Below are 922,746 nucleotides of genomic sequence, written 5' to 3'. Positions count from 1 at the left end.
CTTCTTTATTTATATACACACTGCAAATTTAGTGAGAAAATGTGATTATTATGTATATTTGAAATATTTACAAAACTAATGATCAAAACAGAACGGTTAATATTAAAAGAAATCAACGAAAGCCATGTTGAAGATATCCTGAAGATTAGAAGCAATGAAGTAATTAATCAGTTTGTGAAAAGGAACTCTCCGAAAAACAATTATGATGCTTTACAATTTATTTTAACCATTAAAGGAAATATTCAAAATAAGCAAACCGTTTATTTTGGAATTTCTCAAAAAGATCAGTCGAATCTTATCGGAACCATCTGTCTCTGGAATTTTTCTGAAGATAGAAAAACAGCAGAAGTTGGTTATGAATTACTGCCAGACTATCACAGAAAAGGAATCATGTCTGAAGCTTTGAAAAGCAGTTTTAAATTATGGATTTAAGGATTTGAATCTGCAGGAAATTGTAGCAATGACCAATAAGTTTAATGAAAACTCGAAAGGGCTTCTTTTAAAGCATGATTTTGTTTTAGAAGAGGGGAGAGAAGATGAAGGTTTTCCTGATAATTTGGTTTTTAGTTTGAAAAAATAGAGTACTGGTCTTATACTCACTGTCAATAGAAACTTGACATTGCAGATATTTAATTTTATATTTGAATTTTATCAAAATATTCCATGAAAAAAGTTTTAATAGGTATCATCGGTCTGGCCGTTGCATTTTTTATTATTCTTCAAATCTTCACCTGGTATAATGCAAACCATATTCTGAGCAACCAGACTGTTTTGAAAATTTATATGGATGTAAAAGCTGAAGATATGGATGAATATTTTGGTTTGGAAAAAGGAACTTATGATAAAAACAATCACATGATTGTGTGTAACCTTCCCGTGCAGCCGGCCCCATTTAAGCAATATCAGCAGGTAATTGATTTTGACCTTAACAGTATAAAATGTGATGAAAAGTACACGAAGGGAGATTATATAAAATACGATGAAACCGAACTGAATGATGATCAGAATGCTACACTTTTGATCATCAATAAAAGTTATTCCCAGCCGGTAGGTCCGATAGATAGCCAGCTGCAGGGAGAAAGTAAAAATATTGTTGCGTCAAGACAAGTACATCTTGATTACCAGATGGCAACCATCAATCATATTGTTTTGGCCAAAGATAAAGTGTACGAATATTGTAATAAATAAATTTAAAAAATGACCTGGACAGAAGTTTTAGCCCCAATAAAAAACACCCCCTATTTTACCACCCTTTGGGAAAAAGTAAAGCAGGAATATGCAACCACTAAAGTATTTCCACCTAAAAGTCAAATATTCAGAGCATTGGAAATTACTCCTTTTGAAGAGGTTAAAGTGGTGATTCTCGGACAGGACCCTTACCATAACGACTATCAGGCAAATGGATTGTGCTTTTCTGTTTCTGAAAAGGTGACAGCACCACCTTCGCTTAAAAATATTTTCACAGAACTAAAAGATGATATTGGTGTTGAAAGAACTTCTAAAGAACTCGACGACTGGGGCAAACAGGGCGTTTTATTACTGAATGCCACTTTAACCGTTCGTGCACATTCTCCAAATTCCCACAAAGATTTGGGCTGGGAAAAGTTTACAGATTTTATTATCAAAGAAATTTCGGATAAAAAAGAAAATGTAGTTTTTGTACTTTGGGGAGCTTTTGCACAGAAAAAAGCCGAACTCATTGATCCGGCCAAGCATTTTATCTTAAAATCGGCGCACCCTTCGCCGTTTTCTGTGTACAGAGGGTTTTATGGGAGTAAGCCTTTTTCCAAGATCAATGAATATCTGGTTTCAAAAGGAAAAAAGCCTATTTCCTGGTAGGTTCCGGAGAATCTCCAACTTTATGGATCTTAATACCGATCTTATATTTCCCTTCCAGAGCTTTTGCTCCGCCATCAGATTTAGGAAAAGGACTCACTTCTTCCAGCGAAATGGTATATCCGTTGAATAATTCTAAAGATTGATGGTAATTTCGTCCGGCATTTTCCATAGTGGCAAGTTCTAAAACCATTGGTCTGGTCGTAGTTCCCATTACTTCAATCTGTGCAATGGCAACACCTGCCCAGATGCAGTTTACGCCTTCAGGACAGCGGCTGTCTTCAGAAATACCTTTGAAGGTTACATTCATATCATATTCTTTCAGGAATTTATTTTCGCCCTGATTGAAATAAATGATACCTCCCTCTTGTTTTGGATTTTTAGTTTGTGTCATGTGAGAGTTCGCTACAGAAGTTGATTCCGAAGCTTTTGTCTTCTTTTGGGCATTACATCCCGCTAAGGTCAGTAATCCCAGGCTTAATAGGATGGTTTTATGGAACATATTTTTCTTTTTTTAAATAATATTAAGCATATCTAAAACTACTACCAAAAACATTGCCACACCTACCACAAGACTGAAACCTGTTCCGTAAATGAAGCCGATAAACGCCCCTTTGGTAGATTGCAAAGCTTTATTCATATCCTTACTGTCATGAAGAAGCTCACCAATAAATACACCTGCAAACATCCCAATAAGAAATCCTAAAGGAATAGGAATAAATATCCCAACAATAGTTCCAATGACAGATCCGATGCTTCCCCAGCGGGTTCCACCGTATTTTTGGTTGGTTTTTGCCGGAATCACATAACTCAAAACCACAGAAATAACCGTAAGGATCCCGAAAGCCCAGATATAAATCATCGGCAGATCGGTATCTGTCCCGAATTTATAGATCAGAAGTCCGCAGATACTTAGTAAAAGTCCCGGAAGCACAGGCAGAAAGGTTCCAAGCATTCCAAGAAACAATAAAATAAGGCAGAGAATATTTATTAAGGCTGTATCCATTCTTTAAAAATTATTAATGCAAGATAAGAAAAAGAAGATTTACAGAAGTGTTTAAATATTTGGGCTGAAAATTGATGGTGAATAGTGATACATCATCATTCTTAATTTTATAAATTTGCTGTAATGAAAGACGAGATACAGGACACTAAAAACTTTTTACAGGAAATAAGTGAACAGCTTTATATCTATATTAGCGAGGTAACGCCCGGTGGTATGGGTTGGGTGGTTCATATTATTATCAAACTGGCACTGCTGTGTGCCGTATTCCTGGTGTTGGATTTTGTTTTCAAATTTGCTATCAATTTTATTTTCAGGTTCTTTAAGAATGATGAAAAATATCCAATCATACGATCAATTTATCAGTCTAAAATCAGCAATTCTGTTGCTCATTTTGCCGCACTTATCGTAGTAGGGGCTGTTCATCCTTCCATATTTCCTGCAACGGCACTGCCAAAAACGAATATATTTATCAACAGATCTATCAATTTGGGGCTTGTGCTTATTCTTGCCGGTATGTTGTATAGGTCATTGACGGGTTTCAGGTATTATTTCACCATAAAACAGGACTTCTACAAGATCATGGCTTTGAATGCCATTTCAGAAACGGTAAAGATTTTGGGGATTTTTGTCTTTTCTGTAGTGGGACTCTGTGTCATATTCGGGATAAAAGGCACAACGATTGTCGGGAGTTTAGGAGCGATTACCGCTGTGCTGGTGCTTGTTTTCAGAGATACTATTTTAGGTTTTGTCACTGGGATACATGTTGCCACTTCTAAAAATCTGAAAGTAGGAGACTGGGTAAGCATTCCGAAATACAGTATTGAAGGAAATATTACCGATATAAGCCTGCTTACCACCAAGATCACCAATTTTGATAAAACTGTTTCCACAATTCCTACCTATGACCTTCTTACGACAGAGATCAAAAATCTTCAGATCATGTCCGAATCCAATACAAGAAGGATTAAAAAATCCATTTATTTTAATATCAATTCCTTTAAATTCCTGAATGAAGAGGATATTGAACGTTTAAAAGAAATCAACCTGATTTCAGATTATCTGGCTCATAAAACATTAGAAATAAAAGAAGAAAAATTAAGTCTGCAGCATAATGATAAAACGATCAATGGAAGGCAGCTTACCAATATCGGGGTTTTCAGATATTATGCGCAGAAATATATAGAAAATGATCCTGATGTGGAAAAAAACGGAACCAGAATGGTGCGTCAGCTGGATATTACCCCTCAGGGACTTCCTCTTGAGATCTATTGTTTTGCAAATGATTCCAAATGGGAGCATTTTGAACAGATCCAGGCCGATATATTTGACCACTTACTGGTTGCTTCAAAGGAATTTGATCTTCAGGTAATGCAGATAAGTGTTAAAGTTTAAAATACAGAAATTAGAACTGGATAGTAGAAATTAGACCGATTGAGTGTTTAATTTTATCTTGATTTCTTTATAAATAATAATTAAAATCTAATTAAATAAGAGAGTAGAAGTAGACTCAAAAACTAATTTATAATCTCTCACCTCTAGAAAATGACAAAACTAAGCGTAAACATCAATAAAATTGCGACCATAAGAAATGCAAGAGGAGGCGAAACGCCAAGCGTAACTGAAGCAGCAGTGAAGATCCAGGAATTTGGAGGACAGGGCATCACCATTCATCCGAGACCCGATGAAAGACACATTACCAGAAAAGATGTCTATGATCTGAAACCTTTGGTGACTACTGAATTCAACATTGAAGGAAATCCTCACCGCTCTTTTATTGATATGGTGCTTGAAGTAAAACCGGAGCAGGTAACGCTGGTTCCCGATGCAGATGATGCCATTACTTCCAATGCCGGATGGGATACCAAAAAGCATTTCGATTTCCTGACAGAAATTATTGCAGAATTTAAAAATGCAGGAATTCGCACTTCTGTTTTTCTTGATCCCTTGCCTGAATTGGTTGAATATGCTGCAAAAACAGGGGCCGACAGAATTGAACTGTATACTGAAGCTTACGCTAAAAATTATCTTACCAATAAAGAACAGGCTATAAAACCATATTACGATACAGCAGTTGCCGCTACTGAATTTGGATTAGGAATCAATGCAGGCCATGACCTGAGCCTGGAAAATTTAAAATATTTTGCAGATCATATTCCAAATCTTCTTGAAGTTTCCATAGGGCATGCTTTAATTTCTGAAGCACTTTATATGGGACTTGAAAATACAGTGCAGGCTTATCTGAAACGACTGGCTGTTTGGGGATAAAAAATAGAAAAAACTTGAAGATGGATAAGATGCAAGTTATCCGTATGTAGATTACTTTCAACCACCATCTGCTAATTTCTAACTTTTAACCTCTAATTTCTAAATTTAAAACAATGGAAATCTTAAATTCAAAAATATTCGGCGAAAATCTTACAGTTACGCCACTTCTTGTCTTCCACGGACTGTTTGGAATGCTTGATAACTGGGGAAGTTTCGGAAAAGACCTGGGAGAATATCTTCCCGTACATTTAATTGATCTGAGAAATCATGGAAGAAGTTTTCATTCAGAAAGTATGTCTCATGATGATCTGGCGGATGATATTGCCCGTTATATGGATCATTACGGAATTCAGAAAGCTCATGTTTTAGGACATTCTTTAGGTGGAAAAGCGGTCATGCAGTTTGCTTTAAAATATCCTGAAAAAGTAGAAAAGCTCATTGTGGTTGATATTTCGCCCAAAGCTTATCCTCCGCATCACCAGGGAATTATCAAGGCTCTTGAAACAGTAGATTTTGATGCGGTACATTCACGAGGTGAGGTTGAAACTGTTTTGAGTCAATATATTCCGGAAAAGTCTACCATTCAGTTTTTAGCAAAAAATCTGTACTGGGATGATAATAAAAAGCTGAATTGGAGGTTTAATCTTAAAACTTTATCTGAAAAATATAACGAGTTTGTTTCCAATGCAGTGAAATTTGGTGTTTTTGAAGGGGATTCCTTATTTATAGCTGGCCAGAAATCAAATTATATCCTTCCTCAGGATGAATACGGTATCAAACAGCAGTTTCCCAAAGCTAAAATTGTAACGGTGAAAAATGCAGGACATTGGGTTCAGGCTGAAAATCCTGTGGATTTCGCGGTTGTTGTTAAGGAATTTTTAGGTTTGGACTAATTTAATTCTTTCATTTTAATGATTTAGTTGAAATTTTATATAAAAAATAAAATTATATTTCCCTACATGTTGAAATTTTTTGTACTTTAGTTTTTCATAAAAAACTAAAAATATTTTAACTTATGGAAAAGAAAAACTCAAAAAAACCGTTTTTTGCTTCGTTTTTGGAAAAACAAATTCAGGATCCGGAGGCTATTCAGGGGGGAGGGATTACTACCCCTACTACTGATATTCTTACAATACCAGAAAGAGACACTGTAACTACATCTCCGTTTCTTGACAACGCAACATCTGTTCTGAAAGATCAGGCTGTAACGATGAAATATCCGTCTGACAGTGATGAATCGGGGGAATTAGAAATCTGATAAAACTAATAACTCAATTATGAAAGACGAAAATTCAAAAAAGAAGCCTTTTTTTGCTTCATTTCTAGAGAAGCAGATCAAAGATCCTGAAACTATTCAGGGAGGTGCGGGAATTATTACAAATACTGATAATGATATCATCACTGCTCCTTCAGTTGATAATGTGACTGCGCAGGTTTTTGATCACGTTACAATGCCAAGTAAGGATCTCATGGTTACCATGAAATATCCTTCTGACGGTGATGATGATGTTGTTTAGATTCCCGTAAATAGGAAAGTACAATCATATTTTTAACCAAACTAAATTATTATGAAAGACAAAAATTCACAAAAGAAGCCTTTTTTTGCATCATTCTTAGAAAAGCAGCTTAAAGATCCTGAAACTGTAAAAGGTGGAGGGGATATCACAATTCCTGAAAGAGATGCGATCACAAAACCAGCGATTGACAATGTAACTTCTCCTCAGGATGATCTAATGCATACCATGAAGTATCCATCTGATGGGGATGACGATTCACCAACAGTTCCATTAGACTAAGAAATTAATCATTAATCGTATTAATACAATCACTTCAAAGGAAACTTACCATTAAGTTTCCTTTTTCAATAAAAACCGGCAAATGATTCTCTGCATTACTCATTCACAGGATTTTTACAATATTGATATTTTTTTCGAATATCTTACTTCTAAAAATATTCCTTTTTTCAGATTGAATTCAGACCGTATGAATCATCTTCAGAAAATCAGTGTGAATGAAAACTCTTTTGAGCTGACTGATGAAGCAGGAAACAGCATTCATTCCAGAGATATTAAAGCAGTCTGGCACAGAAAAGCCTGGGCAATAAGCACTCCTGAAGAACTGGATGAAGATTATAAGAAAATATTCCTGAGCGGATATGCAAGTCTCCGCTATAACCTGATCACTGTTTTAGAAAATGTTCCCTGGATCAATCCTTATGAAAATGAAAGAAAGATTGACGGAAATAAAATGCTTCAGCTGAAAATAGCAAAAGCTCATCATTTAACTATTCCCAAAACGATATTTTCAAACGACGAAGAACAGATCACAGCCTTTTTCCACAAACATTGCAACGGAAAAGCTGTGGCTAAACTTCACAGCCTCACTGCAAAAACCATGAGTGGTGAAAACCTTATTTCCACGATGGTCATTGAAGAAGATACCCTTGAGAATATTTCAGATATCACTTATTGTCCGATGATTTTCCAGCCTTATGTTGAAAAAGCATATGAACTGAGAATTGTCTATATAGCAGGGGATTTTTTTACAGGAAAGATCAACAACAGTGACCATGTAGACTGGAGATCAGCTCAGGGAGATTATTTTTGGTCAGCCTATGAGCTGCCACCAGATGTAAAAACAGGTCTTGCTTCCATGATGGAAGAAATGGGACTCTACATCGGTGCCATTGACATGATCAGAGGAAAAGACGGAAAATATTATTTCCTTGAAGTAAATCCTCAGGGAGAATGGGGAATGCTTCAGAAAGAACTGGGTTTTCCCATCGCAGAAAGAATTGCCGATAACCTTATAAAAAGAATCAATATCCATGAATAAAATATTAATCATTACACATACTCAAGATAATTTTTCAATTGAAAAAGTAACAGAATATATAGAAAAGAACGGCTGTGAGGTCATTCGTTTTGATGTAGACCTGTATCCTATACAAAACAAACTCTCTACTATTTTCCAGGATGGAGAGTGGATAAGTATCCTTGAAACCAAAGACGCTCAGTATCGTCTTGATGATATTGCTGCCGTTTGGTACAGAAGAGCTTATAATATAGGAAACGGAGTGAAGGAAGAAATGGATAAGAAATTCTATGGTGCTGCAATGGGAGAGATCCGCAATACACTTTTCGGGTTTATAGAATCTGTAGATGCTTATGCACTGGGGAAACCTGGGATTTACAGAAGACTGGACAGTAAAGAAGAACAGTTAAAAGTTGCTGTTAAGTTAGGCCTTAAAATTCCCGAAACCTGTCTCACCAACAACCCTGAAGAAGCCAGAAAATTCATTCTTAAGCACAAGGATGTTATCGCTAAAATGCAGACTGGTTTTGCCATTTACGAAGACGGTGTGGAAAGCGTAGTTTTTACCAATGTAGTTAATGAAGACAAGCTTGAAGAGCTGGATACATTAGTATACTGCCCGATGCAGTTTCAGAAAAAAATTGAAAAGAAAAAAGAGCTCCGTGTTACCATTGTAGGACAGGATGTATATGCTTTTGAAATAGATTCCCAACAATCAGAAGATGCCAAAGTGGATTGGAGAAAGGACGGAGTAAATCTTTTAACCAAATGGGTGAGAACAGAACTTCCGGCAGATGTAGAAGCAAAACTCCTTGAACTTTTAGACGTTTATAATGTGGATTATGGTGCTATAGACATCATTGTTTCCCCTGAAGACGAGTATTATTTCATTGAGATTAATGCGGCAGGTGAATTTTTCTGGCTGGATAATCTGACTGAAGAAAACCTTATTTCCAAAAGTATTGCAGATGTTCTTTGCGATAAAGCTCCGAGGAGAAATAATATGGTAATGGCTTGAAAATAAAATTATTATTTTTAGTCAAAAGTCACAGAAATTTTAAATTTCTGTGACTTTTTTTAATTAAGGTTGTATATGGAACCACCCCGTCAAAAATTCTTTGAATTTTCGCCACCCCCTCCAAAGGAGGGGAATGTCTGATCCGACAATTTTTTTGTCATTACGAAAACCCATGATTTTCAATGAACTTAATTGGTCTTCTTCTTTTAGCGTATTTAAGCTCAAAACAACTAAAGTGTAAAACTTTTGCTCCTTTTGTGGTTAGGAATATTCACATGGTATTTCAGAATACAAAGAAAGCCCAGCAAAATGATAATATTGGTTAAATTAAGTGGAATTCTGCTTTAAAAATTGCAAATTTGCACAAGCAGTTTTTCATAAGATCTTGAAGAATTGCCGGATAGAAAATATTGTTATATTTTAGTCAGCAATCAAGTAAATAATTAATGATTTTTGTAACGGGTGCAACAGGAATTCTGGGAAGAGTAGTTGTGTTGGAACTTCTTAAAAAAGGGAAAAACGTGCGTGCTTCCAAAAGACCAGGTAGCAATTTAAACGATGTAAGACATTCTTACAGCTTCTATACAGAGAATCCTGATGATTTTTTTAATAGGATCGAATGGGTAGATGTAGATTTTGATGATATAGTGTCTCTGCAGGATGCATTAATAGGAGTAGATGAAGTCTATCACTGTGCTGCCAAAGTAAGCTTCCATCCTCATGATGAAAAAGAAATGTACCATACTAATGTAAAAGGTACAGAAAATCTGCTGTTTGCATGCGAAGGCTCAGAGGTGAAAAAATTCCTTCACGTGAGTACCATTGCTGTACTGGATATTTTTAATGAGAAGGGAGAGCTAGACGAAAGTTCTGAATTTAATCCTAAAGAAGAACACTCCGCCTACGCCATTTCTAAGCACCTTGCTGAAATGGAGGTCTGGAGGGCTTCTGCCGAAGGTTTGAATACCATTATTGTAAATCCGGGAATGATTATCGGAAGCGGAAACTGGGGACAGAGCAGCGGTGATATTTTCCCGACTTTTGAAAAAAATAGCTTCACCTTTTCCGGCGGAACCAGTTACATAGACGTAAAAGATGCTGCTGAAATATCCATTCAGCTGATGGATAAAAATGTTTTTGGGGAACGTTTCATTCTGATTTCTGAAAACAAAAAATACGAAGATCTTGGAAAACAGATCAGGTCGAAATTAGGTCTTAAAAAGGCAAAGATCCTTACAAAATCTCAGTTAAATTTAGGAAGGCTGTCCAATATCCTCTTCGGATGGCTGATTCCGAAGCTGAGAATCATTACAAAGTCTAATATTGAATCTATATCCTCACTCAATATCATTTCCAACCAAAAAATAAAAAAAGAGATTGATTATCAGTTTATTCCCGTGACAGAAAGCATCGATTTTCATCTTAACAATTATATTAACGACAAAAAGCTGAATTCATGAATCTTGCCGCAGCAATTATCCTTAAAAATGTAGAAAAACATCCTGTAAAATCAGCAATTGGCTTTAAAAAGAAAGGAGAATCCTGGAAAGAGCTGAGCTGGAAAAAATTCGGCGAGATCGTTTTTAAAACGGCCAATGCACTCAAAAATGCAGGAATTCAGGAAAATGATAAAGTAGCCATCTATTCAGACAACTCATCAGAATGGATGATCTTTGATCTCGCTTCCATGGCGATTGGTGCGATCACTGTTCCTATTTACTCTACAAACAATGCAGAACAGGCAGAATATATTCTCAATGATTCTTCGGCAAAAGCCGTTCTTGTTGGAAGCCAAGAGCAGTATGATGCCTGTCTGGAATTTTTACATAAAGAAGGCAATCAGCTGGAAACCATTATTGTTTCTAAAAAATCCGTTTGGATCAAAAAAGAATTCAACAGTTTCTATCTTGAAGATTTCATTTCAAAATCCTCTCCTAAGCTGGAAATCTGTAAAAAAGAGGACGATGATACTGCCACATTGATCTACACATCCGGAACTACCGGCACTCCGAAGGGTGTTATGCTTACCCACGGAAATTTTATCAAAGCTTTTGATTCCCACTTTGAGTTTTTTAAATTCAAAAATTTTGAAGAAGAACTTTCACTGGCATTTCTGCCTTTGACTCACGTTTTCGAAAGAAGCTGGAGCTTACTTTGCCTTTACGGCGGAGCAAGAGTCTATTTCCTGGAAGATCCGAAAAATATTGCCACAGCTTTAGAAGAAGTAAAACCTACTATGATGTGTGCCGTACCGAGATTTTTCCAGAAGGTATATGCAGGAGTTTTAGAAAAAGCTGAAGAAGGTTCATCCATTAAGAAAAAAATATTCGACTGGGCGCTGGCAACAGGATGGCAGACTTCTGAATTGAGAAGGAACGAACAGTCCATTCCTTTTGGATTAAAGCTAAAAGAATCTCTTGCAGAACGGCTTGTTTTCAGTAAAATTAAAGAAAAAATGGGCGGTAGGCTATGGTTTCTACCTTGCGGTGGAGCCTCTCTGTCGCCGGAAGTCACAAAATTCTTCGATTCTGTAGGGATTCATGTGACTGTAGGTTACGGGCTGACAGAAACTACTGCTACACTCACACTTTTCCCATTGACCCATTTTGAGCATGGAACCAGTGGAAAACCTTTGCCAGGCTTAGAAATTCGTATTGGTGAGAGCGATGAGATCCAGGCCAGAGGAAACGGTATCATGAAAGGCTATTACAATAAGCCGGAAGAGACCCAGAAAGTTTTCACTCAAGATGGATGGTTCAAAACAGGTGATGCCGGAAAATTTGATGATAAAGGAAACCTGATCATCACCGACAGAATCAAAGATTTGATGAAAACCTCCAACGGAAAATATGTGGCGCCACAGCAGATTGAAAACCTGCTTACCAACAATAATTTTATCCAGCAGATCATGCTGGTAGCAGAAGGAAGACAGTTTGTTTCGGCACTTATTGTTCCGAATTTTGAATTTTTTGCAGGATTTTATCAAGAAAAATAATATCCCTTTTACCAATTGGGAGAAAGCTGTGAAAGACGAAAAAATCGTTACTTTATATAAAGAGAAAATTAAAGAATTACAGAGTCATCTGCCAGACTATGAGAAAGTGAAAAAATTCACCCTCATGCCTGCTGAATTTGATATCAATACCGGGGAAATCACGCCAACATTGAAGGTCAAAAGAAACGTAGTTCTAAAAAAGTATGCGGATATTATTGAAAAAATGTATTAAAAAATAAAGCTTTATAAACCAAAAGGTACAAAAGTTTTATCATTTTATATCAGACTATGACAACACAAGAATTTAAAGGAAAACAAAATTTTACTACTCATACACAGGTCGTTTCAGAAAGCTGTCCATCCAATATTGCCTTGATTAAATACTGGGGGAAATATGATCATCAGATTCCGGCAAATCCCAGCATTAGCTATACTTTGAACCACTGCAGAACCAATACTTCTATGGAGTTTCTTGCGGACGAGTCTTTCTCAGTACAGACGTTTCTTGCAGGAAGTGAAGAAGTGAAATTTGCAGAAAAAATAGAAAAATATTTCAGAAATATAGAACAGTATCTTCCATGGATATTGAGGGGGAAATATATTATCAGAACAGAGAATACTTTTCCGCACAGTTCCGGTATTGCCAGTTCTGCTTCAGGCTTCGGCGCAATAGCGAAATGCCTGATGAAGCTGGATGAGGCTTTTTCTGAAAAAACGTCTGAAGAAGAATCTTTAAGAAAGGCTTCTTTTTTAGCTAGATTAGGAAGTGGTAGCGCCTGCAGAAGCTTGTACAACGGACTGGTCGTTTGGGGAACATCAGATGAGGTGGAAGGAAGTTCAGATTTATTTGCTGTAAAATATCCGGATGCTGAGATTCACGATATATTCAAAAATTTCAACGACTGGGTTTTATTGATCCATGAAGGTCAGAAGAGTGTTTCTTCAACAGTAGGACATGGTTTAATGAATACGAATCCCTACGCTGAAAGAAGATTCCAGGAAGCAAGAGAGAACTTTGTTCCGATGAAAGACATCTTAAAGAGTGGTGATATGGAACGCTTCATCAAACTGGTGGAGCATGAAGCTCTTACGCTGCATGCCATGATGATGATGAGCGATCCGGCCTTTATTCTGATGAAAACCGGGACAATGGAGGTGATTAACAAGACCTGGGATTTCAGAAGAGAAACCGGTCTGCCGCTATTCTTCACATTGGATGCCGGGGCTAACGTACACCTGCTTTTTCCGAACGACGGCTCAGAAGAAAAGATTAAAATATTTATTGAAACTGAATTGCTGCAGCATACCCAGAATAACGGAGTAGTAAAAGATGTAATGAAATTTTAAGCAAATATAATACCTGTGAAATCTGTGGGATTTTGCTCTCGCAGATTCACAGAGTAAGCTATAATCTTGTTTGAAATCAAATCAATTACAAATCTAATGAAATAGGGGTGTTCAGGAAGTCATTGAAAGGCTTCATGATTTTAAAGATTTTCGTCATATTTTTTATAGCATTTTTATCTAAAACTTCTTCATCTTTTAAATGGTAAATCACAATAAAGTTTTTTAATTTTAAATATTCTCCCATTGGATCTTCCTTTTCAAATCCTTGAGGAATTTTTTTCAGTCTGTCATCCTGGTCAAGTTCGGGGAAATGTTTTTTAAAGTCTTTCTGGTTGATAATCTTTAGGAAATCTTCACCATACAACGAAATTTCCTTTCTTACCTTTTTCAGTACAGAAGATTCCGGCATGTAAATACCTCCTGCCAGGAAAGATTTTTCAGGTTCCAAATGAAGATAGTATCCTCCTTTCTGGCTGCCTTTTCCCATTCCTAAAGACGCCCCGAAATTCGTTTTGTAAGGTATTTTATCTTTCGAAAATCTTGTGTCACGGTAAATTCTGAACAATGCTTTTTTACCATCAATTTTTCCCAGCTCTTCATCAAACTCTGCCATTTCTTTAATCAGTTCGTCCAGAAAAGCAATGACATTTTCCTGCGATTCTGTATAAAGGCTTTTATTTTCTGTAAACCATTCGCGGTTATTGTTTTTGGTTAATTTTTTTAAGAAATCAAATGTTTTTAAAGAAATCGTGGCCGACATATTTTTATTTTATGGGTTATGGGTCGTTGATTGGTTGTGAGTTGTTGGCTAAGTTTGGAGTGTTTAATAACAATAATCGACGATATATTTTATTTTCCTAAACCTATCAACAAATCAGACGATAATCACTCAAAGTTACATAAAACTATTCAGATCTGAAAAAGCGTAATTAGTTAAAGTTTTCCAGTGTTCATCTTGAAGGATAGAGGGTTATCTGTGCCAATATTTTAAAAATGATAATCAGAATATTAAAAAAGAAAAATATATGTTTAGTAGTCCTTTTTTTTAAATTTATAAATATTAAAGAAAAAATCAATTCATTTTAATAAAAAAAAACAATATTTAGTATGTTTTTAACAGAAGGTATGTTTTTTTGGCTTTAATTTTTTAAAATGTAAAAAAATATTAAAGGATTCTGAATTAAAGTTTACATATTTCAAACTTTATTCAAAAACAAGTCAAATATTTGTTGTATCTTTGCAAAAATTTTAAAATATTTAATGAATTTATTTACGGAGACCAATTTAAGTCCTGACATCCTTAAGGCTATTGGCGAACTGGGTTACGAAAGCCCGACAGAAATCCAAAAACAGACTATCCCTTTCATTCTTTCAGATATTCGCGATTTGATCGCACTTGCGCAGACAGGGACAGGCAAAACAGCAGCGTTTTCGCTTCCGATTTTGGATATGATTGACGAAACGAGTCGCAAAATCCAATTTTTGGTGCTTTGTCCGACACGGGAATTATGTCTTCAGATTTCTAAAGACATAAAAAATTACTCCAAGTACATGAAAGACATCAAAACCACAGCGGTTTACGGTGGAAGCAGTATTATGGATCAGATTCGTTCTTTAAAGGACAAGCCGCAGATTATTGTGGGTACTCCTGGAAGAGTAATTGACCTTATCAACAGAAAAGCACTTGACTTTTCGGCTATTCATTGGTTAGTTTTAGATGAAGCTGATGAAATGCTTTCTATGGGTTTCAAAGATGAGTTGGAAACAATTTTAAGAGAAACACCGGATACAAAGCAGACTTTCTTATTCTCGGCAACGATGAATAAAGAAGTGGAGAGAATTTCTAAAAATTATCTTACCAATCCACACCGTATTTCTGTAGGTTCTATTAACGAGGTTAAAAAGAACATTAAGCATGAATACTATGTGGTAGGATACCGCCAGAAAAAAGAAGCTCTTAAGCGATTGATTGACGCCAACCCGAACCAGTATTCTATTCTTTTCTGTAGAACAAGAATGGAGACTCAGGAGGTTGCTGATTTCTTAATGCAGAATGGCTATGCAGCTGATGCACTTCACGGGGATCTTTCCCAGGCGCAAAGAGATACGGTAATGAAGAAATTCAGACTGAAAAACATTGATATCCTTGTAGCGACTGACGTTGCCGCAAGAGGTTTGGATGTAAACTCTTTAACGCACGTTATCCATTATTCATTACCTGATGATCCGGAAGTATTCGTTCACAGAAGTGGAAGAACTGGTAGAGCAGGAAAAGATGGTATTTCAATGGCTTTAATCAAGCCTGAAGAAAGCAGAAAGCTAAAACAGATTAAATCTACAACGAAAATTGATATCGTTGAGAAATTTATACCAACAGGAGAAGAAATTATCAAAGCTCAGGTTGGAGGTGTTTTTGAAAAACTATTTACGGAACATTCGGAAGATATTTTTGAATTTAATGACAGCCTGATTCCGGATCTGAGTGCATTTACAAAAGAAGAATTGGTGCACAAGCTATTACAGTTCCAGTTAAAAGACCTTGCCCTTTATTACAAAGATAAGCATGATCTTACTGAGCAGAAACTGAGCAGCAGAGATGATGATTTTTCAAGAAGAGACAGAGGACGCGACAGAGACAGAGATAGAGGAAGAGATCGTGACCGTGGAGACCGTGACGTAAGAGGCAGCAGAGATGGTGGAAGAGAACGTGGCGGAAAACCTAGAAGAAAGAATGAAAACATGGTAAGATTCTTCTTCAACTTAGGGAAAAAAGATCAGTTGAAAAAACTTGATGTTTTAGATATTATCAATAAAGCTACTTCACCAGCAGGGGGAAGCAAAAAAAGAGCAGAAATTGGAGATATTGAAATTTTAGAGAAATTCTCTTTCTTTGAAATTGAAAAATCATTCAAAGGAGAGCTTTTGAATAATATTTCATCAATGAAATTCAAAGGAAAAGATATGAGAGCTGAAGAAGCAAATTAATACTCATTCTAGACTATATAAACCGGCTTTGAGCCGGTTTTTTTATTTGATTATCAGGCGTTAATCGAATGTTAACAAAACTTAATGTTATATAGTTTCAGGGCAACTCCTTTTTTAGGAAATTTGCACTCAAATTATAAATACATAAAAATGGGAATTGGTAATATTTTCCACGCTTTTCAACCGAAGGATAAAATTTTCTTTGTACTTTTTGAAAAAGTAACTGAAAACTTAGTTGCAATGTCTGAAGACTTTAACAACGGTATCAAGGATTTCGATCTTAACGATGATACAATGTTAAAAAGAATGAGTGACTATGAGCACAAAAATGATGAACTGACGCATGAGATCTTCATTGAATTAGGAAAAAACTTCATTACACCGTTCGACCGTGAAGATATCCACACACTGGCTACTGGCCTGGACGATATCGCAGATTATATCTACGCTTCCACAAAATACATTTTCTTATACAAATCGCCTGAAATGAAGGCTTATTCTGATTTCTCACTTCTGATCCACAAAGCATGTCTTGAGATCCAAAATGCGATGAAAAATCTTAAAGGCTTCAAGAATATGGATCAGGTGAAAGAAGCTTGTATTAAAGTAAACTCTATTGAAAACATTGCAGATGACCTGCTTTCCAATTCAATGGTAGATCTTTTTGAAACCAATGATGCTATTAATATCATCAAAGTTTCATCTGTACTTAATTATCTTGAAATAGTAACTGACAAAGCAGAAGATGTTGCCAACACGATTGAGAACATCATGATTAAATACGCTTAAACAATTATAACTAACAAAAATGGAATTTCCGATTTTACTTACGGTTATTATTGCTTTGGCTTTAATTTTCGATTATATTAATGGTTTTCATGATGCGGCCAACTCTATTGCGACGATTGTTTCTACAAAAGTTTTAACACCTTTCCAGGCCGTACTTTGGGCTGCTCTCTGGAATTTTGCTGCGTTCTTTTTAGCCGCCTATGTGATAGGTGAATTCAGGATAGGAAATACTATTGCTAAAACAGTTAATGAAAATTTTATTACCCTTGAGGTTATATTTTCAGGACTTCTGGCAGCAATTGCCTGGAACCTTTTAACTTGGTGGTTTGGTATTCCGTCTTCATCTTCTCATACCCTGATTGGAGGGTTTTTAGGAGCTGCTCTGATGCATGCTTTTATGCTGGATTACCATGATGTAGTGGCAGCACAGCCGGATTTGGGATTATTTGACACATTAAAACAGGCTTTTCTTCAACTCACGACTCAAAGTGTAGTGAAATTTGATAAAGTAATTCCTATTTTCCTGTTCATTTTTATGGCCCCGATCATAGGAATGGTTATATCTATCATTATTACATTAATAATTGTTCACATCTATAAAAGATCAAACCCGTACAAAGCAGACAAATCTTTTAAAAGATTACAGCTTGTATCTTCAGCACTTTTCAGTGTAGGACACGGTCTGAATGATGCTCAGAAAGTAATGGGGATTATTGGTGCGGCCCTGATCTATTATCATGTGGAAATGCTGCATGATCCTGTGTACCTAAATATACCTTCAGCAGGCCGTTTTGACTACTTCGCACAGCATTATCTTTGGGTTCCTCTAGTATCATTCCTTGCAATTGGTTTAGGAACTATGAGTGGTGGTTGGAAGATCATCAAAACCATGGGGACAAAGATTACAAAAGTAACTCCGTTAGAAGGAGTAAGTGCTGAAACAGCAGGAGCGATCACGCTTTTCATTACAGACCAGCTTAGTATTCCTGTATCTACAACCCATACGATTACAGGTTCTATCATTGGGGTAGGATTAACGAAAAGAATTTCCGCCGTGAGATGGGGAATTACTGTAAGTCTTCTTTGGGCTTGGGTATTAACGATTCCTATTTCAGCAATTGTTGCGGCTATTACTTATCTGGCAGTAACATTTCTAACTTAAGATAAAACTTAAAATTATAATATAAACTTTGTCCTTCCGGGCAAAGTTTTTTGTTTTATAAAGCCTCGAAAAATTGTATTTTTGTTCAAATTATAAGATTTTATGGAATTTTTAGACAGATACCAGCAGATCGTTGCTGACGCCATCAATAAGTATACTTTTAAAGACAAACCGGCAGAACTCTATGACCCGATGAATTATATCATTTCTCATGGTGGGAAACGTCTTCGTCCTATTATGGTGCTGATGGCCTGTGACCTGTTTGGCGGAGATCTTAAGCAGGCTATAAAACCTGCTCTGGCGATCGAATTTTTCCACAATTTTACCCTTATCCATGATGATATTATGGATGAAGCACCTTTGAGAAGAAATAAGCCTACTATCCATACCCTTCACGGGATCAATGTTGGTATCCTTTCCGGAGACGGACTGATGCTGAAAGCGTATAAGTTTTTTGAAGACCTGGAGCCTGAAATTTTCAAGGCTTGTATCAGGATATTTACCCATACCGGACTGCTTCTGTGTGAAGGACAACAGTACGATATCAATTTTGAAACTCAGGAAGATGTGACCTATGATGACTATATCAGAATGATTACTTATAAAACGGGTGTTCTGAGCGCATCTTCATTTGAAATAGGAGCGTTGATTGCAAGAGCCAATTTTAAAGATGCCAAAGCTATTTTCAATTTCGGAAAACATATCGGTATTGCTTTCCAGATCATGGATGATTACCTGGATGTATTCGGAGATCAGGCACAATTCGGGAAAAAGCATGCCGGAGATATTTATGAAAACAAAAAAACCATTCTTTATCTTTTAGCGAGAGAACATGCTACGGACGAAGAAAGAAGAGAACTGGACCACTGGTACGGTAAAAAGACCGATAATATTGATAAAGTATACGGTGTTGAAAAGATCTTCAGAAGAACAAAAGTTGATGAGAAAGCATTACGTCTGATCCAAAAACACAATGAGATCGGACAGAGCTATCTTGAAAAGATCAATATCCCGGAAGATAAGAAAAAACCTTTCGCTGAACTGGCAAATTATCTGTTAAGAAGAGAAAGCTAAATAAGGTTACAGATTTTGGCCTGCTGCCTATTATCTGCTACCTGTTACTTTAAAAAATGAAATTCAGAACTGAAGTAGACATTCCAATATCGGAAAAAAAGATCAATATTGAAGATAAAATATTTTCAATAGGATCTTGTTTTGCTTCGGAAATGACCGATCTGCTGGGTCTGGGACAGCTGCAGACGGTGAATAATCCTTTCGGAACTATTTTTAATCCTTTTTCGATCAGCAATGCCGTTAAAAGACTTCATGATTCTGAGTTTTACACAGAAGATGAACTGATCACTTTTAATGAGGAATTTATCTCGCTGGATCATCACAGCAGCTTTGACAGGAGGTTTATCCATCAAGCTCTGAATAAGATCAATGCCGGAATAGAAGAAGGAAACAGGTTCCTGCAGGAGACTAACTGGGTGATTATTACCTATGGAACTTCTTTTATTTATGAATTTATTCCAAAGAAAAAACTGGCTGCGAACTGCCATAAAATCCCGCAGAAGTTTTTTGAAAAAAGACTGCTCTCCCACCAGGAGCTTACAGACTCTATTTACAATACGGTTTTGAACCTGAAAGATATCTGTCGTGATGATGTACAGATCCTGTTTACTGTTTCTCCGGTACGTCATACGAAGGATGGAATGATAGAAAATCAACTGAGCAAATCCAAACTGATCACAGCCGTGCATGAAGCTCTTTTACAGCTGGAAAACTGTTATTATCTGCCTGTTTATGAAATCCTGATGGATGATCTCCGTGATTACCGTTTTTATAAAGAAGATATGATACATCCGACTTCACAGGCTGTCAGTTATATTTTTGATAAGTTCGGGGAGGCCTATTTTTCAGATGAGACAAAAAGTTTCATCAAAGAAAATTTCAAGATCAATAAAGCACTGGAACATAGAACGGAAGACGAAAAAGATCCAAAGTATATTGAGTTTAGACAAAAATTAAACGAAAGAATTGAACTTCAAAGGGAAAAAGTGAGGCATAAAATATTCTTAAATGATTGATTTCACAAAACTTGATTATTTGAAATCCGGCAATGAAAGGCAGAAAAGAGCATATGAAGTTCTTCAGAAATACCAGGTCTTTGAAAAACTAAAGTCCTATTCTCCGGTTTTGGCAGGAACTATTCCTCTTGAAATTGATATTGAAGGCAGCGATCTGGATATTATCTGTGAAGTGGATCTGGAATTTAGAGAAGATTTTCTGGATGATATTAGCTTTAGCCGTTTGATACCTTCAGATGTTGACGTAAAAGTTGAGAATGTCATCATTAACGAAGAAAAAAGTATCGTTCTAAATTTTATGCTGGAAGAATTCCCCATAGAGATTTTCGGACAGAATAGGTCACCAGTTCAACAGAATGCTTACCGACATATGATGGCAGAGTACAGAATATTACAGGAAAAAGGAGAAGATTTTAAACATAGAATAATAGAACTGAAAAGACAGGGAATCAAAACAGAACCGGCTTTCGGATTGCTGATGGAACTGAAAAATCCTTATGAAGACCTATTAAAATTTTAAGAAAATGATTGATACACATACCCATTTATACGCAGAAGAGTTTGATGAAGACCGAAAAGAGGCGATACAAAGAGCAGTTGATAAAGGAATTACAAAATTTTATCTTCCTGCCATAGATTCAGAATCCCACGGCAAAATGCTTCAGCTGGAGGCAGAATATCCCGGACAAATTATTTCTATGATGGGACTTCATCCATGCTACGTAAAACCTGAATCCTGGGAAAAAGAACTTGAAATCGTGAAAAATTATCTCGATGAAAGAGATTTCCCTGCGATAGGAGAGATCGGGATTGATCTTTACTGGGATAAAACGACATTAGATATTCAGGTAAAAGCTTTTGAACAGCAGATCGACTGGGCTATCGAAAAAGATCTTCCTATTGTTATTCATACAAGAGAAAGCTTTGATGAAACATTTGAAGTTCTGGAAAGAAAAAAACACCCCAAACTTCGCGGTATTTTCCATTGTTTTTCCGGAGATCTGGAACAGGCTAAACATGCGATTGATCTCAATTTTTTATTGGGAATTGGAGGTGTGGTAACGTTTAAAAATGGGAAAATAGACCAGTTTCTGCACGAAATTCCGTTGGATAAGATTGTTCTGGAAACGGATTCTCCTTACCTGGCTCCGGTTCCTCACAGAGGTAAAAGAAATGAAAGCTCATATCTGGACCTGGTAGCGGGGAAACTAGTGAATATCTTTGGAAAAGACTTTTCTGAAATTGACAGGATTACTACGGAAAATGCAATGAGGATTTTTGGAAAATAAGCCTTTCAGATGAATAAGATTTTAAATTATATCAAAAGCGGACGGGCAAACAGTTTAATACTCTTTGCTGTTTATTTTGTGATTAATTTCTTGTTCCTTACAAAATATGGAATCAGACAATCAGTTATTCCGATCAGTATCTTAATAATAGCATTTATCGCTTTACATGGTTTCATATTTTTTCTGAGAAAGAATCAAATATTGCAAAAGAAAATAAATATAATATTTGTATACTCTTTGATCGGTGTTCTGACAGTTGGTTATACTGCTTTGTGCCATATCTTAAAAGATCCGTACCAATTGAATATAGATCGTTGGCAGACATTGAATTTTTCGTCGGAGTACTGGATCCACGGAAAGTACATTTATGATACCCGTAATTTTATGGGAAACTTATCTTCATATTTTCCCGGTCAGTTACTGCTTGCTTTGCCTTTTTATCTTTTAGGTAATGTAGGTTACCTTCAGGTAGCAGCTTTTTTACTTTTTTCCTACACTGTTCTGCTTGAATTTAAAAGTAATTTGATAAGGTTCATGGCAATAGCAATGTTTGGGATATCCCTATCTTATATTTATGAAACTGTGTGCAAGAGTGATTTTATTTCATCTTTTATTTTTGTAGCTGCATTTATCCTATTCTGGCATAGTAAATTTAAAAATAATTACTTTCAAAGACCAATATTGTTAGGGATATGTCTGGGAATTTTATGCCTCACCCGAAGTGTTGCCGTAATCCCACTGATTATTTTTTTACTGAAACCCTTTTTAGCCACAAGTGCAGACCGTAAAATAAAAACGGTAATTACCTTTATAATAACAGTATGTATATTGCTTATAACTGTTCTTTTACCAGCCAAGAATTTAGAATACATTGTGCAATATAATCCGTTGAATCTTCAGGGACAAAGCAATAAGTTCGTCATGTTATTTTTTGCAGCTGCAGCTGTATTTATATCTTTTTATGTCAAAAAAATAAGCGATGTGTTTACTTTTTCAACCTTTATTGTTTTCCTTGTTATGTTAAGCTTTGTACTGGAAAAATATCTCCTTTTCGGATATGGTTTTCAGCATAATCTTTTTTCAACGACTTATTTGGCTGCTTGCCTGCCTTTCAGTATCATTGCCTATTGCTTCTCTGTTCGTAAAGAATCAGAGAAAGTATAATATATATTTTAAATTAGATAATATAGGAAGTGATATGATAAGAATATTTAAAGAAATGAAATTTTATGGCTTTGTAGGATTTCTTCTAATCATTTTACTGTATATAATTGCCCAGTTCTATATTAAATCCCATCTTCCGGAGCTAGGCTGGACGGTATCAGATTGGCTCATCAATTATGAGGACGGGGGATTTAAAAGAAGAGGTTTATCCGGAAGCTTTTTGTTTTTTATACAGGACTATCTGAAGATCCAGCTTAACACACAGGTTTTTATTATACAGTCATTTTTCTTTCTGCTTATTTTCTATTTTTTATTCCGTTTACTGAAATCTAAAAAACTCAATTGGGACATTTTAATATTATTATGTTCGCCACTTTGTCTTTTGTTTATTCCTGTTAATATTTTTAATTCAGGGAGAAAAGAAATTATTTTAATGGCTTTGGTCTTATTTTTTGTTTGCGGAAAACAGAGTGAATTAAAAAAGTACATCCTTTTCATCGGTTTCATTATTGGACTGTTTATCCATGAAATGTTTTATTTTTATTTGCCCTTTGTAATGAGCGCTTATATTTTAAAGACAAAAAACACGGATTTAAAATATTTGGGAAGTTTATTTGCCACCTCTACATTGGTTATTTTAATATTGTTCTTTTGTGGTGGGGAAATTAACCAGGGACATTCATTGGAGATTTTAAAAAACAGAGGGATAGAATTTACCAGACTGAATATTTTTAGCTATGATTTTGTCAAGGAAAGAAAGGAAATGATCAGTGCTTATCAGTCCTATATCTTATTTGGTCTGGAATTGCTGTTCATGATATTTTTATCCTTTCTCTTTGTAAAAAAGTTCCTGCCTTCTAAAACAAAAAAGTTTAAAATTTTCATTCTGGTTTCTTTGGTATGGGTTAGTCCGCTTTATTTTTTAGGAGCCGACTGGTTCCGTTGGAATCATATTTATGCATTGCTGCTGATCATTTTAATCATTACTGCTTTGCCGGATAATTATAAAAAGACACCTTGTATTGAGGGGAAATTTAATATTCCATTATTGATCATAACTATCCTTTTCTTCCTTGTTTTTTACCTCCACATACAGTATGACAGTTCAGGAAATTCAAAAGAATATATGCTGCATTATTTTGAAAAAGTTTTTGCTTTTAAGTTTTGATACAATATAAAAAAGCTTCTCAATACTGAGAAGCTTTTTCTTTATTTTTTCCTTGTGAAATTTTTATTCTTAGGCTTTTTGAATCCCGTAGGAGTACTGCCTGCAGGCTTACTGCCGTTACCCTGAGGTTTTGGAGATCTTGCAGGTCTCCTGTCGCCACCTCCCGAAGCAGGTTTATTGTTAGAATCCCTTTTCTGGGCAACCAGATTATCTGTATGGAAAGGGTGGTCCTTTATAATAGGAATTTTCTTTCCAATGAGCTTCTCCGTATTTCTTAAGTTTAAAAGATCAAGTCCGTCTACAAAAGAGATAGATGATCCTTCAGCTCCTGCTCTTCCTGTTCTTCCGATTCTGTGAACGTAGGTTTCCGAAACGTCAGAAAGCTCGAAATTGATCACATACTTCAATTCATCAATATCAATACCTCTTGCAGCGATGTCTGTAGCAACCAGAATCCTTGTTTTTCCGGACTTAAAATTATTTAATGCATTCTGTCTTGCATTTTGAGATTTATTTCCGTGAATGGCTTCTGCTGAAATATTATCTTTCTGTAGTTTTCTTGCAATCTTATCAGCACCGTGTTTCGTTCTGGAAAATACCAGTACAGAATCAGCGATATCATTCTCTAAAATATGAGAAAGAAGATCCAGTTTATTTTCTTTGTCTACAAAATAAACCGACTGCTTGATCGTTTCTGCTGTGGAAGAAACCGGAGTAACTTCTACCTTTACAGGATTATTTAATATAGAATCTGCCAGTTTCTGGATTTCAGAAGGCATGGTTGCTGAAAAGAACAGCGTCTGTCTTCTCGGTGGAAGAAGTTTAATCACTCTTTTTACATCATGCACAAAGCCCATGTCAAGCATTCTGTCTGCTTCGTCAAGAACAAAGATTTCAATGTTTTTTAGGCTGATAATACCCTGAGCGATAAAATCCAGAAGTCTTCCAGGAGTTGCTACCAGGATATCAATACCTCTTCTTAAGGCGTTCTCCTGATTTCCCTGCTTTACTCCTCCGAAAATAACGAGTTGTTTTAATGGAAGATATTTTCCGTATGCGTTGATATTTTCCTCGATCTGAATGGCAAGTTCTCTTGTCGGCGTTAAGATCAGGGCTTTTATATGATTATTTTTGGTCTTTGTTTTTGATAAATTCTGAAGGATAGGAATAGCAAACGCCGCTGTTTTTCCTGTTCCTGTCTGTGCGCATCCTAAAAAGTCGCTTCCTTTTAAGATTTCAGGGATAGATCTCTCCTGAATGGGCGTGGGATTTGTATAACCCTGTTCCTCAATTGCTTTTGCAATAGGTTCTATTAAGTTTAGGTCTGTAAAATTCAAATGAACTGTTTTTTTAAATTTAAAATAAAATCCCCTCAATGTGAAGGAATTATATGGTGCAAAGGTAGTCTAAATATTTTTAAGCAGATTATTTTACTTTTGTCCACTCCTGATTATGTCTCAGGTCTTCAATGAACAGGTAAACTTCCCTTAGTTTTTCACTTCCTCTCTTGCCATAATCCTCTACATTTTTAGAAGTTCCGTCTGTGAAATTAATTCTCAGATAAGACGTTGAAAGATCTGTGATATTCCTTGTACCGTACTTGTCTTTCAGGTTTTTAACATCAAGGCCGTTCAAAAGCATGATTAGTTTATTATAATCCGATTCTTTAATAGTGGCTTTAAAAGTTCCCTCACGAGGCTGCGAAAATTCACCTTTGGAAAAATTCTTTGAAAAATTGAAATGCTCAGCTTCCAGAACAGCAGTTCTGTCCGGATTGATGGTCATTGTGAAAATAGGGCAGGATCCAAAACATGCACCGGCCTGGTATTCAATTTTAGTATATTTTGAAGCAACTTTTTGTGTAGTGCATGAAAATAAGAATATAAATGCACAAAGACTTAGTATAAATTTCATAGTGGATGGTTTTCCTGTTTCTTTCAATAATTATTCCAATACAGATAGTTTAAGCATTGCAGCTATTCCAGAGAAGAGACGCAACAGCCTTTAGTAAATGATAATCTTAAAATAACAGGGTTGGAATCCATTGATTCATAATGCTTTGTTCTCTTTTCTGCAGAACTGTAATAAGAATAGCTTTTTATTTCGCCTTTATCAAATAGGATCTTATTTTTGAAGAACAGAGGCTCCATATCATAAAGAATATTGTTATTGAAACCATTATCACTGTTGGTAATATCCAGTTCAATAACCCCTAAATTTGTCCTTCCTTTATCATTGCGGACCAGATTGTACTTATAATGAGTCAGATCATTTTCCGCTTTCTTCTCGACCAGTTCTAAGATCTGATCGGTTTTTATTTTCTTTCTTTTCTTGATATCGGTAATTTCAGATTCCAAAGAAATGTCACCTTTAAAATAGTCAAAATTCCCAGGTTTGATATCCTTATTCTCATCCTTAATCAAAACGGGAAGAACAGGGTTGGTGTCTTTATTTAAATTATAAATGATCCCATTTCTGCTGTTATTAAAATACAGAACGGAAGGATCTGTTTCACTGGTATAATATTCTACAACTTCATTCACCTCATTACTTATACCCTTATCAGATACTGTATCGTAGATCAATTTATATGTTAACCTTTTATTGAATTCAAACCTGAAAAATGCCTTATCACTGAAAGGTGCCGGTTCATCCAATTTAGTTAGTTCCACGAACGAATCACCACTCTGAGCATATGCTGAGAAAGGTAGAAGAAATGAAACAAAAATAACAGCGGGTGCTGTTATTTTTTTTAATGAGTGTGTCATCTTTTATCCGTGAAGTTTTTTCCAGATTGCATCTTTCAGTTCTACCAGGCCTTCTCCAGTAACTCCGGAGAAAAATAATGGCTGTCTGTTTTCAGGGAACTCAGCAGAGATCTCTTTCTTTAGCTCATCATCCAAAAGGTCAGATTTTGAAACCGAAACGATAAAATCTTTATCCAATAGTTCAGGATTGTATTCCGTTAATTCATTTTCAAGAATTTTAAACTCCTGGAAATGATCTTCAGAATCGGCCGGAATTAAGAATAAAAGGATGGAATTTCTTTCAATATGTCTTAAGAATCTATGTCCTAAACCTTTTCCTTCCGCTGCACCTTCAATGATGCCGGGGATATCAGCCATTACAAATGATTTGTAATTTCTGTAATCTACGATACCCAAGTTAGGAGTCAAAGTCGTAAATGCATAATTGGCAATCTTAGGTTTTGCAGCAGATACGGAAGCTAGAAGGGTGGATTTTCCGGCATTTGGAAAACCAACCAAACCGACATCGGCCAAAATTTTAAGTTCAAAAACAACAAAGCCTTCCTCACCGTCCATTCCTGGCTGTGCATATCTAGGAGTCTGATTGGTAGAAGATTTGAAATGCTCATTTCCTTTTCCTCCCTTTCCTCCTTGCATCAGAGTGATTTCCTGCTTGTCTTCAAGAATTTCACCGATAATTTCTCCCTCTTCATTTTTAGCAATAGTTCCAATTGGAACATCGATATAAATATCAGCACCGTCAGCACCGGTCAGCTGGCTTTTTGCTCCGTTTTCACCACGCTCTGCTTTTATGTGACGGGTATATCGAAGGGGTAGTAAAGTCCATTCCTGGGCATTTCCTCTCATGATGACGTGCCCTCCTCGGCCTCCGTCACCTCCGTCAGGACCCCCTTTAGGAATATATTTTTCACGGCGAAGGTGGGCAGAACCTGCACCTCCGTGTCCGCTTTTACAATGGATCTTTACGTAATCTACAAAGTTAGACATATAGTTTGTGTTGCGAGTTGCGGATGACGGGATTCGAATTTTCCAATCCCGTCCCCGTATCCCGATTATTTTATTTTTTCTACTTCAGCGAAAAGGTTTTGAGAAATTTCATCAATTTCTCCCACACCGTTTACTTCAACATATTTTCCCTGCTGCTTGTACAATTCGGCTACTTCTGCTGTTTTAGTATAATATTCTTTAATTCTGTTTTCGATGATCTCTACATTGCTGTCATCAGATCTTCCGCTGGTTTCACCTCTTTTCAGAAGTCTTTCAATCAAAATTTTATCTTCTACGATTAATGATAGGCAGATGTCTATCTTATCATTCAGCTCTTCTTTTACGATTCTTTCCAAAGCTTCCGTCTGTGCGGTAGTTCTTGGGTAGCCGTCAAAGATAAATCCGTTGGTATCGGTAGGCTTTCTCAGTTCGTCGGTAAGCATATCTGTTGTTACCTGATCCGGAACCAATTCTCCTTTATCAATATAAGACTTAGCCAATTTTCCAAGCTCAGTGTCATTTTTCATATTGTATCTGAAAAGATCACCTGTTGAAATCTGTTTTAAATTGAATTTTTCGATCAGGTTTTGAGCTTGTGTTCCTTTTCCACTTCCTGGAGGGCCGAACAGAACAATGTTTATCATAATGTTGATTCGCTTTTGGCTTTCAGCAGTACACTTCTGGCCTCTAGCTTTTTTAGTTAATATTTACTTTATTTCGATTTAATATTTAAAGCTAAAGGCTAATAGCCAAAAGCTAGTAGCAGTATTAGTGGTTGATCTGTCCCTCTTCCAACTGATAAAGATTGGCAAGGTTTCTTCCTATTTCATCATAATCAAGTCCATAACCAAGGACAAACTTATTCGGAATCTCTTTTCCGATATAGTCCAGCTTGAAATCTTTTTTGTAAACATCAGGCTTTAATAAGAATGAAGCCAGTTTTACAGATTTCGGACGCTGGGTTTCTGTGAAATATTTGAATAGACTTTCAACTGTATTCCCTGTATCCACGATGTCTTCCACAAGAATGATGTGACGGTCTTTTACGTCTTTAGTCAGTTCCATTTTCTGGTAAACAATCCCTGTAGATTCAGTTCCTGCATAAGAACTCATTTGGATGAAAGCAATTTCGCACTCACCCGGATAGTATTTCAGAAGATCTGAGAAGAACATGATCACTCCGTTCAGAACACCGATGAAAACCGGAACCTCGTCCTTATAGTCTTCATAAATCTTTAAAGCTGTTTCTTTTACAATTTCCTGAATTTCGGCGTCCTTCAGATAAGGAACGAAAGTTTTGTCGTGAACTTTAATGCTTTCCATAAAAAATTTTAGTAGTTTGCAAAGTTACGATTTTTTGATCAGAATCTTTTGCACTTTTCGCCAGGATTTTACAAACGGCCGTTTGAAAAGGATGTACTGGAAATAATATGGCATTAAATTTATAGTTTTAGTGAAGCGCCCAGTTAAATCTTCGATTGGCCAACTCTATAGTCACAGAGTTATTCTGACCAGAAATTTTAAATCCAGAATATATGACTTTCTATTTCTCTATTAATAATTTATTATCTTTGCAGTACTAAAACCAATCATATATACATGTAGGATTCAATTTCTTTCAGATCTAATAAGCAATAACCATTCGGATTATTGAAGTTTAACCTTAATTAGGAAAGAAATTATGCTTTTTCTACAACATATTACTTTTGGGTTTCCAGCAGGAAACCTGCTATTTAATTCTATCAACTTAACGATACCATCTCACGCCAAATCAGCTTTAGTGGGAAACAATGGTACTGGAAAATCCACACTGCTGAAGCTCATTGCCGGGGAAATAAAACCCTTGGAAGGAAATATTACCGTCAAAGGTGATCTATATTATGTTCCCCAGATGTTTGGCAACTTTGATCACTGTACGATTGCAGAATGTCTCAAGGTAGATCAAAAACTGAATGCGCTTCAAAAGATCACCAATGGAGAAGTAAACGAAGAGTATTTTGAAGTTTTAAATGATGACTGGGAGATTGAAGAACGCTGCCAGAATGCTTTACAGTACTGGAAACTTGACAATGTAGACCTTAATCAAAAACTGGAAAGTTTAAGCGGGGGGCAAAAAACAAAAGTTTTTCTGGCTGGAATTCAGATCAATGGGCCTGAAATTATTTTACTGGACGAGCCTACGAATCATCTAGATCTGGAAGGAAGAAACCTTTTATATGATCTTATTGAAAAAACAAATGCAACCGTTGTCATCGTCAGCCACGACAGAAGTCTGCTGAATATTGTAGATACAATATTTGAACTCAGTAACCAGGGAATTTCTACTTACGGCGGAAATTATGATTTCTATTCTGAGCAGAAAGCAATTGAAAATGAAGCTCTCAGCAACGATATTCATTCTAAAGAACGTGCATTGAAAAAGGCAAAGGAAAAAGAGCGGGAAACATTAGAAAGAAAACAAAAACTGGACGCAAGAGGAAAGCAGAAGCAGGAAAAGTCCGGTGTGGCGAGGATTATGATGAACACACTCAGAAATAATGCCGAGAAAAATACATCGAAGCTGAAAGGGATTCATGAAGAAAAAATCAGTGGTATTTCCGGTGATCTTCGGGATCTACGCTCTTCTTTGAAAAATTCAGAGCAGATGAAGGTAAATTTCAATGATTCGAATCTGCATTCAGGAAAGATCCTGATCTCTGCTGAGGAAATTAATTTCAAATACGGAAGTGAAAACCTGTGGGATAAAAATATCAGCCTGGAGATCCTGAGTGGAGAAAGAATTTCACTTAAAGGCTCTAACGGTTCCGGAAAGACAACGCTGATACAACTCTTATTAGGAAATTTAAATCCGTCTGAAGGAAAGATTACGAAAGCAGAATTTAATACGATCTACTTGGATCAGGAATATTCTCTGATCGGTCAGGAAGTGACTGTCTATGATTTTGCCCAGCAGTTCAATGACAGTGCGATGCCGGAATCTGAAGTCAAAACTTTACTGGCCAGATTTCTATTCGGAAAAGAAACGTGGGATAAAAAATGTAGTGTATTAAGCGGAGGAGAACGATTGAGACTGCTTTTGTGCGGACTTTCTATAAGCAATAAAGCTCCTGATATGATTATCCTGGATGAGCCGACGAATAATTTAGATCTGCAGAATGTAGAAATTCTTACCAATTCTATTAGGGATTATCATGGAACTCTGGTCGTGATTTCCCATGATGAAAGTTTTCTTCAAGAAGTTAAAGCGAAGAGGGAGATTGTTTTGGATTAGTATGGTTATTTGATTTTGCTGATTTTATTGCTCACGCAGATTTTGCTGATTACACAGATGTTTGTGTTGTATTTTATTGGATTTAGAAGTGAGGTATGTCCATATTTGTCATTGTGAGGAACGTAGCGACGGAGCAATCTCTTTATTTATGTTAGATTGCTTCACCTGCGGTTCTCAATGACAGATTTCGTGCTCTTGCAACAAAGGAGCAGGTTTTCAGATACGACAGAATGTTTGTTATAAATGCTTTGAGATCCATTGAAATATTTCATTGAAGATCTCTTCTTTAATTTCCTCGTTTAATATTTCGTGGCGCATTTCGGGATAAATTTTGACATTGATATCTTTAAATCCATCCTGTTTTAAATAATCAACGGTCTTCATAACCCCTTTACTAAAATCTCCGATCGGATCATTCTGTCCGCTGACAAATAAGAGGGGGAAGGACTTTGAGATAGGAGCCGCCCAGTTTCTTGCAGTAGCTTTTTTATAAATACTGAATAACGCGTAAAAAGCATTATTGGTAAAAGGAATCCCGCAGATCTCATCTTCAATAAAAGCTTTTCTGTTGGCTGGATTTAGGCTAAGCCAGCTTGTATCACTGAAATCTTTGTCTTTCTTAAAGTGTTTGTTATTAACCGTATTAAAAAGAGTGTTGAGATATGTCGGATAATGAGGTGCTATTTTGTTAGCTAATGAGAGATAACCTTTGATAAAACTAATACCCGCCAAAGGTCCGCCGGTTCCAACAATAACAGCGCCGGTAAATTTGCTGCTTGATCTTTGGAGCAAACACCGGGTAACAAATGATCCCATGGAATGTCCAAGAGCGAAATGAGGAACATCCGGATATTGTTCATGGAGATATTCACTCATGGCTTCAGCATCTGAAATAAGCTTTTCATCCGGTTGATCCAGCTGGAAAAATCCGATGTCTTTTTTGTCCTTTACAGATTTTCCGTGACCCAAATGATCGTAGGTGAGTACAGCGAATCCACGATCTGCGAAATAACCGGCGATTTCAGCATATCTTCCGCTGTGTTCCTGCATGCCGTGGATGATGAGTAGCGTAGCTTTTACGGGAACATCATCAGGAGTGAACAGGGTGTTGAAGAGTTTTGTTTCGCTAGTGGGGGATGGGGGAAAGTAGGATGATTTTTGTGATGATGTCATGGGTGATGGTCTTAGTTATTTCGAAATATAATTTAAGGTACTGAATTGAAGCTCAATTATAAACTATGACAGCTTTTCTTATTCAGAATTAGTGATTTATTTATCTAATCTCGTTGTAATATCCATTTGCTGATGAAGAATTCTGATGATTTCAATTTCTTCATCTTTCAAGTTGATTTTATAGAATATAAAATGAGATTTAACTCTTGAACGAAAATATCCCTTTCTGATTTCACTGTAATCTTTTCCAGATTTTGGATTTACAGATAGGTATTCAATTTCATTCATAAGCAGCTCAAAATAATGGTCTGCCTGTTTTAGTGACCAGTTTTCAAAAGTATAAAGCCAGATTTTTTCTAAATCATTGGTTGCTTCTTTGCTTATTCTGTAATTCATGAATTAGCAGAATGTTTTTTATGAAGATTCTTTAGAAATTCTTTGCGATCAAAATCCTCTGCAAAACCAGACTTTTCACCCTTTTTTAATTCATTAATTAGTTCTGTCTTCTTGGCTTCTTCATATTCAAATAATCTGAGAGCATTTCTTATTACCTCACTTGCGGAGGAATATTTTCCGGATTTTATTTGCTCACTAATAAAATTATCAAAATAATCTCCTAATAATATGGATGTGTTTTTTGCCATTTATTTTAATTTATTTCAAATATACCAATTGTTGGTATTTATTCAAAATAAAATGGTTTATAAAGTGTTAAAATTAGAATGAAAAATTTATCTATCATAACCTATTCAATATTCCAGAGTTTTTTGTAATCAAGCGCATACATTAATGATAAAAATATTTTCTCAAATAATCTTATGATTTCCAACCCTTCCAAAAATAAAATCCTTCCATAATTTGCCCAGCCTATTTTTAAAAAGTAATTTTGCATGAATCTAAAATAAAAGTAAAATATGTCAACTTACGTAGTTGTAGGTCTTCAGTATGGAGATGAAGGTAAAGGAAAAATCACGGATGTTTTATCGGCTAAATCAGATTATGTAGTTCGTTTCCAGGGAGGAGACAACGCTGGTCACACGGTTTATGTAGGTGAAGAGAAATTTGTTTTGCACCTTCTTCCTTCAGGAGTTCTGCAGTGCAAAGGGAAGTGTATCATTGCGAACGGAGTAGTGGTAAACCCAAAATCTTTCATTAGAGAGGTTGGCCAGATCGAGAGCAAAGGCTTGAGAACTGACCACATTTTTATCAGCAGAAGAGCGCATGTGATCATGCCTTACCACATTCTTTTGGATACTTACCGTGAAGAAGAACACGGAGGAACTCAGATAGGAACCACTAAAAAAGGAATCGGGCCTTGCTATGAAGATAAAATTGCAAGAGTCGGGATCAGAATGATCGACCTTTTAAATCCTGAGATTTTAAGAGAGAAAATTGAGAAAAATCTTAAGATTAAAAATTCTCTTTTTGAAAAATATTACGGAAAGCCAACGTTAGACGTTGAAGAAATTTACAACGAATTTTTAGAAATAGGAAAACAACTTCAGGACAGAATCGTAGATACAGAAGTTGAACTGAACGAAGCGATCAGAGACGGTAAGAATGTTTTATTTGAAGGAGCTCAGGCTTTAATGCTTGATATCGACTTCGGAACCTATCCTTATGTGACTTCATCTTCTCCATCTACAGGAGGAGTTTGTACAGGAGCAGGAGTGCCGCCAACATCCCTTCAAAACCTGATTGGTGTTGCCAAAGCATACTGTACAAGAGTAGGAAACGGACCTTTCCCTTCTGAGCTGGATAATGAACTTGGAGAAAGCATCAGACAGATTGGGGGTGAATTCGGAGCAACTACAGGAAGACCAAGAAGAACAGGTTGGTTGGACCTTGTTTCTCTGAAGCATGCCTGTATGATCAACGGAATCAACAACCTTGTGATCACAAAGCTTGATGTTCTTACAGGAATCGAAAACCTGAAGATCGTTACCCATTATAAAACTGAAGACGATAAAATTATCGATTATTTCACTTCTTCAACAGAGAAATTATACAACTACGAGCCAATCTATCAGGATTTACCGGGTTGGAAAGAAGATCTTACCAAAGTAAGAAGCTATGATGAGCTTCCTGACAACGCTCAGAAATATATTGAATTCATCGAGAATTACCTTGGAATCAACGTATACTTGGTTTCTGTAGGTCCTGAAAGAAGTCAGAACATTATCAGAAAAGAATTATTCTAAATTTTTAGAACATAAAAATAAAAAAGAGACTGTCGTTGTGATAGTCTCTTTTTTTATGCTGTAAATTAATCTTCAGTAACTACTGCATCCCTTTCTCCATCCTCTTCTTTTCCTTCCTGAATCATTTCTTCTGCTTCCGCTTTTTCTTCCGAAGTGGCTTCTTCTATTTTCTCTTCCTGTTCATCATTATGATGGTCGATGAAAAATTCACAATACACCGGAAGATGATCCGAGCCAAAATTTTCCAGGGTTTTAAGCTCTTTAATGAAAATGTCTTCACTATGAAACATCAGGTCGATGGGAAATCTCAGCAGACGGTATTTCGCATGAAAGGTAGACACGAAAGAACGCCCGATTCTGGGATCAATCAGATGGCTTGTTTTTCTGAATAATACAGACGATTTTGACCATGCTACATTATTGAAATCTCCCACAACAATTACAGGCTCCTTAATGTCTTTGACCCGTTTTGCTGTACTTAAAAGATCACCGTCCCGTTCTTTAGATGTTTCCTCTTCCGTAGGACTTGGCGGAGGCGGATGCACCCCGAAGAATACAAATGAGAAACCGTCCTTTGTCTTTAAATGAACCTCAATACTCGGGATATCATCAGCCACGAAATAATGGGTCTGTGCACTTTTGATCTCAAGCTGGGAATAAAAATGCATTCCGTAGGTGTTTTCCAGGGTTACTTTATGCTGGAACGGATAATCCTTCTCGAGAACCCTCATAGCCTGTTCCCAATCGCTATTGCTTTCCATTGTCAGAAAGACTTCAGGTTTATGTTTCTCAATAAGACTGATGAAACGGTTATATTCCTTATTAAACTGATAAACATTAGCGGAAACAAAATGAATTTTTTGTGAAGACTGATGCTGCTGTTTATGCTTTTTTACCGGGTAAAGCGGTGTGTATTTTACCAGGGTTACTCCATGATGGATAAACAGTATAGCCAAAAGTCCCTGCGAATAAACAAAACTCTGCTCATCTTTGATCAGGAAGCCAAAAATGAACGTAAAAAAAATAATATAAAAGATCTGGATTTTACCAAATTCAGGAACCCGGAATATCCAATGAGAGTTCTGAATTTTAGGCAGTACCGTAAACAAGACCAACAACGCGGTCAAAAACAAATAAATTCCCCACATAATTTTAAATAAACGGATAAAAATAACCTATTTTCAATTAATTTAAAACAATTCACCTTTTTAAACTTTCTTAATTTTAATGATTCATATTATTTTTCTACTTTTATTCAGTCAGATTAATTGATATCAATATGAATAAACTTATTGCAGCAGCCTTAGTTTTCAGTTCTTTATGCTTTGGACAGGAGAATCAGGAGATAGAAAAACCTATTCGTAATTTATTTTCAGGAATGAAAAATGCTGATCCTGAAATGGTGAAATCTGCTTTTGCAGAAGGGGCAATTCTTCAGACTCTTGCAAAGGACGGAACTGTGAAAAATGAAAACGTACAGGAGTTTATTGCTTCTTTTTCTAAGTTTTCAAAAGACGATCTGGATGAAAGAATTACTATTGAGGCTATTCACACAGATGGCGGGCTTGCCAGTGTTTTTACCCCTTATTCTTTCTTTTTTAAAGGTAAATTCTCCCATTGCGGTGCCAACAGTTTTCAGTTGGTAAAACAGCAGAACGACTGGAAAATTCAGTACATTATTGATACCAGAAGAAAGGAAAACTGTAAAGAGATAAAATAGAAGAAAAGATTCAGTTCCGGGAACAAAAAATTTAAAAAATTCTAAAATGAAGATTCATCACATCGCTATTATATGCTCAGATTATGAGATTTCAAAGAAATTCTATACTGAAGTTTTAGGTTTAAACATCATTCGTGAAGTGTACCGTGAAGAAAGAAAATCCTATAAACTTGATCTGGCTATCGGGGAGCATTACGTAATCGAGCTGTTTTCATTTCCCGATCCTCCGGAAAGACCATCCAGACCAGAATCTTGCGGTTTAAGACATCTTGCATTTTCAGTAGAAGATGTTAAAATCAAAAGGGAAGAGCTTATCGCAAAAGGCCTTATCTGCGAAGACATCCGCATTGATGAATACACTGGAAAAGAGTTTTTCTTTACCCGGGATCCGGATCGGCTTCCGCTGGAATTTTATGAAATGTAAAAAATTAGTGAGCGTATCCTGTAAAAAAACTGATCGCCATAATGACAAGAACAATAGAGGAAATGACTACATAAACGTAGTCTTTTTCTTTTAAATACCCGATCAGGGCAAAAATAATTCTTACCAGAGGAGTAAAGATCAGCAATAAGATTCCCAGCTGGATAATGGCCATTCCTTCTCCTTTGCAGAGAGAATTCCAGAACATACTCCATACCTTTTCGGAAGAAGTACCCATATTCAGGGAAGAATATTTCTTAGGCATTTCAAAACCTTCCAAAAAAAGCTTGATAAAACCGATCAGGGATGTTATCACAGATAAAATAACGCCCAGTCTCAGAAGATTTCCTACCGAGCGGTTCAGATCCACATCTGTAAAATTCTTTCTCATTATCTGAAACTTTTATTGATACCGTTATACATCATATATACTGAAAGGATCGTAATTACAATGGCAAAAAATACTTTTAACTTCTTTGTTTTTGATACCATCAGGGTTTTTGAACCAATAAAGCTTCCTACTACCACACCGATAAGTACCGGAGCTACGATCACTGGAATAATCTCCCCTCTCTGGAAATAAATCAGGGCACTGGCTACTGCTGTTACACCGATCATAAAATTACTTGTCGTTGTAGAAACTTTAAACGGCAGTTTCATCATATTGTCCATTGCCAGAACTTTAAGTGCACCGGAACCTATCCCTAAAAGTCCGGACATGGCACCGGCAAACATCATCATTAAGAATCCCGGAACTGTGTTTCTTGCAGCATAACTTTTTAAAACCCCCTTATCAGGAAAAGTTCCGTACAACTTCAGCTTTTCCTCAAGACTTCCCTTAATGAGTGGTTCCTGATGATCAGGTTTTCCTTTAAGGTTTAGAATAACGGTCAACAGAAGAATACTCGCAAAGATGATCCCGATAGTATTCGGATTAAGCATTCCGGAAACCAAAGCTCCCATAATAGCTCCTGCAGTAGTACCTATTTCCAGGAACATACCGATCCGCATATTGGTAAAACCTTCTTTTACGAAAGCTACCGCAGCACCGGAAGAAGTACCGATCACGGAGATTAAAGAAGCACCGATTGCGTAATGCATAGGAACGCCGAAACCCAGCGTCAATAAAGGAATAATGATAACTCCTCCTCCTAAACCCGTAAGTGAACCTAAAAGACCGGCTGAAATCGCGCCGAGAAAGAGAATGATGATTTCTGACATGGTACAAATATAAAACTATTGCCGAATTCTGCCAAACGTTTAAAAAAGATAAATTTGACGTATTTTTGCAGAAATGAAAAGTGAAATGAAATTATTTTATATCATCCTTGGCGCCACACCCAAAGGAAGGAATATTGAGCAGCATGATGTTTTTTTCGGAATCGCAGAAAACCTTAAAGATCTCGTTCCCGATATAAAGGATTTCTGGAAAGAAGCAGAAGGAAAGATCCATTTGGACTGTTATCAGGAAGTGAAATTTGCGGATGGATATGAACTGAAGATTGTAGAGAAGACAGATCAGCCATCCGAAGAACAGCTGTATTTCCTGAATTTAGGAGGTTACAAAAGAGGGTTTTTTGAAGAATTTCATGAGCAGCATCTCATGGTAGGAAAATCAATGGGGGAGATCATTAAAAGAGCAAAAGCTACGGAATTTTATAAAACGATGGGTTTTGAAGGTGCCGTAAGCCATGTTGATGATAAGCACGGAGTTGATATTGATGATATTTTTAATGTGAATGACATCCTGCCTGAAAAAATGAAAGAAAAATATTCGATCTTACTGACGAAATCTGATGCAGAGGAACAGGAAAACATGATGGGGCTGGGATATTTAAAGATTGATAAGATCCAGTAAAACTTTCATTGAAGAAATCTAACAGAAAAAAAAGTAAGAATGAAAATAGGAATTTTAGGAGGCGGACAGCTGGGAAGAATGCTGATACAGAGCGCACTGAAATATGATGACCAATTTTATACGCTGGATCCGGCTTCTGATGCACCGTGCAACACCATTTCCCATTTTACGCAGGGAAACTTCAATGATTATGAAACCGTTCTGAATTTCGGAAAAGATAAAGAGGTGGTAACCATTGAAATTGAACATGTAAATGCAGATGCGCTGGCTGAGCTTGAAAGACAGGGGGTGAAAGTGGTTCCCAATGCAGCCATCATCAAAACCATCCAACAGAAGATTCTTCAGAAACAATTTTATAAAGTTCACGATATTCCAAGCCCGGAATTTGAAGTAATGGACGGAAGTTCTGATGAAATTAAAATGCCATTACCATTTGTACAAAAAATGAATACGGGAGGCTATGACGGAAAAGGAGTTCAGGTAATTCGTACAGCAGAAGATATGAGAAATCTTTGGATACAGGATTCTGTCATAGAAAAACTGGTAGATATTGACAAAGAACTATCTGTAATTGTAGCCAGAAATGAAAGTGGGGAAACGAATATTTTCCCGGTAACAGAAATGGTTGCTGATCCAAAACTCAATCTTTTGGACTTCAATGTCTGTCCTGTTCTTCTTACTGAAGACGTTCAGCAGCAAATTGACGTAATTACAGAAAAATTCCTGAACGCTGTCAATTCACCAGGTCTTTTTGCCATTGAATTATTCCTTGATAAAGAAGGAAAAGTCTGGGTCAACGAAACTGCTCCAAGACTTCACAACTCCGGCCATCAGAGCCAGGAAGGAAATACGAATTCCCAGTTTGAACAGATGTACCGTGTGGTGAAAAACCTGCCATTGGCTGATACAGACGCTATAACCTACAGCGGAATGCTGAATCTTGTAGGCGCAGAAGGCTTTGCAGGAAAGGTAATCTATGAAGGAATGGAAGATGTTCTAAAGCTCCCGGAAACTTACATTCACCTGTACGGAAAAACGGAAACCAAACCCGGAAGAAAAATGGGCCACATTAATGTACTGGCTGATTCCAGAGAAGAATTAATGGAAAAGCTGATACAAGTGAAAGGAATGGTGAAAGTGATTGCCGAAAAAAAGATTTAAGATATAAAAGAGCTGTAATGAGGATTGCAGCTCTTTTTTATGATTAGATTCTTCCGAAAATCAATATTACATAGGAGTATCCTGAAAAGGAAGACTATTATCCTTGTCAAGGTTTTAAACCTTAACAAGGATTTTTTCACTGATAGGGCTATTTAAAGCCGTTCTACTTAATATCCTTTTCTTCCACCTTTTCAAAAGCCTTCTTTTCTTCATTCCAGACAAAGGCATGGTAATAAACGCTTTCATTATCAGGTGATTCTTTACAGATACTGGCTATAAAAAGTCTGCTATCCAGGTTAAAGATTGCCCGGTCTTCTGCGAACATACAGGAAGTTTCCTCTCCAAGAGGGAGACTGTAAATTTTTCCGTCGCGTACATCCATCATTAATCCCATAATGCAGCTTGCTCCACAACCGAAAATCACAGTGATGTAGTAGCTGGCAAAATCCGGTGTTCCCGATGCATACGCTTCGTTAATTCTCGTTCTGAAATTGTAAGCACCTTCATCGCTGGAGAAATCCAGTTTTGCTTTTGTCATGAATTTATAATTTTTTGAAGGAAATTTATTGAAAGCAAAATCGTAGGTAGCGGGTGTTGTTTCCGTTTGTTCTTCAGATTTGATATTTTCAGGTTCCTTTAAAACGGCTGTATCTGCCCTGATTTGCTCAGGAGGTGCTACAATTACGGTGTCTGCTGCAGAAGACTGCGAAACTTCATTTTTGAAGGGTTCCTTTTTTTTCTTGCATGAGAATAAAGTAAAAGCCATCAGAAGTATTAGTAGTAGATTGATTTTCATGTATGTTTTTTAACTGTACTCTGTCAGAAAGGGATGATCAGTGTTTTTCCTTTATATATTCCTTTTTCAATTTTAAAAAGAACGGCATATCCTCCGGCTCCGTCAGAATTGACCATATTGATGTATAATGTTTCCTCTTCAGAATCAAAATAACAGCTGGCCGATTCATTATTGATATTGAACAGATTTTCAATTTCTTTTGGGGGAATTTGAACTGTTTTTCCATTAATTTTTACAGAGATAAATTTATAGTGAGTCTGTGGAACAGTTCCGTCCGTACCCCAAATATGTTGTCCTTTAAACTTATCTTCCACTTTATGGCTATTGTAATCGGTGGTAGAAAAATATCTTTTATTTTCCTTATAATTAAATGGCTCAGATTCAATATCTACCCGGATATTTTTTGAATTAAAAACAATCTTGTTTTCACTGACGGAAGTTGACGGAATTGATTCATAAGATTCTATATATTTAACCCTTGAACTGTGAATATACCCTGAAATATCTTTTCCATTTTTATCAGTGTAATCAGCATTAAGCCAGTTTTTATTTCCATCATCAGCATCAAAAATATAGACCATCTCGTCCGAACTGATCTTTCCGACAACCGTGCTTTTCGCATCAGCATTTTTTCTCATATTCACGAAACCGTCTTTGTCAACGATCTTGGCAAATTGGGCAAAAGACCATTGCAAGCTTAAAATGGCAGCCAGCAGTATTATTTTATTTGTTTTCAATATAATTACAGATTCTCGTATTAATTTATTTAAAAATCTTCTGGATCACATTTCCAATCTCCACAAAATCACCATGGTTGCCTACAGAACGTATTTCCGGGCTATTTTCATCAAATTCAGAGAACGGAAAGATCAGCAGGTAATTATTATCTTTTAAATATCGGTTTAGTAATTCAGGAATAAGTCGCATCCTTGGAATGTAAGACTGCATACCACGTTTGGCCATAAATATGATCAACGCTTCATCTTCCTTCAGCTTTGCAGCGGTCTTTTCACCATCCTGCCAGGTGCTCATGATGATGAATTCGGCTTCAATATTAGCTTTTTTAATGATCTTTTGAAGAATGTCTAAAATATTTTCCGGAGCATAGAAAACGACTGTGGCACCGGAATTTCTGGCGATATTCCATACCCTTAGAAGAGAATGAAAGAATCCTGCTTCTTTATGAGCATTTTCAGGGATCATCACCGCATATTTTTTAATAGTTGAAAGAGGTTGCGCTGCATGATAAACCAATACATTCACATCATCATTCTGAAGATACCCGTTGTACAGATTATACACAAAAGAAGGGGAGAAGCCTTTCTCGTCTTCCAGTCCGATGATCAGATCTGTGATTTTCTGTTCTTTGATGACATTTTTAACGCCGTTGATGACATCATTGTCATATCTTTTCATCGTCTGCATCTTGACATCAGCAGCGGCAGCAGCATCAGCAGCCTGATGAAGAAGTTTCTCCGCATTTTTTACAGAAGATTCATTTTTATCTTCATTGATCACATTAAGGGCAAACAAGTCTTCTGTATTTGAATGGGCTTTGATCAGAATTCCCAGATTTACCATTCTTTCTACTGTTTCCTCATGGTTAATCGCCAAAAGGATATTTTCTTCTTCATGGCTGTTGCCGGAAACTGTGTCTTCATTGTCGCTTTCCGCAATCTTTTGGGCACTTGCCATTGAAATAAATGAGGAGATGGTACAGGAAATCAGGATCAGAAGGATACTTCCATTCAGGACATGTTCATTTAGCAATCTTACCGGCTCACCCGTCTCTGTTTCGGAAAGGATAATATTGTATCCTACCATCACAGAAGCTAATGTGGCAGCCGCTGAGGCAGAACTCAGCCCGAAAATAAGTTTCCCTTCCTCTTTGGAGAGTTTGAATGTTTTTTGGGTCATCACTGCAGAAATATATTTTCCTCCGATGGATGCCACGAGCATAATTCCGGCCACTTCCAGTGTTTCCCAGCTTTTAAAGAAAACCTTAAAATCGATAAGCATTCCCACACTGATCAGAAAGAACGGGATAAATATGGCATTTCCTACAAATTCTACCCTGTTCATCAATGATGAGGTATGCGGAATGAGTCTGTTTAAAGCCAACCCTGCAAAGAATGCCCCAATAATGGCTTCTACACCTGCTAATTCTGCGAGCATGGCTGCGAGATAGATCATCACAAGGACAAAAATATACTGTGAGATCTTGTCGTCCACTCTTTTAAAGAACCATCGTCCGATAATAGGAAATACAATTAAAACAATAAGGGCAAACAGAATAAAGGAAACGGAAAGTTTAACCCAGAATTCTGTGCCTACATCACCCTGCGACATTCCTACAATAACAGCAAGCACCAAAAGAGCAAGAATATCCGTAATCATGGTACCGCCTACCGTAATATTGACTGCCTTGTTCTTTGCAATTCCCAATTTGCTGATCAGTGGATAGGCAATAAGTGTGTGGGAAGAGAAAAGACTGGCGAAAAGAATGGAGGTAAGCATTGAAAATCCTAAAAGGTAATAACCGCCTAAATATCCAAGGACAAATGGAACGGTAAAAGTATAAATTCCGAATGTAAGACTTTTCCATTTATTCTTTTTAAAGTCGCCCATATCAATCTCCAGGCCTGCCAGGAACATGATATAGAGAAGCCCTGTAGTTCCGGTAACGACAATGCTGCTGTCCCGTGAAAGAATATTAAAACCGTTCGGTCCAATAACAGCCCCGGCAATGATCAGTCCCAGAAGATGCGGAACTTTAATTTTGTTTAATAAAAGGGGAGCGGCAAGGATGATGACCAGTACCAACAGGAATTTTAATACCGGATCTTCTATAGGAAAACTCAGATTATGTATACTCAGTAAAATCATGGGTGCTTTTATTTGGTGGAACGTACTAATTCAACGGAAAACTTGGCTGTACAACCGTTGTCGGCAGTAATGGTCCGTGTGCCTTTCAGCTTGGTATCAGAAATGTCATTAAGCAGAACGTTCATTTCAACTTTTTTCTGTGAAGTGGAATCTGTTCTGAAATTCAGCCTGATCTCATTATTCTCAAATTTCCCGGAATATACTCTCACCAGATTGTTGTTGTTGATAATTTTAGCCGAAAGATGAATGGAATCACTGTCGAATTCCCAGGTATCTGTACGCTGATCGCCCACTACATAATCGCTGCAGTTGGATTCTGTACAGATAACTTTTCCGCTCCATGGTCCTGCAATTTCAGCTGGCCATAAAGCTATTTTAACGGAATCTTTTTTTGAAAAAATACTGTCTCTCATTTTTAAAAGAGATTGGTATTCAGATTCTTTTTTTGCGAATATTTTTTCTTTTTCGAGTAACTGTTTCTCTCTTTCCATGAGGTTTTTCTCTTTTTCCTTATAATCACAGCTGATTAATAGGAAAGAACCTGCAAAAAGTATAAAAAATGTGTTTTTTAGCATATTGTTAATGTTGGTGTAAACAATATAAGAAAAAATAGGGAAATATAAAATCCTTTTCCTTTATTCCGGCTTGATATAAGGTTTTTGATTGAATCTTAAGGTCTATTTCTAAGACTGATATTTAATAGGGCTTGTTGTTGTGTGAATTTTAAACCACCCCGTCAAAAATTCTTTGAATTTTCGCCACCCCCTCAATAGGATGGGAATTTTGATCCAGCAAGTTTTTGTCGTGAAGAAGATTTTAGATTTATCCAGCCCTATGCTTTTTGAACATTTCAGGTTTATAATTAATGATAAAGACCCCACAGATAATAAAAATGGCAGCAAATATAAATTTAAAAGAGATTTTCTCATCCATGATCAGCCAGCCTAAAAATATAGCAATAACAGTATTGATGTAAGCAAGTATGGAAACCTGAACCGGTGAGATTTTGGTTAAAGCATAATGAAAGGCAAAGAATGCAGCTACAGAACCAAAAACAGCCAGATAAACCATTGCAGAGATACTTTTCAGGGTCCAGTTTCCGAAGTTATAGTTTTCTGAAAACAGGAAGGCAAAAATAACCTGTATAATGCCGGCAAACAGGAACTGGTAAAAAAGATTCAACGTGATATTTCCGCTCTGGATATTCAGTTTTTTTGTGAAAATAGTTCCCGAAGCCCATCCTGCAATAGCACAGAAAAGAAAGATCATACCCATTTTGTAGTCAGGGTTGGCCAAGTCCTGCAAGCCGTCCCAGAAAATAAAAAGAATTCCGCTGAAACATAGCAGAACGCCGGCAAGAGCCTTGAAGCTGAATTTCTGCAGACCAATAGCCACGCTTCCCAGAAATACGAGAATAGGGGAGCAGGCACTAATAAGAGAAGCCAGGCTACTGGATACGGTTTCCTCGGCAACGGTGGTCATTCCGTTTGCCACAACCAGCATCAGTGAAGCGAAAATAACCTGATAGCCCAGGTTTTTCCAACCTATCCATTTAAATTCTTTTCTTGAAAGAAGGACCAGCAGCATAATTATTGCCGCCAGAAACTGACGGATCCCGGCTACAAACCATGCCGGAATAGTTTCCACTGCTACCCGGATAGCTAAAAAAGTAGTTCCCCAAACAACTGCAACGGTGAGAACGGCAAAAATAAGTTTATAATCTTTCAATGTGAATTTTAAGTATAACAGACAAATTTACCTGTTATGGAATGAAAAGGACGGGTACAGTTGTTGCTATTTTTAAAGATACAGAAGAACAGAATAAATAATATTGATAAAAGAAGGAGCACATTTTTTAATGTACTCCTTTCATTTCTTAAGGTTGGAATCCTCCGCAGGTATCAAAAGGAACACATGTCCATTTGCCGTTTCTAAAGCAAAGTTGGAATTTGCAGGCCTCCATACCTCCTAAAACTTTTTTTAATTCTTCTTTTTTAAGCTTCTTTAAATTTTTCATTTTGTAAAATTTTTATGTTGTTGGTAAAACAAATATTGTAAAAAAATGACAATAGCGGATTAAAATTAACAGAATTTAACTTCTTGGATTTGATTCTATTCTATAAAATGTTGCTAAGAATTGATGTGTTAAAAAAGGTTATATTTTTTTATCTTTGATGATCTAATAAAATTGAAGATGGTAGGAATTATTATGGGCAGCCAGAGCGATCTGCCGATCATGGAACAAGCTGCAAATTTTTTGAAAAGTCTTGATATTCCATATGAATTGACAGTGGTTTCTGCACACAGAACACCGGAGAGAATGTTTGATTATGCAAAAACGGCAAAGGAAAGAGGTCTTAAAGTGATCATTGCTGGAGCTGGTGGTGCAGCACATCTTCCTGGAATGGTAGCAAGCTGTACAACTTTGCCTGTGATCGGAGTTCCGATTTTATCAAGTAATTCTATCGATGGCTGGGATTCTGTATTGTCTATTCTTCAGATGCCGGGTGGAATTCCAGTTGCAACAGTAGCTTTAAACGGAGCTTTGAATGCAGGGATTTTAGCGGTTAAGATTTTAGGAAGCGCTGATGATGCGGTGGCTGAAAATCTTCAGAAATATCAGGATTCTCTGAAAGATAAGGTGTTGGGAACAGTAGATGACATTAAGGCGCAGCATCCTAATCACTACGACATATAGTATTTAATGTGAATGGTGAATAGTCAATAACGAGTGGTCAATTGGCTGTCTTAAAGTGAATGACTGTTTATTCGGCCGACAAAATGAATAAATAAAAAAAGTAAACCGCTCCAGTATTGGAGCGGTTTTTTATTAATCCTGGATCATATTGTCCCTTGTATTTTTCTGCACGGAGATAGCTCCGAAAAGTGCGAGAAGGAATGCAAATGCATAAAATCCTTTCTCACTCGGAAGAATAGTAGCATTCCAAAGTCCGATTGCAAGAAGTATAATGGAAGAAAGGGTGGCAAACCAGCAGATCCCATAATAGATATCGGTTACCGGAATATTCTCTAATCGGTCCCGGACTGCTTTCTGCAGGGAAACTACGGCAAAAAGACCATATAAAAGAATGGTGAAATAATATCCTTTTTCATTCAGCAGCATTTCAGCTCTGGCCAGACCTACGATAAAACCTATCATTCCTGCTCCCAATGCGACCCAAGATGCAGCTACGAATGCATTTGATACTCTCTGTTTTTTCATGAATTAAATGTTTTGTTTAAGGGGCTAAATATATTCATTTTTTCTATACTTAGTGATATTGGCAGGGAAATATGGGTAAAATACGGAAACACAGAAGAGGCCGGTGCTTTACTAGCCCCGATAGAAGCGGTTACCCCACAGCAGGGGAGGCTTAAGCCTGGTGCGAGGAGTAGAAGCGGATAGCGGGAAACAGCTCCTGAAAACAAAAAAATCTCCTCAATGGAAAGTTTTTAATTTAAATAAGGACTAAAGACTGATATATTCCTACTTATATTTCACGTAATTATCGCCGTTGGCTTCTTTTCCTATCACTTAAACAGGGAGATTAGCACTGTTGTACTTGAGCCTATCAAACTCAGGTAGAAATATTTCTTCATTGTAAATTTCCCCAAAAATAAGGAATACCTGCAGAGTTTAAAAAATATTATGCATAAAAAATCCCACTATATTGAATAATGGGATTGATTATATATAGATTTTTATTTAAATCTTAGTATCTGTAATACTCAGGCTTGAATGGCCCTTTTACATCTACACCAATGTATTCAGCTTGTTCCGGAGAAAGAGTTTCCAGTTCAACGCTTAATTTTTTAAGGTGTAAAGCCGCTACTTTTTCATCTAAATGCTTTGGAAGCATATAAACCTCATTTTTGTAAGCAGCAGAATTAGTCCATAATTCAATCTGAGCCAAAGTCTGGTTAGAGAAAGAGTTAGACATTACGAAACTTGGGTGTCCTGTTGCACAACCTAAGTTTACCAATCTACCTTCTGCAAGGATGATGACTTCTTTACCTTCAATTGTATAGATATCTACCTGAGGCTTCACTTCAGATTTTGTAGCACCGTAGTTTTTGTTTAACCAAGCCATATCGATTTCATTATCGAAGTGACCAATGTTACAAACGACTGCTTTATCTTTCATTTTAAGGAAATGCTCACCTCTTACGATGTTGAAGTTACCTGTCGTAGTAATGATAATATCAGCATTATCTACCACAGTATCTAATCTTTTTACTTCGTAACCATCCATTGCAGCCTGAAGCGCACAGATTGGGTCAATTTCAGTAACTGTAACGATAGAACCAGCTCCTCTGAAAGAAGCAGCAGTACCTTTCCCTACGTCTCCGTATCCGCAAACTACCACTCTTTTTCCGGCAAGCATTAGATCTGTCGCTCTTCTTACAGCATCTACTGCAGATTCCTTACATCCGTATTTGTTGTCGAATTTAGATTTAGTTACCGAATCGTTTACGTTGATTGCTGGCATTACTAAAGTTCCGTTCTTCATTCTTTCGTACAGTCTGTGTACCCCTGTAGTGGTTTCTTCAGAAAGCCCTTTGATATCTTTTGTGAATTCAGGGTATTTATCGAAAACCATATTCGTTAAATCTCCACCATCATCAAGGATCATGTTCAATGGCTTTCTGTCTTCGCCGAAGAATAAAGTCTGCTCAATACACCAGTCAAATTCCTCTTCGTTTAGACCTTTCCAAGCATACACCGGAATTCCAGCAGCAGCAATAGCAGCAGCAGCGTGATCCTGTGTAGAGAAAATATTACAAGAAGACCAAGTAACTTCAGCTCCTAAAGCTACCAAAGTCTCGATAAGCACAGCAGTCTGGATCGTCATGTGAAGACATCCTGCAATTCTTGCTCCTTTAAGTGGCTGAGACGGTCCATACTCTTCACGGATAGACATCAGACCTGGCATTTCTGCTTCAGCAAGGGTAATTTCTTTTCTTCCCCATTCTGCTAGGGATATGTCCTTCACTTTGTAAGGAACGTATTGTGTTGTAGTACTCATATGTAATGAATAATTTTTAAATTCAGTTGATAACGAAATGCAAAATTACAATTAATAATTAAGATAAAAAAACGGGGCAGGATGTTCAGTTTATGAGATTACACAGGATTTAAAATTATTTAGTCTTAATCTAAATAGCTATTTTTGTTCATATAAATTTATACTATGAATCATACAAATACACAGGAAGAAGCCAACAGGAAGGCAAAACCGCTAACTCCAAAAGTAAGGGAGCTGATAGATCGCCACAAAAGTGTGATTCTTGCTTCCGTAGATGCAGAAGGAATTCCCAATTCAAGCTATGCCCCTTTCGTACAGGTAGATAATACGTTATATATCCTGGTTTCTTTTATGGCAAAGCATACCAAAAACCTGGCTGAAGGAAGAAGAACTTCTGTAATGTTCATTGAAGATGAATCTGCTACAAAACAGATCTATGCGCGTGAACGTTTAACTATTGAGGCAGCACCTTCCCAGATTGAAAGAGATTCTGATCTCTGGAATACGGTAGTAACCAAGTTAAAAGAAACACACGGAAAAGTAGTGGATGTGATTGCTGATATGCAGGATTTTATCCTTATTGCTTTAAAGTCGCTGAAAGGTTCATATGTAAACGGTTTCGGATGCGCTTATTTTGTGGATGAAAATCTTGAAATTATTGAGCATAGAAATGATGTGAATCATCAGGCAAAATAATAATTAAGGAAGAGGGAAGAAGGGAGATGGAAGTTAATTATGGTTAAATAAGATATCTGTATTGACTAGATCTTTTCTACTATTGCTAAAAGGAATAGTAGTTTTTAAGACTGAAGTAACTTCCAGCTTCCTGATCCCATCTCCCATTCTCATAATTTCCGTCTTCCACATCTTTTTACTACTTTTATCAAATAAAAAAAGATGCCCCTTTACCGAGATTTTTCAGATGACAATGCCACAATCCTTGTATGGAAATATGATGAAAGCGAAGAACTTGATATCCATGAGCTTCTGGAACCTGAAAATGCTGAAAAGGTAAAAGACTATCATCCTAAAAAGCTGCAGGAAGTACTGATGGTACGAAAGCTTTTAAAAAGTTTAAAACCTCATTCCAAAATATTGTATAAAGAAAGGGAACCCTTCCTTTCACCCAAAGATGCGGAAATTTCTATCACGCACTCGTTTCCCTTTGCTGCCATTGCCATTTCCAAAAACAAAATAGGCATCGATATTGAAAAATTTAATCCTAAAATTCTAAGGGTTATTGATAAGTTTACCTATGAAGATGAAAGGGGATTTATTCCTAAAGATAATGAAGCTGCCTTCTATACGATTATTTGGAGCGTGAAGGAAAGCATGTACAAGATTCATCATTCAAAGCACTGGTCTCTGAAAAAACATTACGAGGTAAAACCTTTTGAGCTGAAACATCTTCACAAGATAAGCTGCAGGGTGTATGACGAACAGATTTCAGACGAGTTCAAAGCAAGAGTCGAATTTTTTGATGATTACTGCTTTACGATTGTGGAAGAGTAGAATCGGATTCGTTTTTATATTTTTCAATTACCTTTCTTTGTTCCTTGGCAACATCATAGATCAGCTCCAGGATATCATGGATATTTTTAAGCTCTGTTAAATGTGAAATTTTATCAGGATCTCTTCTGTCGGTGACATCATTTTCCTCAATCTCTGTTTTCCTTTTGATAAGCATATCTTCAATGGAGGAATCCTCAGGTTCCAGGCGGCTTTCCATTTTCAAGGTTTCTGTGATCTCATTTCCCTGTAGCAAAGAAGCGGTCTGCTGCATTTCAGCTTCTATTTTTCTACTCCAGCTTTCAGCATCTATTTCGGGATACTTTTCATCATTTTTAGAGTATTGTGAAAGCGAAGCGGTATAAGCGGTGATAAGATGTGAAGTAGCCACAAACTGATGCACTACTTCCAGTTTTTTTTGCTGATTTTTAGGCTCAGAGATCATCCGTTGAAAGTTGTCAGAAAGGTTGGCCAGTGAAATGATGGCATTTTTTCTTTTTACCTTATAGTCTTCAATATCAAAATCTCCCTGCAGGAATTTTGAAATGACACTTTGAAAATAGATCAGATTATCTGCTGCTGATTTTTTCATCAGATCAAGGTTCTGAGTATGTTCCCATACCGGCAAGACAATATAGGACACTGCAAATGCAATCGCTCCGGCAATAATGGTATCCAGGATCCTGTCTTTAAATATAACGTTTACATTTCCGGGACTCAGAAAATTAAAACTCATAAAAACATACATGGTCATGAAAAGGACTGCCCAAAAATAGCGGCCTTTCAGAAAGCTGAAGCACATAATCATGCTTAAAAGCAGAATGGTAAATAAAATACCGTTAATATGTACAAAATGCAGGATGATGTAAGCAATAGATGCGCCTGCTATAGTTCCGTAGAGACGCAGTAGATTTCGTTTCTTGGTAATGGAATAGGCCGGTTTCAGGATTGCCGTAATCGTGATCAATATCCAGTACGTATGTCCAAGGCCTAAAAAGTCAAACATAGAAAAAAGATATCCTACCAGCAAGGCTGTAGTGATCCGTATCGCATGTCTGAAATGAGATGAGGAAAGTGAAATATTATTTCTTAAAACTTTAAAATTCAGTTTCTCTTCATTGGGCATGAATTTTTTCAGATCCAGACCTGTGGAAAGACTTTTTGCCAGCTTTACATCTTGGGAAAATACTTTATAGATTTCACTGATCTCTTTTGTGATCTCGTTGATACGCATCAGGATCTGGCGGAGGATCATAAAATTCTCAAAATTATCTGAATTTAGCTGCCTGTTGCGGAGCTCAAAATAATGAGAATTAAGATTTTTAAGTTCGTGTTCAAGATCAAATATAGATTTTGCCCGCGTTCCAATCTGAAGCGATATTCCAATATTGGTAATTTCTTCGGCAAGCAGATTAAGATAATCGTGGATGTTCACCAGGATCATGCTGTCCTCAAAACTTTGCTGGAGCTTCTGATAATCACTTTCAGATGTCATCAGTTTTTCATGAAGATCCATTGAATTCAGGAACATCAGCATCAGCAAACGGCTGGTGGTAGTAGATTCATTTACGATTGTTCTCGTCTTGAAAACGGTTTCTCTGGTTTCTTCCTGAAGGTTTTTGATTCCTATCTGCTTGGCAATAACCTGAGTAGTCAGTTTATTAAAGTCAGGATTTTTCTGGTAATAATTAGCTTTGATCTTTAAAAATTCGGCCAGCTGGATATAATTTTCCCCTATCATCTGGCTGGCCAGTTTATAAGGCTGAATAGTAGTGACCACAAGGAAGATCATCAGAAACCAGATACATCCGGATGCAAATATAAGGAGACTTCTGAAAATATTGTCTCCGGTAAGATGCCCATCGATGAAGATCGCCAAGACAACAAGTGACAGAGATCCTACGGCAGCAAGCCTCTGCCCGTAAACCCCAATCAATGAAAAAAACATTCCGAATACAATGATCTCCAGCAATACCAGAACTTTAAAGTTCATCACAAGGCTGGCAATAAGGGCTACAAAAACAAAACAGAAAATAGCAAATGTAAGTGCATTTCTTCTTCTGATGAAAGGTCCCGGCTGATCACAAAGCGCTACAAAACTGGTTCCAAGAGGGAAGAGGAAGTATTCTCTCAGGATCCCGAAGTGAGCAAGAACCAGACAGGGCAGAACAGTTGCCAGCGTAATTCTGATTGCAGAATACACGTATTGGCTGGTAACGAATTTTTTGAGCTCTGCTGAATAGTTCATGCTACAAAAATAATTATTGAAAACAACAAAAGCCTTATAAATATGAGACTTTTGCAAACTTAAATATTATATTTCTGTAATAAATTGTCAATTGGTAATTTGAATGGAAGTTGTTTGGGGAAATTTAAAGATTGAAGGAATATTTGATGTTGAAATGTGAATGGTGAATTTTGCTTCGCAAGTGAATGGTGAATTTGTAGTGGTTAGGAAGAAAATTCACGGCGAAGCCAATTGACAGCAAAGCTAATTGCCAGTTTAACTGATCGGCTCGCTGTTTCAAGTGAGTCGTCCTAAAATAGATTGACAATAATTAAACAATATTTAACTAAATCCGGAGGAATATTTTTCTTCGGATTTTTTATGCACTTGCTCCGGTGTTTGCATCTTTAGGCTTAAGTGAGGTCTTTTATTGTTATAAAGATAAATACTTTCTTTTATCAATTCATTAAGATCATCTTTATTTTTAGCTTTATTAAATAGAAATTCCTGCTTCAATATTCCATTAATTCTTTCTGCCAATGCATTTTGATAACAATCATATCCATCCGTCATGGAAGGTTGAATTTGATATTGATTAAGTACCTTTTGATAATATCCCGAACAATATTGCAATCCTCTATCCGAATGATGAATAAGAGAATTATGGGTAATTCTGTTCTTCACTGCCATTTTCAATGCTTTTGCAACGTTTTCAGAATTCATATTTGTGCTCACCGAGAACCCCATAATCTTTCTGCTGTAAGCATCCGTCACTAAAGATAAATAGCATACCGATTCCCTTGTTTTCAGATAAGTGATATCGCTTACAAAAACTTGTTCTGGCCGTTCTGCTTTAATATTTTTTAATAAATTAGGATGCTTTCTGAGCCAATGTTTTGAAAAAGTGGTCTTTATATATTTCTTTTTAGGATAAATTAATAAATTTTCTCTTTTTAAATATTGAAATAAAGCATCTCTGCCTATTTTAATATCTTCTTTATCAAAACATTCTTTCAGCAAATAGTAAAGCTTTCGGGTTCCCAGCCTGGGAAGCTCCATTCGTATTGCTTTAACCATTTCCTTGATTCTCAAAAGTTCATCTTCCCGCTTGATATACCGCTTTTGAGTCTGATAAATATTTTGGCGGCTTATCCCAAACAATCTACATATTTTGGAGAGGCTTAATCCCTCTTTTTGGAGTCTGAGGATTGTTGGGATAAATACTTTTTTCTGATCTGAGTGCCATATTGCCCATCTGAAATCTCAATCATTGTATTGAGTACTTTATTTTTCAGCTTTTCATCGGAAAGTTCTTTCTCCAGACGTTTAATTTTCTGGGCCGGGGTTTCTTTGGATCTTGACATGGTATGGATACTTGGTTTTATCCAATCTAAGTTACCATATCTTCTCAACCAGACCAAAACCGTACTTCTTCCCTGAATTCCATAGTGTTTTTGAGCTTGTTTATAAGTAAGTTCGCCTTTTTCTACTTGAGAAACAACGCTCAATTTAAAGCACAATGTATAATCTTTTTGACTGCGCTTTTTTCTAGATAATTCTTCGTCTTCCATAAATAAATCGATTTTAGGTCAACCTATTTTAGGACGGGACAAAGTCACAAAAAAAAGCCCCATAAGAAATGAGGCTTTTTTAAGTATGGTGTAAATATCTTAATTATCTACGTTAGATGTTTCATCACCAATGTTCCAGGTAAGGCCGAAACGAAGCGTGTTATCCAAAGCAGTATTTACTTTTGACATATTGATCAGATAAGAAATATCAAGTCCGAAAGAACGGTACTTCAATCCGATACCTGCTGTAGCGAACTGTCTTGCTCCCTGCTCTTCGCTCTCGTGGAAGTAACCTGTTCTTACTGCAAATGCATTATCATAAGAGTACTCTAAAGCACCACTCATCATGATACTATTTTTATTTTTGAAAGATTTTCCAATTCCGGCAATAGGGCCTACGTTTGGAATTTCATATCTTGGCTGTCTTGTATTAGGATCTATTCCTACATATTCTGAACCAGGAACTAAAATTTTTGAACCTTCAAAGCTCAACCCGATCTTGTTCATATCATCCAAATACATATCGTATCCAAGTCCCAGTCTTGCCATAGTAGGAAGATAAGATCTTGATTCTTCATTTCCTGTATAGTCTAATTTCGGACCTAGGTTCTGAACAGCGAAACCTGCGTTTATTTTACCGTCATAACCTCCGAAACTTGAAAATCTTGGAGAAGTATAGTATCCTGAAACGTCTACCGCAAATGAGTTGGCGGCTTTAAGTGTCGTATCTGTGTTGAAACCTCCGGCTAAATCTGAGCGGATGAATCTACCGGTAACGGCCATAGAGTAAGAGTCAGAAAGTTTCAGACCGTAAGCTACATCGATGGAGAATTCATTAGGTTTTGATGTTCCCATAGATGCTACTTCTGAACCTACTAACTGAGTAAGGTCTACTTCGCCCATGTTGAAATAATAGATACTCGCAGAGATGGTAGATCTTTCTTCCTGTCCTAAGAATTTATGGAATGCACCATATAGTAAAAATACGTCATTGGTAAGTTTCCCCATGTAAGGCGTATAGTTAAGACCAATGGAAGAACTTGTTCTGCTAAAAGGATATTTTGCAGCATTCCAGAATTGTGAAAATGCATCCGGTGAAGTTACCACCCCTTGGTCCCCCATACCTCCAGCTCTTGCATCTGGTGCAATTCTTAGAAAAGGAGCTCCGGTTAAAACTGGGTTGATCTTACTTAGATCTTGCGAATAGCCTAAAAAACCAGCACTTAAACCAAATCCCAAAAGCAGTTTAGTAGTTAAATTCATATGTTGTCTTTTATATATTATCAGTTTTTTATAAATATTGTTGTCTATGTATTATTTAATTTATTTCAAAAGTACCATTTTTTCTACAGCTGTGGCACTTCCTTTGCATTTTTCTTGGTTTTGACTTTTTGCAAATATCTTAAAAATATACGTACCTTTTGCAACAGTTGCCCCAAAATCATCTCTTCCGTCCCATTCTATTGCCTGGCGTGGTGTTCTAAAGCCCTGTAGGAACGGTTCTGCGACTACCGGCTGAGATAATGTTTTTACTAATTTTCCTGTTATGGTGTAAATTTGAACGTTTACATCCAGAATATCATCACAGTTATGTTCAAACTGGATGTAGGTTTTATTGGTAAAAGGATTCGGCCAGTTCAGCGGGCGGTTGATCACCAGGTGCTGATCAGATTCATCTTTAACTTCAAAGTTTAACGTAGCACTTGTTGAATTATTGTTTATGTCCCAAACTTTAAATGTTAATTGGTGTTGTCCAATCGCAAGATTTCTGAAAGGATAGGTTACATTCCCTTTTTGATAGTCCGCAAGACTAGGATTCAGACATCCGTTTCCTTCTCCTGAGGCAAAGAAATCATTCAGAACAACAGTATTGATGATCTGGCCATCAAGATACACCGTGATGTCATGTCCTACGCCGGATCCGGTAGAGTTGATTCCTGTATCATCTGTAACACAAGCCAGAAGCATTGGATTTTGGTTGGTAATACCACCGTCAGCAAAGTTTGTATTATTCATATACAGTTTTACTTTTGGAGGTTCATTATCATTAATTCCGTTCGGGTTAATGTCACCTACCTGTACAGCCTGATTATTAAATACGTCAGTTACTTTATTGTCTGCATATCCTAATATTCTTCCTTGTCCTACAGCATAGTTAATGTCCTTTGGAACATAGAATTCTACAGTAAATACTCCGTTTACGGCAGTTCCTGAAGCTTTAACAATTGCACTTCCTTCTTCAGTGTATTCCATTACAGGAGCTAATACTCCGTCGTTATTAAGCGTTTTTTTGTTTAATCTCTTATCAAAAATATGGATAGATACCCTTCCGTTAAAAGTCGTGTTAACAGTTCCGTTTGCATTATTAATATGACCCTTTACTTTAATAAAATCCAGTCCTCTGATCAGTCCCGGAACCGGAGATTCTATGCCATCGATGATAAGCTGTCTTTGGGGTCTGCTCAGTTTCATAGCCGGATCACCAAGGAAGTTAACCTTCAGGTGGTCAATATTGGCTGCTTTTTGTTTTTTAGCATTTAAATGGGCATATCCTAAAGTTTCAAACTCATCATTGGTTAATGCGAAAATGTTCTTTGTATAAAGATCCGTAAAATTACGTCCGTAATCTACCCCAATTGCACGGCTGGATGTAATCATAGCAGCAGCGCCTCCCTGCTTCAGCTTAATGAACTGTTCTCCTGCAGAAGAAGTACTCGGCTCATCCCATAAAGTAAATTCACAGGTAATGGTAGATACAAATGGGAATCTGCTGTATACATTAGAGAAATTATTGGAATTCTGGATCTCTGTACTGGTTAGTACCCTTTCCTGTGCCCATCCGTTGATACCTCCATGTCCGAAGTAGAAAAGATAAAGACTGTTTCCAATATCATTCGATATAGCCTGGGTCACCTGAGGGAATCTCTGGCCTGCTGCAGTACTTTGTGCTGGAAAAGCATCCAGATATAACTTTCTTACATTATATTCTTTCAGTTGCTGCTGACCCGGTTGTTCAAAAATACTGGACAGCGTACTATTCATTACTTCATGGAAAGGACTTCCACCATCCTTATCATCATCCACAACAAAGTCAAGCTTCATACGCCATTCTCCGAAAGGAGTAGATTGTCCCGGAAGAGCATTATAATAAGCCAGTGTTTTGCTGATCATATCTCCCGCTTCTGTCACATTGGCCGCCGGGATTCTACCGACAGGAATATCAGGAAGGTTATTTTCAATAGTAGATGCTGTTTGAGGCTGCGTCATTACAATATAATCATCTGTTACAAATGAGCCTACGAAATCTGCAGAATTTTCACCTTCATAGCTGGAAACAACATTGGAATTGCCGGAGATCCTGTTTTTGTAATCATAAGAAGCATCTCCTAAAATAAATACATACTTAAGTCTTCCGCCGGTATTTAGTTTTGTAACAAAATCTCTGATCGCTGTAAGATCCCTGCTACCGCTTCCAAATTCATTATAGATCTTGGTGGCATCTACCACTTCTACGGTATAATTGTTTTTGGTTTGATGATAATTGGCAAGCCTCTGAGCCTGTCCCATCATTTCAGGAACAGTGATGATCAGATAATCTATATTTTGAAGTCCGGAAAGATTCTGATTGCCGATTCTTTCTACAAACTGAGGGTTGTAAGCCGCATCAGCACGGAAAGCTACAAATTCATTGTTGAAATTAGGATCAGAAGCAAGATAACCGAAATTAAAGCTTCCTGCCCCCGCTTTATTTACCCTTCTGTTCGCATTTGTAATATCCGTCACATCCCAAACCTGCTCCATAGTGGTCGTGTTTGAAATACCAAATCCGTAATTTGTATTTGATCCGCTGGCAATAGAAAAATCTCTAAAGTTCATTTGCGAACCGTTGAAGGTGAGATTTTCCTTATACTGTACTTCAGCGTAATCAAAATGGAAAGCTCCGTTAGGATTTACAGAAATATTGGGTGAATAATTAATTGTAATTTGGTTTCCGCTAAGGTTGGATATAGTTCCTTCATATTTCAGCTGATAAAAATCAAATCCATAATTAGGAGTATTGGGAGGGACATTCTGTGTAACTGGATTCAGATTGTTGATTTTAAACTCAACCGTGTTCTGTTGTGCTTTATTACCAACCACCTGAGTTTTGAATCTTATCACATCATTAGCCTGAATCGGAGAGTTGGTTGTAAAAGTAACTGTCTTATCCGTATTAAACGGAGCATCTTCTACCCAGATCCTGCCTATTTTTAATATATTTTTTTGATCATTGTTGATTACCTGATAATTGTCATATCGGGTAATTAACGGAGTTGCTGGAAGATTGGCATCTACAGGCTGTACTCTTTTTCCTGCACCCTTATCAAAATTAATAAAGTAGTATGAGAAATCTTCATAGATGTTTTTAAGGCCATTTGTTCTGTCCGTTCTGGTATCCACTCTTTTGAAGCCATTTCCGTTTGATGTATCATAAAGATTGTATCCGTTTGGCCCCTGAGCATAAAATAATGCATAATCCCCGTCATTCCATACTCCGTCTTCTTCACCTACTACCTGGATGGCATTTTCCTGAAGTGCACTGTACTTTGTATCCTGATTGTACTCCGGAAGCATTATCCCCCCGTTTCCATAGATTCTGAAATTTTTCGGATTTACGGAAGCAGGATTGATCCCGTTATCTTTTAAAAACTGTGTTGTAATTTTAAAAATTCCTGACTTGTCTACCTTGATTTTATAAAATCCACCGCTTGAAAGGGGATTGGCAGTACTTCCTACTTTGTTGGCAGTTCCTGATCTGAAATTATTAGATGCTGAGGTTTCAGAAATATTGAATGAAGAAAGTCTTTGTACACGTCCTTTTACATTCTTAAATAAAGACACACTGATGCTTGCATACCGTTCTCCCTGTACTGTATAATAGGTAATGTCCGTTACATCATAATCCGGGAGCCTGCCTTTATCAAGATCATATAAATCCTTAGTGGAAATATTTTCCCAGGCCAGATCAGAAACTTTAAGCTGGTTTTCTCCGATTTTTTGTTTGGTGATGATAAAAACATTATTTTGGCCAAACGAAAAACCTTCATTTTTGAAGTTTGGAAGATTTAATTTTGTGTCACCAAAATCTTGGATTTTAGAGCCTTCCCATTCTATGGCTTTTCTCTGGGCCCAAAGTGTTGATACAAAAGAGAATAGTAATAAAAAGGTGATTTTTTGTTTCATGTTTGTTATTGAAATTTCCGAATTACAAATAAAATGAAAATTTTAGAATTAAATTGTGATACAATAAAATTAATTTGTTAACGTTTTTCAAAAAAATCAAATGTTTACTTGATTTATTGAATAATTTATTTTTTCTTTGTACTTTGAAAATATTTATATCGACTATGAAAAAACTACAGTTGTTTTCATTAATAGCATTAAGTTCTACACTTGCATTAACCAGCTGCGGCGGATCAGGTACAAGCAAAGGAGGCGGTACTAAAAAATTTGTCAGCAAGACGGGTTGGAAACCAAACGAAAAACAAGGTTGGTTTTTTGCAGGAAAGCAACAAAAGCAGAAGGGGTGGCCAGGAATGGTATATGTAGAAGGTGGAACTTTTACAATGGGATTAGTGAAAGATGATGTTATGCATGATTGGAATAACACACCTCGCAGAATGCAGGTAAGTTCATTCTTCATCGGAGAAACAGAAATTACTAACTATGAATACCGCGAATACCTTACATGGTTGAAGTATGTATTCCCTCCAAGTGATCCTAGCTTTAAAGAGATTTATAACGGCGCTTTGCCAGATACTCTTTTATGGGATAACAAATTATCTAGAAACGATTATAATGAAACTTATCTGCGTTCTCCAGAATTCGATTACTACCCGGTAGTAGGAGTTTCCTGGACCCAGGCAAACAGATATTGTGAGTGGCTTACAGATAGAGCAAATGAAAAAGCTTTGATGCAGTCCGGAGTTATTGCTAAAGATTTGTATATCAACGAATCCAATAACCAAGGTGGTACAGCATTTAACATGGATAAATTCAAATCGAATGATCCGGAAATGCAGGGCTATATCAACGAAAAAAGAATGCAGCAGAAATCTGGTATGAAAACAACCAACCAGAGGCTTCTTTCTGCAAACAGAGCTCCAAACTCTTCAATGGTTCAGAAGTTCAGACTTCCTACTGAAGTAGAATGGGAATATGCAGCTCTTGGTATGGCTAAGAACAGAGAATATAACCAATACCTGGGTAAAAAACCTGAAATTGAAAGATTAAAAGGGACTAAAGGAAGAGATAAAGGAATGTTCCTTGAAAACTTCAAAATGGGGAAAGGTGACTATTCTGGTATTGCAGGATGGAAAAATGACGGAGCAGCACAAACTGCAGACGTAAGACAATATCCATCTAATGATCTTGGAATCTACGGTATGTATGGTAACGTTTCCGAATGGACGGCTGATGTATACAGACCTATCATTGATGAAGATTTCAATGACTTCAATTATTACAGAGGAAATATGCCTCAGGCTGTTGTAAGAAACGGTGATGGAACTTACAAAATGATCGACGAAGGAACTATCAAGTATGATACGTTAGCCGACGGAAGATTAGTATATAAAGGACTTCCTGGACAGTTTGAAAGAGAAACTATCGCTGATTACAGAAACTACAGAGATGGGGACAGACAGTCTTCTTTAGAATATTACAGAGCTTCAGACTCAGCTTCTTCTTATAATATGTACAACTCTCCTCAGAAAAGATTTGTAGTAGATGCGGGAGGAAGAGTGAAAATGATGAAAGACACTAAAGACAGAACTTCAGCAATGTCTAATGATGTAAGAGTTGTAAAAGGTGGTTCTTGGCAGGATACAGCATATTGGTTGGATCCGGGACAAAGAAGATACAAAAACCAGGGCAAAGCTTACGGATGGATTGGCTTCCGTGTTGCACAGGATGCTAGAGTTAGCGACAAGAACAGAACTAGAAGATAATATTTATCAAAAAATACTTACAAAAAACCTTCCGGATTTCCGGAAGGTTTTTTTATTTTTGAACTATGAATACAGAACAGTTTTATCCTTTGTTTTTAAAGTCAGATAAAGTAACAATCGACAGCAGGAAAGTTGGCAGAAATGATATTTTCTTTGCTTTTTCCGGTGAAAATTTCAATGCTGCTGCTTTAGCAGAAAAAGCAGTTGACGATGGTGCTTTGGCGGTGATTGTGGAACAGCCGGAATTTGAAAATAAGGACAGAAACATATTCTGTGTTCCGTCTACATTGGAATTTCTGCAACAGCTTGCAGTGCATCATAGAAACCAGCTGGGTATCCCTGTTATAGGCCTTACCGGAAGTAACGGAAAGACTACCACCAAAGAAATCATCCATGCCGTGCTTGCTGAAAAATTTAATGTACAGTATACCTCCGGAAATTTGAATAACCATATCGGGGTACCGTTAACCATTCTTTCCATTAAAACGGAACATGAAATGGCTGTGGTAGAAATGGGAGCCAATCACCAGAAAGAAATAGAACTTTTATGTAGGATTTCACAACCCGATTTTGGATATATTACCAATTTTGGGAAAGCCCACCTGGAAGGTTTTGGTGGATTTGAAGGGGTTATCAAAGGTAAGTCTGAACTGTATGATTATCTGAAAAGTCATCACAAGACCATTGTTGTAAATGAGAACGATCCTATTCAAACGGAAAAAACCGAAAACTACACTCCTAAGATTACGTTTGGAAAAGAGAGTTCCGATTACGATTTCGGGCTGTTCTCAGAAGAACATTTTGTAGGGCTTAATTTTAAAGGTGAAAAAGCCGTTTCAAAACTGACCGGAGAATATAATTTTACCAATCTGTGTGCAGCAGCCAGTCTTGGACTGCATTTTGGGATCAGCTTTGATAAAATAAAGCAGGCGATAGAAAATTATACGCCAACCAACATGCGCTCGCAGGTTGTGACAAAGGAAGGAAGAACATTAGTGCTTGATACCTATAATGCCAATCCCAGCTCAATGACTGCTTCCCTGCAGAATTTCGCCACTTTTGAAGGGGCAAAAACAGTCATTATCGGAGATATGCTTGAGTTAGGTGATGAAAGTGAGAAAGAACATGTATCTATCCTAAAACTTGCCCATGAGCTTGCTTTTGACCAGGTCATCACGGTAGGAAAGCATTTTAAAAATGTTAATCCTTCACCATTATCTTTTGAAAATACGGCAGAACTTATAGAATACCTTCAGCACAATACAATCCAGTCTGAAAATATTTTGTTAAAAGGATCGCGGGGAATTGCACTGGAAAAAGCGATAGAATTTATCTAGTCTTTAAATTCCAGAACTCTTTTACAATCAGTTTGATATTTTTGAATGTGCTTGGGAAAACTTCATCCTCGATCTGGGTGGTGTTTTTCCAGGCTACTTCAGTGATTCCTTCTTCAATCTGAGGCTTAGAAGTATCTTCACCATTGAAATTCATTTCAAACCAGTGTGTACATTTAAGGATCTTTTCACCGTTTCTTTCGATATAGATATGGTAAGTCGTATTAATGAAATCTACAAGCTCGACATCTTTCAGCCCGGTTTCTTCTTCAATCTCCCTTACTGCAGATTCTTCACGGGATTCTCCCTTCTCCATCTTACCTTTAGGAAGATCCCATTTGCCCAGCCTTTTGATGAAAAGGAGTTCGCCTTGAGAATTGCTGACAAGTCCTCCGGCAGCTTCTATAATTCTGAAAAGCGTTTGAAACTCCTTCCAGATTTCGTCAATATTCTCACCGTAAACATTCAATTCCCTTATAGATGTATTTTCCAGAAGATCGAGAGCGATTTCCAGGCTTGTGACGTTTTCATATCCAAGCGTTTTTTCTAAGTTTTCAGATTGCTTAGACAGTAATAATTTTTTTTCGTTCACAAAAACTTTATACATATATTTGTAATAATTAAGAATTTAAATACAAAAATAAAAAATGAATTTAGAAGGACGAAAAATTATTGTTAATAAATCATCTAAAGATCTATCTGAATTATTGAAATCACCTGAAAACTATAAAGATTTTATGCCGGACGGTCTTCAGAAATTTGAAACAAGAGACAACGGATTCAAATTCGGATTACAGGGAATGCCGGAAATCGCTTTGAAAATAGATGAAGTGGATGAGCAGAAAGCTGTTTTGAAATCAGCAAGCTCAAGTCTGGATTTTACATTAACAGCTACTTTGAATCCTGTAAGTGAAAATCAGACAGAAGTTCAGATGCTTTTTGAAGGTAAATTCAATCCTTTCATCAAAATGATGGTAGAAAAACCGCTTCAGAACTTTATCAATACTTTGACAGATAAGATCGAAGCTTACAAATAAAAATCAGACCTTCAGTAATGAAGGTTTTTTTATGCAACGATTCCTGAGCTGTGATCTTTGGAACTGCCGGTTGCAGATGAAAGAACATTGATCTCATTATTCATCCTTAAAACACCCATAAAAGCAAAGATCAGGGCTTCTTTGTAATTGATGATCTCATTTTCAGGGATCATGATTTTGGATCCGGTTTTTTCTTTGATCTTTTCGGTCAGAAAAGTATTATATGTGCCTCCGCCTGTGCAAAGAACATTCTGCAAATTGTTTTTATTGATGACATCAGAAATCTGCAGGGCAATATGTTCTGTAAAAGTAGCCATGACATTTCCTGTTTCAATGTTTTCTAAAAGCGGAAAAATAGACTCTGTGCACCATTCGATGCCTAAAGATTTAGGGTGCGGCTGGCTGTAGAATTTCAATGTATTAAGTTTCTCTAAAAGATCTTCGTTTATATTACCTTTTCTTGCCAGATCGCCATTTTCATCAAAACTTTTATTAAATTTCTGTGCTAATCTGTTCAGTACAATATTCACCGGGGCAATATCAAAGGCGATTCTTTGATTGTTCTGTCTTAAAGAGATATTGGAAAACCCGCCCAGATTGAGGCATGCATCATATCCGGAAAAAAGCAGCTCATCACCAATGGGTACCAAAGGAGCGCCGTTTCCACCCATCAGAACATCCTGGCTTCTGAAATCATAAACAACAGGAAGGCCCGTAGCTATTTTAACAGCTCTGCCATCCCCGATCTGCAGTGTAAATTTTTTATGAGGCTGGTGAAAAACCGTATGACCGTGAGACGCGATCAGATCTATGTTTTCAAGATCGTTCTTTGTAATAAATTCCTGAACTTTTTGTCCCAGATAAAAACCGTATTCTGAATGAAGTTTCAGTAATTCTTCTGGAGATAAATGGATGGAATTTCTAAGCTTTTCCTCCCATTTTTGAGGATAGGGAAGGGTTTCTGCCTGCAGGATCTGAAAATTCCAGCGTTCCTTTTTTTCGAAGGCTGCAAAACAGATATCCAGGCCGTCCAGACTGGTTCCCGGACATGAGCCCAATAGCCTGAAATCTCATATTACTGCGGTGTTTTTTTTTCTTCGAGTCTTTTGGTACTGAAATCACCTGAGCTATTAAAGAAGGTGTATTCAGAGAAATCATCTTTGGCCGTCATACCGTTGGCCCCCACAAGGGTAGAGCCGTCTTCCATCGTAACGTATACCGTATCTTTGGTGTAGATCCTATTTTTCTTCTGATCCCAGTAGATGGTTTCCATAGCAAAACGCTGTCCCTCATTGGTAGTAATCCTTACATCACCTTTTGCTTCGTAGAATTTTTTATATTCAAAAATACGGGCATATTTAGCGGTAATCTTACCGGGCACTTTAGGTTTCTTTTTATCAAAGAACTCTATATTAATCCCTTTTCTTGCTACAACATAGGGACTGTCGATCAGTTCGTATTTTTCAATAATAGGTGCTTTAGCTTTTAAAGATATAAAGCCCGAATCCCGCTGTATGATATTGGCATTGTTAATAATCTGTGATGGGAAGTTCTTACTTTTGTTGCCATTGGCTTTGGTAAGATCCTCTTCACAGGATGTCAATATAAAAAATATAGCACAACTAAAAAGGCATGCTATATTTTTATATGATATTTTTTTTGAAAAATTCATTTTAGTTGTACAGATTCTTTCTGAACCATCTGTCAGCAAAGTTGAAGCCGACCCTTAGGTTAATAAAGTTCTGATTGATCAGGTTATTTTTAAGAGTTCCTCTTTTTCCTATTTCCAAACCAAGTTCAAGACCACTCATTCTGGTGATACTACTTGTTTTGAATGGAAGCATTACACCTCCTGAGATCCCGAACTTATTGATGCTGTTACCGTTTATTTTAAGGTTTCCTCTTTCATAGAAGGCTCCGTATCTGTAAACTACCCTTGAGAAATAGCTTCTGAAGTTATTGTAGTTTGGTAAATACCAACCTCCGGCAGAAATTCTGTATGTATCCTGGAAATCAAAAGATTTTCCGAAATATGAAATATCTTCACCTTTTTTATAATCAAGCTGCCCTGAAACAAACCAGTGATTTTCACTTCCATAACCAACACCTAAAGATGCCTGTAGCGGAAGAAGGTTTTTAGAGCTTGTACTTTTCTGATCGATGATCGTTTCCAAAGCTTTTACCGAATTGGCTGCATCAGAATACACATAGGTACTGTTGACATAATCAGTAGTCATATTGCTTGTGTTTCCAAACGTAGCAGTAGCTCCAATGGTCAGTTTTCTATCAGTACGCGTATTCAGGCTCTGATAGCTACCCCCAAGCGTGAAGTTGAAGTTTTTGATGCTGTTTTTGGTTTCATAACCGTTAATAAATTCAGAAACATTCCCATCTTTATCAGCAGTTCTAAGCTCATTCAAATCATAAAGATTTCCAAAGTATAGGTTGGCTCTCAAACCTACAGCAAAATTCTGATCGATCTTATAAGATACAGCTGCCTGGGCAGTATTCAGCGTTCCACTTCCACTAAAACGATTGGAGAATAAATTTCCCTCCTTATCAGAACTCATATTTACAATATCATAGCTTTTGGAGCTGTAAGGCTGATAGGAAAGTCCCAGCTTAACCTTTGGAGACAAAGGAAAGGCTAATGCTATATTAGAAAGATAAGTAGAATGTTTGGTAGACTTCGTATCGTTATAATTTGTTTTGAAGTAATTGTTTTCGTTGGTAGCTTCCAGTTTAATACTTGTAAGCTCGAAATTAGAGTTATTCGCAGGGTTTGCGAAATTGAAGTTGCTCGTGAAATCACTGATATAAGCAGTAGATATACCACCCATAGAGGCAGTTTCAATCGTATTATCATATTTTACATCTCCAATTCCATAAGTTGCATACGGAGAGTTACTAATACTCTGTGCATTTAGGAAGTATCCAACTGATATGAATGATACCGCAAAGATTTTTTTCATTCTTTATTTTTAAAACAATGCGCAAATATCTTAAATATTAATGAATTGTAAAAATTATATGTGGTTAAAGTTTGTTAAGGACAGAATTGATGGGCTTTTTTGTCGATTTATTAATGAAGCGGAAATAGAAATTGTTAAAAGTGAATTCTTTTGGCAGCCAAATAGGTGAATAGTGAACAGTAAATTTGCTTCACAGTGAATTTAATTGCAGGCTTTCCAGTTATAGTAAGTATAATGTATGTAGATATGAAACATGATATCGAAAATTTCATCAACCCAAAATTAATATCTGATCTCTAACCTCGAAACACGCATCACACTACGCACCAAAATTGACCATTGACTTACGAAGCAAAAACTCACCATTCACATTTAACACTATTCTAAAATTTAACCTCAAATTCTTCCCCAGTTTTTTTATCTTTGGGACATGAATTGGGAGAACATTGCCGGACAGGAAAATCTGAAAAAACTTCTTCGGGAAAGCATTGCTGAAAACCGGGTGAGCCATGCCCAGCTTTTTATTGGAAAAGAAGGCTATGGAACACTTCCTATGGTATTGGCTTATGCCAAAGAGGTTTTTAGTCAGGAAAATGAACATGCCGCTTCTAAAGTTGAGCATTTGAATCACCTTGATCTGCATTTCAGCTTCCCGGTTTTTACGGATAACAAAAATTCTTTAAGCAAAAATAAATTTGAAGAATTCAGGGAAATGATCATGGCATCTCCTTATTCGAGTTATGATGACTGGACTGCCTTCCTGGAATCTGAAAACAAGCAGCTCTTTATTTCTGCAGATGAAATAGATGACCAGAATCAGAAATTTGCTTTAAAAAGTTTTGAAGGGGGAACTAAAATTCTGATCGTTTGGAGAGCTGATAAAATGAATGTTGCTGCCGCCAACAAATTCCTGAAATTTCTGGAAGAGCCGCCGACAAAGACCCTTATCCTTCTTACCGCCGAAACTACCAACGATATTCTTCCCACCATTCTTTCCAGGACACAGATTGTAGAAGTACCCAGGATCAATGATGAAGATCTGGAAAATTATCTTAAAAAAAACTTTTCTGTTTCTGCTGAAAAAGCAGGGGAGATTATCCATGAGGCGCAGGGGAATCTTAATGATGCTATAAAGATTTTAAATTCCGGGCACAAAAGTGATGAATTCGAAAAGCTTTTTATACAGTGGGTGAGGGATGCATTTATGGTAAAGAAGAAGCCACAATTCCTTAAAAGTATTATCTTCTGGGCCAGAGAAATTGCAGGATGGAACAGGGAAAAACAGAAAAATTTTCTGAACTACTGCTCGGAGATCTTCAGGCTTGCTTTGCTTCAGAACTATCAGTCCGAAAATCTTGTCTATAAAAAGATTGATGCAGAGGGCTTCAACTGGACAGGTTTTTCAAAATTTATAAGCGGGGCGAATATCGAAAGCATTTTAGAAGAAATCAATACTGCTGATCTTCATCTTACCCGAAACGGAAATCCTAAAATTGTCTGGACAGATTTGGGTATAAAATTATCACGTTACATTCATAAAAATTCATAATTCAGCTACATATTTCTCTGCTGAATTTTTAAAATATAAGTCTGGATATCATCCGGACTTTTTTTGTATTTCTGACGGACAGATTATCGTTGATTTTTACTCCATTTTTTTCCAATTTATTTTTCCTTTCTATTATAATTTCCCATTTTTTAAAGTTTTCTGTTCAAAGATGAAGTGAAATTAACGGAATATTAACATCAATATCTTTTTTTTGATTATGATTGTTAGGTTTTATATAATTTAAACGGTCTAATTACCAGAACTTTATATTGGCAAATATTAAATATACATTAAAAAATCAATCAATCGTTTGATTTTGTTAAAATCTTGTTTAAATTTGCACCCTGAAAAATAGATAAGCTATGGTTTCAAAAGAAGAGAATATATTGTTTGCCGCAGAGAAGCTTTTTGCTGAAAAAGGTTTTGAAGGAACCTCCACCAGAGAGATTTCAAAGGCAGCGAATGTAAATATATCTATGATCTCATACTATTTCGGATCTAAAGAAAAACTGTATGAAAAATTAGTTGAATACAGAATGAGTGAAGGTCAGTTCTTTGCTAAAGATATTCTTGAGAGAACGGATATCAATGAGTGGCAGAAGATAGAAAAGATCGTAGATCAGTTTTCAGATAGAGTAAGGCATCATAAATGCTTTTACAGAATCATGCAGAGGGAGCAGCTGTATACAGAAAATACACAAATCGTGGAATTTCTGAAACAGACCAAGATGGGCTTTATTTCCATGTATTCACAGGTGCTGGAAAGTGGACTTAAAAAAGGAATATTTACCAAGAATCCACCTATTTATCTGCTTCATGCTACAGTAAGCGGGACTTTATTTTATGCATCCAATGCGAAAGAAATGTATCAGGAATTCCTTAATGATACACAGGAAGAGGAAGTCTTCGACGAAAACTACTACACAGAACTTAATAAACATATAAAATATTTACTAAAAGACCTTCTAGGTTATGAAGAGAATAAATAACTCGGTGTTGGCATTATCCCTTTTCATGGGAATTGCAGCCATAAATGCTCAGGAGAAAAAACAGCTCACTCTCGATGAAGCAGTGCAGCTGGGAATCCAGAACAGTAAAAACCTTAAGATTGACGCCGCTAAGATTGAAGAAGCTACGGCAGATCTTTTGGAAGCTAAAAACAGACAGCTTCCTGAACTGAAAGTTTCGGGCAGCTATATGTATCTTCCTATTAAACCAACGATTGATCTAAAGCTTTCCAGCGCTTCAGGGGCAGCAGCAGGAGGTCCGGAAGTACATCAGGTAGCCTACGGATCCGTGAATCTTAGTGTTCCGATCTACAGCGGGGGAAGAATAAAATATGGTATCCAATCTGCTAAATATTTGGTGGAAGCATCAAAATTAAGCACGGAAAATGATAAAATAGCGATTGCTTATAATGTAGCCCAGGCTTACAATAATTTGTTTAAAGCTCATCAGTCCATTAAAGTTTTAGAAGAAAACCTTACGGCTTCTCAAAAGAGAGACGAAACTTTTCTGAAGCTTGAAAATAACGGTGTTATTGCAAGGAATGACCGTTTAAAAGCAAACCTTCAGACTTCAAATATTGAACTGCAATTACTGGAAGCAAAAAACAACTATAATATTGCCAATATCAATATGGATCTGTTATTAGGTATTCCGGAAACTACAGAAATTGAGGTGGATCAGAATTATATCGATGAAGGCTCAGAAGTAAAGGCGGTTGATTATTATATAAATGAGGCAAGAGAAAACCGTAAAGATTTACAGGCTTTGGCTCAGCAAAGAAAAGCTGCAGAACTGGGATCGAAATCGGCTAAGGCTGAAAACCTTCCTTCCATAGCATTTACCGGAGGATATGTAGCGGCGGATATTCCGAAATTCCTTACCCTTTACAACGCTGTGAATGTTGGAGTTGGTATTTCTTATAATTTATCCAACCTCTGGAAAGAAAACTCTTCCCTAAAACAGTCTCAGGCAAGAGAAAAGCAGCTGGCGGCTACTGACGAATTACTGAATGATAATATAAAGCTTGATGTCAACAGAGAATATCAGAATACAGATTATTCTAAAAAAAGAATATCGGTGTATGAAAAAGCTGCTGAACAGGCCAATGAAAATTACAGGATTACAAAAAATAAATACGATAACGGTTTGGCAACAATGACCGAACTTTTGGATGCTGATGCAGCTCAGATCTCATCAAATGTAGGAGTGATCAATGCAAAAGCAGACGCAGCACTGGCTTATAGAAAACTATTACAAACTACAGGAACTTTAACAATTAAATAAGACTAGGACCAAAAATGGAAAATAATAATACACCAGCAGTAGAAACTAAAAAGAAAAAAAGTTTAGTTTTCCCGATAATTTTAGCGGTTGTCGTTGTGGTAGGAGGGATTTACGGTTATAGAACATATTCTTATGGGCAGAGCCACGAAGAAACTGACGATGCTCAGATTGCTTCCAATATGAGCCCTGTAATTTCTAAGATTTCAGGATATGTAACGCAAATAAAAGTAAAAGACAATCAATTTGTAAAGAAAGGAGATACTTTGGTTATCCTGGACAACAGGGATCAGAAAATGGCCTTGGTACAGGCGGAAGCGGCTTTATCAACTGCGAAAAGCAATATTTCCAATGCACAGGCTACAACTACAGCTACTTCTAAAAACATTACATCTTCTCAGGCTGCTGTTACAACAGCCAATGCACAAATAGAAGCGGCTAAAGTGAATGTTTGGAAAACCGGTCAGGATCTGAAAAGATATTCTGTCCTGGTAAAAGACCATTCCATTACAGAACAGCAATATGAGCAGGCTTTGGCAGCAAAACAATCTGCGGACAGACAGCTTCAGGTATTAGTGGATCAGAGAAATCAGATTGCTCAGCAAACGAACATTGCTTCTTCTCAGACCGCTGCAAGTTCTCAGCAGATCAGCGTGGCAGGTTCAGTTGCTAAACAGAGAGAGGTAGATGTAGAAAATGCAAAACTAAACCTTTCCTATACAATTATCCTGGCTCCTGAAGACGGATTTGTTGGAAAAGTTCCGATTCAGGCAGGACAGTATTTACAGGCGGGATCTCAGTTATTCAGCTTAGTTAAAAATGATCAAAAATGGGTTATTGCTAACTTTAAAGAAACTCAGGTGGATAAAATGGTAGAAGGCCAGAAGGTAAAAATCGAGATTGATGCTTTTCCTGATACAGAATTTGACGGAGTGGTAAGCTCATTCTCTCCGGCTACAGGTTCTACATTCTCTATTCTTCCTCCGGATAACGCAAGTGGTAACTTCGTGAAAGTGGTACAGAGACTTCCTGTGAAGATAGACTTTGTAAAACTGGACCCGAATATTGCTAAAAAATTAAGAACAGGAATGAATGTGAAAGCTGAAGTTTCTTTAAAATAATATTTAAATAAGTGAATTGTCAATTTTGCTGAAGCATGTCAAATGACGAATGTAATAGGGAGTAGTAAGATTGATGATGAAGGTTGATGCCGGCCCTGTGTAAGAATTCAGTGATGAAGAAGGAAATGAGGCAATGAAGATGATGATGCAGATGAAATTCAATGGAGAGGTATAATGAAGCAGAAAACTGACAAAGAAGTTGATACCGGTTTTGTAGATGAAAATCAATGATGAGGTAGAAATGAAGTAGTAAAATTGACCATGGAGTTGATTGATAATTGACAATTCACTTTTAAAAAATAATTAAAAATAGTAAGGAATTAAGGGATTTAGAAATTAATGTTGGGCTTAAACCAGAATCTGAAAAGCCCGACAATCCAATAGAAAATTAATAAAGGACAAAGTTAGTTCGTAAAAAAACTTGTTCCGTTTCTTAAAATTTCTAAATCTCATAATCTCTTGATTTTTTAATACCTATAAAAAAACTATGCAAGATTCATTAGTAGAATATGGAGCCCGGAGGGTGATCATTACGATCACAGCAATCCTCTGTGCTTTGCTTGAAATTGTGGATTCCACGATTGTGAACGTTGCCCTGAACGAGATGAAAGGTAACCTGGGGTCTACACTTTCTGAAGTAGGCTGGGTAATTACGGCTTATGCAATTGGTAACGTAATTATTGTACCTATGACCAGTTGGCTATCCCAGCAGTTCGGACGAAGAAATTACTTTGCAGCCTCTATTATCATTTTTACCGTGTTCTCATTCTTATGTGGTAATGCAGATAATATTTGGGAATTGGTATTCTTCAGATTATGCCAGGGAATCGGAGGGGGAGCCTTATTGGTAACTTCACAAACCATTATTACAGAATCATATCCTATTGAAAAAAGAAGTATGGCTCAGGCTATTTATGGTTTGGGAGTAATTATTGGCCCAACATTAGGTCCGCCGTTAGGAGGGTATATTGTTGATAATTTTAGCTGGCCATATATTTTCTATATTAATATTCCAATTGGTATTGCGGCAACTTTAATGACCTTACAGTTTATAAAAAGTCCGAAATATGCCGAAAAACGTAAAGCTTCAGATGTAGACTGGTTAGGAATTGCTCTATTGGCAGTTACCGTAGGTTCATTACAGTATATCTTAGAAAGAGGACATGAAGAAGACTGGTTTGCAAGTGAGTGGATTGTGATATTTACCGTATCAGCAGTTTTAGGATTTATATTATTCCTCTGGCGGGAACTTACCTTCAAATATCCGATTGTAGAACTGAGGGTTTTGAAAAACAGTAACTTAAGGATTGGAACCGTTATGTCCTTTGTATTAGGATTTGGTTTGTATGGGTCTACGTTCATCGTTCCGCTGTATACCCAGAGTATTTTGGGGTGGACGGCCTTAGAATCCGGAGCATTGATGATTCCGGCAGCATTAACAACTGCTTTCATGATGCCTATTATTGGTAAATTACTTTCAAAAGGGGTAAAACAACAAATCCTGGTTTCCTTAGGATTATTTACCTTCTTTGTGTACAGTTTCTGGGGATATAAAATCTTGACTCCAGACACCGGTAAAGATGCATTCTTCTGGATGCTGATGGTAAGAGGAGCAGGATTAGGACTATTATTTATTCCGATCACTTCCTTATCATTAAGTACTCTGAAAGGTCAGGAAATTGGTCAGGGAGCAGCATTTACAGGGATGATGAGACAGTTGGGAGGATCTTTCGGGATTGCAGCCATCACCACATTTATTGCGAATGCCAGTCAGAAATACAGAGTCAATTTGGTTTCTCATTTAGATTCCAATGATTTTGATGTCCAGCAAAGATTAGCAGGATTAAAGGCAAGCTTTATGGCGAAAGGGATGACTCCCGATGCAGCAATGAATGCGGCTTATAAAATGCTTGATCTTACAGTCACCAAACAGGCTACGGTATTGTCTTATATGGACGTTTTCCTTTATTTAGGAATTGCCTTCCTGATTTGTATTCCGTTTATCTTATTAGTAAAAGAACGAAAAAGCAAAGAAAAAATAGATTTGAGTGGTGTACACTAAATTTTATTTGAATAAATACAAAGCCTCCGGAATTAATCCGGAGGCTTTTTTATGGAATGATTCAATAGTTTTAAATTCTTATTAATTTAAATGAAAAACTCTGATTTTTATTCAATCTTCGCTGTCCATTCAATCCCGCTGATGTCAATCAACTTTATCATATGAATATTTTCTGGTGAAATGTCAGCCAGATCTACCTTAATATCAGCTTTTGAACCCAGTGGAATAATCAGGCTGTGCTTCCCCGGTTTTACCTTTGCTACATAATGATTTTTGATGTTTTCTTTCGGAAATTTTGAAAGCTCTTTATGATTAAGTTCCTTTACCATATGTCCATCCTTATCCAGGATATGGATTCCGATCAGAAAAGAACCGTAGACATCTACTCCTTCCGTTCTGTAAACTTCAAATACCAGATCAGAATTCCTGATAGAAATATTAGAAATCTCAATCTTCGGTTTTATTGACTTATTATGGAGCGTCCCCCAGACACCGCCATGGAAATATTGGTTGGTCAATAGCGTAAGCCCGAAAATAAAAACTGAACCTGCCACTACAAGCGTTTTAGGTTTTGCCAGTGGCAGAACGCCGGATCCCAACCATAGAAACCATTTTTTATGAGTAAATCTTTTATTGTTCTTAATAAAATAATGATCCAGGGAAAAAGGACCGCTTCCGGTAAGAAACAGAACAAATCCGCCTGCAATACCTAAAACACCGATTTGCCATTCATCCAGACAGGTTGTTCCTATCCAGCCGGAACCCAGAAGAATTCCCATCGCAAGACCGAAGATCCCAATACTCATTAACCTTGTAAAAAGCCCCAGGATAATGAAAAGTCCTACCACTGCCTCAATAATGGTAAAAGCCATCATTGACCTTTGCAGGGCATCGGGATGGGTCACCAGATATTCTATGATTGTTTTTATTCCTAAGGCATTAGGCAAGAAATGATTGAATTTTCCTCCGATATATCCTGCTTCATCAGGGATTAATTTGTTTTCAAGAATAAGCCTGCGCCAAAATGCTGAAAAATAAGTCCACCCGATAACAAGGCGGAAAGATAATGTATAAAGTCCGGCCAGGTCATAAGACCGGCTGTCTGATAGATGTTTCATTAAAATTGTATTGTATTAAAAAACTGTTTATTGTAAAATTGATTTAGACAAAAGTCTAAGCCATATGTAATTTCAGTCTTTTAAATAAGATATATTTCGGCGGGCTGTTTCCGGAAGTTGTACCGGAATATTGGTTGAAAGTGATTTTTACATTCCCTGAATTATAAAACACATCTGAACTTAAAAAAGAGATTTTGTTTTTAAGCTGGAGCCGTTTTTTTGAAAAAGCTTTTAAAGATGATGATCTCTCAGCTGACGCATCGCAAAACGATACTACTGTACCGGCTGTTGTTTTAACTTTATTTAAACCGCTGAAATACTGAATGTCAAAAACACTGAGAACATCTCTTTTTACGGAGCACGGGGATAATGAAAATGCCAGTACAAGCATCATGATGAATGCTTTATAATTTCTCATATGGGTTTCTATGGCAGGCATTTTTACAAAACTACATTTTATTTTAGATGTAGGCTCATGAATTGCAGAAATTCATCCTGCTGATCTACAAATAAATAATGTGAGCAGTTCTCAATGATTTTAAAATGATTTTTTCCGACAATGTTTTTCATATCGTTAAGCTGCTTCTCAGAAAATATTCCGTCATCTTTTCCGTAAACTGCAAAAATGGGAACACCTGCTTTTTTAATTTCTTTTAAAACAGAAGTATTATCCAGATTGTTTCGGGATTCGTTTTTATAAAATTTCAAAGGTGATTCAGGGTTTCTGAAATTAACGGCATAAAATTCACCAGACTCATATTCATCCCTTAGCTGCTGGCTTTCAGGAGTCGGCGAGGACATTGTGAAAAATTTCATTTTACCTGCAATTTCATAACATCTTTTCCTGTAAGCAGCCGAGTTTTTGCTTAAACTTTCAATTTCAGCGATCTCTTTAAGCTGAACAGAATCGTTTTTGAATTGATTTTTAGCCTCTTTTAAGATGTGATCATAAGTTTCCTGCTGGGTAAAAAGAGCTCCTGCAAGAGTAAGTGAACTTACTTTTTCAGGAAACTGCCTGGTAAAAAGAGTTCCTATGATTCCTCCGAAGCTGTGGGCAAGGATATTTGCTTTCCGGATACCGTACTTTTTGTAGATTTGATTGAGATCTTCAAAACTCTCTTTAAAGGTCATTGAAGCATTCTCATCTTTTGATCTGCCTTCCCCGCGTCGGTCATAGACAATCACATAAAATCCTTTTTCTGCAAACTTTTGAGCTGTACTTCCTTCAAATAATGTTGAATTTCCACTCGGTCCGCCATGAATGAAAATGACAGGCATATCTTTTGGGTTACCATAAGCTTTAGAATAGATTTGCTGGGCATTAAAGGAAATAGAAATCAAGGCAAAAAGAAAAGACAGAAGGACTCTCATACATTATTTTTTGAAGTCTCTAATGTATGATGTTTCTTTACAATTCCCCAGCATAATTTAAAATTAAAAATGCTGCTGACTAACAGTTGTCACAAAACTGCCTTAACTTTATCATCAGAAATATGTAATTAAAAGAAACCTATTAAATGAGTTATTGTTTAGCCATAGAAGGAATGAAGCCTGAAAGCAGAAAAGAACTTCATAAGAACTACCATGACAACCATTACGGATTTCCCATTCACGATGATAATGAACTGTTTGGAAGGCTGATTCTGGAAATCAATCAGGCAGGTCTGAGTTGGGAGACTGTATTGAAAAAAGAAGAAAGCTTCAGGAAGGCATACCATAATTTTGATATTCATGCTATTGCAGCATATACAGAAGAAGATCGGGAAAGGCTTATGAATGATCCGGGAATTATCCGCAACCGGCTGAAAATAAATGCGGCCATTGAAAATGCTAAAACCATTACAGAACTGCAGCGAGAATTCGGATCTTTTGAAAAATGGCTGGAGCATCATCATCCCAAAACCCTTCAGGAGTGGATGAAGCTTTTCAAAAAGACATTTAAATTTACCGGCGGAGAAATCGTAAACGAATTTTTAATGAGCACGGGATACCTCAAAGGTGCCCATGCAGAGAGCTGTCCTGTTTATAAGCATGTGCTGGAACAGAAACCGCTTTGGAAGGAGTAGAGTGTTTGGGCTTTAGAGTTTGAGAGTTTTTAATGAAATCTGAAATCAATATTTTTAGATTATTTATGGAAAATTCTGAATTCACTTCTTAATAAATTCAGCAATTCTGTAAAAGAAATTAGCTCATCAACATTAGGATAAATTTTTAAATACGATTCCGGATTATCATATTCAAATTCATTTTCATTTTTATCAGTTTTTACCTTTAGATAATACGTAAAACCATCTAATATAGCCGACTTAGATACTGAAGATACAATTTCATCATCTTCTGTAAAATAATCTTTATTTTTCTTTTCTAATTTATATTGAATGTTTTCCCACGGTGGGAGATGTAATAGATCCGTATCAAGAATTTTTGCCCAAACCAATTTTATATTTTTAGGTAAATTGAGATCTGTTTTTTTGATATTTATTTGTTGATTTGCTGTTGCTTCCGTTGTATAAAGTTCTCCGATCCACTTTTCTGTATTATCCTGATATAACCTAAACATTTCTAATCCTGTAGAAATTGTATATTTCTTGTAAACCCTCATTTCATAATTGTTGAATGGTAAGTTTTCTATCTTTAAAATTCTGTTATACTTATTAATATTCTGTGAAAATAGAATAGTAAAATTTAAAAATATAAAAAGGATTACTAAAATTTTATGCATGAAAAGTGATAGTTTTTATATTATGTAAATAAACCTTTGGATGAATTAGAATTATATTGATGACATCTGTTTTATCAATAGGAGCGGGCTTTAGCCCGTTCAATGAATAAAATAAATCAATTGGCTTTAGCCAAATATGTATTCAACGATTTTATATGTTTTCAGGTTCAGAAGCTGAATGTTTATTACGCATAATCTCCTTATGTTCCGTACCCCATTTTTCAAATTCCAGGATAATGGGTTTCAGCTTATAGCCAATTTCTGTGAGTTCATATTCGACCCGTGGAGGGACTTCAGCGTAAACAGTTCTGGTGATAATCCTGTCTGCTTCTAACCTGCGGAGCTGCAGAGTGAGCATCCGTTCTGTAATATTGTTTAAGCGTTTTCTCAGCTCACCAAATCTCAGTTTACCGTTGATCAGATAACAGCAGATGGCTAATGCCCATTGTCCACCGATCGTATTGGAAGCATAGATCTCCGGACATTCATCTGCAAGCGCTTTTTTATTGGCAAAATTGGTTGATGTTTCCTTTATTTTAGTCATTACTTACATTTTTTATAGTACCGTACAATTGGTCACTAATGTTTAAAATGTAAGTTACGTATATTATTTTTGCTGAAGAAATTCAAACGAAAAATGAAAATATTAATAATACTGATTCACCCTGATATAGAAAAATCAGTGATCAATAAAAGATGGATGGAAGAATTGAAAAAATATCCTGAAAAATATACTGTACATTCCTTATATGATGCATATCCAGATGAAAAGATAGACGCTGCAAAAGAGCAACAGTTGATAGAGTCTTATGACAGAATCATCTTCCAGTTTCCATTTTATTGGTTCAGCAGTCCCCCGCTTTTGAAAAAATGGTTCGATGAGGTCCTGCTTTACGGCTGGGCATATGGAAGCAAAAGCGGTTATAGAGTTGGAGGAAAGAAGATCACACTGGCTGTTACGGCAGGAATTGATGAAGAAGGCTATAGCGCATCCGGAAAATATAAATATACCATGAATGAGCTTTTCCGTCCCTATGAACTCACTTTTGACTATATCAAAGCAGATTACCCTGAACCTTTTGTTTACTACGGAATAGAAAATGATCCTTCACAAGAATGGGTTGAGAGGAGTGTCCCGTTGTATCTGGATTTTTTAGATTCCTTATAGATTAATCTTCCGGAAAGGTTGTATTGTCAATTTGATAATACGGCCTTCCCTGATTTTATGATTACTCTTTATAATCTACATCTTCAATCCTCCAGCTGATCAATGTCGAATCAGTTTATAAATTAGATGCAGATGAATAAAGCCATTGGGATCAAGATGATTTATTTTTTCTTCGACATAATAAATTTCTCTTCGCCGCAGCATTCACAGATGTATTTCATAGCAGATTATTTGAGGCCTAAAATACTCAAAATTCCTTATCCCACAGTAGGTGTATCCTCTTCCTTCAATATTTTATTCTCCTTCATAGAAAGCATCATTCGTTCATACTTATATTTTTCCCAGTCGAACTGGTTCAGAAAATCCAGGGCAGCTTGAAAGCCTCTGTTGAAAAGATCTTCTTTTTCCTCTCTTTTCATAAAGAAATTCAGCCAGCTGCTCGTTCCACAATTAACGCTTTGAATACTGAAAAGACGGTAGAAACTGTGTTTTGTAAGAAAAGATTTATCATTGAAACCTTTTAAAGTGCTGATGATGTTTCTCGCATAAGAAAAAGGTGTTTTCATAATCTGTTCGCTGGTTTTTCCTTTTTCCGAAAGAATATCCGAGTCGCTGGTCAGCTGTACCCCGAAAAGTGGCATTCTCGGATAAAATACGTCACTGGCATGAAAAATATCGATCGGGAAATTGGAAATACTTCCGCCATCGATAAAAATTCCGACCGGGTAGATGTCTTCCGGTTTTGTATTCATCCAGAATTTCCAGGCGTATTTCACTGAGCTGTCATCCCTGTTGATCCTTTTCTGAAAGGGCTCAAAAAAGAACGGTACAGACATGGAAGCTCTCACAAACTCAGCCGGGCTGATGTGCTTCAGCTCTTCCTCAGACCAGTATAAATTGGCCATCGTAGGAAGTTCTACCTTAATCTTTGCATTAATATCAGTAGTAATCACTACGTATTCTGAGCGAAGCTGGTAAAAAGGATTGTTCTTATAGTAATCATTGTTCACGGCGCTTTCATAAAATATTCTGTAGCGTGTTTCATCAATATGCTCAATGTTTTTTGCCTTGATCGCTTCAATACTTTTTAAAGCAATTGTATAATATTCCTGGGTGTTTCCGTAACGGTAATTAAGATTGAGACCATATTCTTTCTGAATAAATTTTTCATTGAGATCAGCTACTGTTTTAATTCCGAAACCATCCAGTACATTCTGCATGGTGCTTAAAAAAGTGTTGCCGGGATTGAACCCACTGTTTTGCTTCCTGAAATCACTGTAAAACTTTCTCATACAGAAAAAAGCGATAATGACCGGAATTAAGGGAATCAGAAAAAGAAGTTTTGCACTTAAAGTTGTCTCAGGCTGTGCGGCGAAAGGAATAATAATAAGAATGATCATGATGATCGCCAGAATAATAGCATTGATCTTAAAAAAATCTTTATTGTTCAGGATGGCATGAATTGTTGTTTTCACATAGGTTTTTCCATCCATAAAATCAGCGAAATTCCAGCTGAAAAGTATATCCTTGATCACTTCACTTTTTGCTTCTTCTTTGGTTTTGCATGCAGCAATAAGCATGGTATTAATAGCTCCCGCACTTGTTCCTGCTACTTTCAAAAAACGGATACCGAAGATTTCCAGACCATAAAGATAACCTACCAGCGCACTTCCCCAGACGCCGCCACCTTCCTGCACAAATTCCACATATTGGTTTTTCTGTGCATCCAGCAGATCAGAAAATTCTTTTGCAGAAATATTCTTATGCAGTACAGAGAGCTTTTCTTTAGATTTCTGGGAAAGTACATCTTCTGAAAGAATTTTATCCAATATTTCTGTTTTCATGGATTAGAGTTTTATTGAATATTCTAAGATATAAGCCAATAAAAGATTCTGTTAAGTTTTAAGATATCAACAAAATATTCTGTCGTTGATGTCTTTTCTCAAAAAAATTACCACTGCTTCCGTCTGGCATATATAAACGTGCAGATCACTACCAAAGCCATAACCCCTATTGTAATAAAATAACCGTATTTGTGATGAAGTTCAGGCATATTGTCAAAATTCATCCCATAAACACCTGCAATAAAGGTAATGGGAAGAAAATACACAGAATAAATAGCCAAAACTTTCATCACCTGGTTGGCCTTCTGATCTGAAAGTGCCAGAAACATGGAAATAAGGTTGGTGATCTGGATATTCAGATGATCAAAATCTGCTACTACATCTTTATGCTTGTCTTTTAAATCTACGATCTCCGAATCCTGAAGATTCAATAATTTAAATTTATCTACTGCATCTGTGGAAATCGTCAATACCCTGGAATTCAGTCCTGATTTTCGCTTCAGCTTATACAATCTTCTGATCTGATTGGTATGGTTTGTATTTTTAAGGAAAATTTCATTTTCAATATTATCCATCGTTTCCAGAAGGCTTAAAGATTCATCATCAAAACTTTTCATAATCAACAGGGCGATCATTAAAGCAATTTTTTGAGGTGGAACTTCTGTCTGCATAGCTGAAACCTGTTTCTTCGTCTCCGAAATGCTTTTTGCCTTCATCCTGTGAATCGTGATGATGGTGTTGTCTACCAGAAAAATCCCGATTTTCGTACTGATATCGCTGATGGTATTGAGGTTTTTCCGTTCCAGTTCCGTGCTTTCCCGGAGAAGAAAGAACTTTACATTGCCATCTTCTTCATATTTTGGAAGGTGGTTCGGATCCATTGTATCTTCCAGAAGAAGATTGTTGATCTCATATCTTTCGTGAAGAAATTTCAGGTCCTCCGGTGTGGGAGCCTCTACATCCACCCATTCACATTGGGAATCTCTGTATATCGTGTCAATTGGCATAGAATAAAAATACTAATATTTTGAAAAACTATGTGTTAAATAATTTTATCTTTGCCAAAATTAAACAAACTATATGATTAAAAGTACAATAAAAGGGATCGGATTTTATGTTCCAGATAATGTTGTTACGAATGATGATTTAGCTAAACTGATGACCACCAATGATGACTGGATTACAGAAAGAACGGGAATCAAAGAAAGAAGACACAGAAAAAACAGAAATGACTCTCAGGAAACCACGGCTTATCTGGCATTTAAAGCCTCTGAAAAAGCACTTGAAAAAGCAGGACTGACGGCTCAGGATATAGATTATATTGTTTTTGCGACACTTTCTCCGGATTATTATTTCCCGGGTTGCGGTGTATTGCTTCAGGATATGTTGGGATGTGATACCATTGGAGCTCTTGATGTAAGAAATCAATGTTCAGGATTCGTATATGCCGTGAGTGTTGCCAACGCTTTTATTAAGTCGGGAACCTATAAAAATATATTGGTAGTAGGTGCAGAGATCCATTCTTTCGGACTGGATTTTTCTGATGAAGGAAGAGGAGTTTCTGTGATCTTCGGAGATGGGGCAGGAGCAATTATACTTTCGGCGACGGAAGATGAAAATGCAGGAGATATTTTAGCGGTCAATATGCATTCTGAAGGGAAATATGCCGATGAGCTGTGTACACAGTTCCCGGGTTCAAAATTCGGATGGAGCGACAGAATGAGAAAAGAACCGGAAAATGTAACGGATAAGGAAGTTTACCCGATCATGAACGGCAATTTTGTATTCAAACATGCGGTGACAAGATTTCCTGAAACCATGCAGGAAGCTTTAGACAAAGCCGGTAAAACTATCGAAGATCTGGATATGTTCATTCCTCACCAGGCCAACCTTAGAATTGCCCAGTTTGTACAGCAGAAGTTTGGACTTCCGGATGAGAAAGTCCACAACAATATTCAGAAATACGGAAATACAACTGCGGCTTCTATTCCAATTGCTTTAAGTGAAGCTATTGAGGAAGGAAAGATCAAAAGAGGAGATCTGGTACTTCTTTCAGCATTCGGAAGCGGATTTACTTGGGGAAGTGTCCTGTTTGAATATTAAGCTAAAAGATTAGTAGCTAAAGTTAAAGGCAAAGAAAATACAACCAACTGATAATTCCCATCCATTGGAGGGGGGCAAAAATTTTTAAAATTTTTGACGGGGTGGTTTACGTACATAAAAAAACCGCAGAGCAAAGCTCTGCGGTTTTTCATTTATAATCTTCTATTAAAGACTTTTCAATAATTTCTCAGTATCCGTAGAATCCTGTCCCGTGCTTTTAGCCAACCCGATTGACTTTTCAGCCCACATTTTTGCGTTCTTTTTGTCTCCTATTTTATTATAGAGATTAGCTAAAGTGTCTGTATTGGCATAATTTTCATCCTTTTTTACAGATTCTTGTGCCCAGGCAACCGCTTTTTCCAGCGAAGCTTTATTGCTTACATTTTCAAAAAAATTCCAGGCCAGAGAATTTAACTCTTCTGAACTTGCTGCAGAAGAATCTTTATAAAGCTCCAGTGTCAGCTTCTCATAAGTCGGGATATCTTTATCTTTCAAAGCCCTGTTTGCTTTTGCTCTTTTTAGGATCTTTTCAGATTCGTCTTTTGTTAAAAATTTCTGGCTTTCCGTTAAAAAGTAACTGTCATTCCACGATTTTTTATCAGCGTTGTACGACTTTTTAAGAACAGTGTTTAGCTTTATATTTTTATCGAATTTCTCATATTTATCTTTCGGAAAAATTTTGATGATCTCCGCTTTTTTAGTCTGAAAAATTTTATACAGAGGACTTTCTGTACTTGAAGTACCGGACAGGAGCATTTGTACATCTTCCTGATCGAAGCTGGTTTTCTGCTGGAAATAACGGTCCAGTACTTTTCCTGCAAATTCAGAATCATTATAGATAGTTAATCCCGCAAGATTTTTTAAGAATTCAGGATCTTTTTCTCCATTTTCAAATTTTTGCTTTAATGCAGTAAGTCTTTTATTAGGGTCTTCTGCATCTTTAGCAAACTGGATGAAATCTTTTTCCTCCACATAGCCTAAGGTTCTGTGTACTTCCTCTCCGTCGCCATTAATGAAAAGATAAGTAGGAAATGCCTTTACGTTATATTTTTTTGCAAGACCAACTCCTTCTCCCTTTTCCATGTCTATTTTAGCAATTGATGAAATGAGAGTTGTAAAAATCTCCAACCGTCTGAAGCGGAAAAATATTTTTCACCATCAGTTTACAAGGTCCGCACCATGAGGCATAAGCGTCTATAAATATAAGTTTGTTCTCTTTTTTTGCTTTCGCCAGAATAGTAGCGAAATTGCTGTCTTCAAATTTAATTCCCTGTGCCCATGCTAGTGCAGCTATAAATAATGAAGAAAATATTGCTAATTTTTTCATAAAACTTTTTATTGATTACAAATGTAATAATTATGTGAACATATAAGTTGATGCATATTAAAAATAATTTCAAATATTTTATTTTTCATACATGTGTGATTTGGTTAATGATTTGAATAGTTATTATTAATTTTTAATGATTAAAATTTATATTAATAAGTTTTTAGGGTAAAAAAATTAAATAATTGAAGAATATTTTATTAAAAAATAAAATATTAGTAACTTTGTAAAAAACAAAAAGATACCCCATGAAAATGATGAATTATTATAAAATCCAGATAATAATTTATTTTTTTATGTCGAGGCATCTGCTGAAACTTTTGTTTTTATTCATTACTGCTGGTCCTGTCCTGGGTCAGACAAATTTTAGCTTTGATCAGGTATGTGAAGGAACATCCGTTCAGGTGATGCGAAAAGACATTCCCAAATCTCTAAAAATAGCAGATTCACTGTATATGTCTGCACAGAAACCTTTAGAGAAAGTCAAAAGCCTCATACTTTCTGCCCAGCTTTATCATTATGCAGGTGAGTTCAAAAAATCTATATGCTATGGCGAAAATGCCCATTCTCTTCTGATTCAGGCCAATGATGCGGAATGGTCTGCCCGTGTCAACGAATTTCTTGCTAAAGAATACCGCCTGGTGGGGCTCTACCAAAGATCAAAAAAATATACCCGGGAGGGTCTGGAAGCTGCAAAGAATATCAGTAATTCTCAAAAGAAAGGTCACGTACTGGGACTGCTGAATCAGGAAATGGCTTATTATGAAATGGAGCAGGGAGGGTATCAGAATGCAATAAAATATATTGAAGTTTCATTAGATTCATTTGGCAAGAATGATCTTCAAAATAATGGACGACTTGTTGCCGCTTCCTACCAAATGCTTGGTGAGATTTATTTTAAGCTTAAAGATTATGAGGTTTCAGAAAATTATTACCACAAAGCAGAAACACTGATCAAAGAAAAATGCTGTATTCTGGGCCTTGTTTATAACGGTTTGGGCGGTATCCGTATGAAGCAGGAAAACTGGAAAGAAGCTGAAATCTATTTAAAAAAAGCAGAAAATATAGCAGATAGCTCTAAGAGTTTTAAGCTGAAAAAAGCAGTCTATTCCAATATCAATGATTATTATGAAGGAACAGGTGATAATTTCAAAGCCTCCCTTTATGCTGTAAAGTATGTAAGAGCTTATGACAGTCTCGCAGCCAAGAGCCGTGAAGTTTCACTTAAAAACCCTGATGTTTTAGTGAAACATAATAAAAAAACGACTCAGATCAGCATCGTGAAAAATATGGCGATTATTGTTCTTCTGGTTTCCCTTATTGCAATCATTGTTTTCTTCAAAGTAAAACAGAAAAAACAACGCTCTAAATTCAGAAATATTATAAGAACCCAGCTTCAGATGATCAATGTGAGGAGTGAGCCTTTATCCAGGAAACAAAAAGGAGATTCTGATTTTTCAAATATTTCAGTGGAAGAAGTAGATGACAGGGAAAAAGTTGCAGACAAACGGAGAAATGACTCTTTAATGACTTCCGAAACAGAATCCAAACTGCTGGAACTTCTCGATGAATTTGAAAAAGGAGAGCTGTATAACAACAAAAATATGTCCTTGTCATTCCTGGCTGCCGAACTTAATACCAATACAAAATATCTGTCCTATGTGATCAATCAGCATAAAAATACAGATTTCAAAACATACGTAAACCGTTTAAGGATTAATTATATTGTAGATAAACTTATCAATGATGAGAAATACAGGCAGTATAAGATCAGCATCCTTGCAGAGGAATGCGGCTTTTCTTCACACAGCAAATTCGCATCTGTTTTTAAAGCAGTGACAGATTTTTCCCCTTCTTCCTATATTAAATATCTGGATGCCGAAAAATTAAACGGATAAACATGTTCATTTTCCTGAAAACAATTAATAAACAGTCTGTTTTTTCATTGTGTCTTTTCATTTTCATGAAAACAGATAACCTATTGTTTTAGGTAAAGCCTTCACTTATATATCTTTGCGCAAGCTTTAAAGGAACCCGTAACACTCAATTTTTAATCTGTTTTTAATCCTTAAGCAGAAAAGCGTTCAAATAAAACACTATACTGAAATGACCAGCTGATATAAGTATTTGCCCAGTATTTATATTAAAGCATCTAAAAGCTTTAAGCTGGACATTGAAGTGGATGAAACAACCTAAATACCCATTTATTTTTGACATCTGTATAATCAAATGCTGCTTAGGCAGACAGAATTATCTGTGCCAATATAATCAGGAATCGTTACATCAAAATCTAGCGATCCAAGCTGAGGGGATGGGCGCCCCAAGGCTTTCTGAAGATATAACGGATGATTTTTACTAGTATTAGAAGATTGTTTGAGATTAAGCCACGGGTAAATCTATTATTAGGCAATGAATATTATATTGGTCCGGAATATACGACCAATCAATAATTGATCATACAATCGGGGTTGATTGCCCGGTTTTTTTCAGTCAAGTTTTTTTAAGTACAAATCCGCAACAATGTTGCGGATTTGTTTTTTATTTTGTCTTCAGACTGTCGGTTTTTACTTTGATGGTATCCTGAGAAGTGGAAGCCGGTTCAGAATTGGCAACAGCGGAATCTCCCATTTTATTTCTCAGAGAATCTTTATTATGCTCATCTTTGAATTCTTCTCTTTTCTCTTTATTCTGTGCGCAGCTTCCCAAAACCAGCAAACCCAGAACAGCTCCAATCCATAATTTTTTCATAATAGTTAATTTTGATGTTTAATACCTTCAAATATAAAGAAAATTGATAGCTTTATGAAAATGAAGGTTAGAATAAAAAGAAAAATTATTTTTAAAGTAATAAGGAGGTTGAAGATTTATTTTAACTGAAATTTCTAAGTTTTTAGTTTTTATCCTTAATTATCATATAAAAAAAATCTGCAGAGCTTTCATCTGCAGATTTTCCATTTTTAATTAAACTTTGTGTGTATCTATTTAGCCGGAGCTGTTACTGCCGTTGAATCTGTCTTGATCTTTACGGTATCAGGATTCATTCTTTGGGATACTGTATCCGTTACCGCTGGTTGTACCGATTGTGTATTCACTGCTGTCGAATCCGAGCTCTTAGACGACATGGTAGATTCTTTGGTTCCGCAACTCACAACTACTAATCCTAAACCTATGGCTGCTAACAATAACTTTTTCATAATATTTTATTTTAATGTATTATTGAAAGTTCAATAATTATTCCTAAAAGGTTATTTAAAATATTAAAACATAGATAAATTTTGTTAAAAAATGTTAGGGAGGAAATAAATAAAATGAATTATGACTTGCAAGCTATTAAAATCATTCATAAAAAGACCCCGGAAAAAATTCCAGGGTCTTATTATTTATTAAAGATTATACAATCATTAATAATAGTATTTTATCTTATCCTAAGTAAGGATATTTGTAGTCTTTTGGAGAAACAAAAGTTTCTTTTACGCTTCTTACAGATGTCCATCTTAGTAAGTTCATTTTTGAACCAGCTTTGTCATTAGTTCCTGAAGCTCTACCACCACCGAAAGGCTGTTGCCCAACTACGGCACCTGTTGGTTTATCATTGATATAGAAGTTTCCTGAAGCATTTTCTAAAGCTTTGAAAGCCTCATTGATTGCATAACGGTCTTGAGCGAAAACAGATCCCGTCAATGAATATGGAGAAGTGGAATCTACTAATTTTAAAGTTTCTTTCCAGTCCTGATCTTCATATACATAAACAGATAAGATAGGTCCGAAGATCTCTTCTACCATACTTTCGTAATGAGGATTTGTGGTTTCAATTACCGTAGGGTATACAAACCATCCTTTAGAATCATCAACTTTTCCACCGATAGCTATTTCAGCTTCACCGGAATCCGTTGCTCTGTTGATATACCCTTTACATTTTTCAAAAGAGTTTTTATCAATTACTGCGTTAACGAAGTTAGATGGATCTTCAGGAGAACCTACTTTAATAGAATTGATTTGCGTTTCCATTACTTTTTTCACGTCAGCCCAAATAGATTTAGGAATGTAAGCTCTTGAAGCAGCAGAACATTTCTGTCCCTGGTATTCAAAAGAACCTCTTACCAAAGCAGTAGCTACCGCTTCTACATTAGAAGAAGGGTGAGCGATCACGAAATCTTTTCCACCTGTTTCTCCAACGATTCTTGGATAAGTTCTGTAATTATGAATATTATCACCGATCATTTTCCACATTCCCTGGAATACTTTCGTAGAACCAGTGAAGTGAAGACCTGCAAAATCAGGATGTGACATTACTTTCTCAGCAGTCTCTTTTCCATCTGTGAATACCATGTTGATGACCCCGGCAGGAAGACCAGCCTCAATCAATACATCCATGATCACTTTTGCAGAATAAACCTGCTTGTCAGAAGGTTTCCAAACCACTACATTTCCAAGCATAGCCATACAAGTAGGTAAGTTTCCGGAAATCGCTGTAAAGTTGAATGGTGTTACTGCAAAACAGAATCCTTCCAACGGCCTGTACTCTACACGGTTCCAGATTCCAGCGTCAGAAACTGGCTGCTCAGAATACATTTCAGTCATGAATTCTACGTTGAATCTTAAGAAATCAATAAACTCACACGCAGCATCAATCTCAGCTTGGTGCACGTTCTTAGATTGCCCAATCATTGTAGCTGCATTGATCACATCTCTGTAAGGTCCTGCCAAAAGATCAGCAGCCTTCAAGAAAATAGCTGCACGGTGTTCCCAGCCAAGTTCGTTCCATTCTTTTTTAGCTGCCAGTGCCGCATTGATAGCGTCATCTACATGCTGCATGGTACCTTTATAGTAAAATCCGAAATCATGAGCATGATCCTGAGGAGACTGAAGCTGCACTTTCTCGTCAGTTTTCACCTCTTTTCCATTGATAAACATTGGAATTTCTGTCTTCTCAGCCCACATTTTTTTGTAAGTGGCGATAAGGCTTTTAACTTCTGGAGATCCCGGTGCGTAAGAATTTACCGGCTCGTTTACTGCAAATGGTACTTGCGAAATTGCTTTTGACATATTATGTTGTATTATTTTAAATTGATAAATATGTTGGTATACAAATTTACAATAATTAACGCAAACAAAAAAAATCGCTCTTCCTTATAAAATGAAATTTATCACTGTTTTATATTTAAGAAATTCCCAAATGTGGAAATAAGGAATAAGGGCTTTATGTGTTTTTTTATTCAATCTTTAAAAAATTTACTTGCACTAGAAAAATTTAGAATATTTACATTATTTAAAACACTGAATTACTTGTTGTAGTTGAGTGGTTTCTCTAAATGCTTATAACATGGGAGTTTACGGGAGAATGATAAATGGGGAGAAACTGCATTTGTCTCGATTTTGAACATTTTAAATGACATTTTTGATAGCTTCGGGATATGGGATTGTCTAATTTTACACCATCAATGACTGATATGAAAACCAGAATCCTATTATTCTCTTTCGTACTATTTTTTTCCGCTTTATGTGCAGGCTTTTTTGCAGGTAAAGGGAAAGCTCAGTCAATACCTGATACATTCTCAAAATCATACCTTACTAAACATGCAGACCAGCAGGGTCAGCCGGAGATTTACAGTGTTTCGGATCAGGATGCACAGGACTCAGGTAATCCTGAAAAAATAAAATTCGATTATTCCGTAATCACCCAGCAATGGATGAACTTTTTCTTTCCAGATTATCCTCACAATACAAAAGCTGCACCTGTTCAAAACTTTGCATACATTACGGCACCAAGATACATCCTGTATCATTCTCTGCAGATTGCACACTGCTAATATATTTTCCAATTCATAACACAATTCACAGGATTTGTATATAAATACAGATTCCTAAAATTCAATTTCCTGTTTTTAATAGGTTTAAAACCATCTATTTGTCTTTTTTGAAAGACGGACAGGATTTCCCTATATCCAATTTAAAATACAATACAATGCACTTAACACCGAGAGAAACGGAAAAGCTTATGCTGTTCCTTGCAGGCGAGCTTGCTCTAAAAAGAAAGGCCAGAGGTCTTAAACTAAACTATCCAGAATCAATAGCACTTATCAGTCACTTTCTTCTTGAGGGAGCCAGAGACGGAAAAAGAGTTGCTGAACTGATGCAGGAAGGAGCGAATCTTTTAACCAAAGATGATGTCATGCCAGGAGTTTCAGACATGATTCACGATGTACAGATCGAAGCCACTTTTCCCGACGGAACCAAACTGGTTACCGTACACAACCCAATCCGTTAATACCTATTCCATTATGATACCAGGAGAAATATTTGTAAAAGAAGGGACTATTATCTGCAATGAAGGCAGAGAAACAGTTAAAATAAAAGTAGTCAACACAGGAGATCGCCCTATTCAGGTAGGTTCGCATTTCCATTTCTTTGAAGTGAATAAAGCCATGAGCTTCAGCCGCGAAAAAGCTTTTGGAAAAAGACTGAATATTGTGGCAAGTACCGCTGTACGTTTTGAACCGGGAGAAGAAAAAGAAGTTGAATTGGTAGAAATAGGCGGTATCAAAAAAGCAATGGGCTTTAACAATCTTGTTGACGGACAGGTTGATTCCGAAGATCAGAAAAAAGCCAGCCTTGCCAAAGCTGAAGATTTAAACTTTAAAAATCAATAAACATGAGCTTATCCATAGACAGAAAACAATATGCCAATATATTAGGTCCTACAGCTGGCGATAAGATCAGACTGGGAGATACTGAAATTATCATTGAAATAGAAAAAGATTTCACCCATTACGGAGACGAAGCTGTTTTCGGAGGTGGAAAAACCGTTCGTGACGGAATGGGACAAAACGTGACTGCCAAAAGAGATGAAGGTGTTCTGGATCTTTGTATCACCGGAGCGGTAATCATTGATCACTGGGGAATTGTAAAAGCAGATATCGGGATCAAAGACGGTAAAATTATAGGCATCGGAAAAGCCGGAAATCCAGATACCATGGATGGAGTTTCTCCAAACATGATCATCGGAGCTTCAACAGAAGTGCATGGTGGGAAAGGGTATATTGTGACAGCGGGAGGAATTGACACTCACATCCATTACATCTGTCCACAGCAGATCGAAACCTCTTTATACAGCGGAATCACTACAATGATCGGCGGAGGAACGGGACCAAACGACGGGACCAATGCGACTACCGTTACCCCGGGGAAATTCAATATGCAGAAAATGCTCGAAGCCGCTGAAGAATATCCTATGAACCTTGGCTTCTTCGGGAAAGGAAACTGCTCTGCGGAAGAACCTATTGAAGAACAGGTAGAAGCAGGCGCTTTGGGTGTGAAAATTCATGAAGACTGGGGGGCAACACCAGCAACCATCGATGCCGCATTGAAAGTTGCTGATAAATATGACGTTCAGGTGGCTATCCACACCGATACCCTGAATGAAGGAGGTTTCCTTGAAGATACCATGAGAGCCATCAACGGAAGGGTAATCCATACCTTTCACACAGAAGGTGCCGGAGGAGGTCATGCTCCGGATATCATCAAAGCAGCCATGTATCCCAATGTATTGCCAGCTTCTACAAATCCTACACGTCCTTATACGATAAACACCATTGATGAGCATCTTGATATGCTGATGGTATGTCATCATTTAAGCAAAAATATCCCTGAAGATGTAGCCTTTGCTGATTCACGTATTCGCCCTGAAACCATTGCAGCTGAAGATATTCTTCATGACATGGGAGTTTTCAGCATCATGAGTTCAGATTCACAGGCGATGGGAAGACCAGGTGAAGTGATTACAAGAACCTGGCAGACAGCAAGCAAAATGAAAGAGCAGAGAGGGAATTTGGAAGAAGATAAAGACGCTGAAAATGATAACTACAGAGCCAAAAGATATGTGGCAAAATATACCATCAACCCAGCAATCGCACATGGTATTTCAGAATATGTGGGATCCCTTGAAGAAGGGAAACTAGCCGATCTTGTGATCTGGAAGCCTGCATTATTTGGAGTAAAGCCGGAAATGATCGTAAAAGGAGGCTTTGTAATTGCTGCTAAAATGGGTGATCCAAATGCCTCTATCCCTACACCACAGCCCGTTATTTACAGGAATATGTTCGGGGCTCATGGAAAAGCAAAATTCGGAATTTGTGCCAATTTCGTTTCACAGATCTCTATCGACAACGGAACAATTGCATCCTATAAACTGGAAAAAATGATCCTTCCGGTGAAAAACTGTAGAAACATTTCTAAAAAGGATTTGATCCACAACGATAAAACACCTGTAATTGAAGTTAATCCTGAAAACTATAAAGTTACGGTAGACGGTGAGTACATTACTTGCGAGCCGGCGGAAAAACTTCCTTTAACACAGCTGTATTACTTGTTTTAATCTTGAGTTTTTAAGGCTCAGTGAAGGCCGGGCCTTTTCAAAATTGAATGATAACTAACATTGAACAGATTAAAATGAAAAACTTAAATAAAACTGTGTTTTCCCTTGCCGTAGCCGGAATGTCTATGTTTTCCGGGCAGGCGAAAGCCCAATTTCTGGGAGGAAGAAGACTGAAAAGTGACGAAGAAGGACCAAAAGGACAATTTATGGTTTACGGGTCATTAGATTATTCAAAAATCACGACACCTTCCAGTACCAGTAGTACTGTTTCAAGTGCACCAATTGGACTGGGCTATTTTATTAATAATAATGATGTTATTGGAATAAATTACGCTTACTCGCAGAATGCTGTTGACCACACTGTTGTATATAAACAAAATGAAGCTGGAATTTGGTACAGTCCGTCATTAGCGCTTGGAAAATATTTCTTGCTGATTGCTCAGGTGGACGCTCATTATGTATGGGGACAACAGGTTTCAGGAGCAGCAGCATCAATGGAAAACTTTAATGGCTACCGTCTTCGCGCCTATCCTTTGATTGGTATTGTTCTGGGTGGAGGCTGGGCTCTGAAATTTAAATTTGCAGAACTTTCAATGCTTCAGACCAAAACAAAAGAAGGCTGGACGAAGACTTCTGTCGCCGGAATCAGCGGTTCAACATTCGGAGTAGGAATTTCCAAAAACCTTGACTTCAGAAAAAAATCAAAAAAAGATGATAATTAACGAAACAATAGGTAACCTCTCCCAAAACCCGACTGCAAAACCCGTTGATTTTATTGATCTGGAATGGTTTGAAACCACGAAAAGAATTCAGCGTAAAAAAACCAGAATGGGAACAGATATCGCCATTAAGTTCCTCCGTGAAGGACAACGTTTGCGTGAAGGAGATATTCTTTTTGAAGATGATCAAAAAATCATTGCCGTCAATGTTCTCGAAACAGAAGCCATTGTTATGTCACCGGCTTCTCTGCTCGAAATGGGAACTGTTTGCTATGAGATTGGAAACAAGCATATTCCGCTTTTTATTCAGGATAATCAGGTATTGCTCCCTTTTGAAATGCCGATGTTCAGATGGCTGGAAGCAAGTGGATTTAAACCGGAAAAAAAGACGGTTAAGCTGCTGAACCTTCTCAAATCTAATGTAGAACCTCACGGACACGGGAATCTTGGGTCTTCAATTTTTACTAAAATCTTAAAAATGGCGGCTCCAAAAGATGAATAATATAAACCTAAACTTTCTTTCAGGACTGCTTCATTTGTCAGATCCTACACTTCCGATCGGTGGTTACAGCCATTCCAACGGGCTTGAAACTTACGTACAGGAAAGAATTGTCAGCAACCTGCAGACTGCAAAGGAATTTGTTGAAAATATGCTTCGGTATAACCTTAAATATAATGACGGAGCTTTTGTAAAACTGGCGTATCAGGCTGCAGAAGACAATGATCTGGAATTGCTTTTAAGCCTTGATAATGAATGTAATGCCATAAAATGTCCAAGAGAAATCCGCCAGGCCAGCCAGAAACTAGGATTAAGGTTGATCAAGATCTTTAAAAGAAGAGAACATTTCCCCTTTATGGAAGCCTTTGAAAAAGCAGTTCAAAACCGGGAAGCCAATTCGCATTACTGTATTGTATTCGGAGTTTATGCTTATTTAATGAAAATTCCCTTATACGAAGCATTGCTTGGATTTTATCACACTTCGGTAGCCGGAATGATCACCAATGCTGTAAAATTGGTTCCACTGGGACAATTGGACGGTCAGGATATTCTTTTCTCTTTGTATCCTGTGATGGAAAAAACAGCCAACGAAACCATAGAATTGGATAGAGATATGGTAGGACTCTGCAATACAGCCTTTGATATCAGATGCATGCAGCATGAGAGGCTCTATTCAAGACTTTATATGTCTTAGAAAATAAATATTTACGATTAATTAAAACAGAAAAATGAACAATAGAAAATATATAAAAGTAGGGGTGGCTGGACCTGTAGGTTCAGGAAAAACAGCATTGCTGGAACGTTTAAGCCGAAAAATGTTCGGAAAATATGACCTTGGGGTGATTACCAATGATATTTATACCAAAGAAGATGCTGAATTTATGGCTAAAAACAGCCTTCTGCCACACGAAAGAATCATTGGTGTAGAAACAGGAGGATGTCCACACACCGCCATCCGTGAAGATGCAAGTATGAATCTGGAAGCTGTAGATGAGCTTGCCGCCCGTTTTCCGGATATCGAGCTGGTATTAATTGAAAGCGGAGGTGATAATCTATCAGCTACATTCAGTCCTGATCTTGCCGATGTCATGATCTTCATTATTGATGTAGCTGAAGGAGAAAAAATTCCAAGAAAAGGAGGTCCCGGCATTACCAGATCAGACTTACTGATCATTAATAAAATAGATCTTGCTCCGCACGTAGGGGCAAGCCTTGAAGTAATGGAAAGAGATGCCAGAAGAATGAGAAACGGAAATCCTTTTGTTTTCACCAATCTTAAAACAGATGAAGGCCTGGAAAAAGTGATCGGATGGATCAAAAAGTATGCGCTTCTGGAGGAATGTGAAGAACCGAATCTGGTAAGATAAATGGACAGCCGTTTACATATCATTGCAGGATTCAAGGAGGGAGAGTCTTATGTGAAAGATCTCTATGTTTCACTTCCGTTCAGGGTAGTTTCCGTAGGACAGCGGAAAAGCGACAATAAGCTATATCAGATGGTAATGAGCTCCTCTCCCGGAATTCTGGACGGAGACCGCTATCATCTGAACGTTGAACTTGAAAAAGGAGCTTCACTCCAATTGCAGTCGCAGTCGTATCAGCGGCTGTTCAATATGAAGGATAAGGCGGTTCAGGAGCTCAATGTAAAAATGGAAGAAAATACCTCTTTTGCTTACGTTCCGCATCCTGTAGTTCCACACGAAGACTCTAACTTTGAAAGTAGGGCCAATATCCATGTCGGAAAAAATAGTCAGATTATCATCAGTGAGATCATTACCTGTGGAAGAAAACATTATGGTGAGGTGTTTAAACTAAAACGTTTTCAGAATCTGATGCAGATCTATCATAAAAATAAGCTGGTGATTAAAGACAATGTTGTTATTCAGCCCGACCTGTTCCCAATTAACTGCATTGGAAACCTCGAACAGTATACGCATCAGGGAAACCTTATTTTCTACAGTACAAAAGAAAATGTTGATAAAAATAGTCTGATTGAAACGATTGTAGAACTGGCAACAGAACACAGGGACGAAATGGAAGCCGGCGTTTCTGCTATTGAAGAGAATGGTTTTGTTGTAAGAGCTTTAGGACATGGGGGAGAATTGATGTACAATTTTTTCCTTCGGGTTCAGGAAATCCTTTGGTCATTGGAATAAATAATTGATGACTATTATTTTGAATTAAAACCAAACAATTATTCAATGAATGGGAGCGGGCTTTAGCCCGGTCCTGGCCAAAGATCAGATCATTTTGAACAAGAGCAATTAAGAGATTTCAATTAAATCAAAAGACCTCATTATTCAATAGGATCGGGCTTTAGCCCGATCAAAAATAAAAACATCAACCAAGGCTTTAGCCAAAACCTAAATAACTGGAAAAAACAAAAACAAAAAATGGACACTACAGTTTGGGCACTTCTCATAAGTGCCATCTCAATAAGCTTTATACACACCGCCTCAGGACCGGATCATTATCTGCCGTTCATTGTCATTTCAAAATCTAAAAAATGGAGCGGAATGAAAACCGCAGTTTTAACCGTTGTCTGTGGATTCGGACACGTGTTGAGCTCCTTGATTTTGGGGTTCATCGGAGTGTTTTTGGGCTGGCAGCTCAATAAGATCTCATGGTTTCAGGATCTCAGAGGTAATTTTTCAGGATGGGCTTTGCTGATATTTGGAGGCGTTTACTTGATCTATGGATTGATCCAGGCTATCAGAAATAAACCTCACAAACATTTTGATGTCATGGGTGACGATGTTTACGTTTATGAACATAATCACACGGAAATGGTAATGCCGCAAAAAAGAATAAAAGTAACCCCTTTAGTGCTTTTCATGATCTTCGTAATGGGGCCTAGCGAGCCACTAATTCCACTACTATTCTATTCCGGCGTAAAACATTCCATGTCTGAAATAGCGGTTTTGGTCACTTCATTTACCATAACAACCGTTCTAACAATGCTGGGAATGGTTCTTTTAGGGCGTTATGGCTACTCAACCTTATTCAATACAGAAAAACTGGAAAGGTATATGGGCATGGTGAGCGGTGCTGTTGTAACAGTCTGCGGAATAGGGATGGTGTTTCTGGGATGGTGACGTGATGCGGGTTTCGGGTTTCGAAGTTGGAGAATTTCAGGGGTTGAGAGTGAATGAGTTTTAGTTGTCAGTTGCTGGTTACTAGTAATTAAGTTAATGACTTACGGTCTGATGTCTTGTGTCTGAAATCTGACGTCTAAAATCTTGATTCTTGGCTCTTGTTTCTTGACTCTTAAACTCTTATTAATAAATACTATATGACTAAAAAAACTATGGACGAATTTTTCAAAAAACAACCTTTTATCGACAATATTCTAAAAGGAATCGGGCAGATTATGCTTCAGGAAAACAGATGGACAGGACTCTTATTCCTCATCGGCATTTTTATAGGAAGTTGGGAAGGCGGTGTTGCTGTTCTTCTTTCAACCGCAGCCGGAACACTCACTGCAATGAAGCTTAAATATGATCTGTCAGAGATCAATGCCGGATTATATGGTTTTAGTGCGGCTTTAGTGGGGGTGGCGCTCTCCTTCATCTTTCAGACAACATTACTTATTTGGATAATTATCATATTGGGTGGCGCTTTGGCGGCAGTAATTCAGCATTTTTTCATTCAGAAAAAAATTCCCGTATTCACGTTTCCTTTCATTATCATTACGTGGGTCTGTGTATTTGTATTGCATCATTTTACACAAATTCCACCTTCAGAAATGATCTCCGCAACAGCAGAGCCGGCAGATTACGATGATTTCCTTACTTGTACCAATGCATTTGGAGAAGTGATATTTCAGGGAGGAATACTTTCCGGGATTATTTTCTTCGTAGCGGTTTTTATCAGTTCGCCTGCTGCTGCATTGTATGGTTTTGCAGGTGCTGTTTTAGGAGCTTACCTTTCTCATATGAATGGTGAACCCATTGAGAAGATCCACATGGGACTTTTCGGATTCAACGCGGTGCTTTCAGCGATCGTTTTTTCAGGATTTAAAAAGAAAAACGGACTCTGGGTGCTGATAGCTGTGGCCATTACAGTTGCGATTGACGACCTGCTGGTAGATCATAATACCTTGAACGAAGTAGGCGGTGTCCTGACTTTTCCATTTGTTCTGGGCACGTGTATCACCCTTTTAATACAGAAATTATTTAAAAAAAGAAGAACTGAGTAGATAGTTTCGGTGATTGATAGTAAGAAAGATTGGAGTAAGCAGCAATATACAGTACAATATTGATATCAGGTTCCAATTCATACTAAAAATCTAAAATCTAAAATCTAAAATCTAAAATCTCAAGTCTGATGTCTGGCATATGCAGTCTTGCTTCTTGGCTCTTGATTCTAGACTCTAAAAAATATTTAAAAAAAATGAAGATAACTAAAATAGCAGCTGTATTTCTGGCATTGGCTTTTAACGGAAAAATATCTGCCCAGGAAACAGAAAAAAAACTGGCTATAAAGGATGCAGATGACCAATTTCCCATTGCGGATGTCCTTATAAAATACAACCACGGAAACACCCATACCCATTCGGGAAGCGACGGGACTTTTACGCTTCCTGTTGCCAGCCTTCCGGACACATTAGTCATCGGTCGTCAGGGATATGATGAGGTAACGTGGGTGGTGAACAATGATCATGATCAAAATAAGGTTATTTTTTTACAGCATAAGCCCTATCAGATCTCTGAAGTGGCTATTAATCATAGTTCGTTTTTATCAGCTATTACAAAAGTTGATTTAAACAAATTTCCCGTTAATTCTGCACAGGATCTGTTGAGAAAAGTTCCGGGATTGTTCATTGCACAGCATGCAGGAGGTGGAAAGGCGGAGCAGCTTTTCCTAAGAGGTTTTGATGCAGATCATGGTACAGATGTTAGTGTGAATGTAGACGGAATGCCTGTTAATATTGTTTCCCATGCCCATGGACAGGGTTATTCGGATCTGCATTTTGTGATTCCTGAAACCGTCAACAACATTGATTTTGGAAAAGGAGCATATTATATGGATCGTGGAGATTTTAATACAGCTGGATACGTTGATTTTCAAACCTATAATGGGTTGAAAAACAGTATGGTCAAATTGGAAGGGGGCTCATTCAATTCAAAAAGGATTCTCGGAATGTTCAACATTCTGCATGATGATACGGGAAGAAAAAATGCTTATCTGGCAGCAGAATACAACTATACTGACGGGCCTTTTGATGTAAAGCAGAATTTTAACAGGGTCAATATTTTCGGAAAATACAATCAGTGGATCACCGATAAGGATTATTTCAATATCCAGTTCTCAACATTTAATTCTTCCTGGAATGCGTCCGGACAGATTCCTGAACGTGCCGTAGATGAAGGAATGATTGGTCGGTGGGGAAGCATTGATTCTACAGAAGGCGGAAAAACGTCAAGAACCAATCTTCAGATGAATTTTAAACATATTATTTCAGATTCCGAACAGATTGATGCAATGGCATTTTATTCAAAGTATAATTTTAATCTGTATTCTGATTTTACTTTTTATTTAAAAGATAAAGACCATGGTGATGAGATTCAACAGACAGATGGCAGAAATATTTACGGAGCTGAGGTGAAATATACCAAAAGCTTTACTCTTGGAAACAGCTCATTGAATTGGATTTCTGGAGTAGGTTTAAGAAATGATGATATTAATACTTTGCAGCTCAATCATGTCTATCACAGAGATCTTCTCCTGGACAGAAAAGCCGACGTAAACGGAACTGAAACGAACCTTCATGTCTATTCCGGATTGATATGGAAGACGGGAAAATGGACCGTCAATCCAGCCTTAAGAGTGGATCATTTTATGTTTAATATGCATAATCTGCTGGATACTGAACAACTTCCTTCCGGACAGTCAAAAGAAGCAACAAGATTAAGCCCGAAACTTAATTTCTCTTATGCTCAGAGTGATAACGTCATGTGGTTTTTGAAGACCGGAATGGGATTTCATTCCAATGACCTGAGAGTAGTCGTTCCGAATCCTGATCAGAAAACACTTCCGTATTCTATCGGCGGAGATCTTGGAGCGAGACTCCATCCTTTCAAATCACTGATTATTACACCTGCTTTATGGTATATGTATCTGCAGCAGGAATTCGTATATGTTGGTGATGATGCTGTAGTAGAGCCATCCGGAAAATCACAGCGTTTCGGGGCAGATTTGGGAATCCGTTTCCAGCCACTTGAAAATTTCTATCTAAATGCAGATCTTAATTATTCTCATGCCAGATTTATTGAAGAAGAAAAAGGACAGGATTATGTTCCATTAGCTCCGGTAGTAACCAGCACAGGCTCCGTCAACTGGGATTTTCTTCATGGCTTTTCATTGGGACTTCAGTACAGGTATCTTGGCTCAAGGCCGGCTGTAGAGGATAACAGCATCAAAACAAAAGCGTATTTCGTCAACGATCTGATGCTTTCTTACAACCGTCAGAAATGGGGAGCAAATATCCAGGTAAACAACCTCTTCAACGTCCGATGGAACGAAGCTCAGTTTGCGACAGAAACCCAATTAAAAGGCGAAGCAGAACCTATCACAGACCTTACTTATACTCCGGGAAGTCCGTTTGGAGTAAGAATGGGAGTGTATTATAAATTTTAACTTAAGTGTATTCATGTAAAATGTATTTGTGTATTCATGAATGAGAATACTATTTTAAGATGTATTTTAACTATTAAGAAAAAATTATCCAATCTTAAAATAAAACTCATTTTACTGTTTCTAAAACTTATAAACCTTAAGATTCAGATTTAAACATTATTGTAAACACTGTCCTATCAAATCATTAATACATTTTACCTGAATACATAAATACAAAATAATTCAGCATCAAATTTGCATCAATAATTAATCATGGAAATACTATCCAATTTTCAGTATAAAAAGCTTTTTCTTCCGAATATTACGGAGAAAATACTGGCTAATAATGCAGACATACAGCTATACCGCATCGAAAACTACCTTAAAGGGATTTTAATGCCGGTGATCCCGTACCGTACCACTTTTAACTTTATTATTTTTGTGACAAAGGGACATATAAAGCAGTATCTGGAAAACAAAGAATATAATGCTGAAAAAGGCGGTGTGATCTTTATCAAACAGGGAACAATCACGGCTACCGTAGAACTCTCAGACGATATTGAGGGATTTTTCCTGGCTTATGAAAACAATATTCTTTCCGAACAGGAATTACCCAAGCACAAAAGCAGCATTTTTTTCATGACCCCATTCCTGAATCTGGACAGTCTTACCTACGGAACCATCACCCAGTTGCTTCCGATCCTGGAACAGGAACTTTGGCTGAATAACCTGAACATTAATGAAGTGGTGGTCACAATGCTTCATTTGATTCTTATCAAAATGCTGAGCACAGATTCAGATAGTCATCACAAATCGGCATCACGCCCAATGGAACTTTCGCTTCAGTTCCGTGATCTTTTGTTTAAATACCACGTAGCGGAAAAACGGGTGGCCTTTTATGCTGATAAACTGTCGGTAACGGAGAGCTACCTTAATAAATGTGTGAAAAATGTAACCCAAAAATCACCGAAGCAATGGATTAATGAGATTGATATTAATTACAGTAAAGCCTTGCTCCATTCAAGTAAGGACATCGCAGAAATAGCTTATGAACTCAACTTTCATACCGCATCACACTTTACTCAGCTTTTCAAGAAAATTGCAGGAATTACCCCTAAAGATTACAGAACACATTTTTTGAAGAACAGAGTTTCGGTATAAAATGGAAGCCGGAAGAGTGAGGAAAGAAATTCTGATTGTCCGAAATTGCTTTATGCCTTTTAAATAGATATTAAGAGGTCATTATAGATGAATAAAAACTTAAAAACTGATATTGGAATTTCAATACTTCCATCTTCACTCTTTCATCTTTCACCCTTCCTACATTTTTTCGTTTTCAAGAATCTTCAGCACTAGTTTTTCCTCTTGTGTCAGGCCGGCCTTTCCATCGTTTTCTTCGATTTGTTCCAATTCATCAAGGTACTTTTTGATTGTATTATTTTCGTAAAGATTGATCACCAAAGGATGTACATAATATTTTCTGCAAACCGTACTGGTATTTCCAAGATGTTCAGCCACGATTTCCAGAGCTTCTTTCACTTTCTTTTTATACTGCGTGTTATTTTCAGCGTAGCCAATCTCTTTAAAAGCGATTAAGGCACTCACCGTTCCGGACCAGGTCCTGAAATCCTTTGCAGTGAAATCTTCCCCGCTTATTTCTTTAATATAATCATTCACCATCCCGGAGTCAATAGAATGGCGGTTTCCTTCATCATCAAAATACTGGAAAAGTTCCCTTCCCGGAATATCCTTGCATTTTTGTACTAACCTGGAAAGTCTCTTGCTTTTCAGATTGATATTGTGCATAACACCTTTCTTTCCTTTAAATGAGAACGAAATCTTTTGCCCGTTAATTTTTACATGCTTATCCTTTAAAGTAGTCAAACCAAAGGAACCATACAGCTTTTCGTAGGCATTATTACCGATACGGATATTCGTACGCTGCATTAAACTTACAATTAAGGCCAGTATTTTTCTCTTCTCGAAATTTCTTAAAGCAAGATCCTGTTCCACATGAAGCCGTATATCCGGAAGCGCATACCCGAACTGAAGCATTCTGTAAAATTTGGTATGATTTCTTAAAGCACTCCACAAAGGATGATAGCGGTACTGCTTTCTCTTTTTTACATCAAAGCCGGTGGCCTGAAGATGACCGTTATCCAGGGCACAGATCCAGACATTTTCCCATGCGGGAGGAATAACCAGACTGTTGATCCTGTTGATCTCATTCTTGTCTTTAAGCTTTTCACCGTCCTTGTAATAAGCATACTTCTTCCCGTTCTTTTTACGGGTAATCCCTGCCGTTTCCGCATCGGTGGTATATACAAGATGTACCGCCTTTGCGGAGGCCTCGGGATCCTTCATGATCTTGACAATTTTTGAAGGCTTTAGGTGAGAAATAATTTCCAGATCCGTATTCTTCTCCATAAAAAATGGTTAAGAGTTCTTACCCCTCGAAAAGATCAGAAAAAGGACAACTACAACTGCAACGACTAGAATAATTCCCCACCACATTCCAGCCTTAAAAATAGTTTCTATTGCCTCACAGCTGGTTAGTGTAAGCAATACAAATATGGTCATACTGTATAAAGTCAATTTTCTCATGATATAAATATTTTGGTGTTATTATATTCTTTGATGGTCAGCTTTCCAGTTTTTGATAGAACGTTTAATCTCGTCGCCGGAGATATTTTCAGTGATGGCTTTGTTCAGAAGCTCCCGGAATTCGTCATCGTAAGCAAACCTTAATGCGGCAATCTGATCAAATCGTAGCTTTTCTGCCACTTCATCAGACCTTTTTCCGAAAATTTCGAAATACCGCTGTTTAAATTCAAGGATTACCATACGGTTTTGCAGTCCCAAAGCATAATGCTGCCTCGTCATAAAAGCCAGGTAGAAGAGGAGAAATATCACAATTGAAAATAAAATCCATGTCAGTTCGTTTTCTCTGTTATCCCAAATTTTATAAATTCCATAAATTTCCAGTACGATCAATATCGGAAGATAAATGAAATGATGGGGAGGATAAAACTTCCTGTGATTTTTATAATTCTGCTCTTTCATACGATGAATAGTAGCAATAATCTTTCCAAAACTTTATATGTTTAATAATAATTGCGTTTTTGTGGTACTTGAGCACCTGTTTAAATGAATATTGTTAATTATTTTCAACTAATTATAAATATGTTAGTATTTATTTAATGAATTGTAGACTTTAGAATAAATAACTTAGCTTAAAAGAGTAGTTATTGGGGTTGAATAGGAGTATCATTTACCCTTTAAAGAAAAATTTTAAATTTATTAGGCCAGCTTATAAAGTGAATTTCTTTCTTTTCACATTTAAAATTCAACTTACACTGAAACTTCAATCCACTTGGTCTGCAATGAAAAAATAACAAATCATTAACGAAATTACAGCTCTTATTTCATTATCAAACCTCAATTTTTTCGTAACTTTCGGTGTTTAAAAAGAAAAAAGAATGACTTCAAAGGAAAAAGTTGTTGCACTTCGGGAGGAGATGCAGAAAAATAATGTTGATGCATTTATAGTATATTCTGCAGATCCGCACATGAGCGAGTATTTGCCTGAAGAATGGCAGGAGAGAGCATGGCTTTCAGGATTTTTAGGTTCCGCAGGTTTTGTGGTGATCACCAAAGACAAAGCAGGTCTTTGGACGGATGGCCGATACTTTACCCAGGCAGCCCTTGAGCTTGAAAATTCAGGAATCGATCTTTTCAAAGACGGAATGGAAGGAACTCCCAATTATATAGACTGGATCATTTCTGAGATTCCTTCAGGTGGAAAAGTAGCCGTGAATGCTTTGGCCACTTCAAATGCCAACTGGGAACTGCTTTCACAAAAACTGCAGTCAAAAAATATTACATTAACAGATCTTCCATTACTAAAAGAGATATGGAAAGAAAGAGGAACGCCTTCTAAAAATCCAATTTTCATACATCCAGTAGAAAGAGCCGGAAAATCGGTTACCGATAAGATCAATGCTATCCGCCAGAAAATGGAAGATCAGGAAGCTACCGTTCATATTATTTCCAGCTTGGATGATGTAGCCTGGACACTGAATTTAAGAGGAAGCGATGTAGAAAGCAACCCTGTATTTTTAGGATATACAGTTATCACTAAAAATGATGCAGTTTTGTTCACAGACCTTGAAAAGCTGGAAGTAGAGGCAAGAAAACAGATGGATGAGTCTTTTGTGAAAATGATGCCTTACGAAGAATTTTACAATTATCTGAAAGCATTTAAAAATGAAAAGGTATTGGTTTCTCCGAACAGCAACCAGATGATCTATGAAACTTTAAAGGCTGATAACCAATTTATAAAAGCTCCTGTTCCCGGTAACCTGATGAAAGCCCAGAAAAATGAAACTGAGCTGGAAGGATTCAGAACAGTGATGGTAAGAGACGGTGTGGCTATGGTGAAATTCCTTTACTGGCTGACTCATAATGCGGGAAAAGAAGCAATGACTGAATATTCTATTGGTAAAAAACTGGGCGGTTTCCGTGCAGAAGGCAAAAACTTTGTAGGAGAAAGCTTTGGAAGCATTGTAGGTTATAAAGATAACGGTGCTATCATGCACTATTCTGCAAAAAGTGAAGGAAGTAAAGAAGTGACCAATGATGCCAGCATTCTGGTAGATTCAGGAGGACAATATCTTGAAGGAACTACCGATATCACAAGAACCTTGGCTTTAGGAGCGGTTTCTGATGATTTTAAAAGGAATTCCACTTTAGTGCTTCAGGGATTGATCCGTTTGTCCATGGTGAAATTCCCGAAAGGAACAAAAGGTGTTCATCTTGATGCCATTGCAAGGCTTCCGCTATGGATGGAAGGAAAAGATTTCAACCACGGAACCGGTCATGGAGTTGGAAGCTTTATGAATGTTCATGAAGGTCCACAGAATATCAGAAAAGATATGAATCCTCAGGATCTTCTTCCGGGAATGGTTTGTTCCAATGAACCGGGATACTATCTTGAAGGAGAATACGGAATCCGGCACGAAAACCTGATCGCCGTAAAAGAAGCAGAAAAAACAATTCACGGAACATTCTATGAATTTGAAACCCTGACGTTCTGTCCGTTCTTTAAGGATACCATTGTAAAAGAAATCCTTTCAGAAAAAGAAATTATCTGGCTGAATGATTACCACAGAACTTGTGAAGAAAAACTGGGTCCTTATCTTGAAGGAGAGATTAAAGATTGGTTCCTTGAATTGGTGAGCCCGCTTTAACAGTGCAAATGATAAAGATGGGTAATTGTAAATGATCAATGGTCAGTTTTGGATAGCTAAAATATTGAGCCTTACCTTTAAACATCAAATTTTATTCTTTGAACATTAATATTGTTAGATATATTTTTGAAGCCCCGTGGATTCCTCTGCGGGGCTTTTTCGTATTCATACAACCGTATTTTCACGGATATAATTATAGGGTTTCCCCTGACAGAAGGGATTATCAAGGATTCTATCTTTGTATCAATAAAAAAGACCAATCATTCATATCTTCATATATTACTAAACAATAAAACCATTTCGTCCTGAAATGGTTTTATTTTTATTATCAAACAAATCAGAGTTGATATAAATTCGACAGCTTAAAAGTGTTCAAGAAAGCTCTGAATATTTGCAGTGACTTCAGGATTTGTTTAATTTCGCCAAAAAACTAAAGAATGCTACAGGATTCTAAGTATAATTTGAAAACATGATAGAAGACTATTTTCGCAGCTTTGATATATTCTCAGACAGTGAAATCAGAGATTTTGCCCAACTCTTTGAAGCCAGAAAAATGTATAAAAATGAATTTTTTATACAGGAAGGTAGTCATTGTAAAGAAATAGCATTTATAGTATCCGGAATTTTCCGTTCCTATTATATTTCAGATGAAGGAAAAGATATGACCTACTGTTTTAGGTTCCCCAATCAGCTGATGGCCAGTTATTCATCATTTATCTCAGACTGTCCCAGCAGCGAAAATATGCAGGCTATCACCGATACTGAGCTGATGGTTCTGAAAAAAGATGCTGTAGATGATCTGGTAAAAGATGATCTCAACTGGACCAAGTTTTTAAAAATGATCGCAGAGCAGGAATATCTTGAACTTGAAAAAAGATTTTTCCAGCTTCAAAGAGACAGTGCAGCAAAGCGGTATGAGACTCTCCTTGGCAACCAGCCGGATTATGTTCAGAAAATTCCGCTGCAGTATCTGGCTTCTTATCTGGGAATTACACAAAGACATCTTAGCAGGATCAGAAAAGAAATTACGATATAAAAGGAAAGGCGATATTAGCTTAATAAAAACGATTGTTTTACTAATCAGAGAAATAAGCTAGAGAATTTCGGTTTTAGACATTTGTCCTACAGTACAGTATTGCAGCTCTATAATTTTGTAAAAAAAAATATATGGAGCACAATATTCTGGTCGTTGGAGGAAACGGCCTTGTAGGTAAAACAATTATCCGGATTTTAAAATCAAGAAATCCCCATCTGAATATTTTCGTGGGAGGGAGAAAAGGAGGTCAAACTGAGAAAGAACTCAAAATTGATGTCACTAACCCCGGAACATTCTCAGTGATTATAGATAAGAAAATTGACCTGATCATTCTTTCCGTTAATGATAAGGAAGATCATATTCTCCGGTTTGCCATTGAAAATAAAATAGATTATCTTGATATCACTAAACCAACTCCTGACCTTGTAAAAGCATATTCGGTTGCTAAAAACAGGAATATACAGAGCCGGATTGTATTCAGCTCAGGATGGATGGGTGGTATTGTCAATGGGCTTGTGAAAACACTTTCAGAAAAGACTACAGACATCCAGGAAGTGGAACTCTTTGTTTATTATTCTGTAAAAGACCTTGCCGGGGAAAGTTCTGCTCATTTCATGGCCGAAAATGTAGCAAAACCTTTTATCAGGTATGAAAATAACCGACAGGTTCCGATAAAACATTTCTTAGATTCCGAAAATTATAATTTTTCCTTTGGAATTGGTACAAGAGAGGTCTATAATTTTGATGTTCCGGATTTATATATTTTAAATCAGATTGAAAAAGTACCCAGCGTCAGCGTTAAAATGACTTACAATTCTAAATTTATCACCTGGCTTTTAGGTGCATTTCAAAAAATGAGAATTTTTAATATTCTGTCTTTAAAAGAAAGAAGAATGATCTTCGGATCAAGTGGAAAAGGAGATCAGAGTGTATTTGAAATCGTTGTAAGAACCAATGGTAAAATTAAAAAGTTAAGTCTGCAGAGTACAAAAGGGCAGGCTGAACTGACGGCTTTGTCTGCAGTATTGCATACGGAAGAACTGCTGAATAATTCCCATGAAAATAATGTCTATTTCAGTCACCAGCTGCATCAGCCATCATTATTGCTGGAAAAGCTCAAATCCTATGGAACAATCAATATATCATGAAGAAAATAGCCATTATCAACGGTCATCCCAATAAAGATTCATTTAATTTTGGAATTGTAAAAGCTTACCGGGAAGGAGCCCTTACATCAGGAGCGGAAGTGAGAGAAATTACAATTGCCGAATTGAAATTTGATCCCGTTCTCCATTTCGGATACCAGAAAAGAATGGAACTGGAGCGGGATCTCCTGAAAGCATGGGAGATCATACTGTGGGCAGACCATATGGTTTGGATCCATCCGGTCTGGTGGGGAGGTATGCCTGCAATGATGAAAGGTTTTATTGATCGGTTGTTCTTGCCGGGGTTCGCTTATAAATACAGAGAAAATTCAGTTTGGTGGGATAAGCTGCTAAAAGGAAAAACAGCACACATCATCACAACGCTCGATCAGCCGGGTTGGTACTATTGGCTTCTGTATGGTAAGCCAAGTATTAATCAGCTGAAAAAGTCAACCTTGGAATTCTGTGGTGTAAAACCTATTAAAGTAACTTATATAGGTATTATAAGAAATTCTACTGAGATGCAGCGTACAAAATGGCTTTATAAAGTAAGAGAATTGGGAAGAAAGCAAAAATAAAACCGTCATTGCGAGGAACAAGTGACGAACAATCTCATTTACTGATCATATATGCTAAATATTGGGGGTCGTGTTAAATATTTTATCAGTTCTACAAAACAAACATAGATTTAACTACAAACATTAATTTAAATAAGATTGCTTCGTCGCTTTGTTCCTCGCAATGACTTAAACTATCAAAAATCCAAAAACTTCAATCAAAACAATAGACAATCTGTATAAAATAGCTCATCATAAATTAGCCTGAAAAAGCGTAAATTTGCATCATGAATAACGATACGATTTGCGCACTGGCTACGGCCAATGGAGTAGGAGCTTTAGGCATTATCAGAGTTTCAGGAAACAATGCTTTACCGGTGGTTCAGAAAAGTTTTCCGGGCAAAAAACTTGAAAAGCAAAAATCCCATACCATTCATTACGGTTATTTTATGGATGGGGAGGAAGCTATTGATGAGGTAATGCTTTCTATTTTTCTAGCTCCGAAAAGTTTCACTACAGAAAATTCTGTGGAAATTGCTTTTCACGGTTCACCGCATATCGGAAAACGTATTCTTGAAACCCTCATCAAAAACGGGGCTAGAATGGCCAAGGCAGGAGAGTTTACTCTTCGTGCGTTCATTAACGGAAGGATAGATCTTTCGCAGGCGGAAGCGATTGCAGATGTAATCGCCTCTGAAAATGAAGCTTCCAGAAAAGTAGCCATCAATCAACTTAAAGGAGGAATAACCAACGAAATATCAATATTAAGAACCGATCTTTTGAATTTTGTTTCCTTGATCGAACTTGAATTGGATTTTGCAGAGGAAGATGTAGAGTTTGCAGACCGGTCTGCCCTTAATGGACTTTTGGATAAAATTGAGTTGAAATTAAATTCTCTTATTGAAAGTTTCCAGTACGGAAATGCCATCAAAAACGGAACGGCGGTTGCCATCATCGGAAAGCCGAATGCTGGGAAATCTACGCTTTTAAATGCTTTATTAAAAGAGGAAAGAGCAATCGTCAGTAATATTGCAGGAACAACCAGAGATACGATTGAAGAAATTTTGCATATTAAAGGTCATGCATTCCGTCTTATTGATACAGCCGGTCTTCGTGATACTATTGATGAAATTGAAGCTATAGGCGTTAAAAAGGCTAAGGAAAAAGTGGAGAATGCCAATATTCTTGTATACCTTGCAGATGCTGCCACAGAAGATTACTCGGAAGATATTGAAATGATCAAATCTCTTCAGAGAGAAGATTTAAAGCTGATCATCTGTGCTACAAAAATCGACGAAGTACTGCCTCCGAAATATGAAGCGGTAGAAGCGATTTTTAGAAATGAAATTGCCCAGGATTTTGATTTTATCAGAATATCAGCCGTAGAAAACCAAAATATCCAGGATCTGAAAAATGAATTGTCTTCCTACGTTGAACAACTAAAATCACAGGAAAATAATGTAGTCATTACCAATCAAAGACACTTTGAAGCCCTTCGTAAATCTCTTGATGCTACTCATAAAGTGAAAGAAGCCATTTCATTCCAAATCTCTACAGAATTACTCGCCTATGAATTAAGAAATGCTTTAGAACATCTTGGCGAAATTTCCGGGGAGGTAACAAATGATGAGGTGCTGGGGAATATTTTTTCTAAGTTTTGTATCGGAAAGTAGCAAATGTTTTAGATTGTATATAGATTGCAATTAATAATAATGAACTCCCTTTAAATGTAATGTTTAAAGGGAGTTTTATTTGTCTTTTTTGCAGATTGTATGAGAATAATTTCCCCTATTTTCAATTGATATGAAAACCGCTACTATATGAAAAAAAGTAAGATAAGGCTATACTGAATTTTGAAAATCTCGATATAAAAAGCAAAGCTATTATTTAACTACATTTTTAGCAAGGGTTTTAAACTTAACCCCATTCTCCTGAGTCACAGTGATGGTCATATGACCGGTTTTACTGGTATGCATATCACTTACTATTCCTGATTTTCCGGTGTGTGTACCGGCTATAACCTTGCAAAGATCACCATTAGTTAATTTTTCGGAGTTGCCTGTTTTCATTTTAAAATATATTTTGGACATATGGTAAATATAAGCTTTTGATAATATTTTCCTGTTGTTACAATAAAAATTGGTTCCGTGGTGGATCAGCAGCGGTTTATCTTTCTTCAGCCTGCAATGAATATGTATACCGTTATTTTGTCATACGAGATAAAGTGTACAATTTTAAAGTAAAAGCTGTATGTCCGGGATTTACCAAGGATTTCAACGGTCATAGAGGAACTGGAACTTTAGAAGCTGCCGGAAAACGAACTATAAAGTATACTTTGATTGATAAGGGCGGACCGACCGGAAAATTTTAGTGAGAAAAATAATACTGAAACGGGAGAAGTATCTTGGTGATTTGATAATAATCATATCGTATTTAAATGTCAACTTGTTTATGATTGAAGAATAAAATGAGAGTAGAAAAGGTTTTGCACCATTCGGATCAAAGTACAAATTTGATCATATACATTTGGCTTGTTTTATGCTATATTTATCAAATTAATTTTAAAAATGACAATATGAAAAAGAAATTATTGACATTATTAGCTTTTGGTTTATTTTCAATAGCTATTAATGCCCAGGAAACTGTAAAACAAGAAGCGAAAAATGTTGGCAATGCCATTGAAAAAGGAGCAAAAGCAACAGGAAAAGGAGTAAAAGATGGTGCAGAATGGGTAGGAGATAAAGCTCAAAAAGGTGCAAAAGCGACCAAAAAAGGAGTTAAAAAAAGCACCAAATGGGTTGCCAAAACCACTACCAAAGGCGCGAAAAATGTTAAAAAAACTGCTGTAAAAAGTGCAGATGCAATCTCAGATGGTTATAAAGATGTAAAAGCAGATTTAAAGAAATAATTTTTCAGAAAACTTTTAAAAAGCGACTTCTATAATTGAAGTCGTTTTTTTTATGCGATATTTAAAAAATTCGACTTCATTTGTAAAAGATGATAATATCTTCCTTTTTTCTAATTGATTTTAGCGTTATTTGGAAAAATCAGACATGGTTCCATACCCACCTGCTAATACAAGACCACATTCTATGTGGAAAACATCAGATAGTCCCTTGCTATTTCTCAGCATTTCAGAAAGCTGCTTCACTTCAGTATTTTTCAGATATTTTGTCAAGTGTGAAATATTTGAGACTTTTCCGGATCTGATTGAAAATCAGTTACTTTTAAATTAGTAATAATTGTTTCATAGTCTTTCTCATTTGTTACACGATAAACAGGCCAGTTCCTAGCCATAAACCGGCCTGCAGCTTACCATTTGTATACAGCCAAACATGGGTTGCAATAATTATAATTCACCGTTCTCATATTATTTTTTTAGCATAGCTAACTTTATAAGAAAAGAAATTGCCTTTATCTTAGGGAGTATTTGTTAGTTTATACAATTGAAATTTATACAACAATAATCCGGAATCAGCAGTGTATAATTTTTGATGTTAAATTCAGTCTTTTGTAATTTTCAATCGGTAGAGTACTAAATATGGTAAGAAAAAACAGATATTGATGTATGTTTTAATAATAAAAAGTGTGTTTTTTACATTTTTTTTGTATTCAAAATGAAAAAAAAGTAAACTATTCTTATCATAATATTTATTCAAAAGATATATTTTTTTTCCTGATGAGATTTTTATTGTAATTAATTGTAAACTCATGGTTTATAAAATTACTAAGTGTAAAAAATATGATAACCTTATCATAATAATAATGTATATGATATCATAAAAAATCGATATGTAATAGGTTGATATGCAGTATATAATGGAAGATTTATTTTTTTTATTCAGATGAATTTTTATATTTGTAATGTTACCAAAATGTTAACAAACTAATGAATCAGAACTTTATTCATACCTACGTCTCTGTGGACTGTGTTGTTTTCGGATTTGACCATGAAAACCGACTGAATATATTATTAGTACAACGCTATGTTGAGGATATTCCGTTGGAAAAACAAAGAAAACTGCCGGGCAGCCTGATCTTCAGCGATGAAGATGTGGATGATGCGGCACAAAGGGTACTTCATGAGCTTACAGGGATTAAAAAAATGGTGCTTAAGCAGTTCAGGTGTTTTGCTGACCCTATGAGGGCAAGTAATGTACATGATATAAAATGGATGGATAAGGAATACAACCACCATATAGACAGAATTATTACAGTAGCCTATCTTTCTCTTTGTAAAATAGATCATAAGATCAACAGCACAAAATATGATACTGTAGACTGGTATCCTATTGATGAGGTTCCGGTATTGCCTTTTGATCATAACAGAATTATAGATGAGTCTTTGGTGGAGATCAGAAAATGGATTGAATCAGATTTCTCCATTATTTTTGAGCTGCTTCCAAAAAGATTTACCATAAGACAGCTTTATCAGTTATACAGTGCTTTAAGTGAAAAAAATATTGATATTAAAAATTTTCATAAAAAAATATCTTCATTTTCCTACATTGTCCCTTTGAATGAAATTCAAAAAGATGTATCACACCGTGCAGCAAGATATTACAGATTCGATGCTAAGATCTTCAAGAAAACTAATACAAAACTTATAAAATAACCCTTTTTTAAAATTATGTACTTATTAGGCTATGACATTGGCAGTTCTTCTGTGAAAGTGTGTCTCATTGAGGCATCCAGTGGAAAAGTGATTGCTTCGGAATTTTCTCCCAAAAAAGAAATGAAAATCACGGCTCTAAATCCGGGGTGGGCAGAGCAAAACCCGGGAGACTGGTGGACCAATCTGAAACTGGCCCACGAAGTTGTCATGCATGAATCTGGTGTACATGCAGAAGATATTAAAGGAATTGGGATTACCTGGCAGATGCATGGTTTGATATTGGTAGACAAAGACCAAAATCTCTTAAGATCGTCTATTATCTGGTGCGACAGCCGTGCTGTTCCTTATGGTGAAAAAGCGTTCAAAGAAATAGGAGAGGAAAAATGCCTGTCGCACCTCTTAAATTCACCGGGAAATTTTACAGCATCAAAGCTTGCTTGGGTAAAAGAAAACGAGCCTGAAATTTTTGAAAAAATAGATAAAATCATGCTTCCGGGAGATTATATCGCGATGAGACTCTCAGGGCAGATCGGAATGACGATCGAAGGATTATCAGAAGGAATCTTCTGGGATTTCAAAAACAATTGCATCTCGGAAGATATCATCAACCATTATGGTATTCCAAAAAGCTTTTTCCCGGAAATTGTGCCCACATTTGGAATCCAGGCAACCGTTTCTAAACCAGCAGCTGAGGAATTAGGCTTAAAAGAAGGAACGCCTATTTCATACAGGGCAGGAGACCAGCCCAACAATGCACTTTCACTGAATGTTTTTAATCCGGGAGAAATTGCTTCCACCGCTGGAACTTCCGGAGTAGTATACGGAGTTCTGGATCAACTGGAATACGATAAGTTATCAAGAGTCAATACATTTGCCCATGTCAATTATACTCCTGAACAGACCAGACTGGGGGTTTTGCTTTGTATCAACGGGACAGGAATTTTAAATTCCTGGTTAAAACATAATTTCGCGACCTCACTTTCGTCTTACGGTGATATGAATGATATGGCTTCACTTTCACCGATAGGCTCAAAAGGATTGAGTATTATTCCCTTTGGAAACGGAGCTGAAAGAGTACTTGAAAATAAAAATACAAGCTGCTCGATGCACGGAATTAATTTCAACATCCATACAAAGGGAGACATTCTCCGTGCGGCGCAGGAAGGTATCGTATTCTCTTATGAGTACGGAATGGATATCATGAGGAATATCGGAATGGATATTCAGGTGATTCGTGCAGGAAATGCCAACATGTTTTTAAGTTCAATTTTTCGCCAGTCGCTAGCCAGTGTCAGCAATGCCGTTATTGAACTTTATGATACTGATGGAGCAGTAGGAGCCGCAAGGGCCGCTGGAATGGGAATAGGATTTTATTCAGATTCCGGAGAAGCATTTTCTTCACTTGAAAAAATAGCGGTAATAGAGCCTGAACATGAAAAACGAGAACAATATTTAGAAGCCTATGCCAGATGGAAACATCATCTTAACGAAATAATCTAGACAAACTACAACAGAATTTTCATCCGCTTACTGACCCTTAAAAATCAGTGGGAAGGAGATTTCTACGCAAAAAATTAAAAAACAAATTAAAAATAATCAGATAAATATGAACACTTTAACAGGAACAAAAGAGTTTTTTACGGGTATTGAAAAAATAAAGTTTGAGGGAAAGGAAAGCAAAAATCCATTGGCATTCCGCTACTATGATGCAGAAAAGATAGTGATGGGAAAACCTATGAAAGACTGGACAAGATTTGCTATGGCATGGTGGCACACCCTATGTGCAAATGGAAGTGATCCTTTCGGGGGACCTACCATTCACCACCCTTGGGATATTGGAAATGATGCGGTGACAAGAGCCATGCACAAAATGGATGCAGGTTTTGAATTTATGTCTAAAATGGGCTTCACGTACTACTGTTTTCACGATATCGATTTGGTAGACCCTGCCAATAACTGGAAGGACTATGAGAAAAACCTCCAGACTATTGTAGAATATGCAAAACAAAAGCAACAGGAAACAGGAATTAAGCTTTTATGGGGAACAGCCAATGTTTTTACACATGAAAGATATATGAACGGTGCGTCTACCAACCCTAATTTTGATGTCGTAGCCTGCGCAGGAACCCAGGTGAAGAATTCAATAGATGCGACGATAGCACTTGGAGGCGAAAATTATGTTTTCTGGGGGGGAAGAGAAGGATATATGAGTCTTTTAAATACTGAAATGAAACGCGAAAAGGATCATCTGGCCCGTTTCCTTTCCATGTCAAGAGATTATGCCCGCCAGCAAGGGTTCAAAGGAACTTTCCTGATCGAACCTAAACCGATGGAACCTACAAAACACCAATACGATTACGATTCTGAAACCGTAATAGGATTCCTAAGACATTATGGACTGGACAAAGACTTTAAGTTGAATATTGAAGTAAATCACGCTACTTTGGCAGGTCATACATTTGAGCACGAACTTCAGGTTGCTGTAGATGCCGGGCTTTTAGGAAGTATTGATGCCAACAGGGGAGATTATCAGAACGGATGGGATACGGATCAGTTCCCGATCGATTATTATGATATGGTTCAGGCATGGCTTGTACTGCTTCCGGCAGGAGGCCTGGGAACCGGAGGAGTAAACTTTGATGCCAAAATCAGAAGAAATTCTATTGATGCTGAAGATTTATTCATTTCCCATATTTCTGGAATGGATGTCTTTGCAAAAGGCCTTCTTGCAGCAGCAGATATCCTTGAAAATTCGGATTATAAAAGACTGAGAACAGACCGATATGCTTCTTTTGATAACGGAAATGGAAAAGCATTCGAGAATGGTACGCTTACCTTGGAAGATCTTCAGAGAATAGCTCACGAAATCGGAGAACCACAACCAAAAAGCGGCAAACAGGAATTGTTTGAAGCCATCGTGAATATGTATATATAATAAGAAGATAAAAGGCTCTTAACACTAAGGATTTTAGAAATTATAATTATTAAAACAGCCTTTTATTCAATAACTAATACTAAAAAATAATAATTATGAACCGATTGTATTTTAATAAAAGCAATAGAGCAGCATTATTTTTTGCAATGACTTTATTGCCTTCCGGTATAGCATATTCACAGGTTAAGAAAGATACAGTAGCTAAAGAAAATAAAATAGATGAAGTTGTAGTCATCGGATATGGTACGCAGAAAAAAGAAGCTGTTACCGGATCTGTTGCTTCTTTAAGTGGTAATGCCATAAAAGAAGTGCCTTCCGCAAACATTACAGAAGCCATTCAGGGCCGTCTTCCCGGCGTTGATATTGGAAGGACTTCAACAAAACCGGGTGCCGTACAGCAGATCCGTATCAGAGGTGAACGTTCTTTAACGGGATCCAATGATCCTTTGATCGTATTAGACGGTATTCCGTTCGTTGGATCTTTGGGAGATATAAGTCCGTCAGATATCAAAACTCTGGATGTTCTTAAAGATGCTTCCGCTACGGCTATTTATGGTTCCCGTGGTGCCAACGGAGTGATCATCATAACCACCAACAGAGGAGGGAAAGGACAAAGAGCGAGATTTTCATATAATGCCTATACCGGATTTCAGACTCTGTTTTCTAAATATCCGATGATGGATGGTCCTAAACTCGAAAAATTAAGAGCTGACGCCGGCCTCTTTACAAACGGTCCGGATGAGATTAACGGGACCAATACAGATTGGCAGGATCAATATTATGGGGTAGGATTGATGATGAATCATGATGTTGCAGTTACAGGAGGAACAGAAAAAGGAGGATACAATTTCGGAGTTGCCTATTTTCAGCAGGACGGAGTAGTACCATTGCAAAAATATAAAAGACTTTCCATTAGAGGAGCTCTGGATCAGGAAATTAATTCCTGGTTAAAGGTTGGATTTTCAACGAATTCTAATTTCTCTGTGAATGATTTTAATGGAATAAGCGGAGCACCTGTTTTAGGGTATTCCCCATTGGTAAGTCCCTATCTTGCAGACGGATCGCCAAGATTAAGAACGACATTTGCAAATGTTGACCAAACCGCTTTGCAAACGAGATCAATTCTGGAAGGGCTGGGTGACGCTTATGCAGACCGAACGAATGCTTTCAGTTCTTATAATAATTTGTATGGAGAAATTAAAATTCCAGGGGTTGAAGGGCTTAAATACAGATTAAACGTTGGATTAACCTACAGAAACTCAAACAGTGGCTATTATCTGGGAACAGGTGCACTCAATTATCAACCAGCTACTTTATCTTCAGCAAACATAGGCAATTCTCTGACTACACAATGGGTGTTGGAAAACCTGATAACCTACGACAGAAGTTTTGGCAAGCATAAAATTAATGCAACAGCTTTATATTCAGCTGAGCAGACAAGATTTAACAGCTCGTTGATTGCTGCACGTGATGTGCCTATTGATGCTTTTCAGTATTTCAATTTAGGTCATGCACAAGGTGAAGTAACCATAGATCCTAACAACCAGGGATATTGGAGAAGAGGGCTGATGTCTTTCATGGGAAGAGCAATGTATCAGTATGATAACCGTTACATGTTGACAGCAACAGTAAGATCAGACGGAGCTTCAGTATTGGCTAAAGGGCACCAGTGGCATACTTACCCGGCAATTTCAGTAGGTTGGAATGTCGCCAATGAAAGTTTCCTCCGAAATTCGAAATACATCAATATGCTGAAGTTACGGGCTGGTTATGGGCAAACATCCAACCAGGCAGTTGCTCCATACACAACCTTCGGTAGCTTAAGTACTACACCTTATAATTTTGGAGGGACTAATGTGATAGGTAATTATGTGAGTTCAGCGCCTAATGCATCTTTAGGATGGGAATTTTCGAAAACCTGGAATTACGGTGTTGATTTTTCGATTCTTAACAGAAGAATAACAGGTACTGTAGAATATTATGTTACCAATACTGAAAAATTATTGCTGAGCAAAGGCTTACCTGCATCCAGTGGATTGGGTTCAGTTACCGAGAATGTTGGGGCATCTCAGAATAAGGGTGTAGAGATATCGCTTAATGCAGTGATCTTTGATAATCCTGATGGCTTCAGCTGGGAAGTAGGAGGTAATTTATCTGCGAACAGAAATAAGATTACAGCGCTTGCATCCGGAATGGATAGAAATGTAAACAATTTATGGTTTGTAGGTTATAATATTAATGCCCTGTACGATTATCAATATATGGGCCTCTGGCAGCAGGGAGATCCGTATTTGAATATTCTGGAGCCACAGGTTGGCGCAGCACCGGGAATGATCAAAGTATTATATACCGGAGAATACAATGCTGATGGTACACCAAAGAGAGCAATTAATGAAGCTGATAGACAGATTATTAACACCAATCCCGATTTCATCGGTGGTTTTAATACGAGACTTGCTTATAAAAATATAGATTTAAGCATTGTAGGAGCTTTCCAGAAAGGAGGCGTACTGATCAGTTCTATTTATGGTTCCGCTGGCTACCTTAACAGACTAACAGGTAGAGGAAATAATGTTGATGTAGATTACTGGACCGAAGAAAATCCTGATGTAAGATATCCAAAACCAGGTGGATTGTTAAGTGGTGATAACCCTAAATATGGTTCTACACTCGCTCTGTTTGATGCATCTTTTGTGAAAATCAGAACGATTACCGTAGGATATAATTTTAATAAAAACGCCCTGAACAGTTTAGGCGTTAGTAATCTTCGTCTGTATGTTACGGTACAGAATCCATTTGTATTTGGTTCTCCTTATTATAGATATTCTGGTATGGATCCGGAACCGAACTCAAGAGGTAATGAAAATCAGGCTGTAAACTCATATAAAGCCAATCAGCTTATTATAGGTACAAATAATCCATCTACGAGAAATTATATGATGGGGCTAAATCTAACCTTTTAAAAATCAGAAATCATGATCAATCTAAATAAAAAATTCATTGCTGCTTTATTCCTGGCTTCAGTAGCATTTACAACTACAGGTTGTAATGAGATATTGGATGAACAACCAAGAGGGATTTATACTCCGGAAGACTTTACAACGGAAAGAGGGATATCACAAGGTGTTACCTCTTTATACAGACAGTTGAGATTGCTTTACGGAAACGGTTATTGGTTAAATGCTAATATGACCGGTACAGATGAAGCCACATGGGGACAGAGCGCAGACGGTAATTTTAAAGATCTTGATATGACAGGGGGTGCAGGAAGTATCAATTCCAATACCTTTCCTACAAGTATGGTATGGGGATCCGTATTTCCGTCAATTAATACTGCAAATGGAATTATTCAGAACGGATCCGGAGCTGGTATAGCAGAATCACTGATTTCCGAAGCAAGATTTTTCCGCTCGTTCTATTATTTCCTGTTAGTGCAGACCTATGGAGGTGTACCTCTTGATCTGGGATCGGGAGAACTCGCTTTTAATATCAATCCAAAAACAACTTCAGTTAGAAATACAGTTACGGAAGTATACACTAAGGTAATCTTCCCGGATTTAATTAAAGCTGTGGAAAATCTTCCTTCTGACCCGCGGGCAAAAGGGGGAGTAACCAAAAATGTAGCCCGTTTATATTTGGCAAAAGCCTACTTAACGTATGGATGGTGGCTGCAAAATCCTAACAGCATTCCGACATACCCCGAAACTCCTCGCACAGATCCTGACGGCCACAACGCACAATGGTATTTTCAGCAGGCTTATGACGTTGCTTTAGCCGCCATTAATAATCCCGGACCTTATGCGTTGCAGCCAACTTACTATGACGTTAATGTAGGATCAAATGATCGTAATAGTGAATGTATGCTGTATGCAGATCATACAGAAACCAGTGCCTATTTCAACGAAGGGGTAATTCAGGCAAGCTATGGCGATGGATGGTCACCGAATAATTTCGCATCCTGGATGATGACTTGGAACTATACCAATCTTAAAAGCAGTACCTCCCCAACAACATGGACACCGGCAAGCTCTGTACAACGGGCAGCTTTCCAGCCGCTGGGAAGGCCTTGGGTGAGAATGGCTCCTACCATCGAAGTCATTAAAAATACATTCGCAGATAAAACCAATGATTCAAGATATGATGGAACATTTACAACTGTATACCGTGGTAACTGGAATAAAGAAGGAACTGGGCTTACCAATGTAGGAACACTGTATAATGCCAATAATCTTCCGATACAGCCCAATGCTCCGGTTCTGAGCTTTTTAAATGATGACTCCCAAACCCCGGCATATCCAACCAACGCAGGCCAAAACGGAATAGGTGCCGGCACATTGCCGGGAAGAGCTGATTGGGTGGTTGCCCCTAGCGGAATCAGCAGAATTGTGTATCCGGGGATCTGGAAAATTGGTCCTTACAGAACTGATAACGGAAATGGTTTAGGATATCCGAATCCAAGTCATACACGTCCTTTCTATGCAGCAAAATTTTCCGAGCTCTATTTTATTGCAGCAGAAGCAGCTGTAAAAGGAGCATCCGGCGCAGTATCTGCCAGAGATTTAATTAATGTGATCCGTGCAAGAGCAGGAAAATGGCGTTGGGATAATAATGGAAATGTAACAAAGATACAGGATAACAGTGCTGCTATGATTGCTGCAACACCATCAACTATAACAGTAGATTACATCTTATCAGAAAGATCCAGAGAATATTTTGGTGAAGGCTACAGATGGTATGATTTGGTAAGAACCCAAACCTGGACAGATAAGGCTGCATCATATTCTATTAGTGGAGCGAACTATGGAAATCATACGCCACAAACTGTAACAAGAACGATACAGCCTTTCCATTATCTCAGACCTATTCCTCAGGGACAGTTGGATGCTATGGAAGTATCGGCAGATATTAAAGCAAAATACCAGAATCCTGGATATTAATTACATTTTATTCTACATTCATATCAGCAACAGAGTAGGTGTGAAAGCACCTGCTTTGTTTACCTGAATTAAAATTAAAGATTATGGAAAAAACATGGCGCTGGTTTGGTAAAAAAGACAAAATAGAACTCAACACGCTTCGTCAGATCGGAGTGGACGGAATTGTTTCTGCACTGCATGAGATCCCAAACGGAGAAATCTGGAATTTAGAGGCCATTATTGATTATAAAAATTATATAGAAAGTCACGGACTTCGCTGGTCTGTTGTGGAAAGTCTTCCCGTGAGCGAAGCCATCAAATACGGAGGTGAAGACCGTGACTCTTTAATAGAAAATTATATCATAAGCCTTGAAAACCTGGGTAAAGCAGGGATTACAACAGTGTGCTACAACTTTATGCCTGTCCTCGACTGGGCAAGAACCGATCTCTTTCATGAATGGGAAGACGGTTCGTCATCACTTTATTTTGACAAAGCCAAGTTTGCGTACTTCGAAATTCATATTCTCAAAAGAGAAGGAGCAGAAAATGATTATTCCTCAGAAATTCTTCAAAAGGTAGAAGAGTTAAAAAGCACTTTAACGGAAAAAGATAACAATGATCTGATAGACTCAGTCATTGTAAAAACACAAGGATTTGTTAACGGAAACATCAAAGAAGGAGATAATAATCCAGTCGCTATTTTCAAAAATTTACTGGCCTTGTATGATGGAATAGATAAAAATCAGCTTCGCGAGAATATCAAATATTTCCTTGGAAAAATAATGTCTGTCTGCGAAAAATGGAATATCCAAATGTGCGTACACCCTGATGATCCACCGTTTTCCTTACTGGGTTTACCAAGAATAGTGACTAACGAAGAAGATATTGACTGGCTTCTGAAAGCAGTTGATAATCCTCACAACGGTTTAACGTTCTGTGCCGGATCTTTAAGTGCAAACCTTCAGAATGATGTTCCGCAACTGGCTCAGAAATTTGCCCACCGGACTAAATTCGTTCACCTGAGAAGTACAAATGTCTTTGAGAATGGCGATTTTATCGAGGCTCATCATTTGGGAGGAAGAGGAAAGCTTATTGAAGTGATCCGTGTTTTCGAAAAGGAAAATCCTGATCTTCCGATGAGAATTGACCACGGAAGGCTTTTAACTGAAGACGTTGACAAAGGATATAATCCCGGTTATTCATTTTTAGGAAGAATGCTGGCATTGGGCCAGATCGAAGGAGTAATGGCAGCAGTTCAGTCAGAATTACAGAAAAATTAATCTGCGTTTGTAATAAAATAGTAAAAAGTAAATGAAAGACCTGTTTAGTATTAAAAACAAAGTAGCAGTCATCACAGGGGCTTCAGGCGTTTTGGGAGGCAGTCTTGCTAAAAGTTTTATAGAGGCCGGAGCAAAAGTTGTGGCATTGGGAAGAAACCAGGAAACACTGGATTCCCGTGTAAAAGAGCTTGTAGATTTAGGAGGTAATGCATTTGCCGTAGAAGCCAATGTGATGAATATTGAAAGCCTTGAAACCGCTGCAGAGAAAATCACAGAAAAATATGGCAAAATTGATATTCTGCTTAACATTGCCGGAGGAAATATTCTCTTCAGCAACTTTGGCGCCCGAACAGTCATTTTTTGATATGAATATGAAAGGATGGGATGAGGTTACCGATCTTAATATCAACGGAACTGTTTATCCGAGCTATGTTTTCGGAAAAGTAATGGCTGAGCAGGGTAGCGGGAGTATTATTAATATTTCTTCCATGGCCGCTTATTCAGCTATTACAAGAGTGGCCGGATATTCTGCCGCCAAATCGGCGATCACCAATTTTACCCAATGGCTGGCCTCTGATCTCGCATTGAAATTCGGAGACAAAATACGTGTTAATGCCGTTGCACCGGGATTTTTCATTGGTGATCAGAATCGCGCTATTCTCCTGAATCCGGACGGAAGCTTAACCGAAAGAAGTAAAAAAGTAATTGCCAAAACACCCATGCAGAGATTTGGAGAAGTAGAAGAACTGAATGGTGTAGTACAGTTTCTATGTTCAGATTCGGCAAGTTTCATCACAGGAGCACTGATTCCTGTGGACGGAGGTTTCAGCGCGTTCAGTGGAGTATAAAAATTAATTTCTTCATATGCAGTGAACAGGGCCTTAATGGTTTCATTCTGGCCCTGTTTTTTAATGCAGACTTCATACATCAGAACACTTAAAAGAAAATTAAAATCAAGGATTTTAACAATAAATAATGAGTAATTCCATTACAAATAAAGAAGTTTTCGGAGAATTGTTTCTGCTGGAATCAGCAAAGGCAGAGAATCTGTATTTCGGTTATGCCAAAAACATGCCGGTGATCGATTACCACAATCACCTTGAGCCGGATGTTATTTCTGCCAATCAGAATTTCCGTTCTCCAACGGCTATCTGGCTGGATGGTGACCATTACAAATGGAGAGCCATGAGAAACTTTGGTATTGATGAACACTTTATTTCCGGAAAAGCTTCAGACCACGAAAAATTCATGAAATGGGCGGAAGTGGTGCCTTATACACTTCGTAATCCATTATTTCACTGGACCCATCTTGAACTCAAAAATCCTTTTGGGATCAATGAATATTTATCACCCAAAAACGCAGATACCGTATATCATCAGATGAATGAAAGTCTGCAGACATTCGAATTTTTACCACAATCCATTATTCAGAATTTTAAGGTAGAAGCCTTATGTACTACGGATGATCCCGCCGATGATCTGGCTCATCATCAAGCTTTAAAAAGCAGTGGATTTAAAACAGCTGTTCTTCCGGCTTTCCGCCCTGATTCCTATATTAATATGATTAATCCCGAACAATATCTTTCAGGAATTAAAAAGCTTGAAAAAGTCTGTGGATTGTCAATCACCTCTGTCTCTGATCTGTTGAATGCACTTCAGTCGAGGATCAATTATTTTGTGGAAGCGGGAGCAAAAGTCGCCGATCATGGGTTTGAATATTTTCCTGATACCACAAAATGGAATACTGCTCTGGAAAAAGAGTTTTCTGAATTCCTGAAAGGCAATCTTTCATCATTTTCCGATCCGGAAGCGCTATGTGGTTACCTGCTCAAGGAGCTTTGCAAAATGTACGCGGAAAAAGGCTGGGTACAGCAGTTTCATGTAGGAGCAACCAGAAATAACAATTCTGAAATGCTTATGAAAATCGGAATTAATGCAGGTTATGATGCTATCGGGGAACAATATTATGCACAGCGGTTGAGCATTTTACTTGATGAACTGAATACAGCAGGAAAACTCGCTAAAACCATTATTTATAATCTGAATCCCACATTCAACGAGGTCCTGGCGTCACTTGCCGGAAACTTTAATGAAGGTGGAATTAAGTCTAAAGTACAATTTGGGGCAGCCTGGTGGTTTCTCGATCAGCTTGATGGGATGGCAAAACAGATGAACACGTTTTCCAATATTGGGCTGATCAGCAATTTTGTCGGCATGCTTACCGATTCCCGAAGCCTGCTGTCGTTCTCAAGACACGATTATTTCAGAAGGCTTTTATGCAATCTGTTCGGAAATGAGATGGAAAGAGGCCTTCTTCCCGATGATGAAAAATGGATAGGAAAGATCATTCAGGATATCTGTTATTATAACACCAAAAATTATTTTGAAATCTAATACCATGCAGGATTCAGCTAAAATACTATGTTTCGGGGAACTGCTTCTCCACTTTGCCCCGGATTCCGAAGGAAACTGGCTTAATGAGCAGTCTCTGAAAATCTACATTGGCGGAGCAGAATACAATGTAGCGGCAGCACTTTCCCAGTGGAAGAATGCTGTGAAACTGCTATCAGCTTTACCGGAGAGTTTTGTGGGAGACCAGCTAGAATTTCAGCTTAAAAACAAAGGAATAAAAATCCTTGCAGAAAAGAATAAAGGGAGAATAGGAACATTTTATCTTTCTTCTGATGGAGATATGCAGAATGCTTCTGTAGTGTATGACCGTTTTCCGTCTGTTTTTACCCAATCGGATTTTGAAAATTTCCGTGATGATGAAATATTTTCAGAAGTACAATGGCTGCATATCAGTACGATTACCCCGGCTTTGAGTAACAATGCGTTCCGGAAATGTCTGCATCTCATGAAAGAAGCCAGAACCAGAAATATTACAGTTTCTCTCGACCTGAATTACAGAGCATTCCTTTGGCAAAACCAGAATCCACATAAAATTAAAGAGCTGATGCCTTTTGTGAATGTTCTCATGGGAAATATCTGGTCTGTTGAGCAGTTCCTGGATATTCCCATTGAATATAAGCTTAATGGAAATTTTGACGATGAAAACCTTCTGAAACAGGCCGGAAAAACAGCTTTGGAAATCAGGAAACAATTCCCGGATGTAGAAAAGATTGCCAATACGTTCCGCTTTACAAACGGAGAGAAGGTCAATTATTTTGCCACCTTATTTACTGATGAACAGCTTTTGATTTCAGAAAAATATGATGCAGACAAAATTGAAGAAAGGGTAGGAAGCGGTGATTCTTTTATGGCTGCTTTGATTCATGGAATTTTAAAAGGAAATCCTGAACAGCAGATCCTGGAGGATGCCACAAAAGTTGCTTTTAAAAAACTTTTTGTAAAGGGAGATACCATTGATGAAAGCATTAATATCGAAAAATTATGAACGAAATACTACAAAAAATACAAGACCAGAAAATAGTTCCGTTGTTTTATAACGAATCGTTTGAAGTCTCAAAAAATATCATAAAAGCTTTATACGAAGCAGGAATCCGTGTGATAGAATATACCAACCGCGGTCATCAGGCATTGGAAAATTTTACAGGGCTGAAAGCAATTTCCCATACCGAATTTCCCGGTCTTTTGTTAGGAATTGGAACGGTAAAAAACATAGAGGAAATGGATGATTTTGCCAATGCAAAGGCAGATTTTATCATTACACCGGTTATCAGTGAAGCATTGGTGAAATATTCTTTCGAAAGAAATATCCTGCTGATTCCGGGCTGCTTTACCCCTTCTGATATCAATATCGCGTATCAGAACGGTTTAAGACTGGTTAAAATATTTCCGGCAGACGCTTTAGGAAAGAATTACATCAAATCTGTGAAACCTGTTTTTCCGGGAATGAATTTTATGCCAACCGGAGGAATCCATGCTGATTATAAAGATATCACGGAATGGCTCAATGGTGGTGCCATAGCAGTAGGACTGGGCAGTTCGCTCATCGGAAAAGATTTTAATGAAGAAGAGCTGACTCTCAAAACAAAAAAATTACTACAACAACTTAATCATAACTAAATGCAGGCTCCTCACAACCGCAACATAAGATGGTGGATGCTGTCGCTTGTCTTTCTCGCCACTACGATCAATTATCTTGACCGTCAGGTAATGGGTTTGCTAAAACCTGTTCTGGAAAAAGAATTCAGCTGGGACGAAAAAGATTACAGCTATATCGTTATGGCCTTTACCACTACCTATGCTATCGGCTATATGGCCATGGGAAGGTTTATAGACCGGGTGGGAACCAAAATCGGGTATGTAGTTTCCCTTATTGTATGGAGTCTTGCCTCTATTGGTCATGGTTTTGTAAAAAGTACCATCGGATTTATTATAGCAAGAAGCACTTTGGGAATCAGTGAGGCCGGAAACTTTCCTGCTGCCATCAAATCAGTGGCTGAATGGTTTCCTAAAAAAGAAAGAGCATTGGCTACAGGAGTTTTTAATTCCGGAGCAACAGTAGGAGCCATTTTAGCACCGTTGCTTGTTCCGTTCATCCTGGGACATTATGGCTGGAGACAGACTTTTGTATGGATTGGTGCCTTAGGCATGGTTTGGATTATCCTTTGGTGGAAATTCTATGCCGTCCCGGAAAAAACCAAAAATATCACCAAGGAAGAACTGGAATACATAAAAAGTGATCGGGATGAAAAAACAGAGGAAAAAACCAAAATCCCTTTATCGCAATTACTCAAATATAAAGTAACATGGTCATTTGCTATTGGTAAAATATTAACTGATCCTATCTGGTATTTCTTTATGTTCTGGCTGCCGGCATATTTTTCAGATGTATTCAAAATGGATTTAACAAAACCATCTCTTCCGTTGATCATTATTTACAGCGGAACGACGATCGGAAGTATTGGTGGCGGCTATCTCTCATCATTTCTGATCAAAAAAGGCTGGGCGATCGGAAGGGCCAGAAGCGTTACGATGTTGCTGTTCGCTCTGATGGTTGTTCCGGTCATGTTCTCAAAATATGTAGATAATATGTGGATGATTACTCTGATTATCGCCCTTGCTACGGCTGCACATCAGGGCTGGGGAGCCAATCTTATGACTACGGTCGGCGATCACCTTCCCAATCATTATGTAAGCTCTGTGATAGGATTTGGCGGTATGCTCGGTTCGGCAGCAGGAATCATTTTTCCGCTTTTTATCGGAATCGTTCTCGATGCTTTTAAAAAATCAGGAAATATCAACGGCGGCTATAATATCATATTTTTCATAGCCGGAATATCGTATGTTACAGCCTGGGGATTGATTAAAATTATCAACCGCAAGAAAACCGTTTAGCTTGAAGGTAAAAATTGTAAAACATTAAAAAACTATAAAAAGAATAACAATGAAACAGAATACAATGGACTTAATCTTTTTCAGGAATAAAACCCACGTCCTTGCGGCAGCGGCTTTGCTTTCAGTAACTACTATTTCTGCACAGACTTTTTCAGATTTCAACTACCATGGAAACGATAAAATATATAATGACAACCCTCTTAAGCCGGACGAATTTTATTCCCCGGTTTTACAGGGCTGTTATCCTGACCCAAGCATCACCAAAAAAGGCGAAGATTATTACTTGGTAAACTCTTCTTTTTCAATGTTTCCGGGCGTTCCGATTTTCACTTCCAAAGATTTGGTCAATTGGAAACAGGTTGGGCACGTTCTCGACAGACCTTCTCAGCTTAAGGTGGAAAAAGGAGGTGTTTCACAGGGAATTTATGCTCCCGATATAAAATACAATAAGCACAACGATACTTTTTATATGATCACGACCCAGATTGCAGGTGGTATTGGAAATATGGTCGTAAAAACAAAAGATCCGGCGAAAGGATGGAGTGAAGTTCAGAAACTGAATTTTGATGGTATTGATCCTGCTATTTTCTTTGATGATGATGGAAAAGCTTACATTGTTCATAACGATGCGCCACCAAAAGGGACCGAACAATACAACGGTCACCGTGTTATTAAAATGTGGGATTACGATCTGGAAAAAGATCAGGTTGTCGCAGGTTCAGACAGAATTATCGTAAACGGTGGAGTCGATCTTTCCCAAAAACCCATTTGGATTGAAGGTCCGCATTTGTACAAATACAAAGGGAAGTATTACCTGATGTGTGCAGAAGGCGGAACCGGAGGCAACCATAGCGAAGTGATTTTTATGGCAGATTCTCCGAAAGGACCGTTTGTTCCCGCTAAAAATAATCCAATTCTTACGCAAAGATATTTTCCGAGAGACAGAAAGGAAAAAGTGGATTGGGCAGGTCACGCAGATTTGGTAGAAGGTCCGAACGGACAATGGTATGGCGTGTTTTTAGCAATTCGTCCGAATGTAAACAACCGTGTTACCAAAGGCCGTGAAACTTTTATTCTTCCTGTAGACTGGAGCGGAACGTATCCTGTGTTCCAAAATGGCTTGGTTCCGATGAAACCAAAATTGAAAATGCCACAAGGCGTTCAGAATCAAACCGGGCAAAACGGATTTTTTCCGAACGGAAACTTTACCTATAACGATAAATTAACGGATAAAAATCTTGATTTCCGATGGATTGCAATGCGCGGACCGCGTGAGAATTTCATTACTGCCACGAAAAATGGCGTAAAAGTAAATCCTATGGAGACTAATATCAAATCGTTGGCTCCGGTTTCAGCATTATTCCACAGATTGCAGCACGAAGATTTTGAAACGTCGGTAACACTTGACTTCAAACCTAAATCCGAAAAAGAGCTGGCAGGGATTACCTCTTATCAAAGTGAAAAATTCAATTACGTTTTCGGAATCACAAAAAAAGATAAAGATTTCTACATCGTACTGGAAAGAACTGAAAAAGGAGAATCAAAGCTGATCGCCAGTGAAAAGATTTCATTATCAAGACCTGTTAAATTGCAGGTTGTTGCTGATAAAGATGAGCATAGCTTCAATTATTCGCTGGATGGTAAGAACTATAAAAATCTTGGAGGCCCTGTTTCAGGAGATATCCTTTCTACTGATGTAGCAGGAGGTTTTACAGGAAGTCTGATTGGTCTGTACAGTACCTCTTCCAATGACATTATACCAGAATAGAAGGTCTGCGAAAACAGAAAAAACATTTAGTAAGAACCATCATTTGCTGCATAAAATGTTTTAAAATAAAAAAACTGAGAGTAAAACCAAGCATCACAGTACATTTTGAAAATCAAAAAATCTTATATAGTTTCTTTATTGGGGTTTATCGGGCTGAATCTTCTTTCAGCCCAGGTAAATCCAGCCTTGAAGAAGCAGGTAACAGAGTTTACCAACCCCGTTATTTGGGCAGATGCCCCGGATTTATCCATTACCAGAAATGGAAATGATTTCTATCTGATCAGTACCACTATGCATTTAATGCCCGGAGCACCGGTAATGCATTCAAGAGATCTGGTTAATTGGGAAATGTCCGGATATGTTTTTGATACGCTGAATGATAATTCAAAATATGATCTATTGAACGGAACCGTTTACGGCAGAGGACAATGGGCTTCTTCAATCCGCTATCACAAAGGAAAATACTATGTTTTGTTTTCTCCGAATGATGAACCTTTCAGATCTTATTTCTATGTGACCGACAATCCTGAAAAAGGAAAATGGAAGCTCATCACGAGAGCACGCCATTTCCACGATGCCTCATTGTTTTTTGATGATGATGACAGGATCTACGTTTTCACTTCCAACAAAGTTTTTGAACTGAGTTCTGATTTTAAAGAAGTGACTGGAAACTCAGATGGAACTGAAGTATTTCAGAAAGACACTTCGGAAACAGGACTTCTGGAAGGAAATCAGGTCATTAAAAGAAACGGAAAATATTATATAATGATGATATCCTGGCCCAAAAACGGGAAACGCCGCCAGGTAGTTTACAGAGCCGATAAAGTGACAGGCCCTTACGAGAAAAAAGTAGTGTTGGAAGACAATTTTTTAGGATTTTCTTATGCAGGTCAGGGCGCTTTGATAGATGATAAAAATGGGAACTGGTATTCCCTTATTTTCCAGGACAGAAACGGAGTGGGACGTGTTCCGCTGCTGCTTCCCGTACAATGGGAAAACGATTGGCCGGTATTGGGAGATGATGGAAAAGTTCCTCTGAAAGGAGAAATTCCTCTTCCGCCATTTAAAGCTAAAAATCATTTGGTGGAAAGCGATGAGTTCTCTGATAAAAAAATGAAAATCCAGTGGCAGTGGAATCATAATCCGGTGAATGAAGCGTGGTCTTTATCCGAAAGAAAAGGATTTCTCAGACTGAAGACCAGCAGAGTGGTAGACAATCTATATGCTGCACCCAATACGCTGACTCAGAGAATGGAAGGCCCGATCTCTTCAGCAGTTGTTGCAATGGATCTCAAAGGAATGAAAGACGGAGATGTTATCGGTTTCAGCGCTTTCAACGGTGATTCCGGGATCTTGTCAATAGTGAAAGAAGGTAATGAAAAATTCATTGTTTTTTCAACCAATGAAGTGAGTCTGGATAACAAAACAAAAGCCATTACAGAGGTTAAAAAAGAAGAGAAAAAACGGATTCCTCTCAATTCGGATAAGGTTTTTCTTCGTATCGATGCCAATTTTAACCTCGGGAAAGATCTTGCAGACTTTTATTACAGCACCGATCAGAAAAACTGGACAGCAATGGCAAAAGACTATAAAATGATCTTTGATTACCGTAGATTTTTTATGGGATCAAAGTTTGCGGTTTTTAATTATGCCACTAAAAATACCGGAGGTTTTGTAGATGTGGATTTTTTCAGAGTCAATGAAGCTGGAAAATAGAAGTACTAATAAAATCAGAAAAGCAGGGAGAATTCTGCTGTAAATATCTAAATAAAATAATACACTATTATTTTTTTATCCGAAATAATAAGTGTTTAAACTACAAATAAAAAAGTCATGAATAAATCAGTTGTATTGGCATTAGGTTTCATGCTGTCAGGATTTTTTGTTTCTGCACAGGTTTTGGAGAAAAAACGACCACAGGATTTTGACACAGAGAAAAAAGAAATTCCGCACGGAAAAATTGACACGATACAGTATTCTTCGACAACGGTTGGGACTACACGCAAAGCGTTGGTTTATACTCCTCCCGGATTTAAAAAAGGAATTAAATACCCTGTTTTATATCTGCTTCACGGTATTGGCGGGGATGAAAAAGAATGGTTCAGAAACGGAGCTCCCCATATTATTTTAGATAATCTGTATTCCAAAGGAAAACTGAGTCCAATGATCGTTGTATTGCCCAACGGGCGGGCAATGAAAGATGACAGAGCTACAGGAGATATCATGGCAAAAGATAAAGTGAAGGCTTTTGCAACCTTTGAAAAAGACCTGCTGAATGATCTGATTCCATTTATTGAAAAAAAATATCCGGTTAAAAAAGATAGAAATGACAGAGCCATTGCCGGGCTTTCCATGGGAGGCGGGCAGACCCTGAATTTTGGGTTGGGAAATATCGATAGGTTCGCATGGGTAGGTGCCTTTTCCGCCGCTCCCAATACCAAAGAGGCTCAACAGCTTCTCCCGGATCCTTCCAAAGCTAAAGAATTAAACCTTCTCTGGATCTCATGCGGAGATCAGGACAGACTAATGCCTTTCAGCAAAAGAACAAGCGACTATCTTACAGAAAATAAAGTTCCTCATATTTTTTATGTAGAACCGGGTGCTCATGATTTCAAAGTCTGGAAAAATGATCTGTATCTGTTCTCGCAACTGCTTTTCAAACCTGTAAACCAGGAAGATGTTAACCTTATTCTGAATGCAGAATAAAATATCTGGTTAAATCTAAATTTTTAATTCTATGAATATCCGTAAAATACATATCAGTTTAATTGCACTTATAGGATTTTTCTCAATAGGGTTTTCCCAGAATCCTATCATCCAGACCAGTTATACTGCTGATCCTGCCCCAATGGTGTATAATGACAGGTTATATGTTTATACCACCCATGACGAAGATGATTCTACGTGGTTTACCATGAACGACTGGAAAGTATATTCCACCAATGATATGGTGAACTGGACAGATCATGGAACAGTTCTTTCCTATAAAGATTTCGATTGGGCAAAACGTGACGCCTGGGCCGCCCAATGTATAGAAAGGAATGGAAAGTTTTTTATATATGTTCCGATGTGGTCAAAAACCAACAATAAGGGCGCTATCGGTGTTGCTGTGGGTGACAGTCCGTTTGGCCCTTTCCATGATCCATTAGGAAAACCACTGGTACAAAGTGAATGGGGTGATATCGATCCTACGGTTTTTATTGACGATGACGGACAGGCCCATATGTACTGGGGAAACCCTAAGCTTAAATATGTAAAACTGAATGAAGATATGATTTCCTATTCCGGGAATATTGTAGAAGTTCCAATGACTGAAGAATCATTTGGTAAAAGAGATGGAAAACCCAATCAGGAAAGACCCACAAAATACGAAGAAGGGCCATGGCTGTACAAAAGAAAAAATCTGTATTATCTTTTTTGGCCGGGCGGTCCGCTTCCTGAATTCCTAGGGTATTCTACAGGAAAAACGCCACAGGGACCCTGGAAATATGGAGGAATTGTGATGCCTGCTGAAGGAAAATCATTCACCAATCATCCCGGTGTCATTGATTTTCGCGGAAAAACTTACTTCTTTTATCACAATGGTGCATTGCCGGGCGGAAGCGGGTTTACAAGATCCGTAAGTCTGGAAGAGCTTACATTCAATAAAGACGGCTCTATTTCACCATTTAAAATGACCAGCGGAATTACAAAAGCTATTGCAACCGTTAATCCTTACTCATTCAATCAGGCAGAAATGATGGCATGGTCAGAAAATGTTAAATCTTATCAGAATAAAGAGGCTGGTGTTTTTATCAAAGCAAAGAAAAATGGCGCTTATACCAGTGTGAAGAATGTGGATTTTGGTAAAAAAGGCCCCAACTCGTTTTCCACAAGAGTAGGAACCACCCATAACAGTGACGTAACAATGACCATTCATTTGGACGCTGTTAACGGTCCGGTTGCCGCAACGGTAAAGGTTCCGCTGACCGGTGGAGATGACCGTTGGGAAATGGTAAAAGTACAGATTGCTGAAAAAATTACCGGTATTCATGACCTGTATTTTGTATTCAATGGAAAAGCCTCAACTGATATTATGTATTTCGACTACTGGACGTTTCTTGAAAATAATGAGTTATGAGAGAAAAAGTTTTATATATCGTTTTCAGCTTGTTTCTGATCAGCAAAAGCTTTGCACAGGTAGCAGAAATTTCAAGTCCTGACGGACATCTGAAGCTTCATGTTTTTTCAGAAGAGGGAAAAGCCTTGTACAATGTGATCTTTCAGGGAAAGATAATGCTTGAAAAATCTCCGTTGGGCCTGATAACCAATGAATCCGATTTTTCAAAGAATCTGAAATTTATTAACAGTCAAAAAGATGTAGTTTCTAAAAAGTATACAAACGGAAAAATTAAAAAGTCTGAGATTGATTACGAGGCTAATTCTTTAACGGTTAATTTCGTCAATGTAGATCAATATCAAATAGATGTTGAATTTCAGGTGAGTAATAATAATATTGCTTTCCGCTATAATATTCCACCCATGAAAGAACGGTTGAGTGCTGTTGTACAGTCTGAAGCTACCGGTTACAGGTTTCCGTCACAGACCACTACTTTTCTTTCACCCATGATGAAACCAATGACAGGTTTTGCCCGCACGGCACCAAGCTATGAAAGTGGTTATAAAGCCGATGCTGAATTGGGAATACCATCTGATTACGGCTATGTTTTTCCTGGTCTGTTTCATATCGGAAATGAAGGTTGGATATTACTTTCTGAGACAGGAGTGAACAGCATGTACTGCGCTTCCCATTTGGAAACCACAACAGAGAAAAGTCTTTATAAAGTAGCGTATCCGAACATTGCTGAAAATAATGGCTTCGGAAGTACCGGAGCAGCAGTTTCTCTTCCCGGGAAAACGCCGTGGAGAACAATTACGGTGGGCAGTTCTCTGAAACCTATCGTGGAAACCACCATTCCTTTTGATGTAGTAGATCCGATGTACGAGCCTTCACAGGAGTATCAGTTCGGGAAATCTACCTGGAGCTGGATTCTATGGCAGGACAAAAGTATGAACTATGATGATCAGGTGAAATTCATAGACCTTGCTGCTGCGTTGCAATATCAGTTTATTCTCATCGATGCGCTTTGGGATAAAAATATAGGCAAAGACCTTATGAAAGAACTTATTCAGTATGCAAAATCCAGAAATGTAGGAGTGTTACTCTGGTATAATTCCAACGGAGCATCCAATGATGCGCCCATGGGGCCCAGAAATAAAATGAGCTCATCCGTTGAACGTAAAAAGGAAATGAAATGGCTGAAAGAAGCAGGAGTAAAAGGATTGAAAGTGGATTTCTTCGGAGGAGACAAACAGGAAACCATGCGTCTTTACGAAGACATTCTATCCGATGCCAATGATTACGGATTAACCATTATTTTCCATGGAGCGACCGTACCGAGAGGCTGGGAAGTAATGTACCCGAATTATGCAGGAAGCGAAGCTGTTCTTGCTTCAGAAATGCTTTATTTTTCAGAAGATGTACGTAAACAGGAAGCTTTTTTTGCCACACTTCATCCTTTCATCAGAAATACAGTGGGAAGTATGGAATTCGGAGGGACTTTCCTCAATAAATATTTAACGGAATCCAATAAGGATAAAAATAAAAGACATACCACAGGCGGCTTTCAGCTGGCTACAGCAGTTCTTTTTCAGAATCCGGTTCAGATGTTTGCTGTAATGCCGAATAATCTTACGGATGCACCAGAATTTCAGCTTGACTTTATGAAAGAAGTTCCGACCCTTTGGGATGAGACAATCTTTGTAGACGGCTATCCAGGAAAATATGCTGTGGTTGCGAGAAGACATGCGGATCATTGGTATGTGGCTGGCGTGAATGCTGAAAAACAAACCAAAAAACTGAAAATAAAGCTTCCGATGTTCGCTGGGAAGATCCTGAAATTTATCAATGATGATGCAAAAGGAAACATATCTGAGAAAGAAGTAAAAACAAATGCTAAAGGAGATTTCACCACTGAAATGCAGCCGCAGGGAGGTTTTGTACTGAGAAATTAACAAGTAAACCAATAAGGTTTGAATTGAGTAAAAAGAATACAAAGTTTTTGAAATTTAAAAAAAACTGATTATGAATCATCTGAAAATATTTGTCCTTGCTGTGCTGTTTGGATTTTGCTTGAAAATCCATGCTGCAGAACCGTTTGTCAGTGCTGAGAAAAGTCCCGAAAGCATCATTTTAAAAGAAAAGACGCTCAATCTTTCGATTTTTACCAGCTCTGGGATGGATCAGGGGATTATGAGAGCTGTGAAAAATCTGCAGACTGACTTTCAGAAAGTGACAGGAGAACAGCCAGTTATTCTTAACCAGATTTCAGGATTGCAGTCTCCTTTACTTATTATTGGAACTGTTGGGACAAAATCAGCTATTGATGATCTGATCAGGCAAAAAAAACTTGATGGGAGAGTATTAATCGGAAAAAGGGAAAAATATATCATTCAGAATGTGAGCAATCCTTTTCCGGGAGTTTCTGAAGCCATTGTGATTGCAGGAAGTGATAAAAGGGGAACCATTTATGGAATTTATGAAATGTCCCAGCAGATAGGCGTTTCACCATGGTATTATTGGGCAGATGTTCCGGTTCCGGTAAAAGAAAATTTATATTTCAAAAAAGGAAGGTATACCGATGGCGAGCCTGCTGTAGAATATCGCGGAATCTTCCTTAACGATGAGGAACCTTCACTCGGAGGATGGGCAAGAGCAACATTTGGTGGAGTAAACAGTAAATTCTACGAAAAAGTTTTTGAGCTGATCCTGCGCCTGAAAGGAAATTATATATGGCCGGCAATGTGGGGAAAAGCATTTTATGACGATGATTCTCTGAGCGGACCATTGGCTGACGAAATGGGCATTGTTATGGGAACTTCCCACCATGAGCCTATGGCTTTGGCACAAACCGACTGGCACAGGTATATCAAGAAAAATAACCTCCCGAATACCTGGGATTACGCTAAAAATGCAGACGTTTTACAGAAATTCTGGAAATCCGGACTCGCGAGAAGCAAAAACTGGGAAAAGCTCGTTACAGTAGGAATGCGTGGCGATGGTGATGAAGCGATGGGAGAGGGAACCAATATTTCCCTGCTGGAGAAAATTGTAAAAGACCAGCGTAAGATCATTGCTGAGGTTACTGGAAAAAAGGCTGAAAAAACACCTCAGGTCTGGGCATTGTATAAAGAAGTTCAGGATTATTATGATAAAGGAATGAGAGTTCCTGATGATGTTATCCTGTTGTTCTGTGATGATAACTGGGGAAATGTAAGAAAGCTTCCCGACCTTTCAAAACCTTTGCATAAAGGCGGATATGGAATGTATTACCATTTCGATTATGTGGGAGGGCCGAGAAATTCTAAATGGATTAATATCAGTCCCATCCAGAGAGTCTGGGAACAGATGAACCTTTCTTATGAACACAAGGTAGATAAGCTTTGGGTCGTTAATGTGGGTGATTTAAAACCAATGGAATTTCCAATCAGTTTTTTCATGGAAATGGCCTGGGATCCAAAGCAGTTTAATGCTAAAAATCTTTTCGAATATACTGAAAAATGGGCTGCTCAGCAGTTTGGAAAAAAACATGCGAGAGAAATTGCCGACATGATTAATCTTTATGCCAAATACAACAGAAGAGTGACGCCTGAAACCCTTGACAGCAAAACATACAGCCTTCAGAATTATAATGAATTTGAAGCTGTTTTAAATGATTACAGAGCATTGGCCGTAGAAGCTTTACGCTTAAAAGAACAGATTCCAGCCGAATATCAGGACGCCTATTACCAGTTGGTTCTGTATCCAATTGATGCCTGCAGCAACTTATACGAAATGTACTATGCTGTAGCAAAAAACAGGGAATTGGCGGCTCAATATGATTTAAAAGCAAATTATTACGCTGACAAGGTGAAAGAATGTTTTGAGAGAAATGCTTATTTGGATCATAAATACAATAATGAGATTGCCGGCGGAAAGTGGCAGCATATGATGGACCAAATGAGAATAGGATACAAAACCTGGGCAGACGGAAAAGAAAACATAATGCCTGAAGTTACTTATGTGTATGATGATAATGCTTCGAAAGAGAAAGTATTTCAGGAGAAAAACGGATATGTTTCCATTGAGGCAGAAAATTTTGCAAGAATGAGCAATTCAGACCGAATCCATTGGGAAATGATTCCTGATTTCGGAAAAACAAAATCCGGAGTGACAACATTTCCGCAGAATGCCTATCCAAAAAAAGATGAAAATATCTGGCTGGAATACGATATTAATTTTGAATCCAAAGGAGAATTTGAGGTTGAACTTCTTTTAGCACCTACTTTAAATTTCAATCATAATAAAGGACTCCGGTACGAAATTTCGTTTGATGATCAGCCTGCACAGGTCGTTAACTTCAACGGCCATTACAAAGGAGAATTGGGAAGATGGCAGTCCGAACATATCATTAAATCCCCTACAAAACATGCAATTCAGCAATCAGGAAAACATAGGTTACGTTTCAGAGTGCTTGAACCCGGCATTGTTCTGGAAAAAATACTGATCAACACCGGAGGTTTAAAACCTTCTTACCTGGGAGCTCCCGAAAGTGAAATGCTTCACTGAAAGACAAAATACTGATAATAAACAACACTTTAATCATGAAACAGTACTCTTAATTCACATTCCAATCTAAAATACAGTTCCCTGACAGAAAATGAAGAGAAAAGAACAGCGAATGATTCTGTAAACAACTTTATTTAACAGATCACTGCCTGATATTACTCAGGATATTTACCTGATGGTTTTTGAAAATTAACTGTCTTGAAAGGGAGTTTATTGCCCTTATCTCAATTATGTACACTCAAAACCAAAAATATTTAACCAAAACAATATGAAAAAACTTTTAAGTCTTGTTACCATTCATTCCCTATGTCTTTTTTTTAGCTGCTTCCTGTCTGGACAGCTTACCACGGTAAAAATTGACAAGAATATTCCTTATCAGAAAATAAAAGGATTCGGAGGATTTGTCTGCAGTCCCCAGTTTGCCTATAATCATATGACAACATCGGAGATTCAGAATCTTTGGGGAGCATCCAGTGAAGGCGGATATAATATTATGAGATTATATATTCCTGAAAACAGCAGCAACTGGAGTTCCGTACTGGCTACGGCACAGCTCGCAAAATCGATGGGGCTTACCATTTTTGCCACTCCGTGGACCATGCCTGCAGCCTGGAAAACCAACAGCCATGTGAATGCCGTCTATACCGATGCCAATGGAGTACAGCAGATAGGATATCTGAAGACCGAAAATTATCAGGATTATGCCCTTTATCTCAACAGCTTTGTTACCTACCTTCAGAACAACGGGGTAGATCTTGATTATATTTCCATTCAGAATGAACCGGATGAAATGGCCCAGTATCAGGGATGTATCTGGACACCTTCACAAATTACCAATTTTATCAAGAATTACGGGCAGCTCATCAACTGTAAAGTGATTGCCCCGGAAAGCGTTGGATTTACAGATAATTTTGCCAGTGCTTTGCTGGATCCTGCAGCAATGGTCAATTTTGAAGTGTATGGAGGACATCAGTATGGACTCATCCAGTCTACATACAAGCAATTTCAGAATTATAATAAAGAAATATGGCAGACTGAATATCTGATCAACTGGAACTCTTCATCCACCCAACCGGCACGGGATTTTAGCTGGAATACTGACGCCTTTACCTTTGCCAGCAGTGTCAATAATGCATTATTAGGAAATATAAATGCCTGGATCCATTACTCTGCCAAACGATATTATGGTTTAATGGGTGACGGAACTTACGGGACTACCGCAGGCGTAATGACCAAAAGAGGCTATATCCTTTCACATTATGCCAAATACACAACAGGAAAAACAAGGATAGATGCGAAATGGAATGACAATACAGGAGTTTTACAAGGCTCTTCCTATATTTCCCAGGATGGGAATCAGGTTGTTCTTATGGTCATTAATCCTTCTCAGAATGCTTATAGTTTGAAAGTTGATCTGCCCTTTTACACGACTTCAGGAACAAAAGTGCTTACCAATACGCAATCCAATATGGTGAGCACGCCTCTTTCAATGAGTACACCGACATTCCGTCCCAATGCTGAGATCAGCCCTTCCAGTGTCATGACTTTTGTTTTTAATAAAAGCGGCGACAGACCAGCTTCTCTGATGACGGGTGGTGATATTCATTATAATAAAATTGAAACACAAACTGCCACCAATGCAGCTTTTGGTACAGGATTCAATATCAGCAATACAACGGTGACATTCTCCAATCCAAGCCCTCTGATCAGTAATAATATGACTGCCACTAACGGATATCTTCAGCTGAATGACAGGTACAATAAACTGGTATTTCATGTAAACAGCTATACAACAGCGGGACAAAGCTATTCGGACAATACAACTTTATACTATATCAACAGCCAGGGCGTGACGAAATCCTATAATTACGGAAAGATTAATTTTCCGCAGGGAGGAAATTTCGATATCACATTCGATATTTCAAGACAGGTGCTTACAGACGGATGCAAAGGAATTTTAGGATTGAGAAATTCCAATTACAGCTCTGTGCTTACGATTAATCTGGGAGATGTTTATTTCAATGTGGGAAATGAAAATGCTTCAAAATTTGCAGACACCTATTCCGGCAGTGACAGCAGTCTGATGGATGCCTTGGAAAACGGGTACTATACTTCGGTGGATTTTAGAAATGCAGCAGGGATTAATTCCTCTAATAACTGGCAGCCTATGAGTGCCAACACCAACAGTATCTATTATGTGAATTCAAATGTAAGCTCATCTGTCAATAATGTGATTTCAGGTACTGCCTGTTCAAATCTTGTCCTTTCCGGTCAGGGTATGGATTTTCAGGTGCCTTTTAATTTCACAGCGACTACAGCTTCTTACAACCGTACATTTAATGGTTATGACATGCTGATCTTGCCATTTCAGGCTAATATACCTTCAGGAGTTACTGCTTATATGATGTCACCCGGAGCAAACAATATCACCTGTACCGCAATCTCAAACGGGACCATTCTTGCGAATACTCCGGTAATCATTAATGCGACAGGAAATATTACTTTCAACGGCTCAGGAAATGTTTCCACACCTAAGGCAATCACTGTCAGCCAGATGAACGGAGTTTATCAGAGCATCAAAGTTCCGGCCAATGCCTATGTTCTGAAAACAGAAAATGGAGTAACAGGATTTTATAAAGTTGCAGCAGGAAGCGAACCTTTAATAGGCTCTTTCAAAGCCTATCTTACAGAAGAAAATACATATTCTGCCAACATTCTTCCTTTGAATTTTGGAGTGTTAAGTGTCAGTAATCTTCTTGCTGAGGCAAAAAAAGAGCAGGTTAAAATATATCCGAATCCTGTAAAAGCAGATCTTTTTATTAATTCTGATTTTTCAGAAGCTACCACAACAATTTTTGATGGAAGAGGAAGCGTCATCAGATCCGGATTGAAAATAAATTCAGGGAAAAACCAAATCAATGTGGCAGATATGCCTGCCGGTATTTATTTTATTGAGGTTACTCATAAAAATAATGTGGTGGTAAAACAAAAAATTGTCAAAGAGTAATTGAATCCAAAGCCATCATACAATATGGTTGTGATGGCTTTGTTTATATGCATCATAATTTTACAAAATAAATTTTAATGGCTACAAAAAACAAAATATTTTCCATCGCAATTTCCCTAAGTGCTACTTTTTTTTCGGCTCAAAATAATAAAGTCCGTACCTATAACCTGGATTTAAAAGAACCTCCTGCAAATATTAAAATACAGCCTACCATGTACGGTGTTTTCTTTGAAGACATCAATTTTGCAGCAGACGGAGGAATATACGCTGAACTGATTAAAAACCGCAGTTTTGAATTTGATGAACCCCTTACAGGATGGAAACAACCTAATACAAAAACGCTTTCTCCTAACCTGGATTCCGGCTTTCTGACCATTTATTCCGATCATACCAAAGCCAATAGAAATTATGTGAGAATTACCGTTCTGAATGATAAAAATTATCTTCTGGAAAATGAAGGTTTCAGAGGAATAGGCCTTCATCAGGAAGAACAATATGATTTCAGTTTTGATCTGGAGAATGTTTCAGGAACTATTTCTGCGGTCAATGCAAGCCTTGTTGATGAAAACGGTAAAGAAATTTCTTCTGCCTCTACCCTTGTAAGAGGAAAGGGATGGCAGAAATATACAGCGGTTTTAAAATCACTGCAAACCGTTGAAAAAGCAAAACTGCGGATCACATTTACCGGAAACGGCATTGTGAATATGGATATGATCTCACTTTTTCCTCAGGATACCTGGAAAGGCCGAAAAGGAGGTTTACGAAAAGATCTCGTTCAGAAACTATATGATTTGCAACCCGGATTTTTACGGTTTCCCGGAGGTTGTATTGTAGAAGGAAGAACCTTGGCAGAACGGTATCAGTGGAAAAAAACAGTAGGAAATGTGGCAGACCGGGAATATCTTATCAACAAATGGAGTACAGGATTTCCGCATCGTCTTACACCGGATTACGGACAGTCTTTCGGGTTAGGATTTTTTGAATACTTTCAGCTTTCCGAAGATCTTGGTGCAGAACCCGTTCCTATTCTGAGCTGCGGAATGGCTTGCCAGTTCAATACCGCAGAGCTGGTGAAAATGGAAGATCTGGATCCATATGTTCAGGATGCTCTGGACCTGATTGAATTTGCCAACGGAGATCCCAAAACAACAAAATGGGGGAAACTCCGTGCTGAAATGGGGCATTCACAGTCTTTTAATTTAAAATTTATCGGAGTAGGGAACGAACAGTGGGGAGCGGACTATATCGAACGTTATAAAGTATTTGAAAAAGCCATTCATACAAAATATCCCGACATTAAAATTATCTCAGGAAGCGGACCATCACCTGACGGAGAATTCTTTGAATATGGCTGGAAAGAATTGAAACAGCTTAATGCACAGATTGTCGATGAGCATTATTACAACTCACCCGAATGGTTCATGAAAAACGCCGGGAGATATGATGATTATGACCGTTCCGGACCTAAAGTTTTTGCAGGAGAATATGCAGCCCAGTCTGTTGGCGTGGTAAAACCTGATAATAAGAACAACTGGCTGACAGCCCTTTCAGAAGCTGCTTTTATGACCGGTCTTGAAAGAAATGCAGATGTGGTCCATATGACTTCCTATGCACCGCTTTTTGCCCATGCTGATGGCTGGCAGTGGACCCCTGACCTGATTTGGTTCAACAACCTGAAATCCTATGCTACTCCGAATTATTATGTTCAGAAATTATTTTCCAATAACAAAGGAACTGATTTACTTAAAATTGAAAGTAGCGGGAAAGCTTTATCAGGGCAGGAAAAGTTATATGCTACAGCAGTGAAGGATGCAAAAACAAATGAGATCATTATTAAAATAGTTAATACTGATACTCAGGCTAAAATCATCCATATCAATATCGGAACTCTGAAAATCGGCAAAAAACTAACCAAAATATTTCTGACTGCATCACAGCTTTCCAGTGAAAATAGTTTTGATACTGAACCTATAAAACCTAAAGAAGAGATTTCTGAAGCAAAAAATGACGAAATCTCAACAGAAATTCCTGCCAATTCTTTAGTGGTTTTAAAAGCAAAAATAATTTAATGAATTGATAATTAATTTACTACAAAAAATAAGTGTGTTTTTTACATTTATTTAAAATAGAATCTTATATTTGTTTTTATCTCATCATCAGAATTAAAATCTCAATCATCAAAAACGTTTCACCACCATGAAAAAATATGTTATCGGGCTGGACTATGGTACAGATTCCGTGCGTGCCGTCCTTATTGACACAGAAAACGGAGCAGAAGTAGCTTCCTCAGTTAGTTATTACCAGCGATGGAAAGCGGGTAAATTTTGCAATCCATCGGAAAACAGTTTCAGACAGCATCCTTCAGATCATATAGAAGGTCTGGAGAAAACTATTTCAGAAGTAGTAAAAGAAAGCGGAATACAGCCTGAGCAGATCGTTAGTATTTGTATTGATACTACAGGCTCTTCACCACTTCCTGTAACAAGTGATGGAACATCTCTGGCACTGGTTCCTGGATTTGAAGAGAACCCCAATGCCATGATGATTCTCTGGAAAGACCATACCGCTATCCGGGAAGCCGAAGAGATTAATACCCTTGCCAGGACATGGGGTGGGGAAGATTACACAAAGTTTGAAGGAGGAATCTATTCTTCGGAATGGTTTTGGGCCAAAATATTACACATCAGCAGAGTGGATGCAGAGGTAAAAAATGCGGCTTACAGCTGGATGGAACACTGTGATTACATGACATTTCTTTTATCAGATCATAAAGACCTTGCAACTTTCAAAAGAAGCCGTTGTGCAGCAGGTCATAAAGCCATGTGGCATGAATCATGGGACGGTTTGCCTTCTGAAGAATTTCTCAACAGGCTTGATCCCTCTCTGGGAAAGCTGAGGGAAAGATTATACCGGGAAACGTATACTTCAGATGAGATTGCCGGCCACCTGAATGAAAAATGGGCTGAAAAAACAGGACTAACAACCAATACCATTATCACTGTTGGAACTTTCGATGCCCATGCAGGAGCAGTGGGGGCTAAAGTTGAAGAAAATACACTGATCAGGATTATGGGAACCTCTACCTGTGATATCATGGTGGCTTCAGGAGGGGCCATCGGGAATACAACAGTAAAAGGAATCTGCGGACAGGTTGATGGCTCCGTAATTCCCGGATTGATAGGGCTGGAAGCAGGGCAGTCTGCATTTGGAGATGTACTGGCATGGTATAAAGATATTCTGATGTGGCCGGTTCACAAGATTATAATGCATTCCGAGAGTATTTCAGAAGAACAGAAGGCAAATCTTCTGGATGAAATGGAGCATGAGCTTATCAGAAAATTAACCCTTGAAGCAGAAAAAATTTCTCTTTCAGATACTGTTCCCGTGGCATTGGACTGGGTAAACGGAAGAAGAACACCGGATGCAGACCAGGAACTTAAAGCAGCTATCAGCCAGCTTTCTCTGGGAACAAAGGCGCCCCATATCTTCAAAGCTCTGGTCAATGCCATTTGCTTCGGAGCTAAAAAGATCGTTGACCGTTTTGAAGAAGAAGGTCTGAAAATCAATAAAGTGATCGGTATCGGGGGAGTAGCAAGAAAATTCACCGTTTATCATGCAGACATTGGCCAATGTTCTGGATATGCCAATTGCTGTTGCCGCTTCAGACCAGACTCCCGCTTTGGGGGCCGCTGTTTATGCTGCCGTATCGGCAGGGATTTATCCGACGGTTCAGGAAGCCAGCATGAAAATGGGCTCCGGATTTGAGGCGGAATATCAACCGAAAGCTGAGGAAGTACAGCAATACAGAGACTTAATGCAGCAATACCAGAAGCTCGCTGATTTTGTAGAATATAATACCAAATTAAAAAATAGCAGGAAAGAACTTCAAAACTCCTGATTCTCGAATATTAACCTTTTGAATTACGCTCAAATGAACATGTATAAAGAACTCCAAAGAGAATGTTATGAAGCCAATATGCAGCTGGATGCACTGAAACTGGTGGTCTATACATTTGGAAATGTAAGTGCTGTAGACCGCGACAAGGGCATTTTTGCCATTAAGCCAAGCGGCGTTCCCTATGATGTTTTAAAGCCGGAAGATATGGTGATTTTGGACTTTGATGCCAATGTCATTGAAGGCAGGCTCAGACCCTCTTCCGATACAAAAACACATGCTTACCTGTACAAAAACTGGGAAAATATCGGTGGGATTTCGCATACTCATGCGATCTATTCCGTAGCATGGGCACAGGCACAAATGGATATTCCTGTTTTCGGAACCACCCATGCAGACCATCTCACGACAGATATTCCATGTGCACCACCGATGCGTGATGATCTGATCGAAGGGAATTATGAATACAATACAGGAATACAGATCCTGGAATGCTTTAAAGAAAAGCAGCTCTCCCAGGAAGAAGTAGAAATGGTTCTGATTGGAAACCATGGACCTTTCACCTGGGGTAAAAATGCAGAGAAGGCAGTCTACAATAGCAAAGTGCTGGAGACCATTGCCGAGATGGCTTATCTCACCAGGCAGATAAATCCTGATGCAGAACGTTTGAAAGACGCACTTATCAAAAAACACTATGAACGTAAACACGGCAAGAATGCTTATTACGGACAGTAATTTATACACTAAACGCCTCAACAAAAACAACTATTAACTCAACGATCAATAAAATTATGTTAACACCTCTCAATACCAAGGAAATCTGGTTCATCACAGGAAGTCAGCATTTATACGGACCTGAAACACTGGCACAGGTAGCAGACCATTCAAGGAAAATTGTAGAAGAGCTCGAAAAATCCTCTTTCATCCCGGTAAAAGTTATGCTAAAGCCAACGGTAAAAACTACCGAAGAGATATTTGAAACCATTGCAGCAGCCAATCATGCAGAAAACTGTATAGGAGTAATCACATGGATGCATACCTTTTCACCCGCTAAAATGTGGATCAGGGGACTGAAAATCTTACAGAAACCCCTTCTGCACCTGCATACCCAATTCAACAGAGATATTCCGTGGTCTACGATGGATATGGATTTTATGAATCTTAACCAGGCCGCTCACGGGGACCGCGAATTTGGTTTTATGGTAAGCAGGCTCCGAAAGAACAGAAAAGTAGTGGTGGGGCATTGGTCCGAAGAAAGAGTTCAGAAGCAGATTGGTGACTGGAGTCGTGTTGCTGCAGGCTGGGATGACTGGCAGGGAGCTAAATTTGCCCGTTTCGGGGATAATATGAGATTTGTAGCCGTGACTGATGGTGACAAAGTGGAAGCAGAAACAAAGTTCGGTTTTTCAGTCAATACCTGGGGAATCGGAGATCTTGTCGGAGTGATTAATTCCGTAGGTGAAGGCGAAATAAAAAGTCTGATGGAAGAATATGAAACTTCTTATCACATGGCAGCATCTCTTTTGGAAGGAGGTGCCAACAGAAGTTCGCTGTACACCGCTGCAAAAATTGAATTAGGTCTTGAAAAATTTTTAAAAGAAGGAGGATTTAAAGGATTTTCAGATACTTTTGAAGATCTTCACGGGTTGGAACAGCTGCCGGGAATTGCCGTGCAGCGCCTGATGCAGAAAGGATACGGATTCGCAGGAGAAGGAGACTGGAAAACGGCGGCATTGGTACGGGCCATGAAGACAATGGGGCAGGGGCTTGAAGGCGGAAATGCTTTTATGGAAGATTACACTTATCATTTAGACCCTTCCAATCCTTCCATTCTTGGTTCCCATATGCTGGAAGTAGATCCTGTACTGGCAAACGGAAAACCTTCATGTGAGATCCATCCTTTGGGAATCGGGGGAAAAGCAGATCCGGTTCGCCTTGTCTTCAATTCCAGAGGAAATATCGATTCTCTGAACGCAGCTTTAATGGACTTTGGAAATCATTTCAGGCTCTTAATCAATAAAACAAGAGCGTTAGAAATTACAGAAGATATGCCAAAACTTCCGGTAGCAAGGGTTCTGTGGAAACCTCTTCCTGATTTATATACGGCAGCAGAAGCATGGATACTGGCAGGAGGTGCGCATCACACTTGCTACAGTGAGAATATTTCGGCAGAACAACTGGAAGATTTTGCGGAAATAGCAGGTATTGAATCATTAATCATTGATGAAGATACCAAAATACGTGATTTCAAAAATACACTTCGATGGAACGAAATGTATTATCGTTAACTAATTTTAAAATATATGTAAATAATTATGAGAAAAACAATATATAATGGCATTTTTATTTTATTATTTTTAATTATTTTCGGCTGTCAAAAAGAAAATAGCAAACAGGATATTTCAAAAAAAATGGATAATATTCACACTTCAGATTATGGAGTTTCGCCAAAAGGTGATTCCATTAAAAAATACACTTTAACCAATAAAAACGGGATGAAAGTTGAGGTTATCAACTTCGGTGGAATTATCACTTCTTTAACAGCACCTGATAAGAATGGAAAATACGAGGATGTTGTATTGGGCTTTACAAAACCTGAAGGATATTTCAATGGTAACCCCTATTATTTCGGTGCTTTAATTGGAAGATACGGGAACAGGATTGCCAATGCAAAATTCACGCTGGATGGTAAAACCTATGAAATTGATAAAAATGATGGCTCCAATAGCCTTCACGGAGGAAAAGAAGGATTTCATACCAGATTCTGGAATATTGAACCGGTAAAAGACGCAAAATTCCCAACGTTGAAATTAACCTATATCAGCGCAGATGGGGAAGAAGGATATCCGGGAAAATTAACAACAACCGTTTTTTACACCCTTACAGACGACAATGCTCTGGAAATTTCTTATGAGGCAGAAACTGATAAGCCTACCGTGGTGAACCTTACCCAGCATTCTTACTTTAACCTGTCAGGAAATTTTACAAAACCGATTACCGATCATGAACTGCAGATTAATGCTGATCAATTCCTTCCGGTCAATGAAACATTGATTCCTACCGGTGAGCAGAAAGCAGTAAAAGGAACTTCCTTTGACTTCACGGTTTCCAAAGCCATCGGAAAAGATGTCAATGCAGACGACGATCAGCTGAAAAAAGGAAAAGGATATGACCATAACTGGATTCTGAATGGAAAAGGCATGAGAAGTATCGCCAAAGTGTATCACCAGGGAACGGGAAGATTGATGGAGGTACTCACAGATGAACCCGGTGTGCAGTTTTATTCCGGAAATTTTCTTGATGGAAAATTTGATACCAAAACCGGTGGTAAAAATGAATTCAGAACAGGATTCTGCTTAGAGACTCAGCATTTCCCGGATTCACCTAACCAGGCTTCTTTTCCTTCCACAGAACTGAAACCCAGACAGAAATACCATTCTAAAACCATTTATAAATTCTCTGTTAAAAAGTAAACTATGGGAAAATTAGCAACTATTGATATCATCATATTCCTGATCTATTTTGTAGTGGTAGCTTCCTACGGATTATGGATCTATAAAAAGAAAAAGTCAGAATCTACAGGAAGTAAAGATTATTTCCTTGCGGAAGGATCTTTAACCTGGTGGGCTATCGGAGCCAGTTTAATAGCGTCCAATATCTCTGCTGAACAGTTCATCGGGATGAGCGGCGAAGGTTTTTTTGTAGGAATTGCCGTTGCTGCCTATGAATGGATTGCTGCCGTTGCATTGATCATTATTGCCGTCTGGTTCATGCCTATCTATCTTAAAAATAAGATTTATACCATGCCCCAGTTTCTGGAGAGAAGATATAATAAATCTGTTTCACTGATCATGGCGGTATTCTGGCTGTTTCTGTATGTTATCGTGAATCTCACCTCCATCCTTTACCTGGGAGCCCTCGCTATTGATACCTTACTGGGAGGAGAGCATCTGCACGGTATTATGATCGCCCTTCTACTTATGGCGCTTCTTATTGGCCTTGGAGGGATGAAAGTGATAGGATATACAGACGTTATACAGGTGGCTGTCCTTATTATCGGAGGTTTTGCAACCGTTTATATGGCTTTGCAGATTGTTGATCAAAGAATTAACGGGGCTGCGGTAGGAAATGCTTTGGCCGGATTTAATACCCTGATCAATGAAGCTCCTCAGCATTTTAAGCTGATTCTTGAAAAGCCAAAAACCACCACCACTACTTTGGCAATGCCTCAGAATCTGGAAGTGCAGAAATATGTTGTTTTACCAGGCTTGGCCATGTACTTTGCGGGACAGTGGATTGTGAATCTGAATTACTGGGGATGCAATCAGTATATTACGCAGAGGGCTTTGGGAGCAGATCTGAAAACGGCAAGGACAGGAATTTTATTTGCAGGTTTTCTGAAACTATTCATGCCTGTGATTGTGATGCTTCCCGGGATCGCTGCTTATGTATTATATTCTAAAGGACATCTTCCGGGATTCAACGGAGTAAAAGACGGAGCATACTCTGCAATACTGGGATTTTTGCCTGTAGGGCTTAAAGGATTGGCAATTGCAGCGTTGACAGCCGCGATTGTAGCTTCTCTGGCTGGAAAAGTAAACAGTATTTCCACCATATTTACACTCGATATCTATAAGAAATACCTTAAAGCAGATGCCACAGAAATCCAGATGGTGAGAACAGGCCGCTGGGTAATTATTATTGCAATGATGGCGGCATTGGCCTTTACCTGGACAGATGTTTTGGGAATAGGTGGCGAAGGAGGCTTTACATTTATTCAAAAATATACAGGCTTTATCAGCCCTGGAGTTTTTGCCATGTTTCTCCTGGGAATGTTCTGGAAAAGGACAACCGGAACAGCCGCTCTGGTAGGCGTAATTTTAGGGTTTGTCCTTGCCATTTTTTTCAACAGCTTTGCAGTAGGTATTTTTGGAAAAGAAACCTTAATGTATACAGCATTTACTTATGAAAAACTGGAGAATGGGGTGGTACATACCATTACCGAAATTCCTTTCCTGATCAATATGGGATGGTCCTTTTTTATCACGATTGTGGTAATGATTCTGATCAGCCTTGCAGGGCCAAAGGTCAATCCTAAAGCCTTTGCCATTGATGCAACTATGTTTAAAGTGGATAATAGAACGTTAGTTTTGATAGTACTGACGCTGCTTTTACTGACCGCATTATATGTAAGGTTTTGGTAGACATTGAACCCATAAAAAAGTGAATGATTAATAGTGAATTCGTTTCACTTGTCAATTTTAGAAATTCATCATTGACTTGCGAAAGCAAAAATTGACTTTTCACATAAGAGATAAATTTAATACATAACAAAAATGAATGATCAATAGTGAATTCGTTTCACTTGTCAATTTTTAGAAATTCACTATTGACTTGCGAAGCAAATTGACTTTTCACATAAAAGATAAATTTAGTGCATAGAAAAAGTGAATGATCAATAGAGAATTCGTTTCACTTGTCAATTTTTAGAAATTCACTATTGACTTGCGAAGCAAAATTGACTTTTCACAAATAATAAAAAATAGGATGCTAAAAAGGCATCCTATTTTTTATTGGTTTCAGTTCATCGCTATAAATTTGAACTTGAACAATTGACATGAGGTACCGTAATAATCCCAAAGGCGTAAGTTTGAATTGCCGTCCATGGTACAGTTGGGGATATCCCAGCCACGGGTGGCATCCACCTTGGATAGGATTTTGTAATAACCATTGGAAGCGGCGACTACCTGCCAGGTCTGTGCATCATTACCATAATTCTGCCAAAGCCGGATTGCAGTTCCCAATGTGTTGCTGTTACTGGCCAGATCAATGCAGCGATTGGTTGCACTGGCTTTAGACACAAACCGCCAGTAGCCATTGCCCGCGTCAATAGCAACCCATCGTTGTGCGGCAGCACCATTCCTCGTCCATGGTCTTAACACTGCACCATTGGCGTCCTCTCCGGATTTCAGATCAAGTACTTTGTTGGCATCGGTCTGAAATTCGATCTCGTAAATGCCATTATTGACCAGACTGCTGGTTGTGTTACAGTTGGCAACGGGATAGTTGGAGGCTGCATATTGCTGAAACCATTGTTTGCTTGGGGCGGCGCAGGCTTCCCAATCGTTGTTGTAGGCTGTTCCTGCATTAGGATCGCCCTTGTGGAGGAGATTATCCGGGGCAAGAACATTCCAGCTTACATTTCCTGACTGATCCACAATGTATTTTAAATTGGCGCCAAATCCGCTTCCGCCTGCCGTACCGGTATTACCAATGCCGAAGGTTCCATATCCTTGTGGAGCCCAGTCGGTCTCGGTAATGGCGATCGGTGCAATGTCTGCAACCGGTTTAACATTGATGTTCCATGCATTTTGAAAAGATTGATAGTTGTTGACACCGCCCCAGTAACCCGGATAGATGTGAACAGCATAGCCAATATTACCACCCGTGATCGGATTATTGACATAGCCCTGATAATGCGATTGCCAGCCCGTACCCGGTATCCAGCAAACATTATTGGCTCCATTGTTGCGAATGATGTTGACCAATGGCTGGAAAAAGTTTTTAAGCGCTGCAAAATGTTCGTTTCCTGTAGTACCCCATGTACCGTTTGTCCCTAGGATTTCAACAGGTTCGTTGGCTAATTCAAACATCACGTTGTCCGCATTCTTCAATCCGGGGTGTTGTGAAAGAAAGGTCCATACGGTTTTAAGGTAACTATGATAGGCGTCGTTTACAGCAATACGATTCGGACATACGCCTGGTGGGCGTAGAATGACATACATTCCTCGGCTTCGGGCATGATTAATCAGTGGGATGATTACTTGGTCAGTATAAGTTACCAGGCGGTTATAATTGAATCTTGAGATATCGTTCTCTGGAATAGCTGGGCCAGGATCATTGGTCCAATAAGGATCGATGTGAAGGCGAATGTAATTGAGATACCAGCCATCAGCGGTGCTGCTGAGTTTGCTTATAACTGCTTTGTTATAGTTCAACGCTCCCTGTACATTGTAATTGTCCCAGGTACAGTAGCCGGAATTGGCGCCATATTGACAGCCATTGAACCATGGGCTGGGTGTTATGGCAACCCCATGTAAGACAACGTTATTGCCACAGGGATCTTTGAGGTATTTGCCGCCCACATGCAAGGGCGGTATTATTTCCAATGAAGATGCCTCTGCTTTGGCACTTAGATTTTTTTCAGATTCTTCTAGTAAAATTTTTTCTTCCATCCGGGAGCAGCTGGAAAGAATGGTTAATAGAAATGCTAGAAGTAACCACATTTTGTTTGTTCTCATAATTTATATATTAATATTAAGGGTGATTATTAATTTTATTTTTTAGCCATCAATGCTTCGGTTTCCATCTTCTTGTGGAAATAATAATAGTTTCGGTTGTATTTATATAAAAAGTACAATCGTTTGGTAAGATTCTTCAGGAACAGTTGTAAGTAAAAGATTGAATAATTATTTTCCGAGCAGACCTACTTAAATGAAAGCAAGCAGGGTATTATGAAAATATTAAATCTTATTAATTTTTGTTATTGTATATTTATAAAAGTACTAATATTATTAAATATAAAACAATATTTTATTGAAAATTAACGTAAAATTTAATATCATAAATAGAGCAATTGTTAGATAGTCATAATGTATATAAATAGGGCGAAATAAAAAACCTTATCATAAATTTTCATTAACATACACATCAAAAAAGACGGAATTACTATTTATCTTGCTTCAAAGTTGTTCATATTAGCAAAAAAAATCTCGCAAAACGAGATTTTATACTATTTATCTTAGTGTAGTATAAGGTAGGCGAAGGGGTAAAAGTTTAGAGATTAAATTAATAAATAATTCTGGAAACTCTCGTATCCGAAAAATTAAACAGGTTTTAAGTATCAGATTTTAAACATAAATCCCTGCGAAATTTTTTTCTTGTATTTTTTTTCGTCAAAGCGATAAAGAAAAGATCCTTTTCTGGAAGAGGTCATGTCCTTCTTATTGGTATTCACAAGAATATCCATACTGTTGATCTTGCTGGTAAAATTACGTTTGTCGAATTTCTCACTCAGAATGGCTTCATAAAGGTTCTGGAGATCCTTCATCGTGAATTTTTCGGGAAGAAGCTCAAAGCCTATAGGCCCGGTGGATGCTCTTCTTCTCAATCTGGCTGCAGCATCCCGTACCATATCATTATGATCAAAAATAAGGCTGGGGGCATTTTGGAATTCAAACCATTGTGCACTGTATTGATCATTGATCTGAATGTCTTTTTCAATATTGATCAACGCATAATAGGAAATTGACATAATTCTGGCTGTAGGTTCACGTTTAATTTCCGTATAGCACTTCAGCTGCTCAAGATAAATATTTTCAAGACCCGTCAAAGTATGCAGAACCCTGGTTGCTGCTTCGTCAGAAGTCTCATCATTACCGATAAAGCCACCCATCAGAGACCATTCGCCCATCTGTGGTTCAAAATTTCTCTTTACTAAAAGGATTTTAAGATTTTCACCGTCAAAACCGAAAATAATACAGTCAACAGCAACAAGGTGTTTGGGATATTGGGAGTAATCCTCAGTCATCTTTTATATTTTATACAAAGGTAAATTTTTTATAGGTATAATTTTATTTAATTGTGATTTATACACTTTTTAATAGATCATTTATTATTAATAAAACAATGGGTGGTACCTGTTTTTGGGAGCTAAAATTGTTGTTAAAAAGGACCAATACATACCAAATCAGATTAAATAGATATGAACTCAATGTTAAAGTTATGTTAAAATTAAGGTTGGTGTAAATAATAAATAAGTAAAAAGGCTTAACGTTAAAAATACGATAAGGTATTTGTGATATTATTGAAAATTTTATTAAAACACATTCTGAATTCATTTTTATAAGGAATCTCTATCATTCAGGAGTCCTGTTTTTCTGTAAAATGGTAATCTTATTTTTGATGATAAGGGGTGGTGTTTTTTATTGTTTTTAGGGCTTTATCAGAGATTTTAAATGGATAACCAATTGAAGCGGACGGTAAAAATGTTTCGTATGTAGATTCTTTCCATTATTTTAGAAATGTTGAATTAACATTTATTAATGAGCCGAAAACTTTCAATTGTTTTATTATGTTTTGCTTCATTTACCTCCGCACAGGTAAAGAAGAAAATTCGTTATTTCCCTTTGGAAACGGTAAAGTTATCGGAGAGTGTTTTCAATAGAGCAATGACGGCAGACCGTAAGTATATCATGGCTATGGAGCCGGACAGGCTGCTGGCACCTTATCTTAAAGAAGCGGGGCTGAAACCAAAAGCAGAAAATTATCCTAACTGGGAAAGTACAGGACTGGATGGTCATATAGGAGGACATTATATTTCGGCATTGGCTTTAATGTATGCCTCTACAGGAGATCTCAATATAAAGCAGAGACTCGATTATATGACCAGTGAGCTGGAACGCTGCCAGAATATATCATCCGATGGATACATTTCAGGAATTCCTGACGGGAAAAAAATCTGGAAAGAGATTGAACAGGGAAATATACGGGCCTCAAGCTTTGGTTTGAATGACCGATGGGTACCTTTGTATAATATTCACAAACTGTATGCAGGGCTGCGTGATGCCTATTGGTATGCAAAAAGCGAAAAAGCAAAGAAGATACTCATAAGACTTACAGATTGGATGGTGAACGAAGTTTCAGGACTTTCTGATGAACAGATACAGGAAATGCTACGCAGTGAACATGGCGGGCTGAATGAAGTTTTTGCAGATCTTTATGATATCACTCACGATAAAAGATATCTGCAGCTGGCTCACCGGTTTTCAGATCAGGCGATCCTTACTCCGCTTTTGTCCGGAGAAGATAAGCTTACGGGTCTTCATGCCAATACACAGATTCCAAAAGTGATAGGTTACAAACGCATTGCCGATCTTGAAAACAATACGCCCTGGAATAATGCTGCTGATTTTTTCTGGCACAATATTACAGAGAAAAGGTCCTCCATTATCGGAGGAAACAGCGTAAGTGAGCATTTTAATCCCGTCAATGATTTCAGCAGTATGATAAAAAGTATTGAAGGTCCGGAAACCTGCAATACCTACAATATGCTCAAGCTGACCAAAGAATTGTTTGCAACGATGCCTGCATCATATTATATGGATTATTATGAAAAGGCATTGTATAATCATATCCTTTCTACAGAAAATCATAATGATGGTGGTTTTGTGTATTTCACTCCAATGCGTCCCGGCCATTACAGGGTTTATTCACAACCTCAGACCAGTTTTTGGTGTTGTGTGGGATCCGGAATGGAAAATCACGCTAAATATGGAGAAATGATTTATGCCCGGTCGGATAAGGATTTATATGTGAACCTGTTTATTCCTTCCATACTCACATGGAAACAGCAAAAAGTAGTACTTCGTCAGGTCAATAGCTTTCCGGAAGTTCCTGAAACAACATTGATCTTTGATGCTGCAGAAAAGTCAGAATTTGATCTAAAACTGAGATGCCCGGAATGGACATCTCCTTCGGAAGTAAAAATTCTGATCAACGGAAAACAGGAGAAAGTACAGCGTGGTTCCGACGGTTATTTTACACTGACTAAAAAATGGCAGAAAGGAGATGTCGTGAAAATGAATTTACCCATGCATCTTTTCGCGGAACAATTACCTGATCACTCCAATTATTATGCATTTAAATACGGACCTGTAGTACTTGCCGCAAAATACGGAACCGAAAACCAGCAGGGACTTCTTGCGGATGACAGCAGAGGCGGTCATATTGCTCACGGCCCCCAGATTCCCTTAAACGAAATTCCTGTTATCCTTGGAAATCCTTCCGAGATTGTCAGCCATGTTACACCTTTGAACAATACACCGCTAAATTTTGTTGTTAAAGGTCTTTATCCATCTGAGAAATTCGGAGAAGGAATCAGTCTTGTGCCGTTTTACAGCGTTCAGGAAGAAAGATATATCCTGTACTGGCCGCAAGCTGACAAAAACGGGATAGAAAATATACTGAAACAGAGAGCAAAAGAAGAACAGGAAATCATAAAGCTGGATATGATCACCACAGATAAGATCCAGCTGGGAGAACAGCAACCGGAATCAGATCATTTTATAGAAAGCAAAGATTCCGGGACAGGCTATATGGAAGACCGGCATTTCCGTGAGGCCAAAGGCTGGTTCAGTTACCAGATGAAAAATAGTGAAAAAAATGCTTCCTATCTTTACCTGCTATATTTTGATGCCAATACCAACCGTATGCTGAATGTTGAGATCAATGGTAAAAAAATCATTGCTCAGAATCTGGAAGGAAAGTCTGGAAGCTCCCCTCAATATATTGTCGTTCCGATACCGGATTCAGAGAAGAATAAAGAAAATCTTACTGTAAAATTTCTGGCAGAAGAAAAACGAATGACCGCTAAAGTCATAGAAGTCCGTTTACTGAAAGGAAATTACGAAAAGAAATAAAGCTGAAACAAAACTAAAAAACAGATTTTTCCATGAAAAACAGAACCCTAAACTTATTATTTTTTCTGGCAGCAATTTGCAGTTTTCATGCAAAAGTAAGGCTGCCTGCCTTGGTTTCAGACGGAATGGTCCTCCAGAGAAATCAGGATCTGAAGCTCTGGGGATCTGCAGATGCAGGAGAAAAAATTACGATTAAGTTTATCAATAAGACCTATAATGCCACAGCTGACCAAAATGGCAACTGGAATCTTATGCTTCCAAAATTTAATGCCGGCGGCCCCTATATCATGACAATTAATGAGATCACCCTTAAAGATATTCTTATTGGTGATGTCTGGGTAGCTTCAGGACAATCCAATATGGAACTTCCGATGCGCAGGCTGAAACCTCTTTACGAAAATGAAATTAAAAATGCCAATAATCACGATATAAGATTCTTCACAGTTCCGCAGAAATACAATTTTAAAGCTCCGCAAAATGATCTTGACGGAGGAAAGTGGGAAAGTACAGACCCTCAGACCATTCTTAATTTTTCAGGGGTTGCTTATTTCTTTGCCAAAGAACTTAACGGAAAAAATAAAGTTCCTGTAGGAATCATTCATACCAGTCTGGGAGGTTCTCCCGTTCAGGCCTGGATGGATGAAAAATCACTGAACAAATATCCGGAATATCTGGCTGAAGCAGAAAAATGGAAAAATGATGCCCTGATACAGTCTACGGAATCCCAGGAACAGTCAGTAAGCAAAGCATGGTATGCAGAGCTTGATCAGAGTGACATCGGGCTGAATCAGCATTGGGAAAAAGATGATGTAAATGCTTCCGACTGGAAAACAATGACGGTTCCGGGATCGTGGGAGGATCAGGAAGGTCCGTTTGACGGTTCGGTATGGTTCCGTAAAGAAATTATCCTGCCCAAAGGTGCAGACCAGAAAACTGCATTTTTAAATCTGGGAAGGATAAAAGATGCTGATGTTACTTATATCAATGGAATCAAGGTAGGAAATGTAACCTATGAATATCCGCCACGCTGGTACGATATTCCGAAAGGTGTTTTAAAAGAAGGAAAGAATATCATTACGGTAAGAGTCATCAATGGCAGCGGAAAAGGACAGTTTATTGCCGATAAGCCCTATTATCTGGAAATTGACGGACAAAAAACAGATCTGAAAGGTGAATGGAAATATAAAATAGGAGCTAAAATGGACAAAATGGCTCCCGGACAAACGTTTATCCGCTGGAAACCGGTAGGACTTTATAATGCTATGATTAATCCGCTGATCAATTATAAAATCAAAGGATTTATCTGGTATCAGGGGGAAAGTAATACAGGGAAATCAAAAGAATACGAAGACTTGCTGTCCACAATGATCTCAGACTGGCGTTCAAAATGGAATAAAAGTGATCTGCCATTCTTTATTGTACAGCTTGCCAATTTCATGGAAAAAAAAGATGTTCCTGTGGAGAGCAACTGGGCGGAGCTGAGAGAGCAGCAGAGACAGGTTTCTCTCAATGTTCCTTATACAGGGCTGGCAGTAACCATTGATTTGGGAGAATGGAACGATATTCATCCGCTCAATAAAAAAACAGTGGGTGACAGACTGGCTTTACAGGCTCTGAAAATCGGGGACGGGAAAAAAATAATTGCCGACGGACCTGTTTACCAGTCTATGAAAATACAGGGAAATAAAATTATTCTTTCCTTTAAGCCGGGAACAGATGACCTGGTGCAGGGAAACCTCAAAGGTTTTGCCATAAAGCAGAAAGATGGAAACTACCAATGGGCAAATGCAAAAACAGAAGGTAATAAAGTCATTGTATGGGATGATCAGGTAAAAAGTCCTGTTGCTGTACGCTACGATTGGGCAGATAACCCTGATGGCAATCTTAAAAACAAAAGCGGACTTCCTGCTTCACCTTTTACAACAGAAAAAAAATAATTTAACATAGAAAATCATATCAAATTCAATGGATAATCAGCCACAAAAAATATCGGTAATGGAGAAAGTGGGGTACAGCCTGGGAGACCTGGCAGCCAACCTTGTTTTTCAGACCTTAGTGACCTATCTGACCTATTTTTACACAGATATTTACGGACTCAAAGCAGAAGATGCTTCTTTGATCACTCTTACTGTAGGTTTAATTGCTGGGTTTGGCTTTAATCCGTTTATAGGAGCACTGGCAGACCGTACACGTTCACGATGGGGGAAATTCCGTCCATGGATTTTATTTACCGCTATACCGCTTGGTATTGCAGCACTGTTAGCTTTCAGCACCCCTCACTTTTCCTATCAGGGTAAAATGATCTATGCTGCGGTTACCTATTCATTATTACTTTTATTGTACGCATCCAATAACTTACCTTATGCTGCTTTGAGCGGTGTTATTACAGGAGATATGAGCGAAAGGAACAGTATTTCTTCGTATCGTTTTGTAGCCGTAATGTTTGCCCAGTTTTTTGTACAGGTATTTATGCTTCCTATCATCTTATACGTGGGTCACGGAGATAAGGCACAGGGAATTGAAACTGTTATGACATGGCTGGCTGTAATCGGATCAGTAATGTTGTTAATCACCTTTTTTACAACCAAAGAAAGAATCATTCCCAAGCCGGAACAGAAATCAAGCCTGAAAGAGGATTTAAAAGATTTATTTCAAAACAGGCCATGGATCATTATGCTTACTGTAACAGCATTTATCTTTATTACACTGGCGATGAAAGGAGGGTCTTATGTGTATTATTTTAACAATTATGTGGATGAAAATGCATTGAAAAGTTTTATTTCACCTATTACGTCATTTTTTAATTCTGCTGGAATGAACTTCTTCGGAGAAGACCCAAAGTCTGCAGGATTCGGATTGTTTAATGCAGGAGGAATTGTGATGATGATCGTAGGGATCACCTTCTCTAAAAAGCTTGCAGATAAATTTGGAAAACGAGATACTTTTATTGCCTCATTATTCATTTCTACCTTGTTTATCCTTTCTTTTATATTCTATCCTCCGAAAGCAGTAGGAATTATGTTTTTGTCACAGATTGTACACGGATTCTTTTACGGAATCAGCACTCCGCTTTTGTGGGCTATGATTGCTGATGTTGCCGACTATTCAGAATGGAAGAACAACCGCAGGGCAACGGCTATTATTTTCTCTGCGATGATGGTAGGACTGAAAGTAGGTCTCAGTATAGGAAGTTCTCTGGTCGCTTTAATCATAGGGAAATACGGATACATTTCGGTACATGGTAACGAACAGATTATCCAGCCTGAAACAGTGGCGGCAGGAGCCAAAATGCTGGTGAGCATATTTCCGTCCATCCCGTTTTTCATTGCCTGCGGCCTGCTTTTATTGTATAAGATCAACAAAAAAATGGAAGTTCAGATTGAAAAGGATCTGGCTGATAGAAGAAAATAAAAATAATCACTATGAAACGTATTTTAATTGGTTTGGCAGCTCTTACCGCTTCCGGGATGTCAGCACAGCAATCTGAAAGTTCTTTAAAAAAAGCATTTCAGGATAAATTCTATATAGGAACAGCCATGAGCCTTCCTCAGATTGAGGGAAAAGATCAGAAAGCAGTAGCTATTATCAAAAAACAATTCAGTTCTATCGTTGCCGAAAATTGTATGAAATCTATGTTTGTGCAGCCTCAGGAAGGAAAATTCTTTTTTGATGATGCCGATAAATTTGTTGATTTTGGACTAAAAAATAATATGTTCATCATTGGGCATACTTTAATCTGGCATTCACAGCTTCCAAAGTGGTTTTTTTCAGATAAAAATGGAAAGGATGTTTCTCCGGAAATATTAAAACAACGCATGAAAAACCACATTACAACGGTAGTTTCTCGTTACAAAGGTAAAGTAAAAGGTTGGGATGTAGTGAACGAAGCCATTCTTGAAGACGGATCGTACAGAAAAAGTAAATTTTACGAAATCCTGGGGGAAGATTTTATTCCTTTAGCATTTCAATATGCGCAGGAAGCAGATCCCAATGCGGAATTATACTACAACGATTATAATGAATGGTACCCTGAAAAGGTAAAAACAGTCATCAAAATGGTTGAAAAGCTTAAATCAAGAGGGATCCGTATTGATGGTGTTGGAATGCAGGCCCATGTCGGAATGGATACTCCTTCCATGGATGAATATGAAAAAGCTATTCTGGCTTATTCCAACGCGGGGGTTAAGGTTAATATTACAGAATTGGAAATTAGTGCATTACCTTCACCATGGGGAAGTTCCGCCAATGTTTCGGATAAAGTTGCTTATCAGAAAGAAATGAATCCCTACACAAAAGGTCTTCCAGCAGATGTAGAAATGAAATGGGAAAAACGGTATCTTGATTTCTTCAGTTTATTTTTAAAACATCAAGATAAAATACGAAGAGTAACATTATGGGGGGTCACAGATAAACAATCCTGGAAAAATGACTTTCCGGTGAAAGGAAGAACAGACTACCCATTACTTTTTGACAGAAAAGACCAGGAAAAACCTCTTGTAGGGAAAATAATAAAGCTTGCAGAGAAAAATTAAAATCAAAAGAATTTTTACTTAATGAAAAAATCAAAATATTTATTCCCGGGAGACTATATGGCAGATCCTTCCGTTCATGTTTTTGAAGATAAAATCTATATCTATCCTTCTCACGACCGTGAAAGCGGAATAGAAGAAAACGATAACGGCGACCATTTCGATATGAATGATTATCATGTCTTCTCAATGGATGATGTGGACGGCGGAGAAATCAAAGATTATGGCGCAGTCCTTTCGGTAAAAGATATTCCATGGGCAGGGAGACAGCTCTGGGACTGTGATGTAGCCTTTAAAGACGGGAAATATTATATGTATTTTCCCCTGAAAGATCAAAATGATATTTTCAGAATCGGCGTTGCAGTAAGTGATAAACCTTATGGTCCTTTTATTCCTGAAAAACATCCGATGATGGGAAGCTACAGCATCGATCCCTGCATTTTTGAAGATAACGGAAAATATTATATGTACTTCGGAGGAATTTGGGGAGGCCAATTGCAGCGCTACAGAGATAATAAAGCACTTGAATCCGCTGTAATTCCTGAGAATGATGAGCCTGCGATCCACTCAAAGGTCGCTCTGCTGAGCGATGATATGCTTGAATTTGCCGAAGCGCCTAAAGACGTTATCATCATCGGTGAAAACGGGAAACCTCTGCTTCATGGTGATAAACACCGCTTTTTTGAAGCCTCATGGATGCATCAGTACAACGGTAAATATTATTTTTCTTATTCTACGGGAGATACCCACCTGATCTGCTATGCAACCGGGGATAATCCTTACGGTCCGTTTACTTTTCAGGGTGAAATTCTTACTCCGGTGGTAGGGTGGACTACCCATCACAGCATTGTGGAATTCAAAGGAAAATGGTATTTATTTTTCCATGATTCTGTTCCTAGTGGTGGGAAAACATGGTTGAGAAGTATGAAAGTTGTTGAACTGGAATACGATCATGAAGGCAAAATCAAAACTATTGAAGGTCTGGAAGGCGGACAATAGGAATTTTTAATTATTTAATATTTTTCAATGCAATATCTGAGACTCTACACCGTGTTTTTTCTGATGATTCCATTACTGATTTTCGCGGAGGACGGAAGTCAGCTCTGGCTTCGGTTTCCTGCAAAAAAAGGAATATCGGCAGATAAAATTATTTCTAAAGGCAGCAGTCCAACCCTTAATATTGCCAGAAAAGAGCTAACAAGCCACTGGCAAGGGCAAGCGGTAGAACTTCGTACGGAAAATAAAGACAAAAATCTGAAAGACGGCTACAGAATTGTTTCCACGCCTGAAAAAATTGTTATTTCTGCAGGCAAAGAAATAGGACTTTTGTATGGCGTCTATCATATTTTACGCTTACAGCAGACAAAAGCCGATTTGTCTCACTTAAACAGCATTGAAAAATCTTCATATGATGTTAGGATTCTAAACCATTGGGATAATCTGGACGGAAGTATTGAAAGAGGCTACGCCGGAAGATCACTTTGGAAATGGGAAGATCTACCCGGAAAAATTTCTCCACGTTACGAAGAATATGCAAGAGCTAATGCTTCTGTAGGAATCAATTCCGTTGTTTTGAATAATGTGAATGCATCTCCCAATATGCTTCGGGAAGATTATCTTAAAAAAGTCAGGGTTCTGGCCGATATTTTCAGACCTTATGGGATAAAGGTATATCTTTCCGTGAATTTTTCTTCACCCAAAGTTCTGGGCGGATTACAAAATTCAGACCCATTGAATAAAGGCGTACAAAAGTGGTGGAAAGATAAAACTGCTGAAATTTATAAATTGATTCCTGATTTCGGCGGATTTTTGGTGAAAGCCAATTCAGAAGGGCAGCCGGGACCTCAGGATTACGGAAGAACCCACGCAGACGGAGCCAATATGATGGCCGATGCATTGAAACCTTATAATGGAATCGTCATGTGGAGAGCATTTGTTTACAGTCCGAGTAAAGACGACAGGGCAAAGCAGGCTTATCTCGAATTTGTTCCTCAGGACGGTAAATTCAGGGATAATGTCATTATTCAGATCAAAAACGGTCCAGTTGATTTCCAGCCCCGGGAAGCTTTTAATCCTCTTTTCGGTGCTTTGAAAAAAACTTCTGAAATGGTAGAGTTTCAGATCACACAGGAATATCTGGGCTTTTCAAACCATCTTGTTTTTCTGGCTCCTTTATTCAAAGAAACGCTGGAAAGCGATACCTATTCTGACGGTCAGGGATCTACGATTGCGAAAATTACAGACGGTACATTAAGGCCTGCAAAAATCACAGCCATCTCAGCCGTTGCCAATATCGGGGAAGATACCAGCTGGACGGGCCATCATTTTGCACAGGCTAACTGGTATGCATTTGGTAGACTGGCATGGAACCATCAGCTGAGTTCTGAGCAGATTGCCGATGAATGGATTAAAATGACCTTTACCGATGACCAAAACTTTCTGGCTTCGGTAAAAGAAATGATGCTCTCATCCAGGGAAACTGCTGTAGATTATATGATGCCTTTAGGCCTTCACCATATCTTTGCGGGAGGCCATCATTACGGCCCTGAACCGTGGGGAGATTATAAAGGCGGAAGACCGGACTGGTCACCTGTCTATTATCATCAGGCTGATGCTCAGGGAGTGGGTTTCGACAGAACAAAAACAGGAAGTAATGCTGTTTCACAGTATTTTCAACCACTTAATGAAAGGTACGGAAATATCTCAACCTGCCAGGAAAATCTTATTCTATGGTTTCATCATGTTCCGTGGGACTATACAATGAAAGACGGAAAAACATTATGGGACCAATTGTGCTATACCTATGATTCGGGGGTGAAAAAGGTAAGGGATTATCAGAAAATATGGGATAGAATGGAACCTTATATAGATGAACAGCGGTTTGCTGATGTTCAGTCAAAACTCAGAATTCAGTCCAGGGATGCAGTATGGTGGAAAGATGCCTGCCTTCTTTATTTCCAGACTTTTTCTAAAAGGCCGATTCCTTATGACATTGAACGTCCTGTTCATGAACTCGAAGATCTGAAAAAGATTAAGCTTGATATGACTCATCACAATTAAAAATGAGGTAGCTCTTTTTCCCGATTAGAAATTAGAGCTACCTCAAAGAATAGATTGTAAGTAAAATTTAATCCAATATAATTTGGAATGATCTAAAGATCGTATGGAAATAATCCGGTTTATCGAAGAGAAATCATTTTATTAAAAACATTCCCGTTTTCTTCAACCCTGATTATATATTGGTCTGCTGTTTTAGGGTCAAGGTCAAAAGTAATATCGACTTTGCCGTCAGAATATTGTTTGCTGGAGGTGTAATAAGTTGTATTGGAAAGGTCATACACTGAAATGCTTACTGGCCCTTTCACATCAGACATATAAAGTTTTGCCATATGCCCTGAAATTGTATATTTTGGTTTATTTACAGCGCTTATGGGTGTTTTTTCCACTTCCATTACATTCTCAGCACTTATTTTTATCTTGTATTTCTCTATTTTCATTTCTGATTCTGCCACCAGATAATACGTTCCCGGAACAAAACTCTGAAAATCATAAGTCTTAGTTATATGATCTTCATTCGCCAGATTTTCGGAATATAATTCATCATTTGCACTGTTGTATACAAAAACAGATACATTCCTGGCGTTTGAAAGCTCAAAATTTAAGGTTTTGGCCTGTACGTTTCCAAAAGAAAGGGAAAAGTCCCTGTCCTTACTCATTAAACTTGCTGAAAACAATAAAGATCCTGCAAGAAATACCGATTTTAAAAATGTGCTCATAGGTTAAGGCTTTTAGTGATCATTGATAATGCAAATCTAAAGCAGTAATACTGATCAGGCTACAATGTAATTTTCACATATATGTCTTATATTAACCTTGTTTTTATTTTATTAGTATATTTGTTGTTAATTTTGTGTATGAAATTATTATTTCAAATCTATGAAACATCTACATCCATCCTTTGAGGCCATACAGCCTACCATCGGAAGCTGTTTTACAAGCCTGAAATTTCTCACCAATGAGAATATAAAATCTCATGTCTGGCACTACCATCCTGAGATTGAACTGATTTTTGTCTGTAAAGGCTCGGGAAAAAGACAGATCGGAAGCAGTATTTCCTATTTTTCGGATGGTGACCTTGTACTGATAGGAAGCAATCTTCCCCATTGTGGGCTTACCAATGAAAATACGCATAATGATTATGAAATGGTCATACAGTTTAAACCGGATTTTTTAGGAGAGAATATCTGGAATATACCTGAAATGCATAGAATAACAGCGTTGATTGAGAAATCCAAGGCAGGAATAGTATTTGGTGAGCTGGTGAAAAAGTCTATAGGTAAGGATATTGTTGAGATGCATGAAGCTTCCCCGTTGGATAAATTGTGCAGGTTTCTGAAAATATTGGAAGAATTGGCTGTTACTCAGGATTACCGGATTTTAAATGCTGGAAAATACTACCTTCAGACACAGATTGAAGACAATGAAAGAATCAATATTATATTTAATTATGTAAAAGACCATTTCAGAGAAGCAATTACCCTGGAAGAAGTTGCCGATCTTGCCCATATGAAAGTGCCGTCTTTTTGCCGGTATTTTAAAAAAATTACCAACAAGACCTTTACCCGGTTTGTTAACGAATACAGGATTACCCATGCTTTGAAACTGCTTGCAGAACAGCCTTTAAGCATAACAGAAGTATGCTTTGAATCCGGGTTTAACAATTTCAGCTACTTTAATAAAACCTTTAAAGAATACATCCAGAAAAGTCCCTCTCAATACAGGAAAGAATTTAATTATTTCATGGAATAGTTTTTCTGGAAATTAATAAATTTTAACCGCAGATTATGATTTATTAAAATATAAGTGTAAATTTAACACTTATAATAATATTATAATCTATGAAGTTTTTTATTGACACTGCCAACCTGGCGATGATAGAGGAAGCCAATGGCCTCGGAGTTCTGGACGGAGTAACCACCAATCCTTCGCTGATGGCGAAAGAAGGCATTTCCGGAAAACAAAACATCCATCACCACTACCTTGAAATCTGCAAAATTGTTGATGGAGATGTAAGTGCTGAAGTATTAGGAGTTACTTTTGAAAAAATGGTTCAGGAAGGAGAGGAGCTTGCTGCATTAGATCCCCGGATTGTGGTAAAGGTTCCTATGACTAAAGATGGAGTGAAGGCCATCAGATATTTTTCTGAAAAAGGGATAAGAACAAACTGCACACTCGTTTTCTCGTCAGGTCAGGCTCTGTTGGCTGCCAAAGCGGGAGCAACCTATGTTTCTCCATTTCTGGGAAGGCTGGATGATGTTTCGACGGACGGTTTACATCTGATCTCGGAAATCAGAACTATTTATGATAACTATGCCTTCCAGACCCAGATTCTTGCTGCTTCAGTCCGTCACAGTATGCATATTATTAATTGTGCTAAGATTGGAGCTGATGTAGTGACCTGTCCACTGGATCCGATACTTTCCCTTCTCAAGCACCCTCTTACAGATTCAGGCCTGGACCAGTTTATCAAAGATTCACAAAAAATGAAATAAGATCCGGGTAAAGAAATATAACCTCTGTTATAAGTTTAGTCGTTTTATACTTTTGAATTACCCACAAATCTTTTTTATCAGAGACAATTCATATGCATGAACAGTTAATCAACCCAACCATCCAAAAGTTTAAAGCGGAGTTCAACGCAGAGCCGGAACACATTTTCCTTTCTCCCGGGAGAATTAATATTATCGGTGAGCATGTAGACTATAGTGACGGTTTTGTACTTCCTGCCGCTATAGACAAATACATCTGTTTTGCGGTCCGTAAACTTTCTCAGACTAACCTGTGTACCATTGTAGCCAAAGATCTGGAAGAAGAATACACATTTGATGTTACCGGTGAGGTAAAGCCTGTTAAGCAGATGTGGATGAACTATATTCTGGGTGTTTTCAGCCAGTTACAGAAGCCGGAAAGTTTTTTTTGCGGAATGGAGATTGTTTTCAGCAGCACTATTCCGATGGGAGCAGGACTTTCTTCATCAGCAGCCCTCGAATGCGGTTTTGCCTATATCCTCAACGAACTTTTCGATCTTCGGATATCAAAAAAAGATATTGCCGTGATCGGGCAAAATGCAGAACATTCTTTTGCCGGAGTTCAGTGCGGAATTATGGATCAGTTTGCCTCTGTTTTCGGAAAAGAAAATAAAGTGATCATGCTCGACTGTAATTCTCTGGAACATCTGTATTTTGATGCAGACCTTCAAGGATACAGCTTGTTGCTTTTTGATAGCTGTGTAAAGCATAGCCATCTGACATCCGGCTATAATGAACGGCGTAAAGATGTGGAACAGGGCAAAAAAGCTTTATGGAAAAACTTCCCGGAAATAGAAAAATTCAGGGATTTTACAGTGCCTATGCTTGATACCACAAAAGAAGAAATGGGAAGTATTTCGTACAAAAGATGTCTCTATCTCCTGAAAGAAATTCAGCGAGTAGAACTGGCAGCTAAGGCACTTTCAGAAGGAAACATTCAATATCTTGGGGCCCTTCTGACAGAAACCCATGCCGGACTTTCTACTGAGTTTGAGGTCAGCTGCAATGAACTTGATTTTTTAGTGGAAAAAACAGTACAGCAGAAGGGGGTGCTGGGAGCAAGAATAATGGGCGGAGGCTTTGGAGGCTGCAGCATTAACCTTATTCAGGAAGATAGGGCTGAAGAAGTGATCCGGACCATAAGTGAAAAATATCTGAAAGAATTCAATATTCAGATGAAAGTTTATCATGTTAAAATTTCCGATGGGATAAAAGAATATACCAATGAATACATCGTTTGACCGTAAAAAGCATCCTCACAGAAGATATAACCCTCTTTTGAATGAATGGATTCTGGTTTCCCCACAGCGGGCTAACCGTCCATGGCAGGGACAGGAAGAAGAAATCACAGAAGAAAACCGGTCTGTATACCATTCGGCCTGCTATCTCTGTTCCGGAAACAGGCGAGCTAATGGATCTCAAAATCCTGTGTACAGGGGAGTTTATGTCTTTGACAATGATTTCGGAGCATTGCTGAATGAAGAAGTTGATTTTTCCGGTGAACATTCCGGATTTTTTACCCTTCTTCCGGAACGTGGAATCAACAGGGTGGTTTGCTTTTCCGAAGATCACAGTCTTACCTTACCGGAAATGTCCGTGGAACAGATCAAAGATGTGGTAGAAGTCTGGCAGAATCAGTTTAATGAATTGGCTGCTTTGGATCATATCAATTATGTGCAGATTTTTGAAAATAAAGGAAGCATTATGGGCTGCAGCAATCCTCATCCGCATGGCCAGATATGGGCGCAGTCATCAATTCCGGCGATGGTTCAGAAAACCCAGGAAAATTTGAAATCCTATTTTGAAAAAAATGGAAGAACGTTACTGGAGGATTATCTTAATCAGGAGATCATAGCTGCTGAACGTATGATCACAGAAAATGATCATTTTGCAGCATTGGTACCGTTTTGGGCGTCATGGCCTTACGAAACGATGATTGTCAGTAAACAGAAAAGAGAAAATATTGCTGCATTTTCTGAAAAGGAAAAAGAATCTCTTGCAGCCATTATCAAGGATCTGACCACGATATACGACAATATTTTTGAAACGTCATTTCCTTATTCTGCAGGTATTCACCAATCTCCTACAGATGGTGAAGAGCATCCTGAATGGCATTTTCATATGCATTTTTATCCACCACTGCTCCGGAGTGCAGAAATTAAAAAATTTATGGTAGGATATGAAATGCTGGCAGAGCCTCAGCGGGATATTACCCCGGAGCAGAGTGCAGAAATATTAAGAAGTCTGCCAACTATTCATTATAAGAAGAAATAATAAAATCAATATCTTTGGAAAGAATAAGCAAATTGTGATGCTGATACATGCAGAATATTGCTTTTCCCAATAAAATTATGGAGCAGATTAAATTAATTGTGACGGACATGGATGGGACATTTCTCAATTCCAGCCATGAAATGAGCCCTGAGTTTTCAGATGTTTATAAAGAACTGAAAAAAAGAAACATTGTATTCGTACCCGCAAGCGGAAGACAGATGCCAGGTATTACCCATTATTTCGGAGATATAGAAAGTGAGATCGGTTTTATTGCTGAAAATGGCGGCTATGTGGTTTATAAAGACCAGGAACTTTTTGCCGATACTTTGGAATATAAATATATTGTGGAGATCATAAAGGCTGTTCGTGAAATAACGGGCGCCAAAGCAGTATTGTCAGCTAAAAAAATGGCTTATTATGAAACTGATGATCAGCAGTTTGTAGATTTTTTTTCGAAGTATTATACCGAAAATATGAAAAAAGACGACCTTACGGAAAAAATTGATGATACAGCCTTTAAAATTGCTGTTTATCACCCGGATGGTGCTGAAAAATACCTTTACCCTGTCCTTAAAAGATTTGAAGACTTTGGTCTGGAAGTAGTCATTTCCGGAGAATATTGGCTCGATGTCATGAATAAAGATATCAATAAAGGGAATGCTCTGAAAATACTCCAAAAGTCTCTTGGGATTTCTGCTGAACATACCATGGCTTTTGGAGATTATATGAACGATATAGAAATGCTGAAGAATGCCAAATACTCGTACGCTATGAAAAATGCCCATCCGAATGTGAAGCAGGTAGCCAGCTTTGAAGCCTGCACTAATGACAGCTTTGGAGTATTGAAAACCATTAAGGATTACCTGCACTTGAATTTGATTTGTCAGGCAGGATTGTAATGTTTACTAGAGATCTGAATCATTAACTTAAAACCAGAAAATGAGCAAATCAAACGACAGAAAACCAGCCAAAATCTGCTATGAGCATATTGGTGGAAAACTAGGACAGCTTCTTTTAGAGCAATTCGTTGATAAAGGCTGGATTGCAAAGGATAGCCCTGCAGACCGAAATTATTATATTACCGAAAAAGGGCAGATAGAATTTACAAAACTGGGACTTGATCTTTCGCTCATAAAGCCTGAATAATAATTACCAGCTGCATTTCTATTCTATTCTAGTACTTCAATAGTTTTATTTCAAAAGCTGCTAGTTTGCTATATGTTCAGATGACGGATTGTTAGTAGTAATCACAAACATGATTAAAGGCTCATCACCAGTGTTTTCTATAGAATGATAACCAATGGAACTAATGGCTGTGATGTCTCCTTTTTGAAGCTTCTTTTTACGTATTGGTCCTTCTATTCCGGTTCTTTCACGATATTCTCCGGTTCCATGCACTACGACATACAGTTCTTCCTCATTCCTTTCATTGTGGGTGTGAAACCCGGATTCATCGCCTGTATTCAATAAAACCATATAAGCAGCCAGACGATTATTCGCCAGTTCCTTCTGATCGAACATTTGGATCATGTATACAATTCCTTTTCCGCCATACATATTTTCACGTTTATCTATACGGATAATGGTACGCTCGCTTTTTTCAAATGCCATGACATACAGGTGGATGTGTTTTGAAACTTCCTGTATAACGTGATCAAATTCTGCTCCTTCAGATAATATAACTGTATCAGCCATATTCGTTAAATATTAATTTTATAACAACGGAGATCAATGTACCAAAAATTATAAAAAGGCGCAAGCAAAATAGATTTCATTAAAGAACCGTTCTATTCAGAATAATAAAAAGTTTAATGTATCAGATCATCATTTAACAAATCAGAAGCAATCGATATTCACCATCGCTTTCAACAGGAGCCCGGTGTATACAGGGTAAAACTTGCTGGGTCGGATGATCTACCGCTAGACGCCAGAGGTGTCCTGACTCTAAATTGATTGGTTCTGCGTTGGGCTTAGCTTGATAATGCAGATCGAAAAAATAGTCTTTCAGGAAAGTTTCAAATTCCGTATCCGGACCGTCATGCAATTCTTTAAGCTTTTCCCGGATTTCCGGAATCAGAATTTTTTGTTCAGCCTGATGATTGGGTAGAATGTCACTTGCAGCACCATGATAGGTACACAAAAAAGTATCTGTTCCGATGGGGGAGCGGTCGACATGAAAAGAATATACATCTGTAGAAATGAAATCAAGCTCATTATCCCGTTCGTAATTTTTAAGTAAATTAAGAGAAGGTAATGCTCCGAAATCAGTTAATAACTGTAGATCATTTAAGATGATTTCCCTGGCCAGATTCCCTTTTTCCGATAGTTGGAGCGCTAAAAGATCTTCAGGAGAAACTTCTGTAATGTTATCTTTTAGCTGAAGCTGAGACACAATTTCTTTAAAATCACCGTCTAATTTTCTATGCCAGCAAATAGCATTCATAACTCCCTGAAAATGGGTGTTGACAAGTTCAGAAAAAGTAGAAACCACTCCAATTTGTTGGTGGTCAGAAAATGTATTGTTCATGTTTTGGAAGAAACAATTGATACCGCTTGATTCTATGCAAAAATAAGATTTTTAAATTCGTTAATAAGGGTGTTTTTTTTTAATATGCTTCTAATATTATATTTTGACAGGTCAATCAGGAGTTCTTTTTAACAACATTAATCATATGATCGATATCAAATGGCTTTTCAATATAGTCGTCAGCTTTGCATTCCTTTGCTTTTTCAGCAAGGTCATAGGATGTAGAAGTAAGTACAGCAGAAACGTCTTCCGTTTCAGGGTCTGTCTTTAATTCTTCAATCACTTTTGATCCCTTTTTATTTCCCCTGATGTGATCATCTACAATAACAACATCCGGTTCGATCTCGTCGATTTTTTCAATAGGTTCGGTTGTTAATGATGCAGTAACATCAAATCCTTCGTCCTCTAATACCTGATCCATTATTTCCAGAATATCTTCATTATCCTGAATAAGGACAACTTTTTTCTTCATTTGCTTTTTTTTAGTAATATAAATATAAGAAAAGTTTAACATTTGAACTACTTAAAAATTTTGAAAACAAACCTTATACTATTCCTGCACAAAATGGAAATAACCAGAAAGCAAATCATCTGATTCATGAACATATAAAAAATCAAAACAGTGATGATATAAGCGAAAGGGACTTTAACAGATTGGGTTTATCAGTTTCTCAGAAATCAAAAATGTGAAAATTCCTTACATACATTTAACGCTGCGGAATGAGTGATGACAATTTGTTCCGCAATAAGTTCTTTTACAATACCTGCAGTTAGTGATCAATGAAGAGGCTGTCTTGATGACAGCCTCCACTCAACAAACAAATAATTAAAGTATTGTATATTTTTACTACTTATGTTTTCCGTATCTATTTCCTGTTTTTGCATTTTTGTAAGTACCTCCTTTATGAGAACTTCCTCTATGACTGGAAGAATGCCTTTTTCCTGAATACCTTTTCTGGGCATCTAAATTTTGAAAAGAAATTACAAATAGTATTACTGCAATGAATGAGATCAGTTTTTTCATAGTATTAAAGTTTATATTGAAGCTATTTTATTTCTCACCGGGTTTGTGAATATGAGGTTTAAGATCGGTGTTTAGGTTTCGTTTCAGGGGTAACCCTTCTTCTCCTGTCCGGTGTTCCGTCAGATTTATCAGGTTTAGGGCCTGGTTTAATAGATTTTACTTTAGTCATTTTATTATTTTTTGGTTAACTTAAGTAAAGGTAAATTACTTCAAACAAGGCACCTTACGGGTTTCCACATCTTATTATATTTTTAAATTTAAAACCGCCTCATACCTAAAATGAGGCGGTTTAATTATTTTAATTTAATTCAGAATAAGACTCTGATAATGAGCTAGGTAAGCTTAAAACTGAGGAAAGGGATTGAAATTTAAAAAAACGAATACAATTCCACTATTAACTTCCAGCCCATCCGCCCCTGCATTTAATGCGCTTTACACATAGCGTCCCACGTTGTCCAAAAATGAGCATTAATAGCACCTGGAAACGGATTCGTACTGTCGGCAACGATCCCTACCATAGAGGCACAGTTGGAATTACAGCCAATTTCGTTATGGCTTCCCTGCTGAGGTGGAATCTGGCGCCAAGTACCGGTTGAACCGCTTAGAAGCTCCACTTTAATGTCAAAAATTCCTGAAAGGTTAGGAGTTTGGATCTGTTTCGTAGGATTCTCGCTCGAAATCGATTCGCTCCAGTTGCCTTGTGAAAATGTCACACGCCATGTTGAGATCATTTTGGCGGTATTATTCTGAGGTGAAAGATACACCCAGAATTGAGCTCCGTTCCCTAATTGAAGCTGACCGGATGAATTTACGTTTACATTTGCTGTTTCCATGATGAATAATTTTGGTTGATTAGTTTCTGATAATGGATTTCTGAGTAAATCCGTATTTCAAAGTAACAAAGAAGACCGGATCTGTATTAGAGTACAAATGACCAATTATAATTTTGGGTAGAAATACTTAATCTTGTCGAAATCATTACCAGTACTTGGATTTTTTGATATTTGCTGGCAAAGCATGAAATACTTTATCTTTGTTTTTCAGGGCTGATGATAAAATATTGGCCAAAAATACCTTTATGAACAAAAACAGCTTTTTATTTTCTGCAAAAGGAATATGTATTGCAGCTTTTCTTACTTTAAACACAGTAATTTACGCTCAGAAAACAGCAGATATTACAACCATTTCGGAAAAATCATTAAGCAGTATTCTGGAAAAAAACAGAACCTATTATACTCAGGGTAAAGTAGCAGATTATATTCCCGAGCTGGGAAAGATAGATGCCAGAGCCATTGCCTTTTCGGTAGTAGAAAAAAATGGGAAAATATTTAATGTCGGGGATGTTCATAAGAAATTTACCATGCAGAGTATCTCCAAAATCATTGCATTGATGATCGCTGTGAGTGAAAAAGGCGAAGCCAATATCTTTGATAAAATGGGCTATTTCGGAACCGATAAACCGTTCAATTATTTTTCAAATCTTGAAACCACAGGAAAGCCATTGAACCCGATGATGAATGCCGGAGCCATTCTTACCACTTCCTTAATTTCAGGAGAAGGCGAAAAACCATTTCTGAAAATTTTGGATATGGTGCGATACATCACCAAAAATCAGACAATTGATTATAATACATCCGTTTATCAATCTGAAAAATCTACCGGACACCGTAACCGTGGTATGTTTTACCTGATGAAAAACAACGGACTGATTTCCGGAAATGAAGACCAGCTGGATAATTATTTCAAACAGTGCTCTATTGAGCTGACGGCGGAAGATTTGGCTAAAATAGGTTATTTCTTTGCCAATCAATGCGTTCGGTTCGATGGAGATTCAGCATACAAAAATGCAGAAATGGCAAAGCTGGTAGAATCCCAGATGCTGACTGCCGGAATGTATGAGTTCAGTGGAGAGTATTCACGAACAGTAGGATTGCCGAGCAAGTCCGGAGTTGGAGGCGGAATTACCGTAAGTGTTCCCGGAAAAATGGGGATCGGTGTTTTCAGCCCTGCGTTAGATCAGCATGGAAATTCTGCAGCGGGCTATCATATGATTTTAGATCTTGTGAAACAGTACGACCTGAGTTTATTTTAAAGAAGTCGCCTTCGTTGTAAAATTCAGGGACTCAGCAAAACGTTTTTAAAAGATAAAGCAACCCTGATGTTCGATGTCAGTAACCTTTTTGGAATACGAAAGTCAAACAGCAGAACCGTAGGAACAGATTATGAAATCAGCCAGACCAATATTCCTAATGCCGCGCGGTATCGGTTAACGCTGGTTTATTAGATTTAATCAAAAAGACAATCAGGCGGTACGGCAAGCCAAAAGCGGGAACAGGGATTGATCCAAACAACCTGATAATGCTTTAAATACAATATAAACCTCTGCCTGATCAGCAAAATCTGCGAGCTTAAAATAGGTCTCACCAATTTTGCAGATCATGCAGATTCTTTTACCGTTCTGGTGTAATTTTTTTGACTTAAATTTGGTCATTCGTCTTCTATGACGGAAAAAAATACTGACAGATGGCAGATGAAATACAGATTTTAAAAGATTTCGTGGAAGGTAAGCTTTCCGATCAGGATTTTGAGCAGCAGCTTTATAACAATCAGGATTTGGAAAAACAGCTTTCAGATCCGGCAATAGATTGGCAGGGAACTTATTTACAAAACACCACTGCTTACTTTTATCTGGTTGAGCAGGATTATAAAAATGCTGAAGGAAGGCTCAACGCTCACGGAACGGTTCAACTGTTTTTAAGCAAAATTGGAGTAGAGATCACAGCTTCCCCACAAAAGTCTGATGAGTATGAATTCATTTTGAATACCAGCCCCAAATATATAGACGCTGATGCAGGATTTATTGAGCAGCATATTCTGCCAAAAGACAAAACACTTTCAAAATCTGAACAGAAACAATACATAAAACAGCGCTATAGGGAACTTTTTAAATACCAGACTAAACCACCCAAGTGGTTACAGAATCCGGAATGGCCTGTTAAAAACAATCAACCTCTGTTCTTTTTAGGACAGATTGAAATAAAAAAAAGTGATTTTTTCCATGATGAGGGAAATATGTATCTCTTTATGGATCCTGAAACTGAAATTATTGATATCGTAAAGCAATTTTACTGATCATTGTCAAAACAACTTAAAATGAACATAATCCTGTTTTAGTCATTAAAATCCCTCTCAAGAAATGGGATAATTTTCCCAATCGAACAATAAAAGAGGTTTTATAATCTTCTTATTCTCATAACGTTGCTTCCCGGTAACGTTATTTTTTTGTCATTGTTTTTTCAAACTCCTGAATTTTATGATTTTTTTTAACAAATCATCAAGCTCAGTTTTTCCAGAATTCATACACTTTTGTAGGCGTATTATATTTTTGTAATATTGGAAAAATAATTCTCTTATTTTTGATTTATTTTATTTTTTATTTCTATATTTGACTTATATTATTAGTTATAAATCTTTATAATTGAATAGTATAGACTGTACCGTTGTATTTCTGACAATAAAAACATAAACTACTTTTTTTAATGATATTTAAATTTATAATAATTTATTATTAATAATTTGTTATTAAATTTTATTTATGATTAAAAATTTAGTATAAATTTATTACTTTTATTCCGTCGTAATAATAATGCTCTTATCCCGAAAGGGTGAGCTTTAATTATGAAGTTTCCCAATTATCACCTCAATACCATAAATGCAATGAAAAACTTAACCATTCTTGGATTAACGCCTTTTGAAAAGCCGGATGTCAGTCTTATGCCTAAATTGCACCAGGCGGGTGCATTTCCCATCTTAAGCTTAGGCCATAATGCGGCGGCCGCTCAGGAAGCACTGAATCAACTTGATCAGACCGATGTACCTTCTTATGGTATCTATCTACCGAACGACAAATTTATATCCCTGCAGATCCCGAAAAAAGTACGATTTGCGATCCTTCCGTCCGGAGTTTCAATGAATATTGTACCGGATCTGCCTGTTATCTATCAGGTAACCAGTTTAGATGAAGCCAGGCTGGCCGAACAGTCGGGTGCAGAAGGGATTATTATAAAAGGAAATGAGGCAGGAGGCCTGGTAGGCTATGAGTCAACTTTTGTACTGTTTCAGCGTGTCACTAAAGAAATTCAGACCATCCCTGTTTGGGTACAGGGAGGAATAGGACTGCACACAGCTGCCGCAGTAAAATCATTAGGAGCTGCCGGAATTGTACTCGACAGTCAATTGGCGCTGTTCCCGGAGAGTTCCGTTCCTCAGGAAATCAAAGACCTGTCCTCAAAACTCAATGGTGCAGAAACTAAAATTATAGCCAACCATCGGGTGCTGGTGAGACCGAACTCACCTGCATTACCTGAAAATGTCACGGCCGAAGAGCTGAGACAATATTTTACTGATCTTGACCCAAGCAAGAGCTATATTCCTATGGGTCAGGATATTTCATTGGCGGTAGATCTGTATGAAGATTTCAAAAGCCTAAAAAAAATGGTTTTCGGGTTCAAGGAAGCTATGTATGGTCACCTGAAGCAGGCTAAAGCACTTGAGGTGATCAGTGAAAATAATATAATGGCCCAGAAACTGGGATTACGTTATCCTATCGCACAGGGACCAATGACCCGTGTCAGTGATGTTCCGTTGTTTGCTAATGCAGTAGCGGATGCAGGAGCTTTGCCTTTTGTTGCTTTGTCATTATTAAAAGGTGAACAGGCCAAAGCTTTGGTGATGGAAACGAAAAAACTGGCAGGTGAAAAAACATGGGGCGTAGGTATTCTTGGATTTGCCCCTCAGGAATTGAGAGAAGAACAGACCTCCTATATATTGGAAGCAAAGCCTTCCGTAGTCCTTATTGCCGGAGGAAGACCTGCACAGGCTAAGGTATTTGAAAAAGCGGGAATTACAACCTTCCTTCACGTTCCTTCTCCTGCATTACTAGATATTTTCCTAAAAGAAGGCGCTACCAATTTCATCTTTGAAGGCCGTGAGTGCGGCGGTCACGTGGGCCCGCTTTCAAGCATGGTGCTTTGGGAAAAACAAATTGAACGTATTTTAAAAGAAGAACATCCTGAAAATATCAGCGTATTTTTTGCAGGGGGAATTCACAATGCATTTTCAACAGCATTTGTTTCTATCATGGCGGCTCCTTTAGCAGCCAGAGGCGTAAAAGTTGGCGTATTGATCGGAACTGCTTATTTATATACGGAAGAAGCTGTACGTACCGGAGCTATTCAGGAAGAATTCCAGGTACAGGCGATGCAGGCAAAAGACACGGTCTTACTGGAAACGGCACCGGGACACGAGACACGTTGTTTAAATACAGCTTTTGCTAAACATTTCAGTACTGAGAAGATCAAACTTCTGGCCGCCGGAATGGATAAAAAAGAAGTTTGGGAGCAGCTTGAAAAACTCAATGTGGGCCGACTTAGGATTGCCGCAAAAGGAATCGATCGTCAGGGAGACAAGTTGGTTAATGTTCCTAAAAACGAGCAGCTGGATCTTGGAATGTACATGATCGGTCAGGTGGCTACGATGCAAAACCGCGTGATTTCCCTTGCATCCCTTCATCAGAACGTAAGTATTGATAACTATAAATATATTGAAGAGGCGGCTTTACCGGAACTGCCGGTATCCACAGAAAAACCTCTGGATGTAGCGATTGTCGGGATGGAATGTATTTTCCCGGGCGCTAAAAACCTTGAAGAATACTGGCGAAATATCATTTTGGGACGAGACAGTGTCACAGAAGTTCCTGATGAGCGCTGGAACAAAGAACTCTACTACCATCCGGATTCAGACGGGCCGGATGTATCTCACTCCAAGTGGGGCGGGTTTATTCCAAAAATTGATTTCGATCCATTGGCCTTCGGAATTCCTCCTCAATCTCTTGCTGCCATTGAACCAACACAACTGTTGACTTTATTGGTTGCCAAGCGTGCGATGGAAGATGCAGGCTATGGAGAAAAACACATCAACAGAGAAAATATTTCTGTTATTATAGGAGCTGAAGGCGGTAATGATCTGGCCAACAGCTATAGTTTCAGAGGATACTATAAACAGGTTTTCGGAGAACTTCATGAAGAAGTAAAACAGGCATTTCCACATACGACGGAAGATTCATTCCCGGGTATTTTGGCGAATGTGATCGCAGGTAGGATTACAAACCGTCTGGATCTTGGCGGAAGAAATTTCACCGTAGATGCGGCGTGTGCTTCTTCTTTAGCAGCTATCGATCTGGCCTGTCAGGAACTGATATTAGGAAAATCCGATATGGTTCTTGCCGGAGGAGCGGATTTACATAACGGAATCAATGATTACCTGATGTTTTCCAGCACGCACGCCCTTTCGAGAAAAGGAAGATGTGCAACATTTGACGGAGAAGCCGATGGTATTGCCCTTGGAGAAGGTGTGGCAATCCTTGTCTTAAAAAGATATGAAGATGCAGTTCGTGATGGTGACCGTATTTATTCTGTCATTAAAGGAGTGGGAGGATCAAGTGACGGAAAGGCACTGGGTCTTACAGCACCTAGAAAAATAGGACAGGTACGCGCATTGGAGCGTGCATACGCTCAGGCGGGTATCAGTCCTGCATCAGTTGGTTTAGTGGAAGCTCACGGAACCGGAACTGTAGTGGGAGATAAAACCGAACTGAGTGCACTGACGAATTTATTCAGCCGCTCAGGAGCGATACCAGGACAGACTCACTTAGGTTCCGTAAAAACGCAGATCGGGCATACCAAATGTGCCGCAGGGTTAGCCGGACTGATCAAAGCTTCACTGGCAGTATATCATGGCGTAAAACCACCGACACTTCACTTACAGCAGCCTAATGCTTATTATAATGCCCAAACCAGTCCTTTTGCTTTTTATGCAGAAAGTGGATTGTGGGGCGAGAAAAACCGTTATGCCGGAATCAGTGCTTTCGGATTCGGGGGAACCAATTTCCATACGGTTATTGCCAACCATCCGAAGGAAGATGATTCTGCTGTATTGCAATCGTGGCCGTCAGAATTGTTTGTATTCCGTGGGGATACGTATGAGGATGCGAAAATTCCATTGTCACAGATCAAATCTTTATTAGAGGTTAATGGTGATATTCCTTTAAAAGATATGGCTTACAGCTTAGCAGTAGGTTCAGAAAAACCAATTCAGTTAACCATCGTTGCTGACACTGCCGAACATTTGATGATGAACATCGAACTGGCATTATCCGGCATTGAAAGTAAAGATACTTTCACGGTGAATAAACGTGATGGTAAAGTAGCCTTCCTGTTCCCGGGACAGGGCAGTCAGAGAATCAATATGGCCCGCGATCTGTTCGTAGCTTTTCCGGCCATGCGTAACCTGATCGAAGGATATCCTGAACTGGAGAAAGTAGTTTTCCCTTCAACAACGTTTGATGAAGCTGCTTTAAAACAACAGAAAGAAACCATTAAAGATACCCGCCTGGCCCAACCTATCTTAGGAATTGTTGACCTGGCTTTGGCTAAATTCCTGAAATCACTGGACATCGTTCCGGATATGGTGGCAGGCCACAGCTATGGTGAATTACCGGCTTTATGTTTTGCCGGTGTTTTTGAAGAAGAAAAACTGGTTGATTTGAGTATTCAAAGAGCTCACGCCATTTTAGATTCAGTAGAAGGCGGTGATCCGGGAACTATGATTGCGGTAAGCGCAACAAGAGAACAGTTGCACCCGGTACTAGACAAAACAGAAGGTTGTTATCCGGTTAATTATAATGCCCCGACCCAATGTGTAGTGGCAGGAAGTATGCCGGCTATCAATAAATTAATGGAGATCCTTAAACAGGAACGTATCTCTGCAAAGAAATTAGAAGTTGCGTGTGCATTCCACAGCCCGTTATTGGCTAAGTCCAAAGGCTTATATAATGAAGTCTTGAAAGAGGTTCCGTTCCAGGAAATGCAGATCCCGGTTTGGTCGAATACAACAGCTGAAACCTATCCTGCAACGCCTTCAGAAATCAAGGAAAGACTGACGGATCATTTGGTACAGCCCGTGAGATTTGTAGAAGAACTTCAGGCGATGTATGAAGACGGAGCCAGAATATTCATCGAAGTAGGACCTGGAAAAGTCCTTTCCGGACTGACTAAATCCTGCTTAGAAAAAGATCAGCTGGTCCTGTATGTAGAAGACAGCAACCGAAATAAACTGAGCCATCTTCTTTCCATGCTAGCACAATATCTGGGAACTGGCCGAAGCTTCAGCATTGAAAAACTTTTCGATGGCCGTAATGCCAGATTGATTCAAATTGACCAGCCTGAACTGTATAAGAAAAATCCAGCCATCTGGCGTGTGAACGGACAAATGGCGCATCCAACCACAGGTAATCTGCCGGCTAACGGTGCATTACCGATATTAAATCCTATTCCCATGAACAATTTTACGAATAACCAACGAGCCCCTGTAGCCGAATCTCAGCCTGCCGCTGAACGTATGCTTCAGGAATATTTAAATACCATGAAACAGCTGATTCAGGCACAGCGTGATGTGATGCTTTCCTTCCTGGGACAGAATCCACAAGTCAGCCCTGCACCTGTTTATGCTGCGCCGGTACAAGCACCTGTGAACGATCGTTTGGTGACGATTCCTGCACAGCCGGTCCATATAGAAAAGCCTGCTGCCGTTTCGGTAAAACAGGCTCCGGTAAAAGATATTAAAACCCTGTTGCTACAGGTGGTCAGCGATAAAACAGGATACCCTCATGAAATGCTCGGCATGGAAATGGACCTTGAAGCTGATTTGAGTATTGACTCTATCAAAAGGGTAGAAATCATCGGAACACTTCGCAGTGAACTGGGGGCGCTTACATCAGGTAATGCTGATGAAGATACGATCATGGAAAAATTAGCATCGATAAAAACTCTAAGTGGTCTGGTTTCCTGGTTGACAGAATTGACAGGAACTCCAACAGCAGCTCCTGAAAAAAACGGAACTACAGTAACACCGGCAGCAGAAGTAGAAAGCAAATCTGCATTCTCTCTTGAAGAACTTCAAAATATAATTCTGGATATCGTCAGTGAAAAAACAGGGTATCCGAAAGAAATGTTGGGATTGGATCTTGACCTTGAAGCAGACCTGAGCATTGACTCTATTAAAAGAATGGAAATTATCGGAGACCTTAAAACCAAAATAGGTTTCGGTCAGGATATGGACCAGGCGGATGATCTGATGGAAAAACTGGCTGCTATTAAAACATTAAAAGGACTGGCCTTATGGATCAGCGAAATGAGTGGAAACACCGATACTGATGCTGAACCTGTTCAGAATTTATTGTCACGTCTCCGTTTTGACCTGACGCCAACCGATGTTTCTACAGAGCAGAATACAGAAATCATAAAGGGGAAACGTTTTGCCATCACTCAGGACAACAGTCCGCAGACGATGGCAATCAAAAATACCCTTGAAAAATATGGAGCTATCGCAGAATTGGTGGATACGGAAAGAGATCTTAAAGATTTTGACGGACTGATAATTCTGGATCTCTTCTCCTCAACCGTAAAACACAGCATCATTGATCACGTAGATCAGATCAAGAAACTGGATCTTGATAAAGCCAAATGGGTGTATCTGATTTCAGACATTCCGGCTCATATTCAGGAACTGACTGATACCCGTCTTTTACGTCATTACAAAGGCTATCCTGGACTTTTCAAAAGTTTAGCGAGAGAATTTGAACAAACCTCTTGCAGGCTGATTAGTCTGAGCACACCACAGGAAGTTGATCAGATTACAGAGATCGCTTTAAAAGAAATATTAAACCACAGATAAACCTTCCGAAGTCGTTTACAAACACGACCAAAGACATAAAATAGATATCATCCCTTCCCCATTGTCAACAAGCCTTGAAGAAGCGCATATCCAGCTGGATCAGGAATCTGTTGTCTTAGTGCTTGGAGGCGGACAGGGAATCACTTCTGAGTTGGTGAAGCATATGTCCGGAGCGTATCCTTGCACCTATATTCTGGTAGGAAGATCGGCAGATCCTAGAGATGTCATAGCAGACCTTAAAGAAGTGGAAGCCATGAAAACCAAGGAAGAAATAAGAAGCTATCTTATTAAAACCGGAACATTCACTTCTCCTTCCGAAATAGAAAAAGAGACTGTAAGAATTTTCAAAAACAATCAGATACTGCGTACCATCCGTGATATGGAACAGCTGGGAAGTACAGTGGTCTATCAATCCTTAGATCTTTGTGACGAAGAGGGATTATCAGATTTGATCAAAAATATTTATGATAAATACGCCCGTTTAGACGGAGTTATTCACGGAGCAGGTCTTTTGGAAGACAAACTGTTCAGACAGAAAACCTCCAGTTCATTTGAGCGCGTATTCGATACCAAAGTAAAACCGCTTCGTGTATTGGCAGAACAGCTTCGTGCCGACTGTCAGTTCGTAGTGCTCTTCTCAAGCATTGCTTCGGTATATGGAAATAAAGGTCAGACAGATTACGCTGCGGCCAACTCCGTACTGGATGATTATGCGAAAGCTTTAAACAAAAAATTAAAAGGAAAAGTAATCTCCATCAACTGGGGCCCATGGAAAGGAGCCGGAATGGTTTCATCGACTCTGGAAACAGAATATGAACGTCGCGGTATTTCTTTAATTCCATTGAACCAGGGGAAAGAAATTTTCCTTAATGAGATCAAATACGGAACTGAAAGTCAGGTATTGATCATGTCTGGAAACAACTGGTAAACCTCTGTATACGATAACTATGAAAAAAACAGATGTTGCTGTTATTGGCTTATCCTGTGTCTTTCCCGGGGCACAGGATGCCCATACTTTTTGGCAGAATATTGTCAACAAGGTAGATTCTACCCAATCGGCTCCGGCTGATCGGATTGATCCTGTACACTTTAGTGATGCTACCAGTCCTGTCGACAGATTTTACTGTCAGCGCGGTGGATTTATTTCAGATTATGAATTTGATCCGACAGCTTTTGGAATTCTTCCGTTAGCAGTAGAAGGCACCGAGCCGGATCATTTATTAACCCTTGATTTGGTGCAGAAAGCCCTCGAAGATGCCGGCGTATTTCAAAAAGGAATATCTCTTGAGAAAACGGGTATCATTATCGGTAAAGGAAACTATACCGGTCCCGGAGCGACGCGTGCCATTGAAATCGTGCGTACCGGAGAGCAGATTTCTTCGCTGTTGCAGGAATTGCTGCCTCAGGTATCTTCAGCAGATATTGAAAAGGTGAAGCATGCTTTCCAGGAGCGGAAAGGCCGTTTCGCGGCAGATACCGCCATGGGATTAATTCCCAATCTGGTTGCCTCTTTAGTGGCGAACAGGTTCAATCTGGGAGGCGCTGCATTCACAGTAGATGCGGCCTGTGCCAGTGCTTTAATTGCAGTAGATCACGCTGTTCAGGAACTCAACCGTGGCCGTTGTGATATGGTCATCGCGGGCGGTGTGCATACCGGACAGAATGCTGCTTTCTGGAGTATTTTTGCCCAGTTGGGAGCTCTGTCTCATCAACAGCAGATCAAGCCGTTCAGTATGGACGCAGACGGATTATTAATTGGTGAGGGCTGTGGTTTCGTTGTGTTAAAACGATTGGAAGATGCAGTCCGCGATCAGGATAAAATCTACGCTGTGATCAAAGGTGTTGGAGTAAGCAGCGATGGGAATGGAACCAGCGTGATGAGCCCGTCCGTTAAAGGTCAGCTTAAAGCTTTACAACAGGCCTGGATCAATGCAGATCTGGATGAAAAACAAATCGGTTATCTTGAAGCCCATGGGACGGGAACACCGCTTGGAGACAAAACAGAACTTCAGACCCTGGCTCAGTTTTTTACAAAAGAAGAAACAACGCAGGCTGCAGGAATCGGATCTGTTAAATCCAATATCGGACATGCCATGCCGGCTGCCGGAATCGCAGGTTTAATCAAGACCTGTCTGGCGCTTCATCATGATACGTTACCGCCTACATTATATTGTGAAAATCCAATTGCAGATATGGAGCAGACCCGTTTTGCTCCGGTACAGGACCCGAAAAGCTGGTCAAAAACAGGCTTGCCGAAAGTAGCGGCAGTCAATGCCTTCGGATTTGGAGGGATCAATGCACACGTTGTTTTGGAAGGCTATGATATGCCGAAAAAAGACCGCGTTTTAGTATTGGCAAGACCTACCCATGAAGAATTACTTTCAGCTTTAAAAAACAACGACAACACAGTAGGAGAAGGGGATTACAGGATTGCTTTATTCGACCCGACTCCTGAAAGAATAGAAAAAGCGACTAAAATTGTTGCTAAAGATAATCCATGGCGCAATAAACAGGATATCTGGTACACCAACACACCTTTACTGAAAGATGGAGGTAAAATTGCCTTTGTATTTCCGGGGCTGGATGGCCTTGCGAAAGGAGAGGTGGAGAGTGTGAGCCGTTATTTTGGATTAACCGAACCTATCGAAACAGAAGGGGAAGGTTTATTAAGCGATGCGTTAGGGATTTTCAACAAATGTAGTATTCTCGACAATGCATTGAAAAAGCTGGGAATTGTTCCGGATATGAATGCCGGACACAGCCTGGGAGAATGGCTGGCAGGATATTCCTCAGAGCTGGCAGAAGTGAATTCTGTGAAAGCTTTGATTGATGTTCTGAATCCGGAAACCTTTGAATTAAAAGATTCCAGATTCATTGCAATCGGAGCAGGGATTGATGCGGTGAAGCCTTTTATCGATATCATTCCCAATCTTTATATTTCCAATGACAACTGTCCCAATCAGGTGATCCTTTGTGGCAGTAATGCTGCTCTGGATGAGCTGGTTCCATTATTAAAATCAAAACAGATTTTTCATCAGATTCTGCCGTTTCAGTCCGGTTTTCACTCACCTTTTATTGCTGATAAACTGGATGTGATCTTGGCTGGAATGGAAAAAGCACAGTTTCAACAGACGAAAATCCCGTTGTGGTCTGCAACGACTTTAGAACCGTATCCTGCCGATCAGGATGCGATCAGAAAACTAAGTGCCGAGCATTTGGTTCAGCCGGTCCGTTTCCGTGAACTGACGGATAAATTGTATGAAGAAGAAGCGAGATTCTTTATCCAGATGGGTACCGGAGGATTAATTGGATTTATCGATGATACCTTAAAAGGAAAAGCATTCAGTACGATTGCTTCCAGTGTTGCTACAAGATCTGCACTGGCTCAGCTGCAGCGTGTGGTAGCCGCATTATTTGTGGAAGGTAAAACCGTAGCATTGGACTTTTTAGAAGTACAAAGCCAATCTAAAAAATCATCAGGAAAGGGAATCAAGTTACAGCTGGGATCGCCGATTATCCGTGATTTTAAAGAAATTCAAAATCTGGCTCAGTCTTTTGAGATGCCAAAACAAAATACGGTTTCAGCGACGGTCGCTAAGACAGGTCATCCTTTGGTTCAGGCTTTCCAGGTAAATATCACAGATATGATCCGGATGCAGGAAGAGGTATTGACATTGTTTCAAAACCGTCCGGAAATTACAATCCCAAGACCTGTGGTTTCTAAAGTACCTGCCAGCAAAAATTTCTCGAAACTTCTGTATGTTACTTTAGATACGCATCCTTACCTCATCGATCACAGTTTACTGAGACAGCCGAAAGGATGGACCAATGTCTCTGATATGGAGCCGGTGATCCCGATGACCATGATTTTTGAGCAGTTGGCAGAAATAGCACAGGCCGAAATATCGGGAACCCGCGTTCATAAAATCATGAATGTAAGTGTGTTTCAATGGATGAATGTGGCCAAACCTTTTGAAAAAACAGTCAAAGGAGAATGGCGTTCGAATAACCATGCTTACCTTGATATAGAGAACTTTGCCAATGCAGAAGTCTTACTGGCTTCATCTGCACCTGTTGTTCCTGCCTTTAACCTGGCAATCGGGGACCTTCTGCCTATTGAAAGAACACCTGAAGAGATCTATGATAAACATATGTTCCATGGAGAACTCTACCAGGGAATTACAGAGATTTCTGCAGTAGGAACGAAAGGAATTGTAGGGAAAATTAAAGGAAACGGAGGAAAAGGTTCTTTGCTTGATAATGCAGGACAGTTATTCGGATTGTGGCTGCAGCTTACCCTGACCAAAGACCGTATTGCTTTCCCCGTGAAAATCAGAGATATCGAATTCTTCGGAGATATGGAGGATCAGGACGGCATTTTTGAATGTATCTGCATCCTCACAGAACTCAATGAAGAATTTGCCATCGCCGATATCATCCTTAAAAGAGACGGAAAAGTATGGTGCGCGATTACAGGCTGGCAAAACCGCCGACTGGAAATCGATGAACCGCTTTGGAATGTTTCCATGTCGCCTTTGCATAATCGTCTTTCGGAGGAAATAGCTCCTGAAGTATTTTTCTTTCATCAGGCGTATACCAGAGTGGCTTCGTGGGATTTTATCCTCAAAAGATATTTCAACCAGACGGAAAAACAGTATCATCAGCAATTGTTTCCCAACAAGCGGAAAGAATGGATGGTGAGCCGCGTAGCGGTGAAAGATGCTGTTCGGAATCTTCTTCGTGAACATAAAAATCACCCTTGTTTTCCGATCACTTTTGAAATCGGGAAGGATGAGGTCGGAAAACCTTATCTGATAGGCGATGTCACAGAAGATATCCATATTTCTTTAGCCCATAAAGAAAAGGATGCGGTAGGTATTGCACGCCAGGGCAGCCCTGTGGGAATCGATATGGAGATCATGGAAGAACGCAGCTCTGGATTTTACGACCTGGTATTTACCGATCACGAATTAACCTTATTAAAAGACAGAGATCAGGCGGAATGGACCACCAGATTCTGGGTAGCCAAAGAAGCGTACGGAAAGTTTCTGGGAACCGGACTGAAAGGAAACCCAAAAGCCTTTGAAATCACCCATATTGAGGGGGATCATTTATGGATCAACCAAACTGAAATAAAAACTATTAAACATAAAAAATATATTATCGGATGGACACTATAAACAACACATTAAAATTGAATCACGAAGAATTGTTCACACTTTTAAAAGGTTTTATTACGGAAGTGATAGGCGCTGAATTTGTAGAGGAAATGGACATCACTCCGGAAAGTTCATTCACAAAAGACCTGGAAATGGACAGCATAGAAATCGTTTCTTTTTCCGAGAAGATCAAAGCGCATTTCGGGGATCAGATTGACTTCACGGGATGGCTGTCTTCTATGGACTTAGACGAACTGATCAACCTTGACCTCCGTATGATCATCAATTATATCTACGAATGCCAATAATCAATATAAACCATAAACAGGTTCATATTCAGGAACTCAACAAAGGGGCTGAACAGACGGTGGTGCTTATCCATGGGATGTTCAGCAACCTCTCCATTTATTATTTTAATATTGCCCCGATTCTGGCGAAGCATTTCCACGTGGTGATGTATGATCTGAAAAGTCACGGCATGAGTGAGCGTTTTACAGACGGCTACGATCTGGAAAGTATGTCATCTGATTTACTGGCTCTGATGGATGTTTTAAATCTTAAGAAAGTACATCTGGCCGGATACAGTTTCGGAGGATTGATTGCTTTGAAAACAGCATTGAAAGCACCGGAACGTGTCAGTCAGCTGGTCGTTATAGAAGCCCCGGATCCTCAGGATGAAAAGGCCCGTAACATCATCGATGAATACAGTAAAGAATTCCTTGAGCATTACGTGGCCAATTTTACGGACACCACCAAAGTGCAGATGGGCAAGAGGCAGATGGAGAAAAACCACCGGATGTATGAATTCCTGTTTGAAAAGACCAGCATCAAAGCAGATATGATCAGGGAAAAACATTTTCTGGGAGAAGCGAATTTCTCAGAACTGGATACACCCACACTTTTGCTTTACGGATCTGAATCGAACTGTAAACCTACAGGGGAATGGCTGAAAACGCAAATCATTTCATCTGAACTTGAACTGATTCCCGGTGATCACAATGTCCCGATACAGGAACCTGTTCAGATTGCAGAATCGATGGTTTATTTTTTATCTCAATCATTATCTAACACATTAACACAAAATCATGGCTAAATTTGTATTTGTTGTTCCACCATTGACAGGCCATGTCAATCCAACCTTAAGCATCGGTGCAGAATTACTGCAAAGAGGACATGAAGTGGCCTGGATCAGTCTTGACAAAAATTTAAGTACAAAACTTCCTGTCGGGGGAGAACTGTTGCTCATTCAGTATGATCAGACCGACGAGGAAAAAAGAGAAAGTGAAAGCTATCTCGATATTATTTCTAAAAAAGTAGTCTACGGTATCGACAGTATTAAGTTTCTTTACGATGACGTACTGATTCCCTTAAACAGACATTGCTACAATGGAATTGTTACCCTGTTGAAACAGTATCAACCCGATCTGGTGATTGGAGATCATCAGTTATTTGCTGCCGCTATTGCTGCCAAAAAACTGAATCTTCCTTACAGCACATCCGTTACCGCTCCGGCTGCCATTAAAATGATGGACGAGCTGCCTAAAGTACACGAATGGGAAGTCAATAAAATCATTGAACTGCAGAAAGAACTTGGGGTAACGGAAAACCGTTCATTGGCTTCTTCCGATCTGTTGACGCTTGTTTTAACTTCAAAATATTTCTTTGGTGAAATGGATCTTCCGGAGAATTATCAGTTCACGGGACCTGTTCTTATGGAACGCCGTATCTCCTGTGAATTTGATTGGGACAGATTCAATAGGACAATCAACAAAAAGATCTTAGTCAGTATCGGAACGACTTTCGATCATGATCATAAAAAAGCGTTCTTCCAAAAAGTGGTGGATGCCTTTAAAGATGAAGATCTGACCGTTGTATTAGTCTCTGATCCACAGCTTTTTGACAGCTGGCCGGAGAACTTTATGGTGTATAATCAGGTTCCTCAATTGGATCTGCTGCCTTATCTGGATGGAGTCGTTTGTCACGGCGGTCACAATACCGTTTCTGAAGCCCTTTCCAATGGTCTTCCGTTGGTTGTGATCCCGATTGCGTATGATCAGTCTCATGTAGCAGGACGCGTCGTGCGTACCGGAGCAGGAGAACGTCTTAATTTTAACAGATTTAAATCCCATCACTTAAACAAAGCCGTGAAAAATATATTAAATCATTCAGAATATAAAGAAGCTGCTGAAAAGGTTCGTGAATCTTTCACCGAAGCCGGAGGTACAGCCACCGCAGCCAATTTGCTTGAAAAAGCATTAATCCCTGCTGATGAAACCATAAAGCCGGGGTCTAAATTTTTATTTGTGATCCCACCGTTTTTTGGCCATATCAGCCCGACCTTAAGTGTGGGAGCCAGTCTGATCGCCCGTGGACACGAAGTGAAATGGTTTGGAATTACTCCATTGGATTGCAAACATATTCCGGAAGGAGGAAGTTATTTTTATCCTGAAGAAGATTTGAGTCCGTTTCAGGAAGATATTCTGCGTATTTTAAAGCGGCAGGATGACGGGCCGGCGTGTTCAGGCCCTGAAGTGATGAAACTTGCCCTGGAAGAAACCTATGTTCCGTTTGCTAAAATGATGATGCCCGGATTGGAGCGTCTGATGGAAAGCTGGAAACCGGATGTTCTGGTGAATGATTGCATCACTTTCGGAGGAGCTCTTTTTGCCCACAAACACCATATTCCGTGTGTAACGACTACGCCTGTACCCCCTGATGTAATGGGCGATACGGCGAATAATGCCCCAAAAATATTCGAATGGCAGCAAAACCTGATCAAGGATCTTCAAAAAGAAGTGGGGATCAATGATGAGGGTATTTTTATCCATTCCAATAAGCTGAATCTGGTCTTCACATCACAGACTTTTGCAGATTTTGAAACAGTACCATCCCATATGAGATTTGTAGGTCCGGTGAAAGGACGTCCGAATCCTGCTCCTTTCGACTGGGAAAAACTGGAAGCCTCTACAACACCGAAAATATTTGTATCACTAGGAACCCTTTTGGTAGATATTCGGAAAGCCTTTTTTGAAAAGGTGATTGCTGCATTTGCAGACCAGCCTGTAACGGTTATTGCAGCCACTCCGCCGGACATATTTGATGAATGGCCTTCTAATTTCATCGTGAATGGTTTTGTACCGCAATCTGCATTAATGCCTCATATGGATGCGGTGATCTGTCACGGAGGTTTTAATACCGTTAATGATACCTTCACCAATGGATTACCGATGTTGATTACGCCTATTGCCTACGATCATTTTCACATTGCCAAATTAATTGAAAAAGCAGGCTGTGGAATCAGCATCCGATACAAACGATTGCGTGTTGAGGCTCTTCGTGAAACTGTTTTTGAATTGCTGGAAAACCCTGCCTACAGAAACGCAGCGAAAGAGGTTCAGACGAACTTACTGAATGCCGGCGGCAATGACCGTGCGGTAGAGCTTCTGGAAGATTTTGTACAGCAACATCGTTCAACATTAGTTAAGGTATAGCCTATGCGACGAAAATTGTTATTTGGTGAGCGTATGCTGCTGGGTGACGGAACAGAGCCCTTCAATGCGGTGATTCCGTTCCGGTTGCGCGGAACCTTTAAAGAGGAAAATATTCAACATGCCCTGAATCAGATTCAGGGCAAACATCCATGGTTGAGAGCACTCATCAGTCATGATGAAAACAATATCCCGTGGTTTGAAGTTCCGGAAAGACGTCTGCCCATCCCGATACGGATCGTGGCCCGAAAAGGAGAGGACGACTGGAAAGAGGAATCCGCAAGAGAGTGGAAAACCTTGTTCAATTACGGAGAATTGCCATTGATCCGGTTTGTATGGATCAAAGGGGAAGAGGTTTCAGATATGCTTTTTTCTTTTCATCACTGTTTGTGTGATGGCGGTTCTGCAATGGCTTTTCTGTATGAATTTTTACAGCTGCTGGATCGTCCTTCTGCAGAAATCGGGGTGGAAAATCCCATACTCGGAATTCATGATGTGGTTCCTGCTGAGATTTTAACGAACCGCAAACAAAAACTGAAAGCGAAAGTGATCGGAAGATTGGCAGCAACAGCCATCAAATGTATTCCTGTCAACAAAAAAGCCATTGACCGGCAAAACGATTATCTAATCCACTGGAAATTTAACAAAGAAATGAGCCAGGAACTGATTGCTTACTGCAAATCACAGGAGGTTACGGTGAATACGTTCCTGAGCGCGGCAGTCCTTCAGGCATTTAAAAAAGTGAGAGGGGCAGCGGCTTTCAATAAGGTGTCGTGTCCGGTAGATATCAGACGTTTTGCAAAGCAGATCAAAGAGGATCATATTTTTGCTTTCGGGCTGATGATCGTGGTTTCAGCGAATCAAAAAATAAGTTTTTCGGAAAATTTAAGACTGATGCAGGAATCTGTAGAACGAAAAACCTCCAAACTAAATCCTTACATTACCATGATGGTGATGGAGTCTGCTCATGATGCCGTGAAAAATTTCACCAAGCTCCTTAAACATGGGAAATCTTCCAATGATTGTATGTTTTCCAACTTAGGCCGTATCCAGATTCCCCATCAATACAAGGATTTTACACTGGAGACCATTTTCAGTCCTTCTGTGATTGGTCCTTTGGGAAATACCACAACGATGGTAACGTCAACATTCAGGGGAGAAATGGATTTTTCATTTGTAGGAAGCGAAGGATATTTACCGTATGCTGAAGCCTTAGCCATTCGTGATGAGGTGATTAAGACGGTAAAATTACAATTAGACCCTATAGCAATATTATGATCAGGCGAAATTTAATGATGGTGGAACGAATCATGTATGTGGATCCCGAAACCCCTGTCAATTGTGTATTTACGGCAAAAATCAAAGGGAATATCCCTGAGGAAAATTTTAAGGCTGCTTTAGAAAAAATCCAGCAAAAACATCCGTTGCTAAGAACGAGGATTGATAACAGCAGTGAAAAGTATCCGTTTTTTATAGAAGAAAAAGAAATGGAACCTATTCCACTTCGCATTGTTGAGCGGAAAACAGATGAAGACTGGCTGCAGGAATCCGAAAGTGAATGGTTCCGGCTGTTTAAAGATGATAAAAAACCACTGGCTCAATTGGTCTGGATTAAAGGAAATGATGTGTCCGAAATTCTTTGGGTACTGCCTCACTGTATCTGCGACGGAACTTCCCTTGTCACCATGATGACGGAGCTTCTTACTTTGCTGGATGATCCTGCTGTGGAGCTGCAGCCTTATGAGGTATTCAGTTCTGTAGATGATTTTCTGCCTTTGGATTTCAATATGAAAAAAAAGAAGCGCAAAGCCCGTTTTTACCTGGTGATGGCCCGACTCTTTTTTCTTATGCAGCGAAAAAGTAAGATAAGAAACCTCGGAAAAAATTACGTGGTCCATTGGAAGTTGAATTCAGATACAACTGCGCAAATCACTGAAAAGTCCAAAGCTCATGGTGTTTCTGTACATGCTTTGTTCTGTTCCTCATTTATGCAGGCTTTTCAGGAGATTCAGGGAAAGCAGGCAAAAGGTAAGGTGATCAGTCCTGTAGATGTCCGTCATTTTATTCCGGAGATCAGGCAGGATCATGTATTTGCTTTTGCGCCGACCGTTGAATTGTCATTAAAAAAAGGAAGTACAGATCTACTGGATAATGCCAGACAGATCAAAAAAGATCTTGTTGGAAAAATAGAAAAAATGGAGGCGAGAGAGCTTCTGTGGATGGGTGAGCAGATGCATCCCGTTGCCGAACGTATGATTTCCATGATGAAATCCAGTAAAGGTGGGCATGATGTAACGCTTTCCAATATGGGAAGGATCAATATCCCAAGCGATTATAAAAATTTTAAAGTGGAAACCGTCATCAGTCCGACTGTTGCTTTTCCATGGCTGAATTCGAATACTTTGGTCGCCACAACGTATAATCAGCAAATGGATTTTACGTTTATGTCTAATGAGCATTTTCTGCCTAAAGAAGAAGCTGTTAAAATTAAAGATAAAGCCATTGAACTCCTGACCTCGTCGCTATGAAATTTAAATTGAAACCGCCACCCCCTAAAAAACTCAAGAAAACCACGCTGAAACGCTTTTTAATCAAGCGTACGATTTATTATGTTCTTCCGAATGTATTCTTCAATTTTATTATCGCTTATGCCAGCTTTCAGGAATTGGGATACACCCACTTCTTTTCCGGAACCCAAAATCTGGCCCGGTTGACCCTGCCCATGGCCATATTCTTACCGGTAGTTCTTACCATCGATATCATCAACAGAGTAATCATAGCTTCCGAGCAGGGCGCGATTGAGTTTACCGTAGATGATCAGCTCAATAAGAAGAAACTAATGGCTAAGCTTAGCATTATACACGGACTCACTACTGGATTATTGGTCCTGTCTGTATTGCTTTTTGCACAGTATGGATTTTCAGAATATTATAAGCTGGACGCTACGGCGATGGCGGTGCTTGTTGGAATACTTGCAGGAATCCTGTCTGTCATTTTTGTGTATGTGCCTGTCTGGAGATTAAGAAAATGGATGTATAAGCCTGAAATGGCTAACTACTAACTTTAATTTTAATATCAAAAAACTATTAACCATGGAAATTAACAAGATTAAAGATCACATTGCAGAAAAATTCAGCAATGATTATAACATCTGGAATGATGTGTTAAACAATACACAGCCGGAAAATTATGCCTGCAAAAATTGGCAGGTAGAGATCAGTCAGGAGGATATTTTTGTTGATACGCCTTCAAAAACATTTTCAGTTAACGAAGGTTTTTTTGCGTGCAACTTAACATGGCCATCAGGCAATACAGGCGATGATATAACTTACAATAAATCTTTTTCAGCAAAAGGGACATTTCAGTTAGATACCATAAACCGTATAGAAATAGGAGATATAGACATTGCTATTGAAATTGATATTTTTTAGTTATTGTGCATTGATTATGACCAAAGGATGTGTAGAATAATTCTTAGGAGATTTGATGATGTTATGATCTTCAGAGCTTTTTTTGTTAATAAATAGGGAATGAAAAAATAGGTAAATGATAAAAAAATCAGGTTGAAATCTATATTTAACTTATTCTTTTTTAATCTTAAAAGCCTGTTAATGCTATAATTTCAGAATGTTATGATGTTTTTTTTATCAATACTATGTGAAATAAATTTGATTTCTATTATATTTTTTATTATTTTCATTGTTATAAACTAATGCCGTAAAAATATTAATCATCAAATTAAAATTTATGAAAATTATTCTTGCAATAAAGTTTGGGAAGTGATCTGTTCCTTATTCTAATACTTACACAATCCCATTACAAAAGTATAATCTTAATATGGATTTGCTATTTGATATCAACCTCTTATTTGACCCGGATTACAAATGATTCTGACTAGGCTGGGATTTGGTGATGTTAAATTTTCTCTATTTATCAGTGACTCATTTTTGGACTAACTGTACCTATAAAACATTATCCTTATGTGAAAAAACAGTAAAATATAAAACCATGAACACACTTGAACTATTAAACAAACAATTTAATTATCCGTTCCCGACATTAAAGAATCCTCATGCAGACCAGCTGCAGGAAATTACCGAAAACCAATGGATAGACGGAGAATATCTCTGGCTTTATCAACAGAACCCCGAACTCCGCAAAAAATATAAGAAAACTAAAACGGCACATATTGCCGCACAATGGTTTCCCACAGCATCGCTTGAACGGTTCAAACCTATCTGCAGACTGATGTTGTGGACACTGTACAATGACGACCTTTATGAGGAAAGTGCATCCGGAGATATTAAAAAAATACACACCCAGTCCGTTGCAGTTCTCAATGGTGATATCAGCGCTGAAGAATCAACAATACCATTGGGATCTATGCTCGCTTCATTAAGGCAGGAGCTGTTGCAGTTTATCCCTCAGGAATCAATAATCCGGTTTACAAAGATGATCAGCAGGTACTTTACCGGACTGGAAACCGAGCTCATATATAAGGAGAAAAAAATGTTCCCAACCATAGAAGAATGTATCGCGTTAAGGGAAGATTCTATCTGCCTGTATCCTTTTTTGCAGCTTACAGAAGTAGAAACAGGAATTATTCTGCCACAGGAAATACATGAACATCCGGTCATTCGTCGTCTGCAGACCCTGGCCTGTCATCTGGTGACCTATTTCAACGAAGTACAGTCTGTAGTGAAAGATGAGGCCACCGACAGTATCTATTACAATATTGTTAAAGTCATCCAGCACGAACGCCAGATCTCACTGGAGGATGCATGTCTGGAAGATCTGCGTCTTCATAATGAAGATCTAAAAGAATTTGTAAATCTTCAATCCTCGCTGCCTGACTTTGGTGTCTGGCAGGATGCTGTAGTAAACTGGGTACATTATATGAGCATGGTCCTGAGCGGCTGGAAAAATATTTCTACAAAGCTGGGCCGCTACAATGCCATGGAGTTTCCGGAAGCCAGAGAGCTGAAAGAAAGACTAAACCAAATATAGTATCAAAATAACTTTTCATTTAAAATAAATCATGAGAGAAGAATTAATTGTTCCCAAATGCCATTACCCTTGGCCTACTGTTACCAGCCCAATTGCCAATGCCTTTGACGATGAAGAAAAGGAGTGGTATGACAATGATTATACTTTTATTTCCGAAGAAGGAATAAAAAGATGTAAACCCCAGTTCCTGTCCCGCGTAGCTACTTATATGAACCCTACCTGCGACAGTATAGAACGGATGCGCCCCTGTGCCAGGCTGATGATCTATATCACTCTGTTTGATGACTATTTCGGAATGACGCCGGCAAAAGAACTGAAAGCAATGGCAGAACGGGTATATGAGGTCATGATGGGCGATGATCCCGAGCCGGATGAAATTGGTATTCTGCGGCAGATGGCACAGGCAAGGAAAGAATGGGAAACATTTATGCCCCGTTTTTGGATAGATCGTGTAGCCATTAATTTTTATGAATTTATCATCTATGGAATGGTGGAGGAAATCCCTTTCAAACAGGCTGAAAAAAGAACTTATCCGTTACTTCCGCATTATCTCAGCTTCAGAAAATATTCAATTGGGATGTGGCCTTATGGAGACCTGATAGATCCTGCTACGAATTCCCCGCTGCCGGTTTTTATCTATAATCATCCTGTTGTACAGCGTTGTCGGGAGTTGCTTTCCCTGATTATTGTAATCCAGAATGATTTTGCCTCTCTGAAAAAAGAGCTTGAAATAGAAAGTGAAAGCCTGAACATTATCTTCATTCTGAGCCACCAGTACAATCTTACCTATCAGGAAGCCTGTACAGAAGCCATGAGACTGCATGATGCCTATGGCCAGGAGCTTGATGATCTCCACAAGTCCCTGCCGGATTTTGGGGCTTTCCAACAACAGGCATACGATCATATTTACCATATTAAACTCCAGATAAGCGGATGTGCCAACTGGTATTATAATTCCGGAACCAACCGGTATGAGCCGAAAGGATTTATTGTACCACAATATGGAAGGGAGGGAGATGACATTCTTATTCCACACAGTATTTTTGTACAGAAATAACTGCGAACGCAATACTGTTGAAACAATAAAAAAAACAGCAAAGATGTAGGTTTTTGCTGTTTTTTTATTTTTAAAAATATACTTTTTTAAAAGCAATAAAACACTGAGCTGAAAATCTATACTGGAGGAATGTATATAATATTTTTTGAAATTTACCTTCGTATCCTAATAAACTTGATGATATGGAAAAAAATAATATACCTCTATTCAGCTGCTTTTATCCTGAATTCCTGAAAATTTTGCTCCTGGTTTAAAAAATGATACTAGAAGAATAATATATAGGCTTGATTGTCTAATTTCTCTCCCTCAAAAATCAAAGATCCTTTATTGACTTTTTAATATGGAGAGAGATGTGATTTAGTTGTATAATATTCCCTTTTATGAGAAATATTATGTTAAATGTGAAAAATAAATAATGAATTAGCTGTTTTTTATATAAAATTGTTTATAATTTAATATGTTGTATATCAGGGTTTTAATTGTTAATTTTTTAAATAAAAAATAAAAATGTTTATTTTTATTAAAAAAATTAGGTTAATTGATGAAAAATTATTTCCTTTGGAGAGGAATTATTAACCATTATATGAGTGTCAGCAAATTTATTTCTCTACTGTTAGTTTTTAAACTTTTTAACTGTGGAGTAATATATGCACAAGAATTCTCAATTAAAGGGCAAATAGTAGATAATAGTAAACAACCCATTGCATTCAGTACTGTCAGATTACAAAATGTTGATAAAAGTTTGATCATAAATGGCCTAACAGATAGTTTAGGTATTTTTTCTACTAAAAAGTGAAAAAGGAGATTATAATTTGCTATTTGAACACTCTGGTAAAAATTCTTTTGATAAGAAGATAAGCCTTAATACAGATATAGATTTAGGCAAAATTGAAATTGAAGATAAATCGGTAAAAATAGAATCGGTAAATCTGACAGCTTCAAAAAAACTCATTGAACGAAAGGTTGATCGTCTGGTTTTTAATGTTGAAAATTCCATAGCATCTCAGGGAATGAATGGTTTAGATGCTTTACGAAATACACCCTTAATAAGAATTCAGAATGAAAATGTATCCATCGTAGGAAAGGGAAATGTTGTTGTTATGGTAAATGATAGAATCCTTAATCTCTCTCAAAGTGAGTTGACGGGGTATCTGCAGTCACTACGCTCAGATGATATTGCTAAAATTGAGGTAATCACGACTCCTCCATCTAAATATGAAGCGCAGGGTAACAGCGGAATGATTAATATCATCTTTAAGAAAAATCCAAATTTAGGTTGGAGCGGTAATGTGAATGGATCTTATCAAAAAACAAGTTATTATGGATTTGGATCCGGGATTACTATTAATTTTCAATCGAAAAAGCTTAGTACATCACTTAAAATCCGGCAATATAATAATTCTACTCGGCCCAAGGGAACCCGTAGTCTGATAGGGCCGGACAACAGCATATACACCAGTGAAACAAGGAAGGATGCAGTAAAAATATTAGGTTTTAATTATAGTATAGATTATAAGATTAATACCAAACAAAATATAGGTATTATTTACGACTTTAACAGGCAACATAGCAGTATGGATGCAAATGGATCTAGCAGATATGAACATCCGGGAATTATTGATTCAACATTTTCAACGATCCAAAATCAATCCTGGAAAACGCCAACCCATATTGTTAATGCTTATTATGATCTTAAATTGGATACCTTAGGGAAAAAGCTAAGTATAACTGCAAATTATCTGAGTAATGCCCCTGATAAAGTAAATGATTTTAATACCCTGAATAATTTTACACAAGCTAATACAGTGGTACAAAATAATAGCAATATGGATTATAGTATTTATTCAGGCCAGGCAGATCTTATACTTCCTTATAAATGGGGAAATATTGAAACTGGTGTGAAATACACTGCTTTTGATAACAAGTCTAATGTTGAGTATTTTAGTAGGGTAGGTGCTGATTACATACGAGTTCCTGCTAATAGTAATATTTTTCATTATAAAGAATATAATTATGCTGCATACTTAAGTTTTCAAAAAGATTTTAGTGAGAAGTGGTCCGCAAAAGCAGGCTTACGATATGAGTATACTAAGTTTAATGGCACTACACCAGGCTCAGAAAAAGATATTGCTGAAGGTGAATATGGCAGGCTGTTTCCTACTGCTTATTTAAGGTATAAACCAAATGACAACCATACGGTTACCGTTAGCTATTCAAAGAGGATAGAACGTCCAGGTTTTCAGGTTCTTAATCCTTTCAGATGGTACACGAATCCGTATATGTATTTTACAGGAACTCCAACCTTGTCCCCTTCTTTTAATGATAATGTTGAGCTGACGTATACGTTTAAAAATAAATTGAGTGCAACCTTGTATGGCCAGTACAATAAAAATGGATTGTCTAATATTGCGCGTCTTATAGATGGTATTTATACTAATGTAATTGAAAACGCATATAATGAGAATAAAGCAGGGCTCCAATTAAGTTATAATGAAACTTTTTTTAAAATATGGGAAACATCATTAAGTACCACAGGAACCTACACATCAACCAGACCTATTATACCGGAGGCGGAAAAAATTGAAATGTTTTCATTTTCATATACCATAAATAATACAATTAGCTTAAACAAAGCGAAAACATGGTCTTTACTATTGAATTTCTGGCATGACCTGCCTTATGTTTATTCTAATGTGAAAATTAAAACCCAAATGAATTTTTCACCTGGAATTAAGGCCTCATTTTTTGATAGGAAACTAAATGTTAGTGCTACGGTAAGCGATCTGTTTAAGACATTGACGAGTGAAGGATATTCCTATAATGCAGGTTATCGTAATGAGTTTTACAACTATTTTGACCAAAGGAGATTTAATCTTAGTGTGAACTATTCTTTTGGAAATAATAAAGTAAAAGGTACCGGAAAGAACATAAAATTTGAAGAAAAATCAAGAGCAAATTAATTTTTAAAAATACACGCGTGCAGGAGAAACTCGAAAATCCTTTAAGAGAGTAGAGACCAAAATTATAAAATTTTAATATCATGGACAAAAAATTCAGCAAACTGCAATTAAACAAGAAAACAATTGCAAAATTAAATGAAGGACAGCTAAGTACTGTAAAAGGAGGTAACAAATCAATAGCACCAGTAAGAGATGGTGATTGTACAACTACTTCAGTAACGAATAATTGCACCACTACTTCAATAACTGGTTCAACTAACTAATTTCTTACGAAACCTTCTCAATTGAAAGATTGGGAGGGTTTCTATTTTTTTTCTAAAGCTACAGCGCCCTATATTTTACTTTCTTAAAAACTATTACTCATTTATAAAATAAGAAATTGAAAGCAAACTTCATTATTCCTACAAAATTTTTTGTGGTCAGAATATCGACCCTTCCGTTAGCTAACATGAGATCTCTAAATGACTCAATGATGGCAGAAGATATTTATTGCGTCAAAAAATATTTTAGTGAAACGATCTTTCTCAATGCCTTATATCTTGCTTCAAGAACCTTTTATTTTACAGCATTAGATTGGCTGGGAAATAATGAAATCATTTTTGATCCTTCCGATCGAATTTTACAAAGTTTATATAAATACTATTCCAGAATGTGTACCAGATGTACACCCTATGGATTATTTGCAGGTTTTGCATCAGGCAAAATGCATCAGGGAGAAACAAACATTCTCTTAGAAAATGATAGCCTTGCCCTGAAAGTGCGTACAGATGTACTTTTCTTAAGAAAATTAAAAGATATTATTATTGCTGAAAATAATGAAAATATTCCTTATTTTATAAATAATACCTTATATACAAGTGGAGATCAATGGCGATATATCAGCTGGAGTCCACGTTATGATTATGAACTAGCTGAAGTTCCTAAAGACTCTATATTAAATTCTATTATCAATTTATCTGAAAATGGTGTTAAAGTCTCAGAAATTAAAAATTTGATTCTGAAACTAATCCCGGACGTTGATGATGATGAGGCTATGGAATATATCAATTCCCTCATAGAAAGCAAAATATTAGTTGATAAACTTCCTCCTTATATGACGAGTTTAGATGATCCTTTATCTGAATTGGAAAAATATTTGGCTCAATATGGCTGCAAGTCAGATGTTTTACGGTCCATCAATACTATTCAGGATTATAAATATGATGTTTTTAATTCGAATACCATTGTTGAAGAAATTGAAAAAAAAGCATCTGAATTTAAAGAAATAATTAATGAGAACAGACAGATTGTTCAAGTTGATTCACTAGTGAAATTGTCTAGTAAATATGTCAATCAAAATGTAACTTCTTTATTATCTAAAAGAATTGAAGAGTTAATCCCATTAGTGAAAAGTAAACCTAATCATAGAATTGCTACTTTCACTAAGAGATTCCAAAAGAAATTTGAAACAATGGAAGTTCCGCTTGTTAAGGCCCTTGATCCGGATTTTGGAGTGGGTTATGACTTTCACATAAGTGGTAACCTTGAGAACACACCATTGCTGGAAAATATATATTTCACTTTCGAAGATAAAGACGATCATGATAATATTTCCCCTATAGTCAAGCTGGTTCTGGATAAATACGTTCATTGTTTTTCTCCCAGCGTCTTTACTCCAATTATCTTGACTGAACAAGATATAAAGCAAGTAAGCAAAAAACAAGATCCACCACTTTCTTTTGGACACAACAACCATATATTCGGATCATTTATCAGTAAATCTCAAGAAGATGTTGATGCAGGAAATTTTAAATTTCTTCCGGTATCACCTATTCCCACTCCACTAGCTACAATTTTATTATCAAGATTTGCCTATCATGATGCAGCATTAGCTGAGGATTTAAAAACAATAACTGAAAAAGACACTCATAACTTAATTCATGTAGAATTGCTTCATCATAGAGAAGATAGATTGGGTAATGTACTGCAACGCCCAAATTTTCATACTTATGAATTACCCTATGCTTCAGAGAGTAAAAATAATGATAGCAGTGTTATATTGATTAATGATATTTATGTCCGTTTTGAGGATGGCAGACTGAAATTAAGATCAAAAAAGGTAAATAAAGAAATAAAACCAAAATTCACCAATGCCTATAATTACAGCGAAAACCAGTTGCCAGTTATAAAATTTTTGGCAGATTATCAATTTAATGGAATCGATTTGGGATTTATGTGGAATTGGGGATTTCTGGAAAAAAACAGTTTTCTCCCAAGAGTGGAATATAAAGAATTTATTTTAAAAGAAGCCTGCTGGAGGATTGATATGGATAAGTCAATGACAGTTGAAAAATTAAAAATACTCATCAAGGAGAAATATATTCCTCAGGCATGTACTATAAAAGAAAGGGATAATATTTTAGTATTGGATACTAGAAATGATACATCTTTACATATTTTAACAAGGCAGATTAGTAAAGAAACCATTTTCCTTTACGAATATTTTGAACCACTTCAGTTACCCGATGAAAAGGGAAAATTATTTGCATCTGAATTCATTTTTCCATTCACTGTTCCGAACAATTCTAGCCTGGTTTCCAAAGATTTTACAGAACAGCCAAAATCAAAACAAAGAAAATATTTACCTGGTGACGAATGGAGTTTCTTTAAGATTTACACAAGTCACAAATATGCAGATATCATCATAAAAGAGGTTCTGGCTAATTATATAGATCACATTGGGAGCAATAATGAGGAACATCCATGGTTTTTTCTTAGATTTCAAGACCCTGAGTATCACGTGAGGTTCCGAATAAAGAAAAAAATTGATGAAGAAAGTCTTCAGTATTTGAATAAAATGCTTTCAGATCTTTTGGAAAATGATATTGTTACCTCCTTTGAGATTGATACTTATAACCGTGAAATAGAAAGATATGGGCCTGAGACTATAGAACTGTCGGAGAAAATGTTCTGTTATGACAGTCTGGCTATCATGGATTTTCTTAAAATTGAAGATCTTACTGAAGAGGTCAGATGGAAAGCAGGTGTCTTTTCATTGGATCAGTTGATGAATGATTTTCAAGTTTCCATTGATGATAAAATTCGGTTATTTGAACAGCTATATCAGGCATTTATGCCTGAACACGTTGACCATTCAAATCCCGAATATGTTCAGAAATTTAAAAAATCCCTTGATAAAAAATACAGGGAAAACAGAGACTTTTTAGAATCCGTAATAAGACAAAATGATTACACTGAAATAAAAGAATTTATAGACCCATTTCTTTGCAGATCGAAAAATATTAAAGAACTAGCATTATTAATAAAAAAAACCACATCTGGTTCTGCATATATTACTCTTCTTCAGGATTACATTCATATGAATATGAACCGTATTTTTTTGACGAAGGCTAGAATGCATGAATTTATTATATACTTTTTCATGTTTAAAACATATACTTCAATTAAATATAGAAATGATGAGACAAGTTAAAACTCCAGCTATTATTGAAAGTATTATAAGAGAAATAGATGAAAATATTTCTATTTTTTCAGATGCATCTATCGAATATGGGAAGATGGGAGCTGCTCTGCTTTATTACTATGGCCACAAAAATTATGGCAAAAGCGAATTTCTGGAAAAAGGAGAACTGATGATTGAAGAATCTATTAATTTGATATCAAAGATTTCTTTAGACAATGAATATAAACCAAAATATAAAGGTGATTCAGTAGCTCAGACATTGGCAAGCTTTGGCAGAGGCATGCTGTTTATAGAAAATAATTTTGACCATCAATATGATTTTTCTGAATACTATTTATACCTGGATGATGTTTTGCATGAAACGGTAAAACAAGAACTTGAAAGAAAAGATTATGACTGTTTCAGCGGAAGTCTTGCCGGAGGATATTATTTTCTTAATCAGTATAAATATAATAAGAGTTCCTACTCTAAAAATGTTTTAAACGAAATTGTAACTTCAATTATAGACAATGCCGTTATACATAACGAAAAAGAAATATACTGGCCATCTCCAAGTTTTGATAATCAAATCTATTTAGGACTTTCACATGGTTCGGCAATGATTATCAATTTTCTAACAAAAATCGTTGAATATAAAATTTCAGAAGAAAATGAGCAGCAAGTTAAAGATACTGCTTATAAAGCAGTATCATTTGTTATGAATCAGAAAAGAGATCAGGTAAATGGTTTTTTTTCCTATAGGTTTCCTGCTCCTGAGAGGGCGACAGAAACTCAATTTTCTATGTGCTATGGAGATCTTGGAATATTATATGCCCTTTCCAATGCAGCAAAGGTATTTAAGTTCGAGGAGTTTGAGGATACTATAAAACAGATGCTGGATGCATCTGCACAGCGTAAATTAAAACACAATCATACACAGGATGCAAGCATTCTTTACGGTTGTTCTGGTTTATATCATATGTTCAATGATATCTATGACAGGAGATTAGAAGATCTTTACCATGTATCATCTCAATATTGGTATAGTAAAATAACGGATTATTGGAATTCGGATAAAGAATCGCTGGCAGGTTTTCAATTTGACTACGAAGACAATCAGGAAATTCATCCCTCTGCTAAATATTCTTTTTTTTGGGGAATCGCTGGAATTGGAATTACGCTTATGCAGGGACAGAATCAAAAGCTGCCTGCCCATAATGAATTATTATTAACCGGGATATAGCTGCTTATGAAATTTATTCCTCAACATGACCAGATGGATTGCGGCCCGGCCTGTCTTTCTATGATTGCCTCTCATTATGGACGAGAGGTTAGTCTTCAATATATACGGGATAGATCCTTTCTTACCAGGGATGGTGTATCACTACTTGGCTTGCATGAAGCGGCTACTGAATTAGGGTTTGATTCAATGGGTGCTCAATTAAGTGTGGAAGATTTAGAAAGCATTACATTACCTTGTATAATCCATTGGAATCAAAATCATTTTGTTGTTTTACAAAGTATTAAAAAGAAAATATTCAGTAAAAAGAAAATATATAAGATTGTTGATCCGGGGTATGGTTTTATTTCTTTCGACGGAGAGAAATTTAAAAAAAACTGGCTTACGAACGAACAGCATGGAATAGCATTACTATTGGAGCCGGAAGAACGGTTTTATAAAAATGAAAACATTGAAACACAAACTACAATCTCCTATAAAACTTTGGCAGCATTTCTGTTGCCTTATAAGAAACAGCTTTTCTCACTTTTCTTTTTACTGACATTAGGCGCTTCTATTACCGTTGTTTTTCCTATCCTTACCCAAAAATTGATCGACAATGGGGTAAACAAAAAAAACATAAACCTTATAGGAATCATTTTACTGACTCAATTGGCCTTTTTCTCCGGTAATATAGTCTTTGAGATTATCCGGAATTGGATTACCCTAAAAATAGGGACCAAAATCAGTATAAAAATTATCTCAGATTTCCTTAAAAAACTACTTCAGCTTCCTATAAAATTTTTTGATACCAGACTTTTAGGTGATTTTAGCCAAAGAATTCAGGATCATGAAAGAATTGAACAGTTTCTTACATCGCAAAGTATTTTAACCCTCTTTTCTTTGATAACATTTTCTGTATTCTTCGGAGTGTTATGGTACTATGACTACAGGATTTTAACAGTGTATGTTGTCTTAACGGTAGTATCCGTTATATGGTCACTTTTTTGGTTGAAAAAAAGAGAAATCATCGATTATTTTAGATTTCATCAACGTGGTGAAAATCAGGAATCTATTTATGAGATTATTAATGGTGTTTCTGAAATGAAATTAAATCAATATGAAGATCTGAAGAGAAAAGAATGGGAAAACATACAGCAAAAACTTTTTAAAACTAATCTCAGAATATTAAAAATCAATCAGATACAGCTTTCAGGTTTTGAGTTTCTAAATCAAACTAAAAATATTCTCGTCACTTTTCTTGCCGCCTATTTCGTGGTAATTGACTATATGTCATTAGGAACCCTATTAAGCATATCATATATTATAGGGCAAATGAATAGTCCTGTTAATCAGTTGGTTAATTTTTTTCGTTCTTTACAGGATGCTAAGTTAAGTTTGAAGAGATTAAACGAATTACAGGAACATCCCGAGGAAGAGCAAGCCGGATTGAAATCATTAGTATTATACAAACCAGATTTTAAAGATCAATTTAATGAATATGGGATTAATTTTAAGAATGTGTCATTTCAATATGAGGGACCAAAATCACCATTTGTATTAAAAGATATTAATCTTTTTATTCCTAAAGGAAAAATAACTGCTATTGTAGGTGCAAGCGGTAGTGGAAAGACTACGTTGATGAAATTACTTTTAAGATTTTACGATCCAGCAGCGGGAAGTGTTTTCTATAATCGTCAGGATATATTAAGTTTGTCACCGAAAAGTATAAGAGAAAATTGCGGAGCTGTAATGCAGGATGGATATATTTTTTCAGATAGTATAGAACGTAATATTGCAACCGGGGATGAACACATCGATGAAGATCGCATGGAACACGCTGTTAAAGTTTCCAATATTAAAGACTTTATAGATGGGCTCCCACTAGGCCTTCAGACAAAGATAGGGGCAGCTGGAAATGGTATTTCCGGAGGCCAGAAGCAACGGATTTTAATAGCAAGAGCAGTCTATAAGAATCCTGAATACATATATTTTGATGAGGCTACGTCTGCATTGGATGCTGACAATGAAAAAATTATACATGGTAATCTGCAATCTTTTTTTAGGGGAAAAACAGTAGTGATTATTGCACACCGTCTTTCTACTGTTAAAAATGCTGATCAAATAATTGTCCTTAAAAATGGTGAGATTGTAGAGAAAGGAAATCACAGGTATCTGGTAGATACAAAAAAAGAATACTATAATTTGGTTAAAAATCAGCTCGAGCTTGGTAATTAGATTAAGAATGGAAAATTTTCTCTGAGAACTATGATAGAAGGTCAACAGTTTGATTTAGATGTATAATAACCTTATAATATTGTTTTAAAAAATCTATCTTCGCATCTATAAACCTCACAACATGAAAAAAATTCTTATCCTCGCCTCAGCAACCTTCATTCTCAATTCCTGCGTCGTATCTACCGCCGCTAAAGTAGTTAAAGGTGCCGTCAACGTAAGCTATAAAGCTGTAAAAGGAACCGTTAACGGCATTAGCTGGGCGGTAAGCAAAGCCAAAGGGAAAATAGATGAAGACCGAGTGGATGGGACCTGGAAAGTAGTGGGTGCATATAAAGGTTCTTTTGAAGACTTTACCAATGATCAGAACCCGGAAAGTTCGTTTACCTCAGACTGTACGGAAGGTTTTGATCAGATTATTTTCAAAGCTAAAAAATCCAAATTCAAACCCGTACACTGCAGTTCAGGAGAAGAAGACTGGGTGAAGTATTCTATGGAATTCGGGAAGAATCCGGTGACCAAAGAAAAAGAAAACTATATAGAATACAATTCCAACAATTATATTTCAGTAATTGACGTCAACAACAAAACGATGGTTTTGGAAGGAAACCTGATGCCTAAACTGGCTTTTTCCGGTGCTAAATTATACTTGCTGGAAAAAGTAAAATAATTGTTTCCTTTTTTAATAGTGTTAACCATACCATCGGCCTAGGAAGCTGTAGCGTTAAAAAAATTAAAACTTGATCCGTTAAAAAATTCCCACTGTCTGAGTGCGGACCAAATATAGAACTGAAAAAGTAATCTTGAATCCGCACGAGTTTTGGGGATTTTAGGAGCAAGTTTTCATTTTTAGCGGAAGATTCCAGCCTTGAACTTTTGGTTCATTTTGTTTCAAGACAAAAGAACAGATAAAAAAAATTGTTTAGCCATGTTTTTATTCTACTAGAAATTTACAGTCACACTAAACTTAAACGTCAATCATAATACTTTAACAAACATTGTAAGGTCCCCTCAATAAATTTTTGTTCTTTTGCAAAATAGTATTAATTTTAAATAATTGCATGTCGAAGTTCGATGAAATCAGGCCCTTTTATGATAGTGAAGTAAATGAAGCATTGCGTGGTATAGCCTGTGATCCTATGATGACGGCACTGATGAGCTTCACTTTTCCTGATACCGACAAGCAGGTGTGGCGTGAACAGTTTAAGGATATTCACTCCATCAGCGATTTTCAGCATCAATTTATCGCTCACACGATTCGTCAGATCCTGGCGAAGAGTTCGGAAGGCTTAACGACTTCGGGATTTGACCAGCTGGATAAAAATACACCTTATCTTTTCGTTTCCAACCACAGGGATATTGTTCTGGATACTTCACTGCTTAATCTTGTATTGCTCGAAAAGGAATTTATCATGACATCTTCAGCGATTGGTGATAACCTTGTTCAGAAAACATTTTTACATGTACTGGCAAAACTGAACCGTAACTTTTTAGTTCAGCGAGGTCTGCCGATCCGTGAGCAGCTGAAAAGTTCGCAGACCATGTCCGAATATATTGAACAGCTTCTGCACGAGGAAAAGCGTTCCGTTTGGATAGCCCAGCGTGAAGGCCGTACCAAAGACGGAAATGATGCTACCCAGCAGGGTGTGCTCAAAATGCTTGCCATGGCAGCTGGAGACCTTTCTCTGACTGATTATTTTAAAACATTAAAGATTGTTCCCATATCTATTTCTTATGAATATGATCCTACCGATTCCCTGAAAATGCCACAGCTTCTGGCTCAACACAGAGATGAGGAATACATCAAAGGGAAGGATGAGGATTTTATGACCATGCTCAGCGGCGTATTGGGGCAGAAAAAGCGCATACACCTTCATGCCGGTACCGTACTGGATACGGAACTTGATGAGATTGCAGCTACAATAGAAAACAAAAATAAGCAACTGCAGGCTATTGCTCAGGTCATTGATAATTCAATCATACAGAACTACAAGCTTTGGCCGACCAAGTATATTGCCTATGACCTGCTTCATGATACTGATACTTACGCTACACAATATACGGAACAGGAAAAACAGCTGTTTGTACGCAGGCTGGAAATGCGGATAGATCCGTCTGATGCCGTTTCAAAAGAGTTTTTCCTAGCGATGTATGCCAATCCCCTGATCAATAGAATGAAGGCTGAACAAAGCTTTTAAAAATTTATAATTACAACTGTCTGCTTGCCGTTTCAGGATGCAGACAGTTGTAGAGATATACATTTAGTGCTTTATTTTGTTTCTATTTCAATAATTTTCTTTCCTTGTTCACTTAAATAATGAACAAGCAGCTTTTCAAATACCTTATATCCATCATCTGCATTCGTAAATATCAGAATCCCATTTCCGGATTTGGGAAGTATAAATGCAATACATTGGGTACCAAGATCTGATCCACCATGAGACAAAGCATAGTCGTCATTTCCTAAATCATAAATTTCAAAACCTAACCCAAAATATTTATCGTTTTTTGTTTTTACCTGTTTTGTCGTCATTTCATGAAATACTTCAGCCGTCAGGTTTTTACCTTTCATGATACTTACCATGAAATTTCCGTAATCTTCTATGGTCGTGTGAAGATCATCCGCCGCATTGGCTCTTTTTATTTTTTCTGTTGGGTAAGGTTTACCCTCCTTATTATAACCAATGGCAAACCTCGATTCATCGGTATTCTGATTCCAGGTATAACCGGTATCGTTCATACTGAGCGGCTGGAAAACCAATTCCCGGGCGAGTTGTTCGAGCGGTTTTCTGAATTTCTTTTCCAAAGCTTTACGCAGGTATTCAAAACCTTCTCCTGAATACTGATATTTTGTTCCCGGATCAAACTGAAAATTTAATTTTTTATCGTTATTCATCCATCTCCAGTTCGGGAAACCTGTCTGATGGGTCAGCACTATTCTCGTCGTTAGTTTTTTATGCCTCGGATCGTTTAGAATATCGGGATCTGTCCAGTATTGATCCAGAGGCTCATCCAGCTTCCATTTTCCCTGGCTTATAAGACGCAGTGCCACCATTGCTGTTATAGGTTTGGTAAGTGAAGCTACATTAAAATACGTATTATAAGGTGCTGAAACACCTTTTTTTATGTCACCAAAAACCTTTACCTGCTGCAGCTCACCATTTTTAATGATTCCCAGTCCCAGTGTGAGAATTTTATTTTCCTTCAGCCAACTTTCAATCTCTTTATCATTATCCAATGCTGTTTCCTGATTGTCGTGCTTTGCTTCATGATTAAAGCTTAATGATTTTGCCATTTTCCAGTCTCCATTCTCTAAAAACCAGAAATTAGTAAATTTGGCTGAACCCACTAATTTTTCAGGGTTATTATTTTCTTTCTCATAAAACAGATGATCACCGTTCTGAATGGCAGCATATAATTTTCCTTCCTTGTACATAGGATAAATTTCGGTGCTTTTGTCTACCAGAATCCTTTTTGCCCGGTAGGTATCCGGTGCTTTGCACAACCCGTTTTTAAAATCGGCCATGAATTTCTTTTTATCTGAAATACCGTCTTTATCATGATAAAACTCAAACGGGTCACTGAGGAGATTTTCTACTTGGCCAACATTACAGGTATTGAATCCGACTGAAAAAAACAGGCTGTCTCTTGACATAATTGTTCCGTAAAGACTGTTGGTCCTTTCTATTTGTGCATGAGCATTACTAAAGAAGGTTGTAAAAAGAAAGAGAATACATTGAGCGTACTTTGTCATCGTTAAGATTTTTGACAAAGATTAAATTTTTATCCGTTTTCCTGCTGGAAATGAACCCGACAAAAACCCGACAAGATACTGACAGTATTTATATCATGCTGAAATTCAGTTTGTAGTGAAGTTTTCTGTTTCGGTCTAATCCTGCTGCGTTGCGAAGGATAATAAATACGTTGGAGAGTATAATGAGTATGATAAGAACCAATGTAAACTGGCGCCCGAGCTTTAAAAAGATTCCAAGCATAAAGACAATAGGGGCGATTATGGTCCATAGGATCTGGACTGAAATAATCTGCTTCGCCAGGCTGTTTCTCTGTTTCATTTTAAACATCAGAATAAGAGGAACAAGAATATTGAAAGGCGGTACGATAATAAACAGTAATGATGAAAGGTTGATAATTTTGATATAAGAAAAATTGATATCAGTTTGTTCTTCTTCTAATTCCGTTTTCAGATCATTTGTTGCAGTGATTGGTGCTTTATCCTGTAATGAACTTTCCTGTATTTCCAATGCTTGTGCCAATGCACGGAGGGTATGTCCTTTGGGTTCCGTTCCGGATTCTATCCGTTGGATAGTTCGTACAGAGATCTTTGATTTTTCTGATAATTCTTCCTGGGTCAGATTCTTCTGTTCTCTTACTGCTTTTAGTTTAGACATAGTATGGGTTATTTCTGAAAAAGACGTTTTTAATTCCTTTTTGTATGCTAATTTACATCTTTTTCAATACTGGAAAAAAGAAACGCCAACAATAGAAAAATAATAATGTAACCCATGATCAAGTGTAAAAATGGATTACATTACTTTATCCTGCTGCCTTTAAATATTTAGTATTTTTATTCATTCTCTGTCTGATCATCCAAATCATTGGTCATACTTCGCTTTCTTGTTAAAATAGGTATACAAACCATTTATATTAATTAATCGTATATTTAAATTAATGTAAAAGTGTGGTATGCTTATATAGAATTCAATGGTGGGGCGGCAAGATAGTTGTAGTTAACTATAAACCACACACAAATTAAAACATATGAATTTACAGTTAAAACCACATTCCGGAGTTAAAGATCATCCTATTGACAGTTTTCGTCTGGATGTTTTGGAGGGCTTAAAAAACAGTCCTAAAAAGCTATCCTCAAAATATTTTTATGATAAAATAGGCGACCGTCTTTTCCAGGAAATTATGGCGATGCCTAACTATTATCTTACCGAATGTGAACTCGATATTTTTAAAAACAAAACCGCAGATCTGGCTAAACTACTCATTCCCGGGAACGAACCTTTTGACTTGATTGAGCTGGGTGCCGGAGACGCCATGAAATCAACCTTTTTGCTCAGCTATCTCGTAGAAAAAGGAACCAATTTCACCTATATGCCTATTGATATCTCCGGAAATATACTTTCTATTTTAAATGAAAAACTAACCAGTCAGTTTCCTGCGCTTCAAATCACCTGCCTCGAAGGCGAATATTTTGAAATGCTTCATAAGGCAGCTTCCTTATCTGACAGGAAGAAAGTGATCTTATTTTTAGGAAGTAATATCGGCAATATGGATATCGAAGAAGCTGAAAATTTCTGTTTAAGCTTAAATCAAAACCTCGCCTCAGGCGACAGGATACTCATTGGTTTCGATCTCAAAAAAAATCCTCACATTATTTTAAATGCCTACAACGATAAGGAAGGAATTACAGCAGCTTTTAACCTGAATCTTCTGACGCGTATCAACAATGACCTGGAAGCTGATTTTAATCTGAGCCAGTTTCAGCATTATCAGACTTACGATCCCATTACCGGAGCCTGCAGAAGTTTTCTCGTAAGCCTGAAAGATCAGACTGTAACGATAGGAAATGAAAATATCTCATTTGAAGAAAATGAGCTCATCGACATGGAAATTTCACAAAAATTTTCCACTGACAAAATAAAAGAGCTTAGAGAAAAATCCGGTTTTGAAAATGTCGGCGAAATCAAAGACTCCAAAAAATGGTTTGTAGATACCGTCTGGCAGGTAAAATAAAAAACAAGCAGGCGAAAATTATTAGTGTTTCATCATGGGCACATAAATAAATTATGACTTGTCGCCCTCTTTGCTCACCTAAAATAACACATTGAATTGATAAAACTTTGAGTTAAAAATCATACTCAACAGATTTAAAAACCTCCAAAAAAAATATTTTTAATCTGCTTCAGTCCAACATTCGGGAGAAAAACAAAGTTAAAATCATCAAAACTAAAGAACATGACACCAGAAACAGCAACATCAGATTTAGTTAAAAAATATGCCGATATCCGGAAACACTCAGAAGAAATATGTGCCCCTCTGGAAATCGAGGATTATGTGGTACAGCCTATCGTTGATGTAAGCCCTCCGAAATGGCACCTTGGTCACACCACCTGGTTTTTTGAAACGTTTATTCTCATTCCCAACTTTCCTGATTATAAAGTTTTCGATGAACAGTATAATTTTGTCTTTAACAGCTATTACGAAACTATCGGGGCAAGAGTGATCCGTACCGACCGTGGAAATTTAAGCAGGCCTTCCGTTTCGGATATTTATAAATACCGGAAGTATGTAGATGAGCATATGAAGATCTTTCTTCAAAGCCGGTTCATGACCGAAGCCATTGAACCTCTCTTGGAATTAGGTCTTAATCATGAACAGCAGCATCAGGAATTACTGTTGACTGATATTAAATATATTCTGGGTCATAATCCGCTTTTTCCGGCTTATAAAAAAGAACCGATCTCAAAAAAAGAAAACTCTGGAAAGGGTGAAATGCTAAAGTTTTCCGAAGGAGTTTATGAAATAGGCTTCAACGGTGAAGGCTTCTGTTTTGATAATGAACTAGAAAGACATAAGGTCTACCTTAACGATTTTGAAATTGCTGACCGACTGGTAACCAATGCCGAATATCTCGAATTCATGCAGGCCGGCGGCTACGAAGATTTCAAGTACTGGCATGCAGAAGGCTGGGATTGGGTAAAGCAGAATCAAACACAATGTCCGTTATATTGGCATTACATTGACGACAAATGGATGAATTATACCCTAAACGGTTTACAGGAAATAGATCCTGACGATGCCGTTTGTCACATCAGTTTCTACGAAGCCTCCGCCTTTGCATCCTGGAAAGGAATGCGCCTCCCAACCGAAGCAGAATGGGAAGTCGCTTCCCGTCATTTTGATTGGGGAAGCCGATGGGAATGGACTAATTCTGCTTATCTGCCTTATCCGGGTTTTAAAAAAGAAGCCGGAGCCGTGGGAGAATATAACGGAAAATTTATGGTCAACCAGATGGTTTTGCGCGGCGCCTCCGATGCTACACCTTTTGGACATAGCAGGAATACTTACCGTAATTTTTTCCAGACCGGACTGAAATGGCAGTTGACAGGAATCAGGCTAGCCCGATAATTTTTGCTTATGATTACAGTAGAATCAGTTTCAAAGAATTTTAACGGAAAACCTGCAGTTGATGATATTTCCTTTCAGGCGAATGATCAGGAAATTCTGGTACTTTTAGGAACCAGCGGCTGTGGCAAAACGACCACGCTTAAAATGATCAACAGACTCATTGAAGCAGACTCTGGTAATATTCTCATTGATGGTAAAAATATCCGTGACCAAAAAGCGGAAGAGCTGCGTATAGGAATGGGTTTTGTGATGCAGCATTCCGGACTGTTCCCCCATTATACGATCAAGCAGAACATTGCTGTAGTTCCGGAATTACTGAAATGGGAAAAGAAAAAGACAGAAAACAGAACGCACGAACTTTTAAATAAACTTCATCTTTCCGAGGATGTCCTTTCAAGATTTCCCAGTGAGCTAAGTGGCGGACAGCAGCAAAGAGTGGGGATTGCAAGAGCTTTGATTGCGGATACCCCCGTTTTATTAATGGATGAACCTTTCGGGGCACTGGACAATATCACCAAAGCAGATATTCATTCAGAGTTTAAATCCCTGGAAGAGCTTAAAAATAAAACCATCATACTCGTTACCCACGATGTTCAGGAAGCTTTTGAATTGGGACACAGGATTTGCTTGATGGATAAAGGGAAAATTATTCAGACAGGAACGCCAAAAGAAATGCTTTATCATCCCGGTAATGATTTTGTAACTGATTTTTTTGCTGAAAACAGGTTGCTACTGGAATATAAGACAGCCACATTAAAAGACCTGGAGATTGCACCCAATTCATATCCCGAATTTAAATTTACAGATCATACAAACGTTTGGAATGCTTTACAGAGATTAAGTTCAGATCATAAAAATTCTGACCATTACGAATATATGATCAGGGCATTCAATGATTACAGAAAATTACAGATCGTATGACGCAGCAAAGCTTTTGGCAGTTTATCATCGAACAGCAGGAAAAATTATTCACCCAGATCATACAGCATCTTGGGCTTACATTTCTGTCTTTAATTTTAGCGATCATTGTTGGGGTCCCTTTGGGAATACTGATTGCAAGGAAGAAGACACTTTCCAGTCCGGTTCTTGGTACTGCCGGTATCTTACAGACCATCCCAAGTATTGCCTTGCTGGGCTTTATGATTCCTGCTTTTGGTATTGGGGCAAAACCTGCTATTATTGCCTTACTGATCTACGCTCTTTTACCCATCATACGGAATACCTATACCGGAATAACAGGAGTAGGCCCCAGTGTGATTGAAGCTGCAAAAGCCATGGGAATGAATAAAAGCCAGCTTCTTTTTAAAGTCCAGCTCCCTTTAGCCATGCCTGTTATTATTGCAGGAATAAGAACTGCAGCCGTTATCAATGTTGGTGTGGCTACATTAGCTTCATTTGTTGCTGCAGGCGGTCTGGGCGAATTTATTTTTGGCGGAATTTCTCTCAATAATACCAATATGATCCTTGCCGGTGCCATTCCCGCGGCCTTACTGGCCATTCTGCTGGATCAGATTATTGCTGTTGTGCAAAAATCCGGATATCGATTACTTCAAAAACTGAAATATATAGTTCCGGTTCTGCTTATTATCCTGGGAGCGGTGTATTTGCTGACTTCCCCGTCAAAAAGTAAAATTAAAGCAGGTTTTACCCCTGAGTTTATGGGAAGACAGGATGGTGATCTCGGTCTGCGTTCTGTGTATGGAATCAATGCCAATCCGCTTGTAGTAAATGATGCCATTATGTACAAAGCTGCCTACGAAAAAGAACTGGATCTTATCAGCGGATATTCCACAGATGGAAGGATCAAAGCTTTTGATCTGTATGTCCTGGATGATGATAAAAAAATATTTCCACCTTATTTTGCTGCACCCATTATTAAAATAAAAACACTGAAGAAATTTCCTCAGCTGGAAGAAACCCTTGATCTGCTGGCCGGTAAATTCAACGATTCTATCATGACCGACCTGAATTACAAGTCTGATTACCTCAAACAGGCTCCGGAAAAAATTGCAAAGGATTTTTTAATTAAAAATAAACTCTATAAAACTTCAAGGAAAGGCAATTACGGAACAGTACGCATTGGCTCAAAAATATTCGGAGAACAGTACATCCTTGCAGAAATGTATAAAATGCTGATAGAAGGTTACACAAACTATAAAGTGGAAACCAAAACAGGTTTAGGAGGGACCAAGATCTGTTTTGATGCGCTGATGAATGATGGCGTTGATTTTTATCCTGAATATACCGGAACCGGCCTTTTGGTTCTTCTAAAACCAACAGGGCAGACCCTTAAAAATGTGACTCAGAGTGCAGATAAAACCTATCAGTATGTTAATGCTGAATTTGAAAAACAGTATGGAATTCAATGGCTGAAACCGCTTGGATTTAATAATTCCTATGCTTTGATGATGCGTAGAAAACAGGCAGAAGATCTTCATATTAAAAGCATTTCAGATCTTAAAAAATATTTTTCCAGATACAGATAAATTGTAAATTATTGATTTTTAGGCATAAATTACCCTAACGGTTGTTAGTAGTAGTACTACGACACTTTTTCATATTTATACGGAAATACTGTTTTTTCACATTAGTTACTTCTATATTTGGTGAAATAGAAACATCAGATCACAAAATATTAATAATTAAAATTTAGAAATCATGGCAGAAAGAAATTCGAGAGGAATCTTAAAATTTAACGGAGGTGAAGGACAGAAGTTACTAAGACTTAACTACAGTGTATCCCGTTCTACAGACGTATCAGGAAGAGTAGCATCAGATCCTTCCAATGCTCTTGTCAAAATCACAGTGGAGGCTACTGAAAAATCAGACATCCTTGAAAGTTTACTTAATGGTAAATATAAACCTACAACGGGAGAGGTAACTTTCAACAAATCTCACGAAGAAGGAACATTAACTACTTTGAAATGGGAAAACGGATATGTGATCCAACATGAAGTAGACTTCAATGCAGTAGATGAGAACAGTATGTACATCAGCTTTATAGTAAGTGCAGAACATATCGATCTGGGTACTTCTTCTTACAAAGCAGAATGGCCTACGTCATAAGCAGATAATTTCCTGGAAATTTTTAAAATACAGACAGAATGGTACACCCGCATTAGGGAGCCGTTCTGTTTTTTTTTGTTCGACATATTTCCGGATCAATATTAACGCATGGAAAGCTTTACAAAAATTGGATCCAGGGAAAGTCAAGGGAAATAATCAGAAGTACTGGTCCTAGAATTTTCTGTATTTGGCGAAATGAATTTTTCGTCTTTAGCTCACCATAGGAGTTTTAGGAATTATTTAGAAATACTAAAAAAAGACTGCCCCAATCCGGAACAATCTTTATTACATTTTAAATAGAATTGTTTAATGAATGATCACCTTCTTCCTCTGCACCGTATGCGCCGAGAAATATCCCAAAGCACCATTGCTGATATTGCTTGGAGGATTGGAAGGGGTAACGCCTCCGCCAGGTCCACCGCCATCTATGATCTGCAGAAGAGCAGAGTAGTAGGTGAAGATATTGTTATCAATGCTCTGCATTTCCATGTGAATCGTATCGCCTACTATTACCTTATGCTTTGTAGGATCATTATCGTCTTCCTCATTCGGAAGAAATATAGGTCTCTGATTCACCATTCCGTTGTTGACGTTATCTGAAAATACGTCAAACGTTTTCTTCGTTAAACTATTGACCGTAAAATTGAAAAGATAACGGTTTCCCAGAGCCGGAGGATCTGTAAAAACAGGTAAAAGAGCATACGTGATCTCACCTCCGAAAGAGAAAGAATCCTGTGTAAGGCCGTCCAGATGCACCGCTTCAGGCATCGTGCTCTGTGCAGTGTACTGCTTTCCTTCAGCCTGGATATTCAGCGTATAGGTGCGGCCTGTTGCTCCGTTGAATGCAGACGTCCTGTAATTTCCGTCCCCAATATACTGTAATGTTTCCGTTTGGCCCGTGTTGTCACTTATCACTACCTGTGCTCCCACTACTGCAGGATACTGATTGTTTTGTGTAAAGGCTACCGACTTTGTGATCCTTACAATATAAGGTCCCGGCTTATTCGTGATATTACCCTCTATGACAATTTTTCCACTCTGATCCTCAAGATCAAGATCAATCTCCTTTTCACAGGAAGTTACAGCGAACAGCGATAATATGATAAAAATAATATTCTTCATGATCTAAAATTTGAAATTATAAGTGATATTAGGTACCCATCTGAATAGAGAAGTCTGCATCGCACGGGTAGTTCCCGGATTGTTCGGATTATCTTCAAATGAAATCGTATAGGCATTTTCACGTCCGTAGAGATTATAAATACCAAACGACCACGAACCTTTAAAACGCTTCGTAGTATCCGGCTCATACGTTGCACTCACATCCATTCTGTGATACGCTGGCATCCGGTCTGCATTCCTGCTGCTGTACTGGAAGATCGTCTGTCCGTTCAGCTCATACTTTCCTGTAGGAAAAGTTACTGCATTTCCTGTACTATAAACGAATAATCCGGATAAAGACCACTTTTTGTTCAGCTCATAAGTTGCTACAATTGATAAATCATGGGTTTTATCCATTCTTGCATTATACCATTGATTATCGTTGATGCCATCTATTTTTCTTTCCGTTTTGGACAGCGTATAAGAAATCCAGCCGGTCAGTCTTCCGCTTTTCTTTTTGGCGATAAGTTCCAGTCCGTAAGCCCTTCCTTTTCCGAACAGAAGCTCACTTTCCACATCCGCTGCCGTATCAAACGTGATCTGCGCACCGTTTTTAAAATCGATCTGATTCTGCATCGACTTATAATAAATCTCCGCATTCAGTTCATAATTGTTATGATTGAAATTCCTGCTGTATCCCGCACTGACCTGATCTGCTATTTCCGGCTTCACACTGTAGCTGCTCCCGATCCATTGGTCTGTGGGGTTTCCGCTGCTGCTATTGCTCAGAAGGTGCAGATTCTGCGTATTCCTCGAGTAACCTCCTTTAATGCTGCTTACCTCATTGATGCGGTAATTCGCTGTGATCCTCGGCTCGAGATTCACGTATGTTTTTCCGAATTTACCCTTCTCCAGATATCTGCTGTCCGTGATCACCCCATTTTCATACGAGTTATACGTATCGCCACCCAGCACACTGAATGAAGACAACCTTAAACCGTAATTCACCGTCAGCTTTTCTGTGGCTTTAAAATCATCATTGATGTATACCGCATTTTCCCACGATTTCCTCGGATTTCTCGGGAAGCTGCTTACACTCGTTCCTGAAGCACTGCTTGGCGTAAGCGTATGATAAATAGACTGCAACCCGAAACGTACAGAATGCTTATTTCCTGCAAACCACGTAAAGTCCTGCTTAAGATTCCAGTCTTCGATCTCTGAACTCAGACCGAAAGTATTGTTGTTGCTTTTTAAGCTTACCTTATAATTGTAATTGCTATAAATGAATGATGTATTAGAGAACAATTTACTGTTGATAATACTGTTCCATCGCAATGTAGCCGTAGTGTTTCCCCAATCAGTAGAGAATGTATCTCCCAATCCAAGAACATCCCTTCCGAAATACCCTGACAAATAAAGACGGTTATTATCATTGATCTGATAATTGGCCTTCAAATTAAGATCATAGAAATATAATTTACTGTCTTTAAAATCATCCGTTGTCTTCAGGAAAAGATCCGCATATGTCCTTCTCCCCGAAACAATGAATGATGACTTCTCCTTCTGGATAGGGCCTTCCACACTCAGCCTGCTACTGATCAGCCCGATGCCTCCGTTCACATTATAGTCCTTATTGTTCCCGTCCTTCATTTTTACATCCATTACTGAAGAAAGACGGCCTCCATACTGGGCAGGGCTGTTTCCTTTGATGATGCTTGCATCCTTCAGTGCATCACTGTTGAACGTACTGAAAAACCCTAGCAGGTGAGACGCATTGTACACAGGTGCCTCGTCCAGTAAGATCAGGTTCTGGTCTGTAGCGCCACCTCTTACACTGAATCCACTGCTTCCTTCACCATTGCTTTTGATTCCCGGTAAAAGCTGGATCGTCTTCATCACATCCTTTTCCCCGAATAAAACAGGAAGCTTTTCTATATTCTTGATGCTTAAAGTTTCCGTTCCCATCTGGGCACTCGTCAGGTTTTTATCCTTTTTAATCCCTGAAATAACGACTTCATCAATCTTTCCTACCTTTTCATCTCCCTTCTCTTCCTGGTCGAGTGGCAGATCCAGCTTGGTATTCTGTTCCACCTTTACCGGCAGTTCAAAATCACGGTAACCCGGATAGGAAACGATCAGCGTATAATTTCCCTCGGGAAGCGACAGTGAGTAAAAGCCATATTCATTAGCCACAACGGAGATCGACGGATCTTCATTCACCTTCACGGTTACGCCGATCAGCAGTTCCCCGTTCTTGTGGTCTTTCACCGTACCACTTACCGAGTATTTCTGCTGAGCCAGAGCCAGCGAACTAAAACAGAGCGCAGCAGCCGTGACGGCAGTTTTAAAAAACAATTTTTGCATTAAGTTTAAATTTTTAATAGAGTAGAATTCTTTCAAATAGTAAGTTTAAAAAAGATTTTGTGGAGAAATACAGACCGGCCAAATGATATCCATCAGAGAGTTCATAGTTTACTGTCAAACGTAAAAAAACAAACGATATTACGGTCACTATAAAAAATAGGGCAAAGGATTGAAATATATCTTCTTTCCTTAGTCCCGGTATGCTGCATAAATCTGTCCCGTTCATCGTTCTTGTTTGCTTTATCCTAAGAAAAGTAAAAACTCCCTGGTCAGGGAATACAAAAATAGCAAAATACTCCGACTGGCCTTATAATTAAAGGTAATCTTAATGTTAAATAACTGCTGTTTCATAAAAAAAGATAAAAAAAAGCAGGAAATATTTATATTTGTTTAAATATTCACCAAGATGATTCCACTTCACGATCTTTTATTTTTCGTTATTGCTGCCCTTGTTTTAGTGATAAGTCCCGGTCCCAATATGATTTATCTTATTTCAAGATCTATTACACAAGGTAAAAAATCCGGGCTTATCTCACTGGCTGGTGTAGTTTGCGGTTTTCTCTTTCACATCATTATGGTATCCTTTGGTCTTACAGCTGTATTACTGGCTGTTCCTGTGGCCTACACTGTTCTAAAAACTCTGGGGACCGTCTACCTCCTGTATTTAGCCTATCAGGCGATCAAACCTAAGAGCAAAAATATATTTGATGTAGACCAGCAGGGTCCTCATGACAGTCCGAAAAAACTCTTCACCGTTGGCTTTCTCACCAATGTACTCAATCCCAAAGTTGCGGTCTTTTACCTCTCGTTCTTCCCCCAGTTCATTAAACCGGAATACGGCTCCGTTCTTACCCAAAGTCTAGAGCTCGGTGTTATTCAGGTATTCATCAGCTTCAGTGTTAATTTTATCATCGTCCTCAGCGCTGCAAAAGTTGCGGTATTCTTTGCAGGAAATCCGTTTTGGGTGAAAGTGCAGAAATGGTTTATGGCCGGCATACTTACTTATTTAGCGGTAAAAATGGCTTTGTCAAAAGCCAGATAAACTGAATTATAAAATAGAATGGCCTTACTTTGCTGGATGAAATGCCTTTGTGTATCCTAAAAAACAGACAGAGAGAAATATTTCTTTGCTTATCTTTGCGATAATAAATGCTTTCAGCTTAATAAATCAGAATAATTTCGCATCACCAGCTATTTTCAATGAAGCAGTCCATTCCTACCTACGATTTAAACAGCATTACGCAGCATGGTATTCTGATCGAAAGGATTGAAAAGAGGACCATGAGTACGGAAGATAATCTTTTTGATAAAGGAATTCATCGCGACAGTCATTATATTTTTACCTATCTGCAAAGTGGCCGTGCGAAAATGATGGTTGATTTTAAAATGATAGAAGCTCAGGATACAGCTGTTTTCTTTCTGCTGCCGGGGCAGGTGCATGAAGGAATTTTGATGGATGACGTCAGTGGATGGTTTATCGCGGTAAAAGCAGATCTGCTGCCCGATACCTTACGGTCGGTTTTTGAGGAGTCGCTGATCGATATACAGCCTGTTGTCATTGACCGGATTACAGCAGAAAAGCTCAGTTCCTGTGCCGAAATGCTGCAGATGTCCTGTAACGAAGAAATGCTGGAAACCAAAGAAGGATTTTTTGTGGTTCAGTCCCTAATGAACGCTTTTACAGGGATGTATGCCATGATCTTTTTAGGAGAAAGCAACTCCGAAACGTTCATTGAAAGCCGGGCCATTCAGCTGAATAGACAGTTCAGGATTCTGGTAAGAAAAGAATTCAAAACCATGAAAAGTCCATCTGCCTACGCCGAAGCACTCCATATTTCACGGGGTTATCTCACTGAAGTTATCTGGGAAGTTACGGGAAGATCTGCACAGTTTTGGATTCACCAGGAAATTTTAATAGAAGCCAAACGGCTCTTATCTTTCACTGGACTTACAGTAAAGGAAATCGCTTATGAACTCGGATACAGTGACCATACTTACTTCTCCCGATTATTCTCCAAGGTGGAAGGCTGTCCGCCCTCAGCATTCCGAGACCGAAACAGGAAGTAGATCCGATCCACGAATAATCCAACCAATTCCCTGAAACAGCTATCGGTCTGTATTTGTTTTGCAGCTTCCTTTGCAATAAAATAATATATGCCAAGCTTACCAAAATGGATGAATGACACATTAGAAAACGTCATGTCCTCCAAATTTAAAGAATGCACCGTTATTCATACAGAAGCTGTTTCAGAAGATCTCCGCCTCATCCGCTTTTCGTCTGATCTTTCAGATGTCCATTTTGAGCCTGCTTATGCCATCGGGATCAGGGTAAGCGAAAAAGATTACCGTAATTATTCGCCCTTCAGCTTTAATAAGCACGCAGGGACTTTTGATGTGATTTTCCATCTTCATGATACGGATGCTGTAGGAAGCCGTTTTGCCAGCCGTCTTTCAGTAGGCGAAACTACAAAAATACTGATGCCAAGAGGAAAGCGTTTTTTTGAACCCAATGCAGAAATTCATTTTTCCATAGGCGATGCAACTTCGCTGGGAAGTTCTCTGTCCATTAAAGAAGCAGCGGAAGAAATCGGTGGCTCATTTGTCTGCCTTCACGAGCTGGAAGAGCCTTCGGCACTGAAAGAACTGGAACTGTATGGTTATCACGCTCCCAAAAATGATATCCAAAACATCATAGAAGCACTCACTGATTTCCTGAAAGAAGAAAAGCAGGCCCTTCAAAACAATGAAGTCGTATTCTATCTCACTGGAAATGGCAATACCATGTCTGTCATTCGGAAATTCCTTAAAGCTAAAGGCATAGATTCCAAATGCATCAGGTCACAAGCTTACTGGATGGAGGGAAAAAGAGGGCTATAATAGCTTTTATTACATGTTTACAAAACATTAAACTGTCATTGCGAGGAGCGTAGCGACAAAGCAATCTCAAAATTTTTAATCAGGCAGTAATTGGTTGTTCTTTTCTACCTTAGTTATGAAAGCTTAAGAGAAAGTATAAAACTTACCTGAAAATCCAATTTAAAAAACGATCAATAGAAACCTCCATTGATCGTCTTTTTTGAAAATAATATATCAAGAATTTAATCCTTAATCACCATCTTTTTTGAGCCCATCACTTTACCGTCTGTGGTCATTTTATAAACATATGTCCCTGATGGCAGTTCTGAACTTGAAAGTGTAACCGTGCCGTTTCCCTTTTCACGGAGGGGTAGAGTTCTTACCAGTTGACCGGAAATATTGTAAATTTCTATTGATGCTGTTTGGGCATTTTTTGGAAGATAATAGCTGATGCTCGTTCCGTTTTTGGTGGGATTGGGAACATTTTGAGAAAGCTGAGCAATATCTGAAGAAGTGATAGTTGAGATAGCAGCTTTATTCAATAGCAGTTGCTTCAGCTCCTCTACCGTATTTTCAAGATTTTTAATGCGGTCTTCCAGCTGTTGGATGGTTTCCTCTGAAGCCGAAGCTGTTTTGTTGAGTGGCGTATTCGAAACCATTACATTTCCGCTTGCATCTACAACCAGGGCGAGGCCGCTTCCTGTGGGCAGATTTTCATGTCTTACTGTTCTACCGTATGGAAATTGGCAGTAGGAGATAGTGTAAGAATGCCGACTCTTTTATCCTGAATCAGCATCGTTGAGGTGGGGGAGAGACCAAACATGATTGATAACGGAATATTATTCGTCAGTTTTGCTCCTCCGGTTCCTGATCCGATGACGAAAGAACGGTTTCCGGTAGCGGCCAGATCAATTCCGAATCCTCCTGAATATACATCCTTAAGATCAATGCCTACCCCTAATGCAAACTGGTTAGAATTTCGGATAGTGTTTTTCCAGCCAAGAGCTACAGATTTGCTGGAATTATTCAGAACAATATTGTCCTGTCCGCTCACGATATTAGCACCTCCGCCGTTGGCAAGATCATTTCCCCAGCCGTTTACTATAGAACTGCTGGCCAGTCCTCCCAGAATATTGGAGCTTCCGGCAACGATGCTTCCTTTTACTTTGGCGGTATTGGAGTTGTTTACGGCGTCTACGATGAAAGAACCTGCCTCATTAAGGATAGCCTGTCCCGGATTGGCAGATGCTCCGTTCGTTCTTAGAAAAAAAGGTCTTGGATCTACGGTACCTGCGTAGTTTGCTGTAGTAATTCCTGCATTTCCGGTAATTTGCCATTGCTGGGCATTGGCAATTCCTGTCAAAAGAAGCATAGCTGCTGCTAGGCCACTTTTCATGGATAATAATGGTGTTTTCATAAATTTTGAATTTTGATGGTTTTAGTTATCACTAAAGTAGGAAATATTATTATTGAAATTAAATTTTTATCACTTAGTTGTGATATTAAAGATCTGTTTATTGCTTTCAATTCAGTAATAAAAGGAAATGCATGCATTATAATTAATTTCTATAGGGTTTATTTGTATCATCTAAATAGTTTTGAAAATCTGTTCGATACATATATTATAAATGCATATCGGTTTTAATTTTTCTGCTTCATCTCAATAAAAATATACTTTACGGTTTCCCATAATTTTTCTCTTACAGTTGTTTGTAGTTTCGGCATTAGAAAACGACACAACAACTTAAACATTATGAATAAAAAAACGACTCCTGCCGATCTCTTTTTGGGGATTCTTGCATTGCTGCTCATCAGCGTAAGCTTTTATCAGACCTGGCTCGGTCTGCAACAGATTTTTGGTCCTGCATCATTTGTCATTGCTCTGGTTTTATCCCTTTTATTGCTGTTTCTGTGCTGGATGCTTAGGAATGCCAAGCTGGAAGGAAAACCTACCGGAAGTCTTGTAGGGATCTATGTATTTATAGCCTCCTTTTGTTTCATTGCAAATTTCAATGCACTGTATACCAGGTTTATGAAAACAGATATTTTTACCGATGAGCTCCGGGAGATCAATAAAAGCTTTATGGCTCTTGAAAATGATGTAGAATCAAAGCTGAGCTATAAGTACAATAAAATAACCACTCAGAATATTGAGATTAAGAAAAAACAGCTGATGGAGCAAATCAAAGACCCTGGAAACAAAGGAATCGGAACCAGAGCACAGTCGCTGATCAGAGATATTGAAAAGCTGACAGGTCAGAAAGTGGATCTCTTGACTCCGGTAGGAAACGATTATGAGGATCTCTCCGAAAGAATGGGCCATCAGATCGATAATATGATTTCAGATCTTTCTCCCGAAGAACGAGCTTTGAAAACGGATCTTAATAATGCCAGTCTTAAATGGAATAAAAATATTCAGGATCTGCTTTTGTTGTCTAAAAAAGAAAAAGATGATCTGTCACAAGGCATCATCGATGAATCTCTTGCTGAATACAATAAATTGGGAAGCAGGGCACAAACCGTTTTAGGAAATGAAAAGATTCACTTTGAGCCCATCGTTTCGCAGACTCAGGAAGTAGGAAAGATTGGTTTTGCATTTGAGCATGCTATCAAACATTTCGGAATGTACCAGTTTGTGGTGTTGGCAGGATGTATCTTACTGGATTTTGTAATCGTGATTATTATTTTACTGGTGACAGGTCCTGGCAATAACAGGAATAACAGAGGAAGTGTTTTCAATAATAAGAGAAGCGGTAATACTTTAATTCCCAATAACTAAGCCATGGATAATTTTAACGAAAAATTTAAGCCCTTGTCTTTTGACCATGAAGCTGAAGAGCTGTTGAAACCTCTTTCTTTTGATAATGAGCACCAGGTTCAGGAAGATTTTGTTCCTATTGCAAGAACCATCTCAAATGATATTAAAAATAAAGAAAGCAATTTTGTATTTTTCTTCGGAACAGCGGATTCCGGAAAATCGGTGATTCTTTCTTCCATGCTGTATTATCTGAAATCTCATGCCGGAGTATTGAGACCGAAACTTGGTACACCCAACAGCAAGGAAGCCAATGTTCTTTTGTCTGATTTTTTTGAAAATATACGTCAGGGTATCCTTCCCAACAGGACATCGAGGGATAAAGTAACCCGTCTTGATCTGGTTTTTGAACCCAATAATAAATCCAAAAGAGTAGTTCCTATTGATCTTACATTTTTGGAAACTTCAGGAGAAAACCACAATGAGATCAGAAGAGGCGGAAGTTATCACAGTAGTATCGAATCATTTTTGAACGGCAATGTACCTCTTACCTTCATTATCGTTACCAGTTATGATTCTGCGCATAGAGAAGACAGCCTGATCAATGAATTTCTGGATGAGCTGGAAAGAAAAGGAAAAAACCTGAAATCAGTGAATGCTGTACTTGTCATTTCCAAATGGGATAAATCCGGAAGAATGGACGTTGAAAGTGCAGAAGAACTGGAAGGTTTTATTTCTGACCGCCTTCCAATGACAGCACAAAGAATCAATACTTATGGACTAAGTAAATCGTATTACACCATTGGAAGCGTTGAAAATTCAATAGGACAGGAAAGGGTAAACCTGCTCAATCTGTCCACGGCAGAGGTTCTGTCTAAATGGCTGTACAGAAGCATTACCGGATATGATCTGGATTATGAGGGAACATTTTGGGAACGTTTAAAATTTAGTTTCAGTAACTGATGAGTGGTATTTACTTTTTTTCAGCATTCGGGACTTTTGGCAACCCGAATGGCTTCCGCCAGTCCTATTTTCTTGGTGGAAATGCAGATGTAGCCAAAAATATTAAAACATTTGATCTGAAAACAGATGCAGTCAAGCTTTTTCCGGGCAGTAAAATCTACGGAATGCGTATAGAGCCAGCCGGCAGCTCCTATCTGATTTCCTACACTGTATACACTTTCGCAAAAGAGCAGAACTCTCAGCGGGGCGGTACATTTATCGGATCAAGCCTTATTTTTGTTGATAAAATAGCCCCCGAAAGCCTGACAATTGATGTCCTGAATGAATTTCACCAATATCTGGAAAAACATAATGTGACGGATGGCACCATTACCATTAGCCATTCGGATAAATTTTCCATTCATCAGCCAAAAGATTATGATAAAATCGGGTTTAATGCCCGTGAAGTGGAAAGTCCTGGAATGGCTAGGTCGGGAAATCATTATCTGATGGTATATTCCGAGCCGGGTTCTTCGCAGATGTCTTCTCTGTTCAGTAAAGCAATAGCCCTCCTGAGTACGTATGATATGATTTACTTCACTGAAAGCCGTGAGGTTGCAGAATTTGTACAACAGAAAGGCATCTTCAAAATTATAGATCTCAATGGTTTTGAAAGAGAAATCCAGAGATCTGATGAAGAAAAATCAAAACTGTTGACTGCCTGTATCCTTGATATGGAAAAAGAAAAAGAGAATTTAAAAGGAGACAGAAAAACTATTATTGATGAGGTAGAAAAACAGATCATTCAGAATGAAAGAAGGCATCAGGAAAATGAAAAGAAGATCAGTGAATCTAAAGCAGGGATTAATGCCATTAATAGCGGATTTGATCAATATGCAGTAAAAATTGACGAATTGATTGGTATTTTAAAATCCGGTGGGAAAGTAGAAGATATCAGAAAACAGCATCTGGAAAGCAGAAAAATGTTTTCAGAGAAGATCAGGCTCAGCAGAGATGTGGGGACAATCAGCTCAATGAGTTCTTCTCATTCATCAAATCAAGGAAATTCAAAGCCTAAGCTGGCCAACAGCCTGGAAGATTTTAATCGTGAAAAAAACAGCTTTACTTACCAGGGAACCCGGTTGAATGCGTATAAAATTGCTTTCTGGAGTCTCCTCATTTTAGTATCGGCTGTGGCTGCCTGTTATTTAGTATTTTTGGATAACGGAAAAATTCTGAAATCCTTTTCAGAAGAAACTGTTGTTGCTGTTGAAAACAACGGTGCAGACATCGTGAATGCAAATCGCACAGAAGAAATTCCTTCAGTTGTACAGATGATCAATCTGAATCCTTTTCCCAATGCAGAATTAAATGAAAACGACTGGCGGCTTGTTTCAAAAAAAGCACCATTTGGAATGAAAATAGACAGTCTGATCAACGTGATTTATAAAGAGAATCCATCAACAGTTAGAGACTTTTACAAACATCAGAAAAAAGAATATAAAGCTCATCTTTATTCTTTAAATCAGCAAAATTTTACAATCAATGAACGGGATACCATACTTTCAGATACCTTGAGGAAAATCCCCAACTACATCAAACCTTAACCGGCTCTGTTGTTTGTAAAAACAAATAATTATAGCTCGCTATTCAAGAAGATGCATCATGACGGTGTATCTTTTTTTGATGATAAGTGCTAATGCAGAATGAAAACTGAATTTACAAATGACTAGGTTTACTTAAAAAAATAATTCATTTTTTTAAACAAGTGTTTAACTTTCTGCTATGGTGTTCATTAAGCTACTTAATTCCAATAATTAAAGGCTAAATCATACCGTGGAGTAAAATTTTGGTATATAAATTGCAGCCATGTAAAATTTTATTTTTAATGTATTTAATTATGTTAAAAATATTAATTTATTATAAAGTCATATGGATAATTTAAATTTTGGCGCCATTAATAAGAAATTCGTATTTTTATTAATGGTTCTTTTTTACAGTATTGCGGATGCACAATGCATAGCTTACACAGGTCAAACCATGAATGCCGGGCAGACGTACTGCCTTACAGGAAACCTTACTCTGACCAATGATATTACTATTCCAACGGGTGCTTTACTGATCATTCAGCCGGGCGGTGCTCTTATTGTAAAAGGTATTACGGTAAATGGTGATCTTGAGATTGGGGACAAAGGGAGTGTAAAATCTGAGGGATCAATCATAATAGGGGTTTTCGGAAGCCAGAAAAACTCAAAAGTGAAACTGGGAACCAAAGCTTATCTTTCCCTTACCGGATCAGTATCTCAGGGAGATCCGTCTTTCATGGGAACATTCCCCGGTGCTACATCAAGCATTGATATGGGGACATATAGTGTGGTAGAAATATGTGGAACATTCAGTCAGCAGTCTATTACCTATCCTTTTATCAATTACGTAGGAGCTCCTTTGGGGAAAGCTTACTGTATTGCCAAAGCACAGGTGAACGGTGGCGGAACTTCTATTCTCAGTAATGACAGCCAGATCATCGCTATTGCAATGGATACGGTGACAGGCCTTGCTCCCGGTAATGCCAGTTTCTGTGGTCCGAATGCTACTAAGGCGACGTGTCCCACATTATGGCCTGATGGGCTTCCTGATGAAAAACTTGTCTGTGGTTTTGCGGATGAAGTAGTTCATGAACTGGATAATTACTGTACAAAGCCTGCTGTTTCAGGAACACCGGACGGCTATACTAAAATGGGAATTACGATACAGCAAAAAACTAAAGACTGGCCCGAAAATATTCCTAATGGTTTCCTCGCATTGGAATCAAAGCTTAAAGGTTTTGTTATTACCCGAGTACAACATGTGAGCTCAACCCCTCAACTTGGAGACGCTGTTGCAGAACCGAAAGAAGGAATGCTGGTGTACGATATTCAGGACAAGTGTGTGAAGCTGTATAACGGAACTCAATGGAATTGCATTGAAAGAAGCTGTAATGATTAACTTAATTTATAAAACATGAAACACATAAAAAATATATCAACAGTGGTGATACTGTTAGCTTTTAATTTATTCTATGCTCAGGTTGCTATAGAAAAAGAATCTGTTGACGGTAGTAGTACGGTCCTGGATTTCAATAATACCCCAACCAATACAAAAGGTCTTATTCTTCCTGCAACAGAGAGGATCCCGGACATCCCGGAAAACGGAACATTTATCTTTGACAGGTCTGATGATAAGGTAAAGGTTTATGAAAACAATACCTGGAAAGCTCTCAGTGATATTGGCAACAGTTCGGCAGTGATCAATAGCAGTTCAGATGAAACCGGTAATGGAGTAGTGATCGGGGATAAAGTGGGAAGTACAGATGGAGTGCTCGTTCTTGAATCGCCGGATAAAGCTATGATTCTTCCTAAAATAGCTTCTCCGCATCTCAATGTGAAAAATCCGTACCCTGGCATGATCTGTTATGATACAGCAAGTAAAACGTTTGCTGTTTTTGACGGAATTGTCTGGAATTACTGGAAATAAGAACAGTTTGAAAACAGTTTAAAAGCCCTGCTTATCATTAATAGCAGGGCTTTTTTATTTTTTTCGTCCGTACATTAAGATTCTTTTAAAAGCATAAATAGCAGGAAGCTTAGCAAAATCTTTTGAAATTCGGTGTTTGAATTCTGCGGTAAAGACTTTTTGTTGTTCTTCGTCAAGTCTTTCCAGGTAAGGGATCAAAGCTGATCCGGAAATAAAGTTGAATAAGGTTTCGTGATCCTCGGCAATAATAGGATAAACCTTCTGAGAGAGATTCAGATCCTCAATGCCGCTGTCAAACAAGATTTGTGCATATTCATCGATTGTAAGCACAGCTGAAGGGCGGTTCCATTGGTTAAGCTGTGTACGGTAAGGTTCTTCATCTGCCAGCTCAAAAAGAATTTTATTCAGGGTGTTGCCCGGTTGATAAGGCATTTGTACAGCGAATTGTCCGTTGGTATTCAGCTTAGCAATAAGTTTAGGAAAAAGGTTTTGATGATCATCAGACCATTGCAGGGCAGCATTACTGAAGATGAGATCCCAGTTTTCATCAGCATCCAGCATCGTCTCTGTTGTCGCAATTTTGAAATGGAGACGCTCATTTTCCAGCGCTTTGGATTTTTCAAGCATTTCGGGAGAAGAGTCAATCCCTGTAAAAACAGCATCTTGAAATTTTTCAGTAAGGATGGCAGTCTGTTCGCCTGTTCCGCAGCCAAGATCTACTGCTTTCATTGCTTTTTCATCGGTGATCAACTCAGCGAGATCATAAAACGGCTTAAAACGGATATTTTTAAACTGGTTGTAAACGTCAGGATTCCAGGGCATATTCTGTAATTTTAAATGTGATTTCAATTTACTCAATCCGGAACAGAACAAGAAAATTAAAATATTAAAAGATTCTTAAAAGAAAGGAAGCGGGAAGCAGGAGGATGGGAGTTACTGAAAGAAGAAAGAACAATTAATCCCGTTTTCATTGAATTTAAAGTTTCATCAAGTTAATCTGAATTCGTAAAAAACCCAGAAATCCATTTACAGGCTGAAAGTAACTTCCATCTCCCATCTTCTTACTTCCTCCTTAAACTCTCACAAAATCTGGGCACTTTCTTTAATGCTGTTCATCACAAAAATACTCTTTGTCTGCCCAATGCCCTCAATTTCAGAAAGCTTATTGACAAAAAATTCATGAAAATCATCCATATTAGGAGCAAGGATCTTCAGCATAAAATCAAAATCCCCACTGATGTTATAAAATTCTACTACTTCTTTCAACTTTCCAACTTCCTCGATGAATTTTCCGGCGGTTTTTTTGTTGTGAACATTTAATGCGATCATACAGATCACCATCATACCTTTGTTTACCTTTTTACGGTCTACTATTGCGGTATATTCCTTGATGATTCCCAGTTTTTCCATTCGCTTGATGCGTTCGTGTGTGGGAGTTGGACTTAAATTGATCCTTGCTGAAATATCACGGACGCTCATTTTGGCATCTTTTTGAAGCAAACGCAGGATTGAAAGGTCTTTTTCGTCGGGGGTATATTGTTCGGCAGTCATTTGTTCTGTTTTTAAAGGTTATATTGTGGGTAATAGTTATTTTGTTCTTTTTTATTTATTTAATATTTAAATTTGTTCCAAAATTAACACATAATTTTGACATATGTTCTTTTAAAATTAATTTTGCAGTAAATTTGAATAGATGAGTACAAGGAAGAATTTAATATTAATATTAGCATCGGTAGGAACTTTTGTAGAGGCTTTGGATATTGCCATTATTAATTTAACGATTCCTTCCATTCAGGAACAGTTTCATATCGGAGCAGAAACCGTACAGTGGCTGCAGACCCTGTATGTGCTTTTTTTTGGAGGCTTTCTGATCATCGGTGGAAAACTTTCCGACCAGATCGGGCGCAAGAAAATATTCCTTATCGGAGCTTTTATTTTTATGCTCACCTCTTTAGGTGCAGGACTTTCCCAGAGTTTTGAAGTTTTAGCCATATTTCGTGCCCTTCAGGGGTTGGGAGCCGCATTCATTATGCCTTCTGCGCTATCTATTGTCACCAATACTTTCAGGGGGGAGCAGGAACGTAACCGTGCCATTGGAATTTTCAGCTCATTTGCTGCGATTGGTTCGGGAAGCGGACTTTCAGTAGGAGGCATTATCAGTACTTATCTGAGCTGGCATTGGGTGTTCCTGATCAATGTTCCTATTCTTTTACTTACTTTGATCTTTGCTTATCAGTATCTGCCTACAGATGAAAAAAGTGAACCTGGACAGAAAACTGATTTTATATCTGGAATATTGTTGGTTTTAGGACTTTTAAGTCTGACCTACGGAACTCATGAGCTTGTTCATATCAAAGAAAATCCTTTCATGATTATGGGTTCTCTTGTTATTTCTGTTCTTCTTTTAGCTGCAGTATTTATAAGATTGAAATCTGTAGCTCAACCTCTAATCGATTTGCAATTATTTAAACATAAATCTTTGATGATTTCCAATGCAGTTTTCTTCACATTAGGAGCATTTTTCATAGGATTTTTATTTCTTATCTCATTAATGCTTCAGAAAGATATGGGATACAGTGCGGCATCTGCGGGATTAATGTTGGTGCCATTCAGTATCATGTCGGCGCTGGCTGCAAAATTTGTACTGCCCTACATTTCCAAAAGATTAAGTTCTTCCCAGATGGGTGTTTTCGGTTGGAGTTTTATGCTGGCAGGAGCCTTATCTTTACTGATAGCGGTTTACACAGGACATCCGCTAACGGTAGTACTATTGGGAGCTGCATGTATCTCCGGAATTGGCATGACGTTCTGTTTTACCGCGCTGTCTGTGATGGGAATTCAGGATGTAGAGCCTTCACATTATGGCGTTGCATCAAGTTTAAGCTCTACCAGTTATTTCCTCGGAGCAGGAATTGGACTTTCGTTCATAACTTTAATGAGCCAGATCTTTCCGTCAGAATATGCTGTAGGAGATTTAAGTCTGATTATCTTGGTTGGATATGCTTTACTTGCTCTTGTAATGTTGCTGTATTTTATTGTTAAAAGCTTAAAAACCAGACAAACGGCAATAGCTGTTTCATAAACGGATTAAAAATAGACAAACTATTATGAAAAAGGATCGGCATTATAACGTCGGTTCTCTTTATTTTAGCAAAATGAAAATACAGATCATCAGCGACCTTCACCAGGAATTTGGATCTGCTGATTTATTTTTTGATCAGTCAGATGTTGTTGTATTGGCAGGAGATATTAATCTGGGAACAAAAGGAATTGACTGGATCAAGTTGAAAATCAAGAACAAACCGGTTATCTATGTTTTAGGAAACCATGAATATCATAAAGGTTCCTACCCGAAAACCTTAAATAAGATCAAGGCTGAAGCTGAAGACTCAAATATTTTTGTCCTTGAAAATGATGCTGTAGATATTGACGGAATCCGTTTTCATGGAGCCACGCTTTGGACGGACTTTTCTATTTTCGGAGATCCTTTATATCACGGAATGATTTGTCAGCCAATAATGAATGATTATAAAAAAATTAAACGGGATCCTTCTTATTCAAAGATGAGGACTCTTGATACGTTTAAAATACATCAATTCTCAAAGCTTTGGTTAAAAGAAAGTCTTGAAAACTCTAAAGGCTTAAAGAATATTGTTGTTACCCATCACGCACCCAGCATTCAGTCTGTTCCGGAACACTACAAAGAAGATCCCGTGACTTCCGCTTATGCATTCAATCTGGAAGATTTCATTGCAGAACATCAGCCGCTGTACTGGATTCACGGGCATATCCATACGCCGTGCAGATACAGCATCGGCGCAACCGAAATTATCTGTAATCCTCATGGCTATATTGATGAGAAATACAACGGTTATGAAAAAGAACTGATCATTGAAGTGTAAAGATTAGAATCGGTTTCTATTAGCTCTCCTAGCTTTCAGCATATTCGTCCTTCTCTGAAAGTACAATTATTAAATGTTATTTCTCTGCGCATAGTGATTGGCAATGCCGGCAATAAAGTAAAATGAAACCTGCTTCGTCTATACTGATGCAGCAGGTTTTTAAACTAAAATCATTATGAAGAATCCAAATATACATGAGGGTATTATTCTTATTCCTGATTTCAGCGGGTTTACAGAATTCGTGTTCAATACAAAACTTTATACAGGAGAATATATTGTAAGACAACTACTTTCTACGCTGATCGATATGAATGATCAATATTTTGATATTTCAGAGATCGAGGGCGATGCCATTTTATTTTACAGATACGACAATAACCCATCTTATCAGACTATTTCAACGATGCTCTGGAAAATGCGGAATGCTTTTAACCAAAAAATTAAGGAATTAAGTAAAGAGTTAAGTATGTCCATAGACATGTCACTGAAATTTATTGTTCACTATGGAAAATTTTCACAGTATACAATCGGAAGTTTTAAAAAGCTTTATGGTAAAACAGTAGTGGAAGCCCATCAGATGCTGAAGAATGAATTTGCAGAAAACCCCTCTTATGCTCTTTTTAGTAATTCTTTTTTAGAAAACAGCGAAAGTGAAGAATCAGAAATTAATACACAGAAATATCATCTTCCTGAGGGTGGGATGATCCATTATTTCGAGAAAGCGAACTAGCATATTTCTTTTTTAAATCTTTTGAAAATTTGCTACGTAATGTGAGGAAATTGACATTTTTATGTCACATTATGACAGAGGCTTAAAATGATTTTATATCTTTGATACTATCAAATGATACTATCAAGTTTTGAAACCGCCATATACTATTACCAATAAGATCTTAATATTAGTTTCTTCTATATCTGAAAAGATTGGAGAAATTAATGCGAATCATCTTTATAAGCCAACAGCGGAATTGCGGAAGAAGAACCGTATTAAAACGATTCAGTCTTCGTTGGAAATTGAAGGAAATACACTGACTGAAGAACAGATAACTGCATTACTGGACAATAAACGGATTATTGCACCATTAAAAGATATTCAGGAAGTACAGAACGCCATTGAAGTATATGATCACTTAAAGCAGTTTAATCCTGCTAATATTAAAGATCTCGAAAAAGCTCATGCTGTTTTAATGAAAGATCTGATAGATAATGCCGGAAAATTAAGGACTTCCAATGTAGGAATAGTCAAAGGTTCTAAAGTGGAACATGTTGCTCCATCAGGCACCATGATCAAAGGGCTGATGAATGATCTTTTTCAATACCTGAAAAATGATCCTGATCTTATCTTAATAAAAAGCTGTGTTTTTCACTATGAATTTGAATTTATCCATCCTTTCTTGGATGGTAACGGAAGAATGGGAAGATTATGGCAAACTCTTATTTTGATGCAGCAATATCCCGTATTTGAATATCTCCCGGTAGAAAGTCTTATTAAAAAGAATCAAAAGGAATATTACAATAAACTTTCAGAATCTGATAAAAAAGGAAATTCTACTCCTTTTGTTGAATTTATGTTGGGGATTATTTTAAAAGCTCTTCAGGAGGTTTTGCAATCTCAGAGTATCAATTTAACGACAAAAGACAGGATATTGATTTTTAAGGAAAAAGTAAAGAATGAAAAGTTCAGCAGGAAAGATTATCTCCAACATTTCAAAAATATTTCAGCACCTACAGCCAGCAGGGATTTAAAATGGGCTGCCGAACAGAAAATTTTAGAAAAATATGGTGAACAAAGATTGACTGAATATCAGTTCATAAGTTAGGGTAGCTTATATCTAGAATGTTGACGAGGCTTTGAATACAAAAGAAACTAAAAAATTTTAATATAGACCCTCGGTTAACATAGATACCTATTTCAAAACGACCTAAGAAACTGGAGCGTTAAGAAAATGAATTCTGTAAACGTTAAAAAAACTCTCCTGTCTGAGTGCGGGACAAAATTAAAATTCTTAATACAGAGTAACTACCGCACGAGTTTAGAGTTTTTAGAGAGCAGATTTCATTTTTAGCGGAAGGTTCTAAGTCTTGAATTTTTGGTCCTTTTGTTTCAAGACAAAAGGACATATTGACAAAAAAAATAGATTCCATAAAATATATTTTTTTGTATTTAAAACTTAGTATACAAAATAAAATATTATATTTATTTTCATACTTATTGTCATGAAAATAAAATCTAACTATCCTATAAACGAGGAAGCTTTTTCTGATTTACAAAAATTAAGTGAAGAGTATGAAATTATTGATTCTATTGAGATTCAGGAGAATGATTCGAATAATAAAAGAGTTTTAAAAGGTTCGAAAGAAAAAGAATGTAGATTTTGTAAGAAACATTTTCCTGAAGTTAACTTTAGAAATGTATCTCATACAATTCCTGAATTTTTAGGTAACAAAAGTTTAACTTCAGATTTCGAATGTGATAATTGTAACAAATATTTTTCTGCATATGAAAATGAACTTGCTAACTTTTTATTACCATTAAATACTCTTTCAAGTACTAAAAATAAAAATAACAAGACACCTAAATTTAAAAATAAACTAGAGATACATTAAGATGATAAAAATGTGTTTCACATTATGAACTTTCCTGATGATCTTATAAGCGGTAACAAAGAAATAGATTTTACAGTAGAAACAGCTTCATATATTCCAGAATATGTATATAGAAGCTTAATTAAAATTGGTTTATCAGTAATTAAGGAAGAGATAATTAAGAATTATAATAAGACTATTGAATGGCTAATGTCATTAGAACAAAATACGATTATTCGTCCATGTATGGCATTTACAATTTTTCCATTTAGTAGCCCAACAGATAAAATTAGATGTGTAGTTTTTGATAGAAAATTAAATGTTACTAGACAAATTCCTAAAACATTACTGATATTAAGCTATAAAAACTTTGCCATTCAAACTTTTTTTCCAGTTTTTCCTTTTGAAAATTTTACTGAATTATCACCTTTTCCTCATTTGATTCCAACAGCTTTAGACCTAAACAATAATTTAAAGAATAAGAAAAATTTCGGATTGATATATTTAGATGAGAATGTAAGAGTAAAAGGCAAAAAGATAGAGATAAATATAAAATCAGCAGAAGAATAGTTTGATAAAGGAAATTATTATAATGAATTAAAAAAGCAGATCCCGTAGAACCTGCTTTGATATTTAAATGTTTTAATAATAACTATTTCAACGTAAACTTAACTTTCGTTTTAATCGCATCCGAAGAATTCCCGATCAATGCCTCAAAGTCTCCAGGCTCGGCAACCCAATCATGTTTATCAGCATCAAAATAGCTCAATGCTGTTTTATCAAGCGTGAAAGTGACTTCCTTCTGCTCGCCGGGGTTTAAATATACTTTTTCAAAACCTTTCAGTTCCTTTGCAGGGCGTGGTACAGAAGCTTTGATGTCACTGATGTAAAGTTGAGCAACTTCAGCACCTGCTTTCTTCCCTGTATTTTTTACAGTTACGGTAAATGTGATTTTATCGTCCTGAGACATCACTGTTTTATCAGCAGAAGCTTTTCCAAATTCAAATGTTGTGTAGCTCAAACCATGTCCGAAACTGAACAGAGGTTTGATCTTTTTTGTATCATGCCAACGGTAGCCTACGAAAACACCTTCGTTATACGTAATATTGATCGGGTTTTTCTGATCTTTTCCTTTTCCCGCTGCCAGTTCATCTTTCTGTCCCGGATATTCTCCCAACTGATGGGCGGCATTATCTTCCAGCTTCACAGGGAAAGTAAATGGAAGTTTTCCAGAAGGATTCGCATCGCCAGCCAATACAGAAGCAATAGAATTTCCAGCTTCAGAACCAAGGTACCATGACTGAAGAACAGTAGGAACCTCTTTGATCCAAGGCATTGCTACAGCATTTCCTGAAACCAGAACTACGGCAAGATTTTTATTTGCTTTCGCTAATGCGGAGATCACATTGTCCTGATTGTAAGGCAGTCCGTAGCTTTTTCTGTCGTTACCTTCACTGTCCTGGAAATCTGCTTTGTTCAGACCTCCTACGAAGATCACATAATCAGAATTTTTGGCCAATGTTACGGCTTCGTTCAGTAATTCAGCTGCAGAGCGGTCGTCTTTTAAGTTCTGTCCGGATTTTACCCCATTGTATTCTCCACCAATGTCGCCTACATAACCTCTGGCATATTGTACATCAGCCTGTTTTCCAAATCTGGATTTGATTCCGTCCAATGGAAGCGTTTCGTATTTTACTTTTAAAGAAGAAGAACCTCCACCAACGGTCATTATCTTGATGGCATTCTCACCGATCACGGCAATTTTTTTGGCTTTATTAATATCAATAGGAAGTACGTTTCCTTGATTTTTCAGCAGTACAATTCCTTCTTCCCCGATTTCTTTTGCTACTGCTTTATGTTCTTCAGAAGCAACATTTCCAAAAGGTTTATTCCTGTTCATCGTAGTTTTGTAGGCCAAGCGAAGCAATCTTGTTACTTTGTCGTCAAGTTCCTGCGTTCCTACTTTTCCTTCCTTAATAAGATCTAAATAAGGTTTTGCAAGATAATAATTATCGTATGCATTTTTCGTTCCCTTAGAAAGTCCGTTTGTCCAGCTTCCGAATTCAAGATCCAATCCGTTGTGGATTGCCTGTTCTGTATTATTCACCGCTCCCCAGTCGGAAACCACCACTCCTTTATAACCCCATTCTTTTTTCAGAATATCATTCAAAAGATATTGATTCTGGCTGGCATACTGGTTTTTATACATATCATAAGCGCCCATGATCGTCCATGAATCTCCTTCTGTTACCGCTGCTTTGAAAGGCGGAAGATAAATCTCATACAGCGTTCTGTCGTCAATATTCACATTGCTCGTATGACGGAACATCTCCTGATTGTTCAAAGCAAAATGCTTCACAGAAGTAGCCACACCGTTGGATTGTACCCCTTTAATATATGGCACCACCATTTTTGAAGTTAAATAAGGATCTTCACCCATATATTCAAAATTTCTCCCATTCAGAGGTGTCCTGTAAATGTTGACACCAGGTCCCAGAAGAATATCTTTTTTTCTGTAACGGGCTTCCTCTCCCAGAGCTTTTCCATAATTCCAGGACATTTTTTTGTTCCAGGTCGCAGAAAGAGCTGTCAAAGCAGGATAGGCAATAATGGAGTCATTCGTCCATCCCGCCTGATCCCATTCATCCCACATTACTTCCGGACGTACCCCATGAGGACCGTCTGTGGTCCAGAATTCCGGAATTCCCAGTCTTGGAACGCCTGGCGAACTGAATTTTGACTGGGCGTGCAGCATAGCTACTTTTTCTTCCACTGTCATTCTCGAAAGCGCATCCTGGATACGCTGTTCCACAGGTTTTGATTCATCTAAATAAACGGGTTGAGTATGCGTCTGAGCCATATATGAAGCAGCAATAAGAGTGAATAAACTTACGATGGCGGTTTTCTTGAACATAAAAAGCCTTTTTGTTGATTAAAAACAAAAGTAAGTAAAATTTTTATTATCTCAAATTGAGAAAATAAATTTTCGCCAATAATTTTTTTTGATCCCGAGCTTCGGAGTTTGAAGGGAGGAGAGGTTAGAGTTGGGGCGTATAGCTTCGTATTCCGAGGTTTAAGTTCTTTATTATGACATACAATCCGCACTCCGAAACACACTAAAACTCTACTACTCACAAACCCAGTACCCGCAATTACTCATGATTTTCCCATCCTTTCACCGCGCCGCCTTTGAAGATCTCCGCCGCTTTTTTAGCCACTTCATCAGACTGGTAGGCTTTGACAAAGTTTTTTACTTTATCTGAATTTTTATTGTCATGGGTTGCAACAATGACGTTGATGTATGGAGAGTCTTTATCCTCGCTGAAAACACTCTGTTTAGCAGGATCTAATCCTGCCTGTGATGCAAAATTATTGTTGATGATGGCTATAACAACCTCTTTATCATCCAGAACTCTTGGCAGTTGAGGAGCTTCAATTTCCAGAATTTTTAGTTGTTTTGGATTTTCTGTGATATCTGTGACTTTCGGTAATAGTCCGGTTCCTTCTTTTAATTTTAAAAGTCCGTTTTTCTGAAGCAGAAGCAATGACCTGCCCTCATTGGTAGGGTCATTCGGAATCACAATTGTACTTCCGTTCTGCAGCTGGCTGATAGTTCTGATCTTCTTTGAGTAGGCAACGATAGGGTAGACAAACGTATTTCCTACCACAGCCAGTTTATAGCCTCGCTGCTTCGACTGCTCATTCAGATAAGGAACGTGCTGGAAAGCATTAGCTTCAATATCGCCGTTATTCAAAGCTTCATTAGGAACTACATAATCATTGAACGGAATCAGTTCCACATCAAGGTTATATTTTTCTTTAGCTACTTTTTTTGCTGTTTCAGCAATTTCCAGTTCGGGACCGTAGGTAATTCCTACTACAATATGATTCGGATTATTTTTCTTTCCCGAACATGCATTGAATAGGAGAAGTCCAGCCGTCAAAAGGCTTATGATTTTTATCTTTTTCATTATAATTTTTATCATTAAAGGAGGCACTCGATCGAAGTCACCTTTTGTTATTTATATTAAATTTTCGAATCTTTTAAGTTACCGATGATCAAACTTTTTTGCCAATCGGTCTCCCGCAAACTGAATGATAAATACCAATGCAACCAACAGTATCAAGACCACATTCATAATCACAGCATCGTAACCAATATATCCGTATTGGTAACCGATCTGTCCCAGTCCGCCTGCTCCCAATGCTCCACCCATAGCAGAATAACCCACTAAAGTGATCAGAGTGATCGCAGCATTATTAATTAAAGAAGGAAGTGCTTCCGGAAGCAGTACTTTTTGAATAATCTGTAAAGGTGATGCTCCTAAAGCTCTGGCCGTTTCGATCAGGCCATGAGGAACCTCAAGAAGACTGTTTTCTACCAGTCTGGCAATAAACGGAGCTGCTCCAACGCTCAACGGAACCAATGCTGCATTCATTCCGATTGAAGTTCCTATAATCACCCTTGTAAAAGGAATCATCCAGACAATTAAAATAATAAAAGGAATAGAACGGAAAATATTAACCAGAATAGAGGTAATCCTGTAATAAGCTGTATTTTCCAGCAGCTGTCCTTTTCTCGTTAAAAACAATAGAATTCCCACCGGAAGTCCCAAAACAAATCCAAAAAAACCGGAAACAAATGTCATATAAATTGTTTCCCAAAGCCCCTTTCCTAAAAGAGAAATTACCGAATCACTAAGCATATCCTTTTACTGTATTTTGAATCTTATTCTGGTTAAAATAATAGATGACCTTCTGGTTTTCCTCGGTTTCTCCCTGCAGCTGCAGCAACAGTTTTCCAAAGTTTGAGCTGCCCAGATATTCTACATCCGCTTTCAGCAGTCGGTAAGGTATTTTATATTGTTCATACAGCGTAGAAAGCAGTTTTTCAACACTTATATTTTCGTTAAGTTCTATTTCAACAAGCGGAAATAACCCGTTTTGTGGTTCTTTCTGCAGCCTCTTATTAAGTTCCTGAGGTATAGTCATGATATCTGAATTTATAAATTGGCGGATCACTGGATTTTCTTTATCCGAAATGATCTCGCTTAATGTTCCTTTTGCTAGTAATTTTCCTTTATCTATAACCGCTACATGATTACAAACCGCCTTGATGACTTCCATCTCGTGGGTAATCAGAAGAATGGTGATGCCTAATCTCTGATTAATGTCCCGTAAAAGCTGCAGGATCGACTGTGTGGTTGCCGGATCCAGTGCGCTGGTAGCTTCATCACAGAGAAGGAGGTACGGATCATTAGCTAATGCCCTGGCAATGGCTACTCTCTGTTTCTGCCCGCCGGAAAGACTTTTGGGATAATCATTGGCCTTGTCTTCCAACCCTACAATTTTCAGCAGTTCATTCACTTTTCTTTTGATCTCTTCCTTGCTGACATGATCCAGTTCCAGTGAAAGTGCAACATTATCAAAAACAGTTCTTGATGAAAGCAGATTAAAATGCTGGAAAATCATCCCGATTTTTTTTCGTTCACTGGCCAGTTGCTTTGAACCTAGCTTAGTGAAATCTTTATCATTGATGATGATCTGGCCTTCATCAGGTCTTTCCAGAAGATTTACCGTGCGGATCAGCGTACTTTTTCCGGCTCCTGAAAATCCGATGATCCCTACAATATCTCCCTTTTCGACACTGAGGCTCACCTGATCCAGTGCCTTGAAGGACTGCTTTTTTTGATGAAATGTTTTTGAAATGTTTTTGATCTCTATCATTTTTTTAACTATAGTTTAATTTTTAAATGGGCTGGTACGGCCTTACCGACTTATTGAAAAACCGTTTCAGCCTTCTTATTTTCACTTTCGAGCGTTTTGAAAGCCTGAAATATTTCGTCACATTCGTAAGAAGTACTCCCAATAATATAATGGATAATCCATACAGCTGACTTCCGTTAATGGTCTGTCCCGCCACGATCCATCCTGCAAATACAGTAACAATTGGGTTGATGTAGGTATGGGTACTTACCAAAGCTGCCGGTTTTACAGAAAGCAGCCATATATAAGATAAGTAAGCGACGATTGATCCGAAGAATACTAGGAACAATACACCTACCCATGCCGATGCCGGAACATTCGAGAATGAAAAACCGTGCCATTCTTTTCTGAATGCAGCAATAATAAAGGAAGCAATACCCGCTGTGATAAGCTGCTGTGCAATATTCATAAATGTAGACTGCGAGGCCGGATTTTTCTTTGAATATAAAGATCCCAGAACCCAGGCTACAGAACTTAATGCCAGTACAATGAATGCTGTGATCCGTAAGTTCCCGTCAACTGCTGCATGAGCTGTACTGGAAACACTTCCGTTTAGAAATAATATTAATCCTACAAACCCAATGATCAGTCCTATTGGTATAAATTTATCTGAGAAATAATACTTCCAGTTTTTCTTATCAATGGCTATGAACCAGAATGGGCCTGTTGCAATAGTAATGGCTGCTTCAGATGCCGATACATATTGTTCACCCCAGGCTACAAGACCGGTTCCACCCGTAAGAATGAGGATTCCGGTAATCGCATTTTTTTTCCAGTTGAGCAGGGAGTTTTCTTTTTCACCTTTGGCCAGAAGCCATCCAATCATCAGAAATCCTGCCGCCAGAAAGCGGAATCCGGAAAGAATAAAAGGAGGAAATCCTCTCAGACCAAACGAAATCGCAAGAAATGTAATTCCCCAGATCACGTAAATATTGATAAATGCTAGCGGCACCAGCCAGCTGTTTTTTGAAGTATTCATTGTGTATGTTTTTGTGTGATGTGTATTAAAATAAAAAGGCCCTACAACGTGGTAAGGCCTTTAAAATATGTGATATAAAAGTAAGGTCAGCCACGGGATTCCTGATGCATAGGCATACAGTTGCACATCATCATAGTTTTGATGGTCTGTTTCTTCACTGTCTGATGTTTGAATCCTTGTTTCATTGTAATTTTCTTTTCCTGAATACGGTTGCAAATATAGGACATATATTTTCATTAGTCCACTAAAATAATAGACTTTTTGAAAAATATTTTAACTCTTATTTTTAAAATATTGGTTTTCAGTATTGTATGTTGTTTTAAAATTTGTTAATACAGAAGATGTATCCCAAATGCTCTCACTTAATCTTTTATTTTTTCTCCAAAACACGATTTATTAAACTAGTTAAATGTGCAGCATTTACAGTCACTGTAATTTAGCATCAAAATAAAAAGACATGCAAAACAGAATTTTAGGACTGCACCATATTACAGCTATTGCAAACAATGCAAAGAGAAATTTAGATTTTTACAGCCAGGTTTTAGGGCTGAGACTGGTAAAGAAAACCGTAAACTTCGACGATCCGGGAACCTACCATTTTTACTTCGGAAACGAAACGGGAACTCCGGGAACGATCTTAACCTTTTTTCCATGGGAGGGAATAGGTTCCGGAACCAATGGAAGCGGACTGGCAACGCATATCGGATATTCCGTTCCAAAAGGAAGCCTGGAATTTTGGAAGAACCGATTACAGCAATTCAATGTTAATGTTGTAGAAGGCGAAATCTTTGGTGAAAAACTGATTTCTTTTAAAGATCCCGACGGCCTGCAGCTGCAATTCATTGAATCATCGACACCTGATGACCGTAAGGTATGGACTACAGATGATATTAAAGATGAAAATGGACTAAAAGGCTTTCATAATGTGACTTTAACGCTAAAGAAAGCCGGTCCTACAATTAAAGTGCTGACCGATATTTTAGGCTATGATTTACAGAAACAGGAAGGTGAAAGATACCGTTTTGCAACCGATGCCATCGATACAGCCAATTTAATTGATATTATTGAAAATGACACTATTCCTACAGGCAGAAATGCTGCAGGAACCAATCACCATATTGCTTTCAGAGTAAAAAACGATGATATTCTGATGGAATACCGTGAAAAAGTAATGGCTGCAGGACTGAGCATCACCCCTAAAATAGACAGGGATTATTTCTACTCGCTGTACTTCCGTGAACCGGGCGGCGTATTGTTTGAAATTGCTACCGACAACCCCGGATTTACAGTAGATGAGCCTTTGAATGAACTTGGACAAAACTTAAAGCTTCCAAAAGAGCACGAAGGATTAAGAGAAAAAATAGAAGAAGTGTTACCGAAGTTATCATAGATCATTACTCAAATTTTAGAAAGGTCATACCTTTAAATCATTAATTAAAGAACAAAAAAATGGAAAGAACAGCAGTAGTTTTAGGAAATGTGAAAGGCGAAGTTCAGCTTTTCTCAGACGATAATAAAGCCGGAAAAATGGACATTTCGGTGGTGGGAAATAAATTAACCGTTTACCACACCGAAGTTGACGACGAATATGCAGGAAGAGGTTTTGCAAAATTGTTATTGAACCAACTGGTTTCCTATGCAAGGGAAAACGATTTGAAAATTGTACCGCTATGTCCTTACGTTCATGCCCAGTTCAAACGCAATCCGGAAGAATATAACGATGTCTGGTTCAAAGAAAATTAATCTGAAATCCAATCATTAAGAATTAAAATACAAGCAAAACAACTTATAAAAAGAATACAATGGCACTCATCACAGGACTTCACCATGTTACAGCCGTTACTGGCGATTCACAGGAAAATATAGATTTTTATACAGGAATTTTAGGACTTCGGTTGGTCAAAAAAACCGTCAACTTTGATTATTCTGATGTGTATCATTTCTATTTCGGTGACGAATTCGGGACACCGGGAACCATCATGACCACTTTCCCATACGGAAAAGGCCTTGTAAACGGTAGACATGGTAAAGGAATGTTGAATACCACTGCTTTTTCAGTGTCAATGGATGCCCTCGATTACTGGTTAAACCGTCTCGATCAGTTTAATATTCCTTACAAGCAGCCTCAGCAGAGATTTTCAGGTGAAGCGTTTATTTATCTTGAAGATTTTGACGGGCTGGGCTTAGAGCTGGTTTTTAATGATAATGACGATAGAAAAGGATATTATAACGGATTTATTCCAAAGGATTATGCCATAAAAGGAATCCACCATGTGGAAATCTGGCTGGAGGCTTATGAAAGAACAGCAGCTTTATTAACCAACCAGATGGATCACCAGGTGATTGCCGAAACTTCAGACAGGTTAAGATTAGGAACTGAAAATAAGCCCGGAAAATATGTAGATCTTCTGTGTACGCCTAATGCATTAAAAGGACTGGCGGGAAGAGGAACTGTGCATCACGTTGCTTTTGCAACACCCGATGCCCAGTCCCAGCTGGAAATGATCGAAAGATTAAACAAATCCGGACTGCAGCATACCGAAGTGAAAGACCGTAAGTACTTTACTTCCGTATATTTTAAAGAGCCCGGCGGCGTCTTATTTGAGATTGCTACTTCAGGTCTAGGATTCGATATAGACGAAGAACTTGCATTTCTGGGTGAAGATTTAATGCTGCCCTCTCAGTTTGAAGAAAAAAGAGAACATTTGGTGGAAGTTCTTCCCAAAATTAATTACCCAACAGAAAAATACAGATAAATCATGAGTCATACATTAGATATAAAAACATCAGGCACCCCATTAGATCAGGCAGAAAAAGTTTTAGTAATGATTCACGGAAGAGGAGGAAGTGCTGAGGATATTTTAAGCCTGTCCCAGCATTTGAATGTAAAAGATTATGCTTTACTTGCCCCTCAGGCTACCAACGGAACCTGGTATCCTTTCTCCTTCATTGCTCCGGTAGAACAAAACGAACCATGGCTGTCATCTGCCGTTGAAACTGTTCAGAAAACGGTGCAGACCGCAATAGATGCAGGCATAAAAAATGAAAATATTTACTTTTTCGGATTTTCCCAGGGTGCCTGTCTTACCCTTGAATTTTTAGCAAGGAATGCCAAGAAGTATGGTGGAGCAGCAGCTATTATCGGAGGAGTGGTAGGGGATAAGATCAACCGTGAGAACTATAAAGGTGATTTTGCCCAAACCCCGATTTTCCTTGGAACCAGCAATCCCGATTTTCATGTTCCGGTAGAAAGAGTGTATGCAACAGCCAATATTTTAAGAGAAATGAATGCGGATGTGACGGAAAAAGTCTATGCAAATTTCGGACACTCTATCAATCAGGAAGAAATTGAACTGGCCAATTCAATTGTATTTAAATAGAGATATTTTTCTGACTTATTTAAATATAAAAAGGAACCAAATAATAATCAATAAATTGGGTCTTCCCTCAGTTTAAACTTTAAAATAAGATGAAAATAACAAGAATATTCAGTGACGGCAAAGGCGAATCTCATTTCCAGGATATTGAAATTCCTTTGATTGATCAGGGAGAAATAGGTTTCCTTTCAGACAAAGTTCAGGTAAAGGAATTACAGTTCAGAAAAGTGGCTGCTGACTACGATTATGATTTTCACCACGCTCCTCAAAGACAATATATCGTACTTTTGAATGGCGGTGTGGAAATAGAAACTTCATCCGGAGGAAAAAGACAGTTCCAGACCGGCGAAATCCTTCTGGTGGAAGACACTTCCGGAAAGGGCCATAAAACAAGAAACCTTGAAAAAAAAGAGAGAACCTCACTGTTTATTCATTGTAAATAAGACGCAAGATACAAGACACAAGACACAAGATTTCAGAAGTTGAAATGCAAAGTCTGATTCTTCCATCCAATAAAAAACTATGCACGAAAATCTACTTTTAATACTCGGATTATTACTGATCGTCATGATGCTGGTCATGCTGGCGCAGCGTATCAAAATTGCCTATCCCATATTTCTGGTGCTTGCTGGATTGGGGATCAGTTTTATTCCCGGAGTTCCCGTTCTAAAGCTTGATCCAGAGATTATATTCCTGATATTTCTTCCTCCTCTTTTATATGAAGCCGCCTGGTATACTTCCTGGAATGACTTTTGGAAATGGAAACGCACCATTGGATTGTTGGCTTTCGGACTGGTGTTTCTAACCTCTTTGGTCGTTGCATTTGCTTCACAGGCTCTGATCCCCGGATTCACTCTGGCTATGGGTTTTTTACTTGGCGGAATTGTTTCCCCTCCGGATGCTATCGCAGCAACCACAGTTCTAAAAGGATTGAAAGTTCCGAAAAGAACCATTGCCATACTTGAAGGAGAAAGTCTTATCAATGATGCCTCCTCACTGATCGTTTTCAGGTTTGCGCTGGCAGCCGTAATGACGGGAATGTTTTCTATGCAGGAAGCTTCAGGTCAGTTTTTTATCGTGGCAGGAATGGGAATTGTAGTAGGAATTGTAGTCGCTCATATTATTTATGCCATCCACCGGTTTTTACCGACAACTCCGGCTATTGATGCAGCATTAACTGTAATGACACCGTACATCTTATTTCTTTTGGCTGAACATTTCCACTTTTCCGGAGTAATGGCAGTAGTAAGCGGCGGATTGTTTATGTCTTTCCGTTCCCATGAAATTTTTAAAACAGGAATTACAAGAATCAACATGACCGGAGTCTGGAATACGCTGATCTTTGTAATGAATGCACTGGTTTTTGTTTTAATTGGGCTTGAACTTCCGGATATCATCAATGGTCTGGGCGAAACTTCTGTAATGGAAGGAATTAAGTATGGCCTGATCATCAGTCTGATTGTCATTGCAGTTCGTCTTTTATGGATCTATCCGGTGGCACATGTTCCGAGATGGCTCAGCAAAAAAGTCAGAAAAGATCCAAGTCCGGGCTGGAAGAACCCGTTGATTATCGGCTGGGCAGGAATGCGGGGTGTGGTATCTCTGGCAACTGCATTGTCAATTCCTGTAATGATGAATGACCAGGCGGAATTTCCGATGAGAAATCTTATTATCTTTATCACCTTTGTCGTCATTTTTGTGACCTTGGTCTTCCAGGGTTTGACGCTTCCTCTGATTATTAAACTGACAAAAATCGGAGAAATTGATCCTGTTTTACCTTCCCACGAACAGCAGGCGGCCATTCAGATCAGACTGGATCAGCTGGCTGTGAAAAGACTGGAAGAGGAGTATGAATCCAGCTTGAAAAGCAACAGTCTTGTTGAAAATTTTAAAGATGCCATAGAAAATGATATTTCACTTCAGCAAAGCCATTTAAGTTCCCTTGAAATGTGCTCGAACAGACAGAATGATTTGAAAGAATATCACACGATCATGCTCGATATTTTTGCCATGCAGAGAAAAGAGCTGTTTAAAATAAAAAGAGAAAAACACTTCAGCGACGACGAGATCCGCAAAGCAGAATCACAATTGGATCTAATTGAATTAAGGATAACAGGAAACAAACATCTTTAATGAGCTTAGTCTCAAACAGGCAGTATTTAATGGAAAAATAGGCTGTTAATGACATCAAATAAAAAGTCAGTCAAAACTGAATCTTAAAATTAGACGAAATGAAAACATTACAATTTTTAGTCATTGGAAAAAATCAGGAAATCCTTGATACCCTGAAAAGAATTATCGAAAATAATGAAGGATGGGCAGCAGAAATTCAGAACGATGAAAATATCAGCTATGATTATATCAAAGGTAATCAGGTAGATATCGTTCTTTTGAGTTCAGGCTTGGACGATCAGTTTGAAAAAGAGATCAAAGTTTTTTGTGAAAATCAGGACAGAGAGATTAAAGTAATTGAACATTATGGTGGCGGAAGCGGACTGCTTAAGAACGAAGTTTACACACTTTTTCCTAATTTGCAGCCGTAAACTTAATTTATGTACGAAAATATCCTTAAGAATGTAACCCGATTTATTAGCCTTACTCCCGAAGAAGAGACGTTTTTCACCGATCTTCTGGTTTGTAAAAGCATACCTAAAAAAACAGTTTTGTTGAGAGAAGGAGAAATATGCCAGTTTGAAGGCTTCATTCATAAAGGGTGTTTAAGGATGTATTGTCTCAATGATAAAGGAGTTGAGGTAACGATATTATTTGCCATAGAAGACTGGTGGATCAGTGATATCGCTTCTTTCCAGGATCAGGTGTCCTCTAAATTATATATTGAAACCCTTGAAGATTCAGAAATCTATATGCTGGATCCTACCACGAAAGAAAAACTGTTGCAGGAAGTCCCGAAATTTGAAAGGGTATTCAGAATGCTTGTTCAGAGGAACCTTTCAACACTTCAGAACCGTCTGGTGAGCACCATAGCAGAAAGTGCATCAGAAAGGTATCTTGAATTTATTAAAGTTTATCCTTCCATTCCACAAAGGGTAGCACAATATTATATCGCTTCCTATCTGGGTGTTTCCAAGGAATTTGTAAGCACTATCAGAAAACGCCTTGCTTCAAAAGGAAAATAATTTCATGCTTTGGAGTTCCGGATTATTTCAAAAAGTTGAAAAAATTAGTAATTTCAATTGATTTCCTGAATAGTTCATTGCCGAATATCAAAAATATTCGGTATTTTTTTTGGATAAAAGTAATTTATTAATCTAGTTAAATGCATGAGATTTCTAACCGTACTAAATTTGTCTTATTAATAATCAATAAAAACAACCAGGATATGGACAGAAAAGATTTTTTAAAAAAAGGATTACTGGGAACAGGAATGTTTGTGGCATCGGCATCATTGGGAAATACCATGAAAAATGACATTGATGAAATAGAGCCGTTGGAGCCAATTGGATACAATCATTTACCCAATACAGATTCAAAAATCAAAGATAATTCAGTCATTCACAAGGCCGATTCCAGAGGAAAAGCAGATCACGGGTGGCTGGAAAGTAACCATACCTTCAGCTTTGCCAATTATCACAATCCGGAAAGAATGCACTTCGGTGTTCTAAGGGTTCTTAATGATGATAAAGTAGAGGCGGGAAGAGGTTTCGGCACACATCCGCATGATAATATGGAGATCATCAGTATACCCCTGGAAGGTGATCTGGAGCATAAAGACAGCATGGGAAATACAGCCGTGATCAGAAGCGGTGATATCCAGGTGATGAGCGCAGGAACTGGAATTATGCACAGTGAGTTCAATAAAAATACGGATAGTCCTGTCAAATTTCTTCAGATCTGGGTGTATCCCAACAGAAGAAATGTAACACCCCGATATGACCAGATTACTTTAGATAAAACAAAAAGTCAGAATAAATTTCAGCAAATCCTTTCTCCCAACGCAGATGACGACGGGGTCTGGATTCATCAGGATGCCTGGTTTCATCTTGGGAATTTTGATAACAATACGGAAACGCATTATCAGATCAGGAAAAAAGGAAATGGTGTGTATGCCTTTATTTTAAAAGGAAGTGCAGAAATCGAAGGTCAGCCATTGGAAACAAGAGATGGTTTCGGAGTCTGGGATATTACCGGTTTAAATATTAAAGCAACAGCTGAAGAAACGGAGATCTTACTCATGGAAGTACCGATGACTTTATCATAAATAATTAAGCAGATACTTACCAACCGTATCACTAAAAAGGAAAGCCCGGATTATAGAATCCGGGCTTTCCTTTTTCCAGTTTTTCAAATGTAATATGGTACACGATTATCAGATATGGATCTCGCTAAAGATCGATGGTTAAAGTATTTTTATATTTTTTTTACCTACATGTGATTTATTAAACTAGTTAAATGTACAGGGTTTTTCATCACCCTAAATTTGTCATATCAAAATCAAGGAAATACATCAACAGATTTTAAAATAAACAAACAACATTAAAAAATTAGACATTATGAAAAAATTAATCCTATCATTCGCAGCAGCATTATTATCCGTTACAGCAATGGCTCAGAAGCCAGGACAGGCATTATTGAATCCAACTAACCACGCTTTGGTTTTAATTGATCATGAAGGGCAGATGGCATTTGCGACAAAAAACATCAGTATGGAAGAACTGAGAAACAATGTCGCATTAGTTGCCGGCGGTTCAAAGATCTTCAACATTCCTACAGTGGTAACTACCGTCGCAGAAAAATCGTTTGCAGGACCTGTTTTCCCGGAAATATCAGCGGTATATCCTGAAGCTACCAGCGGTTATGTAGATCGAACTACAATGAATACCTGGGAGGATGTAAATGCCCACAAAGCCATTACAGGCAAAAACAAAAAGAAACTGGTTTTAGCAGGATTGTGGACGAGTGTGTGTGTTGTAGGACCGGCTTTATCAGCGCTCGAAGAGGGGTATGACGTCTATGTGATTTCAGATGCTTCAGGTGATATTTCTAAAGAAGCTCACGATCAGGCGATGACCAGAATGATTCAGGCTGGCGCACATCCTATTACATCCGTTCAGTATATTCTTGAATTACAGAGAGACTGGTCAAGAAAAGAAACTTACAAACCGGTAAACGATTTAATGAAAAAATATGGCGGTGCTTACGGATTGGGAATCCAGTATGCTCAGGATATGCTTAAACACTAATAAAATTACAACTACGGCAGGTTGAACCACAGCCTGCCTTTTTCTTCAAACTATAAACGTAAAAATATGAAGCCATTACATACCATTCTATTCTCTTTCATCTTAGGTACAACTGTACTGAATGCTCAAAAAGCAGATCTGATCGTCACCAACGGGAAAATTACCACAATGGACAGTAAAAATCCGGAAGTTCAGGCCGTTGCCATTAAAGATCATAAAATTTTCCAGACCGGAACCAATGCCCAGATTTTAAAATTAAAGGGAAGCAGCACAAAAATGATCGATGCCAAAGGAAACAGAGTGATTCCCGGACTGTTCGACAGCCATTTGCATGTAATCCGGGGCGGAAGATTTTATAACACAGAACTTCGCTGGGATGGCGTGAAAACCCTGAAGAGAGCCCTGGAAATGTTGAAAGAGCAAGCCCAGAGAACTCCGAAAGGGCAGTGGGTAAGAGTTATCGGTGGCTGGAACGAATATCAGTTTGAAGAAAAAAGACTTCCTACTTTACAGGAAATAAACGAAGCAACAGGCGACGTGCCGGCCTTTGTGATGTATCTATATGGAAAAGCATGGCTGAATAAAGCCGGATTAAAAGAATTAAATATCAATGAAGATACACCCAACCCAATGCAGGGCTTAATTGAAAAAGACACCCACGGAAATCCCACAGGTTTACTGGTTGCAGAGCCCAACGCTTTCATTCTTTATTCCACATTAGCCAAATTACCCGAATTGTCTGAAGAAGAAAAAGTGAATTCCACCCTTCAGTATATGACCGAACTGAACCGTCTTGGAGTAACAGCCGTAATGGATGCAGGCGGAGGCTTCCAGAATTTCCCGGACGATTACGGAACAACGGATGCCCTAAACAAACAAGGAAAGATCACCGTAAGATTACCTTATTATCTGTTTGCTCAAAAGAAAGGTTCCGAATTATCAGATTATACCAAATGGGTAGGAATGGTAGACATTGATGATCATGGTCACAACGGTCACAACGATATAGATTATCATGTAGAAGGCGGCGGTGAAAACCTGGTTTCAGACGGAGCCGATTTCGAAAACTTCCTGTTCCCTAGACCCGAACTTCCTTCGACCATGGAAAAAAGCATGAAAGATGTCCTAAGCCTTCTGGTTAAAAATAAATGGCCTTTCAGAATTCATGCTACCTACAACGAAAGCATCAGCCGGTTTCTGAATGTTATTGAAGAAGTGAATAAAGAAACACCGCTTAACGGTCTCGTATGGTTCTTTGATCACGCAGAAACAGTAACCGAAGAAAATATGAAACGCATCAAAGCGCTGGGTGGAGGAATTGCAGTTCAGCACAGAATGGCCTATCAGGGAGAAAGCTTTATCCACCGTTACGGTAAAAAAGCAGCCTTAGCCTCTCCTCCCGTAAAGAAAATGCTCGAAATGGGAATTCCTGTAGGTTTGGGAACAGATGGAACCAGAGTAGCAAGTTATAACCCATGGGTAGCTTTATACTGGATCACTTCCGGAAAAACACTGGGCGGAAACCAGGTGATGGCAAAGGAAAATACCTTAGACAGAAAAACAGCTTTATCCCTTTCCACATACGGCGGATATGAACTGATCAAAGACTATGAAAAAGGGAAAATTCAGAAAGGATACTATGCCGACCTTACAATCTTGGACAAAGATTATTTCACTGTGAACGAGGAAGATATCAAAAACATTACTGCCAAACTAACCATCGTAGATGGAAAAGTAGTCTACGGAGACGAATCTTACAAAAATGCAGCTCCCGCAGCTCTTCCCGTACTTCCGGACTGGTCTCCTGTAAAATATTACGGAGGATACCAGACCAAATAATCAAAACTAACCATTAATAAAAATACCGCCAAAACATTCCCTTCCCGTGGAGTTATGGTTCAACAAATAATATTAAGACTATTTAAACCAATGAAAAAACTCGTTCACATCATCACCAATACCAACCTTGAAGGAAAATTAATCCACACTGCCTTATTAGGTTTCAGAATTTTATTATCCGTAGAATTAATCGTAGCTCACGGTCTGAAAAAACTGGGTGTAGGCGTTTCAGAAGCTGAGCAGGTACCCAATCCGCTACATCTTCCTGAAGCTTTCAACAGTCTTTTTGCAGATGCAGCCAATCTGGTGTTTCCTGTTTTTGTCATCTTCGGACTGTTTACAAGACTGGCGGTATTACCTATTTTGGCGGTGACGCTGACGGGATATTTTATCCTTCACTGGAACGATGCTTTACTCATCAAAGACACCCCGTTTATGTACAGTTTGTGTTACTTGTTTCTTCTGTTGGTGGGTCCCGGTAAATATTCACTGGATAATTATTTAAGAAAGATCTAAAATGAAGAATTTAATTACCATCCTGCTATTGTTACAGATTCTTTTTCCTGCATCGGTCTCGGCACAGTTTAAGCTGATGAGGTTTGATGAAGATTACACAGCCTATAAAGACTCAGCCGATACCTTTTATAATTCTTTAAAATATATTCCGCTTTCAGAAAAAAATAACAATACCTATTTATCATTGGGAGGAGAAGCCAGAGCCGAGTTCGTTGAATTTAATAATGAAGACTGGGGAAGATTAGGCATAGGAAGTAATCCTTTTCTGATTCAGAGATATACTGTACATGCAGATCTCCACCTCGGTTCAAGGGTCAGAATCTTCGGACAGTTGAGAAGTGCCTGGGAAAACGGGAGAAAAAACGGTCCCAGAGCAATTGATGAAGACCACCTGAATGTTCAGAACCTTTTCATAGATGTGGATGCCATTAAAAATGAAAAAGAAAAACTGACCATTCGTGCAGGAAGACAGGAGCTGGATTACGGAAGCGGAAGACTGATCTCTGTGCGGGAAGGCCCGAATTTAAGACTCTATTTTGACGGACTAAAAGTCATGTACAAAAGAGGAAATTTCAGATCCGATGCATTCATGATGATGGCCAGCGAAATCAATACTGGAGCATTTGACAATAAACCCTCAAAATCCATCAATCTTTGGGGCAGTTACAATACCCTGATTCTCCCTAAAAGCGGAAACCTGGAACTGTATTACCTGGGAATTCACCGCAAAGATGTACGCTTTGAAGCCGGAACTTCCGATGAAACAAGACATACGATAGGAGGAAGATTCTGGAGATATGGAGGCGGGCTAATCTATAATTTTGAAGCAGCCTATCAGTTTGGAAATTTTGATAAGGGAACTATCAGCGCATGGACAGCTTCTGCAGACGTTGGATATATGTTTGAAAATACAAAAGGAAAACCTACCATCAATCTGAGGAACGATTACATTTCCGGAGACAGCCGGAAAGGGGATGGGAAGCTGGAAACATTCAACCCGCTTTACCCGAAAGGAGGCTACTTCGGATTCAATCCGCAGATCGGGCCTGTCAATTTAATAGATCTTCATCCTTATGCCACCGTTGATCTCAGCAGCAAAATAACCGTTCAGGCCGATGTGGTTTTCAACTGGAGATACTCTGTCAATGACGGAATTTACAGACCCAGCGGATCTTTAAACCTCACCTCAATGAATTCAAAGAAAAAATATATCGGAACAGCTTTCTTAGGAAGCTTTAATTATAAAATCAACAAATTTTTAACCTTTAATACAGGAATCCAGTACTTCAAAACCGGCGCATTTGTAAACGATATCATTGAAGACGACAAAGACGGACTGTTTATCAACACCAGAATTGTATTTAAATTTTAAGCATAATCGCTAGCTAATATCTCTACAAATAGTCCCCAATTTTTTAACAACACTATCCTTGAAAATTATTCGAACCCTCTGTATTTATTATCCCACATCAATGTCATTTTTTAAGATAGAAACTACCTTTGAACTTATAATAGCAAAAAGAATATCATAAAGAAATTCACTAACAACTAACAACAAAAATCAACCTCATGAAAAATACCCTAAAAAGATCATTACTGATCACAGCATTAGCATTCTCAACCTTAAGTTTTTCCCAGACAGCCACTGCTAATTCAGCAGCCACTCCTGCCACAGTAGGAACCTCCAAAAACTGGGGTTCCGTAGACGGAATTTCAATGATAGGACTGGTTCAGGGACCATCGTCTGCTGATGCCCAGCTTCAGGTGGCCTGTGTTTTTGAATATACCGATAACGACATTCACAGTGCTCAGGCTTTACCGGCCAACTTAAACGGTCTGGTCCATCTGGATGATGCTTTAAAAGGGGAGTTTACAAAGATCAGACAATCCGGGCAGTTTAAAGGACATTCTTTGGAAACTCTTCTCATAACACCTCCTGCAGGTTCTATGTCGGCTAAAAAATTGCTGCTGATTGGCCTGGGAGACCGAAACAGTTTCACACCCGACCTGATGACTTCAGTAGGCGAAGTGGCAGCCCGTGAAGCGATGAGATTGGGGGTAACCAATTTCGCTTTTGCCAGCGACCTGAAAGATGCAGGAATAGATTCCCCAACTGCTCTGGTAGCCGGAAATGTTGTCAAAGGAATAGTATTGGCCAACCGTTCTGAAACTTACTTAAAAGAACATAACCTTTCCAAAACCAAAAAACTGGAAAAAGTATACCTTTTAGCGGGCCCTTCTTTCTTTGAAGTGGCGGGCGGAGGAATCCAAAGCGCAATTGCTGAAGTGAAGAAATAGAAATACAAACAAAGCAAAATACAAAAGGGGTGAATCAAAATGATTCACCCCTTTTGTATAGCAATACCACACAGAAAATCGATGATGCTTTCGTGATTGCTCAGCAGGTAAAGGCCAAGCCGTCATTTGTTCTTTCGCTGTATTCTTTGCTGATGTAAGGTCTGAATCTATCCGGGAATTGTCCTGTTTCATTGAATAGGAAAAATCAATCTTTGAAATCATAGATGATCCGGTCTTCTGTATTACAAAGGTTGTACAAATACCATAGCTCAAATATCTGATGGTATTTTATATTGAACTCTCTTTCAGGTGCCCAGCCTTAATTTTTACCTAAATTGGTTAAAGTCAAAAAAAATCCCGACTTTTGTTCCCCTTCAATAATCCCGAATATTCATGAAACTTTGTATTGCAGAAAAGCCCAGTGTTGCCAGAGATATCGCCAAAGTATTAGGTGCTACCACGCCTAAACAAGGCTATATGGAGGGTAATGGATACTGTGTGACATGGACGTTCGGACATCTTTGCACATTGAAAGAACCTCACGATTACGGTCCGCAGTACAAATCATGGAACCTGTTTTTATTACCGATTATTCCAAACAATTTCGGGATCAAATTAATTCCGAATAAAGGCGTAGAAAACCAGTTTAAAGTTATTGAAAGATTGGTAGAGGAATGTGATGAGGTGATTAACTGTGGTGATGCCGGGCAGGAAGGTGAGCTGATTCAGCGTTGGGTATTGCAGAAGGCAAAATGTAATAAACCGGTTCAGCGTTTATGGATCTCGTCCCTTACTGAAGAGGCTATTAAAGAAGGTTTTGACAATCTTAAACCTGCAGAAGATTACAAGAACCTGTACCTGGCAGGAAATGCAAGAGCGATCGGGGACTGGCTGCTGGGAATCAATGCTACAAGGCTATTTACCAAAAAGTTTGGAGGCAATAAAGCAGTTCTTTCTATCGGAAGAGTGCAGACTCCGACTTTGGCGATGCTGGTTCAGCGTCAGAAGGAAATTGATGCTTTTACCACCGAAGAATATTGGGAGCTTAAAACAAAATACCGTGACGTTGTTTTCAACGCAGCGATCGACCGGCTGAAAACCTTAGACCGTGCTGAAAAAGGTCTGGAATATCTTAAAGTCAATCCTTTTGAGATCGTATCCTTTGAAATTAAAGAAGGAAAGGAAAAAAATCCAAGGCTTTTTGATCTTACCGGGCTTCAGGTTGAAGCTAACAAAAAATATGGATATTCTGCTGAGAATACTCTAAATTATATCCAAAGTCTTTACGAGAAAAAACATGTGACCTACCCCCGTGTGGATACCACTTATTTATCAGAAAGCCTTTATCCGAAAATAGATGGTATACTTCGGAAAATGCATTTCTATCAGGAACTCGTAGCACCATTATTGGAAGGCCCGATTCCAAAATCAAAAGCTGTTTTTGATGATGCGAAAGTAACGGATCACCATGCCATTATTCCCACGGAAGTTCCGCCTTCTCAAAATTTAAGCAGAGAAGAAAAACTGATCTATGATTTGGTAGCGAAACGTTTTATTGCTGTTTTTTATCCTGAATGTAAAATCTCCAATACACTGGTAGAAGGAAAAGTAGGAACCATTCCCTTTAAAACAAGTGGAAGACAGGTTCTGGAACCGGGATGGAGAGCTGTATATGCTAAAGAACCGAAAGAGGAAGTTACTGATAAAGAAAAGGAGAAAGAAGAAGAACAGACAATTCCTGAATTTAAAGTTGGTGAAACCGGACCTCATGATCCGATGATTCACCAAGGGAAAACTACGCCACCTAAACCATACACGGAAGCAACGCTGCTGCGTGCCATGGAAACTGCCGGGAAACAGGTGGAAGATGATGAATTGCGTGAAATGCTTAAAAACAACGGGATCGGAAGACCATCTACTCGTGCGAACATTATAGAAACGCTTTTTAAGAGGAAATATATTGAGAAGAAAAGAAAGAATCTTATCGCCACACAAACCGGAATTCAGTTAATTGACACCATTGAAGACGAACTTCTGAAAAGCCCTGAACTGACAGGAGAATGGGAATCAAAGCTCCGCAGAATTGAAAAAGGGGAATACGAGGCGAACCAGTTTAAAGAAGAACTGATCCAGATGGTGACGGAACTGACGAAGAAAGTAGTAGACGGAAAAGGAAAAGTGATTACATTATACGAAGAGAAAGAAGAGGTTGTAGAAAAGAAAAAACGGGAACCTGCTGTAAAAAAAGAACTGCAGTCCTGGGAAGAAACAAAATGTCCCAAGTGCAAAGAACACAATCTGATCAAAGGAAAAACAGCAGTGGGATGTTCCGATTTTAAAAACTGTGGCTTTAAAATTACCTTTGATATCTTTGGGAAGAAACTTTCTGATAAGCAGCTTTTAGATCTCGTTTTAAAAGGAAAAACTTCAAAATTAAAAGGATTCACAACACATTCCGAAGCTCTGACAGAAGGAGTTCTAACGCTTGCAGACGGTTTTCAGGTACAGTTATCTTAAAATTAACGAAATAATTTGTCATACCATCCGCTGACGTCCTTCTGGATGGCATCATGATTTTTATATAAGATATGCACCAGTCCGAGTTCTGATCTTTCAGATTTGTACGGATTTAAAGTCAGGTATCCATAAAACTGTCCATCCTGATCAACAATAGCCGGGGGATAAGATGCATAGCTGCTCCACGGAGAATAAGTACTGTATGTGCTTCCATAGTTTCCATTGACGTTCCAGATCGATTTTGAGCTGAGTATATTTCCATAATCACCAAAAGAATTCCATATCGAATCTTTATCAAAAGTATCACAGTTCAAGCAGCCAAGATATTGATCCTGGTTGGAACCGCCGTAGAGATGCAGGGTTTGAGCCTGAAAAACACAACAAAGTAGAAGGCTTATAGATGTGAGAAGGTTTTTGGTCATACAGATGATTGTTGGGGACAAAGCTAGTGTTTTTATGAGTTTTGTAGAAACCACCCCGTCAAAAATTCTCTGAATTTTCGCCACCCCTCCAGAGGAGGGGAATAAATAGCCAACTATTCAAAAATAGGTTATAAACATAAGATTTTCATAGAACTTAAGTGCCTTTGATATGATAAGTTTTAATTTTTCTGGTATTTCTGAAAACATTGATGTACTTTGTAATCACATTCAGATTAAATTAAATATTCATGACTCCAGAAAAAAAGAAACTGATGACAGACAGTTTCGGACGCTCCGAAACCTTGAAATTTTACAATGCCGAATTATTGGAAATAGAAACTGATTTCGTCTCTATAAAAATTCCTAAAATGGAGATGATGACCCGAAAAGCCGGAATGTTCAATGGCGCAATGATTGCTTCTCTGGTGGATGTTTCTTCAGGATATGCTTCGGTAAGCCATTACAAAGATGACTGTTATGTAGTAACAGTTGAATTGAAGGTCAATTATCTACGTCCTGCTTTGGGAGATGCCCTGATATCGCGGTCTTACGTTATAAAAGGTGGAGGAAAAATTATTGTGGTCCGGACTGAAATTTATGTTATTGATGACAATACAGCTTCGGAAAGTCATGTAGCTACTTCGCTGGTAACCATGATGAGGATCAAATAAATAAGGTTACAGTTACTAAAATATTGAGTAAATAAAGGAGCTGACAGCTTTTTTCTGTTTCAAATGGAACAGGATTTGCAACATAGAAACCATAACATTAAAAAAATATAATATGAACTTAATTATCCGCTTGCTGATTACAGCAATAGTTGCGTACCTCTTAACTTCAATTCTACCAGGTGTACATTTTGAAGGATTTTCGACAGCAATTATTTTTGCAATTGTTTTAGGGGTTTTAAACATTATTGTTAAACCTATTTTGAGTCTTTTCGGACTTCCGCTTACGATTATTACCTTAGGATTATTTGCTTTAGTGATCAATGCATTGATTATTTTAATCGCAGATTATTTTATAGACAGTATGGTGGTAGACGGTTTCTGGTGGGCACTTATCTTTAGTATACTACTGTCCTTTGTGACTTCATTGGCGAATTCCATGTTCGCAGATAAAGACTAACAGGTCAGGAATAAAATTGATATCATAGGTCTGCTGTTTTTACGGCAGACTTTTTTATTTGATTGATGTTATGAAAAAAATACCAGTCAGTTAGATTGAACCCTAAATTTTGATATTTATCCTTCGTCATCTTTATTTTAAATACTAACTTTGGAAATCTTTGAATTAAATAAAAGGAATTGATAAAACTTTCTGATTTCACAGTTCCGTTAAAATGAATATCAACATATGAAACTTAAGTACAGCCTGCTCGCTCTGGCAGCTCCGCTCTTAATGAATGCACAACAGTTAATGACACCTGAAATCCTTTGGACTTTGAAAAAAGTTGGGGTACAGGCTGTTTCGCCGGATCAGACTTCCCTAATCTATAAAATCGGACAGGTAGATCTGAAAACAGAAAAAACGAAAAACGAGAACTACTTTCTCAATGTCCTTAATAACCAGTCTTCCAAAATAGATTTCGGAAAAAAAGCCCTTATCCAATGGGACAAGAACGGAATTTATGCTCAGGAAGGAGATAAAATCTATCTTTCAAAAGACAACGGGAAAACCTGGTCTGAATTCTATACCATCGGCGAAGCTGACAATGTCGTGATCTCTCCGGACGGTAAAAAAATTGCGTTCAGCAAACAGGTTCTGGTGGAGAAACTAATGGGGAAAGACAGATACAGTGACACTCCTAAAACTACCGCTCAGGTTTATACTGATCTGAACCACAGACACTGGGATTATTACAATGAAGGAAAATACAACCATGTATTTGTAGTCAATGCAGCAGACAAAACAGAATCTGCAAAAGATCTTTTAGAGGGTAAAACGTGGGATTCTCCCCAAAGACCTTTCGGTGGTGCAGAAGATTTCATCTGGAGTCCGGATTCTTCCCAGCTTTTATATGTTACAAAACCGAAAAGTGGCAAAGAATATTCTACAAGTACCAACACTGATATCTTTGCATACGATCTGGCATCAGGAACCACAAAGAATATAACAGAAACCAATAAAGGCTATGATGTCAATCCAAAATTCAGCCCGGACGGAAAATCCCTGATCTGGCAGAGTATGGCCAGAGACGGATATGAAGCGGATAAAAATGATGTAAAGATCATGGACTGGAAGTCTGGTAAAACCACTAATCTTACCGCCGGCTGGGATGAAAGCGTTTCCGGAGATGTATTCTGGAGCGGAGATTCTAAAACGATCTATTTTACAGCAGCGTCCAAAGGAACCAAGCAGCTTTTCTCTTTAGATCCTAAAGCAGCAAAAGTACAGCAGATTACAAAAGGTGATTTTGACGTTAACGAAATCTTCACCGACAATAAATCTTCACTTTTAGTAGGAAGAACAGACGTGAACCATGCAACCGAGTTATTCTCTGTCAATGTGAAAAACGGAGAAATGAATCAGGTTACTGAAGCTAATAAAGAAGCTTATGCTAAACTGGCTCAGGGAAAATCGGAACTGAAGATGGTGAAAACAACAGACGGCAAAGAAATGGGCGTATGGTTCCACTATCCACCCAACTTTGATCCAAATAAAAAATACCCTACGCTCGTTTACTGCCAGGGAGGCCCACAATCTGCACTGACACAGTTTTTCAGCACCAGATGGAATTTCGCCCTTATGGCAGCCAACGGATATATCGTAGTGGCTCCCAACAGAAGAGGAATGCCGGGCTGGGGAACAAAGTGGAATGAAGAAATTTCAAAAGACTGGGGCGGACAGCCAATGAGAGATTATCTGGCAGCAACAGATTATGCTAAAACATTACCTTATGTAGACGGTGAAAGAGTAGCGGCAGTAGGCGCAAGCTATGGAGGATACAGTGTATTTATGCTAGCGGGAATTCATGAAAACAGATTCAAAACATTCATTGCACATGATGGATTGTTTGATATGAAATCCTGGTATCTTACTACCGAAGAGCTTTGGTTTGCGAACTGGGATCTTGGTTCTCCATGGGAAAAACCTCTTCCAAAAGCATATACAGACTTCAATCCAAGCAATTTTGTTGAAAAATGGAACAAACCAATTATGATCTTCCAGGGAGGTATCGATTACCGTGTACCTTATGAGCAAGGACAGGAAGCTTTCCAGGCTGCAAAATTAAGAGGTCTGAAATCTAAATTGGTCTATTTCCCGAATGAAAATCACTGGGTACTTCATCCTCAAAACGGATTGGTATGGCAGAGAGAATTCTTCGATTGGCTGAAGGAAACTTTATAATTTAAGATTAAAAAGAATTAAATTTCTAATTAATTATTGGCAAAATATCAATAGGAACGGGCTTTTAGCCCGTTTTTTGTTTTATAAGTCTTGAGTCCAATGGCTTTAGCCAAATTTTATATATTTGAGTATGCAAAATAGAATTTCTTCGTTTCCGCCTATTGTTGATGACCAATCTGAAATTTTAATTTTAGGATCAATTCCTGGTGTAAAATCTTTGGAAAAGCAGCAATATTACGGTCATCCCCAAAATAAATTCTGGCCCATTATTTTTCATCTGTTCAATGAAGAATTCACTGATGATTATAATCAGCGGATAAAGATTCTAAAAAAACATCATATTGCAGTGTGGGATGTCATTGATTCCTGTGAGAGAAAAGGAAGTTTAGATTCTGAAATTAAAAATGAAGAAGCCAATCAGATTGCTGAACTGCTGGATGAGCATTTAAACATCAAAGCAATTTTCTGTAACGGAGGGAAATCGTATAAAAATTTGCAAAAGCTTTTAGGGAAAAATTATAGACTGCCTATATTTCAGCTTCCCTCTACAAGCCCGCTACATACGGTTTCGTTTGATGTAAAATTGGAAGATTGGAAGAGGATTTTGGAGTTTCTAGTGTAAATTTTAGTTAAGGAGATGGTGCAGATTTTTCACCTGCATAGAATTTTAATCACAAAAGGCACAAAAGTTTTTGAATAATAAGTGAAAAGAGGGTTCGGCAAGCAAAGCTTGCCGAACCCTCTTTTTTATATTCAGTCATTGCGAGCACAGCGAAGCAATCTCGGCTAAGACTAATCTAAGATCCCACAATGATAGACTCTTAAACCTATGAGCGATTACAATTTCAAATACGTTCTCAGCCCCTTCAACAGTTCCAGCTGATTTCTGGTTCTGTCCAGATTGTGTTCAAGGTATTTCGTAGTGTAATAAGTATTCCCATTCAAATAATCGGTAAGAAAACGGACCGCCTGAATATAGATCACGGTTTGTGCGGCATAATCAAGGTTTTCAAGCTCTTCAAACGTTAGTTTTCCCTTTAATGATAATAGAAATCCGTCTTTTACCGTTCTGTAAATTTGCGGGTTAAAATTGTTATTAGCATTTCCTTCATCCTCATCTAGTGTATTTGTATAGGATCTTGCCATATCACCAAAGTCATACAGAATGGTAGAAACCGTTACCGTATCAAGGTCAATAACAGCCAGAGGTCTTGAATTTTTATCAAAAAGGATATTTCTGATATTGGGATCTCCATGAATAACTCTTTTAGGCAATTGGCCCTCCTTTTCCATTTTGATCCATTTTTTTGGAAGAAAAAGTAACTCATTCATCATTTCTATTTCCAAGGCTGCATCCTTTAGAAGATCTTCATTGGCATGTTGTAATGAAGTTTGGTAATCCAGGATTCTTTTCTCGAAGTTAATAAAATCAGGAATCGGAATCTGGATATCAGGAAGAAATTCAGGATTTATGGTATTTAAAAAGCATCCGACAGCTTTTGCAGCTTCATAAGCTGTTTTTATATCAGGAATTTTAAAGAACGTATTGGTATCTGGTATAAAGCTGAGCATTCTCCACGAATTTCCATCTTCATCATCCATCATAAAGCTTCCTGATACAATAGGCTTGGGTTTTACCAGCATCAATGGATAATTGCCGTTCTCAAGCATTTCGTTGATCAGAATATGATTATGCATGATCACTTCCGGACGCTGGAAAACCTGACCGTTGAGTCTCTGAAGAATGAATTTTTGATCAGCATCATCATCCTCTACCAAATAGGTTGTATTGATCAGTCCGTTGGTAATAGGAGTGACTTTATAGTTTTCAGTTCCGATAAATCCGGTCACGATTTGTTTTAGTTCCATAAATCTTCAGGATATCTGTTTTTTTCCATTTCTGATTTCAGAAAATTTTTAATATTTGTTTTGTCCTCAGCATAGGTAACACCCATCCATTGAGAAGGAGAAGGTTTTACCAGTACTTTTGCTTTTTTTTCATCAATCATTCTCTGTACAGCGGAAGGGATATAAAATTCCAGTAAGGGCTCCGGACCTGACTGGATAAAACCATTAAAATAGAGCTCAAGAGCATCGAAAACACTAGGGTGAAAAATGAAAAAATTCATAGATACCAATGCATTGGAGGCAATTTTTATATCCGTTCCGTTTTCAGTATAAAGGATTAAATTTCCCTCTTCCCGTATTGAAGTCTGCTCCTCTATTTTTATCAGAAAACCTTCAGCATCCATTGTACATATTCCTCTTGCCACATTTCCATTTCCACTCAACGTAGATTTTACCGGATAAGCAGCCATTCCAAACTGCGATTCTGAAATATGAAGATCAATTTCTTTTGCTGCCAGTTGATAAGCTTCTTTCCCATAAAAATCATCCGCATTGATCATGACAAAAGGTTCTTGTACCGTATTTTTTGCACAAAGAACAGCGTGTCCGGTTCCCCAAGGCTTTTGCCGTTGTGAGCAGTCAGAATTCTGAGGTAGAAAACTTTCCATTTTCTGATAAACCCAGTGAAGTTCAAATTTCTTTATTTCAGATATTGTATTTAATCTTTCAATGTAGCTGTGAGGAATAAGTCGGTTCACAATAATAACAATCTTGCCGAAACCAGCGTTCAGGGCATCATAAATTGAATACTCCAGGATCGGTGAGCCGTTATCCAGAATTCCGTCTACCTGTTTCAGTCCTTTGTAACGGCTTCCGAGGCCGCCTGCCAGTATAAGTAATGTTTTTTTAGAATTCATCCGTCATTCCAAATACAGGTTTACGGGTCTTCCATTTTCCGTTCGTAAAATCAGGAATATCTACAGCCTGACCTCCTTTGGCAATAGATTCTTCGCTGAGCGGCGTAATAGAATACCATAACGCAAGATCATACACATCCATCGGGAATTCTATATTTCGCTTGATACACTCGATAAAAGTATTCATGACAAAGAAATCCATTCCTCCATGGCCTGCACCAGCAGCGGTATTTTCAAACTTTTTCCAGATTGGATGATCAAATTCCTTCATCCATTTTTCCGTATTTTCCCATCGGTGGGTGTGGTTCATTGTTTTTTCGAAATAAATATGCCCCTGATTAAAATCTCCCCATCCGAAATCCTGCCATAAGCCTTCCGTTCCCTGAATCCTGAATCCAAGGTCATAAGGTCTCTGTAAACTCGTATCATGGGTCAAAAGTATAGTTTCACCATTGGCACAGGCAATTTGTGTAGTAACAATATCTCCCTGGTTGAATTTCACTTTTGCATTAGGATGGTTTTCTCCGCCTTTAGGATGTTCTACAATATACTTATGCAGCCCCACAGACTTTGAAGAGAAAGATGAAAGTCGGGTTAGGCGGTTTCCACGGTTGATATCCATCATCACCGCTACAGGTCCCAATCCATGGGTAGGATAGAGCTCGCCATTGCGTTTTACATAATGCTCTGTTCTCCAATGAGCCTCGCTGAACCCTTTTTCTCCAAACTCAGCTCCAGAATTATAAGGGGTAACACCGTCGTTAAAAAGAACACCTCTCAGATCATGCTGATAGCCGCCCCTTCCATGAACCAGTTCTCCGAACATTCCTTTGCGTGCCATATTCATAATAGCCATAATATCCCTGCGGTAACATACATTCTCCATCATAAAGATAGGAACCTTCGTTTCCTCATATACCTTTACAAATTCCCAGCAGTCCTCAAGCTTTATAGCTCCGGAAACTTCCATTCCCACAATCTTTCTTGCTCTCATGGCTTCAGTACCCTGCGGAAGATGCCATTCCCATGGTGTGGCAATAACTACGGCATCTATTGTTTTTAGTTTTAAAAGATTCCGGTAATCATATTCGCCGTTTGAAAATTCCTGAGCAGCAGGTTTATTGTTATCCTTCAGTATTTTTTGAGAAGCCAGAAGCATTCTTTTGTCCGGATCTGCGAAAGCTACAATTTCTACGTCATTACGCTTTGCCAGCAGTTTTACATGTTCCTGCCCCCGAAGTCCTACGCCAATAAAGCCGACACGGACTTTTTTATCTGATTTAAAATCATTGGAATAGGCAAATAAAGAATTGGGTAAAACCAGTGCGCCAAAACTGGCAATAGTAGCTGTTTTAATAAAATTTCTTCGTGAAGTGGTGGTGTCCATCAAAATTTTTTCTTAAATATATTAAAATCCTGTGAGGTAACGGATATGGAGCGTGGCTTTCGAGATTCGAGATTCAGGTTGGAAAATAGAAATGGCTGCTCTTCAAATCAGGGCAGCCATTAGAATAATTAATTTTTAATATACTATTTCTTTGTGAAATATACTTCTTCATAAGGCTGGATCAGCACCCATCCGTTTCCTGAGAATTTCATCTGGAATTCTTCGCCGCTTCCTCTGCCGATCAGGCTTTTAAAAGAAACGTTGGTCTTCAGATCAGGACTCAGGTTTCCAGACCAGGCTACAGTAGCATTAGGATCCGTAAAAACAGGACTGTCAGGGGTGACCATTAAAGTCAATGGTTCACCATGAGTCGTTATTGCAATATGTCCGGTTCCGGAAAGTTTTACCTGGAAAAGACCGCCCGCCATCATTCCTGCAACGCTTTTAAGCATGGTAATGTCGCTTTTTACAGTCTGCTCGTGTGCCAGAACATCATTTCCGTTTACACAAACCGCTTCATTGTTCAGATAAAGGATACGGACTTTCTTGCCGGAATCTGCGACGTATAATTTCCCGGTTCCTTCCGCCTTCATCAGTTTTGCTCCTTCACCGCTGATTGCTTTCTTTAAAAGATTTCCGATACCACCAGCCAGCATTCCCTGTCTTTCAAAATTAATATCTCCAACATAACCTACCATACTGCCTCTTTTAGTCCATACAGCCTGGTTATTAAGATTGATTTCCAGAAGGTGCTTGGTTTCCAGTTCGAAATAATCTCTCTGCTGTGGGTTCTCTTTTGTTTCGTTGACGAAAGCTTCCAGTGAATATTTGCTCATAAGTGTAAAAGTTTTTTAATGTTTCCCCAAAAATAATCTTTTTTTTCTTCACAAATCACCGTAGAATCACGGTTTTAAATTGATTTTAAATAATACTTGACAAAGGGGTATTCAATGTCGTATATTTGCACTCCGAAATTACACTTGTAATTTCAATAATTTTTAAACCGTAATTTAAAAAAATGAAAACATCAGATTTTAACTTTGATCTTCCTGAAGAATTATTAGCAGAACACCCATCTGAACACAGAGACGAAGCCAGACTAATGGTACTTGATAGAAAGACACAAACTATCGAGCATAAGCTGTTTAGAGATGTTGTTGATTATTTTGATGAAAAAGATCTATTCATTTTCAACAATACTAAGGTTTTCCCTGCCCGTCTTTATGGAAATAAAGAAAAAACAGGAGCTAAAATTGAAGTTTTCCTTTTAAGAGAGCTAGATAAAGAAACCAGAGTGTGGGACGTTCTGGTAGATCCTGCAAGAAAGATCAGAATAGGTAACAAATTATTCTTTACTGAGGATGAATCTCTGGTAGCTGAAGTTATTGACAATACGACTTCAAGAGGAAGAACTTTAAGATTCTTATTCGACGGTTCTTACGATGAATTCAGAACGAAACTAAAAGAATTGGGAGAAACTCCACTTCCAAAATATATCAAGAGAGCAGTAGAGCCGGAAGATGCAGAAAGATATCAGACGATCTATGCCAAAATAGAAGGAGCGGTGGCTGCCCCTACGGCAGGCCTTCATTTCTCTAAGCATTTGATGAAGAAATTAGAAATCAAAGGAATTGATTTTGCTGAAGTGACGCTTCACGTTGGTTTAGGAACCTTTAACCCAATTGAGGTAGAAGATCTTTCTAAGCACAAAATGGAATCTGAAGAAGTAATCATTGATGAGAAAAATGCTGATATCATCAATAAAGCTGTAGAAGCTCACAGAAGAGTTTGTGCGGTAGGTACAACAACGATGAGAGCCATAGAAACTTCTGTTTCTTCCAACAGAAAGATCTCAGCTTTCAATGGCTGGACAAACAAATTCATTTATCCTCCTCACGATTTTGGAGTTGCCAATGCAATGATCACCAACTTCCACACCCCAAAATCTACATTATTGATGATGATTGCTGCGTTTGCAGGAAAAGAATTTATTATGCATGCATATGAAGAAGCCGTAAAAGAAAAGTATAAGTTCTATTCTTACGGTGACGCAATGCTTATTTTGTAATTAATTTTAAATTATAGATTATAAATTTTAGATTGAATCCCTAACTTCTGTAAAGGATTTTAATCTAAAATTTATAATTTAAATCACTACTATTTTGAAAGATATCCGAGTTTTATCACTAGACCAGCTTAAAGACTATTTTTTGACTTTAGGAGAAAAGCCGTTTCGTGCGAAGCAGGTTTACGACTGGTTATGGAGTAAAAACCTCCATTCGATTGATGAAATGACGAATCTTTCGAAATCTCTCCGTGAAAAAATTTCCGAAGAGTATACCATCAATCCGGTTTCTGTAGACCAGCTTCAGAAAAGTACAGACGGAACCATTAAAAACGGAGTGAAACTTCACGACGGACTGTTGGTGGAATCTGTTCTTATTCCTACAGAAACAAGAACTACAGCCTGTGTTTCTTCTCAGGTAGGATGTTCTTTGAACTGTGAATTCTGTGCAACGGCAAGATTGAAAAGGATGAGAAATCTTGAAGTTGCCGAGATCGTAGACCAGGTTGCCCTGATCGACAGCCAAAGTAAAATGTACTTTAACAGACCGCTTTCCAATATCGTTTTTATGGGAATGGGAGAGCCGATGATGAATTACAAAAATGTAGTGGAAGCCATCAGAAAGATTACCCAGCCTGAAGGTTTGGGAATGTCTCCCAGAAGAATTACCGTTTCTACATCCGGAATTCCGAAGATGATCAAAATGCTTGCTGATGATGAATTACGGGTAAAACTGGCACTCTCTCTTCACTCTGCAATAGAATCCAAGCGGAATGAAATTATGCCTTTCTCGGACAAATTTCCTTTGACGGATATTATGGAGGCCCTTCAGTATTGGTACCAAAAAACAGGTTCTGTCATCACTTTTGAATACTGTGTATGGAAGGGGATCAATGACGGCGACGAAGACATCAAAGCTTTAATAAAATACTGCAAGCAGGTTCCTTCTAAAGTGAATTTGATTCAGTATAATCCCATTGGTGACGGAAAATATGACCAGTGCAATAAACAGGCAGAAGACAATTATGTACGCCAGTTAGAAAATGCCGGAGTTACTGTGATGATCAGAAAAAGTCGCGGTGGAGACATTGATGCAGCCTGCGGACAGCTTGCCAACAAAGCTACCGATTAAAATTTCATTAAAAAAGATTTAAAACATTTCTTAAAAAATCCTAAAATCCTACCTTTACATAAAACTAATACAGGATGCTGGATTTCTTTACAGGAGAGGACGGGCTTGAAAATGTCTATGCATGGTCAATCCCACTTCATGCTACAGTTATTTTAGCAGAAATGATCTACAGTCATGTTTCTGAAGCTAAGCTATATAACAAAAAGGATGTTGCCACAAGTATTTACCTTGCAGTGATGAACTTTGGGCTGGATCTGATGATGAAGGCTTTTGCCATGGGAGTCATGTTTTTCTTTTATAATCACAGACTTTTCACTTGGGATTTTACTGTATGGTACTGGCTTATCTGTTTTGTGATCACAGACTTTGCCTATTACGTTTTGCATTATGTAGATCACCATTCCCGGGCATTCTGGGCAGTTCATATTACCCATCACAATTCTGAATATTTCAACTTGACGACAGGTTTTAGAAGCCCTGTGCTGCAGCCGCTTTACAGGTATCTGTATTTCTCTCCTCTGGCTTTTTTAGGTTTCAATCCATGGCATATTATGGTCGTTTATGCGCTGGGTCAGGTGTATGGAACCTGGGTGCATACTCAGACTGTGAAAAGGCTGGGCATTCTGGAATATATTCTGGTAACCCCCTCACATCATAGAGTCCATCATGCATGCAATATTAAATACCTCGACAGAAATATGGGAATGTGCCTCATTATCTGGGATAAGATTTTCGGAACCTTCGAAAAAGAAGATCCAAGTGTTCCCATAAAATATGGTATCTATCCAAAAATGCCGGACAACAAACCGGACACTGTTCTTCTTTATGAATGGCGAAAGATCTGGAAGGATATCAGACAGCCGGGACTGAAAATTTCCGACAGAATCAATTATATTTTCAATTCGCCAGGTTGGAGGCATGATGGTACCGGAAAAACGGTAAGGCAATACCAAAAAGACTATTTAAAGAAACAGGCCAAAAGACTGGAACAAACAGAATAAGAAATCTGCTCAATCTGTTTAATCAGCGTGATATAAAGGGTAAAAGTTTTCTTGAACGCTTAAGTTTTTTATCTCTGATTTTCGGAATAAGTAAATTCCTCGGATCAAAATTCCCATCCTTTGGAGTGGTGGCAAAAATTCAAAGAATTTTTTGACGGGGTGGTTATGAATTCACAAGAAACAAAACGACTCCAAATTTTTCCAGTCATCTGCAAAACTCTATTTTTGTTCCATGAAAAAAACCTTCCTTTTCCTTACCATTATCATTTTCCAGTCCTTCTTTTCGCAGCAGGCTGATTTTTTTAAAATAAGAAAATTCAGGGTTGCTTATTTAGATGATAAAATCCAGGAAACATCGGGTTTGAGTTTTATGAACGGAAAGCTGTATACTTTTAATGACAGCGGAAATGCCCCCGAACTTTTTGAACTGGATGAAACTTCCGGCAGCATAAAAAGTACATTCACAATTGATGCTAAAAACAAAGACTGGGAAGCTTTGACCAATGACGGAAAGAATTTCTATATCGGAGATTTCGGAAATAATGGCGGAACCAGAAAAGATCTGGAAATCTATAAACTTCCTTTTCAGAATAATGCACCAAAGAATGATTCTATTACAAAAAATTCCTTCGAGTATCCTGAACAGACCGAGTTCATTCCTAAATACACCAATAATGACTTTGATGCCGAAGCGATGATCTGGCTCAACGGAAAGCTGCACCTGTTTACCAAAGAATGGAAGTCAAAATCAACGACCCATTATATTATTGATCCCAACATATCTGAGAAGCAGAAAGCTGAGAAAACAGAATCTTACAAGACTAATTTTGTGGTAACTGATGCTGCCTATTTTGATAAAAAACTTTACCTGGTTGGTTATACGAAGAAAACAGAAGTTTTTATGAACGTTTTTAAAGAAACAGAACCGGGAATTTTTTTTAAGGAGAAACCGAAACATTACTATCTTGGAAGTGCTTTGACAGTCGGACAGATAGAAGGTGTTGCTGTCAATGAAACCGGGATCTATATTTCTGGGGAAAAATTTAGATCCAAGCTGGGGACTGCGCAGCCGGCATTATATTTTATTCCAAAAGAAGAACTCAAAGATTAATTTTGTCCTGAAATTGCGTGAAAAAAATTATCTTTGTGAGAATAAATAATTATTTACCTATCATTCATAGATTTTGGCAAATATCGTAGAAGAAATCAAACGACCGATCAATGAGGAAATGAAACTTTTCGAGCAGAAGTTTTATGAATCGATGCAGAGCAAAGTGCCTTTATTGGATAAAGTAACCCGTTTTATTGTTACTACCAAAGGGAAGCAGATGCGTCCAATGTTTGTATTTCTCTGTGCAAAGCTGGTAGGGGAAATCACAGAAAAAACTTACCGTGGAGCTTCTATGATTGAGCTGATTCATACGGCAACTTTGGTTCATGACGATGTCGTAGATGAAAGCTTTAAGCGTCGTAATTTTTTTTCAATCAATGCTTTATGGAAAAATAAAATTGCTGTTTTGGTGGGAGATTACCTTTTGTCAAAATCAGTGCTTCTGTCTACAGACCATAAAGACTACGATCTTTTAGGAGTAATTTCAAGAACGATCCGTGAAATGTCCGAAGGTGAACTTCTGCAATTGGAAAAGGCTAGAAAACTGGATATTACCGAAGAAGTTTACTATGAAATTATCCGTCAGAAAACCGCGACTCTGATTGCTGCATGCTGCGAGATAGGAGTTTTATCCAATAATGCAGATGAGGCACTTGCTAAAAAAATGATGGATTTCGGGACGTATACAGGGATGGCATTTCAGATTAAAGATGACCTTTTTGATTATTTAAGTTCAAATTTTATCGGAAAGCCGGTGGGAATTGATATTAAAGAGCAGAAAATGACGCTTCCTTTGATTTATACACTGAAAAATGCAAGCGAGAAAGATAAGAAGTACTATTTTAACACGATAAAGCGCTACAATAATGACCAAAAGCGTGTTAAAGAACTTATAGATTTTGTAAAAAATTCCGGTGGTATGGATTACGCCATTAAAGTCATGAAAGATTTTCAGCAGAAGGCAAAAGATATCCTGAATGAATTTCCGGATTCTGAACCCAGAAAATCACTGCACAGTATGCTTGACTATGTAATTGAAAGAAAATTTTAAGAACTTAAAATAAACAAAATAAAAAACCGGAATGTGTTACTGCATTCCGGTTTTTATTTTTAAGATTAAATTTTTGTAGAAAAAATACAGGCTGCATGACGGAATTCTCTTTTTTATAGATTTAATTTTGTATAAAAAAGCTTATTAATTTTCTTTAATAAGGATTAAAATGTGATTATTTAAAGGTAAAAATAAAAGATTTTGTAAACTAAAATTATTAGGTTATAGTTTTAATCAATTATTTTAACAGTCACAATGACAACTGCTAAAACAATGCAAAATAAAGCGATTAAAAATAGATAATCCGCAATAGTCTCATATTTCGTTTCCCGCTTTTCATTCTTTGTCCTGATCGCCAGAAACGAAGAAAAGCAGCTACAGGCAAACAGCAGACACGCCAGACTTGCAAACTCATCAAGATGGGTATGGGCACTCATTTTTGTGATTTTAAGTGACGTGATGATAATCAGGGAAAAACCTAAAAGATTGCTCGATGCATTCAGGATATGAGGTGATTTTTTTTCCATCATTTACAATTTTTTACAATATAAAACACTATTTATTTATTATCAAATTTTTAAAAAAAATTATTGAAAATTAAAATTAGTTTAAAAATTGTATATTAGCGCCATACTTGAAGAATAAAAACTTTTATATCTAGCTATGCAGACAACCTATATTGAAACACAGCAAATTTCTTTCCAGGATTTTAAAAATCAGATACTTGAAGACTACAGGTTAGGAAGGATATCACGCGAAATGTCTTATCTTGGAAGAAGAGAAGTACTTACAGGAAAAGCTAAATTCGGAATTTTTGGGGATGGTAAAGAACTTCCTCAGCTGGCCATGGCGAAAGTTTTCAGAAATGGGGACTTCCGTTCAGGATATTACAGGGATCAGACTTTTGCATTAGCAGTAGATGCTTTAACGGTTGAAAGCTTTTTCGCACAGCTTTATGCAGATACAAGTGTTGAAAGAGAGCCGGCTTCGGCAGGAAGACAGATGAACGGGCATTTTGCAACAAGAAGTTTAAATGATGACGGAAGCTGGAAAGATCTTACAGCCCAGAAAAATATCTCTTCCGATATCTCTCCTACAGCAGGGCAGATGCCGAGACTATTAGGATTGGCTCAGGCTTCTAAAGTGTATAAAAGTGTAAAATTTGACGGGTCTGAAAAATTCTCTAAAGAAGGTAATGAAATTGCTTTCGGAACGATTGGTGATGCATCTACAGCAGAAGGACATTTCTGGGAAACTCTGAATGCAGCCTGTGCACTTCAGGTTCCTATGATTGTTTCTATCTGGGATGATGGTTACGGAATTTCGGTTCCTACGAAAAATCAGAGAGCAAAAGCTGATATTGCTGAAATGCTAAGCGGTTTCCAAAGAAAAGAAGGTGAGAACCAGGGATGTGAGATCATCCAGGTGAAAGCTTGGGATTATCCTGCATTATTGGATGCTTACGCAAGAGCAGAGCAGTTTGCAAGAATGGAAAGTGTTCCTGTAGTGGTTCATGTGATTGAAGTTACACAACCTCAAGGTCACTCTACTTCAGGATCTCACGAAAGATATAAAAATGAAGAGCGCCTTTCCTGGGAATCTCAGTTTGATGGTTTACTGAAATTCAGAGAATGGATTTTGAACTATTCAATTGAAATTGAAGGGAAAGAAGAAATTATTGCTTCAGCTGAAGAATTGAATGCGATAGATGACGAAGCTAAAAAAATAGCAAAAGCCGGGCAGAAAAACGCTTGGGAAAACTATCAGAAAACCATTTCGGATCTTATTCAGTCTGTTTTACCATTGATTGAAAACCTTAAAAGTCAGAATGCTGAGATCGAAGGCTATATTGCTCAGTTCAGTAAATTGGTTTCTAAGGCTAAAAAAGATATTTTCCATTTAGCAAGAAAAGCTTTATTGATGACAAGAGGAACAAATTCTGCAGAGAGAACCCAATTGATGCAGAAGTACAATGAAGTTTTTGAAGTAGAAAAAGATAACTATTCTTCCCATTTATATTCACAGTCTCAGTGGAAAGCTGAAAATGTGAAAGAGATTAAGCCTGTCTATTCTGACAGTTCTGAAGATGTGGACGGAAGAGTAGTGGTTAGAAATAATTTCGACAGAATTTTCGAGAAATATCCTGAAACTTTAGTATTTGGTGAAGATGCCGGAAATATAGGTGACGTGAACCAGGGACTTGAAGGGATGCAGGAAAAATACGGTGATGTCCGTGTGGCAGATACCGGAATCCGTGAGGCTACCATTCTCGGTCAGGGTATCGGGATGGCAATGAGAGGTTTGAGACCTATTGCTGAGATCCAGTATTTAGATTATATTTTATACTGTCTTCAAGGAATGAGTGATGATTTGGCGACGGTTCAGTACAGAACAAAAGGAGGTCAGAAAGCTCCGGTAATCATCAGAACGAGAGGCCACAGACTGGAAGGTGTTTGGCATTCAGGTTCTCCAATGGCAGGAATTCTAAACCTTTCCAAGGGAATTCTGGTTTTGGTACCAAGAAACTTAACAAAAGCAGCCGGATTTTATAATACCATGCTTCAAAGTGACGATCCAGCAGTGATCGTTGAATGTTTGAACGGATACCGATTAAAAGAAAAACAGCCTGATAACTTAGGTGAATTCACTGTGCCTGTAGGAAAAATTGAAGTAACTAAAGAAGGAAAAGATGTTACTTTGGTCACTTACGGTTCTACCTGGAGAGTAGTGATGGATGCAGCAGAAGAATTGGAAAAATTAGGAATCTCTGCGGAGGTTATTGATGTTCAGTCATTAATTCCTTTCGATTTAACGAATGAAATTGCTGAAAGCGTGAAGAGAACCAACAGATTAGTCGTAATCGATGAAGATGTGGAAGGTGGAACTTCAGCGTTTATCCTTCAGCAGATCTTAGAAAAACAAAAAGCATTCAGATTCCTGGATTCAGATCCGTTGACTATCGCGGCCAATGATCATAGACCTGCGTATGCAAGTGACGGAGATTACTTCAGTAAGCCATCTTCAGATGATATGGTTGAAAAGATTTACGCCATGTTTAATGAAACCAATCCACAGAAATATCCTGCGATATTTTAATTGTGATTTTAGATAAAATTGAACCGCTTTCTTTGGGAAGCGGTTTTTTGTTAAATTAGCCTGAAATACTGATGATAACTTTATGAAATTAATATCAATTACTATCGTTTTATTTACTTTGGCTTCATGCAATAAACAATTTAGCAAATTACAAACGAGTTATACTGAAAGTGAAATTTTAGAACAATTAGATATGGCTTTCACAGGCTTACCAACTAAATATTATCCAAAAGTTCGACCACAAGATATTAAGTATAATTTTTTTCTTGATTTAGAGCATGGTTATTGTGAAACTGCAGGAAGCCGAATTCATTTGTATGCTGATGAAAAACGATGGGCAATTGTTTTTGAGAAAAGTGGTTATCAAAATAGAGCTAAAACAGCTGAAATAGAATTGGATTATATTGGTAACTGTATTGATTATCCAGTTGATAAATATCCTGAAAGAAATTATATTACAAATGCAAGTAACATTGTACTAATTGATAGTGACGAATATACAAGAATTGAAAATAAGCAAGGCATTACTGATATGGAGAATTTTGAACTTGTTGGAGAGAATGTTCAGGCAATTAAAGTTCATTCTAAATTAATTATATTTAATAGTAATTATAAAGATTATGAAAAAGTAGGAGTTAGATTAAGAGATTTTGATAACCCCAAAAAATTGATAAGCTTTGGTGATTTAATAAGATATTTCCACGAAACAAATCCAAGCTTAATCTCTGCGACTGAAGATGAAATAAAGAAATGCATTCCTAAAAATCTTCAAAAATTGTTGACAATTGATACTTTTCATTATGATCCAAGTGTTCTGCCAAGTAAGCAGGAAACGTATAAACTTATTTCTCAAGTTTTAATCACTAAAAATACTTCTTATTGGAAGCTAATTTTAAAATCTAATAATAATTGGAAAAATTGGGAATCAGGAAATTTATAATTTTTAAGATAAAATACGATTAAACAACAGCCTTTTTTATTTTCTTCTCTTCCAAAAGAGTTTTACAATCCTTTGCTTTATTGGGGTCATAAATATGATATTTCGTCTCCCATTCTTCCAATTGATACAAAATAGGCAACAACGCCAATCCCTTTTCTGTCAACGAATATTCCACTCTTGGAGGAAGCTCCTTAAACTCTTCACGGATCACCAATCCATCAGCTTCCATTTCTCTTAACTGATCTGTAAGCACCTTTCGGGAGATGACATTAATTCTTACGGCAAGCTCCCCAAAACGCAGCTTTCGGTCTTTAATAACCAGAACGATAATTGGTTTCCATTTGCTTCCCAGAGCAGACATTGCTTTGCCCAGTGGACAGCTGTATTGCATCAGTTCATTTTGTTTCATATCTGTTACTTTTAAGTTACTAATGTAAGTTACTGCAAAGTTACCACTATTTTTTCAACAAAAGATACAAAAACGAACTATTATTAGTTACTTTGTGTAACAATTATAAAATATCAATTTAAAAATGAGCACAGAATCATTATTTAAACCGTTTGTTTACAAGAATCTGGAACTTAAAAACAGAATTGTAATGGCTCCTATGACCAGAGCACAATCTGATAATGGAGTTCCTACTCAAAATATTGCCGAGTATTATGCAAGAAGAGCTGCGGCCGACGTTGGATTGATCCTTTCTGAAGGAACAGTTATCAACAGGACTGCTTCCAAAAACATGCAGAATATCCCTGATTTTTATGGAAATGAAGCATTAGCAGGCTGGAAAAACGTAATCAATGCCGTTCATCAGAATGGTGGTAAAATGGGCCCACAGATCTGGCATGTAGGAGATACAAGAATATCCGAAGATTATCCTTTAGCTCCAATGGAGAAAGCATCCACGATGACTTTAGAAGATATTCAGGATACGATTGCACAGTTTGCAGCTTCTGCAAAATCAGCTAAGGATCTGGGTTTTGACGTCCTTGAAATCCATGGAGCTCACGGTTATCTGATTGATCAGTTTTTCTGGGAAGTAACCAATACGAGAACGGATGAATATGGCGGTAAAACATTAAAAGAGAGGAACAGATTTGCAGTTGATGTCATTAAAGCAATAAGAGCTGCTGTAGGAGAGGATTTCACTATTATTCTTCGTCTTTCCCAATGGAAACAGCAGGATTATAACAGCAAATTGGCTATGACTCCAGCGGAAATGGAAGAATGGCTATTGCCGTTAAAAGAAGCCGGAGTTGATATTTTCCATTGCTCGCAACGCCGTTTCTGGGAACCTGAATTTGAAGGCTCTGACCTGAATTTTGCTGGCTGGGCCAAGAAGATTACAGGGCAGCCAACAATTACTGTAGGTTCTGTTGGTTTAAAAGGAGATTTCATGGGTGCTTTTGCAGGACAGGGAACAGAAAAGGCTGATTTAACAGATCTTATCAGAAGACTGGACAATGAGGAGTTTGATCTTATCGCAGTAGGGCGTGCACTTTTACAGGATCCTCAATGGGTACAAAAAATAAAAAACGGAAATACTGAAGGGCTGTTGGATTTTTCAGCTGAAAGTATGGCCAAACTATATTAAAGTGAATGGTGAATGGTTAATTTTGCTTCGCAAGTGAATGGGGTATAGTAAAAAATTGACAGCAGAGTTAATTCATTATTCATCATAATTACATTACAATTTTCTTTAATTTATATTTAATTTTCACCTATTTATTTAAGAAACCCGCTTTCATAATTTCTGAAAGCGGGTTTCGGTTATAGGTTAATCGGGGCATTCCGTGGTAACAGAAATACACCTCCATCGTGAAGGAAAACCATTTTTGGGTGGGATATAGCAGGCTGTTGTTCCTTCCGGACATTCAGGTGCATTTCCGCCATTAATTTTCTTTAGCTCAGGGTTTGTTATTTTCTTTAGGTTTTTCATATTAGATAATTTGTTGATCATTAAAAATATAATATTTTCACCATATTGTGTAATAATTTAACAAATAATTATAAGACATAATAAAACAACTGCGCTCCAAATCAATTGGAGCGCAGTTTTAACAGATTTAAATATCTAAAATTACCTTAATGGCAACAGTGATTCATTATAAACCGATATTTTTAGTAGGTTTCAGTTGTTTTAGAATACTTTTTGGAACTGCATTCTTATGAACAAGGATTGCAGTTGATTTGTACTCCACATAAGGTCTTGTTACATATAAATAGCCCTCAAAATCATTGGTTACTCCCCAGGAGTTTTTAACCATATAATATTCCTTACCACTTTGGTCTTTAGCTAATCCTACGATGTGCATACCATGGTCATCCGTTGTAGAAAGGTTGTTTAATGCTTTCTGACGCATATCTTCCGTGATGGTTTTGTCTTTTTTAGGCTCCGTGAACAAAGTCTGTTTGTTTTCAGCAGTGATCTGGCTCAGATCCATATCAGGAACATACGCCACACCATTTTTGTATGAGAAATAAGGTTCAGAAACATCTGTTGCCCAACCTACAGAATATCCTTTATTTACAGCATTGTCAATAATGGTTGTCAAATCTTTCATTGGAACATTCCAGTCAGAATCATGGCTCCAGTTATCAGGGATGGGAACTACAAATTTCTGATAATATGGATAATCTTTGTAAGATGAGATCTCGATATAATCTTCAGGATTGATTCCTACCACTTCTTTAGCGAAAGTTTTAGGCGTGTAGTTTTTTCCTTCATATGTAAAATTAGCAGGAACTTTTCCTAAATATTCATCAAGAATTGCATCTACAGAATCCATCCAGTTGTCTGTAAGCTGTCCTTTTGAACCTGCCTGAACAAGACTGTCCAGAACCGGTTTCAGTTTTCCCTGCATCTCCTTGAAATTATTAAGGCTCTGCCCCGATTTCAGTCCTGTATAAACATCCTGAGGTACTGCGCCGTATTTTTTGTACATATTAACAACATCATGCAGCTCGCCTCCGTCACCCCAGCTGATTGCACCGTTGTTAAGGACATATAACTTAGCTTTATCGTGGTAAGAATTTCTCGCTGTAAAAATTTCAGCAAGATCTACAGGTTTTTTACCCATTCTCTGCATTTCAGACTCCAGGAATGAGTTTCCGGAATAACTCCAGCAAGTTCCCGATGAACCCTGGTTTTTTACGGAGGTAGCTCCAACGTCTTTTAGCGCCGTGAACTGAAAATTAGCATTTTGAGATTGATTGTTCTTTAATTTGTTGATCAAGTCATCTTGGGCAAACATCATACTTCCTGCAGACAAAACAAAAAGTAATGAGGCAATTTTGGTATTTTTCATTACTGTAAAAAGATTATTTATACGAATAGTCGTTCATATTAAAGATTTGTTACAAAGGGAAAAGTTAAATTTGAAAGTGAAAAAATCGGAGAATTATCAGTGTCAAAAGATCAATTCACTGATTTTCAGCTTAACTTTCTTTTCTTTATTGAATAAAAAAATAAATGTTTCCAACCTATTTAAAATTTAATGCATCTATACAAGTATAAAGCCTGACTATGGAAAGAGAATTACTAATAGAATGCCAACGTGACAGCCGCAGTGCCCAGCGGAAAGTTTACGAGAAGATGGCCGGCAGGCTGTATTCAGTCTGCAGACGCTATCTCAAAAACGATGAAGATATTGAAGAAGTATTGGCCGATACTTTCTACAAAATATTCACAAAGATCACCCAGCTCCAAAATCTGGACACTTTTGAAGGATGGGCAAAAAAGATTGCCGTCAACGAATGTCTTCAAAAACTGAGAGCTGCCAAAGCGCAGTTTGTTTCTATGGACGACAGTTTTATAGAAACATCCGGCACCTTGTCAGAAAGCATTTCGTTTGAGAAGGATATCCTTAGCCTGCTCAATTTTCTTCCTGAAGGCTGCAGAGCAATATTCAACTTATTTGCAATTGAGGGCTATCCACATAAAGAAATTGCTTCTATGCTTTCTATAAGTGAAGGGACTTCCAAATCCCAGCTCAATTTCGCAAGGAAAAAATTACAGGAACTTTTGATCAATCAAAACATTTAAACTTTAGGCAATGGAAAATAATCAAGATATAGATAAAAGATTCAATGATGCTTCTAAGCTTTCAGAAGAGCCGGCTGTTTTTCCGGGTTTTGATAAAGTTTGGGCTAAAGTTGAAGACAAACTAGATAAAAAAGAAGAGAAAAAGAGAGCACTGCCAATTTGGTTTCCCTATGGAGTTGCGGCAAGTTTAATAATCGGATTGGGTGCATTTTATTTTATCAATAAAGATAAAACTGTTGAAAATTTAAAACCTTTAATTGTAGAGAACAGAACTAAAAACCACCCTGAGAAAAATAATATCCACACGATAGACAGTACAATTAAATCTAATATTGAAAAAGAGGCTGAAGCTGGGAAATCGTCTCAAAAACGACCTGTTTTAGCAAAAAGTGAAGCTATAAAAGTTCCTGAAAGTATGGGTGAAACTATAGCTGTTAATAAGAATGATGAAATCTATGCTTCAAGAAAAAGTACTTACTCAACGGGTGAATATTATATCAAAAAGAAGAATACTGTTGATATCCCGGCTTTGCCAAGAAGGGGCGGGCAATGGAAAGATACAACTGCAACACAGAATATCGAGGAAGTTGTTTTAACAGGATTTACGCCTAAAAAAAAACAGGACTATACCTCAAGTGTTGTGAGTATACAGTCCAATTATATTGCATCAAATACCGTTACTCAGGCACTTCAAGGAAGTGTGATGGGAGTCCAAATACAAGCATTTGGAACTAAAAGAAGAAAGAATAATGAGATTAAAAATAGTTCTAATGCGGTAAATAATGGTTATTTAAGTAACAATAATCAACTTGTTATAAGAGGGATGCGAAGCCTCAGTGGGACCAATGAATCGTTAATCGTTATTAATGGTAAAATAGCGAACCATGATTATTTCAAGACGTTAAATCCTAAAAAGATTAAAAGCATAGAAGTTGTAAAAGGAATTGCTGCGTCGGCATTGTATGGAAGCCAAGGAGCTAACGGAATCATTGTAGTGAAGACGAAAAGACTTTCCAGAAAGGAAAAGAAAAGAATGGAGGAGATAGAACAAACTATCAATTCATATAAACAGAATTCTGCTTCAGATAATGAAGGCTACGATGCGTTTGTAGAAAACCCGTTTGAGCTGACAAAAAACCAGCCGGTATCTACTTTCTCTATTGATGTGGATAATGCTGCCTATTCCAACATAAGAAGAATGATTAATAACGGGCAAACTGTAGATAAAAATGCCGTGAGAATTGAAGAAATGATGAATTATTTCAAGTATGATTACCCTCAGCCTGAAAACAAAATACCATTTTCAATCAATACCGAATATAGCGATACTCCGTGGAATCCCGGTCATAAGCTTTTAAAAATAGGGCTTCAAGGGAGAAATATCCCGACGGATAATCTTCCCAACTCCAATCTGGTATTCCTTATTGATGTTTCCGGATCTATGAATGAACCGAATAAGCTTCCTCTTCTCAAATCATCTTTCAAAGTATTGTTAGATCAGCTTAGACCACAGGATAAAGTAGGAATTGTAGTTTATGCAGGAAGTGCAGGAATGGTTCTTTCACCGACTTCCGCCAAAGAAAAAGAAAAAATAATTTCCGCACTGGACAATTTACAGGCAGGTGGAAGCACAGCTGGCGGAGCAGGAATAGAACTTGCCTACAAACTAGCTCAGGAAAATTTCATTAAAAATGGTAACAATCGTGTAGTTATCGCTACAGATGGAGATTTCAATGTTGGAGCTTCCTCTTCTTCTGATATAAAAACTCTGATTGAAGAAAAACGAAAATCAGGAGTCTTCCTTACCTGTCTTGGTTTTGGGATGGGCAATTATAAAGATAATACGCTTGAAACATTAGCTGATAAAGGAAATGGGAACTATGCTTACATTGATAATATGCAGGAAGCTAATAAATTCCTCGGAAAAGAATTTGCAGGAAGCATGTATGCTATTGCCAAAGATGTGAAAATCCAGATAGAATTCAATCCTAAATATGTAAGTTCTTATCGTCTGGTCGGGTATGAAAACAGGAAGCTGAGAAACGAAGATTTCACCAATGATAAGATCGATGCGGGAGAATTAGGAAGCGGACACACCGTAACGGCTTTATATGAGATTATCCCTGCAAACGTGAAATCAGTCTTTGCCCCCCAAGAAACTAAATTGAAATATTCAACAACTTCGAATTCCAAGAACTTTGGAGACGAATTGGGTATAGTAAAATTCAGATATAAAAAACCTGATGAAGACAAAAGTGTTGAGATCAATCAGGTTATCAAAAATTCTGATGAATCTATAGAATCCGCAAGCCCTGTGATTTCAAATTTGCATCATCGGTTGCATGGTTCGGATTGGTCCTGAGAGATTCCAAACTGATTGATAAAAAAGACCTCAACAGCATTGAAAGCCTTGCAAAAAAAGGCAAAAATAAAGATGAAGAAGGATACAGATCTGAGTTTATCAGATTGATAGAATCATACAAATCTATTCAGAAATAATATGGAAACAGACATTTTAAAATAATGTCTGTTTTATTTAAAATTAACTTTCAGAAATTATTGAAAATTCAAAAAATATAATTATATTTGTTATAGAAATAAAAGAAAATCAATCAATGAAACTTTCAGAAGCAAAAGAAAAGTATATCCAAACGTGGGGAACATTCGCGACCAATTGGGGAATCAACCGGACAATGGCACAGGTCCATGCATTGCTTCTGGCTACCGGAAAACCACTTTCTACCGATGAGGTGATGGAGCAGCTGGAGATTTCAAGAGGAAATGCCAATATGAACCTCCGGGCTTTGATAGATTGGGGAATTGTAAAAAAAGAGTTTGTAAAAGGAGACCGTAAAGAATATTTTATTGCAGAAAAAGATGTCTGGTATCTCTTTAAGCAGATCACTAAGGAACGCAGAAAAAGAGAAATAGAACCTGTGATTTCTTTTCTGGAAGAGTTAAAGAACATTGAAGATAATGACTCTGAAGAAGCGAAAGAATTCATCAAACTGATGAGTGATTTCAGTTCTGTGACAGGAAAGATCAACAATATTATGGATTTGGCCATTAAAAGTGATGATCACTGGCTGGTAGGAAAAATTACCAACCTGTTAAAATAGAAGAGGATATCATCCTTTTTTATTTGAATTTAATTTTCAAAAATTACTGAAAATATAATATTTATAAGATGTTTAATATCATATCCTACATTATTTTCCTTACCGTGAGTTTTTACATCACGATAGATGTCGGGAGAAGATGCTTTCAGGCTGGGAAATCTTATCTGGAATATCTTATTCATGATGCAGAAATGTGTCTTACCATCAACAGGATACTTCTAGGATGCTATTACCTTTTAAATCTGGGTTATATCGCAGTCAACCTCGCATTTTGGAATCCTGTAAATTCTATCGAAGAAATTATTGCAGTTTCTGCCGTCCGTATCGGATATATAGCATTGATTCTTTGTGTACTGCATTATATGAACATTTTTACCCTTTATTTTTTAAGAAATAAACTAACCCTAAAATAATACAGCTATGATCACAACCGTTTTAACTACCAACTACAATTTTTCAGCGTATATGATCTACTTGCCAATCGTAATCAGTCTTACCGTATTGGTTTCCCTATTTCTGTTCAAAAATTCAAAAACATTTATGATCGATATTTTTCATCAGAAAAAAGACATTGCAATGGCTACGAATTCCCTCTTTAAAATTGGTTTTTGCCTTCTGAATATTGGATTTGCGTTATGCATCATTGAATTTTTTCAGATTGAAACCGTAGAAAGACTTGTGGTTGCTTTGAGTAAAAAGATCGGAGGCTTTTCATTTATCTCGGACTGATGATGTTTCTGAACCTACTTCTGTTTCTGAAAGAGCGTAAACATGCCATAAATAAAGAAAAATTCATTCAACATGAAAACACTAATCTTTAAAATTTGGATGTACTTCACTTTCAAATTTCAGAATAAAAGAACAAGAGGAGATTTTTTAAACCTTTAAAAATTTATAGTCTGGAAGCTTTCCTTAGAATAGATTTCTATTGACGAGTTCCCAAACTTTTAAAAATTAAAATAATGGCTACAATTTATACCAGATTTTTAGCAGCGCCTACCTCATACCTCGAAAAAATAAGCAACAAAAAAATGAACTTCCTGAAAGCAGAATGGCGGAAGCTGGCCATCATCAATTATGAAATAGATCCTGAAATTTTGGAGAAATATCTTCCTGAAGGTACGGAATTCGACTTCTACCAAGGAAAGTGCTATGTGAGTTTGGTTGGATTTATGTTTTTAAATACCAGATTACTGAATCTTTCAATTCCTTTTTACCGAAATTTTGAAGAAGTAAATCTGAGATTTTATGTTAAAAAGAAAGAAAAAAATACTTGGAAAAGAGGAGTGGTTTTTATCAGAGAGATTGTTCCTAAATACGCGCTAAGCTTTGTAGCCAATACATTTTATAAAGAGAACTACAAAACAATGCCTATGAATAATGTTATCCAGATGAACGGAAACAAACTGACCGTTAAATATTCCTGGAAAGACAAAAGGTGGCATTCTCTTAGGATCACAGCCGACTCTAATGCAATACCAATGGAAAATGATTCGGAATTTGAATTCATTACAGAACATTATTTCGGTTTCACCAAAAGAAAAAATAAAACCTCAGAATATGAAGTCTGTCACCCGAAATGGAATTATTATCAGATTAAAGATTATCAGCTGGATATAGATTTCAGTGCCATTTATGGAGAAGAATTTGAGTTTCTGAACGGGCAGACTCCTGTTTCAGTAATGCTTGCAGAAGGCTCTGAAATTAAAGTGAATACAAAGAAATATATTAGATGATTTTTTAATTATGTAAAAATTTAAAGATTGCTTTTTTTCGGTTTGTCTGAAAGTCTGAATTGAATATGATAAAATTATGGTATGATATATGTAATATTCACTGCAAAACCTGAATGAATTGAATAGATACTAATTAATCATTTTACAATCATTCATAAAAAGTAAATGTCATGAAAAAGTTTTTTATATCAACCGTATTGTTATTAGGTTTATCGATGAGTGTGAATGCCCAGAAACGACCACCGGCTCCCCCACATCCTTCCAAAAGTGAACTGGTCAGTGTTAAGTCGCGTGAGCTGGACAAAAAATATAATATAGAAAAGAAACTGATTTTAAATCATCCGCTTGCCACCAAAAAGATGAAGAGAGATCAGATGAAAGCTTTAAATGAAAGATATCGAACCGAGAAAAGATTACTTAAGAAAATGTAATCCCGGATCTTTTTAAAACGACACATTAAAAACAAATAAAAAAGCCATTTTCACAAGGTGAAAACGGCTTTTTTATTTTCAGCTTCAATTTAAAAATTTCAGATAATTTTTACGATTCTATTAAAAAAAGATAATTGGGCGTGTGAAGATATAATGCAGCAGGTAAAATGAAGTTAATGTTCAGTTAAATATGAAATGGCAGAACATAGAACATCCAATATTTTTCCTTAAATTCGCATAAAATTTTTAAAATAATGAACTACGATATCATTGTCATCGGAAGCGGTCCTGGCGGTTATGTTACTGCGATCAGAGCAGCACAATTAGGTTTCAAAACTGCAATTGTCGAGAAAGAAAACTTAGGAGGTATCTGTCTGAACTGGGGATGTATTCCTACGAAAGCTTTACTGAAGTCTGCACAGGTTTTTCATTATATCAACCATGCTGAAGACTATGGTCTGAATAAAGTGGAGGCAAGTTTTGAATTTCCAAACGTGATCCAGAGAAGCCGTGGAGTAGCCAACAAAATGAGCAAAGGAATTGAATTCCTGATGAAGAAGAACAAGATCGATGTGATCCTGGGTACTGCTAAAGTTCAGAAAGGTAAAAAAGTTTCTGTTACAGATAAAGACGGTAAGGTGACTGAATATGCAGCAGAAAATATCATTATTGCAACAGGAGCACGTTCTAGAGAGCTGCCAAACCTTCCTCAGGATGGTAAAAAAGTGATAGGATACAGACAGGCATTATCTCTTCCTGAGCAGCCGAAATCTATGATCGTGGTAGGTTCAGGTGCTATCGGGGTAGAATTTGCCGACTTCTATAATACAATGGGAACTAAAGTAACCGTTGTAGAATTCATGCCAAATATCGTTCCTGTAGAAGACGAAGAAATTTCTAAGCACTTAGAAAAATCTCTTAAAAAGACAGGTATCGAGATTATGACTAATGCATCAGTAGAAAGCGTTGACACAAGCGGTGAAGGTGTAAAAGCTACTGTAAAAACAGCAAACGGAAACATCACCCTTGAAGCTGATATTTTACTTTCTGCCGTAGGTATTGCTGCAAACATTGAAAATATAGGATTGGAGGAAGTAGGAATCCAGACAGATAAAGGAAGAGTTTTAGTCAACGAATGGTACGAAACTTCAGTTCCGGGTTACTTTGCTATCGGTGATATTATTCCTACTCAGGCTTTAGCACACGTTGCTTCTGCTGAAGGAATCACTTGTGTAGAAAAGATCAAAGGAATGCATGTTGAAAAGATTGATTACGGCAATATTCCTGGATGTACTTACTGTCATCCTGAAGTAGCCTCTGTAGGTCTTACAGAAAAGCAGGCTAAAGAAAAAGGATACGAAATCAAAGTAGGTAAATTCCCTCTTTCTGCAAGTGGTAAAGCTACTGCTAATGGAAATACAGACGGATTTATCAAAGTTATTTTTGATGCTAAATACGGTGAATGGCTAGGATGCCACATGATTGGAGAAGGAGTTACAGATATGGTTGCAGAAGCCGTAGTGGCCAGAAAACTAGAAACTACAGGTCATGAGATTATCAAATCTATCCACCCACACCCTACAGTATCTGAGGCGATCATGGAAGCAGCAGCTGCAGCTTATGGTGAAGTGATCCACATCTAAACTGATACAATTAAACAGTACAAATATTTAAAAGCCCAGATTAATCTGGGCTTTTAATCATTCACTATGAAAGCAAAAATTATTTTATTATTTTCCCTGTTCTCTATTCTCATCTTTTCCCAGGAAAAAGAAATTAAAGGGATTTTTTCCGGCCCAGTATGTTCTGAAAAGTTCTAACGATACATAAAAGCCAAGGTCAGAAACGTAGGTAAATTCACCAATAAAAAATACTACTTCGCTACCGTTTTATTTAAAATGAAAATGAAAGATGAGCAGGGAAATGAAAGATGGATTGAACCCAATGATCTGAAGTATATTAAAATTACAGATGAAAATAACCTGAAGTTTTTACGGATCAATACATAATTGCCACAGATTTTTCTGTGGTTTTTTGTAAATTCAGGCAAAATTAAAAAATGAAAAAACAATATATTATTCTTGCTCTTTCATTAGCCGGAATACTTTCTGCGCAGGACAAGAATGAATGGGTAAGCCCCAATGAGAATCTTATTGCAGAAAATATCCTGCCTATTCCTAAAAGCCTTAACCAGGCGATAAAAAAATATTCGGAAAACAGAAATGCAGGCCTTGCAGACGTTCATCCCAATGGCAAAGAGATCATTGCAGTGACCCGTTTTGCTTCTACCAACCAACTCCATAAAATTGCTGTACCGCTGGGAGCAAGAAAACAGATTACTTTCTTTGATGAACCCGTTAATGGAGCATCCTATGAACCTGTAAAAGGAGAATATCTGATTTATACAAAAGATACAGGAGGAAATGAATTCGGTCAGCTTTTTAAGCTTGATCTGAAGACTTTACAGTCTCAACTTCTCACTGATGGCGGAAGATCCCAAAATGGTGGCGTTATCTGGAAGAAAGACGGTTCAGGATTTTACTTTTCATCGACGAAAAGAAACGGAGGCGACAGAGATATTTATTATATGGATCCTTTAAAACCGGAAAATACACAAATGATTCTGGAGCTGAAAGGCGGTGGATGGGGCATCAACAGCATTTCAGACGATGGAAAGAAATTACTGATAGGTGAATATGTTTCTGCCAATGATTCCTACCTGTACATGTATGATACAGTAACAAAAAAGCTGGAACCAATTACTGACAGAAAAGAAAAAGGAATAGTACAGGGAAATGCTTCCTTCAGCAAAAATCCTGATGAAATTTTCTACATCACAGACCGAAATAATGAATTCAGCAGACTGGCTGTTTTAAATTTAAAAAACAAAAAGACAGAATATCTTACTACCTCTATCCCATGGAATGTAGAAAACTACGATATTTCTGAAGACCGGTCTACAATTGCTTTTGTGACCAATGAAAGTGGAATAAACAAGCTGTACATACTGCATGCAGATTCTAAAAAATATGAGCCTGTAAGTCAGGTCCCGGTAGGATTGATCGGAGGAGTGAAGTTTTCTAATGACGGAAGATCCCTTTATTTTGCAAGATCTGCAGCAGATTCAGGTTCGGATGTCTATAAAATGGATCTGGTGAGTAAGGATATCGAAAGATGGACCGAGAGTGAGCAGGGCGAAATGCAGCCATCAGACATGTCCGTTCCAAAGCTGATCGAATGGAAAGGTTTTGATCAAATGAAGATCTCGGGATTCTATTATCCGGCAGCACCTAAATTTACCGGAAAAAGACCCGTGATTATTAATATCCACGGTGGTCCGGAAGGACAGTCTATGGCTTCGTCTATAGGCTCTTCAAACTATTTTACCAATGAAATGGGCGTTGCCATGATCTATCCTAATGTAAGAGGTTCTTCAGGCTTTGGAAAGACATTTATTGCCGCTGATAACTGGGATCTCAGAATGAATTCCGTGAAAGATATTGGAAGCCTTCTGGACTGGATTGCAAAACAACCCGAGCTGGATAAAGACAGAATTATGATTATGGGCGGAAGCTACGGTGGTTTTATGACATTGGCCACAGCTTATGAATATGCCAATAAGATCAGATGTTCCGTGGATATTGTAGGAATCTCGGATTTCAATACCTTCCTTAAAAATACAGAAGAATACCGAAGAGATCTCAGAAGGGTAGAGTATGGCGATGAAAGAATTCCTAAAATGGCAACATTCTTTACTAAAATTGCTCCTCTGAACAATATCGATAAAATCAAGAAACCGATGTTTATTATCCAGGGAACCAATGATCCGAGAGTGCCTGTTACGGAAGCTGTTCAGATGAGAGATAAGCTGAAAGCACAAGGTAAAACGGTATGGTACCTTGAAGCTAAAAACGAAGGCCACGGATTCAGAAAAAAAGAGAATGTGGATTTTCAGCGCCTTGCAGTGATCAGATTTATGCAGGAATATCTTTTGAAATAATTTTAATATAATATTAATAAAATTACGATTATTTTCTCGCCCTGTTTCCTTACATTTATTCTATGAATTTTGAGAGAACAGGGCTGGTTTTGTCAGGTGGTGGAACCAAAGGGATTGCCCATGCAGGAGTGCTAAAATTCTTGAACGAAAACAATATAGAGATTGATGTGCTGTCATGCTGCAGTGCCGGATCTATTGTTGGATGTCTTTATGCTGTAGGAAAAACACCGGATGAGATCCTGGATTTCTTCAATTCAGTATATTTTTTCAACTGGAAACATTTTGCGTTTAATCAGCCGGGACTGGTTTCTTCCATTATTTTCAGGAATTATCTGAAGCCTATTTTCCACGATATGAAGCTGGGAGATCTGGATAAGGAAGTGAAGATTGTAGCAACCGAACTTGTTTCCGGAACCCAGAAAATTTTTGATGACAACTTTGAGGTAGTAGATGCCATTATTGCATCATGCTCCATTCCCGGAGTGACAACACCTTATATTATCGGTGAAGAAATGTATTGTGATGGAGGTGTACTGAATAATTTTCCGGCGGATATTATCAGGGGCGAATGTGATAAGCTGATCGGCGTTTTTGTATCCCCGCCACACGATACCAATATCAAAGATTTAAAATCAATTAAAGCCATTGTTTCCCGTTCCTATGATCTTCTTTCTTACAGAATAGAGAAAGGGAAGTTTGAATATTGTGACTGGTTTATTACGTCACAGAAACTGTCTTCTTACGGAGCTTTTGAACGGGGTAAAGACCGCCTGGAAGAGATTTTCAATATCGGTTATAAAGCGGCGAAAGAAAGCTATGAGGGAAGTCGTTTCCGTACAGAATTGAGACAGTCCGGAACTTAAAAAGAGGGTAAGCTCATTTTACTCATACTTTTTCTTCTTGCTTTCAATTCGATTTTACAAAAGCCCGCAGATTATATAGATGGCGCAGACGTTGATGGATCTGGAAATCTGAATAATCTGCAGGTTATAAGTATATTCCTACTGCTTCACTACAAATCCATCCTGATTGACAACTTCATTACCGTTCTCATCACTCACACTTAGAGTATAAGGAGCCTTAGAAGCTGAATCCGTGAGGTAATTTCTCCATACCTGATAAGTAAAGCCCTTATTAATGAAGCTGAAATAGTAATTTCCTCCTGTACCATCCGGAATCAGTTCTCCATCACTGATGATCATACTCGGTTTTGAAGTGATCTTGGCGTTGGCAGCCCATGACTGGTAAAGATACTTTCCGTTGGGTTGCTTATCTATCCTGATCTTAAACTTTTTTGTTTTGATGATCACTGTTTTAGGGATCTTTTGAAATGGCTGTACCTCATCTGATACCTTGGAACTATTGATGACAGCTCGTTTTTCGTTTGCGTAAGCTAAAGAAAACTGGGCGATGCAGAATGCACCTAGTAAAATCTTTTTGATCATTATAATATGAGTTATTGGTTGTAGTACATTCCAATCAAATATAAAGCCATTTGATCCTTATTTTAGGATTGTTTCATAAATCCATGTATTGAGTTCCGCTGTATTGGTAAGTGTTTTCAGAAACCAGGTATTGGTCTTATAATCTTCTATATATTGACGGAAATATAGGTTTAAGCCTTTTTTGCCATTCAGAAGATTAAGGTGGATGTTTTCTCTTAAAAATTCAAGTCGTCTGTCCAGCCATTTTCTTTCATCCGGAGAGCCGGACTGGTGATGCCTGATTAGGATTTCAATAATAGCAATGTCAATTCTTTCTGATTCCCGCAGCATTCTGTCTAGGGCATTAGTCAGTACTTCATCGTTAAGAAAATCAATATGGGGCAGATTGTCATCATTATTCTGAAAAAGGTGTTCAAACTCTACATTATGAAGCAGGGCGTGTGCTCCGTGCATCAACTCTGAAGATGTACTGTAACCGTCACTGTTTTTGGAAATAAATACTGCAGGAATATCCATTTGCAACTTTGTGTAAGCTTCAATTTTATGATGACCATCTAGTACGAAGGCACAGCTCATCTGTGGATTCTGGTTAGAGAGACTATACAATATAATGGGTTTTGGCCGGCCGCCTTTTCTGATCAAATCCATGTAATATTTCACTCTGTCTGTATCGATACTGTTGCTCTCCAGGGTATATAAATAATTAAAATCCTGAAAAGGGTAGAACCAGCCGGAAAATTTCCTGCTGTCAGGATTATTTTCATCTTCAGGTACAGGCCTGCTCATATAAAAGTTGGAATTTTCAAACGGGATTGTACCCAGATTTACCTGGTAAATTCCATTTTCAAAAAGACTGAGGAAATCTTCAATGCCAGACATAATCTCAGATTCTGTTCCATGAATAAGTGAGCGATTAAGTTTATCGGCCAATGTTATTTTCTCTTCCTCAGACAGTTCTGATACCGAAAAATATTCACCCACACTTCCTCTGGAATCCGGCCAGTTGACGACAACAGGACGTTTGATGATTAAGCAGCTGGCAAAACCATCGTACAGAACTTTGATAACGTTCTGTCCGTGAGTGATGTGAATTTCCATTGAAAAAAATTATGAAACGGCTGTATAGCTTGCAAAAGCTTCCTCCAGGCTGTCAAATCTGCCTTTAAATTCATCGATAGGGCAGTCCTGCAGAATAGTGCCCTTATGGATCAGGATGACCCTTGAACATAAAGCTTCTACTTCCTGCATAATATGGGTAGACAGAAGTACTGTTTTCTGCTGTCCGATCTCTTTTACCACATTTCTGATCTCAATAATCTGATTAGGGTCCAGACCGTTTGTAGGTTCGTCCAGAATCAGTAAATCAGGCTGGTGAATAATCGCCTGTGCCAGTCCCACCCTTTGCTTATAGCCTTTTGAAAGCTGTCCGATCTTTTTTGATCTTTCTGGAGTAATTCCTACCAGCTCAATCACTTCATCCACTCTGGCAGAAGGAATTTTATGAATGTTTGCCACAAACTGCAGATATTCTTTCACGTACATTTCCAGATACAAAGGATTGTTTTCAGGAAGAAAACCAATTTTCTTCTTGCTTTCAATCTCATTCTCCGATATATTCATTCCGTTAAAAATAATCTCGCCCTGATCAATTTTCAGGGCTCCGACAATAGATTTCATCAGCGTGGATTTTCCGGCTCCGTTTGGACCCAGAAGACCAATGATCTCATTTTTATCAATAGAAATATTGATGTTGTCTAGTGCAGTCTGTTCCCCAAATTTCTTGGTTAAATTGATTATCTGAAGCGGCATATTCTTGATGTCTTTATGCAAAAGTAAAAATAAAAAACTCATTCGGATGAATGAGTTCAGTATTATTGAAAAATAATCGTGTTATTTCTTTGATTTTTTGTTTTTGTTGCTGCTGCCTGATGTTGGAGCAGCAGTAGAGGCCTGGCTTGAGGTCTTTGTACCATTGATCTGGTGCATAGTACCCGGTTTTTCATACATGGCAGCTTTACCATTGGTTTTCCCAAAAACTTTTTCAACCTGTTTTCTGTTTAAAAACTGAGATTTTCCTACGTATTTACGGTTTTTATTGATGTACTGGATGAACTGAACCGTTGGCTGGCCGTAGTTTTTTTCATAGTGAAGCTCAATGATATCATTGGGAAGTTCCAGGATGATATTTTCGTCAGGAGTTGATATAAAACCATCTATGATCAGTTTGTAAAGCCCGGATACATCACTGTCCAGATTCTGAAAAGAAAAAGATCTGATGGTATTCAGATTGCTCGTATTAAGATCCTGATAATTGATGGTAAATTTATCCTCTTTTTTATATAGACCTACGGAATTATCTTTGCCAATTTCCACCAGGCTTTCATTTTTCAGCACTTTGATCTGTGAGAAAACGGAAACGCCGAACATACATGTAATGAGTAGAATTATTTTTCTCATATGGATGGATTTAATTGTTTTTATAAAATTGGTGTACTAAAATTACTAATAAAAATGCTGCAAAACAATTTTATTAGTTCAAGCAAAAGTAACACTTTTTTTTAATATCCATCATGCGAAGCCTCCTGATCTTATGCATTCCATTTAATGTACAAAAGCTTATAAATCATCTGTGTGTAAACTTTTTAGAAATTTAACAAATAGAGAATATAAAATATATGACAATGATTATATCAGATTTATTTCCAATGTAATCTATTGATTTATAGAAAGTAATATTTTTAACTTAAATTTAATGTCTATAAACTCACAACCCTTGAAATCTTCCAGCCTTCCGGGGTCTGTTTCCAGATATGAACAGTCTTGAATGTTCCACAGTTAATCAGGAGGCAGTCCCAAGAGGGCAGAATTGAGGTATGTCTGTTTGTACAGTCCCTAATCTTAGATAGGATACCTCTACAGATCCAGGGACAAAAATTTTAGGTTGAAATCGTTTCATTTAAGCATCAGCACAATCGAATTTACTTTGAGCAATTATCGTATATAATTTGTAATTTTATTTATTATAAATTTTTATACATGTCTATTTTACACCAGAATCAAAATTTTGTTATCCGTCAATTTTCAGCTGAAGAGCAAAACCTATTTTGCGATCTTTTTGAAGATGAAGAGGTTACAAAATACCTTCCTTACCGTTCTCCCGAACAATATGCAGAAATGTTTGAAGCAGCTCTTGAGGATTATACCAAAGGACCGTTTGGACGTTTTGGTATATTTGATGTTGAAAGCAATGATTTTATAGGAATGTGCCTTGCCAGGAATTTTGCAGATGTACCTGACCAGATAGAAATTGGTTATACCCTGAGCAAAAAGTATTGGGGTAAAGGGATCGCAACGGAAGTGAGCCGTGCCTTGACAAACTATTGTTTTTTAAATACTGAAGGAAATGAAATTGTAGCGGTGACAGATCTGGATAATATTGGGTCACAGAAAGTGCTGGAAAAAGCAGGTTTCAGCCGCATTGATAATCTGAAAAGAGCCGATAGCGAGCTGGCGTATTTTATAGTCAGACGTAGCTAGGAGGCATGTTTTTACTGATTAATAGAGCGTTGTGAAATTTCTATGACCAAAGCATCAAACTCGTTTTTATAACTTCTTCCCACCGGAATCTGATGAATTCCAAGCATTATTTCATGAGCATTAAAAGCAGTAACCAACTGAGAATTGATCATAAAAGAACGGTGAATCCTTACAAAACCTTTTTCTGATAAAACAGATTCGAGATCCGCCATTGTATTCTTTGACATCATACTTTCATTGCTTATCAGGACCGTTTTGATATCGTTTCCCTGACTTTCAAAATAAGCAATTTCTTCGATCAGGACTTTCCGGCTCATTCCTTCCGCTTTGATGATGATAAAATTCTGATGAGAATCTGTTCTGCTTCTTAAAACCCGCTCTACAGATTTGAAAAAACGTTCAAAAGTGATAGGCTTCAAAAGATAATCTACCGCTTCCAGTTCAAAACCTTCAATAGCAAAATCCCGGTAAGCCGTCGTGAAAATGGTAGATGGTTTCTTGGACAGTGATCTTAAAAAATCAATTCCCGTTAAATGAGGCATCTGGATATCCAGAAACATAAGGTCTACAGATCTTGTCTGCAGGAGTTGGTAAGCATCCATTGCGTGTTCAGCCTTTCCTACAAGTTTTAAATGACCGGTGCTGGAAATATGTTTTTCCAGAAGAGCGGCTGCCAGAGGTTCATCATCTACAATGATACAATTAATCATAATGCGGCTGGGGTTTTGATTTCAACTTTAAAAATATGATTTTCCTTTGAAACGTTGAATATAAAATCATCCTGATAATAATGCCATAGCTGTCTTTCAATATTTTTGAGCCCAATTCCATCTGCGTTATAACTTTCATTATTTTCACAAGTGTTTTCAATCCTGAAAACTGAGTATCTGCTGTCATAAGAGACATCAATTTTTATCTCTGTTGTTTCCATATTCTTTCCTGCACCATGTTTAAAAGCATTTTCTACCAAGGTCAGATAAATCAGAGGAGGAATGGTGGCGGCAGGATTTAATTCGGATTTTTTATTGATCTTCAACCTTCCTTCACTGTATCTGAGACATTCCAATTGCATATAATCATCAATAATGCTAAGCTCTTCGGATATCAGGACTTCCTTGTTAGGACCTTTATATAAAATGTAATCCAGAATTTCAGAAAGACGGGTGATAGATTCCGAAGTTTTTTCAGAATTGCTGAGCGAAAGAGAGTAAATATTGTTCAGGGTATTGAACAGAAAATGCGGATTCAGCTGGGATTTAAGAGACCTTAGTTCAAGTTCTGCCTTTTCTTTCTGCAGTTTGATTGTATTTTCTTTTTCGTCCTGATATCGAATCACAAACATTACGGAAATGAAAATAAAAGTCCCGCTGATGATCGTAAACGTATAATGGATCAGAAGATAACCAAGGTCAGTGAAAATACGGTTCAGACTGTCTTTCGGCACATCCATGAAAAAAGGTTCCGCAAGATATACGATAAAAATCCTATTCATCACAGAAATGATATACAAACTGATGATAAGGTAAACTGAGAAAGCAATGTATTTTTTCCGGTCAAAAAAATGGCGGATCAGAATAGAGTAGATGAAGTTGGCTCCAGCGATCTGAAAGATCCAGTGACAGAAATTATAGATGATGATCTCAGCAGATATTTCATCACTAAAATCTCCGTAACCTCTCACTGTTCCGAATAAAAAAAGAGCTGTCCAGAAGAACAGCTGGAAATAGATATTCCGCTTCAGATTATTTTCCTTTCCGAATTTCATAGCCATCAAAAATATACAATCCTTAGACAAAGACTATAGTATTTTGATGAAATGGCTCAAATTGGTGATAAAAAACCTGCTTTGCTGTTCAGACAGCATTTTCTGCTGTTTGCATCCGAATCGCTGTATTCTGTAATGATGATCTTCAGGCGGTTTATTGTTTTATAATATTTGCAGAAAAAATATGCCTGCAGACCAATATTCTTCTGAAAGACTTTACGGCTTAGATCATTTACGAGCTCTGGCCATTCTAATGGTTTTAATGTATCATTACCGTGCATTTAAGCATCCCGCCTGGATTGATGCGATAGGAAGATTTGGGTGGACAGGAGTGGATCTTTTCTTTGTATTGAGTGGCTTTCTGATATCAGGTCAGCTGTTTACAGAAATTAAAAGAAGTGGAAATATCAGCTTAAAGACATTTTTTATCAAACGTTTTTTCAGGATCATTCCGCCTTATTTTTTTACGCTGGCTGTGTACTTTTTGTTTCCCTTTTTCAGAGAACGGGAGGCATTGTCTTCTTTCTTGAAATTCATCACTTTTACCCAGAATTATGGACTTGATATCATACATCGGGGAACATTTTCGCATGCATGGTCTCTTTGTATTGAAGAGCAGTTTTATCTTTTCCTTCCTTTAATGCTTTTAGTTGCGGTAAAAGCAAAAGTCATCAGATATACCATCTTTTTTTCTGTTTTTCTCATCATCTTTTCCTTAGCAGCCAGATTAATCCTATGGAAAGTATATATTGTTCCTCTTCTGGATACTGAAGATTTCTGGAAAGCATGGTATATGAAAATATATTATCCCACCCACACCCGTCTGGATAGTCTGGCAACGGGAGTTATAGTTGGTTATTTAATGCAGTATTCTTCTCGGTTTAAAAATGTAGTCCATAATAATGGGAACAGACTTCTTATTCTTGGAATTATGATGCTGGGAATTACATTTTGGTTCTGCAATGATCAGGTTTCGCAACATGCTTCTATATTCGGTTTTACTTTTGTAGCAGTGAGTTATGGTATTATTCTGTTGTCAGCTGTTTCAAGATCTTCTTTTCTTTTCAGGACAAAATCATATTGTACTGCTCAGCTGGCAGGGCTTTCCTATGCAGTTTACCTTTCACATAAAGGAATTATCCACATGATTCAGAATGCTCTTGAATGGTTGGGTATAGATTCATCAGGTAATACCGGTCTTTTGATTTGCCTTCTCGGGTGCATTGCCGGAGGATTATTATATAGGCTTATAATTGAAAATCCTTCCTCAAAGCTTAAATACAAAATCTTAAACAAGAAAAGCAAGACATAACCGATTGAAGACGAAATCCCCGGAAAAGTTGTCCGGGGATTTATACAATTGAAAATATGAATCAATGTCTGTTGATTTCCTGTTTAATAATCTGTACACTTGCTGAAAGAGACACTCGGATAGTCGATATAGCCTTTGTCTCCACCATGATAAAAAGTTTCTTCATCCCAATCTGCCAACGGAAAATCATTTTTTATACGTTCCGTTAAATCAGGATTTGAAATGTACAGTTTACCAAAAGCAACCAGATCAATCAGCCCTGTTCGCAAAATTTCTTCAGCCGTTTTTACTGTAAATCCGCCTGCAATCATAATTATATTTTTAAAACGTTCTCTTGCATTACGCAAAAAACTTATTGGGATTGAAGGTTGCCCATCACTTATTGCATTGGAAAAATGAATGTATAGAATATCCAGCTTCTGCAATTCATCAAGAATATATTCGTGGGTTGCCAGTTCTTCGGGATAAGATTTCAAATCATAAATTTTGCGGAAAGGGGAAAGTCTTATTCCGATCTTGTTCTTTCCAACTGTGGCAATTACTTCCTGTATGACTTCAAAGAGAAAACGGGTTCTGTTTTCAATGCTTCCGCCATATTCATCTGTTCTGGTATTACTGAAAGGATTGATGAACTGGTCGATCAGAAAACCATGGGCTGCATGAATTTCAACTCCATCAAATCCTGCTTCTATTGCATTGATGGCTGCTTGTTTAAAAACATTTACCCAAACCGGAATTTCTTCAGTGGTTATAGCAATCGGTATTGTCATATTTTGATAGCTGTTATCAGGAATACGGATGGTTTCGTTGACAGCTATGGCAGATGGAGCGATTAATGGCTCGTTATTTTGAATAGCCGGATGTCCTACCCGGCCTGCCTGTACCAACTGGGCAAATATTTTTCCGCCCTTTTGATGAACCTCTTCCACAATTTTTTTCCAGGCTAGTTTTTGTTCATCATGATATATTCCCGGAGTATTCATATAAGCACCGCCATTGGAAGAAACAGCAATATTATCTGATATCAGTAATCCGGCACCGGCTCTTTGCTGATAATAAGTGGTCATGGATGGTAACGGTAGTCCATTTACAGCTCTCCGGCGGTTCATTGGAGCCATTACAACCCTGTTTGAAAGGGAAATGTTTTCATTTGTAAACGGAGTTGTTAATTTTTTCTGTGACATCTTTTTTTTACAAAATTAGTTTTGATTAACAGTTAAAAACAGGGATATCGGACGGTTTTTTTTGTACATTTCGGGTAATGAAAACGAAGCATCTATATAAACCTTTGGATATATTTGTCTCAGATATGGAACACTGGAATGAACGTCCCCTGATCTACCAGTTCTTCGAAATTGTGCAGATCATAGAAGGGGAAGGTACCAGGATTATCAATGAAAACAAGTTTCCATACCGTAAGGGGAGCATTTTTTTATTTACCCCATTAGATTGCAGAGGTTTTGAGAGTACTACAAATACACGGTATTGTTCCATCCGTTTTTCTGAAGTTTTTCTTGAACAGTACAAAACCAAAAATGAAAAAGAGAAAGTTCTGCTATGGCTGAAACAGTTGGAAGCTATTTTTACACATCACAACCGCTTTGAGCAGGTTCTGATTAAAGAGCCGAGAGATTGTGACATGATTTCTTCATTGATCGAAAATATGCTCGTAGAATACAACGATAAACCTTCCTATTTTGATGAAAATCTACAGCATCTGGTAATTCTTGTTTTAAATATTATTGCCCGGAATGTCAATCCCCAGCAAATTGTATCAGATACAACGATGGATGAACCTTTGATCAATAAAATACTGGTTTATCTGCATCAGCAAATACACTGTCCTAAAAATTTAAGGATAAAGCATCTTGCAGAACAGTTTAATCTCTCTGCCAATTATATCGGTGAATATTTTAAAAATCTTACAGGAGATAGTTTACACTGTTATCTCACCCAGTATAAAATGAATATTTGTTGAACAGCGGCTGCTCTACAGTGACTATTCAATAGGACAAATTGCAGATGATTTAGGCTTTTCTGATGAAAGCCATTTAAGCAGGCAGTTTAAGAAGCATAAGGGCATGACAGCTGCTGCCTTCCGGAAGCAGTTGAAAAATTAAATAAAAAATCCAGTGCGGACGAATACCGGAATTTATGTAAAACGATACTCAGAAGTATATTATAAAACGATCTGCTAATTTTTAAGTTATAACTTAGTCAGATTAATCTTGATATTAACCGTATTGAGTTCTAAACTAAGATGGACAGAAACAACGCTATAAAATTGTTTGTTCAATATCCGTTATTTTCAACAAATAATAAAATTTTTTATGGAAAACAGTCAGTTTAAATCACAGAAAGCACATCAGAAATTTCTTAAATTTTATGATGAAGCTATGGAAAAACTGCCTGTACCGCAGGGGACATTTGATATAAATACTGCTTATGGAAATGTAAGAGTGTATCGGTTTGGAAATCGGGGAGGGATTCCTATTCTGCTTTTCCCCGGGAGGGCAGCTTCAACTCCGATGTGGGAACCTAATCTTACCGGTCTGCTTAAGACTCATGATGTTTATGCTATGGACCTTCTGGGAGAGCCTGGCTTAAGTATTCAAACACATCCCATTAAAGATAATAAACAACAGGCAAGTTGGGTAGAAGAGGTAATAATGAAATTGAAGTTAACGAAAGTACACCTGCTGGGTGTTTCTTTCGGAGGATGGTCGGTAGTGAATTATGCCGTCAATTACCCCAAATGCATTGCGTCAATCATTTTGTTGGACCCAGCTTTGGTTTTTGCTCCGTTTTCTTTAAAAATTATTCTTTTTTCATTGATCACTACTCTTCCCTTTATCCCTGAAAAATGGCGTGAAAAGTCAATGAGCTGGATTTCCGGAGGAGCAGAAATTGATTCACAAAATTCTACTTCCATCCTTATTTCGATTGGATTAAAAGAATTTACCATCAAAACACCACCGCCTAAACAGTTTACCGCTGAAGAATTAAATTCCATTCATCCTCCAGTTTTGGTCATTTTTGCTGGAAAAAGCATCGTTCATAATTCTGTTAAAGCCTTAGTTTGCGCAAAAAATCTTTCAAATCATGTTGAGGCTGAGGTCTGGCCAGCGGCATCACATGCAATAAACGGAGAGTTCCCGGATCAAATAAATGAAAGGATTAGTCAATTCCTTTCAGGTCTGGGCATGTAAAAAAATAGTAGGGTGAATATGCTTAATTGTATCACTTTAAAAGGAATTAATTTCCCAACTTATAGATAAGATGTGAAAAATATATAATTGGATTAATTTTATAAAAATTTCTTTTCCGTATCACAAAATTTCCTTTTCGTGTCATCCGGTGGTAAGCATAATATTACTTTTGAAAGAATAGAGTTCGATATAATACTATTATTATGAAAAAATACCTGTTGTTTTTAATACTTTTCCTGATCTCGGGTTTATCATTTGCACAGCAATACCATTCCCTTAGCCTTCAGGAAGCAGAAAAAAGGTTGCTGCCCCAGTTCAGGTCAATGATTAATAGTCCGATTAAGGATATTACACTTGACGAAGTAAAAAAAGAACGCAAAATCCAGGCAGAAATGTCCTGGCCAGAACTGAAGAATAAAGACAGTGTTGACGTGATTCAGTCTAAAATTCCAGGGTTAAATTCAAAAGATCCTGAAATCCCCGTAACAATTTACAAACCTAAAAATGCTAAAGATCTTCCCATATTTCTTTGGTTCCATGGAGGTGGTTTCGTGTATGGAACACCTAAATGGGATCATCAGAGATGTGCAGATTATGCATTGAAGGGAAATGCAGTCGTGATCAATGTAGATTACCGTTTCGCTCCGGAATATCCTTTTCCTGCTGCGCTTCATGATGCTTATGCCTCATTGTTGTGGGCAAATAAAAATGCAGAAAATATAGGTGGAAATCCAAAACTCATTGCCGTGGGTGGCTCCAGTGCTGGAGCTGGTATATCCGGAAGCCTGGCACAATATTCAAGAGATCAGAAAGGTCCTAAAATCAGTTTGCAGGTTCTGGAAATTCCTCCGGGTGATTTCGGGATGAACTATCCATCAGTTATTGAATTTAAAAAAGTCCCAGGACTTAAAAGCGATGATTTTCCAATTTTAAAGGATTTTTATATCGGGAAAAATGGGAACTCAAAAGAAAAATATGTGCTGCCCGGAAATATCAAAGATGTTTCAAACCTTCCTCCATCCGTAATTTTTGTAGCCGGAGCAGATCCTTTACGGGACAGTGGGCTGGCTTATGCAGACCGTCTGATCAAAGCAGGCATTTTTACTGAGTTACATGTTTCTACAGGCTATGCCCACGGAATGCCTCTTCCGGAAAATATGGAGATTACGCTGAGAATGATGAAGCAGTTTCTTAAATAAACTACAGTGCTGTAGAATTTATCTGGACATGGATTAAATACAGGACCACAGCATCACCTGATTAACAGCAAAGAAAAATATTTTTCTTAATATTGATTAAAACTTTGTGATACTGACTGTGATTACAGCTTAATATACAGTCTTCAAAATATCGCCAGGCTATAAGATATTACTGAATTCTTACCTTTTAAAACTTAAATAATGCAATACTCACCAAAAATACTACTAGGCTTCCTTTTGTTATCTTCCACTGTATTTTCCCAAACCTACAAACCGGCTTCAACGCTATTGCCGGGAAAAGAATTTCCGAAAATAGATTCTGATAAAAAAGCACAGTTTCGGGTTTACTTTCCGGATGCCCAATCTGTAACCTTAGATGGAGGAGATGGAATGAAAAGTATAAAATCCTCTGCTTCCAAAGATCATGACGGTTTTTGGAATATCTCAACTTCACCCATGGAAATAGGTTTTCATTACTACTGGCTGAATGTGGATGGAAAACGAACCAATGATCCCAACACACAGCTGTATTTCGGGTACAGCCAGCCAACCAGTGGAATTGAGGTTCCTTCCGGGGAAAATTTTTTTCTGGAGAAAAATGTAAAGCACGGAAAAATTATTAACGATAGTCTGAATTCAAAAATAACACAAGGTAAACGAAACTTTAAAGTATATCTTCCACCAAATTACGGGTCTAAAAAGCTACCTGTTTTATATCTGTACCACGGAACCGGAGAAGATATTACAGGATGGGAAAAACAGGGTTATATCCTTCATATTCTGGATAATCTTTTTGCCGAAAAGAAAGCTGCGGAAATGATCGTAGTGATGGATTACGGTGTAGCATTGAATCCTGAACAGGAAAAGATGCCGGACAATTATCCCAGAACTGTTATTTCCACCAAAAACCTGGATAAGGTTGTTACCGGAGAACTGATTCCCTATATTGAAAAAAAATATAGAACTACAGGTAAAAAAGCTATTGCAGGACTCTCCCGGGGAAGTTATCAGGCGATGTTTATCGGGGTTAATCATCCTGAAATATTTTCAGCCATCGGAGCGTTCAGTCCTGTGATCTATGAAGGAACGGAAGCTGAACCTTTTAAAGAGCTTCCGATTGGTAATTTATTGAAATCCAAGAAAAAACCTTACTTCTTTATCGGAATCGGGGAAAAAGAAGATGCGCTGTTTTTTAAATTTAACCAAATTTTGACTACTTATTTAAGCCAGAATAATTATCCTTATTTCCAGTATAAATCTCCGGAAACCCGCCACGAATGGCTTACCTGGAGAAGATCTCTTTACCAGTTTACCCAGCATATCTTTAAGTAAAATACATGATATTTGTCATGTTTTAAAATTTTGTTAACTTACATCCCAACAAATTACCGTTTTTATGGAATTGCTTCTTCCTTACCTGGAGTCAGATGGTTTTAAACAAGGTCTGATTCAGGATTACAGATTTTGTGATACAGATTTTCTGAACTCTACTGTTCTGGAAATGCCGGAGGATTTGGGAAGCGGGAAGCTGATTCTTTTCAGTAAAAAGAATTTTCATTTTTTCCGTGGAAAATGGAACTTTCAGGAAGACACCATTTTCCATTCACCCCATAAAGTAGGGGATAACGGAATGATGGATTTCCGCATCAATAAAGAAGGAAAGATCAGCAGTAATTTCATCAACAACGAAAAAGAATTTGAGCACAATACTACCGATATAGATGGGGTAAGGATTTTTGTTCCGAAAAGTATTTTTCCGAAAGATAACGGACTGCTGAAAGAGAAGCTGGAAAATGCACAGCGCAATTACCTGAGCCAGGAAAAACTCAAAACTATTTTCGATACCCCGTTTGATGACGCATCCTGCAGCATCATCCTCGAAAGCAGAATTCTGGAATTCCTAAGCTACTGGATTCATTACCTTCTTTCTGATGAGAAAACATTTGAACACAAAAAAGCATTTGAAGACAAAATAAAACTGGCGAAAGATTTTGTAGATACCAATGCATTCCAGAGTCTGGCCATCAGAGAAATAAGCCGTTATTGCGGACTCAACAGCAGTGATCTTAAAAAAGGATTTAAAGATTATACCCGGTTGCCTATCCATCAATATATTATTAAAGCCAGAATGGAGATGGCCAGATCTATGCTTTTGGAAACCGAAAAATCCGTTGGTGAGATCAGCGATTTTATCGGCTATAATAACCGCGGGCATTTTTCCCAGCTCTATCTCCGTTACTTCGGAAAACTTCCCTCTGAAGAACGTTTGTAAAATTAAACACCTTTCCGTACAATCATGTAAACGCAGTCTGTAAAAGCGTTTACAGATTTTGTATTTTTATACACTATTAAAAAAATTTCCTTTTCGTATCACGGAATTTCCTTTTCGTGTCAGCACCTGTTCTCGTTATCATTAATTTGGAGTTAAGATTAGTTTATATGGAAACTGCCTTGGTTAAAGGGATTCCATATCAATATTAACGTAATGTGAACATCAACTATGCTTAACTTATCTATTTTAGTAGAACAAATTGCAAAAAGAAATCCTGAAAAACCAGCTTTAAGTCTTGATAAAACTACTTTAAGCTATAAAATATTTCATGAAAAAGTCTGCCAGACTGCTCATGCACTTACAAAAAAAGGAATAGGTCATGGTGATAAGGTTGCCTTACTCTGCCCTAATATTCTTCAGTTCCCAATTGTTTTTTTCGGAATATTAAAGGCTGGGGCAACTGTGGTTCCGCTCAGTATCTTTCTCAAACCTGAAGAAATCACTTATCACCTTTCCGATTCCGACAGTACAATGTTCTTCTGTTTTGCCGGAACTCCGGAACTCCCAACAGGGAAATTCGGTAAGGAAGGCTTTGATAAGACACCATCATGCAGAGATTTTATAAGTATTGGAAATTTAGCAGATGATGTAGAGAATTTTGATAATCTCATCATGAATGAAAAAGCAGATTTTGAATCTTATATGACTTCCTCAGAAGACACAGCCGTTATTATTTATACTTCCGGAACCACAGGAAAACCGAAAGGAGCGGAGCTTTCGCATATTAATCTTTTTACCAATGCAGAAGCCAGCACAACCATCATTGCTTCTGCTGAATTTGAGGCCCAGCTTGTAGTTTTACCATTATTTCACATTTTTGGCTTAACGGTAATGATGCTTGCAGGAATCCGGAGATCACTCCATCTTGTCCTTTTGTCAAAATTCGATGCAAAAACAGTTTACCAGCTTATTCCTCATTTTGATATCAGAATTTTTGCAGGTGTTCCCTCTATGTATTGGGCACTTCTGAATGAAGACAATACCGAAGAAAATACCAATAGCATTAAAAAATTAAGAATCTGTGTTTCCGGTGGGGCTTCTCTTCCTGTAAAAATCATTGATGAATTTGAAAATAGCTTCGGAGTTCCGATCATTGAAGGTTATGGGATGTCCGAAGGCTCTCCTGTAGTGACATTTAACCAGTTGAAAACAGGAAGGAAGCCCGGTTCTATCGGAACGCCTATCTGGGGTGTTGATGTTAAGATTGTAGATGATCGCTGCAATGAACTGCCGGTCGGTGAAAAAGGAGAATTGATCTATCGTGGCCCCAATGTGATGAAATCTTATTACAGAAAACCTAAAGAAACTGAGGAAGTTTTGAAAAACGGATGGATGTTTTCCGGAGATATTGCCGTAAAGGATGAAGACGGGTTTTTCTTCATTGTCGACCGTAAAAAAGAAATGATTATCAGAGGCGGAATGAATGTCTATCCGCGGGAAGTAGAAGAAATGATGATGAGAAATCCTGATATTTCCATGGTAGCCGTTATCGGGATCGAAGATGAAAAACTCGGGGAAGAAATTAAAGCATTTGTAGTAAGGAAAAAAGAAAGCAAGGCTTCCGAAGAAGATATTAAGTTATGGACAAAAGAAAGAATTGCCAAATATAAATATCCGAGAATCATAGAATTTATAGATGAAATGCCATTAAGCGCAACAGGAAAAATACTTAAAAAGAACTTAAAAAACTAGCTGAAATGAATTATTTTAAAATCGCACTGCTGTCCATTGGATTATTGACAGTAAGCTGCTCAGTACAAAATACGGAAAGTAACAAAACGGTTTCTGTGGGTCTGAAACAAGAAAAACTCACCGATATAAAATATGGGTCACATGAAAGAAATGTGATGGATGTTTATCTTCCTGCCGACAGGAGCCCGAAAACTGCATTTCTCGTTCATATTCACGGAGGAGCGTGGACGCAGGGTGATAAGACCTATGATACGAAGATCTCTGAATACCTTCTTTCACAGGGAATTGCGGTTGCCAATCTGGATTACCGTTATGCGAATCTTACAGATACTCATCTTCCGGAGCTTCTGGATGATATTGATCAGGTTGTAAAATACCTTTCTGCCCACGCTCAGGAATGGAATACCAGGAAAAATGGCTTTTCAATTTCCGGAGGAAGCTCCGGGGCTCATGTTTCGCTGATGTATGCCTACACAAAAAATCCTCAGATCAAAACCATCATAGAAATGTGTGGTCCGGTAGATTTTACGGATGTTCAGACCCTGACGTATGTAAAAGCAGCGAACCTTTTGGAGGTTCTGGATAAAATGTCAGGAAACAAAACAGTCTGGAATCCCGGTGATGCTATCCCGGAAGCTTACGCTAAAACCAGTCCTGTAAAATTTGTTAATCAGATTCCCACAATGATTATTCATGGTGATAAGGATGAAGTAGTTCCCATCCAACAGGCTTATATCCTGGAAAAAGCTCTGAAGGCAAAAGGTACTCAGTACAAACTGATCGTAGTTCCCGGAGCAGGACATCTTATTACAAAATTACCGGCAGATGAGCAGGTGGTATTTACCCATGTGGCGGAATGGCTTAAAAAGTATGGCACAAATTAATGATTAAAATATTATGAAAACTACATTTTTAAATACAAAAATTACGGTAGCCGTACTTTTCCTGGCAGCCTTTTCCAATGTAACAGCCCAGAAAAAGGAAGCTGACACAACGAAAACAAAAGATATTGATGAGGTGATCATGACCGGGGTATTTGATTAAAAGGACAAGAATGAATGCCCCGGTCGCAATCTCTGTTCTGAAAAGCGACGTCATTGAAAAACAGGTTCCCAACAGTGCTGCAGACCTGCTTAAAAATGTTCCGGGAGTTTATGTGAATTCATCCTTGGGAGAGATCAGAAATAATGTAAGCTCAAGAGGAATCAGTGCAGGTTCTTCAGACGGTACTTTTGCTTATGAGTATATCTCTATGCAGGAAGATGGTTTACCGGTAACCAATACCACCTATTATAATTACGGGCCTGACTTTTTTCTGAGAGCAGATGCCACTATTTCCCAGATTGATGCGGTGAGAGGAGGTCCTGCTTCTATTACGGCTGCTAATGCACCGGGTGGAATTTTCAATTATATTTCTAAAACGGGCGGCAATAAATTCGGTGGTGAAATCCGGGCTAAATATGGCGTTCAGGGGGCAGATAACTCAGGATATCATAGAATGGATGCCAACTTTGGAGGTCCTTTGGGAGATAACTGGTTTTTTAATATCGGAGGATTTTACCGGTACGATTTAGGAGCAAGATATGCAGGCTATCCGTTCAATAATGGTGGACAGGTAAAAGCAAATATTGTCAAAAAATACAATAAAGGAAGTTTAAAAGTATTTCTAAAATATCTTGATGACAAAAATGGCTATGCTCAGTTGGTTCCTACAAGAAATTATTCAAACCCCGAACCGGCAGAAGGATTCAGCAGCAGCTCGTCTTTGCTGATTCCGAAATTACAATACAATTCTCCGGATTTTATTCATGGCGGGAATATAGATTATAATTCAGGCCGTCTGGTTAGCAATAAATACCGCTCCATAGGACTCAACTGGGACCATAATCTTGGAAATGGATGGAAGCTGTTCCTGGCAAGCAAATATTCTGATAATGATGTGGTGCAGAACAGCGTAGGAAATTCTTTTCTTACCTCGCTGGATGATTTGACCTCTTATTTTTTGGTCGGCGGACTGGGAGTGGGAACCTATTCCTTTAAAGATGCGCTTACAGGGCAAGAACTTGCCAGTGTGAATGCTGCCCCGGGAGCCGGTGGATTACCTGTTTACCAGATCACCAAGAATCAGTTGCCGGGTCAGTCTATTCAAAATAATTCATTTTTAATGTCAGCTCTTAATTTTTATGAAAATAAGGTGAAGGAATCTATGAACCAGCTGACCATTAATAAAAAATGGAACAATATGAATTTCTCATTTGGCGGCTATTACGGCTATTCCGATGTATGGCGATTTTCCGGAATCAATGGGATAGGACTTACCACCTTAGAGAACCGTCCAAGAATGATGACCTTAAGTTTAACAGGGGTTACCACTTTAGACTTTACAAAACCCGGTGTATATCAGCTGACCAATAATGACGGTTTTGCACAGGCAGCAGGCAGCACGGGAGATTTAATTGAATTCAAGGCTAAACAGCAACAGGGAGCCGTGTTTTTTGGGCATACGTGGGACATTACAGATCATCTGACGCTGGATTGGGGAATACGGTATGAAAAAGTATGGATCAAAGGAGATAATACCCGAACCTATTTGTTTTCAGATAAAAACGGCGGTACGGATGGCAGCATTTATACCCTTTACAATAACAATGCTTTGACAAAACTTACAAATGTTGGTTATAGCAGACAGTTGGAGAACTTTTCCTATTCGGCAGCGTTGAATTATAAATTCAATAATAATGTTGCCGTATATGCCAGGTATTCAAAAGGCAGCAAATCTCCGGATCTTGATATGTTCTTTGCAGCCAACAGACCGGAAACCATAGATCTATTAGATCCTCAATCCAGGAAAACCCAGCAGGTGGAAATGGGATTTAAGACGAAAACAACTTATTTTGATGCTTTTATAACACCATTTTACAGTTTGCTGAGCAATGTTCCTTACAGCTTTATGGCAGATGACGGAAAAGGCGGGTTTTACACCACTCCATCATTGTATAATAAGAATGAAACCTATGGTATTGAATTGGAAACCAACATCAGGCCTGCCGACAACTTCAGCATAAGGGCGGTGCTTACATTGCAGGACCCGAAAGTGAAAGAAGGGTATCTATGGAACCTCGGAAGCGCGCCTGGCCCTGCTGATGATACTGTGTTTTCATATTCAGGAACCACCATAGCCTATACACCAAAAATTATGGCTAATGTAACTCCTAATCTGAAAATCGGTAAGGCATTCGGATTTGTAACCTGGAATTATATGGGTAAAAGGGAGGGCAGCAATACCAATGTCTACAAACTGCCGGGATTTTCCCAGTTCGACCTTGGAATAGGATATAATGTAAATGAAAATCTCAGTATGCTTGTGAATGTGAATAATGTATTTAACAAATATGGGGTGATGAGCTACCAGAGACCGGGAACTCTTCAGCAGCAACTTGCAGGCTTCGAAAACTTTACCCAGGCCGAATACGCTTCTGCGGTTGCCAATAATACTCCTTATTTTACCATTGCCATTCCGCCGACTTCCGGGTATGTTACGGTAACCTATAAATTTTAATATCATGAAAAAAAATTTAAATATATTCTTAGCCATTTTACTGTTCATCATCCTGATTTTATTGGTTATTCCTATGATTTCAGTGTATCTGAAAGCACCCATGCTTCTGAGCGGTTACAGCAGTTCGTTTGCTATGCAGTTCAATTCGCAGTTTGTTGTTTTGAGCCTGGTATTGATCATTATCTGTTTTCTTTTCTATAGATATGGGAAATATTGGCGGAAATTACTGATTGTTAACCTGATCCTTTCGGTTCTTTTTTTCATTGCCCAGTTTTTTTTCACAGTGGTTATGTTTTCCACGGCTAAAAAATACAATGCCAAAGTTTCCTTTTCTCAGGGATTAAAAGGGCATGAAGAGCCTATAAAACCTACCGAAACGTATTCTTATCTCACTATTTATAATGAAGAACAGCATATAGATGTTTTCCGCCCGGAAAAAAGATCTTCATCACCTGCAATTCCTGTTATTCTTGTTCACGGGGGTGCTTTTATTGAAGGAAACAGAACTCAGGTTGGTTATGCTGCCAATTGGTTTAAAGATCATGGATATACCGTTTTTTCCATAGATTATCCTTTAGGAAAAGAAGACCGGCACAACTGGGAATCTGCGGTTAATTCTGTAGTGACTTCAATGGGGTTCGTTGTGAAAAATTCAAAAAAATTCAATGTTGACCCAAACAAAATAGTTTTGGTAGGTGGTTCTGCGGGAGCAGCTTTGGTGATGCAGGCAGATTTAGGATTGAGACAAGGTTTTGCTAAATCTTATGATTCCCCACAGCCTCCGGTTTCGGCAGGAGTTATTGCGATTTATCCGCCTGTCAGCTTATCCGAGCTCTGGCAGAAAATAGATGAGAAAAAGAATATCGATCTCAAATACGCAGCAAGAAGATATCTCGGAGGTTCACCTTCCGAATTTCCACAGCGCTATGCCCAGCTGAATTTAATAGACCAGCTTTCCAAAGGCATTTCCCCTACATTCATTATTGCCGGAGAAATAGATCATGTAGTCAATGTAGAAGCTACAAGAACATTTGTGAAAAAAGCCACAGAATTGAAGCTTCCTGTCTCTTATGTTGAAATTCCTTATGGTGAACACGTTTTTGATGCCAATTCCAATTCTATTGCCGGACAGATTGAATGGAATAAAATAGAGGAGTTTTTAAAGAATAATAATCTGGGAAACTGATAGTTGTATATTGAAATAACTGAGCTAATAGTTCGGAAAGCATTGTAATGATAATTTACAATGCCTTTTTTTTAACCCGTTTTGTTGTTCTGAGCCATTTAAAAGAGGAAAAATGATCAATCCTGAGGCGGAATTTTAATGGCAAAATAAAGACTTTGAATTCCGATATACCTTGAGAATTGCGTGGTATGCATTAACTTTGTAGTTTTATTAAAACTTTTTGTCAGAATTGTTTTAATGATAAGTGCATCACCTATGCAAAACAAGTTCCCATATTAATATGAAAAGATACCTTACTTATATTTTACTCCTTGGATTTACTTTTTTCGGCGGTCAGAATAAAATGGCCGGACAATCTACCTATGCTCAGGACTGGAAATCATCCGAGCAGAAGAATGAAGCCCTTGCTTTTGATGCAGACATAAAATTATCGGATGCGGAAATGGTGTTGGATAAAAAACTATTTCAGCTAAGAAAACAAGTCCTTACCGAAGCAGAAACACAAAAAATATCTCTGTTCAACAGTTCTTTTAATGAATTAAAACCTCTGATTGAAACCAGCAGATTATTTAAAATCCTCCAGACAATGCCGAAAGGAGGTTTGCTGCACAGCCACAGCGGAGGGCTGGCAGATGTAAAATGGGTGATTTCGGTGGCAAGAAAATATAAGGAATGCTATGTTTATGATCAGAAGGATAATGACCAGTATATTTTCGGGCAGCTGGCTTTTTTTACGAAGGAAAATGTTCCGGCAGGATTTGTAAGCCTGGATAAGAAACTGGCTTCGGACCCCGGTTTTGAAAAAGAACTGCAGGATCTTCTTACCTTAAAAAGGGATAAGCTCTGTACCTATACGGATTACTGGGTGGAGTTTGAGAAGCGTTTCAAACGCATCAACCTCCTGCTGCCTTACCGTCCTTTCTTCAAAGAATATTATCTGAAAGGTTTTCAGGATCTGACCAAAGATCATGTACAGCATGTGGAGATCAGGTTTATATTCGATGAGCTTTACGATTTCCAGCATGGAAAATATCCTTTAAAAACTTCAATTACAGATTTGCAGGACGTTCTTAGACAAGTCCGTCAAACGAATCCGCAGTTCAGCTTGAAATTAATTTATTCGAGCTTTAAATTTTTAGATCCCGAAGGTGTAGAAAAACAGCTTGAAACCGCTTTTGAGCTCAAAAAAGAATTCCCGGACATGATTTCGGGTTTTGATCTTGTGGCAGATGAGGCTGCCGGAAACAGCATTTATTATTTTCAGAAAAACTGGATGAAGCTGAATGAACTTTCTAAAAAGTATGGGGTAGAAATGCCGCTTTTCCTTCATGCCGGCGAAAGCAATTCTGTTTTCAATAAAAATATTCTGGATGTTGCTTTACTGAATAACCGACGGATAGGGCATGGCCTTAACCTGATCTATTTCCCAGCTACAATGGAAGAGGTCAGAAAGCAAGACAAACTGGTTGAGGTAAGTCCCATCAGTAACCAGGTTTTGGGCTATGTAAGCGATCTGAGAAATCATCCTGCAAGGGTTTTGATGAGCAACGGCGTGCAGTGTTCCATTAACAGCGATGATCCGTCAGTGTATGGCTACGAAGGCCTCAGCTATGATTTCTGGGTAGCTTTTATATATTGGGAGCTGGATGTGAAGGCACTTAAAAAGCTTGTCTTTAACTCTGTTAATTATTCTTCTTTAAATAAAGACCAGAAAAAGGAAGCCATCACATATCTGAATAAGCAGTGGAATGATTTTGTTCAAAAGGGAAATAAAACTTTAAACTAAAATCTCTGTTATATTTGTAAATTAAAAAATAGCATCATTGGGTAATGGTGCTGTTTGTTTTTAATATTCCGGAAAATTTTAAAAAATTAGCGGACCAGAAGATAGATTCCAACACCAATTGCGGCATAAGCCACCACCGTAATAATATCAGCTATAGGCTGTGAAAAACGTTTTTCTGCAATTTTCTCACTATTGATCTGGTTCTTATGGAATTTCAGGATTTTTTTAGGATTATGCACCGGGTGGGCCACCAGGCTGTCGCTTTCCCACTTGTCAACGATTACTTTATAGCTCCTGCCATCAACGTCTATTTTAACATTTTTACCTGCGGCAAGTTTTTCCTGGATATTAACCGGGGCCGGCGTTGGTTGTAAGTTAAGGTTTTGGGATGCAGCTGTTGTATTTTTCATTGGCGTGGCAATATTATCAGCAGTAGCTGTCCTTTTTTTAGATTCCTGCTTACTGTCGGTCGCCGGATCTGCTGGCTTTTTTACCTGGTACGTATAGCAACTGGTAAGAGAACATAATATAATGATGAGATAAAGATTATTTCGCATGAGCCAAATTTAAGAATTAAACGGAATATTTGGGAGTTTGTTTTGAAAGATGGTGGATTTTTTAATACCTCGATGTGAAAAATCTTCTAACTACGGTTTTCCGTAATTCTTGTACATCACTATCATCTACATTTGGAAAAAATATGGAAAACAATCTTTTATTAACTAAAACTATTTTATTACTATGATAACTCTTACAACAATTCTAATATTTTTATTTATTGTATTTCTAATAAATTTCGTAATAGTAAAATCTACACAAAATAAGTTTCCCAATAATACCGAAACTGAAAACTTGAAATTAACGGAGAAATCTAGACAAACGGTATTGATTTTAGGATTTGCAATGATATTTATTTCAGTGTTTTATATAAATATTTTTCATAAATCAGAAGAAGAAATATTTGCTGAAAAGAAGAAGAAAGAAGAGCTAGATAAAATTCCTGCTAAAAAACTAGCAGCAGATAATGAAATAAAACGTTTGCGACTAACTAAAAACGAAGTTGAAATTTTAAATCAACATGAAATTCTTATTAAAAACTTATCTGATGAAGTTAAAAATGCTTATTCTATATTAAAATCGCAAAAATATTTTGTTGATACTGAAATAATAAGATTTACTGGGCTTGCTAAAAAAACTAAAGGTTCTGAATTTGAAAATAAAGTTATAAAAACTAGAGATTCATTAGTGAAAAATGAAAAAGCAATTGGCAGAAAACAGATTGCTGACCTAGACAAAAAACAATCCGCAGAAGAATCTGAAGCAAGATTAAAATATGGAGAAGATTTGAGAAATTTATTACTTGACAGAAATCTAGATATTAAGATTATAGTTTCTGGGAAGGATAATAAAAAAATAAAATTGACATATGTTCTTTTTAATGATGTATGGTTTAGAAAATTTGAAACGTTAGGTTATTTTAATATGATACACGAAAAAGGTTTTACAAATATTGAATTATCAGATGGCTATGGTTATGGTAAATGGATGCAATATGACAATCTGTAATCTCAAATACCATCATAAATGACTCCCTCGCTGCCGCACGAATCCTTTCGTGTGGTTTTTATTTCAACCCCTTTCTCATAAAGTTTTTATCTTTATCAAAACATAAGCGATGAGTCGTAATTACAAATTCCACAATCCTGAGGGATTATATTTCATAAGCTTTGCTGTTGTAGGCTGGCTGGATGTTTTTATTAGAAATGAATATAACGAAATTCTTTTAGAGAGTTTAAGATTTTGCCAAAAGAGTAAAGGAATGGAAATATATGCATGGTGCATTATGTCAAGTCATGTACACTTGGTTTTCAGAAGTATAAATGGACAAAAACCAGAACTTCTGATTGGTGATTTAAAAAGATTTACAAGTAAAGCACTTATAACAGCAATCAAATAAAATCCTACAGAAAGCAGAAAAGAATTTTTATTAGAATTCTTCTTTAAAGAAGGTGCAAAAACTTCAAATGTAACCCAATATCAATTTTGGAGACATGATAATCAACCTATTGAGTTATGGAGCAACAGGGTGATTGAGCAGAAAATTAATTATGTACATCAAAATCCGGTAAAAGCAGGTTTAGTTTTTCGTGCGGAAGATTATAGATACAGCAGTGCAATTGATTATTCTGATGAAAAAGGACTTTTAGATAATATTGTTGTTTTTAGAATGTTTAATTTATAATGCTAAAAAACCACACGAAAGGATTCGTGCGGTAGCGGGGAGAGGTAATACTTACAGCGAACGAATAGAATTTTATTAACGCAAAGGCTTATTTTAATAATGCAAAGTTTAGGAAGCAAAGAAGGAATCAATCATTGATTGATTCGATGAAGCGGGCGTTTTATCCATCCGCTTCATCAGCGGTGAAACCGCCATCCTTTGCTTTCCTTAAAATCAAAAGAGTCTTATAAAACCTTTGCGTGAAAAAATAGTCTGCCCGACGGTTCTTATCTGACTTCCAAAAAATTCTTTCCAAAAACTTGAAAAAAACAATAAAAAATCGCTTAAAATGTTGAATTGAAATAAACAAAAAGCCTTTCAGAAAAACTGAAAGGCTTTTGAATCCGGAGAATTCTATTATTTAAAGATTTCCTGATCATAGAGAAGATTGTCATCTTCATCGAAACTTATAATCAGTACTTTGTATTGTTTAGCGCTGTCGTTATTAAAGAATTTAATTCTTGGAGGAACATAGTCGCTGTCAAATAAATTGGGATTCCAGTAAAGGGTTTCCCGTGTATCGTTTTCAATTTTCTTTGCAGGATCATCATTATCTAAAGTTTCAATAAGAAATTCCGAAGGTTTATCATATCCTTTTATAACGGATGAATTGTTTTTCTGTGTTTCTTTTTCATTGCTTTTAGATTTCATATTACCCTTCATCGTATAGATGAGTACCGCATCACCTATTAATCCGGCTCCTTTAAGAATTTTCACCATTGCGATATTGTTGACAGGAAGGCTGGCAATCATGGAAGGATCAGTAGCCGTTTCGTCTAAATACAGTTTAGCCTGCTGATTGCGGATATAAGGGACGTTGACTCCTGAATTATTTCTTTGAAACGTTAAACCGGCCGCTCTTCCCTGTAGCCAGTCGAATATATTATTTGACCCGGCAATATGCTGGTCTTCATTCACGAAATCGAATATAGTAGAGTTTACAGAACTAAACATTCCCGTGGACAGTTGCTTGTCTAGCTCTTCTTTGGGATCCTGCTTTTTTCCTACCAGTTTTACTTCTTCAATTTGTACATCAGCATTTTCGACTTTTTTTGTGTTTTTTTGAGTGTTGATGGCTCTGGAAATGCTGGGAGAAAGAGTTTTATTTTCACCGGCTTTTACCAATTTATATTTTGTCCCCGGGAAGTTGCCTTTAAATGCTACGGGATTTACCAATGGCTCTACGGTGACGAATAAATTATCAGTACCGGATTCTTTATTATTTTCTGAATTGACAAATAATGAAACATCCAGGGGCTCATCATAGTTAATGTTATTTAAATAAGCGTATCCGTTTTGATCTGTTATAAATTGATTAATGGCAGGTTCATTTTTACCTAATCTCAATACTAAGCTTACAGGAGTGTTGATCAGCATGGAACCGTTTTTAATGGGCTTTACCTTGTAAGAAAGATAGGGTTGAGAATTCGTTTTAATGGTGGGTACAGATCCGCTAAGTAAGGAATTCCAGTTAAATCTCTGCCAGCTTTCAGAAATAAGGAGTGCATCCAAAGCTTCAGTATTAGCATTTTTAGAAAAATATTGTGCCGGGCTGTCTATTTTTGTAGTAAAATCTCCGGTTAACCAAAGTCCGCTCAGTATGTTTTCTTCTTCCGGATTCTGGGTGCCGTCGTCTTCACTTACCAAAACAGTATAATTTTTAAAATAAGACTCCGGGGAAAGATCAATGCTGTTAAAAGATCTTGGAGTATGTTTGATGTTCTGGCCTACAATTTCTGCTTTTTCAATCTTTAAGTTGCCGGGTTTTATAAAGCAAAGTCTTTGTGCAACCAGGTTGTCCTGCTCGTCAAAAATGGCTAATTGCAGAATACCGTTAGCTCCGTTGCTTATTTTTGTAGGTATAAGGCTTGTAGCTTCGTTGGTTAGCTGATTGATGTTTGCTTTATAAGCCAGATGGTTATTGATGGTTCCTACAATTTTATAATTTTGAAGCTGTTGTTTCAGGTTGGCACCTTTTAAGGTATATTTAATCCCTTCTTTGGAGCTGTACACTTGTAAATTGAGGCCGCTGTCTGCAACCTGTGGCAGGTCTATGGTCTGGTTTTTTCCTGTATTATCCTGAATAATAACCTGGTACTTTTTTCCTGAAGCAGGAGTTATTGTAAAAGAGGCGACATTTCTATCAAAAGATTTAAATGTAGTTATAGGGACATTGGGATTTTGGGAATCTATTACTTTTCCGGCCCAGTTTTCCGGAAGGGAAGTCTTGCTTGATAATCTTACGGCAAATTTCGAAGGAATCCCGCTAATGAAAGTTCCGCCTTCCGGGAAGGCTTTTGCAGACCAGTCAGAGCTCTTAGAAATCACCAATGATTCTTTGGAATTGGGATTGTACACCAGAATAGTTTTTACGATCTGAAAATCATCGTTAAAATTGGTCATGTAAGGCGTATAAGCTCTTACAAAATACACCTGTTCGGGAAGGTCTTCTTTCAGTTGGAAATCTCCGCTGCCTTCACCATTGGTCAGGAGTATCGTTTTCCAGTCTATTAATTTTTTATCAGCATTGTACAGTTCAACAAATAGAGTAGTAGATAATGCAGAACGGTTATAGCCATCAAATACAAAACTTTTAAACCACATTTTGTCACCAGCTGCATATTGTGATTTATCGGTAAGTAAGTACACTTTTTCCTGCTCGTAATTATTCTCAAGATTGGTAAGTGCTTTTTCTAATTTAGTTTGTGCAAGTACAGGTTGTACCATTGAAATAAGCAATACAAAGACTATATTTTTCATAGAAATCTCAACGCATTTTAATTCGGTGCTAATGTAATGATTTAAAGGGTTGGAGCATTGATATTTTAGATTCTTATTTAGAATAAAGAATAAAGAATAAAGAATAAAGAATAAAGAATAAAGAATGATTATATTTTTCAAAATTGATTTTCTGAACCAAGAACAGAACTTTTTGCTCATGCTGCTGCTCATTAATAAAAAGGACAGCAACGATTGCTGCAAAAAATAGATTATGTAAGATAAGCCTGGTAGCACTTTTCCCACTGAATTTTTACATCTTAGAAAATGAAATTTTGACTAAACATTTTTGATAGCCAGTTTTGGTGAACGGTTCTGGCGTATGTTTTGGCTTATAATGGCGTAATGGAAGTAGTGAGGTTTCTGAATAATTTCTGAAATTTTGACAGCAATCCTGGAAATTCATCAAGGTATCTGTATTGGTATTTTTTTTGTTGGGTATTATATAGATTGTTAAACCGGCAGGCAGGTATCCATGCTCTGTCGCTGCCATAACGATCTTCTTACCACAAACTCTAGACTTTTAATACGTAAAATAGAACCGTTATATTACAGAGAATATGCTTGGGACAGTAAGTATTTTGTGTATGACTATTCTGGGACTGATGTTTTTGCTTAAAAAACTAAATCAGCCTTACCTTATTGCCTATATAATTGCCGGGATAGTATTGGGACCTTCCGGGGTACAGCTTTTCAGCAAAGCCGAAGATATAGAAGTAATCGGTGAAATAGGGATATTACTACTGATGTTTTTTATAGGCATGGAAATTAATATTCCTAATAAAAAAAGCCTGATTATCAAACCTATATTAGCCCAGGGACTTAAAATAATTCTGAGTTTTATATTCGCTCATCTTATTGGTAATATACTTCATCTGGATAATAAAAGTGTGCTGCTCATTGCGCTGCTTTTTACGTTTAACAGTACTGCTGTAGTCGTCGATTTTTTAAAGAAGCACGGAACGTTACATACTTCCTTCGGCATTGTGATCCTCAATATTTTGCTGTTACAGGACCTTCTCCTGGCACCCGCTTTGACAGTATTGAAATTCTGGAATGGCTATAATCTCAGCCTTTTAAACGTTGTGCTGCCATTAGCCATATGCGCTGCCATCTTTTTAATCTTCCGGAAGATCAGGCATATCAGTGAAATTAAGCTGTCAAGTGCATTCCTGGAAAACGACCATGACCTCCAGGTTTTTTCCGGTCTTTTCATCTGCCTTGGATTTGGGCTTGTTGCAGAGGCTGTAGGATTCAGCGCTGCGCTGGGCAGTTTTATTGCCGGGGTACTGGTAGGTAAAATGAAAGCATTCCATTGGCTTGAGCACGCTCTGCTACCCTTCAAGGTTTTTTTTGTCTCCCTATTTTTTGTTTCCATTGGTCTGCGAATGGATATTCATTATCTTTTATCCAATTATAAGCTTATCGCTATAGGTACCTTAGTGGTATTGGTGAGTAACAGCATTATGTCGGCTATTTTCTTCCGGATATTAAATTTCAAATGGAAAGACAGCTTCTATGGAGGAGCATTACTCTCCCAGACCGGGGAATTTGGAATTCTGGCACTTTCTATCGCTTATAAAAGTAATATGGTGGGATATGACCTTTACAAGGCTGGATTGGCTATCACCTGCTTATCTTTATTATTCTCTACAATATGGATCAGTTTTGGGACTTTTTTCAGTAAGGGCCAGACAGACAGCTTGACGAAAACAGAACGTAACGGGACCTCACCGTGAAGCAGAAACATGTCTGAATTTTTGTCAGAAATTATGAAAAATTGACAGCCATTCTGAAAAAAAATCATACGGTACTGACTGGCATTTTTTTTGTATTTTTCTTGTTACAGCTGGCCAGCTGACGTGTTATTAAATGATTGTTGAACTTTAATTAAAAGGAAATTGCTATGAATAATCTGATGAAGAGAAATATGAGCAATAATTTAGGATTATCAAACATCTTTGATGATTTTTTTAATCGTGAACTTTTTAACTGGGGCAATAACCATTATTCATCAACCAGCACAACTGTACCATCAGTCAACATCAAAGAAAATGCAGATGTTTTTGAAGTGCAGGTTGCGGCTCCAGGAATGGATAAGAGTGATTTTGAGATCAAGCTGGATGGAAACATGCTGACCATTTCATCTTTAAAACAGGACAGCAGGGAATCAAAAGATGATAACTTTACACGAAGAGAATTCAGTTATCAGTCCTTCCAACGAAGTTTCGAGCTTCCGAAAGATGTTGTTGACCAGGATAACATCAATGCGAAATATGAAAACGGGCTTTTGACGCTTTCAATCCCTAAAAAGGAAAATGCGAAACAAAAACCTCCAAGAATGATAGAAATATCGTAAGAATTATAAAAAATGGCTACAAAAAGTAGCCATTTTTCTTTTATAAATCTTTTCTGTTAGGTTTTGTGCGATTGAAAAGGATATTGTAGATATAACGCTTAATCGCCTATGATACCACTTCCGTTAATGACTGTTTGTTGATTCAGAAAAGGTGCACCTTTGCCTGTTTCCAGATACAATTTCAAGCTTGCGGTAAATTTATTTTACTAATGCTTTTATTATATTTAATCCAATTGATATTTGATGAATAACTTCCTGTTGCATGGAAGTAAAATCCATGTTTTGATCTGCTTTACCTTCCCAATGTAAAACAGTTTCTGCAAGCTTAATCAATCCGGCAGTTCCGGCAGTACCTTTGAGTTTATGAAGTATTTTTTCAAGCTCATCAGCATTTCTTTCTTCAACAGCTGATTTTATATTGTTCTCTGCCTGATTAATTTCGGTAATAACTAAATTCAGAAACATCTCCTTAAAATCCGGATCATCACCTGTTTGCTCATTTAAGAGACTGAGATCGAGATAATTTTCTGTTTTTAGTGCATTTTCTGTTTCTGCAGCATCATTAAGAACATACTTTTTCAGCATTTCCAGAAGGTCCGCCTGTCGTAGGGGTTTGGGAAGAAAATCATTCATCCCCGAATCCAGGCATTTTTCTTTCTCTCCCAGTATGGTTCCTGCGGTAATTCCAATAATAGGAATATGCTGATATCCCGGAAGCTGCCGGATTTGTTTTGTGGCTTCTATACCGTCCATTACAGGCATCTGTACATCCATCAGGATGAGAGAAAAATCTTTGTCTTTGCAATAGTTGAGAGCCTCCAAACCGTTGACCGCTTCTGTTAGCTGTGCTTCTGGAATAAGGGACTTCATCATTTTATTGTTAAGAACCATATTTACCGGGTTATCATCTACCAGCAAAACCTGCAGGTTCTGAACGGATAGGGTAGACCCTTCATCTTCGTATTGTTTAATGACAGGTATTTCTTTATCATTATTTTCCATCACCCTTTTTAGGGTTCTATACAATTCCTGAGATTTTATAGGCTTCAGCAGGAAATATGAATTTTTTTCCTGGCGGAAAGAATTGATCACGTCATGTTCTTCCGAGGAAGTATGAAGAATAACAAGAGGAGAAGTTTCATGCTGCTTGTTAAATAATTCTTTAATTTTTTCTATCGTTTCCAAGCCTGAAATCACCGGCATATGGTAATCCATTAAAATCACGTCGAAACGTTCTCCGGCCAATAGAATCTGCAAAGCTTCCATCCCGTTAGCCGCTAATTTTGATTCAATATTCTTATAAGACAGCATATGCTGAAGAATAATCCTGTTGGCTTCATTATCATCAACAATGAGCACTTTCTGTATTTTCAGTTCTACATCATCATTTGCCTCAGACATTTCATAAGGAAATTCAATATCAAAGAAAAATACAGAGCCTTTCTGTGGTGTACTGATTAATTTGAGGTTGCTTCCCATATATCCCAGAATATTATTGGAAATGGTAAGCCCAAGCCCCGTGCCTCCATAATGTTTGCTGATGGAACTGTTTTCCTGGGTGAAAGCATCAAAGATATGTTGTTGCTTTTCTTCCGGAATTCCAATTCCTGTATCACGCACTGCAAACCGAAGGGATATATTTTTACCATCCATACGGAGCTTTTCTACTTTCAGTTCTATTTCGCCCTGCTGTGTAAATTTTACCGCATTACCCAACAGGTTGATTAGAATTTGTTTTAGTCTGGACTCATCCATCCAAAGGCTTTTCGGCAAGCCTTGTTCAATATTCAGAAGCAGCTCAATATCCTTTTTCTGGGATTGATAAAGAATAACATTGATAACCTGGCTGACTACATCATATACATTACATTTTTCTATAAGAAGCTCCATTTTACCGGATTCTATTTTAGAAAAATCAAGAATATCGTTGATAATTGTGAGCAGGTTTTCGCCCGATTCATTAATATAGTTTAAATATTGCGTCTGTATCTCGTTAAGCGGTGTTTTTAATAACAGGTCTGAAAATCCTATGACCCCATTCAAAGGAGTACGGATTTCATGGCTCATATTGGCAAGGAACTCAGATTTTGCTTTACTCGCAATATCCGCCATTTTCTTGGCCTTTTTAAGCTCCTCATTAGTTTCCACCGTACGGGTGATATTCTGTACAGAAACGATGATTCCTCCTATCACACCATGAGAGAGATACCAGGGTCTTACTTCCAGATTGTAATGTTCGTATCCATTTTCCTTTTCCAGAATAAAGTTTTCATTTTTATAGGCAATACCTCTTAATGCATTTATGTATATGTCCTTTCTCTCTTTCGGAACATTGGGCGAAATCGTGAAAATGTTTTTTCCTATAAGTTCCCTATCATTCATATTAAATTCATCCCTCCAGCTGCTGCTTGCAGATAAGTAATTAAGATCTTTGTCAAACATAGCCACAGCGACTGGAACATAGGTAACGAAAGACTGCATCATCGCTTCCTTTTTTGCCAGTTCTAGATACATATTTTTAAAGTCATCAATGTCCTGAATAATTCCGAATATTCTACTGCATACCCCGTCTTCAAATTCAGGGATTCCTTTTACCCTTACCCAGATTGTAATTCCGTCATTGCGTACCAGTTGAAACTCCTCATCATACGGAATTCCTTCCGAGACCGCTCTGTTAAATAGAAATTCAACCCTTGGTCTGTCTTCTTCCTTATAAAAGCCTACTGCATTTTTAAAATCCGGCTGAAAATCCGACTTTGTTTTATGAATTTCTTTTGTCGTCCTAGACCAGAATATAGAATTTTTTTTAAGATTAACCTCCCATCCACCTACCTGAGCAACATCACTGGTTTGCTCAAGCATTTTTTTAGTATAAAGAAGGTCTTTTTCCAGTGTCATTCTTTCCGAGATATTCAACGCTGTACTTACAACATACTGGTTTCCGTCTTTATTGATTTCTACCAGATTGTGGTACATCCAGACCAGTTCTTCACCTTCCTTAGTTTTCAGAATCATGGTTCCGGAATCTTCTTTTTTTTGATTGATGCGTTGCAGATAATCATTAAGTAGAGGCCAGTTTGATTTCGGAACCAGATCTTTTAAATTCAATCCTTTAACTTCTTCCGCAGAATAATGCAGAGTTTCTCTCCCTTTTTCGTTAACTTCAAGGATATTACCCTCCATATCGTGCATACTCATTAAGCCTATAGCATTTTCGAAAAAGCTTCTGAAACGACGTTCAGAGCTCTCCAGTTGCATTTTTTCGTCAATTTGCTGGGTAATATTAATTCCGAAACAAATGATTTCGCACTGACTTTGATTTCGCTTTACATACCACTTTATTATAGTATGAGCTGTCCCCTTGGAATTTGTAGAGGTGGTGAAAAACAGTTCTTCATCGGTTTGAAGAGAACGGTCAATATCTACTTTTACTGCAGGATTTTGTTCTTCAAAAAAGGTTAAAAAATTCAGGTCAACAGCATGGTTACGGTCTATTTCAAAAACTTTTTCAAAAGCAGGGTTTACATCTTTGAAGTCAAAATTATCATCCAGCACACAGATAAGATTATTTGAAATATTGAAAATCTGCTGGAAATATTCCGCCTGAATATTTTTTCTTCGGCCCATTAGCAGTTTTGTCACGGCTTCCCCCAGTTTCTTTAGCGCAGAAATTTGTTGTTCCGATAAAGATTTTGGGATATAATCAAACATGCAAAGAGTTCCCAGTACAAATCCCTCATTATCGATGAGCGGGATCCCGGCATAGAAACGAATTCCTCCCGCAATAATCAGTGGATTGCTAGATGACCTTTCATCTAATAAAGTATCTTCTATAACCAGGACCTCTCCACTCGCGATTGAGTATTGGCAAACGGTATTCTGACGATCCACAGTCTCTAAAGACATCCCAATACAGCTCTGTATAATTTGGGTTTCACTTTCCATAATGGCAATTAATGCATTGGCACAGCCTGAAACCAAACATGCGGTTTCTGCAAAAATATCAAGTTGGGGATCTTTAGGAAGGCTTAATAGATCAAATAGTTCCAGTCTTTTAATTCGTTCTCTTTCATTTGCAGGAACTGGATATTTATTCATATTATTAACAATATTTCATTATTGGTTTAAATATAATGAGAAAATTAATATAATGTTTGATTTGTGGGAAAAATAAATTTATATCTCATGAAATTGATTAATAATTTTTGAACTGGTAAATCACCGGTATGATTGTCAATTTTCCCTATATAAATATGAGGCTAAATCCTTTCGAATAAACACCTGTCTGATTTAACCCTAAAAAATCAGTTTTCAACGTTCAATATGACCTGTTCAACCTATTTGATCTTCTTACTATTTCTATTTTGAAATAATTTTACCCCTAACAAAAGATTATATTATGAATACAACATTGAATTTTGGTAAAAGAGTGCTTGTCGCTTTATCGCTGATTATTTTTACAGGAATAGGATTATCATCTTTAAAAGGCCAGACCACCGGCGAAAAAAACTTAGAAAATGATGCCGTCAGATCAGCTTTCCAGAATATAAAAAAGATCAGAGCAGGGTTTTTGGATGTGGGTTATGCAGAAGTAGGGCCTAAATCAGGGAAACCGGTGATTCTTCTTCATGGATGGCCATACGATATCCATAGTTTTGAGGAATCCTCTGCTATACTTGCTGAAAAAGGGTATAGAGTGTTGATACCGTATTTAAGAGGTTACGGAACCACCACCTTTATATCTCCCAATACAAAACGCAACGGTCAGCAGAGTGCTGTGGCAATGGATATCATTTCTTTTATGGATGCTCTAAAAATAGATAAAGCAATTATTGGCGGTTTTGACTGGGGAGCAAGAACAGCGGATATTATTGCAGCACTGTGGCCTGAGCGCTGTACTGCGCTGGTTGCTGTTAGCGGATATCTGATTGGAAGTCCAAAGGCAAACGAAAAACCCCTTCCGCCTAATGCTGAGTTTTTATGGTGGTATCAATATTACTTTTCAACTGAAAGGGGATATAAAGGTTATAAAGCCAATACAGCAGCATTCAATAAATTGATCTGGAAGACCGCTTCACCAAAATGGGCTTTTAATGACGAGACCTACCAGCGCACTGCCGGGGCATTTAATAACCCTGACCATGTTGATATCGTAATCCACAATTACCGTTGGCGTCTGGGATTAGCTAAAGGGGAAAAAGAATATGATATATTTGAATCCAAACTGGCACAGTCTCCGGATATTACAGTTCCAACAGTTACATTGGAAGGCGATGCAAACGGAGCTGCATTCCCTGCCCCGGAAACTTATGCTTCTAAATTCACTGGAAAATACATACATCACACGATAACAGGTGGAATAGGGCATAATTTACCACAGGAAGCTCCAGAAGCATTTGCAGATGCCATCATTGAGGCAGATTCTATGTCTCAGATCAAAAAATAAACTCACTTTCAAACTAATAAGTAAGTTTTCAAAATTCAACTAGAATTAAATCAATGAGGTTGAGAGAAAAATGTGCAATTCAAAGGGAAATCTATCCATTGTAAAGGGGTCAGAATTAGACCAACTTTGCAATATCAAATATCAGTAACAAGAAAATAACAGAAAAATGAATAACATCGAAAACGTATTGTACACAGCTAAAACCCATACGGTGGGGGGAAGAGAAGGAAATGCAAAAAGCAGTGATGAGAAATTGGATATCCTGCTTTCCGCTCCGGGATCAAATGGAAAAGGAACTAATCCTGAACAGCTCTTTGCTGCAGGATGGTCAGCCTGTTATATCGGAGCATTGGGACTGGCAGCAAAAAAACTGGGGATAGTGCTGCCCAAAGAAACTTATGTAGATGCTGAGGTGGATCTTGGAACGATGGGGGATGCCTATTTTTTACAGGCAAGGTTGTTTGTCGGTCTTCCTGGTATCAACAAAGAGACAGCAGAACAGCTGGTAGCACTTGCCCATCAAACCTGTCCTTATTCAAAGGCTGTTCACGGGAATATTAATACTTCAACAACTATAATCTAATAATATCATGATCAAAAAAATTCAACTTTCAATTTTAGTTTTATTAACTGTATTTTTTGGCCTTAACAAAATGAGTGCACAAAAAAAGGAAACCAATGTAAAAATCAAAAACATAGTGCTTGTACACGGAGCATTTGTTGATGGGTCAGGATGGAAAAGCGTTTACGATATTTTGACAAAACGCGGATATAATGTGACAGTGACACAGATTCCATTGACCTCCCTGAAAGATGACGATGCGACTGTCCGCAGGGCACTTGATAGACTTGATGGTCCGGCTGTTCTTGTGGGGCACTCATGGGGTGGTACCGTAATTACCGAAGCCAGTTCACATGCCAATGTTGCATCATTAGTTTACGTTACTGCATTTCAACCGGACAAGGGAGAAACTACTGATACATGGTATTCTTCTCAACCCGGACTTCCTGAAGCAGGCATTTTGCCTCCTGACAGTAAAGGCTTTGTGTACTATGATCTGAAGAAATTCCATGCAGGATTTGCTGCAGACCTTAGTCATGACCAGACTGAATTTATGGCACACTCCCAAAAACCGATTCTGGGATCATCATTTATAGATGTGGTGACATCCGCGGATTGGCATACAAAACCGACATTCGGAATTGTACCGACGGCTGATAAGAGTATTAATCCAATTATTCTAAGAAATATGTATAAAAGATCCGGCACAAAGATCACTGAAATCAAGGGAGCCAGCCATGCCGTATTTATTTCTCATCCACAGGAAGTAGCAGAAGTAATAATTGCGGCTTCCAGATAATACAATAACTTATTTCCAATTATCTAGTATAACACTTTAAGTAATAATGTTTTGATTTTCAATCATTTGTATTTTAACTGATCGGTAGGTTCATTATATTAATTAAGAGAATGAAAATTGAAAATGGGAATAATTTAATCCATTGATTATTAAAGTTATAAATGAAAATATGCACAGATTTTTAATTTGTGCATATTTTGTTTGTGACCTCTACAGGATTATCTTCAAACACTTTATAGATGATTTGGATCTTTTGAGCCAAATTTAAACAAGACTTACAAGCTTTCGGGGCTTTGTCCTACTTAATTTGTTGTTATATTTTTTTTATTTAATTGTTGAATGTAGAGTTGTTTGTTGATTATTTTATTAAAAATAAATTAAATGTAATAAAAAGATATATTTTATATATTAGAGGCAATTTTATTTCAATATAGCAATAAACTTTATCCAACACTAATAATGGGAAAAATCATATTTGTTTTCATCTGTTTACTTTTTCTGACCAGTTGTAAAAAGGAAAAGGTCATAGAATTGCAGAATTTTAACTTTAATAATAAGACGTCAACCTATTTCTCAGATAAAGATAAGTACAAAACGTATGACAACTATTATCAAATAAAGTCTGAGGTCATAGGCGTTGATACTATTTCTGACGGAGAGTTTATTGGGAACGAAAAACCAATACGGATTGAATACAGGCAGGAAATTTTTTCTAATAAAGATGTTCTGGCAAGATTTGGTGATTTTGATTTTAATGCCATTAATTTTGCAACCACTATCGATGATAAGATGATGGTTTTTAATGCGGTTGCAGGGGAGATCTCTTTAAAAGAAACTAAAAAATTTGTAGAGTTATTAGATAAGAAATATGGGAAATCAAAAGTTAGCAAAGAAACTTTTATTAAACCTTATGATATTTATACCTGGCGTTTAGCAGACCGAATAATTAAATATTGTGTAGTGACTGATGATGAAAGCAATACAATCAAAATTGAAGATGATCAAGAAAATAAGAAGATTAATAACGGAAAAAAGAATTCTCACATAAGAGCTTTCCTTTATATTATAAAAAATGAGTATGCCAGCCAAGTCATAGGTAAGATGAGTTCCGGTGATCTTCTGTATTGCAATTGATCCCAGATAAGTTGAGTGATGACGGAATTTTAGTGCCAAATGACTAGTTTACCAGGATCCTATCTTTGAAAAATTCAGCAATCATTCAATATATTTAAAGATGAAAGAAATAAGACAAATTAAAAGACGGCTATTCTTCTTATTCCTGTTGATATTTATAAGTATCAATGCACAAAAAAGCAAAACGGATATCCAAAGTAAATTACCGGACTGGAGAAATAATCCTTTCGGATATGCAGAGAAGGTGATACCTAAAAAAATAAATGGTTATAACGGTGAGTTGAATCCTGCCACGCTACAAAAAGCTGATATTACAAAAGTAGATCAGGAACAGGTTGTATTGGCAGTCTGCATGGTAGAGGGAAATAATAAAGAAACATCTTCATTGACCTATTTTTTTATAAACCCTAAGACCAATCAAATGATTTCACAGTTTCAGTCTGTGTTGACTGTAAAGGGATGTGATATCAGTATACCAGCGTACGTAATTAAAGACATCAATGGAGATAAAAAGGACGATTTTATCTTTTTAGAATTATATGATGATAAATGCAAAGGCGACTATTGGATCAGTTCAAATTTCCATCAGATTAAACCCGTGACGACAAAAAATGAATTGGACGATTATCTCAAACTTAGAAATGATATGAGAATCAACCGGAAGGTCAAAACTACTGAGACAGGATCGTTACATAAACAGCTGGAAGAAGTAGTTGCCGATTTATTTCATTAATAAAACATCAAAATAAAATCTATATGAAAACTAAAACATTATTTCTGACAGCAGTAATTGCAGGAACACTATCAACAGTCAGTTCGTGCTCATATTTTGAAAGTGGTAAAAACCGTGAAAAGGGGACGCCAATGGAATCCTCAAAAGCTGCGGTACAAAAAATTTTGGACGACAAAGAAGCAAATGAAGGGAAGCGTTTTGCGATTACCGGCTATTTGAATTATTCAGCAGGAATGACGGTGTATGTTGACAGACCACAAACAGTATATGTCAATACGGCACCGGGTGATGATGGAGAAACCATCACTCCTGTAGAAATGAAGTGGGCGGAAAACGGGCATAACAGTGTTTTTGTTCCCGAGGATGCAGGACGTGGATCTGATAAGACCATATTTTATGATAACGAAGGCAAACCGATTTCTACAAACGACAAAGTTGAAGTATCATTTGAAGTCGGGAAAGCATCCATTTATCCTATTGAAGTACGAATAGACAAAGTAAAATAGTACAGACGACAGGTCACAACATTTAATGAATTCATTGATTCAAAAAAAGAAAAACGGTGGTTCTGAACCTGAGAAGGCGGTATTAAGTAAAAAATTATAATATGCAGGTAAATTATTTCATACTCTTGTTCACTGGTGTTTTTTTAATAGGTACATTCATCAATTACAGGTATACGCAGAAGAAAGGGATGGTATTTAGGTACAAGCCTGTTTTTTTGATCATCATAATTGTTTTATTTCTTGTTTCATTATATGGAATTATCTCAGGAAAACCTTACAATGAAATCTTACCTTTTATAAAGTAAAATAATTTTGCTGTTTGTTAGATGTGAACCAAAAGATAAAGAATACTAAGAACCTTAATGGATTTTCAATTACGCTTCAATATCGGTGAAACCTGGAAAATGGACAAAGAATTTCACACTTATCATAGGTGAAATAGTAAACTCAATGCATGATATTTTATCTATTGTAAATTCAAATTTTATGGTTCATTTACTAAAGCTAAACAAAGGTTTTTCAATGGGCTTCTCTCCAAAAAATGATTTTGTTTTAAAACGACGTCTTAGTATATTGCGTATAAATAAATACCTGTAAATGTCCAATTTCGAAGTTTTTTACGACTATATTCAAAAATTGTCCGGAGAAATGCTTTCTGAGGAAGAGAAATTTGTGATTGAGACTCATATGAAACTCAGGAAGTTCAGAAAAAAACAATATTTTTTGCAAGAAGGCGATGTGTGTAAATACACCGGATTTATCGTGAAAGGGTCTGCCAAAACATTTTCTGTGGATGAAGAAGGAAATGAAAATATCCTTAAATTAAGTATTGAGAATTGGTGGCTGACTGATTTTGAAAGTTTTTATCATTTAACTCCAAGCCAATACAACATAGAAGCAATGGAGGATCTTGAAGTTTTGCAGGTGACAAATGCGCAGGTTGAAGAGTTTTTTAAACCTATCCCAGCTTTTTCGGCGATGATGGAGGTCATTAAGCAGAATAATGCGATTGCAAATCAAAGAAGGGTTCAAGCCGCAATTAGTTATACAGCTGAAGAACGTTATGCAGATTTTGTCAGTAATTATCCACACTTTCTAATGCGTTTTCCGCAAAATGTGATTGCTTCTTATTTAGGATTATCTCCTGAAACCTTAAGTAGGCTGAGAAAAAAAATAAATTCAAAATAAAACTAAATACAAGACTCTTCTCTATTCTTAGTTTAATAAGTCCCATTTTACACTTTCCGTGAAGTAATTCTCATTTGGTTAAAAGCCTTGTATTGACTTATATCAAGTGTATTTAATGATTCAGGTCAAGAATGCATTTCTACTGAGGAAATACCTTTGTACAATAATTCAGAACAACATATCTGAAAATTATAAAATGTACAATTATGAGTAAATTAAAAAAACAAAGTTGCCGTTATCACCGGCGGTAACAGCGGGATAGGTCTTGGTATTGCAGAAGCATTAAAAAATGAAGGCGCAGTAGGGGCAATTGTAGGGAGAAATCAGGAGACTTTGGATAGTGCTATAGCACTCCTTGGAAATGATTTTATTGCGATTAATGCTGATGTGACCAAAGTTGAAGATTTGGAAAGAATATTTAAAACAACATCGGAAAAATTTGGTAAAATTGATGTTCTTGTCGCAAATGCCGGGGCCGGGGCTGTGGGAACTGTGGCAACGACTACTGAAGAAGATTATGATAAATTAATGAATTTAAATCTAAAGGCTGTTTATTTCACGGTTCAAAAAGCTTTGCCATATATGAATAATGGCGGTTCTGTTATTCTTATCGGTTCAAATGCAGCACATCGTGCTTATGCTTCTTTCACGCTCTACGGTGCAGCAAAATCTGCTGTAATTTATTTGGCAAAAGGATTTTCCAGTGATCTGCTAGACAGAAAGATCAGAGCTAATGTCATCATTCCCGGTACAACGGATACCCCGGCGTTTGATAAGTTTATTCCTGCCGAGCAAATAGATGCAGTAAAGCAACAGTTTGCAGAAGTCGTACCGGCTGGTAGGATAGGGAAGCCGTACGATATTGGCAAAGTTGCAGTATTTTTAGCTTCTGAAGATTCTTCATTTATGCTGGGTGCTGAATTGCTTGTTGATGGAGGTATGACCTATTTGGCAAAATAAATTATTTTAAAATAAAAAGTTGAAGATTTAATATTCTTCCTGAAGCGCTCTTGTAATAAGGGCGTTTTTTCTGGAACTGAAGTACAATATAAAGACAAATCGTTGAGGAAGGCAAAGAACCCGATATCAATACAAAAATAGAAGGTAAGCTTAATGTACTTATCATTTTGCTATTGAGTTTGACAGTATGCATTTCCGTTGGAATTTACTTGTGTTATCTATTATCTTTAAGAAATTTTAATAATTTGGCGTATCTTTTACAGAAGTTTTTTAAACAGAGAGTCACAAATCTTCTATATTTATATCGGGATTTTTTGCAGTTCAGTTTTATAATATTTTGTAAAGTGGCAAATTATTTAAATACTCATCTTAATCAATATTAAAAAGTTGACGATACAACCATTAATCGAATATTTTAAAAAATACCTTCCTCTAAATTCTGAGGAGATCAATTTGCTTGCCGAAAGAATAAAACCCAGAAACATAAAACGGAGACAAATGATCTTGCAGGAAGGCTTCGTTTGCAAACATTATACGTTTGTTGAGAAAGGCTGCTTTAAAATGTACGGGATCGATGAAAAAGGGACGGAACATAATCTGATGTTTGCAGCAGAAAACGATTGGGTTGCTGATCTGGGAAGTTTCTATTCAGGAAAACCAAGCAAACTGTTCATAGAGGCAATTGAACCTTCGACCATTCTGCAAATTGAGAAGCAGGACCTGCTTTATCTTTTTGTGAATTCACCAAAATTTGACAGAAACTTTCGGGTAATCGTGGAGGAAAAATTCATTGAGCTTCAAAACCGTTTGTTACAAAATTTCAGTTCAAATGCAGAGCAACGGTATGGGGATTTCCTGGAACAATATACCGAACTTGCTTCAAGATTACCCAATACTCAGATAGCTTCCTATCTTGGTATCACCCCTGAATTTCTCAGCAAGATCAGGAAAAACAGAGTATTAAAATAATAGGTATTCTTAAACTATATTAAGACTATTTCTTAAGCTTGTTTATGAGCTGGAAAGACAATTGTGAACCATCTTTGCATGATAAAACCAATCGATATTACAAACTAAAAAAATAGAAATGGAAGCAACAAAACAATTTTTTAATCAATTTGTACAGTTCATCAATACTGCTGACGAAGATCTGGCACAACAGTTAATAAGCCCGGCAGCAAGTTTCCACGTACCTTTCCAGGCCGACCCATTGCAGGGTCCTAAAGGTTATTTGACGATTATCGGAATGATGCGCAACGGCTTTCCGGATATTCAGTGGAGTATTGAAGAAATGATTGCTGAGAATGATAAAGTAGCGGTTAGGTTTACCATGAAAGGAACTCATAAAGGAACTTTTTTTAACGTACCCGCAACCGGAAAACAGATTGCAGTTAGCGCAATGAATTTTTATCGTTTGTCTGAAAACCAGATCATAGAAGAAGTAGGACAACCTGACTTGCTTGGTTTACTAACTCAAATCGGAGCTGTACCCGCAATGTAATTACAGGCAAAGAATAAGCAATAACTAAATACAATTTCTATTACAGAAGCTGAAGTCACCCACTTCAGCTTTTATTGTTACAGCAAGTATAAACTTTAAATTATTAAAAATATATACACATACTCAATACAGAAGATTTAATACAAAATACTATCATTAAAAATTGCCTGTCTGCATCAACTTTATTAATATTGTGTTAATATGTTAACAATGAAATTTTTGAAAGTTTTCGGTTTTCCTAAGGCTTATAGAATATTATTTCTTCTTTTTTTCCTAGTGTTTTTTTCTTGTAAAGAATCTCAGAAAACTTCTGACAAAATCAGGATCGGATTTTCACAGGGCTTGGGAAATCATCCCTGGAGATTGGCAATGAACCATTCGATGGAGATACAGGCATCACTCCATTCCGAAGTAGAGCTCAATATCCAGAAAGCAGAAAATTCGGTTAGCAAGCAGGTTCAGGACATACAAAAAATGATTGATCGTAAGGCGGATGTGATTATCATCTCACCCATTGATCCCGAATCCTTGGTTCCTGTGGTGGAAAAAGCAGCTACCAAACATATTCCGGTTATTTTGCTCGACAGGAAGATCAATTCAGAAAAATATACAACCTACATAGGTGCCGACAACTTGGAGATTGGTAAAGAAGCGGCCAATTACATTCTTTCAGATTCCAAAAATGATAAAAAAATAATCGAAATAAAAGGTGATGACCAATCTTCCCCAACCATAGAAAGAAGCCTAGGCTTTCAGGAAATCATCAAAAGCAATCCCAGCACAGATCTTATAAAAACATTCAGAGGCCTTCCTGTTGATGCTTTTCGGAAAACGTTGGATTCCCTGGGAAATCAAAGTCTGTACGTTTTTGCTTTTAATGATGAGCTTGCCACCAATGCGTGGCAGGTTGCAAGGAATACGGGTTTGGAAAATCAAATTAAATTTATCGGCGTTGACGGACTGAATACAAAAGACGGCGGAATACAAATGGTTCTGGACGGAAAACTGAACGCCACTTTATTGTATCCGACTGGCGGAGCAGAAGCGATCGAGACTGCGATTAAGATTTATAACGGTGTTGCCGTTCCCAAACGCATTAAACTCAGCACAACGATTATCGACCGGATGAATGCGGAAATTATGCGCAATCAGTTTGATAAAATTATTGAGCAGCAGGGCGTTATAGAAAATCAGGTACAGGCAGTAAAAAAACAGATCGAGCTTTATTCCTCACAAAAAGAATTGTTCCGATGGTCTGTAATATTGCTGATATTGATGTTTTGCCTGGTTGCCTATGCTATTTACCTTATCTATGCCATCAAGATAAAAAATAAGCAGCTTACCCTTACCAACGAGAGAATTACTATTCAACGAAACCAGATTGAAACCATTGCCAATGAGTTGAAAGACAGTAATGAAGCGAGGGTTAATTTTTTCACGGGATTGTCTCACGAATTTAAAACTCCAATTACACTTATTCTCAGTTCATTGGAATCTTTGATGGATTCCGGCAAAACCAAAGGGATAAAACCACCCTATGAATTGGAGCTGATCAATAAAAACTCCAACAGATTATTAAGATTGGTAGATAACCTACTGGATTTTAGAAAAATAGAAAATCAAACTTTTAATCTGAGAGTTTCCAAGACGAATATTTACGATTTTACGTATGCCATTTTTCGTGATTTTGAAAATGAAGCTAAGAAAAGAAATATCAAATTCGAAATTCATTCACAGAATAAAAACCTTGAGCTTTATATCGACAGAAACCTGATGGATAAAGTCTATTTCAACCTGTTGTCCAATGCTTTCAAATTTACGCCGGACAATGGAAAGATTGAAATCATGATTCAGGAAAAAGGAAATCAGGCGGTGATCAGCTTTAAAGATAACGGGATCGGAATCCCCGAAAAAGAGATCAGTAATGTCTTCGAAGCATATTTTAAAGGTTCCAACAACAGAAAAAACAGTTCTGGAATCGGGCTTCATCTTAGCAGACAATTCATTGAGCTTCATCTTGGGAAGATAGAAGTGAGCTCTTTTCAGGGAACAGAATTTATCATCAGTCTTTATAAAGGAAATAAGCATTTTAACGAAGACCAGATGGTAAAAGAACCTAGTCTCGCAGGTGCTGAAAGACTTGTAACAGAAGCTGTTTTTACGGGATTGGAAGACGGGACGATTACCCAAAATCAGGAATCTCAGGGCGAACGTTACTCGCTTCTTTTGGTGGAGGATAATTCGGATTTGTCCTTCTTTTTAAGCAAAAAGCTTCAGAATGAATTTGAAGTGATGGTTTCTGACGGTACAGATGCGATTGATAAGGCTTTGAGCGAAATTCCTGATATTATCGTCTGTGATGTCAATCTTCCGGACAAAAATGGCTTTGAAATCTGTGAAATACTAAAAAATGACCTTCGTACATCCCATATTCCGGTCATTCTTCTGACCGCTTTGGATAATAAAGAATCTTATCTTCAAGGACTGAAATCCGGTGTTGACCTTTATCTCACAAAACCTTTCAGTTACCCGATTCTGATACAGTCGCTGCGTGCGTTGCTTTACAACCGCGAAAAGTTACGTTATTACTATACAAACAATATCGGTAGAATTGTAGACAGCAAATCGTTCGGAAGCATAGAGCAAACTTTTGTGAACAATCTCAATCAACTCATCAAAACAAATATCGACAATCCTGATTTTTCAGTAGAAAATCTTGCAGACCTGCTCAATATTTCCAGAATTCAGTTGTATAGAAAAAATAAAAGCAATGTTTGATGTGAATGTGAGCGATTATATCAACAATTTCCGTCTTGAACAGGCCAAATCAATGCTACAAAATCCCGAACTGACGATTTCTGAGATTGCCTACAAAACCGGTTTTTCTTCCCCGAATTATTTCTCCACTGTTTTTAAAAATAAATTTGGCATATCCCCTAATGCTTTTAGAAAGTCTGCAGGGAATGAATGATAAAAAAGTGCAAAACCAAATGATTACATATTTGAATACAATATTATAGTGACAAAATTTAAAGCCTAATTTATATTTAAAATCAATTTTCACATCTAATATTTTTACAATATTGAGCAGCAGTAAATCAAATTGCTGTTTTTTTATTACACTTTCCCAACAATGCACCTTCATTCGGAAAAATAAACAGCTTTTCATAGGAATTGTAATTCTCAAGAGTTCTTGATCCAAAAACGATACACCTTGACCCTTTTTTTGGTTAAAATCTTCATTACATTAATTGTTCTTAAACCTTAAATACTCCAAAATGCATGTAACATTTTTATAAAACAATGTTACATTTTTGTAACCTGATTAAACTTTAATAAAATTATTTCCAAATAAATTATTGATATTTAGCTAGTTATAATTAATTAACAAATAGTTAACCTTGCCGAAATATTTAGTTACATAATTAAACCCTCGCATTGCCGCCCCGGGATATATTAGCCACAAACAAATAAATATTTTAACAGATGAATAAAATTCTTATGTGGTCTATCACGGCAGCTTTGGCAGGATTTCTTTTCGGATTTGATGTGGTAGTGATTTCCGGCGCAGACAAAAAACTGCAGACACTCTGGGGCAGCTCAGATGCATTTCACGGAGCAGTCGTAATGGGAATGGCATTGTGGGGTACAGTGATAGGCGCCATTTTCGGTGGAATACCAACTAATACATTAGGACGCAAAAAAACGCTCTTGATTATTGGTGTATTATATGCGTTTTCTGCGATAGGGACTGCGCTTTCCAATGATCCTTATCTGTTTGCATTTTTCAGGTTTATGGGTGGTTTGGGCGTTGGTGCTTCTACGATTGCTGCACCGGCTTATATTTCAGAGATTGCGCCTGCAAAAGACCGTGGCAGAATGGTTTCCCTGTATCAGTTCAATATTGTCCTTGGGATTCTGATTGCATTTTTATCAAATTATTTATTAAGCGGAATCGGCGACAACGATTGGAGATGGATGCTGGGTGTGCAGGCAATTCCTGCAGCCATTTATACATTATGTGTATTCACCATTCCGGAAAGTCCGAGATGGCTGGTTTCCAAATCCAGAATAGATGAAGCGAAAAAAGTGATGAAAATCCTAAGCCCGGATCAGGATTCTGATACCTTGATCACACAGATGGAAGATGACCACGCCGAATCGCCAAAGGAAAATATCTTTATGAAAAAATACCGTTTTCCGCTAATATTGGCTTTTCTGGTAGCCTTTTTCAACCAGATGTCGGGGATTAATGCATTCTTGTATTATGCACCAAGGATTTTTGGAGAAGCAGGTTTGGGAGAGAAAACAGCACTTCTCAGCAGTATCGGTATTGGTGTCGTAAATATGGTTTTCACTTTGGTTGGAGTCAATCTGATTGATAAAGTAGGAAGAAGAACACTGATGTATTTGGGTTCAGTTGGGTATATCATTTCTTTAGGGCTGGTTTCTCTGGCGTTTTACTTCCATTGGTCAGGATTGGCGATTCCTATTTTCCTGTTCCTTTTTATTGCTTCTCACGCTATTGGACAGGGAACAGTGATTTGGGTTTTTATTTCAGAGATTTTCCCGAATCATCTTCGCGCATCTGGACAGGCTTTCGGAAGTTCCACACACTGGCTTCTGGCAGCGATCATTCCATCATTGATTCCTACATTATTTTCCACCATCGGAGCAGGGACCGTGTTTTTGGTCTTTACCGTTGCAATGGTGTTCCAATTATTATTCGTGATGTTTATGATGCCGGAGACAAAAGGTATATCACTTGAAAAATTAAGCAAAACACTGACGAAATAGATTTGCAAATCTATATAATCATTGGGAAGAACACCTATTTAAATTGATTAATGTGTCTTTAAAATAATTCAAAAATTTCCTATTAAAATAATCATAATGAAGAAAATCATATCAACTTTAATCATCGCTGCCACGTTTTATTCCGGGCTCAATGCACAGTCGGTTTCGCAAAAGTCTGAAGAGCAGCTTTACAGACCCAATTACCATTTTACACCTCAAAAAGGCTGGATGAATGATCCAAACGGAATGTTTTATCTCAACGGAACCTATCACTTATTTTACCAGTATACACCGTTTCAAAGTGTTCCAGATTTCAGTAAGATGCACTGGGGTCACGCCATCAGTAAAGATCTTATCAAATGGGAAGAACTGGCTCCTGCCATTGCCTATGATGAAAAGGGTGCCATATTCTCAGGAAGCGCAGTTGTGGATAAGGATAATACATCAGGTTTCGGTGATGGAAAGAATACTCCTGTGGTCGCTATTTTTACCTATCACGATATGAAAAAAGAGCAGGCTGGAGCAATCGATGCACAGTCTCAGGCTATAGCTTATTCTTTGGATAATGGAAAAACCTGGACCAAATACAGCAATAATCCGGTATTGAAAAATCCGGGGATCAAAGATTTCCGGGATCCGAAAGTTTTCTGGGATGCGAAAAGAAGTCAATGGATAATGGGAGTGGCAGCGCAGGACAGACAGCATTTTTATGCCTCAAAAAATTTGAAAGACTGGACTTTCCTTTCAGAATTTGGTAAAGATTTAGGCGGTCACGGCGGTGTTTGGGAATGTCCGGACCTTTTCCCTATAAAGGTAGAAGGAACCAATGAGGAAAAATGGGTGCTTATCGTCAACATCAATCCGGGTGGTCCAAACGGCGGTTCTGCTGCACAGTATTTTGTAGGTGATTTTGACGGAAAAACCTTCAAAATGGATGATGTTTTTACAAAGCAGCTCGAAAAGGAAAAAGTGGCCTGGCTTGATTGGGGGCGAGATAATTATGCGAGTGTCTCGTTTGATAATGTTCCGGATAACAAGAGAGTAATTATCGGATGGATGTCAAACTGGGATTATTCACCGAATGTGCCAACCGAAAAATGGAGAGGAAGTTCTACTATTCCTCGTGAAGTGACTTTGAAAAGATCAAAAGATGGTTACATTCTGAAAAATATTCCTGTTTCCCAGCTTAAAAATTACAAAGGGAAGGCAGTTAAAAAAGAAATTAACCTTGTTTCTGATAAAAAGCTCATCAGCAAAGGAGAAATAGATCTTTCCAAAGCGGTTATAGATGTCGATTTCAAAAAAATGACCAAAGGAGTGTACACTTTTGCTTTGAAAAATTCATTGGGGGAACAAGTGATTTTCGGAATTGATAATAATAATCAGGAACTTTTTATTGACCGTACGAAATCCGGGAAAACAGATTTTAAGAACAATTTTGCAGACAGAATTTCAAAAGCACCATTAGCAAAAAACTACCAAAATGCAACGTTCAAAATTGTATTGGATAAAACTTCCATCGAAATTTTCTTCAATAACGGCGAAAAAGTAATGACCGAAATATTTTTCCCTAATGAAAGCTTTTCGGAACTGAGTGTATCCACAGATACCAAAGGAAGTACAATGAACTTCAATGCTCATCAGATTAATATCAAATAAAAAACTATACTATGAAGAAATACAAAATAGCCATCGCCTTTTGCCTTCTGCCTTTTTCGTATGTATTTGCGCAGGAAGTCATTAAAGGCAAGGTAGTTTCCTCAAATCAGAAACCGTTGAGCGGGGTTATCGTTACCGTTTCGGAAACAGGAGCCAATACTACCACAGACAGCAGCGGTGCATTTCAGATCAACGACCTGCAAAAAGGAAATACTTTAATTTTCACGTATCCGGATTATTCCACCCGCGAAGTTTTGGTAGATGAAAAGACGGTTCTTAATATCGTTTTAGCTGCAGAGAAAATAAAAAGCATAGATGAGGTGATCGTAACCGGATATACCAAGCAGAAAAAAGCAGACATTACCGGTGCGGTTTCCGTGGTGGATATGAAAGACCTGAACAAGCAGGCCGAACCCAATCCGATCAAATCTTTGCAGGGAAGGGTAGCGGGAGTTAACATTACAGCAGATGGATCTCCTTCGGGCGGTAATACAAAAGTCCTGATTCGTGGGGTTGGAACCTTGAACAATACAGATCCGTTATATGTAATAGACGGTGTTCCCACAAAAGCAGGGATGCACGAGCTTAACCCAAGTGATATCGAATCGATGCAGGTACTGAAAGATGCTTCTTCAGCAAGTATCTACGGTTCCAGGGCTGCCAATGGTGTGATCATTATCACTACCAAAAAAGGAAAAAAAGGGAAGATGAGAATCGACCTCAATTATTATACTGCGTATTCACAATATGCAAAGAAAACAGAAGTTCTGAATGCAAAACAATTCGGACAGGTACTTTGGCAGGCGAACATCAATGACGGACTGAACCCGAATAGCAATAATTTGAGCTACAGTTTTGACTGGGGTGTTCAGAATGGTGTTCCAACCTTATTTAACAGCAACGTTCCGGAATATCTGGATGCCGGAAAAACGATAAAATCAGCCAATACCAACTGGTACGATGAGGTTTCGCAGACCGGTGTCGCAAATTCTTTGGATGTTGCTGCCTCCAGCTCTTCGGATAAAGGTTCTTATTATTTCTCTCTGGGATATTATGATAATGAAGGAATCGTGAAATTGACCAATTTCAAAAGACTATCTGCCCGTGTCAATACCTCGTATAACTTTTTCGATGGAAAGCTGAAAATCGGAGAAAATTTCACTTTCAATAAAACCAATGAGCTGATGGATCCGGGCGTTTTAGATCCTGCTTTACGTGCTTTGCCCATCATTCCGGTTCATACTGTAGACGGAATCGGGTGGGGCGGACCAGTTGGCGGAATGAATGACAGACAGAATCCTGTCAGACTTTTGGAATACAATAAAGACAACGGTTACCAATACCAAAGATTCTTCGGAAACGTTTATGCCGAATTGCAGCCTGTGAAAAATCTGACCTTAAAATCCAGCTTCGGAATCGATCTTTCCAATTATTACAAAAGAATGCTGCAGAGAAGCTATGTTTCGGGTTACCTGCAAAACAAAACCAATGCAGTGAACATCGACCAGTCAGACACCGAAAAATGGACTTGGTCAAATACAGCACAATACACCGCAAAAGCAGGAAAACACCATTTTGATGTTTTGGGCGGAATGGAAATGTACAAGGATACATATAAAAATACCTGGCTGAGAAAAGAAGGATTCCTGATAGAAACACCGGATTATATGTATCCTGATGCGGGAACAGGAGATGCTTTCAACGGTGGAAGCTCCACGTATTACAGTCTGCTGTCCTACTTCGGAAAATTCTCTTACGATTATGACAACCGCTATCTGTTCTCTGCAACTATGCGTTATGACGGCTCTTCAAGGTTCGGTAAAAATAACCGTTTCGGAACTTTTCCTGCATTCTCGGCAGGTTGGAGAATCAATAAAGAACATTTTGCAGAAAATCTGATTCCTTTTTTCTCAGATTTGAGATTAAGAGCAGGTTGGGGACAGACCGGAAATCAGGAAATCAGCAATTCAGCGGTGTATTCACTGTATATAGCAAATTATGCAGGAGGAAATCCAACGTGGGCAACATCTTACGGTACGGCTTACGATATTTCCGGTGTTGGAAGCGGATTACTGCCATCAGGATTTATCGCAACTCAAACAAAAAATGATGACCTGAGATGGGAAACCACCACGCAGACCAATCTCGGTCTGGATTTCGGATTCTTTAATCAAAAACTGACGGGAAGTGTCGATGTTTATAAAAAAGCAACAAAAGATATCCTGGTATTGCCACCTTATCTGGGTGTGATCGGAGAAGGAGGAGACCGATGGATCAATGGTGCATCTATGGAGAATAAAGGGATTGAAGTTGCATTGTCTTATCAGAATGAAACCGCAGGTGGTTTCCGCTACGAGGTTTCAGGAAACATCTCGATGAACCGTAACAAAATTACCGAACTTCCTCAATCCGTTATCAACAATTACGGTGGAAACGGAACAACGGATAATATCTTGGGACGCCCGGTCAACTCAATGTACGGTTATGTTGCTGATGGACTTTTCAGGACTCAGGCAGAGGTGGATAATTCTGCAACTCAGTCAGGTAAAGGTTTGGGAAGAATTCGCTATGTGGATTTAAATGGTGACGGAATAATTAATGACAAAGACAGAACGTGGATTGGCAATCCGAATCCCGGATTTATGTATGGTATCAATCTCAACTTTTCATATAAAAACTTTGATCTTTCAACATTCTGGCAGGGCATCGGTGATGTAGATGTCATCAATTCAAAAAAATACCAGACTGACTTCTGGAGCGTGGATGATGTAGGTTCCAATAAAGGGACAAGGCTTCTGAATGCTTGGTCGCCGCAGAATCCCAATTCGGATATTCCTGCGCTTACGACGGTGGACAGCAATGCAGAATCCAGATTCTCATCGTATTATGTGGAAAGTGGAAGCTACCTGAAGCTGAGGGTTTTACAGTTGGGCTACACGTTTCCGAAATCTTTAATGGAACATTATAACATTGTTAATTTCAGGATGTATGCAAGTGTTCAGAATCTTTGGACAATAAAATCGAAAAGCTTTACAGGAATAGATCCTGAAACACCGGCATTTGGTTATCCGTTACCACTGACATTCAATTTTGGAGTTAATTTTTCCCTATAATTTTTAAATAATAAAAAATGAAAAAGAATATACTTTTAACAATAGCTTTTGCCTTTTTGCTGGGAACTACTTCCTGCAACGATTTTCTGGACAATGAGCCGAGAGGTGTCCTGTCAGAGACCGATGTTGTAACGCCTCAGAATGTGGATGGTTTTGTGGTTGCAGCCTATGCATCTCTTGGAAACGACCATTATGATACCCCTTTCAGTCTTTGGCCTTATGGGAATGTCCGTTCTGATGATGCGTACAAAGGAGGAAGCGGAACCAATGATATCCAGACCTTTCACTTTTTTGAAATTTCAAACAACATCCGTTCGGATTTTGGCGAATTAGACAGGTTATGGTATCTCAATTATGTAGGGATTTCCAGATGTAACAAAGCAATTGCAGCTCTTAAACAGCTTTCAGATTCAGAATACCCGAACAAGCAAAAGCGGATTGCCGAGATGAGTTTCGTAAGAGGACATTACTACTTTTTGCTGAAAACGTTATTTAAATATGTGCCTTATGTCGATGAAAATACACCAATTGAAGATTATCCGAAAATCTCCAACAGGGCAAAGAACGACCAACAGTTATGGGAAGCGATTGCTTCTAATTTTGAATTCGCTGCGGCTAATCTGCCTGCAACACAGTCAGAAGTCGGAAGACCAAAGAAAAGTGCTGCTTATGCTTATCTTGCTAAAGTAAGGCTGTATCAGGCGTATGAACAGGATGATAACTATACGGTAACACAGGTAAATCCTGTAACGCTTCAGAAATCTATTGATGCTGCCAATCAGGTGATCGGAAATTACTCATTGGAGCCGGATTTTGGATATAATTTTATGCCGGGAGCACACGAAAACGGTCCGGAAGCAGTTTTTTCCATTCAATATTCTGACAATGACGGAACGCTTTTCGGAAGGCTCAATTACGGTGATGTACTTTCTCTGCCACAAGGTTTGGGATGCTGCGATTTTCATAAGCCGAGCCAGAATCTGGTGAACGCATTCAAAACGACACCTCAGGGATTACCGATGTTCGATACTTTTAATGATGTGGATCTGAATTACAATCAACTAAACAGTTACAAAGTGGATCCGAGATTGTATCACACCGTTGCCTTGCCCGGACTGCCTTGGAAATACGAAGAAAACAAAATCTTTCAGGAAAGCTGGAGCAGAAGTCCGGGAACCTATGGATATTATTCTTCATTGAAGGAAAATGTACCTGTAGGATGTGGCTGTACTGTGAATGTAGACCCTTTTTACGGAAATTCCAAAAACAGAATCATCATAAGATATTCCGATGTTTTGCTGATGAAAGCCGAAGCCTTAATTGAACTCGGACAAATCAACGAAGCGTTGCCATTAATCAACCAGGTGAGACAGAGAGCTGCCAATAGTACAGTTCTTACAGGAAGTTACACCACCAACAATTTGATCAGCAAATATGAACCGGGCGTGAACTGCACCTGGAACCAGGATTTTGCAAGAAAAGCGTTGCGATGGGAGAGAAGAATGGAGTTTGCCATGGAAGGAAGCCGTTTCTTTGACCTTGTGAGATGGGGAACTACGGCAGGAACGATGAATACCTATTATTCCGGCGAAAAAACAAAAAGGGCTTACTATTCTCAGGCAGGATTTGACCATGGAATCGAAGAATATTGCCCAATTCCATTGGCTCAAATCAATTTCAGCCAGGGACTGTACAAACAAAATAATGGATACTAAAACAAGATACAAATGAAAACGATATTCAAGAAAACTCATATGATCATCATTCTGCTGATGTTTGCGGCTTTTATCTGGTCTTGCGACAGTCAGGTGGAAGATGGACTTGTTACGGATGTTTCAGTCAATGTTTCTTCTTTCAGCGTGAATGGTGTTTCAGGGGAAATTGACCATAAAAATGATAAAATCACGGTTACGCTTCCTTACGATACAAGCGTTAAGGCATTGGCTCCGGTTATTGAAATTCCGCAGGGTGCTGTAGTTTCGCCGATCTCAGGAGCAACAGTTGATTTTTCACAGCCGGTTAAATTCAAAGTAAAAAATGGCAACATCTACAAAGATTATCTGGTCACTGTAAAAGCTCAGGATCCGATTATCAGCTTTAAGATCAACGGATTATCCGCAACAATTAATAATTCGAGCAAAACCATTTCTCTTACAATGCCGGAGGGAACAAATCTTACCGCATTGCAGCCGGTAATAGAAACCGGAAATGGTGTCAGCATCAATCCTGCATCGGGAGCAACCATTAATTTTACTAGTCCGGTTTCGTTTACTGTTTCTAATGGCAGTATAACGGAAGTGTATACGGCTAAAGTAACAACGCCTGTTTCCGGACCGTCTGTTGCATTCCTTGGAATGGCTGCTACAAGAACAGGATTGACAAATCCGGATGAGATTGCAGCTTCTGACTGGCTTTTTGGAAAATATTCAGGGGCAGTGTACGTTTCGATGGCTGATGTCGCAAGTGGTGCAGCCAATCTTACGGGAATTAATGTGATCTGGTGGCATTTTGACTCGGCTACCGCTCTGCCGGGCGATGCGCTGAATACAAATGTAACTTCCAAAATCAAGACTTATCTTAATGGCGGAGGAAATATTTTGCTTACAAGCTTTGCTGCACAATACGTTGACGCATTGGGAATAGTTCCTGCAGGAAAAGGACCGAATAATGTTTTTGGAGATTTTCTTCCAAACGGATTTATAGATACAGGAAGTGATTGGGGAATCTCTTTCAAAGGATATGAGAATCATCCGGTTTTCGATGGTCTTCAGACGTACGAATCCGGGAAAGCGAATCTGCTTGAGAAAGGGACATTCCGTTTGAATCATACGGCGTGGTGGTTCCTTCCGGATTGGGGTGGTTACGTAAATGGTGCAGGCTGGAGAAGCCAGACAGGTGGTAATAATATTGCCAGCGAGGCTTGGGATAATACTTTGGACGGACGTGTTGCTATTGCTGAATTTCCCGGCGGAACGGCCAACAAAAAATGTATGGTCATCTGTACAGGTGCCTACGACTGGTACAATGAAACCGTGAACGGAAATCCGAGCCAGCCCAACTCGTTTCAGGATAACATCAAAAAGATGACGGAGAACAGTCTCAATTATCTTGTAACCCATTAATACCAAAACCCATGTCAATTAAAAAAATATATGTAGCAGCCGTACTTGCGCTGGCAACATTCTCCTGTCAGAATCACGATTCGGATACGGAGGTTAATCCGGAAGATATTTACAGCAAAACCAACATTTTTCCGCAGCCGCCCAATCAGTGGATGGGAGAGAACAATCCCTATTATACGGAAGGCTATGCAGGCGATGTAATGCCTTATTATGAAAACGGAAAGTTCCATCTTTTCTTTCTCCACGATGCAAAAACAAAACCCGCAGGAGAGGGATTTCACGATATTCATAGCTTCGAGACCAGTAATTTTACAGATTTTACTTATCATGGAAGACAGATTTCTTACGGAACATCATCAGAAGCCGATTTTGGAGTGGGAACGGGAAGCCTTGTAAAGGTAGGAAATACCTATTATTACTATTACACCGGTCATAATGAAGTAGCTTCGTTCCTTTCTGGCAATCCACGGGAGAGCGTTCTGTTAGCAACAAGTACAGATATGAAAAACTGGACGAAGGTCAAGAATTTTAAAATCACTGCTCCGGCAGGATATTATGATTATGAATTCCGTGACCCGCATGTTTTCTTTAATTCTGAAGACGGAAAATACTGGATGCTGGTTTCTGCTCAGACCTCTGACAAGAAAGCAGTTGTACTTAAATTTACTACTACCAATCCGTCAACAGGAAACTGGACCGTAGAAAATCCGATTTATACAACCAACTCTTCCGAAAATTATATTATGCTGGAATGTCCGGATCTTTTCAAAATGGGCAATTATTGGTATCTTGTTTTTTCTGAAAACTGGAGCAGCAATACCGGAACGCATTACCGCATTTCGACTTCACCAAACGGACCTTGGACTACGCCTCAGAATGACCGTTTTGACGGCTCTTATCTCTATGCAGCCAAAACGGTTTCAGATAATACAAACCGCTATTTAGTAGGATGGACCGCAAGAAAAACTCCTGAAAATAATACCGGTGGAAAAGACTGGGCAGGAAATATTGTTGCTCACAGACTGGTTCAGAATTCGGACGGAACACTGGCTGTGAAACCGGTTTCAGGATTACCATCTGTATTTGGTCAAAATACTCCGTTATCAGTTGATAAAATCACTGGAAATGCATCTCAGAATGGCAATAACTTTAATTTATCCGCCAATTCTCAGGTCACTTTTTCGAAGCTTCAGAAAGCCAATCAGATTACCTTTACCTTGAATGTATCTGCAGGAAAAGCAGGAATTATTCTGGCACAGGATACCGATGCCGGAAGCGGAGTTAAAATTGCATTTGAACCTGCAAATAAGAGGATCGCAGCTTATGTAATGAATTCCGGTTCGGAAGATCTTATGAATTTTTATTCATTAAGTTCGGTTTCAGGGACATCATATACTGTAACGGCTTCCATAAGCAACGATGTTTGTGTGATCTATATCAATGATAAAATAGCATTTACCAATAGAATTTATAATATCGTTAATAAAAAATGGAGTATTTTTAGTTCTTCAGAGAGTTCATTCAGTAATATCAATATCAAAAATCCCAATTAATGTTTATCAATAAGAAAAATTAATGTAATAAGTTTTGGAGAAGTCCTTTTCGATGTTTTTGGAGAAGAGAAGAAAATTGGCGGAGCACCACTCAATCTGGCTCTCAGAACGGTATCTTACGGATTTCCTGTTGCAATGATCAGTGCGGTAGGAAATGATGAAGACGGAAAGGTAATTCTGGATTACACCAAAGAAAATGCTCTTGAAACTTCCGGAATCATTGTTTCTTCGGAATATGATACAGGCATTGTTCAGGTCTCCTTAAATGAACGTGGTTCTGCAACATATGAGATAAAATTTCCTTCTGCATGGGATTTTATCAGTGTTGATGAAAAAATAATGGATACCGTAAAAGAGGCGGATGTTTTTTTCTATGGAAGTCTTGCCTGCAGAAATGACGTTTCTCAAAAGACGCTTTTCTCCATATTAGATTCCAATGATAAAATGTTTAAAGTTTTTGATGTGAATCTAAGAAAGCCGTTTTACAATATTCAGCTTCTGGAAAAGCTTATGAACAGGGCAGATTTTATCAAATTTAATGATGAGGAAATATTGGAAATTGCTGCCGGAATGGGATTTGAATCCGAGGATCTGGAATCAAATATCAAGTTTATATCAGAAAAAACAAACACGCCTGCAATCTGTGTAACGCTAGGAAAACATGGTTCTATCCTGCTGTGGAATAATCAATTGTACAGACACGAAGGTTATCCTGTGAAAGTAGCAGATACAGTAGGAGCAGGAGATTCTTTCTTGGCCAGCCTGATTGCGAAACTGCTTTCAGATCAAAATCCTGATGAAGCTCTTAATTTTGCCAGTGCCGTCGGTGCTTTGGTCGCAAGTTACTCCGGTGCAAATCCTAAAATAGAAAGTTCTGAAATCGATGCATTTTTGAAAGAGAATGCTTATTGATCAGATAATTTTAAATATTTCGATAATAAAAGAAAACTCCTGTGTTTATGGGAGTTTTCTTTTGTTTGACAGTTGACGTTTGATTTTACTTACATAGAAGCTAAAGTTTATCCAGCTTAAATTACTAAAAAGAAGTTATAATTGTAGTTTTGTAATACACAAATTAAAATATGTCATTAATCAACGATTTAGGTAAGATTATATTTTTCTTGTTTTTACTGTTAAGTGTTTTTCTGATTACGGCAAAATCTAAAAGAAAAATACCGGATTATTTATTTGCTGCTTTTCTATTAGTATCGGTGATAGATTTTTCCGGTTTGTTTATATCACCACCAGATTCTAGAATAATCAAAGGAGGGAAACTGGCCAGTGTATTACTGCAAATGCCGCTCTATTATTTATATGTCAATTCTGCTTGCTATTACAATTTCAAATTTCATAAGAAGCATCTTTTACATACGCTTCCTTTTTTATTCTTTCTTATTTTTTTCAGTATCTCAGGAATTTCAAAACAGAATTACAGAGTGTTTGATAGTTTTTCCATTGTTCAATATTACTGTTATATCATTGCTGTATTCCTGACACTAAGGAACTTTAGAAAATTATATCAGGAAAATTATTCCAGTAATCATCACCTTACTTATAAATGGCTGATGCAAACTACTGTTCTTTTTTTAATTGGAAATTTCTTTGTGCTCATCAGGGGCTTTGTAGACGAAAGCAGCCCGGTTCATGCCTATTTATACACCTTCACATCCCTGTTTGTATTATTTGTAATCAGCTGGTTTGTGCTGAACGCCTTATATCGCCCGAATTTGTTTGCTGGTATCAATAAAGACCTGGTTCCTGTAAAGCCGGTGAATGAATTGAAGGAGGAACCTTCACAATTGAAAAATTTACTGCAATTTATGGAAACTGAAAAGCCTTATTTAGACGATAAGCTGACATTGCAGAAATTGGCAGAACAATTTAATTTACCAGAAAAGCAACTATCATTATTGATCAATCAGCATACTGGAAAACATTTTTTCGATTTTATCAATGAGTTTAGAATTAATGATGCAAAAACGCTTCTAAAAGAGCAGTCTCAATTAACCGTACTGGAGGTATTGTACGAAGTGGGCTTCAACTCAAAATCTTCATTTTATACCGCATTTAAAAAAGAGACCAACTTAACGCCTACAGATTACAGAAAATCAATGGTTTAATAGCGTTCGACTTAAAGTCGGACTGATTTAATATAAAAAAACAGTTCGATTTCCGATACCCGGATATTTTTATCAGTACAAAATTCCAGATTTGCTTCATCATTAAAAATTAATAAAATGAAGCTAAAAATCAAATGGACCTTGTTCCTTTTTTCTGTATTTAGTTTTGGATTATATTCCGGACAATCCAATCAAAAAAATCCGATCAGCCGGGCAGACTCTTTATGGAATACATATAAACATGAGAACACTCCGGGTATGGCTGTTGCCATTATAAAAGGTGGAAAAGTAATCTATAAGAGAACTTATGGGCTGGCCAACCTCGAAAGTAAAACCCCAATAACAGATTCTACGGCTTTTAATATTGCATCTGTTTCTAAGCAGTTTACCGCATTTATTGCCCTTTTGGCAGAACAGGAAGGAAAGTTATCATTAGATGACGATATCAGGGTTTATCTAACGGAACTGAGCCATCTTCCCTATAAAATTACAATTCGGCAGTTAGCCAATCATACCCATGGATTACCGAATTTTAGTGAAATTAAGAAATTGCAGGGCTTTGGTGATGAATTTAAAGTAAACAATACTGAAGCAGTACATACCCTTTTGCAAATTAAAAGAGTAAATTTTCCTCCGGGAGAGCACTATCAATATAATAACACTGGTTTTACATTGCTTGCTGAAATTCTTCGCAGGGTTTATAAAAAGGATTTCAGCCAAATAGCAAAGGAATATGTTCTTAATCCCTTGCATATGAACAACACCTTGGCAATAGATGATCCGGATAAAATTATTCCAAATAAGGCAGAATCCTATCAGCCAAAAGGCAGCACTTTCGTAAAACTTCCTATCGGGCAAATGGTAAGTGGCTCATCCAATATTTATGCTACGCTGGTTGATCTTTGCAAATGGGCAGCTAATTTTCAAAATCCTATACAGGGAAGCCGTGCGCTTTATAATACAATGCAAAAGAATACCGTGTTAAACTATGGAAAAAACATCGAATATGGACTGGGTCTGCAAACTGAAAAATATAAAGGTTTGGATATTGTATTTCACGGGGGTGGTACTGTTGGCTATCGTACCTATATCCTTCACGTTCCTTCGCAACAGTTTTCTGTTGTAATGCTGGGGAATGGGCAAGGTTTTGACGGCTTGCTCATTGCTTATCAGTTGGTTGATTTCTTTCTTAAAGATCAAGAAAAAATTCCTGTTAAGCCTCAAAAAACAAGTTATGCTCCGTCAGAGCTCAAACAATTTGGAGGAGTTTATGAGCTTAATCCCGGAAATTATCTTGAAATATCAACGGAAGGGAAAGATCTTTATCTAGGTACCTATAACCATAAAGGTAAAGAGCTCTTACAGGTAATTGGTGATAATAAATTTAAGATTAATTCTATTTCCTACTGCAAGTTTAACCTTCAATAACGGATCTGTTAAGCTTAGAATTGCTGATTTTACCTATACCGCAAAAAAAGTAACACTGAATCCTCCCAAGGCAGATAAAATGGTCTTGAATAAAATGGTTGGGTTTTATAGAAATGAAGAATTTAATACGATCTATCAATTACTTATTGAGAACAATCGGTTGATAGCCAGGCATCCACTAAATGGCGATATTGAATTGTTTCCATTAAAACCTGCGAGTTTTTACTCGACAACAGAATATTTTGGACAGCTTGATTTCAAGTATGATAAAAATAATAACATCGCCGAATTTGAATTATCCGGAGCTAATCTCTCAGGCATTGTATTTAAGAAAATAAAGTGATCGTAAACTGAAAAAATGAATAAAATCCCGACAAGAGTTGGGATTTTATTCTTTCCTTACCTGCCACAAAAAATCCTTGTTTTGCTTTAGGAATATTTGATATTAAAACCGGTAGCCCATGCTCAAACCAAATTTTGCAACTATGTCATGATCTGTTTTGGCTGCATTGAACAATAGCCTTCCATAGCCTGCATTGGCTTCAAAAACTAATCCTTTTTTGGTAACCAGCTTCCAGCCAAGGCCGGCACCCAATGCGACATCATACACATCTTTGTTTTCAGTGAATGTCACGTTGTCCGCTGCGTATATTTTTTTCCCATCAATGGAAGTGAACGCTCCAAATCCTTCGACAAAAAAGCCGGAAGCATATTTTTTTCCAAAATAATACCTGTAATATGGGGAAATGTAGTAATTCAGATCCTCATTTTCTGAATTATCATAAACGAAAAATGCAGAAATTCCGAGTGATGAGTTTTTGCTGAGATGCCGTTCAAAACCTGCTTCCACAGCACCGGCTAATGGCGCGATTAAATTTAATCTAATTTCATTGTTTTTCTGATAAGGATTTGCATCAGTTCCATTTTCATTTTGAGCTTTGACAGAATAAAAAGCAAACAACATGATGAGTAGTAAAAAGGTTTTTTTCATAAAAAAGTTAATTTGAATTATTGAAGTGCAAAACTCAAATAATTCAAATTATAACGGGTTTCAAAAGCTTAAAACTGAAGAAAATGGTACCTATTTGCTGGTATTTTTGTATTCATTGGGTGTTTGACCGGTTACTTTTTTAAAAGCTTTATAAAAAGTTGTTTTTGAAGTAAACCCGGATTCTAGTCCCATCGTCAGCAACGTATAGTTTTCATATTCCGGATCCGATATCATTTCCTTCACAGCTTCCACCCGGTATTGATTGATGTAGTGGGCAAAATTGTCTCCTGTTATCGTGTTTACAATTTGTGAAACATATCCTGCGCTTATGCCTAGTTTTTCAGCTACTTTTTCCCTGTTCAATGTACTGTCGGTATAAATGTGCTCATCTTTGCAGAGAAGTTCCAGTTTTTGAAAATAAAGATTATCTGCCGTGATAGATTCTTTATACTCTTGTGGTATACTATCTTCTACAATTGGCAGATTGGGAGACAAAACAGCTGAATCATTATTTAGAAAATGGTAGACAGCATCTTTGTTTTTGGCAAGCTTGTATTTGTAAATGCCTATATAGGCTGTCCAATGCATGATAAATGTAGCCGATAAAGCCAGTACACTCATGGTAGAGGAAATGTCTATTCCAAAAAAGAAGCCGGTCATATACGTAATTAGCCAGGTAGATAATAATAAATAGAGCGTCGTTAATAAGGTAATGACCCATTTTTTCTCTTGTGGGTCTTTTAAATGCCTTATCATAAAATAAGAGTAAAAAGGTGGAAAAAGGATGATGATAAAGGCAAATAAAAGCTGAATCAGTCTAAGTATATTGAGTATGAAAATGCCTGAGCCTGCGATTTTATAAATTCCTAAAATATCATTAAGATGGTATAGAATAACAAAAGTAGAGGAATAGACAAACGGAATGTAATACAAATAAGTTTTTTGTCTGTTCTTTACGGTATCATCAATTCGGTTTATTATAAACTGGAAGATGAAAACGGGCAGTAAAAATATCCACTCAATATAGTCCAGAAAACACAGCAAAGGATAGGACTTAAATGCACCTTCAAGTTCAAAAACATAATTCAGTAAAACCATGGAAAGTGCAAACAGTAAGTACGCTAAATACTTATTTGATTTACTATTGAATAGGGAAGATTTTAAAATAACTAAGCCTAAGATGATTCCCTGGAAAATCGCAATATTTAAAAGTGTTGTGTAGATCAATTTTTTATAAAAGTTGTTGTAAAGATCTGCCGGGGCATCTCATGGTAATTATTTTTTAAATATACCTCTTTCATGTGAATTGATAGTAATACCGGTACTTTTTAAGTTTTTTTTATCATTTTTAAATGAACTTGCTGTAAAGCTATTGACCATTGAAGAAAGCTAAGGATTTAATTACAATGTTTTTCCGTCATTTCTTTGATCCCATTAAACCATCGTAAATTTATTTTCAGTTTACATGTATATCACTATACAGGTGGAACGCTGCAAATAATCTGTTTTCCAGTTTTCTTTCTGTTTTTACCGTTAACAAATACGGCAAGCAGCAGCGATACAAAAACAGCCATCGCAGCAATAACTTCCAGAAAACTTAATTTGTCCATTAGTTTTTTTACAAAAATAGGATATAAGTGATAAAGAGAAATGATGGTCCATCATCATTTTTTAAATATTGTGCTTTGGTGTAGGAAGTCTCCCGGGTTTGAGCTATAAAATGAGATTATTCTTTTTGAACTTGCTTTGAAGTTGGAAGACTTCAGAAAGCAAGGGAGTAAGGTAGTGAATTTTAAATTTGCATATCCAATTCCATTATGTCATTAAAAATTTTCATCGTTTCAAAAGCATTTTTCCACCCGCCACAACATTCTGGACTCAATGCAATGGTTATAACATCAATCTTATCTATATTTTCCAACAATATAGTTGCAATCTTTTTGACAAGTTCATCCGAATATACTTTATATATGCCTTTATGTTCAGAGTAGAAGAAATCAATGTCTAAATTAATGATCCAGCCATTTTTAGAGTCTTTCAGCCACAAATCAAAATTTTTGACAAATTCATCTATTCTGAACTCAAAATCAATAAACTCACTATCTGGATATGCCTCTTTTGTTATAAAATATTTAGTTCCAAAAAAGTCTGGATAAACTTCTTCTAAATTTAAAATATAATTGTCCCAACGGAAGAGTTTTACTTTTATATTGTGTTCTTCAGGATCATTTTCATTAAGATTAAGATATTCTTCAAATGTGATTTTGCAAAGATCTATATTGTTTTTTAGTAAGTCTGCTTTTATTGATGGACTTGGGGATAAAAGGTCATTATGTCTATCAATATGTACAAAATTATAAGTTTTTTTACTATCAGCTTTCTGTAGCCAGCACCATGTTGCACACAGATGATTGTCCATTACATAGATTTTATCTTTATTATATAAAAAGTTTGCTTTAGCTCTTCCAGATTCGAATAAATGTGTTGGTTTTTCTTTTATCCACATATTAAAAAATTATCTATGAGATCAAATATACAAACTCTAAAGCCAGAAAACTTTAGAAAATAATTATTCATTTTAGCTAAATTATTATTTTTGCAAACTTTTTACAGTATATTTGTTCAACCATGAATGATCTTAAAATAAGAACAGCCATAAAAGAAATTGAATTTCGGACCCATTTCGAAGAACTTGATACAAAAGTTATTGATGAAATGGGGCTTAATTTGGGTAGTTCTATAATTGATATTGCTGTTATTAATGGATGTATGATGGGGTATGAAATAAAGTCGGATCATGATACTTTAAGAAGATTGGAGAAACAAATTCTTGAATATAACAAAGTTTTCGACTTTCTAAATATTGTTACATCTAAAAAGTTTGCTCCGGTAATTAAAGATTATGTTCCAAAGTGGTGGGGCATAATAGAAGTTGAAGAAAAAAGCGATGAGATAAAGGTTTATCAAAGAAGAAAAGCGAAGCCTAATAAACACATTTCGGGGTATTCATTGCTTCAATTGTTATGGAAAGAAGAGCTTTCAGAGCTTATAGATACTTATGGTTTGGATAAAAGAATAAAAAATAAACCCAAAAAAGAAATTTGGGCTTATATCTCTGAAATGTTAGCTTTAGATGTTATAAAAGATAATGTACGTTTTTATCTTAAATCTCGAACTACTTGGAAAGCTGATCAATAACTAAAGTAATATGATGGTTAGTGCCAATTTGTCTCCATATTGTAGGATTGCCTGGTCCCCCATTTCTAGTTGATTTATTATGTATTTGCTCATCCCCCCAAGAGAATACTTCACCTCTGTAAACTTGTGATGCAACTATGTCAGCACATAATTTATAGTATTGTTCCGAACCGTGCTTTTTAATTGATGATCCTTTAAAAATATACCAATGATTTTCTCCGGTGTATCTAACTGATGCGCCTATTGTCATTAATCTAGGGTCCATTTCTAGAACATCAGGATTAGAAATACAATAGTCAGAAAATTTAGGCATTCTATTTAATTTTGAACCATTGGCCCTAAAGTATTCATGAATTAAAACTTCAATTCTTTCAATCTCAGTAACTGAATTAGTTTTACATCCACTTAAGTTAATTGGAAAACTGGTTGCAGCAAAATAAAAGTCTTTAAAATTATCTATATTTTGTATTGAATTAACTAATGCTTTTGAAGACATTTGCCCCATTAAACCATTTTCTGGAGACAGATAATTCATATCCAATAACAATATAATATCTGATAAATCGCTATTTAAAACTTTTTTTATTCTATCAATTTCATCATTAATATCAAAAGCTTCTTGGTCTTCAAAACTAATTCTAATACATACAAAATCCTGATATATTAAATTAGATAAAACTTCGTCAGTTGCACTAATATGAATAACAGGAATAGGTAAATATCCTTCTTCAATTAATGCTTCTGTTAATACATTAATTGTTTTTCTTGCTGCATCAAAGTTTTCATCCAAGCTATTTGTATCAATTAAAATCTCATTTTGGGGATCCCAAGAAGATGTAATACTTTTAACAGTTGAGGAGATTTGTTTGTCTATAGAAGATGCTTCTTTTTCATTCACAAAATCCCATGGAATTGCAGGAACTTCAATAAGAGGTAGAATGACGGATTGAACATCTTCTTTTAACATTTTTAATGCATCAAATTCTCCTTTTTTGCCTTTTAGTATAGGCATGTAAATTTTTTTATCCATAATTAATAGTTAAGAAAACAATTATATGAATAATATTTTAGTTTAATTTACGGTTTTCCGTAAGTTAGGAGACTTCAGAGAGTTAAGGAATAAAAACAGTTTTATCTATTAGATTATAATCCTTTCAATTTTTCCTTGAAATTTAAAATAGAATTGATGGATTTATATAGATAGATATATGGATTCAGCGCATTGCTAGCTGTTACCTCCATCTTGATTTTCGATTCACGAACTAAGTTTAAAGTAAATTCTTGAAGTTTAGGACTTTGAGAATAATCGATTAGGCTTTCGAAGTTTTCATTCTCTTCTAAATTGTCTACTAATTCGTTTAAAATAACATATAAATTACTATCTGTTGGTAGATTGCTATTTAAATAAACTGACCAAAGTTCAGATTTAAATTGATTATAAGCATAATTATAATCCTTTAGCCTAGTTTTAATTAAAAAGGTGCTGCTTAAATTAATATTTTTATCAAAAATATTTGCCAGATATTTAAAAGGAAAATTTGGAGAGTAATTTATTATGTCTTTTCTTGAGTCATCATATAACAAAAAATATAATTTTTTTTGATAAGCCTTTAATGATAATACTAATAGTTTTATAGCTTTATTTAATTGTGCGGTACTTTCTTCTCTTCTTTTAATTTCTTGAAGATTTCTAATATAAATTTCAATAATAGCTATTGTAATAATAAGGATTAATAAAGAAAGTGCCAATCCTCGAACGTACTGTTGCAATTTATCAGAATCGAAGATTATATTTTGATCTTTTTCCAAATTGGAAATATCAAAATATGAATCTATTAAAAATAATAAAAGCGTAAATATTGAAAGTCCTATAAGTATATTTCTGAATTTTTTTTCCATATTTAAGTGTATTGTATCGATAATAATTTTAATTTACTGTAAACAACAAAAATAAAAACCCTCTTAAAATTTTCAATCAGTATTTTCACGGAATTTCTTAAAGATTTTGAAAAATCTGTCACAAAAAAAATCCCAACTTTCGTCAGGATTTATTTGAATAATGGATCATTAAAAAAATCTTGTATTGTAATTTTTAAAAGTATACAGAATCTATTTATGGTGTAAATGGTAACTCCTCGTTCACTTTCAAAACTTTCCCATCTGTTGACTTGTTGTCTGTCGATATCGTGAAGTTTGGCGAAATCGCTTTGATTTAATCCGGTAGACTTTCTCAGATCAATTAATCTTTGAGTTATCTTATTTCTAAGTTCAATATCGTCTTTGCTAAGGCTCATTCAACAATTTTAGAATATTTGATAAAAACTTTTGTAATCCATTTGGTTTACAGTGTGATTTTATATATATTTGGAAAAGATTACTTATTAAAGTAATTTTGCGATACTTCAAAGAATAATAGAAGCTATTGCTTAGAATCTCGATCTGAAAACTGGTAATTTTTAAACGTACGAGACGATAAGCAGGAAGCTCACGACCTAGGCGTGGGCTCTCTTATCTGTACGTAAGGTATACCAGTACCTCAGATCGGATATTGTAGAGTCTCATGCCGTTTTTTATTTCATGCCGTTCTGTTTTTCTACAATCATCTTTTTCTAAGCCGCTTCACCACATAAAGTATCATGATAGGATACAATGGAGTGTACAATCCATTGCGGCTTCAGGGCTTTCACGGGAACACAGATTTTATTTCTATTCATCATTTACAATAGAACTCAGCGTACATCGGTAGGCTGGTGGTTTTATGCATTCTAAAAATACAAACAATGAAAAAGATAAAAACAGATTTTGCTCCCCGGTTTTTGGCAGGTAAAAAGCGTTCCGGCTTGCAGCTGATGGAAACTTTCTTTCAGTTCAATGAGCTGGATGTTTCCAAAGAAAGGCTCAGCAATTTGATGAATTATGCGGTAAAGAGGAATAGTTGGATCCATGAAGATCCGGCGGTTATCTTTGAGTTTTACCATTCGATGAGGTCGCTGATCCGGGCAGGATATCTCATCATGCTGAAGGAAAGGAAATGGATTGTCGATAGTCAACCGGAAAAGATTTTCCCGTGGGTTCTTGGCCTGCTTTCGGATAAGGAATACCGGAATCCTCTGTTGGTTTTCAAAAAAGCATTCAGAGAATACAGCATCAAAGAATTTGATTATTTTATGTCCGGAATCGTCTATTTCTCAATGGGCGTCTATGAAAATCTACCGGAAAGGAATATCGTTATGCCCTACATTCATACAATTAAAATGCTGGATGCTGCGCACCTTATACTTCAAAGAAGGAAAGAAAAGAAGATAGCTGAAACCAATTCAGGATAAGAAGATTGTTTGTAAATAAAGGTTGGGAGGTATTGATAAAGATGATTCGTGTACTGATGATGTGTTTTTCTGACGCAAAGTTTTCATTTTTAAAACTGTTGATTGTAAGAAAGCAAAGGATAGAATCAACGGAGTTGATTCGTCGAAGCCTATGTGAAACAGACCGCTTCATCAGCGACAAAGTCGCATCACTTTGCTAACTTAAAATAAAGCAGAATTATTAATAAACTTTGCGTTAATTTTTTTAATCAAAAAATCATCGAAAAATATGATTTATTTACAAAGCTTAATTTTTATTAGATAAATTATCTTGTAGATAAAGTTTCTTGCAATGTAATTCTAAGCATTAAAGACAAACGAACTTGGCATAGTTGATCTTCACCATCACACAAGATTTTACGCAGAATATAATAGAATGTTTGGAATGAGTAAGTGCTTTTTCTTTTGAGGTTGAAAGAAAGATGATTTACTTATATTTGCCCTGCAAAGTAAAATTAAATGTTTAAAAAAGTAAGCACTGTATGTATCCTTGGATTTTATACGGTTTTTTGTTCGGCCCAGCAGGTTCGGCCATCAAAATCATCTGAAATTTACCGTGAACTCAAAACACTTAAACAGCTGCCTAAAGTTTTATACCTTGCGGCCCATCCCGATGATGAGAATACAGGATTGCTTTCCTGGTTAATCAACGACCAAAATGTAGAAACAGGCTATTTGTCTTTAACCAGAGGTGATGGTGGTCAGAATTTATTAGGCACAGAGCAGGGTGCTGCATTGGGTTTAATCAGAACGCATGAACTTTTAGAGGCAAGAAAGTTAGACGGTGCCCGACAGTTTTTTACCCGGGCAATTGATTTCGGGTTCTCTAAAAATACCACCGATACCTTTAAGCAATGGGACGAAAATAGCATTATAGCGGATGTGGTTTGGGTCATCCGTCAATTCCGTCCTGATGTGATCATTTGTCGTTTTCCTCCTACTGCTGCGGCAGGCCACGGACAACATGCGGCTTCGGCCGTGGTTGCTGAAAAAGCTTTTAAGCTGGCAGGTGATAAAACGGCTTTCCCGGATCAACTGAAATATGTTAATGCATGGCAGCCAAAACGCGTATTGTGGAACACTTTCCGATTTGGTGGGGTCAATACGACAGCTGAAAATCAACTGAAAGTTACCGTTGGGCAATATGATGCGCAATTGGGAATGGGCTATGGTGAATTGGCAGGATTAAGCAGAAGTTTACATAAAAGCCAGGGTGCAGGAACACAGTCTGTAGCCGGGATCAGAACAGAATATTTTGCCCACGTTACTGGCGAGCCTGCAAAAGCAACACTTTTTGACGGCGTAGCTAAAACCTGGACCGCAAAAGGAAACGCTGATATTGACCAATCATTAGATAAAATTATTTCAGCTTTCAATTTCAATAATCCAGACCTCAGTTTACCTGCTTTGCTTGCTTTGCGAAAAAAGGTCATGGCGCTAAATGATTCAGACCTTAAAAAGGATAAAATTAAATCTCTCGACCATATTATTGTAAGCTGTGCTGGGTTTATGGGCGAGGTAGTGACCAATCAGGCTGAAGCGGTTGCCGGGGATCATTACAATTTCAGATTAAATTTGATTTCAAGGGCTGAAAATCCTGTCGTTTTAGACAATGTACAATGGTTAAGTCAGTCAGAAAGCTTCAACAGAAAGCTATCAAAAGATTCTTTAATTACCATTCAGCATGACATTCAGATTCCTGCTGATGCAACACTCACAGAACCTTACTGGTTGGCAAAGTCTCCCACGAACGCAGCAACTTTCTTTGTTCCGAATGATACTTTAATCGGTTTGCCTGAGGCAGAATCACCATTGAATGTTTGGGTTGGTTTAAAAATCGGTTCTGAAATTTTTCAGGTTAAAATTCCTTTATCTTTCAAGAAATTAGATCCGGTGCGGGGTGATGTGGTCGAAGCCTTGCGCATTGTTCCTGCATTGGAACTGAAATTTACACAACCTCTTTATTTAGTCAAAGAAAATGAAGATTTACATTTGAGTTTAAATGTAAAGGTTAATTCCAGCAAAAAAATCAGTAATGGTAAAGTAAACCTGATGTATAGCGGGGAACGGTTAGGTGGTGCTGGTGTAAGTTCGCTCAACGGGAAAGATGTTACCATCGATTACGTTATTCCAAAAGCTAAGCTTGCCACAATAAATGCGACTCGTTTGCAACTGGATGCCAATTTTATTGCTGATGGAGTAACGTATAATAAAAAACAAATATTAATTCAGTATCCGCATTTACCTTCCTTACAATATTTTGCACCCGCCACGGTAACCGTAATGAAAGGTGATATTCAGACGAAGGTTAAAAAAGTGGGTTACATAGAAGGAGCAGGGGATTTCATTCCTGAGTTTCTACGGATTGCAGGTATTCAGGTAGATGTTTTGAAAGATGAAGATTTTTATGGCAACATAGATGAATCTGGCGGAAACAACAGTCAAAACAAGCTATCGCAATATGATGCCATCATATTGGGTATTCGTGCCAATAACACGGAGAAAAAGTTGGGCCGCTGGATGCCTTTCTTATGGTCTTATGTGAAAGCCGGGGGTAATCTGGTGATGCAGTATAACACCAATCAGGATACAACCGTTGACCAATTGGGAATGTACAATTTCAGCATTGCCAATAAGCGGGTTACTGAAGAAAATGCTGCGGTTACGTTTTTAAATCCAAATCATAAATTACTGAACTTTCCGAATAAAATTACTGCGGATGATTTTAAAGGTTGGGTTCAGGAGCGTGGTGCTTATTTCCCTGAGAAATGGGATGCAGCATACGAACCGCTTTTTGAAATGCACGATACAGGTGAAGATTCTCTTCAGGGCTCAACTTTATATGCCCAATACGGGAAGGGTAATTTCATTTATACTCCGTTGTCATTTTTCAGACAGCTGCCTACGGGAAATGTTGGGGCGGCACGTTTATTTTTAAACTTTTTATCTGCACAGAAAAACTGATGAACAAACCACTTAAAAATTGGAATATCTGGTATATATTATTAGCAGTTGCACTGGTATTACAGATCGCATTTTATTATTTGTTTACTAAATTCTGGGCATGAGTACGATAGATTGGACAGTTCTTATTTTTACACTGTTTGCAGTGGTTGTTTACGGTGTATTCATCGGTCGTGGCCAAAAAAGCAACGCATCCTACCTGAAAGCAGATAATAAAATGCCCTGGTATATTGTGCTGATCGGTATTATGGCGACGCAGGCAAGTGCCATTACTTTTCTTTCAGCACCGGGTCAGGCATATACAGACGGCATGCGTTTCGTGCAGTATTACTTTGGCTTGCCTTTGGCGATGATTGTGATCTGTATCACCTTTATCCCGATTTTTCAGCGCTTAAATGTTTATACTGCTTATGAATATTTAGAAAACCGTTTTGATAAAAAAACAAGGGTGCTCACTTCACTGCTTTTTCTTTTTTCGAGAGGCTTATCAACGGGAATCAGCATCTACGCTCCGAGTATCATCTTATCAAGCGTTTTAAACTGGAATATTTATTTAACCAATGTTTTAACAGGTGGTATTCTGTTGATTTATACCTATGTTGGCGGTGCAAAAGCAATCGCTCACACCCAAAAGTTACAGTTTCTTATTATTCTGGGAACCATGGCTTTTGCAGGGTATCTGCTTATTCAGAATATGCCGAATGGAATTGGTTTTAAGGATGCGCTTTATCTGGCGGGAAAATCCGGAAAGCTCAATGTAATCACCACGGAATTCGATTGGAAAGATAAATACAATATTTGGAGCGGGCTAATTGGTGGTTTTTTTCTGGCACTTTCTTACTTCGGGACTGACCAGAGTCAGGTTGGGAGGTATATTACAGCGAAAGACAATACCAACGCAAAAATGGGCTTGCTGTTGAACGGATTGGTTAAAATTCCGATGCAGTTTTCTATTCTTCTCATCGGTGCTTTGCTTTTCGCCTTCTTTTCTCTAAAACCGGCTCCGATTTATTTTAACGAACGCTCTTACCAACATTTAAAGGAAACACAACCTGAACAGGCTGCGGTTTTTGAAAAAGAACATCAGAATCTGCAAATAAAATTTAATGCAGAATCAAAAGAAATTCTAAAGTTAAAAGAAACTCATTCTCCCCAGCTTAATAAAACAATTCAGGATTTTAAAAACACACAAACCGAGGTAAAAGAACTTCACGGCAGGGTAGAGGAAGCGATCAATCACTCAAACTATAATGCAGAGAAAACGGATACCAATTATATTTTCCTGTATTTTGTGAAAAACACCTTGCCTGTAGGGATGATCGGTTTACTGTTTGCTGTCATTTTTCTAGCCAGTTGGGGTTCAATTTCCGCAGCGTTGAATTCCCTTGCCGCCTGCTCACTGAAAGATGTTCATTTGATATTTAAAAAAGAAACTCTAGATGATGCAACCGAATTGAAGTACAGTCGCCTGCACACTTTAGCCTGGGGGATCTTCTCCATCGGTGTAGCTATGTTTGCTACTCAAATGGGTTCCCTTATTGAAGCTGTTAATGTATTGGGTTCTCTTTTCTACGGCCCAATATTGGGAATTTTTCTGGTTGCCTTTTACTATAAAAAGATTACCGGCTCCAATGTGTTTATTGCTGCCATTTTATCAGAAATTACGGTTATTGCCGTTTATCAATTCGATATCGTTTCTTTCCTTTGGCTTAACGTAATCGGGGCGGTGGCCGTCATTATATTTTCGGCAATTGGTTTATTGTTTTATAAGCAGAAAGCAGTAAATTCGTAAACAAACAAAATAAACATACAAACAAAAATATTATGAAAACAATGATTAAAACTGTTGCTGTAGTTTTTGCTGCAATGACGATTTCAGTAAATGCCTTTGCACAGGAAACTAAAAAACCTGCCAGCCCTCCGGCTACTGCTACGGGGAAAATTAAAGATGCAACCATTACCATAGCCTATAGCAGTCCTTCTGTTAAAGGGCGTACCATCTGGGGTGGTTTGGAAGCTTATGATAAAGTTTGGCGTGCAGGTGCCAATGAAGCAACTACTTTCGAAACGGATAAAGACATTACCGTTCAGGGTAAAAAACTTCCTGCAGGTAAATACAGCTTTTTCTTAATTCCTAAACAAAGCGGAACCTGGACTGCGATTTTTAACAAAGAGCCAAAACAGTGGGGTGCTTATAAGTACGAAGAAGCAAAAGATGCCTTACGTGTGGATGTAAAAACAAAGGCTTTACCGGCAACACAGGAAACTTTAGTGTATAAAATAAACAGTAATGGCTTCACCATGGATTGGGACAAAATCTCAGTTCCTGTAGAAATCAAATAAATGTAAATAAAAGAAACTAAAATCCCGTTAATACGGGATTTTTTGTTTAAAATTTGATTTGAAAATTTACTTCCCCATTTCTTTCTCAATTTTTTCGATCATTTTTTCTGCATTGCCGTTGGTTCCACCAAGACTGATTGCTTTTTTATAACTCTCTAATGCTAAATCGTATTGCTTATTTGTAAAATAGGCTTCTCCCAGACTATCGAATCCATTAGCATCTTTAGAAAATTCTTTTGTGGCCAATTTGAATATTGCTATTGATTCATTGATTTTTCCAAGTCTTAATAACTCATATCCTAATTTATTCAGTTCACCCGGGTTTTCAAAGCTATATTCATTTTTAGAATTTTCTTTGAGTGAATAGTAAGTCTCTATAGCTTTATTGATGTCATTTGGAGATTCCTTTCTTATCGCTTGATAAACAGATTTTCTAGGGATTTCATACTCTTTTCCTAACATTAAGTTGTGAATAGTATACCCTAAATCCCAAACTCTATTGAGATTATTGGACATCAGAATTATTGTAATATTATTTTTAAAATCGTTTAAAAAAATGGATTCAAATTTATAAGAAATCCCATTGTGTCTCTGTAATTCATCTTTTTCTAAGTATCTGCCAAGTGATCCACCTTCGTCTTTTGCATATGGATTATTCAACAGCGTTTGAAAGGATTCTTTGGAAATTAAGCGATTAGAATTCATCGCTTCAATCCATTTATAGAGATCATTGATGTCTACCCAAAGCCATCCACTAATAAATTGCATTTCCGGGCATCGGACATTGTCAAAATCATAACAAGACGTACGGTTTTTATAACCAAATGTTGGATCAAATACCGAATTGGTCATTTTCAACGGTTTAATTATATTTTTAGTAACAAATTCTTGAAATGATACTCCAGTTACCTTTTCAATGATTCTTCTTTGTAAAAAGACATTCCCATTATCATACCTGTAGCCGGTTCCTGGTTCAAAAAGTAAGGTATCGTTGTTTCTCAAAATATTCCAAGCGCCTTCATCATTAATGATAGTTAAACCTGACTCTATTCGAGGAATACCACTGGCATAATTAATCAGATGGCGTATGGTGACTTTCTCCGACCATTTCGGCAATCCCAAATCAAATTTGGAAATCGGGTCATCCAGAGTAAGAAGACCACGCTCCACTAAAATCATGATAGAAACCGCATTAAACTCCTTGGCAATAGAGCCTGGGTTAAATATTGATTGATCAGTTAAAAGAGTTTGTTTCGTTTCATCGGTAAAACCGAATGATTTTTTATAAACAATCGTATTGTTTTTAACGACAAGGACGTTCCCATTGAATAAACCTCTTTCGTAAGATTTCATCATCAAGGAATCAATTTGATTGATTTCTGATTTTTGTTCAGCCGAATTTTGAGGTATCTTCTTTGTTTCTTTGGGTTTATTTAACCCTTGGGCAGAAAGTGTATTTGTCAATAAAACAGTTGTTAATAATAAGAAAAACTTGTTCTTCATTGAGATTATATTTTTAAAAAAACTTTCAGCAAAGATGCTTTAAAAAACTTCAGTACGCGACCGATTAAAAAAAGTCGAACCTATTTCTTAGAAAAAGAATAGATTAATTTGGATTTTTTCTAAAATCTGTTGGAGTTGTTCCGGTATATTTTTTAAAAGAAGTACTAAACGACGATTTGGAATTGAAACCGACTTGGTAAAGAATCTCTAAAATAGTGAGTTCTTTTTGCAAAGGATCTTTCAATATTTCCTTCGCTTTTTCGATCCGATATTCATTAATGAAATCAAAAAAATGCTTATTCATATACAGATTAATTAAAGCCGACAAATCTTTGACGGGCATATCTAATTGTTCTGCCAAATCCTGAATCGTTAATGAAGAATCGAGATAGGGTTCTTTTTTAATCATTAATTCTTTTAAAGCTAGGATTTGCTTATTTTTTTCGTCATCAATTACAGGAGAAGATTTTTGTTTCGGAACAACTTCTGTAATTGGCTTTAAATCGGAATTTACTCCTCGGAAAAATTCAGGATTGTTTAACGCAGCAAATAAATACCAACACGTACAAAATAAAAAGGCAAACCCATCAAGAGTTACTATCCAGGCCCGGATTTCGCCCAACCCAAAAATAAAAGTAACCAGCCATCTCATAAGGACTATAAAATGTAAAACATAATAGAGAATTGTTATTTTATATAGTGCGTTAAGTACGGAAATATTGGGGTTCGTATAATTCTCTAGGTAGACGGTTTTGGACTTTCTAATAACCAGAAATGAAGCAATAAAATAAACTTGAAATAGAAATTCGAAAAGAAAATAAAAAAAATGCATTAGAGGCATGTCATTCATGCCATTGATAAAATGTACTTTCGAGGCTCTATCTACAAAATAGATTCCCCACATTAGAAGCAAATTGTAAGCAACAAAGGGAATCGTGTGCAATAAATGTTTTGGCTTTAATCGAAAGTTGGAGTAACAAACAGATAATACATAGAAATAAAATGATGCCGGAACCAAATAGTTAATACTCCAACGGAAAGCCTCGAGGTTGATGAAATTAACAGGAAAATCACGCATCAAAAATTTACAAGCATCTACGGCATTTGTAAAAAGAAAAAAAGCAAGAAGCCAATTTGCAAGTTTGTGCTTGGTTTTTACCGTCAATAAAAATAAGACAAGAAATAGCACCAAAAATATTCCTATAAATGCTGCTATTTCCAAAAAACTGTATTTGTCCATAGTTTTTTATCGTAGGTGCAATTTAATATTTAAATAGGGAAGGTTAAAATAAGTATTGATGATTTTATCCGGATGTTAAAAATATCCCAGCAAAATACTAAAAATTGTATTGTTGTAAATATCAATATTGTCATACTATTGACTTATTTTGAAATTGTATAATAATAAATGCTTTGATATATAAATTTTAAAATAGAATTAACCTGAAAAACAATAATAACATTTCAAAGTGCAACTATTTTCGGTAGTAAACAAAAAATAGCAGAGAACGATTATAGTTCTCTGCTAATATTCTATTGAGAAAAGCTTTTTAAGCTTCTCTTAATTTATGCTCTTTTTACGTTAACTGCGTTAACTCCTTTATTTCCGTTTTGTAAATCGAATGTTACGATATCATTTTCACGAATAGTATCCACTAAACCTGAGTTATGTACGAAAACATCCTGACCACCATTTGAAGGTGTAATGAAACCAAATCCTTTGGCATCGTTAAAGAATTTTACTGTTCCTTGTTGCATTGTATTGTATTTAAAATTGTTGTATTTACTGATAAATTGTTTTGCCTGTTGCCATAACTTTGTTGATGATAACACCAAAACAGCATTTTTAATTTATGCTCTTTTTACGTTAACTGCGTTAACTCCTTTATTTCCGTTTTGTAAATCGAATGTTACGACATCATTTTCACGAATAGTATCCACTAAACCTGAATTATGTACGAAAACATCCTGACCACCATTTGAAGGTGTAATAAAACCAAATCCTTTGGCATCGTTAAAGAATTTTACTGTTCCTTGTTGCATTGTATTAAATTATTGTATTACTAAAAAATTATTTTTTGGCTATTGCCATCACTGAATTGAAATTACATCAAAACAGTAATAAATCGATTTGTGAACAAGAAATGAGGGGTATTTTTTAGAATCTTGAGAATATCAAGATGTAATGGTACTGCACCTGTTATATTGAGGACAAAAATTAGCGGCTGAAAAGCGAAGACTGATATAGGAGTTGTGAACTCGAAGTTTCAGAAGAAGCGTGGCAGAAGCCTGATTATTTTACAAATGTACACATAATTAATTGAAAACAAGCGATTTTCTATTATTTTATTTTTCTGATCACAATAATCAACATAAGATTACAAATAAAAAGTACACATTTTAGCCTCAACACACAGAAGTCTGCTATGAATCGTATTTAGAAAGTTGTCTGCAAATAAAATGGTGATAATTAGCTGAATAAGCAAGACGGAAGCCACGTGTTATGGTACTTCTATCTTGCTCAATATCACAAATAACCTGCTGCTGGTGTTATTATTGGTCAGGGATTATTGCTAGGCTAATTCATCAAACCTAAAGTATGACACAACTGCTGACAGTATAAATACTATAATCAGCATTGGGAGCATTTTGTATTCCTTTTTTTTAATGTGAACAAACATTGCTGCTGTCATAATTATACAAAAAGATGCTGCTGCAATTGGTCTTAGGATTGGTGCGATACTTGAAAGCCACGGGACTATTATGCCAATACATCCTAACAATTCAAGAACGCCCAAAATTCGGATTGGTATTATAGATTCGTTTGGTTTCAGATGACCGTCTGCGACGTGTTGGTCTTTGCTGCCGTTAATTTTTCCATAGCCCGGCATAATAAAAAATGCAGAGAGAAGACCCTGTATTATCCACAAAATAATATTCATTTTTGTCCTTTATGAAGTTAAAAATAAGCTTGAAAGCGTTGATGGATAAGCATAAAATCCCTTATAAAAAATGAAGGTTGCTTTCCAAACGATTTTGTTCAAACAAAATCACTCTATTTTAACTTCTTACTAATCTTTTTTCGGTTGGTCTAACCAAAGATTTACATCTTCCATTTTACAGACTTATTTCTGAGATAATAGGGGCAAAGATAATAAAAATGAATATCAAGCTTCACAAAATGACAGGGTTAAATTATAGCTAACCCTCTTGGGTTATATCTGAAGTCGAAAATGATAAAAGAAGCAGGAATATGAGTTTGGATATACAAAAAAAGCAAGGCAGAAGGCTTATGGATAAATAATATAACCATTGAAATAGAAAACTGAAATAATTTAATCTTTTGATTATGAATGATATAAAAATAAATTTGCGCACATTGTCGTCGGTGACCAAGACGAGCGTATCTTCAAACACTTTTATAGATGACTTGGTTCTTTTAAGCCAAATTAAACAAGAATTGCAAAACTCATTTTTACCAAATAACTTCCTTTAATTTAGGTTTATTGCAAATTAGAATAGTAAATCCTTAGTTGGCTTTATTATTCTTGTACCCATATTTGGTAGAAGATTTAGGGAAATTTCTCAAATTTAATTTTAGTTTTAAAAGATTATTATTAACTTGAAAGGTATATATAAATCCTTTGTTCCCTGATATGATAGTATTTTAGAGTATTATAGATTAGAAGAGTTAGACCAACTTACCTGACGATTAAATAAAAAAAGGGAATCAATTTTGATTCCCTTTCATTTATATATATTCTGTTTAACCTTCAATAAACTCTAAAAGATCTTTATTAATCGTCGCAGCTTCCGTAGTTGGCATTCCGTGAGGAAAACCTGGATACGTTTTGATAGTACCGTTTTTCAATAATTTAATAGATTTTAAAGCCGCATTTTGGTAAGGAACAATCTGGTCATCTTCACCGTGAAGCACCAAAACCGGAATATCAACATTTTTCAAATCTTCTGTAAAATCAGTTTCAGAAAACGCTTTGATTCCGTCATAATGAGCCACGATTCCGCCCATCATTCCTTGTCTCCACCAGTTTCTCTGTACGCCTTCTTTCACGTCTGCACCTTCTCTGTTGTAGCCATAGAAAGGAAAGGTCAAATCAATGTAAAACTGCTGTCTGTTGTTTAAAGTCTGATCTCTGATGCCATCAAAAACCGACATCGGAACACCGTCAGGATTGCTATCACTCGCAACCATAATTGGTGGAACTGCACTGATTAAAACTGCTTTCTTAGCTCTTCCATTAGCATATTTATTTACATATCTGATTACTTCGCCGCCACCTGTCGAGTGACCGATGTGAACTACATCTTTCAAATCTAAGAATTCTACTAATTCTGCTGCATCAGAAGCATATTGTTCGATGGTGTGATTGTAAATATCCTGACTGGAACGGCCGTGACCTCTTCTGTCGTGTGTTACCACTCTGTAACCTCTTTGCAGGAAAAAAATTACCTGTGCATCCCAATCGTCTGATGATAACGGCCATCCGTGGTGAAACATCAAAGTTGGTCCTTCGCCTTGGTCTTTGTAAAAAATCTCTGTTCCGTCTTTTAATTTAAGTGTGCTCATTGTTTTAATTTTTTAATGTTGTAATTAATTTATTTTAATATTTTATTGTCTTAATTCTTTAGCAAATGTAGGATGATTCAATTCGTTTCCCGTTAATCTAGTTTAACATCGTACATTTTTTATGATTTTTTATTTGGGCAGCTTTATCCGCCTTCCGTTCCCGCTTTTTTGTCATTGCAAAAAACGTAAAGTAATAAGTTGAACTATTCAGCAATCGCAATGACAAAAAAGAGCTCCACTCAAGTCGGGCTGCAGATTCGGTATAACACGATTTGATTTCAGAAATTAACTTAAGTGTTCTTATTTACGCTATGATAAAAACTTATACTTACTTAAGTGTCAAAAAATATTTTGTAGTTTAACTCTCAGTATTCTCCCTCAAAAGCTCAACCAAATCTTCCGCGCCACCATCATATTTCTTTCCATTCACGAAGAATGAAGGTGTTCCGTTCACGCCGCTCATAATTCCGCTTTCAAAATCTGAATCTACTTTATTAGCCAGTTCAGTACTTTCCAAATCCTTTTCAAATTGAGGAATGTTCAGTTTTAATTGTTCCGCCAGCTTCATCAGCAAGTTTTCATTCAAATCTCTCTGATTTTCATAAATCGCATCGTGCATTTCCCAGAATTTCCCCTGAAAATTGGCTGCTTCTGCTGCGATGGCCGCCGGTCTTGCGTATTGATGCATCTCAGACAATGGAAAGTTCCTGAAAACAAATTTAATTTGACTTCCATATTCTTTCATCAATTCTTTCAGAATAGGATAAGCAGCGCCACAGTATGGACATTGATAGTCGCCATATTCTACGATAACAAGTTCGGCTTCTAAGTTGCCTTGTGAGTGGTCAGCTTGGCTGACGTTTGGTTTTAGTGACATAATTTATTTTGTGTTAAGGTTTTCTAAAGCGTCTAAAATTCCGTCTGCGCCAGGATTAATTGCCGTTGGTGACAGATAACTCCATTCGATGATGCCTTCTTTATTGATGACGAATAATGCCCGTTTACATTCACCTTCTTCATCATCATAAACGCCGTACTGTTTTGCGATTTCTCCTTTAGCTTCAAAATCGGCTAACAAAGGAAAATGTAAATTTCTTGACTGCGAAAATGCAAGATGACACCATTTGCTGTCTACGGAAATTCCGAAAAGTTCTGCATCGTATTTCTTGAAAAACTTCAAAGTTTCATTATACAAAGCCATCTGGTCGCTGCAAACCGGACTCCAATCCGCTGGATAAAAAGCGAGGATGACATTCTTTCCTTTGAATTCTGAAAGTGTAATTTTCTGGTCTGGCGTTGCGTACAAAGTGAAATCTGGAGCAACATCGTTTTTCTGTAACATAATATTAGTTTTTAGTGTTATTTTTTGAAATCAAAATTCCGCAAATCATTAGTAATAATGCAGGAATCATCAAAGTCCATTTTCCAAAATAATCGAGTAGGAAAGGGGCGACAAATGCACCTGATAAAAAGCCAATCCACAGCAGCAAAAGATGAATAGCGTTGGATTTATACTCTTCTTTTTCCATTTTATCATCTGTCATCGTCAGCATTGCGCTGTTCCTTGCCAGACTGTTCAGAGTTCCCGTCACGAAATCCGTATTCACTTTTTGGTTTCCTACAGAAGTCACAATCGTGTTCATCAATCCCATTGAAAATCCGACAATTACAATGGATAACAAATTATTGATATCATAAAAATAAGCAATAATTGAATAGAAAATGAGAATTCCGGAAACTATATAAAATGTTAATATTTGGTTCTTAATTCGCTTCCATAATAACAGGCAGGTTCCGGTGTAAATTCCTATTAAAAAGCAAAGGATAACTGTGACTGATGTAATTATAATTCCAGATTTATCGGTTGAAATTGCCGCTCCTAATGACGTGGTATTTCCACTCATAAAAGAGACGTACGTTTTCCATTGAATCAGTCCTGTTGCATCAATATAACCTGCAATTAAAGCTAAAAGTATCGCCAATCTCTCTTGCATCTTAATCGAATCAGATGAAGCGGAAATGTTTGTTTTGATGACAGAATTATCCATTATTTCGAGAGATTTTATTCTAATCTTATTTCTGAGGCTGAATGAAGACTTTCTCAGTCGGGAATTTTTCGATTTCGCCTTCTTTCAAACCAAAATTGGTTACAACAACATCTTTTGGATTTCCCGCCAGCCATTCGCTCAAATCAATCGATTCATATTTTCCGCTGTTGAAGCCAATCAGAATTCTACAAACCGTATCGCCTGTATTTTTGATGTAATGTCCGGCTCCCATTGGAACATAACCGACATCTCCTGCACTGAATTGTTCTGTAACGCAAGTAGATTCTGCAAGGAAAACCGACATTTCGGCCTGTCCTGAAATAAAATATTGCCATTCGTCAGCATTCGGATGCCAGTGCATTTCTCTTAAAGCGCCAGGCTGCAATTCTAAAATAGAACCCGACATTGTACTGCTGATAGGGAATTCTTTGCTCGTTACCAATCTCTGTAAACCTCCGCCCGGAACGATTCTCGGTTGTTGAGAATGCAAAGGATAACGGTGGAAACTCGTTAATTCGATATCGGATTCATCCGGACGAGCCTCGGCTGTGAATGACATTTCATCCGGAACAATTCCCGCTGCGAAATAGGCTTCTTTCTGCGGCAAAGCAGCCACTTCTTCTAAAGTTAAACCCAAATTTTGCGCAACGATTTCAGGTGGTACTGAAGAAACAAAATCTGTCACGCTGAACGTATGGTCTTCAGAAAAATTACCGTTATCAAAAATCAAAATGAAATGGCATTCTTCCGTTCCTGTCGCCTGAATCGAGTGTCCATAACCTTTTGGAAAATACCAAACGTCGCCCGGCTCAAAATTGTCTGTGTAGCTGTGTCCGTCAGGATGAATAATTGTTGTACGAACCGTTCCCGAAATTACATATGCCCATTCAGCGGCGTTGGCGTGCCAGTGCAATTCTCTCATACTTCCCGGTTGCAGTCTCATAGAAACGCCCGCAATTCCTATAGAAGCAGGGAAATCTTTTACAGAAGCACCTCTTGTCGTTCCACCATCGTTAGTTCTTGGTTCTTTTTTCTCTAATTCGTATTTGAAGCTTAATGATGCAGTATTCATAATGATAAGTTTTTGTGATGAATGATAGTTTGTCTTTATTTCTACTGTAAAGCTACCTCGGAATCAAAGGATTTTGAAGTGCTTTTCGGTGAATGGGCAAAATGAGTCGGTGGGAATTTGAAAGGAGTAGTTGATGTTTTTAGAGTAAAGAAAATAGATGAGAGATAAAAGACTTTCAATTCGAATTTTATCAATTGAAAGATTCTTAGCGACGTCCATTTTATTAATAAAAAATCCTTCTCAATTAACTTGGGAAGGACGATTATTTAAATGATAAAAGAATTTATTGCAAGGATAAAGATTCTTTTCTTGTAGATACCGTGTAGTAAGCAGAAATCAAAATACCCGGAATCAACATTGAAACCAATCCGAAACGAGCAGAAATCAAAGCGCCAAAGATACATCCAATCAAAAAACCTGTCAGAAGTACCAATGATTTCCTTAGTTCTACTAATTTTTCAAGGGTATGTTGTGTAGAGATGTAATTGAAAAAATCAAGAATGGCTTTGGTCACATTGCCCGTCATTACCGTCGTCGGGCCAAAAGCGGAATTGGCGTACAAACGGGTTACCGTATTTTGAATTCCCATCGAAAAGACAATCAGCATCAGCATAGAATGATACACAAATCCTGTTGCAATATGATTTTGTTTTAATAAAAAAGCGATACAGCCTGCAACAATCAAAAATATACCAATAGATGCAAATATTCCTTTTTCCTTTTTATAAAGGCTATCCATTTTTCTCGTTAAGATAACCGCCATTATGAAAACGGGAAAGCTGGCAAGATTGATAAAATCATGCAATTGAGGATGGTTTGATAATTTGTACGCAAAAACCACAAAATTTCCCGTAATATGGGCAGAGAATAATCCATCTGCAATCGTGAAGGTGCTTGTATCGACAAAACCTGCACTGAAAGCCATAATCAGGGACGAATAGAAGACCGCATCTCTATTCATTGGTTATCAGTTATAAATTTTTGCTATCTCACAAGAATAATCTTGCCTGTATGCGAACCGTCTTCAAGCAGTCGGTGAGCTTCCGCAGCTTCCGAGAAAGGAAATGTTTTATAAATGACAGGTCTGAACTTTTTAGATTCAATCAAAGGCCAGACATTTTTCTGAATCTCTTTGGCCAATTGTTTTTTGAACTCATATTCCCGACTTCTCAAAGTACTTCCTGTAACAGTCAAACGCTTTGTCATTACTTTCCAAATGTCTAAATCTACGTGACTGCCACTTACCGCATTGATGTGAACCAATCTGCCTTCAGGTTTTAGAATGTTGATGTTTTTGGCCAGATAATCACCGCCAATCATATCCAGAATGACGTCGACACCTTCATTTTGAAGTTCGGTTTCAAAATTCTGGGTCTTATAATTAATGTAAGAATCAGCGCCAAGTTCAAGACATTTCCGGCCTTTTTCATCAGAACCAACTGTGACAATTACTTTTGAACCCAATACGTGAGCAATCTGAATGCCTGTGATTCCAATTCCGCTGTTTCCGCCATGGAGCAAAAGGGTTTCTCCCGGTTGAAGATTTCCTCTCTGAAAAACATTAGACCAAACTGTAAAGACAGTTTCCGGTAAGCTTGCCGCCTCAGCAAAACTTAAATCTTCCGGAATCGGTAAACAGTGACCTTCTCTCACAGCGACATATTCAGCATAGCCGCCACCTGCGAGAAGTGCACAAACTCTGTCGCCAACGGTAAAATCTACGACATCAGGACCGCATTTTACAATAGTTCCGGCAACTTCCAATCCTGGAATTTCGGCGGAAGCTCCTTCCGGTGCAGGATAATTACCTTCACGCTGAAAAACATCGGAACGGTTGAGTCCGGCGGCTTTCACTTCGATTAAAACTTCGTCTCCGGATATTTCGGGAGTAGGGTAATCCTGTAATTTCAATACTTCAGGACCTCCAGATTTTGTAATAACGATGGCTTTCATTTTTTTTAAATTTTAGTATCACATTCATTTTCAAACTCTCTTCCAGGTCAGTTTGTGAGTCACTAATCTGAAATTGCTGGTGAACGGTTTCTCACTTTCTAGATGCAGAAAATCATCTTTAAAGATAACATTTCTATTCTGCGTTTGCCCTGTCCAATTAGGGAAAAGCGAGATGTACATCGTGTGGCTCACCAACTGTTTTTCATCATTCGTTTTGAACGGCCCCGAATACGCAAGATAGGTTGAGCCTTCCTGTGTATATTCTTCCGGCGTGGCATTAGTCCAGTGTTCCTGATGAAAGTTTTCCCGATGCGTATCCATAATTTGTGCCGACATAAAACCATCAGGATTGTAAATAATCAGTCCTTTCGGATTTTCGCCCATCGGATGCGTAATTTCGCCGCCGTTGACAGGAACTTCGATGAGTTCTACCAAAGTCCAGGTTCCTATAAGTTTTTCAAAAAGTGTTTCCATAACTTTAAATGAAATGAGCGTACCGAAATACGCCCATTATGTTTTTTGAATTAGAAAGGTTGATTGTATTTTCCGGTCAACGCTTTGTTTTCGATACTTTTTGCAAAGTTGGGCGTTTCTTCGTGATTGTGTGCATCGGAAGCGGCTTGTCTGGACGCTGCGGCATCAGCAAGATTCACGTTGTGTTCTTTTAGGTATTCAAACATTTCGGGAGTGGCTGTTGCGTGAATTTCGTTGGTGTACAAGGTCGTGTTATCATCAATTTTAGTGGCTTTCAGTTCCCATAAAACCTGAACTTTGGTACGGCCACCTTTGGTAATAGAATCTGAGATGGATAACATTCTGCAGTAATCAGGACGGTGCTCTACCGCAACATAATGCTGAACCATCAAAGCATCTCCAATTGTTTCGACGTTTAAAGAAACCGGTTCGCCATCATACGTAGTCGAAATGGCTGCTCCAATGTGCTGAGTAGAACATCTCTGATATTCTGCATCGGGAAGATTTAATAACCAATCTGCGATGTTAACTTTTTCAATTGGGGCATTGATAATCGCTGTAACGGTAGAGTGAGATAATGCGTTTTCTGGTGTTTGAATAATTTCCATAATGTTTAAAGTTTAAGTTTTTGTATATGTTAATTTGATGGTGTAAAGCTACATTCAACAAATTTCAAAATCAATTGGTGTTCGATGAACAGGCGGAAAGTGTCGTTGAATGAGAAAATAAGATGGTCATATTCCGTAGACTATTTATGTAAAATAAAAAGTTGTTTATTCCAAACAGGTTTGTTTTAAACAAATGTAAAATGCATTTTGTTTCAAACTGTTTGTGGGAAACGATCTGCAATGTTATTTGGTTCCAAACAAGGTTATTTTAAATAAATGTAAAATGCATTTTGTTTCAAACTGTTTGTGGGAAACGATCTGCAATGTTATTTGGTTCCAAACAAGGTTATTTTAAATAAATGTAAAATGCATTTTGTTTCAAACGGTTTGCGGTAAACAGTCTGCAATGTTATTTGGTTCCAAACAAGGTTATTTTAAATAAATGTAAAATGCATTTTGTTTCAAACAAGTTGCAGGAAACGAACTGCAAAGTACATTAGTCTCAAACAAGTTGCGGGAAACAAACTGCAAAATAATCTTGACTTACCGAAAACAACACACACAGTTTGTCATTACGTAGGAAACCTAATGAAGTGGTTCGATGAAGTGAATCTAGGCAGTTTAGATTCTTTTTGAATTACAAAAAATGGCACAAAAAAATCACTGGAAAATTCCAATGATTTTAAATAGATTTAGATGAATATTCAATTACTTATAAAGCCATTTTCTAATCAGCTTCGTGTAATTCGGCATCACCACGTAAATCACCAAAAAAACCAGACAGCCGGTACTCACTAACGTATCAAAATAACCATTGGCAGGAATATTCATTAATCTTAAAGAGGGCAATAATAACAATTGCATCAAGAGTGACAAAGGAAAAATGGCAGACCAAGTTGTCAGATATTGTTTCCATCGAACCGGAACTTTGGTGTCTGTTTTTTCGCCATAGAACAAAAAATCCAGTCCGGATTTGATTTCGTAATTATCTTCTTTTGTGAATAATGGATGGGCTTTATCAATCAATTTTCTTCTGGTATCAGATTCCATCCAGGTTCTGAGATTTTCAATCGTGTCAAAGCGGATAATCACCGTGTAAACAAACGTCAGATCGGGAATCGGACGAATGATTTGCCAGTCGATAAAACCTTTGGCACTTTTGGAAACGGGTAGAATTTCTTCCAGCCATTTTTCATATTCGATTTGTTTTCCGGCCAAAACGTGATGTGTGATAACCACAGATGCGCCTTGAGTTTCCATAATGAGATTGGTTTTTAATAATTTAATGATCGATGGCTTGCATAAATAATTTTGTTTCAAAGAAAGATTTCAGCAAAACATCTTCTAGTTCTTCCAAAGTTTTTTCTGATGCCGGATTTTCTTCGGTTGTTAGTTCTAAAATATCTAATTTTTCCTCTAATAGAGGAAGCAAACCCATTATCGCAACACTCGATTTCAAATCGTGTGCTTTCAATTTTAGTAATTCGAAATCTTTGTTTTCATAAGCCAGTTTCAGTTCCTGCAAATGAGTTGGGACATTATCTAAAAACTGCTGCGTCACGGTTCTTTCAAAATTTTTGTCGCCATTGCTGATAGACTTCAAATAAGTAAGGTCGATGAACTCGTAATTAGAAACGATTTCTTCGGTTTTCGTTCCCGTTTTTACGTTTTCTTTCAGTCCGAAATTTGAAATTAGTTTGAATAATTCTTCCTCTATGATAGGTTTTGAAATGTATTCGTTCATTCCACGACTCATACATCTTTCGCGTTCGCCCGCCAAAGCGTGTGCGGTCATTGCGATGATTGGCGTGTTCAGTTTAAGTTCTTCACGGATTGTTTGTGTGGCCACGTAACCGTCCATTTGCGGCATTTGGATGTCCATTAAAACCAAATCACAGTCGTTGTTTCTGAGAAATTCTACTGCTTCCAGACCATTGTTTGCAGTATCAAAATCGACGTTCCATTGTGAGAGAAGGTGCTTCATTAGATTTTGATTGATAGCGTTATCATCCACGATTAGCACTCTCAAAGGTGTATTTGTTTTATCTTTAAAATAATCTATATCAATTTTAGGAATTACATTAAGCTGTTCTTTCGCAATTGTGTAAGGAATATAAAAATGGAAAGTGGTCCCTTTTCCCTGTTCGCTTATCACTTCGATATCGCCGTTCTGCAACTGAATCAGGCTTTTCACAATCGATAAACCAAGTCCGGTTCCTCCGTAATTTCGTGTCGTTGAATCTTCGCCCTGATTGAATCTTTCAAAGACTTCAATGAGTTTTTCTTTATCGATTCCGATCCCCGTGTCAGAAACTTTAAAGCCGACAATGATTTCGTTTTCGGTCTGTTGTTTATTGTAAATTTCGATATTGATAGTTCCCTGATGCGTAAATTTGATGGCATTTCCGATGAGGTTGACCAGAATCTGAGTCAGTCTTGTGGCATCGCCATTCAAAGTATCAGGAATTGAGGTGTCGATTTTGCTGGAAATCGTCAATCCTTTTTCTTTGGCGCGTTCCATAAAAAATGTTTCAACGGAATTAGCTAATCCATTGATGCTGAATATGCCTTTGGTAATGCGCATCATACCGGCTTCAATTTTTGATAAATCGAGAATATCATTAACAATTGCCATCAGATTCTCTCCTGAACGTTGAATTGATGAGACAAATTCTTTAGAGGTTTCATCCAAAGGTCTTTTTTGTAAAAGGTTTGTAAAGCCCAGAATTCCGCTCAAAGGAGTTCTGATTTCGTGGCTCATATTGGCTAGGAAATTTTCTTTGGTCTGTGCGGCAACCGATGCTTTTTTCTCCGCAACATCCAATTCCTGAATCAACAATCGCTGACGTTTGAACTGACGTAGAATGTGATAACCGACAATTGAACCACTTAAAATCAAAAGAATCAATAAGGAAATATCATACAACCTTGCTTTTTGTCCCATCGCTTCAGTCTCTCTGCTGAGGTCAACCATATGAAGTTTTCGGCTTTCGTAAATTTTTGCAGTGATAAAAGTGATTTCGTTTGAAATTTTTCGGGCTCTTGGATTGGCAATGGAAGTGTTGTCGTCCATGTTTCCAAGGGTGTGGTAACGAAGCAATAATTTATCCTTCGTTGTTTTCTTTTCCATCGCAAGAACGCTCAATCTGTGAATCAGCTTTTCTTCTACGCCATCTGAATTGTCTTTGGAAAGCGAATCTAGAAAATTTTCTATCTGATTAATTTTCTGGTCGATTCCTTCAAGATGAGTGGTGTCATTGGTTGCTATGGAAGCTCTGATTCTGCTTTCCACGCCGAGAATATCACGGTCGATTTCACGTAAATGATTACTTGAACGCAACTCGTTCAGAAGTCTGTTGTTATTTTTAATAAGTTCTTTGGTATTTTTAGCCGAATTGATTTGAACCGCTATCAATAGGAGAGAACCCGCAATAAATGTGAGGATGATGAAATAGCTGAACCGTCTGTTTCCCATTACTGAGGATATTTTTTTCATAAATGAATATGTGCTTTATAACATATAGTTTGTCATCTCGTAGAAATCTAACTGTTGAGATTCCTACGGAATGACAAAACACTGTTTTATGATAATACTTCTTATACACTGAATCTGCAGCCCGACTTGAGCGGAAATCCTTTTTTGCTTTGAATTAATTTCCATTTAAAACTGAAATCGTCTGCAAAAAAGATTGGGAGCGGAAGGCGGATAAAGCTGCCCAAATAAATAATTAATAAATCTGGCTAATTCTAAAAAACATTCATTCTGGTGTTGAGCGCTCTTCTGTACGCATCAGCAACGGGAATGAATTTTCCGTTTATCATAATTCCGCCGTCCTGAAGGGTGTCTATCTTACCAACCGAAACGATGTAAGAGCGATGAACTCTGATAAAATGGTCTTTCGGGAGACGTTCTTCCGCCGTTTTCATCTTGCCGTGGATGGCAAACATTTTTTCCCTTGTGTAAAACTTCACGTAATCGCCCATTGCCTCTGCATAAAAAATATCGTCGAGCCTCAAACGCCTTGTGATATTGGAATCTCTGACGAAAAGGAACTCATCTTTGGTCACTTCAACATCTTCTTTTCTGCTTTCCAAAATCGATTGTGCTTTGCTTACCGCCTGTAAAAATCTTGCAGGCATTACGGGTTTCAGGATGTAATCTGCGATATTCAGTTCGAAAGCTTCGAGTGCGTAATCCTTATTTGAAGACGTAAAAATGATGATGATATCTTTTCCTGCAAGGTTTTTGGTGAGTTCGATTCCCGTCATTTCCGGCATTTCGATATCGAGAAATATCAAATCCACCTGATTGTTCTGCAAATGATTGTAAGCTTCAATCGCGTTGGAATATTCGTTGACAATCGTCAAATTCGGGACTTGTTTTGCCAAATGTGCGAGCGTGGTTCTCGCGATATCGTTATCATCAACAATCAAGGCTTTCATAGAGATAGTTTATTATGGTTGACACAAATATAATTATTCCTTTTCTTATTTTCTTTAATTTCTGAAGTAAGAACGAATCATCCAGGCCATTTCTTCGTGCGTTTCTATCAGGCCAGTGATGAAGTCGCTAGAACCGTAATCTTTGTATTTTTCAGCGAAAGGTGTTACGTTTCCTCTTAGAAAATCGATGATGCTTTCGTGGTCTTTTAGTAAATCTTTCATAAAGCCTAATCCGTCATTGGTTCTGTCGCTGTATTCGGTAAGGTGCGTCAATTCAAGATAGATTTTCATTGTGGCAGGTGCGTAATGTCCGATTTTTCTTAGACGTTCTGCAACGCTATCAATCAACTCGTCCAACTGTTTGTACTGTTCTTCAAAAAAAATATGGTTTGCGTGGAAATTATCGCCAGTCACGTTCCAATGGGCATTTCTGGTTTTTATGTAAAGTACAGTTTCGTCAGCTAATAATTTCGCCAATTGTTCTGCAACAGCTTCTGTGTTTTGCTCTGTAAGTCCGATGTTTGTTTTCATAATTTTAAGATTTAAGTAAGAGCGGTATTGCTCTTTTTCTGATGTAAAGTTCAGAATGAATCTTAAAAAAATGATGACTTTTTCGGTGAATGGGCAAATTGAGTCGGTGAATTCAATTTTTAATGAAGTTTTATAATTAATAGAAAAATTATATAAAATGTGATTTATTAAACTGGTTACATGTCCAGCATTTTTATCAGTATAAATTGTTATATTAAAATTAAACAATCAACAAAAAAGAAACAAATTATTAGTACTAGGACAGCGTTAACATCAATGGAAAGAACTTTTTTATAGCGAGGTTGAAATCATCAATAAAAATAATGTACCTAAAAGAGGCATTTTAGGAATGATGTAAAAAAAATTAACTTTTGCGCAAAAAATGAATATTTGAATAGGTTTTATTAAAGTTTTATAAAACATTATTCTGGTATGCTCTGGCATAAAAAACAAAAAAACAGCTCCATTTAGATTAAAATGGAGCCATTTGGCTGTGTGTGACCTCGACAGGATTCAAACCTGTAACCTTCTGAGCCGTAATCAGATGCGCTATTCAGTTGCGCCACGAGGCCATTGTTTCCTTGTTGTTTTAAGGTTTGCAAATATAGCACTTTTTTCTTTTCTTTGAAAGATGAAACAGAGAATTTTACTTTTATTTACAGTTATAGCGCTAATCTCCTGTAAAAGAGAACAAAAAAATTCGTCCTCAGACTGGACTCAAATCTCAAACCGTACCCAATTTAAGGAGCATGATGGTCTTTTAGAACTGAAGTCGGGAAATTTCACCTATAGTTTTAAGCAAAATCAGACGCCATTCAAAAAAATTATCCTTTTAAATGCAAGCATGGCAGGGTATATTTCTGAATTGGGAGCTGAAGATATGATCATCGGGGTTTCAAGTCCGGAATATATTTATTCAGAAAAAATTCAAAATCTTTTAAAAGAAGGAAAGATCCAGAACGTAGGAAGCGAGCAGAAATATGATGTAGAAAAGATCATTTCTCTGAAACCTGATGCTATTTTCACAAACTATATTGCCAGTTTTGATAATGCTTATCAATTGCTAAAGAATAATGGGATACAGGTAATTTTCCTTGATGAATATATGGAGCAAAGCCCATTAGAAAAAACGGCTTACATCAAACTTTTTGGAGAATTTTTCGGAAAAGAAAAAGAATCTCAGGCTAAATATGAGGAAGTTGAAAAAAATTATAGTGAATTGAAAAAGCTGGCTTTAAAGGCAAAAGAAAAGCCCGTAGTGCTGGCCAATGAAATGTACGGATCAGTCTGGTATCTTCCGGGTGGTAAAACATCAGTGGCCAATTATATTTCAGACGCCAATGCTTCTTACATTATGAAAGATAATAAAGATGAAAAATCTCTGACCATGAGCTTTGAAGAAGTATATGCCAAATCAGCAGGGGTACAATATTGGGTAAATGCCGGAAGCCATACATCAAAAAAAGAAATGTTGGGAATGAATCCGTTTTATGGTAAATTGGATGTATTCAGCAAAGGGAAAATATACACTATTGCAGGAAAAGAAAAGCAGAAAGCCAATGACTTTTTTGAAAGTGGTGCTGTAAGAGCAGATCTTATCCTGAAAGACTATATTAAGATCTTCCATCCCGAACTTCTTCCTGAATATCAACTGACCTATATGAAAGAACTTCAATAAATCCGGGGATTTGCTTATTTTTGCAGTTCCTTTTTATGAAAAGTTATGTGGAAAAAAATTAAACAGTTCATTTTCATCGTCCTTGTACTGAATGTAGTGTTTATTATCTGGGGCAGGTTTTTTAATCCGCCTATTACTATTACGCAGATAGGAGGCCTTTTTGAATATGGAAAGCTTCACAGAGATTATATTTCCTATGAAGAGATGGGAAATAATGTCAAAAAAGCGGTGATTGCTTCTGAAGACCAAAAATTCTTTGTTCATAACGGCTTTGATTATACGGCCATTGAAAAAGCAATGAAAAATAATGAAAAAGGGAAAAAAATCCGTGGCGGAAGTACGATCTCCCAGCAGACTGCCAAAAATATTTTCCTGTGGCAGGGCAGAAGCTGGATCAGAAAAGGACTGGAAGCAGTATATACCTTTATCATAGAGAAAGTCTGGAGCAAAGATATTATTCTGGAAAGATACCTGAATTCTATAGAAATGGGACGCGGCGTATTTGGTGTGGAAGCAGCAGCTCAGTATTATTTTGGAAAATCTTCCAAAGATCTCAGCGCTTCAGATGCAGCCTGGATTGCAGCTGTACTACCTAATCCAAAAAAATATGATCCTAATAATCCATCACCTTATTTAAGGAAGAAACATAATTGGATCATGAGACAGATGAGGAATGTGAGTTTGAAATAGTATCTTTGTACTAATGAAATTTTTTAATTCCAGCACAAATTTTGAAACAGTTCTTAAAAAATATTTCTCTTTTAAGAACGAGACCCTTTCTTTAGACCCTTTTGCCGAGTTTTTAGAGAGCATTAAAAGGGCAGATTTTACAGATGTCCTCAATTTTTTAAGAAACAATCCGGATTTTGCTGAAAATTTCAAATATTACATCCACAATATCTTCAAAGGAAGACCATTCAACCTTTCCCTTACCGAAGCCAATATTCTTTCAGAAAATGCTTTCTTTCCTGAATTAAAAAAAAGAATACTGAATAAAATACTGCCACCTGTAGAAAATGAAAAAACGGTGTGGTATATGATTGATAATGTCAGTCTGAGACCTAAAAAAGATCTGAAATACCTGCACAATCTTCCCGAAAATGAGATCGATGAATTTTTGACTCTTCTCGGCGCTTCAGATTTTATCATCAAACCCAATGTAAAGCAGGAACTCATCTTTTCTATGAATATCCTTTCCTGGCGCGTGACAGGGATGGCGATGGAAGTAGAGGTGGTGAGAATGGCTCCCCAGTACAGAAATCTGGACAATCCGTTTCTTGCTCTTCAAAATGAGCTGGAAGCCCTTACAGAAGATATTAAAAACGATCCGGAAGTTAAGCTGCATTCCAAAGACAGCCGCTATAAGCAGATCAAGATCTATACGGAACACTGTCAGGAATTTGTGAATTTAGCTTTTAAAAATTCTGCCAAATACGGTATTTCGGGTAAGATCAACCAATCGCTTTTAAAGATCCGTCAGCAGACCGAAAGAATCTATGAGATTGTACAGCTTCTGGTGATCGATAATGATGAAGATGTTATGATCAAATCAAAACAGTTGATCTTTAATATTCTGAATTATAAGTCCCATAAAAATAATATTGCAGACCTGATCAACGACAGTACACGTCTGATCTCGCACCTTATTACCAATCATACCGCAGAAACAGGTACCCATTACATCACATCTACCCGGAAAGAGTATATGACGATGTTTTATAAAGCCAGTGGCGGAGGGATCATTGTAGGAGCGCTGTGCGTTTTGAAAATGCTTTACGGATACATTCCCGGGAGTGATTTTTCGCACGCATTTTTATATTCCATGAACTATGCGATGGGATTTGTGATGATTTACCTGATGGGATTTACATTAGCCACAAAGCAACCGGCAATGACTGCAGCTACCATGACCAAGGTATTGTCTGAGGAAGGAAACAGCAAACGGAACAATACTGAATTTGCCCATCTCGTATCTAAGCTTTTCAGAAGCCAGTTTATTGCCTTTGTAGGGAATGTGTTACTCTCATTTCCGATAGCTTTGGCGATTATCTACGGTCTCGATGTCTTTTTCTCCCAGAACCTGGCTGTTGAAAGATCAGATAAATTATTAATGGATCTTGATCCTTTTAAATCCAAAGCCATATTACACGCCAGTATCGCCGGTTTTTACCTCTTTATTTCTGGAATTATTTCAGGGAATATCGGAAACAACTCTGTGTTTTACCAGATTCCGGAAAGGATAGCCAAGAATTTGTCAATCAGGAATTTCTTTGGTAAAAAATTCGCCAAAAATCTCTCAAAATATTATGCTAAAAACTGGCCGGGAATTGTTTCCAATTTCTGGTTTGGGGTGTTTTTGGGAGCTACAGCACCCGTAGGTATGTTTTTCGGACTGGATCTGGATATCAGACACATTACTTTTGCTGCCGGAAATTTTGCTTTAGGTCTTTACGGAAAGGATTTCACAGTAGATGCCTATACCTTCTGGATATCATTCTTCACCGTTTTCCTGATTGGATTCTTTAACTTCCTTGTAAGTTTCAGTTTATCAATGTTCCTGGCGTTCAGATCAAGAAAGATGAACTTTGGACAAGTAAGTGAGATCTATAGAGAAATCTTCAGGTATTTTGTTAAGCATCCATTTAAATTTTTCATTCCGTTAAGTTCCGGGTTAGATAAAAAAGCTGATGACTTGATGAGCAGCACAATTTCTAATAAATCTGAGGAACATTAGCCAATTTAAGTTGAATTTATATTGCTGCTTAATACTAATACTTGTTTAACAGAGCTTAAATGATCTGAAGATCATCAAATTTATCTTCACCAAACTTATCCTGAAACTTTTTGAGATAGAAACTTTTACGCATCTGAAAATCATGCTTAAGCAGAGGAGAGTCTATTTTGATCCTGATACATTTGTTTTCAATACCTACACTTCGGATCTCCTTAAAAAGGCTTTCATCAAGATAGTCGTCAAGATAATCTTTAATTTCAAAGGCAATCAGCTTATGTTCAAAACCATGAATTCTTGCAAAAGATTTTACAAGTTCTGAGGATTGAAATTCACGTTTTTTATTCTTCTTCATGGTAGCGAGTTGCGGGTTTCGTGTGTTGAGTTTCGAGGTAATGCAGTTAAATGTGGATTACGGAGTAATTTCAAAATTACAATATTTTTAAGACTGAATATCAACTCTAACTCCAAATCCCGAATCTCGTACTCAGAAACCTCATCAAACATCAAATATTATACTCTCCTCATTAATTTTCTTTACCACGCTTTCCGTACGTTCCCTGTGTGTATCCGTAATAAAAATCTGTCCGAAACTCTCCTGGTTTACAAGCTCTATCAATTGTGAAACACGCGTATCATCAAGCTTGTCAAAAATATCATCAAGAAGAAGGATCGGCGTTTTCTTAGTCAGCTCCTTCACAAGACTCATCTGTGCCAGCTTTAAGGAGATCAGAAAAGATTTTTGCTGTCCCTGCGAACCGATTTTCTTAATCAGAACATGGTCCATTTCAAAAATAAGATCGTCCTTATGAATCCCTTTCGAAGTATAAGTCAGCATTCGGTCCCTTTCAATACTTTCTGCTAAAAGCTTTTGAAAAGCCCCACCAGATTCAGCGGAGTCGAAGCCTTCACTAAGATCAGACTGGTATTGAACAGAAACGGTTTCTTTTCCTCCGGAAATAATCCTGTAAAAGTTCTGCACAATTGGGCCTAGTTTTTCTACAAAGTTCCTTCTCTTTTTAAAAATACTTGTCCCGAATTTAGTGATCGGAGAATCATAGATCTCCAACGAATCTCTATCCCAGGTTCTGTTTTTAGCAAAATATTTTAATAAGGCATTTCTCTGCTGTACCGTTTTTTGGTACTGTATCAGGTCAAAAAGATATTCCGAATCCGTCTGGGAAATCATAGAATCCAAAAATTTCCTACGACTTTCCCCTGAATCTGAAATCAGGTTAGAATCATAAGGCGAGATCATTACGCTGGGCAAATAGCCAATGTGGTCCGCAAGCCTGTCATAGCTTTTATCATTTTTTTTGATAATCTTTTTGGCTTCTTTAGGCTGGGAAATTTTGATGACATCGTCACTGTCCTCATTCTGAATTTCAGCATCAATGGTAAAAAAGTCTTCCTCTCTCTTGATATTATTGGTATCGGTATTTCCCAAAAAACTTTTTCCTACAGACAGATAATGCAATGCGTCCAGAATATTGGTCTTACCGGCGCCGTTGTTTCCCACAAAACAGTTGATCTGAGGGGAGAATTCAAACTTCTTCTCCGAATGGTTTTTGAAATTGTAAAGGGAAAGCTTCTTGATAATCATTCGTCAAAAATACTCCAATATTAGCAGAAATAAAAAAGGAAGTGCAGAACAGGTTTCTATACCGAATGAAAAATAAGCGTCATCTCTTTTATTTTCAGAGAAATAAATAAGAATATATGTAATGATTCCGGACAGAAAAAATGCGGCCCCATAGATCGGTTTAAGATAGAATATGGCAATAAGGATGCTGATAAAAACCAATATATAAGCAATGTATTTGGTATTCTGAACGCCAATCAGCTTCGGAAAAGTCTGTACCGTATCACTTTTCATATCCCTGATGTCAAATGGGAGAACGAGGGCAGTTATAAAAAAGAAACTGATCAGGAAAATTGGAAGACTGAATTCCGGAAGCGTAAGCCAGCAATTGACCAATGCCCAGACAAGTCCTACATAAAAAACTTTCAGCAAAGGGATCTTCCGGATATATACCTCAAGGAAAAAGCTATTGTACAACAATCCCAGAACGACGATGATGAACCATTTCAGAAGTCTTATTCCATTATGGTTGTGGATGATCAGGAAGGCACAGACAATACCTGCTGCGACATTAAGAACAATGATTTTAAAAAAATGCTTGGTATACTGATATTTAGTGTAAATGTAGCCGCTGAAATAGGTGATGAAAATAAACAGAACAGTAGGGAAACGGAATGTGTTTTGCTCTGTCATGAAAAATACTGCAAAAAGAGTTCCCATTAATGAGACATAAATTTGACTGTCTATAACAGTTTTTTTCAGTATTTTTAAGAAGTTCATTTATCAAAAATAACATTTATGAAAATATTTTCCAAGATTTTTATGCTTTTGCTTCTAACGCTGAGCTTTTCAAAGGTCTTTGCACAGAAATACTACGACGACCAATGGAAGAGAGTCGCTGAAAATAGTGCCAAAGGTACTTACAAATCCAATCTACCCATTATTTTAGACATCCAAAACCATGCAATGAAAGAAAATAATGCGATACAGCTAATCCGCTCCCTGAAAGCTGAATTCAGTGTTGTCAATCTTACCACAGATGACGAGAAGAATGATGCTGCCTCTAAATTTTTTACCAAGCTGAAAGATGCTCAAACAAAACTGAAAGGCGGAGATCAGTTAGTTTACAACGTCCTTTTGAATGGTTTCTTTATGGACTATTATAACCAGAATTCCTGGGAAATTAACGGAAGAACGAATATCAATACCCAGGATGTATCTCAAATTGAAATCTGGAGTAAACTTGATTTTAAAAATTATCTGAAAAAGAGTTATCATGAACTTGATCAGCAGAAGCAGGAGATGCAGAAAATCTCTCTGGCCAAGTATAAAGATATTTTTACAGAGAACAAGGATATTGCTTATTTTCCAACTTTACTGGATTGGTATTCCATGAAAAAAATCGGTTTCCTTTCTGAAAACGGACTTTTTACAAAGAATGAACTTACAGAGAACAGAACGCAGATTAATGCTACTTTTGATGAACTGATTGCACAGAACAGCGGAAATCCTAGGTTGTATTTCATGAAGGAAAAGCTGATGGAAAACTGTAATTATAGCCAATGTAAAGACAAGCTTGAGCAATTGCAGAATCTTGCAAAATCTGATACGGAAGGCGATTATAAAGTGATCATCATGGAAGATATCATGAATGAACTTATTGACAAAAAGAAGGTGAAAGAAGCTCTTGTAGTAGCTGATCAGGCGAAAAAGCAATATCCGAAATCACCATTTCTCGAAAATATAAGAAATAAAGAAAACCAGATCACCAATCCGTTTCTTACTATTAAATATGAACAGCAGACCCAAAATAATCTGCCAATCCATTTTGTAGCGGATCACAAAAACGTAACTGAATTCTCTCTGAACATTTATGAAGTAAAAGAAGATTTTACAACATTGATGCAGTATGTACAGAATTCTTACAGCAATACCTTTGGAAAAGTTAAAAAAAACCTGGTAAGAAAAGAAACTTTCCAGCTTACGGATCCTAAAGATTATCAGGTGCATAAAACCTCATTGGAGGTCAAGCCTCTTCCATCAGGAGTTTATGTTGTTGAATATTCCGTGGCAGGAGCAGAGGCAAAAGACAGTGATTCGAGACAGAATTTTTATTTCCTGGTTTCCGGAAACAGGGTGATCTACCAAACCAAAACAGACCGTGATCAGCTTTCCAATGAAATGAAGCTGGTTAACAGTGAAAATGGAAGGCCTGCAGTAAATGAAAGTCTTACGTTCTATGAATTTGTTGCCAATAAAACTTTAAGTAAATTAGATGGAAAGACAGATGCGAACGGAGTTTTTAAATTTCCTTCCTCAGCCAGCAATGAATATTACAGAACTTTCCTGATCCGCCAGCCTAAAACCAATGATTTCCAAATGATGCAGGTCTATGGAAACAGAGGAAATGCCGAAGACTATAATCCTAATAAACAGACCCGTACCAAGGCGCAAATTTTTACAGACAGAGCCATTTACAGACCGGGACAAACCGTGTATTTCAAGGTGATCAATACAAAAATTGATAAAGAAATAGAATCGGTAACGTCAGGCCTGAAGCAAAAGATCACTCTGCAGGATACCAACGGTCAGGATGTCACGTCTCAGGATTTTACAACCAATGAATTTGGTTCTTACCATGGCAGCTTTATCCTTCCAAAAGGACAGCTGAACGGAGTTTTTTATCTCAGAACCGATGAGGCATCTCAAGGTTTCAAAGATATCAGGGTTGAAGAATACAAAAGACCCAAGTTTGAAGTCACTTTTGATCCTGTAAAAGAAGAATACAAATACGGCCAGACCATCGAGCTGAAAGGAAAGGCAATGATGTTTTCGGGAGTAGCTCTTAGCAATACGACCGTTAATTATGAGATTAAAAAACACAACATCAGATGGAGATATTTCTGGTGGTATCCCCAAGGCGATGACAATGAAAACTCTATCCTTGGCGAAGCCAAGACCAATGAGAAGGGAGAATTTGTCATCCGTCTCGATCTTAAAAAAGATGAAAAGCTGGAAGGAATACAGATCGATAATTATGAGATCAATGCGTCAGTAACGGATATCAATGGAGAAACACAATCAGCCAATACGCAGCTGAAAGTTGCTTCAGTATCACATTACATTAAAGCAGATAACATTAAAAATACGTTCAGTGATGAAAATGTAATACTGAAGGTAGAAACCAAGAACTATAACGAACAGGATCTTAAAAAATCTTACAACGTAAAACTGTCGAAACTGAATGTACCCAATAGAATTTTCAGAGATAATTTTGCAGCAGAAGTTCAGGATCTTCCAAAATATTCAAAAGAAGAATTTATCAGCAAATTCCCACACGATCTGTTTGATAAAAGTGAAGAAACCAAAAACTGGAAAGCCGAAAAAGTAATTTCTGAAAGACTGCAACAACCCGCTACAGAACTAGACTTAGGGAAACTGGAAGCAGGAGATTATCAGCTCGAACTGTATAATATTGAAGGAAAAGACACCATAAAATCTTCCCAGAATTTCAGTATCTGGGATAAAGAAGCTTTAAAACCTTCACAGAAAACCTTCCTGACTGTCATTGAGCCTAAAAATGAGTTTTCAAGAGGGGAAAAAGCAAAAGTATATGTGTATTCAGCAGTTCCGGATGCATTGGTCAATGTTTTTGTACAGGATGGCTCAGGAAAGACGGTCTCAGAAGTTCATCAGCTGAAAAAAGGAGTATTGGAATTCACAACAGATATTCCAAAAGATAAAGGTGTATCTGCCTTGAATATCCAGTTCCAGATTGCTGCATTCAATGATGTACAGACCCAATCCGTTACTTTAAAAATAAAAGATACTGAGCAGCCTTTAAAAATTGAAACCGTTACGTTCAGAGATAAACTGGAACCCAATTCAAAAGAGAAATGGACAGTAAAAGTCTCAGGAAACGATAAAGAAAAAGTAAATGCAGAAGTACTGGCCAATATGTATGATATGTCACTGGATCAGTTTGCCGCAAATAGCTTCGGTTGGCAGAATCTATACAGTCCGTATTCTATCGTGACTTCTTATGATATCAGACAATATCTGCTTCAGCAGTACTATCAGAAAAGATTGAAATATTACAATGGAAAATATGTCGATATACCAAATTTTAATTGGTTTGATGGATCTATTTATCCAATGGAGATTCAAATTGAAACAATAGTTGGATTAGCGAATCAGGAGGGTATAAAGTCATCTGCTTATGCACCTCCTCCTTCACCTATTGCAGGACGGGCTAAGATGGCACGAAAAAGCGAAGTAGCTGCTGCGGAGGATAAACTTGAAGTTATTCAAAATGTTGTTCCAGAACCTATGAAAGCCCCTAAAGTAGATAATGGAGCACCAACAGATACTGGTTTAAATAAAGTTCCCGTACGACAAAACCTGAACGAAACCGCATTCTTCTATCCCGATCTGAAAACAGATGCAGAAGGAAATGTAAATTTTGAATTCACTTCTCCTGAAGCATTGACCAAATGGAAACTGATGTTCTTAGCTCATACCAAAGATGCCAGAGCAGCAGTATTGGAAAAACAGGTCGTGACTCAGAAAGAGTTTTCCGTAACACCAAATTATCCAAGATTCTTAAGAGAGGGTGACGAACTGAATCTTCAGTCTAAATTGTCTAACCTTACCGATAAAAAATTAAGCGGTTCCGCAGAACTTCAGATTCTGGATGCTTTTACCAATGAAAATATTTCTTCCAAATTCGGGATTAATACAGGAGCACAGAACTTTAATTTAAATGAAAACGGAAATGGCGCTTTAACATGGAAACTAAAAGTTCCGAATAATGTCTCTTCCATTATTTTAAAAGTAGTGGCAAAAGCAGGAGCTTATTCAGATGGAGAGCAGCAGGCGGTTGCCATACTTCCGAACAGAATGCTGGTAACGGATGCTGTCCCTGTATTTGTAAAAGAAGGTGAAACCAAGACATTTGTTTTGGATAATCTTAAAAATTCAAACTCAACAACGATATCCAATGTTTCAAATACTTTGGAATTGACCACAAACCCGATCTGGGAAATTATGTTTGCATTACCAAGCCTGAAAAATGATCAGAACAGTTCTGCCGATGTGATCTTCAATAAATGGTTTGCCGATGTTTTGGCTTCTGAAATATTTAAAGCAAACCCAAAAATGAAGACCGTTTTTGAAGAATACCAGAATAAAGGATTACTGAATTCAAACCTTGAGAAAAACCAGGAGCTGAAACAGCTTCTATTGGAGGAGACACCTTGGGTGCTGGAAAGTAAAAATGAAGGCGAACAGATGCAGAAACTGGCTCTTTTATTTGACGCCAATACGATGAGAAACTCGATCTATCAGGATTGGGATGATCTTAAAAAACTGCAGAATCCGGACGGAGGTTTCTCCTGGTATCCGGGATATCCAAGTTCTTACGGGACCTCTCTTTACATCCTTAAAAACCTAGGAAAGATCAATGCGTGGTTAAAAGGTAATGCAAAAGATTATCAGGGAACAGAACAGAAAGAATTCGTGACCAAACTGGTTCAGTATGTAGACAACGAGATCGACAAATACTGGGATGCGAAAAAAGAAAACATCTGGAACAACTGGACCATTGATTATCTTGATACCCGAAACTATTGGGAAAAAGAGTATCCTCTTAAAGGAAAAGGAGCTTCTTTGAAAACACTGGTAAAACAGAAGGCAAAAACAGCTAAGATCACAGATTTCACCTTCTTTGGACTGCACCGTGCCGCTTTACTGATGGATGATTACGGCCTAAAAGACGTTTCAGATAAATTAATGAACTACCTGAAAGAAACCTCTACCGACACAAAAACTCAGGGCGTTTACTGGAAACAGAACTTAAACGATTGGGGCTGGTTCGGATCTAAAGTAGTGAATCATGCAGGAGCTTTAGAAGCATTCAACACATTAAAACCTAACGATCAGAAAATGATCGAAGACATGAAAATCTGGCTGATTACACAGAAAGAAGTTAACTCATGGGGAAGTTCAAGAGGAACTTCAGAAGCGATCTTCACAATCTTAAACTCAGGAAAGTCATGGACAAGTGCTGAAAGTGATAAAGCAACGATTGTTTGGGGCGGAAAAGAATTAGCTCCACAAACCCAGGCTACAGGTTATGTGAAATCAACCGTGAAAACCGATGTTGTAGATAAAAACTTAGGAACGGTTACCGTGACCAAACCTGGTCCTGGAATTGTTCAGGGAGGATTGTTCTGGCAATATTATGAAGATTTAGACAAGATTAAATCTTCTGAAAACTACATCTCCATTACCAAAGAGCTTTATAAAAAAGTGAAAACGGTAAACGGAGAAGAACTTCAGAAAATCTCCGCAGACACTCCTTTAAAAGTGGGGGATAAAGTAACGGTAAGAATGATCTTGAATACAGACCGGGCCATGGAATTCATTCATATTAAAGATATGCGTGCCGCAGGATTTGAACCAACAGATGCATTGTCAGGTTATCAATGGAAAAACAGCTTGGGCTATTATCAGTCTACCAAAGATGCTTCCACCAATTTCTACATTCAGTATATGCCAAAAGGAAAATATGTTTTTGAGTATGACCTTGTATCCAATGCAGCCGGTAAGTTCTCGAACGGGATCACAACGATGCAGAACTATTATGCTCCGCAGATGAATGCCCATACAAAAGGAACCAATGTGACAATTTCAGAGTAATTTATAAAGTAAACAGAAAACTGTAGTAGCCTCTTACTGCAGTTTTTTTATTTATAGATTTCAAAAGAAGATTACATATCCGGCTGGAGAATTAATATTTTATAAAATTAAACATTTGTTTAATTTTGGAATGATTTTTGAGAGTACAACAGAAATTTAAAAAACAAACAAAATGAGATTTTCAAAAACTTTAATGGCAGGATTAATTATGTTTGCAGGTGTAAATGCTTTCGCACAAAAGAAGGCAGAAAAGTTTGAGAAGCTGGAAATTGAAATGTTCCCAAAAGCTAAAGACGGATTTAAGCAGGTATATATTCAGCTGCCTGTTGCAAAAAATGAAAGCGATTTAAAAGTGGAATTTTTTGTAGGTGCTGAAAAAATGCTGGACTGTAATAAATATTTCCTGATGGGAGAGGTGAAAACACAGGATCTTCAGGGATGGGGCTACAACTATTATGAAGTAGAATCCAACGGTGAAGCGGGAGGAACCTTAATGGCTTGTTTGGATCAAAAGAAAACCAAAAAGTTCGTAACCCTTCAACCGGAGATCGTGAGATACAACAGTAAGCTTCCTTTGGTATTTTATGTACCAAAAGATCTTGAGGTTCGTTACAGAATATTACGTCCTGATGCTAAAATGAAGTCAGCGGTTCAGAGATAATCGGAATGATTTTAAATAACAACTCCTCACATTTTGTGGGGAGTTTTTTGTTTGCACTAAATCGGATTTTTTTGAATAGACGTTAATATTTTCTCTTGCAGATTGATTTGATCAGGCAGATCTAATCTTTATCATGCCTTGAATTATTAATTACAAAAGCCACAAAAGTTTTCTAACACTTTAGTTTATCTGAAGTAAAAATTCATCCTGAAAAAGAGCACTTAAGTTTTACAAAAATTAAAATTTTCAGTTGTTACAATAAAGAATTTGCCAATCTGAGAAATCTGCGCGAGACCAAATCAATTAAAACATCAAGTTTAAGAATATATACACAATCATCTGTGTCCATCTGTGAAATCCGTGGTTAATATTTTTTTAAATTTTCACTAATCAAACAGCATAATAAAATCCCATGAATAAAAGAAAATTCATCTTTTTTCCAATTAAAACATTCCTCAAATTAATCTTAAACGGATCTGCTATCCTTGTCACAAATAGTGGATTAAAACTAAACACTTTTTAAACTTACTTTAAATTCACCATATTGACGAATTATCTTCTTCGAATTAACAAATTTTTGCATTATATTTGTTATAAACATAAACCATGAAAAACAATTTATTGATTTTTACGTTTAGTTTTTTGGCTTTCCCTGCTTTTGGTTGGGCACAGTCTGCCCCGGACTTTAAGGAACTTTTAGACAGTGCCATGGTTCGGGATTCTGATCTCAAAATGCAGATTACTCAAAACAAACTCACAGACCTTGACGAACATAAACTGAAAGACCTCTTTCTTCCCACCCTGGAAGTAAGCGGACAGGTCGGATATCTGAATGCTACCACAAGACTAACGTCACCGGAAATTAATCTGGCACCTTTTATCAATATTCCCGAAGGAAGCTTTAATAATAATCTCAATATTTCCGGGTTTTCCGGGATAGCAAAAGCAGATGCCAAAATGCTTCTTTATTCAGGTGGAAAAGTGAAATACCTCAAAAAGGCAATTCAGGAGAAGAAAATATCCGAAGATATCCTCCTTGAAAAAACAAAAGATGAGGTAGTAGCGGCCATTTCCAAAGCCTATGACCAGCTGGCATTAATCCATCAGTCTAAAAAGGTGTTGGACGAAAGCAAAAAAAGACTGGACATCAACCGGAAAACAGCCGATAAAGCTTTAGGCTATGGCCTGATTACACCTTACGACCATAAAAAAATAGAACTGGCTCAGGCTACACTCAATGCCAAAATGGTAGAGTATGAAGGAAAAAAAGAACTTCTTCTCACCCAGCTTTACATTCTGACGGGAATCAACAAAGAACGTCTCAAAATGATTGATCCGGTACTTTCTCCTCTGGAACTTTTAACTTCGGAAAAAGGAATCGAAGAAAGGGCAGAAGTTCGTGCATTGGAGCATGGTATAGCAGCGGCAGACTACAAAATAAAAGCGGAAAGAACCTGGATGATCCCGAAGGTGCAGCTGATGGCATCCGCTTACTACATCGGTCTTTACGGAAGCCGTATCAAAACCTCAGAAAATGTAATTCCAGCAGTTCCCGCTTTAGGATATCAAGGTGCGAAACTAGACTGGAGACCTACCAATATTAATGTTCTTCCACTACTCACTGCCGGTGTCGGTTTCAAATGGGAAATTTTTGATGGACGGGAAGGAAAACACGCAGAAGAAACGGCCAAAGTAGGAAAAGAGGTCTTACAGAACAAAAAAGAAGATGCTCTTAAAAAACTGACCCTGAATCTGGCAAATAATCAAACCAATTATGATATTGCGACCGCTCAGATCACTTTAAAGGCCAAAGAAAAAGAACTCGCCAAAAATGCTCTGGTTCAGGCGGAAAAAGAATTCAGGTACGGAATGAGCAAATCCTCACAGCTTATTGATGCTGAAAACGACCTTGAAGTCGTAGAACTTGAATATCAAAATGCACTTTTCAACCAGCGAAGGGCAGGAATAGAGCTGATGAGATCTACCCAGGAACTTGATATTACCAAACTTTATTAATCCCTTATCCTTAAAATGATGCATAAAAATATATTCATAGCCTTTGCTTCTCTTTTAATACTAGGGAGCTGCAGTGAAAAAAAAGAAAACCTCAATGATTCTGAAGGTAAGACCAAAAAGGATGTTATTTCTTTTGCCCCAAAAGTTACCGGGAGAATCTTAAAAATATACGTAACCGAAGGCCAGACCGTAAAGAAAGGCGATACTTTAGCATTGCTTGATGTACCGGAAGTTTCTGCCAAGATCGCACAGGCTCAAGGCGCAGTAAGTGCAGCATCAGCTCAGGAACAGATGGCCAAAAACGGAGCTACAGCAGATCAGTTGAGACAGCTTCAGGCCAAATATAAAGGTCTGAAAGAGCAATATGAATTCGCTCAGAAATCTTTTAAAAGAGCCAGCAATATGTACCGCGACAGCCTTATGTCTCCACAGGCCTACGATGAAATTTATGCAAAGCTTCAGGGCGCAAAAGCCCAATATGATGCCGTTGTTGCTGAACAGGATGATGTGAAAAGAGGAACACGAGTTGAAAAAGTAGAAATGGCGGCGGGTCAGGCTTCACAAGCCAAAGGTGCCCTTCAGGAAGCCAATGTAGCCTATTCAGAAAGATACATTATCGCCACCAATGATATGGAAATAGAAACCATCAGCCTTAATACGGGAGAACTGGCTACCGCAGGTTTTGCTTTATTCAATGGGTATATTCCGGAAAGTACCTATTTCAGATTTACAGTTCCTGAAAGCTATATTTCAAGATATAAGAAAGGGCAGGAGGTAAGTATGCAGGTCGTTTACAATAAAGAAACCCTGAACGGAACTATAGTCTATATCAAACAGCTTACAAGATATGCGGATATTACTACTGCTTATCCGGATTATCAGCTACAGGATGCCGTCTACGAGATTAAAGTGAAACCGACTGATATGAATAAAGCTAAAAGTATATTGGTAAATGCTAACGTAATCCTGAAGTAATTATGAAAGAATTTTTCCGGCTTTTAAAACGGGAGTTTAAGCTTTTCATTGGCAACTCTACCCTCAGGACCGTGTTCTTTCTGGCCCCGGTATTTTATGCCACGCTGCTTGGTTTCGTCTATAAAAGCGGAAAAGTTGAAAACACACCGGTACTGGTCATCGACAGAGATAATACCCCTTTGTCCAGCCAGCTTACCGATATGCTGGATGATAATAAAAGCATCAGCATCATAAAATATGTCCAGGAGCCTTTCAGTATAAAAGATGAGGTGATTCGTCATGAAGCTGCAGCCGTAGTTATTATTCCTTCAAGATTTGAGGCGGATATGCTTCAGAAAAAATACCCGGAACTGAATGTATATGTCAATACCGGCAACGTCCTGACTGCTAATTTTGCTTCCAAAGCTCTTCAGCTCACCATAGGAACATTCTCAGCCGGAGCATCCATCAAAGCTTTACAGAAAGCAGGAATGCCCGCTACAAAAGCAGCAACACAATATGAGCCCTTTAAAGCCAATTATATTACCCTTTTCAACACCACCGGAAACTACCTGATCTTTATGTGGCCGGCCATGTTAGCTGTAGTTCTTCAGCAGGTTATTCTTCTGGCAATGGCCGTAAGTTTTGCCGCGGAATTTGAAAGAGGATCCTTTGTAAAAGAATACCGCAAAATGAAAAGATGGGCTTTCCCAACAATGCTCATCAAGGTGATCCCGATCTGGATATTCTCCATTCTCATTGTTAGTGTGTATTATTTTATGCACATGATATTCAGGGTTCCAATGCCGGAAGGAATATTCAATTTTATTCTTCTGACCGCTGTTTTTGTAGGATCGGCTTCATTTTTAGGAGTATTCATCAGTATATTGATTCCTGACGCATTGAAGGCAACTCAAATCCTGATGGTCATTGCTTCTCCCGCATTCATCATCAGTGGATTTACCTGGCCGTTGAGTGCAATGCCCGCTTTCGTGCAGTTTATTGCCAATATTATTCCCCTGACTCCATTCCTGCAAGCCTTTAAAATCTTACTGATACAGAAAGGTTCTGTAGAACTTACGTATCCCTATTTACAGCATTTAAGTATCTTACTCGTAGTGTATGCCATCATTGGCTGGATTGCTTTAAAGATCAAACTTTGGTTTGTTTTTAGAAATACAGGTTCTGAAGAGGTAAAGGAGATTGTAGAGTAGGAGCGTTTTAGGGGTAAGAGGGTTTTAGAGTGCGTCGAGATTGATGGTAAACTTCAAGTTCACTAATTATTCACTTTGCATCTGAAAACCCGTATTCCGCAACTGATAACTAGCAACTGACAGCCAATAATCCATACCCCGTATATCACATCCCGGAACTGATATCCCGCAACCCGGAACTCGCAACTCAAACACGTCACCGTTTTTTTCATCACCCTGTAAAAATCAAAAGAAAAAACTGATATATTTGCTTTCAGATAATTAGACATATTATGGAAAATGTATTTGATGCAAAAGATGCTCAGAACTATATTGACAGGATAAATAATTTGGTGGAGGATACCCACGGAATGTGGGGCAAAATGACAGTTGATCAGATGCTTGCCCACTGCAGCGTATCCTACGAAATGGTTTACGAACCGGAAAAACATAAGAAACCGGGATCTATTGCAAAATTTATTTTAAAAACCTTTGTGAAATCTAAAGTGGTTGGAGAAAAGGCTTATCCAAGAGATTCCCCAACAGCTCCACAGTTTTTAATTACCGGAAGGAAAAATTTTGATGAAGAAAAGAAAAGACTGATTGGCTTTATCCAGAAAACTCAGCAATTGGGTCCTGAAGCCTTCGACGGAAAAGAATCATTTTCTTTTGGAAAATTAAGTTCACAGGAGTGGAATAATATGTTTGCCAAACATCTGAATCATCACTTGTCCCAATTTGGAGTTTAAATAACACACACACACTATGAAAAAACTTTTATGGATCCTCATTCTTGCCTGCAATTTTGCATGGGGGCAAATGCCGGATATTTCAAATGTCTGGCTGAACAACAGTAAACCTTATACCGGAACCATTGGCGACCGTGGACAGCAATTGAAACTGAAGGTCAATATTTCCGAACAGAATAAAAAAAACGATCAGGAATACTTTATTTCCGGATATTCTCTCGTGGATGATAGTTATTCCAAATACGAAGGGAAAGTTACCATCACCAAATATAGAGATGCCAAAAGAAAAGGCGTGGTATTCGGGGATTATGAACTGGCAGAAGAAGCCAAAGGAAAACATTCAGGTATTTTTAAAGGTAAATTCATTTATACCTTCAAATGGAATAAGAAAACTGAAAAAGTAGAAGGACAGTACATCGAATTTGTTGGTGACTGGAAAAGCTATGACGGAACGCTGGACTTTAAAACCCATTTAAAAAACCAGTAATCATGGTAAGACGGATATTAGCTGTTCCTGCCGGATTGATTGCGGGAGTTATCTGTATTACCATTGTCGAAAAAATAGGACATGAGTGGTATCCGCCTCCTTCAGCAGCTGGAAGTGGAGATATGGGCGCGATGAAAGAATATGTAGCATCGGCCCCTTTTATGGCACTGTTCTTTGTGATCATTGGGTATATATTCGCCGCTGTCGTTTCAGGATTTACGGCTTCAAAAGTGGCAAATAATGGAAAACATACTTCTGCAGCAGTTTGTGGAGTTATTTTTCTGTTCATGACCGTCTACATGATGTTTTCTTTGCCTACTCCGATCTGGTTCTGGATCTTAGGAATACTGGTCTGGGGATTGGTATTCGCAGGAAGTAAATTAGCTTTAAAAATGAAAAAAACGATATGAAATTAGGAGCATTTTCGATCAGTTTAAGCGTGAAAGACCTTCAAAAATCGAAGGATTTTTATGAAAAACTGGGTTTCACTACCATGGCAGGCACCATGGAACAGAATTATCTGATTATGAAAAACGACAGTACATTAGTAGGTTTGTTCCAGGCGATGTTTGATGGAAATATGCTTACCTTCAATCCGGGATGGGATCAAAATGCCGGGAATCTGGAATCTTTTGACGATGTACGTGCTATTCAGAAACATTTAAAAGAAAATGGAATTGAACTTGAAAAATCAGCTGATGAAGCCACTTCAGGACCGGAACATATCTTCCTGAAAGATCCGGACGGAAATATGATCTTAATTGACCAACACAGATAATCAACACATGAAAATACTAAAAAGAATTATTCTCGTTCTCGGCTCCATCCTTATTTTATGGATGGTTGTAGCCGCTTTGATTTCAGGAGACTGTGTCTATGAAAAATCAATAACAATCAATGCACCGGTAGAAAAAGTATGGGAGCAGACTAATACTTTAAGAGCGATGGATCAATGGAGCCCATGGAATGACCTGGATCCGAACATGAAAAAAGACTGGACAGGAACCACAGGGCAGCCGGGCGAAAGAGTATGCTGGGACAGTGAAAAAGATGCGGCAGGAAAAGGCTGCCAGGAAGTGAAAAAAGTAGATACTGCCGGAAAAAGAATTGATACGGACATCAAATTTTTGACACCTTATGAAAGTGAAGCCAATGCCTACGTGAAAATTATTCCTGAAGGTAATGGAAGTAAAGTAACATGGGGATTTACTTCAAAAATACCTTATCCCTTTACGGTAATGAAATTGTTTATGAACATGGAAGATGCTATTGGAAAAGACTACCAGAAAGGGCTCTTAAAACTAAAGGAATTATCTGAAAAACCTTAAACAAGAAACTCATTAAAACTTAACTCATAAAAAAACAATCAATGGCATCAGTAAACGCTTATTTAACATTTAATGGAAACTGTAAAGAAGCATTCGATTTCTATAAATCAGTTTTCGGAGGAGAATATCCTTACATCGGAACTTTCGGGGAAATGCCTCCAATGGAAGGCAAAGAAACTTCGGAAGAAGACAAAGACAAAATTATGCATGTTTCTCTTCCGATCTCAAAAGAAACCACGTTAATGGGAAGTGATACAGGCGGTGAGTGGGCTTCACACTTCAAAGCTGGAAACAATATCGCTATTTCCATCAATGCAGAATCTAAGGAAGAGGCTGAAAAATTATTCAACGGACTTTCTGCAGGCGGTCAGGTAACAATGCCATTGGCAGATACTTTCTGGGGAGCTTATTTCGGAATGTTTACCGATAAATTTGACATCAACTGGATGGTTAACTACGATGATCCTGCGAAAATGCAGCAGCAACCATAAGATTCGTATTTCATACACGAAATAAAGTGAAAACAAACCGGCAGAACAATCTGTCGGTTTTTATTTTATGATACATTGGCATTTCAAAATTTTAAATTTGGGATAATCCAGCGGTGAAATTTATAATAACAAGCAAAAAATTAACAAAGATGAAATTTGCAATTGTAGATGCCGAAGGAATTGAAATCCTGATAGAGTGGATTACAGGCTAATAAAGATGGTTAACTTTGTAATCTGTTTATTTTTAATTACTTATAAGTATGAATTAAGAATTATCTTTCTTAGTCAATATTGTTTGCTATTATTGATTTAAATTATTAATTTTGTTATGTGTGATAGATAATAGTAATTGAATAATATGAGAAAGGTCTTTACGAAGCTGGCATTTACAGTATTAATTTTGGAGTCAATAACAACGTTTGCGCAGGAAAATGATTTGGGAGCGTGGTATATGTATTTTGGAAACAACAAGATCAGCAAAAAATTGAACTTACATAACGAAATCCAGTATAGAAATTTCAATGCAGTGGGAGACCTTGAACAGTTATTAATTCGTACAGGAATAGGCTATGACCTTACGGAGAACAACAATAACGTTTTGTTGGGGTATGGTTTTATTTTAAGCCGGCCTTATGTGAACGGAGAAAAAAGAGAGAATATAGAACACAGGATCTTCCAGCAATTTATTACCAAGCAGAAGTTCGGACGTTTTAATTTGCAGCACAGATACCGTCTGGAAGAGCGTTTTCTTCAGGATGATTTCAGAATGAGGTTCCGTTATATGATCGGGCTGAATATTCCGATCACCCAGAAAGAAATGCTTCCGAAATCACTGTATGCTTCTGTATATAATGAGATATTCCTGAATTTTGACAGTCCTGTTTTTGACAGAAACAGGGTGTACGGAGCTTTAGGATATGTGATCAATAAAAACATGAGGATAGAAGCAGGATACATGAACCAGATCCAGGAAAATAAGAACAGAGGACAGGTCCAGATTGGTTTTTATAATAATATTCCTTTTACTAAAAATTAATATTGACAGCTTTTGCCGGATGCCATGATGAAGAGAAAGCTGTTAGTTTATAAAATTAATCAACAGATAAAAAATAAATAAACACATATGCATTCAGGAAAGAGATTTGGAGCGCTGGAGTTCGCAGTTTGGACGAGACGCAGTATTTATGTATTAACGATACTATCGGCCATACCGACAGTTCTCTATTTTTCAGGATGGAAATTCCTTTCCGTTCCGTGGCAGCCGATCGCCATTTTAGGAACGGCGGTTGCCTTTATTGTAGGGTTTAAAAACAATGCAAGTTACAGCAGGCTGTGGGAAGCCAGGCAGATCTACGGAGCAATCATCAATGACAGCCGCAGTTTCGGATATATTCTGAGAGATGCACTTTCAGGGAAAGATCCGGAAAAAGTAAAAGAAATGTTTCACCGTCATTATGCATGGCTTACCGCACTTCGTTTTCAGCTTCGGGAGCCCAGAACCTGGGAGAATATGGGAACAGCGCAGTATGACGAGTATTCTAAGAAATACGATATCCCGGAAAGACTGACAAAGCTGGATGACGAACTGAAAAATTATCTTTCCGAAACCGAGCTTCAATATATTTTAAGCAAGAAAAACAGGGCAACCCAGCTTATGGCCAGCCAGAGCAAAGAATTATCCGATGCCTATGCCAGAGGAGAGATCAATGACTTTCAGTGGACACAGATCAATCAGCAGCTCGTAAAATTTACGGACGATCAGGGAAAAGCAGAAAGAATAAAAAACTTTCCCTATCCGAGAAACTTCTCATCCATCACCACCTATTTACTATTGCTGTTTATTCTTTTCGTTCCTTTTGGATTACTCAAAGAGCTTGATAAATTAGGAGAAGGAACAATGCTGGAAGGCTGGACATTATGGTTTAATATTCCGTTTTCACTGATGGTAACCTGGTGTTTCCATACTTTGGACAGTGTAGGAGAAGCTTCAGTAAACCCTTTTGAAGGCAGCCCGAATGACGTGCCGATCACCCAGATCAGCCGTACCATAGAGATTGATATGAGAGATATGCTGGATGAATCCGACCTTCCGCCAGCCATTACTCCAAAGAATAATATTGTGCTTTAAGGTAAAGACTGTATTCTTTAGATAAAAATCCAACCCTATAGGTTCTCAAACCTATAAGGTTTAAAAATCTAAAAGGGAAAAAAAGTAAAAAGCATAGCCGGAAATCTTCAATTTTCTTGCGCCTTAAAAACACCCACATTAGATAAAATTGCGGCTTGCGTTAAACCAACAAAAGAAAAACAACTGGAACGTAGAAAAACTTTAGCACTCTGCGTTTAGCCAATTTCAAACTCAAAAAACAACTTAAAAAAACGACTCAAAATGATTCACAGTTATGTTATAATATCCATTGCAGTATTGCTATCTGTAATGATATTGGTAATGATAGGACAAAAGCTGAAAGTAGCTTATCCCATCTTTCTGGTGATTGCAGGTCTTCTGATCAGCCTGATTCCGGGAATGCCGCATATTGAAATAGAGCCCGATCTTGTATTCCTTATCTTCCTTCCTCCGATTCTTTTCGAGGCTGCGTGGTTTACGTCATGGCAGGACTTTCACAAATGGAGAAAGCAGATCTTTTCGATGGCTTTTGGACTGGTATTCCTGACCTCTATTGTTGTGGCTTATCTTTCATCCTCTATTATTCCGGGACTTACCGTTGCGATGGGATTCCTGCTTGGAGGCGTGAATTCTCCACCGGATGCAGTAGCAGCTACTTCAGTATTGAAACATATGAAGATCCCTAAAAAGATCACCAGTATTCTTGAGGGCGAAAGTTTGATTAACGATGCGTCCAGCTTAATTGTATTTAAATTTGCATTGGCAGCCGTGATTTCAGGACAGTTTATCTGGAGAGATGCCATTCAGGATTTCTTTACAATGGCCGTTGGTGGAGTGGCGGTTGGTGTCGCTGTCGGACTGCTGTTTGGAGCTTTGCTAAGGATTATTCCATCCAATTCTAATATCGACACGGTAATTACACTGATCGTTCCGTATATCATGTATGTAGGGGCGGAACATTTCCACTTTTCGGGAGTATTGGCGGTTGTTGCCGGAGGGCTTTTAATGTCTTATAATTCACATTGTTACCTGAGTCATACCTCGAGGATACAGTCCGGAAACGTCTGGAGTGTTCTTATATTCCTGATGAACACCATTATCTTTATCCTGATCGGACTTGAACTTCCTGTCGTAGTGGCTGCAATGAAAGACTATACTATTTCAGAAGGGATCTTTTACAGTGTTGTTATTGGTGGAGCTATTATTTTTACCAGAATAATTTATAGTTATGCCGTGATGTATTTCCCAAGACTCTGTTCCAAAGAATTAAGATTAAAAATTCCGAAACCGGACTGGCGGGAACCTTTTATCATCAGTTTTGCTGCCATGAGAGGGGTAGTTTCATTGGCTGCGGCACTTTCAATTCCTGCATTTCTGCCAAATGGAGAAGCTTTTCCGCACCGTAATATTATTTTATTCGTAACTTTCGTTATCATATTGATCACCTTGGTAGGACAGGGATTATTGCTGACGCCTATTTTAAAATGGTTGAAAATAGATGATGCCGGAAGCGAATTGCCGGAAGAGAAACAGGAAGTGATCCTGATGCGTAAACTGAAAGAAACTGCGCTGCATAAAATGGAAAATGATTTTTCGGATCTGGCAGAGAAAAATACTTTGGTACGACACCAGAAACACAAACTGGAAACCGAAATGATGCTGATGGCCGATAAAGCCCAATGTATGGCTTCCACGGGAGATTATGTGAATGCAATCAATGAAAATAAAGAAGTACTCCGGCAGATTATCCAGGCTCAGAGAAATGAGCTTCACCGGATGAAAAGGGAGAAGATTTTTGATGATCATGTGATGAGAACTATTGAAATGCAGCTGGATTTTGATGAAGCAAAAATCACCGGATTCTCTCATAGTTAAACCTGATAGTATGAATACACCAATCACTGTTCAGTACAAAATAAATGCTCCGGTTGAAAAAGTCTGGAATGCTTTGACTGATAAAAATAAAATGAAATCCTGGTATTTCGATATTCAGGATTTTACCTTGGAAGTAGGAAAAGAGTTTAATTTCTATGAACCCGGTGAAGAAAAAAAATATCACCATCAGTGCCATATTCTGGAAATTATTCCCAATGAAAAATTAAAGCATACCTGGTCATATCCCGAGCTGTCAGATGCTGTAACTACTGTAACCTGGGAACTTCAGAAAGAAGATATTGGAACGCTGGTAAAACTGACTCATGAAAATGTTGAAAGTTTTGAAGGTCTGGGCGAAAATTTTTCGAAAGCAAGTTTTACAGAAGGCTGGAATAAAATTATTGGAAAAAGCATGAAAGAATATGTAAAAAAATAAAACGGTATGATTAAGCTGCAGCCTTTTAAAATAAATGATTCTTTTGAACTGATCTCTAAAATAAAAGACAAAAGAGCTCTTCTTCAGTTTGCGGGTCCTGCCTACCATTTTCCACTGACGGAAGAACAGTTGGAGAATGATTTGGATAATGAAAACAGATTTATGTTCAGGGTTTATGATGAGACACAACAAAATGTGATCGGCCATGCCCAGATCTTTTTAAAAGAAGACACTTTTCTGCTTGGAAGAATTCTGATATGGGACGAAAACAACAGAGGAAAAGGTTACGGAAAGAAAACAGTACAGGAACTGCTGAAATATGGCTTCAGAAATTTTCACAGAAAGACAGCGGAGCTGAATGTATACGACTGGAATACCGGAGCTATTGAATGTTATAAAAAAGTAGGCTTTGAGATAGATCTGGGCGTGATGAGCGAAGTGAGTATTGATAATGAATTGTGGCTTTCCATTAATATGAAAATCAATAAAGATACTTTTGAATCTCAGGAACAATAATAAATTTACAACTCTACTCTTAAACAAAAAATCTGCTGTGAGATCATGTCTTTTGAGTAACAGGGAAGTGAATTTACGATGTAAGAAGCAACGGTTATATATTACAATTTGTTTAGCCTGCTGATAATATTGGCAATAAGGAATAAAATTTGCTACTTTTGGGGAAATATTTAGAAATTCAATGAAAAAGAATATAATACTAGGTTTAGCAGTTGTTTTGATGCTGGCATCTTGTAACAAAGATGAAAAGATCCTGAGCACGCTGAATGAATACAACAATTCAATGGTAGAAAAAGGATATCATTTCGGTGATAAACTTGAACTTCCAAAAGAGGTGACGGAAAATGCCGAAAGCATCAGTATCAGCTTTGGAGATAAAGAAACTTCCAGCTTAGCTGTTGATCCTAAATTCTTCACACTAGGAGATAATGCCGTTACTTTTAATATCAAAACGAAAGGAGGGAAAACCCTTAACCAGGATGCAACCATCAATGTGTTTGCAAAAAATCCTGAAAAAAATATCGCCTACCAGATTATTGCAGAATACCCTCACGATCCGAAAAATTTCGTACAGGGTTTCCAGATTGAGGGAAATACCATTTATGAAAGTGACGGGCAGAACGGTTCTTCCCAGATCCTAAAGTATACATTGGGAACCACAACGCCGCTGGCTTCTACAAAGCAGGCTCAGGAAGATTTTTCTGAAGGAAGTACCATTGTAGGAGATAAAGTATATCAGCTGACATGGCAGAGCAAGAAAGGCTATATTTATGATAAAAGTTCTTTGAAACTGCTTTCAGAATTTGCTTATCCTAATGTTCTGGGTGAAGGCTGGGGACTTACGTATGACGGAAAGAACCTTATTGCATCAGACGGAAGCAAGCTTTTATATTTCCTGGACGCCAACAACCCTTCAAAACTGATCAAATATGTGGCAGTAGCAGGAAGTTCACAGATTTACGATCAGCTGAACGAATTGGAATACCACAACGGATTTATCTATGCCAACGTCTGGCAGAAGCCTGTTGTTTTGAAGATCAATCCTGCAACGGGAGAAGTGGTTGGTACATTTGACTTTACAGATATTGCAAAACAGAATACCAAGGGAAGTGATGATGTGTTGAACGGAATTACTTTCAAAGGTGAGAATATGCTGGTAACCGGTAAAAACTGGCCGAAGATCTATGAAGTTCAGATCAAATAATTAAATCAAGATTTTATCTATAAAAAAATAGCGTTCCTCAGGAGCGCTATTTTCATTTAAGGACTAAAATTTAGTATTTTTGAAGAATGATTAAGAACGCCCTGAAAAGAAATATAATTGCCGGTTTTGCAGTAATTTTCCTGCTGTCATCATGTAATAATAATGAGAAAATACTCAATTCCCTGGCTGATTATAATAATTCAAAGGAGGGAAAAGGCTATCATTTCGGAGATCAGCTCAATCTTCCAAAAGAAGTGACAGAGAATGCGGAAACCATTACCATCAGTTTTGGTGATCAGGAAACCTCAAACTTAATCGTAGACCCCAAATTTTTCACATTAGGAGATAACGACGTTACCTTTATCATTAAAACCAAAAGCGGAGAAACCCTAAACCAGGATGCAACCATCAATGTTTTTGCAAAAAATCCTGAACAGAATATTTCCTATACTATTGTAGCAGAATATCCTCACGATCCCCATAATTTTGTTGAAGGATTTCTTGTTGAAGGCAATACTGTTTATGAAAGTGACGGATTGGATGGAGCTTCCCAGCTCATAAAATATACTTTAGGTTCAGCAACTCCGGCTCTTGTAGAGAAGCAGCCTGCTGATGTTTTCTCTGAAGGCTGTGCTATTGTAGGCGATAAAATTTACCAGCTGACCTACAAAAATAAAATAGGTTTTGTTTACGATAAAAATTCATTAAAAAAGCTTTCCCAGTTTCCTTTACCGAATGTGATCGGAGAAGGCTGGGGGTTAACTTACGACGGGAAAAACCTTGTGGCAACTGACGGCTCAAAAAATCTGTATTTTCTGGATGTGAACGATCCTTCGAAAGTGGTGAGAACAGTTGCCGTTGCCGGACATACCGAAACCTACTATAATATTAATGAGTTGGAATACCACAACGGCTTCATTTATTCCAATGTATGGCACAAACCAATTATTCTGAAGATAGATCCTGCCACCGGAGAAGCGGTAGGGAAGCTTGATTTCACGAAATTAACGGCTGAGAATGATCAGGGAAATAGTGAATATGTTTTAAATGGAGTAGCTTTTAAAGGGGATAATATGCTGGTAACAGGGAAAAACTGGGCGAAAATTTATGAAGTTAACGTTAAGTAATTCATCATTTAAAATTCAAATAAAAGTATGTAAATTGCAGCCATTCCACCTAGGAAAGTTATCTTTACCAAAATAGATTTTGAAACTACTTTATATCATACTCATCTTTCTTTTCTGTACCGTTCCAGCACAGAAATCACTCTCTTTTGATACCTTGAAACTGAAGGAGGCCAAGGATATGCTGGCAGATGATTACGGATACCTGTACATTTACAAAAACAAAGATTTCAGTTTTACAAAATACGATTCTTTAGGAAAACAGATCGGTAAAATGATGCTGACAGTTCCTTATAAAATACAATCTGTGCAGAATCCGCTAAGTCTTGCCTTATTTTCGGAAAATGCTCAGGAAATGAAATTTGTAGATCAGAATATGAATGAGATCCAGAAGGTTGATTTTAAGCAAAAATTTGGATTTATAAAAATGGCTTACGCAGAAGATCTTCAGCAGCTTTGGCTCCTGGATGACAGTACAAAACGTCTTATCCAGTACAATTTCAGAAATGACACCACAATTAATGCCTATCCTTTTGATGTCAATTTTGATGATCTGATGGATCTGCTGGTATTTGAAACCAAAGTCTATATTTTAACCAGAAAGCATATCAGAGTATATTCCCTGAAATTTGAAAAACTTTTTGAAGCGCCATTGGAGAATGGAAAAAGGTTTAGAAGAGAGAATGACGTTGTTTTGGTGGTTGCTGACAATTCAATCCTGAAATACGATCCCGAAAAAGGAATGGTGAAAATTTTTGAAGATAAGGAGGCGCAAATTGTGGATAAAAACATCCTTTCTTATTTTGAAATCAAAGCGAACAAACTCTATCTTTACAGCCTTGAAAAAATAAAGGAAACTAAACTACAGGCAGAGCCCGAAACGAAGCAGGAAGCTGTACAGGTTACAGAACCATCATCTGAAAAACCGGCTGGAGAAAAAGAACAGAAAACTGAAGAAGAAAAGAAAGGATCTGATGAAAAAGCTCCTGATCATACTTTACAGAAGCTGATCGACGAAACTTCCGAGGTTCAGGCCGTTGGTGTTTAGCGAAATTAAAATTAAAAATACTTAGGATAATGCATATTGCAGTTACAGGAAATATTGGAGCAGGAAAAACTACTTTGACTACGATGCTTGCCAAGCATTACGGATGGGATGCACAGTTTGAAGATGTAGACCATAACCCTTACCTTGAAGATTTTTATGCGGACATGAGCAAATGGAGTTTTGCGCTGCAGATTTATTTTTTGGGAAGCAGATTCCGCCAGGTAAAAGAGATCAGAGAAAGTGGTAAAAATATTATCCAGGACCGTACCATCTATGAAGACGCCCATATTTTTGCAGAAAACCTGAATGATATGAAGCTTCTTTCAAACAGGGATTTCAATAACTATATCTCTGTTTTTGGGCTGATGAAATCATTTGTTTCAGCGCCCGATCTGTTGATTTATCTAAAATCTGATGTTCCGAACCTCGTGAAAAAGATTTACAAAAGAGGGAGAGAATATGAAGCATCCATCAGTATTGAATACCTTTCAAAGCTGAATCAGAAATATGAAAAATGGATCTCCGAATATACAGAAGGAAGACTTCTGGTGATTGAAGTAGATGATCTGGATTTTGTGGAAAAGCCGGAAGACTTCGGGTTTATTCTTGAAAAGATCGAAGCAGAACTAAACGGTTTGTTTTAACAAATTTTTATCACAATTTAAGACAGATTTGAAATCATTTCTTCCTAAATTTGATAGAAGAGTTTAATTTTTTTAAATGATTACATTATGATGGTTAAGGTTTTACATAACGGAAATTGCTCGAAATCAAATGCTGTTCTTGAGTATCTGGATGAAAACGGGGTACCTTTTGAGATCATCAACATTGTAGAAGATCCATTGAGTGTCTTAGAGATCAAAACAGTACTGAAAAAGCTAAATCAGACTGTGTTTCATATGATCAGAAAAACAGATAAGCTTTATTTGGAAAATTATGCCGATAAAAATTATTCTGAAGAAGAATGGATCAAGATCCTGTCTGAAAATCCTTCCCTGATACAGCGGCCTATCCTGATCAAAGGATCTGTAGCCATGCTGGGAAGACCTATTGAAAATGTGAAATTCTTTATTGAAAAATAATAAAGAGAAAAATACTAAAAAAGTCAGCGAAAGCTGACTTTTTTGTTTGCTATAATAGAATAACGCCTTCTATTTTTGCTACTTCTTTATAAATAGTCACCACCTGATTGGCATCCAGAACGAATGCATTGATATTACACGCTGTGTATTTTCCGTTTTTACTTTCGCGGTTTCCCAATGTAAACTTGATGCCGTCAAAAACCTTATAAATTTCAGTAAGTTTTGCCTGATCTGTTGGAATGATAAATTTAAATAAATAGTCTTCGGGAAAGTCGTGGTGACCTTCCAGTTTTTCCTTCAGAGAGTTGTAAAAATCCTCTGGGTTTGCGTGTTGATTTCCTTGTAATATGTCCATCTGCCGTTGTTAAATAATAATATAAATATAGCGAAAAAAAATCTATTTTCCAAGCGGGCCCAGTAAGGCTTTTGAATTCTGGTGCTCGTAATCTTCAATGATATTAAACAAACCATTTACCAATTGTTCAGAAGCCAATTTACTCAATCCTCCGGTGTTTACATTGTTGCTGCCACCTCCAAGAAGGCTTCCCAGAAGATTGCTTCCTGAAAGAGCTGTATTGATTGTTTTAGCAATTCCGTATTCATTCAGTTTCTCGTCCACCTTAGGGGCAATTGCTGCTACAAGTTGCTGTGAAGTTTTTTCTTTCAAGATCTGTGTTGCTGTAGTACCCTGGATAATTCTGGTTACGTCCTGGGCATTTAAGCTGTTGACTGCATCCTGCAAAATAGGTTTTGAAAGGTTTACAGTATAAGAAGCTGCCTGAGCAATAAAATCTCTTTCCTTAGCCACCAGTGAAGGGGCAATTTTTTCCAGTGTGGAATTGATGTCTCTAAGTTCTTTAGGAAGGGCTTTGTCTACCATATTGTTCTGAAGAAAGGCTTCCTTGTTGCTGTAGATTCCCATTCCTTTATCAATACCATTCAGCAAAACTCTTTTTATAATTGATAGGCCAAGATCGGTAGTTGCCATACTCTGGCACGACTGTACGCTGGTTAAAACGACAGCGCCGGTTCCTATTAACAATGCTGCTGCGATAATATATTTTTTCATTGATCTTTTTCTTATTTTTTCAAATATTGCGCCAAAGGTAAACACTATTGCTGTATTAACAAAATATTAATTCCTAACACTGATTTGGTGAATTTTTTGTCAAAAATATAGATTTTACATTTGAGCATTTTATTATGTATAGATGATGATAATGAGATTTTATTAATTAATTTTAAGTTATTTAATTTTTTATTTAATTATTTTTTATTTTTTTTAAATTTTTAAGATAGATTAACAATGTTCGATTTTTTTTCTATTTTTACCTAATGTCTTTTTTTGAGATTTTAAATAACTCCACTTTAAAGGACATTTGAAATTAGATTGTAAGAATAAAATTGAAACTATATGAAACAACGTGATTTAAAGTATCCATGCCTCATTGCCGTTTTATACTTCGGTATGAACGTCAATGCGCAGACTACTCCAAAAGATTCTCTGGCTAAAGAGCAGAAGATCGAGGAGGTAGTTCTGATAGGATATGGATCTCAGAAAAAAGAAAATATTACCGGAAGTATCGGAATAGTTTCTGCGAAAGATCTAGCAAACAAACCCAATGCTAACCCAATCAGTTCTATACAGGGAAGATTAGCAGGTGTACAGGTTTTAAATTCTGGTACACCGGGAGGTTCACCCAGAGTAGATATTAGAGGAATTAGTTCATTAACAGGTAAAACAGTTTTTATCGTTGATGGGATGATTACAGATGATATTTCTTTCTTAGGTCCTCAAGATATAGAATCTATGAGTGTTCTGAAAGATCCTTCCAGTTTAGCGATTTATGGTGCAAGAGCAGCTAACGGAGCAGTGATCATTAAAACCAAAACAGGAAAAAGTAAAAAACCTGTTTTTAATTTTAATTCATATTTAGGAATTAAGACGGTAACCAATATTCCAAAAATGGTCAACTCAGATCAGTATATACAATTGTACAACGAAAAATTGGTCAATGATAAAGTAAATAATCCGACATTTTTAAATAGATCTGCTTATCCGCTGGATACAGATTGGTATAAAGAGATCCTGAAGACCAGTATCATTAATTCTAATGATTTTTCTGCTGCAGGAAGTATAGGTAAACTTAATTATTACGGAAGTCTTGGTTATCTGCAGGACGAAGGAAATTTAGCAGCTGGACAAGGGATTAATTCAGGAAGTGGTTTTAATAGATTTAATTCTAAGCTTAATTTAAGTTACAAGATTAATGACAATATTACTATTGGAAACAATTTCACTTTTTCAAAAATGCGTACGGATCAGGCTTTGAATCCTTTATTGGATGCTTATTCATCGCCTCCTGTTTATGGTACAATAGATCCAGGTACCGGAGGATATCAGTATTTTACGTTAGCTAAAGTTCCCAATTCAAGAGCAAAATTAGACTTGTATAGATCTCAAATAAGAGAAGAAAGGTTATTGAATAATATTTGGGGAGAATATAAATTTCTAAGTGATTTTACTTTAAGAATTAGCTATACTTCGGATAACATCAATTCAAATAAGTATGAATATACTCCAACATTTGGTTATGTTCCTGTTGCTGATCAAAAACCTACAAAATTAATAACAAGAGATTCAAGAACAAGAAATTATATCTGGGATAATACATTAAGCTGGAAAAGAAATTTTGGAAAGCATAATATAGAATTGTTAGCTGGTTTTTCCAGAACAAGAAATTCCTATTCTCAAGCCTATGCAGAAGCATTGAATGTGAAGTATGATGGAAGTAATAGTTCATTGGCAATATCCAACGGAACAGATGTTTTTCTGACAAGCTTTGATGAAGGAGAAAGAAATGTTATCCCATATCAGGACAGGATAGAATCATTCTTTGGACGATTGAATTATGATTATGGAGGGAAATACTTAGTGAATGCATCCCTTCGTAGAGATGGAACTTCTAAGTATTCTGCAAATGACAGGCACAAAGTGTTCCCTGCTATTAGTGCAGGATGGGTAATTTCCAAAGAAAACTTTATGAGTGAACAGAATGTTTTTAATGTTTTAAAATTAAGAGCAAGCTGGGGTAAATTAGGTAATCCTGATGTACAGAGAGCCTACACACTTAATACCACAAAAATTCAGGAAGGTGCCTATTATGGAGAGAATGGAGCCCCGGCACAAACCATAGATAAGATTATAGATCCGAATATTGGTTGGGAAACGACAACGGGGAGAGATTTGGGACTGGAAATGGGATTATTCAATAATAAACTGAAAATTGATGCTACCTATTTCGATAAAGACACTAAAGATGTTGTATATGGTATCGTACAGGGAACTGTTTCCGGTGCCGGTAACTGGAATAATTATATTACCAATGCTTATTCTTTTAATAATAAAGGATTTGAAGTTTCTGTAAACTATGACACTAAAATTAATGACAATATAAAAATTGGTATTTATGGTAATTTAACGACTCTCAAGAATAGAATTACCTCAGTTGCTAATGGATCTTATTTACAGACCGGAGCCAGTCTATACGGGAATTCAATCATCAGGTTACAGGAAGGCCAGGCTGTAGGTTCCTATTACGGATATCAGGTGCAGGGAGTTTTCCAAAATCAGGGAGAAGTAGATGCTGCTGCAATACAAAATGGAGCAACACCAGGAGGGTTTCAATTTGCCGATCTAGATGGGAACGGAGTGATTGATACTAGAGATAAAACTTTTTTAGGAAGTCCTATTCCAAAAGGGACTTATGGATTTGGTGTTAATCTGAATGTGTATGACTTCGATTTTGCTATTGATTTTCAAGGTGTTTTTGGAAATAAAATATATAACTTCAATAGAGAACAACGCTATGGAAATGAAAGCTGGGATTTAGATTTCTATAACAACAGATGGCATGGTGAAGGAACATCAAACTATTATCCAATGGCAACTAATAATCAAGCGATTATCTTGCCTAACAGTTTCTATGTAGAAGACGGAAGTTATATCAGAATCAGAAATATTCAATTAGGATATAATCTACCCCAAACATTTAGTAAAGCTATGTCTATTACTAAATTGAGATTGTATATAAGCGCTCAGAACCCTTGGACAAGTTTTAAGTACAACGGTTTTTCACCTGAGATTTTAAATACAGACAGAGTGCAAATGGGTATTGATAATAATATCTATCCGATTTCGGCAATCTATACCATTGGTATGAACTTAACATTTTAATAAGAAAGAGTTATGAAAAAGATATTTTTATCAATCGCATTATTTTCACTTGCGGTAAGTTGTAAAGATGATTATTTAGATATAAAACAAGAAGGTCAGACAGAAGCATCATCATTTTTCAAAACAAAAGAAGATGCTTTGCAGGCAACCAGTGCTATCTATAGCTTTCTAAGAAGTTGGGAAAATTCCGCTTTTCCTTATCAATTTGTTTTCGGAGTTCCGGCAGATGATGTAGTAAAAGGTTCTAATCCTGGAGATTCTTCTTTCATTAATGTTTATGATAATTTCACTTATACAGTGAGTGATGAAGGAGTAAGAGGCTATTGGATAGGACAGTGGCAGGCTGTAAACAGAACGAATCAGGTAATAACCAACGTTCCTGCAATCGACATGGATACTACCCTGAAAAACAGACTGATCGCAGAATCCAGAATGTTGAGAGCATATTTCTATTTTAATTTAGTAAGAATTTATGGAGGTGTTCCAATTTATGATAAAGTGGAAACTGTGTATGATAAACCTAGAAATTCAGTCGATGAAGTTTATAATTTTATTATATCAGACCTTACCGCTGCTGCAGAAGTTCTTCCACAGACTTATCCGGCTTCAGATTTAGGAAGAGTAACGAAAGGGGCAGCATTAGGTTTACTTTCAAAAGTATATCTTTATAAAAAAGATTGGCAGAAAGCATATGATACATCTAACCAGTTAATTGCTATGGGATATGACTTAGATCCCGACTTTAATCATTTATTCAGACCGGCAGGTGAATTTGGTAAAGAATCTGTTTTTGAAGTGAATTGCGGATGTGAACCTCCATATAAAGGAAGTCAGTATGCCGAAGTTCAGGGAGTTAGAGACCAGTTCGGGTGGGGCTTTTTCACCCCTTCAAATGCTCTTGAAAATGCCTTTGAAGCAGGTGATATCAGAAAAGAGCTTACGATACTTAGAAACGGTGAAACGACTCCTGAGGGTGATCTTATTGCAATGGGTGATGCTAATTCCGTGACTACATATAACCAAAAAGTATATGTGCCAAAAGCTTTAAATAATAATGCTTGTGGATATGGATCTATCCAAAATATCAGGATATTGCGTTTTGCAGAAATTCTTTTGATCAATGCAGAGGCGGCCAATGAATTGGGAAATATGGCTACAGCAACTTTAAACTTAAACAAAGTTAGAACCAGAGCTGGTCTTTTAGGAACCACCGCTACAACTCAGACAGATTTACGTACAGCAATATGGCATGAAAGGAGAGTAGAGTTGGCACTTGAAGGAGACCGTTTTGTTGACTTGGTAAGAACTGGCCAGGCGGCTACAGTACTGGCTCCTTACGGATTTAAAGCCGGAAAAAATGAGGTATTTCCTATACCACTAGATGCAATGGATCAAAGTAACGGTGCTTTTACCCAAAACCCAGGCTATTAAAAATAAACCATAAAAACTTTAGAGGAGAATGAAAGTTCTCCTCTTCTTTTAGTATAACCAGCCAAAAAAAGATTTCATGAAAAGGACCGTTTTATCAATTGCCGTAACCGCTTTATTCTTTGCTTATTCATGTAAAAACAGCCAAACTTCAAAACAGGAAACTGCTCAAAACCAAATTGTAAACAGTAACATCACAGACGAGCAGCTTATGGACAGAGTTCAGAAAGATGCCCTGAAATATTTCTGGGATTATGCAGAACCCAAATCCATGCTGGGAAGAGAACGTTATCATGAAGACAATATTTATCCGGATAATGATAAGCATGTAGTTACAACCGGAGGTTCCGGATTCGGATTAGCGACCGTATTGGTAGGCGTGGAAAGAGGGTTTGTTCCTAGAAAAGAAGCAGTGCAGCGACTAACCCATATGATGGATTTCCTTGCGAAGGCAGACCGTCACAAAGGAGCCTGGTCTCATTGGATCAACGGAGAGACTGGAAAAACAGTTCCTTTCGGCAAAAAAGACAATGGCGGAGACCTTGTAGAGACCGCATTTCTTACTTCAGGAATTCTCATGGTGCGTGAATACTTTAAAAATGGTAACGCCGAAGAAAAAGCTCTGGCTGCAAAATGCGACGAACTTTGGAAAGGTATCCAGTGGAACTGGTATACAAAAGGAGGTGAAAAAGTCCTTTACTGGCATTGGTCACCGGACTACCAGTGGGAAATGAATTTTCCGCTCGAGGGATATAACGAATGCCTTATTACTTACATCCTGGCCGCTTCGTCACCTACACATCCCATTGATGCAGAAACCTATTACAAAGGTTGGACGAGAAACGGAACTTACCTTTCAGATAAAACAAAATACGGACTTCCACTTTATGTAAAACACAATTACGTCGAAGAATACGGCGGACCACTCTTTTGGTCACAATATTCCTATATCGGGTTAGATCCTACTGGTCTGTCCGATAAACTGGTCAAAAATTATTTTGAGCTAAATAAAAATCAAGTCCTGATCGACTATAAATACTGCGTGGAAAATCCAAAACAATGGAAAGGCTACGGCCCGAACTATTGGGGACTCACAGCAGGTTACACAAGAAATGAAGACGGAAGTACGGGGTATACCGCTCATATGCCAACCAACGATAACGGTGTCATTACCCCTACAGCAGCATTAAGCAGTTTTCCGTACACCCCCAAAGAATCTATGAACTTTCTGAGATTCCTATATACTGAGAAACCTGAATTTATCGGTTCGGCAGGACCATATGATGCTACGTCGGTGAATTACAATAACTGGTTTACTCCAAGATATTTAGCCATAGATCAGGGGACAATTGCTCCGATGATTGAAAACTACAGAACCGGATTTCTCTGGAAATTATTCATGAATGCACCCGAGATTCAGCAGGGGCTTAAAAAATTAAGTTTCCAGTCCGAGAAATATGGAATCAAATAATCCGTATTTTTAATCCAGTTTTATTAGTAACCAAATTGATATTCATACAAATGGGCTTTTGTCCGTTTAAATAAAATACACCAAACGGCTTTTAGCCAAACATAAATAACAATATGAAATTAAAATTAAAACACCTTCCTCTTTTATTACTGCCATTTTCATTGTCTGTAAATGCACAGGAGATAAAAGGCGAATTAAACAAAGAAATCAAAAGGACAGAAAAAATGTCCTATATCCTGGATTATCCTCAAAAAGTAAAAGGTAATGTTCCGTTGATCGTGTTTCTGCATGGTTCAGGAGAAAGAGGAAACAACCTTGAATTGGTTAAAGCTCACAGTCCTTTTACCTATAAAAACCTGATCAAAGAACCTGTAGCTATTTTAGCACCGCAGTGTCCTGCAGATTCATGGTGGGATACTATAACGATTTATAACCTGATCAAAGAAATTCAGAAAAAATATAAAATTGATGCTTCCAGAATTTATCTCACAGGACTCTCATTGGGAGGGTGGGGAACCTGGAAACTGGCGCTGGAACATCCTGAAATGTTTGCAGCGATAGCTCCGGTATGTGCACCAGCAGATAAAATAATGGGGGCCAATATAGAGCGATACAAAGATCTTCCCATAAAGATTTTTCATGGAGGAAATGATGATATCGTTTCTCCAATGAATTCAATTGAAATGTATCAGGCTTTAAAAAAAGTAAATCCAAATGTGACCTTAACTATTTTTCCTGATGATAACCATAACTCATGGGATTCGACGTATTCAAATCCACAGTTTTATGAATGGATGTTAAGTCAAAAATCAAAATATTAAATGGGCTTGACTTTTATAGCGTTGGACCAGCCAGACAATAATGTTCTTCTTGATGAAGATATGTTTTTAGAAAAATATGTATATACTGATTTCAAAGGTTTTTATAAGTTTGAATCTTTGTTTATGAACAAAGGCAATATTAATAATTTTCTAAATTTTATTTTTTTGGAAAAAGTAAACCTTCGCATAATAGAAGAGAAAAATAATAGAATATTAATAGATTTGTCTGTTTATCGGAAAAATTTTTTAGATCCGGATCAATTGGAAAATGTATATTCTGACTGGCTTGCTATTTCAGGTCGTGAAACTAGTATGAGTGAATATGGTAATATGATTTGTGCTTTAGGATATTTGAAAAGAAATCCCCATAAACCAAATCTGTATTTAATTATTGAATAATTAACCTATATTCTCAAAATGAGAAAATAAATAATAAATTTGTAAAATAAAGAGTATAACTATATGAAGAAGATTATAATCATAGCAGCTTTAGCCCTTTCGCCTGTATTTTCTGCACAAGAAATGATTACAAAACCGGTGCAGTCTTTCCAGACGGTACAATACCAGGCTAAAAGAAAAGCTTTCGTAGAAAATCTCTTGTCTAAAATGACTTTAGATGAAAAGATTGGACAGTTGAATTTACCAACTTCCGGAGATTTTACAACCGGACTGGCTCAAAGTTCGGATATCGGAAAGAAAGTAGAGCAAGGGTTAGTAGGAGGATTATTCAATATAAAAGGAGCGGATAAAATCAAAGCAGTTCAGAAAGTGGCTGTAGAAAAAAGCCGTCTCAAAATTCCGTTGATCTTCGGAATGGATGTGATTCACGGTTATGAAACCACGTTCCCGATTCCTTTGGGACTTGCCGCTTCATGGGATATGAATTTGGTTCAGCAGTCTGCAAGAGTTGCTGCTAAAGAAGCTTCTTCAGACGGAATCAACTGGACATTCTCGCCAATGGTGGATATTTCCCGTGAGCCAAGATGGGGTAGAGTATCCGAAGGTTCAGGAGAAGATCCTTATTTGGGAAGTGAAATTTCTAAAAATATGGTCTATGGTTACCAGGGGAAAGACCTTTCTGTAGGCAATACTATTTTAGCCTGTGTGAAGCACTTTGCGTTATATGGTGCAGGTGAAGGCGGACGTGATTACAATACCGTAGATATGAGCCATGTGAGAATGTTCAACGAATACTTCCCACCCTACAAAGCAGCAGTAGATGCTGGTGTAGCTTCTGTTATGGCTTCTTTCAATGAAGTGGACGGAGTTCCTGCAACCGGAAACAAATGGCTTCAAACCGATGTCCTGAGAAAAATGTGGAACTTCAAAGGTTTCGTGGTGACCGATTATACCGGAATCAATGAAATGATAGAGCATGGAATGGGAGATCTTCAGCAGGTGTCTGCATTAGCCCTGAAAGCCGGAGTAGATATGGATATGGTAGGAGAAGGATTCCTTACCACCCTTAAAAAATCTTTAGATGAAGGAAAAGTAACCCAGGCGGAGATCGATATGGCCACAAGAAGAATTCTTGAAGCAAAATATGATCTTGGATTATTCGATGATCCTTACCGCTATGGCGATGCAAAGCTCGCAGCTAAGGAGGTTTACAATATGGAAAACCGAAACATTGCAAGAAGTGCAGCTGCCCAATCTATGGTTTTACTGAAAAACGAAAACCAGGTACTTCCACTGAAAAAATCAGGTACTGTAGCAGTGATTGGGCCATTGGTCAATAACTCATTAAATATGGGGGGAACATGGAGTGTTGCTACAAAACATGCTATTTCAGTTTCCTTGATGCAGGGTCTTCAGGCCAATTATGGAAAAGAAGTGAAATTTCTTTCTGCAAAAGGCGCAAATATTGATTATGATGCTAAATTAGAAGACATCTATGCAGCTCACGGTAAAAAAACAGATAGAGATAGCCGTTCTAAAGAACAACTGTTGAAGGAAGCGGTTGACGTGGCCAACAGAGCAGACGTAATCGTTCTGGCTATCGGTGAATCTGCAGAAATGAGCGGAGAATCTTCTTCAAGAACGGAGATCACTATTCCTCAGTCTCAGGTTGATTTACTAAATGAACTGAAAAAAACAGGAAAACCAATTGCAATGGTGCTTTATACGGGTCGCCCATTAGCTTTAACTAATGTAAAAGATATACCTGATGCTATTCTTAATGCGTGGTTTGCCGGTTCAGAAGCTGGAAATGCCATTTCAGATGTTCTGTTCGGAAAAGTAAATCCTTCCGGAAAACTTCCGATGACCTTCCCAAGAAGCTTAGGACAGGTGCCAATCTATTATAATGCAAAAAATACAGGCCGTCCATTGAGCCAGGATAAAGTTGATAAATGTGAATACGAAAGATTCCGTTCCAATTATATGGATGAGTGCAACACACCGTTGTATCCGTTTGGATATGGTCTGAGCTATTCTAAATTCACTTATTCTGATCTATCAGTTTCAAACCCGAATCCGAAAGGAAATCAAACCGTTCAGGCTACCGTAACAGTAACTAACAGCGGAAATTACGACGGTGCGGAAGTCGTACAGCTTTATATTAGAGATATGGTAGGAAGCATTACCAGACCGGTAAAAGAACTGAAAGGCTTCCAGAAAGTATTCCTGAAAAAAGGAGAATCTAAGAAAGTAACCTTCGATATCACTACGGAAAACCTTAAATTCTACAACGGAGAACTGAAATTCGACTGGGAACCGGGAGAATTTGACATCATGGTCGGAACCAATTCTACTGAGGTGAAACATTCAAAGATTAACTGGACAAAATAATAATAGTGAGCCATTCTTTTGAGTGGCTTTTCCTTTTTTGGCATGATTTTTAATCGCACATTTGTAACTTAAATAATAATTATGAAAAAAATAATCTTACTTAGCTCCATATTTTTGGGATCTTTTATATTCGCACAGACTTTAGGCGGAGATAAAGATGCTCATGGATGTATAGGTTCTGCAGGGTATACGTACTCCCAGATCAAAAAAGATTGTGTACGGGTTTTTGAACAGAAGATTAAATTGACCGAGGTTGCTCCAACAGGAGGTTCTACGTCAATGGCTGCTGTAATTTTCAGCGATGACATGAAAAAAGCAGAGGTTTTCGTTCCCGATGCAGACGGAGAAAGCCTGATCCTTACAAGATTGGGAAGAGGTAAAGCCTGGAAAAAAGATGATTATGTATTGGTTCCATTCAAGAAAAAGGGTTACCAGCTTAAAAAAGACAATGTTGTGATTTATCAGTAAATCCAAATTATAAATAGAATAGAGGCTGTCTGTTAAGACGGCCTCTTTATCTTTAATATATTTAAAAGTTCAGAGATACAAAATAATATATCCACCAGTCATTCAAAAAGAGTGGCTTTTTTGTATCTTAGATTTAATTAAACCATCTTTTTGGCATAATTTCACCAAACTAAAACCATTAATATTTTACATATGAGAAAAACTATTTTATTGGGCACAATGCTCCTTAGCTCTTTAGCCTTTACCCAGCAAAAATCTCCTAAAGGAGGTGATAAAGATGTTCATGGCTGTATAGGTTCAGCAGGCTATACGTATTCACAGATCAAAAATGATTGTGTAAGGGTTTTCGAACAGAAAATCAAATTGAAGGAAGTAAATTCAGATAAAAGTTATACTTCAATGACAGCCGTTATCTTTAGTAAAGATATGAAAAGAGCTGAAATTTTCATTCCAGATGGAAATGCAAAAAGCATTATCCTTAACAGGGAAGGGAAAAGCAAAATGTGGAAAAGCGGAAGTTATATTAAAGAAATTTATGTGTTAGTTCCTTACAAAAAATCACGTTACCAGATTAAAAAAGATGATGTAGTAATTTATCAATAAAATAAAAGCCATCCGAAAGGTTGGCTTTTGCTATTCCTGTAGAATAATATATTCTCACGAGATAGAAGTTTTTAAAATACCCTTTCAGCAATGCATACTGAAAGGGTTTTATGTTTAATTTTAATCACTTTCTTAAGGAGTACTCCTTTATAAGTAATTACTTTGAAATAATACACTCCCTGATTACTGCTGTGAATGCTGACTTGGGTATTTTGAGAATTAATTCCGATTTGTTTCTGAATAATTCTTCCCTGAGCATCATACACTTTAACCGACTGGATTTCCTTTGTATTCGAAAAGCTTATAGAGTAGGAGAATCAAAAAAATTATCATGGAAAATTTAAAAAACTTTCAAAACAGGAATTGAAAACAGTTCAAGGAGTATACCTATGTTTTTAGCAGGTTATTTCTGGTGTTCATTTGTAAAAAAATGTATTCCGGTAGGGTCAAGCTGCGGACTTGAGTTGTAGCAAGTAGCTTTGTCCAGATAATCTAAAGATCATTTTTCTGATCCCTTTAGGTATTTGATAAAGTGAAAAAAGACCACTCTTTTGAATGGTCTTTTTTCTTGTTTTATTCTCAGAGAATTAAGTGTTAATTCAGAACTGTTTTTTCTCTATATACAAGACCTTCATAACAGGCGTTGTAAATAATTTTCAGATCTTCCAGCGTAGGTACACGAGGATTGAAACCTGTACAAGGATCAATTAATGCGTTGTTAGCTATATAATCAAGGTTTTTGTCCCAATCTTCTCTTGAAATTCCGAACTCTTTAAGCGAAGCATTATTATTCACTTCCGAACGAAGAGTTTCTACAGCCTGAGCAAGATCTTCCGCAGTTTCCTTACCAATTACTTTCGCCAGATCAGGAAAACGATTACTAGCCTGTGCATTAAAACGGATCACATTCGGAAGGAAAATTGCATTGGAAGCTCCATGTGGGATTCCATATAATGCACCTACTTGGTGAGAAAGCGAATGAACAATCCCCAACCACGCATTATTAAACGCCAGACCTGCCATAAAAGAGGCATCATGCATATTCTGACGGGCTTTAATGTTCGTTGGATTATTTACTGCTTCTTTCAGATTATCAAAAACGATTTCCAAACCACCTTTCGCCAGAGCATCTGCATAATTGTTTTCAATATTGGAAACATAAGCTTCCACACAATGCGTCAATGCATCCAAACCAGTATTTGAAGTGATATGAGCAGGCATTGAAGCACATATTTCACCATCAACAATAGCAATGTCAGGCGTCAGCTCATAAGATACAATGGGATATTTTACCCCTTTTTCACGATCTGTGATTACGGCCAGTCCTGTCGTTTCAGTTCCAGTTCCGCTGGTAGAAGGAATTGCGATGAATCTCGCCTTATTTCTAAGTACAGGAACTGTGAAAGGTTTAATTAATGAATCAAAATCTGTATCAGGATATTCGTAGAATACCCACATGATTTTCGCTGCATCAATTGCAGAACAGCCACCTAACCCAATGATCCAGTCCGGTTCAAAAGCACTCATGACTTCAGCACCCTTTAAGCTGGTTGCAGAGGAAGGATCTTCTTCCACACCATCAAAAACTTTAGTTTCTATTCCTGCCTCAGTTAAGAAAGCGATTGCTTTGTCAAGCGTTCCACTTTTTCTCATAGAACCTCCTCCGGTTACGATAACCGCTTTTTTACCTTTAATGTTTTTTAATTCTTCAAGGCTTCCAGGACCATGGAAAACCTCTCCTGCAATAAATAACTTGCTCATTTTTCTTTTATTTGTTTAATGATGCAAAATTAGATCACGCAGAATGAGTCATGTTATACAAATAAGACTATCCGTTATACATTTGCGCCAGTTCCTGCTGAAGTTCCGTTGGAGTTTCCTTTAATTTAGACTTTACAAACTTACTAAGAGCAGAAGGAGAATTGAACCCAAGGTCAAACGCAATCTCTTTGTGAGTAAGGTCTGAGAATAAAAGCTGCCTTTTAATTTCTATCAGAATACGGTTATGGATCGTATGGATGGCTGTTTCCCCACAATGTTTTTTTGTGATGGAATTTAGTTTTTTAGAGGTAATAGATAATTTTTCAGCATAATACTGAACCGTTCGCTGCTCTTTGTAATGCTGATTAAGATACTTTTTAAATTGAATATACAGAGGCTTATCTGTAGTTTCCTTATACAATACCGGATGTAATCCGTGAATAGATTCAATAAGGCCCAGCAGAAAAATTTTAATATAAAAACGGGCCTGTTCCTTTTTAATAAGACTTGGGTTGATATAAATATCCCAAATCATTTTCAACAGATGCATACTTCGCTCAAACTCTTTCGCAGGAAGAATAGTACAGTTAAGCTGGGTAGAAAGATTTACGTTATAGGTGCTCAGTTCATTTTTAAGAATATCAGAGCAGAACAAAATTTCCTCAAACAGAATAAACTTTCCCTTTAAATCTTCGCTTGGATTTGAAACAAAATGAACCTGTTCAGGAAAAATGACAGAAATCTTTCCGGCTTTAAGGCTATGCGTCTTTTCTTCAATATGAACCTGAACATGGCCATTTTCAACGACAATTATACAGAAGTGATCTTTTTTGTGAGGCTTCTGATATTCTTGCAGCCTTTCTTTGCTCAGATCAAAAATACGGAAAGACAGGTTTTTATCCTCTTCTTTTTGGATGTTTTTCTTGATCTTCAATTTCTGTAAATCCATTGAATTGACGAATTATTGTTGTTTAAAAATAAAACAGCAAAATTAGTTAATTTCAGTAAATCTCAATTAAACGCCAGAGAATATCTGTGCATGTCCATACAATTAATGAGAGAAATAATACCGGTATAAACAGACTAATGATTCAAAAAATAAATTTGATTTGAATAGAGGCTTAAAACACCGTTACAATTTTCGTCTCTCACTGAAAATCCTTATTTTTGTACATCTAAAAAGTAAAAGAAAGAATGAATTCCTACAAAAATCCATTGGAAGAGCGCTATTCCAGTGAAGAAATGTTGTTTAATTTCTCACATAATAACAAATTCCGTACCTGGAGAAAGCTTTGGATCGCTTTGGCTGAAATTGAAAAAGACCTTGGTCTTGATATTTCTGACGAGCAGATTGCAGAGTTGAAAGCTAATGCTGAAAATATCGATTACGATAAAGCGGCTGAGTATGAAAAAAAATTCCGTCATGATGTAATGGCTCACGTTCACACCTATGGTGATGTGGCCCCTTCAGCAAAAGGAATTATCCACTTAGGAGCTACTTCAGCTTTTGTAGGAGACAATACAGACCTTATTCAGATCCGTGACGGGCTTTTGATTTTAAAGAAAAAGCTGGTTAATGTAATGAAAAACCTGGCTGATTTCTCTATTCAGTATAAAGACCTTCCTACTTTAGGATTTACCCATTTCCAGCCGGCTCAGCTGACTACTGTTGGGAAAAGAGCGACCCTTTGGTTACAGAGTTTGGTTCTTGATATTGAAGAACTGGATTTCTTCTTAGAAACACTACGTTTCAGAGGAGTAAAAGGAACTACAGGTACTGCTGCAAGCTTCTTGGAGCTTTTCAACGGTGATTATTCTAAAGTAAAACATTTAGATAAAGAACTTTCAAAAAGATTCGGTTTCGAAAAAGTATTCGGCGTTTCAGGTCAGACTTATGACAGAAAAATTGATGCTAAAGTAGTTGCTTTATTAGGAAATATTGCCCAGTCTGCTCATAAATTCACCAACGATTTACGTCTTCTTCAAAATCTTAAAGAAATTGAAGAGCCTTTCGAGAAAAACCAGATTGGTTCATCAGCAATGGCGTACAAACGTAATCCAATGAGAAGTGAAAGAATCGGGGCTTTGGCAAAATATGTAATGTCCTTAACGACAAGTTCTGCAATGGTAGCTTCTACTCAATGGTTTGAAAGAACATTGGATGACTCTGCCAACAAGAGACTGACGATTCCTCAGGCTTTTCTTGCTGTTGACGCTATTCTATTGATCTGGAACAACATCATGAACGGGATCGTTGTATATCCAAACAGAATCAACAAACATATTATGGAAGAACTTCCTTTCATGGCGACAGAATATATCATCATGGAAGAAGTGAAAGCTGGTGGTGACCGTCAGGAAATTCATGAAGTAATCAGAGTTCACTCTATGGAAGCTTCTAAAAAAGTAAAAGAAGAAGGGAAAGAAAATGACCTTATTGAAAGAATCTTAAATGATGATTCTTTAAAATTAGATAAATCAAAATTAAAAGAAGTTTTAGATCCTAAAAACTTTATCGGTTTCGCACCTATTCAGACGGAGGAATTCATCGCAAATGAAGTCCAGCCCATTCTGGATCAGAATAAAGACCTGATAGGATTGGAGGCTGATCTTAAAGTATAAAATAGATGCAGTCTTTTGGGCTGCATTTTTTTTGAAGTTGTATGAAATATTATTTGCTATTTATTCTAATGATGATTCCTGTGATTACATTTTCTCAGGATTTAAAGCCAAATAAAAAAATTAAGTCAAATGAAATTTTTCAACATACTACTTCAACAATTGCAGTTCCTCTAAACTTGGGAGAGTTTGTAAGAACGGGTTTATTTACAAATTCTAAAAACGATAGTGTTCTTTCTGCAGAATATGAGAATAAAAATAATGATGCACAATTTAAATTTAAAATTGTTCCGGCTCTTCTACATGAAGAAAGACTTTTAAATCATTATTATAAAGATCTTAATGAAAGAAGATATACGCCTAAACAAAGTGAAAGAGTAGATAAAATTGTAATTTTTAAAGAAGGAAGATTTACGCTTCGAGGAATCAGCACCTATTTTAAGCATCTTAATAGATTGATTAATGTTAGAGTTTATGATGCAGGTTTTTGGGTTTTTATTTCAGAAATGAGCCAGGAAGATAATGATACTTTGGCTCTGAATAAAAGGCATGATGAATTTTTAAATATTTTGAAGCCAGCTAAAATTGTAGAAAATAATCCGTTGACAAGATACTCTAATATTGTTTATGCGCCTGCTGCTGCAAGGGATACAACAATGTTAAGAATTACCATGAGCAGTTCTCTGAATAAGATGAAATGGATCTATGAAAATATTGATAAATATGAAAGAGCATCAGGTATTCCCGGAACTCTTCTAGATTTTCAAATTGCAGGTATTAATGGCTTTATAGATTACAAAACAGAGAAAAATCCTAATTCAATTAAAGAAGGCAATCCTGCAGTAGACAAATTGATTTCTTTTTTTACAAAACTTCGAAATGATGGTTTCACAGATGAATATTTAATGGAGCAATATTATTATTTATTAAGTCCTGCTGAAAATCATCAATTTGATTATAAAGGATATCAAAAGTGGAAACTTGAGAACTCTATAGATTATAATGTTGATCAAAAATATTATATTATTGAAAATGTTCGAAGGAAGACAAATCTAAATAAAGACGAGTAGATTAAGATTTACTATTAATCAGGTATGAAAAAAACGCTTTTACTCATTTCCATGATCCCCATCCTTTCTTTTTCCCAGAAGAAAGAGGTTTTAAAGTATTTTATTTCAAAAGATACATTGGCTGGAGTAAAAGATCAGGACGGAAAAATTATCGTTCCTGCCCAGTTTAAAATCTATTCCGATCTTGAAAACGGTGATCTTGTAAAAGAAGAAACCATTTATTTTGATGGTTCTAAGAAAGGTGAAGTGAAAGAAAAAAATGCCTGGGGATATGTGTACGACAAAAAAGGAAATTTTCTGTACAGGCCCTTCTTTTATGACAATGGAGCCGATTATTTCAAGGAAGGCGTCAGAAGATATGTGAAAAATGGGAAAGTTGGCTTTGCTGACCGGAATGGGAAAATTGTTATAGAAGCCAAACATGACTTTGTTTCATACTTTGAATATGGTTATGCTTTATTTTGTGATGGCTGCGACTGGGAGAAAACAGAAAATGAGCATAAAGGAATTGTAGGGGGAACCTGGGGTGTTATGAATACCAAAGGAGAAACCGTTAAGCCCATTGTAAAATCATCAGATAGAGATAAAGAAATTCAGGGGAAATACTATCCGAGTCCGTTTGACTACAACCAAAAAGAAAAGACTATTCTTCAGTTTTTTGAAAAGCAGAATAAAACACTTTCAGGTCTTTATTATATTAATGTTTATCCTAAGATGTCTGATGCTGAAAAGAAATTGCTTTTTGAAATTGTGGAAAGACCAAAAGAAAATTTTCCTTATTACCAGATCAACACCTTTGCTCTAGGGATGGATCTGCTGATTGCAGATCGTTTTACATTCCTGGTTTCGGAAGATGGTAAAGAAAAATATGCCATGGATTATAATGAAAAGATTCCTTACGAAAAATGGCTGGATAATGAAATAAAAGAGGCGGAACAGTTCCAGAAAGAGCATCCTGATCATCCTAATAAATTTGTAAAATAAGAAGACTAAACAAACGGATGATGTAATCTGACGTTGAAGTTTAAAATATAAAGAACCGTATGAGTTCTTAAAAAAAGTAAAAAGAAAGTAATAAATCTAATATTAAAATCTGACATCTAATGTCTAATAACAAAAGAATTTTCGTAGAAAAAAGAGGTATTTTCGATGTTGAAAGTCCAAAAATTTTTGATGAAGTAAAAGCAGTCGTTCCGGCAGCCAAAAATGTGAAAGTATACAATGTGTACGATATTTTTGGATTGAATGAAGGAGAATTTGAGAAAGTAGTAAACAGCACTTTCGTAGATCCCGTGACCGATATTTTACATACAGAAAACCCTGCAGAAGGCATTTATTTTGCAATGGAATTTCTTCCCGGCCAGTATGATCAACGTGCGGATTCTGCCCAGCAGTGCATTGCCTTACTGACAGAGAATGAAAAATCAAAAGTAAGAAGTGGAAAACTGATCCAGTTTGAAGGAGTTTCTGAAGCAGATATTTTGAAGATCAAAGACCTTCTCATCAACAAAGTAGAGTCTCAAGAAAAAGATCTTTCCATATTAAACATTCCTGCAGATGAAATACCGACTAAAGTTTTAATTCACGAAAATTTTATCAGTCTCGATGATGCTGAACTTGAAAATTTCTATAATGATCACGGTTTTGCATTAGGATTGGATGACCTGAAATTTATTCAGGAATACTTTAAAACAGAAAAAAGAAATCCTACTGAAACGGAACTGAAAGTTTTAGACACCTATTGGAGTGACCACTGCCGTCATACTACTTTTGAAACAGAACTGTCAGACATCCAGTTTGAAGGAGCATTCAAACATACATTGGAAACCATTTTCAATGATTATATCGAAAAAAGAAAATTCTTAGGCCGTGAGCTGAAGCCGATCTCTTTAATGGATCTGGCAACGGTTTGTGGTAAATATTTCCATAAAACAGGCAATCTGGAAAACCTTGTCATCTCAGACGAGATCAATGCATGTACAATCCAGATCGAAGCAGAATATGATGGTAAAAAAGAACCATGGTATTTATTATTCAAAAATGAGACCCACAATCACCCTACAGAAATTGAACCTTTCGGTGGGGCCTCAACATGTCTTGGTGGTGCTATCAGAGATCCTTTGTCCGGAAGATCATTTGTATTCCAGGCGATGAGATTAACGGGTGCTGCTGATGTTTTAGAAGCGGTTGACCAGACTTTGCCAGGAAAACTTCCTCAGAAAACCATTACAAAACAGGCTGCCAACGGATATTCATCCTACGGAAACCAAATTGGCCTTGCCACTACCATGGTTTCTGAGATCTACGATGAAGGGTACAAAGCCAAGAGAATGGAAGTAGGTTTCGTTACAGGAGCCGTTCCTGTAGATTGGGTAAGACGTGACAAACCTGAAAATGGAGACTCTATCATTATTTTAGGAGGTGCAACGGGTCGTGACGGTGTTGGCGGAGCCAGTGGAAGTTCAAAAGTACAGGATGAAAACAGTATCCACACCATGTCTACTGAAGTTCAGAAAGGAAATGCCGTTGAAGAACGTAAGATCCAAAGACTGTTCAGAAACCCTGAAGTAACGAAACTGATTAAGAAATCCAATGACTTTGGAGCAGGAGGTGTTTCCGTAGCGATTGGTGAAAATTGCTGATTCATTAGAAGTAAATCTTGATGTTTTACCTTTAAAATATGAAGGTTTGAACGGAACTGAGCTGGCTATTTCAGAATCTCAGGAAAGAATGGCTGTTGTAGTTGATCCAAAAGATAAAGAACAGTTCATCAAATTCTGTGAAGATGAGAACATTGTTGCTGTAGAAGTAGCAAAAGTGACCGATTCAGGAAGAATGCAGATGTTCTGGAAAGGTGATAAAATCGTTGACCTTTCAAGAGAATTCCTTGATACCAACGGATGTTCCAAAACCCAGGAGGTGAAAATTACCCATCTTGAAGAAGTAAAAGAAGAAACACCGGATTTCACAAAAGAAAACTTCCTAAACCTGTTAAGCGACAAAAATGTAGCTTCCCAGAAAGGACTTCTGGAAATGTTTGATTCCTCTGTCGGTGCGACTACGGTTGCTATGCCTCTTGGTGGAAAATATCAGCAAACCTTAATGGAAGGAAGTGCTCAGACCCTGCCGGTTTTTAGGCGCAAAAGACATTGAAACCGTTTCTTTTGCGAGCTGGGGATTTGACACCGGAATTTCAAAACAGAATTCATTATTGGGAGCTTCTTACGCAGTAGTAGAAAGTGTGGCGAAGATTGTTGCCATGGGAGGCGATTATAAAAATATCAGATTAAGCTTTCAGGAATACTTCGAAAAACTGGGTCAGAGTGCTGAGAAATGGGGTAAACCTTTAGCTTCACTTTTAGGAGCTTATGATGCTCAAATTAACCTTGGTTTGGCAGCGATTGGAGGTAAAGACTCCATGAGTGGTACTTACCAGGATCTGAATGTTCCGCCGACCTTAATTTCATTTGCTTGCGCTAACGGTGAGAAGAGCAATGTGATCTCTCCGGAATTTAAGAAAGCTGGAAATAAAATATATTATTTCAATCACATTCCACAGGAAAACAGACTTCCAAACTATCAAAGCTTAAAAGGAATTTTTGAATTTATTTTTGAAAATATTAAAGCCGGAAAAATTGTTTCTGTGAAAACCGTTAAAGAAGGGGGTGCTGCTGTAGCTTTAGCAAAAATGACCTTTGGAAACAGATTGGGTGCAAATATTAATATTGATGAAAATGCTTTACTGGCTAAAAATATCGGAAGCTTAATTATTGAATCTAGAGAAGGTTTAAATTTTTCTGATATTCAATTGATTGGTGAGGTTGAGGATTCAAATGTATTGAAAATCAGTAATTTTGAATTAAATATCTTAGAATTACTTGAAGCTAATACAAAAACATTTGAAAAACTTTTCCCTACTAAAGAAAAAGAAAAACTGACGGTTGAAATTGATGAGAAATCAAACTCTATCAACCCAAGAAATATTATTATTAAGAAACACGGAATTGCCCAACCGAAAGTATTTGCTCCTGTATTTCCTGGAACAAACTGCGAGTACGATACCTTAAATGCATTCCAGAAAGAAGGCGCCGTGATCAGCAGTCTTCCATTGAAAAACATCAATCACCAATTACTGGATGAAAGCATTGATGCATGGGTGGAAGAGATCAAAACTTCTCAAATCCTTGCCTTTTCAGGAGGTTTCTCAGCAGGTGATGAGCCGGATGGTTCCGCAAAATTCATTGTGAATGTTCTGAAAAACGAAAAGATGAAAAATGCCGTTCATGAATTATTAGATAGAGACGGAATGATCATCGGGATCTGTAACGGTTTCCAGGCTTTGGTTAAATCCGGTCTGTTACCTTATGGAAGAATCAAAGATCTGGACGAAAACTCTCCGACATTGGCTCACAATGCCATCAGAAGACATATTTCCCAGATGGTGAATGTAAAGGTCATCAACGACGAAAGTCCTTGGTTAAAAGGAATGAAAGGCCAGGTATTCACGATCCCGATTTCTCACGGTGAAGGTCGTTTTATGGCTTCTGAAGAAGAAATAAAGAAGCTGTACGAAAACGGGCAGATTGCTACCCAATACATCGATCTTGACGGAAACATTGCTCATGGAATGCCATTCAATCCCAACAACTCATTATTCGGAATTGAAGGAGTTACCAGCCCATGTGGAAAGATTTACGGAAGAATGGGGCATCCTGAGCGTTTTGCACAAGGTCTCATGAAAAACATACCGACTGCAAATTATCACAACATATTCAAAAACGGAGTAGAATACTTCAAATAAGAATAAAAGAAAAGTAAAAATGACTGCCTGATGGCGGTCATTTTTTATATTTACTATTGTTAAACTGACTGTAAGAAATGCAAAGCACAGATTACCGTAATAAATTCAGAAACCATGTTGAATTCAGATAAAAATAAAACAATCATAATCAATGGCAGTCATTTTTCAGATCTGGCTGGATTCTATGATGAAATTTCTAAAGTTCTGATGAAAAATACCGACTGGCAAGTGGGAACGCTGGATGGCTTTGATGATATCCTGTACGGAGGTTTCGGAGTGTTTGAAAGCCAGGATGAAGTTGAAATCAACTGGAAAGATTCTCAAAAATCAAAAGAAGATCTTGGTTTTGAAGCCACCCGAAGTTTTTATGAAAATAAAATCAGGCAGGGAAAACCATTTAACACAGAGTTGATACAGCACAAGTTAGATAAGCTGATTTCAGGTGGCGGCCAGACCTTATTTGAAATTTTAATTGAAATTCTCGAATCACACAAAAATATTACCTTAATTTTGAACTAGAGTTACAACGTGACGATTTAGCCCAGGATAGGGTATAGTGCTATTAAATTAATGATATCCAAAAAAACGCAAGATTAATAAATGAAAAAAATGATTTACGGGCTATTCTTCGGAGACAGTATTACTTACGGAGAATATGACGGAGTATTCGGTGGATGGGTAGATATTCTTAAAAGATATGCTTTGCAGCAGTTTCATGAAGGAAGCAACGAACTGATTCTTTTTAACCTGGGAATAGGTGGTGAAACAACGGAAGGTCTGTTGAAAAGAATGCCCCATGAGCTGGCAGCGCGGAATTCTCCGGAAGGAAATATAATTTTTATCGGGTATGGTGCTAATGATCTGGTTAAAAAGAACGGCAACTACTTGGTAACTCCTGAACAGTTTAGAAAAAACATTATGACAGCAGTTCAGCATGCAAGACAATATTCTGAAGATATTTATCTTGTAAGTATCCTGCCGATCTCCCAAAAAGTCGACCATATAGAAACTCCTGCAGGAAAACTGAGAACGAATGATGAAGTTTTAACTTACAATCAGATCCTTAAAGATTTAGCTGCAGAAAATGCTTTGAGCTATATTGACTTTTATGCTGCATTTGTAGAAGATAAAGAGATTTTACTTTCAGCAGATGGAGTTCACCCCAACGAGAAAGGGTATGGCATAATGGCTGAAACCGCAATTTCAATCGTTGAAAAATATTTATGATGGTTGATCCTATTCAATAGGAGACCTAGCCCGTTCAACATTAAATGTAATATTAGCCATTTACAAAAATATATTTCCAATACACAATCACTCCAACAGCAACAGATCCGATTGCCATAAGAAGAACTGCGCCGGCAGCAATGTCTTTAATAAATCCGATTCTCTTATCAAAATCAGGCTGAATGATGTCACATATCCTTTCAATTGCTGTATTGAAAATTTCTGCACATAAAACGCCTAAAGAGGCGATAACAACCAATGTGGTATCAACTGCTGACAGCTTAAAATAGAAAATAAGGAAAAGATTAATGAAAAAGGCCACAAGCTCTATCTGGAAATTTCTTTCCGTTCTCATCATCAGGAAAACACCATGGAAAGCGTTCAGAAAACTTTTATGGACAGGTGGTTTTCGCATGATTTCTTTTTCACAAATATAATATTTGTCTGGTAGACTAATGGGATCTTTGATTCAAAAATTAATCATCAGATAAATTATTGAGATAACATCAAGCCTGAAAACAGGTTAGTGATATTTGTTTAAAACTCCTTAAGATTATTTTTTTCATTATAGTTTCTATTTATTATATTTGTAGAAACTTATTTTTAAATCTATGAAATTTATTATTTCAAGTGGTGAACTGCAGAAAGCATTGCAAACTGTAAGTGGCGTAATATCAAGCTCTCAATCGAGACCGATTTTAGAAAACTATCTTTTTGAATTAGACGGAAATAACGTTACCATTACAGCTTCTGATGGCGAGACTACTCTTGTTACTTCTTTGGAGGTAAAGTCTGACGATTCGGGTAAATTTGCCGTTCCTGCTAAAATTTTTCAGGATTTTATCAAGACTTATGGTGAACAGCCTTTAACGTTTGTTGTAAAAGACAACGCGGAAGGAACCGGTAGCCAGCTGGAGATTTTAGATGAAAAAGATAATTTCGCTGTGGCATTGGATAATGCAGACGATTACCCGGAGCTTCCGGAATTTGATGCTTCCCAGAGCGTGGCAATGCCGGCAGGAGTTTTATCTGAAGCGTTGACAAATACTCTTTTTGCAACAAGCAATGATTCTCTTCGCCCGGTAATGACAGGTGTACTGTTCCAGTTTGGAGAAAATGAAACGAATTTTGTTTCTACAGATTCCCACAGACTGGTTGTCTATAAAAGAACAGATCTGATGAATGCCGAGCCTATGGAATTTATCATGCCTAAAAAGCCGTTGAATATTTTCAAAAATATTTTGGCTAGTTCTAACGAAGACGTGACAATCGACTTCAACGAGAATATGGCTAAATTTACCTTTGGAAAGCATATCTGGATCTGCAGACTGATTGATGGGAAATATCCCAACTATACAGCAGTAATTCCAAAGGAAAATCCAAATGTACTGACGATCAACAGAAACCTTCTTCTGGGAGCGATCAAAAGAGCATCGATCATGTCTAACAAATCTACCAATCAGGTAAGATTTAAACTGTCTGCCAACATTCTTCACCTTCATGCAGAAGATACGGAATATGCAAACAAAGCAGACATGCAGATCCCTTGCGATTACAACGGGGAAGATATCAATATCGGTTTCAGCTCTAAGTTTTTAACGGAAATGCTTACCATTTTAGGTTCTGACGATATCACCATGAAAATGTCTCAACCGAATAGACCGGGGATCATTGAACCTCTTGACGGTCTTGAAGAAAGTGAAAATATCCTGATGTTATCAATGCCGGTAATCGGATTGTAATATTCTGACAGATAAAATAAAAGAGGTTTTGATTTTCAAGACCTCTTTTTTGTTTTACAAGAATTGAGTTAAGATCTTTAATATGTAAATTTTATCCTATAACCTGGAAACTAAATAAAGAATATGAGTTTTATGGTGTGTTTTCTGTAAAGAAAGTTTTAAATAATACTCATTTCAGAAAGAAAATTTAATAAAACTATTTGTTTTAAAGTGAGCCCTAAATTTCTCTGTTTCTTAAAAAAACACGACATTTGTACCGGAAAAACCGTACAGTAGAAATGGTGCGGAAATTCAAATAAATTTTTCAAAATATAGCAAATGAAAATATCAAACAACTGGCTGAAAGACTTTATCAAAACGGAACTCAAAACAGAAAGGATCGGAGAATTCCTTACAGATATTGGTCTTGAAGTGGAGGGGATAGAAAAATTTGAAAGCGTAAGAGGCAGCCTGGAAGGTATTGTGGTAGGGAAGGTATTGACCTGCGAAAAACATCCGAATGCAGACAAACTAAAGAAAACAACGGTTGACGTAGGAAACGGAAAAATATTAAATATTGTTTGCGGAGCTCCCAACGTGGAAGCGGGACAGACTGTTCCTGTTGCGGTTGTTGGAACTAAGATCTACGATAAAACAGGAAACTTTTTTGAAATCAAAGAAGCTAAGATCAGAAGCGAGGTCTCCCAGGGAATGATATGTGCGGAAGATGAACTTGGCCTTAGTGATGATCACGGTGGAATTATGGTTCTGGATGAGACAAAATATGAAGTGGGAAAAAACTTTGCAGACTATTTTGAACTGACCAATGATGAAGTTTTGGAGATCGGATTAACGCCGAACAGAACAGATGCCATGTCCCATTACGGAGTGGCAAGGGATCTTCATGCTTTCCTTTCGACCAACCAGCAGAAATCAATGTTTGAGAAAGTTTCTTCTGAAACATTAAACAATGAAGGTTCACACAATTTTACTCTTGAAGTAGAAGATGCTGAACTGTGTCCAAGATACATCGGAGCAGTGATCGAAGAAGTGAAAATAGCTGAATCTCCTGCCTGGTTGAAAGACAGATTAAAAGCAATTGGTTTAAACCCCATCAATAATATTGTAGATATTACCAACTATATCCTTCACGGTTACGGACAGCCTCTTCACGCATTTGATGCAGACAAGATTGCTGACAGCAAAGTAAAAGTAGGAACTGTAAAAACAGGAACCAAGTTTACAACACTTGATGGTGTTGAAAGAACGTTGAACGGTTCCGAGGTTATGATCAAAGACGGAAAAGACAATCCAATGTGTATTGCCGGAGTTTTTGGTGGCGCCAATTCAGGAGTTTCTGATGAGACAAAGACCATATTCTTGGAAAGTGCCTATTTCAATCCGGTAGCGGTAAGAAAAGGAGCTAAATTCCATGGTTTAAATACAGATGCTTCTTTCAGATTTGAAAGAGGAGTAGACCCTAATATTACCAGAACAGCCATTACCCATGCCATCAAACTGATTCAGGAGATTGCCGGAGGAAAATTGGTAGGAGATCTTTTGGAAGAATATCCGAAGAAAATCGAAGACAATTATGTGATCATCAGATTTTCAAGAATTGAACAGATTCTGGGAACAAAAATCCACAGAGAAAAAGTAAAAGAGATCTTAAAAGCTTTGGAAATTCAGGTCTTAAATGAGATCCAGAACGGACTTGAAATTTCTGTACCAGCTTACAGAGCGGATGTAACAAGAGAAATTGATGTTATTGAAGAGATTTTAAGAATTTACGGATACAACAAGATCGATGCACCACAGAAAATCTCATTTACACCGGTAAAATTGAGTGCCAACGACCAGGACGAACTTGAAAACAACTGGGCAAGAACACTTCAGGGCATTGGATTCAACGAAGTCATGAATAACTCGCTGACCTCTGTAAAAGATGAAACCGATGCTGTAAAACTATTGAATCCATTGAGCGGGGATCTTGCTTTTATGAGAAAATCTCTATTGGAAGGTCTTTTGCAGAATGCAGTTTACAACATCAACAGAAAAAATCAGGATATTAAATTCTTTGAATTCGGAAAAATCTACCACAAAAAAGAGAAATACGAAGAAAGAAAGCAGCTTGCCCTTCTTGTTACAGGAAGAGATGTTGCTGAAAACTGGCTGCAGCCGAAATCTGCTGTAAGCTTTTATAATCTTAAAGCCTATGTGAAGGTTCTGTTGGAAAGAATTGGTGTTAATTACACAGAAGTAGCCTTAACTGATGAGAGATTTTCTGACTCTTTAGCATATGAAGCTGGCGGAAAAACTTTAGTAAGAATTGGAAAAGTAGCCCCTGTATTACTAAAAGATTTTGATATTGACCAGGAATGTTTCTACGCAGAGATCGAGCTTGAAATGGCTCAGGAATTACGTTCTAAAAACGTATTGAAGTTTAAAGATATTCCTAAATTTAACAAGATCAGGAGAGATCTTGCCTTGCTGATCGATAAAAATGTAAACTATCAGGATCTGTATCAGACTGCGAAAAAGAACAAATCGCCTTTCATCAAGAATATTAACTTATTCGATGTATATGAAGGGAAAAATCTTCCGGAAGGTAAGAAGTCTTACGCAATGAGTTTTGAACTACTGAATGAAGAGAAAACATTGGAAGAAAAAGAAATTTCTGAAGTAATGGATTCCCTGATTAAAACATTCCAGAAAGAATACAATGCAGAATTAAGATCTTAATTCACATAAAATATATCATTAAAACGGGCTTCAGCCCGTTTTTTTGTTTTGTAATCATTGCCAGTTAAATTCTACATAATCTTATAGTATACATTTTCAAGCATAAATTTGCTCAATCAGCCGGATCTGCGAGAGAAAAAAGAAATTCAATCCTCTTCAGATAACCATTCAATAAAAACGGGCTTTAGCCCGTGTTAGATTACCCAAATAGCCAAAAAATAAAAACCTGATTCAAGAAGTAAACAAAGTCAATGCGAAGACATTAACCCATTGATCTTTAAAAAAATAATTCTAAAATAGAGTTTTCGAAAGTAATAAAATCCTTTACGAACCGTTTAAATAATATAATTTCCTTAAATTTGAGTAATTCAAAAAGAAAAAAATGAAAAATCTTTTTTTAAGTATATGTGCGGCAGCGGTTCTCGCTTCGTGCGGAACAATGTCCAGTGCTTCTGCTTCTAAAGTAGGAAAGGCACAGCCTTCATTGGCTAATACAAAATGGACATTGGCGGATAACGTGAAAGGTAAGATTCCTACCCTGAATATTGAAGGCGAAAAAATCAATGGTAATGCAGGATGCAACAATTATTTTGGAACAGCTAAAGTAGACCCTTCTACAGGTGACTTCTCTGCAGGACAGCTGGGATCTACCAGAATGATGTGCAGTAATATGAGTGTTGAGCAGAACTTTATGGATATGGTAGGTAAAGCTAACAAATATGTAATCTCCGGAACAACCCTGGAATTGTACAAAGACAATCTTCTACTGTTGAAATTCAATAAAGCAGAATAAAAAATAAAAGGAACTCAAATTGAGTTCCTTTTTTATGTTTAGATTGTTATTAATTAATCTTCCTCTTCTTCGTCGTATTTAGCCAACTCTTCATCGCACCATTTGAATGCAGCTTCTACCACCTTTGTAGCTTCATCTGCCATAGTTTCTTCATCGTCTCCTTCCAAATCATCTAACCATTCAACTTCTTCTTCCTCAACGTTTAAGATAAATCTTGGATATTCTGTATGAACTACGAATAAATCTTCAGGAAATTCCGAATTGTCTGCTAATAAAAACTTTGGTAATTTCATTTTTTTTAATGTTTTAACTTTGATCAAAGATAAATAAAATTATTGACTTAAAATTATTTCAAAAACATTTTTGAAACTTTTTCGGCTTTTTTACTTTCCGAATAATCATAGAAACCTTCCCCCGACTTTACGCCCAGTTTTCCAGCCATTACCATGTTTACAAGAAGCGGGTTAGGAGCATATTTTGGATTTTTGAAACCGTCATACATTACATTTAAGATCGCTAGACACACATCAAGACCAATAAAATCTGCCAACTGGAGCGGCCCCATTGGATGTGCCATTCCGAGCTTCATTACGGTGTCAATTTCTTCTACACCAGCTACTCCATTATAAAGCGTTTCAATTGACTCATTGATCATCGGCATAAGAATTCTGTTGGCAACAAAACCAGGATAATCATTTACCTCTACAGGAACCTTACCTAAAGTCTTGCTCATCTCATAGATCACATCGAAAGTTTCTCTTGAAGTAGAATATCCTTTGATGATCTCTACCAGTTTCATAATAGGAACCGGGTTCATGAAGTGCATTCCGATCACTTTATCAGCTCTTTTTTGTTGCTGCTGCGATCTTTGTGATGGAAATAGAAGAAGTATTGGTGGCAAGGATACAGTGTTCAGGGGCAGAGTCATCCATCTGGCCGAAGATTTTCAGTTTCAGATCCAGATTTTCAGTAGCTGCCTCTACAATAAGGTCTGCATTACCTGCCGCTTCCTTAAGTTCCGTAAAAGTGGTGATATTTCCTAAAGTTTCAGCTTTCTGTTCTTCAGTAAGGTTTCCCTTTGCAATTATTCTGTCAAGGTTCGTTGTGATCGTTTTCAATCCTCTGTCCAGAGCATCCTGAGATACATCTACCAGATTTACTTTGAATCCGCTTTGCGCAAAAGTATGCGCAATACCGTTCCCCATAGTTCCCGCTCCAATAACTACAATGTTTTTGATCATTTTTCTTTTATTTTTTATAAATAGTTAAATTTTTAATATCCGTTAAATCAGATTGATAAACAGTTACCGACGGATCGAAATCCACTGTGCCGTCGCTGTTTTGTTTTCTGGTTTTGTTTTGTAAAGCAACAACAGATTGAAGACCTTTTGTGAAAGCCGTTTTTTGTTTTTTACCCAATTTGTCTGTTCCGATGTATAAATCAAATTCACCTTCTCTTCCCAAGCCACCCTGTTTTAAGATTTCAAAAGCCTTTAGGTGATTGCTTTTCTCAAACTTTTTCAGATAATCTGTGACCGGTTTGGTCGAGGGAGTCCCACAGCACATGCTGCTATAGCTTATGCGCACATAGCTCATGCTTTTTTGTGAAAAAAGAAAAGTAAAGCAGAGCAGACTTATAGCGAACAATAATTTTTTCATATCAATATTGAGTGAAATTGCTTTTATTCTGTTTAATAGATCAGAACCGATATTTACAACTTCCTAAGCTGTTAAAAATAAGCTTAATATTTTACTTATTAAAATCATCCCAGACCGCCTTGGAAATATCTGAAACCATTCTGCAGTTCACTGCATTTGTTTCCATGGAATTGCTTATAAATACGGCAATTGCATAATGTTTTCCGTTTGGAAGTGTGATGATTCCTATATCGTTTTCTGCAATCGTAAGACCATCATTATTCTTTCCTGAAGCACCGGTTTTATGCGCAACCGGAGTATTTTTTGGTAACTGTTCAACAATTTTATTCGTTCCGGTTTTTGTTCCGATCATGATCTCCATCAGGAAATTTGTAGATCTTTTAGAAAGAAGCTTTCCGTCGTAGAATTTTTTTAGAACCAGAATGGCAGAATTCGGTGTACTGTAATTTTCATACAAAGCATTCCAGTTTTTTGTGTGCATTTCCTGCTCATTATACTTGATCTGGAAACCGGTAACTCCCTTGGAATCCATGAATTTTTGAACAGTTTGGGTTCCTCCGATAAGCTTCAACAGTAGATCACAAAGATTATTGTCACTTAATGCTACCGTATAGTCTATCACCTCACGTAATGGAACTTCAATATTTCCTTCAGGATGTTTTTCCTGAAACGGAGACCATGTATCTTCCAAAAGATCAGATTTTTTAATGAAAATTTTCTGATCCAGAGAAAGTTTCTTCTGGTCTACAAGATCTAAAACTGCACAGGCAATATGAAACTTAAAAACACTTAAAGTAGGAAGCTGTTTGTCTCCGTTTTTACTGTATTTAAAATTATTCTCAAAGCCAAGAACTGAAATTCCTACTGTTGCTTTTTTGCCTTCTGTGATAGAGTTTATTTTTTGCTCCAAAGCCGATTTCTGAGCTACTGCCAGCGATGAAATCAGAAGAAAGAAAAGTCCTATTTTTTTCATAATGTACAGGTTAAAAGAAGATCCCTTTTAAGCACTAAAAGGGATCTGCAATTTAAGATAATTATTATTGTATTTCAAAATAATTCAGGTTCGGACCGTTGCCTTCAAAGCGGAGTCTGATTTTATTTGTCCCTTTCTTGAACGGGACATTTTTAACGGATACTGTTTTCCAGTTTTGTTCTCCTTCCGTAGAAGGTAGTGAAACATTGGCCAGCTGTTTTCCTGAAGCATCTTCAAGCTTAATATTGGTGTCATTGCTGCCTGAATATCGGATACTGAATGTATAGCTTTTCTCAGATTTTACATTAATCGTATATTGAAGCCATTCTCCCTTTTCCGTTTTTCCTACATAATAGTGATTGGAGATACTGTCATCACAGAGGTAAATATCCACACCGTCATTCCTCATCTGCTGTCCGGAATTCCATTCAGATCTTTTTTTGGGGTCGCTTACCCAAAGATTGACAAAATCATGATCCAGATAAGCCGAACCCATTCTTCCCAAATCGTACTCTGAAGCAAACATTCTTCCCGGAGCCATGTGTTTTCTGAATGGTTTTGTGGAATCATCCGTTACCTGCCTGAACATGGCATCAATAACATCATTCTTGATCTCAACATTGTTGAATTTATAGTTTTCTGCAATCTGCATCAATACTTTTGTGGCAAAATCTTTAGATGGTTTTTCACCGCCGTTTTTCCAATAATTCAGAAGTTTTTCATATTCAGGAGTAATCTTTACATTAGTGATTCCTGCAATATTATCGATCTTTTTCATTGGCCAGAACGCGTAGCCAATATTATGTTTGTCCAGAAGTTGGATCAGTTCTGTAAACCATACATTCGAGTTTTCTCCGGTTTCCCCTAGCCAAATTGGGATATTATGCTTCTTTCTGAGATCAAGAATAGACTGGATTGTTTCATCATTATTATAATTCCAGTATTTATGGAAGCTGAATGCCATATTGTTATCCCAAAGCGGGATCAGTCCGTTGTAGTTGTTTCCCCAGCCGTTTCCTTCAATAAATATAATGTGCTTTTTATCTGTTTCCCGGATGGCATCTGTAATCTCTTTCTGAAGTTTCCAGAGTGGGGCATTAGACATTTCATCAGTTCCATTCGGATTTTTTCCGGTGAAATTAATATTAGGTTCGTTAATCAGGTCGTAGCCGCCAATCCATGGTTCATCCTTATATCGTTCCGCAAGCTTTTTCCATAGCGCAATCGTTTTTTTCTGGTTTTCATTGCTTTCCCAAAGTGAAGGTTTTGTTTTGTCATTGTCTGAAATATTGACATCATTTCCCTGTCCTCCCGGTGCTGCGTGAAGATCCAGAATCAGATATATTTTATTGGCAGCACACCATTTCAGCAGGTCATCCGTCATTTTAAAGCCTTCTTCCAGCCATGTATTTTGCCCTTTTACCGGTTCTTTTTCAATGGGAAGAGTATACAGATCATAATGCATAGGCAGCCTTATAGAATTGAATCCTGATTTAGCGAGAAAATCGATATCCTGCTTGGTAATGCCGTTTTTAAGATAAGCTTTATAGAATTCCTTCATTCCGTCTTCACCAATTAATTCGGAAATCTTTTCCTTGATCTTATACTGAGGACCTGCAAAATCAGCCGTTTTCAGCATATAACCTTCCTGAAGCATCCATCCGCCGAGACCAAGACCCCGAAGCTGAATGTTTTCACCTTTGTCATTAATTATTTTCTGACCGTCAGTTTTTAATAATTGTGATGTCCCAAATTGAGACAATAATAAAGCGGATAGTAGGATGGCTCTTTTCATATAGATTTAAATTATTGGAGAGACTATAGAATAATTGTTTTGAGAAAGACAAATATATTTAAAAATTCAGAACAAAGATTAAAATGATATAATGAAAACAGATTATTTTCAATGAATTTCAAAATAATCAAACATTAAAACTCAAGTTAAAATAAAAAGGCTGTCATTTATTCAACGACAGCCTGGGATATTATATATTGAAGTTTTTTAAGAAATCAGTTTTACGATTTCCAGTGCCACCTTCAAAGCTTCTGTTCCGTCTGCCAGGGAAACCTCTACATTTTTACCGTCAGTGATAGCATCTGCAAAAGAATTTAATTCGTCTAATATGGCGTTATTTGGTTGAATATCAGGGTATTCAAATAAGATTTGATTTTTTTCTCCATCAGCATTTTCAATAATCATATCAAAAGGAGTAGGATGCTCCGGTGCATCTTTCATCCGGATCACTTCTGCTTTTTTCTCAAGGAAATCTACAGAAATGTAAGCATCTTTCTGGAAGAAGCGGCTCTTTCTCATCGCTTTCATTGAAATTCTGGAAGTAGTAAGATTTGCTACACAGCCATTTTCAAACTCTATTCTTGCATTGGCAATATCCGGGGTTTTGCTGACTACGCATACACCGCTTGCATGAATATTTTTAACCTTCGATTTCGCCATGCTCAATAAAATATCAAGATCATGGATCATTAAATCCAATACCACAGAAACATCAGTTCCTCTCGGATTGAATTCTGCCAGCCTGTGGATCTCAATAAACATCGGGTTTTGAATGTATTCTTTAGTAGCAATAAAAGCAGGATTGTATCTTTCTACATGTCCTACCTGCGCCTTAATACCGTTTTCCTGGCATTTATGAAGAATTTCTTCTGCCTGTTCAAGCGTTTGAGTTACCGGTTTTTCAATAAAAAAATGAAGCTTTTTTTCGATGGCTTTTAGGGCATAATCATAATGATAGACTGTAGGGGTTACAATATCCAGCATATCAATCTGATCAAGAAGATCATCAAAATTTTCAAAGTATTTATATCCGAATTCAGCTTCTATTTTTTTTCCGTTTTCAATATCTTTATCGTGGAAACCTACCAGCTCGTACTTATCTGACTGGTTAAGAAGTCTTAAGTGAATCTTTCCCAGATGTCCGGCACCTACCAAACCTGCTTTTAACATAGATTTTTTAATTTTGGTAAAGATAAGAATTTTAGGTATTAGGAAATACGTTGTCGTATTTAGGTTGATAAGTATTGATAGTTTTTTTACTTTTGTAGAAACTACTACCCGTAACCTAATAACTACTATCTTACTAATGATGCATGATTCGTTTGTACATAAAGGAAAAAGAAAAATCTTGGTCGAATATCTAAGACATAAGATCGGGATCTCAGATGAAAATGTACTTTCGGCAATGAGTGAAGTTCCGAGACATCTTTTTATTGAAAGTATTTTTGAGGATTTTGCCTATGAAGACCGGGCATTTCCCATTTTGTCACACCAGACTATTTCCCATCCCTCTACAGTAGCGGAGCAGTCCGAGCTGTTGCAGGTAAAGCCTGGCGAGAAAGTTCTGGAGATCGGAACAGGATGCGGATATCAGACTGCCGTTCTGCTGGCTATGAAAGCCCTGGTTTATACAGTGGAAAGGCAAAAAGACCTTTTTGATTTTTCAAAGAAAAAATTCCGTGAGCTGCATTTAAATCCGAAATTCCAGAGTTTTGGGGACGGTTTTGCAGGACTTCCTACTTTTGCACCCTTTGACAAGATCATTGTCACCTGCGGAGCCTCGGTTTTACCAACAGAATTACTGAAACAGCTTAATATTGGTGGAAAAATGGTCATTCCATTAGGACCTACTGATGAACAGATCTTATACCGGTTTACCAAAGCTTCTCCCACAGAGTTTGAGAAAGAAGAATTTGGAGCCTATAAATTTGTGCCCATGTTAGGAAGTACCAATCATTAGGCACAAAATTATTATCCCATAATGTGAAAACCTCCGTCTACATGGCGGATTTCTCCCGTTATTCTGGTCTCCTTTCTGAAAAGGTGAATAACTTCGTGCGCCAAATCTTCCGGCAGGGCATTTCCCAGCGGACTGATTCGGTTTGCTCTTTCTACATCTTCAATATTTAGAGTAGCATTGCCTGCTTTGCTTCCCATATAAGGCGAAAACCTAATAGCATTGGCTCTGATTCCGAATTTTTTTCCTAATTCATAAGCCATTTCCAGAGTAAGCCTTTCCAACGCCGCTTTAGCAATGCTGATATTGATATAGGGAAAGAATGATACTTTTTCTGCTGCAATATAACTGAGCGAGACAATAGAAGAACCATTCTGTAAAACACCGTTTGAAAGCAGAGCCTGGCAGATTGAGATCATAGAAAAAGCCGAAACATTCATGGTTTCATTAAATTCCTCGGGAGTAACTTCCAGCATAGGTTTTACCGACTTGTTCCGGATCGTTTTATCCATCGCTATTGCATGAAGGAATCCGTTCAGCTGAATGTCTTTTTGTTTCAGATCTTCGGACAGAAAATGCAAACTTTCGGATAAGGTGACATCCAGAGGGGCAGTATAGACATCTTTTCCCAGGACCTTTTGACAGGCATTTTGAAAATCATCATAATTCTTGTTCAGAAAGTCTTTTGCTTTTTCTGAAACATTTTTGTGAAAAGGAGTGATTCCCAATCCCGTACAGACTACATTTCCGTTGTTTTCAAGAACTTTTTCGGCGACTTTCATGGCAAGAGAATTTTCATCTGCAATACCGGTAATTAGAAAAGTTTGATTGTTCAGCATATTATTTTTTTGTTATTTTAGAATAGAAATAATTCATTTAAGATTTATAAAGAGCAGTTCCCCAGGTCCATCCGGAACCTACCGCTGCAAATAAAAGGAGATTTCCGGGTTGTATTTTCCCGCTTTTATAGGTTTCATCCAGTACAATAGGAATTGTTCCACCGGATGTATTGGCGTATTTATCCATATTCGTCATCACTTTTTCAAATGGAATATTCGTTTTTCTTGCCGTTTCCTGTAAAATCCGGATACTTGGCTGATGGGGAATTACCCAATCTACATCATCGGAAGAAAGCTGATTTGCTTCAAGGATTTCATCTATTGCTTCCGGTAAAACTTTGGTTGCTGTATTGAAAACTTCTTTTCCGTTCATTTGAAAATAATGCAGCTTCTGTTTTAACGTTTCTTCCGAAGCAGGCATTTCTGAACCTCCGGCCGGAATATTGAAATGGTATTTTCCACGTCCGTCCGCATGAAGCTTAAAATCTAAGAAGCCCTTATCTTCAGTAGTGGCAGAAAGAAGAATTGCTCCCGCACCGTCTCCGAAAAACACGGAATCTTTCCTTTCCCAGTCTGTAATGGTTGAAAATGTATCTGCTCCAATAACCAGAACGTTTTTATACATTCCTGTTTCAATGAACTGGCATCCTATGGCAATTCCGTAAAGCCCTCCGGAACAGACAGCAGAAATATCAAAGGCTACAGCCTGATAAGCTTCCATTTTTTCCTGAACAAAACAGGCGGTAGAGGGAGCCTGCCTATCGGGAGTAGAGGTAGCAACGATGATAAGATTCAGATCCTGTGGTTTGACGTCTGTATTCTCAAGTGCTTTTAAGCCTGCTTTGAAAGCAAGGTCGCTCGTTACTTCACCTTCTGCAATTCTTCTTTCTTTGATCCCCAGATTTTTATAAATCCACTCATCAGAAGAGCCTATTGCTTCAAAAAAATCATTTTTTAAAATTTTTGGAGGAACATATGAACCTGTTCCTTTTATGTATGCATTTATTTTTGCCATTATTTTTTTTCGTTTAAAAACTTAAGTAAAGCTAAAAACAAATATTCATATATTGATTGAATTTGTTAAAGTTTATGATTTATATCATTATTTTTTTTAAACTTTAAATAATATTTTATAGTTTGTATTGATTTATTAATAAATTATTAATCCTAACGAACGATAGTATTTTAAAATAAAAGGATTATTTTTTAGAAGAAGTTTCATGTCAGATAATAAAGAGAGGTTAAAATACTTCCCTACATTTGATGTAACGAAAAAATTAAATTATGAAAGTATTCGTCAATAAAAGAATTCCTGAAACGGGAATACATATGCTGAAAGAAGCCGGGCTGGAAGTTTTTATCCCGGAACATGAAAACCTGTCGCACGACGAATGGCTGAGCTACTGTCAGAGTCACGATGCTATTTTAAGTGTAGGCGGAGAATTTAAATACGATCAGGATTTTTTTGACCAGTGTCCCAATATAAAAACAATCGCTTTATATTCTGTAGGTTTTGATCATGTAGACATTAAAGAAGCTACCCGCAGGAAAATTCCGGTGGGAAATACTCCTGATGTCCTCAGTAAAGCTACTTCTGATGTTGCTTTTCTATTGATGCAGTCTGTAGCCAGAAGAGCAAGCTATAATTTTCAGAAAGTAAAGGATGGAAACTGGGGCGATTTCGATCCGCTTCATGCCTTAGGACAGGAATTATACGGGAAAACGCTGGGCGTTTTAGGCTTGGGAAGAATAGGTTTTGAAATGGCTGAAAAATCTCAGAAAGCATTTGATATGAAGATTATATACTACAATCGCCATCAGAATGAGGAAGCAGAGAAAGAGCTTGGTGCTACTTATGTTTCCTTTGAAGAACTTATTCAGCAGTCAGATGTGTTAAGTATTCACGCGAATTTTACACCGGAACAGAAAGATCTTTTCAATGCACCTGTTTTTGAAAAAATGAAGGATAATGCTATTTTCATTAATACGGCAAGAGGTGGTTTTCAAAATGAAAAGGATTTGTATGAAGCATTGGTTTCCAAACAGATTTGGGGAGCAGGTCTGGATGTAACCAACCCTGAGCCTATGTCTAAGCACAGTCCGCTGTTGGAGCTTTCAAATGTATGTGTATTGCCACACATCGGTTCTGCAACCCTGGAAGCCAGAACAGGCATGGCCAGAATTGCTGCTGAAAATATCATCGCTTTCTCTAAAGGAAAAAAAATACCTTATTGTACCAATCCTGAAGTGTATACAGAATAATTATACCAGAGATTATTACAGGTTTGTTTGTCTTTAATGTTACTTATAAACTCGAAAGGCTTAAAGATGAAAATAATACTATCCGGCGAAAAGTAGACAATAACAATCTCGTGAACTAGGTATTATATTTTTGTAAATCCATGACAATAAAAAGAAAGGTTGGAACCGTTTTTGTTCTGTATCATCTACATTAAATACTGATATTATGACACCAGAAGAAAACACCAACGAACAGGACAGAAAGCTGGAAGAAATGGATTACAGTCCCAGTGAAGATATTTTTAACAGAGAAGCCCATATTCCGCTTGATGGTGACGGAAATCCTATATTAAGCGAAGAGGACAATGATAAGATAGATAAGGGGCTGGATATTCCCGGTACTGATGATGACGATGATATGGAGGAAATAGGGTCTGAGGATGAAGAAAACAATTACTGGAGCCTCAGCGATAATGATGATGATCATGAGGAAGAAAATGATGATGTTCTTACTTAAATTCAATACCCATAAATAACAACCTTACTGATTTTCAGTAAGGTTTTTTTATTTTTGGAAAACATCAACCTTCCCGGAAGAAACATTCCCCTCCTCCGGAGGGGTGGATTCGACTGAAAGGAGAAGACGGGTGGTTTAAAAAGGAATACAAAAAACATAGACATGAAAGAAACCCTCACCTAAATCAACGGAGTTCCCATCTACAGGAACTTCGTGGAAAGCCTACCTTATAATCCTCAATTAAAAGCTTTATTGAAAGAAAAACGTAAAGCAGACATTCTCGGTGAAGTCCTGTTCTGGAAGAAGGTTCGGGCAGGAACATTTCATCGGATCGATTTTGACAGGCAGAGAATTATCGGGAATTATATTGTTGACTTCTATGTGAAGACTTTGGGGTTGGTAGTTGAAATCGATGGTACAAGTCATGATGATAAAGCTGTTTATGACGGGATCCGGCAGCAATATCTTGAATCATTGGGACTTGTTGTCTTCAGGATTATGGATTTGATGTGAGGAATAATTTGGGCGTTGTGATGATGGATCTGGAGTATTTTATTATTCAGCATTTCGGGACCACCCCGTCTTCCGAAATTCTTTGAATTTCGGAATCCACCCCTCCGGAGGAGGGGAATGTTTCGGACGGTGGTTTTATTATATGAAATATAGATCAGAAGATTGGTGGTCGGAGCGGAACAGCAAATTTGTCTTTTCCTTGCCTATATTTTCTAATTTGAATATCTTTAAAACTTCAAACATTTAATCTAAACATTGAACTTTAAATAGCAATATGACATTTCAAGAACAGATACAGCAGGGGATCCCTGATCAGCTGCCACAGCCTAAACCATACGAAACCAATATCAACCATGCGCCGAAGCGTAAAGAAATTTTAGGAGAAGAAGAGAAAAAGCTTGCCCTGAAAAATGCATTACGCTATTTCGACCCGAAGTTTCATGCGGAATTACTTCCTGAATTCAGGGAAGAGCTGGAGAAGTATGGCAGAATTTATATGTACCGTTTCCGTCCCGATTATGAAATGAAAGCAAGGGATATTGCAGATTACCCCGGAAAGTCTGAGCAGGCAAAAGCCATTATGCTTATGATTCAGAACAACCTGGATTATGCAGTGGCACAGCATCCTCACGAACTGATTACTTACGGAGGAAATGGGGCGGTATTTTCCAACTGGGCACAGTATCTTTTGACCATGAAGTATTTGTCTGAGATGACGGATGAGCAGACGTTAACGATGTATTCCGGGCACCCGATGGGATTGTTTCCTTCTCATAAAGATGCTCCGAGAGTGGTGGTAACGAATGGGATGATGATTCCAAATTATTCCAAACCGGATGATTGGGAAAAATTTAATGCTTTAGGGGTTACCCAGTATGGACAGATGACGGCGGGGAGCTATATGTATATTGGTCCGCAGGGAATTGTTCACGGAACTACCATTACCGTTCTGAATGCGTTCAGAAAAATTAAAAAGGAGCCGAAGGGAGGGCTTTTTGTGACTTCCGGATTGGGAGGAATGAGCGGGGCTCAGCCGAAAGCAGGAAATATTGCAGGCTGTGTTACCGTATGTGCTGAAGTAAACCCAAAGATCACCAGGATCCGTCACGAGCAGAAGTGGGTGAATGAGATCTATGAGAACATGGATGAATTGATAGAAAGAGTAAGAAAAGCTCAGGAAAATAAGGAAACCGTTTCTCTTGCTTACCTTGGCAATATTGTGGAGGTTTGGGAAAAATTTGATGAGAAGAACTTAAAAATAGATATAGGATCAGATCAGACATCACTTCACAATCCTTGGGCTGGCGGATATTATCCGGCCGGACAGAGCTTTGAGGAATCCAACAGGATAATGGCGGAGGAGCCCGAACTGTTCAAAGAAAAAGTTCAGGAGACTTTAAGAAGACATGCTGCGGCCATCAATAAGCATACCCAGAAAGGGACGTATTTCTTTGATTACGGAAATGCCTTTTTACTGGAAGCTTCAAGAGCCGGAGCAGATGTGATGGCAGAAAATCCTACCCTTGGAAGGGAGTTCAAATATCCGAGCTATGTTCAGGATATCATGGGGCCTATGTGCTTCGATTATGGTTTCGGGCCGTTCCGTTGGGTATGTGCCAGTGGAAAGCCGGAAGATTTGCAGAAAACAGATAATATTGCATGTGCTGTTTTGGAAGAAATGGTGAAAAACTCTCCCGAAGAGATCCAGCAGCAGATGAAAGACAACATCCAGTGGATCAAAGGCGCTCAGGAAAATAAGCTGGTAGTCGGTTCACAGGCGAGGATCCTGTATGCCGATGCAGAAGGAAGAATGAAAATTGCCGAAGCCTTCAATAATGCGATTAAGAAAGGAGAGATTGGTACTGTAGTTTTAGGCAGGGACCACCATGATGTTTCCGGTACGGATTCGCCGTACAGGGAGACTTCCAATATCTATGACGGTTCTAGGTTTACCGCAGATATGGCCATCCACAACGTGATTGGTGACAGCTTCCGTGGGGCTACATGGGTGTCTATCCATAATGGCGGCGGAGTAGGCTGGGGCGAAGTTATTAACGGTGGTTTCGGGATGCTCCTTGACGGAAGTGCCGATGCCGGCAGAAGACTGAAATCTATGCTTTTCTGGGATGTAAACAACGGAATTTCCAGAAGAAGCTGGGCCAGAAATGAAGGCGCTGTTTTTGCCATTAAAAGAGCGATGGAAGCAGAACCGAATCTGAAAGTAACGCTTCCGAATTTTGTGGATGAGAGTTTGTTTTAAAACTTTTTAGATATGAAAAAACCTGCCGTGAGGCAGGTTTTATTATTAGAGAGGAGTAAATTTAAGCTGTGGATTCCTCCAGAATTTGTTAATAAATTTAGTGAAAATTAATTATTAATATAATGTTCGATATTTGTTTTAAGTTCAGTAAAATTCGAAATATCAACTTCTTTAGCTAATTTATAAGTTAGTGATTCTAATGAATATTGCATGATTAAATTTTTTGATTTTAATAAATCGTTAATAATTATTAATAAATGCTTACCAGGAACATTCCTTATTACGTCATCAGTATTTCGAAAATATCTTTTGTACTTTTTTGCTTGTCCTTTTAATGTTAATCTTCTATCTCCTAATCTTAGTTTATATTCAATATCACTTATATAATCAGGAATGAAACTTCCCTTGTAACTAAAATCTGTATTTATGTTAAAATCACGACTAGTATTTATATTATAGTATTGTTCTCCTAGTTCAAATTTTTGAATAATGATAAAAATAATTGCTAATTCTTTTAAACAAAGAATATTATTTAATACACTTGTATGACTATACAATAAATCTATATCATTATCCTTAAGTTTTGGAGATTTTTCTTTTATTAGTTCATAAAATGATTTTTTGCTAATTAATAAATTTTCAATCGAATAACCTTTAAGGTAAAACAAATTATCATATAATTCAGTCTTATTTAGAATATCATCAAAGTCTTTATCTACAATATATACTTTATTTTTATTCCCAATATTCAATATGCAATCATCTTTAACATTCTTTTTACCGTTTAAAGGAAATATTTTTTCAAATTTTACATCTGAGAAAAGATTTTTTAGAATATGGTAATATAAATTTTCTTGTTCTGTATCTTCAATATAGAATTCAACATCGTTGAATTGTCTATACAAAATATTTTGCCCTCTTAAAAAGGAATCAGAAAGAATAGGTAAAAATTTGTTCATATTAAGCAGGCATTATTACAATAGCTCTATCTTTTTTGTTTCCTACCAAGATTGGAGAATGTGTAGCTAAAATAATTTGATTATTAATATCTAAAACCTTTTCTAATTGAGTAATAAAATTCTCTTGCCAACGTAAATGTAAAGATAGTTCTGGTTCATCAATTATAAATATTTTATTCTCAATCCCACTAAATGCTATATATGCGAAAAGAACTAAGATTTGTTCCTCACCTGAAGAAAGAAACTTAATATCATTAAATTTAGTAATCAATTTTCCATCGAAATCTGTTGTATGAAAATATATTTCCGAGGTTTCTTCTTTGAAAACTAAAATTTTATTAGAATCTTTAAAAAATAAGTTTATAGTTTCTAAAAAGGTGTTTATTTTAAACAATGAACTATTAGTTTCTTTTTCAAATTTTTCAAATTCTTTTAGTAATTTTATTGTTTTACTAAACTGATTAGCATTTAGGTTATAAAGGATTTTAATAACAGGGTCTTCTGAATTCTCAAATTTTTTTGTAATATTCTCTAAATTATCAAAATATTTATCAATAATTGAAAGTTGAGTTGCATCAAATGAATCTTTTTCAAAATTTTCAAAATAATCTTTCACACGTTTTTTTGTAATAGATATTTGATTCAAATGAATTTTATAGCTTTTTTCACTTGATAAACTTGTTTCGTCAACACCAGCTTCAAAAGCTGATAACATAATTTGATTCTTTAAATTATTTGTAAGTTTAAGAATCTTGTTTTTACTAATGCGATATTCCTTATTCAAAAGCTCTTTAACTTTAATTATTGGGGATTTATTAATTAGATTGTGCTTATTAATGCTATGGCTTCTAATTTTTGAGTCATCAATGTAAATCTGATTTGACGATTCTGTATATAAACTTCTATCGAGACCTATAATTGTTGGTTTTGGTAAATTTGAAATGAATTGCCAAGTTTCAATTTCTTTCTCATCAGGACTTAAATTTGAATATAAATCAATTATTTCGTCTAAATCATTATTGTTATAATTATGCCTTATATTGACTATTAAAGGATTAAATTCCTTGCCTTTCGATTTAATTTCGTAATTAAATATTTTTTTGTCATTACTACAGATAATTTTATATTCAACACCCTTAAGATCAATTGTTAGAGTTACTTTTTCAAAGTTTGTTGCACAAAGATTGTTTATTGATGGAGTTAAAATCCAATTTATTAGATTAAGTATACTCGTTTTACCTGCTCCATTTATACCTACTAGTAAAGTCATGTCGTCAAAAAAAGTGATATCCTTATTAAGATATCCAAATAAATTCTTGACTTTAATATTTTTTATTTTCATACACATTTAAAATTAACTTCAACAGATCTTCAGATTTAGATGCTGTATTGTATAATTACCAAATATATAAAAAAGAATTTACTCACACTTACGGGAAACCGTAATCCCAAACATCCTGTTTACAGCCTCCCCAACACCTCCGCACCTCGAAAACACTAGTAAAACAAACCTCCCGATTTCTTCGGTGGTTCCAAACACTATTGTTTACCACTTCCGGAGATCTCCGCAAGTCTCCTGCAAGTTTCGGGGATTTCCGTACAACTCCGGAGATTTATTTAGTGGGTGTTTGTAAGTAAACAACTTTTTATATATTTGGTTTTTAATTAACTAAAACACAGACAAATGAAAATTGCACTCACGAAACTGAGTACTAAAGATCTTGCGACTTTAGCTCAGAGAATTATTACGCACAGTTTCCAACCTTTTTAATACTTCCTGCATCTTTATAGAAAAGAGACCAATGAAAATCACAATACCAACACCATGTCATGAAAACTGGGATATCATGACGCCCGAAGAAAAAGGAAGATTCTGCTCTATATGTTCCAAAACAGTAAGAGATTTTACAGTAGCTTCCGATGAGGAAATTATAATTGCTTTTTCAGACCCTTCAGAAAAGGATATCTGCGGAAATTTTTATGAATCCCAGCTGAACAGGAATTTGCAATATTCCTATCTCAATTCGGTTTTTGTGAAGTTTGCAGTAGGCTTTATTCTTACCACCGGAGGTTTGGTTTCTGTACAAGGCCAGCAGAACATAATAAACGATACTTTAAAAGCGGAACAATTAGAAGTCGTGCTGTACGGAGTGAAACTAAAACAAAAACAGCAGCAGATGGTGGCCGGAGCCCCTATGGTACAACAAAACCTTCTGGTGAATACCAAAGAAAACAAGCCGGAAGAAATTATATCAAAATCCCAGGGATTAGTGATCAGTCAGCCGCCACAAAACAAAATGGGCAAGCAGGAAATAAGAATAGGAGGAGCGAAGTCATCTATGCCGGCAGAACAGCCTTTGGTAGTAATGGATGGTAAAGTGATCAGTATAGAAGAATTCGGGAAGGTTGATACTGAATCTATAAAGACCATCAATATTATAAAAAACGGATTTGCAATATATGGTGAAAAAGCACGAAACGGAGTTGTAGTGATTACCACGAAAAAGAAATGGAGAGTGAGGAAATAAACAGGCTTCGGCGATCGAAGATCGCCGAAGCCTGTTATAATTACTGATAACTAAAGCTTAGTTTTTTACTGCCTTAATTGCAGCTTCATAATTAGGCTCGTGCGAAATATCATCCACCTGCTCTTCATAAACAATTTTGCCTGCAGGATCAATCACCACAACAGCTCTGCTCAACAGACCTTTCATCACAGAATCTGTGATCTCCACGCCATACACTTTCCCGAAATCCGAACGGAAATCCGAAAGCATCACCACATTTTTAATTCCTTCTGCACCGCAAAATCTCTTTTGGGCAAAAGGAAGATCTTTGGAAATACAAAGAACCACTGTATTCGGAATATTGGCCGCATCTTCATTGAAATGATGTACCGAAGCCGAACAAACTCCCGTATCTACACTTGGGAAGATATTCAGGATAATGTATTTCCCTTTGTAAGCATCCAAAGTTTGGTCTTTCATCGTAACATCCGTAAGCGTAAACTTAGGAGCAGCTTTATTCACTGCCGGCAATTTGGAATACGTATGCACGGGTTTTCCTCCCATCAGAACAGTATTCTGGGCAAAGCTGAATACTGAGAAAAGAAATAATGTGCTGAAAATTAATCTAGATACCATGAATTTTATTTTTAAACAAAATTATTCTTTTTTTAGGAGCTGTTCATTAATTTTAATTCAAATAGACGTCAAATAGAGCAAATCTATCAGTCAGCTATTTTTTTAATCAATTGTAACATCTACCTTTATTCTGTAAAAGCTAAAATTTTACATTCAACTCATCAAAAAAATAAATTTATGGATTCAGTAAACAAGCGGTCATTGCAGGATATTTTTAAAAGTGAAAACGAAATTCCCGAAGAATATAAAGTTTCCGAAATCCATCAGAAGGTCTATCTTCTGAACGGAGAACTGGTAGAATGGAAAGGGGAGACCCAAAACATCTATTCACCCATCTGCATCCCTACAGAAAACGGACTGGAAAGAAAGCTCCTTGGAAGCATCCCCAATATTAGCCCCAAAGAAGCCATGGAAGTTCTTGAAGCTTCTGTAAAAGCCTATGATAACGGTTTGGGAGAATGGCCTACCATGTCCGTTGAAGGGAGAATTAAATGTATGCAGAAATTTGTATACCTGATGATAGAACAGCGCGATCTTGTCATTAAACTCCTGATGTGGGAAATCGGTAAAACGCTGGCAGATTCCACGAAAGAATTCGACCGTACTGTGGATTACATCAACCAGACGATTGATGCGCTGAAGGATCTGGATAGGGAGTCTTCCCGCTTCCAGCAGGCAGAAGGAACCATTGCACAGATCAGAAGAGCTCCGCTTGGCGTTGTTTTGAGTATGGGGCCTTTCAACTATCCTTTAAATGAAATTTTCACTACCCTGATCCCGGCACTGATCATGGGAAATACTATTTTGTTTAAACTTCCAAAGCATGGTGTACTGGCTCATTATCCCTTATTGAATGCCTTCAAAGAAGCTTTCCCGAAAGGAACGGTCAATACCCTTTACGGAAAGGGTTCAGAGATCATCACCCCAATCATGGAAAGCGGAAAAGTAAACGTTCTGGCCTTCATTGGTTCCAGTAAAGTAGCAAACGGACTGAAAAAGCTGCATCCTAAAGTGAACCGCCTGCGTGCCATCCTGAGCCTGGATGCCAAAAATGCAGCAATTGTCACCAGAAATGCAGATCTTGACGTTGCGGTGAGTGAATGTATTCTTGGGGCATTATCCTTCAACGGACAGCGATGTACAGCATTGAAGCTGATATTTGTTCAGAAAGAAATTGCTGACGAGTTCACCCAAAAGTTAAGTGCCGCAGTTTCTGCACTGAAGCCGGGGCTTCCGTGGGAAAAAGACGTGAAAGTAACTCCGCTTCCGGAAGTCAATAAACCGCCATACCTGAAAGAATGTATTGATGACGCTTTGGCGAAAGGAGGGAAGATTTTAAATGAAAATGGAGGCTTTACGGAAGAATCCTTCGTCTTTCCTGCCGTAGTTTATCCGGTGAACAGCGATATGAAGCTTTATCACGAGGAACAGTTCGGGCCGGTAATCCCAGTAGTCCCTTTTGAAGATATAGAAGAACCTATAGATTATCAGGTAAATGCCTCGCATGGGATGCAGGTGAGCATTTTCAGTGAAGATCCGCAGGAAGTTTCAAGGCTGATTGACCCGTTTGTGAATCTGGTGAGCCGTGTGAACATCAATTGCCAGGCGCAACGCGGACCGGATGTCTTTCCATTTACGGGACGTAAAGACAGCGCAGAAGGAACACTTTCTGTTTTTGATGCACTTCGTTCATTCTCAATTAGGTCTCTGGTAGCCGCTAAACTGACGGATTCCAATAAAAAATTATTAAATACCATTGTAAGAGAACATGATTCTAACTTCTTAAGTACGGACTATATTTTCTAGTCCATATTTTAACTCTATTTAACATAAAATAAAAATTCTCAAAAAATTTCCGTGTTTTTTGAGAATTTTGTATTTTAAACCGTGTTAAATTTGGTTTTTGTGTTAAAAGTACAGTATTTTATTGAATTATTTCTGTACAAGTAGAGTTTGGAGTATGTCTTTAATGGAAAAAGAATTTTTAGAGAAAAATTGAGAATCATAAAGGTGTTATTTTCAAGATCTCTAAAATGTATATGGACGATCGTGATGATCAGAATGATCTTTATCAGGAGATTATTTATCAGGCCTGGAAATCATATGGCGATTTCCAGAGGAAAAGCGACTTCTCTACATGGCTGTACAGAACAGCACTTAATACAGCTATTGTATTTCTGCGTAGCGAAAAAAAACGTAGTTTTATACAAAATCAGGGAATAGAGAATCTTGTTGTTCCGCAGGAGTCCTATAATGATGCTGATGACAGAAATATGAAGCTGATGTATGAGGCTATTCAAAAGCTGAGTCCTATAGACAAAGCACTTATTTTTTTCTTTTTGGAAGATTTTCCGGGTAAAGAGATTGCCCGCCAGCTGGGCATAACAGAGGTAAATGCACGGGTAAAGCTGAACCGGGCTAAAACAAAGCTGAAAGAAATCATCGAAAAACAAAAGGAATAAGGCAGATTTAAAACAAAACCACATGGAGTTAGAAAATTTTAAAGAACTTTGGGATAAAGACAGCAGGCAGGATCTGCCGGAAATCTCTCTGGAAAAGCAGGATGAGATCCACTCGCCGATGCGAATGCTGAAGATCAATATGGAAACGGAATTCTGGCTGATGGTAGTTACCCTTCCTACACTTATGATAGGATTTCCGTTTGCTTCCGGAAATAAGAATATCATCATCATTTCAGCTTTTGTCGTCACCCTCACCCTTGCCTTTATTATTTATTTCTACTCCCGTTTTCTTAAGCTTTACAAAATGCTGTGCAACAGCAGTATCAATACGAACTATGATCTGTTTAACCTGAGAACACAGCTCCTTATATCGAAAGAAATCTATATTTCCTATTATATTTCCTACATTCCACTGGCTTTCATTTTATCCCTGATCAAAATTGATTTTCATTTTGAAATGGCCTATAATCTTGCTATTTTCGGGGTAAGTTTCCTGATCACGCTAATCTTGGTTTGGTTCATTATCAAGTATTGGATGTATTATATGTACGGAAGGTATATAGAAGATGTTGTACGCCTGGTAGATGAGCTGAACGAAGTGGAAACAAAACAGGCAAAAAACCGTAAAAATTCATGGTTTGAACGTTCCCAGAGGTTTTTTATGAATAAATTCGGATTAAAAGGAAATATCCTGAATACTATTTTATGGTTTGTATCAGTGTATATTTTTATCATTATATTTTTAACAGCAGTGCTTGTAATTTTTATTACCATTGGGGTCAAACTTAATTTTATTGATCTCACTACACTTATGAAAGCACTCGAAAGACTAAATTAATTTTTTAATATCCAGAAGAAAGAAGATCAGAATATTAAGGAACTAAATTTTCCACAGAACCAGCTCCGGTAGAAAATTTCTGTCGGAGCCGATTTTTTTTATTAAATGGCAATACAAATACCAACACATAAAAAGTGCTGTACCAGAAGGCTATAGAAGATAAGGGAAAAATTAAAAGAGTAAAATATTATTTTTTAATATAAATTTTTCTCTAATTGTTGTAACATTTTTGTTTTTTTTCTACTAACTGTGAGAAATGTAAAGTGTTAGTAATCTAATTAGACTTGGGATTGCTTAAGATTTAAACTGACTGTTCATATCAAAAACTTTACTGATCAAAATTATTTTGAAGATTCTGTTTTTATGAAACAGAGTTGGAGGGAGAACTTAAAAAAACACACAATGGAACCCGGCAGAAATTTTTCTGCCGGGTTTTTTATCTTTTCTGCCAACATCAGTAATCCTATGCTGAAAGTCTATGATTTTTTAAAGGACTTTGTGACACAATCCAACCTTAATAAACATTTTATAATGGACTTATTTGTTCTTTTTCTCCTTTGCAATTTCATTCTTTACCCAGTCCAGCTGCGGATCTCTTTTCTTAATGATATCCTGCATGCTTTCGGTAATGGTAATATCAGGAGCCACCCCTTTTTTAGTATTCAAAAAATCAATATTCGGCTGTACCAGCAAAAGGCCGATAGGAAGGTTGATCTTTGAATTGGGAAGCTTCTGGTAAGAGTAAAACCCGGCAACAGTTCCGTCATTGGCACCCCCGGTTTCTTCCCCTACGAGAATTGCTCTTTTGTCATATTTAAGCTTTGCTGTAATGATAGACGAGGCTGAAAAGCTTCCCCCGTTGATCAATACAAACACCTTACCATGAAAAGCATCCTTATTAGGCTTTGTAGGCTTGTCTGCCTTCATTTTATAATAGATCTTTCCATCTTTTTTATAAGTGCTGAAGGTCTGCGCAAATACGTACGTGGGATAGGCAAGGCTTTTAAAAGCGTATTCAAAAGCGGTGCTTTTTCTGAAGTAATTGGTTTTCAGCGGGGTAATCCTTGAAGCAAGTTGCGAGGGCTTTATCAGGACATAAGGTTCAGGAGCCAGATAAGAATACAGGTTGTTGATCTCGTGCAATGATCCTCCGTAATTATTACGGACATCTATGATGAGGTATTGGGATCCGGCGTTTTTTATTTTTTTAAAAGTTTCCTTATAGAATTTCTCTGAATAATCCCTTGAAAAGCTTTTTACTTTAACATAAGCAGTCGTGCTGTCTTTATCGAGGAATTTAAAACTCCGGTTATAAGAATTGCTTGATGCTACATAATCATTGACTTTCTTTTCAGGCGTACGTTTTTCCTGCGCTTTGTCCTGTTCTTTGTCGTCTTTAGATTTGGATTCACGAAGCAGAGTGTAGGTGTTTTTTTTGCCTTTGTAAAGTGTTTCTATAGAGGCGGAATTTGTAAATCCGTTTTCTGCCGTATAAAAATTAAAGAACACATCCTTTAAAAAATAGGATTGGAAAGTAGTGTTAAACCCATCGCTGCTGATGAGTTTTCTGTATTTATTTACATATTCAGAAACCGGAATATGGTTGATTGATAAAACTTCCGTTCCCGGCTGTATGTTCTCTATTGAATCTTTATTTTGAATGATGAATAAATGATCGCCTTTTATATAATATTCAAAACGGCTGAACAACCCTTTTTTATTCTCAAGATTTTTAATCTCCTTCTTGGTAAACTTCCTTCTTGGAATTCTCAGAGACAGATGTCCTTCTTTGATATCAGCGATCACCGGCTGCAATTTAAAATAAAACTGAAGCGGGGTCAGAGACTCATGGATTGTTCCCTTAAGACTGTCAAATTTATGATCAAGTTCCGGCTTGGAAATATACCAGTAAAGCTGGGGATGCATCTGCTTAAGTTTTGAGTAGGCGTAATCTACATCCTCTTTAAGCTTTTCGGGTTTGATGCATGAGGCTCTCTGATCATTATGCCTTCTGATAGATGCACATGAAGAGAGCGCTGCTGCCAGCAATATAATCGAATAATTTTTCAACGTGTTTTGTTTTTTTTCAGTCGGCTAAGTTAAAAAGTTTAAGATTATTTTTATTGAATTAAATAATAAATTATTCAGAAAGCTTTATAAATAAAGTTAAAAATATACCACATATGCGCCCTATTTTTATACAAAATTAAAAGTCAATACCTTTGCAGAATTATTTTAATGCAGATGATATATTTGATCATAATACTTCTTGTTTTGGCCATAGCCTATTTTGTAGTGATGGAACTTCCGGCATTCGGAGCGGCGCCAAAGGGCAGAAGGCTGAAAAGGATAAAACAGTCTAAGCTCTATAGAAAAGGGCAGTTCCGTAACATCAGTCACACACCTTCCATTACTGAAGGTTATAGCCCGATAAAAGTCACGTATGATTTTATTTTAGGTAAAAAACATCCCTTGTTAAAGCCTTCAAAAGCTATTGCTTCTGTTTATACAGATCTAAAAAAACTTCCGAAAGACCAGGACATTTTCATATGGCTGGGACATTCCTCTTATTACCTGCAGACTGATGGTGTTTCCTTTCTTGTAGACCCGGTTCTTAGCTTGTACGGTTCTCCCTTTAAGTATTTTAATAAAGCTTTTAAAGGATCAGATCTTTTTAAGCCCGAAGATATTCCGGAGTTGGATTACCTGATTATCACCCATGATCATTTTGATCATCTAGATTATCCAACGGTAAAATCCATTAAAGACCGCACGGGAAAAGCTATTATTCCTTTGGGTGTTGGTGCACACCTTGAAAAATGGGGTTATGACGAAGAAAACCTGATTGAAGAAGAATGGGATACTGAAGTCCTTTTAAAAAATGGTTTGAAAATCACTTTTACTCCGGCCAGGCATTTTTCCGGAAGAAAGATAAGGCAAAACAATACACTGTGGGCTTCCTATGTCCTGGAAACCCCTTCAAAAAAGATTTTTTTGGGTGGAGATAGTGGCTATGACAGCCATTTTAAAATGATCGGTGAAAAATTCGGGCCTTTTGATTATGCTGTTCTAGAGAATGGGCAATATGATGAAGCCTGGCGGTATATTCATGCACTGCCTGAAGATGTAATCCAAATTGCTGTTGATTTAAAAGCGAAGCATATTATACCGGTTCATTCTTCAAAATTTGCGCTGGCTCTTCATCCATGGTATGAGCCGCTTCAGAAAGTGGCGGCTTTAGGGAGAGAAAAAAATCTCAGTATTCTTACCCCGAGGATTGGGGAAATAGTAGATGTGAACAGTTCCGACCACCAGTTTGGAAATTGGTGGTCAGATTGATTCAGGCATGCCAGATGTCCTTATATCTTGCCGGATGGTTTTCAAACTGCTGGCGCACAAAATCACATTCAGGGTCTACCAGGAGATCTTTTTCTTCAGAGTACCGTACCAGTTCGTCCAGAAGCATTTTGGCGTATCCGTGTCCCTCACGCTCTTCTGTAATTTTGGTATAATAAACAATCAGCAGCCTTCCGTCTATTTTTATCGACATATATCCTGCCTTTTCTCCGTCAATTAACAGCTGCAGTTCATCCTGATACGGAGATATCTCAAACTTTATATTTTCCATAATAATTAAAATTTGGTTGAGTTAAAAATAACTTACATGAATTATCAATATAGCAATCTAATGCATTATCAGTCTTATAATCTGTATCAGATTTGTACTTCTCACTCTTAAAATTACAAATTTAAATCATATAAAACATGAGTTTTGAGAAAACTTAACGAAATTTTAAGTCCTTTTTTATACCAAAGAAAAGGGTGCTGAAGAATAACAATTACTAAGAATGGATTAGTCTCGATCAATTTGTTGTAATAATTACCTGAATTCCATTGTTATATCATGAAATTTACGAGGGTCCGTGTTTTTTTTAACAAAGATTATGATGGTGTTTAAAAGATTTGGCATTTTAATTGACAATGCTAATACAGTTTAACTTTAAAAAACTTAAGATGAAAAAAATATTATTTGCATTACTGCTCACAGGGACATTCAGTCTGAGCTTTGCACAGTCAGATTATTACAATGATTACAGAAGAAGCATTTCAGATGTGAACTGGCAGTCGGTGGCTACGGAACTTCTGCTTTCTGCTGTACAGGTGAAACAGTTGAATACTTTAAATGACAGGTACAGCAATTATGATTCCTGGAACAGGGTCTATGTAAGCCAGCCGGACAGATGGAGAGAAGACCGTTACTATGAGATAGAAAGAATACTGGGACGCGACAAATATACTAAGTTCAAAAAGAATTATTATAAAGGCCAGAATCCTGTAGCAGTTTATAACCGCAACAAAAACAATTACAAGAAGTATAATTCTAAAGAGTACAAAGAATATAAAAAAGAATACAAAAAAGCATATAAAAAAGAAAATAAACACGGACATAACCATTAGACCAGTTTATCAACTATATATTCAGTTTTAAACGGCCGGCATATTTGCCGGCCGTTTTTTATTTTTAAATTGATGTGGATTTTATTTGTTTGAATTTTATAACTTAGCATGATGGATTCTAAAGAAACAATAAAAGAATTTTATCTGAGGAATGCCTCCGTGGTGAGGCTGGAAAGTTCTGCGACAACAGGTGTAGGACATTTTAATGTTTTTACACGGGAAAGCTGCTCACTCATGACTCCTTACAGCAGAAGGGATTACTATAAGATCTCATTAATCATAGGAAAGGGAAAACTTCATTATGCCGACAAATGGATCTATGTAGATAGGCCGGCACTGTTGTTTTCAAACCCAATAGTTCCTTATTCGTGGGAAGCGGATAATGAAGACCAGACAGGATGGTTCTGTCTTTTTACAGACCAGTTTCTGCAGAATGGAATACGCCTGGGGAACCTTTTGGATTCGCAGCTTTTTAAAGTGGGTGGTACCCCGATTTTTTTTATAGATGAAGAGCAACAGAAGACTGTTTCAGCGCTTTTTACGAAAATGATGGAAGAAATTCAGTCAGAATATATTCATAAATATGACATGCTGCGGGCTTGCCTCCATCTTTTGATCCATGAAACGCTGAAAATGCAGCCTGCAGAAAATTTTGAACCTTATCAGAATGCCTCACACAGAGTAGCTTCGCTATTTATGGAGCTGCTGGAAAGACAGTTTCCTATAGACAGTCCCGAAGCATTTCTGAAATTAAAAACGCCCAATGATTATGCCCGAAGCCTTTCTATTCATGTCAATTCATTGAATCGTTCCGTAAAAGAAATGACAGGAAAGACAACGAGTCAACAAATCGCTTTAAGAACTATTCAGGAGGCTAATGCTTTATTGAAACATACGGACTGGAATATCTCAGAAATTGCCTATGGATTAGGGTTTGAAGAACCTGCTTATTTTACCAACTTTTTTAAAAAGCAGACGGGATTAGCGCCTAATGCAGTAAGAAATGCATTTGTTTGAATTTTATAATTCTTAGTTTGAATTCTATAGAGTCTCCCATTGGTTCTTGTTCTAATTTTGTTCTATTAATTTAAAATCACAATCCATTATGAAATTCAGAAAATTAGGAAACACAGGAGAGCAGTTATCTGCAGTAGGTTTAGGATGTATGGGAATGAGCTTTGCATACGGCCCGGCTGATGAGCAGGAGAGCATCAATACGCTGCATAAAGCTTTAGATTTAGGGGTTAATTTCTGGGATACGGCAGATATGTATGCTGCGGGAGAAAATGAAAAACTGATCTCAAAAGTTTTGGTTCCAAATCGTGATAAAATCTTTATTGCTACCAAATTCGGATTCAGGTTTAAAGATGGCAAACCTAGCCACAGTGCTGCTTCCGGAACTTACTTTGACGGTTCACCGGAGTGGATCAGAAAGGCAGTTGATTTAAGCCTTCAGAGATTGAAAATTGATACTATTGATCTTTATTATGCCCACAGGGTAGACCCGAATATTCCCGTAGAAGAAACAGTAGGAGCTATGGCAGAGCTTGTAAAAGAAGGGAAAGTAAAATACCTCGGATTATCAGAAGCTTCTGCTGAATCTATAAGAAAAGCGAATAAAATTCATCCAATTACTGCATTACAGTCAGAATATTCTATCCTCACCAAAGATGTAGAAAAAGAAATACTTCCGACCATCAGAGAACTTGGAATCACACTGGTTCCTTATTCGCCGCTGGCAAGAGGACTTTTCGCCAATATCAACGAAGTACAGAATTTTGGTGACGAAGATTTCAGAAAAACATTACCCCGTTACCAGGAAGAATATCTGGAAAACAACAGGAACCTGGCGAGAGAAATTAACGAATTTGCGCAGTCAAAAGGTGTAAAAGGAACCCAATTAGCCTTAGCATGGGTATTGAACCAGGGAGAAGATATTATCCCGATTCCGGGAACGAAACGTATCAAATACCTGGAAGAGAATATTGCAGCTGTGAATATTGATCTTTCACAATCAGATCTTGAAACAATTGACGCCCTTGTGAAAAAATATCCGAACGTTGGTGAAAGATATACTGAAGGCTCTATGAAATTGGTCAACAACTAAAATTATTATCTACGGATCATGGATCAACGATCCATGATCCGTAGTGTTAAAAAACACATATTATAATGAATAGAAGAGAACTTTTAAAAAACGGACTGATGGCAGGTGCATTAAGTATCGTTCCTTTTTCAGACGTGTTTGCTGAAACGAAAATAGGTTCAGCAGATCTTGGGGAAGATCTTTCAGGATTTAAAAAAATCAAACTTGGAGAACTGGAGCTGTTTATTCTTACGGACGGATATATTCATGAAAAAAATATTGATGGATTTTCTCCGCGTGCAAATGTTTCCCAACTAAAAACCATTCTCAGGGATAATTTCCGCTCCGATGAGTCTATTGATATGGCCATGAACCTGATGCTTGTTAAGACTAAGAACAGACTTATTTTGCTGGATTCAGGAATGGGGATTTTTGCGGATGAAAGAACCGGGTTTCTTTTAAAAAGCCTTCAAAAAGCAGGATTTTCTCCGAAAGACATTACAGATGTTTTTATTTCCCATGCTCATCCTGATCATATTGGTGGAGTTGTAGATAAGCAGAATAACCTGGTATTTCCCAATGCAGATCTTCATATTTCAAAAATCGAGCATGATTTCTGGCTTCAGGCTTCCATCAAAGATTTTAAAAACAGCTATCTGAAAACCCAGCCGGAATTTCTTAACCAGATTATTCCGCCTATTCAGAATATCCTGAAAACAATCCGTCCTAAGCTAAAGTTTTATGATTTGAAAAATACTTTGTATGATCATTTCAGTTTTCAGCTGGCCCCTGGACACACACCCGGACTTACAGTTATGACCATTTCTTCCGGTAGCGAGAAGCTCATGTATATTGCGGATCTTATTCATTCTGATGTCATTCTTTTCCCGCATCCTGAATGGGGATTTTCCGGGGATACCGATTTGGATATTGCTACGGAATCCCGTAAAAAACTCTTGCAACAACTGGCAGAAACAAAAACCAAAGCTTTTGCCTATCATCTGCCATGGCCCGGATTGGGTTTTACCAAAAAAGAATCTGCAGGATTCAGATGGGTTCCGGAGATTTTTATGAGTTGATGGGAGTATTGATTTAAAATTGTTTATTTAAGGATCTAATTTATAAACTTAAATTTTCTCAACATAATTTAAAAGATAAATCCTCTCGTTTTCGGGAGGATTTATTATTGGTAAATGTAAAATTGTCTGTCTGGTATTTGAGACCAAAACTTTAAAGACTGTTATTTTCTGCTGCTAAGCTTCCCCGAATACAAGTTCAGAAGAATATAGTTTTCTAAACATAATGTACGTCACAGAAAGTACGGCAAAAGCAATTACTGCGTCTATAGTTGCCGCAAAGCCAAGCACTGCAATTTTTGAAAAGAAAGCGAAGATAATGTCAAAAAACATTCCTGCAAATACCCATTCTTTCAGTCTTAATAAGCGATTCGGGAGAAGAAGGACTATAATTCCGCTTAATTTGAAAACTCCCAACAGGTAAATGAAGTGTGGAGGATAGCCAAGTTGCTGCGTGGTTGTCCAGACCAACGGGTTTTTGGTGAGTTCAAAGAAGCCGCTTGCTCCAAACCAGAGTGACATAAAGATAGCTCCTGACCAATAGATGATTTTTGTTGTTTTTGTTTTCATTGTTTTATTATTTTAAGTTTATAGAATTTTAATTTTAGATCGCAGTGACACTAATTTTTTTGTATAATTTACTTTTGTAAGGTTTTTACTGGATTTCTGTCTTTGCAGCACCCGAGATTTTTCCCGTTTTTATATTTTGAATAAAAGCGATGATTTCCCAGTTTTTTATAGAGAAATTTTCTGGAAGTTTAAAATCTGTAGTTCCTTCAGGATGATCTTTCAATGGAATTTGTTCCTGTTTATGAACAATCTGATAATGTTTTAAGTAATGTCCTTCATTTTCGCCTCCCGAAACCTGAGTGGAGGATTTCTTTTCAACCAGGCTGATCAGAAGTTTGCTTTGAGGATCAGCTTCAGTAGTTTTGTAAGTAACTGAGATCGTTTTTGAGGAAACTGTGGCCGACAGATTGATGTCGGTATTCTTAGAATCAAGCAATACACTTTCAATGGCATGTTCTGTTGCCTTTCTATCCGAACCTACGAATCCCGTTGTTCCATTAACAACCAGCTGTGGAGTATAGGTTTGTGACCGAAGCGTACGGCTGTAAAGCTGCTGACGCTGGGAGTTTTCAGCACTGCTGAAACGGTCTTTCCATCCAAGACGGTTCCAGTAATCTACATGATAGGAGAGGATATAGACCGGCTGATCTTTATATTTTTCTTCCAATTGTCCCATCAGTTCATCGGCGGGAGGACAGCTTGAGCAGCCTTCCGAAGTGAAAAGTTCCAAAACTGCAAAACCATTGTTTCCAGATGAAACATCAGTGGAGATTTTCGTAATTTGGTTTTCATGCAAAAATGCAGAACCAGCGAATAAAAAAGCGGTGAAAGTACCTACCGTAAAAAGATTTCTTAGAATCATTGTTTTTAATTTGATTCAAAAGTAGACCTCTTTCAGGCGCTAAAGAATATAAAAAAGGCTCAGCCGGACAAATTGAACGGTGAACCCGGAAAATATTTAGCTGTAATTTTAAATGGAATCAGCGATCTTCCAGCCAGGTGAAAAAACTATGCGTTTTCTCCTTATTGATCAATAGTTTTTCAGGAGTTTCAATAATCAGTTTAACCAATATTTTACGCTGGAAATAATGTTCCATCTCCTTTATCGCTTTAAAATTGACAAGATACTGACGGTTGATTCTAAAAAACTGTTTTCCTGAAACCTGTTCCGCCACCTGCCCGAGCGGTTGCGACAGCTGGAATTGTTCCTTGTCAAATGTTACCAAATGGGTAATTTCATTATGGATATAGAAATAGGCAATACTTTCAGTCTGAATCGTAGTGTATTTTTGATTCTTAAAAACCAGGAAATTGCTTTTCCCCGCAGGCTGACTGATCTTCTGTAAAATAGATTCAATATCCGGAAGCTCATTTTTCCGGAAGAATTTTTTCAGCTCGTCTACCTTTCTCAGGGCTTCAGCAATGTCCTCTCTGGAAAAAGGTTTCAAAACATAATCTACCCCTTTACTTTTAAAAGCATCAAGCATATATTGGTCAAATGCTGTACAGAAGATCACAGGACAACTGATATCCACAGTTTTAAAGATCTCAAATGAAAGCCCGTCAGACAGCTGGATATCCATAAAGATAAGATCCGGTTTAATCTCTTTTGACAACCCTTCAACACTGGCTTCAATACTGTCATATACCGCAAGGATTTTAGATTCCGGTCTTAGGTCTGATAAAAGATTTTGGAGGGATTTTGCCGCTCTGAATTCGTCTTCAATGATGATGATATTCATGGATTAGTGGTAGTTTTATTTTAAAGTTTTTTTCGTCTGAATGAATCTCGATTTCCTTTTCCAGCAGATGCTGGTAACGCATTTTAATATTGTCAAGCCCTACCCCGAGAGATTCTTCCGAAGTCATTTTCAGCTGAACAGGGTTTTCTATAATGATCCCGTCTTCCGAGCTATAGATTTTAATATGCAACGGTTTACTCTGTGATACAATATTGTGTTTGATGCAGTTTTCAACCAGGAGCTGCATGGTAAATGGAGGAATAAGAGATTTTAGATCTTCCTGTTTTAGCCCGTTACTGAAGGTAATACCGTCTCCAAAACGTGCTTTCTGAAGAAAAAGGTAAGCTTCAATGATCCTCATTTCCTCCTGTACGGAGATCAGATCTAACTTCCTGCTTTCAAGGGTAAACCTATAAAAATCAGATAGCTTAATAACGAAATCTACAGTTTCAGAATCATTGGTTTCTGCCATTGACTTTAAAGTATTCAGGCTGTTGAAAAGGAAGTGGGGATTAACCTGTTGTTTCAGCAGCTCATATTGTGCTCCTAAATTATCACTTTTCACTTTTTCAAGTTCCAGCTGTACCTGTTGTCCTGCATAATTATTTTGAAGTAAGGTAAGAAACATATAACAAACCAGGTTAATCAGGATTCCTCTAACTTCTACCATCAGCATCGCCGGTCCGAAATTGATATGGGATAAAATCAGCTGCTGTATCCACGCCAGGCCGAACATGATGATCATTCCGAATGCTAGTACCGTCATTAATCTTGAATAAGAAATATGCTGTCGCCTTTTGCCTGCACCCCGGTTCAGCATATAAATATTAACATACCACATAATAACCGAAAATGCTGCTGTTATCGCTGAATTGACAATTGCTTCTTTCCAGTTGAATTCATGGGAAGCCAATTGAGGAACAGACGACAGAACTCCCAGAAACAGGGAACTGATCCATATGATGGCTGGTGAAATTTTTATTTTTTGCTGATGCATGGGAGCATTGGGTTTGAATAGGTGAAATTAAGTTTTTTTATTGAAAAAAAGTGTGAAGGAAAGTAGATGAATTGTCAATAGTGAAATGTCAATCCGCTTCGCTCGTGAATTTTTTTACGTGCCAATTGACCATTGACTTTGCGTCAGCAAAATTCACTATTCACAAATGATTCATGTCAATAGTGAAAAGTCAATTCGCTTCGCTTGTGAATTTTTGTACGTGATAATTGCCAATTGACTTTACGTTAGCAAAAATTTACCATTCACAAAGATTGATGTCAATAGTGAAATGTCAATTCGCTTTACTCGTGAATTTTTTACGTGCCAATTGACCATTGACTTTGCGTCAGCAAAAATTCACTATTCACAAAAAATATACTAAAGCTGAAACTTCAGCTTTAGTATATTTTTTAAGGTCTTTTCACCGGCTCATAGCTCATGATATACTGTATCCGTTCTTCTTTATCGGGCTGAATATTTTCGCCTTCTGCAATATTTTGAATCTGATAGGAAACTTTTTCTGCATCTGCCTGAACGGTTTCGATGCTTACTAATTCGCCTGTAATTGTTCCTCCGATATATTGTGGATTGTCGTGGTATTTCCAAGTGACCAGTTTTAGCTTTGAACCCTTTTTCAGCTGATGATCTCCATTCGATAAAGAACTTAAGGCTTCCGGATTTCCATACAACGCTGATGAGGTCTCTTTCTTCGTGTTTAACGAGGTGGAGATAAACTTTAGATCTCCCGGATCAAAAACAATACGTTTCAAATCTTTATCCGGCTCATCTATTTTACAGGCGGTAAATAGTGCACAGATCGATAGCATGATAAATAGTAGCTTTTTCATTATTTCTCAAGGTTTTTGATTAGTCTTTCGGTATTGATTTTCATAGGAACATCAAATAAATATCCTGTTTTTTCAGCGAGCTGACGGTGACAGGCAATGCATGACTCTTTGGCAAATGATGCTGTTTTTCCTGTTGGATGAAGGTCATTTCCTGAGAATTTTGCAAATCCCCAACCTTCGGTATCTGTATATTTTTTTGCATCCTTGACCATAAACTGAGCATTGATGAATTCTCCGGCTCTCACTTCACCATCCGGAAGTTTCTGCTGTTTCCAAACGGATTTTACAATGACACTTCCGTCCGGCCATGGATGAAAATTCTCCGTTTCAACCGCTTTCACTGCAATGTCATTTCCATAAATGACCCTGATGGAGTGATCGAAAAGCGTACTCATGCTGATGACCTTCCAGTTTTTAAAATCATCATTATATGTAATTCCGTTGGGAGAGACAGGGAATTTTGAGGAAGGCGGGTTGCTGTGGATGATTTCTATATTCTGCTGTGCATTCTTTACTTCTTTTTTACCTGAAGCTACGCCTGATAATGAAAGCGTATATTTTTTAATTGTTTCAATATCTTTTGCATTGATTTTTGCTGACGGATGCAGCAGAGTATACTCATGCAACGGCATTTTTCCGCTTTGCATCATGTTTAAAATAGCATACATTTTCCCCTGATGCTCAGCTGCAGAATAGTTCCATTCTGAAAAGTTTAAAACTTCTTTAGCTCTTGCTATATCTTTGTTTACCGCCCAGGAAATGGGGGCGATCTTGTCATACCATTTTAAATTCTGTTCATTGGAATGACAGTTAAAGCAAGAGTTTTCCAAGATGGCAAGCACTTCACGGGGGGCTTCAATTTTTTTTACGACAGGTTTTCCTTCCCGGGGTTTGTTGAAAAACTGCAAGACTGCAAAAAGGCTCAAAACTACCAAAAATATAATGGCAATGGGTTTAACTGTTATTTTTTTCTTTACTGAGTCCATATTATATTATTTTTATGGGTCAAAAGTAGAATGATGAACCTTGTTTTGAAATATAAAGAAGAGTGAAGCGGACAAAGTAGGGGGTGAAAGTGGAAAAATAGGAGGTAAGTTTAGCAACGGATTTAGAAAATGAAAATGGGAGATGGAACTAATTTATATCTTTCTGAAAAAATAATTTATTTACGAAGTTTAATGATTTCCATCTCCCGTCTTCCATCTTACAATACCATTCCTCCGTCTACAATAATTTCAGTACCAGTCATAAAGCTGGCAACATTGTGATCTGACAAATAAACTACAAGTTTTGCTATATCTTGGGCAGTTCCCATTTTCTTAAGTGGAATTAAGTCGGTCAGCCATTCATCAAGGCTGCTTAAAGTAGCTTCGTCCAAACCAGCTTTTGTCATAATTTCTGTTTTTGTAGGTCCAGGACTTAGTATATTCACTCTGATTTTTCTCGGAGCCAATTCTGCTGCTGCAGTTTTTGCAATTGAATTAAGTGCTGCTTTACTTGCCTGATATACTGAGCTGTTTGGTTTGTAGGTTGTAGCAACGTTGGAAGATAAAAATATCACAGATGCTTCGTCATTCAATAGCGGTATGAATTTGCTCAAGGTAAAATATGCTCCCCTGAAATTAATATTCATTACATTATCGAAATTTTCAGGACTCATATCTTCAATGGAACCTAAAGTTCCGGTAATTCCGGCATTAATGAATAAAATATCAACTTTTCCGAATCGGTTTTCAACTTCTGCTGTTAAATTGTTTATGTCTTCAAGCTTTCCCTGATCTGCCACAAACGGAATTGCGCCGAGCTCGTTAGCTGCTTTTTCCACTGCTTCGCTTCTTCTACCTGTAATAATTACCTGAGCTCCTTCTGCAATAAGCTCTTTTGCTGTTGCATATCCTATTCCACTGTTACCGCCTGTTACAATGGCTAGTTTGTTACTGAATTTTTTCATTTCTTAAAATTTTTGACAAAGTTATTTCAATTTGGTATACTTTTGTAATCAGTATAACAGAGTATACCACTATCATCAATGATATCATTTAACTTTGCAGCTATGGAAAGAGACCAGACCGAAGAATTAAGAGCCCTGCAGGACACTCTCTATTTTATTGGAGGAAAGTGGAGAATTCCTGTCATCAATTCAATCTGTAACGGCAACAGACGTTTCCGTGAAATTGAACGGAGTATCCCGGGAATTACCACAAGGATGCTTTCAAAGGAACTAAAAGATATGGAGCTGAATAAGCTGGTAAAAAGAAATGTATATCCTGAAACTCCGGTTTTGATAGAATATGAGCCTACCGAATACTGCAGAACATTTGGAAATATAATTACTGAAATGATCAACTGGGGCAGGGAGCATAGGAGAGTAATTGTGAAGGGGTAGGATGTCTCGTATAATGAAAAAACGGATAATTTATTTAAAGTTTAACTATAGCAGTGTTTTGGATTTTTATCCTTAGTGGAATTAAGATGACAGGTAATGGTAAACAAAAAAGCCCCTTATAAAAAGGAGCTTTTGATTGATATTAAAATGGGATATTAAATTCCGTCAATAATTTCATTTAAAACAGTGCTTGGTCTCATCGCAGCATACGTTTTATACGTATCTGTTTTGTAGTAACCTTCAATGTTTTGAGGCTTACCCTGAGCACTGATTAATTCTTCATTAATTACAGCTTCGCTTTCCTGCAGGTCTTGAGCAACCGGGGCAAAACGAGCGGCTAATTCAGCATCTGCAGTCTGGTTAGCCAAAGCTTCAGCCCAATACATTGCTAAATAGAAATGAGAACCTCTGTTATCAATTTGTCCCACTTTTCTTGCAGGAGATTTATCAGTAGCTAAGAATTTAGCATTCGCTTCGTCTAGTGCATCAGCTAAAACCTGAGCTTTAGTATTTCCCTGAGTCTGAGCTAAATGCTCTAAAGAAGCCTGAAGTGCTAAGAATTCACCAAGAGAATCCCATCTTAAGTAACCTTCTTCCAGGAACTGTTCAACGTGTTTTGGAGCAGAACCTCCTGCACCTGTTTCAAATAAACCTCCTCCGTTCATTAATGGAACAATGGAAAGCATTTTTGCAGAAGTTCCTAATTCAAGGATTGGGAAAAGATCGGTTAAATAATCTCTCAATACGTTTCCTGAAACAGAGATCGTATCTTTTCCTTCTCTGGCTCTTTTCAGCGTTTCAGTCATGGCGTCCTTTACATCAAGAATTTTAATGTCAAGACCGTTTGTATCGTGATCTGCAAGATATTTTTCAACCTTTTTGATCATTTCTCTATCGTGAGCTCTTCCTTTGTCTAACCAGAAAATAGCCGGTGTATCAGAAAGCCTTGCTCTGTTTACCGCTAATTTTACCCAGTCCTGGATAGGGGCATCTTTAGTCTGGCACATTCTGAAAATATCTCCTGTTTCAACTTTTTGAGAAAGAAGAATATTTCCGTTTTCGTCCTGAACTTCAATGGTTCCATCAGCTGACGCCTGGAAAGTTTTGTCGTGAGATCCATATTCTTCAGCTTTTTGAGCCATTAAACCTACGTTCGGAACAGAACCCATTGTTGTAGGATCTAATTTTCCGTGAGCTTTCATGTCATCAATAACAGACTGGTAGAAACCTGCATAAGAACGGTCAGGAATAATACATACCGTATCTTCTTCCTTTCCTTCTTTGTTCCACATTTTACCTCCGCCTCTTACAAGGGCAGCCATAGATGCATCGACGATAATGTCGGAAGGAACGTGGAAGTTGGTAATTCCTTTGTCAGAATTTACCATCGCTACTCTTGGTCCGTTTGCCAGAGCAGTTTCAATATCAGCTTTGATCTCCGCTTCCTGAGCATTCCCTTTAATCTTATCAAAAAGGTCAGCAAGACCATTATTTGAATTAACGTCTAAAGATTTGAACGTGTCAGCATATTTTGAAAATACATCTTTAAAGAAAGTCTCTACAATAGCCCCGAAAATGATTGGGTCAGAGATCTTCATCATTGTAGCTTTCAGATGAGCAGAAAGAAGTACGTTTCTGCTTTTAGCCTCATCGATAGCCTGCTGAACAAATGCTTTCAATGCATTTAAATTCATTACAGAAGAATCAATCACTTCTCCGGCCTGAAGACCTGCGAAATCCTTCAATAAAGTTTCAGCGCCATCATCCCCTTTGAAAACGATTTTATATTGTGCAGCATTCTCAAGAGTGGTAGACGTTTCAGTTCCGTAGAAATCTCCGTTGTCCATGTGGGCAACATCGGTTTTGCTGTCAGAAGCCCAGTCACCCATTCTGTGAGGGTTTGCTTTTGCGTAATTTTTAACTGCTTTTGGAGCACGTCTGTCAGAATTTCCTTCTCTAAGTACAGGGTTCACTGCACTTCCCAAAACTTTGGCATATTTAGCTTTGATTGCTTTTTCTTCATCATTCTTAGGTTCTGCAGGATAATTAGGAATTGCGAAACCTTTAGACTGTAGTTCTGCGATTGCAGCATCTAATTGAGGTGCAGAAGCTGAGATATTGGGTAATTTGATAATGTTCGCATCAGGTTGAGTTGCCAATTGACCTAATTGAGCCAGGGCATCACCTATCTTCTGGTCATCTTTCAAAAACTCAGGGAAGTTAGCTAGAATTCTTCCTGCCAAAGAAATATCCGGAACGGCAATCTCAATGTTTGCTGATTTTGTAAAAGCTTTTACAATAGGTAAAAACGAGTGTGTTGCCAACATTGGAGCCTCATCCGTAAGGGTGTAATAGATTTTTGATTTGTCTGACATTATACTGTTATTTATTATTTGATTTTTTAAGACTCACAAATTTACTAAATATGATTCTTTTATGAAGTGTTTTGCATAAAAAAAAGAGGCTGATGCCTCTTAAGTTTATATTTGTGTGATGGTATAAGTTCCGGTACCATCAAAATTGAGGATGAATTCAACCTTATAGTTTTTGGGAGTAGAATTAACGTTTGGAAAATTAATTGAAGATTCATTTATATCAAATGAACCGTCATTCAGATTATCTCCCAAGTCATCAGGTTGTGGTCCGTCATCAAACTTGATAAAAAAAGATCCACCATTGCCCATTGTTACACCATAAACATTGATTGTGAATTTTCCGTTAGCAGTATTGTAAGATACATTACTCGTAGGCGGGGTTCCGTTTGTTGCGGTATAGAAATCTAACTAAAAAAATCACTACAGGTAGATAAGTCTTTTTATTTTCACTTTAAGAATTATTTAACCTTTATTTGATCTCAAAAACTTTCTATTTTAAGTAAATTTGAAAAACTAAAAAAATAAAATTATGTCAACGATCACCCTTAAAGGAAACGAAGTAAATACAATAGGAACCCTTCCGTCAGTAGGAACAACTGTAAGAGATTTTGCATTGGTAGACTCCGGTCTGAACGTAAAACTTCTTTCAGATTTTGAAGGAAAGAAAAAGGTATTCAATATCTTCCCGAGTATTGATACAGGCATTTGTGCTGCTTCTGCAAGAAAATTTAATGAAGAAGCTTCAAAACTTGATAACACGGTAGTGATTAATGTTTCCAAAGACCTTCCTTTTGCATTGGGGAGATTCTGTGCAGCTGAAGGTTTAAACAATGTAGAGACACTTTCAGATTTCAGAAGCAGCTTTGGAGATGATTACGAAGTGACTATTACGGATTCACCTATGAAAGGACTGCTAAGCCGTGCCGTAATTGTTACAGATGAAAACAATAAAGTAGTGTATACAGAGCAAGTTCCCGAAATTACGACCGAACCTAATTACAGCGCAGCAATTGATGCGCTGAACAAATAAGAATACAATGATTTTTTGCAAAAAGCCTTGCGGACGCTATGTTTTTGCAGGGCTTTTTCGGCATTATTAATCTTTAAAACATTGATCATGGTAAAAAGAATTGTAGCCAACATAAAAACAGATCATTTAGATGATGCAGATCATTTTTATAAAGATATTCTGGGCCTTGAAATCCTGATGGACCACGGTTGGATCAAGACTTTCGGTAATCATGAAGAAACAAAGGTTCAGGTAAGTTTTGCCACTCAGGGTGGAAATGATACTGAAGTTCCTCTACTGTCAATAGAAGTAGATCATGTAGACGAAGTTTATGAAAAAATGCAGCAGGCAGGCTTTGAAATAACTTACGGAATTACTGATGAAGACTGGGAAGTACGAAGATTTTTTGTAAAAGATCCGTTGGGAAACTTAATCAATATACTTTCGCATCAGTAGCTTGTTTATCAACAGATACATTTTAGTAAAATCTTACTTATGAAAGCAACACAGATTATTCCTATTCTCAGAATCTTTGATTATCAAAAAGCCATAGAGTTTTATGTGGATTGGCTGGGGTTTGAAATAGTATGGGAACATTATTTTGAAGAAAATACGCCCGTTTACATGGAAGTCAAAAAAGGAAATATAGTTTTTCATTTAAGTGAGCATCACGGAGACGGAACACCCGGAACCAGAATCATGATCTGGGGAGAGGGAATTCCTGAATACCGCAGAGAATTGATTGATAAGAAATATAAATACAACCGTCCGGGACTCGAGAAAACATTTTATGATGCCGTATCTTTCACCGTAAATGATCCATTCGGAAACACCATTACTTTCAATGAGAAATATGCTGAAGAAAAACACAGAGACCTTGAATTTTTCTCTATTCATTAATTCATTCAATGTAGATCACATAAAAAGAGTTATAAAAAGGCTTTAACTACAACTTATTATAGCGGAACTGATGATTCAAATCATCAAAAAGAAATCGTATAATAACTATCTTTACACTTTACAATACAATGAAACGTTCAGGAACTGCAGATTTGCCTTTACACTACGGAAAAGTACCGCCGTGGCTGTATGAGCGTATGTCCGCACTTGGGCTTTCCATTATAGAAGTGATCTTAATGGATTACGGGAAAGATGAAGTGCTGCGGAGGCTTGCAGATCCGTTCTGGTTTCAGAGTTTTGGTGCAGTAATGGGAATGGATTGGCATTCTTCAGGAATTACTACTTCCGTGATGGGCGCTTTGAAACGTTCTATCAATCCCCACTCACAGACATTAGGACTTTATATCTGTGGTGGAAAAGGGAAATTCTCGAGAGAAACTCCGTCAGAGCTCATCCAGATTGCTGATAAAACAGGTTTAAACGGACATGAACTGGTAAGAGCCAGCAAACTTTCTGCAAAGGTGGATAATACTGCTATTCAGGATGGTTATCAGCTTTATCTGCATAACTTTATTGTGGCGGATAACGGAAGCTGGAGCGTAGTACAGCAGGGAATGCATGAGTCAGATGGTACAGCAAGACGCTACCACTGGCATTCAGGAAATATTAAATCATTCGTAGAAGAACCTCATACCGGAATTAATGGTATTTCAAGAGGAAAAATCCTCAATCTTACTGATGCGGAGGCTTCAGGAAACCGGAAGGGAATTTTAGATATTTCTCATACCGATTCCATTGATGTGATGAAAGATTTTTCAAGGTTGATTCTTCCTGCCCATCATGATGTCCAGGCATCAGATGTTGACTTAAAACGTCTTGGAGCACTTTTATATATTACCCGTGAACAGCAGCCTCAGAATTTTGAAGACCTTTTAATGCTTGAAGGTGTAGGTCCAAGAACCATGCAGTCATTAGCATTGGTTAGTGAGGTCATTCATGGGGCACCATCACGGTTTGCCGATCCCGCAAGATTTTCCTTTGCTCATGGCGGAAAAGACGGCCATCCTTTTCCGGTTCCCACCATTACTTATGATGAAAGCATCAGCATCCTTAGACAAGGAATTGAAAAATCGAAACTCGGTAATTCCGACAAGCTGAATACTTTAAATAAACTGCACCGGATTGTAGCGGCCACTGAAAAAGATTTTACTCCAAATTTCGATATTCAACAAGTCATTGAAGAAGAAAGACAGAATTCATGGCGCTTCGGAGGAAAAACGGTTTTTGGTGATGCAGAACCTCCTAAACCCCCAAAACCTATTCAGCTTTCTTTATTTTAATCTTATTTAAATAGAAATCATACCCAGGCTTTCAAGATTGTGATTAAACGTACCGCAATTATCCTCCCCTGTGAAAGGAGATATTCATAGAATTGATGGTAAGATAAGATTTGTTTAATTGTTTAGAAAGAGCAAAAGCAATTGACAGTATTGTAATTATATGTAGCTTTTTAACGTTTTTTATTAATTTGTTTAATTTTTTTCAATCTTCATTCAATTAAAAATTATATTTTTAAAGCTTTAAAAACACCAGCTCAATGATCTGCAAAGCTTTAGAAATATGCTATGATTTCCCTTTTTTTCTCCAGGAAGAACTGGATGAAATATTTCAGGCCCATGAGAAAGTATCATTCCAAAAAGGAGATATTATTCTTGAGGCGGGAAAAACGGCTAATGAATACTATATTTTAGAGAAAGGGCTGGCCCGTTCTTACGTCAATGATTTTAGCGGAAATGAAGTAACGACTCATTTTTTTGCAGATAATGAGATCATTATCGAGGTCTTGTCACTGTTTCAGAGAATTCCTTCCCAGGAAAATATCGTCTGCATTACAGACTGCGAATGCCGGAAATTTGATTTTGAGACCTTTCAGGAACTTTTCCATAAAATACCCAATCTTAGAGAATGGGGCAGAGCATGGATGTCAAAAGAGCTTTTTTCTTATAAGCAGCGTTCCGTCGAAATGTTTACCCTATCCGCTACCAGACGTTACCTTAACCTTTTAGAACAGAAACCACAGGTTGTACAGTTTGCTCCCCTTAAGCAGATTGCGTCCTATCTTGGTATTACAGACACTTCTTTAAGCCGTATCCGCAAAGAAATAGTTTCCCATCCAAAGAAAAATTAAATCTTGTCCTATGGCAAGTTGATTTTCATGGAGGCTTGGTAATTTTGGTTAAAAGTTTAACATCAAAAATAAGACAATATGAAAATCAATCAGATCTATGTCAACCTTCCGGTTAAAGACGTAAAGAAAACAGAAGAATTCTGGACCAAGCTCGGTTTTTCCATCAATGAGCAGTTTTCAGATGACAAAGCGACCTGTGTCGTAATGAAAGAAGACATTTACGTAATGTTCCTGACTGAAGAATATTTCCAGACTTTTTCCGAAAGACCCGTTCCGAAAGGCGATACCACTCAGGTTCTTGTTGCTATTGGCCTGAACAGCCGTGATGAAGTGGATCATGTTGTAAATACTGCCCTGCAAAATGGAGCTTCACAACATGAAGAGCCACAGGATTACGGATGGATGTATCAGAATTCTTTCTGGGATATTGACGGACATGGCTGGAATGTAACGTTTGCTGATCTTTCCCAGCTCCCGGCAGAATAAATTTTAAATCATACCCTCACAATCCATACAGAATTTTCACAATTGAAATCTCTGCCCATTCCTATAATCTTCGGTAAAAATAACCTGTAATGCTATCTGTGAAAATAGCAAAGCTAAAGATTAAAACAATAAACATCCCAAGCTATGGAAACAAAGTCAAACGATATAGAAATCGTAAAAGTTCAGGTATTCAGCAGCTATAAAATTATTTCAATGAATATCGAAGGTATTACCCATGAAGAATCTATGATTTTCCCAAATGGTGATGCAAACTGTATGAACTGGATCTTAGGACATCTGATTTATATAAGAAATGCATTCCTGAATATTCTCGGTGAAGAATCTGTCTGGGATAACGAAAAATTTTCATGCTATAACAGAGGAGAGCTTCCACTTGAAAGAAAAGATGAGCTGGTTGATTTTGAAGAATTAAAATCCTATCTGCAACAGTCTCAGGATAAACTGGAAGCAAAACTGATCACGGTTGAAAGTTTTGATCCGAAAACAATTAATGATATTGCAATCTTTTGTCTGCACGAGCTATATCACGGCGGACAGCTAGGCTATCTCAGAAGAATTCTTGGGAAACCCGGAGCCATAAAATAAGATTATTGAACTTTTTCAAGCAAGAAAAATCTCACGGTAAAAGCATTTTAAAGACATAAGCATCTGTGTCAATCTGTACAATTTTTGGTTAAATAAATTACACATTATCAAAGTTATTTTCAGAGAGTACCTGACACATAAAAGCCAACCATCAACAGAATACAAAATACACAATCGCTAAAACTATAAAAATGGACACCCCAAAATCAAAAAAAATAGAGATCATTATTCCGGCTTACAGAATGCATTCTCAAAACTTTCTCAATGTTTTGGATGGCATTTCGGAAGAAGATGCATTGAAGAGAATTGAAGGAAAAACCAATCATATTGTGTGGATGGCAGGAAACTTTGTCAATATGCGTTACGGTTTAGGTTGGGTTTTAGGGCTCAGAGATGAAGACCCTCACAGCGATCTTTTCTTTCAGGGAAAAGCGTTGGATGAAACATACACTTATCCGGGTTTAGATGAACTGGAGAAAAATTTTCACGATATTTCTCCAAAGGTTTATCAGAAACTTTTGGATGTCACCGACGAAGAACTGGACGAAATGTTTGAGATTGGGATGAATATTCCATTTGTGCGTGAGACCAAACTTAATTTTGCTGGAATGTGCATCGGCCGTGAAGACTATTTATGCGGCCAGATAGGACTTATGAGAAGGATACTGAATTATCCGGGAATGAAGTATGACGTAGATGAGACTTTAAAATATTAAGACATGGAACCCAAAGAAAAAGGCTATAAAAATGTCAACGGGATTCGCATGTATTATGAGATCTACGGTTCCGGAAAACCTTTAGTCCTCATCCATGGTGGTGGTTCCTCGATTCTGTTTGATTTTAAAGAAGTAATTTCCCGCCTGGAAGGCCGGTTTCAATTGATAGGTATTGATCTGCAGAATCACGGCTTGACCGATCATCGTGATATTCCTGAAACCTTTGAACAGGATGCTCATGATGTAGCTGCTCTTTTGAAGGAGCTTAATATTGAAAGAGCTTCATTTTGGGGATTCAGCAACGGAGGAAATACCGTAATGCAGATGGCACATCTTTATCCCCAAATAACAGAAAAACTGATTATTGCATCATCTTTTTACAAAAAAAGCGGAATGATGGACGGGTTTTTCGAGAGTATGGCAGAAGCAACCTTAGATTCAATGCCTGAAACGCTTAAGATCAATTTTCTTAGCCTGAATCCTGATTTTTCAAAGCTTGAAAACCTTTTTGATAAAGACAGTAAAAGAATGCAGACTTTTCAGGACTGGGATGAAAAAATTCTTACTTCAATAGAGGTACCCGTATTATTCATCAGTGGCGATAAAGATGTCATGAAGCCTGAACATGTGGTAGAAATGTGGCGCCTGGTCCCGAACGCCCAACTTATGATCCTTCCGGCAGGTCATGGTTCGTATATGATGGCAGACTTCGAAGGAAACACAGACCATCAATTAATAGACATGACAGCAAATCAAGTGGTCAAATTTTTAACCCATTAAGATTTACTTTTAATAAAATCAATCATATTATTTAATTTGAGTTTACACTTCTTAATATTCCTTAATAGCTTAAATCAAGCTTAATGGTTCAATTCCATAATTTAAAACAATAATAATTTAAAAACCAGAAATCATGGCTAAATTAAATCCTTATCTAAATTTTGACGGAAAAGCTGAAGAGGCTTTCAATTTTTACAAATCTGTTTTCGGGGGAGAATTCCGTGGCGAAATTCATAAAATGGGGAATGCTCCCGGTACTGAAAACTTATCAGACGAAGAAAAAAACAGAGTGATGCACGTTGCACTTCCCATTGGGAATGATCTTTTGATGGCTTCAGATATTGTTCCCAGTTTTGGACAGAATCTTACTGTAGGAAATAACAACTATGTTTCCATTTTTCCTGAATCAAAAGAAGAAGCTGACCGGCTTTTCAAAGGACTTTCTGAAGGTGGAAACATAGAAATGCCGATTGAAGACCAGTTTTGGGGAGATTATTTCGGAAGCTTCCAGGACAAATATGGCGTTCATTGGATGGTGAACTATAACGAAGAATCTGCAAAATAATCTTATATTTAACTAAAATTATCAAGGGCAGTTCGACCCGGGCTGCCTTTTTTACTTAAATATTAAAAGAATAAAACTATGGACCCGATTACAATTGATATTACGATTTTAGCTCCTGTAGAAAAGGTTTGGAATTACTTTAACGAACCGCAGCATATCACAAAGTGGAATTTTGCCCATGAAAGCTGGCAGTGTTCCAGTGCAGAAAATGATCTGAGAGTAGGAGGAAAATTGAAAGCCAGAATGGAAGCCAAAGATAAAAGCTTTGGGTTTGATTTTGAAGGGACCTATGATGAAATTGTTCCCAATGCCAGAATCAGATACCACCTGGAAGATGGCCGGAAGGTAGAAGTCATTTTTGATAAAATAGACAACAATACCACCAAGGTTACAGAAATTTTCGATCCTGAAAAACAAAACTCCGTGGAAATGCAGCGGGAAGGCTGGTATGCCATTCTCAACAATTTTCACAAATACGTTGAAAACCACTAAAAAACTCATTTACAGTCATGATAAATCTGGTCATAATGGCCAAATGTTTAAGCTCCATTTGTGCTGTTCATCATGTTGTTAAAAATAATAATTTTCTTTATGGCATCATTGCGGTGCCGGCAAGAAGAGCTTTGGAGAAAGAAAAGATAGACTCTCTTGAAAAACTTTCAGGCTATTCCGAAGAAGAGATTATGAGGCTTCATGGTTTCGGGAGGAATGCTATGGAAAGACTCAAAAATCATATGGAAGAACATCAGGTTTCTTTTAAAAACTAAAATCAGCATTATCAAAATACTTTGATCATTGGCAATCTTCATGAAGTGACCAATGGAAATTCTATTTTCAACCTTAAAATTTAAAACTATGAATAATGATATTTTTCCATGCCTGTGGTTTGATGAAGAGTCAAAAGAGGCAGCAGAATTCTATTGTCAGGTCTTTGGCGGAAAGATCACGGCAGACACCCCTGTTGTTATGAATATTGATTTGTTCGGGCAAAAGCTGATGCTGCTGAATGGGGGTCCTCATTTTAAAAAAAATGCGTCGGTTTCCTTTATGGTTATCTGCAAAACAGAACAAGAAGTACAGCAGTATTGGGATCAGCTGATGCAAGGGGGAATTGCCCTGATGGCTCTGGATTCTTACTCATGGAGTAAAAAATATGGCTGGGTGCAGGACAAATATGGTGTTACCTGGCAGCTGTTTTTAGGTGATAAGCCGGAATCGCAGAAAATTGTTCCTACCCTCATGTTTATCCATCAGAATAATGGAAAAGCGATGGAAGCAATGGAATTTTATACCAGAACCTTTCCCAATTCAAGCATAGGAAATATTCTTAAATATGGTGAAGGCGGAGAAGGTCATCCTATATCCGAGCCGGCGGAAAACATACAGCATGCTCATTTTACCATAGATGGGTACAGCTTCTTCTGTATGGATAACTCTTATGACCATCCGTTTGATTTCAATGAAGGATTTTCTATCGTCATCATGACGGATGACCAGGAACAGACCGATTACCTTTGGAATACCCTGATTTCAGATGGAGGAAGAGAAAGTATGTGTGGCTGGCTGAAAGATAAATACGGTTTAAGCTGGCAGATTGTTCCGAAAAGATTAATTCAGCTCATGAATGATCCGGACCAGTCAAAAGCTCAGAAAACGGTACAGGCAATGATGAAAATGAATAAGATCATCATAAAAGATCTTGAAGACGCTTACCATTCATAGCGATTTACTTAAAGGCTGATATTTAAAATTAATCCAATCAAAATCTTAAGTTATGAATAACAATATTTTCCCGTGCATTCTACACAATGGAGATGCCAGAAAATCTGCAGATTTTTACTGCAATATATTTGATGGAAAAGTCACTATTGATAATCAGGTAGTGATTAATATTGAACTTTTCGGACAGAAGATCATGCTTCTGAATGGCCCGGAGCAGGATAAAAACCCTTCAGTTTCATTCATGGTAATCTGTGATACTGAAGATGAGGTTCAGAAATATTGGGATCAACTTCAAGAGGGCGGGAAAGCTCTCATGGCTCTCGGTTCTTATCCCTGGAGTAAAAAATACGGTTGGATACAGGATCAGTATGGGGTGTCCTGGCAACTGTTTTTAGGTGAAAAAGCAAGTGGTCAGAAATTGGTTCCCACTCTGATGTTTATGCATGAGAATAATGGAAAATCTGTGGAAGCAATGGAATTTTATACCAGAACCTTTCCCAATTCAAGCATAGGAAATATTTCAAAATATAAAGATGGAGGAGAATCAGGGGAAGATCCTGAACATGTAATGCATGCCCATTTTTCAATTAATGATTACAATCTTTTCTGCATGGACAGCTCTCATGATCATCAGTTTGATTTCAACCAGGGAATTTCCATGGTCGTCATGACGAAAGATCAGGAAGAGACAGATTATTTTTGGAACAGTCTCTCAGCTGAAGGAGGAAGCCAGGAAGTCTGCGGCTGGCTCAAAGATAAATACGGTCTTAGCTGGCAGGTATTTCCTGAAAAGGCAAGCGAGCTTGTCAATGATCCTGACAAAGAAAAATCTCAGAAAGTTCTTCAGGCGATCATGAAGATGAAGAATATTATCATTAAAGACCTGGAAGAAGCCTATAACTCATAATATGCTTCAGTTAAAATAGGAAACGGTAAAAAGCAGATTTATTTACAGACCTGCTTTTTTTTAATCATTCAACAGTTTTATTCCCTTTGTTATTAAGATTTCGGCTTACTGTTTGATGTGATTCAGGTAAAAGATTTGCTTATGAAAACACAGAACAAGTCACAATCCAAATCGAAAGTACCCAAAGAAGGGCTCTTTCCGGAGATTATCCGTAATGATTATAAAGGAAGTGGTAAGCTCCTTGATAAAAAAGCCGTCATTTCAGGTGGCGACAGTGGAATAGGACAGGCTGTAGCTGTTCATTTTGCAAGAGAAGGGGCAGACGTGGCCATTATTTACAAAGAAAGCGATGACGATGCCAGAGAAACAAAAAAACTAGTCGAAAATGAGGGGAGAAAATGTATACTGATCAAAGGCGATCTTACTAAAAAGACATTCAGAACCCAGTGTGTGCAGGAAATAAAAAAGGTGTGGACAAATTTGGATATCCTGGTTAATAATGCAGGGATACATACCTCAAAAAACAGTCTTGAAAAGATTACTGATGAGCAGATTCAGGAAACATTTAATACCAATATCCTTTCAATGATCTCCTTTACGCGAAACTTTCTGCCTTTAATAGGAGACGGAGGCCGGATCATCTGTACCACCTCCGTTACAGCATACCGCGGAAGTGATCATCTGATCGATTATGCAGCAACAAAAGGGGCTATTCTATCATTTATCCGCTCGCTTTCAACCAATCTTGCTGAAAAGAAAATCCTCGTGAACGGAGTGGCTCCCGGGCCGATATGGACACCTCTGGTAAAAGAAACTTTTGATGATCTTTCCAAATTCGGAAAAGATACTCCTTTGAAACGGGCAGGGCAGCCATCAGAAGTTGCACCGGCTTATGTTTTTCTTGCCTCTAAAGATGCAAATTACATTACAGGAGAAGTCATCCATATCAACGGTGGAGACTTTGTTGGAGGGTGAAATGGAAATTTAGAAACTTGAAGTTGGAAGATGAAGGCAACAATAAGCAATGCTATTTTTACATCTCTAATTCTAATCCGACCTCTATTTTGCAACCCTATAAATACTAATCTTTTACATCTAATGTCTAAATATAAAACAATGGAAAAATTATCATTCGAGATCCAGATAGACGCACAGCCCGAAAAAGTATGGGACGTTCTCTGGAGCGATATGACTTACAGGCAGTGGACCACAGCATTTACCGAAGGTTCTTTCTATCAGGGAAGTTTTGAAGAAGGACATATTATAAAATTTTTTGATCCTAATAATAACGGAATGTACAGCCGGGTAGAAAAAAATATACCCCATAAAGAAATGAAATTTCTGCACCTGGGAGAAATTTATGGAGGTGTAGAAACCGAACAGGACTGGGGTGAAGCCACAGAAAGATATATTTTAGAGGAAATACCCACAGGGACGATACTGAAAATTGAAATTCAGACTCCGGAAGAATTTAAAGATTTTTTTGAAGAGAAATTTCCTGCCGCTTTGGGAATTGTTAAAAATCTCTCAGAAAATCAACTGTAAATTAAAACACCAAACTATAAATTCTTAAACTCTTGATAATTCCCTCCCTTTAGGGCGGCAGATTAAGATATGACGGATTGGTCAAATTTTACACTAAAAAAACAACCACAAAAAATTTAGATATGGAAACCTTATCATACGAAACCATAATTAATGCCCCAATGCAGAAAGTCTGGGACATTCTCTGGACTCCTGAAACCTACACAGAATGGACCCAATATTTCGGTCCCGGATCTGTAATGAAATCCGACTGGAAAATAGGTGGGAAAACTTATTTCGTGAATGCCCAGGGAGAAGGGATGGTATCTACTATTGACAGTCTTGATGAACCCAACCAGGTTATTTTTAAACATTTGGGAATGGTAGATAAAGACGGTAATGAAGACACCCAAAGTAAAGAAGTAATGGAATGGAGCGGATGTTTTGAGAAATATATTCTTATTAATTTTGATGGTAAAACAAAGCTTCATACTGAAGTACAAACCGAAAAAGAATGGGAAGATCATATTAATACAGGATTTATAAAAGGTCTGGAAGTAGTAAAAAATCTTGCAGAACAGAAATAATCCGTAAATTGCTTTGAGATTAAATAGCCTTACACGTTCAATGGATCTGTAAGGCTATATTTTTTCTTTCAACCACAAGAAAAATAAATAACCTATGAAGTTACTGACGGTCCTTTTCGCAACATTTCTTCTGGCTTTGGTAGCCACTTTTGCATTCCAGGGAAAACCCAATTTTTTATTTTCAGGGAATCTTGGAATGGCTGCTTTTATCATATTTACAGGATTTTCCCATTTTAAATTTCAGAAGGGAATGGCTATGATGATCCCTGATTTTATTCCCGGAAAAATGTTTTGGGTATACTTTACGGGTATTTTAGAGATTGCTGCCGGAGTTGGATTAATGATCCCTTCTATACGAGAAATTACAGCGATACTGCTCATTATTTTTTATGTGATGGTTTTTATCGCAAATATCAATTCTTCAAAAAAAAATGTCAATATTTTCAAAGCCGACTTTACCGGTCCGGGGATGAAATATCTTTATAAAGAAAGAATTCCTATGCAGATTATCCTGCTGGCCTGGACATGGTATTTTGGAATTTATTTACAATAGCAAAATTTCTTTTTCTTAACAATTATTCATAAAATTTCATTATTCATGTAACGTTTTGACGGAAAGATTGTCATATTATATATAGATTTTTATTGATATAAAATCTTTGATCAGTAATCTAACCATCCAAAATATGAATTATGAATTTTAATAGTAAAATCTTTGGTGCGGCTCAAATCGTACTCTCAGCAATTATGATGAATGCACAGACTTCAACGGCTAAACTGCCTGGCGACCCAACACTTCCAACCACTAAAGCAAACCTGGAAAAACTGACTGCTTATGATAAAGGAAACTTTAAATATAAAGTAGAAGACTATTTTGCAAGACCCAATGCATCACAGTTTAAAATCTCTCCGGATGGCAAGTATCTTTCCTACAAAGAAAAAGATAAAGACAAAAAAAATCATGTTTATGTAAAAGAACTTAAAACAGGGAAAATTACTAAGGCAATTGTTGAAAAAGACGATCTTATTAAAAGCTACGGCTGGCTCAATGAAAATCGCCTTTTCTTTACCCAGGACAAAGGAGGTAACGAAAATATTCATCTTTACGCAGCAGATATCGACGGAAAGAACCTCAAAGACCTGACTCCTTTTGACGGAATTACTCTGGGAACCGTAAGACTTATAAAAGACACAGAATTTGTTGTGATTACCATGAATAAAAACAACAAGCAGATCTTCGAGCCCTATAAGATCAATTTCAACACCGGAGAAATGACCCAGCTGTATGAAAATAAAGATGTCAACAGCCCTATTGATGATTATATTTTCGATAAAGACGGTAATTTAAGAGGATACACCGTTCTAGAAAACGGATTGACCACCAAAACGTACTATAAGGACCTGCAGACAGGAAAATTCAACCTGATTAAATCCACCGACTGGAAAGATACTTTTTATATTACACAGCTTAATGAGAATTCTAAAAATAAAGATGAGGCATATGTTGTAACCAACCTGGACAGCGATAAATCCAGAATTGTACTTTATGACCTGAAGAAAAATGCCATAATCAGGGAAGTATATTCCAACCCTGTTTTTGATGTAAACTCTATAAGCGTTGCCGGTAAAAACAGAAATTATGAACTCGATTATATCAACTATGACGGAATTAAAGATGAAACAGTTCCGGTAAGTAAATTCTATAAAGAAATTGATGATCAACTGAAAGCTGAATTTAAAGATAAACAGTTTTCCGTCGTATCTTCAGATGACAACAACGAAAAACTTCTTGTGTACGTAGGCAGCGACAAACTCTATGGAGCCTACTACGAATATGATACAAAAAGCAAAAAAATAAATCTCCTGTACAACCTGATGCCTCAGCTGAAAGAAGAAGATATGGCAGAAATGAGACCTATCGAATTCAAAAGCAGGGACGGATTAACGATTCGTGGATATATAACCCTTCCCAAGGCAGCCCTGGAAGGTAAAAAGGTACCTTTAATTGTTAATCCTCACGGCGGTCCGCAAGGAATTCGGGATCAATGGGGCTTCAATCCGGAAACCCAGCTCTTTGCCAGCAGAGGATATGCAACACTTCAGGTGAATTTCAGGATTTCAGGCGGTTATGGAAAAGAATTTCAGAAAGCGGGATACAAACAGATTGGCAGAAAAGCAATGGATGATGTGGAAGATGGTGTAAAATATGCTATTGAGCAAGGTTGGGTAGACAAAGATAAGATTGCCATCTATGGAGGAAGCCACGGAGGTTATGCTACACTTATGGGGCTTATTAAAACCCCGGAACTGTATGCCTGCGGTGTAGATTATGTGGGTGTATCCAATATTTTTACCTTCTTCGATTCCTTCCCGGAATACTGGAAACCATACAAAGAAATGGTAAAACAAATATGGTATGATCTTGATAATCCTGAAGAAGCAAAAATTGCCAAAGAAGTGTCCCCGGTTTTCCAGATTGATAAAATTAAAAAACCTTTATTTGTAGTACAGGGAGCCAATGACCCAAGAGTCAACATCAATGAATCTGATCAGATTGTAAAAGCAATGCGTGCCAAAGGATTCGAAGTTCCTTATCTGGTAAAATATGATGAAGGTCATGGATTCGGGAAAGAACCTAACAGACTCGAGCTGTATCAATATATGCTAGGCTTCTTTGCTGAAAATTTCAATAAAAAATAAAATTTCAATTTTATAATGATAGAAACGGAGAGTGTATTGCTTTCCGTTTTTTTTATTTAAACTCAAATGGTGGTAATGATTTACACAATGAATATTTATTTAAACTCAATGATTACAAAATAAAATAATTAAAACTACGGCTAACAAAAGAAAATTCGGATTTCCGGAAAAATATTTTAAATTTATTAAAGTAAAACCATAAAGCAGGCCGTCATAGCAATATGGAGGTTGTCGAAGAAATAACAATGCCACAGGAGGAGAAAGCAAGCATCATCTCACAAACCGTTTCAAAGTACGGAGGAAAGCTGATGTCTTATATTCGTCCGAAAGTGAAAAACACCGAAGATGCAGAAGATATTCTGCAGGAAGTGTGGTTCCAGTTCAGCAGTCTGACCAATCTTTCCGAGATTGTAAATGTAGGGGGCTGGCTGTACAGGGTAACTGCGAATAAGATCACAGACCGGTATCGTAAAAAGAAAACCGAAAATCTTGAAGACTTTGTATATGAAGATGAAGATGGAAGCTTTTCTATCAAGGATATCCTGTTGTTGGACGAAAGCGCAGGTCCCGAGGTGAAAATGTTCCAGGATGAGATCTGGAAGAAGCTGTTTGAAGCACTGGATGAACTTCCGGAAAAACAGCGGCTGATCTATGTTGAAAATGAACTGAACGACAAGACCCTCCAGCAGATCGCCGATGAACAAGGTGAAAACATAAAGACCATTATCAGTAGGAAAAACTATGCTGTGAAGCATTTAAGAAACAGGCTGAGAAAATTATACGAAGATTTAAATAGTTAGTAAAAAAGAAATTATGAATCATAAACACAAAAAAGGCTGGATTTTCTTACTCTTATGTCCGCCGCTGATCCTATTGGCCGTTACATTTATTGTGATGTGGCTTTGGAACTGTCTGCTTCCCGAAATCCTGGGTGTAAAATCCATTACATTCTGGCAGGCGATGGGAATCCTGATTTTAAGCAAGATACTTTTCGGAGGTTTCCATTTCGGAAAAGGGATGAAAGACTTTAAGGAAAGAAAGATGAGAGAGAAAATGGCTGGCCTTTCTCCTGAAGAAAGAGAAAAATTTAAAGAAATCTGGAAAGACAAATGTTCTGGAGGGTTCTTCAACAGAAACAACGGATAATTTAAAAATTTTAAGAAGTAGTAAAGTAAAATTGAAATTCATCCGTCTATATAAAAAAACAAGAAGTAGTAAAATTTAAAATTTTGAAAAAATGAAAAATTCAGTATTAAAAGGAGCTCTTGAAGCATTAGCCGTTGTGGGCGTTGCAGCAATTGCAAAAAAAGCAATACAAAGAAAAAGATTTATAAAAGGTATTTTCAGTGAATACGGAATCAAAGAAAGATCACCATTCGGATTGGCTGATAAGATCAGAGAAATGGATGATGAGCAGTATCAGGAACTGAAAGGGAAATTCAAAAAAGAATTCGCTTCAAGATGCTGCAAAACAGCGAATAAAGAAAATACTGCAGAAGCATAAGCAGTTAAATAGCTAAATTGAAATTTGTTTAATTCCGGCGCGGGAAGCTATGCTTCCCGCGCCGGAATTTTTCTATCCGTCATTGCGAGCACAGCGAAGCAATCTCAATAGCATCTTCAAAACCTTAAGCCACTAAGATGTACTTTTACTCAAACAAAATCCCATTTTTTATCTTAAAGAGCAACCAATAAAAAAGAATAAATCCTTATTTTTGCATAGTTCAATGAAAGATTACTACTATTTTCTCGGGATTTCTCCGGATGCTTCAGAAGAAGACATCAAAAAAGCCTATAGAAAATTATCTTTAAAATACCATCCTGATAAGAATGATAACGATGACTTTTTTGCCGGACGTTTTCGTGAGATTCAGGAAGCTTATGAAATATTGAGCGATTCTTCGAAGAGGCATTCTTACGACCAGAATTTAGAAAGCCATCAGAAAAGCTTTAGGTACAACGTTCCGCCTGCTATAAAAACTTTTACAGCGAACAAAATTCATGCGAAGAAAGGGGAGGAGATCATCATTAACTGGCAGACGAGCAATGCCGATGTGGTGAAAGTACTGCCGTTTGGTTTAGAAAAACCTTATGGAGAAAGAATATTTAAGATCACGGAGTTTAAAGATGGAAAATTTCAGCTTCTGCTTCATGTGACGAATTCTCTGCTTCATAAGACCGTAGTGCAGGGAATCACCATTACTGAAGTATTTGAGAGTGATGGCGCTCAGTTTAAAAGCAGTGTTGAAGAAATGTTTAAGCCTCAGCCCAGAACAAGAATAAACAAATCCGGACAGCCAAAGATCATGATGCTGATCTGGGGAATTATTATTCTGGCCATAGCCATTTATTTTCTACTGAAAAATATCGGTTAGATTAAGCCATCTTTTTTCTACCCGGGCATTTCTTGCACCTTTTTCCTTTCTTGAATTTCTTACAGCACGATTTTTTTTCGCACAACATATCTTCATTATTGAATGCAAATACAGGAGATAATGGCGGTACTTTAAACGGGACAATCATATTCATGTTGCAAATATATTAATTTAGAATAAATATAATTAATAAAAAATCATAAATATTGCAATAGCTGATAATCAACAGGTTCATGGGTAATTGAAGTCGTGTTTCCTTAAAAAAAATTAAGTTTTATATTTTTAAATATTCCAAATAAGGCCTTTCTTCGTGTCATTAAAGCCTGAATCCTGACAGACGATAAATTTTTTTACAGACAGTTTCAGATTGATATGAATGGCTTACTGATGAGCATGAATAGACCAGCTGATATTGGCTGGTTTTACAGATACTTAATGCAGTCATAAGTATTATTATGAATTTAATAAAATGACAATGACGGATACAACCAGAGTTAGCTGTTTAATTTTACTCAACACGAGCTTTCCAAATCATTTTCTTTAAAACAAATATCATATTTTCGTTATTCTTTCGGCAATTTTCAACTGTTGTACAATCGTTTAAAAAAATGTAATTTTACGAATCTTTTTTACGAACAAAATCTAATAAATAAAAATGAATACAGAACAGTTTGTGAGCCGTCACATTTCCCTTAATGAAGCCGATAAACAGGCGATGTTGGAAAGATTGGGCGTTTCAAGTATTGAAGAACTAATTTCTCAGACTATTCCTTCTTCTATCCGACTAGAAAAGGATCTTGAGATCTCTGCACCGCTTTCAGAATACGAGATGCTGAACCATTCAAAAGAATTGGCATCGAAGAATACTGATTATACGAGCTATATTGGTTTTGGATACCACAATACACTTTTGCCATCAGCTATTCAAAGGAATATCTTTGAAAACCCAAGCTGGTATACCGCTTATACCCCTTATCAGGCAGAAATTGCACAAGGAAGATTAGAAGCGCTTCTTAATTTCCAGACTGTAGTGTGTGACCTTACAGGTTTTGGGCTGGCAAATGCTTCTCTTTTGGATGAATCTACTGCTGCTGCTGAAGCTATGCACATGTTCTTTAACAACAGAACAAAAGATCAGAAGAAAGCCAATGCAAACAAATTCTTTATTTCTGACCTTGTTTTACCACAGACCGTTTCTGTCCTTAAAACAAAAGCAGAAGGATTGGAAATTGAAGTGGTAGTGGGAGATCACAAAACCCATCCGTTTGACGATTCTTATTACGGTGTTCTATTACAATATCCGGGTAAAAACGGGATCGTACTAGATTATACGGAAGATATCGTAGAATACAAAAAAATAGATCTTCAGGTAGCGGTAGCTTGTGACCCGATGGCTTTGGTTAAACTAAAATCACCCGCTTCTATGGGAGCTGACTGTGCGGTTGGAACCACTCAGAGATTCGGTATTCCATTAGGATACGGAGGTCCTCATGCTGCATTTTTCTCTTGCAAAGAAGATTACAAAAGAGATATTCCGGGAAGAATTATCGGAGTTTCTCAGGATATGTACGGAAAACGTGCACTGAGAATGGCTTTACAGACCAGAGAACAGCATATTAAGAGAGAAAGAGCAACTTCAAACATTTGTACTGCTCAGGTTCTTTTAGCTGTAATGGCTGGAATGTATGCCGTTTATCACGGTCCTAAAGGATTAAATTACATTGCAGATCAGATCCACTTTAAGGCTAATGCTCTGAAAGGAGGTCTTCAGGCTTTAGGATACCAGACTGTTGAAGAGCCGATCTTCGATACAGTGAAAATCGCAATGAGTGAAGATGAAAAAGGAAGATTGTCAAGAATGATGCTTGATCATAAAATCAATCTGAACTATTTCACAGAAGGCGTTGTAAGCATTGCAATCAATGAAAGTACGACATTGGATAAATTAAATGTTCTGATGGCTTCTTTCGCTCAGTTTAAAGATAAGCAGACCTTCAAATTAGAAATTAAAGAAGGATACAGTATTCCTGAAGAGAATTTAAGAAAAGACGAAATTCTTACAGAAAGCGTATTCAACAAATACCATACTGAAACGGAATTGATGCGTTACATCAAACGTTTGGAAAGAAAAGATTTATCATTAACCCATTCAATGATCTCTCTTGGTTCTTGTACAATGAAACTGAACGCTGCGACTCAGATGTTACCACTTTCGTGGGATAATTGGGGAGCTGTTCATCCATTTGTACCGGTAGACCAGGCGGGAGGTTATCAGGAAATGATCAAAGAATTAGAGAAAGATTTAGCTGAAATCACTGGTTTCGCTGGAACTTCTCTTCAGCCAAACTCTGGAGCTCAGGGAGAATATGCAGGATTGATGGTGATCAGAGAATATCACATTTCAAGAGGCGAAGGTCACAGAAATGTAGTATTGATCCCTCAGTCGGCACACGGAACCAACCCGGCTTCTGCAGCAATGGCAGGAATGAAGATCGTTGTCGTGAAAAACCTTGCAAACGGAGAAATTGATTTCGAAGATTTAAAGGCTAAAACAGAGCAGCATTCTGAAAACCTATCTTGTGTGATGATCACATATCCGTCTACTTACGGATTCTTTGATGCCAACATTATTGAAATTACAAACCTGATTCACCAGCATGGAGGACAGGTGTATATGGACGGTGCCAATATGAACGCTCAGGTAGGATTCACAAGTCCTGGAAACATTGGAGCAGACGTTTGTCACCTGAATCTACACAAAACTTTTGCTATTCCTCACGGAGGTGGAGGTCCTGGAGTTGGCCCAATCTGTGTTGCTAAACACCTGGTTCCTTTCCTTCCTTCCAATGCCAATATCAGAGTCGGTTCTAAAGAAGCGATCGACGGTATCTCTGCAGCACCTTACGGTTCAGGATTGATCCTTAATATTTCTTACTCTTACATCAAGATGTTAGGAACAGACGGATTGAAAAAAGCGACAGGGCATGCAATCATGAATGCGAATTACCTTAAAGAAATTTTAGCAGAGCATTTCCCGATCTTATATTCAAACGAGAACGGAAGAGTCGCTCACGAATGTATTGTAGACTTCCGTCAGTTCAAAACTTTAGGAATTGAAGTCGCTGATGTAGCGAAGAGACTGATGGACTATGGATTCCATGCACCTACCGTTTCTTTCCCTGTAGCAGGAACATTAATGATTGAGCCTACAGAATCTGAAAGCAAGTCTGAAATCGACCGTTTTGCAGAAGCATTGATCTCTATTAAAAGAGAAATTGATGAGATTGCCAACGGGGAAGCAGATCAGGCGAATAACGTGCTTAAAAACGCTCCTCACACTGAACAATTGGTAATCTCTGATTCTTGGGACAAACCATACAGCAGAGAAAAGGCAGCTTATCCGCTGGAGTGGGTAAGAGACCACAAATTCTTTGCTTCTGTATCAAGAGTGGATGAAGCTTACGGAGACAGAAACTTAGTATGTACCTGTGAGCCGATTGAAGCTTATATGTAATCATTTACAATTATATAAAAAAACACCCGTTTAGCATCTAAACGGGTGTTTTTTTATTATTTTGTTTACTACCTTCTTCGATAGCTGTATGCTACAAGAAGTGCTATAGCCATGGTACCAAAAGTTACCATTGAAACTGTTTTAATTGATACTTCCTCACTGTCCTGTGCCTGTGTTGTATTATGATACTTATCACATGAAGACAATAATACTGCTGTCATAAACAGACAGCCCAAGAGTAATTTTTTAATCATAAAATGTATTTGTTTGGTTTTAAATATTTTACGATCAAAAAAGATACCGAAGAAGCTATTTTAATGAGGATTCTGTATGTAATAAATAGGAAATTTACTTTGATTCTTTTAGCCCGTAATCTTCAAAGACTCAATAAGTCCCTCACTGAACTCAAAATGGTATTTCAAAATCACCGGACTTCCGGGAAAGTTACCAGAGATTTCCGCTGACAAAACATGGCCTGTCTCATTATAGCCCAGAGGTTTCATGCTGGCTTTATATTCTTTATTGGCAGTATCAATCCAGTTTTGTATTTCTGTTTTTCCCTTGTGGGTTTTGCCTTCGTCATGTACGACGGCAGTTTCAGTAAAACAGTCTGCATAGGCATGGCTATCAAATTCGTTTTGGGCTTTCACTAATTTTGAAACGATGTTTGGTAAATTCATTTTATCTGTTTTTAAATTGTTGTCTTTGGTTTTAATTCTTTTAATGCAAAGAGTGCACTCTCCATTAAACAGTAGGTATAGTCCCGCCGTCAATCACATATTCTGTTCCGGTGAGGTAACTTGCTCTCGGAGAAACGAGAAAGCCTACCAGTTCAGCCACTTCTTTTGGTTGTGCGGGTCTTCCGAATGGGATTCCGCCAAGGGCATTCATGACACTTTGAGTGGCTTCTTCGATGGTGAAGTTATTGCTCTCGGCAATTCGTTGCATCATTCTTTCCGAGGCAGTGGTCATGATCCAGCCGGGTGATACGGTTAAAATGCGAATGCCTTTTGAGGCAACTTCATTGGATAAACTTTTACTGTAATTAAGCAAGCCTGCTTTGGCAGCGGCATAGGGAAGTGTGCTGTCATATAAAGGTAACCTTGCCTGAATAGAAGCAATATGAATGATGACACCGGTTTTTCTTTCGATCATCTGCGGTAAAAATCCGCGGTCTAATCGTACCGGCGAAAGGAGATTGGTCTGTATTGATTGAAGCCAATCGTCATCGGTTAATACTGTAAAGCCACCACCTTTGGTTTCCGAACCTCCGAGATTGTTGACGAGGATATCCAGTTTTCCGAATTGTTGTAGCACTTCATTCACCACTTTTTGAGTTCCCTGAGCAATACTGAGGTCTGCTGAAATAAAGTGCAAACCAGGATTTTCTTCTTCAGGTGGATTCCTTGCTGTGATGATAACAGTTGCTCCTGCATTGAGCAGTCTTTCTGCGATGGCTTTTCCTGCCCCTTTTGTACCACCAGTGATGAGAGCGGTTTTACCCATCAGTTCGTTGTTGAAATTGAATTGATTTTCCATTTCTTTAATTGTTTGGTACAAATTTCTGAAGTATCACCATTTCAGGCAATAAGGGAAAATCGAATGGCATAGGGATAATTTTTTCCCTATTGCCTGTTTTGGAAGATTGGGCTAATTTTACATAATGCATGAAAGAAAAATTCCCCTGAACTTAAATTGCGGCCTGGACCTGACCGCTGAGGTGCTTTACGGTAAATGGAAAATCCGTTTACTGTGGTTTATCAATGAAGGTCATCTTCGCCCAAGTGAACTGCAGCGTAAAATTCCCGATGCTTCCCGCCGGGTATTGAATATTCAGCTGAAAGAACTGGAAGAGCACGGGTTGGTTTCAAAGATTGTTTATGCACAGGTCCCTTTAAAAGTAGAGTATAGTCTCACAGCTTTTGGTAAAACGCTGATTCCTGTTATTTCTGCATTGGGAAACTGGGGTGATGAGCATGAAGAACGTTTGCGGGAAGCTATTTTGAAGAGATCAGGGAAAGAACAGGAATAGCAAGAACTTGTTTTTTTGTAACTATTTCCCTTCATTCCAATAATAAGAATCCGGATATACCCTCGCGCCAAAAACAGCCGTTCCCACCCTCACAATCGTTGCTCCCTCTTCAATGGCAGTTTCCAGATCACCGCTCATTCCCATGGAAAGTTCTTTCATTTCTACGTTTGGAATATTCTGCCGGATAATCTCCTGCTGCAGATTTTTAAGGATCTTAAAGCACTGTCGTACTTTCTCTGTTTCTGCACTGAAAAGGCCAATGGTCATCAATCCTTTGATCTTTAATGTACTGAATTCAGAAACTTTACGGGTGAGTGGTATAGCATCTTCCGGAGGTACCCCAAACTTACTTTCTTCATCAGATGTGTTGACCTGGATAAGAACGTCTATCGTTTTTCCCTCCGATATCAGGCGCTGATGAAGTTTTTCGGCAAGTTCCACACGGTCTAGAGACTGTATACAAGACACATTGTACTTTAAAACGTCCTTGATTTTATTGGTTTGTAAATGACCGATAAAATGATTTTCGTGGGGAATATTTTTAAAGTTGTTCGTATTTTTCTTTTAACTCCTGGACTTTATTTTCAGCAATTAAGAGCTGTCCATTTTCCAAAGCTGTTTTGATGTGTTCTGCGGAGACCGTTTTTGTGGCCAGCAGCAATCTGACTTCATCGGGCTTTCGTCCAGCTTTTTCACATGCTTTATTTATTCTTTCATGGATAAGTTCAAGATTGTGGAGAATGTCTTCTTTCATGGCTGTGTAATTTGCCGGGCTTCCAGTTTTTTAATGAGTGCTGATTTTACGGCTGTAAAAGCATGATCTTTCGCTTCCGCAAAAGAAATACTGTATTTACGGTGTATGCTTCTCATGTCTTCAGGAAATTTTGCAAGAAGGTTATCATAAAAAGTATCCAGAAACTCAGCAGAAGGCATTTCGTAATTAATTCTGAGCTGAAAACGTCTCAACAAAGCGGTATCAATGATCTCTGCATGATTGGTTGCACAGAGGAGTAGGGCGTTTTCAGGGTAATAGTCGATCAGCTGGATTAAGGTATTTACCAGTCTTCTCATTTCACCTACGTCCTTATCATCACTTCCCCTTGCTTTTCCTATCTGATCCAGTTCATCCAGGAAAAGAACGGATCTTTCTCTGGCAGCTTTGTCAAATATCATTTTAATGTTCTGGGAAGTTTCGCCAATACGGGATGAAACAATATTGCTGAGATTTAAGACCAGTATACTTTTTCCCAAAGCATTGGCAACAGCTTTAGCGGTCATGGTTTTTCCACATCCTGAACTTCCTTGCAGAAGGATCTTATTGTTGACAGGAAGCCCATATTCCTGCAGTTCTTTGATATAAGTATGCTCTTTGATGAGTTGTGCGAGCTGAGCGCTGTTATTGCTGTCGAGAAATACATCCTTAAGGGTCACTTCCTCTTTATCCTGAATGATGAGATTGTACAGATTCATGCTGAAATTTAAAATAATTCTTATCCACACAAAGATAAAGCTTTATTGAATGATGGCAGGAATCTGAAATAGAGAATAAGATGCAGGTCAGGAAAATACACCGCAAAAAATCTGAATAGTAAATCACACAGTGGAATATTCAACTATTTTAAAATACTTAATAGAACGAACTTTATTCCGTTTACATAAAAACAGCTTTATCACGCATAGCCACAAGAAAAGCCGAGCATATTGCTCAGCTTGACTATTGGGATATATAAAATTTGCTATGAATTCTTTTCAGGAATTATGTTTTTGGGCCCTTTTACTCCAGTGAGTAAAAGAGCAGCATCTGAATGATCAGATTAAAAACATAAAACAATACAATTAATATAGATGTTCTATAGGCTGTTAGCTTGTATAGAACTTAGTTTCTTTGCTCTCTTTTTACTGTTGCGAAATAAGAAGCGAATACTACTACACATGTTGCGATTCCGATGTAAGTTACCATTTTGTTTTATTTTTAATTATTTGACTTTATTTTATCAATTTTCTAATTGCAATATTACAGTTTTCAAATCATGTGCCAAAGTAAATAATCATGATGTATATCAGTATGTTAAGTAAGTGATTGTTTAATTTTAAATGACTTTTTGTTTACAAAAAATTAATATGTTTTTATATAATTATTAATATATTAATTGCTTAATCTGTAAAAAAATAAAAAATTGACAACTGTTTTTATGCTTCTATATTGAAGTTGATAAATCAAAAAATAAGAAATGCGTTGCATAATATTAACTTTTTTGCATTTTTTCTAACGTCAAATTTTGGTTGACTAAAGAATTATTATGTTAATAAAAATTATTTTTCAAAGGATAATTTTGTGATAGGCATTTAAAAATGTGACACATTATATGACATCAATTGGGTTATTTTGTCACACAATTTAGAAATACTGGCAGAGTGTTAAGTAATGTTTGTCAGATATTTATGGCTAAAAATTTCTTCGATTCTAAAATTTATAAATGATAAACCGGTTGAAGCTATTTATCATTATGAAACTAAATAGTGAAAATTATTGATATTGGTTTGGGTTATTAACTCTTTATTTAGAGATTTAATAAAGATGAAACACGCAATGCGAATTTTATGATAATAATAGAATATGATTGATATTTTGACAGTGTGGTTTCTTTAAAAAGAAACTAATTTTATTATTTTTGTAGAAACATTCTTATGGGCCGCAGTTACATCTTTCTTGCTTTAGCAATCACATTTGAGATTATAGCTACCACTTTTCTGAAAAAATCAGAAGAGTTTTCAAAGCTTTGGCCCTCCGTAATTACAGTTGTAGGATATGCTGCTGCTTTTTACTGCCTGAGCATTACCCTGCGCCAGATCCCCGTTGGGATTACTTATGCAGTATGGTCAGGTGTAGGCATTGTTTTTATCACACTAATTGGTATCATCGCTTTTAAGCAGGTTCCGGATCTGCCTGCCATTATTGGGATTGCATTAATTGTGATTGGCGTAATTGTTATTAATGTATTTTCAAAGATGGGGACGCATTGATCTTTTTTAATTTAAAGATTTAAGTATTTAAAAATTGAAAGGATTCTTGATAAAATTCGATAGAAGTGAGCTTTAACCACTAACAGGAAAAATAAATCCGGACAATCTGCTTTAGCCTAAATTATTAAAATTTTAAATGCTTATTTTTTTTCTAATGGTTTTATTTTAGGGATTGGATGGCGGATTGAAAAAAATGAAACAAGAATATTTTGTCATAAAATATCTCTATACTGTTTTCGGTTATAAAATCAGCATGGAGGGTAGTGTCTGAAATAGGATCTTCTTCTACGAAGACAAACCAGATTTCTTTAAGCTGATGTCTTCTTTTAAACTCTTCAAGAACATTCCAGTCAACCGGGGCAGAATGTTTCAGGTCGTAAAATAAAATACCTTTTTTAATGCCATCTTCCTCTATAATATTAATAGGATGGCGGATATAGCTTAAAATCTTAATCTTTGAGTCATAACATTCCACAAAATGGTGCAGGTCGATCAGTTGTATTACTTTCTCTTCTTGCTGCGATTCTGTCATATAAAAACATTCTAAGGTTATTTCTTCGGTAAGTTCCTGAAAAACGGCTAATTCCATAAGCATAAAAAAAATTGAACAGGACAAAGGAAAAGAGAAATAGGTTTCACAAATTTATTTTTATACCAAACCGCTTTTATTTTATACGAAACCTCAAAGTTTTTAAATTGGTATAAAAAAAGATAGGGTTGGTATAATATTATAGGTGTTCTTTATGTTATTTTCTATTTTTGTCTGTATTAAAACACCAGAAATTATGAAAACCGACACAGAAAGATTTAAAGAAACGCTTGTCATGGACTTTCTGGTGGAAGACCGCTTCAGGCTCCGAAGACATGTGTTGTTCCTTGTTTTCTTTTTCTTTCTGCTGTACAGTGCCCGGTTTTGGCATTGGTATTCGGGAATCTATCAGTATTATATTCTGTTTTTCGTGTATACTGTACTGATTGCCATGGTATACATTAATATATATATTCTGGTACCTAAGTTCTTTTTTAAAACAAGATATATTACGTATCTCATACTGCTTGTTCTGATGGGCGTGGGCGGACTGAAAATGATAGGATACAGTTTTAAATTTTTCTTTGAAGATTTCAGAGTGGAAAATTTAAGGAAGGAAGGAGATAGGGGCAGCATCTATGAAGGCATACTGATGTGTATTCCCATTATTATGACCACTACTACGGTAAAATTACTTCAGAAATGGATCAATGATTCCAAAAGAATTACAGAGCTGAACAATATCACTTTACAGATGGAGCTGAATGAACTCAGGAATCAGATCAATCCGCATTTCCTTTTTAATATGCTGAATAATGTCAAAGCATTGACCAGAACAGATCCGGAGAAAGCCTCAGCTGTTATCGTTAAGCTTTCAGAATTTTTAAGGTACCAGTTGTATGAGAACGGCGAGGAGAAAACGTTGCTTGTTTCAGAAATAGATTTTCTGTCTAATTTTCTGAACCTGGAAAAGATAAGAAGGGATAATTTTTCTTTTGATATCCATGCAGAAACGGGAGACAGAAATGTAAAAAGCACTTTTATTCCTCCGAATTTATTTACCACCTTTGTTGAAAATGCCGTAAAACACAGTGTAGATATCAGCAGTACAGAATCCTATGTGAAAATTGATATTGAGGTTGAAAGTAAAACACTTTATTTTACCTGTAGCAATTCTATGAACCCGAGTTTGACAGTAGCCAATAGCAAATATGGAGGACTGGGGCTGGCTAATATTAAAAGAAGACTTGAACTTTTGTACGGTAAAGCATTCGAACTGAATATCATTTCAGGAGAAAAAGAATACACCGTTAATTTAAAAATTCCTGTATGAATTGTATAATCGTAGATGATGAACCGTTAGCAAGAGCAGAAATGCGTTCGCTGATTCATGAAATTTCAAAGACCGAGATCCTTGGAGAATTCTCCAATGCTCCTTCCGCCCTTGATTTTCTGAAAACCAACGATGTAGATCTTATTTTCCTGGATATTGAAATGCCAATGGTAACAGGACTGGAATTCGCAGAAATGCTGCCGGGGCAGAGCCTGATCATTTTTACAACAGCCTATTCGCAGTATGCTTTGAAAAGCTACGATCTCGATGCAATAGATTATTTATTAAAACCCATTGAAAAACAACGCTTAGAAAAGGCTATCGATAAAGCGGTTCTCTATAAAGATCTGCTATCTAAGGATACCGTAAAAAATACGATAGAATCCAATACAAAAGATTTTTTGTTTATAAAAGCAGACAGGAGATACTATAAGATCAATTTTACAGACATTAAATTTATTGAAGGTTTGAAAGACTATGTGGTTATTCATACCCAGCATCAGAAGCTGATGACTGCAATGAATTTAAAAACTATACATCAGAAGATTCCGTCAGAGTCTTTTGTGCGGGTAAGTAAATCGTACGTTGTTAATATGGATTATATTGATTCATTCGATAACCATAGTATTTACATCAATGACTCGGAAATTCCTTTGGGAGAAGTGTATAAAACGGCTTTTTTCATCAGATATTCAGGCGGATCATTAAATACTGAATCTTAAGTCATAATAATTCCGCCTTTTTTCTCCCGTGTCATTTAATCTTCTTATAGTTTTCGTCCTGTAAATCTTATAACAGATCCGGTTCCATTATGAAATACACCCTCATTCAGTTCAATTTCTTTTTCTTCCAGTTCAATAACTTCATAATCCGGGAAATCAGCTTTGATCTCATCAATTGAAAATAGGGATCCGATATCCTTCGGGCCGCCCACTTTTTCGTTTTTCAAAACATACTCAAGATGATTTTTACTGAAGGCTTCAAAAATAATTAAACCTCCCTTACGAAGATATTGGTCCAGAACTTTATGCATAAATGATTTCATATCTGCAGGGAAATGTGCAAAAATCAAGGCGATCACATCAAACTGTTCCGTATGAAAATCCAATGTTTCCAGTTCTCCCAATTGGTAATCAATCTTTACACCGTTGCTTTTTGCCAGCTGCAATGCTTTGTTTTTTCCTTCTTCACTGATATCAAATGCAGATGTTTTCCATCCTGATTTTGCAGCAAAAACAGCATTCCGTCCTTCTCCTTCGGCAGGAAACAAGATAGAACCCGGCTGTAGTTTTTCTAACTGTTCTTTTAAATAATTATTGGGTTCTGTGCCGTAAGCGAATTCCTCGCTGCTGTACCGGTCGTTCCATCTGTCGAGCCATTTGTCGTCGGTCATGGTAAGAATTTAAGTTTTTTGGTTATTGTCATTCGTCGAATAAATCAGAATGTATTTTATGCCTCAAAGATAAGATGTTTTCTACCTTTCTCTTGAACGGAAAAGCCAGTGGTCAAAATAGATTCTGTAAATAAGCTGTTAAAGTGAAATAAGGTTTAATAAAGCTTCTGGTCCTTTTCACAGTAGAAACTTCTTCTTTTTCCTAAACCGGTCTGTTTTTTAATAAGTTTCTGGCCGCATTTTGGACAGGTAGATTTAGTATGAACCAACCAATGTTTCTTTAAAACAAATTCCCGTTTCCATTCCAGAAAATCAAAGCTATAATTTCTGGATTCAGCAATCAGCTCCTTCTGTTTTTTTGGAGGTATATTTCCGAGCAGGCTTTCCGGCTGGATTCCAACTCTGAACAGGACTTCATTTTTGATAATATTTCCTAAGCCGGAAAAAATATCCTGATCCATTAATGCATCACAAACCATCGTCTCAGGTTTAGCTTTCAGTTTAGCTTCTGCTTTTTTAGGGTTCCAGATGTCACTCATAATATCGGCTTCCCAGTCTATTGCAGATAAAAATTCAAAATCTACCAATTTTACGGAACAGGTATAGAAATATAGGCTTCCGGTCGCAAAATGAAGAGAAAGGCGAAGACTTTTGTCCGGTTTTGTTTGTTCGCCAACACTGTAGGATCCAAACATCAATAAATGAATCCGTACAGCAAGACGATCAAAAACAAGATACGTCTGTTTTCCGAAAGTGCGGATCTCTTTCAAGGTTTGGCCGATCAGCGGTTCCTTTTCAAATTTAGCATTCCCTGACACTTCTGTCACTTTATTTCCGACAAAAGGCAGCAGGTTTTCTTTCATTAAAATTATAGATGGACCTTCAGGCATGGCTTTGCTTTTCAATAAAAGTTCAAATACTATTCCGTAAAAATAAAATTTGGAGTAATTTTGAAAAATGATGAATTTAAACCAGATTTTCACGAATCAGCGTACAGGAAATAATCCGCATACTAAAGCTTCAAGAACAGATTTTCAGAGGGATTTTGACAGAATTATCTTTTCTTCAGCATTCAGAAGACTGCAGAATAAAACTCAGGTTTTTCCTCTTCCCGGAAGTGTTTTTGTACACAACAGGCTGACGCATTCGTTGGAAGTTTCTTCAGTAGGCCGAAGTTTAGGAAGTATTATCGGTGAATTTATCTCTGATAACTATAAAAATGAACTTACGGAAGATTCCAAAAACTTCTATCTTCATAATTTGGGAAACGTGATTGCAGCAGCCTGTTTATGTCATGATGTGGGAAATCCTGCATTCGGGCATTCAGGGGAGGATGCGATTGCCAGTTATTTTGAAAGAAATGAAAAAGATCTGAAGGAAAAGTTCAATGAAAAAGAATGGGCAGATCTTGTTAATTTTGAAGGAAACGCAAATGCTATACGTGTTTTGGCTCAACGCCAGCAGGGAAAAGATGATGGTGGAATTCAGCTTACTTTTTCAACGCTGGCAAGTATTGCAAAATATCCGTGTGAAGCAGTTGCCAAGAAGAAAGGAATTATTCATAGAAAGAAATTCGGTTTTTTTCAGAATGAGAAAGATATTTTTCTTGATATTGCAAAGGCAACGAATTTAATTCTTGAAAACGAAGAGCCTTATATCTTTAAAAGGCATCCGTTTGTGTGGCTTGTGGAGGCAGCAGATGATATCTGCTATAATATTATCGATATGGAAGATGCCCACCGACTAGGAATTGTATCCACTTCAGACTGTGAAAACCTGTTTTTTGAATTGATCAAATCTGAAAGCGGTGATACAGACAAGGTGAAAAATAAACTGGCATCCATTTCTAATGAAAATGAAAAGATTTCTTATCTGAGAGCGAAAGCTATCAATGCCCTGATCAATAAATCACTTGAGATCTACAAAAGTAATTTTGAAACTATTCTTCAGGGAAATCTGGATAACGGACTCCTTGATATTTATAAGTCCGAAAATCGTGCTCTGCAGGATATCGAAGCGTTTTCAATTGAAAAAATTTACAATCATAAAGCGGTTGTGGAAATTGAAAATGCAGGCTACAATGTTATGTATGAGCTTCTGGATCATTTTATTCCTTCTATTCTGAAACCACAGGATGAGAGGAAATCTTATGACATAAAAGCACTGAAACTTCTTCCAAGACAGTTTGTTTACGAAGAAGGATCAGACTATCAGAAAGTGCTAGGCGTAATTGATTTCGTTTCAGGAATGACGGATAATTTTGCCACCGATCTTTACAGAAAAATCAAAGGAATTGATATCGGAATGACCGTTTAATATCAAAATATCAAAGGCAGATCATCATTAAATAAAAGCTCCCTGAAATTTCAGGGAGCTTTGTATATTATTTTTTGGTTTTGGAAACCTCTTTGATCAGGGTGTATTTGATGGATGATCCGTCGGCTGGCGGATTAGCAATCTTTTCCGTTTTTACTTTCAAAACATATTCATATCCCGGTTCATACGTGAATCCTTCAATATTGGTGTAGAAATTGGTCCAGCTTTCTGATGCTTTTTCTTTTACCTGCAAACATTTCATAGGCGCTACTCCAGTACAGTCTGCAGTTTCAGGTCCTACGATGAATGTTTTTTCATCAGCTCCGGCAGTGTTGGCCGTAGTGGTACATTGGGTCATTGCAAATAATGCTGCTGCAGGAAGTGCTCCCTTTAGAATAGTTGCTATAATTTTCATAAACTTATTTTAAAACTAAGGTGACAATTACTGTGCCGAAGTTTTTAACGTAATTTTTATACTGTTTTTTAGTTTTTAATGATTTGATTTATGTCCTTCTGAAAATTTAAAGAAAGAGAATCATTATTAATGTATACAACAAATTTTGAGATTGAAGTTGAGAACTACAAAATTTGGAAATAGGTTTGGGATTTTGAAATTTGGATTTAGTTTAGGTTTCGGCGGCCGGAGGCCGCCGAAACCTAAACTAAAAACCTCTGATTTTTTCAAAGCCTTACAGTTAGCAATAACTTGAAAATAACTTAAGTATTAAAAACCTTTGTTCCTATTGTGGTAAAAATCAATGTAAATTCTCAGAATTCTCAGCTTCCTTTGCCACAGGAGTAATTCCTCTGAATTTCTGCTTTCCGATCAGCAGCTCAAAGAACAGCCTGAAATCTGAGATCAATGACCAAAGCGGATATTTGAAAGTGGCGGGTCTGTTTTTTTCAATTACTGCATGGCTGAACCACGCAAAACCATATCCAAAAATAGGGATGTACCATAGGAATCTTTCCTTTCCAGAACTAATCACATAACAGATTACGGCAAATACCAGAAGGGTTCCGATAAAATGAAAGATTCTTGTTCCTGTTTTACTATGTTCGGTAAGATAGAATTGGTAAAATTCTCCATAGGTTTTTATTCTGTCAGACATGGCAAATTAGTTTATAGTTTCCGGTGAGATCTATGCAATAATTCGGCCGATTTAATAAGCCAGTTTAAAAAGTAAAAGGCAAATTCGTTGATGTACGAATTTGCCTTTTAGTATACTTTTTTATGTAATCACTATTTGGATGTCATTTCTTTTCTTAGATTACTATTTTGGTAACCGTAGCAGAAATAGATGACCAGACCCAGCGCGAACCAAAGTCCAAACCAGAACCAGTTCTCATGGCTCATTCCTGTAAGAAGGTATAAGCAAGAGCTTAAACCGATAAGTGGAATTAATGAGAAATTTTTAATGAATGTGAAAACACACAAAATCAGATTGATCATAATAAATACTAAAATAGAAGCTCTGAATTCACCTTCTTTGGGATCATTCCAATCCATTAAATTAGTGAAAAATTCAGGCTGCCAGAAATAGAAACCAATCAGTCCGCCGATGAAAATAACCGGGAATATGATTTTACCGTTAATATAAGGAAGATGGAACCTGCCTTTGATCTTTTGCTTTGCAGGGAGCATTAAAACTCCTGCACAGACCAGTACGAAAGCGAAGATCGTTCCGATACTTGTGAAATCAAGGATGAATGTTTTATCTGTAAATAAGATAGGCACTCCCACTGCAATACCGGTAATCACGGTAGCAAATGAAGGTGTTTTATATTTAGGATGAACCGTTTTGAATTTTTCAGGCATCAGTCCGTCACGGCTCATGGCATACCAGATTCTTGGCTGTCCCATCTGGAAAACCAATAATACGGTGGTGATGGCAACAATAGCCACGAAAGAAACCACAAGTTCCATCCAGGCCACATTGGCATTTGATTTTTCGAATATAAATGAAAGCGGGTCTCCGATACCGTCAAATTTCCTGTAGTCTACCATTCCCGTTAATACCAATGTTAAAGCAATATATATTACCGTGCAAAGTACAAGAGAAATGATCATCCCTTTCGGAAGTGTTCTCTGGGGATCTTTGGTTTCTTCGGAAAGCACACTTAAGGCATCAAAACCAATGTAGGCAAAGAAAACCCCTGAGACGGCACTCATGACTCCTGCAAAACCATTTGGCATAAAGGAAGCTACATGAGTTTCCGGATTTACAGGTGTCCAGTTCTCTGTATTGATATAAGAAAAGCCAACAAGGATCACCAAAACAATCACGGCAAGCTTTAAAATAACCAAAGAATTATTGAAGTTCTTACTTTCTTTTACCCCTACATAACAAAGCCATGTGATAAGTCCGTTGATTACCAATGCAGGAAGATCAAGGATGATTTTTAAATTTCCAACCAGCGGGGCTGTATTCCAGGCACTTAACAATTCTTTATTCTGAGAACCGTTTTGAAAGGCTTTTCGGGCTTCCGTATAGCTGCAGGTAAGATAGTCTGGAATGTGCATCCCCAGACGTTCTAAAAAGCTGGTGAAATAATCTGACCAGGAAAAGGCTACATAAATATTCCCGAAAGAATATTCCATAATAAGTGCCCATCCGATTACCCAGGCAATCAGTTCTCCAAAACTGGCATACGCATAGGTATATGCAGAACCGGCTGTAGGAATTCTGCTGGCAAATTCAGCATAACATAACGCCGTAAAGCCGCAGGCAAAACCACAAATCAAATATAGTAGAATAACTCCGGGGCCACCTCTGAAAACTGCTTCACCTAAACTGCTGAAACTTCCTGCTCCAATAATGGCCGCAATACCAAAAAAAACAATATCCCAAACACCTAAAACCCTTAAAAGGCTCGTAGACGTATCTGTTTCTGAATAGTTTTTCCTTCTGAAAAGTTGATTCATTCAATATTTATTTGAGTTTGAAAAAAAGCAAATGTAATGATTTTTTATTTTGATGTTAACCGTCATCTTAATTTTTAGTTAAAAATGCAAAACTTTACAGACTATTAGCCTTTATTATTGATAAATAGGAATTTCTACATAGCTGTCATTGTACCATTTGATCTCCAGCGGCTCTCCGGAATCCTTTATCGTTTCATCACTTACATCTTTTCCTGTTCCGTAATTGATCTGCCAGCTTGGGTTTTTATTAACCCCAACCAGTAAAACCAATTTGCTTCCTTTTTCAATTTTTTTGCTGATGAATATTGAATTTTTAATAGGGATTTGTTCCATTTTACCAGGTTCAAGAAGCTGTCTTACCGCATTGTTTTTGGCATAACTCGCCCTTACAATATGAGTTGAAAGTAAAAATGGTTTGCCATCAGGCTGTATCTGATATAAATAGGTATCCGTATCAAAATCTTTTTTATTGATGGAAACATTGAAAAATCCAGCCATATTTCCACTGATAACTATGTCTTTATCTAAAACTTCACTTTCAAAATAAACGGAATTCGTGGTCTTTATACTGTCCGTTTTGCTTATCTGATGATATAGATCTTTTTGATCCCTGTTTTTTAAATCAACGGTTTGCTTCACAAAGCTTTTCTGGGCAGGCAGATTAAAAACCGATGGAGCATTTTTATGATCCTGAAGGTAAAATTTGATGGTTGAAGTATGCATCTGTTCAAGCGTAGGAACGTGTTTCCAGGCATTGGTATTCATCACCTGGAAATTGATTTTGTCTTTTAATAGATCCGGTTTCTTACCATTTTTCAGGATATAATCAAACCATGAAAAGGCAAGATCATCAATGCTTATTCTGGCGGCAGGATCTATCGCTCTGCCGTTGACATAAGTATATCCAAAGCTTTGGGCACCGCCATGATCATAAGGACCCATCACCAGATAATGATTAGCATTTTTATTATATTGATGATGAGCCTTAAAGTAGGATAATGCCCCAATCTGATCGTCATCATAATATCCTGTGGTTGTTAAAATAGGAATATTGATATTGGCAAAATCCTCTTTGTAAGGAACCATTTTCTGCCAGTATTCATCATATCCCGGATGATCCAGCCACCTTTGAAATATCTTATTCGGCTTACCGCTGATTGTATCCAGGGACCTGAATGATTTTCCACTTTTGTACCAGGCGGTATTAATAGAATCCCATTTCGTAGCATTATTAAAATCAGCTTCATCTGTAAGCTTATTGTTCGTGACATAATTGATCCACTGCAGCATATAGCTCATGAATATATTATTTTGAGCCGGATAGTCTATTCCGATTCCTACAGCAACTTGCGGAACAATTGTTTTCAAGGCTGGATGTAGTTTTTTTACGGCTGCCCACTGACTAAAGCCCAGATAGCTTCCTCCGATCATTCCGACTTTACCATTGCTCCAGGGCTGCTTACTTACCCAATCGATGACATCATAAATATCCTGCGACTCATGCTCAAAAGGATTGTTCTCATCATTGCTGTTTCTTTTTCCGCGGGTATTCACAACTGCACCAACATAGTTATAGACGGCCGCTCTTTTTCCGAAATAGGCATCGAACGGGCCTGCATAGATATTATTGGTAAGGATAACGGGCAGGGGAGCCGTGTTTTCTCTCTTTCTCACAATGGTGATGGTCAGCGTATTTCCATTTTTTGTTTTCAGATCTTTTATTTCAGTGATGAATTTTTCCTGATCTTTTTTTTCCACCAGATATGTAATCTGAGGTTTAATACCGGAAAAGATTTTATAGTTCAGATAACTTTTGCATAATGCCAAAGCCGATCCGTAGTCTATACTGTCTTTATCCTTCTGCTTGTCCAGTGTTTTCTTTAAAAGCTTTCTGGATCCTGCAACGTCTCCATCTACGGCAATACCAATCTTGGTGATCAACTTATCAGAAAGGCTTTCATATTTTTTATTAAATGCTTTTTCAAGGGCATCATGGAAACTTATTTTTTCTTTTGCCTCAATCAGTTTCGCCATGCTGTAAAATTCGTAAGCAATAAATTTATTTCCGGCCATATTGTGATCTGCAAACTCATTCCGGTAAGCTGATAAAGTCGCAATTGATTTTTTATAGTCCCTGGCAACCATTTGCAGGCGTAGAAGATTATCTGAAAAAGCAAGTTTACTGGTTTTTTCAAGCTTCATGAACTGTGGCTGGGTTATCAGTTTTGAGGCAAGTAACGGCATTTGTTTATCCAGAACAGCAGAGTCTGTGACTGCCGTTTTAGGGAAGTAAAACTTTTGAGCCTGTATCAGGTTGACAAAAATTAATGCTAAAAGTATTTTAATTTTCATGTAATGGTATGTTTTTAGCTGCTTTGGAATGAGGATTCAATCAAAATATTTTTTTGATGACTCTTTATTAAATTATTTTCAAATTTTTAGGAACTAAATTAATCATTTTTTATCATCAAAGAGTGAAATGTAATTAATTGTTAATTTATGTTATTAAACCTTTAAAACTTGCTTAAACAATAAGTTTTTAATATTTTCGTTAACTTATATAGACTAATCTTTTTATTCAGAAAAAGAATGAATTCAAAAAAAATACTTCTCTCAGCTGCCGTGCTTTATTTCGGAGTTTCCGAAGCGCAACAGTCACAGTACTTTACCCAGAAAGAAAATTACAGGTTCAATCTCGCAGAAAATCTTTATCAGACCAAAATATACAATGCTTCACAGTTCGAATATGCAAGACAGTATTTCTATAATCAGAATCTGTCTAAATCGAGAAAAGAAGCGGCGCAGTTTTTTGATAATGTGATCGGGGTTATTCTTCAGAAAAATCATGCAGAGGAAGGGCTTACTGCCTTCATGAAAGAATACCCGAATTCTGCTTATTTTGCTCAGGCCAATCTTCCACTGGCAGATTACTATTTGGCAAAAAAAGATTTTGAAAAAGCTCTTGAAACACTTAAAAAGGTTAATCAATATCAGCTTTCAAAAGAAGAGAATACCCAGTATATCCTGAAACTAGGTTATGCTAAATTCATGATGGGCGATACCAAAGGCGCCACCGATGCGCTTGAAGAAGCCTATAAAACAGCTGACGAATCTCAAAAAGGCGATATTGCTTATATGCTGGGTCACCTGTATTATTCAAACAGACAGAGTGATAAGGCTTTCCAGTATTTTGATTCTGTAAAAGATCAACCCAAATTCTCTAAACTGGTGCGTCCTTATTATGTACAGATGTACTATAATGACAAGAATTATGACCAGGCCATTACTGAAGGAACAGCCCTTCTGAATGAAGATATTTCCGATTCTTATAAAGCAGAGGTTCATAAGATCATCGGAGAGAGTTATTTCATGAAAAATGATTACACTTCGGCTTATCCTCACCTTAAAGATTATCTGAGCGTACAGCAGAACCCGTCTGAAAATGACCTTTATGAAATGGGATTTGTAGCTGCTCAGCTTAAAAAATATGATGAAGCAGTTTCTTATTATAACCAGCTTGTGAACAGTAATTCAGCATTGGCGCAGAATGCTTATTATCAGCTGGGTAATGCTTATCTGGCGGTAGATAAGAAGCAGGAAGCCCTTTCTGCATTCCGTTCTTCTTATCAGATGAATTACGATGCTAAAGTTAAAAAATTAGCACACGAACAGTATGCAAAATTAAGTTACGATATCGGAAACCCGTTTGAAAGTCCTTCAGGCGTTATTCAAAGCTATATCAACGAAAATCAGAACGATGCCAATGCACCGGAAATGAGATCACTTCTTGTGAAATCATACCTATACTCCGGAAATTATAAGGAAACCCTGAACGCAATCGACAGGCTTCAGAATTCTACTCCTGAGATCAATAAAGTGGATCAGGAAGTCTCTTATTTATTGGGAACAGAGGAATTCAACAAAGGAAACTATGATGAAGCAGAAAAATATTTCCTGAGAAGCTTAGGATTCAATATCAATAAGGAATTTTACAACAGAGCATTATACTGGCTGGGACAGGTGTATTACCAGAAAGGAAACTATCCTTCTGCCATTACCCGTTATGAGAAGCTTCTTACTGAAACTTTCCCTGAAAAACAGCAATTACCTTATGATTTAGGATATGCTTACTTTAAAGCTAAAAAATTCGATCAGGCACAGACCTATTTCAAGCAGTATCTGACCAATCCGAAGCCTGAATTCAAAAATGATGCAGAACTTCGTCTTGCCGATATTCATTATGCAAACAATGATCTGAACGAGGCAATTGCGATTTACGATAAAAATGAAGATGCCACCGACTATACTTTATACCAAAAAGCGATGGCTTTAGGATTTAAAGGCGATACACAGGCGAAGATCACCAATCTGAAAAATCTTCTGTCCAAGTATCCGGATTCCGAGTATTATGATGATGCACAATATGAAATGGGAGCGGCATATGCGGCCCAGGATGATTTTGCCAATTCCAATGATGCTTTTGCTAAAGTGATCAAAACTTCTTCGGATAAAGATCTTATTGCCAATGCGTCTATTTACAGAGCCCAGAATTACATTGACCAAAACCAGAATGATAAAGCACTTTCTGAGCTTAAATCTCTAGGGGAGCAGTATAAAAATACGGCTTATGCTGAAAAGATTGTTCAGGCAGCAAAACCTATTTTCACGAAAAACGGTGACGTTTCCGGATATGAAAGCTTTGCAAAAAATATCGGGGTGAATGTGGATGCTTCTGAGATCGACGAGATCAATCTTTCTACCGGAAAGCAGTATTTTACGAAGAAAGACTACAAAAATGCTATTTCTTACTACGAAAAATATTTAACGCAGAATCCTACCGGAGAAGGTCTTTACCAGGCTAAATACGAGTTGGGAGAAAGCTACTATCAAACTAATAATGCTACGAAAGCCCTTCTTGTCCTTCAGGAAGTAGCATCAGTACAGAATGACTATCAGGATGATGCGCAGACCCGTCTGGCACAAATATCTTTGGCTCAGGGCAATACGGAAGAAGCTAAAAAGTATCTTGAGAATATCAAAAATTCTTCGGATATCAGCATTAGAAACTATGCTAATGTGGAGCTAATGAAGATGTATGCCAATGAGAAAAACTTCTCTCAGGCTGAAAAACTGGCCGATGCGGTAATTGCAAACACGAAAAACTCTTCAGCGATTATTGAAACTGCGAAAGTGATCAAAGCAAGAAGCCTGATGAATTCAGGGAAAGATAAAGACGCACAGTCAGCGTACACTTCTCTTGAAAAATCTTCCAATACATCGGTAGCAGCAGAAGCACTATATGCAAAAGCTTATTATCAGAATAAAGGAAAGGCATTCAAGTCTTCTAACGAGACGATCTTTAAACTGGCCAACAATTATGCCTCCGAAGATTATTGGGGCGCAAAAGCCTTGGTGCTGATGGCTAAAAACTATGTTGGACTTAAAGATAATTACCAGGCAAGTTATACCTGCGACCAGATTATCGAGAACTATAAAGATTTCCCGGAGATCGTAGCAGAAGCAAAAGAGGTTAAAAAGCAGATTAAAAAGTAGAATGTACTACTGTATTAATGTAAAATGTATTCATGTAATCTTTAATACGTTTTACTTAAATACTTAAATACAAAAAATAATGAACAGAAAAATTCAATTATTATCCATATTATTTTTAGGGTTTTCGCAGTTTGCGTTTTCCCAGATCAAGGAGGAAAAACTGATTCTTAATAAGAAGCGGGAACCTGAGGTAAAGAAGATCGAGAAGAAGAAAACTTCTGTGGAGACCATCAAGAATTATCCGCCGGAAGAGAAATCTCAGAATCCTGTAAAGTATACTATTACGGACGTACCTGCGGTTTCGGATTTTAAGACATCTACCATTCAGGGACAGGATGTCACTCCGAAATTTGAAGGAACAGCTCAGAATAACTATCTGCAGTTTGGAATGGGGAACTTCGGCAAAATTTTAGGTGATGCCAATATTTCTAAAACCCTTGATAATAAACTGGAAGTAGGAGCGGATTTCCATTTTCTTTCTACTTTGGGATTGAAAAAAGAATATGACTGGGATTCCAAGCAAAGTTCTACGGCGATTGGAGCTTACCTGAATTCTTATGGAGACAAAGGGAAATTCAATCTTAATGCTGAATATGCACTGGATAACAACAGATATTACGGAATTTATGCCATGGAACCTTCGGCAGATGTGGATCTGAAGCAAAGGGTAAACCAGTTTAAGGTGAATGGATATTATGACTTTTATTCCAATGAAATCTTAAATGATGTAAGAGTGAAATCATCTTTCCTGAAAGACCATTTTGATGCACAGGAAAACCAGGTTTCCATTTTGGCGAATCTTTCCAAGCATGCCGTAGAGATTGGTAAGTCAGGAATTGTTTTAAATGCAGATTTGGGTGTTGGCGTAGAAGCTGTGAAAACAGATTTTGCGATTGTCAATAAAAACTCATCTAATTTCTTTAATACGAGTCTTAGTCCGAAAGTAACTTTCAGAAAAGGAGATTCCTACTTAATGTTAGGCTCAGGATTCTCTTTCCTGAATGCTAAGAATTCTAATGATGCGCTTGGCGGAGAAGTGAAAAATAATAAGACCTATTGGTTTCCACAGGCTGAGTTCCAGGTGGCTGCTGCTAACGAATTTAAATTCTACGGTGGGGTAGATGGCGGATTGAAGCTTAATACCTACGGAGATCTTTTACAGGCTAACCCATTCATTGTTTCTGACCAGTTTTTAAAGCCAACAGAGACACAATATCATTTTTATGTAGGTTTGCGTGGAGATATCGACGAAACATTCAAATATGACTTCTCTGCAGGTTACGGAAAAATGAGGAATATTATGTTCTTCCAGGGTAATAACCTTTTTGATGATGTATATACATTAAACCGTTCAGCATACAATTTTGTGAATACTTTCTCTGCCGTTTATGACGATGGGAATGTAAGTGATATTAAAGGGAGTGTACAGTATTTCCCGCTTGAAAATTTAATTTTAGACGGAGAAGTAAGGTTTACTAAGTATGACCTGAAGAATTACGAAGATATTTATAACGTTCCCTTAGTGAATGCAAGCATCGGAGCAAAATATACCATGCTGGACAAAAAATTACTGTTAGGTTTCAAAGGAATCTTTGCCAGTGACAGAACGACAAACTCTTTTGCTATCGAAGGAGTAGCCAATCCGGGAATGGTTTATCAGTCTACAGAGAACAGAAATGATAAAGTGGGAGGATATGCAGATCTAAACCTTTCTGCAGAATATAAATTCCATAAAAATTTCAGTGTTTTTGCCATCGGAAACAACCTTCTGAATTCTAATTATCAAACCTACAAAGGCTATAAAGTCTTAGGAGCACAGATATTAGGAGGAGTGAAGATTACTTTCTAAGCTAAAAGAATATTAAATAAAATAAAGCCTTACATTTTGAGATGTAAGGCTTTTTGCTTTTCTGCACATGATATTATTTTTTATCTGTAACGGTTGGAAGGACGTCATTTAGTAAAGTAACCAGCATTTTTCCAGGCTCTTCCCAGGGAATAAGATGGGCAGAATTCTCAAACCATATTCCTTTTTTCAAAGGAGCTTTTGCATTTTTAAGCCATGTATCGGTAGGTTCGGAAGGTGTAGTATAATCATGGCGTCCCATAAACATAAAAACAGGGATAGGAAAAGTTTTAACATTTTTAAAATCAACGTTTAGAAATTCCGGTAATAACCTTTTTAAGGTAAAAAGACTTCCATTTCCAAGTGCATCAAGATCTTTTTCTGAATATTCCGAAAAAAGCAGTGGCGCCTGAAAATAGTATCTTGAATTACTTCTGAAAGCCGTTAATCCACCATAATATTGCGGCCATTTTCTGGCGATGATGATTCTTTCTCTTGTGATTGGCTGGTTTCCGGGATAGGGTGAAATAGAGTTCAGTTCTTTTATAGCTACATCATTTTTTAAACGGATGGCTTCTTTTAAAGCATATTCCACGCTCAATCGTTCATTATCTCGGGTATTGATGATCTGGCCTATGCCTACATAAGAATAGAACAGATCCGGCCTTTTCAGAGCAGCGTTCATAGAAACAATAGTTCCCCAGCTGTGGCCCATCAATATGACTTTTTTCTTCTTGTATTTTTTCTCAATATATTCTGCCAGCTGAATAACATCTTTTACATACTGGTCAATGTGGATGGTTTTTCCTAAATTAACGGTATCATTAATAGCATAGGTTTTTCCTGCTGCTCTCTGATCGTAATTAACGACTGTAAAATATTCTTCAATAGGTCTTTGAAACATCCACATCACCGGAGATACAGGGGATGCAGGCCCACCATGAACAAAAAGAATAATAGGATTTTCTTTATTCTGACCTCTTACATATACCTGTTGTTTTATATTTCCAATAATTACCGGATAAGTTTCCTGAATGCCATTTGGTGACACAATGGAATCCAAATCTCTGATAATTTCTTTAGCCTTGGCATATTCATCATCTGAAGTCTTATTCTGCGCAAAAAGGGTGACTGTCCAGAAAAATAAAAGGACAGATAGTATTTTATTTCTCATAATTTTTGATCTACGAAATGTTTATTCAATAAGTATGAGATTTATTTTGAATGTTACATCTCTGCTTTTAAGAGTTTGATATCTAATTATTTGTGTTTAATGATTATCCTTTGAGATAAATCCTATTTACAGTATTTCGATTCATAACCGTTCCAACAACACAATAGTATTATCAATGATTTTGGAATTAAACTTATACAGACTGGTTAAATTGTAAAAAAATCAGTATTTTCGCAGTCGTAAACCATAAGCAACGGGTGCTTTGAAATGATTCATTTCCAATTATTCATTGCTCATGAATACGGCTGCGTAGTTCAACTGGATAGAATATCAGATTTCGGCTCTGAGGGTTGGGGGTTCGAATCCCTCCGCGGTCACTTTTAAATAAATAACCTGCTGTTTTTACAGTAGGTTATTTTATTTTTTACCTTATATACAGCGCTTCCCCATCGCTACCGGAGAATTGTATCAAATGGTTTTATCTTTCTCAAAATATAATTGATAAGTGTCATTACAAATTCAATAATCCTGAAGGATTGATGCGGTATCGGCGGTAGTTACTTTTAATGATCACTACTTGCCGGAAAACTCTTGATTATTCATACTACTTATAAAAAACAAGGCATTTTTTACTGCTATGTCCGGTTTTTGTACTATGATTCAGCTTACCAATTATCAGCTGCTTAAAATAGGAGCGATGTTAGGTCAACTGTATATTAGGTCTTACTCATCCGTAGATTTTAAAGCCCAGGCAATCAGGGGAGCCTGCAGGAAGAGTCTGGCCATTCTTTGGTTATCGGTATTAAGTCCAAAAGAATCTCTTCTGTTTTTATACTGAGCAATATTTCCGGGAAGAACTGCGGCAAAAAAGGTGGCTACAACTTTACCTACTGTTTTCCGGTGTTTTTTAGGAGTGGCGATAATGGCGGTACCTAGAAGTATTTCGGCTATTCCGGAATAAATAACGGTATCATCTTTCTTTAAAGGAACCCAATCCGGTACCTGAGCCTGAAATTGTTTTCTTGCAAAGGTAAGATGGCCAACGCCTGCAGTGATCAAAAATGTGCCAAGGGCAATTCTTGAAATTTCTTTAGTTTCCATAATAGTATTATTTAGTGATTTAAGCTTTATTTCAGTTGATGGGTATTCTATTAAGATAGAGGATAATTCTGATGAAGAATTTCTGGAAACCTCTGAACTGATCTAAACCCAACTAACTGGATTGGTCGTAAAACTTATTCAATAATAAGACCAAAAAAATGAAACCTGTACAATGAATGATTTCATTAATCATACTTTAAATGAGTCATAACTGTTTATAAATCAAAAATATTGAGTTTTCAATATAAAATAATTTATATTCAACATCTTAATCACAAGGTTGATATGAGAAATAGGAATTTCCCCTGTGGTACCTGGTTTATTTTTTCCATTAAAAGCTCGTCTTTTATCCCTGTTGGCGTATAAATTGATATGAACAGCCTTATCCAATTCTTAGATCATTATGAACAGACTGATTGCAATTTTAATTTTATTTTTAAGTAGTTTTTCCCTGTTAAATGCGCAGGAGAAAAAGGACTCGCTTTATTATAAAATAGAGAACTTTTCAGATAAAACGAAAGTTACAAAATTCATTCACCGTTTCATATTTCGTAGGCAGGCAGATTCGGCCTCTGTCAGAACAACAACTGAGAAACTTTTACAGGAAACTCATAACGGGAAATATATCAGAAATATCAGGATAGAAACAATTGATCCCTTTGGATATGGCTCACAAGACAAAAAAGAAAAATCCAAATGGTATGACTGGTTCACCAATCATCTGCATGCCAATACAAGAGATACTACCGTTAATAATTATTTGCTTTTTAAGAAAGGTGAGGAGTATAATGCCCAGAAACTCTACGAATCTGAGCGTTTGCTGAGAACAATGCCTTTTATAAACAGAGTTAATATCAGTGTATCCGACAGTACATCCAGTAAAGATTCCATTGATGTGGTGGTAAAAGTTCTCGACTCCTGGAGTTTAAAACCGAGAGTCAGTTATTCGGGAAGCAAAATCGGTTTGGGAGTTACTGAAGAAAATGTATTAGGGCTGGGACACGAACTGAATTTGTTATATAGAAATGATTCAAAAGAAAAGCAGGATTATCTTTTAGGAAGTTACACCGCATATAACCTTTGGGGGTCTTACATCAATGCACAGATCCTGGGAGAACGGGATTTTTTGAAAAATGAAAGAATCAATTTCAATGTTAGAAGGGATTTTTTCTCACCTTTGACGAAATGGGCAGGTGGCTTTACTTTTGAATATTTTATGCGGAATGTTGCGCTTCCGATAGCAACGGATACTACCTTTCCGGAAGTTCAAATCAAGGTGTACAGCCAGGATTTATGGGGTGGTTATCAGATCCCGGTTTCATCCGATTTGAAGGAAAGAGTCAACAGTAATATTGCACTGATAGGGAGAATTCAGAATTATCAATACAAAGACAGTCCAGGAATTGACCAGTACCAATATTTTAGTTCTTACAGCAGTTTTCTGATGTCTGCCGGATTTATCCGCAGAAATTTTTCGGTTCAGAAGAATATTTTTCAATATGATTTACCGGAGGATATTGCTTATGGAAGTTCGGTTAATCTGACTGCCGGAGCCTTATCAAGAAGTAAAGCCATAATGCCTTATGCAGGAATTTCTGCGTCTTATGGTAGTTTTATAAAAATAGGTTATTTCAATTTAAAAGCTGAGTTTGGACGATTCTTTAATGAAGACAGTCAAAATCGCGAATCTTTCCGTTTGGATGGAACCTATTTTACCAATCTCATGGATTGGAAATTTGCCAAGGCAAGACATTTCTTTTCTCCCACTCTGGCATTAGGGAATCCACAGCATAATTATTCTTACAGAGACCGAATTAATCTTTCAGCTGCAGACGAATTTCCGGTTTATAATTCAGATTTTATCGGAACTAAAAAATTGGTTTTAAGATATCAACTGCAGCTTTTTGTCAATAAAACGTGGAAGAATTTCCATTTTAGTCCCTATTTAACTGCTGCTGTCGGTTGGTTGGGAATGCCTGATGATAAATTACTTAAAACTACTGCCAATACAAAAATAGGAGTGGGTGTTTTAATTAATAATCCGTTTTTGGTTTTCAACAGAATTCAGATTTCTTTTACCTATTATCCCCGCGTTCCTTTCGATAATAATTCTGTTTTTGATTTTAACAGTAACCGAAATAACATTTTACCGATGAATAGTTTTGGAACAGATATTCCTCACTTCGTAAATTTTGGAAATTAAATGTATTTGAGCTAAATTTTTATAACTGTAAAGGAAGTTTTTAAAAGATCAATTGAATGTTGGCTTTGTCTTTATTAAAAATATAAATGCAATTTTTATTCAATAGTGATTTGTTCTTATTTATTCTCATGCCAATATGTTAAGTTCTTTAAAATGAATCTGTTTGGAGAAATCGTAGTTTTACTACAATTTTAAAGTTTTAATATAAATTTATATTTACTAGCATATTTTTATCTAACTTAGGTGACATAATAGCAAATAAAAAGCACAAAATATTATGAAAAACACCTCAAATTCTGATAAAGTTTCAGAAAACCATATTTCGGGCATCAACCGTGTGGTAAAACTGGAAATTGTGGTTGAGGGCAAAGTTGTCAATCACTTTAAACACTTTCGTTTGCAACAGAGTGCAAGACAGCACCATGATTTTGAACTGGTATTGGCTCATGATTCTTTAGGCGAAGCACAAAATCACAACCTTGAACAGGCCCAAAAGTTTTTAGGAAAAAGAATCACTGTTGTTTTTAAATATAAAGATGCTGAAAGCGAGAGTCCCGAAAGAACATTTGTAGGTCTCATTACCAAAGTGGCATTCAGCCAGGAAAAGATGAGTCTGGGAAATATCATTTTAAAAGGAAAAAGTCCCACAATTCTGATGGATTCTGCTCCACATACCCAAAGTTTCGGAGGAGACCAGCTGGTGAATACCAATATTATTGCCAACCGGATTATCAAGGAAACTTTAGGTTCAAACAAATTCGATTTCAGGATAGACACCCAAAACAAAAGTTACATCAATTACAGTTCACAGTATAACGAAACCCATTACAATTACCTTACAAGGATTGCAGAAGCCTACGGAGAACAGTTCTATTATGACGGTGAAATCCTTCATTTCGGAAAGCTGCCATCCTCTGAAAAACCTATCCAGCTAATCTATGGCAGCAATGTAAATGATGTAAATGTTGAGCTGAAAGCCGTTCACACCAAACCGGAATACTTTGGCTATAACAGCAGCAACCATACTAAAATGGTGGGTGCTGATGATCGTATACAACATTTGGGAGAATTATCTTCTAAGGCCTATGAACTGAATGACAGTATTTTCACAACACGATCACTGACTCCTACTCCTATCAATGCCAATATGTTCCGTGATGTGGATGATTCTCAAAAGAGCGCAAGAGGAAGTAAGGCAGTAGAGGTTTTTACCGTTTCAGGACAGACCACAGTACCGTTCCTGTATATTGGCTGTGTTGCAGACCTGGCCATGAGAAAGACCAGCAGTAATGAAACTTCGCATTTTACAACGCTTATGATTACAGAAGTGAGCCACGAAGTTGATGCAAGAGGATATTATACCGGACGTTTTGAAGCCATCGCTGAAGGTACCGGTTTTATGCCAAAACCTGATTTTGAAATGCCTAAAGCTGAACCGCAGGTGGCAACCGTTATATCCAATGTGGATCCATTGAATCAGGGCAGAATACAGGTCCGGTTTGACTGGCAGGTAAATGATACCACCCACTTTATCAGAATGATGAGCCCTGATGCAGGGGGAACAGATGCTATCACACAAAACAGGGGATTTGTAGCCGTTCCTGAGATTGGCGACCAGGTTATGGTGGGATTTGAATACCACAACCCCGATTTTCCGTTTGCCATGGGTGGAATGTTTCATGGGAAAGTAGGTCTGGGCGGTGGCGTGGACAATCATTTGAAATCTATACAGACAAGAAGCGGTATTAAGGTTTTAATGAACGATGCCGATAAAAGTGTAACCATCAAAGATCCAAGCGGAAATACTTATTTTATGGATGGTCAGGGTAATATTCACGTTACTGCACCTAAGAATATGACCTTTACTGCAGGAGAAGACATGCAGATTTCCGTAGGAAGGAATATGACTACTAAAGTTGGGCAGGACAGCAGCCTGAATATCGGAAATGACCTCACCGAATCTATCACCAAGAGATACACTCAGACTTCTGAAAACAAAAACATTACCGTTAAGCAGGATCAAACAGAAAGCACCGGTAATAAATTCAAAAGCACTTCCGGAGAAGCCGATATACAGACCTCTAAAGGTGATTTAAAGCTAAGAGGATCATCATTGGCCGTATTCCAGGGAGGAAAAGACGTTAAAGTAAGTAAAGGCTAAATCTATTACGGGTAATGAAAATTTATTTTCATCATTGCCCATGAATATGATTCCGGCCTTGACAATTGAATCCAATCCAAAACAGTAATACATGGAAGATCAGAATACTTCAGCGCACGATCAGAAACTTTCTGAAAAAAGAGCAGAAAAAGAAAAAAAATCCAATGGCGATTCTCCTTCAGAAAAAAGAGAAATGGTAATGCATGGAGCCACGTTGAAGTGTCCCTATGCTCAGGCGCCAGGAGAACTGAAAGTAACCTCAAATGAAATAAACCTTCAGGATAAGATATTTGCAACAAAGGGCGACGGAAACAATATGGTCAACCTTCAATTCAAAGGAAACTGCGGGCATCCAAAATGGCCGGCAAGAAATATGTCTCCTCCTCCCTGTATGAGCGTTATAAAATTAAGTCCATGGCAAAATTTAGGGAGTACTACTATTCAAAAACAAACGACTCTTGTGAAAGAATCTTTTATCTATTGTAATCCTGAATTTAATTCGGCCATAGCAAAACCTATTCCTATGGTGGAGCAGGCTTTAACACCAGAGGATAATATTTATACCGTTTCTGTTTATTATAATGATGTAAAAATTGATCCTGAATCTTTCGTATTTATTTCCCCGGAACCAGCAATGCCGAAAATAAGAATTGAAGTTTTTATAGGAAAGGATTGTATACATAAAAGTTTAAGGTTTAGATTAAAGACAGCATTTAAGTTTGAGGCAAGTGCACCGCTCTATAACAGAAACGACGTTGATTATTTCCCTGCAAGATCTGATGGGGGGGACGCTTATATGATCGCCAATAAAGGAAAAACCAAATGGGATGTTGATTTTCGTGGGTTATTTAGAGGAGGTACTGCAACTGTGGAGATGTGGAATGAAGCTAAAACTTCTATTTTAAGTACTTTCCAGTTTTATATAAGAGGAAAAAATCCTACGAAGGAAACTGTGAAAAAATATATGAATGATAAGGGATATTTAAAATATTGGCCAGTATATAGAATGATTCTTCACGAATCAGGTAGCGAATTTCATCCAGTTGTAAGACAATTTTGGGATCCCGAGTTTGTAGGGAAAGGAAAAAACAGAAAAGAAGCTGTATACGGTCCTTCTGGAAGGGTATTTGAAAGTAAAGGAATACCAAACTACGGAGAACCAGATGGTTGGGGAATATGTCAAATAGATTTCAGTTATGAAAAAAGAAAAAAAACGGATCAAGATTATATTTCAAGAATAAACAAGAACCCCAATTATATTTGGAATTGGAAGGAAAACTTATCCATAAAGATGGACAAAAAGATTTCGGACAAGTTAGACGCGGCTAAAGATTATTTGGAAAAATTATTAAAAAAAAGCAATTATTTAGTAAAACCAACTGAGCAAGAAGAAGGAAACCTCACCTATAAGTGGTGCCCAACAACTATTCCAGAACTTTCATATTTAAATAAATATATGCCACAAAAAGCTGATAATTCTTCTGTTAAATCCTTGTTAGATGCTGAATTTATAAAACTATATAATGGCGGACATTATATAACGAATATTGATAGCAATGGAAATGCAACTTTTAAAAATTATGAAGAATATAAAGGGATAAAAATTTCTTATGTTGAAAAGATTAGCAATATAACTGAATGAAAAATTACATTTTAATACTAATACTTTTGATTTCCTGTGCGAGAAATCAATCTAAAAGAACCTCAGACAAAGAGGATATCAATATAGCAAAAATTGATTCTACGGAAATTGGTGGTAAAATATCGGCGTCTTCCAAGAAGCAAAGTATGCAAAAATATGTAGATACATTGAGTATTCCTTTGCAATATGTGGTAACCATTCCGTTGAAAGTCAATAAAAAAAAGATGGACATTCGGTTGCGACTTTCGAAGTCTGAAGATTTGGCAGGACGAAAAAATTATACCATTCCTGAAATACAGGAAGACACCAATGGCTTTTTACCTAAGTCTGCCTACGAATGTATAGAAGGAACAGTTGAACTTCAGCATTGGCAAGTGATCAATAAGAGTTCATATTATGATACTTATGATTATTATAAGGATAAAGATTTTAAAGAAAATGATTTTGTAAGTAAGAAAAAAATGATTTTTCGGAATGAAGACTACAATTTTATATCAGTAACAGATGTGGATAATGATGGATATGAAGACCTTCTTATCCTCGATCTTGCAAGCTCTATGAGAGACAATGATATGTATCAATTTTACAAATGGTCTGAAAAAGAAAACAGATTTATATTTATGCCAGATTTTTTCGATAAAGCCCCTTTCTATGGATGGGACAAAACAGGAAAATATCTAATAACAGGAGTGAGTGATACTAGAGAAAGAAAGCTTTTTAAAAATAAAATTGTTGGAGACAAACTGAAAACCATTGATCAATGTACAGAATATGCAGTATCAGATAAATTTTGTTGGTAGATCAATATTTTCAAACATTTAGAAAAAAGCATAAAACAGTAATTATACAGAAGATGAATTAGCAATATATCATATAAAAAATGAAAAGCTTAGCAACCAGTTTTATAGTATCATTTTTCATTCCTGTTTGCGGGCAAAAAACTGTTCCTGACAGTTTGAAAATCTATTATCAGGATTCATTGATTGTCAATAAGAATTTTAAAGACGGAACAATGTCAACTAAACTTACCATACAAGTGATTAATCCCTGCAACTCTGAAAAAGAAAGGTTTGACGGAGCTGTAACAATCATCAGTGCCGCTGTTAAAAACAAAAACTACAGCGACAGTATCGTTTATCATTACCCCTATGCACAATCCGGTCTCATCAATTTAAAAACCAATAATATATCTTATTATAACATCAATAAACGTCAGGCAGTCTTCATACCTTTTACGTATTGTGGGAACTGGGATAATGATACAAAGGTCTCCTAAATTATATTGTATAACCATAAAAAATATCTGTATGACATCAAATACTATTGCGGAGAAGACAATACATGTAAGATCAATGGTAATCTGAACATTACATTAAAAGACCTGCTCACAAAGTTAAAGGCACAAGTACTTAAAGACTTGAAAACAAAGTATATCCAATCAGATGATTTCAATAATTAGCTCAAAATTAAATGGCATGAGTGAAGAACAGCAAAAAGACGACTATTCAGCAAATCCCAATCAAAAGGTTTATGATATACCCCACCAGGTAGATCATGAAGTGAATGTTGTGAAAATATATTTTGCGAAACAAGTTCCTAAAATGACCTGGGAAAAGAAAGAAGAAACCTATGCTATTAAAAGCGGTGGGCTGGTATCTGATGTGAAAAAGAAGTATGAAAAAAAAGAAAGAAGAAACATTCAGGCCGATAAGGAAGATTCTGTAAAATTAAAAGCCAAAGAAGAAGTAAAGATTACCTGGGAAGAGGAAGTACAGGAAATGAAAGACGGTAAGCCTGTCGTTGAATATGAAGAAATAGATAAAACTATCGTTAAAAAGAAAGTATGGGTCGTAGCAGAATGCCAGGGAACTACCGGAAAGCTCTCTGTGGAGATTCATGAAAATAAATTGCAAAACGCAGAAAACGTCTATGAAAATTCTGTAAAGTTTTTAGATGGTGAGACGGAGAAAAGTACTGTTGAATTCACGATCAACGGAACACTGGTGTATGCTAAAGAAATAACACTGCGTCCCAAAAGTGATCCGGATCTAAAGAAATTGATAGAGAAATTTAGTAAAAGAGCAGATGTAAACGCCTTTTTATATTTCAAAGCTGAAGTAACAGGGACAGAAGATGAAATCAAATTTCCAGATGATACACATGAGTTTTTAAATAAAGAAAGCGAAAGGTTTGAGATTATAGGAACTCCTTGCTACTGTAAAAGAGATGTCACAGTGGATGAGATGATAGATTTAATTTATCACTTAAGGGACAAGCAAAATTATAAATCAAAAAGAGATTCATTTTTCACTAGTGGCAAAGAAAAAATAATTGCTATTGGTATTACCAGCGGAAAGATCTCTGAAAACAGAGATAAAATAAAATTATTTACAGATGAAATGAATGCGATGTTTAAGAAATTCGAAATTAAAACATGCAAAAGAAAAATTCATTTTCTAGGTCAAATGTATCTGGAAACCATAAGTTTCACCTATACCTATGAAAGCAGGGACTCTGTACCGGATAATTATAAAGGGGGTGTCGCTTTCCAGGGAAGGGGAATGAAACAGATAACTCATGATTATAATTATCTTGCCTATTATGACTATGTTAATAGCACTACCCATTATGACACTTATATAGATTTCAGATCAGGCTACGAAAGTGTTGGTGAGTGTGTGAAAAACAGACCCAAAGCTCGTGAAAAAGGGCTGGATGAAGCCTTTTATGAAGGATTAAAAACATATGCTAAAAACATTTCTGAAAATTTATTTCATGCTTTTAATTCTGCCGGCTGGTATTCTACCATTTATAAAACCGCTACTATTAAGGCGATGGATAATGGATTAGAGGACTCTGATGTTGAAAAAGTAACAACGGCTATTAATGGAGGTCAAACTAATATAGCCGAAAGAAAGAATTATACCAAATGGACTAAAGAATTTTTTAAATACGATACAGAATGCGTAAACAAATAATATACCTGTTTTTCATCCTTTTTTATTCTTTGCAAAGTTGCCAGAGCATTTCAGTGAGTAACGATATTCCGGTTTTACAGAATAAGAAAAAAATAGGATTTATCAACCAAGTAACCGATGTCAAATGCGATAGTTGCTATGCTTTAAGAACGGTAAAAATTCATAACAAAAATCTTATATTTAAAATACCTGTCTCTTTGAATAATATTAATAATAAGAACATTTTTCAGGAAGATTATGAACTTTTATTAGATCAGTCGGTAAACGGACTATCGATCAAATATAATAGTCTTAATAATTCTGATTCATACATTTTTAAGATTAAAAAAAATAAAAACAATATTGCCATTACTCGGATAAACAAGGGGAGTTCCTCGGTTAATCATCATAAAATTGCCAAAGACGACTATGTTGATTATCCGGCAACTTCAATATGTGAAAAAGAAACCAATCATGTATTGTCATATAACCGGGAAATTAATCTGAATAACTATTTTATAAATTCTGATACAAATTGTTTTCTCTGCCCCTCAAAATATAGTGTACAGGAATGTTTAGAAAAGAAAAAAACGAATACTAAGTTTAACTGGAAGTAACAAGTTATAAATGAGTGAAAAATTATGGAGCCAGTATTTCCTATAGATGTTAAATTAAACCTTTTAGAGGGAAAGAAGTTTTATCGCTTTTCCTACAATGAATATACCACCATCAACGGAAAAACGCATAGAAGCGAGCTCAACAAAAATTTTCATGTCACGCTGAGGTGTTTAGAAAAAGAAAAATTTGAATATCATATCGAAATTTTTGACAGAATTCATCGCGATAAAGAACTGTCACTGTCCGAAAAAGATTTTTTAGCAAGGATTGCAGAGATCAATGATGATGTAGTGCTTATAACGGACCCATATGTCCGTTTAAAAAACGTAGAGGAATTGTCAGTTCTTCAGGATAAAGTGGAAAAAACGGTAGAAAAGCTCTCCCGATCCTATGTAGGCAAAAAGACTGAAGATTTTTATACGTTTTTAAAAGAATTTTACCAGAATGAAAATTTAGTCAGTAAAGACTTTTTAAAAAATAATCATTTTGGAATGGTCCTTCATAAATTTTATGGAAGGTATGAAAAGGAAGATCAGATAAAGTATACCGTACGCTACCGTAATTTTATGGCCAATACCATAATAGATATAGAAGAGTATGTACAACCGGAGGCCATGCGTTGTGATGATGAATTATTACTGATACAGTATATTGGAAATATTCCTTCAGATAAAAATTGGCAAATGTTTTATGGGGAAATGGAAAGAAAGGAAATAGCTTTCAACAAGGAAACAGATGTTCCAAAACTGGACAAATATAAAGGGCAGATTTTATTGGATTTTAAAACCAAAGAAGTTTTGGAGCATAAACTTACCACAGAATTTTCCCTGGGAGAAAACTACCAAAAGAAAATTATCTATCATATAAAAGAAATAAGCCATGAAGAACTATAAAAGATAAGATGGATGAAGGGTGAAGATCAGTGGAATGAAAAATTAGGAATCTGAACCTTACCTTATTTAGGAAAATGAAATTCAGGATAATCCCCATCAGGAATATAAAAACTCCCGTATTAAAAAAAGAAAATCTTAAAATGGCAACACGTATTACAATAACAGATTCCGGGCAAACTCAAACTTTAAATGGCCCATTGGCTCCGGATACTCCCGATAACTCATTGCAGCGCGTTACTGAAGTTTATTTTGCCAAGAAAACGACAACAGATAACGGAACAAGAGTCAATTTCACAAAAATTGATTCTGCTCATGTACAGCAAGATCATCAGAATCAAAATATTCCATACGATTCCATATTAGGCAAGACGGTTTATCTGATCATAGAGACCAGCAATATGACAGATTTAAGCATAGATGCGGTGATAAGACCTTCAGCAAGTACCATGACAGAAAATACAGATCCATTACAGTTAATGCGTTTTGTGTCTCCTGACCGATATGAAGCACAGAGGCTGTTTACAGTACAGGTAGGAAATTTTGATGCCCTTAACAATAACGGAGGTACACATGATCATTACACTAATTTACGAGCTGACCATAGCAATAAAGCCATTATTAAGCTGCAACTAAGACCTGATGGAAGAGCTGTTTTTGATGACTGGACCAGAAGACTGGCGGATAACAGCATTAATCTGGAAGTAGTGGTAGAAAGAACAGACAATAATCCCTGTGCCTACGGAGATGGGCAGGAAGAAGTAAACGGAGCCGGCATTTTCCTGAATGATGACAGAGGAAGATTCAGAGTGGTCAATAAAAACATCTATACCATCCATCATGGCAGTAATACCTACAATACTTTACAGGTGATCAGTACAAATCCGGAAAAAAGAAGAAGGATTCAGAAAGTCAGGAATGCCCATTCTACTGAAGTGATCTTTTTTTATTATGACCAAAACGATAATGAACACAGGATCTGCGCCAGAACCAAAGAAAGTGTAACCCGAAAAAGAAGAGTCAATACCATTCCACCGCTGGCCCAGAGAGGGACTCTTTTGGATACAATAGATTTCACAGCGAACAGGGCTGCCGGAGAACAGATAGATGCCCATCAGTTACTGGTGTATTCTAACGGAACCCTCGGTGATGGAGCCACCGACAAATGGTACGCCAATCAGGCAGAAAGTGTGGATTTGGTCAATATGGATATTTTAGAGAATGCCGGTGTGGGACCACAAATATTTGAAGCTTTCAATTATAATCAAAATGGAGTCATCATCCGGTATGGTTTTCAGCATACCAGGAGAAGAAGCATCCAGCCGGATTTATTTGCCGGCTTCTTAGGGTCATTGGCACAATTCAGGCAGGAAGGTCACAATCATTATATCGTATCTCAGGGTTTTTCTTATTCTGATGCATCGTGCTATCCCAGTGCGGAGCATGTGAACGGAGAAGCGGGAGATCTGAATTTATTAACCACTCAGCAAAATGGAGTTAATACGATCCTTAGCGCAGCGAATTTTGATTTTGACAATGAGGTCATCCTTCGGAATATTCTTTTTGATTTTGGATTTATATTAGGACGGTCAGAAAATTTTTCCAACGCCTCCAATACCAGTACTGCGGACAATGCCAGTACACGGTTACCTCATACCACCCATACCGCTACCCCAAGACATAATAACCACTTGCATATTCACGGTTTCACCCCAATATCAGATATCTATGCCTAAAATTAATATTGCTTGCTTTAGCCTTCTGTTTTTCCTTTTTTCCTGCTACAGTAAGGCTCAGACAGAAAATAAAGCAACAAGCACAGAAGCACATTCACCAGATAAAGGATCAGTTTTTAACACCAATAAAGCTGATTGTATCAGTCTGCCATTTGGATATTCAGATATTTCAAAACGGATAACCGTAGATTCTATTCTGCCTGCCATACAGGACGAAAATAAATTGAAAGAAATCAATGCATTACAATTTGAAAAACCAATCAAAAAAGATCTTGTATTGCTTCCTGAAGAATACCATGTTTTTCTGCCATTCAGCAATAATGTCAATGAAAAATATGACCAGATTAAAATAGCTTCTCATTTTCTGTGTTATGGAGATTATTCACTGTACTTTATGGCGGTCTATAATACCGTTCGTTATGCCGAACCGTTTATTGAAAAAATGTATTTAGTTTCAACGAAGGACGGCAAGCTGATCGATATGAAAAGAATCTATCTTAATCATCAGAGAGAAATGGGATTTGCCAACTATACCCTGTTTAATATCGATGAAAATTATATCATTTCTCTACAGGATTATGAGTTGACTGAAAGTCCTTTTCAATTGAAATCTTTACAGAAATACCAGATTCTGACCTCCGGAAAATTTACAAGATATTATGATCAAGATGGTCCTTATCAAGATGATGATGAACAGGGCATAGTGAAGAACCATCATAAAGAAGGAAAATGGATAGAAACCAAATCAAATGGATCTTTAGATCTACAAAAATATCTGGAATTTACAGATCCCTATACTTATCTGGAAGCAGAGTATAAAGATGGTTTATCCACCGGAACATGGAAGTTTTACAAATTATTCCAAAAATATAATGAAGAAACCGGAGAAGCCATCTTAAATACAAGAAAAAAAGGACAATTAATATATACTGAAATGTATAGACAAGGGGTATTAGAAAAGCGGGAATTTTATTGATAATAAAATATTTTTTTAAAACTCTTGAAATAAAACTAATTTAGTCTTCACTATTTTCAGAAAGGAATAATGTTTTTTTTGCTTTGTTTAAATGAATCTGCCGTATGAGTGTCATCCGATACCATTGGCCAAAGCACTTATTAAAAAAATGTAAAGGATATTGTCTTTTATTTTTCTTCTGTGAATGGATGTCTTTACCCTTTTTCTATTTTCCTCTTCTCCAATTTCAAAGCACTTTCATAAAAACTTTTTGATTAAAACAAATTTGTTTTAACTATTTGATTAAATTTTATTTTAAAATTATACTTTCTGTTTGTCACTTTCAAATGTGGTACTCTTAGATGTATAAATTTCAATTCCTTGCAAAATATTGTTTTGCAAAAAGTTACATAAATATTCTGAAAAATGAAGGTATGAAACTATTAATATAATAGTGATTTTTTACATCATAATAAATCATAATTAATAAATAAGATGAAAAAACATTAGTAATAATGTATTATATTTGTATCAAACTAAAAACCACTAAATGTTGAATTAATCAAAAATATAATATTTTAGGTCTATTTTTTAGTATGGGGAATGTTTATAAAATCAAAGAGTTAAGGTATGTACCGAGGTGGTTAGTTTTTTTTATTGATATTTCAATTATCTGCTTTTCTATCTTAATTTCATATCTGTTCTTAAAAAGCCTGAAGGTAAAAATTAATTTTACTGAATATCAGACTGCGAAAATATTAACAATTCTTGCCGTTCATATGGCATGCATGTTTTTCTTCAAAACGTATGCAGGAATTATAAGATACTCTACTTTTCTTGATTTTTTTAAAATTGTTAAGTCCTCGATTAGTGCTCTTGTAGTATTACTGGTAATCAATTTTATATCAGATTGGGTTTTGGGTATGCCTGTTTATTTATATCCTGTTCTTTTCTTGTTTTTTTTCATTTCAACTTTTACCATGTTCTTTTTCAGAATGCTTATTAAGCATTTTTTCAGCATGATGATGGATCCTAAATATAAGGGCACTGCATCCAAAGTAAGAATCGCTGTTGTAGGAATAGAAGGCGAATCTGTATCGTTAGCGAATGCTATTATTCATAATCCCGGACATCCTTATCGTTTGGAAGGATTTCTTAGTTCAAGATCAGATTCCAAAAAAGCCATGTTGCTGGGCCGTAAAATTTATAATAAAAAAGAATTTCTTAAAAGGGATCAATGGTTGAAGCAATTTGATGCCGTTTTAATGACAGAAATGATGCCTAAACCGGAAATGGAAGAATGGACGGCTATGGCATTAGATAAAGGATTGAAGGTATTAAAGGCACCTGCCACAAATAAAATGCAGGATAATGGTATTATAGGAGCTGTCCGCCCGCTTCAGATTGAAGATTTACTCAACCGCACACCAATTAAAATTGAAAGTGAGGAGCTAAAAAGCCGTCATTTTAATAATTGCATTTTAATAACCGGAGGAGCAGGATCCATAGGTAGTGAAATTGTAAGACAGGTTGCTCAATTGCATCCGGAACTAATTGTAGTCGTAGATCAGGCTGAATCTCCGTTGTATGAACTGAAACTTGAGCTGATGGAAAGATTTCCCAATCAAAATTTCAAGTTTATATTGGCAGATATTTCAAACAGCCATCGCCTTGAAAAATTATTTGAAGAGTATCGGTTTTCAATAGTATATCATGCAGCAGCCTATAAGCATGTCCCTTTAATAGAAGATAATCCGCATGAAGCTATTTTTGTTAATATTGGGGGAACCAGAAATTTAGCTCTGCTTTCCAAAAAATATAATGTTAACCGTTTTGTGATGGTATCTACTGATAAGGCTGTGAATCCTACCAATGTAATGGGGGCTTCTAAAAGAGCAGCCGAACTATTTGTACAGTCTTTACAGAATTCTCCAGATAATACGACGAGATTCATTACAACCCGTTTTGGAAATGTATTGGGATCTAATGGTTCGGTGATACCACATTTCAAAAAGCAGATTGAAAAGGGTGGTCCGGTCACAATTACTCACCCCGATATCATCCGTTACTTTATGACGATTCCTGAAGCGTGTGAATTGGTACTTCAGGCAGGAACAATGGGGAAAGGAGGTGAGATTTATGTTTTTGATATGGGTAAACCTATTAAAATTTTAGATCTGGCCAAAAGAATGATAAAATTATCAGGCTATACACCTGATGTTGATATTAAAATTGATTTTATTGGTTTAAGACCAGGCGAAAAACTATATGAAGAGTTATTAACAGATAATTCTACTACAATTCCTACGCATCATGAAAAAATTATGATATCCCGGGATCCGTTGATGGAGTTTGAAGATATAGAAATTTTATGCAGGCAAATTATGCGCTCAGCTATTAAAAAAGACGGCTTACAGGTTGTTAAGATATTGAAAGCCATAGTGCCGGAGTTTATCAGTAACAATTCGGAATTTGAAATTCTGGATAAAATTCCTGAGCCTGAAATCTATTAATATAAGATTGAACAAGATGAATTTTAAAAAAAAATAAACAATTATTAGTATTTTATTTATAATCGGAATGAAAATTGCTACAACAAGAATTAATCTAAAATTAGTATAATATATTAAATATGTCTCACGGATTGGTGAGCTTTGTTTTTAAAATAAATATATACGTATTCCGTTCTTTTATTATACCTGTAATAAATCGAACATTAAATTCAGTAGACTTTAAAAAAACATATGAAGAAATCTATTATTCCATATCTGATCCTTTTATCAGTTGCTTTACTATCATGCAAACCCAAGCAAAATATGATATATGTGTCAAAAAACACTATGGAAGAAGAAGTGACCAAAGCAAAGTATCAAGGTTTGCATATCCAGGAAGGTGATGTTCTTCTGATTCTTGTTTCTGCATTGGATGAAATTGCCGTGAAACCATTTAATCTTAATACAGCAAATAAGGTGGGAAATGATACAGGTGCCGGAATCAATCAGTATGCGCAGCCTAGTGAATATTTAGTAAATGACGAAGGATTTATTTATTTTCCTGTGATCGGAAATGTATTCGCCAGAGGTATGACTCAAGTACAACTAAAGCAAGATCTGGAAACCCGTCTTAAAAAATATCTTACAGATCCAATGGTATCCATTAGTCTGAAAAACTTTAATGTAAGTATTTTGGGGGAAGTGAAGAATCCGGGTCAAAAGGAAAGTGTTTCTCAAAAGATTAATATTTTTCAGGCACTGGGTCTCGCAGGTGATATGACAGATTATGGTGACCGAACGAAAGTGAAACTTATCCGTACAGGGGATGATGGGGTTGACCAGATTGTTAATATAGATATTACCAGATCAGATATTGTAAATTCACCTTATTATTATATGAAGCAAAATGATATTCTATATGTGCAGCCAGATCAAAATAAACAGGTTCTGGCAAACACTAATCCGAATAGGGCCCTTACATTCCAGATTATTGGTGCATTATTAACGGCAGGTACTCTTATTATTGCTTTAACAAGAAAATAGAATATGCATCAGATAGAATTTCAGGCAAAGGAAGAGAAATTGGATTTAAGAAAAGCCATCTCAAAATACCTATACAAATGGCCGTGGTTTATTGCCTCTATTTTGGTTTTTGTAATAGGTGCTTATATTTATCTTAGATATACTGTCCCTCAATATCAGTCAAAGACTACACTAAAGTTTGATAAAAAGCAAACGGATCTTTCCTCAGCTTTGTCTGATCTCGATAATCTTGGGATCGGTTTAGGCAATTCTGATGAACTTAAAAGTGAAGCTGCCGTTGTCAGCTCACGGCCTATACTTATGCAGGTCGTAAAAAATCTTAATCTTAACGTTGAATACTTCAATGCAGGAGATATTAAAGATTCACAGCTGTTTGCCATTGCTCCTATTACTGCAAAAATATTAACCTACAATAATAAAAAATTTGTATCGTCTCAATATGAAGTTATCAATGTAAAGGATGATCAGTTTACACTTACGAGTGAGAAGCAGGGAAGTACAATTACCGGTAGATTTAATATTCCTTTAAAGTTGGAATTTGGAACGGTATTACTACAAAGAAATCGTTCTGTTGCTTTTGGATCAAAATATAAAATTATTTTCTGGAATCCAATTGAGAAGGTAAAGAAACTGGAAAAAACAATAGAGGTAAACTTACCGGATGAAAAAGCGATGCTAATGGATATTAGCCTCATTGCATCCCTTCCTGAGAAGTCGGAGGCTATTCTTAATGAGGTGACTAGACAATATAATTTGGATGGTCAGAGAGACAAAAATTTACAGGCTCAGAATACCCAAGAGTTTATCGATAAAAGATTGGAAGTTATTACTAAAGATCTTTCCGGGGTAGAAAACCAGAAGGAAGATTTCCAGAACCGAAATCGTATTGTAGATTTACAAGCACAGGCAGAACTAGCTCTTCAGAATACTAGTGAAAATACAAAGTCACTTCTTCTTCAGCAAACTCAGCTTGATCTCTTAAACTCCCTTACTTCAGAAGCTTCAAAGAATAACAACCAGCTCATGCCTTCCAATCTTGGGCTGAACCCATCGCTGGAACAGTCTATTTCTCAGTATAATTCACTTTTGATTACTAGAAATAAGACTTTAAAACAGGCAACCAATGAAAACCCGGCTGTCATAGAGATGAACAGGGAAATCGGTGCATTGAAGGAGATTATCCGTGATAACATCCGTCAGCAAAAAGAAACGGTAAAAGCGGGAATTGCTCAATTGCAAAATCAGATTACAACAAGTAATTCTATGATAGAAAAGGTTCCCGGACAATCTAAAGTATACAGGGGAATTGAACGACAGCAAAATCTTAAAGAACAGCTGTTTTTATTCTTATTGCAGAAAAGAGAAGAAAATGCAATTAATCTATCGGTAGATGTACCGAAAGCTAAAATTGTAAATCCTGCGTTTACATTAGATACGCCGGTATCCCCTAAAAAAGATATTATTTTTCTAGGAGCTTTTTTTCTTGGAATATTAATTCCTTTTGCCATTTTATATCTATTGTTTATGCTGGATGATAAAATCTACAGCAGAGATGATATTAAAGAGCGTTCCAATTTGGGCGTCCTTGTGGATATACCATCACTTAAAGATAATGAAAACCATTTGGTACAGAAAAATGACTTTTCAGAACTTGCAGAAGCATTCAGAGTACTTGTTTCCAATCTTAAATTTGTTTTGCCGGTAAAAGATTCTGCCAAGGTTATTATGGTAAGCTCTTCAGTAAAAGGAGAGGGGAAAACTCTTGTATCTGTTAATCTTGCCCTTACATTAGCGAATAAAAATGGTAGAGCTCTTTTGATAGGATCAGATATCCGTAATCCACAAATTCAGCGATATGACAGTGAACCTACCAAAAGAAAAGGTCTTACAGAATTTTTATATGATGAATCGGTGAATGTAGAAGAGCTTATTCATACATCAACTACCAATCCTTTCTGTGATGTCATTTATGCAGGAGCAATTCCACCAAATCCTCAGGAGCTACTTTCTAATGGAAGGTACCAGAAACTCATTGAGCAGATGTCATCTCAGTATACTTATATTATTATTGACTCGGCTCCGCTGATGCTGGTTTCAGATACCCTTAGTATTGCTGATACTGCCGATGCGACTTTATATGTAGTGAGATCAGGAGTATCAAGAAACATACTATTGGATTTTGCTAACGATCTGGTAAGGGATAATAAACTCTCTAATGTATCATTTGTTATTAATGATGTTTCAAAACGCGCAGGAGGATATGGGTATAATTACAGTTATGGTTATGGCTACAGCAATGCCACAAAAGAAAGTTGGTGGAAAAAAATCTTTAAATCTTAGAAATGCATAAAATTTTAATAACAGGGGGAGCAGGATTTATCGGTTCCAACTTGACAGAATACTTTTTAAACAAAGGACACGATGTAGTTTGCCTGGATAATTTTGCAACAGGGCACCGTCATAATATTGAGCCTTTCCTTAATAATCCAAATTATCAACTGATTGAGGGAGATATTCGTGATCTGGAGACTTGCCAGAAAGCAGTGGAAAATGTTGATTATATTCTGCATCAAGCCGCTTTAGGATCTGTTCCTAGGTCTATTAAAGATCCTGCTACAAGCAATGATGTGAATGTTTCAGGATTTTTAAATATGCTGATTGCAGCACGGGATGCGAAAGTAAAACGTTTTGTATACGCTGCTTCATCATCAACTTATGGTGACTCTGCCTCGTTACCAAAGGTGGAAGATATTATCGGAAAGCCACTATCACCGTATGCTATTACCAAATATGTCAATGAGCTTTATGCTGATGTTTTTGGAAAAACTTATGGGATGGAATGTATCGGTTTGAGATATTTCAATGTATTTGGTCGAAGACAGGATCCTAACGGAGCTTATGCTGCCGTAATCCCATTATTTATAAAGCAATTAATCAATCATGAATCTCCGAAAATTAATGGGACCGGAGATTATTCCCGTGATTTCACTTACATAGATAATGTCATTCAGATGAATGAGCTGGCTATGCTGACTGAGAATCCTGAAGCAGTTAATACAGTTTATAATACAGCAGTGGGTGATCGTACGACACTAAATGATCTGATCGGGTATCTTAAAAAATATTTAAGTGAATTCGACAGAGAAATTGCAGGCATTGATGCGATCCACGGCCCGAACCGTGTCGGAGACATTCCGCATTCATTAGCCTCGGTAGAAAAAGCAGAAAAATTATTAGGATATAAACCAAGCCATACTATAGAAAAAGGTTTACAAGAAGCCATTAGCTGGTACTGGGAAAACTTAAAGTAAATATTTTTAAATTGAATCTTTGTGGAAAAACAATATAAAATTGCCGTTATCGGATTAGGGTATGTAGGTCTTCCTTTAGCCCGATTATTTGCAACCCAATATCCGGTTGTAGGTTTTGATATCAATAAGAAAAGAATTGAGGAACTGAATACAGGGGTAGACAGTACTCTGGAAGTAGAAAATGAGATCTTAAAATCTGTACTGCTGCAGGATAATCCTTTAAGCAGCGATACTGAAAAGGGACTATACTGCTCTTATGATATTAATAATATTCAGGATGCAAACATTTACGTTATTACAGTTCCGACTCCGGTTGATAAAAATAACCGTCCTGATCTTACACCCCTTTATAAAGCCTCAGAAACTGTAGGTAAGGTATTGTCTAAAGGCGATATTGTTATTTACGAATCTACTGTATATCCAGGTGCTACTGAAGAAGAATGTATTCCTGTTCTTGAAAAAGTGTCAGGATTGAAATTCAACGAAGATTTCTTTGCAGGATACTCTCCGGAGCGTATTAATCCGGGGGATAAAGAGCATACCGTAGAGAAGATCCTGAAGGTGACTTCAGGTTCAACACCGGAAATTGGTGAAAAAGTAGATCAATTATATAAATCTGTGATTATTGCAGGTACTCATTTGGCTCCTACGATTAAGGTAGCAGAAGCAGCCAAGGTAATTGAGAATTCACAGAGAGACATTAATATTGCCTTCGTTAATGAACTGGCAAAAATCTTTAATATTTTAGATATTGATACCCATGCAGTATTGGAAGCTGCAGGTACCAAATGGAACTTTTTACCCTTCAAACCAGGATTGGTGGGCGGACACTGTATCGGAGTAGATCCTTATTACCTTGCCCAGAAAGCACAGGAAAACGGTTATCATCCGGAAATTATACTGGCAGGACGCCGTCTGAATGATTCCATGGGACAGTATGTAGCTTCCCAGTTGGTAAAAACAATGATTAAACGTAAGGTAGCCATCAATGGTGCCAGAGTTTTAAACTTGGGAATAACCTTTAAAGAGAATTGCCCGGATGTCCGTAATACCAAAGCCGTGGATGTGATCCATGGTCTTGAGGATTATGCTTTAAACGTTACTACTTTCGATCCTTGGGCAAATCCTGAAGAAGTGAAACATGAGTATAACCTGAATGTTGTCAATGAAATTCCGGATGAAAAGTTTGATGCGGTTATCTTGACAGTAGCACATCAGGAATTCACAAATATAGATCTGAAAAACTATCTGAAGGAAGGAGGTGTGATTTATGACGTAAAAGGAGTCCTGAAAGAATGTGATTCTAAATTATAACTATTTGTTTGCTTAAAATTATGAAGAAAAAACATCTAATTGTTTTTGGAACCAGACCAGAAGCTATTAAAATGGCTCCTTTGGTAAAAGAATTTCAAAGAGAAGAATCATTCGACACTAAAGTTTGTGTTACAGCTCAGCATAGAGAGATGTTAGATCAGGTTTTAAGTTTTTTTGATATCAAACCAGATTATGATTTGAATTTAATGAAGCCCGGTCAGAACTTATATAATTTAACGGCTGATATTATCACTGGAATGAAATCTGTTTTAGAAGATTTTAATCCCGATTATGTTTATGTACATGGAGATACAACGACAACAATGGCGACCAGTATTGCAAGTTTTTATTCTGGAGCCAAAGTGTGCCATGTAGAAGCCGGACTAAGAACACATGACAAAAGATCTCCATTTCCGGAAGAAATTAACCGCCAGGTTGCGGGACGTATCGCTGATTATCATTTTGCCCCGACAGAACAATCAAAGCATAACTTATTAGCAGAGAATACCGAAGAAGAAAATATATTGGTTACCGGAAATACTGTGATAGATGCATTGTTCTATAGTTCAGCAAAGGTTGAAAATATAGAGAATAAGGAAATAGAAGCACTTAGAACAAGTGTAGACCTGTCCAAAAAAATTATACTTGTTACAGGACATAGAAGAGAAAATCATGGGCAGGGATTTATTAATATTTGCGAAGCATTAAAAGAGATAGCTCTCAAAAATTCAGATGTTCAGATTATTTATCCGGTACATCTGAATCCCAATGTAAAAGGCCCTGTGTATGAAATTTTATCTGAAATTGATAATGTACTACTGATAGAGCCTTTGGCATATCCTGCTTTTGTATGGTTAATGAACCAGTCTTATATGATCATTACTGATTCCGGAGGTATACAGGAGGAAGCTCCAAGCTTGGGAAAACCAGTATTGGTGATGCGTGATACCACAGAAAGGCCGGAGGCTGTTGATGCAGGTACGGTGATTCTGGTAGGTACAGATAAAAATAAAATTGTTTCAGAGGCGCAAAGTTTGTTAAATGATACCGTACGTTATCAATCTATGAGGGAATTGCATAATCCTTATGGTGACGGAACAGCATGTGAACGCATTATGAATTTTATAAAAAGTAAATAAATGAATATATCTTCTGTGCTTAAAAAGAAGATGTTTAAAGAAACTTTAACCTATTCCATAGGAAGCTTTGGTTCAAAGATTCTTTCATTTTTATTAGTTCCTTTTTACACCTATTTCCTCACCAAAAAAGAATTGGGAGAATATGACTTACTGCTTACCACAATAAGTCTTTTTGCGCCACTAGTTTCATTACAAATTTCTGATGCAACGTACAGATGGTTAATTGATAAAGAATATATCAGTGAAAACGACAAGGCAAAAATTATGACCAATTCAATCATAACATTGTGTATAGGTTATCTTATTTTTTGCATCGGTTTTTCAATTTATGTCTTTTTTAATAGCTTTCAGTACCAGGGATATTTTATAATACTGATTTTTCTCAATTGTTTACTGCCTTTATTACAGAGTATTTTAAGAGGGCAAGGGAATACAAAACAATTTGCGATAAACGGAATCTTAACTACTTTTTTGATCGTAGTTTTTAATATCATTTTCATCTATTTATTAAAATTAAATGTTGAAGGTGTTTTTATTGCCAATATTGTAGCTTATGCAGTTGCATGTATTATGATTTTTTATAAAGTAAAAATAATTCAGTATTTCAAATTTGAATATTGGGATCCTAAGCTTATAAAATCAATGGCATCTTATTCTTTGCCTCTGATTCCTAATTTGATGAGTTGGTGGGCCATATCATCTGCAAGTAAGTTTATCATACTGCATTATATGGGTGCTGAAGGAAATGGGCTATACGCCGTAGCAAGCCGTTTTCCAGCCTTGCTTTTAGTGATCAATTCTGTTTTACTGTTGCCTTTACAAGACAGGATTTTAAAGGAGAAAGATGATACCACTTTTAATAGATTGCTGGAAAAGTTCATCATGTTTGAAATAACCTTAGCTTTTATCCTAGGAGTAATATCTCCTTTTATGACTAAAATACTGGTTTCAAAAGAGTATTTTGAATCTTGGCAATACATGCCTTATTTATATTTAGGAGTTGGATTCAATGCAATTGCTGGTTTTCTAGGGTTAAAATATCAGAAGGAAAAAAATACATTAAAAATAACAATTACATCTTTATTAGGAGCAATTATTTCAATTATATGTAGTATAATTCTCATACAATCTTTAGGATTACAGGGTATTTCGATTTCATTCCTACTTGGATTCTATTTTATGTTTGTGCTTAGATTCTGGGATATATTAAAATCTGAAAAAAAACAGATAAGAATTAAAAAACTTTGTTTAATTACATCTGTATTAGTTATTATTATAGTAATAAATCATTTTATAAAATATTATATTTCATGAATATATCAATAAAAGGAGCATATGGCGATAGTAATTTTGGTGATGATTTATTGATGATCGTATTTGAAGATTTCATTCATGCCAATATCAAAAACAGATCACTGAATTTTATAGGATCTGAAAATAATTATGTCTCAAAATTTTTAAATGATTCTTCATATAATAATGGTCAAAAAGATGATCTGTTAGTTTATGGTGGTGGAACGCAATTTTTTTCTTTTATAGAAAAATCTACTTTGAGAACTAAGCTGAAGAATAATATCTCCAATAACCCTGTTAAAATATTAAAAAAGGTATTCCAGAAAATAAGTCCTAATAATGAAGCTGTAATTAAAAGTGAAAAAGCTTTTCTGGGTTTTGGATTAGGTCCTTTTAATAATAATATTCAGGCTATAGAATTTGCAAAGAATCAATTAAAAGATTCACTTTTTACCGGAGTCAGAGATCAGGTTTCTTTTGGGTATTGCAATGATTGGAATATCAAATCATTTTTAGGAGCTGATGTGGTATTCTCGTCCTATTTTCATAAATATGTTCAAAATGTCCCACAGACTATTGGCTCAAATAAAATAGGAATTATTGTAAGAGACTGGGACTGGAAGAACAGTCCTGCGGATTATCAGGATCAGCTGATTAATTTTGTAAGTTCAAATCCGCATCTTGACGTTACATTTATTGTATTCGCAAAAGATAAAGATCCAAAATGGATGAAAAGGATCCAAAATTATAAAAGTATAGTCTGGAATCCTGAAGCAATGGAGATTAATGATTTTATAAAAATTTTAAATTCATTTTCTACATTTATTACGGCACGTTATCATGGAGCAATAATTGCCGGCTTGTTAGGGAAAAAAGTAATCTGCGTTGAAATAGAACCTAAATTAAGGATACTTACAGAGCAAATTCCATCATTTGCCCTATGGGATGATAGTTTTAATATCGATAAGCTTAATGATTTAATAGAATTGGATTTAGAAAATAATCATCAGAAGTATATAGAAGATCTTAGATCGAAAGCAGACAATATGTTGAATCAATTTGTAAAAATATATAATAGCAAATTTAATGGAGAATAAAGAAATTGTAATTGTTCATAAAACCTGTGTTTCAGATTACCCTCCTTTATTGGCTTTTATAAAGTATCTGAATAAAAACGGTTATAGAATACATCTTGTTTTAGGTTTTGAAAAAGGAAACTTAATAGAGGAACTTAATAGTCTTTGTGATAAAGTTCATTTAACCAATATAAAGCCTTCTTCCAACAAGTTTTTATACTGGTTTAAAATCAGAAAAACTTTTTGGAAAATTATAAATGAAAATCAGTACAAGGACAAATTAATTTGGATTCCGGCAGCGGATACTACATTGGCTTTAGGCCAAAAACTATTGTCATTAAATTATGTGCTTAATTTATATGAGCTTTTTGATTATGCTCCGAGGTACATAAAAGGTCTTGAAAAATATGCGAAAAATGCAAAGCTGGTAATTTGTTCGAATTTAGACAGAGCCAACATACTTCGGGTTTGGTGGAAACTAAGCAAAACTCCGGACGTTATTCTAAATAAACCTTATTCTAATCTATCTCAAAGATACCTTCCTCTAACAGGTGAATTATCTAAACTATTAGAGCCAGTAAAAGACAAAAAGAAAATTATTTACCAGGGAGTAATTTTTCCTGAAAGAGAACTGGAAGGAATTTGCCGTTATATTAATCAATCAGAAGATTTTGCATTGATAATAATGGGAAAGGAAACAGATTATCTAAAAAAATTGAAAGTAATCTGTCCTTCTATTATACATATTCCTTTTGTTGCTCCTCCTTATCATTTACATGTAACCAGTCATGCTGATATTGGTATCTTAACTTATGATCACTCCTCTTTAAATAATATATTTTGTGCACCAAACAAACTATGGGAGTTCTCTAATTTTTCTATTCCAATGATAGGAAATGATATTCCGGGGCTTATAAATACCATCGTGACAAACAGAATGGGTGAGTGTATAGATTTTCAAAAAGAAGAGCAGGTATCCAAAACCTTACATAGTATCTTGGAAAATTATACAGAATATGCTAAGAATGCGAAATCATTTTATAACAGCTATAACTATGATCTTGAACTAGACCATATCATGCAGAAATTATAGAAATGGAAGCTATTATAGATGCATTTAATCTGAGGTTTACACTTGTTTATTTAAGTGTAGCGCTTTTTGCTGTAATTCTAATCAATGAGTATGTTAGCAGAAGAAAAAACTCTGATGATATTCAAAATTTATTATTATTATTTTATGCATTGGTAATGATATTATTGATAGGCATTAGAGATAAAAAAGTAGGCTCGGATTCAGAAAGATCATTGATCTATTTTACCGGTGCCAGAGTTGTAAGATCTTTAAGTGAATTAAAGGATATAGGGACATATTTTATTTCATTACTAGCCCGTAAGCTGAGTGATAATTATAAAGCTTTTTTTACATTAAACGCTATACTGTATGTGGTGCCTATTATTATAGGTATAAGAAACTTAACTCAAAAAAACAGATTTCTTGTTTTTTTTATTGTGATAAGCATGTTTTTCTTTAAAACTATGGGAATTAATACAACAAGACAGGGAATTTCCTTCTCCTTCTTTTTCCTGGCAGTAACATTTTTTGATAAGAAAAAATGGTTATCTATTGTATTTTTTATTGTTGCGTTTTTCAATCACGCTTCTATTATTATTCCTATTGCCGTTTTTTTAATGTCCACTAAAATTAGTAATCTCAAAGTTATATTCTCCATTTATATAGTGGCTACGATACTGTCATTAGTGAATTTTAATCTCAATGAGCTTTTGGGTAAAATTCCTGTAATTAATATTTTGGTACAGGAAAGACTGGATCAATATTATGCAAAGGGTTCTCAAATTGCTTACAAGACTGGTTTTAGAATTAATTTTTTTGCATTTAATACCATATTTGCGATTATAGGTTATTATACTCTTAAAAATATTGAAAATATTGAAGAGTACTTAAGGTACAAAAGGTTCTATGTAACTTACATGCTGACATCATCTTTTTTCTTTCTTATGTTTTCAGCAGCTTTTAGTGACCGTTTTGGTTTTCTGTCTTGGATTTTCATTCCCTTCTTAATGTATCCATACACTCAAACCAATAAGAAAATAGGATTTATTAATCTATTAGGAGTTTTTTTTATTTGTTTTTCCCTGTTTTTAATTTTTAATTTAAAATAATGATATCAGTAGTAATCCCTTTGTACAACAAAGAAAAATATATTAAGGAAACAATCCTTAAAGTGCTGAATCAAACATATCAGCATTTTGAAATAATTATTATTAATGATGGTAGTAAAGATAAAGGACCGGACATTGTCAATGAAATTAATGATTCAAGAATCAAATTATTCAATAAAAATAATGGAGGTGTTTCATCAGCCCGTAATTTAGGAATAGAGAAATCCCAATATGAATATATTGCATTTTTAGATGCTGATGATGAATGGTTACCCAATCATTTGGAAGAAATAAATAAGCTCATTACAAAATACAAAAACTCAGCAGATATTTTTGTTACTAATTTTGCAAGAAAATATGTTACAGGGAATCTCATAAATAACAGAAAACCGGAAGAGCTTAAGGAAGGAATTATTATAGATTATTTCAAAAAAGTGATCAGAAAAGGAATTATACACACATCTTGTGTCTGTGTAAGTAAAAAAGCATTGTTGAAAGCAAACCTATTTGATGAGCGTTTATCCAGAGGAGAAGACATGGATTTGTGGATGAGATTGGCTAAAGAATTTGGAATAGCCTATTCACCTGTAATTACTGAAGTGTATTTACAGGAAGCCGAAAACAACAGTAAGGTGAAGTCAGACGTTACAAGGTCTATTATCTACCATTTAGATTTTTCTACAGTAACTTCTATAGACGAAAAAAGATATTTGAAAAATTTACTCTATAGAAAATATGCTTCATTATTGAAGAATATTGATTTTTCAAACTTTATTAAATTAATGATTAAACAAGGTTTTTAGATGAAAGAGAAAGTATATAAAATACTACCTGATTTTCTTCAGAATTTTATGGTCTATATCTATAACAGGCAGGCTTATAAAAGAAGATATGGTGGCGAATATAAAAATTTCAGGAAAGAGAAAAAAGAAAATCGCACGTTATCATTAGAAGAATTGAAAGAATATCAAAAAAACAGGTACTCACAGTTTATAGAATTTGCAATTCAGAATTCGGAATATTATAAAAAATCAATTGGTCATATTGAGAATGTTCAATTGCTTGAAAATATTTCCAGTCTGCCAATCGTTAATAAAGAAGTACTCCGTAATAATATTGAAGATATTATGGTAAAAACTTCTGAAAAATTAGAAAAATCGAAAACGGGAGGTACTACAGGGAAATCTTTGGAAGTTAAGTTTTTTTTCAGAGACAGTCAGGAAAGATTTGCTTTTCTGGATGATTTCAGATCCAGATTTGGTTACGAATTGGGAAAAAAGACAGGTTGGTTTTCGGGAAAGAGTTTATTAACAGATCAGGATATTAAAAAGAATAGGTTTTGGAAAACAGATTTTTTTCATAATGTTCGCTATTACTCTACATTCCATATCAAAGATGATTATCTTAAATATTATGTAGAAAATCTAATCAGTTATGCCCCTGAATACTTAGTGGGATTCCCTTCCACAATATTGGAAATTGCCAAATATGGTATTGCCAACGGATATGACTTTCCGGAAAATATAGTAAAAGCGGTTTTTCCTACTGCAGAAACCATTACAGAAGAAACACGATACTATATTGAGAAATTTTTTAAAACAAAACTTTATAATCAATATGCATCTTCTGAAGGTGCCCCTTTTATAATTGAGTGCGAAAAAGGAAATCTTCATTTGGAATTGCAAACCGGTGTTTTTGAAGTCTTAGACGAAAATGATCAACCTACAAAATCGGGAAGATTGGTGGTGACTTCATTTACAACAGCTGGAACTCCATTGATAAGATATGATATCGGAGATTCAATAACCCTTGAAGAATTTGATAAGAAATGTACCTGTGGAAATAATAATCCTTTGGTTAAAGAAATTTTGGGTAGAATAGATGATTTTATTTATTCGGTTGAAAATGGGAAAATCAATTTAGGAAATGTTTCCAATACCTTAAAAGATACAAAAGGGATTATAAGATTTCAGGCTGTACAGAATAAATTAGATGAGTTGGAGCTATATGTGGTTACCGATAAAGAAATCTATTCAAAGCAAATTGAAAAAATATTTATGGAAAACTGGAAAGACAGAGTTGGGAATGTTATGAAAATACATTTACATTATGTTAATGAGATTCCGGTAGAAAATAGCGGAAAATATAGAATCGTAAAAAATAATATAAAAGATTTGTTATGAAAATTATAAAATCATTTTTAATATTAGGCCTGTCAACCTTTTCTATAATCTGCTGTTCGCAGCGAAAAGATAAGGTGGCAATTGATAAATCTTTAATTTTAACCCAGGATATCACAGTGCAGACTAATGATTTTTTCAAAATCGAAACAACGCTTCCAAAAGGATATGTGAAAGACGGAACAGTTGATTACACAGATTATATACAAAAAGCTGTAGATGGCAACAAAAAAGTAATAATGCCAAACTTTCCATTAATGACGAGTGGAATTTTTGCACAGTCAAACTCACAAATATATTTTCAGAAAAATTCTTCTCTAATATTAAAGCCCACTGCTAATATAAGATATCAGATTATAAGTTTACATGGAGTTGAAAATGTTAAAATCTACAATCCTAGATTAATAGGGGATCGCGATAAACATTTGGACTCTAAAGGTGAATGGGGATTTGGTATTGATATTAGAGGATCTAGAAATATTGAAATTTATAATGTTAATATATCAGATTGCTGGGGGGATGGGATTGTATTAGTAAAAACAATGAGAAACATCCGAGCGGGAATTACAAAAGATAAATTGTTAAAAACGGAAAATATTAACATTATAGGTGGGATTATAGATAATGTTCGAAGAAATGGAATAACAATTGCTGGAGGTAAAGATATATTAATAAAAAATCTGTTAATTACAAATGTTAATGGAACTAACCCTATGGCCGGTATTGATATTGAACCGGATGATAGTTCCAATGAATTAGAGAATATTAATATTGAAAATGTTAAGATAAATAATGCGAATGTTGGGATAGATCTGCATTTGGGACAATATGGTAATCAGACTATATCAAAATCTGTTACAGTTTCCTGCACTAATATCTCAGTTGAAAATGCAAATTCAGGAATTTATATCGCAGGATATAAATCTAAACCTAACATCAAAGAAATGACAGGCTACTTTAAAATAGATAAGTTTGTTACCAATAATGTAACAAAACCTTTTGAAAAAAGAGATCAATTTGGATTGTATCCTATGATTCAAATGAACAACTATAAATTTAATATCAATAATAAAATTGATAATTCTACAGAATCACTTTTAAAAAATGTTAAAGATAATAGTAAATTTAAATATTAATGAGATCCATAAATAATAGCATTAATGTAGAATTAAGAATTTTTAAGATATTTCTATATCAGTAAATAGTTTTATTAGAATTTTACTATTGTATTTGATTCAACATAATGGTAATCTCTACAAAAACTATTTATACTTCAAATAAAACACACAAAGACAGAACGAAAATTATTGATTATTGAAACAGAATTGATTTCAAGCTTAATTTCATGTGAAATAAGTAAGATTTTAAAGCTGATTCATAGTATAGCGATAATATTTAAAAAATTCCTAAAATAAGGAATTATCAATATTATTTTCGTTTATTAATATTTATCGAAAAAGAGTAAATAAAAAACACCACACAAAGGATATAAAGGAAAATTATTAATTGGTTCAAAATATTAGAAAATAAATAAAAAATTTGAAAACTAAATTAATACGTATAACAACAATTCCACTTTCTTTAAAGCTATTATTAAAGGGGCAGCATCGATTTATGTCTGAACATTTTGAGGTAATAGGAGTTTCTTCGCATGGAAAAGAACTGGAGGAAGTAAAAAATGATGAGGAAATACAAGTGATAGCAATTGATATGTCTCGCCAGATTACTCCAATAAAAGATATTAAATCTTTATGGAGTACTTATAAACTATTAAAAAAAGAAAAACCGGAAATCGTTCATACCCATACGCCTAAAGCAGGTATTGTCGGGATGCTAGCCGCAAAACTGGCAGGGGTTCCTCATCGGTTGCATACTGTAGCGGGTTTACCTCTGATGGAAGTAACCGGTACAAAACGCAGTATTTTAGATATTGTAGAAAAGCTGACCTATGCATCTGCAACAAAAGTTTATCCAAACTCAAAAGGCTTGTATGAATATATCCTGCAAAATAATTATACCCGTAAAAGCAAACTAAAAGTAATTGGAAACGGATCTTCAAACGGGATTGATACTTTATTTTTTTCACCAGAACAAGTTTCCAAATCCCAGAAAGACCTATTGAAAAAACAATTGAATATAGAAGATTCAGATTTTGTTTTTGTATTTGTAGGACGTTTGGTAGGTGATAAGGGAATTAATGAGTTAGTTAAAGCATTCTCTCTTGTGAATAAAGCAAAAGATGCGCAACAAAACTTCAAATTATTATTGGTAGGTCCTCTGGAACAGGAATTAGACCCGTTACCTGCAGATACGTTAAATGAAATAGAAAACAATCCGGATATCATTAATGTAGGCTTTCAGAAAGATGTTCGTCCCTACTTTGCGGTTTCTGATGTATTGGCTTTTCCAAGTTATCGCGAAGGATTTCCAAATGTAGTGATGCAGGCAGGGGCAATGGGGTTGCCAAGTATAGTTTCTGATATCAATGGGTGCAACGAAATTATTATAGATGATAAAAACGGACTCATAGTTCCGGTTAAAAATACCGAAAAGCTTAAAGAAGCAATGCAAAGAATGAAATCGGATACAGTGTATTACCAGCAGTTAAAAATGAATGCACGGCCGATGATTGAGTCACGGTATGAGCAGTCAGTGATCTGGAATGCCTTATTAAGTGAATATAAAAAACTACTTAAAGAAAAAGAATATTGTGTATAAAGTTTTTTTCAAACGAATGATAGATTTCCTGATTGCATTGATAGGGCTTGTTGTTTTATCACCTGTTTTTATTGTGGTCATGATCTTACTATACTTCGCAAATCAGGGCAAGCCATTCTTTTTTCAGGCAAGGCCAGGTCTTAATGAAAAGATATTCAACATCATTAAGTTCAAGACCATGAATGATAAAAAAGACAGTCAGGGTAATTACCTGCCTGATTCGGAACGCTTGACACCTGTCGGAAGTTTTATACGTCAGACCTCTTTAGATGAGCTTCCGCAATTGATTAATGTATTAAAAGGAGACATGGCAATTATAGGTCCGAGACCTCTATTGCCACAATATTTGTCATTATATAATGAGTCCCAGAAGCGTAGACACAGCATACGTCCCGGGATTACAGGTTGGGCGCAGGTAAATGGAAGAAATGCCATTTCATGGACGAAGAAATTCGAACTTGATATATGGTATATCGATAATTTATCTCTGGCAACAGATATCAAAGTGTTGCTCCTGACTTTGAAAAAAGTATTGAAAAAAGAAGGCATAACCCAGGTTGGGCAGGCAACTGCAGAAGCTTTTAATGGGAATAATTAATTTAAATGTAGATAGAATATGTATTTATACGGAGCAAGTGGTCATGGCAAAGTAGTGGCAGAAGTCGCTGAACAATGCGGTTATAGTATTGAAGCTTACATCGATGAAAATCTGTCGAAAGAAAAAGTTTTAAATTATACCGTTATTCATGAAATTCCAACACATGATATAGAAATACTTATTTCTATAGGCAATAACAGATTTAGGAAAAAAATAGTTGATCAGGATAATCCGTTCAGTTATATCACCCTTATTCATCCCAAGGCAGTACTTTCCCAGAGAGTAAAGATTGGCGAAGGAACAATTGTGATGCCCGGCGTTACAATCAACGCAGCGGTAAAAATAGGAAAGCACTGTATTATCAATACCAATGCATCTATTGATCATGATTGTATGCTCGAAGACTTTGTTCACATATCTCCCAATGTAGCATTGGCTGGAAACGTTTCTATAGGGGAAGGAACCCATGTTGGGATTGGAGTGAGCGTCATACAGGGAATAAAAATTGGAAAATGGTGCACCATTGGCGCAGGAGCAGTTATTATCAGTGACGTGCCGGATGGTAGTACTGTAGTGGGTAATCCAGGTAAAGTAATAAAAAGTAGAAGTTTGAATAATATAAAAGTAGAAAATATGAAAACAAAAATATGGTTATCGTCCCCCCATTTGGGAGGAAATGAGCTAAAATATGTTCAAGAAGCATTCGATTCCAATTGGGTAGCGCCGTTGGGACCTAATGTAGATGGTTTTGAAAAGGATCTGGAATTATTTTTAGATGAAAACATAAATGTAGCTGCACTTTCTGCAGGAACCGCTGCTTTACACCTTGCATTGATTGAATGTGATGTAAATCACGGAGACGAGGTAATATGCCAGTCTATGACGTTTTCAGCCTCTGCCAATCCTATTGTTTATCTGGGAGCTACTCCAATTTTTATAGATTCCGAAAAAGATACCTGGAATATGTGTCCGGTAGCTTTACAGGAAGCCATAGAAGATAGAATTGCAAAAGGTAAAAAGCCCAAAGCTATTATTGTAGTTAACCTCTACGGAATGCCTGCAAAAATGGATGAAATTCTATCAATTGCTGCAGAATATGATATTCCTTTAATTGAAGATGCTGCCGAATCATTAGGTTCCAAATATAAAGGAAAAGCTTGCGGTACTTTTGGACGTTTTGGCATCTTATCATTCAATGGTAATAAAATTATTACGACTTCAGGAGGTGGAGCTTTGGTATGTCATTCCAAGGAAGATAAAGATAAAGCCGTATTTCTTTCCACACAGGCAAGAGATGATGCTCCTCATTATCAGCATTCCCACATTGGATATAACTACAGAATGAGTAATATCAGTGCCGGAATCGGACGCGGACAGATGGAAGTTTTGAATGAAAGAGTAGAAGGCCGCAGAAGAATGCACGATTTTTATGCTGAAATTTGTGAAAATATGGATGGGGTAGACCTGTTTACCGAGCCAAGCTCTGATTTCTACAGCAATCACTGGCTATCTGTTATTACAATAGATGAAACAAAATCATCAAAAACAGCAGAAGATCTGCGTCTTGCATTTTTGGAAGAGAATATCGAGTCCCGACCTATCTGGAAGCCAATGCATTTACAACCCGTATTTAAAGATGCTCCTTATTACGGAGAAAAAGTAGCTGAACAACTGTTCGGAAATAGCTTATGTCTGCCTTCAGGTTCTAATGTGTCAGATGAAGAAAGAGAGAGAATTGCAAAAGTAATGGTAGAGATTCTTTTAAATAAGAAAGAATATTCAGTTTCACGATAATTTCATCCTACCACTTTGGTATAATATATGGTTCAGAAGCTTTATGTTTCTGTTTAATTAAAAAAGAGAAAATGACATTCATTTTCTCTTTTTTTGTCCTTATTTTAAAGTTTTATTAACTTTCAGAAATCATTCACCTCATAACTTCCCATTGTCAGGCTTCTAGTCAGAACTGAGTTTAAATCAGATATTTTTTCAGACCCTCCATAATTCCCTGCCACAAAGTATTAAAGAAACTCTTATTGGGATCACGTTTGATATCCACTTCCACATGGCTAGGCTCTCCCTTGGAATCATTTTTAACGAAGATATTGGCAATGGCACTCAGAAGTTTTTTTTCTTTCCCTGTATTTTTATTTAAAAAGTTAACATGCATATCAGTATACTTAAAATAAAAATTCCCACCTATTTTCCCACTATCTCCCTTGTAATCAAATTTCAGATACTGAATCTGTCCGTCAAGGCTTACATTAAGGTAAGGTCTTACAAAGAGGTTCGCATTTTCTACAGACAGGGTTCTGATAGTGCCGTTAATTGCGTAATCGTCATTTGTATTGGCCACATCAAACTGCCAGTGCACATCCGTTGGAGCATTTCCAAAAAAATTAAAGTTTGAATCTACTTTTACCAACGTTGGTTTTCCCTTCATCTTTGCACTATTTACATCCCGGATCTTTGCATTAAAATCCCCAAAAGTAATTTTTCCAGGTATATTTGCTTTCTCTGCTACTTCCTCGTAGGAAAGTTTTGATTTCTTGATGTCAATCTGCCTGATATACAGTGGGAATTTGATATCGCGAAGTTTTTTGCTGAACATATACCGCACTCCGATATCATCAGGTGGCGCAAGGTCGTGATAAATATTACAGTCGATACCGTCAAAAACAATCTGATCCAGATCGATGCTGGTTTTGCTTCCGATCGCTGAATTATGATTCGTAATCATAATGGATTTTGATTTGATGGTATAAAGATCCTCCTCAACAGCGATCAAACGGTTAAATTGGGCTCTCGAATATTTGGGAAGAAAAGCAAAGTTATTCAAAGCCGTTACTTTGCCGGTATTTTTAATTTGGTCTACTTTCAGACGGTAATATTTGCCGGCATCAACGTCGATTTTCCGGGCGGTAATCAGCTGGCTTTTAACGTGGAAAGGAATGGATTCTTTAAGGATATTCCGATCCGTCATCACTGAATTGAGCTCAACATTAAAATTATCAACCTTTATTTTCTGCTGACCTTCCTTTTTCTGAACAAAAGTTCCATCTATAATCTTAAGCTTTCCAAGATGTGCCAACAGGTCCGGCGCCGCCGTGTGTTTTTTTGCCGGGGCTTTTATTTTACGGGTTGCAGCAATGATTTCTACCTGTGGCTGATAAACATTGATAGCGCCAAGCTGTAGCTGCAGTTGCTGACCTGCAAATTTTGAAGTATTATTCAGTATTTCTACTTTTTCCGTTTTAATATTAAAAACATCTTTCATAGTACTCGTACCAATTGCTTTGAATTGAAGCTCATTAATTAAGATACTGGAATCATTGGAAGTAATCTTTGTAATATGTACGGCCTGTAAAGGATCCGTTTTAAAATAGATATTTTCAAATTCTATAGTATGGGTGGAAAATGCAAAGGGTATCTTTTCTTTCACCGTATTTTTATCGAAAACAATATCCTTTAAATTCAGGTGGAAATTATCTACAGAAGCCACTTTTGTTTTATCCCTTTGCTGAACAAGAACAGATCCCTGTCTGAAATCAAGATTCCTGATCCCTATTTTCAGATTAATTTCTTTGGGATTTTCTTTTACCTCCTTTTTATTAGTTGACGTCACTATCAGTTGAGGCCTGATAAACTTTGCATTGTCAATGATCAGAGAATCCTCGCTAACGTTGAAATTGTCCGCCGCTAGTTCATTTATTTTCAGGTCAAAAACATTCTTTGCATTATACAGTGCCGGGCTTTCAATAGGTTTCAAATGAAATTGTGAAATATTGAGCTGCTTATTTTTAGCATCAATTTTTGAAGCATAGATCTGATAAAAATCGTTTACCGTAATAAGTACATCGTGGGCATCAACTTTAAAACTTTTAAATTCAATAGGTAATTTTGATGTATCCTCACTCCGCTTGATATCCTTAAGGTTAACATTTACATTCTTTCCGGTAACAAGATCCTTTTTATTGCTGTCTTTAACAGATATATTGCCATTGGTCACTAAAATATTCTGAATTTCAAAATTGATTTTCTTTTTGGCCGGATCTTTTTTCTCTTTTGGCTTTCCCAATGTAACATTCACCTCCGGATCAATGAGCTGTACATCGTTTACATGATAAGATTTATTGAAAACAGCATCCCAGATCCCAAAATTCTGGATACGCAGGCTTTTAACATTTCCATTGATCAAGGTAACCGAAGGATCTGTAGTATGCTTGGTTTTAATGATTATCGAGTTGGCGGAAATATCACCTCTGAAAAGATTAAGATTAAAATCTTTAAGGCTGATCTGGTAAGGCGTTTTTTCGTTCACCAGATCCGGTAGTTTATTTTTGAGATAAATATTCAGCAAAAAGGGGAAAGTAAACGCTAGAATTAATAGAATCCCTGCAATGATTAAGGCGATTTTCTCTCTTTTACCACGCTTGTGGTTTATTGTTTTTTTTTCCATCTTGTGTGTTTTGTGTTATCTGAAAGGAAATCTCAGAATTTAAATTACTGATCATTCAAATTACTTTCCAATCCTGTTCCAATTTACATCATAATTGAAATTATTTAGCAAACTCAAACTGTTAAATTTTCCAATAATATGATGATTTTGTTGATATGATTATTTTAAATAGTAAAAAATTGATCTAGAAAATTTAAATAATGAGCGTTGGCCTTAATTGCCGCAGCTGAAGTATGTAAGGATTAGAAGGAAGAAGGGTAACAAGTTAAAGTATTTACTGTATCAGATGGTAATATTTACAGCGATCAGGTATATTTACATAAAAGGGAAAGCAAAAAAGTAACCGCTTCATTTCGAAGCGGTTACTTTATGTTCAGCAGTACTTATACTGAAATCGTTTTTCTAGTTTCTTAGAAACTGGCGAATATCGGCAGAGTCAAATGTAAAAGTGTTTTGATTTTCGGATTTGTCTAATTTTTTACTGATCGTTAAAGCCCATAAAACCAATTCTTTGCAAAAGTTTTGATCTTCAGTATTTAATTCGGCAGCATTTTCTTCAACTAAAGTAACCAAAGGAGTTATGCTGTTAAGCTTAGTGTAGAACTCTTCGTCTGTATCATTGTAATTAAGCTCAAGGTGATTTTTATTGAACCACTTGATCAGATCGGTGTAAGGAGTCTTTATACTTTCTTTTTCCAGTTTGGAGATGCGTGGGAATATACTTTCAAACTGTGTCATGACGGCTTTATCAATTAATATTTTCGCCACATAATCTGCACCTTCCTGCTCGCCTTCATATACCAGTTCAATTTTTCCTGTGATAGAAGGCACTATGGATAAGAAATCAAGGAGATGCACGGTCGTTTTTTCAGCACCGGATTCAATGAGCCGTAATTTGGCGGCTGCCACCAGGTTTTCCATCGCACTGATGGTGAGACGGGCACTTACACCGCTTTTAGCATCTACATATTCACTATCCCGGGCTGCAAAAGCAACTTCCTCTAAAAGATCTTTTGCTAAATCAGGAATTTGTATCTGCGAAACATCATTAGGTGAAATGTTTGCTTCCTGTTCCGTAATCTGCCGCGCAAGAGCAATTGTCTTCGGGTAATGGGTAAAGATCTGGGAACCGATCCGGTCCTTAAGAGGTGTGACAATGCTGCCACGATTGGTGTAATCTTCCGGGTTGGCTGTAAAAACAAACTGGATATCCAGAGGCATTCTCAACTGAAAACCACGGATCTGAATATCGCCTTCCTGTAAAATATTAAATAAAGAAACCTGAATTCTGGCCTGTAGATCCGGCAATTCGTTCAATACAAATATACTGCGGTTGGCACGGGGGATCATTCCGTAATGCAAAACACGCTCATCGGAATAGGGTAATTTTAAAGTTGCCGCCTTGATGGGGTCTATATCACCGATTAAATCAGCCACATTTACGTCCGGCGTAGCAAGTTTTTCAAAGAAACGTCCGGAACGGTGAACCCATGAGATAGGCGTTTCATCACCATATTCAGCAATAAGGTCTCTGGCATACTTTGAGATAGGCTGAAAAGGACTGTCATTAATTTCAGAGCCTTTTACAACCGGCATATATTCATCAAGAAGATCCACCATACTTCTGGCAATCCTGGTTTTTGCCTGGCCGCGTAAACCTAAAAGATTAATGTGGTGACCGGCAAGAATGGCTTTTTTTAATTGTGGAATTACCGTGTCTTCATAACCCCACAGTCCATCAAATACAGGCTGTTTGGCTTTAATCTTTGCAATTAAATTAGCCTGAATCTCTTGATTAATCGTTTTATCAGTATATCCGGATTTTTTTAATTCTTTGAATGTAATATCGTTTTTCATTATCTTTTATATTCTCTTTATTCTGTTTTTTTCATAATCTTCAAAAATCATTTGTCCTAAACCTGACAGGCCTGTTAAAAAAGCTTTTCCTTTGTTTTGGGCAGTAAATGCTTCTACAAACTGACGCAGGTAAGGATCCTGGGCAATCATAAAGGTGGTAATTGGGATTTTAAGTTTTCTGGCCTGCGCTGCCCGGTTAAGGCATTGGGAAACAATCCTGTCATCCAAACCGTAGCTGTTCATATAAAATTCTCCGTTGGGCAAACGGATACAGCTTGGTTTCCCATCAGTGATCATAAAAATCTGCTTGTTGGTATTTCTTTTTCTGCGAAGAATATCCATGGCCAGTTCCAGACCTGCAACCGTATTGGTATGATAAGGACCTACTTTTAAATAGGGAAGGTCTTTAATTTTTATCGGCCACGCTTCATTTCCAAAAACAATAATATCAATGGAATCTTTGGGATATTTCCGGTTAATCAGTTCCACCAGCGCCATAGCCACTTTTTTGGCTGGTGTGATGCGGTCTTCACCATAAAGGATCATCGAGTGACTGATGTCAATCATCAATACTGTACTCATTTGTGCCTTATGCTTGGTTTCCTCTACAATAAGATCGTCTTCGGTCAGGCGTAAGTCAGAAATTCCGTTATTGATCTGCGCATTTTTTAAGCTTTCCGTTAGGTTGACTGTTGACAAATCATCTCCATACTGAAAGGTACGGTTTTCTCCATCTCTTTCATCTCCGATTCCTGCTTTTGTGGTGCGGTGATTTCCGATACCGCTTTTTTTCAGTTTTCCAAAAATCTGATCCAGGGCATATTCACGTAACGCGGCTTCCAGCTTGGCCGTCAGTATGTTTTTACCTTTCCCTGTTCCTGAATTTCCGTCTTTATCATCTTCTTCCTGCTTAATATAGCCTCGTTTTTTTAAATCCTCTTCAAAATCCTGAAGCGTATATTCGTCGGTGAAAATATCATATTCCTTATCCAGCATATCAAGCCACTCAAAGGCTTCTTCAATATCGCCGGAAGTATGGGTAAGAAGATCTTTAAAAACATCAAACACCCGGTCAAAATTGGATAACTCTTCCGGGGTATGTTTGCTGAAAATAAGACCTTTTTTAAAATTAAAATCTTTATTGGTCATAAATTGATGCTCTATTGGTACAGTTAGTGATCTGCATTTAAACATTTAGAATCAAACAGAAGCTTATTCACTCCTTTAAAATTAATGAAAATATTCTGTATTTACTCCTTACTATTAAAGAGATACAATTTAAGGAAATATCAACTGATGATAGCACCTGAAAAATAGAAAATAATAATGATAGCGATATGAAATGAGAATAGTGTACGGTAAGAATTATTGTACAGAATTTTAATTCTTATGCTCAAAAACATAAATCCTGCCTAATTAAAGCAGGATTTAAAGGCTTTTGATGTCTTGTTGAAAGATCAGCTATTTTTGGGAACAAATTTTTCCACTGATTCTTTTGTAACAGGTGTGAAAAAGTTAATCAGATTACCGTCCGGATCTCTGAATAATAAAGATTTATTACCCCAAGGCATAATAGTAGGCTCCTGCACAATGGAAGAAGATAAAATATCTTTCAAACGCTCAAATTCTTTATCTACATCATGAACTAAAAATTCGATAATGGCCGTATGGTTTTCGGCTGGCTGTGCTATATTTTTCCCACCAAAAAACTGTAGGGTTTTGGTGCTTCCGATGGCAATCGTGGCTGTTGAGGTTTTCAGTTCAGCAAAATCGGGAGTGTACTGTATGGCTGTAATTCCTGTGATCTGCTCATAAAATTTCACCAGACTTTCTATGTTGGCGGTAATAATACGGATGGATACTAAATTCATTTTCTAAAGATTTTAATTTATTCTGCAAATGTAAAACAGCATTGTGACAAGGGCCTGTCAGTAGTTGAATCAATGTGGAAAAATAGTAAATGCAGTAATTACATTACAATATGAAATCAAGAGGCTGTTAAAAATATCCATCCGGCTATTTAAAGTTTTTAAAGAAATTATATCTTAGCTATTCTATTGTATTTTCTTAAGGTATCAATAATAACATCTTGCGGAAGTTGACACATTATATTTCCATCATTCCCTTCCATGGTTTCGGCTGCAATCATTGAATTAATGATTGCTTCTTCTACAGACTGGGCTGTAGCTTCAAATAATGGGTTCATATCATCGTTGGGAAGCTGTTCCACTTGCGTTATATTTTCCCTGTCAAAAGCACCGGGGTTAGCTGTAGAAAATGCTATGAAAATATCTCCTGATCCGTTATTTCCATATCCGCCTACGGCACCAATTCCCAAAGAAACTCTTGTTGCAATTCTTTTGAGCTGATGAGGAAGAAGGGGAGCGTCAGTAGCTATGACCGCTACAATAGAGCCGTCACCTTCTTTAAACAGATCCTGGTTTTGAATTTCAGAATTCTCTGTATTTGTAATTTCCTTGCCAACAGGAATACCTGCGATTGTCAAATGCCTTTTCTCTCCAAAATTTGATTGTACTAGAGCACCGACCATATAAGACTTATTGTTTATCTGAACTACTCTTGAAGATGTTCCTGTCCCCGCTTTAAAACCAAAACTTCTCATACCGGTGCCACCACCAACATTCCCTTCTTGTATGAATCCAGATTCGGAATTGTTCAATGCTTCGTATACGTGTTCTTCTTTTACATGGAAACCGTAAATGTCATTTAAAATACCATCATAGGTTTCTGCAACTACGGGATAAGTATACCAGTTATCTTCTTTGTACCAGCCTGTTTCCACAAACCATTTCAGAACAGCATCCCGGACTGTTCCCACACTGTTGGTATTCGTTATCATAATCGGGGTTTCAAGGAAGCCGGATTCTGTGATCCACGTAGTACCCGTCATTTCTCCGTTCCCATTTAAGGTATACCAGTTTGCAAAAACAGGGTTATTATTTTTTCCACGGGGCAAAATAGCCGTGACACCGGTTCTTATATTCTTGCTTTCTTTTGAAATAATGGTACTGTAACCTACTTTTACACCATCAACATCCGTGATTGCATTAAATTTTCCGGGAATGCCTTCAAAAGGAATTCCAAGATCTCTAGCTCTGGGCTTCTGTTCGCTCATCGTATTCTGAATTTGTATTAAAGGTATATTTTATTTTAAAATCTTTATTGACTCAGGAATTGTAAAAGTTCTTTTAAAAAGGCTTCAGGATTTTCTTCAACCACCCAATGAGCAGTATCTGGAATACGCACTGAGGTTACATTTTCAGAAACTTCCTCCATCATTTCCTTCATTATAGGTCCACTTGTACTGATTGTTCCTCCCACGGCCAGTACAGGGATAGTAAGTTTGCCTTTTTTTGCTAAAAAATCCAGATTATCCAGAATGTCCTGATCAAAAGCACGATAGACTTCCAACCCTGCTTTCATCGCACCGGGTGCTGAATAGGCGATTGTAAAAGTATCCATATCCTGATCTGTAATAGCTGCCGTGTTATAAATGCGGTAGTTGAAAAAAGACTGCAGATATTGGCGTTCTTTTCCTGCAATGAGCATTTCAGGCAAATCCCGGACATTATGAAAAGCAAAATGCCATACTCTGTGATCCGTCCGTATTTTGTCGAAAATATGGGTGCCGGGAAGAGGCGCATCAATGACGACCAGATGAGATGTTTCTTCCCTGTATTCCTGTACATAAGCATAGGCTACCATAAGACCGATGTCGTGCCCGACAATAGTAATGGGGCTTTCTATTTTGAGATGCTCTTTTACCAGGAAATGAATATCTCCGGCCATGGTTTTTTTATCATATCCGGAAGCGGGTTTCCAGGAACTTCCGGCGCCGCGGTAATCTACAGCAATTACTCTGTATCCTGCCTCTGCCAGCCGAGGAATAATGTGCCGCCATTCCCACCAGGTCTGTGGAAAACCGTGAATCAGCACAATCACTTTCTCTCCCTTTCCCATTTCTGCATAATGAATGCGAAGTGAGCTGCTAACTACTGCCATTCCGTGAATTACAGGCAGGTTGAATGTTTCTTTTTCAGTCATATCCTTGTATTTAATAGTGTATATTTGTATTACGCATCATGCTGATGTTAGTACGTTATTCTTTTGTAAAATTAGGTCAGACATTACAGGATCAGGCTTTCATTTCAAAAGAATAAAACTGTAAAACTTTAGAATCAATGTTTTTAATTTCTTTCTGTATATGCTATTAGATAAACTACATTATGCCATACTGAATGAGCTGCAGGCAAATGCAAGGATGAGTAACGCAGAAATAGGCCGTAGAGTAGGCCTCACTGCTCCGGCAGTAGCCGAAAGGATTAAGAAAATGCAGGAAGGCGGTATCATCAAGGGGTTTAATGTGGCTGTTGAATTTCCCAAACTGAATTATATGCAAAGAGTAGTGATTGCTATAAAATTGCCCCAGGATAATATCCCGGGATTTCTAAAGGAGACAGAAAAAATAGCAGGAATTACCGACATGGTCCATACCACAGGAGAATACTGTTTTTTTATTAATATGGTTCTTAAATCAACGGAAGATTTGGTAAATACCTTAAATAAATTAAGAAAATTCGGAGAAACCACTACTTTTTCAGTATTGGCTGCCCCGATTGATCATAAGGCTGTCTCTTTATAAGTTGAATCAACTGAAAATGTAATTATAGCAGAAAGCTTTAACAAATATTCTGAAACTTCATTTAAAATAAAACAAGCAGAGATTAGTTCTCTGCTTCTTCTTTTTTTTTCACTGCCTGATGCATGACAAGGATAATTCCCAAAAGGATAATGGCAATGGCCAAATAACGCCAGGCAAGACCTCCCTGTTCACTGACATTTCCACTTACCGAAATGATGAAACTGGTAATTGAAGTGATCACATACACCATGCCTCCCATCAATCCACCAGCTGTTCCTGCATTCTTAGGAAAGTAGAGCATACTTGTGGTAAAAAATGAGGTAAATAAAATCCCCGAACATATGTGAATAAAGAATGCAAAAGGAACCATAATAAAAAGGCTTTCCGCATAAAAGCTGGTTGTAATCAGTCCTGCGATAAGGATAAGCTGTAAAATAATAGGCTGCAGGATTCTTTCTTTAAAGTCAAGTTTAAGTCTGTGTTTTCCTATAAAACCGCCAATCATCCATGAAAATCCTAAAATAAGAGTACAATATCCAATCACAACAGGAGTAAAGTGAAATGTGTTTTCAATAATAAATGGTCCAGTGATATTGAAAAGCATCACAATAGAATAACTGAATCCTAAAATAAGGACCCCAAGCATAAAAATCCTGTTTTTCAGCATCATTTTATAAAGGCTGATATTTTCGGAAAGATTAAGCTTCTTTTTCTCCGGCAGGCTTTCACCGCTGAAAAACCATTCAAAAAGGAACAGGGCTCCTGCATATAAAGCCAGGAAATAAAAATTAGCATGCCAGTTAAACAGTTTCTCAAGATATCCACCAAGGAAGGGCGCAAGGATAGGTCCGCATGACCAGACAATCGTAAAATAGCTCAGATAATGCTTTACTTTTTCAGAATCATAGAGATCCACAAAAATAGCACGGGTAGATACCACCAGAACAGAAACTGCAGCTCCCTGAAGGATTCGCAGAAGACAGATCAGCAGAATACTGTTGGTCATCGTAATCAGAATACTGCTGCTGACCAATAAAAATAAGGCAAGCAACTTGGGACGGTAACGCCCGATACTGTCCAGAATTCCGCCTACAAAAAGCTGCGAAATTCCGTAGCTCAGTAAATAAGATGTTAAGGTAATCTGGATATCTTTTTCCGAGACATGCATTTCATTGGCCATCGATGGAAATGAAGGCAGGTAAATGTCTGTGACAAACCCCGACAGCGGGATAGACACAAAAGCCATAATGGTTATTAGTCTGATTCTTTTTTCAGACGCTTCTTTCAACAACATAATCATTTGTTATATTACTATGCAAAAATAGACTAAGAATGATCAAATTGAATTTTAAAAGACAAAGTAAAAATTACAAAAATCAAAGAATTAAAATGCATTCTTAAATTTCAGCGGAGAAACCTCTGCATGCTTTTTAAAAAAATTATTGAAATGCGAAGGCTGCTCGAACCCTAAAGTATAACCTATCTCTGCAATATCCCAGTTTGTATATTTCAGCAGATTTTTGGATTCTTCAAACACCCTGTCCTTAATGATCTGTGTGGTCGTAAGCTGAGTCACAGATTTTACCGACGAGTTCAGGTGATTCACATGCACATTGAGGTGCTCCGCAAAATCAGAAGCCGTTTTTAAAGCTAGTGGATAGGCCGGAGAATCAAGAGGAAACTGTTTGTTGAGCAGTTCGTCAAATAAGCGGTAAAGCCGGATATTTGCCGGAAGTTCACTAGGGTTGATATCATCCACACGGTTCTCCAAAGCCAGATGCAGAGTAGAAGCCAGATGGCTTTTGATGCTGCTACAGCGAAAAGGATAAGTTGAATTGTTCAGTTTGTACATCTGTTCAAAATAAATAGTGGCCAGCTGCGTCTGTTCCTCTGTTAAAAAAATAATAGGCTTGCTCCATTCTTTGAACAGCGAAGTCTTCTTAAAAAGATTGAATTCAGAATGCCCGCTGAAGAATTCCTGATTGAACAGGCAGAAATATCCCTCCTGAAGATCCCCGTCACATTCCCATGAATACGGAATATTGGGAGAAGGGAAAAAGAGGGCAGGGCGGTCAACATACAGCTCATGGGAGCCATATTTAAAAGTACCGTTTCCGATGATGAAACTTACCTTATAATAATCACGGCGGTTGTACGGGCTTTTAAAGCTGCAGTATCTCCGCATAGAAATATTGAAGTGAGACTTACCGATTTCAAAATCATCGGAATCAAACATTTTGATCTGATCTTGTCGGATACGTTTGTAATAATCTTGAATGGTTTCCAGTTGATCGCTCATTATCTGTAAATTATAAAAATCAAAGATACATAAACAACAGTTAATCTTAGTCTGTTTCTTTTAGGTAATAATAATTGGCAAAATAGTTTTTCTCAATTTCTCTGAGCTACTCTGCCATTACTGTATTACAATTATATCCATCAATGATCAAAACTTTTTAAACTAAGCATTCTTAAGTGTTTAAAAACTTAAAATCTGGATTAGAAAACCTAGCCTTTAGTAATTTCCAGAGTTAATATCTTTGAAGGAAGCTGGAATGGACCTGCTTTTGAATCAGAAGCTACTGTAAAGCCTGATTCCTTTAAAAATTCCAAAAGTGGATCGTGGGTCATGATGTTGATCCATACCACATCCGTAAAACTGACGGCAGATCTGCACTTTTTCCAAAGCGACTGTCTTATTTCTGTAGAATCAGATTCCGGAAGGATCACAAAACTGATTTCTGTCGTTTTTTTTCCTTCGGGAAGGGTAGGATGTCCCGATCCGCTTTTTACAATGCTGTATCCTACTGGCTGCAGATCGGCATAAGTAATAATAAGCTGGTTGGAAAGATCATTCAGCGTCATTGATCATCTTTCTCGGATCAATGTCGTTTTTAATATATTTTTTAATTTCCTCTTCAGAAACAAGCTCTTTGTGTAATGCGTAAGCCGAAGCATCCATAATGGTTATAAGATCAGAAATTCCCTCCTCAGACCCCACTGTAAATTTTGAAATAATATCCATGAATCTTTTTTATTCAAAATTATAAGATTATTCCATTAAAAAAGGATACAGTTAGCATTAATTTAATTGTTTTTAAAATTAAGCTCATGCTGGCGATATCCATGCAATTAGCCTGATAAAAAGCGCTGATTTTTTAGAATAAATTTAAAAAACTGCAGGTCGGCAAAGGAAAAGTAGGAAAAAAATGCATTTTTGTTCAAATTATTTTAGCCTGAGTTAGGCTGGAATAGCCATAAAACCTATATTTGCAGCCTAAATTTTAAAAATAATGAAAGAACTAATTGAAAAAATCAACGCAGAATTTGAAGCGTTTACTACTGAGGCAAACCAACAAGCAGAAAAAGGAAACAAGGCAGCTGGTACAAGAGCTCGTAAAGCAGCTTTGGAACTTAGCAAATTGTTCAAAGATTTCAGAAAAGTTTCTGTTGAAGAAGCTAAAAAATAGTTCATCTAAGCCGGCTCAATGGAGCCGGCTTTTTTTATGTCATAATTTATTCCTTAACCGGACTTTCATACATTAAAATTTTCCTGTCTGCAGTATTAAAAGTTAAATACTATTAAATTTTATTAAAGCACTGCCTTATTTCCCTGGCCGGGTATATATTTGTGTAGTTGATTTTTTAAATTAATTATACGGGTTTCATGAAGCAATTTTATTTATTTTCAATTCTCTTTTTTGGTCTTTTTTCTGCTCAAAAAATAAAAGTTGTAGACTCCGAAAACGGAAAAGCAATATCCCATGCAAGAATTATCCTTAATAACCAGATCGTTTATACCAATGAAGACGGTTTTGCCCCAGTTGGACAGGATATGGTAAACTTTGACATATCAGCTTCGGGTTATCACAAAAAGAATGTTACAGCTTTTAATTCCCTGATCAAGCTTACACCAGCATTTAAAAATATTGAAGAGATAAAAATAGTAAGTGTAGATATAAAAAAACTCTTTAATGATATAAGAAAGAACTACCAGAAAAGATATTATAATGAGCCTTCTCTGTATGATGTGGTATTCAAAGAAAAAAGATTAGACAATGACAAACTTTACTTTTTAGTCATTGCTGAAGCCAAATTATGGAGCAAAAGCAACCATTACAACTATAAAGACGGAATCCGTAAAAATTATGACGAGATCCTTCAGATGCAGCTGAATAATGTAAAATACCTGAAAAATATAAAATCAGACACTATTTTTACGACAGGAAACAGTGAATTTTCCCATGAATATATGGGGAATTATTTCTTCAGCTTTGAACTAAACCGTACCCTCAACCATATCAACACCATCAATTCAAAATATTCAGGGAAAATGATCTCTGAAGAAGGAGATGAGCAGCTGATTACTTTTAAGATCAAATCCGGTACAGGTATTGAGCTGAAAGGAGAGCTGAAGTATAATAAAACGGATAAGGTGATTACCTATTTTGAAGTTCATTATATACAGACGGGTTATCCGCCGGTCAGAAGAAAAACAGCCGAAGGGATAGCGTATGATTACCAGCTGGGTGATGCTTCGCTTATTTTTGATTTTTATAAAAAAGACGGGATGTATCTGCCTGCCACGACCAGGTTTGAAGGTGATAAATACTCTGCTTTCTATCTTGGAAAAAAGCATGAAAGAAAATTCAGCAGGGAAATTATTTACAATACTTTTAAAAAGTCAAATAAGGAAGGTCTTCCTCAAAAGGTGGATTTCAGCAAAAGTATCTGGAAAAATGTTCCGGTAAAAGAGGAAAAAGAAGATGCCATTCTACTTTCTGCAGAGGAGCAGGCTTTTATTAATGAAAAATAATTGATGTTTGATAAGAATCAGAGACCGTCATTTTAGATGGTCTTTTTTATTGATTTCGCTTTGTATTTTATTATTGTCTTTATGAATCTTGAGGATTCAACAGGCTTTTAAGCCTTTTAACACTCTCTTTTCTTCCTTATTCACACAAATTCTGTTATCTTTAAACATTCAATAATTTGCTATGAAGATAAATAAATTTTTTGCTGTACCCGCAGTGGTGCTGGCTGCCCAGTTTTCATGGGCTCAGGTAAAAGTAGACCCGAAAGAAAAACTGGATCCTATCGTAAAAAGTTTTGTAGATGAGATCAACTCGAATTCTCAGCTGGAAAATATGGCTTACGAGCTTTTGGATGGCATAGGACCACGTCTTGTAGGAACTCCTGAAATGCTGGCTGCGAATGAATGGTCTGCAGAAAAGCTCCGTTCGTGGGGAATAGAATCGAACCTTCAGCAGTTCGGAACATGGAAAGGATGGCAGCGTGGAATTACCCATGTAGACATGGTATATCCAAGGGTGAAATCACTGGCAGCAACACAGCTTGCCTGGAGTCCCGCAACGAAAAAAGCTATAGAAGCGGAAGTAATTGTTCTTCCCAAAGTTTCTTCAAAAGCTGAATTTGATGCGTGGCTTCCGTCTGCCAAAGGAAAGATCGTTTTGATGGCACAATACCAGAAGATCGGGCGTTCTGATGAGCAGATCAAGGAATTTGCTACTCCGGAACTGTATGAAAAACTGAAAGCAGAAAAAGAGCAGGCCGGAAAAGACTTCCGTGACTATGTCAAGAATATTGGCTACGATAACAATACACTCCCTGAAGCTTTGGAAAAAGCAGGGGCGGCGGGAATCGCTATTTCCAACTGGACCGGAATCATGGGAGCCAACAGAATTTTCGGTGCAAAGACGTCAAAAATTCCAATGATCGACATTGATGTGGAAGATTACGGAATGCTGTACAGAATGGCTGAAAAAGGGGCTAAACCCAAAATAAAAGTAGAAGCCCAATCCAAGGTTCTTCCTGATGCGAAAAATTTTAACACCATCGGAATCATCAAAGGAAAGGAAAAGCCTGAAGAATATGTGATTCTTTCTGCCCACCTTGATTCCTGGGATGGAGCTCAAGGGGCTACAGACAACGGAACAGGCACACTGACAATGCTTGAAACCATGAGAATCCTGAAAAAATATTATCCAAACAATAAGAGAACGATTGTGGTAGGACTTTGGGGGAGCGAAGAGCAGGGACTGAATGGTTCCAGAGGCTTTGTAGCAGATAATCCACGGATCATCAAAGGAACGCAGGCAGTTTTTAATCAGGATAACGGAACGGGACGTGTGATCAATATCAGCGGTCAGGGATTTGCTGATTCTTACAGCTATATCGGAAAGTGGTTGAATGGCGTTCCGAAAACGGTAAGAGACCAGATAAAAACAGATTTCCCGGGAATGCCTGGAGGTGGGGGATCAGACCACGCCTCTTTTGTTGCAGCCGGAGTACCCGGATTTTCTCTGAGCTCATTGAACTGGGGATATTTCGGTTATACCTGGCACACTACAAAAGATACGTATGACAAGATCGTTTTTGATGAGGTGAAAAACAATGTGGTTTTGACGGCTGCACTGGCTTATATGGCTTCAGAAGATCCTGAATTTACGAGCAGGGAAAAGAGAGTAATGCCTACGGACGATAAAGGCGAAACGGTAAAATGGCCGGAAGCTAAGGAACCGAGAAGAGATTCTAAGGAGTATAAATAGGAGTTTTTGGGGATTAAGAGTCAAGAGTCAAGAACCAAGAACCAAGAATTAAGATTTTAGACATTAGATTTTATTAACCGGTTTTTTAATGTTCTGAAAATATAGAAGGCTGTACAGTTCATGTGCAGCCTTTGTTTTTAATGGATAATATTTTTTATTTCCTGAATTTTATTTTCTTAAATCTTGAAGTTTTTTATTTAAACGACAGATTCTAAATCTGAAAACTTTGAAATCGAAGGTTTGTAATCATCTGTACTCAATTTTCCAAAGCCATATTCACAAAAAATAAAAAGGCAGGCCATTGGCTTTTGCAGAATCATAATCGGTCTGCGTATCACCAATATAAACTGAGTTTTCAGGACTTAAATCATTCCTTTCCAAAATCAACCGGATATTCTCCGATTTCGGTCTTTTAGTACGGCCGTAACATTCAATATCTGTAAATAGATCATTGAATTGGTAAAAATCTAAAAATGCTTCAATATAGCCGTCCTGACAGTTGCTGACAATAAATAGTGTATGGTTTTTGGCTAAATGTTTCAGGGTTTCTGCAACACCTTCATACAAAATACCGCCATCAAGGCGCAAGACTTTACTTTCACGCTGTACAACCTCAGAAAGCACTTCCTTAATTTTCTGATCAGAAATTCCCGGAATGATATCTCTTAAAATATCATCTGCCAGCAAACCCAGGTATTGATTCATATCTTCAGGCTGCATCTCTTTTTTTATCAGGTCATGTCTTATCAGGACTTCATTCCATACTTTGATGATGGTGGCTCTGGGATCCCAAAATGTTCCATCGAGATCGAAAATTAAATTCTTATAGCTCAAGTGTATTGTTGTTTTTATTGGTTGATATTTTAAACTGTTTTTAAATGCATTATAGAATCATGCTCAGCTGCACTCTTTTTCTCGCTTCATCCACTTCCGTTACTTTTACACGGACATGCTGGTGAAGCTTTACCACTTCATTCACATCAGATACAAATCCGTCTTTCAGCTGGGAAATATGAACCAGTCCGCTTTCCTTAATCCCCAGATCTACAAAACAGCCAAAAGCTGTGATGTTGTTGACAATGCCGGGAAGAATCATTCCGGGTTTCAGATCTCGGATACTTTTTACATTAGGGTCAAATTCAAATACTTTGGCTGCTTTTCTTGGGTCTAATCCCGGTTTTTCAAGCTCTTTTAAAATGTCTTTGATCCCTAAAATCCCGATTTCCTCTGTGATATAGTTTTCAGGTTTTACTAATGCTATTTTCTCTTTATTAGCAATCAGTTCATTACTTTTGATCCCAAGATCTTTAGCCATTTTTTCTATAATTCCATAAGCTTCCGGATGCACGGCCGAATTATCCAGTGGATTTTTAGCATTGCTGATCCTTACAAATGCTGCAGCCTGCTGGAAAGCCTTTTCCCCAAGCCTGGGAACTTTTTTAAGCTGTTTTCTGTCTTCAAAAGCACCATTTTCAGTTCTGTAATTAACAATGTTTTCTGCCATTTTTTCTCCGATTCCCGAAACATAGCTAAGCAGGGATTTACTGGCTGTATTCAAATTGATTCCTACAGAATTTACACATTTTATCACCGTTGAATCAAGCTCATTTTTAAGCTGCGTTTGATCTACATCATGCTGATATTGTCCAACTCCAATAGATTTGGCATCAATTTTCACCAGTTCAGCCAGTGGATCTGCCAACCTCCTTCCAATAGAAACAGCACCACGCACAGTGACATCATAAGAAGGAAATTCATCCCTTGCAATCTTACTTGCCGAATATACTGATGCGCCTGCTTCAGAAACTACAAAAACCTGGAGAGGCTTATCAAAAGCGATCTTTTTAATGAAAAATTCAGTTTCACGGCTTGCTGTTCCGTTTCCTATAGAGATGGCTTCAATATTGTAGGCATTCACCATAGACCTGATCTTTTTCATTGCCATTCCGCTTTCATTCTGAGGGGCGTGAGGGTAGAGGGTTTCATTATGAAGAAGATCCCCTTTTTCATCAATGCAGACCACTTTACAGCCACTTCTGTATCCCGGATCAATAGCTAAGATTCTTTTTTCACCTAAAGGCGGAGCAAGTAAAAGCTGGCTTAAGTTTTCCGAGAATATTTCAATAGCTTTTTTATCTGCTTTTTCTTTCGCTTCCTGCAAAGCCTCATTAGAAATGGCAGGTTCTAAAAGCCTTTTGTAGCTATCTTTTATAGCCAGAGCGATCTGCTCTGAACTTTCATTATTGGATTTGATGATAGCTTTTTCTATAAAATCAATAGCCTCATCTTTATCAACCCCGATATTGGTCTTAACAAAACCTTCAGATTCAGCCCTGAGCATTGCCAGAAGTCTGTGAGAAGGTGTTCTGCTGAGGTTTTCCTCCCATTCAAAATATTGAGAGAATTTTTGTGCGGCTTCTTCATCTTTTTTGGTCTTTACGGCTTTAGAAGTGATCATTGCTTTTCGCTGAAATTGGCGGCGGAGGTTTTTACGAACATACATATTTTCATTGATCCATTCCGCCATGATGTCTCTGGCTCCTTGAAGTGCTTCTTCCTCAGATGAAACATTGCTGTTCAGGTATTTAGATGCCAGAAACTGGAGGTCGTTGCTTTTCTGGCTCATAATGATCCTGGCTAAGGGTTCCAGTCCTTTTTCTTTAGCGGTATCTGCTTTTGTTTTCCTGCGTTTTTTGAAAGGCAGGTATAAATCTTCCAGCTCCAACATATCAAAGCTTTCTTCAATTCTCTGCTTCAGTTCCGGAGTCAGGGCATTCTGTTCTTCAATGGATTTCAAAATGCTTTCCTTCCGTTTTACAATTTCTTCAAACTGCTTACTGATCTTTGAGATCTGCTCAATCTGAACTTCATCCAGATTTCCGGTCTTATCTTTTCTATAACGTGAAATGAATGGAATGGTACAGTCTTCTGCTAATAATTGAAGGGTATTGTTGATGCTCTTTTCGGGTATATTGAGCATCTGTTTTATATAGTTTGTGACGTTCATTTTAAATTTTAAACAGCTAAAATAAGTAATTTTAGGATGGAGTAAAGTATTTTAAGCCCTCCATTTTTTTAACAAGTTTGTGATTTTAATGAGCAAAAAACGCAATAATTTTTTATTTATTGATGTATGTTAAGGTGATATGTGGTATGGTTTTTCTATTTTTGAATCTCAGAATTTTAATTAATTTCTTTTAAACAATAAATAATATGAAAAAACTTAGTGTAATTGCATTAGTAGGAGTAGGATTGCTTGCAGCATCATGTAATAAAGATAAATCAGCAGATACTGCGGCTACGGCTACAGAACAAAAAGTAGCTGAAAGCAAAGGGGAAGTTTTACCGGTTGATGTTGCTGCTTCTGTAGTAAACTGGAAAGCTTTTCACAAAGGAGGAATGGCTCCACGTTGGGGAACTCTTAACATAAAATCCGGAGATTTAAGCATTGAAGGTGGTCAGTTGGCTGCTGGAAACTTTGTGATTGATATGAATTCTATCAAGGTAGATCCTGCTTCAGTTACTGAAAAAGATAAAAAACCTGCTGATCTGGAAACTCACTTAAAAACTCCTGACTTCTTTGATACTACAAAAAATCCTACGTCAGATTTTAAAATCACAAGTGTTACAGATTTGAAGGATGCGCCTAAAGATGCGGTGGCAGGAGCTAATAAAACAGTAAGCGGAAACCTTACATTATCAGGAAAAACAATGAATGTAACTTTTCCTGCTAAAGTAGATGTTACAGATACTTCAGCTTCTGTAAATGCAAAATTTACAGTGAACAGAGCAGATTGGGGACTTAAGTTTGGTACTTCAGAGGCAGATCCTGCAGAATGGATGATCAGCAAAGACATCGAAATTGCTGTTGATGTAAAGGCTAAAAAATAATATTGTTAGATACAATACAAATACGGGAAGGCTGCTTTTTTATAAAGGCAGCTTTTTTTATGAAATGGAGTGTTGTAATTCGGATGAATAATATTTTATTTATGAAAACACAAATATGAAAGAAAGTTAGTGGCTGGATGTACATTTTTATTATGTGGAGAAGGAAGTTATTACACTGCAAGTACAAATGATTTTGAAAGCAAATCATTCAGCATGAATCTGGTGAAAGTTCTAATCATACAAAAAAACTTCCTGTCACTCATTTATTTTGAAGAATATGGACCTATTGAAATAATTTTGTTTTGAATAATAATAAAGAATTAAAATTTCTCATCGAAAGACAAATATTAAGGAGGCTGAGGTACTCGAAGCCATTATCCAATTCACTACTTTTGTACCAATGATATACATTCTAATTTTAATTAATCTATTGACACTGATTACTTTTGTCTGGGACAAAAAACTCTCAATAAAACATAAAAGAAGAATCCCGGAAAGTAGACTTTTAGGATTAGCATTTATAGGAGGAACTTTAGGAGCAGCTTTGGGAATGATTATTTTTCGGCATAAGGTTTCAAAAAAATCTTTTTTGTGGAAATTCGGATTTATAGTTTTGGTTCAGGTCTGTTTTATATATTGGTTTTGGAATATCAGTCAACTACGCGATCTTATCTGATTTCAAAACAAGTATAAAAAACACCTCAAATGAGGCGTTTTTATATTAAACAATTAGTTGCACGTTACCCTGAATAATGTAATTAAGATTAGGCTCATTGAATCCCGTTATTTTAATCACTAAGAATCCGTTTTCATTTTCAATAGAGGTTACCTGCGAGTTTCCAACATCTCTTGTAGATAGATTCTTGCCAAAAATGTCACCATAAAACCATCTTCCCCGAGAGTAAGTTGCTACATAAATATGATATTTGACAAACATCATATATTCCTGATACTTAATTTTAGTTTTAATTTTAATTCCAAAATTAGAAGGATCACTTCCAATAAGTTCATGGGTACAGTCTGGAATGTGGCCTGAAATTCCTTCACCAACATCACCGCTTCTTGTTACTGGAATAACGCCAAACTGTCTTTTTACATTACCAATAGCTTTAGTGTCAGTAGCTTTAATCTGCCCATAAGAAGATATAATGTTATGATCTCCTACGATCCAGTTTGCAGGAAGGCTTCCATCTCCTTCGTAAGTAGGAAGTGAGTAATGAATATAGTTTCTAGGTTGGGAAATATCCATAAGTCCATTATATGTATTATAACCTATTATAACATTATTTTGGTCTTTAATTGGTAGAATACCACCTATATTTACGATTGTATTATTTTGCCATTCACCGGTAATTTGACCATTAACACCTCCTGAAGCAGGAGCCTTCACTCCAATAAGGGGTTTGTCAACATAATTAAAATAACCTCCGGTAATTTCAAAATTACCATATTGAACATCAAACAGATCAATTGCGTTGAATATTGCTTCAGCATATATTCCTTTAATAACTATTCCTAAACAATCATCTTTGAATTTGAATCCTGTTTGTCCCCCTTCTACAGTTGGTGAGATTAGTGTTGTAGCCGTAGTTCCTCCCTGAAATAAGAAACCAAAATCTTTGGTAGCTGACACCCTTTCCAATAAAAGCGCATTATTTTGTCCTAAAAATTGATAAGCATACTTGCCACTATTTGAACCGGAAGACATAACATTTTTAATGGAAGTGTAAAAACAGTTTAAAAATTTCCAGGAAACTTCACACTCAGTAAACTTAATATTTTCTAGGCTTGAGCCATGGCAAAAGTTATAGAAATCTAAACCTACTGCACATTTTGCAAAATCAGCATCTTTTATTTTTGAAAACGTAATGACCTGTGTTTCTGTGGGAGTCTGGTGATTGCTAATTAAGTTATTGTTTAGTAGATAAGCCGTTTTCAGAATAGTGTTTGTACCGTTACCTCTAAAAGTTGCACCATTACAATGAAAACTTACTTTATTAGTGATAAATATTGGTCCCGAAACTGAATATATATTAGTCCCGTTAAAGCTTAAAACACCTCCGCCTATTTTAGTTAGATATAAAACAGCTTTATTAATACTTTCAGTATCATCTGCAACCCCATTACCTTTTGCTCCAAAAATACCAACATCTAAGGGCTCGCTGCTTTCAGAGACTGTCTTATTCAAATAATATACACCATTTCGGTTTCTGTGTACAATTCCGTCTGGATTATCAACAGTTGCAATTTGTTCGTAAATGTGTGTTTCATAAGTAAATTCATCAATCAATTCTATCTTTGCTGTATCAGCAATATTACTGGAGGATGAGAAAAATTCATTAGTAAAAATCATAAGTTTTGTTTTTTGATATTAATAATTTGTTTCCTGTAGGAAAACTACTGAAGCAAAGATAAATGCGTGTAACGACAGAACTTGACGTATGTTATTTTATCCAGGCTTTTTGAAGGATTTACTTAAATTTCTCATTATGAATTTGTTAATTAATTTATATTCTTGCTTATTATTCATTAGAAATCACTATTTTTGCACCCGTAAAAATCATTCATGCAAAACATTAGAAATATTGCGATTATCGCACACGTTGACCACGGGAAGACGACTTTGGTTGACAAGATTATTCATGCTACAAACATTTTCAGAGAAAATCAGGAAAGTGGAGAATTAATAATGGATAATAACGATCTTGAAAGAGAAAGAGGTATTACCATTCTATCTAAAAATATTTCTGTTACTTATAAAGACGTTAAAATTAACGTAATCGATACTCCAGGTCACGCCGATTTCGGTGGGGAAGTAGAGAGAGTTTTAAAAATGGCGGATGGAGTTATTTTGTTGGTAGATGCCTTTGAAGGGCCTATGCCTCAAACAAGATTTGTGCTTCAGAAAGCATTGGAATTAGGACTTAGACCATTAGTGGTAATCAACAAAGTAGATAAGCCAAACTGTCGTCCTGAAGAAGTTCATGACAAGGTATTTGATTTATTCTTTGCTCTTGATGCAACTGAAGAGCAGTTGGATTTCCCAACGTTCTACGGTTCTTCTAAGCAAGGTTGGTTCAACACTTCATTAGAGCAGACTGAAGATATCTTCCCATTATTGGATGGTATTTTACAGTATGTTCCTGAACCGAAAGTGGCAGAGGGAAGCTTACAGATGCAGATCGTATCTTTAGATTTCTCTTCTTTCTTAGGAAGAATTGCTATTGGAAAAGTGATCAGAGGAGAGATCAAAGAATCTCAGTGGATCGGTCTTGCTCAGGCAGACGGAAAGGTTTTAAAAGGAAAAGTAAAAGAACTTTATGTTTTTGAAGGTTTAGGAAAGAAAAAAGTTACAGAAGTAAAAGCAGGAGATATCTGTGCTGTTGTAGGTTTTGATGCTTTCCAGATCGGTGATTCATTCGTAGATCTTGAAAATCCTGAACCATTGCCAAGAACTGCAATTGATGAGCCTACATTGAACATGACGTTCTCTATCAACAATTCACCTTTCTTCGGTAAAGACGGTAAATTTGTAACTTCAAACCACCTGAAAGAAAGATTAACTAAAGAATTAGAGAAAAACCTTGCCTTAAGAGTTGAACAAACGGATGATGCAAACACTTTCTTAGTATTCGGTAGAGGTATTCTTCACTTATCAGTTTTGATTGAAACAATGAGAAGAGAAGGTTACGAAATGACAATTGGCCAGCCACAGGTTATCCTGAGAGAAATTGACGGAGAAAAATGTGAGCCTTATGAATCTTTAGTTGTTGACGTTCCTGAAGAATTTGCTTCAAGAGTAATCGACTTGGCTACACAGAGAAAAGGAGATCTTCACATTATGGAAACTAAAGGGGAGATGCAGCACATGGAATTCGAAATTCCTTCAAGAGGTTTGATCGGATTACGTTCTCAAATGTTGACTGCTACTGCAGGTGAAGCTATTATGGCACACCGTTTCACAGAATACAAACCTTTCAAAGGAGCTATTCCTGGAAGAAGTAATGGTGTTTTGGTAAGCAAAACTCAAGGACCGGCTACAGAATATTCTATCGCAAAATTACAGGATAGAGGTAAGTTCTATGTTGATCCGGGTGAGGAGATCTACGGAGGTATGATCATTGGTGAGCAAAACAAGCCAGGTGACCTTGTCGTAAACATCGTTGAAGCAAAACAGTTGAACAACATGAGAGCTTCAGGTAAAGATAAAGATACGGGTGTAGCTCCGAAAACATTATTCTCACTGGAAGAATGTATGGAATATATCCAGAGTGATGAAGCCATTGAGGTAACGCCAAACTTCATCAGAATGAGAAAGAAAATCCTTTCTGAAGAAGAAAGAAAAAGAGTGGAAAGATCAGCGAAAGCATAAGAAATTCTTATATATTAGAAAAGCCTCGAATTTTTCGGGGCTTTTTTATTATACTATCTCCCAAAATGTTTATTTTGGCATAATAATCTCTTAGAAAAAATAAATTTAAAGAAGTTTGCAGACGATGAAAATGAATATTATAAAACTGACTGTTTTAGCCGGAGTTTTTGCCTCATATGCCAGCTGCTCCGTACAAAGCAACACTGTAAAAACAACCCCGACAAAAAATACCGCCAAGCCAAATGCTAATACCACAAAACCGGTTGCTGTAAAACCGGTACCAGCTGTACTTCCTGTTGACGAAAACTTCAGAACAACACTTCCGGAAGTAAAAAGAGAATTTCGGGGAGCCTGGATTGCAAGTGTAGCTAATATCAACTGGCCATCAAGAAATAATTTAACGGTTGATCAGCAGAAAGCAGAAGCCATAAGCATGCTCGATATGCTGAAAGATAACAATTTCAATGCAGCAATCTTCCAGATCAGACCTTCTGCAGATGCGCTGTATACAAGTAATATAGAGCCATGGTCATACTTTCTGACCGGGCAGACCGGAACAGCCCCATATCCGAATTATGATCCCCTTCAGTTTTGGATTGAGGAAGCTCATAAAAGAGGTTTAGAGCTTCATGTCTGGTTAAACCCTTACCGTGCTCACCATTCAAACGGAGGAGCCGTAAACAGTCTTTCTATGGCCAATAAACTTTCCGATATCGTTATTAAATTAAAAAATGGGATGTACTGGTTCGATCCAGCTAATCCAAAAACACAGGGACATGTTTCCAATGTTGTAAAGGATATTGTCAAAAGATATGACATTGATGCTGTACATTTTGATGACTATTTCTATCCGTATGCAACCTACAACAGAGGCGCTGATTTTCCTGATAATGCCTCTTGGAATGAGTATCTCAGAAATGGAGGGACATTATCAAGAGCAGACTGGAGAAGAGATAACGTAAACAAATTCGTTGAAAGAATCTATAAAGAAATCCATGCAGAAAAAAATTATGTAAGATTTGGGATCAGCCCGTTCGGGATCTGGAAACCGGGATATCCTGCAGGAATCGTAGGTTCGTCTCAATATGATGAATTATATGCAGATGCCAAACTCTGGCTGAATAAAGGCTGGGTAGATTACTTCTCACCACAATTATATTGGCCAATCGATTCAAAAGGGCAGGGCTTTGAAGCATTACTGAATTGGTGGGAATCTGAAAATACAATGAACCGCCACCTTTGGCCGGGACTTAATACTGTTGAGATTAAAGTGTCCGACCGCCCTGAGGAAATTAAGAATCAAATCGAAATTTCAAGGCAAATTTTAAAGAATGATGCCGGAGAGATTCACTGGAGTATTGCAGGACTGACTAAAAATCAAAATATGCTTCCTGTTCTGAAAAACGGACCTTACAAGGAAAAAGCACTCGTGCCCAAAACACCATGGATCAAAGCTGTACCGCTACAGACGCCTACACTGTTTGTGACAGATAACGGAAACTTTACAAAAGCGAGCTGGAGTACCAAAAATATCGGTGAAGTTTTCCAATGGGTACTTTTCACTCAGTACAACGGAGCTTGGGAAACAGAAATCCTTACATTAGATACCCTTTCAAAAGATATCCCGAAATCTAAAGACAGCAGAAAACTGAATGCAGTCGCAATAAAAGCTGTAGACAGACTTGGAAATGAAAGTGATTATATGGCGAAAAAAATTAAATAAAAAATTAATTTTAAAAAAGTAAAATAAGACCAGCCCTCAACAGGGCTGGTCTTCATGACATAATGAAGGTCATCTTTTGCAGAAAAATCTTGGAGTTGCCATTGATTATTATTTTAGAATAACTATAAATTATTTATGTAAATTTATGAAAAACAGTTGCTTATAAATTAAATATGAGTTAATGATGAACAAATAAAACGGTATCGGAATCATTTTTGCATCTTATATTTTCTATAATCACAAAAATATAGCATTATGAATACCAACAGACTTTCCCCAACCATTGAAAAAGCATTAAGTGATCAGATGAATAAAGAAATTCACGCTTCACATGTTTTTCTATCGTATGGGATCTGGGCAGATGATAAAGGATATCAGGGAATCGCCAACTTTCTTTACAGACATGCGCAGGAAGAAAGAAATCATTCTATCAAGTTTATGGAATATGTGCTGAACAGAGGTGGGAAACCGAAAGTAGACGCCATTCCTGCTCCTCCGGCAGATCCTCAGTCTCTAACAGAATGTTTCGATGGAGTTTTTAAACATGAAGTAGACAATACAACAGCCATCTATAAAATAGTAGATATGTCTCTGGAAGAAAAAGACTGGGCAACCTGGAATTTCATGCAGTGGTTCGTTCAGGAGCAGATAGAAGAAGAAACACTGGCCAGCAACCTGATTGATAAATTGAAAATTGCAGGAGGTGACCGTGCTACAGACGAATCTCTATTTACTCTGGATAAAACATTGCAGGACGCACCGAACGATGTTCCGTTGGCGCAGAACGCTACCGGAGATAATCCATAAAGCAGGATTGGTGAACAAAAAATTATTTAAAATCTGTCAAAATACTGACAGATTTTTTTATTATGAATCTCCCTTTAAAATCACTATCTTTGCAGGCTGAAAGTTCAATGGTCCGGACCTGATAGAGTTTACACTTTTAATATCATATCCTCAACCTTGAATTTAAACAGTATCATTGAACATTAAAATTTGAATTTTACAATATGAAATGTGGAATTGTAGGCCTTCCGAATGTAGGTAAATCAACTCTTTTTAACTGCTTAAGCAATGCTAAAGCTCAGTCTGCGAACTATCCATTCTGTACCATTGAACCGAACTTAGGAACGGTTTCTGTACCGGACCAAAGATTGTTTGAACTGGAAAAATTAGTTAATCCTGAAAGAGTATTACCGGCTGTAGTTGAAATCGTTGATATTGCTGGTCTTGTAAAAGGGGCAAGCAAAGGAGAAGGTCTTGGAAACCAGTTCCTGGCCAACATCAGAGAATGTGAAGCCATTATCCATGTTTTGAGATGTTTTGATAACGGTAATATCATTCACGTTGAAGGCTCTGTAGACCCAATGAGAGATAAGGAAATTATCGACATCGAGTTACAGCTTAAAGACCTTGAAACGGTTGGAAAAGCAGTTGATAAAGCTAAAAAATTTATTAAATCCGGTAAAAAAGATGATATTCTGGTTTATGAAACACTTCAAAACCTTGAGAAATTCATTGAAAACGGAAAAAATGCAAGAGAATTTCCTGTCAATGATATGACTCAGTCTATCATTGATGATATTCAGCTTTTAACGAAGAAGCCGGTACTTTATGTATGTAATGTAGACGAAAATTCTATCAAAAACGGAAACGATTGGATAGGAAAGATCGAAGAAATGGCTAAAAATGAAGGAGCTGAAGTTGTGGTATTGGCTGCACAGATTGAAGCTGATATCAATGAGCTGGAAACATTTGAAGAAAGAGAGATTTTTCTTGAAGAACTTGGCCTTGAAGAGCCGGGAGTAAACCGTCTGATCAGAAAAGCTTACGACTTATTGAAGCTTCAGACTTACTTTACCGCTGGTGTAAAAGAAGTAAGAGCGTGGACAATCGGGCAGGGATGGACCGCTCCACAAGCTGCAGGTGTCATCCACACAGATTTCGAAAAAGGCTTTATCCGTGCAGAAGTGATCAAGTTTGACGACTATGTAACTTACGGTTCTGAAGTGAAAATAAAAGAAGCCGGAAAACTTTCTGTAGAAGGCAAAGAATATATTGTTCAGGATGGTGACATCATGCACTTTAGATTCAACGTATAAGACAATATTAAAGTTAGTTATAAAGAAAAACGCTTCAGAGTTCGTCTCTGGAGCGTTTTTTGAGTAAAAACGGTGATGGTTATTCATATTGTAAACTCAGTGAAAAACTTTGAATTTCTATTTGATTGTTGAAAATAAAAAGAACCACTCCGATAAAGAGTGGTTCTTATTTTTTTATTAAGGTTCTATAACGGGTCTGCATTGTAATTGGGCGCAGCCTATTGATATTTTCCTGCAGCCTCCCGTCATTGGATCAATGCAGTCCATTAATCCTCCGGTGATACTTCTTAATTGCTTTTTGTTTAATTTCTTTCCTTTCGGTAAATCTTGATTTTTCATTGTTTTGATTTTTAGTGAGTTAGTTCAAACTAAGATAAGAAAAATATTAAAATATATATCACATGGTATAGAAAAAAATAAAATATTTTTACATTTTCAATTTCTGCTAACTTTGTATATTTGAATTTTACAAACCTTCAGTTATGGAAAAAGTAACGCATGCCTCCCTTGAAGACTTTTATAGAGAGATGACCGCCAAGCTGGGAAAAGACCTTAAAGACATCTTCCCTAAAGGACTTCACAAGGATATCGGGCATTTTAATGTATTCGATATCAGGCAGACCATAGAAAGGGCAAAAACTACTTTAGAAATGCCTTATAACAGAAGGAAATATTATAAGATCAGCCTTATCAGAGGAAAGAACAGGGCAGAATATGCAGATAAGATCATTGCCATCGGAAAAAATGCTTTATTATTTGCAACACCTAAAGTTCCTTATCATTGGATACCCGAAGATCCTGACCAATCGGGCAGTTTCTGTGTGTTTACAGAAGATTTTTTCATCAAAGCACAATCCCGTTTTTCTCTGGAAGAACTGCCAATATTTCAACCGGGTAATATTCCTGTATTTGAAATTGAAGATGAGCTGGCAGACGAAATAGAAGCACTGTTCACCAAAATAAAAAAAGAAATAGCTTCAGATTATATATTCAAATATGATCTCATCAGAAACTATGTTCTGGAACTGATCCATTACGGACAGAAACTTCAGCCGGCGGCAAAATTATCTGCCTCAAATGATAGTTCATTACGGGTTGTTTCATTGTTTATAGAGCTTTTGGAAAGACAGTTTCCTATAGAATCTTCGGATCAGAGACTGCAGCTTAAAACAGCAAAAGATTATGCAGACAGGCTTGCTGTGCATGTGAATTATTTAAATAAAAAACTAAAGGAAAACACAGGAAAAACTACCACAGAACTGATTGCGGACCGTATGGTTCAGGAAGCCAAAATCCTGTTGCGTCAGACCAAATGGAATGTCTCCGAAATTTCTTACTCTTTAGGATTTGAGGAAATTGCCCACTTTTCCAATTTCTTCAAAAGAAAAACATCATTTACTCCCATGGAATTTCGTTCATGATTTGAATTTTGCAAATTTCAGATTGATTCAGGCAAATGGATTTTCTGGAAAATTTTCCAACTTTGTATCATTAAATATTAAATACATACAATAAAAGATGGATACAAAAACAAAAATTGCATTGGTAACCGGAGGAAGCCGCGGGCTTGGAAAAAATGCAGCCCTTAAAATCGCCCAAAAAGGATTAGATGTTATCATTACCTATAAAAACAGCAGCGAAGAAGCAGATACGGTGGTGAAGGAAATAAAAGCAATGGGACAGAAAGCTATTGCTTACCAGTTGGATACCAGAGATGTAAAAAGCTTTGATGCATTTGTAAAAAATATTACGGATCATCTTGAAACTGAAACAGGGAGTTCAAACATCGATTTCCTGATCAATAATGCGGGGACAGCTTTATATTCTCCAATCACAGAGACCACGGAAGAAGAGCTGGATGATATTGTTAATGTCCATTTTAAAGGGGTATTCTTTCTTACCCAGAAAATGCTTCCCTTCATTAATAATGGTGGTGGAATTATCAATATTTCATCAGGTCTTGCAAGATTTGCTTTACCGGGTTCATCCGTTTACGGTTCCATAAAAGCAGGTGTTGAAATGCTGACAAAATATATGGCAAAAGAGCTTGGACCCCGTAGGATCAAAGCTAACGTTATTGCACCCGGAGCCATAGAAACTGATTTTGGAGGGGGCAGAACCAGGGATGATCAGAATGTAAATTCAATGATCTCAGGGATTACAGCTTTGGGAAGAGCCGGACTTCCTGATGACATCGGAGGAGTAGTTGCGTTTCTGTGTACAGAAGACGCTGGTTGGATTACCGGGCAAAGATTAGAGGCTTCCGGAGGAATGTTTTTATAGGAAATAAAAATATCCTTGACATTCAGGGAGATGAATGACCAGTCTTAAAAATAAAAGAACCAACTGTATCAGATTGGTTCTTTTTTATTATTGCCATCAAATAAACTATTCAATGGGTTCAACAGGGGTAGGCGGCTGACATTCCGGTTCTTGACAGCCTGGACCGTAATATTGGCACCGGTTGGAAATTTTGCACCTTACAAGTCCGCCGGTAATTACTCTGAGCTCTTTTTTGTTTAATTTTTTTCCTTTACTTAAGTTCTGATTTTTCATAGGTTTAATTTTTTTGAATTGTTTTACATTATTATTACGGTCTGCATATTTTTTGTCCGCAGTAAGGGGAAATCATCGCACAGCCATTTTCATCAACATGGGATTCACACGGCTCATTAGCGGGGAGACAGATTTCCTGAGCAGGCATGCAGTTTATCAAACCTCCAGCAATTGTTTTCAGCTCTTTTTTATTCAGCTTTTTTCCTGATAATAACATTACATCTTTCATGATTCGGATTTTTAATAAGTTAGTTGTGACTAATATATGAAATATTTAATACTAAATCCTTATTATGGGAAATAAAAATACAGTTAAAAATGGCAAAAACATTTGTTTAAACGGCTACTCCATTTAATAATTATAATTTTTGCAAAGGCATCCCTTTTAAAAAGCTCGGTTTAAGGTTCAATTAAAACTAAAGTTTTGAAATATTTTCAAGAGCTCTTTCCCGTGTTTCTCTCGTCTTTTCACTACCTTTAATATCCAGAAAATCATTTATATGAAAGAATTCCTTGGTCAGTATTCCTATATTATTGCAGGGCTTGAAGTCTTTTATCTTGCCGGAATTATTTTACTGGCCGGTAAAATAATTATGGATACAAAAAATACCAGCAAGACTCTTGCGTATCTTATGCTGATTATTTTCCTTCCCGTTTTAGGGGTCATCATATACTTTGTATTTGGAGTAAATTACAGAAAAAATAAATTTTACACTTTTAAAATAGAACGGAATGAGGAGATTTATCAGGCCGTCAGCCAATATATCAGGGAAACCCATTACACAACATTAGAAGTCCATAAAGAAAATTTAGACAATTTTCTGACTACGATTAATTTTCTGTATAATGCAGGTCATTCACCAATGTCACAGGGAAATTATGCAGAAATACTGGTGAACGGAGAAGGGAAATTTGAAAAAGTTTTTGAGATTCTTGAAAAAGCAATTCATCATATCCACCTCGAATATTATATTTATGATGATGATGTAATAGGGAACAGGCTTGCCGATCTGCTGATCAGAAAGGCAGGGGAAGGGGTAAAAGTAAGGTTCCTTTATGACGATATGGGCAGCGGGAAAATAGGTCGAAAACTATTGAAGAGGTTAAAAGAGGGAGGAGTAGAAGTATCTCCGGTGAATAAGATTACTTTTAGAGTTTTTGCCAACCGGGTAAATTACAGAGATCACCGGAAGATCATTATTGTAGACGGAGCACATGTTTTTACCGGAGGCATTAATGTTTCCGATAAATATATTAATCCTAATCCCAAACAGTATTGGAGAGATATTCATTTGTATATTAATGGAGAAGCAGCTTTTTATTTTCAGTTTATATTTTTCAGCAACTGGATCTTTGCGACGGAAAGAATTCCTGAAATTACCCAGCTTTACTTCGACCATAAAAATAAGCAGCAAGGCACATCACTTATTCAAACGGCTGCCAGCGGACCGGATACGAAACCATCAATCATGCTGAGTACCGCATCTGCTATACTTTCTGCGAAAAAAAGAGTATACATTGTTACTCCCTACTTTATTCCCGTTGAAACCGTTTTGAATGCCATAAAACAGGCAGCACTTGCTGGAGTTGATGTAAGGCTTATGGTTCCCAAATCAGGTGATTCTTTAGTGGTGAACGCTGCTGCTTATTCGTATTACGAAGAGCTCCTGGAAAATAATGTGCGGGTTTTCTTTTACAAAAAAGGTTTTATCCATGCCAAGACAATGCTTGTAGACGATTATGTTTCATCAGTAGGAACAGCAAATATGGATGTCAGAAGTCAGGAGCTGAATTTTGAAGTCAATGCATTAATTTTTGATGAAAAGATCAACGGGAAACTGAATGATCTATTCCTGGAAGATATGAATGATAGCGAAGAGATCTTTTATGATTCATGGGTGAAAAGGCCAAAATACAAAGTTTTCTTTGAACATCTGGCCAGGCTTCTTTCTCCGCTGATCTAAAATATTAAAGTTTTGACAGGTTTTCTATAGCTTTTTCCAGAGTTTCCTGCTTTTTTGCAAAACATAACCTGATCACGTGGTCATTTCTCTTATTTTTGTAAAATGATGAAAAAGGAACGCTTGCCACTTTATGATTGATCGTCAGCTCAGAAGCAAAGTCAAAATCATTTTTATCAGAAATCTTATCATAAGTAAGCGCCTGGAAATAGGTTCCTTCACAATCTAAAAGCCCGAAAGAGGTACTTGTAAGCCCTTTTCTTAAAAAATCTCTTTTTTCCTGAAAGAAAGTATTAAGATGAGTATAATGTTCATCGTTTTTCATGTATTCTGCCAAAGCTAATTGTATGGGCGTATTCACACAGAATACATTGAACTGGTGTACTTTCCTGAATTCATCGGTAAGGTTTTTGGGTGCTGCACAATAGCCAGTTTTCCAGCCTGTCACATGAAACAGTTTCCCGAATGAGGCCACAAGAAGACTTCTTTCTTTAAGTTCAGGATATTGGCAGATACTTAAATGCTGCTTTCCGTCAAAAACAATATTCTCATACACTTCGTCACTCAGGATAAGGATCGAACTGTCTTTTACAATCTTGACCAGTTCCTGCAGGTCATTTTCTTTTAAGATCTTCCCGGAAGGATTATTTGGATTATTCAGGATAATCATTTTGGTTTTATCAGTCACCAAGCCTTTTACCGCATTCCAGTCGATCTCATAATCCGGGGCTTTCATTTCAAAACGTTTTACAATTCCGCCGAAAAGCTCTACAGTAGGCTCATAGCAGTCATAAGCAGGCTCAAAAATAATAACCTCATCCTCTTTTTTTACAAAAGTGGCGATCGCTGTAAAAATAGCCTGAGTACCGCCAGCCGTTACAGTGATCTCGGACTCCGGATGATAAATGGCCTGGTGGCTGTTCTCTATTTTTCTGGCGATCTCTTCCTTTAGCGGCATCATTCCTCCCAGCGGAGCGTATTGATTAAAGCCTTTTTTAATGAAGTGAGTTACATGGTTCAGTAATTCTTCATCCGGCATGAAATCGGGAAATCCCTGCGAAAGGTTAATCGCTTCATTTTCATTGGCAAGCTGCGTCATCTGACTGAAAATGGTAGTTCCTACATTAGAAAGTTTAGATAAAGGAAGTTGTATCATTAAAGAATTTTTTACTTACTCCGAATTTAATTCATTTTTTATAATCTGAAGCAGAAATTCCATAAAAAAAGACGGCCATAAATAAGGCCATCCTTGCATTTGTATTTTATTAGTTTGATTTTAAAACATTCGTATTGATTCTACTTTGTTATTGCAATATCCAAGAATCCCCCAGAAGATAACTGTAGAAGTTCCCCATCCGGATAATGACACTAAACGGTTACGGAAAAATGTTTTGTCATACAGGTGTTCTACCGTATAAATGTGCAGTCTTTTATAACAACCTATTTTATTATTCCAGCCTGAAAAAGGCCATGGCGGTGATAGGGAAGGCATAAAAGGAGACATAATATATTTATTGGTGCCATATGGAACAATGTCATCGTATACCTGAAGCCATCCAGGATTAACAGCTCCGAAATATGTTTCATACTGCTGTTTTTCAAACGCATAATAAGAGTCTGGCAGTTCCATTCCCGACGCTTCTAACTGGATCAACCCATTTTCTACAGCATATTTCTGGATAGCAGCATCAAAAGCTTTGGATTCCCGGAATTTAAGATTATTCTGATCTCCATATTCCAGGTATTTTTCTTCATTGGAAAAAGTCCTTACGGTAATCAATGCTGAATGATTACTTGGGTTTTTAACAAGAGAGGCTACAGGAAATTTATCTTCAATATTGTCGATCGGGTCAACCTGCTGTCCGTCTAAGAAGTAGTCGACCTGTATTTTATCGATATCAATTCCTTCTTTTTCAAATTCCACTCTTAATTCGGGAGTGTAAGGCGGTGTATTATTACGACTGAATGTAGAGAGATTGTTACCCTTACCGGCAGCAGCCATTTCTTCAGGTTCATCACTGTTTTCTCTACAGCCTGATAGAGCTATGAGAATACAGGACATTGCTAACACTGTAATTTTTTTAAGTTTCATATGATAATTTTTAGAGGTTTGTTAAGTAAATTATTATTTTGAACGAATTTATATCTCATGATAACATTAAAATTTGATGTAATAAATGTATCAGAAATTGTAACATCACGTTATGGTGAATTAGTAAACGATATGTATCGGCTAATAAGTGTGAATTAATGCTCTTTAACTGTATTTTTAATACATTTTTCAACAAAGAATAGCAGGGAAGAATTGAATTTCAATCAATCAGACACAGAATAGCCGGTAATTTAAAATCCGGATAGTATTTAAATAGAGAACATGCTTGTTGTAGAATGACAAACTATAGAACACGTTAAGAAGAAAATGCTGAAAAGAGATTGAGCATTTGAATGATGTAAAAAACAATTGTAGCAGTAAACGAAATGTCTTCGAATGTTGTTTGTGACGAAAGTTATTAAATGATGTTACAATTTATTACTTCATAATCCATTTACTCTAAATTTTCAATTTTAGATAGAAAATCATTTTTTTTACGCACAGAAACATCCAATACAGAATGGTCTGCCATGATTACCTGCCCACCTTTACCTTTGATATATTCCTTAAGATGAAAAAGATTGATCAGATGTTTATGATGGATCCTGAAAAAATTATATTTGGTAAGCTGTTCTTCAAATTCATGTAAAGTTTTAGAAACAATGATTTTACTTTTATCAGCAAGGTAAAAGGTTGTGTAGCTCGAATCGGCTTCACAGCGGATAATATCATTGATGTTGGTTAATTTGAATCCTTGCAGGGTAGGAAGACTGATCTTGTTCTCATGAGAATTACCGGGAATATTTTTGCTTTTTCTGATATTGTCCAGTGCCTTATTGACCGCAATGATAAAATCTATCTTTTTGATTGGTTTCAGTAAGTAATCTGCTGCTCCGTTTTTAATAGCCTGAATTGCAAAATTTTCAAATGCTGTAATAAAAATAATCTGGGAATCTATATTTCGGAATTTCGAGAGGAGATCAAAGGCAGTCCCGTCTTTCAGCTGTACATCCAGAAAAATAATGTCCGGAGAGTTTTTGGAAAGATAAATATAACCTTCCTCCACGCTCGATACCTGAAATGCTGTTTGGATTTCAGGAAACTCGTTTTCCAGAAGGAGAGCAATATAATCTCTTCCGTCCTGCTCGTCATCAATGATGCATGCTTGTATTTTCGTTTTCATAAGGTTTTATATAAAGTTTGATCTGAGTTCCTGATCTTTGTTCCTTTTCAGAAAGATCATAAATCTCCAATATGATATGAGTCTCAAAAAGCTGTCTAAATGTTTCAATTCTTTTCTGAGATAATTTTACTCCAAACGAGTCAGCATTTGCCGGCTTCTTGCTGCCTATGCCTATACCATTGTCTTCAATGATAACAGAGAGTGATGATCCGGTATAGTCAAATGATACATTTATTTTGCCTTTCCTGTCTTTTAAGCCTGCAATTCCATGTTTTATAGCATTTTCTACAAAAGGCTGAATTAATAGTGAAGGAACAACCCAATTTTCATTCACCTTTTCAGATAGGCTGATTTCATATTCAAACAAGTCTTTCAATCTGAGCTTTTCCATATTCAGATATAAGGAAAGGTATTCTATTTCCTCTTTGATCGGCATAAATGTTTTTTCAGAATAATGAAGCGTTTTCCTGATCATTTGAGCAAATATTTCCAGATAATTTTCCGTTTCCAGATAATTCTTTTTGTAAAGTAGAAACTGGATGGAATTGAGGCAGTTGTATATAAAATGAGGGTTGATCTGAGCTTTGATAGCCTGCAGCTCCAATTCTGCAATCTTTTTTTCATAATACAGAGTTTCCAGCTTTTTATTTCTTTTTTTCTGAAAATAGAAGGTGATAAGGATAAAGAGGGCTGCTGCACCCAGACTAATCATCATCATCCTGAACCACCAGGTTTGCCAGAATTTTGGATGGATCTCAAAATGAAGTTCTGTAGAAGCATACGATCGCTTTCCGTTGTATCCGATACCAAATACCTTGAATACATACTTGCCGGGTGGTAAAGAATAAAAAATGATCTTTTGAGAACCCGTAGTTTGCCAGCCATTACTAAGGCCTTCAATTGTATAGCGGTAGCTTATCTTACCCTGTGATGTAAAATCAGGAAAACTTACATTGAATGCAATGTCATTATCCGGTTTCTGTCCTGCTAACGGTTCACTAATATCAAAAATTTCTCTGCTCCCAATCACCACCGAATTAATTATCACCTTTTTGTTGATAAACTTCTTCTGACTCATCAGATTTTTAATAGAAAGAACTCCCAAACCTTTTGAAGTTGCTACAAAGATAGTGTCACCGGATAATACGCAGCCGGTTACTGAATTGGATGGCAGACCATCTGTTTGTGTAAAATTATTGATTTTTATATCCGATCCCTGAAGCTCTATCCTGCTGAGTCCGTAATTGGTACTTGCCCAGAAGGTATTCTTGTTTTCTATTTCAATTTTTTTGATCTGGCTGGTAGCTAAGCCAACATTTTCACTGATTTTTCTGAGAATTTTAGAGTTATCAAAAAGTATAATTCCATTGAGATTGGTAGCTCCAACATATAAATCATTTGTGAGTTTCTTAATATCTGTAAAATAATATCCTTCTAGAAACAAAGTTTTCTTTTTGGTAATTGTATTCAGTTTATAGAGATCTTTAAAGGTTCCTGCGAAAAGGCTGTCCTTTGCATAAGATAGAGCTGTGTAAACCCTTTCTTTGCTGAGTTTTCCTGCATAGCTTTTGTTTTGGTAATTATATTCAATAAGTCCAGTTGACGTGCAGAGAAGAACAGATCCTGATTTATACGGTACAATATTCTTCAGAACGAAATCGGTATGAAACTGTTTCTCGCAAATATTTTTATTGTATTGGAAGAGAGAGGTTGTAAGTCCGAATAAAACAGTATTTCCATCAGAAAATATAGCCTGATGCTCCATTTTAATATTTTTTTCAAGGACAAGATCTGTTACCTTTCCGTTCCGGTAAATGCCACCTTTAGACTCATTATAGCCCAGAAAAACAGAACGGTCATTTTTAGCAATTGCCGTGATATAATCTGAACTATTTTTAATGGGAAGTTGAATATAACTTTGGAAAAACCGATCTGCAATGAAGAATATACCATTGTTCCGGGTAGAAAACCAAACATTATTGTCTTTGTCAGCCAGAATATTATGAATGACCTGATTGTCCATCATTTTTACGGGGGCAGAAAGGGTGCTTTCGTCCAGTAATGATCCTTTGAAGTAAAGCACACCGCCTTCTGACAGACAAAGCCAGAGCCGGAAATGCTCATCTATAATCGCTTTTAAAACATCTTCCTGTGCTGTAAAGCTTTTGATTTTTTTAAAATAAAATTTATTGTAAAGCTGGTAAACTTCTATGGACCTGCCGTTTTTGAAAACAAAAATGTTGTCTTTCCTCAAAATAGTTGTATACCTGTTGATTGAAATATTACAAAAGATTTTCTTTTTAGTGGTAAGGTCATACGCATAAATATTCTCATTTCTGCCCTGATTTTTATAGTACAGGACTTTATCCGTCATGTCAAGTCCGAAAGCATGATAAGCTTCTGATTTGTAATTGGAAGGTAAAGGGATCGTACTTATTTTTTCATTTTTAAAGACATAAATGTTTGTGGGGTTATAACTGGAATATATATATAGTGCACCATCATAAATGCAAAAGTCCGGATTATGGGTGAACTGCATTTTTTTGAGTTCGCTGTTGACATCAGAGTTGATGATGCGTCCTTTTTTTAAATAGGCAAAATCATTCAGAAAAGGAGCAACAAAGATTTCCCCGTTAGGCAGGGGCAAACAGGATAAAACTTCAATATTTTTCAGACCGTTTTTGCTACTGAACTGCTTAAATTCCTTTCCATCGAACCGAAACATTCCGTTGTCGCTTCCTATCCATATAAAACCTGCAGGATCCTGGGTCACGGTATAGGTATATGAGCTGCCGAGACCATTCTCTTCACTATAGTTTACGATCCCTGGGATTTGTGTAAAAAATGCTGAAGGAAAAAATAAGAAAGTACAAAATAAACCAAATAGAATTATTTTTTTCACATCATATTGAATAATATGGTAAATATATCATTTGATTAATAATAACACAACCTTTAAGGTTGAATATTGAAAAAAAAGGAATCGAAAAAATTCGGATAATTTTGTACAATTTCGTACTTTTGTATGTTTGCTGAAATCATATATGTCACAAGAAATAAATCCAATCTACTCCGAAGATAATATCAGAACCCTCGACTGGCAGGAACACATTCGTCTGCGCCCCGGAATGTATATCGGGAAGCTCGGCGATGGCTCCTCTGCTGACGACGGTATTTATATCCTGCTGAAAGAAATTCTTGACAACTCTATTGATGAGTTCAGGATGAAATCAGGAAAAAGAATTGAAATAAAAGTGGATGACGGTAAAGTGAGCATCCGTGACTTTGGCCGAGGAATTCCCCTTGGAAAGGTAGTAGATGCCGTTTCCAAAATGAATACCGGTGGTAAATACGACAGTAAGGCCTTTAAGAAATCTGTAGGACTGAATGGGGTAGGTACCAAAGCCGTTAATGCACTTTCAGAGTATTTCCGCGTAAGATCCTTCCGTGAAGGTAAAATGAAGATGGCGGAATTTTCCAGAGGACTGATTACTGAAAATTATGAAGAAAAAGATACCTCAGACCGAAATGGTACTGAGATTTCCTTTGTACCCGATGGAGAAATTTTCCTTCATTTCAAATACCGAAAAGAATACATAGAAAAAATGCTGCGCAACTATGCGTATCTGAATCCCGGACTGAAAATAATCTTCAACGGCGAGACCTATTACTCTGAAAACGGACTTAAAGACCTTTTGGAAGAAGAAATGGAGAACGAAATTCTGTACTCCATCATTCACTTGAAAGACAATGATATAGAATTGGCGATCACGCATTCTGATAAATCGCAGACAGAAACCTATTTCTCATTTGTGAACGGACAGAATACCACACAGGGTGGAACACACCTTAATGCCTTCCGTGAAGCATATGTGAAAACGATCCGTGAATTTTTTAATAAAAACTTTGATGCGTCAGACATCAGGAAATCTATCATTGCAGCGATTTCTATCAATGTAGAAGAACCCGTATTTGAATCCCAGACCAAAACAAAGCTTGGATCCAACGATATGGGTCCGAACGGCCCAACTGTAAGGACTTTTATCATCGATTTTCTAAAAAGCAAGCTGGATAATTTCCTTCATAGAAACCCTGAAATTGCTGAAGCCATCCAGAGAAAGATCCTTATCTCTGAAAGAGAAAGAAAAGAACTTTCAGGAATTCAGAAGCTGGCAAGAGAAAGAGCCAAAAAAGTGTCCCTGCATAATAAAAAGCTGCGTGACTGCAGACAGCATTATAACGACCAGAAAAATGAAAGAAAAGGGGAAACCCAGATCTTCATTACGGAGGGAGATTCTGCATCCGGATCCATCACAAAATCCAGAGACGTAGAAACTCAAGCTGTATTTTCACTGAAGGGTAAGCCTCTGAACTGCTATGGACTGACCAAAAAGGTAGTCTATGAGAATGAGGAATTCAATCTTCTTCAGGCTGCTCTGAACATTGAGGAAAGCCTGGAAGACTTAAGATACAATCAGGTCATTATATCTACCGATGCCGATGTGGATGGGATGCACATCCGTTTATTAATGATCACATTCTTTCTTCAGTTTTTCCCTGATCTGATTAAGAATGGACATCTTTATATCCTTCAGACCCCATTGTTCAGGGTAAGAAATAAAAAAGAAACAAGATACTGCTATACCGAAACAGAAAGAATAAAAGCTCTGAACGAACTTGGAAAAAACCCGGAGATTACCCGATTCAAAGGACTTGGAGAGATTTCCCCAGACGAATTTAAGCATTTTATAGGTAAAGATATCCGTCTGGAACCTGTGGTCATTGGTAAAGACCAAACCATAGATCAGCTGCTGGAATTTTATATGGGTAAAAATACACCGGACAGGCAGGTGTTTATTCTTGAAAATCTGGTAGTAGAAGATACGGATATTGATAAAAAAGAAATTTTGGATGAAGCTGCAGGTTAAAGAAAACTAAACTAATACACATAATATACCTCATAAATGAGACTTAGTAACCGCAACAAAGCATCAGTTTATAACTTTTTGCACACCATTCTTTTGATGATGGTTATATTTGGGATTACTGCATTTTTACTGAACGAATACAGATTTCATGCTGTAGGAAAAGCCGGCTACTTGCTGCTTATTGTTCCCACTATAATGCTGGTGGTTTTTCATCTGAATGGGAGACAGATTTTTGAATATGACAGTGATGGAGAAGCTTTGAATTTTAAAAACAGGAACATTATTCCCTTTTTGGATAGGCCTCTTCATGATGAATTTCCAAAATACAAACTGATAAAATACGAGATTGTAAGTATTTTCTTTATCAAAAGACTATACATTACCCTCTCAAGCAAAAACAACAGTTCCATCATCCTCAAATATGAAATATCTTATTTGACCGGAAAAGAAGTAAATGATTTAAAACTCTCTCTGAATAAAGTAGTGAAAGCTAATAAAGAGAAAAACGATTAATAACAGATGACGACAGAAGAAAACTCGCACGAAGGGGAGAGCTTGAAAAAAGTCTCGGGACTTTATAAAGACTGGTTTCTGGACTATGCTTCCTATGTAATTCTGGATAGAGCGATTCCTTCCGTCTATGATGGGCTTAAGCCTGTTCAGAGAAGGATCATGCACTCTATGCGGGAGCTGGAGGATGGCCGTTACAACAAAGTAGCCAATATTGTAGGAAATACCATGAAGTATCACCCTCACGGAGATGCTTCTATTACGGATGCCATGGTACAGATCGGGCAAAAAGAACTCCTGATAGATACCCAGGGAAACTGGGGAAATATCTATACCGGTGATTCAGCGGCGGCGGCAAGGTATATTGAAGCCAGACTGACCCCTTTTGCATTGGAAGTGGTATTTAATCCAAAAACTACGGAATGGGCCAAATCCTACGATGGAAGAAATAACGAACCTATTGATCTTCCTGTAAAATTTCCGTTGCTTCTGGCACAAGGTGTGGAAGGAATTGGAGTAGGGCTTTCTACAAAAATTCTTCCCCATAATTTTAATGAACTGATCAATGCGTCTGTTGCTCATTTAAAGGGAAAGAAGTTTGAGCTGTTTCCAGACTTTATGACCGCTGGATATCTGGATGTTTCCGAATATAATGACGGTCAAAGAGGAGGTAAAGTAAGGGCAAGAGCTAAAATTACCCATACCGACAAACACCTGTTGGTGATCTCTGAACTTCCTTTCTCAAAAACAACCAGCGACCTCATCGATTCTATCCTGAAGGCCAATGAAAGAGGAAAGATCAAGATCAAAAAGATAGAGGATAATACTTCCGATAAGGTAGAAATCCTTGTTCATCTCCATAACGATGTATCCCCGGACAAAACCATTGATGCATTGTATGCATTCACAGACTGCCAGGTGACAATTTCGCCAAATGCATGTGTCATTGTAGGAGATAAACCAATGTTCATGAATGTTTCAGATATTCTGAAAATGAATACGGAACATACTGTTTCCCTGCTTAAAAAAGAACTGGAAATAGAACTTAAAGAGCTTCAGGAAAACTGGCATTTCTCCTCACTGGAAAGAATTTTTATCGAAAACAGGATTTATCACGATATTGAAGAGGTGAAGAGCTGGGAAGAAGTACTGAAAACCATTGATAAAGGTTTGAAACCTCATACCGGACACCTTTTAAGAGCAGTAACGGAAGAGGATATTCTCAAACTTACAGAGATCAGGATCAAGAGAATTTCAAGATTCGATTTAGATAAATTTAAAGAAAATATAGCCTCTCTTGAAGGCAAAATAGAGCAGGTAAAACACAACCTTGCCAACTTGATTGCTTATGCGATTGATTATTATTTAAACATTCAGAAGAAATACGGAAAAGACAAACAGAGAAAGACTGAGCTTAGGATTTTTGATACCATTGATGCAACGAAAGTAGCGGTAGCCAATGAAAAGTTCTATGCCAATTTTGAAGAAGGTTTTATCGGAACATCGCTGAAAAAAGACCAGTACCTGTTTGACTGTTCAGATATTGATGATATCATTATCTTCAGAAAAGACGGCACCATGAAAGTGGTTAAGGTAGATGCCAAAACATTCGTCGGAAAAGATCTTCTGAGCGTTGCCATCTGGAAGAAGAATGACAAAAGAACGGTCTACAATATGATCTACCGTGAGGGCAGGGACGGACCTTATTACATGAAACGTTTTTCTGTAACGGCAGTCACAAGAAATACAGATTATCCTTTAGCTTCTGATAAAAAAGGTTCTGAAGTACTCTATTTCTCTGCCAATCCTAATGGTGAAGCAGAAACAGTAACCGTTCTTCTAAAACCGAATCCAAGAATCAGGAAAAATAAAATGGAAATCGATTTCTCTGACCTGGCAATCAAAGGAAGAGATTCCAAAGGAAATCTGGTGACCAAATACTCTGTGAAAAAGGTGGATATGAAAGAAGAAGGGGTTTCTACACTGGCTCCAAGGAAAATCTGGTTTGATGATACAGTAAGAAGACTCAATGCCGATGGCAGAGGAACCCTGTTAGGGCACTTTAAAGGGGACGACAGAATTCTTACCATCAATACGAATGGTGAAGTAAAGTTGGTTTCTTTTGACCTGGGCAATCGGTTTGATGATGAATACTTGGTTCTGGAGAAATGGAAACCACAACAGCCCGTAACCTGTATTTATTACGACGGTGAAAAAGATATGTATTTTATCAAGAGATTCCTGCTGGAAAATACGGTGAATGTACAGACCTTTATGCCATCGGAACATCCTAAATCATTCATTGAAAATGTAATCGTTGCTAATGATGCTTCGGCAGAGATTATTTTTGCTAAAGATAAAGGCAAAGACCGTGATCCTGAAACCATTAATATTGATGAATTTATTACGGTAAAAGGAATAAAAGCAATAGGAAACCAGTTTACAAAATTTAAAGTAAAAGCCATCAATATTACGGTTCCTGAACCTGTAGAAGAAGAGCCGGAAGTATATGAAGAACCGGAAACCGGAGACGGCATTGTAGATGATGACCGAACGGTAATCGGAGACCTGTTTGAAAACGGGGAACCAGAAAATTAAGAAATAAACTTATGAATATTCTTATCTTATTTATTATCATTACAGCCATTATCAGCTTTGTTGCATTCAACAATCCTGGTATTACTGAAAAATATAAATTCAATGTGGGTGCAATCCTGCATAGAAAAGAGTACATCCGTCTGCTTTCAGCAGGATTTCTGCATGCTGATATCATGCACCTGGTATTTAATATGCTGACCTTGTATTTCTTTGGACCCATTGTCATCCAGACTTTTGGAAATATAGGCTTTGCGATCGTATATCTTGGATCCATACTGTTAGGAAATTTCCTTTCATTGTATATTTATCAGAAACAGCCTTGGTATTCTGCGGTGGGAGCGAGTGGTGGCGTTTCAGGGATATTGTTTGCATCCATAGCGATGATTCCTGATATTGGCATTTACATCTTTTTTATTCCGATTCCCGTTCCCGGATATCTTTTTGGGCTTCTGTATTTTGGATATTCTGTATACATGATGCTGAATCCCAGGCCACATGATAATATCGGGCATGCCGCCCATCTTGGAGGAGCCTTTCTCGGACTGATTTATGCTGTTGTTTCCGCTCCGGATACGGCAATGCATAATGCGCTGTATCTGGGAATTATGTCCCTCCCTTTGATCTATCTGGGCTACGAAATTTTTGTCAGGAAAAGAATAGGATAAAACCTAACTTTACTTAAAATATCAAAACCAATGAACACATCAGAATTAAACCGCTTCATCGTTGTATTAATTTATGGTTCATTGGTTTTGCTTTCTTTACTGAAACTATCCAACCCCTTGAGGGTAAACAGAAAAGCCAACTTTTGGTTCGGGATATTCCTGTTTTTATGGTCGAGTTTCTGGATGGATGAGGCTCTTACCATGGTAAAAGACAGTCCCGTAGAGATTCATTCCATAATCGTTGTACAGATGATCCAGTTTCTCACGCCGATCATGTTCTATTTCAGTGTGCTATTCTATACCAACCCCTCCTTTAAATTCAAAATTTCAGACCTCAAATACCTGATACTGCCTCTTATCTTTTGCATCAATATTATGCTGCAGCGTTTCGGAGGTTTTGAAGACCATAATATTTTTAGTTATGTTTTTATTGGTCTAATTCTTTTTCAGGCTTTATTTTATACCGGACTTTCATACCTTACTATTCGGAAGCACAAAAAAAAGATCCAGCAGTTTTCAGCCAATACAGAAGGTATTAATCTGAACTGGCTCGAATATATCACAATAATTATTTTTATCATCAATATTGTCTATCTGGTCTACAATTTATCCTATGATTCCACTGCCTTGAATTTCTTTATTAATGGAGCTTTTCTGCTGGTCATTTATTTTGTAGGCTATTATTCTTTAAAACAAAAAGAAATTTATCCTGTAGCAGAAAAACAGCTTGAGGAATTAATTTCTATCAGTGAAGACCCTGAAACGGAAGAAGTAAAAAAGAAACTGATTTCTGACGAAGAATTAATAAAGATCAAAAAACATCTGGAAGAGATTATGGTAATACAAAAACCTTATCTTGATAGTGAACTTAATCTGATCCGCCTTTCCGAGCTCTTGGCTATTTCTACCCATCATCTTTCCTATGTAATCAATACCGGATTTAAAAAGAACTTTTTTCAGTATATTAATGAATACAGGATTCATTATGCAAAGAAACTTCTCAAAGATCCTCAAAGTAAATTATCAATTTTGGGAATTGCCTACGAGTCAGGGTTCAATTCCAAGACTTCTTTCAACACCACCTTTAAAAAACTCACTGATCAGACTCCTTCCGAGTATAAAAATGGTTCGGGTTTATAAAGTTTGACGTTCGGTTTTGTTTAATTTATTGTTTTACAAATAGTTATATATTTATTTTTTTGAATTTAAAATAGGTTCATTCAGATAATCCCGAACATTTAAAGATCCCTTTCAGAATAGCTTTGTACCATAAATTTATTTTTATGAATACGAAAGAATCATATGCAGTAGTCACAGGAGCGAGTCAGGGACTGGGAAAAGCATTTGCTGAAAACCTGGCAAGTAAAAATATTAATGTGGTGCTGGTAAGTCTTCCGGGCCAGTATTTAAAAGAACTGGCTCAACGGCTTGAGGAAACCTATCCAATCAAAGCCCATTACTATGAAGTAGACCTTTCCGTGAATGAAAATGTAATGAAACTTACAGAGTGGCTAAACCAGTCCTTTGACATTCATATTCTCATTAATAATGCAGGGCTGGGAGGAACTAAAAAATTTGTAGATGCATCACCGGCTTATATCAACACCATTTTACAGGTGAATGTTGCTGCAACCTCACTCATCACCCATCAGCTACTTCCCAATCTTTTAAGACAACCCAAAGCTTACATTTTAAATGTTTCCAGTATGGCTGCTTTTTCACCAATCGGTTTCAAAACAGTATATCCCGCTTCCAAAACATTTATTCATTCCTTCTCAAGAGGACTTCACGAAGAGCTGAAAGATACCAATGTGTTTGTAAGCGTTGTGAATCCCGGTGCGATGAAAACGAATATGGATGTCTGTAAACGGATTGAAAAACAAGGGTTTTTGGGGAAGCTTACCCTTCTGGATCCCAATAAAGTAGCAGACTACTGCATCAGGCAACTTTTCAGGAAAGATTCCGTTATCATGGTGAATCCCATCAGCTGGCTGTTCATGAAGATCCTTCCGATATGGATCAAGCTGCCGCTGATGACCAGTGCCATAAAAAAAGAAATTGAAGCATGAAAAAAGTTTTCGTGACCGGAGCTACAGGGCTTCTAGGTACCAACACCATTATTAAATTACTACAATATGATTATTTTGTTATTGCTCTGGTGCGCAAGAAAAGCAGCTGGATGGGTGAAGAAAATGAAAACCTCAAACTCATAGAAGGAGATCTTTTTTCTGATATTTCAAAAGATTTGCAGGATGTGGAAGCAGTTATTCATATAGCGGCAGAAACCAGCCAGGATCTGTTGCATTATGAAGATTATAAAAAGATCAATTATAATGCTACAGTTCATTTGTTTGGGCAAGCTGCTGCGGCCGGAGCAGATAAGTTTCTGTTTGTCAGTACAGCCAATACTTTAGGCTATGGAAGTTCAGAAGAACTCGGAAACGAAACAACGGCTCAGCTTTACCCATTCACTCATTCTTATTATGCACAAAGCAAACTGGAAACAGAGAATTACCTTCTTCGGCAGAACACGAAAACAAAAGTTATCATTGTGAATCCTACTTTTATGATAGGAGCTTACGACAGTAAGCCGAGTTCAGGAAAGATCATCTTCTGGGCTTGGAAAAAGCATCTGATTTTCTATCCTAAAGGCGGAAAAAATTTTGTTCACGTTAAAGATGCCGCTGAAGGTATAATGAAGGCTCTTGATAAGAGGAAGAAATGGAGAAAAATACCTGTTGGCCAACGAAAACCTTTCTTATAAAGATTTTTTTCAAAAAGTAAATATCATAACCAGACAAAACCCTTTTATGGTTCCTATTCCCAATTCTGTGCTGGTTATACTTGGTTTTATCGGTGATTGCCTGAGAAAATTAAAAATTAAAACCAGTCTCAGCTCTGCTAATATGAAAGCACTGAGAATCCATAATTTTTATTCAAACCAAAAATCTACTGATGAATTGGGAGTCAAATATCAGTCAATAAATAAAGCTGTTGAAGAGGCCATCCGCTTTTTTGAATGGAAAAAAAAGATCAGTAAGTAGATATAATCTTTTTTGTGAATAATTCTCTCGAAGATTTAGCTGACTCTGCATATTTTATTAGTGCAAATATCTGTGGAAATTCGTGTCATCTGTGGTTTTAAATATGAACGAATTTTTATTTTAGGAATGCTATTTTCCTTTCGCAGATTAATAACTTATCAGTTTCCAAGTCTTTTTAAAGCATCTTCCAGGGTATTAACGAAGTTGACATGTTTTGTGTTATTGCTTTCAAAAATAAAATCCCGGATACTTTTACTTTCATATTTTTCAAAATCACCCACAATGGCAAGACTTACACGGTAATTGGAGAACTTCTGCAGAATATCGCCGGCTATTTTTGTTTTCAGATCAAAGAATTCAGGAGTTATATTCTTTTCATAGATAATTACCTTATCAAAGCCCTGATAATAAATATTTCCAAGAAGATCCAGGCTGTCTTCAGTAGTATGGATGATCATTTCATCACTGATAACTTCAGCAATTTTAATGGTATCGATAAGATGCGTAACAATTTCCATGATCATCTATTTCTTTCCAAAAATAAAACGGTCATTTTCTGACAGATCCTTGATCAGTTGAGCCTCGAAGAAATGTTCAGTGTACAATGCAAGAGTTTCAGGGCCTAGCTTTTGATTGATTTCCAAAAATAAAAAGCCGTTATCATTCAGATGATCTTTGGAATCTTCTGCAATTTTACGGTAAAAAATCAGTGCATCCTGAACAGGGGAGAAAAGTGCCATTTTCGGTTCAAATTCCTTCACAGAATCAGCAATCTCAATTTCCTCTTCAATTCCAATGTAAGGAGGATTAGAAATAATGATATCGTAGTTTTCACTTAATTTTAAATTAAGATAATCACCATGAATGAAATTGATATTCAGCTGATGATGTTCAGCATTTCTTTTAGCCGTTTTCAGTGCTTTTTCAGAAAAATCAATGGATGAAATGTCTGCATTGGGGAAATATTTTTTCAGCACTAAAGGGATGACTCCGCTTCCGGTTCCGATATCCAGGATTTTTAAACCTCTCTTTTCAGGATTTAAACTCCGGATTTCACGGATCGCCATCTCCAGAAGCTCTTCTGTTTCAGGACGTGGAATCAAAACATGTTCATCCACGAAAAATACCATTCCGTAAAACTCCGTTTCTCCAAGGATTTGCTGATAAGGTCTGCCTGTTTTTAATTCAGATACTGCATGGGTCAGTTGTTTTTCATCATCAATAAGAAGTTCCTGATGAGAAAGTTTTCTCTGATGAAAAGCATCGAGACCTACAATCTTCTGTATAAAAACAGAATATAAAAACGTGCTTTCCGATTCACTATAAGATCCGGAAAGCTCTGTTTTGAAATATTTTTTGAATGCTGATATTGTCATTTATCTTGTGAAAACCAGTTTTGTATCTGTAGACTTTTCTTCATCAATCAAGTAACCTTCATAGTTAAATACCTTTACGTCATTTAAGGTCTTTGCATTAGTTTCTGCGCAGAACCTGACCATGAGACCTCTAGCATGTTTGGTGTAAACTACAATTGTTTTAAGCTTCCCTTCTTTCAGTTCATAAAAGTCGAAATCTATCACTTTATGATTTAGTTTTTTCCTGTCAATTACTTTTCCGTACTCGTTGCTGGCCAGATGAAGCAGGACCTCGCCTTTTTTCATTTCAGAATTCAGCTGTTCCGTGATCTTTTCTCTCCAGAATTCATATAGATTCTTATACTGATCAAATTCAAAATGACGTCCCATTTCCAATCTGTAAAGCATCACCTTGTCAGATGGTTTCAGCAGCCCGTAAAGCCCCGAAAGCATCCTGTAATTTTTCTGCAGATAATCGATGGCATTCTTATCAAGAGTTTTAGCATCTAGTCCTCTGTATACTTCACCGGTAAAAGCAAACATTGCAGGAGCGGACTCTTTTGCTGTGGGCTTATCTTTCCATTTTTGATTTCTCTCCCAGTTTTCATCGGCTAGTTTGGGAGAAATTTCCATTAACTCGGAAAGGTATTTAGGTGATTTATGCTTTAAAAAAGACTGTATAAATGCAGCTTCTTCGATGAATTTAGGAGTGGTGGATCTCAGTAGGTCTGTTGAATTTTCAACGTTCATCAGTTTCGCTGGAGAAGTTATAATTTTCATAATGTTAGAATACAGATAAATGTTTAATGTCAATAAAATTCATAATCATCATCGAAACAAAGTCATACATAAAGTGACAGATGATCAGAATCTTAATATTTGAATATTTTTTATAAAACAAAGCAAAAACGGTTCCGATAAAGAAAGGGATAATTACCTGTCCAATTGTTCCGTAAGTACTGTGGAGAATCCCAAATAACGCAGCAGAAACAAATATGCCCAGATAGGAGTTATTATATATTTTTTCAATTCTTGGCTGAACATATCCGCGCATCAGAAGCTCTTCCACAGCACCCGCCGTAAAGCAGGTAAAAATAATCAATAAATAATTATTCCTGAAAACAGATGCAATCTGAACCAGTTTTCTGCTCATCCCTTCCTGAGTTAAAAGCTGTATAATTAAATTCAGGAAAGCACTGCCGAAAGCACAGATCAGATACATTGCAATCACTGCTTTTATATAGAAAAATACAGGATAATTCTTCTCTTTCCACATTAGGAAATCATTTTTCTCTATGCAAAAATTATATAGAAAAACCAAAAGAAGAACAGTCCAGAGTGCAATCCTTGTATAAAAGAAATTAAGAGATGTAAATGCTTTTATTCCCGTAATGGAATAAATAACAGGGAAAGCATACAGCATTGCTGCAGCCAGAAGCACAAAGGTTAAAAGAATTCCTACTGCATATTTTCCGTTCACACTCATATCCTCAACGATTAACTCTCAGCTGTTAATCTTAAATAATTCCTTTTCCCTGACGGATAATTTCCGGTTCTCCCGAAGTAAGATCTACAATAGTAGAAGCTATATTATCACCATAACCGGAATCGATCACAATATCTACCAGATGATCGTATTTTTCTGCGATCAGTTCAGGATCAGTAGAATATTCAATGATTTCATCATCATCCTTGATAGATGTTGAAGCGATAGGGTGACCCAGTTTTTCTACAATTAGCTGCGGAATTGGATGGTCAGGCACACGGATCCCAATAGTTTTATGATTTTTATAAGCCAGAGGAAGGCTTTTGTTGGCATCAAGAATAAAGGTAAACGGTCCCGGAAGGTGGCTTTTCAAAAATCTGAACACCGAAGTGTCTATAGGTCTCGTAAAATCCGAAAGATGGCTGAGATCATTACAAATAATTGAGAATTGAGACTTTTCCAGCTTAACTTTTTTAAGCTGAGCCAGCTTTTCCATAGCTTTTATGTCGAAAATATTACATCCTAAGGCATAGATTGTATCCGAAGGATAGATAATCAGTCCGCCGTTTTTTAAGGTTTTAATAACCTCATTTATAAGATTTTCCTGAGGATTGTCAGGGTAAATTTTCAGTATTTTTGCCATAAAACAAAGATACAAATAATAAAATAGTTTTCATAAAAGTCCTTTATTTAAAAGAAAAATTAGGATTTTTAAAAAATAGCCGTATCTTTGCACTCACAATATCGCGGGATGGAGCAGTAGGTAGCTCGTCGGGCTCATAACCCGAAGGTCATCGGTTCGAGTCCGGTTCCCGCTACTAAGCTAAGTGCTTTCGGTAAGCACTCTAAAGATACACCGCGGGATGGAGCAGTAGGTAGCTCGTCGGGCTCATAACCCGAAGGTCATCGGTTCGAGTCCGGTTCCCGCTACTAAGCTAAGTACTTTCGGTAAGTACTCTAAAAATATACCGCGGGATGGAGCAGTAGGTAGCTCGTCGGGCTCATAACCCGAAGGTCATCGGTTCGAGTCCGGTTCCCGCTACTAAGCTAAGTGCTTTCGGTAAGCACTCTAAAGATACACCGCGGGATGGAGCAGTAGGTAGCTCGTCGGGCTCATAACCCGAAGGTCATCGGTTCGAGTCCGGTTCCCGCTACTAGAACAAAAGAAGCAATAAATTATTGCTTCTTTTTTGTTTTATATCTTTGATATATGAAATCGGAATGATCTGCAAATTAACAGAGAAGGTTTTCAATTAAATATTAAGCCGTTTCAAGATCAAATTTCAATCCAGAAAAGTAGTTTGGCTTTTTACTCGATTGGTCATCTTTTTAGTTCTTAGATTTTGCTTTGACATCATTCCATATTTAACGGTCCTATTATTTCTTCTGATTTCCTGATAACAATAACATAAATCTCAATCGTTCTGTTTTAGTATATACTTTCAGAACAAATTTACTTTTTAAAATCAACTTTATGGTCTAATTCTACGGGGTTATTATTTTCTCTTATTCGTTTTTGAGTACTTTCCGTCATCTGTTTTAAATTTATTTCCACTGGATTTCCTTTTTCATCAGTTACTTTATATTTTATATTTCTTGCCTTGATGTCTGCAAATGGATCCGAATAATAATCTCGTTGGATTTTTTCATAAGTCTCCCAGCTTATTTCCTTTCCCTTTCTCAAATAAAATGTTTTATTTTTATCAACATTTATGTCTTTATCAGACTAAAATCATAATCGTTTTTATCATCAGAAATTTTTATGATTAATCCTGGTAATCCGTGAAATATATAAGGCCCTTCTTGCAAGGGTATATTTTGGCTAAACCATGCTGTCCAATTTCTTTCACCATACTTTACTGTGGCTTTCTGGCATTCCATATCTCCAATTTTCATTTTTTCGGGGAGAACCTCCCAACTCAGCTTATCATTTACGTTGATATTATATAAGTCATGCATTGATAGAGTTGTTATACTTTTTTTGATACTCTTATTTATTAAGTTTTTAATGATATAAAGCTGATTAAGTGAAGTTTTTGGCCCGCCTTCCCAATATCCATTTTTCAGCATTAATGAATCAGCATATCTCTCTTTCTCTGATCGGAAAGCAGATTGACCTCCAATTATATCAAGATAATAATTGCTGGTTTCAAAAATTTCTTTATCCGGATTTGGCCTATGCCTAATTTCGTAAACAAACGAAACAAGCTGTGCCGACAAAATATTGGAAAGAAAAAGTAAAATAAAAAACAATTTTTTCATTGTAAAATTTAAGATCTTGTTCAACAAACTCAGTGAAAAATAAAAGCACCTTAATTGGTGCTTTATTTGTAATCTATCTTATGATTTAGCTCAATAGGGTTGTTTTGGTCTTTCATTTGTTTCTGAATACTTGCAGTAAGTTCTTTGAAGCTTACATTTATTGGGTTCCCTTTTTCATCTCCTACTTTAGTTTTTATATTCCTCGACTTCACTTCTGCAAATGGATCTGAATAATAGCCGCTTTGTAATTTCATGTACGCATCCCAGTTTATTTCTTTTCCCTTTCTAAGATAAAACATATTGTTTTTATCAGACTTTTTAATTTTTATAAGGTTAAAATCAAAATCACCTTGATCATCGTTTAATTTTACAATTAATCCAGGAAGTCCATGAAAAATATATGGTCCATCATGAATTGGATTATTTGGATCAAACCAAGCGATCCAATTTCGCCCACCATATTGAACAGAAGCTTTCTGACATTCCATTTCTCCTATTTTCATTTTATCGGGAGAAATTTTCCAGTCAAGTTTTTCCTCAATATTAACATAATACAAATCATACATTGCAGGATGGGTGACACTTTTATATACTTTATTGCTTATAAAATTTTTAAAGGAATATATATGATCAAAAGTTGGTTTGCGACTCTGCCAAAATCCGTTTTTCTGCATTAAGGAATCAGCAGCTCTGGCATTTTCTGACCTAAAAGCAGATTGGCTTCCCAAGACATCTAAATAATAATATTCTGTTTTAATTTCTTTTTCTAGGTTAGGCTTATATCTCAATTCATAAATGAAAGTAATATTTTGTGCTAATATTATATTCGATATAAACATGAAGATAAATAATAAGTGTTTCATGAGTAAACATTAAGTTATTATAAAAATAGAAAAAAAAAGAGATACTTTAGGTCTTTAAGCATTCATATCAAATTAATTACATACACGCATTATGGGACTCTTGTAATACACCATTTTGATAAGTGTACCAAAATCCACATTCTAATCCGTATTGTGCGCAAACGTCACCTGCTCCAGGCTGACAAAAGTCTCTACCTCCTTTAATAGCTTTTAAATCAGTTTTTGATAATTTTTTAAGATTTTTCATAATAAATATTTTTTTTATTGTCCAGTAAATGTATATATAATTTTTTATTCACAGTTACGGGAATTCATAATTTTCAAATTTTTTTTATTATGTTAATTTTCAATAAGATAAATTGAGATTTTTGTTCAAAATATTCAAAAGTTTTGTGGGAATCCGTAATAGTCAGATTCTCAAGAGTTATATTTTTACAAGAAAAATAAAAGATTTTATTAAAAAACTGCATGCTATTTCAATGTTGGAATAGTGAATGAAACAATTTCATCAAGGATAGAAACTTATTTTTTATTTTTCCATAACTTATATTCTGCCTTCAGACAGTGACCACAAGGTCGGTAATGATTTTGGAGTGCTTCTTTTTCAGATGTAAAGAAAATCCTGTTTTCATTTTTCATTTTTTTGCCGGAAGAACAGCTCAACAGACCGTAGATTTTTAATTTTTTATTTCCTCCAAAATTAATTTCCCCGGCTCTGATTCCACTTCTTAATGCAGTTTCAGATATTTCAGTATGTAGTTTCATATTAAGAGGCAGCATCATGAAAAATAATTCCCAATGTACAACGGCTGCCTTCTTTTACTTCACTCACACCGTGCTTCATATTTACTCTGTAATATCCTTTAGCTCCTTTTTCAGGTTTAAAATTGGTAGTAAAAATCAAAGCATCACCTTTCTTAGGATGAAGGACAATAGCTTTGGACTGTGCTCTGGGAATCTGCTGGGTAAGCACAAATTCTCCGCCTGTAAAATCTTTTTCGGGCTCATTTAACATCAAAACGAGTTGAATTGGAAAGTAAATATCTCCGTAAAGATCCTGATGTAAAGTATTAAAACCTCCCTTTCCATATTTTAAAATTAAAGGAGTTGCTTTCCGCTGGCCGTTGTTATGGCACTGCTGAAGTAATGCCGTATGCTCCAATGGAAAATCCATATCTATCCTAAGTGCCTTAAACCACGTATTGGCAACAGGAACGAGGTGCGGATATATGTTTGTTCTTATTGTTTGAATCAAATCTGGCAGGGGATAATTAAAGTATTTATATTCACCCAATCCAAAACGGTGGCGGGCCATAACAACCGTTTTGCGGTATAAGTCCACGTTGTCATAATCTGATTTTAATGCTTCGCATTCATTATCTGATAAGAAACCGGGTATCACGGCATATCCGTTTTGATGCAGGGCTTCAGTGACGTTTTGCCAGTCTATACGTTCAATTCTCCGGATGATGTTATTCATTATTTTACATTTTATAATGCAAATTTCTGAAGCTTAAGGCTTATATAAAATCCGAAACATGCTGTATTTTTTTGACTGACTTAAAATCCATTGATCATCAGAAACGATCCAAAGCTGTTTTTAAAAAATCTACTGTTATTTCTAATTCCTTCTCATCCATTGAAGCAAAACCAAACCGGAAAGCATTCAGTTTTTCGTCAGTGCGTAAAATTTTTAACTGTGGAATTTTTATTAAATGGCGTACAGGATACTCAGGTGACAATCTGATCCAGAAAGCCATTCCACCAGATGGCAGAACATAAGAAATATATGGACTCAACCTGTTTTTCAATAAAGCGTCCAGAAAGTCTCTGCGTTGATGGTAGATCTTTTTTCCAATGCTTTTGAAAGTTCCCGGGTTCCGGGAAGATGATAACGCGGTTTTAGCACACCGTTTCTTATGGCCATAATAATAGAAACCGCGATCTGTCTGTAAACTGCAATTTTGTTTTCTTTATCAATGTTGATGATGTGTTTGAACGGAAGCATACTGGACTATCAGTTGTTTAATATCTGGAGTACAAATGTAGTCCTATTTCAAAATACTTTTGCATTGTTAATTTAAAAATAATTACAGAAATGAATTACACAATTAAGAAAGCAGGCCTTGAAGACCTGAATGAAACTGCAGAACTCTTCAACCTTTACCGCATTTTTTACCGTCAGGAATCTGATATAGAAAAGGGGAAAACATTCCTTAAAGAAAGATTTCTGAATAATGAGTCTGATATTTTTCTGGCATTTACTGATGGAAAAACCATAGGTTTTGTACAGCTTTATAAGCTTTTCCACTACACCAGACTGCAGAAACAATGGCTTTTAAGTGATCTTTTTGTACATCCGGATTACAGAGGAAAAGGAATTTCCGTAGGGCTTATAGACCGAAGTAAGCAATGGTGTGAAGAAACGGGTGCCTGTGGATTGATGCTTGAAACAGAAAAAAGCAATGATATCGGAAATACCTTGTATCCGCGTTGTGGATTTGAGTATGATGGGCTTCACAATTACTATCACTGGTGGAAATAAGGTGTAGCAATCAGAAAATGGACATAAACCGGATCAAGCCATCAATCATGATATTGTTTCAAAAGTAGTATTACTTCTACAAAATGTTTTATTTAATTCTACAATATATTTTTTACCGGAACAGATCTGAAGCTTACTTTTGTAACGCTCAAATCAATCAGGTAACTGGTTGTAGAGTTTATTTATGTTTAATGATCTCCGCCTCATTTTCTACTTTTTCCCGAATGTTTTTATGATTAATACATAACAGCTTTCCTGGCGGAGATCATTTGTTTTTTAAGATTTTCATCCAGAATAGTATGATGAAATTTATTGTATATTCCCAACTAAAAGAGAATCACATCTGTGGTTCTCTTTTTTTTTCGGGCAACATAGCATAACAGTTTTTAGCTTAACTTAGTACTTAAAGATTTAAAGTTAAATTTTATATTATTCTGATCCTAAAATTCCTGGCCGATGGAAAATGTTATCATTTCGGAAAGAAAAAAATCAGTTATCACCGACTCCGTTTTATTGTTCATATTCGGAGCGGTCCCATTATTTTTTCTGGTGAAATGGTTAATTCTGGCAGAAGACGGGAAGATATTTATTATTTTTCTGATCATAGTAACCCTGTTTTTTCCTGTGGTAGTCATATCAGGCTATATTTGGGATGTAAAACAAAAAATAATTTTATCAGCAGACGGAATAAAGCTGTGCTACGGAAGAAATTTTGTTGACATTATGCATTTTGAAGGGAGCTTTACAATCCCTCCCGACAACCAGATTCCGTGGGACACCATATCAGGATTTGATATCAGCACCTATAAATCTCAGGTCCCGACCGAAGGGGGCGGTTATTCAACCTCCATAAAGCACAGCCTTGTTATTAAGCTGAAAAATAAAGACAGAAAGTTTCCCGATTTTGAACAGTTGACCAAGAATTATTATACTGTAAAGCTGGGTAAATTTGACCAGCATCCGGATACGATTTTAAGGACCTGTGAGGAATTTGAGCAGAATCTAGAATGAGAATGACTAAAAATAAAAATCCCGTTTTTTAAAACGGGATTCAGTATGTTGTGGTTATAAATATTATTGAGCTAACTGACCGAAGGGAGTAAGTTTGTTATCATCTGACATGGTCTGCCCCAAAAACTCTTTTTTCTGGTCACCTTTCATTCTTCCTGCAGCATCATTTGCATTAAGGTACGCTTCACTAAGCTTTGTTGTAATCTCAGCTGGTTTGAAATCGAATTTTATATCACCATCCACACCAAGATATCCGTTCTTTCTTGTCAGGTTTGAAATATAGTTTCCGTAGTTGATGAATGTATTTCTCAGGTATTGCGTATGATAATCCATACATTTTTTAGCTTTCTTGGAAGAATTGTTCAGGATACAGTTTTTCATATTATTTCTGTACAGGAACCATTCAGATTCCAAAATTCCGTATTCTTTTCCTAGAGCGGTCTTTCCGTTCGTAATGATATTATTGTCGCCCTCTTTATCAGCAATAGCCTGCAGATGCTTGATCACCAGTGGAACCGTATTTTCAATCTTCGTTTTGGTTTCCTTTAAAATGCTGAGATCCGCAGCGGGAGAGTTCTTCTTTTGAGCCGTAGTAACGTTAAAAATAAGCAGTAATAGTACAATCAATAAGTTATATCTTTTCATGAGAAATTTTTAAAGCACTAAAATAAATATATTTTCTCACTTTAAACAAATTCATTTTAATTTTATTTAATAAAAATTAACAAGTTTTAAGAATTTACAGCATAAAGACTACTTTTTCTGACAATTAAACAGACAATAATTAAAGTGCATTAAAAATTTAATATATTTTAATGAAATTTATGTAATTGATTTTCAATTATTTAAATCATTAAATCCTTTATCACTAAAAAAATAGTTGTTTGGTTCGATTTTATTTCTACATTTGTATAACTAATTTATTAGTGATATGAAATTTTGCATATCATTAAAGTAATAAAGGAAAAGGATATGAAAATTCAGAATTTGACAAAAGCGGAAGAACAGGTAATGCAGTATGTATGGAAACTGGAAAAAGGATTTCTGAAAGACATTCTGGATCTCTTTCCAGACCCAAAACCACATACCAATACGGTTTCTACTATTTTGAAAGTCTTGAAAGACAAAGAGTTTGTAGATTATAATGTATACGGAAGACAACACGAATATTTTCCTTTGGTTACCAAAGAGCAGTATTCGGGGAAGACAATGAAAAGTCTTGTGAAAAATTATTTCAAAGGTTCTTATAAAAGCGCAGTTTCTTTTCTGGTAGAGAAAAATGAAATGACGGTGGAAGACCTTGAAATGCTTCTGAACGAACTTAAAAAGAAAAACTAACTGACCATGGAAACTCTATTTCTGTACTTTGGAAAAGTAATTGTAAGCTCCGGTGTAATGTTTTTGTATTATCAGTTGTCTTTAAAGGACAAGACATTTCATCATTATAACAGGTTTTATCTGCTGGGTGCGATGATGATATCACTGTTGCTGCCCCTGATCAGAATAGATGATTTTACGATAGAAGTAAATAGCGACCTATATATGCTTCTTGACAAGATACAGAATTTTAATACAGAAAAAAACATAGACAATGGCCACATTTATTTTAGCATTATTTTTTCAGCTTTGGGACTGGTTTCTCTCTATTTTTTAGGAAAGTTGATTTTTGGGATTCTAAAGATCCAACGACTTAAGAAGAAGTTTCAAAAAGAAAGTTTTGACGGGATCAATTTTTACCGTACAGACCTGACAGAAGCTCCGTTTTCATACTTTAAAAACCTTTTTTGGAAAAATACCATCACCCTGAATTCTGATGTTGGTGAACAGATTTTAAAGCATGAAATGGTTCACATTGAGCAGAAACATTCCTTCGATAAGATAGGTATCGAAATTATTACTTCTGTTTTCTGGTTCAATCCGTTTTTTCATATCATTAAAAAAGAAATAAGCCTTATTCACGAATACCTGGCGGATAAAAAAGCCGTCAAACAATCGGACACCAAAGCATTTGCGCAGATGCTTTTAGCAAGCCACTTTTCCGGAAACCAGTTGCCTGCCACCAGTCCGTTTCTAAGTTCAAATCTAAAAAAACGACTCAAAATGTTACAAAAACCAAAAACCAAATTCGGATATGCGCGGAGAATTTTTGCACTTCCGGTTGTATTTTCAGTAGCTTTTGCCTACATGGTAAATGCCAAGAACAATGAAATTAAAGAAACAAATATAGCAATCAAGGAAGCTGTTTCCCAGATCAAAAGAGATACCATAAAACCTGAGAAAGCAGAAGCTATAGAACCTAAATTTCTAAAAAAATCTGCCAGCGAAAAAGAACTGGCTGAACTTGGAAAAAAGATCGAAGAAAAAAGTAAAGATTTAAAGAAGTTAAAACCGGAGAGCAAAGAATTTCAGTTGAAAATTGATGAGATCGGTGAACTTTCAGGTGAAATAGGAAGAATTACGAATTCCAGTGATTTTAAGAGAGATTTAGCGATTTCAAAAGAGGAAGCAAAAAGGATGAATGACTTTTTCAAATCTGATGAATGGAAGAATAAAACTAAAGACCTTGAAAGCCTTGGCGTAGAAATGCCTGACCTTTCAAATCTGAATATTGATTTTCCTGACGCCCCACCGGCTCCTCCTATGCCTTACAATTCTGCGAAAGTAAAAGTAATAAGGTTTAATGATGGTGCTTACCAAAGCTGGGATTCAAGAGATGCAAAAGTTTCAAAGAAAGCTATCCGTGCTGAAAAAGCAGCCAGAAAACAAGCTGAAAAAGCCGGCATAGAAGCCATGAAATTAAGCGAAAAAGCCAGGGCAATTGGAGAAGAAGCCAGAATAGCCGGAGAGAAGGCGAGAATTGAAGGAATGAAAGCGGCCAAAATAGCAGGATTACAAGGCCAGACTGCACGAATCGAAGCTATTAAAGCCGGGGAATTAGGAAGGATACAAGGGGAATCAGCCAGAGTTGCCGGAGAGGAGGCCAGAAAAGCAGGTGAAAGAGCTAGAATACAAGGAGAGAAGGCAAGAAAAATGGGTGAGAAAGCAAGGTTGGAAGCATTAAAAGGAATTTCAGAAGGCGCCAAAGGAAATGTCTACTTCTTCAGAAGTTCAAATTCTGATAAACCATTTTCAGGAAACAGAACCATGGAACTTCAGGCTGATTACATTAAAAAAGAATCTAATGGAACTCTTGCTTTAAACGGAGTAAAAAAGTTTAAGGTAAATGGCTGGGATGATACTAAGATTTTCCTGGATGGAAAACAGATCACCAAAAGTGAAATGGATGCAGTAAATCCTGAAAGTATTGCGAGTATTACCATTAATAAGACGGATGGAGCAAATATCAGACGTGGGGAAATAAGGATACAGACAAAAAAATAAGTACCAAAAAGCTTTGTTAATTCTATATTTACAGAGCTTTTTTATTAAATTCAAATTAGGATGAAAACAAAAATTTTATTTTTTCTGCTTCTGGGAATAGTAACAGGAGCCCAGACCAACAGATTTTTTTATGAATATAAATTCATTCCGGATTCCAACAATAAAGAAGAGGTGAAGAAGGAAATGATGCTTTTGGATATCAATAAAAAGGGATCAGCTTATTACAGCCGCGATAAATTTGTTGCAGATTCCACTTCAAAGGCGGATCTGGAAAAGCAGATCAGTACCGGCAGCGGCAGCATCAGTGTCAACAGGAGGGATGCCCCTGGCCAGGTTTCCTATAAAGTAACTAAAGACTATCCGGATTTTAAAACCTATCTTTTTACCAATGTCAGTACAGATAAGTATAAAATAAAAGAAGATAAAAAACCGGAGTGGAAGATTCTTCCTGACAAGCAGAAAATAGGTGAATACCATGCTCAGAAAGCAGTAACAAGTTATGGCGGAAGAGAATGGATCGCTTGGTTTTCCTCAGATATTCCTTTTCAGGATGGGCCGTATAAATTTTATGGACTTCCCGGACTGATTGTGAAATTAGAAGACAACACGGGTTCACATATCATGACACTCATAGGAAACAAAACGATACAGATTCCTGCTGAAGAAAAAGAAACCCAGCTTCCGGACAATATCAGAGTATTAGGTATGGGAGGGAAGGAACTTGAGATCACGAAAGATCAGTACAAAAAAGTATGGAAAGCTTATGTAAACGATCCTACCAAAAATATGAGAGAAATGATGATGAAAAGTGGGGGAGACTCCAATACAAAAATGGTATTCAAAATGAAAACTTCAGACGGAAAAGAACTTTCAGATCCCAACCAGGTTTTCAAGGAAATGGAAAAGAGAACAAAAGAAACCCTTCAGAAAAATAATAACCCGATCGAACCGGATCTGGTAAAATAATTTGCATTAATTGTAATAGAGAACAGGATGGTTATTAGTAACCATCCTGTTTTTTTGTTATTGTCGTATATTTAAATCTTAAACTTGAATCCAATATTATGACAGAAAAGGAAAAATGTGCAGCCGGACTTTTATATGATGCGAATTACGATAAGGAACTGATCAAGGAACGTATGGCTTGTAAAGATCTTTGTCTGGAATACAACCAGCTGAAAAATTCAGATACCCAAAACAGAAATAAATTGATTAAAGAAATTCTGGGAAGCACTAAGGAAAATATCTGTATAGAACCGTCTTTTTGGTGTGATTACGGCTACAATATTGAGACAGGAGAAAACTTTTATGCCAATCATAATCTGGTTATTTTAGACTGCGCCAAAGTAAAATTCGGGGATCATGTATTCATTGGCCCAAACTGCAGTTTTTATACTGCTGGACATCCGCTGGATGCCAAACAGAGAAATGAAGGCCTGGAATACGCTCATCCCATCACTGTTGGAGATAATGTATGGTTCGGAGGAAATGTCGTAGTCCTGCCGGGAGTTTCCATTGGAAATAATGCAGTGATAGGAGCTGGAAGTGTAGTGACCAAAGATATTCCCGATCATGCTGTTGCTGTAGGGAACCCTTGCAGGGTCATTAAAAATATAGAAGAAAACTTATAAAAGAAATCCCGAAACGAAAGTTTCGGGATTTTTATATTTAAATTACTTCAGCTATTAAGCCAGTTTCTGAGAATCTGCAATAAACTGAGCCAATCCGCTGTCCGTTAGAGGATGCTTCAATAAGCTCAAGATCGGAGGAAGTGGAGACGTGATCACATCTGCACCAATCTTAGCACAGTCGATGATGTGCATAGAATGACGGATAGATGCTGCCAGAATCTCAGTGTCATACATATAGTTGTCAAAAATTAATCTGATCTCCTGGATAAGATTTAATCCGTCTGTTGAGATATCATCTAATCTTCCTAAGAAAGGAGAAACGTAAGTAGCTCCTGCCTTAGCGGCTAAAAGTGCCTGCCCTGCAGAGAAAATAAGCGTACAGTTGGTTTTGATTCCTTTATCGGAAAAATATTTTAATGCTTTGATACCGTCTTTGATCATTGGGATCTTAACGACGATATTTGGGTGAATCGCTGCCAATTCATCACCTTCCTTGATCATTTCTTCATAAGTAGTAGAAAGTACTTCTGCCGAAATATCTCCGTCTACAAGTTCGCAGATTGCTTTGTAATGGTTATTGATCGCTTCATTTCCGCGAATTCCTTCTTTTGCCATCAGCGAAGGATTGGTGGTAACCCCATCTAAAATTCCAAGGTCTCTTGCTTCTCTGATCTGCTCTAAATTGGCTGTGTCAATAAAAAATTTCATTTCGTTCGATAGATTTATTCCGGCAAAGATAATGATTCCCTTTGTGAGTGGAAAATTTTAATTTTGAATAGATGGAAGATGGAAGATGGAAGATGGAAGATGGAAGATAGAAGATGCGGAAGACGTTTCATTACTTAATTTGTAATACACAACTAACAACTAAAAACCAGCAACAAAACCCTATCTTTAAGCATGGAAAAAAAAATTACCACCACACTGGAAATTATAGGGATCAATCCCTTTGTTTTTGTTCCTGAAGAAATCCTAGCTGAAATCTTCAAGCAAGCAGGGAAGGATAAAAGCCCGATCCCCGTGAAAGGAACTGTGAACGGTAAAGAATTTAAGCAAAACCTAATGAAATATCTGGGAGAATGGAGGTTGTATATCAATATGATTATGCTGAAAGATTCTCCTAAAAGGATTGGCGAAATGATCGAAATTTCTGTTGAGTTCGATGATTCAGACAGGACGATTTCCATTCATCCAAAACTGGATCAGGCGATCAGAGAAAATCCGGTAACGTTAAAGAATTTTGAAAGTCTCATCCCTTCAAGAAAATTAGAACTGATCCGTTATATCAACAATTTAAAAACGGAGGAAAGTATTCAACGGAATATTGATAAGATTATCTCGCATTTACTGGGCGAAACAGATTTTTTTGGTAAAAGAATTAATTGATAATAATCGTTTTAGATTAAGATATTAAAAGAAAAAACCGGATTTCCGGTTTTTTCTTTTTTAATTATGAGTTTAAAGCTTTACTAAGCTTAATGGCATCTTGGTTCGTAGGATCATATTGGATAGATTTAGCAATATGCTCCTTTGCTTTAGCAGGGTCAGTTTGCTGTTCTGCAAATGCAAGATAGAAATAGGCATACGCCAGATTTTTCTTATTTTGTTCCACTTCTGTAGGTTTTACAGTCGCGATATATTTTTCATAAGCAACTTTTGCATTGGCATCATCTTTAGCAGATTGATAAGCATAAGCCTGGCTGTAGTATGAAGGAGCCCAGTCCGGTAATAAAACAGATATCTTTTTCCATGTATCTACCGCATTTGTCCAATCTGAAGCCTCCTGGTATGCTGTTGCCAATTTAGCTAATGCATCCGTATCTTTTGGATTGGCTTCAATCTGTTTCTTTAGACCATCAATCACTGGATTAGTTCCTGCCTGAGCTGTAGTGGCTGTAGCGGTTGTGCTGTCAGTTTGAGTGGTTTGTGCATTGGCAAAACCTGCAGTTCCTACAAGTATAAATCCTAAGAAAAGGTTTTTGATGTTAATTTTAGTCATTTTCATAATCTTACATTTTAAAATTCTAAATTCTAAAATTCAATAATAATTCCAGAAAGACTTAAATTTTAGAAGCTTTAAGTTTTTTTAGAGAATATTAACGTATAGGTGTTTTTTTTAGCTTAATTTTTGATTCGTGGATGATTGAGTTTATCTTTGCCATTCAAATATTTTTTAATATTAAAATATAATTTTCCTGTATGAATATCATATTAGCGTCCACTTCCACACTTTACGGTGGAGAATATCTGGAATATTTAAGAGAAGAATTAATACAATTATATAAAGGAGTCAATGAAATTATTTTTGTTCCTTTTGCAAGACCCGGCGGTATTTCCCATGCCGATTATACGGCGAAAGCCCGTTCTTTCTTTGATACCATTAATATTAAAGTGAAAGGTCTTCACGAATTTGAAAATAAGACTGAAGCTCTGAACAACGCTCAGGGATATTTTACAGGTGGCGGAAATACGTTTTTACTGGTTAAAACCTTACATGAAGAAGGTCTGATGTCTGTTTTAAAAAATAATGTAGAATCTGGAAAAGCATATCTCGGATGCAGTGCCGGAAGTAATATCGGAGGTCAGAATATGAAAACCACGAACGATATGCCGATTGTTTATCCTCCGAGCTTTGACTGTATGGGACTTGTTCCGTTCAATCTTAATCCGCACTATTTAGATCCTAATGCGGATTTGAAACACAACGGAGAAACCAGAGAAACCAGAATCCTGGAATTTTTAACGCAAAATGACCTGAAAGTGGTAGGTCTTCGTGAAGGAAACTGGATCAGAAGAAAGGGCAATATAATTACTGTAGAAGGTAGCGAGCTTACGAGAATCTTTGAAAAAGATCGTGAGCCTTATGAGATAGAGTCCGGAAGCCAGCTTTAAGCTATAGAAACTGAACCTTTATTTTTATTATATTTGATCAGAAATTGAGTAATAAATGATGTTGCGGCTTAATAAGACAGAAAAGGTAAGTCTGAATGAAGCTATGACAGATCACTACATTTAGGTTTATAATAATATGGCAATGAAAAAATCACTTGCAGTATTTTTACTGTCGGTTCAGATAATATCTGCCCAGAACATAGCCCAGAAACTGGATAACGCTACCAAAGATCTTATGGATTCCTCCGGAGCTGTATCATCCGGTTTGTCTTTTTATGTGACGGATGAAAACGGGACATTTATTTACGAATATCAGGGAAATAAAGGCCTTTCAACAGCTTCCACCCAGAAAATTTTCACAGCCGGAGCTGCCCTCGAAACTTTGGGCAAAAATTATACTTATAAAACAACTACTGGATACTCCGGCAATTTATCTTCAGGAGTTCTGAGCGGTGATTTGATCGTCGCTTCAAACGGCGACCCTACTTTGGGAAGCTGGCGTTATGATGCTTATAAACCGGACAACTTTAAAAAGAAATTCATTGAAGCCCTTAAAAGCTCTGGAATTACGAAAATATCTGGGAATGTAGTGATTGATGATTCTTATTTTGATCACCAGACGATTCCGGGCGGATGGCCTTGGGATGATCTGGGAAATTATTACGGAGCGGGAGTCTGGGGAGTTAACTGGAGAGAAAATCAGTTTGATATTAATATCAATGGAACAGAATTCAAAAGGGTTTTCTTATCCGCTGGACAATATAAAATGGCTGAATGACCTGAAAGCAGGAGGCAGCTCAGATCAGAGTCTCATTTTTACTGCACCGTATTCTGATGTCGCTTTGATCAACGGAACACTTCCGGCCGGAAAAACGGTAACTGTTTCAGGGGCACTGCCGAACCCACCTTTGCAGCTGGGAAGTGAAATTCAGCAGTGGCTTAAAGAAGCAGGAATTGAAATTTCAGGAAAAATAATAACAGGTTCACAACTTGAATTGGAGGGAAAACAACTGCCCGGAATTGCAAAAAATATAATTCTTACCTATCAGTCGCCTACTTTAGATAAAATTGTGTACTGGTTTTTAAGGAAAAGTGTCAATCTTTACGGGGAAACTTTAATTAAAACATTGGGAAAAGAAAAGAAAGGAAATTCCAGTTTTAAAAGTGGAATTGCCTATTTAAAAGAGTTCTGGAAATCAAAAGGGATCAACTCCAATATGATTAATTTTGCAGATGGAAGCGGACTTTCTCCCCAGAATTACGTCGCTGCGAAAGCGGAAGTTCAGGCTCTGTTGTACGCCAAAAAACAATCCTGGTTTGATGCTTATTATGATGGTTTTCCGGTGCAGGAGAACGGAATGAAAATGAAAAGCGGAAGTATGAGGGACACCAAATCTTTTGCAGGTTATCATACTGCGAAAGACGGAAAAAAATATACATTTTCAATCATTATCAATAATTATCAGGGAAGCGGAAGCACAGAACTGCAGAAAATTCTGAATGTCTTAAAATAAACAACTTTGAGGAAATCCATACTTTCCAGACTGAATAACTGGATCATTTTTGTCGTTATGACAGCTTTGGTGGTTGCTATTGTGATCGCTTCTACATCGCTGATCAATTTTCTGAGGAAAGAGGAGATCAAAAGAATCAATCTCCTTTCAAAAGCGATCAGGATCCAGCAGGAAGTAAAGTCTCCCGATACTGATGTTCTGGACCTGCTTCCGGAGATCCTCAACATTAATAATACCATACCATTCATTGTAACAGATAAGGATAAAAAACCGATCATTGATCTGGGCTATTACCGGAATATTCCGGAAAGTACTCTGAAAGATCCCCAGAAACTTAACCGCCTTATGATGGATATGGAAAAGAACTATGCTCCTATTGAAATTAAGGTTCCCGACGGCAACAATCAGTTTGTCTATTATGACAACTCAAGGCTGCTCAATAATCTTCGTTATTCACCTTACATCCTCGGTCTGTTTATTCTTTTGTATTTTGGATTTTCTTTCTGGTTTTTCAGAACGATCAAGAAAACAGACGAAGGCTATCTTTGGGCGGGGTTGGCCAAAGAAACGGCCCACCAGATCGGAACACCTCTTTCATCAATGATTGGATGGATGGAAATTATGAAAATGGATAATCCGGATTCCGAAGGCGTACACGAAATCGAAAGAGATATTGAAAGGCTGAGAACGATCTCGGAGCGTTTTTCAAAAATAGGCTCTGTTCCTGAACTTAATGACCTGAATTTTAATGAAACAATTTCAGAGAATTATGACTATCTGAAAACAAGGATCTCTAAAAAAATAGATTTCAGTCTGCATCTTCCAACCTACGTTATTCTCGTTCCGCATAATAAGATCCTGATGAGCTGGGTAATTGAAAACCTGGTGAAAAATGCAGTGGATGCCATGAAAGGGGAAGGAACATTACAAATGTATATTTTTGAAAGAAATAAAAATATTCTGGTCGAAGTAAAAGATTCCGGAAGCGGAATGACAAAGCAGCAGGCAAGAAATGCTTTTAAACCAGGATATTCAACTAAGAAAAGAGGATGGGGGCTTGGGCTTTCATTAGCCAGAAGGGTAGTTCATGAGTATCACAACGGAGATATTAAAATTTCGCAGACAGAAATTGGAAAAGGAACAACCTTCAGAATTACCATCAAAAAGACTTAACATCTGTATCAATATAAGGTTCTTTAAATATTGCTTATACTGTTAAAAAAAGATTAAAGACGGACCTTAAGAATCACTTTTCTCAAACTATCATTAAATTTGCGCTCTTCTATGCACAAATTAAATTCCAATTATTTATTCCCAAAATCAATTTGAGTTTATCAATTAAATACTATAAAAAAATATGAGAAAAAGTGTTAAGGTACTTGCCGTGTTGTTTATGTTCTTAATTAATCTTTTTAATGCACAGGTAAGGGATTTCGTGATTGAACCGCCTCTTAGCTCAAATTTGTATCTGTATAAGACATTTGGCGTTTTCGGAGGCAAAGAATATTCAACCAATGCTCTTTATCTGATTACCAAGAAAGGCGTGGTATTATTTGATGTTCCATGGCAGAAGTCACAATATCAAAGTCTTATGGATACAATTAAAAAACGTCATAATCTTCCGGTAATTGCTGTGTTTGCAACCCATTCACATGCTGACAGAGCCGGTGACCTTAGCTTTTACAACAATAAAGGAATCAGTACGTATGCAACCGCTAAGACGAACGAATTATTGAAAAAAGAAGGAAAGGCCACCTCGAGTAAAATCATAAAAACCGGAAAGAAGTATAAAATAGGAGGAGAGGAGTTTGTTGTAGATTTTCTGGGTGAAGGTCATACGGCAGATAATGTCGTGGTATGGTTTCCAAAATACAATGTGTTGGATGGAGGATGTTTAGTGAAAAGCAGCTCAGCAACTGATCTTGGCTATACGGGAGAAGCGAATGTAAAACAGTGGCCCGTTACCATGAAAAATCTGCAGGCAAAATATCCCTCCAATGCCAAAGTAATTCCCGGTCACGACGAATGGAAAGGAAATGACCATGTGAAACATACGCTTGAACTATTACAGAAGTAACCAAGCTAAAAGAGTACACAATAAAAAAGCAAAAAGCGGAGAAATTTTCTCCGCTTTTCTTATAATATTAGCTTTCACTATTCACTATTCACTACAAGCTATTTCTTCCCCGTCAGCCACTGATCCTGCAGCTTCTGTTCTGCCGGGCTTGGATTGGCTTTATAATGAAGTGTTTCTATTGTCATTTTATCCAGCATAGCTTTTCCCTTAAGGTCTATCTTATCTGTTTTGTCGCCATTTTTTCTGAGAACCGTCACCGTCACATTCTGTCCTTCTTTGATAGATTTGGCATAATTAATAAATTCCTGCATATTCTGCACATTGATGGTTTTTCCGTCAAGAGAAACAATTTCGTCAGTGATCTTAAATCCTATGCTTTTCGCAAAAGGGGATAGGGCAGAGCTTTCATCAAAGACAAAAGTATTGTTCTTATCATTGTATCCGGTTTGGTTCGGATCTTTGATGAACCAGAAAAGAGGAGGTGTTTCCTGTTTTTTTGCTTCCACACCTACCATATTAAGGTATTCCAGATAAGGAGTCGGCTGGTTTCCTGCAATATATTTAGTATAAAAATCCTTTACCTGGGAATATCCGGTGATCGTTACCAGTTCATCAATCAGTTTGTCATCTTTAAAAGGTTTATTCTCGCCAAATCTCTGAGACAGCTTTCTGATCATATCACGGTATCCCATTTCACCGTTGGACAGTTTTCTCAGCTCAATGTCAAGACACATTGTCAGCAATGTTCCTTTTTCATAAACGTTTCTGTACTGGTCTTTGTAAGGCTCTTTCAGAACATTTTTACTCATCACCGTAAACGGCATTGTATCATCGTAATTTTTTGAATTGGTGATCTTCTCATTAATTCTCTGCAGGAATTCATCTTTATTGATCAGACCTTCCTGGATCTGGAAAAGATTCGCAAAATATTCAGTTCCGCCTTCATACATCCAAAGATGCTGGGACATTTTAGGATCAGCATAATCAAAATAATGGATCTCTTCAGAATGCGTTTTCAGAGGATTTACCGTATGGAAAAACTCATGGGAAACCACATCTGTAATGGTTTTGTCAATGGCATCTTTCGGCATCATTTCAGGAAGAACCACGCTGGTTGACTCATGATGTTCCAATGCTCCGAAACCTTTGATCTGTGGCCCTTCTCCTCCTGAAAGGTAAAGCATGATTGCATATTTTTTATTGGTATTCATATCCCCCAGGAATTTCTTCTGAGCCAATACCATTTTTTCAAGATTATCTTTAAAGTCTGCCGCTTTGTATTTTCCGGTTGGAGAATAAACACCCAGCACAAGATCCATTCCTCCTGCATTGAAAGTGATATAATCCGGTTTGGTATACATCAGCGGAGAATCCGTCACTTTAGCATAGTTAGCCAGTGTAAAAGTATCGGTAGCATCAGATTTATCCTGGTCTACCAAAGCGGTTGTCCCGTAAAAACCAGCAGGTTTCTGAACGATCAGCTGATACGGAACATCCTGCATATTGTCAATGTAACCTACAAAACCGTGGGTATTAACCATAAATACTTTGCCCTCTTCAATATCTGTCCCTGAAGGGGAAAATACAGCTTTATGCTTAGAATTATCCATCTCATCATCAAAACTGTCATTCACCAGATAAGTTACTTTGGTTAAATCTTTAGCGTTTTTTAATGAATACGTATTGTCATTAACTTTTGTATAAGTCAGTTCTCTACCTTTGTTGTCATAAAACTTGATTCCTTCCACGAATCTTCCGTAATCGTCCTCAGAATAAGTACCGGGAACCGTTTTTGGAAAATGGAACTTAACGTCTCCTGATTTCATTTTCGGAAACTCCATTGTTACGGCTACCTTATCGTCTTTCACATTGACAAGGTCGATTGTTGTCTTTATAGATTGGGCATTCGCCAAAAAAGCGGCAAAGAGACCCAGACTGATTGCTGTTTTTCTCATTAGGTTTAAATCTTTATAGTTAAATAGTAGTTTTTTAGAACATTTTGTTACGGATTACTGTATTAAACTTTTCTTAATTTTTTTAAAGAAGTATTAAAATAAAAAAGGCAAAACCGCTGTTCAACGGATTTGCCTTTTTCAATTTTGCTTTACTCAGTTTTATTATAATTGATATAATAATTTTTATTAAACTCTACAGGGGTATTCTTTTTAAGCTTTACAGTCTGCCAGTTTTCTGTAGGATTGATCGTTTGATCACCATCGATGATGATCGGAAGCTTAAAATTTTTCACTACATCAGTATATCGGAATTTTAAAGTATTTCCGTTTTGAGAATATTCAAGACTAGGAATTTGTACTGTTCTTAAATATTGGTCGAAAATGCTTGAAAGGTCAATTCCTGATTTGGAGGACATATAATCTTCAATCTGTTTTGTGGTAACGGTTTGGTGATAAAAATCCTTGTTGATTCCTCTTAAGATCTGTCTGAATTTTTCATCATTGTTGATCACCTGCCTGATCGTGTGAAGCATGCTGGCTCCTTTTGGATACATATCACCGCTGCCCTCATTTCTTACGCCATATTTTCCTATGATGGGCACATCATTCTGAATTACATTACGGATTCCGACAGCGTAAATATCAGCTGACTTTTTATCCATATACTTTTCTGTGAAAAGAACCTCAGAATAGTTGGTAAAGCTCTCATGGATCCACATATCTGCCTGATCTTTTGCGGTAACATTATTGGCAAACCATTCATGGCCGCTTTCGTGAACAATAATAAAATCCCAGTTAAGACCTACACCTGTTCCTGAAAGGTCTTTGCCCAGGTAGCCGTTCATATACTTGTTTCCGTAGGCAACACTGCTCTGGTGTTCCATTCCCAAATAAGGAGAATCTACCAGTTTGTATGAATCTTCGTAAAAGGGATACGGTCCAAACCAGTATTCAAATGCAGAAAGCATCGGTTTTACCTGCTGAAACTGCTTCTTTGCTTTTTCCAGATTATAATCAAGGACCCAGTAATCAAGGTCTAGCTTACCTTTTTCACCGTTAAATGTATCTTTAAAGTTGACATATTTCCCGATATTAGGGATAATAGAGTAGGCATTGATAGGATTTTTCACTTCCCATGTATAAGTTGTTTTGCTTCCTTCAGTTTTTTTATCGGTCAGTCTTCCGTTTCCTACGCCTACAAGATCGTTTGGAGCAATGATCTTCATCACGATACCGTTTTCAGGCTCATCGCTCCAGATGTCCTTTGTCGGTAGCCAGATTGATGCCCCGATTCCTTCATCGGCCACACTCATCCACGGATTTCCTTTTTCGTCTTTGGTGAAAACCCAGCCTCCGTCCCATGGTGCATTTTTAGCAATAACGGGATTTCCTGAGTAGGTTATGGTAAGATTATATTTTTCTCCTTTTTTGAATTGTTTTTTTGCAGTGATAAAGATAAAGTCACCGTCCTGCTTCTGGTTAGCAATAGGGAAGTCAGCTTCTATTTTATCCGCTTTCATCGGCTTTTGAAGATCGATCTGAAAAACAGGATTTGTCACGTCTTTAGTGATCTCAAAACTGATCTTGTTGTATCCTTTAATGCTTTTCTGTTTCAAATCCGGTTCTACAGAAAGATCATATTTCTTGACATCCCAAAAATTACGGAATTGGGTATCAGAACCTTTCAGGGTATCCTGCTTGGTGAAAACTTTATCTTTCTCAAAGAACTGTCCGAAGACAAGCCCCGAAGCAAATAAAAGTGTGTAAGTCAGCTTTTTCATTTAAAATCAAATTAAATTCCATCCAAAAATAGAAAAATTAATACCAATAATTTCGATTTAAACGCAAAAGTCTGTTTAAACTTATTAAAAAGTCTCCATTATTTCTCAACCATTAATAAGAATTTAAGGAATAAAGTTCTTATATCATTAATTGAAATATATTATCCAAAACAAAGCACTTATATACAACCAGAATAGGGAGAAAACGATATGAACAGCTGTTTCAAAAGCTTTTCCTTTCCACAACTGCGATGAATATCCAAAAAATTGAAAGAGCAGCCGGACAGTCCAGAAGATCGCTAATCCGAGGCTTATTTTTTGACCAAGATCCGTTTCTATCAGTTCGTGGGAAGATGTTATACATAGTAAACCCATCAGAAATACCATTAAAGCGATAAAGACAGTATGCACCCACATGAGCTGTCTGTTGATAAGGCTCAGCGTCTGGAGCTCTTTTTCCCAGTTAAAATATTTAGGAAAAATAAGATGGATAAACGCTAAAGCAATAAAAAGTACTCCGGTTATTTGTAATTGAAGACCCATACGTAAAGATTAAGGATTACTAATAAAAATTGACATAAAAGAGGTGAACTTCACCTCATTGAATGTTGTAAAACCTGCCTTTTTAAAAGCATTTTTCCAGACCGTTTTTGAAAAGAAATGGGTAAAACCTACTGAAAAAGCTAAAAAATTTGGAAAATCCCTTAGATGTTCCACCATAATTATTTTTCCATCCGGCTTACATAAACGGTGGCATTCTTTCAGGAACAGCACTTTTTCTTCGTTCAACCGGATTTCATGGACTGCAGAAAGTAGGAAGATAATATCAACTGACTGATCAGGCAGAGAAATTGAATTGGATACCATCTGTTGGGTGTCAGGATATATTATACTTACTTTCCGGGCTCTTACGATAGCAGGTTCCGTGTGTCGTTTGGCATCGTAGAAATCAAATACTTTTAAATCTGCCTGCGGGAAATTTTCTTTAATTATAAAGCTTGTTTCATCAAAACCGGCATTGATATTTAGAATTTGCTTTACTGTTGACTGATCGATTTCGCAGTCTTTCAGCCACTTAAAATGATAATACCCGGAGAAATCATAAACGTACGCTGATACAATCAATGGTATCAAAAGCCCATAGATAAATGCTGCTACAATGATCCGGTATAAAAGATCCGGCCAGGCAAATAGCTGGTGACTGATGATAATTACAGCCAAAATCCCGATCCCTACGATATAAAAATGACGGTTAAAGCTTAAAATATTTAAGACACCCTGAAATTTTCTTCTTTTTGTTTCCATCGTTCAGTTTTTCCTTTTTTCCAGTAGTATGGAATGTTTTTAATGATAAAAGCATTGGCTAAAATGGGGTTTTTCAGCTTCAGTGTATTTAGAAATTCAAACTTATAATCTAAGATTTCAACAGGTTGGGGAACCCAATTCTGCCTGACTCCTTCAATAATCAGGACTTCCTGGTTTTTTTTATTATAGGTGAAAGTAAATGGCAATGGTCCTGCAAACCTCCGTGCTTCTTTCCAGTCTGCAAATGGCGAATTTTGTGGAAGTGAAATGTTTTCTTCTGCTTTGCTGATGCGAACTTTAAACTTTGATTTAACGGAACGTATTTCTTTTACGTTTTCATCTTCAGCCTGTGTAATATCTGTGGTAGAATAGTTATAATGAGTGAATAGATTACCCATAAATTCCATTTTTCTTTTATCTGTTTCAGACTTAAGAATGTACAATCCGCGCAGTCTCTTGCCTTGGTTGTTGGTATACCTTACAAATACCCGGTAGCCGATCAGGAAAAAATCGTTTCCCATCACTTTTGGAAATCCTTTAGGACGAAGGTCTTTGGTCTGAACCATTGCTGCGGCTACAAAAGCCCATTTGTCCTGAAAGGTATCAAGCTCAAGACATTCCGGAATAAGATCCTGTAACTGTTCTTTGGGAACTGCAAATGTCAGAACAAGTGAACTTTCAAAAAAAGCTTCTACTCCAAACGGGTGGTTTTTTAAAAAGTCAAGCATGGTGATTCGGTTGTTTTGGTTTCAGGTAAAACTCATTAATAAAAATAAGCACGATAAATAAAAACGCAAATAATGAATTGAATTTTCCCCAAAGCAGTAGATCCGGAACCAATATGAATTCAAGAATATTCATTACCGCAACGATGATAATTTGTGCAAATGCATTCAGTCTCGTTTTGAATCCGGATATGATCCATACAGCCATTACAATTTCGGACAGTCCGATCATGATGGTTAAAATTCCTGAATATTGACTGCCTAAAATTCTGGAAACAATCTCTTCATGACGGGGTACAAAATTCAGTATCTTACAGAAAAGGCCATTAATAACCCAGACTGTTGCAATATAATAACTAAATAAGGAATAAAGGCTTTTCATAAAGATGTGGGTTCAAATTCTATTCAAAGATAAAAATATTTTTGAACTTTCAGTAATTATTGAAAATATATTTTCAAATAATGCAACCTGTTTCTTAAATGCTTGTAAATTAAAAGAGTACAGTTTAATGCAAACTGTACTCGTATTTTTAAATTTAAATAAAATCAATCTTTTATTTGACTGCCGGAAGATTTTCCGCATTTCTTTGTACTTTTTTGTACGTGTAAGAACACATTACAATACTGAATTCGTACAACACAAGCAGAGGCAGTGCAGCCATAATCATGCTCAAAACATCCGCAGGAGTAATAATCGCAGCAACAACCATGATCAGTACAATAGCGTGACGTCGGTAGGTTTTCATAAACGTTGGCGTCAGAATACCTATGATGGTAAGAAAATAGATCAGAATAGGAAACAGGAAGATAATTCCCATCCCTAAAATAACCTGTAAAAATAAAGTGGTATAATCGCTTAGGTCATAAAGTGGTATGATGATATCCGAGATCTTAAAAATAACCCCGAAATTAACGGCAAAAGGAAGGATTAAAAAGTAACCGCACAAAACTCCCGTCATAAACAGGATCCATACAGCATTGATGATAAATATAGAATTTTTTCTTTCATTAGGATGAAGAGCAGGCCCGATAAATCTCCACAGCTCCCATACAATATAAGGAAAAGCCCCTACAATACCACCGAAAACAGAAACAGCCATCATCACATTGAACTGCTGGTAAAGCCTCTGCACACGTACCGGGAATTCTTTCGGAAGATGAATACTGTCTTCCCCTAAGAGCATTCTTGAAAAATGGTTAACTATCCTGAAGGTTGGAAAATCATTTCTTGTAGGCCCAAAAAAGATATGGTCCATGATCCAGTTGATATTGAATCCTACGGCTACAGCGACAATGATGATCGCAATAATTGAGCGGACAAGATGACCTCTTAATTCTCCAATATGTCCCAGAAAGGACATGTCTTTTTTTTCGTCCATATACTACAGTCTATCTAAAATAGTAAACTCATCAGAGTTAAGCTGTTTAAGTCTGCGAAATTATGAAATAATAATCAGTATTCAGAATTATTGGGAATGATTTTGTTTAAGTTTATAGCTGAAATTTCTTTGTGTTTGGTTTTCATAAAAACAGACGGTACTTTTAAGATACCGCCTGCTGATGTATAAGGTCAATAAAATATTATCTGCTAATTGATCCCTTCATCCAATAAGGTATGAAGATCGATGATCCCGGAATACTTCCCATTTTCTGTGACAATCAGCTGACCGATATTGTTTTCTTTCAGAATTTTCATAGCCTCTTTTGCCAAAGTATTACTTTCGATAGTTTTAGGGTTGGCAGACATAATGTCTTTTGCCTGAACTTTGGTGATATCATCACCCTTCATCAGCATTCTTCTTAAATCCCCGTCTGTGATCACACCAAGAATTTTTTCATCATTAATAACCACTGTTATTCCGTGGCTTGATGCGCTGATTGAGATAATCACATCTCTTATCGGTGCATTCTCTTCTACCTGAGGCTTCTGAGGAGATAAAAACTGGTCTACCTTTGAAACAAGATTCTTTCCTAGGCTGCCTCCCGGGTGAAATTTAGCAAAATCATTCTCCCTGAAATCATTCAGTTCCATTAAAGCAACCGCCATAGCATCACCAAGTGCCATCTGTATCGTGGTAGAACTTGTTGGGGCCAGCTTGTTCGGGCACGCCTCCACATCTACATGAGTATCCAGAACAATTTCAGAGAATTCTGCAAGTTTACTGTTCTTATTTCCTGTCATCCCGATCAGAGCTGAAGAATAATCCTTTAAATAAGGAACAAGATTGGCTATTTCCGGTGAATTTCCGGAATTTGAAATGCATAAAACCACATCCTGCTTCTGGATCACTCCAAGATCTCCGTGGATAGCCTCCGAAGCATGAAGAAACTGTGACGGCGTACCGGTAGAGTTCAATGTGGCTACAATTTTATTACCTACATGAGCAGACTTTCCGATTCCTACCACAATTAATTTCCCCTTGGCCGAATGAATAATTTCCACAGCTTTGGCAAAATCCTCATCAATCCTGTTCTTTAATTTCTCAAGTTCTGAAATTTCTATCTCTAAAGTGCTCTTGGCAATTGAAATAATGTCGCTTCTTTCCATTTTATAAGTATAAGGTATACAAAAAATCCAATGAAAAACGTTATATTTAAAAAAGAATATTTAATATAAGTTTTATTTTTTATAAATTCGTTCGCTTTTATTTTAAGCAGAATTTTTATAACTTTGGGTTGGATGCAAATTTAGCAATAGAAAATTAGATGAGCGCAAAAAAAGCCAATTTATCAGGCGAATTGAAAAAGTACTTCGGGTTTTCTACATTTAAAGGCCAGCAGGAACAAATCATAGAAAATCTACTTAGTGGAAAGGATGTATTTGTCCTGATGCCAACAGGTGGGGGCAAGTCATTATGTTACCAGCTTCCGGCACTTATTTCAGAAGGTACGGCGATTGTAGTTTCGCCCTTAATAGCTTTAATGAAGAATCAGGTAGATGCCGTAAACGGACTTTCATCTGATGATGGGGTAGCCCACGTTTTAAATTCATCATTAAATAAGACACAGACAAAACAGGTCTTTGACGATATTAAAGGCGGAAAGACCAAACTTTTGTATGTAGCACCGGAATCATTGATTAAAGATGATTACCTGGATTTCCTGAAAGAAGTGAAGATCTCCTTTGTGGCTATTGACGAAGCACATTGTATTTCAGAATGGGGACATGATTTCAGACCGGAATACCGGAACCTGAAATCTATCATAGACAGGATTGCCGATGTACCGGTGATTGCTTTGACAGCGACTGCAACGCCAAAAGTTCAGGATGATATCCAAAAAACTTTGGGGATGACGGATGCATTGGTTTTTAAAGAAAGTTTCAACCGTCCCAATCTTTATTATGAAGTACGCCCAAAAGTCAATATAGATAAGGAAATTGTGAGGTTTATTAATCATCACAAAGGAAAATCAGGAATTATATACTGTTTAAGCCGTAGAAAAGTAGAAGAGTTTGCTCAGCTGCTGCAGGTAAATGGGATTAATGCACTTCCTTATCATGCGGGTCTGGATCAGAAAGTCAGAGTCGCCAATCAGGATAAATTCCTTATGGAAGAAGTAGATATTATTGTGGCTACGATTGCATTTGGGATGGGAATTGACAAACCGGATGTACGTTTCGTGATTCATTATGATTTTCCTAAATCTCTGGAAAGCTATTATCAGGAAACAGGAAGAGCTGGAAGAGACGGAGGCGAGGGCCACTGTCTGGCATTCTACGATCCGAAAGATATTGAAAAGCTTGAAAAATTTCTGGCACAGAAACCTGTTTCAGAAAGAGAGATCGGGCTGCAGCTTCTAAATGAAGTCGTAGGCTATGCCGAAACTTCAATGAGCAGAAGACAATACATTCTTTGTTATTTTGGGGAAAATTTTGATCCGGTAAAAGGAGATGGAGCGGATATGTGCGACAATTCGTCTGATCCTCCAAAACTGAAAGACGCGACCACAGATCTCACAAAAACCCTTGAACTCATCAAGGATACGGGAGAAAAATTTAAATCTAAAGATCTCATTTCCGTGATCGTTGGGAAAGAAAATGCGGTTACCAAATCATATAAATTAGAACAAACCTCGTATTTCGGTTTTGGAAAAGAGGAAAAAGATAATTACTGGAAAACCATTCTAAGACAGGCTACCGTTCAGGGCTATCTGCAAAAAGATATTGAAACTTACGGGGTCTTAAAGATGTCTGAAAAAGCCCGTAAGTTTTTAGGAGGTACATCTAAAGAACCATTTTTAATTGCTGAAGACAGGGAATTTGATCTTACACAGTCCAAAGCAGAAAGCGATCAGGTTCAGCAGCAATCCGTGGGAGGGCTGGATCAGAATTTATTCGGACAGTTAAAAGAACTGAGAAAAAAAGTTGCTAAAAAATATGGAATTCCGCCTTATACGGTGTTTATGGATCCCAGCTTGGAGGATATGACAGTTCAGTATCCTGTTTCAGTAGAAGAAATTGCAAAAATTTATGGAGTAGGAGAAGGAAAAGCCAAAAAATATGGGAAAGAATTTGCCGACTTTATCAAAACGTACGTTGAAGACAATAATATAGAACGTACCCAGGACATGGTATTGAAACAGGTGGCCAACAAATCCAGCCACAAAGTTTTCATTATCCAGAGTACAGATAAAAAGATCGATCTTGAAGATATTGCAAGAGCTAAAAACCTTTCCATGACTGAGCTTTTAAAAGAAATGGAAAGTATAGTCTATCAGGGAACAAAACTGAATATCGATTATTATATTGAAGATAATTTCGATGAAGATATTGTAGACGGCTTTATGGAATTTATGACCGAATCTGAAAGCGACAGCATGAAAGTGCTTCTCGATGAATTCGGGGATGAACTGTCTGATGAAGAAGTGAGAATGCTGAGAATAAAATTCATCAGTGACGTAGCCAACTAAGAATGAATTTACAGAATAACGAAATAATTTTAAAAGAAATTCTTCCAAAGAAGAGTTTCTTTTTTAATATGACAGAAAAGTTGAGAATTGTTTTCTCTTTTTTTTATTTGGGAATTTCCACGCTATTTCTTATAAATATGACTTCTTTCTTTTTCTTTTTTGCAATATTTATGTTTGGAACGGGGTTATATTTAGCATTTTTCAGATGGATTCTAAGATATTCAGATTTAAAAAATAATTATTATCTAATTACCAATGAGCGAATTATTATTGCTGAAAAGTCAACTAAAGAAATTATAAAGAAAAAAAATTGGAAGAAATAGATCAGATCAACATCGAAATGAATAATAAATTTTTTGGAAATATTATTTTTGGTGAACCTGAGACTATTTTTGGAAGAAATGATGAGCCTTTTTCCTTTTTTAAAAGAAGTGGGATGAACTTTGATGAAGACAAATACACCTTTTTAAGTGTTGAAAATATCAGCGAAATTATTCCGGTCTTCGAAAACTTAAAATTAAAGGTTAATAAAACTTTTTACTAACTTTAACTGATGAAAAAGATTTCTGTCATATTCATTCTGCCGGATTTGGAAACCGGTGGTGCAGAAAGGATTGTTACCACCATTGCCAATCATCTTTCCAGAGACCGGTTTGAGCCGAAAATCCTGTTGCTTCGCAAGCAGGGTGGATATCTTAATTTTCTGAAAGAAGATGTTGAAATCATAGACATCAATACAGACAGAATCAGGCATTCCTTAAAGCCTATTTTGGGTGAAATTTACAGGAGAAAACCTGATATTGTATTTTCAGGTTTTGGAGAAGTAAATGCTTATCTGGCTTTATTTATAAGGCTTTTTCCAAGGACAAAATTTATTGCCAGGGAAACTAATGTGGTAACGCAGCATGTCACCAGAAAAGAGATTAAATTCTTCTATAATTTTTACAATAACTACCAGAAAATTATTGCCCAGAGCGATGATATGCTGAATGATCTGGTTGATAATTTTAATATTAAGAAAAAGAAAATTGTTAAAATAAATAACCCTGTTGATTTTGACTTCATCAATGAAAAATTATCTGTTTCTTCCAAACCTGAATCTTTTAAATACAATTATAAAAATGTTGTAGCCATCGGAAACCTGTCGGCCAGAAAAGGGTTTGATAACCTGCTGAAAGTATTTTCAAGGTTAAAAAATGAAAATATCATGCTTCATATTCTGGGCGACGGAAAAGACAAAGATGTTTTGTTTCAGATGAAAGATTTTTTGGGATTGAAAAATGTTGTTTTCCATGGAAGACAGGATAATCCGTACCAGTTCTTGAAATATGCAGATCTTTTTATTCTATCCTCCCGCTATGAGGGTTTTCCTAATGTACTCTTGGAAGCCGGAGCGTGCGGAACTTATTCTTTGGCCAATAACTGTCCCGGAGGAATCAATGAGATCATTCAGCACCAGGTAAACGGTGAAGTAGCGAACATTGAGGACTATGAAGATTTTTCACAGAAAATAATGAAAGTTCTTCAAGGTAATTACAATGCTGATGGGATAAAAAATTCTATCAGGTCAAGGTTTTCAAAAGATATTATTCTTGACAAATATGAAAGACTTCTTTTGAATTTAGCCAATAAATCATGAAAATTAAGGTTTAAAATATCACCATGATTTAACGATTAATTAAGTTTAAAATGGAAAAAATTAAATCAGCCACTATTGCTATTTTGATATTGAATTCTGTTGTTATGCTGGCTCAGCAAAATCAAATTTCTAGAAAAGAATTATTAAAAACAGCTATTGATCAGAAAATCAAAACTACGGAAATTCAGGAAATAACGTTAGCACCGGGACTGCAAGTTCCGAAGCATCTTCATCCGTGTCCTGTGGTGGGAATAATAAAATCCGGGGAAGCTATTTTTCAGATAGAAGGTCAGCAGAAAGTAATACTTCATGAAGGAGAAGCCTTTTATGAACCGAAAAATGTGAAAATTCTTCATTTCGATAATGCATCAGCAGAAAAACCACTTGTTTTTTCAGCAATCTATCTGAAAGAAGGTAATGAAGAAAATATAAAATTATTGAAATAATTCCACAAAACTCAACATCCTTATTCTTGGCAAGTGACTGGTCCGGTGAAATCATTAAATAGGTGATCGGGGAACTAGAAAAAGTTCTGATGGTTCTGATGAAAAAATAATAATTCTATCAGAAAATATAGATTCTTATTTCTACATTTGGCTTTTAATTTATCTAAATTCAATAATTGACCAATGAAGAAAATTCCGCAAATAGGGTGTGCCTGTGAGAAACCTACCTCGAACTATACCGAATACAGAAGTTCTGAATTAGGCATAGATCATTCGAACGGAAGATATGGAGAAGTAACTATTCAGCAGTGCAAACTCTGTCAGAGAATATGGGTGCATTATTTTGTTGAATTTGAACATCTTACCAAATCAGGAAGATGGTACAAAGGAATTGTTACCAAAAAAGAGCGTTCACAAATAACTCCTGAAAACGCAGTAGAATTTCTGGAAAGCCTTGAATGGTATATTTACGGAGGCTCATTTTTTGAAAGCACGGGGATCGTAGGTCAGGGAAAATTGAATGTGTGAGTTCTGTAAAAAGTAAAAGATATTTCTGGAATTAGAGCGATGATTTTTCTCGCAATAATTATGGATCAATTGCAAATAGATTAGACGTCTTTTTTTTAAATCTCAAATTCAATAGATAAACTTGATAAAACTCACTTTGGTGCTTGGTAATTTATATGTAAATTTGTGAGAATTAAGAAAGTTAATAATAAACAAATTCATAAAATAACATGAGTCAATTCGATGTTACCGTAATCGGTTCTGGTCCTGGAGGTTATGTAGCTGCGATCCGTGCAGCACAATTAGGTTTCAAAACAGCTATTATTGAAAAATATCCAACTTTAGGCGGAACTTGTCTTAATGTTGGATGTATTCCGTCAAAAGCGCTTTTAGACAGCTCTGAGCATTTCGAAAACGCAAAACACAATTTTGCCGGTCACGGAATCATTATCAATGAGCCACAAGCTGATATCGCAAGAATGATCGAGCGTAAAAACGAAGTGGTAAAGCAGAATACAGATGGAATCAACTACCTGATGAGCAAAAACAAAATCACTGTTTTTGAAGGGGTGGGAAGCTTCGAATCTGCAACTCAGATCAAAATAACAAAAAACGACGGTTCTTCTGAAACAGTTGAATCCAAATATACCATCATCGCAACTGGTTCTAAACCATCTTCACTACCTTTCATTTCTCTTGATAAAGAAAGAGTGATTACTTCTACAGAAGCCTTAAACCTTAAAGAAATCCCTAAGCACCTGGTAGTTATCGGTGGTGGGGTTATCGGTCTTGAATTAGGTTCTGTATATTTAAGATTAGGAGCTCAGGTAACTGTTGTTGAATTTATGGATAAGATCATTCCTGGAATGGATGGAGCTTTAAGCAAGGAATTAACTAAAGTTCTTAAGAAACAAGGAATGAAGTTTATGCTTTCTACTGCTGTTTCTGCTGTTGAAAGAAATGGAGACACTGTAAAAATTACTGCTAAAGATAAAAAAGGAGAAGAAGTAACCGTAGAAGGAGATTACTGTTTGGTTTCTGTTGGAAGAAAACCTTATACTGACGGTCTTGGATTGGAGAAAGCAGGTGTTGAGCTTGACGAAAGAGGAAGAGTAAAAACAAATGATCACTTACAGACTAATGTTGCCAATATCTACGCAATCGGAGACGTAATCAAAGGAGCAATGCTTGCTCACAAAGCTGAAGAAGAAGGAGTTTTGGTTGCTGAGCAATTGGCAGGTCAGAAACCTCACATCAACTACAACCTGATTCCTGGTGTTGTGTACACTTGGCCTGAAGTTGCTGGAGTTGGTAAAACTGAAGAGCAGTTAAAAGAAGAGGGAGTAGCATACAAAGTAGGTTCTTTCCCAATGAGAGCGTTAGGTAGAAGCCGTGCAAGTGGAGACATTGATGGTTTGGTTAAGATTATCGCAGACGAAAAAACTGATGAAGTTTTAGGAATGCACATCATCGGAGCAAGAGCTGCAGATCTTATTGCAGAAGGAGTAATTGCCATGGAATTCCGTGCAAGTGCAGAAGATATCGCAAGAAGTTCCCACGCTCACCCAACGTATGCTGAAGCTATTAAAGAAGCAGCATTGGATGCAACAGGTAAAAGACCTATTCATATGTAGTTTTTAATTGAAAGATTTAAAATTCAAATATTTAAAGATAAAAGAGAAGCAAAATGCTTCTCTTTTTTTATGGTCTGTTTTCTTAAACTAGCATAGTTTTTCCGGAAGTCTTACATTATAAGATGGCCTGAAATAACAGCAAAGTTTTATATATAGTTTAAAATCTTCAATTTTCCGTACCTTTGTGGCTAATTTTATTATTCAATGCAACTCGGAAAAACCCAGACTCTAAAAATTTCAGAAAAAAACTACTCAGGATGGATCTTGACGGATGAATCAGGCGAAAAAGCTTTCTTGCCTAAAGTATTCACCAGCGATGATCAGGAAATTGGTGATGACGTTGAAGTTTTTGTCTATCAGGATGACGGTAAATTAAAAGCAACCACTGAAATTCCATTGGCTGAAGTAGGCGAGTATGCCGTAATGAGCTGTGTGCAGAGCCTTCCAAGCGGAGCGTTCATGGATTGGGGGATTATTAAAGATCTTTTTATCCCGTATAAGCAGCAGAAATCCAAGATCATAGAAGGTAAAAGGTATATTGTTTACCTTTATGTAGATGAAGCCCTGAACCTGATCACCGGAACTACAAAATTCAAAAGAAACCCACAGTATGAAAATCTTCCTTTCCAGAAAGGGGATAAGGTAGATCTGCTTATGATGAATGAAAGTGAGCTGGGCTGGAATGTGGTAGTCAATAAAAAATACATCGGGCTTGTTTATGCTTCTGACGTATTCAAAAAGCTGTATCCTTTATCAGAAGAGGGTGGTTACATTAAGGCAATCCGTGAAGATGGTAAAATTGATATTTCTCTTCAGCCTGAAGGTTTTGAGAATGTAGATGAATTTAAGCAGAAGATCCTGGATAAGCTTGAAGAAAACTACGGCTTACTTTATCTTTCAGACAAATCCTCTCCTGGACAGATCAAAGAAGAGCTTCACATGAGTAAAAAGAATTTTAAGAAGGCACTCGGTGGACTTTACAAAGACAAGATCGTCGACATTTCAGAAGATAAGATCAAACTACTTTAAAAATAAAAACGGGCAGAATTTTCTGCCCGTTTTGCTTTACCCAGTGTACTTTTCGAAATATTCAATACTATCCTTAGTTTTTATAACTGAAGGATATTGCGATATTTTTACTGTCTAAAGTGATTTAATCCCAAACTGGACATAAAAAACATGATGCAAATCATGACAATTTTGTTTAATTATTTTGTTTAACAATTTTGTCAAAAACAGAATTTGATTTACATTTGCACAAAATTGTTTAACAATAATGTCAAATCAAGCAAAAAAAGACCAAACACAGGAATTGATTAAGGAGACAGCGAAGAATTTATTCTTTGTGAAAGGGAAGTTTGATGCTACTACCCAGGAGATCGCAGATGAAGCAGGAGTGAACAGAACACTGATTAACTACTATTTCCGTTCAAGGGATAACCTTATCCAGATCATTTTCGATGAAGCTCAAAGAGTGGAGCAGGAGAAATCGAAAATCATCCAGAATGCAGATCTGCCTTTTAAAGTGAAGATTAGCAAGTTCATAGAAAGCAGCCTTTCCACAAGTCTTCAGTATCCGTATCTGGAAACATACATTGTTTCACAGATTAATAAAGGAAACTGTCATCAGAGAGAAATTGAAGAAGATGTTCTTGACACTATGTACAAAGATATTGAGAAAGAGATGGAGCTTGGAAATGTTGAAAAAATGGCTCCGGTTCAGTTTATTCTGAATATGGTTTCCCTGCTAGTGTTCCCGAGTGCCATCAGGCCTTTATTTATGGAAAATCTGATGATCAGTGACAAGGAATATGACCAGATTATTTCAGAAAGAAAAGAGATCATTATCAATATGCTTTTTAAAAATTAAAAAAATGTTAAAGTATTTTAAGAAATGATTCGTCCTTTAGAAACAAACGCATTGACGAGAAAAATTATATTAAAAAAATAAACGAAGTATACTATTATGAAAAGAAAACGTATAACTGCTACAAAGCTAAAAATTGGGATAGCTGCAGCATTTATGATTTTCGGCTTTTCATCCGTATCTGCCCAGCAGCAGGTTTCTCTACAGGAAGCCATCAAGCAGGCACTGCAGAATAAAGCAGAAGCCAAAAAGGCGGCGTTACAGATTAAAAAAGCGGAATACAAGATTGATGAGGCCAGAGCGGGAGCCTTGCCCCAGATAAGTGCCACGGCAGGGTTGACCTATAATCCTGTTATCCAGGAGTCTTTGCTTGAATTTGGAGGAGAGAGAATCAGAGCGCAACTGGGACAGCCATGGAGCTCAACAGCTTCTGTACAGCTACAGCAGGCAATCTTTGATCAGAGAGTTTTTACCGGTCTTAAAGCAGCAAAATCGACAAGAGAATTCTATGTTTTAAATGCTCAGTTAACGAACGAACAGATCATTGAGAATGTAGCAACAGCTTATTATCAGGTTTTTGTTCAGGAAGAGAATCTTAAAACAGTTGAAGCCAGCTACGCCAATACGGAAAAAACAAGAAATGTAATCAAAAGCTTGGTTGATAACGGATTGGCAAAAGCCATCGATTTAGATCGTACCAACGTTCAGCTGACCAATATTGGTTCAAACAAGCAGACATTAATCAATTCCGTAGAGCTTTCAAAAAATGCTCTGAAGTTTTATATGGGAGTTCCGATTTCTACAGATATTGAGCTTGAAGAAAAAACAATTGAACCAAGACCTGAACTGATAGCAAGTACTGTAAATCTGGATGACCGTACAGAAATTAAAGTTTTAAATAAAAACAGAGAACTTCTGCAGTTTAATAAAAAAGCCACGGAAGCTTATTTATATCCTACAGTGAGTTTGGTTGCCAATTACGGTTGGGGTGGTCAGGGAGCAAAATTCCCACTTACCAACGGGATTAACAATGGCGTTCTTTGGAGTGATTATTCAGCGATTGGTTTGAATATTAATGTTCCGATTTTCACCGGAGGAGCTACCAAAGCCAAAATTAATCAGGCAGAAATTGATATTCAGGATTTAGATTTAGATATCCAAAATACTCAGCTGAGCTTAAGTTTAGATTATAAAAATGCGATTACCAATATGGAGAATGCATTAATCAATATCGAAAGCATGAAAGATAATGTAGGATTGGCAGAAAGAGTTCAGAAAAATACGCAGGCCAACTACCAGTATGGTCTGGCAACGCTTACAGAGGTTTTAGATGCCGAAAATGCTCTTACCCAGGCAAAACAGAACTATGCAAATGCTTTATTAGATTACAAACAGGCGGAAATAAAATTAATTAAAGCTAAAGGGGAACTAAACACACTACAAAACTTATAATAAACTAAAATGAAAAAAACTTTAATATATATCATCGTAGCAGCTGTACTGATAGGTCTGGCAGCATACAAGATCGCTGACAACAAAAAGAAGCAGACGCAGGAAGTAAAAGAAGTTGCCAAGCAGGTAGATAAAATTAATGTAAATGTTGTTACCGTAACAAGAGAAAACATCGATACAGATTACTCAGCCAACGGAACTTTCCTTCCAAAACAGGAAATGAACCAGTCTTCTGAAATCGCAGGACGTATTGTGAATGTCCTGGTAAAAGAAGGATCAAGAGTTTCTGCCGGACAAACTTTGGCAACCATTAAAAAAGATGCTATTGAAGTAGATGTTGCACAGGCTCAAAATAATTTGCAGAATGCCATTATCGACAATCAGCGTTATGAAAATGCGTTTAAAACGGGAGGAGTTACCAAACAACAGGTTGACAACTCAAGATTACAGCTGAAAAATGCACAGGCTGCTGTAAGAGCACAGGGAGTAAGAGTAAATGATGCCAGTATCCGTGCAGGAATCAGTGGTACCATCAATAAAAAAATGGTTGAGCCGGGAACTGTAGTTTCAGTAGGAACTTCCATGTTTGAAATCGTTAATATCAATAGCCTTAAACTTTCTGTATTGGTTGATGAAAGCCAGGTTGGAAGAATTCAGTTAGGTCAGGAAGTTCCAATTACGGTCAACGTTTTACCGGATGATTCTTTCAGCGGAAGAATTACATTCATTGCTCCTAAAAGTGATGCTTCATTAAATTTCCCGGTTGAAATTGAAGTTCAGAACAGAGGAAACCTAAAAGCAGGGATGTACGCAACCGCTTTGTTCAAAACCAATCACGGTGCTGAAACTCAGAATATGTTGACGGTTCCCGCTCAAGCTTTCGCGAACGGGGTAAGCTCAGGACAGATCTTCATCGTTCAGAACGGAACTGCTAAAATGATTACTGTAAAAACCGGAAAAGTGTATGGTGATAAAGTTCAGATCATCAGCGGTCTTAACGGCGGTGAGCAGGTAATTACCAGCGGCCAGATCAACCTTGACAACGGTTCAAAAATCAATATCGTAAAGTAAGAGCAGATGAAGTTAGCAGAAATATCCATTAAAAGGCCGTCCCTTGTCATCGTATTGTTTACGATCCTTACATTGGGAGGTTTATTAAGCTACTCCATGATGGGGTATGAATTGATTCCGAAATTTGAAACCAATATGGTAACCATTTCTACGGTGTATCCGGGAGCTTCGCCTGCAGAGGTGGAAACTTCGGTGACACGTAAGATTGAAGATGCCGTAGGTTCTTTGGAAAACGTAAAAAAAGTAGAATCATCTTCTTACGAAAGTTTATCAGTAATTATGGTTCAGCTGAACACAGGAGCTGATGTAAATTATGCTTTGAATGATGCACAGAGAAAAGTAAATGCTATTCTGGCAGACCTTCCTGATGATGCAGATCCACCTTCATTACAGAAGTTCTCATTAGATGATCTCCCGATCATGACGTTGAGTATTTCCAGTGATAAACTGAATAACAAGGATCTTTATGACCTTTTAGATAAAAAAATAGAGCCTATTTTTTCCCGTGTAAACGGAGTTGCTCAGGTTGATCTTGTAGGTGGGCAGGAAAGAGAAATTCAGGTAAGTTTAGATGAAAAGAAATTGCAGGGTTACGGACTTTCCATTGGAGATGTACAGCAGGCGATCCTTTCTTCCAACTTAGATTTCCCTACAGGTGCGCTTAAAACAAGAACTTCAAGATCTACCATCAGACTTTCAGGAAAGTATAGAAGTGTACAAGAAATGAACAATCTGGTAGTTTCCAATAAAAACGGGGCACAGGTTCGTCTTTCCGATATTGCCACAGTTTTTGATACCCAGAAAGATGTAGAGAAAGTAGCAAGATACAACCAGAATGCGACCATTTTACTTCAGGTAAAAAAACAGTCTGATGCCAATGCAGTTTCGGTTTCGGAAGCAATTCAGAAAACAATTGCTCAGGTTCAGGACAATTATAAAACTCAGGGAGTTAAAATCAATATTGTAGATGATACAACAGACTTTACACTTGAAGCAGCAGACCACGTAATATTCGATTTATTCTTAGCGATTATCCTGGTAGCGGTAGTTATGTTATTGTTCCTTCATAACATCAGAAACGCATTCATTGTAATGGTTTCTATTCCGATGTCATTGATTGCAACGGTAATCGGAATGTACCTGATGGGATATACCTTAAACTTAATGAGTTTATTAGGACTGTCATTGGTAGTAGGTATTCTTGTGGATGATGCCATTGTGGTTTTGGAGAACGTTTACCGTCACATGGAGATGGGGAAAAGCAGAATTCGTGCAGCCTACGACGGTGCTTCAGAGATTGGATTTACGGTAACGGCTATTACCCTGGTAATCGTGGTGGTATTCTTACCGATATTGCAATGAGTTCGGGGTTGGTAGCTGATATCCTGGCACAGTTCTGTGTTACAGTGGTTATTGCAACGATGTTCTCTTTATTGGCATCATTTACGATTATTCCTTGGTTATCATCAAGATTTGGAAAGTTAGTACATTTAACAGGAAAAAATCCTTTCGAGAAATTTATCCTTTGGTTTGAAAAACAATTGGAGAAATTCACACACTGGATCACAGGAATTTTGGAATGGGCTTTAAAATCAACCTTAAGAAGAGTAATGACTGTGATTGTAACATTCATTATCCTGATCTCTTCATTTATGTTGGTTGCTTTTGGATTTATCGGTGGTGAATTCTTCCCTAAAATGGACAGAGGGCAGTTCCTTGTTCAGATGGAATTACCAAAAGATGCTTCTGTTGAAAAAACGAATCAGGTGACATTAGCGGTTGAAAAATACCTTAGAAATGATAAGGATGTAGTAGATATGATCACGACGGTGGGTCAGCAGTCATCAGGTTTTGGTGGAGCGCAGGCAACTTTGTATCAGTCAGAAATCCAGGTGATCCTGGTAGATAAATCTGAGCGTAATGAAAGTACAGATATCAAGTCTGCTAAAATAAAAAGAGCGTTAGAAGAAAAATTCACCGGAGTTGAGTTTAAAACAGCACCAATCGGATTAATGGGGGCAGATAATGCGCCAATTGAAATGGTTGTAACAGCGCAGGATAACGAAACAGCGAATAAGGAAGCAAACAGAATCCTTGAATTGCTTAAAAAAGTTCCTGGTTCTGTAGATGCAGAATTATCAACCGATTCTGGAAGTCCGGAAGTTCAGGTAAATATCGACAGAGATAAAATGGCTTCTTTAGGCTTAAATCTTTCCAGTGTAGGTCAAACGATGCAAACTGCATTCAGTGGAAATACAGATGGAAAATTCAGAGCCGGAGAGTATGAATATGATATCAACATCCGTTTTGGTGATGCCAACAGACAGTCGATTGATGATGTAAGAAACCTGATGTTTACCAATCCTCAGGGTGAGCAGATCAGACTTAGCCAGTTTGCAGATGTAAAAATGGGTTCAGGACCAAGTTTATTGGAACGTAGAGATAAAGCGCCTTCTGTAAAGGTAAAATCTAAAGTAGTAGGTCGTCCGGTAGGAGATGTTGCCAACGAATGGGCTGCTCAGTTCATGGATAACGAAAAGACCAAACCTGCAGGAGTAAGCTATATCTGGAGCGGGGATATGGAAAACCAGACCGAAGGTTTCGGTACCCTGGGAATTGCATTGATGGCTGCTATTGTATTGGTGTACCTGGTAATGGTTTCACTATATGATTCATTTGTTTATCCGTTTGTGGTATTGTTCTCCATCCCTCTGGCATTGATCGGGGTAATGGTAATTCTTGCCATCACCGGAAACTCACTGAACATCTTTACGATGCTGGGAATGATCATGTTGATTGGTTTGGTAGCGAAGAACGCGATTATGATTGTCGACTTTGCGAATATGAGAAAAGCAGCAGGTGCCAATACGCATGACGCTTTGATTCAGGCCAACCATGCCCGTCTTCGTCCGATTTTGATGACAACGATTGCGATGATCTTCGGTATGATCCCAATTGCGATTGCAAAAGGAGCAGGAGCGGAGATGAACAACGGACTGGCCTGGGTAATTATTGGTGGTTTGACATCATCATTATTCCTGACGCTAATCATTGTACCGGTAGTATATTCGCTATTTGATTCAATTCTAAGAAGAATGGGCAAAGGTGAGAAAGTAGATTATGAATCTGAAATGAAAGCAGATTATGTACACAAAGAACTAAGTGAAGACGGATATACTCCGAAACACATAGACTAAAATAATCAACCTTAATTAACCTAAAAGCGCATCAGAAACTCTGATGCGCTTTTTAATTTAGAATATTATACAGTCTGTTTTACTTTTTGCTTCTCTATTTGTTCATTTCCCCAAATCCGTAAATAGTCTATGAAAGGGATGAGCTGTTGTCCGGCTTCGGTTAATGAATATTCTACTTTCGGAGGCACTTCATGATATACTTTTCTGTTGACAAGACTGTCATCTTCCAGCTCACGCAAAGTCTGGGTAAGCATTTTAGGGGTAATATCGGTAAGCGTTTTCCGTAATTCGCCATACCGCATAATCGTTTTTACATGCAGATACCACAATATTCGTCCTTTATATTTTCCGCCAATTCTTCTGAATGCATAGTCTACAGGGCAGGAAGCTTCGTTATTTAAATATTTTTTCATGATTTTATTAAAATTAAAACTTTGATAATCAGCAATAGTATACTTTTAGTATGTAGAGTACAAAAAAGTGCATACTTGTCTGTAATATAGCATTAATTTACTTTTGTTTTGAACTTAAAGTAAAAATATAATGAAAACAATTATTTTAAATGAAACCGGAGGCGTTGATAAGCTTCAGTTAACTGATACACAAAAACCTCAAATAAAAAGTAATGAAGTATTGGTAAAGGTAAAAGCAATAAGTATCAATCCGGTTGATGTAAACGCCAGAGCGTATGATCATGTGCTTAATTGGATATATGGTGATATAAGGCCGGTAATCTTGGGCTGGGATATGGCAGGAGAAGTGAGTGAAATAGGAGAAGAAGTAACCGGTTTTAAAGTTGGAGACCGGGTTTTTGGAATGGTCAACTTTTTCGGGAACGGAAAAGCCTATGCAGAATATACGGCTGCTCCTGCAAGTCATCTGGCACTGATTCCTGAACATCATACATTTGAAGAGGCTGCGGCGGCCACCTTAGCAGCGGTAACAGCTTATCAGGCTTTAGTGGATGTTGCTAAAATCAAAAAAAATGACAGGGTTCTGATTCATGCCGCGTCAGGAGGAGTTGGTCATTTTGCGGTCCAGATCGCTAAATATTTTGGAGCTTACGTATTCGGAACGTCCTCTGCAAATAATAAGGAATTTGTTCTGTCGATTGGGGCGAATGAGCATATTGATTATACCCAAAAACACAGTCTGGATATTGCAGGAGATATTGATATTGTTATCGATAACATTCAGGGAGAAACACTGCTGAACTCAATTGATGTGGTACGGTCCGGAGGAATCATTGTCACATTACCTTCACCTGAAATTCCTCAAAACATTCAGGATAAAGCGGAAAAACAGAATGTAAATATTGAATTCATGATGGTGGCCTCTAAAAAAGAAACGATTCAGGCCATTGCAGGCTTACTTGAAAATAAATCCCTTATTCCCCATATTCATCAGACTTTTCCCTTTGAGGAAATGCCCAAAGCCCATCTGGAAATGGAAACCAAAAGGGTAGTAGGTAAAATAGTGGTAACTCTATAAACTGAAAATCTTTTTCCATTTTGTAGATATAAATCAACCAAAAAGTGCATCAGAAGACTGATGCATTTTAGTATTAAATAGGTCTCTATGCTTCCTGAAAATAAAAAAGCTTCCGGATGAACCGAAAGCTTATATTTATTTTTTTATGAAATAGACTAATCTGCCATTACCTCACCAGCCTTTCTGTAGATGAAATTTCCATAAATGTGTCTTCTTGCAAAACGGCTTGGCGAATCAGAATTGACCATCTTAATATAGGTATTTCTTGGAACGCCAATATATTCATACATATTTCCGTTCAGGTGCTGAACTTTCAAAATTGCTTTTTCAAGATAAAAATCCTGAATATTAGATTTTGTGATCGTTTCAGTATATTCTTCCTTATATTTTTCCTGTGTTTCTTCGTTGATGCTTACCAGAAAGTGGTACGCTTCAATCACTGCCTTGCTTTTTTCTTCTGCTTCCAGCTTACCCGCTTCGTCATTAATAAATTTATCAGGATGCGAATCTTTCATCGTATTTCTGTAAATCGTTTTTAATTCTTTTAAAGTAGCGGTCTTATCAACCCCTAGAAGCTTTCTATGTTCACCAAGTCTTTTCATATGTAGATATTTATGATCCTTATTTCGGGGTGCAAAATTAAGCTTTTAAATTGAAAAAATCATAACTTATTCATTATTAATTTATTTCGTTGAAAAATATTTTACAATTCCAATTTGAAGTCTGATTAATTGAAAAGTTGGGCCCATAAAATAATTGGAATTTTAAATAATTTCTTTGCTCAGTTCCTCAATCTGACTCTTTATATAGACTTCTTTATCCTTCTTTACTTCTTTTAAAATCAACTTCTGAGTTTCTGGAATATCAGAGTATTTTTCAGCCCAGAGATTGATTTCAATGAGTACAGGAAGCAGATCAATACCTTTTCGGGTAAGTTTATATAATACTTTAGCCTTACTGTCCGGATGGTTCTGTTTGGTAATAATGCCGTTTTCTTCCAGCATCAGAAGACGTGAAGCCAGAATATTCGTAGCTATCTTCTCTTCGGATTTTAGAAAATCTCCGTAAGTACACTGCTTGGAAAACATAAGATCTCTTACTATAAGCAATGACCATTTGTCTCCCCATACATCTAAGGAGCAGCTGATAGGGCAGTCTGATCTCTTTTTTAAAGCTGACATAAAAATAAATTTTAATAATTAAAAATAATTACTTGCATTTTAAAAGTAATTGTGTAGATTTGCACTTGTAAAACGCAAGCGAATTTACCACATTAAATTTAAAATACAATAGAAAACATTCTTTTTAACTCATATTGCATTACAAATTCTTAAATAAACAACCGTATAATAATAACGGACAATTTTTAAATATTCAAATATGAAAACAACAGGAAATACAGTATTCATAAGCGGCGGAAGTGCCGGAATAGGTTTAGCTATCGCTAAAAAATTAAGCGCAGAAGGAAATAAGATCATCATCAACGGACGAAATGAAGAACGCCTTCAGGCCGCATTGCAACAGTTGAATGATGCCGTAGCCATTCAGGGTGATCTTTCTGTAGAGGCAGACAGGCTGCGTATCGCAGAAGAACTGAAAACAACGTACCCGGAGGTAAATATCATTGTCAACAATGCAGGCGCAGCTTTTGCTTATCTTTTAAACGGAACTGAAAATGCACATGAAAAAGCGGCACTTGAAATGAATACTAACTATCTTAGTGTCATTCATTTTACAGAACTGCTGCTGCCTCATCTGGTTGGGAAAGGAGAAGCTGCTGTAGTCAATATTTCATCTATTGCCGTCTTTAGAAGTCACAAAATGCTGCCGACTTATAGTGCTTCCAAAGCAGCTTTACACGGCTACACGACAGCATTACGAGACACTTATGAAGATCAGGGAAATGTACATATCTATGAAGTCTATCCTCCACTGGTTAATACAGAATTTTCTGCAGAAATAGGGGGTGCCAACGGAATTCCGCCTTCTGAAGTAGCTGATGAATTATTTTTGGCTCTTGAAAGAAATCAGTTTGATGTCCCGGTGGGGGATTCCAAACAGTTTTTCGCAAAAGAACCTGCTTAAATAATAAATAAAAGACTCTTCGTCGAAAAAGCTCAGATTTTAACTGACGGAGAGTTTTATTTTAAATATAAAACTCAAATTATGAAAGCATTCAGTATTAGTCGTTATAAAAAAGACGGTGAACTCCAATTGGTAAATTTGCCCGAGCCTTCTGTAAAAGAAGATGAAGTTTTAGTGGAGATTCATGCAGCGAGTGTCAATCAGTTAGATTCTAAAATAAAAAGTGGTGAATTTAAAATGATTTTGCCTTACAAAATGCCACTTATTTTAGGACATGATGTAGCCGGAGTCATCAGAAAAACAGGCTCAAAAGTGAAAAACTTTAAGACAGGTGATGAAATTTATGCAAGAGCTTCGGATTTTCATATCGGTACTTTTGCAGAGTTTATTTCAATCAGTGAAAAGGATGTTGCCTTAAAGCCGAATAATCTGACTATGGAAGAAGCAGCTTCTGTTCCGTTAGTAGGCTTAACGGCCTGGCAGGCTTTGGTTGAGAAATCTAATGTACAGAGCGGTCAGAAAGTTTTTATTCAGGCAGGGTCCGGTGGCGTGGGAACTTTTGCCATTCAGCTGGCAAAATATTTAGGCGCAACGGTAGCAACCACTGCAAGCCAAAAAAATTTCGATCTTTTGAAAAGCCTTGGTGCCGATGTATTGATCGATTATAAAACACAGAACTTTGAAGATGTTCTGATAAATTATGATGTAGTGCTGAACAGCCAGGATAATAAAACCCTTGAAAAATCATTGGGGATCTTAAAATCAAAAGGAAAAGTCATTTCAATTTCCGGCCCGCCTACTCCTTTATTTGCTAACGAATTGGATTTGCCTTGGTACGTAAAACTCGTTACAAAATTGTTGAGCAGTAAGGTTAGAAGAAGGGCTCAGAAAAAGAATATAGATTATTATTTTCTCTTTATGAGAGCCAATGGAAAGCAGCTGGCAGAAATTACACGGTTGATAGAAGCTGAAAAAATAAAGCCTGTCATCGACAAAGTTTTCTCCTTCGAACATACGAATGATGCATTAAGTTATGTAGAAAGTGGTCATGCAAAAGGAAAAGTAGTCATAAAGATGAAATAGTTTTTTAAGAAGAATAAAAAGCAGGAGCTGAAAAACTCCTGCCGGAATAATATTAACTGACTAAGTTTCTTTCGTTATCAAAGGCCTCAGCGGCTTCTTTTGCTGCTTCCACCATGGCAATCAGGGCTTTCTCCGTTTCATCCCAATGCCTGGTTTTCAATCCGCAATCAGGATTTACCCAAAGCTGCTGTGCAGGAATTACCGCCTGTGCTTTCTTCAGGAGATCAAGCATTTCTTCTTTGGAAGGAACCCTTGGAGAATGAATATCATAGACTCCCGGACCGATCTCATTCGGATATTTGAAATCTGCAAAAGCCTGAAGCAGTTCCATTTGGCTTCGGGAACACTCTATGGTGATCACATCTGCATCCATATCGGCAATGTTCTGGATAATATCATTGAATTCGGAATAACACATATGGGTATGGATTTGGGTAGTGTCTTCCACACCGGAAGCTGAAATCCTGAAAGACTCCACAGCCCATTTCAGATATTCCTGCCATTCGGCTTTCCTGAGCGGAAGACCTTCCCTGATGGCCGGTTCATCAATCTGGATAATTCTGATTCCTGCCTTTTCCAGGTCGTTCACTTCATCACGGATGGCCAATGCAATCTGTTTGCAGGTTACAGAACGGGGCTGATCGTCACGTACAAATGACCATTGCAAAATAGTTACCGGGCCAGTAAGCATTCCTTTCACCCATTGATCCGTTAAAGACTGTGCATATTGAGACCAGTAAACCGTCATCGGATGCGGACGGTGAACGTCTCCATAGATCACTGGAGGCTTCACACAGCGGCTTCCGTAGCTTTGTACCCAACCGTTTTGAGTGAAGGCAAATCCGTCAAGCTGCTCACCAAAATATTCCACCATATCATTACGTTCAAATTCACCGTGAACCAATACATCAATCCCTATCTTTTCCTGCCAACGGATTGTTCTTTCCGTTTCTTTTTTAAGCAGATCATCATACTGTTCAGCGGTAAGTTCCCCTTTCTTGAATTTTGATCTCCAGGCTCTCACTTCCTGAGTCTGTGGAAAAGAACCGATGGTTGTAGTCGGGAATAGTGGGAGCTGCAGAACTTTCTGCTGATCTTCTTTTCTTCTGCTGAAGGGGCTATTCCTTTGTGCATCATCATCAGTTGTCAAATCTACCCGGTCTTTTACCTGTTGGTTGTGGATCAACGGTGAAGTTTTCCGGGTATCAACCGCTTTTTTATTTTCAGCGAATTGTTGTAAAGCCGGATAATTTGCATTTCCAGAGGCCAGCTTTTTTAAAGAAACAATTTCGTAGACCTTTTGTTTGGCAAACGCCATCCATTGCTTGATATCAGGAGAAAGGATCTCTTCATTCTTCTCTGAATCCAGATCAAAAGGGGAGTGAAGCAGGGAACATGAAGGGGCAATGAAAACCCTTTCAGAACCGATAGCATTGACTGCTTTCTCAATGAAGTTCAATGATTTTTCAAAATCATTTTTCCAGATGTTTCTTCCGTCTACGATTCCTAGAGAAAGACTCAGTGTTTGGGGAATAATATTCAAAATTTCATCCAGCTGTTCCGGACATCTTACCAGATCAATATGCAAAACATCGGCTGGAAGGGAAGTAGCCAGCGAGAGATTGTCTTTTAAACCTTCAAAATAAGTGGCAATAATAAATTTAAGATCTGGAAATTCTCTTCTGAGTTCCTTATAAACGGATTGATAAGTTTCTTTTGCCTTTTTGCTGAGATCTAATCCTAAAAATGGCTCGTCAAACTGTATCCATTCTGCACCATGGCTTTGGAGATCTTTTAAAATTTCAATATATACCGGAAGCAGATTCCCGATCAGGTCCAGTTTATCAAATCCTTCCTCTTTTTCTTTTCCAAGTAAAAGATAGGTAAGGGGACCAATAATTACCGGTTTTGCATTCACTCCGGCTTGTTTTGCACTAATGAATTCATTGATGATCTTTTGGGAAAATAAGCTGAACTGCTGGTTCTTCTGGAATTCAGGGACAATGTAATGGTAATTTGTATCAAACCATTTCGTCATTTCCATTGCTGTAATGTCCAGCCCGTCTTTCTGATAGCCTCTGGCCATGGCAAAATAAAGATCAAGTTCAGCTTTTTGAGAGGCAATTTCCAGATAACGTTCAGGGATGGCTCCCAATGTCAGGATCATATCCAATACCTGATCATAAAACGAAAAATCGTTGCAGGGAATAAGATCAATCCCCGCTTCCTGCTGCAGTTTCCAGTTTTGCTGGCTGATGGTGTTACCAACTTTCAGTAATTCAGTTAATGATGTTTTGCCCGACCAATACTGCTCGCAGGCTTTTTTGAGTTCTCTTTTGCTACCAATGCGCGGATAGCCAAGGATGTGCGTTTGCATTTCTTTTAAATTTTAAATTAAACAATAATGGTAAAGCTCTTTTGAACGCTTCATAATGCTGTCGGAGAAAGAAATGCTGAGGAATAGAGCAGATACGGTATGGACGTACTTATCCCATTAATTATGAGATGGATCAGAATAATTGTTTAATCAGTTTAAAATTAAACGACCCATTACGTTCAAAAGTATCATCTGTATGACCCAAAGCTTCAGACCGCGAAAGCATTGTCAATCCGGAACAGGCAGGTCTCCTGGCTTGTAACAGTTTTTGTCATCCTTCCCGCTTTCGCAGTGGATATAACGGACAAAAACCTTAGGTGGTTACTTACAGTTGCGCGACAGCTCGTGATTTTCACACGATTCCCTATTAATCTACGTTGAGTAAAACCTTTTCCGTTTGATGAAGTATGTTGAAGAGCAAAATCTTGACTAAAGATATTAATTTAAGTGAATTGATTGGTTTATATTAAATAAATAAGGATATTATTTTGTTTATTAGATTATTTAAAGTTAATTGTTCTGTATCTTTGAAAAATACAATTTAAAAAAGAATATTATTCTGTGGAAAGACTGGATGAAAAGGATCTTCAGCTGCTGAGAATCCTGCAAAAAAATGCTAAACTGACTGTTAAGGAGCTTGCTAAAGAAATTAACCTTTCAGCATCACCTGTTTTTGAACGGATGAAAAGGCTGGAGCAGGATGGGTATATCAAACATTATGCAGCTGTTCTGGACGCTGAAAAACTGAACCGTGGTTTTACTGTCTTTTGCCAGATCAAGCTTAAGATCCATGACCGTGCTGTGGGAAATCAGTTTGTGGAAGATATTCTACAGATCGATGAGGTTGCTGAATGCTATAATATCTCAGGTGATTTTGATTTTCTGCTCAAAGTTCAGGTCCGGGATATGAAGCATTACCAGGATTTTGTATTTAATAAGCTGGGCTCAGTAGATTCCATAGGAAGCACACACAGCACTTTTGTGATGGCGGAAGTGAAAAATATTCATGGAGTGAGTATCTAGAAAATAAACAACAGTAACCAATCGGATACTGTTGTTGTAATGTTAACTCATTAATTCCGGTCTTTTAATAAAGCCAATTGGTCCATACCTACCACTGCATCTTTTTGATATTCTTCTGTCAGATTAAAGATCTTTCCTAATTTCTGAGAGGCAGTGATAAAACTTATAAACGTGCACAGCTCTTAAATTTCCTTTTCAGAAAAAAAATCCCTCAACATATCGAAATGTGCTTTAAGTATGGAACGGTGATCTTTACAAAAAAGTTCTGCGAAGCCCACAGCCACGGATATTTTTAGATCAGAAGTGCTGATTTCCGCTTTTCCGCCTTTTACCATGCAGTATTCACAGCCGTTTCCAAATGCAAGTGTCCTGCGGACCTGTTCCAGTAAATTAGAGTCTAAACCTGTATTCTCGAAAAAAATTTTTCAAGACTGTTCCATTTTTTCAGGATATGAATATTATGCCCGATCAGCTTTTCAAATGGTGTACTTCCGTGGTCTGCAAATTCAATTGTAGTCATATTTTTTTATGACAAATTTCCTGTTAATTATTTTTATTTTAAAGCGAATTTAATGGCTTAATTTTGTAATTTTAATGAATTCAGCTGATTTAATTGAATAATACAATGAAAATAGTTTTAGATAAAATTGATCATAAAATTTTGCAATTGCTAACTGAAAATGCACGGCTTAGTTATGCTGAGCTCGGGAGAATGATTTCCCTTTCTCAATCGGCTACAAAAGAAAGGGTTCAGAACCTTACAGATACAGGCGTCATCAAAAGATTTACGGCAGATATTGATTATAACCAGTTGGGGTACGGTCTCAAAGTGATTATTCATCTGAAATTCAAAAACGATGAATTCAGGATATTTACAGATCATATCAGACTGTTTCCTGAAATCATCAGTTGCAAAAGAATCACAGGAGAATACTGCCTCATTGCAGAATGTGTATTGAAAGACAGTGCCCATCTTGAAAACATCATAGACAGACTGATTAAGTATGGAATTCCTTCTACCTCAGTTCAGCTATCTGAAATAAAGACCAATCATTTCTTTAATAAAGAATAAAGAATAAAGAATAAAGAATAAAGAATAAAGAATAAAGAATAAAGAATAAAGAATGAATATGTTAAAATAAAAAGCAGTACCTAAACGAGATACTGCCATTATAAATTTTAAAAAAAATTCGATCTTTAATGAAAAATCACGGTTCATCACAATCCTGCTTCAGCTTGGTAAAGACCTTGTCAAATTTTTCATACAGTGTTCCTTCCTCATCTGGCTCTGGTCTGAAGCTGCCATTCGCACAGTTGTAATAGCCGAACCCAATCAGTTGAATCAGTGCATAATCATCTTTCCTCGGATCATTGAATTGCGCCTTGAATCTATCTATTACAGATTTAGGATCTGCATTGTCTTTACTTCTCTCTTCAGCGAAACTTTTCCAAACGGCGTACATTTTCTGTTTGTCAGGAGATGAAACGGCATCAATATAAGGTTTGCAGGTACTGTAAAACTTACTTTTTTTTAATGTCGAAGGATCAGAATAGGCGATAAGATCTTCTTTTTTCAGCTGATATTCATTTTCAAAAGTCTCAATAGTTTCCTGATGGAGCTTTTTCCATTCCGGAAGATTAATAACTTTAAGGTCATACAGCTCTTTTTTCTTTTCCTGATACTGTTTTTCCAGTTGCTGCAGATAAATATCTTTATTTTTACGGACATCATCGAGATCGGAAAGCTTGAAAACAGTATGATTGTCAAATAGCCCGGTATTGAATTGGTATAAAAGCTTATAAACACCGTCTATTTCCTCTTTCTTATATTTTCCCGGATCGAAATATCCTTTATTGTCACAGTTGAAAGTCTGGTAAGAGTATAATACCAGGTTATTGGTCTTCTGAGTTGTTTTTTGTCCCCAAACCGTTGCAGACAGTATCAAAGCAATGGTTAATAGTGTTTTTTTCATAGCGTCTGCTTTTTGAAAGCTTTTTGTAAAAATAATATTTTGTGTTTAAATAAGAATCGAAAAATAATTCAGTTAAAAAAATTAGCTTAAAACATCTTTGATCTGGGTTTCAAGGTCATGAATATTTTCAAAGGAATGAAGCGTTATGTTTTTGTCTGTTCTTTTAAGCTCTTCTATAATTTCTAAGATAAGTTCCAGAGGTTCGGCTTCAAAACCAAACAGGTTATTGTCAAAATTTATTCCTGCGATAATACCGTCACTATTCATTCCGAGACACCAGTTTTCAAGAAAATCATTTAATGCAAGGGTATCGGTGTGATAATCACTCCATTCACCTCCAATACATGATTGGGCTCTCACTTCATCAGACCAGAAGCATACCATCTGCACAGGATCACCGTCTTCATCTTCCATTTCATTGGAGTAGGAGACAGCATATCCTTTATCACCTTTCAGGGCGTAAATAATTTCAGATTCACACACTTTTTTCACAAAGTCTGAATGTCGGTTTTTAATCGTTAAATGATCCTGAATCATAGTTGTTTTTATAAATGTTGTATGGATTTATCTTAAAAGTAAATGGGTTTTATAAAATATTCTTAACTTTTAGATGCTGTAAAAGCATAATGGTTTTGGCATCTTTAATTTCGCCTGTATCAATCATCGCAAGAGCATTCTCAAAAGAAAGTTCCAGAACTTCAATGTTTTCACCTTCTTCTTCAAGTCCGCCACCGTCTGCAATCTTCATTTCAGGAGCATATTCGGCTATAAAAAAATGCAGTATTTCCGTTACGGAGCCGGGTGACATATAGGCTTCAAAGACTTTTTCCACCTTTGTTATTTTATATCCGGTTTCCTCCTCTGTTTCTCTTTTTACGCATTCTTCAGGGTTATCATCATCCAGCAAGCCGGCACAAGCTTCTATAAGCATTCCGGTGGAATTGCCATTAATAAAAGTAGGTAACCGGAATTGTCTTGTTAGAATAACGGTGTTCAAATTTTTATTGTAAAGTAAAATGGTGGCTCCATTTCCTCTGTCGTAGGCTTCTCTGCTCTGGGTTTCTGAATTTCCGTCCTTTTTTGTAATACTGTAAGTGACTTTGTTTAAAGTATACCAGTTGTCAGAAAGAATTTCTGTGTTAAGAATTGTAATGTTGGGATTCTGCATGGGGAATATCTTCAATATTATATTAAATACTCAACCCTCGGATGAGGCTGATGAATAACGGCTAAATTAATATTTCTTTTCCAACAGACCTTTAAATTTTCTTTAAAATATAGAATACAGAAGATAAATTTTATCCTACAACCAAACCGAAATTGTCACGTTTTTAGTGGCCCTTCAAATGTTTCTTCAGATAGGCAGCAGTGTCGGAATGTTTTGCTGATAGCAGGCTTTCTACAGTTCCTTCAAATACGATAGTACCCCCAAGTTTTCCGGCTCCGGGACCAATGTCTATGATCCAGTCTGCCTGAGCTATAATATCCAGATTATGTTCAATAACGATCAGGGTATTTCCTGCATTCACCAATTCGTCAAAGAAAGAAAGCAGTTTTTCATTGTCAATGGGATGAAGTCCAGTGCTGGGCTCATCCAAAACAATAATTTTATCGGTATGATGAAGTTCTTTGGTAAGTTTTAAGCGCTGTCTTTCGCCACCTGAAAAACTATCCAGCCTCTGTCCGAGGGTTAAATAATCAAGCCCCAGCTTAATAAGGAGGCCAAGTTCTTTTTGAAATCCTGATTCAGAAAAAAACGGCAGGGCTTCCAGGACCGTCATATTCATGATATCTGCAATGTTTTTTTCGTGATACACATATTGTAAGACTTCAGGTTTGTATCCTGATCCATGGCAGACCTCACAAGGCTGCTCGATATCGTCCATAAAAGCAAGGTCTATTTTTTCAATACCTAATCCTTTACAATTGGGACATGCGCCTTCTCCGTTGCGGCTAAACAGTTTTTCCGAAACGTTATTGGTCTGGGAAAACAGCTTTCGGACCGTATTGGACAGATTAAGATACGTTAAAAGATTGGAACGGCTGCTGGCAGTAAAAACAGATTGATCTACAACAGTAATTTCCGGATAGAACGCAGGTAATACTTTATTGATCAGAGTGCTTTTTCCTGATCCTGCTACGCCGGTTATCACATTCATAATTCCTGTGGGAATGTTCACACTGACATTTTTTAGATTATGAAGATTTCCGTTTTTTAGTTTGAGAAAGCCTTTCGATAATCGTGGGGCTTTGTTATAAGTGCGTGCTTTACTGAAATAGTGTGCTGTTTTTCCTTTAGCATTCTTTAGATGAGCAAAACTTCCCTGATACATGATTTTACCACCGTTTTTCCCTGAGCCGGGTCCCATATCTACAATAAGATCGGCTATTTTTATAAGATCCGGATCATGTTCTACAATCAGAACGGTATTTCCTTTATCCCTTATTTTTTTGATGATATTCACGATACGGTCAATATCTTTGGGATGAAGGCCAATGCTCGGTTCATCAAAAATATAGAGTAGATCTACCAGGCTGTTCCCGAGCTGTTTTACCATTTTTATCCGTTGAGATTCTCCTCCCGAGAGGGTATCCGTTTGTCGGTCCAGTGTCAGATACTGCAAGCCAATGTCGATGAGGTTCTGCAGTTTTTTTTCCAGCTCACTGATAATGGAAGCATAGGTTTCAGAAGGTAAATTCTGTATAAAGATGAGTAAATCGTCAATGGACAATGAGGTACAGTCTGCAATATTTTTACCTTCGATCTTACAGGACAGAACTTTTGAATTAAGACGTTTACCTTTACATACGGGACATTCTTTGGTAATGATAACCCGATTTAAACTGTCTTTCCGGCTGACGTTCTCTTTGGAATCTTTTTTCAGAAATGAATTTTCAATCCGGGGGATCACTCCTTTATATTGAACGGTTTTGCCCCATTCTTTAGATGGGTTTTTCGGGCTGTGTTCTTCAGCATTCAGTAATATTTCCCATTCCTTTTCCGTATAATCCCGGAGTTTCTTATCATTATCAAAATAACCTGAATGGGTATACCGGGTCAGTCTCCATCCGCCCGGCTGAAATGTTGGAAACCGGATGGCTCCTTCATTCAGTGATTTGTTTTTGTCAAAAAGAGTTTCAATATTGACGGCCTGTACATAGCCCAAGCCTTCACACTCCGGGCACATACCCTGCGGATTGTTGAACGAAAATACATTGGAATAACCCACAAACGGTTGTCCAATTCTGGAAAAAAGCAGCCGCAGGGAGGCATAAATATCTGTGGCAGTTCCTACTGTTGACCGGGCATTTCCTCCCAATCTCTTTTGATTGATGATAAAAGGAACATTCAGGTTTTCTATTTTATCAACATTCGGAACACCAAAATGCTGCAAACGGTTTCTTATAAAACTATTTTGTGTTTCATTGATCTGTCGCTGCGCCTCGGCACCAATGGTTTCAAATACCAATGAAGACTTCCCGGATCCGGAAACTCCTGTGAATACCGTTATTTTATTTTTTGGGATCCGCAGTGAAATATTTTTCAGATTATTCTGCCTGGCGTGGGTAATGATAATGTCTTTCATTATAATTTTCATTAACTTTGTTAATAGTTAACTAAGTTAAGTAATTTATGAAAACAAAAGATCAATTTTTTAATATATTTACAGATCTTCAGTGTTTTATATTGGCCAATATGAACAAAGGGAATATAAGTGGCGTTACTGCCACCCATTATAATATCATCGAATATATTTACCGTAAGCAGGAAGTGACCGGAAAACAGATTGCTACAGCATTTAATGTAAGCCAGGCAGCAGTTTCAAAACAGATCAGGTTTCTGATGAGTAGTGATCTCATTGAGCAAAAGCAAAACGGTACGGACAGAAGAATATTTAATCTTTCAGCGACGGAAAAAGGTGAATATTTGATCAATAATTCTGAAGACTTCAGAAAAAAAGTGGCAGATCAGGCTGCTGATATTTTAACCAAAGAAGAATTAAGAACACTAACAAATTTACTCGATAAAGTTATGGACAATATTAAAATGTAAGTAATTATTCATAACAATGATGAAGGCAAGCAGATCTATTTTGATGCTCTTTTTCTATTTTGTTTATTTCTCTATTTCAAAAGATTTTCCAAAGCCTCTTTAAGGTCAGGGAATTTAAACTTAAACCCGGTATCCTGAATTTTTTGTGCAGAAGCTCTTGAACCTTCCAACAGCGCATCTGCCAACTCTCCAAAAATTAGCTTTAAAACAAAAGCGGGTACATTGGGCATAAATAGAGTTTTTTTCAATACTTCAGCAATCTTTTTTGTTAAATCTTCATTGGTAGTATGTTGAGGAGAAACTGCATTATAGGGACCATCCATATCTGGATTTTTCAAAGCGGTCTCATAAATAGAGCATATATCTTCAATATGGATCCATGGCATATACTGCTTTCCGCTTCCTAATGGTGAGCCTATGCCATATTGTATGGTGGGAATCATCTTTTTGAGTGCCCCATCTTCTTTGGAAAGAACCACGGCTGTTCTTACTTTGACCACTCTTTCGGCAAGATTTTGTTCTTTAAAATCATCTGCCGATCTTTCCCATAAAACGACCACCTCACTCAGGAAATCATTCCCGGGCGGATCATTTTCCCTGTAAATTTTATCTGTAGTTACGGTACCATAATAATTGATCCCTGAAGCCGATATAAAAGATTTAAGCTTAATTTTTTTCTTCCTTACAGTATCTAAAAGTAGCGCTGCAGAATCTACACGGCTGGAGATCAGTTCCTGCTTTCTTTCTTTAGTCCAGCGTTTTTCAGAAATGTTGGTTCCTGCCAGATGAATGATGTGGGAAACATTATCGAGAGCAGATTCATCCATTGTTCCCTTTTTGATGTCCCATTCAAAATCATGATCACGCTTTTTCTTTCGGGTAAGAAATCTTACGGTATATTCCTTCTCTAATTTCTTAGACAGCTCCCTAGCGATCATACCGCCGGCACCAGTTATCAGAACGGTTTCTTTCATAATATTATTTTTTGTAATGTTGTGGGATTATGCCTGGTTCTTTACAATCAGGACAAAATCATCTTCCAGAAGTTTATAGCCGTAGTCATAAATAAATCTGTACTCTGAGCCATTTCTGTAAACCTTCAGATTGGTAAAATAATCAAAATCAAAACCCAGGCCGTCCAGCTTTGATCGCTGAACTTTTGCTTTCCCGTCTGTATTCAGTTCAAGAAGAATACGGTAATTTTTACGGAGCTTATTGTTCACATTCCGCATCAGATTCGTAGAATCTTTATTCTGCTTATTGTTGTAGGCATTCCGGCAGGCGTCATTGCAGAACTTTTTATCCGATCTGCCGATAATTTTCTCGCCACATTCAAGACATTCCATGCTGTTATTTTTTCATTTTGTGTGTATGTTGATGTTTTTTTCTTAATAACCGTTTAAACCTGCTGTGGGAAGGGTAGCTTCTGTTCGATGTTATATTATTGAATAAAAGAGCAACAAGCAAAAGTATGATACAGCCTGACAAAACAGGAGAAACAACATACCAATAACCTAATTCGGGAATTTTCCCTACAGAACTTACTGCGATGAGAGCTGTTGCACCTCCGGGTGGATGAAGTGTTTTCGTATACTGCATCAGTACAATAGAAAAAGCTACGGCCAATGGTGCGGATATCCAGATGATGTCAGGAACGATCTTATATATGGTAACCCCTACAATGGCAGAAATTACATGTCCGCCTACCAGGTTTCTTGGCTGAGCCAAAGGACTCTGAATAGCACCATAGATCAAAACACTGGAGGCTCCGAAAGAACCGATCAGGAATATATTTTCAGTGGCTGATACAGAATGCGACTGAATAAAGGCAATAAGCCCTATTCCAACAAATGCTCCCAGGAATGACCAGAAGTGCTCCTTATAATCAACCAGAGTTTCTTTATAGATTACATACTTGGAAACTCTAAATGTTCTTTTTATTGTTTTCTTCAAAATTTATTTCTGTTTAATCAATATTCGAAAGTTTCATAATGGCTTACATTTTCCTCAAATTCCAGTAAAAACCTTTTGTCTTCAGGATAATATTTCGCCTTTTCATAATCATCTCCTGCAAATTTCCTGATACTTTCATAAGAGTCCCATTCGGTAACGGTAAAAAAATGACAGATTTCCTTGTCTTTTTTTCTCAGTATTTTTGCTGAAAGATTTCCTGGGGTATTTTTATACTGTAAAATACCCGTCTCTTCAACATATCTCAGATATTCATTTGCTTTTTCAGCATTAACAACTCCGTGCCATATTCTGGTAATTTTTTTCATATTAAGTTTTTGCCAGGTTTATTTATAATTTGAATTAAATTTTCAATAAAAGTTTGGGTATAAATTCCTTCTGTATCATAATCAGGATCCAGGATAGTGATTTCTAGTCCAAAGCATCTTTCATCCGCTATCAATGGCTGCATTATCTCTTTTAAATTTTCATAATCAATTCCGTCTTCCATTCTGCTGTCTACAGCGGGCATAATTTCATCTTTCAATACATCTACATCAAAATGGATAAAAAATCCATCGAGGTTCTTTTTTTCTACCATTGTCAGAAAATCTTCTGAAGTTTTTCTAAAGCCATTCTTCCTTAGATTCTCCAGGTCAAAATAATGAATTCTGGAATTTTGAATTTGCCCCACGTATTCATCATCATCCGTTTCCGCATTTCCCACACAGAAAATATGCTCTTCCCGGAAATATGGTTTGAGACCATCAATATTAGTCAGTTTTTGATGCCCCAATCCTGAAACAATTGCCAAATCCATTCCTGCAACACCTCCGCTGGGAGAGAGCTTTGGCGGAATATAGTCTGTATGACCGTCAAGATAAAATAAACCAAAATTCCCAAGGCGCTTTAATGCAAGAGCACTTCCAATCAGGATACTGCAATCACCGCCCAACATCAGGTGAAAGGTATCTTTATTAAAATTTTTTAGAATAAGCTCACATTGTTTTTTTGCATACTCGATAATCTGGTGAGGATTTTTAACTCCCGTTTCTTTATTAAAATCCATTGCATATTCCGGAGCTTCCAGTCTGAAAATACTTTTGGGATTGATTCCTTCATGAAAACCAAACTTTCTGAGCCAGTCAGGCAGTTTTTTTACTCCCGGTTCCATCTCATGCTCTTTTTTAGTGAGCCCAAGATTAAAAGGAAACTCGAAAATGCTGATGCTCTTTTTCATAGGTTCATTTTATCAAAGATACGGAAATATTCGTTTGCAAACGACTACAAACGAATTTAAATAGTTTATAACCGATTAAAGTGCTGCAGTGTAACAATCTTTGCAACAGAGATTTGAGAAAGACAGTGAACGTCTCTTATCTGAATTATTAATCTTAAAATTTTAAAGCTATGTCACTAAGAAACAAAGTAACATTAATTGGTTACACAGGAAAAGAAGTTGAAACAGTAAACTTCGAAAGCGGAAGTCTAAAGGCAAGTGTATCTCTGGCAACCAGCGATCATTATACCAATGCCAAAGGAGAAAAAGTAGAGGAAACACAATGGCACAACCTGATTGCTTTTGGAAAAACAGCTGAAATACTTCAAAAGTATGCACCGAAAGGAAAAGAGATTGCCATTGAAGGAAAGCTTACGTACAGATCATATGATGATAAAGATGGCGTTAAGCGGTATATTACCGAAATAAGAGTAGATGAAATTCTTCTGTTAGGTGGAAAATAAATTCTAAAAATACAGATGATGAAAGTAAAAGTTTTTAAAATCAGACTTCCAGAAGAATTTCTCTATAAAGATCAGAAAATGCTTGATCATTTCCTGGAATTGAATGAAATTATAAAAGTAGAAACTGCTTTTGTAAACGAAGAAAGTTATTGGTCCGTAATCCTCTACTTTGAAGAACTTAAAACTATAAAAAGTACGGTGAAAGAGCCAAAGGCAGTGAAATACTCTGTAGAAAATGATGCTTTAAGCTTTGATGAAGAACAAATTCTAAATGCCCTGAAATACTGGAGATCTGAGAAGGCTAAAGAACAGAATCTCCCGATCTACTTCATCGCAAGCAATAAAGAATTGATGTCTGTAGCCAAGTATAAACCTGCCAGAAAGGAAGAACTGCTTGAGATTAAAGGTTTCGGAAAGCATAAGATAGAAAATTATGGTGAAGAAATTCTTGAGATCCTGGAAAGTGTCTGATTTTTTCAGACTGAACAATGATAATGCATCGAAAGCTGGAGAAGATTACTTCTTCAGCTTTTTTTATAATCATAATCCAAATTAGGAAGCTGCATTAGGCCAACCTATGCTTGTTAACAAGCCAAATAAGGAAATTGCTAAAATGAATTGAATAATTTTCCTGAAATTTAGCTTTCTGTTTTTTTGTTTCTATAGCTGATTTCTAGCCTTTTAAAATTTCATTCTTTTATATTTCGCGAATTTTAAAAGTCAATGTCTTTAAAATAGATAAACATAGTCTTAATATTGATTCCATCAATTTTAAGACATTTAAAAATTTAATGCTATATTATATGAAACAGAATTATTTTAGATTTTTTAAGCTTTTCGCATTTTTCCCAATAGTAATTGGAGCTCAAGTAAACCTTCCATACACTGAAGATTTTGGCGGTACTGCCACTCAATCTCAATGGGATTATTCTAACCCTTCCGTAATTGTCGTTGAAAATACATCAGTAGATTCTCCGAATGGAGGAACAGGTGGAAGTTTAATGTATAATTTTTATAACAGCCTGGGACTCTCTACCTATAATGTCAAGTCACCGGTTTTAAACAATCCCAATAACGCACCTGTTGGTGTTTCATTTCAATTTGCAGCTGCTAATCGATACACTATGCCAGCTGCTATTCAGACAATTTTTGCAGATGATCATATATTGCTAGAGTACTCAACTGACGGCGGACAAACATATACTCTAATTCACGATTATGAAATTGGTAAGACAGGAGAATTAAATACCGGTGGCACGATTCCTTCTTTTTTTACACCAACAGCCAGTCAATGGGTTACCAAAAATATCCTTCTTCCTGCAGGCACGAATCGAGTAAATTTTAAAGGAGTAAAAAATAATATTAATCAGGCTGGAAATTTTGCTTTTTTAGACCATGTGATTTTTCAAATCTGTGAGGGAAATACTCCGGCTCCTACAGGAAACTCATCACAAAGTTTTTGTTCGTCACAGACTTTGGCGAACCTTGTCGTTACAGGGTCGAACATACAGTGGTATGATGCCCCGACAGGAGGAAACTTGCTTCCTGATACAACGGTGTTAGTTGATGGTACAACTTACTATGCTTCTCAGGTGGTGGGAGCATGCGAAAGCACAACTCGTTTACCTGTAACTGTAAACTCATCAAGCTGTCTGTCTGTAAATGAAGTTTCTAGTGATAAAGATTTTAACTTTTATCCAAATCCGGTAAGTGATGTTTTGTACATTAATTCAAAAATAAATGTTGTGAAAGTAATTATTTATGCTGTTGATGGTAAGTTGGTTCAGTCTGAACAAGACAGGAAAATCACTTCAATAAGCATGAATAAATTGATCCATGGAAATTATTTCGTAGAATTTACCTTTGAAAATGGGAAGAAGGTTCAAAATAAGATTATTAAAAAGTAAGTTTAAAAACGAAGGAAATCTGATTTCCAGGAGTATTGCAGACGTTCTTTCGGGTAAAGCTCAAGCAGAAACAACATGGTGACGGATTAAGGAGCAACTTAAATGGAAGATTACTGCTTCAGCCTTTTATGTTTCGGAAAAGTCCTTTCAATTCCTTATTTTTGCATACATCAAAATGATATACAGCAAATGAAGCCAAGTTTAGCAAGAGGAACACGTGATTTTTCCGCATTAGAAGTTTCAAGAAGAAGATATATAATCAATACTTTACAGAAGAATTTTGAATTATTTGGATTCCAGCCTTTAGAAACTCCAAGCTTTGAAAACCTTTCAACACTGACAGGGAAGTATGGAGAGGAAGGGGATCGATTGATCTTTAAAATATTAAATTCGGGAAACTATTTGGATAAGGTTTCTGCAGAAGAATTAAGTGTTGAAAATCATCAGGGACTAACAAAGAAAATTTCAGAGAAAGCTTTAAGATATGATCTTACGGTTCCCTTTGCACGGTATGTTTCTATGAATCATGGCCAATTGGTATTTCCATTTAAACGTTATCAAATCCAGCCTGTTTGGAGAGCTGATAGACCTGCAAAAGGGAGATTCAGAGAGTTTTATCAATGCGATGCTGATGTAGTGGGAAGTGAAAGCTTATTACAGGAAGTGGATTTAGTTCAGCTGTATCTTAAATCGTTCTCAGATCTTAAAATCCCTGTTACCATTCATATGAACAACAGAAAGATCCTTTCCGGTTTGGCAGAATACGCTGGTATTACAGATAAGCTGATAGAATTTACTGTGGCTTTGGACAAACTTGACAAGATTGGGAAAGAAGGTGTTGTGAAGGAATTATTGGAAAGAGAAATTTCTCAGGAGTCAATTGATAAATTAGAATTTTTATTCAATCAGTCAGATGATGCACTGGAAAATCTTCTTCAGCTAAAAGAGAAGTTTGCAGACAATGAAATTGGGCTGAAAGGAGTAGAAGAGCTTGAATTTGTTCTTACTCAATCTCTGAATCTTGGAGTAGATATGCAGAATCTTGTGTTCAATATTACGCTGGCCAGAGGTCTTGATTATTACACCGGAGCTATTTTTGAAGTGAAAGCAGATGAGGTAGCGATGGGATCTATCGGCGGCGGTGGAAGATACGATAATCTGACTGAGGTTTTCGGGCTTAAAAATATTCCGGGAATTGGGATTTCATTTGGTTTGGACAGGGTTTATCTGGTAATGGAAGAACTTGATCTTTTCCCTCAGGAAGCCTCAACTCAAGTCGAATATCTTTTTGCTAATTTCGGCACAGAAGGAACTGTAGAAGCTTTAAAACTGATTATGAAGCTAAGAGAGAAAGGTATCTCTGCTGAACTTTACCCTGAAAACTCAAAACTGAACAAACAGTTTACCTATGCAGAGAAAAAAGGAATTAAAAATCTTGTTTTCTTAGGAGAAGAGGAGATCAAGAATGGGACGGTTACTTTTAAAGATCTTACAGCCGGAGAACAGAAAACAGTTTCTTTGGAAGAATTTTTAGGATAATCTAAAGATCTAAAAATATAAAACAGGAAGCATTACCAATTGGTAATGCTTCCTGTTTCATTATAAGCCTAAGCCCATTTACAGGTAAATAGATTATCACTAGATTTAATATTTCGTATAAATAATAGCATTATGGTTTTCTGTATTTTAGAAAAAAATTAAATTTGTAATATTAGCCATTTATAAAAACAAATAATGAGTGAAAAATCAAGACTTGACGAAATAAAAGATGAACTGGAAATATTAGATATCAATACTACCATTTTTGCCAGAAAAGAAATTCGTGCACTACCGGAAGTGCTTTCAGAAAATGAAAAAATAGTGTATTTGATTGAGGGAAGAAATAAAATGACCAATCATCATATCATTTTAGTAGCCACAGACAGAAGACTGATTTTTGTGGACAAAGAATTTATGTATGGACTGAAAGTAGAAGATTTTTCTTATGATAAAGTAAGTTCCATACAGTATGAAAAGTCTTTGATGCTGGCCTCAATAGACATTCATATTTCTGATAATATTCTGGAGATTGATGGTGTTGGAAAATATTATGCCGAATTATTCTGTGAAAAAGTAAGGGATTTTATGGCTCGCCCTAAAGAATATTTTCAAAATCAATCTGAACCTACAGCCTTAGATCAATTGGAACAGTTGGGAAGATTAAAGGAAAGTGGAATTTTAACAGACGAAGAATTTTCTTTACAAAAGAAAAAAATACTTGAAAAATTGTAATATGAGCTTTATTGTAAGTACAAATTTGTAATTTGGATTAATGCAAATACCTGGCATTAATTACTAAACTATTAAACATAAAACCAAATGAGCACTGAATGTTCTTTATGCGGAACTCCGCTTACCTCTATGGATACGCTGTTAGGCGAAAATAAGCTTTCAGATGGAGGAATTCTCTGTAATAAATGCTTGAATAAAACCACCAATATCAATAAAGATCTTGTATCTGACCTTGGAAATTATAATATTACCCAAATAAGAAATATGCTACTTAATGAAGGCCTAGAACAGGAATTGGCTATCGAAACTGAACAATTTCAAACCATACAAATTGCCCATCCCCGGATTGTTGAGACTCCGTCTCAAAGTATTCAATTCACATACACGCCTGATGAACCTTCCAGACTTGATGAAATCAAAGACCAAATTGTAGCCACAGGTGCTAAACTTAGCCTTTTAGTGAACAGTGAAGTAGAGGAGTTGGCGAATGTCCTTGATAAAGATGAAAAACTTATTGCGATTGCAGAAGGAAAATATCTTCATAATAATCTGGACGGAATTGTAGTTTCAACAGAAAGAAGGATTATTTTCGTTGATAAAAAGTTTTTTGGAGGTGTGTTTGAAAACGAATTTCCGCTTCATAAAGTCAGTTCAGTACAGCATGACACCAGTCTGATGTCTTCTACCTTAAAGGTGTACACGCCGGGTTTTACTGCTGAGTTTAAACTGTATATAAAAAGTGCAGCAAAAAACTTCTTTGATGCCATACAGGACTACATCGGCCGTCCTGAAGATCAAATCCAAGCTAAGATACAACAACAGCAAACAATACAGCCTCCACCTATTCATCCGGTTTCTGAACAGAAAGAAGATTCTGCCGTAATTTTTGAACAGCTTGAAAAATTGGGGAAGCTACGGGAAATGGGTGTACTGACGGAAGAAGAATTTGCAGAACAAAAGAAAAAGCTGCTGGCTAAACTTTAAAATATTATAAAAGATGAGCAATACCTGTGCATTATGTAATGCCGAGCTGACTTCAATAGATACCCTGCTAGGAGAAAATAAACTTTCGGATGGAGGTAATCTATGCAATAAATGCCTGGATAAAGTAAGTAACATTCATCAGGAACTTCTGTATAATCTGAATGCTTTCAGTATCAATGATATCAAAAATATTGTGCAAACAGGAAAAATTGAATCGGAGACGCTACAGACCAAACAAAAAGCAGAGGTAGTGAAGATCGAAAGTCTGGTTCAGTTTACAGAGTCCAACGATATGCCTCATGATCTTTATAAAAGAAGATTGAAGGAAATAAAATATCAGCTGGAGCAGGTAGGGGCCAATCTGTCTATGTTTACAAAAGGAGAAATCAAAGAACTACCCCGTATTCTTGCCATAGATGAAGTAATTCTTGCTGCTACGGACGCGCAGTTCTTGAAGACTGTAGATGCCGGAATTTTATTGGTAACCCCGAAAAGAATCGTTTCTGTCTCAAAAGCTATGTTCTCACCGGTAAAGGTGAACGAATACCCTAACGAAACGATCACAGAAGTGAGTTTTGTAAGCAGTTCTATATCCCCGGTAATCAAACTCCATACAAAAGATAGAGTGATTGAATTTGAATGTTTCTATGACAGGCTGGATGCAGAAAGGTTTTATGGATTTATCAATAAAATTTATAATCAGAAAAAAATTCAACAGCAGACAGCTCCGGCAAAGGAAGAAGCCTCCGGTCTTATTTTTGAACAGCTTGAAAAACTGGGTAAATTAAGGGAAAACGGAATTTTGACTGAAGAAGAATTTGCAGAACAGAAAAAGAAATTGCTGGATCAGCTTTCATAATTCATAAATAGAACGGCAAAAGCATGGAAACCAAAATATCCCGTGATATGGTAGAAAAATGGCTGAAAGCTTGGTCGTTGTCCAGGAAACTGCCAATGCCCGTTAGATATAAATCAGGTTTTAAAATAGAAGTAGGAGAGGAAAAGCAAAAAATAAGATATGTTTTTTCTGAACTCAATGATGACTTTGTTGAACTTTCAGAACAGATTAATGATCCCTGGATTTATCTCAAAGTCTGCAGTTCTCCTGATGAGGTAAAAGGTAAGGTATCGGAAAAATGGATCGTACAGCCTCAAGGTTATATGATGTACTGTTTCAGGCCGATGAAAAGCTCTGGTACAAGTCTTTGTGAAGATTATCGAATCGAACATGAAGAATATAATTCCACAACGGTAGTCAAAATCATTGCTGAAAGTGGTGAGCAGGCTTCCATTGGCCGTATTGTGCTGCTAGATGATCTAGCTGTTTACGACAGAATTGTAACGGAAGAAGCTTACCGAAGAAAAGGTCTCGCTGGCTTTTTAATAAGAGAGCTTGAAAAAATTGCTTTGTCAAAAGGTATTTCCAATAATTTTCTGGTGGCAACAGAACAGGGAAAGGCAGTCTATGAAAAAATGGGATGGAAACTCTACAGCCTGTACACTTCAATTGTTATTACTGAAAATGATTGATCAGTAAAATACAAACTATTTATCAATCCAAGCATCATAATTAATCTCAAAAAAAATTAAAAACTCTATTTTATCAACGAAAATAACAACCATGGAAAACTATCTGGAAATCAATAAAAACTCATGGAATGCCAAAGTAGATCCACATCTGAAATCAGATTTCTATTTTGTAAATGAATTTTTGGAAGGTCGAAGTTCACTAAATTCTATAGAGCTTGAGCTTCTTGGAGAGATAAAAGGCAAGAATATTCTGCATTTGCAGTGTCATTTTGGACAGGATTCTATTTCGCTTTCAAGATTAGGGGCAGAAGTTATAGGTGCAGATTTATCAGATAAAGCTATTGAGGCTGCGCAAGGTCTTACCGATAAATGCGGGACCAGTACAAAATTTATCTGTTCAGATGTTTATAGCCTGCCTGATATTCTTGATCAGAAGTTTGACATTGTTTATACAAGTTATGGTACCATCGGCTGGCTTCCTGATCTTAATAAATGGGCGGGAGTCATCAGTCATTTTCTGAAGCCGGGCGGTCAATTTATAATGGCAGAATTTCATCCTGCTGTCTGGATGTTTGACGATGATTTTACAAAAATAGCTTACAGTTATTTTAATAAAAAGCCTATTGTGGAAACTTATGAAGGAACCTATGCAGATAAGGCGGCGGATATCGTTCAGGAATATGTGATGTGGAATCATTCATTAGCCGAAGTTTTGCAGAATCTGATAGACAATAATATTGTTCTTGAAGTCTTCCAGGAGTTTGACTGGTCGCCATATCCTTGTTTCAGTCATGTGGAGGAGTTTGAAAAAGGGAAATGGAGAATTTCTAAACTAGGCAATAAAATGCCTCTGGTTTATAGTTTAAAAGGGACAAAGAAGTAAAATTAAAATGTGAATATTATTAGTTCAAAAATTAAAGTTTACTATTAATAAAGTATGTATTAAAATATTAGATTGTAATACAAAAAAGTCATCATAATCTAAGACTATGATGACTTTCTATATATGAATGTTAAAAAAACTAATTTGCTTTTAGCTTAAAGAATCCTCAGCTTTTGTTTTAGCATCGTCTACTTTATTTTGAACCTGTGAAGCAACGTCATTGGCTTTGCTTTTAATATCACTTCCCCATTTGTTTAGATTGTCTTTAGCATTATTGATTTTATCTTTTACTGCCTGCTGCTCTTCCGGAGTTGAATTTTTGTATTTCCAGAATGCTAATGCACCGATACCTAATAAAGCTAATAATCCTTTTGTCTTATTTCCCATGATTTCTATTTTTAAATGTTGTATTAAAATTTGTTATTATTAAACATGTAAAATACGTGCCAAAAAATTCAATCAGATGATAAATAAATGTTAAAATTATTGAAAAACTTCAAAATGATCTCCATCAAAACTTGCAAAGACCATTGTAGGATAAGAATCCTGATGATAGATATTTCCATCCTTATCGATTGCGATAGCTCCGGCAAATCCATCTATTGTTTTAAGTTCTTCAAATGTCTTGCTAAAAGCTTGTTCCAGACTCATGCCGTCTGTAGTTCGGGTCACTATTTTTGCGGCTGTGGCATTGCTTACAATATCCTCTCCAACCCCTGTACAGCTTACTGCACAGAAAGCATTGGCATAATTTCCTGCTACCGTGGCCGAATCTGAAATTCTTCCCGGGATTTCAAAACCTTTTCCACCGGTAGATGTTGCTACAGCCAGTTTTCCCTCTTTGTCGAAAGCTACACAGCCTACGGTTCCTTTTCCGCCGTTATTCAGCTTAGCCTCATATTCACTTCTTCTTTGTGGAATTTCAGTAGAAAAATTTTCAAAACCATGTTCAGTTGCATAGATCTTGGCTCCTTTTCCACCTAAAACCCGGTCATCTTCTTTAATCAGTTCTTTCGCTACAAAAACTGGATTTTTCACATCCTGAAGATTGATCACACCGCTTAACTTCTGTGTTTGCCCATCCATGATAGCTGCGCTCATACGAATTACGCCATCACTTTGGATCTGCGAGCCGACTCCTGCATTGTAAAGCGGATCATTTTCCAGAAGCGAGACTGCATAGGCTGCAGTATCAAAGGCCGAATTTGTCTGAAGATATTCAAAAGATTTCTGTACTATTTGTTTTAAAGAGTCCTGTTTTGCAGTTTTAATTTCATGGCTTTGGTCGCTTTCTGAGAAAAAACCGCCGTGGATGATTATTTTCATAATATTGTATTTGTCAATTGTGAAAAGTCGATGGTCAATTTTTAAAGTTAAGTATAGAACTATGGCTAATGAATTTACAATTTACCATTAACTATTTTACTTTTTATTTATCCTGCGGTATCGGGTTAAACTGAGAATTCTCGATGGTTAATTTTTTCGTGGTAAGATCATAATGATCATTCATAGACATTACATGTACCGTTAGATTATCAATTGAAATAGGCTCGCCGAGGTTGATGTTCGTAAGGTTGGTATCTTTAATGAATCTTCCGTCCACAAGGATCACCAGACCGGAACCTACGGCAGTCATTACATCATTATGGATAAAAAGTCCGGTATCTTCTCCAAGTCCGATTCCTAATGTTCTCGGATTGTTGACAACTGCCTGAAAAAGACGCCCGATTCTTCCTCTCTGCACGAAATGCGTATCGATGATGACATTATCTATAAGGCCAAGTCCCTGTGTTGTTTTGATCTCGCCTTTCAGAAGAGCTTCAGAGCTGCTTCCCTGGTAGATCATATTTTCAGAGGCAGCTGCAGCACCTGCAGACGTTCCGGAATAGATAAAATCCTGCTCTTGGTATTTTAATAAAATGGTATCATGAAATCTTGTACCACCCAGAATAGAGGTTAATCTCAACTGATCACCGCCGGTAAACATCATTACATCTGCAGCATTGGCTCTGGCCACCATAGCATCAGAATTAGCTTCCTCACGGTTATGAATATCAAGAATATTCACATTTTTGGCTCCTAAAAATTCAAAAGCTTTTTTATATTCCGTACCTACGATCTGGGGGATCTGGGATGCTGTAGTGACTACTTCAATGACTGAATTTTCCTTATGCTTGGATTCATTTATAATCTTTCGCAAAATTCCTCTTTCAAAAAAGTTAAGATTTTTTTCAATATTCTGGTCGAAATCGGTTTCTGCAAAACTTCCTTTGTTTACAGCGCCTCCGATAACTATTAATTTTCCAACGGGTTTCATCATAGGGTACAAATTTAAAAAATAATTAATATTTGACGAAATTAATACCACATTTAAATTGATTTTTAATGTTTTAGAATAGTTAATTTTTTTTAAATTTTTTTTGAGAAATCTTTAAATGTGGTATAGTTTCATTTAGGCTTTTACATTATCTTTGATTTTTGAAGGAGTTATTGTTAACTGATAAAAATGCAAACAGATTATGAAAATTGAGAAGATACAGGCACTGCGTGGACCAAATATCTGGAGTATCAGAAGAAAGAAGCTGATACAGATGAGACTGGACCTGGAAGAAATGGAAAATTATCCTACCAATAAGATAGACGGCTTCCGTGAAAGAATAGAAAAACTGATTCCATCCCTGTTTACCCACAGATGTTCAGAAGGAGTAGAAGGTGGTTTTTTTCACAGGATTGAAACAGGAACCTGGATGGGACATGTGATTGAACATATAGCATTGGAGATACAGACTCTGGCGGGTATGGATGTAGGTTTCGGAAGAACCAGGGAAACAAAAACACCCGGAATATATAATGTAGTCTTTAATTATATTGAAGAAAATGCCGGAATCTATGCTGCTGAAGAAGCGGTGAAAATAGCAGAAGCTCTTATTGAAAATAAGGAATATGATATTCAGGCCTGTATTCATAAATTAAAAGAAATCAGGGAACGTGTCCGCCTTGGGCCTTCTACGGGAAGTATTGTAGAGGAAGCTGTTTCCAGAAGAATCCCTTGGATCAGATTAGGGACCAATTCTTTGGTACAGTTAGGTTATGGTGTGAATCAACAACGTTTTCAGGCTACAATTACCGGAAAAACAAGTTCTATTGCAGTGGATATTGCATGCAATAAGGAACTGACAAAAAAAATGCTTCATGATGCTGCTATTCCTGTTCCTATTGGAGATCTGGTTGTAGATGAGGAAGGTTTAACAGAGATTATAAGAAAAATAGGTTATCCTATCGTTTTAAAGCCATTGGACGGAAACCACGGAAAAGGTTCTTCCATCAATGTAAATGATTGGGAAGCCGCAAAAATAGGACTGGAACATGCCCAAAAATATTCAAGAAAAGTAATTGTAGAAAAATACATTACCGGATATGATTTCAGGGTTTTGGTCATCAATAATAAAATGGTTGCTGCCGCAAGGCGGGTTCCGGCTCATGTAGTAGGTGACGGAGAACTTAATCTTCAGCAGCTGATCGATAAAGAAAACAGTGATCCGAGAAGAGGCTATGGTCATGAAAATGTCCTTACTGAAATAGAAGTAGACAAGGATACCTCGGAACTTCTTGAAAAGCTTCAGTATACCCTTGAAACAGTTCCTCAAAAAGGAGAAGTTGTTTATCTGAAGTCAACGGCTAATCTTTCTACAGGAGGAACCTCCATAGACGTTACAGATATGGTGCATCCGGAAAATATAACAATGGCTGAAAGAGTGTCCAAAATTATAGGTTTGGATGTCTGCGGTATTGATATTATGGCTGAAAACCTTACACAACCATTAAAAGAGAGCGGAGCAGCGATCATAGAAGTAAATGCTGCGCCTGGATTCAGAATGCACCTGGCACCAAGTGAAGGTCTTCCAAGGAATGTAGCTGCGCCGGTAGTGGATATGCTGTATCCTCCCGGAAAACCTTACACAATTCCGATTATTGCCGTAACAGGTACGAATGGGAAAACAACAACAACGAGGCTGATTTCCCATATTGTAAAAAGCAACGGTTATAGAGTAGGTTTCACTACTTCTGACGGGATTTATATCCAAAATACGATGCTCTCAAAAGGAGATACGACAGGGCCGCTTTCTGCTGAGTTCGTACTAAAAGATCCTACTGTAGAATTTGCTGTTCTGGAAACTGCCAGAGGCGGAATCCTGCGTTCAGGTTTAGGATATTCACAATGTGATATCGGAGTTTTAACCAATATTGAAGAAGATCATTTGGGAATGAATGATATTCATAACCTGAAAGACCTTACTAAGGTAAAGAGAGTTGTTCTGGACAGTGTAAAGAAAAACGGCTGGAGCGTCCTGAATGCAGACAACGAATATTCTATGAAGATCATCAATGATCTTGACAGCAAAGTTGCCATTTTCAGTATGGATGAAAATAATCCTCACATTGTAAAATTTGCTAAAGAAGGAAGAATTACCTGTGTTTACGAGGAGGGTTTTGTAACCATTAAAAAGGGCGACTGGAAGATCAGAATAGGAAAAGCCAAAGACTTCCCGATTACAATGGAGGGGAAGGCCAGATTTATGATTGAAAATGTTCTGGCAGCCAGTTTGGCTAGTTATCTTTACGGTTTTGCCATTGAAGATATTTCCAATTCTCTGAGAACTTTTATTCCGAGTGCCCAGCTTACACCGGGAAGACTGAATGTTTTTAAATTCAAAAGCTTCAAAGTGCTGATTGATTTTGCTCATAATCCTTCAGGCTATGAAGCGATCGAAGATTATCTTAAAAATGTGGAGTCTACAAAAAAAATAGGTATTATTTCCGGCGTAGGTGACAGACGAGACAATGATATCAGGGAGTGTGGGAAAATTGCAGGAAGAATGTTCGACTATATTATTATTAGAAATGAAAAGCATCTTAGAGGAAGAACTGAAGAAGAGATTAATGGACTGATCATCGATGGGATCAATGAAGCAGGAAGAGATGTGAGCTATGAAATTATTCCTAAAGAGATTGAAGCCTTAAAACACGCTATGGGAATGGCTGAAGACGGGACTTTTATTACCGCTTTAAGTGATGTGATATCTAATGCGATCGACCTTGTACAGGAGTATCAAACTCGTGAGCTTATGGAAGATGATAAAAATTTATAAAGAATACATAATTTATATAGAAACGGCTGAACTTTCAGCCGTTTTTTTTGTTTTAAATAGTTTAAATGCAATGTTTTATGAATACCTTTTGTGTTTCAGTTCTTTGTGAAAATGTTACTCATTTTAATGTAGTAAATAATTCTGTTGTATTGGTTTTTACCAGGGTATTTCACCAGTTTCAGGATTATTTTCTTCACTAAAAAATTTACCTGTGGCTCCGTCTTTGTCAATCAAAGCATATTTTACAATTCGTTTTCCAGCATCTTCGATACTTCCTGGCCCACGATGACCGTTGAAATCTGTTTTGGTATATCCGGGACAAACTGCATTTATTTTGAAAGCGGTATCTTTTAGTTCATAAGCCAAAACAGCGGTAATCATATTCATAGCTGATTTTGAAGAAAGATATACAACACCTTTGTAATCGTAGTATTTATATGCTGGGTCGCTGTGCAGGGTAATTGACCCTTGGCTTGAGCTTACATTTACAATACGGGGTTCTGACGACTTCTTAAGTAAATCAATAAATGCCTGCGTAACTCTTACTACGCCATAAACATTTGCATCATAAGTTGCCTTAAACTGGTCAATAGTTGCATCGAGAACAGTTTGTGGGTAACCACCATAAATACCCGCATTATTGATAAGTATGTCCAGTACTTTTGTTTTTTTGCCTATTTCTAGGCGGGCATTTTTCACTGATTCATCATCCGTAATGTCAAGCTGAATAGCTTCTACATTGTTTAGCCCCTCAGCTTTCAATTGATCAATGGCTTCCACACCGTTTTGTAAGTTACGACTGCCGAGGTAAACATAAATTCCTTTTTGAACAAGTTGCTTTACAACTTCAAAGCCAATGCTTTTGTTAGCTCCTGTTACTAATGCTGTTTTCATTTTTTTGTTTTAAAATTAATGAAGCAAATGTATCGTGCTCAATAAGAAGGGAGATGGACAAATCACTTTATTTACCCGACAAATCCTGAGTGTTTCCTAAAAATTCAGTTACGCTTTGCCCTGTACATTTTTTGAAAAGTTTAGAAAAATAATCAGCGTCATTAAATCCTAATTCGTAAGCCAATTCTTTTACCGAAAGGTTTGAATAATGCAGTTTTCGTTGTGCTTCTATCATCAAACGGCTGGTAAAAAAATTCTTGGGGGAAACTCCTGAATATTCTTTTACAATACGATATAGGCTATTAGTGGTCAGAGCTAATTTTTCAGCAATTGTATGGATAGACGGTTGCTCAATGAGATGTGTTTCTACAACCAATTTAAACTCAATAAATTTTGACAAGTTGGTGTTTAAAATATTTATGGGCTCTTTGTTTTTGAAATAAGCGCTATTTAATTCTGCCAATAATGAGTTCAAATAAGCCAATACTATTTCTGTGTCTGGTTGGTTTTTATCTGTTTGAAGTAATTGATTTAAAATTTCAAAAACTTTTTGTACACGTTGCCTTGTGAAATCGTCAAGAATTATTTTTTGTCTGTTTAAAGGGTTAACTAAAAAAGAAAATTGTTGTGGAAGCAATGCCAAAGTGTTTTCATCAAACAGTACCTTAAAATATTTAAGATGATCTGCCTTATCCGGAGGTATAAAAATCTGATTAGGTATTGCAAAAAGCAATTGTCCGGCTGTTAGGGTAATGTCCTGCAAGTCCAATTTATATTTGATGGAGCCACTTTCAATTAACACAATAAAATATGAAGACAACTTACGAGGCTGAAGAATTTTTTGTTGGATATCAGCAGATAGATAAGGGTTTTCAGTTGAGTTGAATTGTATGCCTGACTTATCGTGCTGTTGTATGCTGTCATGTTTTTGCATATTGTATAGATTAATGGTTGCATAGGATTGCTTCTAATCTTTTTGTATCGGAAATTTATAAAATTATCCCTGCTTGATTTCAATTTATATCTCTTCTTCAGCTTTATCCAGTGCCTCACTAATCGCTAAGCTGTTCTTATTGTAAATTAAATAATAACTTAGCTTTTGAAAGATATGATTCTTCATCCTGAGATAGATCAAGAAAATAGGCTGTCTGCCATTTTTGAGTCGCCATGGCCTGTTTGCTTTCTGCAGGATCCCAACTTGGATAAACCCGGATTCCTCTTTTTCCCTTTTTTTTCCCATGAGACAGAATTCCTTTTTCTACCAGAATCTCTTTAGGAAATATGAAAATACCTCTATTATTGTCTCTGGATCCTGAAATCAGATAGAAATCATAAGGATCATCTGAATCAAAAGGAGCCGTTTCTCCGTTTTCATCCCGCTTCCAGATGGTGACGAACTGCCCGGTCTTGGTCGGCGTTATTTTAGATGTACGGAATTTAATATTCAAGCGGTCTAACATAAAACTGCAGCCCGAATATTCACTGGATTCTCTATCTTCTTCCATATTTAAAAGTTTCAACCCAAGCGGCTGAAAAATTAGTTCATCAACATTTTTAAGATGCATATAAAATCATTTTTATTTACTGTATAAGAGTTATCTTCTAATACAGTAAAGTTTCTATAAAGCAAAAAGCTTATTGTTAAGTTATTATTTATATCCAAAAAACAAATTACAAAAAAATGAGCGTATTATCTTGTTTCACTTTATTGGCCTTAAGTTTATAGCTATAATAAGAGTTGATTTCATTATGAATTCAACTCTTGTTTATACTATTTTACTGAAGTATTTAAAGATTCAATGACTTCTTTACAAACTCAATGATTAATGGGTTTGGGGCTTCAAGGGTAAAAGTCAAAGCGGGTTGGAATAATGTTCCAACAAAAAAAGGATGATCTGTAATTTCAAATGATCTGTAATTTCCATCCTTAGAAATCGATGTGAATACCATTCCATGATCTCTTAATTTATTAATATATAGATCGTTAAGTCCATAGCTGCAGTTGTATTTTCCTAAAAGTGTATCCTGTTTTAAGATTTGGTACAGAAAGCTGTTTTTTTCAGTGATATTAAGAATTTCTTCCTCACCTCTTAAGGAACATGCTAATTTTTTTATCAGAAGATCTGGGCTTGTAGGGTCTGTTTCTTCATTGCCGGCATTTTGTATACCACATACATTCTGGGCGAATTCTATAATCATGTGTTGGAATCCTCCACAATTTCCAAAAGTTGGAATCCTGTTTTCCCTTGCATAGTGGATGGCATTAAGTACACCATTCCTATCCTTATACGGACTTCCGGGTGCTACCCATAAACCTTTATAGTTTTGTTTTTCAAATACAATTTTTGAATCAAAAATATCGGTGGCGATCCAATCAAATTGAATCTCTTTTTTTAAGACTTTCTGGACATCCCTCGTTGTGTTATTTAATTGGTGTAAAGTGTAATGTGCAGGATTAAAATCACCTAAAATCGCTATTTTTTCTATCATTTGTTCATTTGTTTTTTTATTCAAAGAATGCATTAGAACTCCCAATCCAAATCGCATCTTTCTTATTAAAGTCTACATTCACCATGGCAGCTTTGGTCATTCTTCCCAGATTTTCCAGCAGAATAGGACGATCTGCATTTTCGTGCCAGATATAAAGAAGCCTTATTTCTGCTTTTGAAAAGTCTCCGTTAATATCTTCAAAAATAGGTTCATAAGTTACTTTCCGCTGTAGAATATAGTTTTCTTTATCTTCAATAGCTTCTGTAATTTCTTTTGTCGGATCTAAATTCACTCCGCTTCCTGCAAATGAAAATAAAGGTTTCAGAACAAAATTTTCTAAACTTTCATGCTCCGGAAACTCGTGCAGGAAGTAACTTTTAGGAACAAACTGATGTTTCAGCATAGGAAGAAGAAACTTTGAGATCTTAAAGAACCAGTTGGGGTGAGTGATCCATTTTACATCAACATCTTCACGGAAATCAAATCCGGTTTTTAAATCCGGGATTCTATCTAATTCATCAAAGATAACACGGTTGTAGATCCTTTTTATTTCAACGGACTCTCCACTGTTCTCGTAAAACAATTTTCTGCCTTCTTTCTTTACTTTCGTCAGGCATACTGTTTTTATTCCCAGTAACTTTTCTGTTAATGCAAAATCTATTGCTGTTTTCTGCTTCTCTGGAAATATCTCAAGCAAAATAACATTCTCAGGATTCTCGTCTCCTACGATAAGTTCTTTTAAGTGATTTTTAAATTCATCATTGGGCATTTTGTTTTTAATCTCAGACAGAAAAGGGTAGACCTCACAAAAGGTTTCTTCAAAAGTCTTTTGAAAAGCATACAGTGAGGGAAAAGCCTGTAGCTCGATCAGCTGCGGCTCTATTTCTCCGTTTTCACTTCGGCAGATCCCAAAATCTATCGTAAAAAAGTGAGGTTGCTTTGTGTCATTAGGAACCTTGCAATTATCCGGGACCGCTTTATAAAGGACTTCTTCCGGAATTTCCTTGATCTGGTCAATTATACTTTCACTGGCATCAAGAAGTTTATTCTTAAATTCTTTTGAGAGGAAAATGGGGCTTTCTGAAATTCTGAAGCCCGGTTCCATGCCGCCTTTATGTGTAAGAATACCTTTAAGCTGTTCGTATTTTTCCTGGGAAAACTCCTGATTGAACTGTTTTCTGTATTTTGGGATCATATTTTTTCTTTGTGATTTGATTTTAAAAAATCGAGCATTCCTGCCCGATTTAGTGATTGATAATTTTGCGTGTATGCTTTGACTTCGTGACGGTTCAAAAAGACAGATTGTATTAGAATGTCATGCTGACCGAAGTCGAAGTATATTACTATTTCAAAAATGTTTAAGCTAAAGCTTCACTTTCTTTCAAAATGTTTTTTTTTGCTGACTGAAGGAATCTTGGCAGGATTTGGCTTCTGGTGAGAATGATCTTGTCTTCATCATCTATTCTGTCTACCGTTTCAAGATATTTTTCCATTCCGAAGTTTTCGATCATCGCTAATTTGTTCTTCTCATCTTTCAGGTTTTCAATCATACCTTTTGGATCAGCTTCAGGATGGAACTGTGTTCCGAATATTTCATCTGAGAAACGGACTGCCATTACCGCTCTTTCAAGGTTGATGTGCGGTCTGGATTTTTCAATAGCCGTGATTTTCATTCCTAATTCATCAAAACGATCCATATCTGGTTCAATGAACTGGTAAGCTCTTGAATCTACTGCATAGAAAGGGTCCTGGAGATTTTTGAATAAAAATTCCTGCTCCCCGTCTTCTGTTTTATGAATGGGCATTACCCCAAATGAATATGATCGTCTTTTACAGATATTACCCAGTTTCCAATGAATGCTTGCCAGTTGGAATGAGTGGCATATCAGGAAAAGATATTTTTTATCTTCATTATATTGGTTGTGCTCCAAAACGGAATCCAGGAAATGGGCATATCTTTCTTCCCATTCCAGACCTTCCCTGTGAGGATTTCCCGGCCCGCCTGAAGAAATAAAGATGTCAAAATCCTTAATGTCCGGTATTTCATCCTTAAACCTTACATCAAATGTTTTGATGATAACGTTTTCTTCACAGCTCTTTTGGAATGCTTCCGAAATTTCTTTAATATTTCTAAAGCCCTGATTTACATGATTGTTGTTCATGTCTACCAAAGCAATTCGAATATCTTTCATACTACTTCATATTTTTTACAAAGTTACCGAAAATATTATGAAGCCGTTTCGCCATGTGTTATGCTATACTCTGTTTCAGAGATCATATAGTCTACCACTTTTGTTAAATCACCTGTTTCCTCATATACTTTAAGCTGTCTGTCGGCTCCGGTTCCGTTTTTCAAAATAGTCCATGCGTATTCAACTTCTTTTCTGCATCCTAATTCATCTACTACATCATCAATAAATTCCAGCAATTCTTTTAACAGATCAGGATAGGGAACAGATTCTTCTTTACCGAAATCAATTAAATGGGAATGTATTCCATCTTTGGAAGCCCTCCATTTATTTTCATTAAGCAATAATCTTCTGTAGCTTCTGAAACTTAAATTTTGCTGATGCAATTTGTAGATTTTAGCTACTAAACTCTGCATGATAGCGGCAAGACAGACTGTTTCTTCTATTCTTAAAGGCATATCACAGATTCTGAATTCAATAGTAGGGTAGAACGGATGAACCCTCAGATCCCACCATATTTTCTTTGCATTGTCAATTGTTCCTGTTTTTACCAGAAGATCAACATAACTGTCAAATTCTGCAAGGGAATTAAAATAACTTGGAATTCCCGTCCTCGGAAATTTCACGAAGATTTCCTGTCTGTAAGATTTGAATCCTGTATTTCTACCAATCCAAAATGGAGAATTAACCGATAAGGCGTAAACATGAGGCAGGAAATAGCGCATGACATTCTGAATTCTTACTCCTTCTTCACGGCTCGGAATCCCGATGTGTACATGCAGTCCGAAAATAAGATTACCACGGGCAACATCGCCCATATCGTCTACAATTTTGTTGTAACGTTCCCCATTGGTGATTGTGTTATGTTCCCAATTTGAAAAAGGATGTGTTCCACCACCGGATACACGCAAGCCCTGTTCGTGAGCAGTGTTGATAAGGTGCCTTCTTAAATTTGTTAATTCGGCTTGTGCTTCCTGGATATTCTGGCAGATTCTCGTTTCCATTTCAATCATGGATTCGTGCATCTCATGTTTTAAATTTTCACTTAAAACGGCTTTTCCACCTTCGATGATCTTGGAAACATGAGATATTAAGTCTCTGCTCTCAACATCAATGATCTGATATTCTTCTTCGATTCCTATAGTAAACTGATGCATTTCTTTTCGTGTTTTTTATTTTTTTAAGTTTATCTGGCTGAATCTTTTACAAAAGTTCCCCATGAAATATTGGTTTTTCCCGGAACATATTCTTTGGCTTTTTCAATAGCCAGCTTAGCAGAATGCTCTACAATCCATGCGAAATTTTCTTCCCCTACAGCATTTCTGTCTGCATCAGGAGCCGGATTACAGAAATCTATAGCATAGGGAATTCCATCTCTGATCGCAAATTCTACCGTATTGAAATCATAGCCCAGCGCCTCATTCATGGTAATCGTGTAATCATGAATGGTTTTTAATAATTTTTCCAGCTCTTCTCCTTGCGTCTGATGCGTTGTTGCATATCTTAAATGAGGAGCATTCCGGGGCTCGTAAGGCATAATATGAACGTATTTTTTACCCAGGCAATACACCCTGTAGTAATCATCGAAAATAATTTCCTCCTGCACCATCATGACCAACTGCTCTGTTTCGCTCAATTTATTCCAAAGATCGTCAGGATTTTCCACTCTGTATACACTTTTCCATCCGCCACCATCATGAGGTTTCATATAAGCAGGAAACCCTACATAATCAAAAATATATTCCCAGTCGTGGGGAAATTTCAGGTTCCTGAATGAGGTTTCTGAAGTGTTAGTCGGTCTTTCGTGCGAAGGAAGCAGTACCGTTTTAGGCAGAGGAATACCCAGTTTTGACATCAATGCATTGTTGAAGAATTTTTCATCGGCACTCCACCAAAACGGATTATTGATTACATAAGTTCCGTTCAGTGCTGCATTTTTTAAATAAGCTCTGTAGAAAGGAACATCCTGCGAAATTCTATCAATAATGACTGCATAACCATAATCAGCACCCTGTTCCAGTTTGTCAATAGTTACCGGTTCAGCAATGATCTCTCCGCCGCCCAATTCATTTACCTTGTCGATAAATGCCCAAGGAAACGTATCTTCCATACCGAATAGAATTCCCACTTTTTTTGCCATAATTTCTGTTTTTAATTGGTGTATATTTTACTATTTTATCTTCTTAAATGTACGGTTTTCTAGGAAAAAAACGCACCTATAAATGTTGGAAAAACCATCCTCCATAATGGCCAGTCGTGATTGATCCATTTTCTCTCATCATACCAGAAATCTATTCCTTTTGATCTTAAAATGTCAGCCATTTCAATGTTTTTATCCCTGCAGATATCCTGATCAGAGGTGCTCAGTACGATGTGCATGTGCTTATATTTCCAGGCTTCATCATTCTTTACGAACTCTTTCGGACAGTTAAAATAAACCAGTTCATCCGAATATCCGTCCATGAAATTCCTGATGCTGAAAGCTCCTGAAAGACAGAACAGATGAGAGACCACATCCGGAAACCTGAAGGCAAAGTTAGCGGCATGATAACCTCCAAAACTTGCCCCAGCCACTGCTACACGGTGTGTTTTGTGGATCTTTTGGATATACGGTATAAATTCCTGGATCAGGAACTGCATGTACAGCTCATAATTCTTTATTCTTTTTTGAGGAGAAATCGTTTCATCATAAAAACTCCATGCATCAATGGTCTGAACGTTGTATAGCTTTACTTTTCCCTGTTCTATGAACCAGTTGATACTTCCGTTTAGATGAAAATCATGGTTTTGGGTATACTGGCCCTGAGAAGTTGGAAACATGATGATCGGGTGTCCATAATGTCCGGTAACTTCTACTTTAAGGCTTGTTCCTAATATATTTGAATAATAATCTGTATGTTCTATATGCGGCATTGATAAATTTCTTTTATTGTGTTTAGCTTGTCAATTTGCTTTTTGGAGGAAGGATGTTTAACATTTCTGCCTGGATCTTTTCTGCAGCGCTATCCAATCTTTCCTGTATAATCTCCGGATCGCTGGATTTGTAGACAATTCCAACGTGATGGTCGATCGGAAGGAATTTTACAGCTTCTTCACTTTCAAAAGCACTGTAATCAGGATGTTTATCTTTGATCAAAGCAATGATGAGACCTGAATAATAACCGGTGGGTTTTGAGGCTTCGTAGCTCTTTCCACGTAATAAGGCATCTTCAATTTTTGCCCATTCACGCCAGATATTAATATTGCTGGAAGCTTCTACCAGATCCGGAATGTGTGCACCACCAACCCTGGAAGAGGTTTCAAGGAAATACCATTTTCCGTCTGCCTTTCCCCGGATAAATTCAGTATGGGTAGCTCCGTTGAGAAGTCCAAAACTGGAAAGAACCTTTCCATTTACCTCATCAAGGGCTTTAAATTCTTCCGAATATCGTCCCAATGTTTTCGATCTGAATACACCGCCTTCATGAGAAACCTGCATGGGAGGAGCAAGATATTTGGATGCAGAAGTGAATACAATTTCTTTATTAAAAGTGAGGCTGTCCACATGATAAACATCACCGGGCTTAAAGCTTTCCAATAAAAACAGATGGCGCTCTTCTCCAAGAGCATCCAGTTCGTTCCAAAGCTCTTCTTTGGAGGATAATTTTTTGATGCCTGATGCTGATGCTTCCGAGCGGGGCTTTAATACCCAGGGACCAGGAACTTTTTCTATAAAACGATTGACCTCATCATTATTAAAAACTGCTGTAAACTCAGGAACATTAATTCCTGAATCTTTAGCTTTTTGACGCATGGCCAGTTTGTCTCTAAAATACCGGTGTGTGGTCTGTCCCATTCCGGGAATACGAAAGGTTTCTCTGATCAGTGCTGCTTTTTCTACGTCATAATCATCAAGAGCGACAACAGCATCTATTTTCCTGGTTTTCATCAGGTGCGAAAAACCCTGAACCAGATGTTCCAGGTTCCAGACCGACGGTTTTAACTCAGGCATATAGAATACTTCATCTATGGCTTGCCATGGCCAGTTTTTCTCCTTAAGACTCTCCGATGTTACTAAGATAATTTTGTTACCGAGCTTTTTCATTTCATCCATGAAGTCATAGCCCTTGTAATAGCACGAAATACATACTATAGTTTTCTCCTCCATATAATGTTTTTATATTTTTAGTAAATTATCAAATATAAAAGTAAATTTCTATTGATTATTTAATGTTAAAAATAGAAATAAACTGCGTTTTTGAGAATCTATACTCAAGTATACAGAGAAATTTTGAAAAAAACTAATTTTTAATGATAATTTTCAATTAAATCGGCCAGTAACTGCACTCCAAAGCCGGTTGCTGCTTTTTCTTTTGCATATCCTGTACTTCCAAAAGCAACCCCTGCGATATCAAGATGTGCCCATTTTGGATGATTTTCAATGAACTGTTCTAAGAATTTTGCTGCTATAATACAGTCACCGATCGGTTTCATTGATATATTTTTAAGGTCTGCCACATCAGACTGAATATCATCTTTCCAAACGTCCCATAAAGGAAGATTCCAAAGTCTTTGGTTAGTGATATCTCCAGTTTTTATCAGAAGATCCTTCAGTTTCTCATTATTGGAAAATAAGGCCCCACAAGTATCACCAAACATCCTCACAGAACTTCCGGTCAAAGTGGCAAGATCAATAAGGAAATCTGTTTTATAATTCTTAGCCAGATAAGAAAGACCGTCAGCAAGGATCATTCTTCCTTCTGCATCTGTATTAAGCACCTCGATGGTTTTTCCGTTATAGGCTGTAATGACATCGCTTGGAAGAAAAGCATTCTCAGAAATAGCATTGTCCGTGATAGGAAGTACAGCAACGATGTTCACCGGAAGTTTCATTTCTGCAGCGTAGATCAGTGTTCCGATAACGGCTGTAGCACCGCCCATATCAGATTTCATATAATGCATATTGTTATGATCCTTCAAGGAAACACCTCCCGTATCAAAAAGGACACATTTTCCTACCAGGCCTAATGTTTTGGCATTTTTAACCGTAGTTTTATATTCGATGATCGTAAAAGCAGCGTCATAAGCACTTCCTTGATTAACTGAGAGATAAGCGCCCAATCCAAGCTCCTCGCACTTTTTCCTGTTGAACGCCGTATATTTTAATTCATATTTCTTCGCTAAACCTTTAAGATAGGCACTTAGGATTTCCGGTTTCTTTAGATTAGCCGGCTTATTCAGCCATTCCTGGCAGGCAGTTTGTCCGTTGGCCAGCGCTTCGGCTTTTGAACAGATGGTATCTAGTTTTTTTTGGCTGAAATTTTCAAAGTGAATTTCAAATTTAGTGTTCCAGAATACATGTTTTTTATTGAATGGATAACTATATGTTCCTAAAAGTAAGCCTTTTACAAATTCTTCAAACTGTCGTTCACTAAGGAAGTCTGCTAAAACAAGAGTAGAAGCAGCCTGAAGCTTTTCTTTCTGGGTTTGGGTGAATTTAACAGCAACTTGCTGTACTTCGAAATTTTGTAGTGCAGATTTTCCTAAACCAATAAGATAAGTAACACTTTCTTCGTCGGTATGGATGAATACCTCATATTTCTTTCCCGAAAAAAAAGAGGAAACATTTTTATTATAATTTTTGCTGGATTTTGTCCATTCTTCCTCGGTGAAAAGTTGGAAAATCTGGCTATAGCTTTTATTTTTTTTATTAATTAATCTCATAATTTAATGCTCTGTTGTTGTGGTTTTACTTCTACCGGATTTTCAGTATTGTCATAGAAAAGCCATTCAATTGCTCTTGGGAATTCCTGTGACCAGTAAAATTCGCTATGCGTTCCTTCCGGATTGATGCTGGTTTTGAATTCAAAATCAAAAAGGTTCTTCTTTTCCCAGCGTTTTAAATATTCTTCAAAAACATGAATTCTTTTTACCATTTTAGAACCTTCCTGACCGCCGCCATAAAGATAAATTTTTGTTTTAAAAGGAACCCTGAAGTTCATCATCGGAAAGTTATTGTTAGGTTCCACCCAAAGTGAAGGGGAGAAGATCAGCAGTTTAGAATAGACCTCGGGATAAAGAAACCCACTGTAAATACTGATCAGAGCACCTAAAGAACTTCCCCCAATACCTGTATTGTCACGGTCTTTATGGGTACGGTAATGTTCATCCACAAAAGGTTTTAATGTATCTGTAATGAAACGGATGTATTTTTTACCTTCTGATCCGTTGGCTATATTGTCATTGTCAAAAATATATTCCTTGATGCGCTCTTCGCTTCCATGTTCTATCGCAATGATAATGACGTCGCCACGGCCGTATTCTGCAAGAATGGAAAGCTTTTTGTCGATTTCCCAGTTTCCATACCCGCTTCCTTCATTGAAAAGATTTTGGGCATCCTGAAGGTAAAGTACAGGATATCGTTTATCAGAGACATAATAATCAAATGGCAGAACTGCCCATATTTTACGGTAACGGTCGAGCTGTGGAATATAAAATTCCTCTGAAATAACTTCTGCAATAGGGAAGAATTCCTTTTTGAAAGGTCCCCAGTTGAGTCGCCATTTCTCTATAGTATCAGATGTTTTCCCGGCAGTTTTTTCAGCTTTACGGTTGGGGGTGATATTTCCGTACTTATCGAGTTCAACGTTTTCCCAGCCTCCTTTGGTGAATTTGTATTCCACAATATCCGGAAGGATTTCGTTCCCGATCTCTATAAAATAATTGTGCGGATCCAGCTGTTTAAGCTGATAATTGGAATCTCTGGGATTCCAGTTGTTGAAATTTCCGGTGATATACACCGTTCTGTCATCGCTTTCTTCAGTATAAAGTTCAAACCTCATTATTTGTGTTTAATATAATTGAAAGCTAAATTTATAAAAAAGTTTGTTCTAAAATCATAAAAAAATGAATGAAAAAAATAATATATTTGATCAATACGCTAAAAAGAAAGTAGTTAACATAATAATTATTTGATTAATAATTTAAACGTTATTGCTGGGAATTTTCGTAGTTTCAGGGAAAAATAAAGTACAACAATATCTTGATGAATTCTGTTAAAACCTATACACTGTTCACTGACCACGATGTCTACCTTTTTAAAGAAGGCCGGCATTATAAGCTGTATGGGAAATTTGGAGCGCATGCTGCTGAAAAAGATGGGGTAAAAGGCGTTTATTTTTCGGTTTGGGCTCCCAATGCAAAAAAAGTTTCTGTCATAGGAAATTTCAATAACTGGAATCATAAAGATCATATTCTGTTCCCGAGATGGGACGGATCCGGGATCTGGGAAGGCTTTATTGAAGGACTCAACTGGGGTACTTTATATAAATATGCTATAGAAACGGCAAGAGGTGAAATACTGGAAAAAAGTGATCCTTATGCCTTAAGCTGGGAACAGAACCTACAGGCCGCATCGTTGGTTTCCACCACATGGTATGAATGGAATGATAAAGAATGGATGGAAGGCCGCTGGAAAAAGAACAGTCTTGATGCTCCGATATCCGTTTACGAACTCCATTTAGGTTCATGGGTAAGACAGGATGATGCTCCGGACAAGTATTTAAATTACAGGGATATTGCTGAGAAATTAGTCCCTTATACAAAGGAAATGGGCTTTACACATGTAGAATTCATGCCGGTTATGGAATATCCTTATGATCCGAGCTGGGGATACCAGATTACAGGATTCTATGCGGCTACTTCCCGTTTTGGTTCACCACAGGATCTCATGTTTCTGATTGATGAGCTTCATAAAAATGAAATCGGAGTTATTTTAGATTGGGTACCGTCTCATTTTCCCGGCGATGCCAATGGGCTTCACCGTTTTGACGGCTCTTATTTATATGAACATGAAGATCCGAGAAAAGGTTTTCATCCGGATTGGAAATCCTATATTTTTAACTACGGCAGGAATGAGGTTAAATCTTTTCTGATCTCCAATGCGATGTTCTGGCTGGAACGTTACCATGCCGACGGGCTTCGTGTGGATGCTGTTACCTCAATGCTTCATCTCGATTATTCAAGGAATGAAGGCGAGTGGGAACATAATATAGAAGGAGGAAACGTCAATCTTGAAGCCAAAGCTTTCCTGCAGGAATTCAATACCGCAGTTTATAAAGAATTTGGCAACAGTATTATCACGATAGCGGAAGAAAGTTCAGATTTTCCACTACTTACCAAACCCGTTCATGCAGGTGGGGTAGGCTTTGGAATGAAATGGATGATGGGATGGATGCATGATACGCTTGATTATTTTAAAGAAGCTCCGGAAAACAGGAAATACCATCACCACAAAATCACTTTTGCATCTGTCTATATGTATAATGAAAATTATATGATGCCGCTGTCGCATGATGAAGTGGTCCACGGAAAAGCAAGTCTTATCTATAAAATGCCCGGTGACGAATGGCAGAAATTCGCCAATCTCCGGGCCCTTTACGTGTATATGTTTACACACCCGGGCGCAAAGCTTCTCTTTATGGGAGATGAATTTGCTCAGACAGGAGAATGGAATTTCACCAGGAGCCTGGACTGGCACCTGCTACAGTATCCTGTTCACAAAGGAACACAGACTCTTATAAAAGATCTTAATCATCTCTACCGTGATGAAACTGCATTTTACGAAAATCAGTTCAATAAAAACGGTTTTGAATGGGTGGAAGCTGATGATCTGGAGAATTCTGTGTATGTGTATCTTAGAAAAGGAAAAAAAAGAGATGATATTTTAATGGTGATTTTGAATCTTACCCCGAATGTTTTAGACTATAAAATTGGAGTGAATTCAGGAACCCATTGGGAAGTAATCTTTAATTCCGATGAACAGCAATATAACGGAAGCGGTGTTGATGCTGAAATTTTAAATGAAAAAAATGAAGAATGGATGCGACACCCGAAATCTCTTACAATAAAACTTCCACCATTGGCGGGAATTATTTTAAGACAGAAAAAAGATAAAAAATATAAATTACATAGAATAAAACTTAAAAATAAATTATAATGCTGCTGAAGGCTAAAAGAAGCATGAAAAAATACAAATGACATTGAAATTATGGTAATATATCACTTGAGTACAGAATGTTATCCCATTGCGAAGGTAGGAGGTCTTGCGGATGTTGTGGGAGCATTACCTAAGTACCAGAATAAAATAAAAGGAGTAGATGCTAAGGTAGTTATGCCATGGTACAACAAATCTTTTGTTCATGATCATGAGTTTGACATAGTTTTTGATGGTTTTATTCATCAGGGTCCGGATATGCTCCAGGTGCAGGTCATGAAGGAGAAATCCGATGTTTTGGGATTTGAGCTTTATATGGTAAAAATTCCGGGGCTTTTAGACAGAGAAAATCCTTACGGTTATCAGGATGAAAGTTTTCAGTTTATCGCTTTTCAACACGGTGTGCTCCATTGGTTGAGCGCTATGAAGATTCGTCCGGATGTTCTGCACTGCCACGATTATCATACAGGACTGGTGCCATTTATGACCCAGCATTGTCCTGAATTTGAATTTTTAAAAGGAGTAAAAACAATAGGAACAATCCATAACGGGGAGTACCAGGGAATGATGAGCTGGAATATGGCCAATTATTTGCCTTCTTTTGATTCCTACAAATGGGGACTGATGGACTGGAACGGGCTCATTAATCCACTGGCGAGTATGATCAAATGTTCCCATGCCTTCACAACAGTTTCTGAAGGGTATCTGGAAGAGCTTTTTATAAGCTTCCGTGGATTGGAAAGCCTGGTGCGTCAGGAGTTCGGAAAAGCATACGGCATCATCAATGGAATTGATACCGAAGTTTGGGATCCTGAAACTGATCCGATGCTGGATTTTAATTTCAATATTAAAAATGCGGTGGCCCAAAAGAAGAAAAACAAAGAAAAACTCTGTAAAGAATACGGGTTGAAGCCTGAACTTCCATTGTTTGCCTTTATTGGAAGATTTGCAACGGAAAAAGGAGCAGATTTCCTTCCGGATGTAGTTTGGAAAAGCATCAAGCAGAGCTACGGAGCATTGAATATTATGATCCTGGGTTCAGGAAACAGCTATATTGAAAACAAACTGAAAGAATACGAATACATCTACAGCAATTTTGCTTTGGATCTTGGTTATAAAGAATATCTTTCCCATAAGATCTATGCCTCAGCAGACTTTCTGCTCATGCCGTCAAGAGTAGAGCCATGCGGTCTGAACCAGATGTATTCTATGAGATATGGGACGGTTCCCGTTGTAAGGTATACCGGGGGACTTAGAGATACAGTAGAAGATATTTCTACCGGGGGGGCAGGACTGAATTTTACCTATCCCGGTGTAGATGATATTGTGCATGCGATAAACAGGGCCCTCGGAATTTATAATCAGAAGGGCGTTATGAAAGATCTTATTCATGCGAATATGAATTTTGATTTTGCATGGGAGAAATCTGCAGAAAAATATATAGCTTTATATAATAGCTGATATCATGAAAGTTGCCGGATTTCTTTTGATCATAGTGGTCACTCTTTTTTCGTGTAAAGAAGATAAAGGGAATTATCTTGGAGGCTATTATTGGATTTATACTTATGGATATCCAAGAATGGATTTTTATGAAGCGGCAGATGGGATTTCCGAAAAATGGAAAATTAAATACCAAAGTGTTTCAGGATGTATGATTGATCAGAAAATGATAAATAAGGTAAATTCCGAAAACCAAAAGACCTATGCAGCTATTGAAAGAAAATTGGGCAAAGGCTGGAAAGAAAAATACAATAAGGATATCGATGATTTCTTGATGAAAAAGGTGGATGTCATGGATGTTCTGATTACGAATAAATTATTCAGGAACGAGCTTAAAAAGCATTATATAGAGATCTATAATGTAGACAAAGAAGTATTTGAACTTAATAATGAAGACGAATTTAAGGTCATTGTTTACAATAATGAACTTCAATACGAAAATAAAGAATGCTTTAGAGTAGCCGTGAATACAAAAGAAAGAACAGTAAATTTAATTCAATAAACGCAAGATACCTATGAAACGAAATGTAATCTCCATTGTTTTGGGAGGCGGCAGAGGGACAAGATTATTCCCGTTAACATATTCAAGATCAAAACCGGCAGTTCCTATTGCAGGAAAATACAGGCTGGTAGATATTCCTATTTCCAACTGCCTGAACTCGGGACTGAATAAGATCCTGGTTTTAACACAGTTCAATTCAGCTTCTTTAAATTCACATATCAAGAATTCCTATCACTTTGATATTTTCAGCAAAGGATTTGTAGATATCCTCGCAGCCGAGCAGAATGTGGAAAATGACAGCTGGTACCAGGGAACGGCAGATGCTGTCCGCCAGTCTATGAAGCATCTGGAAAAGTATGATTATGACTATATCCTGATCCTTTCCGGTGACCAGCTTTACCAGATGGACTTCAGAGAGATGCTCGATTTTCACATTGCAAACGGAGGCGACGTGACCATTGCGACCATTCCCGTAGTGGCAAAAGATGCCACAGGTTTTGGTATCTTAAAGTCCGATGATGACGGTAATATCACCTCTTTCTATGAAAAACCGGAATATGATATCCTGGATGGCTTAAAATCTGAAGTTTCAGAGGAAAATAAGCATAAAGGAAAAGAATATCTGGCCTCAATGGGAATTTATATTTTCACGAGAACCATCCTAAAAAAAATGTTTGAAGACGGTGCGGGTGATGATTTTGGGAAAGATATCATTCCAAACTCAATCGGAAAATATAAAACATTGAGTTACCAGTACGAAGGTTACTGGACTGATATTGGAACCATAGAATCATTTTACGAAGCGAATCTGGATCTTTGTCTGGATCTTCCACAGTTTAACCTGTTTTCTTCTTCACCTATTTACACAAGAGCAAGAATGCTTCCGCCGTCAAAAATCAACGGTTCTTATGTAAGCAAAGCTGTTTTTGGAGACGGATGCATCATTATGGCTGATAAAATAGAGAATTCCGTGATTGGAAACAGAACAAGAATAGATAAAGGAAGCACCATTGTCAATTCTTACGTGATGGGCGCTGATTTCTATCAAAATACTACAGAAATTGTCATGAATGACAGAAGCGGACGTCCCAATATGGGAATCGGAAAATACTGTTATATTGAAAAAGCAATCCTTGATAAAAACTGTTACATTGGAGATAATGTAAAGATCATCGGTGGAAAACACATTCCGGATGGTGATTACGGTACCCATTCCGTTCAGGATGGAATTGTTGTCGTGAAAAAAGGAGCTGTACTTCCTTCGGGAACACATATTGGTTAACAAAAGAAGAAGGTAGAAGTTGGATGAAGGAAGTTTTGCAGATGAAAGAGTAGCTTAACTCGTGCTCACTGTTTTTTTAATAAGTTAAAAGTCAAATAAAAAGACTGTCGGCTATTAAAATTCCAAACAGTAACTTCTATCTTCCTTCATCCAACTTCCTGCCTTTAATCTCGTTCAGGTTAATTAGTGTTAAACATAAAACTGGGGTGATCAGGATATTGGTCACTTTTTTTATTTGTATTACTTTTGTGCGATGCGTTTTTTTAAAATAATAGCCGTAATTCTTGTTTTGCTGGTAGGAGCTTATGCTGCTTCCATGTACTATTTTGTGGATGAAAACAAGGATTTTAAGATAGAAAAAGAAATAGATTATCCCTTAGATAAAGTCTTTTCCCAGTTCAATAATCTGCAGCATTTTACCCGCTGGAACAATTTTTTTACAAGTTCGAAATCTATCGATATAGATTATTACACCCCTTACGAAGGTCAGGGCGGTGCTATAAGCTATGTAGATCCCCAAAAAGATACCGATGGTGAAATGTTCATCCGTTACGAAAATCCGGGGAAAAGCTTACGTTACCAGCTTTTTGAAGACAGGAATGAAAATCCTACTGTGGTTGATGTTCAGTTTAAAGCCGTTTCAGCAGAAAAAACAAAAATTACCTGGAATGTACATACCCCAAAACTTTCTGTACTGAGAAGAGTAGAAAACTTCTGGACAGAAGACCGGTTTGCTGAAAATGTCAATAAAAGCATGATCAACCTGAAAAATGTGCTCGGGAATAAAGTAGAAAAAGATAACCAGATGGCTTCTATCAAATACGACAGCTTAATGGTGGAAAACGAAGAAGATAAATTACTTTTAGGAATCAATGTAAGTGCATCCAACAAAAAAGAATCACTCTATAAAAACATTGTTATGAATTACAGTAAAATTTATAACTATGTAACCATGGATTTAGGCAAAAAAGACGATGAATTCGGTTTCCCGGTGATGATTACCGATGCGGATAATTACAAAGACAAAGAAGTGTCCTATTTCCTGGGAATTCCTCTTTCCAAGAAGTTTGGAGTCACAGATAATAATTTTAATTTCCGAACAGTGAATCCGTCTCAAAATTATGTGATGTACTACAAAGGAAGCTATGAAGGCAGAATAAAGGCGGTTCAGCAGCTCATTCAGAAGGCCAAAAAAGATGAGATGCGCTTTGGAGATATCCGTCAGACCTTTATTGAGCGTCCGGCTGAAGGGCAGGAGGTAAACATGAAGCTCTCATTATCAGTGTTTAAGTGATTTTTTTTAAAAGATTTTTTTCTTAATACTTTTTAACGGTTTCAGACTGTCCTAACTCGGTTTTTTTTATTAAATTTGAAGATTAATTCTACAAATAAATTTTAATAATAGATAAACTGTAATAATGGACAGATTTTCATTCCTAAACGCAGCTCATTCTCAGTTAATTGAGGATTTATACCAACAATACTTAAAATTCCCGGATTCTTTAGAGCCATCATGGAAAGCCTTCTTTCAAGGCTTTGATTTTGCTTTGGAGAACTATGGAGATGACGATAACATCCAATACATCCAGGCTCCGGCCAGCGCTGCTCCTGCAGCAGTACAGCAGATTTCTCAGGCAGTAGCCGGAGGAGAAGTTCCTGAGCACATCAAAAAAGAATTCAAAGTAGTAAACCTTATTGAGGCTTACAGAACGAGGGGGCACTTGTTCACCAAAACAAACCCTGTAAGAGAAAGAAGACATTACACGCCTACTTTAGATATCGAGAACTTTGGTCTTAGCAAGGAGGATTTAAATACAAAATTCAACTGTGCTGTTGAAACAGGGATGAAAGAACCTGCAACACTACAGGACCTTATCAAGCACTTAGAAAGTATCTACTGCGATTCTATCGGGGTAGAATATACCTACATCAACAACGTTGAAGAAAAAGATTTCATCAAAAAATGGCTTCAGGTGAACGAAAATCACCCAAGTCTTTCAGCTAACGAGAAAACTGATATTTTATTGAAGTTGAATCAGGCTGTAGCTTTTGAAAATTATCTTCACACCAAATTTGTCGGACAAAAAAGATTCTCTCTTGAGGGAGGTGAAACATTGATCCCTGCGTTGGATCAATTGATTTCAAGATCTTCTCAGCTGGGAGTTGATGAAGTGGTTCTTGGTATGGCTCACAGAGGAAGACTGAATGTGCTCACAAATATTTTCGGGAAATCGTACAAGCAAATCTTCTCAGAATTTGAAGGGAAAGAATTTGAAGAAGATGTATTTTCCGGTGACGTTAAGTATCACTTAGGATCATCCAAAGTAGTTAAAACAGCTTCAGGAGAAGAAGTAGCGATCAACCTTACGCCGAACCCATCTCACCTGGAAACGGTAGCAGCTCTTGTAGAAGGAATCTGCCGTGCCAAGATTGATGATAAATATAAAGGTGACGGTTCTAAAATCTTACCAATCGTTATTCACGGTGACGGTGCATTAGCCGGTCAGGGTATTGCTTATGAAGTTGCCCAAATGATGACTTTGGAAGGATACAAAACTGGCGGTACAGTTCATATCGTTGTCAATAACCAGGTTTCATTTACAACCAACTATGCAGATGCCAGATCTTCAACCTACTGTACAGATATTGCAAAAGTAACTGAGTCTCCTGTAATGCACGTTAATGCTGACGATGCTGAAGCTGTAGTTCATGCAATGCATTTTGCTGCAGATTTCAGAGCGAAGTTTGGGAAAGACGTTTATATTGATCTATTAGGATACAGAAAATATGGCCACAACGAAGGTGATGAACCTAGATTCACGCAACCTAACTTATATAAATTAATTTCAAAACATCCTAACCCAAGAGAAATTTATAAAGATAAATTACTTAAGGACAGCATCACTTCCAATGATGTGATTGCAAAAATGGAATCAGATTTCAAAGCACTTTTAGATAAAGACTTTGATGCTTCCAAAGAGATTGAAAAAAATGTAATGGATCTGTTCATGGCAGACGACTGGACTAACTATCCAATCGGAAAAAGAGGTGCAGTACAGATTCCTGTAGATACAAAATATGACTTAGAAAAGCTTAAAGAACTGGCAATTAAAATGTCATCTCTTCCTGCTGATAAAAAGTTCATCAATAAAATTACAAGACTGTTTGATAACCGTGTTAAAGCTATTGAAGGAAATTCATTAGACTGGGCTCTTGGAGAGTGGTTGGCGTATGCTACACTGCTTGTGGAAGGTCATAATGTAAGAATTTCCGGAGAAGATGTGGAAAGAGGAACATTCTCACACAGACATGCGGTGGTGAAAACTGAAGATACAGAAGAAGAATATATCCCGTTAAGACATGTATCAGAAAGCAGATTTGATGTATTCAACTCTCATCTTTCTGAATATGGTGTTTTAGGTTTCGACTACGGATACGCAATGGCTTCTCCTAATACATTAACGATTTGGGAGGCGCAGTTCGGAGACTTTGTCAACGGAGCGCAGATCATCGTAGATCAGTATCTGGCTGCTGCAGAAGAAAAATGGAAGATCCAGGACGGATTGGTGATGCTATTGCCTCATGGTTCAGAAGGTCAGGGAGCAGAACACTCTTCAGCAAGATTAGAAAGATTCTTAACGCTTTGTGCGAATGAAAATATGGTAGTAGCAAATGTTACTTCACCAGCAAACTATTTCCACTTATTAAGAAGACAGCTTAAATGGACTTTCAGAAAACCTCTGATTGTAATGAGCCCTAAATCTCTGTTGAGACACCCTAAAGTGGTTTCTCCGTTGGAAGATTTTGCAAACGGTTCATTCCAGCCGGTATTGGACGATCCTACAGCAGATCCTAAAAAAGTTGAGAAATTAGTGCTTTGTTCAGGGAAACTGTACTTTGAGTTATTAACGAAGAAAGAAGAACTTAACTGTGAAAATATTGCTTTGGTAAGATTCGAGCAGCTATACCCGCTTCACACAGAGGCTATAGAAGCTATCTTCAGCAAATATGACAGCAGAACACAGCTGATCTGGGCTCAGGAAGAACCTGAAAACATGGGAGCATGGTCTTATATCCTGAGAAACTTCAGAGATACAGGAATCCAGGTGGTAGCTCCGGTACCAAGTGGTGCTCCGGCTCCAGGAAGCCACAAAATGTTTGAGAAGAGCCAGAATGCAGTGATCAACAGAGTTTTCGACAGAGATGATGCTCCTGCAAAAAGACCCGTTACAGTGTAATTAAGAATAATACCCAATTAAAAAAATAAAAAATACTCAATATGTCAGTTTTAGAAATGAAAGTTCCTTCACCGGGAGAATCCATTACAGAAGTTGAAATTGCAACTTGGCTTGTGAAAGATGGTGATTATGTAGAAAAAGATCAGCCCATCGCAGAAGTAGACTCAGATAAAGCAACTCTTGAATTACCTGCTGAACAAAGCGGTGTAATCACATTAAAAGCAGAAGAGGGTGATGTAGTACAGGTTGGCCAGGTAGTTTGTTTAATTGATGTGGATGCTCCTAAACCGGCAGGCGGAAGCACACCTGCTGCTGAAGCTCCTAAACAGGAAGAAGCTCCGAAGGCTGCTGAACCGGCTAAACAAGAAGCTCCAAAACCAGCTGCTCCGGTAGCTGCTCCACAGACTTATGCAACAGGAGCTCCATCTCCTGCAGCTAAAAAGATCCTGGATGAGAAAGGGGTTGAAGCTGGACAGGTTTCAGGAAGCGGAAGAGACGGAAGAATCACTAAAACTGATGCAGAATTGGCTGCAGTTCCTGCTTTGGGAGGAACTCCATCTACTGCAACAGGAGCACGTAACAACGACAACAACTAAACTTTCGGTTCTAAGAAGAAAAATTGCTTCAAGATTGGTTTCTGTAAAGAACGAAACAGCAATGTTAACTACTTTCAACGAAGTTGATATGTCTGAAATCTTCAGATTAAGAAAGTTATATAAAGAAGAATTTGCTCAGAAACACGGCGTAGGATTAGGCTTTATGTCTTTCTTTACCAAAGCGGTTACAAGAGCTCTACAAATGTATCCTGATGTAAATGCATCTATTGACGGAGATTTCAAGATCAATTATGATTTCTGTGATATTTCTATTGCGGTTTCAGGCCCTAAAGGATTGATGGTTCCGGTATTGAGAAATGCTGAGAATATGTCTTTCAGTGGAGTAGAAGCTAATATCAAAGATCTTGCTACCAAAGTAAGAGACGGTAAAATTACGGTTGATGAAATGACTGGCGGTACATTTACCATTACAAACGGTGGTACTTTCGGATCTATGTTATCTACACCGATTATCAACCCACCACAATCTGCAATCTTAGGAATGCACAATATTATCCAGAGACCGGTAGCAGTAGACGGACAGGTGGTCATCAGACCAATGATGTATGTGGCTATGTCTTATGACCACAGAATTATCGATGGAAAAGAATCTGTAGGATTCCTTGTAGCGGTAAAAGAAGGGATCGATAATCCTGTTGAAATTCTACTGGGAGGGGATGAAAGAAAAGGCCTTGGATTATAAATTTTAATAAAATTATAATATAACTTACGATCTCGCCTTAAAAAAGGCGAGATTTTTGTATCTGTTAAAGAAATACTAAGATGATGTTCTCAAAAATGACTTCCAATATCAAAGTTTCAGTAATACCTGAATATGATAGTAAAAACAGTTATCCATCTGAAAACCGTTACGTCTTCAAGTATAATATTACGATTGAAAACGATGGCAGCTTTCCTATTAAAATTCTTAAAAGAAAATGGCTGATCTTCGACGTAGGTTTTGGATACACTGAGATTACAGGTGATGGTGTAATAGGATTAACACCAGAGATTCCTACAAGCGATAATTTCGCTTATTTTTCCAACGTCATGCTTCGATCGGGAGTAGGAAATATGAGTGGGAGATACCTTGTTAAAAACATGGATACCCAGGAAACCTTTGAGATTGAGATCCCGAAGTTCAACCTGCTGTCTGAAGTGTTAAGCAATTGATAAGACCTTTAATAAATAAACGCTTGCTTATTCCTTTTAAATTAATTTAAGAGTTAAGGCAAAAAAAGCTATGACAAGAGAATGTAATTTTATTTCTTTAGTTATAGCTTTTTAATATATTTATTTAAAAATGATTCATGAATTTCGTAATTTTCAGTCATGATCAATTTTTCAAAAGCCAGGAGTGAAATTTTGGCACAGGCTTCAGCATCGTCTCCGGCCCTATGATGATTTAGACTGATCTGGTGATGTTCTGCCAAATGTTTCAATCCGTATTTTGGTAGATAATTCCATGATTTTTTGGCTAATTGAATACTACAAAGATAATTCAGATTGGGAGCAAACATGCCATAATGCTCAAAACATCCTCTTAAAACCCCTGCATCAAAGCTTGCATTGTGGGCAATCATCAGTGATCCGTACATCATTTCTTCAGCTTCATACCAGATCTCATCAAAAGTAGGAGCATCCTTTACATCTTCCGGTTTTATTCCATGGATATCAATATTAAATCTGCTGAAATAAGGAAAGCTCGGCGGTTTAATCAGCCAGGTCTTGGTTTCTACGATTTTAGAATCCTGAACAATGCAGATACCCATTTCGCAGGCCGAATTTTTTTCGTGAGTTGCCGTTTCAAAATCTATTGCGCAGAAATCCATTGTAAATACTGATGAGTTTAAGTTTATGAATGATGAATATTTTTAGTTGTTCGCTTTAAATATACAATTTAAAGCGAATTAGATGTAAGTTATTATTTTTTTGAATATAAAAGATATAATTTACTCTTTATTCGTTGGATAAATATAAATCCTTTCTTTAAAGGTGAGCTATTTTCCACCTAAAAAATGCTTAAAGATCAACCATTTTGATTGGTAGAAGTGAACTTTCTGATCTTTTTGGCGCAATTTCCATGTTCCGGGTAGCTGGGCATAAAATCCGAAATGTGCCCTTACAACAGCCCATAAATGAGGAAAACCATTTTTAAAGGCAAAATAAATTCCCGCAATTCCATCCAGGCAAAGTCTGAAAAAAATCAGCCAGATCAGTCTTGGAAATGGAAGGTTTTTCAGCATCATCGAAAGATTATTCCTGATATTCAGATAGGTCTTCTGAGCACTTTGCTTATTCAGAGTTCCGCCGCCTACATGATAAACTTTAGATTTTCCGGTGTAGAAAATTTTTCTTCCTGAATTGATCAGTCTCCAGCAGAGATCTATTTCTTCCTGATGGGCAAAGAATCTTTCATCAAAGCCATTTTGTTCCCAAAAATCTTTTGAACGGATAAAAAAACAACACCCTGAAGCCCAGAAAATCTCTGTTTCATCATCATATTGCCCTCTATCTTCCTCCAGATCATCAAAGATACGTCCTCGGCAGTATGGATAACCTAAATTATCAATAAACCCGCCGGCAGCTCCGGCAAATTCAAAATATTTTTTATTATTGAAAGAAAGAATCTTAGGCTGTACAGCTGCGATGGAAGGATTATTCTCTAGTAAATCCAATACGGGACTGATCCAGTTCGCGGTAACTTCTACATCAGAGTTGAGAAGACAATAGAATTCATTTTTGATCTCCTTTAAACCTTCATTATATCCGCCCGCAAAACCGTAATTCTGACTGTTTTGAATAATTTTTACCGTAGGAAAATGAATTCCCAGAAATTCTACAGAATCATCGGTAGAACCATTGTCGATCACATAAATATCCGCCTCCTGAGAAAAGCAGACAACATCTGGAAGAAATTTCTCAAGCCAGTTTTTACCGTTCCAGTTTAAGATGGCAACTGCTAATTTTTTAGACATCTGAATTTATATTTTGGCAGCATCAAAAGTTTTGATGGAATCCTGGTATTTCCACTTTCTGTGTGACCAGAGATAATTGTCCGGGTGCTTATGTAAAGTATTTTCCAGAAGCTTGTGGAATTTTCTTACGACTTCATGTTCTGTAAACTTTTCACCATCCGGATAAATTCTGTGATAATTTACCTGGTAATAGCCCCGTTTTACTTTCTTCATTTCGCAGTAAATAAAAGCAAGATCCATTCTGGTTGCCAGCTTATCATAGCCTATAAAAGCCGGAGTTTTTTGATTTAGAAATTCTAATCCGTAATTAACATGAGCTACATGCGGAGTTTGATCTGCTACAAACATATAAGCTGATTCCCCGTCATTTTTAGACCTGAAGATATTCATGATCACTTCATTGGCCTCCAGAGCTTCATTTCCGAATTTGTTTCTTACGATCTTCATTTGGTTTTCCCAGAAGTCGTTGTTGACCTTTCTGTATACCGGATGACAGTGTTTCTGGGGAATAATTTTTGCGAAAGCATTCATCCACTCCCAATTGAAAACATGGCCAGCCAGCATAATAATATTTTTACCTTCTGCTTTAGCATCATGGAAGACTTCCTGGTTGATGTGCTGCATTCTGACCCTTGATTCGGTTTCAGAAATACTGAAAGATTTAATGGTTTCTACAAGATAGTCAGAAAAATTAAGATAAAATTTCTTTCTTATTATTCTAATCTCTTCATCCGATTTTTCAGGAAAAGAGTTTTTTAAATTTTGTGTGATCACTTTCTTTCTATATCCTACCAGAAAATAATTTAGGAAAAAGATAACGTCCGAAAAAATATACAATACTTTGAGCGGAAGCTTAGAAATGAAATATAATATTTTGATTAGGAAATTCATAAAACATGCAAATTTAGTGATAATAAAATTATGGTTCTATTTTTGCTTGCAATAAGTAATATTTTTTTTATTTTTATGTTATGAAAAAATTGTCGATCATAGCCTTTTTGGGATTAAGCGTACTTGCTTTTGCCCAGGAAACCAAAAATCAGCCGGAAGCAAGAAAAAAAGATAATGCTTTGCTGGTAAAAACCGATCATGCAGAACTGGATGCGAAGAAGAAAGCAGGTGAGGAAAAGTCAAAACTTCCTAAACCTTATGATCCGAAAGCCAATGCCGAAGCTGATATCAATAAACTGATTGCTCAGGCTAAAAAAGAAGGAAAGAACATTATGATACAAGCTGGTGGAAACTGGTGTATCTGGTGTCTCCGTTTTAATAATTTTGTACAGAGTACTCCAGAATTGAAGGAAACCGTAAATAAAAACTATTTATATTATCACCTGAATTATTCGCCGGATAATAAGAATGAAAAAGTTTTTGCTAAGTATATAGATATTAATGAAAAGGTGGGTTATCCTTTTTTCATTGTTTTAGATCAAAACGGAAAAATAGTTCATGTCTTAAAAGACAGTTCAGTTCTTGAAGAAGGAAAAGGATACAGTAAGGAAAAAGTACAAGAGTTCTTTAATCAATGGGCTCCTAAGTCATAAAAGTAAAACCGGGAAAAATTCCCGGTTTTTTATTTACAACAGTTTCCTGATCCAGCTTAATTTTTTTTCAGAATACGGAGGATATTTGATATTAGGTTCACCCCAGGTCGCTTTTTCCAGAATAGATTTTTGATGGGAAAAAGCCTCAAAGCCATATTTTCCATGGTAATTTCCCATACCGGAAGCTCCAACTCCTCCAAATGGAAGCCTGTCGTTGCCCAAATGCATAATGACGTCATTGATACATCCGCCACCGAAAGAAAGTTTTGCGGTGAAAGCTTCTTTTTCCTCAGAATTCCTTGTGAAAAGATAAGCAGCAAGTGGTTTTTCCTGCTCCAAAATACTGTTTAAAACCAGATTGAAATTTGTAAAACCAATGACCGGAAGTATGGGACCGAAAATTTCTTCCTGCATGATATCATCTTCCCAGCTTATATTATTCAGAAGAGTAGGCTCTATATATAATTTATTTTCATCCGAATTTCCACCAAAATAGATTTTCTCCTTATCGATAAGTTTCAGGAGTCTGTCGAAATTTCTACGGTTGATAATTCTTGTATAGTGTTCAGCATCCGGGCTGTATTGAAATTCTGTTATATATTTTCTCACCATTTCCAAAAACTGCTCATGTATTGATTCTTCAACAAGCAGATAATCTGGAGCTACGCAGGTTTGTCCGGCATTTAAAAATTTGCCCCATACGATTCTCTTGGCAGCTATTTCAAGATCTGCATCTTTGGTGACAATAGCAGGAGATTTTCCACCCAATTCAAGAACAACGGGCGTTAAATGTTCTGCAGCAGCTTTATAAATGAACTTTCCAACTTTTGTGCTACCGGTGAAAAATATTTTGTCAAATTTTAGTTTTAAAAGTTCCGTAGTCTCATCAATACCACCTTCATAAACATACAGGTATTCGGGAGGAAAGTTCTCATTGATAAGTTTTGACATCACTTTCATGGTATTTTCTGCAATTTCGCTTGGCTTTAAAATACAGCAGTTTCCGGCTGCTAATGCAGCAATCATGGGAGAAAGTGATAGTTGATAAGGATAATTCCATGCACCGATAACCAAAACACAGCCTAAAGGTTCCGGATGGATACTGCTTTTCCCAATCTGGGTGGATAGATTGGTTCTTACACTTTTAGATTTTGAAAGTGAGTTTATATTTTTAAGATAATAATCAATATCATTCAGAACAAAAGAAAGTTCTGTGGTAAAAGTATCAAATTTAGACTTGCCAAAATCCTGGTGAATAGCTTCACACATGAGATCTTCATTTTTTATAATAAGATCCCGCAGTTTTTCAAGATACATTTTTCTGAACTTGATATTCTTTGTCTGATGGGTTTTGAAAAATGCTTTCTGACTGGAGACAACTTCCTGAATTTCCATAAAATCAAATTTCATGAAGTACAGCAAATTTTCGGCCTAAAATCACATAATATTTCTCACCGCAATTTTTACGGGATGATACAGCAGTAAAGCAAACGCTGTAATTAATGCCAGCCAGAATAATCCGGTGAAAATTTCCATATTGGAAAGGAGAATGGACTGCGCTGTTATTTTAGCTTTAAAAGCACCTGCCGTAATGAATAAGGATTCATTGACGGGAAGTTTAGATAAATTACTGCCAAAAATCTGATTCCACTGGCTGTAGAAAATGGGATTTGTATCCGTTAAATTAAAGCTTAAAGTATCAGAATGTTTTAATGTTAAAAACAACATCAGATTCTGCATCAAAGCATACCCAATGGCTGTGGTCCAGAATCGGGTGGTAGTTCCTAAGGCTGTAGCATTGGCAACATATTGCTCCGGCATTCCCGAGATTAAAAAGAAAACCAAAGGGGTAAACAGCAATCCCTGGGCAATTCCCTGAAGAAAAAGAGGTGGGCAGATCGTAGAAAGGGTAGTATCAGGATAAAAAGTATAAGTAAACCATGCACAATCTACCGCCAGCAACAGAAACCCTGTAAAGAATACCATTCTTGAGGAAACACCTTTCATCAGACATATTCCGGAAAGCACCACACCCAGCAAAGTCCCGGCTACATTCCAGTATTGAATATTCACAATATAATCCCAGGGCCATTTCCAGACAATTGCCATAATACTGTACACATTATTCAATCCCGAGCGGATGAGATAAAAAATAAAGAACAGGATCATTCCGGCAACAACATTTTTTGAGCTGAATACTTCAAAATGAAAGATCGGTCTTTTGGAGTTTCTCTGTTTAAGCATAAATAATCCTCCTGAGAGAAGGAAAATAAAAAGGCACAGAATAATGGTGTCAGACTCAAACCACATCAGTCTTTTCCCATAAATAATGGCATAACCTCCAGACTGAAGACTTGCCCACAACAGGAACCAGCTTGTAATGTCTAACTGGTAAAGAGGCATCTTAGGAAAAAATCTGTTGGTATTGAACAGAGCAATCCCGATGATAAGGACAAAAATGTGAAAGTACACCATCATTAAAATCATGTGCTGGAAATCATAGTTTTCAATGCTGGATTTCAGTAATGATGTGGTGACAGTTCCACCGGTCAACATGATCGTATACATGAAAAGATAAGCGATTACTTTTGCATGCTTTGTTTTTAACTCAGCAATGATCAGTGGAAGGAAGATCGCACCTTCCATAAGCCCGAAAATACCTTCCAGAAAGCGTATAACCAGAATAACCTGATAATTATTGGTTACCGATAAAGCATAAAGAATGATCACAGAAATGGAGGACATCAGAAGAATGTAATATTTCACGCTGAAATAAGCCATAAAACGCTGTATAACCAACAAGGTGACCACAAAGGTTCCGTACATCAAAATCATTAAATACTGAATGTCATCCGAATCTACATCCATAAAAGAAGAGGTGAAGGCACTGTTGGAGTGCAAAATGGATAACAACATCAGGTGTGGAAATAAGGCCAGCACCAGAAGTGGCAGTTTCAGCCACTGGGGAACCCATTTATGATAAACTGTATTATGCTGCATAAGGATCTGTAAGTGTAATCATTTGTATAGAAGATGTATGTATATGTTTTTTGAGAAATAAAATGCGAAAAGACAAAAGCACAGGTTGTAAAAAGAGTAAAAGGTAAAATGACAAATACTAAAGTATAAACGATAGTTTGTCTCTGCAGTTATGTCTTTCCGCTAAATAATCTAATCTGGCAATTTTTATGATGTATGATTTGAAAATGCGCTGGTGTGATTATTAAAGTAACTTCTTCATTCATATCTCTCGATTCTAATAGGTTCACACCCTCACACTTTCTAACTCAAAACATTCACACTATATCTTTTTTGCGCTTACCAGAACATTCATTCCGGAAAGCAGTTTTTCGTTATGTTGATTGTTGTCCAGAATAATTTTTACTGGGAATCTCTGTTCGATTTTGACAAAATTTCCTGTTGCATTATCCGGTTTTACCAATGAAAACTGAGAACCTGAAGCAGGCGAAACCGAAACTACTTTTCCTTTAAATTTAATGTCAGGATAAGCATCTGCCGTGATCGTAACTTCCTGTTTTGAGTCTATCTGTCCGAGTTGAGTTTCTTTATAATTGGCAATGATCCATTTTTCTTTGCTCACAATCTGTACAAGCGCCTGACCTTCTTTGATCAGCTGTCCTTCCTGGATGGTCTTTTTCCCGACCCAGCCGTCATAGGGGGCAGTAATTACAGTATAGGAAAGAAAAAGTTGAGCATTATTCAGGCCTGCAGAACTCTGCTGGATCTGGCTTTTGACCGGTGCAATTTTAGTTTGCTGTTCGCTGGCACCTGCTCTTACTGCATTTTTCTGCTGTTCCAAAGCTAAAAGGTTGGCTTTTGCCTGTTCATAAGAAGCCTGTACGTTTTCAAACTGCTGTTCCGTTGCTGCATCTTCAGAAACCAGGTTTTTATATCTTTTAAAATCCTGTTCCGTTCTCCATATATCAATTTTTGCGGAAGCAATTTTGGCATCGATGATTTTTGTATCGCTTTCCTTTGTATTGACGCTGCTTTGTATAGTGGTAATATTTTCAGCATTTGCATGAAGTCCTGCCTCAGCCATTTTCACCTGATTGACGAATTCCCTGTTGTCTATTACGATCAGTGTGTCCCCTTCATGAACAAACTGATTTTCCTCAAACCTTATAGTTTTGATAAATCCGGAAACTTTACTGGAAACAGGGGTGATATACTGCTCGATCTGCGCATCATTTGTAGTAACATTTTTTCTTGAGAATAGATAGAAACTTACCATTCCCGTGATGCCGCTGATGATCAGGATCCAGGCCAGCAGCGTGATCGTTTTGTTGATTCTTTTTTCCTTTTGTGTCAGTTGTTTCTTTGCCATAGTTTTTATAAGTTTCCAATCGTGTACTGGAGTTGGTAATATTTTAGTTGTCGGTTTATTTTTACAGAGATAAGATTGGATTCTGCCTCCAGATAAGCATTATCTGCATCGATGAGTTCCGTGATAAGGCTTAGTTTATTGGCGTATTTTGTTTTTACAATACGGTAGTTTTCTTTGGCCTGGCCAATTGCTTCTTCGGCGATTTTTACTTTCTGATCGGTTTCTTCAAACTTTTTGTAGGCTTCGTACACGCTGTGTCTTACTTTCTCTTCGTTTTCCTCAATCTGAAGTTTTGCCAGGTCAATATTTTCCCTGGCTTCCTGCATTTTGTACTTGTTTTTATACAGGTTTTCGATAGGATAGGTAAGATTTATACCCAGCATTCCCAAACGGTAGGCATAAGGCTCGGGAGGGAAAAACATCATATTCGGGTACTTGATGAAATATTCTCCGCCAGCTGTAATTTTCGGTAAATAATTTGCTTTCGTGATTTTCTGATCTAATACTTTTAATGAAAGATTTTTATGCGTCATATCAACAGATTCATTTTTATTTAAAGCAGTTTCCGTTAATTCATCGATATAAGGAACTGATGCCTTGTCTGAGATCAGATCTTCTGTATCCACATGCATTTCCTGGTTTTCAGGAAGAGAAAGAATAGTTTTCAGCTGATGTTCCGCAATCTGGATGTCATTATCCAGTTCCGTCCAGCTCATTTTATGATTGGAAAGCTGTAAAGACGTTCTTAGAACTTCATTTACAGTGACAACGCCATTCGCTTTTAAAGATTTTACCTGTTTGATATTAACAGAGTCTTCCTTCATTTTATCATCAATAAGGCTCTGCTGCTCTTTTAAATGATGGATCTGCAGAAAGGCTGTAATGATCTCCATTTTCAGTTGTCTTTCATCCAGATGGGTTCTCAATGTGGAGATTTCAGTGTCAATGGCTGCTTTTTTCTCTGTATTTTTAATTTTCCCACCCATATACACCGGAATGGACGCCGACAGTGTAAAATCGTACATTCCATTGATAACATCATACTTTGTGGCTTTATTGAAAAAGCCGTTCTGATGCTGGAAAAGATTGGTTATCTGGTTGTAACTTGTGTGGAACTCAACATCCGGAAGTTTTTCCATTGCAAGATCCTTCTCTTTAGTGACCGCCATTTCCTGTTTTAAATGACTGATCTGAATGTTTTTGTTGTTTTTTAAACCGGTCTCTATTGCCTGTTGAAGGCCAAGATGCTGATAATCGATCATCTGTGAGTGTAAAAAACTGCCGCTAAGCAGTAAGCACAACGCCATGCACTGATATGCGCAAGCGTTAAATATCATATTCATAATTTAATTAAAGAATTTTTGCTAGATTGATTTTAATGTTGCAAAGTTACGGCGCACACAGTCGGAGCTGATTTGTGAAAACAGAAAAAGATTTGCTCATTTACGCCAATTCAGAATTTTCTTCATACCTTTATTTGATGAATGACAGTCATTTTAAAGCAGTAGAAGATGATGATGCTGAATTTTATGTGTACAATGTGCTCACAGGAGATGTCACAACAGATGTTCACCATCACAGTTCTGCCCAGTTAGTCTACGCAGAGGGAGGAATTGTTCATGTTTTTACAGACCTCAAGCATTGGTATCTTCCCGCAAGATGTTTTATGTGGATTCCGGCTGGAACACCGCATTATCTGTTTTCGACCAGTCCCAAGGTAGATCTTTATAATTTTTATTTCAAAAAAGAAGAAAATGAAAATGGCTTTTTTGATGAAATTAATATCTATTCTGTCAGTCATCTTCTCAGGGAAATGATTTTATACACTAAAGACTGGGATGGGAAAATCACAAAAAATGACGGTTCTAAATATTATTTTCTTAAAGCTTTAAAAGGAATTCTCCCGGAAAAAAGAGATAAAAAGCTGGCATTCCCGGTACAGCACCCATTTCCAAAAGATGAAACTCTTCTGAGGATCGCAAAGTATATCCATGACAATCTGGAAAAGCCATTGACAATTGAATCTACAGCGAAAGAATTCGGAATGAGCACGAGAACCCTTTCCCGGAAATTTAAAGAGATTTTAGGCATGAACTACGTTCGTTTTTTGCGTGCATTAAGGATCACACGTTCATTAGAATTAATGCTGGAAGGGAAATACAACATGTACGAAATAGCCATGATGGTAGGCTACAATAGCCTGTCTTCCTTCAGTAATATCTTTAAAAAAGTAATCGGAGTGCCGCCTAGTGAGTATCAGCAGAAATTGAGAGGGGGAGAGTAGATTGTATTGGTGACTTCGGAGCCTCAGTCACCCATTTTTTTGACTACTATCTTAGCCCCGATAGAAACGGTTACCCGCAGTAAACGTTGGCTAAGCGGCTGCGCGAGGAGTATGAGTGGATAGCGGGATTAAGCTTTTCATAAACAAAAAAACCACTTCAAAAGAAGTGGTTTATATATTTGAGAAAATCTCTTTAGAATCTTAAGCTTCTTCAGAAGGAGTTTCTTCTACTACTTTAGCTTTAGGAGCAGCTGGCTTAGGAGCTTCTACCGGAGCGTCAGATACGATGTCGAATTCGAAGTTGTACTCAACATTTCTGTGTAATCTGATGTTTGCAGTTACTTTACCAGTTCTCTTAATAGTGTTTCCTGGAATTTTGATGTATTTCTTCTCAACAGAAACTCCAGCTTTAGCAAGAGCAGCAGAAAGATCTGCATTGTTGATAGATCCGAATAACTTGTCACCAGAACCTACTTTTGCAGGAATAGTGATAGAAGTTTTCTTTAATTGATCTACTACACCGTTAGCAGCAGCGATTAATTTAGCTTCTTCTTCTTTTCTAGCTTCTAAAGTAGCTTCTAGAGCTGCTTTGTTTTTAGGAGTCGCTAAAAGTGCAATTCCTTGAGGAAGTAAGAAGTTTCTAGCATAACCTGGCTTTACGCTTACTGTATCGAATTCAAGACCTAAGTTTTCTACGTCTTTTTTTAGAATAATGTCCATTGTTGTTGTCCGTTTTTAGTTTTAGAGTGAAGAATCAAGATGATATGTCTTTATCTTTTATCTAAAAATCGTTAGAATTAAATTATTTATTCAGCAACAAAAGAAGAGGTTGCCCTCTTCTTTTATTTATTTTTTTGTCTTATTTCAATAAGTCAGCTACGTAAGGTAGTAAAGAAAGGTGTCTTGCTCTTTTGATAGCAGCAGAAACTTTTCTTTGATATTTTAAAGAAGTTCCAGTGTATCTTCTTGGTAAGATTTTACCTTGCTCGTTTACGAACTGTAATAAGAAGTCAGCGTCTTTGTAATCAACGTGCTTAATTCCGTATTTTTTGAATCTACAATATTTCTTTTCAGATTTTGTATTGATGTCAAGTGGAGTAAGGAATTTTACTTCTGATTCTCCTCCAGCTGAGGCTTGTTTAGCCATTTCGTCTATTGCCATGTCTTGTCTTTTTTAAAAAATAGGGTTAATAATTAAGCTCTAGCCGCTTTGATTTTAGTTCTTCTAGTTACAGCGTACTCAACAGCATGCTTGTCAAGTTTTGTAGTCAGGTAACGGATTACTCTTTCGTCACGTTTGAATGCTAATTCTAAATCAGCAACTACAGTACCTTCCCCTTTAAACTCGATTAAAGTGTAGAATCCGTTCTTTTTTAATTGAATCGGATAAGCTAGTTTTTTTAATCCCCAGTTCTCTTTGGCAACGATTTCACAGTTCTTTTCTTTTAAAAGATCTTCAAATTTTTTCACTGCTTCCTCTACCTGAGCGTCAGATAGAACGGGAGTTAAAATGAAAACAGTTTCGTAATTGTTCATAATGTTAAATGAATTTGTTAATTATTTCGAGGTGCAAAATTAGAGAATATATTTATAATATGCAATAGTTACGGGGAAATAGTTGCCAGTTGTCGGTTGCTGATTGATAGTCTTTTAATTCAAAGCGGGTCTTTAAAACTCAAAAAGGAGCATTTTCAAATCACTGCTACTTTGTTTTGTAATTCAAACGGGTAACCAGAAACTAGCAATAGTTAATCCTTATCTCTGATTTCAGTCAGGAAATTTACTTTAATCACATCATATAAAGAATGTCTGCTCACCAGAATAGAAGCAATGGAAGAAACCATTCCTGCCAGCATCAGATGAAATATCAATGAATGTCTGTCCGTCATTTCCAGTACAATAATAGCAGATGTAAAGGGAGCTCTGGTAATTCCGGTAAGAAAAGCGACCATTCCTGCAAGAACAACTACATTGGTTTCATTAGGCGTTAAATGAATCGCTCCGGAAATGACAGATCCTATGCTCGCACCGGCTGAAAGGGCAGGAGCAAAAATCCCACCCGCACCTCCTGAAGTGAAAGAAAGGGCAGGGCCAAGCATCCTTAACACCGGAACATACCAATCTTCATGCTTATCCCTGGTAAAAAGAACCCTTTCCATAATTTCTTTTCCGGATCCAAGGATTTCCCTGTTGATGAAATAAGCAATAGAAGCAATCAATAGGGCACATAATATCAGGAAAATAACATTCGCCTTATCAGTTTTAAGTTTTCTTTTCTTCCAGTCATTCATCTTGAGCATGGTTACGGAAAGCTGACTGGCAAGGATTCCGGCAATTCCGGCAACAAGAATAATAGGAAACATCACCATTAAAGAAACATCATTCGTTTTTGGATATCCTAAGTATAAATATGATCCTGCTAAAGTTTGAGCCGTTAAACCCGCAATGATTACTGCGGTAAATAAAGCCGTCTTGAAATAATTAATGTGGGTTTTAGAAAGCTCCTCTACAGCAAACACGATTCCACCCAAAGGGGTATTAAATGCTGCTGCAAGGCCAGCTGCTGCACCCGTCATAATCATGTTTTTCTTTGATATTTTCGGCCACCAGTGAGGAAGGTACTCATTTACTTTTCTGAATACAGAACCGGCAATCTGGATGGTGGGTCCTTCACGTCCGACAGCTCCGCCTCCAATAACCAAAATAACGGATGACAAGATCTTAAAAATGATAATTTTTAAACTGAGAAGACTTCTGATCTTAGTATGTTCCTTTGGATTGGCCAGTTCTACAGCTGCCATTACCTGTGGTATACCGCTGCCTTTGGCATACGGGGCAAATTCTTTTACCAGCCACCACGAAAAGACAAAACCTATTGGGGCAATGATAAAGATCATCCAGGCATGCCAATTCATAATAAAATTCAGCAGATGCTCTCCCCAGGCAAATACTTTGGCATACATGACCGCAAAGAAACCTGTGATCACAGATCCTATCCAGAAAGGAATCGCCTGCAGCAGATTGTTTTTCAGCTGCTCATTGCGGATGTTATCAAAAGACTTTTTAAGGCCTTTTTGGAGAAGAAAGAAAATTTTCAGCATTTGTGGACTTTGAAATTTATCTGAAAAATATAAAAATTAGATGGTATTTAAAAATTATGTTCAAGAAAGATACAAAGTTGAGATACGGAAAAGAAAAAAGCTTCCCACAGGAAGCTTTCTATATTGTATTGATAAAATATCAGGCAAATCCAAAAAGGAAAATACCGCTGATAAAGTAAGTTAATAATAGAATAAGGATAAAAATAAGGTTAATATTCCTTAAGGCAAACTTCTTCTTGCTCTGCAGAACCACTGCTTCAATGATAATGAAAAGTAGCCAGATCGCATGAAATATCGCCATAAATATAAGGAATGCCACTTCTTCCCAGCTGCCCTTTCCTGTATTTATTGCAATAACAAAACAGATTGTGCCAAGTATAAAAACAGCAAGACGATTCGTGATGTGTTTTTTTACATTTTGATCACCTGGATCAGGTTTACTGATCTTTTTTTTGCCGTCGTCCTGTTTGATCTCGAACAGCTCTCTCAGTTCGGAATTCATTCTTTCTGCTTATTGTATAAGGTCACAAAGAATGGTACTAAACCAATAAAAGCAATCAGGTTCAAAACACCAAATAATCTAAATAAGTTCATCGAATAGAAATCGAAAAAACTCATAATAATCTGAATAAGATCTATTAGGATAATAGCTCCAAGAGAAATTATAGCAAGTAATGTTGCGTTTTTCATCCTTATTTAGATTATTGGTTAATGTTGTTATATTTCTGTATTCAGATCCCAGTTCTGAAGATAATCGTGAACATGTTTCAGCATCATTCCGCCTAAAGATCCATCTACCACTCTGTGGTCATAAGAGTGAGACATAAACATCAGCTGACGGATAGCAATTACATCACCATCTTTAGTTTCAAGAACTGCAGGTTTTTTAACGATCGCTCCGATTGCTATAATTGCCACCTGAGGTTGAGGAATAATTGGCGTACCCATAAGGTTTCCGAAGCTTCCTACATTAGAGATCGTATACGTTGCTCCCTGAGTATCTTCCGGTCTTAGTTTTTTATTTCTTGCTCTGTAAGCCAAATCGTTAATAGCTTTTGCAAGACCTGAAAGTGACAATTGGTCAGCATTTTTAATAACTGGAACGATTAGGTTTCCATCTGGTAAAGCAGTTGCCATACCGATATTGATGTTTTTCTTTTTAATAATGTTGTCCCCATTTAAAGAAACATTGATCATTGGGAAATCCTGAATAGCTTTCACAATAGCTTTCACGAAAATCGGCATGAAAGTAAGTTTTTCGCCCTCACGTTTTTCGAAGATATCTTTATGCTTGTTTCTCCATTTTACAACGTTGGTAACGTCTGTTTCAATGAAAGAGGTCACGTGTGGAGCAATTTGTTTTGCTTTCACCATGTTTTCAGCAATGATCTTCCTCATTCTGTCCATCGGGATGATCTCGTCACCTGCTGCCACAGAAACGGTAGAAGCTGGTGCTGAAACCGGAGTTTTTGCGGCTACAGGAGCTGCTGCTTGTGTAGAAACCGCTTGTTGAGCCGGTTGGTTTCCTCTACTGGAAACGTAGGCTAATATATCTTCTTTTGTAATTCTTCCTTCTAAACCGCTTCCTTTAATAGATTTCAGTTCAGTTTCAGAAATGTTTTCCTGCTGAGCAATAGATTTTACAAGAGGTGATAGGTAAAGGTCTCCTGAAAATTCTACATGTGAAGTAGCCGTAGGGTTTAGAGGCTCTTCGATGGCTTTTAATGTATCGGCATCCGGAGATGAAGCAGGAGTTTCAGTTTTCACTTCTTCAGAAGCTGTATTTCCGCCTTCTCCTTCAATTTCTAAAATAGCAATGGCTTCACCCACTTTAGCAACTTCGTCCTTCTGTTTCAGGATCTTTACAATTTTCCCCGAAACTGGTGTCGGAACGTCTGAATCTACCTTATCTGTTGCAATTTCTACTACGGAATCATCCTCTTTTACATTATCACCTTCATTAAATAACCAAGTGATAATTGTCGCTTCCATAACACCTTCTCCCATGGAAGGAAGCAATAATTTGTATTCTGCCATTTTTAATTTTTAGATTTTGACAAATATATAAAAAAAATCGGTTTTTTTATGAAATATATAATCTTAGACGAATTCAACGTAAATATTCTCGCCTACATTGAGCCCAAACAGGCTTTTAGCCCCGTTTTTCTTGCTTCCTTTATAAATGGTAAGCTCCAATAGCTGACTGTCATTGAAGATCGCTGCAGACTGTCCGTGGAATTCTGTTTCCCTGTCCCAGTCAGAAACTACTTCCGTATGACTTGAAAATACTCTTGAAAGTGTTAAATTTCTGAATTTTATAGTAAAACCTTCATTGCCTTTACCACTGCTTTCAAAAAAGTCTTTACTGATATTTGAGATTATATTTCCGAAATTATCAATATAGGTTACTTCGCCAATGATCATCTTTTCAGATTCATTGAAAACCGGTTTTGGAAACAAAAGCTGTTTTACATGATCTATTTTCCTTCCTATAACTTCCGGAAGCCCACCGTTGGCCAGATGCACAGCTGCAGGAACAAAAACATCGGTTGACGTAAAGTTGACTACATCATCAAAACGGCTGTTTAAAGTGATCTCGTAAATAGCTTCAGGTTTTATATCAAAAAACAGAAGGCTTAAAAGGCCGTTATCGGCTGCCAGAAAATAATAGCCGTCTGCTTTGTAAAGTATATTTTTTCTGGATCTATGGTAAAAACTGTCTACAGACAGGATGTGAATAGTACCTTTAGGGAAATATTTATATGCATTCCGAACAATATAAGAGGTCTGTATAAGATTGAATGCCGGGATATCATGGGTTATATCAACAATATTTACCTCCGGATTTAGAGACAGAATCTTGCCTTTCACAGCGGCTACTCTGTAATCTAAATTTCCGAAATCCGAAGTAAGGGTAATAATTGACATGAATTGATGGTAGAATAAATAGTGTTTACTGCAAAGTTATTTAAAATAAAAAGAAAGCCCGAAAGATTGTAGAAAAGAATTGATCTAAATTTGAAAAAAAGCTTTAATTTTAAAATCTAATAAAAATAAAGTACTGCATGTTCGAATTAACATATGATTTGGAAGATGTCGATGTAAAGACCTTCTATGGCGTTAATAATCAATATTTCAATCTATTAAAATCAAGCTTTCCTACGCTTAAGATCACCGGAAGAGATCATTTTATCTTTGCGATGGGTAATCAGGAGGCTTTGGATATATTTAAACTAAAACTGGATGATATTGTAAAATTCATCTCTGAAAACAATTCTATTGCTCTGAAAGATGTTGAAAATGTCCTTAATATCAAGGATGAGAATGAAAAACATCTGATTTTCGATCAGGATATTATTGTAAAAGGAGTCAATGGCAAGATCATCAAAGCCAAAACAACCAACCTTAAAAGACTGGTTAAAGAAACGGAGAAAAAAGATATGGTTTTTGCCATCGGACCTGCGGGAACTGGGAAAACATATACGAGTGTGGCTTTGGCTGCCAGAGCTTTGAGAGATAAAGAGGTTAAGAGAATTGTACTGACAAGACCAGCCGTGGAAGCAGGGGAGAGTTTAGGATTTCTTCCCGGAGACCTGAAGGAAAAGCTGGATCCTTATTTACAGCCTCTTTACGATGCCTTAAGAGATATGATCCCTCATGAAAAACTCGAAGGTTTTATGGAGAAAAAGGTTATTGAAGTGGCTCCGCTTGCCTTTATGAGAGGACGTACACTGGATGATGCCTTTGTAATTCTTGATGAAGCTCAAAATACAACACATGCTCAGATGAAAATGTTTCTCACCAGAATGGGAATGAATGCAAAGTTCATTATTACAGGTGACCCGACTCAGATCGATTTACCGCCAAAACAACAGTCGGGTTTGAAAGAAGCCATGAGAATTTTAAAAGATGTTAAAGAAATCGGATTTGTACACCTTACAGAAGAAGATGTTGTAAGACATCCTGTTGTAAAGAAGATTATTTTAGCGTATAACGAGGAAGATAAGAGACTGAAAGATTAAACTTTTATTCCTGATTATAAATAAGTAGCAGAGAACTTCTTTCTTGTGAGAATTAATTTCATGAAAATTTGGTATTTTGAAAAAAAGGCTTAGTTTTGTGGCCGAACTAAAAGAAAATCATGAAAAAAATTCTACTTATTGCAGCAGCGGCTGTTGTAAGCGCAAATCTCAGCGCTCAAGAAACAAGATTCGGGGTTAAAGCCGGTTACTCACTTTCTACTTTGAAATTTAAAGACGGAGGGAATTCTGAAAGTACAGATCCTTCACACACTTTTTATGCAGGTGCTTTAGTAGAGCATAAGCTAAGTGATAAATTTGCTCTTCAGGGGGAAGTTTTATACTCACCACTAGGAGGTAAGATTAATGAAAGAGTAGAAGATGAGGACGATGCAGGTACATTCTTTAATATTAAGAATAAAACGACTTTCGGAACTATTTTAATTCCGGTTTCTGCTAAATACTTTATTACTGAAGCCTTATCAGTTTCTGCAGGGGCAAGTTTCGGACTTATTATTTCTGCAAAAACGAAGACGGTAGCAGATCTTGGATTAGGAATGATTCCTGGATTTGAAATTTCTGCGGATGATGAAAGAGATATCAAAGATCAGACAAATACATTAAATATAGCTCCTTTCCTTGGTGCAGAATATGCATTGGAAAACGGCTTGTTCTTTGATGCAAGATACAATATGGGAGTTTCTAATTTAGCTAAGGATTCCGGAGACGGAAAACTGACTAACAGCTTCCTTCAGGTAGGTGTTGGTTTTAAATTCGGAGGAAACTAATTCTTTAAGAACTTATAAAAATACAGCGGGGCAATTTTGTCCCGTTTTTTTGTTATTGTAAATGTGCATTGTTAATTTTATGTTAATAATAAAATAATTAGTAATTTTGTGGTATCAATCAAACTATTTAAAATAATGAAAAAACTATTTTTACTAGGTGCTTTTGCGCTATTAGGTGGTGCGGCACAAGCGCAGGAAGGGTTTAAATTAGGTGGACATATTGGTATTCCTGTTGGTGATGCTGGTGATGCTTCTTCGTTTACATTAGGAGTGGATGCTGCCTACATGTGGAATATTACAAAAGGATTGGATCTTGGGGTTACCACTGGATATTCTCATTTCTTCGGAAAAGATAATTTTGATGATTTCGGATTTATTCCTGTAGCAGTTTCCGGAAAATACAGATTTTCTGGAGCGCCTATTTTTGTAGGTTTAGACCTTGGATACGGAATTTCCACAAAAGATGGAGTAGACGGTGGTTTCTACGCTCAGCCTAAATTTGGATACCAAATGTCTAAAGGTGAACTTTATTTAGGATATCAGACGATCAGTAACAAGCGTGATTTTGGACCTTACAGAGTAAGCTGGAATGTTGGAGCAGTAAATATTGGCTACAATTTCTTCCTGAAATAAAAAGATCATAAAATAATACACTGGACTCCGGCTTTTTGGCCGGAGTTTTTGTATATATTATCTTAAATAAATATCTGATCCGATAGGATATTTTAGATAGATCAGTATGTTTAATAAAGGAGAGGAGAATAATTATCTCAATTTATAAATAAATGTTTAATTTTAAGACTAATTCCTTAAATATTAACGTTTTAAGATGTAAAGATTAATAATAATGACTATATAATTAGAAATTTGTAAAAAACGTTAAATTTAAAAAGTTAAGTATATTTCGCTCCTGTTGATAAATTGTAGTTTTTTGATTCTAAATATTGTGAAATAATCAAAATGTCGTTATTGCTGCATTTTATTTCCGAAAAAACTCAATGTTCATCAATGATATTAATCACATTAACAAATTTTAATATTCGCAGAACCCACTGTAAATTTGCCCTCAGAAAGTATTAAAATTATTATAAAATGAAAAAATTAGTATTAGCTGGTGCTGTAGCACTTTTCGGTTTATCTAATGCTCAGATTGCAAAAGGAACAACTTATATTTCAGGACAAGTAGGTTATTCTCAAAAAGAGAACAATAATGACGATTCTAAAGTTGAAAGCTTTAAAGTTCTTCCAACTGTAGGATATTTTGTAGGAACTAACTTAGCTGTTGGTTTAGGTGTTGGTTATAAAAGTGACAAAACTACAGAAACTACAAATAATTCTCTGATTGTTTCTGAAGTTAAAAATACTGAATCTGCATTTGTTGTAGCTCCATTCGTAAGAAAATACTGGACTATTGCTGACAAATTATATATCTTCGGTCAATTAGAAGTTCCAATGGAGTTTGGTCAAGTTAAAGAAGAAGGTACTTCAACTACAACTATCGGTGGTACAACTACTACTGCTTCTACATCTACAAAAGCTAACTATACTTCAATCGGAGTTAACGTTAAGCCAGGTTTGGATTATTTCTTGAACAAAAACTGGAGCATTGAAGCTACTATTGGTGAATTTGGATACAACACTTCTAAATTTGATACTGATGGTGCTAAAAGTGTAAACAACTACAAGTTCGGTTTGAACTTATCAGCTGTAAATTTCGGAGTTAAATATGTATTTGCTAAGTAATTAACAAACACATTTGTAAACATAGAAGCCCTAATTATTTTAGGGCTTTTTTATCTTTAAAAACAATTTTAAAAAAATAATCATGAAAAAAATCTTATTAGCATCAGCTCTTGCTTTTTGCGCAGGAATCAATGCACAGACAAAATTCGGTGTAAAAGCAGGATATGCATTATCAAAACTAAATTCAAATGACGATCTTGATGCATTTGAGGGGGTAAGCGGAGGTTTGAAATCTAAATCAGGTTTCTATGTAGGCGCTTTGGTAGAACATCAATTCAATAATAAATTTGCCGTACAGGGAGAAGTTCAGTACGCAAATCTGGGTGGAAAAGCTGAAGTTTCAACAATGGGAGTTACCGTTACAGAAAAATTCAATTTCAACAGAATTGTAGTTCCTGTAACTGCAAGATATTATGCTACTCCTGAACTTGGGGTATACGCAGGACCTTTTGTGAGTTTTAGAACAAACACGAAAGTAAATATTGACGTATCAGGAGGAATGGCAAATTCACAGGCTGTAAATGAAGGCGAGCAATTCCTGGAAAAGACATTTGATGATAACCTTAAGTCTGCTGAATTCGGTTTGGTTTTAGGGGCAGATTATAACGTATACAAAGGATTATTTGTAGATGCCCGTTACAGTTTCGGACTAACGAATATGATTAAAGATCCTGTGAACGACGAAAAACTGAAGATGAATTTCTTCCAGATCGGATTAGGATACAAATTCAAATAAAACAAAAACTCTCAGAAATTCTGAGAGTTTTCTTTATTTTAAGTAATATTATTTGCCCATCATTCCGCCCATTCCCGGCATGTTTGGCATTTTGCTCATCATCTGCATCATCTGTTTTCCCTGTGGTCCCTGCATCATCTTCATCATTTTTCCCATCTGATCAAACTGTTTCATCAGCTGATTCACATCTTCAATCTTTCTTCCTGCTCCTTTTGCAATTCTCTGTTTTCTCTGAGAATTAATGATAGAAGGTCTTCTTCTCTCGTCCGGAGTCATAGAATAAATAATAGCTTCAATATGTTTGAATGCATCATCACTGATTTCAACATCCTTGATTGCTTTTCCAACTCCCGGAATCATCCCCATCAAATCTTTCATATTACCCATCTTCTTGATCTGGTTGATCTGCTTCAGGAAATCATCAAAACCGAATTCGTTTTTAGCAATTTTCTTGTGAAGTTTTTTAGCTTCTTCTTCATCAAACTGCTCTTGAGCTCTTTCTACTAAGGAAACAACGTCTCCCATTCCCAGGATTCTGTCTGCCATCCTTTCCGGATAGAAAAGATCCAAAGCTTCCATTTTCTCACCGGTAGAGATGAACTTGATCGGTTTCTCCACTACAGAACGGATCGTTAAAGCAGCACCCCCTCTTGTATCACCGTCTAGTTTAGTAAGAACAACACCGTCAAAATTTAAGGCCTCATTGAATGCTTTTGCCGTATTTACAGCATCCTGACCCGTCATGGAGTCTACTACGAATAAAGTTTCGTTAGGTTTAATGAAATAATGTACCGATTTGATCTCGTTCATCATTTGCTCGTCAATCGCAAGACGTCCTGCCGTATCGACAATCACTACATCATGACCGTTTGTCTTTGCAAAAGCGATTGCGTTTTCAGCAATAGTAGAAGGATTTGTGGAGCCTTCTTCAGTAAATACCGGAACTCCAATCTGGCCACCCAGTACTTTAAGCTGGTCAATTGCTGCCGGACGATAAACGTCACAAGCTACCAATAAAGGCTTTTTAGTTCTTTTTGTTTTTAAATAATGAGCCAGTTTTCCGGAGAAAGTGGTTTTACCCGAACCCTGAAGACCTGCAATAAGGATTACAGAAGGTTTTCCCGAAAGATTGATTCCTTCCTGAGAGCCTCCCATCAAATCTACCAATTCGTCATGAACGATCTTCGTCATCAGCTGTCCCGGAGTAAGGGAAGTAAGAACGTTCTGTCCTAAGGCTTTATCCTGAACTCTTTTGGTAAGATCTTTTGCAACTTTATAGTTAACGTCAGCATCTACCAGCGCTCTACGGATTTCCTTTACGGTTTCCGCTACGTTGATCTCTGTGATTTTTCCGCGTCCGGAAATATTATGTAGAGCCTTGTCTAATTTATCCTGTAAACTATTAAACATATGTATTGTAAATTATAGGTTTGCAAAAATAAGGAATTTTTGGGCATATCCAAAGTCTTACGATACGTAATATTATATATATAGAAAAAATGATAAAAATCAAATCATAAGGATATACGATAGAAAAAGTCTATTTTTGCGATCAGTTAAAATAAACCTTGGTGTTGACAAGGTTCAAAAACAAGTTTATAATGAAAGTAAATCCTAATATCCTGGTTACGGTATTATTTTTTTTAACATTTTTGATTCATTTTTCCCTTTGGAAATTTGTTTTTCACTTAGATGAGATTATTATTGTTAAATTTTATCTTTTTTTAAGTGTCATGTTTATGTTGATGATTACATTGGTTATTTTAATTAATAGAGTAGTACCACAATTTTTAGGCTTGGCTGTGATTGGCCTGATCCTTTTAAAATTCGGCTTGATGTACTTAATCAGGAAGAAATTGAACTTTGAAGTGATTCCAGGCTATAAATTTCATTTTATCATCCCTTATTTTGTCCTGACAACGCTGCTTACGTACTATGCAATCAAGCTGATTAATCATGATAAAAAACAGTAAAATTATTTATTGAAACTAGAAAAATTATTATATTTTTGCACAACGAAAAAAACCTATCAATGTTTAAGAAATTCGCAGTTTTATTCTACAGTATTTTTGTATTAAACTTAGTATCTGCCCAGCACGGTGAGGCTACTACTGGAACAGCTCCTGCTCAAGAGCTTTCAGAAAAAGACAAAGTAAGTAAAGAAAACAAGGAGTTCATCAATCATCACTTGTTGGATGCTCATGACTTTACATTGATGGTAGATAAGGAAGGTCACCACATTGGTTTTCCTCTACCTGTTATTTTTTATGATAATGGCTTTCATGCTTTCATGAGCAACGGTAAAGAAGGCTTTATGCATGGGGAAACAACTGAAGTTGATGGTTCTTACTACAAGCTGCACCACGAGAAAATTTATAAAACAGATGCAGCTGGAACTTTAACTCTTGATAAAGATGGTCATCCTACAAATGAGAAGCCTTTGGATCTTTCAATTACTAAAAGTGTGCTTATTATTTTCTTAGTTGCGCTTGTAATGCTTGTGTTATTTACAGGAATGGCAAGATCATATAAAAAGTCTGTTGTTCCTACAGGAGCTGCAAGATTTTTAGAGCCATTAATTATCTTTGTAAGAGACGAGATTGCTATTCCGAACATAGGACATAAGTATAAAAGATTTATGGGTTATTTATTAACTGTGTTTTTCTTTATCTTGCTTTTAAATGTTTTAGGTTTAATGCCTTTCGGAATCAATGTTACAGGTAATATTACCATGACATTCTTCCTTGCAATCCTTACTTATTTAATTACAACATTCTCTGCTAATAAAGATTATTGGAAACATATTTTCTGGATGCCAGGAGTTCCGGTTCCAATGAAGTTCATTATGTTGCCAATCGAATTATTAGGAACAATTACTAAGCCTTTCGCATTGATGATTCGTCTTTTTGCTAACATGACAGCGGGACACATCGTAGTAATGACGCTGATTGGTTCAATTTATATTTTCAAAAGCTGGATTGCAGGAGTGGCGTTTCCATTCTTAACATTGGTAATTTATATACTTGAAGTATTAGTGGCATTCCTTCAGGCTTATATATTTACTATGCTATCTGCTCTGTTTATTGGAATGGCTGTAGAAGAGCATGAGCACGAACATCACGCTGCTCACTAATTAAAGAAGCTTAAAAACTTAAAATATTAAAACAATTTTTTAAATTATATTTATTATGGAAATCCCTAGAATCATTGGTGGAGGTCTTATCGTACTAGGTGTTGGTATTGGCCTTGGTAAAATCGGAGCTGCGGCTCTTGAAGCTATCGCTAGACAGCCTGAGCAATCTGGAAAAATCCAAACTGCTATGCTTATTGCAGCTGCACTAGTTGAAGGTGTTGCATTTGCTGCGTTATTCGCATCATAACCAAACAAAAAAAACATTGTTGCAGCGGTTGGCTGCAGCAATGTTAATTTAAAAAAGTAATAATTATTTATACATTTATATAATGGAATTAATTCACCAGTTTTCATCAGGATTATTTATTATCCAGTCTGTTATTTTTCTAGCATTATTATTTTTGTTAGGCAAATTTGCTTGGAAACCTATTTTAAAATCGATCAATGACAGAGAAACTTCTATTGTTGATGCTCTTAATCAGGCTAAATTAGCAAGAAAAGAAATGGAGACTCTAAAAGAGGACAACGAAAGAATTATTCGTGAAGCTAAAATCGAAAGAGATGCTATCCTTAAAGAAGCTAGAGAAATTAAAGATAGAATCGTAGGTGAGGCTAAAGATGCTGCTAAAAATGAAGGAGACAAAATGATCGAATCAGCTAAGCAAACAATCCTTGCTGAGAAAAATGCTGCCATGGCAGACATCAAAACTCAAATCGGTGCTTTATCTGTAAACATTGCTGAATCTATCCTTAAGCAGAAGTTGGATAACAACGAAGCTCAAAACGAATTAGTTCAAAATTATTTAAACAAATCTAACCTTAACTAAGAATGCTTACATCTAAAGTAGCTAAAAGATACGCACAAGGATTGCTTGACTTCACCAATGAATCAGGCCAGACAGCTGCTGTATTTTCTGAAATGAAAGATGTAGTGAAGATCATGTCTCAATCTGTAGATCTGAACAAGTTCTTCCTTACGCCTTACATTGATGCAAAAAAGAAAATAGAGGTAGCAGACCAGATCTTTACAAGTTTTTCAGTGTCTTCACAAAACCTGATCAGATTAGTGATCAAGCACGGACGTGAAAACCAGCTGAAAAATATCGCTCAGGAATTCATCAACAAAGTAGAGGATATCAACGGAGTACAGAGAATTACTCTTACTACGGCAACCCAGCTTTCTAAAGAAAACCTTGATCAGATCCTAAGATCTACCAATCTTGTAAATGCAGGTACAAACTTTGACCTAAAGGTAAATGTGAAGCCTGAAATTTTAGGAGGTTACATTCTAAGAGTAGGTGATCAGCAGGTAGATGCATCTGTAAAGACAAAATTGAACCTGGTTAAAAAAGATTTTCAGTTAAACTAATATGAAAAAGGGTTTATACATATCAATGCTTGTTTTTTCTTGTTTAGCTTTTGGACAAAAAGTGAAAATTAAGAAAGATAAAGTGTTTATTGATGATAAAGAAACCTATCATATTGAAAACAATAATTATAATTTTATCCTGTCTGACACAAAGGATAATGGAATTGTTTCTGTACTGGGGTCTACCTATGAAGTACGTAAGACACCTCCTATTTATCCCAACGAATCTCCTTACTGGACTAAAATAATTTATACAGTAAGATTTTTGAAAAATAATAAAGAACTTGTTACAGATTTATCAGATAAAGATATAATTAAAAATATTTACAAGTCAGGTATATTTGATGAAAACGGAAATGCCGATGAATCAAAAATTGATTTGTTTATAGCTAAATATTCTAACGAAGATCTAAAAATTAAACTTTTTAAATAAGACAAAAACAACCATACAATGGCAGAAATAAATCCGGCAGAAGTATCTGCGATCTTAAAACAGCAATTGGCCAACTTCGACACTCAATCCAACGTTGAGGAAGTAGGTACAGTTTTAACCATCGGTGATGGTATTGCTCGTGTATACGGGTTAGAAAACGTACAATACGGAGAGTTGGTGAAATTTTCTAGTGATGTAGAAGGTATTGTACTTAACCTTGAAGAAGACAACGTAGGTGTTGCTCTACTTGGGGAAAGTAAATTAGTAAGAGAAGGAGATACAGTAAGAAGAACAAACAGAATCTCTTCTATCAAAGTAGGAGAAGGTATGTTAGGAAGAGTAGTAGATACTCTTGGTAACCCTATCGACGGTAAAGGTCCTATCACTGGCGAATTATATGAAATGCCATTGGAAAGAAAGGCTCCTGGAGTTATCTTCAGACAGCCGGTAACTGAACCTTTACAGACAGGTATCGTTGCAATCGACTCTATGATTCCTGTAGGAAGAGGTCAGAGAGAATTGATCATCGGTGACAGACAGACAGGTAAAACTACGGTTGCTATCGATACGATCATCAACCAAAAAGAATTTTTTGATGCTGGTCAGCCAGTATATTGTATATATGTTGCTATTGGTCAGAAAGCTTCTACTGTAGCACAAATCGTTAAAACCCTTTCTGATAAAGGAGCTTTAGCTTATACCGTAATCGTTGCAGCTAATGCTTCAGATCCGGTTCCAATGCAGGTTTATTCTGCAATGGCAGGTGCTTCTATCGGTGAGTTCTTCAGAGACACTGGTAGACCGGCATTGATCATTTATGATGATTTATCTAAACAAGCTGTTGCTTACCGTGAGCTTTCTCTACTATTGAGAAGACCACCGGGCCGTGAAGCTTATCCTGGAGACGTTTTCTATCTTCACTCAAGATTATTGGAAAGAGCTGCAAAAGTAATCGCTGATGATAAAATTGCTAGCCAGATGAACGATTTACCAGAATCTCTAAGACCATTGGTAAAAGGAGGAGGTTCATTAACGGCACTTCCGATTATCGAAACTCAGGCTGGTGACGTTTCTGCGTATATTCCAACGAACGTAATCTCTATTACTGACGGACAGATCTTCTTGGAGTCTGATCTATTCAACTCAGGGGTTCGTCCTGCAATCAACGTGGGGATCTCTGTATCGAGAGTAGGAGGTAACGCTCAGATCAAATCAATGAAAAAAGTATCCGGTACTCTTAAATTAGACCAGGCTCAATATAAAGAATTAGAGGCGTTCGCTAAATTCGGTTCTGATCTTGATGCTTCTACTTTAGCGGTTATCTCTAAAGGGGAAAGAAACGTAGAGCTTCTTAAGCAGCCGGTAAACTCTCCGCTTCCTGTAGACAGTCAGGTGGCAATGATTTACGCTGGTACTGAAAACTTAATGAGAAACGTTCCTATCAGAAAAGTAAAAGAATTCCAGATTGAATATATCGAGTTCTTAAGATCTAAGCACCCTGAAACAATGGCTGCTCTTAAAGCTGGAAAAATCGACAACGATATTACAGCAGTTCTTAAGCAGGCGGCTAATGATTTAGCTTCTAAATATAACTAAAAATTAGTTGATGGTTTTTGGTTGATAGTTGACAGAATTTTCTAAAACTAGCAACCAACAACCGACAACCAACAACTAACCAAAATATGGCAAACTTAAAAGAAATACGAGGAAGAATCAGTTCAATTTCATCTACGATGCAAATCACACGTGCTATGAAAATGGTTTCCGCTGCGAAACTAAAGAAAGCACAGGATGCCATCGTAATGTTGAGACCTTATTCTGAAAAACTACAGGAGATTATCCAGAATGTAAATTCTAGTTCAGATCCTGATCAGGTTTCTATTTATGCTCAAAAAAGAGAAGTAAAGAGAGTTCTTTTCATTGCTGTTACTTCAAACAGAGGTTTGGCAGGTGCTTTTAACTCAGCTATCGTTAAAGAGCTAAACATTCAGTTTCAGAATAATGCCCAGTACGAAGTTGAAGTTCTTACAATTGGTAAAAAAGCGTATGATGCTGTAAGAAAAAGCCGTACAGTATATGCTAATGGAAGCTCTGTTTTTGATAATTTGACTTTTGATGCAGTTTCTCATCTTACAGAAGCCGTAATGAGTAGTTTCAAAGAAGGTAAATTTGACGAAGTTTATTTAATTTATAATAAATTCGTTAATGCTGCTACTCAGGAAGTGACTACAGAACAGCTTCTTCCAATTCATATGCCGGAAGTTGACGCAGCTGAATCTCAGGTAGAAACAGATTACATTTTTGAGCCTAACAGAGCAGAGATCTTAGATAATTTGATTCCAAAATCTATAAAAACTCAGGTTTTCAAAGGTGTTCTGGATTCTGTAGCATCAGAGCACGGTGCCAGAATGACAGCAATGCATAAAGCAACGGATAACGCTCAGTCTATGAAAAATGATTTGGTTATTTATTATAACAAAGCCAGACAGGCTGCTATTACCAACGAGATCTTAGAGATCGTTTCCGGAGCAGAAGCTTTGAAAAATTCATAAAGAATTATTTTAACATAATATTAAAGCATCGATACAGTCGATGCTTTTTTTTGTTATTTTTATTTTTTCTATCTTTGTAAACTAAAATATTATACAACTTCTAAATGGACTCGGACATAGTCAGGCTTTTGCTAGCCTTATTTCTTGTTTTACTAAATGGCTTTTTCGTAGCCGCAGAATTTTCAATTGTTAAAGTTCGTTACTCACAAATCCAGTTAAAAGCCGCCGAAGGTAACTCTATGGCAAAACAGGCAGAGCATATTATCAAGCATCTTGATGAGTATTTGTCTGCTACACAGCTTGGTATTACATTGGCGTCCCTTGCATTGGGTTGGGTAGGTGAAAGTGCACTTCACCACGTTGTTGAAAGTATTTTCCATTCCCTGAATGTTGAATTGGCTCAGACTACCATTACCACTATTTCAGTGGTGACCAGTTTTGTATTGATCACCGTGATGCACATCGTATTTGGTGAATTGATTCCAAAATCTATTGCCATCAGAAAATCAGAAGCTACTACAATGGCTACAGCAGTTCCGTTGAGAGTTTTCTATACCATCTTCAAACCATTTATCTGGTTGATGAACCTGATGTCCAATACATTCCTGAGATTGGTAAAAATACATCCCGCTTCAGAGCAGGAGATCCACTCCACTGAAGAGCTTCAGCTTCTGGTAAAACAGAGTGCAGACAGCGGAGAGATTGAAGAAGAAAACTATGAGATCATTAAAAATGCATTTGATTTTACAGATCACTCTGCCAAGCAGATCATGGTTCCAAGACAGAATATCACGTCTATTGACTTTGAAGAAGATATCAATGAAATTATCAACAAGATCATGGACAGCGGTTATTCCCGTATTCCTGTATACCTTGATTCCATAGATAATGTGATCGGAATTCTCTATACAAAAGAGATTATCAGAGAATTTGTTAAAAGAAAAGGTGTTCTCAATCATGATGACCTTAAAGAACTGATGCGTGATGCCTTCTTCGTAGTAGGAAGCAAAAAGATTTCAGACCTATTGAAAATATTCCAGCAGAAAAAACAACATCTTGCGATCGTTATTGATGAGTTTGGTGGGACGGAAGGAATTATTACCCTTGAAGACATTCTTGAAGAATTAGTAGGGGAAATACAGGATGAAGAAGATGACGAGGATAAGCTGGTAGATAAAATAGGCGACAATATTTATTGGGTTCAGGCTACACAGCCATTGGATGAGATTAATGAGCATTTGCCTAAAAAACTGCCACTTTCCGAAGAAAGCGAATACAATTCACTTGCAGGTTTCATTCTGCATGCATTGGAAGATATCCCGGAAGAAAATGAGGAATTTGATTTGGAAAATTATCATTTCAAGATCCTGAAAATGAATAATAAGAGTGTAGAACTCGTAGAACTAGTGTATGAAGGCCCGAATGTGCTCAACGATCTGGCTGATAAAATAGGTGAAGTTTAAAAAGGTTTAGGATGTTTTTTTATAATAGTATAAAAGATTATGAAGATCCGAAACGTCAGTATGAAGAAGAAGTACTCGTTTTGGATGATACCGATGAAGTATATAAGCTTGTTCTCCATAATGATGATATTCACACTTTTGATTATGTGATTGATTCTCTGATTGAGATCTGCAAGCATACACTGGAGCAGGCCGAACAATGTACCATTCTGGTTCATTACAAAGGCAAATGCACAGTAAAAACGGGCTCAATGGATATCCTGAAGCCCATGCATGAAAAATTGCTTTCAAGGGAATTAACAAGTGAAATAGTATAAAAATTAAACTCTGTCTTTGGATGGAGTTTTTTATTATGCATAATTAATTTTGACAATTATACACTTGTTGGTGAAAAATATAGAGAAATTTATTTATATTCGTAATTAAAACACACTAATTTAAATATAATTAAATGAAACTAAAAATTACTTCGCTCATTCTGGGCAGTGTATTATGCTGTTCTGCATTGACAGCTCAGGAATCATCCTTTGAAACCCCTGCAAAAAGTTGGATTAAAGATCATTCCAGAAACTTAGGAATCCAGGGATTCACCGGGCTTACATTAAGCTCAGTCCGTAAAGGCAATACAGGAGAAACACTTCGTTTTCAGCAGATGATCAAAGAAGTTCCTGTTTTCGAGTCTGAAATTGTAATTCATTTCAATAAAGACGGTAAAATAAGCTACACCAGTACAGAAAGCTTGAAAAAAAACCTGAAGGAAATTGATACGGCTCCTTCTTTTTCTGCTTCTGAAGCACTTAAAAAAGCCCACATAGCTTCCGGATCGAAAGGCGAAATTACCTATGAGGAAAATAAGCTGTTTGTTTACAGCACAGAGTCTGGAGAAACAAAACTGGTTTACAGGGTACTGACCAGTTCTTTCAATAACCCGGGCAGTTGGGAAACTATGGTAGATGCAAAAACCGGTACTGTGATCAGTGTGAAAGATATTTCTGTAAAACACCACGATAAAAATGATCCTCCTGTTAAGAAAAATAAAAAAATAAATGCGAAGAAGGCTTTTGTGACAGGAAGTGCCTATATTTTTCAGCCGGATCCTTTATCTAAAACCGGATCAGCTTATGGAGGAAACTTTGTAGATAATAATGATGCAACCAATGCAAGCCTGGATGCTGCAAGAACGCTGGTGACCATTCCTGAACTTGATTTCACAGGCGGAATTTATTCCTTGAAGGGAACATATGCAGAAGTTAAAGAATTAGAAGCACCTGTTTCAGGACCTTTTACACAATCCACCAATCAGTTTTTATTCAACAGAAACGATCAGGGATTTGAAGCAGTGAATGCCTACTGGCACCTGGATAACAGTCTTAGATATATCAACGTAACTTTAGGAATTGTCTGTAAACCTTCACAGAATAATGGGGTTTTAAGATTTGATCCCCATGGTTTTAATGGTACGGATAATTCTCATTATCTTACCGCAAATCAATCACTTGGATTTGGAGAGGGCGGGGTAGACGACGCGGAAGATGCGGATGTGATCCTCCATGAATTAGGCCACGGAATCCATCACTGGCTGGCAGGAGGAATTTCCAATGCAGACGGCCTGAGCGAGGGATGTGGCGATTACTGGGCACAGTCTTACAGCAGAAGCTTAAATCAATGGTCTCCATCAGATCCTGAATATCACTGGATGTTTAACTGGGACGGGCACAATCCCTTCTGGGCCGGCAGAATAACCAATACTACAATGACCTATCCGGGATCCGGATCCTATTATGATAAAGCTCAGATCTGGTCTGCGGCACTGATGAGAATTTATAACAGAATAGGAAAAGAAAAAACCGACAGAGCCTTTTTAGAAGGACTGAGTTTAACGACTTCCACCACCAACCAGCAGAATGCTGCTATTGCCGTAAGACAGGCTGCAATTGATATGCTGGGGCAGTTCGGGTACAATTGTAGTGATATTACAGCTATGACAGAAGAGTTTACAGCTGCGGCTTACGTACTTCCTGAATACAGTTGTGCACTAAGTACTAAAGAAACAGTAAAAGAATCACCGGTTTTAGTATATCCAAACCCAGCTTCTGACGTTCTCATAGTTGTATTAAAAGGCAACAAAGAAGAAAAAGCCGAAATTTATAATATGGAAGGCAGAAAAGTAATAGAAACCACCATTGGAAGCGGAAAAGGAAAGATCGATATTTCAAATCTTCAGTCCGGAAACTATATTCTGACCGTAAAAGGAGTTGAATTATCCGCCAAGTTCATTAAAAAATAAAATTAGATCTCTTAAATCCGGTGTTTATACATCGGATTTTTTTTGGTTTAAAACTAATTTCTGCACCGATTGCTTTATTTGCATTCATCTAAAATAGTATATTTGTGCCAACTATAAAGAAACAAAAAAAGAATGCTTGTAATAGGAATTGCTGGAGGTACAGGATCCGGCAAAACTACAGTTGTTGATAAAATACTGCAACAGCTTGATATTGAAGGAATGAATATCCTTTCTCAGGATAATTATTATCATGACAACCCGAATCTGACACTGACTGAAAGAGAAGCGCTGAACTACGATCATCCAAAGTCTATAGATTTCGATTTAATGATAAAACATGTGAAAGCTTTAAAGAACAATGAGCCTATAGAACAGCCCATTTATAGCTTTGTCACCCATTCCCGAACTGGCGACCATGTCACTGTAGAACCTAGAAATGTTTTGGTTGTAGAAGGAATTTTGGTCCTTACCAACAAAGAACTATTAAAAGAGTTCGATTTAAAAGTTTTTGTACATGCAGATTCTGACGAAAGATTAATCCGAAGAATCCGAAGAGACACTCAGGATAGAGGAAGAGATTTAGGTGAAGTTTTACACCGTTATCAGACCACCTTAAAGCCTATGCACCAGGAATTCATAGAGCCATCCAAGAATGAAGCCGATTTGATCATTCCCAATATGAGACAGAATTCCGTAGCGATTGATTTTTTAACCACTGTTATTAAAAATTCGTTGAGAAAACATTAAAATGAAAGAAAACAAGCTTATTAAAGATATCCAGCCAAAGTCTGAGACATTCAAAATAATCCAGAAATATGTTCTGAATAAATATACCATTACCATCTGTATGTTTCTGGTCTGGATGATTTTCTTTGATAAAACCTCTTTCCTTGTTATTAATGAGCTGAACGGCGAGATTAGCCGATATGAAGACCAGCTTGAATATTATAAAACGGAATACGGAAAAAATGATGCCTTTTATAAAAAGCTGATGAACAATAAGTCGGAAAAAGAAAAATACGCCAGAGAAAATTATTTTATGAAAAAACCGGATGAGGAAATCTTTATTCTGGTGGTAGACAGCGCCAATGAGGCCAAAAAGTAGATATTTAAAACATGGGGAGTCAATAAGCTTCGCAGTGAATTGTCAGGAGTCAATTTTATAGATTTAAAACTGATTTGCGAAGCAAAATTCACCATTCACATAAATTATAAACGTAATAGTGAATTTTCAACGGTCAATCGTCAATTTTTAAAAATTCACCATTGACCTGCGAAGCAAAGTTCACTATTGACCATAACAAACAGCCAATGTCAGCAGATATACTTCCAAACTGGGAAAATTTAGTAAGAAAACAACTTAAAACAGATGATATTTATTCCATTCTGAAGAAAGAAAACTTAGAAGGAATAGAGGTGAAACCTTTTTACAGTGATGTACAGAGACCGCTGGTCAATCTGCCGAAAGTTGAAGAAAATACCCATCTGGTAGCCAGATACCATGAGAGCCTGGAAGAAGATGTATTTGCATTTATTTTGGATCACAACGTAGAAAATCTTGAAGAAAAAACAATCTTTGTCAACAATAATGATCTTGCAGGCCACATAAGCCCCAAAGAAGAAGATCAGTATTTCTCACTGATCGATGTTTTCAACGAAAAACAAGGAACTATTGATGACCAGCTGGCCAAAGAACTTTTATCGAAGGATTTCAAAAGAAACATCTGCGTTGATATTTCACTTCATCAGAATGCAGGAGCAGCCATTGATCAGCAGTTAGGAATTGCGTTGGCAAAGGCTAAGGAACTTGCCGAAGTCTATGGTCCTGAAATTTTACGCAAACTGATTTTCAGAATAGCAGTAGGAGGAAACTATTTCTTTGAAATGGCTAAGCTGAGAGCTTTTAAAATAGTCTTTAATCAGCTTTCAAAAGAATATGGCTTAAATGAAACACCATATATTTTTGCCGAAACCTCTTTAAGAAATAAGGCTGTAGCAGACAGTGAAAACAATCTTATCCGTTCAACTCTCGAACTGGCTTCCGCAATGATTGCAGGAGCAGATGCGGTGTTCAGCAACAATTATCTTGTTGACAGAAGTACCGATAACTCTGAAGAGATCTCCTTTAAGCAGCAGATTGTTCTGGCTTATGAAAGTATCATTAATGTATTTGAAGATGCATCGAACGGAAGCTATTATGTTGAAGAGATTACCCGTCAAATCGCTGAAAAATCGTGGGCACTGTTCATTGAAATAGAAGAAGGGGGAGGTTATCTTGAGCTTTTAAAGCAGGGAATTATTCAGAAAAAGATCTATGACCATGCCGTTGAGGAACAGAAATGGGTGGAAGAAGGTAAAATAAAGCTTATTGGAGTCAATTTGTACCCCAAATTAGACGTTACAAGATCAGTAGAAGATCTTTACAATGAAAAAGAAATAAAAGCCGTACGTTGGGCTGAAATGTTTGAGTAATTTACAGGTTCCCCAGATTTCTCAAATACAGTAATCTTAAGAGATATCTGTTATTTTAAACACAATATAATGAAAGAAAATGAGATAAGTTTTTATGTCAGGAAATGCATCTTTTCTGTCTATAATGAGCTTGGACCAGGTTTATTGGAAAAGGTTTATGAAAAAGTTCTGGCTCATGAACTTGAAAATAATGGATTAATGGTAAAAACTCAGGTCCCAATGAACCTTAAGTTTAAGGATACTGTTATAGAATCAGGATTTATTGCGGATATAATTGTTGAAAACAAAGTAATTATAGAGATAAAGGCTATTACAGATACTGACTATATTAATAAAAGTATTTTCAGAAAAGTAAACGGAGAATTAGATTAAAAAAATTATAGATTATTAAACCACAGATTACGCAGATTTACACAGATGATTACATGTGTAAAGTTTTTATTACTTAATTTTAGGATTATGGAAATTAATCGTAAACATCTGTGTAAATCTGCGTAATCTGTGGTTAAGAAAAATAATATCAGCATGTAATGAAAGAAAAGCTAGTCGACTTATTTGAATACACCTACCATTTCAATAAAGAAATGATCAGATATATTTCAGAGCATATCTCGAAAGTTGACGAAAAAACAATCAGCCTTATCAATCATACATTGAACGCCCAGCAGATCTGGAATTCACGAATACTGGGTGAAAAAGCATTCGAAGTCTGGCAGATCAACCCCTTTGAATCTCTTAATGAGATTAACCATCAGAATTTTCTGAAAAGTATTGATATCATTCAGGAACAGGATCTTGATAGTAGGGTGGAATATCAGAATTCCAAAGGAACAAAATTTGAAAACAGTATTTTCGATATGTTGTTCCATGCCGTAAACCATTCAACCTATCACCGGGGCCAGATCAATTCTCTCCTGAAACAGAACGGGATGGATCCGATATTAACAGATTATATTTTTTATAAACGATAATTCTACGAGATCTGTGGAAATAAAAAAATGCTGAATAAAGAAATCCAAAACTATATCAATGCAAATCTAAACACAGACCTGCATTCTTTGTTATTAAAAAAATCCCCGTTTCCAGAGGTTTCCATGCAGGAAATCGTCCAGCAGATCAAAGGAAAACAAACCGCTCAGAAAAAATTTCCTTTTCTGCTGAAAGAAGGAATTGTTTTTCCGCCACAGCTCAATTTAGAGCAAGCATCTTCTGAAAAAACAGCAGAATATAAATCACAAATTCTTAAAGGAAAGAAATTCATTGATTTGACCAGCGGTTTTGGTATTGATGCTTATTATCTGTCCAAAAATTTTGAAGAAGTTACTTTAGTAGAGCAAAATTCAGAATTATTGAAAATTGTAGAACATAACTGGAATATTTTAGATAGAAAAGCCTCATTTGTCAATCAAAATCTTGAAGATTTCCTGACTCACAATAAAGAACATTTTGACGTTATCTATCTGGATCCTGCAAGAAGAGATCAGAATAAAAATAAAGTCTTTCTCCTGGAAGATCTTTCTCCGGATATTCTTCAGATCAAGGAAAAATTGCTTTCTACAGCTGATCAGGTGATCATAAAACTGTCTCCGCTGATTGATCTCAAGTATCTTGTATCAGCTTTACCGGAAATTTTCAGGATAGAAATCATAGCAGTAAGAAATGATGTAAAAGAAGTCATAATTTTTCTTTCCAATGAAAAAAAGAATGAAATAGCAGTTACCTGTGCCAATCTCGAAAGTGGTGAATCTGTTTTTGCATTTAAATTTGGGGAAGAGGAAAATAGTGCTGCCGCCTATTCTGATCCTGAAGAATTCATTTATATTCCCAATAATTCTATTTTAAAGGCAGGCGTTTTTAATCTGATCTCAGAAAGATATAAATTGAAAAAACTTCATCCAAATACTCATATTTATACTTCTGAACAAAAAAATACAGATTTCCCCGGAAGAATTTTACAAATGGAATCTATTGAATCTAAGCAGATTAAAAAGAAAGAACAGTTTAATATCATCACGAAAAATTACCCACTAAAACCTGAAGATATCAAAAAGAAATATGGTATTAAAGATGGTGGAAAAAACTACCTTATTTTTACACAATCCAAAAAAGGTAAAATAATTTTAAAATCACTATAAAAATGTTGCCGTAAAAAGCAGGATTTCTTAATTTTGGGCAATCAAAAATTTAAGCATGAAATCGCTTGCTGTTAAAATAACTATAACCGGCTAAAATAATGCGATTCCATATGACATTTAAAAAATAAATTTTACATATGAAAAAATTCATTATATGTTTAGCTGTTGCAACGATCGCTGTAAGCTGTAAAAAAATACAAGCCGGAGGAAATAAAAATACTTTAAAACTTGAAGAAGGGGTTGAAAGATATTCTGATGACGAGCAGACAAGTGGTGAGCAGGATAACCTGTCTAAGTATAGAGGAGATGCAAACGGAGGTCACGAAACTCCTGCAAAAACGGATACTGCAGGTGCTGTAAAACAAAAAGAAGAAGATAAAGCACATTCTGAAACGACTCCTATACCGGAAGGATCTCAGACTCCTAAGGCTGAACACTAATTTTTTAGTGCACCATATAAAATGTCCCGCAAAAATGTGGGACATTTTTTTTGAGTTTATCCGGCTTGTTGCACTCGCTTATTTCTGAATATTGGGCGGCGGCTTTGCCGCCCGCCCAATACTCAGAAATAAACTCAAACAAATGTTGCAATCGGGGCTAGGGCTGTTATCATTTCATCAATTCATCACATCAAAGTAACAGAAAGCAGGCTTAGAAATCTGCATAATGATAAACCTGAGGAAAATTATATGTTTTTGTTTGCTCCTGCACCCCATTTTTTTTACTTTTAACAAAACAAAATTTTACAATGCAAGAGACATTAAATTACATCAACGAAAACAAACAGCGTTTCGTGGATGAATTATTTGAGTTACTGAGAATTCCTTCTATTTCTGCCGATCCTGCCTACAAAAATGACGTATTGAAATGTGCAGATGTTGTTGCAGAATATCTTAAAAATGCAGGAGCTGACAATGTAGAAGTATGCAAAACCAACGGATATCCTATTGTTTTTGGAGAAAAGCTTTTAGATAAAAACCTGCCAACAGTATTGGTATACGGACATTATGATGTTCAGCCGGCAGATCCATTAGAGCTTTGGACAAAACCACCTTTTGAACCTTATATTGAAAAAACAGAACTTCATCCTGACGGAGCAATTTTTGCTAGAGGCTCAGCAGATGATAAAGGCCAATTTTTCATGCATTTAAAGGCTTTTGAAGCGATGATGAAGACAAATTCTCTACCTTGTAATGTTAAATTTATTTTGGAAGGGGAAGAAGAAGTGGGATCTGTGAGCTTAGGAGATTTCGTTAATGAAAATAAAGAAAAACTGGCTTGTGACTGTATCCTTATCTCAGATACTCATATTTACAGCAATGAGCAGCCTACTGTAACTACAGGATTAAGAGGATTAAGCTATGTAGAAGTTGAAATAGAAGGACCAAACAGAGACCTCCATTCAGGACTTTATGGAGGAGCTGTACCGAATCCTATTCATGTGCTTTCCAGAATGATTGCCAAACTGATTGACGAAGATGGGCATATTACCATCGATGGATTCTATGACAATGTAGAAACCGTATCAGATGCTGAAAGAGCAGATATGAACAAACTGAAGGATAATCCGGAAGAATTCAAGAAATCTATCGGACTGAATGGAGTGGAAGGTGAAAAAAGCTATACAACACTTGAAAGAACCTCTATCCGTCCTACTTTAGACTGTAACGGTATTTGGGGAGGATATACAGGAGAAGGCGCTAAAACAGTAATTCCTTCTAAAGCATCTGCGAAAATCTCAATGCGTCTGGTTCCGTATCAGACACCTGAAGAAATCACAGAAAAATTTACGAAATATTTTGAAAAAATAGCTCCTGAGAATGTAAAAGTAAAAGTTACTCCTCATCACGGAGGGATGCCTTATGTTCTGCCAAGTGATACCAAAGAGTTCCTAGCAGCCAAACAGGCTATGGAAACGGCATTCGGTAAAGAAGTGTTGCCATACAGGAGCGGTGGAAGTATTCCTATTACTTCAATGTTTGAGAAAGTTTTAGGCGCTAAATCTGTTTTAATGGGCTTTGGTCTGGATTCAGATGCAATTCACTCTCCGAATGAACATTACGGTCTTTTCAACTTCTACAAAGGAATTGAAAGTATCCCGTTGTTTTTTGAAAATTATTCAAAATAGTTATTCTTTTAAAAGAATATTATCCCATAAAGGTAAAGCGTTTCGATATCGGAGCGCTTTATTCTTTTTTTATGTTAATATCCCTATCAAATGATATTTTTTTTATTAATCTAAGTGTCTATTTTTAGTTCAATCTAAAAAATAAGACATGAAAAAAATCTACTCAATTGCACTCTGCTTGTTATCAGCAGTTTCTTTCGCACAGCAGACCATTTCCTTTGAAAACTCAGCGGGATTCATTACAGGAAATATTCACGGGCAAGGAACATGGATCAGCACTCCGACAGGTGATATACCGCCCAATGTACTTAATCAGATTATTACAGCCGATGCTGCATCAGATGGCAATAATTCATTGAAAATTGTAAAAGAAAATACCTACGGTACCCAGTCAGTTCCGATAATAGGAGCATTTGACAATCTTTCTGTACCGCTTGCCTATAATAACTTTACTGTTTCTTTTGACATCAATATGTCTCAGCTTAATGGATCTATTTTCAGCTTTCAGGGAGTAAGCAGTGCTGAAGAAAAATATACTGTGAGACTGGACTTTGATAATACAGGAGTCATTAAAGTACTGAAAATGGTTTCAGGAATCCCTGTCATGGAACCAACAGCTACGGTTTGGTCACCCAATCTTTGGTATAAGCTCACCGTAATGGGTACAGCAGCAGATATCAAGTATTATCTGAACGGAATTCTTATTCATACAGCTACAGCTCCGGAATTAATAAATATAGATCAGTTGCGTTTCGTGCATGATAATGCTGATGGAATTGCTTATATTGATAATCTTAAAATTCATACTGAGGCCGTGTTATCTTCAGCAGATATTGCTGTGAATAAAAATAGCATTTCAGTATATCCAAATCCTGTATCAGATATTCTTTATATAAAATCTAAAGAAAATGTAAAAAATGTTGAAATTTTTGATAACACCGGAAGAAAGGGAAACGTCTTCCTAGACAAAGATAAAATGAATGTAAAGAGTCTGGTTCCGGGAGTATATATCATTAATATTGAGACAAACCAAGGTAAAACTACGCAAAAGCTCATCAAAAAATAATATCTGATAAAATCTTAGTATCAGTAAAACGCTCCAATTGGAGCGTTTTTGTTATTTTAGAGAATTAAAATTAAGAAAACATGTCAGAAACTAAAGTAGCTTATATAACCGGAGGAACCAAAGGAATAGGTTTTGGAATAGCCAAAATTTTGCTGGAAAATAATATTTCAGTAGCGTTTTCAGGACGTAAAAGAGATGACGTAGAAAAAGCGGAAGAAGAGTTGAAGCAGTATTCAGAAAATGTTCTGGGTATTGTTTCTGATGTAAGAAGCCTGGAAAGCGAAGAAGAAGCAGTAAAATATACCATTGAAAAATTCGGAAGGCTGGATTTTGTGATTGCCAATGCAGGCCTTGGAATTTTCAAGCCAGTAGATGAATTGACAGCCGAAGAGTGGAATGATATGATAGAAACCAACCTTACCGGTGCTTTCTATACCTTAAAAGCTTCTGTAGAAGAATTAAAAAAAACAGAAGGCTATTATATCACTGTTTCCAGTCTTGCAGGTGCCAACTTCTTTGAAAACGGAACCGGATACAATGCCTCAAAATTTGGAGTTGTAGGGTTTACTCAGGCTGCGATGATCGATCTTAGAAAATACAACATCAAATCCACAGTTATTATGCCTGGATCCGTAGCCACCAACTTCAATGGAAATATTCCTTCAGAAAAAGACAGCTGGAAGATCCAGCCTGAAGATATGGGAAATCTTGTCCTCGATATTTTAAAAATGAATCCGCGTGTTCTGCCCAGCAAGATAGAGTTTAGGGCAACAAAACCAGCCTAGTCATTGCATTTAATGTATTGAATAGTAAAATAATAAGTATTATGCATGCATAATATATTTTTTATTTATATTAGCAAAAGTAAAATATAACAAAATCCCTGCATAAAACAGTAAGGTTTTTTATGCACAAACGGGAAAAAATAAAATAGTACACATGAAAATATTAGTTTGTATCAGTAGTGTTCCGGATACTACTTCCAAGATTAACTTTACGGCAGATAAATCTGCTTTCGACAAAAATGGAATTCAGTGGGTTATCAATCCATTGGATGAATTTGCATTGACAAAAGCAGTTAAACTTCAGGAATCTCAGGGTGCAACTGTAACAGTGATCAACGTAGGAGATACTGCTACAGAACCAGTAATCAGAAAAGCATTAGCTATTGGTGCCAATGATGCTGTAAGAGTAAACCTTGATCCTAAAGACAGCTATTCTACAGCAAAAGAAATTGCTGCTGTAGCTCAAAACGGCGGATACGACCTTATTCTTTGCGGAAAAGAATCTATTGATTACAATGGAGGTTCTGTTCCGGGAATGGTAGCTCAGTTATTGAACCAGCCTTTCGTAAACGCATCTGTAGGATTGGACGTAAACGGAAGCGAAGCTACTGCTGTAAGAGAAATTGAAGGCGGAAAAGAAACAATATCAGTAAAATTACCTGCCGTGATTGCAGGACAAAAAGGATTGGTAGACGAGAAAGACCTTATCATCCCGAATATGAGAGGAATTATGTCTGCAAGAACAAAGCCTTTACAAGTAGTAGAGCCAACTTCTTCTGAGGTGAAAGTTCAGGGCGTATCTTATGACAGTGTTCCGCCAAGAGCAGCTGTGAAAATGGTTTCTCCTGATAACCTGGATGAATTAGTAAGATTACTTCACGAAGAAGCTAAAGTAATCTAAAAATTTAAAAGCCGGAATTCATCAGGTTGGAAATTCAAGAATTTCTATCATGATTCCAATCTTTTAATCCTTAAATTTTTCAATCTTTAAATTTAAAAAAATGGCAGTATTCGTATACGCAGAAAATATAAACGGAGTTTACAAAAAAGCAGCTTTTGAAGCAGTTTCTTATGCTAAAGCAGTGGCAGATCAGGCGGGTGATACCGTTACAGCGATCTCTGTAAACCCTACAGATTCTTCAGATTTATTGTACAAATATGGAGCATCAAACGTTATCAACATCAAAGACGAAGGTCTGAAGAACTTCTCAGCAAAAGCATTTGCCCAGGCTGTAAGTGAAGTGGCAGATGGAAACACGATTGTTTTTCCTCATACCACAGACGCTTCTTCCGTAGCTCCAATGCTTGCGGTAATGAAGAACTATTCTTTAATTACCAACGTTTTGGAAGCGCCTGAAAGCCTTTCTCCATTCCAGGTGAAAAGAAGAGCATTCTCAGGAAAAGGATTTATGCATGCAAAAGCTGAAGGAAATGGAGTGATTATCACAGTTTCACAAAATGCTTATGGAGTGAAAGAAAACGCAGTATCAGGTTCTGAAGAAGTTAAAAACCTTTCAGTAGCTAACGAAGATACTAAAGTGATCTCTCACGAACAGAGTTCCGGTAAATTAGACCTTAAAGAGGCTGAAATCGTTGTTTCTGCAGGAAGAGGGATGAAAGGTCCTGAAAATTGGGGAATGATCGAAGATTTAGCTAATGTTCTTGGTGCTGCTACAGCATGTTCCAAGCCAGTTTCTGATATCGGTTGGAGACCTCACACAGAGCACGTAGGACAGACTGGTAAAGCAATTTCACCTAATCTTTATATCGCAGTAGGGATTTCCGGAGCTATCCAGCACTTAGCTGGGGTTAACTCTTCCAAAACTATCGTAGTAATCAACAACGACGCTGAAGCACCGTTCTTCAAGTCTGCGGATTATGGAGTAGTGGGAGATGCATTCCAGATCATTCCTGCATTAACTGAGAAAATTAAAGCAATAAAAGGATAGAAAGTCAATAGTGAATTTACTCCATAGTCAATAGTAAATTTTAAAATTGACACGAAGTAATTCACGATTTACAATTCACATAAAAAAATAAAAGTTCGGGCTTTTCCGGGCTTTTATTTTTGCGTAAAACTAAAATCACAATAAAAAATTAATCTATATTTGTAGCTATGGATTATAAGCAGCTAATTATTCGCGGAATATCGTACAGCCAGACCCAATCAGGCGCGTACGCTTTGTTACTGGAGCATGAAGAGACACATATAAAATTACCTGTTGTTATAGGAAATTTCGAAGCTCAGTCCATCTCTCTCGGACTGGAAAAAGACATTCATCCGCCCCGTCCGCTTACTCATGATTTATTCACAAAATTTATAGTTTCAGCCAATTATGAATTGGTTTCAGTGATCATCTATCAGATCGTAGACGGCGTATTTTTTTCAAATATCAATTTTAAAAATAAAGCTAACAATGAAGAGCTGATCCTGGATGCAAGAACTTCTGATGCTGTGGCAATGGCTGTAAGATTTGATGCCCCTATTTTTACCACACAGCAGGTCCTGAATGAAGCAGGAATCCTTCTGGAACTGGAAGATGTTTCCAAAGAAGAGCAGCCATTCTCAGAAACCGTGCAGTCTGAAGACAATCTGAAAGCCGTATCTATGGAGGAACTTCAGAAATTACTTGAAGAAGCCGTAAAAGAAGAAGATTTTGATACCGCTCTGGAAATTCAGGAAGAAATTAAAAGGCGAAAAAAAAGAATTGATTAAAAGAGATACTTTATACTAAAATGAATTTAAAATTACGACTGACCATCCTCAGTTTTCTCCAGTTTTTTGTCTGGGGAGCATGGCTGATTACGATGGCTAATTTTTGGTTTGGTACAAAACACTGGGACGGAACCCAGTTTGGAGCCGTTTTCGGAACAATGGGAATAGCTTCTATTTTTATGCCGACCATTACAGGAATTATTGCCGACCGCTGGATCAATGCGGAACGCATCTTTTCTGTACTGCACATCCTTTATGGTGTTATCCTTTTTGTGCTGCCACATTCCGGCGATCCCAATTCTTTTTTCTGGCTCATGCTTCTGGCAATGTGTTTCTACATGCCTACTATTGCCCTTGCTAATTCCATTTCCTATACCATATTGAAGAACAGCAATCTGGATGTAGTGAAAGATTTTCCGCCCATCAGGGTATGGGGAACCATCGGGTTTATCGTAGCAATGTGGATTACCAATCTTACAGGAAACAAAGCAACAGAAGGACAATTTTATATTGGTGGGGCAATTGCCATCTTTTTAGGAATTTATGCTTTAACCCTGCCTAAATGTCCTCCACAGAAGCTGATTGATAAAAGTGCCCCATTATCTGAACAGTTAGGCCTTAATGCATTTAAGCTTTTCGGAAACTATAAAATGGCATTGTTCTTTTTGTTTTCAATGCTGTTGGGAGCAGCGCTTCAGTTGACGAACGCTTATGGAGATGTATTTTTAAGTGAATTTTCACATTTTCCGAAATATGCTGATTCATTTGTAGTACAGAGATCTACAATTATCATGTCTATTTCACAGGTTTCGGAGACTTTATTTATTCTGGCGATTCCTTTCTTCTTGAAGAAATTCGGAATCAAAAAAGTAATGCTGATGTCTATGCTGGCATGGGTGCTTAGATTCGGGTTCTTTGCATATGGTGTTCCGGACGGATTTGGTCTTTCGCTGATCATTTTCTCCTGCATCGTGTACGGAATGGCATTTGACTTCTTCAATATTTCAGGCTCTCTTTTCGTAGAAACCACTACTGATAAAAAGATACGTTCATCTGCTCAGGGGCTATTTATGATGATGACTAATGGTTTTGGTGCCCTTTTCGGAAGTTATATCGCAGGTTGGGCGATTGATAAATTTTTCACCCACAGATTTACGAACGTTTCAGAGTTGTCCACCTACCTGGATACAACGGCAGACAATCCTACTTTCCTGCAGATTCTTAAAGACAGCTTCAATTCAGCTGTAAATCCTGACGGAACGCTTTCATCTGTGGTCATGGTAAAAGACTGGCAGAATATCTGGCTTTCATTTGCTGTCTATGCATTGATTTTAGCCATATTCTTTGCTGTTTTATTCAGACATAAACATAATCCGGAAGAAGTTTCCTCAGTGAAACACTAATTCTACTAAACTTATTATTAAAATATTAAATTGCACTTTTGAAAAAAAAAGTGCAATTTTTTTTTCGGAACCTTACAATAAACTCCATCTTATGGATAGAAGCAATTCATGAAGAACCTCTAAAGAATTTTTTACTGGAAAAATTAAGGCATTCTGATCAATGCACGGGCAAAGAATTTTGGCCAGGGGGAAATTTTCGGAAACTATAAAGCTTTAAGATATTTGTTCAAAAATATTTTTAGATCTGAATTTAATCCTAGGCTGAAGAATAAATATGGACTTCAGATTGGGATCAAATTATAAATACTATTTTTTAAATTTAATAAAAATATCTGTAATTTATTGTTAATGATGTAATTTTAATGATTGTTTATTGATGCTAACGAGTGTTTGTAAGCAAATCCTCCGTTTTTAAAACACACGTTCTGAAACTGTGTTTTTTTTTGTATTTTGGCACTTTAGTAAATATGAAAAATATTCAGTTATTAGGATTGGTATTGGTAGTTATAGGTAGCTTTTTGCCCCTTGTACATGTTCCTATAATCGGAAACTGGAACTACTGGAAGTTAGATCACTATCTTGCTATTGCATGCTGGATCTTTGCTGCATGTGCCGTTTTTGGTGTTGTGAATAACAGTCCGAAAATCGTAAGATTTTTGGGAATACTGCTGATTTTGTTGTTTGCATTTACACTCGTTGCAGTCAAAATGCAGTCTTTAGAATATTTCAGCTTTCTGCCGTTCAAATCATGGAGAGAAACCTTTGCAGGAGTTGTGAAATTGAAATGGGGGTGGATCGTAGAATTTTTAGGAGCCTTTCTGATGGTTTTTGCTGTCGGAAATAAAAAAGTAAATAACCGCACACAGATATGAACCATTTAAAAATTGCATCAGCAGCTGTATTGATGCTTTTATTTTCACAGGCCAAATCTCAAAAGACAACATTTGAAAAGCCGGATCAACCCGTCAAATGTAAAAATATAAGAGATGGAAAATTTCTGCGTGCCAATTATCCGCAAGGAATCTTTTATATGACCATTAAAGATAATATTCAGACCGAATATTTCAATAATGGCAAAGACTATATAAAATCTACACTGGTATTTGTAGACGACTGTAATTATAAAGCCATTGTTTTGGAAAAAACCGAAAAAAATGATCCTGTACAGGTAGGAGATGTCTTTAATAATAAAATTGTAGAAACTCAGGATAATTTACTGAAAATACAATCTAAAGTTGAAAACAATCAGTTCCAGATCATCTACGTTAAAGTAAAAAAATAGAATAGTATAATGAGGCTGTAAAGCCAAATTTGTTAAAATAAGTAAATATAATACACATGAAAGAAGTATTCATCGTTTCCGCAGTAAGAACTCCGATAGGGAGTTTTATGGGAAGCCTTTCAACGGTTCCTGCTACAAAACTGGGATCTGTTGCTGTAAAAGGAGCATTAGATAAAATAAATCTTGATCCTAAGAATGTTCAGGAAATCTATATGGGAAATGTACTGCAGGCAGGAGAAGGCCAGGCGCCAGCTCGTCAGGTAGCTTTAGGCGCAGGTTTGTCTGTTGAAACTCCATCTACTACAGTAAATAAAGTATGTGCTTCAGGAATGAAGGCTGTGACAATGGCTGCACAGGCTATTAAAGCAGGTGATGCTGATGTTATCGTGGCCGGAGGTATGGAAAACATGTCTTCAGTTCCTCATTATTACAATGCAAGAATCGCTACCAAATTAGGCGATATCAAAATGCAGGACGGAATGATGCTGGATGGTCTTACAGATGTATATGGAAAAGTGCATATGGGAGTATGTGCAGAGAAATGTGCTGTAGATTACAGTATTTCAAGAGAGGATCAGGATAACTTTGCTATAGAATCTTATAAAAGGTCTGCAAAAGCCTGGAGTAAAGGAAAATTCACGGAAGAAGTAGTGCCTGTTGAAATTCCTCAGAGAAAAGGAGATCCTGTAATTTTTGCAGAAGACGAAGAATATAAAGCGGTAAACTTTGACAGACTTCCAACACTTCCTACCGTATTCAAAAAAGAAAACGGGACAGTAACAGCAGCTAATGCATCTACACTGAATGACGGAGCTTCTGCATTGATCCTTGTATCTAAAGAGAAAATGGAAGAATTAGGCCTTAAACCTTTAGCTAAGATTATTTCTTATGCTGATGCAGCCCAGGAGCCTGAAAACTTTACAACTGCACCTTCTAAAGCTTTACCAATTGCTCTTAAAAAAGCAGGTTTAGAGATCTCAGATATTGATTTCTTTGAATTCAATGAAGCATTTTCTGTTGTAGGATTGGCCAATAATAAAATCTTAGGATTGGATGCATCAAAAGTTAACGTAAACGGTGGAGCAGTAGCTATCGGACATCCGCTGGGAAGTTCAGGATCAAGAATCATTGTTACACTGATTAACGTATTGAAGCAGAATAATGCCAAATACGGTGCTGCAGCAATCTGTAACGGTGGTGGTGGTGCTTCTGCTATCGTGATTGAAAATATCTAAAATTCTTTAAAAGAATATTTTACCATTAAGGAATCGATAATTTTTCTAAATTCTTATCGATTTCTTAATGGTTTTTCTATTTTTGTGCTACTAATATTTATTTGAAATGTCTGAAATTGAGAATCAACAGCCTCAAAACATAAAGAATAATCCACGGATTATGAAAGCCTGGGCTGTATACGACTGGGCGAATTCTGTTTATTCATTGGTTATTACCTCTACTATTTTCCCTATTTATTATTCCATACTCACTACTGCTTACGAGAAAAAGGAGTATGTGGAAGAAACAAAATCATGGATTGATGTTCCGGTAAGACACATGATCAAAATCTTTGGCAGAGAATATCAGCCTGATGCCGTGTACGGATATTCATTGACCATATCATTTTTTATCGTAGTGTTACTTTCTCCGTTCTTGTCTTCTTTGGCCGATACGATTGGAAATAAGAAATCTTTCCTGCAGTTTTTCTGCTATCTGGGGGCCACTTCATGTATGGGATTGGCTATGTTTACGGGAATGCATAATGTCTTTTTAGGTCTTCTCTTCAGCATTACGGCGAGTGTAGGATTCTGGGGAAGCTTAGTATTTTATAACTCCTTTCTCCCGGATATTGCCACACGGGATAAGCAGGATGCACTTTCTGCCAAAGGATATGTGTATGGCTATATAGGTTCCGTAGTCCTTGTTGTAATCTGTCTGGTACTGATTCAGGTTTTTGCAAAAGGAGCGGCACAGCAGCTTTTATTTACAAGAATCAGCTTCCTGTTAACCGGTGCATGGTGGTTTGGGTTCTCCCAATACACATTCAAACATCTTCCGCAATTTGGAGATGTGAAAGAAAAGCTACCAAAAGACTTAGTGCTTTTAAATTATAAAAACATCTTTAAAAAGCATGAGGAGCAAGGAGGTTTCTTTGAAGTGCTGAAAGACAACATGAGCTTTTATAAAGACATTGCCAAAGAAAGTTTCCACGAACTTTTCAAAGTAGGTAGAGTGCTCTTTAAAGATAGAAATTTAAAATTCTTCCTTTCCAGTTTCTTCTTTTACAGTGTCGGGATGCAAACTATCTTCCTGATGGCAACCTTATTCGGGAAAAGTGAGATCAACCTTGCTCAGGATAAGTTGATCGGAACTCTTTTAGTGATTCAGATCGAAGCGATTATAGGAGCGGTAATTTTCTCCAGGTTATCAAGAAAAATAGGAAACAGGAACGTTATTTCAATTGCTATTGTTTTATGGATTGTAGCCTGCCTTTGGGCCTACTTCCTGAACAAAGAAAATCCAACGGTAGAGTATCAGTTCTATGGAGTAGCAGCTGTAGTAGGATTAGTTATGGGAGGGCTGCAAGCCATGTCCAGATCTACTTATTCAAAGCTTCTTCCGGAGAATTCTATGGAAAATACAACCTATTTCAGTTTCTATGATGTATTGGAAAAAATAGCCATTATTATTGGTACATTTATTTTTGCTACTTTGATAGAGCATTTTAATAATATGCGTATTGCAGCGCTTTCCATGACCTTATTCTTTGGAGTCGGGCTTGTTTTGATAAGATTTTTAAAAGTCAATATGTTGAAAGACAGAGATACTTTATAAACAAGAAGGTGCTATTTTTATAGCACCTTTTTTATTGATTAAAAACTAATCATATATTGCATTGACTAGTCCTGAAAATCTGATACAGATTCAAGGACAAAAATAAATAATTAAACCAGAGCAAATTTGTTTTTGCTTTGGTTTTTGCTTTTATAAGTTTTCATTTTGACTTCTTTTTGTTGATGCATTTGATTTGGGGTTAAATAATGATTCGAAAAATGAGGTCGTAATTCATTATAAATTCCAATAGCTTCATTGACTATTGTTCTTCTAAGGGAAGTTTCAATATCATATTTATCGATATCAAATTCTTGTTTTAAAATACCATTCACTCTCTCTGCAACAGCATTTTCGTAAGGGTCGGAATTCTGTGTCATACTGCATTTTAATTGATGCTTTTTCAAAATCCTTTGATACTCATTTGAACAATATTGTAAGCCTTTGTCAGAATGATGGATCAGTGGTTCTTTTTCAATGTTATTGCTCTTTAATGCCTTTCTCAATGCTACAAGGCTGCTTTCTGTATTAAGGTTGTCTGCAACATGATATCCAACGATTTTCTTGGAATAAGCATCAGTTATCAGGCTTAGATAACTTGGCTTTTTTCTATTCCCGATATAGGTAATATCTGCTACCCAAACCTGGTTGGGTTTGTTTATACTATAATCCAGAATCAGGTTTTTATGCTTTCTGAATCGATGATGAGAATTCGTTGTGATACAATAGCTTCTCTTGGGAATTATGAGTAGATGATTAGCTCTCAGAATATCAAAAAACTTATCCCTCCCTATTTTCAAAGACCTTAAAGGTTCCTTTAAAAGAAAATACAGCTTCCTGCCTCCTAATTTTGGCATTTTTACGCGAATATCTTCTACCAGTTTAATCACTTTCGAAGCTTTGCTTTGTGAGCTTTTATGCCGTTTGATACTTCTATAATAGACTTGTCTATCCAATCCGAACAATTCGCAGGTAAAGATTAGCGTTTCTTTTTCTTCACTGCGGAAGTGACTGATTGTTCGGATGGTAAGTTTTTTCTGATATCAATATCATATTCTTTCTCGGCAAGATTAATCATCATATCGAAAAATATGACCTTTTTATCTGCAATGTAAGCCTGTTTCTCTAAAAATGCTTTCTGCTTTTCAAGCAGTTTAACTTCAGCTTCCAATTCCATAATACGCTGTTCCGGAGTCTTTTTCATGCTAAATGACGTTTGGTTTTCCCAATCAAAGGTACCATATTTTCTAAGCCAACTAACAATCGTAGAGCGTGATTGGATACCGTATTTTTTACGACACTCAGTGATTCCTGACTTTCCTGCTTCTATTTCTCTTACAATTTGAAGCTTCAAACTCAAATTGTAATCTCTCTGTGTACGTTTGATGTACGCCGTTTCTAAATGTTCTTCCATAACGATTCTTTTTTTGTGTATCGATATTTCAGGACTAGACACATCATTAATAAAAAAAGCTTGAGTTCATCAGGCTTTTTTGTTGTATTTAAATATCAGCACTTCATTTTTTCTGAATTGATTAAAATCAGAAATATGCTTTTGTATAAATAAATTGGAATTCGGCGTGAGTTTTGCTTATATTCAGCGGAATAATTTTAACTTTGTAAAAAGATTTATTGTCACAATGACGAACCCTCTATTTTATGCAAAAATAATCCTGTTTGGAGAATATGGAATGATTGAAGATTCCCAGGGGCTTGTAGTACCTTACAGTTTCTATAAGGGAACCTTGAAATTCTCAGATCTGAGTTCTGAATTTGAACTTAAATCCAACAGACATCTGCAGAAATATTCTGACTTTCTTACGACCCTTGATCTTTCCGATGATTTTAAATTGGATATTGAAAGCTTTAAAAAAGATATCGCATCAGGGCTTTTCTTTGATTCCAATATTCCTCAGGGATATGGAGTAGGAAGTTCAGGAGCTTTGGTAGCCGCTATTTTTGAAAAATATGCAATCAGAAAGCTTGATCCCGAACAGATTTCAAAAGATAATCTGAAAAAATTAAAAAATGTTTTCGGTGAGATGGAAAGCTATTTCCATGGTAAAAGTTCAGGTATGGATCCTCTGATCTGCTACATGAACCTGCCAATCCTTATCGAAAATAAAGAAAACCTGGATAGAGTATCCATTCCTGATGGCGAGAAAGGGAAAGGAGCAATATTTCTTATCGACAGTGGAATAACCGGGGAAACAGGACCGATGATTCAGATCTTCTTTGAAAAAATGAAAACAGAGGGATTCCGCAAAACATTAAAAGAGGAATTCATCCGTTACAACAACGCCTGTATTGAATCTTTCCTTAAAAAAGATATGAATCCTTTCTTCAGAAACCTGAAAAAGCTTTCCCATTGGGCCTATGAACATTTCCGTCCGATGATTCCTGAAAGTATTTTCAACATCTGGAAAAAAGGGCTGGATTCTAATGCCTATTATCTGAAACTCTGCGGAAGCGGCGGCGGCGGATATATTCTGGGCTTCACAAAAGACTACGCAAAAGCCGAAAAAATGCTTGACGGCTTCCAAAAAGAGGTGATTTATAGATTTTAAAAGTGCTGGAATGAATTCTGAAAAAGAAACTTTCCAATCTAAAAACTATATCTCTAAATCTATATTTTACAGATTGTCACAATTTGTGGGCTTTCTGATCGGTGCCAGATTTTTTGTTGCCATATTACTGACTTTTGCCCTGTATGTTTCTACTTTTTTCCTGTTCAATCAGGATGAAACCTTCAGAAAATTTGTCTTCGATTTTAAAGTGCACGGTATTATTTTCTGTACTGTTATTACCATTCTTGCAGGGGGAATCATCAACCAGTTTTATGATCGCGAAAAAGATCATCTGGTAAAACCCTTCAGGACCAGAATCCAAAGTTTTATCAAACAGAAATATTTTTTATATGCTTATCTGGCACTCGGAATTATTTCTCTTGGAGTTGCATGGATGATCTCCCATAAAGTTTTTGCCTTTTTTGTAGTATATCAGTTTTTTATGTGGTTTTACAGCCATAAATTAAGTAGAATGTTGATCATCAATAATCTTACTTTTGTAAGCCTTACGCTGTATCCTTTTTTTGGAATGATGGTTTATTATGAAACTTTTTCAAAGAAGGTACTTCTGATGGCCATTTTTCTTTTTCTGATTCTTTTATGCATTGATATTGTCAAAGATATGTTGACCAAAAGCGTAGACAAAGCATTTGGTTATGTAACAATCCCTAATTATTTTAAAAACAGAAATACCCGGATCATTATTATTTCTTTACTCATGATCACAATGGCTGTTTCTATGAAGCTTATTATAAAAACCGGAATTTCCGGGTTCATGGCCTATTATTTTACCGGAGGTCTTTTTGTGATGATCCTTTGTATCTATCTTTTGCTAGACTCTTCAAGGAAGAGTAAATTCTTCACCCTCAATATATTACGGTTTTGGGTTTTCATCGGAATTATTGCCATGCTTCTGAATGGAATAGAAAGCAAATTATAGAAAAAATTCTTTAAATAAGCTGATGTTATTATTACCTTTGCAAAACTAAATTTAATATAAAGGAATGCCCATTTTTAACGATACTAAAGTTGCATTTGCAGACAAGTCTGATGCACAATTGAGAAAGGCGTACTGGATGTTTAAAATGATTGAACAGCCCGCTCTTACCAACCTTGGAACTTCTGTCCTTAATTTTACGGTACATAATAATTTTCCTTTCGTGAACGGAATTGTAAAAAGCACTTTGTTTGAGCAGTTCTGTGGAGGGGAAACCCGTGAAGAAAGTATGAAGGCGGTGAAACAACTTTTCAAAAGAGGAGTGGGAAGTATTTTCGATTATTCTATTGAAGGAAAGGAAGATGAAGAAACTTTTGATGCAGTATGTAAAGAAATCAAAGATATCATCAGATTTTCTGTAGGAAATCCTGCTATTCCTTTCATTGTTTTTAAACCTACCGCTTTTGGTAGAATTGATCTTTATGAAGCTGTTGGAAAAGGAACCGAGCTTACTTCAAGTCAGAAAGAAGAATGGGCAAGAGTGGTGAAAAGATTTGATGAAGTATGCAGTCTGTGTCATGAAAATGATAAAAAAGTGATGGTAGATGCAGAAGAAACCTGGATGCAGGATTCGGCAGACCATCTTTGTGAGCAGATGATGGAGAAATATAACCAGAAAAAACCGATCGTATGGAATACGATTCAAATGTATAGAACCGGAAGACTGGAGTATATGGAGCAGCATCTGCAGAGAGCAAGAGAAAAGAATTATTTCATCGGATATAAGATTGTTCGTGGAGCGTACATGGAAAAAGAAAGAGCCCGAGCTTCAGAAAAAGGATATCCTGATCCAATCCAGCCTAATAAAGAAGCATCTGATACCAATTATAATGCGGGAATTGATTTTGTGATGAATCATCTAGATAAAGTTTCAGCATTTTTCGGTACCCATAATGAGGTCTCTTCTGAATTGGTGATGGATAAAATGAAATCCAAATCACTGGAAAACGGAAATCCACATGTTTATTTTGGCCAGCTTTACGGGATGAGTGATAATATTACATTCTATCTGTCTGATAAAGGCTATAATGTGGCTAAATACCTTCCGTATGGACCCGTAAAGGATGTTGTGCCTTATCTTACAAGAAGAGCCAGAGAAAACACCTCTGTAGCGGGACAGACAGGAAGAGAATTAGGGCTGATTAAGAAAGAGCTTGAAAGAAGAAAAAAATAGTACTGTTTACAAATAATATGGATAAGACCTGCAGATTTCTGCAGGTCTGTTTATTTTAAATATTCTCACAAAATCCTGTATTATCATTAGTTTTACTAAAATTCTTCATTAATAATAATTTTATATATTTTAATATTTGTTGTTTATAATTCAAAATTATTAACTTTTTATTGTTTAATAAATTGTAATTACCTAAATTTGATTAAACTAATAAAAAAAATACATGAAAAAAACATTACTTATTGCTGCCTTTATGGCGGCTAACTTTTCCTTAGCACAAACCTACAATAATGGAGGTTTAAGTACTGGAGCTACTTCCAAAGGCGGAACTGCTGCTCCTACCGGATACACCTGGTCTGAACTTCAGAATAATACAGGAAATGCTACAGAAACTAATACAAGCCTTGGCTTGGCCGGAACCTCAAGCTCTGTAACGTCAAGTTATTTTCTTGCGGATGACTTTACAATTCCTGTGGGAGGCAGCTGGCAGATCAGTACCATTGATTTCTTTGCCTACCAGACCAATTATGCAGGAACTACAGCTCCTTTTAATACAGTGAGAGTTAATATATACAGCTCAGATCCTTCAGTAGCTGGTGCTGCCAGTGTATTTGGAGATGATACCACTAACAGATTCAGTGCTGGGGTAGACTCCAACATATACAGAGTGGGAAACAGTATTGTACCTACATCGGTAATTCCGGTGACAAACAGAAAGATATGGAAAATTACAGCCAATACTCCGGTTACTTTAGGAGCTGGAACCTATTGGATAAAATACCAGCTACAGAATGTTGTGATGGCGAGCGCAGGTTTTTTACCGCCAGTGACCATTGTTGGAAACCGTGGACTTCCTTCTTTCAATGCAAAACAGTTTGATTCTATTGCTGGAACATGGACGCCTATAGTTGATGCAGGAAATCCTGCAAGTGCTCCGGATTATCCATTGGATATGCCTTTTGTCATTACTTTTACATCCACAACATTAGGCACACAGGAAACAGTGCAGTATGACAACAGGATTCAGGTATATCCAAACCCGGTAAGAGATAGTTTCAGAATAAATAATCCTGATAAAATAAAGATCAGCACAGTAGAAGTTATAGATGCTTCGGGTAAACTGGTAAGAACTCTGAAAGGTTCAGAAGAGTATAATGCTTCAGATCTGCCAAAAGGAAATTATATTCTGAAAATAAAGAATGACGGCGGGCATACTAAAATTACAAAATTAATAAAGCAATAGCTTTAGTTTTCTTCTTCAAATATTTTTTATCCTGGCCATCTTCTCTGGCCAGGTTTTTTATGGCTCAAAACTTTCAAATTTTCCGTTTTCATAGAACAAAACAATTCGTTTTATCTTATTGGTTTGATTATCAATGGCTTGATTGATAATTTGATCAACGGAATGGTCTAATCGCTGAGAATCGGATATATTTTCCTGAGCTTTATTCTTGTACGGTATAAGTGATTCTCGCGGGCTTTGTTTTGGGAGTTGAATTTCCTCTTCGGCTATAAAATCTTCATCATCTTTCATCATGGTAAATAAATCAGGCAGAGGAGTAAGTCTGATTTTTTCATCTTCAGGTTTTTCTATATCCGTAGTTTCTTTTTCCGGCAACTCTGATTTCAGCATTTCACCTTCGCCTGTAACCAGCCAGTCCCAAAGGATCTCAGGAAACCGGGATTTTATTTTTATAATAAATTCCAGAGAAGGCTTATTTCTTCCCGAAGTAATATGGGATATGGAAGAACGCTGTACATCGATCTCATCTGCAAACTCAGAAGAGGTGAGATTGGAATACTCTATAACTTTGGAAATTCTCTCGTTTAAACTCATAAAAATAAGTTGTTAATTGTGTTACAAATGTAAATAATAAAATTTACATTTACAAATTACAAAAGTAAACAAAAGGTGAATTTTGCAAATACACAAATGTAAATAACAAATAAACATCTATATTATAATGTCTTACGTATAATATCTAATACTTCTTAAGTAATTTAACAAAGTAAATTTGTATTATTAATCTTATTATATTGAATAATAAACCTCCAAATGCCTCATAAGGTTCCATTTACATTTTAATGCCTGAATATAATTGTAATTATTTGATTAATAGAAGTTAATATTTAAATAAAGATCTTATACATTTATCCTAATTTATAGGTTCTATCTGTAGATAACAGTAACTTATTTACCGTATACATCTGTAATTTCAGAGTTAAATGATTATTAATAAGGTGTTTAAGTATAATGTAATGGCATAATTCTTTATTGAAGTAAGTTAAAATCTTTAAAAAAGATTAAATAAAGTTTTACTTCCAAAAAATAGGCTGAGTTTAGAAGGATAATTACAAAAAATAAACAATTTACATTTGTGTATTAATTAGAATTGTAAGTTTTCCACATTTGTATCGTTTAATATTTTTATGCCTATTTGCCGATTATGAGGCTTTATTGTACTTAAAGTAATATTGCAAATATTATTGATGTAAACTTTGTAAAATACTGAATTTTAGTTATTTAATATTTATATATTATTATATATTCAATTAACAATTTTATCCACAGACAAAATGACAGTACAACATGTTTAGTCATGTTACAAATGTTAATTATATTTTTCTGTTCAAAAATCATTAAATTTGACTCTTGTAAATTATTTGTAATGAATTTTGAAGAGATCTATTTTCCAAACCCTAATTTCTTAAACCGCTATATTTCCCCTGAAAAATTATTTTCCTATCTACAGACCAATTTCAGCGGTTACATTCAGGAGATCGGAAGGTCATATTTAGATAAACCCATTTATCAGTTAAGTATCGGAACCGGATCTATTAATGTTCTTGCCTGGTCGCAAATGCACGGCAATGAATCAAATGCTACTCATGCAATATTGGATCTTCTGGAAACCTTGGATAAGGCTCCTGAAATGAAGGATGACCTGTTCGGTAAAATAACACTGGATTTTATTTTCATGCTCAATCCTGATGGGTCAGAACGATGGACGAGACTGAATGCAGCAGATATTGATTTGAACAGGGATTTCCATAACGAAGCCAGCAAAGAGATTAAATACCTTAAAAAGGCCGTTGCTTCAAAGAAATACGATTATGCATTGAATCTGCATGAACAAAGAACTATCTTCACTACGGACGGTATACATCCTGCAACGCTTTCCTTTTTGGCTCCATCCGAAAACATTGAACGTACCGTTACGGATAACAGAAAGAAATGTATGGCGGTAATAGGAAAGATTTATGATCATTTGAAAGACTTGATACCCAATCAGATCGGAAGATATTCTGACGAATTTTATCCGACTTCTACTGGTGACAACTTTATTAAAGCAGGAATGCCTACCATTTTATTTGAAGGAGGACATTTTATTGATGATTATACAAGAAAAGGCACAAGGAAATATTATACAATTGCTTTATATTATGCATTAAAAGCAATCAGTGAACTGGATTCTGCTGTTGAAGGATGGGAAAAATACCTTGAAATCCCCGAAAACCAGGAAACACATTACGATATCATCTACAGAAATGTCAAACTGAATACAGATCATGAATGTATTCTTGATGTTGCTGTTCAGTACAGGGAAATAATAGAAGAAGGGAAAGATGAAATATCCTTTGTTCCTTATGTTATGGAAGTAGGTGATGTAAAGAGAAAAAAAGGCTGGCTGGAAATAGACTGTACAGGAAAGAAATTTGTAGCAGCTACAAAATATCCGAAGTTGGATGCCATAGCAGAATTTACAATAGAAGATTAAAGAGTATTATTCCAAATAAAAAAACGTCCTCAAAAGTAATTCTTGAGGACGTTTTATATTATTAAATGAAGATTAGTTGACCACTTTAATTCCATTGGCTACAAATCTGATCTCTTCTTTAGGAGTTGTGATGGCATCAATTTCAGCCTGAGGTTTTTTAGCATCTTCTGCATAATGCTTCTGCTCATCTATAGAAGTTACTTTTCTTTCTGCAGTACCTTCCAGTACTACATTTTTACCTTTTAGAGCGGTCGGTACAAAGAATGCATAATCTTTCATTTTTACGAAAAACTGAGAATTATCTTCAGTCTGGATCGTAAGCCAGCAGCCTTTTTTCTCGCATACATCCGTCACTTTTCCTTTAACGGCAATTCCTTCCACTTTTTTGTTGTCTTTTTTAAGTTTCTTACTCAGTTTATCTACTGTGATTGCTTTAGACTCATTGGAAACAACTACAGCTCCGTAAGTATCGCCTACAACTGCATTTCCTGCAGGTGGGCCAAATTTTTTCTCTGATGTCTCCTGTGCAAAAGCCAAAGTGGAAGCGCTTACAGCAGCAGCAAATAATATAGTCTTGAATTTCATTTTTAATATTTTTTTCAAAAGTACTAATTAAAATCGAATAATAATTTTGAGAAAACTTGATAAAAAATAAGCGGTGCTGTAAATTTTAAACAAATTTCAAAATCATGACAGATTTGTTTATATTTGATGCCTATACTTGACTATGCAAAAAAAACTGAAACTTTGGGACGCCGTTATGCTGGTAATGGGGTCTATGATCGGAAGCGGAATCTTTATTGTAAGTGCCGATATGATGCGAAACCTCGGATCCGGATTCTGGCTGATCATAGTATGGGTCATTACAGGAATCATGACGGTAGCTGCTGCAATAAGTTATGGAGAGCTTTCGGCGCTGTTTCCAAAAGCTGGTGGTCAATATACCTACCTTAAGGAGATCTTCGGAAAAAGGATGGGATTTCTTTATGGCTGGGGACTTTTTACTGTAATCCAGACAGGAACTATTGCCGCAGTAGCAATGGCTTTTGGTAAATTTACAGCTTATCTCGTTCCGTCCTTGAACCAGGCAGCTCCTATTTTACAGAGTGGCGAATTCAAGATTACCTGGATACAGATCCTCGCAATAGCCGTTATCCTTCTTCTTACTTACATCAACACAAGAGGTGTGCAAAGTGGTAAGCTGCTTCAGAATGTATTTACAGGATCAAAGATTATTGCTCTATTAGGTTTGATCGCTGTAGGGTTTATTCTGGTAGATTTTTCCCATATGGCCCAAAATTTCAGCTTTGGTTTTGATTCATTTAGTAATCTTAAAAAAGATCTCACCGGTAATTTTCTTAAAGAAGGCTGGGAGCCTATAGGTGGAATGACCTTGCTTGGAGGTATTGCAGCAGCTATGGTAGGCTCTGTTTTCAGCTCTGTAGCCTGGGAAAGTGTAACTTTTGTTTCCGGCGAAGTAGAAAATCCCAAAAGAAATATTGTTAAGTCAATGATCTATGGAACTTCTGCGGTGATGATTCTTTATTTAGCGGTCAATTTTGTCTATCTTAATGCTTTAGACAGAGACAGTATTGCTTTTGCAGCGGACGACAGGGTAGCAGTTGCTGCATCACAGAATATTTTCGGAAGTGCGGGAACGATTATTATTGCAGTTCTTGTGATGATCTCTACATTCGGATGCGATAACGGACTGATTCTCGCAGGTGCCCGTGTGTTTCAAACTATGGCAAAAGACGGAATGTTTTTCAGATCCGCCGAGAAAAATAATAAAAACGAGGTTCCGGAAAATGCTTTATGGATGCAGGGTATCTGGGCATCGGTCCTTTGTTTGAGCGGACAGTATGGTAACCTGCTGGATATGATCTCTTTTGTGATCGTTTTATTTTATATGATCACCGTTTTTGGGGTTATTTATTTAAGATTTAAAAAGCCGGATCTTGAAAGACCTTACAAAACTTGGCTCTACCCTGTAACTCCAATTATCTATCTTCTGATAGGAACCGGCTTCTGTGTACTGCTTCTGATCTACAAACAGCAATATACCTGGCCAGGCTTTCTGATGGTACTGCTGGGGCTTCCGGTCTATTATTTTATCAACAGAAACAAGCAAACCGATCAATAAAATAAATTCAACCGTATTTATATACTTTTAAGGCTTCCCGACTTGTCAGGAAGCCTTCATTTTCAGTAATATTTTGGTTTCTTTTTCTTATTTATTTCATGAAAATGTGTATTTTGGTATTTCTTTTTTAAGTGAACTAGACTATGAAGAAAAAATAAGAAGCTGACTATGGATACACCAAATTACAGAATGCCTTTTGTACCTTCTACATTAATGACTGAAGGCGGAAGCATTGAGATCTGCGACATGGGCGAAAGCATTGCTCACAATATCATGCTGCTGATTACCACCAAAAAAGGCGAGAACAGATATGATGACAATTACGGGAACGACGTTTGGAACCTGGAATTCGATAATGGAGTGACCAGTGCTGTTTGGGAGAGCGTCTTTATTAAAAGCCTCAGACGGCAGATCCAGGAATATGAACCACGCATTGTACAGGCGCAGATTGATGCGCATATTCAATTTGTAGAACACAGCTACGATACCAAAGAACATACAGAGATCAAAAAGAAAGTAAGAATTGCCATCAATGCAAAAATGGAGGCAACGGGAGAGCGTTTCAGTTTTTCTACAGAATTATTTTTAAGTCCGATGTCTATTGACTAAACACTCTTCTAATAACCTACACCAAAATTTATGAACTTAGATCAAAATATATATTCCAAAGAATCTGTAAAGGCAAGAATGCTTCAGAATGCCACCAAAGTGTGGGGACTGAAAAGCCCGCAGTCTCTGGATCCTTTTGTAAAACTCCTGATTGATGCCTTCAGTACGGAAGTCTTTAAAGCCAATAACGAAATCCAGACTGTAAATGCCAGGATTCTGGAAAAACTGGCCAAACTTCTGACTCCATCAATATATACCCATCCGATTCCGGCTCATGCTGTGGCCTTTACACTGCCTTATGAGTCTTCGGAAGTTTTGTTGGAGCACACCGAATTCTTTTTCCGTAAGCAGATGACGTCTACCGTGAAATCAGAATCGGATAAGCAGCTGAATATTCCTTTCACGCCGGTAGGCAATGTTCGGATCAATAAAGTACAGACCTCAGTAATGTTTGTTGGGAATACCTGTTACAGTGTTGATGACAGGCTTAATAAAATACCTGTAGCAAGATTCCAGGGAAAGCCGGAAGATTACAGAAAGATCACAATTGGAGTAGATGTAAGCAGATACGCCAGTGAAAACTTCCCTAAGTATGTAAGTATATTCTGTTCAAACCCAGCCTTTGAGCATATGGATTTTGTATATAAATTACTTCCATACATCAATGTGACCAGTAATGGAAATCCTTTATTTGTAAGGGAAGGATTAAGTTACCTGACCAATAGCCAGCAGGAAGGATACGAGCAGATGTTCAGAGAGCAGTCGATCCGGAATAAGGCTATTGAAGATATTAAAAGCATTTACCGCCATAAATTTATTGAGGTAACCGGAATTTCAAGCAGTCTGTTTTCAGAACCGGGAAAACTTCCTCAGAATCTGGAGTTTCTTGACGGAAAAGAAGAAATAAGAAAGCAAATTGGAGATAAACGTTACTTATGGCTGACATTTGAGTTTCCACCCCAGTTTTCCGCGGAGATCCTGGATAATTTTTCATTTGTACTGAATGCTTTTCCAATCTACAATAGAGGATGGAAGAAAACAGAATACAGCCTGGACATTATGGGAAACAACATTCCTTTGGTTACAGATGAAGGTGAGCATTTTCTGTATGTAGATGAGGTTCAGGATGGTGATGGAAGAAGATATACTGAAATTCCTTTTACCCCGGCAGATGACCTTAAAAAAGGACTTTATACAGTAAGAAAAGGAGGTATGGAACGTTTTACGAATAGAAATGCTGTAGATATGATTGCCAATGTGCTGGAGCTGACTAGAGATGAAATTGCCGCATTTTCACTTTTAAACAGGGATAACGTTAAAGGTGTCCTTAGTGAAATGTCTGACAAAATGAAAACAATGGTCCAAAAGGTGAATAATGCCAAGAGAAATATCAGACAGGAACTGAATTATGTCATCATGGAGCCTGTAGAAAAAACAGACCACACCTATGCTTCCTTTTGGGTAACGCATTGTACGCTCGCCAATCATATGCGTCCGGGAACAGAGCTATCTAATCAGCTGAAGTCCCAGACTGTGATTCTTCTTACTGAAACTATTGGTGGCGCTGAGGAACAGAAAGGTACAGACAGTATTCAGGCTTATAAATATGCATTAACTACAAGAGACAAAATCATTTCCCTTGAAGACGTTAAAAATTATTGCAGAATGATTCTTAAAGATGAGGTAAAAGAGGTAAGGGTAAGAAGAGGAACCATGATTAGCAACAGGCCAAAAGAAGGTTTTGTAAGAACCGTTGAGGTAGAGATCATTCCTCAGAACTATTCTTTCTATGGAAGGGCATACTGGGAAAATATGGCCAATATTCTCCGAAACCAGATCATTTCAAAGGCTATTGACGGGATAGAATATGTAGTAAGAATAAATAATGAAGACATCGATCTTGACGAAATTTAAATTAATATCTAAACTATAAAATATGAGAAAGATTATCGTACTTGCACTAGCCCTGACTTTTACATCAGTCAGTGTGATAAGCTGTAAAAAAGATATCAGTAAACTGGGGCAATCTGTTATAAATCTTGGAGGAGCCGAAGATGCCAATGCTATTATTGAATTTAACAATAACTTTTTAGATTCCTATAAAAGTACATCCAGACATATAGAAAGTATTCTTAAATATGCAGATGCTGCCTCAGCGAAAGCTAAAGGAGAGAACGTAACGATAATGCCTATTGTAATCAATTCGATGGATTTTTCATTCGGAAAGATCAAGGATGTGCCGTCAGGATTCGGAAAAGATAAAGCAGCCATTGAAGCAGACTTTAATACATATAAAGCTAAAAAAGAAATTATACAGAAGAAGTTTGATGAACTTAAATCCTATATGACTTCAGAAGACTATAAAGATGACAAAGGAGCGAAAGCTGATGCCATCACAAAAGATATTGAGACTGAAGCTCAGGCTTTATTTACCTCAGGTGAAAATTTAATCATCAAGATCAAGCCCGGAACTGATGCTGCAGAAGAAGTTGTATTGAAAGATCATCCAATGAAAGAATTCATTATTTCTTCTAAAAGTGTAATGACTTCCCTGGAATCTACCATTGATGTGCTGGACAAGCAGTATTCCGGAAAATTCAATGAAGCAGAAATTCAGAAAAAATATGACGAGCTTGCCAAAGCAGTAGAAGCCAATTCAAAAATGAATTTCGACGTAAAAGATCCACAGTATTCGTATAAAAAATCTCAGTTTGAAAGCTTTAACAAAAGTGCTTCAGACTTTTTAGATATCTACAGAAAGCTCATCCGTGACTCCAAAGGCACAGGGAAAATATCCGACAGTGATATCCAGCAGGTCGACTCATCCTACGAGTCTGTCCTGAATTCATACAATTCATTTGTGAAATAACCCAATACGTATAATTCATTATAAAGACCAGTACACTGTATTGGTCTTTTTATTTTATAAAGATGAATCATCGTCTTAAAAAAGAACCCATTTGATCTATTTAAAATTTAACTAAAATTAAGTGGTAATAAAATATTTCACCTTATACATTTCCATAAAATTCCGTAATTTTGCACATTGTGATTTTCAGGCAGAATCACCCCAAATTATGAGTAAATCAACAGAATATATAGAAGTTTACGGAGCACGTGAACACAACCTTAAAAATATCAATGTAAAGATCCCCCGCAACGAACTTGTTGTAATAACAGGGCTTTCCGGAAGCGGAAAATCATCTTTGGCATTCGATACCATTTTTGCAGAAGGACAGCGCCGTTATATTGAAACATTTTCAGCTTATGCACGTCAGTTTTTAGGCGGTTTGGAACGTCCTGATGTAGACAAAATTGAAGGACTTTCTCCGGTAATTGCGATAGAGCAGAAAACCACCAATAAAAATCCCAGATCCACTGTAGGAACGGTTACTGAACTCTATGATTACCTGCGTCTTTTATACGCAAGAGTTTCCGATGCCTATTCATTGTCTACTGGAAAAAAATTGGTAAGCTACACAGAAGACCAGATTCTTGAAACCATTAAGGAAAACTATAAAGGCGAAAAAATAATGCTGATGGCTCCTGTGGTGCGTTCAAGAAAGGGACACTATCATGAGCTTTTTGTGCAGATGGCCAAAAAAGGTTATGGCCAGGCCAGGATTGACGGTGATTTACAGGATATAGAATATGACCTGAAATTGGACCGTTACAAAACCCATGATATTGATATTGTGATTGATCGTTGGATCATTGGAGAAAATGCCTCAGAGGGCAGAATGGAAAAATCACTGCGTACCGCAATGGAAATGGGTGAGGGGATTATCGGAATCCAGAAACTGGGAGCTACCGATATAGAGTACTTCTCGAAAAACCTGATGGATGCAGAAACAGGACATTCCCTGGCACTTCCTGAACCGAATACATTCTCTTTCAACTCTCCGAAAGGAAGCTGCCCGGAGTGTAAAGGATTGGGAACCATCAAAAAGATCAATACAGATTATTTTATTGAAAATCCTAAATTATCAATAAACCAGGGTGGATTGCTGCCATTGGAAGATATTAAATCCAACAAATGGATTCTGTCTCAGATCAAAAATATCCTTGAGATCTTTGGTTTGGGAATGGCAACACCTATGAAAGATATTCCCGAAGAAGCTTTGGATTATATCTATAACGGATGTCACAAAGAATTTAATAAAGACCTGAAATACGCAGGAATCACCAAAAAGATAAAAATAAGTTTCGATGGTCTGATCACTTTTATGGAAGAGATCATTGAAGAAAGAGAATCTTATGAAGCCGTATTATTAGAAAGGCATTTCACCACTGAAGAAACCTGCCCGGAATGTGGCGGGACCCGTCTTCAGCCGGCAAGTTTAAGTTTTAAAATAGACGGAAAGAATATTGCTGAGGTAAACGGTTTAAGTTTATCCGATCTGAAGGAATGGTTATCCGATGTAAAAGATAAATTCTCGGAAAAAAATAAGATCATTGCCCACGAGATCTTAAAAGAGATTGAAACAAGACTCCAGTTCCTTCTGGATGTAGGTTTGGATTATCTGAGCTTAAGCAGAAGCTCCAAAACACTTTCCGGAGGAGAATCTCAAAGGATCCGTCTGGCTACACAAATCGGGTCACAGCTGGTGAATGTATTGTATATTCTGGATGAACCAAGTATCGGGCTTCACCAAAGAGATAATGAAAGACTGATCAGATCATTAAAAAACCTTAGAGACATCGGAAATTCTGTTATTGTTGTAGAACACGACAAAGATATGATTCTGGAAGCCGATGAGGTGCTGGATATTGGCCCTAGAGCCGGAAAATTCGGGGGAGAAGTGCTGTGGCAGGGAAAACCAAAAGATCTTTTAAAAGCAGATACTATTACAGCACAGTATATCAACGGAAAAAGAAAAATAGAAATTCCTGCAGAAAGAAGAGCCGGAAGCGGCAAAAACATTTTATTAAAAGGAGCTACAGGAAATAACCTTAAAAATGTTACCCTTGATATTCCATTAGGGAAACTGGTGGTAGTAACTGGAATTTCAGGAAGCGGAAAATCTTCTCTGATCAACGGAACTTTGTACCCGATCCTTAATAAGCATTTCTACAGAGCTGTTCAGGAGCCTCTTCCGTATAAAAAAATAGACGGTCTTGATAATATTGATAAAATTGTAGACGTAGACCAGACTCCGATCGGGAGAACACCACGTTCAAATCCCGCAACATACACAGGAATGTTCACTGATATCAGAAATCTTTTTGCAGAACTTCCGGAAAGCAAGATCCGTGGCTATAAGCCGGGAAGATTCTCATTCAATGTAAAAGGCGGAAGATGTGAAACCTGCCAGGGTGGAGGATTAAAAGTTATTGAAATGAACTTTCTTCCTGATGTGTATGTTCACTGTGAAACCTGTAATGGAAAACGTTTCAACAGAGAAACACTGGAAGTGCGTTACAAAGGGAAATCAATTTCCGATGTGTTGGATATGACGATTGATGAAGCGGTAGACTTCTTCCAGCCAATTCCTAAGATATTTGCTAAAGTAAAGACCCTTCAGGATGTAGGATTGGGATATATTACCCTCGGACAGCAGTCTACAACACTTTCAGGAGGAGAGGCACAACGTATTAAACTGGCAACAGAACTATCAAAAAGACAGACTGGAAATACACTGTATATCTTAGATGAACCTACAACCGGACTTCACTTCGAAGATGTAAAGATCCTGATGGATGCCATCAACCAGCTGGTAGAATTAGGAAACTCATTTATCATCATTGAACATAATATGGATGTGATTAAATTAGCCGATCATATTATCGACGTAGGACCGGAAGGCGGAAAGCACGGCGGACAGATCGTTGCGCAGGGAACTCCTGAAGAAATTGTAAAGTCTAAGAAGAGTTTGACTGGAAAATTCTTGAAGCGGGAACTTGAATAAGAAATATTTATCTAACTATATAAAAGAATTTGCTTTTGCAAATTCTTTTTTTATTGAAAATCAATTATTATTAAGGTCAAAATAAGGCTAATTTACCAGTCTAATATTAATTTTTTAATTTTATTTAAAATTATTTATCTGGTAATCAGCTAATTGAATTTCAATGTTAACTTAATGTTAACTCAATATGAATTTAGTATGAATTATTTCATAACTTTGGTAAAGGAGATATACATAATATTTAAAACCAAAGACTTATGAAAAATAAAGTTCAAATATTGATTGCTTCATTCTTAGTTTGTGGATTCATGGCTGCAAACAATATGGTTAAAGCGCAAATATCAGATCATAGTACAATTGAGGAAATCCAATTGAGCAAGAATAAAGAAACCTTCAATGATATAAGAAATAAATTGATGGAAAACTTTGATCTTACCAATTCTGATTACAAGCAAGGAACAGTAAACTCAGTAGTAACATTTGATATTACAAAAAAAGGCAAAATAATAAATGTTCATTCTAATGGCGACTGCAAAATTGTAAGCAAAGAAATTGAAAATGTTTTAAGTGAACTTGATTACAGAGTAGACCGCAAAAATTTAAATGAAAATATGGTTGCCTATACTTATAAAATGCCTGTAACAGTTGAAATAAATAACAGATAATATTCAAAAGTATTTTTTACACGGAAATACTGTTTGTATTAAAACAATAATTAAAACTGTGTACTTGAAAAAGAAAGCTTGACTATGGCTAAACATTTTAAAAATAATAAAGCCCTGATTTAATTTGATAAGTCTATTGAAATTAAATCAGGGCTTATCTATTATAAAGAAGAGATATAAACTTCTATCTTGGTTCCATCATAATTAAATGTTCCGTCCTCATTGGGCTTACCTAGTACCCATTTCATATCTACCGGTACCGACCATGCTGTTCCCAGTGAGAAACCGTTGACAGATCTGATTTCTGAACAGTTGCCTGTGGTAATAGCAGAATGAAACCATGTTTTGTCTCTTACCCGGTAAAAACCTACTGCCTTTCCTTTAGGAATCACAGCATAGCCATCCCATTGCTCTCCGCCGGAGTAATTGAACTTATTAAGCCATCCCTGCGCACGAAACTGAACAAGCTCGTCCGGAGATATGGCTGCCCCTCTCATGTAAAGAGCATAGGCTACAACATCATGACATACGCCTTTATTATAAGCACTAATATCATCCTGTCCAGAAAGAAGACCATTGGAGATCAATGATTTTTTCGCTGGTTCTAATTGCCCTGAATGGGCTCCTTTTGGTGTGATCATTTCAATATTTTTATTGGTTTGGTGTGATGTTTTGGTTATTTAAAGATATAAAATTATTTTTAAACCCTGATTTTCATAGGTTTCCTGCTTTTTTCTGCAGTTACATCTTTCTGATTCATATATAAAATATGAAAGCCTTAAATATTAAATTGTAATAAATGATAGAAAAAGTCGTTATAAATTTACTCATCATAAAATTAAAACGATATGAAAAATTTAAAGAAACTGACAAAAACCGAGTTAAAATCTGTGTACGGTGGCGAACCAAAGAAATACTGCGTATACTGCGAAAGACTGAACAAAGTAGTATGCAGTGAGGTTCCGATCGCTCAATGCCCTTAAAAATTAAAGCTGCTTTTGCAGCTTTTTTTATGATGAGGTTTCAGTTATTCCCTTGCATTCTCTCCTTAACGAGGTACCAATTCTCCAACCACTTTCTTTCATCTTTCAATCTCAATGTAACAGCCCCAGAATTCCTTTTTTAAATTAATCTGATAGTTTAAAATAAATAGAGCAGCTCATCATAAAAATGTATACATTTGAGTATAAAACATGATCTGTGAATCCTATTCTTGACGTTGTCGTCCGTTCCCTTTGCGTTTACCTTTTTATGGTAATCGCTATCCGTCTTTTTGGTAAAAATCAGCTTTCTCAGCTCAATGCAGGGGATGTTGTTTTGTTGCTGCTTATTTCCAATGCTGTTCAGAATGCTATGGTAGGACCGGATACATCATTGCAGGGTGGTCTTATTGCAGCGCTTGTCCTTTTTGCGGCTAACTTTATTTTAAAAAGGCTGATGTTTTCCAACCGAAAATTTGAAACGTTCATGGAAGAAGATCCCGTTATTCTCATCAGAGATGGAATAATAGATCAGCCTGCTTTGAATAGAGTGAAAATCACCAGGGATGAATTGGAAGAGGCCATAAGAGAACACGGTGTAGAAAAAATTGAAAATGTAAAACTGTCTATCCTTGAAGTAGACGGAAACATAAGTGTTATCTCACAGGATGAAACAGGAAAGCAGACCCATTATTCAAGAATAAAAAGAAGAAATAAAAGAAAATACCATTAAGCAAAATGAATTACGAATTAAGAGAAATGCTTCCCGGCGACGAAAAAAGAGTGCTCGAAATTTACAGTGAGGGACTAGACAGCGGTATAGCTACTTTTGAAACAGAAGTTCCTACAGCTGAAGCATGGAATATGGAATATTTCAACGACTGCCGCTGGGTGCTGGAAAATGAAAGCAACGAAATAGTAGGGTGGTGCGCTTTGAAACCGGTAAGTAAAAGAGAATGTTATAAAGGAGTTGCCGAAGTAAGCATTTATTTTGAGAATACTTACCAGGGGAAAGGTTTAGGATCAGTTCTGCTGAAAAAGATGATTCTCGACAGCGAAAGCCACGGATTCTGGACTCTTCAGGCCAGTATTTTCCCGGAAAATGAAGCTTCGATAAGATTCCATCAGAAAAATGGTTTCAGAACTATAGGAGTCAGAAAAAAAATAGGAAAACTCAACGGACAATGGAAAGACATTGTTATGATGGAAAAAAGGAGTGATATAATAGATTAATTGGAATAAATCTGTAGTTTTAAATATATAATAAAACTAACTTCTAATCTCTACTATCTGACTTCTTTTAAATTTTGGCACTAACCTTGTTATCTCTCACTATCGGAATTTGAAAAAGTGAAAAAATGAAAGGATTGATTAAAATTGCAGGAGTTGTGACGGTTTTGTCTATGATGACATCATGTGTAGTGCATGATCAGCATGTAAGAAGGCTTCCACCGGGACAGGCTAAGAAAGTTTATGGAGGAAGTGCCAGATATTATGCACCCGGACAAGTTAAAAAAAGAGTCTATTACTATGATTATGATGACAGAGATAGAGGCCGAGGACATGGACACGGACACAAAGGCAAAAAGCATCACAGAGATTGAAAAAAATAAAAAAGCCCTGAATTTTCAGGGCTTTTGATTTTATATTTTAAAATCGTGAATTTTTAGGATTAAGAAAGGTATTGAAAATCATCACTTCCGCTCCGAATTTTTTCTCAATTCTTTCCGAAATGTTCAGCATTTCACTTTTAATGAAATCTTCCCTGAGATCCTCATTGTCAAACATCAGCAGCAGATTATAGTTCTTGCCTTCTTCAATATAATCACTGTGTACTTCAGATAGAATATATTTATCGACATCCATTAGGTTTTCCGCCATCAGAACCAGTGTTTCATCAATATAATTTTCCCATTCTTCAATATTGTTTTTCGTGCAGTGGAAAGTTATACTCAGTAAGCTCATATTTTATGAATTTTTAAGATTATTAGGATAAATTCTAATACAAAAATCGGCAAAAATTTCGTAAATTAGCCCGTTAATAAAAATTGGAAATAAATTATTTTCAGACGCACAGCTAAAGGTCTGACTGTCATTATAATAAAATTTGTTTATGCAAAAAGAAGGAGAAAGACTGATTCCTATCAACATTGTTGATGAAATGAAATCATCTTATATCGATTATTCGATGTCGGTTATCGTTTCAAGAGCGTTACCGGACGTAAGAGACGGCCTTAAACCCGTTCATAGAAGAGTACTTTATGGTATGTATGGATTAGGGGTTTTTTCTAATAGAAAATATTTGAAATCTGCGAGAATTGTTGGAGATGTTTTGGGTAAATACCACCCGCACGGAGACTCTTCTGTTTACGATGCAATGGTAAGAATGGCCCAACCCTGGAGTTTACGTTATCCACAGGTAGACGGGCAGGGTAACTTTGGTTCCATGGACGGTGACCCGCCTGCAGCAATGCGTTATACAGAAGCAAGACTTAAAAAGATTTCTGATGATGTACTTGCAGACTTAGATAAAGAAACTGTTGATTTTCAGAACAACTTTGATGACAGTTTGACGGAACCTACCGTTATGCCTACAAAAGTTCCAAACCTTTTAGTAAACGGAACATCCGGTATTGCTGTAGGTATGGCGACTAATATGGCTCCCCATAATTTATCAGAATCTGTAGATGCTATTTCAGCTTATATAGATAATAAAGATATTAGTATTGATGAATTGATGCAGTTCATTACTGCACCGGATTTCCCGACAGGAGGTATTATCTATGGGTATGATGGTGTAAGAGATGCTTTCCACACAGGAAGAGGACGTATCGTACTGAGAGCAAAGGTAAACTTTGAGGAGATCGGAAATAGAAATGCAATTATCGTTACAGAAGTTCCTTATCAGGTCAATAAAGCTGATATGATCGCCAGAACGGCTGAACTTATTAAAGATGATAAAATTCTAGGGATTCATGAAATCAGAGACGAATCAGACAGAAATGGTCTGCGTGTCGTGTATGAACTTAAAAATGATGCGATCCCGAATGTAGTCTTAAACCTTTTATATAAATATACGGCACTTCAGACTTCTTTCAGTGTAAACAACATTGCATTGGTTAAAGGAAGACCGGAACAGCTGAACTTAAAAGACATCATCCACCACTTCGTAGAGCATAGACATGAAGTGATTGTGAGAAGAACTCAGTACGAGCTTAAAAAAGCGAAAGAAAGAGCTCACATCCTGGAAGGTTTCATGAAAGTGATCGGAACCCAGGATTCTCTGGACAGAGCAATTTCCATCATCCGTCACAGCGCCAATCCTCAGGCTGCAAAAGAAGGTTTGATCGAAGCATTCGAGCTTTCTGAAATTCAGGCTCAGGCAATTCTTGATCTTAGATTGGCACGTCTTACGGGAATGGAACTTGATAAGATCCGTGACGAATACGATGCAATCATGAAAGAGATTCTGAACTTAGAAGATATTTTGGCTAATGAACCAAGAAGATTCGAGATCATCAAAGAAGAGCTTGCTGAGATCAAAGAAAAATATGGTGACGAAAGAAGAACTGAAATTGATTTCTCAGGAGGAGAAATGTCTATTGAGGACATCATTCCGAATGAAGCAGTAGTTCTTACCATTTCACACGCAGGATATGTTAAAAGGACTTCGCTTTCAGAATACAAAATTCAGAGCAGAGGTGGTGTAGGAAACAGAGCGGCAACCACAAGGGATGAAGATTTTCTTGAATACATCGTTTCTGCGACCAATCACCAGTATATGCTATTCTTTACAGAAAAAGGAAGATGTTACTGGTTAAGAGTTTTTGAAATTCCTGAAGGATCCAAAACATCCAAAGGACGAGCTGTACAGAACCTGATCAACATTGAGCCGGATGATAAGATAAAAGCATATATCAGAACCAATAACCTGAAGGATGCAGAATATGTAAACCAGATGAGTGTAGTGATGGTTACCAAAAACGGTACAATCAAGAAAACGTCTCTTGAAGCTTACTCAAGACCTAGAGTGAATGGGGTGAATGCTATTGAGATCAGAGATAATGACCAGTTGTTGGGAGCTTACCTTACTAACGGAGATTCTCAGATCATGATTGCTACCAAAAACGGTAAATGTATCCGTTTCCCTGAAGAAAAAGTAAGAGAAGTAGGAAGAGGTTCTATCGGGGTACGTGGGATCAGCATGGATGATAATGACGAGGCAATTGGTATGATTGTTGTGAATGATGTGGAGAAAGAAACGGTACTTGTGGTTTCTGAAAAAGGATATGGCAAGAGAACTGCTGTCGAAGATTACAGAATCACCAATAGAGGAGGGAAAGGAGTTATCACCCTAAATATTACCGAAAAAACAGGAAATCTGATTGCTATTCAGAATGTAACAGACGAAGACGGATTGATGATCATCAATAAGTCTGGTGTTGCCATCAGAATGGGAATGGATGAAATGAGAGTAATGGGAAGGAATACCCAAGGGGTAAAAATGATCAACCTTAAGAAAAATGACGAAATTGCAGCGATTGCAAAAGTAGCAATGGATAAAGATGTAGAAGAAGTTTCTGAAGAAAACGAAGAAGGAACAGAAACTGTAACCAATAACCAGGAAAACAATACGGAAGTACCTCAGACTGAAAAAGAAAATCCAACTGAGGAAAATGAGAATTCAGATTCTGAAGAATAAAATGTACAATTAATATAATATAGTTAATATGAAGAAACTTATTTTAGGTATTGCAATCGTGGCTTCTGCTTTTGTTTTTGGTCAGAAAGCTGATGTGAATGCCAAATTACAGGAAGCAAACAAAGCTGCTATGGATGCGTATAATGCAAAAAATTATACCGTTGCAGCCCCTAAGTTTTTAGAAGTCTATAACTTATTAAAAACGAATGGTCAGGATGATAAAATATATATGTATTATGCAGGATTGAGTTATGCTTTGGCAAATAACACCGACGAATCCATCAAAATATATACAGAACTTATCAACTCTGGCTTTACTGGTGTTCAGACTACGTATACGGCAAAAGAAAAAAAATCCGGAAATGTAGTGAATTTGGATAAAGCTACCTGGGAACTGATGAAGAAAAATGCTGATTATTCAGATTTCAAAACAGAACAGACAGCAAGTGTTGAACCGGATCTATATGAAACGTTAACAACATTGCTTCTCAATGCGAAAAAACCTAATGAAGCATTAGTGATCATTGAAAAAGGATTAGCAAAATATCCAAATAATGCTAAACTTAAAGATGCCCAGAGTACTGCTTACTACGATTCAGGAAATACTGAAAAGTTCATTGTCACCCTTAAAGAACAGCTTGCAAAGAACCCAAACGATGCGACCAATTGGTATAATCTTGGCGTAATGCAGTCTAAAAATCCTGCCACATTGGAAGATGCTATCACATCATTCAAGAAAGCAATTGAAATCAAGCCTGATTTTGAGAATGCTCACCAGAACCTGGTATATACCGTAATTGGTGATGATTCTAAAATTGTTGAGCAGATCAATGCAACAAGAAAAGAAAAACCAGAAGAAGCTACCAAGCTGATCGATGCAAGAAAAGAAAGGTTTGCTAAAGCTCTTCCTTATGCTGAAGGTTGGTATAAAGCAGCCCCTGAAAGCCTTGATGCTCTAACTGCGTTGAAAGAGATCTATATTGTAACAAAAAATGTAGATAAAATTAAAGATCTTAAAGTTAAAGAAGCTGAGCTTAAAGCAAAAGCCCCAGCAAAATAATTCTATAGTTTGACAATAAATGAAACCGGAACAGAAATGTTCCGGTTTTTTCTTTAAGATCCAAAACACCGCTATATTTTTTAGCGCTATTATCCTTAAATTTCACCGTAAAAATTCTCTGCAATTCCGTATCTTTGGGAAAAATTTTTACAACATGATCGAGTGGAAAACCGTCAAAGAATACGAAGATATTACCTATAAAAAATGTAATGGTGTAGCGAGAATTGCTTTCAACAGACCAGAACTTCGAAACGCTTTTCGTCCAAAAACTACCTCAGAATTGTATGATGCTTTTTATGATGCTTCTGAAGATTCGTCAATAGGAGTGGTTTTGCTTACCGGAGAAGGGCCAAGCCCTAAAGATGGAGGTTGGGCATTTTGCAGCGGAGGAGACCAAAAAGCAAGAGGACATCAGGGATATGTAGGAGAAGATGGAAGACACCGTTTAAACATTTTGGAAGTTCAGCGTTTGATTCGTTTCATGCCGAAAGTTGTTATTGCGGTTGTTCCGGGCTGGGCTGTAGGCGGAGGACATTCACTTCATGTAGTTTGTGATCTTACGTTAGCGAGTAAAGAACATGCCATTTTCAAACAGACTGATGCCGATGTTACAAGTTTTGACGGAGGTTACGGATCAGCTTACCTTGCCAAAATGGTAGGTCAGAAGAAAGCCCGTGAAATATTCTTTTTAGGAAGAAACTATTCTGCTCAGGAAGCGATGGACATGGGAATGGTAAATGCTGTTATTCCTCACGCAGAATTAGAAGATACAGCTTATGAATGGGCTCAGGAAATTTTAGCTAAATCTCCACTATCGATCAGAATGCTGAAATTTGCCATGAACCTTACCGATGACGGAATGGTAGGGCAGCAGGTATTTGCAGGAGAAGCAACCCGTTTGGCTTACATGACGGAAGAAGCTCAGGAAGGAAGAAATGCATTCCTTGAAAAAAGAAAACCTGACTTCGGAGAAAATCAGTGGATATCTTAAATTGTAAAAAGTACAATGTAATAATGATTTAATGATTTAATAGATTGTACATCATACATTTTACATTATAAAAATTATGACTGACTGGATTAAAGCCGCAAGGCTACGAACTTTACCGCTTTCTTTAAGCGGAATTATTATGGGAGCCTTCATTGCAAAATGGAGACTTTATGGCGAAGGAGGAACATGGGACTGGAAAATTTTTGCCTTGGCACTTCTGGTGACCCTTTTATATCAGATTTTATCAAACTATGCCAATGATTATGGAGACGGTATAAAAGGAACTGATGCCAAAAGAATCAATGAAGCAGAATCCAGAGCAGTAGCTTCAGGAAGAATTACGGCTAAGCAGATGAAAAATGCAGTAATTCTTTTCTCAATATTATCTTTTGCTGCTACAATTGCTTTGTTGTATGTCGCTTTCATTCCGGATTATATGAATGAATTTTATATTTTCATAGGATTGGGAGTAGCCTGTATTTTAGCAGCCATAGGTTATACCGTTGGAAAAAAACCTTACGGATACATGGGATTGGGAGATCTTTTTGTATTTGTATTCTTTGGATTGGTTTCAGTATGCGGAAGTTATTTTCTGTTTACAAAAACCTTCAGCTGGGACATGCTGTTGCCTGGAACAGCTGTAGGAATGATGAGCATGGCAGTTCTTAATCTTAATAATATGAGAGATATAGAAAGCGACAGGCTGTCAGGGAAAAACAGCTTTGCCTTGAGGATCGGTTTCAAAAGTGCAATGATTTACGAAATGATCCTTTTACAGCTTCCTCTGGTTCTGATTCTTATATTTTTAGCGCTAAACGGTTTTATACAGTCTCAGAACTATTATGTTTTCATCGTGATGATCTTACTGATTCCTTTTGCTAAGCTTAGAAGGAAAATCATGTCTGTAAAAGAACCTAAAGAATTAGATCCATTTTTAAAACAAGTGGGTATTCTTACATTTACGATGGCGGTTCTTACAGCAATAGGACTTAATTTTTTTAAATAAATAAATTCCATTACTATGAGTTCAAATACCTATGTTCAAGCTCAGATGCTTATCAGGAAACCTGTTGAAGAGGTTTTTGAAGCATTTGTCAATCCTGAAGTGACAACCAATTTCTGGTTTACGAAATCTACCGGAAAACTGGAAGCAGGTCAGACTGTAACCTGGGATTGGGAGATGTATGGTGCAAAATCCGTTGTAAAAGTTCATGAAATCATTTCCAATCAGCTGATAAAAACAGAATGGGGAGATCCTGCAGTAAATGTAGACTATGAATTCAGAGAAATGGAAAAGGGAACTTTGGTTATCATTAAAAGCTATGGTTTTGCCCAGACAGGGGAAGACCTTCTGAGAGTAGTTAATGATAATACAGGCGGTTTTACTACAGTTTTAGACGGCTGTAAAGCCTATCTAGAGCATGGGATCAAACTGAACCTGATTGAAGATAAATTTCCACAGAAATAATATGACTTTTAAGCTGTTCTGAGGGTAATCTCTTACGCTCTATAAAAAATCCGCTTTGTGAAAAATTTATAGCAGACTTTGCATAAAGCTGGCAGAATAAAAGTGATAATTAAAAAATCAATTAAAAATGAAAATACAATTTTTAGGACAAAACTGTTTTTTGTTTACATACAAAGACAAAACAATTTTAAGTGATCCTTTTTACAATTACAAAAAAGCCGAATCTGGCTTCGATATATCGGCTCAGAAGATCGATTATATCTTACTGACTCATGCACACGGCGATCATATTGCTGATGTGGAAGAAGTATTGCAGTTTCACCCGGAAGCTACGGTGATTGCCGTTCCTGAGATCTGCGCTTACTTCAAGACCGCAAAGAATAAAAACGATGTGAACTTAGGAGGATCAGCAAAAATCGAGGATCTTAAAATTTCCATGGTACCGGCTCACCATACCAGTTCCTTCCCGGATGGAAGCTATGGAGGTGTTCCTGTAGGATATATTTTCAGACTTCCTGAAGGTAAGAATATCTATATGGCCGGAGATACCGGAGTCATGGCGGATATGGAGCTTTTCCCAAGACTTTTCGGAAAGATTGACCTGTCTATCCTTCCCATTGGAAGCCACTACACAATGTGCCCCAGAAAAGCTTCTTTTGCAGCAGCAGAATTATTGAAAACTCCAAAAGTGATCGGATGTCATTTCGATACTTTCCCTGCCATTGAGATTAACCATGAAAGTGCATTAAAGCATTTTGCTGATAAAAATGTAGAACTTGTTCTTCCTAAATTAGGAGAGGAGTTTGAATTTTAAATAAAGAATAAAGGTAATTTTAAAATGAAAATGAATATGTTGAAAAGTATAGAAACAAAAAAAGATAATTTTTCAATTACCTTACTTCAACTTAAAATAAAAAAAAATGGCAAGCTACCTAAATCACACCGCTACGACCAATTACCTTTGCTGCGTTCCCACCCTGGAGGGTTCTCAGGAGCTGGTTGTTTAGGACTTGCCGTTGCAAAGGTAGGAATAATTTATAAACTTCAAAATATTATTAAAGAAAATTAGTCGAAAAAATGCGCTAATAAGGCTAAACGGCTGGAATTTAGAGCAATAATTTTTCAACTTTTTTTAAAAAATCTAACATGACGAAAAGTCCATCAACACTAGGAATTATACTTTTTATCGCTACAATGATCATTTTTTTTGTAGCTTATTTCTTTTTCTCGGGAATCAATTACTTTGAAACTTCGCTGAAAATCAACGCCTTCGTTCTTCCGATAATTTATGCGGGAGCAGCTTTCTGGTCTGTAAAAACCTTCTGGAACAAAAATAGAATAGTATCTTTCAAAGATGCATTCTCAAGAGCATTCGTTCCCATGTTTATCGGAGGAATTCTTTCCATTTTCAGTATGTATGCTTTTCTTAATTTTGTAGATCCCAATGTAAAAAAACTTCTGAATTACCAATATGTACAGAGACAGAAAAAAGAATTAGACACTGAATATCAGTCTGCAAGAAAGATCATGAAACATCAGAAAGATATTGATGAATTGGATCAGAAATACAAAGAAAGACTGCCAAGTTTTTCTCCCGAAGCCATTAAAGGAAAAGATATGCTTACTGCAAGTCATTTTTCAGGATATTTTGCAGCAATTCTTATATTTTACGTAGTTTTGTCGGTGTTTTTCGGAGCGTTTTTCAGAACAAGAACAGTTTACGAAGAAACAGAAAATCAAGAATAATTTTTATTAAAATTAAATGAATTTATCTATAGTTATTCCGTTATTAAACGAAGAGGACTCTCTGGAGCAGCTTTTTTCAAGGATTGATAACGTTTGTTATTCAAACAGCTTATCCTATGAAATCTGGTTTGTAGATGACGGAAGTACAGACCTTTCGTGGAGCATTATTGAAAATATGAAGGTTCAGCACCCTCAGATCCACGCTATCAAATTTTCCAGGAATTACGGAAAATCTCAGGCCCTTCATGCAGCTTTTGAAAGAGCAAACGGAGACGTGGTGATCACAATGGATGCTGATTTACAGGATTTCCCGGAAGAAATTCCTGAACTTTATAAAATGGTTGTCGAAGATAACTATGATATTGTTTCAGGCTGGAAAAAGAAACGTTTTGACAACGTAATGACGAAAAATGTTCCGTCAAAACTATTCAATGCAGCAGCTAGAAAAGTGTCGGGAGTTTATCTCCACGATTTCAACTGTGGCCTGAAAGCGTACAAAAAACAGGTCGTAAAATCAATCGATGTGTATGGAGATATGCACCGTTATATTCCAGTATTGGCTGCCAATGCGGGATTCAGAAGAATAACTGAAAAAGAGGTACAGCATCAGGCGAGACCTTACGGAACCTCAAAATTCGGAACCGAAAGATTTATCAGAGGTTTCCTGGATCTGGTAACCCTTTGGTTTGTAAGCAGGTTCGGAGGAAGACCTATGCATTTCTTCGGAGCGGTAGGAACGGTTATGTTTATCGTAGGTTTTCTGTCTGCACTTTGGTTGGGCGTTTCAAAACTGATTGATGTGGCAAGAGGAATTTATGGACATCTGATTACCAATAATCCATGGTTTTTTATTGCCTTAACGATGATGCTGATGGGAACATTGCTTTTTATAGCCGGATTCTTAGGAGAAATGATCATCAGAACCAACAGAGAACATAAGAATTACAATATTGATGAAGTGATTTAATACGTTAAATAAAATTATCAACATATAAAATTTCCCTAAAAGCTCTCAACTTTTAGGGATTTTTATTGAAAAAGATAAGAGTTAAGGGTACTTTCACAAGAAATATATTTTTGAATACAAAATTTCAACGATAGAAATGTAACGAATAGTTTTTAACACAAGGATTAAAATGTTGTGCAATTAAGAAAACAATAAATCATTATTAAAAAAGTCAACAAATCAAAAAACAGCAGTATCAAAAGTGTGAAAAACTAATAGAAAACATAAGCACGGACTGCTTTTAAAAGCCTTTTTTAATTATATTTGTACCGTAATTGACAAGAGTGGTACAAAACGTAACAACTGGGAACATCTGATTACAGGCGAAAATAAAATGTATTGATTTTGCATGAACAAAAAAAGTTGTTTGAACTGCGGTCATGAAATTTCCGATGAGTTTTGTCCTCATTGCGGACAAAAATCCAACACCGCAAGAATAACTTCACGTTCTCTTATCAAAAGTGATATTTTAGGCTCGGTCTGGCATGTAGAAGCGAAGTTTTTCCGGACTTTAAAACATGTTTTGCTTGGACCCGGAAGAATGGGAATGGATTATATTTCAGGGAAACGGATTAAATATTACAACTTATTTTCTTTACTGCTTATTTTATTTGGATTTAATGTATTGGCAATGCATCTCTATCTGGATCTCAACCCGAATGAAATTCCTGAAGGCAGCACAAAAGTGATAGATGTTTTCTCGAAATATTCTAAAACGATTTTATTTGTATTGATCCCTTTGTTAGCCTTAAATGCATGGATTCTTTTTAAACGTATTAAATTGAATTTTGCAGAGCATATTATTATGGCATCAGTAAGCCTTTCAGGAATTCTAACGCTATTATTGCTTGATGATCTGGTAAGTATCGTTGCTGTATTTAAGCCGTTATCTAAAATCTTTAGTATAATAGATAAAATTATTGTTTTTAGTTGTGTCGTATTTCCTGCCTTTACTTATTGGAATGCCTTTAAAGAAAGCTATCCAAAGCTGGGTTTATGGTGGAGATTATTAGTGTTTTATATTTTAATGGGAATAGAGTGCCTGCTTATAATTGCACTTCTATATAAAAATATTTTAAGTTAAAGAATGAAAAAAATATTATACATAAGTCTGCTTCTAGCGGCAGTTTCCTGTGGAAAAGTGTCTCCAAAAGGAAATATTGAAAGGAAAGATGTGGATGTTTCAGAATTTGTGAATCTGGATCTGGAAGGAAAATTTCGTGTATTTTATGCCAGAGGAAACAAAAATTTTGTGGAAATCGAAACCTATCCCAACGTAGCTAGCAATCTGGATGTGGATGTAAAAGACAAAACTCTTTTTATCAAGGAAAAAAGAGGAACTAAAGGCGTAGATTTCTATAATGTAACGATCTATTCAAAATATAATCTTGAAAAAGTGGCGGTTGCAGATTCTGTGGAAATGAATATTTCCAGCGAAATAAAGACCGATAATTTTAGGCTTAATTTAAAAAATTATGCTACTTTTATGGGTTCGGTGAACACAAGAAGAGCAGAAGTGGATATGCAGAATAAAAGCAGAGCCAACTTTTTAGGACTGACTAAAGATGCAGTGATAAAGATCTCAGACACAGCAAGTCTGATTGCTCCCTACTGGAAAATAGAAAACCTGAATATCGATTCTAAAAACGGAAACTACGCAGAAGTTAATGTAAAGGATTCTTTAAAAGGAAATATTCAGAATACGGCAAAATTTATTTATTACAACAACCCGATTCGTGCCTTTAAAATTGATAAGCAGGCTCGCGTTGAGAATAAAAAACTGGAGTAATAAAAGAAGAGAGAGGATAAAGGAGGGAAGTTACTATAGAAACTGCTAAACTTAGAATTAGAACTTTACAAATTATAAAAGAACGAAATACAAATATGACAACATTAGAAAAAGCGCAACTTTGGTTAAGTGATACATTCGATAAAGAAACAAAAGATGCCGTACAGGTATTAATCGACAGCAATTCTCCGGATCTGGAAGATTCTTTCTACAGAGAGCTTGAATTTGGTACAGGAGGAATGAGAGGTGTCATGGGAGTAGGAACCAACCGCTTGAATAAATATACATTAGGACAGGCTACACAGGGACTGGCCAATTATATGCTTCAGCAGTTTAAAGGAGAAGAGATCAAAGTAGCTATTGCTTATGACGTTCGCCACAATTCAAAAGAATTCGGGAAACTGGTTGCTGATGTCTTAACAGCTAATGGAATTAAAGTGCTTCTTTTCAAAGATCACAGACCAACCCCGGAACTGTCTTTTACTGTAAGAGACAAAAAATGTAATGGAGGAATTGTATTAACAGCATCGCACAATCCACCTGAATACAACGGTTATAAAGTATATTGGAACGATGGTGCACAGATTGTTCCGCCACATGATGAAGCGATCATCAATGAAGTCTATTCTGTGAAATTTGACGAAATTAAATTCAACGGAAATGATGACCTGATCGAATGGATAGGAGAAGAGCAGGATGATGTGTATATTGATGCCTGTATTGAAAACTCAACCTATCAGAATGTTGGAAAAGAAAATTTAAATATTGTTTTTACCTCTATCCACGGAACAACTTATACTACGGTTCCAAAGGCTTTGGAAAAAGCAGGATTCAAAAAGATAGATCTTGTCAAAGAACAGATGATTCCAAGCGGTAATTTTACCACGGTAGAATCTCCGAACCCGGAAGAGCCTGCAGCACTGGAAATGGCATTGGATCTGGCAAGAATTACCAATGCAGACATCGTGATTGGAACAGATCCGGATGGGGATAGATTGGGAATTGCCGTAAGAAACCTTGATGGAGAAATGCAGCTTCTTAATGGTAATCAAACCAATACGATCCTTACTTATTATATTTTAAATGAATGGAGAAAGCTGGGCAAAATCACAGGAAAAGAATTTATTGGTTCCACGATTGTAACTTCAGATATTTTCTTTGATATTGCTCAGAAGTTTGGAGTTCAGTGTAAATCAGGACTTACCGGATTCAAATGGATAGGAAAAATGATCCGTGAAGCGGAAGGAAAAGAGAAATTCATCTGCGGTGGCGAAGAAAGTTTTGGTTTTATGACCGGAGATTTTGTCCGTGATAAAGATTCATGTGGAAGTATCGTTTTAGCCTGTGAAATTGCAGCATGGTGCAAAGCTAATGGCAAAACAATGTACCAGTATATGATCGAGATCTACAAAGATCTGGGAATGTATTATGAAGGACTGGTGAATATCGTCAGAAAAGGAAAAGAAGGTGCTGAAGAGATCCAGAACATGATGAAAAACTTCCGCGAAAATCCACCAAAAGAATTGGCAGGATCTTTAGTTGAAGAAGTGAAAGATTATAAAGAACAGACCAGCTTAAATATTTCAAGCAACGAAACCAAAGTAATGAACGACATTCCAAAATCGAATGTGCTGATTTATTATACCCAGGATGGGACTAAAGTCTGTGTAAGACCTTCAGGAACTGAACCGAAAATTAAATTTTATATTTCTGTAAAAGATACCATTACTTCTGAAGCAGATTTTAAAGATAAACTGAAATCATTAGAAGCTAAAATCGAGGACGTAAGAAAAGATTTGAAATTAGATTAATTTCCCGTCTGCAGAAGATGATAAAAAAGATTGTAGCAGTCTCTATGCTCTCTTTACTTGTTTTTTCCTGTAAAAAAGAAGTACAGAAAGTACCGGAAACAAAAATAACGAATGATTCAATGACTAAAGCAGAAATAAAAGAAGATCTGTTTAAGCCTATTGATACAGCTTGTTCAACAGCTAACAAAACTGAGGATTATATTGCCGCTCTTCAATGGTATAAGGCTAAAACTGATAAGGAAATTGCAGTAAACAGCCCTGAACAAAACGACAGATTATACGAAGATTATGTCAAAGTAAGAACAAAGTATACAGAATGTTTGAATGTTTTACATGCAGATATACTGTATCAATATACTGATTACCATACCAATGAGCCGGATACTTATCATTTGCCGGACAGCGTAAAAAAGATTGCCGGTGAACTGAGCAAAGCAGGTCTTGAATTTCGTGTTATGGGAGAAGGGCTTTCGGAAATTCATTCGTTATATGGATATGATTATGCTATATTTAAGAATAAGGTGACTCCTGATTATGAAAGCTATATTCTGCAGTTAGCAAATGACAGTAAAGAGAATTATGCTATAAATGGTGGTCTAATGATTACTTGGGAAGAGTTAGGGGAAAGATTGATCGCATGGGAGAATTTTATGAATAATTTTCCTAAAAGCACGTTGATAAAGAAAGCGAAAAGAGAATATGATGATTATTTGTTAGACTATATTCTTGGAATGGACAGTTCCCCGACTTATGACAGAACAGAGGGGAAATTGCTGGATGAAACCAAAGAAGAATACAGCAGAATCATTAAAAAATATCCGAATTCGCGGACAGCAAAAAAAGCAAAAGAACTGATAGCAGCTTTTGACGCACATACACCGGTGGATCAAATAGAAGGCAGGATTAATTTGAGAAGATAATATTAGTAAATTTAAATAAAAATAAAGTGAAAGTTTCAAAATTAGCGGCGAACCTGATTGGTTCCGAAATCGTAAAAATTGGTAATGAAGTTAATGATTTAAAAGCAAAAGGAGCAGAGATAGCCAATCTTACTATTGGTGACTTGAATTCTAATCTCTATCCCATTCCGGCACTGCTGAAAGAGGAGATTCAGAAGGCATATCAGAATAATCTGACAAATTATCCGCCAGCCAACGGACTTTTATCTTTAAGAAAAGAGGTTTCCAAAGACCTGAAAAACAGATGGAACCTTGATTATTCACCGAATGATATTTTAATTACTGCCGGATCAAGACCATTGATTTATGCGGTATATAAAACCATTGTGGATGAAGGTGATAAAGTAGTATATCCTACACCATCATGGAACAACAACCACTACGCTTACCTTACTTCCGCAGACGCGGTAGAGGTGAAAACTACCCCTGAAAACAATTTCCTTCCTACAGCAGACGATCTGAGACCCCATTTAGGCGGTGCAGTTTTGTTAGCGCTGTGTTCACCGCTGAACCCTACAGGAACAATGTTTACAAAAGAGCAGCTTTCAGATATCTGCGAACTGGTTCTTGAAGAAAACAAAAAAAGAGGGGCAGACGAAAAACCATTGTACCTGATGTATGATCAGATCTATTCTAACCTTACTTTCGGTGCACAGCACGTAGATCCGGTTTCTCTTTTCCCTGAACTGAAAGAATATACTATTTATATCGACGGTATCTCTAAATGTCTTGCTGCAACGGGAGTGCGTGTAGGATGGGGATTCGGTCCGGCTCACATTTTGGATAAAATGAAAGCCTTGCTGACACACGTTGGAGCGTGGGCACCGAAGCCTGAACAGGAAGCTACCGCGAAATTCTTTGAAAACCCTGACAATGTAAATGTTTTCGTAGAAGATTTCAAAGGCAAATTAGAAGAAAGCTTAAAAGTTCTTCACGGTGGAATCCAGGATTTAAAAGGAAAAGGATTGGCTGTAGAAAGTATAGAACCCATGGGTGCTTTATACCTTACGATCAGATTAGACTATATCGGAAAAACAAAACCCGACGGGTCTGTGATTGAAAATTCTTCTGACCTGGTATTCTATTTAATTAATGATGCCGGAGTTGCTCTGGTTCCGTTTTCAGCATTCGGAGAAGCAAAATCTGAGCCTTGGTTCCGTGCTTCTGTAGGAGGTTTGGCTGTGGATGAGATCAAAGTAATGCTTCCGAAGCTTGAAAATGCTTTAAACGCTTTAAAATAATATACTAAAAAGTTATAAGTTATTAATTATGAGTTATGAGCGAAAGTATTGTTGGTAAGAAGAGCTTTGAATTTGCAGTAAATATTGTTCGTTTTTATAAAAGAATAATTGTTGATAAAAAAGAATTCACACTCTCCAAGCAATTGCTACGCTCCGGAACATCTGTCGGTGCCAATATTAGAGAAGCTTTAAATGCTCAAAGCAGAATGGATTTTATCCATAAGCTGTCAATTTCCCAGAAGGAATGTGATGAAACGTTATATTGGCTAGAGCTTTTATATGCAACAGATTATATTTCTAAAGAAGAATTTGAAGGCTTAAATGCTCAGGCAACAGAATTGTTAAAAATTATCAGGAGCATCATAATAACGACGAAGAATAAAAACTCATAACTCATAATTAATAACTCATAACTCATAACTTTTTTACAATGAAAATCATAGCTGTCATTCCTGCCCGTTACGAAGCAAGCCGTTTTCCGGCAAAGCTGATGCAGATGTTGGGCGAAAAAACAGTAATCATGACTACCTATCAGAATGTTTTGGAAACAGGACTATTCGATGAAGTATTTGTGGCTACGGATTCAGAAATTATTTTTGATGAAATCGTGAAAAATGGTGGAAAAGCCGTTATGACTGGGCAGCATGAAACAGGAAGTGACCGTATTGCGGAGGCCGTTCAGAACATCGATTGTGATATTGTGATTAATGTCCAGGGAGATGAACCTTTCCTTAAATTAGAGCCTCTAAGGCAGCTTATCGACGTTTTTAACGATGATGATAATCAGGAAATTTCTCTGGCATCATTAAAGATAAAGCTGACAGAAAAAGAAGAGATTGAAAACCCGAATAATGTAAAAGTTATTACCGATAATAATGGGTTTGCCCTCTATTTTAGCCGCTCTGTGATTCCTTTTCACAGGGAAACTTCATATGACATCAGTTATTTTAAGCATATTGGTGTATATGCCTTCAGAAAACATGCTTTGCTCCAGTTCTCCAAGTTGGAAATGAAGCCGCTGGAAATATCAGAGAAGATAGAATGCATCCGCTATCTTGAATATGGTATGAAAATCAAATTGATAGAAACCAATTTCATCGGAGTAGGGATCGATACGCCCGAAGATCTGGAGAAAGCACGGAAATTAATTTAAAAATAGATTGGGAAAACATTAACATTACCTGCACTCAGTGCTTTTGTTTTTTTGCCCAATTCCTCTTATATTTGAATGAATATACAGGCTATACATGAGGGTTTTATTTTTAATAGTATTGTTTTGCTGTTCCCCATCTGAAATCTCAGAATTTGAATAATAAAAAATTCTATGCCCAAATACGCCATAGCTGTCAGGCAACAACAAATGGAGCGATCGATATCTACACATTTCTTGTGCTGGAATTTAAAAATGACAAAATCTATCCATCGTATTTAACCATACCATCTCAGCAGCAAAGTATAAAAGATCCTATTAATTATAAATTTGAAAATAAAATAGTATATCTTGCAAAACCATTAGATTTTAAAGAAGATCTTGGAACAGTTTTCACTTACGTAAATGAAAATCTGATCCCCAAAAAGAAACAGAATGAATCAAAATTTATTTTCAGACCTTCTTTAGACCATTATTTTAAAAGAAATAAATGAAAAAAATAATATACTTAGTCCTTTTAACGCTTACCACTTCACTGTATTCTCAGACTGCAAAAGAAATTATAGACAAAAATATAGAACTGTCCGGAGGATTAACGAATTGGAAGCTTCTGAATTCAGTATTGTTGCAGGGAAAAGTGATTCTGGGGATCAAAGATGAATATCCTATAAAAATTTACCAGCAACGCCCCAATCTTACCAAGACTATTATCAGCATCAATGGAAAAGAAACAGCAATTGAGGGCTTTGACGGTACAAAAGGCTATGCGATGAATTATGCCACCAATAAGCTGCAGGTATACCCGGAATATGTATCGGAAAGCTTTGATAATGATTTCATCGATTGGGAAAATAAAGGTTTTGAAGCCAAATATCTTGGAAAAGAAAAAGTAGGAGAGATCTACTGTCACAAAGTAGAACTGACCAAAAATGTCAATAAGAACATTTACTATTTTGATGTAAAAACTTTTATGCTTTTAAAAGAGGTAAAAAAAGATGAAACAGTTGTATATTCGGATTATAAAAAAGTAGGAAGCCTTGTTATGTCTTTCAGAATAGAATCTTCCAGTTCTAAAAAAGATGGTGATTACGTTATGATCCTGAACAAGATTGAGGTAAATAAAGTTTTTCCCGCAAATATTTTTAAGTTTTAAAAAAAGTAACATTGGCAAAACTGCCATTAAAATAGATAAGAATGAAAAATATTTTCTTATTGCTGCTTTCTTTTGTGGCATTTTTACAGAGCTGTACCAATCAGAAAAGTGAAGTTTCTCAAGCTAAAACCAAAGAACTTATGGGAAAAACAATATATGACTTTAAAGTTGAAAGCCTGGATGGCAAAGAAATCAACTTTGCAGATTTTAAAGGAAAGAAAATCCTTATTGTGAACACCGCATCAGAATGTGGATTTACTCCGCAGTATGCAGATCTGGAGAAAGTATATGAAGAATATAAAGACAAACTGGTCATTGTAGGATTCCCTGCGAATAACTTCGGAGGACAGGAACCTGGAACCAATACCGAGATTGGAGCTTTTTGCCAGAAAAACTATGGAGTTACATTCCCCCTGGCGGCTAAAGTTTCTGTAAAAGGTGACGACACAGCACCTATCTTCAAGTATTTGACTGAAAAGGAGCTGAATGGAGTAAAAAATACTACGATTCTTTGGAACTTTACCAAATTCCTGATCGATGAAAACGGAAAGCTGGTAGATACTTTCGTGAGTACAACAAAACCTACTGACGAAGCTATTACTAAGTATCTGAAGTAAGATAAAAAATAAAGATAACACTTCGGCTTCGCTCAGCGTGACATTTTCTACCATACAAATAGTATTAGAGCTGTCACGCTGAGCGAAGTCGAAGCGTTTATAGCTGATAATAACCGGTAATATTTCAAAATATTTGAAATAGAAAATATATTTTTACAAAAACAATAACACTTTGCTCATGAAAAAAATCATTTTTACTCTATGTATTCTTGCCTCTTTTATGTTAGGGTTTGCCTTTAAATCAGCTACAGAAAATAGTTCGGAAGATCTGAAAAGAGTAACAGGAATTGGCGGAATCTTTTTTAAATGCAAAGATCCTAAAAAAATGAGAGCATGGTATCAGGAACATTTAGGTCTTAATACTAATGAATATGGAGCTGTATTCGAGTGGTACCAGGGTGCCGATAATTCTAAAAAAGGATTTAGCCAGTGGAGCCCTTTCAATGAGAAAACAAAATATTTTCAACCTTCAGAAAAAGATTTCATGATCAACTACCGGGTACAAAATCTTGAAAAACTGGTTGAAGAGCTTAAAAAAGAAAATGTGACGGTTGTAGATAAGATCGAGGCTTATGAGTACGGAAAGTTTGTACACATCATGGATATAGAAGGAAATAAAATAGAGCTTTGGGAACCTAATGATATTGAATATGAAAAATTAGGCAAAAGTATGAACAGTAAAACCACGAAATAAATTACTGCTACATTACTGATTCTCTATCAACTACTCATTGGTCTTCTCCGCAAAACAGAAAATATTTCCAAGCTTAATACTGGAATAGCCATTGCTTTTTATTTTGGAGGAATTGATCATTGCCTTAGCTAAAACATCTGTTGGCAAAGGTTTTTGACTTTCCAATAAGCCCAGTTTATTTGCAAATTTTATAATTCTGCTGCCCAGAACTTCTCCGGTTCTTTCAGAATCCTTTCTTTCCAGCATTCCCGGTTTGAAAATGGTAATCTTCGTAAAATGTAGCTGTTTTACAGCTTCTTCCAGCTCACCTTTCATTTTGGAATAGAAAATTTTAGATGCAGGGTTTGCTCCATAAGCAGAAACCAGAATATAATCTTCAACATTATTTTCTTTGGCTGCTTTCGCAAATTCATACTGATAATTATAATCCACTTTTTTCTGAGCTTCCTTGCCACCGGCATCTTTAAGCGTAGTTCCCAGGCAGGAAAATGCGACATCTCCTTTTACCAGATCCTTCCATTCTTCCGGTTTCTCAAAATTGACCACATGAACATGCAGTTTATCATTTTGGATATTAACCGGTTTTCTTACAAAGATATCAACTTTATCAAATTCTTTATCATCAAGCAGTTGCTTGACCAGATCTTTTCCTGTAGCACCTGTAGCGCCTATTACCAAAGCTTTCATAATAATTGGGATTGGTTATGATATGATTTCTTTCTTAAATTTACTACATTTGAAATTAATATCAATGATCATTAATCACTTATCATTTATAAAAATTCATGGATGCTAACGAAATTTTAGACTACTGCCTTGCCAAAAAAGGAGTTACAGAAACCTTTCCTTTTGATAATGAAACGCTTGTGATGAAAGTAGGAACAAAAATGTTCTTATTAATGGGACTTGAAAGGCAGCCGTTGGGGATCAACGTAAAGACCGATCCTGAATGGAGCGCAGAACTCCGCGAGCAGCATCCGCAGATCACAGGTGCATTTCATATGAATAAAACCCACTGGAATTCGGTATTTGTAGATGGTTTAAAAAGAGATCTGATCTTTAAATTAATAGATCATTCTTATGAATTGGTATTTAATTCATTAACGAAAAAAGCGAAAGAGGAAATTGTAAATTCTTAGAATTGAAAAGCCTGGGTGAGTCTTTTATCTTCGTCCAGTCTTTCAATCAGCTTTTCAAGACCTTCAAATTTAATCTCATCATGAAGGAAATCTCTAAATCGTACTGTGATTTTTTCATCATAGATATCATCTTCAAAATCAAGAATATAAACTTCAACTGTTAATTTTTCTCCGTTCACTGTAGGATTGGTGCCAATGCTCAGCATTCCTTTATATTGCTGGCCTTTTACTTCAGTTTCTACGATATAGGCTCCTTTTTTAGGAAGCAGTTTGATAGATTCTGTGTCAATATTAGCGGTAGGATAACCGATTGTTCTTCCGATCTTTTTTCCGTGAACTACTGTTCCGGAGACAGAGTAGGAATAGCCAAGCATTTCATTAGCTTCTTTAATATTCCCTGTTAGAAGAGCGTTGCGGACCTTCGTTGAGCTGATATTGTTTTCGTGGATATTGATGGCTTCCATCTGTTCAACAACAAAATCCAGTTCTTGGGAAAGCTTTTGAAGAAGCTCAAAATTTCCGCTTTTATTTTTTCCGAATGAATGGTCGTAGCCTATAATAAGATATTTTACGTTCAGTTTGTCAATCAGGATCTGGCGCACAAACTCTTCTCCCGTAAGATTTCTGAATTCATCATCAAATTCTTTAAGAAATAAATGATCAACACCGTATTTTTCGATCAGTTCTTTCTTTTCATCTACTGTATTAAGAAGTTTAAGATCTTCATTAGGATTAAAAACAAACCGTGGATGTGGCCAAAAAGTAAGTATAGCAGTTTCCAGATTGTTCTTTGTGCCCACTTTTATCAGCTCATCAATAATGCTTTTGTGTCCCAGATGCACTCCGTCAAACATTCCTAAAGACAACGCTAAAGGCTTTTGAGAGGAATAATCTGTAAAATTCTTGAAAACTTTCAAAACGAAAAAATTTGACTGCAAATATAGAAATAATGTAACAATATAACAATGTAATAGTATAACAATAAAATTGCCTGTTTTACTGAGTTATTATTGGAAAATTGCTGCATTGTTATATTCCTACATTTTTTAAAAAAGTATGATAAAAATCTTTTTTTTACCAATTGCGGGTTAGTGAAGAATCATTATATTTGCACCAAGAAAAAATTTAGCAATGGCAAACCAAATTAAAGGTAAAATTTCTCAAATTATTGGTCCGGTAATCGACGTTGTCTTCACAGATGTGGAAGCAGTTCCAAGTATCTATGATGCGTTAGAAATTACAAAAGGAAACGGTGAAAAAGTAGTCTTAGAAGTAGAACAGCATATTGGTGAAGATACAGTAAGATGTATCGCAATGGATGCTACAGACGGTCTTCAGAGAGGGCAGGAGGTAATTGGATACGGAAATCCTATTACAATGCCAATTGGTGAAGCTGTAAACGGAAGACTATTCAACGTTGTTGGGGATGCTATCGACGGACTTCAAAATATATCTAAGGAAGGTGGTCTTCCAATTCACAGACCAGCTCCAAAATTTGATCAACTTTCAACTTCTGCAGAAGTTTTATTCACAGGTATTAAAGTAATCGACTTAGTTGAGCCTTACGCAAAAGGAGGTAAAATTGGTTTGTTCGGTGGTGCCGGTGTAGGTAAAACGGTATTGATCCAGGAGTTGATTAACAATATTGCAAAAGGACACGGAGGTCTTTCAGTTTTTGCCGGAGTAGGTGAAAGAACGAGAGAAGGAAATGACCTTTTAAGAGAGATGCTGGAATCAGGAATTATCAAGTATGGTGATGATTTCATGCACTCTATGGAAAACGGAGGTTGGGATCTTTCAAAAGTAGACCTAGAGGCTATGAAAGAATCTAAAGCTGCATTCGTTTTCGGACAGATGAATGAGCCGCCAGGAGCAAGAGCAAGAGTAGCACTTTCTGGTCTTACATTAGCTGAGTATTACAGAGACGGTGGTGAAAGCGGACAAGGTAGAGACGTACTTTTCTTCGTAGACAACATCTTCCGTTTTACGCAGGCTGGTTCTGAGGTATCTGCACTTCTTGGTCGTATGCCTTCTGCGGTAGGTTACCAACCAACGCTTGCTTCTGAGATGGGTGCAATGCAGGAAAGAATTACTTCAACTAAAAATGGTTCAATTACTTCAGTACAGGCGGTTTACGTACCTGCGGATGACTTAACTGACCCGGCTCCTGCAACTACATTTGCTCACTTGGATGCAACAACAGTACTAGACAGAAAAATTGCTTCATTAGGTATTTACCCTGCTGTAGATCCATTGGCTTCTACATCAAGAATCCTTGCTCCGGAAATTATTGGTGACGAACATTATGACTGTGCTCAGAGAGTAAAAGAAATTCTTCAGAGATATAAAGCGCTTCAGGATATCATTGCCATTCTTGGTATGGAAGAACTTTCTGAAGAAGATAAATCTGTAGTTTACCGTGCTAGAAAAGTTCAGAGATTCTTATCTCAGCCTTTCCACGTAGCGGAACAGTTTACAGGTATTCCGGGATCATTGGTAGATATTAAAGATACCATCAAAGGATTCAACATGATTATGGATGGTGAATTAGACCATTTACCGGAAGCTGCTTTCAACTTGAAAGGAACTATCGAGGAAGCTATTGAAGCAGGACAAAAAATGTTAGCTGAAAACGCGTAATAAATTAGACATAAGATTTTTAGACCTGAGATGAGAGACATTATTTGTCAAAAATCTTTTAATCTTCAATCTTTTAATCTTTTAATCTAAATTAAAATGAATATAAAAATTTTAACACCAGAATACGTAGTTTTTGAAGGAGAAGTAGACTCAGTATTATTGCCTGGAAAAAATGGTGAATTCCACATCATGAAAAACCACGCAGGAATCGTTTCTTCTTTAGTTGGGGGTAAAGTAAAGCTTTATACAACTTCAGTTGGGGAAGCTTATGCTAAAAACTTCACTAGAGAAAATGACAAAGACTCTGTTTTTTCTTATCCTATCAAAAGCGGTGTTGTAGAATTTAATCATGATAAAGGAATCATCCTTTGTGAATAATTAAATGAAAAGCTAAATATATTTTCAAGAAAGTGTAACTTTGGTTACACTTTTTTTTATGTTGTGTAAAAGTCTGATTTTATGAAGAAAAGTACAATCATATTCTTTACCATTCTGGGAATTTTCCTCAATGCCCAGAATTTCAAAACCAAAAGAGGTATTATTAGTCTGGACGGTATTCATGTTGCCAAAATCTCGAACAAATCCAATGTCTATACATTCCTGGATCTGAATGAAACTCCGATGTATACTATGGAATTCATAGATAAAAGTATAGTAGACTCTGTGAGAGATAGTTATATCAGGCTTAACAGGGTTTATAACAGAGAAAAAACAATCGAACTCGATTATATTTCTCCGTCTGCATTTTCGGGAGAAGAAAAGTCTGCTGTTTATACTTCCATAAAAGGATTGAAGATCATTGATAACAAAGGAATCAATATCAAAAATCTGGATGAAATTTTCAAGAATGTACCGAAAAGAAAGCTGGATACCAAAACAAAGGAAGCTTATACCACAAGAAGTAAAATTGACAAAATGAATATTGAGGTCAATAAAGTGGGAGAGATCCTGAGCAACGGTGTTCCGGTTGGATATTTCACTAATCTTCCTGTAAGCTTCGGTTCAGAAGATACCATTACAGATAAAAGTTTTATAGACATTGAAATGTATGATGCTAAAAGTAAGTACATTGGAAGATATATTACTACAACAAAACAGCTAAAAACAGCTGGCGGCAAGATCTTTACAATTTACAGAGAAATGTCCGGCAGGGCATCCCTGTTAAAATTTCCAACCTATAAAGCAATTGCTGAAAGGATAGCCCTTATGGATCCGAATTTTATTAAAATACAAGATAAGGTAACGGTGGGAACTGTTGAAAAAGAATCAGCTCCTAAATAAATAGAAAAGATAAAATATTAATAAACTATCTTAAAAGTCTCCGGAAAACGGAGACTTTTTATATTTAATAAAATTTATTTTTAAAATTAAAGGCTCAAAATAACACCATTATCCTTAAGCTGCTGCATGGGTTTTGAAAACCAGAATAATTCAAAATCTTCAAAATTTTCTTCAAATTGATTCTTAAGTTGTTGAGCAGTAAGTTTTTTCGGGTTTTCTATCGTATTTTCTTCCAGCACTTTCATCAGCCATTCCGCTTTATCCTGCTCCAGATCAATCTTTACGATATTGGTTTTTAAGTGGAATGTAAGAAGCGTATATGCCCCGGAGTATTTCTTTTTATTTTTTATGCGATTCTCAGCGATTACGTTTTTGGTTAAAAAAACAACTTTTGAGTTAGCCTTAAAGCTGAATAGATGATCATCCAACAGACAGTCGTGAATATGATCAGGATGAACCTGCGTTTTTGGAATTTTAAAATCAAACCAGTCCTGAAGTGGAAATTCAAAATTAATTCCGTGCATATAATTAAAAAGAGACTTTTTGAGTCCAAAACTGAATTGGCTGTGATCGATTCCGGTTTTATCTATAAAATCAATATCATTGTTCGCAAACAAAATTTCTTCCTTCACAGGAGTCACTCCAAATTCTTCAGGATTAATTCCGACAGGCGAGTGGGCGGTCATGGCAAACTGGTGCCAGAATCCACTTTGAAGAATTCCCATTTCAAACATCTGTCTTACTATTTCCAAAGAGTCTACCATTTCCTGGATAGTCTGGGTCGGGTAACCATACATCAGATAAGCATGAACCATAATTCCGGCTTCCGTAAAATTTCTTGTAACTCTCGCTACCTGTTCTACTGAAACTCCTTTATCAATCAATTTTAGCAATCGGTCGCTGGCTACTTCAAGTCCCCCGGAAACGGCAACGCATCCAGAAAGTTTTAGAAGATAGCATAGGTCACGGGTGAAACTTTTCTCAAAACGGATATTCGTCCACCAGGTAACAACCAGATTTCTCCGTAGAATTTCCAACGCAACTTCCCGCATCAAGGCCGGTGGTGCTGCTTCATCTACAAAATGGAATCCTGTTTCCCCTGTGGTTTTGATGAGCTCTTCCATTCTGTCGACCAGAATCTTTGCAGAAACAGGTTCGTAGATTTTAATGTAATCTAAAGAAATATCGCAGAAAGTACATTTTCCCCAATAGCAGCCGTGAGCCATGGTCAGTTTATTCCATCTTCCGTCACTCCATAAGCTGTGCATGGGATTGGCAATTTCAATCACCGAAATGTATTGATCGAGCTTTAAATCTGTATAATCCGGAGTACCGATTTCTGCCTGCTTATAATCGTGCCTTTTGGAATTATTTTTATAAATAACCTGTTGATTTTCAATAAGAAATGTTCTCTTTAACTCTGTTTCATCTCCTGAATTATTTAATACATTATTGCAAAGAAGCTCAAGAGGAAGTTCACCGTCATCAAGGGTAATAAAATCAAAAAATTCAAAGACTCTATAATCTTTTACTTCCCTTAATTCGGTATTCGGAAAACCGCCGCCCATCGCAGTTTTGATGTGCGGATAATGTTTTTTGATGAACTGCGCACACCTGAAACCGGCATATAAATTTCCCGGAAATGGAATTGAAAAACACACTAGTTTTGGCTGTACTAATTCTAATTTTTCCTGAAGAATTTTTAACGTGAAATAATCAATAAATGTATGATCGCCTGATAATTTTGAATATAATTCATCAAAAGAATTGGCACTTTTTCCAAGACGTTCCGCATACCTGCTGAATCCAAAATCTGCATCTATATTTTCAATAATATAATCCGAAATATCCTCCAGGTAAAGAGTAGCAAGATGTTTGGCTTTATCCTGCAGCCCCATATTTCCAAATGCAAAATCCATGTCGTCCAGCTGGTTGAATCGGGAAGCTTCAGGCAGGAAATTCATGCTGCAGATCTGTCTGGCCAACGTTGGATTTTTCCCCTGCAGAAAGTTAATGACCTGATCAATAGTCTTTAGATATTCTTCTCTCAATGCAAAAATTCTCTTGGAATTTTCTGAGATCTCCTGAAGTTCAATTTCTGTTTCAAAAATTTTCCGAATTCCATTTCTTGAGAATAACTCCAAAATAACATCCAGTCCCAGATCGGTTTGATAGCTGGAAATATTTTTGGTATTCAGAAAGCCTTTTATATAAGCTGTTGCAGGATAAGGTGTATTAAGCTGGGTAAAAGGCGGAGTGATAAGGAGGAGATCTTTCAACAGAAATTTTTTCAAATTATTTACACTCAATCTGAATTTAAGTTGTTGGACGACAGTATTTTAATAATATTGCCATAGCAAAGATATCTCTTCAGATTGTACCTGCAAAGATAGGTAATTTGTAAGCTATGCTGCAAATTCCAAAATTGAAATATAAGCAGTAATACTATTTAAAGCACAAAATGAATTAAGCTTATGAAATAAAAAAGGATAAATTAAAATTCAAGATGAAGTATCATGTTAGACTTCTGTTAGAGTTTTATGAGTATTGCGTTTTGACTTTCTATTATCAGCAATCACATTCAGAATGACTCCTAACAGGATCAGGACAATACCTATAAGCAGGTTGATTGTAAACTTTTCATGAAACATGAGCACACTTACCATTACTGCAATTACAGGTTCCAGAGCTCCTAAGATAGCAGTGGGTGTAGACCCAATATATTTTATGGCATACACTAAGCAAAGACTGGAAATGACTGTCGTCAGAAAAGCAAAAATAATGAAGTTTATCAATATAGACAGAGAAGGAATGGCAAAAGACTCACTTTCAGCTGATGCTTTGATCATAAAAAATGCAGAAGTGAAAAGCATGGAATAGAAGGAAAGTTTGAAACCTGAAACCTTCAGATCAGATTTATTCACGATTACCATATAAAGGGCATAAAATAATGAACTCAGCATGACAATTCCGAGGCCGGCAAAATTAATCTCCAAACCTTTTCCTTTTAAGCATAAAACGATAACTCCAGCGAAAGCAAACAATAGGGAAATGAGAGATAACTTTGTAAGTTTTTCCTTATAAAAGAAGAACATAATCAACGCGACAATAACCGGATAAATAAACAGAACAGTAGAAGCAATTCCCGGTGTAAGAAAATCATAACCTATGAATAAAAATTCTGAGGAAAGGGCATAGCAGACTCCCAAAACAGAAAGGATCAGTAATTCTTTCCTATTGATTCTGAAATTTTCTTTGGAATACAGCAGATAGCCTCCGACCATTAAAGCAGAAAATAAAAACCGGTAGAACAAAGTAATATCCATTGAAAAATTAGCCTTCTTCAATGGCAGAATAAAAATGGGAATCAGCCCAAATGAAACGGAAGACAAAACGCCTAACAGATAACCCTTAAATTTCATTCGCATTTATTTTATAAAAAACCACTGAAAATAATCAGTGGTTTTGTGTTATATTATATGATGATATCGTATTACATTTGTTTGTACTCAATATTCATCTGTTTTTCTATTTCTCTGTAATGTCCGGAAGTTAATTTCTCACGGATACCATCAAAAGCAGCCAATGTTTCATTAATTTCTGAATCTGTATGAGAAGCCGTCGGGATCAGTCTTAACAAGATCATTCCTTTAGGAATTACCGGATATACAACTACTGATGTGAAAACACCATAATTTTCTCTTAAATCTTTAGCTAAAAGGGTAGCTTCAATGGTAGTTCCTTCAATGAAAACAGGAGTTACACATGTGTTGGTATTTCCCAGATTGTAACCTCTCTCTTTCAGACCGTTTTGAAGTTTAGAAACATTCTCCCACAATTTAGCTTTGATTTCGGGACGTGTTCTTAAAAGCTCCAGTCTTTTTAAACCTCCTATTACCATTGGCATGGTCAGAGACTTAGCAAAAATCTGAGAACGAAGATTATATTTTAAGAATCGGATGATTGTTTCATCTCCGGAAAGGAAAGCTCCGAAACCGGCCATAGATTTAGCAAAAGTAGAGAAATAAACATCAATCTGATCCTGACATCCCTGCTCCTCACCAGCTCCCGCTCCGGTTTTACCCAAAGTTCCGAAACCGTGGGCATCATCTACCAACAATCTGAAATTGAATTTAGATTTTAAGTCGCAGATTTCTTTCAGTTTCCCCTGCATTCCTCTCATTCCGAAAACACCTTCAGTGATTACAAGGATACCGCCGCCGTTTTCTTCTGCTACTTTAGTGGCTCTGGCTAAGTTTTTTTCCAAACTTGCCATATCATTGTGCTTGAACGTAAAGCTTTTACCCATATGAAGACGAACACCGTCTACAATACAAGCATGAGAATCAGCGTCATAAACGATTACGTCATGTCTTGTAACCAATGCATCAATCGCTGAGACCATTCCCTGGTAACCGAAATTCAATAAATAAGCAGCCTCCTTTTGAGTAAATTCTGCCAACTCTTTTTCCAATTGCTGATGCTGTTGAGTTTCACCTGACATAGCTCTTGCGCCCATCGGATAAAACATTCCGAATTCTGCAGCCGCCTTTGCATCAGCTTCTAAAACTTCCGGGTGGTTACAAAGTCCTAAATAATCGTTTGCACTCCAGAAAATTACATCCTTACCTTGAAATTTCATTCTTGGACCAATTGGACCTTCCAGTTTTGGGAAAACAAAATACCCTTCAGCATAATCTGCAAATTGTCCCAATGGACCTGGATTTTGTTTAATACGTTCAAAAATATCTAACATTTTGTATAGTAATTTTTAAGTGAAAAAGTCTTTCGTGCGGAACACAGAAGACTTTATTGGTATTGTGGTTTATTATATTCTATTTAATGAATTCTGTTTTGAAAACTTCATCGTAATTGTGTACGCAGTTATTCACAAAACCTTGTTCAGCCATCCATTTGTCGCTGTATACCTTGGTGATATACCGGGATCCATGATCCGGGAATATCAGAACAATGATATCATCTTTAGTCAATTCATGAGATTGGGCATACTGGATCAGTGCCTGGGTTACGGCTCCTGTAGTATAACCTCCCATGATGGCTTCTTTAAGGGCTATTTCACGGGTTCTGTAAGCAGACATCTCGTCATTTACTCTTACAAACTCATCCACCTTGTCAAAAAGAAGGGCAGCAGGGATCAAATTTTTCCCCATTCCTTCGATCTGGTAAGGATGAACATCTTCTTTGTGTATTTTTCCTGTTTCGTGGTAGCTCTTCAGGATAGATCCGTCGGCATCCACACCGATTATTTTAATACCGGGATTTTTTTCTTTTAAAAATTTACCCGAACCTGATAATGTTCCACCAGTTCCAGTGCAGGCAAAAAGGTGCGTTATCTTACCTTCTGTCTGCTCCCAAATTTCAGGACCTGTTGTCTTGTAGTGTGCATCAATATTCAATTCATTAAAATATTGATTGATGTAAACTGAATTGGGTGTTTCTGAAGCTATTCTCTTAGCCACCTCATAATATGATCTCGGATCGTCTGCCGCTACATTGGCAGGACAAATGTATACGGTAGCCCCTAATGCTTTTAAATAAGCAATTTTTTCGGGCTTCGTTTTATCGCTTACCGCGAGAATACATTTATATCCTTTAATAATACAAACCATTGCAATAGAAAAACCGGTATTTCCGGAAGTAGTTTCTACAACTACAGAATCTTCCTTTAATAAACCTTTTTGTTCAGCGTTTTCTATAATATGAAGTGCTATTCTATCTTTTGTGGAATGTCCAGGATTATATGATTCTAACTTGGCATAAACGGTTGCAGGAATATCTTTTGTAACAGTATTAAGCTTCACCATAGGAGTATGTCCTATTAGGCCAAGAATATTATCGTAAACATTACTCATTATTTGTTATTTTCAATAAAAATCTGACCGCAAAAATACAAAAAAATAAATAATTACTAAACTTTTGTTTGTTTTCAAGCCAGCGAATTGGGAAAATTTATTTTCTGATTTGCAATCTTAGCTGAAGTACGATCACAAATACTACGCCAAATTTTTTAAATTTTGTTAAAAACACCATGGAATGGTATAAAAGCCTTATTTTCGCATAATTGATTTAATACTATGAAAAATTGGACTTTTAGGCAATGGAACACCATTTTAGGATGGGTGATTTTCGTCATTGCATTTTTCACGTACTTGTCGACCATAGAACCCAATTTCAGTTTCTGGGATTGCGGCGAGTACATTTCCTCAGCAGTAAAACTTGAAGTAACGCATGCTCCCGGAGCTGCCTTATTCCAGATTGTGGGTGCCGTGGCAGCCATTTTTGCTTTAGGAAAAGGTGAAAATTATTCTATCGTGATCAATGCGATGTCCGCATTGTTCAGTGCGCTGACGATTTTATTTTTATTCTGGACCATTACACATTTTGTAAGGAGGCTATTAAACAAAGACTTTGAAGAAGTTACCAAGCATCAGGAAATATCCATTCTTTTTGCAGGAGCTGTAGGCGCATTGTGCTTTACATTTTCAGATACGTTCTGGTTTTCGGCGGTAGAAGGGGAAGTATATTCCATGGCTTCTATGTTTATTGCACTTTTAGTGTGGCTGATCACCAAATGGGAAAATGAATACCTGGCAAAAGACAGTGAAAGATGGATCATCCTTATTTTCTTTGTATTGGGACTTTCAGTTGGGGTACACATGATGGGGATGCTTGCAGTTCCAGCCGTTTGTCTGGTGTATTACGCAAGAAATTACAAATTTACATGGAAGAACTTTATCTGGGCCAATGCAATAACGCTTGGAATCCTGATCATTGTTTTTAAAATTATCTTCCCGTTGATCATGACGATGTTCGGAAGACTGGAAATATTCTTTGTGAACGGACTTGGACTTCCTTTCCACTCAGGAACGATAGTCGCATTTATTTTAATGACGGCGATATGTTTCTTTATTATTAAATATGCGAGAAAAGCTAAGAAAAATATTTACCAGACTGCTGCCTTGTCAGTAGTGTATATGATTATCGGTTTCTCCTGCTGGATGGTCATTCCCATCAGAGCGAATGCAAATCCTCCGATGAACCTTAACGATCCGGATACTGCTATCGGTATGCTGGATTATTATAACAGAGAGCAATATGGTGACTGGCCAACGATTTATGGACAGAATTACACCGCTTTCCTTGATGCCAACGGAATTGAGAAAAATGAAGACGGAAGTTTTAAAACTCAGAAAACCGGTGAGATCTATGAAAAAGATGAAAAAACAGGAACCTACAGAAAGACGGGTGACCGTTTCAATTATATTTTCAGTAAGTCCCAGATAAGCTTAATGCCTAGAATGTTTAATGAAGATAAAGACGTTATGGCGAACTACATTTCAATGTACGGAGCTCCGGACTTTACCTTTAATTATGCAAACGAAGAAGTGGCAGATAACCCTCAGGCCAAGCAGATCTTTGACGAATTGAGAGGTAAGTATGAAGATAAATCCATTACCGCAGCAGATTATTTAAAGGTTAAACCTTACAACCTGATCAATGTTCAAAAGCCTTCACTGGCTCAGAATATGGACTATTTCATCACCTTCCAGAATGGTTATTACTTTGTAAGATACCTGATGTGGAACTTCGTGGGAAGGCAGAATGACCTTGAAGGAAACATGGAAAACACTAAAGGAAACTGGATCTCCGGGATTTCTTTTATCGACAATGCCTTATTAGGGAATCAGGATAAAATGCCTGCTAAATTCAAGAATGAAAGTACCGTAAAATTCTTCTTTTTACCATTAATATTAGGATTAATCGGTTTCTTTTTCCAACTGAACAGAGACTTTGGAAGATTCTATGCACTGCTTTCCCTATTTGTTTTAACGAGTGTCGGAATTATTTTCTACACAGGAGTGAAGCCGTTTGAACCGAGAGAAAGAGATTATGCAATGGTAGGTTCTTTCTATGCCTTTGCCATATGGATCGGGATGGGTGCCGGAGCTATTTTATGGTTCTTACAGTCTAAAGTAAAATCTAATGGGGCAAACATCGCTTTAGGAGTAGTTTTACTAGGAGTACCATTCATGATGGGCTTCCAGAATTACAATGTACACGATAGAAGCAACAGATATACAGCATATGATTATGCCTATTCAGTATTGAAATCACTGCCAAAGAACGATATTTTATTCGTTTACGGGGATAATGATACCTATCCGGTTTGGGCGATCCAGGAAACTGAAAGATTCAGAGATGATGTAAAAGTCGTTAATTTCACCCTTGCTTCAACACCATGGAATTTAGACCAGATCAAGAGAAAAACATATAACGCAGCAGGAATTCCAAGCCAGTTGACTCATGATGATTACAGAGATGGCGTGAATGACCAGATCTATATGATGAAAAAAGAAGACTGGGAAGGCGTTTTCTCTATGTTGAAAGAACAGGGAGCGCCGGAAACAGAATTTGCAGGATTCAGAAAGTACCTTACTCAGGATTCATTAACGTTGAAAGAAGCGGTTAATTTTATCAAATTTAAATCTCCTGAGAAAGATGAGCTTCTGAAAATGTATTTCGGAGAAGAAAAGTTTGAAAAATATAATATCCTTCCGGTCAACAAGTTCATTCTTCCTGTTAACAAAGAAAATGCTTTAAAAGCAGGAATTATCACTCAGGCTGATCTTCCGAATGTTGTGAACCAGATCATGATCACCTACAAAGGAAACACCCTTTACAAAAATAACCTGATCATGCTAGACATGCTGGCAAATTTTGACTGGAAACGTCCGATCAACTTCTCATCAGGAGGGATTTACGATAGCGAAAATATCTTCTATCTGAACGAATATCTGCAGTTTGACGGATTCAGTTACAGATTGGTTCCTATCCACACAGCAGCGAATGCAGACGGAGATATGGGAAGAGTAGATACGAATTCTCTTTATAACGTAGTGAAAAACTTCAGATGGGGGAATTTTAAAGACTTAAACAGTCACTTTGATGAAACGGCTACCTCAAATATCATGAGCTACAGAATGTCGGCAAGCAGAGCAGCTTCAGCACTGGCATTAAACGGACAGAAAGCTAAAGCTGTAGAATTATTAGATCTTGCTTCCAAAGAAATTCCTGCAGAGAAATTTAATGATCCACGTTCATTAAGTGCTATGGTAACAGGATATATCATTTCCGGACAGGAGAAAAAAGGACTTCAACTGGCAGAGATTCTTAAAAAAGGCATTTTTGAAGAGTATGATTATTATTTAAGTCTTGCTCCGGCAGATCAGAACTTTGCAAGAAGACAAATGAGAACAAAGCCAATGGAATATTCTCTGGTGGTTTCTGCAGTGACTGATGCTTACAAAAAGTTGGGGCAGGATGATAAAGCCTACGCATATCTTGTAAAATCTATAGAACCGATCGACAAAAAGTTCAATGCTTTTATCAAAGAACTTCAGCAGATGGGCAAAGAGAAAGCCATACAAAAATCTGAAGATGTTCAGAAGATCACTCCTTTCTACCAGTATTTATTTGATGTGATGGAGCCTTTTGATTCCACTTATTCCAAGGAAAAAGAAAATCAGATCACCACAGCAATTATTAAGGTGACACAATAAAATCAGTAAACAAAAACGGAACTTCGGTTCCGTTTTTTTGTTATTGGCATTCATGAATTTTAAGATTATATTTGTGATACTAAAAATACATGATGATCGAGACTAAAAATAATAGGCTTCCCATTTACGCTGTAATCTGTACAGTAGTTTTTAAACTCCTCTTTCTACTGACCCATTATATTCAGGAAGACGCCTTCATTACCTGGAGAGTTGCTCAGAATCTGTTGGATTACGGGGTGATAGGCTTTAATGGAGAGACCAAAATTTCAGCTTCCACCACCCATCTGTATGTTTTTGTGTCTTATTTTTTCAACCTGATCTTCGGTAAAGAATATTTTATTGAGCCTTTACTGATCTTTAATTCTGTACTTTTTACCATAGGCACATTATTTCTTTCCCATCTTATCCTTAAAAACCCCTGGCATAAAGCTATTTTTATATTTTTAATCGGGATATTGCCGCCTGCAGTGAAGATCTCAATTCTCGGAATGGAATATGGGATCCTTTTCTTTCTGGAAATGGCGCTGTTGTATTATGGCTTCAGTAAAAACAAAAAATGGGCACTAATCCTGTTGCCTGTTTTAATTATGTTTACAAGGATTGATACCATCATTTTCCTGGGGATTGTATTTCTTGTTGATATTTTTTGGAACAGAAAGATCAGATGGAATTATATTTTCGGAGGAATGCTAGGCATTATATCGGTACTTTCCTTTAATTGGCTATATTTTGGAGAGCTTGTGAATAATACGATTGTGGCGAAAAAACTTCTTTATGAACACGATTTTACCTTTGCTCAAAACCTTAACTATTTTCTTGTAAGCCTGGGGAATTTCTGGGGAATGCTGAAACTTCCGGGAAACTTTAATCCGGTAACGATTATCGTATTGATTTTCGAACTATTATGTTTCATTTATCTTGTAAGGCAGAGGGAAAAAAGAAATTATTTCCTTTGGATGATCTTTCTTTTTGGCTGGATAAAACAGATTATATTTCTGTCTCAAAAAAGTCTGTTTGACTGGTATTATTGGGTGCCGCAGATCCTGCTTTTTGTTCCGGTCCTTATTTTTATACTGGAGCAAAAGGAGAGACGAAATCTATGGCTGTCCCTTCTGGTTGTATTTTATATAGTTCCGATGTTGGCCTTTCAAACCATACATGCTATTGCGACCGGAAACGGAGAGTGGAATTACCGCAGAGGAATCGGATTGTTTTTAGATACTTTCGAAAAAGATAAAAGTCAATGGATTCTTTTGGAGCCTGCAGGCTATATACCTTATTTTTCAGGGTTAAAAACCATCGATGAAGTAGGATTAGTAGACAAGCAGATTCAGACAGAAGTAAAAAAAGATAAAGCCCATTACTGGATTAATACTGTAAAAAACAGGAAACCCAAATATCTTCTTTCTTATAAAAACCTGTTTGAAGACAGTGATGCTGCGTATTATCAGGCCCATTATAAACTGATGAAAGAATTCAGGATAAAAGACAACCTGAAAAGTGACAACCGGATTTTGGAGAAGATTTATCATCTCAAACCATCCGGTACAGATTATAATTTGTATATCAGAGTTAATTGAAAGATTGAATGATTTAAAAATTTAAAAATTGAAACATTGAAATAGAATAAGATTTAATGTTTTTACCTAAACACTAAACACTAAACACTAAAACACTAAAACACTCACAACCTAACCTCTAATCCCTAAAAAAATGAAATACTGTGCTTTCCTCCGCGGCGTCAATGTAAAAGGAACTAATATGAAAATGGCTGATGTCTGCCAGGTTTTTAAAGATGCCGGAATGAAGGATGTAAGTTCAGTGCTGGCTTCGGGGAATATTGTTTTTTCTTCGGATAAAAATGCTTTGGATCTAAAGAAGATTCTTGAAAAAGCAATGTCTGATCATTTTTCTTATGAAGCTTTTTTATTTATAAAATCTCAGGAAGAAACACAAATTTTCTGGAACAGCATTCCTTTTGAAAAAAATGATGACCTGCATATCTACGGATTTGTAGGGAACCGTGGCGTAGAAACTGTTTTGATGGGGGAGTTCGAAATTGCTTCAAAAACTGAAAATGAAAAGGCCGAGATCATTAATGAAATATTCTACTGGCAGGTTCCGAAAGGAAATACACTGGATTCTTCTTTTGGAAAAGTTTTGGGAAAGAAAAGCCTTAAAGATAAGTTCACGAGCAGGAATATCAATACTTTTGAGAAGATTTTGAAGAAAATGAGTTAATTTTTTAACCGCTGATTTCACGGATAACCACAGATGATTGTGCATATTTATTATTTGGATATTTCCATGAATGCTTTATCTTCTCTAAAACTCTAAAACTCTAAAACTCTAAAACTCTAAAACTCTAAAACTCTAAAACTCGCCGTCAAACCCCTCAAATAATTTCCGATTCTGAAACTTTATAAGTATTTTTACTGAACTTTTAAATTCAAATAAAAAATGATCCAGTATTTAGATAATATCCATCACAAAGACTCCAAAAATTTTTTCCTTATTGCCGGTCCCTGCATTATTGAAGGTGAAGACATGGCATTGAGAATTGCAGAGAAAGTGATCACTATCACAGATAAATATAACATTCCTTATATTTTCAAAGGGAGCTTTAAAAAAGCCAACAGAAGCCGTGTAGATTCTTTTACAACCATAGGTGAAGAAAAATCCCTTGAAATTCTTAGAAAAGTAGGAGAGACTTTCAATATTCCTACCACAACGGATATCCACGAAAACGAACACGCTGCTTTAGCAGCACAGTACGTGGATGTACTTCAGATCCCTGCTTTTTTAGTACGCCAGACTGACCTTTTGATTGCTGCAGCAGCAACCGGGAAATGTGTAACCCTGAAAAAAGGACAGTTCCTTTCTCCTGAATCAATGAAATTTGCAGTTCAGAAAGTTACTGATTCCAATAATCAGAAAGTAGCCATTATTGAAAGAGGAAATTCTTTTGGTTATACAGATCTTGTTGTAGATTACAGAGGTATTCCTACCATGAGAGAATATGCACCGGTGATTTTGGATGTTACCCATTCATTACAACAGCCTAATCAGAGTTCGGGAGTTACAGGAGGAAGACCTGATCTTATTGAAACTGTTGCCAAAGCAGGAATTGCAGTGGGAGCAGACGGAATTTTCATAGAAACACATCCTACGCCGGAAACCGCTTTGTCAGACGGAGCCAATATGTTAAGATTAGATTTATTAGAAGATTTATTGCAAAAATTAACAAGAGTCAGAGAAGCAATTTTATAATTTTTTAAGATTTATTTAAACTCAAAAATTTGCTTTCCAGATGTTATATTGAAAAGGAAAACTTTTTAAAATACAATATTTGGATGATTTTAACTTTCATGATCTGAAATGTTAAATAAAGTTTAAATAAGTTAAAATAAAATTTATATATTCACGTTTGAAATTTTAAAGCATTTCTTTTGAAAAAACTAGTTTTACCATTGAGCCTTATGGTTCCTATGCTTATTTTCTCTCAAAATAGGAAAAAAGATACAGCAGATAGAGTAACAGATATTGAGGAAGTCGTTTTCCAGAAAAAAGTGGTCGGAAAAACGAATGACATTACCAATGTCAAAATTTCTGCGAAAGATGCAAAAGGAATTGCTACCATCGGTGGAGGAATCGAGGGACTTTTAAAGACCCTTCCTTCTGTAAACTCCAATACTGAGTTGTCTTCCCAATATATGGTGCGTGGTGGAAACTATGATGAAAACCTTATTTACATCAATGATATTGAGATCTACAGACCCTTCCTGATCAGAAATTCACAGCAGGAGGGAATGAGCATCATCAATCCGGATATGGTTTCTTCAGTCAATTTTTCTGCAGGAGGATTTGAACCGAAATATGGCGACAAAATGTCTTCAGCTCTAAATATTTACTATCGTGAGCCTGAAAAAACTGAACTTTCAGGAGAAGCAAGTTTAATAGGAGGCAGGTTAACTGCCGGTCTGGCTTCAAAGAACAAAAAACTGACGGCTTTATTCTCAGGAAGATACAGAAATACCAATCTTGTCCTTAATACATTGAATGAAGATACCGATTTTAATCCTACCTATTGGGATTTCCAGTCTTATATCAATTACCATTTCAGTGATAAATTCTCCATGTCATTCATTGGATATTACTCCAAAAACGACTATGAGATGATTCCAAAAGCCAAAAGCGTAACCTTCGGAAGCCTTCAGCAGCCTATTACCGTAAATATTGGCTATGGAGGGCGCGAGCAGGATATGTATAAAAATATGATGGGAACTTTTTCCCTGAATTTTAAACCTTCAGACCAATGGAAATTTACCCTGGACAGTTTTGCTTATCAGAACAGAGAAAAGGAATATTATTCTATCGCTTCAAGCTATGAGATCCAGACTTTTGATATTGTGACAGGAGCTCCTAATCCTTCTTTTGATGGAGGAGGACAGATAGAACATGCCAGAAACGACCTGTATGTAAAAACTTACGGAACACAGTTCAGAGCCAAATTTTCTCCCAATATCAATACAGACATTGAAGTAGGCGTTAAATACGAGAAAGAAAACCTGAGTGATAATACCAATGAATGGAAGTTGGTAGATGCTGCAGGATACAGCATTCCGAGGCCTGTTGACGATCCCAGAGGTATTTCGGGAGATCTTAATTTGTTTTATCAGATCACAGGACAAAATAAGATAGAACCTTCAAGACTTTCAGCGTATGCACAGTATTCTCAGAAATTTTACTGGGGAGCCAGCAAAGTATTTGTAAATGCCGGTGCCAGAGTTTCCAATTGGAGCTTTAATAAAGAAACGATCTTTTCACCAAGATTCCAGTTTGCGATAAAACCGGATTGGGATACAGATATGCTTTTCAAACTCTCGGGGGGAATCTATTACCAGGCGCCTTTCTATAAAGAGATTAAAGATCTTGACGGAGACTTCAATTCCAATATAAAATCACAGCGTTCCATGCAGTTAATTCTTGCCAACGACTTTGAATTTTATATGTATGACAGACCCTTTAAGCTGACTACTGAAGCCTATTATAAAAAAATGGATGACCTGATCCCTTATTATATGGATAACGTGAGGATCCGATATTCCGGTAAAAATAATGCCTCAGGATATGCTTACGGAATTGACACAAGGCTGTTTGGAGAATTCGTTCCCGGAGTAGATTCTTGGCTATCGGCAAGTTATGCCAGGGTTTATGAGAATATTGACGGTAGAGGAAATATCCCGAGACCTACAGATCAGAGATTCAGATTTGCAATGTTCTACCAGGATTATATGCCGAAATTTCCGTCAATGCGTGTCAACCTTACTTTGGTATACGCCATGGGACTTCCGAACGGAGCACCTGTTTTCACCGATCCTTATCAGTATCAGAGAACGTTACCTGCTTACAAAAGAGTCGATTTAGGACTTTCCAAAGTTTTCATTGATTCTAAAGATAAAAAAAATCGTTCCGGCTTTTGGGGTAATTTTGAAGAGCTGACTTTAGGTGTTCAGGTTTTCAATGCATTTAATATTAATAATACGGTAGCTAACCAATGGATTACGGATTACAACACGAATGTAATGTATCCGGTTCCGGTGCGTCTTACCGGACGTTTCTTCAATGTAAAGCTTGAATTTAAGCTATAGAAATTAGAAACGATTCTATTATTTAAAAAGAAAATCAGCTCAATCTGCAAAATCAGCGAGAGTACAAATAAAGAAAGCTTCTGAATATCCAGAAGCTTTTTCTTTTGCAGAATTTTATAACAAGTATACCTAATTTTATAACATCAGTTCTGGGAATATTTCTACCTTTGTCCTGTTAATGAAAAAGATTCTCGCCATATTATTCTCTGTTTTCTACTTTGGATTTTCTTCCGGAGCAGCTTTCAGTGTACATTTCTGTATGGAAGAGTTTGTTTCCGTAAGTCAGAAAACCACCGATATTTGTGGCAAATGTGGCGTTAAGGAAAAAAAAGGATGTTGTAAGACCGAAGTAAAAGTGGTAAAAGTAGATGATTCACAAAAATCAGATCTGCTTAAAATTGATTTTTCCAGTCAAATACTACCAATCTTAGAACATCATCAGTTTTTCTATACTGATCAGTCTTTTTCAGCTTCAAAATTTACCCGGATAAGAATCAATGGACCACCTGAATTCAGGCCGGTACCTATTTATATCAATCATTGCAATTTTAGAATTTAAGATCCGTCTGTTGTCTGGTATGTATCAGATGAGCATTCCTTCTTAGACAACACGGTTCAACGCATGATGCGTTTCAATTATTCCTTATTAATTAATTCTAAAATTAAAACAATGAAAAAGTATATCATTACAGCAGCATTATCTTTATTCTCAATTATTTCACTTTCTGCCCAGTCTAAAAAAGATGCCCAGGTTTCAAAACTGTACCAGAACTATATTTCCATTAAATCTGCTTTAGCTTCAGATGATGCAGATAAAACATCAAAGGCAGCAGCAGAATTTATCAAAACAGCCTCAACAGTAGATTATAAAATGGTTTCGGAAGGTAATCTTAATATTCTGAGAAAAGATGCCACCGTTATCTCTGATGCCAGGAATATTGATTCCCAAAGAGAAACCTTTTCCAACCTTTCTGAAAATATGATTGCTTTGACCAAAGAATTTAAGCTTTCTGAAAAACCAGTTTATCTACAGTATTGCCCTATGGCTGACGCAAGCTGGTTAAGTGATGACAAACAGATTGCCAATCCTTATTACGGAAAGTCTATGCTTTCTTGTGGAAGCGTCAAGTCAGAGATCAATTAATTATTCTATTTAATTTTATAACAATAAGTTGGATAGCTTAGGGTATAATTGTCTTTAAGCTATTCAATTTGAAAAAGTTCGGAATATTATGAAAAAAGTAATCATATTTCTCGTGCTTTTGTTCTCTGTTTTCACTTTCGCACAAACAACGAAAACCTATTATACCTGTCCGATGCATGCCGAAGTAGTGTCTTCCAAACCTGGAGACTGCCCGAAATGCAAAATGACACTGGTGAAGAAAACCGTTGTGACAAAACCGAAAGTTACGCTACAACCACAAATAAAACCTGCACCGAAAACAGTACAGAAAGCAACGGAAATTAAACCCAAGATAAATAAAGCTAAAGTTCAGACTGAACACAATCCCAAAGAAGCTAAAAGAATTAAAACTGAACATAAATCTCAGGCCAAGGCTTCTAAATTTGTAGCTCAACCCGCTTCTGTTTATACCTGTACCATGCATCCTGAAGTACTTTCGGACAAACCGGGAAAATGCCCTAAATGTGGTATGGAACTGGTAGAAAAAGAAAATCAAAAGCATACTGTAACAGAAGAATCAAAAGTTGAAAATTCTGTATTCAAAAAAAATTCTGAAAATGGAAAAGTCACCTTTGGAGGCAAAACGGTAAGATATGATCTCTATGTAAAAGACACCATTGTCAATTTTACAGGAAAAAACCGCAGAGCAATTGCCATTAATGGAAAACTTCAGGCCCCGACTTTATATTTTACAGAAGGGGATACAGCAGAAATTTATCTTCACAATATGCTTAAGGAAAATACCGGGCTGCACTGGCATGGTGTAATTCTTCCCAATGAACAGGATGGCGTTCCGTACCTTACCACAAAGCCTGTAACACCCGGAGAAACACATTTATATAAATTCAGGGTTTCCCAAAACGGAACCTACTGGTACCATTCGCACGAAGCGCTTCAGGAACAGATTGGAATGAATGGTATTTTGGTATTCAATAAAAGAGATGGAGAACCAAAACCATCTTATACAGCAGAAATTCCGGTATTACTTGGCGACTGGAGTGACGAAGATCCGATGCAGATTGCAAGAAGGCTTCACATGGCCAATACAGACTGGTATGCTGTTAAGAAAAATGCAGTACAAAGTTATTGGGAAGCCATCAAATCCGGAAATTTCGGGACAAAAGCTCTGAATGAATGGAAAAGAATGGAAGCCATGGATGTCAGCGATGTTTATTATGACAAATTCCTGATTAACGGTCTTCCAAGTTCAGATTATTCTCATCTGCAAGCTGGAGATAAAGTAAGATTGAGAGTAGCCAACGGCGGTTCATCCACTTATTTTTGGCTGAATTATGGCGGCGGAAAAATAAAAGTAGTGGGAAATGACGGGAATGATGTGGTTCCGGTAGAAGTGGATCGTCTTATCGTCGGGGTTTCTGAAACCTATGATATTGAAGTGACTGTTCCTGAAAATAAAAGCTTTGAGTTTAAAGCTACTTCCGAAGATAGAATAGGACATGCTTCATTGTGGTTAGGTTCCGGTGAGAAAATAGGAGCTCCCAATCTGCCAAGACTAATGCTTTTTGAAGGAATGAAAATGATGAACGGCATGATGGAAATGAGCGGGAATATGAAGCCGATGAATATGACCATGGGCAATCAGATGATGGATATGAATGAAGTAATGTATCCCGAACTTCCTGAAAGTCAGAAAAAAATGACGGCAAAACATATGAAGGAGATGATGGGAATCAAAACGGAAGAAGATGACAAAGAGAAGAAGGAAGATCATTCCCAGCATTCCGAAATGGATATGAAGGAAGAAAAAACAATCAAAAGGCTATCATACAACCTGTTAAAGTCTCCTGAAAAGACCATTTTTCCCGCTGAAAATGTCAGAGAACTGAAGTTTACGCTTGAAGGAAACATGAATCATTACCTGTGGACTCTTGACAATAAAACCGTGACGGAAACAGATAAGATCATGATAAAAAAAGGAGAGATCCTGAGAATTACCATGTATAATAATTCCATGATGCGTCATCCAATGCATCTCCATGGTCACGATTTCAGGCTGATCAATTCAAAAGGAGAATATTCACCGCTGAAAAATGTAGTCGATATCATGCCGATGGAAACCAACACCATTGAATTTGCAGCCAACCAGGATGGTGACTGGTTTTTCCACTGTCATATCCTATACCATATGATGGCGGGAATGGGAAGGATTTTCAGTTATGAAAACTCTAAACCAAATCCACAACTACCCAACAGAAAACTAGCCTGGAAGAACTTCCTGAAAGATAATCAGATGATCAGCTCTATGGCAATGCTGGATGTTGCAAGCAATAAAATACATGCTGAAACCATGACGATGTTTGGACCAAGATGGGCTAATTTAAATGAATTTCATTCCAACTGGGACTTTGATCATTTCGAAGGAAGTGCAAAAGTTGGAAGATTTTTAGGAAAATTCCAATGGGCACTTCCATATGCCGGTTTTAGAATCCAGAAAAATCATGAGATCATGGAAAGGCAGATGTCAGAAGATATGGGTATGAATTTCCATGGTAAAAAGACCTGGTTTGGCCAGCAGAAAGCGTCAAAAGACCGATATGCTTTCATGGTTGGTGTACAGTATCTTTTACCAATGCTGGTCACAGCTGATGCAAGTATAGACCAGAATGGGAAAGTATTGTTGGAATTAAGCAGGGAAGACATTCCCATTTCCAGGAGGATAAGGGGAAATTTCAGTCTCAATTCTGACGGAGAATTTTCAACAGGACTGAGGTATATTTTACAGAAATGGGTATCCGTTTCCGGAAATTATGATAATGAAATGGGCTGGGGCGCAGGACTCACCTTCACTTACTAAATGAAAAGGCTGTCATTCGTGACGGCCTTTCTATTTATATTCTTCTTCCAGACCTTAATTAGCGGGAATCAATATATCATCAATTAAATCTGAAAACAAAGCCTGCCCATGTTCAATCCATGAGCAGGCTTTTTTATTTTAATGCTGAATATTCAGTATATTTTATTTTGAAGCTTTTGGCGAAGATGCCGATGCTTTTACTTTTTCTGTTGGACTGTAAGCAACGTTTTTAATATCAACCGTCATTTCTTTCAGTCGTTTTGCTACAGCTTCCGGCATTTCTTTCTGGTATCTTCCTCCAATGATTTCTGAAAGGAACTTTTCTGTTTCCGCATACATCGCCATGTTATTCACAGGCTTTCTGAAACCGTGACCCTCATCGTCTGCCAGTATATAATTTATTTTTTTTCCTTTTTCACGAAGTGCAATCACAATCTGATCTGCTTCAGCCTGCTTTACTCTTGGATCATTGGCTCCCTGAATAATTAATAAAGGCTTCACTATTTTATCTGCACTGAAAAGCGGACTGGCTTCACGCATACGTTTTTTACCTTCTTCGGTTCTGGGATCACCTACCATTCCGTACAGAGAAGCACGCGCAGCTTCCCAATAGGCTGGTACAGAATCCAGTAAGGTAAATAGATTGCTTGGTCCTACGATATCAACACCTCCCGCATAGAGATCCGGCGTGAAAGCCAGGCCTGCCAGAGTTGCATATCCGCCATAGCTTCCGCCCATGATCACTACTTTATTTTTATCAGCAATTCCTTTGTCAATCAGGTATTTTACACCCCAGGTGATGTCGTCCTGCATCAGTTTTCCCCACTGCAGATCCCCAGCGTTTTTGAATTTTTTACCATAACCACCACTTGCCCTGAAATTAGGTTGCATTACAGCATACCCTCTGTTGGCTAAAAACTGCACAGTTGAGCTGTATCCCCAATAATCTCTCGGACCTTTCGGACCTCCATGAACCAGGACAACAACCGGCAGATTTTTTCCTGACGAACCTGAAGGAACGGTCAGATAAGCAGGAATTTCAAGGCCATCACTGCTTTTATAAGTAATGGGTGACATCGGAGCTAGATATTTTTCCACCTTTTTCAATTCAGGTCTTGGTGTATACTGGAAGATAAGTTCTCTGGTTTTAGCATCAAAGAAATAAGATTCAGAAGCATATTTATCGCCCCAGACTGAGATTAAAAATTTAGAATAATCTTTTGTCGAACTGGCAAAATCTACTTCTCTTCCTGGAAATTTACTCTGGAGGAATTTGTAATTCCCTTCCCATGTTTTATCCTTCCAATAATATTCAGTTTTATCTCCTGTATAGGAAGTGGAAATGATTTTTCTTGTATTTCGGTCTACAAATAATCCCCCGAAATCCACCTTTCCTTTCGGATCAGCTTCTATTTTTGTCATCTGTTTGGTTTTAGGATCCATCAGGTACAAAGTAGATTTGTCTAGATCACCTTTGTCTGTTACCATGTAGAATTTTGAATTGTCTTCATTCCAGTTTGGAATATATGCTTCTTCTGTAACCAAAGTTTCGTAGATCGGAGTTAGTTTATCGCCTTCTTTATACAGGAACTGGGTTGTTCCTTTTTCGTCGGTTTTGGATAAGATTCTCAGATTTTCATCCCAATCGAAATCATAACCTGTAATCCGGTCTTTGTTTTCATAGATCTTTTTCAGTTCGCCGGTTGAAATTTTCAGTGAATACAGGTCGTGCCATGCTTTATCACGGTTATTCAGCCCGATCATCATCAGATCAGGATCTTTTTTGCTGACCATTTGAATCTGTGCAGTAACTTCATTGAGAGGGGTTAAATTTCTGGATGCCGGAACTCCTTTATCCGTTTTTGCCACAGGGTCAACCGCAAAAATATTCATATTTTCGTTTCCGTTATTATCTTTAACGTATAGAATGTATTTTCCGTTTTCTGACCAAAAATATCCGGCCAGCGGGCGTTTACTATCTGTTAACGGACGTGCTTTATCAAAAGGTTCATCTGCTTTTTTTACCCAGATATTCATGATTCCTTCATACTGCTTCATAAACGAGATCCATTTTCCGTCAGGGCTTAGCTGTCCACCTGATATTTCAGGATTTCCGTAAAAAAGCTCTCTGTCCAGCAACGGGACTTCCTGTGCCTTTGTAGTCATCAGACTTGCGAATAAGGCTAATAAATAAAAGATTTTTTTCATTTTTAAAAATTTATGATATGGTAATATTCCTCCATGGATTTTATAGGAGAGTATATCTGATTGGTAGTTATTGTTTTGCGAATGTTACAGCAATTGATACGGAATAGCGAAGAAGTTATGCTTAAGGCTTTAGTGATAGGGCAAAGTGCTGCAGTTCAGAATGGTTATTTCTATTTTTAGCCATATTCAATACAGTTTTGATGATCTGCCTGAGAATAAAGTTTAAATTTCCAGCTGAATGATTTTCTCTGCCATTTTTTGATTGGTATTTTCCGGAATTAGCCTCATCAAGAAATTCCGCAATGTATTTCCTTTTTCCCATTGTGATATTTTCCCGATATTCCAGCTTGTATCCACAATATAGTTTACCTTTTTCTGTCTGATCTTCTGAAACTGTTCAAAAACAGCATTGAAATTCTGACTGGTTTCTAATAATCGGCCAATGATATAGGCATCTTCAATTGCTTGACAGGCACCTTGTCCCATATTGGGGGTAGTGGCGTGAGCTGCATCTCCAATCAGACACAGATTCTCAGAATGCCACAAAGGAATAGGAGAGAGATCAATAATATCATTAAGAATAATATTTTCTTCTAAAGTTGCTTCAAGAATGTTCAAAACAAGAGGGTGAAAATCTTCAAAATAATCACATGGTTCCAAATAACGTTTGTGTTTTCTTTCGTTAACCAAAGCATACCAATACAACTTGGTGTCTGAAATCTTCACAAAACCGAAGCGCTTTCCCTTTCCCCACATTTCAATGGCTTCCTGATTAAATTGCTGTGGTAAATCAAATGTTACCAGTCCGCGCCAGCATTTCTGCCCTGCACTACGGATGTTTCCTGTTCCCAGGATCTGATCTCTGATCTTAGATTTTATCCCGTCTGCGCCAAAAACTATTTGACTTTCTACCTGAACCCCATTTTCAAAATGTAAGGAGTAATGGTCTTTATTTTCAATCTTACTTAAAGAGTGATTGAGCTGAATATGTTCATATCCGATGTTTTCTGCCAGAATTTTCTGAAGTTCTGCCCTGTGAATTGCAACATTGCAGGAATTGTATTTTTTTTCCAGCGCAAGAATACTGGTTTTTGTGATGGGTTTTAAAGATTCGTCTGTTATAGAAATGCCGTGGATCTTATTTCCTGCGTTCTCAATTTGTTCCTTTAACCCCAATCTGTCAAAGACCTGCATAGCATTGATGGCCATCATAATTCCTGCTCCCACAGGTTTTATTTCAGGAACAGATTCATAAATCGTAAAGTCAAGCTGATGCTGTTTCAGGATATTTCCCAGACTAAGCCCGCCAATTCCTGCTCCTATGATTGAGATATTGTCCATCAGAATTGGTTTTGATTTTTTTATAGGGTTAAAATATAATTCTCAGATACTTTTTTAAATCCGTATTTATTGAAGAAATGATGAGCTCCTGTATTGTTGAGCCCGCTTTCCAGCATCATAAAGCTGATATTCCAGTTTTTAGATTCTTCCACAGCTTTTTCCAACAGGGTGCTTCCGAGTGATTGACCTCTGAGCGATTGGTCTAAAAGCATATCTTCCAGTACTGCATAATTTTTAAACCCTTGAATAATATTGAAAACCAGCATTCCTATGATTTTTCCCGCTTCATTTTCAGCAATTAGAATGTTTAATTTTGAATTCTGATCAGCATTAAAGCCGGAATCAAACTGTGCCGTTAAGATCTCTTTAAGGTCAGGATTCCAATGGTTTGAATCTAAGGCTCTTCCGGAAATAATTTCGCCGTGAGAAATATAGGAATCTGTTTTATGGGTGATGAAAAAATCGACCAGTTCTTCAGTTCGGGTAGTATCGGAAAGCCATTTTGTGGTGTAATTCATTGTTTTATTTCAATTTTTTCAGTTCGTTCAGTAATTGATTCTGTTTATTGATGAAATGTTCCAGACTGTCTGTTTTCAGAGGATGTGCATTCTGGTATTTTTCGATTTCAGGAAGTGTTTTTCTGATTTTGAAGGCAATATAGTAACTGTAAATGCTTAGGTTATTTCGATTGATTTGAAAGGTAAGCTCTTTTAATTTTTGTGTTTTCCCATGATATTTATCCGAACTTTCTTTTACTAAATTAGTAAGCTGTTTTCTTAAGATTGAATCATTAATAGTTTTCGCTCCATATTCAGCATCAGAATAATATTCATCGTTTTTACGGAGTATATCTTTATATAAGTCTTTGACTTTACGGCTATCTTCCTGTAATAGAATAATTTTTTTGTCCAGCCTTTTTAGACTTTCATCATTTTTAATTTGCTCATAATAAATTGCATCAAGCATATTTTGGCCTTTACTAAACCTTGTTGAGGACAGCTTAGAATCTGTATTATCAACGGCATTTTCTACAGCTGCTGCATTTTTAAATTTGTTTTCTTTACAGGAAAGCACTGCCACAGCTAGGGCAGAAGCAAAAAGTATTTTTTTCATAAGTTTTTAGAATGGTATTATTTCTTATTAGTTGAAGATACTCGTAAAATTGTTACAAAAAAAACGGAGCCTGAAAACAGACTCCGCATACATTGTTTTGCGATAAATTTATTTACCTAAATAAGATTTTAGAATCTTACTTCTGGTATTGTGCTTCAATCTCTTGATCGCTTTTTCTTTAATCTGACGAACTCTCTCTCTTGTAAGATCGAAAGTCTCACCAATTTCCTCTAAAGTCATCGGGTGTTTTCCGTTCAATCCGAAGTACAATCTTACCAAATCAGCCTCTCTTGGAGTCAAAGTATTCAATGCTCTTTCAATCTCAATTTGTAGAGATTCAAGCATCAAATCTTTATCCGGACTTGGAGATTCTCCTGAACGTAATACATCATAAAGATTAGAATCTTCACCTTCTACTAAAGGTGCATCCATGGACAGGTGTCTTCCGGAGTTTTTCATCGATTCTTTAATATCTTCCTCGCTCATGTCAAGAACTTCAGCCAATTCTTCCGGAGAAGGTGGTCTTTCATTTTCCTGCTCAAGGTGAGCGTATGCCTTATTAATTTTGTTGATAGATCCAATCTTATTTAAAGGAAGCCTTACAATTCTTGACTGCTCAGCTAAAGCCTGTAAAATTGACTGACGAATCCACCACACCGCGTAAGAGATAAATTTGAAACCTCTAGTTTCATCGTACCTTTTTGCCGCTTTCATCAGTCCTAAATTACCTTCATTAATTAAATCGGGTAAAGAAAGACCTTGATTTTGGTATTGTTTAGATACAGAAACTACGAAACGAAGGTTGGCTTTGATTAATTTCTCCAGTGCTGCTCTGTCGCCCGCACGTATTTTTTGTGCCAAATCTACTTCTTCGTCCGCAGTAATCAGTTCCACTTTACCAATTTCCTGCAAATACTTGTCTAATGAAGCAGTTTCCCTGTTGGTAACCTGCTTAGTGATTTTTAATTGTCTCATCTATTTTTATCCTCAAAAAAGAGTTACTATATATAATACGTATGAAATGATACAAAGGTTACACCAGTTTTAATTATTTTTTAAATTAGAAGAAATCGGAGTGGATATGGGATTAAATTAAGTATGATTTAAAGAAACAAAAAAAGCGAAACCAAAGTTCCGCTTAATTATTTTATTGACTGGTCATATCTAGCAACCAGTACCTTAATTAAAACAAATCATTCAATAATTTTGCCAGTCTCAACCCCCCGTAAAGAAGCTGTCTTTCAACTGTTTCATTGAATTTATACTGATAATCGTAAGATAATTTTGAATCGTTTGGAGTCTGTGCGTAGATCTTATTAGCAATCTTGTGAGAGTCATACAGCCAGTCTTCTACAGTTCCTGTCTGGATCTGCTTTACTTCATCTTTAGATTTGATGTCTAAAAGATGAGCGTATTCTGTATAGCTGTATTTTTGCGAATCTACCAGTTTTCCGTCCCATACCGAATGAAGATTGGTTTTCTCCCCGAAATAAGTCACATTAATCTTGTTTCCTCCAAGGTCATCAGCCCTTCCAACGTGAAGTGGCTGCGCTAGGTCTCCCATTATATGAATCAGGAAGATCAGAGCAATTTTTCTGTCTTTTTCGGAAGTTTTTTCGTCTTTAATCTGGCTGGATAGTGTGTTCACCTGCGTAAAAAGACTTGGACCTGCCTGCATTTTTAAGTTCTGGTCAAAAGTTTTAAAATCTGCCTGTGGATCAACATTTACATAATGCCATGCTGAAGCCTGCTTCCATACGCCTGTGGTATCAGATTTAATAAAATCCGGCCAGTTGGCCCAATAGGCAAGACGTTCTTTCCCCATGATCTTTCTGATCTCTCTTCTCGCTTTGCCGGAAAGGTGGTTTTCTGCGATCTCTGCGATCACTCTGTGGCCAGTCAGTCCCCATGCATAGGAATAAAGTGAAGATGAAATGAATGCTAAAATCAGAATTTTAGAATAAATACTTTTCATTATAAATAACATTTTATAAGCTGCAAAGATACGGCCCGGTTTCCGAATGAGCATCAATTATAAACAATTTCTTATCTAAAGGATATTAATAAAATTTAATCTAAATAACCTATGTTCAAGATAAGGCATTGTTGTTTTTAATGATGTCAGGGAATTATTAAGATTCAAAAGTACAATTTACAGGATAGTATTCATTATAGATGCCTGATCAAGTCATTATTAAATCGTTTTCAATAATAACTTGGATTTTAGTTTGCATACAATCCTATGATATTTTTGGATGAAGGATGGATCAAAATTGTAACACCTTATCCATCAGCTTCCATTTTTGAATGTTAAATATTGATGATTTAACGTAAGAAAGCATTGTTTACCGTATTTTCACGGAATTTATTAATGATTATTCCTTTTAATGTCAATAAATTACTATTTTTAGAAGAAATTTAACAGGTAAATATTTTTTCAAACTTATGAGAAATATTATCTTTACAAGTCATAATCACAGCAAACACTATGTATGAGAATAATATTGTAGACATGCATTACAATAAGCTGCAAACGGATTTCAAAGCGGAAGCTGTAGCAGTAAACCTTTTGAAGTATCAGCGTGCGGTAAGCAATATATTTATAGAGCGCATCGGCATCAACGACCGTGCTTACCTGAAGGATATCAAAAGTATATCAAGCAGTTATTTGGGGTTTGATGAAGAAGTATTCACCATTGAGACTTACAGGGAAGGAATTTATGATTATCTTCCGGAAGGACTCTTTCATCCGCCTTCTCTGGGAGCTTCCCGGAAAAATGTGGATACGGTAGTACGTGAGATCCGCAAGCAGAAAAGAGTAGAAGAGGATGCCCGGAAATTTTTCCGTCCTTTTGAGCTGGAAGTTTTTTTTACAGAGATCAGTTCTCTGCTCAAAGAATCCGAATTTGATATTTCAAGCAGTACAGATACACTTCTGGAAACGGTAAGTGAGCTTTGGCCTGTTATAAAAATGCTGGATCAGCAGAACGCCTATATTTTTATTTATATTCTGCCATTTTTTCACCAGATAAGAGGAGACAAAAGATGGTTTGAAAGGTGTATGAGCGCTTTTCTGCAAGTTCCGGTTGAAGTAACTTTCACACCCAATATCATTGATAGAATTGAAAGAAATGATGATTCTATGTTGCTGGGGAATTCAAAACTGGGCGTTACCTACATTCCCAGCGGAAGACATATGGATGGGCAGCGAAACTGGGTAGTGAACATTGGCCCGATTCCTTATACAGATATGAAAAAGTATATTTCAGGGAGTCCGTTTAGAAATGTATTACAGGCTTTATATGATTATTTTCTTCCTGTAACGGTAGATGTGGTAGAGAATTTTATTACAGAGAAAGAAGAATATTCGTTCAGTCTCGAAGATGATGAAAGAAATGCCAGCAGGCTCGGATACTCTACATTTCTGTAAAATAATTTATTATATTTACAACTAATAACCAAGTATAAATTTGAAAAGAAGCTAATGGAAATTTCTTCAGTAAAAGGTATTTTTTTAAGGTATATTCTGATGCCTTTAATTGCATTGATCATGATGTTTATTCTGGGAATAATCAGAAGAAACAAACCTGCAATCAAAATTAAAGTTATTATTATATATTTTCTTTTATGCAGTCTGTGCCTGGCTCTACCGGGTATTTTTGGCTTTGCCGGAAATCTTTTTAATCCGTACTGGTATCTTATCGCACAGGTTATTTATCTTATTTTTGGGATTATCCATGTCAATTTACTGCATAAATATTTCAGAAAGCATATTGATTCCGTAGGGATGAGTATCCTGTTTGAATCTGTACTTTCGCTGGCGTGCATTGTTTTTGGTGGATTTTTATTTACACTGATCTTTAACTGGATCAGCAAAGGAACGGGATATGCCGTGATGGCGGCCACAAGTATGGCGATTTTCGTTGTTCCCATGGTATTTTATTACTGCTATATTCAGTTTATCAGTATTCCTTTTGATATCTATAAAACTTGGCGATATTCTCCGGATCAAAAACTTCCTGATTTTGAAGGTGCTGATTTTGACAGATTAATGGTATTGAATGTTGAACTGAGCAAGAACCTTGAAGACACAAACAGGTTTAGAATCAAAGCCAAAACACTTCCGACCGGAGTCACTTTTGGAGACTGGTTCTACAGAGTAGTAGATGACTATAACCACAAGAACCCGGGCTCTATTATTCATCTTTCAGATATAGAAAAAGAACCTTATTACTGGATTTTTTACACCAAAAAATCATTTTTCAGTTTTAGAAAATATATTGATTTCGACCAGGATATTTCTACGAACAGCATTTCAGAAAATGAAGTGGTGATCTGCAAAAGGGTTATCCAGCATGAGGAAGAAGGAATATTGAAAAAATCATAATCACCGAAAATTTAAAAGTATTACATATGATACAGCCTATTAAACATTTTGCGATCAACTGGGTAGATGGGATGAAAGTTTCCCAGAGACACCTTAATGATCAGGATAATTTTTTAATTGATACCATCAGAGATTCCAGTTCACTTGGAATCACCACATATAATTACGGACTTTTGCCTATTTCCAATGAATTTACGGACAAAACCATTTTTGATGTTCACAATACCGCTACGAATGATGTACAGCTGGTAATCAAAAGATGCAGTGCCATTACCATGGCCGGGTACCGTATAGATTTGAGCGACAGAAGAGTAAGCGTTAAATCTCTGGCAAAATCAATGAGCGAAGAGCAGGCAGACGGTGAATATTACATTCTGATCTCTGTGAACCCTTTTGACAAAGTCCCTTTTGGAGATATCGATCCTGAAGAGATTCCGCCACGTCATCCCAATGCACAGCCGAATCACCATATTGAACTGCTTCCTGTAACTTCACTGAACAGCAGCTATTCAGGAGGGAATTACCTGATCATTGGAAAAGTAGACCTGAAAGCTAATATTGCACAGGTAGATTCTAATTTTATTCCACCATGTACTTCAATTCAGAGTCATCCTGTATTGCTGGATTATTACGGAAGCTATGCAAAATCTATTGGGAACCTGCAGCAGTATGCTTTTAAGATCATTCAGAAAGCATCTCATAAGAACCAGAATACGGCCCTTGCCCAAAACGTTAAGTTTGTGTGTACCACCATGGTCAATACATTTGGAGATATGTATTTCCAGTTCAGAAATATTGTTCCCTGGCAACCGCCTGTATTTTTGATTGAAGAATTTGCAAAACTGGCTCTTCATCTTTACAATTCTACTCAGCTTCTGGTACCAGCCGAACTGGAAGAAATGTTGAATTATAGTTTAGAATGGAGCGAAATTGCCCCTCATACTTTACTCAACCAGCTTTCTATTGTTGCAGAAACCAATTATGACCATCACAATTGCGGTGAACCGTTATTATACATTCAGCAGATGCTTCGCAGCCTTGAAATTATTTTCTCTAAACTAAGCGAGCTTGATTATATCGGTCAGAGAAAAGAAAATATCATTGTGAACGAACAGGAAGTTACTTCAAACACCAATCCGAAGAGAGGTTGGAGCGTTTTGGATTAATGGAACAATAATATTATAATCCCGGACTGAAGTTTCCGGGATTTTTTTTGCTTAATAAGAGAAAAATAAAACAAATTAGTTAATTTCCCAATTAAACTCAACTATTATCAATTCCAAAATAAATAAGTATGGACTTGGAGCTCATCAGACAGGATACACGAGGTTGTACAGACAAAATATTTCTAAACAGTGCGGGAGGATCATTAATGCCTGAAGTAGTAGTTAAAGCAATGACTGATCATATTCTTCTGGAACAGCAGCATGGAGGATATGAAGCTGCCGACAGGAATACAGAGCATATCCAACGGTTTTACACAGAAACGTCAAAACTGATCAATACGCAGCCTCACAATATTGCTGGTATGGTAAGTTCTACAGACGGCTATTCAAAGGCTTTATCCAGTATTGCTTTTAAAAATGGCGATGTTATTATTACCACCAATGATGATTATGTCTCAAACCAGATTGCTTTCTTTTCACTGCAGAAAAAAATAGGAATCAAAATCATCAGGATTAAAAATCTTCCTGATCACGAACTTGATCTGGAGGATCTTGAAAATCTGATTAAAAAGCACCATCCAAAATTGGTCTCAGTAACTCATATCCCAACCAATTCCGGGTTGATACAGAATGTGGAAGAAGTAGGGAAGATTTGCCGCCGTTACGATGTATTGTACCTTGTGGATGCCTGTCAGTCGGTAGGCCAACTTGTGGTAGATGTAGAGAAAATTGGTTGTGATTTTCTCACGGTTACCGGTCGGAAATTCATGCGGGGACCTAGAGGTACAGGGTTTCTATATGTTTCGGATAGAGTCCTGGAAAGAAATATGGCACCGGTATTTTTAGATATGTGTGGCGCTGAGTGGACAGAGTTTAATGATTATAAACTGTCTGCGACTGCTAAAAGATTTGAGCAATGGGAAACTTCTATAAGTTCACTTTTAGGATTGGTGGAAGCAATGAAATATGCAAATAATATTGGTTTGGCTAATATTGAAAACTATAACTTACAATTAGCGAAAGACCTGAGAATTGGGTTACAGAATAATGGTTTAAGGGTTTTGGATGAAGGAAAAAACTTAAGCAGTATTGTTACTTTCTGCGCACAGGATGGAAGTATTGAAAATATTTACAGAAGACTGAAAGAGAATACGATATACTTTTCGGTAAGCAATAAAAGTAATGCCCTGATCGATTTTACCTTTAAAAATGTAGAGAAGGCAATCCGCTTGTCACCACATTATTTTAATACTTCTGATGAAATTGAAACTGTAATAAAAATGCTGAAATAGTAGGATCTGGTGGCTGAGGCTTCCGAAGCCACCAGACTATCTTATTTCTTCACCAGGATGATTTCTGTAGCTTTTCTGCTGATAATTTCTTTATTGGCTCCGATTTCTATGGTCATAGATTTATCAAATTCTTCAATTTTAATAATTTTAATGTGGGTATTGAGAAGCAGTTTTCTGTCATTTAAGTAACTTAAGAAACCATCATCTGAAAGCGTAACCGAAGCAAATATTACCGTTTCTCCCACAGTGCATGCGCTCAGTTTTTGAAGATCCTGTGCAATAATATTTCCATCTTTATCAGGAATAGGTTCTCCATGTGGATCAAATTTTGGATAATCCAGGATCTCATCCATTTTATCGAAAAAGATTTGTGAATGTACATGTTCAAGCTGTTCGGCAATCTCATGAACGTTTTCCCAGCCAAAATTCATTTTTTTCACAAGAAACATTTCTGTCAGCCTGTGCTTGCGGACCACCAGTGCAGCTTCGCGTTTTCCGTTTTCCGTAACGACGAGAGGTTTGTATGTTTCATAAATGACCCATTTTTTATCGGCAAATTTTTTCATCATGTTATTCACGCTGGGCATTTTCACATTTAAAAATTTGCTGAGTTCATTGATCGTCACTTTCCCTTCATTGTCAACTAAATGAAACAAAGCCTTCAGATAATTTTCCTCTGTTAATGTTGTTCTCAAAATGTTAGATGATTTTCACTACAAATCTAACAAAATATTATGTAAAAAGTGGTGTTGTTATTTTAACTTTTTTTAATTTTACTCTATGAAATTTTCTTTTAAAAATGACTATTCTGAGGGTTGTCACCCAAATATTCTACAAGCACTTTTAAAATCAAACTTAGAGCAGCAAGCCGGATATGGCGAAGATGAATATTCTTTGCAGGCAAAAAAACTGATCAAAGAAAAAATTAATAATCAGGATTCGGATGTTTATCTGGTTTCCGGAGGAACACAGGCTAATCTTATTGTGATCTCTGCTATTTTAAGACCCTATCAATGTGCGATCTCTGCGGCACCGGGGCATATCCTGAATAATGAGACAGGAGCAATTGAAGCAACTGGTCACAAAGTTTTAAGCATCGAAACGGAAGACGGCAAACTAACACCTGCAGACATTATTCCAGTTCTGGAAAATCACAGCAATGTTCCGCATCAGGTAATGCCAAAGCTGGTTTATATTTCCAATTCTACTGAGTTGGGCACCGTTTATCTGGCTGAAGAGCTGGAAAAGCTTTCGGATTTCTGTCGCCAAAACGGTCTGTATCTTTTTATGGATGGAGCCAGATTGGGACACGGACTGACTTCTGAAATCAGTGATCTGACCTTGGAAAGAGTAGCTGAACTGACGGATATTTTCTATCTGGGCGGAACGAAAAACGGAGCTTTAATAGGAGAAGCTATTGTGATTAATAATAAAGACCTGCAACCTGATTTTGCATTTAATATCAAGCAGAAAGGGGCATTGCTGGCTAAGGGAAGACTTTTAGGAATTCAGTTTATGGAGCTGATGAAAGATGACCTGTATTTTGATCTGGCCAAACATGCGAATCTTCAGGCTATGAAAATTAAAAAGGCCTTGAAGGAAAAGGGAGCAAGGTTTCTTTCAGATACATACACGAATCAGATTTTCCCCATCATAAGCAATGAGCTTATTGAAATTCTGTCAAAAGATTTTGAATTTTTTGTGTGGAAAAAAATTGATGAAAAATATTCAGCTATCCGTCTTATCACGTCATGGAATACGGGCGACGAACCTGTAGAGCGTTTTATAGAGGTTATTAATAAAGAACTTTAATCAAAAAGGTGGCCAAGAAACTCTTAGCCACCTTTTATTTGGTATTATAGAAGATAAATGCTTTATTTCAGGGCTTTTGCAACCATATTACAATCTGCAGTTTCTAACTTTTGTCCGTCTTTATAGCTGATCTTTTTCTCGTCGGCATATTTAGACTGCCCGTCTTCCTCTTTATGATCACCGATTCCTTCTGTTAAAGTATTATCTTTTTGAAGAAAGAAAATATCTCTTTTACTTTTTGTTCCTTCTGATTGAAATTCATAAGTAAGCTTTAAGGTGTCGCCTGATTTAAAGCCGGTTACATCTCCTTTTGAACTGTCTTTTTCACTGTTTTTATAAGCTATTTTCCCGGTAATGGTTCCCAGGTTATCATCAATTGATGCAAAAACGCTGTCTTTTCCGGTTACAGCCATATAGCAGAATGATTTTGGCTTTAAAGTATCAATTACCGTTTCGGCAACTGTTGCGGTGTCGGTTTCCACTTTAGGAACCGGATTCTCTGTTTTCTTATTGCAGTTAATAAGTAAAATTGATACCGAACCCAGTAAGATTAATTTTTTCAATACCCAATGTTATTATATTAAATTCAAATTTCAATGTACTAAAATAGTAATAGTATTTAAATATGAAAGAAAACCGGATATAAATAATGGGATTTTATAGATTAACTGTTAAAAAGATCTTGTTAAAATTCAATCAGGAGCGAAGTCATATTTTTACGATTAAGACGCCAACATCTGTGGAATCAGCCCAATCTGCGGGAACTTATAATTTCAGCATTCCCCGGAATCCTCTTGCTGCATAATAAGAGTCTGCGCCATTGTGATACATGAAAACCGTATTGTAACGGAGGTCACAGAAAATGGCACCACCCAATTCCCGGATATGAGCAGGAGTTTTCACCCAGCTAGAGGTCTTCAGATCAAATTTTCCAAGTTCCTGGAGTTGGCGGTATTGCTCTTCTGTTAATAATTCTATGCCCATTTCAGAAGCTTTGTCGATGACATTGCTTTCCGGTTTGTTGGCTTTTCTTGATTCCCATGCTTGATAATCGTAGCAAAGGCTTCTACGTTTCGGGCTTTCCGGTGAACAGTCAAAGAAAATGTATTCGTCAGTTCTTTTGTCATAAGAGACTACATCAGGTTCGCCTTCAGTGTCTTCCATTTCGTTCAGAGACCAGAGCTTTTCGGGAACTACTTCCAGCTTGGACTGGATTTTTTCCCAATCCAATCCCTGATGGCGATTCATATTTTTTTCAAAACGGCTTTTTAAAACCTTTAAAAGTTCTGCGCTCTGTTCGACTGTCAGTTTCTTTTTGCTCATACCAATTTTATTAAGGGTTTGATTTTTTAAAGTTAAAAGTTTCAATAGATATTAATTGTTACCCTGAGGAATTTTTCTGTCAGCAGGTCTGAAATACCAGGAAATAATCACTAAAACCAACAATAGTAAAGCCGGAAAAGTTCTTCCAAAAGTATCTCCAACGATAATATGTGAGATTAATGCGCCGGACATGACAAAGAAGAATCCGGCATAGGCCCATTCTTTAAGCAGCGGACGTTTTGGAATGAGTACAGCAATTACGCCCATGAGTTTCCATATTCCGAGAATGATCATCAGGTAGGCAGGATAACCGAGGTTAGTGAAATTGGCCAGTTCATCTTTATTTTTCATCAGCTGAACAATGGCTGTAGATACCATTCCCAGAGCCATCCATAAGGTGAAAATCCAATAGATGATCTTGTTTCTTTTTTGTGATTTGTTCAGTGTTTCCATATTGTATCGTTTTTAGTGTTAATCATTTAATCCTATTCCTTCAAAAATTTGCGGAATGCATTTTTCAATGCGTGCTTCCCGGGTTTTCGACTGTTTGGCGGATGAGAAATGGAGTAGGTAAGCTCTTTGTCTTCCGGGAGTAAGTGCCTCAAAAGCTTCTTTCAGTGCCAGATCCTGATTCAGTTTGTATTGAAATTCTTCGGGCATGTCAAATTCATTTGTTTTCTTCATTTCAACTTTAACTCCTGATTCTTCAATCTTAACCGCTTCAAACATATAAGCCCGAAGAATGTCTTCAAGATCATTAATTTGCTGTACGTCGGTAAAACGGATCTGTCTTGCAGCCTGTACGTTTTTAGACTGCTGAATCAAAAGATGATCCGGGTCTTTCATCAGGGCACCTTTAAAGAAAAGAAGGGCACAATATTCTTTAAAACCGTGGATCAGGAAAATATTTTTCCCTTCATAGGTATAGCATGGGCATCCCCATTTCAGATCTTCTGTGAGTTCTGTGCTTAGGGCAATTGCTCTTAGTTTTTCAAATGCTGCCTGCCATTGGCCGGGTTCGTTAAAGAAGAAATCTGTTTTTGGATTCATGAGTTTGGGTTTTAGAGTCTGAGAGTTTTAGGGTGAGAGTGTGAGAGAGTTTATGGGAGTTTAGGGTATGGGATCAAGTTATTTTTTATTTCTACGCTTGTAGACCTGCTACCTGCAACCTATAATCTGCTACCTAACAGCTCCTGTAAACGGTTGTGCGCCATATTGATCCCTTGGGCAAATGGCAGTTTCAGCATTTGATCCCTGAAATCTACAGATTTGTAAATGGTCTGGATCGTAAGTTTGCTGGTACTGTCTGTAAGCTTTTCAAATTCTAAAAATTCGATCTGAACAGGGAAGGGCGTGTTTTCCATCTGAAAAGTTCTTGTGATCTTCTGTTCCGGAACAAATTCATGAATGGTTCCGTTGGCACTGAAAACCACATCGCCCTGAGGGTTTGAGGTTTCGAAACGGTAACTTCCATGTTGCTTATTTTCAAACTTTGTCACTTTGGTTCCCATCCACTGTTCGAAAAGTTCAGCTTCTGTATATGCCTTGAAAAGCAGTTCTACCGGGAGATCGAATTCCCTGATGATGAATATTTCCTGTTTGCCGTCTTCGGCGTGAATTTTTGTTTTAAGTTCCATATTTTGAGTTTGAGGGTTTTGGTGTTTGAGGGTTTGAGAATGGAGAGTAATAGAGTAATAGAGTGGAAGTACTCAATTATTATTATCCATTGCCCATTACTTATTATTTATTTTCTGATAGGCTTTCATCACACTTTCCAGCTTATTGAATTTTTCGTCCCACATCTGGCGGAAAGGTTCTATAAAATCGGCTATTTCTTTCATTTTATTGGGATTAAGGTGATAGATAATTTCACGGCCGTTCTGTTCAGATCTCAACAGTTCACATTCGGTAAGGATCTGAAGATGTTTGGAAACGGTAGGTCTTGCGGTATCGAAATTGGAAGCTATGGCCCCGGCGGTCATGGATTGTGCTGCCACCAGCATCAGGATAGATCTTCTGGTAGGATCGGCTATTGCCTGGAATACATCTCTTCTTAAATTCATTGTGTAGTTATTTGACTACAAATTTAAATGAAGTTATTTGACTACACAAGTTTTTTTTGAGGAAATATATAAAAATCCTCTTACGTAGAGGATTTCTATATGTTACTAAACACTCTACAGAATAGAATTTGGAATTGATAATTTCATTTATTGGAACACTTATTATAGTTGCTTGTTACGGTCTGCAAAAACCAGATTATTCTGGAAAGGGAAAGTGTACTATAAATAAGGTGACTTATGTATAATCTCGCTGAATTTTAATTTCTCGCAGATTTTGAGGATTAAGCAGATTAAAAAAGGAAAAATCTGCAATATCTGCCGGATCTGCGAGAGATATAAACTTATGATCCTTACATATGGAATACATTAAATTTATGGCCATCAGGATCTGCGAAAACAAAGCCATAATAATGATCTCCGAAGCTTTCAGGTTCCGAAACAATGGTACCGCCGGCTTTCACGACTTCCTGGGCCCATTGATCTGCCTGTTCTATGCTTTCTGCTGACAGGGTGAATATGATTTCGTTCGGACTCTGTGAATCACTGAATTTCACATTTTTCACGTTGGCTTCCAGTATTTCTTTCAGGAAAAAGTGAATGATAAATTCATTTTCACTGAAAAAAAAGCTGACCAGTTCATTAGATGAGTTAGGATTATTAGGCCTGAATCCGAGTTCTGTATAGAACTTTTGGGTACGCTCAAGGTCGGTTACCCCAAGGTTGGCCCAGATCATTTTAGGTTTCATAATATTTATTTTTTGGTTAGAATAAAGGTATAGGTTTTTAAAGCAACTGAAATTGCCATGAGACAAGAATTTATACTTAGGATTCAATTTAACATAATATATTGGTGAAAATGAGTCAACCAGTAGATGAAGTGAACGAAAGGATAAGAAAATTAATGATTAAGATGCAAATACAGAGGTAATGATTGCAGTTAAAACTTTTTGAACAGACAGAGCGTCAATTTCATCTTATAACGGGAAAAATTTATAGAGAACAGCTGGAAAATTATTTTCTGACCATGAGCTGCCATATGGCCAGTATTTTCATTGATTGGTATTTTTACATCGTATAAGCATCCCAGATCATAAAAAAATTTAACAGGCTTATGGAAGAAAATAAAAATCTGACAGTAAATAACAGAGACAACAAAATTATTTTGACGAGTGAACGGTTTATAATAAGTGTTCTCAGAATCCGTTGTAGGATATTAGGCAGGGAAAGTTTGCAAATAACGGAATCTGGAGGACTTAGGCTTCTGTTCTGTACAATATTATTTTATCCTATAATTTATATTATGTTAAATTGTGTATAGTGTTTATTTTATAAAACATTCTAAACTCACAATCCTTGCAACTTTAATATGATTTTAGAATAACCCGCAGTTAAATGGTCCCCGAGAAATGTCCCGACTCAAATTGCTTTGTCTTTCATTTTGTGAGATTTGATTGGATTTCCACAAACATTAAATTAAACAAAACATCTTGGCTACATGCTTTTTTGTTCATTACAACACTCTTACACAATCACTTTCTGTCGCTGTTATACAAAATTTCATCCCACGATCTGAAAATTTTTGTGCAACATTATAAAAAGAAATGGTTGTTCTTAACATTAAGAGAATACAAATTCCGGAACTTATTTTGTCCGCAAAAAAAGCACTTTGAGCATCTATTTTATATATACCTGAAAACCCTTTAGTTTTTCCTATTTCAACCCAACTTTTGCTTTTGAAAATCCAATAGCTATTTTCATCTGTATATTCTTTACATATATATATGGTATTGTCCCAGCCATTATCCAAATTGTAATATAGACATAAGGCTTCTGCATTTTCTAATTTTGCTCGTTTTAGACATTCATCCATTTGTGCTTCAACTTTTTTCTCGTAACTTTTTAAGCTTATTGACATTATTCTGTCAATTAAAGCTTGTGATACGTCTAATTTTACTGCAGTTTTAAGAGCATAAATAGTCGCATTTTCAATTTGTCCTTTTTCAATTTGATCAACACACCTTTCCCAATATTTATAATAATCCATATTTAATTTGCTTAATTTTATGTCCTACGATAAAAATATAATTAATTAACTGTAATGACGCTCTTGTTTACGATCGTTTTTTGAGATTTACGTTATATTTTTTAAAGTTGTAAAGCTTTGCTTTTGAGTGTAGGTTTGAATTTGTAAGCTCAATCCAGCTGTTGCAAACTTTTTTTATTAGACATTATTATACACAAAGATTTACTGTTTAGATAACTCCGTTTTGCTATTCAATAAGTTGTAAATCTTTTTTGTATTTTCTGATACTTTTTCTCCAACAGAATAATATTTACAACTCATTTCCTACATAATCAATTCAATAAATTATTCTATCTTTTTGTTTCGCTTATTTTTAAAAAATTCTTTATCAGCAATATAAATTCTCTTTTTTATCTCGCAAAACAGTATTGATTTATTTTTATTGGTAAGCTGAGTTGTTTTGACAATTTCAAATTCTTTATTAATCTCTACTTTAGATATTATTTCCTGTAATTCTTTTTCAGAATATTGAAAATCAGCATAAAGGTCTTCATTCCCGGGACGTTTAAAAAATATTTCTGCAGACTTATCCCAAACCACATACTTGTGTCCCAATAAATTTATAAGTTGTACCATGGGGATTGGATCTACGGCAGAAAACATACTTCCGCCAAATATTGTTCCTTTATAGTTCCTGTTCTTGTAACTGATCGGTAGTTTTACAGTAACATTCATTAGATTTTGGGAAACACTCAAAATTCTGGCAGTACTTCTTCTGTACATGGGGGAAAGATTAAATCCCCATTTGAAAATTTTTGCAATTCCGACATATTTTGAGCCGATCTCTGTTAGCTTTTGATAAAATGCCATCTGTTAATATTTTAGGTTATTGATGATTTGCTGCATTACAGCAGATATTTTGTTTTCCGAATAGAATCTTCCGATCTGTGCTATTCCAACCAAAGTGGATAATATCTCCATTGCTTTATATTCAGTATTTACAATATTTGCAAACTCTTTATTTTCCATTCCAGATTGTAATGTTTGTGCAGTATGCTGGAGTATTATATTGCAGAATTCTATAGTTTTCTCCTTCAATAGTATGTCTAATGAATGATGATCAGAAGCTAATGTACCTACTAAGCAGATTTTGTTTTCCCTAATAAGCAGTAAGTAATATTTAAATAAATTCTCTAGTTTTTGGCTCGAGGTTAGTTTTTCTTGCTTATGCTGTAACGCATTGATCTCCTCTATATTTTTTTCTATAATAGCATTGATAAGGTCCGTTTTACTTGGAAAATAATAGTGAATGGATGATGTTTTAATGTTTACAATTTTAGAAATATCAGCGTAGCTGAATGCATTATACCCATTTTCAATGAGCAGCTGTCTTCCGGTATTTAAAATTTTTTCTTTTGTTTTCATTATCTATCTACTAATAGGTAGATAAATTTAGTGAAAAAAGCTAAACAAATTAAATTAAAAAAGAAAATACTTATGTTTAAGAAACTTATATACTTGCCTCCATAAAAAAACCGCCCTATTACAGAGCGGTACGTTGTTAATTACCTGTTTATCTTAACAAGTAGATCCACACGAAAGGACCTGGATATGCACTACACCGTTTATTACGCACTGTACGTTGCACAATGTAGTTCCTACAAGTTGCCCGGCAGCATTTACTGCACCACCCACTGTATTGCCTACACCACCAACAACACCTCCTACTATAGTACCTACGCCGCCTACTACACCTCCTACTACTCCACCCAGACCTCCGATAACACCTCCGATATTATCGAATAAACCATTACCTGAGATCGTTTTCAATTCATTTCTGTTTAATTTTTTGAAATTTTTCATGATATAAATTTTTATATGGTTAATACATCACTAAGTTAAGAATAATTACAATAAATACATATTGTTTTTAATAAAATAATTAATTATTTTTATGATTAAATATTTCGTTAATATAAATTGTATTTGGTGAATATTTAATATATTTACCTGACTTATGTTTTCCCGTTTCTTTGTTTTCTTATTATCTAATTTCCAAAATAAGTTTATTGAACAAAATTCTTTTTTTTGTTTTAGAAATTCCGTTTTTCTTAGCCAATCCATCCGTTCTTACCTGTAAAAATAAAGCTCCCCGGTAAACTATTTACCGGGAGCTAACTCAAACAGGATATTATAGCTTATGCCGGACAGATGGGAAATCTTCCGTTAGGACACTTGCTTGTGCAGTCTCTTGTCACATATCCGCCATTGGCTAATAGGCAAACTCCCGTATCACCACCGGCAACCGTTTTCAGTTGTTCTCTTGAAAGAACTGTTTTGTTTTCTAATTTTTTCATGAATGATTTTTTTTTTGATTAGTAATATTTTAAAGATCTAACAAAGCTTTGTTAGATCTAAATTAATCATTTATTTCACTTTAGCAAGAGAAATACAATAATATTAAACGCTCACAATCAGTTATATAGAATGTTAAAAATGTTATTTTATATTAAATTAATTGAAAAAAAACTATCAGTTAAAAATATCTTATTTCTATTTACGCTGAATATTTTTATTATGCTGAAAATTTACATTGGAAAAATTTAGAAACTATTTCAGTAAGTAAATGAAGACAACTAACTGTTTGCATAAAAACAAAATCTCCACATGGAAGATTTTGCAATAATTTAAAGCTTTTTGGATACCTTTTCCTGTTTTGAATGATAAATCGGTTCGAGAATTTCGGTTTTATCTGCTTTTATTCAAAAATCAATTTAAGTCCGCAGTACAAAGAAATGGCTTGATTTTAGATGACGGATAACTAGTTATTATTGCCAAATATTTAATCAAAATTATGGATTTATGGAAAAGTTTAAAAAAATAATTTTGAAAATTCTAAAATGGACTGGAATTTCAATAGCAGCCCTCTTGTTTTTAATGTTTATCATTCCTATACTCTTTCCGGGAACGATTTCTCAGCAGGTAAAAATATTTGCGAACAAACATCTTGCAGGAAAGCTCGATTATAAAAAAACGAATCTTACCTTTTTCCGCCACTTCCCTTCCCTGACAGTTTCTGTAGACCACCTCGTTTTACAGGGTTCAAAACCTTTCCAGAATGACACCTTGTTGACAGCCAGAGAAGTGGCAGTCGGAATCAATCTTAAAAATCTGATTTTCAACCGTGAAGTAAAGATTGATGAAATCTACGTTACAGATGCCAATGCCAATGTTTTTGTCAATAGCAAAGGAGAAGCAAACTATAATGTTTACGTTTCCAAACCATCTGGGAAACCAAAAGATTCTACAGAAACGGGTGCTTCTATCAAACTGGACCTGATCAAATTTAAAAACTGGAATATTAAATATAACGACCACGCCGCAAGGGTTTTAGTTGATGCTAAAGGACTTAATTACACGGGAAAAGGTGGTTTAAGTGAAGATATTTTCGACCTTCAGACTTATCTGGACATCAATAAAGTGGATTTCAGCCTGAACAGAATCTATTATGCAAAACAAAAAACGTTGCACGCTGATCTCATTACCAGAATCAACACCAATGCTTTAACTTTTGTATTGAAGAAAAATGAATTGAGAATTAATGACCTGCCTTTAAAATTCATCGGTTTTATCAGTATTCTTAAAGATGGATACAATATGGATATCAAGGCTGCTTCAGAAAAAACAACGATCCGTGAAATGATTTCTGTACTGCCACCACAATACCTGGACTGGGCAAAAGATACCCAAATTGAAGGCAACAGTGATCTGTACTTTCATTTAAAAGGCAGATTCAGTGAGCCTCAAAATATTAAACCAAGAGCTAAAGTTCGTCTTTTGGTTAAAAATGGTTTTGTTTCCAATGGAAAAGCGCCTGTTCCGATGAACAATCTTAATATGGATCTTAATGTGAATTTACCGTCATTGAACACGGATCAACTTGGTATAGATTTAAAAAAACTCAGCTTCGATCTGGGCCCGAATAATAAGTTCCGGGCTTATGTAAAAACTAAAGGTCTGAACGAAATGCAGGTGATTGCAGATATGAAAGGTACTGTTGATCTCCAAACATTGGATCAGGCTTTGGGCCTCAAAGATATTGATATGAGAGGATTGATGGATACCAATATTAAAGCTAACGGAATTTTCAGTCTGGATAAAAAATTATTTCCTAAAACCAATGGTTATCTGAATCTTAAAAATGGTTTGGTCAAAACAAAATATTATCCCAATCCTATCCAGAATATCAATTTAGTAGCCAATATCATCAATACAGACGGGACTTTCCGGAGTCTTGGGGTGAAGTTGGATCCTTTCAGTTTTGATTTTGAAGGAAATCCAGTTTTTGTGAATGCCGATCTGCAGGATTTTGAAGACCTGCTCTATAGAATACGGGCGAAAGGCGTTTTAAATGTCGGAAGAATTTATAAAGTTTTCGCCAAAGAAGGATTTGATATCAGCGGGCTAATTATGGCAGACCTTTCACTGAACGGCAGACAAAGCTATGCCACCACAGGCCAGTACAGCAAGCTGGATAATAAAGGAACTTTAATTTTAAAGAACATTAAAGCTACGACAGAATATCTTCCGAAATCGTTCTTCATCAAAGAAGGAAATTTCCAGTTTGAAAATGAAAAAATGTGGTTCAGAAAATTTCTGGCTACCTATGGAAAATCTGATTTTGCGCTCAATGGTTATCTTCTCAATACCATCAATTACTTTATCGAAAGAAAAGGAACACTTCACGGAAAATTTGATTTAAATTCAAATTACATCCTGATCGATGAATTTATGGCACTTAAAAACGGTGACAATACCGATAAGTCCATCGAATTAGAATATGCAAAAGTAGAAAATCCAAAAAGCAGCGGTGTTGTTATTGTTCCTAAAAATCTGGATGTTTCCCTGGAAGCGAATGCTAAGAAAGTTGAATTTAAAGGCCTGGCGCTTAATCATCTGAAAGGAAATGCTTCGGTAAATAAAGGTGAGGTTTACCTTAAGAATACCTCATTTGATATTATCGGTAGCCGCATGAATATTGATGCCCGCTATCAGAATGAGTCTCCATTGACAGCTAACTATGATGTCGCTCTTAAAGTTCAGGATTTTGATGTTCAGCGGGCGTATAAAGAGATTGATATGGTTCGCGAAATGGTGACCGCTGCTAAAAACGTCAAAGGAATTGTATCACTGGACTATAAACTGAAAGGTGATTTTGATAAAAACATGAGCCCAATTTACCCTTCCCTGGAAGGCGGAGGAATAGTTAACCTCCGTGATGTGGAAGTGAAAAATTTAAAAATGCTTTCTGCCGTGGGTGATAATATCGGGGCAAAAGCTTTTGATAATCCGGATATGAAGGGCGTAAATATTGAAACCAGCATTAAAAATAATCTGATCCATGTTGATAAATTTACCTTTAAAGTATCTGTCCTCAGACCTTCCATCAGCGGAACAACAAGCTTTAACGGACTGCTGGATCTGCAGGTGAGAGTTGGTTTGCCACCGGGTGGATGGATTGGTTTTCCAATCGTTGTCACAGGAACCCACAGCAAACCGAAGATCAAAATTTTCAGCAAGACCGGGCAAGGAATTATAGATGCTCTGTATAATAAAAAATCCAATAAAGTAATCCGCGAAGAAAGACGGGCAGAGAAAAAAACAAGACGACAACAGCGTAAAGAAAGAGAGGCGCAGGAACAGAAAGCTAAAAAAGCGGAAAAACAAATTAATAAAGATCTTAAAGAAAAATAATAAGAAAGACTGTCGGTATTGGCAGTCTTTTATTTTAAAAATTTCCCTTTCAGTAGTTTTAGCCAATAGTATTTACAAAGCTCTTTTTCAAAACTAAAATCTTCTGTCAAAATACGATCTACTTTCCAGAACTGATCATGAATTAGTGTGATCTTTCCACTTAAATGACAAGGTATTCTGAGTCTAAATTTGTAAATTTGTTGGTATATTTTGTATCAATGTCAATTTTTTCAAATAATATTCGTTTTTTAAGGGCGAAAAGAGGTCATTCTCAACAACATGTAGCAGATGAATTGGTTATTTCCCGTGTGCGGTATTCCAAATATGAAAATGGGGTTTCTGAGCCGCCTATTGAGCTGCTGGTAAAAATATCGAAATATTTTCATGTGAGCATTGATCTTATGGTGTCTGTAGATATCCGCAAATATCCGATGGAAGAAATGCTAAAACTTCCGGACAACAGGATTATTCTGCCTGTAGCGGTAGATCACCTTGGAAATGATACCATTGAGATCATTCCGCAAAAAGCATCCATGGGATATCTTGAAGGTTACAGTGATGTGGGTTATATTGAAAGCCTCCAGAGAATTGCCCTTCCCTTCCTTACCAATGGCAAATACAGAGCTTTTCCGGCAGATGGAGATTCTATGCCGCCTTTTAGAAACGGTTCATATATCGTAGGAAAATATGTGGAAGGAATCAGTGAACTGAAACCAGGAAAAACATATGTTTTTATCACCTTAAATGACGGGATTACCTACAAACGTTTTAAAGAAATAAAAGGGAATGCAGTCTGCGTAAGTGCAGATAATTCATTTTATGAGCCTTACGATATTCCCAATGAAGAAATTGTAGAAATATGGCAGTATGCTTCAGGGATCTTTCCGGAAGATTTTGAACCGGGTGATTACGAAAGTTATAATTTTAAAGAAATGTTCAGGGAGCTGAAAAACGATATCAAAGAAATTGATAAAAAGGTTTCAAAAAGACGCCGTAAACCTGTATAAAACCAGTGTTTTGCTATGGATCAGTTGAGCTTGTTTAATTCAGAGGAATACTTCCGGTTTCCGACAGAGCTGTTGGAATATACAGAGCATTTTATGCCGGAAAATAAAGCTTCTGAACTTCAGGAGCTTCTGATCCGTGTTGCTCCATGGAAGCAGCGAACCCAGAAAATGTATGATAAAATGGTTCTTACCCCACGTTTAACAGCCTGGTATGGCGATGAAGGAACAACCTACAAACTGGGTGGAAATGATTTTAAAGCCAACCCATGGCTACCGGAATTATTAGCATTAAAACAGCAGATAGAAAAAACGACAGGTTATCGGTTTAATTCCGTATTGCTGAATCTGTATCGTGACGGGAATGATTCTGTGGCATGGCACCGCGACAAGGAAAGCGAATTGGGAAATCGCCCTGTCATTGCTTCTGTAAGCCTCGGGCAAGTAAGAAATTTTGATTTCCGGCAAAAGGAAAATCACCAGAATAAGTATAGTTTGCCCCTCCAGCATGGATCATTATTGATTATGAAAGGAGATTTGCAGCTCAACTGGGAACACAGGATCGCAAAATCTACAAAGCCTATGAAACCACGGATCAATCTCACGTTTCGTATGGTTCATGTAGGTTCATGAAGTAATTTATAGCTGTTATTTTTCAATTTGAATCCATACCGGTGCGTGATCGCTGCTTTTCACCCAGCCACGTACATGGCTGTCTACACCACCTGCTTTTAATGCCGGAGCTAAATAAGGACTTAATAACATATGATCAAGTCTTATTCCTGCATTCCGGTCATATGCTTTGTAAAGATAATCCCAGAAAGTGTAAACAGTGTCTTCAGGATAAAGGGTACGGATAGAATCGAGCCAGCCTTTATTTAATAATTCTTTGTAAGCTTTTCGGACTTCTGTTCTGAATAATGCATCATTTTCCCAACGTTCAGGTTTATAGACGTCCCTGGGTTCAGGGATAATATTGAAATCACCGATCAGTATTGCGGGAAGCTCCATTTTGATAAGCTGATTGGCGCGTTTTTTTAAGCGTTTGATCCACTCTAATTTATAATTAAATTTAGGTCCCGGGTAAGGATTTCCATTAGGAAGGTATAAGCAGCATACCACCATCTGATCAATGATAGCTTCTATATACCGACTCTGGATATCTTCAGAATCTCCCGGTAAAGTACTCTGCACTTCCGTGATCTCCAGGTCTTTGGCAAGTATGGCTACCCCATTCCAGCTTTTCTGACCTTTCCAGATGGCCTGATATCCTGCAGCATTGATCTCTTGTAAAGGAAAACGTTCCTGCGGAGCTTTTAATTCCTGGAGACATACAATGTCCGGCTGAGCTTCTTTCAGCCACTGCAGCAATACAGGTAAACGCCCATTGATACCGTTCACATTATAGGTAGCTATTTTCATGGTTTATGATTTAAAGACTATACAATTTTTTTCAAAAGGCAATAATTATTCCACCGCATTGAATTGTAATGACATATTGCGAAAATGAGATATTTATTTTTAAATTAAAATGAAATTCGGATTTATATTGGCATAATTTATTCATTAGCTTAAAAAATAAAACATTTATATCATGTTAAATAGAAATTTTACAAAATCAGATTTCGTATTGAATAATGAAAACCGATATCAGTTAGAATTTACCGTTAATGAAATCGGTGAAGGATCCAATTTAACGGTTGAAAGGAAAAAAGAGAATGGTGAATATGAAACCGTTCAGGCGGAGATAAGCAGATTGAATGATAAAATATTTATAAACTGGAGTGAGCCATTCGACGGCAGACTTATTTTTGAAAAATAAAATTACTTTTATGAAATACAGTGAAGCCTTAGAATATAAAAAAGAAGCTTTAAAGAAAGCCGATGAATCTGTAATACAGAATTATCATATCATTATTACACCTTCTGATACAGGAGAAAGCGCAAAATATATTGAAGATTTCTCCAAAAATCCTGATGATTTTAATGATAGCAGCTGTAAAAAATATTGTTCAAATGACGAATATGAAGTAGTAAGTTTCAGAAAAGAGCCTGAATAATGGATATGAGAAGTTTATTTATTCTTTCAAGAGTACATTCTAAAATACGAATATTCGTTCTTACCTACCACATGAATACCCTAAAACACGAGCTGGTCTTATAATTGCAGGTATTAATCATCTAAATTATAAATTATTATGGAAACAAAAAAAACAACAAAAAAAGCAGCGACGAAAACGCCAGTAAAAAAAGCAGGTAAGGCTCCTGCAAAAAAAGGTGCAGCGAAAAAGCTGGAGGATTTGTTTGAAGATTCGTTGAAAGACATTTATTGGGCAGAAAAGGCACTGGTAAAAGCACTTCCTAAAATGCATAAAAATGCAACAGATCCAAAATTAAAAGCTGCTATTGAAAAGCATTATAATGAGACTAAAGTTCATGTAAAAAGACTTGAAGAATGCTTCGCTTCACTTGGAAAAAAAGCTCAGGCTAAAAAATGCGATGCAATGCAGGGATTATTGGATGAAGGAAAAAGCATTATGGAAGAAACTGAACCGGGAGCCGTAAGAGATGCAGGAATTGTTGCTGCCTCACAAAAAGTGGAACATTACGAAATTGCCACTTATGGGTCACTTGCCGCTTATGCGAAAGTATTAAAAGAAAAAGACTGCCTTAATAACCTGTTGGCTACCCTTTCAGAAGAAAAAAAATGTGATGCATTGCTTACGAAAATAGCAGATACGGCTATTAACAGTAAAGCAAAGTAATACCTTTATTTGAATAAATATTACAAAGAGATCTCTTTCGGGGTCTCTTTTTTTGCTTTTGATTAAAAAGCGGCTGGATCAGGAGGCAATAAATTCTATCAGTCGGCTTCTTGTAATAACCTGGTTATCTCTAAAAAATTCTTCGTCATCCAAACGAGCCAGTGAAGCTGTAGATTGAGCGGAAAGCCATGTCACAAATGAAGCCCGGTTTTTAAAGATTCTCGGTACATGAAAATCAAAACCGTCATACAGTTCTCCATATAAAAACTCTTGACCTTCATTCATTTTCATACCCATTCCGCAATAATCACGGTGGCTACAGCCCAATATATTGCCTTTCTGAAGTTGGTCTGCAACCTTATTGGCTATTCTGAGGCCTATTTCCAATGTATCCGGCTCTGAAAAATCTGAAAAAGATTGAGTATTCATAAGTTTATTAAATCTGTGGGATAAGTTTTGGTATATTCGTAATCCTGCTATATAAAATTAATTTTCCTCCATTCAAAGTATTTATATCACGTGAATGGAGGAAAATTATTTAAATGACTAATCAGAAATCTATTATGACCGAGCATAACCCATACTTAGGGCCTGCATCGGTAATAGGATGGCATGCTCCATTAATGCAGCAGTTGTCCGCACCACAGTCATTGTTGGCAGGACATGGAATGCGGCCTCCTTGTATTAATTTCAGTTGATTTCTGTCTAGTTTCTGGTTTTTAAGATGCGATTTCATAGTGAATATTTTAATATTGATAAACAAATGTAATCAATATTTCACATAAAAGTTACTTTTATTAAATATCTTATTAGTAATATGTTACCATCAATTTTTCGCCTCAATATTTCATAGATTATTTCCTTTGATAATAGAATCCGGATGCCTAACTTTACTTTTCTAAACCGTAATAAATAAACAGATTTGAAACTTCCCCTCCCTTACTACCTCAATCAGGATGTCATTTTTCTTGCCCGGGATCTTTTGGGCAAAGTTCTTTTTACGGAGATAAACGGTAATGTGACCGCAGGTATCATTGTAGAAACCGAAGCCTATTTTGGAGTCTTGGATAAAGCTTCTCATGCCTATGGCGGAAGACGAACAGAACGTACTGAAACATTATACAGTCCGGGCGGTGTTTCGTATGTTTATTTATGTTACGGAATTCATCATCTTTTTAATATCGTTACCTCCACAGAAGGCGAACCGCACGCAGTACTCATCAGAGCGGTAGAACCATTAATAGGTAAAGAAATCATGGAGTTCAGGAGAAATATGCCAGCTTCTAAAACGGCCATTTCCTCCGGACCGGGTTCTGCGGCTAAAGCTTTGGGAATAGACCGGTCTTTCAATAAGAAAGACCTCACCGAAAATGAAATATGGATAGAAGATCACGGGATCAGGTATTCCGATGAAGAGATCGTTGCAGGACCGCGCATCGGAGTAGCTTATGCTCAGGAAGATGCCCTCCTTCCCTGGCGCTTTTACATTAAAGGAAATCCATATGTAAGTAAACCAAGATCTTAATAACAGCTGTTTTCCTCGAAAATTTTATATCTGTGCAGCCTTTAACATCAGATAATGTAAGTCTGTATTTTTAATAAAAGGAGGAAGAAGTTCTTTTCCAGGCCCGTAAACTGCGGCTTCCACATAATCTCCGGAATGATCCATACTGATCCAGCCTACAGAATTATACTTTCTCTGAATATCCGAATAGGCTTTAAAAGGAAGCTTTTTATAATTGTAAATTCCAGTCTCCTGTTTTTCAAGTCCGGAATAAAAGCTAAGTAAATGTTTCGCTTCATCATCTGCGAGACGTATTTTGTTGGTCTCATAGATCCAGTCTTTCATCTGCTGAAGATTAAAATCCGGATGAATGGTATTCAGAATATACTCATTAGTGTATTGGTAATTGGAAATGCTGTTGAAATTTTTCGAGGCATCTGCTCCGTAAATGGTCCCGGGGTTGGCATTTCCATGATCTGTTGTAATGATCACCAGTGTATTTTGATCCTTTTCTGCAAAATCCATCACTGTTTTTATCGCTTCATCAAAAGCAAGCTGATCGTGGATCAATGCTGCAATATCATTGGCGTGGGCTGCCCAGTCTACTTTTCCGCCTTCAATCTGCAGGACGAAGCCTTCCTTATGGTCTTTCATCTGATCAATCGCTGTCTGGGCCATTTCAGCCAGTGAAGGCGTCGCCTGAAGCTCTGGAATATGAGCTTTATCAATAGAATAGGGTAAAGCTCCGGAATTAAAAACGCCTAGGATCTTCTTTCCTTTTTCCACATTTTTCAGATCAGATTTCTTCTTAAAAACCTGGTATCCTTTCTGTTTGTAAAGACCATAAATATCTTTTTTATCTTCTCTTTTTAAAGGATTAAAAAACTCATCACCACCGCCCATCATTACATCAAAGCCAATCTCAGCATACATTTCCGCGATTTCATTTTCTGCATTTCTGCTGTCTGAATTTACACAAAATCCTGCTGGAGTGGCATGGGTAATCGTTACAGTTGTTACGCAGCCGGTCTTTTTCCCGGCTTTTTTAAACTTCTGCCAGATCGGGACATATTTTTCACCATTCGCACCCACGTTGAGCACTCCGTTTTTCACCCGTACTCCCCCTCCGAAAGACGAACTTGCCGCCGCAGAATCTGTTACTATAGAACTTGCTGAAGCGGTGTCCATTAAAGCTCTTGAAACTTTATTTTGCTGGTACAGATTCATCCAGTTTCCGTTTTTACCCAGAATATTTTGGGAATACAGGTTCGCCATTGCCAGAGTTCCAGAACTCATCCCATCACTGATCATGAAAATGATGTTTTTAGCCCTTCCTTTCAGATCCGGAACTTCCTTTATAGGATTAGCTAAAAGATCAACAGGATTTATTGTGAATAATCCTGATAAAAGTGCTGAACCTTTTAAAAATTTACGTCTGTCCATTTTAATAAAATTTCATTGTGCAAGTTAGAATGTAAACTCAATTACTGTAACAAAGTTGCGTTAATTAATTATGAATTTTAATTTTTCTACTTCGGTTAATGCTTGTGATTTTTAAAGTTGATGATATGTCCGGTAATTAATCCTGCTGCTCCTAAATAAATTAAGGGAATATGGATCTCGAATATCAGATCAGCCAGAACAGAAATTGAGATAAGAAATATTGAAAACCAAAACATAAGTTTCAGCCATTTATTTTTCATATTTCTGGTAACCCTGTAGACTACTGCAGCACCAATGATGAGGAAGGACAGATCAATATAAGGATTATGGGCTATTCCTAAAGGAATAATCATTAACAAAGGAAAAATAATACAGTGAATGAGACAGAGTACCGCTGCTGAAATTCCTACAGCATCCAGAATTTTTGATTTCATAAATAAGGGGATTTAAATTTCTTATTGTAACTTTGTTGCAAAAGTAGATATAAATATTCAAATAACGCAACATTGTTGCATTAAAAATGAAACAGATCAGAAATACCCACGCTAAAACTGAAATTTTAAATGTCATCATTGATTCTGAAGTGGCTTTATCTCACTCGGATATTCAGAAGAAATTAGGAGATCTGTGTAACCGGGTCACCACTTATCGTGTTCTGGAAAGGCTTGAAAATGAAGGCTTGGTTCACAAAATAGTTAATATAGACGGTGTTGTTAATTTTGCAAAGTGCAGCGGAAGATGTAAGGAAGGAAAGCACTTTCACAATCACCTACATTTCAACTGCAAAGAATGTCATTCCGTTACCTGTATTGAAAATGTGATTCCTGAGATTAGCCTGCCACCGGATTTTATAGCCCAGGAATATAATTTCATTGTAAGCGGGATCTGTCCGAAATGTGTAAAGGCTTAGATGCTTTACCGTATCCAATTTGATTTTAAAGCTTAAAAATTCTCTGCTGAATATTAAAGTTGGGTAAAGCAAATAAAAGTACTATTTTTATTTTTAGAAAAGAAAACACCAGTTATGCCGACAGAAGCTTCCCACAAGCTGATCCCGATGACAGATTTTGTTATTGAGTACTATTCAAACGAAGGATATGCCGATCTTCAGACTTTACGTCTGATGAAAAATTATGCCAATTTTCTAAGACAGACACTGACGCTTGGGCAATTTGTTCCTGTAGATTCTAAAGGAAATGTTCTGAAAGAACCCAAGAATTACACCAGCTGGAAATCACTTGAACACAATGATGGAAAAAGAGATGAGACCTCCGGATTTGAAGAATATATCCAGTATCAGAAAGCCGAACAACAGTGCCTTTTTGAAGGTTTTACCATTGCTTACAACGGATATTCTGTGGTGAGGATTGAAGCTTCATACGATTCTGCCGTTGAGCTTTCTTTTAACAAAAGTGATATGATGTCTCCTGCTTTTCCTGATGTGGAAGCGCTTACCATTTTTGATGAAATCTTCCTGAGTGCTAATGCCTTAAAGTTAATTGGGATAAAAAAAAGATCCTGATTCATCTGTCTTGAATAAACAGAAATCGCAGTCATTTAAGAAACGCTTACACCGAAAAGATGGCCTATCAAAGCTGTTATTCCCATAGCAACAGTTCCCCAGAAACAAATTCTCAATACAGCAATTCCAATTTTGGAACCCCCAGCCCTTGCCGAAACAGCCCCAAGAAGCATGAGGAAGATAATGGAAAAGCCATACTGGAAATACACCATCTGATGGATGGGAGCAAATAATGAAACAAGGAAAGGCAATAAGGCCCCGACAGCAAATGAACCAAATGAAGCTACAGCAGCCTGCAAAGGTTTTGCCTGTGTAATTTCATTGATTCCCAGCTCATCCCTTGCGTGAGCTTCCAGTGCGTTGTGGGCAGTGAGTTCAGTAGCAACCTGCAAAGCGGTTTCTTTACTCACGCCTCTTTTTTCATAAATTTTAGCGAGTTCTCTAAGCTCAATTTCCGGCATTTCCTCCAGTTCTCTCTTTTCCCGGAGCAGGTCTGCTTTCTCGGTATCTTCCTGGGAGCTTACCGATACATATTCACCAGCAGCCATAGACATTGCCCCGGCGATCATTCCCGCCAGTGCTGCAAGAATAATAGTATTGCGATCTGTCTGTGCAGCAGCTACCGCAATAACGATACTTGTGGTGGACAGCAAACCGTCATTAGCGCCCAGAACAGCAGCACGAAGCCAGCCTACCCTGTTCACATAATGTTTTTCCAATAGATGATGCATAATGAAAATTTAAAATATTGAACTCCTGATGATTAAATATAATGAAATAATACAAGTCATTAAAGGTAAACGCTATGATATAAAACAGATGATCAAATTTTATTCAACATTTCCTCTAATTCTGTTATAAAAGCTGCCTGTGCCGGATTGATCCGTTTTTTTGCTTCATCAGATCCGAACCATTCCCAACGGTCTACTTCCGGGATCTCGATTATTTTGCCAGATCGTGGTGGCCATTCAATTTCTACGGTATTGCTGTAGAGACCGGAAGTTTGAATATCAAACTCTAAAGCCCATGCATAAACTGTTTTCCCTCCTTTCTGTTTAACAGGCTGTAATACGATGAATTCTCCTTGCACCATTTTGCCTGTTTCTTCTTTAAACTCAATTATTGCACGTTCTAATGGATCTTCGCCAAGCTCCAATTCACCTTTAGGAATAGACCATGCTCCAGCGTCTTTATTTTTCCAAAAAGGCCCTCCCGGGTGCACCAGAAAATAGGATATACTATTCCCCATTTTTTTAAACAACAAAATACCGGCACTTGTTTTCATAGCTTTAAGATAGATAATTTTCAAGGAATAATAAAAGATCAGACCGTCTGCTCATTTTTCCTGAATTCTGAAGGAGATCTATTTTTATAGCTTTTGAATATTTTATTAAAATGGCTCGCATCACTGAACCCCAGCTGATCTGCAATTTCATTGATGTTGTAACGGCTCTGCTGCAAAAGCTTTTCAGCAGTTTTTATCTTCTGCTGCATCACATGCTGCTGTATAGAAAATCCTGTCTGTTTTTTGATATAAATACTGATATAATTAGGAGAAAGCATAAATTCTTTAGCAAGATGACTGATTCTCATTTTCCTCGGATCCATTGCATTAACATTGATATAATACAGAATCTTTTCAGTTGAATTCAATCCTTTTGATATCTGTTCTTTCCCTTTACCTATGTTGTTTCTGATCACAATCGTCATTATCGCTGAAAAAAGATCTGATGATACTTCCTTGTTGTAAAGGCCTTTGCTGTCAAACTCTTGAAGAAGAATTTTAGCAAGCAGCAGAAGATGTTCCCTGTCCGTTTTATTTCTTATTGCGGATTCATAGACAAAAGACCGGTCTTCTATAAGCAACTGTATCATTTTGCTTACTTCATCTTTTTTACCAGCCAGCAGGTTGCTCCATACATACTGTTCTGTAAATTTTATATAAATGAATCTGGTCCTGTTCCGGATAGAAAATTCGTGGGCATCACTTGGCCTGAGTAGGAAAACATCACCTTTTTTATAGGTGAAACTGACCCCGTTAAGATGATGCATTCCTCTTCCGCTTTCTATAACAATCAGCTCGTAGAAATTATGATTGTGGTACTCGATGTCCCAGATTTCTTTTTCAATACTGAAAACATTGAACGAACTGAAATTAACAATACGCTTCACTTAGAATGGATTTTTACAAATTTAAGATAAATTTTTACAACAATAGTCAACGGGTTATTAAACAATTTTGCAGAACAAAACCCAATTAAAATGACATATTTAAAACAATCCGCATTTCTGGTGGTATCAGTGTTATTTCTTACTTCCTTTCTGGACCATAAAAGTAAAGACCTGAGTGAGAAGACCGCAGAAGCCAAAAATACTTCAAAAAAATACTGGCCGAACGGAGCCCAGCTTGTTATCTCTGTATCTATGCAGTTTGAAACTGGCGGTCAGCCGGAAGGTGCAGAAAGCCCTTTCAGTGGGACCCCTCTTCCCAAAGGTCAGCCGGATCTGCCGGCAGAAAGCTGGTACCGTTATGGCGCTAATGAAGGAATTTACCGCATGCTTGATCTTTGGAAAAAGTATGATATAAAAGTGACTTCCCATGTGGTAGGAACTGCTGCTGAAAAATACCCCGAAGTAGCAAAAGCCATTGCAGCCGGGGGACATGAGGTTGCATCTCACGGCATCTCATGGGATAATCAATGGAATAAAAGCTATGAAGAAGAGCTACGCTTTGTAAAAGAAGGAGTGAATGCTGTAGAAAAAATAACGGGACAGAAAGCTGTAGGCTATAACTGCAACTGGCTAAGAAGAAGTCCTAATACCCTGAAAGTTTTGCAGGAGCTAGGTTTCTTTACCATATCGATGACCTGAGCCGTGATGAACCTTTCATTACCAAAGTAAAAGGCAAAAACTTTGTGGTGATGCCTTACACCCTTCGCAACAATGACATTGTTAATATTGAAGGTAAAAACTGGAGCCCGGATCAGTTTCTGGCACAGCTGAAATTTGAATTTGACAGGCTGTATGAAGAAGGGGCTTCAAAAAGGAGAATGATGAGCATCAGTTTTCATGACAGGATCGGCGGGACACCGGCAATGGTTCATGTTATGGAAGAGTTCATTAAATACACCTGAGAAAAAAAAGGAGTGGTTTTCATGCGTAAAGATGATATTGCAAAAATGGTGATGAATGATCCTTCCACACCCATAGATAACAGCGAAGAAAAATACAATCACTAAAAATAGGTTTTGGAAGGAATTAGCTATAATAGTCTGTTGTTCAATAGGATAAATTAACTGCTAAATTAATAATTCCATTCATCATTATTTCAAAAATAAACTTAAAATATATACATTATGAATAATAACATTGCCTATTTCGTTCTCCGTCTGTCCATGGGCGTTAATCTTCTGGGGCATGGTCTTGCCAGGATTCCCAAACTCTCTGTCTTTGCGGAAGGAATGACGAAGGGCTTTGAAAAAAGCTGGCTTCCGGAACCATTTGTACAGACTTTCAGTACAACACTCCCCTTTCTGGAATTCATTATCGGAGCAATGCTTGTTGCCGGTTTCAAAACCCGTATCGCTAATATTGCAGGAGCTGTACTTATTATTATGTTGCTTTTCGGAAGCAGTACTGTGGAGAACTGGGAAGTAATGGGAATACAGATGATCTATGCCATATTTTTTTATATCCTGATCACTAAAATAGATGATAACTGCTATTCTTTAGACAAAAAAATAATTGATAAAAATGATGATTAGATATTTTCATATCCTTTTGATACTCCTTTATGATGCTTTATCCATAGTAGGTTCAAGGATTAATAAATTTCAGATTTAGATTATAATTTGTTTATTGATAAAAAAGTATAGATACCACATTTTGACTATTGAAGGTCATTTATTTCCATAAAGGCATGGATTATGTATTAAACTATGGAAATAACATTAAAAATTTAAAGTCATGAGAAATTTATTATGGTTAGTAGCCGTCATTTGCATCGTCGTTTGGCTTCTGGGAATGTTAGGAGTTATACCGGGAATAAGTACTGGATATTTAGTACATGTTCTTTTGGTCATTGCCATTATTGTCGTACTTTACAACATTATCTCCGGCAAAAAGCCTCTTTAAGGAGAACAATATTTTACTTGGATATTAAATAAAAAACAGGCCGAAAATGAATTTTCCGGCCTGTTTTTATGTTGTTTTAAACTTGTATGCTATTTCAAATAAGCAGTAAGAAAGTTCACCAGGTCTGTCCCATGCAGATTCTTGGCAATAATTTTCCCCTGGCTGTCTATAATAACATTGAAAGGAAGTTCTTCAATCTCGTAAGCCTTTGCAACAGGGCTTTTCCAGAATTTCAAATCGCTTACCTGTGTCCAGCTGATCCCAAAACGGTCTATGGCTTTCTCCCAGCTTTCTTTATTTTTATCAAGGGAAACTCCCAGGATTTCAAATTCCTGTTTCTTCACCCTATCCGAGAATGTATTGTAAAGGTTTTTAAGTTCAGGCTGCTCACCAACGCAAGGAGCGCACCAGGTTGCCCAGAAATCAATCAACACCAATCGTCCTTTTAATGATGAAAGAGAGAACGAACTTCCGTCTGTTTTTGACAGTACAATTTCAGGAGCCTGCTGTCCAATTTCTATTTTTTTCTGTTGTGCAGTAACAGTTGCTGTAAAAAGCAATACCCAAAAAATGCTAAGAATAGTTTTCATATTAATCATTTGTAGGATAATCTTTATCCAGCCAGTCTACTTTAATGTTCTTTGGCAGGTTGAGAAGCTTTGCATTTTTGAAACCCAATTCCTGTAATAAATTGAATGCAGGACGAATGTTGGGACATTTTACAAACGGGCAGCAACCACAGTAAATGACAATTTCCTTTTCTTTTGGAATGTTTTTAAGATAATTTCTGAGTTTTTCAAGGTTTTCTGGCTCATGTGTAGGACCAATGTCTACAGAACCCTTAATAATAGCCTCCGGTCCTACAGAAATAATGACGATATCTTTTGTCTCGTTTTTTACAATTTTTGCAGCTAAAACAGCTGGATTCATCAATTGATTTTCGTTCCAGGGATCCTGCTTCTGCTGTGCAGAAATTTTTCCGAACATAGAGCAGACCAGGCATGTCATCATAAACAAATATCTCATTCTTCTATTTTTTTAACAAAGATATGAATTTAGCCATAAGCTTATGATCTGCATAATTTTAAAATGTTTTAACTGATCTGAGTGTAAATATTTTATATATTTATTGTAGGTATATAAACAAAAGTAAATCATATAATGGAAAAAGAATTCCAGCCCAACGCGGTTATTATAGGTGCCGGATTAGCAGGACTCACTGCTGCCATGGAAATGACCAATGCCGGAAAAAAAGTCCTTTTAATAGATCAGGAAACTGAACAGAATATAGGAGGACAGGCATTTTGGTCATTTGGAGGCCTTTTTCTGATTAATTCGCCCCAACAGCGCAGAATGGGGATTAAAGATTCTTATGAATTGGCTCTTCAGGACTGGAAAGGGACTGCCGGATTTGACCGCAAAGAAGATTACTGGCCCCGGAAATGGGCGGAAGCTTACCTGAAATTTGCTGCCTATGAGAAGTACAGTTACATCTCTAAACTTGGGATCAAACTGATGTTTATGGTGGGTTGGGCAGAACGTGGCGATGGATCTGCAACAGGCCATGGAAATTCTGTACCCAGATTTCACGTCAGCTGGGGAACCGGTACAGGAGTTGTGAAACCTTTTGTAGATAAAGCTTATGAAGCTCAAAAGAAAGGGCTGCTTCAGATGAAATTCAGGCACAGAGTTACAGAATTGATCATGGAAAATGGTAAAATAAAAGGCCTTAAAGGCGATGTTTTGGAAGATGATGATAAAGAAAGAGGAGCTGCTACCAATAGAAATGTAGTTTCCCAGTTTGAATATCACGTTCCTCACATCATCATTGCGTCAGGAGGTATAGGTGCGAATCATGAACTGGTAAAGAGAAACTGGCCGGAAAGATTAGGCCGTGCCCCGGAAAATATGGTCTGCGGCGTACCGGCTTATGTGGATGGCAAAATGATAGGTATTTCAGAAAATGCGGGTGCTCACATTATTAATCCGGACAGGATGTGGCATTATACAGAGGGAATTCAAAACTGGAACCCGATATGGCCGAAACACGGTATCAGGATACTTCCGGGACCGTCTTCGCTGTGGTTTGATGCTAAAGGTAAACGTCTCCCCGCTCCTTTCCTTCCCGGATTTGATACTCTGGGGACACTGAAATACATACAGGATACAGGTTATTCCTATTCATGGTTTATATTAACGCAAAAGATCATCAAAAAAGAATTTGCCCTTTCAGGATCCGAGCAAAACCCGGATATTACCAATAAAGACTATGCTCTTTTTTTAAGCAGGATCTTCGGAAAAAAAGCGCCTGGGCCCGTGGAAGCTTTTAAGGAACATGGGAAGGATTTTATTGTGTCTGATCATCTTGAGGATCTGGTAAAAAAAATGAATGAATTATCCGGAGAGCATCTTTTGAACTATGAAAAAATAAAATCACAGATTGAAGCCAGGGACAGGGAACTTGATAATAAATTTTCGAAAGATACCCAGGTAAATTATATACGGAATACAAGGAATTATTTAGGTGACAAATTAGGACGTGTAGCCGCACCGCACAAAATACTGGATCCTAAGAACGGGCCTCTGATCGCCGTACGTCTTCATATTCTTACACGCAAAACTTTGGGAGGCATCAAAACAAATCTTAACGGGCAGGTTTTAAGGGAAGATGACAGCATTATAGAAGGATTGTATGCAGCAGGAGAAGCTGCAGGATTTGGAGGCGGAGGCATGCATGGCTACCGTGCATTGGAAGGAACATTTCTGGGAGGATGTATTTTTTCAGGTATGAAAGCCGGACAATACATTGCAGGACTTTAATAAGAAATTAAATTTCAAATAGAAAATGAATACTTATTTTAACAATAAAGTGATCTGGATTACCGGGGCTTCATCAGGAATTGGGGAAGCACTGGTTAAGGTTTTGGCAGCTAAAAGCAGTGCCCGGATCATTCTTTCGTCCAGACATAAAGAACAGCTGTATGCTGTTGCTGAAAAAGCCGGGCTTGATACCAGCCGTTTTGCAGTACTGCCTTTAGATCTTGCCGACTATAAAGAAATGCCAGATAAGGCAGCAGAGGCAGTATCAAAATTCGGAAGGGTTGATATTCTGATCAATAACGCAGGCCTGTCTCAGCGTTCTCTGGCTATGGAGACTGATATAGAGGTTGACAAGCGCATTATGGATATTAATTATATAGGAACCGCTGCACTTACCAAAGCTGTTCTTCCTTATATGATCGGGAATGGAAACGGACATATCGCTGTAGTCTCAAGCCTTATGGGAATTTTCGGAGCCCCGATGGGAAGTGGCTATGCAGCAGCAAAACATGCTCTTCACGGTTTTTTCGACTCGCTCAGGGCTGAATTATTTGATAAGCAAATTTTAGTAACGATCATCTGTCCCGGGTTTATTCAGACCAATATTTCTATCAATGCCGTTACCGGAGACGGTTCACTGCAAGGAACAATGGATGATGCCACAAATAAAGGAATGCCGACAGATGTTTTTGCCAAAAAAATGCTTCAAGCCATAGAAAAGAAAAAGAATCAAGTTTCCATTGGCGGCAGAGAAGTGATGGGACTTATCTTAAGCGTTTCTTTCCTTCGCTCTTGGCTAAGGTTGTCCGTAAGGCTAAAGTCGTCTGATTTGATATCAAATAACCTCTCATCATGAGAGGTTATTTAGGAAGGATTAACAAGTTAAATAAATATGTTATTAATTGATTTTCAGATTTAAATAGCTTTTATATAGAGAAGAGCTTTCATCTGCCGTAAAACTCTAAAACAATTTCTGTTTTTCACAGTCAAGCTCAATCATCCGATATTGGGCAGCCTGTTTTACTTCTTTCACTCAATTATTGCTACTGATTGGGAACCTGTGCTTTTTCATAGATCAGTCCTTCAGCTTTCAATTCGTTCCAGAAATCTCCAGGAATTGCGGCTTTCAGTCCATCTGCATTATCTTTTACCTGTTCCGGCTTGCTGGCTCCGGGAATAATGGACGAAAATTCATCCGCAGCAAGAACAAATTGAAGGGCAGCATGCACAATATCTGTACTGTATTTCTTTGCAATGTCAGCAATTTTTTCACGTTTTTCATGCATCCCTTTGGGGATCAACTCTTTATAATTGTATCGTTCCCTTCCTGCAATATATCCCGAATTGTATCCTGCACCTGAAACCAGTTTTACACCAGCTTTCTTTACCGCAGGAAGAAGTCTGTCAACTGCATCTTCATGTTCCAGAATCGAATATTGTGTTGCAGAAAGACATATATCAGGGTCTGCGGCTTCAATACAGTCCAGAATAGGCTCTATTTTATTCACACCCATTCCCCAAGCTTTAATTACTCCCTGATCACGGAGCTCGGAAAGAACCTTGAATGCACCTTTTTTTGCCTGCTCCAGAAAATACGGATACCTGTCTCCTACCTGATCCTCTGACAAGTCATGAATGTAAACAATGTCTATGTGATTCAGTCCGGTTCTCTGAAGACTATCTGCAATGGATTTTTTTATTGCATCAGCAGTATAATCATGTCTAAAATCATAATTCAGAGGTTTTTTCCACATTGTAGGTGGAACTTCAGATTCCGGAACTTCTGTAAAAAGTCTTCCTACTTTTGTAGAAAAAACAAAATCATTTCTGTCTTTATCTTTAAGGAATTCTCCAAACCTCCTTTCACTTTTTGTAAGCCCGTACCAAGGTGATGTATCGTAATATCTGATGTCCTGATCCCAGGCAGCCTGCAAAATTGATTGCGCTTCTTCATCAGTAATATTTTCAAATGCTGTTCCAATGGCTACACCTCCTATTCCCAGCTTGTGCTTTTCTGTTAAAATGTGTGTTTTCATAAGATTGTATTTAAGTGTTGGTGATCAAGGTGATGCAAACATCGTGCAGACCTTTTATAAAAATGAGTTCAGTGTGTTCTTTAAAATTTTTATATTATGTTAAATTTTTACAGGGCACTTCCTTTGGTCTTGTTATTGAATGGAATACCATACACCCAATCTTATTTTATATGAAAAAGCACATCGTAATCGCAGGAGGAGGATTTGCTGGAATCAATCTTATCAAATCCCTCAGAAACGACAGCCGGTTTAAAATTACTTTGGTTGATAAAAATAATTATCATTTTTTTCCGCCACTTATTTACCAGGTTGCTACATCATTCATTGAAGCATCTAACATCAGCTATCCTTTTCGTAAATTATTTTCTAATGACAAGCATGTCAGTTTTCATATGGGAAGCCTTCTCAGAGTGATTCCCGAAACCAAAACCATAGAAACGGATACGGGAAATCTGAATTACGACTATCTGGTGCTTGCAATGGGAACAGAATCTAATTTTTTCGGAATGGAAAATGTGCAGAAATGTGCCTTACCGATGAAGAACATTGAAGAAGCGCTCTACCTGCGGAATCATATTTTGCTCACCCTTGAAGAAGCAGCCCGAAATAAAGATATAAAAGAAGCCGAAAAGCTCCAGAATATAGTGATTGCAGGTGGTGGACCAACGGGTGTAGAGCTTGCAGGAATGCTCGCAGAAATGGGGAAATACATTGCAAAAAAAGAATACCCAGAGATCAAACTTGTTCTTTCTAACCTTTATCTCATCGATGCATTGCCTTCTCTTCTTTCACCCATGAGTAAGTTGGCTCAAAAAACGGCATATGATACTTTAAAAGAACTGGGTGTTAAAATTCTCCTGAATGTTTCGGTAAAAGATTACAAAGACTGTAAAGTTTTTTTAAGCGACGGAACATCAATAGAAACAGAAACCCTTATCTGGACCTCAGGAGTAATAGGCCGCGAAGTTCCCGGACTTCCTGTCGACAGTATTGGAAAAGGACGAAGAATTCTTGTAGATGCTTACAATAAGGTAGAAAATACCCAAAACATATATGCCCTTGGTGATCTGTGCCTCATGCTTTCGGAGGAAAAATACCCTAAAGGACACCCTCAGCTTGCGCAGGTAGCCATCCAGCAGGGAAAAAACCTGGCCAAAAATTTTCAACGCATAGAAGATGAAAAGGTCCTGATCCCGTTCGAATATAATAATAAAGGAAGTATGGCAATCATTTCAAAATTCAATGCAGTAGTGGATCTTCCAAAGAGTTCTTTCAAAGGGTTTATAGCTTGGTTGACATGGCTTTTTATTCACATTATTCCTCTTGTGGGATTCAGAAGTAAGATTCAGCTTGCCTTGGATTGGTTCCGTTTATTCATCACCAACAATCCGTCCATCAGACTTATACTCTTTCCAAAACGGAATAATAACAGTTCATCATAATGCTGCCAACATACATGACCATTTTAAAAATATCAATATGAAAAATCAAAGAAAACCATACTTTTTTGGAAAGACAGTAGTGATTACAGGAGCCTCCAGCGGGGTTGGAAAAGCTACAGCTGAAGCGTTCGCAGCAGAAGGAGCAGATCTTGTCCTTGCTGCAAGAGGAGAAGAACCTTTAAACGATTGCGCAGAATTGTGCCGGAAATTCGGCGTTGAAGTGATAGCTGTACCTACTGATACTTCTATTGCAGAAGAAGTTTATCATCTTGTAGAGGAAGCTCTTAAATTTAGTGGCCGTATCGACTGCTGGATCAATAATGCAGGTGTTTTAGCTTTCGGAAAATTTGAAGAAATTCCTATTGAAGTTTCAGACCAGATCGTAAAAACCAATCTTTTGGGATATATGCATTCTGCTCATGTTGTTTTGCCTGTTTTTAAAAGACAGAAAAAAGGAATTCTGATTAATAATATTTCTATTGGTGGCTGGATGCCTGCGCCATACGGAACGGCTTATACAGCGTCAAAATTTGGAATCAGGGGTATGGTGGAAACGCTTCAGGGAGAATTGTCCGGTTATCCAGATATTCACATCTGTGCTCTTTATCCTGGTTTTCAGAAATCTACGGGGATAGATCATGCGGCTAACTATTCCGGGATTAAACTGAGTACACCTCCACCGGCTTTTGATCCCCGGGAACTGGCCGCCTCGATGGTAAAAACGGCAAAAGAATCCTCAGCAGGCCGTTTATCCGGACTGGTCGGCTGTTGTTTTTAAAAATTTATATGGAATGTTTCCGGGTGTTATCCGTTATGCTTCATCAGCAGCCTTAAGAATGATCATGAAAAGAGGTAATGAAGATGATACTTCGGGAAATATTCTGCAACCTACAGAAGTCAATATGGGAATTGATGGCAAGACATTACTTCCTGCACCTTCTAAAGTAATAAAAATAGGCACAGCTGGAATATTGGGAATATTGGCTATAGGTTTTTTGTCTTATTCTTTATTCCAAAAAAAAAGAATAATTTAAATGTCATTTTATGAAAATTGATAAGCTTTTAAATCTTTAACCTGTTATATTCTGCACTTTAAAATTTTGCTAAGGCTCTAAACAAGGGCGTTTTGCTACGTTAGAATTTTATTAAAAAAAATAATAAAAAATAAAAGAAATATTTACTGCAATTAACATTTTCAATAGCAATAAGTTACAGTAGATATAGGTCTCTTTTTGACATCCAACAGCTAAACTCTTAATAAGATATTTCATAAATTTACACTGCCGTAATAATAAGTTGCAGCATAAAAATCTTCCAGGTGAAAATTCACAATAAAAAAAAATACCTAAGCTTCCTAAAATTTAAAAGAGACTTTCAGGAATATGGATTAGAAAAAGCCCGTAGTTATGAGCTTATTCTTCATTGGCTGAACAACAGACTCAGCAGAAATCAGTTTTTGGTGCTTTCCGGAATTCTTGTAGGCTGTACAGCAGGTCTTGCGGGAGTCATTCTTAAAACATTGGTGCATACTATTCATAATTTCATTATTCATAAAGTTCATTTTGAATATCAGATTCTCTTTTATATTGTTTTTCCATTTTTAGGAATTGTGCTTACCACCAGTATTGTTCTTACTATATTCAAAGGGCAGGACAGAAAAGGAATTGGTGCTATTTTATATGAAATTGCCCAAAATTCAAGTATTGTGGCTTCGGTGAAAATGTATTCCCAGATTATTCAGAGCGCGGTGACCGTTGGTCTTGGAGGTTCTGCAGGATTGGAAAGTCCTATTGCGGTTACCGGAGCAGCCATCGGGTCCAATTATGCACAGACTTACAGGTTGAGTTATAAAGAACGTACCCTTCTTCTTGCGGCCGGAGCTACTGCAGGGATTGCTTCGGCATTCAATGCACCGATTGCTGGAATTATGTTTGCTTTTGAAATATTGCTGACGGGTGTGGTTTTCACAGACTTTATTCCTTTGGTTGTTGCCGCGGTATGTGGAAGCCTTCTGTCTAGAATTCTGCTTCAGGAAGATGTGCTTTTCAGATTTTATACGAGAGAAGCTTTTAATTATAAAAATGTCCCTTACTATCTTATATTGGGGATTGTGACCGGACTCTATGCACGTTATTTTGTAGTTATTTCTCAGAAAGTGGAACATTTTATCAAAGGGCTTAAGCTCTCAAGAATGCGTAAAGCTATGTTTGGCGGGCTTGTCCTTTCTTTGCTATGTGTTCTTTTTCCTCCTTTATTTGGTGAGGGATATGAAACGGTGAAGGCATTTACGAACGGAAATACCCATTCTATTATCAAAAACAGTTTTTTCAGATATTTTGAAATCGGAGACTGGACCATTATTATATTTTTAGTGTTGGTGTGCCTTTTAAAAGCTTTTGCAACATCTTTTACGATATTCAGCGGCGGTAACGGCGGTAATTTTGCTCCTTCCCTTTTTGCAGGTGGAACGGTGGGGTATTTGTTTGCCTTGGTTTGTCAGCATATCGGCTTTACAGATGTTCCGGTAACGAATCTTGTCCTGGTTGGAATGGCCGGGGCGATGAGTGGCGTGCTTTACGCACCTCTTACTGCCATATTTCTTATTGCCGAATCCAGTTTCGGGTATGATCTTTTTATCCCGCTGATGATTGCATCCATAATCTCTTATCTTATTGCCAAATGGTTTTCCCCTATCTCTCCGGAACTGAATTCTCTTGCTGATGAGGGTAAAAATATTTACTAATAAGCATGATAAAAATCTTCTTTTTGCATTAAGGACAGAAGATTTTATAGATCAGTATTCAGAAACTATTAGCGAGAATGCTTCTGTTACGGAACTTTTTGAACAGTTAAAAAATGGGAATAAGAATATTTTTGCAGCAACGGATGAAGCCGGAAAACTGAAAGGAATTCTTACACTGGATGATATTCGTCCTTACCTTTTCAATAAAGAAATAGATAGTGCCATGACTGTAGCTCACATTATGAAAGCTCCACCTGCCGTACTTCACCGTGAAAATAAACCGCTCGAAATTCTACAGATCTTTGATGATACCGGTGTATGGAACCTTCCGGTCACTAATGAAAATAATGATTTTGTAGGGTTTATATCAAAATCGTCTATCCTTATGAGCTATAGACAATTGTTGAAAGAATATTCTGATTAATTTTTAACGGCACAATTTTTAATGATTCGGTTTAAAAGTTTGGGAGAAATATTACCTTATTTACAATATAAAAGCGGTCTGAAAAGACCGCTTTTATATTGTAAATCCATTCAGTAACCTGAGCAGATCTTTGATGCATTTAATCTGAATTAATGACCTGCTTTATTAAGCAATTCAATATCTTCCTGATCCAAAACAAGTTTCGGGGCTTTGAATAAAGTGTCAAGCTGTGATGCACTTGTTGCACTTACAATCGGTGCTGTGATCAACGGATTGGCCAGAAGCCATGCCAAAGCAGCAGCTCCTTGAGTCGTCTGATGCTTTTCACTTACCTGATCCAAAGCTTTCAGAACAGCAAGTCCTTTATCATTAAGGTATTTCCTTACACCTTCCCCACGTTGACTTTTAGCCAGATCAGCTTCAGTACGGTATTTCCCCGTCAGGAAACCTGCGGCAAGCGACCAGTATGAAAATACACTGAGATCAAACTCTTCTACTAAAGGAGCATAGTTTTTTTCAAAATTTTCTCTTTCCAATAGATTATAATGCGGCTGCAGGGCCACATATTTGGGAAGATTATTTTTCTCCGAAGCTTCAAACGATGCTTTCAGACGTTCGGGAGAAAGGTTGGAAGCTGCAATATAACGTACTTTTCCGGCTTTGATGATCTCATCGTAAGCAGCTAACGTTTCTTCTACCGGAGTTCTGTTGTCGTCAAAATGAGTATAATAAAGATCAATATGATCGGTCTGTAGCCTCTGCAAAGATTCATCTACAGATTTTAAAATATGTTTTCTGCTGATATCGAAACTATGTTCTTTAGTCTCAGATCCAACCTTTGTGGCTAAGACTATATCTTGCCGGTTGGAACGGCTTTTCAGCCATTTTCCGATGATCTCTTCAGACTGACCGCCTTTTCCATTCACCCACCAAGAGTATGTATCGGCAGTATCTATAAAATTGAATCCCGCATCCGTAAACTGGTCCAATATATCAAAAGACTGTTTCTCATCAAGAGTCCATCCGAAAACATTCCCTCCAAAATTAATAGGTGCTACCGATAAATCCGTATTCTTTATCTTTCTTTTTTCCATACAATGAATTGTTATTAAAAATTAATGACCCTCTAAGGTAAGAAATGTCTGGAGGATTTCAGATTCAAAATAAGCATACCGCTTATAGTTATTATAAATGAAAATGCTTGTTATTACTCATTATTCTAATACGACAGGAATATAAAAGCAGCTTCCATGATGAAAGCTGCTTTATCTATCAATTTAAAAAAATACTGTTACTTTTCAACCTGAGGAACCTCAATAGCTGTGAGCATCAGTTTGTATTCCTGCAGCTGCAGGCCAATGGCTTTTAGTCCACTTTTAAAGAAACAGGATGTATTAAACAGGGTGTGGTAATATTCAATGCCCTCCAATAAGTTTTTTTTGAACGCATTCCATTTTTTGGTTTGGGAATGCGTAATCTGTATTGAAGAATTGGCAATCTCTTTTTTAAGATAATCAACATACATTTTCAGCTCATTGATAAACATATTTGGGCGCTGGTTATCGGGAAGAATATTAGTGTTTCCGTAGATATGTTTTACCATATCCGACAGTGAAACTTCTTTATCAAAGAAAGCAAGATTAGGTCCCGGGCATATCACCACTCCCTGCTTTTCTCCTTTGATTTGCAGATTGTGCTCCATGTAAGCGGCATTTACCAGTCCTACACACAGACAGGCTTTATCTGTGATTTCTGTTTTTCTTTTATTAAACTCATCAGCAGATAAAATTTCTGCCTTAAGTTCTTTTAATTTAATGTCCTGGTATTTTTTAGAAGCCGTACAGGTTCCTTGTGGAGAAAATTCTTTGCTTAATGCCAGTAATTTTTTCGGACAGGAACTTCCGTATTTTCCGGCAGCTTCTTTATACTGCTTCAGGATTTCATGGGATGTTCCTCGCACCGTATTGAAAGGTACTCCAAGAGGCGAAATATTGCTCAGGTAGAAATCCTTTTCCCTGGATTCCAGAAGCATTTTGCGGGTTACCGTATCCACAGAAGTAGCTTCAGGTACCAGCAGGAACGGAGATCCCCATCCCACACTGTCTACATTATAGTTTTCCAACAGGAAATCATGTTCTTCGGAAGTTCCTACTCCACCCTGAACGGTAATCTTCATTTCCAAAGGTTCAGAAACACTATATTTTCCTTTCTGTTCCAATGCAGCAATCATCAATGGATGGGCAGATTGGATCAGGTCATTCTTTTTTTGCTTGAATTCTTCCATAATAGGTCCAAGAAGCATTCCTTCCGTAGCAAATGCATGGCCACCACAGTTCAGTCCGGATTCTATCCTGTATTCCGAGACCCACAAGCCTTTTTTTGCCAGAAAATTTCCCTGGATCATCGCTGAACGGAAATCGCTTACTTTCAGAATAATCTTCTTTTTCAAAAAACCGTTCTGATCCGGAAAGAAATCGTCAAACTCTTCGATATAGCTGTACAAACGGGGATTCATCCCTGCAGAAAGTACCATAGAAGATGATAATTTACTTTTGGCAAAACCACGCAGAGAAGCATGGGCATCATTAAACATCACAGGAAGCTGTTCGTTCTTTTTATAGTTGTCTTTATCAACTTTAGTCATGATATTAACATCTATACTTCCCGGTCTTAAATTGGATTCAATAAAGCTTTTGATGCTTGAGCCCAGGTGATCTGTTTGGCTGACGAGATTCTGAAGCCCGCTTTTCAGAGCTGAAGTATTGGGCAGGATTGCCATAAAATTTTTTAAAGCTTCCTTGTTTTTGGTGATCTCCTCTTTGAATGATTCAAATTTTTCATTCACGATATCGTCTACCATATCAAGGTAAGCCGTAATTCTTTTGGCTCTGTAATCCTCTGTTTTGGTAGAAATTCCTAAATATTCAAGATTGAATTTCTTATTATAAAAGTCTTTCATTCTTTCCAGGATCTCATCATCAATAATGGAAATAACGGAAGAAATTCCATATTGGGCAACGCGAATCGGGCTGTCTATGGTGTAAGCCAGGCCCATCACCGGAATATGGAAATTGTGTAACGGTTTATGTGTCATTTTATTTTGATAAAAATTCTTTCGTGTAAAATGATTAAAACCTGGAAATGTTCTATTTTATCTGGTAAGAAATAGCTTTAGACCAAAATTTTAATTGACCTAAATTTATCATTTTAATATTAGCTATGCGGTAAATAGCATCCTATATTATCGGAAATATGTTAAATGTCATTTTTTTGTATCTCATTCAATGGTTTGTCATTTTATAAGACTTTTATCTTACAAAACTTATTCAAAATCCAGAAAGCCATCAGAAAGCTTTTTCCACTGAATTTTGGAGATACCCATCATTCCTCCTGCAGCAACCATCAAATTTCTGATAGTATCAATAAATCCGGCATTGAAATTGGGAGTTTCATTACGTCCGTAAACAGCCGCTTTTAAATGAGTTGATGTTCTGGATATCATAAATGTAGATGTTGCTCTATCACTGTAAAAATGAGCAATGTGTCTGCTTTTTTTATTTTGGGGGTCTCTGGATGGTCTGCAGGTCATCATAATACTTTCCGAACTATTATCTTCTTTGAAACAGATATCTGTCACCTCTACCCAATCGTAACCTTTTGCTTCTTTTTCTCCCGGTCCCGGAATGTCAATTCGCATAAAATCTCCTTTTTGGGGGATTCGTTCAGTTCCGTTTCCCTGGGAATCGTACAATTTAAAATCTGCAAATCCTTCACCACAATAGCTTTTCCATCTGCTGACAGAGAAAAAACGTTCTTGTAACATTTCAAATTTCAACTTCAGAAGTGCGGTTTCAAGGGCTTTCTGACTTTCCGTATCATGAAATCCACCTGCTTTCTGCTCTGGAACTCTTTCGATCTGTTTTGGTTTCATTTTTATAGAGTTTATACTAAGTTATGAAAACCTCAAGCTTTTATTTATGAGCAGAATCACAACATCAGGTTTAATGTAGCTATTCTACTACAAAACCTCTCAATTGAGAGGTTTAATGTTAAAATGTTATTGGAATATGGATTTCTATGCAAGGTTTAAAAATACTGAGAACGGTTGATGTATTTTATGACTGGAATCATGCTGCCATTATTTAGTATGTTTTTGTTAAAGTTTCCTTATTCTATCGTATTTTTTATAAAGTAATATTTATTTTTGAATAAATTAAAGGATGTAGCAGTAAAAACAGATTAAAAATATTACTGATAAACCTAACAGCTGGATGATGCCTATGATAATCAATGAAGAACTTTTAATTTCCTCACGAGGAGAACTGATCGATTACGTTGTGAACGATGTTATTTTTAAAGAAGGAGATCAGCCTAAATATTATTTTCAGATCAAAACCGGAACAGTGAAAATTAATAATTATCATGAAGACGGCCGCGAAATTATTCACAGTGTGCCGTTTGACGGACACTGCCTTGGAGAAAGTTCTTTATTCATTGATAAAGCTTATCCTGTTAATGCCATAGCTATGACAAGCTGTACCATCATAAGGCTGGAAAAGAATAATTTTTTGGAACTGATCTCCGATTCGCCAGAACTTCTTTTAAAACTGTACCGCTATACTTCAGAAAGAATGTATTTCAGGTATGTTATGATGAACAATATTTCCGCTTCTAATCCGGGAACTAAAATAAAACGTGTGATGGAATGCTTGAAAGCTTATAACCAATACACGATCCCATATTCTTACCAGTTCCCATTTACAAGACAGCAGCTGGCTTCCCTTACCGGTCTGTGTGTAGAAACTGTGATCAGAGTTGTCAAAAAAATGGAAAAAGAAAAAATGGTGAAAATAGAGAATGGCAAAATATTTTACTGATCAGGATTTTTATGCTGTGCAGAATTTCATGATCTTATTTATTCTTATTTTTGGCAACATTATTTCGGTGTATGCCCGTTGCAATCGAAGAAATTGCAGGAAGATGAAAGAAATGCCATATTCATAACAGACTTTATTTTAATTAGAATTAATATTTTTTTAGTATTTATGTCTATATAATGTCTTACATAATATAAATTTTACTTATATTTGGGCTTCGAAATAATTTTTTTTCATCATTTGTGTTTTTTTAAGGTCTCCTCTTCTAGGAGGCCTTTTTCATTATATGCATACGTAATTGTTTATTTTGCACATATATGGAAATATTAATGGATGACCTGTATGCTTAAGTGTAAATACGGAATAATCAATTTGGTACTTTCTACGCTTTCTTATATCTCTTTAAAGTGACAACTTTGTAATGTTAAACAATTAAAACATTACACCATGTCAAAATTCAAAATCAACATCGTTGCAGGTCCGCTTTGGAGCAACGACGAAGCACAAAAAATCGGAGGTCGCATTGCAGCGGCACATTTAGGAAAATTCACCGGACAATGGAGCACTATTGTCGAAGGTCAGATGAGCGTTATCGAAGTTGAATACGATACAGAACCATCGGGAAGTACAGAATATACAATGGACGTTTTAGCGGGACCGATCTGGAGCAACGAGGATGCGAAAGAAATCTGCCCTTCCATCTGCGCTTCTTACGGAGGTACATGGAACGGACAATGGACTACCGTTGTGGAAGGCAAAATGAGCGTTTGCGGTTGTGTATTTAAATTTTAAATATTTTTTCAGAACATGTAAGAATCTCCGGGATCACCTGGAGATTTTTTTGTTGTATGCATTACCGGGTCGTTTTTATAAAGTCTGTAGGCTTAGCCTGCATGACCGACTGGAAGCTTCTTGTAAAGGCCTGCACACTTTTATATCCCACTTGGTAGGCTGTTTCTGAAATGGTAAGGTCCCCGGAACTCAGCAGCTCCAGACTTTTAATGATCCTCAGGATCTGCTGGTATTTATTCAGGGTCATTCCTGTTTCTTTTTTAAAAATACGTTCAAGGGTCCTCAGAGAAAGAAGGGAAATTTCACTCAGCTCTTCTATTTTAATATCTTCCTGATAATGGTTGTGGAGATACCCAATCGGTTCTGCGAGTCGTTTGTCTTCAGGAAGACTGATATGAAGCTTCAGGGAATGCTCTACAAAATGGGGAAGCTCATTGAAGAGTGCTTTTAGAAAAAGCATTTCATCAGGGTTGTTTTCCAGACTTTTCGACCATCTTTCTGCATATTTTATCATTTCCTTTAAAACGGAAGGAACTGAAAAAACATGGAGCTCATGATGAAAAACACTGTTCACTTCAGCAAACATAATCATCAATTTAATTTTTTCAGAATGCGAATTAGTCTTATGCACCGCACCCGGAGGAATCCAGGCTGCATGGTTTTGTGGCAGCAGATAGATCTTTCCGTCAACTGTAATGTATTGAAAACCGCTTTCCACATAGACCAACTGACCTTTTTCGTGGCTGTGAAGAATGTCATCATGCCGCCAGTTTTCTTCAAACCAAACAAAGTAAGGCTTATTCAGACTGTCAATATCAATTACGTTGTTAGGATTCATGTCGTTTTAAGTTAAAACTTTGACAAAATTAAACAAAACAACTGAATTAATTTTGCAATAAATATTTATTGTATGAAGACTGAAACAAGAAAAAATGCTTCCTATGTTCTAATGCTGATTAATGTACTGGTCATTATTTTGGTATCCAGCAATCTGAGATCTCCTATTATTTCCGTTTCTCCTGTTTTGGGTGATATAAGTAAAGCTTTGAAACTGGATAGTTTTCAGGTGAGCCTGCTTACTTCTATTCCACTTTTTATGTTTGCGACCTGTTCGGTATTGGTCAGCAGGTTCTCACATCGATTCAGCATCAGCAAATTTCTGATGTATTCCCTGATTATTTTAAGCTTTGGGCTGTTTCTGAGAATTACAGGTTCTATCTGGATGCTCTTTGCAGGCTCGGTTTTCATTGGATTGGGGATCTGCATCGGTAATGTAGTTACACCTGGATATATTAAGAATAACTTTCCAAAACAGATAGGCCTGATGACCGGAATCTTTGCGGTTTCTATGAATCTTACCGCGGCACTGGCTTCAGGTTTCAGTGTAAGAATCGGCGAATGGACAGGTTTCGGATGGCGTGGGTCATTGGGAATCTGGCTGGTAATTGCCGGTCTGGGACTTTTTGTCCTGGTTTTGGAACTGATTTTCAATAAAAAAAATAAAGGCAAGGCAAAAGCTGCATTAAGCGTTTCTGATTTTAATATGTTTAAATCTGCACAGGCATGGAACATCAGTATATTTATGGGGCTGCAATCTTTGTTTTATTACTGTATGATGGCATGGCTACCTTCATTCCTTACGGATTCCAATATGCAGGGCGAAAATACCGGATGGGTACTTTTTGTAATTCAGATCACGATGATTCCTATTGCTTTCTGTGCGCCGATTATTGCCGGAAAAATGAAAGATCAACGAATCTTGATTGTTCTTATCTGTAGCTTCATGTTTGCGAGTACCATGATGTTTGTATGGCTGCAGTCTCAATGGATCTACGCAAATGCTGTGATCATCGGTATTTCTAACGGGCTGTCTTTCAGCTTGTCTATACTTTTCTTTTCCACAAGAACAAAAAACAGCGCCAATGCCGTGAAAGTATCCGGCATGGCACAGTCGGTAGGATATCTGATTGCAGCATTTGGCCCCCCGGTCTTTGGAAAGCTGCATGATTGGGATATTTCGTGGAAAAGTTCTTTTTATTTTTTAAGTTTTGCCGTAATCCTGATGTTCTTTTTTGGAATGAAGGCGGCCAGAAATAAATGTGTTGAAGATTAAAAAGTATAAAAAAAAGTCTCTTAGTGAGACTTTTGTTTTTAAGATCATGCGTTTTTTAAAGATTTTTTTGAAAAAAGATGCTCAGTTTTTCAAAAGGAATTAAATCTGTTTTATCATAAAGATCTACATGCCCTGCTTTCGGTACGTAATACAGTTCTTTAGGCTCAGCAGCAAGTCGGTAAGCTTCTTCGCTGAATTCTTTAGAATGAGCCTGATCTCCGGTAATGAAGAGCATGGGTCTGGGAGAAATGGTTTCAATATCATTAAAAGGATAGAAATTCATAAACTTGGTGTTACTGCTCAGAGTTGGATGGGTAGTCAATTCCGGTGAACTTCCTTTGGGTGTATATTCGCCTCTGGGAGTTCTGTAGAAATCATAAAACTCCCGTTGGACCGGATGGGTGTTTTTATCCAGCTGATGAACAGTTCCGCTTGTGTATTTAGTTTCTCCGCCATTAAATTCTATATATCGCTGTTCTGCAGCTTCAGCAATAATCTTCTTACGCTGGTCAAGGGTCTGCAAGTGATTGAGTGCATTTCGGTTGGCAGCTCCCATGTCATACATACTTACCGTTGCTATAGCTTTCATCCGCGGATCAATTTTGGCTGCACTGATTACAAAGCTTCCGCTTCCGCAGATTCCCAGAATGCCGATTCTGTTTCGGTCAATAAAAGCCCGGGTTCCAAGGAAATCAACGGCGGCACTAAAATCTTCTGCATAGAGTTCAGGAGCTACTGCATTTCTAGGTTTTCCTTCACTTTCGCCCCAGAAAGAAAGGTCGATGGCTAAGGTGATGAAACCTTTTTCTGCCATTTTGGAGGCATAAACATCTGCACTCTGTTCTTTTACGGCACCCATTGGATGGCCTACAACTATAGCAGGATGTTTTTCAGTCTGACTGAAGTTTTCAGGAATGAAAAGGTGCCCGACAACATCCATATTATACTGATTTTTGAAGGTAACCTGATAGACTCCAATATTGCTTCTGACTTTAAAAGTGGTGTATTGTTCTGTGCTGATCAGTTTCATTTCAGATTTTTTTGGTTGTTGATTCTGGTTTTGTGCAGATGTTTCTCCTAAAAACAGAAGAAAGACCAGTGCTGCTGTTATTGATTTTTTCATCAGTTAAGAAATGGTTTTAATAATTTTGGCAGGAATTCCTCCTACTACGGTATGATCAGGAACGTCTTTTGAAACTACAGCTCCGGCCGCTATTACAGAATTCTCACCGACGGTTACTCCTGGAAGAATGGTAGCTCCGGCACCTATCCAGGCTCTTTTTTTGATGAGGATAGGTTTTGTTACCAATGCCCGTCTGTCTTCAGGATCCAGTGGATGATTTTCTGTAATAAGGTTTACTTTGGGGCCAATCAGAACTTCATCTTCAATGGTAATTCCACCCATATCCAGAAAGGAACAGGCGTGGTTGATAAAAACATTTTTTCCAATGCTAATGAATTTTCCGAAATTGGTATAGAAAGGAGGAAATACTGTTGTACTTTCATCTATGGCGTTATCGGTTATTTTGCTGAGAAGTTCCCGAACTTCACTTGTAGTTTCAGAATTATTGAGCTTCCGGGAAAGCTTTAAAGTTGTTTCTACAATTTCATTAATTTTAGAATACTCCGGATCATTAACACGAATAGGTTCACCTGCTTTTAATCTCTCTAATATATCTTTGCTCATGATGTTTAAATTTTACAGAACAAAATTAAAGAGAAAGCCTTACAATGTATTTGTCGTAAGGCTCAATTAATCTTTCTGAGAAGCTCAAAAAGTAGATGGCAAATCTTTTTACAGAAGAATGCAATATCGTTTTAATGGCAGTTTCAGATACTCTCTATGCGCGATGGCAAGACTGTTTTCCAGTGAAAAAGCTATGACAAAATGAGGAATGCAGCACAAAGAAAAGATTCCAAAAAAATATAAGATTGAGGCTTATATTTCGGTGGGAGAAAATCCGTACTCTTTTTTAAAGGCCGTAGAAAAATGAGAAGGATTTTTAAATCCTACTTCAATATATACGTCCCCTACTTTTTTCTTTTCTTCTTTTAACTTAAAATAAGCGGCTTCAAGACGTTTTTTAATGAGCCATTTCTGAGGAGTCAGGCTACTTATTTTCTTAAAATCCCTTTTAAATGTGGCGAGACTTCTTCCTGTATAGGAAGCAATCTGCTCCATAGTAAGATCATCTGCATAGTTTTCATTAAGAAATCCCAGAATATCTACTTTCCAGGGCTCTGTAAAATCAAATAATACGGGATAAAGAGATTCGGAACTGTTTAAAGCAACATAAATTCCTTCAAGAAGTTTAAGATGGACAATACCTTCGGTAGGTTTTATATTGCCCTCGAAATAAGGAGTCAGCGACTGAAACAAGCTGGTGATATCCGGCCGGACTTCCAGTTTGAATACATTTTTTTCAGAAACCTGAGGCTTATCCGGTATTTCAGATCTGTTCATTGTACTGTAAAATTCACGCAGAGTATTTCTGCTGAACGTAAGTGATATTCCTTTGTAAAGTTCTTCTCCAACGCTGTTTTTGTACATTGTAAGACGGTGATCTCTGCGGATAAAAGCACATTCACCTGCTTTAATAATTATTTTTTCACCTCTGTCTTCGATGATTTGTTCACCGGAATACAGGTATAAAAGTACATGTTCGGGAGTGGAATGGATGCATTTTTCGCTGTAGTCAGAAAAACAAGACAGGAATATGCCTGAATAATTCAGTGTTCGCAACTTTTCTGTCTGTTTCATTTAAGCTTACATTTTATTGTTAAGATTTACAAATTTAGGAATAATGGCTGGTTTAAAATTTGTTGTAAGGCTCATTTATTATTCTTAGGTTACCCTTCTTTTGTTGCTGGCCTCCACCCACTCATCTTTCCGGCATTTGGGACATTTTTCTGTATTTCCCTTGGTTTTCAATTCGGTATAGCCACAGAATATGCAGGAATAATAAGCTTCTTTTTCAGCCATTTTTAATGAATCTTCTAATGATTCCGGCATGATGGGAAGACCATATTTCACTTTTTCATCTTCAAAATAAAATATACTGATTTCCCCTGAGCTTTCTACAATAGCTGTTTCGATCTGACCCAATTGGGAAACTCCTTTTAATCTTAATTCAGCAAAGAATTCATCGCTGCCTAAGTTTTCTTTTTTGAAATTGTCAATGGCAAATTCTCCTTCACGAATCAGGCAGGCAGAAGAGCCTTCCACCAGCTTTTCAAAATTTTTGCTTTTGGCGATAAAAATTGTAATGATCGTGTATAACAGAATAATAACGATAAAAACCAGGATTGAAGAGACAATTCCCACATCTTTGTTAAACATAGGATCACCTGCCGCAGAGCCTAAACCGATAATAACAACAAGTTCAAAAATGGATAGCTGTTTAACCCCTCTTTTACCTAAAATTCTCAGCCCGGCGATGATTGTCAAAAACATAATAGCCGTCCTGAGAATAATTTCTAAAAGAAAAGACCATTCTTCATGCCCCATTAGTAATTCTTTCCAGTTGAGCTCTAAGAGAAATAAGGATAGCATAGAAATTAATTTAGAGAAGGCATTCAAAAAATAAGCCATCCCAAACCTACTCATCTAAAAGATTAATAGATTTTAAACTCTTTTAAATTAATTATAAAGAATATTCCATACCGTCCTGAAGAACTAAACATCTGTTTTTCATACCGTTTTCATTGATTCTATTCTGAATAAATTCACGGTTTTCTTTGCAGTGACTAACTGCTTCAAGATGGGTGACCAGAACAGAGGCATCAGGTGCATATTCACAAAGTTTAATGATGTCTTCACTCGTCATAATAATAGGGTCTCCCACAGCAAAAGTGGCTGCACCTCCGGCTACAACAATATGCTGTGGCTTGTGCTGATCGATTTCTGCCGCAATTTTGTCATACCAGATGCTGTCGCCAACAATATAGAGGGTTTTATCCTCTGTTTTAAAGACAAATCCGTTTACCTTGCCCATTTTCTCCCCTATTTCACCGGTTCCGTGCTGTCCTTCTGTAATGGAAATGCTTATGTTTTTCCAAATGATGCTGTCTTTGATAGAAATTATATTCTTAAAACCGGATTGCGCAATCTGGTCCGAAATAATCTCAGGACAGATCACGGGAATATTTTTATCTAAAAGTTCAATAGCTTTTCCGTCCCAATGATCAGGATGAAGATGAGTTACTGCTACTGCATCAATTTTGGACAGCTTATCCTTCAGTTCTTCTTCACTGAATGGAAGATCAACTAATGGGTTCAATAATTCGTTATCCGTCATCGGAAATTTCCCCAAAGAACCTTTTTCTCCAAGCATGGGATCAATTAAAATATTTTTTCCTCCGATCTGGAGCAGTAATGTGGCATTGCGCCATAATTCTATTTTCATTTTACTTAATTTTGTCATTGCAAAGCTATTGCTCAATCAAGATTAAATAATAGACGGTTACCAAAAGGTTAACGATAAAAACATTTGTTGATGAATTTTGAAGAATTTAAAAACTGCGGGCTCAGACGAAGCCTGGACATTCTTTCCGGAAAATGGAAACCGCTGATTCTTCAGAATCTTTTTGAGGAAGACCAAGTAAGATTTGTGGAATTGTGGCGTAAAATGCCTCGAGTTTCAAAAAAGGTGCTTTCGGAGCAGCTGAAACAAATGGAGGAAAATCATATCATTCAACGCATTGAAGTTTACAATTTTCCTCCTGAAGTTTATTATAAATTGACGGATAAAGCCCGGAAGTTAGGTCCTATCCTTGATCAGCTGCATGCTTGGGGCAACGATCTTGATTCTTAAAAGCATCCAATACTTCCAAAATATTCCGGTAAATAAAATCAAGTTCTTCTGCAGTAATGCAATACGGCGGAACCAGATACATAACATTTCCCAGCGGACGTATAATAATCCCACGTTCCAGAAATTCATCATACAAAACCTTTCCAATCTGATTAAAATAAGAAGTATTCTGATCGGTTTTATACTCAAAAGCCAGAATAGTTCCAGTCTGACGTACATTTTCAACATCCGGATGCTTTAAAAGAACTTTAGAAAAATCTGAATGTTGTCTGCTAATTCGGTCAATTGCTCTTAAAGTTTCTTCCTGTAATAAAAGTTCCATGCTGGCCAGTGCCGCCGTACATGCTAAAGGATTAGCCGTAAAAGAATGCCCGTGAAACAGAGTTTTATACTTGTCATCAGATAAAAAAGCATTGAAAATCTCCTGAGAACAGGTCGTAATTCCCATCGGCATTGTTCCTCCGGTGAGGCCTTTTGAAAAGCACATAATATCTGGCATTTCTGTAAGATGGTTAGCTGCAAAAAGCTTTCCGGTCCTTCCAAAACCTGTGAATACTTCATCCTGAATCATCAGAATTTCTTCGTTTCTGCAAAACTTCATCAGTTCATCCAGATGTTTGGCCTCATATATCAGCATGCCTGCTGCGCCCTGTACCAAAGGTTCATAAATAAAACAGGCTGTCTCTTCTGCTATATCTTTAATCTGTATTTTTAAACTTTCCAGGTTTTCTGAGTTGGGTGTATCAATAAAGATCACTTCAAATAACATACTCCCGAAAGGCTTTGTCCAGGCACTTCTTCCGCTCACGGACATCGCCCCGAAGGTATCACCGTGATAAGCATTTTTAAAAGCCAGAATTTTAGTCTTCTCTTTTCCGAGGTTATAGGCGTATTGAATACACATCTTCAGCGCTGCTTCAACTGCTGTCGAGCCATTATCCGAATAAAAAACTTTTTTCTGATTATCAGGAAGCAGTCTTAATAGATTTTCTGAAAGTTGAACTGCTGGTTCATGCGTAAATCCTGCAAAAATAACCTGTTCCAGAGTATTTAACTGTTCAAATACCCGCTCGGCTATATAAGGATGAGCATGGCCGTGCAAAGTCACCCACCATGAAGACACTGCATCGATATACTTTTTCCCTTCATCGTCATATAAATAAACACCCTTGCCTTTAACAATGGGTACTGCATCGCCTGCCGTTTTCATTTGGGTATACGGATGCCAGTTGATGGCTTTGTCTCTTGACTTTAGGGATTGTATTGATTTATTCATGTAAAATGTATTTATGATTTTTTAAAAGCTGGAAGTTAGAAGCTGGGAGTAATGGAAGTTGACTCGAAACTCAACTAACAACAGCTACTCTCCTTCATCTTCATCGGTTTTAGTCCCAGTTTTTCCAGCATCTGCATATCTTCTGAAACTCCCGGATTTGGTGTCACCAACAGCGTTTCTCTTTCTCCTGTAAAGATTGAATTGGCTCCTGCCATAAAGCACCACGCCTGCTCTGTTTCATTCATTTCTATTCGTCCTGCACTTAATCTGACCATGGAAGAAGGCATGACAATTCTTGCAGTCGCAATCATTCGTACCATTTCCCAACTGTCTACTTTTTCGTTATCTTCAAGCGGCGTTCCTGCTACTCTGGCTAAGGCATTAATAGGAACAGATTCCGGATGTTTGGGCATTGTGGCTAATGTTAAAAGCATTGAGATCCGGTCTCTGTGCGTTTCTCCAAGTCCGATAATTCCTCCTGAACAAACCGTTATTCCGGCATTTCTTACATTATTAATGGTATTGATCCTGTTATCGAAGGTTCTGGTTGAAATAATTTCTTCGTAATACTGTTCAGAAGTATCCAGATTGTGATTGTAAGCGTATAAACCTGCCTCCTGAAGACGGATAGCCTGTTCTTCAGTAAGCATTCCTAAAGTACAGCATACTTCCAGTCCAAGCTCATTCACTCCTTTTACCATATCGATTACACGGTCAAAATCACGGTTATTTCGAACTTCACGCCATGCTGCAGCCATACAGAAACGGGATGAACCGCTGTTTTTTGCTTTTTGAGCGTGAGCAATAACGGTTTCTGTCGGAAGCAATGCCTGTACTTTGATATTGGTATGGTAACGGGCAGCCTGACCACAATAGGAACAATCCTCAGGACATCCTCCTGTTTTGATGGATAATAAGGTGGAGATCTGTACTTCGGTCGGATCGTGCCATTCACGGTGAACGGTGGCTGCCTTATAAATCAGCTCCAGTAACGGCTGGTGGTAAATTTCTTCTATTTCTTCTTTTGTCCAGTTGTTTCTTACGGTTGTTTTTTTGTCCATTATCATAAATTTGTTTTTGTTAATTGTTCTGCGGCAGCTTTAATGCTGTCTTTTGTGGGTTGGTCAATTTCAGGAATGTGGATGATTCTCGTTTGTCTTTTAATAAAGTTGCTGATGACTCTTTCGGTATCCGGAGAAAAAACTCCGTTGAGGATCAGGCATTCCAGTTTGAGATTTTTCTGTTCTAATGCCATGATGGAAAGCAAAGTATGATTAATACACCCTAAATAATTCCTCGCCACCAATGCCACCGGAAGTTCCAGTTTTTCTGTAAGATCAATCATGAAGATATCATCTGTAAGCGGGACCATAAGCCCTCCGGCTCCTTCTACAATAAGACTGTTCTGTGTTTCAGGCAGATGAAACTGGTCAAGATCAATCTGCACATTTTCTTCCCGTGCCGACTGATGCGGTGATGCAGCCAGCTTAAAACGGTAAGTTTCCGGATGGCAGACTGTATTTTCTGTCCATGATTCTATTTTATGACTGTCCGAATAGTCCAGATCTCCGGATTGTACGGGTTTCCAGTAATCGGCTTTAAAATATTGCGTTAAAACGGCAGAGCAAATTGTTTTTCCTACTTCGGTGCCTATGCCGGTGATGAATAGTTGGGTCATGCGGGTTACGGGTTTCGAGATGCGTGATTCGGGATTTAGGTTTAAATATTAATTTTTGTTTGGTTTAAAGGAGTGCTTTGATGAGTCCTGTGAGTTCTATGATCTCCTTTTCGGTATTGAAGCTGTGGAGGCATATTCTGAGTCTTTCAGTTCCTGCTTTTACAGTGGGACTGTAGACGGCATAGGTTAAGAAATTATGATCAGATAGTCCTTTCTGTAAACTTCTTAATTGATGATTGTCCGGAACCAATACAGCCTGTATCGGACTCAATTCCGAAGATGGTGTTTCTATATTTTGATTTCTGAAAATTTCAATGTTGTGATGAAGTTTTTCTGACGGTCCCGGCTTTTGTTTTAAAAACTCATATGCTGTTTGAATAGCTATCCATAAAAAATCATGAGCTGCGGTCGTATAAATAAACGGAGACGCAAAATTCACTAAATAGGATTTTACGGTTTCATCACAAAGAATAGCTGCGCCATGTGCCCCTAAAGCTTTCCCATAGGTTACTACAGCTGCAAAAACATCATTTTGCAATTGGTATTTATCAATCAAAGCATATCCAAAAACTCCGAAAGAATGGGCTTCATCTACAATCAGTGCGGCATGATATCTTTTTGCTAAAGCTGCAATTTCCTGAATAGGTGCCAGATCTCCATCCATGGAATAAAGGCTTTCTATAGCAATAAAACAGGGTCCGGTCTGCTTTTTCAGGATACTTTCCAAATCTTGCAGATCATTGTGACGGAATTTTAATTTCCGGGCATGAGACATCCTGCACGCATCATGAACAGAGCGGTGAATCTGCTCATCTACAATAATCGTGTCGTGACGGTCAGGCAGCGTTGAAAATAAAGCCAGATTCGCATTGTAACCGGAAGAAAAAAGCAGAGCTGCTGGGTATTGATGCTGTTCAGAAATATACTCTTCTGTTTCATCGGTTATATTGCTGTTCCCGCTGATCAACCTTGAACCGGAGCTTCCTGAAAGAAGCTGAGGGTTTTCCTGAACCTTCAGAAGCAGTTGTGCCTGAAGTTCTTCATTTCCGGCTAATCCAAGATAATCATTGGAATAAAAATCAATCCCTTCTGATTTTGGTTTTAAAGTTCTTAATGTGCCCGCTTCTTTTCTTTTGTCAAGCGCTTCCTGAAATTTTTTAAGCATAATCTAACTCTGAAACTTCCTCTGCGATGGCATTGATCCACTGATCATGCAGTTCTTTTTCTAGGGTCAAAATCGTTTCTGCGTGCTGCTGCCAGTCAGCGGAAAATTCATTTAACTGATCGATCATTTCCTCAAGATGTCCTTCCTCTTCCAGAATAATAGATTTCACCATAATTTTCGAAGATTCTTTGGTCAGAATATCCTGATAAACCGGGTAAAGCTCATCTGCACGGACTTCAATAGCATAGGTTACAAAAAGGTAGGCCGCAAATTTCAGTTCTTCTTTGTTCAGGTTAAATGCAGTCTGAAGGTATCTGCATACCTTAACATCTAGTGAATGAAGATATTGCCGGGTGGCAATTGGAGCCAGAAGTTCATCTGCTTCATAAGTTTTACACAATTCTGAATCTATTTTTCCGATCTGTTTTTTTAGATAATAAGCGTGGCGGTGCTCTTCAGCAGCATGTTTCAGCTGAATCAGCGTAACAGAAACCGGATGTTCACACTTTGAGATTTTTCTGGCACCGGCATTTTCCATGTACGAAAGCGTGTTCAGCCATTTGGCGTGAGTTCCGCCGTCCTGGACGATTTTTTCTAGCAGTTGATGAAATTCCATAGGTTTATCAATTTTGGTGGGTTGCGAGTGTCGAGGTTTAGTTTTCTTATCATTGCTTGTAGGCCTCCTATCTCGTAACTTTCATTTATTCTGATCCAAAATTAGTATATTGCCGGACCATTAAAAGGTGCCAGTTTTAAGATTATGGATAGTCCGGTTAAAATTCCTTACGAAAGTTTTATAGAAATTGACAGAAATTCAGAGACTTCGATCTATATGCAGATTGCGAATCAGTTGATCAATGCTATTCAGAGAGGTTTTCTGCCCTATGGTACCAAGTTACCGGGAACCAGAGCTTTTAGTGAAGTTCTGGAAATCCACCGGAATACTGCTGTGGCTGTTTATGATGAATTATCTGCACAGGGCTGGGTGGAAAGCCTTCCGAATAAAGGAACGTTCATCATTGGAGAAAATCAGGAAAAGCCCGTAAAGGTTAAAGATTTTGAAAAAGATAACCTTCAGAATTATCCTGAGACGACAGGTTTTTCATTCAAAACTTCCAATATTTTGGATAATCCTTTTGAGCATTCGGACTGTGAGTATGTTTTTAATGATGGAGTTCCGGATATCAGACTAACTCAGATCGGACAGCATTCAAGGTTTTACAGCTCTATTCTAAAACGGAAATCCAACCAGAAAATGCTTGGGCATTATAATCATGACGGAAGTGAATTTTTTAAAGAACATCTGTCACATTACCTTAATCTATCCCGCGGACTGCCTATTTCAAAGAACAATCTTCTCATTACCCGAAGCACGGAAATGAGTATCTATATTGTTTCCGAAATTCTCCTTTCTGCAGGAGATACCGTATTGGTAGGTGCTTTGAGCTATTTTTCTGTGAATATGATTTTCCAGAAAGCGGGTGTCAATATTGTTTCAATACCTATTGACGGAGAGGGAATTATCGTGAAAAACGTCCGTGAGGCCTGTAAAAAGCAGAAAATCAGGATGCTTTATCTTACGCCGCATCACCACTATCCTACTACTGTTGCGTTAAGTGCACAGAGAAGGCTTGAACTGCTGGATCTTGCCCATGAATTCGGGTTTATCATTCTGGAAGATGATTACGATTATGAATTTCATTATGACAAAAGCCCCATTCTTCCGCTGGCAAGTGCGGATACTAAGGGAATGGTTATTTATATCGGATCTTTTGGAAAATCATTGGCTCCGGGATTCCGGACCGGTTTTATTGTGGCTCCGGAAAATCTGATGGTTGAGATGAGGAAATATCTCGGAATTATAGACCGTCAGGGGGATATTTTAATGGAAAGAGCTTTGGGTGAAATGATCGAGGAAGGTGAAATACACCGGTATCTGAAAAAATCGTTAAAGGTTTACCAGGAAAGACGGGATTATTTTGCAGAATTACTTGAAGAAAATCTAGACGGATTAATCAAGTTCCAGAGGCCTTCGGGAGGTCTTGCTTTCTGGCTGGAATGGAATATTCCTGTCAATCTGATGCAGTTGAGTCGGAATTGTGCACAGAACAATTTATTTATTCCCAAAACACTACTTTATCAGACCAAGGATCTTACGGCGATGAGGTTGGGTTTTGGAAATCTGAATTTTGAGGAAATGGAAAAGAGTATTGAAATTCTTTCTGATGGTGCTAAAAGATTGTTATAGGAAATCTCTCGAAGATTAAGCAGATATGGCAGATGTTTGCGTTTTTATTAATCTGCTCAATCCGCTTAATCTGCGAGAGGTAAAAAACATCTAAAAATCACACAGAAGATTTAAACTAGCATAAAATTTCACGCAGAGTTTACTGATTATGTAGATAGTTATGTTATTTGAATTGGAATAAAAAAAGTGTAACAGTTACGTTACACTTATCTAAAATTTTTGTTTTTTTAATTTGAAGGAGTCAATATCTTCACTTTCTTTTTCTTGGGTTTCTTCTTTTTTCTGTTCAGATAAATAATAAATCCGGTGATGGGAAGTGAAGCTGCCATCATGCCTGCAAAAAGATATAAAATCCGGCCCGTCATTCCAAAGATGCTTCCTGTATGAAGGTCATAATTTCTTTCTCTTAATGCAGTTCCATATCCTATACTTTTATCTTTGTAGGATTGATGCTTTAAGATTTTTCCTGAGTATTGATCAAAAGTAAACTGCTCATTCTCGTATTGCTTATTTCCGTACGTTACCTCAGCATAATAAGTTCCTTCTTCTGTTTTAGGAAAGCTGATGAGTGCAGATTTCTTATCTGCGAGGCTCTGTTCTACCCTGTTTCCGACCATATTCAAGATGTTTTTCTTGTCTGAAGATTCTTCGGCAGGAATGGTACTTTTAGCCTTCTGTTCGGTTTTTGTCTTTCCGTTCAGTGTTTTTTTGACCCATTGATCAACATCCTCAAAATTCCATATCAAAGCGGCGTATGAAATAAGACATAAAGGAATGACTGCATAAAATCCTAAGACATTGTGCATATCATAATTAACTCTTTTCCATTTGGCTGATGTTTTGATCGTAAACATTCCTTTGAGTGCCTTTTTATTCATTTTGCGGGGAAACCAGATCATCAATCCTGAAAAAAGCATGATCGCCAATATCAGTGTGGAATATCCGGTAATGGTTTTGCCAATTTTTTCACCCAATAAAAGCCTGCGGTGCAAATCCATCACGATTTCAAAAAAATCATTTTTGGCATTTTCCACCTCAAGAACTTTTCCGGTGTAAGGATCTACATACACTCTGTAATAATGGATGTAAGAACCCCAATACGTCAGAGCTTCTTTATCCATTTTCAAAGACCGGAAAGCATAGCTTCTGGATGGATCTGAGGATATTTCTACCCTGCTTACCTTTAAGCTGTCCGGAAGTGCCTGCTCAGCTTTTAGTTTAAGATCGGAAAACTGCAGCTTTTCTTTTTTTATGGTTTTGACGAAATATTTTTCAGGGTGTAATGCATGTTTCAGCTCTTTTTCAAAAGCGAGAATACATCCTGTCACCGCCATTATGACAACTATAAGCCCGGACGTTAGTCCGAGCCATAGATGTAATTGATATGCTGTCTTTCTGAGTATAGAATTCATATTAAAACTTAAGAGTAACCTCCGCTACAAAGTTACGGGGCATTTGGGCTACTATAACACCCTGTCCTGCGAAATACTGCGCATTTCCTAAATTATTCATTTTAAATCCTAATCTGTATCTTTCTTTTTCAAGAGATACGGAAGCGTTCACTAAAGTATAAGCCGGGAATGTAAACTGTCCGGTAGCTGCATTGTCTACAGTAACCTGCTCACCCACGCGGTTTACTCCAAAACCTAATCCGAGACCTGAAAGTCCTTTGATCGGCAATATGTAGCTTACCCATGAATTGAATACATTAGCCGGACCTGAAGACGACGGACGGCGGCCATCTACATTGGTAGCAGCTTTTACAAACTTACTGTCGTTATAAGAATATCCTGCCATAATGTTCAGCCCCTGAATTGGATTAAGGATGGTTTCAATTTCGATCCCTTTACTTTTCTGTTCTCCGTCCTGGATGGTCACATTATAGTTTGTTCCGTCGCGATTCACAACATCTGCCCGTAACATATTGTCAACCAGAATATCATAATATCCTACTGTGAAATTCACTCTGTTTCTCCAAAGATTTCCTTTGAATCCTACTTCCCACTGATTAGATCTTTGTGGTTTGAAATCTCCACTGTAGTCTGCAAGTGGCTGCGCAACCGGAGCTAAATTACTGAAACCATTCATATAGTTAGCATAGGCAGACAGACGGTCTTTAAGAATCTGATAGGATAAACCAAGTTTTGGAGACAACGCATTCTGATTGAATGGCCCCGAATTAGAATTCTTAACCAAGTCAAGCTGTCCTTTGCTTTCATAATGGTCAAAACGTAAACTCAACAAAGTAACCAAACGGTCTGTAATATATACCGCATCGGAAATATAAGCGCCATAAATATTACTTGATGCCGTATTTCGTACTAAAGGTGCTGTAGAAGTCTGAATTTTCTGTAACGCCAAATCTCTGGTTATATTACCATATGTACCTGTTATCGGCGGAGCTATCGGCGCTGTAGGATTTCTGGGATCAATGTAATCGAATACGACAATTGGAGAAAGGTTATTATTCATAGACTGGTTTAAATAATCCAATCCTACAAGAACCTTATTTTTGATTTTTCCTATTTTGAATTCCCCGTTAAAGTTCTGCTGAACACTGGTAGACGCTCCTTCACCATTCTGCCACTGTACATTACGCTCTAAAAGATTGTCCGTATTTCCTCTCATGAACTGATATTGATACAATCCTTCCGTTTTTCTGTAATTTCTTGAGATCAAAGTCTGTGAAGTCCACTGATCTGAAATTTTATAATTAATCTCAGCTTTTACGTTAATGGAAGGTGCCTTTAAGCTCATATCATTATTGGAATAAGATCTTTTCCAATCGTATCCAAGCTCATCCGGAGTGGTTGCGATGAATGGTCTGGTTCTCGGTAAAAAGATAATCGGAGTGTTTGTTCCTTCATAAGTGTAAATCTGAGCTCCCAAGTTAAATTTTAAACGGTCATTCACCTGATAGCTGAATGTAGGCGCCACAAACATGGATTTTCTAAACTCAGAATCTCTGAACCCGTTCTGGTACTGATAGGCAGCATTCAAACGGAATAAAGTCTTTCTTGACTCTGTGATTGGACCGTATACATCAGCCGTCACACGATTCAGGTTATAACTTCCCAAAAGATAAGAAGCTTCTCCGCCGAAATAATCTTTCGGCTTTTTCGTCACCACATTAATTAATCCTCCAAACGAATTAACCGCACCACCATACAAAGTTCCAGAAGGTCCTTTGATGACGTCGATACGTTCAATATCCGCAGGATCAATTTCTGAGTTGGTAGTCGCAGGAACACCGTCTACCATAGAAACTCTGGTAGGAAACCCTCTTAAATTGTAGTAGAAACTTCCGTCTCCCGCTCTACCCGCACTTCCCTGCATTTTTACAATACCCGGTGCATTTTTTAAGGCGTCCGACATATCATACACCAACTGCTCTTTCAGGATCTGCTGGTTGATGCTTGTATACATTTGCGGATTTTCAATGTTTCTCAGAGGCATTTTAGAAATCGAAGTACTGTCTCTGTCCAGAAATTTATTTCTGCTGAAAGCGTATACTGTGATTCCTTCGATCACATTGTTTTCTGCTTCCGGATAAATCACCGGAATTTCAAAGACATCTTTTTCAATACGGATCTGCTCACGCATCAATTCTATGTCATTTAAAACCACCTGAAGCGTATATTCTCCCGGTGGCACATTATCAAAATAGTATTCTCCTAAACTGTTGGTCTTAGCCTGATACGGCGTATTGACTAATCTTAAAAGCGCATTCTTCACGGGCACCTTTTCAGACAACATAATCTTTCCGTTAACACGTTCACTCTGCTGGGCAGAAACAAAAAGAGGAAGACCGACAAGGAATAAAAGTAATATAGGGGTTTTAAATATTTTCATGCTGTAAGTTTTGTAACAGGGGATAGTTTATTTTGCCGTTTGGTGATAATGGAAATGATTCTATGTGTTCGGTGCGTACGTACTGCGGATTGATGCGCAGTTTACTTTTAATGGTTGCCGTAATGGTCTGGGGATCAATATTGATGTTGTCATACAGAACAATGATTTTTTTGTCATTGCCGTTCAGGCAGACCACTGTATTGCCTTCCAGTTCATTCTTAAGGATAAACTCTACCTCATCCAGATTGAGACGGATTCCGAAAAGCTTCATGATGCGTTTGATTCTTCCTGTGATGTAATACAGTCCGTTCTGCCCTCGTCTGCCTGTGTCTCCTGTATGAAGAAGCTTAGGCTGTTCGTAGGTAGACAGATCTTCAAGCTTGTTGGCATATCCACCGCTGATGCTTGAATGTAAAAAGAGCAGTTCATCCGTTTTAGGATCAATCTGGAAGCTTCCTCCGTGTACAGGAGTACCAATAGACGTTTCCTCTTCAAGAAGTCCGTCTGTAGTAAGATAAGCCATTCTTCCGCCTGCTTCCGTCTGTCCATATTGGGCAAAGAACTGTTTATCGAACTCAAGGCAGTAATTGAAGATGGTTTTCCTCAATTCAGCATTGATCACACCTCCTGTATGGGTCATATACCTCAGGCTCCTGCTGTCTTTTCTGAAGAATCCGATTCTGTTCAGGTTTTCGTACAGATATGGAACGCCTCCAAGCGTGCTGTACCCATACGCTTCCATTTCATCCCAAAAGGCTTTCTGCATGATGTCTTTGTCCGTACAAACTATTCTTCCCGCACGCATACAGTTGGTGGTAAAAATAGAAAAACCGTACACGAAATTAATCGGTACGTTGAGCGGAACTACATCAGATTCCAGGATCGGCATGTATTGAAGGATACTCACTGCATTCTGATAAAGGTTTTCATCTGAAAGCTTCACCAGTTTCGGAACTCCGGTGGTTCCGGAAGTACTTAAAAGGATCTTGATGTCAGGATGAATGGTCACTTCCGGCTGGTAATCTTCTTTAGCAAAGATTTTAACCGTTTCCGAAAACTCCTTCAGCGAATACCCCTGAACCTCATCTCTTGAGGGATCAAAGATATATTTGGGACGGTATTCTGCTTCCAGACGTTCTTTAAATTCCGGATGCAGTTTCTGTCCCAAAACAGCAATGGCATGCGCGGTTCCATAGAAATTGAGGAGTACTTCAATACTAGGTACCTGATTGTCATTGTACAAAAAGATCAATCCTTTTTCTACAGGATTGAGGCCTAAAGACCGGTACAGTGTTCCCACCGGCGTGGAAGCACCGGTGGAAGCATCTGTAAACAACAAGTTCTTGTTGGCAATTACATTTTCTAAAATTTTCATATACTTAGTTTTCTACGAGTACATCGTATTTTTTCATTTTTTCGCGGATCTTTCCGACGGTTCCCATTTCAAGGATGTCGTTAAAGTCAAACTTGACACGGTAGAACTGCTCCAACGCTTCTACAATAAGCAGATGCGACATAGAGTCCCACTCAGGAATCTCCTGATAGGTAAGGTTTTCGTCTACCAATTCTTTTTTCACAGCGATTGCTGATGCGATAATTTCATAAAATTCGTCTGTTGTGTGCATTTTAAATTTTTATAGTTTTCCATTTACCATTTTTGAATATCATAAGGAACAGTACAGCCAGTACGATTTCCGAAGAAACAATAGCGGTGAATATTCCTTTCAGTTCCCATTGAAGCCTTACCCCAAGCAGGTAAGCCAAAGGAAGCTGAATCACATAGAACATGATCATGTACAGCAGGGTTACCTGCATAATATTACCGGCCGCATTAAGCGCACGGCTGATCACCATTGTAAAACCGAGTAAGAGATAAGCCATAGACACCACATGGATGTACTGTACGGCATATCGCGCTACCTCAGCCTCCTTGGTGAAGAACGTCACCACATATTCCGCAGCGAACTGCCAGAATACAGCGACGGCTATCAGATAAGTCATATTGATTCCTCCGGCTCTCCATACTGTTTTTTCAGCACGGTCCGGATTTCCGGCTCCTAAATTCTGTCCTGTAAGAACCCCTGCAGCATTTCCTATTCCCCACGCAGGCATCGTTGCCACAGAAGCAATTCTCTGCGCAATAATGTATCCTGCAAGAGCAGTAGTCCCGAAAGTGGCGATGATTTTAACCATAATCAGCCAGCTTGAAGCAGGAATAATGTACTGAACCAGTCCTCCAAAAGTAATTTTCAGTATTTTCTTAATTAAAGGCAGATCAAGATGAAACTTGACCAGGATATTAACACTGGTTTTGCGTGTAAGAAGAATAAAGAACTGATACAAAACTGCCAATAATCGGGATAGTATAGTAGCATAAGCCAATCCCATCAATCCGTAAGCAGGAATAAAACCCAGTCCGAAAACAAGGATCACGGCGAACACCATACTTGAGATATGACAAAGCCACAATGACTTCATCGCCAGATCGGCATCTCCCGCTCCTCTGAACAAACCATTGATAGACAGACGCAGAATCACCAGACCGATACTCAGAAACACCAGCTTGGAAAAAGGAAGTCCGTTATTTACCATCCCTGTATTGAATCCAAGGAAGCTGATGATCTCACCAGTAAAAAGGAATGACAGACCACCAATCAGTAATGCAAAAGCAGAGGCCAGTAATATGATATAATGCGCAGTCCGGCTCATACCCTCCTGATCTTTCTCTCCGGCTCTCCTGGCCGTCAGTGTTGCAGCGGCGATACCCAAACCAATGGCAATCGCATTGGCAAAATTGATATAGTTATCTGCAATTCCCACGAGTCCAAGGACTTTATCTCCTAATCTTGCAATAATTAAAAGATTGATACTGACAAAAACAGATTCCATCACGAGCTCCATCACCATCGGAATGGCAAGGCTGAAGATAGAACGGTTGATACTCCCTGAGGTAAGTTCTACTTTTTTTCCCGCTAAAGCTCCGTACGCAAATACAGAGCTTTCTTTTACAAGATGCAGAAGCTTTCTCATACGGTCGCTACAGAGTTTTTATTCGCAATCTGATACAAAGGATTCGGCAGTGCACCGTCTTTCTTTGGAATAGCAAATGCTTTATTTTCACTGTAACCGTTGTTTTTCAAACGAAGACTGTTGATGTAGAACCTTTTGAAGGTAGGGACATACAGGTCATATTTTTCATAACGCTCATTCAGATGAGGATTATGGTTTTTGTAGTTCTCTATACAGTCATAAACAAGCGTCCAGAAGGTTTCTTCCTCAAAGCTGGAATGCGTATGCAGAACATTGGATAAATATCTGAAGAACGCATCAAAAACACCCAAGAGAATAGACAATGGAACGTTTTCCTTGTTGGAAGACTGGATCAGTCCGTCTGCCAGATGATCAGGAAGTTTTTCCCTTGCTTCTGTAGTCAGGACAATATCATCCACAAAATCTTTGATGACAATTCTCTGTGGCACTCCGTTTTTCAATACGACCATAATGTTTTCTCCGTGAGGGGTTACACAAAGAGAATGGGTGTAATAAATGTGAAGCAACGGCGTAAGATAAGCATCCAGATAATCTGTGATCCACTGCCTGATACTGATTCCTGCCTGTTCTGCAAAAGCCTGTACCAAAGGAACTCCATTTTGATCTACAAAAAGCAGGGAAGCCATGGTAAACATTTCTTCGTCTTCCTGTAAATAATTGGAAGCACTTTCGCGCCATAAAGCTCCAAGAAATTCGTTATACTGATAAGGAACACCGGCAATTGCACTGTATTGAGGGTGCAGATAAGCAATAGAAGCTTCTTCTCCTAAGAATATGGTTCCTTTGGTTTCAAGATAAGCATCGCCTTTGATCAGTCCTTTTACCCAGTCTGTAATGGAAGGGGCAATTTTCATCTGCTTAGGCGACAGTCCTCTGATATTTCCTGTACTTAAAATAGAAACAGCGGTTTTCAGATATCTTTTTTCAGGATGATCTGTATTAAACAAAGTTCTGATGCTCTGTTGCGGGCTATACACATCATTTCCTTCTCCTAAAAGAACTAAGATACCGGATGCGATATCACCTGCAAAGTGAATTTTCAGTTTATGTTCCCATTGCCATGGATGCACGGGAATTAAATTATAATCATCAGGAGACTTTCCGGAATCGATCAGCCTTTGTTGAAATGATTGATACAATTCGTCTCCAATTTCAGAACGGTAAAATCCTTCCTGATTTATATGCTCCAACGACTGGAACGCTGATCTGTCCTTATGAGCAGCCAGCCACAACACTTTTAAATCCTCTCCCGCTTCCGGAGCAAACGTTTCAAGATCAGTAGGAGAAAATCCTAACCTGCTTTTGTTAACGATCACCCAAGGATGGCCCGTCATCTGATGTTCTACAGTCTGATAATTACTTGATGCCAATTCTTTTGAAGACATAACGCCTCTGGATAAGATCAGTGCATCACAATATAAGGTATGCAGCAATTCCTCGGTATATCTTGCCAGCGTATTGGCATCCAAATCGAATACGGTCTGCATTTCAAGGAAAAACTGGGGAATATTCAGCGCTGAGGTTGAAACTCCATTCTCTATTTTTTCGATACTGTCCGTATCAATGTGCCAGTAATCCATCATCCTTTCCTGTCCGCGGAAACTGTATGCGATAGTTTCAATCCCGGTCTCCAGTTTGAAGACTGTAAATCCAGCGTCATCCTGTGAAACGGCAACAGGTTTTAACCGTTCTTCATGCATTAATTCTGCAATCGTCTTGGCCATAAGGTCTCTGTTGGCCTGTAGCCAGATTTCCTGACTGATTGTATTATTTTTTAAGTTGGTGTTCATTGTTCTGTTATATTTTGACAGTTGATACCGCAGCGTATTTCTCTACATCAAAATCCTGGAAAGCAATTTTCTTTTCGATTTTATAATGTTCTCTTCCCAAAATGTCATTGATGATATAGGAATTACGGTACGCCGCCATTCCAAGATCGGTAGAAATGTAGCTGTGGGTGTGTACTTCTGCATGAAGCACATAGATTTCACCGCCGTTATGGTCTATGGAATAATTCCTGTTGACCGCAAATAATCCTGTGGAATCTCTTTTAATTCTGGACTGAATATTTTTAAGGAAAGCAGGTTCATGATAACGGTATCCTGTTCCTACCACCAGATAATCAGCTTCCTGTTCGTAAGGGACATCCTGCTCCAATTGTGTGAACTCAAGAGTTAGATTATCCGGATTGCTATTATCTACTCTATCCAACTGGCTGTTTGGAATGATCGTCAGGTTTGGATCAGCATTATCAATATTCAGGTCGTAGATAAAATCATAGATCTGGTTGATGAGGTCGTAATTGATTCCTTTAAACTGAGCCTGCTGCTTGCTTAATATTGATTTTCTGGCTGCCTCATCCCTGCTGTAAAAATAATCTACATAATCAGGAGAAGTCAGTTCCAGCGTCAGCTTTGAATATTCCATCGGAAAGAAACGGTCCGGACGTGAATACCAGCCCAATCGGGTATTTTCATCACGGCTTTGCAATAAATCATAGAAAACCTCTGCAGCACTTTGCCCTGAACCGATCACGGCAATTTTTTTACCCTGAGCCAAAAGTTCTTCCTTGTGGTACAGATAAGAGCTTGTATGAAGAATACGCGAATCATCTTTCGGAATAAACGAAGGAATATGTGGCTGTGTCCCTGTTCCCAGGATCAGTCTTTCTGTTCTGAAAACCTCTGTTTCCTTAGTTTTGGTGTGAACGGTTGTAATTAAATACAGTCCGCCTTCATACACAATATCAACCACCTGCGTTGAAAAACGGCACTGTGGAAGCTGGCTCACTACCCATTGACAGTAACGGTTGTATTCTTTACGCGGAATGAAAAAATCTTCCCTGATAAAGAATTTGTACAGCCTGTTCGTTTCTTTCAGATAGTTCAGAAGGCTTAAAGGATTCGTAGGATCTGCCATGGACACGCAGTCGCATAAAAAAGGCGTTTGCAGTGTTACATGGTCAATCATTAATCCCGGATGCCAGTCGAAACCATCTCTCTGGTCAAGGAAAAGTGTTTTTAATTCAGAAATCGGATTCGATAAGGCAGCAAGTCCTAAATTAAAAGGGCCAATACCTATTCCGATCACGTTATATATCGTGTCGTTATTCATGTTCAGTGATTTTTACGGTGAATTCTACATCTTTGTTTTGCGGGAATTTTTCCCAATACCATTCTCTGTAGCAGAAATTAAGGTTGGCTTTTTTATGAGGCATTTCAATGACTTTATCTACTTTGAATCCGACATGCGCCTTGTTCATCATAGAAGCCAGAGAATCTACCGAACCCTCGCCTACCATTTTTCCAACCTCAGGCTGGGCAAATACATAATCTACCATAGACTGTGTGGAAGGAGAAACGTATTTCTTCTTCGGATCAGTCGGTGCAATGAACTGGTGGGTTCCGTAATCGGTAGGCAGTACATCGTAGTAATCGCCCACAATATCTCTGCATGGCCAGTAAACCTCAATATTGCATGTAGGTTCGCCATTGCTCATGACGATGTAGCTGTGTGCTTCATCACCCGGCAGCATTAAACGGTAATAGGTTTCCAGTTCATCAATCGGCCAGTTCATCTGCCAGATTTTGATCGCATGTTCACGGTTAAACCACTCATGAAGCATTTCAAGATCTTCATCAAGATTAACAGGTCTCATCGTAACCGTGACATCATCTTTCTGGAAATAACGCTTGAAGAAAGCTTCTTTCCCTTTCGGATGAATCAGCTGATCTGAGAAGTAATGATAGTGAAGAAGATTCGGAACTTTAGCATAAGAAATCGCTGCGGCACTTGTAATACCGTCAATTTCATTGGCAACCGCCTTAAAGTTGGTTTTTGTTCCCCAATGACGGTTTTCAAGTGCATAACGCGTAAAATATGAAGGCATTTCCTGATGAACCTGTGCAAATTCGCTGTGCAGCATATTGATCAGTGTTCTTTCTTTCACCCATCCTGTCTTTCCTAATGAAGCCACCAATGCTGAAAGATTACTCACCAGAACATGGTAAGAGATAATATCTAAAAGACGCTCATCCCTGATGAAAAGATCTTCAATCTCAGGATACGTTTTGGAAAGCTCCGCATACTGTTCTCTTGCGCTTTCTCTTAACAAATATCCCTGTGCATCCCTTACAAAAAGAGTTGTTGGCAGCAACTGATCATCCAGTTGGATCAGGAGATTCTGTTGATGCGCTTCAGGAGCCATGCCGTATTGGCTGTATAAATGGTTTAAAGGAGCAATCAGCAGGTGAATATATTTTGAAAACCAAGTGGTCACCGATTCTTCCGGACTTGTTCCCAGTTTTTCAGAAACATCTGTAAAGAACTTTTGGATAAAATTCTGACCATCTGCAGGTTCGTCCTGACATAATCTTGCTAAAAGAAGGATTTTATCTTCCGGCTGGAACGGGTTTTCGCGGATCAGGAGATTAAGGCTTTCAATATTTTTATCCTGATGATAAACGCCTAATGTTACAGGTTCCAAAAGCAGTTTGAACTGATTAAAATCCTTTTCAAACGCTGTTCCAGTATGTTTTCTCCATAAAGCCGATGCGTAGCCTCTTTTTAGATCTTTCTCCGTATTGATTCGTATCGATCCTGTTAAAAGAACATTTAAAGAAAACTTAGGCATCCACGGAATTTGAGGGCTGTACATACTTCTGATAGAAGAGGTTGAATAAAATTCTTCCCCAAAAGCCCCGATATGAATTAAAGTACGGTCTTTGATCATTTCCGCTCCTTCTTCGATAGACAAAAGATAAGTAGCTTCCCAAGGATGACACGGAACCGTATAGAAATCAGAAAGCTTTTCACCTTCGTTAAGATACTTCGCTTCAAGATCTTCGGGTAATGAAACAACGCTCTTCAGAAATTCGTTGTAAGGCTGTTCTAAAACCGAATGTTCCCGGACACAGCTTTTGTGCACCAGAAAATACTCCAGCTGGATTCCTTGATTGAATTCCGGGCCGTAAAGAAGCTGCTCTTCTCTGGAGAATCCCATTCTCGCTTTTGTGAAAGGGTGAAGATTATGTCCCACAGGAAGTTGTTGTTCAGATTCCAGGAAAGAATACGTCAAAGCATCCTGATCCTGTAAACCTTCTTCCATGATCATTTCCAGATTTCTTAAGCTGCTGTGAATTCTTTTCGTGAATAGATCCAAGCCTTTTTCACTGAACTGTTCAGAAAGCTCACGGTAGACCAATGCTGTCAGCTGATCAACATCCGGCTCAAAGACTTTCTGATTGTTATGATCAACCACCCATAAAGGCATTCCATAATTGTGGAAAGCACTTTCGGAACGGTAAGAAACCGGAGCGAATAAAAAGATATCGCTTTTCTTTAATTCAAATCTTATATGAAGCGGATAGGAACTGTTTTCAAGCGCCTGAGCCGTAAGCGCATCATATTTCGGAACGCCCTGATAGAACTTTCCGTTTCCAAGCTCACGAAGCATTCCGTTCAGCAGGATTCTAATCGTTATTTCCTGTGCTTTTTCCGTAAGCTTAGTTGGCTGTATCAAAGTCTTCTCCATGCGATTGTATTGTATTTAAAATTTGGTGAACGTCTTCTGTCGTAGTGATCGGGTTCAGGAAAGTAAACTTCAGGTAGAAATTTCCGTCTACTTTAGTGCTTGCCACAAGAATTTCCCCGCTGTAGAAAAGTTTCATTTTGATATGCTGGTTCAAAGCATTCAGGTCTTCAATATCAGGTCTGATATAACGGAAAACCAGAACGCTCAGGTCTGTATCGGAAAGCAGTTCGAAATGCGGATTCTCACTAATCATAGAGGCCACATCTTTGGTAAGGTCTATTACGGTATCTGTATATTCTGAGAGCTGTTCTTTGCCCATCATTCTTAACGTAAACCACAGTTTCAGAGCATCGAATCTACGGGTACTCTGGATAATGGATTTGTTGATTTGTGCAGGAATTTCCTCTTCATCCATTTCCGCAGGATTCAGATAGTCTGCATGGTGTTTCAGGATTCTTAATTCCCTTTTGTTTTTAACGATGAAAGCACTGCTGCTGATCGGCTGGAAGAAAGATTTATGATAATCTATCGTCACCGAATCCGCTCTTTCTATACCGTTCAGAAGATGACGGTATTTTTCGCTTAATAATAAAGCACATCCGTAAGCCGCGTCTACGTGCATCCAGATGTTGTATTGCTCAGCAACGTTGGCAATATCTTCCAGTGGGTCTACATTTCCGAAGTCTGTAGTTCCGGCAGTCGCAACAATTCCGATAGGAATATTTCCCATCTGCTCTTCTCTCTTAATGTATTTTTTCAGCAAAGTGATGTCCATGCAGAATCTTTCGTCTGTAGGAACTTTAACGATACATTTTTCGCCTAATCCCATGATAGAGGCGTTCTTTAAGTTGCTGAAGTGAGATTTATCAGAAACAAAAATTCTGAATCTGCCAGCCTCCTGTGGAAGGCCATCCAGCTTAATATTATGGTTGTATCTCTTCTGGGAAAAGCAGTCGCGCATCATCACAAGCCCCATCAGATTGCTCTGTGATCCGCCTGCTGTGAAAACACCGTCGCTGGTTTCCGGATTGTATCCTAACTGCTCTGCGGTCCAGTCGATCAGCTTTCTTTCCATAAAGGTTCCTCCGGCACTCTGGTCGTAGGTATCCTGCGATGAATTGATGGCACTGACAAGGATTTCTCCTGCTAAAGCCGGAATTACAATGGGGCAGTTAAGGTGTGCCACGTATTGCGGAAGGTGAAAAGCAGTGGCATGCTTTACATATATAGTATCTACTTCCTGAAGAAGCTCCTGGTATGAAGAGAGCTTTTGATCCAGGTCTATCTGCTGTACCATACTTTTCATTTCTTTGGCTTCTATTCCACTGAAGGGTTTGTCATTTCTGTGAAGAAAGGTTCCTACAAGGTCTAAAGTTTCTTCGACAGCGGAACGGTAATGGTCATAATTGTGAGAATGAAAAATATTTTCAAAATTCCCCGAAATGTGAGGTAAGGAGGCGCCCAGGATCTCTCCGGCGGGCATTTGATTGTTGTTCATATACGTATTTGTAAGGTGATTTTAAGTCAATAAGTTGTGTGAAGGTGTAGTAGCATATAGATGTATATGTTTGATAGTCAAGTTTTTATTTTTACATTTTTTTTGCTTTTTATTTGGTGATTGATAAATTATTCATAAATTTGAACCAGCTATTGTTATTTAGAATAATTAAAAACAAATATAGAAATTATATTTACACACCAAATATTTTTTTAATGAATTCACTAGAAATTTTAGATAACGACAGTATTACCGCGGTAAAACTGCTTCCAAGAATCATTGAGATCACCTCTCATGAAAGAAGAATGATACAAGATGCAGCGGTGCATCTTCAGAAAAAATATGGCAGCTATGAGAACAGAGACTTTATTACCCATGTTCATCAATTGGCTTCCTATTTTCTACCGGAAAGAATTTTGCATATAGCGGCTGATTTCGCCAGCGACTTTTCAAAAGATCAGTATGGAGCGCTTGTGTTTAGAGGATTAATGGATATTGATCAGGAAAGTATAGGAAATACTCCGCCGAACTGGCAGTCTGCGGATTATTCTAAATTCAATATCTATGGTTTTGCCTGTGCATTGATTCATGGAGCACTTCCATCAAAACCTGTACAATATTATTCACAGCGAAAAGGTGGCGGATTGATGCATGCGATTATTCCGGATGAAAAAATGAGAGAAACCCAGACCGGGTCGGGATCTGCAACAGATCTTTATGTACATACGGAAGATGCCTTCCTGAAACATCAGGCAGATTTTTTAAGCTTTATGTATATCCGTAATGAAGAACAGGTACCTTCTACCCTATATTCCATCCGTTCTCACGGGGCTATAGGGGAAAATTTCAGACCTCTTTTTGAGCGTATGTACAAAATACCGAAAGATGCCAATTTAGAGACCGGTATGGAGGAAGAAGAGAAACTGGATGCCGTGTTGTACGGTAATTATGAACTGCCTTTTATGAGGTTTGATGCTGCCGAACAGCTATTCAACCCAAGTATTAAACAGACTGACGATGCCCACGGCCATCTGACAGAATTCTGGGAAGAGGCCAGAGATCTGATTTATTCAGGTTTCACGCCACAGGCCGGAGATGTGATATTGGTGAATAACCATTTATGTGCCCATGGAAGATCTGCCTTCAGAGCCGGAGTAAGAAATGTTGATGGTGTAGAACACGAATGTCAAAGAAGAATTATGCTCCGTATGATGAGTAAAGTGAGCCTGATGGAGATGAGAGCACATACGCTTACAGAAGACCCGTTCTTTGTTATTGAAGAACATTTGGGTAAAAATTTTGAAAATATTTAAATTTCATTATTACTTAATTATCATTATGATGAATCCTTTTAAGCACAAGGCTTAAAAGGATTTTTTTATCTAAGCCGTTAAGAGCATTTAATTTTTAAAGATTATATAAAAACTTGTGAAGCAGATGATTTTGTAACGCAAAGAAAATAAGGAGGAATTAAGGAAATGGATACATAATGATTAAAAAAATATCGCAGATCTTACAGATGATACAGATTTTACTTTTGCTAATCTGCTCTATCCGGAAAATCTGCGAGAATAATTAATTTTGTTTAATTCACTTGTGTCTGATCTGTTTTTAAGATGATTAGGGTGAGTTTGCTTTTAAAGGTATGGTTTAAAAAAAATCATTTGATTTTTCCTAACGACTCTTATCATCTTAATCGTTTAAAGATTTAAGCACTGTTAACCATGTCAAGGTTCAAAACCTTGACATGGTTAGGAGATATTGATTTCAAATTCAAATAAAACAACATAAACAATTATAATAAAACCAGATACATCAATTTATATAAAGCTAATTTTATAGCTTAAAAAATCGATCAAATAAAGTCAACTGCTCAGATAAAGATCTGCCCCAGTATTTAGGATCATGGATTCCTAAGGACTCTATATAAAGATGTGGAATCTTTTGATCGGTTAATTTTTTATGAAATTTTCTGTTCATTTCAACCATTTGTGTGTCTTCTGTACCGCAATCGAAAATGTATTGCTGTTCTGCTGTGGCCATAGTCTTCACTTTATTGTCTGTAAGAAATTTAGGATTTAATGATATTGCAGATCCTAATACTTTATCTACCTGATAATTGGTGTATCCTTCCCCGAATGAGTTGAAATCCAAGGCTCCGCAAGAACTTCCTACAATGCCAAATGTATTATTGTATGTCGTACCAATGTTGACAGCACCATAACCTCCCATACTCCAGCCCAGGATACCACGGAATTTTTTATCCATTTTTACAGGATAGTTTTTATTGACAAAATCTACAAGCTCCTGTCCTATAAAAGTCTGGTACTGTGAATCTTTAACCAAAGGACTATCTACATACCACGAATTATAATTTCCGTCCGGCAATACGTAAATCGTCTTATATTCCTGTGCTTTTTTAATCAGATCAGGAATATCCTGTTTAAGGGTACGTTCAGGATTTCCACTGTAGCCGTGCAGAATATAAACCGATGGATAGGTTACACTCTGTTGCTCATCCGGTGTGATGATAATGGTTTTGATACTTTTATTCATTTTGGCGCTGAATACTTCTTGGTGAATGACTTTCTGCGCAGAAAGATGTGCAGATACCGTCAATACACATACGATGCTTGCTAAATTTTTCATAGGAGATAATTTAATTAATGAACTTGGAACATCTGTAATTAATTTAAGCTGTCTTATTTTTTTTGACGCAAAGGTTTACTATTACGATGAATATTTTAAGTGAGCTAAGAGGGAATCAATTAGCATTGATTCGATGAAGCCTACTTTTCATCCTTCCTTTCTCTTGTGCTTATTTAGATGTACAAATGTTCTTGTTTACAGGGCAAAGATGGGGTTGAGAAAATAAAAAAGCCTCAACATATGTTGAAGCTTTTGTCAGTTTATTTCTTTTTTTATGCGGCTCAGCTGAGTAGGTGTGATTCCCAGATAGGAAGCAATATAATGCTGTTTCAGCCGATCATGGAACGGTTTGTTCTCCAGAAGCTGTAAATAACGCTGTTTTGCTGTTTCATGCTTTAAGGAAATTTCCAGAGGCTCTTTTTTCACCACCCAGTTTTTTTCCAGGTAATGAATGTGAAATAACGCCAGGTCGTGATATTGGTTCATCAGCTCTCTGAAAGCTTTTGCTGGATATTTTATCACTGAACAGTTTTCTAAAGCAATGATATTAAAATCGCTGGGCTTATCTTTAATAATGGCTGCTGTAGAAGCCACGAAACTCTTTTCTTCAAAGAAAATCTTATAGACAGAATCTCCCTGCTCGTCTACAGTATAATATCCTATCAGTCCTGATTTTATGAAATAATAATATCTGGCAGCAGATCCGGCTTCCTGAAGAAGTTCATTTTTGTGATATGTTTCTTCCGTACAGATATTCATCAGGGCTTCCACCGTTTCTTCTGAAAGCGGATAATAGCTATTGATCTGTTCTAAAAGGTTTTTCAAAGCCGATAATAATTTAATCTAAAATTTTCTTCATCATCAGGTCAGTCTGGTCTTCATCACCCAGCCTGAATGTATGGCTTCCGAATTCCTCAAAACCGTTTTTCCTGTAAAAGTTAATTGCTCTCAGATTCTCTTCCCAGACTCCCAGCCATAGATAACTTTTGCTCAGGCTTTTAGCGGTTTCCAAGGCCTTATCATACAGCAATTGACCCACTTTCTGGCCATGATGGCTTTTCTTGACGTAAATACGCTCTATTTCCAGTGAGGTCTCATCCTGCAGTTCGGTTTGTGCAGGCCCGGAATTTACTTTCAGATAACCGACAGGAATATCCTCTTCCCAGGCAATAAAGAAATAAGAATCTGGATTATTTAATTCTGTACTGACTTTTTCTGAACTGAAACTTTCTTCAAGATAAGTGTTCATTGCTTCCTCCGAATTGCTGTCTGCAAAAGTTTCAGCAAAAGTCTGTCTGCCTATATTCTGAATGGTTTCAAGCTCTTCTATTCCGGCTTTATTAATGATTATTGATGACATATTATACATTTATTGCTCTAATTTATTAATAAGATTTTTTATTTCAGGTATGCTTAATTCTGTTTTTGTTTCTGTTTGTAAAATATTTTTTAAAGTTTTGATATGAGCAGCCTTTAAAGCATCTTCAGCTTTTACTTCGTGATCAGGAGTTATCCCGATATGTTCCCAGTTTTTATGGCTTATGACGGACTTTATTTGTCCGGCTGGCACCAGCAGTAAATATTGATTCTGGATGATGAAATGGTCTACAGGATTGGCAGCACCTTCTGTTTTTTCCCCGATTACTTCGGCCAGCTTATGCTCCTGCAAAAAATAAGCAAGACCTTCTGCTGCGGAAAAACTTTTTTTGCTGGTCAGAATGTAGACTTTTTTATGAAGGTATTTCTGTCCGGAAACAGTAGATTGGGTGCTGTTTATCACGGTTTCATCTTTATTTCTAAAATAAGTAGTATAAAGATCCGATTTTTTATCGAAAAAATAACTGCAGAATAACAGAAGCATGTCATTGTCTCCGCCACCGTTTTCCCTCAGGTCAATGATCAGGGAATTGGTATTGGCAATAAAATTCATGGCAGCAGCCAATGTTTTTTCACTGGATTCCCGCGATGCAAAGCCTTTGAAATTGATATAGCCGACATTCCCTTCCAGGCGTTGAACGTTTTCAAACCCAAGATTTTCAAGACTGTTATGAAAATTGTTTTCTTTTTCTCTTTCTTTCTCATCAACAGCTTTTTGTGGACTGTAGTTTTCGAGGTATTTAACAAAAAAGTGTTTATCTTTTATAGTTGTTCTCAACTTTTGGGTGAGAAAGGCGGCAAAATCTTTTTTGCTCAAACTGTTGAAATTACCTTTTTTAGATTCATTTTTAAATAAAGAATCTACTTTTTTATAGGCTTCCTTATCAATATAATAGTTCTTCACTTTTTCTGTGATATCCGACAGTACCGTTTGAGTAGGATCACTTTGTGCATAAGAAACCAGAAAAAGGAAAAGGAAAATTCCGGACAGTATTTTTTTCATTGAAACAAGATTTAATATTTCAGTAAAAGTATTTCAATGATCATCCTATAAATTGTAAAAATGGAAACTCAGATAAACAGCCAGATATTATTTTGTTCAATATCTACATTTTCAAAGAACTTTTTTGGGCTTATTTTAGTGAATTCTTTAAAATCTTTAATAAGATGGGACTGGTCGTAAAAAAGATTCTCATAGGAGAGCTCTGTGAGGTTTTTTACTTTTTTATTTGAAATCAGAACTTTACGAAATCTCTGAATTTTTCTGAATTCAGACGCTGGTTTGCCCAGATACCTTTTAGAGATTTTATTCAGATACTGTCTTGTTATTTTGTTCTTTGCTGCTATCTCTTCGATGCTGAGTTCAGTTTCAAAATCAGTCAATATAGCGTACGCCAACGTTAAATCTTTCTGTTGGAATTTCGAAAGCCAATACTCTTCCAGTATTTCAATTTGTTTTTTTCTGTTGGGCTCATTTAGAGCTGTATTCGAGATTTCTTTAAAATCCGAAACATGAATATGTTTCTGCATAGCCTCACTGCCATCTGCCTCAAAAAAATGATACATTCCCAATGGCTTAAAATAAACAGTAATTTCATTAACAGACTGATGGTAAAAAATTTCAGTGGGGACAGCACATCTGGAAACAAAGTCGAGCACTAAATTTTCGGATAAAGATCTACGGATTTCCACCCACCCTTTATCCTGGCTAATAGCCACATTCTGACAGGCTGATACAATGAAATAGTTGTCAGGAAAAGTAAGATATCTTACCGGTTCATCCCTATCATCTTTTTCTACAAAATAATATCCTTCAATATATGTTTTAAGAACAGGATGTGAAGGCTGGTAAAAAGTAACTTTCATATAACTGTAGACTGGATTTTAATAGCAGATACAAAATAAAGTTCTGAAAATTTCCTCAGGATTTATGCTATTAAAATAATATTTTTTTAAACGCTTCAGAAGCCAGATGCACCTGAACTGCCCAGTCGTCTGCGGCATCGCTTCCTGCATCATCAGAAATATATTTCAGGCATAGAAAAGGAATATTTTCTTTCTTTGCGATCAGGGCAAGCGGATAAGCTTCCATATCTACAATATTATAATCTGTTTCGGAATGATTCATCTCAAAGCTGTCCCCGCTGCCACAGATTCCTTCCTTCAAACCGTTCATCTGAAGACCATATTCCAGGACTGGAGGGATACCGGATAAAGGAGTTTCATAAAGACTGAAACCAAGACCTCTTACATCCATATCTCTTTGAATAAATTTTGTACAACAGACTACTTCGCCTTTTCCAAAGCTTTTGCTTCCTGCGGAGCCCAGGTTGATGATCAGCTTAGGTTTTCTGAAGTGAATTTCCCGGGTAAGTTCAATAGCAGCATTTACTTTTCCTATTCCTGTTACCAATTTATTTTTCCCCTCAAAAGCCTGTCCGGCCTCCGAATCCAAAGCAAAGACAAACAGGGTTTCAGAAACGGGATATTGAGCTTCGGCATTGATTTTTATCATTGAACATAATATTTTAACAAAAATAAGCATTGAAAGATAAAACGGTAGTTATTTCTTTTTTATTTAAAGCTTTTAATCATAAAAACACCTCGGTGTGAGGTGTTTTATACTGAAAATAAGCTGATTTATTTTTATTAAAAAACATTAATGTCACTAATCTTTTCACAAATTCCACGAATATTACTGACATTTAATAGTAATATTCGTGAATCTATTAGCGTTATTTGTGGTAGGAAATTAACATAGTCGGGAAGCTGAAAGAGGTAGGTTGGAAGTAACTTTAGTCAATAAAAATTAAGGAATTAATCTTAAAAAATTTAATAAAGTATACTGTCATTCTGTATTTGGAACTCAATAACTTCCCTCTCCTAGCTTCAGGCTTCCTTACAGTATTACACACTGCATCCATCGGCATCACAGGACGCACCTCCTTCTTTGGAAAGATCTTTAAACGGACTTACTGTTTCTTTATAGGTTTGTTGCAGGGCATCAGCAAAAACTTCGGCTGGCTGCGCTCCGGATACGGCATACTTTCCATTCAGAACAAAGAAGGGAACACTGGAAATACCATTGTTTTTAGCTTCCTGAATATCCTGACTGATTTCATAATCCAACTGATCTGATGTTAAGGCTTCTCTGGCTTCCTCTTTATCAATATGTAAGCTTTTAGCGAGAGCAATAAGCTCTTCAATAGATCCTACATTTTTTCCGTCGATAAAGTGAGCTTTAAAAAGAGCTTCTTCCATCTCATTCGCTTTACCGTGTTTTTTGGCAAGATGAAGTAACTTATGAGCTGTAAAAGTATTGGTGATCAATGCTTTTTCAAAATTAAAATCAATTCCGGCTGCCTTTCCTGCCTGAGCCACTTGATTAATCATCTGGGAAGCCTGGGCTTCAGGAAAGCCTTTTTTCTCTTTAAAATATTCAATTGTATTTTGAGTCTGCGCCACATCCAGACTTGGATCCAGCTGAAAGCTCTTCCACTCTACTTCTACTTCATTTTTAAACGGCAGCTTTTCAAGAGCCTGTTCAAAATTATGTTTTCCGATATAGCAGAACGGACACATAACATCTGACCATATTTCTATTTTCATTCTTATTTTATTTAATTCTGATAAAATTAATTCAGAATACAAAATTAATACATTTCTTAATTGTAACAAAATTTATTACAATATATTAAGGACATGGCAGAATGATCTTCTGCTTTTCAGATCTTTTCTCAAGAATACTTCTGAGGATGATCATCAGAAAAGCCAGAATGCCGAAAACAAAACCTATCCAGGGATTGTAGGAAGCCCCTTTTGAGACAATCATCCAGCCTCCCAGCGTAGTGCCCAGTGTTACCCCTAAATTTCCAAAAGAAGTAGCCAGACTGTTGGCAAATTCAAGAGAACCCGGTACAGAAGAAATCATATAGGTTGAAGCATTTTGAAAACTTGGAGAATACAGGAATCCCCAGATTGCTATACTGATCATATTGGCAGGCAGACTGTCTCCGGAAAAATACAGTAAAAATGGCATGATAACCGTACCGGAAAGAAACAGAGCCGTTGTTTTTGAGACATTCCAGCTTAACATTTTACCTGCTATCCAATTGGAAAAAACACCAATGATTCCAAATAGAAAAAGCATATAACTAACCATGGTTCCGTCCATTCCTTTAGCTTTATCCAGGTAATCTGCAAAATAGCTGTAGGTGGAAAACCAAGCTGTTATCATGAAAAAATTCATAGCAGTACTGATGAGAAATGTTGGCTGTTTCAAAATTTTGAGCTGACTTTTATAAGATTTCTTTTCTTTGACAGGCATGGGAGGAAGTAAAAAATAGATAACCGCCAAAGCTATCAAACTGACTACACTCTGGATAATGAAAGAGGATTCCCATATCCATACACTGGCCAGCCATGTTGCAAAAGGAACTGTTGTCACCATAGCCAGGGCAACCCCGATAAAAACAATCCCCATCAGTTTGTTCGCCTGCTTTTCATCAGCACCGGATACAGCGACAGACAATGCTGTGGCAATATAGACAGGCTGCAAAAAAGCAGGAAGGATCCTCACCAGCATCAGAAGCCAGAACGGCGGCGACAGTGAGGAAACTAAAGCAGTAAACAAAAAGATGGAAATGGCGGCAAGCATCACTTTCCTGCGGTCAAATCCGGACATTAGTAAAGTCATGAAAGGTCCCGTTAAAGCAATGATCAAAGCAAAAGCACTGAGCAGCCAGCCTGCTTTATCTACCCCTATTTGATAATGTTCTGCGATTTGTGGAAGAATTCCAATGACCCCAAATTCAGTGGTAATAACTGCAATGAATCCAAGGCAGCCGATATATGCATATTTTTTCATACTTATTTTCCTGTAGTTTTAAGATGTTGATGCGCAAATGCTGCCATTTCATCAGTAGCCTTTTGAACTTCATTCAGGATCTCTCCCATATGCATGAAGCCATGAACCATATCTTTATAAAAGCTGATACGGACGGGGATTCCTGCGTCTTTCATATGCTGTGACAGCTCTTCTCCTTCATCTCTCAAAGCATCATGTTCTGCAATAAGAACCAATGTAGATGGCGTATTTTTAAAATCTTTGATCAAAATCGGTACTGCCAAAGGATTGGGACGGTCTGCTCCTTCAGGATGATACCATTTCCAGGCCTGGATACCTCCTTCTTTGTTTAAAACCGGTCCATTTTCATACGTTTTCCAAGATTTTGTATTAAGTTGATTATCGGCTGCCGGATAAATCAGTATCTGGAATTTCAGCAGCTCTCCTATCTGAGTCGAAACACTGGCTGCAAGGGCTCCCCCCGCACTGTCTCCTATAATCCCAATCTGATCTTTGTCAATTCCCAGAGATTCCGCATTATCAACGACCCATTTCGAAATATCAATACAGTCATTTAATCCTGCAGGAAAAGGATATTCCGGAGCAAGGCGGTAATCTATGAAGATCACTGTAGATCCTGTAGTATTGGCTAATTTCCGGACAACTGCATCATGGGTCTCAAAACCGCCGGCAATAAACCATCCACCGTGTATGTAAATAATAGCTGATGATTTTTCAATACTTTTTCCTTTCGGACGATAGATACGAATTGGGATCTTGCGGTCATCCATTAATATATTCATTTCTTCGATCATCGTAACAGCTTCTTTTTTTCCACTGAGCTGAAGGGTCATGGTTTCAAGATATTTCCTGGTATCATCTAATGGGTCCTGTGAATTGAATGACTGTATTTTTTCTAAGTGACTGATAATTTGGGTTATTGATGATGTTAGTTCCATTATTTTTTATTTCCTGTTAATGATATTTTTAAAGAGAACTTAAGCGCTATTGTTCCCGAACTGATGTCTATTTTCAGTTTCAGAGAACAAAATTAATTTTCAAACCTTACATTTGCACTGTATACGGCTAATTGTGCGGTACTAACAAATTTGTAAGCTATGGGGAAAGTAAAGGAAAATTCGACAAATAATATTAACAAAAAGTATATCCAGGAGTGCGATCTATCCTATGCAGTCTGTAAAATTGGAGGAAGATGGAAATTATTGATTTTAAACAGATTAAAAGACGGGAAATTGCGTTTCAGTGAAGTCCGTGACCGTATCTGTGGGATCACAGAAAGAATGCTTACTTTACAGCTGAGAGAGCTGGAAAAAGAGGGATTGGTAAAAAGAACTATACATGCCCAGGTTCCGCCAAGAGTAGACTATGAACTTACGGATATAGCCCGGGAGCTGATCCCGATATGGGAAGAGCTCGAAAAATGGGGAAATAAGCACAGAGATTTAGTTCACTTACTTACAGTTGAGCCTAAAAATTAAAGTTGGGATTTATTCACTTTTTTGCAGAACAGCACATGAGCAATGATTGCCAGCAGACCAAAAGACACTCCTACAAAGCATACTCCTTCCCACTGTGCATATTGCCAGGCCATAGAAGCAAGCCAGGTTCCGAGTGATCCACCAATGAAATAAGAAACCATATAAACCGTATTCAATCTGTTAACCGCATTGGATTTGATTAAAAAGTAATTGGTTTGGTTCATAATATGGCTGGACTGTACGCCAAGGTCAACCAGGATCACACCAACGATTAATCCCCAATAGGTTTCGCCCGCGAAATAGGTAAAAGCCCAGCTTCCCACCACAATAAAAAGTGAATACAAAATAATCCGGTTGATATCCAGGTATTTCTGAAGTTTTCCCACTTTTGCAGCGGCCAAGGCTCCTACAGCTCCGGCCAGACCAAAGCTTCCCACTACCGAAGAACCCGCATTGAAAGGCGGTTTCTCCATATGAAAGACCAACGTTGTAAATAAAGCACACATCGACCCGAAGGCCATTGCTCCACGGAACGAAGCCAGTTGCAAAATAGGCTGTGTTTTTGCCAGATGAACAACCGAGCGCATCAGTTCTTTATAGGTTCCTTTAAAATTAGGAAGCATTTCAGGAAGCATTTTGTAAACGGCAAGCCAAACCAGGATCATCAGTCCTGCTGCAATTCCGAACATCGCCCGCCAACCCCAAAGTTCACCTACGATACCTCCAATAAACCGGGACAAAAGTATTCCCAAAAGCAGCCCGGACATCACAAGTCCTATATTGGAAGATTTTTCTTTATCAGAAGACAGCTCAGCAGCAATAGGTACAAAAAGCTGTGGAATGACGGAAGTAGCTCCTATCAGCAGGCTCGCAGCATACAGCATCCATAATTCTGTAGCAAAGGTCATCCAGAGGAGTGACCCGAAAACCAGAACAAGATCAATTAAAATTAATTTTTTACGTAAAAACTTATCACCTAACGGTACCAGCAAAAGCAGTCCTAAAGCATATCCTACCTGGGTAAGTACAGAAATTCTGCTTGCTGCAGTTTCAGAAATATGGAGATCGTCAGAAATAAGAGCCAATAAAGGCTGATTATAATAATTATTGGCTACTACAAGACCTGAAATAACGGCCATCAGCCAGATTACAGAACGGGAAATACCAGGAGATGAGCTTGCGTGCATGATAGTACAGAATTTATTCAAATTTAGAATGCAGAGAAAATGATATCAGACTCTCAATAATTAAAAGGCTTAAGTATAGATTCTCTCAGGTCTGCAAAGGTAATCAATTAAAAAAAGAGGCCGCACTTTAGAACGGCCTCTTTTCAATCAACTATAACATTTAATATTAAAACTTATTTACCCATAGGAATAAAATGGGAATTTTTTTACTCAAAAATTACTTTTCAGTATAACAGTTAAGTATTTTTGTTTACTATTAACGAAAAAGTATCTGTTAATATTGTTCTCTTGGCTATATTGTCTGAATTTTTAAATTACTTTATGCCAGATGCCTTTATATAAGGGATTTTGGATGTAATTCCATTTTTTTTCAGCAAATTTGTAGCACGACCATTTCACAAATTAATTCCATGGATTCTAAAGAACAGCTTTTACAGCAGTCAATTAAAGCAAAAGAAATTTTTTTGCCCCATATTTCAGCTGACCCCGTTATTTTTGGATTTGAGCAAAATGAGCTTAAAGTCTTACTTTTGAAGACCAATTATAGAAAAAAATGGTTACTCCCGGGCGGTTATATAAAAAAAGATGAAGATCTGGATGAAGCTGTTAAAAGAATTCTTGAAGAAAGAACCGGCGTTGCAGATATCTATCTTGAAGAGTTCGGGGTATTCGGAAAGAAAAACAGGAGTGAATCTTATTTTGAAGATTTTGATGAATCTCTTTTTCAAAAACAGCGTTTCATTTCTGTAGGCTATTATGCACTTTACAACCCATCAAAGTTTAACATTATCCCCGATCAATACAGTGAAACCTGTGAATGGATATTCCTCAGCAGACTGGAGGAGATTGAACTTGCAATGGATCACCGGGAGATTATTGATAAAGCTCTTCTTACATTGAGGCAGAAAATTGCGGCAATACCTGTCGGACGAAACCTTCTTCCTGAAAAATTTACTCTTCCCGAACTTCAGAAATTGTATGAAGCGGTATTGGGAAAAGAACTTAACCGTGGAAATTTCTACCGGAAAATGAAGGATCTTGGAATCCTGACCAAACTTGAAGAACAAAGACGTGGCGGAGCGCATAAAGCCCCCGACCTCTACTCTTTTGATGAAGAGAATTATGTAAAGGCTTTAAAAAACGGACTTGACAGCTGGTAACTTAATCGTTTTTTCCGATAGATACTATTGAAAAAAAGGTTTTCAGGTTTTAAAAATATTGGGGAAATTTGCAGAATGAAAATTATTCCGCTTAAAGAAGGCAATTTCTCTGCCAGCAGAACCAAAGATTTTACACTGTTGACGGATGAGAATTATAATACAGTCAAAGGAATCAAAATGTCTGTTCAACCCTTTCTTATCATAACAGCTAAAGATTATATTCTTGTAGATGCCGGAATCGGATGGAAAAATGCCGCAGGAAAAACTGTGATTTCTGAAATACTGGAAAAAGAAAATATTAAACCTGAACAGATCACCAAACTCTTGCTTTCACATCTTCATAAGGACCATATTGACGGCAGTATCATAAAAAATGGGAATGATTTTAAAGCAGCCTTTCCAAATGCCGAAATTTATATTCAGAAGCGTGAACTGGCTTTTTCTCTGGAAAATAAAGGCAACCCTTCTTTTGATTTTGATACCCTCAACAAACTGATCAGCCTTCCCAATATTGTCTGGATGGATGAAGACTATGGAAATATCAATGACGAAATCTCTTTTGAGGTAGTAGGTGGACATACTCCGTTTATGCAGGTATTCTGGGTCCGGGAGGATAATGAAACTGTTTTCTATGGTGCAGATGATCTTCCACAGGAATCTTATCTGAAATACCATCTTGCTTATAAAAGTGATTTTGACGGTAGAAAAGCAATGGAATTGAGATTGAAATGGCAGAAAGAGGCTAATGAAAATCAATGGAAAATACTGCTTTATCACGATCTGGACAAAGCAGTAATCCAAATATAATCTTATACAATAATTGGTCTAAAGATCATTAAACCATTTATAAATATCCATTTGGGAAGGAATACTGAGTTTTTTCCTGATCCTGTTTTTCCTATTCTGAATGGCTTTTGGGGTCACAAAAGTATAGGTCGCAATTTCCTTTGTGGTGAAGTTGAGCTTTAGGTAAATACAGAAAATCAGTTCAGAATTTTTAAGATTGGGTTGTATCTTCGCTATTTCATTAAAAAAATCAGAGTAAACTAATCTGAATTTATTCAGCAGACGTGGGGAATTTTCCTTGGCCAGCGCTATGATTTCGTCCTGCATAAAAATCTTTTGGCTCAAATCTCCTAAATTGGATTGCGGTTTTTCGTTTTTCATAATAATTTTCTCATCTCTACTTTATTTCTGATGCTCCAATGATTTTCTGCACCAGTACAAAATCTTTTCACTCGCTATTTTGGATAGCTTTTTAAATGAAGGTTTATTTATATGATATGCTTAAATTTTATCATTATGGATTCATAGGATTGTAAAAACAAATTCTTTCCTCTTATTGACTATTTAAAACTGTCTCACTGAAAATTTCACATTCACATTTTTAAATCAAGCAAAGAAAGAGAAAATGAATAAAATTCTACGGAAATGAAATACCACACATATACCACGTCATGCCTATGAATACTATAATTCTTTAACTTTTACACTTATTTTTCCATTATTTATTATAAACAAATGTAGCAGATTGATGTTATTATTTTTTATGATCTCAATCAACATTTATTGCTGTACATGCATTTTATAAGATTATAAAAAACAATCTTAAACCAAATTTATATGGTATGTATATGGTACCCTGTTCGAAAGAATCTCAATAAAATTGATTTTTCTTTACATTATTTAAATTTCAAGCTTTTCTGTTTATTTAAATAAAAGCCATTCGAGATTAAACTTTTGTTTAAAATTTAATAAAACTATCTAACTATGATCACTGAAGATATATTGATTTCATTCGGAGCAGAAACCAAGAACTATAAAGCGGGAACTCTTATTTTCCGTGAAGGTGAATTTCCCCACTTCTATTTTCAGATCGAAAAAGGCAAGATCAAGCTTAATAATTATACTGAAAGCGGTAAAGAATTTATTCAGAACATTTTTTCAGATTGCCATAGCTTTGGGGAATCTCTCCTTTTTGTAGATCGTGCTTATCCCATGAATGCAGTAGCTATGGAAGATTCCAGTATTTTGAGGCTTCCTAAATCCAATTTTTTGAAGTTGATAAGGGAAAACCATGAAATTTCTCACAATGTTTATCGATGTCTGGCAGAAAGAATGTACTACAAATACATTATGCTTTATAATCTTTCTTTCCAGAATCCCGTGCTGAAACTGAAGCAGCTGATGGATTATCTTAAAAGTTATTACGAAGACAAAACACCCTACTCTTTTCAAATTCCACTCACCAGGCAGCAACTGGCTTCCCTTACAGGTCTCCGTGTAGAAACTGTAATAAGAGCTATAAAAAGTATGGAAAAGGATAAAATTTTAAAAATTGAGAATAGAAAAATAATGTATTAATTTTTTTAACCTGAAAAGAAAATTAGAATTTATAAAACGATAGCAATTTAAATTTCACCATCAAGCTCCTTCTGAAACTCTTCCAGATATTTTGCAATGTGAATTCCGTCTGCCAATCCATGATGTGCCTCCACAGAAACCGGAAGAAACTTTTTACCGTCACGGATACTGAATTTTCCAAATGTGATTTTAGGAACAGATTCCGAATTGTTAAAGCTTGTAGGATGCAGTAAGGCACTGAAAGTATGCCACGGAATTGTTGTATGCCTGATAAGATCTTTGCCAAGCTCCCCATTATTCAATCTAAGTCCTGATGAATGATGTACCGCTTCTATTTCTTCCTTCATAACAGCATTAAAAACCTCAAAATCCGGTGAAAAAGGAATAAATGCAAAGCCGAAAGTCCCGTCTGTCCTGCCAATTGTGGTTCCTGCATGGAGAGTGTCGTATAAAACAACCTTACCATCCAGAATTCTAAGTTTAAGCTCATCCACAGCATTTACGGCTATCATTGACCTGTGAAGATAAGTAGCGAAAAAAGACTGTTCCTTTTCTTTTGCATAAGCGTAGGCTTTGGTACAATCAACTTCAGTAGTAAAGCCAAAATACGGGCTTTCCATCTTTGAAAAAAATTCAAAATGTTCTTTTCTTTTCCAGCTGTCAACGTCTATAATCTTCATTAATTTTATTTGTCGCAAATTTCAGTAAGTTTTTTTGGTTTTGAAAGTTTATCCGGAAAATGTTACCGAATGAATTACTTATATTGCATTATAATCTAATATCAAGGGTCGGTTTTGGTTGGTTTTTTGATGCAGAATAGTTCAGGCTTATGATAATAAATACAACGTTATATTGCAAATTCTTACCCGCATTCTTAAATTTTATCATATCAGAAAAGCCAGTACTTAATTATAATTGAAAAAAATAAAATATGGATACAGAAAAAATTGGATTCATCGGATTAGGGAATATGGGCCACCCTATGGCTAAAAACCTGGAAAAAGCAGGATTTCCACTGTCTGTGTACAACAGATCTCCTGAAAAGGCAGAAGATTTTAAGGAAAATTCTACTGTTTATAATCAAATTGAGAAGCTGGTAAAAAGTAGCAGCATCATATTCACTATGCTTACTGATGATCATGCAGCAAAGGCTGTATATGAAGAGATTCTGAAATCAGATATCAGTGGTAAACTTTTTATAGATATGAGTACGATTTCTCCGCAGGCTTCTGGTGAACTATACGGAGCAGTCAAAATTAAAGAAGCTTCCTTTATTGACGCTCCTGTAGCAGGAAGTACCATACCGGCTACAGAAGGTACACTCATCATTATGGCAGGAGGTGAAGAAAAAGACCTTCAGCGGGCAATGCCCTATCTTGAAAAACTGGGAAAAACGGTAAAACATTTAGGTAAAAACGGAAAAGGAATTGCAGCAAAGCTTTCCATCAACTATTTCTTATCTGCTATTTATCAGGGATTGGCAGAAACTGTTCTGTTATCAGACAAGTTGGGGATTGACAGGATAGATATGCTGGAAATCATTAATGAAAGTGCCAGCGGAAGCGGAGCAACGAAAGTTAAAAACGCCCATGCTGATCAATAACAATTATGATCCGGCTTTTGCTTTAGATCTTATGCTGAAAGATATTCTTCTGGCAAACAATGCAGGCGCTGATTTTCCCTTATCAAAGGTCTTGATAGAAACTTATCAGTCTGCTCATAACGAAGGTTTTGGAAAAGATGATGTGATCGGGATCATCAATTATCTGAAAAAATAAGCCAACCAGTACCAAGGTGGAATTTTATGATTTTTGTATTGAAAATAAAAATTATGCTTGGAAATTAAAGGCTTTTTCAAACATCATTTATAAATTCGTATAAAAATTAGAATAAAATGACTTTTGGAATTGAAGCAGCAGGCTATTATGTACCGTCTTTGTATTTAGGAATCAAAGACTTGGCGGAGAAAAGAGGAATTGACCCGGCAAAACTGGAAAAAGGATTGGGGTTATACAAAATGGGATTTCCGGACGTTCATGAAGATGCAGCTACATTTGCAGCAGAAGCTTTATTGAAGTTGATCAAAGACCAAAATCTTAACCCTAAAGATATTGCCAGAATTTATTTAGGTACCGAAAGTGCCTTGGATGCAGCAAAACCTACCGCTTCCTACGCTATGCAGATGGTAGAAAAAGTGCTGGAAAAAGAATTTGGTGAAAGAAGCTTCAAAAACTGTGATGTTGTGGATATGACCTTTGCCTGTATCGGAGCAGTGGATGCTCTTCATAATTCACTTGACTTTGTAAGGGTGAATCCGGATAAAAAAGCAGTGGTTATTGCCAGCGACTATGCCAAATACGAACTGGCTTCATCCGGAGAATATACTCAGGGAGGGGGTGCTGTTGCCTTGCTGATTTCATCCAAACCTGATCTTCTGGAAATTGAAAATAACTGGGGAGTTGCTACAGAAAGCGTTTTTGACTTCTTTAAACCAAGAAGACAATACAACAAACAAGATTTGGTTGCGGCGCCGGAGACTTTCCCGGATAAAATTGAAGTTTTTACAGATGAGCCGGTTTTTGACGGACAGTATTCAAACCAATGCTATCAGGACAGAATCAGGGAAGCCTACCATCATTACAAAGAAATTACAGGTAAAGATAAACCTTATGAAGACTGGAGATATCTTATTTTCCACCTTCCCTATGCCTTTCACGGTAAAAGAGTTTTCACTGAAATCTACAGCCTTGAAAATGAACTTTCTTACAAAACTCCGGACGAGCAAAAAGCGGTTGCGAAATCTGAAGCATATCTGACTTTTATTAACGAGAAAATTGAAAAGTCACAGAGAGCCTCCTCTGAAATAGGAAATATGTATACGGCATCCATTTTTATGGCACTCTTCTCCGCACTGCAGGTTTCTTTTAATGAAGGCGAAGACCTTACAGGAGCTGAAATAGGATTTTTAGGATATGGCAGTGGTTCAAAATCGAAAGTTTTTGCAGGAAAAGTATCAGAAAACTGGAAAACAGCAGTTTCAAAATGGAAGTTATTTGAAAATCTGGAGAATAGAACTGCAGTTGATTTTGAAACCTATGAAAAACTGCACAGAAAACAGCTCCAAACTTCTGTCAATAAAAACTACAAAGGTTTTGGACTGATTTCTATTGAATCAGATAATCCTGTGCTAAATGGAGCGCGATATTATGATTACAAAGATTAAAACGTTTTTAAAAAGAATAAAAGCATTCCATTATTTGGAATGCTTTTTATAATTTATACAAGTTTAACTGTTCAGATATCGGTCAGAAAATTCAGCTCGTATCTGATAATTTTTCGGAGTAACTCCCACCAATTGCTTAAACACTCTCGTAAAATAATTAGTGTCTGAGAATCCTGTCTGATAGGCTGTTTCCTTAATGCTGTTCTGCCCTGCAAGCAATTCCTTAGCTCTGTTGATTCTTTCCTGCAGAATAAAATCATTAGGAGAAGTGCCCAGTTCATCTTTAAACATTTTAAAAAAATTGGATTTACTTACATAAGCAAGTTTTGCCATACTTTCAATCGATAACTTTTGATGTAGATTTTTTTTGATATAATCCACTGCAAACCCTATCCTCGACTTATTTTTAGCTATATTTTTTTCTACCATACTTCTGGCCTGTGTCTGCATTAGTCTGATCAAAAGTTCTTTCAGGGCAAAATCTGCCATGATGTCTTTCTGAGAATTATCGTCCATCGCTATTCGCATGATATTGTTGGTAGCAGATGTTAAAGATTGATTATTGAAAAGAAAAAACTCGTCCAGCTGGATATTCCACTGTGAAGTTTCATCTACTTTAGGAAGACTATAATTTAAATAATTAAGAGAATCTTCTATAAAATCAGGATTAAGGCTTAAAGAGATACATTGTGTGGGTGATAGATCCGCTTCAGGAAAGTCGATCACCATGGTTTCACCGGGTGCCACCAGAACGCTTTCTCCGGGAAAATAATCGAAGTAATTCGTTTTATTGTCCAGCTTCATATGTTTTTTACCTCTCAGCATTGCTGTAAAAGCAATATTTTCAAAGTGAAGTTTCACTCCAAAAGCTGCTTTATGTGTTTCATATATACTGAATTCACAGTTGTTTAGATTGAATTTTGTCTGGTTTTCAACAAGGTTCAATAACTGGCTCTCCTTCTTCAATTCAGGAGTATTCAATAAAAATTTGTTATCATTATTCATTTTCTAAACATTTATAAAACCCAATCACTCAAATATATAAATTTTAGTCCTAATGCTATTGTTAACAAAACTATAAAATTGAATATCTGCACTATTGTGATATTTTTTTACACGATTGTGCTATTCCTTTTTCATTTGTAAATGTAATTTAGGCATTACTAAAAAAAATAAAATTACTTATATGAGCACAATTACAGAACCAAAATCAGAAACCGCTTTTCAGTGGCCAGAATTTAAAAACAAATATGATAATTATATCGGCGGTAAATTTACACCTCCGGTAAACGGACAGTACTTCAATGTAGTTTCTCCGGTGAACGGGCAGAATTTTACCCAAGTGGCACATTCTTCCAAAGAAGATTTGGAACTGGCCGTGAATGCCGCTGATAAAGCATTCCAGACCTGGAAAAATACATCTTCTACAGAGAGAAGCATTATATTAAATAAAATTGCGGATAGGATCGAACAAAATCTGGAGCATCTAGCCATTGTTGAAACCATCGACAACGGAAAAGCTGTAAGAGAAACGCTTGCTGCCGATTTACCCCTTGCTATAGATCATTTCAGATACTTTGCTTCGGTAATTCGTGCAGACGAAGGTTCTCACAATGAGCTTGATAAAGATACCGTATCCCTGATTGTTCATGAACCTCTTGGAGTGATTGCACAGATTATCCCATGGAATTTTCCGATACTGATGGCTGTTTGGAAGTTGGCTCCGGCTTTAGCCGCGGGAAACTGTGTAGTTCTGAAGCCTGCAGAAAGTACTCCTGTTTCCATTATGGTTTTAATGGAAATTATTGGCGATCTGTTACCAGCTGGGGTTATTAATATTGTCAACGGCTTCGGTGCAGAGCTTGGAAGAGCATTAGTGACCAATCCCAAAGTGGCAAAAGCAGCATTTACAGGGTCTACCGCTACGGGCAGACTTGTCATGCAATATGCGACAGAAAATATTATCCCTGTAACTCTTGAGTTGGGTGGTAAATCTCCAAATGTATTTTTCAGCTCAGTAATGGATGCAGATGACGAATTCCTTGATAAAGCAATTGAAGGAGCTGTTCTCTTCGCCCTTAATCAGGGAGAGATATGTACGTGTCCTTCAAGACTGCTCGTTCAGGAAGATATTGCAGATGCATTCATCGAAAAAGTGATCGAAAGAGTGAAAGCTATTAAAGTAGGAAACCCGCTTGATAAAACGGTTATGATGGGTGCTCAGGCTTCACAGATCCAAAAAGATAAGATTCTTTCCTATATTCAGTTAGGAAAAGAAGAAGGAGCAGAAGTTCTGGTTGGAGGAGATATAAATAACGTGGGAGAAGGCCTGGAAGAGGGTTTTTACATTAAGCCTACCATATTCAAAGGAAACAACAGGATGAGAATTTTCCAGGAAGAGATCTTCGGTCCCGTGCTTGCGTTCACTACTTTTAAAGATGAAGAAGAAGGAATTAAAATCGCCAATGACACGATCTACGGACTTGGTGCGGGAGTATGGACAAGAGATGCCCATCAGCTATATAATGTTCCCCGCCAGATACAGGCCGGAAGAGTTTGGGTGAATCAATACCACTCCTATCCTGCCGGAGCACCTTTTGGAGGATACAAACAGTCGGGAATAGGCAGAGAAAACCATAAAATGATGCTGGATCATTATCGTCAGACTAAAAATATGCTGATCTCCTACAATAAAAACAAATTAGGTTTCTTTTAATTTTAAATATTAGGGCGTGCCCGTTTGCCCCGGAATACCGGGGCAAAACGGTCGGGCTTTCCAGGGCTTCACTTCGTTTCGGTGCTCCATTTCATTCCGCACCGGCTCGTTCCTCGCCGCCCTTCCTATCCCTCGCGCAAAGATTGACTGTCTTAAATATTTCGGGTAAACAGAGAAGGGGAATTTTAATGTGAATAGTCAATTTTGCTACGTAAGTCATGGTCAATAATCCTGTTGCTAGTAAAATTCACAATTGACCATTCACCATTGGCTAGTTCATCATTCAAAACTAAACCAACCAAACTCCAATACATATGATTTCAAAAACAATGAAAGCTGCAATAGTGAAAGGCTACGGTCAGCCAATAAAAATAGAAGAAATTCCGGTAAAAGTACCCGGAAGATATGAGTATTGGTAAAAAAGTAATCCCCTGTGGAGTTTGTCATATGGGCTTACATGCTATTGATGGCGACAAGCCGGCAAAACCTGGAAAACAAACCTATCATCTTAAATTGAACCCAAAAGCAGAAAAATGGAAACTAAAATATCAAGATTATCCGCTACAGAAAAAGCATTAGATATCATTTATGAGCTCGAAGATAAATACGGAGCCCTGATGTTTTACCAGGCTGGAGGATGCTGTGAAGGTACCCAGCCACAATGTTTTGAGAAAGGAGGATTCTTTCCCAGAATGAATGATGCCATGATAGGAACCATTAACGGCCATGAATTCTGGATAGACCGTGACTTATTTGAATATTGGAAGTATTCCCATTTTACATTGGATGTTGTAGACGGTTTCGGTCCGGGTGGGTTTTCATTGGAAACACCGTTGGGAAAAACATTTAAAATTCATTATAAACTTTTTACCCCTGAAGAATATACAAACTTAGAACCAGTAAAACGTAGCGAATAAAGGTATAGTTGAACTAACCTATGGGAACGAGACTGCCTGCAGAGGCAGTCTTTTTATTTTTAATTAAAGCTTTTTGCATAAATGTTACGAATGTGGTTTTTGAGATTTTCTTTTTTCTTTAAAATTCGGCTTATGTTAAGTTTATTTTATTCTTTATTTTTTATGAATACATTTATATTTTTAATCTATTGTAATAAATTAATGTAATTTAATTTTGCTCTTACTTTTTGTTAAAATTCTATTAACATTCAACTTGCTTTATTTTTCGTTAAATTTTTAAATACAATTAATTTTTTTCTTTATCATTTTTCAGGTATTGCTGGTAATATTGCCAATTACATTTCCTGTTTTCAGATTTTAATCAATTGACGTTATTGATATTTATTAACATATTTGTCGCTTGAATATATTAAAATCTGTTAATATGAATGTGAGATTGCATGTATTAAGTGCCGGAGCTCTGTTTTTTTTAGGACAAGCTGCCTTTGCACAAAAAACTAAGAACGATTCTGTTCTGAAGGAAAATAAGATCGAAGAAGTGATCGTTACCGGATACCAGAAGAAGAAAGCAGATGAAATCACTCAGGCCCAGGCCGTTGTAGGAGGAGATGAAATCAGAAGGAACTCTCCTACCACCTCTATCGGAAACTCTTTACAAGGTAGAGCTTCAGGGGTATTTGTACAAAGTAGCACAGGACAGCCGGGTGCTGCCGCTACAATTCAGGTTCGAGGGATCGCTGGTGTTGGAGGGTCTTCAGAACCTACTTATGTGGTGAACGGGATGTATATGACTGCAAGGCAGTTTAGTGCAATCAATCCTGCGGATGTAGAATCTATTTCAATTCTTAAAGATGCTGCTGCTACAGCGCAGTATGGAGCAAGAGGAGCAAATGGTGTAGTTGTGGTAACTACAAAAGCTGGAAAAGCTGGAAAAACTCATTACTCATTTGAAACTAAATTTGGTTTCAGTGAAAGGTTGAAGGACAATAACTACACTATGATGAACTCAAGAGAGTTGATGGGTTTCCAAAATCAATTGGGATATCTTGGTTTTAAGCCTAGATCTCAGGAGGAAATGGACCGACTTGCTGCTTTTGATCATAATTGGCAAAAAGATTTGTTAAAACCTTCAAGCATCCAGTCTTACTTATTTAGTGCACAGGGAGGATCCAAAGAAAGCACTTTTTATTACTCATTAGGATATGATTCTGATAACGGAATTATTAGAGATATAGACGGACTTAAAAGATATACCGGTAACTTCGGATTTACAAATAAATTAAGTGAAAAGCTGAACGTAGGAATTAACCTTGGAGTTCAGTATCAGGTTACTCAGAATTTCAGAGACAGAAATAATACACAGAATCCTTTTGGAGCAATGTATAAATATGCTCCTTATGAGCCTATCTATAACCCGGATGGAAGTTATAACCAGACCATGAGAGCTGGTTCAAACGTTGTAGAGCAAATTCGTAATTATACTCTGGAGGATCAGAGATTGAGAATTCCGGTAACTTTATTTGCTGAATATAAAATCATTGATGGTCTGAAATTTAAAACCAATTTCAATGGGCTTTATGACTGGTATTTAGGAACTCAATGGCTGAGAAAAGGTTCAAACCTTGATTTAACAGTAAACGGGGTTCCTACAGGTTCATTGAATAAAAATTCATTCTATACATTTAACTACACATGGAATAACTCCGTTAATTATAAAAAATCATTCGGAAGCCACAACTTTGATTTCTTAGGATTTATCGAGTATAATGATAACTTCAATGAAACAGTGAACGGAGGTGCTTATGGATTGAAATCACCTGTACTTAGTGTTCCTTCCATTACTACCCCTTCAGACAGAAATACATTTACCGGAGTTAAAACAAGAAATACCCTATTCAGTTTAGCAGGGATGATCAATTATGACTATCAAGGTAAGTATTTGGTAACAGGATCATTGAGAAGAGATGCTTCATCAAGATTTGGGGCCAATAATCAAAGCGGAGTATTCTGGTCTGCAAGTGCAGCTTGGAATATCGCGAAGGAAGACTTTATGAATGGTGGCTTTATCAATGATTTGAAACTTAGAGGGTCATACGGTACAACAGGTAATGATGGCACATTGCCTGATTATTACAATGTAACCAATATCAGTTATGGTTTATACGGTTCTAATGGAGCTTTATACCCTGGGACATCTTCACAAGGAAACTATATTATTGGTAATACAAACCTTAAATGGGAATCTAATGCAATTACCAACTTAGGGGTTGATTTCACCATGTGGAACAGAAGAATCCGTGGATCTGTAGAAGTATACCAGAATAAGAGAAAAGACTTTGTGCAGCTTGTACCTTTGGATAAACAAGAAGGAGGCCTTTACCAATATATTAATGCAGGTGATATGTCCCAAAAAGGACTTGAAGTTGAGCTTAGTGTAGATGTTCTTAAAAAGAAAGATTTCCAGTGGAATTTACATGCTAACATCTCTTTCCAGAAATCAACTCTTGACAGATTAGCAGATGGACAGACTGAAAGAAACTTAGGGTATACTTATCTTAAAGTAGGTGAATCTCCATATGTATTCTACAATGTTAGGTTTGCAGGAGTAGATCCAAATAATGGAGATGCGTTATACTATGATAAAGCGGGGAACATTACTAATGTTTATAGTGCATCAAATGCAGTTCCTCTTACGGACAAATCACCTTTCCCAAAAAGCTTTGGTGGATTCGGAACTACTTTTCAGTATAAAGGACTTGATTTCAGCGCCGACTTTGCATTCAAGTTAGGAGGATATACTTATAACAATATGTACGCAGCGGCTGTTGACCCAACTCTTGCTGTTGCCGGCAGAAATATGGCACAATCTGCGGCTAATGTTTGGCAAAATCCAGGTGATACAGGAGTATTCCAGAAAGTGGATTCAAACGGGATGCGTGATTCAGACCAATGGATTGAAAAATCAGATTATTTAAGATTAAGATCACTGACATTAGGATATACGTTTGATAAAGAATTCCTTGGAGAAGGATCACCAATCAATAAGCTTAGAGCATATGTACAGGGGCAGAATTTATTTACGGTAACTAAATTCCACGGAGAACCTGAAGTTTCATTAGGATCTGCAGATTCTACTTCAATGTTTGTTCCGGGATCATACAATCTTTATACTTACCCTGCTATAAGAACAATCTTGGTAGGATTGCAATTAGAATTTTAATACTGAATTAGCTTTATGAAAAAGAATATAATAAAAATAAGTTTAGCAGCGTTGACGGTCTTTGTTTCGTTGACGTCTTGTGAAAGAAATTTAGATCAGATATCATCCATTAATGAAGATCAGGATCAGGCAATGACCAGAGCCGAATCATTCAGACAGGCTATGGATGGTGCCTATACAGCTCTTAAAGGAGGTGGATATTATAGTGGAGATACAGGGAGTCAACTTATTATGGGAGATCTTACTACCGATAATTTAGTTCGTACTGCTTCGGGAAGGAATACCAACTTTGCCGCATCAAACTTCGAATTTTCTTCAGATAACTCACAGACAACAGGATTGTATAATGCAGCATATCTTGCGATCAGCAGAACCAATTTTGTTTTGAAATACATCAATAATGGGGTATTATCTGGGACACAAAAAACAAATATAGAAGCAGAAGCAAGAGCGCTTAGAGCAATTGTTCATTTTGACATTGTAAGAGCCTATTCTCAGATCCCTACACAATCTGCAGGAGCAAAGACTTCTATCGGGATTTATTATTCAGAAACATACTCTCCTTTAAATAATACATCATCCCGAAACCTGACCGTTGAACAGGTATATGATAAAATTATAGCAGACCTTTTATTTTCAGCTGATAATATTACACAGAATGATGCTGACAAAGGAAGATTAAGTAAAGCTGCTATCTACGGGTTATTATCAAGAGTTAATCTTTATAAAGGTGATTACGCTAATACAATCAAGTATGGGGAATTAGCATTGGGACTTTCACCGAGTGTTACTCAAAGATCTAACTTTTATGCTATTTGGAAAGAAAAAGAAGGTAATGTTAATGACGGTGTTCTATTTCAGGTATCAAATGCTGCTGCAGAACAGAATACAGTTGGGGCAGCCTACAACCAGGCAGTTCCTAGTTTAAGATCAGAATTTGTAGTAGATTATGATCTATATACAGCATATACTGATAATGATGTTAGAAAGTCTGCTTACTTCACTACGAGCATATACAGTAAGCAAAAATACAATCACGTAACAAAATATGCAGGTAATGGTGGACCATCTAATATTGTACCGATTAAATATCTGAGATCGGCTGAAGTATTGTTAAACATCGCTGAGGCATATTACAGATCAGGTGATCAAGCTTCAGCTCTTACTTTGTTAAATAAATTAAGAGTTGAAAGATACACAACATTTACTCCTGGAACAGAAGCAGGACAGCTTCTTTTAGACGCTATCTTAAAAGAAAGAAGATTGGAGCTTGCCTTTGAAAATGACAGATGGTATACATTGAAGAGATTAGGTCTTCCGGTTCAGAGATCAGGCAAAGGAGATCTTTTTGACGGCACAGGATCACCAGCTGTTAAGCAAACTCTTGATGCTGGAAATACCAAATGGCAATGGCCAATTCCTATCACTGCTATTCAGGCAAACCCGAATATTAAGCAGAATGAAAACTATTAATTATTAATAGGATCAATATAAGAAGCCCCATGAAAATGGGGCTTCTTTTGTTTTATACTAATACTGTTTTGTCAAATTATGCTGCGATTAGTTGTTTGAAAATAAAGTCAGACCTTCACAAACCTATTCACAAACATCGCGGCTACAATATCACCTACAGCATTCAGAACAGTGGCCAAAGGATCTACCAGCGTTCCGATAATCATCACTGCCGGAATAGCTTCCTGTGGTAATTTATAGACCGAAATCATCAGCATTTCACCAATATATCCGCCATTGGGAATTCCACCAGCAACAATACTTACAAAAACAGTAATTCCTAAAGCCAGCAGCAAATTAGCCGGATCAAAAAAATCTTTTCCAATGATCAGAAACGCGACGTATATTTTAATAATGGAAGACATCGAAGACCCGTTCTTATGCAGGGTTGTGCCGATAGGGATTACCAGATTGGCAATTGAATTAGGAATGCCAATTTTCGAGGCGGCCTGGAGATTTGCCGGCATTGTGGCAAAGCTGCTGCAGGTACTTAGAGCCGTTAATGTAGGATATACGGCATTTGTCCAGAAACTTTTAATACCCTTTTGTCCGTTGGCCATAAATGTATACAGAGAAAAAAATACAAAGAAATAAACAATTCCTGCAATATAATAAAGTCCTAATGGTTTAGCATAAAATCCAAAAAGCTGAGGCCCCAAAGTAGCTACCTGATAAGCGAAATAAGCCCCAAGACCAATAGGTGCCAGTTTCATGATCAGTAAAAGAAGCTCCTTCATTACCTCATATCCCGAAGCAATAAAAACTCTGAACGGCTGGCCTTTTTCTCCGGACTTTCTTGCCGCAAATCCTGTCATAAAAGCAAAAATAAGAAGAGCCAGCATATTTTGTCTTGAAAACAGTTGAGTAAATTCTCCAACCGTAAAGAAACTTACAATCCTATTTCCCCAGCTGTCTTCACTGGCAGCTTCAGAAATCATTTCCGAACTGCCGGAAACTCCCGAAACAGGAAATACATACACTGCGCAGATGGTAAAAACAGCTGCTGTCAATATAAAAAACAGAAAAGTAAAAGACATCACCAGGATGATCCTTCCAAACTTAGACTGCTGTTCCAGGGAAGCAATGGAATTGGAAACAGCAAAAAATACCAACGGTACCACACTCACAAAAAGAAGGTTCAGGAAAATATCTCCCAGGGGCTTAATATATTCCACAACACCCGGAGCAGTAATGCCTATGACGCTTCCGGCCATAATTCCTAAAAGTAAAAGTATAATTCCTGAATAGTTTTTTAGTACCTCTTTCATTCAACGCTTTTTATCAAAGATAGGTTTATTTTTAACATTCTATTATAGAATTTTCAGGCATAAATTTCATAAATTTGAGTAAATATCGTTTGTATGGCGTATATAGATTACTATAAAATTTTAGGCGTAGATAAAAGCGCAACTCAGGATGACATCAAAAAAGCCTATCGGAAATTGGCCAGAAAACATCATCCTGACCTCAATCCCGGCGACAAAGAAGCTGAGAAAAAATTCAAAGAGCTGAATGAAGCTAATGAAGTGCTTAGTAATCCCGAAAACCGTGCGAAATATGACAAATACGGGGAAAACTGGAAGCATGGTGAAGAATATGAAAAAGCCCAGCAGCAAAGGCAGTACCAGCAGCAAAATTATAGTGGCGACGGATTTTCCGGTGCCGATTTTGGTGAAGGAGAAGATTTTTCAGACTTCTTCCAAAGTATGTTTGGTGGTACCGGAGGCGGTTTTGGGAAAAGCTCACGGGGAAGTTCTTCAGGGAAATTCAAAGGACAGGATGTGCATGCCGAATTGAATTTGAATTTAAAAGATGCCGCCCAGACCCATCCACAGACTTTTGAGATCAATGGTAAAAAGGTAAGAATAACGATTCCTGCCGGGGTATATGATGGCCAGCAGATCAAATTGAAAGGTCACGGAAGTCCTGGCTTTAACGGAGGTCCAAACGGAGATCTGTACATCACATTCAATATTCCGGTGCATCCTGATTTTGAAAGAATTGGAAATGATCTGAAAACGAAAGTTTCAATAGATCTGTATACTGCCATTTTAGGTGGCGATGTAAAAGTGAATACACTTGATGGAAGTGTCAATTTGAAAGTAAAACCTGAGACACAGAATGGAACAACGGTTAGACTGAAAGGAAAAGGTTTCCCAATGTATAAAAAAGAAGGCCAGTCCGGAGATCTTTTTGTGACATATGAAGTAAAACTGCCGACAGATCTTACAGACAAGCAGAAAGAACTTTTCGAACAACTTAAAAATTCATAAGCCATGAATGAAAGAATATCGCGCGAAGAACTCGTAAAAATATACAATGTAGAAATCACTTTTTTTGATGAACTGGTGGATGTTGGGCTACTGAAGGTGGAAACAGAAAATGAAATCCGGTATTTACTCTATGAAGATCTGCCTGTTTTTGAAAGATTTACCAATTGGCATTATGATCTGGAAATCAACCTTCCCGGTTTGGAGGTGATTCATAATATGCTTAAAAAAATGGAGGATTTAAAAAAGAGAAATCGGGATCTGATGAATAAACTTTCTGCAATAAGTGACCAATATGAAGATATTTGATTTAGTTTTGTACCCTTTAAAACAAATTAAATATTCTAAGAAATGAATGGAGAGAAAGTCATCAGATTAAATGTAAATAGAAAAGATTTTGAAGAAATTTATTTCAGCGGTAATCAGGGAAGTTTATTCTTTTCACAGAGTACTAAAGGAAAAACAGTCACCACTGCAGTGGTAGGATTGATTTTGCTGATCTTATTCTGTTTTAAAGGTGATTTAAGCAAAGAAAAATTTGGAATCTTATATTTCGTAAGCTTTTTATTCCTTCTTTGTACCGTCTACCTTTCTTTAAGTATCAATAAAGTTTCCAGGTGGAAAAAAGAGGTCAACAAATATTTGAAATCTCTGGAAAATTCCGAGATCTATGAAATCCGGTTTACTAATGAAATCTTCAATGTTAATCTTAATCATCAGGAAGAGTTGAGCAAATGGGAAGATTTTAAATACTTTAATGTCAATGATAAATTTATTTCGCTCGAAGGAAAATTTAATTATATGTTTCCGCGAAAATCGATGAGTAAGGCAGATTACGACACACTTAAACAGACATTAAAGAAAAACATTATTCTATCCTGAAGATAATACAGGAATAATAAATAATAAGCAGTGAGAATCGCAGGATTTTCACTGTTTTGCTTTAAACTAATCTACCTGTTCTATCCTATGTTCTAACAAAGCTACAAACATACTTTCAATGCGGAATATCAGAATTGTGAAAATTAAGAATGAATATCTCATTAACTTCTATGATTTTGAAAATGAAATGACATCTACATACTATCCTTTGTTATAAAATTTAGAGTTCATCCTAATTTGGTGGGATTTTTGAATGTAAAATATAAACCAATCACACCATTGAAATTAATAACATTCACAAAAGAAGGAATTTACTGTCCGCAGGGAAAATTTTATATTGATCCCTGGAGACCAGTCGATATGGCAGTCATCACACACGGGCATGCCGACCACGCACGCTGGGGAATGAAAAAATACCTTTGTCACCATTTTACAAAACCAATTCTTTATCAGAGAATCGGATTGGATATTGAGTGTCAAAGCGCTGGCTATGGTGAGGTCATTATGCTAAACGGGGTAAAAGTATCACTCCACCCTGCTGGGCATATTATCGGTTCAGCACAGATAAGGTTGGAATACAAAGGATATGTTACCGTTATTTCCGGCGATTATAAAGTACAGGAAGACGGATTGAGCACTCCTTTCGAAGTGGTAAAATGCCATGAATTTGTTACAGAAAGTACTTTCGGGCTGCCCATTTATAACTGGCTGGAAGTTCCGGATCTCAATAAAAAACTTCAGTCCTGGGTATTGAAAAATAAAGAAAATTCAAAAACATCTGTATTTGTAGGGTATTCGTTGGGTAAAGCCCAGAGGATTATGAAAGCCGTTGAAGGAATGGGAAAAATTCATGTCCACTACTCGATTGGTAAGCTTAATAAAGCTTTTGAAGAAGTTGGAATTGTACTTCCTGATTATGAGGTTCCTGATTTCAGGGAAAGCATCAAACATGCTGATGGTGATATCGTGATTGTTCCCCCAGCTCTGCTGGACAGTAATGTCATCAAGAAAATTCCTGATGCAGCAACAGCGATTTGCTCTGGCTGGATGCAGGTTCGTGGTGCCAGAAGGTGGCGAAGTGCCGATGCCGGTTTTCCGATGAGCGATCATGCCGACTGGAAAGGATTGTTGCAAGCTATAAAAGCTACGGAAGCCGAAATTGTTCATGTCACACACGGACAGACCGAAGTTTTTTCAAAATACCTGAATGAAATTGGCATCAAGGCAGATGTTGTGCAGACCCAGTTTGGTGAAGATGAAGAAGACGCAGAAAAAGAAATCATTGAAAATCCTCAGCCATGAAACATTTTGCAGACCTTATCAATGCCCTGGAAACCACCAATAAAACCAACGCAAAGATAGATGCCATCATCGATTATCTGGAACGTGCTCCCGATGAAGATAAAGTATGGTTTATTGCTTTGTTTACAGGAAAAAGACCCAAAAGGAATGTCAATACCAATTATATGAAAGAATGGGCGCTGGAGATCACAGAACTGCCTTTCTGGTTGTTTCAGGAAAGCTATTCTTCGGTTGGAGACCTGGGGGAAACGATTTCCCTCATCCTTCCTCCGCCTTCACACAAAATAGACCGTACACTTTCCCAATGGATGCTGGATATTGTTAATTTAAAAGACAAGTCAGAAACCGAAAAAAAAGCATTTGTGTTGCAGTCATGGAATGGTCTGGATTATACTGAACGTTTGATATTCAATAAATTACTCGGTGGAAGTTTCAGAATTGGGGTTTCAGATAAAACCCTCATCAATGCTCTTACAAAATTTACTTCACAGGAATCAAGCACTTTGATGCACAGTCTGATGGGTAAATGGATTCCCGGAGAAGCCTCTTTTCACGAACTGATTTCCGCAGAAAATATCAATCCGGATAATTCAAAACCCTATCCTTTCTGCCTCGCTTATCCACTGGAAAAAGAATTGGAAGACCTCGGAGATCCTAATGACTGGCAGATTGAATATAAGTGGGACGGCATCCGTGGACAGATCATCCGGAGAAATGATGAAGTCTTTATCTGGTCAAGAGGTGAAGAGCTGGTAACCGATCAGTTTCCTGAAATCAAAGACACCGTTCTGGCCATGAAAGGCAACTTTGTTTTAGATGGAGAAATACTTGCGGTAAAGGATTCTAATGTTTTAAATTTTAATGAATTACAAAAAAGATTAAACAGGAAAACTTTAACAAAAAAAA

General features: G+C 37.1%; 847 protein-coding genes, 6 tRNA genes, 1 other RNA gene, 11 pseudogenes and 1 riboswitch (2 of these 866 only partly in view). Of the genes and pseudogenes, 539 read left to right on the top strand and 326 right to left on the bottom strand.

The features are described from left to right. Window positions 1–19, bottom strand: the 5' portion of a protein-coding gene (locus QF044_RS12280; protein WP_307267581.1) for a MutS2/Smr-associated SH3 domain-containing protein. It extends 2,129 nt beyond the left edge of the window; 19 of the gene's 2,148 nt are visible here — the first part of the coding sequence; its start codon is at window positions 17–19; the stop codon falls past the left edge of the window. A 59-nt stretch (window positions 20–78) separates the two neighbouring features. On the opposite strand from QF044_RS12280, the gene QF044_RS12275 reads away from it, so the two are divergent. The 3 genes from QF044_RS12275 (at window position 79) to QF044_RS12265 (ending at window position 1,839) form a co-directional block, all read left to right on the top strand. Further along, entirely contained in the window at window positions 79–432 is a 354-nt protein-coding gene (locus QF044_RS12275) for a GNAT family N-acetyltransferase (RefSeq protein WP_307267579.1), read from the top strand. A 231-nt stretch (window positions 433–663) separates the two neighbouring features. After that, window positions 664–1,188, top strand: coding sequence for a hypothetical protein (locus QF044_RS12270; protein ID WP_307267577.1), 525 nt, complete (start codon window positions 664–666; stop codon window positions 1,186–1,188). 9 nt (window positions 1,189–1,197) lie between these two features. Then, entirely contained in the window at window positions 1,198–1,839 is a 642-nt protein-coding gene (locus QF044_RS12265) for a uracil-DNA glycosylase (protein ID WP_307267575.1), read from the top strand. On the opposite strand, the gene QF044_RS12260 is transcribed toward QF044_RS12265, so the two are convergent. Then, a complete protein-coding gene (locus tag QF044_RS12260; RefSeq protein WP_307267572.1) occupies window positions 1,826–2,338 on the bottom strand; it encodes a hypothetical protein in 513 nt (170 codons plus the stop codon). The genes QF044_RS12265 and QF044_RS12260 overlap by 14 nt on opposite strands. A gap of 12 nt (window positions 2,339–2,350) precedes the next feature. Beyond that, the gene (locus QF044_RS12255; RefSeq protein WP_307267569.1) at window positions 2,351–2,842 is read right to left on the bottom strand and encodes a DUF456 domain-containing protein; all 492 of its coding nucleotides are present in this window, start codon (window positions 2,840–2,842) and stop codon (window positions 2,351–2,353) included. Window positions 2,843–2,965: 123 nt separating this feature from the next. Between QF044_RS12255 and QF044_RS12250 the strand changes: the two genes are divergently transcribed. The 11 genes and pseudogenes from QF044_RS12250 to QF044_RS12200 all read left to right on the top strand — a co-directional run bounded on the left by QF044_RS12250 (window position 2,966) and on the right by QF044_RS12200 (window position 13,281). Further along, window positions 2,966–4,234, top strand: a complete 1,269-nt coding sequence (locus tag QF044_RS12250) for a mechanosensitive ion channel family protein (RefSeq protein ID WP_307267566.1) — start codon at window positions 2,966–2,968, stop codon at window positions 4,232–4,234. A 150-nt stretch (window positions 4,235–4,384) separates the two neighbouring features. Next, entirely contained in the window at window positions 4,385–5,107 is a 723-nt protein-coding gene (locus tag QF044_RS12245; protein ID WP_307267563.1) for a pyridoxine 5'-phosphate synthase, read from the top strand. 113 nt (window positions 5,108–5,220) lie between these two features. Next, window positions 5,221–6,000, top strand: coding sequence for an alpha/beta fold hydrolase (locus QF044_RS12240; RefSeq protein ID WP_307267561.1), 780 nt, complete (start codon window positions 5,221–5,223; stop codon window positions 5,998–6,000). Between the two features lie 122 nt (window positions 6,001–6,122). Then, window positions 6,123–6,365, top strand: coding sequence for a microviridin/marinostatin family tricyclic proteinase inhibitor (locus tag QF044_RS12235; protein ID WP_307267559.1), 243 nt, complete (start codon window positions 6,123–6,125; stop codon window positions 6,363–6,365). Between the two features lie 16 nt (window positions 6,366–6,381). Next, complete coding sequence (locus QF044_RS12230) at window positions 6,382–6,624, top strand: microviridin/marinostatin family tricyclic proteinase inhibitor (RefSeq protein WP_373462683.1); 243 nt, start codon at window positions 6,382–6,384, stop codon at window positions 6,622–6,624. Window positions 6,625–6,675: 51 nt separating this feature from the next. Then, on the top strand, window positions 6,676–6,903 hold the full coding sequence (locus QF044_RS12225; RefSeq protein ID WP_307267554.1) for a microviridin/marinostatin family tricyclic proteinase inhibitor: 228 nt from the start codon (window positions 6,676–6,678) through the stop codon (window positions 6,901–6,903). 82 nt (window positions 6,904–6,985) lie between these two features. Next, complete coding sequence (locus QF044_RS12220; RefSeq protein WP_307267551.1) at window positions 6,986–7,942, top strand: MvdC/MvdD family ATP grasp protein; 957 nt, start codon at window positions 6,986–6,988, stop codon at window positions 7,940–7,942. Further along, entirely contained in the window at window positions 7,935–8,939 is a 1,005-nt protein-coding gene (locus tag QF044_RS12215) for an MvdD family ATP-grasp ribosomal peptide maturase (protein WP_307267549.1), read from the top strand. Before QF044_RS12220 ends, QF044_RS12215 begins: the two co-directional genes overlap by 8 nt. A 446-nt stretch (window positions 8,940–9,385) precedes the next feature. Then, window positions 9,386–10,399 (top strand): NAD-dependent epimerase/dehydratase family protein, encoded by a 1,014-nt coding sequence (locus tag QF044_RS12210; RefSeq protein WP_307267546.1) that lies wholly within the window; start codon window positions 9,386–9,388, stop codon window positions 10,397–10,399. Further along, a pseudogene (locus tag QF044_RS12205) lies at window positions 10,396–12,166 on the top strand (long-chain fatty acid--CoA ligase). The gene QF044_RS12210 and the pseudogene QF044_RS12205 overlap by 4 nt, the downstream one beginning before the upstream one ends. Window positions 12,167–12,222: 56 nt before the next feature. After that, entirely contained in the window at window positions 12,223–13,281 is a 1,059-nt protein-coding gene (locus QF044_RS12200) for a diphosphomevalonate/mevalonate 3,5-bisphosphate decarboxylase family protein (RefSeq protein ID WP_307267543.1), read from the top strand. Window positions 13,282–13,366: 85 nt separating this feature from the next. On the opposite strand, the gene QF044_RS12195 is transcribed toward QF044_RS12200, so the two are convergent. Next, window positions 13,367–14,041: a DUF2461 domain-containing protein gene (locus tag QF044_RS12195; RefSeq protein WP_307267541.1), complete on the bottom strand. Its 675-nt coding sequence runs from the start codon at window positions 14,039–14,041 to the stop codon at window positions 13,367–13,369. A gap of 500 nt (window positions 14,042–14,541) precedes the next feature. Here QF044_RS12195 and QF044_RS12190 point away from each other — a divergent pair, with 500 nt between their 5' ends. From QF044_RS12190 to QF044_RS12150, 9 genes are all read left to right on the top strand, one after another. After that, window positions 14,542–16,266, top strand: coding sequence for a DEAD/DEAH box helicase (locus tag QF044_RS12190; RefSeq protein ID WP_307267539.1), 1,725 nt, complete (start codon window positions 14,542–14,544; stop codon window positions 16,264–16,266). Window positions 16,267–16,416: 150 nt separating this feature from the next. Beyond that, complete coding sequence (locus QF044_RS12185) at window positions 16,417–17,055, top strand: DUF47 domain-containing protein (RefSeq protein WP_034705775.1); 639 nt, start codon at window positions 16,417–16,419, stop codon at window positions 17,053–17,055. A gap of 19 nt (window positions 17,056–17,074) precedes the next feature. Further along, window positions 17,075–18,217 carry an inorganic phosphate transporter gene (locus tag QF044_RS12180; RefSeq protein ID WP_307267535.1) on the top strand — a complete coding sequence of 381 codons (1,143 nt, stop codon included), beginning with the start codon at window positions 17,075–17,077 and terminating at the stop codon, window positions 18,215–18,217. A gap of 102 nt (window positions 18,218–18,319) precedes the next feature. Then, window positions 18,320–19,291 carry a polyprenyl synthetase family protein gene (locus QF044_RS12175; RefSeq protein WP_307267532.1) on the top strand — a complete coding sequence of 324 codons (972 nt, stop codon included), beginning with the start codon at window positions 18,320–18,322 and terminating at the stop codon, window positions 19,289–19,291. Window positions 19,292–19,347: 56 nt separating this feature from the next. Beyond that, complete coding sequence (locus QF044_RS12170; RefSeq protein WP_307267530.1) at window positions 19,348–20,307, top strand: GSCFA domain-containing protein; 960 nt, start codon at window positions 19,348–19,350, stop codon at window positions 20,305–20,307. Then, window positions 20,300–20,827: a DUF4269 domain-containing protein gene (locus QF044_RS12165; RefSeq protein WP_307267529.1), complete on the top strand. Its 528-nt coding sequence runs from the start codon at window positions 20,300–20,302 to the stop codon at window positions 20,825–20,827. The genes QF044_RS12170 and QF044_RS12165 overlap by 8 nt, the downstream gene beginning before the upstream one ends. 4 nt (window positions 20,828–20,831) lie before the next feature. Then, complete coding sequence (locus QF044_RS12160; protein WP_307267526.1) at window positions 20,832–21,596, top strand: TatD family hydrolase; 765 nt, start codon at window positions 20,832–20,834, stop codon at window positions 21,594–21,596. A gap of 201 nt (window positions 21,597–21,797) precedes the next feature. Continuing rightward, window positions 21,798–22,760 (top strand): hypothetical protein, encoded by a 963-nt coding sequence (locus QF044_RS12155; RefSeq protein WP_307267524.1) that lies wholly within the window; start codon window positions 21,798–21,800, stop codon window positions 22,758–22,760. A 34-nt stretch (window positions 22,761–22,794) separates the two neighbouring features. Beyond that, window positions 22,795–23,928, top strand: a complete 1,134-nt coding sequence (locus QF044_RS12150) for a hypothetical protein (protein ID WP_307267521.1) — start codon at window positions 22,795–22,797, stop codon at window positions 23,926–23,928. A 41-nt stretch (window positions 23,929–23,969) separates the two neighbouring features. Here the strand turns inward: QF044_RS12150 and QF044_RS12145 are convergent, their stop codons facing one another. The 6 genes from QF044_RS12145 to QF044_RS12120 all read right to left on the bottom strand — a co-directional run bounded on the left by QF044_RS12145 (window position 23,970) and on the right by QF044_RS12120 (window position 29,006). Beyond that, a complete protein-coding gene (locus QF044_RS12145) occupies window positions 23,970–25,265 on the bottom strand; it encodes a DEAD/DEAH box helicase (RefSeq protein ID WP_307267519.1) in 1,296 nt (431 codons plus the stop codon). Window positions 25,266–25,353: 88 nt separating this feature from the next. Then, entirely contained in the window at window positions 25,354–25,842 is a 489-nt protein-coding gene (locus QF044_RS12140) for a DUF6438 domain-containing protein (protein ID WP_307267517.1), read from the bottom strand. Window positions 25,843–25,904: 62 nt separating this feature from the next. Continuing rightward, a complete protein-coding gene (locus QF044_RS12135; protein ID WP_307267515.1) occupies window positions 25,905–26,696 on the bottom strand; it encodes a hypothetical protein in 792 nt (263 codons plus the stop codon). Between the two features lie 3 nt (window positions 26,697–26,699). Then, the gene (gene obgE, locus QF044_RS12130; protein WP_307267512.1) at window positions 26,700–27,683 is read right to left on the bottom strand and encodes a GTPase ObgE; all 984 of its coding nucleotides are present in this window, start codon (window positions 27,681–27,683) and stop codon (window positions 26,700–26,702) included. A 65-nt stretch (window positions 27,684–27,748) separates the two neighbouring features. Continuing rightward, on the bottom strand, window positions 27,749–28,327 hold the full coding sequence (locus QF044_RS12125; RefSeq protein WP_307267510.1) for an adenylate kinase: 579 nt from the start codon (window positions 28,325–28,327) through the stop codon (window positions 27,749–27,751). Between the two features lie 124 nt (window positions 28,328–28,451). Continuing rightward, the gene (locus QF044_RS12120) at window positions 28,452–29,006 is read right to left on the bottom strand and encodes a phosphoribosyltransferase (protein ID WP_307267508.1); all 555 of its coding nucleotides are present in this window, start codon (window positions 29,004–29,006) and stop codon (window positions 28,452–28,454) included. A 358-nt stretch (window positions 29,007–29,364) separates the two neighbouring features. Between QF044_RS12120 and QF044_RS12115 the strand changes: the two genes are divergently transcribed. Beyond that, window positions 29,365–30,954, top strand: a complete 1,590-nt coding sequence (locus QF044_RS12115) for an ABC-F family ATP-binding cassette domain-containing protein (RefSeq protein WP_307267505.1) — start codon at window positions 29,365–29,367, stop codon at window positions 30,952–30,954. Between the two features lie 237 nt (window positions 30,955–31,191). On the opposite strand, the gene QF044_RS12110 is transcribed toward QF044_RS12115, so the two are convergent. From QF044_RS12110 to QF044_RS12100, 3 genes are all read right to left on the bottom strand, one after another. Beyond that, window positions 31,192–32,127, bottom strand: a complete 936-nt coding sequence (locus QF044_RS12110) for an alpha/beta fold hydrolase (RefSeq protein ID WP_307267502.1) — start codon at window positions 32,125–32,127, stop codon at window positions 31,192–31,194. A gap of 96 nt (window positions 32,128–32,223) precedes the next feature. Beyond that, window positions 32,224–32,523: a type II toxin-antitoxin system RelE/ParE family toxin gene (locus QF044_RS12105; protein ID WP_307267499.1), complete on the bottom strand. Its 300-nt coding sequence runs from the start codon at window positions 32,521–32,523 to the stop codon at window positions 32,224–32,226. Next, window positions 32,520–32,771, bottom strand: a complete 252-nt coding sequence (locus tag QF044_RS12100; protein WP_307267497.1) for a type II toxin-antitoxin system ParD family antitoxin — start codon at window positions 32,769–32,771, stop codon at window positions 32,520–32,522. The genes QF044_RS12105 and QF044_RS12100 overlap by 4 nt, the downstream gene beginning before the upstream one ends. Before the next feature lie 270 nt (window positions 32,772–33,041). Between QF044_RS12100 and QF044_RS12095 the strand changes: the two genes are divergently transcribed. Then, entirely contained in the window at window positions 33,042–34,328 is a 1,287-nt protein-coding gene (locus QF044_RS12095; protein ID WP_307267494.1) for an adenylosuccinate synthase, read from the top strand. Between the two features lie 65 nt (window positions 34,329–34,393). On the opposite strand, the gene QF044_RS12090 is transcribed toward QF044_RS12095, so the two are convergent. Continuing rightward, window positions 34,394–35,476 carry an endonuclease/exonuclease/phosphatase family protein gene (locus tag QF044_RS12090; RefSeq protein ID WP_307267492.1) on the bottom strand — a complete coding sequence of 361 codons (1,083 nt, stop codon included), beginning with the start codon at window positions 35,474–35,476 and terminating at the stop codon, window positions 34,394–34,396. A gap of 131 nt (window positions 35,477–35,607) precedes the next feature. Between QF044_RS12090 and QF044_RS12085 the strand changes: the two genes are divergently transcribed. Continuing rightward, entirely contained in the window at window positions 35,608–36,048 is a 441-nt protein-coding gene (locus QF044_RS12085; RefSeq protein ID WP_307267489.1) for a nuclear transport factor 2 family protein, read from the top strand. A gap of 46 nt (window positions 36,049–36,094) precedes the next feature. Then, window positions 36,095–36,472: a VOC family protein gene (locus tag QF044_RS12080; RefSeq protein ID WP_307267486.1), complete on the top strand. Its 378-nt coding sequence runs from the start codon at window positions 36,095–36,097 to the stop codon at window positions 36,470–36,472. A gap of 4 nt (window positions 36,473–36,476) precedes the next feature. On the opposite strand, the gene QF044_RS12075 is transcribed toward QF044_RS12080, so the two are convergent. Together QF044_RS12075 and QF044_RS12070 are read right to left on the bottom strand one after the other, a co-directional pair. Next, entirely contained in the window at window positions 36,477–36,860 is a 384-nt protein-coding gene (locus QF044_RS12075; RefSeq protein WP_307267483.1) for a DUF1634 domain-containing protein, read from the bottom strand. Next, a complete protein-coding gene (locus QF044_RS12070) occupies window positions 36,860–37,690 on the bottom strand; it encodes a sulfite exporter TauE/SafE family protein (RefSeq protein WP_307267481.1) in 831 nt (276 codons plus the stop codon). Before QF044_RS12070 ends, QF044_RS12075 begins: the two co-directional genes overlap by 1 nt. An 85-nt stretch (window positions 37,691–37,775) precedes the next feature. Here QF044_RS12070 and QF044_RS12065 point away from each other — a divergent pair, with 85 nt between their 5' ends. Then, window positions 37,776–38,327 carry a DUF1543 domain-containing protein gene (locus QF044_RS12065; protein ID WP_307267479.1) on the top strand — a complete coding sequence of 184 codons (552 nt, stop codon included), beginning with the start codon at window positions 37,776–37,778 and terminating at the stop codon, window positions 38,325–38,327. 39 nt (window positions 38,328–38,366) lie between these two features. Beyond that, a complete protein-coding gene (locus QF044_RS12060; protein ID WP_307267476.1) occupies window positions 38,367–39,488 on the top strand; it encodes a 5-(carboxyamino)imidazole ribonucleotide synthase in 1,122 nt (373 codons plus the stop codon). A 163-nt stretch (window positions 39,489–39,651) separates the two neighbouring features. Here QF044_RS12060 and QF044_RS12055 read toward each other — a convergent pair whose 3' ends face one another. The 6 genes from QF044_RS12055 to QF044_RS12030 all read right to left on the bottom strand — a co-directional run bounded on the left by QF044_RS12055 (window position 39,652) and on the right by QF044_RS12030 (window position 45,187). Continuing rightward, window positions 39,652–40,284 carry a hypothetical protein gene (locus tag QF044_RS12055; protein ID WP_307267473.1) on the bottom strand — a complete coding sequence of 211 codons (633 nt, stop codon included), beginning with the start codon at window positions 40,282–40,284 and terminating at the stop codon, window positions 39,652–39,654. 23 nt (window positions 40,285–40,307) lie between these two features. After that, a complete protein-coding gene (locus QF044_RS12050; protein ID WP_307267470.1) occupies window positions 40,308–41,021 on the bottom strand; it encodes a hypothetical protein in 714 nt (237 codons plus the stop codon). Window positions 41,022–41,046: 25 nt separating this feature from the next. Continuing rightward, entirely contained in the window at window positions 41,047–43,170 is a 2,124-nt protein-coding gene (locus QF044_RS12045; protein ID WP_307267468.1) for a cation:proton antiporter, read from the bottom strand. 8 nt (window positions 43,171–43,178) lie between these two features. Next, window positions 43,179–43,745: a hypothetical protein gene (locus QF044_RS12040; RefSeq protein WP_307267466.1), complete on the bottom strand. Its 567-nt coding sequence runs from the start codon at window positions 43,743–43,745 to the stop codon at window positions 43,179–43,181. 247 nt (window positions 43,746–43,992) lie between these two features. Beyond that, entirely contained in the window at window positions 43,993–44,898 is a 906-nt protein-coding gene (locus tag QF044_RS12035) for a DMT family transporter (RefSeq protein ID WP_307267463.1), read from the bottom strand. Between the two features lie 148 nt (window positions 44,899–45,046). Next, window positions 45,047–45,187: a hypothetical protein gene (locus QF044_RS12030; protein WP_300691325.1), complete on the bottom strand. Its 141-nt coding sequence runs from the start codon at window positions 45,185–45,187 to the stop codon at window positions 45,047–45,049. Window positions 45,188–45,364: 177 nt separating this feature from the next. On the opposite strand from QF044_RS12030, the gene purE reads away from it, so the two are divergent. Further along, window positions 45,365–45,868 carry a 5-(carboxyamino)imidazole ribonucleotide mutase gene (gene purE, locus QF044_RS12025; RefSeq protein ID WP_307267458.1) on the top strand — a complete coding sequence of 168 codons (504 nt, stop codon included), beginning with the start codon at window positions 45,365–45,367 and terminating at the stop codon, window positions 45,866–45,868. A 132-nt stretch (window positions 45,869–46,000) separates the two neighbouring features. Here the strand turns inward: purE and yiaA are convergent, their stop codons facing one another. Together yiaA and ahcY are read right to left on the bottom strand one after the other, a co-directional pair. Continuing rightward, on the bottom strand, window positions 46,001–46,393 hold the full coding sequence (yiaA, locus tag QF044_RS12020) for an inner membrane protein YiaA (RefSeq protein WP_307267455.1): 393 nt from the start codon (window positions 46,391–46,393) through the stop codon (window positions 46,001–46,003). A 490-nt stretch (window positions 46,394–46,883) separates the two neighbouring features. Then, complete coding sequence (ahcY, locus tag QF044_RS12015) at window positions 46,884–48,197, bottom strand: adenosylhomocysteinase (RefSeq protein ID WP_307267452.1); 1,314 nt, start codon at window positions 48,195–48,197, stop codon at window positions 46,884–46,886. Window positions 48,198–48,362: 165 nt separating this feature from the next. Here ahcY and QF044_RS12010 point away from each other — a divergent pair, with 165 nt between their 5' ends. Continuing rightward, window positions 48,363–48,893 (top strand): HugZ family protein, encoded by a 531-nt coding sequence (locus QF044_RS12010; protein WP_307267449.1) that lies wholly within the window; start codon window positions 48,363–48,365, stop codon window positions 48,891–48,893. Window positions 48,894–49,094: 201 nt separating this feature from the next. Further along, window positions 49,095–49,709 carry a 4'-phosphopantetheinyl transferase family protein gene (locus tag QF044_RS12005; RefSeq protein ID WP_307267447.1) on the top strand — a complete coding sequence of 205 codons (615 nt, stop codon included), beginning with the start codon at window positions 49,095–49,097 and terminating at the stop codon, window positions 49,707–49,709. On the opposite strand, the gene QF044_RS12000 is transcribed toward QF044_RS12005, so the two are convergent. From QF044_RS12000 to porU, 4 genes are all read right to left on the bottom strand, one after another. Further along, entirely contained in the window at window positions 49,690–51,954 is a 2,265-nt protein-coding gene (locus QF044_RS12000; protein WP_307267444.1) for an FUSC family membrane protein, read from the bottom strand. The two genes, QF044_RS12005 and QF044_RS12000, sit on opposite strands and share 20 nt — an antisense overlap. A gap of 321 nt (window positions 51,955–52,275) precedes the next feature. Then, window positions 52,276–53,504 (bottom strand): IS3 family transposase gene (locus QF044_RS11995; protein ID WP_307265575.1). Its coding sequence is split into 2 segments (ribosomal slippage): window positions 52,276–53,138 and window positions 53,138–53,504, totalling 1,230 coding nucleotides; the frame shifts between segments, so codons are not numbered across the junction. A gap of 99 nt (window positions 53,505–53,603) precedes the next feature. Next, a complete protein-coding gene (gene porV, locus QF044_RS11990; RefSeq protein ID WP_307267441.1) occupies window positions 53,604–54,767 on the bottom strand; it encodes a type IX secretion system outer membrane channel protein PorV in 1,164 nt (387 codons plus the stop codon). Window positions 54,768–54,827: 60 nt separating this feature from the next. Further along, window positions 54,828–58,727: a type IX secretion system sortase PorU gene (porU, locus tag QF044_RS11985; protein WP_307267438.1), complete on the bottom strand. Its 3,900-nt coding sequence runs from the start codon at window positions 58,725–58,727 to the stop codon at window positions 54,828–54,830. Window positions 58,728–58,891: 164 nt separating this feature from the next. Here porU and gldJ point away from each other — a divergent pair, with 164 nt between their 5' ends. Together gldJ and murF are read left to right on the top strand one after the other, a co-directional pair. After that, on the top strand, window positions 58,892–60,493 hold the full coding sequence (gldJ, locus tag QF044_RS11980; protein WP_307267435.1) for a gliding motility lipoprotein GldJ: 1,602 nt from the start codon (window positions 58,892–58,894) through the stop codon (window positions 60,491–60,493). A 65-nt stretch (window positions 60,494–60,558) separates the two neighbouring features. Beyond that, window positions 60,559–61,830, top strand: coding sequence for a UDP-N-acetylmuramoyl-tripeptide--D-alanyl-D-alanine ligase (gene murF, locus QF044_RS11975; RefSeq protein ID WP_307267432.1), 1,272 nt, complete (start codon window positions 60,559–60,561; stop codon window positions 61,828–61,830). Here the strand turns inward: murF and QF044_RS11970 are convergent. Then, on the bottom strand, window positions 61,823–62,434 hold the full coding sequence (locus QF044_RS11970; protein WP_307267429.1) for an NUDIX hydrolase: 612 nt from the start codon (window positions 62,432–62,434) through the stop codon (window positions 61,823–61,825). The genes murF and QF044_RS11970 overlap by 8 nt on opposite strands. A 40-nt stretch (window positions 62,435–62,474) precedes the next feature. Between QF044_RS11970 and QF044_RS11965 the strand changes: the two genes are divergently transcribed. After that, window positions 62,475–62,864 (top strand): SRPBCC family protein, encoded by a 390-nt coding sequence (locus QF044_RS11965; RefSeq protein WP_307267427.1) that lies wholly within the window; start codon window positions 62,475–62,477, stop codon window positions 62,862–62,864. A gap of 29 nt (window positions 62,865–62,893) precedes the next feature. On the opposite strand, the gene QF044_RS11960 is transcribed toward QF044_RS11965, so the two are convergent. Genes QF044_RS11960 through QF044_RS11950 form a run of 3 tightly spaced genes read right to left on the bottom strand, consistent with a single transcriptional unit; the run spans window position 62,894 to window position 65,836 of the window. Continuing rightward, complete coding sequence (locus QF044_RS11960; protein WP_307267424.1) at window positions 62,894–63,922, bottom strand: anhydro-N-acetylmuramic acid kinase; 1,029 nt, start codon at window positions 63,920–63,922, stop codon at window positions 62,894–62,896. Window positions 63,923–63,939: 17 nt separating this feature from the next. Next, the gene (gene lptC, locus QF044_RS11955) at window positions 63,940–64,536 is read right to left on the bottom strand and encodes an LPS export ABC transporter periplasmic protein LptC (RefSeq protein WP_307267421.1); all 597 of its coding nucleotides are present in this window, start codon (window positions 64,534–64,536) and stop codon (window positions 63,940–63,942) included. A gap of 1 nt (window position 64,537) precedes the next feature. Next, window positions 64,538–65,836, bottom strand: a complete 1,299-nt coding sequence (locus QF044_RS11950; RefSeq protein ID WP_307267418.1) for a hypothetical protein — start codon at window positions 65,834–65,836, stop codon at window positions 64,538–64,540. A 430-nt stretch (window positions 65,837–66,266) separates the two neighbouring features. Between QF044_RS11950 and QF044_RS11945 the strand changes: the two genes are divergently transcribed. The 5 genes from QF044_RS11945 (at window position 66,267) to QF044_RS11925 (ending at window position 72,857) form a co-directional block, all read left to right on the top strand. Continuing rightward, complete coding sequence (locus QF044_RS11945; protein WP_307267415.1) at window positions 66,267–67,385, top strand: DNA polymerase III subunit delta'; 1,119 nt, start codon at window positions 66,267–66,269, stop codon at window positions 67,383–67,385. 362 nt (window positions 67,386–67,747) lie between these two features. After that, complete coding sequence (locus QF044_RS11940; protein ID WP_307267413.1) at window positions 67,748–68,374, top strand: TetR/AcrR family transcriptional regulator; 627 nt, start codon at window positions 67,748–67,750, stop codon at window positions 68,372–68,374. Beyond that, window positions 68,358–69,677 (top strand): TolC family protein, encoded by a 1,320-nt coding sequence (locus tag QF044_RS11935; RefSeq protein ID WP_307267410.1) that lies wholly within the window; start codon window positions 68,358–68,360, stop codon window positions 69,675–69,677. Before QF044_RS11940 ends, QF044_RS11935 begins: the two co-directional genes overlap by 17 nt. A 14-nt stretch (window positions 69,678–69,691) precedes the next feature. Further along, window positions 69,692–70,795 carry an HlyD family secretion protein gene (locus tag QF044_RS11930; RefSeq protein WP_307267407.1) on the top strand — a complete coding sequence of 368 codons (1,104 nt, stop codon included), beginning with the start codon at window positions 69,692–69,694 and terminating at the stop codon, window positions 70,793–70,795. 487 nt (window positions 70,796–71,282) lie between these two features. Next, complete coding sequence (locus QF044_RS11925) at window positions 71,283–72,857, top strand: DHA2 family efflux MFS transporter permease subunit (RefSeq protein WP_307267405.1); 1,575 nt, start codon at window positions 71,283–71,285, stop codon at window positions 72,855–72,857. Window positions 72,858–72,964: 107 nt separating this feature from the next. Here QF044_RS11925 and QF044_RS11920 read toward each other — a convergent pair whose 3' ends face one another. The 3 genes from QF044_RS11920 to QF044_RS11910 are packed head-to-tail and all read right to left on the bottom strand — an operon-like array spanning window position 72,965 to window position 75,346. Then, window positions 72,965–73,975: a TQO small subunit DoxD gene (locus tag QF044_RS11920; protein WP_307267402.1), complete on the bottom strand. Its 1,011-nt coding sequence runs from the start codon at window positions 73,973–73,975 to the stop codon at window positions 72,965–72,967. A gap of 55 nt (window positions 73,976–74,030) precedes the next feature. Next, window positions 74,031–74,414, bottom strand: a complete 384-nt coding sequence (locus QF044_RS11915; RefSeq protein WP_307267400.1) for a hypothetical protein — start codon at window positions 74,412–74,414, stop codon at window positions 74,031–74,033. Window positions 74,415–74,431: 17 nt separating this feature from the next. After that, a complete protein-coding gene (locus tag QF044_RS11910) occupies window positions 74,432–75,346 on the bottom strand; it encodes an alpha/beta hydrolase (protein WP_307267398.1) in 915 nt (304 codons plus the stop codon). A 146-nt stretch (window positions 75,347–75,492) separates the two neighbouring features. On the opposite strand from QF044_RS11910, the gene QF044_RS11905 reads away from it, so the two are divergent. Further along, window positions 75,493–76,041 carry a DNA-3-methyladenine glycosylase I gene (locus QF044_RS11905; protein WP_307267396.1) on the top strand — a complete coding sequence of 183 codons (549 nt, stop codon included), beginning with the start codon at window positions 75,493–75,495 and terminating at the stop codon, window positions 76,039–76,041. 59 nt (window positions 76,042–76,100) lie between these two features. On the opposite strand, the gene QF044_RS11900 is transcribed toward QF044_RS11905, so the two are convergent. After that, a complete protein-coding gene (locus QF044_RS11900; RefSeq protein ID WP_307267395.1) occupies window positions 76,101–76,697 on the bottom strand; it encodes a hypothetical protein in 597 nt (198 codons plus the stop codon). Window positions 76,698–76,848: 151 nt separating this feature from the next. Continuing rightward, entirely contained in the window at window positions 76,849–77,241 is a 393-nt protein-coding gene (locus QF044_RS11895) for a helix-turn-helix domain-containing protein (protein WP_307267393.1), read from the bottom strand. A gap of 93 nt (window positions 77,242–77,334) precedes the next feature. Between QF044_RS11895 and QF044_RS11890 the strand changes: the two genes are divergently transcribed. Continuing rightward, on the top strand, window positions 77,335–77,865 hold the full coding sequence (locus QF044_RS11890; protein ID WP_307267391.1) for an NAD(P)H-dependent oxidoreductase: 531 nt from the start codon (window positions 77,335–77,337) through the stop codon (window positions 77,863–77,865). Between the two features lie 257 nt (window positions 77,866–78,122). On the opposite strand, the gene QF044_RS11885 is transcribed toward QF044_RS11890, so the two are convergent. After that, the gene (locus tag QF044_RS11885) at window positions 78,123–79,709 is read right to left on the bottom strand and encodes a patatin-like phospholipase family protein (RefSeq protein ID WP_307267388.1); all 1,587 of its coding nucleotides are present in this window, start codon (window positions 79,707–79,709) and stop codon (window positions 78,123–78,125) included. A 107-nt stretch (window positions 79,710–79,816) separates the two neighbouring features. Next, complete coding sequence (locus tag QF044_RS11880) at window positions 79,817–80,716, bottom strand: CorA family divalent cation transporter (protein ID WP_307267387.1); 900 nt, start codon at window positions 80,714–80,716, stop codon at window positions 79,817–79,819. 73 nt (window positions 80,717–80,789) lie between these two features. Here QF044_RS11880 and QF044_RS11875 point away from each other — a divergent pair, with 73 nt between their 5' ends. Further along, a complete protein-coding gene (locus tag QF044_RS11875; RefSeq protein WP_307267385.1) occupies window positions 80,790–81,812 on the top strand; it encodes a 3-oxoacyl-ACP synthase III family protein in 1,023 nt (340 codons plus the stop codon). A 165-nt stretch (window positions 81,813–81,977) separates the two neighbouring features. Here QF044_RS11875 and QF044_RS11870 read toward each other — a convergent pair whose 3' ends face one another. Beyond that, window positions 81,978–82,895, bottom strand: coding sequence for a thiol:disulfide interchange protein (locus tag QF044_RS11870; RefSeq protein WP_307267384.1), 918 nt, complete (start codon window positions 82,893–82,895; stop codon window positions 81,978–81,980). Window positions 82,896–82,902: 7 nt separating this feature from the next. After that, on the bottom strand, window positions 82,903–83,139 hold the full coding sequence (locus QF044_RS11865) for a thioredoxin domain-containing protein (protein ID WP_307267381.1): 237 nt from the start codon (window positions 83,137–83,139) through the stop codon (window positions 82,903–82,905). 296 nt (window positions 83,140–83,435) lie between these two features. On the opposite strand from QF044_RS11865, the gene QF044_RS11860 reads away from it, so the two are divergent. Further along, window positions 83,436–85,037: a helix-turn-helix domain-containing protein gene (locus tag QF044_RS11860; protein WP_307267379.1), complete on the top strand. Its 1,602-nt coding sequence runs from the start codon at window positions 83,436–83,438 to the stop codon at window positions 85,035–85,037. 640 nt (window positions 85,038–85,677) lie between these two features. Here the strand turns inward: QF044_RS11860 and QF044_RS11855 are convergent. From QF044_RS11855 to pruA, 3 genes are all read right to left on the bottom strand, one after another. Continuing rightward, window positions 85,678–85,887: a hypothetical protein gene (locus QF044_RS11855; RefSeq protein ID WP_307267377.1), complete on the bottom strand. Its 210-nt coding sequence runs from the start codon at window positions 85,885–85,887 to the stop codon at window positions 85,678–85,680. A gap of 230 nt (window positions 85,888–86,117) precedes the next feature. Next, on the bottom strand, window positions 86,118–86,333 hold the full coding sequence (locus tag QF044_RS11850; RefSeq protein ID WP_307267375.1) for a cytochrome C551: 216 nt from the start codon (window positions 86,331–86,333) through the stop codon (window positions 86,118–86,120). A gap of 226 nt (window positions 86,334–86,559) precedes the next feature. Continuing rightward, window positions 86,560–88,185 (bottom strand): L-glutamate gamma-semialdehyde dehydrogenase, encoded by a 1,626-nt coding sequence (pruA, locus tag QF044_RS11845; protein WP_307267372.1) that lies wholly within the window; start codon window positions 88,183–88,185, stop codon window positions 86,560–86,562. Window positions 88,186–88,589: 404 nt separating this feature from the next. Between pruA and QF044_RS11840 the strand changes: the two genes are divergently transcribed. The 13 genes from QF044_RS11840 to QF044_RS11780 all read left to right on the top strand — a co-directional run bounded on the left by QF044_RS11840 (window position 88,590) and on the right by QF044_RS11780 (window position 100,510). Continuing rightward, window positions 88,590–88,949 carry a hypothetical protein gene (locus QF044_RS11840; protein ID WP_307267370.1) on the top strand — a complete coding sequence of 120 codons (360 nt, stop codon included), beginning with the start codon at window positions 88,590–88,592 and terminating at the stop codon, window positions 88,947–88,949. A gap of 155 nt (window positions 88,950–89,104) precedes the next feature. Then, window positions 89,105–89,407 (top strand): urease subunit gamma, encoded by a 303-nt coding sequence (ureA, locus tag QF044_RS11835; RefSeq protein WP_307272006.1) that lies wholly within the window; start codon window positions 89,105–89,107, stop codon window positions 89,405–89,407. A gap of 13 nt (window positions 89,408–89,420) precedes the next feature. Further along, the gene (ureB, locus tag QF044_RS11830; RefSeq protein ID WP_307267367.1) at window positions 89,421–89,789 is read left to right on the top strand and encodes an urease subunit beta; all 369 of its coding nucleotides are present in this window, start codon (window positions 89,421–89,423) and stop codon (window positions 89,787–89,789) included. 2 nt (window positions 89,790–89,791) lie between these two features. Continuing rightward, window positions 89,792–91,513 (top strand): urease subunit alpha, encoded by a 1,722-nt coding sequence (gene ureC / locus QF044_RS11825; protein ID WP_307267365.1) that lies wholly within the window; start codon window positions 89,792–89,794, stop codon window positions 91,511–91,513. A 47-nt stretch (window positions 91,514–91,560) separates the two neighbouring features. After that, entirely contained in the window at window positions 91,561–92,235 is a 675-nt protein-coding gene (locus QF044_RS11820; protein ID WP_307267363.1) for a hypothetical protein, read from the top strand. Next, window positions 92,225–92,734 carry an urease accessory protein UreE gene (gene ureE, locus QF044_RS11815; RefSeq protein ID WP_307267360.1) on the top strand — a complete coding sequence of 170 codons (510 nt, stop codon included), beginning with the start codon at window positions 92,225–92,227 and terminating at the stop codon, window positions 92,732–92,734. Before QF044_RS11820 ends, ureE begins: the two co-directional genes overlap by 11 nt. Then, window positions 92,727–93,425: an urease accessory protein UreF gene (locus QF044_RS11810; RefSeq protein ID WP_307267357.1), complete on the top strand. Its 699-nt coding sequence runs from the start codon at window positions 92,727–92,729 to the stop codon at window positions 93,423–93,425. Before ureE ends, QF044_RS11810 begins: the two co-directional genes overlap by 8 nt. Window positions 93,426–93,459: 34 nt before the next feature. Further along, window positions 93,460–94,098 (top strand): urease accessory protein UreG, encoded by a 639-nt coding sequence (gene ureG, locus QF044_RS11805; RefSeq protein WP_307267355.1) that lies wholly within the window; start codon window positions 93,460–93,462, stop codon window positions 94,096–94,098. After that, on the top strand, window positions 94,099–94,887 hold the full coding sequence (locus QF044_RS11800) for an urease accessory protein UreD (RefSeq protein WP_307267352.1): 789 nt from the start codon (window positions 94,099–94,101) through the stop codon (window positions 94,885–94,887). A gap of 237 nt (window positions 94,888–95,124) precedes the next feature. After that, a complete protein-coding gene (locus tag QF044_RS11795; protein WP_307267350.1) occupies window positions 95,125–95,826 on the top strand; it encodes a hypothetical protein in 702 nt (233 codons plus the stop codon). Window positions 95,827–96,023: 197 nt separating this feature from the next. Beyond that, window positions 96,024–96,929: an urea transporter gene (locus QF044_RS11790; protein ID WP_307267347.1), complete on the top strand. Its 906-nt coding sequence runs from the start codon at window positions 96,024–96,026 to the stop codon at window positions 96,927–96,929. Window positions 96,930–97,123: 194 nt separating this feature from the next. Then, entirely contained in the window at window positions 97,124–99,370 is a 2,247-nt protein-coding gene (locus QF044_RS11785; RefSeq protein WP_307267344.1) for a TonB-dependent receptor plug domain-containing protein, read from the top strand. 252 nt (window positions 99,371–99,622) lie between these two features. After that, window positions 99,623–100,510, top strand: a complete 888-nt coding sequence (locus QF044_RS11780; protein WP_307267342.1) for an AraC family transcriptional regulator — start codon at window positions 99,623–99,625, stop codon at window positions 100,508–100,510. 159 nt (window positions 100,511–100,669) lie between these two features. Here QF044_RS11780 and QF044_RS11775 read toward each other — a convergent pair whose 3' ends face one another. Then, window positions 100,670–101,776 (bottom strand): DNA topoisomerase IB, encoded by a 1,107-nt coding sequence (locus QF044_RS11775; protein ID WP_307267339.1) that lies wholly within the window; start codon window positions 101,774–101,776, stop codon window positions 100,670–100,672. 198 nt (window positions 101,777–101,974) lie between these two features. Next, window positions 101,975–102,412 (bottom strand): DUF6526 family protein, encoded by a 438-nt coding sequence (locus QF044_RS11770; RefSeq protein WP_307267336.1) that lies wholly within the window; start codon window positions 102,410–102,412, stop codon window positions 101,975–101,977. Between the two features lie 416 nt (window positions 102,413–102,828). Between QF044_RS11770 and QF044_RS11765 the strand changes: the two genes are divergently transcribed. The 5 genes from QF044_RS11765 to mnmE all read left to right on the top strand — a co-directional run bounded on the left by QF044_RS11765 (window position 102,829) and on the right by mnmE (window position 109,009). Beyond that, a complete protein-coding gene (locus QF044_RS11765; protein ID WP_307267334.1) occupies window positions 102,829–104,598 on the top strand; it encodes an aminopeptidase P family protein in 1,770 nt (589 codons plus the stop codon). 469 nt (window positions 104,599–105,067) lie between these two features. Then, on the top strand, window positions 105,068–105,634 hold the full coding sequence (locus QF044_RS11760) for a Crp/Fnr family transcriptional regulator (protein WP_307267331.1): 567 nt from the start codon (window positions 105,068–105,070) through the stop codon (window positions 105,632–105,634). 131 nt (window positions 105,635–105,765) lie between these two features. Then, window positions 105,766–106,782: a saccharopine dehydrogenase gene (locus QF044_RS11755; protein WP_307267328.1), complete on the top strand. Its 1,017-nt coding sequence runs from the start codon at window positions 105,766–105,768 to the stop codon at window positions 106,780–106,782. Next, a complete protein-coding gene (locus QF044_RS11750; protein ID WP_307267325.1) occupies window positions 106,779–107,357 on the top strand; it encodes an NAD(P)H-dependent oxidoreductase in 579 nt (192 codons plus the stop codon). The genes QF044_RS11755 and QF044_RS11750 overlap by 4 nt, the downstream gene beginning before the upstream one ends. Before the next feature lie 266 nt (window positions 107,358–107,623). Continuing rightward, window positions 107,624–109,009 (top strand): tRNA uridine-5-carboxymethylaminomethyl(34) synthesis GTPase MnmE, encoded by a 1,386-nt coding sequence (gene mnmE, locus QF044_RS11745; protein ID WP_307267322.1) that lies wholly within the window; start codon window positions 107,624–107,626, stop codon window positions 109,007–109,009. A 210-nt stretch (window positions 109,010–109,219) separates the two neighbouring features. Here the strand turns inward: mnmE and QF044_RS11740 are convergent, their stop codons facing one another. Beyond that, window positions 109,220–109,405, bottom strand: coding sequence for a KOW motif-containing protein (locus tag QF044_RS11740; RefSeq protein ID WP_307267321.1), 186 nt, complete (start codon window positions 109,403–109,405; stop codon window positions 109,220–109,222). 38 nt (window positions 109,406–109,443) lie between these two features. Between QF044_RS11740 and QF044_RS11735 the strand changes: the two genes are divergently transcribed. Both QF044_RS11735 and QF044_RS11730 read left to right on the top strand, forming a co-directional pair. Continuing rightward, the gene (locus QF044_RS11735) at window positions 109,444–109,707 is read left to right on the top strand and encodes a hypothetical protein (protein ID WP_307267318.1); all 264 of its coding nucleotides are present in this window, start codon (window positions 109,444–109,446) and stop codon (window positions 109,705–109,707) included. 204 nt (window positions 109,708–109,911) lie between these two features. After that, on the top strand, window positions 109,912–110,244 hold the full coding sequence (locus QF044_RS11730) for a hypothetical protein (RefSeq protein WP_307267315.1): 333 nt from the start codon (window positions 109,912–109,914) through the stop codon (window positions 110,242–110,244). 126 nt (window positions 110,245–110,370) lie between these two features. On the opposite strand, the gene QF044_RS11725 is transcribed toward QF044_RS11730, so the two are convergent. Then, window positions 110,371–110,514, bottom strand: a complete 144-nt coding sequence (locus QF044_RS11725; protein ID WP_307267313.1) for a hypothetical protein — start codon at window positions 110,512–110,514, stop codon at window positions 110,371–110,373. A 711-nt stretch (window positions 110,515–111,225) separates the two neighbouring features. Here QF044_RS11725 and QF044_RS11720 point away from each other — a divergent pair. The 25 genes and pseudogenes from QF044_RS11720 (at window position 111,226) to QF044_RS11600 (ending at window position 148,907) form a co-directional block, all read left to right on the top strand. After that, window positions 111,226–111,951, top strand: a complete 726-nt coding sequence (locus QF044_RS11720; RefSeq protein ID WP_307267311.1) for an NUDIX domain-containing protein — start codon at window positions 111,226–111,228, stop codon at window positions 111,949–111,951. Window positions 111,952–111,966: 15 nt separating this feature from the next. Further along, entirely contained in the window at window positions 111,967–113,451 is a 1,485-nt protein-coding gene (locus tag QF044_RS11715) for a xylulokinase (RefSeq protein ID WP_307267308.1), read from the top strand. 106 nt (window positions 113,452–113,557) lie between these two features. After that, complete coding sequence (gene xylA, locus QF044_RS11710) at window positions 113,558–114,886, top strand: xylose isomerase (protein ID WP_307267304.1); 1,329 nt, start codon at window positions 113,558–113,560, stop codon at window positions 114,884–114,886. Window positions 114,887–114,981: 95 nt separating this feature from the next. Further along, window positions 114,982–117,849, top strand: coding sequence for a SusC/RagA family TonB-linked outer membrane protein (locus QF044_RS11705; RefSeq protein WP_307267302.1), 2,868 nt, complete (start codon window positions 114,982–114,984; stop codon window positions 117,847–117,849). 12 nt (window positions 117,850–117,861) lie between these two features. After that, on the top strand, window positions 117,862–119,823 hold the full coding sequence (locus QF044_RS11700; RefSeq protein ID WP_307267300.1) for a RagB/SusD family nutrient uptake outer membrane protein: 1,962 nt from the start codon (window positions 117,862–117,864) through the stop codon (window positions 119,821–119,823). Between the two features lie 83 nt (window positions 119,824–119,906). Continuing rightward, window positions 119,907–121,082: a mannonate dehydratase gene (gene uxuA / locus QF044_RS11695; protein ID WP_307267298.1), complete on the top strand. Its 1,176-nt coding sequence runs from the start codon at window positions 119,907–119,909 to the stop codon at window positions 121,080–121,082. A gap of 31 nt (window positions 121,083–121,113) precedes the next feature. Then, window positions 121,114–121,446 carry an SDR family NAD(P)-dependent oxidoreductase gene (locus QF044_RS11690; RefSeq protein ID WP_307267296.1) on the top strand — a complete coding sequence of 111 codons (333 nt, stop codon included), beginning with the start codon at window positions 121,114–121,116 and terminating at the stop codon, window positions 121,444–121,446. Further along, complete coding sequence (locus QF044_RS11685; protein ID WP_307267294.1) at window positions 121,364–121,930, top strand: SDR family oxidoreductase; 567 nt, start codon at window positions 121,364–121,366, stop codon at window positions 121,928–121,930. The genes QF044_RS11690 and QF044_RS11685 overlap by 83 nt, the downstream gene beginning before the upstream one ends. A gap of 127 nt (window positions 121,931–122,057) precedes the next feature. After that, window positions 122,058–123,476, top strand: coding sequence for a glucuronate isomerase (gene uxaC / locus QF044_RS11680; protein ID WP_307267292.1), 1,419 nt, complete (start codon window positions 122,058–122,060; stop codon window positions 123,474–123,476). Continuing rightward, window positions 123,466–124,479: a PfkB family carbohydrate kinase gene (locus QF044_RS11675; RefSeq protein WP_307267290.1), complete on the top strand. Its 1,014-nt coding sequence runs from the start codon at window positions 123,466–123,468 to the stop codon at window positions 124,477–124,479. The genes uxaC and QF044_RS11675 overlap by 11 nt, the downstream gene beginning before the upstream one ends. Beyond that, on the top strand, window positions 124,476–125,111 hold the full coding sequence (locus QF044_RS11670) for a bifunctional 4-hydroxy-2-oxoglutarate aldolase/2-dehydro-3-deoxy-phosphogluconate aldolase (protein ID WP_307267289.1): 636 nt from the start codon (window positions 124,476–124,478) through the stop codon (window positions 125,109–125,111). The genes QF044_RS11675 and QF044_RS11670 overlap by 4 nt, the downstream gene beginning before the upstream one ends. Continuing rightward, the gene (locus QF044_RS11665) at window positions 125,112–126,386 is read left to right on the top strand and encodes an MFS transporter (RefSeq protein WP_307267286.1); all 1,275 of its coding nucleotides are present in this window, start codon (window positions 125,112–125,114) and stop codon (window positions 126,384–126,386) included. Window positions 126,387–126,435: 49 nt separating this feature from the next. After that, entirely contained in the window at window positions 126,436–128,154 is a 1,719-nt protein-coding gene (locus tag QF044_RS11660; protein WP_307267284.1) for a glycoside hydrolase family 43 protein, read from the top strand. Between the two features lie 105 nt (window positions 128,155–128,259). Then, on the top strand, window positions 128,260–129,870 hold the full coding sequence (locus QF044_RS11655) for a glycoside hydrolase 43 family protein (RefSeq protein ID WP_307267282.1): 1,611 nt from the start codon (window positions 128,260–128,262) through the stop codon (window positions 129,868–129,870). 117 nt (window positions 129,871–129,987) lie between these two features. Then, on the top strand, window positions 129,988–130,860 hold the full coding sequence (locus QF044_RS11650; protein ID WP_307267280.1) for an esterase family protein: 873 nt from the start codon (window positions 129,988–129,990) through the stop codon (window positions 130,858–130,860). 31 nt (window positions 130,861–130,891) lie between these two features. Then, on the top strand, window positions 130,892–132,274 hold the full coding sequence (locus QF044_RS11645; RefSeq protein ID WP_307267278.1) for a glycoside hydrolase family 43 protein: 1,383 nt from the start codon (window positions 130,892–130,894) through the stop codon (window positions 132,272–132,274). After that, a complete protein-coding gene (locus tag QF044_RS11640) occupies window positions 132,271–134,208 on the top strand; it encodes a glycoside hydrolase family 97 protein (RefSeq protein WP_307267275.1) in 1,938 nt (645 codons plus the stop codon). Before QF044_RS11645 ends, QF044_RS11640 begins: the two co-directional genes overlap by 4 nt. Window positions 134,209–134,278: 70 nt before the next feature. Then, a complete protein-coding gene (locus tag QF044_RS11635; RefSeq protein WP_307267272.1) occupies window positions 134,279–136,801 on the top strand; it encodes a glycosyl hydrolase 115 family protein in 2,523 nt (840 codons plus the stop codon). A gap of 268 nt (window positions 136,802–137,069) precedes the next feature. Then, window positions 137,070–139,808, top strand: coding sequence for a T9SS type A sorting domain-containing protein (locus tag QF044_RS11630; RefSeq protein WP_307267269.1), 2,739 nt, complete (start codon window positions 137,070–137,072; stop codon window positions 139,806–139,808). 77 nt (window positions 139,809–139,885) lie between these two features. Then, a complete protein-coding gene (locus QF044_RS11625) occupies window positions 139,886–141,877 on the top strand; it encodes an alpha-L-arabinofuranosidase C-terminal domain-containing protein (RefSeq protein WP_307267267.1) in 1,992 nt (663 codons plus the stop codon). A gap of 127 nt (window positions 141,878–142,004) precedes the next feature. Continuing rightward, window positions 142,005–143,706: pseudogene (locus QF044_RS11620) on the top strand (ribulokinase). A 33-nt stretch (window positions 143,707–143,739) separates the two neighbouring features. Beyond that, window positions 143,740–144,438, top strand: a complete 699-nt coding sequence (locus QF044_RS11615; RefSeq protein WP_307267261.1) for an L-ribulose-5-phosphate 4-epimerase — start codon at window positions 143,740–143,742, stop codon at window positions 144,436–144,438. 56 nt (window positions 144,439–144,494) lie between these two features. Further along, window positions 144,495–145,991, top strand: coding sequence for an L-arabinose isomerase (gene araA, locus QF044_RS11610; protein ID WP_307267259.1), 1,497 nt, complete (start codon window positions 144,495–144,497; stop codon window positions 145,989–145,991). Window positions 145,992–146,018: 27 nt separating this feature from the next. Then, on the top strand, window positions 146,019–147,176 hold the full coding sequence (locus QF044_RS11605) for an aldose epimerase family protein (protein ID WP_373462625.1): 1,158 nt from the start codon (window positions 146,019–146,021) through the stop codon (window positions 147,174–147,176). A 3-nt stretch (window positions 147,177–147,179) separates the two neighbouring features. Next, the gene (locus tag QF044_RS11600) at window positions 147,180–148,907 is read left to right on the top strand and encodes a sodium/solute symporter (protein ID WP_307267253.1); all 1,728 of its coding nucleotides are present in this window, start codon (window positions 147,180–147,182) and stop codon (window positions 148,905–148,907) included. A 375-nt stretch (window positions 148,908–149,282) separates the two neighbouring features. Here QF044_RS11600 and QF044_RS11595 read toward each other — a convergent pair whose 3' ends face one another. Both QF044_RS11595 and QF044_RS11590 read right to left on the bottom strand, forming a co-directional pair. Then, a complete protein-coding gene (locus tag QF044_RS11595; protein WP_307272003.1) occupies window positions 149,283–150,938 on the bottom strand; it encodes an RICIN domain-containing protein in 1,656 nt (551 codons plus the stop codon). Between the two features lie 668 nt (window positions 150,939–151,606). After that, the gene (locus QF044_RS11590; protein WP_307267250.1) at window positions 151,607–152,293 is read right to left on the bottom strand and encodes an NUDIX domain-containing protein; all 687 of its coding nucleotides are present in this window, start codon (window positions 152,291–152,293) and stop codon (window positions 151,607–151,609) included. A gap of 514 nt (window positions 152,294–152,807) precedes the next feature. Between QF044_RS11590 and QF044_RS11585 the strand changes: the two genes are divergently transcribed. From QF044_RS11585 to QF044_RS11560, 6 genes are read left to right on the top strand one after another with little or no spacing between them, the layout of a single operon-like run. Then, window positions 152,808–155,183 carry a glycoside hydrolase family 127 protein gene (locus QF044_RS11585; protein ID WP_307267248.1) on the top strand — a complete coding sequence of 792 codons (2,376 nt, stop codon included), beginning with the start codon at window positions 152,808–152,810 and terminating at the stop codon, window positions 155,181–155,183. Window positions 155,184–155,215: 32 nt separating this feature from the next. Then, window positions 155,216–157,120 carry a sialate O-acetylesterase gene (locus QF044_RS11580; protein WP_307267245.1) on the top strand — a complete coding sequence of 635 codons (1,905 nt, stop codon included), beginning with the start codon at window positions 155,216–155,218 and terminating at the stop codon, window positions 157,118–157,120. 28 nt (window positions 157,121–157,148) lie between these two features. Further along, complete coding sequence (locus tag QF044_RS11575; protein WP_307267243.1) at window positions 157,149–158,594, top strand: MFS transporter; 1,446 nt, start codon at window positions 157,149–157,151, stop codon at window positions 158,592–158,594. A gap of 11 nt (window positions 158,595–158,605) precedes the next feature. Next, entirely contained in the window at window positions 158,606–159,715 is a 1,110-nt protein-coding gene (locus tag QF044_RS11570) for an endo-1,4-beta-xylanase (protein WP_307267240.1), read from the top strand. A gap of 21 nt (window positions 159,716–159,736) precedes the next feature. Beyond that, window positions 159,737–160,711: a glycoside hydrolase family 43 protein gene (locus QF044_RS11565; RefSeq protein ID WP_307267238.1), complete on the top strand. Its 975-nt coding sequence runs from the start codon at window positions 159,737–159,739 to the stop codon at window positions 160,709–160,711. A 27-nt stretch (window positions 160,712–160,738) separates the two neighbouring features. Further along, on the top strand, window positions 160,739–162,772 hold the full coding sequence (locus tag QF044_RS11560) for an alpha-glucuronidase (RefSeq protein ID WP_307267236.1): 2,034 nt from the start codon (window positions 160,739–160,741) through the stop codon (window positions 162,770–162,772). 119 nt (window positions 162,773–162,891) lie between these two features. Here QF044_RS11560 and QF044_RS11555 read toward each other — a convergent pair whose 3' ends face one another. Further along, window positions 162,892–163,488: a hypothetical protein gene (locus QF044_RS11555; protein ID WP_307267235.1), complete on the bottom strand. Its 597-nt coding sequence runs from the start codon at window positions 163,486–163,488 to the stop codon at window positions 162,892–162,894. A gap of 160 nt (window positions 163,489–163,648) precedes the next feature. Here QF044_RS11555 and QF044_RS11550 point away from each other — a divergent pair, with 160 nt between their 5' ends. The 6 genes from QF044_RS11550 (at window position 163,649) to QF044_RS11525 (ending at window position 168,720) form a co-directional block, all read left to right on the top strand. Beyond that, the gene (locus QF044_RS11550) at window positions 163,649–164,521 is read left to right on the top strand and encodes an AraC family transcriptional regulator (protein WP_307267232.1); all 873 of its coding nucleotides are present in this window, start codon (window positions 163,649–163,651) and stop codon (window positions 164,519–164,521) included. 89 nt (window positions 164,522–164,610) lie between these two features. Then, window positions 164,611–165,264: a fructose-6-phosphate aldolase gene (gene fsa / locus QF044_RS11545; RefSeq protein ID WP_307267230.1), complete on the top strand. Its 654-nt coding sequence runs from the start codon at window positions 164,611–164,613 to the stop codon at window positions 165,262–165,264. Between the two features lie 92 nt (window positions 165,265–165,356). Further along, a complete protein-coding gene (gene galK / locus QF044_RS11540; protein WP_307267228.1) occupies window positions 165,357–166,541 on the top strand; it encodes a galactokinase in 1,185 nt (394 codons plus the stop codon). Continuing rightward, window positions 166,525–167,574 (top strand): UDP-glucose--hexose-1-phosphate uridylyltransferase, encoded by a 1,050-nt coding sequence (locus QF044_RS11535; protein ID WP_307267227.1) that lies wholly within the window; start codon window positions 166,525–166,527, stop codon window positions 167,572–167,574. The genes galK and QF044_RS11535 overlap by 17 nt, the downstream gene beginning before the upstream one ends. 77 nt (window positions 167,575–167,651) lie before the next feature. Further along, entirely contained in the window at window positions 167,652–168,473 is an 822-nt protein-coding gene (locus QF044_RS11530; protein ID WP_307267225.1) for an HAD family hydrolase, read from the top strand. Window positions 168,474–168,513: 40 nt separating this feature from the next. Continuing rightward, window positions 168,514–168,720 carry an ArsR family transcriptional regulator gene (locus QF044_RS11525; RefSeq protein WP_307267222.1) on the top strand — a complete coding sequence of 69 codons (207 nt, stop codon included), beginning with the start codon at window positions 168,514–168,516 and terminating at the stop codon, window positions 168,718–168,720. A gap of 60 nt (window positions 168,721–168,780) precedes the next feature. Here QF044_RS11525 and QF044_RS11520 read toward each other — a convergent pair whose 3' ends face one another. From QF044_RS11520 to QF044_RS11500, 5 genes are all read right to left on the bottom strand, one after another. Beyond that, window positions 168,781–169,269, bottom strand: a complete 489-nt coding sequence (locus tag QF044_RS11520) for a cupin domain-containing protein (protein ID WP_307267220.1) — start codon at window positions 169,267–169,269, stop codon at window positions 168,781–168,783. 133 nt (window positions 169,270–169,402) lie between these two features. Continuing rightward, window positions 169,403–170,101, bottom strand: a complete 699-nt coding sequence (locus QF044_RS11515) for a DUF1826 domain-containing protein (protein WP_307267218.1) — start codon at window positions 170,099–170,101, stop codon at window positions 169,403–169,405. Between the two features lie 115 nt (window positions 170,102–170,216). After that, window positions 170,217–170,573, bottom strand: coding sequence for a two-component system response regulator (locus tag QF044_RS11510; RefSeq protein ID WP_307267216.1), 357 nt, complete (start codon window positions 170,571–170,573; stop codon window positions 170,217–170,219). A gap of 375 nt (window positions 170,574–170,948) precedes the next feature. Further along, window positions 170,949–171,125: a hypothetical protein gene (locus QF044_RS11505; RefSeq protein ID WP_307267213.1), complete on the bottom strand. Its 177-nt coding sequence runs from the start codon at window positions 171,123–171,125 to the stop codon at window positions 170,949–170,951. Between the two features lie 422 nt (window positions 171,126–171,547). After that, window positions 171,548–171,958, bottom strand: a complete 411-nt coding sequence (locus QF044_RS11500; protein ID WP_307267211.1) for a hypothetical protein — start codon at window positions 171,956–171,958, stop codon at window positions 171,548–171,550. 245 nt (window positions 171,959–172,203) lie between these two features. Between QF044_RS11500 and glsA the strand changes: the two genes are divergently transcribed. The 22 genes from glsA (at window position 172,204) to QF044_RS11390 (ending at window position 207,682) form a co-directional block, all read left to right on the top strand. After that, complete coding sequence (glsA, locus tag QF044_RS11495) at window positions 172,204–173,217, top strand: glutaminase A (RefSeq protein WP_307267209.1); 1,014 nt, start codon at window positions 172,204–172,206, stop codon at window positions 173,215–173,217. A gap of 66 nt (window positions 173,218–173,283) precedes the next feature. Beyond that, window positions 173,284–173,409, top strand: coding sequence for a hypothetical protein (locus tag QF044_RS11490; RefSeq protein ID WP_307267206.1), 126 nt, complete (start codon window positions 173,284–173,286; stop codon window positions 173,407–173,409). 239 nt (window positions 173,410–173,648) lie between these two features. After that, window positions 173,649–174,257 (top strand): hypothetical protein, encoded by a 609-nt coding sequence (locus tag QF044_RS11485; protein WP_307267204.1) that lies wholly within the window; start codon window positions 173,649–173,651, stop codon window positions 174,255–174,257. A gap of 546 nt (window positions 174,258–174,803) precedes the next feature. Then, complete coding sequence (locus tag QF044_RS11480; protein WP_307267202.1) at window positions 174,804–180,917, top strand: polyketide synthase; 6,114 nt, start codon at window positions 174,804–174,806, stop codon at window positions 180,915–180,917. 61 nt (window positions 180,918–180,978) lie between these two features. Then, window positions 180,979–181,845: an SDR family NAD(P)-dependent oxidoreductase gene (locus QF044_RS11475; RefSeq protein ID WP_307267199.1), complete on the top strand. Its 867-nt coding sequence runs from the start codon at window positions 180,979–180,981 to the stop codon at window positions 181,843–181,845. Window positions 181,846–181,864: 19 nt separating this feature from the next. Next, on the top strand, window positions 181,865–186,097 hold the full coding sequence (locus QF044_RS11470) for a beta-ketoacyl synthase N-terminal-like domain-containing protein (RefSeq protein ID WP_307267197.1): 4,233 nt from the start codon (window positions 181,865–181,867) through the stop codon (window positions 186,095–186,097). After that, complete coding sequence (locus QF044_RS11465; protein WP_048506403.1) at window positions 186,085–186,384, top strand: acyl carrier protein; 300 nt, start codon at window positions 186,085–186,087, stop codon at window positions 186,382–186,384. The genes QF044_RS11470 and QF044_RS11465 overlap by 13 nt, the downstream gene beginning before the upstream one ends. Next, the gene (locus tag QF044_RS11460; RefSeq protein ID WP_307267191.1) at window positions 186,375–187,169 is read left to right on the top strand and encodes an alpha/beta fold hydrolase; all 795 of its coding nucleotides are present in this window, start codon (window positions 186,375–186,377) and stop codon (window positions 187,167–187,169) included. The genes QF044_RS11465 and QF044_RS11460 overlap by 10 nt, the downstream gene beginning before the upstream one ends. Further along, window positions 187,162–189,567 (top strand): glycosyltransferase, encoded by a 2,406-nt coding sequence (locus QF044_RS11455; protein ID WP_307267189.1) that lies wholly within the window; start codon window positions 187,162–187,164, stop codon window positions 189,565–189,567. Before QF044_RS11460 ends, QF044_RS11455 begins: the two co-directional genes overlap by 8 nt. Window positions 189,568–189,570: 3 nt before the next feature. After that, a complete protein-coding gene (locus tag QF044_RS11450; protein ID WP_307267186.1) occupies window positions 189,571–190,842 on the top strand; it encodes a condensation domain-containing protein in 1,272 nt (423 codons plus the stop codon). Beyond that, window positions 190,839–192,092: a condensation domain-containing protein gene (locus QF044_RS11445; RefSeq protein ID WP_307267184.1), complete on the top strand. Its 1,254-nt coding sequence runs from the start codon at window positions 190,839–190,841 to the stop codon at window positions 192,090–192,092. The genes QF044_RS11450 and QF044_RS11445 overlap by 4 nt, the downstream gene beginning before the upstream one ends. Then, complete coding sequence (locus QF044_RS11440) at window positions 192,089–192,625, top strand: hypothetical protein (RefSeq protein ID WP_307267182.1); 537 nt, start codon at window positions 192,089–192,091, stop codon at window positions 192,623–192,625. The genes QF044_RS11445 and QF044_RS11440 overlap by 4 nt, the downstream gene beginning before the upstream one ends. Window positions 192,626–192,656: 31 nt before the next feature. Next, window positions 192,657–192,995 (top strand): hypothetical protein, encoded by a 339-nt coding sequence (locus QF044_RS11435; protein WP_307267180.1) that lies wholly within the window; start codon window positions 192,657–192,659, stop codon window positions 192,993–192,995. Between the two features lie 577 nt (window positions 192,996–193,572). Beyond that, window positions 193,573–194,571: a hypothetical protein gene (locus tag QF044_RS11430; RefSeq protein WP_307267178.1), complete on the top strand. Its 999-nt coding sequence runs from the start codon at window positions 193,573–193,575 to the stop codon at window positions 194,569–194,571. Window positions 194,572–194,602: 31 nt separating this feature from the next. Then, a complete protein-coding gene (locus QF044_RS11425; RefSeq protein ID WP_307267176.1) occupies window positions 194,603–195,628 on the top strand; it encodes a hypothetical protein in 1,026 nt (341 codons plus the stop codon). Between the two features lie 812 nt (window positions 195,629–196,440). Next, entirely contained in the window at window positions 196,441–198,588 is a 2,148-nt protein-coding gene (locus QF044_RS11420) for an outer membrane beta-barrel family protein (RefSeq protein WP_307267174.1), read from the top strand. A gap of 80 nt (window positions 198,589–198,668) precedes the next feature. Continuing rightward, the gene (locus QF044_RS11415) at window positions 198,669–198,851 is read left to right on the top strand and encodes a class I lanthipeptide (RefSeq protein WP_307267171.1); all 183 of its coding nucleotides are present in this window, start codon (window positions 198,669–198,671) and stop codon (window positions 198,849–198,851) included. 206 nt (window positions 198,852–199,057) lie between these two features. Continuing rightward, the gene (locus QF044_RS11410; RefSeq protein ID WP_307267168.1) at window positions 199,058–202,060 is read left to right on the top strand and encodes a lantibiotic dehydratase; all 3,003 of its coding nucleotides are present in this window, start codon (window positions 199,058–199,060) and stop codon (window positions 202,058–202,060) included. Further along, window positions 202,044–203,273 carry a lanthionine synthetase LanC family protein gene (locus QF044_RS11405; RefSeq protein WP_307267165.1) on the top strand — a complete coding sequence of 410 codons (1,230 nt, stop codon included), beginning with the start codon at window positions 202,044–202,046 and terminating at the stop codon, window positions 203,271–203,273. The genes QF044_RS11410 and QF044_RS11405 overlap by 17 nt, the downstream gene beginning before the upstream one ends. A gap of 6 nt (window positions 203,274–203,279) precedes the next feature. Beyond that, complete coding sequence (locus tag QF044_RS11400) at window positions 203,280–205,487, top strand: peptidase domain-containing ABC transporter (RefSeq protein WP_307267162.1); 2,208 nt, start codon at window positions 203,280–203,282, stop codon at window positions 205,485–205,487. Window positions 205,488–205,608: 121 nt separating this feature from the next. Beyond that, window positions 205,609–206,154 (top strand): hypothetical protein, encoded by a 546-nt coding sequence (locus QF044_RS11395; RefSeq protein ID WP_307267160.1) that lies wholly within the window; start codon window positions 205,609–205,611, stop codon window positions 206,152–206,154. 391 nt (window positions 206,155–206,545) lie between these two features. After that, window positions 206,546–207,682: a 1-acyl-sn-glycerol-3-phosphate acyltransferase gene (locus QF044_RS11390; RefSeq protein WP_307267158.1), complete on the top strand. Its 1,137-nt coding sequence runs from the start codon at window positions 206,546–206,548 to the stop codon at window positions 207,680–207,682. 71 nt (window positions 207,683–207,753) lie between these two features. On the opposite strand, the gene QF044_RS11385 is transcribed toward QF044_RS11390, so the two are convergent. Both QF044_RS11385 and QF044_RS11380 read right to left on the bottom strand, forming a co-directional pair. Beyond that, the gene (locus QF044_RS11385; protein WP_307267156.1) at window positions 207,754–209,238 is read right to left on the bottom strand and encodes a serine hydrolase; all 1,485 of its coding nucleotides are present in this window, start codon (window positions 209,236–209,238) and stop codon (window positions 207,754–207,756) included. An 88-nt stretch (window positions 209,239–209,326) separates the two neighbouring features. After that, window positions 209,327–209,893, bottom strand: coding sequence for a helix-turn-helix domain-containing protein (locus QF044_RS11380; RefSeq protein WP_307267153.1), 567 nt, complete (start codon window positions 209,891–209,893; stop codon window positions 209,327–209,329). Window positions 209,894–210,263: 370 nt separating this feature from the next. On the opposite strand from QF044_RS11380, the gene QF044_RS11375 reads away from it, so the two are divergent. The 5 genes from QF044_RS11375 to tssD all read left to right on the top strand — a co-directional run bounded on the left by QF044_RS11375 (window position 210,264) and on the right by tssD (window position 215,708). Continuing rightward, window positions 210,264–211,247: an L-histidine N(alpha)-methyltransferase gene (locus QF044_RS11375; protein ID WP_307267151.1), complete on the top strand. Its 984-nt coding sequence runs from the start codon at window positions 210,264–210,266 to the stop codon at window positions 211,245–211,247. A gap of 222 nt (window positions 211,248–211,469) precedes the next feature. Further along, window positions 211,470–212,642: an ergothioneine biosynthesis protein EgtB gene (gene egtB, locus QF044_RS11370; RefSeq protein WP_307267149.1), complete on the top strand. Its 1,173-nt coding sequence runs from the start codon at window positions 211,470–211,472 to the stop codon at window positions 212,640–212,642. A 9-nt stretch (window positions 212,643–212,651) separates the two neighbouring features. Continuing rightward, on the top strand, window positions 212,652–213,563 hold the full coding sequence (locus tag QF044_RS11365) for an ABC transporter ATP-binding protein (RefSeq protein WP_307267146.1): 912 nt from the start codon (window positions 212,652–212,654) through the stop codon (window positions 213,561–213,563). Further along, window positions 213,560–215,128 carry an ABC transporter permease/substrate-binding protein gene (locus QF044_RS11360; protein WP_307267145.1) on the top strand — a complete coding sequence of 523 codons (1,569 nt, stop codon included), beginning with the start codon at window positions 213,560–213,562 and terminating at the stop codon, window positions 215,126–215,128. Before QF044_RS11365 ends, QF044_RS11360 begins: the two co-directional genes overlap by 4 nt. A 172-nt stretch (window positions 215,129–215,300) precedes the next feature. Continuing rightward, window positions 215,301–215,708: a type VI secretion system tube protein TssD gene (tssD, locus tag QF044_RS11355; RefSeq protein WP_307267142.1), complete on the top strand. Its 408-nt coding sequence runs from the start codon at window positions 215,301–215,303 to the stop codon at window positions 215,706–215,708. Between the two features lie 306 nt (window positions 215,709–216,014). Here tssD and QF044_RS11350 read toward each other — a convergent pair whose 3' ends face one another. Further along, on the bottom strand, window positions 216,015–216,830 hold the full coding sequence (locus tag QF044_RS11350; protein WP_307267140.1) for a DUF4249 domain-containing protein: 816 nt from the start codon (window positions 216,828–216,830) through the stop codon (window positions 216,015–216,017). Between the two features lie 3 nt (window positions 216,831–216,833). Continuing rightward, a complete protein-coding gene (locus tag QF044_RS11345; protein WP_307267138.1) occupies window positions 216,834–219,173 on the bottom strand; it encodes a TonB-dependent receptor in 2,340 nt (779 codons plus the stop codon). Window positions 219,174–219,579: 406 nt separating this feature from the next. Between QF044_RS11345 and QF044_RS11340 the strand changes: the two genes are divergently transcribed. The 3 genes from QF044_RS11340 to QF044_RS11330 all read left to right on the top strand — a co-directional run bounded on the left by QF044_RS11340 (window position 219,580) and on the right by QF044_RS11330 (window position 222,050). Next, complete coding sequence (locus QF044_RS11340; RefSeq protein WP_307267136.1) at window positions 219,580–220,215, top strand: LysE family translocator; 636 nt, start codon at window positions 219,580–219,582, stop codon at window positions 220,213–220,215. A 158-nt stretch (window positions 220,216–220,373) separates the two neighbouring features. Further along, the gene (locus QF044_RS11335; protein WP_307267134.1) at window positions 220,374–221,240 is read left to right on the top strand and encodes an AraC family transcriptional regulator; all 867 of its coding nucleotides are present in this window, start codon (window positions 220,374–220,376) and stop codon (window positions 221,238–221,240) included. Window positions 221,241–221,348: 108 nt separating this feature from the next. Next, on the top strand, window positions 221,349–222,050 hold the full coding sequence (locus QF044_RS11330; RefSeq protein WP_307267132.1) for a siderophore-interacting protein: 702 nt from the start codon (window positions 221,349–221,351) through the stop codon (window positions 222,048–222,050). A gap of 221 nt (window positions 222,051–222,271) precedes the next feature. Here QF044_RS11330 and QF044_RS11325 read toward each other — a convergent pair whose 3' ends face one another. Together QF044_RS11325 and QF044_RS11320 are read right to left on the bottom strand one after the other, a co-directional pair. Further along, window positions 222,272–222,688: a T9SS type A sorting domain-containing protein gene (locus QF044_RS11325; RefSeq protein ID WP_307267129.1), complete on the bottom strand. Its 417-nt coding sequence runs from the start codon at window positions 222,686–222,688 to the stop codon at window positions 222,272–222,274. Window positions 222,689–222,750: 62 nt separating this feature from the next. After that, a complete protein-coding gene (locus QF044_RS11320; RefSeq protein ID WP_307267127.1) occupies window positions 222,751–223,446 on the bottom strand; it encodes a hypothetical protein in 696 nt (231 codons plus the stop codon). Between the two features lie 336 nt (window positions 223,447–223,782). Between QF044_RS11320 and QF044_RS11315 the strand changes: the two genes are divergently transcribed. From QF044_RS11315 to QF044_RS11295, 5 genes are all read left to right on the top strand, one after another. Next, window positions 223,783–224,808, top strand: a complete 1,026-nt coding sequence (locus QF044_RS11315) for a hypothetical protein (RefSeq protein ID WP_307267124.1) — start codon at window positions 223,783–223,785, stop codon at window positions 224,806–224,808. Window positions 224,809–224,811: 3 nt separating this feature from the next. Next, window positions 224,812–225,747: a hypothetical protein gene (locus tag QF044_RS11310; RefSeq protein WP_307267121.1), complete on the top strand. Its 936-nt coding sequence runs from the start codon at window positions 224,812–224,814 to the stop codon at window positions 225,745–225,747. Beyond that, entirely contained in the window at window positions 225,747–227,333 is a 1,587-nt protein-coding gene (locus QF044_RS11305; protein ID WP_307267117.1) for a hypothetical protein, read from the top strand. The genes QF044_RS11310 and QF044_RS11305 overlap by 1 nt, the downstream gene beginning before the upstream one ends. Window positions 227,334–227,658: 325 nt before the next feature. After that, window positions 227,659–228,711: a hypothetical protein gene (locus tag QF044_RS11300; RefSeq protein WP_307267115.1), complete on the top strand. Its 1,053-nt coding sequence runs from the start codon at window positions 227,659–227,661 to the stop codon at window positions 228,709–228,711. A gap of 15 nt (window positions 228,712–228,726) precedes the next feature. Continuing rightward, window positions 228,727–229,239 carry a hypothetical protein gene (locus tag QF044_RS11295; protein ID WP_307267113.1) on the top strand — a complete coding sequence of 171 codons (513 nt, stop codon included), beginning with the start codon at window positions 228,727–228,729 and terminating at the stop codon, window positions 229,237–229,239. Window positions 229,240–229,293: 54 nt separating this feature from the next. Here the strand turns inward: QF044_RS11295 and QF044_RS11290 are convergent, their stop codons facing one another. Further along, window positions 229,294–230,061: a methyltransferase domain-containing protein gene (locus QF044_RS11290; protein ID WP_307267111.1), complete on the bottom strand. Its 768-nt coding sequence runs from the start codon at window positions 230,059–230,061 to the stop codon at window positions 229,294–229,296. A gap of 258 nt (window positions 230,062–230,319) precedes the next feature. Then, complete coding sequence (locus tag QF044_RS11285) at window positions 230,320–230,790, bottom strand: Lrp/AsnC family transcriptional regulator (protein WP_307267109.1); 471 nt, start codon at window positions 230,788–230,790, stop codon at window positions 230,320–230,322. A 142-nt stretch (window positions 230,791–230,932) separates the two neighbouring features. Between QF044_RS11285 and QF044_RS11280 the strand changes: the two genes are divergently transcribed. The 6 genes from QF044_RS11280 (at window position 230,933) to QF044_RS11255 (ending at window position 236,297) form a co-directional block, all read left to right on the top strand. Beyond that, window positions 230,933–232,321, top strand: coding sequence for an MFS transporter (locus QF044_RS11280; RefSeq protein WP_307267106.1), 1,389 nt, complete (start codon window positions 230,933–230,935; stop codon window positions 232,319–232,321). A gap of 25 nt (window positions 232,322–232,346) precedes the next feature. Further along, window positions 232,347–233,141: a metallophosphoesterase gene (locus tag QF044_RS11275; protein ID WP_307267104.1), complete on the top strand. Its 795-nt coding sequence runs from the start codon at window positions 232,347–232,349 to the stop codon at window positions 233,139–233,141. A 175-nt stretch (window positions 233,142–233,316) separates the two neighbouring features. Next, the gene (locus QF044_RS11270) at window positions 233,317–233,871 is read left to right on the top strand and encodes a DUF2652 domain-containing protein (protein ID WP_307267102.1); all 555 of its coding nucleotides are present in this window, start codon (window positions 233,317–233,319) and stop codon (window positions 233,869–233,871) included. A gap of 130 nt (window positions 233,872–234,001) precedes the next feature. Further along, window positions 234,002–234,961 carry a Fic family protein gene (locus QF044_RS11265; RefSeq protein WP_307267100.1) on the top strand — a complete coding sequence of 320 codons (960 nt, stop codon included), beginning with the start codon at window positions 234,002–234,004 and terminating at the stop codon, window positions 234,959–234,961. Window positions 234,962–235,358: 397 nt separating this feature from the next. Beyond that, on the top strand, window positions 235,359–235,748 hold the full coding sequence (locus tag QF044_RS11260; RefSeq protein ID WP_307267097.1) for an HNH endonuclease: 390 nt from the start codon (window positions 235,359–235,361) through the stop codon (window positions 235,746–235,748). A gap of 24 nt (window positions 235,749–235,772) precedes the next feature. Continuing rightward, window positions 235,773–236,297 carry a hypothetical protein gene (locus QF044_RS11255; RefSeq protein WP_307267092.1) on the top strand — a complete coding sequence of 175 codons (525 nt, stop codon included), beginning with the start codon at window positions 235,773–235,775 and terminating at the stop codon, window positions 236,295–236,297. 82 nt (window positions 236,298–236,379) lie between these two features. Here QF044_RS11255 and QF044_RS11250 read toward each other — a convergent pair whose 3' ends face one another. The 5 genes from QF044_RS11250 to QF044_RS11230 form a co-directional block, all read right to left on the bottom strand. Continuing rightward, a complete protein-coding gene (locus QF044_RS11250; protein ID WP_307267090.1) occupies window positions 236,380–238,641 on the bottom strand; it encodes a glycoside hydrolase family 3 C-terminal domain-containing protein in 2,262 nt (753 codons plus the stop codon). A 238-nt stretch (window positions 238,642–238,879) separates the two neighbouring features. Beyond that, window positions 238,880–239,698 (bottom strand): methionine ABC transporter substrate-binding lipoprotein MetQ, encoded by an 819-nt coding sequence (gene metQ / locus QF044_RS11245; protein WP_307267089.1) that lies wholly within the window; start codon window positions 239,696–239,698, stop codon window positions 238,880–238,882. A gap of 78 nt (window positions 239,699–239,776) precedes the next feature. Next, on the bottom strand, window positions 239,777–240,433 hold the full coding sequence (gene metI / locus QF044_RS11240) for a methionine ABC transporter permease MetI (RefSeq protein WP_307267087.1): 657 nt from the start codon (window positions 240,431–240,433) through the stop codon (window positions 239,777–239,779). Beyond that, window positions 240,426–241,454, bottom strand: a complete 1,029-nt coding sequence (locus tag QF044_RS11235; protein ID WP_307267084.1) for a methionine ABC transporter ATP-binding protein — start codon at window positions 241,452–241,454, stop codon at window positions 240,426–240,428. Before QF044_RS11235 ends, metI begins: the two co-directional genes overlap by 8 nt. A gap of 22 nt (window positions 241,455–241,476) precedes the next feature. Then, complete coding sequence (locus QF044_RS11230) at window positions 241,477–242,472, bottom strand: EamA family transporter (protein ID WP_307267082.1); 996 nt, start codon at window positions 242,470–242,472, stop codon at window positions 241,477–241,479. A gap of 457 nt (window positions 242,473–242,929) precedes the next feature. Here QF044_RS11230 and QF044_RS11225 point away from each other — a divergent pair, with 457 nt between their 5' ends. The 16 genes from QF044_RS11225 to QF044_RS11150 all read left to right on the top strand — a co-directional run bounded on the left by QF044_RS11225 (window position 242,930) and on the right by QF044_RS11150 (window position 258,220). Next, entirely contained in the window at window positions 242,930–243,862 is a 933-nt protein-coding gene (locus tag QF044_RS11225; protein ID WP_307267079.1) for a ring-cleaving dioxygenase, read from the top strand. Window positions 243,863–243,921: 59 nt separating this feature from the next. Beyond that, entirely contained in the window at window positions 243,922–244,215 is a 294-nt protein-coding gene (locus tag QF044_RS11220) for a GNAT family N-acetyltransferase (RefSeq protein ID WP_307267076.1), read from the top strand. Window positions 244,216–244,274: 59 nt separating this feature from the next. Further along, window positions 244,275–245,228 (top strand): ring-cleaving dioxygenase, encoded by a 954-nt coding sequence (locus QF044_RS11215; RefSeq protein ID WP_307267074.1) that lies wholly within the window; start codon window positions 244,275–244,277, stop codon window positions 245,226–245,228. Window positions 245,229–245,231: 3 nt separating this feature from the next. Beyond that, the gene (locus tag QF044_RS11210; protein WP_307267071.1) at window positions 245,232–245,852 is read left to right on the top strand and encodes an alpha/beta hydrolase; all 621 of its coding nucleotides are present in this window, start codon (window positions 245,232–245,234) and stop codon (window positions 245,850–245,852) included. Window positions 245,853–245,941: 89 nt separating this feature from the next. Next, window positions 245,942–246,292 (top strand): hypothetical protein, encoded by a 351-nt coding sequence (locus QF044_RS11205; protein ID WP_307267069.1) that lies wholly within the window; start codon window positions 245,942–245,944, stop codon window positions 246,290–246,292. A gap of 79 nt (window positions 246,293–246,371) precedes the next feature. Next, window positions 246,372–247,982, top strand: a complete 1,611-nt coding sequence (locus QF044_RS11200; RefSeq protein WP_307267066.1) for a Na+/H+ antiporter — start codon at window positions 246,372–246,374, stop codon at window positions 247,980–247,982. A gap of 98 nt (window positions 247,983–248,080) precedes the next feature. Beyond that, window positions 248,081–248,392 (top strand): hypothetical protein, encoded by a 312-nt coding sequence (locus QF044_RS11195; protein ID WP_307267063.1) that lies wholly within the window; start codon window positions 248,081–248,083, stop codon window positions 248,390–248,392. A 9-nt stretch (window positions 248,393–248,401) separates the two neighbouring features. Beyond that, entirely contained in the window at window positions 248,402–248,986 is a 585-nt protein-coding gene (locus QF044_RS11190) for a Crp/Fnr family transcriptional regulator (RefSeq protein WP_307267062.1), read from the top strand. Between the two features lie 203 nt (window positions 248,987–249,189). Beyond that, window positions 249,190–250,068, top strand: a complete 879-nt coding sequence (locus tag QF044_RS11185) for a pirin family protein (RefSeq protein WP_307267060.1) — start codon at window positions 249,190–249,192, stop codon at window positions 250,066–250,068. A gap of 292 nt (window positions 250,069–250,360) precedes the next feature. Beyond that, a complete protein-coding gene (locus QF044_RS11180; protein WP_307267058.1) occupies window positions 250,361–251,050 on the top strand; it encodes a hydrolase in 690 nt (229 codons plus the stop codon). Between the two features lie 66 nt (window positions 251,051–251,116). Next, window positions 251,117–252,889 (top strand): amidohydrolase, encoded by a 1,773-nt coding sequence (locus QF044_RS11175; protein WP_307267054.1) that lies wholly within the window; start codon window positions 251,117–251,119, stop codon window positions 252,887–252,889. A gap of 90 nt (window positions 252,890–252,979) precedes the next feature. After that, on the top strand, window positions 252,980–253,405 hold the full coding sequence (locus tag QF044_RS11170) for a DoxX family protein (protein WP_307267052.1): 426 nt from the start codon (window positions 252,980–252,982) through the stop codon (window positions 253,403–253,405). A 1-nt stretch (window position 253,406) separates the two neighbouring features. Beyond that, window positions 253,407–254,777: an alginate export family protein gene (locus QF044_RS11165; RefSeq protein ID WP_307267050.1), complete on the top strand. Its 1,371-nt coding sequence runs from the start codon at window positions 253,407–253,409 to the stop codon at window positions 254,775–254,777. A 197-nt stretch (window positions 254,778–254,974) separates the two neighbouring features. Then, a complete protein-coding gene (locus tag QF044_RS11160) occupies window positions 254,975–255,703 on the top strand; it encodes a M17 family peptidase N-terminal domain-containing protein (protein WP_307267047.1) in 729 nt (242 codons plus the stop codon). 29 nt (window positions 255,704–255,732) lie between these two features. Continuing rightward, entirely contained in the window at window positions 255,733–255,861 is a 129-nt protein-coding gene (locus QF044_RS11155) for a hypothetical protein (protein ID WP_307267045.1), read from the top strand. A gap of 235 nt (window positions 255,862–256,096) precedes the next feature. Beyond that, entirely contained in the window at window positions 256,097–258,220 is a 2,124-nt protein-coding gene (locus QF044_RS11150) for a type IA DNA topoisomerase (protein ID WP_307267042.1), read from the top strand. 2 nt (window positions 258,221–258,222) lie between these two features. Here QF044_RS11150 and QF044_RS11145 read toward each other — a convergent pair whose 3' ends face one another. Continuing rightward, on the bottom strand, window positions 258,223–258,642 hold the full coding sequence (locus QF044_RS11145; protein ID WP_307267040.1) for a hypothetical protein: 420 nt from the start codon (window positions 258,640–258,642) through the stop codon (window positions 258,223–258,225). Between the two features lie 248 nt (window positions 258,643–258,890). Here QF044_RS11145 and QF044_RS11140 point away from each other — a divergent pair, with 248 nt between their 5' ends. From QF044_RS11140 to QF044_RS11125, 4 genes are all read left to right on the top strand, one after another. Next, on the top strand, window positions 258,891–259,313 hold the full coding sequence (locus QF044_RS11140) for a PaaI family thioesterase (protein ID WP_307267037.1): 423 nt from the start codon (window positions 258,891–258,893) through the stop codon (window positions 259,311–259,313). Between the two features lie 112 nt (window positions 259,314–259,425). Beyond that, window positions 259,426–259,770, top strand: a complete 345-nt coding sequence (locus tag QF044_RS11135; RefSeq protein WP_307267034.1) for a phage holin family protein — start codon at window positions 259,426–259,428, stop codon at window positions 259,768–259,770. A 228-nt stretch (window positions 259,771–259,998) separates the two neighbouring features. Beyond that, window positions 259,999–261,993, top strand: coding sequence for a S9 family peptidase (locus QF044_RS11130; RefSeq protein ID WP_307267032.1), 1,995 nt, complete (start codon window positions 259,999–260,001; stop codon window positions 261,991–261,993). A gap of 130 nt (window positions 261,994–262,123) precedes the next feature. Beyond that, entirely contained in the window at window positions 262,124–262,615 is a 492-nt protein-coding gene (locus QF044_RS11125) for a DNA-deoxyinosine glycosylase (protein WP_307267030.1), read from the top strand. Between the two features lie 215 nt (window positions 262,616–262,830). Here the strand turns inward: QF044_RS11125 and QF044_RS11120 are convergent, their stop codons facing one another. The 4 genes from QF044_RS11120 to QF044_RS11105 form a co-directional block, all read right to left on the bottom strand. Beyond that, window positions 262,831–263,862, bottom strand: coding sequence for a phosphotransferase enzyme family protein (locus tag QF044_RS11120; RefSeq protein WP_307267027.1), 1,032 nt, complete (start codon window positions 263,860–263,862; stop codon window positions 262,831–262,833). Further along, complete coding sequence (locus QF044_RS11115; protein WP_307267025.1) at window positions 263,853–264,758, bottom strand: sugar phosphate nucleotidyltransferase; 906 nt, start codon at window positions 264,756–264,758, stop codon at window positions 263,853–263,855. The genes QF044_RS11120 and QF044_RS11115 overlap by 10 nt, the downstream gene beginning before the upstream one ends. After that, window positions 264,748–266,145 (bottom strand): Gfo/Idh/MocA family protein, encoded by a 1,398-nt coding sequence (locus tag QF044_RS11110; protein WP_307267022.1) that lies wholly within the window; start codon window positions 266,143–266,145, stop codon window positions 264,748–264,750. The genes QF044_RS11115 and QF044_RS11110 overlap by 11 nt, the downstream gene beginning before the upstream one ends. 143 nt (window positions 266,146–266,288) lie before the next feature. Continuing rightward, window positions 266,289–266,981, bottom strand: a complete 693-nt coding sequence (locus tag QF044_RS11105; protein WP_307267020.1) for an AIM24 family protein — start codon at window positions 266,979–266,981, stop codon at window positions 266,289–266,291. Between the two features lie 182 nt (window positions 266,982–267,163). Here QF044_RS11105 and queA point away from each other — a divergent pair, with 182 nt between their 5' ends. From queA to QF044_RS11080, 5 genes are all read left to right on the top strand, one after another. Continuing rightward, entirely contained in the window at window positions 267,164–268,213 is a 1,050-nt protein-coding gene (queA, locus tag QF044_RS11100; RefSeq protein WP_307267019.1) for a tRNA preQ1(34) S-adenosylmethionine ribosyltransferase-isomerase QueA, read from the top strand. 94 nt (window positions 268,214–268,307) lie between these two features. Then, complete coding sequence (rlmN, locus tag QF044_RS11095; protein ID WP_307267017.1) at window positions 268,308–269,342, top strand: 23S rRNA (adenine(2503)-C(2))-methyltransferase RlmN; 1,035 nt, start codon at window positions 268,308–268,310, stop codon at window positions 269,340–269,342. A gap of 74 nt (window positions 269,343–269,416) precedes the next feature. Beyond that, entirely contained in the window at window positions 269,417–270,343 is a 927-nt protein-coding gene (locus tag QF044_RS11090; protein WP_307267014.1) for a sterol desaturase family protein, read from the top strand. Between the two features lie 232 nt (window positions 270,344–270,575). Continuing rightward, on the top strand, window positions 270,576–271,454 hold the full coding sequence (locus QF044_RS11085) for a hypothetical protein (protein WP_307267012.1): 879 nt from the start codon (window positions 270,576–270,578) through the stop codon (window positions 271,452–271,454). A 73-nt stretch (window positions 271,455–271,527) separates the two neighbouring features. Beyond that, window positions 271,528–272,505 carry a polyprenyl synthetase family protein gene (locus QF044_RS11080; protein WP_307267009.1) on the top strand — a complete coding sequence of 326 codons (978 nt, stop codon included), beginning with the start codon at window positions 271,528–271,530 and terminating at the stop codon, window positions 272,503–272,505. 230 nt (window positions 272,506–272,735) lie between these two features. On the opposite strand, the gene QF044_RS11075 is transcribed toward QF044_RS11080, so the two are convergent. Next, window positions 272,736–273,035 (bottom strand): hypothetical protein, encoded by a 300-nt coding sequence (locus tag QF044_RS11075; RefSeq protein ID WP_307267006.1) that lies wholly within the window; start codon window positions 273,033–273,035, stop codon window positions 272,736–272,738. A 133-nt stretch (window positions 273,036–273,168) separates the two neighbouring features. Here QF044_RS11075 and QF044_RS11070 point away from each other — a divergent pair, with 133 nt between their 5' ends. Together QF044_RS11070 and QF044_RS11065 are read left to right on the top strand one after the other, a co-directional pair. Then, window positions 273,169–275,601, top strand: coding sequence for a thiamine pyrophosphate-dependent enzyme (locus QF044_RS11070; RefSeq protein WP_307267004.1), 2,433 nt, complete (start codon window positions 273,169–273,171; stop codon window positions 275,599–275,601). 82 nt (window positions 275,602–275,683) lie between these two features. After that, window positions 275,684–276,541 carry a hypothetical protein gene (locus tag QF044_RS11065; protein ID WP_307267002.1) on the top strand — a complete coding sequence of 286 codons (858 nt, stop codon included), beginning with the start codon at window positions 275,684–275,686 and terminating at the stop codon, window positions 276,539–276,541. Window positions 276,542–276,560: 19 nt separating this feature from the next. On the opposite strand, the gene QF044_RS11060 is transcribed toward QF044_RS11065, so the two are convergent. Then, window positions 276,561–276,950, bottom strand: coding sequence for a helix-turn-helix domain-containing protein (locus tag QF044_RS11060; RefSeq protein ID WP_307266999.1), 390 nt, complete (start codon window positions 276,948–276,950; stop codon window positions 276,561–276,563). Between the two features lie 124 nt (window positions 276,951–277,074). Between QF044_RS11060 and QF044_RS11055 the strand changes: the two genes are divergently transcribed. Further along, on the top strand, window positions 277,075–278,136 hold the full coding sequence (locus QF044_RS11055; RefSeq protein ID WP_307266996.1) for an NADH:flavin oxidoreductase: 1,062 nt from the start codon (window positions 277,075–277,077) through the stop codon (window positions 278,134–278,136). A gap of 183 nt (window positions 278,137–278,319) precedes the next feature. Here the strand turns inward: QF044_RS11055 and QF044_RS11050 are convergent, their stop codons facing one another. Further along, complete coding sequence (locus QF044_RS11050) at window positions 278,320–278,481, bottom strand: hypothetical protein (protein WP_307266994.1); 162 nt, start codon at window positions 278,479–278,481, stop codon at window positions 278,320–278,322. 166 nt (window positions 278,482–278,647) lie between these two features. Next, window positions 278,648–279,850 carry an aminopeptidase C gene (locus QF044_RS11045; RefSeq protein WP_307266991.1) on the bottom strand — a complete coding sequence of 401 codons (1,203 nt, stop codon included), beginning with the start codon at window positions 279,848–279,850 and terminating at the stop codon, window positions 278,648–278,650. Window positions 279,851–280,068: 218 nt separating this feature from the next. Between QF044_RS11045 and QF044_RS11040 the strand changes: the two genes are divergently transcribed. The 11 genes from QF044_RS11040 (at window position 280,069) to QF044_RS10995 (ending at window position 290,736) form a co-directional block, all read left to right on the top strand. Continuing rightward, the gene (locus QF044_RS11040) at window positions 280,069–280,587 is read left to right on the top strand and encodes an RNA polymerase sigma factor (RefSeq protein WP_307266988.1); all 519 of its coding nucleotides are present in this window, start codon (window positions 280,069–280,071) and stop codon (window positions 280,585–280,587) included. 10 nt (window positions 280,588–280,597) lie between these two features. Next, window positions 280,598–282,949, top strand: a complete 2,352-nt coding sequence (locus tag QF044_RS11035) for a von Willebrand factor type A domain-containing protein (RefSeq protein ID WP_373462623.1) — start codon at window positions 280,598–280,600, stop codon at window positions 282,947–282,949. After that, window positions 282,940–283,086 (top strand): YfbK domain-containing protein, encoded by a 147-nt coding sequence (locus QF044_RS21590; RefSeq protein ID WP_373462622.1) that lies wholly within the window; start codon window positions 282,940–282,942, stop codon window positions 283,084–283,086. The genes QF044_RS11035 and QF044_RS21590 overlap by 10 nt, the downstream gene beginning before the upstream one ends. 116 nt (window positions 283,087–283,202) lie before the next feature. Beyond that, window positions 283,203–283,706, top strand: a complete 504-nt coding sequence (locus QF044_RS11030) for a GbsR/MarR family transcriptional regulator (RefSeq protein WP_307266985.1) — start codon at window positions 283,203–283,205, stop codon at window positions 283,704–283,706. Between the two features lie 68 nt (window positions 283,707–283,774). Further along, complete coding sequence (locus tag QF044_RS11025; protein ID WP_307266984.1) at window positions 283,775–284,119, top strand: hypothetical protein; 345 nt, start codon at window positions 283,775–283,777, stop codon at window positions 284,117–284,119. Between the two features lie 7 nt (window positions 284,120–284,126). After that, on the top strand, window positions 284,127–284,435 hold the full coding sequence (locus QF044_RS11020; protein WP_307266982.1) for a hypothetical protein: 309 nt from the start codon (window positions 284,127–284,129) through the stop codon (window positions 284,433–284,435). Window positions 284,436–284,668: 233 nt separating this feature from the next. Next, window positions 284,669–285,442 carry a YqjF family protein gene (locus QF044_RS11015; RefSeq protein WP_307266980.1) on the top strand — a complete coding sequence of 258 codons (774 nt, stop codon included), beginning with the start codon at window positions 284,669–284,671 and terminating at the stop codon, window positions 285,440–285,442. A 170-nt stretch (window positions 285,443–285,612) separates the two neighbouring features. Beyond that, window positions 285,613–285,873 carry a hypothetical protein gene (locus QF044_RS11010; protein WP_307266978.1) on the top strand — a complete coding sequence of 87 codons (261 nt, stop codon included), beginning with the start codon at window positions 285,613–285,615 and terminating at the stop codon, window positions 285,871–285,873. A 254-nt stretch (window positions 285,874–286,127) separates the two neighbouring features. Further along, window positions 286,128–287,516 carry a dihydrolipoyl dehydrogenase gene (lpdA, locus tag QF044_RS11005; RefSeq protein ID WP_307266976.1) on the top strand — a complete coding sequence of 463 codons (1,389 nt, stop codon included), beginning with the start codon at window positions 286,128–286,130 and terminating at the stop codon, window positions 287,514–287,516. A 416-nt stretch (window positions 287,517–287,932) separates the two neighbouring features. Continuing rightward, complete coding sequence (locus tag QF044_RS11000) at window positions 287,933–289,873, top strand: prolyl oligopeptidase family serine peptidase (protein WP_307266974.1); 1,941 nt, start codon at window positions 287,933–287,935, stop codon at window positions 289,871–289,873. Between the two features lie 62 nt (window positions 289,874–289,935). Then, window positions 289,936–290,736 (top strand): patatin-like phospholipase family protein, encoded by an 801-nt coding sequence (locus QF044_RS10995; RefSeq protein WP_307266971.1) that lies wholly within the window; start codon window positions 289,936–289,938, stop codon window positions 290,734–290,736. Window positions 290,737–290,874: 138 nt separating this feature from the next. Here the strand turns inward: QF044_RS10995 and QF044_RS10990 are convergent, their stop codons facing one another. From QF044_RS10990 to QF044_RS10975, 4 genes are all read right to left on the bottom strand, one after another. Next, window positions 290,875–291,318 carry a hypothetical protein gene (locus tag QF044_RS10990; protein ID WP_307266967.1) on the bottom strand — a complete coding sequence of 148 codons (444 nt, stop codon included), beginning with the start codon at window positions 291,316–291,318 and terminating at the stop codon, window positions 290,875–290,877. A 57-nt stretch (window positions 291,319–291,375) separates the two neighbouring features. Continuing rightward, window positions 291,376–292,416, bottom strand: a complete 1,041-nt coding sequence (locus QF044_RS10985) for a hypothetical protein (RefSeq protein ID WP_307266966.1) — start codon at window positions 292,414–292,416, stop codon at window positions 291,376–291,378. A gap of 9 nt (window positions 292,417–292,425) precedes the next feature. Then, window positions 292,426–293,127 carry an ABC transporter ATP-binding protein gene (locus tag QF044_RS10980; protein WP_307266962.1) on the bottom strand — a complete coding sequence of 234 codons (702 nt, stop codon included), beginning with the start codon at window positions 293,125–293,127 and terminating at the stop codon, window positions 292,426–292,428. Between the two features lie 81 nt (window positions 293,128–293,208). Further along, a complete protein-coding gene (locus QF044_RS10975) occupies window positions 293,209–293,775 on the bottom strand; it encodes a hypothetical protein (RefSeq protein ID WP_307266960.1) in 567 nt (188 codons plus the stop codon). Window positions 293,776–294,354: 579 nt separating this feature from the next. On the opposite strand from QF044_RS10975, the gene QF044_RS10970 reads away from it, so the two are divergent. Continuing rightward, complete coding sequence (locus QF044_RS10970; protein WP_307266957.1) at window positions 294,355–294,855, top strand: GNAT family N-acetyltransferase; 501 nt, start codon at window positions 294,355–294,357, stop codon at window positions 294,853–294,855. An 11-nt stretch (window positions 294,856–294,866) separates the two neighbouring features. On the opposite strand, the gene QF044_RS10965 is transcribed toward QF044_RS10970, so the two are convergent. Together QF044_RS10965 and QF044_RS10960 are read right to left on the bottom strand one after the other, a co-directional pair. After that, window positions 294,867–295,565, bottom strand: a complete 699-nt coding sequence (locus QF044_RS10965) for a LytTR family DNA-binding domain-containing protein (RefSeq protein WP_307266954.1) — start codon at window positions 295,563–295,565, stop codon at window positions 294,867–294,869. Next, window positions 295,562–296,620 (bottom strand): sensor histidine kinase, encoded by a 1,059-nt coding sequence (locus QF044_RS10960; RefSeq protein ID WP_307266952.1) that lies wholly within the window; start codon window positions 296,618–296,620, stop codon window positions 295,562–295,564. The genes QF044_RS10965 and QF044_RS10960 overlap by 4 nt, the downstream gene beginning before the upstream one ends. A 184-nt stretch (window positions 296,621–296,804) precedes the next feature. Here QF044_RS10960 and QF044_RS10955 point away from each other — a divergent pair, with 184 nt between their 5' ends. After that, window positions 296,805–297,932, top strand: coding sequence for an acyltransferase (locus tag QF044_RS10955; protein ID WP_307266950.1), 1,128 nt, complete (start codon window positions 296,805–296,807; stop codon window positions 297,930–297,932). Window positions 297,933–298,015: 83 nt separating this feature from the next. On the opposite strand, the gene QF044_RS10950 is transcribed toward QF044_RS10955, so the two are convergent. Next, window positions 298,016–299,116 carry an alkene reductase gene (locus QF044_RS10950; RefSeq protein WP_307266948.1) on the bottom strand — a complete coding sequence of 367 codons (1,101 nt, stop codon included), beginning with the start codon at window positions 299,114–299,116 and terminating at the stop codon, window positions 298,016–298,018. A gap of 77 nt (window positions 299,117–299,193) precedes the next feature. Here QF044_RS10950 and QF044_RS10945 point away from each other — a divergent pair, with 77 nt between their 5' ends. From QF044_RS10945 to QF044_RS10895, 12 genes are all read left to right on the top strand, one after another. After that, window positions 299,194–299,910 carry an AraC family ligand binding domain-containing protein gene (locus tag QF044_RS10945; RefSeq protein WP_307266946.1) on the top strand — a complete coding sequence of 239 codons (717 nt, stop codon included), beginning with the start codon at window positions 299,194–299,196 and terminating at the stop codon, window positions 299,908–299,910. Beyond that, complete coding sequence (locus QF044_RS21585; protein ID WP_373462682.1) at window positions 299,900–300,052, top strand: helix-turn-helix domain-containing protein; 153 nt, start codon at window positions 299,900–299,902, stop codon at window positions 300,050–300,052. Before QF044_RS10945 ends, QF044_RS21585 begins: the two co-directional genes overlap by 11 nt. A 210-nt stretch (window positions 300,053–300,262) precedes the next feature. Then, window positions 300,263–301,141 (top strand): alpha/beta fold hydrolase, encoded by an 879-nt coding sequence (locus QF044_RS10940; RefSeq protein ID WP_307266943.1) that lies wholly within the window; start codon window positions 300,263–300,265, stop codon window positions 301,139–301,141. 203 nt (window positions 301,142–301,344) lie between these two features. Then, complete coding sequence (locus QF044_RS10935; RefSeq protein WP_307266941.1) at window positions 301,345–302,340, top strand: alpha/beta hydrolase; 996 nt, start codon at window positions 301,345–301,347, stop codon at window positions 302,338–302,340. A 201-nt stretch (window positions 302,341–302,541) separates the two neighbouring features. After that, window positions 302,542–303,672 (top strand): alpha/beta hydrolase-fold protein, encoded by a 1,131-nt coding sequence (locus QF044_RS10930; RefSeq protein ID WP_307266939.1) that lies wholly within the window; start codon window positions 302,542–302,544, stop codon window positions 303,670–303,672. A gap of 64 nt (window positions 303,673–303,736) precedes the next feature. Then, window positions 303,737–304,612, top strand: coding sequence for a helix-turn-helix transcriptional regulator (locus QF044_RS10925; RefSeq protein ID WP_307266936.1), 876 nt, complete (start codon window positions 303,737–303,739; stop codon window positions 304,610–304,612). Between the two features lie 228 nt (window positions 304,613–304,840). Continuing rightward, window positions 304,841–306,364, top strand: coding sequence for a long-chain fatty acid--CoA ligase (locus tag QF044_RS10920; RefSeq protein WP_307266933.1), 1,524 nt, complete (start codon window positions 304,841–304,843; stop codon window positions 306,362–306,364). A 5-nt stretch (window positions 306,365–306,369) separates the two neighbouring features. Beyond that, window positions 306,370–307,248, top strand: coding sequence for a prolyl oligopeptidase family serine peptidase (locus QF044_RS10915; protein ID WP_307266931.1), 879 nt, complete (start codon window positions 306,370–306,372; stop codon window positions 307,246–307,248). Window positions 307,249–307,261: 13 nt separating this feature from the next. Further along, entirely contained in the window at window positions 307,262–307,408 is a 147-nt protein-coding gene (locus tag QF044_RS10910) for a hypothetical protein (protein WP_307266929.1), read from the top strand. A gap of 10 nt (window positions 307,409–307,418) precedes the next feature. Beyond that, the gene (locus tag QF044_RS10905) at window positions 307,419–309,923 is read left to right on the top strand and encodes a TonB-dependent receptor domain-containing protein (protein WP_307266926.1); all 2,505 of its coding nucleotides are present in this window, start codon (window positions 307,419–307,421) and stop codon (window positions 309,921–309,923) included. Between the two features lie 4 nt (window positions 309,924–309,927). After that, window positions 309,928–311,109 (top strand): alpha/beta hydrolase, encoded by a 1,182-nt coding sequence (locus tag QF044_RS10900; RefSeq protein ID WP_307266923.1) that lies wholly within the window; start codon window positions 309,928–309,930, stop codon window positions 311,107–311,109. A 280-nt stretch (window positions 311,110–311,389) separates the two neighbouring features. Beyond that, window positions 311,390–312,895 carry an adenosine kinase gene (locus QF044_RS10895; RefSeq protein WP_307266920.1) on the top strand — a complete coding sequence of 502 codons (1,506 nt, stop codon included), beginning with the start codon at window positions 311,390–311,392 and terminating at the stop codon, window positions 312,893–312,895. 86 nt (window positions 312,896–312,981) lie between these two features. Here the strand turns inward: QF044_RS10895 and QF044_RS10890 are convergent, their stop codons facing one another. Further along, on the bottom strand, window positions 312,982–313,452 hold the full coding sequence (locus QF044_RS10890; protein WP_307266917.1) for a hypothetical protein: 471 nt from the start codon (window positions 313,450–313,452) through the stop codon (window positions 312,982–312,984). A gap of 184 nt (window positions 313,453–313,636) precedes the next feature. On the opposite strand from QF044_RS10890, the gene QF044_RS10885 reads away from it, so the two are divergent. Together QF044_RS10885 and QF044_RS10880 are read left to right on the top strand one after the other, a co-directional pair. After that, the gene (locus QF044_RS10885) at window positions 313,637–314,461 is read left to right on the top strand and encodes a hypothetical protein (protein ID WP_307266916.1); all 825 of its coding nucleotides are present in this window, start codon (window positions 313,637–313,639) and stop codon (window positions 314,459–314,461) included. 109 nt (window positions 314,462–314,570) lie between these two features. Beyond that, window positions 314,571–314,852, top strand: a complete 282-nt coding sequence (locus QF044_RS10880; RefSeq protein WP_307266913.1) for a transposase — start codon at window positions 314,571–314,573, stop codon at window positions 314,850–314,852. 681 nt (window positions 314,853–315,533) lie between these two features. Here QF044_RS10880 and QF044_RS10875 read toward each other — a convergent pair. Further along, the gene (locus tag QF044_RS10875; protein ID WP_307266911.1) at window positions 315,534–317,936 is read right to left on the bottom strand and encodes a hypothetical protein; all 2,403 of its coding nucleotides are present in this window, start codon (window positions 317,934–317,936) and stop codon (window positions 315,534–315,536) included. 605 nt (window positions 317,937–318,541) lie between these two features. Here QF044_RS10875 and QF044_RS10870 point away from each other — a divergent pair. Next, window positions 318,542–319,693: a cation:proton antiporter gene (locus tag QF044_RS10870; protein WP_307266909.1), complete on the top strand. Its 1,152-nt coding sequence runs from the start codon at window positions 318,542–318,544 to the stop codon at window positions 319,691–319,693. A 167-nt stretch (window positions 319,694–319,860) separates the two neighbouring features. After that, a complete protein-coding gene (locus tag QF044_RS10865) occupies window positions 319,861–320,313 on the top strand; it encodes an Hsp20/alpha crystallin family protein (RefSeq protein WP_307266906.1) in 453 nt (150 codons plus the stop codon). Between the two features lie 198 nt (window positions 320,314–320,511). On the opposite strand, the gene QF044_RS10860 is transcribed toward QF044_RS10865, so the two are convergent. Then, window positions 320,512–324,411, bottom strand: coding sequence for a response regulator (locus tag QF044_RS10860; protein WP_307266904.1), 3,900 nt, complete (start codon window positions 324,409–324,411; stop codon window positions 320,512–320,514). A 301-nt stretch (window positions 324,412–324,712) separates the two neighbouring features. On the opposite strand from QF044_RS10860, the gene QF044_RS10855 reads away from it, so the two are divergent. From QF044_RS10855 to QF044_RS10750, 22 genes are all read left to right on the top strand, one after another. Next, window positions 324,713–325,759, top strand: coding sequence for an alpha/beta fold hydrolase (locus QF044_RS10855; protein ID WP_307266902.1), 1,047 nt, complete (start codon window positions 324,713–324,715; stop codon window positions 325,757–325,759). 166 nt (window positions 325,760–325,925) lie between these two features. Then, window positions 325,926–326,342 carry an organic hydroperoxide resistance protein gene (locus QF044_RS10850; protein WP_307266898.1) on the top strand — a complete coding sequence of 139 codons (417 nt, stop codon included), beginning with the start codon at window positions 325,926–325,928 and terminating at the stop codon, window positions 326,340–326,342. Between the two features lie 70 nt (window positions 326,343–326,412). Further along, window positions 326,413–327,120 carry an alpha/beta hydrolase gene (locus QF044_RS10845; RefSeq protein WP_307266895.1) on the top strand — a complete coding sequence of 236 codons (708 nt, stop codon included), beginning with the start codon at window positions 326,413–326,415 and terminating at the stop codon, window positions 327,118–327,120. Between the two features lie 459 nt (window positions 327,121–327,579). Beyond that, window positions 327,580–328,254, top strand: a complete 675-nt coding sequence (locus QF044_RS10840; protein WP_307266892.1) for a hypothetical protein — start codon at window positions 327,580–327,582, stop codon at window positions 328,252–328,254. 100 nt (window positions 328,255–328,354) lie between these two features. Then, a complete protein-coding gene (locus QF044_RS10835; RefSeq protein ID WP_307266890.1) occupies window positions 328,355–328,987 on the top strand; it encodes a hypothetical protein in 633 nt (210 codons plus the stop codon). Between the two features lie 23 nt (window positions 328,988–329,010). Then, window positions 329,011–329,493 carry a hypothetical protein gene (locus tag QF044_RS10830; protein WP_307266887.1) on the top strand — a complete coding sequence of 161 codons (483 nt, stop codon included), beginning with the start codon at window positions 329,011–329,013 and terminating at the stop codon, window positions 329,491–329,493. A 648-nt stretch (window positions 329,494–330,141) separates the two neighbouring features. After that, window positions 330,142–330,681, top strand: a complete 540-nt coding sequence (locus QF044_RS10825; RefSeq protein WP_307266885.1) for a Crp/Fnr family transcriptional regulator — start codon at window positions 330,142–330,144, stop codon at window positions 330,679–330,681. A gap of 237 nt (window positions 330,682–330,918) precedes the next feature. Beyond that, on the top strand, window positions 330,919–331,641 hold the full coding sequence (locus tag QF044_RS10820) for an SDR family NAD(P)-dependent oxidoreductase (RefSeq protein ID WP_307272000.1): 723 nt from the start codon (window positions 330,919–330,921) through the stop codon (window positions 331,639–331,641). A 387-nt stretch (window positions 331,642–332,028) separates the two neighbouring features. Continuing rightward, complete coding sequence (locus QF044_RS10815) at window positions 332,029–332,610, top strand: Crp/Fnr family transcriptional regulator (protein ID WP_307266883.1); 582 nt, start codon at window positions 332,029–332,031, stop codon at window positions 332,608–332,610. 118 nt (window positions 332,611–332,728) lie between these two features. Next, complete coding sequence (locus QF044_RS10810) at window positions 332,729–333,142, top strand: ester cyclase (RefSeq protein ID WP_307266880.1); 414 nt, start codon at window positions 332,729–332,731, stop codon at window positions 333,140–333,142. Window positions 333,143–333,352: 210 nt separating this feature from the next. After that, the gene (locus QF044_RS10805) at window positions 333,353–335,920 is read left to right on the top strand and encodes a substrate-binding domain-containing protein (protein ID WP_307266879.1); all 2,568 of its coding nucleotides are present in this window, start codon (window positions 333,353–333,355) and stop codon (window positions 335,918–335,920) included. Continuing rightward, the gene (locus QF044_RS10800; protein WP_307266877.1) at window positions 335,913–336,113 is read left to right on the top strand and encodes an AraC family transcriptional regulator; all 201 of its coding nucleotides are present in this window, start codon (window positions 335,913–335,915) and stop codon (window positions 336,111–336,113) included. Before QF044_RS10805 ends, QF044_RS10800 begins: the two co-directional genes overlap by 8 nt. A 515-nt stretch (window positions 336,114–336,628) precedes the next feature. Continuing rightward, window positions 336,629–337,939, top strand: coding sequence for a sugar porter family MFS transporter (locus tag QF044_RS10795; protein ID WP_307266875.1), 1,311 nt, complete (start codon window positions 336,629–336,631; stop codon window positions 337,937–337,939). Window positions 337,940–338,035: 96 nt separating this feature from the next. Next, entirely contained in the window at window positions 338,036–339,598 is a 1,563-nt protein-coding gene (locus QF044_RS10790) for a glycoside hydrolase family 32 protein (RefSeq protein ID WP_307266873.1), read from the top strand. Between the two features lie 11 nt (window positions 339,599–339,609). After that, window positions 339,610–342,711, top strand: a complete 3,102-nt coding sequence (locus QF044_RS10785; RefSeq protein WP_307266870.1) for a TonB-dependent receptor — start codon at window positions 339,610–339,612, stop codon at window positions 342,709–342,711. A 17-nt stretch (window positions 342,712–342,728) separates the two neighbouring features. Continuing rightward, entirely contained in the window at window positions 342,729–344,426 is a 1,698-nt protein-coding gene (locus tag QF044_RS10780) for a RagB/SusD family nutrient uptake outer membrane protein (protein WP_307266868.1), read from the top strand. A 12-nt stretch (window positions 344,427–344,438) separates the two neighbouring features. Beyond that, entirely contained in the window at window positions 344,439–345,833 is a 1,395-nt protein-coding gene (locus QF044_RS10775) for a DUF4960 domain-containing protein (protein WP_307266865.1), read from the top strand. Between the two features lie 11 nt (window positions 345,834–345,844). Further along, window positions 345,845–347,386, top strand: coding sequence for a glycoside hydrolase family 32 protein (locus QF044_RS10770; protein WP_307266863.1), 1,542 nt, complete (start codon window positions 345,845–345,847; stop codon window positions 347,384–347,386). A gap of 9 nt (window positions 347,387–347,395) precedes the next feature. Next, window positions 347,396–348,298: a carbohydrate kinase gene (locus QF044_RS10765; RefSeq protein ID WP_307271997.1), complete on the top strand. Its 903-nt coding sequence runs from the start codon at window positions 347,396–347,398 to the stop codon at window positions 348,296–348,298. Between the two features lie 170 nt (window positions 348,299–348,468). Next, window positions 348,469–349,506 (top strand): AraC family transcriptional regulator, encoded by a 1,038-nt coding sequence (locus tag QF044_RS10760; protein ID WP_307266862.1) that lies wholly within the window; start codon window positions 348,469–348,471, stop codon window positions 349,504–349,506. 117 nt (window positions 349,507–349,623) lie between these two features. Then, window positions 349,624–350,934 carry a serine hydrolase gene (locus QF044_RS10755; RefSeq protein WP_307266860.1) on the top strand — a complete coding sequence of 437 codons (1,311 nt, stop codon included), beginning with the start codon at window positions 349,624–349,626 and terminating at the stop codon, window positions 350,932–350,934. Further along, entirely contained in the window at window positions 350,879–351,277 is a 399-nt protein-coding gene (locus tag QF044_RS10750; RefSeq protein ID WP_307266857.1) for a hypothetical protein, read from the top strand. The genes QF044_RS10755 and QF044_RS10750 overlap by 56 nt, the downstream gene beginning before the upstream one ends. 102 nt (window positions 351,278–351,379) lie before the next feature. Here QF044_RS10750 and QF044_RS10745 read toward each other — a convergent pair whose 3' ends face one another. From QF044_RS10745 to QF044_RS10730, 4 genes are all read right to left on the bottom strand, one after another. Beyond that, window positions 351,380–351,925, bottom strand: a complete 546-nt coding sequence (locus tag QF044_RS10745) for a DUF3575 domain-containing protein (protein WP_307266855.1) — start codon at window positions 351,923–351,925, stop codon at window positions 351,380–351,382. A gap of 90 nt (window positions 351,926–352,015) precedes the next feature. Beyond that, complete coding sequence (locus QF044_RS10740) at window positions 352,016–353,152, bottom strand: AraC family transcriptional regulator (protein WP_307266852.1); 1,137 nt, start codon at window positions 353,150–353,152, stop codon at window positions 352,016–352,018. A gap of 248 nt (window positions 353,153–353,400) precedes the next feature. Continuing rightward, entirely contained in the window at window positions 353,401–353,535 is a 135-nt protein-coding gene (locus QF044_RS10735) for a hypothetical protein (RefSeq protein ID WP_307266849.1), read from the bottom strand. Between the two features lie 182 nt (window positions 353,536–353,717). After that, window positions 353,718–354,431, bottom strand: a complete 714-nt coding sequence (locus QF044_RS10730) for a UPF0489 family protein (RefSeq protein WP_307266847.1) — start codon at window positions 354,429–354,431, stop codon at window positions 353,718–353,720. A gap of 122 nt (window positions 354,432–354,553) precedes the next feature. Here QF044_RS10730 and QF044_RS10725 point away from each other — a divergent pair, with 122 nt between their 5' ends. After that, the gene (locus tag QF044_RS10725; protein ID WP_307266845.1) at window positions 354,554–355,123 is read left to right on the top strand and encodes a sce7726 family protein; all 570 of its coding nucleotides are present in this window, start codon (window positions 354,554–354,556) and stop codon (window positions 355,121–355,123) included. On the opposite strand, the gene QF044_RS10720 is transcribed toward QF044_RS10725, so the two are convergent. The 3 genes from QF044_RS10720 to QF044_RS10710 form a co-directional block, all read right to left on the bottom strand. Then, window positions 355,101–356,153, bottom strand: coding sequence for a beta family protein (locus QF044_RS10720; RefSeq protein ID WP_307266843.1), 1,053 nt, complete (start codon window positions 356,151–356,153; stop codon window positions 355,101–355,103). The genes QF044_RS10725 and QF044_RS10720 overlap by 23 nt on opposite strands. Before the next feature lie 113 nt (window positions 356,154–356,266). Beyond that, window positions 356,267–357,022, bottom strand: coding sequence for a hypothetical protein (locus QF044_RS10715; protein ID WP_307266841.1), 756 nt, complete (start codon window positions 357,020–357,022; stop codon window positions 356,267–356,269). Window positions 357,023–357,171: 149 nt separating this feature from the next. Continuing rightward, window positions 357,172–357,417: a helix-turn-helix transcriptional regulator gene (locus QF044_RS10710; protein WP_307266839.1), complete on the bottom strand. Its 246-nt coding sequence runs from the start codon at window positions 357,415–357,417 to the stop codon at window positions 357,172–357,174. A gap of 486 nt (window positions 357,418–357,903) precedes the next feature. Here QF044_RS10710 and QF044_RS10705 point away from each other — a divergent pair, with 486 nt between their 5' ends. From QF044_RS10705 to QF044_RS10690, 4 genes are all read left to right on the top strand, one after another. Beyond that, entirely contained in the window at window positions 357,904–358,449 is a 546-nt protein-coding gene (locus tag QF044_RS10705) for a hypothetical protein (protein WP_307266837.1), read from the top strand. Between the two features lie 498 nt (window positions 358,450–358,947). Then, a complete protein-coding gene (locus QF044_RS10700) occupies window positions 358,948–361,452 on the top strand; it encodes a PIG-L family deacetylase (protein WP_307266833.1) in 2,505 nt (834 codons plus the stop codon). A 100-nt stretch (window positions 361,453–361,552) separates the two neighbouring features. After that, the gene (locus QF044_RS10695; protein WP_307266830.1) at window positions 361,553–363,244 is read left to right on the top strand and encodes a sodium:solute symporter; all 1,692 of its coding nucleotides are present in this window, start codon (window positions 361,553–361,555) and stop codon (window positions 363,242–363,244) included. A 32-nt stretch (window positions 363,245–363,276) separates the two neighbouring features. Next, entirely contained in the window at window positions 363,277–363,795 is a 519-nt protein-coding gene (locus QF044_RS10690) for a DUF2911 domain-containing protein (RefSeq protein ID WP_307266827.1), read from the top strand. A gap of 66 nt (window positions 363,796–363,861) precedes the next feature. Here QF044_RS10690 and QF044_RS10685 read toward each other — a convergent pair whose 3' ends face one another. From QF044_RS10685 to QF044_RS10595, 19 genes are all read right to left on the bottom strand, one after another. Continuing rightward, entirely contained in the window at window positions 363,862–365,298 is a 1,437-nt protein-coding gene (locus tag QF044_RS10685; RefSeq protein ID WP_307266825.1) for a serine hydrolase domain-containing protein, read from the bottom strand. A 103-nt stretch (window positions 365,299–365,401) separates the two neighbouring features. After that, window positions 365,402–366,538: an AraC family transcriptional regulator gene (locus QF044_RS10680; RefSeq protein ID WP_307266823.1), complete on the bottom strand. Its 1,137-nt coding sequence runs from the start codon at window positions 366,536–366,538 to the stop codon at window positions 365,402–365,404. Window positions 366,539–366,864: 326 nt separating this feature from the next. Then, a complete protein-coding gene (locus QF044_RS10675; protein ID WP_307266821.1) occupies window positions 366,865–367,056 on the bottom strand; it encodes a cold-shock protein in 192 nt (63 codons plus the stop codon). A 93-nt stretch (window positions 367,057–367,149) separates the two neighbouring features. Beyond that, window positions 367,150–367,341: a cold-shock protein gene (locus QF044_RS10670; protein WP_307266819.1), complete on the bottom strand. Its 192-nt coding sequence runs from the start codon at window positions 367,339–367,341 to the stop codon at window positions 367,150–367,152. Window positions 367,342–367,871: 530 nt separating this feature from the next. Next, window positions 367,872–368,240, bottom strand: coding sequence for a DoxX family protein (locus tag QF044_RS10665; RefSeq protein WP_307266816.1), 369 nt, complete (start codon window positions 368,238–368,240; stop codon window positions 367,872–367,874). 824 nt (window positions 368,241–369,064) lie between these two features. Then, window positions 369,065–369,886 carry an alpha/beta fold hydrolase gene (locus tag QF044_RS10660; RefSeq protein ID WP_307266814.1) on the bottom strand — a complete coding sequence of 274 codons (822 nt, stop codon included), beginning with the start codon at window positions 369,884–369,886 and terminating at the stop codon, window positions 369,065–369,067. Between the two features lie 358 nt (window positions 369,887–370,244). Beyond that, on the bottom strand, window positions 370,245–370,763 hold the full coding sequence (locus QF044_RS10655; RefSeq protein ID WP_076559473.1) for a thioredoxin domain-containing protein: 519 nt from the start codon (window positions 370,761–370,763) through the stop codon (window positions 370,245–370,247). A gap of 3 nt (window positions 370,764–370,766) precedes the next feature. Next, window positions 370,767–371,228 carry a redoxin domain-containing protein gene (locus QF044_RS10650; RefSeq protein WP_076559474.1) on the bottom strand — a complete coding sequence of 154 codons (462 nt, stop codon included), beginning with the start codon at window positions 371,226–371,228 and terminating at the stop codon, window positions 370,767–370,769. A 4-nt stretch (window positions 371,229–371,232) separates the two neighbouring features. After that, window positions 371,233–371,934 (bottom strand): YoaK family protein, encoded by a 702-nt coding sequence (locus QF044_RS10645; RefSeq protein ID WP_307266809.1) that lies wholly within the window; start codon window positions 371,932–371,934, stop codon window positions 371,233–371,235. A 25-nt stretch (window positions 371,935–371,959) separates the two neighbouring features. Next, window positions 371,960–373,006, bottom strand: coding sequence for a cupin domain-containing protein (locus QF044_RS10640; RefSeq protein WP_307266807.1), 1,047 nt, complete (start codon window positions 373,004–373,006; stop codon window positions 371,960–371,962). Between the two features lie 283 nt (window positions 373,007–373,289). Next, window positions 373,290–373,967 carry a YoaK family protein gene (locus tag QF044_RS10635; protein WP_307266806.1) on the bottom strand — a complete coding sequence of 226 codons (678 nt, stop codon included), beginning with the start codon at window positions 373,965–373,967 and terminating at the stop codon, window positions 373,290–373,292. A gap of 23 nt (window positions 373,968–373,990) precedes the next feature. After that, the gene (locus QF044_RS10630; protein WP_307266804.1) at window positions 373,991–374,959 is read right to left on the bottom strand and encodes an NAD(P)H-quinone oxidoreductase; all 969 of its coding nucleotides are present in this window, start codon (window positions 374,957–374,959) and stop codon (window positions 373,991–373,993) included. A gap of 30 nt (window positions 374,960–374,989) precedes the next feature. After that, window positions 374,990–375,433, bottom strand: coding sequence for a lipocalin-like domain-containing protein (locus QF044_RS10625; protein WP_307266801.1), 444 nt, complete (start codon window positions 375,431–375,433; stop codon window positions 374,990–374,992). Window positions 375,434–375,483: 50 nt separating this feature from the next. Continuing rightward, entirely contained in the window at window positions 375,484–376,041 is a 558-nt protein-coding gene (locus QF044_RS10620) for a hypothetical protein (RefSeq protein WP_034974811.1), read from the bottom strand. A gap of 708 nt (window positions 376,042–376,749) precedes the next feature. Continuing rightward, window positions 376,750–377,301: an antibiotic biosynthesis monooxygenase gene (locus tag QF044_RS10615; RefSeq protein ID WP_076559485.1), complete on the bottom strand. Its 552-nt coding sequence runs from the start codon at window positions 377,299–377,301 to the stop codon at window positions 376,750–376,752. A gap of 22 nt (window positions 377,302–377,323) precedes the next feature. Beyond that, entirely contained in the window at window positions 377,324–379,537 is a 2,214-nt protein-coding gene (locus QF044_RS10610; RefSeq protein ID WP_307266790.1) for a hybrid sensor histidine kinase/response regulator, read from the bottom strand. 251 nt (window positions 379,538–379,788) lie between these two features. Then, complete coding sequence (locus tag QF044_RS10605; RefSeq protein ID WP_076559489.1) at window positions 379,789–380,484, bottom strand: LytTR family DNA-binding domain-containing protein; 696 nt, start codon at window positions 380,482–380,484, stop codon at window positions 379,789–379,791. A gap of 54 nt (window positions 380,485–380,538) precedes the next feature. After that, on the bottom strand, window positions 380,539–381,015 hold the full coding sequence (locus QF044_RS10600; RefSeq protein ID WP_307266785.1) for a Dps family protein: 477 nt from the start codon (window positions 381,013–381,015) through the stop codon (window positions 380,539–380,541). A 498-nt stretch (window positions 381,016–381,513) separates the two neighbouring features. Then, a tRNA-Arg gene (locus QF044_RS10595) sits at window positions 381,514–381,587 on the bottom strand. 59 nt (window positions 381,588–381,646) lie between these two features. Here QF044_RS10595 and QF044_RS10590 point away from each other — a divergent pair. The 3 genes from QF044_RS10590 to QF044_RS10580 are packed head-to-tail and all read left to right on the top strand — an operon-like array spanning window position 381,647 to window position 385,427. Further along, a complete protein-coding gene (locus QF044_RS10590) occupies window positions 381,647–382,693 on the top strand; it encodes an ABC transporter substrate-binding protein (protein WP_307266783.1) in 1,047 nt (348 codons plus the stop codon). Window positions 382,694–382,738: 45 nt separating this feature from the next. Next, complete coding sequence (mtgA, locus tag QF044_RS10585) at window positions 382,739–383,383, top strand: monofunctional biosynthetic peptidoglycan transglycosylase (RefSeq protein ID WP_307266782.1); 645 nt, start codon at window positions 382,739–382,741, stop codon at window positions 383,381–383,383. A 13-nt stretch (window positions 383,384–383,396) separates the two neighbouring features. Beyond that, a complete protein-coding gene (locus QF044_RS10580; RefSeq protein WP_307266780.1) occupies window positions 383,397–385,427 on the top strand; it encodes a recombinase in 2,031 nt (676 codons plus the stop codon). Window positions 385,428–385,482: 55 nt separating this feature from the next. Here the strand turns inward: QF044_RS10580 and QF044_RS10575 are convergent, their stop codons facing one another. From QF044_RS10575 to QF044_RS10565, 3 genes are all read right to left on the bottom strand, one after another. Then, window positions 385,483–385,779, bottom strand: a complete 297-nt coding sequence (locus tag QF044_RS10575) for a hypothetical protein (protein ID WP_307266777.1) — start codon at window positions 385,777–385,779, stop codon at window positions 385,483–385,485. A gap of 144 nt (window positions 385,780–385,923) precedes the next feature. Continuing rightward, window positions 385,924–387,027 carry a DNA replication/repair protein RecF gene (locus QF044_RS10570; protein WP_307266775.1) on the bottom strand — a complete coding sequence of 368 codons (1,104 nt, stop codon included), beginning with the start codon at window positions 387,025–387,027 and terminating at the stop codon, window positions 385,924–385,926. Window positions 387,028–387,030: 3 nt separating this feature from the next. Continuing rightward, entirely contained in the window at window positions 387,031–387,726 is a 696-nt protein-coding gene (locus QF044_RS10565; RefSeq protein WP_307266774.1) for a hypothetical protein, read from the bottom strand. A 78-nt stretch (window positions 387,727–387,804) separates the two neighbouring features. On the opposite strand from QF044_RS10565, the gene QF044_RS10560 reads away from it, so the two are divergent. From QF044_RS10560 to QF044_RS10460, 21 genes are all read left to right on the top strand, one after another. Next, window positions 387,805–393,705, top strand: coding sequence for an alpha-2-macroglobulin (locus QF044_RS10560; RefSeq protein WP_307266772.1), 5,901 nt, complete (start codon window positions 387,805–387,807; stop codon window positions 393,703–393,705). Between the two features lie 172 nt (window positions 393,706–393,877). Further along, window positions 393,878–394,366, top strand: coding sequence for a serine protease inhibitor ecotin (eco, locus tag QF044_RS10555; RefSeq protein WP_307266770.1), 489 nt, complete (start codon window positions 393,878–393,880; stop codon window positions 394,364–394,366). Window positions 394,367–394,972: 606 nt separating this feature from the next. After that, window positions 394,973–396,382: a TolC family protein gene (locus QF044_RS10550; RefSeq protein ID WP_307266767.1), complete on the top strand. Its 1,410-nt coding sequence runs from the start codon at window positions 394,973–394,975 to the stop codon at window positions 396,380–396,382. An 18-nt stretch (window positions 396,383–396,400) separates the two neighbouring features. Next, a complete protein-coding gene (locus QF044_RS10545; protein ID WP_307271995.1) occupies window positions 396,401–397,357 on the top strand; it encodes an HlyD family secretion protein in 957 nt (318 codons plus the stop codon). Between the two features lie 2 nt (window positions 397,358–397,359). Then, on the top strand, window positions 397,360–398,550 hold the full coding sequence (locus QF044_RS10540; protein ID WP_307266764.1) for an ABC transporter permease: 1,191 nt from the start codon (window positions 397,360–397,362) through the stop codon (window positions 398,548–398,550). Between the two features lie 272 nt (window positions 398,551–398,822). Beyond that, window positions 398,823–399,278 (top strand): DUF1569 domain-containing protein, encoded by a 456-nt coding sequence (locus QF044_RS10535; protein WP_307266762.1) that lies wholly within the window; start codon window positions 398,823–398,825, stop codon window positions 399,276–399,278. A gap of 16 nt (window positions 399,279–399,294) precedes the next feature. Then, window positions 399,295–399,765: a hypothetical protein gene (locus QF044_RS10530; RefSeq protein ID WP_307266761.1), complete on the top strand. Its 471-nt coding sequence runs from the start codon at window positions 399,295–399,297 to the stop codon at window positions 399,763–399,765. A 2-nt stretch (window positions 399,766–399,767) separates the two neighbouring features. Then, entirely contained in the window at window positions 399,768–400,175 is a 408-nt protein-coding gene (locus tag QF044_RS10525) for a hypothetical protein (RefSeq protein ID WP_307266758.1), read from the top strand. After that, window positions 400,172–400,543: a VOC family protein gene (locus tag QF044_RS10520; protein WP_307266755.1), complete on the top strand. Its 372-nt coding sequence runs from the start codon at window positions 400,172–400,174 to the stop codon at window positions 400,541–400,543. The genes QF044_RS10525 and QF044_RS10520 overlap by 4 nt, the downstream gene beginning before the upstream one ends. Window positions 400,544–400,550: 7 nt before the next feature. Beyond that, complete coding sequence (locus QF044_RS10515) at window positions 400,551–401,093, top strand: SRPBCC family protein (RefSeq protein WP_307266752.1); 543 nt, start codon at window positions 400,551–400,553, stop codon at window positions 401,091–401,093. Between the two features lie 41 nt (window positions 401,094–401,134). Then, window positions 401,135–401,584, top strand: a complete 450-nt coding sequence (locus QF044_RS10510) for a VOC family protein (RefSeq protein ID WP_307266750.1) — start codon at window positions 401,135–401,137, stop codon at window positions 401,582–401,584. A 358-nt stretch (window positions 401,585–401,942) separates the two neighbouring features. Then, window positions 401,943–402,620: a DUF2490 domain-containing protein gene (locus QF044_RS10505; RefSeq protein ID WP_307266747.1), complete on the top strand. Its 678-nt coding sequence runs from the start codon at window positions 401,943–401,945 to the stop codon at window positions 402,618–402,620. Window positions 402,621–402,707: 87 nt separating this feature from the next. Further along, window positions 402,708–403,712, top strand: a complete 1,005-nt coding sequence (locus tag QF044_RS10500) for a bestrophin family protein (protein WP_307266744.1) — start codon at window positions 402,708–402,710, stop codon at window positions 403,710–403,712. 261 nt (window positions 403,713–403,973) lie between these two features. Then, entirely contained in the window at window positions 403,974–405,587 is a 1,614-nt protein-coding gene (locus QF044_RS10495) for a Na+/H+ antiporter (RefSeq protein ID WP_307266741.1), read from the top strand. A 10-nt stretch (window positions 405,588–405,597) separates the two neighbouring features. After that, on the top strand, window positions 405,598–406,023 hold the full coding sequence (locus QF044_RS10490) for an SRPBCC domain-containing protein (RefSeq protein ID WP_307266738.1): 426 nt from the start codon (window positions 405,598–405,600) through the stop codon (window positions 406,021–406,023). Between the two features lie 6 nt (window positions 406,024–406,029). Continuing rightward, window positions 406,030–406,539 carry a GNAT family N-acetyltransferase gene (locus QF044_RS10485; RefSeq protein WP_307266736.1) on the top strand — a complete coding sequence of 170 codons (510 nt, stop codon included), beginning with the start codon at window positions 406,030–406,032 and terminating at the stop codon, window positions 406,537–406,539. A 181-nt stretch (window positions 406,540–406,720) separates the two neighbouring features. After that, complete coding sequence (locus tag QF044_RS10480; RefSeq protein WP_307266733.1) at window positions 406,721–407,743, top strand: glutaminyl-peptide cyclotransferase; 1,023 nt, start codon at window positions 406,721–406,723, stop codon at window positions 407,741–407,743. 101 nt (window positions 407,744–407,844) lie between these two features. After that, on the top strand, window positions 407,845–408,870 hold the full coding sequence (locus QF044_RS10475) for a glutaminyl-peptide cyclotransferase (protein WP_307271993.1): 1,026 nt from the start codon (window positions 407,845–407,847) through the stop codon (window positions 408,868–408,870). Window positions 408,871–408,949: 79 nt separating this feature from the next. Continuing rightward, on the top strand, window positions 408,950–409,915 hold the full coding sequence (locus QF044_RS10470; protein ID WP_307266728.1) for a hypothetical protein: 966 nt from the start codon (window positions 408,950–408,952) through the stop codon (window positions 409,913–409,915). Window positions 409,916–409,944: 29 nt separating this feature from the next. After that, entirely contained in the window at window positions 409,945–410,559 is a 615-nt protein-coding gene (locus tag QF044_RS10465; protein WP_307266725.1) for a deoxynucleoside kinase, read from the top strand. Window positions 410,560–410,646: 87 nt separating this feature from the next. Next, window positions 410,647–410,997: an ArsC/Spx/MgsR family protein gene (locus QF044_RS10460; protein WP_307266723.1), complete on the top strand. Its 351-nt coding sequence runs from the start codon at window positions 410,647–410,649 to the stop codon at window positions 410,995–410,997. Between the two features lie 49 nt (window positions 410,998–411,046). Here QF044_RS10460 and QF044_RS10455 read toward each other — a convergent pair whose 3' ends face one another. Together QF044_RS10455 and QF044_RS10450 are read right to left on the bottom strand one after the other, a co-directional pair. Then, window positions 411,047–411,352 carry a DUF493 family protein gene (locus QF044_RS10455; RefSeq protein ID WP_307266721.1) on the bottom strand — a complete coding sequence of 102 codons (306 nt, stop codon included), beginning with the start codon at window positions 411,350–411,352 and terminating at the stop codon, window positions 411,047–411,049. Window positions 411,353–411,394: 42 nt separating this feature from the next. Further along, window positions 411,395–412,066 carry a DUF4197 family protein gene (locus QF044_RS10450; protein WP_307266719.1) on the bottom strand — a complete coding sequence of 224 codons (672 nt, stop codon included), beginning with the start codon at window positions 412,064–412,066 and terminating at the stop codon, window positions 411,395–411,397. Between the two features lie 345 nt (window positions 412,067–412,411). On the opposite strand from QF044_RS10450, the gene QF044_RS10445 reads away from it, so the two are divergent. The 8 genes from QF044_RS10445 (at window position 412,412) to QF044_RS10410 (ending at window position 422,815) form a co-directional block, all read left to right on the top strand. Then, window positions 412,412–415,234 carry a SusC/RagA family TonB-linked outer membrane protein gene (locus QF044_RS10445; RefSeq protein ID WP_307266716.1) on the top strand — a complete coding sequence of 941 codons (2,823 nt, stop codon included), beginning with the start codon at window positions 412,412–412,414 and terminating at the stop codon, window positions 415,232–415,234. Window positions 415,235–415,246: 12 nt separating this feature from the next. Beyond that, window positions 415,247–416,665, top strand: coding sequence for a RagB/SusD family nutrient uptake outer membrane protein (locus tag QF044_RS10440; RefSeq protein WP_307266714.1), 1,419 nt, complete (start codon window positions 415,247–415,249; stop codon window positions 416,663–416,665). A gap of 76 nt (window positions 416,666–416,741) precedes the next feature. Continuing rightward, window positions 416,742–418,133, top strand: coding sequence for a glucoamylase family protein (locus tag QF044_RS10435; RefSeq protein ID WP_307266712.1), 1,392 nt, complete (start codon window positions 416,742–416,744; stop codon window positions 418,131–418,133). A gap of 113 nt (window positions 418,134–418,246) precedes the next feature. Then, window positions 418,247–418,954 (top strand): prolyl oligopeptidase family serine peptidase, encoded by a 708-nt coding sequence (locus QF044_RS10430; RefSeq protein WP_307266709.1) that lies wholly within the window; start codon window positions 418,247–418,249, stop codon window positions 418,952–418,954. Beyond that, window positions 418,955–419,353, top strand: coding sequence for a hypothetical protein (locus tag QF044_RS10425; RefSeq protein WP_307266706.1), 399 nt, complete (start codon window positions 418,955–418,957; stop codon window positions 419,351–419,353). A 63-nt stretch (window positions 419,354–419,416) separates the two neighbouring features. Next, complete coding sequence (gene bglX / locus QF044_RS10420; RefSeq protein ID WP_307266703.1) at window positions 419,417–421,744, top strand: beta-glucosidase BglX; 2,328 nt, start codon at window positions 419,417–419,419, stop codon at window positions 421,742–421,744. Between the two features lie 81 nt (window positions 421,745–421,825). Next, window positions 421,826–422,212, top strand: coding sequence for a hypothetical protein (locus tag QF044_RS10415; protein WP_307266700.1), 387 nt, complete (start codon window positions 421,826–421,828; stop codon window positions 422,210–422,212). A gap of 192 nt (window positions 422,213–422,404) precedes the next feature. Beyond that, on the top strand, window positions 422,405–422,815 hold the full coding sequence (locus tag QF044_RS10410) for a hypothetical protein (RefSeq protein ID WP_307266698.1): 411 nt from the start codon (window positions 422,405–422,407) through the stop codon (window positions 422,813–422,815). A 71-nt stretch (window positions 422,816–422,886) separates the two neighbouring features. On the opposite strand, the gene QF044_RS21580 is transcribed toward QF044_RS10410, so the two are convergent. From QF044_RS21580 to QF044_RS10400, 3 genes are all read right to left on the bottom strand, one after another. Further along, window positions 422,887–423,120 carry a T9SS type A sorting domain-containing protein gene (locus QF044_RS21580; protein WP_373462681.1) on the bottom strand — a complete coding sequence of 78 codons (234 nt, stop codon included), beginning with the start codon at window positions 423,118–423,120 and terminating at the stop codon, window positions 422,887–422,889. Between the two features lie 289 nt (window positions 423,121–423,409). Further along, window positions 423,410–424,576: an iron-containing alcohol dehydrogenase gene (locus QF044_RS10405; protein ID WP_307266695.1), complete on the bottom strand. Its 1,167-nt coding sequence runs from the start codon at window positions 424,574–424,576 to the stop codon at window positions 423,410–423,412. Between the two features lie 67 nt (window positions 424,577–424,643). Next, the gene (locus QF044_RS10400; RefSeq protein ID WP_307266693.1) at window positions 424,644–425,525 is read right to left on the bottom strand and encodes a helix-turn-helix transcriptional regulator; all 882 of its coding nucleotides are present in this window, start codon (window positions 425,523–425,525) and stop codon (window positions 424,644–424,646) included. A gap of 245 nt (window positions 425,526–425,770) precedes the next feature. Between QF044_RS10400 and purB the strand changes: the two genes are divergently transcribed. From purB to QF044_RS10370, 6 genes and pseudogenes are all read left to right on the top strand, one after another. Further along, window positions 425,771–427,198 carry an adenylosuccinate lyase gene (gene purB, locus QF044_RS10395; protein ID WP_307266691.1) on the top strand — a complete coding sequence of 476 codons (1,428 nt, stop codon included), beginning with the start codon at window positions 425,771–425,773 and terminating at the stop codon, window positions 427,196–427,198. Between the two features lie 68 nt (window positions 427,199–427,266). Further along, window positions 427,267–428,265, top strand: coding sequence for a hypothetical protein (locus tag QF044_RS10390; protein ID WP_307266689.1), 999 nt, complete (start codon window positions 427,267–427,269; stop codon window positions 428,263–428,265). 24 nt (window positions 428,266–428,289) lie between these two features. Then, window positions 428,290–429,249, top strand: a complete 960-nt coding sequence (locus QF044_RS10385) for a WG repeat-containing protein (protein ID WP_307266687.1) — start codon at window positions 428,290–428,292, stop codon at window positions 429,247–429,249. A 119-nt stretch (window positions 429,250–429,368) separates the two neighbouring features. Continuing rightward, window positions 429,369–433,066, top strand: a pseudogene (locus tag QF044_RS10380) (phosphoribosylformylglycinamidine synthase). Window positions 433,067–433,180: 114 nt separating this feature from the next. Continuing rightward, window positions 433,181–433,585, top strand: a complete 405-nt coding sequence (locus QF044_RS10375; RefSeq protein ID WP_307266684.1) for a ribonuclease inhibitor — start codon at window positions 433,181–433,183, stop codon at window positions 433,583–433,585. Window positions 433,586–433,666: 81 nt separating this feature from the next. Beyond that, a complete protein-coding gene (locus QF044_RS10370; protein ID WP_307266682.1) occupies window positions 433,667–434,293 on the top strand; it encodes a GDSL-type esterase/lipase family protein in 627 nt (208 codons plus the stop codon). Between the two features lie 52 nt (window positions 434,294–434,345). Here the strand turns inward: QF044_RS10370 and QF044_RS10365 are convergent, their stop codons facing one another. After that, window positions 434,346–434,708 carry a diacylglycerol kinase family protein gene (locus tag QF044_RS10365; RefSeq protein ID WP_307266679.1) on the bottom strand — a complete coding sequence of 121 codons (363 nt, stop codon included), beginning with the start codon at window positions 434,706–434,708 and terminating at the stop codon, window positions 434,346–434,348. Between the two features lie 196 nt (window positions 434,709–434,904). Here QF044_RS10365 and dnaN point away from each other — a divergent pair, with 196 nt between their 5' ends. The 3 genes from dnaN to QF044_RS10350 all read left to right on the top strand — a co-directional run bounded on the left by dnaN (window position 434,905) and on the right by QF044_RS10350 (window position 439,549). Further along, window positions 434,905–436,035, top strand: coding sequence for a DNA polymerase III subunit beta (gene dnaN, locus QF044_RS10360; RefSeq protein WP_307266677.1), 1,131 nt, complete (start codon window positions 434,905–434,907; stop codon window positions 436,033–436,035). A gap of 318 nt (window positions 436,036–436,353) precedes the next feature. After that, complete coding sequence (gene pheT, locus QF044_RS10355; RefSeq protein ID WP_307266675.1) at window positions 436,354–438,756, top strand: phenylalanine--tRNA ligase subunit beta; 2,403 nt, start codon at window positions 436,354–436,356, stop codon at window positions 438,754–438,756. A 382-nt stretch (window positions 438,757–439,138) separates the two neighbouring features. Beyond that, on the top strand, window positions 439,139–439,549 hold the full coding sequence (locus tag QF044_RS10350; protein WP_307266672.1) for an META domain-containing protein: 411 nt from the start codon (window positions 439,139–439,141) through the stop codon (window positions 439,547–439,549). Between the two features lie 53 nt (window positions 439,550–439,602). Here QF044_RS10350 and QF044_RS10345 read toward each other — a convergent pair whose 3' ends face one another. The 6 genes and pseudogenes from QF044_RS10345 to QF044_RS10320 all read right to left on the bottom strand — a co-directional run bounded on the left by QF044_RS10345 (window position 439,603) and on the right by QF044_RS10320 (window position 445,146). Continuing rightward, window positions 439,603–439,842 carry a hypothetical protein gene (locus QF044_RS10345; protein ID WP_002977986.1) on the bottom strand — a complete coding sequence of 80 codons (240 nt, stop codon included), beginning with the start codon at window positions 439,840–439,842 and terminating at the stop codon, window positions 439,603–439,605. 53 nt (window positions 439,843–439,895) lie between these two features. Then, a pseudogene (locus QF044_RS10340) lies at window positions 439,896–440,787 on the bottom strand (3-hydroxybutyryl-CoA dehydrogenase). Between the two features lie 10 nt (window positions 440,788–440,797). Continuing rightward, entirely contained in the window at window positions 440,798–441,145 is a 348-nt protein-coding gene (locus QF044_RS10335; RefSeq protein WP_307266572.1) for a hypothetical protein, read from the bottom strand. 154 nt (window positions 441,146–441,299) lie between these two features. Next, on the bottom strand, window positions 441,300–442,181 hold the full coding sequence (bla-A, locus tag QF044_RS10330) for a CGA/CIA family class A beta-lactamase (RefSeq protein ID WP_307266569.1): 882 nt from the start codon (window positions 442,179–442,181) through the stop codon (window positions 441,300–441,302). A 64-nt stretch (window positions 442,182–442,245) separates the two neighbouring features. After that, complete coding sequence (locus tag QF044_RS10325; protein ID WP_307266566.1) at window positions 442,246–443,976, bottom strand: cellulase family glycosylhydrolase; 1,731 nt, start codon at window positions 443,974–443,976, stop codon at window positions 442,246–442,248. 207 nt (window positions 443,977–444,183) lie between these two features. Next, window positions 444,184–445,146 (bottom strand): Gfo/Idh/MocA family protein, encoded by a 963-nt coding sequence (locus QF044_RS10320; RefSeq protein ID WP_307266563.1) that lies wholly within the window; start codon window positions 445,144–445,146, stop codon window positions 444,184–444,186. 139 nt (window positions 445,147–445,285) lie between these two features. On the opposite strand from QF044_RS10320, the gene QF044_RS10315 reads away from it, so the two are divergent. Next, window positions 445,286–445,936 carry a protein-L-isoaspartate(D-aspartate) O-methyltransferase gene (locus tag QF044_RS10315; RefSeq protein ID WP_307271991.1) on the top strand — a complete coding sequence of 217 codons (651 nt, stop codon included), beginning with the start codon at window positions 445,286–445,288 and terminating at the stop codon, window positions 445,934–445,936. 11 nt (window positions 445,937–445,947) lie between these two features. Here the strand turns inward: QF044_RS10315 and QF044_RS10310 are convergent, their stop codons facing one another. Continuing rightward, entirely contained in the window at window positions 445,948–446,772 is an 825-nt protein-coding gene (locus QF044_RS10310) for an SDR family oxidoreductase (RefSeq protein WP_307266561.1), read from the bottom strand. Window positions 446,773–446,809: 37 nt separating this feature from the next. Beyond that, entirely contained in the window at window positions 446,810–447,787 is a 978-nt protein-coding gene (locus QF044_RS10305) for a 3-oxoacyl-ACP synthase III family protein (RefSeq protein WP_307266559.1), read from the bottom strand. Window positions 447,788–448,056: 269 nt separating this feature from the next. Between QF044_RS10305 and QF044_RS10300 the strand changes: the two genes are divergently transcribed. From QF044_RS10300 to QF044_RS10285, 4 genes are all read left to right on the top strand, one after another. Further along, a complete protein-coding gene (locus tag QF044_RS10300) occupies window positions 448,057–449,034 on the top strand; it encodes a D-glycerate dehydrogenase (RefSeq protein ID WP_307266556.1) in 978 nt (325 codons plus the stop codon). A 205-nt stretch (window positions 449,035–449,239) separates the two neighbouring features. Next, on the top strand, window positions 449,240–449,530 hold the full coding sequence (locus QF044_RS10295; RefSeq protein WP_307266554.1) for a hypothetical protein: 291 nt from the start codon (window positions 449,240–449,242) through the stop codon (window positions 449,528–449,530). A gap of 252 nt (window positions 449,531–449,782) precedes the next feature. After that, window positions 449,783–450,043, top strand: a complete 261-nt coding sequence (locus QF044_RS10290; RefSeq protein WP_307266551.1) for an endonuclease domain-containing protein — start codon at window positions 449,783–449,785, stop codon at window positions 450,041–450,043. 274 nt (window positions 450,044–450,317) lie between these two features. Then, on the top strand, window positions 450,318–452,303 hold the full coding sequence (locus QF044_RS10285; RefSeq protein ID WP_307266550.1) for a urocanate hydratase: 1,986 nt from the start codon (window positions 450,318–450,320) through the stop codon (window positions 452,301–452,303). Between the two features lie 107 nt (window positions 452,304–452,410). Here the strand turns inward: QF044_RS10285 and QF044_RS10280 are convergent, their stop codons facing one another. Then, complete coding sequence (locus tag QF044_RS10280) at window positions 452,411–453,262, bottom strand: DUF4435 domain-containing protein (RefSeq protein WP_307266547.1); 852 nt, start codon at window positions 453,260–453,262, stop codon at window positions 452,411–452,413. Window position 453,263: 1 nt separating this feature from the next. Next, window positions 453,264–454,604 (bottom strand): AAA family ATPase, encoded by a 1,341-nt coding sequence (locus tag QF044_RS10275; RefSeq protein ID WP_307266544.1) that lies wholly within the window; start codon window positions 454,602–454,604, stop codon window positions 453,264–453,266. A gap of 460 nt (window positions 454,605–455,064) precedes the next feature. On the opposite strand from QF044_RS10275, the gene QF044_RS10270 reads away from it, so the two are divergent. Further along, the gene (locus tag QF044_RS10270) at window positions 455,065–455,790 is read left to right on the top strand and encodes a TonB-dependent receptor plug domain-containing protein (protein ID WP_307266542.1); all 726 of its coding nucleotides are present in this window, start codon (window positions 455,065–455,067) and stop codon (window positions 455,788–455,790) included. A gap of 57 nt (window positions 455,791–455,847) precedes the next feature. On the opposite strand, the gene tpx (QF044_RS10265) is transcribed toward QF044_RS10270, so the two are convergent. Then, entirely contained in the window at window positions 455,848–456,405 is a 558-nt protein-coding gene (gene tpx / locus QF044_RS10265; protein ID WP_307266540.1) for a thiol peroxidase, read from the bottom strand. 177 nt (window positions 456,406–456,582) lie between these two features. Here tpx (QF044_RS10265) and QF044_RS10260 point away from each other — a divergent pair, with 177 nt between their 5' ends. The 3 genes and pseudogenes from QF044_RS10260 to QF044_RS10250 all read left to right on the top strand — a co-directional run bounded on the left by QF044_RS10260 (window position 456,583) and on the right by QF044_RS10250 (window position 459,705). Further along, a complete protein-coding gene (locus QF044_RS10260; RefSeq protein WP_307266537.1) occupies window positions 456,583–458,211 on the top strand; it encodes an NADP-dependent glyceraldehyde-3-phosphate dehydrogenase in 1,629 nt (542 codons plus the stop codon). A gap of 154 nt (window positions 458,212–458,365) precedes the next feature. Then, window positions 458,366–458,867, top strand: a pseudogene (locus QF044_RS10255) (RNA polymerase sigma factor). A gap of 22 nt (window positions 458,868–458,889) precedes the next feature. Next, window positions 458,890–459,705 carry a hypothetical protein gene (locus QF044_RS10250; RefSeq protein WP_307266532.1) on the top strand — a complete coding sequence of 272 codons (816 nt, stop codon included), beginning with the start codon at window positions 458,890–458,892 and terminating at the stop codon, window positions 459,703–459,705. A 537-nt stretch (window positions 459,706–460,242) separates the two neighbouring features. Here the strand turns inward: QF044_RS10250 and QF044_RS10245 are convergent. Continuing rightward, window positions 460,243–461,775, bottom strand: coding sequence for a S41 family peptidase (locus QF044_RS10245; RefSeq protein ID WP_307266530.1), 1,533 nt, complete (start codon window positions 461,773–461,775; stop codon window positions 460,243–460,245). A 168-nt stretch (window positions 461,776–461,943) separates the two neighbouring features. Here QF044_RS10245 and QF044_RS10240 point away from each other — a divergent pair, with 168 nt between their 5' ends. Further along, window positions 461,944–463,044, top strand: coding sequence for an MBL fold metallo-hydrolase (locus QF044_RS10240; protein ID WP_307266527.1), 1,101 nt, complete (start codon window positions 461,944–461,946; stop codon window positions 463,042–463,044). Window position 463,045: 1 nt separating this feature from the next. Here the strand turns inward: QF044_RS10240 and QF044_RS10235 are convergent, their stop codons facing one another. Then, window positions 463,046–463,333 carry a GNAT family N-acetyltransferase gene (locus QF044_RS10235; RefSeq protein WP_048506657.1) on the bottom strand — a complete coding sequence of 96 codons (288 nt, stop codon included), beginning with the start codon at window positions 463,331–463,333 and terminating at the stop codon, window positions 463,046–463,048. Between the two features lie 386 nt (window positions 463,334–463,719). On the opposite strand from QF044_RS10235, the gene QF044_RS10230 reads away from it, so the two are divergent. From QF044_RS10230 to QF044_RS10215, 4 genes are all read left to right on the top strand, one after another. Beyond that, complete coding sequence (locus tag QF044_RS10230) at window positions 463,720–464,163, top strand: hypothetical protein (RefSeq protein WP_307266524.1); 444 nt, start codon at window positions 463,720–463,722, stop codon at window positions 464,161–464,163. 111 nt (window positions 464,164–464,274) lie between these two features. Next, a complete protein-coding gene (locus QF044_RS10225) occupies window positions 464,275–465,180 on the top strand; it encodes a helix-turn-helix domain-containing protein (protein ID WP_373462680.1) in 906 nt (301 codons plus the stop codon). An 88-nt stretch (window positions 465,181–465,268) separates the two neighbouring features. Continuing rightward, window positions 465,269–466,270: an aldo/keto reductase gene (locus QF044_RS10220; protein WP_307266519.1), complete on the top strand. Its 1,002-nt coding sequence runs from the start codon at window positions 465,269–465,271 to the stop codon at window positions 466,268–466,270. A 65-nt stretch (window positions 466,271–466,335) separates the two neighbouring features. Continuing rightward, complete coding sequence (locus tag QF044_RS10215; RefSeq protein ID WP_307266517.1) at window positions 466,336–467,328, top strand: MBL fold metallo-hydrolase; 993 nt, start codon at window positions 466,336–466,338, stop codon at window positions 467,326–467,328. A 174-nt stretch (window positions 467,329–467,502) separates the two neighbouring features. Here the strand turns inward: QF044_RS10215 and QF044_RS10210 are convergent, their stop codons facing one another. From QF044_RS10210 to QF044_RS10180, 7 genes are all read right to left on the bottom strand, one after another. Beyond that, window positions 467,503–467,895, bottom strand: coding sequence for a DoxX family protein (locus QF044_RS10210; RefSeq protein WP_307266515.1), 393 nt, complete (start codon window positions 467,893–467,895; stop codon window positions 467,503–467,505). A gap of 85 nt (window positions 467,896–467,980) precedes the next feature. After that, the gene (locus QF044_RS10205; RefSeq protein ID WP_307266514.1) at window positions 467,981–468,757 is read right to left on the bottom strand and encodes a thioredoxin family protein; all 777 of its coding nucleotides are present in this window, start codon (window positions 468,755–468,757) and stop codon (window positions 467,981–467,983) included. Window positions 468,758–468,875: 118 nt separating this feature from the next. Then, window positions 468,876–469,637 (bottom strand): LytTR family DNA-binding domain-containing protein, encoded by a 762-nt coding sequence (locus tag QF044_RS10200; protein ID WP_307266511.1) that lies wholly within the window; start codon window positions 469,635–469,637, stop codon window positions 468,876–468,878. Next, a complete protein-coding gene (locus tag QF044_RS10195; RefSeq protein WP_307266510.1) occupies window positions 469,618–470,634 on the bottom strand; it encodes a sensor histidine kinase in 1,017 nt (338 codons plus the stop codon). Before QF044_RS10195 ends, QF044_RS10200 begins: the two co-directional genes overlap by 20 nt. Before the next feature lie 410 nt (window positions 470,635–471,044). Further along, entirely contained in the window at window positions 471,045–471,482 is a 438-nt protein-coding gene (locus QF044_RS10190; protein ID WP_307266508.1) for a hypothetical protein, read from the bottom strand. Continuing rightward, window positions 471,482–472,468 carry a heme-binding domain-containing protein gene (locus tag QF044_RS10185; protein ID WP_307266506.1) on the bottom strand — a complete coding sequence of 329 codons (987 nt, stop codon included), beginning with the start codon at window positions 472,466–472,468 and terminating at the stop codon, window positions 471,482–471,484. The genes QF044_RS10190 and QF044_RS10185 overlap by 1 nt, the downstream gene beginning before the upstream one ends. Window positions 472,469–472,686: 218 nt before the next feature. Further along, window positions 472,687–473,433 (bottom strand): SDR family oxidoreductase, encoded by a 747-nt coding sequence (locus QF044_RS10180; RefSeq protein WP_307266504.1) that lies wholly within the window; start codon window positions 473,431–473,433, stop codon window positions 472,687–472,689. Between the two features lie 78 nt (window positions 473,434–473,511). Here QF044_RS10180 and QF044_RS10175 point away from each other — a divergent pair, with 78 nt between their 5' ends. Next, window positions 473,512–473,868 (top strand): helix-turn-helix domain-containing protein, encoded by a 357-nt coding sequence (locus QF044_RS10175; protein ID WP_307266501.1) that lies wholly within the window; start codon window positions 473,512–473,514, stop codon window positions 473,866–473,868. Window positions 473,869–474,023: 155 nt separating this feature from the next. Here QF044_RS10175 and QF044_RS10170 read toward each other — a convergent pair whose 3' ends face one another. Next, a complete protein-coding gene (locus QF044_RS10170; protein ID WP_307266499.1) occupies window positions 474,024–476,243 on the bottom strand; it encodes an NADP-dependent isocitrate dehydrogenase in 2,220 nt (739 codons plus the stop codon). A 105-nt stretch (window positions 476,244–476,348) separates the two neighbouring features. Then, window positions 476,349–476,552 carry a hypothetical protein gene (locus tag QF044_RS10165; RefSeq protein WP_307266496.1) on the bottom strand — a complete coding sequence of 68 codons (204 nt, stop codon included), beginning with the start codon at window positions 476,550–476,552 and terminating at the stop codon, window positions 476,349–476,351. Between the two features lie 220 nt (window positions 476,553–476,772). Between QF044_RS10165 and tpx (QF044_RS10160) the strand changes: the two genes are divergently transcribed. The 24 genes from tpx (QF044_RS10160) to gcvP all read left to right on the top strand — a co-directional run bounded on the left by tpx (QF044_RS10160) (window position 476,773) and on the right by gcvP (window position 496,822). Further along, the gene (gene tpx, locus QF044_RS10160; RefSeq protein WP_307266493.1) at window positions 476,773–477,273 is read left to right on the top strand and encodes a thiol peroxidase; all 501 of its coding nucleotides are present in this window, start codon (window positions 476,773–476,775) and stop codon (window positions 477,271–477,273) included. An 87-nt stretch (window positions 477,274–477,360) separates the two neighbouring features. Continuing rightward, complete coding sequence (locus tag QF044_RS10155; protein WP_307266490.1) at window positions 477,361–477,708, top strand: VOC family protein; 348 nt, start codon at window positions 477,361–477,363, stop codon at window positions 477,706–477,708. A 39-nt stretch (window positions 477,709–477,747) separates the two neighbouring features. After that, complete coding sequence (locus QF044_RS10150) at window positions 477,748–478,152, top strand: glyoxalase superfamily protein (protein ID WP_307266487.1); 405 nt, start codon at window positions 477,748–477,750, stop codon at window positions 478,150–478,152. A 128-nt stretch (window positions 478,153–478,280) separates the two neighbouring features. Beyond that, a complete protein-coding gene (locus QF044_RS10145; protein WP_307266485.1) occupies window positions 478,281–479,492 on the top strand; it encodes a DUF763 domain-containing protein in 1,212 nt (403 codons plus the stop codon). Between the two features lie 257 nt (window positions 479,493–479,749). Continuing rightward, the gene (locus QF044_RS10140; RefSeq protein ID WP_307266483.1) at window positions 479,750–480,340 is read left to right on the top strand and encodes a Crp/Fnr family transcriptional regulator; all 591 of its coding nucleotides are present in this window, start codon (window positions 479,750–479,752) and stop codon (window positions 480,338–480,340) included. 78 nt (window positions 480,341–480,418) lie between these two features. After that, entirely contained in the window at window positions 480,419–480,826 is a 408-nt protein-coding gene (locus tag QF044_RS10135; protein WP_307266480.1) for a VOC family protein, read from the top strand. Window positions 480,827–480,970: 144 nt separating this feature from the next. Then, the gene (locus QF044_RS10130; protein ID WP_307266477.1) at window positions 480,971–481,432 is read left to right on the top strand and encodes a hypothetical protein; all 462 of its coding nucleotides are present in this window, start codon (window positions 480,971–480,973) and stop codon (window positions 481,430–481,432) included. A gap of 191 nt (window positions 481,433–481,623) precedes the next feature. Beyond that, complete coding sequence (locus tag QF044_RS10125) at window positions 481,624–482,148, top strand: DinB family protein (RefSeq protein WP_307266474.1); 525 nt, start codon at window positions 481,624–481,626, stop codon at window positions 482,146–482,148. Window positions 482,149–482,151: 3 nt separating this feature from the next. Beyond that, a complete protein-coding gene (locus tag QF044_RS10120) occupies window positions 482,152–482,928 on the top strand; it encodes an alpha/beta fold hydrolase (protein ID WP_307266471.1) in 777 nt (258 codons plus the stop codon). 133 nt (window positions 482,929–483,061) lie between these two features. Next, window positions 483,062–483,493 carry a VOC family protein gene (locus QF044_RS10115; protein ID WP_307266468.1) on the top strand — a complete coding sequence of 144 codons (432 nt, stop codon included), beginning with the start codon at window positions 483,062–483,064 and terminating at the stop codon, window positions 483,491–483,493. 78 nt (window positions 483,494–483,571) lie between these two features. Then, window positions 483,572–483,985 (top strand): SRPBCC family protein, encoded by a 414-nt coding sequence (locus QF044_RS10110; protein ID WP_307266466.1) that lies wholly within the window; start codon window positions 483,572–483,574, stop codon window positions 483,983–483,985. A 35-nt stretch (window positions 483,986–484,020) separates the two neighbouring features. Then, complete coding sequence (locus QF044_RS10105) at window positions 484,021–484,260, top strand: hypothetical protein (RefSeq protein ID WP_307266465.1); 240 nt, start codon at window positions 484,021–484,023, stop codon at window positions 484,258–484,260. An 88-nt stretch (window positions 484,261–484,348) separates the two neighbouring features. Beyond that, on the top strand, window positions 484,349–485,215 hold the full coding sequence (locus QF044_RS10100) for a VOC family protein (RefSeq protein ID WP_307266463.1): 867 nt from the start codon (window positions 484,349–484,351) through the stop codon (window positions 485,213–485,215). A 52-nt stretch (window positions 485,216–485,267) separates the two neighbouring features. After that, window positions 485,268–486,122, top strand: coding sequence for a VOC family protein (locus QF044_RS10095; protein WP_307266462.1), 855 nt, complete (start codon window positions 485,268–485,270; stop codon window positions 486,120–486,122). Window positions 486,123–486,263: 141 nt separating this feature from the next. After that, window positions 486,264–487,097: an SDR family oxidoreductase gene (locus QF044_RS10090; RefSeq protein ID WP_307266459.1), complete on the top strand. Its 834-nt coding sequence runs from the start codon at window positions 486,264–486,266 to the stop codon at window positions 487,095–487,097. A 141-nt stretch (window positions 487,098–487,238) separates the two neighbouring features. Further along, window positions 487,239–487,667: an SRPBCC domain-containing protein gene (locus QF044_RS10085; protein ID WP_307266457.1), complete on the top strand. Its 429-nt coding sequence runs from the start codon at window positions 487,239–487,241 to the stop codon at window positions 487,665–487,667. A 122-nt stretch (window positions 487,668–487,789) separates the two neighbouring features. Then, a complete protein-coding gene (locus QF044_RS10080) occupies window positions 487,790–488,233 on the top strand; it encodes an SRPBCC domain-containing protein (protein WP_307266454.1) in 444 nt (147 codons plus the stop codon). A 94-nt stretch (window positions 488,234–488,327) separates the two neighbouring features. After that, the gene (locus QF044_RS10075) at window positions 488,328–488,786 is read left to right on the top strand and encodes a hypothetical protein (RefSeq protein ID WP_307266453.1); all 459 of its coding nucleotides are present in this window, start codon (window positions 488,328–488,330) and stop codon (window positions 488,784–488,786) included. A 140-nt stretch (window positions 488,787–488,926) separates the two neighbouring features. Continuing rightward, window positions 488,927–490,933: a S9 family peptidase gene (locus QF044_RS10070; RefSeq protein WP_307266451.1), complete on the top strand. Its 2,007-nt coding sequence runs from the start codon at window positions 488,927–488,929 to the stop codon at window positions 490,931–490,933. A 221-nt stretch (window positions 490,934–491,154) separates the two neighbouring features. Next, a complete protein-coding gene (locus QF044_RS10065) occupies window positions 491,155–491,733 on the top strand; it encodes an RNA polymerase sigma factor (protein WP_307266448.1) in 579 nt (192 codons plus the stop codon). A 13-nt stretch (window positions 491,734–491,746) separates the two neighbouring features. Further along, entirely contained in the window at window positions 491,747–492,079 is a 333-nt protein-coding gene (locus QF044_RS10060) for a hypothetical protein (RefSeq protein ID WP_307266445.1), read from the top strand. Between the two features lie 91 nt (window positions 492,080–492,170). After that, window positions 492,171–492,437, top strand: coding sequence for a hypothetical protein (locus QF044_RS10055; RefSeq protein ID WP_307266443.1), 267 nt, complete (start codon window positions 492,171–492,173; stop codon window positions 492,435–492,437). Between the two features lie 223 nt (window positions 492,438–492,660). Then, window positions 492,661–493,308 carry a J domain-containing protein gene (locus tag QF044_RS10050; protein WP_307266440.1) on the top strand — a complete coding sequence of 216 codons (648 nt, stop codon included), beginning with the start codon at window positions 492,661–492,663 and terminating at the stop codon, window positions 493,306–493,308. A 655-nt stretch (window positions 493,309–493,963) separates the two neighbouring features. Then, a complete protein-coding gene (gene gcvP / locus QF044_RS10045; protein ID WP_307266437.1) occupies window positions 493,964–496,822 on the top strand; it encodes an aminomethyl-transferring glycine dehydrogenase in 2,859 nt (952 codons plus the stop codon). Between the two features lie 68 nt (window positions 496,823–496,890). On the opposite strand, the gene QF044_RS10040 is transcribed toward gcvP, so the two are convergent. The 3 genes from QF044_RS10040 to QF044_RS10030 all read right to left on the bottom strand — a co-directional run bounded on the left by QF044_RS10040 (window position 496,891) and on the right by QF044_RS10030 (window position 498,361). After that, window positions 496,891–497,058: a hypothetical protein gene (locus QF044_RS10040; RefSeq protein ID WP_307266435.1), complete on the bottom strand. Its 168-nt coding sequence runs from the start codon at window positions 497,056–497,058 to the stop codon at window positions 496,891–496,893. Between the two features lie 126 nt (window positions 497,059–497,184). After that, the gene (locus tag QF044_RS10035; RefSeq protein WP_307266432.1) at window positions 497,185–497,502 is read right to left on the bottom strand and encodes a nuclear transport factor 2 family protein; all 318 of its coding nucleotides are present in this window, start codon (window positions 497,500–497,502) and stop codon (window positions 497,185–497,187) included. 64 nt (window positions 497,503–497,566) lie between these two features. Continuing rightward, window positions 497,567–498,361 (bottom strand): SDR family oxidoreductase, encoded by a 795-nt coding sequence (locus QF044_RS10030; RefSeq protein ID WP_307266430.1) that lies wholly within the window; start codon window positions 498,359–498,361, stop codon window positions 497,567–497,569. Between the two features lie 124 nt (window positions 498,362–498,485). Between QF044_RS10030 and QF044_RS10025 the strand changes: the two genes are divergently transcribed. Continuing rightward, complete coding sequence (locus QF044_RS10025; protein ID WP_307266427.1) at window positions 498,486–498,854, top strand: helix-turn-helix domain-containing protein; 369 nt, start codon at window positions 498,486–498,488, stop codon at window positions 498,852–498,854. Between the two features lie 21 nt (window positions 498,855–498,875). Here the strand turns inward: QF044_RS10025 and QF044_RS10020 are convergent. Together QF044_RS10020 and QF044_RS10015 are read right to left on the bottom strand one after the other, a co-directional pair. Next, window positions 498,876–499,608 (bottom strand): annotated as a pseudogene (locus QF044_RS10020) (YggS family pyridoxal phosphate-dependent enzyme). Continuing rightward, window positions 499,605–500,324 carry an AAA family ATPase gene (locus tag QF044_RS10015; protein ID WP_307266426.1) on the bottom strand — a complete coding sequence of 240 codons (720 nt, stop codon included), beginning with the start codon at window positions 500,322–500,324 and terminating at the stop codon, window positions 499,605–499,607. The pseudogene QF044_RS10020 and the gene QF044_RS10015 overlap by 4 nt, the downstream one beginning before the upstream one ends. Window positions 500,325–501,542: 1,218 nt before the next feature. Between QF044_RS10015 and QF044_RS10010 the strand changes: the two genes are divergently transcribed. After that, entirely contained in the window at window positions 501,543–501,878 is a 336-nt protein-coding gene (locus QF044_RS10010) for a multidrug efflux SMR transporter (RefSeq protein ID WP_307266423.1), read from the top strand. 160 nt (window positions 501,879–502,038) lie between these two features. Here the strand turns inward: QF044_RS10010 and QF044_RS10005 are convergent, their stop codons facing one another. Beyond that, entirely contained in the window at window positions 502,039–502,467 is a 429-nt protein-coding gene (locus tag QF044_RS10005) for a hypothetical protein (RefSeq protein WP_307266421.1), read from the bottom strand. A 196-nt stretch (window positions 502,468–502,663) separates the two neighbouring features. On the opposite strand from QF044_RS10005, the gene QF044_RS10000 reads away from it, so the two are divergent. Both QF044_RS10000 and QF044_RS09995 read left to right on the top strand, forming a co-directional pair. After that, window positions 502,664–503,740, top strand: a complete 1,077-nt coding sequence (locus QF044_RS10000) for a sensor histidine kinase (protein WP_307266419.1) — start codon at window positions 502,664–502,666, stop codon at window positions 503,738–503,740. Further along, on the top strand, window positions 503,737–504,462 hold the full coding sequence (locus QF044_RS09995) for a LytTR family DNA-binding domain-containing protein (protein WP_307266416.1): 726 nt from the start codon (window positions 503,737–503,739) through the stop codon (window positions 504,460–504,462). The genes QF044_RS10000 and QF044_RS09995 overlap by 4 nt, the downstream gene beginning before the upstream one ends. A 44-nt stretch (window positions 504,463–504,506) precedes the next feature. Here QF044_RS09995 and QF044_RS09990 read toward each other — a convergent pair whose 3' ends face one another. Together QF044_RS09990 and QF044_RS09985 are read right to left on the bottom strand one after the other, a co-directional pair. Beyond that, on the bottom strand, window positions 504,507–505,133 hold the full coding sequence (locus tag QF044_RS09990) for a bifunctional 2-polyprenyl-6-hydroxyphenol methylase/3-demethylubiquinol 3-O-methyltransferase UbiG (RefSeq protein WP_307266413.1): 627 nt from the start codon (window positions 505,131–505,133) through the stop codon (window positions 504,507–504,509). Window positions 505,134–505,288: 155 nt separating this feature from the next. Beyond that, window positions 505,289–506,023: a DNA-formamidopyrimidine glycosylase family protein gene (locus tag QF044_RS09985; RefSeq protein WP_307266410.1), complete on the bottom strand. Its 735-nt coding sequence runs from the start codon at window positions 506,021–506,023 to the stop codon at window positions 505,289–505,291. Window positions 506,024–506,093: 70 nt separating this feature from the next. Between QF044_RS09985 and QF044_RS09980 the strand changes: the two genes are divergently transcribed. Continuing rightward, window positions 506,094–507,449, top strand: coding sequence for a deoxyguanosinetriphosphate triphosphohydrolase (locus QF044_RS09980; protein WP_307271988.1), 1,356 nt, complete (start codon window positions 506,094–506,096; stop codon window positions 507,447–507,449). Window positions 507,450–507,516: 67 nt separating this feature from the next. Here the strand turns inward: QF044_RS09980 and QF044_RS09975 are convergent, their stop codons facing one another. The 4 genes from QF044_RS09975 to QF044_RS09960 form a co-directional block, all read right to left on the bottom strand. After that, on the bottom strand, window positions 507,517–507,864 hold the full coding sequence (locus tag QF044_RS09975; protein WP_047451477.1) for a DUF4377 domain-containing protein: 348 nt from the start codon (window positions 507,862–507,864) through the stop codon (window positions 507,517–507,519). 340 nt (window positions 507,865–508,204) lie between these two features. Further along, entirely contained in the window at window positions 508,205–508,561 is a 357-nt protein-coding gene (locus QF044_RS09970; RefSeq protein ID WP_307266406.1) for a DUF962 domain-containing protein, read from the bottom strand. Window positions 508,562–508,692: 131 nt separating this feature from the next. Continuing rightward, window positions 508,693–510,375 carry an APC family permease gene (locus QF044_RS09965; protein ID WP_307266404.1) on the bottom strand — a complete coding sequence of 561 codons (1,683 nt, stop codon included), beginning with the start codon at window positions 510,373–510,375 and terminating at the stop codon, window positions 508,693–508,695. A gap of 114 nt (window positions 510,376–510,489) precedes the next feature. After that, window positions 510,490–512,727, bottom strand: a complete 2,238-nt coding sequence (locus QF044_RS09960) for a CocE/NonD family hydrolase (protein WP_307266402.1) — start codon at window positions 512,725–512,727, stop codon at window positions 510,490–510,492. A 237-nt stretch (window positions 512,728–512,964) separates the two neighbouring features. Between QF044_RS09960 and QF044_RS09955 the strand changes: the two genes are divergently transcribed. Then, the gene (locus QF044_RS09955; RefSeq protein ID WP_307266398.1) at window positions 512,965–515,928 is read left to right on the top strand and encodes a tetratricopeptide repeat protein; all 2,964 of its coding nucleotides are present in this window, start codon (window positions 512,965–512,967) and stop codon (window positions 515,926–515,928) included. 79 nt (window positions 515,929–516,007) lie between these two features. Then, window positions 516,008–517,777: a TonB-dependent receptor gene (locus tag QF044_RS09950; protein WP_307266396.1), complete on the top strand. Its 1,770-nt coding sequence runs from the start codon at window positions 516,008–516,010 to the stop codon at window positions 517,775–517,777. A 73-nt stretch (window positions 517,778–517,850) separates the two neighbouring features. Here the strand turns inward: QF044_RS09950 and QF044_RS09945 are convergent, their stop codons facing one another. After that, the gene (locus QF044_RS09945; protein ID WP_307266394.1) at window positions 517,851–518,948 is read right to left on the bottom strand and encodes an alpha/beta hydrolase; all 1,098 of its coding nucleotides are present in this window, start codon (window positions 518,946–518,948) and stop codon (window positions 517,851–517,853) included. Between the two features lie 303 nt (window positions 518,949–519,251). Here QF044_RS09945 and QF044_RS09940 point away from each other — a divergent pair. Continuing rightward, a tRNA-Arg gene (locus QF044_RS09940) sits at window positions 519,252–519,325 on the top strand. Window positions 519,326–519,671: 346 nt separating this feature from the next. On the opposite strand, the gene QF044_RS09935 is transcribed toward QF044_RS09940, so the two are convergent. Continuing rightward, window positions 519,672–520,049: a hypothetical protein gene (locus tag QF044_RS09935; RefSeq protein WP_307266392.1), complete on the bottom strand. Its 378-nt coding sequence runs from the start codon at window positions 520,047–520,049 to the stop codon at window positions 519,672–519,674. Window positions 520,050–520,452: 403 nt separating this feature from the next. Here QF044_RS09935 and QF044_RS09930 point away from each other — a divergent pair, with 403 nt between their 5' ends. The 27 genes and pseudogenes from QF044_RS09930 to QF044_RS09800 all read left to right on the top strand — a co-directional run bounded on the left by QF044_RS09930 (window position 520,453) and on the right by QF044_RS09800 (window position 554,351). Next, window positions 520,453–522,252 carry a hypothetical protein gene (locus QF044_RS09930; protein ID WP_307266390.1) on the top strand — a complete coding sequence of 600 codons (1,800 nt, stop codon included), beginning with the start codon at window positions 520,453–520,455 and terminating at the stop codon, window positions 522,250–522,252. Window positions 522,253–522,529: 277 nt separating this feature from the next. After that, complete coding sequence (locus QF044_RS09925; RefSeq protein ID WP_307266388.1) at window positions 522,530–524,413, top strand: type VI secretion system Vgr family protein; 1,884 nt, start codon at window positions 522,530–522,532, stop codon at window positions 524,411–524,413. A 91-nt stretch (window positions 524,414–524,504) separates the two neighbouring features. Continuing rightward, the gene (locus QF044_RS09920) at window positions 524,505–526,055 is read left to right on the top strand and encodes a PAAR-like protein (protein ID WP_307266386.1); all 1,551 of its coding nucleotides are present in this window, start codon (window positions 524,505–524,507) and stop codon (window positions 526,053–526,055) included. Then, window positions 526,052–526,855: a hypothetical protein gene (locus QF044_RS09915; protein WP_307266383.1), complete on the top strand. Its 804-nt coding sequence runs from the start codon at window positions 526,052–526,054 to the stop codon at window positions 526,853–526,855. The genes QF044_RS09920 and QF044_RS09915 overlap by 4 nt, the downstream gene beginning before the upstream one ends. A gap of 80 nt (window positions 526,856–526,935) precedes the next feature. Then, on the top strand, window positions 526,936–527,331 hold the full coding sequence (locus QF044_RS09910; protein ID WP_307266381.1) for a hypothetical protein: 396 nt from the start codon (window positions 526,936–526,938) through the stop codon (window positions 527,329–527,331). Window positions 527,332–527,530: 199 nt separating this feature from the next. Next, a complete protein-coding gene (locus QF044_RS09905) occupies window positions 527,531–529,033 on the top strand; it encodes a hypothetical protein (protein ID WP_307266379.1) in 1,503 nt (500 codons plus the stop codon). Beyond that, window positions 529,018–529,629 (top strand): hypothetical protein, encoded by a 612-nt coding sequence (locus tag QF044_RS09900; protein ID WP_307266377.1) that lies wholly within the window; start codon window positions 529,018–529,020, stop codon window positions 529,627–529,629. Before QF044_RS09905 ends, QF044_RS09900 begins: the two co-directional genes overlap by 16 nt. 24 nt (window positions 529,630–529,653) lie before the next feature. Further along, window positions 529,654–530,523 carry a hypothetical protein gene (locus QF044_RS09895; RefSeq protein WP_307266376.1) on the top strand — a complete coding sequence of 290 codons (870 nt, stop codon included), beginning with the start codon at window positions 529,654–529,656 and terminating at the stop codon, window positions 530,521–530,523. A gap of 140 nt (window positions 530,524–530,663) precedes the next feature. Continuing rightward, the gene (locus QF044_RS09890) at window positions 530,664–532,256 is read left to right on the top strand and encodes a hypothetical protein (protein ID WP_307266373.1); all 1,593 of its coding nucleotides are present in this window, start codon (window positions 530,664–530,666) and stop codon (window positions 532,254–532,256) included. Continuing rightward, window positions 532,249–533,232 (top strand): hypothetical protein, encoded by a 984-nt coding sequence (locus QF044_RS09885; protein WP_307266371.1) that lies wholly within the window; start codon window positions 532,249–532,251, stop codon window positions 533,230–533,232. The genes QF044_RS09890 and QF044_RS09885 overlap by 8 nt, the downstream gene beginning before the upstream one ends. A 575-nt stretch (window positions 533,233–533,807) precedes the next feature. Then, window positions 533,808–535,724 (top strand): polysaccharide biosynthesis protein, encoded by a 1,917-nt coding sequence (locus QF044_RS09880; protein WP_373462619.1) that lies wholly within the window; start codon window positions 533,808–533,810, stop codon window positions 535,722–535,724. Window positions 535,725–536,027: 303 nt separating this feature from the next. Beyond that, window positions 536,028–536,747, top strand: a complete 720-nt coding sequence (locus QF044_RS09875; protein ID WP_307271985.1) for a polysaccharide biosynthesis/export family protein — start codon at window positions 536,028–536,030, stop codon at window positions 536,745–536,747. 3 nt (window positions 536,748–536,750) lie between these two features. Beyond that, complete coding sequence (locus tag QF044_RS09870; RefSeq protein WP_307266367.1) at window positions 536,751–539,087, top strand: polysaccharide biosynthesis tyrosine autokinase; 2,337 nt, start codon at window positions 536,751–536,753, stop codon at window positions 539,085–539,087. A 2-nt stretch (window positions 539,088–539,089) separates the two neighbouring features. Further along, window positions 539,090–540,058 (top strand): SDR family oxidoreductase, encoded by a 969-nt coding sequence (locus QF044_RS09865; protein WP_307266365.1) that lies wholly within the window; start codon window positions 539,090–539,092, stop codon window positions 540,056–540,058. Window positions 540,059–540,079: 21 nt separating this feature from the next. Beyond that, entirely contained in the window at window positions 540,080–541,372 is a 1,293-nt protein-coding gene (locus tag QF044_RS09860) for a nucleotide sugar dehydrogenase (RefSeq protein ID WP_307266362.1), read from the top strand. 20 nt (window positions 541,373–541,392) lie between these two features. Further along, on the top strand, window positions 541,393–542,511 hold the full coding sequence (wecB, locus tag QF044_RS09855) for a non-hydrolyzing UDP-N-acetylglucosamine 2-epimerase (protein WP_307266358.1): 1,119 nt from the start codon (window positions 541,393–541,395) through the stop codon (window positions 542,509–542,511). Beyond that, complete coding sequence (locus tag QF044_RS09850) at window positions 542,512–543,825, top strand: lipopolysaccharide biosynthesis protein (protein ID WP_307266356.1); 1,314 nt, start codon at window positions 542,512–542,514, stop codon at window positions 543,823–543,825. Beyond that, window positions 543,822–544,901: a polysaccharide pyruvyl transferase family protein gene (locus tag QF044_RS09845; protein WP_307266354.1), complete on the top strand. Its 1,080-nt coding sequence runs from the start codon at window positions 543,822–543,824 to the stop codon at window positions 544,899–544,901. The genes QF044_RS09850 and QF044_RS09845 overlap by 4 nt, the downstream gene beginning before the upstream one ends. Next, window positions 544,891–545,973, top strand: coding sequence for a hypothetical protein (locus tag QF044_RS09840; protein WP_307266351.1), 1,083 nt, complete (start codon window positions 544,891–544,893; stop codon window positions 545,971–545,973). Before QF044_RS09845 ends, QF044_RS09840 begins: the two co-directional genes overlap by 11 nt. A 2-nt stretch (window positions 545,974–545,975) precedes the next feature. Then, complete coding sequence (locus QF044_RS09835) at window positions 545,976–547,061, top strand: EpsG family protein (protein WP_307266348.1); 1,086 nt, start codon at window positions 545,976–545,978, stop codon at window positions 547,059–547,061. Beyond that, window positions 547,061–547,864, top strand: a complete 804-nt coding sequence (locus QF044_RS09830) for a glycosyltransferase family A protein (protein ID WP_307266346.1) — start codon at window positions 547,061–547,063, stop codon at window positions 547,862–547,864. The genes QF044_RS09835 and QF044_RS09830 overlap by 1 nt, the downstream gene beginning before the upstream one ends. Beyond that, window positions 547,865–549,244, top strand: coding sequence for a phenylacetate--CoA ligase family protein (locus tag QF044_RS09825; protein ID WP_307266344.1), 1,380 nt, complete (start codon window positions 547,865–547,867; stop codon window positions 549,242–549,244). Further along, window positions 549,241–550,377, top strand: coding sequence for a right-handed parallel beta-helix repeat-containing protein (locus tag QF044_RS09820; protein ID WP_307266343.1), 1,137 nt, complete (start codon window positions 549,241–549,243; stop codon window positions 550,375–550,377). Before QF044_RS09825 ends, QF044_RS09820 begins: the two co-directional genes overlap by 4 nt. Before the next feature lie 394 nt (window positions 550,378–550,771). Continuing rightward, window positions 550,772–551,959, top strand: a complete 1,188-nt coding sequence (locus QF044_RS09815) for a glycosyltransferase family 4 protein (RefSeq protein WP_307271982.1) — start codon at window positions 550,772–550,774, stop codon at window positions 551,957–551,959. Next, the gene (locus tag QF044_RS09810; RefSeq protein WP_307266341.1) at window positions 551,952–552,557 is read left to right on the top strand and encodes a sugar transferase; all 606 of its coding nucleotides are present in this window, start codon (window positions 551,952–551,954) and stop codon (window positions 552,555–552,557) included. Before QF044_RS09815 ends, QF044_RS09810 begins: the two co-directional genes overlap by 8 nt. Before the next feature lie 18 nt (window positions 552,558–552,575). Then, window positions 552,576–553,136: pseudogene (locus QF044_RS09805) on the top strand (acetyltransferase); the annotation flags it as partial. A gap of 54 nt (window positions 553,137–553,190) precedes the next feature. After that, window positions 553,191–554,351 carry an aminotransferase class I/II-fold pyridoxal phosphate-dependent enzyme gene (locus QF044_RS09800; RefSeq protein ID WP_307271980.1) on the top strand — a complete coding sequence of 387 codons (1,161 nt, stop codon included), beginning with the start codon at window positions 553,191–553,193 and terminating at the stop codon, window positions 554,349–554,351. A gap of 178 nt (window positions 554,352–554,529) precedes the next feature. On the opposite strand, the gene QF044_RS09795 is transcribed toward QF044_RS09800, so the two are convergent. From QF044_RS09795 to QF044_RS09770, 6 genes are all read right to left on the bottom strand, one after another. After that, the gene (locus QF044_RS09795) at window positions 554,530–557,016 is read right to left on the bottom strand and encodes a hypothetical protein (RefSeq protein ID WP_307266339.1); all 2,487 of its coding nucleotides are present in this window, start codon (window positions 557,014–557,016) and stop codon (window positions 554,530–554,532) included. Window positions 557,017–557,418: 402 nt separating this feature from the next. Then, window positions 557,419–558,873, bottom strand: a complete 1,455-nt coding sequence (locus QF044_RS09790) for a sigma 54-interacting transcriptional regulator (protein ID WP_307266337.1) — start codon at window positions 558,871–558,873, stop codon at window positions 557,419–557,421. Window positions 558,874–558,879: 6 nt separating this feature from the next. After that, complete coding sequence (locus QF044_RS09785) at window positions 558,880–560,022, bottom strand: VWA domain-containing protein (protein ID WP_307266335.1); 1,143 nt, start codon at window positions 560,020–560,022, stop codon at window positions 558,880–558,882. A gap of 308 nt (window positions 560,023–560,330) precedes the next feature. Continuing rightward, complete coding sequence (locus QF044_RS09780; RefSeq protein ID WP_307266332.1) at window positions 560,331–560,744, bottom strand: VOC family protein; 414 nt, start codon at window positions 560,742–560,744, stop codon at window positions 560,331–560,333. 167 nt (window positions 560,745–560,911) lie between these two features. Then, window positions 560,912–562,009, bottom strand: coding sequence for a P1 family peptidase (locus QF044_RS09775; RefSeq protein ID WP_307266329.1), 1,098 nt, complete (start codon window positions 562,007–562,009; stop codon window positions 560,912–560,914). 44 nt (window positions 562,010–562,053) lie between these two features. Next, window positions 562,054–562,938 carry an alpha/beta fold hydrolase gene (locus QF044_RS09770; protein ID WP_307266326.1) on the bottom strand — a complete coding sequence of 295 codons (885 nt, stop codon included), beginning with the start codon at window positions 562,936–562,938 and terminating at the stop codon, window positions 562,054–562,056. A 160-nt stretch (window positions 562,939–563,098) separates the two neighbouring features. Between QF044_RS09770 and QF044_RS09765 the strand changes: the two genes are divergently transcribed. Next, on the top strand, window positions 563,099–563,536 hold the full coding sequence (locus QF044_RS09765) for an Lrp/AsnC family transcriptional regulator (protein WP_307266324.1): 438 nt from the start codon (window positions 563,099–563,101) through the stop codon (window positions 563,534–563,536). Window positions 563,537–563,618: 82 nt separating this feature from the next. Here QF044_RS09765 and QF044_RS09760 read toward each other — a convergent pair whose 3' ends face one another. The 4 genes from QF044_RS09760 to QF044_RS09745 all read right to left on the bottom strand — a co-directional run bounded on the left by QF044_RS09760 (window position 563,619) and on the right by QF044_RS09745 (window position 566,561). Beyond that, window positions 563,619–564,827 carry an MFS transporter gene (locus tag QF044_RS09760; protein WP_373462679.1) on the bottom strand — a complete coding sequence of 403 codons (1,209 nt, stop codon included), beginning with the start codon at window positions 564,825–564,827 and terminating at the stop codon, window positions 563,619–563,621. A 93-nt stretch (window positions 564,828–564,920) separates the two neighbouring features. Then, window positions 564,921–565,835: an AraC family transcriptional regulator gene (locus QF044_RS09755; protein WP_307266320.1), complete on the bottom strand. Its 915-nt coding sequence runs from the start codon at window positions 565,833–565,835 to the stop codon at window positions 564,921–564,923. Between the two features lie 209 nt (window positions 565,836–566,044). Further along, window positions 566,045–566,401: a hypothetical protein gene (locus QF044_RS09750; RefSeq protein WP_307266319.1), complete on the bottom strand. Its 357-nt coding sequence runs from the start codon at window positions 566,399–566,401 to the stop codon at window positions 566,045–566,047. Beyond that, window positions 566,388–566,561: a hypothetical protein gene (locus QF044_RS09745; RefSeq protein WP_307266316.1), complete on the bottom strand. Its 174-nt coding sequence runs from the start codon at window positions 566,559–566,561 to the stop codon at window positions 566,388–566,390. The genes QF044_RS09750 and QF044_RS09745 overlap by 14 nt, the downstream gene beginning before the upstream one ends. Before the next feature lie 268 nt (window positions 566,562–566,829). On the opposite strand from QF044_RS09745, the gene QF044_RS09740 reads away from it, so the two are divergent. From QF044_RS09740 to QF044_RS09730, 3 genes are all read left to right on the top strand, one after another. After that, window positions 566,830–567,006, top strand: a complete 177-nt coding sequence (locus QF044_RS09740) for a histone H1 (protein WP_047377485.1) — start codon at window positions 566,830–566,832, stop codon at window positions 567,004–567,006. A gap of 197 nt (window positions 567,007–567,203) precedes the next feature. After that, window positions 567,204–568,352 carry a hypothetical protein gene (locus QF044_RS09735; protein ID WP_307266300.1) on the top strand — a complete coding sequence of 383 codons (1,149 nt, stop codon included), beginning with the start codon at window positions 567,204–567,206 and terminating at the stop codon, window positions 568,350–568,352. A gap of 181 nt (window positions 568,353–568,533) precedes the next feature. Continuing rightward, on the top strand, window positions 568,534–570,105 hold the full coding sequence (locus QF044_RS09730) for a M20/M25/M40 family metallo-hydrolase (RefSeq protein ID WP_307266298.1): 1,572 nt from the start codon (window positions 568,534–568,536) through the stop codon (window positions 570,103–570,105). 276 nt (window positions 570,106–570,381) lie between these two features. On the opposite strand, the gene QF044_RS09725 is transcribed toward QF044_RS09730, so the two are convergent. Continuing rightward, entirely contained in the window at window positions 570,382–570,939 is a 558-nt protein-coding gene (locus QF044_RS09725; RefSeq protein ID WP_307266296.1) for an HAD family hydrolase, read from the bottom strand. 49 nt (window positions 570,940–570,988) lie between these two features. Beyond that, the gene (locus tag QF044_RS09720; RefSeq protein WP_307266293.1) at window positions 570,989–573,112 is read right to left on the bottom strand and encodes a Tex family protein; all 2,124 of its coding nucleotides are present in this window, start codon (window positions 573,110–573,112) and stop codon (window positions 570,989–570,991) included. A gap of 206 nt (window positions 573,113–573,318) precedes the next feature. Here QF044_RS09720 and QF044_RS09715 point away from each other — a divergent pair, with 206 nt between their 5' ends. Both QF044_RS09715 and QF044_RS09710 read left to right on the top strand, forming a co-directional pair. Next, window positions 573,319–573,996 carry a YceI family protein gene (locus QF044_RS09715; RefSeq protein WP_307266290.1) on the top strand — a complete coding sequence of 226 codons (678 nt, stop codon included), beginning with the start codon at window positions 573,319–573,321 and terminating at the stop codon, window positions 573,994–573,996. A 400-nt stretch (window positions 573,997–574,396) separates the two neighbouring features. Beyond that, a complete protein-coding gene (locus QF044_RS09710; protein ID WP_307266287.1) occupies window positions 574,397–574,672 on the top strand; it encodes a DUF1294 domain-containing protein in 276 nt (91 codons plus the stop codon). 45 nt (window positions 574,673–574,717) lie between these two features. Here QF044_RS09710 and QF044_RS09705 read toward each other — a convergent pair whose 3' ends face one another. Next, complete coding sequence (locus QF044_RS09705) at window positions 574,718–576,349, bottom strand: glycosyl hydrolase family 28-related protein (protein ID WP_307266285.1); 1,632 nt, start codon at window positions 576,347–576,349, stop codon at window positions 574,718–574,720. A 213-nt stretch (window positions 576,350–576,562) separates the two neighbouring features. On the opposite strand from QF044_RS09705, the gene typA reads away from it, so the two are divergent. From typA to ychF, 4 genes are all read left to right on the top strand, one after another. Next, a complete protein-coding gene (gene typA / locus QF044_RS09700; protein ID WP_307266283.1) occupies window positions 576,563–578,368 on the top strand; it encodes a translational GTPase TypA in 1,806 nt (601 codons plus the stop codon). A 124-nt stretch (window positions 578,369–578,492) separates the two neighbouring features. Next, window positions 578,493–580,091: a glycoside hydrolase family 10 protein gene (locus QF044_RS09695; protein ID WP_307266282.1), complete on the top strand. Its 1,599-nt coding sequence runs from the start codon at window positions 578,493–578,495 to the stop codon at window positions 580,089–580,091. 255 nt (window positions 580,092–580,346) lie between these two features. Next, on the top strand, window positions 580,347–580,898 hold the full coding sequence (locus QF044_RS09690; protein WP_307266280.1) for a ferritin: 552 nt from the start codon (window positions 580,347–580,349) through the stop codon (window positions 580,896–580,898). A gap of 203 nt (window positions 580,899–581,101) precedes the next feature. Continuing rightward, the gene (gene ychF, locus QF044_RS09685) at window positions 581,102–582,193 is read left to right on the top strand and encodes a redox-regulated ATPase YchF (protein ID WP_307266279.1); all 1,092 of its coding nucleotides are present in this window, start codon (window positions 581,102–581,104) and stop codon (window positions 582,191–582,193) included. 177 nt (window positions 582,194–582,370) lie between these two features. Here the strand turns inward: ychF and QF044_RS09680 are convergent, their stop codons facing one another. Continuing rightward, a complete protein-coding gene (locus tag QF044_RS09680; protein WP_307266277.1) occupies window positions 582,371–582,532 on the bottom strand; it encodes a bacteriocin in 162 nt (53 codons plus the stop codon). Window positions 582,533–582,675: 143 nt separating this feature from the next. Between QF044_RS09680 and QF044_RS09675 the strand changes: the two genes are divergently transcribed. Beyond that, window positions 582,676–583,614 (top strand): AraC family transcriptional regulator, encoded by a 939-nt coding sequence (locus QF044_RS09675; protein ID WP_307266274.1) that lies wholly within the window; start codon window positions 582,676–582,678, stop codon window positions 583,612–583,614. A gap of 97 nt (window positions 583,615–583,711) precedes the next feature. Beyond that, the gene (locus tag QF044_RS09670) at window positions 583,712–584,476 is read left to right on the top strand and encodes an SDR family NAD(P)-dependent oxidoreductase (protein ID WP_307266271.1); all 765 of its coding nucleotides are present in this window, start codon (window positions 583,712–583,714) and stop codon (window positions 584,474–584,476) included. Between the two features lie 307 nt (window positions 584,477–584,783). Here QF044_RS09670 and QF044_RS09665 read toward each other — a convergent pair whose 3' ends face one another. Continuing rightward, a complete protein-coding gene (locus QF044_RS09665) occupies window positions 584,784–584,978 on the bottom strand; it encodes a bacteriocin (protein WP_307266268.1) in 195 nt (64 codons plus the stop codon). Window positions 584,979–585,249: 271 nt separating this feature from the next. On the opposite strand from QF044_RS09665, the gene cls reads away from it, so the two are divergent. Further along, the gene (cls, locus tag QF044_RS09660; protein WP_307266265.1) at window positions 585,250–586,713 is read left to right on the top strand and encodes a cardiolipin synthase; all 1,464 of its coding nucleotides are present in this window, start codon (window positions 585,250–585,252) and stop codon (window positions 586,711–586,713) included. Window positions 586,714–586,717: 4 nt separating this feature from the next. On the opposite strand, the gene QF044_RS09655 is transcribed toward cls, so the two are convergent. From QF044_RS09655 to QF044_RS09640, 4 genes are all read right to left on the bottom strand, one after another. Then, window positions 586,718–587,866 (bottom strand): methionine aminotransferase, encoded by a 1,149-nt coding sequence (locus QF044_RS09655; protein WP_307266262.1) that lies wholly within the window; start codon window positions 587,864–587,866, stop codon window positions 586,718–586,720. A gap of 120 nt (window positions 587,867–587,986) precedes the next feature. Continuing rightward, entirely contained in the window at window positions 587,987–588,802 is an 816-nt protein-coding gene (locus QF044_RS09650) for a hypothetical protein (protein ID WP_307266260.1), read from the bottom strand. A 454-nt stretch (window positions 588,803–589,256) separates the two neighbouring features. Then, complete coding sequence (locus QF044_RS09645) at window positions 589,257–589,985, bottom strand: LytTR family DNA-binding domain-containing protein (RefSeq protein WP_307266257.1); 729 nt, start codon at window positions 589,983–589,985, stop codon at window positions 589,257–589,259. Then, entirely contained in the window at window positions 589,954–592,887 is a 2,934-nt protein-coding gene (locus QF044_RS09640; protein ID WP_307266254.1) for a histidine kinase, read from the bottom strand. The genes QF044_RS09645 and QF044_RS09640 overlap by 32 nt, the downstream gene beginning before the upstream one ends. 142 nt (window positions 592,888–593,029) lie before the next feature. Here QF044_RS09640 and QF044_RS09635 point away from each other — a divergent pair, with 142 nt between their 5' ends. The 7 genes from QF044_RS09635 (at window position 593,030) to QF044_RS09605 (ending at window position 601,450) form a co-directional block, all read left to right on the top strand. Beyond that, the gene (locus QF044_RS09635; RefSeq protein ID WP_307266252.1) at window positions 593,030–594,913 is read left to right on the top strand and encodes a DNA topoisomerase IV subunit B; all 1,884 of its coding nucleotides are present in this window, start codon (window positions 593,030–593,032) and stop codon (window positions 594,911–594,913) included. Between the two features lie 96 nt (window positions 594,914–595,009). Next, window positions 595,010–595,426 (top strand): hypothetical protein, encoded by a 417-nt coding sequence (locus QF044_RS09630; RefSeq protein WP_307266250.1) that lies wholly within the window; start codon window positions 595,010–595,012, stop codon window positions 595,424–595,426. 6 nt (window positions 595,427–595,432) lie between these two features. Next, window positions 595,433–598,021, top strand: a complete 2,589-nt coding sequence (locus tag QF044_RS09625) for a DNA gyrase/topoisomerase IV subunit A (protein WP_307266248.1) — start codon at window positions 595,433–595,435, stop codon at window positions 598,019–598,021. Window positions 598,022–598,032: 11 nt separating this feature from the next. Beyond that, complete coding sequence (locus tag QF044_RS09620; RefSeq protein WP_307266246.1) at window positions 598,033–598,686, top strand: rhomboid family intramembrane serine protease; 654 nt, start codon at window positions 598,033–598,035, stop codon at window positions 598,684–598,686. A 30-nt stretch (window positions 598,687–598,716) separates the two neighbouring features. Continuing rightward, complete coding sequence (locus QF044_RS09615) at window positions 598,717–599,826, top strand: AraC family transcriptional regulator (protein WP_307266243.1); 1,110 nt, start codon at window positions 598,717–598,719, stop codon at window positions 599,824–599,826. A gap of 143 nt (window positions 599,827–599,969) precedes the next feature. Beyond that, window positions 599,970–600,755, top strand: coding sequence for an SDR family oxidoreductase (locus tag QF044_RS09610; protein WP_307266240.1), 786 nt, complete (start codon window positions 599,970–599,972; stop codon window positions 600,753–600,755). After that, the gene (locus QF044_RS09605) at window positions 600,752–601,450 is read left to right on the top strand and encodes an NAD-dependent epimerase/dehydratase family protein (RefSeq protein ID WP_307266237.1); all 699 of its coding nucleotides are present in this window, start codon (window positions 600,752–600,754) and stop codon (window positions 601,448–601,450) included. Before QF044_RS09610 ends, QF044_RS09605 begins: the two co-directional genes overlap by 4 nt. Window positions 601,451–601,888: 438 nt before the next feature. Here the strand turns inward: QF044_RS09605 and QF044_RS09600 are convergent, their stop codons facing one another. The 5 genes from QF044_RS09600 to QF044_RS09580 are packed head-to-tail and all read right to left on the bottom strand — an operon-like array spanning window position 601,889 to window position 605,214. After that, on the bottom strand, window positions 601,889–602,248 hold the full coding sequence (locus QF044_RS09600; RefSeq protein WP_307266236.1) for a DUF4180 domain-containing protein: 360 nt from the start codon (window positions 602,246–602,248) through the stop codon (window positions 601,889–601,891). A gap of 6 nt (window positions 602,249–602,254) precedes the next feature. Further along, window positions 602,255–603,106 (bottom strand): peptide chain release factor N(5)-glutamine methyltransferase, encoded by an 852-nt coding sequence (prmC, locus tag QF044_RS09595; protein ID WP_307266234.1) that lies wholly within the window; start codon window positions 603,104–603,106, stop codon window positions 602,255–602,257. Continuing rightward, the gene (gene yaaA / locus QF044_RS09590; RefSeq protein WP_307266232.1) at window positions 603,107–603,865 is read right to left on the bottom strand and encodes a peroxide stress protein YaaA; all 759 of its coding nucleotides are present in this window, start codon (window positions 603,863–603,865) and stop codon (window positions 603,107–603,109) included. It abuts the gene before it with no gap. A 4-nt stretch (window positions 603,866–603,869) separates the two neighbouring features. Next, window positions 603,870–604,571, bottom strand: coding sequence for a CPBP family intramembrane glutamic endopeptidase (locus QF044_RS09585; protein WP_307266229.1), 702 nt, complete (start codon window positions 604,569–604,571; stop codon window positions 603,870–603,872). 31 nt (window positions 604,572–604,602) lie between these two features. Continuing rightward, window positions 604,603–605,214, bottom strand: a complete 612-nt coding sequence (locus QF044_RS09580; protein WP_307266226.1) for an L-threonylcarbamoyladenylate synthase — start codon at window positions 605,212–605,214, stop codon at window positions 604,603–604,605. 102 nt (window positions 605,215–605,316) lie between these two features. Here QF044_RS09580 and QF044_RS09575 point away from each other — a divergent pair. From QF044_RS09575 to QF044_RS09560, 4 genes are all read left to right on the top strand, one after another. Beyond that, window positions 605,317–605,389, top strand: a tRNA-Met gene (locus QF044_RS09575). A gap of 39 nt (window positions 605,390–605,428) precedes the next feature. Then, window positions 605,429–605,501, top strand: a tRNA-Met gene (locus tag QF044_RS09570). Window positions 605,502–605,540: 39 nt separating this feature from the next. Then, window positions 605,541–605,613 (top strand) — tRNA-Met (locus tag QF044_RS09565). A gap of 39 nt (window positions 605,614–605,652) precedes the next feature. Then, window positions 605,653–605,725: transfer RNA gene (locus tag QF044_RS09560), tRNA-Met, on the top strand. Between the two features lie 299 nt (window positions 605,726–606,024). On the opposite strand, the gene QF044_RS09555 is transcribed toward QF044_RS09560, so the two are convergent. From QF044_RS09555 to QF044_RS09520, 8 genes are all read right to left on the bottom strand, one after another. Continuing rightward, window positions 606,025–606,255: a hypothetical protein gene (locus tag QF044_RS09555; RefSeq protein WP_307266223.1), complete on the bottom strand. Its 231-nt coding sequence runs from the start codon at window positions 606,253–606,255 to the stop codon at window positions 606,025–606,027. Between the two features lie 26 nt (window positions 606,256–606,281). Continuing rightward, the gene (locus tag QF044_RS09550; protein WP_307266222.1) at window positions 606,282–606,833 is read right to left on the bottom strand and encodes a GLPGLI family protein; all 552 of its coding nucleotides are present in this window, start codon (window positions 606,831–606,833) and stop codon (window positions 606,282–606,284) included. A 62-nt stretch (window positions 606,834–606,895) separates the two neighbouring features. Then, window positions 606,896–607,696, bottom strand: coding sequence for a GLPGLI family protein (locus QF044_RS09545; protein ID WP_307266220.1), 801 nt, complete (start codon window positions 607,694–607,696; stop codon window positions 606,896–606,898). Window positions 607,697–607,772: 76 nt separating this feature from the next. Beyond that, on the bottom strand, window positions 607,773–607,943 hold the full coding sequence (locus QF044_RS09540; RefSeq protein WP_307266217.1) for a hypothetical protein: 171 nt from the start codon (window positions 607,941–607,943) through the stop codon (window positions 607,773–607,775). Between the two features lie 275 nt (window positions 607,944–608,218). After that, the gene (locus QF044_RS09535; protein WP_307266215.1) at window positions 608,219–608,461 is read right to left on the bottom strand and encodes an Ada metal-binding domain-containing protein; all 243 of its coding nucleotides are present in this window, start codon (window positions 608,459–608,461) and stop codon (window positions 608,219–608,221) included. A gap of 1 nt (window position 608,462) precedes the next feature. After that, complete coding sequence (locus QF044_RS09530) at window positions 608,463–609,176, bottom strand: 2OG-Fe(II) oxygenase (protein ID WP_307266212.1); 714 nt, start codon at window positions 609,174–609,176, stop codon at window positions 608,463–608,465. A 97-nt stretch (window positions 609,177–609,273) separates the two neighbouring features. Beyond that, entirely contained in the window at window positions 609,274–609,495 is a 222-nt protein-coding gene (locus QF044_RS09525; protein WP_307266210.1) for a hypothetical protein, read from the bottom strand. A gap of 8 nt (window positions 609,496–609,503) precedes the next feature. Further along, complete coding sequence (locus QF044_RS09520; RefSeq protein ID WP_307266208.1) at window positions 609,504–609,704, bottom strand: hypothetical protein; 201 nt, start codon at window positions 609,702–609,704, stop codon at window positions 609,504–609,506. Between the two features lie 90 nt (window positions 609,705–609,794). Here QF044_RS09520 and QF044_RS09515 point away from each other — a divergent pair, with 90 nt between their 5' ends. Together QF044_RS09515 and QF044_RS09510 are read left to right on the top strand one after the other, a co-directional pair. Beyond that, complete coding sequence (locus QF044_RS09515; protein WP_307266206.1) at window positions 609,795–610,241, top strand: GNAT family N-acetyltransferase; 447 nt, start codon at window positions 609,795–609,797, stop codon at window positions 610,239–610,241. A 456-nt stretch (window positions 610,242–610,697) separates the two neighbouring features. Further along, on the top strand, window positions 610,698–611,252 hold the full coding sequence (locus QF044_RS09510) for a hypothetical protein (protein WP_307266203.1): 555 nt from the start codon (window positions 610,698–610,700) through the stop codon (window positions 611,250–611,252). 63 nt (window positions 611,253–611,315) lie between these two features. Here the strand turns inward: QF044_RS09510 and QF044_RS09505 are convergent, their stop codons facing one another. Further along, the gene (locus tag QF044_RS09505; RefSeq protein ID WP_307266201.1) at window positions 611,316–611,897 is read right to left on the bottom strand and encodes a hypothetical protein; all 582 of its coding nucleotides are present in this window, start codon (window positions 611,895–611,897) and stop codon (window positions 611,316–611,318) included. A gap of 327 nt (window positions 611,898–612,224) precedes the next feature. Between QF044_RS09505 and QF044_RS09500 the strand changes: the two genes are divergently transcribed. The 4 genes from QF044_RS09500 to QF044_RS09485 all read left to right on the top strand — a co-directional run bounded on the left by QF044_RS09500 (window position 612,225) and on the right by QF044_RS09485 (window position 616,264). Beyond that, window positions 612,225–612,590: a BlaI/MecI/CopY family transcriptional regulator gene (locus QF044_RS09500; protein WP_307266198.1), complete on the top strand. Its 366-nt coding sequence runs from the start codon at window positions 612,225–612,227 to the stop codon at window positions 612,588–612,590. Window positions 612,591–612,596: 6 nt separating this feature from the next. After that, window positions 612,597–614,633, top strand: coding sequence for a M56 family metallopeptidase (locus QF044_RS09495; protein WP_307266194.1), 2,037 nt, complete (start codon window positions 612,597–612,599; stop codon window positions 614,631–614,633). A gap of 60 nt (window positions 614,634–614,693) precedes the next feature. Continuing rightward, window positions 614,694–615,599, top strand: coding sequence for a GLPGLI family protein (locus QF044_RS09490; protein ID WP_307266191.1), 906 nt, complete (start codon window positions 614,694–614,696; stop codon window positions 615,597–615,599). Window positions 615,600–615,697: 98 nt separating this feature from the next. Continuing rightward, window positions 615,698–616,264, top strand: a complete 567-nt coding sequence (locus tag QF044_RS09485) for a sugar O-acetyltransferase (protein ID WP_307266188.1) — start codon at window positions 615,698–615,700, stop codon at window positions 616,262–616,264. A 54-nt stretch (window positions 616,265–616,318) separates the two neighbouring features. On the opposite strand, the gene fsa (QF044_RS09480) is transcribed toward QF044_RS09485, so the two are convergent. After that, window positions 616,319–616,972 carry a fructose-6-phosphate aldolase gene (gene fsa / locus QF044_RS09480; protein WP_307266185.1) on the bottom strand — a complete coding sequence of 218 codons (654 nt, stop codon included), beginning with the start codon at window positions 616,970–616,972 and terminating at the stop codon, window positions 616,319–616,321. 192 nt (window positions 616,973–617,164) lie between these two features. On the opposite strand from fsa (QF044_RS09480), the gene QF044_RS09475 reads away from it, so the two are divergent. Then, window positions 617,165–617,650, top strand: a complete 486-nt coding sequence (locus QF044_RS09475) for a YdeI/OmpD-associated family protein (protein WP_307266182.1) — start codon at window positions 617,165–617,167, stop codon at window positions 617,648–617,650. A gap of 64 nt (window positions 617,651–617,714) precedes the next feature. Here QF044_RS09475 and QF044_RS09470 read toward each other — a convergent pair whose 3' ends face one another. Further along, window positions 617,715–618,269 carry a tetratricopeptide repeat protein gene (locus tag QF044_RS09470; protein ID WP_307266179.1) on the bottom strand — a complete coding sequence of 185 codons (555 nt, stop codon included), beginning with the start codon at window positions 618,267–618,269 and terminating at the stop codon, window positions 617,715–617,717. A gap of 194 nt (window positions 618,270–618,463) precedes the next feature. Here QF044_RS09470 and pepE point away from each other — a divergent pair, with 194 nt between their 5' ends. From pepE to blaIND, 4 genes and pseudogenes are all read left to right on the top strand, one after another. Next, window positions 618,464–619,156 carry a dipeptidase PepE gene (gene pepE / locus QF044_RS09465; protein WP_307266176.1) on the top strand — a complete coding sequence of 231 codons (693 nt, stop codon included), beginning with the start codon at window positions 618,464–618,466 and terminating at the stop codon, window positions 619,154–619,156. A gap of 142 nt (window positions 619,157–619,298) precedes the next feature. Continuing rightward, window positions 619,299–620,670, top strand: a pseudogene (gene dacB / locus QF044_RS09460) (D-alanyl-D-alanine carboxypeptidase/D-alanyl-D-alanine-endopeptidase). A gap of 6 nt (window positions 620,671–620,676) precedes the next feature. Further along, complete coding sequence (locus QF044_RS09455; RefSeq protein WP_307266174.1) at window positions 620,677–621,843, top strand: HAMP domain-containing sensor histidine kinase; 1,167 nt, start codon at window positions 620,677–620,679, stop codon at window positions 621,841–621,843. A gap of 184 nt (window positions 621,844–622,027) precedes the next feature. Further along, window positions 622,028–622,747: an IND family subclass B1 metallo-beta-lactamase gene (gene blaIND, locus QF044_RS09450; RefSeq protein WP_307266170.1), complete on the top strand. Its 720-nt coding sequence runs from the start codon at window positions 622,028–622,030 to the stop codon at window positions 622,745–622,747. Window positions 622,748–622,845: 98 nt separating this feature from the next. Here blaIND and QF044_RS09445 read toward each other — a convergent pair whose 3' ends face one another. The 8 genes from QF044_RS09445 to QF044_RS09410 form a co-directional block, all read right to left on the bottom strand. Further along, window positions 622,846–624,702: a PDZ domain-containing protein gene (locus tag QF044_RS09445; RefSeq protein ID WP_307266169.1), complete on the bottom strand. Its 1,857-nt coding sequence runs from the start codon at window positions 624,700–624,702 to the stop codon at window positions 622,846–622,848. Window positions 624,703–624,851: 149 nt separating this feature from the next. Next, window positions 624,852–626,483: a M1 family metallopeptidase gene (locus QF044_RS09440; protein ID WP_307266165.1), complete on the bottom strand. Its 1,632-nt coding sequence runs from the start codon at window positions 626,481–626,483 to the stop codon at window positions 624,852–624,854. 147 nt (window positions 626,484–626,630) lie between these two features. Further along, on the bottom strand, window positions 626,631–627,026 hold the full coding sequence (locus QF044_RS09435; RefSeq protein ID WP_307266163.1) for a hypothetical protein: 396 nt from the start codon (window positions 627,024–627,026) through the stop codon (window positions 626,631–626,633). 9 nt (window positions 627,027–627,035) lie between these two features. Beyond that, a complete protein-coding gene (locus QF044_RS09430; RefSeq protein WP_307266160.1) occupies window positions 627,036–627,788 on the bottom strand; it encodes a class I SAM-dependent methyltransferase in 753 nt (250 codons plus the stop codon). Next, window positions 627,752–628,516 carry a DUF2071 domain-containing protein gene (locus QF044_RS09425; RefSeq protein WP_307266157.1) on the bottom strand — a complete coding sequence of 255 codons (765 nt, stop codon included), beginning with the start codon at window positions 628,514–628,516 and terminating at the stop codon, window positions 627,752–627,754. Before QF044_RS09425 ends, QF044_RS09430 begins: the two co-directional genes overlap by 37 nt. Continuing rightward, window positions 628,509–628,895: a DoxX-like family protein gene (locus QF044_RS09420; RefSeq protein WP_307266155.1), complete on the bottom strand. Its 387-nt coding sequence runs from the start codon at window positions 628,893–628,895 to the stop codon at window positions 628,509–628,511. The genes QF044_RS09425 and QF044_RS09420 overlap by 8 nt, the downstream gene beginning before the upstream one ends. 172 nt (window positions 628,896–629,067) lie before the next feature. Continuing rightward, window positions 629,068–629,892: a twin-arginine translocase subunit TatC gene (tatC, locus tag QF044_RS09415; protein WP_307266154.1), complete on the bottom strand. Its 825-nt coding sequence runs from the start codon at window positions 629,890–629,892 to the stop codon at window positions 629,068–629,070. 209 nt (window positions 629,893–630,101) lie between these two features. Next, window positions 630,102–631,061, bottom strand: a complete 960-nt coding sequence (locus QF044_RS09410) for an SIS domain-containing protein (RefSeq protein WP_307266151.1) — start codon at window positions 631,059–631,061, stop codon at window positions 630,102–630,104. Window positions 631,062–631,219: 158 nt separating this feature from the next. On the opposite strand from QF044_RS09410, the gene recQ reads away from it, so the two are divergent. The 11 genes and pseudogenes from recQ to QF044_RS09355 all read left to right on the top strand — a co-directional run bounded on the left by recQ (window position 631,220) and on the right by QF044_RS09355 (window position 645,237). After that, entirely contained in the window at window positions 631,220–633,424 is a 2,205-nt protein-coding gene (gene recQ / locus QF044_RS09405) for a DNA helicase RecQ (RefSeq protein ID WP_307266149.1), read from the top strand. Between the two features lie 310 nt (window positions 633,425–633,734). Next, window positions 633,735–633,968, top strand: a complete 234-nt coding sequence (locus QF044_RS09400; RefSeq protein ID WP_307266147.1) for a hypothetical protein — start codon at window positions 633,735–633,737, stop codon at window positions 633,966–633,968. Window positions 633,969–633,977: 9 nt separating this feature from the next. Beyond that, window positions 633,978–635,063 (top strand): glycosyltransferase, encoded by a 1,086-nt coding sequence (locus QF044_RS09395; RefSeq protein WP_307266144.1) that lies wholly within the window; start codon window positions 633,978–633,980, stop codon window positions 635,061–635,063. Window positions 635,064–635,113: 50 nt separating this feature from the next. Further along, window positions 635,114–635,509: a cupin domain-containing protein gene (locus tag QF044_RS09390; RefSeq protein ID WP_307266141.1), complete on the top strand. Its 396-nt coding sequence runs from the start codon at window positions 635,114–635,116 to the stop codon at window positions 635,507–635,509. 183 nt (window positions 635,510–635,692) lie between these two features. Next, the gene (locus QF044_RS09385) at window positions 635,693–636,037 is read left to right on the top strand and encodes a hypothetical protein (protein ID WP_307266140.1); all 345 of its coding nucleotides are present in this window, start codon (window positions 635,693–635,695) and stop codon (window positions 636,035–636,037) included. Window positions 636,038–636,246: 209 nt separating this feature from the next. Continuing rightward, on the top strand, window positions 636,247–637,650 hold the full coding sequence (lpdA, locus tag QF044_RS09380) for a dihydrolipoyl dehydrogenase (protein WP_307266137.1): 1,404 nt from the start codon (window positions 636,247–636,249) through the stop codon (window positions 637,648–637,650). A gap of 204 nt (window positions 637,651–637,854) precedes the next feature. Beyond that, on the top strand, window positions 637,855–638,679 hold the full coding sequence (locus QF044_RS09375; RefSeq protein ID WP_307266134.1) for a S1 RNA-binding domain-containing protein: 825 nt from the start codon (window positions 637,855–637,857) through the stop codon (window positions 638,677–638,679). A 247-nt stretch (window positions 638,680–638,926) separates the two neighbouring features. After that, window positions 638,927–639,520 carry a TetR/AcrR family transcriptional regulator gene (locus QF044_RS09370; protein WP_307266131.1) on the top strand — a complete coding sequence of 198 codons (594 nt, stop codon included), beginning with the start codon at window positions 638,927–638,929 and terminating at the stop codon, window positions 639,518–639,520. 96 nt (window positions 639,521–639,616) lie between these two features. Then, entirely contained in the window at window positions 639,617–640,969 is a 1,353-nt protein-coding gene (locus QF044_RS09365) for a TolC family protein (RefSeq protein ID WP_307266129.1), read from the top strand. 9 nt (window positions 640,970–640,978) lie between these two features. Then, window positions 640,979–642,040, top strand: coding sequence for an efflux RND transporter periplasmic adaptor subunit (locus QF044_RS09360; protein ID WP_307266127.1), 1,062 nt, complete (start codon window positions 640,979–640,981; stop codon window positions 642,038–642,040). 6 nt (window positions 642,041–642,046) lie between these two features. Next, window positions 642,047–645,237: pseudogene (locus QF044_RS09355) on the top strand (efflux RND transporter permease subunit). A 65-nt stretch (window positions 645,238–645,302) separates the two neighbouring features. Here the strand turns inward: QF044_RS09355 and QF044_RS09350 are convergent. Next, on the bottom strand, window positions 645,303–645,650 hold the full coding sequence (locus tag QF044_RS09350; protein WP_307266124.1) for a helix-turn-helix domain-containing protein: 348 nt from the start codon (window positions 645,648–645,650) through the stop codon (window positions 645,303–645,305). Between the two features lie 130 nt (window positions 645,651–645,780). Between QF044_RS09350 and QF044_RS09345 the strand changes: the two genes are divergently transcribed. Continuing rightward, window positions 645,781–646,728: an NADP-dependent oxidoreductase gene (locus QF044_RS09345; RefSeq protein ID WP_307266122.1), complete on the top strand. Its 948-nt coding sequence runs from the start codon at window positions 645,781–645,783 to the stop codon at window positions 646,726–646,728. Between the two features lie 155 nt (window positions 646,729–646,883). On the opposite strand, the gene QF044_RS09340 is transcribed toward QF044_RS09345, so the two are convergent. Continuing rightward, entirely contained in the window at window positions 646,884–647,330 is a 447-nt protein-coding gene (locus QF044_RS09340) for a KTSC domain-containing protein (protein ID WP_307266119.1), read from the bottom strand. A gap of 162 nt (window positions 647,331–647,492) precedes the next feature. Continuing rightward, window positions 647,493–647,909: a helix-turn-helix domain-containing protein gene (locus tag QF044_RS09335; protein WP_307266117.1), complete on the bottom strand. Its 417-nt coding sequence runs from the start codon at window positions 647,907–647,909 to the stop codon at window positions 647,493–647,495. A gap of 199 nt (window positions 647,910–648,108) precedes the next feature. Here QF044_RS09335 and QF044_RS09330 point away from each other — a divergent pair, with 199 nt between their 5' ends. Together QF044_RS09330 and QF044_RS09325 are read left to right on the top strand one after the other, a co-directional pair. Then, window positions 648,109–648,813 (top strand): SDR family oxidoreductase, encoded by a 705-nt coding sequence (locus QF044_RS09330; RefSeq protein ID WP_307266115.1) that lies wholly within the window; start codon window positions 648,109–648,111, stop codon window positions 648,811–648,813. An 81-nt stretch (window positions 648,814–648,894) separates the two neighbouring features. Beyond that, a complete protein-coding gene (locus QF044_RS09325) occupies window positions 648,895–649,896 on the top strand; it encodes an NADP-dependent oxidoreductase (protein ID WP_307266111.1) in 1,002 nt (333 codons plus the stop codon). Between the two features lie 52 nt (window positions 649,897–649,948). Here QF044_RS09325 and metE read toward each other — a convergent pair whose 3' ends face one another. Further along, window positions 649,949–652,273 (bottom strand): 5-methyltetrahydropteroyltriglutamate--homocysteine S-methyltransferase, encoded by a 2,325-nt coding sequence (gene metE, locus QF044_RS09320; protein ID WP_307266109.1) that lies wholly within the window; start codon window positions 652,271–652,273, stop codon window positions 649,949–649,951. 223 nt (window positions 652,274–652,496) lie between these two features. After that, window positions 652,497–652,680, bottom strand: a riboswitch (cobalamin riboswitch). Window positions 652,681–652,834: 154 nt separating this feature from the next. On the opposite strand from metE, the gene QF044_RS09315 reads away from it, so the two are divergent. Next, window positions 652,835–653,296, top strand: a complete 462-nt coding sequence (locus QF044_RS09315; RefSeq protein WP_307266106.1) for an Lrp/AsnC family transcriptional regulator — start codon at window positions 652,835–652,837, stop codon at window positions 653,294–653,296. Window positions 653,297–653,693: 397 nt separating this feature from the next. Here the strand turns inward: QF044_RS09315 and QF044_RS09310 are convergent, their stop codons facing one another. Further along, a complete protein-coding gene (locus QF044_RS09310) occupies window positions 653,694–653,816 on the bottom strand; it encodes a hypothetical protein (RefSeq protein ID WP_307266103.1) in 123 nt (40 codons plus the stop codon). Window positions 653,817–653,921: 105 nt separating this feature from the next. Between QF044_RS09310 and QF044_RS09305 the strand changes: the two genes are divergently transcribed. Continuing rightward, window positions 653,922–654,368, top strand: a complete 447-nt coding sequence (locus QF044_RS09305; protein WP_307266101.1) for an Lrp/AsnC family transcriptional regulator — start codon at window positions 653,922–653,924, stop codon at window positions 654,366–654,368. Between the two features lie 136 nt (window positions 654,369–654,504). On the opposite strand, the gene QF044_RS09300 is transcribed toward QF044_RS09305, so the two are convergent. The 4 genes from QF044_RS09300 to QF044_RS09285 all read right to left on the bottom strand — a co-directional run bounded on the left by QF044_RS09300 (window position 654,505) and on the right by QF044_RS09285 (window position 658,856). After that, window positions 654,505–655,269: a hypothetical protein gene (locus QF044_RS09300; protein WP_307266099.1), complete on the bottom strand. Its 765-nt coding sequence runs from the start codon at window positions 655,267–655,269 to the stop codon at window positions 654,505–654,507. Window positions 655,270–655,350: 81 nt separating this feature from the next. Further along, window positions 655,351–655,806, bottom strand: a complete 456-nt coding sequence (locus QF044_RS09295; protein WP_307266096.1) for a DUF2750 domain-containing protein — start codon at window positions 655,804–655,806, stop codon at window positions 655,351–655,353. A gap of 49 nt (window positions 655,807–655,855) precedes the next feature. Continuing rightward, entirely contained in the window at window positions 655,856–656,437 is a 582-nt protein-coding gene (nudK, locus tag QF044_RS09290; RefSeq protein ID WP_307266093.1) for a GDP-mannose pyrophosphatase NudK, read from the bottom strand. A gap of 163 nt (window positions 656,438–656,600) precedes the next feature. Then, on the bottom strand, window positions 656,601–658,856 hold the full coding sequence (locus QF044_RS09285) for an excinuclease ABC subunit UvrA (RefSeq protein ID WP_307266091.1): 2,256 nt from the start codon (window positions 658,854–658,856) through the stop codon (window positions 656,601–656,603). A 47-nt stretch (window positions 658,857–658,903) separates the two neighbouring features. On the opposite strand from QF044_RS09285, the gene QF044_RS09280 reads away from it, so the two are divergent. Continuing rightward, entirely contained in the window at window positions 658,904–659,323 is a 420-nt protein-coding gene (locus QF044_RS09280; protein WP_307266088.1) for a MarR family winged helix-turn-helix transcriptional regulator, read from the top strand. Window positions 659,324–659,394: 71 nt separating this feature from the next. Here the strand turns inward: QF044_RS09280 and QF044_RS09275 are convergent, their stop codons facing one another. The 5 genes from QF044_RS09275 to QF044_RS09255 are packed head-to-tail and all read right to left on the bottom strand — an operon-like array spanning window position 659,395 to window position 662,513. Beyond that, window positions 659,395–660,297, bottom strand: a complete 903-nt coding sequence (locus QF044_RS09275; protein ID WP_307266085.1) for a TIGR01777 family oxidoreductase — start codon at window positions 660,295–660,297, stop codon at window positions 659,395–659,397. 27 nt (window positions 660,298–660,324) lie between these two features. Beyond that, complete coding sequence (locus tag QF044_RS09270) at window positions 660,325–660,669, bottom strand: hypothetical protein (protein WP_307266082.1); 345 nt, start codon at window positions 660,667–660,669, stop codon at window positions 660,325–660,327. Window positions 660,670–660,673: 4 nt separating this feature from the next. Next, window positions 660,674–661,276 (bottom strand): HPP family protein, encoded by a 603-nt coding sequence (locus QF044_RS09265; RefSeq protein WP_307266079.1) that lies wholly within the window; start codon window positions 661,274–661,276, stop codon window positions 660,674–660,676. Between the two features lie 17 nt (window positions 661,277–661,293). Continuing rightward, a complete protein-coding gene (locus QF044_RS09260; RefSeq protein ID WP_307266076.1) occupies window positions 661,294–661,602 on the bottom strand; it encodes a hypothetical protein in 309 nt (102 codons plus the stop codon). Then, on the bottom strand, window positions 661,599–662,513 hold the full coding sequence (locus QF044_RS09255; RefSeq protein ID WP_307266074.1) for an arginase family protein: 915 nt from the start codon (window positions 662,511–662,513) through the stop codon (window positions 661,599–661,601). The genes QF044_RS09260 and QF044_RS09255 overlap by 4 nt, the downstream gene beginning before the upstream one ends. 170 nt (window positions 662,514–662,683) lie before the next feature. Here QF044_RS09255 and QF044_RS09250 point away from each other — a divergent pair, with 170 nt between their 5' ends. The 9 genes from QF044_RS09250 to QF044_RS09210 all read left to right on the top strand — a co-directional run bounded on the left by QF044_RS09250 (window position 662,684) and on the right by QF044_RS09210 (window position 670,591). Then, entirely contained in the window at window positions 662,684–663,016 is a 333-nt protein-coding gene (locus QF044_RS09250; protein WP_307266072.1) for a single-stranded DNA-binding protein, read from the top strand. 15 nt (window positions 663,017–663,031) lie between these two features. Continuing rightward, window positions 663,032–663,487: an HRDC domain-containing protein gene (locus tag QF044_RS09245; RefSeq protein WP_307266071.1), complete on the top strand. Its 456-nt coding sequence runs from the start codon at window positions 663,032–663,034 to the stop codon at window positions 663,485–663,487. A 332-nt stretch (window positions 663,488–663,819) separates the two neighbouring features. Next, window positions 663,820–664,923 (top strand): T9SS type A sorting domain-containing protein, encoded by a 1,104-nt coding sequence (locus QF044_RS09240; protein ID WP_307266070.1) that lies wholly within the window; start codon window positions 663,820–663,822, stop codon window positions 664,921–664,923. 189 nt (window positions 664,924–665,112) lie between these two features. Continuing rightward, window positions 665,113–666,462 (top strand): histidine--tRNA ligase, encoded by a 1,350-nt coding sequence (gene hisS / locus QF044_RS09235; protein WP_307266069.1) that lies wholly within the window; start codon window positions 665,113–665,115, stop codon window positions 666,460–666,462. 195 nt (window positions 666,463–666,657) lie between these two features. After that, entirely contained in the window at window positions 666,658–667,194 is a 537-nt protein-coding gene (locus QF044_RS09230) for a PH domain-containing protein (protein WP_307266068.1), read from the top strand. 87 nt (window positions 667,195–667,281) lie between these two features. Next, complete coding sequence (locus QF044_RS09225) at window positions 667,282–668,178, top strand: PH domain-containing protein (RefSeq protein ID WP_307266067.1); 897 nt, start codon at window positions 667,282–667,284, stop codon at window positions 668,176–668,178. 13 nt (window positions 668,179–668,191) lie between these two features. Then, window positions 668,192–669,037: a PH domain-containing protein gene (locus QF044_RS09220; RefSeq protein WP_307266065.1), complete on the top strand. Its 846-nt coding sequence runs from the start codon at window positions 668,192–668,194 to the stop codon at window positions 669,035–669,037. A gap of 23 nt (window positions 669,038–669,060) precedes the next feature. Then, the gene (locus QF044_RS09215; RefSeq protein ID WP_307266064.1) at window positions 669,061–669,708 is read left to right on the top strand and encodes a GNAT family N-acetyltransferase; all 648 of its coding nucleotides are present in this window, start codon (window positions 669,061–669,063) and stop codon (window positions 669,706–669,708) included. Between the two features lie 91 nt (window positions 669,709–669,799). Next, window positions 669,800–670,591, top strand: coding sequence for a bifunctional 2-polyprenyl-6-hydroxyphenol methylase/3-demethylubiquinol 3-O-methyltransferase UbiG (locus QF044_RS09210; protein ID WP_307266062.1), 792 nt, complete (start codon window positions 669,800–669,802; stop codon window positions 670,589–670,591). Between the two features lie 150 nt (window positions 670,592–670,741). On the opposite strand, the gene QF044_RS09205 is transcribed toward QF044_RS09210, so the two are convergent. The 3 genes from QF044_RS09205 to QF044_RS09195 form a co-directional block, all read right to left on the bottom strand. Beyond that, entirely contained in the window at window positions 670,742–670,978 is a 237-nt protein-coding gene (locus QF044_RS09205; RefSeq protein ID WP_307266061.1) for a YtxH domain-containing protein, read from the bottom strand. Window positions 670,979–671,074: 96 nt separating this feature from the next. Further along, on the bottom strand, window positions 671,075–671,917 hold the full coding sequence (locus QF044_RS09200) for an isoaspartyl peptidase/L-asparaginase (RefSeq protein ID WP_307266059.1): 843 nt from the start codon (window positions 671,915–671,917) through the stop codon (window positions 671,075–671,077). Between the two features lie 103 nt (window positions 671,918–672,020). Beyond that, window positions 672,021–672,908: a cyanophycinase gene (locus QF044_RS09195; RefSeq protein ID WP_307271977.1), complete on the bottom strand. Its 888-nt coding sequence runs from the start codon at window positions 672,906–672,908 to the stop codon at window positions 672,021–672,023. Between the two features lie 202 nt (window positions 672,909–673,110). On the opposite strand from QF044_RS09195, the gene cphA reads away from it, so the two are divergent. Next, on the top strand, window positions 673,111–675,741 hold the full coding sequence (gene cphA / locus QF044_RS09190; protein ID WP_307266058.1) for a cyanophycin synthetase: 2,631 nt from the start codon (window positions 673,111–673,113) through the stop codon (window positions 675,739–675,741). A 156-nt stretch (window positions 675,742–675,897) separates the two neighbouring features. Here the strand turns inward: cphA and QF044_RS09185 are convergent, their stop codons facing one another. The 12 genes from QF044_RS09185 to QF044_RS09130 all read right to left on the bottom strand — a co-directional run bounded on the left by QF044_RS09185 (window position 675,898) and on the right by QF044_RS09130 (window position 688,135). Then, on the bottom strand, window positions 675,898–676,635 hold the full coding sequence (locus tag QF044_RS09185) for an SDR family oxidoreductase (protein ID WP_307266057.1): 738 nt from the start codon (window positions 676,633–676,635) through the stop codon (window positions 675,898–675,900). A 67-nt stretch (window positions 676,636–676,702) separates the two neighbouring features. Next, window positions 676,703–677,569 carry a helix-turn-helix domain-containing protein gene (locus QF044_RS09180; RefSeq protein WP_307266056.1) on the bottom strand — a complete coding sequence of 289 codons (867 nt, stop codon included), beginning with the start codon at window positions 677,567–677,569 and terminating at the stop codon, window positions 676,703–676,705. 136 nt (window positions 677,570–677,705) lie between these two features. Continuing rightward, entirely contained in the window at window positions 677,706–678,200 is a 495-nt protein-coding gene (locus QF044_RS09175) for a MepB family protein (protein WP_307266054.1), read from the bottom strand. Between the two features lie 223 nt (window positions 678,201–678,423). Beyond that, complete coding sequence (locus QF044_RS09170) at window positions 678,424–679,125, bottom strand: hypothetical protein (RefSeq protein ID WP_307266052.1); 702 nt, start codon at window positions 679,123–679,125, stop codon at window positions 678,424–678,426. Between the two features lie 16 nt (window positions 679,126–679,141). Beyond that, a complete protein-coding gene (locus QF044_RS09165) occupies window positions 679,142–680,320 on the bottom strand; it encodes a hypothetical protein (protein ID WP_307266050.1) in 1,179 nt (392 codons plus the stop codon). Window positions 680,321–680,483: 163 nt separating this feature from the next. Then, window positions 680,484–681,317, bottom strand: coding sequence for a type 1 glutamine amidotransferase (locus tag QF044_RS09160; protein WP_307266049.1), 834 nt, complete (start codon window positions 681,315–681,317; stop codon window positions 680,484–680,486). 35 nt (window positions 681,318–681,352) lie between these two features. Continuing rightward, complete coding sequence (locus QF044_RS09155; protein WP_307266047.1) at window positions 681,353–682,471, bottom strand: carboxylate-amine ligase; 1,119 nt, start codon at window positions 682,469–682,471, stop codon at window positions 681,353–681,355. Window positions 682,472–682,500: 29 nt separating this feature from the next. After that, entirely contained in the window at window positions 682,501–683,454 is a 954-nt protein-coding gene (locus tag QF044_RS09150) for a RimK family alpha-L-glutamate ligase (protein ID WP_307266046.1), read from the bottom strand. Between the two features lie 59 nt (window positions 683,455–683,513). Then, entirely contained in the window at window positions 683,514–684,227 is a 714-nt protein-coding gene (locus QF044_RS09145) for an alpha/beta hydrolase-fold protein (protein WP_307266045.1), read from the bottom strand. Window positions 684,228–684,249: 22 nt separating this feature from the next. After that, window positions 684,250–685,461 carry an acetyl-CoA carboxylase biotin carboxylase subunit family protein gene (locus QF044_RS09140; RefSeq protein WP_307266043.1) on the bottom strand — a complete coding sequence of 404 codons (1,212 nt, stop codon included), beginning with the start codon at window positions 685,459–685,461 and terminating at the stop codon, window positions 684,250–684,252. A gap of 140 nt (window positions 685,462–685,601) precedes the next feature. After that, window positions 685,602–687,017: a M17 family metallopeptidase gene (locus QF044_RS09135; RefSeq protein ID WP_307266042.1), complete on the bottom strand. Its 1,416-nt coding sequence runs from the start codon at window positions 687,015–687,017 to the stop codon at window positions 685,602–685,604. Next, window positions 687,014–688,135, bottom strand: a complete 1,122-nt coding sequence (locus tag QF044_RS09130) for an alpha/beta hydrolase (RefSeq protein ID WP_307266040.1) — start codon at window positions 688,133–688,135, stop codon at window positions 687,014–687,016. Before QF044_RS09130 ends, QF044_RS09135 begins: the two co-directional genes overlap by 4 nt. Window positions 688,136–688,338: 203 nt before the next feature. On the opposite strand from QF044_RS09130, the gene glgB reads away from it, so the two are divergent. The 8 genes and pseudogenes from glgB to apaG all read left to right on the top strand — a co-directional run bounded on the left by glgB (window position 688,339) and on the right by apaG (window position 699,579). Beyond that, the gene (gene glgB, locus QF044_RS09125) at window positions 688,339–690,291 is read left to right on the top strand and encodes a 1,4-alpha-glucan branching protein GlgB (protein ID WP_307266038.1); all 1,953 of its coding nucleotides are present in this window, start codon (window positions 688,339–688,341) and stop codon (window positions 690,289–690,291) included. A 51-nt stretch (window positions 690,292–690,342) separates the two neighbouring features. After that, entirely contained in the window at window positions 690,343–691,749 is a 1,407-nt protein-coding gene (locus QF044_RS09120; protein ID WP_307266037.1) for a glycogen synthase, read from the top strand. A gap of 4 nt (window positions 691,750–691,753) precedes the next feature. Then, window positions 691,754–692,290, top strand: coding sequence for a hypothetical protein (locus tag QF044_RS09115; RefSeq protein ID WP_307266036.1), 537 nt, complete (start codon window positions 691,754–691,756; stop codon window positions 692,288–692,290). Window positions 692,291–692,303: 13 nt separating this feature from the next. After that, the gene (locus QF044_RS09110) at window positions 692,304–693,572 is read left to right on the top strand and encodes a glucose-1-phosphate adenylyltransferase (protein ID WP_307266034.1); all 1,269 of its coding nucleotides are present in this window, start codon (window positions 692,304–692,306) and stop codon (window positions 693,570–693,572) included. 253 nt (window positions 693,573–693,825) lie between these two features. Beyond that, window positions 693,826–694,866, top strand: coding sequence for an SRPBCC domain-containing protein (locus tag QF044_RS09105; protein WP_307266033.1), 1,041 nt, complete (start codon window positions 693,826–693,828; stop codon window positions 694,864–694,866). A gap of 124 nt (window positions 694,867–694,990) precedes the next feature. Then, window positions 694,991–697,810, top strand: coding sequence for a 2-oxoglutarate dehydrogenase E1 component (locus QF044_RS09100; RefSeq protein WP_307266032.1), 2,820 nt, complete (start codon window positions 694,991–694,993; stop codon window positions 697,808–697,810). A 41-nt stretch (window positions 697,811–697,851) separates the two neighbouring features. Then, window positions 697,852–699,109, top strand: a pseudogene (gene odhB / locus QF044_RS09095) (2-oxoglutarate dehydrogenase complex dihydrolipoyllysine-residue succinyltransferase). A gap of 80 nt (window positions 699,110–699,189) precedes the next feature. Further along, entirely contained in the window at window positions 699,190–699,579 is a 390-nt protein-coding gene (apaG, locus tag QF044_RS09090; RefSeq protein ID WP_307266030.1) for a Co2+/Mg2+ efflux protein ApaG, read from the top strand. A gap of 101 nt (window positions 699,580–699,680) precedes the next feature. On the opposite strand, the gene QF044_RS09085 is transcribed toward apaG, so the two are convergent. From QF044_RS09085 to QF044_RS09075, 3 genes are all read right to left on the bottom strand, one after another. Further along, window positions 699,681–700,238: a 3'-5' exonuclease gene (locus QF044_RS09085; RefSeq protein WP_307266029.1), complete on the bottom strand. Its 558-nt coding sequence runs from the start codon at window positions 700,236–700,238 to the stop codon at window positions 699,681–699,683. Between the two features lie 168 nt (window positions 700,239–700,406). Continuing rightward, window positions 700,407–701,384 carry a glycosyltransferase family 2 protein gene (locus QF044_RS09080; RefSeq protein ID WP_307266028.1) on the bottom strand — a complete coding sequence of 326 codons (978 nt, stop codon included), beginning with the start codon at window positions 701,382–701,384 and terminating at the stop codon, window positions 700,407–700,409. Window positions 701,385–701,390: 6 nt separating this feature from the next. Then, a complete protein-coding gene (locus QF044_RS09075) occupies window positions 701,391–702,275 on the bottom strand; it encodes a lysophospholipid acyltransferase family protein (RefSeq protein WP_307266027.1) in 885 nt (294 codons plus the stop codon). An 80-nt stretch (window positions 702,276–702,355) separates the two neighbouring features. Here QF044_RS09075 and QF044_RS09070 point away from each other — a divergent pair, with 80 nt between their 5' ends. After that, window positions 702,356–702,928, top strand: a complete 573-nt coding sequence (locus tag QF044_RS09070) for a thioredoxin family protein (protein ID WP_307266026.1) — start codon at window positions 702,356–702,358, stop codon at window positions 702,926–702,928. A gap of 33 nt (window positions 702,929–702,961) precedes the next feature. Here the strand turns inward: QF044_RS09070 and QF044_RS09065 are convergent, their stop codons facing one another. From QF044_RS09065 to QF044_RS09050, 4 genes are all read right to left on the bottom strand, one after another. Next, entirely contained in the window at window positions 702,962–704,323 is a 1,362-nt protein-coding gene (locus QF044_RS09065; protein WP_307271974.1) for an aldehyde dehydrogenase, read from the bottom strand. A gap of 42 nt (window positions 704,324–704,365) precedes the next feature. After that, window positions 704,366–705,928: a hypothetical protein gene (locus tag QF044_RS09060; protein WP_307266025.1), complete on the bottom strand. Its 1,563-nt coding sequence runs from the start codon at window positions 705,926–705,928 to the stop codon at window positions 704,366–704,368. Window positions 705,929–706,229: 301 nt separating this feature from the next. Then, window positions 706,230–707,276 carry an HlyD family secretion protein gene (locus tag QF044_RS09055; RefSeq protein ID WP_307266024.1) on the bottom strand — a complete coding sequence of 349 codons (1,047 nt, stop codon included), beginning with the start codon at window positions 707,274–707,276 and terminating at the stop codon, window positions 706,230–706,232. A 5-nt stretch (window positions 707,277–707,281) separates the two neighbouring features. Further along, window positions 707,282–708,538 carry a TolC family protein gene (locus QF044_RS09050; RefSeq protein WP_307266023.1) on the bottom strand — a complete coding sequence of 419 codons (1,257 nt, stop codon included), beginning with the start codon at window positions 708,536–708,538 and terminating at the stop codon, window positions 707,282–707,284. A gap of 155 nt (window positions 708,539–708,693) precedes the next feature. Between QF044_RS09050 and QF044_RS09045 the strand changes: the two genes are divergently transcribed. Further along, entirely contained in the window at window positions 708,694–709,560 is an 867-nt protein-coding gene (locus tag QF044_RS09045; RefSeq protein ID WP_307266022.1) for an AraC family transcriptional regulator, read from the top strand. Between the two features lie 201 nt (window positions 709,561–709,761). On the opposite strand, the gene rplI is transcribed toward QF044_RS09045, so the two are convergent. The 7 genes from rplI to QF044_RS09010 all read right to left on the bottom strand — a co-directional run bounded on the left by rplI (window position 709,762) and on the right by QF044_RS09010 (window position 715,589). Next, window positions 709,762–710,280, bottom strand: coding sequence for a 50S ribosomal protein L9 (gene rplI, locus QF044_RS09040; RefSeq protein ID WP_307266021.1), 519 nt, complete (start codon window positions 710,278–710,280; stop codon window positions 709,762–709,764). 139 nt (window positions 710,281–710,419) lie between these two features. Beyond that, entirely contained in the window at window positions 710,420–710,722 is a 303-nt protein-coding gene (gene rpsR, locus QF044_RS09035) for a 30S ribosomal protein S18 (protein ID WP_034706728.1), read from the bottom strand. Between the two features lie 32 nt (window positions 710,723–710,754). Further along, window positions 710,755–711,096 (bottom strand): 30S ribosomal protein S6, encoded by a 342-nt coding sequence (rpsF, locus tag QF044_RS09030; RefSeq protein ID WP_034706729.1) that lies wholly within the window; start codon window positions 711,094–711,096, stop codon window positions 710,755–710,757. A 212-nt stretch (window positions 711,097–711,308) separates the two neighbouring features. Beyond that, window positions 711,309–712,661 (bottom strand): chloride channel protein, encoded by a 1,353-nt coding sequence (locus QF044_RS09025; protein WP_307266020.1) that lies wholly within the window; start codon window positions 712,659–712,661, stop codon window positions 711,309–711,311. A 139-nt stretch (window positions 712,662–712,800) separates the two neighbouring features. Then, window positions 712,801–713,163 (bottom strand): hypothetical protein, encoded by a 363-nt coding sequence (locus tag QF044_RS09020; protein WP_307266019.1) that lies wholly within the window; start codon window positions 713,161–713,163, stop codon window positions 712,801–712,803. Window positions 713,164–713,378: 215 nt separating this feature from the next. Beyond that, a complete protein-coding gene (locus QF044_RS09015; protein WP_307266018.1) occupies window positions 713,379–714,698 on the bottom strand; it encodes a dihydrolipoamide acetyltransferase family protein in 1,320 nt (439 codons plus the stop codon). 63 nt (window positions 714,699–714,761) lie between these two features. Then, window positions 714,762–715,589, bottom strand: coding sequence for an S-adenosyl-l-methionine hydroxide adenosyltransferase family protein (locus QF044_RS09010; protein ID WP_307266017.1), 828 nt, complete (start codon window positions 715,587–715,589; stop codon window positions 714,762–714,764). A 137-nt stretch (window positions 715,590–715,726) separates the two neighbouring features. On the opposite strand from QF044_RS09010, the gene QF044_RS09005 reads away from it, so the two are divergent. The 5 genes from QF044_RS09005 to QF044_RS08985 all read left to right on the top strand — a co-directional run bounded on the left by QF044_RS09005 (window position 715,727) and on the right by QF044_RS08985 (window position 719,947). Continuing rightward, window positions 715,727–716,683, top strand: coding sequence for a PhoH family protein (locus QF044_RS09005; RefSeq protein ID WP_307266016.1), 957 nt, complete (start codon window positions 715,727–715,729; stop codon window positions 716,681–716,683). Between the two features lie 119 nt (window positions 716,684–716,802). Next, the gene (locus tag QF044_RS09000) at window positions 716,803–717,468 is read left to right on the top strand and encodes a porin family protein (RefSeq protein WP_307266013.1); all 666 of its coding nucleotides are present in this window, start codon (window positions 716,803–716,805) and stop codon (window positions 717,466–717,468) included. Window positions 717,469–717,603: 135 nt separating this feature from the next. Beyond that, complete coding sequence (locus tag QF044_RS08995) at window positions 717,604–718,101, top strand: hypothetical protein (RefSeq protein WP_307266012.1); 498 nt, start codon at window positions 717,604–717,606, stop codon at window positions 718,099–718,101. 459 nt (window positions 718,102–718,560) lie between these two features. Further along, window positions 718,561–719,211 carry an outer membrane beta-barrel protein gene (locus tag QF044_RS08990; RefSeq protein WP_307266011.1) on the top strand — a complete coding sequence of 217 codons (651 nt, stop codon included), beginning with the start codon at window positions 718,561–718,563 and terminating at the stop codon, window positions 719,209–719,211. An 82-nt stretch (window positions 719,212–719,293) separates the two neighbouring features. After that, window positions 719,294–719,947 (top strand): porin family protein, encoded by a 654-nt coding sequence (locus QF044_RS08985; protein ID WP_307266010.1) that lies wholly within the window; start codon window positions 719,294–719,296, stop codon window positions 719,945–719,947. A gap of 48 nt (window positions 719,948–719,995) precedes the next feature. Here the strand turns inward: QF044_RS08985 and ffh are convergent, their stop codons facing one another. Continuing rightward, window positions 719,996–721,357, bottom strand: a complete 1,362-nt coding sequence (gene ffh, locus QF044_RS08980; protein WP_307266009.1) for a signal recognition particle protein — start codon at window positions 721,355–721,357, stop codon at window positions 719,996–719,998. 622 nt (window positions 721,358–721,979) lie between these two features. On the opposite strand from ffh, the gene atpB reads away from it, so the two are divergent. The 28 genes from atpB (at window position 721,980) to QF044_RS08840 (ending at window position 748,003) form a co-directional block, all read left to right on the top strand. Beyond that, window positions 721,980–723,080 carry a F0F1 ATP synthase subunit A gene (gene atpB / locus QF044_RS08975; RefSeq protein WP_307266008.1) on the top strand — a complete coding sequence of 367 codons (1,101 nt, stop codon included), beginning with the start codon at window positions 721,980–721,982 and terminating at the stop codon, window positions 723,078–723,080. A 55-nt stretch (window positions 723,081–723,135) separates the two neighbouring features. Further along, entirely contained in the window at window positions 723,136–723,327 is a 192-nt protein-coding gene (gene atpE, locus QF044_RS08970; protein WP_040994829.1) for an ATP synthase F0 subunit C, read from the top strand. A gap of 82 nt (window positions 723,328–723,409) precedes the next feature. After that, window positions 723,410–723,907, top strand: coding sequence for a F0F1 ATP synthase subunit B (locus tag QF044_RS08965; protein ID WP_307266007.1), 498 nt, complete (start codon window positions 723,410–723,412; stop codon window positions 723,905–723,907). A 2-nt stretch (window positions 723,908–723,909) separates the two neighbouring features. Continuing rightward, window positions 723,910–724,449 (top strand): ATP synthase F1 subunit delta, encoded by a 540-nt coding sequence (gene atpH, locus QF044_RS08960; protein WP_307266006.1) that lies wholly within the window; start codon window positions 723,910–723,912, stop codon window positions 724,447–724,449. Window position 724,450: 1 nt separating this feature from the next. Continuing rightward, window positions 724,451–724,882: a hypothetical protein gene (locus QF044_RS08955; RefSeq protein WP_307266005.1), complete on the top strand. Its 432-nt coding sequence runs from the start codon at window positions 724,451–724,453 to the stop codon at window positions 724,880–724,882. An 18-nt stretch (window positions 724,883–724,900) separates the two neighbouring features. Further along, window positions 724,901–726,478: a F0F1 ATP synthase subunit alpha gene (gene atpA, locus QF044_RS08950; protein WP_307266004.1), complete on the top strand. Its 1,578-nt coding sequence runs from the start codon at window positions 724,901–724,903 to the stop codon at window positions 726,476–726,478. A gap of 86 nt (window positions 726,479–726,564) precedes the next feature. Beyond that, window positions 726,565–727,434 carry an ATP synthase F1 subunit gamma gene (gene atpG / locus QF044_RS08945; RefSeq protein ID WP_307266003.1) on the top strand — a complete coding sequence of 290 codons (870 nt, stop codon included), beginning with the start codon at window positions 726,565–726,567 and terminating at the stop codon, window positions 727,432–727,434. Window positions 727,435–727,538: 104 nt separating this feature from the next. Further along, window positions 727,539–728,897, top strand: coding sequence for a hemolysin family protein (locus QF044_RS08940; protein WP_307266001.1), 1,359 nt, complete (start codon window positions 727,539–727,541; stop codon window positions 728,895–728,897). Between the two features lie 11 nt (window positions 728,898–728,908). Further along, window positions 728,909–729,214 (top strand): ATP-dependent Clp protease adaptor ClpS, encoded by a 306-nt coding sequence (locus QF044_RS08935; protein WP_307265999.1) that lies wholly within the window; start codon window positions 728,909–728,911, stop codon window positions 729,212–729,214. Window positions 729,215–729,348: 134 nt separating this feature from the next. Further along, entirely contained in the window at window positions 729,349–731,184 is a 1,836-nt protein-coding gene (locus QF044_RS08930; protein ID WP_307265997.1) for a T9SS type A sorting domain-containing protein, read from the top strand. A 132-nt stretch (window positions 731,185–731,316) separates the two neighbouring features. Then, window positions 731,317–731,931 carry a uridine kinase gene (udk, locus tag QF044_RS08925; RefSeq protein WP_307265996.1) on the top strand — a complete coding sequence of 205 codons (615 nt, stop codon included), beginning with the start codon at window positions 731,317–731,319 and terminating at the stop codon, window positions 731,929–731,931. 1 nt (window position 731,932) lies between these two features. After that, window positions 731,933–732,289: a septum formation initiator family protein gene (locus tag QF044_RS08920; RefSeq protein ID WP_307265995.1), complete on the top strand. Its 357-nt coding sequence runs from the start codon at window positions 731,933–731,935 to the stop codon at window positions 732,287–732,289. A 206-nt stretch (window positions 732,290–732,495) separates the two neighbouring features. Next, complete coding sequence (locus QF044_RS08915) at window positions 732,496–733,656, top strand: methylmalonyl-CoA mutase family protein (protein WP_307265994.1); 1,161 nt, start codon at window positions 732,496–732,498, stop codon at window positions 733,654–733,656. A 69-nt stretch (window positions 733,657–733,725) separates the two neighbouring features. Then, a complete protein-coding gene (locus tag QF044_RS08910; protein WP_307265993.1) occupies window positions 733,726–734,028 on the top strand; it encodes a GxxExxY protein in 303 nt (100 codons plus the stop codon). Window positions 734,029–734,186: 158 nt separating this feature from the next. After that, entirely contained in the window at window positions 734,187–734,627 is a 441-nt protein-coding gene (locus tag QF044_RS08905) for a DinB family protein (protein WP_307265991.1), read from the top strand. Between the two features lie 27 nt (window positions 734,628–734,654). Beyond that, window positions 734,655–735,791, top strand: a complete 1,137-nt coding sequence (locus tag QF044_RS08900; protein WP_307265989.1) for a class I SAM-dependent methyltransferase — start codon at window positions 734,655–734,657, stop codon at window positions 735,789–735,791. A 137-nt stretch (window positions 735,792–735,928) separates the two neighbouring features. Next, window positions 735,929–736,231, top strand: a complete 303-nt coding sequence (locus QF044_RS08895) for a hypothetical protein (RefSeq protein WP_307265988.1) — start codon at window positions 735,929–735,931, stop codon at window positions 736,229–736,231. Between the two features lie 308 nt (window positions 736,232–736,539). Continuing rightward, window positions 736,540–737,919, top strand: coding sequence for a dipeptidase (locus tag QF044_RS08890; protein WP_307265986.1), 1,380 nt, complete (start codon window positions 736,540–736,542; stop codon window positions 737,917–737,919). Window positions 737,920–738,067: 148 nt separating this feature from the next. Further along, window positions 738,068–738,985 carry a T9SS type A sorting domain-containing protein gene (locus QF044_RS08885; RefSeq protein WP_307265985.1) on the top strand — a complete coding sequence of 306 codons (918 nt, stop codon included), beginning with the start codon at window positions 738,068–738,070 and terminating at the stop codon, window positions 738,983–738,985. Between the two features lie 80 nt (window positions 738,986–739,065). After that, the gene (locus QF044_RS08880; protein WP_307265984.1) at window positions 739,066–739,770 is read left to right on the top strand and encodes an SDR family oxidoreductase; all 705 of its coding nucleotides are present in this window, start codon (window positions 739,066–739,068) and stop codon (window positions 739,768–739,770) included. Between the two features lie 154 nt (window positions 739,771–739,924). Further along, on the top strand, window positions 739,925–740,671 hold the full coding sequence (locus tag QF044_RS08875; RefSeq protein ID WP_307265983.1) for an electron transfer flavoprotein subunit beta/FixA family protein: 747 nt from the start codon (window positions 739,925–739,927) through the stop codon (window positions 740,669–740,671). Window positions 740,672–740,771: 100 nt separating this feature from the next. Then, entirely contained in the window at window positions 740,772–741,719 is a 948-nt protein-coding gene (locus QF044_RS08870; protein WP_307265982.1) for an electron transfer flavoprotein subunit alpha/FixB family protein, read from the top strand. Window positions 741,720–741,886: 167 nt separating this feature from the next. After that, entirely contained in the window at window positions 741,887–742,486 is a 600-nt protein-coding gene (locus tag QF044_RS08865) for a bifunctional nuclease family protein (RefSeq protein ID WP_307265981.1), read from the top strand. A gap of 20 nt (window positions 742,487–742,506) precedes the next feature. Next, entirely contained in the window at window positions 742,507–743,889 is a 1,383-nt protein-coding gene (locus QF044_RS08860; RefSeq protein ID WP_307265979.1) for a nucleoside permease, read from the top strand. Between the two features lie 467 nt (window positions 743,890–744,356). Next, entirely contained in the window at window positions 744,357–744,761 is a 405-nt protein-coding gene (locus QF044_RS08855; protein ID WP_307265977.1) for a hypothetical protein, read from the top strand. Continuing rightward, entirely contained in the window at window positions 744,758–745,171 is a 414-nt protein-coding gene (locus QF044_RS08850; RefSeq protein ID WP_307265976.1) for a hypothetical protein, read from the top strand. The genes QF044_RS08855 and QF044_RS08850 overlap by 4 nt, the downstream gene beginning before the upstream one ends. Window positions 745,172–745,227: 56 nt before the next feature. Further along, the gene (locus QF044_RS08845; RefSeq protein WP_307265975.1) at window positions 745,228–746,406 is read left to right on the top strand and encodes an acetyl-CoA C-acyltransferase; all 1,179 of its coding nucleotides are present in this window, start codon (window positions 745,228–745,230) and stop codon (window positions 746,404–746,406) included. A gap of 106 nt (window positions 746,407–746,512) precedes the next feature. After that, window positions 746,513–748,003 carry an MFS transporter gene (locus tag QF044_RS08840; protein ID WP_307265973.1) on the top strand — a complete coding sequence of 497 codons (1,491 nt, stop codon included), beginning with the start codon at window positions 746,513–746,515 and terminating at the stop codon, window positions 748,001–748,003. Between the two features lie 110 nt (window positions 748,004–748,113). Here the strand turns inward: QF044_RS08840 and QF044_RS08835 are convergent, their stop codons facing one another. Both QF044_RS08835 and QF044_RS08830 read right to left on the bottom strand, forming a co-directional pair. Further along, entirely contained in the window at window positions 748,114–748,956 is an 843-nt protein-coding gene (locus tag QF044_RS08835; protein ID WP_307265972.1) for an IS3 family transposase, read from the bottom strand. A gap of 23 nt (window positions 748,957–748,979) precedes the next feature. Beyond that, the gene (locus QF044_RS08830; RefSeq protein WP_307265971.1) at window positions 748,980–749,414 is read right to left on the bottom strand and encodes a helix-turn-helix domain-containing protein; all 435 of its coding nucleotides are present in this window, start codon (window positions 749,412–749,414) and stop codon (window positions 748,980–748,982) included. A gap of 226 nt (window positions 749,415–749,640) precedes the next feature. On the opposite strand from QF044_RS08830, the gene QF044_RS08825 reads away from it, so the two are divergent. The 4 genes from QF044_RS08825 (at window position 749,641) to QF044_RS08810 (ending at window position 753,981) form a co-directional block, all read left to right on the top strand. Further along, window positions 749,641–750,567, top strand: coding sequence for a mevalonate kinase (locus QF044_RS08825; RefSeq protein WP_307265970.1), 927 nt, complete (start codon window positions 749,641–749,643; stop codon window positions 750,565–750,567). 10 nt (window positions 750,568–750,577) lie between these two features. Continuing rightward, window positions 750,578–751,507 carry a UbiA family prenyltransferase gene (locus QF044_RS08820; RefSeq protein ID WP_307265968.1) on the top strand — a complete coding sequence of 310 codons (930 nt, stop codon included), beginning with the start codon at window positions 750,578–750,580 and terminating at the stop codon, window positions 751,505–751,507. Between the two features lie 64 nt (window positions 751,508–751,571). After that, complete coding sequence (locus tag QF044_RS08815) at window positions 751,572–752,738, top strand: proline dehydrogenase family protein (protein ID WP_307265967.1); 1,167 nt, start codon at window positions 751,572–751,574, stop codon at window positions 752,736–752,738. A 223-nt stretch (window positions 752,739–752,961) separates the two neighbouring features. Further along, window positions 752,962–753,981 carry a T9SS type A sorting domain-containing protein gene (locus QF044_RS08810; protein ID WP_307265966.1) on the top strand — a complete coding sequence of 340 codons (1,020 nt, stop codon included), beginning with the start codon at window positions 752,962–752,964 and terminating at the stop codon, window positions 753,979–753,981. A gap of 57 nt (window positions 753,982–754,038) precedes the next feature. Here QF044_RS08810 and QF044_RS08805 read toward each other — a convergent pair whose 3' ends face one another. Then, window positions 754,039–754,575 carry a helix-turn-helix domain-containing protein gene (locus QF044_RS08805; protein ID WP_307265964.1) on the bottom strand — a complete coding sequence of 179 codons (537 nt, stop codon included), beginning with the start codon at window positions 754,573–754,575 and terminating at the stop codon, window positions 754,039–754,041. Between the two features lie 832 nt (window positions 754,576–755,407). On the opposite strand from QF044_RS08805, the gene QF044_RS08800 reads away from it, so the two are divergent. Further along, a complete protein-coding gene (locus QF044_RS08800) occupies window positions 755,408–756,517 on the top strand; it encodes a M14 family zinc carboxypeptidase (protein ID WP_307265962.1) in 1,110 nt (369 codons plus the stop codon). Window positions 756,518–756,589: 72 nt separating this feature from the next. Here QF044_RS08800 and QF044_RS08795 read toward each other — a convergent pair whose 3' ends face one another. Further along, complete coding sequence (locus QF044_RS08795; protein ID WP_307265961.1) at window positions 756,590–757,102, bottom strand: DUF4920 domain-containing protein; 513 nt, start codon at window positions 757,100–757,102, stop codon at window positions 756,590–756,592. A 142-nt stretch (window positions 757,103–757,244) separates the two neighbouring features. On the opposite strand from QF044_RS08795, the gene QF044_RS08790 reads away from it, so the two are divergent. The 6 genes from QF044_RS08790 (at window position 757,245) to QF044_RS08765 (ending at window position 765,843) form a co-directional block, all read left to right on the top strand. Continuing rightward, entirely contained in the window at window positions 757,245–758,660 is a 1,416-nt protein-coding gene (locus QF044_RS08790) for an APC family permease (RefSeq protein WP_307265960.1), read from the top strand. 168 nt (window positions 758,661–758,828) lie between these two features. Then, on the top strand, window positions 758,829–759,269 hold the full coding sequence (locus QF044_RS08785) for a GPW/gp25 family protein (protein ID WP_307265958.1): 441 nt from the start codon (window positions 758,829–758,831) through the stop codon (window positions 759,267–759,269). A 30-nt stretch (window positions 759,270–759,299) separates the two neighbouring features. Further along, window positions 759,300–761,183 carry a type VI secretion system baseplate subunit TssF gene (locus QF044_RS08780; RefSeq protein WP_307265956.1) on the top strand — a complete coding sequence of 628 codons (1,884 nt, stop codon included), beginning with the start codon at window positions 759,300–759,302 and terminating at the stop codon, window positions 761,181–761,183. A gap of 22 nt (window positions 761,184–761,205) precedes the next feature. After that, window positions 761,206–762,138, top strand: coding sequence for a DUF3829 domain-containing protein (locus QF044_RS08775; RefSeq protein ID WP_307265954.1), 933 nt, complete (start codon window positions 761,206–761,208; stop codon window positions 762,136–762,138). Between the two features lie 208 nt (window positions 762,139–762,346). Continuing rightward, window positions 762,347–765,178: an excinuclease ABC subunit UvrA gene (gene uvrA, locus QF044_RS08770; protein WP_307265952.1), complete on the top strand. Its 2,832-nt coding sequence runs from the start codon at window positions 762,347–762,349 to the stop codon at window positions 765,176–765,178. 257 nt (window positions 765,179–765,435) lie between these two features. Further along, the gene (locus tag QF044_RS08765) at window positions 765,436–765,843 is read left to right on the top strand and encodes a hypothetical protein (RefSeq protein ID WP_307265951.1); all 408 of its coding nucleotides are present in this window, start codon (window positions 765,436–765,438) and stop codon (window positions 765,841–765,843) included. 161 nt (window positions 765,844–766,004) lie between these two features. On the opposite strand, the gene QF044_RS08760 is transcribed toward QF044_RS08765, so the two are convergent. Further along, complete coding sequence (locus QF044_RS08760) at window positions 766,005–766,484, bottom strand: hypothetical protein (RefSeq protein WP_307265950.1); 480 nt, start codon at window positions 766,482–766,484, stop codon at window positions 766,005–766,007. A gap of 207 nt (window positions 766,485–766,691) precedes the next feature. Between QF044_RS08760 and QF044_RS08755 the strand changes: the two genes are divergently transcribed. The 4 genes from QF044_RS08755 to QF044_RS08740 all read left to right on the top strand — a co-directional run bounded on the left by QF044_RS08755 (window position 766,692) and on the right by QF044_RS08740 (window position 768,427). Next, entirely contained in the window at window positions 766,692–766,826 is a 135-nt protein-coding gene (locus QF044_RS08755; RefSeq protein ID WP_073336610.1) for a bacteriocin, read from the top strand. 217 nt (window positions 766,827–767,043) lie between these two features. Further along, window positions 767,044–767,556, top strand: a complete 513-nt coding sequence (locus tag QF044_RS08750) for a DUF421 domain-containing protein (protein WP_307265948.1) — start codon at window positions 767,044–767,046, stop codon at window positions 767,554–767,556. A gap of 5 nt (window positions 767,557–767,561) precedes the next feature. After that, a complete protein-coding gene (locus tag QF044_RS08745) occupies window positions 767,562–768,056 on the top strand; it encodes a GNAT family N-acetyltransferase (RefSeq protein ID WP_307265946.1) in 495 nt (164 codons plus the stop codon). A 125-nt stretch (window positions 768,057–768,181) separates the two neighbouring features. Then, complete coding sequence (locus tag QF044_RS08740; RefSeq protein WP_307265944.1) at window positions 768,182–768,427, top strand: hypothetical protein; 246 nt, start codon at window positions 768,182–768,184, stop codon at window positions 768,425–768,427. A gap of 46 nt (window positions 768,428–768,473) precedes the next feature. Here QF044_RS08740 and QF044_RS08735 read toward each other — a convergent pair whose 3' ends face one another. Next, entirely contained in the window at window positions 768,474–768,788 is a 315-nt protein-coding gene (locus QF044_RS08735) for a DUF4286 family protein (protein ID WP_307265942.1), read from the bottom strand. A 148-nt stretch (window positions 768,789–768,936) separates the two neighbouring features. Here QF044_RS08735 and gyrA point away from each other — a divergent pair, with 148 nt between their 5' ends. The 6 genes from gyrA to QF044_RS08705 all read left to right on the top strand — a co-directional run bounded on the left by gyrA (window position 768,937) and on the right by QF044_RS08705 (window position 775,858). Beyond that, complete coding sequence (gene gyrA / locus QF044_RS08730) at window positions 768,937–771,525, top strand: DNA gyrase subunit A (protein WP_307265941.1); 2,589 nt, start codon at window positions 768,937–768,939, stop codon at window positions 771,523–771,525. Between the two features lie 28 nt (window positions 771,526–771,553). Then, on the top strand, window positions 771,554–772,585 hold the full coding sequence (locus tag QF044_RS08725; protein ID WP_307265940.1) for a M48 family metallopeptidase: 1,032 nt from the start codon (window positions 771,554–771,556) through the stop codon (window positions 772,583–772,585). A gap of 154 nt (window positions 772,586–772,739) precedes the next feature. After that, window positions 772,740–773,576, top strand: coding sequence for a 1,4-dihydroxy-2-naphthoyl-CoA synthase (locus QF044_RS08720; protein WP_034725441.1), 837 nt, complete (start codon window positions 772,740–772,742; stop codon window positions 773,574–773,576). Window positions 773,577–773,652: 76 nt separating this feature from the next. Continuing rightward, a complete protein-coding gene (gene menA, locus QF044_RS08715) occupies window positions 773,653–774,582 on the top strand; it encodes a 1,4-dihydroxy-2-naphthoate octaprenyltransferase (protein ID WP_307265939.1) in 930 nt (309 codons plus the stop codon). A gap of 15 nt (window positions 774,583–774,597) precedes the next feature. Next, window positions 774,598–775,044 (top strand): SRPBCC family protein, encoded by a 447-nt coding sequence (locus QF044_RS08710; RefSeq protein ID WP_307265937.1) that lies wholly within the window; start codon window positions 774,598–774,600, stop codon window positions 775,042–775,044. Window positions 775,045–775,171: 127 nt separating this feature from the next. Continuing rightward, window positions 775,172–775,858 carry a metal-dependent hydrolase gene (locus QF044_RS08705; RefSeq protein WP_307265935.1) on the top strand — a complete coding sequence of 229 codons (687 nt, stop codon included), beginning with the start codon at window positions 775,172–775,174 and terminating at the stop codon, window positions 775,856–775,858. A gap of 104 nt (window positions 775,859–775,962) precedes the next feature. On the opposite strand, the gene ffs is transcribed toward QF044_RS08705, so the two are convergent. After that, window positions 775,963–776,060, bottom strand: an RNA gene (gene ffs / locus QF044_RS08700) — signal recognition particle sRNA small type. 130 nt (window positions 776,061–776,190) lie between these two features. On the opposite strand from ffs, the gene QF044_RS08695 reads away from it, so the two are divergent. The 13 genes from QF044_RS08695 to QF044_RS08635 all read left to right on the top strand — a co-directional run bounded on the left by QF044_RS08695 (window position 776,191) and on the right by QF044_RS08635 (window position 787,210). Next, window positions 776,191–776,790, top strand: coding sequence for a DUF4199 domain-containing protein (locus QF044_RS08695; RefSeq protein ID WP_307265934.1), 600 nt, complete (start codon window positions 776,191–776,193; stop codon window positions 776,788–776,790). Window positions 776,791–776,806: 16 nt separating this feature from the next. Next, entirely contained in the window at window positions 776,807–777,757 is a 951-nt protein-coding gene (locus tag QF044_RS08690) for a glycosyltransferase family 2 protein (RefSeq protein ID WP_307265933.1), read from the top strand. Window positions 777,758–778,145: 388 nt separating this feature from the next. Next, window positions 778,146–778,880, top strand: a complete 735-nt coding sequence (locus QF044_RS08685) for a DUF3667 domain-containing protein (protein ID WP_307265932.1) — start codon at window positions 778,146–778,148, stop codon at window positions 778,878–778,880. Window positions 778,881–778,883: 3 nt separating this feature from the next. Then, window positions 778,884–779,585, top strand: coding sequence for a GIN domain-containing protein (locus tag QF044_RS08680; protein WP_307265931.1), 702 nt, complete (start codon window positions 778,884–778,886; stop codon window positions 779,583–779,585). A gap of 95 nt (window positions 779,586–779,680) precedes the next feature. Beyond that, window positions 779,681–781,396, top strand: coding sequence for a phospho-sugar mutase (locus QF044_RS08675; protein WP_307265930.1), 1,716 nt, complete (start codon window positions 779,681–779,683; stop codon window positions 781,394–781,396). Window positions 781,397–781,413: 17 nt separating this feature from the next. Continuing rightward, the gene (locus QF044_RS08670; RefSeq protein WP_307265929.1) at window positions 781,414–782,316 is read left to right on the top strand and encodes a hypothetical protein; all 903 of its coding nucleotides are present in this window, start codon (window positions 781,414–781,416) and stop codon (window positions 782,314–782,316) included. A 26-nt stretch (window positions 782,317–782,342) separates the two neighbouring features. Then, window positions 782,343–783,596 (top strand): pyridoxal phosphate-dependent aminotransferase, encoded by a 1,254-nt coding sequence (locus QF044_RS08665; RefSeq protein WP_307265927.1) that lies wholly within the window; start codon window positions 782,343–782,345, stop codon window positions 783,594–783,596. 35 nt (window positions 783,597–783,631) lie between these two features. Continuing rightward, complete coding sequence (locus tag QF044_RS08660; RefSeq protein ID WP_307265926.1) at window positions 783,632–783,988, top strand: four helix bundle protein; 357 nt, start codon at window positions 783,632–783,634, stop codon at window positions 783,986–783,988. A 38-nt stretch (window positions 783,989–784,026) separates the two neighbouring features. Then, on the top strand, window positions 784,027–784,749 hold the full coding sequence (gene kdsB, locus QF044_RS08655; RefSeq protein WP_307265925.1) for a 3-deoxy-manno-octulosonate cytidylyltransferase: 723 nt from the start codon (window positions 784,027–784,029) through the stop codon (window positions 784,747–784,749). Window positions 784,750–784,901: 152 nt separating this feature from the next. Beyond that, complete coding sequence (locus QF044_RS08650) at window positions 784,902–785,240, top strand: hypothetical protein (protein ID WP_307265924.1); 339 nt, start codon at window positions 784,902–784,904, stop codon at window positions 785,238–785,240. Then, window positions 785,237–785,899: a histidine kinase gene (locus tag QF044_RS08645; RefSeq protein WP_307265923.1), complete on the top strand. Its 663-nt coding sequence runs from the start codon at window positions 785,237–785,239 to the stop codon at window positions 785,897–785,899. The genes QF044_RS08650 and QF044_RS08645 overlap by 4 nt, the downstream gene beginning before the upstream one ends. Window positions 785,900–785,940: 41 nt before the next feature. Next, window positions 785,941–786,516 (top strand): glutathione peroxidase, encoded by a 576-nt coding sequence (locus QF044_RS08640; protein WP_307265922.1) that lies wholly within the window; start codon window positions 785,941–785,943, stop codon window positions 786,514–786,516. A 178-nt stretch (window positions 786,517–786,694) separates the two neighbouring features. Beyond that, complete coding sequence (locus QF044_RS08635) at window positions 786,695–787,210, top strand: VOC family protein (protein ID WP_307265921.1); 516 nt, start codon at window positions 786,695–786,697, stop codon at window positions 787,208–787,210. A 30-nt stretch (window positions 787,211–787,240) separates the two neighbouring features. On the opposite strand, the gene QF044_RS08630 is transcribed toward QF044_RS08635, so the two are convergent. Beyond that, the gene (locus QF044_RS08630) at window positions 787,241–787,897 is read right to left on the bottom strand and encodes an NAD(P)H-binding protein (protein ID WP_307265920.1); all 657 of its coding nucleotides are present in this window, start codon (window positions 787,895–787,897) and stop codon (window positions 787,241–787,243) included. Window positions 787,898–787,995: 98 nt separating this feature from the next. On the opposite strand from QF044_RS08630, the gene QF044_RS08625 reads away from it, so the two are divergent. Further along, complete coding sequence (locus tag QF044_RS08625; RefSeq protein ID WP_307265919.1) at window positions 787,996–788,349, top strand: MmcQ/YjbR family DNA-binding protein; 354 nt, start codon at window positions 787,996–787,998, stop codon at window positions 788,347–788,349. Here QF044_RS08625 and QF044_RS08620 read toward each other — a convergent pair. Continuing rightward, window positions 788,346–789,266, bottom strand: a complete 921-nt coding sequence (locus QF044_RS08620) for a bifunctional riboflavin kinase/FAD synthetase (RefSeq protein WP_307265918.1) — start codon at window positions 789,264–789,266, stop codon at window positions 788,346–788,348. The two genes, QF044_RS08625 and QF044_RS08620, sit on opposite strands and share 4 nt — an antisense overlap. 214 nt (window positions 789,267–789,480) lie before the next feature. On the opposite strand from QF044_RS08620, the gene atpD reads away from it, so the two are divergent. From atpD to QF044_RS08605, 3 genes are all read left to right on the top strand, one after another. After that, window positions 789,481–790,989, top strand: coding sequence for a F0F1 ATP synthase subunit beta (gene atpD / locus QF044_RS08615; RefSeq protein ID WP_307265916.1), 1,509 nt, complete (start codon window positions 789,481–789,483; stop codon window positions 790,987–790,989). A gap of 96 nt (window positions 790,990–791,085) precedes the next feature. Further along, entirely contained in the window at window positions 791,086–791,367 is a 282-nt protein-coding gene (locus QF044_RS08610; RefSeq protein ID WP_307265915.1) for a F0F1 ATP synthase subunit epsilon, read from the top strand. Between the two features lie 81 nt (window positions 791,368–791,448). Then, complete coding sequence (locus QF044_RS08605; RefSeq protein ID WP_307265914.1) at window positions 791,449–792,270, top strand: hypothetical protein; 822 nt, start codon at window positions 791,449–791,451, stop codon at window positions 792,268–792,270. Between the two features lie 86 nt (window positions 792,271–792,356). Here the strand turns inward: QF044_RS08605 and QF044_RS08600 are convergent, their stop codons facing one another. The 4 genes from QF044_RS08600 to QF044_RS08585 form a co-directional block, all read right to left on the bottom strand. Further along, entirely contained in the window at window positions 792,357–794,549 is a 2,193-nt protein-coding gene (locus tag QF044_RS08600; protein ID WP_307265913.1) for a radical SAM protein, read from the bottom strand. A gap of 240 nt (window positions 794,550–794,789) precedes the next feature. After that, window positions 794,790–795,692 carry a DMT family transporter gene (locus QF044_RS08595; protein WP_307265912.1) on the bottom strand — a complete coding sequence of 301 codons (903 nt, stop codon included), beginning with the start codon at window positions 795,690–795,692 and terminating at the stop codon, window positions 794,790–794,792. A gap of 71 nt (window positions 795,693–795,763) precedes the next feature. Continuing rightward, the gene (locus tag QF044_RS08590; protein ID WP_307265910.1) at window positions 795,764–797,026 is read right to left on the bottom strand and encodes a pyridoxal phosphate-dependent aminotransferase family protein; all 1,263 of its coding nucleotides are present in this window, start codon (window positions 797,024–797,026) and stop codon (window positions 795,764–795,766) included. Window positions 797,027–797,105: 79 nt separating this feature from the next. Continuing rightward, window positions 797,106–798,143, bottom strand: coding sequence for a PLP-dependent cysteine synthase family protein (locus QF044_RS08585; protein WP_307265909.1), 1,038 nt, complete (start codon window positions 798,141–798,143; stop codon window positions 797,106–797,108). A 222-nt stretch (window positions 798,144–798,365) separates the two neighbouring features. Between QF044_RS08585 and QF044_RS08580 the strand changes: the two genes are divergently transcribed. The 8 genes from QF044_RS08580 to QF044_RS08545 all read left to right on the top strand — a co-directional run bounded on the left by QF044_RS08580 (window position 798,366) and on the right by QF044_RS08545 (window position 811,500). Further along, on the top strand, window positions 798,366–801,851 hold the full coding sequence (locus tag QF044_RS08580) for a DUF2723 domain-containing protein (RefSeq protein ID WP_307265908.1): 3,486 nt from the start codon (window positions 798,366–798,368) through the stop codon (window positions 801,849–801,851). Between the two features lie 89 nt (window positions 801,852–801,940). After that, a complete protein-coding gene (locus tag QF044_RS08575) occupies window positions 801,941–803,431 on the top strand; it encodes a hypothetical protein (protein WP_307265907.1) in 1,491 nt (496 codons plus the stop codon). A gap of 133 nt (window positions 803,432–803,564) precedes the next feature. Continuing rightward, entirely contained in the window at window positions 803,565–804,092 is a 528-nt protein-coding gene (locus QF044_RS08570) for a DUF1697 domain-containing protein (protein ID WP_307265906.1), read from the top strand. A 219-nt stretch (window positions 804,093–804,311) separates the two neighbouring features. Beyond that, on the top strand, window positions 804,312–805,121 hold the full coding sequence (kdsA, locus tag QF044_RS08565) for a 3-deoxy-8-phosphooctulonate synthase (RefSeq protein ID WP_307265905.1): 810 nt from the start codon (window positions 804,312–804,314) through the stop codon (window positions 805,119–805,121). Between the two features lie 179 nt (window positions 805,122–805,300). Further along, entirely contained in the window at window positions 805,301–807,502 is a 2,202-nt protein-coding gene (locus QF044_RS08560) for a TonB-dependent siderophore receptor (protein ID WP_307265904.1), read from the top strand. 178 nt (window positions 807,503–807,680) lie between these two features. Beyond that, window positions 807,681–808,061 carry a hypothetical protein gene (locus tag QF044_RS08555; protein ID WP_307265903.1) on the top strand — a complete coding sequence of 127 codons (381 nt, stop codon included), beginning with the start codon at window positions 807,681–807,683 and terminating at the stop codon, window positions 808,059–808,061. Window positions 808,062–808,172: 111 nt separating this feature from the next. Then, the gene (locus QF044_RS08550) at window positions 808,173–808,646 is read left to right on the top strand and encodes a DUF3347 domain-containing protein (protein ID WP_307265902.1); all 474 of its coding nucleotides are present in this window, start codon (window positions 808,173–808,175) and stop codon (window positions 808,644–808,646) included. Between the two features lie 88 nt (window positions 808,647–808,734). Continuing rightward, window positions 808,735–811,500: a multicopper oxidase domain-containing protein gene (locus tag QF044_RS08545; RefSeq protein ID WP_307265901.1), complete on the top strand. Its 2,766-nt coding sequence runs from the start codon at window positions 808,735–808,737 to the stop codon at window positions 811,498–811,500. Between the two features lie 162 nt (window positions 811,501–811,662). On the opposite strand, the gene QF044_RS08540 is transcribed toward QF044_RS08545, so the two are convergent. The 6 genes from QF044_RS08540 to QF044_RS08515 form a co-directional block, all read right to left on the bottom strand. Beyond that, window positions 811,663–813,708 (bottom strand): S9 family peptidase, encoded by a 2,046-nt coding sequence (locus QF044_RS08540; protein WP_307265900.1) that lies wholly within the window; start codon window positions 813,706–813,708, stop codon window positions 811,663–811,665. A gap of 222 nt (window positions 813,709–813,930) precedes the next feature. Continuing rightward, window positions 813,931–815,049: an FAD-dependent monooxygenase gene (locus QF044_RS08535; RefSeq protein ID WP_307265899.1), complete on the bottom strand. Its 1,119-nt coding sequence runs from the start codon at window positions 815,047–815,049 to the stop codon at window positions 813,931–813,933. Window positions 815,050–815,069: 20 nt separating this feature from the next. Continuing rightward, the gene (locus tag QF044_RS08530; protein WP_307265898.1) at window positions 815,070–815,567 is read right to left on the bottom strand and encodes a GNAT family N-acetyltransferase; all 498 of its coding nucleotides are present in this window, start codon (window positions 815,565–815,567) and stop codon (window positions 815,070–815,072) included. 4 nt (window positions 815,568–815,571) lie between these two features. Continuing rightward, window positions 815,572–816,162, bottom strand: coding sequence for a hypothetical protein (locus QF044_RS08525; protein WP_307265897.1), 591 nt, complete (start codon window positions 816,160–816,162; stop codon window positions 815,572–815,574). Window positions 816,163–816,270: 108 nt separating this feature from the next. Next, the gene (locus QF044_RS08520) at window positions 816,271–817,137 is read right to left on the bottom strand and encodes an RNA polymerase sigma factor RpoD/SigA (RefSeq protein WP_055859010.1); all 867 of its coding nucleotides are present in this window, start codon (window positions 817,135–817,137) and stop codon (window positions 816,271–816,273) included. A gap of 208 nt (window positions 817,138–817,345) precedes the next feature. Continuing rightward, on the bottom strand, window positions 817,346–818,137 hold the full coding sequence (locus tag QF044_RS08515) for a S1/P1 nuclease (protein ID WP_307265895.1): 792 nt from the start codon (window positions 818,135–818,137) through the stop codon (window positions 817,346–817,348). Window positions 818,138–818,650: 513 nt separating this feature from the next. Here QF044_RS08515 and QF044_RS08510 point away from each other — a divergent pair. From QF044_RS08510 to QF044_RS08495, 4 genes are all read left to right on the top strand, one after another. After that, window positions 818,651–819,592, top strand: a complete 942-nt coding sequence (locus QF044_RS08510) for a type VI secretion system baseplate subunit TssG (RefSeq protein WP_307265894.1) — start codon at window positions 818,651–818,653, stop codon at window positions 819,590–819,592. Between the two features lie 54 nt (window positions 819,593–819,646). Next, on the top strand, window positions 819,647–820,549 hold the full coding sequence (locus QF044_RS08505) for a TssN family type VI secretion system protein (RefSeq protein ID WP_307265893.1): 903 nt from the start codon (window positions 819,647–819,649) through the stop codon (window positions 820,547–820,549). Window positions 820,550–820,575: 26 nt separating this feature from the next. Further along, window positions 820,576–821,715, top strand: coding sequence for a hypothetical protein (locus QF044_RS08500; protein ID WP_307265892.1), 1,140 nt, complete (start codon window positions 820,576–820,578; stop codon window positions 821,713–821,715). Window positions 821,716–821,843: 128 nt separating this feature from the next. Then, a complete protein-coding gene (locus QF044_RS08495) occupies window positions 821,844–823,007 on the top strand; it encodes an aminotransferase class V-fold PLP-dependent enzyme (protein ID WP_307265891.1) in 1,164 nt (387 codons plus the stop codon). A 41-nt stretch (window positions 823,008–823,048) separates the two neighbouring features. On the opposite strand, the gene QF044_RS08490 is transcribed toward QF044_RS08495, so the two are convergent. Beyond that, window positions 823,049–823,702, bottom strand: a complete 654-nt coding sequence (locus QF044_RS08490) for a metal-dependent transcriptional regulator (RefSeq protein WP_307265889.1) — start codon at window positions 823,700–823,702, stop codon at window positions 823,049–823,051. Window positions 823,703–823,787: 85 nt separating this feature from the next. Between QF044_RS08490 and QF044_RS08485 the strand changes: the two genes are divergently transcribed. Next, window positions 823,788–824,819, top strand: coding sequence for a low specificity L-threonine aldolase (locus QF044_RS08485; RefSeq protein ID WP_307265888.1), 1,032 nt, complete (start codon window positions 823,788–823,790; stop codon window positions 824,817–824,819). 62 nt (window positions 824,820–824,881) lie between these two features. Here the strand turns inward: QF044_RS08485 and QF044_RS08480 are convergent, their stop codons facing one another. The 12 genes from QF044_RS08480 to QF044_RS08425 form a co-directional block, all read right to left on the bottom strand. After that, complete coding sequence (locus tag QF044_RS08480; protein WP_307265887.1) at window positions 824,882–825,382, bottom strand: hypothetical protein; 501 nt, start codon at window positions 825,380–825,382, stop codon at window positions 824,882–824,884. 202 nt (window positions 825,383–825,584) lie between these two features. After that, entirely contained in the window at window positions 825,585–826,142 is a 558-nt protein-coding gene (locus QF044_RS08475; protein ID WP_307265886.1) for a DUF4256 domain-containing protein, read from the bottom strand. Window positions 826,143–826,193: 51 nt separating this feature from the next. Next, on the bottom strand, window positions 826,194–826,595 hold the full coding sequence (locus QF044_RS08470) for a DoxX family protein (RefSeq protein ID WP_307265885.1): 402 nt from the start codon (window positions 826,593–826,595) through the stop codon (window positions 826,194–826,196). 18 nt (window positions 826,596–826,613) lie between these two features. Further along, window positions 826,614–827,192, bottom strand: a complete 579-nt coding sequence (locus tag QF044_RS08465; protein ID WP_307265884.1) for a YdeI family protein — start codon at window positions 827,190–827,192, stop codon at window positions 826,614–826,616. A 119-nt stretch (window positions 827,193–827,311) separates the two neighbouring features. After that, window positions 827,312–827,779, bottom strand: coding sequence for an SRPBCC domain-containing protein (locus tag QF044_RS08460; protein ID WP_307265882.1), 468 nt, complete (start codon window positions 827,777–827,779; stop codon window positions 827,312–827,314). Between the two features lie 96 nt (window positions 827,780–827,875). Next, window positions 827,876–828,205 (bottom strand): helix-turn-helix transcriptional regulator, encoded by a 330-nt coding sequence (locus QF044_RS08455; RefSeq protein WP_307265881.1) that lies wholly within the window; start codon window positions 828,203–828,205, stop codon window positions 827,876–827,878. Between the two features lie 350 nt (window positions 828,206–828,555). Beyond that, the gene (locus QF044_RS08450) at window positions 828,556–828,951 is read right to left on the bottom strand and encodes a VOC family protein (protein WP_307265880.1); all 396 of its coding nucleotides are present in this window, start codon (window positions 828,949–828,951) and stop codon (window positions 828,556–828,558) included. A 764-nt stretch (window positions 828,952–829,715) separates the two neighbouring features. Then, window positions 829,716–830,249, bottom strand: coding sequence for a hypothetical protein (locus QF044_RS08445; protein ID WP_307265879.1), 534 nt, complete (start codon window positions 830,247–830,249; stop codon window positions 829,716–829,718). 324 nt (window positions 830,250–830,573) lie between these two features. Beyond that, window positions 830,574–831,098, bottom strand: a complete 525-nt coding sequence (locus QF044_RS08440; RefSeq protein WP_307265878.1) for a DUF4442 domain-containing protein — start codon at window positions 831,096–831,098, stop codon at window positions 830,574–830,576. A 3-nt stretch (window positions 831,099–831,101) separates the two neighbouring features. Further along, window positions 831,102–831,653 carry a TetR/AcrR family transcriptional regulator gene (locus tag QF044_RS08435; RefSeq protein WP_307265877.1) on the bottom strand — a complete coding sequence of 184 codons (552 nt, stop codon included), beginning with the start codon at window positions 831,651–831,653 and terminating at the stop codon, window positions 831,102–831,104. A gap of 153 nt (window positions 831,654–831,806) precedes the next feature. Continuing rightward, window positions 831,807–832,091: a hypothetical protein gene (locus QF044_RS08430; RefSeq protein WP_307265876.1), complete on the bottom strand. Its 285-nt coding sequence runs from the start codon at window positions 832,089–832,091 to the stop codon at window positions 831,807–831,809. A gap of 335 nt (window positions 832,092–832,426) precedes the next feature. Further along, window positions 832,427–832,585, bottom strand: a complete 159-nt coding sequence (locus QF044_RS08425) for a hypothetical protein (RefSeq protein ID WP_307265875.1) — start codon at window positions 832,583–832,585, stop codon at window positions 832,427–832,429. A 529-nt stretch (window positions 832,586–833,114) separates the two neighbouring features. Between QF044_RS08425 and QF044_RS08420 the strand changes: the two genes are divergently transcribed. The 3 genes from QF044_RS08420 (at window position 833,115) to QF044_RS08410 (ending at window position 837,619) form a co-directional block, all read left to right on the top strand. Next, window positions 833,115–835,982: an AsmA-like C-terminal region-containing protein gene (locus QF044_RS08420; protein ID WP_307265874.1), complete on the top strand. Its 2,868-nt coding sequence runs from the start codon at window positions 833,115–833,117 to the stop codon at window positions 835,980–835,982. Window positions 835,983–836,200: 218 nt separating this feature from the next. Next, complete coding sequence (locus tag QF044_RS08415; RefSeq protein WP_307265873.1) at window positions 836,201–836,989, top strand: LexA family transcriptional regulator; 789 nt, start codon at window positions 836,201–836,203, stop codon at window positions 836,987–836,989. A gap of 15 nt (window positions 836,990–837,004) precedes the next feature. Continuing rightward, window positions 837,005–837,619: an alpha-ketoglutarate-dependent dioxygenase AlkB gene (locus tag QF044_RS08410; RefSeq protein WP_307265872.1), complete on the top strand. Its 615-nt coding sequence runs from the start codon at window positions 837,005–837,007 to the stop codon at window positions 837,617–837,619. Window positions 837,620–837,634: 15 nt separating this feature from the next. Here QF044_RS08410 and xth read toward each other — a convergent pair whose 3' ends face one another. Further along, window positions 837,635–838,408, bottom strand: coding sequence for an exodeoxyribonuclease III (xth, locus tag QF044_RS08405; RefSeq protein WP_307265870.1), 774 nt, complete (start codon window positions 838,406–838,408; stop codon window positions 837,635–837,637). 172 nt (window positions 838,409–838,580) lie between these two features. Between xth and QF044_RS08400 the strand changes: the two genes are divergently transcribed. The 3 genes from QF044_RS08400 (at window position 838,581) to QF044_RS08390 (ending at window position 839,751) form a co-directional block, all read left to right on the top strand. Beyond that, on the top strand, window positions 838,581–838,808 hold the full coding sequence (locus QF044_RS08400) for a glutathione synthase (protein WP_307265869.1): 228 nt from the start codon (window positions 838,581–838,583) through the stop codon (window positions 838,806–838,808). Window positions 838,809–838,818: 10 nt separating this feature from the next. After that, the gene (locus QF044_RS08395; RefSeq protein WP_307265868.1) at window positions 838,819–839,046 is read left to right on the top strand and encodes a hypothetical protein; all 228 of its coding nucleotides are present in this window, start codon (window positions 838,819–838,821) and stop codon (window positions 839,044–839,046) included. A 138-nt stretch (window positions 839,047–839,184) separates the two neighbouring features. Then, a complete protein-coding gene (locus tag QF044_RS08390; RefSeq protein WP_307265866.1) occupies window positions 839,185–839,751 on the top strand; it encodes a ferritin-like domain-containing protein in 567 nt (188 codons plus the stop codon). Between the two features lie 78 nt (window positions 839,752–839,829). Here the strand turns inward: QF044_RS08390 and QF044_RS08385 are convergent, their stop codons facing one another. Together QF044_RS08385 and QF044_RS08380 are read right to left on the bottom strand one after the other, a co-directional pair. Next, window positions 839,830–840,180: a hypothetical protein gene (locus QF044_RS08385; protein WP_307265864.1), complete on the bottom strand. Its 351-nt coding sequence runs from the start codon at window positions 840,178–840,180 to the stop codon at window positions 839,830–839,832. 121 nt (window positions 840,181–840,301) lie between these two features. After that, window positions 840,302–840,487 (bottom strand): hypothetical protein, encoded by a 186-nt coding sequence (locus tag QF044_RS08380; RefSeq protein ID WP_307265862.1) that lies wholly within the window; start codon window positions 840,485–840,487, stop codon window positions 840,302–840,304. A gap of 186 nt (window positions 840,488–840,673) precedes the next feature. Between QF044_RS08380 and QF044_RS08375 the strand changes: the two genes are divergently transcribed. Continuing rightward, window positions 840,674–841,276, top strand: coding sequence for a DNA-3-methyladenine glycosylase (locus QF044_RS08375; protein WP_307265860.1), 603 nt, complete (start codon window positions 840,674–840,676; stop codon window positions 841,274–841,276). A 24-nt stretch (window positions 841,277–841,300) separates the two neighbouring features. On the opposite strand, the gene QF044_RS08370 is transcribed toward QF044_RS08375, so the two are convergent. Continuing rightward, window positions 841,301–842,698, bottom strand: a complete 1,398-nt coding sequence (locus QF044_RS08370) for an alkaline phosphatase (protein WP_307265858.1) — start codon at window positions 842,696–842,698, stop codon at window positions 841,301–841,303. Window positions 842,699–842,793: 95 nt separating this feature from the next. Next, window positions 842,794–843,132 carry a MerC domain-containing protein gene (locus tag QF044_RS08365; protein WP_307265856.1) on the bottom strand — a complete coding sequence of 113 codons (339 nt, stop codon included), beginning with the start codon at window positions 843,130–843,132 and terminating at the stop codon, window positions 842,794–842,796. Window positions 843,133–843,218: 86 nt separating this feature from the next. On the opposite strand from QF044_RS08365, the gene QF044_RS08360 reads away from it, so the two are divergent. Further along, window positions 843,219–843,608 carry a Fur family transcriptional regulator gene (locus QF044_RS08360; protein ID WP_307265854.1) on the top strand — a complete coding sequence of 130 codons (390 nt, stop codon included), beginning with the start codon at window positions 843,219–843,221 and terminating at the stop codon, window positions 843,606–843,608. 114 nt (window positions 843,609–843,722) lie between these two features. Continuing rightward, the gene (locus tag QF044_RS08355) at window positions 843,723–844,220 is read left to right on the top strand and encodes a hypothetical protein (protein ID WP_307265852.1); all 498 of its coding nucleotides are present in this window, start codon (window positions 843,723–843,725) and stop codon (window positions 844,218–844,220) included. 35 nt (window positions 844,221–844,255) lie between these two features. Here QF044_RS08355 and QF044_RS08350 read toward each other — a convergent pair whose 3' ends face one another. The 3 genes from QF044_RS08350 to QF044_RS08340 form a co-directional block, all read right to left on the bottom strand. After that, window positions 844,256–844,951, bottom strand: a complete 696-nt coding sequence (locus QF044_RS08350) for a VIT family protein (protein WP_307265850.1) — start codon at window positions 844,949–844,951, stop codon at window positions 844,256–844,258. Between the two features lie 92 nt (window positions 844,952–845,043). After that, window positions 845,044–845,505 carry an NUDIX domain-containing protein gene (locus QF044_RS08345; RefSeq protein ID WP_307265848.1) on the bottom strand — a complete coding sequence of 154 codons (462 nt, stop codon included), beginning with the start codon at window positions 845,503–845,505 and terminating at the stop codon, window positions 845,044–845,046. Window positions 845,506–845,543: 38 nt separating this feature from the next. Next, window positions 845,544–846,392: an AraC family transcriptional regulator gene (locus QF044_RS08340; protein ID WP_307265847.1), complete on the bottom strand. Its 849-nt coding sequence runs from the start codon at window positions 846,390–846,392 to the stop codon at window positions 845,544–845,546. A 90-nt stretch (window positions 846,393–846,482) separates the two neighbouring features. On the opposite strand from QF044_RS08340, the gene QF044_RS08335 reads away from it, so the two are divergent. The 4 genes from QF044_RS08335 (at window position 846,483) to QF044_RS08320 (ending at window position 848,354) form a co-directional block, all read left to right on the top strand. Beyond that, a complete protein-coding gene (locus QF044_RS08335) occupies window positions 846,483–847,091 on the top strand; it encodes a polysaccharide deacetylase family protein (RefSeq protein WP_307265845.1) in 609 nt (202 codons plus the stop codon). 50 nt (window positions 847,092–847,141) lie between these two features. After that, window positions 847,142–847,354 carry a hypothetical protein gene (locus QF044_RS08330; protein ID WP_307265843.1) on the top strand — a complete coding sequence of 71 codons (213 nt, stop codon included), beginning with the start codon at window positions 847,142–847,144 and terminating at the stop codon, window positions 847,352–847,354. 222 nt (window positions 847,355–847,576) lie between these two features. Then, a complete protein-coding gene (locus QF044_RS08325; protein ID WP_307265842.1) occupies window positions 847,577–847,984 on the top strand; it encodes a DoxX family protein in 408 nt (135 codons plus the stop codon). A gap of 202 nt (window positions 847,985–848,186) precedes the next feature. Then, the gene (locus QF044_RS08320; protein WP_307265841.1) at window positions 848,187–848,354 is read left to right on the top strand and encodes a lmo0937 family membrane protein; all 168 of its coding nucleotides are present in this window, start codon (window positions 848,187–848,189) and stop codon (window positions 848,352–848,354) included. An 89-nt stretch (window positions 848,355–848,443) separates the two neighbouring features. Here the strand turns inward: QF044_RS08320 and QF044_RS08315 are convergent, their stop codons facing one another. Then, window positions 848,444–848,944, bottom strand: a complete 501-nt coding sequence (locus QF044_RS08315) for a TlpA disulfide reductase family protein (protein WP_307265839.1) — start codon at window positions 848,942–848,944, stop codon at window positions 848,444–848,446. 1 nt (window position 848,945) lies between these two features. Then, window positions 848,946–849,380: a rhodanese-like domain-containing protein gene (locus QF044_RS08310; RefSeq protein ID WP_307265838.1), complete on the bottom strand. Its 435-nt coding sequence runs from the start codon at window positions 849,378–849,380 to the stop codon at window positions 848,946–848,948. A 135-nt stretch (window positions 849,381–849,515) separates the two neighbouring features. On the opposite strand from QF044_RS08310, the gene QF044_RS08305 reads away from it, so the two are divergent. After that, window positions 849,516–851,174, top strand: coding sequence for an FAD-binding dehydrogenase (locus QF044_RS08305; RefSeq protein ID WP_307265836.1), 1,659 nt, complete (start codon window positions 849,516–849,518; stop codon window positions 851,172–851,174). 25 nt (window positions 851,175–851,199) lie between these two features. After that, window positions 851,200–852,002 (top strand): annotated as a pseudogene (locus tag QF044_RS08300) (SDR family oxidoreductase). Between the two features lie 215 nt (window positions 852,003–852,217). On the opposite strand, the gene QF044_RS08295 reads toward QF044_RS08300, so the two are convergent. Then, window positions 852,218–853,210: an aldo/keto reductase gene (locus QF044_RS08295; RefSeq protein WP_307265835.1), complete on the bottom strand. Its 993-nt coding sequence runs from the start codon at window positions 853,208–853,210 to the stop codon at window positions 852,218–852,220. Window positions 853,211–853,380: 170 nt separating this feature from the next. Between QF044_RS08295 and QF044_RS08290 the strand changes: the two genes are divergently transcribed. From QF044_RS08290 to QF044_RS08270, 5 genes are all read left to right on the top strand, one after another. Then, window positions 853,381–854,652 (top strand): NAD(P)/FAD-dependent oxidoreductase, encoded by a 1,272-nt coding sequence (locus QF044_RS08290; protein WP_307265834.1) that lies wholly within the window; start codon window positions 853,381–853,383, stop codon window positions 854,650–854,652. Window positions 854,653–854,689: 37 nt separating this feature from the next. Then, a complete protein-coding gene (locus QF044_RS08285) occupies window positions 854,690–855,430 on the top strand; it encodes an SDR family oxidoreductase (protein WP_307265833.1) in 741 nt (246 codons plus the stop codon). 13 nt (window positions 855,431–855,443) lie between these two features. Further along, window positions 855,444–855,686 (top strand): hypothetical protein, encoded by a 243-nt coding sequence (locus tag QF044_RS08280; protein WP_307265831.1) that lies wholly within the window; start codon window positions 855,444–855,446, stop codon window positions 855,684–855,686. Between the two features lie 284 nt (window positions 855,687–855,970). Then, on the top strand, window positions 855,971–857,395 hold the full coding sequence (locus QF044_RS08275; RefSeq protein ID WP_307265830.1) for a chloride channel protein: 1,425 nt from the start codon (window positions 855,971–855,973) through the stop codon (window positions 857,393–857,395). After that, entirely contained in the window at window positions 857,373–857,819 is a 447-nt protein-coding gene (locus QF044_RS08270) for a CBS domain-containing protein (RefSeq protein ID WP_307265829.1), read from the top strand. Before QF044_RS08275 ends, QF044_RS08270 begins: the two co-directional genes overlap by 23 nt. A gap of 149 nt (window positions 857,820–857,968) precedes the next feature. On the opposite strand, the gene QF044_RS08265 is transcribed toward QF044_RS08270, so the two are convergent. The 3 genes from QF044_RS08265 to QF044_RS08255 all read right to left on the bottom strand — a co-directional run bounded on the left by QF044_RS08265 (window position 857,969) and on the right by QF044_RS08255 (window position 861,750). Beyond that, the gene (locus QF044_RS08265) at window positions 857,969–858,913 is read right to left on the bottom strand and encodes an aldo/keto reductase (RefSeq protein WP_307265828.1); all 945 of its coding nucleotides are present in this window, start codon (window positions 858,911–858,913) and stop codon (window positions 857,969–857,971) included. Between the two features lie 197 nt (window positions 858,914–859,110). Next, window positions 859,111–860,913 carry a hypothetical protein gene (locus QF044_RS08260; RefSeq protein WP_307265827.1) on the bottom strand — a complete coding sequence of 601 codons (1,803 nt, stop codon included), beginning with the start codon at window positions 860,911–860,913 and terminating at the stop codon, window positions 859,111–859,113. A 228-nt stretch (window positions 860,914–861,141) separates the two neighbouring features. After that, window positions 861,142–861,750 (bottom strand): hypothetical protein, encoded by a 609-nt coding sequence (locus tag QF044_RS08255; RefSeq protein WP_307265825.1) that lies wholly within the window; start codon window positions 861,748–861,750, stop codon window positions 861,142–861,144. A gap of 340 nt (window positions 861,751–862,090) precedes the next feature. On the opposite strand from QF044_RS08255, the gene QF044_RS08250 reads away from it, so the two are divergent. Both QF044_RS08250 and QF044_RS08245 read left to right on the top strand, forming a co-directional pair. Next, window positions 862,091–862,696, top strand: coding sequence for a Crp/Fnr family transcriptional regulator (locus QF044_RS08250; RefSeq protein WP_307265824.1), 606 nt, complete (start codon window positions 862,091–862,093; stop codon window positions 862,694–862,696). 447 nt (window positions 862,697–863,143) lie between these two features. Continuing rightward, entirely contained in the window at window positions 863,144–863,488 is a 345-nt protein-coding gene (locus QF044_RS08245) for a mannan-binding lectin (RefSeq protein WP_034725582.1), read from the top strand. A 61-nt stretch (window positions 863,489–863,549) separates the two neighbouring features. Here the strand turns inward: QF044_RS08245 and QF044_RS08240 are convergent, their stop codons facing one another. After that, a complete protein-coding gene (locus QF044_RS08240) occupies window positions 863,550–864,326 on the bottom strand; it encodes an AraC family transcriptional regulator (RefSeq protein ID WP_307265822.1) in 777 nt (258 codons plus the stop codon). Window positions 864,327–864,398: 72 nt separating this feature from the next. On the opposite strand from QF044_RS08240, the gene QF044_RS08235 reads away from it, so the two are divergent. Next, window positions 864,399–865,601, top strand: a complete 1,203-nt coding sequence (locus tag QF044_RS08235; protein WP_307265821.1) for an MFS transporter — start codon at window positions 864,399–864,401, stop codon at window positions 865,599–865,601. A 55-nt stretch (window positions 865,602–865,656) separates the two neighbouring features. Here the strand turns inward: QF044_RS08235 and QF044_RS08230 are convergent, their stop codons facing one another. The 5 genes from QF044_RS08230 to QF044_RS08210 all read right to left on the bottom strand — a co-directional run bounded on the left by QF044_RS08230 (window position 865,657) and on the right by QF044_RS08210 (window position 870,007). Beyond that, window positions 865,657–866,724, bottom strand: coding sequence for an alpha/beta hydrolase (locus QF044_RS08230; protein ID WP_307265819.1), 1,068 nt, complete (start codon window positions 866,722–866,724; stop codon window positions 865,657–865,659). Window positions 866,725–866,727: 3 nt separating this feature from the next. Then, a complete protein-coding gene (locus tag QF044_RS08225; protein WP_307265817.1) occupies window positions 866,728–867,288 on the bottom strand; it encodes a sugar O-acetyltransferase in 561 nt (186 codons plus the stop codon). A gap of 252 nt (window positions 867,289–867,540) precedes the next feature. Next, complete coding sequence (locus QF044_RS08220; protein ID WP_307265816.1) at window positions 867,541–868,362, bottom strand: AraC family transcriptional regulator; 822 nt, start codon at window positions 868,360–868,362, stop codon at window positions 867,541–867,543. An 84-nt stretch (window positions 868,363–868,446) separates the two neighbouring features. Next, window positions 868,447–869,154 (bottom strand): DUF421 domain-containing protein, encoded by a 708-nt coding sequence (locus tag QF044_RS08215; RefSeq protein ID WP_307265813.1) that lies wholly within the window; start codon window positions 869,152–869,154, stop codon window positions 868,447–868,449. Between the two features lie 91 nt (window positions 869,155–869,245). Next, complete coding sequence (locus QF044_RS08210; protein ID WP_307265811.1) at window positions 869,246–870,007, bottom strand: MBL fold metallo-hydrolase; 762 nt, start codon at window positions 870,005–870,007, stop codon at window positions 869,246–869,248. A 90-nt stretch (window positions 870,008–870,097) separates the two neighbouring features. Here QF044_RS08210 and QF044_RS08205 point away from each other — a divergent pair, with 90 nt between their 5' ends. Further along, window positions 870,098–870,415, top strand: a complete 318-nt coding sequence (locus QF044_RS08205; protein WP_307265810.1) for a helix-turn-helix domain-containing protein — start codon at window positions 870,098–870,100, stop codon at window positions 870,413–870,415. Here QF044_RS08205 and bioA read toward each other — a convergent pair. From bioA to QF044_RS08180, 5 genes are all read right to left on the bottom strand, one after another. Further along, a complete protein-coding gene (gene bioA / locus QF044_RS08200) occupies window positions 870,369–871,691 on the bottom strand; it encodes an adenosylmethionine--8-amino-7-oxononanoate transaminase (RefSeq protein ID WP_307265809.1) in 1,323 nt (440 codons plus the stop codon). The genes QF044_RS08205 and bioA overlap by 47 nt on opposite strands. 74 nt (window positions 871,692–871,765) lie before the next feature. Beyond that, window positions 871,766–872,752 carry a biotin synthase BioB gene (gene bioB, locus QF044_RS08195; protein ID WP_307265807.1) on the bottom strand — a complete coding sequence of 329 codons (987 nt, stop codon included), beginning with the start codon at window positions 872,750–872,752 and terminating at the stop codon, window positions 871,766–871,768. Window positions 872,753–872,754: 2 nt separating this feature from the next. Continuing rightward, window positions 872,755–873,369 carry a dethiobiotin synthase gene (bioD, locus tag QF044_RS08190; protein WP_307265806.1) on the bottom strand — a complete coding sequence of 205 codons (615 nt, stop codon included), beginning with the start codon at window positions 873,367–873,369 and terminating at the stop codon, window positions 872,755–872,757. A gap of 64 nt (window positions 873,370–873,433) precedes the next feature. Then, entirely contained in the window at window positions 873,434–874,534 is a 1,101-nt protein-coding gene (locus QF044_RS08185; protein WP_307265805.1) for an aminotransferase class I/II-fold pyridoxal phosphate-dependent enzyme, read from the bottom strand. Then, window positions 874,527–875,150 carry a hypothetical protein gene (locus QF044_RS08180; protein WP_307265803.1) on the bottom strand — a complete coding sequence of 208 codons (624 nt, stop codon included), beginning with the start codon at window positions 875,148–875,150 and terminating at the stop codon, window positions 874,527–874,529. Before QF044_RS08180 ends, QF044_RS08185 begins: the two co-directional genes overlap by 8 nt. A 144-nt stretch (window positions 875,151–875,294) precedes the next feature. Here QF044_RS08180 and QF044_RS08175 point away from each other — a divergent pair, with 144 nt between their 5' ends. Then, window positions 875,295–876,782 (top strand): PLP-dependent aminotransferase family protein, encoded by a 1,488-nt coding sequence (locus QF044_RS08175; RefSeq protein ID WP_307265801.1) that lies wholly within the window; start codon window positions 875,295–875,297, stop codon window positions 876,780–876,782. Between the two features lie 227 nt (window positions 876,783–877,009). On the opposite strand, the gene QF044_RS08170 is transcribed toward QF044_RS08175, so the two are convergent. Genes QF044_RS08170 through QF044_RS08130 form a run of 9 tightly spaced genes read right to left on the bottom strand, consistent with a single transcriptional unit; the run spans window position 877,010 to window position 890,716 of the window. Then, the gene (locus QF044_RS08170) at window positions 877,010–878,194 is read right to left on the bottom strand and encodes a PepSY domain-containing protein (RefSeq protein ID WP_307265799.1); all 1,185 of its coding nucleotides are present in this window, start codon (window positions 878,192–878,194) and stop codon (window positions 877,010–877,012) included. Window position 878,195: 1 nt separating this feature from the next. Continuing rightward, window positions 878,196–880,634, bottom strand: coding sequence for a TonB-dependent receptor (locus tag QF044_RS08165; protein WP_307265798.1), 2,439 nt, complete (start codon window positions 880,632–880,634; stop codon window positions 878,196–878,198). Beyond that, window positions 880,621–882,009: an AMP-binding protein gene (locus QF044_RS08160; RefSeq protein WP_307265795.1), complete on the bottom strand. Its 1,389-nt coding sequence runs from the start codon at window positions 882,007–882,009 to the stop codon at window positions 880,621–880,623. Before QF044_RS08160 ends, QF044_RS08165 begins: the two co-directional genes overlap by 14 nt. A gap of 4 nt (window positions 882,010–882,013) precedes the next feature. Beyond that, window positions 882,014–882,259 (bottom strand): acyl carrier protein, encoded by a 246-nt coding sequence (locus tag QF044_RS08155; protein WP_062646915.1) that lies wholly within the window; start codon window positions 882,257–882,259, stop codon window positions 882,014–882,016. Window position 882,260: 1 nt separating this feature from the next. After that, window positions 882,261–883,664 carry an MATE family efflux transporter gene (locus QF044_RS08150; protein ID WP_307265793.1) on the bottom strand — a complete coding sequence of 468 codons (1,404 nt, stop codon included), beginning with the start codon at window positions 883,662–883,664 and terminating at the stop codon, window positions 882,261–882,263. Further along, window positions 883,661–885,475: an IucA/IucC family siderophore biosynthesis protein gene (locus QF044_RS08145; RefSeq protein WP_307265791.1), complete on the bottom strand. Its 1,815-nt coding sequence runs from the start codon at window positions 885,473–885,475 to the stop codon at window positions 883,661–883,663. The genes QF044_RS08150 and QF044_RS08145 overlap by 4 nt, the downstream gene beginning before the upstream one ends. Window positions 885,476–885,482: 7 nt before the next feature. Further along, on the bottom strand, window positions 885,483–886,799 hold the full coding sequence (locus QF044_RS08140) for a lysine N(6)-hydroxylase/L-ornithine N(5)-oxygenase family protein (protein ID WP_307265790.1): 1,317 nt from the start codon (window positions 886,797–886,799) through the stop codon (window positions 885,483–885,485). Beyond that, a complete protein-coding gene (locus QF044_RS08135) occupies window positions 886,792–889,218 on the bottom strand; it encodes a GNAT family N-acetyltransferase (protein ID WP_307265788.1) in 2,427 nt (808 codons plus the stop codon). Before QF044_RS08135 ends, QF044_RS08140 begins: the two co-directional genes overlap by 8 nt. Further along, window positions 889,190–890,716, bottom strand: a complete 1,527-nt coding sequence (locus QF044_RS08130; protein WP_307265787.1) for an aspartate aminotransferase family protein — start codon at window positions 890,714–890,716, stop codon at window positions 889,190–889,192. The genes QF044_RS08135 and QF044_RS08130 overlap by 29 nt, the downstream gene beginning before the upstream one ends. A gap of 215 nt (window positions 890,717–890,931) precedes the next feature. On the opposite strand from QF044_RS08130, the gene QF044_RS08125 reads away from it, so the two are divergent. After that, window positions 890,932–892,029 carry a taurine catabolism dioxygenase TauD gene (locus QF044_RS08125; RefSeq protein WP_307265786.1) on the top strand — a complete coding sequence of 366 codons (1,098 nt, stop codon included), beginning with the start codon at window positions 890,932–890,934 and terminating at the stop codon, window positions 892,027–892,029. 523 nt (window positions 892,030–892,552) lie between these two features. Here the strand turns inward: QF044_RS08125 and QF044_RS08120 are convergent. The 9 genes from QF044_RS08120 to QF044_RS08080 all read right to left on the bottom strand — a co-directional run bounded on the left by QF044_RS08120 (window position 892,553) and on the right by QF044_RS08080 (window position 900,547). After that, complete coding sequence (locus QF044_RS08120; protein WP_307265784.1) at window positions 892,553–893,365, bottom strand: alpha/beta hydrolase family protein; 813 nt, start codon at window positions 893,363–893,365, stop codon at window positions 892,553–892,555. A gap of 255 nt (window positions 893,366–893,620) precedes the next feature. Continuing rightward, window positions 893,621–894,190 (bottom strand): Crp/Fnr family transcriptional regulator, encoded by a 570-nt coding sequence (locus tag QF044_RS08115; RefSeq protein ID WP_307265782.1) that lies wholly within the window; start codon window positions 894,188–894,190, stop codon window positions 893,621–893,623. 13 nt (window positions 894,191–894,203) lie between these two features. After that, window positions 894,204–894,725, bottom strand: a complete 522-nt coding sequence (locus QF044_RS08110; protein ID WP_307265780.1) for a GNAT family N-acetyltransferase — start codon at window positions 894,723–894,725, stop codon at window positions 894,204–894,206. 9 nt (window positions 894,726–894,734) lie between these two features. Continuing rightward, window positions 894,735–895,745 carry a S41 family peptidase gene (locus QF044_RS08105; protein WP_307265778.1) on the bottom strand — a complete coding sequence of 337 codons (1,011 nt, stop codon included), beginning with the start codon at window positions 895,743–895,745 and terminating at the stop codon, window positions 894,735–894,737. A 68-nt stretch (window positions 895,746–895,813) separates the two neighbouring features. Beyond that, window positions 895,814–896,608, bottom strand: a complete 795-nt coding sequence (locus QF044_RS08100) for an AraC family transcriptional regulator (protein ID WP_307265776.1) — start codon at window positions 896,606–896,608, stop codon at window positions 895,814–895,816. Window positions 896,609–896,678: 70 nt separating this feature from the next. After that, window positions 896,679–897,257 (bottom strand): nucleosidase, encoded by a 579-nt coding sequence (locus QF044_RS08095; protein WP_307265775.1) that lies wholly within the window; start codon window positions 897,255–897,257, stop codon window positions 896,679–896,681. Between the two features lie 392 nt (window positions 897,258–897,649). After that, a complete protein-coding gene (locus QF044_RS08090; RefSeq protein WP_307265773.1) occupies window positions 897,650–898,351 on the bottom strand; it encodes a DsbA family protein in 702 nt (233 codons plus the stop codon). 85 nt (window positions 898,352–898,436) lie between these two features. Then, window positions 898,437–899,609: an MFS transporter gene (locus QF044_RS08085; RefSeq protein WP_307265772.1), complete on the bottom strand. Its 1,173-nt coding sequence runs from the start codon at window positions 899,607–899,609 to the stop codon at window positions 898,437–898,439. A 2-nt stretch (window positions 899,610–899,611) separates the two neighbouring features. After that, window positions 899,612–900,547, bottom strand: a complete 936-nt coding sequence (locus tag QF044_RS08080) for an alpha/beta hydrolase (RefSeq protein ID WP_307265770.1) — start codon at window positions 900,545–900,547, stop codon at window positions 899,612–899,614. A 159-nt stretch (window positions 900,548–900,706) separates the two neighbouring features. Between QF044_RS08080 and QF044_RS08075 the strand changes: the two genes are divergently transcribed. Continuing rightward, a complete protein-coding gene (locus QF044_RS08075) occupies window positions 900,707–901,087 on the top strand; it encodes a helix-turn-helix domain-containing protein (protein ID WP_307265769.1) in 381 nt (126 codons plus the stop codon). Here the strand turns inward: QF044_RS08075 and QF044_RS08070 are convergent. Further along, complete coding sequence (locus tag QF044_RS08070; protein WP_307265767.1) at window positions 901,084–902,274, bottom strand: MFS transporter; 1,191 nt, start codon at window positions 902,272–902,274, stop codon at window positions 901,084–901,086. The genes QF044_RS08075 and QF044_RS08070 overlap by 4 nt on opposite strands. Window positions 902,275–902,684: 410 nt before the next feature. Between QF044_RS08070 and QF044_RS08065 the strand changes: the two genes are divergently transcribed. Both QF044_RS08065 and QF044_RS08060 read left to right on the top strand, forming a co-directional pair. Beyond that, a complete protein-coding gene (locus QF044_RS08065; protein WP_307265766.1) occupies window positions 902,685–903,434 on the top strand; it encodes an NUDIX domain-containing protein in 750 nt (249 codons plus the stop codon). 75 nt (window positions 903,435–903,509) lie between these two features. Then, window positions 903,510–904,241 (top strand): MBL fold metallo-hydrolase, encoded by a 732-nt coding sequence (locus QF044_RS08060; RefSeq protein ID WP_307265764.1) that lies wholly within the window; start codon window positions 903,510–903,512, stop codon window positions 904,239–904,241. A gap of 18 nt (window positions 904,242–904,259) precedes the next feature. Here the strand turns inward: QF044_RS08060 and QF044_RS08055 are convergent, their stop codons facing one another. Then, on the bottom strand, window positions 904,260–904,601 hold the full coding sequence (locus QF044_RS08055; RefSeq protein WP_307265763.1) for a hypothetical protein: 342 nt from the start codon (window positions 904,599–904,601) through the stop codon (window positions 904,260–904,262). Between the two features lie 603 nt (window positions 904,602–905,204). Here QF044_RS08055 and QF044_RS08050 point away from each other — a divergent pair. Next, window positions 905,205–905,798 (top strand): Crp/Fnr family transcriptional regulator, encoded by a 594-nt coding sequence (locus tag QF044_RS08050; RefSeq protein WP_307265761.1) that lies wholly within the window; start codon window positions 905,205–905,207, stop codon window positions 905,796–905,798. Window positions 905,799–905,845: 47 nt separating this feature from the next. Here the strand turns inward: QF044_RS08050 and QF044_RS08045 are convergent, their stop codons facing one another. Beyond that, complete coding sequence (locus tag QF044_RS08045) at window positions 905,846–906,478, bottom strand: chloramphenicol acetyltransferase (protein WP_307265760.1); 633 nt, start codon at window positions 906,476–906,478, stop codon at window positions 905,846–905,848. Between the two features lie 251 nt (window positions 906,479–906,729). Here QF044_RS08045 and QF044_RS08040 point away from each other — a divergent pair, with 251 nt between their 5' ends. The 3 genes from QF044_RS08040 to QF044_RS08030 all read left to right on the top strand — a co-directional run bounded on the left by QF044_RS08040 (window position 906,730) and on the right by QF044_RS08030 (window position 909,021). Continuing rightward, window positions 906,730–907,401, top strand: a complete 672-nt coding sequence (locus QF044_RS08040; RefSeq protein ID WP_307265758.1) for an NAD(P)-dependent oxidoreductase — start codon at window positions 906,730–906,732, stop codon at window positions 907,399–907,401. Then, entirely contained in the window at window positions 907,388–907,576 is a 189-nt protein-coding gene (locus QF044_RS08035) for an NAD-binding protein (protein ID WP_307265756.1), read from the top strand. Before QF044_RS08040 ends, QF044_RS08035 begins: the two co-directional genes overlap by 14 nt. A 116-nt stretch (window positions 907,577–907,692) precedes the next feature. Next, window positions 907,693–909,021 (top strand): hydroxymethylglutaryl-CoA synthase family protein, encoded by a 1,329-nt coding sequence (locus tag QF044_RS08030; protein WP_307265754.1) that lies wholly within the window; start codon window positions 907,693–907,695, stop codon window positions 909,019–909,021. Window positions 909,022–909,084: 63 nt separating this feature from the next. On the opposite strand, the gene QF044_RS08025 is transcribed toward QF044_RS08030, so the two are convergent. Beyond that, the gene (locus QF044_RS08025) at window positions 909,085–910,026 is read right to left on the bottom strand and encodes a helix-turn-helix domain-containing protein (protein ID WP_307265752.1); all 942 of its coding nucleotides are present in this window, start codon (window positions 910,024–910,026) and stop codon (window positions 909,085–909,087) included. Window positions 910,027–910,207: 181 nt separating this feature from the next. Between QF044_RS08025 and QF044_RS08020 the strand changes: the two genes are divergently transcribed. The 4 genes from QF044_RS08020 (at window position 910,208) to QF044_RS08005 (ending at window position 917,347) form a co-directional block, all read left to right on the top strand. Continuing rightward, window positions 910,208–911,737: an aldehyde dehydrogenase family protein gene (locus tag QF044_RS08020; RefSeq protein ID WP_307265750.1), complete on the top strand. Its 1,530-nt coding sequence runs from the start codon at window positions 910,208–910,210 to the stop codon at window positions 911,735–911,737. Window positions 911,738–912,270: 533 nt separating this feature from the next. Next, window positions 912,271–912,654, top strand: coding sequence for a DUF779 domain-containing protein (locus tag QF044_RS08015; RefSeq protein WP_307265749.1), 384 nt, complete (start codon window positions 912,271–912,273; stop codon window positions 912,652–912,654). 424 nt (window positions 912,655–913,078) lie between these two features. After that, window positions 913,079–915,874 (top strand): SusC/RagA family TonB-linked outer membrane protein, encoded by a 2,796-nt coding sequence (locus QF044_RS08010; RefSeq protein WP_307265747.1) that lies wholly within the window; start codon window positions 913,079–913,081, stop codon window positions 915,872–915,874. A 15-nt stretch (window positions 915,875–915,889) separates the two neighbouring features. Next, the gene (locus QF044_RS08005) at window positions 915,890–917,347 is read left to right on the top strand and encodes a RagB/SusD family nutrient uptake outer membrane protein (RefSeq protein WP_307265745.1); all 1,458 of its coding nucleotides are present in this window, start codon (window positions 915,890–915,892) and stop codon (window positions 917,345–917,347) included. A 107-nt stretch (window positions 917,348–917,454) separates the two neighbouring features. Here the strand turns inward: QF044_RS08005 and QF044_RS08000 are convergent, their stop codons facing one another. Beyond that, entirely contained in the window at window positions 917,455–918,654 is a 1,200-nt protein-coding gene (locus QF044_RS08000) for a dicarboxylate/amino acid:cation symporter (RefSeq protein WP_307265743.1), read from the bottom strand. 93 nt (window positions 918,655–918,747) lie between these two features. Between QF044_RS08000 and QF044_RS07995 the strand changes: the two genes are divergently transcribed. The 5 genes from QF044_RS07995 to QF044_RS07975 form a co-directional block, all read left to right on the top strand. Next, complete coding sequence (locus QF044_RS07995; RefSeq protein WP_307265741.1) at window positions 918,748–919,659, top strand: J domain-containing protein; 912 nt, start codon at window positions 918,748–918,750, stop codon at window positions 919,657–919,659. Between the two features lie 3 nt (window positions 919,660–919,662). Further along, entirely contained in the window at window positions 919,663–919,965 is a 303-nt protein-coding gene (locus tag QF044_RS07990) for a chaperone modulator CbpM (protein ID WP_307265739.1), read from the top strand. 42 nt (window positions 919,966–920,007) lie between these two features. Continuing rightward, window positions 920,008–920,538 (top strand): hypothetical protein, encoded by a 531-nt coding sequence (locus QF044_RS07985; RefSeq protein ID WP_307265738.1) that lies wholly within the window; start codon window positions 920,008–920,010, stop codon window positions 920,536–920,538. A gap of 279 nt (window positions 920,539–920,817) precedes the next feature. Then, window positions 920,818–921,840, top strand: a complete 1,023-nt coding sequence (locus QF044_RS07980) for a ligase-associated DNA damage response exonuclease (protein WP_307265736.1) — start codon at window positions 920,818–920,820, stop codon at window positions 921,838–921,840. After that, window positions 921,837–922,746 carry the 5' portion of an ATP-dependent DNA ligase gene (locus tag QF044_RS07975; protein WP_307265735.1) on the top strand. It continues 671 nt past the right edge of the window, so the window shows 910 of its 1,581 coding nt (coding positions 1–910); it begins with the start codon at window positions 921,837–921,839; its stop codon lies beyond the right edge, outside the window. The genes QF044_RS07980 and QF044_RS07975 overlap by 4 nt, the downstream gene beginning before the upstream one ends.

The sequence above is a fragment of the Chryseobacterium sp. W4I1 genome (genome assembly GCF_030816115.1).
Classification (GTDB): Bacteria; Bacteroidota; Bacteroidia; order Flavobacteriales; family Weeksellaceae; genus Chryseobacterium.
Note: the sequence above shows the minus strand (reverse complement) of the source record. Positions and strands in the feature narration are given on the sequence as shown.

What these genes read in the sequence shown, in the direction of transcription:
- QF044_RS12275 (WP_307267579.1), top strand. Translation starts at nt 79, where the DNA reads ATGATCAAAACAGAACGGTTAATATTAAAAGAAATCAACGAAAGCCAT.
- QF044_RS12270 (WP_307267577.1), top strand. Translation starts at nt 664, where the DNA reads ATGAAAAAAGTTTTAATAGGTATCATCGGTCTGGCCGTTGCATTTTTT.
- QF044_RS12265 (WP_307267575.1), top strand. Translation starts at nt 1,198, where the DNA reads ATGACCTGGACAGAAGTTTTAGCCCCAATAAAAAACACCCCCTATTTT.
- QF044_RS12260 (WP_307267572.1), bottom strand. Translation starts at nt 2,338, where the DNA reads ATGTTCCATAAAACCATCCTATTAAGCCTGGGATTACTGACCTTAGCG.
- QF044_RS12255 (WP_307267569.1), bottom strand. Translation starts at nt 2,842, where the DNA reads ATGGATACAGCCTTAATAAATATTCTCTGCCTTATTTTATTGTTTCTT.
- QF044_RS12250 (WP_307267566.1), top strand. Translation starts at nt 2,966, where the DNA reads ATGAAAGACGAGATACAGGACACTAAAAACTTTTTACAGGAAATAAGT.
- QF044_RS12245 (WP_307267563.1), top strand. Translation starts at nt 4,385, where the DNA reads ATGACAAAACTAAGCGTAAACATCAATAAAATTGCGACCATAAGAAAT.
- QF044_RS12240 (WP_307267561.1), top strand. Translation starts at nt 5,221, where the DNA reads ATGGAAATCTTAAATTCAAAAATATTCGGCGAAAATCTTACAGTTACG.
- QF044_RS12235 (WP_307267559.1), top strand. Translation starts at nt 6,123, where the DNA reads ATGGAAAAGAAAAACTCAAAAAAACCGTTTTTTGCTTCGTTTTTGGAA.
- QF044_RS12225 (WP_307267554.1), top strand. Translation starts at nt 6,676, where the DNA reads ATGAAAGACAAAAATTCACAAAAGAAGCCTTTTTTTGCATCATTCTTA.
- QF044_RS12220 (WP_307267551.1), top strand. Translation starts at nt 6,986, where the DNA reads ATGATTCTCTGCATTACTCATTCACAGGATTTTTACAATATTGATATT.
- QF044_RS12215 (WP_307267549.1), top strand. Translation starts at nt 7,935, where the DNA reads ATGAATAAAATATTAATCATTACACATACTCAAGATAATTTTTCAATT.
- QF044_RS12210 (WP_307267546.1), top strand. Translation starts at nt 9,386, where the DNA reads ATGATTTTTGTAACGGGTGCAACAGGAATTCTGGGAAGAGTAGTTGTG.
- QF044_RS12200 (WP_307267543.1), top strand. Translation starts at nt 12,223, where the DNA reads ATGACAACACAAGAATTTAAAGGAAAACAAAATTTTACTACTCATACA.
- QF044_RS12195 (WP_307267541.1), bottom strand. Translation starts at nt 14,041, where the DNA reads ATGTCGGCCACGATTTCTTTAAAAACATTTGATTTCTTAAAAAAATTA.
- QF044_RS12190 (WP_307267539.1), top strand. Translation starts at nt 14,542, where the DNA reads ATGAATTTATTTACGGAGACCAATTTAAGTCCTGACATCCTTAAGGCT.
- QF044_RS12185 (WP_034705775.1), top strand. Translation starts at nt 16,417, where the DNA reads ATGGGAATTGGTAATATTTTCCACGCTTTTCAACCGAAGGATAAAATT.
- QF044_RS12180 (WP_307267535.1), top strand. Translation starts at nt 17,075, where the DNA reads ATGGAATTTCCGATTTTACTTACGGTTATTATTGCTTTGGCTTTAATT.
- QF044_RS12175 (WP_307267532.1), top strand. Translation starts at nt 18,320, where the DNA reads ATGGAATTTTTAGACAGATACCAGCAGATCGTTGCTGACGCCATCAAT.
- QF044_RS12170 (WP_307267530.1), top strand. Translation starts at nt 19,348, where the DNA reads ATGAAATTCAGAACTGAAGTAGACATTCCAATATCGGAAAAAAAGATC.
- QF044_RS12165 (WP_307267529.1), top strand. Translation starts at nt 20,300, where the DNA reads ATGATTGATTTCACAAAACTTGATTATTTGAAATCCGGCAATGAAAGG.
- QF044_RS12160 (WP_307267526.1), top strand. Translation starts at nt 20,832, where the DNA reads ATGATTGATACACATACCCATTTATACGCAGAAGAGTTTGATGAAGAC.
- QF044_RS12150 (WP_307267521.1), top strand. Translation starts at nt 22,795, where the DNA reads ATGATAAGAATATTTAAAGAAATGAAATTTTATGGCTTTGTAGGATTT.
- QF044_RS12140 (WP_307267517.1), bottom strand. Translation starts at nt 25,842, where the DNA reads ATGAAATTTATACTAAGTCTTTGTGCATTTATATTCTTATTTTCATGC.
- QF044_RS12135 (WP_307267515.1), bottom strand. Translation starts at nt 26,696, where the DNA reads ATGACACACTCATTAAAAAAAATAACAGCACCCGCTGTTATTTTTGTT.
- obgE (WP_307267512.1), bottom strand. Translation starts at nt 27,683, where the DNA reads ATGTCTAACTTTGTAGATTACGTAAAGATCCATTGTAAAAGCGGACAC.
- QF044_RS12125 (WP_307267510.1), bottom strand. Translation starts at nt 28,327, where the DNA reads ATGATAAACATTGTTCTGTTCGGCCCTCCAGGAAGTGGAAAAGGAACA.
- QF044_RS12120 (WP_307267508.1), bottom strand. Translation starts at nt 29,006, where the DNA reads ATGGAAAGCATTAAAGTTCACGACAAAACTTTCGTTCCTTATCTGAAG.
- QF044_RS12115 (WP_307267505.1), top strand. Translation starts at nt 29,365, where the DNA reads ATGCTTTTTCTACAACATATTACTTTTGGGTTTCCAGCAGGAAACCTG.
- QF044_RS12110 (WP_307267502.1), bottom strand. Translation starts at nt 32,127, where the DNA reads ATGACATCATCACAAAAATCATCCTACTTTCCCCCATCCCCCACTAGC.
- QF044_RS12105 (WP_307267499.1), bottom strand. Translation starts at nt 32,523, where the DNA reads ATGAATTACAGAATAAGCAAAGAAGCAACCAATGATTTAGAAAAAATC.
- QF044_RS12100 (WP_307267497.1), bottom strand. Translation starts at nt 32,771, where the DNA reads ATGGCAAAAAACACATCCATATTATTAGGAGATTATTTTGATAATTTT.
- QF044_RS12095 (WP_307267494.1), top strand. Translation starts at nt 33,042, where the DNA reads ATGTCAACTTACGTAGTTGTAGGTCTTCAGTATGGAGATGAAGGTAAA.
- QF044_RS12090 (WP_307267492.1), bottom strand. Translation starts at nt 35,476, where the DNA reads ATGTGGGGAATTTATTTGTTTTTGACCGCGTTGTTGGTCTTGTTTACG.
- QF044_RS12085 (WP_307267489.1), top strand. Translation starts at nt 35,608, where the DNA reads ATGAATAAACTTATTGCAGCAGCCTTAGTTTTCAGTTCTTTATGCTTT.
- QF044_RS12080 (WP_307267486.1), top strand. Translation starts at nt 36,095, where the DNA reads ATGAAGATTCATCACATCGCTATTATATGCTCAGATTATGAGATTTCA.
- QF044_RS12075 (WP_307267483.1), bottom strand. Translation starts at nt 36,860, where the DNA reads ATGAGAAAGAATTTTACAGATGTGGATCTGAACCGCTCGGTAGGAAAT.
- QF044_RS12070 (WP_307267481.1), bottom strand. Translation starts at nt 37,690, where the DNA reads ATGTCAGAAATCATCATTCTCTTTCTCGGCGCGATTTCAGCCGGTCTT.
- QF044_RS12065 (WP_307267479.1), top strand. Translation starts at nt 37,776, where the DNA reads ATGAAATTATTTTATATCATCCTTGGCGCCACACCCAAAGGAAGGAAT.
- QF044_RS12060 (WP_307267476.1), top strand. Translation starts at nt 38,367, where the DNA reads ATGAAAATAGGAATTTTAGGAGGCGGACAGCTGGGAAGAATGCTGATA.
- QF044_RS12055 (WP_307267473.1), bottom strand. Translation starts at nt 40,284, where the DNA reads ATGAAAATCAATCTACTACTAATACTTCTGATGGCTTTTACTTTATTC.
- QF044_RS12045 (WP_307267468.1), bottom strand. Translation starts at nt 43,170, where the DNA reads ATGATTTTACTGAGTATACATAATCTGAGTTTTCCTATAGAAGATCCG.
- QF044_RS12040 (WP_307267466.1), bottom strand. Translation starts at nt 43,745, where the DNA reads ATGCTAAAAAACACATTTTTTATACTTTTTGCAGGTTCTTTCCTATTA.
- QF044_RS12030 (WP_300691325.1), bottom strand. Translation starts at nt 45,187, where the DNA reads ATGAAAAATTTAAAGAAGCTTAAAAAAGAAGAATTAAAAAAAGTTTTA.
- purE (WP_307267458.1), top strand. Translation starts at nt 45,365, where the DNA reads ATGGTAGGAATTATTATGGGCAGCCAGAGCGATCTGCCGATCATGGAA.
- yiaA (WP_307267455.1), bottom strand. Translation starts at nt 46,393, where the DNA reads ATGAAAAAACAGAGAGTATCAAATGCATTCGTAGCTGCATCTTGGGTC.
- ahcY (WP_307267452.1), bottom strand. Translation starts at nt 48,197, where the DNA reads ATGAGTACTACAACACAATACGTTCCTTACAAAGTGAAGGACATATCC.
- QF044_RS12010 (WP_307267449.1), top strand. Translation starts at nt 48,363, where the DNA reads ATGAATCATACAAATACACAGGAAGAAGCCAACAGGAAGGCAAAACCG.
- QF044_RS12005 (WP_307267447.1), top strand. Translation starts at nt 49,095, where the DNA reads ATGCCCCTTTACCGAGATTTTTCAGATGACAATGCCACAATCCTTGTA.
- QF044_RS12000 (WP_307267444.1), bottom strand. Translation starts at nt 51,954, where the DNA reads ATGAACTATTCAGCAGAGCTCAAAAAATTCGTTACCAGCCAATACGTG.
- porV (WP_307267441.1), bottom strand. Translation starts at nt 54,767, where the DNA reads ATGAATTTAACTACTAAACTGCTTTTGGGATTTGGTTTAAGTGCTGGT.
- porU (WP_307267438.1), bottom strand. Translation starts at nt 58,727, where the DNA reads ATGAAACAAAAAATCACCTTTTTATTACTATTCTCTTTTGTATCAACA.
- gldJ (WP_307267435.1), top strand. Translation starts at nt 58,892, where the DNA reads ATGAAAAAACTACAGTTGTTTTCATTAATAGCATTAAGTTCTACACTT.
- murF (WP_307267432.1), top strand. Translation starts at nt 60,559, where the DNA reads ATGAATACAGAACAGTTTTATCCTTTGTTTTTAAAGTCAGATAAAGTA.
- QF044_RS11970 (WP_307267429.1), bottom strand. Translation starts at nt 62,434, where the DNA reads ATGTATAAAGTTTTTGTGAACGAAAAAAAATTATTACTGTCTAAGCAA.
- QF044_RS11965 (WP_307267427.1), top strand. Translation starts at nt 62,475, where the DNA reads ATGAATTTAGAAGGACGAAAAATTATTGTTAATAAATCATCTAAAGAT.
- lptC (WP_307267421.1), bottom strand. Translation starts at nt 64,536, where the DNA reads ATGAATTTTTCAAAAAAAATATCATATAAAAATATAGCATGCCTTTTT.
- QF044_RS11950 (WP_307267418.1), bottom strand. Translation starts at nt 65,836, where the DNA reads ATGAAAAAAATCTTTGCGGTATCATTCATATCAGTTGGATACTTCCTA.
- QF044_RS11945 (WP_307267415.1), top strand. Translation starts at nt 66,267, where the DNA reads ATGAATTGGGAGAACATTGCCGGACAGGAAAATCTGAAAAAACTTCTT.
- QF044_RS11940 (WP_307267413.1), top strand. Translation starts at nt 67,748, where the DNA reads ATGGTTTCAAAAGAAGAGAATATATTGTTTGCCGCAGAGAAGCTTTTT.
- QF044_RS11935 (WP_307267410.1), top strand. Translation starts at nt 68,358, where the DNA reads ATGAAGAGAATAAATAACTCGGTGTTGGCATTATCCCTTTTCATGGGA.
- QF044_RS11930 (WP_307267407.1), top strand. Translation starts at nt 69,692, where the DNA reads ATGGAAAATAATAATACACCAGCAGTAGAAACTAAAAAGAAAAAAAGT.
- QF044_RS11925 (WP_307267405.1), top strand. Translation starts at nt 71,283, where the DNA reads ATGCAAGATTCATTAGTAGAATATGGAGCCCGGAGGGTGATCATTACG.
- QF044_RS11920 (WP_307267402.1), bottom strand. Translation starts at nt 73,975, where the DNA reads ATGAAACATCTATCAGACAGCCGGTCTTATGACCTGGCCGGACTTTAT.
- QF044_RS11915 (WP_307267400.1), bottom strand. Translation starts at nt 74,414, where the DNA reads ATGCCTGCCATAGAAACCCATATGAGAAATTATAAAGCATTCATCATG.
- QF044_RS11910 (WP_307267398.1), bottom strand. Translation starts at nt 75,346, where the DNA reads ATGAGAGTCCTTCTGTCTTTTCTTTTTGCCTTGATTTCTATTTCCTTT.
- QF044_RS11905 (WP_307267396.1), top strand. Translation starts at nt 75,493, where the DNA reads ATGAGTTATTGTTTAGCCATAGAAGGAATGAAGCCTGAAAGCAGAAAA.
- QF044_RS11900 (WP_307267395.1), bottom strand. Translation starts at nt 76,697, where the DNA reads ATGCATAAAATTTTAGTAATCCTTTTTATATTTTTAAATTTTACTATT.
- QF044_RS11895 (WP_307267393.1), bottom strand. Translation starts at nt 77,241, where the DNA reads ATGACTAAAATAAAGGAAACATCAACCAATTTTGCCAATAAAAAAGCG.
- QF044_RS11890 (WP_307267391.1), top strand. Translation starts at nt 77,335, where the DNA reads ATGAAAATATTAATAATACTGATTCACCCTGATATAGAAAAATCAGTG.
- QF044_RS11885 (WP_307267388.1), bottom strand. Translation starts at nt 79,709, where the DNA reads ATGAAAACAGAAATATTGGATAAAATTCTTTCAGAAGATGTACTTTCC.
- QF044_RS11880 (WP_307267387.1), bottom strand. Translation starts at nt 80,716, where the DNA reads ATGCCAATTGACACGATATACAGAGATTCCCAATGTGAATGGGTGGAT.
- QF044_RS11875 (WP_307267385.1), top strand. Translation starts at nt 80,790, where the DNA reads ATGATTAAAAGTACAATAAAAGGGATCGGATTTTATGTTCCAGATAAT.
- QF044_RS11870 (WP_307267384.1), bottom strand. Translation starts at nt 82,895, where the DNA reads ATGGAAAAGGGAGAAGGAGTTGGTCTTGCAAAAAAATATAACGTAAAG.
- QF044_RS11865 (WP_307267381.1), bottom strand. Translation starts at nt 83,139, where the DNA reads ATGAAAAAATTAGCAATATTTTCTTCATTATTTATAGCTGCACTAGCA.
- QF044_RS11860 (WP_307267379.1), top strand. Translation starts at nt 83,436, where the DNA reads ATGTCGAGGCATCTGCTGAAACTTTTGTTTTTATTCATTACTGCTGGT.
- QF044_RS11855 (WP_307267377.1), bottom strand. Translation starts at nt 85,887, where the DNA reads ATGAAAAAATTATGGATTGGAGCTGTTCTGGGTTTGCTGGTTTTGGGA.
- QF044_RS11850 (WP_307267375.1), bottom strand. Translation starts at nt 86,333, where the DNA reads ATGAAAAAGTTATTGTTAGCAGCCATAGGTTTAGGATTAGTAGTTGTG.
- pruA (WP_307267372.1), bottom strand. Translation starts at nt 88,185, where the DNA reads ATGTCAAAAGCAATTTCGCAAGTACCATTTGCAGTAAACGAGCCGGTA.
- QF044_RS11840 (WP_307267370.1), top strand. Translation starts at nt 88,590, where the DNA reads ATGAAAACCAGAATCCTATTATTCTCTTTCGTACTATTTTTTTCCGCT.
- ureA (WP_307272006.1), top strand. Translation starts at nt 89,105, where the DNA reads ATGCACTTAACACCGAGAGAAACGGAAAAGCTTATGCTGTTCCTTGCA.
- ureB (WP_307267367.1), top strand. Translation starts at nt 89,421, where the DNA reads ATGATACCAGGAGAAATATTTGTAAAAGAAGGGACTATTATCTGCAAT.
- ureC (WP_307267365.1), top strand. Translation starts at nt 89,792, where the DNA reads ATGAGCTTATCCATAGACAGAAAACAATATGCCAATATATTAGGTCCT.
- QF044_RS11820 (WP_307267363.1), top strand. Translation starts at nt 91,561, where the DNA reads ATGATAACTAACATTGAACAGATTAAAATGAAAAACTTAAATAAAACT.
- ureE (WP_307267360.1), top strand. Translation starts at nt 92,225, where the DNA reads ATGATAATTAACGAAACAATAGGTAACCTCTCCCAAAACCCGACTGCA.
- QF044_RS11810 (WP_307267357.1), top strand. Translation starts at nt 92,727, where the DNA reads ATGAATAATATAAACCTAAACTTTCTTTCAGGACTGCTTCATTTGTCA.
- ureG (WP_307267355.1), top strand. Translation starts at nt 93,460, where the DNA reads ATGAACAATAGAAAATATATAAAAGTAGGGGTGGCTGGACCTGTAGGT.
- QF044_RS11800 (WP_307267352.1), top strand. Translation starts at nt 94,099, where the DNA reads ATGGACAGCCGTTTACATATCATTGCAGGATTCAAGGAGGGAGAGTCT.
- QF044_RS11795 (WP_307267350.1), top strand. Translation starts at nt 95,125, where the DNA reads ATGGACACTACAGTTTGGGCACTTCTCATAAGTGCCATCTCAATAAGC.
- QF044_RS11790 (WP_307267347.1), top strand. Translation starts at nt 96,024, where the DNA reads ATGACTAAAAAAACTATGGACGAATTTTTCAAAAAACAACCTTTTATC.
- QF044_RS11785 (WP_307267344.1), top strand. Translation starts at nt 97,124, where the DNA reads ATGAAGATAACTAAAATAGCAGCTGTATTTCTGGCATTGGCTTTTAAC.
- QF044_RS11780 (WP_307267342.1), top strand. Translation starts at nt 99,623, where the DNA reads ATGGAAATACTATCCAATTTTCAGTATAAAAAGCTTTTTCTTCCGAAT.
- QF044_RS11775 (WP_307267339.1), bottom strand. Translation starts at nt 101,776, where the DNA reads ATGGAGAAGAATACGGATCTGGAAATTATTTCTCACCTAAAGCCTTCA.
- QF044_RS11770 (WP_307267336.1), bottom strand. Translation starts at nt 102,412, where the DNA reads ATGAAAGAGCAGAATTATAAAAATCACAGGAAGTTTTATCCTCCCCAT.
- QF044_RS11765 (WP_307267334.1), top strand. Translation starts at nt 102,829, where the DNA reads ATGACTTCAAAGGAAAAAGTTGTTGCACTTCGGGAGGAGATGCAGAAA.
- QF044_RS11760 (WP_307267331.1), top strand. Translation starts at nt 105,068, where the DNA reads ATGATAGAAGACTATTTTCGCAGCTTTGATATATTCTCAGACAGTGAA.
- QF044_RS11755 (WP_307267328.1), top strand. Translation starts at nt 105,766, where the DNA reads ATGGAGCACAATATTCTGGTCGTTGGAGGAAACGGCCTTGTAGGTAAA.
- QF044_RS11750 (WP_307267325.1), top strand. Translation starts at nt 106,779, where the DNA reads ATGAAGAAAATAGCCATTATCAACGGTCATCCCAATAAAGATTCATTT.
- mnmE (WP_307267322.1), top strand. Translation starts at nt 107,624, where the DNA reads ATGAATAACGATACGATTTGCGCACTGGCTACGGCCAATGGAGTAGGA.
- QF044_RS11740 (WP_307267321.1), bottom strand. Translation starts at nt 109,405, where the DNA reads ATGAAAACAGGCAACTCCGAAAAATTAACTAATGGTGATCTTTGCAAG.
- QF044_RS11730 (WP_307267315.1), top strand. Translation starts at nt 109,912, where the DNA reads ATGAAAAAGAAATTATTGACATTATTAGCTTTTGGTTTATTTTCAATA.
- QF044_RS11720 (WP_307267311.1), top strand. Translation starts at nt 111,226, where the DNA reads ATGAATCAGAACTTTATTCATACCTACGTCTCTGTGGACTGTGTTGTT.
- QF044_RS11715 (WP_307267308.1), top strand. Translation starts at nt 111,967, where the DNA reads ATGTACTTATTAGGCTATGACATTGGCAGTTCTTCTGTGAAAGTGTGT.
- xylA (WP_307267304.1), top strand. Translation starts at nt 113,558, where the DNA reads ATGAACACTTTAACAGGAACAAAAGAGTTTTTTACGGGTATTGAAAAA.
- QF044_RS11705 (WP_307267302.1), top strand. Translation starts at nt 114,982, where the DNA reads ATGAACCGATTGTATTTTAATAAAAGCAATAGAGCAGCATTATTTTTT.
- QF044_RS11700 (WP_307267300.1), top strand. Translation starts at nt 117,862, where the DNA reads ATGATCAATCTAAATAAAAAATTCATTGCTGCTTTATTCCTGGCTTCA.
- uxuA (WP_307267298.1), top strand. Translation starts at nt 119,907, where the DNA reads ATGGAAAAAACATGGCGCTGGTTTGGTAAAAAAGACAAAATAGAACTC.
- QF044_RS11690 (WP_307267296.1), top strand. Translation starts at nt 121,114, where the DNA reads ATGAAAGACCTGTTTAGTATTAAAAACAAAGTAGCAGTCATCACAGGG.
- QF044_RS11685 (WP_307267294.1), top strand. Translation starts at nt 121,364, where the DNA reads ATGGCAAAATTGATATTCTGCTTAACATTGCCGGAGGAAATATTCTCT.
- uxaC (WP_307267292.1), top strand. Translation starts at nt 122,058, where the DNA reads ATGAGTAATTCCATTACAAATAAAGAAGTTTTCGGAGAATTGTTTCTG.
- QF044_RS11670 (WP_307267289.1), top strand. Translation starts at nt 124,476, where the DNA reads ATGAACGAAATACTACAAAAAATACAAGACCAGAAAATAGTTCCGTTG.
- QF044_RS11665 (WP_307267286.1), top strand. Translation starts at nt 125,112, where the DNA reads ATGCAGGCTCCTCACAACCGCAACATAAGATGGTGGATGCTGTCGCTT.
- QF044_RS11660 (WP_307267284.1), top strand. Translation starts at nt 126,436, where the DNA reads ATGAAACAGAATACAATGGACTTAATCTTTTTCAGGAATAAAACCCAC.
- QF044_RS11650 (WP_307267280.1), top strand. Translation starts at nt 129,988, where the DNA reads ATGAATAAATCAGTTGTATTGGCATTAGGTTTCATGCTGTCAGGATTT.
- QF044_RS11645 (WP_307267278.1), top strand. Translation starts at nt 130,892, where the DNA reads ATGAATATCCGTAAAATACATATCAGTTTAATTGCACTTATAGGATTT.
- QF044_RS11640 (WP_307267275.1), top strand. Translation starts at nt 132,271, where the DNA reads ATGAGAGAAAAAGTTTTATATATCGTTTTCAGCTTGTTTCTGATCAGC.
- QF044_RS11635 (WP_307267272.1), top strand. Translation starts at nt 134,279, where the DNA reads ATGAATCATCTGAAAATATTTGTCCTTGCTGTGCTGTTTGGATTTTGC.
- QF044_RS11630 (WP_307267269.1), top strand. Translation starts at nt 137,070, where the DNA reads ATGAAAAAACTTTTAAGTCTTGTTACCATTCATTCCCTATGTCTTTTT.
- QF044_RS11625 (WP_307267267.1), top strand. Translation starts at nt 139,886, where the DNA reads ATGGCTACAAAAAACAAAATATTTTCCATCGCAATTTCCCTAAGTGCT.
- QF044_RS11615 (WP_307267261.1), top strand. Translation starts at nt 143,740, where the DNA reads ATGAACATGTATAAAGAACTCCAAAGAGAATGTTATGAAGCCAATATG.
- araA (WP_307267259.1), top strand. Translation starts at nt 144,495, where the DNA reads ATGTTAACACCTCTCAATACCAAGGAAATCTGGTTCATCACAGGAAGT.
- QF044_RS11605 (WP_373462625.1), top strand. Translation starts at nt 146,019, where the DNA reads ATGAGAAAAACAATATATAATGGCATTTTTATTTTATTATTTTTAATT.
- QF044_RS11600 (WP_307267253.1), top strand. Translation starts at nt 147,180, where the DNA reads ATGGGAAAATTAGCAACTATTGATATCATCATATTCCTGATCTATTTT.
- QF044_RS11595 (WP_307272003.1), bottom strand. Translation starts at nt 150,938, where the DNA reads ATGGAAGAAAAAATTTTACTAGAAGAATCTGAAAAAAATCTAAGTGCC.
- QF044_RS11590 (WP_307267250.1), bottom strand. Translation starts at nt 152,293, where the DNA reads ATGACTGAGGATTACTCCCAATATCCCAAACACCTTGTTGCTGTTGAC.
- QF044_RS11585 (WP_307267248.1), top strand. Translation starts at nt 152,808, where the DNA reads ATGAGCCGAAAACTTTCAATTGTTTTATTATGTTTTGCTTCATTTACC.
- QF044_RS11580 (WP_307267245.1), top strand. Translation starts at nt 155,216, where the DNA reads ATGAAAAACAGAACCCTAAACTTATTATTTTTTCTGGCAGCAATTTGC.
- QF044_RS11575 (WP_307267243.1), top strand. Translation starts at nt 157,149, where the DNA reads ATGGATAATCAGCCACAAAAAATATCGGTAATGGAGAAAGTGGGGTAC.
- QF044_RS11570 (WP_307267240.1), top strand. Translation starts at nt 158,606, where the DNA reads ATGAAACGTATTTTAATTGGTTTGGCAGCTCTTACCGCTTCCGGGATG.
- QF044_RS11565 (WP_307267238.1), top strand. Translation starts at nt 159,737, where the DNA reads ATGAAAAAATCAAAATATTTATTCCCGGGAGACTATATGGCAGATCCT.
- QF044_RS11560 (WP_307267236.1), top strand. Translation starts at nt 160,739, where the DNA reads ATGCAATATCTGAGACTCTACACCGTGTTTTTTCTGATGATTCCATTA.
- QF044_RS11555 (WP_307267235.1), bottom strand. Translation starts at nt 163,488, where the DNA reads ATGAGCACATTTTTAAAATCGGTATTTCTTGCAGGATCTTTATTGTTT.
- QF044_RS11550 (WP_307267232.1), top strand. Translation starts at nt 163,649, where the DNA reads ATGAAACATCTACATCCATCCTTTGAGGCCATACAGCCTACCATCGGA.
- fsa (WP_307267230.1), top strand. Translation starts at nt 164,611, where the DNA reads ATGAAGTTTTTTATTGACACTGCCAACCTGGCGATGATAGAGGAAGCC.
- galK (WP_307267228.1), top strand. Translation starts at nt 165,357, where the DNA reads ATGCATGAACAGTTAATCAACCCAACCATCCAAAAGTTTAAAGCGGAG.
- QF044_RS11535 (WP_307267227.1), top strand. Translation starts at nt 166,525, where the DNA reads ATGAATACATCGTTTGACCGTAAAAAGCATCCTCACAGAAGATATAAC.
- QF044_RS11530 (WP_307267225.1), top strand. Translation starts at nt 167,652, where the DNA reads ATGGAGCAGATTAAATTAATTGTGACGGACATGGATGGGACATTTCTC.
- QF044_RS11525 (WP_307267222.1), top strand. Translation starts at nt 168,514, where the DNA reads ATGAGCAAATCAAACGACAGAAAACCAGCCAAAATCTGCTATGAGCAT.
- QF044_RS11520 (WP_307267220.1), bottom strand. Translation starts at nt 169,269, where the DNA reads ATGGCTGATACAGTTATATTATCTGAAGGAGCAGAATTTGATCACGTT.
- QF044_RS11515 (WP_307267218.1), bottom strand. Translation starts at nt 170,101, where the DNA reads ATGAACAATACATTTTCTGACCACCAACAAATTGGAGTGGTTTCTACT.
- QF044_RS11510 (WP_307267216.1), bottom strand. Translation starts at nt 170,573, where the DNA reads ATGAAGAAAAAAGTTGTCCTTATTCAGGATAATGAAGATATTCTGGAA.
- QF044_RS11505 (WP_307267213.1), bottom strand. Translation starts at nt 171,125, where the DNA reads ATGAAAAAACTGATCTCATTCATTGCAGTAATACTATTTGTAATTTCT.
- QF044_RS11500 (WP_307267211.1), bottom strand. Translation starts at nt 171,958, where the DNA reads ATGGAAACAGCAAATGTAAACGTAAATTCATCCGGTCAGCTTCAATTA.
- glsA (WP_307267209.1), top strand. Translation starts at nt 172,204, where the DNA reads ATGAACAAAAACAGCTTTTTATTTTCTGCAAAAGGAATATGTATTGCA.
- QF044_RS11490 (WP_307267206.1), top strand. Translation starts at nt 173,284, where the DNA reads ATGTTCGATGTCAGTAACCTTTTTGGAATACGAAAGTCAAACAGCAGA.
- QF044_RS11485 (WP_307267204.1), top strand. Translation starts at nt 173,649, where the DNA reads ATGGCAGATGAAATACAGATTTTAAAAGATTTCGTGGAAGGTAAGCTT.
- QF044_RS11480 (WP_307267202.1), top strand. Translation starts at nt 174,804, where the DNA reads ATGAAGTTTCCCAATTATCACCTCAATACCATAAATGCAATGAAAAAC.
- QF044_RS11470 (WP_307267197.1), top strand. Translation starts at nt 181,865, where the DNA reads ATGAAAAAAACAGATGTTGCTGTTATTGGCTTATCCTGTGTCTTTCCC.
- QF044_RS11465 (WP_048506403.1), top strand. Translation starts at nt 186,085, where the DNA reads ATGGACACTATAAACAACACATTAAAATTGAATCACGAAGAATTGTTC.
- QF044_RS11460 (WP_307267191.1), top strand. Translation starts at nt 186,375, where the DNA reads ATGCCAATAATCAATATAAACCATAAACAGGTTCATATTCAGGAACTC.
- QF044_RS11455 (WP_307267189.1), top strand. Translation starts at nt 187,162, where the DNA reads ATGGCTAAATTTGTATTTGTTGTTCCACCATTGACAGGCCATGTCAAT.
- QF044_RS11450 (WP_307267186.1), top strand. Translation starts at nt 189,571, where the DNA reads ATGCGACGAAAATTGTTATTTGGTGAGCGTATGCTGCTGGGTGACGGA.
- QF044_RS11445 (WP_307267184.1), top strand. Translation starts at nt 190,839, where the DNA reads ATGATCAGGCGAAATTTAATGATGGTGGAACGAATCATGTATGTGGAT.
- QF044_RS11440 (WP_307267182.1), top strand. Translation starts at nt 192,089, where the DNA reads ATGAAATTTAAATTGAAACCGCCACCCCCTAAAAAACTCAAGAAAACC.
- QF044_RS11435 (WP_307267180.1), top strand. Translation starts at nt 192,657, where the DNA reads ATGGAAATTAACAAGATTAAAGATCACATTGCAGAAAAATTCAGCAAT.
- QF044_RS11430 (WP_307267178.1), top strand. Translation starts at nt 193,573, where the DNA reads ATGAACACACTTGAACTATTAAACAAACAATTTAATTATCCGTTCCCG.
- QF044_RS11425 (WP_307267176.1), top strand. Translation starts at nt 194,603, where the DNA reads ATGAGAGAAGAATTAATTGTTCCCAAATGCCATTACCCTTGGCCTACT.
- QF044_RS11415 (WP_307267171.1), top strand. Translation starts at nt 198,669, where the DNA reads ATGGACAAAAAATTCAGCAAACTGCAATTAAACAAGAAAACAATTGCA.
- QF044_RS11410 (WP_307267168.1), top strand. Translation starts at nt 199,058, where the DNA reads ATGATGGCAGAAGATATTTATTGCGTCAAAAAATATTTTAGTGAAACG.
- QF044_RS11405 (WP_307267165.1), top strand. Translation starts at nt 202,044, where the DNA reads ATGATGAGACAAGTTAAAACTCCAGCTATTATTGAAAGTATTATAAGA.
- QF044_RS11400 (WP_307267162.1), top strand. Translation starts at nt 203,280, where the DNA reads ATGAAATTTATTCCTCAACATGACCAGATGGATTGCGGCCCGGCCTGT.
- QF044_RS11395 (WP_307267160.1), top strand. Translation starts at nt 205,609, where the DNA reads ATGAAAAAAATTCTTATCCTCGCCTCAGCAACCTTCATTCTCAATTCC.
- QF044_RS11390 (WP_307267158.1), top strand. Translation starts at nt 206,546, where the DNA reads ATGTCGAAGTTCGATGAAATCAGGCCCTTTTATGATAGTGAAGTAAAT.
- QF044_RS11385 (WP_307267156.1), bottom strand. Translation starts at nt 209,238, where the DNA reads ATGACAAAGTACGCTCAATGTATTCTCTTTCTTTTTACAACCTTCTTT.
- QF044_RS11380 (WP_307267153.1), bottom strand. Translation starts at nt 209,893, where the DNA reads ATGTCTAAACTAAAAGCAGTAAGAGAACAGAAGAATCTGACCCAGGAA.
- QF044_RS11375 (WP_307267151.1), top strand. Translation starts at nt 210,264, where the DNA reads ATGAATTTACAGTTAAAACCACATTCCGGAGTTAAAGATCATCCTATT.
- egtB (WP_307267149.1), top strand. Translation starts at nt 211,470, where the DNA reads ATGACACCAGAAACAGCAACATCAGATTTAGTTAAAAAATATGCCGAT.
- QF044_RS11365 (WP_307267146.1), top strand. Translation starts at nt 212,652, where the DNA reads ATGATTACAGTAGAATCAGTTTCAAAGAATTTTAACGGAAAACCTGCA.
- QF044_RS11360 (WP_307267145.1), top strand. Translation starts at nt 213,560, where the DNA reads ATGACGCAGCAAAGCTTTTGGCAGTTTATCATCGAACAGCAGGAAAAA.
- tssD (WP_307267142.1), top strand. Translation starts at nt 215,301, where the DNA reads ATGGCAGAAAGAAATTCGAGAGGAATCTTAAAATTTAACGGAGGTGAA.
- QF044_RS11350 (WP_307267140.1), bottom strand. Translation starts at nt 216,830, where the DNA reads ATGAAGAATATTATTTTTATCATATTATCGCTGTTCGCTGTAACTTCC.
- QF044_RS11345 (WP_307267138.1), bottom strand. Translation starts at nt 219,173, where the DNA reads ATGCAAAAATTGTTTTTTAAAACTGCCGTCACGGCTGCTGCGCTCTGT.
- QF044_RS11340 (WP_307267136.1), top strand. Translation starts at nt 219,580, where the DNA reads ATGATTCCACTTCACGATCTTTTATTTTTCGTTATTGCTGCCCTTGTT.
- QF044_RS11335 (WP_307267134.1), top strand. Translation starts at nt 220,374, where the DNA reads ATGAAGCAGTCCATTCCTACCTACGATTTAAACAGCATTACGCAGCAT.
- QF044_RS11330 (WP_307267132.1), top strand. Translation starts at nt 221,349, where the DNA reads ATGAATGACACATTAGAAAACGTCATGTCCTCCAAATTTAAAGAATGC.
- QF044_RS11325 (WP_307267129.1), bottom strand. Translation starts at nt 222,688, where the DNA reads ATGGTTTCGAATACGCCACTCAACAAAACAGCTTCGGCTTCAGAGGAA.
- QF044_RS11320 (WP_307267127.1), bottom strand. Translation starts at nt 223,446, where the DNA reads ATGAAAACACCATTATTATCCATGAAAAGTGGCCTAGCAGCAGCTATG.
- QF044_RS11315 (WP_307267124.1), top strand. Translation starts at nt 223,783, where the DNA reads ATGAATAAAAAAACGACTCCTGCCGATCTCTTTTTGGGGATTCTTGCA.
- QF044_RS11310 (WP_307267121.1), top strand. Translation starts at nt 224,812, where the DNA reads ATGGATAATTTTAACGAAAAATTTAAGCCCTTGTCTTTTGACCATGAA.
- QF044_RS11305 (WP_307267117.1), top strand. Translation starts at nt 225,747, where the DNA reads ATGAGTGGTATTTACTTTTTTTCAGCATTCGGGACTTTTGGCAACCCG.
- QF044_RS11300 (WP_307267115.1), top strand. Translation starts at nt 227,659, where the DNA reads ATGGATAATTTAAATTTTGGCGCCATTAATAAGAAATTCGTATTTTTA.
- QF044_RS11295 (WP_307267113.1), top strand. Translation starts at nt 228,727, where the DNA reads ATGAAACACATAAAAAATATATCAACAGTGGTGATACTGTTAGCTTTT.
- QF044_RS11290 (WP_307267111.1), bottom strand. Translation starts at nt 230,061, where the DNA reads ATGCCCTGGAATCCTGACGTTTACAACCAGTTTAAAAATATCCGTTTT.
- QF044_RS11285 (WP_307267109.1), bottom strand. Translation starts at nt 230,790, where the DNA reads ATGACTGCCGAACAATATACCCCCGACGAAAAAGACCTTTCAATCCTG.
- QF044_RS11280 (WP_307267106.1), top strand. Translation starts at nt 230,933, where the DNA reads ATGAGTACAAGGAAGAATTTAATATTAATATTAGCATCGGTAGGAACT.
- QF044_RS11275 (WP_307267104.1), top strand. Translation starts at nt 232,347, where the DNA reads ATGAAAAAGGATCGGCATTATAACGTCGGTTCTCTTTATTTTAGCAAA.
- QF044_RS11270 (WP_307267102.1), top strand. Translation starts at nt 233,317, where the DNA reads ATGAAGAATCCAAATATACATGAGGGTATTATTCTTATTCCTGATTTC.
- QF044_RS11260 (WP_307267097.1), top strand. Translation starts at nt 235,359, where the DNA reads ATGAAAATAAAATCTAACTATCCTATAAACGAGGAAGCTTTTTCTGAT.
- QF044_RS11255 (WP_307267092.1), top strand. Translation starts at nt 235,773, where the DNA reads ATGAACTTTCCTGATGATCTTATAAGCGGTAACAAAGAAATAGATTTT.
- QF044_RS11250 (WP_307267090.1), bottom strand. Translation starts at nt 238,641, where the DNA reads ATGTTCAAGAAAACCGCCATCGTAAGTTTATTCACTCTTATTGCTGCT.
- metQ (WP_307267089.1), bottom strand. Translation starts at nt 239,698, where the DNA reads ATGAAAAAGATAAAAATCATAAGCCTTTTGACGGCTGGACTTCTCCTA.
- metI (WP_307267087.1), bottom strand. Translation starts at nt 240,433, where the DNA reads ATGCTTAGTGATTCGGTAATTTCTCTTTTAGGAAAGGGGCTTTGGGAA.
- QF044_RS11235 (WP_307267084.1), bottom strand. Translation starts at nt 241,454, where the DNA reads ATGATAGAGATCAAAAACATTTCAAAAACATTTCATCAAAAAAAGCAG.
- QF044_RS11230 (WP_307267082.1), bottom strand. Translation starts at nt 242,472, where the DNA reads ATGAATACTTCAAAAAACAGCTGGCTGGTGCCGCTAGCATTTATCAAT.
- QF044_RS11225 (WP_307267079.1), top strand. Translation starts at nt 242,930, where the DNA reads ATGCAAAACAGAATTTTAGGACTGCACCATATTACAGCTATTGCAAAC.
- QF044_RS11220 (WP_307267076.1), top strand. Translation starts at nt 243,922, where the DNA reads ATGGAAAGAACAGCAGTAGTTTTAGGAAATGTGAAAGGCGAAGTTCAG.
- QF044_RS11215 (WP_307267074.1), top strand. Translation starts at nt 244,275, where the DNA reads ATGGCACTCATCACAGGACTTCACCATGTTACAGCCGTTACTGGCGAT.
- QF044_RS11210 (WP_307267071.1), top strand. Translation starts at nt 245,232, where the DNA reads ATGAGTCATACATTAGATATAAAAACATCAGGCACCCCATTAGATCAG.
- QF044_RS11205 (WP_307267069.1), top strand. Translation starts at nt 245,942, where the DNA reads ATGAAAATAACAAGAATATTCAGTGACGGCAAAGGCGAATCTCATTTC.
- QF044_RS11200 (WP_307267066.1), top strand. Translation starts at nt 246,372, where the DNA reads ATGCACGAAAATCTACTTTTAATACTCGGATTATTACTGATCGTCATG.
- QF044_RS11195 (WP_307267063.1), top strand. Translation starts at nt 248,081, where the DNA reads ATGAAAACATTACAATTTTTAGTCATTGGAAAAAATCAGGAAATCCTT.
- QF044_RS11190 (WP_307267062.1), top strand. Translation starts at nt 248,402, where the DNA reads ATGTACGAAAATATCCTTAAGAATGTAACCCGATTTATTAGCCTTACT.
- QF044_RS11185 (WP_307267060.1), top strand. Translation starts at nt 249,190, where the DNA reads ATGGACAGAAAAGATTTTTTAAAAAAAGGATTACTGGGAACAGGAATG.
- QF044_RS11180 (WP_307267058.1), top strand. Translation starts at nt 250,361, where the DNA reads ATGAAAAAATTAATCCTATCATTCGCAGCAGCATTATTATCCGTTACA.
- QF044_RS11175 (WP_307267054.1), top strand. Translation starts at nt 251,117, where the DNA reads ATGAAGCCATTACATACCATTCTATTCTCTTTCATCTTAGGTACAACT.
- QF044_RS11170 (WP_307267052.1), top strand. Translation starts at nt 252,980, where the DNA reads ATGAAAAAACTCGTTCACATCATCACCAATACCAACCTTGAAGGAAAA.
- QF044_RS11165 (WP_307267050.1), top strand. Translation starts at nt 253,407, where the DNA reads ATGAAGAATTTAATTACCATCCTGCTATTGTTACAGATTCTTTTTCCT.
- QF044_RS11160 (WP_307267047.1), top strand. Translation starts at nt 254,975, where the DNA reads ATGAAAAATACCCTAAAAAGATCATTACTGATCACAGCATTAGCATTC.
- QF044_RS11150 (WP_307267042.1), top strand. Translation starts at nt 256,097, where the DNA reads ATGAAACTTTGTATTGCAGAAAAGCCCAGTGTTGCCAGAGATATCGCC.
- QF044_RS11145 (WP_307267040.1), bottom strand. Translation starts at nt 258,642, where the DNA reads ATGACCAAAAACCTTCTCACATCTATAAGCCTTCTACTTTGTTGTGTT.
- QF044_RS11140 (WP_307267037.1), top strand. Translation starts at nt 258,891, where the DNA reads ATGACTCCAGAAAAAAAGAAACTGATGACAGACAGTTTCGGACGCTCC.
- QF044_RS11135 (WP_307267034.1), top strand. Translation starts at nt 259,426, where the DNA reads ATGAACTTAATTATCCGCTTGCTGATTACAGCAATAGTTGCGTACCTC.
- QF044_RS11130 (WP_307267032.1), top strand. Translation starts at nt 259,999, where the DNA reads ATGAAACTTAAGTACAGCCTGCTCGCTCTGGCAGCTCCGCTCTTAATG.
- QF044_RS11125 (WP_307267030.1), top strand. Translation starts at nt 262,124, where the DNA reads ATGCAAAATAGAATTTCTTCGTTTCCGCCTATTGTTGATGACCAATCT.
- QF044_RS11120 (WP_307267027.1), bottom strand. Translation starts at nt 263,862, where the DNA reads ATGGAACTAAAACAAATCGTGACCGGATTTATCGGAACTGAAAACTAT.
- QF044_RS11115 (WP_307267025.1), bottom strand. Translation starts at nt 264,758, where the DNA reads ATGAATTCTAAAAAAACATTACTTATACTGGCAGGCGGCCTCGGAAGC.
- QF044_RS11110 (WP_307267022.1), bottom strand. Translation starts at nt 266,145, where the DNA reads ATGGACACCACCACTTCACGAAGAAATTTTATTAAAACAGCTACTATT.
- QF044_RS11105 (WP_307267020.1), bottom strand. Translation starts at nt 266,981, where the DNA reads ATGAGCAAATATTCACTGGAAGCTTTCGTCAACGAAACAAAAGAGAAC.
- queA (WP_307267019.1), top strand. Translation starts at nt 267,164, where the DNA reads ATGAAAACATCAGATTTTAACTTTGATCTTCCTGAAGAATTATTAGCA.
- QF044_RS11090 (WP_307267014.1), top strand. Translation starts at nt 269,417, where the DNA reads ATGCTGGATTTCTTTACAGGAGAGGACGGGCTTGAAAATGTCTATGCA.
- QF044_RS11085 (WP_307267012.1), top strand. Translation starts at nt 270,576, where the DNA reads ATGAAAAAAACCTTCCTTTTCCTTACCATTATCATTTTCCAGTCCTTC.
- QF044_RS11075 (WP_307267006.1), bottom strand. Translation starts at nt 273,035, where the DNA reads ATGATGGAAAAAAAATCACCTCATATCCTGAATGCATCGAGCAATCTT.
- QF044_RS11070 (WP_307267004.1), top strand. Translation starts at nt 273,169, where the DNA reads ATGCAGACAACCTATATTGAAACACAGCAAATTTCTTTCCAGGATTTT.
- QF044_RS11065 (WP_307267002.1), top strand. Translation starts at nt 275,684, where the DNA reads ATGAAATTAATATCAATTACTATCGTTTTATTTACTTTGGCTTCATGC.
- QF044_RS11060 (WP_307266999.1), bottom strand. Translation starts at nt 276,950, where the DNA reads ATGAAACAAAATGAACTGATGCAATACAGCTGTCCACTGGGCAAAGCA.
- QF044_RS11055 (WP_307266996.1), top strand. Translation starts at nt 277,075, where the DNA reads ATGAGCACAGAATCATTATTTAAACCGTTTGTTTACAAGAATCTGGAA.
- QF044_RS11050 (WP_307266994.1), bottom strand. Translation starts at nt 278,481, where the DNA reads ATGAAAAACCTAAAGAAAATAACAAACCCTGAGCTAAAGAAAATTAAT.
- QF044_RS11045 (WP_307266991.1), bottom strand. Translation starts at nt 279,850, where the DNA reads ATGAAAAATACCAAAATTGCCTCATTACTTTTTGTTTTGTCTGCAGGA.
- QF044_RS11040 (WP_307266988.1), top strand. Translation starts at nt 280,069, where the DNA reads ATGGAAAGAGAATTACTAATAGAATGCCAACGTGACAGCCGCAGTGCC.
- QF044_RS11035 (WP_373462623.1), top strand. Translation starts at nt 280,598, where the DNA reads ATGGAAAATAATCAAGATATAGATAAAAGATTCAATGATGCTTCTAAG.
- QF044_RS11030 (WP_307266985.1), top strand. Translation starts at nt 283,203, where the DNA reads ATGAAACTTTCAGAAGCAAAAGAAAAGTATATCCAAACGTGGGGAACA.
- QF044_RS11025 (WP_307266984.1), top strand. Translation starts at nt 283,775, where the DNA reads ATGTTTAATATCATATCCTACATTATTTTCCTTACCGTGAGTTTTTAC.
- QF044_RS11020 (WP_307266982.1), top strand. Translation starts at nt 284,127, where the DNA reads ATGATCACAACCGTTTTAACTACCAACTACAATTTTTCAGCGTATATG.
- QF044_RS11015 (WP_307266980.1), top strand. Translation starts at nt 284,669, where the DNA reads ATGGCTACAATTTATACCAGATTTTTAGCAGCGCCTACCTCATACCTC.
- QF044_RS11010 (WP_307266978.1), top strand. Translation starts at nt 285,613, where the DNA reads ATGAAAAAGTTTTTTATATCAACCGTATTGTTATTAGGTTTATCGATG.
- lpdA (WP_307266976.1), top strand. Translation starts at nt 286,128, where the DNA reads ATGAACTACGATATCATTGTCATCGGAAGCGGTCCTGGCGGTTATGTT.
- QF044_RS11000 (WP_307266974.1), top strand. Translation starts at nt 287,933, where the DNA reads ATGAAAAAACAATATATTATTCTTGCTCTTTCATTAGCCGGAATACTT.
- QF044_RS10995 (WP_307266971.1), top strand. Translation starts at nt 289,936, where the DNA reads ATGAATTTTGAGAGAACAGGGCTGGTTTTGTCAGGTGGTGGAACCAAA.
- QF044_RS10990 (WP_307266967.1), bottom strand. Translation starts at nt 291,318, where the DNA reads ATGATCAAAAAGATTTTACTAGGTGCATTCTGCATCGCCCAGTTTTCT.
- QF044_RS10985 (WP_307266966.1), bottom strand. Translation starts at nt 292,416, where the DNA reads ATGGAAATTCACATCACTCACGGACAGAACGTTATCAAAGTTCTGTAC.
- QF044_RS10980 (WP_307266962.1), bottom strand. Translation starts at nt 293,127, where the DNA reads ATGCCGCTTCAGATAATCAATTTAACCAAGAAATTTGGGGAACAGACT.
- QF044_RS10975 (WP_307266960.1), bottom strand. Translation starts at nt 293,775, where the DNA reads ATGAGAAAAATAATTCTACTCATTACATGTATGTTCGGCGTTTCCGTT.
- QF044_RS10970 (WP_307266957.1), top strand. Translation starts at nt 294,355, where the DNA reads ATGTCTATTTTACACCAGAATCAAAATTTTGTTATCCGTCAATTTTCA.
- QF044_RS10965 (WP_307266954.1), bottom strand. Translation starts at nt 295,565, where the DNA reads ATGATTAATTGTATCATTGTAGATGATGAACCTCTGGCAGCCGCTCTT.
- QF044_RS10960 (WP_307266952.1), bottom strand. Translation starts at nt 296,620, where the DNA reads ATGAAATTCGGAAAGGAAAATAATCTGAAGCGGAATATCTATTTCCAG.
- QF044_RS10955 (WP_307266950.1), top strand. Translation starts at nt 296,805, where the DNA reads ATGCCTGCAGACCAATATTCTTCTGAAAGACTTTACGGCTTAGATCAT.
- QF044_RS10950 (WP_307266948.1), bottom strand. Translation starts at nt 299,116, where the DNA reads ATGTCACAGAAAAAATTAACAACTCCGTTTACAAATGAAAACATTTCC.
- QF044_RS10945 (WP_307266946.1), top strand. Translation starts at nt 299,194, where the DNA reads ATGAAAACGAAGCATCTATATAAACCTTTGGATATATTTGTCTCAGAT.
- QF044_RS10940 (WP_307266943.1), top strand. Translation starts at nt 300,263, where the DNA reads ATGGAAAACAGTCAGTTTAAATCACAGAAAGCACATCAGAAATTTCTT.
- QF044_RS10935 (WP_307266941.1), top strand. Translation starts at nt 301,345, where the DNA reads ATGAAAAAATACCTGTTGTTTTTAATACTTTTCCTGATCTCGGGTTTA.
- QF044_RS10930 (WP_307266939.1), top strand. Translation starts at nt 302,542, where the DNA reads ATGCAATACTCACCAAAAATACTACTAGGCTTCCTTTTGTTATCTTCC.
- QF044_RS10925 (WP_307266936.1), top strand. Translation starts at nt 303,737, where the DNA reads ATGGAATTGCTTCTTCCTTACCTGGAGTCAGATGGTTTTAAACAAGGT.
- QF044_RS10920 (WP_307266933.1), top strand. Translation starts at nt 304,841, where the DNA reads ATGCTTAACTTATCTATTTTAGTAGAACAAATTGCAAAAAGAAATCCT.
- QF044_RS10915 (WP_307266931.1), top strand. Translation starts at nt 306,370, where the DNA reads ATGAATTATTTTAAAATCGCACTGCTGTCCATTGGATTATTGACAGTA.
- QF044_RS10910 (WP_307266929.1), top strand. Translation starts at nt 307,262, where the DNA reads ATGAAAACTACATTTTTAAATACAAAAATTACGGTAGCCGTACTTTTC.
- QF044_RS10905 (WP_307266926.1), top strand. Translation starts at nt 307,419, where the DNA reads ATGAATGCCCCGGTCGCAATCTCTGTTCTGAAAAGCGACGTCATTGAA.
- QF044_RS10900 (WP_307266923.1), top strand. Translation starts at nt 309,928, where the DNA reads ATGAAAAAAAATTTAAATATATTCTTAGCCATTTTACTGTTCATCATC.
- QF044_RS10895 (WP_307266920.1), top strand. Translation starts at nt 311,390, where the DNA reads ATGAAAAGATACCTTACTTATATTTTACTCCTTGGATTTACTTTTTTC.
- QF044_RS10890 (WP_307266917.1), bottom strand. Translation starts at nt 313,452, where the DNA reads ATGCGAAATAATCTTTATCTCATCATTATATTATGTTCTCTTACCAGT.
- QF044_RS10885 (WP_307266916.1), top strand. Translation starts at nt 313,637, where the DNA reads ATGATAACTCTTACAACAATTCTAATATTTTTATTTATTGTATTTCTA.
- QF044_RS10880 (WP_307266913.1), top strand. Translation starts at nt 314,571, where the DNA reads ATGAGTCGTAATTACAAATTCCACAATCCTGAGGGATTATATTTCATA.
- QF044_RS10875 (WP_307266911.1), bottom strand. Translation starts at nt 317,936, where the DNA reads ATGAAAAATATAGTCTTTGTATTGCTTATTTCAATGGTACAACCTGTA.
- QF044_RS10870 (WP_307266909.1), top strand. Translation starts at nt 318,542, where the DNA reads ATGACTATTCTGGGACTGATGTTTTTGCTTAAAAAACTAAATCAGCCT.
- QF044_RS10865 (WP_307266906.1), top strand. Translation starts at nt 319,861, where the DNA reads ATGAATAATCTGATGAAGAGAAATATGAGCAATAATTTAGGATTATCA.
- QF044_RS10860 (WP_307266904.1), bottom strand. Translation starts at nt 324,411, where the DNA reads ATGAATAAATATCCAGTTCCTGCAAATGAAAGAGAACGAATTAAAAGA.
- QF044_RS10855 (WP_307266902.1), top strand. Translation starts at nt 324,713, where the DNA reads ATGAATACAACATTGAATTTTGGTAAAAGAGTGCTTGTCGCTTTATCG.
- QF044_RS10850 (WP_307266898.1), top strand. Translation starts at nt 325,926, where the DNA reads ATGAATAACATCGAAAACGTATTGTACACAGCTAAAACCCATACGGTG.
- QF044_RS10845 (WP_307266895.1), top strand. Translation starts at nt 326,413, where the DNA reads ATGAGTGCACAAAAAAAGGAAACCAATGTAAAAATCAAAAACATAGTG.
- QF044_RS10840 (WP_307266892.1), top strand. Translation starts at nt 327,580, where the DNA reads ATGGGAAAAATCATATTTGTTTTCATCTGTTTACTTTTTCTGACCAGT.
- QF044_RS10835 (WP_307266890.1), top strand. Translation starts at nt 328,355, where the DNA reads ATGAAAGAAATAAGACAAATTAAAAGACGGCTATTCTTCTTATTCCTG.
- QF044_RS10830 (WP_307266887.1), top strand. Translation starts at nt 329,011, where the DNA reads ATGAAAACTAAAACATTATTTCTGACAGCAGTAATTGCAGGAACACTA.
- QF044_RS10825 (WP_307266885.1), top strand. Translation starts at nt 330,142, where the DNA reads ATGCTTTCTGAGGAAGAGAAATTTGTGATTGAGACTCATATGAAACTC.
- QF044_RS10810 (WP_307266880.1), top strand. Translation starts at nt 332,729, where the DNA reads ATGGAAGCAACAAAACAATTTTTTAATCAATTTGTACAGTTCATCAAT.
- QF044_RS10805 (WP_307266879.1), top strand. Translation starts at nt 333,353, where the DNA reads ATGAAATTTTTGAAAGTTTTCGGTTTTCCTAAGGCTTATAGAATATTA.
- QF044_RS10800 (WP_307266877.1), top strand. Translation starts at nt 335,913, where the DNA reads ATGTTTGATGTGAATGTGAGCGATTATATCAACAATTTCCGTCTTGAA.
- QF044_RS10795 (WP_307266875.1), top strand. Translation starts at nt 336,629, where the DNA reads ATGAATAAAATTCTTATGTGGTCTATCACGGCAGCTTTGGCAGGATTT.
- QF044_RS10790 (WP_307266873.1), top strand. Translation starts at nt 338,036, where the DNA reads ATGAAGAAAATCATATCAACTTTAATCATCGCTGCCACGTTTTATTCC.
- QF044_RS10785 (WP_307266870.1), top strand. Translation starts at nt 339,610, where the DNA reads ATGAAGAAATACAAAATAGCCATCGCCTTTTGCCTTCTGCCTTTTTCG.
- QF044_RS10780 (WP_307266868.1), top strand. Translation starts at nt 342,729, where the DNA reads ATGAAAAAGAATATACTTTTAACAATAGCTTTTGCCTTTTTGCTGGGA.
- QF044_RS10775 (WP_307266865.1), top strand. Translation starts at nt 344,439, where the DNA reads ATGAAAACGATATTCAAGAAAACTCATATGATCATCATTCTGCTGATG.
- QF044_RS10770 (WP_307266863.1), top strand. Translation starts at nt 345,845, where the DNA reads ATGTCAATTAAAAAAATATATGTAGCAGCCGTACTTGCGCTGGCAACA.
- QF044_RS10760 (WP_307266862.1), top strand. Translation starts at nt 348,469, where the DNA reads ATGTCATTAATCAACGATTTAGGTAAGATTATATTTTTCTTGTTTTTA.
- QF044_RS10755 (WP_307266860.1), top strand. Translation starts at nt 349,624, where the DNA reads ATGAAGCTAAAAATCAAATGGACCTTGTTCCTTTTTTCTGTATTTAGT.
- QF044_RS10745 (WP_307266855.1), bottom strand. Translation starts at nt 351,925, where the DNA reads ATGAAAAAAACCTTTTTACTACTCATCATGTTGTTTGCTTTTTATTCT.
- QF044_RS10735 (WP_307266849.1), bottom strand. Translation starts at nt 353,535, where the DNA reads ATGGACAAATTAAGTTTTCTGGAAGTTATTGCTGCGATGGCTGTTTTT.
- QF044_RS10730 (WP_307266847.1), bottom strand. Translation starts at nt 354,431, where the DNA reads ATGTGGATAAAAGAAAAACCAACACATTTATTCGAATCTGGAAGAGCT.
- QF044_RS10725 (WP_307266845.1), top strand. Translation starts at nt 354,554, where the DNA reads ATGAATGATCTTAAAATAAGAACAGCCATAAAAGAAATTGAATTTCGG.
- QF044_RS10720 (WP_307266843.1), bottom strand. Translation starts at nt 356,153, where the DNA reads ATGGATAAAAAAATTTACATGCCTATACTAAAAGGCAAAAAAGGAGAA.
- QF044_RS10715 (WP_307266841.1), bottom strand. Translation starts at nt 357,022, where the DNA reads ATGGAAAAAAAATTCAGAAATATACTTATAGGACTTTCAATATTTACG.
- QF044_RS10710 (WP_307266839.1), bottom strand. Translation starts at nt 357,417, where the DNA reads ATGAGCCTTAGCAAAGACGATATTGAACTTAGAAATAAGATAACTCAA.
- QF044_RS10705 (WP_307266837.1), top strand. Translation starts at nt 357,904, where the DNA reads ATGAAAAAGATAAAAACAGATTTTGCTCCCCGGTTTTTGGCAGGTAAA.
- QF044_RS10700 (WP_307266833.1), top strand. Translation starts at nt 358,948, where the DNA reads ATGTTTAAAAAAGTAAGCACTGTATGTATCCTTGGATTTTATACGGTT.
- QF044_RS10695 (WP_307266830.1), top strand. Translation starts at nt 361,553, where the DNA reads ATGAGTACGATAGATTGGACAGTTCTTATTTTTACACTGTTTGCAGTG.
- QF044_RS10690 (WP_307266827.1), top strand. Translation starts at nt 363,277, where the DNA reads ATGAAAACAATGATTAAAACTGTTGCTGTAGTTTTTGCTGCAATGACG.
- QF044_RS10685 (WP_307266825.1), bottom strand. Translation starts at nt 365,298, where the DNA reads ATGAAGAACAAGTTTTTCTTATTATTAACAACTGTTTTATTGACAAAT.
- QF044_RS10680 (WP_307266823.1), bottom strand. Translation starts at nt 366,538, where the DNA reads ATGGACAAATACAGTTTTTTGGAAATAGCAGCATTTATAGGAATATTT.
- QF044_RS10675 (WP_307266821.1), bottom strand. Translation starts at nt 367,056, where the DNA reads ATGCAACAAGGAACAGTAAAATTCTTTAACGATGCCAAAGGATTTGGT.
- QF044_RS10670 (WP_307266819.1), bottom strand. Translation starts at nt 367,341, where the DNA reads ATGCAACAAGGAACAGTAAAATTCTTTAACGATGCCAAAGGATTTGGT.
- QF044_RS10665 (WP_307266816.1), bottom strand. Translation starts at nt 368,240, where the DNA reads ATGAATATTATTTTGTGGATAATACAGGGTCTTCTCTCTGCATTTTTT.
- QF044_RS10660 (WP_307266814.1), bottom strand. Translation starts at nt 369,886, where the DNA reads ATGAGCACACTTAAATTAAAAGACGGAACAGAGATTTTTTACAAAGAC.
- QF044_RS10655 (WP_076559473.1), bottom strand. Translation starts at nt 370,763, where the DNA reads ATGTCACTAAAACCAAACGTCAGCCAAGCTGACCACTCACAAGGCAAC.
- QF044_RS10650 (WP_076559474.1), bottom strand. Translation starts at nt 371,228, where the DNA reads ATGTTACAGAAAAACGATGTTGCTCCAGATTTCACTTTGTACGCAACG.
- QF044_RS10645 (WP_307266809.1), bottom strand. Translation starts at nt 371,934, where the DNA reads ATGGATAATTCTGTCATCAAAACAAACATTTCCGCTTCATCTGATTCG.
- QF044_RS10640 (WP_307266807.1), bottom strand. Translation starts at nt 373,006, where the DNA reads ATGAATACTGCATCATTAAGCTTCAAATACGAATTAGAGAAAAAAGAA.
- QF044_RS10635 (WP_307266806.1), bottom strand. Translation starts at nt 373,967, where the DNA reads ATGAATAGAGATGCGGTCTTCTATTCGTCCCTGATTATGGCTTTCAGT.
- QF044_RS10630 (WP_307266804.1), bottom strand. Translation starts at nt 374,959, where the DNA reads ATGAAAGCCATCGTTATTACAAAATCTGGAGGTCCTGAAGTATTGAAA.
- QF044_RS10625 (WP_307266801.1), bottom strand. Translation starts at nt 375,433, where the DNA reads ATGGAAACACTTTTTGAAAAACTTATAGGAACCTGGACTTTGGTAGAA.
- QF044_RS10620 (WP_034974811.1), bottom strand. Translation starts at nt 376,041, where the DNA reads ATGGAAATTATTCAAACACCAGAAAACGCATTATCTCACTCTACCGTT.
- QF044_RS10615 (WP_076559485.1), bottom strand. Translation starts at nt 377,301, where the DNA reads ATGGAAACTCAAGGCGCATCTGTGGTTATCACACATCACGTTTTGGCC.
- QF044_RS10610 (WP_307266790.1), bottom strand. Translation starts at nt 379,537, where the DNA reads ATGAAAAAAATATCCTCAGTAATGGGAAACAGACGGTTCAGCTATTTC.
- QF044_RS10605 (WP_076559489.1), bottom strand. Translation starts at nt 380,484, where the DNA reads ATGAAAGCCTTGATTGTTGATGATAACGATATCGCGAGAACCACGCTC.
- QF044_RS10600 (WP_307266785.1), bottom strand. Translation starts at nt 381,015, where the DNA reads ATGAAAACAAACATCGGACTTACAGAGCAAAACACAGAAGCTGTTGCA.
- QF044_RS10590 (WP_307266783.1), top strand. Translation starts at nt 381,647, where the DNA reads ATGAAACAGAGAATTTTACTTTTATTTACAGTTATAGCGCTAATCTCC.
- mtgA (WP_307266782.1), top strand. Translation starts at nt 382,739, where the DNA reads ATGTGGAAAAAAATTAAACAGTTCATTTTCATCGTCCTTGTACTGAAT.
- QF044_RS10580 (WP_307266780.1), top strand. Translation starts at nt 383,397, where the DNA reads ATGAAATTTTTTAATTCCAGCACAAATTTTGAAACAGTTCTTAAAAAA.
- QF044_RS10575 (WP_307266777.1), bottom strand. Translation starts at nt 385,779, where the DNA reads ATGAAGAAGAATAAAAAACGTGAATTTCAATCCTCAGAACTTGTAAAA.
- QF044_RS10570 (WP_307266775.1), bottom strand. Translation starts at nt 387,027, where the DNA reads ATGATTATCAAGAAGCTTTCCCTTTACAATTTCAAAAACCATTCGGAG.
- QF044_RS10565 (WP_307266774.1), bottom strand. Translation starts at nt 387,726, where the DNA reads ATGGGAACTCTTTTTGCAGTATTTTTCATGACAGAGCAAAACACATTC.
- QF044_RS10560 (WP_307266772.1), top strand. Translation starts at nt 387,805, where the DNA reads ATGAAAATATTTTCCAAGATTTTTATGCTTTTGCTTCTAACGCTGAGC.
- eco (WP_307266770.1), top strand. Translation starts at nt 393,878, where the DNA reads ATGAGATTTTCAAAAACTTTAATGGCAGGATTAATTATGTTTGCAGGT.
- QF044_RS10550 (WP_307266767.1), top strand. Translation starts at nt 394,973, where the DNA reads ATGAAAAACAATTTATTGATTTTTACGTTTAGTTTTTTGGCTTTCCCT.
- QF044_RS10545 (WP_307271995.1), top strand. Translation starts at nt 396,401, where the DNA reads ATGCATAAAAATATATTCATAGCCTTTGCTTCTCTTTTAATACTAGGG.
- QF044_RS10540 (WP_307266764.1), top strand. Translation starts at nt 397,360, where the DNA reads ATGAAAGAATTTTTCCGGCTTTTAAAACGGGAGTTTAAGCTTTTCATT.
- QF044_RS10535 (WP_307266762.1), top strand. Translation starts at nt 398,823, where the DNA reads ATGGAAAATGTATTTGATGCAAAAGATGCTCAGAACTATATTGACAGG.
- QF044_RS10530 (WP_307266761.1), top strand. Translation starts at nt 399,295, where the DNA reads ATGAAAAAACTTTTATGGATCCTCATTCTTGCCTGCAATTTTGCATGG.
- QF044_RS10525 (WP_307266758.1), top strand. Translation starts at nt 399,768, where the DNA reads ATGGTAAGACGGATATTAGCTGTTCCTGCCGGATTGATTGCGGGAGTT.
- QF044_RS10520 (WP_307266755.1), top strand. Translation starts at nt 400,172, where the DNA reads ATGAAATTAGGAGCATTTTCGATCAGTTTAAGCGTGAAAGACCTTCAA.
- QF044_RS10515 (WP_307266752.1), top strand. Translation starts at nt 400,551, where the DNA reads ATGAAAATACTAAAAAGAATTATTCTCGTTCTCGGCTCCATCCTTATT.
- QF044_RS10510 (WP_307266750.1), top strand. Translation starts at nt 401,135, where the DNA reads ATGGCATCAGTAAACGCTTATTTAACATTTAATGGAAACTGTAAAGAA.
- QF044_RS10505 (WP_307266747.1), top strand. Translation starts at nt 401,943, where the DNA reads ATGAGAAAGGTCTTTACGAAGCTGGCATTTACAGTATTAATTTTGGAG.
- QF044_RS10500 (WP_307266744.1), top strand. Translation starts at nt 402,708, where the DNA reads ATGCATTCAGGAAAGAGATTTGGAGCGCTGGAGTTCGCAGTTTGGACG.
- QF044_RS10495 (WP_307266741.1), top strand. Translation starts at nt 403,974, where the DNA reads ATGATTCACAGTTATGTTATAATATCCATTGCAGTATTGCTATCTGTA.
- QF044_RS10490 (WP_307266738.1), top strand. Translation starts at nt 405,598, where the DNA reads ATGAATACACCAATCACTGTTCAGTACAAAATAAATGCTCCGGTTGAA.
- QF044_RS10485 (WP_307266736.1), top strand. Translation starts at nt 406,030, where the DNA reads ATGATTAAGCTGCAGCCTTTTAAAATAAATGATTCTTTTGAACTGATC.
- QF044_RS10480 (WP_307266733.1), top strand. Translation starts at nt 406,721, where the DNA reads ATGAAAAAGAATATAATACTAGGTTTAGCAGTTGTTTTGATGCTGGCA.
- QF044_RS10465 (WP_307266725.1), top strand. Translation starts at nt 409,945, where the DNA reads ATGCATATTGCAGTTACAGGAAATATTGGAGCAGGAAAAACTACTTTG.
- QF044_RS10460 (WP_307266723.1), top strand. Translation starts at nt 410,647, where the DNA reads ATGATGGTTAAGGTTTTACATAACGGAAATTGCTCGAAATCAAATGCT.
- QF044_RS10455 (WP_307266721.1), bottom strand. Translation starts at nt 411,352, where the DNA reads ATGGACATATTACAAGGAAATCAACACGCAAACCCAGAGGATTTTTAC.
- QF044_RS10450 (WP_307266719.1), bottom strand. Translation starts at nt 412,066, where the DNA reads ATGAAAAAATATATTATCGCAGCAGCATTGTTAATAGGAACCGGCGCT.
- QF044_RS10445 (WP_307266716.1), top strand. Translation starts at nt 412,412, where the DNA reads ATGAAACAACGTGATTTAAAGTATCCATGCCTCATTGCCGTTTTATAC.
- QF044_RS10440 (WP_307266714.1), top strand. Translation starts at nt 415,247, where the DNA reads ATGAAAAAGATATTTTTATCAATCGCATTATTTTCACTTGCGGTAAGT.
- QF044_RS10435 (WP_307266712.1), top strand. Translation starts at nt 416,742, where the DNA reads ATGAAAAGGACCGTTTTATCAATTGCCGTAACCGCTTTATTCTTTGCT.
- QF044_RS10430 (WP_307266709.1), top strand. Translation starts at nt 418,247, where the DNA reads ATGAAATTAAAATTAAAACACCTTCCTCTTTTATTACTGCCATTTTCA.
- QF044_RS10425 (WP_307266706.1), top strand. Translation starts at nt 418,955, where the DNA reads ATGGGCTTGACTTTTATAGCGTTGGACCAGCCAGACAATAATGTTCTT.
- bglX (WP_307266703.1), top strand. Translation starts at nt 419,417, where the DNA reads ATGAAGAAGATTATAATCATAGCAGCTTTAGCCCTTTCGCCTGTATTT.
- QF044_RS10415 (WP_307266700.1), top strand. Translation starts at nt 421,826, where the DNA reads ATGAAAAAAATAATCTTACTTAGCTCCATATTTTTGGGATCTTTTATA.
- QF044_RS10410 (WP_307266698.1), top strand. Translation starts at nt 422,405, where the DNA reads ATGAGAAAAACTATTTTATTGGGCACAATGCTCCTTAGCTCTTTAGCC.
- QF044_RS10405 (WP_307266695.1), bottom strand. Translation starts at nt 424,576, where the DNA reads ATGAGCAAGTTATTTATTGCAGGAGAGGTTTTCCATGGTCCTGGAAGC.
- QF044_RS10400 (WP_307266693.1), bottom strand. Translation starts at nt 425,525, where the DNA reads ATGGATTTACAGAAATTGAAGATCAAGAAAAACATCCAAAAAGAAGAG.
- purB (WP_307266691.1), top strand. Translation starts at nt 425,771, where the DNA reads ATGAATTCCTACAAAAATCCATTGGAAGAGCGCTATTCCAGTGAAGAA.
- QF044_RS10390 (WP_307266689.1), top strand. Translation starts at nt 427,267, where the DNA reads ATGATGATTCCTGTGATTACATTTTCTCAGGATTTAAAGCCAAATAAA.
- QF044_RS10385 (WP_307266687.1), top strand. Translation starts at nt 428,290, where the DNA reads ATGAAAAAAACGCTTTTACTCATTTCCATGATCCCCATCCTTTCTTTT.
- QF044_RS10375 (WP_307266684.1), top strand. Translation starts at nt 433,181, where the DNA reads ATGTTGAATTCAGATAAAAATAAAACAATCATAATCAATGGCAGTCAT.
- QF044_RS10370 (WP_307266682.1), top strand. Translation starts at nt 433,667, where the DNA reads ATGAAAAAAATGATTTACGGGCTATTCTTCGGAGACAGTATTACTTAC.
- QF044_RS10365 (WP_307266679.1), bottom strand. Translation starts at nt 434,708, where the DNA reads ATGCGAAAACCACCTGTCCATAAAAGTTTTCTGAACGCTTTCCATGGT.
- dnaN (WP_307266677.1), top strand. Translation starts at nt 434,905, where the DNA reads ATGAAATTTATTATTTCAAGTGGTGAACTGCAGAAAGCATTGCAAACT.
- pheT (WP_307266675.1), top strand. Translation starts at nt 436,354, where the DNA reads ATGAAAATATCAAACAACTGGCTGAAAGACTTTATCAAAACGGAACTC.
- QF044_RS10350 (WP_307266672.1), top strand. Translation starts at nt 439,139, where the DNA reads ATGAAAAATCTTTTTTTAAGTATATGTGCGGCAGCGGTTCTCGCTTCG.
- QF044_RS10345 (WP_002977986.1), bottom strand. Translation starts at nt 439,842, where the DNA reads ATGAAATTACCAAAGTTTTTATTAGCAGACAATTCGGAATTTCCTGAA.
- QF044_RS10335 (WP_307266572.1), bottom strand. Translation starts at nt 441,145, where the DNA reads ATGAGCTATGTGCGCATAAGCTATAGCAGCATGTGCTGTGGGACTCCC.
- bla-A (WP_307266569.1), bottom strand. Translation starts at nt 442,181, where the DNA reads ATGAAAAAAATAGGACTTTTCTTTCTTCTGATTTCATCGCTGGCAGTA.
- QF044_RS10325 (WP_307266566.1), bottom strand. Translation starts at nt 443,976, where the DNA reads ATGAAAAGAGCCATCCTACTATCCGCTTTATTATTGTCTCAATTTGGG.
- QF044_RS10320 (WP_307266563.1), bottom strand. Translation starts at nt 445,146, where the DNA reads ATGTTAAAAGCAGGTTTGGTAGGTGCCGGACATCTGGGAAAGATTCAC.
- QF044_RS10315 (WP_307271991.1), top strand. Translation starts at nt 445,286, where the DNA reads ATGCATGATTCGTTTGTACATAAAGGAAAAAGAAAAATCTTGGTCGAA.
- QF044_RS10310 (WP_307266561.1), bottom strand. Translation starts at nt 446,772, where the DNA reads ATGCTGAACAATCAAACTTTTCTAATTACCGGTATTGCAGATGAAAAT.
- QF044_RS10305 (WP_307266559.1), bottom strand. Translation starts at nt 447,787, where the DNA reads ATGGCAAAAATAAATGCATACATAAAAGGAACAGGTTCATATGTTCCT.
- QF044_RS10300 (WP_307266556.1), top strand. Translation starts at nt 448,057, where the DNA reads ATGAAAGTATTCGTCAATAAAAGAATTCCTGAAACGGGAATACATATG.
- QF044_RS10295 (WP_307266554.1), top strand. Translation starts at nt 449,240, where the DNA reads ATGACACCAGAAGAAAACACCAACGAACAGGACAGAAAGCTGGAAGAA.
- QF044_RS10285 (WP_307266550.1), top strand. Translation starts at nt 450,318, where the DNA reads ATGACATTTCAAGAACAGATACAGCAGGGGATCCCTGATCAGCTGCCA.
- QF044_RS10280 (WP_307266547.1), bottom strand. Translation starts at nt 453,262, where the DNA reads ATGAACAAATTTTTACCTATTCTTTCTGATTCCTTTTTAAGAGGGCAA.
- QF044_RS10275 (WP_307266544.1), bottom strand. Translation starts at nt 454,604, where the DNA reads ATGAAAATAAAAAATATTAAAGTCAAGAATTTATTTGGATATCTTAAT.
- QF044_RS10270 (WP_307266542.1), top strand. Translation starts at nt 455,065, where the DNA reads ATGAAAATCACAATACCAACACCATGTCATGAAAACTGGGATATCATG.
- tpx (WP_307266540.1), bottom strand. Translation starts at nt 456,405, where the DNA reads ATGGTATCTAGATTAATTTTCAGCACATTATTTCTTTTCTCAGTATTC.
- QF044_RS10260 (WP_307266537.1), top strand. Translation starts at nt 456,583, where the DNA reads ATGGATTCAGTAAACAAGCGGTCATTGCAGGATATTTTTAAAAGTGAA.
- QF044_RS10250 (WP_307266532.1), top strand. Translation starts at nt 458,890, where the DNA reads ATGGAGTTAGAAAATTTTAAAGAACTTTGGGATAAAGACAGCAGGCAG.
- QF044_RS10240 (WP_307266527.1), top strand. Translation starts at nt 461,944, where the DNA reads ATGCAGATGATATATTTGATCATAATACTTCTTGTTTTGGCCATAGCC.
- QF044_RS10235 (WP_048506657.1), bottom strand. Translation starts at nt 463,333, where the DNA reads ATGGAAAATATAAAGTTTGAGATATCTCCGTATCAGGATGAACTGCAG.
- QF044_RS10230 (WP_307266524.1), top strand. Translation starts at nt 463,720, where the DNA reads ATGAAAAAAATATTATTTGCATTACTGCTCACAGGGACATTCAGTCTG.
- QF044_RS10225 (WP_373462680.1), top strand. Translation starts at nt 464,275, where the DNA reads ATGGATTCTAAAGAAACAATAAAAGAATTTTATCTGAGGAATGCCTCC.
- QF044_RS10220 (WP_307266519.1), top strand. Translation starts at nt 465,269, where the DNA reads ATGAAATTCAGAAAATTAGGAAACACAGGAGAGCAGTTATCTGCAGTA.
- QF044_RS10215 (WP_307266517.1), top strand. Translation starts at nt 466,336, where the DNA reads ATGAATAGAAGAGAACTTTTAAAAAACGGACTGATGGCAGGTGCATTA.
- QF044_RS10210 (WP_307266515.1), bottom strand. Translation starts at nt 467,895, where the DNA reads ATGAAAACAAAAACAACAAAAATCATCTATTGGTCAGGAGCTATCTTT.
- QF044_RS10205 (WP_307266514.1), bottom strand. Translation starts at nt 468,757, where the DNA reads ATGATTCTAAGAAATCTTTTTACGGTAGGTACTTTCACCGCTTTTTTA.
- QF044_RS10200 (WP_307266511.1), bottom strand. Translation starts at nt 469,637, where the DNA reads ATGAATATCATCATCATTGAAGACGAATTCAGAGCGGCAAAATCCCTC.
- QF044_RS10195 (WP_307266510.1), bottom strand. Translation starts at nt 470,634, where the DNA reads ATGCATCAGCAAAAAATAAAAATTTCACCAGCCATCATATGGATCAGT.
- QF044_RS10190 (WP_307266508.1), bottom strand. Translation starts at nt 471,482, where the DNA reads ATGAAAAAGCTACTATTTATCATGCTATCGATCTGTGCACTATTTACC.
- QF044_RS10185 (WP_307266506.1), bottom strand. Translation starts at nt 472,468, where the DNA reads ATGGACTCAGTAAAGAAAAAAATAACAGTTAAACCCATTGCCATTATA.
- QF044_RS10180 (WP_307266504.1), bottom strand. Translation starts at nt 473,433, where the DNA reads ATGAAAAAATTCAGTAACAAACTAGCCATTGTAACAGGCGGTAACAGT.
- QF044_RS10175 (WP_307266501.1), top strand. Translation starts at nt 473,512, where the DNA reads ATGATATCATTTAACTTTGCAGCTATGGAAAGAGACCAGACCGAAGAA.
- QF044_RS10170 (WP_307266499.1), bottom strand. Translation starts at nt 476,243, where the DNA reads ATGTCAGACAAATCAAAAATCTATTACACCCTTACGGATGAGGCTCCA.
- QF044_RS10165 (WP_307266496.1), bottom strand. Translation starts at nt 476,552, where the DNA reads ATGGGCAATGGTGGATCTTTTTTTATCAAGTTTGATGACGGACCACAA.
- tpx (WP_307266493.1), top strand. Translation starts at nt 476,773, where the DNA reads ATGTCAACGATCACCCTTAAAGGAAACGAAGTAAATACAATAGGAACC.
- QF044_RS10155 (WP_307266490.1), top strand. Translation starts at nt 477,361, where the DNA reads ATGGTAAAAAGAATTGTAGCCAACATAAAAACAGATCATTTAGATGAT.
- QF044_RS10150 (WP_307266487.1), top strand. Translation starts at nt 477,748, where the DNA reads ATGAAAGCAACACAGATTATTCCTATTCTCAGAATCTTTGATTATCAA.
- QF044_RS10145 (WP_307266485.1), top strand. Translation starts at nt 478,281, where the DNA reads ATGAAACGTTCAGGAACTGCAGATTTGCCTTTACACTACGGAAAAGTA.
- QF044_RS10140 (WP_307266483.1), top strand. Translation starts at nt 479,750, where the DNA reads ATGATCTGCAAAGCTTTAGAAATATGCTATGATTTCCCTTTTTTTCTC.
- QF044_RS10135 (WP_307266480.1), top strand. Translation starts at nt 480,419, where the DNA reads ATGAAAATCAATCAGATCTATGTCAACCTTCCGGTTAAAGACGTAAAG.
- QF044_RS10130 (WP_307266477.1), top strand. Translation starts at nt 480,971, where the DNA reads ATGGAAACAAAGTCAAACGATATAGAAATCGTAAAAGTTCAGGTATTC.
- QF044_RS10125 (WP_307266474.1), top strand. Translation starts at nt 481,624, where the DNA reads ATGGACACCCCAAAATCAAAAAAAATAGAGATCATTATTCCGGCTTAC.
- QF044_RS10120 (WP_307266471.1), top strand. Translation starts at nt 482,152, where the DNA reads ATGGAACCCAAAGAAAAAGGCTATAAAAATGTCAACGGGATTCGCATG.
- QF044_RS10115 (WP_307266468.1), top strand. Translation starts at nt 483,062, where the DNA reads ATGGCTAAATTAAATCCTTATCTAAATTTTGACGGAAAAGCTGAAGAG.
- QF044_RS10110 (WP_307266466.1), top strand. Translation starts at nt 483,572, where the DNA reads ATGGACCCGATTACAATTGATATTACGATTTTAGCTCCTGTAGAAAAG.
- QF044_RS10105 (WP_307266465.1), top strand. Translation starts at nt 484,021, where the DNA reads ATGGCCAAATGTTTAAGCTCCATTTGTGCTGTTCATCATGTTGTTAAA.
- QF044_RS10100 (WP_307266463.1), top strand. Translation starts at nt 484,349, where the DNA reads ATGAATAATGATATTTTTCCATGCCTGTGGTTTGATGAAGAGTCAAAA.
- QF044_RS10095 (WP_307266462.1), top strand. Translation starts at nt 485,268, where the DNA reads ATGAATAACAATATTTTCCCGTGCATTCTACACAATGGAGATGCCAGA.
- QF044_RS10090 (WP_307266459.1), top strand. Translation starts at nt 486,264, where the DNA reads ATGAAAACACAGAACAAGTCACAATCCAAATCGAAAGTACCCAAAGAA.
- QF044_RS10085 (WP_307266457.1), top strand. Translation starts at nt 487,239, where the DNA reads ATGGAAAAATTATCATTCGAGATCCAGATAGACGCACAGCCCGAAAAA.
- QF044_RS10080 (WP_307266454.1), top strand. Translation starts at nt 487,790, where the DNA reads ATGGAAACCTTATCATACGAAACCATAATTAATGCCCCAATGCAGAAA.
- QF044_RS10075 (WP_307266453.1), top strand. Translation starts at nt 488,328, where the DNA reads ATGAAGTTACTGACGGTCCTTTTCGCAACATTTCTTCTGGCTTTGGTA.
- QF044_RS10070 (WP_307266451.1), top strand. Translation starts at nt 488,927, where the DNA reads ATGAATTTTAATAGTAAAATCTTTGGTGCGGCTCAAATCGTACTCTCA.
- QF044_RS10065 (WP_307266448.1), top strand. Translation starts at nt 491,155, where the DNA reads ATGGAGGTTGTCGAAGAAATAACAATGCCACAGGAGGAGAAAGCAAGC.
- QF044_RS10060 (WP_307266445.1), top strand. Translation starts at nt 491,747, where the DNA reads ATGAATCATAAACACAAAAAAGGCTGGATTTTCTTACTCTTATGTCCG.
- QF044_RS10055 (WP_307266443.1), top strand. Translation starts at nt 492,171, where the DNA reads ATGAAAAATTCAGTATTAAAAGGAGCTCTTGAAGCATTAGCCGTTGTG.
- QF044_RS10050 (WP_307266440.1), top strand. Translation starts at nt 492,661, where the DNA reads ATGAAAGATTACTACTATTTTCTCGGGATTTCTCCGGATGCTTCAGAA.
- gcvP (WP_307266437.1), top strand. Translation starts at nt 493,964, where the DNA reads ATGAATACAGAACAGTTTGTGAGCCGTCACATTTCCCTTAATGAAGCC.
- QF044_RS10035 (WP_307266432.1), bottom strand. Translation starts at nt 497,502, where the DNA reads ATGAATTTACCAAACATCGTTTCAAAATTAGTGAAAGCCCAAAACGAA.
- QF044_RS10030 (WP_307266430.1), bottom strand. Translation starts at nt 498,361, where the DNA reads ATGGAAAATCAATTCAATTTCAACAACGAACTGATGGGTAAAACCGCT.
- QF044_RS10025 (WP_307266427.1), top strand. Translation starts at nt 498,486, where the DNA reads ATGCATGAAAGAAAAATTCCCCTGAACTTAAATTGCGGCCTGGACCTG.
- QF044_RS10015 (WP_307266426.1), bottom strand. Translation starts at nt 500,324, where the DNA reads ATGAATCTGTACAATCTCATCATTCAGGATAAAGAGGAAGTGACCCTT.
- QF044_RS10010 (WP_307266423.1), top strand. Translation starts at nt 501,543, where the DNA reads ATGGGCCGCAGTTACATCTTTCTTGCTTTAGCAATCACATTTGAGATT.
- QF044_RS10005 (WP_307266421.1), bottom strand. Translation starts at nt 502,467, where the DNA reads ATGGAATTAGCCGTTTTTCAGGAACTTACCGAAGAAATAACCTTAGAA.
- QF044_RS10000 (WP_307266419.1), top strand. Translation starts at nt 502,664, where the DNA reads ATGAAAACCGACACAGAAAGATTTAAAGAAACGCTTGTCATGGACTTT.
- QF044_RS09995 (WP_307266416.1), top strand. Translation starts at nt 503,737, where the DNA reads ATGAATTGTATAATCGTAGATGATGAACCGTTAGCAAGAGCAGAAATG.
- QF044_RS09990 (WP_307266413.1), bottom strand. Translation starts at nt 505,133, where the DNA reads ATGACCGACGACAAATGGCTCGACAGATGGAACGACCGGTACAGCAGC.
- QF044_RS09985 (WP_307266410.1), bottom strand. Translation starts at nt 506,023, where the DNA reads ATGCCTGAAGGTCCATCTATAATTTTAATGAAAGAAAACCTGCTGCCT.
- QF044_RS09980 (WP_307271988.1), top strand. Translation starts at nt 506,094, where the DNA reads ATGAATTTAAACCAGATTTTCACGAATCAGCGTACAGGAAATAATCCG.
- QF044_RS09975 (WP_047451477.1), bottom strand. Translation starts at nt 507,864, where the DNA reads ATGAAAATTATAGCAACTATTCTAAAGGGAGCACTTCCTGCAGCAGCA.
- QF044_RS09970 (WP_307266406.1), bottom strand. Translation starts at nt 508,561, where the DNA reads ATGTCTGACAGAATAAAAACCTATGGAGAATTTTACCAATTCTATCTT.
- QF044_RS09965 (WP_307266404.1), bottom strand. Translation starts at nt 510,375, where the DNA reads ATGAATCAACTTTTCAGAAGGAAAAACTATTCAGAAACAGATACGTCT.
- QF044_RS09960 (WP_307266402.1), bottom strand. Translation starts at nt 512,727, where the DNA reads ATGAAAATTAAAATACTTTTAGCATTAATTTTTGTCAACCTGATACAG.
- QF044_RS09955 (WP_307266398.1), top strand. Translation starts at nt 512,965, where the DNA reads ATGAATTCAAAAAAAATACTTCTCTCAGCTGCCGTGCTTTATTTCGGA.
- QF044_RS09950 (WP_307266396.1), top strand. Translation starts at nt 516,008, where the DNA reads ATGAACAGAAAAATTCAATTATTATCCATATTATTTTTAGGGTTTTCG.
- QF044_RS09945 (WP_307266394.1), bottom strand. Translation starts at nt 518,948, where the DNA reads ATGAGAAATAAAATACTATCTGTCCTTTTATTTTTCTGGACAGTCACC.
- QF044_RS09935 (WP_307266392.1), bottom strand. Translation starts at nt 520,049, where the DNA reads ATGGAAACTAAAGAAATTTCAAGAATTGCCCTTGGCACATTTTTGATC.
- QF044_RS09930 (WP_307266390.1), top strand. Translation starts at nt 520,453, where the DNA reads ATGAACAGACTGATTGCAATTTTAATTTTATTTTTAAGTAGTTTTTCC.
- QF044_RS09925 (WP_307266388.1), top strand. Translation starts at nt 522,530, where the DNA reads ATGAAAAACACCTCAAATTCTGATAAAGTTTCAGAAAACCATATTTCG.
- QF044_RS09920 (WP_307266386.1), top strand. Translation starts at nt 524,505, where the DNA reads ATGGAAGATCAGAATACTTCAGCGCACGATCAGAAACTTTCTGAAAAA.
- QF044_RS09915 (WP_307266383.1), top strand. Translation starts at nt 526,052, where the DNA reads ATGAAAAATTACATTTTAATACTAATACTTTTGATTTCCTGTGCGAGA.
- QF044_RS09910 (WP_307266381.1), top strand. Translation starts at nt 526,936, where the DNA reads ATGAAAAGCTTAGCAACCAGTTTTATAGTATCATTTTTCATTCCTGTT.
- QF044_RS09905 (WP_307266379.1), top strand. Translation starts at nt 527,531, where the DNA reads ATGAGTGAAGAACAGCAAAAAGACGACTATTCAGCAAATCCCAATCAA.
- QF044_RS09900 (WP_307266377.1), top strand. Translation starts at nt 529,018, where the DNA reads ATGCGTAAACAAATAATATACCTGTTTTTCATCCTTTTTTATTCTTTG.
- QF044_RS09895 (WP_307266376.1), top strand. Translation starts at nt 529,654, where the DNA reads ATGGAGCCAGTATTTCCTATAGATGTTAAATTAAACCTTTTAGAGGGA.
- QF044_RS09890 (WP_307266373.1), top strand. Translation starts at nt 530,664, where the DNA reads ATGGCAACACGTATTACAATAACAGATTCCGGGCAAACTCAAACTTTA.
- QF044_RS09885 (WP_307266371.1), top strand. Translation starts at nt 532,249, where the DNA reads ATGCCTAAAATTAATATTGCTTGCTTTAGCCTTCTGTTTTTCCTTTTT.
- QF044_RS09880 (WP_373462619.1), top strand. Translation starts at nt 533,808, where the DNA reads ATGGGGAATGTTTATAAAATCAAAGAGTTAAGGTATGTACCGAGGTGG.
- QF044_RS09875 (WP_307271985.1), top strand. Translation starts at nt 536,028, where the DNA reads ATGATATATGTGTCAAAAAACACTATGGAAGAAGAAGTGACCAAAGCA.
- QF044_RS09870 (WP_307266367.1), top strand. Translation starts at nt 536,751, where the DNA reads ATGCATCAGATAGAATTTCAGGCAAAGGAAGAGAAATTGGATTTAAGA.
- QF044_RS09865 (WP_307266365.1), top strand. Translation starts at nt 539,090, where the DNA reads ATGCATAAAATTTTAATAACAGGGGGAGCAGGATTTATCGGTTCCAAC.
- wecB (WP_307266358.1), top strand. Translation starts at nt 541,393, where the DNA reads ATGAAGAAAAAACATCTAATTGTTTTTGGAACCAGACCAGAAGCTATT.
- QF044_RS09850 (WP_307266356.1), top strand. Translation starts at nt 542,512, where the DNA reads ATGAATATATCTTCTGTGCTTAAAAAGAAGATGTTTAAAGAAACTTTA.
- QF044_RS09845 (WP_307266354.1), top strand. Translation starts at nt 543,822, where the DNA reads ATGAATATATCAATAAAAGGAGCATATGGCGATAGTAATTTTGGTGAT.
- QF044_RS09840 (WP_307266351.1), top strand. Translation starts at nt 544,891, where the DNA reads ATGGAGAATAAAGAAATTGTAATTGTTCATAAAACCTGTGTTTCAGAT.
- QF044_RS09835 (WP_307266348.1), top strand. Translation starts at nt 545,976, where the DNA reads ATGGAAGCTATTATAGATGCATTTAATCTGAGGTTTACACTTGTTTAT.
- QF044_RS09830 (WP_307266346.1), top strand. Translation starts at nt 547,061, where the DNA reads ATGATATCAGTAGTAATCCCTTTGTACAACAAAGAAAAATATATTAAG.
- QF044_RS09825 (WP_307266344.1), top strand. Translation starts at nt 547,865, where the DNA reads ATGAAAGAGAAAGTATATAAAATACTACCTGATTTTCTTCAGAATTTT.
- QF044_RS09820 (WP_307266343.1), top strand. Translation starts at nt 549,241, where the DNA reads ATGAAAATTATAAAATCATTTTTAATATTAGGCCTGTCAACCTTTTCT.
- QF044_RS09800 (WP_307271980.1), top strand. Translation starts at nt 553,191, where the DNA reads ATGAAAACAAAAATATGGTTATCGTCCCCCCATTTGGGAGGAAATGAG.
- QF044_RS09795 (WP_307266339.1), bottom strand. Translation starts at nt 557,016, where the DNA reads ATGGAAAAAAAAACAATAAACCACAAGCGTGGTAAAAGAGAGAAAATC.
- QF044_RS09790 (WP_307266337.1), bottom strand. Translation starts at nt 558,873, where the DNA reads ATGAAAAACGATATTACATTCAAAGAATTAAAAAAATCCGGATATACT.
- QF044_RS09785 (WP_307266335.1), bottom strand. Translation starts at nt 560,022, where the DNA reads ATGACCAATAAAGATTTTAATTTTAAAAAAGGTCTTATTTTCAGCAAA.
- QF044_RS09780 (WP_307266332.1), bottom strand. Translation starts at nt 560,744, where the DNA reads ATGAATTTAGTATCCATCCGTATTATTACCGCCAACATAGAAAGTCTG.
- QF044_RS09775 (WP_307266329.1), bottom strand. Translation starts at nt 562,009, where the DNA reads ATGAGCGAACAGAAGCCCAGAGCTAGAGATCTTGGAATTCCTTTTGAA.
- QF044_RS09770 (WP_307266326.1), bottom strand. Translation starts at nt 562,938, where the DNA reads ATGACTGAAAAAGAAACATTCAACCTGCCTGTAATTCACGGAATGGCA.
- QF044_RS09765 (WP_307266324.1), top strand. Translation starts at nt 563,099, where the DNA reads ATGCTATTAGATAAACTACATTATGCCATACTGAATGAGCTGCAGGCA.
- QF044_RS09755 (WP_307266320.1), bottom strand. Translation starts at nt 565,835, where the DNA reads ATGAGCGATCAACTGGAAACCATTCAAGATTATTACAAACGTATCCGA.
- QF044_RS09750 (WP_307266319.1), bottom strand. Translation starts at nt 566,401, where the DNA reads ATGACGCTGAATGATCTTTCCAACCAGCTTATTATTACTTATGCCGAT.
- QF044_RS09745 (WP_307266316.1), bottom strand. Translation starts at nt 566,561, where the DNA reads ATGGATATTATTTCAAAATTTACAGTGGGGTCTGAGGAGGGAATTTCT.
- QF044_RS09740 (WP_047377485.1), top strand. Translation starts at nt 566,830, where the DNA reads ATGAAAGAACTAATTGAAAAAATCAACGCAGAATTTGAAGCGTTTACT.
- QF044_RS09735 (WP_307266300.1), top strand. Translation starts at nt 567,204, where the DNA reads ATGAAGCAATTTTATTTATTTTCAATTCTCTTTTTTGGTCTTTTTTCT.
- QF044_RS09730 (WP_307266298.1), top strand. Translation starts at nt 568,534, where the DNA reads ATGAAGATAAATAAATTTTTTGCTGTACCCGCAGTGGTGCTGGCTGCC.
- QF044_RS09720 (WP_307266293.1), bottom strand. Translation starts at nt 573,112, where the DNA reads ATGAACGTCACAAACTATATAAAACAGATGCTCAATATACCCGAAAAG.
- QF044_RS09715 (WP_307266290.1), top strand. Translation starts at nt 573,319, where the DNA reads ATGAAAAAACTTAGTGTAATTGCATTAGTAGGAGTAGGATTGCTTGCA.
- QF044_RS09710 (WP_307266287.1), top strand. Translation starts at nt 574,397, where the DNA reads ATGATATACATTCTAATTTTAATTAATCTATTGACACTGATTACTTTT.
- QF044_RS09705 (WP_307266285.1), bottom strand. Translation starts at nt 576,349, where the DNA reads ATGATTTTTACTAATGAATTTTTCTCATCCTCCAGTAATATTGCTGAT.
- typA (WP_307266283.1), top strand. Translation starts at nt 576,563, where the DNA reads ATGCAAAACATTAGAAATATTGCGATTATCGCACACGTTGACCACGGG.
- QF044_RS09695 (WP_307266282.1), top strand. Translation starts at nt 578,493, where the DNA reads ATGAAAATGAATATTATAAAACTGACTGTTTTAGCCGGAGTTTTTGCC.
- QF044_RS09690 (WP_307266280.1), top strand. Translation starts at nt 580,347, where the DNA reads ATGAATACCAACAGACTTTCCCCAACCATTGAAAAAGCATTAAGTGAT.
- ychF (WP_307266279.1), top strand. Translation starts at nt 581,102, where the DNA reads ATGAAATGTGGAATTGTAGGCCTTCCGAATGTAGGTAAATCAACTCTT.
- QF044_RS09680 (WP_307266277.1), bottom strand. Translation starts at nt 582,532, where the DNA reads ATGAAAAATCAAGATTTACCGAAAGGAAAGAAATTAAACAAAAAGCAA.
- QF044_RS09675 (WP_307266274.1), top strand. Translation starts at nt 582,676, where the DNA reads ATGGAAAAAGTAACGCATGCCTCCCTTGAAGACTTTTATAGAGAGATG.
- QF044_RS09670 (WP_307266271.1), top strand. Translation starts at nt 583,712, where the DNA reads ATGGATACAAAAACAAAAATTGCATTGGTAACCGGAGGAAGCCGCGGG.
- QF044_RS09665 (WP_307266268.1), bottom strand. Translation starts at nt 584,978, where the DNA reads ATGAAAGATGTAATGTTATTATCAGGAAAAAAGCTGAATAAAAAAGAG.
- cls (WP_307266265.1), top strand. Translation starts at nt 585,250, where the DNA reads ATGAAAGAATTCCTTGGTCAGTATTCCTATATTATTGCAGGGCTTGAA.
- QF044_RS09655 (WP_307266262.1), bottom strand. Translation starts at nt 587,866, where the DNA reads ATGATACAACTTCCTTTATCTAAACTTTCTAATGTAGGAACTACCATT.
- QF044_RS09650 (WP_307266260.1), bottom strand. Translation starts at nt 588,802, where the DNA reads ATGAAACTTAAAAAAATTACAGTGTTAGCAATGTCCTGTATTCTCATA.
- QF044_RS09645 (WP_307266257.1), bottom strand. Translation starts at nt 589,985, where the DNA reads ATGAAAACGAAAATACAAGCATGCATCATTGATGACGAGCAGGACGGA.
- QF044_RS09635 (WP_307266252.1), top strand. Translation starts at nt 593,030, where the DNA reads ATGTCACAAGAAATAAATCCAATCTACTCCGAAGATAATATCAGAACC.
- QF044_RS09630 (WP_307266250.1), top strand. Translation starts at nt 595,010, where the DNA reads ATGATGGTTATATTTGGGATTACTGCATTTTTACTGAACGAATACAGA.
- QF044_RS09625 (WP_307266248.1), top strand. Translation starts at nt 595,433, where the DNA reads ATGACGACAGAAGAAAACTCGCACGAAGGGGAGAGCTTGAAAAAAGTC.
- QF044_RS09620 (WP_307266246.1), top strand. Translation starts at nt 598,033, where the DNA reads ATGAATATTCTTATCTTATTTATTATCATTACAGCCATTATCAGCTTT.
- QF044_RS09615 (WP_307266243.1), top strand. Translation starts at nt 598,717, where the DNA reads ATGAACACATCAGAATTAAACCGCTTCATCGTTGTATTAATTTATGGT.
- QF044_RS09610 (WP_307266240.1), top strand. Translation starts at nt 599,970, where the DNA reads ATGAATACGAAAGAATCATATGCAGTAGTCACAGGAGCGAGTCAGGGA.
- QF044_RS09605 (WP_307266237.1), top strand. Translation starts at nt 600,752, where the DNA reads ATGAAAAAAGTTTTCGTGACCGGAGCTACAGGGCTTCTAGGTACCAAC.
- QF044_RS09600 (WP_307266236.1), bottom strand. Translation starts at nt 602,248, where the DNA reads ATGGAAATTGTTACGCATCTTATCGATACCATTAAAATTGCTGAAGTT.
- prmC (WP_307266234.1), bottom strand. Translation starts at nt 603,106, where the DNA reads ATGACAATATCAGCATTCAAAAAATATTTCAAAACAGAGCTTTCCGGA.
- yaaA (WP_307266232.1), bottom strand. Translation starts at nt 603,865, where the DNA reads ATGAAAATTATAACTTCTCCAGCGAAACTGATGAACGTTGAAAATTCA.
- QF044_RS09585 (WP_307266229.1), bottom strand. Translation starts at nt 604,571, where the DNA reads ATGAGTGTGAACGGAAAATATGCAGTAGGAATTCTTTTAACCTTTGTG.
- QF044_RS09580 (WP_307266226.1), bottom strand. Translation starts at nt 605,214, where the DNA reads ATGGCAAAAATACTGAAAATTTACCCTGACAATCCTCAGGAAAATCTT.
- QF044_RS09550 (WP_307266222.1), bottom strand. Translation starts at nt 606,833, where the DNA reads ATGAAAAAATTGTTTTTTATTTTACTTTTTCTTTCCAATATTTTGTCG.
- QF044_RS09545 (WP_307266220.1), bottom strand. Translation starts at nt 607,696, where the DNA reads ATGAAACACTTATTATTTATCTTCATGTTTATATCGAATATAATATTA.
- QF044_RS09540 (WP_307266217.1), bottom strand. Translation starts at nt 607,943, where the DNA reads ATGAAAAATCTTAAAAAATTATCAAAAACTGATTTAAAAGCTATTAAA.
- QF044_RS09535 (WP_307266215.1), bottom strand. Translation starts at nt 608,461, where the DNA reads ATGAAACTACATACTGAAATATCTGAAACTGCATTAAGAAGTGGAATC.
- QF044_RS09530 (WP_307266212.1), bottom strand. Translation starts at nt 609,176, where the DNA reads ATGAATAACATCATCCGGAGAATTGAACGTATAGACTGGCAAAACGTC.
- QF044_RS09520 (WP_307266208.1), bottom strand. Translation starts at nt 609,704, where the DNA reads ATGCTTCCGTTCAAACACATCATCAACATTGATAAAGAAAACAAAATT.
- QF044_RS09515 (WP_307266206.1), top strand. Translation starts at nt 609,795, where the DNA reads ATGAATTACACAATTAAGAAAGCAGGCCTTGAAGACCTGAATGAAACT.
- QF044_RS09510 (WP_307266203.1), top strand. Translation starts at nt 610,698, where the DNA reads ATGGAAAATGTTATCATTTCGGAAAGAAAAAAATCAGTTATCACCGAC.
- QF044_RS09505 (WP_307266201.1), bottom strand. Translation starts at nt 611,897, where the DNA reads ATGAAAAGATATAACTTATTGATTGTACTATTACTGCTTATTTTTAAC.
- QF044_RS09500 (WP_307266198.1), top strand. Translation starts at nt 612,225, where the DNA reads ATGAAAATTCAGAATTTGACAAAAGCGGAAGAACAGGTAATGCAGTAT.
- QF044_RS09495 (WP_307266194.1), top strand. Translation starts at nt 612,597, where the DNA reads ATGGAAACTCTATTTCTGTACTTTGGAAAAGTAATTGTAAGCTCCGGT.
- QF044_RS09490 (WP_307266191.1), top strand. Translation starts at nt 614,694, where the DNA reads ATGAAAACAAAAATTTTATTTTTTCTGCTTCTGGGAATAGTAACAGGA.
- QF044_RS09485 (WP_307266188.1), top strand. Translation starts at nt 615,698, where the DNA reads ATGACAGAAAAGGAAAAATGTGCAGCCGGACTTTTATATGATGCGAAT.
- fsa (WP_307266185.1), bottom strand. Translation starts at nt 616,972, where the DNA reads ATGAAATTTTTTATTGACACAGCCAATTTAGAGCAGATCAGAGAAGCA.
- QF044_RS09475 (WP_307266182.1), top strand. Translation starts at nt 617,165, where the DNA reads ATGGAAAAAAAAATTACCACCACACTGGAAATTATAGGGATCAATCCC.
- QF044_RS09470 (WP_307266179.1), bottom strand. Translation starts at nt 618,269, where the DNA reads ATGAAAATGACTAAAATTAACATCAAAAACCTTTTCTTAGGATTTATA.
- pepE (WP_307266176.1), top strand. Translation starts at nt 618,464, where the DNA reads ATGAATATCATATTAGCGTCCACTTCCACACTTTACGGTGGAGAATAT.
- blaIND (WP_307266170.1), top strand. Translation starts at nt 622,028, where the DNA reads ATGAGAAAAAGTGTTAAGGTACTTGCCGTGTTGTTTATGTTCTTAATT.
- QF044_RS09445 (WP_307266169.1), bottom strand. Translation starts at nt 624,702, where the DNA reads ATGAGAAAAACAGCAATCAGTCTGGGTCTCTTTGCCGCTTTTTTGGCG.
- QF044_RS09440 (WP_307266165.1), bottom strand. Translation starts at nt 626,483, where the DNA reads ATGAAAAAGCTGACTTACACACTTTTATTTGCTTCGGGGCTTGTCTTC.
- QF044_RS09435 (WP_307266163.1), bottom strand. Translation starts at nt 627,026, where the DNA reads ATGGGTCTTCAATTACAAATAACCGGAGTACTTTTTATTGCTTTAGCG.
- QF044_RS09430 (WP_307266160.1), bottom strand. Translation starts at nt 627,788, where the DNA reads ATGGAAACAAAAAGAAGAAAATTTCAGGGTGTCTTAAATATTTTAAGC.
- QF044_RS09425 (WP_307266157.1), bottom strand. Translation starts at nt 628,516, where the DNA reads ATGCTTGACTTTTTAAAAAACCACCCGTTTGGAGTAGAAGCTTTTTTT.
- QF044_RS09420 (WP_307266155.1), bottom strand. Translation starts at nt 628,895, where the DNA reads ATGAAAAGCCTTTATTCCTTATTTAGTTATTATATTGCAACAGTCTGG.
- tatC (WP_307266154.1), bottom strand. Translation starts at nt 629,892, where the DNA reads ATGGACGAAAAAAAAGACATGTCCTTTCTGGGACATATTGGAGAATTA.
- QF044_RS09410 (WP_307266151.1), bottom strand. Translation starts at nt 631,061, where the DNA reads ATGGAAAGAAGCGACATTATTTCAATTGCCAAGAGCACTTTAGAGATA.
- recQ (WP_307266149.1), top strand. Translation starts at nt 631,220, where the DNA reads ATGAGCGCAAAAAAAGCCAATTTATCAGGCGAATTGAAAAAGTACTTC.
- QF044_RS09395 (WP_307266144.1), top strand. Translation starts at nt 633,978, where the DNA reads ATGAAAAAGATTTCTGTCATATTCATTCTGCCGGATTTGGAAACCGGT.
- QF044_RS09390 (WP_307266141.1), top strand. Translation starts at nt 635,114, where the DNA reads ATGGAAAAAATTAAATCAGCCACTATTGCTATTTTGATATTGAATTCT.
- QF044_RS09385 (WP_307266140.1), top strand. Translation starts at nt 635,693, where the DNA reads ATGAAGAAAATTCCGCAAATAGGGTGTGCCTGTGAGAAACCTACCTCG.
- lpdA (WP_307266137.1), top strand. Translation starts at nt 636,247, where the DNA reads ATGAGTCAATTCGATGTTACCGTAATCGGTTCTGGTCCTGGAGGTTAT.
- QF044_RS09375 (WP_307266134.1), top strand. Translation starts at nt 637,855, where the DNA reads ATGCAACTCGGAAAAACCCAGACTCTAAAAATTTCAGAAAAAAACTAC.
- QF044_RS09370 (WP_307266131.1), top strand. Translation starts at nt 638,927, where the DNA reads ATGTCAAATCAAGCAAAAAAAGACCAAACACAGGAATTGATTAAGGAG.
- QF044_RS09365 (WP_307266129.1), top strand. Translation starts at nt 639,617, where the DNA reads ATGAAAAGAAAACGTATAACTGCTACAAAGCTAAAAATTGGGATAGCT.
- QF044_RS09360 (WP_307266127.1), top strand. Translation starts at nt 640,979, where the DNA reads ATGAAAAAAACTTTAATATATATCATCGTAGCAGCTGTACTGATAGGT.
- QF044_RS09350 (WP_307266124.1), bottom strand. Translation starts at nt 645,650, where the DNA reads ATGAAAAAATATTTAAATAACGAAGCTTCCTGCCCTGTAGACTATGCA.
- QF044_RS09345 (WP_307266122.1), top strand. Translation starts at nt 645,781, where the DNA reads ATGAAAACAATTATTTTAAATGAAACCGGAGGCGTTGATAAGCTTCAG.
- QF044_RS09340 (WP_307266119.1), bottom strand. Translation starts at nt 647,330, where the DNA reads ATGAAAAGACTTGGTGAACATAGAAAGCTTCTAGGGGTTGATAAGACC.
- QF044_RS09335 (WP_307266117.1), bottom strand. Translation starts at nt 647,909, where the DNA reads ATGTCAGCTTTAAAAAAGAGATCAGACTGCCCTATCAGCTGCTCCTTA.
- QF044_RS09330 (WP_307266115.1), top strand. Translation starts at nt 648,109, where the DNA reads ATGAAAACAACAGGAAATACAGTATTCATAAGCGGCGGAAGTGCCGGA.
- QF044_RS09325 (WP_307266111.1), top strand. Translation starts at nt 648,895, where the DNA reads ATGAAAGCATTCAGTATTAGTCGTTATAAAAAAGACGGTGAACTCCAA.
- metE (WP_307266109.1), bottom strand. Translation starts at nt 652,273, where the DNA reads ATGCAAACGCACATCCTTGGCTATCCGCGCATTGGTAGCAAAAGAGAA.
- QF044_RS09310 (WP_307266103.1), bottom strand. Translation starts at nt 653,816, where the DNA reads ATGACTACAATTGAATTTGCAGACCACGGAAGTACACCATTTGAAAAG.
- QF044_RS09305 (WP_307266101.1), top strand. Translation starts at nt 653,922, where the DNA reads ATGAAAATAGTTTTAGATAAAATTGATCATAAAATTTTGCAATTGCTA.
- QF044_RS09300 (WP_307266099.1), bottom strand. Translation starts at nt 655,269, where the DNA reads ATGAAAAAAACACTATTAACCATTGCTTTGATACTGTCTGCAACGGTT.
- QF044_RS09295 (WP_307266096.1), bottom strand. Translation starts at nt 655,806, where the DNA reads ATGATTCAGGATCATTTAACGATTAAAAACCGACATTCAGACTTTGTG.
- nudK (WP_307266093.1), bottom strand. Translation starts at nt 656,437, where the DNA reads ATGCAGAATCCCAACATTACAATTCTTAACACAGAAATTCTTTCTGAC.
- QF044_RS09285 (WP_307266091.1), bottom strand. Translation starts at nt 658,856, where the DNA reads ATGAAAGACATTATCATTACCCACGCCAGGCAGAATAATCTGAAAAAT.
- QF044_RS09280 (WP_307266088.1), top strand. Translation starts at nt 658,904, where the DNA reads ATGAAAACAAAAGATCAATTTTTTAATATATTTACAGATCTTCAGTGT.
- QF044_RS09275 (WP_307266085.1), bottom strand. Translation starts at nt 660,297, where the DNA reads ATGAAAGAAACCGTTCTGATAACTGGTGCCGGCGGTATGATCGCTAGG.
- QF044_RS09270 (WP_307266082.1), bottom strand. Translation starts at nt 660,669, where the DNA reads ATGGAATGTCTTGAATGTGGCGAGAAAATTATCGGCAGATCGGATAAA.
- QF044_RS09260 (WP_307266076.1), bottom strand. Translation starts at nt 661,602, where the DNA reads ATGAAAAAAATTACCAGAATATGGCACGGAGTTGTTAATGCTGAAAAA.
- QF044_RS09255 (WP_307266074.1), bottom strand. Translation starts at nt 662,513, where the DNA reads ATGAAAAAGAGCATCAGCATTTTCGAGTTTCCTTTTAATCTTGGGCTC.
- QF044_RS09250 (WP_307266072.1), top strand. Translation starts at nt 662,684, where the DNA reads ATGTCACTAAGAAACAAAGTAACATTAATTGGTTACACAGGAAAAGAA.
- QF044_RS09245 (WP_307266071.1), top strand. Translation starts at nt 663,032, where the DNA reads ATGATGAAAGTAAAAGTTTTTAAAATCAGACTTCCAGAAGAATTTCTC.
- QF044_RS09240 (WP_307266070.1), top strand. Translation starts at nt 663,820, where the DNA reads ATGAAACAGAATTATTTTAGATTTTTTAAGCTTTTCGCATTTTTCCCA.
- hisS (WP_307266069.1), top strand. Translation starts at nt 665,113, where the DNA reads ATGAAGCCAAGTTTAGCAAGAGGAACACGTGATTTTTCCGCATTAGAA.
- QF044_RS09230 (WP_307266068.1), top strand. Translation starts at nt 666,658, where the DNA reads ATGAGTGAAAAATCAAGACTTGACGAAATAAAAGATGAACTGGAAATA.
- QF044_RS09225 (WP_307266067.1), top strand. Translation starts at nt 667,282, where the DNA reads ATGAGCACTGAATGTTCTTTATGCGGAACTCCGCTTACCTCTATGGAT.
- QF044_RS09220 (WP_307266065.1), top strand. Translation starts at nt 668,192, where the DNA reads ATGAGCAATACCTGTGCATTATGTAATGCCGAGCTGACTTCAATAGAT.
- QF044_RS09215 (WP_307266064.1), top strand. Translation starts at nt 669,061, where the DNA reads ATGGAAACCAAAATATCCCGTGATATGGTAGAAAAATGGCTGAAAGCT.
- QF044_RS09210 (WP_307266062.1), top strand. Translation starts at nt 669,800, where the DNA reads ATGGAAAACTATCTGGAAATCAATAAAAACTCATGGAATGCCAAAGTA.
- QF044_RS09205 (WP_307266061.1), bottom strand. Translation starts at nt 670,978, where the DNA reads ATGGGAAATAAGACAAAAGGATTATTAGCTTTATTAGGTATCGGTGCA.
- QF044_RS09200 (WP_307266059.1), bottom strand. Translation starts at nt 671,917, where the DNA reads ATGAAAATAATCATCCACGGCGGTTTTTTCTCAGAAAGCGACCAAAGC.
- QF044_RS09195 (WP_307271977.1), bottom strand. Translation starts at nt 672,908, where the DNA reads ATGAAACCCGTTGGAAAATTAATAGTTATCGGAGGCGCTGTAAACAAA.
- cphA (WP_307266058.1), top strand. Translation starts at nt 673,111, where the DNA reads ATGAAAATTGAGAAGATACAGGCACTGCGTGGACCAAATATCTGGAGT.
- QF044_RS09185 (WP_307266057.1), bottom strand. Translation starts at nt 676,635, where the DNA reads ATGAAAACAGCATTAGTAACAGGAGCTAACAAAAGCATTGGCTTTGAA.
- QF044_RS09180 (WP_307266056.1), bottom strand. Translation starts at nt 677,569, where the DNA reads ATGCAAAAACATGACAGCATACAACAGCACGATAAGTCAGGCATACAA.
- QF044_RS09175 (WP_307266054.1), bottom strand. Translation starts at nt 678,200, where the DNA reads ATGCATCTTAAAAATGTTGATGAACTAATTTTTCAGCCGCTTGGGTTG.
- QF044_RS09170 (WP_307266052.1), bottom strand. Translation starts at nt 679,125, where the DNA reads ATGATAGAAAAAATAGCGATTTTAGGTGATTTTAATCCTGCACATTAC.
- QF044_RS09165 (WP_307266050.1), bottom strand. Translation starts at nt 680,320, where the DNA reads ATGATCCCAAAATACAGAAAACAGTTCAATCAGGAGTTTTCCCAGGAA.
- QF044_RS09160 (WP_307266049.1), bottom strand. Translation starts at nt 681,317, where the DNA reads ATGAAAGATATTCGAATTGCTTTGGTAGACATGAACAACAATCATGTA.
- QF044_RS09155 (WP_307266047.1), bottom strand. Translation starts at nt 682,471, where the DNA reads ATGCATCAGTTTACTATAGGAATCGAAGAAGAATATCAGATCATTGAT.
- QF044_RS09150 (WP_307266046.1), bottom strand. Translation starts at nt 683,454, where the DNA reads ATGGCAAAAAAAGTGGGAATTCTATTCGGTATGGAAGATACGTTTCCT.
- QF044_RS09145 (WP_307266045.1), bottom strand. Translation starts at nt 684,227, where the DNA reads ATGCCGCATATAGAACATACAGATTATTATTCAAATATATTAGGAACA.
- QF044_RS09140 (WP_307266043.1), bottom strand. Translation starts at nt 685,461, where the DNA reads ATGGAGGAGAAAACTATAGTATGTATTTCGTGCTATTACAAGGGCTAT.
- QF044_RS09135 (WP_307266042.1), bottom strand. Translation starts at nt 687,017, where the DNA reads ATGAGATTAATTAATAAAAAAAATAAAAGCTATAGCCAGATTTTCCAA.
- QF044_RS09130 (WP_307266040.1), bottom strand. Translation starts at nt 688,135, where the DNA reads ATGAGGTTTGAACTTTATACTGAAGAAAGCGATGACAGAACGGTGTAT.
- glgB (WP_307266038.1), top strand. Translation starts at nt 688,339, where the DNA reads ATGAATTCTGTTAAAACCTATACACTGTTCACTGACCACGATGTCTAC.
- QF044_RS09120 (WP_307266037.1), top strand. Translation starts at nt 690,343, where the DNA reads ATGGTAATATATCACTTGAGTACAGAATGTTATCCCATTGCGAAGGTA.
- QF044_RS09115 (WP_307266036.1), top strand. Translation starts at nt 691,754, where the DNA reads ATGAAAGTTGCCGGATTTCTTTTGATCATAGTGGTCACTCTTTTTTCG.
- QF044_RS09110 (WP_307266034.1), top strand. Translation starts at nt 692,304, where the DNA reads ATGAAACGAAATGTAATCTCCATTGTTTTGGGAGGCGGCAGAGGGACA.
- QF044_RS09105 (WP_307266033.1), top strand. Translation starts at nt 693,826, where the DNA reads ATGCGTTTTTTTAAAATAATAGCCGTAATTCTTGTTTTGCTGGTAGGA.
- QF044_RS09100 (WP_307266032.1), top strand. Translation starts at nt 694,991, where the DNA reads ATGGACAGATTTTCATTCCTAAACGCAGCTCATTCTCAGTTAATTGAG.
- apaG (WP_307266030.1), top strand. Translation starts at nt 699,190, where the DNA reads ATGATGTTCTCAAAAATGACTTCCAATATCAAAGTTTCAGTAATACCT.
- QF044_RS09085 (WP_307266029.1), bottom strand. Translation starts at nt 700,238, where the DNA reads ATGGATTTCTGCGCAATAGATTTTGAAACGGCAACTCACGAAAAAAAT.
- QF044_RS09080 (WP_307266028.1), bottom strand. Translation starts at nt 701,384, where the DNA reads ATGTCTAAAAAATTAGCAGTTGCCATCTTAAACTGGAACGGTAAAAAC.
- QF044_RS09075 (WP_307266027.1), bottom strand. Translation starts at nt 702,275, where the DNA reads ATGAATTTCCTAATCAAAATATTATATTTCATTTCTAAGCTTCCGCTC.
- QF044_RS09070 (WP_307266026.1), top strand. Translation starts at nt 702,356, where the DNA reads ATGAAAAAATTGTCGATCATAGCCTTTTTGGGATTAAGCGTACTTGCT.
- QF044_RS09065 (WP_307271974.1), bottom strand. Translation starts at nt 704,323, where the DNA reads ATGGAAATTCAGGAAGTTGTCTCCAGTCAGAAAGCATTTTTCAAAACC.
- QF044_RS09060 (WP_307266025.1), bottom strand. Translation starts at nt 705,928, where the DNA reads ATGCAGCATAATACAGTTTATCATAAATGGGTTCCCCAGTGGCTGAAA.
- QF044_RS09055 (WP_307266024.1), bottom strand. Translation starts at nt 707,276, where the DNA reads ATGGCAAAGAAACAACTGACACAAAAGGAAAAAAGAATCAACAAAACG.
- QF044_RS09050 (WP_307266023.1), bottom strand. Translation starts at nt 708,538, where the DNA reads ATGATCGATTATCAGCATCTTGGCCTTCAACAGGCAATAGAGACCGGT.
- rplI (WP_307266021.1), bottom strand. Translation starts at nt 710,280, where the DNA reads ATGGACATTATTCTAAAAAAAGACGTAGAAAACTTAGGTCTTGAATTC.
- rpsR (WP_034706728.1), bottom strand. Translation starts at nt 710,722, where the DNA reads ATGGCAATAGACGAAATGGCTAAACAAGCCTCAGCTGGAGGAGAATCA.
- rpsF (WP_034706729.1), bottom strand. Translation starts at nt 711,096, where the DNA reads ATGAACAATTACGAAACTGTTTTCATTTTAACTCCCGTTCTATCTGAC.
- QF044_RS09025 (WP_307266020.1), bottom strand. Translation starts at nt 712,661, where the DNA reads ATGCTGAAAATTTTCTTTCTTCTCCAAAAAGGCCTTAAAAAGTCTTTT.
- QF044_RS09020 (WP_307266019.1), bottom strand. Translation starts at nt 713,163, where the DNA reads ATGAATTCCGAACTGAGAGAGCTGTTCGAGATCAAACAGGACGACGGC.
- QF044_RS09015 (WP_307266018.1), bottom strand. Translation starts at nt 714,698, where the DNA reads ATGGCAGAATACAAATTATTGCTTCCTTCCATGGGAGAAGGTGTTATG.
- QF044_RS09010 (WP_307266017.1), bottom strand. Translation starts at nt 715,589, where the DNA reads ATGTCAATTATTACCCTTACTTCGGATTTCGGAAATTTAGATTACAGA.
- QF044_RS09005 (WP_307266016.1), top strand. Translation starts at nt 715,727, where the DNA reads ATGTTCGAATTAACATATGATTTGGAAGATGTCGATGTAAAGACCTTC.
- QF044_RS09000 (WP_307266013.1), top strand. Translation starts at nt 716,803, where the DNA reads ATGAAAAAAATTCTACTTATTGCAGCAGCGGCTGTTGTAAGCGCAAAT.
- QF044_RS08995 (WP_307266012.1), top strand. Translation starts at nt 717,604, where the DNA reads ATGAAAAAACTATTTTTACTAGGTGCTTTTGCGCTATTAGGTGGTGCG.
- QF044_RS08990 (WP_307266011.1), top strand. Translation starts at nt 718,561, where the DNA reads ATGAAAAAATTAGTATTAGCTGGTGCTGTAGCACTTTTCGGTTTATCT.
- QF044_RS08985 (WP_307266010.1), top strand. Translation starts at nt 719,294, where the DNA reads ATGAAAAAAATCTTATTAGCATCAGCTCTTGCTTTTTGCGCAGGAATC.
- ffh (WP_307266009.1), bottom strand. Translation starts at nt 721,357, where the DNA reads ATGTTTAATAGTTTACAGGATAAATTAGACAAGGCTCTACATAATATT.
- atpB (WP_307266008.1), top strand. Translation starts at nt 721,980, where the DNA reads ATGTTTAAGAAATTCGCAGTTTTATTCTACAGTATTTTTGTATTAAAC.
- atpE (WP_040994829.1), top strand. Translation starts at nt 723,136, where the DNA reads ATGGAAATCCCTAGAATCATTGGTGGAGGTCTTATCGTACTAGGTGTT.
- QF044_RS08965 (WP_307266007.1), top strand. Translation starts at nt 723,410, where the DNA reads ATGGAATTAATTCACCAGTTTTCATCAGGATTATTTATTATCCAGTCT.
- atpH (WP_307266006.1), top strand. Translation starts at nt 723,910, where the DNA reads ATGCTTACATCTAAAGTAGCTAAAAGATACGCACAAGGATTGCTTGAC.
- QF044_RS08955 (WP_307266005.1), top strand. Translation starts at nt 724,451, where the DNA reads ATGAAAAAGGGTTTATACATATCAATGCTTGTTTTTTCTTGTTTAGCT.
- atpA (WP_307266004.1), top strand. Translation starts at nt 724,901, where the DNA reads ATGGCAGAAATAAATCCGGCAGAAGTATCTGCGATCTTAAAACAGCAA.
- atpG (WP_307266003.1), top strand. Translation starts at nt 726,565, where the DNA reads ATGGCAAACTTAAAAGAAATACGAGGAAGAATCAGTTCAATTTCATCT.
- QF044_RS08940 (WP_307266001.1), top strand. Translation starts at nt 727,539, where the DNA reads ATGGACTCGGACATAGTCAGGCTTTTGCTAGCCTTATTTCTTGTTTTA.
- QF044_RS08935 (WP_307265999.1), top strand. Translation starts at nt 728,909, where the DNA reads ATGTTTTTTTATAATAGTATAAAAGATTATGAAGATCCGAAACGTCAG.
- QF044_RS08930 (WP_307265997.1), top strand. Translation starts at nt 729,349, where the DNA reads ATGAAACTAAAAATTACTTCGCTCATTCTGGGCAGTGTATTATGCTGT.
- udk (WP_307265996.1), top strand. Translation starts at nt 731,317, where the DNA reads ATGCTTGTAATAGGAATTGCTGGAGGTACAGGATCCGGCAAAACTACA.
- QF044_RS08920 (WP_307265995.1), top strand. Translation starts at nt 731,933, where the DNA reads ATGAAAGAAAACAAGCTTATTAAAGATATCCAGCCAAAGTCTGAGACA.
- QF044_RS08915 (WP_307265994.1), top strand. Translation starts at nt 732,496, where the DNA reads ATGTCAGCAGATATACTTCCAAACTGGGAAAATTTAGTAAGAAAACAA.
- QF044_RS08910 (WP_307265993.1), top strand. Translation starts at nt 733,726, where the DNA reads ATGAAAGAAAATGAGATAAGTTTTTATGTCAGGAAATGCATCTTTTCT.
- QF044_RS08905 (WP_307265991.1), top strand. Translation starts at nt 734,187, where the DNA reads ATGAAAGAAAAGCTAGTCGACTTATTTGAATACACCTACCATTTCAAT.
- QF044_RS08900 (WP_307265989.1), top strand. Translation starts at nt 734,655, where the DNA reads ATGCTGAATAAAGAAATCCAAAACTATATCAATGCAAATCTAAACACA.
- QF044_RS08895 (WP_307265988.1), top strand. Translation starts at nt 735,929, where the DNA reads ATGAAAAAATTCATTATATGTTTAGCTGTTGCAACGATCGCTGTAAGC.
- QF044_RS08890 (WP_307265986.1), top strand. Translation starts at nt 736,540, where the DNA reads ATGCAAGAGACATTAAATTACATCAACGAAAACAAACAGCGTTTCGTG.
- QF044_RS08885 (WP_307265985.1), top strand. Translation starts at nt 738,068, where the DNA reads ATGAAAAAAATCTACTCAATTGCACTCTGCTTGTTATCAGCAGTTTCT.
- QF044_RS08880 (WP_307265984.1), top strand. Translation starts at nt 739,066, where the DNA reads ATGTCAGAAACTAAAGTAGCTTATATAACCGGAGGAACCAAAGGAATA.
- QF044_RS08875 (WP_307265983.1), top strand. Translation starts at nt 739,925, where the DNA reads ATGAAAATATTAGTTTGTATCAGTAGTGTTCCGGATACTACTTCCAAG.
- QF044_RS08870 (WP_307265982.1), top strand. Translation starts at nt 740,772, where the DNA reads ATGGCAGTATTCGTATACGCAGAAAATATAAACGGAGTTTACAAAAAA.
- QF044_RS08865 (WP_307265981.1), top strand. Translation starts at nt 741,887, where the DNA reads ATGGATTATAAGCAGCTAATTATTCGCGGAATATCGTACAGCCAGACC.
- QF044_RS08860 (WP_307265979.1), top strand. Translation starts at nt 742,507, where the DNA reads ATGAATTTAAAATTACGACTGACCATCCTCAGTTTTCTCCAGTTTTTT.
- QF044_RS08855 (WP_307265977.1), top strand. Translation starts at nt 744,357, where the DNA reads ATGAAAAATATTCAGTTATTAGGATTGGTATTGGTAGTTATAGGTAGC.
- QF044_RS08850 (WP_307265976.1), top strand. Translation starts at nt 744,758, where the DNA reads ATGAACCATTTAAAAATTGCATCAGCAGCTGTATTGATGCTTTTATTT.
- QF044_RS08845 (WP_307265975.1), top strand. Translation starts at nt 745,228, where the DNA reads ATGAAAGAAGTATTCATCGTTTCCGCAGTAAGAACTCCGATAGGGAGT.
- QF044_RS08840 (WP_307265973.1), top strand. Translation starts at nt 746,513, where the DNA reads ATGTCTGAAATTGAGAATCAACAGCCTCAAAACATAAAGAATAATCCA.
- QF044_RS08830 (WP_307265971.1), bottom strand. Translation starts at nt 749,414, where the DNA reads ATGGAAGAACATTTAGAAACGGCGTACATCAAACGTACACAGAGAGAT.
- QF044_RS08825 (WP_307265970.1), top strand. Translation starts at nt 749,641, where the DNA reads ATGACGAACCCTCTATTTTATGCAAAAATAATCCTGTTTGGAGAATAT.
- QF044_RS08820 (WP_307265968.1), top strand. Translation starts at nt 750,578, where the DNA reads ATGAATTCTGAAAAAGAAACTTTCCAATCTAAAAACTATATCTCTAAA.
- QF044_RS08815 (WP_307265967.1), top strand. Translation starts at nt 751,572, where the DNA reads ATGCCCATTTTTAACGATACTAAAGTTGCATTTGCAGACAAGTCTGAT.
- QF044_RS08810 (WP_307265966.1), top strand. Translation starts at nt 752,962, where the DNA reads ATGAAAAAAACATTACTTATTGCTGCCTTTATGGCGGCTAACTTTTCC.
- QF044_RS08805 (WP_307265964.1), bottom strand. Translation starts at nt 754,575, where the DNA reads ATGAGTTTAAACGAGAGAATTTCCAAAGTTATAGAGTATTCCAATCTC.
- QF044_RS08800 (WP_307265962.1), top strand. Translation starts at nt 755,408, where the DNA reads ATGAATTTTGAAGAGATCTATTTTCCAAACCCTAATTTCTTAAACCGC.
- QF044_RS08795 (WP_307265961.1), bottom strand. Translation starts at nt 757,102, where the DNA reads ATGAAATTCAAGACTATATTATTTGCTGCTGCTGTAAGCGCTTCCACT.
- QF044_RS08790 (WP_307265960.1), top strand. Translation starts at nt 757,245, where the DNA reads ATGCAAAAAAAACTGAAACTTTGGGACGCCGTTATGCTGGTAATGGGG.
- QF044_RS08785 (WP_307265958.1), top strand. Translation starts at nt 758,829, where the DNA reads ATGGATACACCAAATTACAGAATGCCTTTTGTACCTTCTACATTAATG.
- QF044_RS08780 (WP_307265956.1), top strand. Translation starts at nt 759,300, where the DNA reads ATGAACTTAGATCAAAATATATATTCCAAAGAATCTGTAAAGGCAAGA.
- QF044_RS08775 (WP_307265954.1), top strand. Translation starts at nt 761,206, where the DNA reads ATGAGAAAGATTATCGTACTTGCACTAGCCCTGACTTTTACATCAGTC.
- uvrA (WP_307265952.1), top strand. Translation starts at nt 762,347, where the DNA reads ATGAGTAAATCAACAGAATATATAGAAGTTTACGGAGCACGTGAACAC.
- QF044_RS08765 (WP_307265951.1), top strand. Translation starts at nt 765,436, where the DNA reads ATGAAAAATAAAGTTCAAATATTGATTGCTTCATTCTTAGTTTGTGGA.
- QF044_RS08760 (WP_307265950.1), bottom strand. Translation starts at nt 766,484, where the DNA reads ATGATCACACCAAAAGGAGCCCATTCAGGGCAATTAGAACCAGCGAAA.
- QF044_RS08755 (WP_073336610.1), top strand. Translation starts at nt 766,692, where the DNA reads ATGAAAAATTTAAAGAAACTGACAAAAACCGAGTTAAAATCTGTGTAC.
- QF044_RS08745 (WP_307265946.1), top strand. Translation starts at nt 767,562, where the DNA reads ATGAATTACGAATTAAGAGAAATGCTTCCCGGCGACGAAAAAAGAGTG.
- QF044_RS08740 (WP_307265944.1), top strand. Translation starts at nt 768,182, where the DNA reads ATGAAAGGATTGATTAAAATTGCAGGAGTTGTGACGGTTTTGTCTATG.
- QF044_RS08735 (WP_307265942.1), bottom strand. Translation starts at nt 768,788, where the DNA reads ATGAGCTTACTGAGTATAACTTTCCACTGCACGAAAAACAATATTGAA.
- gyrA (WP_307265941.1), top strand. Translation starts at nt 768,937, where the DNA reads ATGCAAAAAGAAGGAGAAAGACTGATTCCTATCAACATTGTTGATGAA.
- QF044_RS08725 (WP_307265940.1), top strand. Translation starts at nt 771,554, where the DNA reads ATGAAGAAACTTATTTTAGGTATTGCAATCGTGGCTTCTGCTTTTGTT.
- QF044_RS08720 (WP_034725441.1), top strand. Translation starts at nt 772,740, where the DNA reads ATGATCGAGTGGAAAACCGTCAAAGAATACGAAGATATTACCTATAAA.
- menA (WP_307265939.1), top strand. Translation starts at nt 773,653, where the DNA reads ATGACTGACTGGATTAAAGCCGCAAGGCTACGAACTTTACCGCTTTCT.
- QF044_RS08710 (WP_307265937.1), top strand. Translation starts at nt 774,598, where the DNA reads ATGAGTTCAAATACCTATGTTCAAGCTCAGATGCTTATCAGGAAACCT.
- QF044_RS08705 (WP_307265935.1), top strand. Translation starts at nt 775,172, where the DNA reads ATGAAAATACAATTTTTAGGACAAAACTGTTTTTTGTTTACATACAAA.
- QF044_RS08695 (WP_307265934.1), top strand. Translation starts at nt 776,191, where the DNA reads ATGACGAAAAGTCCATCAACACTAGGAATTATACTTTTTATCGCTACA.
- QF044_RS08690 (WP_307265933.1), top strand. Translation starts at nt 776,807, where the DNA reads ATGAATTTATCTATAGTTATTCCGTTATTAAACGAAGAGGACTCTCTG.
- QF044_RS08685 (WP_307265932.1), top strand. Translation starts at nt 778,146, where the DNA reads ATGAACAAAAAAAGTTGTTTGAACTGCGGTCATGAAATTTCCGATGAG.
- QF044_RS08680 (WP_307265931.1), top strand. Translation starts at nt 778,884, where the DNA reads ATGAAAAAAATATTATACATAAGTCTGCTTCTAGCGGCAGTTTCCTGT.
- QF044_RS08675 (WP_307265930.1), top strand. Translation starts at nt 779,681, where the DNA reads ATGACAACATTAGAAAAAGCGCAACTTTGGTTAAGTGATACATTCGAT.
- QF044_RS08670 (WP_307265929.1), top strand. Translation starts at nt 781,414, where the DNA reads ATGATAAAAAAGATTGTAGCAGTCTCTATGCTCTCTTTACTTGTTTTT.
- QF044_RS08660 (WP_307265926.1), top strand. Translation starts at nt 783,632, where the DNA reads ATGAGCGAAAGTATTGTTGGTAAGAAGAGCTTTGAATTTGCAGTAAAT.
- kdsB (WP_307265925.1), top strand. Translation starts at nt 784,027, where the DNA reads ATGAAAATCATAGCTGTCATTCCTGCCCGTTACGAAGCAAGCCGTTTT.
- QF044_RS08645 (WP_307265923.1), top strand. Translation starts at nt 785,237, where the DNA reads ATGAAAAAAATAATATACTTAGTCCTTTTAACGCTTACCACTTCACTG.
- QF044_RS08640 (WP_307265922.1), top strand. Translation starts at nt 785,941, where the DNA reads ATGAAAAATATTTTCTTATTGCTGCTTTCTTTTGTGGCATTTTTACAG.
- QF044_RS08635 (WP_307265921.1), top strand. Translation starts at nt 786,695, where the DNA reads ATGAAAAAAATCATTTTTACTCTATGTATTCTTGCCTCTTTTATGTTA.
- QF044_RS08630 (WP_307265920.1), bottom strand. Translation starts at nt 787,897, where the DNA reads ATGAAAGCTTTGGTAATAGGCGCTACAGGTGCTACAGGAAAAGATCTG.
- QF044_RS08625 (WP_307265919.1), top strand. Translation starts at nt 787,996, where the DNA reads ATGGATGCTAACGAAATTTTAGACTACTGCCTTGCCAAAAAAGGAGTT.
- atpD (WP_307265916.1), top strand. Translation starts at nt 789,481, where the DNA reads ATGGCAAACCAAATTAAAGGTAAAATTTCTCAAATTATTGGTCCGGTA.
- QF044_RS08610 (WP_307265915.1), top strand. Translation starts at nt 791,086, where the DNA reads ATGAATATAAAAATTTTAACACCAGAATACGTAGTTTTTGAAGGAGAA.
- QF044_RS08605 (WP_307265914.1), top strand. Translation starts at nt 791,449, where the DNA reads ATGAAGAAAAGTACAATCATATTCTTTACCATTCTGGGAATTTTCCTC.
- QF044_RS08595 (WP_307265912.1), bottom strand. Translation starts at nt 795,692, where the DNA reads ATGAAATTTAAGGGTTATCTGTTAGGCGTTTTGTCTTCCGTTTCATTT.
- QF044_RS08590 (WP_307265910.1), bottom strand. Translation starts at nt 797,026, where the DNA reads ATGTTAGATATTTTTGAACGTATTAAACAAAATCCAGGTCCATTGGGA.
- QF044_RS08585 (WP_307265909.1), bottom strand. Translation starts at nt 798,143, where the DNA reads ATGAGTAATGTTTACGATAATATTCTTGGCCTAATAGGACATACTCCT.
- QF044_RS08580 (WP_307265908.1), top strand. Translation starts at nt 798,366, where the DNA reads ATGAAAAATTGGACTTTTAGGCAATGGAACACCATTTTAGGATGGGTG.
- QF044_RS08575 (WP_307265907.1), top strand. Translation starts at nt 801,941, where the DNA reads ATGATGATCGAGACTAAAAATAATAGGCTTCCCATTTACGCTGTAATC.
- QF044_RS08570 (WP_307265906.1), top strand. Translation starts at nt 803,565, where the DNA reads ATGAAATACTGTGCTTTCCTCCGCGGCGTCAATGTAAAAGGAACTAAT.
- kdsA (WP_307265905.1), top strand. Translation starts at nt 804,312, where the DNA reads ATGATCCAGTATTTAGATAATATCCATCACAAAGACTCCAAAAATTTT.
- QF044_RS08555 (WP_307265903.1), top strand. Translation starts at nt 807,681, where the DNA reads ATGAAAAAGATTCTCGCCATATTATTCTCTGTTTTCTACTTTGGATTT.
- QF044_RS08550 (WP_307265902.1), top strand. Translation starts at nt 808,173, where the DNA reads ATGAAAAAGTATATCATTACAGCAGCATTATCTTTATTCTCAATTATT.
- QF044_RS08545 (WP_307265901.1), top strand. Translation starts at nt 808,735, where the DNA reads ATGAAAAAAGTAATCATATTTCTCGTGCTTTTGTTCTCTGTTTTCACT.
- QF044_RS08540 (WP_307265900.1), bottom strand. Translation starts at nt 813,708, where the DNA reads ATGAAAAAAATCTTTTATTTATTAGCCTTATTCGCAAGTCTGATGACT.
- QF044_RS08535 (WP_307265899.1), bottom strand. Translation starts at nt 815,049, where the DNA reads ATGGACAATATCTCAATCATAGGAGCAGGAATTGGCGGGCTTAGTCTG.
- QF044_RS08530 (WP_307265898.1), bottom strand. Translation starts at nt 815,567, where the DNA reads ATGAATTACACCACAAAATGGCTTTCCGATACTACCCGAACTGAAGAA.
- QF044_RS08525 (WP_307265897.1), bottom strand. Translation starts at nt 816,162, where the DNA reads ATGAAAAAAATACTTTTTGCTTCTGCCCTAGCTGTGGCAGTGCTTTCC.
- QF044_RS08520 (WP_055859010.1), bottom strand. Translation starts at nt 817,137, where the DNA reads ATGAGACAATTAAAAATCACTAAGCAGGTTACCAACAGGGAAACTGCT.
- QF044_RS08515 (WP_307265895.1), bottom strand. Translation starts at nt 818,137, where the DNA reads ATGAAAAGTATTTATTCTAAAATTCTGATTTTAGCATTCATTTCATCT.
- QF044_RS08510 (WP_307265894.1), top strand. Translation starts at nt 818,651, where the DNA reads ATGTATGAGAATAATATTGTAGACATGCATTACAATAAGCTGCAAACG.
- QF044_RS08505 (WP_307265893.1), top strand. Translation starts at nt 819,647, where the DNA reads ATGGAAATTTCTTCAGTAAAAGGTATTTTTTTAAGGTATATTCTGATG.
- QF044_RS08500 (WP_307265892.1), top strand. Translation starts at nt 820,576, where the DNA reads ATGATACAGCCTATTAAACATTTTGCGATCAACTGGGTAGATGGGATG.
- QF044_RS08495 (WP_307265891.1), top strand. Translation starts at nt 821,844, where the DNA reads ATGGACTTGGAGCTCATCAGACAGGATACACGAGGTTGTACAGACAAA.
- QF044_RS08485 (WP_307265888.1), top strand. Translation starts at nt 823,788, where the DNA reads ATGAAATTTTCTTTTAAAAATGACTATTCTGAGGGTTGTCACCCAAAT.
- QF044_RS08475 (WP_307265886.1), bottom strand. Translation starts at nt 826,142, where the DNA reads ATGAGCAAAAAGAAACTGACAGTCGAACAGAGCGCAGAACTTTTAAAG.
- QF044_RS08470 (WP_307265885.1), bottom strand. Translation starts at nt 826,595, where the DNA reads ATGGAAACACTGAACAAATCACAAAAAAGAAACAAGATCATCTATTGG.
- QF044_RS08465 (WP_307265884.1), bottom strand. Translation starts at nt 827,192, where the DNA reads ATGAATCCAAAAACAGATTTCTTCTTTAACGAACCCGGCCAATGGCAG.
- QF044_RS08460 (WP_307265882.1), bottom strand. Translation starts at nt 827,779, where the DNA reads ATGGAACTTAAAACAAAAATTCACGCCGAAGACGGCAAACAGGAAATA.
- QF044_RS08455 (WP_307265881.1), bottom strand. Translation starts at nt 828,205, where the DNA reads ATGAATTTAAGAAGAGATGTATTCCAGGCAATAGCCGATCCTACCAGA.
- QF044_RS08450 (WP_307265880.1), bottom strand. Translation starts at nt 828,951, where the DNA reads ATGAAACCTAAAATGATCTGGGCCAACCTTGGGGTAACCGACCTTGAG.
- QF044_RS08445 (WP_307265879.1), bottom strand. Translation starts at nt 830,249, where the DNA reads ATGGATTATTATAAATATTGGGAAAGGTGTGTTGATCAAATTGAAAAA.
- QF044_RS08440 (WP_307265878.1), bottom strand. Translation starts at nt 831,098, where the DNA reads ATGGCATTTTATCAAAAGCTAACAGAGATCGGCTCAAAATATGTCGGA.
- QF044_RS08435 (WP_307265877.1), bottom strand. Translation starts at nt 831,653, where the DNA reads ATGAAAACAAAAGAAAAAATTTTAAATACCGGAAGACAGCTGCTCATT.
- QF044_RS08430 (WP_307265876.1), bottom strand. Translation starts at nt 832,091, where the DNA reads ATGAAAAATTTCAAAAAATTAAACAGAAATGAATTGAAAACGATCTCA.
- QF044_RS08425 (WP_307265875.1), bottom strand. Translation starts at nt 832,585, where the DNA reads ATGAAAAAATTAGAAAACAAAACAGTTCTTTCAAGAGAACAACTGAAA.
- QF044_RS08415 (WP_307265873.1), top strand. Translation starts at nt 836,201, where the DNA reads ATGTCAATTTTTTCAAATAATATTCGTTTTTTAAGGGCGAAAAGAGGT.
- QF044_RS08410 (WP_307265872.1), top strand. Translation starts at nt 837,005, where the DNA reads ATGGATCAGTTGAGCTTGTTTAATTCAGAGGAATACTTCCGGTTTCCG.
- xth (WP_307265870.1), bottom strand. Translation starts at nt 838,408, where the DNA reads ATGAAAATAGCTACCTATAATGTGAACGGTATCAATGGGCGTTTACCT.
- QF044_RS08400 (WP_307265869.1), top strand. Translation starts at nt 838,581, where the DNA reads ATGTTAAATAGAAATTTTACAAAATCAGATTTCGTATTGAATAATGAA.
- QF044_RS08395 (WP_307265868.1), top strand. Translation starts at nt 838,819, where the DNA reads ATGAAATACAGTGAAGCCTTAGAATATAAAAAAGAAGCTTTAAAGAAA.
- QF044_RS08390 (WP_307265866.1), top strand. Translation starts at nt 839,185, where the DNA reads ATGGAAACAAAAAAAACAACAAAAAAAGCAGCGACGAAAACGCCAGTA.
- QF044_RS08385 (WP_307265864.1), bottom strand. Translation starts at nt 840,180, where the DNA reads ATGAATACTCAATCTTTTTCAGATTTTTCAGAGCCGGATACATTGGAA.
- QF044_RS08380 (WP_307265862.1), bottom strand. Translation starts at nt 840,487, where the DNA reads ATGAAATCGCATCTTAAAAACCAGAAACTAGACAGAAATCAACTGAAA.
- QF044_RS08370 (WP_307265858.1), bottom strand. Translation starts at nt 842,698, where the DNA reads ATGGACAGACGTAAATTTTTAAAAGGTTCAGCACTTTTATCAGGATTA.
- QF044_RS08365 (WP_307265856.1), bottom strand. Translation starts at nt 843,132, where the DNA reads ATGAAATCAAAAATTCTGGATGCTGTAGGAATTTCAGCAGCGGTACTC.
- QF044_RS08360 (WP_307265854.1), top strand. Translation starts at nt 843,219, where the DNA reads ATGAAACAGATCAGAAATACCCACGCTAAAACTGAAATTTTAAATGTC.
- QF044_RS08355 (WP_307265852.1), top strand. Translation starts at nt 843,723, where the DNA reads ATGCCGACAGAAGCTTCCCACAAGCTGATCCCGATGACAGATTTTGTT.
- QF044_RS08350 (WP_307265850.1), bottom strand. Translation starts at nt 844,951, where the DNA reads ATGCATCATCTATTGGAAAAACATTATGTGAACAGGGTAGGCTGGCTT.
- QF044_RS08345 (WP_307265848.1), bottom strand. Translation starts at nt 845,505, where the DNA reads ATGAAAACAAGTGCCGGTATTTTGTTGTTTAAAAAAATGGGGAATAGT.
- QF044_RS08335 (WP_307265845.1), top strand. Translation starts at nt 846,483, where the DNA reads ATGACATATTTAAAACAATCCGCATTTCTGGTGGTATCAGTGTTATTT.
- QF044_RS08330 (WP_307265843.1), top strand. Translation starts at nt 847,142, where the DNA reads ATGCCTTACACCCTTCGCAACAATGACATTGTTAATATTGAAGGTAAA.
- QF044_RS08325 (WP_307265842.1), top strand. Translation starts at nt 847,577, where the DNA reads ATGAATAATAACATTGCCTATTTCGTTCTCCGTCTGTCCATGGGCGTT.
- QF044_RS08320 (WP_307265841.1), top strand. Translation starts at nt 848,187, where the DNA reads ATGAGAAATTTATTATGGTTAGTAGCCGTCATTTGCATCGTCGTTTGG.
- QF044_RS08315 (WP_307265839.1), bottom strand. Translation starts at nt 848,944, where the DNA reads ATGAAAACTATTCTTAGCATTTTTTGGGTATTGCTTTTTACAGCAACT.
- QF044_RS08310 (WP_307265838.1), bottom strand. Translation starts at nt 849,380, where the DNA reads ATGAGATATTTGTTTATGATGACATGCCTGGTCTGCTCTATGTTCGGA.
- QF044_RS08305 (WP_307265836.1), top strand. Translation starts at nt 849,516, where the DNA reads ATGGAAAAAGAATTCCAGCCCAACGCGGTTATTATAGGTGCCGGATTA.
- QF044_RS08295 (WP_307265835.1), bottom strand. Translation starts at nt 853,210, where the DNA reads ATGAAAACACACATTTTAACAGAAAAGCACAAGCTGGGAATAGGAGGT.
- QF044_RS08290 (WP_307265834.1), top strand. Translation starts at nt 853,381, where the DNA reads ATGAAAAAGCACATCGTAATCGCAGGAGGAGGATTTGCTGGAATCAAT.
- QF044_RS08285 (WP_307265833.1), top strand. Translation starts at nt 854,690, where the DNA reads ATGAAAAATCAAAGAAAACCATACTTTTTTGGAAAGACAGTAGTGATT.
- QF044_RS08280 (WP_307265831.1), top strand. Translation starts at nt 855,444, where the DNA reads ATGTTTCCGGGTGTTATCCGTTATGCTTCATCAGCAGCCTTAAGAATG.
- QF044_RS08270 (WP_307265829.1), top strand. Translation starts at nt 857,373, where the DNA reads ATGAGGGTAAAAATATTTACTAATAAGCATGATAAAAATCTTCTTTTT.
- QF044_RS08265 (WP_307265828.1), bottom strand. Translation starts at nt 858,913, where the DNA reads ATGGAAAAAAGAAAGATAAAGAATACGGATTTATCGGTAGCACCTATT.
- QF044_RS08260 (WP_307265827.1), bottom strand. Translation starts at nt 860,913, where the DNA reads ATGACACATAAACCGTTACACAATTTCCATATTCCGGTGATGGGCCTG.
- QF044_RS08255 (WP_307265825.1), bottom strand. Translation starts at nt 861,750, where the DNA reads ATGAAACCAAAACAGATCGAAAGAGTTCCAGAGCAGAAAGCAGGTGGA.
- QF044_RS08250 (WP_307265824.1), top strand. Translation starts at nt 862,091, where the DNA reads ATGATGCCTATGATAATCAATGAAGAACTTTTAATTTCCTCACGAGGA.
- QF044_RS08245 (WP_034725582.1), top strand. Translation starts at nt 863,144, where the DNA reads ATGTCAAAATTCAAAATCAACATCGTTGCAGGTCCGCTTTGGAGCAAC.
- QF044_RS08240 (WP_307265822.1), bottom strand. Translation starts at nt 864,326, where the DNA reads ATGAATCCTAACAACGTAATTGATATTGACAGTCTGAATAAGCCTTAC.
- QF044_RS08235 (WP_307265821.1), top strand. Translation starts at nt 864,399, where the DNA reads ATGAAGACTGAAACAAGAAAAAATGCTTCCTATGTTCTAATGCTGATT.
- QF044_RS08230 (WP_307265819.1), bottom strand. Translation starts at nt 866,724, where the DNA reads ATGAAAAAATCAATAACAGCAGCACTGGTCTTTCTTCTGTTTTTAGGA.
- QF044_RS08225 (WP_307265817.1), bottom strand. Translation starts at nt 867,288, where the DNA reads ATGAGCAAAGATATATTAGAGAGATTAAAAGCAGGTGAACCTATTCGT.
- QF044_RS08220 (WP_307265816.1), bottom strand. Translation starts at nt 868,362, where the DNA reads ATGAAACAGACAGAAAAGTTGCGAACACTGAATTATTCAGGCATATTC.
- QF044_RS08215 (WP_307265813.1), bottom strand. Translation starts at nt 869,154, where the DNA reads ATGCTATCCTTATTTCTCTTAGAGCTCAACTGGAAAGAATTACTAATG.
- QF044_RS08210 (WP_307265811.1), bottom strand. Translation starts at nt 870,007, where the DNA reads ATGAAAATAGAATTATGGCGCAATGCCACATTACTGCTCCAGATCGGA.
- QF044_RS08205 (WP_307265810.1), top strand. Translation starts at nt 870,098, where the DNA reads ATGAATTTTGAAGAATTTAAAAACTGCGGGCTCAGACGAAGCCTGGAC.
- bioA (WP_307265809.1), bottom strand. Translation starts at nt 871,691, where the DNA reads ATGAATAAATCAATACAATCCCTAAAGTCAAGAGACAAAGCCATCAAC.
- bioB (WP_307265807.1), bottom strand. Translation starts at nt 872,752, where the DNA reads ATGGACAAAAAAACAACCGTAAGAAACAACTGGACAAAAGAAGAAATA.
- bioD (WP_307265806.1), bottom strand. Translation starts at nt 873,369, where the DNA reads ATGACCCAACTATTCATCACCGGCATAGGCACCGAAGTAGGAAAAACA.
- QF044_RS08185 (WP_307265805.1), bottom strand. Translation starts at nt 874,534, where the DNA reads ATGCTTAAAAAATTTCAGGAAGCGCTTGACAAAAGAAAAGAAGCGGGC.
- QF044_RS08180 (WP_307265803.1), bottom strand. Translation starts at nt 875,150, where the DNA reads ATGGAATTTCATCAACTGCTAGAAAAAATCGTCCAGGACGGCGGAACT.
- QF044_RS08175 (WP_307265801.1), top strand. Translation starts at nt 875,295, where the DNA reads ATGGATAGTCCGGTTAAAATTCCTTACGAAAGTTTTATAGAAATTGAC.
- QF044_RS08170 (WP_307265799.1), bottom strand. Translation starts at nt 878,194, where the DNA reads ATGAATTCTATACTCAGAAAGACAGCATATCAATTACATCTATGGCTC.
- QF044_RS08165 (WP_307265798.1), bottom strand. Translation starts at nt 880,634, where the DNA reads ATGAAAATATTTAAAACCCCTATATTACTTTTATTCCTTGTCGGTCTT.
- QF044_RS08160 (WP_307265795.1), bottom strand. Translation starts at nt 882,009, where the DNA reads ATGAAAATTTTAGAAAATGTAATTGCCAACAAGAACTTGTTGTTTACA.
- QF044_RS08155 (WP_062646915.1), bottom strand. Translation starts at nt 882,259, where the DNA reads ATGCACACAACAGACGAATTTTATGAAATTATCGCATCAGCAATCGCT.
- QF044_RS08150 (WP_307265793.1), bottom strand. Translation starts at nt 883,664, where the DNA reads ATGAGAAAGCTTCTGCATCTTGTAAAAGAAAGCTCTGTATTTGCGTAC.
- QF044_RS08145 (WP_307265791.1), bottom strand. Translation starts at nt 885,475, where the DNA reads ATGAACACCAACTTAAAAAATAATACAATCAGTCAGGAAATCTGGCTA.
- QF044_RS08140 (WP_307265790.1), bottom strand. Translation starts at nt 886,799, where the DNA reads ATGAATAACGACACGATATATAACGTGATCGGAATAGGTATTGGCCCT.
- QF044_RS08135 (WP_307265788.1), bottom strand. Translation starts at nt 889,218, where the DNA reads ATGGAGAAGACTTTGATACAGCCAACTAAGCTTACGGAAAAAGCACAG.
- QF044_RS08130 (WP_307265787.1), bottom strand. Translation starts at nt 890,716, where the DNA reads ATGAACAACAATCAAATGCCCGCCGGAGAGATCCTGGGCGCCTCCTTA.
- QF044_RS08125 (WP_307265786.1), top strand. Translation starts at nt 890,932, where the DNA reads ATGAATTCACTAGAAATTTTAGATAACGACAGTATTACCGCGGTAAAA.
- QF044_RS08120 (WP_307265784.1), bottom strand. Translation starts at nt 893,365, where the DNA reads ATGAAAAATTTAGCAAGCATCGTATGTGTATTGACGGTATCTGCACAT.
- QF044_RS08110 (WP_307265780.1), bottom strand. Translation starts at nt 894,725, where the DNA reads ATGTCATCAATAATCATTAATAAAGCCGGAATAGAAGAGCTTGAAACC.
- QF044_RS08105 (WP_307265778.1), bottom strand. Translation starts at nt 895,745, where the DNA reads ATGAAAAAAATACTGTCCGGAATTTTCCTTTTCCTTTTTCTGGTTTCT.
- QF044_RS08100 (WP_307265776.1), bottom strand. Translation starts at nt 896,608, where the DNA reads ATGAAAGTTACTTTTTACCAGCCTTCACATCCTGTTCTTAAAACATAT.
- QF044_RS08095 (WP_307265775.1), bottom strand. Translation starts at nt 897,257, where the DNA reads ATGATAAAAATCAATGCCGAAGCTCAATATCCCGTTTCTGAAACCCTG.
- QF044_RS08090 (WP_307265773.1), bottom strand. Translation starts at nt 898,351, where the DNA reads ATGAAAATAGAAATATGGTCAGATGTTATGTGTCCGTTCTGCTATATC.
- QF044_RS08085 (WP_307265772.1), bottom strand. Translation starts at nt 899,609, where the DNA reads ATGAAAAAATATGCATATATCGGCTGCCTTGGATTCATTGCAGTTATT.
- QF044_RS08080 (WP_307265770.1), bottom strand. Translation starts at nt 900,547, where the DNA reads ATGGAACTAACATCATCAATAACCCAAATTATCAGTCACTTAGAAAAA.
- QF044_RS08075 (WP_307265769.1), top strand. Translation starts at nt 900,707, where the DNA reads ATGGGGAAAGTAAAGGAAAATTCGACAAATAATATTAACAAAAAGTAT.
- QF044_RS08070 (WP_307265767.1), bottom strand. Translation starts at nt 902,274, where the DNA reads ATGCACGCAAGCTCATCTCCTGGTATTTCCCGTTCTGTAATCTGGCTG.
- QF044_RS08065 (WP_307265766.1), top strand. Translation starts at nt 902,685, where the DNA reads ATGGATTCTAAAGAACAGCTTTTACAGCAGTCAATTAAAGCAAAAGAA.
- QF044_RS08060 (WP_307265764.1), top strand. Translation starts at nt 903,510, where the DNA reads ATGAAAATTATTCCGCTTAAAGAAGGCAATTTCTCTGCCAGCAGAACC.
- QF044_RS08055 (WP_307265763.1), bottom strand. Translation starts at nt 904,601, where the DNA reads ATGAAAAACGAAAAACCGCAATCCAATTTAGGAGATTTGAGCCAAAAG.
- QF044_RS08050 (WP_307265761.1), top strand. Translation starts at nt 905,205, where the DNA reads ATGATCACTGAAGATATATTGATTTCATTCGGAGCAGAAACCAAGAAC.
- QF044_RS08045 (WP_307265760.1), bottom strand. Translation starts at nt 906,478, where the DNA reads ATGAAGATTATAGACGTTGACAGCTGGAAAAGAAAAGAACATTTTGAA.
- QF044_RS08040 (WP_307265758.1), top strand. Translation starts at nt 906,730, where the DNA reads ATGGATACAGAAAAAATTGGATTCATCGGATTAGGGAATATGGGCCAC.
- QF044_RS08035 (WP_307265756.1), top strand. Translation starts at nt 907,388, where the DNA reads ATGCTGATCAATAACAATTATGATCCGGCTTTTGCTTTAGATCTTATG.
- QF044_RS08030 (WP_307265754.1), top strand. Translation starts at nt 907,693, where the DNA reads ATGACTTTTGGAATTGAAGCAGCAGGCTATTATGTACCGTCTTTGTAT.
- QF044_RS08025 (WP_307265752.1), bottom strand. Translation starts at nt 910,026, where the DNA reads ATGAATAATGATAACAAATTTTTATTGAATACTCCTGAATTGAAGAAG.
- QF044_RS08020 (WP_307265750.1), top strand. Translation starts at nt 910,208, where the DNA reads ATGAGCACAATTACAGAACCAAAATCAGAAACCGCTTTTCAGTGGCCA.
- QF044_RS08015 (WP_307265749.1), top strand. Translation starts at nt 912,271, where the DNA reads ATGGAAACTAAAATATCAAGATTATCCGCTACAGAAAAAGCATTAGAT.
- QF044_RS08010 (WP_307265747.1), top strand. Translation starts at nt 913,079, where the DNA reads ATGAATGTGAGATTGCATGTATTAAGTGCCGGAGCTCTGTTTTTTTTA.
- QF044_RS08005 (WP_307265745.1), top strand. Translation starts at nt 915,890, where the DNA reads ATGAAAAAGAATATAATAAAAATAAGTTTAGCAGCGTTGACGGTCTTT.
- QF044_RS08000 (WP_307265743.1), bottom strand. Translation starts at nt 918,654, where the DNA reads ATGAAAGAGGTACTAAAAAACTATTCAGGAATTATACTTTTACTTTTA.
- QF044_RS07995 (WP_307265741.1), top strand. Translation starts at nt 918,748, where the DNA reads ATGGCGTATATAGATTACTATAAAATTTTAGGCGTAGATAAAAGCGCA.
- QF044_RS07990 (WP_307265739.1), top strand. Translation starts at nt 919,663, where the DNA reads ATGAATGAAAGAATATCGCGCGAAGAACTCGTAAAAATATACAATGTA.
- QF044_RS07985 (WP_307265738.1), top strand. Translation starts at nt 920,008, where the DNA reads ATGAATGGAGAGAAAGTCATCAGATTAAATGTAAATAGAAAAGATTTT.